Raw genomic sequence first — 901130 nt, 5'->3', positions numbered from 1 at the left:
ATCGCCTCGGAGAACTTCGCCCCGGTCGCGGTCATGGAGGCCCAGGGCTCGGTCCTCACCAACAAGTACGCCGAGGGCTACCCGGGCCGCCGCTACTACGGCGGCTGCGAGCACGTCGACGTCGTCGAGCAGATCGCGATCGACCGCGTGAAGGCGCTGTTCGGCGCCGAGCACGCCAACGTGCAGCCGCACTCCGGCGCGCAGGCCAACGCCGCCGCGATGTTCGCGCTGCTCAAGCCCGGCGACACGATCATGGGGCTCGACCTCGCACACGGCGGGCACCTGACCCACGGCATGCGGATCAACTTCTCCGGCAAGCTCTACGACGTGGTCGCCTACCACGTCGACGGCGAGACCGGTCAGGTCGACATGGCCGAGGTCGAACGGCTCGCCAAGGAGTCCCGGCCGAAGCTGATCGTGGCCGGCTGGTCGGCGTACCCCCGGCAGCTGGACTTCGCCGCGTTCCGCCGGATCGCGGACGAGGTCGGCGCGTATCTGATGGTCGACATGGCGCACTTCGCCGGTCTGGTCGCGGCGGGGCTGCACCCCAGCCCCGTCCCGCACGCGCACGTCGTCACCACGACCACCCACAAGACGCTGGGCGGCCCGCGCGGCGGTGTGATCCTCTCCACGGCCGAGCTGGCCAAGAAGATCAACTCGGCCGTCTTCCCCGGTCAGCAGGGTGGCCCGCTGGAGCACGTGATCGCCGCGAAGGCCGTCGCCTTCAAGGTGGCGGCTTCGGAGGAGTTCGCCGACCGCCAGCGTCGTACGCTGGAGGGCGCCCGCGTCCTGGCCGAACGGCTGGTGCGGGACGACGTCCGGGAGCACGGCGTGTCCGTGCTGTCCGGCGGGACCGACGTCCACCTGGTCCTGGTCGACCTGCGCGACTCCGCGCTGGACGGGCAGCAGGCGGAGGACCGGCTGCACGAGATCGGCATCACGGTCAACCGCAACGCCGTCCCCGACGACCCGCGTCCGCCGATGGTCACCTCCGGGCTGCGCATCGGCACGCCCGCGCTCGCCACGCGCGGCTTCGAGGCGCGGGACTTCGCGGAGGTCGCGGACGTCATCGCCGAGGCGCTGAAGCCGTCGTTCGACGCGGAGGCGTTGAAGGCGCGTGTCGCGGCACTCGTCGCGACGCACCCGCTGTACCCGGGCGTGCGCAAGTAGTACGTCCAAGGGCGCACGCGCCGCCGTACGCCCTGTGGGGGCGCACGCACCGTCGTACGCCCGCACCCCCGGGGCGCGCCGCAACCCGCGCGCCCCGGACCCCGGCCGCCGCGCCCGCGCCCACACCCGCGCGGGAGCGGCGGCCCCGCCTCGCACCACCCCGCCCAGAGGAGTCCGCCCGTGGCCATCTCGGTCTTCGACCTGTTCTCGATCGGCATCGGCCCGTCCAGCTCCCACACGGTCGGTCCGATGCGCGCGGCCCGCATGTTCGCGCGCCGGCTGCGCAACGAGGGCCTGCTGGACCCCGCCGCCTCGGTCCGCGCCGAGCTGTACGGCTCCCTGGGCGCCACCGGCCACGGCCACGGCACCCCCAAGGCGGTGCTGCTCGGCCTGGAGGGCGCCTCCCCGCGCACGGTGGACGTCGAACGCGCCGACGACCGGGTCGAGGCGATCAAGGAGTCGGGCCGCCTGAACCTGCTGGGCGACCACGAGATCCCCTTCTCCTACGACGACGACCTCGTCCTGCACCGCCGCAAGGCCCTCCCCTACCACGCCAACGGCATGACCCTGTGGGCGTACGACGCCTCCGGCGCCGAGCTGCTGACCAGGACGTACTACTCGGTGGGCGGCGGCTTCGTCGTCGACGAGGAGGCGGTCGGCGCCGACCGCATCAAGCTGGACGACACCGTCCTGAAGTACCCCTTCCGCACGGGCGACGAGCTGCTGCGCCTGACGAAGGAGACGGGTCTGTCCATCTCCGCGCTGATGCTGGAGAACGAGCTGTCCTGGCGCACCGAGGAGGAGATCCGCGCCGGGCTCCTTGAGATCTGGCGCGTGATGAAGGCCTGCGTGGCGCGCGGCATGTCCCGCGAGGGCATCCTGCCCGGCGGTCTGAAGGTGCGCCGCCGCGCCGCGAACACCGCGCGCAAGCTGCGCTCGGAGGGCGACCCGGCGACCCTGGCGATGGAGTGGATCACCCTCTACGCGATGGCCGTCAACGAGGAGAACGCGGCCGGCGGCCGGGTGGTGACCGCCCCGACCAACGGCGCGGCCGGGATCATCCCGGCGGTGCTCCACTACTACATGGACTTCGTGCCGGGCGCCGACGAGGAGGGTGTCGTCCGCTTCCTGCTCGCGGCCGGCGCGATCGGCATGCTCTTCAAGGAGAACGCCTCGATCTCCGGCGCCGAGGTCGGCTGCCAGGGCGAGGTCGGCTCCGCCTGCTCGATGGCGGCCGGCGCCCTCGCCGAGGTGCTCGGCGGCTCCCCGGAGCAGGTGGAGAACGCCGCCGAGATCGGCATGGAACACAACCTGGGCCTCACCTGCGACCCGGTCGGCGGCCTCGTCCAGATCCCCTGCATCGAACGCAACGGCATGGCCGCGGTGAAGGCGGTCACCGCCGCCCGCATGGCCATGCGCGGCGACGGCTCCCACAAGGTCTCCCTGGACAAGGTCATCAAGACGATGAAGGACACGGGCGCGGACATGTCGGTCAAGTACAAGGAGACGGCGCGCGGCGGGCTCGCTGTCAACATCATCGAGTGCTAAGACGCATAGGCCCTGACCAGTACGTTCGTATCTTTCGGCGCTGTCGGGGCCTTCCCTGCTCAGGGTCCTCGCAGGGATACAGGTATCCGCTGTCGCCGGGCTCCTCACGGCACAGTGCAGTAACTCGTGATCATTCCGTCGCTCGCTTTGCTGATCGGCCGCCCCGACGCACAGGCGCACATCGTGAGCCGGACCGGACTGCTCACATCTTCTCCTTCCAGCCGACGCGGACCAGCCAGGCGTTCACCGGCCACGCCGTGAAGAAACCCACCACCATCGACACCTGCATCAGCATCCAGTAGGCAGCCGTCGTCTTGGGCAGCCCCGGCGAGAAGATCACCTCTTGATAGACCCACATGCCGAGGAAGAGGCCCACCTGGAACGCGAGGATCGACAGGGTGTCGGCCTTGATCGCGAGCCAGATCCCCCGAGCCCTGCTGACGTCACGCATCGGCGCGATAGTGAAGTACTGGAAGACCACGCCGAGGAGCCAGGCGAAAGCGAAGTCGAGAACGAAGTCCGCGTACAGGGCCTTGCCCGCGATCGCGAGGCCGGAGGCGTAGACCAGCCATTCACCGAGGATGTCACCGAGCGTGCACCCCGCCCCACAGTGACTGATCGCCTTCGACTGCACGACCCAGCCCGGCACTTCTCCCGGATCGGGCTGCCCCCGCTCCTCGATCACCGGCACGGAGTCGCGCCGCCCACGAGTGAAGTAGAACCAGAGAGCGACCGGGCCCCAGTACAGCGCGGTGATCGGGAAGACCAGATTCATGATCCACATCTTCTGGCGGTATCCGCGTCCGAAGATGTCGAAGGCGATGATCAGCGCACTGGCGAAAGCAACGCCGAGACTCAGCCAGCCGATCGTCTCGATCCAGCCGGCGGGTTGCGTGCGTGGGTCCATGTGATCTCCTGCTGGACGGGCTGCTGCACGAGGCAACCCAGGTACCCCGGACAGCCGCGAGGCACACGGCCGACCGTGCCGAGGTCCCGTCGAGCGGCGGAGCGGCCGTCGCCCGGGAAAAGGACGCCGACAACACCCGACGGCCGACGACGAGCAAGCACGGCACCACCGGACGGGAACGCACGGCGGCCCGGGCCTCGGCCGTCGACCTCGTCGCGGCTCCCACCCCGCGCGGCGACGACCGCGCTTCCCACGCCCCGAGCCCTGCCCGACGTACCGCCTTCCACGGCACCACACCGAAACCCCGGCGAGATGCCCGCTTGACAGGTTTTGCATAATGCAAAAGTATGGAAGGGGAAGCAATGCGAGGCAGTGGGCCGACCATCGACAGCAAGCACGCGGAACAAGTGATCAGTGCGGCACCGGGCGGCCCGTTCCCGGCGAGAAGAGGGGCGAGACTGCGCTCCGCGCCCTGGCTCCCGATGTTCCTCGCGGTGGTCATCGGAGCCGGTGCGGGTGCGGGCTCGGTCGTCTTCCGCTGGTGCATCCAGGCGTTCACGCACCTCTTCTCCGGCCACGCCGACTACGCGGCCACCACCGGTGCGGACAACCCGCACGTGCCGTGGCTCGGCCGGTACGTCGTGCTCCTCGCGCCCGTGGTGGGCGGCCTGCTGTACGGGCCGCTGGTGGACCGGTTCGCCCGGGAGGCCCGCGGACACGGGGTACCGGAGGTCATGCTCGCCGTCGCCCAGCGCGGCGGACGGATCAGTCCCAAGGTCGCCGTCGTCAAGACGCTGGCCTCCGCCTTGACCATCGGCTCCGGCGGCTCGGTCGGACGCGAGGGACCGATCGTGCAGATCGGCTCGGCGCTCGGCTCGACGCTCGGCCGCATGACGGCGGCGACCGAGGGACGGATGAAGCTCCTGGTCGCCTGCGGCGCTGCGGGCGGCATCGCGGCCACCTTCAACGCCCCGCTGGCCGGCGTCTTCTTCGCCATGGAGCTGATCCTGGGCACCTTCAGCGCGGAGGCGTTCGGGGCGACGGTGCTGGCCAGCGTCACCGCCAGCGTGATCGGCCGGGCGGCCTTCGGCGACACCGCTTTCCTGGACCTGCCGGACTTCCACGTCGCCCACCTGCCCCAGTACGGTCTGTTCGCCCTGCTCGGAGTCGTCGCCGCCATGGTCGGCGTGGGCTTCTCGCGCTTCCTGTATCTGGTCGAGGACGCCTGCGACTGGCTCTGGCGCGGCCCGGAGTGGCCTCGCCCGGCAGTCGGCGGACTGGCGCTCGGGCTGGTACTGCTGGCCCTGCCCCAGATGTACGGCGTCGGCTACCCGGTCCTGGAGAGGGCCACCGAGGGCGGCTATGCGATCGGGTTCCTGCTGCTGCTGTTGGTGGGCAAGATGCTGGCGACCAGCCTGACCATCGGAATCGGCGGCTCGGGCGGCGTCTTCGCGCCCAGCCTGTTCATCGGCGCGATGCTCGGCGCGGCGTACGGCATCGGTGTCCACGACCTGCTGCCCGGCACAGCCGGCGCGGTGGGCGCTTACGCGCTGGTCGGGATGGGCGCCGTCTTCGCGGGTGCCTCCCGGGCCCCGATCACCGCCGTGGTGATCCTCTTCGAGCTGACCGGCGAGTACTCGATCATCCTGCCGCTGATGCTGGCCATCGTGCTGGCAACCGCCACCAGCCGCCTGCTGACCCGCGACACCATCTACACCCTCAAACTGCGCCGCCGCGGCATCGACATGGAAGGCCCCGTCCGCGGCGCGCGGATCGGCGCCCAGCGGGTCGGTGCCGTCATGGAGACCCTGCCCTCGCCCCTGCCGTCGTCCATGGCCCTCACGGACGCCGCCGACCTGCTGAGACTGTCCGGACACGGTGCGCTGCCGGTACTCGACGACGCCGGGAAGTACGTCGGTGTCGTCACCGCCCAGGCGGTGGCCGAGGCCCTGGCGGAACAGCCTGACGCGGCTCCGGCACGCATCGGAGAACTCGCCGAGCCGCCCGCGCCCGTCACCGTCGACCAACCCCTCGCCCAGGCTCTGCACGCCCTACTGGCATCGGCGGGCACCGGGGTGCCGGTGCTCGACCCGGCATACGGCGGACCGGTCGGGTGGCTCAGCCACCAGAGCGCCCTGCGCGCGGTGCACGACGCGGCGGCACATCCGACGTACGGATGACGGCCGGACAGGGCATCCGTCCCCGTCCGGCAGGTGGCGGGGGCGTCGGTGACCCGCGGGCCCACCGGCGAAGAGAAGGGTTCATCCCTCCGCTCCGTCGGCGTCTCCACCGGCCACGGGGGCGGGCGGCAGAGACAGCCGGAAGGACCGCACCACCGCGGTCACACACCCGACCACCAGAGCCGTGGCCCAGCCGCCGAGGCCCCGTAGCGCCCCGATTGCTCCCGCCCTGGTTGTGACCCCGCGGGGAGGGACCCGCCCCATCGGATCATGGACGATGGCGAGCGCGTCCCCGGGGCGCGTGGTCCGCCCGCATCCTCGCCAGATACGGACCGCGAGGGGTACGCCGTCGCGGTCCGCCACCGAACAGACATAACGGCCCCGTCCATCAAGTGACTGGGCCCTGGTCCGTACGGACGTCACGACCACGGACTGCACCTCTCCCCGTTCCGCGAGGACTACGCCCGCGGCGGCCTGAGGCGCCTGGAGAGCGAGGCACACGCCCAGTACGGCGACGATGCCCACCAGTGCCCGGCCTGCCCGTATCAGCAGCAGGTAGAGGGCGAGCGCCAGAGCGCACACCACGCCCGCCTCGCCGCTCGCGAGCGCGGGTCTGCCGGTCCAGGCACCGAGGAGGGCCGTGCCCACGACCGCTCCCGCGCCCAGCACGCCGGCGAGGACTCCCTCACCGACCAAACACCACGGCGGCAGGCCCACGAACTCCGCCGGCCCCCACACCATGGAGCGGACATGAGTCCTCACGTGCCGCTCGGCGGGGGCCGGAGCCCGGCGCCAGGTACGCATGTGATCCCCCCACTTCCCGTGCCCTTCTCGGGCGCGTCCCGGGGAGGCGTTCCACCGCCCCGGACGGAGCCGACGCACCATCTCGGTCCGCACACCCCGCAGGCACATGGCGGCGAAACCTGGCATCCGTACCCCTCTTGCACTATGCAAAAAATGGACGGGCGCAGAAGAGCCGGCCTCTTCTGACCGGAGTCCGGCGACCGTCAAGCCTCGGGTACGGCCGCGGTGTCCACCGCCCAGCCGAGGGGGAACACCCCGGCATCGGCGGCGAGAGCGGCGGACTCCCCACCCGCCTCGTTGAAGGCGGCCAGGGCTTCGATGAGCGCCAGCCGCTGCACCGGTCTGAGCTTCTCGACGATCGCGGCGATCTCCGCACGCCGCCGGGCCGTGACGTACTCGACCGTGCGCCGTCCTTCCGGCGTGAGCCGCAGCAGCGTCTCCCGGCGGTTGCCAGGATTGGCCTGCCGGTCCGCGAGGCCGGCCGCGATGAGCCGGTCCACCATGCGCATGGCCGTCGACGGCGCGACCTGGAGCAGGTCGGCGAGCGCGACCAGTTTGGTGGCGCCCCGGGTGGACAGCACGACGAGCATCCGGAACTGGGGCACGGTGACCCGCTCCTCCACCGCGGCGAGCGACCGTGCGGAGACCGCCACCAGCAGTCGGGAAGCGGTGAGTACCGCCCGGGTGACCGTGTCGACATCGTCGGTGATCCCTTCGAGGGACCTGTGTTCCGGCATCTGCATGTGTCCTTTCTACCGTGCCGAAATCGTCGCCCGTTCAGGCGCCGGGCAGGTACCCGCCCTCGCCCCGACCGTGTCCGTGATAGCGCAGCAGGAGCATGGCCGCGTCGTCGTGCAACGGTCCCGCGGTGTGCCGCAGGAGGTCCTCGCGCACTCCCTCCAGGGCACGGTGCGCGTCGGATTCCTCAAGCAGGTGCGCCCGGTCGGCGAGCGGATAGAACGAACCGGTGTCGTCGCGGGCCTCGGTGACGCCGTCGGTGTAGAGCAGCATCTGGTCGCCCGGCACGAAGCCGACCCGGTACGGTTCCGGGTCATCGGCTGCGTAGGCGCCCAGACCCAGAGGCAGTGCGTAGGACGGCGGCTGCGGGAAGTGGACGGTGCCGTCCGCGCATACGACCATCGGGGCGGGGTGTCCGAAGCTGAGGACGGCCGCCTCGCCGCCGGAGCCGATCTCGGCCAGGACGGCGGTGACGAACTTCTCCCCCTCCGGATCCCGTGAAACGCTGCGCTCCAGGCGCTTACCCAGCCCCAGGAGCGAGGGCTCGTCATGGGCGGCTTCCCGGAAGGCGCCGAGCACCACCGCGGCCGTTTCCACGGCGGCCAGTCCCTTGCCCTGCACATCTCCCACGATCACCCGGACGCCGTGCGGCGACGCGACCACCTCGTAGAGGTCGCCGCCGATACGGGCCTCGGCAACGGCGGACGTGTAGGAGACGGCCACTTGGAGCGGGCCGGCGGTCCGCTGCACCGGGCGCAGGAGGACCCGCTGGGCGGCCTCGGCGATCAACCGCATGCCGGCCAGTTCGGCCTCCCGGCGGGACCGCATCACAGCGGCCGCGACGCCCGCGGCGGTGACTCCCGCCACCGACGCCAGCGCGGTGAGCCCCCGGCGCCCCTCGAACAGGCCGTCGTAGAGACCGAGTCCCGCACAGAGTGCGAGGGCCATCGCACCGATCAGCGCCGTGCGCCGCCATCCGCCGACCAGGCCGGCGAAAGCCGGTCCCAGCGAGACCAGCGGCAGGAAACCCACGCCCGGTCCGGCGACGACGTCCGCGACCGCCACGACGGCCATGGCCGCCAGCGGCATGCAGGACAGCATCACCGAGCCGGCCGTCGGCCTGTTCACGCTCATGACGCACTCCAGCGCTCTCACGGTGACTGGCAGACGCTCCACCCTTCCCTTCCTGAGCGCCCCTCACCGCCTTAGACTATGCAAAATTTTTCTTTATGAAGTAGCTGTTGCCGACCGCTACGCCGAACCGGCGCCGGAAACGGACGCCGTCTGTCCCGAAGAAGGTGAGAACGACGCGCGAAGACACGAGCACCATCCGGCCCCCCACTCCTACCGACTGGCGAAGTCCGGCCGCCCGCGCGTCCGTGCTTCTCTTCCGGATAGGCCTCGGGCCCCTCCTCAGCAGGCGATTCGTCCTGCTGCACCATGTGGGCCACGAAACCGGGTACGACCGCCGGGCCGTCGTCGAAGTCGTGGCGTACGAACCGTCACGCCGCAGCTGGGTGGTCGCCGCCGGCTTGAGTACCGACGCCGAGTGGTACCGCGACCTGCGCGCGCAGCCGAAAACAGTCCTGCAGTTCGGCAACCGCCACCACGCCGTCACCGCACGGTTCCTCACTCCGGACGAAGGCGCCGAGATCACGGCGCGCCACGTCGGGCGGCATCCCCGGTCCACCCGGCGTCTGTGCGCGTTCCGGGGACTGTCCTGTGACAGCAGCGAGTCGTCGTTGCGTGAGGCGGGCCGCGCGATCCCCTTCGTCCGTCTCGACGGAGACATGCACCAGCCGGTGGCTACACACCGGCCGTGAGAAGACAGGGCACGAAGGAGGCAGCAGTGCTGGACCCCGTTCCCGAGTCCGTGTGGGAGAAATTCCTCACAGACAGCGAGGAAGCCATACTCAGGTCCGCTCCCCGGGAGCCCTCGGCAGGGGAGCGGGCCGCCCCGCGCGGAAACGGCCGCGGAACCAGGAGCGGTGATGCCGTGGGCGAACTGTGGCGCCTGGACGACCGGCCCGGTCCGGCATGGCGGCACCTGGGCACCCGGGACCGGTTGCGTCGTGCGGGGCGTGTCCTCGGCGCCGCGGCCATACTCGGCCTGCTCCTGGGCCTCTTCTCCTGCCTGCCCGCCGGCTCTCCACGTCCTTTGGAAGAGCCGCAGGAGGCCGGTCCTCGGCAGTCGCGGAGCGCCGCCGCCGATCCGTCGGCCGCCATGGAGCCGCACTCGCTTCAGGCCGGCAGGAAGTAGCGCAGCCATATGTAGCCCAGGGAGAGCGCCACGGTCGCCGCGGTGACGACGAGACCGTACTTGGTGAACTGCCAGAAGCCGATGGGCCGACCGCTGCGCTCGGCGATGCCGAGGACGACGACGTTGGCGGAGGCACCGATGGCCGTGGCGTTGCCACCGAGGTCGGCCCCGAGAGCAAGGGCCCACCACAGCACGTGGTCGCTGCCGCCGCCCATGTCCTGGACCAGGTCGCTGGTGAGGGGAGCCATGGTGGCGACGTACGGAATGTTGTCGACGACGCCGGACAGGACCGCCGAGCCGCCCAGCAGCGTCAGGGAACCGCCGAGTTCGTCGCCGCCGAGGAGGTCCGCGAGACCTCGCGAGACCTCGCCGACGACACCGGTGTCGATGAGGCCGCCGATCATGACGAAGAGTCCGGCGAAGAAGGCCAGGGTGGGCCACTCGACCTCGGCCAGGACCTCTGCGGTGTCCACGGTGGAGACGGCGACGAGCAGCCCCGCCCCGAGCAGGGCGACGACACTCGGCTCGTAGTGGAGTACGGGGTGGAGGACGAACCCGGCGACCACCAGGGTCAGCACGGCCAGGCCCTGGACGAGCAGCCGGGGGTCCCTGATCGCCTCCCGTTCCTGGAGCGCCATGATCTCGGCCGCGCGTTCTCCGTCGTAGACGAAGGCCTTGCGGAACATCACCCGGCACAGGAGCAGGAGCACCACGACCAGGACGGCCACCAGCGGGGCGAGGTGGAGCAAGAAGTCGTCGAAGGCGAGGCCGGCGCGGCTGCCGATGATGATGTTCGGTGGATCTCCCACCAGGGTGGCGACACCGCCGATGTTGGAGGCCAGCACCTCGGCGATCAGGAACGGGGCGGCGGGCAGCGCGAGGCGTTCGCAGACCAGCAGGGTGACCGGGGCGATCAGCAGGACTGTGGTGACGTTGTCGAGCAGGGCCGAGGCGAGGGCGGTGATCACGACCAGCATGGCCATCACCCGGAAGGGTCTGGCACGTGCCCGCTTCGTCGCCCAGATGGCCAGGTACTCGAACAGGCCGGTCTTCTTCAGCACTCCGACGATCATCATCATGCCCATCAGCAGGAAGATGACGTTCCAGTCGATGCCGGACTCCTCGGAGTAGAAGGCCGAGCCGTCGTCGGTCGCCCCGATCGCCAACATCAGACCCGCGCCGCCCAGGGCGACGGCGACCCGGTGGATCTTTTCGCTGATGATCAGGGCGTACGCGCCGACGAACACGACGACGGCGGCCCAGCTGTGCCAGTCGTTCACGATCCTCCGTCTGCCGGGAGTGCTTGTGCCGGGATGCCTCGGGAGGTGTCGCCGGTGCCCGCCAGATCCTCGACGTCGAAAGCGCGGGCGATCGGCACGTCCGTCGAGCTGTGCGCGACGATCGAGACGGCGATGCAGACCGCGACGAGCGTGAAAGCCTCTTCGGCCTGGGGAATTCCGGACCGCAGGACAAGCAGTCCGTACACCACGGACGCGAATCCCTTCGGGCCGAACCAGGCAGCGACCAGCCTTTCCCGCCGTGAGAGCGCCGTACCGAGCAGGGACAGCAGCAGCGAGGCCGGACGGACCAGGAGGATCGCCAGGACCACGGCCGCACAACCGCCTGGCGACAGGTCACCGAACAGCTGAGGGGTCAACAGAGCACCGAAGACCAGCAGTGCCGCGAACTTCGCCAGCTCCGCCAGATCCTCGCCCAACGACTCGAAGGACTTCTGCGCCTCCGGGGACACATGAGCGAGGACCGCCCCCGCCGAGAAGGCTGCCAGATAGGGGTTGGCGTGCGTCAGGTGACAGCCGGCGTACAGGAGGATCCCGGTGGCCAGTGGGAGCAGCGGCTGGAGTTTCGGCTCCGCTCCCAGCAGTCGGAACCGGGCCAGCCCGCTGACCAGCAGAGGAAGCACGACGCCGCATAGCAGTCCCAGCAGCAGCTCCAGCCCGGTCCGCCCCGGGGACGGCTCCGTACCGGCGGTCGCGGGCCCGGCCGCGGCGATCAGGACCAGGACGGCCGGGAGGGCCAGCCCGTCGTTGACGCCGCTCTCCACGTTCAGCAACTGGCGCAGTTTGGCCGGGACCTCCGCACGGCCCACGATCGCCGAGGCGAACACCGGGTCGGTCGGCGCCAGGACCGCGCCCACCAGGAAGGACGTCGTCCAGTCGAAGCCCACCAGGTAGTGGGTGGCCAGTGCCATGAAGACGAACGCGAGCGGCATGCCCAGGCCCAGGGCGCGTGCGGGGTTCCGCCAGTTCGTACGCAGCTTCGGCAGTGACACGTGCATGCCGTCGGTGAAGAGCACTGAGAACAGGGCGAGATCGGCCGTCACGGACACGATCCCGCTGTCAGGCGTGATGTGGACCAGTCCGAGAAAACCGTCGCCGACCAGCGCACCGCCCGTCAGGAAGAGGAAGGACGTCGACAGCACCGTGCGGGCGGCGAGCCCGGACAACAGCACCGCCACCAGCAACGCGGCACCGAACACCAGTACCAGGACCACGGTGAGAAGCCCCCGATCGGAAGAGAGATCTGTCCTCTGCTCGCCGACCAGGCTTCCCGGCACACCGTCGCAAACCCTACAGGATCCTGACGTGTCTCCGACAGATCACCGCAGAGCTTCGCCGGACACCCACTTTCCCTCCGTCCACCACGGCCACCGGGCGACACCATGTCGACCGTGGACGACTTCTACACGTTGCCCACCTACGGGTACACGTGGGACACCGCCTGGCATCGGTGCAACTGACAGTGCCGGCCGTCGGTGTCTTGGCAGGAGTCGCGTTCAGTCCGGGACAGCGGCAGATGACCAGCTCCTGCTCCGTACCCTCGGGTACCAGGGGCCGGCATTCCGCCCCCTGCCGATCCGCGACAGACCCGATGCCGGACAACGGCCTGTCGCCGTCGTTCGTGCCGTTTGCTCAGCGGCGGGGCGATCGAATCACCAGGCACTCCCGGCTGCGGCGGTGCTGTCACTGACGCCGTTCTGATCTGATCAGGCGCTCGGTTCGGCCGCGCTGATGTCGCCCAGCGCCGAGGTGGGATCGCGTTCGACGGTGAGGTCGCCCAACGCGACGATGCCGACAGGGCGCCCGTCCTCGACGACCGGCAGCCGGCGAACAGCCTCGGCACGCATCAGCTGCACCGCACGGTCGACGTCATCGTCGGGAGCCACGGAGGCCGGCTCGCTGCCGCACACCGCACGCACCGTCCGGCCCGAGAGCGCGCGCTGTCGTGCTCTTGGGCGGCGGCCGACGCATGGCCCCACAGTCCGAGGGCGGCGAGGCGGCCGGGGCCGGCAACGATCGCCGCGGCATGGTCCAGAACGGCACTGCGCAGTCGTGCGCCGACCGAATCGGGGTGGGCCAGCAGCAGATGGGCCGTCGGGCCCAACGTCGTGGTCAGCATCACCCAGCCGAAAGGCCGGCCGATCGCGCCGACCCCGGCGAGCAGCACGGCGGACGGACAGCACGAACAGCCGTAGACCGGAGGCCAGGCGGGTGCGCGCGGCACCCCGTCCGTTCCGTCCCTCTGCTTGCGGTGTCCTACGCGCCGTCATGCGCACCCGCCGCGGGATGCGGAGGAAACTGGCGCGGGTATGGGCACAGCGACTTCCTTCCTCGAAGGCGGCTCGACGGCGGTCGAGTCGGTGGCGACGCGCCGGGCAGTGGTGGTGACGCGCCGGGCGAGCGGCTCAGTCCGTGACGGGTTGCGCGGTGGTGCTGTTTCAGGCCGCCCCGAAGACCTGCGCCACGCCGTCGTCGGGTCCCTCCGACTCCGGGTCCGTGACCAGGACGACCTCGTCCTCGGCGTCCAAACGGGTGTCGGGATGCAGGGTGAGGAGCTCTCCCTTTCTGATGACGAGCGCGATCCAGACGTCGGCCGGCAGGTCGAGGTCGTCGACGCGCGTGTTCTGGGCCGTCGCGCCGGGCCGGACGCGGTAGCGCCGTATGCCGGTGGGTGGTGACCGGAACCGGATGCCGAGCGGCCACGGTCGCAGCGGCGTGGAGCGCAGGGACACATGGCAGCGCCGGGCGAGCCAGGGGATGAGGGTTCCCTGGACGAGGATGGAGGCGGCGACCACGACGAAGACGATGTCGTAGAGGGAGCGGCCGTGGGTGGTGTGCTCGGTGAGCAGGAAGCTGCCCAGCAGGATCGGCACGGCGCCCTTCAGCCCGGTCAGGGAGAGGAAGACCCGCTCCCCGGTCCGCAGCCGTACCGGCCGCAGCATCAGCATCATGACCACCGGGCGGACCAGGACGAGCGTGATCACGGCCATGACCGCGCCGTCGCCCCAGGCCCCGAGGTTGTCGAAATCCGCCAGCGTGACGGTCAGGCCGAGTGCGGTGAAGGCCGCGATCTCGCCGAGGCTGGACAGCGCGTCATGAAACCGCTCGATCTCCCGTTCGAACGGCACCCCTCTGTCGGCCAGCACCACCCCTGCGGTGAACACCGCCAGGAAGCCGGAGCCGTGCGCCACGGTCGCCACTCCGTAGATCACCAGTGCGCCCGCCATGACGGACAGGGAGTAGAGGCCCTGGCCGGGCAGCCGCACTCGGCGCAGGAGCCGCAGCAGCGCCAGCCCGCCTGCCACGCCGACGGCCGTCCCGACGGCGATCTGCTCGACGAAGACCCAGGCGACATGCCCGACCGCGGCCCCACCGGTCCGGCCGCCCAGTTCGAGCACCGCGGTGAGCAGGGCGATGCCGGCCGGGTCGTTCAGACCGGCCTCGCCGTTCAGCAGCGTGCCACTGCGCCCGGCGATCTCCTTGCGCCCCAGGGCGGAGAAGACCGCCGCCGGATCGGTCGGTGCCAGCGCGATGCCGAGCAGCAGTGCCGGCTCCCACGGAAGGCCGAGGAACAGATGGGCCAGCGTGCCGGTCGCCGCGGCGATCACGACGGTGCCGCCCAGCCCCATCCAGGACGCCGCCGCCAGGGACGGCCGCAGCCGGCGCCAGCCCAGCGACGCACCTCCGTCCAGCAGGACGAAGATCAACGCGACCGTGACCAGCCGCTGCACCATGTCCAGGGGAATCGTCCGGAGGCCGGGCACCAGATCGGAGACCACGGCCGCGGCGAGGAGGAAGAAGGCGGGGGCGGGCACCCGGATGCGCTCGCTCACGGGATGGAAGACGAGGGCCGCGGCCATCACCGCCCCGGCGATCAGCACCGCCCAGCCGAGCGATTCGACCTCCTGCGTCATACCACCCGCTCCTCACCAGCCCCGGTGACCGCCGTGTTGCCGCCACCGCGTGCGCAAGTACCCGCAGACCAGCCGCCGACCCGCCGGGAGAGCCGCTGATGGCGAGCGGGGCCGATGCGCATTCCAGTGCGGTGTGCCGGGGTGTGAAGGGCGAGGGGGCGGGTAGCGGAGATCTGGCCTGCCCGGGTTCACCTGGCAGGCGCGGAGGCGTGCGATTCGGCCGCGCACAGCGGTTGACCGCACTCGCCGCCCTCCGTCCCGTGTCACACACAGAAGTAGGTCTGTACAACGTGTCTCTCGCCGCCCAAGCCGTCGCCCCGATCTACGACCAGCTGATAGCCGAACGAGGCGACCTGCCCGCGATCGCCGCCCGCACCGCGGAACGGACCAGGCGCGAGGCCGCCGAGATCCTGGACTTCTCCTCACTGGGTGCGGCACTGGGCGCAGCCGACGCCGCGGCGGACACCGGTGACGACGGCGACAGTGAGGACGACGGAGACCTGGCGACCGGTCACTGACCGGTGCGACGGCGAGGTGGCCCAGTGACGTTGGCTCAGCGCCGTCCGGCCCGCGGCCGGTGACAAGGCAGTGCCCCTCCCGGGCACCTCGGCCGGCATGACTGATTTCGCGCTCGAAAGCGCCGCATTCAGCGATCACACCTTGATTCCCGACCGCTGCGCGCGGATCGCCAGCGGCACGCCGGTCGGCCCCTCTCACCGTTGACGCACTTTCTCGTGAGATCCGGTACGCCCCTCTCGCATCCGCGCACCGTGCGACAACGCGAACCCGCAGGGACCACGGGCCGGCACCGTGTTCTTCGGCGGCGCGGAGGCCGCGGGCGGGCTGGACGGGCTGGACGGGCTGCGGGCCGAGTAGGCCAGGATCCCGTACGCCCACGTCGGGCTGGTACAGCTGCCGGACAGCGTCGACGACACCCAGGCGATCCCGCTCTCGGACATCCACCCCACCGCCTGGTCCGGGGCCCGGACGCCCTGGTCGAGCAGGCCGAGCAGGCCGAGCAGGCCGACCATGAACGGGACGAGGCCGCGCCCGGACAGAACCCGGACGGGGACACCTGGGTACCCGGCACCGCGGCCACCGCCGGCTCCCCGGGACCCTCCGCGGCCGACGCGACGAACCCGGAGGTGCCGTAGCCATGACGGTGAAGAACGGTGGGTCCCGAACCGACCGGCCGGCGACGGGAGGGCCCCCTCCGGGGCCTGCACGTCCGTCAGGACGGCTCGCGGCGGGCGCGCTGTCAACATCATCGAGTGTTAGTACGACCACCTCGCCGTGTGAGGGTTCCGCGCACACGGGGCACCAGCCTCATGCCAGGGTGGACGGGCGGCAACTCCCCTCCCCCACCGCACACTTCGAGGAGTCCCCCCATGCTGCGAGGCATCGACGTCAGCGCCTACCAGTCCTCTTCCTTCGACACGGACGGCCTCTCCTTCGCCTTCATCAAGGCGACCGAGGGCCGCTCGTACATCAACCCCCGGCTGTCCGCCCAGACCGAGCACGCCCGTGACGCCGGGCTCGTCGTCGGCTTCTACCACTTCCTCTGGCCGGGCAATCTCACCGCCCAGGCCGAGTACTTCGTCAAACACGCGCCCGAGAAGGGCAGCGACCTCCTCGCCGTCGACTGGGAGACCACAGGCGACGGCACCCACGCGAGCAACGCGGAGAAGGACAGCTTCATCCGCAAGGTGAAATCGCTCCGGCCGAACCACCGGGTCCTGCTCTATTGCAACCGGAATTTCTGGCTCAACGTCGACACCACCTCCTACGCCGGCGACGGCCTCTGGATCGCCGACTACGTGACAGCGGGCGAGCCCCGCATCAAGGCCAAGTGGCGCTTCCACCAGTACACCTCCGACCCGCACGACAAGGACGTCGCCGACTTCAGCAGTAAAGCCGCGCTGAAGAAATGGGCGGACGACGCCTGACGGGGACCGGGGCCTCACGCCCGGCGCAACAGGCCCAGCGTTCCTTCCAGTTCCTCGCGCAGGACCGTCGACGCCGCCTCGGCGTCGCCCCGGGTGATCGCTTCGACCAGGGCCTCGTGGGTGTCGTCGCCCGTGTTGGGGTCCGTCGTGCGCAGGCCGACGAGGTCGAGCATCTCGATCAGGCCGCGGCGGAGGGTGGGAATGAACTCGGTGAAGAGGTCGGCGAGGACGGGGTTGTGCGCGGCGGTGACGACGGCCGCGTGCAGGGCGATGTCGGCGTCGACGAAGGCCGCGTCGTCGCCGGCGGCGGCCGTGCGGCGGCCCGCCAGGGCGGTCCGGAGCGCGGCGGTGTCCTCGGGGGTGCGGCGGGCGGCGGCGAGGGCGGCGGCGTGGACCTCGACGCCGAGGCGGACCTCGTAGACGTCGGTGACGGCGGCGCGTCGCAATCGGGCGGGCCAGTCCTCGGCGGGTTCGGTGGCGGTGACGAAGACGCCGGCACCCTGCCGTGCCCGGACCAGTCCGGCGCCGGCGAGGGCGCGCAGCGCCTCGCGGACCGTGGAGCGGCCGACGCCGAGCTCCTTGGCCAGCGTGGTCTCCCCCGGGAGCTTGGTGCCGACCGGCCACTGTCCGCCGGTGATCTGCGCGCGCAGCCGGTCCGCGGCCTGTTCGACGAGCGGGCTGGGGCGGACGGCGTCTAGGGGCATGGGGGCACCTTACGTGGACGGCGGCTGACGGTCACCACTTGTCTGAGGAGCTGAGGTGTGGGTAGCGTACCGCCATGACGTACCGCGGTCTGCTTCTTCTCGGCTGCCGCGGCGGGGTCTGACCACGACCGGCACCCCGCCGCGGGGTTCCGCCGTGCCGCCGGTCGCCGTCCGACCGAGCCGAAGGCAGTCGCAGACCAGCATGAGCATCACCCACGAAGGCCGTCCGCCCGCCCAGGAGCCCTGGAATCCGCAGCGGCCCAGTCCCATGCCGTACCACCGCTACCGCCCCTTCGAGGAGCGCGTGCGGGTCCCCGTCGAGGAGCGGAGCTGGCCCGCCGCCCGGTTCTCGCGCGCCCCGCTGTGGGTGCCGGTCGATCTGCGCGACGGCAACCAGGCGCTCGCCGAGCCGATGGACACCCCGCGCAAGCGCCGCTTCTTCGACCTGCTCACCGGGAGGGGGTTCAAGGAGATCGAGGTCGGCTATCCCTCCGCCAGCCGTACCGACTTCGACTTCGTGCGGCACCTGGTGGAGGACGGTGCCGTCCCGGACGACGTCACGCCCGTCGTGTTCACGCCCGCCCGGCCGGAGCTGATCGACACCACGTTCGACGCGATCGAGGGGCTGGACCGGGCCGTCGTCCATCTGTACATCGCGACCTCGCCGGTGTGGCGGGAGGTCGTGCTCGGGCGGGACCGGGACGAGGTGCGGCGGACCGTGCGGGAGGCCGCCGAGCGCATGGCCCGCCGCGCGGACGGGCTGCGCGGACACGTGCGCTTCCAGTTCTCGCCCGAGACGTTCAACCTGACCGAGCCCGACTACGTGCTCGAACTGTGCGACGAGCTGACCGAGTTCTGGGACGCGAGCCCCGACCGTCCGGTCACCCACAACCTCCCCGCAACGGTGGAGATCGCCACGCCCAACGTCTACGCCGACCAGATCGAGTACGTCCACCGCCAGCTGGCCCGCCGGGACTCCGTCATCCTCTCCGTCCATCCGCACAACGACCGCGGTACGGGCGTCGCCTGCGCCGAACTCGCGGTGCTGGCCGGGGCGCAGCGGGTGGAGGGCTGTCTGTTCGGCAACGGGGAGCGCACCGGCAACGTCGACCTGGTGACGCTGGCGCTCAACCTGTTCGCGCAGGGCGTCGACCCGATGGTCGACCTGAGCGACATCGACGCGGTGCGGGCGACGGTGGAGCACTGCAACCGGCTGCCGGTGCACCCGCGCCATCCGTACGCCGGTGAGCTGGTCCACACGGCGTTCTCCGGCACCCACCAGGACGCCATCGACAAGGGGTTCGCCGCGCACGCCAAGCGGGCCGCCGAACTGGGGGTGCCGGAGCGCGAGGCGCCGTGGGCGGTGCCGTACCTGCCGGTCGACCCGGCGGACCTGGGGCGCTCGTACGAGGCGGTGATCCGCGTCAACTCGCAGTCGGGCAAGGGCGGGATGGCGTATCTGCTGCGGACCGGGCACGGCGTGGACCTGCCGGCCCGGATGCGGCCGGACTTCTCGAAGGTGGTCCAGCGGGCCACCGACGACAGCGGCCGGGAGGCGACGGCGGCGGAGCTGTACGCGCTGTTCGAGGCGGCGTACCTGGCGCCGGGCCGGGAGGGCGCGGTGCGGCTGGCCGCCTGGTCGGCGACGCAGGAGCCGTCCGGGACGCACCGGTTCGTGTGCACGCTGGAGCGGGACGGCCGGAGTGGCGACCACGAGGGCACCGGCAACGGTCCGCTGTCGGCGTTCGCCGACGCGCTGGCCGGGGCCGGGATCGCGGTGGAGGTGCGGGACTTCGCCGAGCACGCGGCGGGCCCCGGCACGGACGGCGAGGCGGTCGCCTACGCCGAGTGCCGGGTGGACGGCGCCACCGCGTGGGGCGCGGGCCGGGACACCTCGGTGCTGGCGGCGTCCGTGCACGCGGTGCTGTCGGCGGTCAACCGGGCGGGGGCGTGATGAACAGGAGCGTGAGGGGCGAGGGCACGAGGAGCGGCGGCGGCACGGACACGGTGGTCCTGGACGCCCGGGACGTCCATGTCGTACGGGACGGGCGGCCGCTGCTGCGGGACGTCTCGCTCACCGTGCGCACCGGCGAGCACTGGGCGCTGCTCGGCGCCAACGGGGCCGGCAAGACGACCCTGCTGAGCCTGCTGGGCGCGCTCGTCCACCCCACGCACGGCACGGTGGAGGTACTGGGCCGCCGGCTGGGCACGGTGGACCTGCGGGAGCTGCGGTCCCTGGTCGGGCACGTCAACCCCCGGCATCCGCTGCGTTCGGCGCTGCGGGTGCGGGACGTCGTACTGACCGGGCTGACCAACTCCGTGGAACCGCAGCCGCGGTGGGCGCCGACGCCGGAGCAGGAGGAACGGGCGGACCGGCTGACCGGCACGCTGGGGCTGGCGGACCGGCGGGAGGCCCGCTGGACGACGCTGTCGCAGGGCGAGCGCGGCCGGGTGCTGATCGCCCGCGCGCTGATGCCCGAGCCGCGGCTGCTGCTGCTCGACGAACCGGCCACCGGGCTCGACCTGCCGGGCCGGGAGCAGCTGATCGAGGCGCTGGACACGCTGCGGGAGGAGCACCCCCGGCTGGCGACGGTCCTGGTCACCCACCACCTGGAGGAGCTGCCGCCGGGCACGGACCACGCGCTGCTGCTGCGCGAGGGCGGGGCGCTGGCGCGCGGCCCGGTGGCGGAGGTGCTCACCGACGACCTGGTGAGCAAGTGCTTCGACCTGCCACTGGCGCTGGAGAGGCGGGAGGGCCGCTGGAGCGTGCGGGTGACGCGGACGCGCCGGGGCTGACCCGTCGTACGCGTGCGGAGCACCCTGCCGGGATCCGACGGGTGCCCCGCACGCATGACGTCACTTGTTGAGGTACGTCCAGAACTCGTCGAACGACAGCACCTTGTCGCCGTTGAGGTCGCGGCTGGCGATGACGGACTCGGCCACCGACTCGGTGACGTTCCAGTCCCCTCCCTGCGCCAGGGCGGACTTGAACTCCGCGGCGGTGATGAACCCGTCGCCGTCCGTGTCGATCCGCTGGAACTCCTTGCGCGCTGCCTCGATGTCCGCCACCGATCGGCCCCCTTCTGTGGTGCCTTGTCCGCCGCCGGGCACCCGCGGTGCCGCCGTACGGGCGTGTCCTGTTGACGCAGGCCAGATTAACGGCCCGCGCGGGCGCGCAGTGCGGCGACCACCCAGGCGAACTCCTCGCGGCGGGCGGCGGCGGGGGTGCCGGTCCGCACCGTGACCAGCAACTCGCGGTAGCGGGCGACCCGGCCGGCCGTCATCAGCTCCAGCCGTTCGAGCACGGCGACGGGGTCGGCGTCGCCGATCAGTTCGCCGAGAACGGCGTCGGCCTCGGGCGAGGCGGGGTCGATGCCGCGCCGGCGGCCCTCGGCGCCCTGCTGCACCAGCCGCCGGGCGAACCACATGGACTGCCCGGCGGGGGCGCCCTCGCCGTGGTCGGCGGCCTGGAGCTCGGCCGCCGTGCGCATCTCGGCCCGGAAGCCGGGGTCCTGGAGCAGTTCGGCCAGCTCCACCCAGGCGTCCACCTGGGCGGGTGTGGGGTCGTCGGGCAGGTCGGCGGTCAGGGAACTCATGCGGTCCCGGATCGCCGGGTCGGCGGTGTCCAGTCCGTGGAACGTCTCGTCCACGAACTCTCGCAGGATCCTGCCGCGTTCGGCGGCGGACAGCCGGGCCAGTCTGTTCATCAGGGTCGTCTCCTCCGCGCTGGAACCGCGTTTCGCCACGGTCGACAGCACCGCACGGGTCACCCGCAGCGCCCGGATCCGCGCGTCCAGCGCGGCGACGTGGGCGGCCGCCAGCTCGGCGACGCTGCTCTCGCCGGACAGCACCCGGCGCACGTCGGCCAGGCCGAGGCCCAGTTGGCGCAGGGTGCGGATCAGCTCCAGGCGGGCGACGCTCGCGGCGTCGTACAGCCGGTAGCCGCCGGGTGAGCGGGCCACGGGCGGCAGGGCGCCCTCGTCCGACCAGTGGCGGATGGTGCGCACCGGCAGTCCGGTGGCCCGGGCCAGCTCGCCGATGGTGAGCGGTGCGGTGCTGTTCTCGGTCACGTCGGCGAGTCTGGACCTTCCGGTAGCCGGAGACTCAAGTGCGGTCCTTTCCGGAGCGCCGGGGGGTCAGCGGAAGACGCCGGTGTGGCCGAGGGAGTAGCGGCCCGGCTGGGGGTAGACGGCGAGGCCGTGCGGGCCCTTGCCGACCTTGATACGGGCGAGCTGCTTCCCCGTGCGGGTGTCGATCGCGTAGACCTCGGCGTCGTAGCGGCCCGACAGCCACAGGACTTCTCCATCGGCGGAGACACCGCCCATGTCGGGGCTGCCGCCGTCGGGCAGGTGCCACTTCTTGGTCAGCTCGTTCTTCTTGAAGTCGAAGACGGAGACGGTGCCCTCGCCCCGGTTGGAGATGTACATCTCGCGCGAGTCGCGGCCGACGTACAGGCCGTGGCAGCCCTTGCCGGTGGGCAGGAAGGTGGGCCGCGCGAAGCTGTCGCCGTCCAGGACCCACATGCCGTTCGCCTTCATGTCGGCGATGTAGAAGCGGCCGCCGTCGGGCGCGATCTTGACGTCCTGCGGCATGGCGCCGTCGAACGGCAGCTTCTGCTTGGCGACGACCTTCATCCTCTCGGTGTCGACCTTGAGGAGTTCGCCGCTGAACTCGCAGGAGACGATGAAGTAGCGGCCGTCGGGCGAGAAGTCGGCGTGGTTGACGCCGTAGCAGCTCACCGGCTCGGTGTGGACGGTCTTCATGGTGTGGGCGTCCCGGAAGACCAGTTCGCGGTCGAGGGAGGCCATGACGACGGCGTACTTGCCGTTCGGCGTGAAGTAGAGGTTGTAGGGGTCGTGGACGTCGACCGGTTCGCCCGCCTTCCCCGTCTTCGGGTCGATGGGGGTGAGGCTGTTGCCCTTGTCGTTGTTGACCCACAGCGTCTTCAGGTCCCAGGACGGCACGACGTGCTGCGGCTGCCGGCCGACGGGGATGGTGTCGGTCACCTTGTACGTCTTCGGGTCGATGACGGTGACGGTGTCCGACTCGGTGTTGGGGACGTAGACGCGGGAGGGGAAGTCCTTGACGACCGGGGAGAGCATCCCGGGGCGGTCGGCGGCGTAGACGTCCTTGGGGTCGAGGAGCGGCGGCATGCCGGGGAGGGCGTCGGGGGCGGCCTTCGCGTGGGCGGCGGCCTTCGGGGACGCGCTGGGTGCGGCGGCCTGGTGGGCCGCGCTGCCGGCGGTGTCGTCGCCGCAGCCCGCGAGGGGGGCGAGGGCGAGGAGAAGGGCGGTGGCGAGGAACACGCGGGTGCGAGGGGCGGGGGTGCGGGTGGCGGGGGTGCGGGTGGTGGGGGTGCGGGTGGTGGGGGTCATCGGCTCAGCAGCTCCGTGGTGGTCACCGCGCGCAGGCCGCGGTGGTCGAGTCCGGTCAGGAGGGCGGGGAGGGCGGCGACGGTGTCCGGGTGGCCGAGGTGCAGGCTCACCACGGAACCGGGGCGGACCTCGTCGAGGACCGTGCGGGTGACGGCGTCGGCGCCCGGGTCGGTGTGGTCGAGGGAGTCGACGTCGTACGACAGCACGTGCGGGTAGCCCGCGCGGCGGGCCAGGCGTACGACGAGCGGGGAGGCGGTGGGGGCGCGCGAGGGGCGGAACCAGGTGCCGATGGAGCCGGTGAGCCGGCGCAGGCGCCGGGCGCACTCCTCGATCTCGGCGGCGGCGTCCGCCTCGGACAGGGTGTTGACGGCGAGGTGGCGCTGGGTGTGGTTGCCCAGGTCGTGGCCGCCGTCGAGGACGCGGCGGGCGAGCGCGGGGTGGGCGTCGAGCCAGTCGCCGACGGCCAGGACGGTGACACGGGCGCCGGACCGCTCGGCGGCGCGCAGGAGGGCCTCGGCAAGGGCGGGGTCTCCCTGCCCGTGGAAGGTGAGGGCGACGCCGGGGCCGGTGCGGGGACCGTGGGTGATCTGGGCGGGGAGGCCGGGGTAGGCGCGGGGGGTCGCGGGGGTCGCCGTGGGGGTGGGGGTGCCGGTCGGGGGGCGGGTGGTGCCGGTCGGCGGAGACGCGGCGGCGGCCGTCGTGGCGGAGGGGCCGGTGGCCGAGCAGGCGGCGCCCGTGCCGGTGAGGGCGGCGGCCGCGGCGAGTCCGGCGCCGGCGCGGAGGGCCTGGCGGCGGGCGGGGGACGGGGTGTTCACCCGCACCATTTAAGGACTTCTCGTCCTAAAACCTGCCTATTCGCCCGTACGGCGGGTGGGGGTGGGTCGCGGATGCGCTTGCCCGCCGGATCGGCGGTGCGCCGTCACGGCGCGCGCATCTCGAACCACGTCGTCTTGCCGAGCGGGAGCAGGTCCACGCCCCAGCGGTCGGAGAGCTCGTTGACGAGGAAGAGCCCGCGGCCGCTGACGTCGAGTTCCTGGACCGGCATGAGACAGGGCAGGCCGCGGGAGGGGTCCCGCACCTCCACCCGGATCCGGCCGCGACGGCGCCGCATCCGCAGTCCGAAGGCGCGGGCGCCGGTGTGCCGTACGGCGTTGCCCACCAGCTCCGAGACGAGCAGGACGGCGTCCTCCGTCAGCTTGGGTCCGAGCCCCCAGTGCCGCAGCAGGACGACCTGGGCGAGACGGCGGGCGGTGGCGGCGGACTCCGGCAGCGACGGGAGCGGAACCTCCGCCTCCGTGGGGTCGCCGAACAGGTCCAGCGCCTTCAACGCCCGTTCGTCCTCGACCGCGGGCGTCCAGCGCGCGGCGGTCGCACGCCCTTGCCCCCGCGGCTGATCGATGCCCTCCAGCCCCGCCATGCCCTCATCATGACCGCCCGGCGGAAGCTACGGGCCGGTTCACACGGAATCCACCCACACGACGCCGGATGAGACACCGTGTCAACTGCAAGGGGGGCGGCATAACGAGCGGGACACGGTGGCGGTGGTGAGGGGCGCCGGGCACTGGCGGCATTGTCGTTAGCGCGCGTTAACCTGCGTGCATGACCGTACATCTCGAAGTCGCCGAAGGCATCGGTACGATCCGGCTGGACCGGCCGCCGATGAACGCGTTGGACGTGGCCACGCAGGACCGGATCAAGGAGCTCGCGGAGGAGGCGGGGGGCCGCGCCGACGTACGGGCGGTGATCCTCTACGGCGGGGAGAAGGTGTTCGCGGCCGGCGCGGACATCAAGGAGATGCGGGCCATGGACCACGCCGCGATGGTCCTGCGCGCCCGCGCCCTCCAGGAGTCCTTCACCGCCGTGGCCCGCATCCCCAAGCCGGTCGTGGCCGCCGTGACGGGGTACGCGCTGGGCGGGGGCTGCGAGTTGGCGCTCTGCGCGGACCATCGCATCGCCGCGGACAACGCGAAGCTGGGCCAGCCGGAGATCCTGCTCGGGCTGATTCCGGGTGCGGGTGGCACCCAGCGGCTGTCCCGGCTGATCGGGCCGTCCCGGGCGAAGGACCTGATCTTCACGGGGCGTCAGGTCAAGGCGGACGAGGCCTTGGCGCTGGGGCTCGTGGACCGGGTCGTTCCGGCCGGGGAGGTGTACGAGGCGGCGCGTGCGTGGGCGGCGCGGTTGGCGCGGGGGCCGGCGATCGCGCTGCGCGCGGCGAAGGAGTCCGTCGATGCGGGTCTTGAGACCGACATCGAGACGGGGCTTGCCGTTGAGCGGGGGTGGTTCGCGGGGTTGTTCGCCACGGAGGATCGTGAGCGGGGGATGCGGTCCTTTGTGGAGGAGGGGCCGGGGAAGGCGGAGTTCGTCTGAGAGTGCGGGGGGGTGGGGGCGGGAGGGCTTTTTTCGCCCCCGCCGCCCCTACCCTTCCCGTCCCCGGGGGCAAGCCCCCGGACCCCCAAAAGATGCGCAGTTCCCCGCGCCCCTTGATCAGGCGGTCCAGTCCTCCCAGGACATGTTCCAGCCGTTCAAGCCGTTGTCCGGGGACACCGTCTTGTCGTGGGAGTGCTTGACCACCACCACGTCGCCGGCCATGGAGCGGTTGAAGAACCATGCCGCCGAGACGCCGCTGTCGTAGCCGCCCTTGACGTCGCGCAGGCCGATGCAGCCGTGGCTGGAGGCGTAGTTGCCGAAGGTGCCGCCGCCCCAGTAGTTGCCGTGGATGAACGTGCCGGAGGTGGTCAGGCGCATGGCGTGCGGGACGTCCTTGATGTCGTACTCGCCGCCGTAGCCGACCGTCTCGCCGTTCATCCGGGTCACCGTGAGGCGCTCGGTGATGACCATCTGGCCGTTCCACGTGTCGTAGCCGGGCTTGCCGGTGGTGACCGGGATGGTCTTGATGACCTTGCCGTCGCGGCGGACGGTCATCTTCTGGGTCTTGACGTCGACCGTGGAGATCTGGCTGCGCCCGATCGTGAAGTCGACCGTCTTGGCCTGCTTGCCGTAGACGCCGGCCCGGCCCTCGACGCCGTCGAGGTTCAGCGTGACGCTGACCTTCGTGCCGGGCTTCCAGTACTCCTTGGGCCGGAAGTCGAGCCGGTCGTTGCCGAACCAGTGGCCGCGGACCTCGACGGCCGGCTCGGTCTTGATCGTGATCGCCTTCTCGACGTCCTCCGGGTGCGTGATGCCCCGGGTGAAGTTGACCGAGAACGGCATCCCGACGCCGACCTTGCTGCCGTCCTCCGGAGTGAAGGTGCCGGTGAAGGTGGCCTTCGGGGTCAGCGTGGTGAAGCTGGACTTCTGGGTGGTGCTGCGGCCGCCGGAGTCCTTGGCGACCGCGCTGACGGTGTAGCGGGTGTGGGTGGCCAGGTGGCCCGAGGGCGTCCAGGTGGCGCCCCCGCCGGTTATCTTCCCGTCGACCTCGCGGCCCTTGGCGTCCTCGACGCTCACCTTCGTCAGTTTGCCCTTGGCCGCGGTGACCTTCAGCGCCCCGGTGGTGGCCACGTCGTCCGCGCCGTTCTTCGGCGCGATCGTCACGACGGCCTGCGGGGAGGCGCTCTTCGCGCTGCCCGCGTCCTTGCCGCCGCTCGCCGAGTCCGCGTCGGACCCTCCGCCCCCGCCGCACGCGGTCACCGCGAGCAGCAGTGAGCCGAGCAGCGCCGCCCGGACCGTCCCCCTGCCGCCGCGTATCCGTGCGCCAACCGACGCCCCCTGGATCGGTCGTCTGTTCACTTGTCGTTCTCCCCTCGCACGGCCTGTCGAGGCCCGCACTCCAGCGCGTCATACGCGCGTACTGCGCAAATGAATCACACGGCCGGGCCCGCCGGGCCCCCGTGATTGTCACTGTTCAGTCCCAATTCGCGCCGAACGCCGGTGCGCCGGGGTGCGCGCGGGGTTCGGGCCCCGCGGGTGCCCCCACCTGTCATGTCACCGCTTCGGCCACCCCGGGAAACGTGAGTGCGTGCCACGCTCTGGGCAGAACCTTGGGGAGGACGACGCGACGAGGTGCCGCGGCCGGGACGCCGTGCGCCCTTTTCCGCGTCGCCCCACGGAGCCGCGGGAGGCCTACCGGTGTCGAGCGCAGCCGAGCAGGAGGCAGTACAGAGAGCGGCGGGGCACGCGCGCCGCCGGGACGCCGTGCTGAACGGCGCCCCGCGCGAGGCGCCCGCACCACCGGTGTGGCCGGGGGCGCCGACCCCGCTCGGCGCGCGGTTCCGCACCGGACCGGACGGCACCGTGGGCACCAACTTCGCGCTGTGGGCGGGTGGGGCGGAGGCGGTGGAGCTGTGTCTGTTCGACGAGCGAGGCCCCGAATACAGGGAGACCCGGGTGCCGCTGGCCGAGCTGACGCACGAGATCTGGCACGGCTTCGTGCCCGGCGTCCGCCCCGGGCAGCGCTACGGCTACCGGGTGCACGGCCGCTGGGACCCGTGGACCGGCGCCCGCTGGAACCCGGCCAAGCTGCTCCTCGACCCGTACGCCCGTGCGGTGGACGGTGAGTTCGCGCTGCCGGCGGAGGTGTACGGGCACGTACGGGACTGGCCCGAGCAGCACGTCGCCGACACCGTGCGCGACGAGCGGGACTCCGCGCCGTACGTCCCCAAGGGCGTCGTCGTCCACGACGGCGACGACTGGGCCGACGACCACCGGCCCAAGACCCCCTGGGCGGACACCGTCCTGTACGAGCTGCACGTGCGCGGCTTCACCAGGCTGCACCCGGGGATCCCGCCCGAGCTGCGCGGCACGTACGCCGGCCTCGCGCACCCGGCGGCCCTCGCGCACCTCACGCGGCTCGGCGTGACGGCGGTGGAGCTGCTGCCCGTGCACCAGTTCGCGCACGAGGACCATCTGCTGCGCCGGGGCCTGCGCAACCACTGGGGGTACAACTCCATCGGCTACTTCGCCCCGCACGCGGCGTACGCGGCCTCCGGGACGGCGGGGCAGCAGGTCGGCGAGTTCAAGCGGATGGTGCGCGCGCTGCACGCGGCCGGGATCGAGGTCATCCTCGACGTGGTCTACAACCACACGGCGGAGGCGGGCGAGCTGGGTCCGACGCTGTCCCTCAAGGGCATCGACAACCGCGGCTACTACCGCCTCCAGGCGGACGCGCGGCGGTACGCCGACTACACCGGCTGCGGCAACACCCTGCACGTCGTCCAGCCGCACGTGCTGCGCCTGATCACCGACTCGCTGCGCTACTGGGTGACGGAGATGGGCGTCGACGGCTTCCGCTTCGACCTGGCGGCGGCGCTGGCCCGCTCGATGCACGACGTCGACATGCTCTCGCCGTTCCTCGCGGTGATCGCCCAGGACCCGGTGCTGCGCCGGGTGAAGCTGATCGCCGAGCCGTGGGACGTCGGCTCCGGCGGCTACCAGGTGGGCGCGTTCCCGCCGCTGTGGACGGAGTGGAACGACCGCTACCGGGACGCCGTGCGCGACTTCTGGCGGCACGCGCTGCCGGACGTGCGGGAGATGGGCTACCGGCTCTCCGGCTCCAGCGACCTGTACGCGTGGGGCGGGCGCCGTCCGTACGCCTCCGTCAACTTCGTCACCGCGCACGACGGTTTCACGCTGCGGGACCTCGTCTCCTACGAGCGCAAGCACAACGAGGCCAACGGGGAGGGCAACCGGGACGGCAACGACGACAACCGGTCCTGGAACTGCGGCGTAGAGGGCGAGACGGACGACGAGGGGGTACGGGCACTGCGGCGCCGGCAGCTGCGCAACCTGCTGACGACGCTGCTGCTGTCCACGGGGGTGCCGATGCTCGTCGCGGGCGACGAGATGGGGCGGACGCAGGGCGGCAACAACAACGCGTACTGCCAGGACAACGAGACCGGGTGGGTCGACTGGAGCCTGCTGGACGAGCCCGGGTGGCGGGCGCTGTGCGACCTGACCTCGCGTCTGATCGCGCTGCGGCACGCGCATCCCGTGCTGCGGCGGCGGGCGTTCTTCTCCGGGCGGGCGCATTCGGCGGACGGACTGCGGGACGGGCTGCGGGACCTGGCGTGGTTCACGGCGCGGGGGGAGGAGATGACGGAGCGGGACTGGTACGCGCCGGCGGCGACGCTGGGGATGTATCTGTCGGGGCGGGACATTCCGGGGCGGGACGCGCGGGGGGAGCCGGTGGTGGACGACAGCTTCCTCGCGGTGCTGCACGCGGGGGGTGAGGGGGTGTCGTTCGTGTTGCCGGGGGTGCCGTGGGGGGAGCGGTACGAGGTGGTCGTCGACACGGGGCGGGAGCCGCAGGATGCGGCTCCCGGGGAGGTGTACGCGGGGGGTACGGCGGTGACGGTGCCGGGGCGGACGGTACTGCTGCTGCGGGTGGTGGCGTAGGCGATTTTCCTCGCCCCCGCCGCCCCTACCCGCCCCATCCCCCACAAGGGGCTCCGCCCCTTGGACCCCGGAAGCGGGAGAGCTCGGGGGGTGGGGTGCGTGGGCGGCTGCGGGTCCATCGTGGCTTGTCGCGCAGTTCCCCGCGCCCCTTGAAAGCCGGGGGTTCCCCCGGTCTTTCAGGGGCGCGGGGAACTGCGCGAGCAACCATCCACCCACCCGCACCCGCCCACGCACCCCACCCACCCCCTCTCCCCCGCGCGCTCTTCCGGGGTCGAAGGGGCGGAGCCCCTGGGGATGGGACGGGTAGGGGCGGCGGGGGCGAGGGAATCGAGGGGTTACCCCAGGATTCCGCGGTCGTAGGCCGCGGCCACCGCCGCCGCGCGGTCCTTCACGCCGAGCTTGGCGTACAGGTGCGTCAGATGCGTCTTCACCGTCGCCTCACTGATGAACAGCGCCCGCGCGATCTCCCGGTTCGACGTCCCCTTGGCGACGAGCGCCAGGACCTCCCGCTCGCGGGAGGACAACGGCTCACCCCCCGGCCCCGGCGCCCGCACCGCCGACACCAACCGCGTGGCCACCGCCGGCGACAGCACCGTCCGCCCCCGCGCAGCGGCCCGCACCGCGGTGAACAGTTCCTCCCGCGGCGCGTCCTTGAGCAGATAGCCCGTGGCCCCGGCCTCGATCGCCGGCAACGTGTCGGAGTCCGTGTCGTACGTCGTCAGCACGAGCACCTTCGCCCGCACCCCCCGCCGCCCCAGCTCCCGGATCGCCTCCACCCCCGACCCGCCCGGCATCCGCAGATCCATCAGCACCACGTCCGGATCGAGCGCGACGGCCCGCTCGACCGCCTCGACCCCGCCCGACGCCTCCCCCAGCACCGTGAACCCGGGCGCGGACTCGAACATGCCGCGCAGCCCGTCCCGTACGACGGGGTGGTCGTCGACGACGAGCAGGGAAATGGGCGTGTCGGAGGCGGAGTCATCGCTCATGGCGCACCAACGGTACGCGAGCCGACACCGCCGTGCCCTGCCCCGGCTCGGACTCGACGGCGACGGAGCCCGCGATCCGCTCGGCGCGGGCCCGCATGCCGTCGAGACCGAAGCCGCCGGCGCGGGTGCGGGCGGGGACGGCGGCCGGGTCGAACCCCGTGCCGTCGTCGCGGACGTCGAGGCTGACCTCGTCGCCCATGAAGGACAGGGTGACGCCGACCCGGCCGGCGCGGGCGTGCCGGGCGGCGTTGGAGAGGGCCTCCTCGGCGATGCGGAGCAGGGTCGCGGAGACCTCGTCGTGGAGGTGCTCGGCGGTGCCGGTGACGGTGAAGTCGGCGCGCGCCCCGTTGCGTTCGCCCCATTCGGCGACCGTCTTCTGGAGTGCCTCGGGCAGCCCGTCGGCGGCGAGGGCGACGGGGGCGAGGTTGTGCACGGAGCGGCGGGCCTCGCCGAGGCTGTGCCGGGCCAGCGCGGCGGCGCGCTCCACGTGGGTGCGGGCGGTGGCCGGGTCGGAGGTGCCGGCGACCACCTGGAGCTGGGCGATGATGCCGGTCAGGCCCTGGGCGAGGGTGTCGTGGATCTCGGCGGCGAGCCGTCGGCGTTCGTCGGCGATGCCCGCCTCGCGGGCCTGGAGGAGCAACTGGGCGTGCAGGGCCGCGTTCTCGTCGAGGGCCTGCTGGAGCGCGGTGTTGGTGCGTTCGAGTTCCCCGATGGTCTCGGCCTGGGTGGCGGCGCGGGCCTGCTCCTGCTCGGCGTACCGGGTGAACACGCCGACCATGCAGACGTTGACGCCCAGGACGAGGAAGAAGCCGAGCCAGAGGACCAGTCCGTGCGGCGGCCAGCCGCCGATCTCGCTGCCGGCCATGGTGACGGCGGTGAGGACGAGCCCGGGCATCACCAGCCGGTGCGGCAGCTCCCGGGGCGCGGTGTAGTAGCCGATCACGGCGTAGAACGCGAAGAACGGGTTGGCCCAGGTCAGTACGAAGGCGAGGGACCAGCGCAGGAAGTAGAGGAGGGCACCGGTCCGGCTCGGGCCCGGGTGCCTGCGCTTGGACCGTCCCCAGTAGAGCTGGAGCGCGATCCCCACGGGTACCAGGACGGCGCAGAGGAGCGTCGCGGACCGGCTCATCCCGATGGGCGCCGCGGAGAGGGCCGCCGCGACGACGCCCGCGGCCAGCAGCACCCAGGGCCCCCAGACGTCGAAGGAGGCCCGGTACTGCGGGTGCGTGGGGCTCGTCATGGACCCAGTGTCCGGCATGTCCCGGCCCGTCCCGCCGCTCATTCCCAGCGGAACCAGCGCGCGGCCCCGGCGGTGAGCAGCACCGTCCAGGCGGCGAGCACGCCCAGGTGGGACCAGCCGGGCCAGTCCCCGGCGGCGGCCTGGTTCAGGGCCTGGGCGGCGGCGCCGAAGGGCGTCCACTCGACGATCCGGGCCAGGACGTCCGGCATGTTCTGCACCGGCACCCACAGCCCCGCGCAGAACATCATCGGGAACAGCACCGCGCTGCCGACCGCTCCGGCGATCTTCGTGGTGCGGGACAGCGCGGAGACCAGCGAGCCGAGCGCGAGCGCGACCGCGACGGCGAGCAGCAGTGCGACCGCGTACCCGAAGCCCTGCGCGGGCAGCCGCACGTCGAAGGCGAGCCGGCCGACGAGGAGCGCGAGCAGCGCGGAGGCGAGGGCCGCGCCCGCGAAGACCACCATGTGGGCGAGGAGCAGCGCGGCGGGCCGGACCGGTGTGGTGGACATCCGGCGCAGGATGCCGCGCTCCCGGTAGCCGGTGAGGACCTGCGGCATGCCCTGCAACCCGCCGAGGATCATGCCGAGCAGCACGGTGACGGGCACATAGGTGTCGACGAGGCGGAGCCCGCCGAGGGCGTCGTCGTGCTGCCGGAAGGAGGGGATGGAGCCGAGGATCGCCAGCAGGAGGGCGGGGAAGCAGACGATCCAGAAGAGGGCGCCGGGTTCGCGGCGGAAGAGGCGGACCTCGGTGCGCAGGACGGCGGGGTTGAGCAGCGCGGTGTTCATGCCACGTCCTCCGTGAGGTCGAGGAACGCGTCGTCGAGCGTGGCGTCGGTGACGCGGAGCTGGTGGGCGGTGATGCGGTGGCGGGCGAGGAGGGTGAGGACGGCGTCGACGGTGGCGTCGGTGCCGGACAGGGTGAGCCGGCCGTCCTTGTGCGCGACCGAGGCCAGCTCGGGGAGCGCGGTGAGCAGTTCCTCGTCCAGGGGGGCGGACGGGGTGAAGCTGATGACGGTGGCGCCCGCCGAGCGCCGGATCAGGCCCTGCGGGGTGTCCAGGGCGGCGATCCGGCCCTTGTCGAGGACGGCGATCCGGTCGCAGAGCCGCTGCGCCTCCTCCATGAAGTGGGTGACGAGCAGGACGGTGACGCCGCCCGCGCGGACGTCCTCGATGAGCTGCCAGGTGTCGCGCCGGGCGCGCGGGTCGAGTCCGGTGGTCAGTTCGTCCAGGACGACGACACGGGGGTCGCCGATCAGGGCGAGTGCGATGAACAGCCGCTGCTTCTGGCCGCCGGACAGCTTCGCGAACCGGGTGGTGAGCTGGGCGTCCAGGCCCAGGCGTTCGGCCAGGGGGCGCCAGTCGGCGGGGTGCGGGGCGAAGGAGGCGTACAGCTCCAGGGCCTCGCGGACGGTGAGTTTGGCCTGGAGTTCGGATTGCTGGAGCTGGACGCCGAGGACCCGGGTGACCTGCTCGTGGTCGGCGACGGGGTCGAGCCCGGCGACCCGGACCCGGCCGGCGTCGGGCACCCGCAGGCCCTCGACGCACTCGACGGTGGTGGTCTTGCCGGCGCCGTTCGGGCCGAGGACGCCGAAGATCTCGCCCTCCTCGACGGTGAAGGAGACACCGTCGACGACGTTCCGGCCGCCGTAGGACTTGCGCAGGCCGCTGACCTCGACGACGGGCTTGGCGGAGGCGGAGGAGGAGACGGAGGTGGAGACCGGGATGGCGGACATGACTCCAGGGTGGCGGCGGGCGGGGCGCCGGCACATCGCCCGTCCCGCTCGGACCGGCATCGTCCGATCGGTTGATGCGGGGGTACGACCGGACGGGGCGGCGGGGGCCCCGCGAGCCGTGCGCCGGGGGCCCGGCGGAGCGCGGACCTGGGGCCCGGCGGGGCGTGGACCTGGGGCCCGGCGGAGCGCGGACCTGGGGCCCGGCGGGGCGCGGACCTGGGGGGGCGTAGGTCCTTCGGACCAGCGGGGTCCGGCCGAAACTCGGTGGGCACTGTCAGTGGCGATCCGTACAGTCGCTCCTGATGTCCGAGACCCGTGCCACCCCCACCGACCGACCCACCGACCGACCCACCGACCGACCCACCGACCGCTCCGCCGTCCGCACCCTGCTGCGCCTGTGGCCGTACGTGCGGCCGGTGCGGGTGCGGCTGTTCACGGCCGCGTTCGTCGCGATCGTCGCCTCGTGCGTGGGGCTGGTGATCCCGCTGGTCCTGAAGTGGATGGTGGACGGCCCGGTCGCGGACCGGGACCCGCGGGGGGTGTGGCTGGGCGCGCTGTATCTGCTGCTGCTCGGGGTCGCCGAGGCGCTGCTGTTCGGGCTGCGGCGGTGGCTGGTGGCACGTCCGCTGTCGCAGGTGGAGGCGGACATGCGGGCCGACCTGTACCGGCACCTCCAGCGGCTGCCGGTGGCGTTCCACGACCGGTGGGCGTCCGGGCAGTTGCTGTCCCGTGGGACGACGGATCTGATGCTGCTGCGCCAGTTCCTCGCCTTCCCGTTGACGTTCCTGCTGGTCAACGGCGTGACGATCCTGGTGGGCGTGGTCATCATGCTGGCCCAGGACTGGGCGCTCGGGCTGGTGATCCTGGGGCCCGCGGTGCCGGTGATGATCGTGTGCGCGATGTTCGAGCGACGGTACTCGCTGGTGGCGCGAAGGGCGCAGGACCAGGTGGGCGATCTGACCACCGTGGTCGAGGAAAGCGTGCTCGGCATCCGGATCGTCAAGGGCTTCGGCCGGCACCGCAGCCAGGCGCGCGCCTTCCGCGAGCTGTCGGGCGCGCTGCGCGGGACGGAGCTGGCGAAGGCGCGGCTGCTGGCGTCGATCTTCGCGGTGATGGTCACCCTGCCCGAACTGGCGATCGGCGCGGCGCTCGTCCTCGGGACGGTGCGGGTGGCGGACGGCAGCCTGTCCGCGGGCACGCTGGTCGCCTTCCTGTCGACGGCGCTGGCGCTGCGCTGGCCGGTGGACTCCATCGGCTTCCTGCTGGCGATGAGCCAGGAGGCGGCGACGGCGACGGCACGGTACTTCGAGGTGATGACGGAGGACGAGGAGGAAGAGGCGGCGGCGGACAAGGAACGGGCTGTCGATCCGGTCGGCTCCGGCGGCTCCGGCGGCTCCGGCGGCCCCATCGGCCCGCCCGACGGCGTGCTGTTCGACGGGGTGCGGTTCCGCTATCCGGACGCCCCGGCGGACTCCCCGCCCGTCCTGGACCGCATCGACCTGCACATCCGGCCCGGCGAGACGATGGCCCTGGTCGGGGCGACGGGCAGCGGCAAGACGACGCTGACGGCGCTCGTCCCCCGGCTGCACGAGGCGACGGAGGGGCGGATCACCCTCGACGGGCGGGACATCACCGCGATGCCGAGACAGGAGCTGCGCACGCTGGTGGCCGTGGCGTTCGAGGAGCCCACGCTGTTCTCGGCGTCCGCGGGCGAGAACGTCCTGATGGGCGCCCCGGACACGGCGGGCGAACCCGAACTGGAGCGGGCGCTCGCCGTGGCGCAGGCGGACTTCGTGCACGGGTTGCCGCAGGGGACCGGGACGCAGGTCGGCGAGCAGGGCCTGACCCTGTCCGGCGGCCAGCGCCAGCGGCTGGCGCTGGCCCGCGCGGTCGTCGGCCGGCCCCGCTTCCTCGTCCTGGACGACCCGCTGTCCGCGCTGGACGTCCACACGGAGGCCGCGGTCGAGGCGGCGCTGCGCCGGGTACTGGCCGGCACGACGGCACTGGTCGTCGCCCACCGCCCCTCCACGGTCCTCCTCGCCGACCGGGTCGCGCTGCTCTCCGCCGGCCGCATCACCGCCGTCGGCACGCATCACGAACTCCTGCGGGACAACCCGGAGTACGCCCACCTGATGTCGGGAACGGAGGCGGAGCCGGAACCGGCGCCGGGTCCGGAGCCGGCGCCGCCCCCTGCCGACGCCACCCCGTCCGCGACGCCTGCCGCACCCGCCGCACCCACCGCCCCGGCAACGGAACCGGAGGTCCGCCGATGACCGCACCCACGACCGCCGCCGGACCGAACGACGAGGAGGCCGCGGAGGACGGCACCGCCGCGGTCCCCGGCGGCCCGTCCGGGCCGGCGGGCTCCGGCGACCCGTTCGACCGGGACGCCCTCCCCGCCCCGCCCGGCGCGACCGGCGCCCTCCTGCGCTCCCTGCTCGCACCGATGCGCCCCCGCGTCGTGCTCACCGTCGCCCTGCTCCTGGTCCAGCAGGCGGCCGCGCAGGTCGGTCCGCTGCTCGTGGCGTACGCCATCGACCGGGCCGTGCCCGCGTTCCGGGACGGCCGGCACGGGCCGCTGATCGCGGTGGCCGTCGGCTATCTGGTCGCCGCGGCGGCCTCCGGCGCGTTGCAGTACGCGTTCATCGCCGCCTCCGCCCGGGTCAGCCAGGACGTGCTGCTCGACCTGCGCGGCCGGATCTTCCGGCACGCCCAGGCGCTGAGCATCGACTTCCACGAGCGCTACACCTCGGGACGGCTGATCTCCCGCTCCACGACCGACGTCGAGTCCCTGCGCGAGCTCCTCAACGAGGGGTTGCAGGAGCTGGTCATGGTGATCCTCTCCTTCGTCTACATCTCGGCGCTGCTGCTCTGGCTCGACCTCGGCCTGGGCGCGGTCGCGGTGGCCTCGTTCGTGCCGCTGTACGGACTGGTGCGGATGTACCGGCGCCGGGTGGGCCGGGTGTTCCGGCTGCGGTCGACGGCGATCGCGGCGGTGATCGTGAAGTTCGCGGAGACGATGAACGGCATCCGTCCGGTCCGCGCGTTCCGCCGCGAGGCCGTCAACGACGCCGACTTCCGCGTCCTGAACCAGCGTCACGCCCGCGCCAACGGCGACGGCATGCTGGAGATGGCCCGCTATGTCATCGGCTCCCGGCTGGTGGCGAACACGGCGGTGGCCGGGATGGTGCTGTGGGGCGCCTACCGGGTGGCGGACGGCACGCTGGCGCTGGGTGTGCTGGCGGCGGCCGTGCTGTATCTGCGGCGGCTGTACGACCCGATAGACCGGCTCGGCATGTTCCTCAACTCCTACCACTCGGCGGCGGCCTCGCTGGAGAAGATCGCGGGGCTGCTGGCGCAGCGGCCCTCGGTGCCGGAGCCCGCCGAACCGCTGCCGCTGCCGCCGGCCCCGTCGGAACTGCCGGGGCGCGAGGTGGTGTTCGACGGCGTGCGGTTCGCGTACCGCACGGGCGGCGAGGTGCTGCCCCGCTTCTCGCTGACGCTGCCGGCCGGGCAGACGGTGGCGGTGGTCGGCTCGACCGGCGCGGGCAAGTCGACGCTGGCGAAGCTGCTGGCCCGCTTCTACGACCCGACCGAGGGCCGGGTACTGCTCGACGGCGTCGACCTGCGCGCACTGAGCACGGCGGAGCTGCGGCGGGGCGTGGTGATGGTGACGCAGGAGGCGTTCCTGTTCTCCGGCTCGGTCGCGGAGAACATCGCGCTGGGACGCCCGGACGCGACCCGGGAGGAGATCGAGCGGGCCGCGAAGGCGATCGGCGCGCACGACTTCATCGCCGCGCTGCCCGACGGCTACGACACGGACGTCCGCAAACGGGGCGGCCGCATCTCGGCGGGCCAGCGCCAACTGGTCGCCTTCGCCCGCGCGTTGCTCGCCGACCCCGGGGTGCTGATCCTCGACGAGGCGACCAGCTCGCTGGACGTACCGGGCGAGCGTGCGGTGCAGCGGGCGATGGAGACGGTGCTGCGGGGCCGTACGGCGGTGGTCATCGCCCACCGGCTGTCGACGGTGGAGATCGCGGACCGGGTGCTGGTGATGGAACACGGCCGCGTGGTGGAGGACGGCACCCCCGCCACCCTGATCGCCGGCACGGGCCGCTTCTCGGCCCTGCACCGGGCCTGGCGGGAGAGCCTGGCGTAGGAACGGTCGTCGAAGGAACGTCGGAGGAACGTGCCCCGTAAGGGGCGCGGGGAACTGCGCGACCAGCCACACCCCGCCCGCACTCGCCAACGGACCGACCCACCCGAGCCATCAGGCGCCCCACGAGTTCAGAGGCCGGCGCTCCGCAGCGCCACCTCGTGGACGCCGTGGCCGGCCGTACCCGTCGCGCCGGTGGCCTTCTTACTGGAGAGCGGCCCGGAGCACCGGCCGTACGCGGTCATCGCGATCGCGCACCGGCTGCACACCGCGCACGACGCGGACCGGGTGGCGGTGATGGAGGACGGCCGGCTCACCGAGCTGGGCACGCACGAGGGCCTGGTGGCGGCGGACGGGGCGTATGCGGCGCTGTGGCACTCCTGGCACGGCGAGGGAAAGGTTTCGGCCACCGGGGCCGATTCGGCCGGTGTGACGGGAGCGGCGGAAGGTACGGGAGAGACACGCGGCGCACGGTCGGGGCACGCCGACTGAGCACGGGCGGGAGCAATCGGCGCCCGGGGCTGACGCACGCTCAATTCAACGCACGCAGGCCGTCCTTCACGCAACCGCCTACCACGAGCCCGCCGAAGCCGCCCCACCGCGCCCCCGTCGGCGGCCACCGCGCCCGACAAGTGATCCGTTCCGCATTGCGTACACCGATCTTCACTTGCCGGACGATTTTCGGCCAACGTCCCGACAGGGTCCTGACATGCACACGTCTTCAATGTCACTCTTCCAGCGCACGGCTCACCGCACCGCAACTTCACCCGTCCGCGAGGCCCCCCACGCCTCACGGGCACCCCCACACAAGGAGCTTGCGTGACTCCCCTCTACGCGCGTCACAAGCGCACCACTCTGGCCATCGCCACCGCCGTCGCGGCCGGAGCCCTGCTGACCACCGGTCTGACCACCGGGGCAGCCGCACAGACCCCCGCCGACCAGGGCGGTTCCACCCTCGCCGCGGCACCGCTGAAGCTGTCGGCGAGCGCACGCACGAGCCTCGTCCGGCAGGCCGAGGCCGCCGCCCCCGAGACGGCGAAGCAGATAGGTCTCGGCGCCAAGGAGAAGCTGGTCGTCAGAGACGTCGTCAAGGACGCCGACGGCACCGTCCACACCCGCTACGAGCGCACCTACGCCGGCCTGCCGGTGCTCGGCGGCGACCTGGTCGTGCACGAGTCCGCCTCCGGCGCGACGAAGAGTGTGACCAGGGCGACGAAGGCCACCATCAAGGTCGCCTCGGTGACGGCGAAGATCGCCGCCTCCACGGCCGAGAAGCAGGCCCTGACCGCCGCGAAGGACGCCGGCTCCGCGCAGACCGACGCCGACCGCGCCCCCCGCAAGGTGATCTGGGCGGCGAGCGGCACCCCCGTGCTGGCGTACGAGACGGTCGTCGGCGGCCTCCAGGACGACGGCACCCCCAACGAGCTGCACGTCATCACGGACGCCGCCACCGGCAAGAAGCTCTACGAGTACCAGGGCATCGAGACCGGCACCGGCAAGACCCTGTACTCGGGGACCGTCACCCTGAGCACCACCAAGTCCGGCTCGACCTACCAGCTGTACGACACCACGCGCGGCGGCCACAAGACGTACAACCTGGCCCACCGCACCTCCGGCACCGGCACGCTGTTCACCGACGCGGACGACGTGTGGGGCACGGGCGCGGCCTCCAGCTCCTCCACCGACCAGACGGCCGCCGCCGACGCGGCCTACGGCGCGCAGGAGACCTGGGACTTCTACAAGAGCACGTTCAACCGCAACGGCATCAAGAACAACGGCGTGGGCGCGTACTCCCGGGTCCACTACGGCAGCAACTACGTCAACGCGTTCTGGGACGACAGCTGCTTCTGCATGACGTACGGCGACGGCTCCGGGAACAACCACCCGCTGACCGCGCTGGACGTCGCCGGCCACGAGATGAGCCACGGCGTCACCTCGGCCACGGCGGGCCTCAACTACAGCGGTGAGTCCGGCGGTCTGAACGAGGCCACCTCGGACATCTTCGGCACCGGCGTGGAGTTCTACGCCAACAACTCGGCCGACAAGGGCGACTACCTCATCGGCGAGGAGATCGACATCAACGGCGACGGCTCGCCGCTGCGCTACATGGACAAGCCCAGCAAGGACGGCGGCTCCGCGGACTACTGGTCCTCCTCCGTGGGCAACAAGGACGTGCACTACTCGTCCGGCGTCGCCAACCACTTCTTCTACCTGCTGTCCGAGGGCAGCGGCGCGAAGACGATCAACGGCGTCAGCTACAACTCGCCGACGTCCAACGGCTCCACGGTCACCGGCATCGGCCGCGCCAAGGCGCTGCAGATCTGGTACAAGGCGCTCACCACGTACATGACGTCGACCACCAAGTACTCCGGCGCCCGTACGGCGACCCTGAGCGCGGCGTCGGCCCTGTACGGCTCCAGCAGCACCGAGTACAACGCGGTGAAGGCGGCCTGGAGCGCCGTCAACGTGAACTAGTCACGACACTCGTCCAGGTGAGCCGCCCCCGGCGCGAACCGCGCCGGGGGCGGCTCTACCCTTGGGCCCCATGTCGTTCACGTACGAGGATGTCGGCGCGACGCGGGAGCCCGAGCACTGCCCGCCCGGGTACCACCGTCTGCACGTGCGCTCGCGCGTCGGCGAGGGCGAGGGGGTGTTCCGCCGCGCCACCGAGGCGCTGTTCAGCTGGGAGATGCACCGGGCGGTGGGCGTCGGCATCAGCGACGGAACACCGGCGGCGGCACCCGGTGTCGACGTCACCGTCGTACTGGGCGGGCTGATCAAGGCGCCGTGCCGGGTGGTGTGGACGCTGGACGAGCCGCGCCGCCGGGGCTGGGCGTACGGCACCCTGCAGGGGCATCCGGAGCAGGGCGAGGAGTCGTTCGTGCTCGACCGCACCGGGGACGGCACGGTGTGGCTGACGGTGACGGCGTTCAGCCGGCCGGCGAAGTGGTACGCGCGGGCGGGCGGCCCGGCGGTACGGGGCCTTCAGCACGCGTACGCCCGCCGCTGCGGCGCGGTGCTGCGCCGGCTGACGGCGGCCGAGAACGAGGCGGGGCTGCTCTAGGGCCTGTCCTCACATTCCCGTCTGCTCCGCGGCGCCCGTGAAGAGGGCGACCGCGTCGGCGGCCAGGGAGTCCGCCAGGCCGACGGGTGCCCGGCCGGAGGTCACCAGTACGGCGATGCCCTGGAGCATGGCGACGAGGAGCAGGCGGAGCCGCTCGGGGTCGCCCGCCGGGAGCACCCCGGCGGCCTGCGCCTCGCGGATCACCTCGCCCACGGCGGCGAACAGCCGCAGGGCCCCCTCCCCCATCTCCACCGGCTCCCCGCCCTTCTTCTTCGCGAACATGACGTCCAGCAGGGCGCTGTCGCGCACCGCGAACCGTACGTACGCGACCGCCATCGCCCGCAGCCGGGTCTCGCGCTCCGGTCCGGCGTCCGCGACGGCGCCGAGCATCTCGTCGCCGAGCCGTACGAACCCCGCCTCCCCGAGGGCGTCGAGCAACGCCTGCCGGTCGGGGAAGTGGCGGCGCGGCGCGGCGTGGCTGACGCCCGCCCGGCGTGCGAGTTCCCGCAGCGACAGCCCATCGACGCCGTCCTCCCGCAGGGCGCGCTCGGCCTCGGCGAGCAGCGTGGTGCGCAGGTGGCCGTGGTGATAGGGGCGGGTCGTCATGGTCCGCAGTCTAACCACCGTGTTTGCACCGCCTACTTTTCCGCTCTCCGGCCCCTTGTTTCCATTGACTACATAAGTTTGCGACGCCTACATTGTTTGCCATGACTACATTCACTGTCCGGGACCTCCCCGATCTGGCCGACACCACCGCGATCGTCACGGGCGCGAGCAACGGCATCGGGCGGTCCGCCGCCCACGCGCTGGCGGCGGCCGGGGCCCATGTGGTCCTCGCGGTGCGCAGCGCCGAGCGGGGCAAGGCGGCCGCCGCGGGCATGCCGGGCACGACGGAGGTCCGGGTCCTCGACCTCGCCGACCTGTCCTCGGTGCACGCGTTCGCCGCGGGCTGGGACGGCCCCGTCGACCTGCTGCTCAACAACGCCGGGGCCTCGGCGCAGTCGCTGACCCGCACCGCCGACGGCTTCGAGCTGATGTTCGGCGTCAACCACCTCGGTCACTTCGCCCTGACCAACCTGCTGCTGCCGCACCTGACCGGCCGGGTGGTCACGGCCGCCTCGCAGGCCGAGCGGAGGGCCCGGCTGGACCTGGACGACCTCCACTGGGAGCGGCGGCCGTTCAAGACGCTCCGCGCCTACAACGACTCCAAGCTGGCCAACCTGCTGTTCACGGCGGAGCTCCAACGCCGGCTGACCGCCGCCGGCTCCCGGGTCCTGGCGCACGCGGCCCACCCCGGCCTGGTCGCGACCGGCCTCTACCCCAGCGGCGGACGCCGCCCGTCCGACCTCATGCTCGCGCTCACGCTCCGCCTGCTGGCCCAGAGCCGTGACCAGGGCGCGCTGCCGCTGCTCTACGCCGCCGTGGCCGACCTGCCCGGCGACAGCTTCGCCGGCCCCTCCCACCTCGCCCACATGCGCGGCGCGCCCCGGCTCATCCCCCGCTCGGCGACCGCGCAGGACCCGGCCCTCGCGGCCCGGCTCTGGGACGTCTCGGAGCACCTCACCGGTGTCTCGTTCCCGCTCTGAGACGCCCCCGCACGGCCGCGGGTCAGCCGGCCGGCGTCCCGTCGCTCGCCGCTCTGCAACTGGTCGGCGCCGACGGCTCACGGGTCACCGCATCAGCACCCCGGCCCCCTCCCCCGCGCCCTCCGGCGGCACCGCGAGCAGGCCGAGCTCGGTGGGCGAGGCCAGGAGCGGGTGGGAGGGGAGGATGCGGACCGTGTAGCCGAAGGGGCCCGCGCGGTCCAGGGAGAGCGGGCCCTCGTAGACCCAGCGGCCCTCCTCGCCGCCGCCCGCCGGTTTCAGCGGGACCACCGACGCGTCCGCGATACGGTCCTCCGCGTCGACGCGACCGGAGACGACCTGCACCTCGACGTCGTCCGGGGCCAGCTCGCCGAGGCCCACCCGGACCCGTACCCCGAGGGACGCGCCCAGCTCGGCCCGGTCCGCCCGGTCCGCCGCCGAGGACGTCTCGACGTGCTCGACCGTGACCCGCGACCAGGCGCCCCGCACCCGCGCCTTCCAGGCGGCCAGCTCGCGCGCCGCCTCCGGGGTGAGCGCCCGGTGGGCCCGGGCGGCGGGGGCGTACAGCCGCTCCACGTACTCCCGGACCATCCGCCCGGCCAGCACCTTCGGGCCGAGGTGGGTGAGGGTCTGGCGGACCATCTGGATCCAGCGGTCGGGCAGCCCGCCCCGGCCGCGCTCGTAGAAGCGGGGCGCGACCCGGTGCTCCAGCAGGTCGTACAGCGCCGCCGCCTCCAGCTCGTCGCGCCGGTCGTCGTCGGTGGCGGCGCCGTCCGCCGTGGGGATGGCCCAGCCGAAGTCGGGCTGGTACCACTCGTCCCACCAGCCGTCCAGGACGGACAGGTTGAGGCAGCCGTTGAGCGCGGCCTTCATCCCGCTGGTGCCGCACGCCTCCAGCGGCCGCAGCGGGTTGTTCAGCCACACGTCGCAGCCGGGGTAGAGCTTCTGCGCCATCGCCATGCCGTAGTCGGGCAGGAAGACGATGCGGTGCCGCACCCGGGGGTCGTCGGCGAACCTGACCAGCTCCTGGATCAGCCGCTTGCCGCCGTCGTCCGCCGGGTGCGCCTTGCCCGCGACGACGATCTGCACCGGCCGCTCCGGATGCAGCAGCAGCTCCATCAGCCGGTCCCGGTCGCGCAGCATCAGCGTGAGCCGCTTGTACGAGGGGACGCGGCGGGCGAAGCCGATGGTCAGCACGTCCGGGTCGAGGACGTCGTCGATCCAGCCGAGCTCGGCCGTGCCGGCGCCGCGCTGCCGCCAGGAGGCGCGCAGCCGCGTCCGCACCTCCAGCACCAGCTTCTCGCGCAGCACCCGGCGCAGCTCCCAGATGTCCTGGTCGGCGATGTCCGCGACCGAGTCCCAGCGGTCGGAGCCGCCGACGGTCATGGCGTCCTCGGCGCGCTGCGCCCCGATCTGCCGGGCGCCGAGCCGGACCACCTCGGGCGCCACCCAGGTCGGCGCGTGCACGCCGTTGGTGACGGAGGTGATCGGCACCTCCTCGGCGTCGAATCCCGGCCACAGTCCGGAGAACATCTCCCGGCTGACGTGGCCGTGCAGCAGCGAGACCCCGTTGGCCCGCTGGCCGAGACGCAGCCCCATCACGGCCATGTTGAACAGGTTGGGCTCGCCCCCGGCGTAGCTCTCCATCCCCAGGTGGAGGATGCGGTGGACGTCGATGCCGGGCAGTTCGGCGTCGGGGCCGAAGTGGCGGGCGACCAGTTCGCGGTCGAAGCGGTCGATGCCGGCCGGGACGGGGGTGTGCGTGGTGAACACCGTGCCCGCGCGGACGGCCTCCAGGGCGGCGTCGAAGTCGAGCCCGGCGTCGGACAGCTCGGCGATCCGCTCCAGGCCGAGGAACCCGGCGTGCCCCTCGTTGGTGTGGAAGACCTCCGGCGCGGGGTGGCCGGTGAGCCGGCAGTACGTGCGCACCGCGCGGACACCCCCTATGCCGAGCAGCATCTCCTGGAGCAGCCGGTGCTCGCTGCCGCCGCCGTAGAGCCGGTCGGTGACGTCGCGCTCGCCGAGGTCGTTCTCCTCGACGTCCGAGTCGAGCAGGAGCAGCGGGATCCTGCCGACCCGGGCCAGCCAGATCCGGGCGGTCAGCCGGCGCCCGCCGGGCAGCGCGAGGGTGACGTGGCACGGCGTGCCGTCCTCCTCGGTGAGCGGGGCGAGGGCCAGCTCGTGCGGGTCGAGCACCGGGTAGTGCTCCTGCTGCCAGCCGTCGCGGGAGAGGGACTGGCGGAAGTAGCCGTGCCGGTAGAGCAGGCCGACGCCGATCAGCGGGACGCCGAGGTCGCTGGCGGCCTTGAGATGGTCGCCGGCCAGGATGCCGAGGCCGCCGGAGTACTGCGGCAGCGCGGCCGTGATGCCGAACTCCGGCGAGAAGTAGGCGATCGCGGCCGGCAGCTCGGCCGACCGCTCCTGGCTCTGGTACCAGCGGTCGCCGCTCGTGTAGTCGGCGAGGTCGTCGGCGGCGGCGGACAGCCGGCGCAGGAACCGGCGGTCCCCGGCCAGTTCGGCAAGGCGCGCGGACGGGACGCTGCCCAGGAGCCGCACGGGGTCGCCGCCCGCGGCGGCCCACCGTTCGGGGTCCACGGACCGGAAGAGATCACGGGTCTCGGCCTGCCACGACCAGCGCAGATTACGGGCGAGGTCGCTCAGTGGCTTGAGGGCGTCGGGGAGTACGGGACGGACGGTGAACCTGCGGATGGCCTTCAAAAGTCCCACCTTCACCAGGGGCGTACGCGGCTTCGGGGCGCACTGTGCGTGCGTCCCTCGTCACTCACGACGGTAACGGCGCCGACGGCCGGGCAACCACGGCGCAAGGCGGCGCGTTGCGTCAGTACCGCGCACGGGGCGAAGAAAACACACCGGATACTCCGCCCCCACCTCCCCCTTCCGCCCCCCGGCCCGCGCCTGTGCGAGCCCGTCCGCGCCCGCCCGCGCCCGTCCATGCCCCGGCAAAATTCGGCCGCTTCTCGAACATGGCCGACTCGACCGGGTTTGAACGTAGACATACGCGTGAGTAGTTAACAAAGTGCCGGATTGCTCACCCGAACAGGGTGGGAAGGCTCCTCCGGTACGTCCCGCAGGCCCCGCACCACACACCACACCCGCCAGCCGCCCACCCACGTTCGCAGCGGACAGGAGCGGTCATGCCCGCCACGCACCACACGTCGGCAACCCCGACCACCGGTTCCCCCGGCCCCGCCGGCACCACCGGCCCCGGCACCACCACCGCCGGTCCACCGGGCCCGGGGGCATCCGCGCCGGGCGCCACGCCCGGGGCGGCCTCGGCGCACACCAGTTCGATATCCGGTTCGACGCCCGGGGCGAGTGCCGGTTCGGCACTCGGTTCGACTCCGACCTCGACCCCGTCGGCCGTCTCCCCGTCGGCCCCCGCCCCCGCCGCCCCCGTCGTCGGGCGCATCCCCGTCCTGGACGTGGCACCGGCCGTCCTCCGTGGCCGGCGGCCGGCCAAGGCGGTGGTGGACGAGGAGTTCGAGATCTCGGCCACCGTCTTCCGCGAGGGCCACGACGCCGTCGCCGCCAACGTCGTCCTCACGGACCCGGAGGGCCGCCCGGGCCCCTGGACCCCGATGCGCGAGCTCGCCCCCGGCACGGACCGCTGGGGCGCCCGGGTCGTGGTCCCGGCCGAGGGCCGCTGGACGTACCGGGTGGAGGCGTGGGGCGACCCCGTCTCCACCTGGCGGCACCACGCCGGGATCAAGGTGCCCGCGGGGCAGGACACCGAGCTGGTCCTGGAGGAGGGCGCCCGGCTGTACGAGCGGGCCGCCGGGGGTGTGCCGGAGGAGTACGCGCAGGCCAGGGCGGTACTGGAAGCCGCCGTGGCGGCCCTGCGCGACACCGGCCGTCCGCCCGCCTCCCGGCTCGCGGCGGCGCTCACCCCCGAGGTGGACCGGGTGCTGGCCCGCCACCCGCTGCGGGACCCGGTCAGCGCCTCGGAGGAACTCCCCCTCCAGGTGGAGCGGGAGCGGGCGCTCTACGGCTCCTGGTACGAGTTCTTCCCGCGCAGCGAGAACGGGGGCCTGGACCCGTCGGCGCACGGCACCTTCCGGACCGCTGCCGAGCGACTTCCGGCCATCGCGGACATGGGCTTCGACGTCGTCTACCTCCCGCCCATCCACCCCATCGGCACCACCTTCCGCAAGGGCCCCAACAACACCCTGTCGGCCGGCCCGGACGACGTGGGCGTGCCCTGGGCGATCGGCTCGCCCGAGGGCGGCCACGACGCCGTCAACCCGGCGCTCGGCACTCTCGACGACTTCGACGCGTTCGTCGCCCGGGCCGGGGAACTGGGCCTGGAGGTGGCCCTGGACTTCGCGTTGCAGTGCTCTCCCGACCACCCGTGGGTGGAGAAGCATCCGGAGTGGTTCCACCACCGCAGCGACGGTTCGATCGCGTACGCGGAGAACCCGCCGAAGAAGTACCAGGACATCTACCCGATCGCGTTCGACGCGGACATGGACGGCATCGTCGCGGAGACGGTACGGGTGCTGCGGCACTGGATGGCGCACGGGGTGCGGATCTTCCGGGTGGACAACCCGCACACCAAGCCGGTGGTGTTCTGGGAGCGGGTGATCGGCGAGATCAACGGCCGAGACCCGGACGTGATCTTCCTGGCGGAGGCGTTCACACGGCCCGCGATGATGCACACCCTGGGCGCCATCGGTTTCCAGCAGTCGTACACGTACTTCACCTGGCGCACCACCAAGGAGGAGCTGACGGAGTACCTCACCGAACTCTCCGGTGAGGCGGCCGCGTACATGCGGCCGAACTTCTTCGCCAACACTCCCGACATCCTGCACGCCTACCTCCAGCACGGCGGCCGCCCCGCCTTCGCCGTCCGCGCCATCCTGGCCGCGACCCTGTCCCCGACGTGGGGCATCTACAGCGGCTACGAACTGTGCGAGAACACCCCGCTGCGCCCGGGCAGCGAGGAGTACCTCGACTCCGAGAAGTACCAACTGCGGCCCCGCGACTGGGCCGCCGCCGAGCGCGAGGGCCGCAGCATCGCCGGGCTGATCACCGAGCTGAACGCGATACGCAGGCGCAGTCCGGCCCTCCGGCAACTGCGCGACCTGCACTTCCACCACGCCGACAAGGAAGAGGTCGTCGTCTATTCGAAACAGCGGGGATCGAACACGGTTCTGGTGGTCGTGAACCTGGACCCGTACCACACCCAGGAGGCGACGGTGTCGTTGGACATGCCGCACCTCGGCCTCGACTGGCACGAGGTGGTGCCGGTGCGCGACGAGCTCACCGGTGACACCTATTCCTGGGGCAGGGCCAACTATGTGCGACTGGAGCCGGGCGACAGGCCGGCACACGTGCTGACCGTCCTGCGACCGTCCTCACCGCAGATCGGAGGGTCACCCACACCATGATCGTCAACGAGCCCGTCCCGGACACCTTCGAGGACACCCCCGCCAAGGACCGGGACCCGGACTGGTTCAAACGCGCCGTCTTCTACGAAGTCCTGGTCCGCTCCTTCCAGGACAGCAACGGCGACGGCATCGGCGACCTCAAGGGGATCACCGCCAAACTCGACTACCTCCAGTGGCTCGGCATCGACTGCCTGTGGCTGCCGCCGTTCTTCAAGTCTCCACTGCGCGACGGCGGTTACGACGTCTCCGACTACACCGCCGTCCTCCCCGAGTTCGGGGACCTGGCGGACTTCGTCGAGTTCGTCGACGCGGCCCACCAGCGGGGCATGCGCGTGATCATCGACTTCGTCATGAACCACACGAGCGATCAGCATCCGTGGTTCCAGGAGTCCCGCAAGGACCCCGACGGCCCCTACGGCGACTACTACGTCTGGGCCGACGACGACAAGCAGTACCAGGACGCGCGGATCATCTTCGTCGACACCGAGGCCTCCAACTGGACCTTCGACCCGGTCCGCAAGCAGTACTACTGGCACCGGTTCTTCTCCCACCAGCCCGACCTGAACTACGAGAACCCGGCCGTGCAGGAGGAGATGATCTCCGCGCTGCGGTTCTGGCTGGACCTGGGGATCGACGGCTTCCGGCTCGACGCGGTGCCGTACCTCTACCAGGAGGAGGGCACCAACTGCGAGAACCTCCCGGCCACGCACGAGTTCCTCAAGCGGGTGCGCAAGGAGATCGACACGCACTACCCGGACACGGTGGTGCTGGCCGAGGCGAACCAGTGGCCGGAGGACGTGGTCGACTACTTCGGCGACTACAGCACCGGCGGCGACGAGTGCCACATGGCGTTCCACTTCCCCGTCATGCCCCGCATCTTCATGGCGGTGCGGCGCGAATCGCGCTACCCGGTGTCGGAGATCCTGGCGAAGACCCCGGAGATCCCCGCCAACTGCCAGTGGGGGATCTTCCTGCGCAACCACGACGAGCTGACCCTGGAGATGGTCACCGACGAGGAACGCGACTACATGTGGGCCGAGTACGCCAAGGACCCGCGGATGCGCGCCAACATCGGCATCCGCCGCCGCCTCGCGCCCCTCCTGGACAACGACCGCAACCAGATCGAACTGTTCACCGCGCTGCTGCTGTCCCTGCCCGGCTCGCCGATCCTCTACTACGGCGACGAGATCGGCATGGGCGACAACATCTGGCTCGGCGACCGCGACGCGGTGCGCACCCCCATGCAGTGGACACCCGACCGCAACGCGGGCTTCTCCTCCTGCGACCCCGGGCGGCTGTTCCTGCCCACGATCATGGACCCGGTCTACGGCTACCAGGTCACCAACGTCGAGGCGTCCATGTCCTCGCCGTCCTCCCTGCTGCACTGGACCCGGCGGATGATCGAGATCCGCAAGCAGAACCCCGCCTTCGGCCTCGGCTCCTACACCGAACTTCCCTCCTCCAACCCGGCCGTCCTGGCCTTCCTGCGCGAACACGGCGACGACCTCGTCCTGTGCGTGCACAACTTCTCCCGCTTCGCCCAGCCCACCGAACTCGACCTCCAGGCCTTCCAGGGACGCCACCCGGTGGAGCTGATCGGCGGGGTGCGTTTTCCGGCCATCGGACAGCTGCCGTATTTGTTGACGCTGGCGGGGCACGGGTTCTATTGGTTCCGGTTGCGGAGGGACGCCGGCTGAGCGTCGGACCGGGGGGTCCGTCGCGGGCCCACCGAACCGGTACACGCACGTGGCAGGCCCCGGCGGGGCGTTTCCCTCGTCCTGCCCGGGGCACGCAGTAGAGACGACCCCGACCACCCCGGGGAAAGGACGCACGCCATGTCGGAAGCCGTCACCCGTGCCGCCACCGTCACGACCAGCCCCGGCCTCCTCGCGTCCCTCGACCCGCTGCTGCGCGAGTGGCTGCCACGGCAGCGCTGGTTCGCGGGCAAGGGCCGCCCCGTCACCGGGTTCTCACTGGTCGCCGCCACCGAGTTGCTGCCCGTGGGCTCGCGTTTCGGCCTGCTCCACCTCATGGTCCGCGCCCACCAGCCCGCCGCCCAGGGTTCCCCGGCCCACCCCGGCGACTGCTACCAGCTCCTCATAGGCGTGCGCGAGGTGCTGCCGCCCCGGCTGGCACCCGCGCTGATCGGCCATGTGGAACGGGGCCCGCTCGCCGGACGGACCGTCTACGAGGCGCTGTACGACGCCCGCTGCGCGGAACTGCTCCTGGAGGCGATACGCACCCGGGCCCGCATCGGCGCGCTGCGCTTCGAGCGGGACGCGCACCAGGAGATACGCGAGGAGCTGGTGCCGCGGGTGGCGACCGCGGAGCAGTCGAACTCCTCGATCATCTATGGAGATACGTTCATCCTGAAGCTGCTCCGGCGCATCGTGCCGGGCATCAACCCCGATCTCGAACTGCCGCTCGCGCTGGCGCGTGAGCACTGTCCCCGGGTGCCGGCGCCGACGGGGTGGCTGCTGGCGGACCTGGCCGACGGGGTCCCGGCGGAGCGGTCCGGCTTCGCCGCCGGGGCGTCGGAGGGACGCGCCGACTTCGCCTCCGGGGCCGACCCCGCCGAGGGACCGTACGTCCTCGGCGTACTGCAACCCTTCGTGCAGGGCGCCTGTGACGGCTGGGAGCTGGCGCTGCGGGAGCTGGCCAAGGGCGAGGACTTCGCCGCCGAGGCGCGGGCGCTGGGCCGGGCCACCGCCGAGGTGCACACCGCGCTGGCCCGCGCGCTGCCCACCCTCACGCTGGGGCATCCGCAGATACGGCCGCTGGTCGACGGCATGACCGAGCGGCTGGAGGCGACCGCGCAGGCCGTCCCCGCGCTCCAGCCGTACGCCCCCGCGCTGCGCTCCGCCTTCGACGCGCTGGGCGACCTCGCCGCCGAGGGGCGCACCTGGACCGCGCAGCGCATCCACGGCGATCTGCACCTGGGGCAGTGCCTGCGGTCGGCGTCCGGGGCGTGGTCGCTGATCGACTTCGAGGGCGAGCCGTCCAAGCCGCTCACCGAGCGGCGGCTGCCGCAGCCGGTGGCCCGCGACATCGCCGGGATGCTGCGCTCCTTCGACTACGCCGCCCACTCCGTACCGTCCACCGAGCCGTCGGCCGCGCCGCGCGCCGCCGACTGGGCGGACGCCTGCCGGGCGGCGTACTGCACCGGGTACGGGGAGGTCGCGGGCGTCGACCCGCGCACCGAACCGGTGCTCCTGCGGGCCTACGAGACCGACAAGGCGGTCTACGAGGTCCTGTACGAGGCACGGCACCGACCGGACTGGCTGCCCGTACCGATGGCGGCGGTGCGCAGGCTGGCCGCCGACGCGTCGTCGTGACGCCGACCCGACGCCGCCGTGACGCCGCCGCTCTTCCCAACGACGCAACCGCCGCCGTACCCGCCGAGGAGGCCCCGCCCGTGACCCCCCGCTCTTCCTCCGACGACAGCACCCCCCAGAACGGCGCCACCGGAAGCCCGGCAGGCGGCGGCAAGAAGGCTGCCGCCGGGAAGAAGGCGGTGGGCAAGAAGGCGGTGAGCAAGAAGAAGGAGCCGGCCGCGAAGAAGGCGGCCGTGACGAAGAAGGCCGCCGTGGCGAAGTCGGCGGCGAAGAAGACCGTCGCGAAGAAGGCTGCGACGAAGAAGGCCGCAGCGGAAGAGGTCGCGGTGAAGAAGGCCGCGGTGAAGAAGGCCGCCGTCGCCAAGCCTCCGGCGAAGAAGCCGGTACCGGGGAAGAAGAAGCCGTCCGCACCCGCACCGGCACCGGCACAGGCACAGGAGCCGCAGCCCACCACCGCCCCCTCCCCCGTGCACGGCGAGGTGGCCGTCTCCCCCGCCGTGCACGCGGAGGACCGCGCGCGGCTGCTGGAGGGCACGCACCACGCGCCGCACTCCGTGCTCGGGGCGCACCCCGTCTCCGGCGGGGTGGTGTTCCGCGCGCTGCGCCCGTACGCGCGGGCCGTGACCGTGGTCACCGGGGAAGTGCGGGCCGAGCTCCACGACGACGGCGACGGCTTCTTCACCGGGGTCCTGCCCCTCCGTGACGTACCGGAGTACCGGCTGATCGTCGCGTACGAGGAGACGACGGTGGAGACGGAGGACGCCTACCGCTTCCTGCCCACGCTCGGCGAGTTCGACCTGCATCTGATCGGCGAGGGCCGGCACGAGGAGCTGTGGAAGGTGCTGGGCGCCGAGCCGATGACGCACCAGGGCGTGCGGGGCACCAGGTTCAGCGTGTGGGCGCCGAACGCGCGGGGCGTACGCGTGGCGGGGACCTTCAACTTCTGGGACGCCACCGCGTTCCCGATGCGTTCGCTCGGCTCCTCCGGGGTGTGGGAGCTGTTCGTGCCGGGGATCGGCGAGGGCGAGCTGTACAAGTTCGAGATCACGCGCCCGGACGGCTCGAGGACGCTGCGCGCCGACCCGCTGGCCCGTCGCACCGAGGTGCCGCCCGCCACGTCGTCGATCGTCACGGCCTCGCACCACGAGTGGGACGACGCGGAGTGGCTGGCGCGGCGCGGCGAACGCCCGGCGCACGAGGCCCCGTTCTCGGTGTACGAGGTCCATCTGCCGTCCTGGCGCCCGGGCCTCACGTACCGGCAGCTGGCCGAGCAGCTCCCCGCGTATGTCGCGGACCTCGGCTTCACGCACGTGGAGCTGCTGCCGGTGGCGGAGCACCCCTTCGGCGGCTCCTGGGGCTACCAGGTGACGGGCTTCTACGCGCCCACGGCCCGGCTCGGCACGCCCGACGACTTCAAGTACCTGATAGACGCGCTGCACCGGGCCGGGATAGGCGTCCTGATGGACTGGGTGCCGGCGCACTTCCCGCGCGACGCGTGGGCGCTGGCGGAGTTCGACGGCCGTCCGCTGTACGAACCGGCGGACCCGCTGCGGGCGGCCCACCCCGACTGGGGCACCCTCGAATTCGACTACGGCCGCAACGAAGTACGGAACTTCCTGGTCGCCAACGCCGTGTACTGGTGCGAGGAGTTCCACATCGACGGCCTGCGCGTGGACGCCGTCGCCTCCATGCTCTACCTGGACTACTCGCGCGAGCCGGGCCAGTGGACGCCGAACGAGCACGGCGGCCGGGAGAACCTGGACGCGGTGGCGTTCCTCCAGGAGATGAACGCGACGGTGTACCGCCGCTGCCCCGGCGTCGTGACGGTCGCCGAGGAGTCCACGGCGTGGGACGGCGTCACCCGGGCCACCCACCACCAGGGCCCGGGCGGCTTCGGCGGGCTCGGGTTCGGGCTGAAGTGGAACATGGGCTGGATGCACGACTCGCTGGACTACATGAGCCACGACCCGATCCACCGCAAGTACCACCACAACGAGATGACGTTCTCGATGGTGTACGCGTACAGCGAGAACTACGTGCTCCCCATCTCGCACGACGAGGTGGTGCACGGCAAGGGCTCGCTGGTGAGCAAGATGCCGGGCGACTGGTGGCAGCAGCGGGCCAACGAGCGGGCGTACCTGGCCTTCATGTGGGCCCACCCCGGAAAGCAACTGCTCTTCATGGGCCAGGAGTTCGCTCAGGGCGCCGAATGGTCGGAGGCGCACGGCCCCGACTGGTGGCTGCTCGACCCGGCGTACGGCGCGGAACCGGACCACCGCGGCGTGCGCGACCTGGTGCGCGACCTCAACACGGTCTACCGCGACACCCCGGCGCTGTGGGAACGGGACGCCTCCCCCGACGGCTTCTCCTGGGTGACGGGGGACGCGGCGGAGGACAACGTCTTCGCCTTCCTCCGCTACGACAAGGAGGGCACCCCCCTCCTCGCGGTCTCCCACTTCTCTCCCGTGACCCGCGAGAACTACCGCCTGGGCGTCCCGGAGGACGTCCCGGCCTGGCACGAGGCCCTGAACACGGACGCGCCCTCGTACGGCGGTTCCGGCGCCCAGAACCCCCACCCGGTGAAACCAACCCCCCACCCCTGGCACGGCCGCCCCGCCAGCCTGACCCTGACCCTGCCCCCACTGTCGACGGTGTGGCTGCGGCCGGCGTAAGACCTCGAACCGGCTTCCCGGGCTGCGATCGCCTTGGGCGCCATTCCCCCAGAGGGAATACGAGCGATATCCGCCGCAAATTCTCTTTAGTACCTCGTGTCGCCCAACGTACCGAATCGCAACCGTCAGCCGATCTCCGACACCACGGCGAGGGACACGGCCCGGCGGGGGCGTGTTCCCGGCCCGCCAGGACTCGCTCCACGGGCCTCTCGGACGGGTCGCCGGAGGTCACCTACCCAGTGATTACTGCGCAGTTGACCTCGGGGTTTCGTGGTAGCGTCCTCCCTCTGAGGGACACTGCAACCTGAAAGGGAAAGCGTGAACACGGAGAAGATCGCCGCTCGCCGCCTCTCGCTGGAAGAGGTGACGAAGCTCGGCGTGCAGGACAGGTTTTTCGTTTCCGCCGACACGGCAGAACTCAAGCTTCCCGACTGCTATGTCCCTGCTTTTCTGACCAAGCCCGGCGGGGATTTCGAGGGCGGCTCGATCACGGCGAGGACCGTGTTCCAGGAAGAGGTCTCCTGCCTTCCCGACGACGAGAACGAAGCCGGCGTCTACGTGGCCGACGAGAACGGCCCGGTGACCATCGAGGTCCTTCAGTCCGCCGGTGTCGTACTGGATCTGGCACTGTTCGTCCCCGGCGGGGACAAGGGTTCCCTCACCGCCCTCTACGCCGCGGCCCGGCAGGCGTTCGGCGCCGACATCGTGCAGATCTGGCGCCAGGGCCTCAAGGAGGTCCCCGACGTGAAGGTCGACATCTTCGAGGAGCAGATCCCCCGGGGCCGCAAGGCGAGCGACAGCCCCAAGCGTGACCGCCGCGCGATCGACACCTACCCCACCCGCGCGGACTTCATCGAGTTCTCCACGGGCTGGAAGCCGGTCGTCGAGATCCACCGGCCGGTCGTCGACGACACCCCGACCATCTGAGGCGGCGGCGTCACCCGTCCTCCAGGGCCGCGCGCGCGGCCGAGATGAAGTCGCCGGTCGTGGAGGAACGGGCTCGTAGAGCCCGGGCGCGGGACCCGGTGTCGGGGGACGGGCCCGTGGCGTGTACGTGGGCGCGGAACTCCTCGCCTATGCCGCGTACCACCGCCACCGCCCGCTCCGCGACGGGCTCGGGGCCCACCAGGCGGACGCGGACGCAGGCCTCGTCCAGTGCCCGGCGTGCGGCGAAGCCGGCTTCGGCGGCCGGTGGGGCGGCAGGTGACGTGGCCAGCCAGTGTTCGTCCAGCAGGCGGTAGGCGGCGTCGGCGCGGGTCAGGAAGCGTTCGTAGGCCTCGCGGCGGGTTTCCCTGTGGTCGGTCGCACGGCGCTCGGCGCGCTCCTCGCGCGCCAGGGCAGCCTGGTGCCGTAGCTGCCTGGCGGTCGTCCGGGCCGAGACCCAGCCCGCCAGCGCGGCGGCGGTGAGCGTGGACACGGAAGTGATCAGGGCTACGGCGACCGTGGAGTTCACGAGAGGCATTGTCCCGTGGGCCACGTCGAGCGCGGTCCTCGCCGTCCGCAGTCCCGCCGTCCCCCGTCCCCCGTCCGCGGTCCGGGAAATACCGTTGGAGCGGCGTGGCTTCCCCGTGCTTGCATGGGTGACATGGTGTCCGTCGACCATCTGCTCGCCTTCGCCGCCGTGTCGTTCCTGCTGATCGTGGTTCCCGGGCCGAGTGTGCTGTTCGTCGTCGGCAGGGCGTTGGCGCACGGGCGGCGCGTCGCGGTGGTCACGGTCGCCGGGAACACGTTCGGTGCCTATCTGCTCGTCGTGGCCGTGGCGTTCGGGGTCGGGGCGGTCGTGGAGCGCTCGGCCCTCGTCTTCACCGTCCTCAAGCTGGCGGGCGCCGCCTACCTCGTCCGTCTCGGCGTCAAGGCGTGGCGGGAGCGTGGTTCGCTGCGGGCCGCGGTCGCGGGCGTCGGGGCGGCCGCGCACGGCCGCCTGCGGACGTTCGGGGAAGGGTTCGCGGTCGGGGTGACCAACCCGAAGACCCTCGTGTTCTTCGCCGCCGTACTGCCGCAGTTCGTCGACCGGGAGCACGGTCATGTCATGGGGCAGATGCTGGCGCTCGGGCTGGTCTTCAACCTCATCGCCCTTGTCTCCGACACGGTGTGGGGGCTGGCCGCGGCCGGCGCCCGGGGCTGGTTCGGCCGTTCGCCGCGGCGGCTCTCCCTGGTCGGCGGTGCCGGTGGGCTGACCATGATCGGTCTCGGCGTCGCCCTCGCCGCGACCGGACGCAAGGATTGACGACGGGTTCGGCAAGGATTGCTGACGGGTTCGGCCCGGGAACGGGCCTGCCCGGCCGGCGTGGCGGCCGGCCGGGCAGGGGCCCAGTGCGTCAGGCGTTCGTCAGGCCCGCCGGCAGTTCTCCCGTGTGCACGATGCCCAGGCTCTGTGTCGCCCGGGTCAGGGCCACGTACAGGTCGCTCGTGCTGTAGGCGGACGGTTCGACGACCAGGACCGCGTCGAATTCCAGGCCCTTGGCGCCGCGCGGGTCCAGGAGGACGACCGTGTGGGTGAGGTCCGGCTCCGTGGCCGCCGTGACGTCGGGGAGGTGGGCGGCCAGCCTCCGGTGCAGGGCGCGCGGGGCGATCACCGCGAGGCGGCCCTCCTCGGGGGTCAGTTCGGCTGCCGCCTTGCCCACCGCTTCGGGCAGGTCACCGGCGCCCACCCGACGGATCCACGGCTTCGTTCCCGTGGCCCGTACCGACCTCGGCGGCTCGAAGGACGGGTCGGCCGCGCGGACGACCGCCGCCGCGAGCTCCATGATCTCGGCGGGCGTGCGGTAGTTGACGTCCAGCCGGGTGTGCTCCCAGCGGTCGCCGACGTACGGCTCGAGGATGCCGGACCAGTTGCCCACCCCCGCCTCCTCCGCCGTCTGCGCGGGGTCGCCGACCAGCGTCATCGCCCGGGTCGGGCTGCGCCGCATCAGCAACCGCCAGGCCATCGGCGACAGTTCCTGCGCCTCGTCGACGACGATGTGGCCGAACGCCCACGTCCGGTCGGCCGCGGCGCGCTCGGCGGCGCTGCGGTGGTCGTCCTCCTCCTGGCGCTCGGCGAAGCGCTCGGCGTCGATGATGTCGTGCGCGGAGAGCACCTCGGAGCTCTCGGGGTCGTCCTCCTCCTTGTCCTCGAACTCGTAGGTGCGGGAGGCGTACGACATGTCGAGCACGCCCTGCGCGTACGACACCTGCGCCGCGCGCTCGCGTTCGGCGCGGGCGCGGACCGCCCGGTCGTCCTCGCCGAGCAGTTCGGCCGCCTCGTCGAGGAGCGGCACGTCGGCGGGGGTCCAGGCGCGGGTGACGGGGCGGCGTACGGCGTCGGCGTCCTCGGCGGGGAGGTAGGCCTCGGGGGCGGCGAGGAAGTCCGCGACCAGGCGCTGCGGGGTCAGCACCGGCCACAGTTCGTCGATGGCGGACCACACCTGAGGGTTCTCGGCCAGTTCGTCGCGGATCTGGGTGATGTCGCTGGGGTCGAGGAGGTTGGTGCCGTCGTAGGGGTCGGTGCCGATGCGCTCCGCGACCATGTCGGTGAGCGTGTTGAGGATGTGGCCCTCGAAGTGTTCGCGGGCCGCGTTGTGCGGCAGCTTCGCCGCACGGGTGCGGTCGCGGGCGACCTGGACGAGTCCGGCGTCGAGCAGGAGCACGTCCCGGTCGTGCTCGATGGTGACGACGGGGTCGGGCAGCGCCTGCCGGTCGGCGACGGCCCGGGCGAGCGCGTCCGCCATCGCGAGGCCGCCCTTGACGGCGGCGGCACGAGCCGTGTCGACGGCCGTGGCCTTCACGCCGGGGAACAGCTCGCCGACCGTGGCGAGCAGGACGCCGGTCTCGCCGAGCGCGGGCAGCACCTCGCCGATGTAGCCGAGGAAGGCCGGGTTGGGGCCGACGATGAGGACGGCCCGGCGGGCGAGCAGCTCCCGGTGCTCGTAGAGCAGATAGGCGGCCCGGTGCAGGGCGACGGCCGTCTTGCCGGTGCCGGGGCCGCCCTCCACGACGAGGACGCCCTGGTGCGGGGCGCGGATGATGCGGTCCTGGTCGGCCTGGATGGTCCGCACGATGTCGCCCATCCGCCCGGTGCGGGCGGAGCCCAGCGCGGCGAGCAGTACGGCGTCACCCGTGGGGTCCTCGTGGCCGGTGCGCTCGGTGTCGGCGAGGTCGAGGATCTCGTCGTGCAGTTCGGTGACGCGGCGGCCGTCGGTGCCGATGTGCCGACGGCGGCGCAGGCCCATCGGGGTGTGGCCGGTGGCCAGGTAGAAGGGGCGGGCGACCGGGGCCCGCCAGTCGATGAGGACGGGCGTGCGCTCGGCATCGTCGGCGCGCAGCCCGAGGCGGCCGATGTGGTGGGCCTCACCGGAGGTGAGGTCGATGCGGCCGAAGCAGAGCGAGCCGTCGACGGCGTTGAGCGCGGCCAGCAGCCCGGAGCGTTCGGCGACGAGGATGTCCCGCTCCAGGCGGGCCTGCATGGGGGTGTGGCCCTGGGCGAGGGCGTCGTCGACGGCGGTCTCGGTGGCGCCCCGCAGCCGGTCCACGCGCGCGTACAGGTCGTCCATGAATTCCTGCTCACGGCGCATTTCCCGGTCGGTGAAATCCGCGTGCGCTTCCGTGCGTGATCCTGATTGCGATCCCGTGTTTGACAATTCCGCTCCCGGCCGGATATACTGAGGTCATCAATGCTTTCGCGACCCTTTTTTGGCGAAGTCGCGAACCATTGAATATACGCAGAGAAATCCCCCGGGCGCAATCGCCCGGGGGATTTTTTGTCCCGCCGCTCAGGCAGACATCATCACAACACGTCCGCGTCCGCGAGTTCCTCGCGCAACCGGCGCTCGGGGCGCGCCCCCACCATGGAGCGCACCGGCTCACCGTCGCGGAAGACCATGAAGGTCGGCATGGACAGCACCCGGTAGGCGTTGGTGGTTTCCGGGTTGGTGTCCACGTCGAGCTGCACGACCTTGAGCCGGCCGCTCTCCTCCTCGGCGAGTGCGCCCAGTACCGGGCCCATCTGGCGGCACGGGGGGCACCAGTCGGCGGTGAATTCCACGAGTACCGGCAGTTCCGCCTCGATGACCTGTTCCGTGAAGTCCGCGTCCGTCACCTCGGTGACGCCGGCTGCCTTGATCACGATGTCCGTCCTCCCAGTTCGCACACGGGTTCCGGGCCGCCCGGAACCTCTGCTTCGGCCGACAGCCGGTCGCGGGTCCGTTCGGCCCGTTCCAGTTCGCCGGCGACCTTTCGGCGTACGGCGCCGAGCTCGGCGATGAGGGTGTCGAGCTCGGCGAGTTTGCTGCGGTAGACGGCGAGTGAGGCGGGGCAGGCGTCGCCGGACGGGTGACCGGCGCGCAGGCACTCCACGAAGGGACGGGTCTCCTCCAGGTCGAACCCGAAGTCCTGGAGGGTTCTGATCTGGCGGAGGAGGGTGAGGTCGGTCTCGTCGTAGGTGCGGTAGCCGTTGTCGCCGCGGCGGGCGGGGAGCAGGCCGCGGGATTCGTAGTAGCGCAGGGTGCGGGTGGTGGTGCCGCTGCGTGCCGCGAGTTCGCCGATTCGCATGGGAGTGACGTTAATCGTTGACGTCGGCGTCAAGGCAAGGGAGTTCCCCGCGCCCCTGATCAGGGGCGCGAGGAACCGCGCGTCTTTTCGAGGTGCGCCTACGCCTTGGCCAGCTCCTTCTCGCCGTCCTCCCGCGGCTCCGCCGCGTCCGCCGCGTCCGCCGGCGCGGGGTCTCCGCTGTCGACGAGCAGGCGCTCGTCGAACGGGAGGTCGCCGGCCAGCACCCGGCCGACCCGCTCCTTGTCGACCTCCCCCGTCCACGTCCCGATCAGCAGCGTCGCCACCGCGTTCCCCGCGAAGTTCGTCAGCGCCCGCGCCTCGCTCATGAAGCGGTCGATGCCGACGATGAGGCCGACGCCGTCGACGAGCGCCGGCTTGTGGGACTGCAGGGCGCCCGCCAGCGTGGCCAGGCCCGCCCCGGTGACGCCCGCGGCGCCCTTGGACGCGACCATCATGAACAGCAGCAGGGTGATCTGCTGCCCGATGGACAGCGGCTGGTCCATCGCGTCGGCGATGAACAGCGACGCCATCGTCAGGTAGATCATCGTGCCGTCGAGGTTGAAGGAGTAGCCGGTCGGCACGGTGATGCCGACGACCGGCCGGCTCACGCCCAGGTGCTCCATCTTCGCGATGAGCCGCGGCAGCGCGGACTCCGACGAGGAGGTGGACAGGATCAGCAGGAACTCCCGGCCCAGGTACTTGAAGAGCTGGAAGATGTTCACCCCGGCGACCACCCGCACCATCGCGCCGAGCACGACGAAGACGAACAGCACACAGGTCGCGTAGAAGCCGAGCATGATCGTCGCGAGCGCCTTCAGCGCGTCCACGCCGGTCTCGCCGACGACGGCCGCCATCGCGCCGAACGCGCCGACCGGCGCCGCCCACATGATCATGGACAGGACGCGGAAGACCAGCCGCTGGATGTGCTCGATACCGCGCAGCACCGGCTGCCCGGCGTTGCCCAGGGCCTGGAGCGCGAATCCGACGAGCAGCGCGACCAGCAGCGTCTGGAGCACCTGACCCTCGGTGAACGCGGAGACCAGGCTGGTCGGGATGATGCCGAGGACGAAGTCCACGGGGCCCTCGGCCGCGGCCGCCGCCTGGTCGTGGCCGACGCCCTTGACCGCCTCGGTCAGGTGCATGCCGCTGCCGGGGTGGACGAGGTTGCCCACCACGAGGCCGATCGCCAGCGCGACGAACGACATCACGATGAAGTAGCCGAGCGCGAGCCCGCCGACCTTGCCGACCTTCGCCGCCTTGCGGACCGAGCCGACACCGAGCACGATCGTGCAGAAGATGATCGGCGAGATCATCATCTTGATCAGGTTGACGAAGCCGGTCCCGATCGGCTTCAGCTCCTTGGCGAAGTCCGGTGCGATGAACCCGACGGCGACGCCGAGCACCACCGCGGCGATCACCGCGAGGTAGAGGTAGTGGGTGCGGTCCCGCTTGCTGGCGGGTGCGGCAGGTGCCGTGTCGGGGGTGCTGGACACTGCTGCCCTCCTTTGACGACGTCGTCGGCATCACCGGCGTGCGGCTCACGTCCGGGGGATGCGGCGACTATCCCGCGGCGCTGTGAGGGCGGTCACGCTTCCGTTCATTTAGTTCACGCTTACACCGAGAGGCACACTGGCGGCATGCCCCTTCCAGCCACTCTCAACGGCGTGCTCGCCCGCCTTCCCAGGCCCCGCAGCCTGGCCGGGCAGCTCTTCGCCATGCAGGCGGTACTGGTCGCGGTGCTGGTCGGCGGCTACGCGCTCTTCACCTACCTCAGTGATCGGGATCAGGCCACGGAGGCGGCGACCCGGCAGGCGCTCGCCGTGACCCGCTCGGTCGCCGACTCCCCCTCGGTGCGGGCGGCGATCCGCACCCCGGACCCGTCGAGCACGCTCCAGCCGTACGCGCTGCGCGTCCAGCGGCACACCGGCGTGGACTTCGTGACGATCATGAATCCGCAGGCCATCCGCTGGACCCACCCCACCCCGGACCTGATCGGACGGAAGTTCGTCGGCAACACCGCCCCGGCGCTCGCGGGGCACACCTTCACCGAGACGTACAAGGGCACCCTCGGGCTGTCCGTACGGGCCGTCACCCCGATCCGGGACCACGGCGAGATCGTCGGCCTGGTCAGCGCCGGGATACGGGTGGAGGCGATCTCGCAGCGCATCCACGACCAGGTCACCGCGCTCGCCGGCGCGGCCGGCGGGGCGTTGGCACTGGGTGCCGTCGGCACCTATGTGATCAACGCGCGGCTGCGGCGCTCCACCCACGGGATGAACGCCGCCGAGCTGAGCCGGATGCACGACTACCACGAGGCGGCGCTGCACGCGGTGCGCGAGGGGCTGCTGATGCTGGACGGGCAGTACCGGGTGGCACTCATCAACGACGGCGGGCGGGAGCTGCTCGGGGTGCGCGGCGAGGTGGTGGGGCGGTCGGTGGCCGAGCTGGGGCTGCCGGCGCCGCTGACGGGGGTACTGCTGTCGTCGCAGCCACGGGTGGACGAGATCCATCTGACGGCCGACCGGGTGCTGGCGGTGAACACCTCCCCCGTCTCCGGCGGGGAGCGCCGGGGCACGGTGGTGACCCTGCGGGACGTCACCGAGCTGCAGTCGCTCATGGGCGAGCTGGACTCCGAGCGCGGCTTCACGCTGGCGCTGCGCTCGCAGGCGCACGAGGCGGCCAACCGGCTGCACACGGTGGTCTCGCTGATCGAGCTGGGCCGCGCGGAGGAGGCCGTCGACTTCGCCACCGCCGAGCTGGAGCTGGCCCAGGAACTGACCGACCAGGTCGTCGCCGCCGTCAGCGAGCCGGTGCTCGCCGCACTGCTGCTCGGCAAGGCGGCGCTGGCCAACGAGCGGGGCGTGGAGCTGGTGGTCAGCGAGGACAGCGGCATCGACGACGGGCTCCTGCCGCCGTCCCTGCCGCCCCGCGACCTGGTGACGATCCTCGGCAACCTGATCGACAACGCGGTCGACGCGGCGCAGGGCTCGGTGGGCGCGCGGGTGACCGTGACGGCACACACCGACGACACGGACGGACCCGCGCTGGTGCTGCGGGTCGCGGACACGGGGGCCGGGGTGGATCCGGAGCACGTGGAGACGGTGTTCCGGCGCGGCTGGTCGACCAAGCCGGCCGGTCCCGGCGGACGCGGCCTGGGGCTCGCCCTGGTGCGCCAGACCGTGCAGCGGCACGCGGGCCGGCTGTCGGTGGCACGGGCGGACGGGGGCGGGGCGGAGTTCGAGGCGCGGCTGCCGTTGCCTACGGTGGGGGCGGCCGCGGGGGCGGCCTCGGGGGCGCCTGGCGGTGCGGCTTCGGCGGGAGGTGAGGGCGCGTGACGGGCACGGCTGGGGTCGGCGGGGCCGAGGTGATCCGGGTGCTGGTCGTGGAGGACGATCCCGTCGCGGCGGACGCGCATGTGATGTACGTCGGACGGGTGCCGGGGTTCGTCGCGGTCGGGAAGGCGCACACCGGTGCGGAGGCGCGGCGCGCGCTGGACCGGATGCCGGTGGATCTGCTCCTGCTCGACCTCCACCTGCCGGACGTGCACGGGTTGCAGCTCGCCCGCTCGCTGCGGGCGGCGGGGCACCATGCGGACGTCATAGCGGTGACCTCCGCGCGGGATCTGGCGGTGGTGCGGGAGGGGGTGTCGCTGGGGGTGGTGCAGTACGTGCTGAAACCGTTCACCTTCGCGACGCTGCGGGACCGGTTGGTGCGGTACGCGGAGTTCCACGCGACGGTGGGCGAGGCGAGCGGGCAGGACGAGGTGGACCGCGCGCTGGCCGCGCTGCGCGCGCCGGGGCCGGCGGCGCTGCCGAAGGGGTTGAGCGGTCCGACGCTGGAGCGCGTCACGAAGACGTTGCGGGAGGCGGCGCCGGAGGGGCTCACCGCGGCGGGGCTCGCGGAGACGGTGGGGATCTCGCGGATCACGGCGCGGCGATACCTGGAACACCTGGTCGGCGCGGGCCGCGCCACCCGAAGCCCCCAGTACGGCCAAGTGGGCCGCCCGGAACTCATCTACCGCTGGACGCGGTAAGTCACCCCATGCGGAGGGCTCGGCCTACGGCCGGTTCTTCGGGTACGGGGGGGAAGGCGGCTTGTCGCGCCCACGCGGCGGAGCCGCCGATCGTTACAGTCCCGCGGACCTGGGTGGGGCTGGTGACTGCCGGTTCTTCGAGTGCGGGTGGATCGTGGTTGCTCGCGCAGTTCCCCGCGCCCCTAGGTGGGGGGTGGTGACTGCCGGTTTTTGGGCGCGGGTAAGTCGTGGCTGGACTGGTGCGCCCCGCTGGGGCGCGGGGAACTGCGCGGGCGACCGAGACGCACCCGCACCCGAAAGCCAGGCAGCACCACCCACCGCCCAGGGGCGCGGGGAACTGCGCGAGACGCCAAACGCGCCCGCACTCGCCCTACAACCCCGCCCGCCCGAGCTCTCCCGCGTCCGTCCCACCCACCCCAAGTCCCCCGGGGTCGAAGGGGCGGAGCCCCTGGGGGATGGGAAGGGTAGGGGCGGCGGGGGCGAACCCCCCGAACGCGCACCCCCACCCAGCCGCACCCCACCCGCACCGACCCCCATTGTCAGTACCCCCCGCTAGCTTCATTCCCGTACCGCGGTTCTGCCGCGAGGGGGGTCACCGAGGCATGCCCGCACACACCCCCCGGCAGCAACCCCCACGCACCGAAAAGGAGATGACGCGTTGTCGGAGTGGGAAACGGCAAGCACGGCCCGGGTGACCCCACCCGCCCGGCCACGCAAACTCGCCAAGGTCCCGTTCGTCGAACTGGCCGACGGCCGCCTCCAGGGCGTCGTCTCCAGCGGCTCGGACATCGAACGGGTCTACGTCTCGTCGGTCGCCACCGGCACCTACGCATACGCCTGCAGCACCAACAACAACCGCCCCTGCGGCGGCGCCCGCGGCGGCTTCTGCAACCACATCCTGGCCCTGATCAAGGAGGCCGTACTCCAGTACGGCCCCACCCGCGTCGCCCGCTACCTCCGCCTGGACCCCACCGACACCGGCGAGGAGCCGACGGCGGCGAGCATCGCCGCCGAGATGAGCGCGACCCGGCCCCAGCCGGCCGCCGACAAGGCCGCCGCCTCCGTCTTCAGCCGCTTCCTGCGCCACCTCGCCTACCTGGAACTCCCGCCCAGCACCACCCCGTCCCCGGAGATGCACTGGTTCCCGCCCACCAGGGGAACGGCACCCGCCACGGACACCGGCCCCGAGGACGCTGACCCGGACGCCACCCTTCTCGGCGCCCCCGTCCCCGGCCTGGACGACGCCCTGGACGCCGTCGCCGCCCTGGACCGTGCCCTCGTCGGCGGCCTGCTGCGCCCGACGCCCACCCAGGCCGCCGATCTGCAGACCTTCGCCGCCGCCCTGGCCGCCTCGCCGCTGGCCGCCCGGACCACGGAGGCGGCCGAGAAGGCCGCGGCCGGCGCCGCCGGCGAGGACCACTTCACCGCCCTCGCCGCCGCCCGCACGGCACTCCTCGGCTCCGTCCACGACGCGCTGACGGCCCGCGGCGAGGAGTTGACCGGCCGTCCGCACGACGCGGCCCCGGAACCGTCGCCCGCCGCGCCGCAGCCGGCGAACCTGCTGGTCGCCGCCCGCTCCTGGCTCTGCGACCTGGCCCGCACGGGCTGGCGCAACCTCGACCACGACGTGGTCGCGGGCGCCGCCCCCGTCGTCTCCGCGATGCTCCCGGAGCCGTCGCTGCGCCGCCTGGCGACGCTGCTGGACGGACTGGCGTTCGAGCTCGCCGCCTCCTGCCCGGGCGCCGCCCTGGAGCGGGTGCCCGAGCGCCGCTGGGGCGACCTGTGGTCGCGGGCGATGCTGCTGACCGTGCCCGGCGCCGCCGGCGCGGCCCCGTCCGGCACGGTCACCGGCCGGCTGCTGCCGCTCGGCGTCGACCTGCACGAACACGCGACGGCCGCACAGGCCCAGGTGCACGCGATCCTGGAGCCCGCCGACGGCTCGGCGCCCCGCCTGGTGCGGGCCGGGGTCTCGGTGCCGAAGCCCGACACGGTCGTCGGGGCCGGCGTCTGGCAGTTGCTGCGCCCGCACCTGTCGCTGCTGGCGGCGGTCGGCGAGGGCCGTGCGATGGACGTCACCGACATGCCGGTCACCGACGAGGGCGACCTGGTGTGGGGCGAGGAATACGCCCGCCGGGGCGAGCCCGCCGACGCCTTCGCCACCGCCCGCGTCGCCCTGCCCACCGCGGGCGCCGCGGCGACGGCGCCGCTGGACCGGCACCCCGCGCGGCTCGCGGAACCGGTGTTCCTGGAGGGCTATGAGAGCGAGCGGGACAAGGACAGCGGGGTCCTGACGTTCACCGTCGCCGGTCACCGTCTCGTCGTCGACACCGACCGCGTGCCGGATGCCGGGCCGCTCACCCCGGAGGCCGTGGCGGCGTCGCACGCGTGCATCGCGCTGCTGCGCTGGGACGCCGGACGGTTCCGGCTCCAGCCGCTGGCCGTCGAGACGACCGTACGGAAGAAGCCCGTCGCCGTGCACGCGGGGGCGTGGGCGGGCGGCACCACCGACAAGGCCGGGATCAAGGCGGAGAAGGCGGCGACGGACGCGGTGACGGTCCTGCGCGAGCGCGCCGGAAGGCTGCTGCGCAAATGACCGAGCCGAACGAGACCGCCGGGACGACCGAAACCGCCGCCGTGACCGAACCCACCGCCGTGGCCGGCACCACCGACGCCGCTGAGCCCGTCGTCGGAACGACCGCCCCCGAAGCCCCGGAGGCGAACCCGCACGAGACCCGCCGTCAGGTGCTCTACTGGCGGCTGCTCGCCCAGCTGTTCGACCCCGAGGAGCAGCCCGCGCTGGAGTCGTCGAGCCTCGCCGTCGTCAAGGACATCGGGCTGCCGCCCGCGCTGCTCGACCCGAAGGCGTCCGTCGACTCGGTCGTGCAGCGCCACCCCGAACTGGCCGACGAGTTCGACCGGTTGATGGTGCCCGAGCCCGACAACGCCGACGCCGCCGAGGGCGACGGCGGGCGGGACCGGGCGGCCGAGGTGCGGCGCGCGGCGCTGGTGTCCAAGGTGCTGCTCAACGTCTTCTCCGCCGGCTCCGGGACGGTCACCGCCGGGCAGCTGGCGCGCTGGCAGGCCGACGCGGGCTGGCTGGAGCGCGCGCTGGGCTGCGCGCCCGGCGGACTGCGGGGCGGCGGCGGACGCCCGGCCGGATCGAGTCCGGGTGGCGTCAGCCCGACCGGCACCGGCTTCGGCGCCCCGACACCCGACCTGAGCACGCTCATTCCGGCCATCGGCCCGGAACTGGGCGCCATCGAGGCCGACCTCGTCAAGCGGATGCGGCTGCGCGAGGTGCTCGCCGACCCCAGGCTGGCCTCGCAGCTGACGCCGAGCATGTCGCTGATGGAGCAGCTCCTGCGGGACAAGGACAACCTGTCCGGCGTCGCCCTGGCCAACGCCAAGGCGCTGATCCGCCGCTTCGTCGACGAGGTCGCCGAGGTGCTGCGCACCCAGGTGGAGAAGGCCACGGTCGGCGCCCTGGACCGGTCGGTCCCGCCGAAGCGGGTCTACCGCAACCTGGACCTGGACCGCACGATCTGGAAGAACCTGACCAACTGGGACCCGGAGGAGGAGCGGCTCTACGTCGACCGCCTCTACTACCGGCACACCGCCCGCAAGACGACGCCGCAGCGGCTGATCGTGGTGGTGGACCAGTCGGGTTCGATGGTCGACTCCATGGTCAACTGCACCATCCTGGCGTCGATCTTCGCCGGGCTGCCCAAGGTCGACGTCCATCTGATCGCGTACGACACCCAGGCGCTCGATCTCACCCCCTGGGTGCACGACCCCTTCGAGACCCTGCTGCGCACCAACCTGGGCGGCGGGACGGACGGCACGGTCGCGATGGCGCTGGCCCAGCCGAAGATCGCGGAGCCGCGCAACACCGTCGTCGTCTGGATATCCGACTTCTACGAGTGGCAGACCGAGCCGCTGTTCGAGTCGATGGCCGCGATCCACCGTTCCGGGGCCAAGTTCATCCCGGTCGGCTCGGTGACCAGCTCGGGGCGCGGCAGCGTCAACCCGTGGTTCCGGGAGCGGTTCAAGGACCTGGGGACGCCGGTGCTCTCCGGTCACATCCGCAAGCTCGTGCACGAGCTGAAGGCGTTCCTGACCTGAGTCGGCCCTGCGCCTTCCCCGCTCTTCGCTCTTCGCTCTTCGCTCTTCGCTCTTCACCCACTTGCTCACACACGTTCCGAAAGGCTCATCATGTCCGACCTGTTGCGCGCCCCCGCCGAGATCAAGTACGCCGAGGAGCTGGACTGGCTGGAGTCGGTCGACGACGGCCCCAAGCCGTTCTCCTGGCGGCTGTCGCCCAAGATGGTCCGCCTGTTCATCCTCGGTTCCGAGCGCGCCGACGGCCTGGACCGGGAGGTGACGCAGAAGTGGTTCGGCGACCGCAGCTTCGTCGAGCGGTCCATCGTGACGCTGGCCTCGGACCGCGGGCTGCTGCTGATCGGCGACCCCGGCACCGGCAAGAGCTGGCTGGCCGAGCTGCTGTCCGCGGCGATCTCCCGCAACTCCACGCTGGTGGTGCAGGGCACGGCCGGCACCACGGAGGACCACATCAAGTACTCGTGGAACGTCTCCATGGTGATCGCCAAGGGGCAGTCCCGGGAGTCGATGATCCCCTCCCCGATCATGACGGCGATGGAGACCGGCGCGATCGGCCGCTTCGAGGAGCTCACCCGCTCCACCAGTGACGTGCAGGACGCGCTCATCTCGATCCTGTCCGAGAAGTACATCTCGGTCCCCGAGCTGGGCAGTGACAACGACAGCGACAACATCGTCTTCGCCAGGCCCGGCTTCTCCGTCATCGCGACCGCCAACAGCCGCGACCGGGGCGTCAACGACCTGTCGTCCGCGCTCAAGCGCCGCTTCAACTTCGTCCGCATCCCGGTGGTGACCAACAAGAAGAGCGAGGCGGAGATCGTCCGCTTCCGCACCGAGGAGCTGCTGCGCCGGCACCGGATAGAGCTGGACGTGCCGCCCACGCTGCTGGACGTGCTGCTGCGCAGCTTCGCCGACCTGCGGGCCTCGGCCGCCGCGGCCGGCAGCGACGACGAGAAGCTGGAGTCGGCGCTGTCCACGGCCGAGCAGATCGGCGTGCTGGAGGACGCGATCCTGCACAGCAACTTCTTCGGCGAGAGCGCGCTGAGCGCCCGTACGCTCGCCTCCTCGCTGGTCGGGTCGCTGGCCCGGCGCGCGCCGGAGGACCTGGCCATCCTCAACAAGTACCTGCACGGCGTGGTCGAGCCGCGCAGCACGGAGGAGGGCGGCTCCTGGCCGGAGTTCCTCGAGGGCGGCCGCGACGCGATCGCGACCCTGTCGTGAGCGCGGCGGAGACCGCAGGCGCCGGGACGGCGACGGTGGCGGCGAAGGGCCCGTTCGGGGCACTGCGCGCGCAACTCCACGAGGCGGCCACGGAGTTCGCCGACGGGCCGGGCGCGCTGGAGGGCATCCTGCTCGGCATCGTCGACGACGTGGACCGGGCGGTGCGCGAGCCGCTGGAGATCTTCCCCGTCTGCCACCACTCGCCCGCCTCGGCGCTGGCGATGGCGCGACGGCTGCGGGAGAAGCAGCCGAAGGTGGTGTACCTGGAGCTGTGCGAGGACATGGCGCCGCTGCTGACCGAGTTGCGCAACTGCCGCCTGCCGGTGGCGGTGCAGGCGTTCGCCAGTGAGGTGGCGGGGCTGCCGGTCGAGTGGGCGCCGCTGTCGGTGGTCGCGCCGATCACCGAGGCGTCGGCGGAGTACCAGGCGATCGCGTACGCGCTGGACACGCCGGGTGTCGAGCTGGTCCTCGTCGACCGCTCCTCGGACCACGTCTTCCAGTGGCAGGCGCGCGAGACGCCGGACGGCGACGGCGCGGAGCCCGGGCCCGCGGACCCGGACGCGCCGTCGGCCGAGGAGGAGGCCGCGTTGCACGGTGACGCGGTCGGCGTGGAGATCGGCGATCTGCGGCCCCGGTTCGCGGAGCTGGAGGAGCATCTGCTGCGGCACGGGCGGGTGCGGCACTGGTCGGAGTGGTGGCATCAGTACGTCGAGGTGCCGCTCGGCGACGCCGCCGCCGACCACGACACCTACCGTCAGGTGATGCTGCTGATCGGCAGCCTGTTCCGGCGGCTGGCGCCCGGGGACGCCGGGCGGGTGCGGGTGGACGAGGACCGCGAGCGGTACATGTGGACCCGGATGCGGGAGCACCTGTCCGCGACCGGCACGGACCCGGCGGACTGCCTCTACGTGTGCGGGGCCTTCCACGCGGCCAGCAGGGTCGCGGAGTTCGGGGTCGACGGCACCGACACGTATCGGATCAGCCCGCCGAGCGGCAGCACCTGGCAGCACGGGCTGATCCCGTCCAGCCATGCGGCGATCGAGGCGCAGTTCGGGCTCGCGGCCGGTTCGGTGTCGATCGCGGCGACGGAGTGGGCGAAGAACGTCCGGCGGACGAAAGTGAAGCCGTACCGGCTGGCCGGGCAGGCGGGGGCGAAGAAGAAGGCGGCCGCGAAGCCGGCGCCCGCGCTCCCCCCGGCCACGGTCGGAGACCCGGCGCCGGACCGGCTCTCGGGCTTCCTGAGACGACCGCCCGTGCTCGACGGCGTGGACGAGGCGGAGCTGCTCGGCTGGTCGGTGGAGATCGTGCGGGCCGCGCGCCGGAGCGGCTACCTCGCCTCCACGGCCGACGCCATCGCCGTGTTCGAGACGTCGATCCTGCTGGCCGGGATGCGCGACCGGGCCAAGCCCACGCCGTACGACTTCCAGGACGCGGCCGTCACGTGCATCGAGAAGGACCGGGTGCCGGGGCGGCGCGACGTGCGGCGGCTCGTCGAGATCATGATGGGCGGCGACCGGATCGGACAGGTCGGCTACGACGCCCTGCCGCCGCTCGCCCGCGACGTCCACGACCGGCTCGCACCGCTCGGCATGAAGCTGCAACAGCGGGGTGTGCAGCGGGCGTTGCTGGACATCGCGGGCCGGCCCGAGCTGGCGCGCTGCTCCGACGTGCTGTGGATGCTGCGGTATCTGATGCCGCAGGGCGCCGCCCGCCCGATCATGGGCGAACGGACGCTGGGCGAACGGTCGTTGCAGGAGTCCTGGGACCTGGCGCTCGGCACCCACCAGCGGTCCCTGATCGAGCTCGGCTACGAGGGCGTCAGCATCGAACAGGTGCTGGAGCAGCGGCTGCGGCGCACGGCGTACGCACCGCGGGCGACGACGGCGACGGTGCTGGGGGCGGTCGAGGACGCGGTGCTGTACCTGGGCAGCCGCCGCCTCGCCGACGAGCTGGGCACGCGGGCGCTGGAGGTCCTGGCGACCGAGCGCAGCGTCGACGGGGCACCGGAAGTGCTGCGCCGGGTGCGGCGGCTGCTCGCGTACTACCGCACCAGCGTGCCGGAGCTGCCGGGGTGGGTGGAGTCCTTCGTCCGGACCGGTTACGCCCACTACTGCACGCTGCTGCCGACGGCGTTCACCGACGAGGAAGCGACGGTGGAGCAGGTCGCGGCGACGCTGGGCTTCCTGTTCGGCATGGAGGGGCTCGCGCTGTCGCTGGGCTGCGACCGGACGCAGCTGGAGCTGGCGGTCGCGCAGTCGCATCCGGAGGAGCCGGCGAAGGTGGCGCTGCTGTGGGCGGCACAGGTGCATCTGGGCCGGCTGTCGCGGGCGGAACTGCGGCGGCGGTGCGACGAGCTGCTGGGCAACCCGCTGGTGGTGCCGTCCTACCCGCGCTATCTGAGCGGGTTCCTGCACGCGCTGGAGCCGGTGCCGCAGCTCGCGGACTTCGTGGTGGAGTCGGTGTCCCACGCGTTCGGGCGGCTGCCGGACGCGGTGCTGCTGCCGTGGCTGCCGACGCTGATCACGTCACTGCGGGCGGGCGGGGCCGGTCCGGCCCCGCTGCTGATCCGCGAGGCCGGGCGGATCTTCCCGGGGCGGCTGGCGGAGCTCGACACATGGGTCCCCCCGTGGCGAGCGGCCCCGGCCGCGTCGCCGGCGCAGCCGACGGCACGCCCGTCCGGCAGCGCACTGCTCCGCACCCACCGGTCCACCACGGACGCGGTGGCGCGCCTGCTGGGCTGCGAGCAGAACTGGCCACCGACGGAGGCGCCGTCGCCCGCCGGCGCGGCAACACTGATGGCCAGCCATCCGGCGACGGGGGCAGCGCTGGAGGCACTGCTGAACCGGTGACAGGGCGCCCCGTAAGGGGCGCGGGGCTGTGTTGTCTGCGCGGCTCCGCCGCGGTGGGCGCGAGCAACCACCCACCCACCCGCACTCCCCACTCAACCCCACCCACCCGAGCTCGACCGGGGTTGTAGGGGCGGAGCCCCTAAGGGATGGGACGGGTAGGGGCGGCGGGGGCGAAAAAACGTCACGGCGCCCCCCGAACCGTAGCTTCCTACAATCCGTGAGTGTGGCCGAACAGAACGTAGTCACCGCAGCCCCGAACCCCTACGTTGGCCCCGTGCCGCACCGACCACACGTCCCGCAGCCCCCGCCCCCCACTCCCCCCTTCGACGCCCTCGCCGCCCGCCGCCTCCGCGCAGCCCTCGGCATGGCCCCCGAACACGTCGCCTACGGCATGCGCGCCTCGTTCGGGCTGCCGTACGTCACCCCCGACCTCGTGATCGCCTGGGAGCACGGGGACGCCACCCCCACCTCCTCCGAACTCGTCGCCCTCGCCGGCGTCCTGTGGTGCGCGCCCGGCGAACTCGTCGGCGCGCCGCGGACGTTGCGCGAGCACCGCGTGGCACGGGGGCTCGCGCCGGAGGACGTCGCACATGCAGTCGGGGTCGAACTGGTCGCGTACGTACGGATGGAGGAGGCGGGTGAGTGGCGCGGCACCGACCGGCAGTCGGCGGCGCTGGCCGACGTGCTGGAGCTGTCGCTGCCGGACTTCGTCACCGTGACGGGGCGGGAGGCGCGGCTCGCGGAGCTGTTGCGGGGGGCTGTCACTACGCGGTGGCAGGGGTATGTGCGGCAGGTGGGGAAGGTGGTGCCGCTGCATCGGCGGGTGATTGAGGAGGTGCTGGCGGAGATGCATGCGTCGTATCGGGGGGAGTTGGTGCCGACGCCGGTGGCTGGGGGGTTCGCGGGGGTGGCGGCGACGGCGTCCGGGGACGCGGGGCGGGAGTTTCTCGAGCGGGTGGTGGGGGTGTTCTGGGAGATGGTGGGGCGGGGGTAGGGGGTCTTCGCCCCCGCCGCCCCTACCCGTCCCATCCCTTAGGGGCTCCGCCCCTACAACCCCGGTCGAGCTCGGGCGGATCAGGGGCGTACGAGGGTGCGGGTGGGTGGGGACTTCTCGCGCAGTTCCCCGCGCCCCTGACGGGGGCGCCCCCAACGGCGCGCTCCCGCCCCACCCAGAACACCGTCCCCCTAGAACACCGACTCCGCCTCTTCCATCCGGTCCTTCGGGACCGTCTTCAGTTCCGTTACCGCCTGGGCCAGGGGGACCATGATGATGTCCGTGCCGCGCAGGGACGTCATGCGGCCGAACTCGCCCCGGTGAGCCGCCTCCACCGCGTGCCAGCCGAAGCGCGTCGCGAGGACGCGGTCGTACGCCGTCGGCACGCCGCCGCGCTGGACGTGACCGAGGATGACCGGCTTGGCCTCCTTGCCGAGCCGGCGCTCCAGCTCGTACGCCAGTGCCGTCCCGATGCCCTGGAACCGCTCGTGGCCGAACTTGTCGATCTCGCCGTGGCCGTAGTCCATCGAGCCGTCCACCGGGTGCGCGCCCTCGGCGACGCAGATCACCGCGAACTTCTTGCCGCGCGCGAACCGCTCCTCGACCATCTTGACCAGGTCGGCCGGGTCGAAGGCCCGCTCGGGCAGGCAGATGCCGTGGGCGCCGGCGGCCATGCCGGACTCCAGGGCGATCCAGCCCGCGTGCCGGCCCATGACCTCGACGACCATGACCCGCTGGTGGGACTCGGCGGTGGTCTTCAGCCGGTCCATCGCCTCGGTGGCGACGCCGACGGCCGTGTCGAAGCCGAACGTGCGGTCGGTCGAGGAGATGTCGTTGTCGATCGTCTTGGGCACGCCCACGACCGGCAGCCCCGCGTCCGACAGCATCCGGGCGGCCGTCAGCGTGCCTTCGCCGCCGATCGGGATGAGCGCGTCGATGCCGAACTCGTGGATCATGTCGGAGGCGTTCTCGCAGGCCTCGCGCAGCCGGTCGCGCTCCAGGCGGGAGGAGCCGAGGATCGTGCCGCCGCGGGCCAGGATGCCGCTGACGGCGTTGAGGTCGAGGGTGCGGTAGTGGCCGTCAAGGAGGCCTGCGTAGCCGTCCTCGAAGCCGATCACCTCGTCGTCGTACTGTGCGACCGCCCGGTGCACGACCGACCGGATCACTGCGTTCAGCCCCGGACAGTCGCCGCCGGCGGTGAGAACTCCGATGCGCATCGTGCTGTGTCTCCTGCTCGCTTCGGTACCTGTGAGCCACCTCGATTGTTTCACGCCCCACGACACGCTGCGGCGCGCCTCCGGTTCACCCGATGCGCGCAGCCCCGTCACCCGTACTGACGGGCGCCTTATCCAGCCCCGGGGGTACTGTCAAGAGGCTTCTGCGCACACCGGCGGAGGCACACCACACAGCCCCACCCCACAGTCCGACCGACCGACGCAACCGAGAAGGAGCGCACGCGTGACGCGCAGCGTGTACGTGACCGGGATCGACCGCGGCGACGGCCGCCAGGTCGTCGAACTGGGGGTCATGGAGCTGCTGACCCGCCGGGTCGACCGGGTGGGCGTGTTCCGGCCACTCGTCCACGACGGCCCCGACCGCATGTTCGAGCTGCTGCGCTCCCGCTACCGGCTCGCCCAGGACGCGGCGACCGTCTACGGCATGGACTACCACGAGGCGTCCGCGCTCCAGGCCGAGCGCGGCACGGACGAGCTGGTCTCCACGCTCGTCGACCGGTTCCACCGGGTCGCCCGGGACTACGACGTCGTCCTCGTCCTCGGCACCGACTTCGCCGCCACGCAGCTCCCGGACGAGCTGGCGCTCAACGCCCGGCTCGCCAACGAGTTCGGCGCGCCGGTGATACCCGTGGTCGGCGGCCGGGGGCAGTCCGCCGAGTCCGTGCTCGCCGAGACCCGCAACGCCCACCGCGCCTACCAGGGCCTGGGCTGCGACGTGCTCGCCATGGTGGCCAACCGGGTGGACCGGGCCGACCGCGACCTCATCGCGGAGCGGCTCGGCCCGCTGCTCCCGGTGCCCGGCTACGTGCTGCCCGACGAGCCCGCGCTGTCCGCGCCGACCGTCGCGCAGATCACGCAGGCGCTCGGCGCCACGGTGGTGCTGGGCGACGACTCGGGGCTGGCCCGGGACGCGCTCGACTTCGTCTTCGGCGGCGCCATGCTGCCGAACCTGCTGCCCGCGCTGACCCCGGGCTGCCTGGTCGTCACGCCGGGGGACCGCGCGGACCTGGTCGTCGGGGCGCTCGCCGCGCACAGCGCCGGCACCCCGCCGATCGCGGGCGTGCTGCTCACCCTGAACGAGGTGCCGAGTCCGGAGATCCTCACCCTGGCCGCCCGCCTCGCGCCCGGCACCCCGGTGCTCTCCGTGCCCGGCGGCAGCTTCCCCACCGCCGCCGAGCTGTTCTCCCTGGAGGGCAAGCTGAACGCGGCCACCCCGCGCAAGGCGGAGACCGCGCTCGGTCTGTTCGAACGGCATGTCGACACCGCCGACCTGCTCACCCGGGTCTCGGCGCCGAGCACCGGCCGGGTCACGCCGATGATGTTCGAACACGAGCTGCTCGAACAGGCCCGCTCCGACAAGCGCCGGGTCGTGCTCCCGGAGGGCACCGAGGAGCGGGTGCTGCACGCTGCCGAGGTGCTGCTGCGCCGGGGCGTGTGCGACCTGACGCTGCTCGGCCCGGTGGACGCGATCCGCAAGAAGGCCGCCGACCTCGGCGTCGACCTCGGCGACGCACTGCTGATCGATCCGGCCACCTCCGAGCTGCGGGAGTCCTTCGCCCAGCGGTACGCCGCCGTGCGCGCCCACAAGGGGGTCACGGTCGAGCTGGCGTACGACGTCGTCTCGGACGTCAACTACTTCGGCACCCTGATGGTGCAGGAGGGGCTGGCCGACGGGATGGTGTCGGGGTCCGTGCACTCCACGGCGGCGACGATCCGGCCCGCGTTCGAGATCATCAAGACGCGGCCGGACGCCTCGATCGTCTCGTCGGTGTTCTTCATGTGCCTGGCCGACAAGGTGCTGGTCTACGGCGACTGCGCGGTCAACCCCGATCCCGACGCCGAGCAGCTGGCCGACATCGCCACGCAGTCGGCGGCCACGGCCGCGCGGTTCGGCGTGTCGCCGCGGATCGCGATGCTGTCGTACTCCACCGGCAGCTCGGGCTCCGGCGCGGACGTCGACAAGGTGCGCGAGGCGACCGAGCTGGTCCGCGCGCGCCGGCCCGATCTGCGGATCGAGGGGCCGATCCAGTACGACGCCGCGGTGGAGCCCTCGGTCGCGGCGACCAAGCTGCCCGGATCCGAGGTGGCCGGGCAGGCGACGGTGCTGATCTTCCCGGACCTGAACACCGGCAACAACACCTACAAGGCCGTGCAGCGCTCGGCCGGCGCGATCGCCGTCGGACCGGTCCTCCAGGGGCTGCGCAAGCCGGTCAACGACCTGTCCCGCGGGGCCTTGGTCGGCGACATCGTGAACACCGTCGCCATCACCGCGATCCAGGCGCAGACCCCGGCGAACTGAGCCCGACGGCCCGGCGGATCCGGGCGGCTCCGGGTCCCGGCACACGCCGGCCGCCGTTCGCCACCTCACCGCCACTCCCCCGCCACCTTCGACAGAGAGCATCAGCCCCCGTGACCGCGACAGCCCCCAGGACCGAGACAGCTTCCTCGAACGCGACCCGCGTCCTCGTCCTCAACTCCGGCTCCTCGTCGGTGAAGTACCAGCTCCTGGACATGCGCGACCGCAGCCGGCTCGCCGTCGGCCTGGTGGAGCGCATCGGCGAGCAGACCTCCCACCTCAAGCACACCCGGCTCGCCACGGAGGGCGACGCGGACGCCACCCGTGAGCGCAGCGGGCCGATCGCCGACCACGAGGCCGCGCTCGGCGCCGTCGCCGAGGAGCTCGCCGCCGACGGCCTCGGCCTGGACTCCCCCGACCTGGCCGCGATCGGGCACCGCGTGGTGCACGGCGGGATGTTCTTCACCGAGCCCACCGTGATCGACGACGCCGTGCTCACCGAGATCGAACGGCTGATCCCGGTGGCGCCGCTGCACAACCCGGCCAACCTCACCGGCATCCGCACCGCCCTGGGGCTGCGCCCGGACCTGCCGCAGGTCGCCGTGTTCGACACCGCGTTCCACACGACGATGCCGGAGCACGCCGCCCGCTACGCGATCGACACCAAGATCGCCGACCGGTTCCGGGTGCGCCGCTACGGCTTCCACGGCACCTCGCACGCCTACGTCTCCCGGGCCGCCGCGAAGCTGCTGGACAGGGCGCCCGAGGACGTCAACGTGATCGTGCTGCACCTGGGCAACGGGGCGTCTGCCTCGGCCGTGCGGGGCGGGGTGTGCGTGGACACCTCCATGGGGCTGACGCCTTTGGAGGGGCTGGTGATGGGTACCCGCTCGGGCGACATGGACCCCGCGGTCATCTTCCATCTGCGGCGGGTGGGCGGGATGTCCATGGACGAGATCGACACGCTCCTGAACAAGCGGAGCGGACTGTTCGGTCTCTGCGGCGACAACGACATGCGGGAGATCCAGCGGCGGATCGACGCGGGCGACGCGCAGGCGCGGCTCGCCTTCGACCTCTACGTCCACCGGCTGCGGAAGTACATCGGCGCGTACTGCGCGGTGCTCGGGCGGGTGGACGCGGTGGCCTTCACCGCGGGCGTGGGCGAGAACGCGGCGGCGGTGCGGCGGGCCGCGATCGAGGGCCTGGACGTCTTCGGCCTGGCGGTCGACGAGGAGCGCAACGCGGTGCGCTCCGGGGAGGCGCGGCTGATCTCGCCGGACTCCGCGCGGGTCGCCGTCGCCGTCGTACCCACCGACGAGGAGATGGAAATCGCCACCCAGACCTACGCATTGGTCGCGGACGGGACCGCCCTGGAGGACCACACCTGAGCGGCAACCCGCGCATTTGTAGCTTCCGCCCGACGGAATATTCCGTAGCGAAACAAACCGATAGGATCGCCCCATGCGCCGTTCGAAAATCGTCTGTACTCTCGGCCCCGCGGTCGACTCCCACGAGCAGCTCGTCGCGCTGATCGAGGCCGGCATGAACGTGGCCCGCTTCAACTTCAGCCACGGTTCGCACGCCGAGCACCAGGGGCGTTACGACCGCGTCCGCGCCGCCTCCCAGGAGACGGGCAGGGCCATCGGTGTCCTCGCCGACCTCCAGGGCCCGAAGATCCGGCTGGAGACCTTCGCCGAGGGCCCGGTCGAGCTGGTGCGCGGTGACGAGTTCACCATCACCACCGAGGACGTGCCGGGCGACAAGTCGATCTGCGGCACGACGTACAAGGGCCTGCCCGGCGACGTCTCCAAGGGCGACCAGATCCTGATCAACGACGGCAACGTCGAGCTGAAGGTCCTGGACGTCGAGGGCCCCCGGGTGCGCAGCATCGTCATCGAGGGCGGTGTCATCTCCGACCACAAGGGCATCAACCTGCCCGGCGCGGCGGTGAACGTCCCGGCGCTGTCCGAGAAGGACATCGACGACCTGCGCTTCGCGCTGCGCATGGGCTGCGACCTGGTGGCGCTCTCCTTCGTGCGCGACGCCGACGACGTCAAGGACGTGCACCGGGTCATGGACGAGGAGGGCCGCCGGGTCCCCGTCGTCGCCAAGGTCGAGAAGCCGCAGGCGGTGGCGAACATGGAGGCCGTCGTGATGGCCTTCGACGGCGTGATGGTGGCCCGCGGCGACCTTGCCGTGGAGTACCCGCTGGAGAAGGTCCCGATGGTGCAGAAGCGGCTCATCGAGCTGTGCCGCCGCAACGCCAAGCCGGTGATCGTGGCGACCCAGATGATGGAGTCGATGATCACCAACTCCCGGCCCACCCGCGCCGAGGCGTCCGACGTGGCCAACGCGATCCTGGACGGCGCGGACGCGGTGATGCTGTCGGCCGAGTCGAGCGTGGGCGCGTACCCGGTCGAGACGGTCAAGACGATGTCGAAGATCGTCGCCGCGGCCGAGGAGGAACTGCTCTCCAAGGGGCTTCAGCCGCTGGTCCCGGGCAAGAAGCCGCGCACGCAGGGCGGTTCGGTGGCCCGTGCGGCCGCCGAGATCGCCGACTTCCTGGGCGGCAAGGGGCTGGTGGCCTTCACCCAGTCCGGCGACACCGCCCGCCGGCTCTCCCGCTACCGCGCGGCCCAGCCGATCCTGGCCTTCACCACCGACGAGTCGACACGCAACCAGCTCGCGCTGAGCTGGGGCGTGGAGTCGCACGTGGTGCCGTTCGTGAACACCACGGACGAGATGGTCGACCTGGTCGACCAGGAGATGATCCGGCTCAAGCGGTTCAACGCCGGTGACATCGTGATCGTCACCGCCGGCTCCCCGCCCGGCGTCTCCGGCACCACCAACATGGTGCGCGTGCTCCACCTGGGCGAGGGGGACCGCGGCTAGCCGCACCGCGCCGGGGGGCGCGCACAGGACAGCAGGGCTGTGGCCCGGTACCCGCCTCACCGGCGGATACCGGGCCACAGTCCGTTGCGGCTCCCGGGGGGGGTCGGTGGGTCAGCCGTCGGTCGTGTACTGGTGCAGACCGGGGATGTGCAGGGTGCCGCCGAACTGGCCGGCCTGGACGACCTCGACGTGGGTGAAGTAGATCAGCGGGATGTTCAGCGGCGGCGGGTGCTCCGGGTCGAACGTGATCGGGATGAGGCCGAGCAGATTGCCGGAGATGCTCTCGGTGTACATGACGGTGTCGCCGTCGGTGATGGTCGAGATCGAGCCCTTGGCGGCCTGGACGTGGTGCGTCGTGCCGGTCCGCGGGTCGAGCACCGTCTGGTGCAGGTCGCCGATGTCGGTGCCGGCGGAGATGACGTACTTGAGGACCTTCTTGGTGGTGCCGTCGGCGGTCCTGACCTCGACGATGCCCTTGTAGTCGGCGCCCTTCAGCGTCAGCGAGCTGGCCTGGAGGTGCCAGGGGTCGTCGGGGAGGAGCACCTGGTTGTCGACGCCGCCCTCGGCGTCGGTGGCCACCGGGCAGTCGTCCGGGTCGGTGCCGTCGCTCGCGGAGGCGGACGGGCTGGGGTCGGCCGAGCTGGAGGGGGACGGCGAGGACGTGGCCTCCTCCGCCGCCTCCTTGGCCTTCTCGGTGGCCTTCTGAGCCGCGTCCCCCGCCGCCTCGGTCGCCGTGTCGGTGACGTCCTTGACGGCGTCCCCGGCCGTGTCGGTGACCTTCTTGGTGGTCTCCTTCGCCTTGGCGGCGGCGTCGTCGGCCGTCTTGGACGCCGAGGGGTCCGGGGTGGCCGACGAGGTGTCGCCGGAGTCCGCGGCGTCGTCGCCCGGGGTGAGGATGTCCTTCAGGGCGTCGCCGATGCCCTGCAGCAGCCCGCCACCGCCGCTCGCGGAGGCGGAGGGAGAGGCGGACGGCTCGCTCTTGTCGTCGCCCGCGCCCTTGTCCTCGGAACCTGAATCCGAGGAAGAGGACGAGGAGGACGAGGAGGAGCCCGAGTCGGAGTTCGATGTCGACGAGGAACCGGAGGATCCGGAGCCCGACGTGTCCGCCGAATCCGAGGAGCCCTTCGAGCCGTCGGACGTGGAACCCTTCGAGTCGTCGGAGGACGACGAGCCCGTCTTCTCGTCCGCCTTCCCCGACTCGGTGTCCTTGTCCTCGGCCTCGGCCTTGTCCTTGGCCGATTCCGACGCGGACGGCGAGGCCGACGCGGAGGCCAGTGCGTCCACGCAGTCCTTGTACTCCTCGGCCGACAGGGTCTTGGAGGGCGACGGCTGGTCGTCGGCGGTGGCGAGCGTCGGCGTGAGCCCCATCCCCATGAGGACCGCCGTCGGCATCGCCGCCAGCGCTATCGCCTTGCCGGCCGGCACGTGGAAGCGGGTGAACAGCGGCTTCCTCGGGGCCGCGTGGCGCGGCCCGGTTCTCGGGGGCGCGGCGATGTCGCGCGCCTCGTCAGCGGACACGGTACCCCCCGTCCTGGTCCTCGAAGCCGTGGGCGTCCGGGGTGCCCTCGCCGGCGGAAGAGTGCGGCGGACGCGGGGTGTACGGCGCCGCCGGGCCGTCGGCGGAGGCGTGCGGCGTCCCCGGCTCGTCGGCGGCGGGTACGGCGGGCGGGACGGCGGCCTCGCCGCCCGGGTCCTGCTGCCCGGCGTCCGGCTCGGCCTTGGCCCGCTCGGGCTTGGCCTTGCTGGGCACCCAGGAGATGGCCAGGGCGCCGCCGAGCATCGCCAGCAGGAAGCCGACCACGAACCCGCCGATGTTGGACACCACCAGGGACACCAGGCCCAGGATGATCGCCGCGACTCCGGCGAAGACCCGGGTGGCCTTCTGGAACCACATCGTCAGCCCCAGCGTGACCAGCAGCACACCGATGATCAGTGAGGCGGAGCCCGCCGTCGTCGACATGGTGACCGACATGGTGCCCAGCTTGAGCGTGGCATACGGGAAGTAGGCGATCGGCACTCCGCCGAGCGCGGTGAGAAGGCCCGCCCAGAAAGGCCGGCTGCCCCGCCAGGCGCGGAAGCCCAGACGCATCCGGGTGAAGGTCCCGTCGCGTCGGACCGGGGTCTCGGCACTCATGGAAAACAGCTCCCTGGGTCCGGTGGAGGTACGTACCGGCTCGGCCATGGGGACGGTAAGCCGGAAGTCGAAGGGTGCAAGGATGCCCGGAGCGCGGCGCCGGCCGGGAACCGGGGTGGGGAAGCCGGGGCCTCCCCACCCCCTCGATGCCTCAGTTGCCCCAAGGCACCCGTGCCGCGGGAGCCGTCAGAAGCACTCCATGTCGGCGTCCGTGCCGAGCCGCATCTTCAGGCCGCTGAGCTTGAAGGTGCCGGCCGTGGTCGCCCAGGCCGTCTGCTTGACGTCCGTCAGGTCGGCCGAGGTCGCCTGCTGGGCGAAGCCGCCCGGCAGCGCGTTCTCACCGCTCTTGACGGCAGGACCCTTGGTCTGGTCCTTGACGGCCACGCCGATGTCGATGTTCTTGAACGTCGCATCGGCGTCGAGCTGGGCCACATCGATGTAGAGGTTCTTGGCCTCCACCTTGTGGTTCGCGTCGGGCCCGGCTTCCAGTCGGAGGTAGAACGTCTTCCCGATGAGCGGGATCGTCGTCTTGACCGACTGGCACATGTTCGTGATTTCGGCGTTCTTGAACGACGAGATCGCGACGGGGTGGACCGTCTTTTCCTTGCCCTCGGTCGTCGTGTAACCGCTGTCGACGCCGCCGTACTGCGCGAAGCCCTGACCCTCGAGGTGGCCGGCCCGCACCTTGAACTCCTGGCCGGACACGCTGAAGGACGCGGCCAGCGCGCCCTGGGCCAGACTCACACCGATAGCTGCGGCAGCGGCCACGCTGGGCACCATGACCACAGCGAACCGCTTCCATCTGGTCCCGCCACGCACCTGGGACTCCATCATTTCCTCCTTCTCGGACGTACATCTCCTGACCCCGGCTGCCCCCGAGTAGGCGGCCGAGCCCGGGCAGGGATGGGAGAAGTGCTACGTCCTCGGTAAGGAGAGCGCCCGTGGCGCCGGGCACGGACCGCGCCCGGATCACCGGCGATCACCCCCGAGCGACAACCACTGGTCGCGCCTGACACGCATCACGCACAACCTGCCGGACAGGCTCCACCGGACGGCGGAGACCCCCCTGTCCAGGAACCGGCGTCACTGTCGCCGGCCCCTGCCCGGTGGGGACCCAAGACGCTCCGCGACCCGGCTGGCTGCGGGGTACGGCATTGGACCGAGCGTCGCCGATCGTGGTGCATTCCGGCCGCCCCCGCAAGGGGGTTCGTTACTCGCTAGTAACGGCGGGATAACCGCGCCACGACGCGACGGCGCCGGACGGCGACGCTCGGTGGCACAAAGCGGGGCGACGAACTGGTTGAAGTACGGACAGACACCGACAGACCAACAAGGTCGATTTACTCGGAGTAACAGCGGCCGCGATTGCCAAGTTTTGGCAAAGCGCGGCCGCCTGCGCCACTCGGTCGGCGAATTTTCACCGGGGCATCACAGCACCCGATGTTTAGCGACAGGTCATCAGCAAGACGCGTAAACCGGTCAGAACAGGGCCCGGGCGAGCGCCCTGCGCGCCATCGTCACCCGGGGGTCCTCGGCCCCGACGACCTCGAACAGTTCGAGGAGCCGCACCCGCACCGCGTCCCGGTCGTCACCGGCCGTGCGGCGCACCGTGTCGGTCAGCCGGCCGAAGGCGTCCTCCACATGACCGCCCACCAGATCCAAGTCGGCGGCGGCGATCTGCGCGGCCACGTCAGAGGGCTTCTCGGCGGCCTCCTGACGCACCTTCTGCGGGTCCAGACCCTGCACCCGCTGGAGCAGCTCGGCCTGCGCGAGGCCCAGCTTCGCCTCAGGGTTGCCGGGATCGTCGCTCAGCACGTTCTTGTACGCCGCCACGGCGCCCGCCAGGTCGCCCGAGTCCAGGGCGCTGACGGCGGCCTCCAGCAGGGCGTCGTACGGGCCGGCCGGGGCCTCCGCGTCGGCCGGGCGCCCGCCGGGCACCGCGTCCGGGTCGACGGTCAGCCCCGTCAGCCCGAACCGCTGCTCGGCGACCTGGACGAGCTGGTCAAGGGTTTCCCGGATCTGCTGCTCGCCCGCCGCGCCCTGGAACAGGGGCAGCGCCTGGCCGGCGACGACGGCGAAGACCGCCGGGATGCCCTGGATGCCGAACTGCTGCATCAGCATCTGGTTGGCGTCGACATCGACCTTGGCGAGCAGGAACCGGCCGTTGTACTCGACGGCCAGCCGCTCCAGGACCGGGCTCAACTGCTTGCAGGGCTCGCACCACTCGGCCCAGAAGTCGATGACGACGGGTACCTCGGTGGAGCGCTGCAGTACGTCACGTTCGAACCCGGCCTCGTCGACGTCGAGCACCAGGTCCGCGGGGGACACCGCCCCCGTGTCGCCCCGCCGGGCGGCTTCGGCGCGCGCCTGCTCCGCCTTCGCCTTGGCCTCCTGGGCCGCCTTCACCGCGGCGAGGTCGACGACTCCGCTCATGGACATGTTCCGTGGCTGCATGAGTACATCCTCCCCCTTCCGCGCACACGCGTGGTCCCCGCGTCCGATCCGGGGGGATCGTGCGCGGGTGCGCCGGGTCCCCACCCGGCGCAGTACGCCGGGTCCCCACCCGGCGCCGTGGTCGTCGCTTTTCGCTACGGCTCGTAGCGTAACCGGGGTGCGGGGCGGCCGTGAGCCCTCTTCCGGTGATCTCCCTCACGACTTCACAACACTGACGCATACCGGCCGCCGAGCGGCCGGATATGGTCACTGACATGCCCGAACACCCCTCCGCGTCCCGTCCCGCCGGGCGCCCCCGCAGCGCCGCCGCGGACGCCGCGATCCTCGAGGCGACGCGGGCGGCACTGGTCGACCTGGGCTGGTCCCGGCTGACCCTCGGCGACGTGGCGACGCGGGCGGGCGTGGCGAAGACCACGCTGTACCGGCGGTGGGCGGGCAAGAACGAGCTCGTCGTGGACGCGGTCGCCGTCCTCTTCGACGAGCTCGAACTGCCGGACCGGGGCAGCCTGGCGGCGGACGTCGAGGGCGTGGTGCGGCAGTTCGCCGCGATCCTGGACCGGCCGGAGACCAAGACGGCGCTGATGGCGGTGGTCGCCGAGGCCACGCGGGACGCGCCGCTGCGGGAGCGGATCCGGACGTCGATCGTGGAGCGGCAGAAGCGGCTGGTGGTGGAGGGGCGGGCCCGCGCGACGGCCCGCGGCGAACTCCCCGCGGAACCGGACGCGGGGGCGGCGGCGCGGGCGGCGGATCTCATCTTCGACGTGGTGGCGGGGGCGGTGGTCCACCGCACGCTGGTGAGCGGCCAGCCGGCGGACGCGGCGTGGGCGTCGGCGTTCACGAGACTGCTGCTGGAGGGCCTGGCGGGGGTGTGAACGGGGCACCACCCGGGGGGCGCGGAGCGCCCAAGAGCTCGGGGGGCGGGCGATGTTCGGCGAGTGCAGCTACGTCGTGGTTGCTCGCGCAGTTCCCCGCGCCCCTAACGGGGCGCACAGTCGCCCGCGCCCCCGCGGCGGAGCCGCGCAGACAACACAGCCCCGCGCCCCTTGCGGGGCGCCCCCGCGGCGGAGCCGTGCAGAGACACAGCCCCTCGCCCCTTCGGGCCGTCAGAAGCCCGGGGGTTCCGTGTAGACGCCCCATTCCTCGCGGAGCGCGTCGCAGATCTCGCCCAGCGTCGCCTCCGCCCGCACCGCGTCCAGCATGGGCTCGACCATGTTCGACCCACCCCGCGCCGCCGCGAGCATCGCGTCGAGCGCGCCCCGCACCGCCGCATCGTCCCGCGCCGCCCGCCGCTCACCGAGCACCCGCACCTGCTCCCGCTCCACCTCATGGCTGACCCGCAGGATCTCCAGGTCCCCGGTGACCGACCCGGTGTGCGCGTTGACGCCCACGACCCGCTTGTCGCCCTTCTCCAGCGCCCGCTGGTACCGGAACGCCGACTCCGCGATCTCCCCCGTGAACCACCCGTCCTCGATCCCGCGCAGGATCCCCGAGGTGATCGGACCGATCGGGTGCCGGCCGTCCGGATGCGCCCGCAGCCCCCGTTCCCTGATCTGCTCGAAGATCTTCTCCGCGTCCGCCTCGATCCGGTCGGTCAGCTGCTCGACGTACCAGGACCCGCCCAGCGGGTCGGCCACATTGCCGACCCCGGTCTCCTCCATCAGCACCTGCTGCGTGCGCAGCGCGATCTCCGCCGCCTGCTCGGACGGCAGCGCCAGCGTCTCGTCGAGCGCGTTGGTGTGCAGCGAGTTCGTGCCGCCGAGCACCGCCGCCAGCGCCTCCACCGCCGTCCGCACCACGTTGTTGTACGGCTGCTGCGCGGTCAGCGAGACCCCGGCGGTCTGCGTGTGGAAGCGCAGCCACTGCGCCTTCTCCGACGTCGCCCCGTACACGTCCCGCATCCAGCGCGCCCAGATCCGCCGGGCGGCCCGGAACTTGGCTATCTCCTCGAAGAAGTCGACGTGCGCGTCGAAGAAGAAGGACAGCCCCGGGGCGAACACGTTCACGTCCAGACCGCGCGAGAGGCCCAGCTCGACGTACCCGAACCCGTCCGCGAGGGTGTACGCGAGCTCCTGCGCGGCCGTGGAACCGGCCTCGCGGATGTGGTAGCCGGAGACGGACAGCGGCTTGTACGCGGGGATGCGGGCGGCGCAGTGCTCCATCAGGTCGCCGATGAGCCGCAGATGCGGCTCGGGCTGGAAGAGCCACTCCTTCTGCGCGATGTACTCCTTGAAGATGTCCGTCTGCAAGGTGCCGTTGAGGACGCCCGGGTCCACGCCCTGCCGCTCGGCGGCGACCAGGTACATGCAGAAGACGGGCACGGCGGGCCCGCTGATCGTCATGGACGTCGTCACGTCGCCGAGCGGGATGTCCTTGAAGAGGACCTCCATGTCGGCCGCCGAGTCGATCGCCACACCGCAGTGCCCGACCTCGCCGAGCGAGCGCGGGTCGTCGGAGTCGCGGCCCATGAGCGTGGGCATGTCGAACGCGACCGACAGTCCCCCGCCGCCGTTGGCGAGGATCATCTTGTAGCGCTCGTTGGTCTGCTCGGCGTTGCCGAACCCGGCGAACTGCCGGATCGTCCACGTCCGCCCGCGGTAGCCGGTCGGGTACAGGCCGCGGGTGAAGGGGTACTCCCCCGGCCAGCCGATCCGTTCGAAGCCCTCGTAGGTGTCGCCGGGCCGGGGCCCGTAGACCGGGTCCACGGGGTCGCCGGAGAGCGTGCTGAAGTCGGCGTCGCGGGTGCGGGAGGCGTCGTAACGGGCCTGCCAGCGACGGCGGCCCTCCTCGATGGCGTCAGCGTCCATACCCCCGAATTTACTAGGACGTCCAAGTAAATGTCGATGGGGGACCGCCGTACGTGTGCCCGTACGGCGGCGGGAGGGCCCTCGCTACGCCTTGGCGGCGGCCGGCGCCGCGTCCTGCGCGAGCTTCGGCTCCAGCTCGTGGCTGATCCGGCGCTCCACGAAGAAGGCCGCGGTCGGCACGGTGCCCGCCAACAGGACCCACAGCTGCTTGGCCACCGGCCACTTCGCCTTGGCGCCCAGGTCGAAGGCGAACACGAGGTACACGACGTAGAGCCAGCCGTGTGCGATGGCGACGACCCGGGTGAAGTCCGCGGCACCGTCGACGTCGAACCCGTACTTGGCGATCATGCTGAGGCACAGCAGGACCAGGAGCACACCGGTGACGTAGGCCATCACCCTGTACCGGGTCAACACGCTTTTCTTCATGGGTACGAGCGTAACGAGCGAGTGGGCCCGATCTTCCGGCACCCCCGGTGGCGTACGACACCCCTGACGGGGCCCTGTCACTCGTCCTCGAAGTCGTGCGCCGCCACCCGCAGCGGCCGCAGCATCGCGAAGATCTCCTGGCACTCCTCCGCGTCGTACGCGCCCAGGCCGAAGTCCATCGCCATCAGCTCGCGGGTGGCGGCGTCGCACACCTCGCGGCCCTTGTCGGTGATGGAGGCGAGGGTGCCGCGGCCGTCGTTGGGGTTGGGGCGCTTGGCGACAAGGCCCGACGTCACCAGCCGGTCGACGGTGTTGGTGACGGAGGTCGGATGCACCATGAGCCGCTCGCCGATCTTGGACATCGGCAGCTCGCCGGACTTCGAGAACGTGAGCAGCACCAGCGCCTCGTACCGCGCGAACGTCAGTCCGTACGGTTTGACGACCGCGTCGACCTCGGCGAGCAGGATCTGCTGGGCCCGCATGATCGAGGTGATCGCCGCCATGGAGGGCACGCTGCCCCACCGCTGCTTCCAGTGTTCGTCGGCGCGCGCGATGGGGTCGAAGGAGAGACCGAGGGGCTTTGGCACGGCACCAGACCTTACCGGCCGGTCACATGGTGGTCAGCCCCGTCTCGCTGTTCGGTCGCCCATTCTTTCGGTATGCGTCCGCCGCGCGCTCCCCGCGCCGGGCCTGGGCCGCCAGCAGGACGCAGACGAGCGTGCCGAGCGCCCCGGCGCCGGCCACCGTGGCGGGCACCCCGGCGAACTGCGCGACGACGCCCGCGAGCGCCATCCCGACGCCCTGCACGGTCATCAGCCCGGCCGTGTTGAGCGTCATGGCGCGGCCCCGCAGTTCCTCCGGCACCGCGGCCACGAACCACTGGTCCAGGCCGAGTGTGTACGCGGATCCGGCGCCGGAGAGCGCCAGCAGGAACAGGGTCCAGCCGAGGCCGGGGGCGAGGGCGTAGCCGAGGTAGGGCAGCAGCATGAAGGAGAGCAGCGGCAGTGTCACGCGCTCGCGGGTGGCCGGGCGCAGCCGCGCCCCCGCGAACAGCTCACCGGCGATGGTGCCGACGGGCAGCGCGCACATCAGCAGCCCGAGCCCGGTGGACCCGGCGCCGATCCGGTCGGCGTACGGGGCGGCCAGCGCCTCGGGGACGACGGTGAACATCGGCGGCACCCAGAACAGCAGGAGCAGCACGCGGGTGCGGCGATCGGCGAGCACGCGCCGGGCGCCGGCCACCGGACCTGCGGCCTGGGCACCGGCGTCCGCGCCGTCGCGTCCGGCGGCACGGGCCGGGCGGCGCCGGGTGCCGAGCCGCAGCAGCAGCGCGGAGGAGAGGAAGGTGCCGACGGTGATCACCAGGGCGTGGCGCGGGGTGAGCACGGTGAGCAGCAGTCCGCCGCATCCGTAGCCGACCAGGAGCGCGCTCTGGGAGACGATCCGCAGCAGCGAGCGGCCGAGCACGAAGAGGTCGCCGTCGCCCAGGACGTCGGCGAGGGTCGCCATGCGGGTGCCCTGGAAGACGGGCGAGACGACCGCGAGCGCGCAGCGCAGGGCGAGCAGGACGGCGATGTGGGTGCCGGGGATCGTCATGACGGCCACGCAGCCCGCGCAGAGCAGGTCGCAGACGACCAGGACGCGGCGGGCGGGAAACCGGTCGGCGACCCCGGCGAGCAGGGTGCCGCCGACGACGTACGGCAGAAAGCCGAGTGCGAAGGTCAGCGCGCTGAGCAGCGGCGAGCCGGTGAGGTCGTAGACGAGGACGGAGAGGGCGATCTCGCTGACGACGACGCCGAGGAGGGAGAGGGTGTGCGCGGCGAACACCGCGCGGAACTCGGGCACGCGCAGGACGCGGGTGTAGCCGCCGGGGGCGGCCTCCTCCGCAGGCGCGGCTTCGTCGTGGGCCATGGCGGCCAGCGTGAACGTCGCCCGCCGGGCCGCCTAAAGTTTCGGCTGTCGCCGAATCCTGGAGGTGGTCGTGCCCTCGCGGCTGCACTTCGCCGAGGAGGACTTCCTGTCCTGCCGGTTCGCCGTGTCGCCCCTGTGGGAGACGCAGGACGTCGTACGGACGCTGAAGCGGCCGGAGCGGCACGGGTATCACGCGCGCTGGCTGCGCCGGGTCGCGCCGGCCGTGGCGCGTCTTGACCTGACGCCGCTGTGGCTGCTGATGCCCCGCTTCGGGCACACCCCGGACTGGCTGTCCCCGCCGCCGATCGGGCCCTCGGCCCGGTTCGAGGAGGAGATCGCGGCGGTGCGCGCGGCCGACCCGGAGGCGGCGCGCGAGGACACCGCGCGGTCGCTCGCGGACACACCGGGGGCGCTGGAGTCGGCGTACGGCCGGGCCTGGCTCGCCGACCCGGTGCGGATGATCCGGGAGCTGGCGGACGCGGTGGAGGAGGTCTGGTACACCCTCGTCGCCCCGGACTGGCCCCGGCTGCGGGCGCTGCTGGAGGCCGACGTGGCGTTCCATTCGCGGCGGCTGGCGGAGGTGGGGCTCGGGGGGCTGCTGCCGGAGATCAACCGGCGGTTCGGCTGGCACGCGGGGACGCTGACCGTCGAGTACCGGGGGGAGCACGAGCGGCGCCTGGACGGGCGGGGGCTCGTGCTGATGCCGAGCGTCTTCGTGTGGCCGGACGTCGTCAGTACGTTCGAGCCGCCGTGGCAGCCGACGCTCGTCTATCCGGCGCGCGGCATCGGCGGGCTGTGGGCGGAGCCGGCCGAGGGAACGCCTCAGGCGCTGGTACGGCTGCTGGGGCGCGGCCGGGCGGCCGTGCTCGCCGCGCTGGACGAGCCGGCCGGCACCACCGCGCTCGCCCACCGGCTGCGGCTCGCGCCCTCGTCGGTCTCGGCGCATCTGGCGACGCTGCGCGAGGCCGGGCTGCTGCTCTCACGGCGCTACGGCCACCAGGTGCTGTACGAGCGGACGCCGCTCGGGATCGCGCTGCTGGCGGGGGGCGGCGGGGCTCAGTCCCCGGAGGGCGTGGGATCCGCCGAGAGGTGACGCTCGACGGTGGCGACCTTGCTGGTGAGGCCGTCGGTGACGCCGGGGCGGAGGTCCGCCTTCAGCACGAGGGAGACGCGCGGGGCGCGCGCCTCGACGGCGGCGACCGCGCGCTTGACGACGTCCATGACCTCGTCCCACTCGCCCTCGATCGAGGTGAACATGGCGTCGGTGCGGTGCGGCAGTCCGGAGGCGCGGACGACCCGGACGGCGTCGGCGACGTACTCCCCCACGTCCTCGCCGACGCCCAGCGGCGTCACGGAGAAGGCGACGATCATGCGCCGACCACCCCTTCGCGGCGGGCGCGGGCGGCGATCACGGCGTCCTCGGCCTCCCGGCGCAGCTTGCGCTCGGCGAAGAAGCCGCCGGTGGGCAGGACGGAGAGGACGAAGTAGAGCGCGGCGGTGCCGAGGCTCCACTTGGCCCGGTTCCAGGCGTCGGCCCAGAAGATCACGTAGAGGACGAAGAGGAGTCCGTGGATCGCGCCCATCACGGGCACCGCGTTGAAGTCCGTGGTCCGCTTCAGCACGGAGCAGACGAGGAGGAGCAGGAAGGAGATGGCCTCGGGGGCGGAGACCAGTCGGAGCCGGCGCAGGGCGGTGGCGGTCTTGATGTCCACGGATCACCTCGTGGGAGACGTCGGATGACGGGGGCGGGCGCGGCGCGGGGGCGCCACGGCTCGGGACGGCTTGTGAACGGGCGCACAAGCGCTGCCCCATTCTGGCATTGCCGGGGCCGGGCCCTTCCTCAGGGGGTGCCGGGCGCCGTTCACCGGGAGGACGGGCGGGGCTCGGCGGAAGGGCCGGCGGAGCTCGGCGGCGGGGACCGGGCGCCCCTTAAGGGATGGATTCAGGGGCGGACTCCACCTACGGGTGGTGTTGTCTCCACCCGTAGGACGGCTACCTTCGCAGCGTGGCAACCTTCCGACTCCAAGGCAGCAAGGTGCTGGCCGTCGACATGACCGGCGACGCCGTGAAGGCGAAGAACGGCTCCATGGTCGCGTACGACGGGCAGATCGCCTTCAAGAAGCTCAGCGGCGGCGGTGAGGGCCTGCGGGGGATGGTGACCCGGCGGCTCACCGGCGAGCAGATGACGGTGATGGAGGCGCGCGGGCACGGCACCTGCTGGTTCGCCGACCGCGCCTCCGAGATAAATCTCGTCTCCCTCCAGGGGGACACGTTGTACGTCGAGTCCAGCAACCTGCTCGTCACGGACGCCGGCCTGCGCACGGGGACGACGTTCACGGGGCTGCGCGGCGCCTCGCAGGGCAACGGGCTGTTCACCACGACGGTGGAGGGGCACGGACAGGCGGCCCTGCTGTCGGACGGTCCGGCGGTGGTGCTGCGGGTGAGCGCGCAGTATCCGCTGACGGTGGATCCGGGGGCGTACATCGCGCACCAGGGGAACGTCCGGCAGTCCTTCCAGTCGGGGGTGACGTTCCGCACGTTCATGGGCGAGGGCGGCGGCGAGGCGTTCCAGATCCGGTTCGAGGGGGACGGCCTGGTGTATGTGCAGCCGAGCGAGCGGAACATGATCGCGGGGGATGTGTGAGATGCCGTTCCGTGAGATCAACTCGAAGATGGTCGAGGCGACGGTCGCGCCGGGGCAGCGGCTGTTCAGTCAGCGGGGCGCGATGCTCGCGTACAAGGGTGAGGTGTCCTTCACGCCCAACATGCAGGGCGGTCAGGGCGGGCTGATGTCGATGATCGGCCGCCGGGTGGCCAACGAGGCGACACCGCTGATGACGGTGGAGGGCAGCGGCACGGTGCTGTTCGGGCACGGCGGCCATCACGTCCAGGTGATCCAGCTCGCCGGGGACACCTTGTACGTGGAGGCGGACCGGTTGCTCGCCTTCGACGGCGCGCTCCAGCAGGGCACGGTGTTCCTGGGCTCGCAGGGCGGGGTGATGGGCATGGTGCGCGGGCAGGTCACCGGGCAGGGCCTGTTCACCACGAGTCTGAAGGGGCACGGCGCGGTGGCGGTGATGGCGCACGGCGGGGTGTTCGAGGTGCCGATCACCCCGCAGCGCCCGGTCCATGTGGACCCGCAGGCCTACGTCGCCCATCACGGCGACGTGCGCAACAAGCTGTCGACGGCGCTGGGCTGGCGGGACATGGTGGGCCGCGGCTCGGGCGAGGCCTTCCAGCTGGAGCTGAGCGGCAGTGGCTCGGTATACGTGCAGGCGTCGGAGGAGAAGCTGTGAGCGGCTACGGAATGCCCGGTGTGCCCGGCGGGCCGGTGGTCCACGACCCCATGACGCTGCCGGTGGACGACAACGTCAACGCGTACACCTTCTGCGTGGAACTCAAGGGCGGCCAGTGGTTCCTGCAGAAGGGGAAGATGATCGCCTACTACGGGTCGATCGACTTCAACGGCATCGGGCACGGCCGGCTGGACCGTCTGGTGCGTACGTCGTTCCATTCGCCTTTGCACGCGAGCGACTGGGTGGTGGCGGAGGGCTCGGGCAAGATGCTCCTGGCCGACCGGGCCTTCGACGTCAACTCGTACGACCTGGAGGACGGCAATCTGACCATTCGCTCGGGCAATCTTCTCGCTTTTCAGCCAACTCTCGCGCTGAAGCAGTCGATCGTTCCGGGGTTCCTGACGCTCATCGGCACGGGCAAGTTCGTGGCGGCCTCCAACGGTCCGGTGGTGTTCATGGAGCCGCCGATCCGGGTGGACCCGCAGGCACTGGTCGGGTGGGCCGACTGCCCCTCGCCCTGCCACCACTACGACCACGGCTATCTGACGGGGGTGATGGGCGGTCTACGTGCGATGACGGGGATCGGCGGGGCCTCCGGGGAGGAGCACCAGTTCGAGTTCGTGGGGGCAGGCACGGTGCTGCTGCAGTCCTCCGAGGCTCTGATGGCGGAGCAGGCGACGGGGGCGGTGCCGGCGGAGCCGGGTGTGCCCGGCGGGGGCGGGGCACCCGGGGGTCATGGGCAGGGGCAGGGAGCGGGGTCACCGCGTCTTCCCGGACAGCTGGGTGATCTCCAGCGTCGCTTCGGGCTGTGAGCGGTAGTCTGCGGAGGGTGACGTCGAACGGGTGCGCGTACTCGTTGCCGCACGTCACCACCCCTCACTAGTTCGTCATTCAACCTTTTAGGTAGACTTCATCCATGGAGACCGAGACGGCCACCCGCTGGCTGACCGATGCGGAGCAGTGCGCCTGGCGCACCCACCTGGAGGTCAACAGGCTGTTGACGTACCAGCTCGAGAAGGACCTGCAGCCGTTCGGCCTGACAATCAACGACTACGAGATCCTGGTGAACCTCTCCGAGTCGGAGGGCGTACGGATGCGGATGAGCGACCTCGCGGCCGCCACCCTGCAGTCCAAGAGCCGGCTTTCGCACCAGATCACCCGCATGGAGAACGCCGACCTGGTGCGGCGCGAGAACTGCGAGTCCGACCGCCGCGGGCTCTTCGCGGTGCTGACCGCACATGGCATGGACATGATGCAGAAGGTGGCGCCCCACCATGTCGCCTCCGTCCGGCGGCACTTCATCGATCTGCTGTCGCAGGAGGACCTGGAGCAGCTGCACAAGTCGCTGCGGCCGATCGCGGAGCAGCTGCGGACGCAGCGCGGCAAGCCGTGACGGTGCGCCGCGGCGGGGCGGGGTGCCGGCGCCGGTAGGCACCGGGTTCCCGTCGCCGGGCGTGCGGGAGCGGCGTTGCTAATCGGGCGCCACCGGCAGGCGCAGCGTGAACAGGGCTCCGCCGCCGGGGGCCTCCGCGGCCGTCAGGGTGCCGCCGTGGCGGCGGGCGATGTCCCTGGCGATGGCCAGCCCGAGGCCCGTGCCGCCGTCGTCGCGGGCGCGGGCGTCGTCCAGCCGGACGAACCGTTCGAAGACGCGTTCACGCTGGTCGGCGGGGATGCCGGGACCGTCGTCCGCGACGGTGACGACGGCGCGGTCGCCGTCCCGGCGCACGGTCACCGTGACCCGCTGCCGGGCGTGCCGCCGGCCGTTGTCCAGCAGGTTGGCCAGGACCCGGGCCAACTGCCCCCGGGACCCGGTGACCGCGACCTCCTCGGCCTGCTCAACCACGACTGCCTCCCGGCCCCGTGCCGCCTCCCGGGCCAGCGCGTCCAGGGGGACGCGTGCGTCGCCCGGCCGCTCCCCCGCGTCCAGCCGGGCGAGCAGCAGCAGGTCGGCGGCGAGGTGCTGGAGCCGCACGGTGTCCTCGACGGCCCCGTCCACGTCGAGCAGCTCCGGGTGGGCGGCGCCCACTTCGAGCTGGGTGCGCAGGGAGGCCAGCGGGCTGCGCAGCTCGTGCGAGGCGTCCGCGACGAACCGCCGCTGCCGCTCCACCGACGCCTCCAGGGCGGTGAGCGTCCGGTTGGTCGTACGGGCCAGCCGGGCGACCTCGTCGCCGGTGCCGGGCACGGGGACCCGGCGGGCCAGGTCCTCGGAGGCGGTGATCGCGGCCATCTCGGCGCGGATGCCCTCCACCGGGCGCAGGGCGCGCCGGGTCACCAGCCAGGTCACCCCGGCCACGGTCAGGAGCAGCAGCGGCAGTCCGACCGCGAGCGTCGTCAGGGCGGTGCCGACCGCGCCCTGCTCGGCGTCGAGCGGGGCGCCGGCCCGGACGGTGAGGGTGACGTCGCCGGGGGTGGTGACCTCCAGGGCGGCGAACCGGTAGTCGCGGGTGTCGTCGTCGACGGTGGCGGTGCCGGCGGTGTGCGTGACGTCGTCGGAGATCTCGCCGACGGCGGGGTCGTCGTCCTCGTCGTCACCGCCGGCGGCGTTGTCGTCGTCACCGCCGCGGCCACCGCCGTGGTGGTCGTCGGTACGGTCGCCGCCGTGGTCGTCGGATTCGTCGCCGGAACCGTCGTCGTCCGAGCCGCCGGAAGGGCCCGACGTGGCGGAGGCGCTCGGGGTGGGGGTGGGCGTGGTGCGTACGACGTGCACGGGGGTGCCGTCGACGGCCCGCAGGTCCTCACTGGCCGCCACCGGCCGGCCCCATTCGTCCGCCACCCGTACCGGGTGGTCCTCCTCGTCCGGCCAGTCGAGCCTGGCGTAGGCGATGCCCGCGGCCAGCTGGGAGGCGACCCGGCGGGCGGCGGACTCGGCCTGGGTATCCGCCTGCCCGACGAGGTTGGCGCGCAGCGACAGCACCAGCGCGGCCCCGGCGGCGAGCAGCGCGACGGCCACCACGCAGGTCGCGGCGAGCGTGGCCCGCGCCCGTACGGAGCCGAACGGCCGCCACCGGGTCACCGCGCCTCCAGCCGGTACCCGGCGCCGCGCACGGTCCGGATGCGCTCGGCGCCCAGCTTGCGGCGCAGGGCGCTGATGTAGACCTCGACGATGTTGGGGTCGCCGTCGTAGGCGAAGTCCCAGACGTGGTCGAGGATCTCGGCCTTGGAGACCACTTCGCCCGCGCGCACGACCAGGTGTTCCAGGACGGCGAACTCCTTGGCGGTCAGGGCGACCTCGGTGCCGTCGCGCAGCACACGGCGGGCGGCGGTGTCGACGGTCAGGCCGCCGCGGACGTGCACGGGCGAGGGGCCCGGGCGGGCGCGGCGGCGCAGCAGGGCCTTCACCCGGGCGACGAGGACGACGTAGGAGAACGGCTTGGTGAGGTAGTCGTCGGCGCCGGTGTCCAGGCCCTCGGCCTCGTCGTACTCGCCGTCCTTCGCGGTGAGCATGAGGATCGGCACGTCGTGGCCGGCGGCGCGCAGGGCGGCGCAGATCCGGTAGCCGTTCATGCCGGGCAGCATGATGTCGAGAACGACCAGGTCGTACGGTCCCTCGGTGGCCCGGTGCAGGCCCTCGCGGCCGTCGTGGACGACGTCCACGGCGTAGCCCTCGGCGGTCAGGCCCTTCGCGAGCGACAGGGCGAGCCGCTTCTCGTCCTCCACGATCAACAGGCGCACGCGTCCAGCGTGACAGAGCGAACCTGAAGGGTTCTTCAGGTGGCTTCAGGTTGCGCTCAGCGTGGGTGGGCGACGGTGGTGCGTGTCATCGGCCCTGCGGGGTCGCACGGTCGCTCATCGTCACGGAGGAAGAGCATGAAGCGGAACATCGTACTGGCGGTCGTCACGGCGGCGGTGCTGGTGGGGGGCGGTACGGCGACGGCGCTGGCCGTCGCGGACGACGGCGGGGCGGGGGCCGGGGCCGGCTCCTCGGACCGGTCTTCGTCGTCGGCCGGGCGGGACGACGACCGGCGTGACGGACGGGACGACGACCGGCGTGAGGACCGCGACGACGACGGGCGTCACGGGCGCGACGACGACCGGGACGACGACGGGCGCGACGACGACTCCGTCGCCATGTCCTCCGCGAAGGTGACCGCCGCCGAGGCGATCGCGGCGGCGGTGCGGCACACACCGGGCGCGGTGGTGGAGGCCGAGCTGGACCACGCGGTGTGGTCGGTGGAGGTGCTGTCCTCGGACGACTCCTGGCGTGACGTGCGGGTGGACCCGGAGAGCGGGAAGGTGACGGGGGTGCGGGTCGAGCACGAGGACGCGGAGGACGTGGCGGAGGCGCGGGGGGCGTTGAAGGGGGCGTCGACCTCGGCGGAGGAGGCGGCGCGGGCGGTCGCGTCGAAGGGGGCGGTGACGTCCGTGGAGCTGGACGAGCGGGGGTGGGAGGCGGAGGCGGTCGCCTCCGGCGGGGGTGAGCGGGACTGGACGGTCGGTCTGCGCGACACGGACGTGACCGCCGGTCACCCGTAGGCGGGGGTGCCACGGGGCCCTTTTCCTCGCCCCCGCCGCCCCTTCCCTTCCCGACCCCGGGGGGCTCCGCCCCCGGACCCCCGGTGCGTTGTCGGCTGCCGGCCGGTGGGTGCTTCTCGCGCAGTTCCCCGCGCCCCTATGAGGCCCCGCAGGGGCCTTCAGGGGCGCGGGGAACTGCGCGACCAGTCCGCGCCCCTTACGGGGCGCCCCCGACCAGCCCCTCCACCAACTCGTCCGCCGCCCCATAAGGATCCAGTTCGCCCCCTACGATGCGGTCCGCCAGGGCGCTCAGGCGGCGGTCTCCATGCAGGTCGCCGATGCGTTCCCGCAGCGCCGTGACCGCGATGGTCTCGACCTCGCGCGCCGCCCGCGCCCGGCGGCGCTCGGCCAGTACGTCCCGCTCCTCCATCCACGCCCGGTGCTTCTCCAGCGCCTCGACGACCTCCTCGACGCCCTCGCCGCGTGCGGCGACCGTCTTGACGATCGGGGGGCGCCAGTCGCCCGGGCCCCGTGCCTCGCCGAGGCCGAGCATGTGGTTCAGCTCGCGGGCCGTCGCGTCGGCACCGTCGCGGTCGGCCTTGTTGACGACGTAGACGTCGCCGATCTCGAGGATGCCCGCCTTGGCGGCCTGGATGCCGTCGCCCATCCCGGGCGCCAGCAGGACCACCGAGGTGTCGGCCTGCGAGGCGATCTCCACCTCCGACTGCCCGACACCCACCGTCTCGACGAGGATCACCTCGCAGCCCGCCGCGTCCAGTACCCGGATCGCCTGGGGCGCCGCCCAGGCGAGTCCGCCCAGGTGCCCGCGCGTCGCCATCGAACGGATGTACACGCCGGGATCGGAGGCGTGCTCCGACATCCGCACCCGGTCGCCGAGCAGCGCGCCCCCGGAGAACGGCGAGGACGGGTCGACGGCGAGCACGCCGACCCGCTTCCCGGCCCTGCGGTACGCGGTGACCAGCGCCGACGTGGACGTCGACTTGCCGACTCCCGGCGACCCCGTGAGCCCCACCACGTACGCTCCGCCGGTGAGCGGGGCGAGCGCGGCCATGACCTCCCTGAGCTGCGGGGACGCCCCCTCCACCAGGGAGATCAGCCGGGCCACGGCACGCGGCCGGCCCTCCCTCGCCTGGGCGACCAGCGTGGCGACGTCCTGCATCACGACTCCGTTTCAGACATGCGGCGGGCACCCGGGCCCGGACCGGAACAGACCTACAGGCGTCAGGCGCCCCGTACCCGCAGGATCAGCGCGTCGCCCTGGCCGCCGCCCCCGCACAGCGCCGCCGCGCCGACCCCGCCGCCGCGCCGCTTCAGCTCCAGCGCCAGGTGCAGGACGAGCCGTGCGCCGGACATGCCGATGGGGTGACCGAGCGCGATCGCGCCACCGTTCACATTCACCTTTTCGGAGGAGATCCCCAGGTCCTTCATTGACTGCACGGCGACGGCCGCGAAGGCCTCGTTGATCTCGATGAGGTCGAGGTCGCCGATCTCCAGGCCCTCCTTGCCGAGCGCGTGACGGATCGCGTTCGACGGCTGGGACTGCAGGGAGTTGTCCGGCCCGGCCACGTTGCCGTGGGCGCCGATCTCGGCGATCCACTCCAGGCCCAGCTCCTCGGCCTTGGCCCTGCTCATCACGACGACGGCCGCGGCGCCGTCGGAGATCTGCGAGGAGGAGCCCGCGGTGATCGTGCCGTCCCTGCTGAACGCGGGGCGCAGCTTGCCGAGCGACTCGGCGGTCGTCTCGGGCCGGATGCCCTCGTCCTTGCTGAAGACGACCGGCTCGCCCTTGCGCTGCGGGATCTCCACGGGGGTGATCTCGGCCTCGAACAGGCCGTTCTTCTGGGCGGCGGCGGCCCGCTGGTGGGAGAGCGCGGCGATCTCGTCCTGCGCCTCGCGGGCGATGCCGAGCCGGGTGTTGTGCTTCTCGGTGGACTCGCCCATGGCGATGTTCTCGAAGGAGTCGGTGAGGCCGTCGTACGCCATCGCGTCGAGCATCTGGACGGCGCCGTACTTGTAGCCCTCGCGGGACTTCGGCAGCAGGTGCGGGGCGTTGGTCATGGACTCCTGGCCGCCGGCGACGATCACGTCGAACTCCCCGGCGCGGATCAGCTGGTCGGCGAGCGCGATGGCGTCGAGACCGGACAGGCACACCTTGTTGATGGTGAGCGCCGGGACGCTCATCGGGATGCCGGCCTTGACCGCGGCCTGCCGCGCCGGGATCTGGCCCGCCCCGGCCTGGAGTACCTGGCCCATGATCACGTACTGCACCTGGTCGCCGCCGATGCCCGCGCGGTCGAGGGCGGCCTTGATCGCGAAGCCGCCGAGATCGGCTCCGGAGAAGGACTTCAGGGAGCCCAGCAGGCGCCCCATGGGCGTGCGCGCGCCCGCGACGATCACCGAGGTCGTGCTGTTCGTTCCGGTCATGAGCTGCGATCCCCTTACCGGCTGCACTGCCGAGGAGTGAGTGGAAGTGAACGAGGGTTTACTTCGAATGTACTGAGTGGCACTCCGTGCCGTCACCGCTCTTTCAGTGTGATCGCGCGCACGTTGCGTAACCATCCGCGGAGCGCTCCACTGTCACCATGCTGACGCGAATCGACCACATCGGGATCGCCTGTCACGACCTCGACGCGACCGTCGAGTTCTACCGGGCCACGTACGGCTTCGAGGTGTTCCACACCGAGGTCAACGAGGCACAGGGCGTGCGCGAGGCCATGCTGCGGATCAACGGCACGGACGACGGCGGCGCCTCCTACCTCCAACTGCTCGAACCCGTCCGCGAGGACTCCACCGTCGCCAAGTGGCTGGCCAAAAATGGCGAGGGAGTGCACCACATCGCCTTCGGCACGGCGGACGTCGACACCGAGGCGGCGGACATCCGGGACAAGGGCGTACGCGTCCTGTACGAGGAGCCACGGAGCGGCTCCATGGGGTCGCGGATCACCTTCCTGCACCCCAAGGACTGTCATGGCGTACTGACAGAACTGGTCACTTCGGCGGCTGTTGAGTCGGCGGAGCACTGACCGACGTACATAGGGGCCGGTAGGGTTGGGGGCGGTCGTGCCTCCCGCGAGTGTGCGGGAGCGCGTGGCCGCTTGCCGGGGTCCGGGTTTCGGGGGACGAGCGTCGGGGCAGCAGCCCGTGCTCCGCCGTTGATCTGACACCATTCCCCGGGGGCCCCGTTCGGCGGATGGACGGAGCTCGGTTGGACCAAGCTTGCGACCAGGGGACGGATGGGACCGCGCAGTGCGGGGCTACGAACGCCAGGAGCGAGAGCCGGCGGCTGACGTCGACCACCTCTCTCGGTTCGAGGCCGAGATGGAACGGCTGAAGACCGAGCGGGAAAAGGCGATTCAGCACGCCGAGGACCTCGGCTACCAGGTCGAGGTGCTGCGCGCCAAGCTGCACGAGGCGCGCCGCACGCTCATGTCCCGGCCCGCCTACGACGGGACGGACATCGGCTACCAGGCCGAGCAGATGCTCCGCAATGCCCAGGCGCAGGCCGACCAGCTGCGCAGCGAGGCGGAGCGGGAGCTGAGCCAGGCCCGCGCGCAGACCCAGCGCATCCTCCAGGAGCACGCCGAGCAGGCCGCGCGGCTCCAGGCGGAGCTGCACCAGGAGGCGGTCAACCGCCGCCAGCAGCTCGACCAGGAGTTGGCCGAGCGCCGGCAGACCGTCGAGTCGCACGTCAACGAGAACGTGGCGTGGGCCGAGCAGCTCCGCGCCCGTACCGAGTCGCAGGCCCGGCGGCTCCTTGACGAGTCGCGGGCCGAGGCCGAGCAGGCGCTGGCCGCCGCCCGCGCCGAGGCCGAGCGGATCGCCGCCGAGGCCCGCCAGCGGCTCCAGGGCGACGCGGAGGCGGCCCGCGCCGAGGCCGACCAGATCCTGCGCCGGGCCCGTGCCGAGGCCGAGCGGCTGCTGAACGCCGCCTCCACGCAGGCCCAGGAGGCCACCGACCACGCCGAGCAGCTGCGCTCCGCCACCGCGTCTGAGTCGGACGCCGCCCGCCGCCAGGCCACCGAGCTGAGCCGGGGTGCCGAGCAGCGGATGAGCGAGGCCGAGGCGGCGCTGCGCGAGGCCCGCGCGGAGGCCGACAAGGTCGTCGCGGAGGCCAAGGAGGCCGCCGCCAAGGCGCTGGCGGGCGCGGAGTCGGCCAACGAGCAGCGCACCCGTACGGCGAAGGAGCAGGTCGCCCGGCTGGTCAGCGAGGCCACCAAGGAGGCGGAGTCCACCAAGGCGGAGGCCGAGCAGGTCGTCGCGGACGCGCGCGCCGAGGCGGAGAAGATCGTCGCGGAGGCGGCCGAGAAGGCCCGCAGCATCACCGCCGAGGAGACCGCCTCCCAGCTCGCCAAGACCGCCCGTACGGCGGAGGACGTGCTGAACAAGGCGTCGGACGACGCCAAGGCGACCACCAAGGCCGCCGCCGAGGAGGCCGAGCGGATCCGCCGGGAGGCGGAGACGGAGGCGGACCGGCTGCGCGCCGAGGCGCACGACATCGCCGAGGAGCTCAAGGGCGCGGCGAAGGACGACACCAAGGAGTACCGGGCCAAGACGGTCGAGCTGCAGGAGGAGGCCCGCCGGCTGCGCGGCGAGGCCGAGCAGCTGCGGGCCGACGCGGTCGCGGAGGGCGAGAAGATCCGCTCCGAGGCCCGGCGGGAGGCCGTCCAGCAGATCGAGGAGGCGGCCAGGACCGCCGAGGAGCTGCTGGCCAAGGCCAAGGCGGACGCCGACGAGCTGCGGACGACCGCGGCCACGGACAGCGAGAAGGTGCGCACCGAGGCCATCGAGCGCGCCTCGAGTCTGCGCCGGCAGGCCGAGGAGACCCTGGAGCGCACCCGCAAGGAGGCCGAGCGACACCGTGCCGAGGCCACCGAGCAGGCGGAGGCGCTCAAGGAGGACGCCGAGCGGGCCGCGCGCGAGCTGCGCGAGGAGACCGAGCGGGGCGTCGAGGCCCGGCGCGAGGAGGCCGCCGAGGAGCTGACGCGGCTCAAGGAGGAGGCCGAGCAGCGGGTCACCGCCGCCGAGCAGGCGCTGAACGACGCCCGCCAGGAGGCCGAGCGGCTGCGCCGGGAGGCCGCGGAGGAGACCGAGCGGCTGCGCGCGGAGGCCGCCGAGCGGATCCGTACGCTCCAGGCGCAGGCCGAGGCGGAGGCCGAACGGCTGCGCGACGAGGCCGCGGCCGACGCCTCCGCCTCCCGCGCGGAGGGCGAGTCCGTCGCCGTACGGCTGCGTTCGGAGGCGTCGGCGGAGGCCGAGCGGCTCAAGGCGGAGGCGCAGGACACCGCCGACCGGGTGCGGGCCGAGGCGCAGGCCGCGGCCGAGCGGCTGAACACGGAGGCCACCGAGACGCTGGCGGCCGCGCAGGAGGAGGCCGCCCGGCGCCGCCGCGAGGCCGAGGAACTGCTCGGCGCCGCCCGCCGGGAGGCCGACCAGGAGCGGGAGCGGGCCGGCGAGCAGAGCGAGGAGCTCCTCGCGGTGGCGCGGGCCCGGGTCGAGGAGGCGCAGGCCGAGGCCGAGCGGCTGGTGGAGGAGGCGGACCGGCGGGCCACCGAGATGGTCTCGGCCGCCGAACAGACCGCCCAGCAGGTCCGCGACGCGGTGGCGGGGCTGCACGAGCAGGCGCAGGAGGAGATCGCCGGGCTGCGCAGTGCCGCCGAGCACGCGGCGGAGCGTACCCGGCGGGAGGCCGAGGAGGAGTCCGACCGGGTCCGCGCCGACGCCTACGCCGAGCGCGAGCGGGCCGCGGAGGACGCGAGCCGGCTGCGCCGGGAGGCGGCCGAGGAGCGCGAGACGGCGGCGGCGCTGGCCGAGCGTTCGCTGGCCGAGGCGGCCGCCGAGGCGGAGCGGGTGCGCGCGGACGCCGCGGACCACGCCCAGCGGGTGCGCACCGAGGCCTCGGACACCATCGCCAATGCCGACCAGGACGCCTCGCGGACGCGTGCGGAGGCACGGGAGGACGCCAACCGCATCCGGTCGGACGCGGCGACGCAGGCGGACACCCTCATCAACGAGGCGCGCGCGGAGGCCGAGCGCCTGACCACGGAGACCAACGCGGAGGCCGAGCGCGTCCTCGGCGAGACGAACGCCGAGGCGGAGCGGGTGCGGGCGGAGTCCGTGGCCCGGGCCGAGCGGCTGGTCGGGGACGCCTCCGAGGAGGCGGAGCGGCTGCGCGCCGAGGCCGCCGAGACGGTCGGCTCGGCCCAGCAGCACGCCGAGCGGATGCGGGCCGAGGCGGAGCGGCTCACCACCGAGGCGCGCGAGGAGGCCGAGCGGACGCTGGACGAGGCCCGCAAGGAGGCCAACAAGCGGCGTTCGGAGGCGGCCGAGCAGGTCGACACCCTCATCACGGAGACGGCCGCCGAGGCCGACAAGCTCCTCGCCGAGGCCCAGCAGAACGCCCAGCGCACCACGGCGGACGCCGAGAGCCAGGCCGACAGCATGGTGGGCGCCGCCCGTACGGAGGCCGACCGGCTGGTCTCGGAGGCCACCGTCGAGGGCAACGGCCTGGTGGAGCGGGCCCGCGCGGACGCCGACGAGCTGCTCGTGGGCGCGCGCCGGGACGCGACGGCCATAAGGGAGCGGGCGGAGGAGCTGCGCGACCGCATCACCACCGAGATCGAGGAACTGCACGAGCGGGCGCGGCGCGAGTCGGCCGAGGCGATGAAGTCGGCGGGCGAGCGGTGCGACGCGCTGGTGAAGGCGGCCGAGGAACAGCTCACCGAGGCCCGCGACAAGGCCAAGGAGCTGGTCTCGGAGGCCAACTCCGAGGCGAGCAAGGTGCGTATCGCCGCCGTGAAGAAGGCCGAGGGGCTGCTCAAGGAGGCCGAGCAGAAGAAGGCCAAGCTGGTCGCCGAGGCGGAGGAGATCAAGGCCGAGGCGATCCGCGAGGCACGGCAGGCGGTCGAGGAGGGCAAGCGGGAGCTGGAGATCCTGGTGCGCCGGCGCCAGGACATCAACGCCGAGATCTCCCGCGTGCAGGACGTCCTGGAGGCGCTGGAGTCGTTCGAGGCGCCGGGCGGCGGCAAGGACTCCGGGGTCAAGGCGGCGGCCGTCGTCGGACCTCGTTCGGGTGGCAAGGCGTCAGAAGGGTAGCCAGGGGCGCACATTCCGTACTCGACGGGGCGTAACGCACAGGCGCTGGCAAGGGTTCCGACAGTCAGCCACCCGAAAGGAGTGTCATTCTCCAGATCAAACACGTATCCGCTCGATGACACACCGCTTCGGCGCCTAGGATTCCCTCTATCACCTCACCGGTCTCTTTCGACAGGAACCCCATGAGCGACACTTCCCCCTACGGCTTCGAGCTTGTGCGGCGTGGGTACGACCGCGCTCAGGTGGACGAACGCATCTCCAAGCTCGTCTCCGACCGTGACAGCGCGCTGGCCCGCATCACCGCACTGGAAAAGCGCATCGAGGAGCTCCACCTCGAGACGCAGAACGCCCAGGCCCAGGTCACCGACGCCGAGCCGTCGTACGCCGGTCTCGGTGCGCGCGTCGAGAAGATCCTGCGCCTCGCCGAGGAAGAGGCGAAGGACCTGCGCGAGGAGGCCCGCCGGGCCGCTGAGCAGCACCGCGAGCTCGCCGAGTCGGCGGCCCAGCAGGTGCGCAACGACGCGGAGTCGTTCGCCGCGGAGCGCAAGTCCAAGGCCGAGGACGAGGGCGTCCGCATCGTCGAGAAGGCCAAGAGCGACGCCTCCCAGCTGCGCGCCGAGGCCCAGAAGGACGCGCAGTCCAAGCGCGAGGAGGCGGACGCCCTCTTCGAGGAGACGCGCGCCAAGGCCGCGCAGGCCGCCGCCGACTTCGAGACGAACCTGGCCAAGCGCCGCGAGCAGTCCGAGCGCGACCTGGCCTCCCGTCAGGCCAAGGCCGAGAAGCGGCTCGCGGAGATCGAGCACCGCGCGGAGCAGCTGCGCCTGGAGGCGGAGAAGCTGCGCACGGACGCCGAGCGCCGCGCCCGCCAGACGGTGGAGACGGCCCAGCGCCAGGCCGAGGACATCGTGGCCGACGCCAACGCCAAGGCCGACCGGATCCGTTCGGAATCCGAGCGCGAGCTGGCCGCCCTCACCAACCGCCGCGACTCGATCAACGCGCAGCTGACCAACGTGCGCGAGATGCTGGCGACGCTCACGGGTGCCGCGGTGGCCGCCGCCGGTTCCCCGGCCGAGGACGAGCCGATCTCCCGCGGGGTGCCGGCGCAGCAGTCCCGGTAGTCACAGGAGGCAGCAGGAGGTTTCACCTCTCACGCGGTTCTCGTACGGTGCGGGAAGCCCTTCGCCACTTCGGGTGGCGGAGGGCTTCCCGCCGTTCTAGCGTGGCACGCATGATCGAGCTCGAGGGCCTGACCAAGCGCTACGGCGAGAAACTGGCGGTGGACCACCTCACCTTCACGGTCCGCCCCGGCGTGGTCACCGGCTTCCTCGGCCCCAACGGCGCCGGCAAGTCCACCACCATGCGGATGATGCTCGGCCTGGACCGCCCCACCGAGGGCCAGGTCCGCATCGACGGCCGGCGCTACGAGGAGCTCGCGGACCCGCTGAAGTACATCGGCGCCCTCCTCGACGCCAAGGCCATGCACGGCGGCCGCAGCGCCTACAACCACCTGCTCTGCCTGGCGCAGAGCAACGGCATCCCCGCCGCCCGCGTCCACGAGGTCCTGGACACGGTCGGGCTGACCTCCGTCGCCCGCAAGAAGGCCAAGGGGTTCTCCCTCGGCATGGGCCAGCGCCTGGGCATCGCCGCCGCGCTCCTCGGCGATCCGCGGATCCTGATGTTCGACGAGCCGGTCAACGGGCTCGACCCCGAGGGCATCCACTGGATCCGTACGCTGATGAAGTCCCTTGCCGCGCAGGGCCGTACGGTCTTCGTCTCCTCCCATCTGATGAGCGAGATGGCACTGACCGCCGACCACCTCGTCGTCATCGGCCAGGGCCGGCTGCTCGCCGACACCACGATGGCCGACTTCATCGCCCGCAACTCCCGCGCCTACGTACGGATCCGCTCCCCCCAGTACGAGCAGCTCCTCGACGCGCTGCACGAGGCCGGGATCACGGTCGTCGAGGCGGGCGGCGGGGCGCTGGAGGTCGACGGCGACGAGGCCGCGCGGATCGGCGAGCTGGCCGCGCGGCACGGTCTCGTGCTGCACGAGCTCAGCCCCCGGCAGGCCTCGCTGGAGGAGGCGTTCATGCGGCTGACCGCCGAGTCCGTCGAGTACCACGCGCACTCCGGGCCCGGGCCGGCCCGGGAGTGGGGCGAGGACCGCGAGAGCTGGAAGAAGGTGGGCTGACGATGGCGACGACCCAGGTCATCCGCTCCGAGTGGACGAAGATCCGGTCGGTGGCGTCCACGGTGTGGACGCTCTCGCTCGCGGTGGTCGTCACCGTCGCGCTCGGCATGCTCATCTCGGCGCTGTCCCGGCACGAGTTCGGCAACATGAGCCGGCGCGACCGCACCACCTTCGATCCGACGTTCATCAGCTTCGCCGGGATGACGCTCGGACAGCTCGCGATGATCGTGTTCGGGGTGCTCGTCGTGTCCAACGAGTACAGCACCGGCATGATCCGTACGTCGCTGGCGGCGGTGCCGCGGCGGGCGACGTTCCTGTTCAGCAAGATCGGGGTGGCGACGATACTGGCGCTGGTGGTCGGCATGGTGACCAGCTTCGTCGCGTTCTTCCTCGGCCAGGCGATGCTGGGGCCGCACCGGACGTCGCTGGGCGAGCCGGGGGTGTTGCGGGCGGTGATCGGCGGGGGGCTGTACATGACGCTGATCGCGATGTTCTCGATGGGGGTGGCGGCGATGCTGCGCTCCCCCATGCTGTCGCTCGGCATCCTGATGCCGTTCTTCTTCCTGATCTCGAACATCCTGGGGAACGTGTCGGTGACGAAGAAGGTCGGCCAGTTCCTGCCCGACCAGGCGGGCAGCCGCATCATGCAGGTCGTCCCCCAGGCCTCCGACAACCCGCCCTACGGCCCCTGGGGCGGCCTCGGCATCATGCTCCTCTGGGTCCTGGCTGCCCTGGCGGGCGGCTATGCGGTGCTGCGGCAACGGGATGCGTGACGGGACGATTCAAGGGGCGCGGGGAACTGCGCAACGGGGCGAAGCCCCGTTTCGGGGTCCAAGGGGCGGAGCCCCTTGAAGGGATGGGACGGGTAAGGGCGGCGGGGGCGAAGGAAATGCCGTCCCCGAACCGTACTGACCCGGCGGGAACCGTCAGTGGCCCGTTATTCTCCTAACCCTTACGGGGGCGTCCGCCCCGACGTACGTACGTCCTGATCCTTTCGATGGGTGCGGAGAATGATCGAGGCAGTCGGCCTGACCAAGCGCTACGGCGACAAGACGGCCGTGCACAACCTTTCCTTCCAGGTCCGGCCGGGCATGGTGACCGGCTTCCTCGGTCCCAACGGCTCCGGCAAATCCACCACCATGCGGATGATCCTCGGCCTGGACAACCCCACCGCCGGCCACGTCACCATCGGCGGCCACCCCTACCGCAAGCTCCCCAACGCCGCCCGCCACGTCGGCGCCCTGCTGGACGCCAAGGCCGTGCACGGCGGCCGCAGCGCCCGCAACCACCTCCTCAGCCTCGCGCAGCTCTCCGGCATCCCGCAGCGCCGCGTCGACGAGGTGCTCGGCGTCGTCGGCCTCCAGGCCGTCGCCAAACGCCGCTCCAAGGGCTTCTCGCTGGGCATGGGCCAGCGCCTCGGCATCGCCGCCGCGCTCCTCGGCGACCCGCAGGTCCTCCTCTTCGACGAGCCGGTCAACGGCCTCGACCCGGAGGGCATCCTCTGGGTGCGGAACCTGATGAAGTCGCTCGCGGCGGAGGGCCGCACCGTCTTCGTCTCCTCCCACCTGATGAGCGAGATGGCGCTGACCGCCGACCACCTCGTCGTCATCGGCCGCGGCCAGCTGCTCGCCGACATGAGCGTGGGGGACTTCATCTCGGCCAACTCCGCCGACTTCGCCCGCGTCCGCACCCCCGACGGCGAACAGCAGCAGCGGGAGAAGCTGACCTCCGCGCTGACCGAGGCCGGCGGTCACGTGCTGCCGGAGCAGGACGGCGCGCTGCGGGTGACGGGGCTGCCGCTGCCGCGGATCAGCGACCTCGCGCACTCCGCCGACGTACGGCTGTGGGAGCTCTCCCCGCACCAGGCGTCGCTGGAGGAGGCGTACATGCGGATGACGCAGGCCGCCGTCGACTACCGCTCGACCACCGACCAGAAGGCCGGGCTCCAGCAGCCGCTGCCGCCCGGGACGCAGCCGGCGGTGCCGGTGCCGGGGCAGGGCCAGTCGGGCTGGTACGCCCCGCCGCCGCCCCAGCAGTTCGCACCGGGGCAGCCGGGACAGCCGGGACAACCCCCGGCGGGCCCGTACGGCGCGCCCGCGAACCCGTACGCGCAGCCCGCCCCGGCCGCCCCGCAGGGCCCCCCGGCCCAGGCCGCCCCGAACCCGTACGCCGCCCCGGCCGCACAGCCCGCCGTAGCCGCACAGCCGCCGGCCGCCACCGCCCCGCAGCCGCAGCCCGCCGCCCCGCAGTCGGCCGACCGGCCCGCCGCCGCGGCGCCCGCGCCCGCCCCGGCCACTCCCGCCCCCACCCCCGCCGACGCGGTCCCCGCCGCGTCGGCCGCCCCCGCCCCCGCCGACCTCACCAAGCGCGACAGCGAGGACAACCGATGAGTACGCCCCAGCCCCCGATGCCGCAGCAGGCCGCGCCCGGTCCCTCCTGGCACACGGCGCCCGGAGCCTCGTACACCTCGCCGATCCCCGTCGTCCGCACCCACCTCGGGCACGCCCTCGCCTCCGAGTGGACCAAGATCCGGTCGGTGCGGTCCACGGTGTGGACGATCGGGGTGTTCCTGTTCCTGATGTTCGGAATGGGACTGCTGTTCACCGTCGCCGTCACCGCCTCGGACTCCGAGCTGGGCGACGAGACGGCGCTGGCGCTCGGCTTCGCCGGTGTGCTGACCGGTTCCATCTGCGTCATCACCCTCGGCGTGCTGACCACCGCCTCCGAGTACGGCACCGGCATGATCCGCACCACCATGACCGCGTGCCCGGGCCGCGGCCGGGTGCTCGCGGCGAAGTCGATCGTGTTCTTCACCCTGGCGTTCGTGGTGACGCTGGTGGCCACCTCGCTCGTCGCCCTCTTCCAGGTGTCGATCCTGGAGTCGCACGGCGGCCGGGAGCCCACCGGCGCGGAGTGGCTGAAAGCGACCGTCGGCATCTCGCTCTACGTGGCGCTCCTGGGGCTGCTCTCGCTGCTGGTCGGCTCGGTCATCCGGCACTCGGCGGGCGCGATCACGCTGATGATCGGACTGGTGCTGGCCCCGCTGGTGATCGCCCTGTTCCTGTTCTCGGACTCCCTCCAGGGCCTCCAGCAGTCGCTGTTCGAGTACTCGATCCCGAACCAGCTCAGCATCTTCTACGACAACTCGCTGACCCGGACCGGCCCCAAGGGCTGGGACCCGCTGTGGATCATGCTCGGCGTCAACGCCCTCGCCTTCGCCGGCGCGTACGTGCTGTTGGAGAAGCGGGACGTCTGACCGGCGTACGACGGATCCGACCGGCGTACGACGGGATGGCGACGGCGTACGCCGAGAACCGGCCGGTCCTCAGAACCTGGGCGCGTTACGGGACCGCTGCACCCGCGTGGTGCGGCGGTCCCGCGCGTTCCAGCACGCCTTGTGCCAGTGCCGGCGGTCGTCGACGCCCGCGTGGTCGGGCCAGGCCACGACGTGCGGGACGCCGGAGGGGATGAGCTGGTCGCAGCCGGGGCAGCGGTAGGTCTTGCCCTGGGCCGAGGCGCCCGCGACATGGCGCACGATCCACTCCTCGCCCTGCCAGCTCTCGGTGGAGTGCCAGCCGCCGTAACGGCCGGGCGCGTCCTCGTCGGCACTCCGGCCGGACGAGCCGCCGCCCTTGGGTCGGTTGCGACGCGGGGACACAGCACACCTCACGGGTCCGGGTACGGGGTCCGATCCAGGTTACGCGGCGCCGGGCGGCCCGTTGAAAGGCCGACGGAGAGGCCGAACGGCCCATTGAGAAGACAATCCGCAAATTGCGCCGCCAAGCCGTGACTTCGGCACATGTCAGGCAGTTATGCCCTGCGGGGGAGCTCCACGTCGGGGCCAAGGAAGCAGGAAGCACCATGCATGTCGGAAGTTTTGTACTCGCGGCCCAGTTCCCGGGCCAGGGCCCCGGGGAGGCGCTGCACCGGGCCGTGCGGACGGCGGAGGTCGCCGAGGAGGCGGGGCTCGACGCGGTCTGGCTGGCCGAGCACCACTTCGTGCCGTACGGCACGTGCCCGTCGGCCATCACCCTGGCCGCGCTGCTGCTCGGCCGCACCCGCCGCATCCGGGTCGGCACGGCGGTCAGCGTCCTGCCCACCGCGCACCCCGTGGCGCTCGGCGAACAGGCCGCGCTGCTGCACCTCACCTCGGGCGGCAGATTCACCCTCGGGGTGGGGCGCGGCGGTCCCTGGGTGGACCTGGAGGTCTTCGGCGCCGGTCTGGAGGCGTACGAGAAGGGGTTCCCGGAATCACTCGATCTGCTGGTGCGCTGGCTGACGGAACCCGCCGTCGCCGCCTCGGGGGAACGATTCACCTTCCGTGAGGTCCCCGTCGTGCCCCGCCCGTCGGAGTCGCTGACGGAGGACCCGGGACCCGAGGTCGTCGTCGCGTGCACCTCGCCCGCCAGCGTCCGGCTCGCCGCCGAGCGCGGGCTGCCGATGCTGCTCGGGATGCACTGCGGGGACGAGGACAAGGCCGCGATGGTCTCCCTGTGGCAGCGCCACGCACGGGCCGCCGGTGTCTCCGGGGACGTGATCGCGGGGGCCGGCCATGTCTCGGCCGGGGTCTGCCAGCTCGCCGACCGCGACGGCGACGCGGTGGAGACGCTCACCAAGGCGATGCCGGGCTGGCTGCGGCAGGGCCTCGGGGCACATGTCACGGTGGACGGCCGGGTGCGCGCGATGCGGGACCCGCTGGCGTACACGGAACTGCTGTGCGAGCTGCACCCGGTGGGCACGCCGCGGCGGTGCGCCGACCGGCTGGCGGCGACGTCGGAACGGACCGGCATCACCCGCTTCGCGCTGCTCGTGGAGGGTTCGGGCGACCTCGCGGCCACCGAGGAGAACGTACGGCGGCTGGGCGCGGAGGTGCTTCCGCAGCTGGGGTAGCCGCCGGGGCGACCGCCTCCCGGGCCACCGGGGCGACCGCCTCCCGGGCCACCGGGGTGCCTGCCGCACCGTCGCGGGAGGAGCGGGGATCTCTCCCCCCGCATACGCTCCCTCCGCACCCGGGGCGGCAGGCCGTACCGCGTCACACCCGCTCAGCAGTCCCGGAGTTCCGGGGACTGGTTGAGCAACTGGCTGCGGACCGAGGTGAAACGGGCCAGGCGTTCGTCCACCGAGGAGTCCAGCGGGAACACCGCCACCCGGTGGCAGTTCTGGAAGGCCAGTCGCACCCCGAAGTGGCGCTGCAGTGCGCCGCGTATCGCGTCACTGGCGAGCGCGCGCAGCAGCTCGCCGCGCGCGTGCTCGTCCGGCGGCGGCGTCTGGTTGTCGGCGAACGAGCCGCCGTCCACCTTCAGCTGGGCCACCAGGGAGCTGATCATCTCCCAGGCGAAGGGCAGGGAGGTCCGGACGCAGTCGACGAATTCCGCTTCGTCGACCTCGCCTCGCTCGGCCTTTTCGAGTAGGGCCGGTGAGACGTCGAGCGACATGGGTTCTCCTCTCACACCCCCGGTGCGCGGGGGCCGACGGACAGGGCGGAGAGGCCCGGGCGTCAACACGCTGCGTACATGGCCCGCGACCTCCTGTTTCTACGGTAAGCAACCAAACGTGGCCGCACCAGGAAAACGGGGATACGGCCGCCCCCCGGTGGGCACACAATCGGCCATCCGCGAACAGGAAGCGTCAGTAGGGCGGTTGAAGACGACAAGAACCGCGCCGACGTGCGCGAATAGTCCGCAGGCATGGTCGGATCGCGCGGGAGCGGGCGCGTCGAGTAGCGTTGCGCACCATGCGTCTCGTCATCGCCCGGTGCTCCGTCGACTACGCGGGCCGGCTCACCGCCCACCTTCCCTCGGCGCCCCGTCTGATCCTCGTGAAGGCCGACGGCAGTGTGTCGATCCATGCGGACGACCGGGCCTACAAGCCTCTGAACTGGATGTCTCCGCCCTGCACCCTCAAGGAGGGCAGTGGTGAGGAGGCGGGGGTGTGGACCGTCGTGAACAAGGCGGGCGAGAAGCTCATCATCACGATGGAGGAGATCCTCCACGACTCCTCGCACGAACTCGGGGTGGACCCCGGGCTGATCAAGGACGGCGTGGAAGCACACCTTCAGGAACTGCTCGCGGACCGGATCGAGACGCTGGGGGACGGTTACACGCTCATCCGGCGCGAGTACATGACGGCGATCGGGCCGGTGGACATCCTGTGCCGGGACGGCGACGGCGGGACCGTCGCCGTGGAGATCAAGCGGCGGGGGGAGATCGACGGGGTCGAGCAGTTGACGCGGTACCTGGATCTGCTGAACCGGGATCCGCATCTGGCGCCGGTGCGGGGGGTGTTCGCGGCGCAGGAGATCAAGCCGCAGGCGCGGGTCCTGGCGGCGGACCGCGGCATCGGCTGCCACATCCTGGACTACGACGCACTCCGCGGCATCGAGGACGACAAACTCCGCCTGTTCTGACCCCCGGGGCCCTCTTGATCCCCGGCCCTCCCCGACCTTCCTTCGCCCCCGCCGCCCCTACCCATCCCATCCGCACAAGGGGCTCCGCCCCTTGGACCCCACACGGGGCTCCGCCCCGTTTCGCGCAGTTCCCCGCGCCCCTGACAGGGGCGCGGGGAACTGCGCGAGCAACCACAACGCGCCTGCACCCACCCACAGTCCCCCTCCCCCCTCGGGGTCGAAGGGGCGGAGCCCCTGGGGGATGGGACGGGTAGGGGCGGCGGGGGCGAGGAACAAGCCCCCGGGCGCACCCGGGGTCAGATCGTCGGCGTCGCCCCCGACGAACCCGGCTCCGGCGCACTGCTCGTCACCGTCGTACTGGATGACGAGGACGCCGAGTTGGTCATGGACGGATCCTCCGTGGCCGTCCCCGACGGCGACTCGGACGTGCCCGGCGACGTACTCGACGAAGTCGAGGAGGAAGGCGTGCCCTCGGGCGTCGACTTCGTCGGCGAGGCCGGCTTGGACGGCCGGTCGTCCCCGCCCCCACCCCCGCCGTGTTCCTTCCCGCCCCCACCGTGGCCCTTGCCCGTGGACGACGACCGCGTCGCCGACGGCGAGGAGGAGGCCGACGACGACGGCGACGGGTCGTCCGCCGTCCCGTACGTCCCGTCAGGACCCGGATCCGACGGCGCCGCCACCTTCCCGCCGTTCCCCGCCCCGTCGCCGTCCTTCTTCGCCGTGTCCCCGCCCAGACTGTCGTCCCCACTGTCCTGACCGATCGACGGATCGACCCCGATCCGCTCGGAGGGCGCGTTCTCGTTGTGGTCGTTGTCGGAGGTCGCCCCCAGCGTCACCACCGTGCCGAGCACGGCCACGAGCAGCGCCCCCGCCCCCGCGGCAACGAGGTTGCGCCGGGTCCCGCGCGCCACCCCACGGAGCCCGCCTTGCCGACGCCCGCCGACAGCGGCACCGGCACCACCCCCCGGCGGCAGCGCCGCCACCGCCCGGTACGACACCAACGTCGCGGTGTCCCCCACCGGAGGCCACGCCGCCGAGGAACCCCCCACCGAGGGTTCCTCGCCCGCCGGCTCCACGACGGCGTCGAAGTCGGAGGCCAGTACGAGCGCCGCCCCCGGCGCCGTCCCCGCCCGGTCGTCGACGAGCGCCAGCGCCCGCCGCCCCGCGACGGTCCCCCGCCGGTCGGCGACCGCACCCCGCAGCCCGACGGACGTCTCCAGCTCGGCCCGCGCCCGGTCCAACTGGCCCTCGCAGAGGGCGAGGACGCCCAGCTCGTGGTGGAAGTACGCCTGGTCGGCCACCTCCCCCGCCAGCCGCGAGGCCTCCGCGCCCGCCCGCAGCGCCCGCTCCCAGGCGCTCCACCGCAGCCCCGCGGCGAACGCGGGCGCGGCCTGCCGGGCGAGCCGCACGGCGACGGGGCTCTCCGCCTCCTCGCCGGCCTCCCATGCGGAGGCATCCTCGGCGTGCTCCTCCACCGGCGCGGTGAGCGGCACCAGCGCGGTGAGCGCGGCCAGCACGGCGTCGGCCTCGGCCGAGACCCGCTCGGGCGTGACCGAGGGGTGCCCGGCCCACCAGGCGTAGTGCCGGGCGGCGGTCAGCAGGTGCTCCTCGGCCGCCGTGTCGTACCCGGCGGCCACCAGCTGCTCCAGGACCCCGGCGGCGAGCCGGTAGCGCGCGCCGACCGGGGTGACCAGCGCGCAGCCGGCCAGCTCGGCGAGTGCGGCGTCCGCGTGGGTGTCGTCGACGAGCGCGGGGAGGTGGGTGAGGTGCGGGACCTCGCCGTCGAGCGCGACCGCGAACTGCAGGGTCTCGCGAGCCGAGCGGCTCAGCCGGGAGGCGAGCAGCGGGGCGGCCGCCGCGGCCTCGGCGAGCGGGGGCAGCGGCTCCTCGTCGCCGGTGCCGGGCTCGGGCGCGGTGTCCTGGACGGCGTCGGCCCCGGCCTTGGCGTCCTCGAAGACGCCGTACTCGTCGAACGCCTCGGCCTCCAGGCGCAGCCGGTCCCGCTGCCGCAGCAGCGCCCCGGCCTGCTTGAAGCGCAGCGGGAGCCCCTCGGACTCGAAGAGGAGGTCGCCGGCCCAGTTGGACTCCTCCTCGGTGAGGACGCGGCCGACGGCCCGCTCCAGGAGTTCGACGCAGCCGGCGCGGTCCAGTCCGCCCAGTTCGACGTCCTCGAAGGCGGCCTCGGCCGAGGGGGCGGGCACGTCGGGCGTGACGGCGCAGAGGTAGGCGCACTCGGGGGTGGCATCGAGGAGGTCGTCGAGGGCGGCGCCGCCGAACTCGAGGTCGTCGAGGAGGACGACGGCGCCGATCTCGGCGAGGGCCTCGCGCAGTTCGTCGCGGCCCGGACGGTACTCGGGGGCGTCGTACACGGCGTGGTAGAGGTCGTCCAGCAGCTCGTCGGCGGTGCGCCGGTGGCCGCAGAGGCGGACGACGCCGTCGGGGGCGAGGTCGGCGCAGTCCCCGGCGACGGCGTCCAGCAGGACGGTGCGGCCCGAGCCCCGGGCGCCGACGAGGCGGACGGAGCGGCCGCGGGCCAGCAGCCCGACGAGCCGCTCGTGCGCGTCCTCGCGCTGGAGCAGTCCGGAGTCCGGGAGCGTGGGGCCCGGCGGCACGGGCGGCCGGGCGGCGCGCTCGCGCTCGGCTCGGCGGGCGGTGCCGTACTTGGCGGGCCGCTCGGGGAGTCCCGGGTGTCCGGGGCGTTCCCGCGGCGGGCGGTTCTCGATCTCGCTGCCGTCCACCGGGTTGACGGTGAGCAGGAACTCGCCCGCGACGAGCTGGACGGTGCGGGCCGGAGCGGGCGCGTGCTGGCCGAAGTCGGCGGTGAGGGAGTCCCTGGGCGGGCGCCGGGCGGTGCGGCCCTGGCCGTCACCGTCCTCACGGCCGTCGCGGCCGTCACCGTCGTGGCCGTACTCCTCGGGTCCGGCGTTGTTCGGGTCCATCGGTTCTAGCCCCCAAAAGCGTCGTGTGCCGAAAACCCTCCCGGCCTTGCCGCACACCGCGCTGTCGCTTCTGGTCCGGTACCCGCCCGGGCTGACGGGCGGCGGGCAGCCGAACCCTAAACCTTCGCACAGTATCGCGGAACAGTCGGGGTACCGGGCGGTCCGCAACATCACGGCTTCATGAGGATTGGGCGCGTCGTACGGTTCGCGACGAGACGTACGCCCCTGCCCGGTGCCGTACGCCGGGCAGGAACCGGCCCGCGGGCGGCCGCTCAGACGCGGGGCAGCGACTCCACGCCGATGCCGCCCTCGATGGCCAGGATGCGGTGCAGCCGGGTGGCGACCAGCAGCCGCTGCATCTGGGGCGGGACGCCGCGCAGGACGAGCCGCCTGCCGCACCGCCCGGCCCGCCGGTGGGCTCCCATGATGACGCCGAGTCCGGTGGCGTCCCAGGAGTCCAGTTCGGACAGGTCGAGCACCAGGTCGCCGACTCCGTCGTCGACGGCCGAGTGCAGGACCGTACGGGCGTCCGCCGCGCTCCGGACGTCGAGGCGGCCCCCGACGACCAGCCCGGCGTGGTCGCCCCTGATGTGCATATGCGCTCCCCGAGAGTGCGGTGTCGAACTCCGTTGTCCGTGGTGGTGCAAGTCTGATGCGACTCCGATGCAACTCCTGACTGCCTGATGGGCGGTCCGGTTGCTGGTTGTTGGCGAACCGATACCGAATTCACTCCTGCGGGTGATCCCCCCGAGGTGCGTACGGTGCCGGTGTACGCCATTCGCGTGAGCCGCGTGCGGCCGGCGCCCGCCGGTGTGTCGGCGGGCGCGGACGGGGTGTCAGTACGCGCGTCACCAGTCCTCTCGGCGGACCCTAGCGCCCGTTCGCCCGTCTGTGACCGCTAAGTAACGCGGGTCACGTCTCACTTGACGGACATCACACCGACTCGGTCCATTCCATGCCCCGAACGGCGTAGTTGAGCACCCGGTCGCTCAACAGCTCCTCGATGTCGTCGAGCAGCCCCAACACCTCGCGCGACACTTCCCGCACGTCCCGCCCGGCCCTCATCTCCCGCCCGATCACGGCCGTGAGAGTCGTGTGCACCCAGGAGATCTGCCCGGCCATCAGGTGCGGCAGGGGGTCGTCGTCGGCGGCCCCGGTCTCCTCGCGCAGGGTCCGCTCCAGGTCGGTCTGGGCCTCCTGGGCGAGGGCCCACATCCGGGTCCGCAGGGTGGGCGCCTCCTCGATGACGCGCGTGAACGCGGCGTATCCGGGGAGCAGTCCGACCCGGGGCGAGACCGCCTCGACCTCCTCGCGCAACTCGCGCAGGACCGCGCCGACCGCGGACTCGCCCCGCCCTCGCCCCCGCACCCAGCGGGAGAGCCGGTCGACCATCCCCGCGGAGCGGTCGAGGAACAGGTCCTCCTTGGCGGGGAAGTAGTTGTAGACGGTGTTGACGGAGACGTCCGCCGCCTCGGCGACCTCCGCGACCGTCACCGCGTCGAAGCCCCGCTCGACGAAGAGCCCGGTGGCGACATCCGAGATGTACTGCCTGGTCTGCCGCTTCTTCCGCTCCCTGAGCCCTTCAGCCATGCCCGCATCCTAGTCGGGCTTGGGTGGACTGAAATTTTGGAGTCATTGCAATCTTTCAGTTCCTCTGTTTTTCTGTAGGGCATGGCACCCGTCATCAGCGCGGCCGGACTGGCCCGCACCTTCACCACCAAGCGCGGCCCCGTGGAAGCCGTGCGCGGTGTCGACCTGACCGTCCACGAGGGCGAGATTCTGGGTTTCCTCGGCCCGAACGGCGCGGGCAAGACCACGACCCTGCGCATGCTCACGACCCTGCTCACCCCCACCGGCGGTGCGGCCACCGTCGCCGGACACGACCTGGCCGGCGATCCGGCCGGGGTGCGGCGGGCGTGCGGATACGTCGCCCAGTCCGGCGGCGTCGATCCGGGCATCACCGTGCGGGAGGAGCTGGTCACGCAGGCCCGGCTGTACCGCCTGCCGAAGGCGGAGGCGGCCGGGCGCGCCGAGGAACTGGCCCGCGAGCTGGATCTCACCGGGCTGCTGGACCGCAGGTGCGGGGCCCTCTCCGGTGGCCAGCGGCGCCGCCTGGACATCGCGATGGCGCTCACCCACCACCCGAGGGTGCTCTTCCTCGACGAGCCCACCACCGGCCTGGACCCCCGCAGCCGCGCCGACCTGTGGGACCTGATCCGGCGGCTGCGCGACGCGCACGGCACGACGGTCTTCCTGACCACCCACTACCTCGACGAGGCCGACGCCCTCTCCGACCGCCTGGTGATCGTCGACCACGGCGTGGTCGTCGCCGAGGGCACCCCGACCGCGCTCAAGCTGGCGCACGGCGGCTCGATCGACGCCACGCTCCAGGACACGTTCCTCGCGATCACCGGCCGGCGTCCCGCTCCGGCCGACGCCGCCCCCGTCTCCGTATAGGACAGGCAGGACAGCCGACATGACCAACCGCCTCCTCCACGACACGGCCCTCGTCTACGGCCGCCATCTGCGCCAGTCCCTGCGGTCCCGCTTCGCGCTGCTGTTCGGGGTGTTGACGCCGCTGCTCTACCTGCTCTTCTTCGGACCGCTGCTGACCGGGCTCCCGCTGGGCGGCGGGGGCAGCTCCTGGCAGGTGCTCGTCCCCGGGCTGCTGCTCCAACTCGGTCTTTTCGGCGCCCTGTTCGCTGGGTTCACGGTCATCATGGAGAAGGGGCAGGGGGTGGTGGAGCGGATGCGGGTGACACCGGTCAGCCGGCTCGCCCTCCTCCTCGGCCGGGTGCTGCGGGACGCCACCGTCTTCGTCGTCCAGGCGGTACTGCTGGTGCTGGCCGCACTGGTGATGGGGCTGCGGGCCCCGCTGACGGGGGTGCTGATCGGCTTCGCGTTCGTCGCCCTGCTCACGGTCGCGCTGGCCTCGCTGTCGTACGCGATGGCGATGAAGGTCGCCACGCCGCAGGAGTTCGGCCCGCTGGTCAGCACCCTGTCGATGCCGTCGATGCTGCTGTCCGGTCTGATGCTCCCGATGACCCTGGCACCGGCCTGGCTGGACGTGCTCTCGCACTTCGTCCCGTTCCGCTACCTGGTGGACGCGGTCCGGGACGCCTACATGGGCCAGTACGCGACCGCGCACATGCTGTACGGCACCCTCGTCGCGGTCGCCTTCGCGGCGCTCGCCGTGGCGGCGGGCACACATGTGTTCCGGACGGCAGGGGCCTGATTACCCTGGCCGCATGGTCAATCTCACGCGTATCTACACCCGGACCGGCGACAAGGGGGCCACCCATCTCGGTGACATGAGCCGGGTGCCCAAGACCGATGCCCGGATTGCGGCGTACGCGGACGCCAATGAGGCGAACGCGGTGGTCGGGACGGCGATCGCGCTCGGGGGGCTGGAGGCGGACGTCGTCCGGGTGCTCACCCGGGTGCAGAACGACCTGTTCGACGTGGGGGCGGATCTGTCGACGCCCGTGGTGGAGAACCCGGAGTTCCCGCCGCTGAGGGTGGAGCAGTTCTACGTCGACCGGCTCGAGGCGGACTGCGACCGGTTCAACGAGCGGCTGGAGAAGCTGCGTTCCTTCATCCTGCCCGGCGGCACCCCGGGCGCGGCCCTGCTGCACCAGGCGTGCACGGTGGTGCGGCGAGCCGAGCGTTCGACGTGGACGGCCCTGGAGGCGCACGGCGACACGATGAACCCGCTCACCGCGACCTACCTCAACCGGCTCTCCGATCTCCTGTTCATCCTGGCCCGCGTCGCCAACCTGGAGACCGGAGACGTGTTGTGGGTGCCGGGCGGGGAGCGCTGAGCCACTTCTCACCGCAGTTCACGTCTTCCCGCCCGTACCGCCGTCGTCGTGGTGCGGGCGGGCTTGTGTGACCGGGCCGTGCCCATGGCACCGAGAGTGGTCCAGACCTATTGACGGATGGTCCAGACCTTTCTACTCTCGCGGCAGCGTGCACAGTCATGCCCCCGACAACCCCACACAAGGAGGCGCGGATGCGCTTCAGACACCGGGCTGCCGCAGGTTTCGCGACCCTGCTTCTCCCCCTCGCCGGGCTCGTCGGCCTCGCGAGCCCCGCCCAAGCCGCCACCTCGGCCACCGCCACCTACGCCAAGACCCAGGACTGGGGCACCGGCTTCGAGGGCAAGTGGACCGTCAAGAACACCGGCACCAGCAGCATCAGCTCCTGGACGATCGAGTGGGACTTCCCCTCCGGGACGTCCGTGACCTCCGCCTGGGACGCGGACGTCACCCACTCCGGCAACCACTGGACCGCCAAGAACAAGTCCTACAACGGCACCCTCGCCCCCGGCGCCTCCCTCTCCTTCGGCTTCAACGGCTCCGGTTCCGGCTCCCCCAGCGCCTGTACGCTCAACGGCGCGAGCTGCGACGGCGGCACCACGGTCCCCGGCGACAACCCGCCCTCCGCGCCGGGCACCCCCACCGCCTCCTCCGTCACCGACACCTCGGTCAAGCTCTCCTGGAGCGCGGCCAGTGACGACAAGGGCGTCAAGAACTACGACGTCCTGCGCGACGGCAAGACGGTCGGGACCGTCACGTCCACCTCGTACACGGACACCGGCCTCACCGCCGGCACCGACTACTCGTACACCGTCCAGGCCCGCGACACCGCCGACCAGACCGGCTCCCCCAGCGGCGCGGTGAAGGTCCACACCACCGGCGGCGGCACCACCGACCCCGGTGACGGGGACGACGGCGGCAACACCGGCGGCAAGGTGAAGCTCGGCTACTTCACCGAGTGGGGCACCTACGGGCGCAACTACAACGTCAAGAACATCGTGACCTCCGGCTCCGCGTCGAAGATCACCCACATCAACTACGCCTTCGGCAACGTCACCGGCGGCAAGTGCGCCATCGGCGACTCCTACGCCGACTACGACAAGGCGTTCACCGCCGACCAGTCCGTCAGCGGCGTCGCCGACACCTGGGACCAGCCGCTGCGCGGCAACTTCAACCAGCTGCGCGAGCTGAAGGCCAAGTACCCGAACATCAAGGTCATCTGGTCCTTCGGCGGCTGGACCTGGTCCGGCGGCTTCGGCGAGGCCGCGAAGAACCCGGCAGCGTTCGCCGAGTCCTGCTACAACCTGGTCGAGGACCCGCGCTGGGCCGACGTCTTCGACGGCATCGACATCGACTGGGAGTACCCCAACGCCTGCGGGCTGTCCTGCGACTCCAGCGGCGCCTCGGCCTACAAGAACCTGATGCAGGCCCTGCGCGCCAAGTTCGGCAGCAACAACCTGGTCACCTCGGCCGTCACGGCCGACGGCACCAGCGGCGGCAAGATCGACGCCGCCGACTACGCGGGCGCCGCCCAGTACGTCGACTGGTACAACGTGATGACGTACGACTTCTTCGGCGCCTTCGACGCGGACGGCCCGACCGCCCCGCACTCCCCGCTCACCTCGTACAACGGCATCCCGACGCCCGGCTTCACCACGGCCGACGCGATCGCCAAGTACAAGGCGAAGGGCGTCCCGGCGAGCAAGCTGCTCATCGGGATCGGCTTCTACGGCCGCGGCTGGACCGGCGTCACCCAGGACGCCCCGGGCGGCTCGGCCACGGGTCCGGCGGCGGGCACGTACGAGCAGGGCATCGAGGACTACAAGGTCCTCAAGACCTCCTGCCCCGCCACCGGCACGATCGCGGGCACGGCGTACGCGCACTGCGGCACCAACTGGTGGTCGTACGACACCCCGGCCACCATCGGCACGAAGATGTCGTGGGCCAAGAACCAGAGCCTGGGAGGCGCGTTCTTCTGGGACTTCAGCGGTGACACCAGCAATGGTGAGCTGGTGAGCGCGATCAACAACGGGCTGAACTAGCCCCACGGCTCACCCCGCACACGTCGGCCCCCTTCCCGCTCGCTCACACGGGAAGGGGGCCGATGCACGTCTGCCAGAAGTACGCGGGCTCAGGCCACATTCACTCGCTGCCCCGGCGGCGCCGCCTCCAGCCACGCCAGGAAGCCCGTCAGCGCGTCGTCGCTCATCGCCAGCTCAAGGCGCACCCCGCGGTGCAGACAGGTCAGGATGACGGCCTCGGAGAGCAGCGCCAGCTCCTCCTCGCCCTCGGGGGCGCGGCGGCCGGCCACCTCGATGGCCGAGCGCTCCAGCATGCGGCGCGGACGGGGCGCGTAGGAGAAGACGCGGAACCACTCGACGCGGTCGCCGTTGTAGCGCGCGATGCCGTATCCCCAGCCCTTGCCGCTGGTGTCGGTCTTCTCGGGAACGTCCCAGCGCAGGCTGCAGTCGAAGGTGCCGCCCGAGCGCTGGATCAGCCGGCGTCTGAGGCCGAAGACGAAGAGCGCGACGGCCAGGAGCGCGATCACCGCTCCGCACACAGTCAGGGCGAGGACCATCGGCACCGACCTCCTCGTCTCCCCGGCCATGTCCCAGGCCGTCGGATCAGGTAACGGAACGGAAAAAACATCCGGATTCGCCTCAGCCGCGGCCGGCACCGGAGCAATCCGGTACCGGCCGCGGCTGAGGGGTGTCAGGGCATGTGCGGGGCGGTCAGTGTGCCGACACCGCACGCAGTCGGACGTCCGCGCGGCGCTCGGCGGACGCGTCCGCGTCCGACTTCGCGCGCTCGAGCGCCCGCTCCGCGCGCTGGACGTCGATCTCGTCCGACAGCTCGGCGATCTCGGCCAGCAGCGACAGCTTGTCGTCCGCGAAGGAGAGGAAACCGCCGTGCACCGCGGCGACGACCGTTCCCCCTTCACTCGTACGGATGGTCACGGGGCCCGACTCCAGCACACCGAGCAGCGGCTGGTGACCGGGCATGACGCCGATGTCGCCGGAGGTGGTGCGCGCGACGACCAGGGTGGCCTCGCCGGACCAGACCTGGCGGTCGGCGGCGACCAGCTCGACGTGCAGCTCAGCAGCCAAGGGTGGCTCCTCGGGTCACCACCCGGCGGTGATGCCGGGTGTTGGTTACAAGTCTAATGGGCGTGGAGGAGGGGACGGGGACGACCCCCGCCCCCTCCGCCGCGAGCACCGGGCTCAGGAGACGCCCAGCTCCTTCGCGTTGTTCTTCAGGTCCTCGATTCCACCGCACAGGAAGAACGCCTGCTCGGGGAAGTGGTCGTACTCGCCGTCGATGATCGCGTTGAACGCGGCGATCGACTCGTCCAGCGGCACGTCCGACCCGTCGACGCCGGTGAACTGCTTGGCGACGTGGGTGTTCTGGGACAGGAAGCGCTCGACCCGACGGGCGCGGTGGACGGTGAGCTTGTCCTCCTCGCCGAGCTCGTCGATACCGAGGATCGCGATGATGTCCTGGAGGTCCTTGTACTTCTGCAGGACCGTCTTGACGCGCATCGCGGTGTTGTAGTGGTCCGCCGCGATGTAGCGGGGGTCCAGGATGCGGGACGTGGAGTCCAGCGGGTCCACGGCCGGGTAGATGCCCTTCTCCGAGATCGGACGGGAGAGCACCGTCGTCGCGTCGAGGTGGGCGAACGTGGTGGCCGGGGCCGGGTCGGTCAGGTCGTCCGCGGGGACGTAGATCGCCTGCATCGAGGTGATCGAGTGACCGCGGGTCGAGGTGATGCGCTCCTGGAGGAGGCCCATCTCGTCGGCCAGGTTCGGCTGGTAGCCCACCGCGGAGGGCATGCGGCCGAGCAGGGTCGAGACCTCGGAACCGGCCTGGGTGAAGCGGAAGATGTTGTCGATGAAGAACAGCACGTCCTGCTTCTGGACGTCACGGAAGTACTCGGCCATCGTCAGGCCGGCCAGCGCGACGCGCAGACGGGTGCCCGGGGGCTCGTCCATCTGGCCGAAGACCAGCGCGGTCTTGTCGATGACGCCCGAGTCGGCCATCTCCTCGATGAGGTCGTTGCCCTCACGGGTGCGCTCGCCGACACCGGCGAACACGGAGACACCGTCGTGGTTGTTGGCGACGCGGTAGATCATCTCCTGGATGAGCACCGTCTTGCCGACGCCGGCACCGCCGAACAGACCGATCTTGCCGCCCTTGACGTACGGGGTGAGCAGGTCGATGACCTTGACGCCGGTCTCGAACATCTCGGTCTTCGACTCGAGCTCGTCGAAGTTCGGGGCCTTGCGGTGGATCGACCAGCGCTCGCCCTCGTACTTCTCGTCGACGTTCAGCACCTCGCCGAGGGTGTTGAACACCTTGCCCTTGGTGAAGTCGCCGACCGGGACGGTGATGCCCGTGCCGGTGTCGGTGACCGGGGCCTGGCGGACCAGGCCGTCGGTGGGCTGCATCGAGATCGTGCGGACCAGGCCGTCACCCAGGTGCTGGGCGACCTCCAGGGTCAGCGTCTTCTTCGCGCCGTCCTGGGCCGGGTCGGCCACCTCGACGTGAAGGGCGTTGTAGATCTCCGGCATGGCGTCGACGGGGAACTCCACGTCGACGACCGGGCCGATGACCCGGGCGACGCGGCCCGTGGCAACGGCCGTCTCAACTGTCGTCGTCATTACCTGTCACTTCCCCGCGGTCGCGTCGGCCAGGGCTGCGGAGCCACCGACGATCTCGCTGATTTCCTGGGTGATTTCGGCCTGGCGGGCCGCGTTGGCAAGCCGGGACAGCGTCTCGATGAGCTCTCCGGCGTTGTCGGTGGCCGACTTCATCGCGCGCCGCGTGGCGGCGTGCTTGGAGGCGGCCGACTGGAGCAGCGCGTTGTAGATCCGGCTCTCGACGTAGCGCGGCAGCAGGGCGTCGAGGACGTCCTCCGCCGACGGCTCGAAGTCGTACAGCGGAAGAATCTCGTCCTTCGCTGTCGACTCCGTGGCCACCTCGTCGAGGCTGAGCGGCAGCAGCCGGGCGTCGAGCGCCGTCTGCGTCATCATCGAGACGAACTCGGTGAAGACGAGGTGGAGTTCGTCCACGCCGCCGTCCGCCGTGTCCTTCTCGATGGCCTCGATCAGCGGGGCCGCGACCTTCTTGGCGTCCGCGTACGTCGGCTCGTCGGTGAACCCGGCCCACGACTCCGCGACCTTGCGCTCACGGAAGTTGTAGTGGGCGAGGCCACGCCGGCCGACGATGTACGTGTCGACCTGCTTGCCCTCGCGCTCCAGGCGCTCGGTGAGCTGCTCCGCGGCCTTGATGGCGTTGGAGTTGAAGGCGCCGGCCAGACCGCGGTCGCTGGTCAGGAGCAACACCGCGGACCGCGTGACCGTCTCGGCCTGCGTGGTCAGCGGGTGCTTGGTGTTCGAACCGGTGCCGACCGCCGTGACCGCGCGGGTGAGCTCGGTCGCGTACGGCGTGGAGGCCGCCACCTTGCGCTGCGCCTTGACGACACGCGAGGCGGCGATCATCTCCATCGCCTTGGTGATCTTCTTGGTCGCGGTGACGGATCGGATGCGACGCTTGTAGACCCGGAGCTGGGCTCCCATGAGTCAGGTCCCTTCCTTACGTCACTTGGCCGCGGCCGGGGCATCCTCGCCGAGGAGCTTGCCGTCCGAGGTCTCGAACTGCTTCTTGAACTCGGCGATGGCGTCGCCGACGGCCTGCAGGGTGTCGTCGGACATCTTGCCGCCCTCCTTGATGGAGGTCATGAGGCCCTGCTCCTTGCGGTGCAGGTGCTCCAGGAGCTCCTTCTCGAAGCGGCGGATGTCGGCGACCGGCACGTCGTCCATCTTGCCGGTGGTGCCGGCCCAGACGGAGACGACCTGGTCCTCGGTCGGCATCGGCTGGTACTGGGGCTGCTTGAGCAGCTCCACCAGCCGCTGACCGCGCTCCAGCTGCGACTTCGACGCGGCGTCCAGGTCGGAACCGAAGGCGGCGAACGCCTCCAGCTCGCGGTACTGGGCGAGGTCGAGGCGCAGTCGGCCGGAGACCTGCTTCATCGCCTTGTGCTGCGCGCTGCCGCCGACTCGGGAGACGGAGATACCGACGTTCAGCGCGGGGCGCTGACCGGCGTTGAACAGGTCCGACTCCAGGAAGCACTGGCCGTCGGTGATGGAGATGACGTTGGTCGGGATGAACGCCGAGACGTCGTTGGCCTTGGTCTCGACGATCGGCAGACCGGTCATCGAACCGGCGCCCAGGTCGTCGGAGAGCTTGGCGCAGCGCTCCAGCAGGCGGGAGTGCAGGTAGAAGACGTCGCCCGGGTAGGCCTCGCGGCCCGGCGGACGGCGCAGCAGCAGGGAGACGGCGCGGTAGGCGTCGGCCTGCTTGGAGAGGTCGTCGAAGATGATGAGGACGTGCTTGCCCTCGTACATCCACTGCTGGCCGATGGCCGAGCCGGTGTACGGCGCCAGGTACTTGAAGCCGGCCGGGTCGGACGCCGGGGCGGCGACGATGGTCGTGTACTCCAGCGCGCCGGACTCCTCGAGGGCGCCCCGCACGGAGGCGATCGTCGAGCCCTTCTGGCCGATGGCGACGTAGACGCAGCGGACCTGCTTCTTCGGGTCGCCCGAGCGCCAGTTGTCGCGCTGGTTGATGATCGTGTCGACGGCCAGGGCGGTCTTGCCGGTCTGGCGGTCACCGATGATCAGCTGACGCTGGCCGCGGCCGACCGGGGTCATGGCGTCGACGGCCTTGTAGCCGGTCTCCATCGGCTCGTGCACCGACTTGCGCTGCATGACCGTGGGGGCCTGCAGTTCGAGGGCGCGGCGGCCGGACGTCTCGATCTCGCCGAGACCGTCGATCGGGTTGCCGAGCGGGTCGACGACGCGGCCGAGGTAGCCCTCGCCCACGGGGACCGACAGGACCTCGCCGGTGCGGGTGACCGGCTGGCCCTCCTCGATGCCGTTGAACTCGCCGAGGACGACGCAGCCGATCTCGCGCTCCTCGAGGTTGAGGGCGAGACCGAGGGTGCCGTCCTCGAACTTCAGCAGTTCGTTGGCCATGGCCGAGGGCAGCCCCTCGACCTTCGCGATGCCGTCGCCGGCAAGGGTGACCGTACCGACCTCCTCGCGCGAGGCCGCGTCCGGCTGGTACGACTGGACGAAGTTCTCCAGTGCGTCCCGGATCTCCTCCGGCCGGATCGTGAGCTCCGCCATCTGGGTTCCCTGCTCTCCTTGTTGGGCCCGAAGTTTCACTTTGGGGGGATTCTCAAGACTCCGGACTCCCCCCATGAACGAGGTGAATCCTCTGCACGGCCCAACGCGGGCCGTATTACTACGTCGTGTGCGGTGCCGGCCGGCCTGGTCAGCCGGCCATGCGGCGGGTGGCGTCCTCGAGCCGGTCCGCGATCGACCCGTTGATGACCTCGTCACCGACCTGCACCCGGATCCCGCCGACGACCTCGGGGTCGACGTCGAGGTTGAGGTGCATCGGGCGGCCGTAGAGCTTCGCGAGGGCGGCGCCCAGGCGCTGCTTCTGCGGGTCGCTCAACGGCACCGCCGAGGTGACGACCGCGACCATCCGGTCCCGCCGCTCGGCGGCGAGCCTGGACAGGGACTCGAGTCCCGACTCCAGGCTACGTCCCCGGGGCGCGGTGACGAGTCGCGTCACCAGACGCTCGGTGACGGGCTTGGCCCGGCCGCCGAGCAGACGGTGCAGCAGCTCGCTCTTGGACGACGCCGGGGCGGCGCTGTCGGTGAGCGCGGACCGCAGTCCGGCGCTGGAGACGACGATCCGGGCGAACCGGAACAGCTCGTCCTCCACCTCGTCCAGCGTGCCGTTCCGCTGCGCGGCGGTGAGGTCGGCGATGTTCGCCAGCTCCTCCAGCACGTCCACCAGGTCGCGCGAGCGCGACCAGCGGGAGCGCACCGTGCCGGACACGAGGTCGAGCGCGGAGCCGCCGACCTGGCCGGCCAGCAGCCGCTGGGCCAGCTGGGCCTTGGCCTCGGCGGGCTGCGCCGGGTCGGTGAGGACCCGGCGCAGGCCGACCTCGCGGTCGAGCAGCGCCGTGACGGCGGCCAACTCGTCGGCGAGCGCGCCGGGGTCGGCGGCCGTCGAGTCGGTCAGCGCGTCGAGGCGCTCGCGTGCGGCGGCCAGCGCCTCACGGCTCGCTCCGTGTGCGGTCATCGAGCCGCCTCGGCCTTCGACGGGGCGTCGGCCTTGTCCTCGAGCTCGTCGAGGAAGCGGTCGATCACACGGCTCTGCCGGGCGTGGTCCTCCAGGGACTCGCCCACGAGCTTGCCGGCGAGGTCGGTGGCGAGCCGGCCGACGTCCTGCCGCAGCGTGTGCGCGGCGGCCTTGCGGTCCGCCTCGATCTGCGCGTGACCGGCGGCGATGATCTCCTCACGCTGCCGCTGGCCCTCCGCGCGCATCTCGGCGATGAGCGCGGCACCCTGCTCCTGCGCCTCCTGGCGGAGCCGCGCGGCCTCGTGCCGGGCCTCGGCGAGCTGGGCCTTGTACTGCTCGAGGACGCTCTGGGCCTCGGTCTGCGCGGCCTCGGCCTTCTCGATACCGCCCTCGATGGCTTCCCGACGCTCTTCCAGAACCTTGTTGATGTTCGGGAGGAGCTTCTTGAAGAGGAAGCCGAAGACGATGACGAAGGCGATCAGGCCGATGACGAGCTCGGGGATCGGCGGGACGAGGGGGTTCTCCGCCTCCGCCGCCGCGAGCTGAACCAGGGGGCTCACATCAGTGCCTTTCGTCTAGTCGGCTGGGCTGAATCAGCAGGTCACTTGCCGAAGACGAACGGCATGACCAGACCGATCAGCGCCAGGGCCTCACAGAAGGCGAAGCCGAGGATCTGGTTGGCGCGGATCAGACCGGCGGCCTCGGGCTGACGGGCCAGGGCCTGGGTGCCGTTGCCGAAGATGATGCCGATACCGACACCGGGACCAATGGCAGCGAGGCCGTAACCGATGGAGCCGAGCGAGCCGGAAACAGCGGCAAGGGTCTGGGACATGCCAGTTCTTCCTTTTCTTTGCGGACCGGTGGGGGTTGGCCACCGGACGAGAGGGGGTGGGAGCCGGGGTGCTCAGTGGTGCTCGGCGAGCGCACCCTGGACGTAGCTGCAGGCCAGGAGGACGAAGACGTACGCCTGGACGGCCTGGATGAAGAGCTCGAACAACGTCATCACCAGGACCATGACGAACGAGACGCCGGCGTAGGCGATGCCGATGCCGTTCAGCAGGTACCAGCTGGCGATGGTGAAGAGCAGCAGCAGGGTGTGGCCCGCGAACATGTTCGCGAAGAGCCGCACGGCGTGCGTGAACGGCCGGATGAACAGGTTCGAGAAGAACTCGATGGTCATCGACAGCGGCAGCACGGGACCGATGGAGGGGTCGTAGCCCGTGACGTTCTTGAAGAAGCCGACGAAACCCTGCCGCTTGAAGGTCAGGATGACCCAGGTCAACCAGACGATCACCGCGAGGACCAGCGGGTACGAGATGATCGCCGTCACCGGGAAGGCGGCGAGCGGGACGATGGACCAGAGGTTCATCATCCAGACGAAGAAGAACAGCGAGACCATGAAGGGCACGTACTTCTCGCCCTCGCGCTTGCCGATCGTCTCGTAGACGATGCCGCGGCGGACGAAGTCGTAGCCGGCCTCGGCGATCATCTGCAGCTTGCCCGGTACGACCTTCGGCCGGGCGAAGGCGGCCCAGAAGAACCCGACGATGACCAACGAGCCGAGCAGCGCGAGCAGCATCGTCTTGTTGAAATACAAGTTGCTGTCCGCGTCGCCCCACAGGGGCTCGAACAGGAACGAGTGCAGGCCCGGAGCGGGGAAGCCACAGCCGTCGAAGATGTGGCAGTCGGTCTCGAAGGCGAGCACCTGCGTCGGGTCAGCACTCACCGCGGGCTCCTTCAGCGTGGCGCATGGGTAGGGCAACCTCGTTGTGTCGGCGCGGCGAGCGGCCGCGGGTCGGCACTGGACTGGTGTTACGGATGTGGGGGCGGCTGAGGGGCATTGAGCCTCGCGATTGAGCAGGCGTCAGCTCTTGTGCCCGCGCCCGCGATGCCGCAGTTGGCACCGGACGATAGCAGGGTCTCCTGGTCGGCTTTATCTCGGCCCTATCCCTCACGGCCTCGACCCTGTGGTCGTGGGCCGGTCGCTCCGCTCCGAGTCGGGTTCGACGTAGAAGATCTTCGCCTTCATGTGCGCCCGGGCCTGCGCCGCCATCCACACGAGCGTGGACACGACGAGTCCCGCGGCGAAGGCCCTGGGGTTGAACAGGCTCGTGTCCTTGAAGAGCCCCATGAAGATGATCAGCAGCAGGAGTTGGGCGACGTACAGCATCAACCCCATGGCCTGGAACAGGTACGGAAGCGATTTCGCCGTCCACTGCAGGACGTACAGACCGATTCCCATGAAGAGGATGGCGAGCACCACGCCGACCGCGGCGCCGATGGCGCCCTTGCCGCCGGCGACCCCGGCGCTGACCGCGACGGCGATCGCGCCGGCAGCCGCTGTGGGCACAGCGGTCTGCAACAGGTTCCGGGCGTCATTGGACGGCATGGCGGCTACTCCGCATTGCTGGTGGGGGCAGGTGTCGTCATGGACGAGCGTAGTCCCGGGACGAGGCCGAACCTCTCGATGGAGAGGCCGACGAGAGGCCGTCGATTGACGGCTCTCGGCTCTGTCCTGGGTTCTCGTGAACCGTATCACAAACTATTTGATGAGGTCTTTACCTGGTTGGTGTGCCAGGTGTCACACATGAGGGTGAACCTGCGCGTCTGCGCGATTACGGGGGCCACTTGTCTGGTATTGCCCCGCTTCGCACCCCCACGTCTTGGCAACGCGTTAGTCAGATTCTTACCTTGAGACCGTCACGGGGAGGTTGTGCGGGGGTGGCGCGAGGGCGGCGCGAACGGTCACCGCCGGCCCCGGATCCCCAGCGCGCTGGCCCCGTGCGCCCCGGCGGCGACGGGCGTGCGCGGCTCCACGTCCGGCTCGGTCCCGGCCCCGGCCGTGCCGTCCGTCTCCTCGGGGCACTCCGCGGAGGCCAGGTACTTCCGCCGCCGGTAGCGGGGCGGCACGATCCGCTGGGCCCACCTGGGGGCGCGCGGCCGGAACCGCGGCAGCAACAGCAGGACGAGCCCCACCGCGCTCAGCGCCACGATCCCCAGCACGATCCACATCGACGCCGAGTTCACCGAGTATGCCAGCGCCCCGAACGCGATCAGCGCCGACCAGAAGTACATGATCAGCACCGCCCGGCTGTGCGAGTGCCCGATCTCCAGGAGCCGGTGGTGCAGATGCCCCCGGTCCGCCGCGAACGGGGACTGGCCCCGCCAGGTGCGCCGCACGATCGCCAGCACCAGGTCGGCCGCCGGCACCGCGATGATCGTCAGCGGCAGCAGCAGCGGGATGTAGACGGGCACCGTCTGGTGCACGGTGTTGCGCTCCGAACCGGAGAAGAGGTTCATCGCGTCCGGGTCGATCTGCCCGGTGATGGAGATGGCACCCGCCGCCAGCACGAGCCCGATCAGCATCGACCCCGAGTCGCCCATGAAGATCCGCGCGGGATGCATGTTGTGCGGCAGGAAGCCCAGGCACATGCCCATCAGGATGGCCGCGAACAGGGTCGCCGGGGCCGCCGCCTCCAGGCCGTAGCCGTACCAGATGCGGTACGCGTACATGAAGAACGCGGCGGACGCGATGCACACCATGCCGGCGGCGAGACCGTCGAGGCCGTCGACGAAGTTGACCGCGTTGATGGTGATGACGACGAGCGCGACCGTGAGCAGCGTGCCCTGCCACTGGGTGAGCGCGAACAGTCCGACGCCCGGGATGGGCAGCCACAGGATGGTCAGACCCTGGACCACCATCACACCGGCGGCGATCATCTGGCCGCCGAGCTTGATCAGCGCGTCGATCTCGAACTTGTCGTCGAGGACGCCGATCAGCCAGATCAGCGCGGCTCCGGAGAGCAGGGCGCGCGGCTCGTTGGAGTTGGAGAAGACCGCGTTGAGGTTGGTCAGATGGTCCGCGACCAGCAGTCCCGCGCACAGTCCGAAGAACATCGCGATGCCGCCGAGGCGGGGGGTGGGTTCTCGGTGCACGTCCCGGGCGCGGATCTCCGGCATGGCTCCGGCCACGATCGCGAACTTCCGTACCGGTCCTGTCAGCAGATACGTCACCGCGGCCGTGATGCAGAGCGTCAGGAGGTATTCACGCACGGGCTTCCCCACAGGTCTCGCTGGCCATCCTCAGCCCCACACCCTAGCTGTGTCGTGCATATGGGTGAGGACTTACGGGTAGCGACGATGGTTGCACGTGTGGCTGTGCACGGGCCGCGCCTACCCGGTTCCCGCCGGATTACGGGGCCGGTTGCGGTGGATAGGGCGGATATCTCCCCGTGAGCTCGACGACGGCGTCGCGCACGCGCCTGCTTTCCGCGCCCTCGCCGGCCAGGCCGTTTTCCGTGAGCGCGGCGCCGAACAGCCGCCCGATCCGCCCCATCTCGGCCTCCCCCATCCCCTGCGTGGTCACCGCGGCGGTGCCGAGCCGCAGACCGCGGGCGTCGCCGTACGGCAGGGCGCAGGTGTCCAGGACGAGGCCGGCGGCGGCGAGCCGGCCGCGGGCGGTGCGGGCGTCGACCCCGAGCGGGGCGGGGTCGACGGTGAGCAGGTGGGTGTCGGTGCCGCCGGTGGTGACCGTGAGCCCCTCGGCGGCCAGGGCGGCGGCGAGCGCGCGGGCGTTGACGACGACCTGGTGGGCGTAGTCGGCGAAGGCGGGGGTCGCCGCCTCGCCGAACGCGACGGCCTTCGCGGCGATGGCGTTCATCTGGGCCCCGGCCTGGGTGAACGGGAAGACGGCGCGGTCGATGCGCTCGGCGAGGTCGGCGCCGCACAGCAGCATGCCGCCGCGGGGGCCGCGCAGCACCTTGTGGGTGGTGGCGCAGACGACGTCGGCGTAGGGCACGGGGCTGGGTGCCGCTCCCCCGGCGACGAGGCCGATGGGGTGGGCGGCGTCGGCGATGAGGTGGGCGCCCACCTCGTCGGCGACGGCGCGGAAGGCTGCGTAGTCGAGGTGGCGGGGGTAGGAGATCGAGCCGCAGACGATCGCCTTGGGGCGGTGGGCGTGCGCGAGGGCGCGGACCTGGGCGTAGTCGATCAGGCCGCTGTCGGCGTCGACGCCGTAGCCGACGAAGTCGAACCAGCGGCCGGAGAAGTTGGCGGGCGAGCCGTGGGTGAGGTGACCGCCGAAGGGGAGGCCCATGGCGAGGACGGTGTCGCCGGGGCGGAGGAGCGCCGCGTAGGCAGCGAGGACGGCGGAGGAACCGGAGTGCGGCTGCACGTTGGCGTGCTCGGCGCCGAAGAGGGTTTTGGCGCGGTCCACGGCGAGGCGTTCGGCGGCGTCGACGATCTCGCAGCCGCCGTGGTGGCGGGCGGCGGGGTAGCCCTCGGCGTACTTGTTGGCGAGGGGCGAGCCGAGGGCTTCCAGCACGGCGGGAGAGGTGAAGTTCTCGGCGGCGATGAGCTGGAGGCCGGTGGACTGCCGGGTGAGCTCGCCGAGCAGGATGTCGGCGAGCTGGGGGTCCTGGCGGCGGAGGGTGCGTGCGGGGGGTGCGACCGTCATGGGGTACTCCGGGGGGCGACGGCGACGTGCTCCCACGGTAAGCCCGGGGCCGGGCCGCCGCCTCCGGGCGCCCTGCCACGGCGCGACCACGGGGGGGGACGCGGCCCCCACGCGTACCCGGCGGCTCCTGCGCGTGCCCGGCGGCTCACGCGCGGGCGGGGACTCCGGTCAGGGCGGTGACGACCGGGTCCAGGGCCTCGTTTATCTCTTCGCCGATGGAGCGGAAGAACGGCAGGGGCGCCCCGTACGGGTCGTACACCTCGTCCGCCTCCGCCGTCGGCGCCAGCAGCCAGCCGCGGAGCGCCGCCGCCGCACGGACCAGCGCGCGGGCGCGGCCCACCACCCCGTCCTCGAGCGGCGGCAGCGTCGCCATGTCGATCGCGTTCACCAGCCGCGTGAACTCCTTCAGCGTGAACGTCCGCAATCCCGCCGAGTGCCCCATGGAGATCACCTGCGCCCGGTGGTCCCGGGTCGCGGTCAGCACCAGGTCGGCCTCGATGACGTGCTCGTCGAGCAGCTCCCGCCCCACGAACCCCGACGCGTCCGCCCCGAAGTCGGCCAGCACGGTCTCCGCGTTGGCCTCCATGGGCGCCCCCTCGTGCCCCCACGTGCCCGCGCTCTCCACGACGAGCCCGCCCCACAGCGGATCGCCGAGCCGGTCGGCCAGGGCGTGCCGGGTCAGCCGCTCGGTGATCGGCGAGCGGCACACGTTGCCGGTGCTGACGTGGAGGATGCGGAAGGTGTCGCGGGGAGCGCCGTACACCGGGCTCCACGTGCCGTCGCCGTTGCCTATGCCACGCATGGGGGTCCCCCCTGCTCGAGCGCAGCCGAGAGCTCGGGGGATTCAGGGGCCGTCAATTCGCCACCTCGAGGTCGGGTACGACCTTGCGCAGGTCCTCCGCCGAGAGCGCGCCCTGGCGCAGCAGTACCGGCACCTTGCCGGTGACGTCGACGATGGAGGACGGCACGTTGCCGGGGGTGGGCCCGCCGTCGAGGTAGACGGAGACGGAGTCGCCGAGCATCTCCTGCGCGGCGTCGCAGTCCTCCGGCGCCGGGTGCCCGGTGAGGTTGGCGGAGGAGACGGCCATGGGGCCGACCTCGGTGAGCAGCTCGATGGCGACGGGGTGCAGCGGCATGCGCACGGCGACCGTGCCCCGGGTCTCGCCGAGGTCCCACTGCAACGACGGCTGGTGCTTGGCGACGAGCGTGAGCGCGCCCGGCCAGAACGCGTCGACGAGCTCCCAGGCCATCTCGGAGAAGTCGGTGACGAGCCCGTGCAGGGTGTTCGGGGAGCCGATGAGGACGGGCGAGGGCATGTTCCGGCCGCGCCCCTTGGCCTCCAGCAGGTCGCCGACGGCCTCCGCGGAGAAGGCGTCGGCGCCGATGCCGTAGACGGTGTCGGTCGGGAGCACCACGAGCTCGCCCCTGCGCACGGCGGAGGCCGCCTCGCGCAGCCCGGTCGCGCGGTCGGTGGCGTCGTTGGTGTCGTATCGCCGTGCCATCTAGGGGGCCTCCTCGTACGCGTACTGCATCGGTGTCGTCAGGGGCGCGGGCCGGTTCACGGCAGCGCCTTGCGGGCGGTCGCGAACCGCGGCCGGTTGTTGAGGTCGGGGTGGTCGGCCGCGTCGGCCCAGCCCTTCTCCTCGGCGAAGATCCACGGCACCTGGCCGCCCTGCGTGTCGGCGTGCTCGACGACGACGACCCCGCCGGGCCGCAGCAGCCGGTGCGCGGTGCGTTCCAGGCCCCGGATGAGGTCGAGGCCATCCTCGCCGGAGAACAGGGCGAGGTCGGGGTCGTGGTCGCGGGCCTCGGGGGCGACGTACTCCCACTCGGTGAGCGGGATGTACGGCGGGTTGGAGACGACGAGGTCGACCTGTCCGTCGAGGTCGGGGAAGGCGGTCAGTGCGTTGCCCTGGCGCAGCTCGACCCTGGAGCCCTCCATGTTCTTGCGCGCCCACTCGTGGGCGTCCTCGCTCAGCTCCACGGCGTACACGCGCGAGCGCGGGACCTCCTGGGCCAGCGCGAGCGCGATGGCGCCGGAGCCGGTGCACAGGTCGACGATGCACGGCTCGACGACGTCCATGGCCCGTACGGCGTCTATGGCCCAGCCGACGACGGACTCGGTCTCCGGGCGGGGCACGAAGACGCCGGGGCCGACCTGGAGCTCCAGATAGCGGAAGAAGGCCCGTCCGGTGATGTGCTGGAGCGGTTCGCGGGCCTCGCGCCGGGCGACGACCTCCCAGTACCGGGCGTCGAAGTCGGCGTCCTTGACGGTGTGCAGCTGCCCCCGCTTGACGCCGTGCACGAACGCGGCGAGCTCCTCGGCGTCGGTGCGCGGCGAGGGCACGCCGGCGTCGGCGAGCCGCTGGGTGGCCTGGGCCACCTCGGCGAGCAGCAGGCTGCGGGGGCTGGGGGTCCGCCCCCCGGGGTTAGGCTGCACCGCTCGTCCTCCGGTCACTGTGTTCGTACGTCCCTGCGCTGCGGCCCGCCCTACGCGGCGGCGAGCTTGGCCGCCGAGTCGGCGTCGACGCAGGCCTGGATGACCGCGCCGAGCTCGCCGTCCAGGACCTGGTCCAGGTTGTACGCCTTGAAGCCGACCCGGTGGTCCGAGATGCGGTTCTCCGGGAAGTTGTACGTACGGATCTTCTCGGAGCGGTCGACGGTGCGGACCTGGCTGCGGCGGGCGTCCGCGGCCTCCTTCTCCGCCTCCTCCTGGGCCGCCGCGAGGAGCCTGGAGCGCAGGATACGCAGCGCCTGCTCCTTGTTCTGCAGCTGGCTCTTCTCGTTCTGGCAGGAGGCGACGACACCGGTCGGGAGGTGCGTGATGCGGACCGCGGAGTCGGTGGTGTTGACCGACTGCCCGCCGGGACCGGAGGACCGGTAGACGTCGATCCGGAGGTCGTTCGGGTTGATCTCGACGTCGACCTCCTCCGCCTCGGGCGTGACGAGCACACCGGCGGCGGAGGTGTGGATACGGCCCTGCGACTCGGTCGCCGGGACGCGCTGCACACGGTGCACGCCGCCCTCGTACTTCAGCCGCGCCCACACGCCCTGCCCGGGCTCGATCTGCCCGCGGGCCTTCACCGCGACCTGGACGTCCTTGTAGCCGCCGAGCTCGGACTCGGTGGCGTCGATGATCTCGGTCTTCCAGCCGACGCGCTCGGCGTAGCGCAGATACATGCGCAGCAGGTCCCCGGCGAACAGGGCGGACTCGTCGCCGCCGGCGCCGGCCTTGATCTCGAGGATGACGTCCTTGTCGTCGCTGGGGTCGCGCGGGACGAGCAGCAGCCGCAGCTTCTCGGTCAGCTCCTCGCGCTGCTGCTCCAGCTCCTTGACCTCGGCGGCGAAGTCGGGGTCGTCGGCGGCGAGCTCGCGGGCGGTGCCGATGTCGTCGCCGGCCCGCTTCCAGGAACGGTAGGTGGCGACGATCGGGGTCAGCTCGGCGTAGCGCTTGTTGAGCCTGCGCGCGTTGGCCTGGTCGGCGTGCACGGCAGGGTCGGCGAGCTTCGTCTCCAGGTCGGCGTGCTCACCGACGAGTTCCTCGACCGCCTCGAACATCTCCGGCTCCCATGTGAAATGACGAACAGTGGCTGCACCGCAAAGCGCCGGCCCCGGCGCCCCCACCATGACGGCGGGAACCCGGGGACCGGCGCTGTGGGCTCGCTACTTCTTGGCAGCGGCAGCCTTGCCGAAGCGGGCCTCGAAGCGGGCCACGCGGCCACCGGTGTCGAGGATCTTCTGCTTGCCCGTGTAGAACGGGTGGCACTCGGAGCAGACCTCGGCCCGGATGGTGCCGGACTCGATGGTGCTGCGAGTGGTGAACGACGCGCCACAGGTGCAGCTGACCTGCGTCTCGACGTACTCGGGGTGGATGTCGCGCTTCAAGGTGTCTCCTAGGTTCGGGAGGGCGCCGGGTCGCAGCCGCGGGATGCGGAGCGTGAACCGGAGCCGACGTGCCAGTCTGCCAGCAACTGGCCGCATCCCCCAAAACGGGGGGTTGCGGCCAGATATTCCGGCGACTGGGGGTGGGGTCCGGGTGCGTTGCCGGGTGCGGGTGGGTTCGTGGTTGCTCGCGCAGTTCCCCGCGCCCCTAGAAGACTGGGCGCGCCCCCTGCTTTTCAGGGGCGCGGGGAACTGCGCGAGAAGTCCCCACCCACCCGCAGCCCCCACTCATCCCCACCCACCCGAGCTCTCCGGGGTCCAAGGGGCGGAGCCCCTTGTCAAGGATGGGAAGGGTAGGGGCGGCGGGGGCGAGAAAATCCCGTCAGGACCCGGACACGACCCCCTTCGCCTCGCCGGAGGCGGTCCCTTCCGTCGCGGCGGAGGGGATCGCCTTGTCCCCCTTCAGCGCCGTCCAGACCTGCGAGGCCTTGGCCTCGTCCACAAGCACCCGGTTCCCGTTCGCCGGGTCGTAGCGGACCGGCATCGTGACCATGTTCATCCGGTCCGCGCCGATGCCCTTCAGGCCCCCGGCGAAGGACACCAGGTCCTTCACGGACCCCAGGTCGGAGTCCGTGGTCACCGCCTTCGTCGCCGTGTCCGCGAGGTCGTACAGCTTCTTCGGACTCGTCAGCACCCCGAGCTGCCTCACCTGGGTGACCAGCGCCTTCATGAACGCCTGCTGGAGCTGGATCCGCCCGAGGTCGGACCCGTCGCCCACCCCGTGCCGCGTCCGGACGAGCCCGAGCGCCTGCTCGCCGTCGAGCCGGTGCGTGCCAGCGGGGAGGTCGAGGTGGCTGTCGGGGTCGTCGATGGCCTTGGTCGTCGTCACCTCGACCCCGCCGAGTTCGTCGATGAGCTTCTGGAAGCCCGCGAAGTCGACCTCGAGGAAGTGGTCCATCCGGATGCCGGTCATCGTCTCGACGGTCTTGACGGCGCAGGCGGCGCCCCCGGTGGAGTACGCGGAGTTGAACATCACGCCGGACGCGGCGGGACGGTCGCCGCCGTCGGCGCCGGTGCACGCGGGACGGTCGACGAGGGTGTCGCGCGGGATGGAGACGACGCTCGCCTTCCTGTGGCCCTCGTACACGTGCACGATCATCGCCGTGTCGGAGCGTGCCGTGCCGTCGTCGCTGCCGCCGCCCAGCTTCTTGTTGCTGCCGGAACGGGTGTCGGAGCCCAGGACGAGGATGTCCTCGGAGCCGTTGTCGACGTCGGAGGGGCGGTGCCCGCCCAGCGCCTGGTTGAGGTCGATGCTGCGGATGTTGCCGTTGAGCTTGAGGTACAGGTAGCCGACGCCGGTGCCGCCGAGGACGAGGATGCCGAAGGCGACCCAGGACGTGACGCGCAGGGCCTTGCGCCGCGCGCTGAGCGGCTTGCGGCGGCGGCCTCTGTTCCCGCCCCGTCGGGAGCCCCCGGGGCCTTCGGGGCCCGTGGGACCGGTGTCCGGGGTCACGGCGTCCGGTGTGGTGTCGGCGGGCATGTGCTCCTCGGTTCGCGTCGGGTCGTCCCCCCATGGTCACTCCGTTCGGGGAGACGGCGAAAGCCGACATAGGGTTGCACACACCGTTGTGCCCCCTGTGTGCGGTTTGTCACCTCACGAACACCGGCCCGGGCACGCGACAAGAGGGGTGGACGGCCGCCGTACGGCCGTCCACCCCTCTTGTCTTCGGGGCGTCTGCGCTCAGTCGCCGTTGCCCGGCGCCGGCGTCGTCTTCTGGATCTGCATCAGGAACTCGGCGTTCGACTTGGTCTGCTTCATCTTGTCGAGGAGCAGTTCGATCGCCTGCTGCGAGTCGAGCGCGTGCAGCACCCGGCGCAGCTTCCAGGTGATGGCCAGCTCGTCGCTGCCGAGGAGGATCTCCTCCTTGCGGGTGCCGGACGCGTCGACGTCCACCGCGGGGAAGATGCGCTTGTCGGCGAGCTTCCGGTCGAGCTTGAGCTCCATGTTGCCGGTGCCCTTGAACTCCTCGAAGATCACCTCGTCCATGCGGGACCCGGTGTCCACCAGGGCGGTGGCGAGGATGGTCAGCGAGCCGCCGTCCTCGATGTTGCGGGCCGCACCGAAGAAGCGCTTCGGCGGGTACAGGGCGGTCGAGTCGACACCACCGGAGAGGATGCGGCCGGAGGCCGGGGCGGCGAGGTTGTACGCGCGGCCCAGACGGGTGATCGAGTCGAGCAGCACGACGACGTCGTGGCCCAGCTCCACCAGGCGCTTGGCGCGCTCGATGGCGAGCTCGGCGACCGTGGTGTGGTCCTCGGCCGGGCGGTCGAAGGTCGAGGAGATGACCTCGCCCTTGACCGACCGCTGCATGTCGGTGACCTCTTCCGGACGCTCGTCGACCAGGACGACCATCAGGTGGCACTCGGGGTTGTTGTGCGTGATCGCGTTGGCGACCGCCTGCATGATCATGGTCTTGCCGGTCTTCGGCGGGGCCACGATCAGACCGCGCTGGCCCTTGCCGATGGGCGAGACCAGGTCGATGATCCGGGTCGTCAGCACACCGGGGTCCGTCTCCAGGCGGAGGCGGTCCTGCGGGTACAGCGGGGTGAGCTTGTTGAACTCCGGGCGGCCGCGGCCGTGTTCGGGCGCCATGCCGTTGACGGAGTCCAGGCGGACCAGCGCGTTGAACTTCTCGCGGCGCTCGCCCTCCTTGGGCTGGCGGACCGCGCCGGTGACGTGGTCGCCCTTGCGCAGGCCGTTCTTGCGGACCTGGGCCAGGGAGACGTAGACGTCGTTCGGGCCGGGCAGGTAGCCGGAGGTGCGGATGAAGGCGTAGTTGTCGAGGATGTCCAGGATGCCCGCGACGGGGATCAGGACGTCGTCCTCGTTGATCTGCGGCTCCTGCACGTCGTCGCGCCCGCGCCGGCCCCTGCGGTCCCGGTACCGGCCGCGACGGCCGCGGCGGCCGCCTCCGTCGTCGTCGTAGCCGTCGTCCTGCTGGCCGCCACCACCGCGCTGCTGGTTGTTCTGCTGGCCGCGCTGCTGGTTGTTCTGGTCGTCGCCCTTGTTCCGGCGGTCACCGCGGTCGCGGTCGCCGCGGTCACCCCGGTCGCCGCGGTCACGGTCCCGGTCACCGCGGTCACGGCCGCGCTCGCGGCGGCTCTGCCGGCCCTGACGGCCGTCGCCGCCCTGGTCGCCGTCGCCGCCCCGGCCCTCGCCGCCCTGGCCCTGGTTCTGCTGGCCCTGGTTCTGCTGCGGGGCGGGGGTCTCGGCCTTGGGCTCGGTGCGGGCCTCGGCGGCGGCCGTCTCGGGGCTGCCGGCCTCGGCGGTCGCACGGCGCCGGCGGCGCTCGGCGGGGGCCTCGCCACCCGCCGGCTGGCCGGGGATGTCGATCTGCTGCTGGGAGGCGGCCTGCTCGGCGGGCTGCTCGGCCTTCTTGGCGACGGGCGCGGCCTCGTCGCCGGTACGCGTACGGGAGGTGGCCCGGCGCTTCGGCTTGGTCTCGCCCGCGGCGTCCGCGACGGCGGGCGCGGTGGCCTTGGCGGGGGCTCCCCCGGCGGCCTGCGCCTCCTTGATGACCTCGATCAGCTGGCTCTTGCGCATCCGCGCGGTGCCCCTGATGCCGAGGCCCGAGGCGACCTGCTGCAGCTCGGCCAGCACCATGCCCTCGAGGCCGGTGCCACGGCGCCGCCGGGAGCCGGCACCGGTGGCAGGCGCGGAGGCGTCCGTGGCGGGCGCGGCAGCGGTGTCCTCGACACGTGCGCCCATCAGATCGGTGGTGTCGCTCACGAAGGGTCCTTCCCTGGAGCGGACGTCGGCCTGTCTGGCTCGGCGACCGGTTGTGCTGTCCGGCTTCGGTCCGATGCTGTCGGATCGTGCCGGGGCGGTGGTCCGCCAACGCGGCGGAGGAGATTGCTGGTGATGGCGCTTGCCTGAGCGGTGGCACGTGGTGTCGGTGTCACGCGGCTGGCTCACGCCGGTTCCGGAGCGTGCCCGGCAAGCAGCTCAGCGTTGCCGTACGGCGTACTGCCCGCATACGTCGTACGGAACACGGTGCGGCTTGGGAGGCTCCCGGAAGAATGTCTGTCCCGGACGGGGACACGAAGCACCTCGCCATGGCGGGGTCGGGTGCAGACTTGAGGTTAACACTACCGGATCCAACAAACATTCCCCCTCTCGAAATCCGGCAACCGGACGCTGTGGGTGGTTATCGCCCGGCACCGGCCTCGGTACCGGCCCCGGGTCCGGCCTCCGCACCGGGGGCGGCGAGCGGCAGCACGCTCGCCCCGGTGCCGTCGAGTTCCAGCCGGTTGGCGGCCCAGCCGGGGCCCGCCAGATCGGCGACCTTGTCGGCGCTCGCCGCGTCGGCGAGGGCCAGCACGGTGGGTCCGGCGCCGGAGATGACCGCCGGGACGCCGTCCCCGCGCAGCCGCTCCACCAGCGCGGCGCTCTCCGGCATGGCCGGGGCGCGGTACTCCTGGTGGAGGCGGTCCTCGGTGGCGGGCAGCAGCAGTTCGGGGCGCCGGGTCAGCGCCTCGACGAGCAGGGCGGCGCGGCCCGCGTTGGCGGCGGCGTCGACGTGCGGGACGGTGCGCGGGAGCAGTCCGCGCGCGGTCTCGGTCAGTACCGGTTTTCCGGGCACGAAAACCACCGGAACGATGGAATCGGCCGGTTCGGTCCTGATGGCCCGGGCGGCGCCGGCGTCCATCCAGGAGAGCGTGAAACCGCCGAGCAGACAGGCGGCGACGTTGTCGGGGTGGCCCTCGATCTCGGTGGCCAGCTCGAGCAGCGCGGTGTCGTCGAGCCTGGCCTCGCCGCCTATGGTCACCGCCCGCGCGGCGACGATGCCGGCGCAGATGGCGGCGGAGGAGGAGCCGAGGCCGCGGCCGTGCGGGATGCGGTTGGCGCACACGATCTCCAGGCCGCGGGGCTGTCCGCCCAGCACGTCGAAGGCGGTGCGCAGGGCGCGGACGAGAAGATGGCTCTCGTCGCGGGGCAGGGTCTCGCTGCCCTCCCCCGCGATGTCGATGTGCAGCCCTGAGTCGGCCACCCGGACGACCACGTCGTCGTAGAGCCCCAGCGCGAGGCCGAGGGCGTCGAAGCCCGGGCCGAGGTTGGCACTGGTGGCGGGGACGCGCACCCGGACGGCGGCGGCGCGGAACGCTGGACCGGCCATCGCTCGATGACTCTCCTTGAACTGCGGGACTGTCGAATGGCGTTCGACGCGGGGGAGGCGCGCGACCGGCATTCGAATGCGGGACCTGTGCTGCGGGATGTCTGCTGCGGATGTGGAGGTTTCGGTACGTACGGGCAATACGTACGGGGACCCATCGGCCGCGTACGGCCGCGGAGCGACCCGGCAGGCGCCTGGCGGGCACCGGAACCGGCCGCGTGGGGTCGCGCGAAGGGCGCGACACCGCGGCATATGCGGCGGGCGGGTTCAGTACAGCCTATCGAAGGTGGGTTCAGTGGCGACATAGGGCGCACGGGAGGCGCACGATGCGTGTCGCCTCCTCCGCCGTGCACCCCCGCACCGTCGCGACCACGACGGCGGGGGGTGCGGGCGGTCCCGCCGTACGACTCCCCCTTACGCGAGCCCGAGCCGCTCCGCCGCCGTCGCCGCGTCGACCGGCACGGTGACCGGCTGCGGCGCTCCGGCGACCGCCCAGTCGGGGTCCTTGAGCCCGTTGCCGGTCACCGTGCAGACGATCCGCTGGCCCGGGTCGACCTTGCCCTGCTCGGCCGCCTTCAGCAGACCGGCGACCGAAGCGGCCGAGGCCGGCTCCACGAAGACGCCCTCCTGCGCCGCCAACAGCCGGTAGGCGCGCAGGATCTCGCGGTCCGTCACCTCGTCGATGGCGCCGCCCGACTCGTCCCGCGCGGCCAGCGCGTACTGCCAGGACGCCGGGTTGCCGATGCGGATGGCGGTGGCGATCGTCGACGGGTCCTTGACGACCTCGCCGCGCACGATCGGCGCCGAGCCGGAGGCCTGGAAGCCCCACATGCGGGGCGTGCGGGAGGCCACGCCGTCGGCGGCGTACTCGGTGTAGCCCTTCCAGTAGGCCGTGATGTTGCCCGCGTTGCCGACCGGCAGGACGTGGATGTCCGGGGCGTCGCCCAGCATGTCCACGATCTCGAAGGCGGCGGTCTTCTGACCCTCGATCCGTACCGGGTTGACCGAATTGACCAGCGCCACCGGGTAGTTGTCGGAGAGCGAGCGCGCGAGCGTCAGACAGTCGTCGAAGTTGCCGTCGACCTGGAGGATCTTGGCGCCGTGGACGAGGGCCTGGCCCATCTTGCCGAGTGCGATCTTGCCCTGCGGCACGAGCACCGCGGAGACCATCCCGGCGCGTACGGCGTAGGCGGCGGCGGAGGCGGAGGTGTTGCCCGTGGAGGCACAGATGACTGCCTTGGCGCCCTCCTCCTTGGCCCGCGTGATGGCCATCGTCATGCCGCGGTCCTTGAAGGAACCGGTCGGGTTGGCGCCCTCCACCTTCAGGTGGACCTCGCAGCCCGTGCGCTCGGAGAGCACCTGCGCGGGTACGAGCGGCGTGCCGCCCTCGCGGAGCGTGACGACCTCGGTGGTGTCGGAGACCGGCAGCCGGTCCCGGTACTCCTCGATGATTCCGCGCCACTGGTGGGTCATTGCTGGTTACTCTCCTTCAACCCGCATGATGCTGGCGACGCCCCGCACGGTGTCGAGGCTGCGCAGCGCCTCGACGACGCCGGTGAGGGCGGCGTCGGACGCGCGATGGGTGACGACGACGAGGGAGGCCTCGCCGTCCCCGTCCGGCCGGCTCTGCTGGCGGACGGTGTCGATCGAGACGCCGTGCTCGGCGAACACGGTGGCCACCTGGGCGAGGACGCCCGGTTTGTCGGCGACGTCCAGGCTGATGTGGTACCGCGTGACCACCTCGCCCATCGGCGAGACCGGCAGCCGGGTGTACGCGGACTCGCCGGGCCCGGTGGTGCCGTGCAGCCGGTTGCGGCAGACGGCGACCAGGTCGCCGAGGACCGCGGAGGCGGTGGGCGCGCCGCCCGCGCCGGGGCCGTAGAACATCAGCTGCCCGGCGGCCTCGGACTCGACGAAGACGGCGTTGTAGGCGCCGCGCACGGAGGCCAGCGGATGGCTGAGCGGGATCATCGCGGGGTGCACGCGCGCGGTGACCGAGCCGCCGTCGGCCGCCCGCTCGCAGATGGCGAGCAGCTTGATGGTGCAGCCCATCTCCTTGGCGGAGGCGAAGTCGGCGGCGGTGACCTCGGTCATGCCCTCGCGGTAGACGTCGTCCAGGCGCACGCGGGTGTGGAAGGCGATCCCGGCGAGGATGGCGGCCTTGGCGGCGGCGTCGAAGCCCTCGACGTCGGCGGTCGGGTCGGCCTCGGCGTACCCGAGCGCGGTGGCCTCGTCCAGGGCCTCCTGGTAGCCGGCGCCGGTGGAGTCCATCTTGTCGAGGATGAAGTTGGTGGTGCCGTTGACGATGCCGAGGACGCGGTCGACCTTGTCGCCGGCGAGGGACTCGCGCAGCGGCCGGATCAGCGGGATGGCGCCGGCGACGGCGGCCTCGTAGTAGAGGTCCCGGCCGTGCTCGGTGGCGGCGGCGTGCAGCGCGGCGCCGTCCTGGGCGAGGAGCGCCTTGTTGGCGGAGACGACGGAGGCGCCGTGCTCGAACGCGGTGGTGATGAGGGTGCGGGCGGGCTCGATCCCCCCGATGACCTCCACCACGACGTCGATGTCGCCGCGTTTGACGAGGGCGGTGGCGTCGGTGGTGACCAGGGCGGGGTCGATGCCCTCGCGGACCTTGGCGGGCCGGCGGACGGCGACTCCGGCGAGTTCGAGGGGGGCGCCGATCCGGGCGGCGAGGTCCTCCGCGTGCGTCGTCATGATGCGCGCCACCTCTGAGCCGACTACCCCACAGCCCAGCAGCGCCACTTTCAGCGGACGCGTACGCATCATCCGACCTCGTTTCCTCATACCGTCCAGGTCCCACCAGTCTCACGCACCGGACCGGAATTCCTGCCCTTGGTCCGGATTGTGAGACATGCATTTCATTGTCGCGACGGCGGAAGGCGGAAGATCTTCCGCCTTCCGCCGTGGAGCGGTTGACGAGGGGTTCAGCCGACGTCGAGCCGCAGCAGGTCCTCCTCGCTCTCGCGGCGCACGATGACCCGCGCCTCGCCGTCGCGCACGGCGACGACCGGCGGCCGCAGCGCGTGGTTGTAGTTGCTGGCCATGGAACGGCAGTAGGCGCCGGTGGCGGGGACGGCGATGAGGTCACCGGGCGCGAGGTCGGCCGGCAGGAACGCGTCCTTGACCACGATGTCGCCGCTCTCGCAGTGCTTGCCGACGACGCGGACGAGCATCGGCTCGGCGTCGCTCGTACGGGAGGCCAGGGCGACGCTGTACTCGGCGTCGTACAGCGCGGTACGGATGTTGTCGGACATGCCGCCGTCGACGGAGACGTACGTCCGCAGTCCTTCCAGCGGCTTGACGGTGCCGACCTCGTACAGCGTGAAGGTGGTGGGGCCGGCGATGGCGCGTCCCGGCTCGACGGAGATGCGCGGCGTGCGCAGCCGGGCGGACTCGCACTCCCGGGTGACGATCTCGGTGAGCGCCTTGGCGATCTCGTGCGGCTCGCGGGGGTCGTCCTCGCTGGTGTACGCGATGCCGAGCCCGCCGCCGAGGTCGATCTCGGGCAGCTCGACGCCGTGCTCGTCACGGATGTCCTTGAGCAGCCCCACCACCCGGTGGGCGGCGACCTCGAACCCGGACATGTCGAAGATCTGCGACCCGATGTGGGAGTGGATGCCGATGACGTCCAGCGAGTCGAGCTGGAGCGCCCGCCGCACGGCCTCGGCGGCCTGCCCGCCGGCCAGCGGGATGCCGAACTTCTGGTCCTCGTGGGCGGTGGCGATGAACTCGTGGGTGTGCGCCTCGACGCCGACGGTGACGCGGATCTGCACGCGCTGGCGCTTGTCCAGCTCGCGGGCGATGTGGGCGACGCGCACGATCTCCTGGAAGGAGTCGAGCACGATCCGCCCGACCCCGGCCTCGACGGCCCGGCGGATCTCGGCCGGCGTCTTGTTGTTCCCGTGGAAGGCGATGCGGTCCGGGGAGAGCCCCGCGGACAGCGCGGTGGCGAGCTCGCCTCCCGAGCACACGTCCAGGTTGAGCCCTTCCTCGTCCAGCCAGCGCACGACGGCGCGGGAGAGGAAGGCCTTGCCGGCGTAGAAGACGTCGGCGTCGTGCCCGAAGGCGGTGCGCCAGGCGCGCGCCCGGGCCCGGAAGTCGGCCTCGTCGAGGACGTAGGCCGGCGTGCCGACCTGGGCGGCGAGCGCGTTGACGTCAACGCCGCCGACGGTGACGACACCGTCCGCGTTCCGGGCGACGGTCTGGGCCCACACCTTGGGGTCGAGGGCGTTGGGGTCGGCGGGCGGGGCTGCGCTTGCTACGGAGCGCCCTTCGGGAAGGACGTCGGCGTGCCGGGGCCCGGCGGGATGTGCGGAACGACTCATGGGCTTCTCTCTAGCTCCTGAACCTCTGACCTCAGAGGTGGACGGGTGCGCTGATGCCGAGCAGGGACAGGCCACCGGCCAGCACCGTCCCGGCGGCTTCGGCGAGCGCGAGCCGGGCGCGGTGGGCGGCCGAGGGTTTCTCGTCGCCGAGGGGCAGCACGGTGTGCTGGACGGCGAGGAAGGCGTCGGCGGTGGTGACGAGGTGCCGGGCGAGCCGGTCGGGCGCGCGGTGGTGCGCGGCGCGCGAGAGGGCGCCCGGGTACTCGGCGAGCGCGTGCAGCAGGGGCTGGGCGCCGGGGACGTCCACGGCCCCGGGCTCGGGCGTGAGGTGCAGCCGGGCGGCGCCGCGCGCGAGGGCGCGCGCCCGCGCATGCGCGTAGCGCACGCGGAACAGCGGATTGCTCTCACGCTGCACGAGGTGGTCGGCGGTGATCCGGGGCCGGTCGTGCGGGGCGGGGTGCAGCAGCGCCCAGCGGGAGGCGTCCCCGCCGAGCGGCGCGGGGTCCTCCCCGGCGGGCACGGGCCGCAGCGTGACGGGCTCCCCGTGCGCGACCTCGGCCCGCCCGCCCTGGCTGGCGATGATCCGCACGAGGGAGTCGGCGACGACTTCGGCGCGGATGTCGTAGGGGATGCGAAGCGCGACGGGCTCTTCGCCGGCGAGCTCGTCGGAGTACCCGTACCGGCTTCCCTCTTGGCCGATCTGCCGCACGAGGGCGGAGGCGGCGAGGTCGTCGGCGAGGTGGATGTTGAGAAACCCGGGCCCACTGACGACGACGTCGGCGACGCCGTCTGCCCGGCGAAGCCGGGGCCGGAGGATCTCGGCGACGTGGAGGGGCGGCCGCCCGGCATCCCGGGCGAGCTGGAGCGCGATGTTGGTGGCGTAGTCCCCGGAACCCCCGGGCCCCGGGGGCGTGACAACGGCACGCACGGGAACGGCCACGCTCAGCTCCCCGTCGTCGACAGCGGACCGCACCGCGCGCAGCACGGTACGGGAGAGCTCGACGGGGGTCACGGGACAAGGGTAGGGGAGGAGGGGGGTGGGAAGGCGAGTGGATAAGGGCGGGGTATCGGGATGTGGACGGGGGCGGCGTGGTTGTGGACGGCTCCGGGCTTTAGCGGACGGCTCCGGGCTTCAGGGGGCGGACTGCGCCCCGGCCCCCCGGGAGGCCGACCCCTCGGCACCGCTCCCCCGGGGCCGCTCCAGCAGCTCCCGGACGACCCGCACGAGCTCCTCGGGATCGAACGGCTTGGCAAGAAAGACATCGACGCCGACGTCGAGCCCGCTCTCGACCTCGTACTGCGTACAGGCACTGACGACAGCGAGCGGTAGATGCCGGGTACGGGGATCGCCCCGCAGCCGGGCAGCAGTCCGCAGCCCATCGAGCCGGGGCATGACCACATCAAGGGTGACGACATCGGGCCGCACCCGATGCACGACATCCAGACACTCGACACCATCGGCCGCGGTCACGACCTCGATGCCCTCCAGCTCGAGGTTGACCCTGATCAGCTGCCGGATGACCTTGTTGTCGTCCACAACAAGCACCCGGCCGGACGCGCCTGACACAACTCGAGAGTAGGTCGGGACGGGGGGCGGCGTCCGGGTTTTGCCTACTTCCGACCCGGGTGGGGGGGGTGGGGGGCGCGTTTGTGGACACCTCCGAGGCCGTCGGGGTCGGCGGGGAAGGGACCGGGGGGCGCCCCGGCCTGCTGGGGTGCCCCCGCACCCGACACGTCCACCCCCAAAACCCGTTCATGACCACGCCGAAGGAGCTGGTAGTGTTCTACCCGTCGCCGCAAGCAACACGAACCGCGGCCGACACGCCCCCGTAGCTCAGGGGATAGAGCAACGGCCTCCGGAGCCGTGTGCGCAGGTTCGAATCCTGCCGGGGGCACCTCGGATGAGGTGCCCAAAGACCCCGCCACCAGCGCGTTAGCTGAGTGCGGGGTCTTCGCGTATGTGCAGGCGGATGCCGCCGAAAGCAGCCGTTTGCCAGTGATCACGTTGTAATAGCGTGTTGATCTTGAAGGGCTTCGCGGCAGGTCAGAGACCGTTTCGCAGGCCCTTGAGAGTAGCCCTGTGGACCATACGTGGACGAGCCGAAGCCCCGGGCTCTCGCAGCCCGGGGCTTCCATCGGTCGATCATGTTCGGTTGTCAGTGCGTTGGGTCGTCCCCCTCCCCCAGCCCCTGCATGATCCGGTCGTTCATCTCCTGTTCCTGGCCGTCGATGCACTTCGCATAGATCTTCAGGAGGACGTCAACAGAGTGGCCCGCGCGAGCGGCGACCTCCGGCGCCGGCACTCCGGAGTTGAGCCACTGGGAGACGCCCGCGTGCCGGAGGTCGTACGGACGGAAGGCCAAGACCGAGGACACCTGGTCGGGGACGAGCGCCAGTTCTCGCGCCTGCTTCCACGCCCGCGAGTACGACGAGGCAGCGATCACATTGCCCCGCTCGCTGGAGAACAGTCGACCGTCATCCGCCGTGCCGAACTCGTCCAGGTGCTCGCGGAGCAGCCGCACCAGCGGAGGCGGAATCGGCACGGTCCGCACCTCACCGTGGGCCCGCTGCTTCAGGCCGCGCCGATCGTGCGCTTCCCCGGTGTCCGTCCACGCTTTCCCCGCAGTGGGACGGGTCTCCGCCAGCTCGATACGGCCCCAGCCCGACGCCGAAAGCGTGCAGTCGGAGCGGCGAAGGCCGAGCGCCTCCCCCGGCCGCATGGCCGCGTAGTACAGGCAGCCGAAGAACGCCCGCAGCCGCCGGCCGCTCGCCCGGTCGTAGCCGCCCACATACGTGAGCGCGGTCAGCAGTTCCCGAGCCTGCCGAGGATTGACCACCACCCGGCGGTCAACCTCCTGCAGCGCCCGCTTGCCCCGCTTGCGGCGGACCCGACTCAGCGGATTGGACGGCAGGTGTTCCAACTCCACCGCATACTCCAGCGCGTTGAAGACCACGGCACGCCGCCGCCGGTACGTCTGCGTCGCCGCGGGCTTGCCGTCCAGCCTCCGGCCCAGCGCGTCGATCAGGTCATGCGCCCGGCTGATCTCTTGCAGCTCCGCCACGGGAAGCGACGCCTTCTCAATCCACTTCGCCGCCGCGGCGATCTCCTCCGGCCGCTCCCGCTCCCTACGGGGTACGGGCAGGACGTACGAGCGCAGTGCCCGCCGTAACACCTCGGGAGCGGGCCGCCCCCGCCCCGGCTTCACCAGGACAGGAACGACCGTCGCCAGCGCATCGGTCATGCTGTCCCGTTGCTTCGCCGACGCCTCCGCCCAGCGGGCATCCACGTACTTCACCGCAAGGTCGAGGGAGGACAGCGCCGCCTTGCCCCCTCGCAGCGAGTCGGGCAAACCGGTGACGGTGTCGAATGGCTCGCCTTTATCGAGCGCCCGCACCAGCTTGGCGCGAAAGCGGTCGGCCAGCGTCTTGGTCTTGTACGACTCGCTGAACGGTTGTCCGTCGACCACCCAGCGCACGAGGTAGGTCGGTTTCTTGGTCGTCTTGTTGACTGAGATCTTCCAGACGGAGACCTTGTACGACTTCACGACGCCGCCCCCTCCGCCCGCTCCTCCAGCCAGTCGTTGAGCACGTCCCGCCGAACCCGGAGCTCCCCGTTGGGCAGCCGGATACAGGGCGGAGCGAGCCGCAGTTCCCGCCAGCGGTAGAAGGTGCGCCGCGAGATGCCGCCCAGTTCGTCGAGCACCTGCCGGACGGTGAGCAGTTCGGCAGTCTTCGCGCGGCTGTCACGCGCCATCGCGACCACCGCCTTCCCTCACGGAAGCGGCAAGGAGTGCCGCCGCCGGCGAATAGCCGCGCCCCGCATAACGCCACCGACCGACCGTGACAGTCGGGCCATCGGCCAGGCCAAGCGACGCCCGCTGCTGCTCCGCACGGTGATCGGCACGGGCCTGCCGGAGGGCGGTCAGTGTGGTCGAGTAGCGGCGTGACTTGGTGGAGAAGTGCCCGCCGTACCCGAGCATGTGGGCCCAACGGCGCAGCCCGAGCGGCTCGAACTCCGGCAGGCCGCCGAGCCACCAGCACGTGCCGATCATGCGCAGCACGTGCGCACGTACGGGCAGCATGACCATGTCCCGCGCGTGGTAGATCCGGCCGTCTACTGCCCCGGCGGACTCCGCTCCTTTCGTGGCGTACTTGGCGATGTAGCCCGCCACGGCCGCCGCGGGGGCAGGCCGCTCCCTCTCATCCCTGCCGTACGAGGCGACCGGTCGTACGTCGACCTGCGTGCCGAAGCGGAGCTCCCGCGGGCCGACGACTTCCGCCCCCGGAGCGGTCAGCCGCACCCGACCGGCCACCTCCCGCACGGCGTCGATCAGGAGTGGCACGGTCGCCCAGCCCGGCGGGGGCGAGTCGGGTCCGTCCGGTCCGTCGAGGCGGATCACGCCATGGAAGTGGACCAGGCCGCGCCGCTGGTACTCGGAGACCTTCGCGTACGAGAGCCGGGCGACTTCCCCGAACTCCGTCCGCGATAGCCCGGCACGCCGTGCAACCTCCCGCCGCAGCTCCAGCCCGAAGCGATGCCAGAGCCGACCGGCGAACGCGTGCCAGAGGACAGCGCCCGCGTAGTCGTAGCAGCGCGGACAGAGCGGCTCGCCGAGACGGAGATCGTCCGTCGAGTGACGCTCACGGCATCCGGTTGGCCGACCATGGGGACACGACTCCCCCACCCGACGGGGACGACAGGCCCGTACGCGCCCGTCGCGTTCCCGCCGTGTGTGAACGGGGCCGAAGCCGGGAGCGGTGAGCGTGGCGAACACGCGCGGGTACCCGCTCACCGCCTCCGTGACGTTCTTGCCGCCGACGAGCCCGGCCCGGATGAGTTGGTACGTGTCCGCCCGGTACAGGCCTGAGCAGGCCGGGCAGACCGTCGCGCGTCGGTTGCCGCACGCGACGAGCAAGCGACCGCCGTAGACGTCAGACCCATAGGAGCGCAGAACCGCGCCTGTAGTCGTGTCGTAGACGGTCGCCGCGCCGACCAGGTGAATCGGGTTGGTGCAGCCACCGACGCGGACGATGTTCCGGCGCCAGGCCGCGAAGTCCGCCTCTAACGCCCTGGCGACCAGGGCAGCAACGTTCGTCGTGAGGTTCGTGGTCATCGGCGATCACCCCCACCACCGAACGCATGCGCCATCACGGCTGAGATGCCCTCCGGCCGAGTCTTGGCGCTGAAGCGGAACGTCGGGTCCGTGAGCCAGAGCGCCGCGGCGTGCGCGGGGCACAGGCGCTGTTCGGTGTCGTCGAGCCCGACGAGGACGACCTGTTCCTTGCCGGCGCAGGTCGAGACCTCCGAGTCGCGCTGCCTGAGTTCGCAGTCGGGCAGCGGGGATTTGCGCGAATGATGCGCGCTGGTCAAAGTGTGAGTGCTCCTTTCACTGCTCATGTGGCGGATGGAGTGGGTTCCTGACGGGGTCGGGTTTGGCGACTTCGCGCCCCGTCGGGAGCCCGTCATACGGGCGATCACTGCCGCTCCTTTGCCGGGGTCGCGACGGCGACGTACGCGATCGGTCCGAATTCGCGGCGAGCGTTGAAGTAGCCCTGGCCGAGGTCTTCCGTCGGCACGCCGAGTGGAGCGGCGACGGACTCCACTCCCTCTCGCCGCCCGTCGGAGTCGCACGCGTCGACCAGGACGACGATGGATGCGTGGCGCGGTACGACGACCGCGGAGTTGGCTGTCAGGAAGTCGATCAGCTCCCGCAGACCGGCCAGGAACGCGGCACGGTCACCGGAGCGGATGACGTATGCGGACATTGGTTGTTCCTCTCTCGCGTCAACAGGTCGTTTCAGAAGCGGAGTTGGCCGAGGAAACCGTTCACGCCGTCGAGGAAGGCCTGAGCGAACGGCGCGGCCACGGTCTTGGAGAGCAGGAAGCCGAAGGCTCCGCAGAGCAGCGCGTCGGCCCACCGCAGGTACCGGATGCGCAGAAGGAACCAGATCAGCAGGCCCAGCAGCAGGACGGCGGACATGGACACGAGCACGGCAGGCCCCTTTCACGGCGCTTCGACGTGCAGTTCGGACAGGACGGGTGTCAGGTGCGCGTACTCGGCGGCGACGGCTTCCGCTTCCGCCTCCGTGATCAGATGGGACCGCGCGCGTTCCCAGCCGTCGCCGGAGGCGAGGACGGCCGTCCCGGCCTGTTCCGGGGTGATGGCTTGCGCCGCCTTCAGGGCGTCGGGATTCAGATCCCCGAGCGCCATTTCGGCCGTACCGGGGTCGGCGACGCGATGGCAGACCCGGCCGCCGAGCTGTGCCCGCAGTGCGGTGACGCCTGGCCCCAGGTCGGAGCCGACACGTTGGCCGGCGACGACGAGGAACACACCGAGGGCCGCGCCGAGTTGGGCTAGTCGGATCAACGCCGTACCGGCCGCCTGCGCTTCGTCTTTCTCGTTCCGGTTCGCGACGAGGAACAGTTCCGCGAGCTCATCGACGATCACGACGACGGGGACCGGGCGTTCCTTGTCCGGCAGGCCCCAGATGTTGCGCACGCGAGCCGCGCGGCAGATGGTCATGCGGTCGAGGGTCAGGTCAACGAGTGCGGCCAGCAGTCGGACCGCCTGCTCCCGGTTGGTCGCGAGGGCGGACAACCGGGGTTCGTAGAGGGACAGTTCCATGCCGCCCTTGCAGTCAATCCCGACGAGGGCGACGGATTGCGGAGCCAGCCTCGCGACGAGGGCGTTGATCAGCGTGGACTTGCCGGAACGGGTGGCACCCACGATCAGCCAGTGAGGCACGCGCCGCAGGTCCAGCACCCACGCGTCCCCAGTCTCCAGCGCACCCACGGTCACCCGGAGCAGATGGCCAGGGCCCTGCTGCTTCGGTATCCGTGGAGCGGCCAACGGGTCTGCGGCGGAGGCGACGATCCGTACGACCCCCGGCTTCCAGGAGGTCACCCGCACCGCGTGAACCTGCCAGTCCTCCGCCATGGCAGGCGCAGCCTTGACGAAGTCCTCCGGCACCTGTCCGGGTAACAGCCGCACCAGCAGCACGAAGCCACCGGAGGTCGGGCGTATGAGACCGCGACGCGGCACCCGCGGCTGAGGCGGAGACGCCCCGTTTCCGACGAGCCCGGACACGATCGTCAGTGCAGGCCGCCGACTGACAGCGAGCCCGCACCCGGCCATCAGAGGCCGCCAGGTCTGCGTGACGCGGAAGGCGGCGACAGGGAAGCCGAGTAACAGCCACCAGGCAACGGGGTAGCGGCGGCGCAGCGCCGGGCCCGCGATGAGCAGGCCCGACACCAGCACTGCGGCCACCACCAGAACCCAATTCGGCCCGGTCACACCGGCCGAAGTGGTGGAGGCCAACTTCATCACTGCGCGGCCCCCTTACCCGCCGGAGCGGGAGCGTTCAGGGGTCGGATCTCCGCCGCACGGAACGCGATCCCGTGCCGCCCCTCGTTCTCCCACGGCGTGGCGACCAGGTCCCGCACGGCCACCGGCATGCCGAGCTGCACGCCGCTCGGTTCACCGGCCACGCTCACGTTCACGACGTCCGCCGACGCCCCGGCCATCAGGCAGAGGCCGACTTGGTACAGGGTCTTGCCGGTCTCGCGGTCGACGCGAAGCTGACCGGTCTCTCGGTTGGCGACCCGCGGAGCCGGGGGCACGGCGCAGATGATCCCCGTGAACTTCGCGGTGTCGATCGGAAGGCTTGCCACTTTTTCGGATCTCCTCTTCTCTGGCACCCAGAGGCGAATCCTCCGGGTTGCTAGACCACCCGTAGTACGGGCGACGCAGACAAGAGTGCAACCCGTACTACGGGTTGTCAACCGCCTAGGGATGAGAGAAGCTGTGCACGCTCGTAGACGAGCCGTCTACGCCGACGCACAGCCGCAGACGCCACGGCCACGGAGGGCCCGCATGCCGCCGAAGAACACGCAGCCGAAGTATCGGCAGATCGCCGATTACCTGCGCGATGGCATCCTGGACGGCACATTCCCGGCCGGCCAACCGCTCCCGTCGGAGGAAGCGTTGGCGAAGCAGTTCGGCGTGACGCGTCCCACAGTCCGTCAGGGCCTCTCCGAACTACGGGCATCAGGTCTCGTCGAGGCCATCATGGGCCGCGGCACCTTCGCCCGCTCCCCCCACAGCCGCCCCAGCCACACGCGCCCGCGCGGCGTACGCCGAGCCCCCGACGGCCGCTACGTCGAGGCCGACGGCATCCGCTGGACCGACGCCGAGCCGCCCCTAGCCACCCGCACTGACGCCCCGCTGGCCCTGGCGGACGTACTCCGAATCCCACCGGGCGAGCCGATGTTCACGTACGACGCCCTACAGACGGCAGACAATGGCCGCTTGCGCCAACTCCACCGGACGTACGTGCCGTTCTCGGTACTGATCGACACGAAGTACGAGGAGGAGGCACCACCGCCGGCGCCGGAGCTCTACGGCGCGCTCGCCGACCTGGGGCACGAACTCCACTTCACGGAATACGTCCGCACCCGCATGCCCCTACCGGACCAGGCCCAGGCCCTCCGACTCACTGACGGGGTACCCCTCCTACACGTCATCCGCGTGACGCTCACAGAGGCGGACAAGCCCTTGGCTCTGGAGGAGTTCCACCTGCCGGGTGACGAGTTGGAACTGCAGTTCAGGCTGTAACTGAACCCTCGGTGGCTCAGATCTTCTTCACGTAATCAAGGCCCGCGCCCGGCGCGGGCGCGCGCCGCCTCTGCGGCGCGGCCTGCCTCCTGTCTGCGCCCCGGCTGGCCGCGCCCGGCGGCGCGCTGCGTGCAATGGCGGGATGTTCCCCGCAGGTCAAGGACGATGCCTCCGGCGAGGGATCGGTCGGCACCGGGTGGGAGGGGGCGCCGTTCCCGGCCGCGGGCACATCGTGGTGAGCGTGGCGGGCTCCCATCCCGTCCACCGTCGACCCAGGCAAAGCCGAGCAGACGCGGCCCATGGCGTCCAGGTCGTTCGTACAGTGGCGCGCTCCACCTGGACGCCATGAACCACGCCCGCTCCACGGTGTGTGGGTCGACGGCGGACGGGACGGGAGCTAGGGAGAGTGGTGTGGGCGGGCCACTCCGCCTGGCAATTCCTGGATTCTCACCCCGTCACCCCTAGTCACCCCTTAGCCTGACTGAATAGCGAAATCGAGAAGACTTGCAGAAATAGCCGCTCACGTTTGACGTAACCGTCAAATACAGGCAGAGGATAGGAATAGAGAAGTGGCTGACCCGACCGAGTTGATGTTGGCCGACCTCTCACAGAGGTACGCGGACATGAATGTTTCGAATGCATTCCTGCGTCTTTACGTGAGTGACGCGCGCTTCGGTCGCGCTTTCGCTAGCCTTCACGAGCGACTGAACGGGCATTTTGAGTCCATAAACGACAGAGCTGAGACGACCAAGCATTACTGGGCCGAGAACAGCAGACAAATGCTCGCACTGGCCAGAGAAGTGAACGATTTTCTCCACTCTCTTAAGCGCCGGTTTTTTCTCGCCCAGACACCGAGATCAAACTCAAGAAGTCCGCAGAACGCAATCAGTTGCAGCTGATCGGCGAGGGGTCGTACGCAAAGGTCTTCTCATTCACCGACGCTGACTATGGAATCAAATTCGCACTTAAGCGCGCCAACAAGGACCTGGGGGAACGCGACCTTTTCCGTTTCCGGAAAGAGTTCGAGATCCTCAAAGAACTGAGCTTCCCTTACATCGTCCAGGTCTTTCAATTCGACGAAAATCGAAACGAATACAAAATGGAGTTCTGCGAATCCACGCTTCGGAACTACATCAAGAGGCGCAATAATCAGCTACCATTCTCCTCACGGAAGAGAATTGCGCTTCAATTCTTGTACGGCATAAATTATATCCACAGCAAGGACCTACTCCATCGCGACGTAAGCCTACAAAACGTCCTGGTGAAGACCTTCGATGGCAACGCCGTTCTCGTGAAGCTCTCAGACTTCGGCCTGGTAAAAGACAGGAATTCAGAATACACCCGGACGAGGACCGAGACGCGCGGAACAATCCTGGACCCCCTACTGCTCAGCTTCAAAGAATACGACGTTTGCAATGAAATCTATGCGATCGGATGGGTGCTTTCCTACATATTCACCGGCAGGGAAGCCCTGATGTCTCAAACAAATGCGCCGAGTCGGATCGTGCGGAAATGTACAGCACATGATGTTGCTGAGCGTTACCAGAGCGTACGTGAACTAATCGGCGACGTTGAGAAACTAGAAGCGACTCCTACCACTACGGACGCGCCAGCTTGACATCTGATAGCCACTTAACGCCTGTGACGGCACCTGAGTGTCTAACCCGGCCGAAGCTGCTTCCGATAGACAGCCTTCGTCGTCGCCTGACTGGTGTGGCTGACAAACTGGGCGATGCGCTCCAGTAGGATGCTGTGGGCCGCCCGTCGCCAGCCCGGCCGAGGACTCAAGCTGCAATAAGTCGCCTAGCATTAGTTATGTTTATGAAGTCGTAGTGTGATTCCTCATCGCGGGTCATAGCAATGATTTCCACAGGCGGCAATGAAAGTTCCCAATATCCCATTTTTCGGATGCTGGTCACATCCTCTCGGCAACCGTAGATGATCAAAACATCCAAATCGCGTGGTTGCTCCGACCGCAGCATCGATCCGAAGACCCAGATCTCCATGCCGGGGAAGCCGGCGGCGCACTCGCATAGCTCATCGAGGATTGGCCAACGTCGCCTCAGGTCCATCTATCGCGGACTTTACTGGCAAAGTCATCCAATCTATACAGGGGAACATTGGCTTCGCGAGCGCTAGTAACCACCCGCTTCCCGAATCCTTGTGCTGACGGGTTCGTGATAACCAGGGCATCGATGTCGAGACTTGGGTACTCGTCAAGAATTTGGGAGAATCCTTCATCGGTCAGCTCGTAGCGGTCATGGGTCACCACGGTCAACGATCGGAGCCCATTGGTTCGCTGCAGCTCCCAGGCCCGATGGCCTCGGCGAATCACGGAGATCACAGCTCTTGTGGAAAACATGCGCTTCCTGAAATATGACTCTTCAGGGTGGACGTAATCAGAGATGTCATCGAGGAATGTGATCGCACGATTGAAGCCGCCGAAAGTATCCACACAAACACCAAGTTCCAGTGCCCGTGAATGGACATCAGGGTCAACCGGCCGTCTGGTCACGATTACCATGCCCACTTCGGGGAGATTTCCAAGCGCCTCTTCAAGCATTGGCACGGTAAATGGCAAGCTGTCCGGCTCCACGCAGTACCCGGTAGCATCTGGCCGGCCTGCGCGCACCACCCTCACACCGCAGTCGCCGACAGCCTGGACGCTTCTCCCGGAGTCCTTGAGCTGTTTGACCACCCACGATCGGATGCTCATGTATCACCCTTCATAATCGAGTCTATCCCCTCCGGGAATCGCGTGGACCCTGGAGTCCAGTTCCCCTCCAGGTGACGCTCCTCAAGCTGCTGCGCATGTATGGCAAAAATATCGAGAGTTGCCTTCTCTGCGACTGTCAGCAAGTCACGATTCGATTGCAGGAGGTCCAGCAAGGCTCTGTTATTTGGGATGACCGTATCCACCACATGTCGACTCCATTGATCGGCGCGGGTGTCATCGAATACGTCATCGAGTGGGCCATATAGCTGAAAGACTGCCCGGTTGGCGCCCAGGAGGGGTTCTATGGCGGCTCGCGCTTCATCCCTCGACGTGAACTGCGGCGTCCCGAAGGCGATGGCACGCGCTCGCTGACTCCGCTCTTTCCAGCGGCGCAATATTCCCGCAGGGTACTGACTAGGGCCCTTGTCAATCATGGTGTGGCATGTAGGGCACAGTACGAGAATGTTCGTCGGGTCAGCACGCTCTGACTCGGTGAGGTCCGGACCCTCTGTTGCGCGAGGCCCCTTGGTACTTGCTGGAATGATGTGTGCAAGCTCCGCCACGTGCACCTGGTCTACAAAGGCATGTAGATCAACTCGACATCCCGGATTTTGACAGTGGCCGCCAGATTCCGACCAGAGTATGTCTTTTGCGGACTGTGAGAGCTTTACCCGATTTGTCGATCTTGCTGCCACCCTTGCAACCTCCAGGAACCGCCGTACGAACCCAGACCGTTGAAAGGCCCTGGATGCCATTGTCCCACTGGCCAAGACCCCCGGCATGGGATTTGAGCACATAGCGATGTTGGAGGCCCAGCTCAGCGAAGCCGCGGTCCGACCGTAGCGCGTGCCCACCTAGACGACTGGAACAGAAGACCCGCTTAGCGGCGCACCGAGAGCAGGGCTGTCTAACTGCGTGACAACGCCGACGGACTGCGGCGGACACCCTCGCACACCTACGGACCATCACAGCAGGTGAGGGGTACACCGGCCCAAGGTCGAGCCACCGCCCAAGTTGCTTCGGGACGAAGAGGTCGTGCAAGCTGAGCCCTTCGTCACCTGCGTCGCGGGGCGGCCAGCATGGGTTGCTCTGGTCGACGGCGCCGGCAGCATGGCAGGGTTCGCCTAAGCCGGGTACTTCATCAGGAAGGCTTGCACCCCGTCGATGAACAGCCGCACCTGGTGCTCGTCGTAGTCACCGTAGTTCCCGTGCGCAGCCTTGTTCCGGAGGTCCATCCAGGCGGTGACCTGCTTTTGCTGCAACCCGTCGTACACGCCGGCCTTCTTGAGGTCGGCGTTCATCGTATCTGCCTTCTTCGGCTTGCCTGCCACTGCGGTGGCCACTCCGCTCTTCACGCAGAGTGCGCGAACGTGGACTTCGAGGGACGTCCCCGTGATGACCGCTGCCGCGTCCTTGTACCCCTTGGCGAGAAGACCGTCCGCCATCTCCAGGTAGTCGCTGTAGGTGTCGGCGTGTACCAACTCGACGACCGACTCAACCCATCCGGCAACCAAGTCATCGCGTAGCCCCAAAGCAACGTGGCGCACTTCGATGAGCCGATTTGGTTGCGCCCTGCGACGAGCGATGTCGAGCTGCTTCATGTAAGACGAACCTGGCCATGTGGCTCTCTCAATAGCTGATTCAAGCCTGTTAGACAGCACAGTTGGGTCACTCGTACCTGTATCAACGAGAGACCAAAGTTGATCGCCTGCATAGTTCTCGGATGCCTTGATCAGAAAATTGAGCTGGTCCACCATCTTCTGAATTTCAACCATCATTGGTCCTCTCGAACTATGCCGGGTATTTGAGCATGAAGTCGCGAACGCCGTTTGCCAGGGCCCGAACTTCTGTGATGTCGTACTTTTCATAGTTTCCGTGTGCGGCCTGGTTCCGGAGGTCCATCCAAGCTGTAACTTGCTTCTCCTGCAACGTAGCGTAGACGTCTGCTTTTTTTAGGTCAGCGTTCATTGTGTTTGCCTTCTTCGGCGCTCCGTCAGCTAGCTCAATGTCAACACCATGCTTCACACACAGTGCCCGGATGTGAACTTCAAGAGCTGTCCCTACGATTACTGCGGCTGCATCCTTATATCCTGAGCCGAGCAAGGTGTCCGACATTTCAAGGTAATCGCTATGAGTATCGGCATGCACCAACTCAATAACCGACTCAGTCCACCCTGCCTTGAGGTCATCACGGAGACCAAGAGCAATGCTGTATACATCGTGAATCTTGTATCTAGTACGCTTCTCGCTCCGGTGAAGATCGAGCTGCTTCACATAGCTACTGCCAGGTAGCGCGAGCCGATCGATCGCAGATTCAAGCCTGCTCACCAACAGCCTTGCCTGATTCGAGCTGTCGGCGCCCTCAGCACGCGGCGGACGGATAAATTCTTCGTACTGTCCAATCAGCTCATCGAGCTGAGCCACCATCTTCTCGATGTCCGCCATAACCGCTTCTCCGCTCACTCGCTGCCAGGAGGTGAACCGGCGAGCATACAACCAACTCAGCTTCGCGCTCTAGTGAGTTGCCAAGATCTACCGGGCCGTGGCCTTCTCGTAGAAGGCCTCGGGTCGGCTGCAGTCCACGCCGCTGCCTGAGCTCCCATGCCACAAAGCGCTGACGGTGCGCCTGTTGGCCTCTGTGCTCTGCTCGTACGTTAACCGAGTGGAATGGTTAACCTTGATCAGCACGTTGAGCGGCGCCGTGCTCGGTGTGGGCTCGACACTCGTCGTTGAAGCTGTTCGTGCCAGGCGCGAGCGAGGAAGCCACCACGTAGAACTACAACGCACGGCTTACGTCCGCTACCTCACTGCGCTCACCGAGACCGAGGCCGCGCTACAGGCGCTCGCGCTGAGCCGTTCGACACCCATCGCGAACGCCGAAGTAGTCGCAGCCTTCCGCTCACGCCATGTGATGGCAGCGCGATACGAGTTATACCTGGTGGCGCCATCAAGCGTGTACAGCGCTGCCCACGAGGCCTACGACCGGTTGAGAGCAATGCGAGTAGCCATCGCCACGACCAACGTCGTCGTGAGTGATGACTCCGCAGACTGGCAGGCCATCCACGTCCCTTACGACGATGCGTTCCGCCAACTTCGCGTCGCCATGCGCGAATCGCTGAGTCCTGGTCTCAGCCTCTGAGGCGAGACGTCCGGGGAGCCAGTGAGACGTCTTTCTCGCACCCACAGTCGAATGTGTGTCGAAGTTCGGTGCCCGCACACGTTGACTCGGTCAAAGCTGCAGGTCAGGACATCATGGTGTCGCAGGCACCGGGCGCCTTCTAAGCGCTACGCCGACGCCGTGGCCGTGCGGCGGGCAGCCAACGCCGATCAGGTCGCCTTGGACGCGTGCTCACCTGGGCACGATGAACGCATGGCATCGGAGTGGATAGCCCCAGTGGTCACCGGAGTCTCGGGAGCCATAGGAGTCGTGTTCACGTGGCTCGCGGGAGCCCAGGGTAGAGCACACGCAGAGCGCCTGGTTGCCCAGTCGCAACAAGCCGAGCAACGCGCTTATCTGCGCAAGGAGCGGCGTGACGCGTACTTTGCGGCACTGCGCGTAGCCATCCTGGATGTGCGCCGCCTTAGGTACGGGCAGGCGCGCAAGGTCAGAAAGCTCCGTGAGGTAGAGCGGTACTGGACGAAGACCAAACGCATCGAAATGAGCATGGAGGCCCTCATCGCTCTCCATGCGTTCGGCAGCGACGACGCCCGCCGGTTCGCCACGGAATGGCGGGTGGCCACAGAAGCCGACGACCTGGACACGATGCAACGGCTCGTCGGCCAGTTTCGCGAACTCATGCGGCTTGAGCTCCGAGAGTAACCACGGCCTCACCACGTCAGGTCGGTCGGAAGCACCTCAAGGAGAGAGCCTCCAGTCCACGTCACCTAGCGCACCTTGTCCGTGCCTGCGGATCTGTGGGCACGGCATCCTGCCGTGGCGAGCTGGCTTTAGCGACGATGGGCCCCGTAGGACTGCTGTACTTGGGCTCAGACAAGGCCTGAGATTGGGGGGCGCATGGGCATCGAGGAACGGTGGCAGCGCAGGCAGAAGCAGATCGTGTCGGAAGCTGACGCCCGGGAAGCTGAGAGCGTCCGTCGGCACAACGATCGACTCGACGATGTGCACCAAATGTTGGTGGAAGCGGCGCGGCAGGCCTTTGAGCGGGGCGATGGGTGGTTCGAGGCTGAGATACCGAAGCGTACGGCAGGCAGATTGATCGACTTCCCTCTCTCCGAGGTCAGGCGCGAACACCCGGCCGTGTCACCCTCTCCACGCAGTGACCTGCTCTCGAAGATCGAGGACGAGGGTTGGGAGCTACACACTGCTCAGTACCTGTACGTCCAGCTCGCCGAGGAGTCGCGAGACAAGGTGTTCTCGTCGGGGCAGCACGTGAAGATCCAGGGCGAGATCATCGGGGTGTATCTGTTTCGGAGAGTGTGAGCGCAGCGAGCCCGGGGCCGTCTGCGGGCCGTCCGAGGCCCCCCGAGGCCACTCGACGACAACCGACAGTGACAGGCAAGTCTCACCAGCCAAACATGAAGCCGCAGGTCAGGGGGCTCCCGTCATACGGGTTACCACCCGAGGCTGGACCTCAGGCAAGATGGGGTGTTTCTTGTCGTGTTGCGGCAAGGCGTACGCCAACTAAGCGCCGCACCTGAGCACTTGTCCTGATCACATCGGCACCCGGGAGGCCTGCAATCCCGCATAATGCCCCTCTCAGATGTGAGGGGGCGTTATGACATCGCGGGGTCAGCGAGCAGGGACATCCGGGGCTCGCGCACGGCTCCGGCGCGCCCGGACACGGACAGCCATTCAGCAACGTGTGCAACCCAGCGTCACCAGGCCGGCCCGCACACCGCGTTGGAGGACGTCGATCGTTCGGAGCGTGGCGCTTCGCTCGGCGACTCGGACGGTTCCAACGCCTCCCCCCGACCCAGCAGAACGGCGGGCTGCTTGGCTCTCATCGTGGGGCACCTTTGCCTCAGCCATCGCAGCTGTGGTTGGGCTGGTCGTTTCGGCGCTTGCCACCTACTACACAGGGCTTGCGCTGCGCGACCAACAGGCAATCAATAAGGATCAAAACGAACGGGAGCATCGGTCACAGGCACTGCAGGTGGGCTTCTGGTACACCAACAGTCAACCCGCCAAGGGGGAAGTTGCCGTCGTCAGCAATCGATCACCCGATGCAATCTATCAGCTGACGGTGAGGTTCACGTTTCCCGAGTGGCCATCAGGCCCAATTTCCGCCAAAAAGTCCGGTCTGAAATTGCACGAGGTGAATGCGGAGTACACCTCAGCGAGCTTGCCCCCTTGTACGCAAATGGTGTTCACCAAGAAGACCCTGCGTGCGGCTTTTGACCTTCTGGCAAAGCACGCTGGTGCCGACGTTGAACAACCGATATCGACAGCTCTAGTATTCGAAGACACCCAGGGAGCCAAGTGGGCACGAGGAACCACGCTTCGCGAACTGAATTCCCTCGAAGGATTTGGGATGGCGGCCAAAAATCTCGGTCAGCGTATAAGCTCAGGCAAACTCGTCGCGGAAGTCCCCAATGGAGACGTAGCCACAACACGCCCTGAGCCCAATTGTGGGAATTCTTAGTTAAGCTCACTCCGTCGCAATCTGGCGCGACGGAGCACTTTATTGTGGCCTAGGTACCTGAGATCAACAACCTGAACATCTGAAAACCCTAGCAGCCGGTTTCATAAGGTCCGCCGATCGGCGCGACCGTGCGCCACAGCGTGTCAGGTATTGATCTAACTCCTAGCACGCTGGTCAGGGCGCGGTAGGTTATCCGTGGACTGACCTTGCTCGGCGAGGCGCAAACGCAGTCCTGAAACAGCGACGTTACCTGGAACCCGAGAAGCCTCCGGAGTCGTTGTGGTAGCTTGAGTGGACTCGCCGCTCATTCGCTCACGTAAGGCTGGTCCGGCAACAAAGGCTGACGGCCTTCGGGTGGCAGGTAGCCAGGCCACGGCCAGCAAGCTTCACCGTATCGCACGAGAGTGGTATCAGAAATAAGCGCTGTCATCGTGATTTTCATGTATAGCGCAGTCTCAAATTCCCAGCGAGTCCACTCGGTATTCAGGTAATTGCTCGACGCGACAGCGACAAATACGTTTGCCTCTGTTAGTGCATCGATTACAGCCTTACTTCGGTCGGTATCCGGTACGTGAGGTTCCAGGTCGTCTATGTAAACGTAATCAGCGTCGCTCAGGAGGGCGCGGATTTGGTGTAGCCGCGCAATGCTATTATCACGCCTCGCATAACTAACGAAGTAGCGCACCAGGTCACACCCTATCCATCAAGCCAGCCAACCGCGTAGGCCCACGCAGCCAGGGCGAACAGCAGGCCTAGGACTAGATAGTATGCCATAGAAGCGTTGAAGGCCGCGCGAAGGCGACCGACAGCTTCTGTTTCTGGAATCTTGACATTCTCTTCGGGACAGCGTTCCGCCCTGCGTGCCCAAATGGGAACCATGAGCGCTCTCAGCTTCCTTTGGTAGAAATAGCTAAAACTGTCGGCTATCCAGAAAGCCGCAATTACCAAGAACCCTGCCGTGAATAGAGAGGCGCCAGGTTTCTTGTCCCCGAAGGAAGTGATGATGGTTCCGACGGGGACCAGAATCAATGCACACAGTTTCTTAAGCTCAAGACATGCTTCGGAAGCTTTCAAGGTTGCTGCGTGAAGCTGATCAAGTTGATCCTTGTCGAGGTCATCTGCTGTAGGCCCAGTCACTTCTACGCCATTCATGCCGGTGTCTCACTCATGCCATTACGCCGATGGACATCCCATCACGAACCATCTGCGGCGCGCAGGATTTTGGTGATCCAGTGGTGCTCTGGTAAGGACGAGGGATCTCTCATCGATCCCCGCAGCGCTGTACCGCAGACGAGTTGGCTGAGCGTACGAAGCTGAACGGGCCGCCGACTGGGGAGGAGCGCTGCAGGTTGGTCGTCCTGGGCCGTCCGCGGCTCCCCGGGGAGCTGGAGTACAGTCCCGCCGCAGGTCATCGCAGCAACTGCCGCTAGAAGACTCGAGCTTCCCAACCTGATGTCACATGTCGGTCTGCCGCTTCGTCCGGGCTGCGGCGCTGGGGCGCCGGTCCCGGCCGAGCGGCAGACCGACATATATACCGAGGGCATCAGGGGGCTCATGACGCTTACGTAACCAGCGTCCACAGAACTCAGGCAGCAGACGCTTCGCGCCGAGTGGTCGTAGGCAGCTCTGCCGTTGTGCCGCGTAGCTCCGCTTCCAGTCCTGCCGTGATCAGTTGCGCCAGCAGTTCGGCCGCTTCAGGGCGCACGGTGCCGAGGTGCACCAGCCCCTCGCCGAAGACGTTCACGTCGGCCACTAGGCCGGGAAAGTCGGACTCCAGCCCAAGCAGCACGAGCTGATCCGCCAGCGTGCCGGCGCTTCGCCGGGCGCGGTTCCAGCCGCGGACGTAGGGCACGCCGGGCGACAAGTCTTCCGCACGCTTGGCCACCACTCCTCGCCGGTCGGTCATGGCGTCAGGTCCTTCCCTTGTGCTCGTTGGCGTTGGCCAGCGCCTGCTCAACGCCGCCGCGTTCCCCACCGAAGCCGCTTGCCAGCGCCAGGCGGAGCAGCTCCGCGAGGCGTTCGGCCGTGTCCGGGGACACCCGGCCCAGCTCGACGAGGCCGTGCCCGAAGGCGTTCAAGTCCGCACGCAGGTACGGGAAGTCCTTTTCCAGGCCCGCGCGTACGAGGGCATCCCGTAGTGCGGTGGTCGCGTTTCGGGCCGCGTACCATCCGTCGCTGTCGAGGGGCGACCACGTGGCAGAGTCGTGCCCAGTCTCCGGATCACCCTGCATCGGTGGTCGTCTCCTCAGGGAGCGCAGCGACCGCCACGTAAGGCGTCGGGTACTGCTCGTCGAAGCGGTCGATCCTCGCCAGAAGTTCAGCGGAGGCCACCAGCGCGGTAGCGAGGGCAACCGGCCGCAGCGGGTTTGCCTCTGGCCGACGCATCGGCGCGCGGAGCCACTGGTAGCGGTCGCCGGAAAGCGGGATGGGGCCGGGCACCACGACCGCGGAGCCATGGCTCAGGTACCGATATGACGGCGGGGAGGGGGTTTCGCGTGCGAGGTAGTGCGCGAAGGCGTCGCGGCTCTGCGAGCCGAGGAAGAACCCGACGCGCTGCGCCTTGCGGTCGACGACCGACGGACCGAACGGAAGGCCACTGCGCATGAGCCGATCGAACATCTCCAAGCCGAGCCGCTGTTCAACGCTCACCACGTCGAAGAAGCGGCCCGTCGCGAGCAGGCACGGCATCCGCGGGTCATCCGTCCACACCTGTCGGCACTGAACCGGGTCGTCCGCCGCGGCAGACAGCCATTCCATGCCGCGCCTGGTCATCCTTTGCACGTCGTCTCACCTTCAGTCGGACTACGGTGCGGCCCCGATGCCGCCGTACGTCCAGACTCCCGATGGAGCACTGACCAGGGCAGATGACGAGAGGTGACGGGGGATGACGCGTCCACGCACGACGCGTCATCCCCCGTCCTCCCCCCTTCCTGACAGACAAGCTCCGTTTACCGCCTGCACAAGGCGATCACCAGTACGTACATTCAGTAACGGAACCCCGAGAGTTGTCGCACCGGCATCACGCAGGGAGTGAAAGGCGCCTTGAAGCCGACCAATGTCCGCTTACGTGAGGCTCGCACGGGACGGGGCTGGAGCCAGCCACGACTAGTAAGGGAACTGCGGCAGGCCGCCGCCCAGCGCGGCCACCAACTCCCGTCGGACGCCAGCGTGAAGCGGCGTATCGCCAGTTGGGAGAATGGGCACAGCACCCCGGACGACTTCTACGGCCCGCTTCTGTGTGACGCGTTCGCCACCAGCGCGGCCGAACTCGGACTGACCCACGGGGAACTCAGAGGCAGCGCAGTGCTCGATGCCGCCTATCCCGCGAGCCCGGATGACGCCATTCGGACGGTCGGCGAACTGTGGCGTGCCGATCTGAACCGATTCGACCCGTTGCTCACCGCGGAGCCGTCCGAGCCCGCATGGAACGAGGCGTCCCTCCGGTGGCTGGTGGCACCCGAGCCGGGCATCCCCCGGCCACCTACCGAAGGCCCCCAAGTCGGTCTCGGTGACGTGGCAGCCATTAAGACCACGGCAGACATGTTCGCCCAGCTCGACGACCAGTTCGGCGGAGATCACGCGCGTCACTCGGTCATCCAGTACCTCACCAACGATGTGACCCCGCTCCTGCGAGGCCGGTACACGGAACAGGTGGGCCGGGTTCTCTTCTCCACGGTGGCGGAAGCGACCCTCCTGGCTGGCTGGATGTCCTACGACGCCTGTCACCACGGACTCGCGCAGCGGTACTTCCTCCAGGCCCTTCGGTTCGCCCAGGACGCCAACGACCGCCGCCTCGCGGGCAGCATCCTTTCAGCGATGAGCCATCAGGCGACGTTCCTGGGGCGGTACACCGAGGCGGCCACTCTCGCCCGGGCCGCGCTCATGGGCATCTCTCCGGTGGCTACACCGACGTTGCGCGCACAGTTCCATGCGATGGAGGCCCGAGCCCTGGCGCGAACAGGCGATGTCGCTGCCTGCGAAGCCGCCCTGAGTGCGGCGACCAAGGCGCTTGAGAGCCGGAACAACGAGGACGAGCCTGAGTGGATCAGCTACTTCGACGAAGCCGAGCTTGCCGCCGAAGCCGCCCACTGCTTCCGTGACGTGAACAGCGCCCGTCGAGCCGTCGCCCACGCCGAGAACGCCATGAGCGGCAGTCACGTACGGAGCGACTTCTTCGCGACCATGGTTCTGGCCGACGCCCATCTACGGGCCGGGGACGTCGAGGAGGCATGTCGCGTAGCACTCGACGCCCTGGATCTCGGAGAACAGCTCAAGTCGGCGCGGTGCATCAGCTACCTGGCCGAGTTCCGCCGAAACCTCAGCGCGGCCGGCCGAAGCAGCGCGGCGCGTGAACTTGGAGAGCAGGCCCGCGACCACAGATTGTGGGTCGCTTCGGAGCAGTACGCCGAACCATGAGTACCAGCCTCAGCGGGAGCGCGCCCTCAGAACGGTTTCCACTCCTCGCGCCCCTCGCCTGTCCTCAGGGAGCGCACCCGACGGGCGAACTCAGCGGCAGAATGCTTGCTCGTTCCGACCTGGTGACCGACCCATGCCACCATCATCAGCTCCCGAAGGTCGGCCAAGGTCTCATAGCCAGGCCAGTTCAGAATGTCGAAGCCGTACCGGTGGACGAACTCCGCGTATTCCGTCTTTGAGTGCCACCCGTAACGGTCGTGATAGATCGCTGTCAGGATGAGGTCCCATTCACGTGGAGCGAGCGCGAAGCCGTCCAGGTCGATGAGTACCGCTTGCCCTTCCCGGTGCCGAAGGACGTTCCCGATGTTGGCATCTCCGTGGATCATGCCGAGGGGAAGGACGAAATCCAGCCGGTCGTAATCCTTGGAGAGCTTGGCCGCTCGCTCCTCCAGGAAGGCCCGGTCCTCCTCGGCCACGGAGTCCAGTCCGTCGAGGGACGCCGTCAGCTTGGCCATCGGATCGAAGTACGGCAGGCGCAGGGATTCCGGCTCTTCGAGCCAGTGCAGACGGCGCAGCAGGTCGGCCAGCTCGCCGAGCGTCGCGTACTCCTCGTTCTCCTGGACGCTCTCCCAGAAGGTGACCACCAGGCCGCCGACGACCAGCGGTTGCCTCACCGAAGCCGGCACCCGGGCGGCGGGGAAGCCCTGCACCTCCAGCCACCGGGCCACATTTACAGCCCGTTCCATCTCCGCCAGAACCGCCGGGTCACGGGCGATGCGGACGATGACCGGTAACGACGACAGGCGGTAGACCGCGTTCGACCCGAGCCGCAGCAACTCGGCGCCGCGGGAGTCGAGTCCAGTCGTCGCGCATGCTTCGTGGAGTACGGTCGCCAGACCCTCCGCCGTGAACTCCGTGCCGCCGTCGACCGGTCCCCCGCCGCTGCCCGAGATCATGCTTCGACCATACGGCGCGGACGCACCGGCCGACAGGTGGCCCGCGTAATAGGGACGTAATGATCTTGCTCGACGCCCGCTTCGCCGGAGTCTGCGCCGCAGGTCAGAGCCCTGATGGCGCGTATCTCTCACCTGGGCTCCGGAGCCGTGTGCGCAGGTTCGAATCCTGCCGGGGGCACTCGCCTAGGAACAGCAGAAATCAAGCGCTGACCAGGGCGGATGGCTACAGAAGAGGGCGGGAGTCAGTCTCACTGACTCCCGCCCTCTCTCGTTGTCTCTCAGCGTTCGCGACACACCTCCGACACACTCACGGCCCAGGGTCCAGCCAGGCTCTACTCGCCCTTGCCGGCGATCGGGTGGGCAGCCAGCCGAGGCGGAGTCGCTACCGCGACGGCAGCGACGCCCGCCCGGGCTAGCTACGCGCCACCTCCCTTTGACGGGTCTCCCTCAGCGGTCAACCGTGCAGTCTGGAGGCACCCGCTATCAGGCACTTTTGCGCAAGGAATTTCACCAACTCGATATCCGGACCTAGAGACTCGGCCTCCCTAGAGAACGGGAGCAGGATCTCTGCGGCCGACTCTCCACCGTCCTCTTTAGTGTGAACGATTCGGCACCGAATGTCATAGACGCGGTTAGCTACTTGACCCAGTAGATCGTTGCGACGATCTTTAAGGTCGATTCGCGCAACCCCTTTCAGCGCTTTACCGTCGAAATGGTCACCGAAGTCTGCATCAGATCCCAGGAACTCCTTCAGATGCTCCTCCGTCACGCAACCTTTAACTGTCGCCTTAAGCTGATCCCGCTCACTTCCAAAACCCTTACCCGCTTGTGACGCAAGCATCAATACACGAGAAAGATGCGCATCATCCTCTATCTCAAAACGAGGGTCGCGCAGTTCATGACGCAATTTATCAAGAATGTCTCGACGCCCGTAGCTAGGGAAGTAGTACTCAAGAACCTGATAGTAGGCAAGAAATTCGAGCAGGGGTACGCCAGTCGAGGCCCTTCCATACCAGTAAAGACTCAGCGGCTTCTCCGAGTACGCGGTTCGGGGAGCCCTTACACCGACACCTGCGACATCACCGCGGTTCACGAACCGGCGACGCTGCCGTCGCACCCTGTCACGCGCCGCCGCCAACTTGAGAGGCACGTCGAAGCGCAGGTCAATCTCAAAGAACAGAGCATCGGACACCCTGGTCAGAAGTTGAAGAGCTTCGTCATGACGCGTTACATCCACATCCACCAGTCGCAGGGTAGGAAACTTGTCGCGGATTTGCGGCCTCCCGAAGTAGACGACACCCCGCATACCAGGACGATGGAATCGTGTGGTGAAATCTATGAAGCGCTCCCTGGCAGTCCCCAACTCAACTTTGTAAGAGGACCCTGGAGGCTGCTCGATATCGAGCACCCAATCATCACCCGGCCGTACCCGATCGCCGGAATCGTTGTCGGACGACTTCAACTCCTCCAATTCTTCATCCAGAGGAAGTTGACCGTCATCCAGCTTTCGAATGCCAGGAATGTCAAACACGCCGCGCTCAAGTCGAGGACCCGTCCCGTGTATCTGAATCGATGCCTCGATCGTTCGCGTATCCTTAAAGAGACATGCATCAAGGTCGCCGAGATACGTGACCTCGGTAATCGGGTTCACCAAGAACGACCGCGCCTGATCGCGAGACAAGCGACGCCACCGCTTCTGTCGACCATTGGGAATCGCAACCCTCAGGTCAACCTGCGACCCCCCGCCTGCTATTGTGAATTCGGCACCCGTTTCTTTGCATTTTTCAGCTACAAGACGGAAGGGATCCGACGGCTCCAGACCTTCCAATAGAGCGTCAGAGCCGTTGCCATTACCCATGGTCAATATTCCCCCTTGTAGTCAGTAGTAGGAGCGGCAGCCTATCGTCCCGAGCCGGGGTAGATCGGCAAATCACACAGGCTGGTACCGGCTCTGGTAGGGCTTGAGCGACTCTGTCGGGGATCTTGAGGTTCCCCGGACAAGGGCGTGGATGGTTCGGGATGCTTCGGCTGGTTCGATGCAGGCGTGTGTCCTCATGGGGTGATCAGTGTCCATTCGTCCTCGGTCCGGTGCGGTAGTGCCAGAGCTCACCGCTCGGACGGCTCGCGCGAGTAATCCTCGTGGGACCACCGCGATGTGGGTACGTGATCATCTCGACGGGCTGTGGAGCGACGAGGACTTCCTGTCCTGGTATCCCCGTGACGGGCGCCCCGGGCTGTCGCCGGCCCAACTGGCCATGGTCTGCGTGCTGCAGTTCCTGCTCAATCTCTCCGACCGGCAGGTGGCCGAGGCGGTACGGTGCCGGATCGACTTCAAGTACGCCCTCGCGATGAGCCTGGACGACCCCGGCTTCCACCACAGCGTGCTCACGGACTTCCGTGACCGCCTCGGCCAGGACGGCCGTGCCGACCAGCTCCTGTCCCTGGCCCTGGACCGGTTACGTGAAGCAGGAATGATCAAGGAACGCGGAAGGCAGCGGACCGAATCCACCCAGATCCTGTCCGCCGCCAGGGAACTCACCCGCCTGGAACTGGTCCTCGAAGCGGTCCGCGCCGCGCTGGAAGAAGCCTCCCGCGAATCACCCCAGGTCCTGGACGACCTGGTGGACGCCGAATGGACCACCCGTTACGGCCGACCGGTCCGCCTGCCCGCCCAGCCCAGCCACCCCGCCACCCGTCTCAAGCAGGCCGGAGCGGATGCCTGCCGGCTCCTGCAGATCCTGCCGCCCCACCGTCGCGGCCCCCAGACCGAGGCTCTGCGACAGATCATGGTGCAGAACTTCCTCGTCGATACTCGCGGCGTCCTGCGTCCCCGCACCGAGAAGGACGGCCGGCCCAAAGGAGCCGTCCGGATCATCTCGCCCTACGACCTGGACGCACGCCGGGCCATCCGCGGCAACACCCGCTGGAGCGGCTATCTGGTCCACGTCACCGAGACCTGCGACGCGGCCGCCCGCGTCAACCTGATCACGGACATCGCCACCACCAGCCCCACCCGGGACACCCAGGCCCTGCGCGCCACACCCGACTCCGCGACCGCCGACTGCTGCCCGCACAGCACCTGGTCGACGGCGGCTACATCTCCACCGCCCTGCTGAACAACTCCGCACGCGACCACAGCGTCCAGCTCGTCGGACCGGTCAAGGCGAGCGGAGCATGGCAGAAGAAGGAGCAGACCGGCTTCACCCGCGACGACTTCACCATCGACTTCGGTCGGCGCCAGGTCACCTGCCCCAACGGCCGGACCAGCACCACCTGGATCGAGGCCCCGGCCATGGCGCCCTACACCGTCGTCCGGTTCGCCTCACGGCAGTGCGACCCCTGTCCGGACCGCCCTGCCTGCACCCGGGGAAAGTCCGCCCGCACCGTGAACTTCCTCCCCCGCCACCTGCACGAACTCCAGGCCGGAAACCGCACCGACCAGCAGGACCCCCGATGGAAACGGCTCTACGCCACCCGGTCCGGCATCGAAGGCACCATCTGCGAACTCGTCAACGCCCACCGAGCCCGCCGAAGCCGCTACCACGACCACCGAAAGACCCACGTCCAACACATCCTGACCGGCATCGCCATCAACATCGAACGCCTCGCCTCACGAGCGCATCCCCATAACCCCAGAGGTCTCACAGCGTTCCAGCTCTACCTCGACTCACGCGACCTGACCTGGGAATGCTGGTGGCGACAAGGCAAATGAGCTCGGTCCTCAAGATCCCCGACAGAGTCGCTCAATGTCGTCCCGTGAGATCGCTCCCTTGTCCATGAGCGGAGTGTAGGTGTGAGGTGCGTCAGCGACTCACAGTGCCTTCCAGCGACAATCGTCACTGTTCGGTAGCAACATGGCCGTCTGCTCTGCGACCGTGTCTCGCCGGATGTGAGATGTCGGCCATGGTCGAACCGATGAGCGCGGCAGCGTCAGGTCTGGGACGCGCTGCGGGCACAGCGCTCGGGAAATCCTTCCAGGCGAACGGGCGGACGAGACTTGGTGGACGCGAAGAACGGCGAGCAGTGTATGCCCACTTCCAGAGCTGTGTGATCAACGCCTTCGTAGCGATGTACCGACAAAGCGAGTGGGCGTACTTGCGGTTCACGCCCTTCTTTTACGCGTCGCAACGTCAGTCAGCAGACCGCGTGCTTAACGCACATGCGGCCATGCAGGATGCACTAGCCGAGCTGATGTTGGTGGGCAACGACAAGCCCCGACAGGCTGGCTACGAAGCAGCTCTAGTGGTGGTTGCGTTGAACGTCAGGCGCGGACCGGGCTCTCGTGTGAACAAGGAGAGGGCCAACGAGTTTTGGGAACGCATGGAGGAGTACGTGGAGGCGTGTCAGGTGGACCTCTGGTACCTGCCGCGCTGGTGGCAGTTGTGGCGGCCTTCTTGGTGGTCGGCTCGCTGGCAGTCGATGAAGGTGCGGCGGGCCGCTCGCAAGGAAGGAAAGGTCTGAGCGCTCCCTGAGCGGGGCCAAGAGAAGCCTGTTGGTCGGCAGTGGAAGCGGTGCGGGCCCATGGCCTTACGGGTGTGCACTCGGCGCTGGAAAGCGAAGCCGCGCGACGAACCTCAGCACCGCTCAGCGGCGCACCTCTGGGAGCCGCGACACACCTCCGACACAGTCGGTGCTCCCGCAGTCGTCGCATCTGCTCCGCCGCAGGTCGGAGCAGATGCGACGCATGATCGGCACAATCACTCCGGAGCCGTGTGCGCAGGTTCGAATCCTGCCGGGGGCACCTTGGATCAGGTGCCCAAAGACCCCGTCACCAGCGGAAACGCTGAGGCCGGGGTCTTGGCGTATGTACAGACGTACTCGAAAGCATCTCAGGTGTCCTGACTGGAGAGCCTGCTGGGTTTTGTGTTAGAAATTGAAGGCCTCGCTAGTCAGGTGCTAGCGAATTGCAAGAGAGTATTCGCCGAGTCTCCCGACCTGCGCATTGCCCTAGTGTCCGCGCTGACCGACCGCGAAGTTTCGTTCGAGTAGAACCGTGATGTCTACAGCGCTGCGGGAGACAAAAACGGCCCATTGCTGAAGGCCCTGACTGCTATGGTCTACGAAACGATCAGCAGCCGATAGTCGATGATGGAGTGGAGCTGTTCCTTAGCCAAATGCGGGCCCCGACTGATCGTGGTCGGGGCCTTATGGTCGAGGCCCTTCGGCATCCGCGTCTTCCATTGGTCGGCACAGTTCGGGCCCAAGGCGGAGTGTCAACGCGCAGAATCTGCGCACTCTCGAACCAGATTGATTGCGTAGCGGATCTTCTGCACCGCGTCGTCGAGCAGCGGGTCCGGGTTGAAGTGCATAAGGTCGTTGCGTATCTCCCGGATCTCGTCTAGCCGATCGGTGAAGATCTTGCGGTCCAAAGGCCAGCCGAGTAGTTCCCACGCCTTAGGGTTTCTCAATACCCACAGGTAGTCACCGAAAGACAGATCGTCGAAGCAAGTGATACCGCGCGAATTATCGGCGTCGCACCACTCGATGACCTGTTTCACCTCAAAGCTATCCGCAATGACCTGGCGCAGACGTTGATCGAGTTCGCCTACGAGGAAGAATGGGGTGGCCATGCTGCCGTAGGCTCCCGCTACATCACTCGCCGTGACGATGCCCGCGATCTTGTTCGTCTCATCCTTGACGAGGACGAACTCGGATTCCTCCAGGAGGGGAAGAATGTCGATCAGGTCTAGGGAGTAGGAAACGACGGGCGCGTCGACGACCGCATCGGGAAGCTTCGCGTCGGGACTGACATGACGCGTCTTGGCGATCGACTTCCAAGTGACAGCGCCTCGGAGCTTGCGGGGACCTTCGAGTATCGGGATCTGCGAGTAGTCGTTGATGGCCATCAAGGTGATTGCCTGCTCGAAGGTGGCTGAAGGGGGCAACGAATCGACGCCTGCGAGGGCAGAGTGAAGGCTGCCGACAGGGAGTCCGACTTCGGGACGTTCATCCTCTGGCCCAGCGGTATCGACCACCGATGCGACGGCATCCGACTCGTCGATCGTGGGCACGTCGTCGCTCGGTGGGACGACGAGATGAACCGTGGCGTCGATGGGCACTTTGTCGAAGGCCGGCGAGGTAAGCAGGCTGTGGTTGTCCAGCTCGGCGCGGATCTGCTGAGTGATCGAGCTCCCACGCCTCTGCACGCCCCACCAGCCCAGCAAATCGCTCACAGTTAGGGATTCTGGATTGCCCGCCTCAGCCTGTTCCCTCGCGTTCTTGAGACGCTGGTGGCGGGTTCTCACGGTGGTTGTCACACCGTCGTCTTGCGGTTCCTGAGCGGAGCCTTCCGCGGCTGCGTCCAGGAAGCGCTGCCGCAGCTGATCCAGGGTTTGCCCATCAGAGAGTGCCCAGGCGTGCCATCCGTCGAAGGTGCCCGTGCTCACAGCAGCGGCTGCGGCACGTGAGGGCGAGCGGAACTCCCGGCCGTCCACGAGTTGGATCCAGCCACGATCGGTGACAAGCGCGCTATAGGTCTTGCCTACTCGCGGCCGCTCGAAGGTTAGCGGCTCTCCTTCCTGGAGCAGTCCTGCTTGCAGGAGGTCAGCGACAGTGACCCGACGGCCATCAAGCTGATAGGTGGTGCGAGTGGAAGCCGACCCGGTCACTTTGCCTCATCTCGTAGTAGCTGGCTGCGTGGGCAACGGTGGCCGCAGCGTCAAGCTGGGGACGACGTTCACCACACGTAGGAATTGTGAATACTTTGTAAATGAAAGTGTGTCAAGTCGCGGGCGGCTGCCTTAGTTCGCTCGTTACCGAGCCCCGGAGGACGAAAGCCGCGCGCCCACATCGGCATACGGTCCATGAGAACCGCATCTTCCAGGGTGCTGGTGCCAGCGGCATAGCAGTGGGGGTGCAGCAACGGCCAGCACTCGCAACGGTCCAAGCCATACATCCATGAGGGGAAGGCCGACGTAAAGCGTGCGCACGACGCCGACCGCAGTTGTGGACTATCCATGGACAAGCGAGCTGCTAGAGGCAGTTGAAGGACTGTGACCTGCGCACACGTCTGAGGTCGAAGAGCCCTCCGGAGCCGTGTACGCAAACAGGAACCTGGCGCGTCGCATGTGTGCGCTTGGATGAGCGGGTGACCGTTCATGACGTTGCTCGACGCCTTCCTGACATACGTGTCCTCCGTGAGCACTGTCGCTCCATGGCCGTCCTGGAGGCGATCCTGAGCCCCGAGTGGGAGAGTCGTCGTCACTCCTTCGACGACCGCTGGTCCGAGGCCGAGTCGATGGCTTCGATGCGGAGCGGGTCGGGCGACGAGTACGCGATCGTCTTTTCCGCCGCCGGGGCCTACGTGCGGGGATTCGATCACGAATCGCCCATGAGTCCCTATGCGACGGAGGACGGGCCTTGGCCCGGAGTGGTCGACGAGGTTCCGGAGGTCTTCCGTCCCTACGTCCTGGAACCGGCGTTCACCGATGAGGACGGGATGCCTGTCGTCACCGCCTGTATGTGGCGGGAGACGGTCGACGACCGCTGGAAGGCGGGAACGATCGATTTCCCCGAGGTGACGACGGAGGATCCGGATGGTGCCGGCTACCTCTTCCAGTTGTTGGTGGACCGCTCCCCCGAAGCGTTCCGGCGATGGGCCGAGGACTATCACGAGGTGCCGGTCGGCCTGGAGGCCGTTCGTCACGTCTTCGCCTCCCGTCCGCTGACCGAGGACGTGGTCCGCGCGTTGAACCCGGGGATCGCCGTGGCCGATCTCTCGCAGGACATCGCGGAGATCGGCTTTTCGACGAGCTGAGACGCCGGCGTCATCGGCGTCGGGTGCGTCCTTCGCAGGGCGCGGGGATCGGCCCCCGGTCGGCCTCCACGTCTGACGGGCAGTCCGCCTGGTCAGCCGCCTTCGGGCAGGCACAGGCCCGCGATCACCGACGTTCCTCGCGTCGGGCGGGGGCGGACCGTCCAGCTCGTGGCGAGGTGGTCGACGAGGAAGAGGCCTCGGCCGCCCTCGGAATCCGGGGTCGGGTGGCCCACCACGGGCTTGCCGGTGCCGGGGTCGGAGACGGCGAGCCAGTAGTGGCCGTCGGCCGGCCACAGGACGAGTTCGATCCGGTTCTCGTCCTCCGGGCAGGTGCCGTGGCGGATCGCGTTGGTGACCAACTCGGAGGTCAGCAGGCGAAGGTCGTCCCCGAGGTGGGGGCGGAGGGCGTGTGGCAGTGACTCAACCACTGCCTGGCGGGCGCGTTGTACGGAGGCGGGCCGGGCGGGGAAGCGCCAGTGGGCGGGGACGAGGGGGATCTCGGGCATGGCGAACTCCGTTGTTGACGTGCGGGATTCGAGGTCGCCGGTGGCCTGCCGCCCTGGTCGCGGGCGCACCCGTCCCAGGGCGGACGGGCATGCTCGCGCGGTGCGCTTCCGGCATTGCGGTGTGTAGCGTGCGCGATACTCACAGTAGAGCAGCGGGGGTACATGTGCTACCAAGTCCCGTAGGTCCGTTGGAACGGACCCTGTCTCGCGGCAGACTGAGCCGCACGCGACGAGAGGGAAGACATGCCGCCGAGGAGCCATCCGACCGCACGTCAGCAGCGTCTGGGAGCGGAGCTGCGCAAACTGCGGGAAGAGGCCGGACTGTCGACCGAGCAAGCCGCCGCGCTGCTGGAGACGAAGCGGACCGTCATCACCAGCACCGAGGCCGGACGCCACGGCGTCAGCCCGGAGCGTGTCCGGCGCATTGCCTTCCGGTACGAGTGCACGGACCAGAAGTTGGTGGATGCGCTGGTCTTCATGTGTGGCGACCGCACGGCCGGCTGGTGGGAGGAGTATCGCGATCTCCTGCCCTCCACCTTCCTGGACATCGCCGAGTTGGAGTGGCACGCCAAGGGGCTGCGCGTGAGCACGATGACGCACATGCCGGGGCAGTTCCAGACCGACGCCTACGCCCGCGCCCTTTTCCAGGCCGCCATCCCGCCGCTGCCGGCCGAGGAGTTCGAGGCCCGGGTGTCCCACCGTGTGCGGAGGCACCAGGTCATCGACCGGCCCGAAGCTCCGGACTACGCGCTCATCATCCACGAGGCTGCTTTGCGGATCGAGGTCGGTGGACGCTCCGTGCTGCGAGACCAGCTCAGTCATCTCATGGCGGCCGCGGAGCGCGACAACGTCACGATCCAGGCCATCCCCTTCTCCGCCGGGGCGTTCCCCGGATCCGGTCAGTCGATCCTTTACGCCCTCGGGCCGGTGCCCGCGCTCGACACCGTTCAGCTGGATCGCACCACGGCAGGAGAGTTCCTTTATTCAGGCGCCCACCTGTGCAAGTACCGTCTGCAACTCGACGAGATGCAGAGGATCGCGCTCACGCCTCAGGGGAGCCTCGATCTGATGCACTCTATTTCCCGCAGTCTTTAGGAGAGTTGACCCATGTCTGACATCACCTGGGAAGACCCCTTCTGCCAGGACGCGAGCAACTGCTTCCGCCTGGGCACCGACGCCGACGGCAACGGTTACATAGCCGTCGCCGGTCAGGAGGACCGTTACCTCACCGATTCCCTCGAAGCTCTGCGTACTCTCATTACCGAAATCAAGGCCGGTAAGGCCGACCACCTGCTGTAGGGCACGGTCGGGGTGCCGCAACCAGCCCAGCGACGAGAGACCCCAGGTCGACGCCCGCCGTCGAGGCGGGCGATGCCGCGACCGGGCTCTCGGGCGGCGCCCCTGATCGGCTCGGCTCAGACCGTGATGACCTGTTGGGCCAGCAGCAGCGCCAGTGGGCCTCCCTGGAGCAGGAAGCGTCCCTCGATGGCAGCCCGGACCGCGTCCGGCATGGGCCACCACATGAGCCTGAAGACCTCCTCGCCGGGCGTGAGCTGCTGCGGGCCGCGGGTGAGGCCCTCGGCCAGGAAGAGGTCGAGGCGAGCGGTGGAGTTCAGGGTGAGGGCGTACGAGCCGAGGGAGCGCAAGGTCTGTGCGGTGACGCCGGCTTCCTCGCGCAGCTCGCGCTGCGCGCACTGTTCCGGCGTCTCGCCGTCCTCCCGGCGTCCGCCGGGCAGGAACATGTACTCGCCGCCGTGCCGAGGGAAATCGGCGGTGAGGACGGCGACCGTGCCGTCCGCGTCTCGGGCCACGACGACGGAGGCGTCGCGTGCCGCCCCTGTTGGGGCTGTGTCGGTCATGTCCGGGGAGCGTAGCCGCTCACTCTGACAGCAATGCCGCAAACGGCACGTTCAGCATGGCCGGCGCACCGTAAGAGGGTCTGGAAGACCGTCGCCAGCCTCTTGGGCGCAGCAGGATCACCTCCGCTGGCAGCGTGGGCCGCGTTAGAGTGACTCTCGATTAGTTAAGGTCAGCCTGAACGGAAAGAGCACCCGCATGCCTGGACTATCTGCAAAGCCACCGCAGCTGCTGGACCGGGTTCACGAGTGGCGGCTCCTGGACGGCTTTCTCGCTGACCCGGCCTCCGAACTGCGGCTGGCCATCGTTTCGGGGCGTCGGCGGAACGGGAAGTCGTTCCTGCTGGAAGCCCTCACGGAGGCTGTGGGCGGGCTGTATCTGACCGCCGTACAGGAGGAGGGCCGAGTACCGGCGCTGCACCGGTTCACCGAGGCGATCGCCGCCCACGCGGGAGTGCCCTCCGGTTCGATGCGGCTGGACGACTGGCGGGAGGTGCTCACCGCCGCCCTAGAGGTGGTGAACCGGGCCTCGGGCGCGCCGCTGATCGTCATCGACGAGCTGCCCTACCTGATGCAGCACTCCCCGGAGATCCCAGGGTTTCTGCAGTTGCTGTACGACCGGTCGCAGTCCGGCAAGGCGCCCGGCGGCCGGATCGTGCTGTGCGGCTCCGCGATGAGTGTGATGTCCGAGCTGCTTTCCGGCACCAAGCCGCTGCGCGGCCGTGCGGTGCTCGATCTGCGGCTGCCCGCCTTCGACTACCGCACCGCACGGACCCACTGGGGGATCGAGGACCCGGCGGTCGCGCTGCAGGTGGACGCCGTCCTGGGCGGGGCGCCCGGCTACCGAGCCCTGGCCGCCGGTCCGGCGCCGCAGAGCGTGGCGGAGTTCGATGACTGGGTGCCGCGCACCCTGCTCGACCCTGGTCGCGCGCTCTATTCGCGGATGGAGGCGGAGTACCTGCTGCGCGAGGACCCGCGGATCACCCACCGCACGCTGTACTACGACGTACTGTCCGCGGTGGCGCGCGGGGCGTCGACCCCGGCCAAGGTCGGCTCAATGCTGGAACGGGCCCGCTCCGCCATGGTCGCGCCGCTGGAGGTACTGGAGTCCACCGGGTACCTCCGCAAGGAACAGGACCTGCTCAAGGCGCGTCATCCGGTCATCACCGTCGCGGACCCCGTGATCCGTTTCAACCAGCTGGTCACCCTCCCCATGGCCGACATGGTGGAGCGGCGGCGTGGTGACCAGGTGTGGCAGTCGTCCCGGCCGACGTACCACTCCAAGATCCTCGGCCCGCACTTCGAGGCGACCGCACGTGAATGGGCCCGTTCCTTCGCCTGCGACGAGGCCGGACTGGCGCTCGGTGCCGTGGGCTCGGCGGAAATCGCCGACCCGGCCGCCCGGACCAGGCACGAGGTCGACGTCCTGGCACTGGCGCCCGGCGAGCGCCCCCAGAGCCCGCGGGTGGGCATCACCCTGATCGGCGAGGCCAAGGCCACCGTCCAGCCGCGCGGACTCAAGGACATCGAGCGCCTCGAACACATCCGCAGCCTCCTCGCCGGCCAAGGACACCGGTCCGACGACGCGGTCCTCGCCCTCTTCTCCCTGCACGGCTTCCACTCCGACGCCCTCGAAGCGGCACGGCGCCGCCGCGACATCCTCCTGATCGACATCAGCGCCCTCTACGGAGACACTCCCGCCCGAGGCCGGGGATGAATGTGGGGTGTGTTCCGGGGCCGGTGGTCGGCAGGTTTGGCGAGCCTGTGCAGCTACGGCCCGCGCCTCGAAGCATGTCGGCATCCGGCACCTCGGTGCCGTTCGTTCCGCCAACCGGGTCGCCGCCGGGCTACTGCTCCGCGGGCTTCCAGGCGCCGTCGAAGAGCGCCAGTTCGAGGATGTCCGGGGACGCGGGCCAACCGTTCACCTCAGCGGTGAGCCGGTCGTTGACCGCGTACATCCACCGCAGATAGACGTCGTACCGGTGAGGGGTCCAGCCGCCGTCACGCCAGATCCGTCTGGCGATCGGACCGGCCCACTCGTAGCCCGCGGCATGCCCGACCCTCGTGGCGTGCCGCCGGAGAACTCGTGCCAGCTTCATGTCGAGGATCAGCGGGGACAGGCCCTTGGTGCCGGGCAGGACCAGGCCCGCGAAGTAGAGGAACTTGGTGAGGAAGGCCGGCCCGAGCCGGTGCACCCCGTTCAGCTTCTCGTACGCCGCGAGCCCGCCCTTGTCCTGTAGCAGGGACACCGCGTCCCTGAAGACTTCGCCGTGTTGCGAGTGCTTGAGCACTTTCCCGGTCCGGCCCGGGCCATAGCCCCTGCGTCCGTAGCCCCAGACCTGGCCGGCGATGAAGGCCTCGGCCCAGTTCCCCGACCGCGACGCGGCTTCCGCCACGGCCGCCACGTCATCCCGGCTCACCGCGCGCACCCCGGTCACCGACCGGTCGCCAAGGGATGCCGGCCAGGGCTCAATCGCCTTCCAGCTCGACGGGACGAAGGTGATGCTGTGTGCCCCGGTGCCCCGGGCGTACCGACCGCCCCGGTCCGGATCGGCCAGCCAGCGGGCCAGCGACTCCGCAGCGTCTGCCGGAAGCGACTGCGCGATCATCAACTCGTCCAGAGCATCTGCCAGTTGCTGGCGGAAGCTCACTCTTTTCCCCCTTCCGGCCACTCGCCCGCAGCCGAACCGTACTGGTACGTCATCGGGCGGCTCCCTGCCACCACCTCCGCACCCATCAGCTCTGTGATCAGCGGCCGGGTTCCGAGTGCATCGGTCACGGCGACCAGACGCCAGGCGGAGTCGGCAACAGCGCCGGTGCAGGCACACCGACACTACGCCTTGCGGCGACCGCGCACACACGAACTCGGGTCTGCGTCCCCGGACCGGACCCGGACAAGGCCGCGTGCCGACCTCGCTCAACGCGGCCGGGCGGGAGGATCTGGGTGCGGAGGCTGAAGTCCAGGTCAGCCGACGGCAGGCTTACCGACGTTGGCCTTGCACAGTTTGCGGTGGTAGGCGACGTGTGCCTCGTCCGTCGGGTGATGGGGGTTGCGGCGGAGGGGATGGGGGGTTCGTTCGGTTCTCGTTCCTCTGACCAGGCCGTCGGGGTCGATGTAGATCTCCAGGCCGTCGAAGAGGACGTGGCAGTTGGCGCAGAGGCATAGGAGGTTGTGCAGTTCGTCGGGGCCTCGGTGGGGTTCGCCCAGGCCTCTTATGTGCGCTGCTTCGCTGTACGGGCGGTTCAGGTAGCGGAGTGCCGTGCCGCAGATCTGGCAGCGGTCCTTTTCGAGTTCCTTGACTTTTCTGGCCAGGGCTTCGTCGCGGACGATCTCAAAGCGGGTGGTGTCGCGGCGGGGTGCGGGGCCGGTTCGTCGGTCGTGCTCGTCCAGGTCGGCCGCGGTGCTCTCGTCCTCCGGCGCCGCGCTCAGCAGACCGGTGGCCGTGGTGTATCCGTGCAGGCCGATGCGGCGGAAGAGGGTTGGGCGGTCGACGTCCTCGAGGTACGTGTCGCAGAGCGTGGCGATGACGTCGAGACGGGTCACCGGGTCTCGTAGGAGGTCTGCGACCTCGCGCTTGAAGCCAGCCTGCGGGTGGTGTGCGTCGAGGAGGCTCGCCTTCGGCATCTCGTCGGCCCGCTCGGTGGGTATTCTCTCGACTTCCCACAGTCCGCTGCCCCGTAGGTGCCAGAAGGGGTACTCCGGTGTCGCCTTCGCGTTGGGAAGGCCGAATTCGAGGAGCAGGGGGCCGACTTCGTCTCGGAAAGTCGGCCATGGGGTCATGCGGGGCTGTTCGTCGGCTGTGCGCGCCATCGCCCACAGGAGGCTCAATGGCTGGTGACGGCTGGGGGATGCGTTTCCGGGGCCGCGGGAGACCCTGAGTTTCCTGAGCCGCTCCAGGAGGGTGGCTCGGTTCCAGGACGGCTCCCCGGGTGCCACCACGAAGCCGAGTTCGTGCAGGCGGCGTGCCACCGTGGCCGCGCCGCCGCTGAAGTCCCGCGCGCGCAGGAAGTCGCCGGTGGCGTGCCCGTGGGCGACGCCGACGATGGCCTTCGAGTCGTAGCGGAGACCGTCCAGGACCAGCTCGTAGGACGTGGCCCGTCCGAATCCGTACGTCTGGAGGAAGTTGTCCCGGCCCAGCCGGCGGAACTCTTCGGTCGCCGCGAGGATGTCTTCGTGTCCGATGTCGCCAAGCCCCATACGACGCAGGTTAGTCGGACGGTATGACAATCCCGTCGCAGTCGGTGTTCCGACTCGGTTCCGACGTCAGCGCCACGAGAACTGGGAGGCGCCCAGTGGGCGCCTCCCAGTTGCAGTCGGCGGCGAGGAGAGCGAAAGAACTTGTTCATTCGAAGAGGTTGAGAAGGAAGCCCTTTCATGGCCTCGCCGTGGGTAACGCTAGCACTCAGGAGGGGATCAGGTCGCGCAGGTTTTCGAGGGTGATGATCTGCGAGTCCGGGTGCAGGCCCTCGGGGCGTTCGAGGCCGATGTAGGTCACGGGCTCGGCCGGGAGGGACGTGCCGTCCCACTCGTGCACGGTCGTCGTGTCGGCGGGCAGGAGGTCGATCAGGTAGCGCACCATGAGCTGTTCGCGTTCCACGATCGCGCGGACCGCCTTGGCCACGGAGAGCTGGTTCTCCTCGACGCGGTTGGCCGACGTGATGCCCTTCCGGTACATGTGCAGCCACTTCGCGCGCCAGCGGCCGTCGTCGCCGCGCTGGAACGCCAGCGGTAGTGCCACCCGGCCCGTTCCGCGCAGGTCCGACTTCATCCGTGCCGTGCGCGGTTCGAAGGGCCGGCCCTTCTGTTCGCCGTCGCGCAGCATGAAGCCGAAGAACGACTCCTCGACCTCCTCGAAGCCCTCGCCGGAGAAGATGTTCACCTGCGGGACGATGAAGGTGCTGCGCACTCGGCCGAGGGACAGGTTGATGAACTCCGAGGCCCCGTCGGGTGCTTCGGTGATGTCGCCCGAGTGCTCGCCGCCGACGGTCTTGAGGGAGGTGTAGGAGAGCCAGGAGTCGGTGCTGTAGTCGGCGTGGAGAAGCAGGGCCGAGAGGTCGTAGTCGGTCCGGGTCTCGGACTGTTTCCAGTACACGAAGAAGCGCAGCTGGTCGCCGTCGACCGGGGAGGTCGATCCGCGCGGCAGTACGCCGAGTCCGGCGGCGGTGGCGCGGCCGCTGAGGGGGAGGGCGACGTCGAGGACGTCCGGGTCGAGCAGCACGCGGTCCGGGGTCGGGAGCCGGCGGCGTATCTCGGCGTCCAGGGCGGTGATCAGGCGGTCGCGGTCGGCGTCCGGCAGGGGTGCCCGGAAGTCGGGGGTCACCCAGGCGCGGCCCCGGCGGTTGACGAAGATCCGGGGTTCGTCGGTCTCCCGTGCCCGGTTGTGGAGGTGCTCGCGCACCGACAGTACGACCCGGCCGGAGACCTGGGGGGCGGCCTCCACCGAAGCGGCCACCACCGCGTCCCGTTCCTTCTGGTCGGCGGCGATGCGCAGCAGGAGGTCCAGGGTGCGGAAGAGCTTGCCGGGGGCGGACTTCAGCAGCTTCACCGCGCCGAGGACGTCGAACTCGTCGAGGAGCTTCTCGAGCCGGCTGTCGAAGGACCGCGCCTGCTTCTCGCCGCGCGCGACCGCGAACACGTCGGCGGCGTGCGGCCAGCGCGGGTACTCGTGCGGGTGGAGGCGCTCGCCGAGCCGCTTGAACGGCTCCCGGTGCGCGTGTACGTCGGCGAGCTTCGCGGGGTTCGCGGCGACGACGGCGTCGAGGCCGGCGAGCAGTGCCCTGCGCAGCGGGCGGGGCAGGGTGCGGAACCGGGTCGGCTCCTGGAGCGTTACGTCGCCACCCGACAAAGCGCAGGCCAGGCGCAGTACGTCGGTGACGGTGTCGAGGAGGAGGTCCGCGCCGATGCCGAGCCGGGCCTCGTTGACGACCGCCCGGTTCTCCCGGACCGGTATCGCCTCCGGCTGAGGGCCGAGAGCGCACCGCACAGCGAGGGTCTTGAGGTCGGTCAGGTCGTCCTCGCCCAGCGGGGTCGTGCTGCCGGCCAGGGCCAGGTAGAGGTCGGTGAGTTCGTCGTCCAGGTCGCGGCCGAGGTGCAGGACGGTGATCCGGTCGCCCGCCGCGGCGATCAGCTCGTCCTGTGCGGCGAGCATCTCCTCGTAGGTGTGCTGGTAGCGGCCGTACGTGGGGAGGCCGAGCAGGTTCAGTGCGCCGCGCTTCAGCTGCTTCAGCGTGTTCTCGCGCGACGTCTCGTCGCCGAGGGCCTTCGCCACGCACTCCGCCCAGAACTCCTCGGTGTCCGGCACGTTGGCCGGGAAGTCGATGAAGTACGCGTTGTGCCGTACGTGGTCGCCCACCATCTCGCCCACGGTGCGCAGCGTCCGCCGGGCGGTGTGCACGACGGCGGCCTCGGACAGCCGCGACAGCCGGTCCAGCAGCTCCGCCGAGAGCTTGAAGCCCACGGAGGTCAGCGCCGCGTCGAGCTGCCGGGCGGCGGTGGTCCCTTCTCCGACGGCCCCTCCCTCAACGACTCCTTCTCCGGCGGAGCCGGTCGGAGTCACGAGGCGGTGGGTGTGCCGGAGGACCAGCGATTCGAGATGGTGTGCCATTCGGGGATGGTCGCAGAGGTGGGCGGGTCGGCGCACGGGTGTTTTCGTGCGCCAACCCGCTGTGATCACACGGTTCGAGGGGGGGATCACCGGGCCCGGTCCGGCGCCCCCTGGACGCCTGACTGAACGTCTGTTTAGGATGCTGTACATGCGTTCAGTTGTCGCCGCTGAGGATCGGACCGCTCGGGCTGTTATTCGGGATGAGGCCCTGCGGTTGTTCGGTGAGCGGGGGGCCGATGTGGTCACCGTGCGGCAGATTGCCGAGGCCGCGGGGGTGTCGCCGGGGCTCGTGCTGCATCACTTCGGGTCGAAGGACGGGTTGCGGCAGGAGGTCGACCGGTACGTTCTCGAGGTGTTCGAGGGGATGCTGGGGGAGCTGGCCGGGGAGGGCGGGGCCGAGCTGGTTGATCCCGGCGCCTCCTCGGGGCTTCTCAGCGAGGTGTTCGGGCGGTATCTGCCCGATGGGTCGCCGCTGCCCGGTTACCTGCGCCGGTTGCTGCTCGGTGATTCCGAGGCCGGGCGCAAGCTCTTTCAGCGGTTGTTCCAGCTCAGCCGGGAGGCGCTGGACGGGCTCGTGGCCGCCGGGGTCGCCGTGCCCGGGCGGGACGCGGACGTGCGGGCCGCCTTTCTGCTCGCCAATGACCTCGCCGTCTTTCTGCTGCGCGACCGGCTCGCCGACGTCCTCGGCAGCGATCCCCTTTCCGCCGACGGCATGGCCCGTTGGGGGGCCGAGATGCTCGGCGTGTACGCGGGCGGGCTCGGCGCTTCGCCCCCGGAGGGGTCCACCGAGCAGCCCTAGGTCCCAGGTCCCAGGTCCCAGAAGGAGGTCTCGTATGTCCGACGGAACCGCGTCCGCGCCCGTGCTGCGCGCCCGTGACGTGCACAAGTCCTACGGGAAGCGGTCCGTGCTGCGCGGTGCCGAGCTCACCGTCGCGCCGGGGCAGCTCGTCGGCGTCGTCGGGGAGAACGGGGCCGGGAAATCCACCTTGTTGAAGATTCTCGCCGGGACCCTTTCCCCCGATCGTGGGGAAGTCTCCCTGTCCGGTGCGCTCGGGTACTGCCCGCAGGAGCCCGTGCTCAATGCCGCGCTCACCGTCGAGCAACATCTGCGGTACTTCGCCGCCGCCCATCGGCTGCCCGACCTGCGCAGGGGGCAGGAACTCCTGCGACTCCTCGGGTACGAGCGGTACGCCGGGACCGTCGCCGGTGAGCTGTCCGGCGGTACCCGGCAGAAGCTCAACCTCACCCTCGCCCTGCTCCACGATCCCGGTCTGCTGCTCCTCGACGAGCCCTATCAGGGGTTCGACTGGGAGACCTATGTGCGGTTCTGGGATCTTGTCGATGAGTTGCGCAGCAATCGCACGGCCGTCGTTGTCATCACTCATCTCGTGTTCGAGCAGGATCGGTTCGATGTGCTGGCCGATCTCGCGGACGGGCGGCTCGCGCCCCGGGACGGGGTTTCCACGGGGAAGGAGCGGCACGCGCATGCCTAGTGCGAACGATGCGAACGAACTCCGGCCCGGCTACGGGCAGTTCTCCACCGCCCTGCGGTTCTCCGTCCGCGACCAGACCCGCAACCGGCTCGCCGGGCTGCTGCTCCTGCTGTTCGTGCCCGCCTGGTACCTGCTCATGGACGCCCTCGCCTCCGGCGAGACGCTGGACTTCAAGCTGTACTCCACCGGGGAGGTCCTGCACGTCGAGGGCGGTCATCTCACCCTCATCACGGCGGGGCTCAACTCCCTGACGATGATCGCCGGGTTCGTCGTCTTCGACGCCGTCCGCAAGGCGCTCGCCTTCGACCGGCGGCTGGTGTTCGCCGGGTTCCGGCAGGCCACGCTCATCGGTGCCAAGACCCTCGCCGTCGCCGTGGTCGCCCTGTCGATCGCCCTCTACACCGCCGTCGCCATCCTGTTCTTCTGGCGTCCCTCGCCGGGCGGTTGGTGCGCCGTGCTCGCCGGGTTCACCGTCATCGCCCTCACCTACGGGGCCCTCGGGTTGCTCCTCGGTGTGCTCGTCAAACGCGATCTGGAGGGGTTCTTCCTCATCATCATGGGTGCCCTGATGGACACCTTCCTGCAGAACCCGCTCGGCAACCCGCTCGCCAACAAGCCCGTCCTGCAGTGGTTCCCGTCCTTCGGTCCCATGCAGTTCGCGGCCGGCGGCGCCTTCGGGGACACGGCCCTGTGGGGCCACCTCGGACTGGGGCTTCTCTGGGCCGGTTCGTTCGCCGCGGTCGGGCTGGTGATCTTCCGGGTCCGGACGCGTCGCCGGGGCCGTCCGCACACCGGCTCCCGCGCCTCCGGTGCCGCTCCTTCCCCCTCCCCCACCACCACCGCCACGGCAGAAAGGTGACCATGTCCCACGAAGCCCCCTCCCGTCGGCCCCAGCCCCCCACCGGATGGCGACGGGTGGCGTTCCGCCTGCCCATCCGGCTGTACCGCGCCGGGCTCGGGCCGCTGCTCGGCAAGCGGTTCCTGCTGCTGCACCACACCGGACGCAAGTCCGGGCTCGCCCGTCAGGTGGTGCTCGAAGTCGTGTCGTACGACAAGGAGAAGGACACCTGGACCGTCGCCTCCGGGTTCGGGCCGAAGTCCGACTGGTACCAGAACGTGCGCCAACGGCCGGACGTCGCCCTCCAGTTCGGCCGGCGACGGGTCGCCGTCACCGCGCACTTCCTGTCCGCCGCCGAGGGCGGTGACGTCATGGTCGACTACGCCCGCCGGCATCCGCGGGCCGCCCGCCGGCTGGCCCAGCTCATGGGGTTCCCCACGGACGGCAGCGAGGCCGCCTACCGGAAGATCGGTGAGGCGACCCCGTTCGTGCGGCTCGTTTCCTGACCGGCCAGTCGGATCTCGAACAGTCGGCCGGGTGCTGAGCGGCTACCCGAAGAGTCCGGTCCGTCCGCGCACCATCTCCGTCAGCGTCTCCTGGATGGTGTCGCGGACCTCGTCCGAGAGCTTGTGGACGAACATGGGGTCCTCAAGCGTCTCGGCCGAGTAGTGGTCCGTGCGGATCGGTTCGCCGAAGCGGATCGTCCACTTCGTCGGCAGCGGCACCGCGCCCAGCGGGCCCAGCAGCGGGAACGCGGGTGTGATCGGGAAGTACGGCAGGCCCAGGCGCCGGGCCAGCGGGCGGGCGTCGGCGAGCATCGGGTAGATCTCCTCGGCCCCGACGATGGAGCAGGGCACCAGGGGGCTCCCGGTGCGCAGCGCCAGGGCCGCGAAGCCGCCCCGGCCGAAGGGGCGCAGCCGGTACCGCTCGGCGAACGGCTTGCCGAGCCCCTTGTAGCCCTCGGGCATGACGCCGACCAGCTCGCCGCGTTCCAGCAGCCGCAGCGCGCCGTCCATACGGGCGGCGGTGTGGCCGGCCTTGCGGGCCAGTGTGCGCAGTACCGGCAGCACGAAGACCAGGTCGGCGGCGAGCAGCCGGAGCGCCCGGTGGGCGGGGTGGTGGTCGCGCAGGGCGACCTGGAGCATCAGCGCGTCCAGCGGCAGGGTGCCGGAGTGGTTGGCGACGACGAGGGCGCCGCCCTCGGCGGGTACGTGCTCCAGGCCTTCGACGTCGACCCGGAAGTACTTCTCGTAGAGCCGCCTGAGCGGTGGCAGCAGGACGTCGTCGGTGAGTTCGGGGTCGTAGCCGAAGTCGTCCACGCCCCCGTCGTCGTCGAGGCAGCGGTCGAGGACGTCGCGGCCCCGGGCCAGGGTGAGCATGGCCTGGGCGACCGTTTCCATGAGCAGGTCACGGGGGCTCGTCCGGTCCGGGTTCCGGTCCTCTTCCGGGGGCCCGTCGTTTCCTTCGTGCCCGGTCGCCTCGGCCATGGGTCGCTCCCCTTCCGTTCGCGGTGCGTGGGTCGTGGGGTTCGGGACGGGGGCCTACGACCGGGCCTCGGCCAGGTCGTCCGTGCGGGGCTTCGGCTTGGGGGTGCGCCGGGCGCGGGAGGCGGGCGTGGCCTTGCCGGGCGTGGCCTCGTCCGCAGGCCTGGCCGGGGTCTCCTCCTCGCTCGCCCGCGCCTCCGCGTGCGCCGCCGCCTCCGCCTTCAGCCGGTCCCGCATCTGCAAGAACTTCGCGTTCATCTCGTCGACCGCGATGAACTTGTTCACCCCGCGCTCGCTCACCTTGGGCTCCTGGCGGAGCATGATGCCCACGTCCTGCGGGTCCTGGACGAGCCGCTCCATGAGCAGCGAGGCCCGCAGCACCCAGGGCCGCAGCGGCTTGAAGGGGACCATGGCCCGCAGCATCGGGTACTCGTACAGCCGCATGATGGCCAGGGTGTTCTCGTCGTCGATGGGCGTGAGCCAGGTGGTGATCTCCAGCAGGCCGGTCTTGACATGGGTCAGCCCGGGCGCCTGGTAGATCAGATTGAAGTGGGAGGTGTTCTCCGGGTTGGCCTCCTCGCACTGGTCGAAGGTGGAGCGGATGGTGGTGCCGTCGACCTCGACCTTGTGGTTGACGATCCTGTTGGCGGCCAGGTAGCGGTCGCGGCCGTCCGTCCAGAGCTTGCGCGCGGTGCCGTACATGAACGTGTAGTCGATGTTGTTCGTCCAGTGGTCCCGGTGCACGAAGGTCACGTGGTAGAACTCGAGCAGGCTTTCGATGTAGCGGGTGTAGTGGAGCGGCCGGGTCCACGAAATGGTCTCGTAGGGCCGGGAGTTGTCCACGAGTTCGGCCGGCAGTTCGATCGCCGGGAGTTCCTCGCGGTCGTCCCCCCACCACAGCCAGACCAGGCCGTGCTGCTCGCGCACGGGGTACGTCCGCAGCTTGAGCGAGGCGGGGATGCGGGCGCCGGAGCCCAGCGCGGGCACCACCTTGCAGGTGCCCTCGGCGTCGAAGCGGAAGCCGTGGTACGGGCACTCGACGGTGTTGCCCTTGAGGCGGCCGTCGCCGATGTTGGCGCCCTTGTGCGGGCAACGCGCCGTCTGGCAGACGAGGTTGCCGTCCAGATCGCGCCACAGGACGAGTTCCTCGCCCATGCGGCGCACCCCGGTGGGTTTGTCGCGTGCGATGTCGCCCGTCTGCAGGATCGGGTACCACTGGTTGGGGATCATCGGGCTGTTCTCCTCTCGTCGCCGCGCCCGGAGGGGCCGGGTGCGGTGTACTGGCTGGCGGATGCGTACGGGGAACTCAGCCCTCGGCCGACTCGACGACCTCGACGGTCCCCCGGTCGCCGTCGACCACGACCGTGTCGCCGGTGCGGAGGCGCTGCGTCGCGTCCTTGGTGTTGACGACCGACGGCACGTTGAACTCCCGCGACACGATGGAGCTGTGCGAGAGCATCGAGCCGATGTCGGTGACCACGCCGCCGGCGATGGCGAACAGCGGGGTCCAGGAGGCGTCGGTGTAGCGGGTGACCAGGATCTCTCCCGGCTGGAACTCGTCGGCCTGCCAGACCAGGTCCTCCACGATGCGGGCCCGGCCGACGATGCGGCCCGGGCTGGAGCCCAGCCCTTCCAGGCGGGTCCCGCCCGCGGTGCCGGACCCGCTCCCCTCCGCACGCGTCCCGCCCGCCGCGCCGGCTCCGCGCCGTGCCGGCCGGGTCGGGTCGTGCTCGCCGACGAACGTCAGGGGCGGCTCGGGCAGCCGGTTGTGGTAGTCGTGCAGGCGCCGCCGTTCGTCCAGTTCCGCGCGGGGGAACGCCTCCCGGGCCGGGCGCACCCCGGCCAGGTACGCGCGGACGTCCTCGAAGTCGAGGTACGCCACCTCGTCCGCCGAGTGCAGGACGCCCTCCTCGACGAGCCGCCGCCCGACCTCGTAGACCACGTTCCGGACCAGCCAGATCGACGTGACCATGGACATGCGGGTGGTCTCGCGCAGTTCGCTGCACAGCCGGTAGAGCGAGATGACCGTCTCCAGCGTGCGGCGCTGCCGCAGGGGCAGGGCGCGTACGGCCGCCCGGACGTCGCCCTCGGCCCTGGCCCGGCTGCGGCCCATGATGTCCTCGACGGTGAAGCCGTCGGCGGCGTAGCGGCGGATCATCTGGAAGAGGTACGAGGGGTCGTCGATCCAGCGCGGGTGGGTGAGCTCCATCTCCTGGCGGCTGCGGGTGCCGTTGGCGCGCAGGAAGGGTTCCATCTCGGCCGTCCAGAAGGCGCGGCCCTCGTCGTCGGCGCGCAGCCGGCCCGCGATCTCCTCCAGGGGCGACCCGTCGATGATCTCCATGACCCGGGGGCGGGCCTTCGCGGCCTGGGCGACCTTCCAGATCTCCTGGGCGGAGGCGACCGTCCGCAGGCTGGACATGTCCGTCTTGAGGCGGTTCTGCAGGTTGTCGCCCTCGGCCCCGAGCCACTTCCCGCACAGCTCGGTGAGGACTCCGTAGAAGCCGAACGCGTTGATGTAGTACGGCATGTAGCCGACGTGGGCGTCGTGGAAGAAGCCGAGGTAGCGGGTGAGTTCGGCGTGCAGCTCGCGGCGGCTCATGCGGGTGAGGTCCAGGCGCCGGGCGCGGTCGAACTCGTAGAGCCGGGTGGTGACCATCTCCTCGGCGCGGTGCGTCATCGTCAGCATCTCGGTGGCGGTGGCGCGCACCCAGTGCAGGGTGGAGAGCAGGTCCTCCAGGCCGCCGGGGAAGGTGCCGAAGGGGTTCTCGTACGTGGAGAGGTCGGCCTCCTCGCTGACGAAGCGGCTGGTGAAGTGGCGCTGGTCGCGGGTGGGCAGGCACTGGCCCAGCAGATGGGCGGTGTAGGAGATGTTGAGGTAGACGTGGCCCTGGAGGTAGCCCATGTGCAGGTCGACGTCGCCGGTGTCGCGGACGCCGAGGGCGGCGGCGCAGTCGCGGTGCACGTGCTCCTGGTAGTAGCGGGCGAAGCTGAGGCCGAGCGGTGACATCAGGCCGACGAAGATCTCGCCGATGTCCATGCGGGACCACAGGGTGCCCTGCTGCACCGCCTCCGGCTGGGGGGCGACGTACGGGCTGTGCCGTTCCTCGCGGGGGGTCTGACGGGGGCGGGTGGTGATCGGCCGGGTCTGCAGCAGGTACAGCGTGCCGTCCCGCAGGGCCCACTCGATGTCCTGCTCGGTGCCGTAGTGGGCGCGGACGTCGAGGGCGAGCCGGGCGAGCGCGGTGAGCTGTTCCCCGGTCAGGCAGGGGGCGTCGCGGTCGGCGGCGTCGACCTTGGTCATGCCGATGGTGCCGGGGGTCACGGAGGCGCACTTGGTGACCTTGTAGCGGACGCGCTCCTCGACCACCTCCAGGGTGCGGTCGTCGACGGCGAAGAAGTCGCTGGAGACCCGCCCGGAGACCAGCCCCTCCCCCAGGCCGCAGCAGGCCTCCACCACCATGCGGTGCGGGCGGCCGCCGACCGGGTCGACGGTGAACAGCACCCCGCTTACGTCGGCGTGCACCATCTCCTGCACGACCACGGCGATGGAGCCCGCCGCGCCGCCGTCCCGGTAGGCCGCCGCGCGGTCGGACCAGAGCGAGGCCCAGCAGGTCTTCACCGCGTCCAGCAGCGCCTGGTCGCCGGAGACGTCCAGGACGGTGTCGTGCTGTCCGGCGAACGACCGGTCGGCGGCGTCCTCCCGGCAGGCGGACGAGCGGACGGCGACGCGCGGGCGGCCGAGGTCCGCGTAGGCGGCGAGGACGGTACGGGCGAGGGGCTCGGGCAGCTCCCGGGCGGTGATCAGCTCGCGGACGGTGCGGCTGTCCGCGCCGCGGGCCTCGGCGGCGCGGATCTCGGCGGCCAGGCCGGTCTCGCGGAGGAAGAGGTCGAACAGTGCGGTGGTGAGGCAGAAGGCGGGCGGTACCGGGAGTCCGGCACCGGTCATCTCCGCCAGCCGGGTCGCCTTGCCCCCCGCCGTCTCGACGGTGGCGTGGCCGTGGCCCAGGGTGAGGACGAGGTCGGCGTGCGGGGCCTTGGAGGCGGCGCGGGCGCTGTCGGATCGGGTTTCCATGCGGGGGTCTCCTGGGTCTCCTGGGGCTCCGGGGTCTCCGGGTGCTCCTGGCCTGCTCAGACGCTCTGGACGGACGGGACGCTCCGGACGGAGGAGGGGGATCCGGCGCCGGATCCCGTACTGGTGCCGGTGAACGCGCGGAACGGCTGGCCCGGGACGATCCGCGTGGCCCGTACGTCGGTGAAGCCCGCCTCCGCCAACTGCGCGGCCAGGTCGTCCGCGTGGGGCAGCGGGCCGCCGAAGTCGGCGTAGGTGAACCAGAGGTTGAGCACGTCGAGTCCGGCGTTGCCGCCGCCCCGGCACGACGTGGTGAGCAGCAGCCGGCCGCCGGGGGCGAGCAGGGCGCGGGCCCGGCGCAGCGCCTCGACGCGCTCGTCCTCGGGGAAGTAGTAGATGTTGTTGTGCAGGGTGACCAGGTCGAACTGCGGTTGCAGGTCCAGCGTGCGCAGGTCGCCCTGCCGGGTCTCCACCCGGTCGGCGAGGCCCCAGGCGGCCATGTTGTCGGCGGCCCGCGCGGCGACGTCCTCCTGCAGGTCGACGGCGACGGCGGTGAGCCGGGGGTTGGCCTCGGCGGCGTACCGGACGTGGGCGCCGGTGCCGCAGCCGACCTCCAGGAGGCGGACGGGGCCCTCCCGGTCGAGGGTCCGGTCGAGGGCGGCCTCGACCATCGCGCGCAGCGCGAGGGAGGAGCGGGCGATGACGGTGCCGTCCTGGTCGGCCAGCGAGAAGCGGCGGCCGGCGGAGAGCATGCGGGGGGCGTCGAGGAGGACCGGCACGTGGAAGCGGAGGATCTCCTCCAGGGTGGCGGCGACGGCGTCGTTGCCCGGCAGGGCGAGCAGCCTGGCGGCGGGGCTCCTGAGCCGGTAGCAGCCCTCGCGGGTGCCCAGTTCGCCGAGCCGGACGCCGGTGTCGAGCCAGGCCCGCAGCCGGGGGCGGTCGTCCTGGGGGACCTCCAGGTACTCGGCGAGGCTGTCGAGGTCGCAGGGGCGTACGGCGAGGCAGCCGAGGACGCCGGAGCCCGCGGCGGAGGCGAGGAAGGCCGCCCGGTAGAGCGGGTTGACCAGCGCGGTCGACAGGGTCAGCAGGACGGGGTTGCGCGGGTCGGTGGCAATCCGCGCCAGGGACAGCGCGTCCGTGAGGGGTGCCTCCACCCGGTGTTTGACGGTCCTGGCCAGGCTCAGCAGATCCATGGGGAATCCCTCTTCGGGGTGTCGGGGGTCCTTGGGGGCTCCGGCTCGGCGTGCCGGGCGAGTTCGTCCCGGACCGCGCGCAGGAGCGCCGGGCGGGCGGGGCCGTTGAGGAAGAAGTGGTCGCCCTCCAGGTGGTGGTGGAGGAGGGAGCCGGTGGTGTACGCGCGCCACGCCTCCACGGCGGGGCGGGGTGCGACGGGGTCGCGGTCGGCCGAGAACGCGGTCGTGGGGCAGTCCAGCGGGGGCCGCGGCGTCCAGCGGTACTCCTCGCAGACGGTGAGGTCGGCGCGCAGCACCGGCAGCCGCCGGTCCAGGTAGGCACCGGCGACGGCGGGGTCGTCGCCGAGGCCGCCGAGGTCGTGGACCAGCCAGCGCAGGTCGGCGTCGGACAGGGTCCGGTCCGCGCGGTCGCCGTAGAGGTGGGGTGCCGCGCTGCCGGACACGAACAGGTGCCGGGGCGCCTCGTGGCCGCGGGTACGCAGCTCGCAGGCGACCTCGTAGGCCAGCAGCGCGCCCATGCTGTGGCCGAACAGGGCGTAGTCGTGGGTGAGTGCGCAGTCGGTGAGGGCGTCGGCGAGGTCGCGGGCCAGGGGGCGCATGGCCGAGTAGGGCGGTTCGCGCAGCCGGAGGCCCCGGCCGGGCAGGGCGACGGGGACGACGCGCACGCCCGTGCCGAGTGCGGCCTCCCAGCCCCGGTAGACGGAGGCGGTGCCGCCCGCGTAGGGGACGCAGATCAGGCGGAGCGGGGCGGCGTGGGACCCGCCTTCGGGGGTGAGGCCCGGGAACCAGGCGGTGGGTGACCGCGGGGTCGTGGCGGGCGGCCCCGGCGGTCGCTCGGTAATGGGCACGTGAGTCCTCGCAGTCCTCGGTCGTCTCGGTTCGAAGGTCGTCGGAGCCGTCCGGATCACCGAGGCACGTACTTGCGGCCCTCGGGCGAGTTCAGCCAGGCCAGGGTGAGGTCCATGCCCTCCTGGAAGCCGACCTCGCTCTTGAAGCCGAAGTCGTCGCGGGCGCGGTCGATGGCGTACGACTGGTCGCGGTCGAAGAGGTGGACGGCGTGCCGGGTGAGCACCGGGCGGGCCTTCACCCGCAGGGCGCCGTAGAGCTTCTCGGACGCCGTGGCCACCCCGCGCGCGAGCGGGGTCGGCAGGCTGACGGCGGGCGGCTTGACGCCGAGGCCGTGGGCCAGCGCCTCGACGTACTCCCGCCAGGTCGTCAGGTCGGCGTCGCGCAGGTTGTACGTGCGCCCGGCCGCCGTCTCCGAGCCGCAGGCGGCGATCATGCCGTCGACCAGGTTGCCCACGTAGACGAGCCCGGCGGGGACGTCGCCCCGGCGGATGTACACCATCTGCTTGGCGAGCAGCAGGGTCGCGATCTCGATGACGAAGTCCTTGCTGCGCGGACCGTAGACGGAGACCGGCCGGACGACGGTCAGCGGCAGTCCGGTCCGCTCGGCCGTCTCGCGCACGGCGCGTTCGCCGAGCAGCTTGCTGCGGTTGTACGGCAGCCCGATGTCGCGCGGCGGCGCGGACTCGTCGCAGGGGGTGGCCGGGTAGCCGTAGACGTCGGTGGTGCTGACGTGCAGGAACCGTTCGACGGTGCCCGCGTGGTGCGCGGCCTCGGCGAGGCGGCGGCTGCCGTCGACGTTGACGCCCCGGAACTCCTCCCAGGGGCCCCAGTCGGCCGACATCCCGGTGCAGTTGTAGACGTGCCGTACGCCGGCCGTGGCGCGGCGCAGACTGTCGGGGTCGGCGAGGTCGCCGGTGACGATCTCGACGTCGGCCCCGTCGAAGGCGGAGCGGTCGCTGCCGTCGCGGACCAGGACCCGGACGCGGTGGCCGTGTTCGGCCAGCCGCCGGGTCAGGTGCCCGCCGATGAAGCCGCTCGCGCCCGCGACGAGGACGTCGGGGCCGGAGTCGGGGACGGGGGCGGAGGGGTGGCGCGGGGCGGGTTCGGGGCGGGTGTCGGTCGCGGCGCGGTCGGCCGTCGTGTCCGGCGCCGCCTCGCCGGTCTTCGGTGCCGTCACGCTCGTCCGGTCTGCCATGGCACGCCCCAGGAGGTCGAGGGAATGGTCCAGGTCTTCTTCGGTGTGGTCGGCGTTGAGGAAGAAGCGCAGGCGGCACTCGTCGCGGGCGACGGCCGGGTAGCCGATGGGCATGACGTTCACGCCGTGCTCCAGCAGGGTGTGGGAGAGCGCCATGGTCCGCTCCCAGTCGCCGATGACGACCGGGACGACGGCGGAGGCGCGCGAGACGCCGATGTCGAGGCCGCGGGCGCGGGCCTCGTCGCGGAAGTGCTCGGCCAGCCGGCGCAGCCGGGCCACCCGGCGCGGATCGTCCTTGAGGACCCGGATCGCCTCCAGGGCGGCGGCGGTGTTCGCCGGGGAGATGCCGGTGGAGAAGATGTGCAGCGGGGCGGTGAACCGCAGGTATTCGACGAGCGGGCCGCGGGCGGCGATGTAGCCGCCGAGGCTGCCGAGGGCCTTGCTGAGCGTGCCCATCCACAGGTCGACGTCGCCGCGGTCGACGCCGAAGTACTCGCCGATGCCCCGGCCCGTGCGGCCCAGGACGCCGAGCGAGTGCGCCTCGTCGATCATCAGCATGGCGCCGTGGCGCTTCTTGACCTCGATGAACCGGCGCAGGTCGGGGATGTCGCCGTCCTGGCTGTAGGCGCCCTCGATGAGCACGAGGGCCCGGCGGTGGTGGGCGCGCTGGGCGTCCAGCATGGCGTCCAGGGCCCGCCAGTCGTTGTGCGGGAACGGGCGGCGCCGGGCACCGGACAGGATGCTGCCGCGTACGGCGCTGTCGTGGATCCACTCGTCGTGCAGGACGAGGTCGTCGGGGCCGAGGAGGTGGCCGATGGTGGCCACGTTGGTGGCGTGGCCGCCGGCGAACACGATCGCGTCCTCCGTGCCGAGGAACGAGGCGATCTCGGCGTCCAGTTCGTGGTGCAGCGGCGTTTCCCCGCACAGCAGGGGCGTGGCCGAACTGGACGTGCCGTAGCGGTCGATGGCCTCCTGCGCGGCCCTGCGGACGCGGGGGTGGTGGGAGAGGGCGAGGTAGTTGAAGGAGGCGAAGTTCAGCACGGTACGGCCGTCGACGGTGGCGTGCCCCGCGTTGTGGCCCTCGTGGGTGCGGCCGTAGGGGTTGGCGCCGCCGGAGCGGGCCTGGCGGAGCCGGCCCTGGAGTTCGGCGTACTCGGGCCACTCCTCGAAGGTGCGTTCCTGGTGGACGGTGGGGGCCTCGGGGTCGGGGGCGGCGTCGATGGTGGGGGCCGTCCGTAGGGCCCGGGAACCGAGTGCGTCCGCGAGCTGGCGGACGGTCGGGTCCTCCGGGAGGGAGCCGGAGCCCCGGTGGCGCTCCAGGACGCCGGGGTACGCACGGGCCAGCGCGCGTTCCAGTTCGGTGCGCATGAGGGAGTCGAAGCCGAGGTCCCGGCCGAGGTGGGCGTCGGGGGCGATCTGGTCGACGGGGAAGGAGCAGACGCGGGCGACGTGGGCGAGGAGGTCCTGAAGCGGGTCGGTGCGGTCCGCCGGGGGCGTCGACTCGGCGTCGCCGGTCGTGCGTTCGTGTGTCGTCACGGCTGGTGCCTCCTCTACAGGCTGCGCGGGCGTCGCCGTTGGCGGGGTGAACCAGTACGACTGCCGTTCCAGGACCGTGTGCGGTATGGGCACGCGCGGGCGCCGGTGCCCTTCGTCGAGCGCCGCCCAGTCGACGTCGCCGCCGGCGCAGTGGAGGCGGCCGAGCGACCGCAGCAGGGTCTCCCAGTCGGCGCCGTCCGCCGGGTCCGGTGCGCCCCTGCGCAGGGAGGGGAGCCACAGCGTCGGGTGGTCGGTGTCCGGCGGGGTAGCTGTGCGGGCCAGGCTGAGCAGGGTGGGGTGCGGGCCGATCTCGACGAACGTGTCGCAGCCCAGGCGGCGCAGGGTCGCGAGGCCGTCGGCGAAGCGGACGGTGCCGAGCAGGTGTGCGGCGAGTTCGTCGCCGCCGATGCGGCCGGTGACCGGCTCGCCGGTGGCGTCGGAGATCCACGGGATGCGGGGCTCCGCGAAGCGGACGGCACGGGCGGCCTCCCGCAGCGGGGCGGCCGCGCCGGCCATCAGCGGGGAGTGGAAGGCGTGCGAGACGGCCAGCGGCCGGACCACGACGCCCCGCTCCTGGAGCAGGGCCCGGGCCGCGTCGGTCTCCTCCCGGGCGCCGGACAGGACGAGCCGCCCCGGGCCGTTGACGGCGGCCACGGAAACGGAGGCGAACCCTTCCGCCACCGAGCGGATCACGTCGGCCGGTCCGGAGCACGCGAGCATCGCGCCGTCGCCCGGCTGCTCGTCCATGTGCCGGCCGCGCACCGCCGCCAGGGTGAGGGCGTCCTCCAGCGACAGGACCCCGGCCACGCACGCGGCGCCGTACGCCCCGATGCTGTGGCCGAGCAGCGCGGCCGGCCGGACGCCGAGCGACGTCCACAGCTCGGCCAGGGCCACCTCCAGCGCGACGAGGGCGGGCTGGCAGTACCGGGTGGAGCCCAGCAGGGCCGTGCCCTCGTCGGCGAACAGCAGCTCCGGCAGCGGGAGTTCGAGGTACGGCCGCAGTACGGCGTCGGCGCGGTCGAGGGTGCGGGCGAAGCCGCCGTGGGTGTCGTAGAGGCCCTTGCCCATGCCGGTGTACTGGGTGCCCTGGCCGCTGAAGAGGAACGCGACCTTGGGTGCCGGGCCGGTGCGGACCCGGTCGCGGACGACGGCGGTCGACGCCTCGCCGCGCACCAGGGCGTCGAGCGCGGCGTCCAGTTCCCCGGCCGAGCGGCCGGTGAGGACCGCGCGGTGGGCGAGCCGGGGGCGGCCCGTCTGCGCGGTGGCGCAGAGCGCCGCGAGGTCCGCCTCCGGGTCGGCGGCGAGGTGGGTGCGCCAGTGGGTGGCCAGGGCGGTGAGGGCGGTGGGGGTGTGGGCCGAGAGGCAGAGGGCGTGGACGGGGCGGTGCGGCGGGGCGGTGTCGTCCCGGACCGGCGCGGGAGCGGCTTCGAGGACGACGTGCGCGGTGGCGCCGCCGAATCCGAAGGAGCTGACGGCGGCGCGGGCGACGGGCGCCTGCGGGGAGCCGGGGAGGTCCGTGAGCCGGGTCGGTACGGCGAGGGCCGCGTCCGGCACCAGGTGGCGGTTGGGGGTGCGCAGGTGCAGGGTCGGCGGGACCTGGCGGTGGCGGACGACGAGGGCCGCCTTGATCAGTCCGGCGATGCCCGCGGCCGCCTCCAGGTGCCCGATGTTGGTCTTGACCGAGCCGACGAGGCAGGGCGCGTCCGCCGGGCGGTCCCGGCCGTAGACGGCGGCCAGCGCCTCCCACTCGACGGGGTCGCCGAGCGGGGTCCCGGTGCCGTGCGCCTCGACGTACTGCACCTCGCCCGGGGTGAGCCCGGCACGGTCGAGGGCCCGTGCGCAGACGTCCTGCTGCGCCGAACCCCGGGGCGCCGTCAGGCCGTTGCTCCGGCCGCCGTGTCCGGTCGCCGAGCCCCGGAGCACGGCGTGGATCCGGTCGCCGTCGGCCAGTGCGGCGGCGAGCGGCTTCAGCAGGACGAGGCCGGCGCCCTCGCCGCGCACATAGCCGTCGGCCGCGTCGTCGAAGGTGCGGCAGCGGCCGTCCGGCGACAGCATGCCGCCGGACGCGAACGCCACGGAGAGGCCGGGGGTGAGCATGAGGTTCACCCCGCCGGCGAGCGCCGCGCCGCACTCCCCGCGGCGCAGGCTCTCGCAGGCGAGGTGGACGGCGAGGAGGGACGAGGAGCACGCCGTGTCGACGGCGAGGCTCGGTCCGTGCAGGTCGAGCGTGTACGACAGCCGGTTCGCGGCGAGGGAGTGGGCGTTGCCGGTGGCACCGTGGACGTCGATGGCCTCGGGGCGGCTCATCTGGAGCGCGGAGTAGTCGTGGCTGCTGATGCCGACGAAGACGCCGGTGGCGGTGCCGGCGAGCCGCGCCGGGTCGAGCCCGGCGTCGTCAAGCGTCTGCCGCGCGACCTCCAGCAGCAGCCGCTGCTGCGGGTCGGTACGGGCGGCCTCCCGCGCCGACATCCCGAACAACCGCGCGTCGAACCCGTCGACCCCGTCGAGGAACCCCCCGTACCCCGGCGCGTCCACCCCGGCGCCGTCCCACCGCTCCCGGGGCACCTCGCCAACGGCGTCCCGCCCGTCCACGAGCAGCCGCCAGAACCCGTCCACATCGGGCGCACCGGGAAACCGGCACCCGATCCCGACGACGGCGACGGGTTCGTCGGGGCCGGGGCGCCCGGCCCCGGCGCCGTGCACGACACCGGCTTCCGGCTCGGGTGCCGCAGCCACGGGAGCCGCGGACCGGGCGGCGGGGGCCGTGGCCGTGTGGGCGGACAGGGCACGGATTGTGGGGTGGTCGAAGACCGTGGCCGTCGTGAGGGTGCGGTGGGTCAGTGCGGCGAGTTCCGAGACGAGTTCCACGGCCTGCTTGGAGTCCAGGCCGAGGGAGGTCAGGGGCTGGTGGGGGTCGATCGACGTCGGCGGGAGGTCCAGGCGGGTGGCGACGCGTTGGGTCAGCCACTCCTCGACGGCCTCGGGGGTGTGGGGCGTGGCCGCCGCGGAGTCCTCGGTGGGCGTGGGGGCGTGCTCGGTGTCCTCGGTGTCCTCGGTGTCCTTGGTGTCCTCGTTCAGCAGGAGTGACAGCAGTGTCGTCACTCGTGGGCGTACGAGCAGTTCGCCGTACGGGATCGGTACGCCGAGCCGTTGTTCCAGGTCGCGTACGGCGGTCAGGAGCGTCGGATGGTCGAGGTTCAGTTCGGCGAAGGTCCAGTCGGTGATGTCCGGGGGGTCGTCCGTCGGGGCGACCCCGGTGAGGGTCTCGGTGACCGCGTCGAGCACCCGGCGCCGGCGCCGGGCGGGCGGCAGTGCGGCCAGTGCGTCGGCGGAGGGGGGCGGGGCCCCCACGCCCCGGGTCACGCTCGCCGCCACCACCGACAGGCCCAGGTCGAGGAAGTCCCGTCGGCACGCCTGGCGTTGGATCTTGCCGCTGGTCGTCTTGTGCGCCGTCGAGCGCTTGAGCAGGACGACGGCGTGCGGGGTGACCTCGTGCGCCTCGGCGATGGCGGTGCGCAACCGGGCCAGCAGCGCGGGCGCGTCGTCCACCCGCCGCCCCTCGACCTCGTGGGCGACGACCAGTTCCTCGGCGCCGTCCACCTCGACGGCGAACACCGCGCCGCAGCCGGTGCGCAGGCGCGGGTCCGTGCGCTCGGCCGTCAGCTCGATGTCGTGCGGGTAGTGGTTGCGGCCCTGCACGATGACGACGTCCTTGGTGCGGCCGACGACGTACAGTTCGCCGTCGCGCACGAAGCCGAGGTCTCCCGTGCGGAGCCACCGGCCGCCGTCCTCACCCCCGATGCCCCCGATGCCCTCGATACGCGCCCCGAACGCCTCCTCCGTCGCCTCGGGCCGGCGCCAGTAGCCGTGGGCGACGCTGCCCCCGGCGAGCCAGATCTCCCCGACCCGGCCACCGCCTCCGCCACCGCTTCCGTCCCCCGAGGGGACCCGCCGCCGGGTGCCCGGGTCGACGATCGCGACGTCCACACCGTCGACGACCGGACCGCAGCCGACGACCTCGGTCACCCGCCCCCCACCGCCGCCCGGCACGGGCCGGACCGTGCCGTCGCCCAGCTCCCGGGCGGCGAACGACCCGACGGTGGGCGCCACGCCCGCCCGGACCCCGGTCACCATCAGCGTGGCCTCGGCGAGCCCGTAGCACGGCAGCAGCGCCTCCTCCCGGAAGCCGCAGGGCGCGAACCGGTCGGTGAAGCGCCGCAGGGTGTCGGCGCGCACCGGCTCCGCCCCGTTCAGCGCCAGCCGCCACCCGCTCAGGTCCAGCCCCGCGCGCTGCTCGTCCGTGATCCGGCGGACGCACGTCTCGAAGCCGAAGTTGGGCGCGACGCTGGTGGAGGCGCGGGTGCGGGACAGCGTCTCCAGCCACAGCAGCGGCCGCCGGACGAAGGTCATGGGTGCCATCAGATGCGCCGGGAACCCCCCGTACAGCGGGGTCAGGATGCCGCCAATAAGGCCCATGTCGTGGTACGGCGGCAGCCACGAGACCATCGCCGAGTCGGCGTCGTGCTCCAGCCGCCGGTGGATCGCGCGGAGGTTGTGCAGCAGGTTGTCGTCGCCGACCATGACGCCCTTGGGCGACGAGGTCGAGCCGGAGGTGTACTGGAGGAATGCCGGGCCCTGCCGGACCGGACCCGGATCGCGCCAGTCCTCCGCCCCGGCGGTGTCGGCGCCGCCGGTCACCAGCCAGCGCAGCCCGCCCAGGCCGAACGCGGCGAGGTCGCCGGGCCGGCCGGCCACGAAGCGGGAGATCTCCCGCGTCGTCAGCGCGTGCGTGGCCCGCGCGTCCCGGGCGATCGCGGCGAGCCGGGGCATGGTCTGGCCGAACCGCCGGGTGTCCGGCGGGTAGGCGGGGACGGCGACGGCGCCCGCGTACAGGCAGCCGAGGAACGCGGCGACGTAGTCGAGCCCCGGCGGGTGGAGCAGCAGGACCGGCTTCCCGGCCAGGTGCTCGCGCTGGAGGAGCGCGGCCACCGCCCGCACGCGCGAGTCGAGTTGGCGGTAGCTGACCGACTCGCCGTCGGAATCCCCGGCCCCGGTCAGGAAGCGGTACGCGAGGGCGTCCGGGCGACGCTCGCGGTGGTGTCGCAGGAGCCCGGCAACCGTCGTCGGTTCCGCGCCCCGCCCGTACGGGCCGGTCGGGCCATGGTTCATATGCGTCTCCGTCACCTTCCGGGCAGGGCCCGCGCCGGCCGGGCCGCGCCGGCGGTCCCGGACAGCCGGCGGTAGTCCGTCTTGCCGTTGGCGTTGCGCGGCAGCTCGTCGAGGCGGGTCGCCGTCCGCGGGAGCATGTAGCGCGGCAGGAACCGCGCGCAGTGCCGCTTGAGCGCGACGAGGCCGGGCCCCCGGCCGGGGGTCCGCAGCGTGTAGTAGAGGGCGATGCGCCGGTCGGCGCCCGCCGTGTCGAGGACGACGGCCGCGTCGGCGATGTCGGGGTGCCGGAGCACGGCGGCCTCGATCTCACCCAGTTCGATCCGGTAGCCGGACACCTTGACCATGCGGTCCTTGCGGCCCCGGTAGACCAGTTCGTCCCCCTCGTAGGAGACGAGGTCACCGGTGGCGTGGCGGTGCCGCCAGTGGTCCTCGGCGGCGGGTTCGGACTCCCGGCGCCAGTAGCCGGGCGTGACGCAGTCGCCCTCGACGATCAGCTCGCCGAAGGCGTCCGGCCCGTCGAGCACGCGTCCGTCCTCGTCGACGACGGACACCCGGGCGCCGGTGACCGGCCGGCCGATCGGCACGGGTTCGGTGCGGTGCAGGTCCGCGGGGCGGACCCGGTGGTAGGTGCAGACGTTGGTCTCGGTGGGGCCGTACAGGTTGTACAGCTCCGTGCCGGGCGGCAACAGCGCCGCCAGGGCGCGCAGTTGTCCGATCGGGAAGACCTCGCCCGCGAACAGGACGTGGCGCAGGGTGCGGACCACCCCGGGGGTGAGCGCACCGGAGGCGGTGAGCAGGTGCAGCACCGACGGCACGGAGTACCAGACGGTGACCCCGTGCGCGCGGATGCCCGCGGCGAGGGCGCCGGGGTCGCGGGCGTGGTCGTCGGGGACGATCCAGACGCGGGCCCCGGCCGACAGCGCGGTGAACAGGTCGAAGGTGGACAGGTCGAAGTTGAAGGAGGCGTGGTTGGCGAAGACGTCGTCCGGGCCGACGAGCAGTTCGGAGCGCGCCCACCGGATGAAGGCCGCCAGGTTGCGGTAGCTGATGCGGACGCCCTTGGGGGTGCCGGTCGAGCCGGAGGTGTAGAGCAGCGCGGCGAGGTCGTCGCGGTGCGGGGTGGGCAGGAGGACGAGGTGCCGGGCGGCGGTGAACTCCGCCCAGGTCCGGACGGGGGCGCCCGGACGCCCGCCCGCCGTCCCCGTTTCCCCGGCTCCGCACCCGGCCTCGTCCCCGTGCCCGTGCCCGTCCCCGTCCTCGGAGACGACGACCGTCCTGAGGGAGTCCGGCAGCAGGTGGCCGGACAGCTGCTCCCAGTGGCGGCGGTCGGTGAACAGGGCCACCGGTGCGCAGTCGGCGAGGATCGTACGGACCCGGCCCACCGGCTGGCCGCCGTCGAGGGGGACGTAGGCGCAGCCCGCCTGGAGGGCGCCGAGGATCGCCTCGGCGTAGCGCGGCCCCTTGTCCGCCCAGATGGCCACCCGGTCGCCGACCGCGGCACCGAGGCCGAGCAGCCCGGAGGCCACGGAGGCGACGGACGCCCGCAGTTCGCCGTGGGTCACGGTCCGCTCCCCCACGAGGGCGGGGCGGTCCGCCCGCTCCGGGGGGAGGGTGCGCGGCAGCCGGATCAGCGCGAGGTCGGACTCGCCCGTGGTGTGCGTCACGTCTGTTTCCGTCACCGTCACCCCCGCCTCACGCCGCCGAGGGCAGCACGCCGGTCTCGCGGGCCGCCTCGACGAAGATCCCGGCGGCGTTCTCCAGGTCCTGGCGGGTGTGCTCGCAGGTGACGCTCACCCGCAGCCGGGCGTCGCCGAGCGGCACCCCCGGGAAGACCACCGTCTGGCAGTACAGGCCCCGGGCCCGCACCGCGCGCCCCATCTCCATCGCCCTGCGTTCGTCGCCGACGACGAGGGGCAGGATGGCGCTGCGCGTGTTCTCCAGGTCGAAGCCGGCGTCGGCCAACTGACCATGCAGGAAGCGGATGTTGGACCACAGCCGGGTGATCCGCTCGGGCTCCGCCTCGATGACGTCGATCGCCGCGATCAGCCCCGCGGCCACCCCGGCGGGGATGTTGGCGGCGAAAACGTAGGAGTTCGAGTAGTAGCGGAGGTACTCGATCACCTCCTCCTCGCCGACGACGAAGCCGCCCATGCCGGCCAGCGCCTTGCTCATCGTGCCGAGTTCGAGGTCGACCTCGCCCTTGAGGCCGAAGTGCTCGGTGGTCCCGGAGCCCCGCTCGCCGAGGACGCCGGTGGCGTGGGCGTCGTCGATCAGGACGCGGGCGTCGTGCTCCTTGGCCAGGCGGACGATCTCGGGCAGGTCGCAGAGGTCGCCGTGCATGCTGAACACGCCGTCGGCCACGATGAGCCGGCCTCCGGAGCGGTCGTCGGCGCGCTTGAGGATGCGTTCCAGGTCGGCCATGTCGTTGTGCTGGTAGATCTTGCGGATGCCGCCGGAGAGCCGGGCGCCGTCGACGATGCTCATGTGGTTGAGCCGGTCGACCACGAGGGTGTCGTAGCTCTTGACCAGCGCGGAGATCGCGCCCAGGTTGGCCGCGTAGCCGCCGGGATAGACGACGCAGGCCGGGCGCTGCTTGAAGGCGGCGAGCCGGCGTTCCAGTTCCTTGTGCAGGGTGTTGGTGCCGCCGATGAAGCGGGAGCCGGTGTGGGTGGCCCCGTAGGTGCGGGTGGCGTCGCAGATCGCCTCGATCACCTGGGGGTGGTTGGCGAGGCCGAGGTAGTTGTTGGAGGCGAACATGAGGAACTCGCGCTCGCGGCCGGTGAGTTCGTCGAAGATGACGGCCCGGTTGCCGCACCGGGAGCGCAGCGGCATGCCGTACCAGTAGAGGTGTTCGGCCTTCCGCCGCCGCAGATACGTGGCGAAGCCGCGGGTCTTGGCGAACAGGTCGGGGTCGCGCTCCTCGACGAAGTCCTTCATCGAGCGGCTGTCCCACTCGGGGGTGGCGCCCGTGGGGCCGGCGTCCGTGGTGGGGGCGGGAGCGGGTGCGGGGGGCACGGGTGGTGGGGTGGCGTCGCGGGCGGTGCGCAGTGCGGTGGCGAGCCCGCGCAGTGTCGTCGCGCCGAGGGAGTCCGTCAGGCCGTCGGCGAGGCTCTCGGCGAGGCCGAGCCGGCGTGCGGCGTCGGCGACGACGGAGGCGAGGAGGACGGAGTCGATGCCGAGCTCGCTCTCCAGGTCGGCGTCGACGGGGAGTTGGTGGCGCTGGTAGGCGGTGTGCCGTCCGGCGGCGGCGAGGACGGTCTCCAGTACGGTGTCGGCGGAATCCGTCGCCTCCACGGGCGCCACGGCGGCGCCGTCCCCCAGGGCCCGCACCACCGCGTCGACGAGTTCGCGGATCGTCGCGGGGCCCTCGGCCAGCGGCGGGCTCAGCGCGAAGTGGTCGTTGACCGAGACGAGGACGGATTCGAGGATCACCGAGTCGATCCCGAGGTCCGCCTCGAAGTGGCTGTCGGGCAGGAGGTAGGACTCCTCGTACAGCGTCCGCGAGGCGACGATGTCCACGACCTGCCGGTGGACGGCCTCCCGGTCGGGGCGCTCCCCCGCGTTCCCCTGCCGCGTGTCCCGCGTCGCGCTCGTCATCGGACGCCCTCCCGCTCGTGCTGGAGCCGTTCGACGAGGGACGCGATCGCCTCGACGGTCCGGAAGTTGGCCGGGGAGACCTCCCGCAGCGGGACCGTGACGCGGAACCGGTCCTGGAGGTAGTGCACCAGGGAGAAGATCTCGGCGGAGTCGATGATGTTGAGCTCGGCGAGGGGGACCTGGGCGTCGAGCCCGTCGGCGTCGCCGTCGAGCCAGGCCTCGGCGATGTGGTCGATGATGGACTGCTGGGTGCTCATGGTCGGTCCTGCTCTCTCTCGTCTTCGGGCGGGCCCAGCCCTTCAGGACCGGTCCAGACGCGGCCAGGTCAGCACTGCCGAGCCCCAGGTCAGCCCGCCGCCGAAGGCGGTGAGCAGCACCCGCCGGCCCGGCCGCAGCACCCCTTGGGCGTGCGCCTGGTCGAGGGCGAGGGGGATGGACGCGGCCGCCGTGTTCCCCACCTCGGCGATGTTGTGGAAGCACCGCTCCCGGGGGAGCCCGAGCCCCTCCGCGACGTGCCGGCTGATGCGCAGGTTGGCCTGGTGGCCGACCAGGTGGTCGACGTCGTCGGCGGTCCAGCCCGCCCGGTCGAGGACCGCCTTCGCCGACCCGGTCATGCGGTGGACGGCGTGCCGGAACACCTCCTTGCCGCGCATGGTGAAGAACTCCTCGCCCGGGCCCGGCGCCGCCCCGGACAGCCGCTGGCGCGAGCCGCCCGCCGGCACGGTGATGAGGTCCTCGCCCTCTCCGTCGCTGCCCAGGTCGAAGGGGCCGAGCGCGCCGGGTTCGGCGGGAGTGCCGGAGCGCAGGACGACGGCGCCGGCCCCGTCCCCGAAGATCACGGAGGTGGAGCGGTCGTCGGGGTTCAGGAGGGTGGAGAAGGTCTCCGCGCCGATCACCAGGACCCGGTCGGCCACCTCCGCGTGGATGAGGCCCGCGGCGGTGGCCAGCGCGTAGACGAAGCCGGTGCAGACGGCGGAGACGTCGTAGGCGGCCGTCCCCGTCATGCCGAGCCGGGCGGCCACGACCGGGGCGGTGGCCGGGCAGGGGCGGTCCGGCGTGGTCGTGGCCACGATCACGGCGTCCACGGACGGCTCGCCCGAGGACTTGAGGGCTTTCGCGCCCGCGCCGACGGCGAGGTCGGAGGTGGCCGTGCCGGGCGCGGCGGCATGACGCCGTGCGATGCCGGTCCGGGAGCGTATCCACGCGTCCGAGGTGTCCAGACGCCCGGCCAGCTCGTCGTTGGACACGACCCGGGACGGCAGACAGCTCCCGACGCCGGCCAGGACGGCGGCGCGGTCGGTGTGCGTGCCACGGGTGTCCGTGCGACCGGTGTCCGTACGACGTGCCACCACATGCGCTCCTCGTCCGCCGGAAGCCACTTGTCCGAGCCCGAGTCTCGCCCGGGGGCCTGACCGATGACTGACCGCGCGCTGACCGCTCGCTGACGCGGCCGGCCCGTCAGCGAGCGGTCAGTCATCGGTCAGCGGGCGGTCAGCCCCGGAGCACAGACTCGTACGGCGAACTCCCGGCACGCGAACGCGCGTTCGTCCCCGCTCCCCGGTCCCGGCGGCGCGCGGGACGGGCCTTGGGGAAAGGTGGGGCGCATCCCATGAGCGCGATGTACGACAGGCTGGTCGGCCTTCTCGTCGACCGTTTCGAGGTGGAGCGCGACGAGATCGGCCCGGACACCACGTTCGAGGAACTCGACATGGATTCCCTGTTCCTGGTGGAGCTGCTGCTGGTGATCCAGTCGGAGTTCGGTGTGCACCTCGACGACGACGCGGCCTCGCCCGGCGACACGATCGGCCGGGTCGCCCAGCTCCTGGAACAGCACGCGGCCTCCACGGCCTCGTCATGACCGCACCCGCCGCCACCCCGCCCGCCGTCGCCGTCACCGGGATCGGCCTGGTCACCGCCGCCGGCATCGGCGTCGAGGACACCTGGCGCGGGGTGTGCGCGGGCGCGTCGGCCGCCGCCCGGAACCCGGCGCTGGCCGGGCTGCCCGTGGACATCTCCTGCACGGTCCCGGGCTTCTCGCCGCGCACACACGTGGGGCGGCGCAGTGCGCTGACCCAGGACCGGTTCACCCAGCTCGCGCTCACCGCGGCCCGCGAGGCCGTCGCCGACTCCGGTCTCGACCCGGGGACGTGGGACGGCGCGCGCGTCGGCGTGGTCGTCGGCTGCGGTCTGGGCGGCGTGGCGACGTGGGAGGCCCAGCACCGGCGCATGCTGGAGCAGGGGCCGCAGGCGGTGTCCGCGCTGCTGATCCCGATGCTGGTGCCCAACATGGTCGCCGGTCACCTGGCCATGGACCTGCGCGCCACGGGCCCCAACTTCGTGACGGCGACGGCCTGCGCGTCCGGGGCCACCGCGATCGGCGCCGCGCTGCACCTCCTGCGCGACGGCGCTTGCGACGTCGTCCTCGCGGGCGGCGGCGAGGCCGGCGTGAGCCCGCTGATGGTGACCGGGTTCGCCCAGATGGGCGCGCTGTCGACGGCACGGCTGGACCGGCCGGCCACCGCCTCGCGGCCGTTCGACGCCGGCCGGGACGGGTTCGTCATCGGCGAGGGCAGCGGCATGCTGGTCCTGGAGCGCGAGGCGGACGCCCGCGCCCGGGGCGCCCGGGTCCGCGCGAGGGTGGCCGGCTACGGGGCCACGGCCGACGCCCACCACATGACCGCCCCCGACCCCGAGGGCAACGGTGTGATCCGCGCCCTGCGTACGGCGCTGGCCGCGGCGGACGTCATGCCCGACGAGGTCGACCACGTCAACGCCCACGGCACGTCCACCCCGCTCAACGACGCGGCCGAGGCGCGGGCGGTGCGCAAGGTCCTGGGCGAGGGCGCGGCCGTGACCTCGGCCAAGGGCGTCCTCGGGCACACGCTGGGGGCGGCCGGCGCGATCGAGGCCGCGCTGACCGTGCTCACCCTGGAGCACGGGACCGTACCGCCGACGGCCAACCTGGAGGAGCCCGACCCCGGCGTCGAACTGGACGTGGTCGCCGGGTCCCCGCGCCGGCGGGACGTGCGGGTGGCGGTGAGCAACTCGTTCGGCTTCGGCGGCCAGAACGCCGTACTGGTCCTGACGGCCGCGTGAACGGCCGTACTCCGCCGATGACTTGTGCTGCTTCCCGCCACACCTTGTCCGGAAAGACCCCCGGCCGGCCGGCCCCGACATCGGAAGAATCCGACAGGTGACGAAACGAATCCTGATACTGCAGCGTGTCGTCGGCGTCCTCTACATCATCGCGGGCATCGGCAAGTTCTTCCCGGAGATCGAGTCGGTGGAGCAGCGCCTGGACGACGCCGCCGACGCCAACCACGGTGTCGCCGTGCTCGGCGGCTTCACCGACTGGCTCGACGGCCACCCGACGGGCGTCACCGTGTTCGTCGCGGCCGCGATGGTCGTGAGCGGACTGGTGCTGATCCGCAACCGGGAACTGGTGCTCCCCGCGCTCTACGGGCAGTTGCTGATGCTGGTCTGCTTCGTGTTCATCCTGGTGAGCAGCGTGCCGCAGATCCTCGTGCTGGACGCCGCGTTCTTCGCCGCCGCCATCCATCTGATCGTGGTGCACCGCCGTGCACCGGCCGGCCCCACATCCGTCCCCCTCGAAGCCCGGACGGACACGCAGACGTGAAGGGTCCGCGCACGGTGCGGGACCCGCAGACGTAAAGGTCGATGCCCATGTCCTTCACGGTTCCCCACGACGAACTCGGCCGCCTCGAACTGCGGGTGCGCGAGGCGCTGCGCACCGCCGACGACAGCTCCCTGGACATCCTGGGCCACGGCGAGGTCACCCTGGTGCTCCGGCTCCGCACCGAACAGGGCGCCTACGCCTGCAAGCGGCTGCCCGTCTTCTCCGACCGCACGCGCTTCGCGCGCTACCGGCAGGGGCTCGACGAGTATCTGCGCCGCCTCACCGACAGCGGTCTGCGCGTCGCCGACACCGAGGTGTGGCACACGCCCCTGCCCGGCGGCCGGATCGTGGCGTACTGCGTGCAGCGCGAACTGCCGGAGCGGCGGTTGTGCTCCCGGCTGCTGCACACCGAGGACGAGACCTGGGCCAAGGACTTCTTCTCCCGCTTCCTCGACCAGCTGGACCGGACCGTCTCCCCCACCCTGGGCCTCGACGCGCAGGCCTCCAACTGGGTCGACGTGGGCGGGGAATTGGTGTACCTGGACATCACCACGCCCCTCATGCGGGACGCCCGGGGCCGGGAGAAGCTCGACGTCCGGCTGTTCTTCACCTCGCTGCCGTGGGTGCTGCGCGACGTCGTCCGGCTGTCGATGACCAAGTCGATCTTCGACAAGTTCTACGACACCCGCGGTGTCCTCCTGGACTTCCTCGGCAACCTCCACAAGGAGCGCCTGGACGCGCTGATCCCGGCCTTCCTGGACCAGGCCAACGGCCGGCTGGCGGAGCCGATCACGGCGGCGGAGGTCGCCGCCTACTACCGGGGCGACGCCCGGATGTGGGAGCTGATCCAGCGGCTGCGCACCGCCGACCGCCTCTGGCACTTCAAGGTGCTGCGCCGCCCCTACCCGTTCCTGCTGCCGCCGCCCGTGGACCGCTGACATGGGCTCCGCCGCGCGCGTGCCCACGGCCCACCCCACCGGGACCGCGCCGCCGGTCCGTGGCGCGGTGGCCGGGCTCGACGACCGCCTGGTCCTCGATCCGGCGCGGCCGCTGTACGTGTGCCATGTGCGCGGACCGCTGACGCTCGCCGTCGTCTCCATCGCCCGGCTGCGCACGCTCGACGAACGGGCCCGTACGGCGCTGGAGTCCCGGCACCTCGGCCCGGCCGAGGCCGCGAGGCTGCGACAGCTCTCGCTCCCCAAGCGGCGCCTGGAGTGGCTGGCGGGACGGCTCGCGCTCAAGCACGGCGTGTGCGCGTACCGGGGGCGGCACTTCGGCGAGCGGACCGGCACGCGTGACGTGCGCATCGGCGCCGTCGCGGACGGGCTGCGGGCGGGCCGGCCGCGGGTCGCGCTTCCCGTGGAGAGGGGGTCCCCCGTCGAGGTGGGGCTGTCGCACTCCGTGGACTTCGCCGTCGCCGTGTGCGGGCCGCGTGCCGTCGGCATCGACGTCGAGCACACCCGGCGGATGCCCCCGCTGCTCTCGGAGCTGCTCGCCCCCTCCTCCGGTGCGGCGCGGGACGCGGAGTCCGCCGGGCTGCGCGCCATGCCGCCCGCCCTGCGCTGGACGTGCAAGGAGGCGGTCCTCAAGCACTTCGGCTTCGGCCTGCGCGTCGACCCCCGGGAGGTCGAGCTGACCGACTGGCGGGCCGACGGCCGCTTCTCGTGGCGTGCGGGGCCGGGTCTCGTACGCCATCTGTCCCGGGAAGACGGGACGGACGGCGCGCACGGCACGGGCCGGACGGACGGGACGTGTTTCGACAGCTGGGCGCGTGAAGTCGACGGCTACTCGGTCGCGTTGGTGTGGCGATAGGAGTTCGGGTCCATGACATCGGCATCGGCATCGGCGTCCTCCGCGGGCTCCGCCACCCCGCCCACCCCTGGTGGCCGGACGGACGTGGCCTTCCAGGACGCCCTCCAGGTGGCCACCGGGATCGCCGCCCGCAGCCCGTCGTCGCACAACTGCCAGCCGTGGGGCGTCGGGTGGGCGACCGACGCGGCCACCCGGTGCACGGCGGCGGCGCTGCTGGCGACGGCGGCCCCCGGCGAACGGGCCGGGGACGGTCCCGGCCTGCCGCGCCGGAGCGAGTACCTGGTCCTCGCGCTGGACCGCGCGCGGCGGCTCACCGCGCTCCCGGCGCACGAGGTCGAGATGCTGCTGAGCTGCGGCGCGTACGGGGAGATCCTGGCGCGGGCCCTGGCCGCCCAGGGCTGGCGGGCCGACGGCATCCGCTTCCTCGGCCGGGAGGACACCGGCGACGACGGGCTCTTCGGCGACCGGTGGCCGCGCGCCTGGCGACCGCTGTGCGTCGTCCGCCTGTCCCCCGCGCCCGCCGACCCGGACGGCCTCGCCGCGCTGCGCGACACCGTGCGCGCCCGGCACACCAACCGGGGCCCGTACCGCGCCGAGGCGATCGACCCCGCCGTCCTCGCACGGCTGTCGTCGCCCGACCCGGAGCCGTCGCTGTTCCGCACGCACCCCCGCGTCACCGTCCACCACCTGGTGACCGACGCCGAACGGGCCGCCGTCGCGGGCCTGGTCGCCCGGTACGGCGGGCGCGACTTCGCCCACCTCGCCGCCTGGCGGGAGACGCACGCATACATCCGCCGCGACGAGGCCGACGCCGAGCGCGGCGGCGACGGCTTCACGCTCGGCCAGCTCTTCGGGGCGATGTCGCCGCCGCGCCGATGGGGCATGCGGGCCGCGCTGGCGCCCGCGACCATGCGGCTGCTGCGGCACGTGGGCTACGACCGGTTCCTCGCCCGGCAGCTCGCCGCCGCGGTCCGGGGCACCCCCGCGATCGTCGCGCTGTGCTTCGAGCGGTGCGACGGTCCCGGTGATTCCGGCGGCCCAGACGGCCCCGGCGGCTCCGGCGGTCCCGGTGACCGGGTGCCCGACGCCGGGTCCGGGCTCCGCGCCGGTGCCGCCCTGGCCGGTTACTGGCTCGGCGCGACCCGCGCCGGTCTGGCGCTGCACCCCGTGAGCATCGTCCTCCAGCACGACGACGTCCGCGCCGCGTTCGAACGGCGGCTGGGTCTGCCGGGGCGGGCGTTCTTCGTGAGCCGGCTGGGGCACGCGGTCGCGGCGTTCCCGCCCTCGCACCGGCTCGCCCCGTCCCGCGCGCTGCGGCACGTATGACGTTTTCCGGGGACGAGAACGTCAGCGATTCAACAAACCTCGGCAAACCGGGGTGGCTCGTTTTCGCTCCCCCGCCGACGAAGGCGGCCTATGCGGAATATTGCGGGGAACAAAGACGACTGACACAATCAGTCGCCCCAGGCAGCAAGGAGTGTCGGAAGAGCGCTGCGGCGCCCTCTCGGGGGAGGCACGGACTTTGCACCACCGCAAGCGATCACAATCGAAAGCCGCGTGTCGGTTCACCTGGACGGTAAAACCTGCCATCGCCCGATGAGGGCATCTGCGACCAACGCACACCCGGGCCACGTCGGGTCATTCACCCATGCACCCGCCCCGGTCCCACCTCATGGGAGGCAGTCGGTGAACATTCGCGTACTCGTGGCTTGCGAGGATGCGATCCTGGGCGCCGGGATGCGCGCGCTGCTCGATCAGCAGGCCGACATCACCGTCGTCGGCAACACGACCGGTCCCGGCTCCGCGGCGGCCGCCGCACAGCAGGAACCCGATGTCCTGGTGATCGTGTCCCCCGCGCTGACCGTGGAGCACAAACGGGAGCTCGCCGCGCTGTCGGCCGGCACGAAGGTGGTGCTGATCGCGAAGGCCGAGTACGCGCCCCGCTCCATCGAGGCCCTGCGCGTCGGCGTCCGGGCGGTGCTGAGCCCGGACACCTCGGCCGACGAACTGGTCCACGTCCTGCGGACGGTGAGCGCCGGCGCGGCCCTGGTCATGCCGGAGGAGGCCAGGCCGAGCCTGCACCGGCTGTCGGACGCCGTCCCCCCGGCGCCCGCGGCGGGACTCCTCGGCACCCTGACCCCACGGGAATCGGAGGTCATTGTGCTGCTCGCACAGGGGAAGTCCAATGGCGAGATAGCCGAGAAGATGTCCATTTCCGCGGCGACGGTACGGTCCCACGTTCACCATCTGCTGCGAAAACTCGGGGTGGGCACGCGCGCCCAGGCGGTGGCCGTCGCCTACGAGTCGGGCCTCATTTCCATCATTGGACGAAATTCAGGCGACCGGGACGGTACGGCCTGCTGAAAGAAATTCAGTAAGCGTTTCGACCTGCCCGGTATCCGTCCCCGATCCGCTCCCCGGTCACTTCCTCGACGACCTTCGCCAGGTGGCCGAAGTCCGACTCCAGCCGCCGGAACCGCGCGCTTTCCATGTCCCGCGCGAACTCCTCCCGACTGCTCACCTCGATGATCTCGAAGTAGGACGCAGGGGTGTCCGCCACCCGCTGGACGCCGAAGGCGAGGACGCTGGGCAGCTCGGGGCAGGCCGCGTAGTCGACGTCCCGCACCCAGGCCTCGAAGCGCTCGGGTGCGACGCCGTCGAGGAGCTGGATGCGGTGGATGATGACCGTCACGGCGGATCTCCTTCCATGAGGGCGGCGGGGGTGGCGGGGTGGCTGTCAGCGGTGACGGCTTCCGGGCCGTCGTCCGCCCGGCGCGTTCCCCAGTCCCAGCGCGCGGGCGATGTTGTTCTTCTGGATCTCGTTGGTGCCGGAGAAGACGCGGGCGGGCAGGGCGTCACGCAGGAACGTCTCGGCCTCCCCGGCGACCATCCCCAGGCCGCCCCGCACCTGGACGGCGTCCAGGCCCAGTTGCACGGCGGCCTCGCTCACCGCGAGCTTGGCGAGGGCCGGGGCGATCTCGTCCTCGCAACCCCGCGCGAGCTGCCCCGCGGCCCGGTGCAGCAGGGCCCGGGCGGACTCCAGGCGCAGCGTCATGTCGACGATCCGGTGGCTGACCGCCTGGAAGTGGCCGATGGGCGCACCGAACTGCTCGCGCGCGGTGGCGTGGGCGATCGTGGAGTCCAGGATGCGGCGCATCGCGCCCAGGTAGACCGCGAACAGGCAGACGCGCTCCCACTTCATCGACGCGGAGAACACGCTCGCCCCCGCGCCCTCGGCACCGAGCACCCGGCTCGCGGGCACCACACAGCCGTCGAAGTGGACGTCGGCCGTGGGCGAGCCGCGCAGCCCGACCTTGTCGTAGACCGGGCCCACGGCGAGCCCGGGGGTGCCGGCCTCGACGAGGAACGCCGTCAGCCCGAAGAAGCCGCCGTCCGGTTCGGTCGCCGCCTGGACGACGAACACGTCGGCGACGGGCGCGTTGGTCGTGAAGCACTTGCCGCCGGTCAGCACATACGCGTCGCCCTTGCGTTCCGCGCGGGTGCGCAGGTGGAGCGCGTCGGAGCCGGCCTCCGGCTCGGTGATGCCGTGCGCGGCGATCCGCTCCCCCGAGCAGAGCGCGGGCAGCCAGGTGCGCTTCTGCTCCTCCGTGCCGAACTCGACGATCGGCATGAGCGAGGCGAAGAGGTGGGCGGCGACGGAGAAGGCGAAGCCGGTGTCCTCGGTGCCCTGCCCGAGCGCCTCCATGACGGCCGAGGAGGCGACCGCGTCCAGACCGCTGCCGCCGTACTCGACGGGCACCGCGCCGCCCACCAGGCCCTGCGCCCCGGCGAGCCGCCAGCGCCGGCGGAAGTCGTCGGCGTCGAACCCGGCGTGTGCCGCGCCGTACGGTCCGGCCAGCTCGCGCCGGGCGAACGCGAGCACCATGGCACGCATCTCCTCGCACTCCGGGTCTGACTCGAAGCCCGAACCGCCCTTGGTGTCACCGCTCATGGCGCTCCGTCCAGGTGTTCGTCCAGGTGTTCCTCGACGAGTACGTGGTAGTTGATGCCGCCGGTGCCGAAGGAGCTGACCGCCGCCCGCCTCGGCTGCCCGGGCTGCCGGGCCCAGGGCGCGGGCCGGGTCAGGACTTCGGCGGGGACGGCGTCGAGATCGAGCGCCGGGTTGAGGGCGCGCAGGTTGGCATTGGGCGGCAGCGTCCCGGCCCGCATCGCGAGCAGGGTGCGCAGCAGCCCGGCGCTCCCGGCGGCGGCGAACGTGTGCCCGAAGGACGACTTCGCCGACCCGACCCGCAGCGGCCGGGCCCGCCGCTCGCCCCCGTACATCCGGGCCGCGGCGGCGATCTCGACCCGGTCGCCGACCTTGGTGCCGGTGCCGTGGGCCTCCAGGTAGTCGACGTCGGCCGGTCCGAACCCCGCCTCCGCGAACGCCCGCCGCATGGCGAGCAGCTGGCCCTCCAGGTCCGGGGCGATCAGTGACTTGGCGTCGTTGGAGGCGCCGATGCCGCGGACGACGCCGAGGATCTCGTCGCCGTCGGCGCGCGCGTCGGCGTACCGCTTGAGGAGGAAGAGGCCGCAGCCGTCGCCCGGGGTGAAGCCGTCGGCTCCCTGGTCGAAGGGGGCGTTGCGGCTGTGCGAGAGCAGTCCGAGGGCCGAGCAGAGCACCATGTCGCGGGTGTTGCAGGCGAGTTCGACGCCGCCGGTGACGGCGTAGTCCGCCGTTCCCCGGCGCAGCGCGCCGACGCAGACGTCGAGCGCCGCGAGGGAGGAGGCGCACGCGGCCTCCACGCCGAGGGGTACGGCGTCGAGCCGGTACTCGTTGGCCAGCAGGGCGGCGACACCGCTCGCGAGGCAGCCGTCGAGGGCGGCCGGTGATGTGGCGTCGTCCCCCGGCACCTCGGGCAGCGCCGCCCGCAGGGCCTTCTTGACGGCCGGGGAGCAACCGTCGAGCGCGGTGAGGTGTTCCACCGCGTCGTCCCAGGCGCGCAGGGCCCGCCGGGCATGGGCGCGGCGCTCGCGCGTCAGGCCCAGGTTGGTGCCGATGGCGACGATGCCCCTGCCGCCCGCGAGCCGTCCCGCGCCGCGCCCCTGGAACAGTTCGGCGGCCACGGCGAGCGCGAGCCGCTGGGTGTCGTCCATGGCCGCGCGGCGCACCGGGATGATCCGCGCGTCCCCGTACGGCCCCTCGGGCACCGGGACATGACCGCCCTGGTCGGTGTAGCTGTGGGTGAGGCTGAGGGCGCCGGGCGCGTAGTACAGGTCCCGGTCGAGCACGGTCTGCGGGACGGGGCCGATACGGGTCTCGCCGGAACCGACCACCTTCCAGAAGCTCTCGGCGTCGGCGGCCCCGGCGAACCGGCCGGCGAGGGCGACGACGGCGACGGGTTCGGCGGCGGGTGCAAAGACGGGTTCGGACGTGGCTGCGGGTTCGGATGTGGGGCGCGGGGAGGCCCGTACGGGTGGTGCCGCCTCGTGGGGCCTGTCGTGTTCCTGGAGTACGAGGTGGCAGACGGTCCCGGTGAGCGAGGAGCCGCGCACCACGGCCCGGCGCGGAGTCGCCTCGTTCCGGGCCGGGATCCGCCGGTGGTGCAGGGCGAGGGCGACCTCGGTGACGGCGGCGACGCCCGCGTTGGCGAAGGTGTTGCCGAGCCGGTCCCGCACCCCGCCCACGGCCTGCTCCGCCGGGTCCGCCGGGTCCGCGGTGTCGACCGACTCCACATGCGTCACCGAGTCCGGTGCCACCCCGGCCGCGCGCAGGGACTCCCGGGCGAGCGAGCGGCGCAGCCCGGTGTCGCGCGAGGGACGGAAGGCGCCCGGGCGGGGGTCGTGGCGGAGGGCGGAGTCGAGGATCTCGGCGTAGATCCGGTCGCCGTCCCGTACGGCATCGGACGACCGTTTGAGCAGCAGGGCACCGACACCCTCGCCGAGGCGGCCGGTACCGCCGGAACTTCCCTTCCCCACGAGCCCTTTGGCCCGCAGCCCCTCGGTGACGACGGGGCTCTCCCACCGCTGCCCCACGACCACGAGGACCGCGTCGGACACCCCCCGGCGAAGGTTGTGCACGGCGTGGTCGAGGGCGACGAAGGAGGTCGCGTCCGCCGACTCGACCGCGAGGGTACGGCCGTGGAGGCGGAACGCGGTGGCGATGCGGGCGGGGATGGTACTGGCCATCTCCCCCACCCGGTCGTGCGGGGAGGCGCCCGTGTGCCGGGCCACCAGCGCGCGCAGTTCCCCGGCGGCCGCCTGTGCCGTCGCCCCGTCGACGCCCTGCGCCACGGCCGCCCGTTCGACCTCGCGGGCGTAACGGGCGGCCTCGATCCGGGTCGCGTTGGCGTGCTGGCGGTCCAGGCCGAAGCAGGTGCCGGTGACGACGTCCGTACGGTCCGCGGGCAGCGGGCGCCCGGGATGGCCGGCGTCCGCCAGGCACTGGCGTGCCGCTTCAAGCATGAGGAGCTGCATACGGGCCATCGCCCCGGCCTGGGCGGGCGGAATCCCGAAGCGGGCGACGTCGACGCGTATGTCGTCCAGGGTCGGGGCCGGTTCGGGGGATTGTGGTGCGGGAGCTTCCCGGTTCCTCCCTTCCCAGAACCGACCGGGCCCGACGGCGCCCGGATAAAGGGCGCCGATCCCCACGATCGCCACGGCTTCGTTCGCCATGGCTTCGTTCGGCACCGCTTCGATCGGCACGGCTTCGTTCGGCACGGCTTCGCTCGGCACGCCCGCATGTACGGGCGTGCTCTCCTCGCCGCCCACTACCGGACCGCCGCCGGTACGCCCTGGCCCGGCAGGACCGCGGCGGGCAGCCGCAGCGCCGGGTCCTGCGCCAGGATCTCGGCGTGCAGGCGCTGGAGCGGTGCGCCCGGCCGGATGCCCAACTCCTCGTCGAGCCGCCGCCTGGCCCACCGGAACAGGTCCAGTGCCTCGCCCTGTCGGCCCGTGCGGTAGAGCGCGAGCATCAACAGCTCGCAGAACCGTTCCCGTTGGGGGTGGAGGGCGACGAGCCGGCGCAGCTCCGCGATCGCCCGGGCCTCGTCGCCGACCGCCAGCAGGGCACTGACCAGGTCCTCGCGGACGGTGAGCCGGCGTTCGTCGAAGAGGGCCGCCGCACCGCGTACGCGCAGTCCGTCGCCCGCGTCGAGGAGGGCGGGGCCGTGCCACACGTCGAGGGCGGACTGGAGGAGTTCCAGCGCGCGTGCGGGCCGGGTCCCCAGGTGCGCGGCCCCCTGGGCGGCCAGTTCGAGGAACCGGTTGCCGTCCACGTGCTCCGGGGACATCTCCAGCAGGTAGCCGTTGTTGACCCCGCGCAGCACGGAGCCGCCGCGCCGGCGCGCGGCGGGCTCGATGGCCCTGCGCAGCCGGGTCACGGTCGCCTGGAGCGCGTTGCGGGCGTTGCCGATGGCGGTCCCGGACCACAGTTCGTCGACGAGGTCCTCGCTGGAGACGGCCCGCCCCGCCTCCAGGGCGAGGGTGGCGAGCAGGGCCCGCACCTTGTTGGCTCGAATGGCGCGTATCTGCCCCTCGTCGTCCACGAAAACAGGGCCCAGAATTTGGATGCGCAAGCCACTCCCCCGGTCTGCTGCGAAACGGAATCGGCCCAGCGTGCCAGCAGTGACGCACCCTTCGAGAGACCAGCGATCCAGCCCCGCCGGAGCGCTGCTGTTCGCCGGTGGCAGAGATGTTTGAATCAGGAACTCTGGCTTGAGTTTTTCAGCCGTTCTGGGTCCTGTCATCCATCCCTTGATGGATTTCTGCACTACACGGCAGGCTGCCCCGGCGCACCCGGCCGCCTCCACCATTCGTTGAGCGGGGACGCGTGTGTACGTACGACTCGGGGCCGGCCGCCGGTGGCCGGCCCCGGGCCCGCGGTCACTCGCCGGCCGTCACCGCCCAGGTCTCGCCCATCCGCATACGGGTCCCCTTCTCGCCGTACGGTTCCCAGCCCGGGTCGCCGGTCGACGCGAACCGGATCCAGGTCTCGTGCATGCGGCGGGCCAGGTCGGGGGGCGGGGGTGTGGTGCCGAGGAGGCCGGCCGCTCCCGTCAGGGCGGGCAGGTGCGCGGTGTCGAAGACGAAGGGAAGTTCCGTCGCGTGGGTCGCGCCCAGTTGTGAGGACCGCCAGGTGAACTCGTAGACGTGGGTGCCGGGCCGGACGAGGGCCCGGGTGCCCGCGCCGAACAGGCCCTCGGCGAGGAGGGCCGAGCGGATCTCGCCGGGCGGCGCGGCCGGGCGGGCGCGGCGGTACGCGGCGACCGTCGCCGCCGGGTCCGGGGACATCCGGGCGGCCGTGTCGTGCACGTCCTGCCAGGTGCTCGTGGCGAGGCGGCCCAGCGGCACGAGGTACAGGTTCCCCTCGTCGCTGTTGGTGCCGACCATGAGGTCGACGCCGTGCGCGCGGCCCCGGGCGAGCGCCGTCGCCGCCTGTTCGTCGGCGACGACGCTGAACGGGCTCAGCCCCAGCATGGGGTCCGGTGTGCCGCCGGCCGTCAGGTCGATGCCGCCCAGTGCCCCGCAGGCCGCCACCAGGTCGGCGTCCGGCACGCCGGCGAGGGCGGCGGCGGTGCCGGGCACGCCCAGCTCCTCGGCGAGCCGTCGGGTGACCAGGCCCGCCTGGGCGCGGCTGAACGCCCCCGTGCCGCTGCCGCTCTGGAGGATCGCCCGGCGTACGACACCGTCCGCGCGCCCCGTGGCCAGCAGCGCCGCGAGCAGGGTCGCGCCCGCGGACTGGCCGAACACCGTCACGTTGCCCGGGTCGCCGCCGAACGCGGCGATGTTGCGGCCGACCCAGTCGAGCGCGGCCAGCACGTCCAGCAGACCGCGGTTGTCGGGCGCGTCGGGCAGGTGCAGGAAACCCGCCACGTTCAGGCGGTAGTTGACGGTGACCAGGACGACTCCGTCGCGGGCGAAGGCCGTTCCGTCGTAGAGCGGGCTGCGCGTCGAGCCCGCGACGAAGCCGCCGCCGTGGACGAAGACCATCACGGGCAGTGCCGTGGCCGTCCGGTCCGCGGGGGTGCGGACGTCGAGCGACAGGTACTCCTCCCCCGGCAGCCATCCCGGGCCGAAGTACGGCGACATGTCCAGGCTGCCGAAGGCGTCGCGCTTGGGCTGGGGGGCCGTCGGGCCGGGTTCCGTCGCGTCCCGGACGCCCGGCCAGGGCTCCGCCGGCCGCGGGGGCGCGAACCGGTCGGCGCCGTGCGGTGCGGCGGCGTACGGGACGGCGTGGAACACGGCGGTGCCGTCGGTGATCCGGCCGCGCACCCGGCCCGCGTCGACCGTCACCTCGACGTGGGCGTGCCCGTCGGCGCTCATGCCTCCACCGTCCCCTCCGGGGCCGTGAACGGCGCCCACTCCGTGAGCGCGAAGCCCGCTCCGGACGGCCGCACCCGGACCCCGCCGCCGCCCGCGAAGTGCGCCGGGAAGAGCAGCGACCGCTCGTCGGCGGCCCGGGCCAGCAGCGACCTGCGGGTCGCCCGCGCCTGCTCGGGGTCCTCGCAGAAGCAGCTGTTCACGTGCGGGTGCGCGAGCTGGACCGGGGTGTGCACCAGGTCGCCCACGAACATCGCCCGCGCCCCCGCCGATTCGAGCAGGACGGCGGACGAGCCCGGCGTGTGTCCCGGCGCCGCGACCAGCCGCAGGTGTTCGTCGATCACGTGCTCGCCGTCCCACAGGTCCACGAGCCCGGCCCGGTGCACCGGCGCCACGCTGTCCTCGAACACGTTCAGGTGGTGCGGGCCCCCGGCCGCGTCGCGCCGCTCGGCCGGGTCCCAGTAGGTGAAGTCCCGCGCGGGCATCAGATAGCGGGCGCGTGGGAAGGTCGGCACCCACTCCCCGTCCTCCCACACGGTGTTCCACCCGACGTGGTCGTTGTGCAGATGCGTGTTGACGACGACGTCGACGTCCTCCGGACGCACCCCCACCGCCGCCAGGCTCGCCAGGAAGCCCGACTTCCGGCCCGACCACAGCGGCACGTGCGGCCGCTCCTTGTCGTTGCCGACGCCGGTGTCGATGAGGATCGTCCGGCCGCCGCTGCGCAGGACCCACGTCTGGATCGCCGCGCGGACGATGCCGGAGTCGTCGTCCAGGAAGTGCGGGACGACCGGGTTGCGCTCGTCCCTCCACATCGGCGGGGCGCTGTCGGGGAAGAACGTGTCCGGTGACATCCCCACCGGGCCGGCGTACTCCAGGACCCGGTCGAGGGTGACGGAGCCCAGGTCAAGCGATGACGTCGGTGACATCGGCGGCGTCCTTTCCGTCGGTGGTGGTCCCCGCGCCCGTCGTGGTGCGCGAAGTGGTGTGCGGGGTGGTGTGCAGCCACTTGGCCAGTGCCGTGAGGGTCGTCTCCGCGCTCGCCGCCATCGCGTCGCGGAGCGCCTCGACCTCGCGCCGGGTGGCGCCCAGTACCGGGTCCATCCGCAGCAGCTGCCAGTGCTGGGTGACGAGGGAGCCCGGGCCGTCCGCGCGCATGGTCCACCGCCAGCGCACGATGCCGTCGGCGGTCCCGCCCACGACGTAGGCGAACTCGGCGCCGGGGCGTGCGGTGAGCACCTGGGACCTGCTGTCCCACTCCCGGCCGCCGCCGCGGTTGTGGCCGCCGAACCAGGCGCCCGGGCGCGGGCCGGCGCCGTCGTCGTAGCGGACCCGCGAGGCGTTCGGGCTCCACAGGCCGATGTGCGACACCTCGCTGACGAGGTCGTACACCCGCTCCGGGGAGACCGGCAGCCAGGCGCTGCGGGCGAAGGCGAACCCGGCCGGATCGAGGTGCGCGGCGGGAGCGTCGAGGTGGGCGGCGGGGGCGGCGCCCTCCGCCCCGCCGGGGGGCGCGGACGCTGAGGGGGGTGGGGCCGTGTGCGTGGACATGCCTGTCCTTCTCCTGTGCGGTCGGGGAAGGCTCCGGTGGAGGTCGCGGGGGCGGACCCCTCGGAGCGGACCCGTCCACCGTCGTCCCGGACGCGGGCCCCCGGCCAGACCGGGCCTTTCCTACCACTGACGTGGTCAGGCTCCGCGCGGCCGGCCGACGCATACTGGCGGACATGAGCGGATCAGCACAGCTCGCCGAGTATCTGCAGGCCTGCCGGGCCCGGCTGCGCCCGGAGGACGTCGGCCTGCACACCTACGGCGAACGGCGCCGGGTGCCGGGGCTGCGGCGCGAGGAGGTCGCGGGCCTGGCCGGGGTCAGCGCCTCGTACTACGTCCGGCTGGAGCAGGGCCAGTCGCTGAACGCCTCGAACGAGGTGATCGACGGCATCGCCCGCGCCCTGCGGCTCGACCCGGACGAGCACGAGCACCTGCGCACCCTGACCAGGCCCCGGCGGAGCCGGCCCGCGCCGCCGCCCCCGGCCGAGCGGGTCGCGCCCGCCACCGCGCAGATCCTGGCGACGCTGGCGCACGTGCCCGCCCTGCTGCTGGGCCGGCGCAGCGACGTACTGGCCTGGAACGCGCTCGGGCACGCCCTGTTCGCCGGCCATCTCGACCCGGAGGCCCCGGACCGGCCCGGCGAGCGGCCGAACATGGCCCGGCTGGTGTTCCTGGACCCGCACACCCGTGAGCTGTACCCGCGCTGGAAGGCCAAGGCGCACGCCGTGGTCGGCCATCTGCGGCTGACGGCGGGCCGGTATCCGGAGGACCGCGAGCTGAGCACGCTCGTCGGCGAGCTGGTCACCCGCAGTCCGGAGTTCGCGTCGATGTGGGCGGACCACCGGGTGCGGGCGTGCGACAGCACCGAGCATCTGATGCGGCACCCGCACGTCGGCGACCTGGTGGTCAACCAGCAGACGCTGCTCCTCACGCACGCGCCCGACCAGCGGCTGACCGTCGTCACCACGGAAACGGGGTCGGCCTCGCAGGCCGCGCTGAGCCTTCTCGCGCGGACGGTGGCGGACCAGGGCGCATACTGGAGACGATGACAAAGCCAGTGGTACCCAGACGCCATCTGCCCACGAGCCCCTTCAAGGCTCCGGTCCCCCCGCCGCCCAAGCACTTCGCCGTGGGCGACCGGGTCACGCACGACATGTACGGCCTCGGCCGGGTCGTCGGCATGGAGGAGGGGGTCGCGGCCCTCGTCGACTTCGGTGCGACGCAGGCGCGGATCCCCAGCCCGTACGCCAAGCTGAACAAGCTGTAGCGCCGGAGCCGGGGCGCGGGCCGGAGCCCGGAGCCGGGGCCGGGGCGCGGGCCGGGGCGGTTTGCCGGCCCACCCGTCGTGACGTCCCCGCCGGTCACCGCCCGGGGAGCGGCCCCGGCGGGCCGCGGGTCACGCGGGCCGCAGGTCACGCGCCGGCCGCCGCGTCGGTGCCCGCTGCCCGGTGCCCCGGCGGCGAAGGCCGGGGCGTCGCCGAGCCGTGCCCGCTCGTCATGCCCGCCACTCCGGCCGGTACACGGCGTGCGCGGCGACGTCCGCCGCGAGCGGCCGGGTAGGTTTGCGGGCATGACCGTGCAGAGCGCCGTGAAGGGCGTCGACGAGCTTGCCCCGCAACTCGCCAACTGCCGTGCGTACTGGCTGGGTTGGGGCGCGGCGGGTCGCAGCGACGACGACCTCGCGCACTACCGCAGCGGCCTCGCGCACACCCAGCTCAACGGGGTGCTCCGGCTGCGCGACGAGGCCGGGGCGGCGCAGGCGCTCGCCCGCGCCCGGACGGCGCTCGCGGGTGTGCCCTGGCTGTGGTGGGTGGCACCGGACAGCGCGCCCGGAACCGTCGACCTGCTGGCCCGGGAGGGGTTCGAGCGGGTCGGCGCCATGCCCGTCATGGCCGTCGCGCTCGACCGGGTGGCCGAGGTGCCGACGCCGCCCGGGGTGGAGATCGAGGTGCTGGAGGGCACGGACCCCGCGACCTGCGGCGAGTGGGTACGTACGTACGGCCCCTCTTTCGGGGTGGGCCCGGAGCTGGTCGACGCCTCCGTACGCATCGAGGAGGACTGGGCGAAGGACCCGCGCGCCGTCCGCTTCGTCGCGCGCGCCGACGGGCGGGCCGTGGGCACGGCCCTCCTGTTCGACGCCCATGGGGTGGCCGGGGTCTACATCGTCGCGACGGCCGAGGCGTACCGCCGCCGGGGCATCGGCGCGGCACTCACCGCCGCCGCGCTGGCGGAGGGCCGGCGCCGCGGACTGCACGTCGGCACGCTGCAGGCCAGCAGCCTGGGCGCGTCCGTGTACGCGGGCATGGGCTTCGAGAAGGTGGCGGAGTACGAACTGTTCCGCCCCCCGACTACCTGGAACTGACCCGGGCCACCAAGCAGTGAGCGAGAGGCCCGCCCCCTCCGTGTTTCAGGAAACCAACTCCCCGTCCCACCCCTCGAAGTCCTCGAAGTCCATGTTGGCGATCGTCAGGTTGCAGTGCATCTCGTGCGGGGTCACGCGGGCCGCTATGCGGAACGGTGCCGTCTCCTCCTCGGGGTCGGTGCTCACCGCGAGCAGCGACGGCCGCGCGTGCTCCATGCCGGTGCGGTCGGCGAGGAAGACCACCGCCCAGCCGCACTCGACCGGCTCCCCGCCGTCCTCCTCGGGCGCGGTGAGGGCGGCGAGAACGGCGGAGGGCTCCGCGTCCGCCCAGGCAGGATCCTCGACGAAGAGGATCTCCTCCTTGACACTGTCGTGCTCGTCGAGCACCCAGGGCTGGTCCAGCGCGTCCCGCACCCGCTGCCAGGCCTCGTCCTCCCGGTAGTCGGTACGGATGACCAGCATGGCCGGGTAGTCGTCCTCGGTCCTCGGCAGTGCGCGCACGGGGCGTCCTCTCAACGGGCGACCAGGGCGGTCGCGTTGGCGTCGTCTCCGACACTAGAGGCAGGGTCTGACATCGCTCCCGGAACGCCTCACCGTGACGGGCGCGCAGGGGAGGGCGGGGCGGCGAGCAGGGCCGCGCCCAGGCCGGTGAGGAGGGTGCCGAGGCCGGTGACGAGGGTGGTGAGGTGCCAGGCCTGGTAGGCGGAGAGGAGGGAGGCGCGCAGGGTCTCGCCCATGAAAGCGGTCTGGCGGAGCCGGGTGAGTTTCTCGTCGTCACCGCCGGTCGACTGGAGCTCCTCGGTGATCTCGGCGTAGGTGCGGCCGTGGGTGGCGTGGGCGAGGTGGTCCTTGATGAGGGCGGCGTAGGCGTGGGCCTGGGGCCCGGTCCCGACCGGGGAGCCGGCGTGGCGGGCGAGTTCGGCGGGCAGACCGCTGTCCGGGAACGTGATCCGCTGGGCGGCCAGTTCGGCACGGATCTGGCGACGCCCGCCGAGTCCGCGCAGCAGCATGACGGGCCCGCCGGCCAGCAGCGCCACGCCGACCGACCTGGTGAGCGCACGGGCGACGGTGGGACGCGAAGCGTTCATGGTGCCTCTTTCGTGTGCGTGGACGCGGGGTGCGCCTCGGGCGACCGCCGGCGGGCCGTCCCGGCCGGCCGGGGCCCGTGGGAGCGTCGGCCCCGCCGGGGCGGGCGGGGCCCGTGCGTCCGCCGCGCCCCCGGGACGACCGGCGCGCCGGGGGCGGCCAGCGCACGAACGCACCGGCGCCGGGGGCGGGGCGAACCACCGTCCGGAGGTGGCAGGTGGGTGGCCCGGACGGCGACCGGCCAGGGAGCCCGCCCGCCCGCCACGGCCCCCGCAGACGAGAAGACTGAGCCGTGACGGCCGGTGAACCCGGGAAGCGGACCTCGGACACGAGCCCCGTGACACCTCCCCGACCCGCGGCCTCCCTGCCGGTCACCACCCATGCTCCGGCCCCCGCCACCCCCACCGCATGGGCCGGACGGCCCTCACCCCCGGCCGGACGGCCCTGCCCCGGCCCAGCGGGCGTCAGTCCGCCACGGTCCCCCGCGAGGACCGCGCCCCCCTCGTGAACCCATGACTCCGCTCCACCTTCGCCACGTGCAAGGTGTAGCTCTCGTACCACTCGGCCCGCCCACGCTCCTGCGCCGCCCGGTGCTCGGCATCGCGCCGCCACTCGGCGAGCGCGTCGGCGTCCCGGAAGTACCCGACGGTGATGCCCAGCCCACCAGGAGTCTGCGCATGATCCATCCCCAAGAACCCGGGCACCCCCCGCACCAACTCCTCCATACGCGCGTTGGTCTCCCGATAACCGTCCTGCTCCCGCGTACGCACGGTGCTGAACACAGCCACGTAGTAGGGCGGCTCATACGGCCCGACGGGCGCGACGGCCCCCGACGACTGATTACTCATGGCGGCCACGGTAGGACGGCGTAGGCCGAGTGATCCAGTGCCGTCGCGGTGCGCGCGCCCCTGTCCGGTCGACGCGCCCAACTGTCGCACACCGTTCCACAGGACAGGGGCACAGGTACGTATAAATCGACCTATAATAAGCCGAGTTATACGTGCACGGCGAGTCACCGAAGGGCGGCCATGCCTCTCGCTTCTTGCCAACCACTGCGAATCGGTCGTCACCGCCAAGGCCTGTCTGACTGTCGGTCTTGACCAGGACTCATCGAACTGTTCCGATTACACTCGGTGAGGATTCAATCGCGGGGGTTGACCGAGTGTTCGGTGAGGACGAAGAAGCAACAACATCCGGCCGTACGAGTGCGTCCACTTCCACGGGGCGCCCGTCGTGAGGCCCCGCAGGGGGTTGGTGATCGCGGCCGTCGCCACCATCGGGACGGTAACCACGCTGCTCACCGGACTCGTCACGAACGCGGTGTCCGAGCAGGGCCATTGGCCCCTGGGATTAGGCCGATTACAGCAGCACCCGTGGGCTTCGTTTCTACTCCTGGGCGTCGTCGCGGCCGGTCTGGCTACGGTCCTCACCACCCTCGACGGTCAACGGAGTCCAGGGAACTCACCGGACCCCACGGCGACCTCGGGCGACGGATTGAACGCCCCCGGCGCCGCACTGGTCCTGCGCTCCCTGCCGCGCGACACCACGGCGTTCACCGATCGCACGGCCGAACTCGACTCGCTGGTGCGCTCGGTCCACGGCGCTCAGGAGGTTGGTGACACCCTGCCGGTGCACGTGATCGACGGAATGCCCGGCGTCGGCAAGACGACCTTCGCCGTGCACGCCGGTCACCTGCTCGCCGACCGGTTTCCGGACGGGCAACTGTTCGTCAACCTCAACGGCCACACCGCCGGCCGCAACCCCGTGCGGTCCGACGAGGCCCTTTCCTCGTTGCTCACCGCCATTGGCGTACCCACACAGCAGATACCGGTCGGCGACGACATGGGCGCCGTCACCGAGGCCCGTGCCGCCATGTGGCGCAGTCGGCTCTCCGGCAGGAAGACTCTGCTCATTCTCGACAACGCGGCCAGTTACCGACAGTATGAGCCGCTCCTGCCCGGTGGAGGCGACTGCCTCGTTCTGGTGACCAGTCGCAAAAGGCTGGTGGCGGACGAGGAAGTCGTACTACCGGTGCGGGCTCTGTCCCCCGACCACGCGGTGGATCTGTTCATACGACTCAGCGCTCGCCCAGCGGAGAACCTTGACCTCCAGGTACTCAGGGAGTTGGTCCAGCTCTGCGGATGCCTGCCCCTCGGTGTGTCACTGCTGGCCGCACGGCTGCGCCACCACCCGTCCTGGCAGGCCGAGGATCTGCGTGAGCGACTGGTCGCCGCCAGGGACCGCCTGACGGAACTGCGGGCCGGGGAGCGGGCGGTCGCCGCGACGTTTGATCTCTCCATCCGTGATCTTTCACCCGAATGCCAACGCTTCTTCCAACGGCTCGGGGCCTACCCGGGCACGGACCTCGATACCTTCACCGGCGCGGCCATCGGCGGGATCCCGGCAGTGGTGGCCCGTGAGTACCTCGACGGCCTCTACGACGCCCACCTGATCGATGAACACCCCGGCGGCCGTTACCGACTGCACGACCTGCTGCGTGACTACGCGCGCGGCCTCACTGGCGGCACCGGTCTCTCCGGTCCCACTGGCCAGGCTGACGAGGGAGACAGCATGGAATCCGTCGACACCATCCGCCGCGTGAGCACGTACTACCTGGTCGCCCTCACCGCAGCCAACGCCCACTTGGTACGCGGCGGTGCGGAGACCCCATCCCCACCGGACGAAGCGCCTCGGACCGAAACACCGGCCATGGACTCACGTGCGGCGGCTCTGCGCTGGCTGGAGACCGAACGGCCCAACATCCTGGCGTGCATCCGGCGCGCGAACGACCTCGCGCTGTATCCACTCGTCGTGCGGCTGTCCGCCGCCATGGCACCGTTCCTGCGACAGGCCGGCCCCTGGGACCAGGCGGTCGCACTGCACCGGACCGCCGCCCAGGCCGCTCGGCAGACCGGTGACGAGCGGGCCCTGGCAGGAGCCCTCGCCGAACTCGGTGTCGTACGACGGTTCATGGGTTCCTACGTCGATGCCTCGGCTGCCCTGGAGGAAGCGGCCACGCGATATGAGGCGTTGAGTGATCACCTCGGGCGTGCTGACGCCCTCAATCAAGCGGGCATCGTCTGGTACCTGACCGCGGACAACGAGGCATCGGCCCAGGCACAGATCCAGGCGCTGAGCTTGTACCGGCAAGTGGGACACCGGCTGGGGCAGGCCAACGCGCTCGCCGACCTCGGTATGGTCCGCCGCCAGACCAGTGACTTCGACGCCGCCATCGATGCCCAGTCCGAGGCCCTCTCGATCTACCGCGAACTCGGCGACCGGTACGGCGAGGCCAACTCGTTGCGTGACATGGGTGTCGTCCACTGCCTGACCGGAGCGTATGAACAGGGGCGGCGCCTGCACCGTGAAGCGCTTGGTCTCTACTCGGCGCTCGACGACCGGGTGCACCAGGCCTACGCTCTCAACGAGTTGGGGGTAGCGAGTCGACTCACCGGTGATCTGACAGGGGCACGCGAGTCCCACGCTCTGGCGCTGGAGCACTTCACGGAACTGGGCGAACGCTTCGGCCGTGCCACCAGCACGCGTCATCTCGGGGTGCTGGAACGCCTCTCGGGCGACACGGCAGCGGCGATCCGCAGTCTGGAGGAGGCTCTGCGCGCATATCGCGACCTCGGCAGCCGAGGAGGCGAGGCTGCCGCACTCACCGAACTGGGAGCCGCTCACGCGGCCGTGGGTGACCGCGACCTCGCCGCGGCGGCCTTCGAGCGAAGCCTGGAGATCGAACGGGGACTGGGAGACAGATGCGGTGAGGCAGAAGTCCTGAATCACTGGGGAACACTCCTGCACACGCACGGCGACATGGCGCGTGCACGCGAGCATTTCACCCAAGCGCTGGAGCTCGCCCAGGCCATCCGCTGCCCGCTGGAGGAGGCACGGGCGCTGGAAGGCATCGGCCGCTGCCTCCGCGCGACCGACGGCGCCGATTCACCCGAGGCCATCGGAACACTGCTCCAAGCCATCGACGTCTACCGGCGGTTGTCTCTTGACGCGTCGGCCGACGGCATCGAAGCGCTATTGGCGGGACAGATGGGGTGAGCCGGGTCCCAGTCGTTTCCCGCGGACAGGCACAGGGGCAATGCTGCGCTGGCCAGTATCCGTATCCCAGCGAGTGCCGCAGGACTGCTACGTTGCACAACGGTCTGTCGTTTCAACCATCGCTGTCGCCCAGCGCCGAAGTTCCCGGCGCCGACCTCACGAGAGGTGTTGGATGACGTCACCCACGAGCGCTTCCTTACCACTGGACACCTTCACCCTCTCGACGCGTCACGCCCTCGACCCAGTGACCGACAACCCGGTCCTGGACCAGGTCGCCGAGCGCGTACGGCGGCGCCTCGCAGCCGAGCGGGACACGCCGGACCGCTTCGGCGTCGGCACTCACGCGGCTTCGCTGATCCGGCCCCGTCCCTCCTGAACCGCAGCGGCAGATGCCCCGACAGCCGGCGCCCTTCTCGTCCTACGTCCTCAAGGTCGCGAATCGCTGCAACATCGACTGCGACTACTGCTACGTCTTCCGCTCCGCCGACCAGGCATGGCGAAACCTGCCCGCCCGGATGGACGCCCTGGTGGCCCGAGCAGCCGCACGCCGCATCGCGGAACACGCCGCACGCCACAGCCTGCCCGCCGTACACGTGATCCTGCACGGCGGCGAACCCCTGCTCGCCGGCCCTCGTCACCTGGCGAGACTCCTCGATGCCATGCGCGAGGAGATTCCGCACACCCTCACCGCACGCTTCGAACTGCAGACCAATGGAACGCTTCTGTCCGAGGCATGGCTCGACCTCTTCGAGCGGTACGAAGTGACGGTCGGCGTCAGCCTCGACGGCCCGCCCAGCGCGAACGACCGGCACCGTCTCACTCACTCCGCACGGTCGAGCGCCGCCTCGGCCGTCCGCGGCATCCGACTGCTACGCACCCGACCACACCTGTTCGCCGGCCTGCTCGCCGTGGTGGACCTCGCCAACGACCCGGTCGAGGTCCACGACTACCTGGCCGCCTTCGATCCGCCCAGCATCGACTTCGGGCTCCCCCACGCCACCCACGACGCTCCGCCGCCCCGCGGCGACCCCGGCGTGCCCGAGTACGGGCTCTGGCTGAGCCGCGTCTACGACGCCTGGCTCTCCCGTCCGGACCATCGGCACAGCGTGCGAATGCTGGAGGACATCGTCGCTCTCGGTTCGGGCGTCCGCGGTTCGGTGGAGACACTCGGCCTGGCACCCTCGGCAACCGTCGTCATCGAGTCCGACGGCGCCATCGAGGGCGTGGACACCTTGCGGTCCGTTGGTGAGGGCGCCTCCTGGCTCGGCCTTGACGTCTTCCGGCACTCCTTCGACAACGCCTTGGACCACCCCAAACTGCAACACCGGCTGTACGGGAGAGAGGCTCTCGCGGAGAAGTGTCAGAGTTGCCCGCTGGTGGAGGTCTGCGGTGGTGGTTACCTCCCGCACCGTTTCAGCACGGCAAACGGCTATCGAAACCCGTCCGTGTACTGCGCGGACCTGGAATACCTCATACGCCATGTGCGGAACTCCCTGCGACACCACGGCTGGGGCGACGTACAGACGGCAACGGCCCTTCCATGAGAGCACCACATCGTGCCCCGCCGCATGATCCGGCCGTTGAAGCCGACGAACCGAACGACGAACACCGTACGGAGATGCCCAGCGATGACCTCGACAACCTCCACGCGCACGACGATTCGCCCCGCCAAGAAGGATGACACCGCGGCTCTGGCCACGCTGATCGAAGAGATCGAACGGTTCTACGGGTCCACAGCCATCCAGCCCTTCGAGCAACGCCGGGCGCAGGTGGAAGAAGCTCTCTTCGGCTCCCCACCTCTCGCCTCCGCACTGGTCGTCGAAGACGAGACGGGTGGACTCGTGGGCCTCGCCGCCTACTCCTTCCTCTGGCCGGCGGCCGGCTCCTCGCATTCCCTCTTCCTCAAGGAGCTCTACGTTCGCGACTCCCTCCGCCGCCACGGCGTTGGCGCCCGCCTGATGACCGAGTTGCACACCATCGCGGCAGCACGTCCGGGGTGCAGCCGCGTGGAGTGGATGACGGACCGGGACAATCCGGGGGCGCGGGCCTTCTACCGGTCGCTGGGGTTCGCGGAGCTGAATGGCAAGATCATTTATCGGGGGAATGGGGAAGCCACGCCGAAATGAGGCGCGCATCCGAGCTCAATGGGCTGAACAGGACTGAACACTCGTCGTTTCAAACGTCCCCGTGGATTGAGCGCAGTCGACGCCAGCACGCGTGTCGTGATTCATTCGCACACTGAACCACGTGGGGGCCCGGGTTCACGTGGTGCCATCCGTCCTAGATTGCCCTGCGACCAGTTTCGTCAATGGTCGCAGGACAACTCACGTACGACTGCGGTTCAGGAATACCGCTTAGCCGCGAAGCGGATGAAGCCCTTCCAAGCATCCTCGCCCATGGCCAGCCCGGCACGTGCGGTGTCCTTGGAGTCGCGGACATGGATAGCGCGGGAGCGGATCGCCACCTCTACACATTCGCCCCCCTGTGCGCCGCTGTAGCTGCTCTTGAACCATACGAGTGGGGTCAGCTCGTCGGCGGTCTTTTCGAAGTTCACATCTCTCCCAGCGACTTCACGATGAAGGTCAAGGACTCACTCGGGGTGAGAGCTTGTGCCCGGATGATCCCGTAACGGCACACGATGCCGCGGACCTCGGTTCGATCCGTGACGATTGTGCTCCGCCCCTGCGCCTCCAGGTAACCGATCTGGTCTCCGTTCTCACAGTGCAAGACCGTGAACGGGCCGTCAACTGCGGCGTTGTCCTCCCGGTCCAGAGGTAACACCTGGATCTCCACATTGCGGTACTGCCCCACGAGGAGGAGATGTTCCAACTGCCCGCGCAGGGTGCCTCTGCCCCCGAAGGGTCGGCACAGCACTGACTCGTCCAGAACAAAGCCCAGCAAGGGCGCCGGCCTCCGAGCGAAGAGGGACTGCCGCGCCAGCCTTGCCATGACTTGTTGTTCGATGGTCTCCTCGTCCATGAGCGGCCGCCCCATACCAAACACGGCACGCGCGTACTCCTCGGTCTGGAGCAGGCCCGGTACTGCCTGGTTGGCATAGACCTGTACCTCGACCGCGTCCGCCTCCAATTTGGCGGCGTCACGGAAGAACACGGGGTACTGAGCTTGTGCTACTGCTTCCTTCATCTCGCCCAGGACGCCGCCTGCGTCCAAGACGTTGTCGGCCAGATCGATGAACGCCGGCGGGGGCACCCGGCGGCCCTGTTCGTACGCCGCGATCGTCTTCGGGGCGTAGCCGACGAGGGCGCCGAAGGCCGGGCGGTCGAGGTCGGCGCGGAGACGGAACCGCTTCAACTGGCGGCCGAAAGCACGGAGGACGCCGGGGATCTGGTCCGCCGGTGTTTCGCCGGCGGGGGCGCAGCCGGGGATTTCTTCGTTGTCGTCGTCCATTCGCCGGCGCCTCCGTCGCGTCCTCGTGTGCGGTTGCTTGGTTACGCCGCCGTACGTTCCTGCTGAGCGCGGCAGTTGCCGCAGCGTGCCTTCAGGTCGTGGGAGCGGAAGGCGCGGTCGCAGCCGTCGCAGTTGATCAGCGGGGCGGGGCGTGGGGAGCCGGGGCTGTCGGCGCCCCGGGGTGCCGTGGGGAGTGGGGGTGGCAGCAGCGTGGTCAGGCGGTGGGCCAGGAAGCGGGACGGGTGGTGGATGGGGACCTGGGCCGGGGGGAGGCCGGCGGTGAGGGTGCGGGTGATCTGGGCGGGGGTCGCGTCCTGGGCCAGCCAGGCCGTTACGGCGGGAACCAGCTCGTGTACGTCGCGGGTGGAGAGGAGCAGCCTGGGGTCGGTCAGGCGCAGGCGGGAGAGGAGTTCCGCTGCCGGGCCCGTGGCAGGAGGCGGCGGGGGCGGGGTGGGGGTACGAGGCTCCCTGTGTGTGGAGGGGTTCCGCTCGGGGGGTTGTGTGGCGCCCGGGTGCTCCTTGAACAGCGTGCGGGTGGTGATGCGGCCCGTGGTGTCGCGGGTGCGGGTGCGGACCAGGTAGCCCGCCCTCACCAGCTCGTTCAGGGCGCGGGCGATCCTCGTCTCGCCTTCGCTGAAGCGGGCGGCCAGGGCCTTGACGGTGACCGGGGCGCCGTCCGGCAGTGACTGGATGTGGACGGCCAGACCGATCGCCGTCGCCGACAGCTCGCGGTGTTGCGCGAGGTGGTTGCCGACCACCGTGTAGCGCTCGGTGTGCCGGTGGCGGAGGTGGACGACTCCGGCGCGCGGGGCGTTCGGGAGGCGGGGAGGGCACGGGTGCGCGGGCAGCGCCCCGTTAGACTGCGGGTCAGCCATGAGGGAAAGTCCTAGTCTTCCTGAATGGTCAGGCCCTCGGTTCGGATTGCCGTCCTGCCGGGGGCCGTTCTGTGTCCGGTGTGGGGTACTTGCGGCGAACGTACCGCACGTTTCCGGCCGTACCCCCCTCGCATCACTCGAACGAGTGGCGGCCAACACCGCGCTCGCGCGCGGGGTTTGGTTTGGTCGGGTTCTTTCTCCAGGGATTTATAGGGCAGCGGGCGGCACCGGGGCGCGGTTTCCCGCGACCCGGTGGGGAACGACGCGGTCAACTCATGAGGTGGCCATGCCAGTTGCCGCGCCGGCTGCCACCCGTCGCCCACACCGGACGCCCCGATGCCCACAGGGGTGCGTGTGGGCGCGTCGGGGCTCGTCGCGGCATGCTCGCGGGGTCGACGGTGGGGGCATGAACGAACACCCCTCCCCCGTCACGGAACCGGTCGCCGCACGCCTTGAGTTCGCCATGCGGTTCACCTCCACCCCGCGCGGCGCGCGGCTCGCGCGGCGGCTCGTGGCGCACCGGCTCGATGCCTGGGGCTTCCCGTACGGCTCGGACGTCAACGAGACCGTCACGCTCGTCACCGCCGAGCTCGTCGCCAACGCCGTACGGCACGGGTGCGTGCCGGGGCGGGACTTCGCCGTGCGGCTCGTCGCCACCGGGCGGCTCGTGCGCGTCGAGGTGTCCGACGCGCGCGGCGAGCGCGTACCGCTGCTGTCGCTCCGTAAACCGCCCGGTGACCAGGAGTCCGGACGCGGCCTCCTCCTCGTCGCGGCCCTGTCCGACCGCTGGGGCGCGGAACCCCGCGTCAACGGGCCGGGCAAGACGGTGTGGGCGGAGTGCGGCGCAATGTGCTGAGCCGGCGGTGCGGGGACTCACTCCGCGTCGGTCAGCGGGCACCCGTACCGACGCTCAGACGATGGAGCGTCGCGGGCTAATCGCCCGAGATGGCGATGCGCAGGTCTCCGTCCGCGCGGCAACGGAGCCCCCAGTCCAGCAGCGTCGTCATGACCTTGTGCTCCGCACCTCTCAGCCGTGTGAGATCCGCGTCCTCCAACTCTCGCACCACCCGGTCGGCTGCCTCACCGCTGAGCCTGGTGTCACCGTAGGGATCGACGCCGGCAGGGTCGGCAGCCGGTGTCGGCCCAGCCGCTCGATGGCCGTCCAGAACTCGTCGTCGACGACTACCCGCTCCAGCGTCCCTGCTGCGGGACGCAGCCCTGGCTTCCGTGCGGTCCGGGAGGACAGGAACCCCCGCCGCAATTCGATGACAAGGGTCATCCCAGTCCACTCCCGTTGCTCCTCAGCCGTGCCCGGCCTGGCTCACCGACAGCTGTGATTGTGCATGCCCCGGACCAATCTCCGTCCGGCACATGAGGCAGACCGGTCCCGCTCCCTCACCCGTGATCCACACAACAAGGCGTCGGATTCGGGACCTCGAACGGGGCCAGGCGGCCCGCTGGGGCCGGGGTGAGGGCGAGGGTGAGGTGGCCGGTGTGCCAGGTGGGGCGTACGTGGGCGCGGGTGTCGATCTGCGCCGTGGGGGCGGGGGGTTCGGGGGTGCCCAGGATCGTTGCCCTTTCGATCGCCGTGTGGGTGAGGAGGTGTTCCAGGGTGACCGTGCCGGTGACGGTGTCCGCGCCGGGGTAGAGCACAGCGCGGCCGGACTCGCGGTGGGCGTGCTGCCGGGCGGCCTGGGCCGCCGCGTCCGCCAACTCCGGCGAACCGTGGCGGAGTTCGGCGTAGGCCGCGCCCGTCTCCGGGGCGGTCGACGCGAGGTGGGCCACCAGGCGGTGCCACACCGCCCGTGCCGTGGCCTCGTCCGGCAGGGCGAACGTCGTCGCCAGGTGGGGGCGGGGGCCGGTGCGCACGGGGTGGGTGCAGGCGATCGTCGTGGGCGGGAGGGCGAGGGCGGCCACCAGGTCGTGGATCAGGTGGTCGGCCTCGCGCAGGGGCGCGGAGCCGGCGTCCACACCGATCACGGTGCGGACGCCGGGTGACGACACGGTGGTCATGCGGGCAGGACCCACATCGGGTTGGAGTAGAACCACAGGTCCTTCCACGGGTCGGCGTCGCCGACGACGTCCAGCGCCGGGCCCACCGGGTCCACAGCCGCCCCGTGCACCCCGACCGCCGACCGGTTGCCGTCCGTCCCGCGCAGCCGCACGTACACCGGACGGTCGACGCGGCCGAGCGAGTACGTCAGGCGGACGGTGCCCGTGGCCTTGTTGACCTCGAAGGACTTGACCACCTTCGTGTCCGGTGTCGTGAACGTGTCCTTGTCGGAGACGGCACCGGTGACCGCGCCCCGGATGACGTCCACGCGGGCCAGCTTCGGCGTGAACTGGGCCCAGTTGGGGCCGTTGGCCAAGCTGATCTCGACGACCAGGTCGACCTTGCTGCCCTTGCGTACGTGCAGCGAGCCGCCGAGCGTGGTCTCCCGGCCGCCGCCGCGCAGCCGGGCGTCGAGGCCGCTGATGAGGGCGCCGTGGTCGACCCAGACGCGGCCGGCGCGGATGCCGTCCATCACCGACTGGTACGAGAAGGAGGCCGCGCCGACGTGCGTTCGGGAGTACTGGCCCGGCCAGAAGTCCGTGTCGGTGAGGTTGAGGTCACCGCCGTAGACCGGGTCGTCGTAGCGGCCGTTGGCGGCGAAGTCGCTGTTCGGACCGCGTACGGCGGTGTCGGCGTAGACGTTGTGGGAGTCGGAGTTGGCCGTGATCCACCAGGGCTTGCCCTCGGCGAGCAGGCTGTCCCACAGGCCGCCGACCGTGGCGGTCATCCAGTCGAAGCCGCCCCAGGTGCGGTAGCTCTCCAGCGGGTAGCCGGCGAAGGAGTCGGCACTGGGGCTGTTGTCGTAGATGCCGCGCGCGGAGCCGGGGCCGTGCGGGGCGGGCAGGCCGCCGGCCTGGTGGCCGGGGGCGCCCTCCATGCCGACCGCGATGTCCGGCTGGGCGTCGCGCCAGCCGCGGATCTCGTGCGGGGAGTCGATGCCCTTGCGGGCGGGGTGGTTGGCGAGGAACAGCGCGTCCTTGACCTTGCGACGGCGGACCTGCGCGGCGAGGAAGTCGATACCCGCGATGGCGAGGGCCTCGTTGGCCGGCGTGCTCGCGGTGGCCTTGTTCAGACCGCCGTCGTACGTCGCCTCGAACTGCTTGAGGACGGCGACCTCGTTGCGGCCGGGGTGCACGAAGACGGTGCCGTGCTCGGCGGCCGGGATGTTCCACTCCAGGCCCTGGAAGACGAGCGTGTCCTCGATCGCGTCGCGGGCGGCGACGATGTCGGGGTTGACCTTCTCCACACCGATCTTGGCGTGCTGCTCGCTCGCGTGGTCGGTGACGACCATCCAGTCCAGGCCGTGCGCGTTGGCCTGGCGTACCTGGTCGATGACGCGGTACTTGGCGTCGGAGCTGTACTGGGTGTGGATGTGGTGGTCGCCGGCCAGCCACAGGTAGCGGCCGGAGCGGGACTCCCGGCGGGACTGGTCGGAGGCGGGCGCGGTCTGCGCGGCGGCCTGACCGGCGCCGACGCCGCCGAGCACGCCGCCGGCGGCGAGGCCGGCGCCGAGCAGACCGGCGCGGCGCACCATCGCGCGCCGGGAGAGCTGCTGGGGCGACAGTTCCTCGTCGGGAACGGTCATGTCGAAGGCGGCCGGGACGGCGTCGGGCTCGGCGCCCCCGTGCCCGTGCCCGTGGCTGTGGCCATGGGGGTGGTGATGGTGGTGGTGTCCGTTGCCGCTGTGTGCCATGTCAGCTCCCGCTGCGCGGTGGGGTGCCCGTGACCTGCCGGGATGTCGTGCCGAGCGTGCTGAGGCGCGGTGAATGCCGGGCGTGGGCGCGGTGGCGGAGGCGGGAACGGTTGCCGACGGTGTCCCGAGCGTTGATCATCCCGCCGAACGGCGCATAGGTTGCCGTCCATGACGACGACTGTTCGTAACGGCGCTCGGATCGGCGTGCGCATCGGCGTGATGTACGACCGGGACTGGGCGCCCGAAGGGCTGCCGGGGTTCGCGCGGGAGGTCGAGGCGCTCGGCGTGGACGACCTCTGGGTCGTCGAGGACCTCGGCTGGAACGGGGGCGTGTCGGCGGCGGCCGTGGCGCTGGGGGCGACCGAGCGGCTGCGGGTCGGCATCGGGATCACGCCCGCGCCGCTGCGCAGCCCGGCGCTGCTCGCCATGGAACTGGCCACGCTGGCACGGGTGTTCCCGGGTCGGCTGGTCTCCGGGATCGGGCACGGCGTGCGGGAGTGGATGACGGCGGTCGGCGTCGCCCCGCGCTCCCCGCTCGCGCTGCTCGAGGAGACGATCACGTCCGTACGGGCGCTGCTGCGCGGCGAGCGGGTCGAGCTGGCGGGCCGGGAAGTACGGCTGGACGGCGTCCAGTTGGTGCATCCGCCGGCCGAACCGCCGCCGGTGGTCGCGGGCGTGGTGCGGCCGCGCTCGCTGGAGCTGTCCGGGCGGGTCGCCGACGGCACGGTGATCGCGGAGGGTCACGGCCCCCGCGAGGTGGAGTCGGCCCGGGCGCTGGTCACCAAGGGCGGCGCGGGCCCGGACCACACCCTGACGGTGCTCGCCTTCACCTGCGTGGACGACGACCCGGCCCGCGCCGCCGAGACCCTCCGCCCGCACACGGAGGGCCAGGCCGCCTGGCTCGGCCGCCCGGCGGAGGAGGTCTTCACCGTCTCCGGCCGCGCGGAGGACGCCGCCGACCGCGTACGCGAACTGACCGCCGCCGGCGCGGACACGATCGTCCTGCGGGTGGCGGGAGCGGAGCCGGTACGACAGGTGGAGGCCGTACTGGGGGCGCTGGGGCGGTAGGGGTACTGCGCCTGTCCGCCGGCCTCACGCGGACAGGCGCCCAGATTCCGTGTGACGGCTCGGCGGTACTGCCGGGAGTGTGGTGATCCGCTGCCGAGACGCCGGCGGTCACGCCCCTTCGAGGGTCCGGACGCCGACGAAGTCGATCGCGCACCGCGACCGGTCCAGTCCGCTGCGGGCGCCGAGTTCGTCCAGGACCGAGATGGTGCAGCCTGGCCCATGCCCGGGCCTCGGTCCATTCGTCACAGGTGCGTCGCCCGGCGTAGCAGACGGTCGATGTTCTCGCGGCTGCGTCTGTCGGTGGGGGTCTGGACGACGAGGCGGACACCGGGGTGGTCGGTCAGTTCCATGCTGGTGGCACGCAGGCTCACTTCGCCGATCCCCGTGATGTCGTAGCGCTTGTCGCACAGGTGCGGCGGAGCGACGTCGTGCGTGGCCCAGAGCCGGGAGAACAGCGGGCTGACGGTGCACAGACGGGCGACGAAGTCCTGCCATCGCCGGTCGCCCGCGTTCTGGCTGTAGCGATAGCGGAACCCTGCCACGGCCTCGGGGGCCTGCTCGTCGCGGTTGACGATGCGGGGCTGCCCCTCCGGTGCCGCGAAGAGCTGCCAGAGGGTGTTGCGCTCGCCGGGCGGAGCACTGACCAGAGCGGGGTGCAGGGCCGCGTATGCGCGGTTCCAGCGCAGCACGTCGGTGCGGGCGTCGACCAGCATGGCGGGCAACGGGTCCAGGGCTCCCAGGACGCTGTCGAGGTGGCCGGGGAGCTCGGTCGGCGGATCACTGACGGCCGGAGGCTGGGGAACCTCGGCCAGTCGGTAGAGGTGGTCGCGCTCGGCGGCATCCAGGAACAGCGTGCGGGCCACCGCGTCGAGCACCTGCGAGCTGACGTTGATCGGCCGTCCCTGCTCCAGCCACGTGTACCAGGTGATGCCGACACCGGCCAGCTGGGCGACCTCCTCGCGGCGCAGTCCGGGGGTGCGCCGACGCACTGTCGCGGGTATGCCGACGTCCTCGGGTGAGACCCGCGCGCGTCGTGAGCGCAGGAAATCCCGTAGTTCGGTCCGGTTCGTGGTTGTCGGCACAGATCCACTGTGCCAGAGCCGGGAGGCGTCGGCCTGGTGCTGCCAGTACCAGTACCAGCAGGCTTCTGGCACCGGTGTCGGCACGAGGCGCAGGCTCCTACCTCCTGTGTTCCTCAGGACTTTTCCGGGACGTCTTGCACGACGTCCCGGCCAGGACGGCTACCCAGACGAACGGACGACGAGCTCCATGAGCAACGCATTTCACGACAAGGTCGCGGTAGTGACGGGTGGAAGTGCCGGTATCGGCCACGTCACCGCGCGGAAGATCGCCGAAGGGGGCGGCACCGTCTACATCACGGGACGGGACCAGGACGCCCTGACGGCGGCGGCCGCGGACATACCGGGTGAGGTCATCGGGGTGCGGGCCGACTCGCGCTCGGCCGACGACCTCGACCGGCTCTTCGCACAGGTGGAGCGGCGCAGCGGCCGGCTGGACGCGCTGGTCGTCAACGCGGCGGCGATCGCGACCGCACCGCTGGGAACCATCACCGAGGACGTCATCAGGACGGTCTTCGACGTCAACATCACCGGCACGGTCATGACCGTCCAGAAGGCGCTGCCGCTGCTGGCGGACGGTGGTGTCATCGTCCTCACCGGCTCGATGGCCGCGCACAAGGCGTCGCGCGGGCGGAGTCTCTACGCGGCCTCCAAGGCCGGGGTCCGCGCTCTCGCCCGTACCTGGGCCCTTGAGCTGACCCCACGCGGGATCCGGGTGAACGTGGTGAGCCCGGGCCCGACGGATACGCCCGGTATCGCGCAGCTGGCCGCCACCGCGGAGGAACGCGAGGCGCTCGTCGCCACGATGGGCACCGGGACCCCGATGACCCGGGCCGGTACCGCGGAGGAGGTCGCCGCCGTGATCGCCTTCGTCGCCTCGGACGCGGCCTCCCACGTCAACGGCGCCGACTACCAGGTCGACGGCGGTTACGGCCAGGTCTGACACCCTCACGGGGCCGTCACGGGGACTACCTGGACACGGCCGAGTGTCGGCGTGAGCGCATCGCCCGGCTCGAACAGTGGCGGGGTACGGCGCAGCTTCGGTGGCGTGGGCCGGGCGAGTGCACGGACACTGGTGGACATGCAGAAGATCTCACTCGACGCCCTTGTCCGCGAGCACCTTGAGCGTGCCGCCGCCGCCTCCACCGGGCGCAGTGCCACCACCGTGCACGGTGGGCACGAGAACGTGTTGCGGCAGACGGTGCTCGCGCTGACCGCCGGGACCTCGCTCTCCGAGCACGAGAACCCGGGCGAGGCGACGCTGCTCGTACTGCGCGGGCGGGTGCGGCTCACCAGCGGGGAGACCTCGTGGGAGGGGCGGAACGGGGATCTGCTCACCGTTCCGCAGGCGCGGCACGGGCTGGAGGCCCTCGAGGACGCCGCCGTACTGCTCACCGTGGCCAAGCGCGACTGACGTGCCGGACGGAGCCCCCGAGCCGCTGCTCACCTTCGGGCACGGCACCGCCGGTGAGGAGGAGCTGGCCGGGCTGCTGGGCGGCGCCCGGGTGGCCGCCGTCGTGGACGTCCGCACCGCCCCGGGCAGCCGCCGCAACCCGGACGCCGGCCGCGACGCGCTCGCGCGCTGGCTGCCCCGCCGCGGGCTCGACTACCGGTGGGAACAGCGGCTCGGCGGCTTCCGGCGGGCGGCGCCCGACTCCCCCGACACCTTCTGGGAGAACGCGTCCTTCCGCGGCTACGCCGGTTACACCCGCGACCCGGAGTTCGTCGCGGCGATGGACGACCTGCTGCGCGAGGCCGCGACCACCCGTACCGCCGTGATGTGCGCGGAGTCGGTGTGGTGGCGCTGCCACCGGCGGCTGATCGCGGACTTCGCGGTCCTCGCCCGCGGCAGCGAGGTGTTCCACCTCATGCACGACGGCCGGCTCACCTCCCACCGGCCCACACCCGGCGCCCGGCTCCGCGACGACGGACTGCTGGTCTACGACGTCCGGGACGGCACCTGAAGACGGCGAGCGGCGGACGCCGGATCAGCCCGTCGTCGTCGCCAGTACCGTGCAGCCCAGCGCGAGCAGTGCCACGACCTTCACCAACTCAAGACCCACGTAGTACAGATGCGCACGGGAACGGCGCAGGGCCGGGTCCTCGCCGGCGAGCACCGCGTCGGAGCGCCGGTTCAGCCGGGGCCGTACGACGAGAAGCTGCCCGGCCAGCACCACCGCGGCGACGGCGAGGAGCGTGACGATCGCCGCCGAGGGGCTGCCCACGGCTGTCGCCACGAGGGCGACGACCGCCAGGACCGCCTCCGTGAGGTTGAGCGCGCGGAAGACGATACGGCCGATGCCGAGCCCGACGGGGATCGTCACCCCGGGCGCCCGGAACTTCAAGGGCGCCTCCAGGAAGGAGATCGCCAGCACCATTCCCAGCCAGAGGAAGGTGACGGCGCCTGCTACGGCGGCGGAGGTCGGGTTCATCGTTTCGCTGTCTTCCGGGGGTCGAGAGGAGTGGTCGGGGAGTGGGGTGCGTCACGCCGCTCGGGCGGGGGTCAGGTGTGCGACGCACGCGTCCGGTTCCGCGAACGGTTCCAGGCGCGCGGCCTCGACGGGGGCGCGCAGTTCGGCCAGTGCGCCCTGCATCAGGCCGAGGTGGAGCGGGCAGACGACCCTGCCGTACTCCTCGGCGAGTTCGAGGAAGGGGCAGTGCCGCAGCCGGATCCGGTCGGGGCTGTCGGCGTCGTGGCCGTCGGGCCGCGGGGCAAAGCCCAGGTCGTCGAGCATGGCGGTGACCCGCTCGACCGACTCCCGTGCCGTGGGGCGACGGGACGGGACGAACGGTTCGACCAGATGGCGGCCCCAGTCCCGGCCCGCTTCGATGGCCTCGGCGGCCGCCTCGGTCGCGGGCCCGGCGGACGCCAGCCGGCTGACCAGCACCCGGGCCAGGAGCTGGTAGTGACGTGCGCCGCCCCGGTCCATGCCGCGCCGGGCGGTGTGGACGGTGCGCGGGCGGCCGGGACCGGACGGCTGTTCCAGCGTCCGCTCCACACGGCCCTGCGCCACCAGCGCGTCGAGGTGGAACCGGACGGTGTTGGGGTGCACGCCGAGCCGCTCGGCGACCTCGGTGATGCCGACCGGGGCGGACGCCTCCCGCACGGCGTCGAACACGGCTCGGCGGCGCGGGGAGAGCGGTGCGCTCTCCTGGTGTGCGGGCACGGCGATCACCCTTCTTCCCGTCTCTTCCCGTTGGCACTCGGCTGCTCAGTTTCTCCAAATGGTACATGTAATAATCAGGCGCAGTTCAGACGCGCGTGACGAGTGGGACGAGAGGAACGCCGATGCCGCCGACGCCCGAGGCGCACGAGACGGACCCCGGCCCGGCCCCCGTGCCGAGCCTGCTGTGCGACGTCCAGGCCCTCGCCGCGCAGCCGTCCGCCCCGGCGGGCGCGCTGTGGCGGCTCGCCGAGTCCGGGCGCCAGCTCGACGCCAACCTCGTGCACCTGCCGCCGGACCAGGGAGTCGACACCCACATGGAGCCGGATCTCGACGTGCTGCTCCTCGTCGTCGCGGGCGGCGGCCGACTGGAGTCCCCCGGGGGCGGGGGCACCGTCGTACCGCTCGCGGAGGGCGCCCTGTGCTGGCTGCCGCACGGCTCGACCCGCCGCCTCGCCGCCGGCCCGGACGGGCTGTCCTACGTCACCGTCCACCGCCGCCGCCCGGGCATGCGGATCAAGTCACGTCCGCCCGAGGCGCGTTGACGGAGGGTGACGGGAGTCGACAGTCACGGGCGGTCTGTCAAGATCCGTTTTGTCATGGATTGTGAGATCTGGCACACCGTTCACGCCACCCGTGCGTGAACTTGGCTGGAAAGCGCCAGAGTTGGGCGCGTGGCGGCCTCGTACGGAAGACGGAGCGGTCCTGGCGGACGGGCACACTGCGAAGGAGGGTACCCGGCAGGGCGGTTCCCCCTGCCGGCCACCACCCACGCCACAGGAAGCAGCCTCCCCATGCACGACATGCACGACGCAGCTCGCCGTCCGGTCCGCACCGCCGCCTCCGACACCCCCGGCTCCTCCGACACCCCCGGCTCCCCGTACGTCCCCCACGTCCCCTACTTCCAGCCGCACACCGTGACCACCGGCGAGGTCGTCCCCGGTGACCTGCTCGCCCTGTCCGGGCGGGACGTGGCCGCCGACCGCTGGTTCGTGGTGACGCACACCGTGCCGGAGTCCCCGGAGACCATCCGCGTCACCCTCCGCCCGCCGCTCGGCGGCACGGACCGCGAGGAGTTGCTCGCCCGCTCCGGCGACGTCATCGTCGCCTGCCGGCGCATGGACGTCAGCCGCATCCCCCTGGTCACCTCCAGCGATCTGGACGCCGTCGGCTTCCGGGACGGCGACCGGGTCACCACGCTGCGGGTGGTGGACCCGCGCGCCGAGGAGGAGACGTACGTACGCCGCTGGGGCGGCTGGTACCGGGACCTGGAGAACCGTTCCGAACAGCCGCTCTCCGACGACGAGTTGCGCGAGCTGGCCGCCGGGGCCGCCCGCACCGACCGGCTCGTACGGCACCACCCGCGCCCCCGGCGGTCGGCGGGCGGGGTCGTGCCGCGCCGGGTCGTGGTCACCGGACTCGGGGCGATCACGCCACTCGGCGTCGGGGTGGCCGAGCTGTGGCAGGGGCTGCTCGACGGGCGGTGCGGCATACGCGAGTTGGAGGGTGAGGAGTTCGCGGGGCTGCCGGTGCGCATCGCCGGGACCGTCCCCGTGGACCCGGCGGCCCTGCTGCCGCGCACACAGGCCCGGCGGATGAACCGGGCCGCACAGTTCGCGGTGCTCGCGGCGCGGGAGGCCTGGCGGGACGCCGGGTTCGACGTCGCCGGCACGGTGGAGAGCGGGCTCGACCCGGAGCGGGTCGGGGTGTCGGTCGGGGCGATCCTCGGGGACGCGTCCGTCCTCGTCGGTGGCGACCGCAGGCTGCGGGAGAAGGGGCCGCGCGCGGTGTCGCCGCTGACCACACCGATGTGCGTGCCCTCGCAGGCCGCCTCCCAGGTGTCGCTGGCGCTGCGGATCACCGGCGAGGCGCGCACGGTGACCAGCGCGTGCGCGTCCGGCACGGAGGCGATCGGACAGGCGATCGACCGGATCCGGTACGGGCATGTCGACGCGGTGCTCGCCGGGGGTGCGGAGGCGGTGGTGACGCCGGCGATCATGGCGTCGTTCGCGTCGATGCGGGCGCTGTCCACGCACGGGCTGGAGGAGGGGACCTCGCCGTCGCGGCCGTTCGCCAAGGACCGCAACGGGTTCGTGAACGGGGAGGGAGCCGGGTTCCTGCTCCTGGAGGCGGAGGAGCACGCGCGGGCGCGGGGGGCGCGGATCTACTGCGAGGCGGCGGGCTGGGGGCTGTCGGCGGACGCCCACCACATGGCGGCGCCGGATCCCTCCGGGAGCGGGGTGGCGGTGGCGTTGCGGCGGGCGTTGCGGGATGCGGGGGCGCACGCGGTGGATGTCGTGCATGTGAACGCGCATGCGACGGGGACGGTGGAGGGGGATCTCGCGGAGGCGGAGGCGGTGCGAGGTGTTCTGGGCGGGGTGGTGCCGGTGACTGCCGTCAAGGGTGCCGTGGGGCACTTGCAGGGGGCCGCGGGTGGGGTGGAGGCGGTGGTGACGGTGTTGACGTTGGCGGAGGGGGTGATTCCGCCGACTGTGGGCTGTGAGGTGGTGGACGGGGCGGTGGAGCTGGATGTGGTGCGGGGCGCTCCGCGGGAGGTTGGGGGGCCGGGGGGTGGTGTCGCGTTGAGCAACTCGTTCGGGTTCGGGGGGCACAACGCGGTGTTGGCCTTGCGGAGGTGGGGTGCGGGGGGCTTCTGAGGTGGGGGGTTCGCCCGGGGGGTGCGGGGGTGGGTTCGCCCGGGAGTTTTTTCGCCCCCGCCGCCCCTGCCCTTCCCTTCCTTTCAAGGGGCTCCGCCCCTTGGACCCCGGGGGTGCGTGGTCGGGTGCGGGTGGGTGGGGACTTCTCGCGCCCGCGCGGCGGTAGCCGCACATGGACACAGTCCCGCGCCCCTTACAGGGGCACGGTTACTGCTCGCGCACCCCGCGGCGGAGCCGCAGATCCAGCACAGCCCCGCGCCCCTCATCACGCGGAGCGTTTGCGGGGGGTGGTTTTCTTCGTTGCGGGTTTCTTGGTGGTTGCTGACTTCTTCGCTGCCGCAGGCTTCTTCGCCGCCGTTGTCTTCTTCGCCGGGGTCTTCTTCTTCGGGAGGTTTCTGACCTCCGCGTGTTCCTCCTCGTCCCCGGCAGGTTCCGCGCGGGACTGCTGTGCCGCGCGGACGCTGCTCTCCAGCGCTGCCATCAGGTCCAGGACCTTGCCGCTGCGGGCCGGACCCGGGGTTTCCCGGGGCTCTCCGCCGGAGACCTTCGCGGCGATGAGTTCCTCGACCGCTTCCCGGTAGTCGTCGTGGAGGTCGTTCAGGTCGACCTCGCCCAGCGTGTCCATCAGAGCGTCCGCGAGGTCGAGTTCCTTGTCGCGGACGGTGACGTTCGCGTCCGGGGCGACGCCCTCCGGGGCGCGGATCTCGTCGGGCCAGAGCAGGCCGTGCATGGCGATCACGTCGTCCACCACCCGGAGCATGCCGAGCCGCTCCCGCCCCCGCAGCGCGTACTTCGCGATGGCGACCCGGTTGCTCCGCTTCAGCGCCTCGCGCAGGAGCGTGTACGGCTTCGCGGCCGGGACGCCGTTGGCGCCGAGGTAGTAGGCCGCGCCCATCTGGAGCGGGTCGATGCGGTCGGCCGGGACGAAGGCGACGATCTCGATGGTCCGGGTCGTCGGGATCGGCAGCTGGGCCAGGTCCTCGTCCGTGATCGGGACGATCGAACCGTCCGCGTCCTCGTACCCCTTGCCGATCTCGGAGGAGGTGACCTCGCGGTCCTCCAGCTCGCAGACCTTGCGGTAGCGGATGCGGCCGCCGTCCTCCGTGTGGATCTGGCGGAAGGAGACGGAGTGGCTCTCGGTGGCGTTCACCAGCTTGATCGGGATGCTGACCAGGCCGAACGAGATGGCGCCGTTCCATATGGATCTCACGTACAGCACCCTTCCGAGTCGAGTACGGCGGCGGTATGCGGACGGTGTACAGACGTTATGCCCCGGTTTCGTGGGATTGTCATCGTATGACGCCGATGACAGAGGTGGAGGGGCGGCGGCTCGCGCTCAGCAATCTGGAGAAGGTGCTGCACCCGGCGACCGGCTTCACCAAGGGCGAGCTGCTGCACTACTACGCCACCACCGCCGAGGCCCTGCTCCCCCATCTGCGCGACCGCCCGCTGTCCTTCCTGCGGTATCCGGACGGGCCGGACGGCCAGCTGTTCTTCGTCAAGAGCGTGCCGCCGGGGACGCCCGAGTGGGTCACCACGGCCGAGGTGCCGCGTTCGGAGGGGCCGGCACGGCAGGTCGTCGTACAGGACCTGCCGTCGCTGATGTGGGCGGCGAACCAGGTGACCGAGTTCCACACCCCGCAGTGGCGGGCCCAGGCGCCGGGCGAGGCGGACCGGCTGGTCCTCGATCTGGACCCGGGAGCTCCGGCGACGGTCGTGGAGTGCTGCGAGGTCGCGCTGTGGCTGCGCGAGCGGCTGGCGGCGGACGGGGTCACGGCGTACGCGAAGACCTCCGGGTCCAAGGGGCTGCATCTGCTGGCGGCGATCGCGCCGGTGCCGTCCGAACGGGCGACGGAGTACGCCAAACGGCTCGCGGTGGAGGCGGAGAAGGCCATGCCGGAGCTGGTCCTGCACCGGATGACCCGCAGCCTGCGGCCGGGGAAGGTGTTCGTGGACTGGAGCCAGAACGCGGCGAAGAAGACCACGGCCGCCCCCTACACCCTGCGGGCCCGCCGCGAGCCGCTGGTCTCGACGCCGGTGACCTGGGAGGAGGTCGCCGAGTGCGGGGCGCCGGAGCGGCTCGCCTTCCGGGCCGCGGACCTGGCGCCGCGGCTGCGGGACTACGGGGATCTGATGGCGCCCCTGTGCGAGGCGGAGGGGACGGCACCGGAACTGCCGTGAGCCTCGGGTCCCTCGGGCCCCTCGGAGCCACGGGTCCCTCGGAGCCACGGGTCTCTCGGGCCCTCAGAGGCGTGCCCAGGTGTGGCGGTCGCGGGCCAGGGCGTACAGGGACTCCGCGTCCGCCGGTTTCAGGACGCCGCCCAGGTGGGCGAGGGTGCCGGACAGGTCCGTGGCGTGCAGGACGCGCAGGCCGTCGCGGGGCGGGGCGGTGACCTCCAGCCGCGCCGGGGCGACGACGGCGAGGAGCGGGGTGACCTCGGCCGTCAGGGCGTACGCGGCACGGCGGGCGTCGGCGCGCAGACGGCGCAGCAGGGGCTCCGCCTCGCGGCGGCCCGTGGTGACCATGGGGTCGGCGACCAGGACGCGCTGCCGGTGGGCGGGGAGCGCGTGGATACAGAGGAGGCCGCCGGGGCCGATGGCCAGGTGGTGGATGCGGTCGCCGCCGGGGAGCGGGAGGGAGTGCAGGACGTGCCAGCCGGCGCCGTCCAGGGCGTCCAGGGTGTCGCCGACCGTCTGCTCGGCGGTGAGGGCGTGGCGGCGGGGGTCGGGGCGGAGGCGGGCGACGGCGGGGTGGCGGTGGCGGGCGGGGGTGCGGTCCAGGGCGACGAGGAGGGCCTCGCCGGGGCGGTTGGGGGCGAGGTCGTCGTCGGGGTGGAGGGCGAGGCGGGCGAGGTCCGCGGGGGTGGGGACGGGGGGCGGGCCGACGGTGACGGGGCCGGTGAGGAAGGGGGCGAGGGTTTCCAGGACGGCGTCCTGGAGGGCGGTGTCGAGGAGGTTGACGCGGGAGGTGTCCCGGTCGTACCAGGCGAGGGTGGTGCCGTCGGGGTGGTGGACGTAGAGGCGGTCGTGGGTGTGGTGGCGGGACGGCGTGACGCGGAGTTGGGTCATACGGGTGCTCACCCCCTCGTTCCATGGGAACAGGGGGTGCGGGGTGGGGGCAAGGTGGGGGGTTCGGCCGGGTTTTCTCGCCCCCGCCGCCCCTACCCTTCCCGTCCCTTCAAGGGGCTCCGCCCCTTCGACCCCGTTGGGTGCGTTGCCGGGTGCGGGTGGGTGGGGACTTCTCGCGCAGTTCCCCGCGCCCCTTTGGGGGCGCGCCCCTTACCCTCCATCCTATTCATGCCGGTATGTTGCGAATATGCGGCGGACCGGATGGCGTGGGGTCGAGGTCTTGCTCATTTCGCTTGCCGTGGTGCTGTCCGTGTGCGGGTACTGCGCGGTGGGGCTCGCGCGGCACGGTGCCGTGCCGCCGGGGGCGGCCGGGTACGGGGCCGGGCTGGCCGTCCTCGCGCTGCTCGCGCATCTCGCCGTGCGGTTCCGGGCGCCGCTCGCGGACCCCGTGCTGCTGCCCATCGCCGTGCTGCTGAACGGGCTCGGGCTGGTGCTGATCTACCGGCTGGACCTGGAGACGCCGGGTGACGCCGCCGCGCCGACCCAGCTCAACTGGTCCACCCTCGGCGTCGCGCTGTTCATCGTGGTGGTCGTCGTGCTGGACGACCACCGGGTGCTGCAGCGGTACGCGTACGTGAGCGTCGTCGGGGCGCTCGCCCTGCTGACCGTGCCGATCTTCTTCCCGGCGGTGAACGGCGCCCGGATCTGGGTGCGGATCGCCGGGTTCTCGTTGCAGCCGGGCGAGTTCGCGAAGGTGCTCCTTGCGGTGTTCTTCGCCGGGTATCTCGCCGCCAACGGGCACGCGCTGGCGTACGCCGGGCGCCGGCTGTGGCGGTTGCAGTTCCCCACCGGGCGGGTGCTCGGGCCGGTCGTGGCGATCTGGCTGCTCAGCGTGGGGGTCCTGGTGCTGGAGCGGGACCTCGGCACCTCGCTGCTGTTCTTCGGGCTGTTCGTCGTCCTGCTGTACGTCGCCACCGGGCGCACCGGCTGGGTGGCCGTCGGGCTGCTGCTGGCGGTGGCCGGTGCGCTGGCGGTGGGGCGGCTGGAGCCGCATGTGCACGGGCGGGTGGAGGACTGGCTGCACCCCTTCGCCTCCATCGAGGCGGGCCAGGGCCCCAACCAGCTCGCCCAGTCGCTGTTCGCGTTCGCCGCGGGCGGGCTGCTCGGCACCGGCCTCGGCGCCGGTCACTCGATCCTCATCGGCTTCGCCGCCAAGTCGGACTTCATCCTGGCCACGGCCGGGGAGGAGCTGGGCCTTGCGGGGCTGGTCGCGGTGTTCGGGCTGTACGCGCTGCTGGTGGAGCGCGGCTACCGGGCCGGGCTCGCGCTGCGCGACCCGTTCGGCCGGCTGCTGGCCGTGGGGCTCGCCTCGATCCTGGCGTTGCAGGTGTTCGTGATCGCGGGCGGGGTGACGGGGCTGATCCCGCTCACCGGGATGGCGATGCCGTTCCTGGCGCAGGGCGGGTCGTCGCTGGTCACCAACTGGATCATCGTCGCGCTGCTGATCCGGCTCAGTGACTCCGCCCGGCGCGACGAGAGCGAGGCGGGCGCCGCGCCCGGCGGCAGGACACCGGCCTCCCAGCACAGCCCCGCGGCCTCCCCCGACAAAGACGGAACGGCGGCCCCATGACCCGGTACATCCGCCGCGCCGCGCTGCTGTGCGCGCTGCTGCTGGTGGCGCTGCTCGTCAACGTGGTGCGCGTGCAGCTCGTACGGTCCGACGACTACGCCGGCAACCCCGCCAACCGCCGCACCGACATCGCCCGTTGGGGGCAGCCGCGCGGTGACGTCCTGGTCGGCGGCGACCCGGTGACCGGCTCGCGCGACACCGGCGGGATGTTCCGGTACGCGCGGACGTACACCGACGGCCCGCTGTACGCCCCGGTCACCGGCTTCGCCTCGCAGGTGTACGGCACCACGCTGCTGGAGCACGCCCAGGACGGGCTGCTCGCCGGCACGGACCCGGGGCTCGCCGCGCTCCCCCTCCTGCACGGCCTCACCCGCGCCCGCTCCACCGGCGGCACGGTGGTGACGACGATCGACCCGGACGCCCAGCGCGCGGCCTACGAAGGACTGGCCGGGCGGCACGGGGCGGTGGCGGCCCTCGACCCGGTGACGGGGCGGATCCTGGCGCTGGTGTCGGTGCCGTCGTACGACCCGGGTGAGCTGTCGGGCACGGGGGACGCCTCGGCACGGGCCTGGCGGCGGCTGGGCGGCGACCCGGACCGGCCGATGCTGAACCGGGCGATCGACCAGACCTATCCCCCGGGCTCCACGTTCAAGGTGGTCACGGCCGCGGCGGCCCTCGACACCGGTGTGGTCGACGATCTGGACGCCGAGACGGCCTCCCCGGACCCGTACACGCTGCCCGGCACCCGGACCCGGCTGACCAACGAGGTGGACGGCTGCGCGGACGCCTCCGTGCGGTACGCCTTCGAGTGGTCCTGCAACACGGTGTTCGCCAAGCTCGGCGTGCGGGTCGGGGTGGAGGCGATGGCACGTACGGCGGCCTCCTTCGGGTTCAACGACGCGGGGCTGCGGGTGCCGTTCCCGGTGGCACGGTCCACGTTCGCCGTGAAGCAGGACCGGGCGCAGCTGGCGCTGTCGTCGATCGGGCAGTACGACACCCGGGCCACCCCGCTGCAGATGGCGATGATCGCCTCGGCGGTGGCGGGCGACGGCACGGTCCCGGTGCCGTATCTCGTGGAGCGGACCACGACCGCGGCCGGCACCACCCTGTCCGCCACCCGGCCGCGCAGCCTGCACCGGGCGATGCGGCAGCGGACGGCCGAGCGGCTGCGGGAGCTGATGACGGGCGTGGTGGAGGAGGGCACCGGCACCAACGCGGCGATTCCCGGGGCGGTCGTGGGCGGCAAGACGGGCACCGCGCAGCACGGCGTGGGCAACGCGGGGACGCCGTACGCCTGGTTCATCTCCTGGGCGCGGGGCGAGGACGCGCCGGCCCCGGCGGTGGCGGTCGCGGTGGTGGTGGAGGATGCGGGGGCGCGGGGCGAGATCAGCGGGGGCGGGGACGCGGCGCCGATCGCCCGTGCGGTGATGGAGGCGGTGCTCGCCGACAAGGCGGCGGACGCGCGCCGACAGTCGCCGTAGCGCTCACCCGCCGGGGAGTGTGCGAAGTACGTGGGAAGTGGGACGCGGGGGATTGACGTCCTTGCTGACAAGCAGTCTCATAAGAGTCGGGCCGTAGGTAACCACCGGTAACCCAAGTCCGGGTGCCCGCTGGGCGGCGACACGAACTCCATACGCACGTACGCAGGTACGCACGTACGACGAGGTGGGAACGCATGACGACCGTGACGGAGGCCGAGGTGCTGCGCGACGCGCTCGGCCTGCTCAAGGACCGGGAGCAGGTGGCGAAGCGGCTGCTCGACTCCTCCGCCAAGCACTCCTTCGATCCCGACAAGGAGCTGGACTGGGAGGCCCCCTTCGAGGAGGGCAAGTGGTTCTGGCCGCCGGAGCTGGTGTCGCTGTACGGCACCCCGCTGTGGAAGCGGATGAGCGAGGAGCAGCGCATCCTGCTCTCCCAGCACGAAGCGGCGGCGCTCGCCTCGCTCGGCATCTGGTTCGAGATCATCCTGATGCAGCTGCTCTGCCGCCACATCTACGACAAGGCGGCGACGAGCGCGCACGTGCGGTACGCGCTCACCGAGATCGAGGACGAGTGCCGGCACTCCAAGATGTTCGCCCGGCTGATCTCGCGCGGCGGCACCCCCTGGTACCCGGTGAGCCGGACCCACCAGAACCTGGGCCGGCTGTTCAAGACGATCTCCACCACACCCGGCTCCTTCACCGCGACCCTGCTCGGCGAGGAGGTCCTCGACTGGATGCAGCGGCTGACCTTCCCCGACGAGCGCGTGCAGCCGCTGATCCGCGGGGTCACGCGGATCCACGTCGTGGAGGAGGCGCGGCACGTGCGGTACGCCCGCGAGGAGCTGCGCCGGCAGATGATGACCGCGCCGCGCTGGTCGCAGGAGTTCACCCGGGTCACCTCCGGCGAGTTCGCCCGGGTCTTCTCCGTCGCCTTCGTCAACCCCGAGGTGTACACCAACGTGGGCCTGGACCGGCGCGAGGCGATGGCGCAGGTGAAGGCGAGCGGCCACCGCAAGGAGGTCATGCAGACGGGCTCCAAGCGGCTGACGGACTTCCTGGACGACATCGGCGTCCTGCGCGGCGCCGGCCGCCGGCTGTGGAAGTCGTCGGGACTGCTGGCGTAGGCCTGACGGGTGTCGCGGAAGGCCGTGAAGGGCGGACGGGAGGTGCCCGGCCGCCCCGCGTTACGCTCGGGCCATGACCTCCGAGGCCGCTCCGACGACCCGTGCGCCGCGCGCGTACCGCCGGCTCAGTGTCGAGGAGCGGCGCAGCCAGCTGCTCACCGCCGCGCTCTCGCTGTTCGCGCACCGGGTGCCCGAGGACGTCTCGCTGGACGACGTGGCCGAGGCGGCCGGGGTCTCGCGGCCGCTGGTCTACCGCTACTTCCCCGGCGGCAAGCAGCAGCTGTACGAGGCCGCGCTGCGCTCGGCCGCCGAGGAGCTGGAGCACTGCTTCGCCGAGCCGCCCGTGGGCCCGCTCACCGAGCGGCTGGGCCGCGCCCTGGACCGCTACCTGGCCTTCGTGGACGGCCACGACGCCGGATTCAGCGCGCTGCTCCAGGGCGGCAGCGTCGTGGAGACCTCGCGCACGACGGCGATCGTCGACGGGGTGCGCCGGGTCGCCGCCGAGCACATCCTGAACCACCTCGAAGCCCCCGGGCCGAGTCCCCGGCTGCGGATGACGGTCCGCATGTGGATCACCTCGGTGGAGGCGGCCTCCCTCATCTGGCTCGACGAGGGCAAGCGGCCGTCGGCCGGGGAACTGCGCGACTGGCTGGTCGAGCAGTTCATGGCGTGCCTGGTCACCGCCGCCGGGCGCGACGAGGCGACCGCCGCGGTGGTGCGGCGGGCGCTGGCGATGGAGAGCGCCGAGGGCCCGGTCGGGGCGCTGGCCCGCCGGATGGCTCCGGTCCTCGCCGACGCGGCGCACCTGCTGTAGGGCTCGTCCGGGCGGAGACGGGTGAGACTGGTGGGGTGAAGAGCGCAGACACCCCCTTCGTGGGCGGCCCGCTGGACGGGCGCGTCCTGCCCGTGCTGCTGGGCCTGACCGGGCACCCCCCGAAGACCTACCGGGTCCCGGTCCCGGACGCCGCGGGCGGCCCGCCGACGGTGCTGGTCTACCGGCGGGTCCAGTACGGGCGCGGCCGGACGGGGCTGAGCCAGAGGTGGCGGTACGAGTTCGACGCCGAGGGCGACAGCGGGGGGCGCGGGCCGCGTTGGCCATGGTCGAACCCCGGGCCGACGGCGTCCCGTACGCCGCCGGGCGCCTCCGCGCCGGACGCCACGCCGGGGGACGGCGGGGACCGCTCCGAAGGGTGACCCGGCTGCTCCGATGCGACCACCCGGGAGGCGCCCGGGTCGCGGTCACATGATCCTGCCGGTGCGCGGGCGGAGGGGCCGTCCGCCTCCGGAGGTGATGACGTGTCAGGACGCCTGCTCCGTCTGGTCTGCACGGCGGCGGTGACCGCCTCGGTCGTACTGGCGCCGACCCGCGCGGCGGCCGACCCCGCACCGGAGGAACGGCCGCTGTCCGAGCTCCTGACCGACCTCTCGGAGCTGTACCGGGGCGCCGAGCAGGCCACCGAGACGTACAACGCCACCGCCGAGAAACTCGCCCGGCAGCGCACGGAGTCGGCGAAGCTGGACGGCGAGCTCGCCGCTGCCCGGCGCTCTCTCGACGACGGCCGCGGGGCGGCGGGACGGCTCGCCCGGCAGCAGTACCAGGGCGTCTCCGGCCTCTCCCCCTACGTACGGCTGCTGCTCGCCCGCGATCCGCAGCGGTTCCTCGACCAGGCGCACGTGGTCGGCCGGCTCGCGCGCGAGCGGGCCGAGACGGTGACCCGGCTGTCCGGCGGGGCCCGTCGCGCCGACGCCCTCGCGCATGCCGCGCGGCGCGCGCTGAACCGGCAGCAGACCCTCGCCGACCAGCGGCGGAAGGACCGCGACACCGTCCGCACGAAACTCGGTGCCGTCGAGAAGCTCCTCGCCTCGCTGAGCCCGGAGCGGCTCGCGGAGGTGACCCGGCTGGAGCAGGAGCGGACGGCCGCCGCGCAGAACGAGCTGCTCACCTCCGGGGCGGTGGGCGACGACGGGCGGCCGTCGTCGGCCGCGGGGGCGGAGGCGCTGCGGTACGCCGTCGACCAGATCGGCAAGCCATACCGGTGGGGGGCGGCGGGGCCGTCGTCGTACGACTGCTCGGGGCTGACGTCGGAGGCGTGGCGGGCGGCGGGCCACCCCATCCCCCGCACGAGCCAGTCCCAGTGGGCCGACCTCCCCCACGTACCGCTGACCGCGCTGCGCCCCGGGGACCTGGTCCTCTACCACCCCGACGCGACACATGTGGCGCTGTACGCGGGCCACGGCATGGTGGTACAGGCCCCCCGCCCCGGCGCGACGATCACCATGACCCCCTTGGCCACGGCCCCGGTACTGGGCGCGGTCCGCCCCGCGTGACCGCACACCGGGGTAACCGTCACGGCAGCCGGCCAGGGGCGCGGGGAACTGCGCGACCAGCCACGACGCACCCGCACCCGCCAACGAACCCCTCCCCGGGGGTCACCCCCCGGCCACAGACCCCAGGTACGCCGCCGTCTTCTCCGGCTCGTAGAAGAAGTTCTCGAAGTCCGCCGGGTCATTGAACCCGTTGGCGAACCGGTCCGCGACCGGCGCCGACTCCCCCGCCGCACCGATCAGACCCAACACATGCTCCGGCGGCGGAGCGAGCATCGCGTTCGTCCACTTCGTCACATGCCGCGCGGTCGCCCAGTACCGCTCGAACACCCCCCGCATCCACTCCTCGTCGAACGGCTCCTCCCCCCGCTCCACTATCGACTCCAGATAGGACGCCGCACACTTGGACGCCGAGTTCGACCCCTGCCCCGTGATGGGGTCGTTGGCGACGACCACGTCGGCGACCCCCAGCACCAGCCCTCCGGACGGCAGCACCCCCACCGGATTCCGCACGGTCGGCGCATACCGCCCCGCCAACGTACCCCCCGCGTCCGTCAGTTCGACCTTCGTCGCCCGCGCGTACTCCCACGGCGTGTACCGCTCCATCAACTCCAGCGTCAGCGAGAGGTGTTCGGACGGGTCCTTGACCCCTTGGAAGACGTCGAGCGGCCCACCGGGTATGCCCTCCCAGAACAGGATGTCGGCGCGCCCGGACGTCGTGTACGTCGGCATCACGAACAGCTCGCCCACCCCGGGCACGAGGTTGCAGCGCACGGCGTCGTAGTCCGGGTGCTCGGGGCGCGGCCCGAGCCCGTGCACATAGGCGACGGCGAGGGCGCGCTGCGGCTCGCGGTAGGGGGAGCGGGCGGCGTCGCGGCCGAACATCGACACCAGTTCGCCCTTGCCGGCCGCGACGAGGACGAGGTCGTACGTGCGGGAGAAGTAGTCGAGGTCGCCGACGGCCGCCCCGTGGATGACGAGCTGGCCGCCGCGCTGCGCGAAGGTCTCCATCCAGCCGGCCATCTTCACCCGCTGGTCGACGGACTGGGCGTGGCCGTCGAGCCGGCCGACCCAGTCGATGGCGCGCTGGGCGGGCCCGCTGTCGTAGGAGCCGGGGGCGGCGACGGAGACGCCGAGCCCTTCGATGCGCGGGGCCTGGGACTCCCAGAAGTTGAGCCCCAGATCGCGCTCGTGCTGGAGCGCGGTGTGGAACATGCACTGCGTCGACATGACCCGCCCGGAGCGGATCTCGTCCGCGGTCCGGTTGGACATGAGGGTGACCTCGTATCCGTGCGACTGGAGGCCGAGGGCGAGCTGGAGCCCGGACTGACCGGCTCCGACGACGAGTATCTTCCGCATGCGGCTGCTGTCTCCCTACGGCTACGGCTCTGGATGTGCTGCTTCAGGCGTGACGCTATTCGGGCGACATCTCCAGGGCATGGCGTACGAGCCCCAGCAGCGTCTCGATCGCCGAGATCCGCCGCCGCGCGTCCATGATCATTACAGGGATGTGCGGCGGGATCGTCAACGCTTCGCGCACGTCCTCCGGTTCGTACCGCTCGCTGCCGTCGAAGTGGTTGACGGCGACGATGTACGGCAGCCCGCAGCTCTCGAAGTAGTCGAGGGCCGGGAAGCAGTCCGCGAGCCGCCGGGTGTCGGCGAGGACGACCGCGCCGATCGCGCCGCGCACCAGGTCGTCCCACATGAACCAGAACCGCTGCTGGCCGGGGGTGCCGAAGACGTAGAGGACCAGGTCGTCGTCGAGCGTGAGGCGGCCGTAGTCCATGGCCACGGTGGTGGTGAGCTTCTGCGGGGTGTCCGACAGGTCGTCGGTCTCCGCGCTCGCCTCCGTCATCAGCGCCTCGGTCTGCAGCGGCGTGATCTCGGAGACGGCGGTGACGAGGGTGGTCTTGCCGACGCCGAAGCCGCCCGCGACGACGATCTTCGTGGCGATGGGCGCGCGGGTGCGGTCCTTCTGCCAGGGTTGGAGCTGCTCCTCGTCGTCGAGGAGCGGGGCGACGCCCGGGGAGGCGGCGTCGCGTGCGACGCCCGCCACGGTGGCGTCAGAGACGGCGGAGTCCACTCAGCACCCTTTCCAGCAGCGCGCGGTCCGGCTGTCCGGGGCCGTGACCGGTTCCGTACACACGGATCTTTCCCTGGTCCGCGAGGTCGCTCAGCAGCACCCGGACCACGCCGAGCGGCATCTTGAGCAGGGCCGCGATCTCGGCCACCGTCCGCATGCGGCGGCAGAGTTCGACGATGGCCCGCATCTCGGGCATCACGCGGGAGGCAAGTGAACCATTGGTCAGTTCACGGCGTTCCTCGGGGGCCTCGAGTGCGGCGACGAAGGTCTCCACGAGCAGGACGTGCCCGAAGCGGGTGCGGCCACCGGTGAGCGAGTAGGGGCGCACCCGGGCGGGTTTGCGGTCGCCGCCGCGGACGGGGAGTTTCCGGGGCGCGTCCCCGGACGTGGCGGTGGCGGTCATCGATCGCCTCCCGGCCGCGCGTCCTCGTCGGTCTCCAGCGACTTGCGCAGCTCGCTGCGGAGTTCGGGGGTGAGGACGTGGCCGGCCCGGCCGACGAAGAGGGCCATGTGGTACGCGACGACGCTCATGTCGCAGTCCGCGGAACCGTGCACGCCGAGCAGGGAGCCGTCGCTGATCGACATGACGAAGAGGCTGCCCTCGTCCATCGCGACCATGGTGTGCTTGACCTCGCCGTACCCGACCAGCTTGGCGGCGCCGATGGTGAGGCTGCCGATGCCGGAGACGATGGTGGCGAGGTCGGCGGAGGAGCCGCGGGGCCCTGCGGGGGTGTCACCGCCGGCGGTGCGGGCCACGGCGACGGCTCCGGGGTCGGAGGAGAGCAGCAGCAGACCGTCGGAGGAGACCACCGCCACCGAGAGGATGCCGGGCACCTCCTCGACGAGGTTGGTCAGCAGCCACTGAAGGTTGCGGGCTTCGCTGCTCAGTCCGTAGGTAGTGGACGCGGTCAACTGCTTGCCTCCTCGACGGTGCCCCCCGATGTGTCCACGGCCGCGGTGTCCTGTGCGGAGCCGTGGTCCGTGGTGCCGGGCGCGGGCGCGGTGCCCTGACCGGGCCGGGCGGTCTGTCCGGTCCGCTCGGCGATCTCCTCCTCGGCGGCCCGGGCGCCCTTCCGTGCGCCCTGGTGGAAGCCGCCGAGCCGGCGCCGCAGCGCCTCGGCGTCCACGCCGCCGGACCGGGCCCGGGGTGCCTCGACGGGCGTGGAGATACGGGGCGTGCGTTTGGGCAGCCCCTTGGCGGTGAGCCGGGGCGCACGGGCCGGCGCGGGTACGGGCGCCGGCGCGTCACCCTCCGCGTCGCTGCGTTCGTGGCTGTCGGGGCCTATGGAGTAGGGCCCACCGCCACGGGCCTCGGCGCCACGGGCCTCGGCGCCGGGCGCATCGGCGCCGGACGCATCGGCCGGGAACTCGCCGACGGTCGGCCCGGAGGGCGGTGGGGCGGAGTGGTCCCGGGGGTCCTGGGCGTCCTGGGCGTCCTGGGCCGGCTCCGCCGGGGGCGTCGGCGCGAGCAGCTCCATGGTCGTCTCCGGGGAGACGCCCTCGGCGTCCGCCCCGGACCGCGCCCCGGGCACGACGGCGCCATGACTGCCGCGTTGCGCGGCATCGCCGCCTTCGGGGGTCCCGTCGTGTCCGACGGCCCCGTCGTGCCGCTCGGTGACGTCGGCCTCGGCGGCCCCGCCGTCCCGTACGCCCTCCGCGGCCGCGGCATCCGTCGTCCCGGGCTCGCCCGGGTCCGTCGCCGTCTCCGCCTCCTGCGCGCGGATCGTCGCTTCCGCCGCCGCGATCAGGGGGTCCTCGTCGCCGGGCGGTTCAGGAGCCGTGGGGCGTTGGCGGGGCGGCAGGACGTTGCCGTTGGCCTCGGCGCCGGCGCCCGGCAGGCGCAGCGCCTCCGTGCCGGAGGCGGCCGAGGGCGCGGCGACCGCCGTCGCCTCCGCGCCGGCCATCAGCGCCTCCGGCAGCACCGCGACGACCGTGCTGCCGCTCTGCTGCTGCCCGCGCAGCCGCACCCGCACCCCGTGCCGGTGGGCGAGCCGGGCGACGACGTACAGACCGAGCCCGAGCCCTTCGCCGTCCTCCGTGCCGTACGGCTGCTCCGGGTCGAAGTCGGAGAGCCGGGCGTTGAGCCGGGTCAGCCGGTCGGGGGTGATGCCGATGCCCTCGTCCTGGACGGAGAGCATGACCTCGCCGTTCTCCAGCAGCCACCCGGAGATCTCCACGGGCGCGTCCGGCGGCGAGAACGACGTGGCGTTCTCCAACAGTTCGGCGAGGAGGTGCGAGAGGTCGTCCGCGGCGAACCCGGTGACGTGCGCGTGCGGCGGCAGCGCGGCGATGCGGACACGGTCGTACCGCTCGATCTCGCTGACGGCGGCCCGCACCACGTCGACCAGCGGCACCGGCCCGGCGTGCTGCTGCCCGTGTTCCGCGCCGGCGAGGACGAGGAGATTCTCGCTGTGCCGGCGCATGACGGTGGCGAGGTGGTCGAGCTTGAAGAGCGTGCCGAGCCGCTCGGGGTCCTGCTCGCGCTCCTCCAGCCCCTCGATGACGCCGAGCTGGCGCTCCACGAGGGCGAGCGTGCGCAGCGCGAGGTTGACGAACGTGCCGTGGATGCTGTTGCGGGCCTGCTCCAACTGCTGGCCCGCCGCATCGAGTTCGGCGCGCAGCCGCTGCCGTTCGTCGGCGACGGACTGCCGCTTGTCGATGAGGTGCTTGCGGTCGCTCTCCAGCGTGCCGACGCGCTCCTGGAGGGCGAGGGCGTGCGCGTGCAGCGCGTTGACGGAGCGGACGACCTGCGCGAACTCGTCGTTGCGGCCGGTGAACTTGACCGGCTCCTCCGTGGCCGGGTCGCCGGCCAGCCGCGCGGAGCCCTTGCGCAGCACGGCGAGCGGCCGGGTGAGGCTGCGGGCGAGCGCGGTGGCGATGGCGACGGCGACGAGGACGAGCGCGCCGAGGACGGCGATGCGGATCTCCAGCGCGGTGACGTCGTCGTCGCGCAGCTGTTCGAGGTCCGTGCCGCGGCGCTCGTAGAGGGAGGACTCGGCGCCGCGCATCGCGTCGATGCGGGCGGACAGGGCCGTCTCCAGCTTGGTGCCGCTGGTGCCGAGGTCGCTGTCGGAGAGGGTGGGCTGGTCGGTGAGGCGCGTCAGGTACTTCTCGGCGGTGGCGACCTCGGGCCCGGTGACCGTGGTGTCGTACGTGTTCTTCGCGGCGCCGGTCGCGGTGGCGCGGAATGCGGCGACGGCGGCGTCGGAGCGGACGTCGGCCTGCTGGGCGGCGGCGCTGAGCGCGTCGCGCTGCTTGGCGTCGGCGGCCGTGGCCGTGCTGGTCGTGGTCGGCAGCCCGGTGATCGGGTCGATGACGGTCTGCGTGCCGTGCGGGACGGCGAGCGCGGCCAGCAGCAGTCCCCGGGCGGCGCCGGCCTGCTGGACGGCGGTGTCGAGCGAGGCGAGCGCGTGGTCGCCGGAGCCGGCCCGGGGCGGCATCTTCTCGGCGAGCTCCTCGGCCAGGGCGTGGAGCTCGCCGAGGGCGTCGGTGTAGGCGCGGTGGGTGTCGAGGGCGCCGCTCTTGCCGGTGAGGGCGGCCCGGCGGACGGCGGCGACGTCGTCGAGGGCGGTGCGCAGCCCAGTGGGAAGGTCGGGGTCGGCGCGCAGCTCCTCGATCTGCCGGTCGACACGGGCGCTCTGCTGCTCGCCGGGCGCCTTGGACTTGGGGCGTCCGGCGGCGACGAAGACGGTGATCTGGTCGCGTTCGTCGGCCAGGGAGTGCGCGAGGGAGAGCGCGTCCCGGGTCTGCGCGCCCAGCGTGACGAGGCTCTGGGAGTCGTTGAGGTCGCCCGAGGCGGCGACGACGCTCGGCGCGCCGGCACCGGCGACGGCGGCGGCCACCACGGCCACCGCGACGATCAGCCGGTTGCGGACGTGCGTGGGCCGTCCCCTTCCCACGGACTCGGAGGAGGCGCCGTCCTGTGCGGGAGGCGTCTGCTTGCCTGGGCGCCGAGGCCGCGTTTTCTGCACCGGTGCTCGCATTCCTGACTCGTCTACCAAGGGCCCGGACGACGTCCCGTCACGGGGGCGGGTCGTCCCGGTACGGCTCCCGACCCTCCCAGTGGCGCTGGGCAGTGGCCCCACTTCGCCCGGCCCGCCACCCGAAGGAGTGAACCCCGGCGGGGAGTTGGCGGGCAAGTTCCTCCGGCGTGTGCCAGAGCGGTGCGCGGCGGGCCGGTTGGACGTCGGGGCCGCGCTTTGGCAATATTCGCCGCCACGCTTCACCGGATCCCATCAATCGGTGCCAAATCCGGCGGCGGGAGCGGGTGTCCGCGCCCTTCCGGCGGCGAATGACGGGCTTTTGTGAACCCTGTGAAGGGCTCGTGCAGACTGGCCGGATGCGTACGGAACTGATCTCGGAACCCGCCGGCCCCGGCCGTCCCAACGAGGACTTCGCCGCCCTCGCGCTGCCCGCCTCGGGACAGGGCGGCGCGCTGGCGGTACTGGACGGGGTGACGCCGCCGGCGGCCGAGCCGGGATGTACGCACTCGGTGCCGTGGTTCTGTGCGCGGCTGGGCGGTGCCCTGACCGAACTGTCCGTTTCCCGGCGGGATCTGTCGCTGCCACAGGTGCTGTCCGCGGCGATTTCCCGCACGGCGGACGCACACGCCACGACCTGTGACCTTTCTCACCCGCGCACGCCGCAGGCAACCGTGGCGGTGGCGCGCTGGGACGAGGCGGTGGTGGAGTACCTGGTCCTGTGCGACGCGGTGCTGTTGCTGGAGTCGACGGACGGGACGGTCACGCCGGTCCTCGACGACCGCCTGGCCCGTCTGCCGCGCACGGCGCTCACCTCGGCGGCGGTGGTGGACGGGACGCTGCGCAACAAGGAGGGCGGCTTCTTCACGGCGGCCGCGGATCCGGGGGTGGCGGGGCGGGCGGTGAGCGGGACGGTGCCGCGGGGGTCCGTCCGGGCGCTGGCCGCCCTGACGGACGGGGCGGGGCGGTGGGTGGAGACGTTCGGGGAGGGCGGGTGGGGGGAGCTGTTCGGGGTGCTGCGGGGGGAGGGTGCGGGGGTGTTGGTGGAGCGGGTGCGGGAGTTGGAGCGCGGCGATGCGGAGGCCCGCGCCCGGTTGGGCGCGGCGAAGACGCATGACGACGCGACGGTGGTGTTCGTGGAGCTGTGACCAAACTCTGGGGCGCGTTGTCGGCCGCGGGTCGGTGGGGGCTGGTCGCGCAGTTCCCCGCGCCCCCTAAAAGCAGGGGGCGCCCCCAGGTCTTCAGGGGCGCGAGGCTGTGTCGATGTGCGGCTCCGCCGCGTGGGCGCGAGCAACCACGAACCACCCGCAGCCGCCCAACAACCCGTACCCCCGAGCTATGAGGCGCCGTCCGCGCCGTCCTCCTCCCACCCCGTGATCCCCCGGTTCAACTCCCGCAACAGCCTCGCCAGCTCAGCCACCTCTCGCGCATCCCAGTGCGCGAGCTTCCGCACATACCGCGCCCGCCGCGCCACCCGTACGCTCGCGACCCGCCGGCCGCCCTCCTCCGTGAGGTGGACGAGCCAGGCGCGCCCGTCCGCCGGGTCCGGTTCGCGGGCGACGAGGCCGAGTTCCTCCAGCGCCCGCAGCTGGCGGGACATCGTCGCCTTGCCCACCCCGACGAACGCCGCGAGATCCGTCGCCCGCTGCCGCCCGCACTCCTCGAGCCGTACGAGCAGCCCGTACGCGGCGGGCTCCAGATCGGGGTGGACCTCGCGCGCCATCTCGCCCTGCTGGGCCCTGGCGCGCCGCATCAGCATGGTCAACTCCCGCTCCAGGGCGAGGAATTCCGGCGGGGCCTGCTCACCGCCGGACACCGGCGCCGTCCGGACGGTGCCGGACCCGCCCTCCCTGGTTCCGTCCTCGTGCACGTCAGCACTCCCGAGCTGGTTCCGCCGTACTGAAAGTCTCCGCCACGCGTGGCCGTTGCCGCAGTTCCGCCAGTATTTCGCAGGCGTAGACCAACGGCAGCCTCCGGCCCCCCTTCCCGGGCCCGGGTCTCCGTGCGTAGTCTCCCGTGCCGCCAGGACACGCCAGGCAGTGCACGCCGGACCACCGACCCACCGGAACTGCGCAGTCTTTCCAAGGGGGTCCGGGGGCGAAGCCCCCGGGAACGGGAAGGGTAGGGGCGGCGGGGGCGAAAAACTGCCCCGCCGCACCCCACCCCTCACGCAGCCACCGGCGCCGCATCCCGAGAGACATCCACCGGCGCCAGCGCCAACTCCAGCACCTGCCGCACATCCGTCACCGGATGCACCTCCAGCTTGGACAGCACCTCCGCCGGCACCTCATCCAGATCCGCCTCGTTCCGCTTCGGGATGATCACCGTCGTCACCCCCGCCCGATGCGCCGCCAGCAACTTCTGCTTCACGCCCCCGATCGGCAAGACCCGCCCGGTCAGCGACACCTCCCCCGTCATCGCCACATCCGTCCGCACGAGCCGCCCGCTCAGCAGCGAGGCCAACGCCGTGGTCATCGTGACCCCCGCACTCGGCCCGTCCTTCGGCACGGCCCCCGCCGGGAAGTGAATGTGCACCCCCCGGTCCTTGAGGTCACCCACCGGCAGCTCCAGCTCCGCCCCGTGCGACCGCAGGAAGCTCAGCGCGATCTGCGCCGACTCCTTCATCACGTCGCCGAGCTGCCCGGTCAGCGTCAGTCCCGCCGCCCCGGTCTCGGGATCGGCCAGCGACGCCTCCACGAAGAGGACGTCGCCCCCCGCCCCGGTGACCGCGAGCCCGGTCGCGACCCCCGGCACGGCGGTGCGCCGCTCGGCCGGGTCCTGGGCGGACTCGGGCACGTGGTGCGGCCGCCCGATCAGCGCCCGCAGATCGTCCGCACCGACCGTGAAGGGCAGCTCGCGCTCGCCCAGTTCGTGCTGGGCGGCGACCTTGCGCAGCAGCCGGGCGATCGACCGCTCCAGGGTGCGCACACCCGCCTCCCGGGTGTACTCACCGGCCAGCCGGCGCAGCGCGCCCTCGTCGATCGTGACCTCCTCGACGGCCAGGCCCGCCCGCTCCAGCTGGCGCGGAAGCAGGTGGTCGCGGGCGATGACGACCTTCTCGTCCTCGGTGTAGCCGTCGAGCCGGACCAGTTCCATCCGGTCGAGCAGCGCCTCCGGAATGGCCTCCAGCACGTTGGCGGTGGCCAGGAAGACGACGTCGCTCAGGTCGAGTTCGACCTCCAGGTAGTGGTCCCGGAAGGTGTGGTTCTGCGCGGGGTCGAGGACTTCGAGCAGGGCTGCGGCCGGGTCGCCCCGGAAGTCGGAGCCGACCTTGTCGATCTCGTCGAGGAGGACGACCGGGTTCATGGACCCCGCCTCCTTGATCGCCCGTACGATGCGGCCGGGCAGCGCGCCGACGTACGTACGCCGGTGGCCGCGGATCTCCGCCTCGTCCCGGACGCCGCCGAGCGCGACGCGGACGAACGTGCGCCCCATCGCGTGGGCGACGCTCTCGCCGAGCGAGGTCTTGCCGACCCCGGGCGGGCCGACCAGCGCGAGCACGGCACCGCCGCGCCGGCCGCCGATCACTCCGAGTCCGCGGTCGGTACGGCGCTTGCGCACCGCGAGGTACTCGGTGATCCGCTCCTTGACGTCCTCCAGACCGGAGTGCTCGGCGTCCAGGACCGCCTTGGCGCCCTGGATGTCGTACGCGTCCTCGGTGCGCTCGTTCCACGGCAGCTCCAGGACCGTGTCGAGCCAGGTGCGGATCCAGGAGCCCTCGGGGGACTGGTCGCTGGAGCGCTCCAGCTTGTCGACCTCCTTGAGCGCGGCCTCGCGGACCTTCTCGGGCAGGTCGGCGGCCTCGACGCGGGCGCGGTAGTCGTCGGACTCCTCGCCGTCCTTCTCGCCGTTGATCTCGCGCAGTTCCTTGCGGACGGCCTCGAGCTGACGGCGCAGCAGGAACTCGCGCTGCTGCTTGTCGACGCCCTCCTGGACGTCCTTGGCGATCGTCTCGGCGACGTCCTGCTCGGCGAGGTGGTCGCGCAGGTGCTGGGTGGCGAGCTTGAGCCGCGCGACCGGGTCGGCGGTCTCGAGCAGCTCGACCTTCTGCTCGGTGGTCAGGAAGGGCGAGTAACCGGAGTTGTCGCCGAGCGCGGACACGTCGTCGATGGCCTGCACCCGGTCGACGACCTGCCAGGCACCGCGCTTGCGCAGCCACGCGGTGGCGAGCGCCTTGTACTCCTTCATCAGTTCGGTGACGTGCCCCGGCAGCGGCTCGGGCACGGTCTCCTCGATCCGGGTGCCCTCGACCCAGAGCGCGGCGCCCGGGCCGGTCGTACCGGCGCCGATCCGTACGCGGCTCCGGGCCCGGACGAGGGCGCCGGGGTCGCCGTCCGCGAGCCGGCCGACCTGCTCGACGGTGCCGAGGACGCCGGTGCCGGCGTAGGTGCCGTCGACGCGCGGCACGAGCAGCACGCGCGGCTTCCCGGGACTTCCCCCGGCGGCGGCCTGCGCCGCCTCCACGGCGGCGCGTACGTCGGAATCACTCAGGTCCAGCGGCACGACCATGCCCGGCAGGACGACCTCGTCGTCGAGCGGCAGCACGGGAAGGGCGAACGGCGTGGACGACGGGGACTCAGCAGCCATGATCTTCCTCTCGACAGCGAAGTTGAGCTATGCCGACTCAATGCACCTGAGCCCCCGAATGTTCCCCCACGGCCGTTCGCCCACAGCGATCACGACTCCACCCCCGCGAGGGTCGGGGGCGCGCGCTGTCTGCGCGGGGGGCGAAAAAAATCCCCCGCCCAACTCCCGTCACCTCACAATGACCCCATGCCCCACCCGGACCACAACCCCACCGAACCCCCCGTCACCCTCGACACCCGCCCCGGTCCCGCCGGCGACATCACCCTCCGCCGCCACGGCCCCCACCTCCAGATCATCGCCAACGGCTGCTTCCTCATGGACACCTCCGACGGCCGCTCCGAACGCCGCCTCGTCGACGCGGCCCACGAAGCCCTGACCGGAGGTCGGGAAAACCCCGCCGTCCTCATCGGCGGCCTCGGCGTCGGCTTCTCCCTCGCCCACGCCGCCGCCGACCCCCGCTGGGGCCCCATCACGGTCGTGGAACGCGAACCCGCCGTCATCGACTGGCACCGCACCGGCCCCCTCTCCCCCTACACCGCCGACGCCCGCGCGGACCCCCGCACCCGCATCCTCGAAGCGGATCTGATCACTTACGTCAATGAGACATCGGACACATACGACGCCCTCTGCCTGGACATCGACAACGGCCCCGACTGGACCGTCACCGAGGACAACGAAACCCTCTACTCGCCTCCCGGACTGGCAAGCTGCGCAAGGGTGTTGAGACCCGGTGGAGTACTCGCCGTATGGTCCGCACAGCCCTCTCCGGAATTTGAAGGAACCCTACGGAATGCCGGGTTCCAACAGGTGCGTACCGAAGAGATCCCCGTTGCCCGGGGCGTTCCCGACGTGGTTCACCTGGCGGTCCGACCCGGATAGCCGGGCGAGTGTTACTGCCCGTACGCTGCTCCCCTGACGCGGATCATTCAAAGCACAACGACGCGTCACCGCAGACATGGGATCACCCCACGGATTCCGGAAAGCAACCCCAGGGGCGGGCGATGGAGCAGACACACACCTCCCACAACGGCACGGCGACGACGAACGGCGCACAGCGCCGGGTTCTGGTGGTCGAGGACGACCAGACGATCGTCGATGCCATCGCGACCCGTCTGCGCGCCGAGGGATTTCTCGTGCAAACGGCGGGCGACGGCCCGTCCGCGGTGGACACCGCCGAAGCCTGGCAGCCCGATCTGCTGATCCTCGACATCATGCTGCCCGGCTTCGACGGGCTCGAGGTCTGCCGCCGGGTGCAGGCCCAGCGCCCGGTGCCGGTGCTGATGCTCACCGCGCGGGACGACGAGACCGACATGCTGGTCGGTCTCGGCGTCGGCGCCGACGACTACATGACCAAGCCGTTCTCCATGCGGGAACTGGCCGCCCGGGTGCACGTCCTGCTGCGCCGGGTGGAGCGGGCCGCGCTCGCCGCGACGACTCCGCGCTCGGGCATCCTCCGCCTGGGCGAACTGGAGATCGACCACGCACAGCGCCGGGTCCGGGTGCGCAGCGAGGACGTGCATCTGACGCCCACCGAGTTCGACCTGCTGGTGTGCCTCGCCAACACCCCGCGTGCCGTACTCTCGCGCGAGCAGCTGCTCGCCGAGGTGTGGGACTGGGCGGACGCGTCCGGGACGCGGACCGTGGACAGCCACATCAAGGCGCTGCGGCGGAAGATCGGTGCGGAGCGGATCCGCACGGTGCACGGTGTGGGCTACGCGCTGGAGACGCCGACGCCCTGAGCGGGCTCTCCCGCCCGGCTCCCGGCGGCAGCGCCGCCGGATTCCCGCGGGAGCCGGGCAGCCGAAGGGGGCTGGAAGCGATGAGCGGTGCCGGTGGAACGCGCCGGGGCGCGGTCTTCGGACGCGTGGCGGCCGCGGCGCGCGGGTCCGGCAGGGCGCGCCCCCGAAAACCGACGTCCGCAGGGCGCAAGGCACGCCCCGGACGCGCCCCGAGGACGTCGAGAGGCGCGACCGGGTACGGCACGGCCACCGGGCCGGGCCCCGGTCCCGAACACGAGTCCGGCCGCGGTCTGTGGCCCTTCTCCGTCAAGACCAAGCTCGGCACGCTGGTCGTCGTCTCCGTCTTCATCACCACCGGTCTGCTGATGATCGCCGTGCGGACCCAGACCGAGCTGCGCTTCATCACCGTCTTCTCGGTGATCGCCACCCTGCTGATCACCCAGTTCGTGGCGCACTCACTGACCGCCCCGCTGGACGAGATGAACGCCGTGGCCCGCTCCATCTCGCACGGCGACTACACCCGCCGGGTGCGCGAGAACCGCCGCGACGAGCTGGGCGACCTGGCGCAGACGATCAACCGCATGGCCGACGAGCTGGAGGCGCAGGACAGCCGGCGCAAGGAGCTGGTGGCGAACGTCTCGCACGAGCTGCGCACGCCCATCGCGGGGCTGCGCGCGGTGCTGGAGAACATCGTGGACGGCGTCACCGAGGCCGATCCCGAGACGATGCGCACGGCGCTGCGGCAGACCGAGCGGCTCGGCCGCCTGGTGGAGACGCTGCTGGACCTCTCCCGGCTGGACAACGGCGTCGTCCCGCTGAAGAAACGTCGCTTCGAGGTGTGGCCGTACCTGGCCGAGATGCTGAAGGAGGCCAACATGGTGGCCTCCGCGCGGGCGGGCATCGCCTCCGGCTCCGGCGGTCACACCCGCAAGGACGTCCATCTGCACCTCGACGTCCATCCGCCGGAGCTGACCGCGCACGCGGATCCGGAGCGCATCCACCAGGTCATGGCGAACCTCATCGACAACGCCGTCAAGCACAGCCCCCCGCACGGCAGGGTGACGGTCAGGGCGCGGCCGGGGCAGGCGCCGGACTCGCTCGACCTGGAGGTGCTCGACGAGGGGCCGGGCATTCCGCGCTCCGAGTGGCACCGGGTGTTCGAGCGGTTCAACCGGGGCGCGGTCCGCTCCCCGCACGGGCCCGGCAGCGACGGCGGCACGGGTCTGGGGCTGGCGATCGCGCGCTGGGCGGTGGACCTGCACGGTGGCCGGATCGGCGTGGCCGAAAGCGAGCGGGGCTGCCGCATCCGGGTCACCCTTCCCGGGCTTCCCTCTTCGCCAAGTTGACGTAAAGTGCGCAGCGGAGCCGCATGATCCACCGGCTGCCCCGGCACGCCCGGGCACGGCGTGGACACGTGTGATCAAGGCCACCGGGCCACCGCGCGGAGCGGCGGACCGGGCCCCGGTCCGACCGCCGCCGCTCCCCCGGGAGGCCGCGCGTGCGCCGCTCCCTCGGGCTCCCGTACCCTTTTCGACCGTAACCGCGCTTGTTTCCCGCCAATTCCGACGGCGAAACACGGTTTTGAATGTGATGTACGTGACGATGAACCGGCCCGACCTCACCTTCCCGGTCACGGAGGCGTAGCCTTTATTCCCGCTGTCCATCACCTTGTGAAGCGGAAGAGGGCGGTTGCCGCCGTGTCGCCACAGTCCCCCAGTAACTCGAGCATCTCCACCGAGACCGACCAAGCCGGGAAGAACCCCGCGGCCTCGTTCGGTGCCAATGAGTGGCTCGTCGACGAGATCTATCAGCAGTACCTCCAGGACCCGAATTCGGTAGACCGCGCCTGGTGGGACTTCTTCGCGGACTACAAGCCGGGGGCGGCTGCCACCCCGGCTCCGGCGGGTGACGCGGCCGCGGGGGCCGCGCGGACCGACGCCGCTCCCACCACCCCGGCGCAGCCGGTCGCTCCGGCGCCGCGCGCCGCGCAGCCGGCCGCCCCCGCGCAGCCCGCCACGCCGACGGCCGCGCCCGCCGCCGCACCGGCCAAGCAGGCCGCGAAGCCCGCTGCGGCGGCCCCCGCGAAGCCGGCCGCCGCCGCCAAGGCCGCACCGGCCGCCAAGGCGGCCCCGGCCACCGAGGCCCCCCAGGGCCCCGAGTACGTGACGCTGCGCGGTCCCTCCGCGGCCGTGGCGAAGAACATGAACGCCTCCCTGGAGATGCCCACGGCCACGTCCGTGCGCGCGGTCCCGGTGAAGCTGCTGTTCGACAACCGCATCGTCATCAACAACCACCTCAAGCGGGCCCGGGGCGGGAAGATCTCCTTCACCCACCTCATCGGCTACGCGATGGTGCAGGCCATCAAGGCCATGCCGTCGATGAACTGGCACTACGCGGAGAAGGACGGCAAGCCGACCCTCGTCAAGCCGGAGCACGTCACCTTCGGCCTGGCGATCGACCTGGTGAAGCCCAACGGCGACCGCCAGCTCGTCGTCGCCGGCATCAAGAAGGCCGAGACGCTGAACTTCTTCGAGTTCTGGCAGGCCTACGAGGACATCGTCCGCCGCGCCCGCGAGGGCAAGCTGACGATGGAGGACTTCAGCGGCGTCACGGTCTCCCTGACCAACCCCGGCGGCCTGGGCACCGTCCACTCCGTGCCGCGGCTGATGCCCGGCCAGTCGGTCATCATGGGCGTCGGCTCCATGGACTACCCGGCCGAGTTCCAGGGCACCTCCCAGGACACCCTGAACAAGCTGGGCGTCTCCAAGGTGATGACCCTCACCTCGACGTACGACCACCGGGTCATCCAGGGCGCCGCCTCCGGCGAGTTCCTGCGGATCGTCGCCAACCTGCTGCTCGGCGAGAACGAGTTCTACGACGAGATCTTCAAGGCGCTGCGCATCCCCTACGAGCCGGTCCGCTGGCTCAAGGACATCGACGCCAGCCACGACGACGACGTCACCAAGGCCGCCCGCGTCTTCGAGCTGATCCACTCCTACCGGGTCCGCGGCCACGTCATGGCCGACACCGACCCGCTGGAGTACCAGCAGCGCAAGCACCCCGACCTGGACATCACCGAGCACGGGCTCACCCTGTGGGACCTGGAGCGCGAGTTCGCGGTCGGCGGCTTCGCGGGCAAGTCCCTGATGAAGCTGCGCGACATCCTCGGCGTGCTGCGCGACTCGTACTGCCGTACGACCGGCATCGAGTTCATGCACATCCAGGACCCCAAGCAGCGCAAGTGGATCCAGGACCGCATCGAGCGCCCGCACAGCAAGCCCGAGCGCGAGGAGCAGCTGCGCATCCTGCGCCGGCTGAACGCGGCGGAGGCCTTCGAGACCTTCCTGCAGACGAAGTACGTCGGCCAGAAGCGGTTCTCCCTGGAGGGCGGCGAGTCCGTCATCCCGCTGCTCGACGCCGTGCTGGACTCGGCCGCCGAGTCGCGCCTGGACGAGGTCGTCATCGGCATGGCCCACCGCGGCCGGCTGAACGTGCTGGCGAACATCGTCGGCAAGTCGTACGCGCAGATCTTCCGCGAGTTCGAGGGCAACCTCGACCCGAAGTCGATGCACGGCTCCGGCGACGTCAAGTACCACCTGGGTGCCGAGGGCACCTTCACCGGTCTGGACGGCGAGCAGATCCGCGTCTCGCTGGCCGCGAACCCCTCCCACCTGGAGACGGTCGACCCGGTCATCGAGGGCATCACCCGCGCCAAGCAGGACATCATCAACAAGGGCGGCACCGACTTCACGGTCATGCCGGTGGCGATCCACGGCGACGCGGCCTTCGCGGGCCAGGGCGTGGTGGCCGAGACCCTGAACATGTCGCAGCTGCGCGGCTACCGCACCGGCGGCACGGTGCACATCGTCATCAACAACCAGGTCGGCTTCACCGCCGCCCCGGAGTCCTCGCGCTCGTCCATGTACGCCACGGACGTGGCCCGCATGATCGAGGCCCCGATCTTCCACGTGAACGGCGACGACCCGGAGGCCGTCGTGCGCGTGGCGCGGCTCGCCTTCGAGTTCCGCCAGGCGTTCAACAAGGACGTGGTGATCGACCTCATCTGCTACCGCCGCCGCGGTCACAACGAGTCGGACAACCCGGCCTTCACCCAGCCGCTGATGTACGACCTGATCGACAAGAAGCGCTCGGTGCGCAAGCTCTACACCGAGTCCCTCATCGGTCGCGGCGACATCACCCTGGAGGAGGCCGAGCAGGCGCTCCAGGACTACCAGGGCCAGCTGGAGAAGGTCTTCACGGAGGTCCGCGAGGCCACCGCGCAGCCGGCCGCCCCGCACTCGCCCGACCCGCAGGCCGAGTTCCCGGTCTCCGTCAGCACCGCGATCTCCACGGAGGTCGTCAAGCGGATCGCCGAGTCCCAGGTCAACATCCCCGACCACTTCACCGTCCACCCGCGCCTGCTGCCGCAGCTCCAGCGCCGGGCGTCGATGGTCGAGGACGGCACGATCGACTGGGGCATGGGCGAGACCCTCGCCATCGGCTCCCTCCTCCTGGAGGGCACCCCGGTGCGCCTGTCCGGGCAGGACTCCCGCCGCGGCACGTTCGGCCAGCGCCACGCGGTCCTGATCGACCGCGAGACCGGCGAGGACTACACCCCGCTGCTGTACCTGTCGCAGGAGCAGGCCCGCTACAACGTCTACGACTCGCTGCTCTCCGAGTACGCGGTCATGGGCTTCGAGTACGGCTACTCGCTCGCCCGTCCGGACGCGCTGGTGATGTGGGAGGCGCAGTTCGGCGACTTCGTCAACGGTGCCCAGTCGGTGGTGGACGAGTACATCTCGGCCGCCGAGCAGAAGTGGGGCCAGACCTCCGGCGTCACGCTGCTGCTCCCGCACGGCTACGAGGGCCAGGGCCCGGACCACTCCTCGGCCCGCATCGAGCGGTTCCTCCAGCTGTGCGCGCAGAACAACATGACGGTCGCCCAGCCGACGCTGCCGTCGAACTACTTCCACCTCCTGCGGTGGCAGGTGCACAACCCGCACCACAAGCCGCTGGTCGTCTTCACCCCGAAGTCGATGCTGCGCCTGAAGGCGGCGGCCTCGAAGGCGGAGGAGTTCACCACCGGCCAGTTCCGTCCGGTCATCGGTGACGACACGGTCGACCCGGCCGCCGTCAAGAAGGTCGTCTTCTGCGCGGGCAAGGTCTACTACGACCTCGCCGCCGAGCGTCAGAAGCGCGGCGCGCACGACACGGCCATCATCCGCATCGAGCGCCTGTACCCGCTGCCGGGTGCCGAGCTCCAGGCGGAGATCGCCAAGTACCCGAACGCCGAGAAGTACCTGTGGACGCAGGAGGAGCCGGCGAACCAGGGTGCCTGGCCGTTCATCGCGCTCAACCTGATCGACCACCTGGACCTGGCGGTCGGCGCGGACGTCCCGCACAGCGAGCGCCTGCGCCGCATCTCCCGGCCGCACTCCTCCTCCCCCGCCGTGGGTTCCGCGAAGCGGCACCAGGCGGAGCAGGAGCAGCTGGTCCGCGAGGTGTTCGAGGCGTAACGCCGAGTCGACGACGGCCGGGCCCGCACCCCTTCCCGGGGGTGCGGGCCCGGCCGTCTTGCCGCCATATCCTTGGCCCCATGTACTTCACCGACCGTGGCATCGAGGAACTGGAGAAGCGGCGCGGCGAGGAGGAGGTCACCTTCGAGTGGCTCGCCGAACAACTCCGCACGTTCGTCGACCTCAACCCCGACTTCGAAGTCCCCGTAGAACGCCTGGCCACCTGGCTGGCCCGGCTGGACGACGAGGAGGACGAGGACTGACGAGAACCGGGGGGCCGGGGCGCCCGGCAAGGGGCGCGGCGAACTGCGCGACAAGACACGACGCACCCGCACCCGCGACCCCGCCCACCCCGAGCTATTAGGCGCCCCACCCCACCCGCAAACCCCCCACCACCCCATCCACCACCAACAAGACCCCCGCCACGACCCATCCCGCCCGCCGTCGCCACACCCCCCAAACAATTACCGGCACCCCCACCCCCACCTGCACCAACGCAACAACCCTCGCCCCACTCCCCACCGCCGCCCCCACCGCCGGCTCCACACCCCCCATCGCCGCCCCCGGCACAACCTCCCCAAGCCCCCGCCGAAGCGGCTCCCCCACCACCATCCCTTCAGGCAACCGCACCCCCACCCCCTCCAGCACGCCAACGAACCCCCGCACCCGCCCCCTCCCATCCACAGCGGAATCCGTCCGCGCAAGCGCCAACAACGCCCCCGCACCCTCTGGCTCCTCCACCCCCAACTGCTCCCCCAGCGTCCGCATCGCCTCGTCCTCCCCCACCGCCGTCCCATTGGCCAGCCACACATACCCCACAGGCCGCCGAAACCCGGACGCCAGCACACACCCACAGCGGTCCGCGTCCCACCACACCGCGAGCACCGGCCAGGACACCCCCACCGCCAGCGCGAACGCCCATCCCGTGGCGACCCGCTCGACGGTCTCCCCACCCCGCCACGGCTCCCCCTCCGGCACCAGCACCGTCCACCCGTCCCCCGCCTCCGCGAGCCCCACCCGCTCGCGCAGCACCGGCACCACGGGCGCGACGGCATCGGGCCGCGCCCGGCAGAGCAGCAACACACCACCGGCCGCACCGCGCGCGGCACCCGCATCCGTCGACATGCCCTCACGGTAGGCAGATTCCTCCCGTTTCCTCCCCGGCTGTTCACCTGAAGGGGTGTCTTGACTTCCCGACTGCACGATATATCGTGTGTATCGAGGACGCGATATGACGCGAGCCAACGCCGAGGAGGTCACCACCATGTCCGAGTGGTCCGTCGCAGAGCCGGGAAAGCTCACCTTCGACGACCCCGTGACGTCCCTGCACGTCCGCATCGTCAACGGCACGGTGAACGTCATGGGCACGGAGGACTCCACCGCCCGCCTCGAGGTCTCCGGCATAGAGGGTCCCCCGCTGACGGTGACGCACCAGCACGGCACCCTCACCGTCGCGTACGACGACCTCCCCTGGCGCGGCTTCCTGAAGTGGCTCGACCGCAAGGGCTGGCGCCGCTCCGCCGAGGTCACCCTCGCGGTACCGGCCGGCACCCGCGTGGAGGTCGGCGTGATCGGCGCCCACGCGATGGTCTCGGGCATCGAGCAGACCACGGAGGTCAAGGGCGTCACGGGCGATGCGACACTCGTGGGCATCTCCGGCCCCCTGCGGGCGACGACGGTGTCGGGGAACGTGGAGACGCAGGCCGTCACCGGCGAACAGCGGCTCAACTCGGTCTCCGGCGACCTCACCGTCGTCGAGGGTGCCTCGCCCTTCGTCAAGGCGGACTCGGTGAGCGGCGCGATCATCCTGGACCTGGACCCGGCCGGCGGCCCCACGGACGCCCGGCTGACCAACGTCTCGGGCGAGATCGCCGTCCGCCTCGCTCACCCGGCCGACGCGGAGGTGGAGGCGAACACGGCGGGCGGCGCGGTCTCCAACGCGTTCGACGACCTCCGGGTGACCGGGCAGTGGGGTACGAAGAGGATCACGGGCCGGCTCGGCGGCGGCACCGGCCGGCTCAAGGCGACCACCGTCTCCGGCTCCATCGCCCTCCTGCGCCGCCCGAGCGACGACGAGCCGTGGGACACCCCACCACCCCCTGGCCCCACCGACGACCACACTCCCGCCCCGAACGCGCCCTCCCCGACCGACTCCGCCCCGGGCGGCTCTTCGAGCGACGCGACCACGCACGGCCCGACCACGCACGGCCCGACCGCGGACGGCCCGACCGACAAGAAGGTGCTCTGACATGGCCCCCGTCTTCGCCCACGGCCGGCTGCGGCTGTATCTCCTCAAGTTGCTGGACGAGGCCCCGCGCCACGGCTACGAGGTGATCCGGCTGCTGGAGGAGCGCTTCCAGGGGCTCTACGCCCCCTCGGCCGGCACCGTCTACCCCCGCCTCGCCAAGCTGGAGGCCGAGGGGCTGGTCACCCACACCACCGAGGGCGGCCGCAAGGTGTACTCGATCACCGACGCGGGCCGTGCGGAACTGGCCGGGCGCAGCGGCGAACTGGCCGACCTCGAACTGGAGATCCGGGAGTCGGTGGCGGAGCTGGCCGCCGAGATCCGCGCGGACGTCCGGGGCGCCGCGGGCGATCTGCGCCGGGAGATGCAGGCGGCGGTCAGCCAGGCCCGGGGCGGCCGCAAGAAGCAGGAGACGCCCTGGGAGTCGCGCGACTGGGCCGAGGACGGGGAATCGTGGCGGGCCGCGAAGGAGGAGATGCGGCGCGTCAAGCAGGAGTGGAAGGAGCAGGCCAGGCGGGCGAAGGACGAGAGTCGCCGGGCCCGCGAGGAGGCCCAGCGGGCCCGCCGCCAGGCCAAGGAGGCCCAGGAGCACGCCCGCGCCCAGGCGCAGGAGGAGATGCAGCGGATCGCCAAGCGGGTCCAGGAGCACGCCCAGGAACACTTCGAGCGCGGCGACTGGCCCACCGGCGTCCGCGAGGGCCTGAGCGAACTGGCCAAGGAGTTCGGCGAGTTCGGCAAGGTCTTCGGCAAGGAGTTCGGGAAGGACCTCGGCAAGGACTTCGGTTTCGGACGCCCTGAGCAGGGGGACGCGTCCCCGTCCCGCCCCGGCCGGCCCGAGCCGGAGTACACGGTCACCCCGGAGGAGTTCCCCGCCGCCTACGAACCGGCCTGGGCCCACGAGTCCCCCACGGGAGAGCCGGCCCGCGACCTCGACCGGCTCCTGGACCGCTTCCGCGACGACATCCGCGACGCGGCCCGGGACCACGGCGTCTCCGAGGACCAGCTCCGCGACGCCCGCCGCCATCTGTCCACGGCGGCGGCCCACATCGGCGCGATACTCCGGACGCCGAAGGTGTAGCCGGCCGCGCGGGGGCCGGACCGGGCGGAGCCGGACCGGGCCGACGCGGCAGGCGTCGGCCGGCCGGGGATCAGCTCGCGCGGGCCTGGCCGGGGCCGGGGCCGTAGAGGACCCGGGTCAGGGATGCGTGGGTGACGCCGTGGTCGGCCAGCACCTCGGAGGGGATTCCGGGGCGGGCGGTCAGGGCGAGCAGCAGATGCTGGTCCCCAATGCACCGGTCGTGGCGGGCGACGGCGGCGCGCAGGGCGCCCGTCAGCACCTCCTTGGCCCCTCGGGTGAAGGGCCGGTGCCCGGCCCGGCGTCGGCCGGTGTCCTTGCCGGCCGCCGCGAGGGCGCCGGGACCGTGGGTCTCCTCGACGCGGGAGATGATCTCGGTGAGGTCGATGCCGAGGTCGTTGAGGGCATCCGCGTCGGCGCGGGTGAGACCGCCCCTGCGGCGGGCCTCGGCCAGGTCGTGCACGACCGCTTCGCGCCGGCCGGGCAGTCCGAGCGCGGCCAGCGCGAAGGAGCCGCGGCTGCCCTCGCGGTCGAGGAGGGCGAGCAGGAGGTGTGTCTCGTCCACGTGCCGTTCCCCGGACCGGGCGCAGTGCTCGACCGCGCCGGTGACCACGGCCCGGGCGTCCTCGGTGAACCGTTCGAACATCATCGCCTCCCGTGTTTCTTGTGCACGGCCTGCCTGCTGACGCCGAGTTCCGCGGCGATCTCCTGCCACGACCAGCCCTGATTGCGCGCACTGCGCACCTGGACCACCTCGAGCTGTTCGAGGAGGGTCCGCAGCGCGGCGACCGCCCGCAGTCCGACCCGCGGGTCACGGTCGCCGGCGCGCTCGGCGAGATCCGTTGCATCCGTCATGACGTCAACGTAGGTTGACGACAGGGAGGGTGTCAACCATGGTTGACGGAGACGGGTGGACGGACGGGGAGGTGTCAGCCGTTGGTCAGCACGAGCTTGCCGAACTGGTCGCCGGCCTCCATGCGGGCGAAGGCGTCCCGCGCGCGGTCCAGCGGGAGGACCTCGTCGATGACGGGCCGGACGCCGGTGGCGGCGCAGAAGGAGAGCAGGTCCTCCAGCTCGTCCTTGCTGCCCATGGTCGAGCCGACGACCTTGAGCTCGAGGAAGAAGATGCGGGTGAGTTCGGCGTGCGAGGGCCGGTCGCCGCTGGTGGCACCGGAGATGACGACGGTTCCGCCGGGGCGCAGGGACTTCACGGAGTGGGACCAGGTCGCCGCGCCCACGGTTTCGAGGACGGCGTCGACGCGCTGCGGCAGCCGCGCCCCGGTCTCCAGCGCCTCCACGGCGCCGAGTTCGACAGCCCGCTTGCGCTTGGCCTCGTCCCGGCTGGTGGCGAAGACACGCAGTCCCGCCGCCTTGCCGAGCACGATCGCGGCGGTCGCGACACCGCCGCCGGCGCCCTGCACGAGCACGGAGTCGCCGGGGCGTACGCCCGCGTTGGTGAAGAGCATGCGGTAGGCGGTCAGCCATGCGGTGGGCAGGCAGGCGGCCTCCGCGAAGGAGAGTTCCTTCGGCTTGGGGAGGAGGTTCCAGGTGGGGACGGAGACCTGTTCGGCGAAGGTGCCCTGGTAGCGCTCGGTGAGGATGGAGCGGGGCTCGTCGGGGCCGACGCCGTGACCGCTCTGGCCGATGACGGAGTGGACGACGACCTCGTTGCCGTCCTCGTCGACACCGGCGGCGTCACAGCCGAGGATCATCGGGAGCGCGCCCTCGGGGAGACCGACGCCTCGCAGGGACCAGAGGTCGTGATGATTCAGGGAGGCGGCCCTGACGTTCACGGTCGTCCACCCGGGCTTGCGCTCGGGGGCCGGCCGCTCCCCCAACTCAAGTCCCGACAACGGCTGGTCACGGTCGATTCGAGCAGCATAGGCAGCGAACATGCCCCCGACCATAGGCTCCGCCACCAGCCCACGGAACCAACCCGCGCTGTGACACGCGTCCCGTGGGACGCGCGGAACGCGCGCCCCGCGGCGCCCACCGACCAGCCCCGCGCACCGCTCGCGTCTGCGCGTGGTCGGGGGCTGGTCGCGCGGTCCCCGCGGCCCTTACGGGCGCGCCGTCGGCGTCAGCGCCGAGCAACCCCCTCCGCCCGCGCCGCCGCGGCCACCGCCGCCGTCACCGCCGGAGCGACCCGCTCGTCGAACGGCGAGGGAATCACGTAGTCCGCCGCGAGGTCGTCGCCGACGACCGCCGCCAACGCCTCCGCCGCCGCGATCTTCATCCCCTCCGTGATCCGCGAGGCCCGCACCTGCAGCGCCCCCGCGAAGATCCCGGGAAAGGCCAGCACGTTGTTGATCTGGTTGGGGAAGTCGGACCGCCCCGTGGCGACGACGGCCGCGTACTTGTGCGCGACCTCCGGGTGCACCTCGGGGTTCGGGTTGGCCATGGCGAACACGAACGCGCCGTCCGCCATCGAGGCCACCGCCGGCTCCGGCACCGTACCGCCGGAGACGCCGATGAAGACGTCGGCGCCGGCGAGGGCGGACTCCAGCGAGCCGGACAGCCCGGCCTTGTTGGTGAGCGCGGCCAGCTCCCGCTTGACCGGCGTCAGATCCTCGCGGTCGCGCGAGACGACGCCCTTGCGGTCGGCCACGGCGACGTCGCCGATGCCGGCCTCGACGAGCATCTTGGCGATGGCGACCCCGGCCGCCCCCGCCCCGGAGATCACCGCACGCAGCTGCCCCAGCGTGCGCCCGGTCAGCCGGGCGGCGTTGCGCAGCGCGGCCAGCGTCACGACCGCCGTGCCGTGCTGGTCGTCGTGGAAGACGGGAATGTCGAGGCGCTCCTGGAGCCGGCGCTCGATCTCGAAGCACCGGGGCGCGGAGATGTCCTCCAGGTTGATGCCGCCGAAGGAGGGCGCGAGCCGGGCGACGGTCTCGACGATCTCGTCCACTCCGGTGCAGTCGAGCGCGATCGGCACCGCGTCGACGCCGCCGAACTGCTTGAACAGGATCGCCTTGCCCTCCATCACCGGGAGGGAGGCCTCGGGACCGATGTCCCCGAGACCGAGGACGGCCGTGCCGTCGGTGACGACGGCGACGACGGCGGACTTCCACGTGTAGTCATGGACGAGTTCCGGCTGTTCCGCGATGGCGCTGCACACCTTCGCGACACCGGGGGTGTAGGCGAGGGACAGGTCGTCCCTGTCCCGGACCGGAACGGTGGCCTGGACGGCCATCTTGCCGCCGCGGTGCAGCGCGAACGCCGGGTCGAAGGCGTCGAAGGAATCGAGGGGCTCCGCCCCGCCGTCCTGCGCCGCACCGCTGTCGCTGCGAGGGTTGACGATCTCGGCTGCCACTTCTTGATACCCCTTAGGTCTTCTTGGATTGAGGGTGACCACTCCTGGTGAGGGGTGGGCGGGCACCGCGTGAGGCCCCGATGAGTGATACGCGCGGGCACACACGCGACGGGCGCGCCGCACACGCGCCCTGAGCCCCGGATGAGGGGTGTAAAGAACCTTCTTACCGGACGGAGGCCGTCGGCGACGAGTCCGGACGAGTCCGTACAGCCAAGATCACATGCAAGCAAAGATCACATGCTGATGACGGAACCGATCCGCACACATCGCAACAAGTCTTTTCAAAGTGTGGGTAAACGCTCAACCTGGCGTGAAAGCGATGTAACGAACAGCCACATCCTGAGATGGCCAGAAGATCTTCCGGCCGGAACGGGGGATTTCCGCAGATGGTCCGGTCGCGATGTCCGGGCTCGCACGGTTCGGGGGTCACCCGTTATCCGATTTTGACATGGCGAGTCACCTGACTGGCGAAGTCCGAATGGCAAGATGCCGTCATCACACGAGGTCGCGACACCCGAAGGTGTGTGTTCTCGTCGACCCATCGGCAGCTCCATCCACCCCGCCGGAGGAACCCACCATGACCGCAGGCACCACCCGTCGTACGACCGCCGCGCGCTCCCGGACAGCCGCGGTCGGCGCCCTCGCGGTCGCGGGCACCCTGCTGCTTGCCGGCTGCGGTGACCAGACCGACAAGGGCAGCGACAGCGGCTCGGACTCGAGCTCCTCGTCGTCCTCGGCCCCGCTCGCCGACAAGCTCCCCTCCGACATACGCAAGGCCGGGGTCATCAAGGTCGGCTCGGACATCGCCTACCCGCCGGTCGAGTTCATGAAGGACGGCAAGGCCACCGGCATCGACCCGGACATCGCCGACGCCCTCGGCAAGCAGCTGGGCGTGAAGTTCCAGTTCCAGAACGGCAAGTTCGACCAGCTCATCGTGGGTCTGCAGGCCGGCCGCACCCAGGTGATCATGTCGGCGATGAACGACACCAAGGACCGCCAGAACGGCATCGACTCGGACAACGGCAAGAAGGCCGGCGACGGCATCGACTTCGTCGACTACTTCACCGCCGGCACCTCGATCCTCGTCCAGAAGGGCAACCCCAAGGGCATCAAGACCCTGGACGACCTGTGCGGCAGGGTCGTCGCCCTGCAGCGCGGCACCACCTCCGAGGGCGTCGCCAAGGCGCAGAACAAGAAGTGCAAGGAGGACGGCAAGAAGGCCATCACGCTGCAGACCTTCGACACCGACCCCGAGGCGCTGCTCCGTCTGAAGCAGGGCGCCTCCGTCGCCGATCTCAACGACTTCCCCGTCGCGGCCTACAACGCCAAGACCTCCGGCGGCGGCAAGGACTTCGAGGTCATCGGCGACCAGATCGAGGCGGGCCCGTACGGCATCGGCGTCGACAAGAAGAACACCCAGCTGCGCGACGCGCTCCAGGCGGCCGTGGACGCCATCATCAAGAACGGCGAGTACAAGAAGATCCTCGAGAAGTGGAACGTCACGGACGGCGGCGTCACCGAGGCCAAGATCAACGGTGGCTCCTGAGCCTCGGCGCGGAAACGACGAGAGCGAAGGGCAGTCACCCGTGACCGACATTGTCGACAAGGTTCCGGCGCCGGTGCCGCCGGAACAGATCAAGGCCATCCCGGTGCGCCACTACGGCCGCTGGGTGGCCGGCGCCGCCGTCGTCGCCATCCTGGTGCTGATCGGCATCGCGTTCTCCAACGCGGAGATCCACTACGACGTCATCCCGGACTACCTGACCGACGGCACCATCCTGTCGGGCGTCTGGCACACGCTGTACATCTCGGTGCTGGCCATGCTGCTCGGCCTGGTGCTCGGCGTGATCCTCGCCGTGATGCGGATGTCGTCGAACCCGGTCACCAGCACGGTGTCGTGGTTCTACATCTGGTTCTTCCGCGGCACTCCGGTGCTGGTCCAGCTGCTCCTCTGGTACAACATCTCGCTCATCTTCCCCATCCTGAACCTGGGGTTCTACAAGGACGAGATGAACCAGGTGATGACGCCGTTCCTGGCGGCGCTGCTGGGCCTGGGCCTCAATGAGGCCGCGTACATGTCGGAGATCGTCCGGGCCGGCATCCAGTCGGTCGACACGGGCCAGACCGAGGCCTCGCACGCGCTGGGCATGACGCAGGCCAAGACGCTGCGGCGGGTGGTGCTGCCGCAGGCGATGCGGGTGATCGTGCCGCCGACCGGCAACGAGTTCATCAACATGCTGAAGACCTCGTCGCTGGCGTACGCGGTGCAGTTCAACGAGGTGATCAAGCGCTCCACGGACATCTCCAGCACCTCGCTCGCGGTGGTCGAGATGTACTTCGTCGCCTCGATCTGGTACCTGATCCTCACCAGCGTCTTCAGCGTCGGCCAGTACTACCTGGAGCGGCGTTACGCCCGCGGCTCGACGCGCAGCCTGCCGCCGACCCCGCTGCAGCGGCTGCGGCGCAACCTCCGTCAGTTCGGTTCGTTCCGCCGTCCGGAGGTGGCCCGATGACCAGTCTGAGCAAGGACATCGCCACGGGCGGCAGCGGCGGTCCGATGGTCCGGGCCGAGGGCGTGCACAAGTCCTTCGGGCTCGCGCACATCCTCAAGGGCATCGACCTGGAGGTGAACCCGCGCGAGGTGTTCTGCCTGATCGGCCCGTCCGGCTCCGGCAAGTCCACCTTCCTGCGGTGCATCAACCACCTGGAGAAGATCAGCGCCGGCCGGCTCTACGTCGACGGCGACCTGGTCGGCTACCGGCAGAAGGGCGACAAGCTCTACGAGCTGAAGGAGTCGGAGGTCGCGGCGCAGCGGCGGGACATCGGCATGGTGTTCCAGCGCTTCAACCTCTTCCCGCACATGACGGCGCTGGAGAACGTCATGGAGGCGCCGGTCCAGGTCAAGCGCGAGACCAAGGCCGTGGCCCGCGAGCGCGCCCAGCGGCTCCTGGACCGCGTCGGCCTCGGCGACCGCACCGGCCACTACCCGGCGCAGCTCTCCGGCGGCCAGCAGCAGCGTGTCGCCATCGCCCGTGCGCTGGCGATGCAGCCGAAGCTGATGCTGTTCGACGAGCCGACCTCGGCGCTCGACCCGGAGCTGGTCGGCGAGGTGCTCGACGTGATGCGGGACCTCGCGGAGGACGGGATGACGATGATCGTCGTCACCCACGAGATGGGCTTCGCCCGTGAGGTCGGCGACTCGCTGGTCTTCATGGACGACGGTGTGGTGGTCGAGTCCGGCCATCCGCGCCAGGTCCTGACCGACCCGCAGCACGAGCGCACGAAGTCGTTCCTGTCGAAGGTGCTCTGACGCGGTCGCAAGTGGCGGCGGTACGGCGAGGGGCGGTACGGGAGATCCGTACCGCCCCTCGCCGCGTCCCCCTACTTGAGGGCGAGCAGCAGCGTGTCCGACGGGGAGCACCACACCGGGCGTGCCTCGGCGAACCCCTTCTCGCGCAGCACGCGCGCGTGCCACCGCGCGGAGGGCTCGTCGCCGTCGGCGTGCTCGCCGTAGATCTCGAAGCGGCGGGCGGTGGGTCCGGCGAGCGCCGGGTCCTCGGCGGCCCGCCGCCACCAGTCGGCCCAGTCGACGGCGCCGGCCCGCCTGGCCTCGTCCATGCGGGCGTGGCGCTGGGCGCGCTCGGCCGCGTTGATCCGGGGCGTGGTCTCGTCGATCATGTGGTCCGCGTTCATGAAGACACCGCCGTCGCGGACGAGCCCCGCGAGGCGTCCGTAGAGTGCCGCGAGGGGGTCCTTGTGCAGCCAGTGCAGGGCGGTGGCGGTCAGGACGGCGTCGTAGGAGTCGTACGGGAGCCGCTTGGGCCAGTCGGGGTCCTTCAGGTCGGCCTCGACGAAGGTCACCCGCCTGTCGCCCTCGAAGGTGCCGCGGGCGATGGTGAGCAGCGCGGGGTCGAGGTCGACGCCGGTGCTGGTGGCGTCGGGGAAGCGGGCGAGGAGCCGGGCGGTGATGGTGCCGGTGCCGCAGGCGAGGTCGAGGACGCGGGGCGCGGGGCCGGTGAGGGCCTCCACCATGTCCAGCATGATCCGGAAGCGGTCTTCCCGGTCCGGCATGTACCACTCCTGCTGCCGGTCCCAGCTCTCCTGCCAGGAGTCCCAGCCGGCCGCCGCCGTGGTGTCCGCCGGAGCCGTGTCTCCCGTTGCCGTGTCGAGCGTCGTCATGATCCTCCGTGTCCTCCGTCCGCTCCCGCCGCCTCGCGCCCCGCCGGGATTCCCCACACGTAATACCCTGGACGCACGATCGGCTGTTACCCAACCGTACGCACGACGATAGAGCGCGCTCGTAAGGACTACAAGTGGAACTGGCCTATTACTCGGACTATGCCGTCCGGCTCGTCAACAGCGAGGAACCGGCCCGGGGCAAGGACTCGCTCACCTCGGTGGACGCCGTACGCGCCCTGTTCGGGGCCAACCAGTCGGCGGCCCGCCGCACCACCGACGCCGACGTCACCCGGTTCCGCTCGGTCCGCGCCCGCCTCCGCGCGGTCTTCGAGGCGGCGAACGACGGGGACGAGACGCTCGCCGTCGACCTGCTCAACTCACTGCTGCTGGAGTTCCCGGTCAGCCCGCAGATCTCCGGACACGACCACCGCGACGACGACGGCCGCCCGCTGTGGCACATGCACCTGGCCGACCACCCGTCGAACGCCACCGCCGGCTACGCGGCGATCGCCGCGATGGGGCTGGCGTTCCACCTGACCGAGCACGGCGTGGACCGCCTCGGCCTGTGCGAGGCCGGCCCGTGCCGCAACGCCTACCTGGACACCTCGACCAACCGCTCCCGCCGCTACTGCTCCGACCGCTGCGCCACCCGGGCGAACGTGGCCGCCTACCGGGCGCGCAAGCGTGTGGAGGCCGACCGGTCGGCCAGCACCGGCCGCACGGCCGAGAACGCCCAGCGCACCAGCGCCAGCGGGGAGCGCCCCGCGGGCAGCGGACGGTAGCGCAGCCGCACCCTGGCGAGCACGAGCTCCTGCGGCACGACCCCGTAGTCGGTACTGTCCCCGCCGGCGTAGGGGTTGTCGCCGAGCACCCACCAGCCACCCTCGCGCCGCTCGACGGCGCGCTTGACGACCAGCAGATCCTGCTGGAACGGATGGCGCAGGACCACGACGTCCCCGGGGCGGACCCTGGCCCCGTACTGGACGACGAGCCGGTCGCCGTGGTGCAGCGTGGGCACCATCGACGGCCCCGACACCTCGGCCGCCCCGAACGGCAGTACGGCTCTGGTGCGCTCGGTCTCCTGCGACAGTTCCGGCATCACGGCCACCTCCCCGGTCTATGGTCCACCAGTCCCAGTCTGGCCCCGGACTTTTGTCGTAAGCCCATGGGGGCACTCGCGAAAACCGGTCCCCCACGGAGTAATCTCCCACGTGAGAAGACGATCACGAGGAAGGACAGCTCAATGCTCTCCCGCCTGTTTGCCCCCAAGGTCACGGTCAGCGCCCACTGCGACCTGCCCTGCGGTGTCTACGACCCCGCCCAGGCCCGGATCGAGGCGGAGTCGGTCAAGGCCGTGCAGGAGAAGATGGCCGGCAACGACGACCCGCACTACCAGACGCGCGCCACCATCATCAAGGAGCAGCGCGCCGAGCTGGCCAAGCACCACGTCTCGGTGCTGTGGAGCGACTACTTCAAGGCTCCGCACTTCGAGAAGTACCCGGAGCTGCACCAGCTCGTCAACGACACCCTGAAGGCCCTCTCGGCCGCCAAGGCCTCCACGGACCCGGCCACCGGCCAGAAGGCCCTGGACTACATCGCCCAGATCGACAAGATCTTCTGGGAGACCAAGAAGGCCTGAACCGCAGGCGATCCGGCCGCACTCCCGGGAGGGACCGCGTGCCTGGTCGGAGCGGTGACGGAAGCGGCCCGACCGGGCATCCGGTCGGGCCGCTTCCATGTCGTCGAGAGGGGGCGTCAGCCGTTCAGCAGTCCGGCGAGGGTGGTCTCCAGATCCGTCGCCCGGGGCCGGTTGTGGGGGAGCGTGGCGAGGATCCTGGCCATGCCGCAGGTGTCGGTGAGGGCGGAGAAGACCAGGCCGCCGGCGACGCCCGCGGAGAGCCAACGGGCCCCGTTCCAGCGCCGGCCGGCGAGCAGGCCGGTCAGGACCAGTGTTCCGGCGGCGAGGCGGACCTGACGCTCCATGACCCAGGTGGTGCGGGTGCCGGCAGGCCGGTGGATGTCGTGGCCGAGCCGCGCCCACGCGGTGGTGCCGCCGGTGAGCGTGGCCGCGGTGATGCCCTGGTCGGCCAGGCGCCGGCAGGCGGTCGCGGAGCGGGCACCGGAGGCGCACACGAGGAGGAGTTCGCCGCTGTCCGCGGCCGTCCTCAGGGCGGGGAGGGCGGCATCGAGGTGGTCGAGGGGGATGTTGTGGGCGCCGGGCAGGTGGCCGGAGGCGTATTCGCCGGGGGTGCGCACGTCTATGACGGTCAGTTCGTGCAGGCGGGCGCCGGCCTGATCGGCGGTGAGAGTGGTGGGTGCCACGGGGACTTTCCTTTGCTTGGTTCGGGTTACCCCGTCGAATAGGATACCCAAGGGGGTATCTCGAGGGGAGCGTGGGTTGTGGAACTGACGATGGCGGCCGAGGAACTGAAGGCCGTGGTCAACCGGCTGCGCCGGGCGCAGGGCCAGATCGCCGGGGTGATCAGGATGATCGAGGAGGGGCGGGACTGCGAGGACGTCGTCACCCAGCTCGCCGCGGCGTCCCGGGCCCTCGACAAGGCCGGCTTCGCGATCATCGCCACCGGTCTGGAGCACTGCCTGACCGACGCGGACATGGCCGCCTCCGGCGACCGGGAGCAGATGCGTTCCCGGCTGGAGAAGCTGTTCCTCTCCCTCGCCTGACCCGCGGTCCGCGGCGCCCGGTCGCATGTCAAGCCCCGTCAGACGAGGGCGTCGACGAGCATGAAGGCCGCCACGGCCAGCAGGACGACGGCGAAGATGCGTCGCAGCAGGGTGCCGGTGACCTTGGCGGCCAGGCGCTTGCCGTCCCAGGCGCCCAGGATCGCCGCCCCGGTGAAGGGGCCGAGCACCGCCCAGTCGACACCCGCGGTGGTGGCGCCGCGGGTGGCCAGGGAAGCCAGCGAGTTCGCCGAGATGACCAGCAGGCTGGTACCCACGGCGGCCTGCATCTCGAACACCAGCACGGTGACCAGGGCCGGTACGGCGAGGAAGCCGCCGCCGACACCGAGCAGACCGGTCAGCGCGCCCAGCCCCGCACCGGCACCGGCGGCCCTGGCGGGCCCCGCCCCGCCGGCCGCTGGGCCGGTGGTAGCGGTGCGGTTGGGGCTGGGGCTGGGGCTGGGGCTGGGGCGCAGCATCCCGACGGCGGCGAGGGCGGCGACGACAGCGAACGCGGCGGTCAGCACCGGCTGGGGCAGGCGGGATGCCGCGGCTCCCGCCGCGGCCGCGGGCAGGAGTCCGGCCGCGGCGAACAGGGCACCGGCTCTCCAGCGGACGTTGCCGTCGCGGGCGTGGGCGTACAGGGCGGTGAGCGAGGTTGCCGTGACGATGATCAGACCGGCGGTGGTCGCGGCGGCCGGTGTGAAGCCGAGCAGGTAGATCAGCGCGGGCACCGCCAGGACGCTGCCGCCCCCGCCGAGCGCGCCGAGCGCGAGCCCGACCACCGCCCCCGCGATCAGGGCGAGTATCAGCACACTCACGCCATGACACCGGCCCCGGGCACCGGCTGGGGAGACAGCCGGGACGTGGGACGGCCGGGGCCGCGGCGGAGAAGGGAGAACATCGTGTGATCGCTTTCGTACGGAGGACGGGACGCGGAGGGGGCACCGGTCGGTGCCGTCGGGACGACGGAAGGGCGCACCGGTCGGTGCCGTCGGGACGACGGAAGGGCGCGCCGGCCGATGCCGTCAGGACGACGGACGGACGCGCCGGCCGATGCCGTCAGGACACCGGACGGGCGCGTCAGTCGGCGCCGTCGGGACGAGTGAGGGTCAGTCCCGCCTCCGTGGCGGCGTCGAAGCCGTCGTCGACGGCGACCACGTCGCGGCCCGCGGCGTCGAGCAGGGAGGCGGCGATCGCCGCGCGCATCCCGCCGGCGCAGTGCACCCACACCGTCCCGGGCGGTACGTCGCCGACGCGGCCGTACAGCTCGTGGATCGGGATGTGGACCGAGCCGTCGATGCGGCCGCCCGCGCGCTCCGAGCCCCGGCGCACGTCCAGGACGACCACGTCGTCGCCGCGCTCACGCACGTCGGCGAGGTCGGCGAAGCGGGCGCGGGGGAAGGAGGCGAGCCGCTCGCCCTCGCGGATCCAGCCGGCCGGGTCGCCGGTGGCGGCGGCGCCCGGGCGGTCGATGCCCACCCGGGTCAGCTCCCGCTGCGCGGCGGCGAGCTGCTCCGGATCCTCGGCGAGCAGGGTGACGGGCCTGCCCCACGGGATCAGCCAGGCCAGATAGGTGGCGAGCTTTCCCTCGCCCTCGAAGTTGAACGACCCGGCCACGTGCCCCTCGGCGAAGGCCGTGCGGCTGCGCAGGTCCACCACCCACTCGCCCGCGGCCAGCCGGGAGGCGATCTCCTCGGCGTCCGCCCGCCTCGGCGGGGTGAGGTCGACCGGGGCCGGGCCCGCGGCGTTGGCCGGGGCCATGTGCGCGTAGTAGGCGGGCACGTCCTCCAGCCCGGCGAGCATCCGGGTCACGAAGGTGTCCACGTCCAGGGTCAGCGCGTCATTGGTCTCGCGCTCCCTGCCGATCGTGGTCGCGTCCCCCTCGGCCTGCGAGGAGGAGCAGAAGCTGCCGAACCCGTGCGTGGGCAGCACCGGCACCTCGTCGTCCAGCTCGTCGGCCAGCCGGTGGGCGGAGGCGTGTTGTGCGCGGGCCAGCTGCTCGGTCAGCCGCGGCTCGACCAGGTCCGGACGGCCGACGGTGCCGATGAGCAGCGAGCCGCCGGTGAACACCGCCACACCGCGGCCGCCCTCGGTCAGGGCGTAGGAGGTGTGGTGCGGGGTGTGCCCGGGAGTGGCGAGGGCGCGCAGCGCCAAGCCCTCGTCCACCGTCACCGTGTCGCCGTCGGCGACCGGGGTGCGCTCGAACGACACGTGCGCCGCGGCCGGCACCAGGTAGCGGGCGCCGGTGAGACGCGCCAGCTCCAGGCCGCCGGTGACGTAGTCGTTGTGCACATGGGTCTCGGCCACGAAGGCGATGCGCACCCCGCGGCGGGCCGCCGCGGCCATGACCTGGTCGATGTCCCGCGGCGGGTCCACGACCACCGCCGCGTCGGACCCGCCGGCCAGATAGCTGCGGTTGCCCAGTCCCTCGAATTCCAGGGTGTCGACGAAGAACACGGCTCATGACTCCTTCCGGACGCTGTACCCCCCGGGGTATCTGTTGCTTCACCCTAACAGGCATACCCCCAGGGGTATTCCGCCCGCCCCCGGCCGGGCGGTGACGCGCTGTTCCCCCGGCCTCTCCCCGGTGGGCCGGGGGCGTGCGATGCTGGCGGCGTGGACCTCGACGAACTGGTGCGGTTGCGGCGGGCGCGGGACCGGATGGACCGGGAGTACGCCGAGCCGCTGGACATGGCGGAGCTGGCCCGGACGGCGCTGATGTCCGCCGGGCACTTCCAACGCCGGTTCCGCGCCGCCTACGGGGAGACCCCCTACGGCTACCTGATGACCCGCCGTGTCGAGCGCGCCAAGGCCCTGCTGAGGCGGGGCGATCTGACGGTGACCGAGGTGTGCCTCGCGGTCGGCTGCACCTCGCTCGGGTCGTTCAGCTCCCGGTTCACGCAGCTCGTGGGGGAGACGCCGAGCGCCTACCGGGCCCGCCCGCACGAGGAGAGCGCGCCGATCCCGCCGTGCGTGGCGAAGAACCTGACCCGTCCGCTGCGCGTCGGGGCGCCGCCTCGGTTCACCGAGCCGTCCTGACCCGCCGGTTCCGGCTGCCCCCGGGTTAGCGTGGGCGCATGGATGTCAGACTCTCGCAGTGCTTCATCGCCGTCGACGACCACGACAAGGCACTCGCCTTCTACCGCGACGTCCTCGGCCTGGAGGTCCGCAACGACGTCGGGTTCGAGGGGATGCGCTGGGTGACCGTCGGCTCGCCGGTCCAGCCCGGGGTGGAGATCGTGCTCGAACCGCCGGCCGCCAACCCGGACGCCTCCCCCGCCGACCGCCAGGCCATGGCCGAACTCCTCGCCAAGGGGCTGCTGCGCGGCGTCATCTTCTCCACCGACGACTGCGACGCCCTCTTCGCCCGCGTCGAGGCCTCCGGCGCCGAGGTGCTCCAGGAGCCCATGGACCAGCCGTACGGGGTGCGCGACTGCGCCTTCCGCGACCCGGCCGGCAACATGCTGCGCTTCAACCAGCCCCGCGGCGACGCCTGAGGGCGGATCAGCCGCGCGGCTCGCGCCACATCGGCCACATGCGCGGGCCGTCGGGCAGGTCGAGGGTGCGGCCGGTGGCGGCGAAGCCCAGCCGCTCGTACAGCCCGATGCTGCGCAGGCTGCTCGCCTCCAGATAGGCGGGCAGGCCCTCCCTGTCGCAGCGGTCCAGAGCCCGCCGGATCAGCGCCGTGCCCAGGCCCCGGCCCTGATGTCCGGGCGTCACACCGACCATCCACAGATACGCGTGGGCCCGGCCCGCCGGGTGCACCTCGGCCATCAGCCGGGCGATCAACTCGACACGCTCGTTGTCCGGATCGGCCTGCTCGCGCAGCCGCACCGCCTCGTCCCCCGCCGCGTCGGCGGCGTCGGCGGGCTCGGCCGCCGGTACGGACAACCACAGCGCGCACCCCGTGCCGTCCTCGACGAGGTCGATACGGCCCTCGGCGAGCACGATGTCGGTGAAGGCGGCCATCAGCCGGTGGTGCGTGGTACGACGGTGGTCCTCCCCGGGGAAGACCCACCCGCTGACCGGGTCGTCCTGGAACGCCTCGTCCAGCAGCCGGACGACCAGCCCGCGGTCCCCCTCCCCCGCCCTACGGATCGCCACACCCATCGCCCCGCCCCTTCGCCGCCAACAGCCCCAGTATGTACGGGTGTTGACCTTATCGGCACCGGGTGCCGAGCCGAAGTGACCGGGGCTGTCCGCGGGCGTACGGGGTCAGGGACCGTACGCCCGCGGGGCCTTCTCACTCCCCCCGTTCCTCGGGCCACCCTCCCCTCGGGCCTGCCCGTTTCCCCTGGGTCCGCCCGTTCCCCGCGGGCTGCCCCAGGTGCCTCAGGTTCTGCGCCGGGTCACGAATTCGGCCAGGGCCAGGAGGCCGCCCGCCGATTCCGGGTCCGGGACCGCGCGGGACAGTTCGTCCACCGCCCGGGCCATCCGGTCGGCGGCCTGGGCCTGCGCCCAGTCGCGGCCGCCCGCGTGCTCGACGGCCAGCACCGTGCGTTCCAGGTCCCCCTCCTGGAACGGGGCCGCGTAGAGCTCGGCCAGTTCGGCCGCCGCCGGGGTGCCGGAGGCCAGCGCCGAGACGACCGGCAGGGACTTCTTGCGGGCGATCAGATCCGCCCCGGCCGGCTTGCCGGTGCGACTCGGGTCTCCCCAGATGCCGATGACGTCGTCGATGAGCTGGAAGGCCAGACCGGCCTGCCGGCCGAAGGCGTCCAGCGCCTCGACCTCCTCGTGCGGCGCCCCCGCGTACAGCGCGCCCATCGCGCAGGCGCAGCCCAGCAGTGCCCCCGTCTTGGCCTCGGCCATGGCGAGCACCTCCTCGAGGGTGACGTCCTCGGGGCGGCGGTTCTCCAGAGCCGTGTCCGCGTGCTGTCCGGCGCACAGTTCGACGACGCAGGTGGCGAGCCGGGCGGCGGCGGCAGCGGAGGCCGGATGCGGGTCCTCGGCGAGCAGCCGATGGGCGAGCGCCTGCAACGCGTCCCCGGCGAGGATCGCGTCGGAGTCGCCGAACACCGTCCATGCGGTGGGGCGGTGCCGGCGGGTGGTGTCCCGGTCCATCACGTCGTCGTGGAGCAGGGTGAAGTTGTGCACCAGCTCCACGGCGGCCGCGGCCCGGACCGCCGCCTGCCGGTGGCCGCCGAGCGTCGCCGCCGCGGTCAGCACCAGCGCGGGCCGTATGGCCTTGCCCGCGTTGCCCGCGGCGGGACTGCCGTCCGCGTGCTGCCAGCCGAAGTGGTAGAGCCCGATCCGGCGCATGGACGGCGGCAGCGACTCCACCGCCCGCCGTAGCTCCGGGTCGACCACGGTCCGGGTGCGGTCCAGGATCGCCGCGGCCTCCTGGCCGTCGGCCGGCCCGGAGCGGACGGCCGGTCTCGCCCGGGGGGCGGGAGTGCTCCGGCCGGTGGCCTCCACCGGCGCCGCCGGGGCCTGCAGGTCCGCCGGTTGGGCGGGTCCTGCCGGGTTCCTTCTGGTGTCCGTCATGAACTCACCCATGGAGTGCCTCCCCCTCGCCGGGGCCGGGCCGTCCGGAGGGTCTCCCCTCCGGCGGCCCGGCGGACGGTGACGCCCGCAGCGGTGCCGGGCGCGTACCCCCGGGGTGTACCCGCCCCTTCGGGCGGGGACACTGCGTGCCGCGGCGCCGAGGTCACTGCCAGCGGCCGATCTCGACGTTCTCCAGGATGCCGAGCGCGTCGGGCACCATGACGGCCGCCGAGTAGTAGGCCGTCACCAGGTACTTGATGATGGCCTGTTCGTTGATGCCCATGAAGCGCACCGACAGGCTGGGCTCGATCTCGTCCGGGATGCCCGACTGCCGCAGCCCGATGACGCCCTGTTCCTCCTCTCCGGTACGCATGCAGATGATCGAGGTCGTCCGGGTGTCGCTGACCGGGATCTTGTTGCACGGGAAGATGGGCACCCCCCGCCAGGTGGGGATGCGGTTGCCCGCGACGTCGATGCTCTCGGGGACGAGTCCGCGCTTGTTGCACTCGCGGCCGAAGGCGGCGATGGCCTTGGGGTGGGCGAGGAACAGTTTGGATCCGCGCCGGCGGCTGAGGAGTTCGTCCATGTCGTCCGGGCTGGGCACGCCGTCGTGCGGCTGGAGCCGCTGGTCGTACTCGCAGTTGTGCAGCAGCCCGAACTCCCGGTTGTTGACCAGCTCGTGTTCCTGGCGCTCCTTCAGCGCCTCGACCGTCAGCCGGAGCTGCTGCTCGGTCTGGTTCATGGGCTGGTTGTAGAGGTCGGCCACGCGCGTGTGGATGCGCAGCACCGTCTGGGCGATGCTCAGTTCGTACTCGCGCGGGGCGGCCTCGTAGTCGACGAACGTGTGCGGGATGTCCGCCTCGCCGGAGTGGCCGGAGGAGAGGTCGACCTCCTTCTCGCCGTACTTGTTGGTGCGCTGCGCGGGGATCGACCGGCGGTTGCTCAGGTGTTCGCGCAGCGAGTCGGAGCGTTCCGCGAGCTGTTCGACGTCCCGGCGCGGGAGCGTGAGCACGGTGCACGCGGTGGCCGCGCGGGCCGTGTACTCCCAGATCGCCTCCGGGTCCAGGAGCGTCTGCTCGCCGAAGTACGCGCCGTCGGCGAGGACTCCGAGCACCACGTCGCCCCCGTAGGGGCCGCTGCCGATCTTCTCGACCTTGCCGTGGGCGATGAGGAACACCTCGTCGACCTGGCTGCCGAAGGAGGCGATGATCTGGCCCGCCTCGATCTCGCGCTGCCTGCAGCGCTGGGCGAGTTCGCCGAGTACCTCCTCGTCGTCGTACGACCGCAGGGCCGGCAGTTCGCCGAGCTCCGCGGGGATGACACTGACCTGGTCACCGGTCTTCACGAAGGTGACACGGCCGTCTCCGACGGCATAGCTGAGCCGGCGGTTCACCCGGTACGTGCCGCCCTGAAGATCCACCCACGGCAGCATCCGCAGCAGCCAGCGCGAGCTGATCTCCTGCATCTGGGGCACGGACTTGGTGGTCGTGGCCAGGTTCCGCGCGGCGGATGTGCCGAGACTCTGCTGGGGACGGGTCTGCTCCGCGCGGACCTCTTCGCCTACCGACATGTACTTTCGCCCTCCCGATGATGCACTGACCTGCGGGGACAAGCCTTCCATCACGGACGGTGGCGGTGCTATTACACGAAAGAGGGGGAATGGATCATTGCGGGTGTGGGCACACTGCGGATCCGCTGCCGCCCGGGGGTCCCCGTCACTGGCCGAAACCCCTCGCACCGCCGTCCGAACGGTGGTTGAGGGCGACCGTCCCCGGTACAAGGTCCGTTGCCGGGCGGCGCGGAAGGCGGCCGCCCACCGCACGTGAGGAGGCGGCATGGCCTCACCCATGTCCGCGACCGCGTTCCTGCACGCACTCAGGGACGAGGGCGTCACCGTCGTCGAGGTCGGCGACTGGAAGCACCACAACCGCAACCACAAGGGCCCCTGGGGGCCGGTGAACGGCGTGATGATCCATCACACGGTCACCTCGGGCGCCGCCGCCACGGTGGAGCTGTGCCGCAAGGGCTACTCGGGCCTGCCGGGGCCGCTGTGCCACGGGGTGATCACCAAGGACGGCGTGGTCCACCTCGTCGGGTACGGCCGCGCCAACCACGCCGGGCTCGGGGACGACGACGTGCTGCGCGCGGTCGTCGCCGAGAAGGCGCTGCCGCACGACAACGAGGCGAACACCGACGGCAACCGGCACTTCTACGGGTTCGAGTGCGAGAACCTGGGCGACGGCGAGGACCCGTGGCCCAAGGCACAGTTGGAGGCCATCGAGCGGGTCTCGGCGGCGGTGTGCCGGCATCACGGGTGGACGGAGCGGTCCGTGATCGGGCACCTGGAGTGGCAGCCGGGGAAGATAGACCCGCGGGGGTTCACCATGGCGTCGATGCGCAAGCGCATCGGGGACCGGCTGAAGTAGGCGCGCCGGCGCGTACGGGCGGGGCCCCCTTGCCGTCCGCCCCGCCCCTCGCCGACCGCCACGCGCGCGTGGCGGGTGCGTGGGCGGCCGTCGGGACGTACGCGGACAATGGCCGGATGACCGGCCCCCACGTCCCCGACGCGTCCGGCGCGCCCGGCCCGCCGGACGTCGCCGCCCTGCGCCCCCGGCTGCCCTCGCCCCTCCAGGACGTCGAGGACGAGCGGTTCGCACGGCACGGCGTGCGGCTCGTGCTGAAGCGGGACGATCTGATCCACCCGGAGATCGTCGGCAACAAGTGGCGCAAGCTCGCGCCCAATCTCGCCGCGGCGGCCGGACGGCTTGTGGTCACCTTCGGGGGCGCCTACTCCAACCACCTGCGCGCCACCGCCGCCGCGGGCCGGCTGCTGGGGCTGGAGACGGTGGGGGTGGTGCGCGGGCAGGAGCTGGCCGGGCGGCCCCTCAACGCCTCCCTGGCGCGCTGCGCGGCCGACGGCATGCGGCTGCACTTCACCGACCGGGCGGCGTACCGGCGCAAGACCGAGCCGGAGACGCTGGCCGCCCTGCTGCGCGCGGCGGGCGCCGAGGACGCGTACGTGGTGCCCGAGGGCGGCAGCAACTCCCGGGCCGTGCGCGGCTGCCGGGCGCTCGGCGAGGAGCTGCGCGGCCGTGCGGACGTCGTCGCCGTGGCGTGCGGCACCGGCGGCACGCTGGCCGGGCTGGCGGCGGGGCTCGGCCCGGAACAGCGGGCCCTGGGAGTGGCGGTGCTCAAGGGCGGTTTCCTGGCCGGTGAGACGGCCGCCCTCCAGGAGCGGGCGTTCGGCGGGCGGCGCGGCGACTGGTGGCTGGAGAACCGCTTCCACTGCGGCGGCTACGGCCGTACGACGCCCGCCCTGGAGGCCTTCGCACAGGACTTCGAGGAGCGGCACGGGCTGCCCGTCGAGCGGCTGTATGTGGCCAAAATGCTGTCCGGGCTCCTCACGCTGACGGAAGAGGGCGTCTTCCCGCGCGGGACGACACTCGCGGCGGTGGTCACCGGCCGCCCCTTCACCTGAGGCACACGGTACGGCTCAGGTGGTCTCCCGGTACGCCGCCGCCTCCTCCAGGTCGAGGCGGCGCAGCAGGGTGCGGAGCATCTCGTCGTCGATGTAGCGGCCGTCGCGCAGCCTCACGAACATCTCCCGCTCGGCGCCGATCATCTCCCGGGACAGCCGGCGGTAGGTGTCGTCGACGCTCTCCCCGGTGACCGGGTTGACCGAGCCCAGGCGCTCCCAGACGGCGTTGCGGCGGCGCTCCATGACCTCGCGCAGCCGGTCGGCCAGGGGCGGCGGCAGGGCGTTGCGCTCGTCGGTGAGGAGGTCGTGCAGGCGCTGTTCGGCGGCGCGGGAGGCCTGCGCCTGGGCGTTGGCCTCGGCGAGCGTCTCGCTCTGCGGGTCGGGCCGGGGCAGCCGGAGCCGGCGGATCAACGGGGGCAGGGTGAGGCCCTGCACCACCAGGGTGCCGATCACGGTGGTGAACGTCAGGAAGAGGATCAGGTTCCGCTCGGGGAAGGGGGCGCCGCCGTGCACGGTGAGCGGGACGGAGAAGGCGACGGCGAGCGAGACCACGCCGCGCATGCCGGCCCAGCCGATGATGAGCGGGCTCTTCCAGGTGGGGTTCTCCTCGTTGCGCCGCACGCGGGCGGAGAGCGCCCGGGGCAGGAAGGTGCTGGGGAACACCCAGGCGAATCGGACGGCGACGACCACCAGGAAGATGACGACCGCGTAGACCGCCGCCCTGGTGCCCTCGTTCTCGCCGAGCCCCTTGAGGACGACGGGAAGCTGCAGTCCGATGAGCGCGAACACCGAGGACTCGAGCAGGAACGCCACCATCTTCCACACCGCCTCCTCCTGGAGCCGGGTGGCGAAGTCGACCTCCCAGTTGTGGTGGCCCAGGTAGAGGGCGACGACGACCACGGCGAGCACTCCGGAGGCGTGCAGCTGTTCGGCGACCGCGTAGGCGACGAACGGGATGAGCAGGGAGAGGGTGTTCTGCAGCAGCGCCTCCTTGAGGCGGGTGCGCAGCCAGTGCAGAGGCACCATGAGGAGCAGTCCGACGACGACTCCGCCGACCGCGGCGAGCAGGAACTCCTCCAGGCCGTCGGCCCAGGTGGCGCCCTCGCCGACGGCGGCGGCCAGCGCCACCTTGTAGGCGGTGATCGCGGTGGCGTCGTTCACCAGGGACTCGCCCTGGAGGATCGTCGTCAGCCGGGAGGGCAGTCCGAGCCGGCGGGCCACCGCGGTCGCCGCCACCGCGTCCGGGGGTGCCACCACCGCGCCCAGCACCAGGGCGGCCGGCAGCGGCAGCCCCGGGATGAGCAGGTACGCCGCCCAGCCGACGGCCAGGGTGGCGAAGAGCACGTAGCCGACCGACAGCAGCATGATCGGCCGCCGTTGGGCCCGCAGGTCGAGGTAGGAGCTGTCGGTGGCCGCCGTGTAGAGCAGGGGCGGCAGCAGCAGCGGCAGGACGATCTCGGGGTCGAGCGCGTAGCCGGGCACCCCGGGGAGGTAGGAGACCGCGAGTCCGGCGGCGACCAGGAGGAGCGGAGCGGGGACGGCGGTGCGCCGGGCCGCCCCGGCGACCGCGGCACTGCCCGCGACCAGCAACAGCAGTGGGAATACGTGCATCGTCCTGCGCCCGCCCTCATTCTCCGCGCGGTCCCCCGCGGGCCCGTCGTAACCTGGCAATCATGAAACAGTGCACGCACACCGACGCGCTGCCGCACCCCGAACCCGCACCGTCGCACGAGACGTGCCAGGAGTGCCTCGCGGAGGGCACGCACCCGGTGCAGCTGCGGATGTGCCTGGGGTGCGGCCATGTCGCCTGCTGCGACTCCTCGCCCAACCGGCACGCCACGGCGCACTACAAGGAGAGCGGGCACCCCGTGATGCGTACGTTCGAGCCCGGGGAGGACTGGCGCTGGTGCTTCGTCGACCACGTCCTCGTCTGAACGTCCCGATCCGGTCGCCTCGTGTGCGACCCTGAGCCGGACGGTTCGGCGGTCTGACGTCTGGGTACGTCAATCCGGCGCGCGCTCTTCCCAATTGGGCCCGCCCACCCCCTAGCCACTGTGCGTGTTCGCGTGTTTACTATGAGTGACAGCAAGGGGCTGGGGTCCCGGGGACAGAAAACGCCGAGCGCGGTAGCGTCACCGCTGCACCAGTGGTGCGCCACCCGAGGGGCGACCCTCGGCCCCCAGAATGCTTGTACCACCTTGGAGGTGAGGGTGTCCCAGATCGCAGGCGATCCCGCGACCCAGGACTTCGTGGAAGTCCGGCTGCCGGCTGCCGGGGCCTACCTGTCGGTGCTGCGCACGGCCACCGCCGGTCTCGCGGCCCGTTTGGACTTCACCCTCGACGAGATCGAGGACCTGCGCATCGCAGTCGACGAGGCCTGCGCGATCCTGCTCCAGCAGGCCGTGCCCGGCTCGGTGCTCAGCTGCGTCTTCCGGCTGGTCGACGACTCTCTCGAGGTCACGGTGTCGGCCCCGACCACCGACGGCCACGCCCCGTCCCGCGACACGTTCGCCTGGACCGTGCTGTCGGCCCTGGCGGGCAAGGTCTCCTCGGCGGTCTCCGACGACAAGGTCGTGTCCATCAGCCTCTACAAACAGCGCGGCGCGGGACCCGGGCCGGCGTGACGAACGGGGACGGGCCGGTGCGGGACGAACAGCGCGGCACACGGAAACCGCCCGCCGAGGGCGACGGCGGCCCGGGCGGGCCGCCGCGCGCGGCGGAGGGCATCGACGGCATCCCCGAGCAGGCCCGGCCGCATCCGGAGGAGGAGTCCTCCGCGGTCGGTGTCCCGGCCGGCGGACAGCGGGGGCAGGAGGGCGTCTCCCGTGGCGCGCCCACACCGGCGTCGATCGGGGTTTTCCCTGTTCCAGCGGGGTCGGGAGCTCGGGGAAGGGTGACGGGCCAGACGATGAGCGAGCACGAGCGGAACGCCGAGCAGGGCGTGCGGGAGACCCCGCAGCACACGGAGCACGCCCCGCACGGGCAGCACGCACAGCCCGGGCAGCACGCACAACACGGGCAGCACACACAGCACGACCCCACGGACCGCAGCGGCGCACGGGCGATGTTCGTCGAACTGCGCGCCCTGCCGGCGGGCAGCCCGGAGTACGCGGAGCTGCGCAACCGGCTGGTCCGGATGCATCTGCCGCTCGTGGAGCACCTCGCGCGCCGGTTCCGCAACCGCGGCGAGCCGCTGGACGACCTCACACAGGTCGCCACCATCGGGCTGATCAAGTCGGTCGACCGGTTCGACCCCGACCGGGGCGTGGAGTTCTCCACGTACGCGACGCCGACGGTGGTCGGCGAGATCAAGCGGCACTTCCGCGACAAGGGCTGGGCGGTGCGCGTCCCGCGCCGGCTGCAGGAGCTGCGCCTGGCGCTCACCACGGCCACGGCGGAACTCTCCCAGCTGCACGGCCGCTCCCCCACGGTGCACGAGCTGGCCGAGAAGCTGGCCATCTCCGAGGAGGAGGTGCTGGAGGGCCTGGAGTCCGCCAACGCGTACTCCACGCTGTCGCTGGACGTCCCCGACACCGACGACGAGTCCCCGGCGGTCGCGGACACGCTCGGCGCGGAGGACGAGGCGCTGGAGGGCGTGGAGTACCGGGAGTCGCTCAAGCCGCTCCTCGAGGACCTCCCGCCGCGCGAGAAGCGGATCCTGCTGCTGCGGTTCTTCGCCAACATGACCCAGTCGCAGATCGCGCAGGAGGTCGGCATCTCGCAGATGCACGTCTCCCGCCTGCTGGCCCGCACGCTGGCCCAGCTCCGGGAGAAGCTGCTGGTGGAGGAGTAGGGGGCGGCGGGGCACGGCGTCGGGAGCGCGGGCCCCGCGTCGTCGTACTACTTCGGTTCGGCGCGGCCCGGGCCCTTGATGCCCAGTGCCTTCGTCGTCGCGGGGTTGACCAGCAGGACCAGCGCCGTGATCGCCACCACCGCGAGGACGATGCCCGCGGGGATCGCCACACTGTCGGCCTGCAACAGGCTGTAGGCCACCGGCAGCGCCATGATCTGCGTGATCACGGCCGGCCCCCGGCTCCAGCCGCGCCGCAGCAGCAGCCCGCGCGCGGCCAGCAGCGGCAGCAGCGCGAGCACGACCAGCGTGACGCCGCCGGTGATCCCCGTCTGCCGGTCGCCGGAGTCGCCGGCCGCCCCCAGGACGAGCATCCACACCCCGCCGGCGGCCAGGGCGAGCCCCTCCAGCGCGCACAGCGCCGCCGCGGCGGTCAGCCGCGCGGGACGCGGTCCGACGGGACCGTCGGGCTTCTCGGCGGCGGGGTCGGTGTCCGGGGCGGATTTCTGCTCAGCGCTCACCCTTGAAGGGTAGCCCTGACGTGCGGGCCCATTCCGGCCGCCGGGGGTCCCGCGCCGGGCCACTCCACGGCCCGTTCCCCGGGGCCGAGGACACCCTCGGGCTGGGCCGAGTACCACCCGGTAGGTAACCTGCATCGCATGCGTGCACTTCTCGTGGTCAATCCGGCGGCAACCACCACAAGCGCACGTACGCGTGACGTCCTGATCCACGCGCTGGCGAGCGAGATGAAGCTCGAGGCGGTCATGACCCAGTACCGCGGCCACGCCCGCGACCTCGGCAGGCAGGCCGCGGAGAGCGAGGACATAGACCTGGTCGTCGCCCTCGGCGGCGACGGCACGGTCAACGAGGTCGTCAACGGCCTGCTGCACCACGGGCCCGACCCGGACGAACTGCCCGGCCTCGCCGTGGTCCCGGGCGGCTCCACCAACGTCTTCGCCCGCGCCCTCGGCCTGCCCAACGACGCCGTGGAGGCCACCGGCGCCCTGCTCGACGCGCTGCGCGAGGGCAGCGAGCGCACCATCGGCCTCGGCCGGGCCTCCGGCGTGCCCGGCACGGACGACGAGTCGGTGTCGGCCCGCTGGTTCACCTTCTGCGCGGGGCTGGGCTTCGACGCGGGCGTGATCGGCCGGGTCGAACAGCAGCGCGAGCGGGGCCGGCGGTCGACCCATGCGCTGTATCTGCGCCAGGTCGTCCGTCAGTTTCTGGACGAACCCCACCGCCGGCACGGAACGATCACACTGGAGCGGCCCGGCGAGGAGCCGGTCACGGATCTGGTGCTGTCGATCATCTGCAACACCTCGCCGTGGACGTTTCTCGGCAATCGCCCGGTGTACGCGTCACCTAAGGCCTCGTTCGATACCGGACTCGACATCCTCGGGCTCAGCCGTATGTCGACGGCCGCGGTTGCCCGGTATGCGACCCAGTTGCTCACTTCGTCCCCCGAGCGCGGACCCCGCGGGAAGCATGCGGTGTCACTGCACGACCTGACGGACTTCACCTTGCATTCGAAGGTGCCACTGCCCCTCCAGATGGACGGCGACCACCTCGGACTGCGTACCAGCGTGGCGTTCACAGGCGTACGCCGTGCACTGCGTGTGATTGTGTGAGCAGAACGGGCCAAAGTCCTTTCACTCGAACGTTTAGGCCAGGGTCCACCCCTTGGAAGTACGGCTGTGACCTAGTCGACACCAAGGAATCAAAAAAAACTTTCCGGAAGGGGTTGTATCCGCCGCTGAGGTTTGCGAGTCTCTACGTGGCGCTCGGGACGGCACGCAACACCGGCCCCCCTAAGAGCCCGAATCCCTCCTCGAAACCAGGACCGCCGCAGTGTGGCTGACGGTCGGCCCTTCACTTGTCGGGGGATTCGTGAAAGCGTTCACATTCACAAGCAACCGCACGTAATACCAAGGAGAGGTAGCAGCCATGGACTGGCGTCACAACGCCGTTTGCCGCGAGGAAGACCCCGAGCTGTTCTTCCCCATCGGCAACACCGGTCCTGCGCTGCTGCAGATCGAGGAAGCCAAGGCCGTCTGCCGGCGCTGCCCCGTGATGGATCAGTGTCTGCAGTGGGCGCTCGAGTCCGGTCAGGACTCCGGCGTCTGGGGTGGTCTCAGCGAGGACGAGCGCCGCGCCATGAAGCGCCGCGCCGCCCGCAACCGGGCCCGTCAGGCCTCCGCCTGACACACCCACCCCGTACGAGCCCGAGCCCGGCGGCGCGTGCAGCGAGCACGCATCTCCCGCCCCCGAGCCGCAGCGCGCAGTACCCCCGATGCGCTTGAAGCAAGCAGTAGTTGAGCCCCGGACCTTCTGGTCCGGGGCTCGCTGCTTTCCGGTGCGACCCCGCGCCGGTACGGCCGGCTCCCGGCCGCACCGGGCTACTTCTGGGCCCGGATGGGGATGTCCAGGATGACTCGGGTGCCGCGTCCGGTCGCCGCCGGGACCATGTCGAAGGTGCCGCCCAACTCCCCCTCCACCAGGGTCCGGACGATCTGCAGACCGAGGTTGCCCGAGCGGTGCGGGTCGAAGCCCTCGGGCAGACCCACCCCGTCGTCCTGCACGGTGACCAGCAGCCGGGCCTCCTTCGACGTGCCCCCGCGGACCGCCGAGACCTCGACCACGCCGGTCTCGCCCGGGCCGAAGCCGTGCTCCAGGGCGTTCTGCAGGACTTCGGTGAGGACCATGGAGAGCGGAGTGGCGACCTCCGCGTCCAGGATGCCGAAGTGTCCGGTGCGCCGGCCGGTGACCTTGCCCGGGGAGATCTCGGCGACCATGGCGAGCACCCGGTCGGCGATCTCGTCGAACTCCACCCGCTCGTCCAGGTTCTGAGACAGCGTCTCATGGACGATGGCGATCGAGCCGACCCTGCGGACGGCCTCCTCCAGCGCCTCCCGGCCCCGCTCGGAGTCGATGCGGCGGGCCTGGAGCCGCAGCAGCGCGGCGACCGTCTGGAGGTTGTTCTTCACCCGGTGGTGGATCTCCCGGATGGTGGCGTCCTTGGTGATCAACTCGCGCTCACGGCGGCGCAGTTCCGTGACATCCCGGAGCAGGACCAGGGAACCGATGCGCACGCCCTTGGGTTTGAGCGGGATGGCGCGGAACTGGATCACTCCGTCCCTGGCCTCGATCTCGAACTCGCGCGGCGCCCAGCCGCTGGCCACCTTGGCCAGCGCCTCGTCCACCGGGCCCCGGGTGGGCGCGAGTTCGGCCGTCGTCTGCCCGAGGTGATGACCCACGAGGTCGGAGGCGAGGCCCATGCGGTGGTACGCCGACAGGGCGTTGGGCGAGGCGTACTGGACGATGCCGTCCGCGTCCAGCCGGACCAGGCCGTCGCCGACGCGCGGGGCGGCGTCCATGTCGACCTGCTGGTCCGGGAAGGGGAAGGAGCCGGCCGCGATCATCTGGGCGAGGTCGGAGGCGCTCTGGAGATAGGTCAGTTCGAGGCGGCTCGGGGTGCGCACGGTGAGCAGGTTGGTGTTGCGCGCGATGACGCCGAGGACACGCCCCTCGCGCCGTACGGGGATGGACTCGACGCGGACCGGGACCTCCTCGCGCCACTCGGGGTCGCCCTCGCGGACGATGCGCCCCTCGTCCAGGGCGGCGTCGAGCAGCGGGCGGCGGCCGCGCGGGACGAGGTGGCCGACCATGTCGTCCTGGTACGAGGTGGGGCCGGTGTTGGGGCGCATCTGGGCGACCGAGACGTACCGGGTGCCGTCGCTGGTGGGGACCCACAGGACGAGGTCGGCGAAGGAGAGGTCGGAGAGCAGCTGCCACTCCGAGACCAGCAGGTGGAGCCACTCGAGGTCGGAGTCGCCGAGGGCCGTGTGCTGGCGTACGAGTTCGTTCATGGAGGGCACGTGCCGAGCGTACCCGGGGGTGCGGACACTGCCCGCATTCGCCCGATTCGGGGCCGGCGACACCCGCGGGCCGGAAGCACTCGCGGACCGGAGACACCCGCGGGCCGCGGCGCCTGGGAGGGACCCTCAACCCTCCCGGCACCGCAGCCCGGAGCAGCATCGGCCGTGGGTGTGCGGTCCCGTTCGGCCGAAGGTGAGGAGCCGGTGCAGTCAGGGCAGAGAGCGCCGGTTCCTCGGTCCGCCCTCCTGTGCGGGGAGGACGGAAGTGCGGTCGTCGGCCGGTGAGTGGCCCGTCCGCGCGTCCGTTCGGAGGGTGGAAGCGTGGACTAGACCATGCCTGGCCAAGGCCCATTGTCGCTGGCCGCACGCGCGTGTGTCCATGCATGACGGGATGTTTCTTTCGCCTTTTCCCGCACGTCGCGTCGGGTGGGCACGGTGTTCGCGCGGGGTCCTCGCGGGCCCTGCCCCGGCGGGGGTCGCTCTGCTAGATTGGTCTAAACCACATAGCGACCCTCTCGGCAGATCGGCAGGCCAGCGTGGAAGTTGTCATCGTCCCCGACGCCGCGGCGGGCGGCGAGCTCGTCGCGGAAGCCATCGTCCGGCTGGTCGGGCGCAAGCCCGACGCCCTGCTCGGCGTGGCGACCGGATCGACCCCCCTGCCGGTGTACCAGGCCCTCGGGGCGAAGGTGCGCGCCGGTGAGGTGGACACCTCCCGGGTGCGGATCGCCCAGCTCGACGAGTACGTGGGGCTGCCGGCCGAGCACCCCGAGTCCTACCGCTCCGTACTCGCGCGCGAGGTGCTCCGGCCGCTCGGGATCGGCATGGACGCGTTCATGGGGCCCGACGGGACGGCCGAGGACGTGCAGGCGGCGTGCGAGACGTACGACGCGGCGCTGGCGGGGGCCGGCGGGGTGGACCTGCAGCTGCTGGGGATCGGGACGGACGGGCACATCGGGTTCAACGAGCCGTGCTCGTCGCTGGCGTCGCGGACGCGGATCAAGACGTTGACGGAGCAGACGCGGGTGGACAACGCGCGGTTCTTCGACGGGGAGATCGCGCAGGTCCCGCACCATGTGATCACGCAGGGGATCGGGACGATTCTGGAAGCGCGGCATCTGGTGCTGCTCGCCACGGGCGAGGGGAAGGCGGATGCGGTGGCGGCGACGGTGGAGGGGGCGGTGGCGGCGGTGTGTCCGGCGTCGGCGTTGCAGTTGCACGCACACGCGACGGTGGTGGTGGACGAGGGGGCGGCGTCGAAACTGAAGCTGGCGGACTACTTCCGCCACGCGTTCACCAACAAGCCGGCGTGGCAGGGGATTTAGGGCGGGGCGCCCGGGAGGGAAGGGGCGCGGGAGAGCTCGGGTGGGTGGGGCTCGTTGACGGGTGCGGGCGGGTTCTTGGCTGGTCGCGCAGTTCCCCGCGCCCCTGAAAGCAGGGGCGCGGCCCTGCTTTCAGGGGCGCGGGGGACCGCGCATCTTTTGTGGGGGGCCGGGGGAAATCCCCGGGGGGCCCTCAGGCCGTCGAACCCGTGATCGCCTCCGCGGCTGCCACGCCGCAGACCCTCGCCGCCCCGTGCGTCGCCACGTGGAGCGTGGCGCGGGGGGCGGCCTGCGGGACGCCCATCTCCACCACCACCGTGTCCGGGCGGGCAGCCAGCAGCGTCCGTACCGCCTCCCCCATCCAGGGATACCGGTGCTCGTCACGCACCACCGCGACCACCCGCCGCCCCCCGGCCGCCGCCAGCGCCTCCACCCCCGCGCTCTCCCCCGTGAACGCCCCCGTCACGGTCCCCGGCAGCAGCCGGGCCAGCTCCGCCGCCACACCCCACGGCGTCTCGTCGCCCACCGCGATGTTGGCGACGGGCGTGAACGCGGCGACGTACGGAGCCTCGGTCAGCGGGACGAAGTCCGGCGACCGGGTCACGGTGAGCGCACGCCGGGCGGCGATCAGGCCGACGTCCACACCCGGCCCCTCGGCACCGGCGGACGCACCGGCCACCACACCCCCCGCCGTCCACCCCGCCAGCTCCCGCACCCTCCGTGCCGCGTCCGCCAGCCGCGACTCGGCGAGCGCCCCGGTGCGCACCGCGTCCACCAGCGCGTCCCGCAGCCGCCGTACCGTCTCGTCGTCGGCGAGCCCCCCGCCCACGCAGATGGCGTCCGCACCCGCGGCGATCGCGAGGGCGCTGCCCCGCTCGATGCCGTACGTCGCGGCGATCGCCCGCATCTCCATGCCGTCGGTGACGATCAGGCCCTCGTAGCCGAGTTCCTTGCGCAGCAGGTCGGTCAGGATGCCGCCGGACAGGGTCGCCGGGCGCTGCGCGTCCAGGGCCGGGACCAGGATGTGGGCGCTCATCACGGCCTTCGTGCCGGCGCCGATCGCGGCCCGGAACGGAGCGAGTTCGCGCGCCCGCAGGACCTCCGCGTCCGCGTCGATGCGCGGCAGCGCGAGGTGGGAGTCGACCGCGGTGTCGCCGTGCCCGGGGAAGTGCTTGGTGCAGGCGGCGACCCCGGCGGACTGCAGCCCGGTGACGTACGCGGCGGTGTGCCGGGCCACCAGCTCCGGGTCGGCGCCGAAGGAGCGGACGCCGATGACGGGGTTGGCGGGGTTGGAGTTGACGTCCGCGGAGGGCGCCCAGTTGAGGTTGACGCCGCAGGCGGCCAGCCGGCGGCCGAGTTCGCGGGCCACCTCGGTCGTCAGTTCGACGTCGTCGACGGCGCCGAGGGCGTGGTTGCCGGGGAAGGAGGAACCGGCGCGGACCTCCAGGCGGGTCACGTCGCCGCCCTCCTCGTCGATCGCGACGAGGACGTCGTCGCGTTCGGCGCGCAGCTGGGCGGTGAGGGCGGCCAGCTGCGCGGGCGAGGCGATGTTGCGGCCGAAGAGGCCGACGGAGGCGAGCCCCTCGCCGAGCCGGCGCAGCAGCCAGTCGGGGGCGGTCGTCCCGGTGAATCCGGGCTGCAGGACCGTGAGGGCGTCGCGCGTGAGAGTGTCGGTGCCGCTGGCGAAAGTCGTCATCGGGTGGCGTTATCCCTTCACGGCGCCCGCGGTGAGACCCGCGGCCATCTTGCGCTGGACGAGGAGGAAGAGCACGACGATCGGTATGGCCATCATGGTGGCTCCGGCCATCATGGGGGCGTATTCGGTGCCGTGCTTGGTGGTGAAGTTGGCGAGCCAGACGGTCGCGGTCTGCTTCTGCTGGCTCATCAGCATCAGGGCGTAGAGGTACTCGTTCCACGCCTGGATGAAGCCGTAGACGGAGGTGGCGACGAGTCCGGGCGCGAGCAGCGGGAAGACCACGCGGACGAAGGCGCCGGTGCGGGAGCAGCCGTCGACCATGGCCGCCTCCTCCAGTTCGCGCGGGATGTTGACGATGAAGCCGCGCAGGGTCCAGACCGTGAACGGGAGGATGAAGGTCAGATACGTGAGGATCAGACCGGACAGCTTGTCGTACTGGTCGAGGTCGTTGAGGAGCAGGAAGACCGGGATGATCATGGCGACCAGCGGGATCATCTGCACCGCCAGGATGGCGACGATGACCACCTTGCGGCCGCGGAAGGCGAACCGGGAGATGGCGAGCGCGGCCAGCATGCCGACGGCGATGCCGATGAGCACCACGGTCAGGGAGACGATCAGGCTGCGGCCGACCGGACCCCAGAAGTCGGCGATGTCCAGCGCCCGGCGGAAGTTGGACAGGGTCAGCCCGGTCGGCAGCAGGCTGGGGTCGGGGTCGATGGCGTCCTTGGCGGGCTTCACCGCCGTGTTGAGCATCCAGTAGACCGGGAAGCCGACGATCAGGAAGACCAGCAGCCCGAGGACGTTCCAGCCGGCCCTGGTGCGCCGCACGCGCCGGGGCGCGGCGGCCCGTCCGGCGGCCTTGGGCCCGGTGGCTCCCGGACCGGCGGTGGTCTTCGGGGGCAGGGCGGTCGCGCTCATTCGACCTCTCCGATCTTCAGCATCTGGCGCATGTAGACGGCGACGACGCCGAGCAGCAGCACCACGGTGACCAGGGCGATCGCGGAGCCCTGGCCGTAGTCGTTGACCACGAACGCCTTGTCGTAGGAGTACGTGGTGAGGACCTGGAACTCGGCCTCCGGGTGGCCGTTGCGCATGACGAACACCTGGGGGAAGACGCCCATGTCCCAGATGACGGAGAGGGTCGTCAGCATCACGATGATCGGCTTGAGGATCGGCAGCGTGACGTAGCGGAAGACGCCCCACGCGCCGGCGCCGTCCAGGCGGGCCGCCTCCTCCATCTCCTTGGGCACCTGGGTGAGTCCGGCGCCGAGGGTGATGACGACGAACGGCACCGCGCCCCACACCACGAGCAGCATGATCACGGCGAGGCCCTGCGGCCCGCTGGCGAACCAGTTGTGGCCGACCAGGTCGACGCCGGGGAGCTTGCTCAGCAGTGCGTTGAAGACGCCGTAGTCGGAGTCGAACAGCCATTTGAAGACGGTGGTGGCCACGATGACGGGCATGCCCCAGCTGGCCACGAGGGCGATGTTGACCAGCGTCTTCACCCAGCCGGAGACCCGCTGGAGCAGCAGGGCGATCAGCATGCCGACGACCATCGTGAAGATGACGCTGCCGCCGGCGAAGACGATGGTGCGGACGACGACCGCCCAGAACTCGCTGTCGCCCAGCACGGTGGCGAAGTTGTCGAAGCCGACGGACTCGGCCGGCTGGAAGCCCCACAGCTGCGACTGGCCGAACTTCTGGAACGAGAGCGTGACCAGACGGACCAGCGGATAGCCGAGGACGACGACGAGGACCAGCAGACAGGGCGCGAGCAGTCCCCAGGGCACCGCGGCCCCGGCCGCCGCACGCGGCTTGCGGGGACGGCCCGGGACGTCCGGTGGTGGCGGCGGCGCCTGCCGCGGGGGCGGCACCTTGGCAGGGGTGGTGGTGTTGGCGGCACTCATCGCGCGCTCCTCAGCGGTCCCTCAGGTCGTACGGGGTCGTGCGGGGTACGGCCCCGGCGGGGCCGGGCGGGGCCGGGTTGGCCCTGCGTCGCCCTGCGGGGCCGGGCTGGCCCTGCGGGGCCGGGCGGGGTCCTGCGGGGGCGGTACGGCCGCACGGCGTCCTGCGGAGGCGGTAGGGCCGCACGGGCGTCGCTCCGCCACCGGGCCCCGCGGAGGGCGCCCCCGCGGCCGTACGGACCCCCGTGCCGTACGGCCGCCCCGGGGTGCCCGGCGTTCTGCGGCCGGCCTTCACCGCCCGGCCGGCGCGCGGGGCCCGCCGCGCACGCCGGGCGGGGCCCCGTCGCCGTCGACGGGGCCCCTGCCGGGTCACTTCGTGTTGATGACCTTGTCGATCGCGGCGTCCGCCTCCTTGGCGGCGGCCTCGACGGACTTCTTGCCGGTGCCGATGTTCTGCAGCATCGTCTGGAGCACCTGCGCCTTCTCGACCTGGCCCCACCCGGGCGCCATCGGCACGAACCAGTTGGACTCGGCCGCGGTGGCCGGGACCGCGGTGGCCGGGTCGTCCTTCAGGGTCGCGAGGTCGGTCTTGTTGTTGGGCAGGTTGCCCTTGGCGATCAGGCCCTTCTGGCCGTCCTTGCCGGTGAACGCGTTGATCCACTCGGCGGCCACGCCCTGCGCCTTGGACTTCACCGGGATCGCGAGGTCCGAACCGCCCAGGAAGACGGGCATGTTCTTGCCGGACGGACCCGGCATCACGAAGTTCTCGAGGTTGTCCTTGAGCTTGCCGGTCTTGTCGTTCTTCGGGTCGGCCGAGGTTGCGCCCTCCCACGCCGCACCGAAGATCATCGCCGACTTGCCCTGGCCGTAGACGATGTAACGGTCGGACTCGTCCTTGGTCTTGTCGCCGTGCATGTACGTGTCGACGACGTTCTTGAACTCGTTCAGGCCCTTGAGGGACTCGGGCGAGGAGAGGTTGGCCTTCCAGGTGCCGCCGTCCTCCTTGGCGATGGAGCCGCCCGCGTCGTAGACGAAGGACATGGCCGCGTACCAGTCACGGGTGGGCTGGTACCAGGCGCTGAACTTCGAGCCCTCCTTCTTCTGGATCTTGTCGAGGGCGGCGGTCAGCTCCTTGTACGTCTTCGGGGGCGTCTTGACCCCGACCGAAGCCGCCACGTCCTTGCGCCAGTTGGCGACGCGGCCGCCGGCGTAGTACGGCACGCCGTAGGTCTTGCCCTCGTAGGTGACGGAGGCCTTCAGGCCGTCCAGCCAGGCGTCGGAGTTGTCGAACTTCGCCGCGTCGACGGGGGCGAAGGCGCCCTTGACCATGTAACCGAGCATCTCGGTGTTGCCCATCTCGACCACGTCCGGCGCCTTGTCGGTGGCGAGGACGGCGTCGAGCTTGGTGTTCTTGTCGGGCCAGCCGTAGTACTCGTGCTTGATCTTGATGCCGGGGTGCTTCTTCTGCACCGCCTTGTCGGCGGCCTTGACCAGCGCCGGCCAGTTGTTCTGCGCGTCCACCGTGAGCCAGACGGTCAGCTCCTTGGCGTCCGCGCCCTTGGCCGAGTCCCCGTCGTCACTGCCCCCGCACGCCGCGATGGAGACCATCATGCCCGCGATACCGATCGCGGCTGTCAGCTTGCGCTTCACGCCACCCTCCTCAGGGATGCCACGAACCCCCCTGTCCCCCTCGGCGTGCCGCGACGAAGTGCTGCGCGGCGACGTGCCGCGTACGTGCGTTGCCCGTGGGGCCGGGACCTGGTCCAGTGGTGTAGACCAGTAGGGGGAGCTTGGCCCGGACCAATAGGAGTGTCAAGGGCGTTGGAGCCCGCGTGAGGCGTCCGTTATGGGACCTACATATGCAAGAACCTTTACGTAGGAAGGATGCGAAAAGGCCAGGTCGGCAGCGGTTCCGGTGGGTGTACCACTGGGTGGACCACTGGGCGGACGGTGGACTAGACCACCGCGGTCGGCTGGCGGTATACAAAGGAGGTCCCCGGCACGCGTGCGCGGGATCCCCTCACGGAACGTGTGGAGTCACCCACACGAAGCCGTGCCACGATGTGAGCCGTGACCGGCGGGACCCGTCGGCCCCCGCGGCACCGAGCCGGGAAGGCGGAGCATGAGCACCGACGTCAGCAGTGCGGAGAGCGAGGGCGGAGCACCCGTCCGTACGGCGCGCGTGCCGAAGTACTACCGCCTGAAGAAGCACCTGCTCGACATGACCCGCACCCTGCCGCCCGGCACCCCGGTCCCGCCCGAGCGCACGCTGGCCTCGGAGTTCGACACCTCGCGCACGACCGTGCGCCAGGCGCTGCAGGAACTCGTCGTCGAGGGACGGCTCGAGCGCATCCAGGGCAAGGGCACGTTCGTGGCCAAGCCGAAGGTGTCGCAGGCCCTGCAACTGACCTCGTACACCGAGGACATGCGCGCACAGGGCCTGGAGCCCACCTCCCAGCTCCTGGACATCGGGTACATCACCGCCGACGACCGGCTCGCGGAGCTCCTCGACATCACCGCCGGCGGCCGGGTGCTGCGCATCGAACGGCTGCGCATGGCCAACGCCGAGCCGATGGCCATAGAGACGACCCATCTGTCGGCCAAGCGCTTCCCGGCGCTGCGCCGCTCGCTGGTGAAGTACACCTCGCTCTACACCGCGCTGGCCGAGGTCTACGGCATCCACCTCGCGGAGGCCGAGGAGACGATCGAGACGTCGCTGGCCACGCCGCGCGAGGCCGGGCTGCTCGGCACGGACGTGGGGCTGCCGATGCTGATGCTCTCCCGCCACTCCCTGGACAAGGAGGGCCGGCCGGTGGAGTGGGTGCGGTCGGTGTACCGGGGCGACCGGTACAAGTTCGTGGCTCGGCTCAAGCGGCCGCTGGACTGAGCGGCTCCCGGGCTCACGCCATGTTCGGGACGGGTGCGTGACCTACCGTGACCACCTGTCCCCTTTTCGTCGCCTTCCCCAACCGTTATGCGGACAAGGGTTCCGTTCCCTGGACGCGGTGACCTAGATTTCCCTGCGCATTGCCCGGTTGACCAGCGAGGGGACGGAGCCGCACATGTCAGATGCCCCAGGAGTCGGCAGAGGGGTGGTGACGCCCTTGCGGGTCGCCATCGGCCTCTGCCTCGTCGCGCCGTTCGTGGCGATGCTGTGGGTCGGTTCGTACGCCAAGACCGACCCGACGTTCATCGGCATCCCGTTCTTCTACTGGTACCAGATGCTGTGGGTGCTCATCTCCACCGTGCTGACGGTGACCGCCTACAAGCTGTGGCAGTTCGACCAGCGCGGGCGGGCCTCCCGTGACGCCTCCGCGGCCTCGGCGGCCTCCTCGAAGGGAGGTGCGGCGGAATGAAGGACGGCGTGAACGGCGTCGCACTCGGCGTCTTCATCTTCTTCTTCGTGCTGGTCACCGCGATGGGCTTCCTCGCGGCCCGCTGGCGCAAGGCCGAGAACGAGCACAGCCTGGACGAATGGGGTCTGGGCGGACGGTCGTTCGGCACCTGGATCACCTGGTTCCTGCTGGGCGGCGACCTCTACACCGCGTACACCTTCGTGGCCGTCCCGGCCGCGATCTACGCGGCGGGCGCCTCCGGGTTCTTCGCCGTGCCGTACACCATCCTGGTGTACCCGCTGGTCTTCACCTTCCTGCCGCGCCTGTGGTCCGTCAGCCACCGGCACGGGTACGTCACCACCTCCGACTTCGTGCGCGGGCGGTTCGGCTCCAAGGGGCTCTCGCTCGCGGTGGCCGTGACCGGCATCCTGGCGACGATGCCGTACATCGCGCTCCAGCTCGTCGGCATCCAGGCGGTGCTCGACGTGATGGGCGTGGGCGGGGGCGAGAACACCAACTGGTTCGTGAAGGACCTGCCGCTGCTGATCGCCTTCGGCGTCCTGGCCGCGTACACGTACTCCTCCGGACTGCGGGCCCCCGCGCTGATCGCGTTCGTCAAGGACGCGCTCATCTACATCGTCATCGCGGTCGCGATCATCTACATCCCGATCAAGCTCGGCGGCTTCGACGACATCTTCGCCTCGGCGGGCGAGAAGTTCGCGAAGGCGGGCGCGGGCGGCGTGATCCCGGCCGCAGGCGGACAGTGGACGTACGCCACGCTCGCGCTCGGCTCGGCGCTGGCACTGTTCATGTACCCGCACTCGATCACGGCGACGCTCTCCTCGCGCAGCCGTGAGGTGATCCGGCGCAACACCACGATCCTGCCGCTGTACTCGCTGATGCTGGGTCTGCTGGCGCTGCTGGGCTTCATGGCGATCGCGGACGGGATCTCCGTGAAGAACGGCCAGCTGGCCATCCCGCAGCTGTTCGAGAACATGTTCCCCGACTGGTTCGCGGGTGTGGCCTTCGCGGCCATCGGGATCGGCGCGCTGGTGCCGGCGGCGATCATGTCGATCGCGGCGGCGAACCTCTTCACCCGCAACATCTACAAGGACTTCATCAAGCCGGACGCGACGCCGAAGCAGGAGGCCCAGGTCTCCAAGTTCGTCTCGCTGCTGGTCAAGGTGGGCGCGCTGGTCTTCGTCCTGACGATGGACAAGACGGTGGCGATCAACTTCCAGCTGCTCGGCGGCATCTGGATCCTGCAGACGTTCCCCGCGCTGGTGGGCGGCCTGTTCACCCGCTGGTTCCACCGCTGGGCGCTGCTGGCCGGCTGGGCGGTCGGCATGGTGTACGGCACGGTGGCCGCGTACGGCGTGGCCTCGCCGACGCAGAAGCACTTCGGCGGGTCCTCGGACGAGATCCCCGGCATCGGGGAGATCGGCTACATCGGTCTGACCGCGTTCGTGCTGAACGTGGTGGTGACGGTGGTGCTGACGTTCGTCCTGCGGGCGGCGAAGGCGCCGGAGGGCGTCGACGAGACGACGGCGGACGACTACACGGTGGACGTCGGCGACGCCGGCGTCGAGCCGGAGCTCCCGCCGGCGACGGCGGGGACGTCGCACTAGTCGTCGCGATACGCGCCACGTGCGCGGAAGGCCGCGGCTGCCCCTCGGGGGCGGTCGCGGCCTTGGTGCGTGCGCCGCCTCCCCGGGGTTCGCGCGTGGGCCGCCTCCCCGGGATTCGTGCCGGGCCGCCCTCCCGAGACTCCCTGCCCGCGTCCGACACAACATCTGGTCCCTCAACCGGCCGTCCGCCACAACATGTATGCTCAGCACGCTGCCGCCGCAGGGGAATCCGGTGTGAATCCGGAGCTGTCCCGCAACGGTGTATCCACGCGTACGCGCGTCGAGGTGAGTCCGAGGACCTGCCGGCAGTGCGCCCGGCCGTCCGGCCGGGTGCCCGACGTCCGGGCCTCGTGGAATGGGCCGGGGACGCGACCCGGCGCACCCGCGCGCCACCGTGTTGCTCCCTGTCCTCGTCATGGCCCGTGCCGAACGAGGGAGAGCACCCATGACCATCGCCCCGGCGGTTCCCGCCCCGGCGCCCCCGGCGGTCGGGGAACCCGACGGCCCCGGCGCCGCCCTGCTGCGCACCCTCACCGCGCTGACCGTCGACCTCCAGGGCGCCGACCCCGGCCGGGTCGCCGCCGCGGCCCTGCGCGGCCGGTCCGCCCACGCCGACGAGGCCGAGCTGCGCGAGCTGGCCACGGAGGCGGCCGCCGGGCTGATCTCCGAGGACCCGGCCCACTCCCGGCTGGCCGCCAGGCTGCTGACCCTCGGCATCCGCGCCGAGGCCGCCTCGCAGGGCGTCGTCTCCTTCACCGACTCCGTCGCCACCGGCCACCGCGAGGGCCTGATCGCCGACCGCACCGCCGCGTTCGTACGGCTGCACGCGGACCGCCTGGACGCGCTGATCGACCCGGACGCCGACGACCGCTTCGGCTACTTCGGCCTGCGCACCCTGCACAGCCGCTATCTGCTGCGCCACCCGCTCACCCGCAAGGCCGTCGAGACGCCGCAGCACTTCCTGCTGCGGGTCGCCTGCGGACTCGCCGAGGACGACAGCACGCGGTCCGTGGACGAGGTCGCCGCCCTGTACGGCCTGATGAGCCGCCTGGACTACCTCCCCTCCTCCCCCACCCTCTTCAACTCCGGCACCCGGCACGCCCAGATGTCGTCCTGCTACCTCCTGGACTCCCCCAAGGACGAGCTGGACTCCCTCTACGACCGCCTCCACCAGGTCGCCCGGCTCTCCAAGCACGCCGGCGGCATCGGCATCGCCTACTCCCGCGTCCGCGCCCGGGGTTCGCTGATCCGCGGCACCAACGGGCACTCCAACGGCATCGTCCCGTTCCTGAAGACGCTGGACGCCTCGGTGGCCGCCGTGAACCAGGGCGGCCGGCGCAAGGGCGCGGCGGCGGTCTACCTGGAGACCTGGCACGCGGACGTCGAGGAGTTCCTGGAGCTGCGGGACAACACCGGCGAGGACGCCCGCCGCACGCACAACCTGAACCTCGCGCACTGGATCCCGGACGAGTTCATGCGCCGGGTGGACGCCGACGGCACCTGGTCGCTGTTCTCCCCCGCCGACGTGCCGGAGCTGACCGACCTGTGGGGCGCCGAGTTCGACGTCGCCTACCGCAGGGCGGAGGAGGCGGGGCTCGCCCGGAGGACACTGCCCGCCCGTGAGCTGTACGGCCGCATGATGCGTACGCTCGCGAGCACCGGCAACGGCTGGATGACCTTCAAGGACACCGCCAACCGGACCGCGAACCAGACCGCCGAGCCCGGCCACGTCGTCCACTCCTCGAACCTCTGCACGGAGATCCTGGAGGTCACGGACGACGGGGAGACGGCGGTCTGCAATCTGGGCTCGGTCAACCTCGGCGCGTTCGTCCGGGACGGGGACCTCGACTGGGAGCGGCTGGACGCCACCGTCCGCACCGCCGTGACCTTCCTCGACCGGGTCGTCGACATCAACTTCTACCCGACCGAGCAGGCGGGCCGCTCCAACGCCCGCTGGCGCCCGGTGGGGCTCGGTGCCATGGGGCTCCAGGACGTGTTCTTCCGGCTGCGCCTGCCCTTCGACTCCCCCGGGGCGAAGGCCCTGTCCACCCGCATCGCCGAGCGGATCATGCTCGCCGCGTACGAGACCTCCGCCGACCTCGCCGAGCGCCACGGCCCCGCGCCGGCCTGGAAGAAGACCCGTACGGCCCGGGGCGTACTGCACCCCGACCACTACGGCGTCGAGCACACCTGGCCGGAGCGCTGGGCCGCGCTGCGGGAACGCATGGCGACGACCGGGCTGCGCAACTCGCTGCTGCTTGCCATCGCGCCGACCGCGACCATCGCCTCGCTCGCCGGTGTCTACGAGTGCGTCGAGCCGCAGGTGTCCAACCTGTTCAAACGCGAGACGCTGTCGGGCGAGTTCCTCCAGGTCAACTCGTACCTGGTGGACGACCTCAAGCGACTCGGCGTGTGGGACGCGCGCACCCGGGAGGCGCTGCGCGAGGCGAACGGCTCGGTGCAGGGCTTCTCCTGGATCCCCGAGGACGTGCGCGCGCTGTACCGCACCGCCTGGGAGATCCCGCAGCGCGGCCTGATCGACATGGCCGCCGCCCGCACCCCGTACCTCGACCAGGCCCAGTCGCTGAACCTGTTCCTGGAGACGCCGACCATCGGGAAGCTCTCCTCCATGTACGCCTACGCCTGGAGGTCCGGGCTGAAGACGACGTACTACCTGCGCTCCCGCCCGGCCACCCGTATCGCCCGCGCGGCACGGGCCACCGCGGCCACCGCCCCCGCCGCACCGGCCGCTCCGGACCCCGAAGCGGTCGCCTGCTCCCTGGAAAACCCCGAGTCCTGCGAGGCCTGCCAGTGATGTCCACCGAGACCCCCGCGAACCCCACCAAGAACCTGCTCGACCCGGGCTTCGAGCTCACCCTGCGCCCCATGCGCTATCCCGACTTCTACGAGCGCTACCGGGACGCCATCAAGAACACCTGGCACGTCGAGGAGGTCGACCTCCACTCGGACGTCGCCGACCTGGCGAGGCTCAGCCCCGAGGAGCAGCATCTGATCGGCCGCCTGGTGGCCTTCTTCGCCACCGGCGACTCGATCGTCGCGAACAACCTGGTGCTGACGCTGTACAAGCACATCAACTCCCCGGAGGCGCGGCTGTACCTGTCCCGCCAGCTCTTCGAGGAGGCCGTGCACGTCCAGTTCTATCTGACGCTCCTTGACACCTATCTGCCCGACCCGGACGACCGGGCCGCCGCCTTCGCGGCCGTGGAGAACATCCCGTCCATCCGGGAGAAGGCCGAGTTCTGCTTCCGGTGGATGGACTCGGTCGAGTCGATCGACCGCCTGGAGACCAAGGCCGACCGCCGACGCTTCCTCCTCAACCTGATCTGCTTCGCCGCGTGCATCGAGGGGCTGTTCTTCTACGGCGCGTTCGCCTACGTCTACTGGTTCCGCGGCCGGGGCCTGCTGCACGGCCTGGCCACCGGCACCAACTGGGTGTTCCGGGACGAGACGATGCACATGTCGTTCGCGTTCGACGTCGTCGACACCGTCCGCAAGGAGGAGCCGGACCTCTTCGACGAGGAATTGGGCCGGCAGGTGACCGACATGCTTACGGAGGCCGTCGAGGCCGAGCTGCAGTTCGCGCGCGACCTGTGCGGTGACGGCCTCCCGGGGATGAACACCGACTCCATGCGGCAGTACCTGGAGTGCGTCGCCGATCAGCGGCTGAGCCGGCTCGGCTTCGCTCCGGTGTACGGCGCGGAGAACCCGTTCTCCTTCATGGAGCTCCAGGGCGTTCAGGAGTTGACCAACTTCTTCGAGCGGCGGGCGTCGGCGTACCAGGTCGCGGTGGAGGGCTCGGTCGGCTTCGACGAGGACTTCTGACCGCTCTCCCGCTCGGCCTCCTGCCGTCCCCGCGCCGCCCTGAGCTGCCGGTCCACACGCCAGTCGTGGACGACGCCGATCAGGGCGGGCAGGGTGATGAGGGCCAGGAGGCCGAGGACGGCCACCATTCCGATGAGTGCTTGTGCGTGCGTCGTGTCCATGTGCTCCACCTTCGCGCCGCCGCCTCCTCCGCGTCAGTGGCAGGACTGCCGTACACCCTCGATTTCCTGCCATCGCCGAGGCACACTTGTCCGCATGCTGCGCAACGTCGCCGCCGTCATGCTGGACGGCGTCCACCCCTTCGAGCTGGCCGTCGTCTGCGAGGTCTTCGGCATCGACCGGAGCGACGAGGGGCTGCCCGTGTACGACTTCGCGGTGGTCTCCGCCGAGGGCCCGCGGCTGGGCACCCATGTGCCGGGGCTGACGTTCTCGACGCCGTACGGCCTGGAGCGGTTGGCCGAGGCCGACCTGATCGCCGTACCCGCCGGGAACGGCTTCGAGAGCCGCGCCTATCCGCCCGAGCTGCTCCGTGCGCTGCGCGACGCCGCCGGCCGGGGCGCCCGGGTGCTCAGCGTGTGCTCCGGCGTCTTCGTACTGGGCGCGGCCGGGCTGCTCGACGGGCGGCGCTGCTCGGCGCACTGGCGGCACGCGGACACGCTGGCCCGGCGTTACCCGCGGGCGCGGGTCGAGCCGGACGTGCTGTACGTGGACGAGGACCCGGTGATCACCTCCGCCGGTACGGCCGCCGGGATCGACGCCTGTCTGCACCTGGTGCGCAAGGAGCAGGGGCCGGAGGTGGCGAACCGGATCGCCCGGCGGATGGTGGTGCCGCCGCACCGGGACGGCGGGCAGGCCCAGTTCATCGAGCGCCCGCTGCCCCGCACTCCGTGCGACACCGTGGGCGAGGTGCTGGTGTGGATGGAGCGGCACCTGGACGAGGAGGTCACCGTCGAGCAGCTCGCCGCCCGCGCCCACATGTCGCCGCGTACCTTCGCCCGCCGCTTCCAGCAGGAGACGGGCACGACGCCGTACCGCTGGATCCTGCGCCAGCGGGTGCTGCTGGCGCAGCGGCTGCTGGAGGGCACGGACGAGACCACGGACGCGATCGCGGGCCGCACCGGGTTCGGCAACGCGGCCGCGCTGCGGCACCAGTTCGTGCGCGCGCTGGGGACGACCCCGCAGGCGTACCGGCGCACGTTCCGGGGGCCGGGACCGGGACCGGTGGCCGGGGCCGAGGACCCGGGGACGGCGGCCTGAGCGGGGCCCGGGGACGGCGGCCGCAGCCGGCGGGGGCGTGCGCGTCGGGTGTTCACCCGTCCCGCACGCCCCCGCCGGGCGCCTCACCGCCGTACGCGCCCCCGGCTCACCTCCGTACGGGCCGCAGCAGCAGCCGGTGCGGGCGCAGGGTGATGCCCACCCGGGTCTCGTCGTTGGAGCCGGCCACCTGCTCCAGGTGCCAGGTGCGGGCCACCGTGGCCGTGATCAGCGTGAGCTGCGCCATGGAGAAGTGGTCGCTGGGGCATTTGCGGTTGCCCGTGCTGAACGGGCTCATGGCGTGCTTGGGAACGCTTCCGACGCGTTCCGGAAGCCACCGGTCGGGGTCGAACTCCAGGTTGTGGTCGTAGGACTTCGCATCGCGCTGGATCGCGTACGGGCTGTAGACGATGTCGGCCCCGGCCGGAATGCGGTAGCCACCGAGTTCCGTGTCGGTCACCGCCCGGCGGGTGAGAATCCATACGGCGGGGCGCAGCCGCATCGCCTCGACGACGACATTGTTGGTGTGCCTGAGGCTGCGTACGTCCGCGAATGCGACGGGCCTGCCGCCGGTGACGGATTCGACTTCCGCGCGGACCTTTTCGGCCTGTTCCGGGTGGGCCGCGAGAACCTGGAGCAGCCACATGATCGTGGAGGCCACGGTTTCGCTGCCGGGGGTGAGTATCGCGACGACCTGGTCGTGGATCTCCTGTTCCCCGATGGGCTCGCCATTCCCGTCCTTCGCCGCCAGCAATGCGGTCAGCAAATCGTCCGGCTTTTGACCGGATGCCCGGCGTTCGGCGACGATCTCGTCGACCAGGAGGTGCAGATCGGCCAGTGCCCGGTCGAATGCGCGGTTGGCCGGGAGGGGCAGCCGGTAGAGCGGTCCGGCGGGTATCACCATGCGCCGGTACATGCCGCGGAAGACGGTGGCGAGGGCGACGCACAGCCGTTCGGCGCGCTCGTCCATGTACTCGCCGCGCAGCAGACAGCGGGCGGCGATGCGCACGGCGATGCGGAAGGACTCGGAGGTGCAGTCGACGGTCTCGCCGGGGCGCCAGCGCGTCGTGAGGGCGTGCGCCTCCTCCTCCATGATCGGCCCGTACTCGGGGATCACGTCGAGCCGGAAGGCGGGCTGGATGGTGCGCCGCTGGCGCCGGTGGGTCGGCCCGTTGGCGGTGGCGACGCCCTCCTTGCCGAGCAGGCCCTCCAGGGACTCCCAGAGCGGGCCGCCGATCTTGTAGTCGTGGCTGAGGGCAACGGCGCCGGTGAGCGCCGGGGTGGTGACGGCGTACACGGTCTTCGGGCCGAGCCTGAGGCGTACGACGTCGCCGTCGGCGCGCAGCCGCGAGAGGAAGCCGAGGGGGTCGCGGACCAGTTTCCAGCCGTGGCCGAGGAGCGGGACGGCGCCGCCCGCGAGCGGCGGGTCGGGCAGCGGGACGGCGGTGCGGGGCTCGGGCGTGGCCGGCTGGATGCTCGATTCGAGGGTCATTTCTCACCTTCCGCTTCGTTCGTGACGTACGGGGGTGTGGCGCGGTCCTCCCAGCTGTCGACGCGGTACCGGCCGGATTCGTGATGGAACCAGTAGACGGTGCTGAACCAGTTCCGCATATTGGTGACGCAGCATTTCACGGCGATGCTGAGTTCTTTTCCGGGGACGGTGCCGTCGTCGAGCGTGTCGGCGAAGCGCAGCGCCTCCCGTTCGGCGACCAGGAATTCGTCGATGCAGTCCGTGATCCGCCGCCTGAGTTCCCGGACGGCTTCGGGAAGTGTCATTTCCCGGTGCCGTACGAGGCTGATGCCGAGATTGTGCACCTCGTTCCCGGCGATTTCCTTGGGAAGGGAACACAGGTCGTTGTACCAGGCGGCGAATTCCTGGCTGAGCAGGGCCGCCCGCCGGTATGCGGGGTGTTTCCGTACGGGGTCCGGTAATTCCCGGCCCGCGCTCGGCTCCAGGAGGTCGGTCCAGATCCAGTGGGCGAAGGTGAGCCGGCGCAGTTCGAGGTATTCCTCGACCGTGGGGACCCGGCCCCGGAGGCGGTTGTGGAACTCCCGGTCGTAGGCCTCGATCACGGCGTGGAAGTGCCGGGCGAAGCGGGCGTTCCAGTTCCGTCCGCAGAACGCGTAGAGCCGGAGCACGCTGTCCGCGAACGCCGCGACCAGCGAGTCCTCGTGGTGCAGATGGGACGCGGGTGAGTCCAGCGCCGTGTGCAGCCGGATCCGCAGCCGGCGCCAGGCGGCGGACCTGCGGTGGACCACGTCGCGGTCGTGGCGGTCGTCCCAGACGAAGAACCAGGCGCTGTAGTCCCCTATCGCCTGGAGGACGTCGTCGGGGGCGCCGAGGTAGTAGCCGGCCATCAGATCCGTGTAGCACAGACCGTCGGCATATTCGCGCACCTTCTCCGCCGGCATGAGCCGCCTTTCCCGCAACCAGGAACGGGTGTTCTCCTGGAGCCGGGGCCAATACGGGTGCAGTTGCCGGGGAAACGCGGCCTCGATCACCGGGAGCGCGAGCGCCGGTGGAACCGTGACCGCGGTGGTGGTGAGTGAAGTGCTGTGTGGGAAAGCTGGCACGAACAAACCCCTCTCAGCAGCCGGATGGCGTCGCACCGCTCCCCCCGTGCCCGGGCGCGCGCCGTTGCGTATCCCCGCGCTTTCCATTCAGCTACACAACTGACCATTTTGGGAATGGATTTGCCGCGTTCATTTCACGAGTGGCATGTGAACCCCCAGACGAACAACGCCCGGCCGGGGAGGGATCTCCCGGCCGGGCGTCAGGGACACCGCGCGAACTCGCGTGAGCTCTACGCGGACTCCGCGTGAGCTCCGCGGTATTCAGCCAATTACGGTTTCTTTCGGCCTTCGTTCGAGCCTGTTCCGATCACAATCGGTCGTGTTCGGTCTGCTTCGGTCGTGCGTGGGTCAGTCGTTCGCCACGATCGGGTAGCGCGGCTCGTTCTCGGCCATCTGCCGCAGCGCGTCCTTGCGGTCGCGCTTGGACAGCCGGTCGATGTACAGGTAGCCGTACAGGTGGTCCGTCTCGTGCTGCAGGCAGCGCGCGAAGTAGCCCGTACCGCGCACCCGGACCGGGTTGCCCTTCTCGTCCTGCCCGGTCACCTCGGCGTAGTCGGGGCGGGCCAGCGAGACGTAGGCGGTCGGCACGGAGAGGCAGCCCTCGTTGTTGTCGTCCAGCCGGCGCCGCTCCGCGGGGAGTTCGACGAGCTTGGGGTTGCAGATGACGCCCACGTGCCGCACGCCCTCGTCGTCCGGGCAGTCGTAGACGAACACCTTCAGGTCGACGCCGACCTGGTTGGCGGCCAGGCCCACGCCCTCGGCGGTGCGCTGGCTGGCGAACATGTCGTCGACCAGCTTCGCCAGCTCGTCGTCGAACTCCGTGACGTCCCTGCACTCCTTGTGCAGCACCGGGTTGCCGACGACGGTGATCGGCCGGGAGGTGCCGCGCTCGCGGTAGGCGGCCTCACGCTCCTCGCAGTCCTCCGTGTCGATGACGTACCCCTCGTCGTCGACGGGGAGCACGCCCGCCTGCTGCTGATCGGTGTCCTGCTGGGCCATGGCCGACGTACGCCTTCCTGCACTGTGTCTTCTCGGGGACTGTGTCTTCTCGGGGACTGTGTCTTCTCGGAGGAACCGCGGGGGAACCGCCGAGTTGTCCCGCATAGCCTACGGGGAGCGGCCGCCCGGCCCGGGGCGAGTGCTCAGCCCGGCTCGGGGCGAGTGCTCAGCCCGGCTCGGGGCGAGTGCTCAGCAGACCTCTTCGAGATCCCGCCAGCCGCGCGAGTCCGGGGAGTCCGCGACCCAGCCGTCGAGCAGTCCGCGCACCAGCGCGGCGGGCGCCGCGAGTCCGCACTCGCGTTCGGGCACCCAGAGCTGGCCGTCCGTGCGGTGGCCGAGCGGCCCGGGGTGGCCGGGCTCGCTGTGGTCGTGCGGGTCGAGGTGCTCGCCGTCGCCCTCGTCGGAGGGCATCCGGGACTCCGAGCACAGCCGGCACAGCAGCCGCACCGACGACGACCAGTCCTCGGCGGCGTACCCGGCGTCGGCCGCGAGCCGCTCCAGTGCGTCGCGGTCCGCCTCGGTGTCCGCCTCCAGGAGCACCACCCACGTCGGCACCGGCGAGGGCGCCCACAGCTCGATCTCGTCGAAGACGGGGAAGGCGTGCCCGGCGGCCGTGGTCCGCTCCCCGTGCGGCACGCCGTCGTGCAGCACGACCTCGCCCCAGCGGCGCCCGGAGGACGGCAGCGGAATGGAGAGCACCTCCATCCGCGCGGGGTCGAGTCGGCGCCCCCACACCACCTCGGCCTCGCCCTCGGGCGACAGCCGTACGGCCGCGCTGCCCAGGTCCATCCCGGCCGGCTCACCGGCGACGCTCGCACCGCCGGGCACGTGCAGCCCGTAGGCCTGCCAGGCGCGGCGGGCCAGCGGCCAGTCCTGAAGGGCGGTGGCCGCGATGCCGACGTTCCACCAGTCGGGAGCGCCCGCCTCGCGGTCCAGCAGCGCCACGGCCCGCAGCCCGGCCGCCCTCGCCTGTTCCCAGTCGTGCCGGAACTTGTGCAGCAGGGCCAGGTTGAACCACGACTCCGACAGCCAGGGTTCCAGGTCCGCGGCGCGGGTCAGCAGCGCGCCCGCGTCCTCGTAGCGGCCGTCCCCGATCAGCGTGAACGCGCGGTCGGTGGCCTGCCGCCAGGAGGCGGAGGGCCGGTGCCGTCCCTTGCCGAAGATCCTCACGATTCCCGCCTGCCAGTCCTTGCGCTTCCCGCCTGTCGCTTCCCTGACGTCCGCGTGGCCACGGAGCCGCCGTCCTGCGCGGTCCCGTACGGCCCCGCACGTGGCCCTGCTCGCATCCAACCACGTACCGCCGGACGGGCGCTCATTACCCATGGGTTACCCATCGACGGGCCCGGTAAGGCCCGTGGTGGAGGGGAGTGCCGCGTGAGCGGGGGGAGCGGCGCGAAGGCGTGCGCGCCGGGCGCGCGGCGGCGCGGGAGGCGGTGCGTGCGTCGTACGGGGGGGCGGAACCGGGGTGCGAGGGGCGCGGGACCCCGTACTCCGGCACGGGGCCGCCCCGCACGCGTTCCGCCGGTCGGGACTCAGCTCTCCTGGGGTCCCGTCGCGACGTCGTGCTCCGGCACGGTCTGGCCGGAGCGGATCAGGTCGATCCGCCCCATGACCTTGGACCGCAGGTCGGTCGGCACGTCGTCATGGCCGCAGCAACGCTTGACCAGCTTCTTCACGGCCTGCTCCAGGCCGTACTTCTCCAGGCACGGCGAGCACTCCTCGAAGTGGTGCTCGAACTTGGTGCAGTCGGAGTCCGGCATCTCGTGGTCGAGGAACTCGTAGAGATGGTCCAGGATCTCGCTGCAATCCGTCTCGTGCGGCTCTCCGCAGCTCATGAGCCCGAGCCTTTCGCTTCGTTCGACTCTCCGGCGCCGGCCGGGACCAGTCCGCGCTCACGGGCGTAGTCCTCGAGCATGCCGCGCAGTTGACGGCGGCCCCGGTGCAGCCGGGACATCACCGTACCGATGGGTGTCCCCATGATGTCCGCGATCTCCTTGTAGGCAAAGCCCTCTACATCGGCGAGATAGACGGCGATGCGGAACTCCTCGGGGATCGCCTGCAGCGCCGACTTCACGTCCGAGTCGGGCAGGTGGTCGAGCGCCTGCGACTCCGCGGAGCGCAGACCCGTCGACATGTGCGACTCGGCGCGGGCGAGCTGCCAGTCCTCGATCTCCTCGGCCGCGCTGCGCTGGGGCTCGCGCTGCTTCTTGCGGTACGAGTTGATGAACGTGTTGGTGAGGATCCGGTAGAGCCAGGCCTTCAGGTTGGTGCCCTCGCGGAACTGGTGGAAGGACGCGTACGCCTTCGCGTACGTCTCCTGCACCAGGTCCTCGGCGTCGGCCGGGTTGCGCGTCATGCGCAGCGCGGCCGAGTACATCTGGTCGAGGAACTCGAGCGCGTCCCGCTCGAAGCGCGCGCTGCGCTCCGCGGTCGACTCGGCGGCCGGCGCCCCGGCCGGACCCGTGCTCGTGCCCCGGCCCTCGGGCTGCTCCGCCTGGCCGTTTTCGGTCCCTGCGTCGGTACCGGTGACCGGACCCACCTCCTCGAGTGTCGGTGCGGGACCGAGAGCGGTCCCACTCGAATCGGAGGATAGACGACGATCCGGCCCGCCCGCCGCCCGAACAGGGGCGGTCTTCGTCGCGTGCAGAACCGTCCAATCCAGGTCGGCGCTGCTGCGACGGCTCGGGCAGATGGTCGAACCCATGCGGCGGACTTCCTCTCCTCGGACGGTCGGCACGGTAGCGCCGTGCCGTGTGGTGGCTCCTGTCCGGTACCGGCGGCGAGGACGCCTTCCGCCACGCCGTCCGGTCGCCGTCGGCGCCGTCCGATCCGCACAACGCGGGGCGCACGCCCGGCATTCCCGGGCGTCATCCGAGTGACGCGGTCCACCGCACGACGGCCGCCGCGAGGATCTCCAGGGCCTCCTCCTGGCCGAGTTCCGCCCGTTTGGGCACGGCGAAGCCGTGATCGGCGTGCGGCACCTCGACGAGCTCGTGACGCCCTTCGGGGAACTCCTCGGGCCGGCCGAAGGGGTCCCTGCCGCCCTGGACGACGAGGGTGGGGACCCGGGTCCCGAGCAGTTCGGCGGCGCGGGACTTCTCGGGACGGCCCGGCGGGTGCAGCGGAAAGCTCAGCGCGAGGACGGCGTGCGCGCCGAGCTCCCCGGCGGTGCGGCAGGCGACGCGGGCGCCCGCGCTGCGGCCCGCGGCGATCACGGGGAGGCCGGGGGCGGCCAGCGCGGGCCACAGGGCACGCCAGGCGGTGTCCAGGGTCTTCGGCGCCGGCGCCACCTTCTTGCCGGCGACCCGCCAGGGCTGCTCGACGAGGGCCACGCTCACGCCGTGGCGGGGCAGTTCGGCGGCGAGCGCCCGCAGATCACGTGCCTCGATGCCACCGCCCGCGCCGTGGCCGACGGCGAGGACGAGGCGGGGGGCGCGGGCGGGGTGCCAGGTGAGACGGGCGGGTCCGGCCGGTGTGTCGACGGTTTCCGTGGTGGCTGTCGCGGGGGTGGTCACCCGGCCATGGTGCCGCCTCGGGGGCGGCGGCGGAGGGAGGGGAGGGGAGGGGAGGGGAGACGGCGGGGTCACGGGAGCGGGTCAGAGGAGCGGGTCAGAAGAGCGTGCCCTCCTCCGGGCCCGACAGTTCCTTCAGCAGTTCGGGGCCGTTGTTGCGGACGTTGCTCACCGCGGTGCCTACCGGGTACGCCCGCATGAGCCCCTCCGGCGGCGGCACGAGCAGCTCGCGCAGCTCGGCGGTGTCGGTGCGGCGCGGGTCCAGCCAGGCGTCCCACCGGTCCGGCGTCAGCATCAGCGGCATGCGGGGGTGGATGTCGGCGAGCGCCTTGGGGCCCTCCTGCGGCGGCACGGCGAGCGGTGCGGTCTCGGCCTCCGTGGTGATCACGGAGCACGTCACCCACCAGGCCCGGGGATGCCCGTCCGGGAGCGTACGGTCGCGCCAGAACTCGTACAGCCCGGCCATCGCGAACACCGACCCGTCGGCGGGCGTCACGAAGTACGGCTGCTTGCGCGCCCGCTTCCGCTTCCCCTCCACCTCCAGGTCCCGCTCCTCCCTGCCGGTGACCCACTCGTAGTAGCCGTCGGCGGGGAGGATGCAGCGCCGGGCGGCGAAGGCCTGGCGGTAGGCGGGCTTCTCGTGCACGGTCTCGGCCCGCGCGTTGATCATCCGGGCCGCGCCCTCGGGCGACTTCGCCCAGGCCGGCACGAGCCCCCAGCGAAGCCGGCGCAGCTGGCGAACCGGACGCGGCGAGGCGGCGTCCTTCAGGGGGCGGTCGAGGACGACGAGGACCTCCTTGGTGGGGGCCACGTTGTAGTCGGGCACGAGGGGCCCGGTGGACTCCTGGGGGTCCTGCACCTCCTGGGGGTTCGGGACCCCCAGCTCTATCTCAAAGATTCCTGCGAGATCCTCGGGTCCACGACTCGCCGCATACCGTCCGCACATACGTGCCACACTGCCAGGCCGGCCCGCCGCCCCTCAACGACGACGCCGGGCGCCGTCCCCGCCCGGCCCGACCTCCCGGAGCCACCACCGATCATGAACAGTCAAGCCATCCCCTCGCTGCCGGAGCTCTGGGACCGGCTCTTCGGCGTCCAGCCCGACCCGGATCTGTGGGTGGTGCTGGTCACGCTGGCCGCCGCGCTGGCGGCCGTCGTCCCGCACGGGGTCTGGCGGGTCTCGCGCAACGCCATCACCATCGCCCACGAGGGCGGCCACGGTCTGGTGGCGCTGCTCAGCGGGCGCACGCTGACGGGCATACGCCTGCACTCGGACACCAGCGGTCTCACGGTGAGCCGGGGCAAGCCGCACGGCCTCGGCATGATCCTGACGGCCGCCGCGGGCTACACCGCTCCCCCGCTGCTGGGCCTCGGGGGCGCCGCGCTGCTCGCGGCCGGGCACATCACGGCACTGCTGTGGCTGGCGACGGCACTGCTGCTGGTGATGCTCGTGATGATCCGCAACGCGTACGGCGTCCTGACGGTGGTCGTCACCGGCGGCCTGTTCCTGGCGGTGTCGTGGCTGACCGGTGCCCAGGTGCAGGCGGCGTTCGCGTACGCGGTGGTGTGGTTCCTGCTCCTCGGCGGCGTACGCCCGGCCTTCGAACTCCAGGCCAAGCGCCGCCGCGGCAACGCCGGCGACTCCGACGCCGACCAGCTCTCCCGCCTCACGAACGTCCCCCCGGCCCTCTGGCTGTTCCTCTTCCACGCGGTCTCGCTGTGCGCACTGGTGGGCGGCACACGCTGGCTCCTGGAACTCTGATCCGAGTAGCCCTTCGGGGGTGCGCGGGGCGAAGCCCCCTGGGGGCCGTCCTGCAACGGGCACGGGAGCGAATCACCCTCACGCGATCAAGATCCGCCCCCACCCCCAGCCACTAGACTGCGCCCCATGACCGCAACCCCCGCCCACACCGCCCTCTGGCCCGCTCCCCACGCGCGCGGAGCCGTCGACGCGACGGTCCACGTACCGGGGTCCAAGTCGGTCACCAATCGCGCCCTCGTCCTCGCCGCCCTCGCCTCCGAACCCGGCTGGCTCCGCCGCCCCCTCCGCTCCCGCGACACCCTCCTCATGGCCGGCGCCCTGCGCGCGATGGGCGTCGGCATCGAGGAGACGGTGTCGTCGAACTCCGCGACCACCCACGTGGACTCCGGCACGGGCACCGGCACCGCCACCGGCCCGGGCGAGGCCTGGCGCGTCATCCCCTCCACCCTCCACGGCCCCGCCACGGTGGACGTCGGCAACGCCGGCACGGTCATGCGCTTCCTCCCCCCCGTCGCCACCCTCGCCGACGGCCCCGTCCGCTTCGACGGCGACCCCCGCTCGTACGAACGCCCCCTGCACGGCGTGATCGACGCGCTGCGCGCCCTCGGCGCCCGCATCGACGACGAGGGCCGCGGCGCGCTTCCCCTCACCGTGCACGGCGGCGGCGCCCTGGACGGCGGCCCGGTCGAGATCGACGCCTCCTCCTCGTCCCAGTTCGTCTCGGCGCTGCTGCTCTCCGCACCGCGCTTCAACCAGGGCGTCGAGGTCCGCCACACCGGCTCCTCGCTGCCGTCCCTGCCGCACATCCGGATGACGGTGGACATGCTCCGCGCGGTCGGCGCCCAGGTGGACACCCCGGAGTCGGGCGGCGAGCCCAACGTGTGGCGGGTGACGCCCGGCGCGCTGCTCGGCCGGGACCTGACCATCGAGCCGGACCTGTCGAACGCGCAGCCGTTCCTCGCCGCCGCCCTGGTCACCGGCGGCACGGTCGTCATCCCCGACTGGCCCGAGCACACCACCCAGCCCGGCGACCGGCTGCGGGAGATCTTCACCGAGATGGGTGGCTCCTGCGAACTGACCGAGCGCGGTCTGGAGTTCACCGGTTCGGGTGCCGTGCACGGCATCGAGGTGGACCTCGGCGAGGTCGGCGAGCTGACCCCCGGCATCGCGGCCGTCGCCGCCCTCGCCGACTCCCCGTCGACCCTGCGCGGCGTCGCCCATCTGCGGCTGCACGAGACGGACCGGCTGGCCGCGCTCACCAAGGAGATCAACGAACTCGGCGGGGACGTCACCGAGACCGCCGACGGGCTGCACATCCGCCCGCGCCCGCTGCACGGCGGGGTCTTCCACACCTACGACGACCACCGCATGGCCACGGCCGGTGCGATCATCGGCCTGGCGGTCGAGGGCGTGGAGATCGAGAACGTGGCGACGACGGCCAAGACCCTGCCGGACTTCCCCGAACTGTGGGCCGGGATGCTCGGGAACTGACGGGCGGACCGGGACCATGCGCCGTTACGGCAAGCACACCGACGAGGACGACATCCGCAGCCGCCCCAACCGCAGGGGCAACCGGCCGCGCACCCACATCAGGCCCAAGCACGAGGACGCGGCCGAGGGCCTGGTCCTCACCGTCGACCGGGGCCGGCTGACCTGCCTGGTCGAGGACCGGACCGTGCTGGCGATGAAGGCCCGGGAACTGGGCCGCAAGGCGGCGGTCGTCGGCGACCGGGTGGCCCTGGTCGGGGACCTGTCCGGCGCCAAGGACACCCTCGCCCGCATCGTCCGCATCGAGGAGCGCACCTCGGTGCTGCGCCGCACGGCCGACGACGACGATCCCTACGAGCGCGTGGTCGTCGCCAACGCCGACCAGCTCGCCATCGTCACCGCCCTCGCCGACCCCGAGCCGCGCCCCCGGCTGATCGACCGCTGTCTGGTCGCGGCGTTCGACGGTGGCCTCACCCCGTTCCTCGTCCTCACCAAGTCCGACCTCGCCCCGCCGGACCAACTCCTCGAGCTCTACGGCGACCTGGACATCCCGTACGTCGTCACCAGCCGCGAGGAACTGGAGAACGGCGACGCCGCCGACCGCGTACGGGCCGAACTGGACGGCAAGGTCACGGCGTTCGTCGGGCACTCCGGGGTGGGCAAGACAACGCTGGTCAACGCGCTGGTGCCCGAGGAGCGACGGCGTACGACGGGCCATGTCAACGCGGTGACGGGCCGCGGCCGGCACACCACCACCTCCGCGCTGGCGCTCCCGCTGGCGGGCGGCCGCGGCTGGGTCGTCGACACCCCGGGCGTACGGTCGTTCGGGCTCGCGCACATCGACCCGTCCCGCGTCATCCACGCCTTCCCCGACCTGGAGGCGGGCACGGAGGACTGCCCGCGCGCGTGCAGCCACGACGAGCCGGACTGCGCGCTGGACGACTGGGTGGCCGAGGGCCACGCCGACCCGGCCCGGCTGTACTCGCTGCGCCGGCTGCTGGCGACCCGGGAGCGCACGGAGGGCGACTGAGCCGCCTCGCACAACTGTTTCCCCCCGGCGTGCGCGGCGCATGACCGAGATCGTGTTTGCACCCGTACGCGGCCGGTAAAGGCATAATCGCACCGGTCGGACGCGGCCGGGCGAACCGAACGAAGCAGTCACAGGGCGTGCGGAGCGGCGCGAGCGCGGGGTCGGCGGCGCGGGACGCGGAGTTACGGAGGGACAGCACATGGCGTGGCTGCTGGTCATCGTCGCCGGGATCCTGGAGACCGGCTTCGCCGTGTGCCTCAAGCTGTCCCACGGTTTCACCCGGCTCTGGCCCACCATCGCCTTCTGCTGCTTCGCCCTCGGCAGCTTCGGTCTGCTGACCCTGTCGCTGCGCAAGCTCGACGTGGGCCCGGCGTACGCGGTGTGGACGGGCATCGGCGCGGCGGGCACGGCGATCTACGGCATGGTGTTCCTGGGCGACCTGGTCTCCACGCTCAAGATCGTGTCGATCAGTTTCGTGATCATCGGCGTGATCGGGCTCCAGCTCTCGGGTTCCGCGCACTGAGGAGCACCTGCCCGGGCCTCACCTCAACTGGCGTGGCAGCGCCGTGCGGACGAGGTCGGTGACCGAGCCGTCGCCCGGCGGCGCCGCGACGCACGACAGCGAGAGCCGCACCACGAGCTCGGCGGACCGGGCGATCTCCAGGAGCTCCAGTTTCGTGACGCCGGGCCCGGAGAGCGCGGCCACGGTGCGGTCGCGGACCAGCGTCACGAAGTCGGAGGGCGAGGGCAGCGGCCCGTCGGCCCGCCGCTGCGCGGGCACCGCGGAGGACGACGGCACCGCCGACAGCGTCGGCGCGGGGAGCCGCTCGCCCCAGCAGCCGGTGAGCATGGCGCGTACGAGGGGGTTGCCGCGGGCGGCGGACAGGGTCCACTCGGCGAGCCCGGTGAGCCGTTCACGGCCCTCGGCGGGCGTGGCGAGGACGCGCTCGACACCGGCGAGATAGGCGTCGGCCTCGCGCCGCACCAAGGCGCGGGAGAGTCCCTCCTTGCTGCCGAACTCGTTGTAGAGCGTCTGCCGGGAGACGCCCGCCGCGGCGGCCACGTCCACCATGCGCACGCCGGGCCACGGCCGGTTCGCGAGCGCCGAGAAGGCGGCGTCGAGCAGGGACTCCCGCGCTGCAGGCATCGTCGCCTCCCGGATACGGCCACTCCTGTCGCCCACAGTTGACGCCCCCGCACGTACTGTCAAGGCCTCGGACGGGCGGGGCGTGGAGGCACCTTCGACGCGCGGCGGCCCGGCCCCGCCGCCCCGCGGGCCCCGCCACCCCGGCCGCCCTGCTGGCCCCGGCGCGAGCGTGGAAGATACCGTGCAGTCATGGCCGACTATCTCGATGACCTGCGTCTCGCCCACGTCCTCGCGGATGCCGCCGATGCCGCGACGATGGACCGGTTCAAGGCGCTCGACCTCAAGGTCGAGACCAAGCCGGACATGACGCCGGTGAGCGAGGCCGACAAGTCGGCCGAGGAGTTGATCCGCGGTCAGCTCCAGCGGGCCCGGCCGCGGGACGCGGTCCTCGGCGAGGAGTACGGCGTCGAGGGCACGGGTCCGCGCCGCTGGGTCGTCGACCCGATCGACGGCACCAAGAACTATGTGCGCGGGGTGCCCGTCTGGGCGACGCTGATCGCGCTGACGGAGGCGAGTGAGGGGGGCTTCGAACCCGTCGTCGGCCTGGTCTCCGCCCCCGCGCTCGGCCGCCGCTGGTGGGCTGCGAAGGGGCACGGCGCGTTCACCGGGCGCAGCCTGTCCTCGGCGTCCCGGCTGCGCGTCTCGGGCGTCTCGCGGCTGTCCGACGCCTCCTTCGCGTACTCCTCGCTCGGCGGCTGGGAGGAGCGCGGCCGGCTGAACGGCTTCCTCGACCTGACCCGCAAGGTGTGGCGCACGCGCGCGTACGGCGACTTCTGGCCGTACATGATGGTCGCCGAGGGCTCGGTCGACCTGTGCGCGGAGCCGGAGCTGTCGCTGTGGGACATGGCGGCGAACGCGATCATCGTGACCGAGGCGGGCGGCAGCTTCACGGGGCTCGACGGCCGTCCGGGCCCGCACAGCGGCAACGCCGCCGCGTCGAACGGCCTGCTCCACGACGAGCTGCTGGATCACCTGAACGAGCGGTACTGAAGCGGGGCGGTGCGCCGAGCGCCCCAGCGCGACCGAGGCGCGGCGAGCGCCCCCCGTTGGCCGCACGCGCCCGCGCTTCCTCTTCGCCCGCGCGCCCGAATTCGCCGCGCACGCCCTCTTGTTGACCCGCCCTTTGCCTGCGACTCTGAGAATCCCCCCACTTGTGAACTTGTGAATCCCTTCACGGGCGATCGCCGCCGTCCCCCGGCGCGCGGGGGTGGACCGATCCGGAACTCGTAGGAGGTGGCTCACGCCATGCTCGTCCGGGACGCCATGAGCACGGTCGTCCTCACCATCGGCCCCGCACACACCCTGCGGCAGGCAGCCGCACTGATGTCCGCCCGGCGCGTCGGGGCGGCCGTCGTCCTCGACCCGGACGCCGGCGGCCTCGGCATCCTCACCGAACGCGACATCCTCAACGCCGTCGGCCGGGGCCTGAGCCCCGACGCCGAGCCGGCCCACGCCCACACCACCACCGACGTCGTCTTCGCCGCTCCCTCCTGGACCCTGGAGGAAGCGGCCCGCGCCATGACCCACGGCGGCTTCCGCCACCTGATCGTCATGGACCGCGACGAGCCCGCCGGCATCGTCTCGGTCCGCGACATCCTGCGCTGCTGGTCCCCGGCCCGGCAGCCGGTGCCGGCGGCCTGACATGCGTCGGTGCCCGTGCGGGCGAACCCCGCACGGGCACCGCGCCTCTCCTGGTCAGCCACGCAGGGCCTGGACCGCGGCCTCCAGTCGCTTGCCGAAGTCGGGGTCGGCGTTGCGGAAGTTGCCGATCGCGCGCTCGACGATGTCCTCGCGCGAGACCTGGGAGATCGCGCCGGCCAGGTTGCCGATCAGGCGGCCCTTCTCCTCCTCCGTCATCAGCCGGTAGAGGTCGCCGGCCTGCACGAAGTCGTCGTCCTCGGCGTGCAGCGGCGCCGCGGCGTCGCCGGTCGCGCCGGTGACCGGGATCGGCTGCCACAGCGGACGGTCCGTCTGGAACGGCCCGCCGAAGCTGTTCGGCTCGTAGTTCTTCGCGCCCTTGTGGCGGCCGTCGTACAGGTGGCCGTCCCGGGAGTTGGTGCGCGCCTCGGTGGCGTGCGGGCGGTTCACCGGCAGGTGGTCGGCGTTGATGCCGACGCGGTAGCGGTGCGCGTCGCCGTAGGCGAACAGCCGGCCCTGGAGCATCTTGTCCGGGGAGGGACCGATACCGGGCACGAAGTGCGCCGGGGAGAAGATCGACTGCTCGACCTCGGCGAACACGTTCTCCGGGTTGCGGTTGAGCTCCAGCTTGCCGATCTCGATGACCGGGTAGTCCGCGTGCGGCCAGACCTTGGTCACGTCGAACGGGTTGAAGCGGTACGTGGCGGCCTCGGCGGCGGGCATGATCTGCACGCCGACGGTCCAGGACGGGAAGTCGCCGCGCTCGATCGACTGGCGCAGGTCCCGCTGGTGGGAGTCGGGGTCCTCACCGGCGAGCCGGTTGGCCTCCTCCTGGGTGAGGCACTTGATCCCCTGGTCGGTCTTGAAGTGGTACTTGACCCAGAAGACCTCGCCGGCCTCGTTGTTCCACTGGTAGGTGTGCGAGCCGAAGCCGTCCATGTGGCGGTACGACGCCGGGATGCCGCGGTCGCCGAAGACCCAGGTCACCTGGTGCGTGGACTCCGGGGACAGCCCCCAGAAGTCCCACACGTTGTCCATCTCGGTCGAACCGGTGTACGGGTCGCGCTTCTGGGTGTGGATGAAGTCGGGGAACTTGATGGCGTCCCGGATGAAGAACACCGGGGTGTTGTTGCCGACGAGGTCGTAGTTGCCCTCCTCGGTGTAGAACTTCAGCGCGAAGCCGCGCGGGTCGCGGACGGCGTCCGCGGCACCGAGGTTGCCGGCCACGGTCGAGAAGCGCAGGAACGTCTCGGTCTGCTTGCCGACCTCGGAGAGGAACGCGGCGCGCGTGTACCGCGTGACGTCGGCGGTCACCGTGAAGGTGCCGTACGCGCCGGCGCCGCGGGCGTGCACCACGCGCTCCGGGACGCGCTCCCGGTTGAAGTGGGCCAGCTTCTCCAGGAGGAGCTGGTCCTGGACGAGCACGGGACCGCCGACGCCCGCGGTCTCGCTGTTCTGGTTGTCGGCAACCGGGGCACCGGCCTCGGTGGTCAGCGGTCCCTGCGTCACGTGCGCCTCCATGCTGTGCGAAATCGGGTCTCCGGCCGGGGATGTCCGGGATGCCCGGCGGCCAGATCCGTAACCGATCCTACGTTGGACTTAGTCCAAGTCAAGTTGAGCTCCAGAATCACACCTGTTCAGGATCCGGGACCCTTGCTGTTAGGCTGGAAACCATGAGTGACCTACTGGAACGTCTGCGTGGACGCGGATGGCGCATGACCGCGCAGCGGCGCGTGGTGGCCGAGGTCCTCGACGGCGAGCACGTCCATCTGACGGCCGACGAGGTGCACGCGCGTGCCGCGGTGAAGCTGCCGGAGATCTCCCGGGCGACGGTCTACAACACCCTCGGCGAGCTGGTCTCGCTGGGCGAGGTGCTCGAGGTCGCCACGGACAAGCGCGCCAAGCGGTACGACCCGAACGCGCACCGCCCCCACCACCACCTGGTGTGCGCGGGCTGCGGCTCGATCCGCGACGTCCACCCGTCGGGCAACCCGCTGGCCGACCTCCCCGACTCGGAGCGGTTCGGCTTCACGGTGTCGGACGTCGAGGTCACCTACCGCGGTCTCTGCCCGAACTGCGCGGCGAAGGCCTGAGCCGACGACGGCCCCAGCCAGGGCCGGGACGCGTCCCCGCCGGCCCCTCCTGAACTCGCCGAAGGGGTCCTGAACACCCCACAGGCCTCCTGAACGCACCGAAGGCCGGAACCCTTACGGATTCCGGCCTTCGGCCTTCAGTAGCGGGGACAGGATTTGAACCTGCGACCTCTGGGTTATGAGCCCAGCGAGCTACCGAGCTGCTCCACCCCGCGTCGACGAACACAACGTTACGTCAAGAGGGAGAGCGGAAGCAAATCGCTTCCCTTCCGGGTTCCCGCTTACGGGGTTCCTGCTTACGGGGTTTCCCGCCGTGCGGGGTCCGGGGACGGACCCTAGGCCGAGAGCTCCTCGCGCAACGCGTCCCGCAGCCGCGCCGCCCGCTCCGCGACCTCGCCCGGCCCCAGTTCCACCGCCCGGTCCGCCCAGCGCTGCCCCTCCGCCAGCTCGCCGCGCCGCGCGTACACCAGCGCGAGCCGCAGCGCCGCGCGCCCGTGCCCCGCGTCGGCCGCCCGCGTCCACCACAGCGCCGCCTCCGGCTCGCTCCCCTCCCGCGCCAGCAGCAGCCCCAGGTTGAACGCCCCGTTCCGCGACCCCGCCTCCGCCGCGGCCCGGTACCACCGCGCCGCCTCCACGACCTCGCCCCGCCCGGCCGCGAGCATCCCCACCCGCACCTGCGCGCGCCGGTGCCCCTGGGACGCCGCCCGCTCGTACCACTCCTCGCACTCGCTCTTCTCCCGTGCGGGCTCCCCCAGCTCGTGCGCGGGCGCGGGCGGCCGGCGCGCGTCGAGCACCGTGGCGAGCCGGTACGCCGCCTCCGCGCTGCCGCCCCCCGCGGCGCAGCGCAGATGCCGCTCGGCCTCCTGCTCCTCCCCGTCCCGCAGCCGCGCCATCCCGACCTGCAACGCCGCCTCGGTGTGCCCGGCGGCGGCCGCCCGCTCGTACCAGCCGAGCGCGGCCCGCTCCTGGCCACGCCCCGCGTAGAGGATCCCCAGGTTGAACGCGGCGTCCACGCTGCCCGACTCCGCCGCCTTGGAGAACCACGGCTCGGCCCCGGCCGCGTCACCGCCCTGGAGCAGCAGCACGGCGAGCGCGTTCGCCGCCTCCCGGTGCCCGGCGTACGCGGCACGGCGGTACCACTGCTCGGCCGGCCCGGTCCGCCCCTGCTCGGCGCAGAGCAGCCCGAGGTTGTACGCGCCGTTGACGTCACCGGCGTCCATGGCGGCCCGGTACCACCGCTCGGCGGTCTGCGTCTCCCCGCGCTCGGCGTGCAGCGCGCCCAGCGCGTTGGCCGCGTTGCCGTCGCCCTCCTGGGCGGCCCGCAGCCACCACACGGCGGCGCTCTCGGTGTCCCCCGCGTCGCGCAGCAGGAAGCCGAGTGCGCAGGCGGCACGCGCCTCGCCGTCCTTGGCGGACGTCAGATACCAGCGGCCCGCCTCCTTGAGCTGACCGCGCTTCTCCAGGATCGCGCCGAGGTGCAGCGCGGCCCGCCGGTGGCCGCGCGCGGCGGCCTGCCGGTACCACTGTTCGGCCTCCTCGAGCGGCGCCCGCCCGGCGCGGTCGGCGCCCTTGGTCCGCGCCGCGCGTACGTCCGTACCCCGCGGGCCCGGTGGTGCGCCTCTCGCGCCCCCTCTGCCGCCGGCGTTCGGTGCGATGCCCAGGCCGTCCCCGGCCGCGTCCGCGCCCCGGTCCAGCGCCCGGGCCAGCCGGTACGCGGCCTCCCGGTGGCCGCGCTGGGCGGCGACGCGCATCCAGTGCTCGCTGCCCGCGTCGCCGCGGTGTTCCAGCAGGTCGGCGAGGGCGTAGGCGCCGAGCATGTGTCCCTGTTCGGCGGACTGGCGCAGCCAGTACTCGGCCGCCGGTTCGTCACCGCGCTCGCGGTGGTGCCGCCCGAGGGCGTGCGCGGCGGCGGTGGAGCCGGCGACGGCGGCGATGCGCCACCAGCCCGCGGCCTCGTCGGGGTAGCCCCGCTGGTGGAGCAGGACCCCGAGGTTGTTGGCGGCGGCCCGGTCACCCGCGGCGGTGGCGGCGCGCAGCTGGGGCTCGGCTCCGTCGAGATCACCGCGGCGCAGCAGCATGCTGCCGAGGACGCTCATCGCCTCGACGTCGCCGGCCTCCGCCGCCGCGCGCCGACGCGCCTCCTCGGCCAACTCCTCGGCGACCTCCGTGGTCTCGTCCCGTCCGGAGACGTCAGAAACCTCGGAAGCCCCGAAAGCCTCGGAAGGCCGCCCAAACCGCCCTGTCTCGAACAGAGTTGCCTTGTCCCCCATAACGTCCATCGTCGCACCACCTGCAACCTGGGTACACCTGGTATACCGCAGCCAGTGAGGTCACTACAGCGTTTTGTCGACATGCCCACAGAGAGACAAGTCAAACACAGCGCGCCCAACTCCCCGGCGCAGCACGGCTGCTGCGCAGGTCGGCACATGCGTTCGCAGGTGTCAGAGGAGAGGAACCACACTCACCGGAAGGTGGCGTTCCGCACCTGGGAGTTCACTACGGGGTCAACACAACACGAAGGCCCGGATCCTTTGAGGATCCGGGCCTTCGTCATGAGTAGCGGGGACAGGATTTGAACCTGCGACCTCTGGGTTATGAGCCCAGCGAGCTACCGAGCTGCTCCACCCCGCGCCGTTGTGTATTCACCGTATCACGGCGCGGGGAGGGACATCGGATCAGCCGCTGTCACCGCCTTTGCCGGCACTGCTCTTGCTGCCGCCGGAGCCGCTCTTGGCGGCCTCGGACTGCGCGTCCTCCGCCTTCTTCAGCGCGTCCTGAAGGTCCTGCTGCGCCTTGCCGTACGCCTCCCAGTCGCCCTTCTTGAGGGCTTCCTGGCCGGCGGTGAAGGCCTTCTGGGCGTCGCTGAGCGCATCCTTGACCGTCGGGTTGCTGGTGTCCGGCGGTGTGGTGGTGTCCTGGTCGGAGTCCGGCGGCTTGGTCGTCGAGCCGTCGGTGGCGAAGAGTTTGTCCAGGGCCTCGTCCAGCGTGTTCTCGAAGGCCGTTCTGCCGTTGTAGGTCATCAGCACCTTGCGCAGCAGTGGCAGTTTCAGTCCGCCACCGCGTACGTAGACCGGCTCCACGTAGAGCAGTCCTCCGTCGAGCGGGACCGTCAGGAGGTTGCCGTACTCGATCTCCGAGTCACCGTTTCTCACCTGTCTGATGAACTCGGTGATGTTCTCCTGGGAGTTCGAGTTGAACTGGCTCTGCACCTGTTTGGGGCCGTCGGCCGTCGCACTCGTCAGTTGCAGGATTCTGATCCTGCCGTAGTCCTTCGTGCCGGCCTCGGAATCGACCGCCATGAAGGCACTGAGGTTGTCCCGCCCGTTGGGCGTGAACGTCGTCGTCAGTGAGAACGCCTGCGACTGCTGGTCCGGCATCTTCATGCTCAGGTAGTACGGCGGCACCGCGTCGCCCGACTTGTTGGTCGGGTCGTTCGGCACCTGCCACACCTCGCTGCCGCTGAGGAACGTCTGGGCGTCCTTCACGTGATAGCGGGTGAGCAGTTCCCGCTGGACCTTGAACAGGTCCTGGGGGTAGCGGAGATGGGCCATCAGGTCGGAGGAGATCTCCTTCTTCGGCTGCACCGTGTTCGGGAAGGCCTTCATCCACGTCTTGAGGACGGGGTCCTTCGTGTCCCACTGGTAGAGCTTCACCTCGCCGCTGTACGCGTCGACCGTCGCCTTGACCGAGTTGCGGATGTAGTTGACCCGGTTCTGCTGGGCCACCACCGCCCGCTGGTTGTTGGCCGCGGTGAGCGAGTCCGCCGTCGTGTCGCCCAGGGTGGTGCGGGAGGCGTACGGATAGCCGTTGGTGGTGGTGTAGGCGTCGACGATCCACTGGATCCTGCCGTCGACCACCGCCGGGTAGGCGTCGCCGTCGATCGTCAGCCAGGGGGCCACGGCCTCGACGCGTTCCTTGGGCGTGCGGTTGTACAGGATGCGCGAGCCGTCGCCGATGGCCCCGGAGTACAGCATCTGCGGTTCGCTGAACGCCACCGCGTACGCGGCCCGGTTGATCGGGTTGGAGAGGCTGACGCCGCTGTCGCCCTTGTAGGTGTAGGCCTTCTCGCCCTTGTCGTCGGAGTAGTCGATCTCCTTCTGGGGACCGCCGACGATCGAGTACGTGGTGGTCTTCTCGCCGTAGTAGACCCGCTGTTCGTGCGTCGGCAGGTCACCGGTGGAGGGCAGACCGGACTCGGTGTACACGGGCTGGCCGTTGCTGTCGGCGGTCGTGCCCTTGGCGGCGACGACGCCGTAGCCGTGGGTGTAGCGGAAGTGGTCGTTGATCCAGTTGTTCTTCGGGATGCCGTCGAGGTTCAGCTCCCGCAGACCGACGACCGTGTCCTGTTCCTTGCCGTCCTTGCCGGTGTAGCGGTCGACGTCCAGGTTGGTCGGGAAGGCGTAGTAGTTCTTGACCTGCTGCATCTGCTGGAACGTCGGCGAGACGATGTTGGGGTCCAGCACCCGCAGGCTCGCGGCGGCGTCGGCGTCCTTGCGGAGCTGGTCTCCGTCGCTGGTCTTGCCCTTGCCCGCGTACTCGGAGACCTCGGCGTCGTCGATGCCGTACGCCTCACGGGTCGCCTTGATGTTCTTGGCGACGTAGGGCGCTTCCTTGGCCTGCTCGTTCGGCTGGACCTGGAACTTCTGCACGATCGCCGGGTAGAGGCCGCCGATGAGGATGGCGGAGAGCACCATCAGGCCGAAGCCGATGACGGGCAGCTGCCAGGTGCGCCGCCACAGGGTGGCGAAGAACAGCAGCGCGCAGATGACGGCGATGCAGAACAGGATCGTCTTGGCCGGCAGATAGGCATTGGCGTCGACGTACCTCAGGCCGGTCCAGTTGCCGGTGGCCTTGAAGTCGCTGGACTTGACCGCGAGGCCGTACCGGTCGAGCCAGTAGGCGACCGCCTTGAGTGCCACGAAGACACCGAGCAGCACCGAGAGGTGGCCGGTCGCGGCGGCCGTGGCGTGCGCGCCGGGGCTGGTGACCCGCAGGCCGCCGTAGAGGTAGTGGGTGAGCGCGGCGGCGATCAGGGAGAGCACGGCGGCGGCGAAGCCGAAGCCGAGCAGGAAGCGGTACCAGGGCAGGTCGAAGGCGTAGAAGGAGACGTCCAGATGGAACTGGGGGTCCTTCTGGTGGAACGGCACGCCGTTGACCCACATCAGCCAGGTGCGCCACTGGCCGGCCGCGGAGGCGCCGGCGATCAGGCCGACCAGGGCGGTGATGCCGAGCAGCAGCCACTTCTTGTACGGGGCGATGCCCATGCGGTAGCGGTCCAGGCTCTGCTGCTCCGCCGACATGGCGCTCAGCGGCGGGCGGAGCCGGTGGGCGAGCCAGATGTTGACGCCGACCGCGATCGCCATCAGAAGGCCGAAGACGAAGAAGAGGCCGATCTTGGTCCACAGAGTGGTGGTGAACACCGACGAGTAGTGCACCGACCGGTACCACAGCCAGTCCGTCCAGAACCCGGCGAACATGGTGAACGCCATGCCGAGGACGGCCAGGACGCCGAGCGTCATCAGCAGGGTCCGGACACGCCGGGACGGGCGGCCCACTCTGATCCGTGGCCCCGTCGGGCCTCCGCCGCGGTCCGGCATCTGGAAAGCCAAGGTGTGCACCTCGAAGTCGCTGTTGGTCGGTCGGCCCCCGCCGCTGTCGTGCGCGCGGACCCCCGTCGGCCGGCCCCGGTCGTCTCCCGAGATCGCGGGGCCTCACCTATGCAACTTACTCATGCTTTAACCGGTTCCCGGATCCGGGGATTAACGAGAGAGGATTGTGACCATGTCCAACACTCCCATGGCAGCGACCCCCCTCACCCGGGCCGTACTCGAGATCGACGAGTACGCCTCGGGCCTCGGCTGGGACCAGCCCGCTCGCCTCTTCGCCCTCGTCGACACCGCCCGGCTGCGGGCCCAGGAACCCTCCCTCGCGGCGCAGCTCGGCCTGGACGACGAACCCGGGGCCACCGCCGGTCTCACCCCCATCGAACAGGAGGAGATCTCCGCGGACCGGCCGCTGGACGAGTTCCTCGGCACCATCGCCTGGCCCGACGCGGTGGCCGGCTGCGCGCTCACGGTGGAGCGCCTGATGCTGCCGCCGTCGGCCGAGGCCGCGGTCCCCGGCGACCTGGACGAGTCCCGGCTGAACCAGTGGGTCGCCGAGCACCCGGACCGGCAGGAGGTGCGCATGACGGTCGCCGTGCTGCGGGACGGCACCCGCGAGTCCGCGCTGCGGCTGCGGGAGAAGGACGCGCCCTCGGAGGTGCTCACGGGGGCGGACCTGGTGCCGGGTCTCGCGGAGGCGCTGGCGGCGACGTTCGAGGACTGACGCCCGGTCCTCCCCGAGAGGCGTTCCTGCCCGGCACGCGTGCGCACGCGCGCGTGCCGGGCGTCACCGTCCGGTGGTGCTCATCCCTTGGTGGTGCACTTCGGCAGGTCGTCGGTGTGACCGCCACGGATGTCCTTCAGGGCGTCCAGGGCGTCGCCGATGGTGTCCACCTTGACGAGCGTGAGCCCGTCGGGGGTGTCCTTCGCGGCGGCGGCGCAGTTGTCCTTGGGCGTCAGGAAGTAGCGGGCGCCCTTGTCGCGCGCCCCGACGGTCTTCATCTCCACGCCGCCGATGGGGCCCACCTTGCCCGCGTCGTCGATGGTCCCGGTGCCCGCCACGAACGTGCCGCCGGTCAGGCTGCCGGGGGTGAGCTTGTCGTAGATGCCGAGGGCGAACATCAGACCGGCGCTCGGTCCGCCGACGTCGGCGAGCTTGATGTCGATGGAGAACGGGAACGTGTGATCGGTTCCGGCGGAGATCCCGACGATGGCGCGCTCGGCGCCCGTGTCGTCGGACGTGGCGGTGGTGATCGTCACCTGCTCCGTCTTCGTCGCCTTCCGGTGCTCCTTCTCGGCGGCGGCCTGCTCCTTGGCGGGGACGATGGTGAAGGAGACCTTCTCGCCGGGCTTGTGCTTGGTGACCAGGTCGGCGACGTCGTCGGGGGCCTTCACCGCCGTGCCGTCGACGGCCTTGATCACGTCACCGGCGTGCAGCCTGCCCTCGGCCGGGGAGTCCTTGAGGACGGTCGAGACGATCACCCAGGACTCGACGGGGATGCCGAGCTCCTTGAGGGCGGCCACCTTGGCGCTCTCCTGGGACTGGCTGAACTCCTCCGCGTTCTCCTGGGTGGACTGCTCCTCCGTCTTGCCGTCGGGGTAGAGCGTGTCGTGCGGGACGACCTTGTCGTCGTGCGCGAGCCACCCGTAGACGGCCTCCACGAGGTTCATCTTGTAGTCGGCACTGGTGACGCGGACGGTGGTCATGTTGAGGTGACCGCTCGTCCCGTAGGTCTTGTGCCCGGAGATCTGCAGCACCGGCTCGCCGTCGTGGTCGCCGAGCGTGTTCACCGTGGGCCCCGGGGACATCTCCGCGTACGGCACTTTGATGAACACCCCCGCGCACAGGAGTGCGATCAGCATCAAGGTGGAGGCGAGCATCGTCGCGGTGCGGCGTGGCATGGAACGACAGTACGGGACGCACCTGTAGGCGCACCGTCGGGGCCGTCCGTCCGGGGCGAGAGGGACGCCGGCTCCCTTTCCTGGGCGCGAGCGCCCTTTCCGGAGCGCGAGGGGCGCCGACGCCCCTGAGGACGCCGGCGGGTCCGGCCGTGCGCCGCGGGGCCTCAGACCCCGGTGCGGGGCTTCTCCATGGCCTCGCGGAAGCGGGCGTATCCGGCGAGTTCGGAACCGTCACCGATGGTCTTGCGGTTCCGGCCGGCCCAGCCGCCCCACAGTCCGGCACCGATCGCGGCAACGAACGGAATCAGCAACCAGGCGAGCGCCGCCATGCCGACCTCCCAACCCCTTGAGCGTCCGCGACTGACTGATCAACAGATTAATCATCCGCATGCTAACGCGCATGCCAGGGGGTGGGTCACGCCTCCGGAGGGGGCGGCCGGCGCGTGTCGCGGGAGCGTGGAGCGGCGGGCGCGCGGGCCGGGGGCAGCGGATCAGCAGGCGTCGGCGCCCACCCATTCCTCCGTCCCGTCGGAGAACGTCTGGTGCTTCCAGATGGGCACCTCGTGCTTGAGGTCGTCGATCAGCTTCCGGCACGCCTCGAAGGCCTCGCCGCGGTGCGGGCAGGCCACGGCGACGACGACGGCGAGGTCGCCGACGGTCAGGTCTCCCACCCGGTGGACCGCGGCCAGCGCGCGCACGGGGTAGTCGGCGACGACCTTCTCGGCCACGCGCCGCAGCTCGGCCTCGGCGCTCGGGTGGCCCGAGTACGACAGGGCGTCGACGTCGGCCCCACCGTCGTGGTCGCGCACGGTGCCGACGAACAGCGCGGTGCCTCCGGCGGCGTCGTCCCCCACGGCCCGGAAGACCTCGTCGACGGAGAGCGGCGTGTCACGGATGCCGAGCAACTTGATGGGATCCCCGGCCGCGCGCTCACCGGGGTGCTCCTGGATACCAGCCATCCCCCCATCGTGCCGCACGGCACCGACAACCAGGGAACGTACGACCGGATCATCCGGCAACCGGCCGCGCACACCCGGCGCCCGGCGTCCGATGTCCGATGCCCGGCGTCCGGCGTCCAGCGCGCCCCGAGCCGTCTACCGCCGCCGCGCCTTGCGCGCCCGCCGTACGACCGCCGCCGCGCCCAGCAGCGCCACCGTCGCCCCCGCCGCGCCCGCCGCCGTCGCGTCCTTGCGGCCCAGCCGCCGTCCGGCCACCGTGTGCCGTCCGGAGACCTCCTCCAGGAGCGCCGCGAGCACCTCCTCGTTGGTCCAGCGCGGCCGCCAGCCCGCGTCGTGCAGCCGGCTCCCGCTCACCACCCAGGGGTACATCGTGTAGGCGAGGTCGCCCGCGGGCGACGGGGTGAGCCCGATGCGGTGCAGCCGCGCCGCCGCGCCCAGCGCCACGGCCGACGGCAGCTCCATGCGCCGGATGCCGCTGAGCTCCTCGACCTCCTCCTGCTCCAGCCAGCCGTCGCAGCCGACGGCGAGTTCCCCGTCGGCCTTCTCCAGGACGGCGTACTCCAGCGCCCCGCACAGATCCTCGACGTGGCAGAACTGCCAGGCGGGCCGCGACCCGGCGACGACGAGCAGTCGGGGCGACTCGAAGTACCTGGTCAGCGCGGTGTCCGTGCCGCCGACCAGGACGGCGGGGCGGACGACGGTCACGTTGAGCCCGGGGTGCGCGCGCGGGGCCCGCCGGGCCAGCCGTTCGATCTCCAGCAGGTCGCCCACCCCGGTCGCCTCCGCGGTGGCCCGCAGCTCGGCGTCCTCGGAGAGCGGCAGCTCGTTGTCCGGCAGTGCCCCGTAGACCATCGCGGAGGTGCAGAGCACCACCCGGTGCACCCCGGCCGCCGCGGCGGCGGTCAGCACGGTCTGCGTCCCCCGGACGTTGTAGGCCGTCCGGGCGGCGGCGTCGGTCTCGAGATCCAGGTCGAGGGCCAGGTGGACGACGACGTCCGCGCCGCGCAGCTTCTCCGCGATGGCCGGGTCGCGCACGTCGAGGACGTGCCACTGGGCGGCGGCGCACTCGCCGCGCCGCTCGTCGAGCGCGATCACCTGTCCGATCTCGTCCGAGGCGGCGAGCCGCTCGGTGAGCAGGGCTCCGACCCCGGTCGCGGCACCGGTGACCGCGACGACGGGGCCGCGGCCGGCCGGGCCGGTTGTGTGGTTTCGCGCTGCGCGAACCTGCGGATCTGGGGAACTCACCGGGCGTCTCCAGCGGTTGTCTTCAGTACGAGCGCGACGGTACGCAGGCGGTGGACGCGTGCGCACCGGGTGGCATCCATCCTGCCGCAGCCCAGGAGTCGGCGACGCACCGAGGCCCGAACCGGTCCAGGTGTCTACGCTGGGTGGTGTTGTCGGGCAGCCAGCCGCCGGAGTGAGAGCCGGTGGCCCAACCAGCCGAGGAACCCCGTGAGTGACACCCCATTCGGATTCGGCCTTCCGCCGGAGGAGCCGGACGACGGCGACGAGGGCAAGAAGAAGGACCAGCAGAGCGGTGGTGGTCAGGGACCGGCCAATCCGTTCGGTTTCGGGTCGCCCGGAGCCGGCGGCGCCGGCGCCGACAACCCGTTCGCAGCGATGTTCGGTTCCCTGAACCCCAGCGATCTGGGGGCCGCGTTCCAGCAGCTCGGCCAGATGCTCTCCTACGAGGGCGGGCCGGTGAACTGGGACATGGCCCAGCAGATCGCCCGCCAGACGGTCGCCCAGGGCGCACCGAACGGCACCAAGGACGCGAGCGTGGGCCCCGCCGAGCGTGCGGCGGTCCAGGAGGCCGTCCGCCTGGCCGACCTGTGGCTCGACGACGCGACGTCCCTGCCGTCGGGTGCGGGCACCGCCGTGGCCTGGAGCCGCGCGGAGTGGGTCGAGGCGACGCTGCCGGTGTGGAAGGACCTGGTGGACCCGGTCGCCGAGCGCGTCGGCGCGGCCATGGGCGATGTCCTGCCGGAGGAGATGCAGGCGATGGCCGGTCCCCTCATCGGCATGATGCGCTCGATGGGCGGCGCCATGTTCGGCACGCAGATCGGGCAGGCCGTCGGCGTGCTCGCGGGCGAGGTCGTCGGCTCGACCGACATCGGCCTGCCGCTCGGCCCGGCCGGCAAGGCCGCGCTGCTGCCGCTGAACATCGAGGGCTTCGGCAAGGACCTGGGCGTGCCGATGGAGGAGGTACGGCTGTACCTGGCCCTGCGCGAGGCCGCCCACCAGCGGCTGTTCGCCCATGTGCCGTGGCTGCGCTCGCACCTCTTCGGTGCCGTCGAGGGGTACGCGCGCGGGATCAAGGTCGACACCGCGAAGCTGGAGGACGTGGTCGGCCAGTTCGACCCGCAGAACCCCGAGGAGCTGCAGCAGGCGCTCCAGCAGGGCATGTTCCAGCCGGAGGACACCCCGGAGCAGAAGGCCGCCCTGGCCCGTCTGGAGACGGCGCTGGCGCTGGTCGAGGGCTGGGTGGACGCGGTCGTGCACGCGGCGGCCAAGCCGCGCCTGTCGTCGGCGGACGCGCTGCGCGAGACGCTGCGCAGGCGCCGCGCCTCGGGCGGCCCGGCCGAACAGACGTTCGCCACGCTCATCGGTCTGCAGCTGCGCCCGCGCCGGCTGCGGGACGCCTCCCGGCTGTGGGCGTCGCTGGCCGACGCACGCGGTGTGGACGGCCGGGACGCGCTGTGGGCGCACCCGGACATGCTGCCGAACGCCTCCGACCTGGACGACCCGGACGGCTTCGTCCACCACGAGCAGCTGGACTTCTCCGAGCTGGACAAGATGCTCGGCGAGGCGGCGCACAAGCCCGACACGAAGCCCGACCTGAAGAAGGACGACGACGGCTCCGCGGACGGGGACGACGGCAAGGGCGGCAAGGGCGGCAAGGGCGACGACAAGGGCGAGAACGACAGCAAGGGCGACGGCGCCGAGTGAGCCTGTTCGACGACGCCGTCCTTGTCCTCAAGGGCTACGAGGACCAGGACCCGGAGCAGGACGCGCTGCGCCGGCTCTACCTGGACCACCTCGCGGCTCATCCGGACGGCATGTGGAAGGCCTGCCGGGACGGGCACCTCACGGCGAGCGCCATGGTGATCGACCCCTCGCGCGGGCGCGTGCTGCTGACCCTGCACCGGAAGCTGCGCATCTGGCTGCAGATGGGCGGCCACTGCGAGCCCGAGGACGCCTCCCTGGCGGCGTCGGCGCTGCGCGAGGCGACGGAGGAGTCCGGCATCGCGGGGCTGACGCTGCTGCCGGGCGGGCCGGTGCGGCTGGACCGGCACCACACGCCGTGCGCGTGGCACCTCGACGTCCAGTACGCGGCGCTCGCCCCAAAGGGGGCGGTCGAGGCGATCAGCGAGGAATCGCTCGACCTGCGCTGGTTCCCGTACGACGCGGTGGCGGACGTGGCGGACGACTCGGTCGTCCGGCTGCTGGAGGCGACGCGGGCCGGACTCTGACGGCCGGGCGCGAGTAACGGTACGAGTAACGTGCACGAGTAAGGGGCGCCCGCCATGGCGGGCGCCCCTTACCGCTGTCTGCCGGGGTCAGCTCCAGACGTTGCCCTGGTTCTGGCCGCGGGCGCCCTGCTGGCCCATGCCGAATTGGGCGGCGAGGCCCTGGCCGATCACCGCGTTCTGCGGCGGCAGCAGCTCGCTGGGCTGGACGAGCGCGTAGCCGCTGCCCATGAAGCTGAGCTCCCAGCCCTCACCGGTGTTGCCGCGGCGCCGCCACACCCCCGAGGAGTGCGTCTGGGCCTGCATCTGCACCCGCAGCCCGGTGGACCAGGCAACGATGGCGTCGGCGTCGCAGTTGACGTACTTGTCGGGCGTGACCTGCATCATCAGCGGGGCGCCGGAGGTCATCAGGGCGACCTTGCCGTGTCCGGTGATGTTGAGCTGGTACTTGCCGGAGCCGGAGATGCCGTACTGGCTGTCGACGGCGATGACCTCGTGGTGCAGCGAGGAGTCCATCGCGAGGACGTAGGCGCTGTCGACGGTGAGGCCGTCCTGCTCGACGTCCACCAGGTGCACGTACTGGGCCAGGTTGGCGAGGTAGACGATGCCCTGACCGTGGCAGCGCATCAGGTCCAGGCCCTCGCCGGTGTGCGCACGCGCGCGTCGCCTGCCGCCGTGCTGGTACTCGGCGTCGAACTCGACGAGCCCCTGGTAGGCGACCATCGTGCCCTTGCGGGCCAGGACGTCGTCGTGCCCCTCCAGGACGACGCGCAGCAGCTGCGCGTTCTGCAGGCTGTAGCGCTCCTGGGTCTGCTGGTCGTTGTGGGCGAAAAGAGAACTCTGCATGGTGTGGGTCGCTCCCCCTCAGCCCCGGATCCGGAGGCGGTCGGTGCTGTCCTCGCTGGGCTGCACCACGACGATGCCCTGCCCGGAGAACGCCATCTGATAAGCCTCGCCGCTGCCCCGCCCGATCAGCGAGGACGCCTTGAAGCTGCGCTTTCCCTTCACCTTGAGGTTCGGGGACCAGGCGACGAGCGCGTCGGGGTCGACGTACGTCTCGTCCTCGCCGCCGCCGCAGTCGACGACGATCGGGGTGCCCCGGGAGGTCAGCGCGACCCAGCCCTGCCCGGAGATCTTGGTGTTCCACAGGCCCTGCCCGGCGAACTTGGCGAGCCCCTTGACGCGTTCGACGCCCCACGACAGATGCGCGTCGAAGGCGAGCAGATTGGTGGCGTTGACGGAGATCGCGTCACCGTTGAGGTTGATGACGACGACGTCCGCCCCGTAGTCGGCGAGGTAGAGCAGTCCGTCACCGGAGCACTTCATCAGGGGCGCGCCCTCGCCGGTGGCCCAGTCACGGGCGATCTGCCGGACGGCCGGCGGGTTGGGCTCGTACTGGATGAATCCCTCGTAGGCGACCATCGAGCCCACGCGCGCGAGGAGGTCGCTTCCGCTCTGCATGGCGACCTTGAGCATGTGACTGCCGTGGTTCTCCATGCGGGCGGTGACGGGTGCGGGGGCGTAGCCCGCGAGTGGCTGGTTCATGACGGGCTCCCCTAGACCTCGTACGGCTGGACGACGATGAAGTTGCCGGGCGCGCCGCGGAACTGGAGGTTGACGCTCTCGCCGGTGTCCCCGGGATAGGCGTTGCGGCGCATCCGCACCTGGCTGGAGACGATCACCTGGGAGGCGGCGGACCAGGCGACGACCGCGTTGCAGTCGGCGAACGTGGTCGGGGTCACCGGGAGCACCACCGGCGTGCCGTGCGTCTTGACGACGAGGGTGCCGGTGCCCTGGAACTGCATGGTGAACAGCGCGCCGCCGGGGATGCCGTGGCCCTCGATGCGGCGGACCTCGTACTGGAGGGACTCGTCGAAGGCGAGGACGTTCTCCGCGGAGACGCAGATCGCGTCGCCCTGGAGCTCGACGGGGTGCAGATGGGCGGCGCCCTCGGCGAGGAACACCTGGCCCTGGCCGGTGCAGCGCATCAGCTGCATCTCCTGGCCGGTGGCGTTGCCCACGATGCGGCCGGCGAAGCCCGCGCCCTTGTAGCCGAAGTCGACCTTGCCCTGGTACAGCACCATGCTGCCCTGGCGGGCGAGCACGGGCTGGCCGCCGACGCCGAGGTCGACGCGGACGAGCTTCTTGTTCTGCTGCGTCCAGCGCTGACCGGTGGGGGCCTCGCGGTACGCCTGGAGCGCGGCGGTGACGCCCGCGCCGCCCTGCGGGGCACCCTGGGGCACGCCGTAGGGGGCGGGCGCGCCGGGCACGCCGGGAGCTCCGGGCTGGCCGGGGACCTGGCCGTAGCCGGGGGGCGCCTGCGGGGGCTGCTGCCCGTACCCGGGGGGTGCGGGCGGGCCCTGCTGGCCGTAGCCGGGCGGCATCGGGGCCGACGGGGCGGGCGGCTGCTGGCCGTAGCCGGGCGGCGGGCCGGGAGGACCGGGCGGGCCGGGAGGTTGCGCGTACGGGGCGGGGGCGGGAGGCGGCACGGTGCCGACGGGCGGGGTGTTCAGCGGCGCGACGATGGTCGGCGCGGCGTGCACCGGGGGTGCGGGCGCCGGGGCGGGCGGTGGCGTGCCGCCGCCCTGGGGCGGTGCGAAGCCCTGCGGTGCGGGCTGCGGCGCGGGGGCCGGGGGCGGGACGGGGGCCGGCGCGGGCGCCGGGGGCTGCGGGGCCGCCGGGGTGGCGGGGGCGCCGAAGGCCGGGGGTGCCGCGACCTGGGGCGGCGGGGCGAAGCCGGGGGCGGCGCCGGACTGCGGCTGCTGCTGCGGGGCCGGCTCCTCCTCCTCGAGCACCTCGCCGCCGAAGTTCTTCAGCAGCGCGTCGAGTCCGCCGTCGAAGCCCTGGCCGACGGCGGCGAACCGCCAGACGTCCTTGAGGTAGAAGTCGCCGAGCATGACGGCCCGCTCCGTGCTGAACTCGGAGCCGCTGAACGGGTAGCGGGCGACCTCCTCGCCGCCCGCGACGATGCGCAGATAGCCGGGGCCGATCTGCGACATCTGGCCGGCTCCGTCGAGCGTCGCGGTGAACGACAGCTTCTGGATCTGCGGCGGGATCCGGTCCAGCGTCACCCGGAAGGACTCCGTGTCGCCCGCCTGGGCGCCGAGCAGCTGAATGGACTCCTCGGGCGTCTTCGGCTGGTTGAAGAAGACGAAGTACCGGTCGTCCGAGAGCCGCTCGTCGGCGTCGAGCCCGAAGCAGCTGATGTCGAACGTCAGTCCGGGACCGGCGATCTGCACGCCCACGTACAGATCCGTTCCCGCGGTGAGGTCACTGATCCTGGCCTTGTGGCCGCGTTGGAATTCCCTGGCCATGCGTAACGACCGTCCCCCATCCCGAGTGCGAGTGCGTCGCGCCAGGCTAACGGCAAAGTCCGACATCGGAGGAGGCCGGTACAGACCCGGTACACAACCGGGGCGGGGTCCGGAACTGTCCGCCGGACGCCGTGGAACCGTCGCGCGGCTATGCGCCCGAAGGTTCGGGCTGGTGCGGCAGCCGGCCGGCGGCGGCGACCCCCTCGAGGTAGCCGCGGGCCCGCTCCGTGCGCGGATAGGCCTCCAGGAGCCGCCAGAAACGGGGCCCGTGCCCGGGGACCAGCAGATGCGCGAGTTCGTGCAGGAGGACGTAGTCGACGACGTACTCGGGCATGTCCCGCAGGCGGTGCGAGAGGCGGATGCTGCCCTCGGCGGGGGTGCAGGAGCCCCAGCGGGTGTTCTGGTTGGTGACCCAGCGGACGCTGGTGGGCCGGGCCCGCCCCTCGAAGTACTGCGACGACAGCCGCTCGGCGCGTTCGGCCAGCTCGGCGTCGCCCAGCCGGCGCCTGCTCTCCTGGGCGGCCAGTTTGTCGAGCATGACGGTGACCCAGCGCTGCTCCTCCGCCTCGGACATCCGGGCGGGGATCAGCACGACGGTGCGATCACCCTCGCGGTACGCGGAGACCGTGCGGCGCCGTCGCGCGCTTCTGCGCACCTCGATCGCGCTCGTCGCCGGGCCGCCCAGCGGCGGGCTCGTCGTGCTGCGCTGTGGTTCGGCTGCGCGGTGCGGTGGATCGGCGGGCACGCCCAGACGTTACCCGCTGCGCAGGGGGGAAGTCCTCCTTCCGGACGCGGTTGGCGAGTGGCCTTGGGCGCGTCGTGCGACCGGTACCACTTCGTCATGCGACCGGTACGACTTATAGGACCTGTACGACGAATGCTCGCGCCTGTGGACAACTCGGGGCAGGGTTCGCCGCCGGCACGGCATGCTGGCACTCGTCGGCGAACACGCGACGACACGACGACGGGGGACTGTGATGCATCCGATGGTGAAGCCCGCGCTGCGGCGCGGCTGGCGGGATCTGAACACCGTGCAGTTCGGGATGGCTCCCGCGCACGCCATGGTGGTGGGGCCGGTGGACACGGCGACGGGCAGTCTGCTCGGCCTGCTCGACGGCACCCGGGGACTGCCCCTGCTGCGGGACGAGAGCCGGCGGATGGGGCTGCCGGACGGTCATGTGGACACGCTCGTGGCACGGCTCTCCGCGTCCGGCCTGCTGGACGACGCGACGGGCGGCGGCCCGGAGGGCGCCGAGCTGCGGGAGAAGAAGGAGGTGCTGGACCGGCTCCGGCCCGACCTCGCCTCCCTGTCGCTCGTCGCCCGCGAGCCGGGCGCCGGACTGAGCCGGCTCGCCGCCCGCCGGTCGCTGCGGGTGCAGGTCAGAGGGGCCGGACGGGTCGGCGTCGTCCTGGCCTCGCTACTGGCGGGCGCGGGGGTGGGTCAGGTGGAGGTGCGGGACATCGGGCGGGTCGAGCCGTGGGACGTGGCGCCGGGCGGGCTGCCGGCGGAGTCGGTCGGCGAGCGCCGGGACGAGGCGGCCCGGCGGGCGGTGCGCCGGGCGGCTCCCGACCGGCCCCGGGGCCGTCGGCCCACCGCCGCACGGACCGGCGGTGCGGCCGACCCAGGTCTGAACCTGGTGGTGCTCGCCCCGCGCGACGGGCTCGCGGTCCACGCCCCGGACCCGGCCGCCGCCGAGCCGCTGCTCGCCTCCGGGACTCCTCATCTGTACGCGGGTGTCGTCGAGGGCACGGGCGTGGTCGGACCGCTGGTCCTGCCCGGGGAGACCGCCTGCGCGGGCTGTCTGGACCGGGACCGCTCCGACCGGGACGAGACCTGGCCGCGGCTGGTCGCCCAGTGGCGCTCGGGCCGCCCGCGTCAGGGGCAGGCCTGCGACCTGGCACTGGCGGCCGCGGTCGCCTCGCTCGCCGCCGGACACGCGCTGGCCTTCCTCGACGGACAGTCCCCGGCGAGCGCCGGGGCCCGCTGGGAGGCCTCGGTGCCCCGGCTCGACTGGCACGCGCGCCCGGTGTGGGGCCACCCAGGGTGCGCCTGCGGCGCGGCGCGAAAGGGCGACGGAGAGACGGCGGAGAAAGGTAACAGGGCACAGGCCGCGGAGGACGGCGGATCACGCGCGACAATGGCGGTGCGGCAGCCGTCGACGGAGGTGTCCCGCAAGGCACCCGCGACACGGTTGTCCAGGACTTGGAGGGCGCATGTCTGATCTTCCCCGCAAGGCGGTCACCCGGACCGCCAAGCTCGCCGCGCTCCCGCTCGGCTTCGCCGGACGGGCGACCTGGGGACTTGGCAAACGGATCGTCGGCGAGTCGGCGGAGCTCGTGGGCCGTGAGCTCCAGCAGCGCACCGCGGACCAGTTGTTCAAGGTCCTCGGCGAGCTCAAGGGCGGTGCCATGAAGTTCGGGCAGGCCCTGTCCGTCTTCGAGTCGGCGCTGCCCGAGGAGGTCGCCGGGCCCTACCGTGCCGCGCTCACGAAGCTCCAGGAGGCGGCCCCTCCGATGCCGACGCGCACCGTCCACGCCGTGCTGGCGGAACGGCTGGGCGAGGACTGGCAGGAGCTGTTCCTGGAGTTCGAGGACAAGCCGTCCGCGGCCGCGTCCATCGGCCAGGTGCACCGGGCGGTGTGGCACGACGGCCGCGAGGTGGCGGTCAAGGTGCAGTACCCGGGCGCGGGCGACGCGCTGCTCTCGGATCTGAACCAGCTCAGCCGGTTCGCCCGGCTGCTCGGTCCGCTGGTCCCGGGCATGGACATCAAGCCGCTGATCACCGAATTGCGCGACCGGGTCTCCGAGGAACTGGACTACGACCTGGAGGCGGCGGCACAGCAGGCGCACGCGGAGGAGTTCGCGGACGACCCGGACGTGGTGGTGCCGGCGGTGGTGCACCAGTGCGAGCAGGTGCTGGTGACCGAGTGGATGGACGGGACACCACTGTCGGAGATCATCTCCAACGGCACCCAGGAGCAGCGCGACCGCGCCGGCCAGTTGCTGGCCCGCTTCCTCTTCTCCGGACCGGCCCGCACCGGCCTGCTCCACGCCGACCCGCACCCGGGCAACTTCCGGCTGCTGCCCGGCGGGCCGGAGGGCGAGGACGACTGGCGGCTCGGCGTCCTGGACTTCGGCACGGTCGACCGGCTCCCCGGGGGTCTGCCGGCGCCGATAGGCCGCTCGCTGCGGAGGACGCTCGAGGGCGACGCCGACTTCGTCTACACGCATCTGCGCGAGGAAGGCTTCGTCAGGGAGTCCATCGATCTGGATCCGGACGCGGTCCTGGACTACCTCCTGCCCATCATCGAACCCGCGAGGGTCGAGGAGTTCACCTTCACCCGCGGCTGGATGCGCAGTCAGGCGGCCCGGGTGGCGGACCCCCGCTCCCCCGCCTATCAGCTGGGCAAGAAGCTCAATCTGCCCCCGTCGTACCTGCTGATCCACCGGGTCACCCTCAGCACGATCGGCGTGCTGTGCCAGCTGGGGGCGACGGTACGGCTGCGCGAGGAACTGGAACAGTGGCTGCCGGGCTTCGCCTCCGAGGAGGACGCGGACGACCTGGTGGAGGCGGCGGAGGACGTCACGGAGGAGTTCGCGGAGGTCGACGAGGCCGACGAGGCCGACGAGGCCGACGAGGCCGTGGACGACGAGGAGAGCGAGGCGGTGCAGCTCCCCGGACAGCAGAAGGCCGGGGACGGGCTCGGTGACGGCTCCGGGGAACGGTCGGCGGCACAGGCCTGACCGGGCGGGGCACGACCGCGAGACCGGGCCGGTACCGCCGGCCCTGGTGCGCCCCGGCGGGCGCGGGGTGCGCGCGGGGTACGGGAACGGGACCGGGGGCCGGTCCTGGTGGACCGGCCCCCGGGTGGAATCACCGTCGGCGACGTCGGTGTCGGCGGCGGCTGTCGTGGGTCACTGCATCACGGCCATGGCCAGCGCGCGGCGGGCGCGCAGCGACGCGCGCTCGGCCCGGCGCTGCATCCGGCGGGCCACCGCCAGGCGCACGGCCCGGCGTTCCCGCTCGGCCTCGCGCAGTCGGTCGTGCATATGCGCACGAGCCAGGGCTTCTGGGATGAGTTGCATCTCGCGGGTCCTGTTCTGGCGCGAGTCGTTCGCACCGGTGGTGGTGACGTCTTCGATCGCGGAGCCGGTCGGCTCGCTGGTGGACGGCTTCATCGGGGCCTGCTTCGTGGGGTCGAGCGTGAGGGGACGGTTGATCGTGCCGGGGGCGTTCATGCCGTGACCGGGTTCTTGCGCGGGCGGCCACGCGGCCGCTTCCGGGCGACGACGACGCCCTGGACGAACAGTTCGCCACCCCAGACACCCCAGGGCTCGCGGCGCTCCTTGGCGCCGGCGAGGCAGGCGTCGACGAGCGGGCAGGTGCGGCAGAGCGACTTGGCGTACTCGACGTCCGCCGGCGACTCGGCGAAGAAGACCTCCGGGTCGTACGAGCGGCACGGGACGGGCACACCGAGGTTCTCGATGGCGTCGTCGAGCGCGGTGAGCGCGGTGAGCGGAGTCAAGGTGGGGTCCTCCGGAAGGACGGGCTTGGGGATCGTGTCGGAAGGCGGTACGGACGGGACGTGCGCTTCGAGTTGCACGGTTCGTCTTCCTCGTCTGGTCGGTCCGGCCCTGTGGGGCCGGGTGGCGGCTGGTACCGGGTCTTTCTTGTCCCGAGGTCCTTCGGCTGCCGGTCCCGGTGCGGGACAAACAGAAGGGCCGCGGATCCCGGTTGGGTTCCGCGGCCCTGAAGGCGCCTGCCTGATCGGCGATCAGGCTGGATCACTCCAGGGTTCAGGCCCGCGGAAGGCCCACATCAGGTGGTGCTGCGTCGTCTGCTTCCGGAATCCGGCACCGGCGGCGGCAAAGGCATAGGCCTGCGCCTGTGCCACTACTGCTTCCAGTGCCTTGGTCGGTCGCTCATCGCGCTCACGGACGGGAAGGCCCGAGAGAGGCAGGGAGGAGACCGGACGGCCGACACGAATGCCGGACACACCGGTGCCCAGGTTCGAGACGCCCTGCGTGCACGCGGAGACGGCCGAGCGATCGGTCATTTTGGCGGTGCTGACGAAGCTGCTGTTGATGCTGATCACTGGACTCGCCTCCCTTCGGCGTCTCTGGGACCGGTGGTGAGCCGATCCGTTCGGATGTGCAAGTACAACACGGAATCGGGGCCTTGGAGAAGGCCGCCGTCCCCGTGGCTTAGAACCTATGGGGATTCCCCGGGCATGCGCAAACTATTTTTTCGACGAGTTGGGCTCAAACTTCCTCCTCCCCCTCCCCAACCTCCTGGCCTGCGCAGATGGCCAGCACATCGGCTCCGTACCGCTTGTACTTCCGCATGCCGACGCCGGGAATCCGCGCCAGCTCCTCCGGCTCCTCGGGCACGGTCTCGGCGATCGCCATGAGCGTCCTGTCGGTGAACACGCAGAAGGCCGGCTGTCCGCTGCGCCCCGCCTGCACGGCCCGCCACTCCCGCAGCCGCTCGTACAGCCCCTCGTCCATGTCGGAGGGGCAGTCCTCGCAGCGCATCAGCTTCATCTCGCCGGCCTCGGTCAGGGTGCGGCCGCAGACCTTGCAGCGGGCCACCGTCCGGCGGGTGCGGCGCGCGGCCGGCACGGCACCCGCCGCACCGCCGCGGACGGCGGAACCGAAGCCGCGCTCCACTCCCCCGGCACCCCCCGCGCCGCCGCTCCTGCTCCCCGCCGCGGTCGAGCCGGGGCGCAGCCCGTCGAGGAACCGGCTGGGACGGCGGTTGGGGCGCCCGCCGGGCGAGCGGGAGAGCGCCCAGGAGACGAAGAGACGTTCCCGCGCACGGGTGACGCCGACGTAGAGGAGCCGGCGCTCCTCCTCCACCTGCTCGTCGGTCTTGGCGTAGCTGATGGGCATCATCCCCTCGGCTACACCGACCAGGAAGACGACGTCCCACTCCAGTCCCTTGGCGGAGTGCAGTGAGGCGAGGGTGACGCCCTGCACCGTGGGGGCGTGCTGGGCGCCGGCCCGTTCGTCCAGTTCGGCGACGAGGTCGGCAAGAGTGACGGCCGGCCCGGCGGCAGCGACATCGCGGGCGAGGTGCACCAGCGCGGCCAGCGACTCCCAGCGTTCCCTGACCGCGCCGGAGCCGGCCGGCGGTTCTGCGGTCCAGCCCTCGCCGGAGAGCACGGCACGCACCTGGGAGGGCAGGTCGTCCACGTCGTCGAGCCGGGAGTCGTTGGCCCCGAAGCGGGCGGCGGCGCGCAGGGCGAGGATCGCTCTGCGCACCTCGGGCCGGTCGAAGAAGCGCTCGGCGCCGCGCAGCTGGTAGGGGATCCCGGCGTCGGCCAGTGCCTGTTCGTACGTCTCGGACTGGGAGTTGGTGCGGAACAGGATCGCGATCTCCGCCGCGGGGACCCCGGCGTCCAGCAGTGCGCGCACATGGCGGGCGGCGCCCTCGGCCTCGGAGGGTTCGTCGGCGTAGTCGGCGTAGGAGGGCTCGGGCCCCGCGGGGCGTTGCGAGACGAGCTCCAGTCGGTGGTCGGCGGCGCGGCCGCGGGCCTGGGAGAGCAGTCCGTTGGCGAGGTGGACCACCTGGGGTGTGGAGCGGTAGTCGCGGACGAGTTTGACGACGGTGGCCCCGGGGTGGCGGACCCGGAAGTCGAGCAGATGGTCGGGGGTGGCGCCGGTGAAGGAGTAGATGGTCTGGCTGGCGTCGCCGACGACGCACAGGTCGTCGCGGTCGCCGAGCCACAGCTCCAGCAGGCGCTGCTGGAGGGGGCTGACGTCCTGGTACTCGTCGACCACGAAGTGCTGGTACTGGGCGCGGACCTGCTCGGCGACGTCCCGCCGGTCCTGGAGGATGCCGACGGTGAGCAGCAGCACGTCCTCGAAGTCGATGACGGCGCGGTCGCGCTTGATCTCCTCGTAGGCCTCGTAGAGCTTGGCGATCTCGGCGGGGTCGCGGGGGGCTTCGCGGGAGGCCTTGGCGGCCGCCGCGGCGTAGTCGCCGGGGACGGTCTGGGTGACCTTGGACCACTCGATCTCGGCGGTGACGTCCCGCAGCTCGTTGCGGTCGAGGCGGATGCGGGAGGCGGCGGCCGCGTCCGCGACGAGCTGGATCTTGCGGTCGACGATCCGGGGCAGGGGGCCGCCGACCGCCTTCGGCCAGAAGTACTGCAACTGGCGAAGGGCCGCGGAGTGGAACGTACGGGCCTGGACGCCGGCGGCGCCGAGCTGACGCAGCCGGCCGCGCATCTCGCCCGCGGCGCGGTTGGTGAAGGTGACGGCGAGCACGCTGGAGGGCTGGAGGATGCCGGCGCGCACCCCGTAGGCGATGCGGTGGGTGATCGCCCGCGTCTTGCCCGTCCCGGCCCCGGCCAGCACGCACACCGGGCCGTGCAGCGCCGTGGCCACGGCGCGCTGCTCGGGGTCGAGCCCGTCGAGCACGGCGTCCGGGGAGTCCGGTACCCGTGGGAAGAGGGGGGAATGCGTTGCTGCTGTCACCCCGCCATGCTGCCAGGTCGGCGGGGACGGGTGCGGCGGGTTGTCCACAGGGAGGCGTCCGTAGTCGTACTAATACCGTCCGTCCTCGCGTCGGCAGGGCTAGCGGCCACGCCCGGGAATGACAGAACCTTCACATGCGTTCAACACGTCAGCGATCACGCATCCCGCTCATTGACGAGAGAAGGAGCACGGACCGACATGTCGGGCACTGTGACGATGTACAGCACCACGTGGTGCGGCTACTGCCGCCGGCTGAAAAGCCAAATGAACCGTGAGGGCATCTCGTACGACGAGATCAACATCGAGCAGGACCCGCGGTCCGCGGCGTTCGTGGAGAAGGTGAACGACGGCAATCAGACGGTTCCGACCGTCCTGGTCGTCTCCCCCTCCGGCTCCGAGACCGTGATGACCAACCCGTCCCTGGCCCAGGTCAAGCAGGCCATGGCCGCCTGACGCCCACCCCCGTCCCCCCTTTTCACGCGCGAAGGCCCCCGCAGGTGCGGGGGCCTTCGCGCGTGCTCGCGTCCGGCGGCGGTCTCCCGCCTCAGACGGCCCTGGTCGGCAGCGGCTTGCCGTACCACAGTTCGATCAGACGGGCCGCGATCGAGATGCCGTACGGCGGGAGGACCTCGCCGGACTCGAAGCCGGCCCGCAGGTCCTCGCGGGAGAACCAGCGCGCCTCGTGGATCTCGTCGCCGTCGACGTTGATGTCGGTGTCGGTGGCCTGGGCCATGAAGCCGAGCATGAGGCTGGAGGGGAAGGGCCAGGGCTGGCTGGCGACGTACTGGACCTCGCCGACGGTGATGCCGGCCTCCTCGAAGACCTCCCGGCGCACGGACTGCTCGATGGACTCCCCCGGCTCGACGAATCCGGCGAGCGTGGAGAAGCGCCCCTCGGGCCAGTGCACCTGGCGGCCGAGCAGGATGCGGTCCTGGTCGTCCGTGACCGCCATGATCACGGCGGGGTCGGTGCGCGGGTAGTGCTCGGCGCCGCACGCGGGGCAGCGGCGGATGTGGCCGGCCGCCGCGATCACCGTGCGTTCGCCGCAGCGGGAGCAGTAGCGGTGCAGCCGCTGCCAGTTCTCCAGGGCGACCGCGTGCACCATCAGGCCCGCGTCCCGCGGGGACAGCAGCAGCCCGGCCTCGCGCAGCCCGGCGGGGCGTGCGGACTGGTCGAAGCGGCCCGGCAGCGCGTCCTTCTGGAGCGCGAAGTAGCTCACTCCGTCGTCGTCCGTGCCGAGGAAATAGCGGTGCGCCTCGGTCAGCGGGGCCTCGAAGGACGGCGTCATGACCAGCTCGGTCCTGCCGTCCTCCGTCTCGTCGATGAGGACCTGGCCGCCGGAGACCACGAAGCAGCGCGTCGAGGGGTGGCTCCAGGCCGCCGCGAGCCATGCCTCGTCGAGCCGGTGGTGGGCGGCCCGGTCGACGCCGCTCGGGGCGGTGAGTGAGACGGGCCGGTCGCGGTCGGCGGTGTGGTCGGTCCAGGTGGTCACAGGTGCTTCCAACTCCCCCAGTGCAGCGGTGGATTCGGGTGGGCGGTTCAGCGGGACGTACGGCGGGAGGCGACCGGGTCCGGCGGGTTCGGGGTGTCCGGGGCGGTTCCTCCAGTGTGCCGCGCCCGTGGGCGGGGGCGGCGGCCGGTCCGCCCTGCGGGACGCTCACCCCTCATGGCGCCAGTTCTCCCCGAGGTCGCTCCACAGGTGGGCGCCGGTCTCGGCGCCCTTGAGGAGCAGGTCGAGCTCGACCTTCTCGTTCGGTGCGTGCCAGCCGTCGGAGGGCACGGAGATGCCGAGGAACAGCACCGGGGCGCCGAGCACCTCCTGGAGGTCGGCGGCGGGGCCGGAGCCGCCCTCCCGGGTGTACCGGACCGGCTGCCCGAAGGCCCGGCCCATCGCCCGTACGACCGACCGCAGCGCCGGGTGGTCCAGCGGGGTCAGGCACGGGCGGGTGGCCGGGCCGAAGGTGATTTCGCAGCGGATTCCGGCGGGCACCTGGTCGACGGCCCAGGTGCGCACCGCCTTCTCGATGTGGTCGGGGTCCTGCCCGGCGACCAGCCGGAAGGACAGCTTGACCCGCGCCGAGGACGGGACGACGGTCTTGCTCCCGGGCCCCTGGTAGCCCCCGCCGATGCCGTTGACCTCGGCGGTGGGGCGGGCCCAGACGCGCTCCAGGGTGGTGTAGCCGGCCTCTCCGTGGGTGGCCGTGGATCTCGCGGTGCGCAGCCACCGCTCCTCGTCGAAGGGCAGCTCGGCGAAGAGGGCGCGCTCGCGGTCGGTGAGTTCGGCCACACCGTCGTAGAAGCCGGGGACCGCCACGCGCGCGTGCTCGTCGTGCAGCGCGGCGACCAGGCGGGCGACGGCGGTGGCCGGATTGGGGACCGCGCCCCCGAACGAGCCGGAGTGGATGTCCTGGTCGGGGCCGTGCAGGACGATCTCGCACTCGGCGAGGCCGCGCATGCCCGTGCAGACCGTGGGGGTGTCCTCGGACCACATGCCGGTGTCGGAGATGATCACGGCGTCGGCGGCGAGCCGGTCGGCGTTCTCCTCGACGAGGGTCCGGAAGTGCGGGGAGCCGGATTCCTCCTCGCCCTCGATCAGCAGTTTGAGATGGACGGCGGGGGTGTCGCGCCCGGTGGCTGCCAGGTGCGCGCGGACGCCCAGTGTGTGGAAGAACACCTGGCCCTTGTCGTCCGCGGCCCCGCGCGCGTACAGGCGGTCGCCGCGGATCTCCGGCACGAAGGGGTCGCCGTCCCAGCCGTCCTCGCGGGCGGCGGGCTGCACGTCGTGGTGGCCGTAGACGAGCACGGTGGGCGCGTCCGGGTCCTCGGAGGGCCACTCGGCGAAGACGGCGGGGGCGCCCGGCGTGGGCCACACCTCGGCGGTCGGGAAGCCGGTCTCCGCCAGCCGGGCGGCGAGCCACTCGGCGCTGCGCCGTACGTCCGGGGCGTGCTCGGGCTGCGCGGACACCGACGGGATGCGCAGCCACTCCATGAGGTCGTCGAGGAAGGCGGCGCGGTGACGGTCGATGTACGTGCGGACGGCGCTGTCCGGGGTGGTGCTCATACCCACGAGCCTAACGGCCTGGACCGACATCCCCGCCCGGCGGTTCGCCGGTGGGCGGCGGGACACCGTCGGTGATCGTTTCGGGTTCACCGATGATCATTGCGGTGCCGCCGCCGAACGACCCGTCGTCCCCGGCCGACGGCGAGGGCTCCGCCCCGGCCCGTCCGCCGGTCCGCTCGCCGACCCGCTCGTCGGCCTCGTCGGCGCCGAGGAGCCGCTCCAGTTCGGCACGGCCGGGCAGATTCCGCGGCCGTACGACCTCGCCGCCGCGCACGTACACGAACGCGGCCGTGACCCGCTCCAGGGGCACGCCCTGCTGCTCGGCCCAGGCCACCCGGTACACGGCCAGCTGCAGCGGGTCGGCGGTGGGCGCCCGGTTGGTCTTCCAGTCGACGATCTCGTACGTCGCCGCGTCGCCCTCGCCCTCTCGGTAGACGGCGTCGATGCGACCCCGTACGACACGTCCGGCGATGCCCAGCTGGAAGGGGGCCTCCACGCGGTACGGGGTGCGGTGGGCGTAGGGCGTGCGTGCGAAGGCCTCCTTGAGGGCCTCCAGATCGCGCTCGTCGGCGATCTCCGCCTCGGTGCCGGGCAGCTCCTCGGGTTCCAGCATCGGCAGTCGCAGGGCCTCGAACCGGGTTTCGATCCAGGCGTGGAACCGGGTACCCCGGCGGGCGGCCGGCTGCGGGGGGCGGGGCATGGGGCGGGCGAGTTCCTGCGCGAGGCCGTCGGGGTCGGCGGCCAGTCTCATCAGCTGCGAGGCGGTCAGCGAGGCCGGGAGGACGACCTCGGTGACGTTCGCGCGGGCCCGCAGCAGCTCGCCGGTGAGCGCGTCGAGGTCGCGGTCCCAGGAGGCGAGCGTGCGGGCCTCCTCGGGGGTCAGCGGATCGCCACCGGCCAGGTCGCCGAGACGGGACCGGGGCACCCGCTCCGGGTCCGCCGGTGCCTCGGGGGCCGGGGCCTGGTGCGGCACGACGGGGCGGTCGGCCGTCCACGCGTCCCAGTCGGAGGTGCCGGCGCCGGTGCCCTCCTCGGGGACCGGCTCGTCGTAGGGCGGCTCGTAAGGGGGCTCGTCGTCCGGCAGGTCGTAGAGCGGCTCGTCGTCCGGCAGGTCGTAGGGCGGCTCGTCGTCCGGCGGCGGCCAGTCCGGGTCCTCGTAGGAGGACGGGGGCAGGGACGGGTCGTGTGCGGCCCCGGGGCGGGCGGCCGCCTCCCGCGGGTGCGCGAGCGTGCGGTCCAGGTGCGCCAGTACGGTCTCGGCGGCGGCCCGGCGGCGGGCCAGTGCCGCCTCGTCCAGCGGGAGCGGCCAGGCCTGGTCGGCGGCGGCCGCGCGCAGGGCGGGGTTCTCCTCGTCCTCGGCCGGCGGTTCCGCCCAGGCCTCGATCTCGCCGTGCCCGGCGGCGCAGTGTTCGTACAGGGCCGTGAGGAAGCCGGAGGGGCCGCGGGGCTTCTTCTGGGACGGGCCCCACCAGTGACCGGAGCCGAGCAGCAGCGACCGGGGCCGGGTGAAGGTGACGTAGCCGAGGCGCAGCTCCTCGGTGAGCTGGTGCTCCTTCATCGCCTCGTGGAAGGCGCGCAGCCCCCGGGAGTCCCATGACTCCACCTCGGGGAGCGTGTCGGCGTCGCCGCGCAGCGGGTGCGGCAGCACCTTGCCCTGGGCGGTCCACTTCTCACGCCCCTGGGTGCTCGGGAAGGTGCCGGTGACCAGTCCGGGGACGGCGACGACGTCCCACTCCAGGCCCTTGGACTTGTGGGCGGTGAGTACCTTGACGGTGTTCTCGCCGCCGGGCAGCGCGTTGTCCAGGCCCTTCTCGTACTGTGCGGCGGTGCGCAGGAACCCCAGGAAGGCCAGCAGGCTCGCCTCGGGTTCGTTGGCGGCGAAGGAGGCGGCGACGTCCAGGAAGTTGGCCAGGGTCTCGCGGCGGCGGGCGGCCAGCGCGTGCGGGGAGGCGGACAGTTCGACCTCCAGACCGGTGACGGCGAGCACGCGGTGCAGGACGTCCATCAGCGGGTCGGCGAGCGAGCGGCGCAGGTCGCGCAGTTCGGCGGCGAGCCGCGCGAACCGTACGCGGGCGTCGGCCGAGAACGGCAGTCCGTCGTCCTCGCGCTCCGCCTCCAGGGGCAGCTCCAGGAAGGTGTCGAGGGCGTCCGCGAGCGAGATCACCTCGGTGGGGTCGACGCCCTCGACCGCCGCGGCCAGGCGCGCATCGGGGTCGTCGTCGGCCACGCGCGCGTGGGACACGAGCAGCCGGGCGCGCCGCCCCAGCAGGGCCAGGTCGCGCGGGCCGATCCGCCAGCGCGGGCCGGTGAGCAGGCGGACCAGGGAGGCGTTGGCGCCCGGGTCCTGGAGCACCTCGCAGACGGCCACCAGATCGGCGACCTCGGGCAGATGCAGCAGCCCGGAGAGGCCGACGACCTCCACGGGCACGTCACGGGCGACGAGGGCGCCCTGGATCTCGGCGAAGTCACCGGCCGTGCGGCACAGGACCGCGATCTCGCCGGGTTCCTTCCCGGTGCGCACCAGGTGGGCGATCGCGTCGGCGATCCAGTCGATCTCCTCGGCGTGGGTGCGCAGCAGGGCACAGCGGACCTGTCCGTCGCGTTCGGCGCCCGGTGCCGGGCGCAGTGCCTCCACGCCCGCGTGCATGGCCCGCAGGGGCGCGGCGAGGCCGTTGGCGAGGTCGAGGAGGCGGCCGCCGCTGCGCCGGTTCTCGCTGAGCGCCTGGCGGGTGGCGGGGCGGCCGTCGGCACGCGGGAAGTGCTCGGGGAAGTCGTCCAGGTTGGCGACGGAGGCGCCGCGCCAGCCGTAGATCGCCTGGCAGGGGTCGCCGACGGCGGTGACGGGGTGGCCGGTACCGCCGCCGAAGAGCCCGGAGAGCAGGACGCGCTGGGCGACGGAGGTGTCCTGGTACTCGTCGAGGAGCACCACGCGGAACTCGTCCCGCAGGATCCGGCCGACCTCGGGCAGGCCCGCCAGGGCGGCGGAGAGGGCGATCTGGTCGCCGAAGTCGAGCAGGTCCCGCTCGCGTTTGGCGGCGCGGTAGCGGGCCACCAGTCCGGCCAGGGAGCGGCGGGCGGCGGCCGCCTCGGGGACCTTGCGCAGGTCGGCGTTGCCGAGCCGGACGCCCTCCAGGGTGTCCAGCAGCCCGGTGTCGTACGCCTGGACGTCCTCGGGCCGCACCAGGTGCTCGGCGAGTTCGGAGTCCAGCGCGAGGAGGTCGCCGACCAGGTCGGGGAAGGACCGGGTCAGGGCGGGGTAGGGGCCGGGCGCCTCGCGGAGCACGCGGGCGGCGAGCTGGTAGCGGGTGGCGTCGGCGAGCAGGCGGGAGGTCGGTTCCAGCCCGATGCGCAGCCCGTGGTCGGTGAGCAGCCGGCCGGCGAAGGCGTGGTACGTGGAGATCAGCGGTTCGCCGGGCGGGTTGTCCGGGTCGATCGCGTCGGGGTCGGTGACGCCGGCCCCGACCAGGGCCTTGCGGACGCGTTCGGCGAGTTCGCCCGCGGCCTTGTTGGTGAAGGTCAGCCCGAGCACCTGTTCGGGGGCGACCTGGCCGGTGCCGACCAGCCACACCACGCGCGCGGCCATCACCGTCGTCTTGCCCGAGCCGGCTCCGGCCACGATCACCTGCGGGGCGGGCGGCGCGGTGATGCAGGCCGTCTGCTCCGGGGTGAACGGGATGCCGAGGAGCTCCTTGAGCTGCTCGGGGTCGGTGATACGGGCGGGCATGGAACGAGGCTAACGGCGGCCACTGACAACGAAGACCACGATCGGCCCTCGGGGCGGAGGAAGCGCAGGTCGGCACGGGTGGTGTGGTCCGTCACGCGGGCGCCCGGGGCCTCACTCCACCACGTGCCGTCCCTCCGGACGGGCGCTGCACGAGGCCCGGAAGGCACAGTGCGCGCAGTGCTGCCCCGCCGTCGGCGAGAACCGTTCGTCGAGGACCTTGCCGGCGGCGGTGGCCAGCAGCTCGCCGACCCACTGCCCCTCCAGGGGCTCCTGGGACTGCACCTTGGGCAGAATCTCGCCGCCGTCCTTCCTGGCGGCACCCTGACGGAGGTGGACGAGCTCGGCGCCGCCCGGCTCGGGACGGGTGCCGTCGAACACGTCGTCGACCGCGCCCTCGCGGACGGCGAGCTGGTAGACGGCGAGCTGGGGGTGGCGGGCGACCTCTGCGGCGCTGGGCGCCTGTTTGCCGGTCTTGAAGTCGACGACATAGGCGCGGCCCTCGCCGTCCGTCTCGACGCGGTCCATGCTGCCGCGGATGCGCACCTCGTAGTCACCGGCCTCCAGGGTGACGTCGAAGTCCTGTTCGCTGGCGACCGCGGAACGGCCGGCCCTGACTCCGCCCGAGTCGATGTGCCACGTCAGGAAGCGTTCGAGCGCCACGCGCGCGTGGGCCTTCTCCTGGTCCGACTTCCAGGGGGCGTCGAAGGCGAGCGCGTTCCACACCGAGTCCAGCCGTTCCATCAGCACCTCCAGGTCGGCGGGGGTGCGGCCGGAGGCGACCTCGTCGGCGAGGACATGCACCACGTTGCCGAAGCCCTGGGCGGCGGTGGCGGGTGCGTCGGCCTTCACCTCACGCCCCAGGAACCACTGCAGGGCGCAGGTGCGGGCGAGCTGGTCCAGGGCGCTTCCGGAGAGCGCGACGGGCTTGTCCCGGTCGCGCAGCGGCACCTTGCTCTCGGTCGGCTCGAACATGCCCCACCAGCGGTAGGGATGCGCGGAGGGGACCAGGGGGCGGCCGTCCTCGTCGGTGAGCGCGGCGAGCCGGGCCAGGCGCCGGGCGGCGGCCTCCCGCAGCACCGGGGAGGCCTCGGGGTCGACGGTGGTGGCGCGCAGTTCGGCGACGAGCGCGGAGACCGACAGCGGGCGGCGGGGACGGCCGGTGACGTCCCGGGGCTCGACGCCGAGCTCGGTGAGGAAGCGGGAGGGCTGGTCGCCGTCGTCGGCGGGCGCCTTCACGGCGGTGACGACGAGGCGCTCCTTCGCGCGCGTGGCGGCCACGTAGAAGAGCCGTCGCTCCTCCGCGAGGAGCGCGCCCTGGCTGAGCGGTTCGGCGAGCCCGTCGCGGCCGATGCGGTCGGCCTCCAGCAGGGAGCCGCGGCGGCGCAGGTCGGGCCACAGCCCCTCCTGGACGCCGGCGACGACCACCAGGTGCCATTCCAGGCCCTTGGAGCGGTGCGCGGTCATCAGGCGGACGGCGTCGGGGCGCACCGCCCTGCGGGTGAGCGTGTCGGCGGCGATGTCCTGGGCCTCGATCTCCTCCAGGAAGTTCAGGGCGCCGCGTCCGCCGACACGCTCCTCCGCGCGCGCGGCGGTCGCGAACAGGGCGCACACGGCGTCCAGGTCGCGGTCGGCGTTGCGGCCGGCCGCGCCGCCGCGCCGCGAGGACCGCTCCAGGCGTTGCGGCCAGGGGGTGCCGTTCCACAGCTCCCAGAGGGCCTCCTCGGCGGTCCCGCCGCCCGCGAGGCGCTCGCGGGTGCGCCGCAGCAGCGCGCCCAGGCGCTGCGCCCCGCGCGCGTACGCCGGGTCGTGCGCCACCAGGCGCTCCGGCTCGGCCAGGGCCCGCGTGAGCAGCTCGTCGGACGGCGGCGGCACGGGGCTGCCGGCGGCGCGCTCCTCCTCGCGCAGCGCGCGGCCGAGGCGGCGCAGGTCGGCGGCGTCCATGCCGGCCAGGGGCGAGGCGAGCAGCGTGAGCGCGGTCTCGGTGTCGAGCCAGCAGCCGGCCGGGACGTCCTCCGCGTTCTGGGCGCCTCCTGTATCCGTTTCGTCCGCTCCGTCACCGCCCGCGGCCTCCGCGCGGGCGACCGCCCTGAGGGCCGTCAGCAGGGGGGCCACCGCGGGCTCGTGGCGCAGCGGGAGATCGTCGCCGTCGACGTCCAGCGGGACGCCCGCGGCGGTGAGGGCGCGGCGGACGCCCGGGACGCTGCGGGCGCCGGCGCGGACCAGGACGGCCATCTCGCCCCACGGGACGCCGTCCTCCAGGTGGGCGCGGCGCAGGATGTCGGCGATGTTGTCCAGCTCCGTGCCGGCCGTGGGGTAGGTGCGGACCTCGACGCGGCCGCCCTCGCGTGCCGCCGTCAGTTCCCGGTGGGCGCGCACCTTCTCGGCCGGGAGGCGGGTCAGGGGCATCCGCCGGGTGAGCAGGCGGGTGGCGGCGAGCAGCGCGGCGCCGGACCTGCGGGACGTCGTCAGGACCCGGACCGGGGCCGGGCGGCCGTCCGCGCGCGCGAAGGCGTCGGGGAACTGGAGGATGCCGCCCACGTCGGCGCCCCGGAAGGCGTAGATCGACTGGTCCGGGTCGCCGAACGCGACCAGGGTGCGGCCGCCGCCGGCGAGCGCGTGCAGCAGCCGTACCTGGGCCGGATCGGTGTCCTGGTACTCGTCCACGTAGACGGCGTCGTACTGGGCGGCGAGCTGCTCGGCCACCTCGGGGCGGCGGGCGAGGAGCACCGCGCGGTGGACGAGTTCCGCGTAGTCGACGACGCCCTGGAGGTCGAGGACGTCCAGGTACTCGGCGAGGAAGGCGGAGGCGGCCAGCCAGTCGGGGCGGCCGATGCGGCGGGCGAACGCCTCCAGGGCGGCGGGGTCGAGGCCGAGCTCGCGGCTGCGGGCCAGGACCGCGCGGACCTCGTCGGCGAAGCCTCTGGTGGTCAGGCAGGCGCGCAGGTCGTCGGGCCAGCGCACATGGGCGAGGCCGAGCCGTTCCAGGCCGGGCTGGCCGGCCAGCAGCTCGCGCACGGTGACGTCCTGTTCGGGTCCGGACAGCAGCCGCAGCGGTTCCACGAACAGGCCGCTGTCCTGGTGGGCGCGGACCAGGGCGTAGCCGAAGGAGTGGAACGTGGTGGCCCGGGGTGCCCGTTCCGCGCCGATCCGCAGCGCCATGCGGTCGCGCAGTTCGACGGCCGCCTTGCGGCTGAACGTGAGCACCAGGATGCGTTCCGGGTCCGTGCCGCGGGCGATCCGGGCGGCCACGGACTCCACCAGTGTGGTCGTCTTGCCGGTGCCGGGGCCCGCGAGGACGAGGAGCGGGCCGGTGCCGTGGTCAACCACCGCCCGCTGACCGGCGTCCAGACGAGGGGGAGCGGGCCGGGCCGGCGGGGTACGGACCAGTCGGTAAGCGCCACGGTTCCCCTGCCGCACCGGGGGGTGCGGCAGGCGCCTGGTGGAGGAAGAGGAGCTCACGTGGTTCGCCGGTCCTGGTGCTGGTACGGGTGGGCGGGGTGCCGCGCGTGGCGGGCGGGGGCCGTGGGGTGAGGGCGGCGCGTGCCGGCGACGTTACGCCGGTGGCACCGCCGGAAGAATGCCTTCCGGTTGTTCCCGGGCGCCTCCGCGGGCACAGGGACCGCATGCGTTCCTCACCGCACGAACGTACGTCATGTCCCGGAAGTGCCCTCTGTCCCCCGTACGGGTCACGGGCCGCACGCCGCCTGCGCGGACATTCGCGGGCATCAGGCCCGTCCCGAGAGATGCCCGGTGCCGTCCCAGCGCGCCCGGGCCATGTCGAGGCGGGGCACATGTCCCTCGGCGGCCCGGCCGGCCTCCCTCAGGGGCGTGCCCTCCTCCCGGTAGTGGCCGAGGGCTCTCAGTTCGCTTCCCGGCAGCAGCACGCCGTCGGCGCGCACGACACGCCACCAGGGGACCGCGCCCCCGTACAGGGCCATCACCCGGCCGACCTGGCGCGGCCCGCCGTCCTCGAGCCACTCCGCGACGTCCCCGTACGTCATCACGCGCCCCGGCGGAATCAGCTCGGCGACCTCGAGGACCCGCTCCGCGTACTCCGGCACGGCACCCGCCGGAAGGCTCTCCTCGCTCATCCGTCCCATCCTGCACGACGCCACCGACAATGGGAGGCGGGGCGGCCGGGGCCGTCCCTCGCTCCCGAGGAGGACGTCGGGCAGACTGTGCGCTCCCGCATGTGCACCCTGATGACCCCGTATGTCGGACGGGCATGCCACCATCGTGCGGGCGGTGACAGGTGATACGAGACCAAGAAGAGACGATGAGACAGCAGGGTGTGCATTCCGAGAGCGCGGAGGGCACCTCTGAGGCGTCGTCGCGCCCGGACACCGCCGCGCCGCACGACAGCGGACCGGACAACAGCGAGCACGACCACGACACGGACGCCGCCGGGGCCTCCGGCGCGGGACCGGATCCGGGCGAGGACATCTACAACGACGAGGTGGAGGGCGACGAACCGCTGCTCCCCGCGCGCGTGCACCGTCCCTCGGACCTCATGCGGCTGGGGGTGGGGCTCCTCGCGGTCGTCGTCCTGCTGATGATCGCGGCCTTCGCGCACGGCACCACCTCGGGGCTCGAACAGGACATCAACAAGGGCACCGGACAGGCACCCGACCTGCTGATCAAGCTCGCCGGCCTGGCGTCGAGCATCGCGATCCTGCTGGTCCCGGTCGCCTTCGCGATCGAACGGCTGATCAAGCGCGACGGGCTGCGCATCGCCGACGGTGTACTGGCCGCCGTCCTCGCGCACGGAGTGACGCTCGCCACCGACCTGTGGGTCGCCCAGGCGGCCCCCCACTCCATCCAGGAGGCGCTCACGCAGCCCTCCCCCGGCGACACGCACGCCCTGACCGACCCGGTGCACGGCTACCTCGCCCCCGTCATCGCCTATATGACGGCCGTCGGGATGTCCCGCAGGCCCCGCTGGCGGGCCGTGCTGTGGGTGGTGCTGCTCCTGGACGCGTTCTCCATGCTCGTCACGGGCTACACCACCCCCTTCTCGATCATCCTGACGGTGCTGATCGGCTGGAGCGTCGCCTACGGCACGCTGTACGCGGTCGGCTCCCCGAACGTGCGTCCCACCGGCCGGACGCTGATGGCGGGGCTGCGCACGGTCGGGTTCCATCCGCTGACGGCGGCCCGCGAGGAGTTCCCGGACAGCCTGGAGAACAGCGACCGCGGCCGGCGCTACTTCGTCACCCTGGAGGACGGTCCGCCGCTGGACGTCACGGTCGTCGACCGGGAGCAGCAGGCCCAAGGGTTCTTCTACCGGGCCTGGCGGCGGCTGACACTGCGCGGCATCACCACCCGCAGCAGTCTGCAGTCGCTGCGCCAGGCGCTGGAGCAGGAGGCCCTGCTGGCCTACGCGGCCATCGCGGCCGGAGCCAACGCGCCGAAGCTGATCGCCACCTCCGAGCTGGGTCCCGACGCCGTGATGCTGGTCTACGAGCACACCGGCGGTCGCACCCTGGACTCGCTGGACGACGCGCGGATCACCGACGAACTGATGCACGACACCTGGCAGCAGGTGCGCTCCCTGCAGTCGCGCCGGATCGCGCACCGCAGGCTGGCGGGCGACGCCGTCCTGGTCGACCGTTCCGGCACGGTCATCCTGACCGATCTGCGCGGCGGGGAGATCGCGGCCGGTGACCTGGTGCTGCGCATGGACATCGCGCAGCTGCTGACGACGTTCGGGCTGCGGGTCGGCGCGGAGCGCGCGGTCGCCGCGGCCGTGGAGGTCCTCGGGCCCGATGCGGTCGCCGACTGTCTGCCGATGCTCCAGCCGATCGCGCTGACCCGCGCCACGCGCGCGACACTGCGCAGACTCGGCCGGGAGCGGGCGGAACGCGAGCGCGAGGCCGTCCTGGAGGCGTACCGGCAGTCCAGGCCCGCCCGGGACGAGCAGCCCGAGCCGCCGGCCGGGGAGGCCGCCGAACGGACCGGCAGCACCGCCGTCCGGCTGGACAAGGACGAGCGGCCCGACAAGAAGGCCGTGCGGGCCGAGCAGCGGGCGCAGAAACGCGCGATCGACGACGCCCTGGAAGAGGCGCGCGAGGAGGATCTGCTCAGCCAGATCCGCCACCAGGTGCTGCGGATCCGCCCGCAGGCCCCGGTGGAGCCGGTCCGTCTGGAGCGGGTGCGGCCGCGCACGCTCATCAGCTTCATCGCGGGCGCCATCGGCGCGTACTTCCTGCTCACACAGCTCACCCACATCGAGTTCGACACGCTGTTCGAGAACGCGCAGTGGGGCTGGGTCGCCGCTGCCGTGGGCTTCTCGGCGCTGAGCTATGTCGCCGCCGCGATGAGCCTGCTGGGGTTCGTGCCGGAGCGGGTGCCGTTCCCGCGGACCGTGGCCGCGCAGGTGGCCGGCTCGTTCGTCAAGATCGTCGCGCCGGCCGCGGTCGGCGGTGTCGCGCTCAACACCCGGTTCCTGCAGCGGGCGGGCGTGCGGCCGGGGCTGGCGGTGGCCAGTGTGGGCGCCTCCCAGCTGTTCGGGCTGGGCTGCCACATCCTGATGCTGTTGTCGTTCGGGTATCTCACCGGCACCGAGAAGACGCCGTCGCTCTCCCCGTCCCGGACCGTCATCGCAGGCCTGCTGACGGTCGCGGTGCTGGTGCTCGTGGTCACATCGGTGCCGTTCCTGCGGAAGTTCGTGGTCACGCGGGTGCGGTCGCTGTTCGCGGGCGTCGTGCCGCGCATGCTCGACGTGCTGCAGCGGCCGCAGAAGCTGATCACGGGCATCGGCGGGATGCTGCTCCTGACCGCCTGCTTCGTGATGTGCCTGGACGCGTCGATCCGCGCGTTCGGCGACGGTTCGACCTCGCTGAGCATCGCCAGCGTCGCGGTCGTCTTCCTCGCCGGCAACGCGCTGGGCTCCGCCGCGCCGACCCCGGGCGGTGTGGGCGCCGTGGAGGCGACCCTGACCGTCGGCCTGATCGCCGTCGGGCTGCCGAAGGAGGTCGCGGCCCCCGCGGTCCTGCTCTACCGGCTGCTGACGCTGTGGCTGCCGGTGCTGCCGGGCTGGCTGTTCTTCAACCACCTCACCCGCCGGGAAGCGCTGTAGGAAAGGCCGGGACCGTCCCGGTTCCCGCCACCTCGAGCCCACAAAGCCGCAGGTCAGAGAGTTATCCACAGGCTCGCACGGCTTCGGCGCGGTCCGCCTACTATGGCCTGACCGCGGTCCGTGCAACCGATGCGGACGGCTTGTGAGGGGGAAGGGCACATGGCGCGTTACGCACGGTGGACGGCTCTGGCGGCCGCCGCCGCCCTGCTGGCGGGGGGCTGCAGCTCGGGCTCGTCCGACACCGGGAAGGAGGACACGGGCGACAAGCGGTCGGGCGGGGCATCCTCGGGGCTGCCGGCCTCGCTGACCGGTCAGGATCCGGACTGGGGCCGGTGCAAGGGCACCGCCGACTCCCCCGCGCCGGGCGACGGATGGCAGTGCGCGACGATCAAGGTGCCGCTGGACTACGCGAAACCGGACGGCAGGACGATAGGGCTCGCACTGATCCGTTCGAAGGCCACCGGCGGCAACGGCAAGCGGCTCGGCTCGCTGCTGTTCAACTTCGGCGGGCCCGGCGGCTCCGGGGTCTCCACGCTGCCCTCGTACGGCACCACGGTCGACCGGCTCCACGAGCGCTACGACCTGGTCAGCTGGGACCCGCGCGGTACGGGCGCCAGCGAGGGCGTCCGCTGCCGCGACGACAAGGAGATCCAGGCGGCCGAGGAGGTCGACGCCACTCCGGACGACGCCGCCGAGGAGAAGGCGTTCCTCGAGGACGCGGCCGACTTCGGCCAGGACTGCGAGAAGTCCACCGGTTCGCTGCTGTCCCACGTGTCCACGACCGACACGGCACGCGACATGGACCTGATGCGCCAGGTGCTCGGCGACGACTCGATGCACTACTTCGGCATCTCCTACGGCACCGAACTGGGCGGTGTCTACGCGCACCTCTTCCCCAAGAACGTGGGGCGCGTGATCCTCGACGCGGTCGTGGACCCGACGGCGGACACCGTCGGACACGCGCTCAACCAGACCCAGGGCTTCCAGCGGGCGCTCAACGACTACCTGAAGTCCACCGGGCAGGACCCGAAGGAGGGGACGCGGAAGATCGCCGACCTGCTCGACCGGCTCGACGCCAAGCCGCTGCCGACCTCGTCCGGCCGCGAACTGACCGAGACCCTCGCGCTGACCGGCATCGTGCTCCCGCTGTACAGCGAGGACGGCTGGCCCACGCTCACCGCCGCCCTGAAGTCCGCCGAGAACGGCGACGGCTCCGCGCTGTTGGCCCTGGCCGACGGCTACAACGAGCGGGACGCCTCGGGGCACTACGGCACGTCGAGCCACGCCCAACGGGCCATATCGTGTCTGGACGACAAGCAGCGGCCGACGCCCGCCGAGACGAGGAAGCGGCTCGCGCGGTTCGAGGAGATCTCGCCCGTGTTCGGCGACTTCCTGGGCTGGGACACGGCCGGCTGGTGCCACGACTGGCCGGTGGCCGGGCAGTACGACACTCCGGAAGTCAGTGCGCCGGGGGCCGACCCGATCCTGCTGGTGGGCAACACCGGGGACCCGGCCACGCCCTACGAGGGTGCCCGGCGGATGGCCGACGAACTGGGCAAGGGCGTCGGGGTGGAGCTCACCTGGAAGGGCGAGGGTCATGGAGCGTACGGGAGCGGCAGCGACTGCGTGGACGCGGCGGTGGACTCCTACCTGCTGAACGGGACGGTGCCGAAGGACGGCAAGGTCTGCTCATGACGACGGCGGGGGTGCCGCACACCAGCGGTGTCCGGCACCCCCGCCGCCCGGAAGGTCACGCGGCCCGTGAGGGCCACGGCGAGGGGAGCTGGCGCGGTCTAGTAGACCGGCTTGTCCGGCTCGATCTGGTTGACCCAGCCGATGACCCCGCCGCCGACGTGCACGGCGTCGGAGAAGCCGGCGGACTTCAGGATCGCGAGGACTTCCGCACTGCGGACACCCGTCTTGCAGTTCAAGACGATCTTCTTGTCCTGCGGGAGGCTCTCCAGGGCGTTGCCCATGATGAACTCGTTCTTTGGAATCAGACGGGCGCCCGGGATGGAGACGATCTCGAACTCGTTCGGCTCGCGCACGTCGATGAGCTCGAGGTTCTCGCCGTCGTCGATCCACTCCTTGAGCTGCTTGGGAGTGATCGTGGAATCGGCGGCCGCTGCCTGGGCCTCCTCGGACACGACGCCGCAGAAGGCCTCGTAGTCGATGAGTTCGGTGACGGTCGGGTTGTCGCCGCAGATCGCGCAGTCGGGGTCCTTGCGGACCTTGACCTGGCGGTACTGCATCTCCAGGGCGTCGTAGATCATCAGGCGGCCGACCAGCGGCTCGCCGATGCCCGCGAGGAGCTTGATGGCCTCGTTGGCCTGGATGGAGCCGATGGACGCGCACAGCACGCCGAGGACGCCGCCCTCGGCGCAGGAGGGGACCATGCCGGGGGGCGGGGGCTCCGGGTAGAGGCAGCGGTAGCAGGGGCCGTGCTCGGACCAGAAGACCGAGGCCTGGCCGTCGAAGCGGTAGATCGAACCCCAGACGTACGGCTTGTTCAGCAGCACACAGGCGTCGTTGACCAGGTAGCGGGTCGCGAAGTTGTCCGTGCCGTCGATGATCAGGTCGTACTGGCTGAACAGGTCCATCACGTTGTCGGCCTCGAGCCGCTCCTGGTGCAGGACCACGTTCACGAACGGGTTGATGCCCTTGATGCTGTCGCGGGCGGACTCGGCCTTGGGACGGCCGATGTCGGCCTGGCTGTGGATGACCTGACGCTGCAGGTTCGACTCGTCGACCTCGTCGAACTCCACGATGCCGAGCGTGCCCACGCCCGCGGCCGCCAGGTACATCAGACCGGGCGAGCCAAGGCCACCGGCGCCCACAAAGAGCACCTTGGCGTTCTTCAGCCGCTTCTGCCCGTCCATCCCGACGTCGGGGATGATCAGGTGGCGGGAGTACCTGCGAACCTCGTCTACGGTGAGCTCGTCGGCCGGCTCGACCAGGGGTGGCAGCGACACGGGGACTCCGTTGGTCGGTCAATCACTACGGTTGTTCTCCCTGCAACACTGCCACGCCCTTCTTCATTCCGAGACACCCGTTCCGAGGCGCGAGACGATGGTGTCCCAGTAGCCGGGCATGGTCTCCCAGGGGTCCACTCGGCCACCGCGATCCGTGCGGTCGGTGAAGTAGACGGTGTTCGCGCCGTGCCAGCGGGCGATGCGCAGGGCCTCGTCGAGGTGGCCGCGGGGCAGTCCGTGGACGAAGTGGCAGAAGCGCTCCGGCGGATGCTCGGCGGTCCACTCGGCCACCTGCGACCAGCGGTACTCGCTCCAGGGGCCCTGGAAGGTGACCAATTGGTCGGCGAGGTCGGCATAGCCGGGGTGCGGGTGGGTGCCGTGTCCGAGGACGAGGTGGCACTCGTCACGGAGGGCGCGGAGCGCGGCGGTCGTGCGCCGGATTCCGGGCAGGGCTTCGCGGTGCGCGGGGCAGCGGCGCAGCAGGAAGCCGTCGACGCGGTACCAGTCGAGGTAGCGCCGGGCGTCGGACAGCAGCTCGCCGGAGGGACGTCTGCCGTAGGCGGCGTCGAGCCGGCCGAGGACGCGGACGCCGGCGTTGCGGAGCCGGCCGGCCGCCTCCAGACAACGCGGGTCGGGACAGATGCCGGGGCCGTCGTGCACGTTGAGGACGGTCCAGTGGAGAGGGGTGCCGGGGCGGGCGAGGGCGTTCCACTGGTCGGGGGCGAGGAGGGGGTGTGCGTAGCCGGGGACGCCGACGCCGGGGCCCAGGTGGGTGCGTCTGGTGCCGGTGGTGGTGGAGGTCAGATACGGCACGCGGCCTCCATCCAGATGTCGGCGAGGGACTCCTCGAGGTTGATGCGGGGGCGCCAGCCGAGCCTGTCGCGGGCGGTGCGCACGTCGGCCTGCTGCCAGCTGCCGCAGCCGTCCGGGTACGGCAGGGAGGCCGGGGCGGCGTGGTCCGATTCGCCGCGGGGGTGGCCGATGACGGCGCGGACGGGGCCGGGCGGGGCGTCGATCTCGTGCAGTGCGCCGCCGAAGCCGGCCACGCGGGCGAGGACGGCCGCCGCGTCGCGCAGCCGGACGGCACGGCCGGATCCGATGTTGATGACGCCCTGGGCGGCGGAGAGGGAGGCCGCGTGGACGGCGCGGGCCACGTCGCGGACGTCGATGAAGTCGCGCTGGATGCCGAGGCCGCCGAGTTTCAGTTCGCCGTCGCCGGACTGCATGGCCCGGCGCATGGCCTCGGCGAGCCGCCCGAGCGGTGATCCGGCGGGGGTGCCAGGGCCGGCCGGGGAGAAGACACGCAGGACGACGGCGTCCAGACCGGAGCCGAGGACGAGTTCGGTGGCGGCGAGTTTGCTGACGCCGTACGGGCCGCCGGGCCGGGGCACCGAGTCCTCGGCGGTGGAGGAGCCGGGCTGGCTCGGGCCGTACTCGGCACCGCAGCCGATCTGCACGAGCCGGGCACCGCAGCCGCTGCGGCGCAGGGCCTCGCAGACGGTGGCGACGGCGACGGTGTTGTGGCGGGTCAGCTCGCGGGCACCGCCGCGGGTGGCGCCGGCGCAGTTGATGACGACCCCGGGGTGGACGGCGTCCAGGAAGCGGGTGAGTGCGCCGGGGCTGCCGGTGGCGAGGTCGAACCGTACGTCGGCGTCGTCGCCGCGGCCGAGCGCGGTGAGCTGCACGGCGGGGTCGGCGAGCAGACGGTCGGCGACGAAGCGGCCGAGGTATCCGTTGGCTCCGATCAGCAGGACCCTCATCGGGCGCCTCCCGTGACGGACTCACCGGGGGTTCCGGGTCGGGAGGTGATCATCTGGGTTTCTCCTTCAAGGGGGTTGTGCGGGTGCGGATGGCCCCGGCGCGGTGCACGGGCCCGGCCGCGGGTGGGGCGGGGGGTGGCGTCAGCGGGGTTCATACGGCGCGGCGTGGGCCGAGGCCCGGGTCAGCGTGCGGGTGGCATGGACCAGCAGGGCGGTGGCGGTGGTGCCGCAGGCCAGTGCGGGGACGGCGCCCGGTCCCCAGGTGTCGGTGAGGGTCTGGACCGGGACGGAGAGGAGGGTGCAGCCGGGGAGGCGCGAGGCGAAGACGCTGGCCAGGGCCAGGCCCTCGGTGGCACCGGCGGTGGCGAGTGCGGCAGCCGGGGCGTGGGGGAAGCCGTGCGCGGTGAGCAGCCGGGCGAGCAGGAGGAGCGCGCCGAGGGCACCCGCGCCGGCGTACGCGGGGTGCGCGTCGAGCAGCGCGCCGCACAGGGCGAGGAGGGCGAGGAGGGCGCCTAGGAAGAGGGTGAAGGCGCCGAGGAGGAGGGGGCGGGCGGAGGCCGCGAAGTCGTCCAGGGCACGGCTGGTGCCGAGGCGGCGCCCGGCCAGGGCCGTGAACAGCCGGGCGCACCACACGGCGGGGGCGCAGGCGAGGGTGAGGGCGAGGAGGGGGGCGGTGGCGGGGGACCAGGGGCCGTCGGGGCCGCCGGTCAGGCCCTCGCCGAGCAGGCCGTCGCCGAGGAAGGCGTACGCCAGTAGCCAGACGGTCCAGAAGTGCGCACCGGAGGAGGTGGGGTACGGGCCGGCCAGGGGGCCCCGGCGGAGGGCGGCGCGCAGGGCGAGTGCCACGAACAGGGCGCCCGCGGCGGCCACGGCGAGGCGGGGCCTGCCGTCGGTGAGCCGCGTTCCGACGACGGTCGCCGCGCACAGCAGGCCCGGCAGCAGGGCGAGCAGGGCCGGGGCGGGGTGGGGGGTGGGGCGGGGGGCGGGGGGAAGGTCCGAGGCCGTGTCATCGGGGTCCCGGGGGAAGCGGGCGTGCATCTCCTCGGCGAGCGAGAAGACGTCACGGTGCCGGAAGCGGGCGGCGGTGCGGTCGGTCACGCCGTGCGCCTCGAGACCGGCGGCGATCTCCAGGGGGTCGACGGCACGGGCGCAGAGGTCGTGGTGCCGGCGCATCAGGGCCTTGACCGGGTCGGCGGTGCCGGGCCGGGGGGTGGTCGCGGCCTCCTCCCCCGTCCCGGGGCCCGGTCCGGTCCAGGATCCGGGTGCTTCGTGGTCGGTGCGCAGGTCGCTCATCGGGCGGCGCCCTCTCGCGCCGGTACCGGCCGCTGGGCGAAGGTGGCGGGCGGGGTGATGTCCGAGGCCCACTGGGGGGCGCGCCGGGACGGGCGGCGGGGGCCGGTCCAGTTGCCGGGGAGGTGGGCCTCGGCGGGGGTGCCGAAGGGAAGCGGCGCGCCCCTGTCGTCGACGAACACCCGGCGGCGCGGGGAGTGCGAGACGACGTCGAGGTAAATGCCGTCGAATGCCGTGACGTTCTGCTCCACGGTGAACAGTTCGAGGGCGCGTGCGCGGGCGGCCGCGCCGAGGCGCGAGCGCCGTTCGGGGTCGCGCAGCAGCGCCACGCACGCCTGCGCGAGCGCCCCCGGTTCGCGCGGGGGTACGACCAGGCCCGTGCCGCCGATGACCTCCACCACGGCGCCCACGTCGGTGGAGACCGTGGCACGGGCGCAGAACATGGCTTCGACCAGGCTGACGGGGAAGCCCTCGACGACGCTGGAGAGGACGACGACCGCTCCGGCGGCGTACACCGCCGCGAGGTCGGGGGCGTCCGCTCCGCCGGCCTCCTCGAAGGAGACCGGGCGGCCGTGGGCGTCCTCGGGGCCGTGGTCCGGGAGGAGCCGGGCGGCCAGGGCCCGGCAGTGGTCGAGGTAGGCCCGGCCCTCGGCGCCCGCGGCGGCGCCGACGATGCGCAGACGGGCCTTCGGCACGTGGGTGCGGACCTCGGCGAAGGCGTGGAGGAGGGAGACCAGGTCCTTGGCGGGCTCGACGCGCCCCACCCAGACCAGCGTGTCCGCCTCGCCCCCCTCGCCGGAACCGGCCGCCTCGCCCCCTTCACCGGAACCGGCCGCCTCGCTCCCGTCGCCGGAACCGGCCGCCTCGGCGAAGCGGGACGCCTCCATGCCGGGGTAGACCGTGCGCAGCCTGGCCCGGTCGGCGCCGAGGCGTTCCTGCCAGCGGCGGACGTGGGCGTTGCCGGGGGTGATGCGGGCGGCCCGCCGGTACACCTCGGCGGCGAGCAGACCGTGGAAGGAGGCGAGCAGCGCGCGTACGGCGGGGGGCGCGTCGGCGGTGGCGAGGTAGTGCGCCCGGAGCGGGACGCCGTACTCGGTGACCACGAGGGGCACCCCCGAGAAGTGCCGGGCGAGCAGGGCGGGCAGGGCGGCGGAGCCGCCCGCCGTGGCGTGGCAGAGGTCGACCGCGCCGAGCCCGGCGTCCTCGTACCAGTCCAGGGAGAGGGGGCGCAGGGCGCGTTCGACGTGCCGTGCCACGGTGAGGAGTTCGGCCACGCGCGCTCCGTGCGCCGTGCGCGCGGCTCCGGGCGCACGGCAGGCGCGCTCCCAGATGCGCAACGCGCCCTCCGAGCGCAGTGCGCTCCCCAGTCCGCCCTCCTCGCGGGCGAGGTCGGCGAGGACGTACAGCGCGTTGCCGAAACGGTCCGCCTGACAGTCGCCCGTACAGCCGTCCGGGCCGCCCGTACAGCCGTCCGTACAGCCGTCCGAGCAATCGCGGCCGTCCGCACGGCCCCCTTCGCAGACCGCGCGTGCGAGGTCGGCGTACGCCTCGCTGAAGCGGCGCAGGGCACGGCGGCCGCGCAGATCGCGGCCGTGGGTGGCGCCGTCGTCCGCGACGGTCCACAGCGGGGCGGTGCGCACCCGGGTCACCTGGGGCGGCAGCGGGATCCAGCCCTCGTCCTCCTGCCGCCGGCTGCGACTGAGCGCGTAGACATGGAACTCGTGCCGCGCGAGCCCGCGCACGAGCCGGTCGCACCAGAGCCTGGCGTCACCGCTCACGTACGGATAACCACCCTCCGTCAGCAGTCCGATGCGCACGAGTGCATCCCCGATCTCCCGTGTGGGGAGCCGCCGTTGTCCGGCGGCTCGCAGCGGGAAGAACGTATGCGGACATGCCGGTGGCGCGATGGACGGTTGTCCATCGCGCCACCAAAAGGGGTGAACCGTCGTAACTTTCCCGGACGGGCCGCGTTGGCCGCGCTAGGCGATCACGACGTGCGGTTTTGTCATATGACCGCCGATTCCTCGTTCGCCGCTTCCTCGGCCGCCGCCTCCGGCTCGCCTTCGCTCCGCACCGCGCGCCGGCGTACCGCGACCGCCGGGTCGAGCGCCGGGACGGCGGCCAGCAGCGCCCTGGTGTACGGATCGCCGGGGGCGTCGTACACCTGGTCGGCCGGGCCGTACTCGACGAGCCGGCCGTGCCGCATCACCGCGACCCGGTCGCTGACCTGCCGTACGACGGCCAGGTCGTGCGCGACGAAGACGAGCGCCAGGCCCAGTTCGCTCTGCAACTCGCCGAGCAGGGCGACGACCTGGGCCTGTGTGGTGACGTCCAGCGCGGAGACCGGCTCGTCGCAGACGATGACCTCGGGATCGGCGGCCAGCGCGCGGGCGATGCCGATGCGCTGACGCTGACCGCCGCTGAACTCGTGCGGATAGCGGTCGTAGTGCGCCGGGTCGAGCCCCACGCGCGCCAGCAGTTCACGCACGCGCCCTTGAATGCGCGTTTCCCGCGCCTCACGGGTCTCCGGCGCCCCACCAGCCTTTCCAGCGTCACCGGCCTCGCCGGTCTTTCCAGCCCTACCGGCCTCACCGGCCTTCCCCGTATCGCCGGCCCCACGTGCTCCCCGCGCCGCCCGCGCCGCCCGCGCCCTGAGCGGGTCCGCTATCGACTCGCCCACGCTGCGACGGGGGTTGAGGGAGGAGACGGGGTCCTGGAACACCATCTGGACGGCGGGCCGGACACCCGTGTGCGGCCAGCCCTCGTACCGCACCTCGCCGGCCGTCGGCTCCAGCAGCCCGACCAGCATCCGGCCGAGCGTGGTCTTCCCGCTGCCGCTCTCCCCCACCACGCCGAGGGTCTCGCCCCGGCGCACCGTCAGCGACACGTCGTCCACGGCGGTGACCGCGCGCCTGCCGCGCCCGAACTCACGCCGCAGCCCCACCGCCTCCAGCACCACCTCGCCCTCGTCCTCACCGGCCGCGCCCCCGAGGACCCGTGCACCGGGCCGCGCCCTCGGCGCGTCCACCCGCGGCACCGCCGCCAGCAGCTCCCGCGTGTACGCCTGCGCGGGCGCCGCCAGCACCTCGCCGGCCGGACCGTGCTCGACCGCCCGCCCGTGCCGCATGACCAGCACCTCGTCGACGCTCTCGGCGGCGACGCCCACGTCATGGGTGACCAGCAGCAGCCCCATCCCCGTCTCCTGCCGCAGGGTGTGCAGCAGGTCGAGGATCTGGGCCTGGACGGTGACGTCGAGCGCCGTCGTCGGCTCGTCGGCGATCAGCAGCCGCGGTGCGCAGGCCAGCGCCATGGCGATGAGCGCCCGCTGCCGCATGCCGCCGCTGAACTCGTGCGGGCGTGCCCGGGAGCGTCGTACGGCGTCGGGGATGCCGACCCGGTCGAGCACCTCGACGGCACGCGCGCGTGCCGCACGCCGGGAGGCGCGCGTGTGCACGCGGTAGACCTCGGCGATCTGGTCGCCGATCGCGTAGTACGGGTCAAGGGAGGACAGCGGGTCCTGGAAGACCATAGCCGCCGTGCCGCCGCGCAGCCGCCGCAGTTCCTCGTCGGAGGCCCGCGCCGGATCGACGCCGGCCACCCGCACCGAACCGCCGACGACGGCGCCCGTGCCGCGGTGCAGTCCCAGCAGCGCCGAGGCGACCGTCGACTTGCCGGAGCCGGACTCCCCGACCAGCCCGAGGGCGGCGCCCTCCGCCAGCGTGAAGGAGAGCCCGTCGACGGCCGGCAGCCCGCCGAAGTCGACGGTCAGCCCGTCCACGACCACGAGGCCCGCCGGACTCGGGTTCACCGGACTCGGGTTCACCGGACTCATGACAGCACCACCCGTCGGTCGGCCACCGCGTACAGCACGTCCGCGACGGCGTTGGCCAGCACCACGAAGAAGCCGATGACCAGGACCATCCCGACCACGACCGGCAGGTCGACGACGTCCACGGCGTGCACCAGTTCCTGTCCGATGCCGGGCAGTCCGAACAGCGTCTCGGTCAGCACCGCACCGCCGACGGCCGCCCCGAAGTCGTTGGCGTTGAGCGCGATCACGGGCGCGAGCGCCCCGCGCAGCGCGTGCCGGCCGACTATCGCCCGCTCGCCGACGCCGTAGGCCCGGAAGGTGCGGATGTGGTCCTCCGCGAGGGTCTCCAGGACCGCCGCCCGGGTCATTCGGGCGAAGAACGCCGCCTCGCCGAGCGCGAGGGTCAGCCAGGGCAGCAGCAGGTTCCACGCCCACTGTTCGGGGTCCTCGGTGAAGGCCACGTACTGCGGGAACGGCAGCAGCTCCCACTGCCCGCAGACGACGATCATCAGCACGAGCCCGATGACGAAGACGGGCGTGGCCATGCCGGCGAGGGTCGCCCCGGTCAGCGCGCGCTCGGTGAACCGGCCGCGTCGCCAGGCGGAGAGCACACCCGTGCCGACGCCGAGCAGCAGCCACAGCACCATGGCGCCGACCACCAGCGACAGGCTGACGGGCAGCTTGGCCAGGATGATCTGCGTGACCTGCTGGTCGCTGCGGTACGACAGTCCGAGGCAGGGCGCCGAGCAGTGCTCGACGGAGGTGCCGGTGGAGTAGTCCTGGCCGACGGCGATGCCCTGGAGGAAGTGCCAGTAGCGCAGGTAGAGCGGGTCGTCGAGGCGGAGCTGCTCGGCGACCTGGTGCACCTGGGCGGGCGAGCAGCGCGGGCCGCAGGTGATCTGGGCGACGTTGCCGGGGGTGGCGTAGAAGATGACGTAGATGATCGCCGAGATGGCGATCAGCGTGACGACGGCCCCGACGGCACGCCGCAGCGCGAACCCACCGAACCCGCTCATGCGGCACCCTCCTCACGGGCGGCACCCTCGGCCGCGGAACCGGACCCTGCGACATCCTCGCCCGCGGAACCGGACCCTGCGGCCTCCGCCGCCGCCCGCTTCTCCCGCCGTCGCCCCGTCCCCACCCGCAGCCGGGACGCCGCGCGCGGGTCGAGGGCCGTGCGCACGCCGTCGCCGAGGACGGTGAGCGCCAGCACCGTCACGAACAGCGCGCCGGCCGGCAGCAGCAGGTACTGCGGCGCCGCCGCGTACCAGACGTTGGCCGAGGTCAGCATCTCCCCCCAGGACGGCGTCGGCGGCCGTACGCCCACGCCGAGGAAGGACAGGGCGGCCTCGATGGTGATGTTGCTCGGCACCATGAGCGCCGCGTAGGTGATGACGGGCGCGGCCAGCCCCGGCAGCAGCTCGCGTCGGGCGACGCGCCAGGTGCCCCAGCCGCTCAGCCGGGCGGCCGCGACATGGTCGAGCTGCTTCAGGGTCAGCGTCTGGGCGCGGGCGATCTTGGCGATGCCGCCCCAGGCCACGAACCCGATGACCAGCGAGACCAGCACGGGCCGCGGGAAGTCGTCGGGGACGATCGCCAGCAGCGCCAGGGCCATGATCATCAGCGGCATGGCGATGATGATGTCGGTGGCCCGGCTCAGCACCTGGTCGAGCCAGCGGTTGCCGAGCGCCGCGGCGACGCCGATCAGGACGCCGATGGCGACCTGTACGACGGTCGCGGCCAGGGCGACGCCCAGCGAGACCCGGGCCCCGTACACGAGCCGGGCGAACAGGTCGCGCCCGGTCTGCGGTTCGACGCCGAGCCAGTGGTCGCCGCCGATGCCGCCCAGCGGTCCGACGGGGACGCCGCCGCGCGCGGAGTCCACCAAGGAGGGGTGATAGGTGGTCGGGTCCTGGCCCTCGAGCGCGGTGAGCAGGGGCGCGGCGAACGCGACCAGGACGAGCAGGGCGACGACGCCGCCCGCGACGAGGGCGGCGCGCCGCGTGCGCAGCCGCCGCCAGAACTGGCGGGCCCCCGAGGCCGCCGGGACGGGGGCGGGCGCACCCGGCGCCGACCCGGTCCCGGAGGTTGCGGAGCGGCCGGAGCCGCCGGGGCCCTCGGCGGCCTCGGCGGCCTCGGTGACGAGAAATGCCTCGCTCACGGCGTCACTTCACCGCGACCTGGGAGATGTCGAGGACGCCGGTCCAGTCGCTGATCACGACGTTCTTGACGTCCTCGCCGTAGAGCCGCTTGTAGACGGGGTGGAACAGCGGCACGACGAGCGCCTGCTCGGCGATCTTCTTGTCCAGCGCGCCCCACCGCTGCGCGGCCGCGTCGAGGTCGGTGAGCTTGTTGATGGCGTCGATCTCGGAGTTGACGGCGGTGTCGTTCAGGAAGCCGGAGTTGAAGTTGGCGCCGTCCTTCACGATCTGCCGCCCGTCGAAGATGGGGGCGAGGAAGGGGCCGCCGGAGGGCCAGTCGGCGCCCCAGTGGGCGAGGAAGAGGCCGGGTTCGGTCTTGGTGTCCTGGATCCGGTCGCTGTAGTCGTTGTCCTCCAGGCCCTGCAGCCGGACGGTGAACCCGGCCTTCTTCAGGGCGTCCTGGACGGCGGTGGCGATCTCCGGGCTGGTCTCGAAGTCCTTGGCGTTGGAGTGGGTGAGCGTGATCGTCAGTCCGTCCGGGTGGCCGGCCTCCTTCAGCAGCTCCTTCGCCTTGGCCGCGTTGCCGGACTTGCCGGCCGGGAAGAGGTCGTACGGGGTGTGGCCGAAGGACTTCTGGTCGGGCAGGAAGGTGGTCGCGGGCTCGGCGAGCGCGGAGCCTCCGGCCGCGTTGACGACGGAGGACCGGTCGACGGCGTAGGCGACGGCCTGGCGCACCTTGGGGTCGTCGAACGGCTTCACCTTCGGGTTGAAGGCCAGGTAGTCGGTGTAGCCGAAGTGGCCCGTGCCGACGCGCGCGGCGAGCTTCTTGTCGCCGCTGACCTTGGCGAGCTCGGCCGGACCGAGGTTGGTGTCCGTCGTGACGGCCGCCGCGTCCGCCCCTTGGGACGCGGACAGCCGTTGGTTGATCACGGAGGAGTCGAGCCCGGAGCGTACGTCGATCCGGTCCGGGTACGCCTTGCGCTCGGCGTCGGTGGCGGCGGACCAGTGCGTGTTGCGCTCCAGGGTCAGCCGCTCGCCGTCGTTCTCGTTCTTGACGACCTTGTAGGGGCCGGACGAGACCGGGTGCTCCTCGTACTTCGTGCCGGTGTCCTTGGCCTTCGGGACGGGCGCGAACTGGGTCTGCGTGGCGAGGTAGGGGAACTCGCCCTCGGGCTTGTTGAGATGGAAGACGAGGGTCCGCTCGTCCGGCGTCCCGATCGCGTCGAGACCGCCCTTGCCCTTGTCCTTGTACGGCCCCTGGTAGTCGGCCGCGCCGACCAACCAGTCGCGCAGATAGGGGGCGCCGCCGGAGAGCTCGGGGGCGAAGGAGCGTTCGATGCCGTACTTGATGTCGGCGGCGGTGATGGCGGTGCCGTCCTCGTACTTCAGCCCCTTCTTGAGGGTGTACGTCCACACGGTCGCATCCTTGTTCGGGCGGCCGGTGTCGGTGGCGAGGTCGGGAACGACCTTCGCACCGGCGGCGCCGTTCTCGCGGTTGCGGGTGGTGAGGGTGCGGAAGACCAGGGACGGGACGTTGCCGCCGCCGGAGGTGTAGAGCCGGGCCGGGTCGAAGTCGGTCTGCGGCTGGGAGTTGAGCACGGTGAGGGTGCCGCCCTTGTGGGGCGTGGAGTCGCCGCCGGCGCCCTTGGCATCGTTGTCCTCCGGACCGCAGGCGGCGACACCCGCTGCCACGACCAGGCCGAGGGACGCCGCTGCCAGGCGGCGCGGAGTGCGGGTGCGGGACGGTTGGCGCATCGGAATGACGACCTCTCAGGGGAGTTCTCGCATGCCGTCCCGGATCGCGAGACGGCGGTACGAGGAGTGAGACGAGGAGCAGCAGGCGTCTGCCCTGGCGACGGGTCGTCGTACGTCGTCGATGGAGACCGTCGGGCCGAGTGAACCGTGCCGACGGACATGACCGGAACAGAATCAGGTCACGGCGGTGGACACGGACGGACGACGGACACGACGGAGGAGACTGCCGACGCGCGCCGGGGCGGGCGTCAGCGACAGTGAATGTCGGCCACGCAGAGTGCGGTCACGCCGATGAGCGCCAGTTCGATGGCGGCGCGGGGGGCGGGACGGCGGGACGGCATGCGCCGAAATTAGAACGGGCGCACTCCTTATGTCAATCTGACATCAGCCGTGCGCACCGGTCCGCGCGCCGCCCCTCCGCCCGGCGGTGCCTCAACCCTTCGGGTACGGCCAGGGGTTGGCCAGGCAGTGGATGCCGTCGTGGTCGAGGAACTTGGTCTGCTGCTGCATGACCGGCGCGAGTTCGCCGTCCTTCTCGCAGTTGACGTGGCCGCGGCCGAGCCGGTGGCCGACCTCGTGGTTGATCAGCATCTGCCGGTAGGCGTAGATGTGGTCGTCGCCGTACGTCTTCGAGCCCTGGGCCCAGCGGTAGGCGTTGATCATCACGCGCTCGGTGGCGGCCGAGTCGCACGAGACGTTGTCCTCGGTGGTGTCGAGGCCGGACTTGGCGCACCAGTCGGCGGTCGTGCCGGAACTGGCCAGCGTGATGACGAAGTCGGGCTTGCCGGAGGAGACGCGTGCGAAGGCGAGGTCGCCGCCGTGGGCCCAGCTGCGGTCGTCGTTGAGTGTCGTCTGCACGGCCTCGGCGAACAGGGCGGCGTCCAGACCGAGCCCCTTCTCGACGTCCACCCGGTAGGTGTACGTCCGTCCGGGCCCCGGTGCCTTGTCGGTGCCGGGGACGGCGGCGAACTTCCCGGAGCCCTTGCTGTCGGCCGAGAGCGGGTACACCTTGGCCATCTTCTGCGCGTACGTCAGCGGTGCGGCGCTCGGGGAGGCGGAGGGCGACGCGGCGGCTCCGGCGCCGCCTGCGCCCCGGATGTCGCGGGCGCGGTCGGTGGCGGACTGGGCGCGTGCGGAGCCCTCACCGCGTCCGTCCGCGACCTGGCCCGCGACGACGACGGCCAGCACGGTGGTGACGGCGGCGGCCGCGACGCCGGTGAAGGTACGGCCCTTGCCGGCGGCCCGGCGCGCGGGGACGACGTCGGGCGCGGTGGGGGTACGGGGGCGGGTGCCGGTGTCGTCCTGGCTCTCGCGGCGGCCGTCGGTGTCACGGCGCCCGTCGGCGTTCTCGCCGAACGCGTCGAGGTACTCCTGCCGGGGGCCGCGCGAGGGCCGCGCGGCGGGTGCGGGTGCGGGCGCGGCACCGGCCGGGCTCCCGGCCGCCGGGGCCGCACCCCGCGCGGACACCGCACCGACCCGACCCCAGCCACCGCCGGGCTCCCGCTGCTCGGGGTGCCCGCCGCGTACTCGCGGGACGCCGTGGGCGGGCGTCCGGGGGCCGCCCTGCGCGGGGGGCCCGCCCTGCACACGCGGCACGCCGTGCGCGGGGGTCCCGCCCCCGAACCGAGGCACCCCACCGGCCGGCGTGCCGTCGGACAACCGCGGGAAGCCCTGCGCGGGCGTACCGTCGGGCAGCCTCGGAACGCCCCCAGCCGGGGTGCCGTCCCCGAACCGGGGGACGCCGTGCGCGGGGGTGCCGTCGGGGAAGTACGGGACGCCGTGCGCGGGCGTACCGTCGGGCAGCCTCGGAACGCCCCCAGCCGGGGTGCCGTCCCCGAACCGGGGGACGCCGTGCGCGGGGGTGCCGTCGGAAAAACGCGGGACGCCGTGGGCGGGCGTACCGTCCGCGAAACGCGGGACGCCGTGCGCGGGCGTCCCGTCCGCCGGGCGAGGCGCCCCGCCCGCCTGCGCACCACCCACGAACCGTGGGCCTCCCGGCCCTCCCGGTGCGCGGACCGGGCCCGGACCGGCGACCCCGGCACCGTCCCGTGCGGGGGGCCGGCGCGGCAGGCCGGCCTGGGTGACCGGCTCGGCCGGGGCTCCCGGCCCCGACGGCCTCGCCGTCGCTGCCGGACCCGCCGCTGCCGGGCCCGCCGCCTCGCCCGCGTCCCGTTTGCCGCCCTTACGGGCTGTCTTGTCGTTCCCTCGCTTGCGGCTGTGTCGTCCCACGCCGCGCCTCAGCTCCCCGCATCGGTCGTATCAGTCACACCGGTCACCGGCCCAGCACCCGCGGACACGGAAGCGGACACGGACTCCGCCGCGGACGCCTGCGCCCCCGTGTCCCTCAACAGGTCGCGGAACGCGGCCGCGACCCGTTCCGGGTACTCCATCATCGCCACGTGTCCCGCCTCCGGCAGGGTCAACATACGGGAGTCGCGGAAGGCGCGGGCCGCACGCGCGGCCATGCGGAAGCCGACGAGCTGGTCCCGGCCGCCGTAGACGAGGAGCGTCGGGGCGAGCACACGTTCGGCCTGCCGCCACAGCCCGTGCTGTCCGCCCAGCGTGTAGGCGTTCACCAGACCGCGCGTCGAGCGGGCCATCGCGTCCCACATGTACGGCAGCCGCATCCGCCGTTCCATTTCCTCCACCGCGTGTCGGAACCCGTCCTGGGTGACGCGGGCGGGGTCGCCGTAGCAGAGCGCCATCACGCCGCGGACCCGCTGCTCGGCCGTCCACTGCCGGGTGTAGCGGGTGAACAGGGCCGCGACGCCGGGCACGGCGAGCAGCCCGGTGGGCACCGCGCTGCGCTGCACCCGCAGCTCGGGGAGCGCGGGCGAGACGAGCGTGAGCGTACGGACGAGGTCGGGACGGGCGGCGGCCACCCGGGTGACGATCGCGCCGCCCATCGAGTTGCCGAACAGGTGCACGGGCCCGCGCCCGGAGGCGTCCAGGAAGCGGATCACCGCGCGGGCGTGCGCGGTGATCGAGTAGTTGCCGTCGTCCGGCGGCGGGGAGTCGCCGAAGCCCGGCAGGTCGACGGCCTCGCTGTCGACGACGTCGTCGAGCAGCGGCATCAGCGCCGACCAGTTCTGCGAGGAACCGCCGAGTCCGTGCACGTACAGCGCGGGCGGCAGCCCCTCGCGGGCCGGCTGTCTCGACCGCACCGTCAGGGTGACCCCGGGCAGCGACACCGACCTGAGCGCCTCGCCCTCCGCGACCCTGACGGGCGCGACCTTCGGCAGAACGGTGGTCGTGGCCGGTGCGGCCGGCAGCTCGGTCGAAGACATGCGGCAATGTTACGAGACGATCACGCGGGGGCTCATGTGTTCGCCCTCACAGGTTCGGGTACCTGGCGACGGACACGGACGAGGCCGCATACCGGTCACTGGAAGGGAGCCCGCCATGACCGTCGACCCCACCGATCCCGACACCTTCGAGGACGAGGACGGCGACACCGGCACCACCGAGATCGACGTGGAGGCGCCGGAGGGCGACGCCGCCGAGCAGCTCGCGGACGTCGCCCCGCGACGGGACGACGTGCCGAGCGGGGACGACGCGGACCGCGCCAACGAGGCGGACCTGGCGGAACAGGCCCGCGTCGTGGAACTCGACGAGGACGACTACCGCTGAGCGGCGCCACCCGAAGACAGGTTCGATCGACTACCGCCGAGCGGGGGCGCAGCGAGGACGCCTCCGCCGGTGCGCGGTCGTGGGCGGGGGCGCGGACCGGCGCCACCCCGGGCGCCGGTTCGCCCCCGTACGCCCCGTAGCGGGCGGATCCGCGCCGCTCCCGGCGCTGTCCGGTCCGTGAAATTCTGCGCTCGCACCGCGCACACCACGGTTACCCAAAAGTACGATGGCGGCGCGGTGTACACCGCACGTGGACGAAAGTGGGAGGCGGCGTGACAGCCATCGAGCAGACAGAGGCGGCACGCCCGCGGGGTACGCGGCTGCCGCGCCGTGCCCGACGGAACCAGCTGCTGGGCGCCGCTCAGGAAGTCTTCGTGGCGCAGGGCTACCACTCGGCCGCGATGGACGACATCGCCGAGCGCGCCGGCGTCAGCAAGCCGGTCCTCTACCAGCACTTCCCGGGCAAGCTGGACCTCTACCTCGCCCTCCTCGACCAGCACTGCGAGTCCCTGATCCAGTCCGTGCGCCACGCGCTGGCCTCGACGACGGACAACAAGCAGCGCGTCCGGGCGACGATGGACGCCTATTTCGCCTACGTCGAGGACGACGGCGGCGCCTTCCGGCTGGTGTTCGAGTCGGACCTGACGAACGAACCGGCCGTGCGCGAGCGCGTCGACAAGGTGACGAACGAGTGCGCCGAGGCGATCTGCGACGTCATCGCCGAGGACACCGGGCTCTCCCGGGCCGAGTCGATGCTGCTCGCCTCGGGCCTCGGCGGGCTCGCCCAGGTGGTGGCCCGTTCCTGGCTGCACAGCGACCGCAGCGTGCCGCGCGACCAGGCGGTGCAGCTCCTGACCTCGCTGGCCTGGCGCGGCATCGCCGGCTTCCCGCTGCACGGGAGCGAGCAGGGACACGAACAGGGCCACGAGCAGGGGCACGAGCAGTCCCGCTGAGGGCGCGGGAGCGTCCGCGCCGAGCGGTCCGGCCGCCCGCGCGCGTTTGTTCCCGTCCGCTGTTCGCTCCTGGCGTTGCCCGGCGGAGCGTGTCCGTCCCCTCACCGGGCTAATGTGTGCGGGGTACGGCGCGGGAGATCGCGCACTTCACTGACCGTCGGAGGGTTGAAGCCGTGGAGGTCAAGATCGGCGTGCAGCACGCGCCCCGCGAGATCGTTCTGGAGAGCGGTCAGAGTGCCGAGGAGGTCGAGCGCGCCGTGGCCGAGGCACTGGCCGGGAAGTCGCAGCTGCTGAGCCTCGTGGACGAACACGGCCGCAAGGTCCTCGTCCCGGCCGACCGCCTGGCGTACGTGGAGATCGGTGAGCCGACCGCCCGTCGGGTGGGGTTCAGCGCGCTGTAGGGCGCGCCGCAGGACGCGCGGAGGGGCCCGGAACGTACGTCGTTCCGGGCCCCTTCCGCATGCGCGCGTCCACACAGGGGGCACACATCTCCGCCACAGAGGAGGGTTGCTTTCCGTGGCCCCGGGGTAGACCGGCTACGACCGATTTGCACCCGGCCGTGCGGGAGGGAACCCGACCATGATCTTGGAAGCGCTGGGCTCCGCGTTGCTCGGTTTCGCCCTCGCCTGGGCCGCCGCGTACCGTCTGCCGCACCGGCTCCCGGGGCGCCGCCTCGTGCTGCCGACGGGGGTGGCCGGGGGGTTGTTCGGGGCGTTCCTCGCGCACAGTGCGGTGGGGGCGGGGCATGCGCTGGTGAGCCTGCTGGGGGCGGCGGTGGTCGCGGCGGCGTCCGTGTCGCTGCTGCTGCGTCCCGAGAAGCGGTTCCGCCGTCGGCACTCAGCGACGACGGCGTAGGCGGTTTCCCGCCCCCGTCGCCCCGTCTCTTCAGGGGCGCGGGGCTGTGCCGATGTGCGGCTCCGCCGCGTGGGCGCGAGAAGCCCCGCCCACGCGCGGTCGCCGGACGACAAGCACCCCCGAGCCGTCAGGCGCTCGGGGTGCAAGGGGCAGCGCTCCTCGAAGCGGGCCGCGGCTGTCAGGCCGCGAGGCCCAGCGCCGCCATCCTCTTCGTGTGCGCCTCCGTGATGCGGGAGAACATCCGGCCGACCTCCGCCAGGTCGAAACCGTCCGCGACGCCGCCCACCAGCATCGTCGACAGCGCGTCGCGGTCCGCCACCACCCGCTGCGACTGCGACAGCGCCTCCCCCATCAGCCGCCGCGCCCACAGCGCGAGCCGGCCGCCGACGCGCGGCTCGGCGTCGATCGCGGCGCGCACCTTCTCCACGGCGAAGCCCGCGTGCCCCGTGTCGTCGAGGACGGCGAGCACCAGTTCACGCGTGTCCGTGTCGAGCCGCGCCGCGACCTCCCGGTAGAAGTCACTGGCGATCGAGTCGCCGACGTACGCCTTGACCAGCCCCTCCAGCCAGTCCGAGGGTGCCGTCTGCCGGTGGAAGCCGTCGAGCGCGGCGACGAACGGCTCCATCGCCTCCGTCGGCTCCACGCCGATCTCCGCGAGCCGGTCGCGCAACTGCTCGAAGTGGTGGAACTCCGCCGACGCCATCTTGGCCAGCTCCGCCTTGTCGGCGAGCGTGGGCGCCAGCTTGGCGTCCTCCGCCAGCCGCTCGAACGCGGCCAGCTCCCCGTACGCCAGCGCACCCAGCAGGTCCGCCACCGCGGCCCGGTACTGGGGGTCGGCGGAGGCGTCGGCCCAGTCGCGTGCGGCGATGCCGGTCGGCGCGGGAGTGCCTTCGGCGGTGGGCGCCGCGGTGTCGGAGGCGTTGTCAGAGGTCGTCATGGAGCGCACAATAGTCCGCTCACCGCCCGGGGGAAGCCCTGGTCAGCCCGGTCGGCCGGTGTGACGACGACTACGTCACGAAACCGGCCCTGGCATGTGCGGGAATCCGGGGTATGGTGGTATTGGCCCGCCAAGTATGCGACGGGCCGCACGAATGAGGATGCCCGGTCGGTGGCCCGATCGGCTCCGACCCGACAGCCCTCCTCGGCCGTACGGCACTGTGCGTACGCCATTCGGGAGGGTCCCTCAGCGGTACGAGCGCTGGGCCTGCCGGACAGGCCCGAGAGCGTCGGCTGTGGTCCCGTCCCGTGCCACCCGGCCCGGCCTTCGAAGGCCGGCCGTCGTCCCCGGCACGGTCGGACGTCACGACCCCCACGCTCGCCTCGCGCCGCGCACACAGAAGAGGCAGCACCCTGACTACGACTTTCCGAGAGCTCGGAATCCTCCCCGAGACGGCCGAGGCCCTTGAGGCCGTCGGCATCATCACCCCCTTCCCCATCCAGGAGATGACGCTCCCCGTCGCCCTCTCCGGCACCGACGTCATCGGCCAGGCCAAGACCGGCACCGGCAAGACGCTCGGCTTCGGGCTCCCGCTCCTGGAGCGCGTCAGCGTCCCCGCCGACGTCGAGGCGGGCCGCGCCCGCCCCGAGGACGTCACCGACACCCCGCAGGCACTCGTCGTGGTGCCCACCCGCGAGCTGTGCGTCCAGGTCACCAACGACCTGTTGACCGCCGGCAAGGTGCGCAATGTGCGCGTCACCGCGATCTACGGCGGGCGCGCCTACGAGCCGCAGGTCGAGGCCCTGAAGAAGGGCGTCGACGTGGTCGTCGGCACGCCCGGGCGGCTGCTCGACCTGGCCGGCCAGAAGAAGCTGAACCTCAAGCACGTCAAGTGTCTCGTCCTCGACGAGGCCGACGAGATGCTCGACCTCGGCTTCCTGCCCGACGTCGAGAAGATCATCGCCATGCTGCCGCAGCGCCGGCAGACCATGCTGTTCTCCGCGACCATGCCGGGCGCGGTCATCGGCCTGGCCCGCCGGTACATGTCGCAGCCCACGCACATCCGCGCCGCCGCGCCGGACGACGAGGGCGTGACGCTGGCCAACATCAAGCAGTTCGTCTACCGCGCGCACTCCATGGACAAGCCGGAGATGGTCGCACGGATACTGCAGTCCGAGGGCCGCAAGCTCGCGATGATCTTCTGCCGCACCAAGCGGACGGCCGCCGACATCGCCGAGCAGTTGCAGCGCCGCGGGTTCGCCTCCGGCGCGGTCCACGGCGACCTCGGCCAGGGCGCGCGTGAGCAGGCGCTGCGCGCGTTCCGCAACGGCAAGGTCGACGTGCTGGTCTGCACGGACGTGGCCGCGCGCGGCATCGACGTCGAGGGCGTCACGCACGTCATCAACTACCAGTCCCCCGAGGACGAGAAGACGTATCTGCACCGCACCGGCCGTACGGGCCGCGCGGGCGCGTCGGGTACGGCGATCACGTTCGTCGACTGGGACGACATCCCGCGCTGGCAGCTGATCAACAAGGCGCTGGGTCTGGACTACCACGACCCGGTGGAGACGTACTCGACGTCCCCGCACCTGTTCTCCGACCTCTCCATCCCCGAGGGCACCAAGGGTGTCCTGCCGCGCTCGGAGCGCACGCGCGCCGGGCTGGCGGCGGAGGAGATCGAGGACCTGGGCGAGACCGGCGGCCGCGGGGCGCGCGGCGGCCGGGGTGCGCGCGGGGGGCGCGACACGGTGGAGCGCGAGCGGGAGCGTGACCGCGAGCGGGAGCGCGAGCGCCCGGCGCGGACGCCGCGTCGGCGCCGGCGTACGCGCGGTGGGGCGCCGCTCGACGCGGAGGCGGCGCAGCCGACGGTTGCGCCGACGGACAGTGCGGGCAGTGCGAGCGGTGCGGAGGTCACGGAGCGAGCGGAGCCCGCCGCCGGGCGTGCGCCGCGGCGGCGTCGGCGGACGCGGTCCGGGGCGTCGGCGGAAGCGGTGGTGCCGGAGGTGGTGACCGAGGTCACCGACGGGCCTGTCGTTGCCGAGGCGCCCGAGGTGACGGCTCCGTCGGCTGAGGCGGAGGCCGTGACGGCGCCGCGTCGCCGGCGGACGCGGAAGGCGGCCGAGCCGGCCGAGGCGGCGGTCGACGCGGCCGAGGCCGTCGAGGCGAAGCCGCGCCGGCGGACGACGCGGAAGACGGCGGAGGCCGTGGAGGTCGCGCAGGGCGCTCCGGAGGCGGGCACCGAGGCTCCGACGGCGCCTCGTCGCCGTACACGGAAGACCGCGGCGTCGGCGGAGGCCGCGGAGACGGCGCTCGACACGGCGGAGGCCGTCGAGGCCAAGCCGCGCCGGCGGACGACGCGGAAGACGGCGGAGGCGGCGGTCGAGACCGCCGGGGCCGCGGTGATTCCGGCGCAGGCGGCGGAGGAGTCGGAGGCGGCGGAGAAGCCGCGCCGGCGGACCCGTAAGGCCGCGGAGGCGGCCGTCGAGACCGCCGAGTCGACGGAGTCGGCCGAGGCGCCGAAGGCGCGTCGGCCGCGCAAGGCGACAGCGGCTGTGGAGGACAGCGAGGCCAAGCCTCGCCGGGCGCGGAAGAAGGCCGTCGCGGCTTCGGACGCGGCCGAGCCCGAGGTCGCGGCCGAGGCCGCGGAGGCCAAGCCGCGTCGGCGTACGCGCAAGGCCGCGGCTGCCGAGCCGGACATCCCGGCCCAGGCGGCCGAGGAGCCGGCGAAGCCGCGCCGCACCCGGAAGAAGGCGGCGGCGTCCACGGAACCGGCGGAGGGCTGAGCCCTCGCGGGACCCAGGCCTGGGAGTCGGCCCGGTTCACGATCACGTGATCGTGAACCGGGCCGACTTCGTGTCACGGACGCGGACGGCTTGGGGGATGGCGGTGCGTGGCGGGTGCGGGTGCGGGTGCGGTCATGGTTGCTCGCGCAGTTCCCGCGCCCCTGGGATGGCCGGGATGGGCCGGGGGCCAGGGGCGATAGCCTCGGGCGTATGAGCCGTCCGTCGAGCTTCGCCCCGCCCCCTGGCACCCGCTCCCACTCCCTCCCCACTCCCCGCGGCTCCTTCGCCGTCCTCGACGCCGGCACCCCCACCCACGGCACCGCCCTCCTCCTCCCCGGCTTCACCGGCAGCAAGGAGGACTTCATCGACCTCCTCCCCCACCTCACCGCCGCCGGCTACCGCGCCGTCGCCGTGGACGGCCGCGGCCAGTACGGCACCCCCGGTCCCCAGGAGGACGAAGCCCCGTACGCACAGAGCGAGTTGGCCCGCGACGTCCTCGCCCAGGCCACCGCCCTGGGCGCCGCCGGCCCCGTCCACCTCCTCGGCCACTCCCTCGGCGGCCAGATCGCCCGCGCCGCCGTCCTGCTCGACCCCGCCCCGTTCCGCTCGCTCACCCTCATGTCCTCCGGCCCCGCGCAGATCTCCGCGTCCCAGCAGCAGCGCGTCAAGCTGCTGCGCGACGCGCTCTCGGTGATGGACATGGCCCAGGTGTGGAACGCCATCCAGCTGATGGAGACCCCCGAGGACCGCGAGCACGCCGAGCACCCGGACACCGGCGCGCTCGACTCCGGTCTCGGCGACCGCGACGACCTCCGTCGCCGCTGGCTCGCCGGCAGCCCCGCCCAGCTCCTCGCCACCGGCCGGCAACTGTGCACCGAACCCGACCGCGTCGCCGAACTCGCCGCCGTCCCGCTGCCCAAGCACGTCGTCTCCGGCGACCACGACGACGCCTGGCCCGTTCCCCTGCTGGACGAGATGGCCGTCCGGCTCGACGCCCGCCGCACGATCGTCGCCGGCGCCGACCACTCCCCCAACACCGACCGCCCCCGGGAGACCGCCCGCGCACTCGTCGACTTCTGGGACAGCACGATCAACTGAAGAAGCGGGAGAGGGGGGAGGAGGGGCGTCCGGCTCAGTGCTGCGGGCTCAGTACTGCGCCTGCAAGTGCTCCCAGAAGCCGTCCCGCAGCGCCCGGCGCAGGTCCGCCTGGCCGCGCAGTGAGTACTGGAGCAGCCCCTCCGCCTCCACCAGCAGGTCCTGGTCGACCGAGCCCGGCAGATAGGGGTGGCCGGGCAGCAGCTCCCGCAGCGAGTCGCGGCCCCGCGCCGCCAGCCACTTCGCCGCGATCTGCGCCCCCACGAACCGCACGTCCTCCCGCGTGGGCCGGACCGCGGGCGACGCCTCGTACGTCGCCGCGGTCCGCCGGGACACGTACGGCTTGAAGAAGTCCAGGTCGAGCGTGCGCTGGCTGTCGACCTCCCAGAGCAGGGGCTCGGCCTGGTTGCGGCCCTCCGGTGCCTCGATGCCCCACAGATGGACCCGGGCGCCGTAGCCCTGCGCGGCCTCGACCGCCGAGACCAGGTCCTCGTCGCCGCCGAGCAGCGCGGCGTCGCTGATGGCGCGGTGCCGGGCGAGGGACTCCAGGTCGGATCGGATGAGGGAGTCGACGCCCTTCTGCTGGTTGTTGGCGTTGAGGTTGCCCAGCCTGACCTTCACGTCGGGCAGTTCGGCGATGGACTGCTGCTCGGCGGTGTGGATGCGGCGCCGGGCGCCGTCGTACCAGTAGACCCGCAGCAGCCGGCTGTCGGCGAAGATCGTGCGGGCCTTGTCGATGAGCGCCTCGATCAGTCCCTCGGCGTCGACGTCGAACGACCGCCGGTCCTCGGTGCCGGCGACCAGTCGCCCCGCCGCCGCGTAGAGGTAGCCGGCGTCGACGAAGATCGCGTGGGTCGAGGGCGTCTTCGCCACCTCGGCGAGCATGCGCTGCAGCAGCTCGTTCGTACGGTCGATGCGGGCGCCGAGCGCCGTGAGGTCGTCGTCGTTCATCGCGTCCATTGTCCCGGTCGTCACGCAGCGAACACAACCGGTCCCGATGAGTTGTGCGAGGAAATGATCGGACGATACGCCCATGAGGGCAGTTCAACCGCCGCCGTACTCGCCGGTAATTAGACGGTCGAAAATTTTCTTTAGCGTAGGGAATGTTTGTTGGAAGCATGCCGTTGCATACGTACGTGGACGGGACGCGCCGTCGCCCCGCCCCTCACACTCACCAGTAGTTCTCCCCTGGAGGATGACCAGACGAAGGGAGAAGCCCTTGCGCTTCGAAATCATGCACCTCGACGACGTCGACGGCACGCCCGTGGACACCACCGTCGTGGACGCCGCCTCCGTCAATCAGATCGTGCAACAGGCCGCCGCGATTGGGCAGCGCCTGTGGATCCGCCCGGCCGACACGCCCGCCTCGTAACGACGTACCCGACGCAACGCAACGCATGCCCCTGTACGGCACGGTGCCGTACAGGGGCTTTGTCGTGCGCCGAGTGGAGTCGGTGTCAGGCTCCCTTGATCACCTGCGTGACGCCGTTGATGATCTGCTGGACGGCGATCGCGGAGAGCATCATCCCGGCCAGGCGGGTCACCAGGACGACGCCGCCGTCCTTGATCACCCTGATGATCAGCAGCGAGTAGCGCATCACCAGCCACAGCACGACGTGGATCGCGAGGATCGCCGCCCACACCGACACCTGCGCGCTCACGCCGTCGGCGCGCTGCACGGCGAGGATCACCGACACGATCGCGCCGGGCCCCGCCAGCAGCGGCATTCCGAGCGGGACGAGGGCGACGTTCACGTCCTTCGTCTGCTTCGGCTCGTCGGTCTTGCCGGTGAGCAGGTCCAGCGCGATGAGGAGCAGCAGCAGACCGCCGGCGATCATCAGGGCCGGGACGGAGACGTGCAGGTAGTCGAGGATCTGGTGGCCCAGTACACCGAACACGGCGATGACGCCGCCGGCCACGCACACGGCCTGCAACGCCATCCGGCGCTGCACCTTGCCGGGACGGCCCGCGGTGAGGGCGAGGAAGATCGGGGTGATGCCCGGGGGATCCATGATGACGAAGAGGGTCAGGAAGAGGGAGCCGAAGACGGCGAGGTCGAACATGGGGAGAGGCCTTGCGGTGAGTGAGTGAGGAACTGGGTGGATGGGTGGATGGATGGGTGGGTGGGTGAGTGCGGAGTGGTGGCGGCCGGCCGCCGGGGCCTGTGGGGGGGGACGTGGGGTTCGACGGGGCCGGGCCCGCGCGGTGGCCATAGGGCGGGCCCGTCGGTTGGTCCGTGGACTCGGCCCGCGTCGAGTTCAGGGCCCGGCAGTCGGCCCGCGCCGAGCCCGGTCCGCGCCGAACCGGAGGCTCACGTCGGGACTCGGGTGACCGACCCCGCTGCGGGAGCGTCGCGTACGGCGGGAGCCACGACCACGACACGTGACCGGACGCGAGCCGAAGCGCGGACCAGGTCGCGGGCCGGACCCGAACAAGGCCGCGGCGCGAGCCGACCCCGAGCCGGGGCGCGGTGCGGACCGGGCCCGAACCAGGTCGCGGCGTGAGCCAGACCCGAACCGGGGTCCTGCGCGGACCAGCCACGAACCGAGAGGCGGCGTGAGCCGGCCCCGCACCGGGACCCAGCGCAGACCGGCCCCGAACGGGGGCGCGGCGGGCCGGGGATCAGAGCTTGGACTCGACCGGATTCAGGGGCACGGCCCGGCCGGAACCCGTATGAGCCCTGCCGCAACCGGTATGCCCCTGCCGGAACCGATCCCTCCTCAGCCGGAACCGGTCCGGTCCTGGTCGGAACCCGATCCGACCGCGATCCGAACGGATCCGAGCCCGGTCGGAACGCAACCGGCCCCCGTCAGATCGGAGCCGCCACCGACCGAAAGGGCCGGGACCGGTACCGGCCGGAACGCAGACGCCCCGGGGCGGAACAGGGCCGGCCCGGCCCGGACAGAGCCGGTCCCGGTTACCGCAGCGCGCTCCCGGACCGGAGCCGTCGGGCCGGTGCCGTCACGTCGGGGCACGCCCCGATCGGCCCGGCTACCGACGCACGAACCCCCCGCGCAGATCCCGGCGTGTCACGATCCGCCCGCGCCCGGGACGGGGAACGCCCCCGTGGCGCGGCGGGTGATCTCGCCGTAGACCTCGGGATCCGTCGCGTACTCGCCGAGGGCGACGGTCTTGCGGGTGCCGTGGTAGTCGCTGGACCCCGTGGGCAGCAGGCCCAGCTCCTTGGCCAGGCCGCGCAGCCGGGCACGGGTGTCGGGGTCGTGGTCCATGTGGTCGACCTCGATGCCGTCCAGTCCCGCCGCGGCCATCTCCGCGATCGCGGACTCCGGGACGGTGCGCCCCCGCTTGCTCGCGGCCGGGTGCGCGAAGACGGTGACGCCGCCGGCCGCCTTGACGAGGCGGATCGCCTCGAAGGGGTCGGTCTCGTGCTTCTCCACGTGCGCGCGGCCGCCGTCGGCCAGCCAGTCCTGGGTGAACGCGTCGCCGACGGTCGGGACGACGCCGAGTTCGACGAGCGCGGAGGCGAGGTGGGGGCGGCCGACGGAGCCGTCGCCTGCGATACGGGCCACCTGGTCCCAGGTGACGGGGACACCGAGGTCGTTGAGCCTGGCGATCATGGCCTTGGCGCGGGGAACGCGGTCGTCGCGCACGAGCTCGCGCTCGGCGAGCAGCGCGGGCTCCTCCGGGTCGAAGAGGTAGGCCAGCATGTGCATGCTGACGCCGCCGATGCGGCAGGAGAGCTCCGCGCCGGTCACGAGGGTGAGGCCGCTCGGCAGGGCGGCGAGGGCCTCGGCGTGGCCGCGGGTGGTGTCGTGGTCGGTGAGCGCGACGACGTCCAGTCCGGCGGCGGCCGCGTTGCGGACGAGTGCGGCGGGGGTGTCCGTGCCGTCGGAGGCGGTGGAGTGGGTGTGCAGGTCGATGCGCACGAGGTGCTGCTCCGGGCGGGCGGGACGGCTGGGGACGCTCAAGGATAACGGGGCGCGACCACCCGCCCTCCACGGGGAGCCGACCCCGCCTCACGTGGCCCGGAACGGGCAGCCCCTCTCCACGCGAGATCCCGTGACTCATCCCCCCCCCGCCCCCGGCGCGCGGCCCCGCCCACGCCCCCCCTACGGCTCCAGCAGCCGCGGCGACAGCGCCCCGCACGGCAGTAGGTCGACCTCCGCGCCCGCGTCGCGCAGGTCGGTCAGGACCAGTTCGTCGTACATGAGCAGGCCCGTCTGCTCGGGCCAGACGACCGCCCAGAGCCACAGTCCGCGCGCCTCGCCCGCGAAGACCGCGCGGTCGTCGGGGGCGCCGGTGACATGCCAGAGGGGGGCGGGGCGGCCCGCCGCCAGGACCTTGGCCTGCGGCGGTTTCTCCACGTTCAGGTAGGGGCCGGGGTCGGGGCCGTCGACGCCCGCGTAGCGCGCGCCGAGGCCGACGCCCAGTTCCTCGGCGACCAGGATCATCTCGCCGACGCCGCCCAGTGGTCCGGGACCGGAGCAGGCGACGGCCGTCGCGCGGCCGCCGCTGCGGTCGTCGCCGGCGCAGGCGACGCCCGTGAACAGCCAGCCGACCGACAGCGGCCACGGCATCCACACCGGGACCCGGGCCCGGTGCACCACGACACCGAGGGCCTCGACGCTGGGCGGTATCACGGGCTGGAGCGGGTGCACCGTCCCGTGCACGTCGCACTGCCAGGAGTCGGCGAAGAGTCCGGGAGCCCTGACCCGGCCACCGCACTTCGGGCAACTGGGTTCGCCCCTCATAAGGCCCAACGGTCCTCCCCGGGCCGCGCCGCGTCAAGGACGATCACCCGTCCGGGCGGCGCGGAAGGCCCGCCCTCCACGACCGTGACTAGGTGCACATTGCATTAATTAGCGCAGCTAAGTTATTTTGTGTAATTGCCAACCATCTGTTCGGCCCTCTCCGGGGTCCCCGCCCCGGTCGTCGTTCCATGTCGGGAAGGAGCGCAGCGCATGCGCAGCAGTACCCGGACTCCCGCCGAGGAGGACCCGTTCGACGCGGGAGCCGGTGGTCTCCTGCGGCAGCCGAAGGCCGTCTGGGCGACGGCCGGCGCCTCCGTCGTCGCCTTCATGGGCATCGGGCTCGTCGACCCGATCCTGCCGTCCATCGCCAAGGGCCTGGACGCCACGGCGAGCCAGGTCTCACTCCTGTTCACCTCCTACTTCCTGATCACCGCCGTGGCGATGCTGGTGACCGGGTTCGTCTCCAGCCGGATCGGCGGGCGCCGGACGCTGCTCGTCGGACTGGCGTTCGTGGTCGTCTTCGCGGCGCTCGCCGGCACCTCGGGCTCGGTCGGGGAGCTGGTCGGGTTCCGGGCCGGGTGGGGGCTCGGCAACGCCCTGTTCGTCTCGACGGCGCTCGCCGTCATCGTCGGCGCCGCGGCCGGCGGCAGTGCGGCGGCGATCCTGCTCTACGAGTCCGCCCTGGGCCTCGGCATGGCCTGCGGCCCTCTGCTGGGTGCGCTGCTCGGCGACGCCAGTTGGCGCTACCCCTTCTTCGGCACCGCGTTCCTGATGGCCATCGGCTTCCTGTGCATCACGGTGTTCCTGAAGGACCAGCCCAAGCCGGCCCGCAAGACCTCACTGCTCGACCCGCTCAAGGCGCTCGGGCACGGCGGCCTGGCGTCGGCGGCCGTCTCGGCGTTCTTCTACAACTACACGTTCTTCACTGTGCTGGCCTTCACCCCGTTCGTGCTGAACATGACGCCGTACAAGTCCGGTGCCGTGTTCTTCGCCTGGGGCGTGCTGCTCGCCGTCTTCTCGGTGATCGTGGCGCCGCGCATGCAGAAGCGGTTCGGCTCGCTGAAGGTACTCGGCGGTTCGCTGGTGCTGCTCGCGGCCGACGTCCTCGTCCTCGGCTACGGCGACCACACCACCGCCGTCGTGTGCACGATCCTGTCCGGTGCCTTCATCGGCGTGAACAACACCGTCTACACCGAGCTGGCGCTGGGCGTGTCGGACGCGCCGCGCCCGGTGGCGAGCGCCGGGTACAACTTCGTGCGCTGGTTCGCCGCGGCGGCCGCGCCCTACTTCGCGCCGAAGATCGAGGAGTGGACCGACGTCCACGTCCCGTTCGTGGTCGCCGCCGGCACGGCCGTGGTGGGCGCGCTGGTCGTCGTCGTACGGCGCCGGGCCCTCACCCACGAGGCAGAAGAACTCGAGCCCGCGCACGCCACCGAGGACGGGGTCACCGTTTTCGTCAACTGAGCGGTACGGCCGGACCGTTGGTGAGATCGGTCACGTGAGCGGGACGGACCCGCGGGCGGGGTCCCGCAGGTCCGTCCCGTGCGTCAGCCAGCGTTCCTGGAGGGCGCCCGCGCCGTGCACGCGCTTCCACGCGGCCTCGTTCGGCGTCATGGGCAGCAGCGGCAGGAACCGTACGGGGTCCAGCGGCGCGTCCAGCTCCAGGTCCTCGACCAGACCGCCCGGCTCCGCGACCAGCACGGAGGTGAAGGGCGCGCCCGGCCACAGCGGCTCGCCCACGTCGAGCGAGCCGCCCGGAGCCACCACCACGCCCTCCACCTGCGGGGACGCGGCCAGTACGGCGAGCGGGCGGAGCACCTTGTCGGTGTCGGCGCGCCCGGCGCGGACGGAGAGGACCAGCTCCGCGCGCGGCCCCTGCACCGGGTCGGCGAGGGCCGCGGTGGGGTCGCTCATCGGCTGCGCGGACATGCCGAGCGTGGCGTAGCGGACGACGTCCCCGTCGGTGAAACGCAGCACCTCGACGCGGTCCGTGCCGAGGAAGGTGACCGCCGCGCGCGCGTCCGGTTCGCCCAGCGCGGTGTGCAGCCGGGCCTCGACCAGAGGGAGAACATCTGCCATGCCGCGAGCATAGAACTCGCCAGTACAGGGCAAACCGGCGCCTTGACGTGCCGGTCGGCTGATACGCTGAGCCGGTCGTTCGGGGCAGCACGCAGAAGCGTGGCGCTCAGGCCCCGACGCCCATGAAACTCCCCTACACGGGGCACCCTTAAACAAGGGAAATGGATCGTCCCCCACGGGGGACCGGCCGGAGGAGGTGGGGCTGGCATGGACCGAAGTCGACCGTGCAGTACCACCCGCTCTTCCCGCCGCTGACGCGGTCCTCCCGGCCACTCCACATTCTCCCGGCCGGCTGTCACCTCGACGCTGCGCGCACCACGGAAGAGCACGTGCGTTTCGCCCTGCTTGATCTGTCGGACCTGCCCGATCTGCCTGGTCTGCCTGGTCTGCCTGATCGCATCTGACCTGTATCAGCAGCGAAGCTCGCCACCGCGACGGCGCGGTGCTCCCCGCTTTGTGGACGTGCCGAAACCCCTCACGTCAGAACGTCCTCATTCCGGGCAGTTCCACCCCTCGTAGCGGCCTTTCGTTGCCCGCCCCGCGAAGGAGCCTGCCATGTCGATGATCCGTGACCTGCGTGCCGTGGTCCGCCCGTCCCGCCCGGCCGGCCGCAAGGACAACGGCACCTATGACGCCACCCGCGACCCCGCCACGCCGTCCGCCGTCGTCGACTGCGCCGTCTACCGCGACGGCGCCCGTGTCGAGACGCCGGGCCGGCTGACCCCGCAGGAGGCGATGCGCCTCGTGCGGCGGGACGGCGGCTTCGCGTGGATCGGCCTGCACGAGCCGACCGGCGCCGAATTCGCCGCGCTCGCGAGCGAGTTCGGACTGCACCCGCTGGCCGTGGAGGACGCCGTCACCGCCCACCAGCGGCCCAAGCTGGAGCGGTACGACGACACGCTGTTCACCGTCTTCAAGACCATCCACTACGTCGAGCACGACCGGCTCACCGCCACCAGCGAGGTCGTGGAGACCGGCGAGGTCATGTGCTTCACCGGCCGGGACTTCTTCATCACCGTCCGGCACGGCGGGCAGGGCTCGCTGCGGGCGCTGCGCAACCGGCTGCAGCGCGACCCGGAACTGCTGGCCAAGGGCCCCTCGGCGGTGCTGCACGCGATCGCCGACCACGTCGTCGACGGCTACATCGCGGTCGCGGACGCCATGCAGGACGACATCGACGAGGTGGAGACGGAGGTGTTCTCGCCGGGCCGCAAGGGCACTCCGCGGGGTACCGACGCCGGGCAGATCTACCAGCTCAAGCGCGAGGTGCTGGAGTTCAAGCGGGCCGTCTCGCCGCTGCTGCGGCCGATGCAGCTGCTCAGCGAGCGGCCGATGCGGCTGATCGACCCGGACATCCAGAAGTACTTCCGCGACGTCGCCGACCACCTGGCCCGGGTGCAGGAGCAGGTCGTCGGCTTCGACGAGCTGCTGAACTCCATCCTCCAGGCCAACCTCGCACAGGCGTCCGTCGCGCAGAACGAGGACATGCGCAAGATCACGTCCTGGGCGGCGATCATCGCCGTGCCGACGATGGTCTGCGGGGTGTACGGCATGAACTTCAAGCACATGCCCGAACTGCACTGGCGGTACGGCTACCCGGTCGTCATGTGCGTCACGGTCGCCCTGTGTCTGACCATCCACCGCACGCTGAAGCGCAACGGATGGCTGTGAACGGCCGCTATACCCTGAGCGCATGACGAATGAGCTGCTCGCGCGGGCCCTCGTAGAGGAGGCCACGAAGAAGTCCGGGCTGATCTGGGTGCGCGGCGGTGTGCTCGCGGCGGACGGCGGGGACGACGCGGCGCCCGGTCCGACGCGTGCGCTGTGGCACGTCTGGCACGAGGGCGCGGCGTGCGTCGTCGGCGACGGGCCCGGGGAGCAGCCGCTGCCGGGACTCGTCGACGGGGGCGACGCGGTGGTGACGGTGCGCAGCAAGGACAAGGGCGGGCGGCTCGTGAGCTGGCCGGCGCGGGTGGTGGAGCTGGCGCCGGAATCCGCGGCGTGGGAGGCCGCGGTGGCCGAGCTCAAGGGGAAGCGGCTGAACGCGGTGGACGGGGAGGCGATGCCGGGGAGGTGGGCGCGGGAGTGCCGGGTGCTGCGGCTGGAGCCGGCGGGCTCGCCCGGGGGGTTGCCGTCGGGGTCGCTGGCGGCGGTGCCGGTGGAGGCGCCGGTGACGACGCGGGGGCCGGTGCCGGCGGCACTCCCCCGGCTCCTGTGGCGCCGCCGGCGCCCTCGCTGAGCAGCCGGCTCCCCCGGCCGACCTCACCCGCCCAGCCTGCGGGCATGCGTGCCGCTAAGGGCGGCACGGGTGGGCGATGGGGGTCCCCCCTGAGCGCCGGTTCGCGAAGCTCCCGTGACGGTTACCCCGGGGTGCGGTGCGTTGTCGGCGGAGCGCCCAAGAGCCCGGGAGGTGGGGGATGTTCGGCGGGTGCGGGTGCGTCGTGGTTGCTCGCGCAGTTCCCCGCGCCCCTTACGGGGCGCCCTCCGCGGCGGAGCCGCGCGACAGACACACCCCCGCCCCTTCGGGGCGTTCACGTCGTGGGGAGGTCGGTGCCGTAGTCGACGGTCTCGTTGGTGGGGGGTGGTTTGGGGGTGAAGGGTTTGTTCCAGTCGGTGAGGGTGAGCGCGCCCGCGTTACCGGCGCGGGAGAGCCGAAGGGGGTACGGCTTCCCCTCCAGGGAGACGTCCAGTGCGCCCCCCGACCCGTCGCCCCCGGCGACCCGCACCGTCCGCACCCCGTCCACCTCGTGCCGCCCGTCCGTGGACAACCCCCCGTGCAACGCGAGCAACCCCGTCAACAGCGTGTCCTTGTCGGTGAACCCGCTGAACCGCTTGTACGCCGGATCCTCGTCCGGCACCTTCACGTACTTGCCGCCCAGCTTCTCCGCCACCGTCCCCGCCGCGCCCTTGCTCCCGCCGTCCTCCTGCTCCCAGAACGCCGCGTTGGCCTTCAGATAGAGCTGCTCCCCGACCCGCAGCAACCGGAACGTCGCGTCCTCGGCGGTCACCGCCCCCGAGGCACCGTCGTCCGACAGCTTTATGTCGAGCTTGTACGTCGTCTTCCCGCTCACCACCGCGCCCGACAGCCGCACCGTGTCCGCCGCCTCCGCCGCCGCGAGCGTCCGCTTGTGGATCTGCTCGGCCGGCAGCTTGCCCACCCCGTTGGTGCCCGCGTCCGGGTCCTCGCCACAGCCCGTGAGCCCCGTCCCCGTCACCACCAGTCCGGCACACAGCGCACCCGCGAGCGCGGTTCTGCGGTTACGGCCCAGGGGAGTTGCACTCACAGGTGGGATGCCTCTCGTGTGATCCGCCATCGGCGTACCGCAGCGTACCGGTGTGCCGCGCCGCTACCGGAGCCTGTCCGTCCGGACCCCTCACCAGGACGTTCCGTACCGGGACCGGCTAGCCTGAACCCGGTCTCAGCGGGCAGTCGGGAACAGGACAGGCACAGAGGGCGCAGAAAGGCGCAGTGCGCCCAGCGCGCACGGCCCGCAGGGCACGCAGGGCACGCAGGGCACGCAGGGCACGCACAGGACGCACGGCACGAGAAGGAGGCGCGCGGATGGCGGCAAGCGCCCCCCGGATCTTCGTCTCGCACCTGGCCGGCGTCGCCGTCTTCGACCCGACCGGTGACCAGGTGGGCCGCGTCCGCGATCTCGTCGTCATGTTCCGGGTGGGCCGGCTCCCCCCGCGGCTGCTCGGGCTGGTCGTCGAGCTGTCGACCCGGCGCCGTATCTTCCTGCCCATGACCCGTGTGACGAGCATCGAGTCCGGTCAGGTCATCTCCACCGGCGTGCTCAACGTACGCCGGTTCGAACAGCGCCCCACCGAACGGCTGGTCTTCGGCGAGCTGCTCGACCGCCGGGTGACGCTGGTCGAGGGCGGCGACGACGTCACCGTCCTCGACCTGTCGGTGCAGCAGCTCCCCGCCCGCCGGGACTGGGAGATCGACCGCGTCTTCGTCCGCAGGCGCGGCCGGAGCGGGGCCTTCCGCCGCAACCGGGGCGAGACCCTCACCGTCGAATGGTCCGCCGTCACCGGGTTCTCCCTGGAGGAGCACGGCCAGGGCGCCGAGAACCTGCTCGCCACCTTCGAACAGCTGCGCCCCGCCGACCTCGCCAACGTCCTGCACCACCTCTCCGCCAAGCGCCGCGCCGAGGTCGCCGCCGCCCTGGACGACGACCGCCTCGCCGACGTCCTGGAGGAGCTGCCCGAGGACGACCAGATCGAGATCCTCGGCAAGCTCAAGGAGGAACGCGCCGCCGACGTCCTGGAGGCGATGGATCCCGACGACGCCGCCGACCTGCTCGCCGAGCTCCCCGAGAACGACAAGGAGCGGCTGCTGAGCCTGATGGCGCCCGGCGACGCGGCCGACATGCGCCGGCTGATGTCGTACGAGGAGCACACGGCCGGCGGTCTGATGACGACGGAACCGATCATCCTCAGGCCCGACGACACCGTCGCCGACGCGCTCGCCCGGGTCCGCAACCGGGACCTCTCCCCCGCGCTCGCCGCACAGGTGTACGTATGCAGGCCGCCGGACGACACCCCGACCGGCAAGTACCTCGGCACCGTCCACTTCCAGCGGCTGCTGCGCGATCCCCCGTACACGCTCGTCAGTTCGATCATCGACGACGACCTGCAGTCGCTGGCCCCGGACGACGCCCTGCCCGTGGTCGCCGGGTTCTTCGCCACGTACGACATGGTGGCCGCGCCCGTCGTCGACGAGTCCGGCTCGCTCCTCGGCGCGGTGACGGTGGACGACGTCCTGGACCACATGCTGCCCGAGGACTGGCGCGAGACGGAGTTCCACCTCGGGGAGGGGGCGCCCGGTGACTCCTGACCGCGAGACGCGCGAGCGCACCCCCGCGGGCGCCACCGCGAGCTCCCGCACGCGCGCCCGGCTGGACCAGCCGCGCCCGCCGCGCCGCCGGCTGCTGCCGGAATGGGACCCGGAGGCGTTCGGACGCCTGTCCGAACGCATCGCACGTTTCCTCGGCACCGGGCGGTTCATCGTCTGGATGACGGTCGTCATCATCCTGTGGGTGGTGTGGAACGTCGCCGCGCCCTCCGCCCTGCGGTTCGACGAGTATCCGTTCATCTTCCTGACCCTGGCGCTGTCCCTGCAGGCCTCGTACGCCGCCCCGCTGATCCTGCTGGCGCAGAACCGGCAGGACGACCGCGACCGGGTCAACCTCGAACAGGACCGCAAGCAGAACGAGCGCTCCATCGCCGACACCGAGTACCTGACGCGGGAGATCGCCGCGCTGCGCATCGGGCTCGGCGAGGTGGCGACCCGCGACTGGATCCGCTCCGAACTCCAGGACCTCGTCAAGGAACTGGAGGACCGCCGCGACGGCCACCCGGAGGGCCGCGCCGAGGGCCGCTCAGGCCGCCACCGGGACCTCCCGCCGAGGCCGGACCGGCTCCCGCCCGGCCCCGGGCGCGGACGTGACGCAGAAGACCGCTGACGTACCGCCCGAGGGCCCCGCACGGCGCCGTACCATCGTGGACATGGCTACGGAAGACGCGGTGCGCGAGGCACTGGCGACGGTGAACGACCCCGAGATCCATCGACCCATCACCGAGCTGGGGATGGTCAAATCGGTGGAGATCGGCGCGGACGGCGCGGTCGCCGTGACCGTGTACCTGACGGTCTCCGGCTGTCCGATGCGCGACACGATCACCCAGGGCGTGACCGAGGCGGTCTCCCGCGTGGAGGGCGTCACCCGGGTCGACGTCACGCTGGACGTGATGAGCGACGAGCAGCGCAAGGAGCTGGCGTCCGCCCTGCGCGGCGGCCAGGCCGAACGCGAGGTCCCCTTCGCCAAGCCCGGCTCGCTCACCCGTGTCTACGCGGTGGCCTCCGGCAAGGGCGGCGTCGGCAAGTCCTCCGTCACGGTCAACCTGGCGGCGGCCATGGCGGCCGACGGGCTGAAGGTGGGCGTCGTCGACGCCGACATCTACGGCCACAGCGTGCCGCGCATGCTGGGTGCGGACGGCCGTCCCACCCAGGTCGAGAACATGATCATGCCGCCGTCCGCCAACGGCGTGAAGGTCATCTCCATCGGCATGTTCACCCCGGGCAACGCCCCCGTCGTCTGGCGCGGCCCGATGCTGCACCGCGCCCTGCAGCAGTTCCTGGCGGACGTCTACTGGGGCGACCTGGACGTCCTGCTGCTCGACCTCCCGCCCGGCACCGGTGACATCGCCATCTCCGTGGCCCAGCTGGTGCCGAACGCCGAGATCCTCGTCGTGACGACGCCCCAGCAGGCGGCGGCCGAGGTGGCCGAGCGGGCCGGTTCCATCGCCGTACAGACCCACCAGAAGATCGTCGGCGTGGTCGAGAACATGTCGGGCCTGCCGTGCCCGCACTGCGGCGAGATGGTCGACGTGTTCGGCACGGGCGGCGGCCAGACGGTCGCCGACGGCCTCACCCGCACCACCGGCGCCACGGTCCCCGTCCTCGGCTCCATCCCGATCGACGTCCGCCTGCGCGAGGGCGGCGACGAGGGCAAGCCGGTGGTCCTCAGCGACCCCGGCTCCCCCGCCGGCACCGCCCTCCGCGCCATCGCCGGCAAGCTCGGCGGCCGCCAGCGCGGCCTGGCCGGCATGACGCTGGGCATCACCCCGAAGAACAAGTTCTAGAGCTCAGCAGAGGCAGAGGCCCGCGCCCCGAAGGGGCGCGGGTTGTGGCACTGTGCGGCTCCACCGCGCGGGCGCGAGCAACCCAATCCGGCCCGCAGCCGCACTGCGACGCACCCCCTGCGGCGGGAAGGCGCGTCCCCCGACCCGCGCATCCGCAGCTGGTGCTGGGCAAGCCCTTCACTCGCTGGTCCATCCACACGAACTGGCGGATGAAAAGGAGGAGCGGCCAGGCTGGATCATCGACGCTGAGCAGCTCGTCGACCTCACGCATCATCAGTCAGGCCCACGGTGTCCCGGTTCATGACGGACCGGGAAGCGCTCAGCGGAAGTCGGTGGCATGATCGCGCGCCCACTCGGCGAACGTCAACGCGGGCCTACCGAGCATCTCGGGAACCGCGTCGGTAGCCAGGTCGGCCGGCAGCGAAGGCACACTGCCCCGGGACTGGAGCAGACGTTCCACCAGGGGTACGGGTAGTTCGGCGAGCAGTTCGGCACGGTAGGTGTCGACGTCCACCTCGTCCACACGCACCGGCTCGCCCAGCGCCTCAGCGATCGCGGCCACCTGCTCCCGCTGCGTCACCGGTCCCGCCCCCAGCACCGCGTGGGCGTCCTGGCGGTGGGTGTCATCCAGCAGCGCCCGCACGGCTACGTCGGCGATATCGCGTTCATGTACCGGTGAGGAGGTGGCGTCGGGGAAGGCGGTGCGCAGCACGCGTTCAGTGCGGATGGACCGCCAGCGCAGCGTGTTGGTCGCGAAGTAGCCCGGCCGCACGAAGGTGCGAGCCAACCCGATCTCGTCCAGTGCACGCTCCACCGCGATGTGCCGCTGGGCGATCGGATTGGACGCCGCGTCCGGGAGCAGTACCGAACTGGAGGACAGCAGCACCACGTGCTCCACACCCGCATCCCGCGCCACGGCTGTGAATTCCGTCGCGGTCTCCGGGTGCGCATACAGGAATACCTTGCGCATACCGGTCAGGACCTCCGGCCAGGAGGCGGGGTCGGTCAGATCGGCACGGACGACCTCGACACCTTCAGGGAAGTCTCCGGGTTGTGGCGCACGGCTGGACGCGCGCACCACCTCACCGGCGGCCAGCAGCCCGGTCAATACCGCGCCGCCCACGTGTCCCCGGGCACCTACCACCAGCGTAGCCATGATCAGCAGCCCCTCTCGGGTGACATGATTCAGATTTCAGATCTTGAAACCTGAGCGCCGCCACCCTAGGCTAGCTCCATGCAGGTAGCAAGATCCCGCGCCGCGCACCCCGCGGCCGGCCACAGGGTGTTACTCGAGGCGGGCAACCGATGACGGACGGTCGCAACAACGAAGCCGGGCCCAGCAACTGGGGCCGTTGGGGCCTGGACGACGAACTGGGCACGTTGAACTTCATCACCGATGACGTACGCGCCCATGCCGTCGCGGAGGCGAGAACAGGGCGCGTTGTCTCCCTTGCCGTTCCGATCGTCCCGGTGCCACTGGGTGGTGCGTTCGGTTCCGGCGGACACATGATGCCTCCGGCGGTCACGCAAACCCTGACCTTCGCGGGCACCGCCTCGGCCGCGTTCACCGACATGCTCACGATCAACGTGCACCATCAGCATTCGACCCACGTCGACGCGCTGGCGCACGTCAACTGCGACGGCATGGTGTATCCGGGGATACCGGCCGATCAGGTGATCACCGGCGGAACCCTGCGCCAGAGTTCGTCCACGCCGCTGACCACGGGAATCCTCACCCGTGGCGTGCTGCTCGACCTCGCGCCGGGCGGCGCGCTGGAAGCGGATCATCATGTGAGTGCCGCAGATCTCGACGAGGCAGAGCAACGCGGCGGCGTCCACGTCGAATCCGGTGACGCGCTGGTGGTCCGCGGTGGTTGGACCTTGTCCCCGGAGACGGCCGCATCGATGCCGATCCTGACCCTCGACGCCGTCAGGTGGCTCGGGGACCACGAGGTCTCGCTGTTCGTCGGCGATATCAGCGACAAACCGCCGATCGTGCCCGGAGGGTCGATCGCCGTGCACAGGATCGCACTCGGCCGGCTCGGCATGCCGCTCGTGGACGGGCCCGAACTGGACGAGCTGAGCCGGACCTGCCGCGAACTCGGTCGCTACAGCTTTCTGTTCGTCCTGGGAACCATCCCGGTCACCGGCGCGACAGGACTGCCCGTCACGCCCCTCGCGATCTTCTGAACGTTTGGCACCGACCAGAACGACACCCCGCGCACTCACCGTGATCCGAGCCGCAAGGAAGCGCACCATTGGAACCCCTCACGATTGAGAATGCCCGCGTCTTCGACGGCACCGGTCTCACCCCGCCACGCCCGGTTCACATCGACCGAGGCCGAATCGTGGCGGACCCGGTGCGGGGAGCGCGGACGATCGACGCCGGTGCGGGCGCACTACTGCCAGGGCTGATCGACACTCATCTGCACGTCCAAGCGAGGGCAGCACTGGAATCATGTGGTCACTGGGGTGTCACCACGGCGCTCGACATGGCCACGCCGCGTCCTCGGGAAACGCTGTCGCTGCGTCATCGTGACGGGCTCACCGACCTGTTCAGCGCGGGCTATCCCGCCGTTGCTCCGGGTTCCGGGCCGATCACCGCGATGGGATATCCCGATCACATCGCCGTACCCGGTCCCGAAGCCGCGGAGGCATTCGTGGCGAGCCGAGCCCGCGACGGTGTGGACTACCTGAAGATCCTGGTCGAGCCCGCCGGGCCGGCCGGCATGAGCGCCTTCACTCCCGAAACAGTGACGGCCCTCGTTCGCTCGGCGCACAGCCACGGGCTGAAGGCCATCGCGCATGCCACTTCCGCAGCCGCCTACCAGATGGCCGTCGAAGCGGGCACGGACGTCGTGACCCACGTACCACTGGAGGCGGTGATCAGCGCCGACCTCGCGCGCCGCGTCCTGGTCACCTCGCCGACGCTGGTGATGATGCGGGGTATTCAGACGGCCGTCGGCTCTCGGCTGCCCCTCGACTACGAGAACGCCCGGCTCTCCGTTCGCCGCCTGCACGAGGCGGGCGCGACCGTGCTTGCCGGTACCGACGCGAACGGTGACCCGTCCGCGCCGTTCTCCCCGCCGTACGGCGAGGCGATGCACCAGGAGCTGCGGCTCCTCGTCGATGCCGGCCTGTCACCGGTGGAAGCGCTGCGCGCGGCCACCGTCCGGCCGGCCGAGGTGTTCGGCCTGGCCGACCGCGGAGTCATCGCAGTGGGCCGCCGCGCCGACTTCCTGCTCACCGACGACGACCCCACCACGGACATCCGGGCGACGACACGGATTCGGCACGTCTGGTCAGGTGGCATCCAGCTTCGCTGACCTGATGCGTCCGACGGGGGACACGGTCACGAAGCCGACAACCCGTCGAGCAGCAAGGTGCAGATCCGGTCCAGGCCCGCGTCCATTCCCGGTGTGGACCATTCGGCGGCATGCGCCGGGTGGTGAAAGCGGGTGGTGGCCTCGAGGACAGCTTGGGCGGTCTCCTCAGGACTCGTCGTGGTGAAATCACCGGCAGCGACACCGTCGCCGACGATGGTCCGCAACTGGGCGAGCAAGTCGGCCACGTGCTCCTCAGCCGCGCCGCTCTGCTCGGCCAACAAGGTCCCGTACATCGCGAACAGTTCCGGATCCTCAGACGCCAAGGTCCGCTTCACCGTGAACAGGGTGACAAGCCAAGCCCGGAGACGGTCTGGCGATGCCAGCCGCGACTCGCCGACGACGGCCAGGAGTTCGTCGTTGACGTGCTTCAACCAACGCCGTGCGACGGCCTCCCGCAACGCGGCCTTCGAGGGAAAGTACCGGTAGACCGCCGTGTGGCTGACGCCGAGTGCCCGCGCCACGTCCACAACCGTGGCCTTCGACGGCCCATGCCGACGCAAGACCTCCTCGGCGGTCGAAAGAATCACCTCGGAACCGAGCGACGTCTGAGACTGCACGCCACCGACACTATGTCCGTCCCGGACATAGTTCAAACTCTGACTCCTGTCACCGCAACCTTGCCGTGGACGCTCCGGCCCGCTGCTGGTCGTTCAGACCCGAAGTCTGCCCTGTTCGACGAGTTCGACGAGGCCTCGCAGGGCGACCGGATCGGGGTCGCCCGCGATGCCGCTGAAGCGCATGCCGACCGTCTCGAACTTCGCGATGAGCTCCGTGTCCGACTCGGCGACCGCCGTCACGAGGCGCCCGCCTGGGCGGAGCCCGTTGAGCGAGCGCTCGACGGTGTCGCCGCCGATCGTGTCGAGTACTACGTCGATGTCGCGGACCGCCCCGGTGAAGTCGGCTGCCTCGCCGGACGGTGTGCCGGAGTCGCCACCCGGCGAACTCTCCCGGGTCACAGCACTAGGCGTAAGCGCCGATATCCGCGACGGCGAAGCCAAGACCGTACGCGCTCATCCCGCGCCCGTACGCCCCCACGTGCACCCCCTGCTCCGTGGAGCCGGCCAGCACCCAGCCGAACTCGGACTCCCGGTAGTGGAACGGCGTCGGCACGCCGTCCACCGGCAGGGACAGCGAGGACCACTCGGGGCCGTCGAGATCGTCCGCGAGGATCCACGCCGTCTCGGTCTGCTGCGCCAGCCAGTCGTCCCGCAGCGTGTGGTCCAGCTGTCCGGGCCAGGTGCAGGTCAGCAGCCCCGCGCCCGCGAGCCAGGCCGCGGAGGACACCGACGTGGCCTCCAGCTGCCCCGTGCCGTCCGGACTGCGCCGGCCTGGGTGCGCGGCGACCGTCACCACGACCGCGAACCGTTCCTTCTCGTCCTCCGTCGTCTCGTGACGGATGGACGGCTCGTCACCGTGCCCGATCGAACCGTGCTCCACCGCGCCGTCCGCGGCGGTGCCCACCTGCATCAGCCAGCGCGGGCCCGTGAACGCCTCGTCGAGGCCGTACCAAGGGAAGGGCGCGCGCAGGTAGCCGTCGACCGTACGCCGGGCGGAGGGGACCTGTTGTCCGTCCTCCGCGGCCGGCGCCTGCGCGCCCACCCGACTCGTCGTCTCCATGTACCCGGACGCCTCCTCAGTTCCTGGCGGGACCCGAGCGGCCCGCCCCCCACGGGCGTCCTCGCTCATTTCTGGTCCGCACAACAACTGGGCAGCATAGCCACAGCTTCCCGGGCGGCCGGGAAACACCCGGCGCGTACGGCCTCGTGCACGTCGTACGGGCGCCGGTCGGGGGCCCGACACGCGGGCCGGGGCGCACGCGGGGCGCACGGCGTGCGCGGGCGGGGTGCCGGTCGCGGACGACGGCAGGGCGACGGTCGCGGACGCCGGCCGGGTGTCGGTCAGGTCGCGTCCGCGTCGAAGGGCGGCCGGTCCTCCGGCGTGGCCTTCTTCGTGAGCTCCGGCTTCTTCCGCATGTCGATGCTGCCGCCGGAGCCACCCGCGCCGGCGCCCGCCGCCTCGGGCTCGCTGTGCACGGCGTCCGCGACCTCGGCCATCTCCTTCTTCAGGTCGAAGCCGTTGCGGATCTCCTTCAGCCCCAGCTCGTCGTTCTCCAGCTGCTTGCGGATGAACGTCTTGGGGTTGAGGTCCTCGAACTCGAAGTCCTTGAACTCCGGGCCGAGCTCGTTGCGGATGTCCTGCTTGGCGCTCTCCGAGAACTCGCGGATCTTGCGGATCGTCCGCATCGTGTCCTGGATGACCTTCGGGAGCTTGTCCGGACCGAAGACGAGCACAGCCAGGACGACGATCGTCACCAGCTCGAACGGTCCTATGTCATTGAACACCTGAAGCTCCTCGCGATGTCCGCGGCCCTCGGGCAGTCCGTCGGCGGCCTTCTGGTCGCGTCCTCCGTGGTCCGGGCCGGGTCCACGGTACCCGGCGACACCCGGACACCGGTACTGCCCGGGCCGCCGTACCGCGTGTACACGCCGCGTTCGCCCTGCCGTGCCCCTTGTGGGACGGGGCGTTCGCCCCGTTCCTGTGAGTTCGTATGTCCTGTGAGGTTTTGGCGGCGCTCAGCCGGCGCCCCCGGCGCGGTCCTTGGCGATCAGTTCCCCGGCGACCTGCCGGGCGTGGTTGACGGGGATGGCGAAGCCGAGCCCTATCGAGCCGCTCCGGCCCTCCTCGGCGCCCGAGTCGCCGTCGGCGGCGCGGATGGCGGAGTTGATGCCGATGACGCGGGCGCGGCCGTCCAGGAGCGGGCCGCCGGAGTTGCCGGGGTTGATCGGGGCGTCGGTCTGGAGCGCGTCGGTGTACGACACGTCGTCGTCCTCGCCCTTCTCGCCGTCCGCCGTGACGGAGCGCTTCGTGGCACTGACGATGCCGGAGGTGACGGTGCCCGGCAGGTCGAAGGGGGCGCCGATCGCCACGACCGGGTCGCCGACGCGGACGTCGTCGGAGTCGCCGAGGGGGAGCGGGGTGAGGCCCCGGGCGTTCTCGACCTCGACGACGGCCAGGTCGGAGTGGGCGTCCCGGCCGACGACGGTGGCGCGGGCGGTGCGGCCGTCGGTGAACGTCACGGATATCTCGCCGCCGTCGGAGTCGCCGGGGGCGACGACGTGGTTGTTGGTCAGGATGCGGCCGTGGGTGTCGAAGACAAAGCCGGTGCCGGTGTCCTGTTCGCCGACGCCGCGGACATGGAGGGTGACGACGCCGGGGAGGGCGTGGGCGGCGATGTCGGTGACGCTGCGGGCGGGGCGGGCCGGGGTGTCCCCGCCGGTCTCCGGGAGCGTGGCGCGGAGGTTCTCGTGCTCCAGGTAGGCGCCGGTGGCGAGGCCGGCGGTGCCGGAGAGGAGGAGGACGGCGAGGGTGGTGGCGACGAGGGTGCGGCGTTGTGGCCGCGGGCGGCGGGGTGGGGGTGCGGGGGCGTGCCGGAAGGGGGTGGGGGACCAGGGGTCGTAGCGGTGCCAGGGGGGTGGGGCGGGGGTGGTGGTGACGGCCGGCTGGGAGAGGTCCGGCTCGAGGTCGCCGTCCTGGTTCATGGTGTCCTCCATCGAAGCGCCCGACCGGATTCAACCAGGGGTGCTCCCCGAACCTTTCCCCGCCCCCGTCAGGGCAGCGGCGGTGGCGTCAGGACCGGCGTCGTGGGCCACGTACCGAGCGAGAACGGCGGCGTCGCCGACAGGGGGCGGATCAGCGGGGAGACGGCAACCGCCTCCACCGGCGCCGTCAGCACCTGCGACGCCTCCTCCGCCTGCGCACCCCCGGCCCCCGGCAACAACGGCGCACCCACGGACACCGCGGCAGACCCCTCCGGCACCCGCCTCCCCTGCGCGAGCAACGGCCCGGTACGCCGCCGGCGCCCCTCGGCCGCCGTTGCCCCCGCGCCCGCGCTCTGCGCGGGGCTGACGTTGCTGCCGGCCCCCGCCCCGCCCCGCGCATCCGACGCCGTGTCCGCGGGGCTTCCCGCGGTCACCCCGCCGAGCGCGATCGCGGCCAGCGACACCGCCCCGGCCGCGACGAACGCGAACCGCAGCCCGCGCGAGGCCGGCCGCTCCTCGGGCCGGCCCACATGGGCGATGCGGAAGCCGCGGTCACCGTCGGGGTCGCCGGACAGCGCATGGCCCTCGGAGGGGGACAGCGCGGTCGCGTGGGCGCCCGAGGGGACGTAGCGGAAGGGGTCGGCGGAGACGCCGAACAGCCCGGCCTCCGGGGAGACCCGCCCCGGACGGCCGCCGCGCGCGCCCCCGGCCCCGCCGGGGCCCGTGACGCCGAACGGCGAGCCGCCGTCGCCGGAGTCGCCCCCGGCGGGCAGGCCCTGGAGACGGGCCAGGAAGCTCTCGGAGGGCGGCGGCGGCGCGGCCTGCGCGAAGACGCTCTTCAGCTGCCGCTGGGCGTCCGCCTCGGCCTTGCACTTCGCACAGGTGGCGAGGTGCGCCAGGACGCGCTCACGCGACTCATGACCGAGTTCTCCGTCCACCAGGGCGGAGAGCCGGTCGCCCAGATGCTGCTCGGCCGGTGTGGGACGACGTGATCCACTCACGCGGTCGCGCCCCCTCCTCCCAGCGCGGGCACTCCCGGGAAGGCGAACCCGCGCCGCTTCTCGGCACGCGCCTCCGGCGACCGGTGGGCGAGCGCCTTGCGCAGCTGGGAGCGGCCGCGGTGGATCCGGGAGCGGACCGTGCCGAGCTTGACGCCGAGCGTGGCGGCGATCTCCTCGTAGGAGAGGCCCTCGATGTCGCACAGGACGACGGCCGCGCGGAACTCGGGCGCGAGGGTGTCGAGCGCCTGCTGCACGTCCGCGTCGAAGTGCGCGTCGTTGAAGACCTGCTGGGGGGTGGGCTCGCGGCTGGGCAGGCGCTCGGCCGCGTCGTCGCCCAGGGCGTCGAAGCGGATGCGCTGCTTGCGGCGGACCATGTCGAGGAACAGGTTGGTGGTGATGCGGTGCAGCCAGCCCTCGAAGGTGCCGGGCGTGTACGTCGACAGGGAGCGGAAGACGCGGACGAAGACCTCCTGGGTGAGGTCCTCGGCGTCGTGCTGGTTGCCCGTCAGGCGGTAGGCGAGCCGGTAGACACGGCCGCTGTGCGTGCTGACGATCTCCTCCCAGGTGGGCGGAGTCCACGCCTGCGAGTCCGCTTCAGTGGAGAAGGTCGCTGTCTGAGCGGAGTCGGCAGCCTGGATGCTGTCAGCGGTGTTGGTCACGGATTTCGGCCTGCCCGCCGAGCCGAGGAGTCGGCGAAACGCTCCTCCCCGTTCCTCGGGCGCGGCCGCACCTCCCCTGTCGGCTCTGGTGGTGTCCAGTGGAGCCCCTACCATAGCCACCCCGCCCGTTAGCTCCGGATAAGCGGTTTTACGAGAATTTGATACGCGCTGATCCGGCTCATACGGCTGCGTCAGCACTTGCTCGGCGCACTTCGCCATCTCCTGCCCCCGCTCACTCCCCCGTCGTCTTCCTCGCCCCTTTTAACGCCCGGTCCCATCTGCGGGTTCCCGACGCCAACGGATACAGTCACGCCGAGGCAACAACGGGGACAGGAGAGGGTCATTACCGCCAACCGGCAGACGAGCTGGGCGTTCGCCGACGCCTTTGTCGCCGAGGACGACGCGCTGCACTGGGCCCGGGAGCGGGCCCGGGAGGCAGGGCTGCGCTCGGTGTCGCCCGGCGCGGGTGCGGCCCTGCGGTTGCTCGCGGCCACCGTGGACGCCAAGGCCGTGGCGGAGATCGGCACCGGCACCGGCGTGTCGGGCATCCATCTGCTGCACGGCATGCGCCCGGACGGCGTGCTGACCACGGTGGACCCGGAGCCCGAGCGCCAGCAGTTCGCCCGGCAGGCCTTCCGCGCGGCCGGCTTCGCCAGCAACCGGGCCCGGTTCATCCCCGGCCGCGCCCTGGACGTGCTGCCCCGGCTCGCCGACGCGGGCTACGACCTGGTGTTCTGCGACGGCGACCGCATGGAGTGCCTGGACTATCTCGCCGAATCGTTGCGCCTGCTGCGGCCCGGTGGGCTCGTCGTCTTCGAGGGCGTCTTCGCCGACGGCCGCACGATCGACTCCGGTCCGCAGCCGGCCGAGGTGGTCCGGCTGCGGGAGCTGCTGCGGGCGGTGCGCGAGAGCCAGGACCTGGTGCCGTCGCTGCTGCCGGTGGGCGACGGCCTGCTGTGCGCGGTCAAGCGCTGAGCGAGCCGGTCGCGGCGGTGCGCAGCCGGCCGGGGAGGGGTCCGGGACAGGGAGCGGGATCGGGTCCGGGACAGGGAGCGGCCCAGACATCGTCGTATCGATGCCTGGGCCACTGAAGGGGGTAAGGGCCGCTCGCGCGTCAGCCGACGACCTTCTTGAGGGCGTCGCCGAGCGCGTCGGCCTCGTCCGGGGTCAGCTCGACGACGAGCCGGCCGCCGCCTTCGAGCGGAACGCGCATGACGATGCCCCGCCCCTCCTTGGTCACCTCGAGCGGGCCATCACCCGTCCGCGGCTTCATGGCCGCCATGCTCGTACCCCTTCCTGAAACCAGGTCATCGTCAGCCGACGGCCCCCGCGAAAGGGCACGCGGTCCCTCGAAGGACACACGACACCGGCATCGAACACATTGCTTCCTGGCCATTATCCCGCATCTCAGGACCCGATGACCAACATCAGTCGGCATCGCTTGGGCAACGCGCGCGAGCAAAACCACTCAATTCGGCGATGCTGCTGCGATACTTCGCCGCCCGGCGGCCCATTTCGGTGCCGGAGCCGCCTCCCGGTTCTTTGACGCAGGTCACACGCGCCCGCCGGTCGGCCGCGGGAGAACTCCGCCATGCTGTCCTTCGGAGCGGACGTACGGGCCGGACATACCGGCGGGTACGTCGCGCTGCCGCACCGGACCGCACTACGACCTGCATCGAGGGGACGCCATGGCCGACACCGTGCTGTACGAGGTGAACGACGGGCTCGCGACGATCGTGCTGAACCGCCCGGAGGCGATGAACGCGCTGAACGTCGTCACCAAGGAGGCACTGCGGGACGCGGCGCGTGCGGCGGCCGAGGACTCGGCCGTCCGGGCGATTCTGCTCACCGCGGCCGGGGACCGGGCGTTCTGCGTGGGCCAGGACCTCAAGGAGCACGAGAAGCTCCTCGCCGCGGACCGGGAGAGCGGGGCCGGGCGGACGATGTCCACCGTGCGGGAGCACTACAACCCGATCGTGCGGGCGCTGGCGGGGGCGCCGAAGCCGGTGGTCGCCGCGGTGAACGGGGTCGCGGCGGGGGCGGGCTTCGGGTTCGCGCTCGCGGCGGACTACCGGATCGTGGCGGACACGGCGTCGTTCAACACGTCGTTCGCGGCGGTCGCGCTGACCGCGGACTCCGGGATCTCTTGGACGCTGCCGCGGGTGGTGGGGCCCGGGCGGGCGATGGACCTGCTGATGTTCCCGCGGAAGATGCGGGCGCAGGAGGCGCGGGAGCTGGGGATCGCGAACCGGGTGGTGCCGGGGGCGGAGCTGCGGGGGGAGGCGGAGGCGGTGGCGCGGGGGCTGGCCGAGGGGCCGACGCTGGCGTACGCGGCGCTGAAGGAGTCGGTGGCGTTCGGGTTGTCGCACTCGCTGTCGGAGGCGCTGGAGAAGGAGGACGAGTTGCAGACCCGGGCGGGCTCGTCGGAGGACCATGCGGCGGCGGTCCAGGCGTTCACGACGAAACGCGAGCCGAGGTTTTCGGGGCGGTGAGGGGTGGGGGCTCGCCCGGGTTCTTCTCGCCCCCGGAGGTCACGTCCGGGCGGCGCACTGCGCCAGGTGGTCGTTGACCAGGCCGCACGCCTGCATCAGCGCGTACGCCGTCGTGGGGCCCACGAACCGCAGCCCCCGCTTCTTCAGCGCCTTGGACAGCGCCGTCGACTCCGGCGTCACCGCCGGCACATCGGCGAGCGTCTCCGGCACCGCCCGCCCCTCCGCCTCCGGCGCGTACGACCAGATCAGCCCGTCCAGCTCCCCCGGCGCCCACCCCGCCAGCACCCGCGCGTTCGCGAGCGTCGCGTCGATCTTCAGGCGGTTCCGGATGATCCCCGCGTCCCCCAGCAGCCGCTCCGCGTCCGCCTCCGTGAACTCCGCCACCGCCGCGATCTTGAAGTCGGCGAACGCCGCCCGGAACCCCTCGCGGCGGCGCAGGATCGTGATCCAGGACAGCCCCGACTGGAACGCCTCCAGGCTGAGCCGCTCGTACAGCGCGTCGTCGCCGTGGACGGGCCGGCCCCATTCCTCGTCGTGGTACTTCACGTAGTCCTCGGTGGACAGCGCCCACGGGCAGCGCAAGCGACCGTCCGCGCCCGCCAGGGCCTCGCCGGCGGTCACCGCCGGCCCTCCTCGTCGGGCTTGTCCAGCGGCACCGGACCAGCCGTACGCGCACCGGCCAGCGCGGACTCCAGGTCGGCGATGCGGGCGTCCCGCTCGGCGAGCTCGGCGCCGAGGCGGCCGAGGGCGTCGTCGACGTCGGCCATGCGGTAGCCGCGGGCGGCGAGCGGGAAACGCAGGCCCTCCACGTCCGCCCTGTTCACCGGCCGGTCCGGGGGCAGCGGGTCCATCAGCCGCTCCGGCGCCGCCTCGGGCAGGGCCGCGCTCTCGCCGCCGCCCACCACGGCCAGTGTCACCGCGGCGACCACGACGGCGAGCGCGACGACCAGGAACAGAAACATCAACATCGCCGGGTCCACGCTCTCGGTTCGTGAGGGTCTGGGAAGTGCTCGTCCTGAGGGTCTGGGGACCGCTCGCGTCCGATCGTGCCATGCGGGTCCGACAGTTAGGGTCGCAGGCGGTCAACAAAGCGGACGTACGGGAAGAGGTCACAGGGGATGCTCAGGCTGGGCGGGCGTGAATTCGGCGAGCACGAGCCGGTGATCATGGCGATCGTCAACCGGACCCCGGACTCCTTCTACGACCAGGGAGCGACGTTCCGCGACGAGCCGGCCCTCGCGCGCGTGGAGCAGGCGGTGTCGGAGGGTGCCGCCGTCATCGACATCGGCGGGGTCAAGGCCGGTCCCGGCGAGGAGGTGACGGCCGAGGAGGAGGCGCGGCGGACGGTCGGTTTCGTCGCGGAGGTGCGACGGCGCTTCCCGGACGTGGTCATCAGCGTCGACACCTGGCGGGCCGAGGTCGGTGAGGCGGTCTGCGAGGCGGGGGCCGATCTGCTCAACGACGCGTGGGGCGGCGTCGATCCGGGACTCGCGGAGGTCGCGGCGCGGTACGGCGTGGGGCTGGTGTGCACGCACGCGGGGGGTGCCGAGCCGCGGACGCGGCCGCACCGGGTGACGTACGACGACGTCATGGCGGACATCCTGCGGGTGACGCTCGGGCTGGCCGAGCGGGCGGTGTCGCTGGGGGTGCCGAGGGAGTCGGTGCTGATCGATCCGGGGCACGACTTCGGGAAGAACACGCGGCACAGTCTGGAGGCGACGCGGCGGCTGGGGGAGATGGTGGAGACGGGGTGGCCGGTGCTGGTGTCGTTGTCCAACAAGGACTTCGTGGGGGAGACGTTGGACCGGCCGGTGAAGGAGCGGGTGGTGGGGACGTTGGCGACGACGGCGGTGTCGGCGTGGTTGGGGGCCCGGGTGTACCGGGTGCATGAGGTGGCGGAGACGCGGCAGGTGCTGGACATGGTGTCCGCGATCGCGGGGTGGGCGGGGCCGGCGGTTGCGCGGCGGGGGCTGGCGTAGGGCCTGTCGTCCGGATCGGCCGGTGAGGTCGGTGGCCCGGCCGGGACGGACCGGAGAGGTCCCTCCCGGCGGCTCGCGGGGCGGGGTCCGACAGGCGTCTTCGCCGTGCGCTCAGTCCTCGGCGACCCGGATGACGGTGCGGCCGGCGACGCGCTGTCGTGAGGCGAACGCGTCGGCGGCCTCGGCCAGCGGCCGGACCGCGCCGACTCTCACCCGGAGCCGGCCCTCGCGCACGCGTCGGGCGAGGTCGGTGAGGCGTGCGCGGTCCGGTTCCACGACGAAGAAGACGGCCCGCCCATCCTCGGGGCGTGCGGTGGGCGGGTGGGCGATGGTGACGAGCGTGCCACCGGCCCGCACGAGCCGGGCGGAGCGGTCGAGGATGTCGCCGCCGATCACGTCGAACACGACGTCGACGGGCCCGGCATCCTCCCACCTGTCGTCTTCCAGATCGAGGAAGGCCTGCGCGCCCAGGTCGCGCACGATGTCCCGGTCGGCGAGGCGTCCCGTGCCGATCACGTGGGCCCCCGCCTCGTGGGCGAGCTGGACCGCGAGCGAGCCGACACCGCCGGCGGCGCCGTGAATCAGCACGGTCTGACCGGCGGCGAGCCGGGCGTGCTCGAACAGCCCCTGCCACGCGGTCAGTCCCGAGATCGGCAGTGCGGCCGCGACCGTGTGCGGGATGTCCGCGGGGAGGGGCGCGAGGTTGCGGGCCTCCACCGCGACGTACTCCGCGAGCGAGCCGTCGCGGGTCCAGTCGGTCGGTCCGAAGACCCGCTGGCCGACGGTGAGGCCGGTCGTTCCGTAGCCGAGTTCCGTCACCACCCCCGAGACCTCGTGGCCGGGCACGCTCGGGGTGCGGTCGCGGCCGGCGCGGTCGGTCCAGGTCGCGGGCCAGTCGAGCTCTCCCCGGGTGAAGCCCGCGGCGTGCACCCGCACGATGACGTCGTTCTCGGAGGCGTGGGGGCGGGGGACGTCCTCCTGGGTCAGCCCCGCGACCCCGGCCTCGCGCTCTCGGACGGTGATGGCTCGCATGATTCTTCCTTTCCTGGTGTGGAGTTCCTGTTGCGGCATTTCCTGTTGCGGCATTTCCTGTCGTGGCATGCCGCGGCCCGGCCAGCTCGGCCAGGGGGCGTCGAGGACGCGCTCGACCATGGACGTACGGCGGAATCCGGGAACGAAGTGCTCCAGGATGTCCGCGTTGACGGTCCCGTACGTGGTGTCCGGGCGCTCCTTCAGGCCGTCGTAGAACGCCCGCAGGAACTCCTCCTTGAATTGGCCACGCGGATGAGCGGCGACGACGTGCTCCACTTGGTCCTCTCCCAGTCTGTCCAGTCCCCAGCCGATCGCGTCGGTCAGCACGCCGTAGTTCGTGGCGGCCGTCTCGGGGCCCATCCGGGCGGGCAGTCCCGGCGTCGTGTGCAGGGCGATCGCCGTCCAGACCACCTCGGCGGCACTCCGCGAGAACCCCCTGTCCCGCAGGAACGCGCGCGCGTGGTCGGCGCCGTCCAGTTCGAAGCGCTGCGGCGTCGTGGAGAACGGGACCACCAGGCCCGCGTCGTGGAACATCGCCGCGATGTAGAGCAGCTCGGGATCGGGCCGCAGATCCCTCTCGCGTGCGTGCAGGGAACCGAAGAGGAACACCCGCCGGGAATGGTGGAGGAGCAGGGGACTCGTTGTCTTCCGGAGGAAATTCTCGGCCTCCGTGGCTGCGGAGGTGTCGGGGATCTCCACCCCCGCGATGATCTCGGTCATGGTGTCCGTGCTTTCCCGTGCGATGTGTTACGAGTGGGACATGCGCCCGTTCCCCACCATGCCGACCACACGGCCCCCGGCGCCGCCTCGGTACGGCCATGAACCACCCGGATCCGGTCATCCCAGGATGGGTCCGTGAGCGCCGGCCCGCATCGGGTGGCGATCCTCGTCTACGACGGGGTGAAATCGCTCGACGTCGTCGGCCCCGCCGAGGTGTTCGGGGAGGCGAACCTGCTCGGTGCGGACTACCGGATCGCCCTGGTGTCGGCGTCGGGTGCCGACGTCACCTCCTCGATCGGGATGCGGATCACCGTCGACGGCGATGCCGCCGGACAGCCGGACCCCGGTACGTTCCTGATGCCGGGCGGCGACATCTATCCCAGGACCGCCGTCACCCGGGAACTGGTCGAGGCCGCCGGGGGGCTCGCGGCCCGGTCCGGCCGCGTCGCCTCCGTGTGCTCCGGTGCCTTCGTCCTGGGCGCGGCCGGGCTCCTGGACGGCAGACGGGCGACCACCCACTGGAAGATCGCGGGCGAACTCGCGGCCCGGCATCCGGAGGCCCGTGTGGAACCCGACGCGATCTACGTCCGTGACGGCACCGTGTACACCTCCGCGGGTGTCTCCGCGGGCATCGATCTCGCGCTCGCCCTCGTCGAGGAGGACCACGGGCCCGAGCTCGGCCGGGAGGTGGCCCGCTCCCTCGTCGTCTACCTGCAGAGGCCGGGCGGCCAGTCGCAGTTCTCCGCGTCGCTGCGGGGGTCTCCGCCACGGTCGCCCGCGCTGCGCGGTGTCGTCGACCTGGTCACGGCGGATCCGTCCGGCGACTACTCCCTCGCCGGACTGGCCGCGCGCCTGCATCTCAGCCCGCGGCACCTCACGAGGCTGTTCCGGGAGGAGCTGGGCACCACGCCGGCCCGGTACGTCGAGTCGATCCGGTTCGACCTGGCGAAGTCACTGCTCGACCAGGGGTACGCCGCGACGCGGGCGGCTTCCCTGGCCGGCTTCCCGAACTACGAGAGTCTCCGCCGGGTCTTCGCGCGGGAGTTGTCGGTCAGTCCCGCCGCCTACGGGCGACGGTTCACCACCGCACGACGCCCGGAGTGACGGGCCGCCCGGGCGCACGCCCTCCTCCGGATGCCGTGTCTTCCCGGGCCGGCTACCTTCCCGCCTCCTTCGACACCAGTGCCACCGCCTCCTCCACGTCGTCCGTGACGTGGAACAAGGTGAGGTCGGTCTGGGAGGCCTTGCCCTGGGCGATGAGGGTGTTCTGGAGCCAGTCGACGAGGCCGCCCCAGTACGCGCTGCCGAAGAGGACGATCGGGAAGCGGGTGACCTTGCGGGTCTGGACGAGGGTGAGCGCCTCGAAGAGCTCGTCGAGGGTGCCGAGGCCGCCGGGGAGGACCACGAAGCCCTGGGCGTACTTGACGAACATCATCTTCCGCACGAAGAAGTAGCGGAAGTTGAGACCGACGTCGACGTACGGGTTCAGGCCCTGTTCGAAGGGCAGCTCGATGCCGAGGCCGACCGAGACGCCCCGCGCCTCGCAGGCGCCCTTGTTGGCCGCCTCCATCGCCCCGGGCCCGCCCCCGGTGATCACCGCGAAGCCGGCCTCCACCAGGCCCCGTCCGAGCCGTACGCCCGCCTCGTACTCCGGTGAGTCCACCGGGGTCCGGGCCGAGCCGAACACACTGATCGCGGGCGGCAGTTCGGCCAGGGTGCCGAAGCCCTCGATGAACTCCGACTGGATCCGCAGGACCCGCCAGGGGTCGGTGTGGACCCAGTCGGTCGGCGCGCGCTCGTCCAGCAGCCGCTGGTCCGTGGTGCTCTCCTGCACCTGGCCCCGCCTGCGGAGCACCGGTCCCTCACGCGTCTCGTCCGGTGGCACCTTCTTGCCCTCGGGGTTGCCGGTAGGCATACGCGCTCCCTCCGCTCGACCGGTCGTACCACTTCAGCCTAGATCCACACGGGTTACCGGCGGGGGACCCGCGCATGCCCGGTCATGCCGTCAGCCAGGCGCGCAGGCGCTCCTCGGCGGCCAGGATCTTCGCCGTGTCCACGCGTTCGTCGCGCTTGTGGGCCAAGTGCGGGTTGCCGGGGCCGTAGTTGACCGCGGGGATGCCGAGCGCGCTGAAGCGGGAGACGTCCGTCCAGCCGTACTTGGGTTGCGGGGTGCCGCCGACGGCCTCGATGAAGGCGGCCGCGGCCGGGTGCGAGAGGCCGGGCAGCGCGCCGGGGCTGTGGTCGTCCACGACGAACTCCTCGACCCCGCAGTCCGCGAAGACCTCCCGCACGTGCGTGAGTGCCTCCTCCTCGCTGCGGTCGGGCGCGTAGCGGAAGTTGACGGTGACCACGCACGCGTCCGGGATGACGTTGCCGGCGACGCCGCCGGAGATCCCGACGGCGTTGAGGCCCTCGCGGTACTCCAGGCCGTCGATCACCGGGTAGCGGGGCTCGTAGGTGGCGAGCCGGGCCAGGATCGGGGCGGCGGCATGGATGGCGTTGGAGCCCATCCAACTGCGCGCGGAGTGGGCGCGCTCGCCGGAGGTCTTCAGCAGCACCCGCAGGGTGCCCTGACAGCCGCCCTCGACCTCGCCGTCGGAGGGCTCCAGCAGTACGGCGAAGTCGCCGCGCAGCCAGTCGGGGTGCGCCTCGGCCACGTGCCGCAGACCGTTGAGGTGGGCGGCGACCTCCTCGTTGTCGTAAAAAACGAAGGTCAGATCGCGATTGGGGTCCGGGACGGTCGCGGCGATGCGCAGCTGGACCGCCACGCCCGACTTCATGTCGCAGGTGCCGCAGCCCCACAGCACGCCGTCCTCGTCCAGTCGCGAGGGGACGTTGTCGGCGAGGGGGACGGTGTCGATGTGGCCCGCGAGGACGACACGCTCGGAGCGGCCCAGTTCCGTCCGGGCCACGACGTTGTTGCCGTGGCGGTCGACGGTGAGGTGCGGCAGGGCGCGCAGCGCGGCCTCGACCGCGTCGGCGAGCGGCTTCTCGGTGCCGCTCTCGGAGGGGAGGTCGACGAGTCGCGCGGTGAGCCGCGCGGCGTCCTGCGTGAGGTCGAGCGGGGTGTCGTGCATGGCCCGACCCTAACGCGGGCGAGGGGGCGGGCCGTTGCCACGACCGGCGGAACGGACCGTTCCGGAAGTTGTCCACAGGCTCGCTCACGACTGCGTACTGTCGCGTACCTTGTACGCCGTGTCAGAACCGTCCCTCTCCCCAGACCTCACTCCAGCCCGTCCCCCGGCCCGCTCGACCGCTCCCGGCCGCCGCCCCTCCCCCGGCTTCCTCCGGCGTGGCCGGCTCCTGCGCTGGGGGGCGGCGCTCGCCGTGCTGGCCGCCCTCGCGGGCTATCTGACCGTGCAGTACCTCGCCGGGGGCGGGGGCGCGCCCCGCTGCCGGGTCGTGGCGGGGCACGGCGGCGGGAAGTCGTACGAGTTCACGCCGGAACAGACGGAGAACGCGGCGACGATCTCCGCCGTGGGCACCACCCGGGGCCTGCCGGAACGAGCGGTCACCATCGCGCTGGCGACGGCGCTTCAGGAGTCGGGCCTGCACAACCTCGGGCACGGGGACCGGGATTCGCTCGGCCTGTTCCAGCAGCGCCCCTCGCAGGGGTGGGGCACGAAGAGACAGATCATGGACCCGGCGTACGCGGCGGGCGCGTTCTACGACCGCCTGGTCGAGGTGCCGGGGTACGCGAAGCTGCCGCTGACGGTGGCCGCGCAGCGGGTGCAGCGCAGCGGCTTCCCCCGCGCGTACGCCCGGCACGAACCGGACGCCAGAGTGCTCGCCACCGCGCTGACCGGCCGCTCGGCGGCCGCGCTCACCTGCGAGGGGCGCCCGGCGCCGACCCCGGACGGCGGCCCGGACGCGGTCCGTGCGGCGCTCGTACGGGACTTCGGGCGGGACGTGCTCCGGCCGGCGGCGGCACAGGTGCGGGCCTCCGTCACGGCGACCCCGGCCACCGCCGGCCGGGGCGCCCGGGACGCGCACGCCGCCGTGACCGTGCCGGTGCCGCGCGGGGCACCGTCCGGTGGTACGCGGCGGGAGGGCTGGGAGCTGGCGCACTGGGCGGTGGCCAACTCCTCGGCCCTGCACATCGCCAAGGTGTCCTACGCGGGCCGAGAGTGGTCGCGCGACGGATACGCCGACGAGTGGCGGACGGTCGGAAGACCCCGGCAGGGCGCCGGGGTCGGGGACGACGCGAAGAACGGGGGTGCGGCAGCGGGCGGTTCGGGGGCGAAGGTCGTCCGGATCGCCACCGGGGACTGAGGACGGAGGGGGTAGGCCGGGGACCGACGGCGGACCGGGGAGGCCGACGGCGGACCGGTCGCCCGTGCACCGGCCGCCACCGGGCCGTGCGCCGTCTCGGGCAGTCGTACGGGTCTTCAGCCCTGGGAGCGACACGGCGGGGCGACGCCGGCGAGTGACGACGGGTTGCCGGACGGCCCGGGGCGCGTCTGCCGTGCCCCGCTGAAATTCCTTGCGGGGAAAGGGATGCGGGGAATCGGCACCCCTTTCCCGATGACTCTTTTGCCCGTATTTCCGCCCGCCCGATAATGCGATGCATTGCCAACTCTTTACCGGGGTCCGCCGCAACCTTCGGGGCCCTGAAGCGGTAGTCACTGCGTCCGACCCGGGGCGATCAACTGCCGAATCGCACCGGTTCCCCACCGTTTTTCTTCCGTCCGAAGGAGCAACATGTCCCTCCCCCTGACCCGTCGGATCGCCCGTGCCGCGCTGATCGTCGCAGCCGGAGCGGCGCCCGTGGTCGGTGCGGCCGGTTCCGCCAGCGCGGCGACGACGGCCCTGCCCGCCACGCCCGACCTCGGTGGTGTGACCGCGCTGGACGGTGCGCACGTCGCCAACAACGTCGACGCCACCGCCCAGCACGTCACCGGCATGGCGGGTGACACGGGCGGCAAGACGGTCAAGAAGGCGGTGCCGGCCGCGGGCAAGGCCGGTGGCAAGGTCGTCAAGACGGCGGTCCCGGTGGCGCAGAAGACCGCGGGCGAGGCCGCGGGCCAGGCCGGCGGCGCGCTGGGTGACGTGGCGTCCTCCGCCACGAAGGCGGCCCCGGCCGGCGGCCTGCCGGTGGACGGCCTGCCGCTCCACTGACACCGCTCCACACCACACGAAGCCCCCGGGTCCCGGACCCGGGGGTTTCTCCTTGCGCGCGGCGGCCCGTCGGTTCAGCCGTCCAGCGCGATCGCGCGGCGCACGTCGGCGGCGTAGGCCGCGGGTTGTTCCCAGGCCGCGAAGTGGCCGCCGGCGGGATGCTCCACGTAGGCGCGCACGTTCAGGAACGCCTCGGCGTAGCTGCGCGGTTCCGGTTTGGTGTCGTGCGGGAAGACGGAGAAGACGGTGGGCGTGCCGATGCGTGCGGGGAGTTCGACCGGTTCGGTGTAGGTGGCGAAGGACGTGCCGATGGTGCCGGTGACCCAGTAGGCGGTGACCCAGGTGAGCAGCTCGTCGGGGGTGAAGGCCGAGGCGTCGGACCAGGACTCCAGCTTCTCGACGAGCCATGCCGCGAGTCCGGCGGGCGAGTCGCCGAGGGCGACGGCGAGGGTGTTCGGCCGCGTCGACTGCTCCGCGATGTACCCGCCCTCGGCCCGGAACCACCGCGCCGCCCGGTCCAGATAGGCCACCGCGTCGGGCGCGAGCCGGGCCGGGTCCGCCGTGAAGGCGTGCTGCGGGGCGACGTTCGTCAGGTGCAGGGCGGTCACGCGGTCCGGGTGGGCGGCGGCGAGGAGTTCGGCGACGGTGCCGCCCACATCGCCGCCGGAGACCGTGTACCGCGCGTGACCGAGCTGTTCGAGCGCGTCCGCGACGATTCTGGCGATCCGGTTCGCCGACATTCCGGGAGTGGTGAGCGCAGGCGCGAAGGGGAAGCCCGGCAGCGCGGGCACCACCACATGCAGGTCCATGAGCAGCGGCAGAAGGCGTTCGAAGCGCAGCACCGAGTCCGGCCAGCCGTGCAGCAGGACGACGACCGGCGCGCCGGGGTCGGCGGACCGCTGGTGGATCAGGCGCAGCTCCGTGTCACCGGTGCGCACCGTCACCCAGGGGAGCGCGTCGATGCGGCGCTCGTGCGGGGCCCAGTCGTAGCCGTTCGCCCAGTGGTCGAGCAGGGCGTCGAGACGCGAGCCGGTGACGCCGCGCGTCCCGTCGACGCTCCACGGGGTGTGCACGCGTCGCGTCCGCCGGAGGCGCTCACGCAGTTCGTCGGTCATGTGTACGACCATACACATGATGTGTATCAGCGTACACATGGCCTGTATGGTCGATCGCATGAGTTCTCGTGACGCGGCCGCGACCAGGCAGCGGATTCTGGAGCACGCCCGGCGCCAGTTCGCCCGGCACGGATACGGGGCGGTCGCGGTCAAGGGCGTGGCCGACGCGGCGGGGGTGTCGCCCAACCTCATCACGCGCTATTTCGGCGGCAAGGAGGGCCTGTTCCTGGCGGCGACGCGGGTGGAGATCCCGGTCTCCGACTCCTTCGACGGCGACCTTTCCACGCTCGGGGCACGCCTCGCGGCGAGCATCGTACGGCGCTGGTCCGGCCCGCCCGGCGAGGATCCGCTGCTCGTACTGCAACGCGCGTCCGGCGAGCGCCCGGAGGCGGCGGAGGCGCTGGCCGCGTTCCTCGACGCCCAGTCACTTCAGCCGCTGCTCCGCCATCTGCGCGCGAGCGGCCTGGACGAGACCGAGGCCCGCGACCGGGCGGCGGCGATCGACGCGTTCGTGCTCGGCGTCTCGACCCGCCGCCGGGTCCTGCGCTCCGCACTCGGCGACCCCGCCGAGCTGGAGGCCTGGCTGGGCGCCACCATCCAGCGCCTCGCCGACGGCGGGTGAGGCCAGCGGCGGCTGCTGGTCAGCTCTGCCGCAGCCGGGCGGCTGCGGCGGCGATCCGGTCGTCCGTGGCGGTCAGGGCCACGCGGACGAAGCGGGCGCCGGCGGGGCCGTAGAAGTCGCCGGGGGCGACGAGGATGCCCAGGCCGGCGAGGTGGCCGACCGTGTCCCAGCACGACTCGTCGCGCGTCGCCCACAGGTACAGGCTCGCCTCGCTGTGCTCGATCCGGAAGCCGTGCGCGAGGAGCGCCTCGCGCAGCTCCGAGCGCCGTGCCGCGTACCGCTCCCGCTGCTCGCGCACGTGCGCGTCGTCGGAGAGCGCGGCGACCACCGCGGCCTGGGTCGGCGCCGGGGTCATCATGCCGCCGTGCTTGCGGATCTCCAGCAGCGGTCCGAGCACCGCCGGGTCGCCGACGAGGAACGCCGCGCGGTAGCCGGCCAGGTTGGACCGCTTGGACAGGGAGTGGACGGCGACGATGCCGTCGTAGGAGCCGCCGCACACGTCCGGGTGCAGGACCGAGACCGGGTCGGCCTCCCAGCCCAGCTCCAGGTAGCACTCGTCGGAGACGACGAGCACGCCGTGCTCCCGCGCCCAGGCCACGATCCGGGCCAGCTCCTCCTTGGCCAGCACCCGCCCTGTCGGGTTCGACGGCGAGTTGAGCCACAGCAGCTTCAGACCGGCCGGGTCCAGCTCGGTGGGATCGTCGTACGCCACGTGCTCGGCGCGGGCCAGCCGGGCGCCGACCTCGTACGTCGGGTACGCGAGACGCGGGTACGCGACCGTGTCGCCGGGGCCGAGGCCCAGCTGGGTCGGCAGCCAGGCCACCAGTTCCTTGGAGCCGACGATCGGCAGCACGTGCCGGTCGGTCAGGTCCCGGCCGCCGAGCCGGCGCTCCGCCCAGCCGGTGATCGCGTCCCGCAGTGCGGGGGTGCCCCAGACCGTCGGGTAGCCCGGCGAGTCGGCCGCGGCGACCAGCGCCTTCTGGATCAGCTCGGGCACCGGGTCCACCGGGGTGCCGACGGACAGGTCGACGATCCCGTCCGGGTGCGCGGCGGCCGTCGCCTTGTACGGCGCGAGCTTGTCCCAGGGGAAGTCAGGAAGCCGGTCGCGAAGCGACTCCGTGGAAGGGTGGCGGCGGGCGGCGGGAGGGGGGTCGGAGACTGCGGACACGGGATCGGCTCTCTTTCTTCTCTGCGTGCTCGGGGCGGGGCCCCGAACGCCTCGGTCCCGCACGGCGCGGCGGGCGCCGTACGGGACCGGGGCGGCACGCGCGCGGATGGTGCGAGCGTGCCGCGACGCGTTGTTCCTGCGACGGCTACTGGTTCATCGGGGGCAGCGCCGCGACGAACGGGTGGTCGCGCTCGATCAGACCCAGCTTGCTGGCCCCGCCGGGCGAGCCGAGCTCGTCGAAGAACTCGACGTTCGCCTTGTAGTAGTCCTTCCACTCCTCCGGAGTGTCGTCCTCGTAGAAGATCGCCTCGACCGGGCAGACCGGTTCACAGGCTCCACAGTCGACGCATTCGTCCGGGTGGATGTACAAGGACCGTTTGCCCTCGTAGATGCAGTCGACCGGGCACTCCTCGATGCACGCCTTGTCCTTGACGTCGACACAAGGCTCTGCGATGACGTAGGTCACGCTGTCGTTCCTCCTCGATTGGGCGCTGGCGGGCCTCCTCAGGCTCCGCCGCCTGGCGCGCGGGAGCGCGGCGTCGTCGATGCCCGCACCTAGTATCTCCGTTCCTGGGCATGATCCGAACAGGAGGGGTGGACCGACCTGTGGAAATCTCTGCGGGCGGGCGGCTCGAGGTCCGCATCACCGCCGCTGACGTGGGCAAACGCGTCTCAGTGCGACGCAGGACCGAACATGCCGCCGAGGGTGGGAAGTTCACCGACACGGTTGGCGTTCTCACATCATGGGACGACGGTGTGCTGCTGATCACACGACGGGACGGCGAGACCGTCCGGATCGCGGCTCGGACGCTGGTCGCGGGCAAGGTCGTACCGGCCGCCCGGGCGCGTCGCCGGGGCCCCGCCGCGTCGTACGGCGAGCTGGCGCGCGTCGCGGCCAGGGCCTGGCAGCCGGTGGAGCGGGAGCGGCTCGGCGAGTGGGAACTGCGGGCGGCCTCCGGGTTCACCCGCCGGGCCAACTCGGCGCTGCCGCTCGGCGACCCCGGGTTGCCGCTCGACAACGCGCTCACGGCCGTACGGCGCTGGTACGCGGCGCGCGGGCTGCCCGCGTACGTGCAGGCGGCGACGGGCGGCGAGGGCACGCAGGAGGCACTGTGCGCCAAGTTGACGGAACGTGGCTGGCGGCGCGAGGTGACGGCCGAGCTGTGGACCGGCGCGCTCGCCCCGCTCGTCGACCGCGAGCCGGGGCCGACGGCGCCCGAGGACGTCCTGCTGTCCCGCACCGCCGACGAGGCATGGCTGCGGCGCTACCAGCGCAAGGGAATCGGCGAGGTCGCGCTGCGGGTACTCGGCAGTGGGCCGTCGGTGTGGTTCGCGACCGTTCCCGGCGCCGGTGACTCGGGGGCGGAGGGCGCGACGCCCGCAGCGATCGGGCGGCTCGTCGTGGACGGGCGGTGGGCCGGGTTCGCGGCGGTCGAGGTCGACCCCGCGCTGCGCCGGCGCGGGCTCGCCACGGCGGTGATGGCCGCGCTGGCCGGGCGCGCGCTCCAGGAGGGCGCCTCGGCGGCCTGGCTCCAGGTGGAGTCGGACAACGACCGGGCCCGCGCGCTCTACCGGCGGCTCGGGTTCGCCGCGCACCACTCGTACCACCACTTCCGGGAGCCCGCCGGTGACGGCGCCCCCGGCCGGGCCGGCTGAGCCGTGGCGGGCCTGTGGCCGACGGTGCGGCCGATTCCGCCGGGGCCGGAGCGGAGCGAGGAGGTACGGCGGCGGTTCGCGGAGGAGGCCCGGGCCGAGCGGCCCGACCTGGCCGCGCTCTGCCTGCTCGTGGGCGCGGCGGCGGACGGCACGCTGGACGACGCCGGGATGGACGCCGTCGACATCCGACTCGACGAACTCGCCGGGCAGCTGCCGTTCCGCCCCGGCGGGCCGCGCTCCTGGGCGACGGCCCTGGCCGAACTCCTCGGCGGGCGCCACGGGTTCGCCGGGGCACCGGCCGACTACCAGCGGCTGGAGTCGTCCCTGCTGCACGAGGTGCTGCGACGCCGGCGCGGGCTGCCGATCCTGCTCTCGGTGCTCTGGATGGAGGTCGCCCGGCGGGCCGGTGCGCCGGTGTACGGCGTGGCGCTGCCGGGGCACTTCGTGGTCGGGTTCGGGTCGGGCGCCGAGCAGGTGCTGGTGGATCCGTTCGCCGGCGGGCACGTGCTGACCGGCGACGATGCGGAGCTGCTGGTCGCCGGGGCAACGGGGGCGGTGCTCGATCCGGCGATGCTGACGCCGGCGGATCCGCTGGACATCGTGCTCCGCGTCCTGAACAACGTGCGCGCGTGGGCGGCGGCGCGGCCCGAGCGGTCCGATGTCGCCCTGTGGGCGCTGCGGCTGTCACTGTGCCTGCCGTCGCATCCGGCCCGTCTGCGCTACGAGTACGCGCGCACGCTCGTGCTCAGGGGGGAGTTCCTCGCGGGGGCGGCGGAGTTGGAGGCGTACGCGGAGGTGGTGCGGGTGATGGACGGGCCCGCGGCCCGGGCCGTCCGCGCGGAGGCGCGGGCGGCGAGGGCCCGCTTGAACTGAGGGGCGCGCCCCCGTCGGCGCCCGAAGCGCGCGGGGGCGCCGGGGCGCCTAGTAGCTCGGGGGCTTCTGTGGTGTGGCGGCTGCGGGTCCGTTGTGGCTTGTCGCGCAGTTCCCCGCGCCCCTAAAAAGCAAGGGGGCGCCCCCTGGTTTTTTAGGGGCGCGGGGAACTGCGCGAGCAACCACACTCCGCCCGCAGCCGCCAACACACCGCACCCCCCGAGCTACTAGGCGCCCCGGCCTACAGCCAGCCCTTCTCCCGGGCTATCCGAACCGCTTCCGTTCGGTTGCGGGCGGTCAGTTTCTGGATGGCCGTGGAGAGATAGTTCCGCACCGTCCCCTGGGACAGGTGCAGTGCCGTCGCCAGTTCCGCGTTCGTCGCTCCGTCGGCCGCCGCCCGCAGCACCTCCCGCTCCCGGTCGGTCAGCGGGTTCGCGCCCTCCGCGAGGGCCGCCGCCGCGAGCGTGGGGTCGATCACCCGCTCCCCCGCCAGCACCTTGCGCACCGCCTCCGCGAGCTGCGCCGCCGGCGCGTCCTTGACCAGGAACGCGTCCGCGCCCGACTCCATCGCGCTGCGCAGATACCCGGGCCGCCCGAACGTCGTGAGGACGACGAGCTTGACCCCCGGCAGTTCCCGGTGCACCTGTGCCGCCGCCTCGATCCCGGTGGCCCCCGGCATCTCGATGTCCAGCAGTGCCACGTCCACGGCGTGCTCCCGCACCGCCGCCAGTACCTCGTCACCGCGTGCCACCTGGGCGACGACCTCGATGTCCTCCTCCAGCCCCAGCAGCGCGGCCAGCGCCTCGCGGACCATGGACTGGTCCTCCGCCAGCAGGACCTTGATCGTGCGGCTCATGCCCGGGATCCTACGGTGTCCCCGGCCCCGCCGGTCTCCCCGGCCACGTCCGCCGGGACCCCCGCCGGCACCCGGGCCACCAACCGGAACCCGCGCCCGGCCGCCTTGCCCGGCTGCCCCGCCGGGCCGGCCTGACCCGACCGGCCCACCCGGCCCGCCGCCAGCGAACCGCCCGCCTTCTGGAGCCGTTCGGTCAGCCCCGTCAGCCCGTTGCCGTGCCCGCCGCCGGAGGACGCCGCACCGGCCGCGCCGGTGACACCGCCCGCTCCGTCGTCCTCGACGGACAGCTCCAGCACCGGCCCGTCCAGCGTCTGCCGCCGCACCAGGGACACCACGCACCGACGGGCCCCGCTGTGCCGTACGACGTTGGTGACCGCCTCGCGCAGCGCCCAGGCGAGCGCCGACTCGCTCTCCTCCGGGACCCCGTCGAGACCGGGCTCGGCGGGCAGGTCCGCGGTGACGCCCGCCGCCGCCAGCGCGACCTGCGCACCCGCGAGTTCCGCCGCCAGCCGGGGCCGCCGGTAGCCGCTGACCGCCTCGCGCACGTCGACCAGCGCCTGCCGGCTGACGCTCTCGATGTCGGCGACCTGCTGGGCCGCCTTGTCGGGATGGGCCGGCAGCATCCGGCCCGCCAGCTCGCTCTTGAGGGTGATCAGGGACAGCGAGTGCCCCAGCAGGTCGTGCAGATCGCGGGCGAGCCGCAGCCGCTCCTCGTTCGCGGCGAGCTGGGCGACCGTGGCACGGGCCCGGCGCAGCTCGATCGTGGTCCGCACCAGCTGGCTGACACTGGTCATCGCGAACCCGATGAGCAGCGTCAGCAGGACCATCCCGCTGAGCTGGTCCGAGTCCACGTACCCCACGACGAGCGCCATCAGCGCCGTCGTCCCCGGGATCGCCCAGTACGCCGTGCGCAGCGGGAGCGCCATCCCGCAGGCGACGGAGACGTACACGAACAGGCCGACCCAGTGCGGGCCGAGCGTGAGCGGCAGCAGGGCCGCCAGCGCGCCGAGGGCGACGATGATGCCGACGACCAGCCACCGGGGGAACGGTCTGCCGCCCATGTTCCGGGAGACCAGCGCGAGGTAGAGGCCGACGAACACGGCGATCCCGAGCCAGCCGCCCACCCTCCCGGCGGTGCTGTGGTCGCCGGAGAGCAGGTCGGCGAACGGGGAGTTGAGGAAGACCAGCCAGATGCCGATCCAGAGGGCCTTGCGCAGCAGCTCGCGCCGGTTGCGGGGCGACTGCCCCATGCGCACCAGGCGGTCCGACTCTGCCTCGTCGTCGTACGGCGGGTTGTCCGTCATCGTGCTCACGCCTTCAGCGTGTCCTTCCGGTACAGCCAGGCCGCACCGCCGGTGAACAGGGCGAAGAAGATGGCGAGGACGACGATGTCCATGGCGTGCGGGGCCTGACTCTGCTCGATCGCCTGTCCCAGGGCAGCGTATGCGTGGGTCGGCACCCACTTGGCCATGTCCTGCAGCCACTGGGGGAACGTGGTCGTCGGCATCCACAGGCCGCCGAGTATGGACAGGCCGAAGTAGACGATCATCGTGATCGGGCGGACCGCGTCCCCGCTCGCGAGGTAACCGATGGCGACGCCGAGCGCCGCGAAGACGAGGCTGCCGGCCCAGATCGCGCCGGTGAGCGCGAGCCACTGCCAGGCGTCCAGCCGCACGTCCTTCACGACGGCGGCGACGGCGAAGACGACGACGATGGACGGCAGACTGACGACGGCCGCGCCCGCGGTCTTGGCCAGGACGTAGCCGCGCCCGGGCAGGGTGGTCAGCCGCAGTTGCCGCACCCAGCCGTTCTCCCGCTCCTTCGCTATGCGTTCGCTGTTGCCCATCAGGACGGCGGTGAGCGCGCCGAAGGACGCCATCGAGACCATCATGTACGTCGGCAGGGTCAGGCCCGTGCCGTCGACCTTCGTGCTGTCGTCGGCGCTGCCCGCGATGAGCAGGAACAGCACGGACGGGTAGACGACGGAGAAGAACAGGAACTTGCGGTTGCGCAGGGCGCGGGTCAGTTCCAGTTTGATGAGGCTGTTCACGACTGCTTGGCCTCCTCGGCGGTGGTGAGGGCGACGAAGGCCTGCTCGAGTCCGAGGCCGGCGACTTCGAGGTTGCGGGGGTAGAGGCCGAGTCCGTACACGGCGTGCATGGTGGCGTCGGCGTCGGTGGACTGCATGCGGACGGTCCCTCCCGAGCCCGCGGCGGAGCCGCCGTGGGACACCGTGAGCGTGGTGAGGAACGGCAGTGCGCGCAGCGCCGGTTCGTCGATCTCGCCGTCCAGGTCGAAGGAGATCCGGCGGGCGCCCGCCTTGGCCTTGATCTCGGCGGCGGTGCCGTCGGCCAGGAGCCGGCCGCGGTGCAGGACGAGGACGCGGTCCGCCATCGCGTCGGCCTCCTCCAGGTAGTGGGTGGCGAACAGGACCGTGCGGCCCTGGTCGGCCTGGTCGCGCATGGTGGCCCAGAAGGCCTGGCGGGCGGTGACGTCCATGCCGGTGGTCGGCTCGTCGAGGACGATCAGGTCGCTGTCGCCCGCGGTGGCGAGCGCGAAGCGGACGCGTTGCTCCTGGCCGCCGGAGAGCTTGTCGACCTTGCGGTCGGCGATCTGCGTGACGCCGGCGCGGGCGAGCACGTCCGAGACCGGGTACGGCCTCGGGTGCAGCGCGCAGGCCAGCGTGACGAGTTCGGCGACGGTGACCTCGTCCATCAGTCCGCCGCTCTGGAGCATCGCGCCGACGCGGCCGGCGACTATCGCCTCGCGGGGGCCGGTGCCGAAGACCCGGACCGTGCCGGAGTCGGGGTGCTTGAGGCCGAGGAGGAGGTCGAGGGTGGTGGACTTGCCGGCGCCGTTCGGGCCGAGGAGGGCCACGGTCTCGCCCGGGTGCAGGGTGAGGCTGAGCCCGTCGACGGCGCGTACGTCACCGTATGCCTTGCTGACGCAATCGAACCCCACCGCGACGTCCTGTTGCCGGGCCGACGCCCCCGTTGTCATCGTCATGCATGCAATGCTCCCGGGCGGAACGCGCCGGAGGCAGTGCCGCGCATCCCGACTATGCGATGACAGATGTCATGCCGGGCCGCGCGGGGGACACGCGGAGGCGGCCGCACGCGGACGAGCGTGCCACGCGCGGCACGCACGGAGGCCGCCCACGAACGAAAGGGGGCGGCGTCCCGGTGGACGCCACCCCCTCCTCACCACTTCCGCTCAGTTCGGGTTCGTGTCGATGACCGCGACCCGGTTCGTCTTGCTCAGCAGCGCCGGGCGGAGGGTGTTGATGACGTCCTCGACCGTCACCGCCGTCTTCTGCCCCGAACCGCGGGTGATCAGCACGCCGTCGAACGTGTCGCCGTACAGCTTCTTCAGCGCCGGCCGGTCGTAGTAGTCGACCAGCTTGCCGTCGACGGCCTTGACGCGGAGGAACTTCCACAGGGAGTTCTCCGGGCTGAACGACACCTGGTGCACGCCGTCCGCCGTCTTCACGGTCACGAGCCCCGACATGGCCGGCTCCGCGAACGCCTTCATCTCGCGGTCCACCTCGGCCTTGGTGACCGTCGGCTCCTTGGCCGTCGTCGGCACCTTCACCGTGGCCGCCGTACCCGTCTCCACCTGGGTCCGGTACGCCTCCTGGACGGCCTGCGTGGACTTGGCGACGTCGATGCCCTGGCCGCTCCTGCCGTACACGGGGACCGCCTTGCCCGGCTCGAACTTGATCGTGCCGTCGTTGGCGCCGGCGCTGCCCGCGGCCTGTTCCAGCGCCGCCCGCAGCTTCTCCTCGTCGACCGGCATGACCGGCTCCACGACCCGCTTCTGCCCGAACAGCGAACCGACCACCGACACCGGGTTGTAGTCGCTGTGCGCGGCGTCGGCCACGGTGGCCTTGCTGTCGAGCTGGAGGCCCGACTGGTCGGGCTTGAGGCTGACGGTGTCGCCGCCGACGCTCAGCTTCATCGCCTTGTTCGTACGGTCGCCGAGCGCCGCATCCAGCTTCTGGACGGCCTCGTCGCGGGTGCCGCCGCCGATGTCGACGCCGAGCACGGTGGTGCCCTTGGGCACGTCGGAGTGGTTCATCAGCAGACCCGCGCCGTACGCGACCCCGCCGGCGAAGACCAGCACGCCGACGAGCAGCGGGAGCTTGCCGCGGCGCTTCTTCTTGGCCGGCTTGGCGGCGGCCTTGGCGTTCCCGCCCTGCCCGGAGGGGGCCGGCTTCGGCTGGGGCGCGTCCGGCAGTTTCGGGGGCGTGTGCGGGCCCGAGGGCTCGCCGCCGCCCGGGCCGCCGAAGGGCCGGCCGCCCTGGCCCTCGGACGGGATGACCGGGATACCGCTGGTCAGGGTGTGTCCGGAGACGTTGTCGCCGGCCCCGTAGCCCTGGCCGCCGGGTACGGGGTGCTGTGGGGTGAGCACAGCGGTGTCGTCGCTGAGCCCGCCGCCGGGCAGTGCGCCCTGTGCGGCGGCCCGGTCGCCCTGAACACCCTGGCCCGCCGGGCCGCCGGGCGCGCGCCGGACGGGGAGGTCGGCGAGCGGGGTGTCACCCGTGGCCGGTCCGGTGGTCGGTCCGGCCGGGGCGCCGCCGTCGGCGCGTGGGCCGCCGGCCTGGGAGAAGTACGGGAGGTCGTCCGGGTGCGGCCGGCCGCCGTCGGGGGCGCCGCCCACCGGGAAGGAACCGGTGTCCTCCGGGGAGCCGGTCGCGTACGGGTCGCCGGGGGTCCCGGGTGCCCCGGGTGCCCCGGGTGCCCCGAAGGGTTCGCCGCCGTACGGCTCACCGCCATACGTTTCACCGCCGCCGACGGCATACGAGCCGGTGTCCTCCGGGGAGGACGGGTACGCCTCGCCGTCGGGACCGTAGGCGCCCACGGACGTGTCCACGGCGTCGGCGTCCGCGTCGCCGCGCTGGGAGGCCGCGGCGAGGGCCGCGGAGACGTCGAAGGAACCGGTGCCGCCGCCGTGGCCCGGGGCGACGGGGCCGCCGGTGGCACCGGGGAGCCCGGCGCCGTTCGTGCCACCGGGGCGGGAGCCGGAACCGCCGGGCCGCGCACCGCCGTTGCCGAGGCCGGACCCTGCCGGTCCACCGGCGGACGGACCGGCGGCCGGACCGGCGGCCGGCGCCCCGCCGCCCTGCTGCGCCCTGTTCCCGGACACGGCGGAGGTCCCGGACGCACCGGAGGCCCCTGACGTCCCGGATGCCCCAGAGGCTCCTGACGCCCCGGAGGTCCCGGACGTCCCCGGGTTACCGGAGGAGGACTTGCGCGGGGCGAACCAGTCGCTCGTCTTCTCCTTCTCCTCGGCCGGGGCCGGGGCCGGGGACGACTGCGGCGTCACGGCAGGGAACTCGGCCGTGCCCGTACCACCGGAGACACCGGGAGCACCGGGGCTCCCCGCCCCGTCGTACGCGCCGAGCGCCCGCATCGACCCGGTGGTCTCCGGATCGGCCGGACCGCCGAGGTCGTCGGAGGCGGAACCGGACACGGACGCGGAACCGGCGCCTCCGCCCTCCGCGCCACCCGTCGCCGCGGACGCGTCACCGGCCACCGGCGTACGCATCACGACCGGCGGAATGGGCCGCGATCCGGGGATGTTGATGCGGATGCGCGTGGTCAGCGTGGTCTCGGTCTTGCGCTCCTCCGGCCGGGCACCGCCGCGACCCGCGTCGGCGCCGTCCTCGGAAGCCGTGGGGGTGCCGTACGGCGGCGTGCCCGACGGGTACGCGGCACCGCCGCGCCCGTTGCGCCCGTTGCGCCCGGCGGACGAACTGTCAGTTTCACGACTCAAGGCAGGTTCTCCCGGTTGGCTTCACCGCCGGCCGCGACCTCACAGTGGGAGTCCCCCTGCTCGCACGGGAGCGAGCGCCCGGGGCAGGCGCGGCGGCGCGCACCACGATACTGGCCGCTTCAGGTCCCCCGAGCGCGTCCACCGGGGAAACTCCCACGGGACCCGCACGGAGATGAAGCGGCGAAGTGGTACGTCACTTGGCAAGTCGGGCACGGGGCCCGTCGGGTTGCCGTCCCTGGGCAAGCGTGGCGCACATCACAGCGACGACGATGCCGCCGAGCAGGAAGAGGTACGAGCCGATCCCGGCGCCGAACAGGAAGTCGCCCTCGGGCCGGCTGGCGGTGAGCAGGATGACGGCGATCATCCAGCCGGCGGCGGGCGCGACGGCTCCCGCACGGGTGTTCAGGGCGCGCGAGCCGCCGAGGAAGAGCCCGGCGGCTCCGGCCAGCGCGAGCAGCAACCCGCCGGGGAACCAGCCCGGTTGCACGAGCGTACCGGCGGCGCCGACGACCGCGCCGAGGACGAACAGTCCCAGGTAGGCGACCGCCCGCCCGGGCGACGGCATGGACAGCGGCTGCGCGAGCCCGCTGCCGGGGCCCGGTCCGCCCGGCGTACGTGGACTCATGCCTCGCTCCCTCCGTTCACGCCTTCGAACAGGTCCTGTTCCCGCCCGGCGTCTCCTTCGGTACCCCGCTCACCGCGTGCCAACTCGTAGAACTCGGTGGTGAACAGGGGCTGCGCGAGGTGGTTGGAGAGCGCGAACCAGGGCTCGACGACGTCGATCTGGGTGGCGTGGGCGCGCATCGCGGCGGCCTTCGCGACGGCGAACGCGGTGCCGTCGATCTCGGCGGTGACGCGCTCGTCCGCCACGACCCCGGGAACGTCGGCGATGCTCCCCGCCGAGTCGAACGGGAGCTCGGGCAGCGCCTGTGCGAGCCGGGCGAAGGCGTCCTCGGCGTACGGCCGGGGAACCCGGTTCCAGTAGACCTTGGCGATCTCCCAGGGCTCCCCCGCCGCCGGGAAGGCGGTGGCGTCGGCGGCGAGTTCGGCGGCGCGCATGGCGATGCGGTGGGCCTTGATGTGGTCGGGGTGGCCGTAGCCGCCATTGTCGTCGTAGGTGACGAGGACCTGGGGGCGTACCTCGCGGATCACCTCGACGAGGTGTCCGGCGGCCTCGTCGAGGTCCGCCTGCCAGAGGCAGTCGGGGTCCTCGTTGTCGGGCAGCCCCATCATCCCGGAGTCGCGGTAGCGGCCGGGGCCGCCGAGCAGACGTACGTCCGTCACGCCCAGGGTGCCCATCGCGGCGGCGAGCTCGCGCAGCCGGTGGGCGCCGAGCAGGTCGGGGTCGCCGGCGAGGTGGGCGAGCGCGTCCGGGATCACCTCGCCGCGTTCGCCGCGGGTGCAGGTGACCAGGGTGACGTGCGCCCCTTCGGCGGCGTACCGGGCCATGGTCGCGCCGTTGTTGATCGACTCGTCGTCCGGGTGCGCGTGCACGAGCAGAAGACGCCGGTCGGGGAGATCGGTCATGGCCCCACCCTACGAGGCGGGCGACGCGCCCCGCGTACCAAGGGGCGCGGCCCCTTGCCCCTGCCGGGGCGGGGCGCGGGAGAGCTCGGGGGGTGGGGCGCGTCAACGGGTGCGGGTGCGTCGTGGCTTGTCGCGCAGTTCCCCGCGCCCCTCGAAAGGGGGGGGCGCCCCCTGCTTCCAGGGGCTCGGGGAACTGCGCGACCAGGCGAACCCCCGCCCCGCTCACCCCTCCGCCGCCGCCCGCTCCCCCACTCCCCGCCTCCGCAGCCCCGCCCGCAGCAACGCCGGCGGCCGGTACCCCATCTGGATGGCCCCGACATCCACCCCCGGCGGCACCACCTCGTCGATCCGGTCGAGCACGTCGTCGCTCAGTTCGATCCCCACCCCCGCCAGCAGATCGTCGAACTGCTCCTCCGTCCGTGGCCCGAGCAGCGCCGCCGTCACCCCCGGATGCGCCAGCACGAACGCGACCGCCATGTGCGTCAGCGAAACGCCCGCCTCCTCCGCGACCGGCACCAGCCGCTCCACCGCGTCGATGCGCCGCTCGTCCCCGAGGTGCGCGAACCACGGCCCGCTCCGGCTCAGCGTCGACGCCTGCCCCTTGCGTACGCGCCCGGTCAGCAGCCCCTGCGCCAGCGGGCTCCACACGAGCGTGCCCATGCCGAGCCGCTGGGTGACGGGGAGCAGCTCACGCTCGATGCCCCGGTTGAGTATCGAGTAGTACGGCTGTTCGCTGCGGAAGCGCGCCAGCCCCTGCCGCTCGGAGATCCAGTGCGCCTCGACGAGCCCCGAGGGGGGCTGCTTGGAGGTACCGATCGCCCGCACCTTCCCGGCCCGGACCAGATCCGTGAGCGCGGAGAGCGTCTCCTCCAGATCGGTCTCGTCGTCGGGGTAGTGGTACTGGTACAGATCGATGTGGTCGGTCTCCAGCCGCCGCAGCGAGTCCTCGACGGCGGTCATGAGGTACCGGCGCGAGGCGCCCCGCCGGTTGGGACCGTCCCCCATGGGGTTGGAGAACTTGGTGGCGAGGACGACGTCGTCGCGGCGCCCCTTGAGCGCCTTGCCGACGATCCGCTCCGACTCGCCGTGGGAGTAGTTGTCGGCCGTGTCGATCAGGTTGATGCCGGCGTCGAGCGCCTTGTGGATGATGCGGACCGTTTCGTCGTGGTCGGCGTTGGCGAGGGCGCCGAAGTTCATGGTGCCGAGCGCGTAGGGGCTGACCTGGATGCCTGTGCGGCCGAGGGTGCGGTAGCGCATGGGACGATCTCCCGGAGAGGAAGCAGGAAGCGGCAAACGGAGAGTTCCTCCGCTTGCTCACGACGACGACTATACGGAGAAAGTCTCCGCTTGGGCAAAGCCAAGCGGAGAAGACGTCCGTTTCCGTGCTCAGTGGCTCAGTGGAGGAACCCGTGAAGGAGGCCCCGATGAACGAGGCACCGTCGCAGCCGCGGCCGATGCGGGCCGACGCGCGCCGCAACTACGACCACCTCGTGGCGACCGCGCGCGAGACCTTCGCCGAACTGGGCGTGGACGCACCGCTGGACGTCGTCGCGCGCCGTGCCGGGGTCGGCCCCGGCACGCTGTACCGGCACTTTCCCACCCGCGAGACCCTGGTCGCGGCGGTCTACGGCCCGGACATCGCGGCGCTCGCGGACCGCGCGGCGAAGCTCGCCGAGCAGGAGGCGCCGGGCAGGGCGCTGGAGCGCTGGGTGCGCGAACACCTCGTCGACGCACTCGAACAGCGCGGCATCGCCACGACGTTCAAGACGGCGCTCTCCCTCTCCCAGACCCCCGACCTGCTGCTGCGCTACAAGGACCGGTTCATGGACGCGGCGGAGACGCTGGTGGACGCGGCGAAGGAGGCGGGCACGGTCCGCGAGGACATCGAGACCCGCGACATCCTCCGCCTGACCTACGGCATCGCCGCGGCCTCGGCGGACTCCCCGCCGTCCCGCGCCCGCATGCTCCACGTCCTCTTCGACGGCCTGCGCCCGGCCCAGCCGGGAGAACCCACCCCCGCCTAGCCGGAGGAACCCACCCGCCTCCCGCCCGCACGAACCTCGCACCAAGATCTATACACCGCATGTATACGTGCTGTGTATAGTGCGAGCCGTGACGGACTCCTATCTGTTGCCCATACGTACGGCCGCCCTGCTCTTCCCGGGGCTCGCCCTGCTGCTGCTCGTGCCGATGGCCGTCGTGGTCTACCGGCGGCACGGGGTGATGACGCGCTGGCGCACGTTCTCGCTGTTCGGGGGCGTGTACTACGCGCTCACGGCCTTCTGTCTGACGATCGTGCCGCTGCCGTCCGCGTCCGTGGACGTGTGCGCCAAGTACCCCTCGTTCGCGCACCCGCAGTGGATGCCGGGCAGTTTCGTCGGCGACATCTGGAAGGAGGCGCACCACCGCGTCACCTTCCACGACCTGGTGCTCGGCAACCCGGCGGTCTGGCAGACGGTGTTCAACCTGGCCCTGCTGCTCCCGCTCGGGGTCTTCGTGCGCGTGCACGCCCGGCGGGGGCCGGTGGCCGCCACCCTGGCGGGCCTCGCCGGGTCGCTCTTCTTCGAGGTCACGCAGTTCACCGGCCTGTACGGGCTCTACGACTGCCCCTACCGCCTCTTCGCCGTGGACGATCTGCTCGCCAACACGGCGGGCGCGGCCCTCGGCTGGGCACTGGCCGGGCCCCTGGCCCGCGCGCTGCCGGACCTGAGCACGCTGGACGCGCGCGCCCTCGACCCGCTGAGGGTTCCCTTCGGCCGACGCCTGGTCGCACTGCTGCTCGACGTGACGGGCGTCGTCCTGCTGGCCGGGTCCCTCGCCGTGCTCGTCTTCCTCGTCCTGGGCCCGGACCCGGTGCCGTGGGTTCCGCTTCTCGTCTGGCTGGTCTGGTTCGTGGTGGTGCCGCGCTGGAGCGGCGCGACCCCCGGCAAGCACGTGCTGCTGCTGAAGCTGGTCACGGGAAGCGGCGACAGGCCGGGGACCGGCGCGCTGTCGCTACGGGCCGCCCTGCTCGGCCTCCCCTTCGCCCTGCTGTGGTTCGTCGCGGGCACCGCCCTGCCCGACGCCGCCCTCCGCGCCGCCTCCGCCGGAACGGAGGCCGTACGGGGCGTCGGCTACCGGGACGTGGCGTACGCCCTGGCCGCCGACCCGGCGACCACGCTGGCCGGCTTCCTCGTCCCCGGCGCCTGCCTGGCCGTCGTGGTCTGGTGGATACGCGCGGTCCGCCGCCACCCCGAGGGCCTGGGCCCGCACGAGGTCCTCTCCGGCGTACGCAACGAAGCCCTGCCGCATGCCAGGCGGGCGCGAGCGGTGCCCGCACTCCCCTGTGCCGAGGCGACGGAGGCCGCTGCGGACCCCGTCAGTCCCGGTAGCGCGGCAGACCGTCCGTCGGGATCGTCCACTCGCCGATGGTGACGTCCTCGCCGTACACGAAGTCCTTGCGGGTGGCGTAGCGGGGGCCGTCCGGGGTGGGATGGATGTCGGTGAAGACGGCGCCGGTGCCGGTACGAGGGTCGAAGATCGCGTAGACGGGGATGCCGAGCAGGGGGTAGTCCCGCGTCTTGCCGATCCAGTCGTTGTCGGGGTTGGAGCGGGAGACGATCTCGACGGCGGCCATGACCGTAAGCGGGTCGATCGACCCTTCGACGTCCAGGTCGGACCAGGCGATCACCATCACGTCCGGGTGGCGCATGATGTTCTCGGGCTCGTCCTCCACGTCGGGGGTGCCGTTGTGGGCCAGGAGCTCGCCAGGCATGACCCTCTCCAGACGACGGCTGACGTGGGCGGCAGTGACTTCGTGCGGACCTCCCGGCGACATCATGTCGTGGACGATCCCTTCCTTGGTGATCTCGAACTTGCCGGGCAGCGTGTCGTCCATGGACTGCAGGAAGTCGCGCATGGCCCGGTAGTGGGAGGCGCCCTGCTGCGCGTCGTCGGGTGCGATGGTCATGGCGCTCGCTCCTCGTCGTGTGTGCCCACGGGCTCGGGCAAGGATCGTCACGTTCATGCTAGGCGGCCTCCTGGGGGTCGATTCGGCAAGCGCGGCAGCGGCCCGGCTCGGGAGCCCTGAACGCGTGGTCGCAGCCGGGGCAGTTCTGGAGCGGGTGGCGCTCGGGCGGGGTCGCGGCGGTGCAGGCCCGCGAGGAGGTCCGTGGCCTTCTGAAGGAGGGTGGGGGCGGGATACGCGGGCTGCGGGACGGCGGGAAGCGGCTTACGGGCGGCTCGCCTCTCGTGCGACTTCGAGCGGGGTTTCGCCGAGGGCTCGTGGGGGCGGCGGGTGGCGCCCGGCTGGTTGCAGGAGACCGTGCGGGAAACGATGCGGCCGTCGGGGGCGCGTTCGCGGGAGCGGCGCAGATAGCCGTGGGCCTCCAGTTCGCGCAGGGCGGCCGCGATCCGGGTCGCGCCCTCGGGGAAGCGGGCGGCGAGCGTCTTGATGTCGACGCGGGTGCCCTTCGGCAGCGACTGGAGGTGCACGGCGAGCCCGATCGCCAGCAAGGACAACTGGCGGTGCTGGGCGAGGTGGTTGCCGATCACCGTGAAGCGGGTGGTGTGGCGGGTGTTGTCGTGGAGGAGCCCGCCGGGGCGGTTCGCCCAGTGGCCGTCCCGGTGCCGGTCCTGGTTCGGGTGGTTGTCGTCCGTCGTACGGGACGGGGCGTGCGGGGGCACGCTAGGGTTTTGGGTATCCATCGGGAAGTCTGGTGTTCCTTGGTGGTCAGGCCCTCGCGTTGGGAGTGCAAGTCCCGGGCGGGGGCCGACGTATGTCCGGTGTGTGTCGTGCTCGTGCTGAGCGTGGACCGTCGGCGCTCGCCAAATCCAGCGGAGCCGGGGATGTTCACCCACCCGAGTGACCAGTGCCTTCGCCGCTTACGGGCGGGAGGGGTGGGGCTTGGTACGGGTGCTTTCCCGACGTCCTTTGTCTTTCAGGCGCTGGGCCCACCGGAGCCCGCGAATCCGTGCTCCGGTGCCTGAACGGGCAGTTCCGCCCAGACCGTTTTGCAGGGGAATCGTTCCTCGGTGACCCCCCAGCGGTCGGCCAGCGCCTCGACGAGGTGCAGGCCGCGTCCCGACTCCGCCTCGGGGCGCGGAGTTTGGAGTTCGGGAAGGCGCATCTCCGGTGCGGGGCGCGCCTCAGTTCAGCGCCTGGTCAAGTTCATGACCGAGTGCGCCACGGCTTCCTCGAAGAACAGGTTGACGTCGTTGTACTCGTAAGGGACGGAAAAGCCCATGGATTCAGCGCCGGCTTCCTTGACGGTTACGAGGAGGGATCCCGCCTCGTCGGCCCTGAACGGTCCACTCGATGTCTTCAGGTAACCGAAGAACGTGCCCCGATCAAGGCCGCCGAGTCCGGAGCCGCCGTCAAGCCGCACGATCGTCTTGGTCACCGCAACCGCGTCAGCGATCCTCATAGGCTCGCCCTCCGTGCAGACCATGGTCTCGGGGGCGACGCCGCCGCCTCGCAGCCAGGCAAGCAGGTCGGCGTTTCCATGCAAACGGCCGGCGATCCGCGGGTCGCCCGCCCTCATGGGTGCCAGTCCTGCTCCACCGAAGGAACGAGACGGGTCGTAGAGGGTTCCGTCTTCCGCATAGAGCAGGCTACCCAGCGGCCACAGCCGTCCGATCACGTCGAAGCGGCCCCGTGCGAACCTCCCTGTGCGTGCGCGCAACTGCAATACCTGCCGGGGGTGTTCCCTCGGCAGGTGAGACCTGGCTTCGGCGAACACCTTCGCGATCCGTTGTTCCGACGCCGCAATCACTCGGGCAACGCACTGCTGCTCGCTCTGCTCCTCCGTAGCGGCTTGATCGGCCTGGCTCCGCGCTCTGCGCAGGGCGTCATCGAAGTCCATGATCGTGCTCCCCCCTCGACTTCCGCCGCAGTCTATGGCTGACCCGATCAGCGAGGGAGACGTATGAGCTTGCCGGCATACGCGGGCGCATCCGGGGCAGCCGGACAGCGGGAAGGTCACCGCACGGGCCCCGGACCCCGGGTTCGGGGCCCGTGTCCCGTCCTGGCGGGGCCCGGGGGCCTCCGGGGTGCGGAGGCGCCGCTCGGGGACCCGTGTCAGAACTTGATGCTGCCGATCATCCCCGCGATGTTCGTCGTCAGGTCGTTGATCGTCGGGGCGATCGTCGAGGAGGCGAGGTAGAAGCCGAGGAGCACGCAGACCACCGCGTGTCCGCCCTTCAGGCCTGACTTCCTGATCAGCAGAACGACGATGATCGCCAGCAGCACCACCGCCGAAATCGAGAGTGCCACGGCGGTTCACCTCCAAAGATCCCAGGGACGCGGGGGGTCGGACTATGGGGGCAGACATATCCGTACAGCAGCCAGCGGGTTCATACCCACTATGCGCTTGTGATCATAACTATCCGGGCGCGCGCATCGTCCCGCGCACGGCCGCACAAGGGGGCGCATGGCCAATATGGTCGGGGCATGACGACCGAGCCACTTTCCTTCCCGCGCCAGCACGCGCGTACGCAACGCTTCACCCTCGGCGCGCCCCGTGCGTTCACGGTCGCGCCGGACGGGTCGCGGGTCGCGTTCCTGCGGTCCGCGACCGGGACCGACCGGGTGCAGCAGCTGTGGGTTCTCGACATGGAGGAGGGCGCGGAGCGGCTCGCGGCCGACCCCGCGGCCCTGCTCGCGGGCGCCGACGAGCAGTTGCCGCCGGAGGAGCGCGCACGGCGCGAGCGCAGCCGTGAGGGCGGCGCCGGCATCGTCGGCTACGCCACCGACGGCGCCGTCGAGTTGGCGTCTTTCGCCTTGTCAGGGCGGCTTTTCACGGCCGAGCTGCGGGCCGGTACGGCGCGCGAACTGCCCGCCGCGGGACCGGTGGTCGATCCGCGTCCGTCCCCGGACGGGCGGCATGTCGCCTATGTCGCCGGGGGCGCGCTGCGGGTCGTGGGCGCGGAGGGCGAGGACGACCGGGCGCTGCTGGAACCGGAGTCGGAGGGCGTTTCGTACGGTCTCGCGGAGTTCGTCGCGGCCGAGGAAATGTCCCGTTCTCGCGGGTTCTGGTGGTCCCCGGATTCGGACCGGTTGCTGGTCGCGCGGGTGGACGACACCCCCGTGCAGCGGTGGTGGATCTCCGACCCGGCGCATCCGGGCCGGGCTCCGCAGCCCGTCGCGTACCCCTCTGCGGGTACGGACAACGCGGACGTACGGCTGTTCGTGCTCGGCCTGGACGGAGTGCGCACGGAGGTGGTCTGGGACCGCGCCGGCTACCCCTATGTGGCGCGAGTGCACTGGTCAGCGGCGGGTGCGCCGCTCATCCTCGTGCAGGCCCGCGACCAGCGCAGTCAACTGATTCTCGCGGTCGATCCGAACACCGGAGCGACCCGGATGGTGCACGCCGACGAAGATCCAACTTGGCTTGATCTTTTCCCCGGGGTGCCGTGCTGGAGCCCCTCCGGACAGCTCGTGCGGATCGCCGACGAGGGCGGGGCGCGGGTCCTCGCGGTCGGCGAACGCCCGTTGACCGGGCCGCAGTTGCATGTGCGGGCGGTACTTGACGTCGGCGCCGACGACGTCCTGGTCTCGGCCTCCGCCGGGGCGGGGGCGGCCGACCCGGAGCTCGGCGAGGTGCACGTCCACCGGGTGAACGAGCTCGGGGTGGAGCGCGTTTCGCAGGAGCCCGGCGTGCACTCGGCGGTGCGCGCCGGGGGCGTGACCGTGCTGGTCAGCGCGGTGTTGGACCGGCCGGGCGCCCGTGTGCAGGTACTTCGCGACGGCAAGCCGACGGCGACCGTGGCGTCGTACGCGGAAAGTCCGAATTTCTCCCCGCGCGTGAGCCTCGTAGAGGGGGGCGCACGGAAAATCCCATGCGCCGTGCTTATGCCTACGGACTACCCCCGTGAGACCGGCGGTCCCCGTTTGCCCGTCCTGATGGACCCCTACGGCGGTCCGCACGGCCAGCGGGTGCTCGCCGCGCACAACCCGCACCTCACCTCGCAGTGGTTCGCCGACCAGGGCTTCGCGGTGGTCGTCGCGGACGGGCGGGGCACGCCGGGCCGCTCCCCGGCGTGGGAGAAGGCCGTACGGGACGAGCTCGCGGACGTCGTCCTCCAGGACCAGGTCGACGCGCTGCACGCGCTCGCCGAGGAGTTCCCGCTCGATCTGGACCGGGTCGCGATCCGCGGCTGGTCCTTCGGCGGGTACCTCGCCGCGCTCGGCGCGCTGCGCCGCCCGGACGTCTTCCACGCGGCGGTGGTCGGGGCTCCGGTCACCGATCTGCGGCTGTACGACACGCACTACCAGGAGCGGTACCTGGGCCTGCCCGGCGAGCAGCCGGAGGTCTACCGGCGCAACTCGCTCCTCGACGACGCGGGGCTCGTCGACGCGGCGGAGGGCCCGCACCGGCCGATGATGATCATTCACGGCCTCGCGGACGACAACGTCGTCGTCGCGCACTCCCTGCGGCTGTCGTCGGCCCTGCTGGCCGCCGGGCGGCCGCACGAGGTGCTGCCGCTGTCGGGCGTCACGCACATGACCCCGCAGGAGACGGTCGCGGAGAATCTGCTGCGACTGCAACTGGAGTTCCTGCGAAGGTCGTTGGGGCTCGCGTAGGAATCCGGGGACGGAGGCGGGCCGCTCACGGCACGGCACCGGAGCGGCCCGCCCCGGCACGCGAGGGCGCGGCGCGCGAGGACGAGCATGCGACGACGCGCGCGAGGGCGCGTTACCCGCGCAACACCTTCGTCGCGATCTCCAGGAAGTCGCGCAGGCGTTCGTCCCGGCTGTCCTCCGGGGCCGCCAGGCATGTCTCGTACGGGTCGGCGTCCGTGATCGGGACGGGGACGAGGTCGGGGCGCGAGTAGGTGCGGGCCACGCTCAGCGGGCCGAGGCCGATGCCGTACCCGGCGGCGATGAGTTCGAACTTCTCCTCGACGGAGGCCGTGCGGCGCTGCTGCGCGTCGAGGATCTTCTCGTCCGCCAGGTCCGCCCAGGTCAGCGAGGTGCGGTCGGCCAGCGGGTGGGCCGCGGGCAGGCACGCGACCTTCGCCTCGTGGCCGATGGGGATCGTGTGCAGCCCTTCGTCGTCGAACGGCCTGCGCAGGAAGCCGACGTGGGCGCGGCCGTCGCGAAGCGGGGCGTGCTGGTCGTGCCACTGAAGCGGGACGAGGTCGATCTCCACGCCCGGGCGGGCCGCCGTGAAGGCGCGGACCGCCTCCGAGACGTGCAGCCCGGGGGCGAAGGCGACGGCGAGGCGTGCGACGCCCCGGTCGGCCTCGTGTACCCGCCGGACCGCCGCGTCGACGGTGCCGAGGACCCGGCGCGCCTCCTCGTGCAGCTGCTCCCCCGCCGGCGTCAGCTCGACGTTGCGGGTGGTGCGGGTGAGGAGCGCGCAGCCCAGCTCGCGCTCGAAGGCGCGGATCTGCCGGCTGAGGACCGGCTGCGCGATGTAGAGCTGCTCGGCCGCGCGGCCGAAGTGGCGGTGCTCGGCGACCGCGACGAAGTAGCGCAGCTTGCGCAGATCGAGGTCCATACCTGAAGGGTATCCATGGCGGCCCGCATTGATACCTGCCGGGCATCAATCGGCGGGCAAGGGTATTGGACGCGTGGGCGGAGGCGCGCGAAGACTTGACCGCATGATCCTCATCACCACGCCCACGGGCGCCATCGGCAGCCAGGTGCTGCGCAACCTCCTCGACGAAGCCCCCGCGCGGGGCGAGGACCTGCGGGTGATCGTGCGCGACCCCGCGAAGCTCCCGGACGACGTCCGCGACCGGGTCGACGTCGTCGTGGGCTCGCACGGTGACGCCGAGGTCGTCGACCGTGCGTTCGACGGGGTCGACGCGGTCTTCTGGGTCGTGCCGCCGAATCCGCTGGCGGCGAGCCTGGAGGAGGCGTACTCCGGGTTCACGCGGCCCGCGGCGAAGGCGTTCACCGCGCACGGCGTGCAGCGGGTGGTCGCCGTGTCCTCGGTCGGGCGGGGTACGCCCGTCGCCGACCGGGCCGGGCTCGTCACGGCCTCGCTGGCCATGGACGACCTGATCGCGGGCTCGGGGGTCGCCTACCGGGCGCTCGCCTGTGCGACGTTCATCGACAACCTGCTGCGGCAGGCGGGGCCGATCCGCGAGCGCGGGGTCTTCACGGACACGGTGCCGGCGGACCGGCCGGAGCCGCCGGTCGCGACGGCGGACATCGCGGCGGCGGCGGTGCGGTTGCTGCTCGACCGGTCGTGGACGGGGACGGGGGAGGTCCCGGTCCTCGGTCCCGAGGACCTGACCGCGGCCGACCGGGCGCGGATCGTGTCCGAGGTGCTTGGGCGGCCCGTGCGGTACGAGCAGGTGTCGCTGGCGGACTATGCGGCGGTGTTCACGTCCCGTGGGGTGCCGGAGGCGTTCACGTCGGGGATGGTGGACATGATGCGGGCGCGGAACGAGGGGTTGGACGGGGCGGTTTCTCGTAGCGGTGCGGGGGTTGTCGTCGGGGCGACGACGTTCGAGGCGTGGTGTGAGGGGGTGCTGCGGGGGGCGGTTCTGGGGGCCTAGTAGCTCGGGGGGCTGTGGGGGGGGCGGGTGCGGGTGGATCGTGGCTGATCGCGCAGTTCCCCGCGCCCCCGAAGGGGCGCGGCCCCTGGGTTGGTCACCAACCGCCGAACAGACTGCCCCTCACGGGGCGTACCTACCCCGCGCCCACCGCCCGCTCCGCCGCGAAGTGGCACGCCGAGGGGTGGGGCATCGGTGTTGTGCCGTGGATTCGCAGGAGGGGGGACTCCGCCTCGCAGCGCGGCTCCGCCTTGAAGCAGCGCGTGCGGAAGCGGCAGCCCGTCGGGATGCCGGCCGGGGACGGGACGTCGCCCGTGAGGATGATGCGGTCGTGGCGGGTGCGGGCCGTCGGGTCGGGGACCGGGACCGCGGAGAGCAGGGCCTGGGTGTACGGGTGGGTCGGGTGGTCGTAGATCTCCGTGTCCGTGCCCGTCTCCACGATGCGGCCGAGGTACATCACCCCGACCCGGTCCGAGATGTGCCGTACCACCGACAGGTCGTGCGCGATGAAGACGTAGGAGAGGCCGAACTCCCCCTGGAGGCGGGACAGCAGGTTCATCACCTGGGCCTGGACCGAGACGTCGAGCGCGGAGACCGGTTCGTCGGCGACGACGATCTCCGGGCGCAGCGCCAACGCCCGCGCGATGCCGATGCGCTGGCGCTGGCCGCCGGAGAACTGGTGCGGGTAGCGGTTGACGTGCTCGGGGTTGAGGCCGACCACGTCCAGCAACTCCCGTACCTTCCGGCGCCGTTCGCCCTTCGGGGCCGCCTCGGGGTGGATCTCGTACGGCTCCCCGACGATGTCGCCCACCGTCATCCGGGGGTTGAGCGAGGTGTACGGGTCCTGGAACACCATCTGGACGTTGCGCCGCACCGCCTTGAGCGCGCGGCCGGACAGGCCGGTGACGTCCTCGCCGCGGTAGCGGATGCGGCCCGCGGTGGGGCGCTCCAGGTGGACGAGGAGGCGGGCGAGCGTGGACTTGCCGCAGCCGGACTCGCCGACGACGCCCAGGGTCTCGCCCGCGCGAAGGGTGAGGTCGACGCCGTCGACGGCCCGTACCGCGCCGGCCGCCCGGCGGCGCAGTACGCCCCGGGTGAGCGGGTAGTGCCTGGCCAGCCCGGTCACTTCGAGGATCGGTTCGGACACCGGTTCAGGTGGCGTCATGCAGGCACTCCCTCCAGAAGTGGCAGGCGCTGCCCCGGTCCTCGCCCGCCTCGTACAGCGGCGGCTCGTCGGTCAGGCACACGTCCCGGGCGCGCGGGCAGCGCGGGTGGAAGGCGCAGCCGGGCGGGATGTCGGTGAGGCTCGGCGGCAGGCCCCGGATGGCGTGCAGCTCGGCGCCCTTGCGGTCCAGGCGGGGGATGGAGTCGAGCAGGCCCCTGGTGTACGGGTGGGCCGGGGCCTTGTAGAGGTCGTGGACCGGCGCCTCCTCGACGATCCGGCCCGCGTACATCACGGCGATCCGGTCGGCCACGTCGGCGACGACCCCGAGGTCGTGGGTGATGAGGACGAGCCCCATCGCGTACTCCCGCCGCAGCTCGGCGAGCAGGTCCATGACCTGCGCCTGCACGGTGACGTCGAGCGCGGTCGTCGGTTCGTCGGCGATGATCAGCGCGGGTTCCAGCGCGAGCGCCATCGCGATCATCACGCGCTGGCGCATGCCGCCCGAGAACTGGTGCGGATAGTCCCGTACGCGCTGGGCGGCGGCCGGGATACGGACCCTGTCCATCAGTTCGACGGCCTTCGCGCGGGCGTCGCGCCGGGACATGCCGCGGTGGACGGTGAACATCTCGCCGAGCTGGTCGCCGACGGTGAGGACGGGGTTGAGGGCGGAGAGCGCGTCCTGGAAGATCATCGCCATCTCGGCGCCGCGCAGCCTGCGGCGCTCCTCCTCGGGGAGGGCGAGCAGGTCACGCCCCTTGAAGCGGACCTCGCCGCCGGTGACGCGGCCCGGCGGGGTGTCGAGGATGCCCATGACGGCCTGCGCGGTGACGGACTTGCCCGAGCCGGACTCGCCGAGCACGGCCAGCGTCTCCCCCGCCGCCACCCGCAGGTTCACGCCGTTGACGGCACGGGCGACGCCGTCCCGGGTGCGGAACTCCACGTGCAGATCGCGTACGTCGAGCAGCAGGGCCACATGCCTCACCTCAGCTTCGGGTCGAGGGCGTCGCGCACCGCGTCGCCGAGCATGATGAACGCCAGCACGGTGAGCGCCAGCGCTCCGGCGGGCCACAGCAGCATGTGCGGGGCCTGGCGGATGTACGGGGAGGCGGCCGAGATGTCGATGCCCCAGCTCACCGTGGGCGGACGGAGCCCGACGCCGACGTAGGACAGGGTCGCCTCCAGCGCGATGTACGTGCCGAGCGCGATGGTCGCGACGACGATCACGGGGGCGACGGCGTTGGGCGCGATGTGCCGCAGCAGCAGCCGGGTGTGGGAGGCGCCGAGCGCACGGGCGGCCTGGATGTAGTCGTGCCGCCCCACGGTCAGGACCGAGCCGCGGGCGATCCGGGAGATCTGCGGCCAGCCGAGCAGCACCATGAAGCCGACGACGGGCCAGATCGTGTCGCTGGTGACGACGGAGAGCAGGACCAGGCCGCCGAGGACGACCGGGATCGCGAAGAACACGTCGGTCAGGCGGGACAGCACCGCGTCCCCGACCCCGCCGAAGTACCCGGCGAGCCCGCCGAGCACCGAGCCGAGCAGCGCGACCCCGGCCGTGGCGAGCACTCCGACACCGATGGAGATCCGGGTGCCGTACACGGTCCGGACGTAGACGTCGCAGCCCTGGCCGTCGAAGCCGAAGGGGTGTCCCGGGCGGGAGCCCTCCTGGGCGTTGGCCAGGTCGCAGGAGAGCGGGTCGCCGGGGGCGATGAGCGAGGGGCGCACGGAGATGACGAGGAGGAAGAGGATGACGAGCGCGGAGACGAGGAAGACGGGGTTGCGCCGCAGGTCGTGCCAGGCGTCGGACCAGAGGGAGCGGGGCTTCGCCGTCTTCCCCGCGGCGGGACCCGGGGCATTCGGCTCGGCCTCCGGCGGGCGCTGAAGCGTCGCCGCCTCTCCCACCGCGAGATCCATCGTGCCGCCGGTGCCGGTGGGGGCGACGGCACCGTCCGCCGAGGCCCCCGCCCCGAGAGCCTCCGGCTCAAAAGCCTCGTACGGCTCGATCGGCTCGTAAGGGCGCTCAGGCATAGCGGATCCTCGGGTCGAGTACGGCGTACAGCAGGTCCACGAGCAGGTTCGCGGCGAGGAAGACCAGCACCAGGACCGTCACGAAGCCGACGACGGTCTGCGTGTTCTGGCGCAGGATTCCCTGGTAGAGCTGGAAGCCGACGCCGTGGATGTTGAAGATCCGCTCGGTGACGATCGCCCCGCCCATCAGCGCCCCGATGTCGGAGCCGATGAAGGTGACCACGGGGATCAGCGAGGTCCGCAGCAGATGCCGGACGATCACCCGGCGGCGCGGCAGCCCCTTGGCGACGGCGGTGCGGACGTGGTCGGCCCGCAGGTTCTCCGCGATCGAGGTGCGGGTGAGCCGGGTGACGTAGGCGAGGGAGACGGAGGCCAGGACGAGGCCGGGCACGATCAGCTCGTCGTAGCTCGCCGCCAGGGAGACGGACGGCGTGATCCAGTGCCACTGCACCCCGAGCAGCAGTTGCAGCAGCAGGCCGGTGACGAAGGTGGGGACGGAGATGACGACGAGGCTGAGCATCAGCACCCCGGTGTCGACGGGCCGGCCGCGCCGCAGCCCCGTGACGACGCCCAGGGTGACGCCGAGGACGACCTCGAAGACGATCGCCACCAGGGTGAGCCGCGCGGTGACCGGGAAGGACGCCGCCATCAGCGCGGTGACCTCCTGCCCGTTGAACGCGGTGCCGAAGTCGCCGGTGAAGACGTTGCCCATGTATGTCAGGTACTGCTGCCACACGGGGCGGTCGAGGCCGAACTCCGCCCTGAGCCGGGCGGCGGTGGCGGCGTCGCACGCCTTGTCGCCGCAGAGTCCGGCGACGGGGTCCCCCATGACGTTGACCATGAGGAAGATCAGCAGGGTGGCGCCGACGAAGACGGGGATCATTTGCAGCAGTCGCCGCAGCACGTACTGGCCCATGGCTGGTCAGCTCACCTCGATCCGGTCGTACACCGGCACGCTGAACGGGTTGAGTGCCACACCCGAGAGCCGGCCCGAGTAGCCCGCGCTGCCGTTCTGGTACCAGAGCGGGATGGCGGCCATCTGGTCCCGGACCACCTCCTCCGCCTGCTGGAACAGCTGCACGGAGGTGGCCTGGTCGGTGGCGGCGTTGGCCCTGTCGACGAGAGCGTCGAACGTCTCGCTGGACCACTTGCCGTCGTTGGAGGAGGCGCCCGTGTAGTAGAGCGGCTGGAGGAAGTTCTGGATGAGCGGGTAGTCCATCTGCCAGCCCGCCCGGAAGGGCCCGGCGATCTTCTTCTGGGTGATCTGGTTGCGGTAGTCGGCGAAGGTGCCGACGGGATTGGCGACGCAGGCCCGGTCGTCGTCGAGCGCGTTGTTGATGGAGTGGCAGACGGCGTCGACCCACGCCTTGTGGGAGCCGGTGTCGGCGTTGTATGTGAGCCGCAAGCGCCCGCCGGGCAGTCCGCCGCCCTCCTTGACCAGCGCCTTCGCCCGTTTCGGGTCGTAGCGGCAGGCCTCGCCGCACAGGCCCTCCCGGTAGCCGCCCTCCGTGCCGAGGACGGGTGAGGTCCAGTCGGTGGCGGGGGTGCGGGTGCCGCGGAAGATGGTGCGGGAGATCTGGTCGCGGTCGATGGCCATGGACAGGCCGGTGCGGACCTTCTCCATGCCGGGCTTGTCCCATTTCCCGTCGTAGAACGGGAAGGCGAGGGTCTGCAGGATGCCGGCCGGGACGTTGATGTACCGGCCCTGAAGATCGCTCCTGACGTTCTTGAGCTGGGCGGCGGGGATGTCGTCGGCGAGGTCGAGGTTGCCGGACATCAGGTCGGTGTAGGCGGTGTTGCTGTCGGTGTACACCTTGAGGTCGACGCCGCGGTTCCTCGCCTTGTCGGGGCCGGGGTAGCCGTCCCAGGTGCGCAGCGACATCTGCGCGCCCCTGACGTACGACTTCACGCGGTAGGGCCCGTTGCCGACCGGCTTCTCCAGCCAGGCGGCGTGGTCGGTGAAGAACGCGCGGGGCAGCGGGGCGAAGGCGGCGTAGCCGAGGGTGTCGGGGAAGCCGGAGAAGCTCTGGTTGAGGCGGACGGTGAAGGTGCGCGGGCCGGTGACCCTGAGCCCGGAGAGGGTGTCGGCGGTCTGCTTGCCGGACTCGGGGTGGACCTTGTCGTAGCCGTCGATGTAGCCGAAGAAGTAGGCGCACTTCTGGTTGTTCTTCAGGCCGGCGCCGTAGTTCCAGGCGTCGACGAAGGAGCGGGCGGTGACCTTCTCGCCGTTGCTGAAGGTCCAGCCGTCCTTGACGGTGACGGTATAGGTGCGGGCGTCCTCGGTCTCGATCCGCTCCGCGAGCATGTTCTCGGCGGCGCCGGTCCTCGGGTCGTACCGCTTGAGGCCGCGGAAGATCATGTCGAGCACCTTGCCGCCCTGCACCTCGTTGGTGTTGGCCGGCTCCAGCGGGTTCTGCGGGTCGCCCCAGGAGGAGCTGAGCACGCCGGGGCCGCCGTCGGCGGCGGCGGGCGAGCCGCAGCCGGTCGCGGTGAGCAGGAGAACGGCGAGGGCGGCGGTCCAGCGGACGGGTGCGGCTCCCTGCATGGTGCCTCCTCGGGTACGCGCCGGGCGCCGACACCGGCATGCGGCGCTTCACCCGCCACCCTTTCCCCTTACCGGACATCACGCACATTCAGCCCGCCCGTACGAGTTGTGCGTCCCCCGTCCGGCCCAGGGACGCGGCAGGCGGCACCGTCCGGCCCATCGACGCGGCGGGCGCACCGTCCGCCGTACGACCTCACGCGCACCATCCGTCACGGCTCCACCAGGGGCCCTTCAGCGGTCTGAACCAATGTCCGGAACATGACCGTCAACTCGACGTTTCCGCAGGCCACATGGGCAGTTCACGCACCGTTGACGGGCCCGGAGCGGCGCTGATAGACACACTCATCGACCCAGCCGCCGCCACCCTCCCGACGGAGACCGAACACAGTCCAACCAGCCGTTCCTGTGCGAGTGATGACATGAGGTCGCAACCATGAGCGCGAGAGTCCGACACGGCAGAGGGCACCGGGAACCGCCGGGCACACGGGGTGGGCGGGCCGCACGCCCGGCGGTGCTGCGGTTCGCCGCGCTCGCCGGAGCGAGCGCCCTGGTCCTCTCGGCCGCGCTCGCCACGCCCCTGAACCCCTCGCCCCGGCGGGCCGAGGCCGAGGAGGGCAAGAAGGTCCTCACGGTCGCGGTGGCGCAGAGCGTCGACTCGCTGAGCCCGTTCCTGGCGGTCCGTCTGTCCAGTACGAGCATCATCCGGCTGATGTACGAATACCTGACCGACTACGACCCCGGGGACGCGCACCCCGTCCCCGGCCTCGCCACCAAGTGGTCGTCCTCCGCGGACAAGCTGACCTGGACGTACACCATCCGCTCCGACGCCACGTGGTCCGACGGGCAGAAGGTCACCGCCAAGGACGCGGCCTGGACGTTCAACAAGATGATGACCGACGAGGCGGCGGCCACCGCGAACGGCAGCTTCGTCGGCAACTTCCGGAAGGTGACGGCACCGAGCCCCACCCGGCTCGTCGTCGAGCTGAAGAAGCCGCAGGCCACGATGACCGCGCTGGACGTGCCGATCGTGCCGGAGCACGTCTGGTCCAAGGTCGGGGACCTCGCCAAGTTCAACAACGACAAGACGTTCCCGGTCGTGGGCGACGGCCCGTACGTCCTCACGGGATACAAGGCCGACAGCTACGTCCGCATGAAGGCCAACAAGAAATTCTGGCGCGGCGCACCGAAGTTCGACGAGCTGGTCTTCAAGTACTACAAGGACGGTGACGCGGCCGTCGCGGCGCTGCGCAAGGGCGAGGTGTCGTTCGTCAGCGGCCTCACCCCCGCGCAGTCCGCCTCGCTCGCGCACCAGCCCGACATCAAGGTCAACGACGCGCCGGGGCGCCGCTTCTACGCCCTCGCCGTCAACCCGGGCGCGCGGGCCAAGGACGGCACGGCCATGGGCGACGGCGACCCCTCGCTGCGCGACCTGAAGGTACGGCAGGCGCTCTTCCGGGCGGTCGACCGCGAGACGCTCGTCGACAAGGTGTTCCAGGGCCACGCGGTCGAGGGGGCGGGGTACATACCGCCGCGCTTCTCCACGTACTTCTGGAAGCCCTCGGCCGACCAGGAGCTCGGCTACGACCCGGCGGAGGCCGCCCGGCTCCTGGACGAGGCCGGCTACAAGAAGAACGCCGCGGGCAAACGGCTCGGCAAGGACGGCAAGCCGCTCAGCTACCGGCTCCTGTGCCACGCCACCGACCCGAACGACAAGGCGGTCGGCCAGTACCTCAAGGAGTGGTGGGGCAAGCTGGGCATCGGCGTCACGCTCGACTGCCTCGACAACGTGTCCGACCCGTGGCTGGCCGGCACGTACGATCTCGCCTTCGACGGCTGGTCCGTCAATCCCGACCCGGACTTCGTCCTGTCCATCCACACCTGCGGCGCCCTGCCGGCCACGCCGAAGGAGACCGGCGCGACCGACAACTTCATCTGCGACAAGACGTACGACTCGCTCTACGCCCGCCAGCTCGCCGAGTACGATCCCGCCCGGCGGGCCGACCTCGTCAAGCGGATGGAGTCGCGGCTGTACGACCTCGGGTACATGAACGTCATGGCGTACCCCAACGCCGTGGAGGCCTACCGGACCGACCAGATCGCCGGGATCCGAACGATGCCGGCCAAGGCGGGCAACATCTACGGCCAGGACGGCTACTGGAGCTGGTGGTCGGCGAAGCCGGCCAAGTCCGACGGTTCGTCGGACGGCTCCTCTTCGACGGGGGTGGTCATCGGGGTGGTCGCGGGGGTCGTGGTGCTGGTGGGCGTCGGCGCGGTACTGGCCCTGCGGCGCAGGGCCACGGCAGAGGACCGTGAGTAGGCGATGAGCGGGACGAACGAGGGTTGTGGGACGGGCGCGGGTGGATCGTGGCTGATCGCGCAGTTCCCCGCGCCCCTTAAAAGCAGGGACGCGGGACTGTGTCCATCTGCGGCTCCGCCCCGCGGGCGCGAGCAACCGCGCCCCTTCAGGGGCGCGGGGAACTGCGCGAGAAGGCCCCACCCACCCGAGCCCTTCCCACCCACCCCCGGCTCCTCCACCCCCCGGGGGGCCTGGGGGCGGAGCCCCCAGGTTGAGGACGGGACGGGTAGGGGCGGCGGGGGCGAACAAAACATGCCAAGCCCCGCCGGGAGGCGACCGTGACCGCCGGCGCCGGCCCCGTGCCGGTCCGCGACACCGACACCCCCACGTCGAAGCCCGCGCGCAGCGCGACAACCCCCACCGCCTACCTCCGCTACGTCACCGGAAAACTCGCCGGCGCCCTCGTCTCCCTCCTCGCCGTCCTCGTCACCGGCTTCTTCCTCTTCCGCCTCATCCCCGGCGACCCGGTCAAGACGATGACCGGCGGCCGCCCCACCTCCGCGCGGCAACTCGCGGCGTACCGCCGCGAATTCGGCCTCGACCTCCCCCTCTGGCACCAGTTCACCGACTACTGCGCCAAGGCCCTCACCGGCGACCTCGGCACCTCCTACCAGTTCCGCACCCCCGTACTCGACAAGATCACCGAAGCCCTGCCGAACACCCTCCTCCTCACCGGCACCGCCTTCGTCCTCTACACCGCCCTCGGCATCACCCTCGGCACCCGCTCCGCCTGGCGCCACGGCCGGCTCGGCGACCGTCTGAACACGGGCCTCGCCCTGACCCTGTACTCGGTGCCGTCGTTCTGGCTGGGCCTGCTGCTCATCATCGTGTTCTCGGTCGGCGCCGGCCCGATCCCGGGGCTCTTCCCGACCGGCGGCATGGAGTCGGCCGGCACCCACGGCTTCGGCCACGTCCTGGACGTCGTCCACCACCTCGTCCTCCCCGTCGTCACGCTGGTCGCCGTCGAGTACGGGCAGACCCTGCTGGTCACCCGCTCGGCGCTGCTCGACGAGATGGGCAGCGACTATCTGACGACCGCGCGCGCCAAGGGGCTCAGGGACGACCTGGTACGGCGCCGGCACGCGGTGCCGAACGCACTGCTGCCGACGGTGACCCTGGTCTTCGTCAACCTCGGCCGGACGGTCGCGGGGGTGATCCTCGTCGAGACGGTGTTCTCCTGGCCGGGGCTGGGCGGCCTGTTCTACCAGGCGCTGAGCGTGCCCGATCTGCCGCTGGTGCAGGGTCTGTTCCTCTTCTTCGCCTCGGCGGTGATCATCATGAACACGCTGGCCGACCTGGTGTATCCGCTGCTCGACCCCCGGGTGGGCCGATGACGACCGAAGCCACTCCCCCGCCCGCCGGGCCGGACCCCGAGCCGGAGACAGAACCCGACATCGCCACCGGCCCCGGCCCCGGCCCCCGCCCCGGCGCCGGCCCGCGCGCGCTCGCGTGGCAGCGCCGGCGCCGGGCCGCCGCCCGGTTCTGGCGCCAGTACCGCACCCACCGCTCAGGACTGGTCGGCCTGGCCGTGCTCGTGCTGTTCGCGCTGGTCGCACTGACCGCGCCGCTGACGGTCGGCTCCGACGTGTCGAGCGTGACCGACGCACCGGGCCGGCCGCTCCAGGGGCCGAGCGGCGCGTTCCCGCTGGGCGCCGACCGGTACGGCCGCAATCTGCTCGGCCTGGTCGTCTGGGGCTCACGGGTCTCGCTCCTTGTGGGCCTGCTCGCCGCGGTGCTGTCGGTGGCGATCGGCGCCCTTGTGGGGATCACCGCCGGGCACTTCCGGGGCGCGTGGGCGACCGTGCTGATGCGCGTCACGGACTGGTTCCTGGTGATGCCCACGCTCGTCCTCGCCATCGCGCTCGCCACCGTGATGTCCCGCTCGCTCGGCACGGTGGTCCTCGCGATCGGCGTCACGTCCTGGCCGACCACGGCCCGCCTCGTCCGCGCCCAGACGCTGGCGGTGGAGTCGCGGCCGTACATCGAGCGCGCGAAGGCGCTCGGCGGCGGGCACTGGCACGTCATGTCCCGGCACGTGCTGCCCAACGTGATGCCGCTGGTGCTCGCCCAGACCACCCTGATGGTCTCCCTCTCCATCCTCAACGAGGCGACGCTTGCCTTCCTCGGGCTCGGCGATCCGTCGGTGGTGTCCTGGGGCGGGCTGCTCCAGGACGCGCGCGAGGCGGGCGCGGTCAGTTCCGGCGACTGGTGGTACCTGGTGCCGCCGGGCATCGCCATCGCCGTGGTGGCGCTGGCGTTCACCCTGTGCGGGCGCGCGGTGGAGTCCGTCCTCAACCCCAGGCTGGGAGTGACGCGTTGACGCTGCTGGACGTGCGGGACCTCAGGGTGACGTATCCGGGCGGGGCGGCCGCGGTACGGGGCGTCGACCTGACCCTGGAGGCCGGGCGGAAGCTCGGGGTGGCGGGCGAGTCGGGCTCGGGCAAGTCCACGCTGGCGCTCGCCCTGCTGCGGCTGCTCCCGGCCGGGACCCGGGTCACCGGGGAGGTCCTGCTGGACGGCGAGGACGTGCTGACGATGCGGTGGGGGCGGGTGCGGGCGGTGCGGTGGGCCGGTGCCTCGATCGTCTTCCAGGGGGCGATGCACTCCCTCAACCCCGTGCACCGCATCGGCGACCAGATCGCCGAGCCGATCCTGCTGCACCGCAAGGAGAGCGGGGCCGCGGCCCGGCGCCGGGCCGGGGAACTGCTGGAACAGGTGGGACTGCCGGCCGCACGGGCCTCGGCGTATCCGCACGAGCTGTCCGGCGGGCAGCGCCAGCGCGTGATGATCGCCATGGCGCTGGCCTGCGATCCCCGGCTGATCGTCGCGGACGAGCCGACCACCGCCCTTGACGTGATGATCCAGGCGCAGGTGCTGCGGCTGATCGAAGGGCTGGTCGCGGAGCAGGACGTGGGGCTGATCATGATCAGCCACGATCTGGCGGTGCTCGCCGACACCTGTGACCGGCTGGCGGTGATGTACGCGGGGCGGGTGGTCGAGGAGGGGCCCGCCCGGACGGTGCACGAACACGCCCGGCATCCGTACGGCCGGGCGCTGTCGGCGGCCTTCCCGCGCATCGGCGACCCGGCCTCCCGCTTCGCCCCGCGCGGTCTGGCCGGCGACCCGCCCGACCCGGCCGCGCTGCCCGGCGGCTGCGCGTTCCACCCGCGCTGCCCGGTGGCGCTGCCGGGGTGCGCGGAGGAGGACCCGGCGCCCCGGGAGGCGGCGCCGGGACACCGGGCCGCGTGCGTGCACGTACGGCCGGCCGTGCCGGGACCGGCGGCTCCGGTCGCCGGGGAGACGAGGAGCGGTACATGACGACGACTGCCCCGCCCCTGCTCGGCGCACGGGGGCTGCACGTCACCTTCCCCGGACGGCACGGCGCCGCCCCGGCCCGTGCGGTGGACGGCGTCGAACTGGACATCGGGGCCGGGGAGATCGTGGCCCTCGTCGGCGAGTCCGGGTGCGGCAAGACGACGCTGGCGCGGGCGCTGCTCGGTCTGGTCCGGCCGACGTCCGGGCAGGTCACGTTCGCGGGGGCGCCGCTCACGTACTCCTCCCGGGCGCTGAAGGCGTACCGGCGGCGGGTGCAGCTGGTGCTCCAGGACCCCTCCGGCTCCCTCAATCCGCGGCACACGGTGTACGACGCGGTCGCCGAGGGGCTGCGCATCCACGGGTACGCCGGGGACGAGCGGGCCGCCGTCACCGGGGCGCTGTCCCGGGCGGGGCTGCGGCCGCCCGAGCGGTTCCTGCTGCGTCATCCGCACGAGCTGTCCGGGGGGCAGCGGCAGCGGGTGGTGATCGCGGGGGCGCTCGTCCTGGAGCCCGAACTCATCGTCGCCGACGAGCCGGTGGCGTCCCTTGACGCGTCCGTGCGTGGGGAGATCCTCGCGCTGCTGCTGCGGCTGCGCGACGAACTGGGTCTTTCGGCGCTGGTCGTGACGCACGATCTGGGGCTCGCGTGGAACATCGCGGACCGGGTGGCGGTGATGTACCTCGGGCGGATCGTGGAGACCGGGGAGGTCGAGCAGGTGCTGTCGGCGCCGCGGCATCCGTACACGCGGGCGTTGTTGTCGGTGCTGCCGGATTCTCCCGGCGAGCCGGTGGTTCTCGCCGGGGAGGCGCCGGATCCCTCGCAGATACCGGGGGGCTGCCGGTTCCACGCCCGCTGTCCGGTGCTGGCGAGCGGGGAGGCGGAGCGGGCGGGGGTGGCGGGCGCCTGCCGTACGCAGGACCCGGGAGTCCTGGGCGGCGGCCCGGAGGCGGCTGTCGCCTGCCACTGGGCGCGGGCGCGGACCCCGGCGTGACGTGGGGTTGGCGCCGGGCGCGGGCGCGTCAGAGCTCGGGGGGGTGTGGCTTGCGGGGCGGGTACGGGTGCGTCGTGGTTGCTCGCGCAGTTCCCCGCGCCCCTCCAGGGGCGCGACCCCCGCTCGCGCCCCCCGAACGCACCGGTTCCCGGCGACCCCCATGCAGGGGTGCCGGGAACCCAGCCGCGAACGTGCGAACCCTCAAGCCGCGCCGACGATGTCCTTTTCCTCGGCGAAGTGGCAGGCCGACTCGTGGGCTGCCGGGGTGGTCGTGCCCTTGAAGCGTTCGGGGATCGCGAGCAGCGGTTCCTGCTCGGCGCACTTGTCCTGGGCCTTCCAGCAGCGGGTGCGGAAGCGGCAGCCGGAGGGCGGGTTGGCCGGTGAGGGGACGTCGCCGGTGAGGATGATCCGCTCGCGGCCCTCGCGCTCCTCGGGGTCCGGCACGGGCACCGCGGAGAGCAGCGCCTGCGTGTAGGGGTGCGTCGGGTGCTCGTAGATCTGCTCGTCCGTGCCGATCTCGGCCATCCGGCCGAGGTACATCACGCCCACCCGGTCCGAGATGTGCCGGACGATCGACAGGTCGTGCGCGATGAAGATGTAGGACAGGTTGAACTCGTCCTGCAGTCGCTCCATCAGGTTGATGACCTGCGCCTGGACGGACACGTCCAGCGCGGAGACCGGCTCGTCGCAGATGATGATCTCCGGGTTGAGCGCGAGGCCGCGGGCGATGCCGATGCGCTGGCGCTGACCGCCGGAGAACTGGTGCGGGTAGCGGTTGATGTACTCGGGGTTGAGGCCGACGACGTCCAGGAGCTCGCGCACCCGGCGGCGGCGGTCGCCCTTGGGTGCCGCCTCCGGGTGGATGTCGAAGGGCTCCCCGATGATGTCACCCACCGTCATACGGGGGTTGAGCGAGGTGTACGGGTCCTGGAACACCATCTGGATGTTGCGGCGCACGGCGGTCAGCGCGCGGCCCGACAGCTTGGTGATGTCCTGGCCCTTGTAGAAGACCTCGCCGGCCGTGGCCCGCTCCAGGTTCATCAGGAGCTTGGCGACCGTCGACTTGCCGCAGCCGGACTCGCCCACGATGCCCAGCGTCTCGCCCTGGTACAGGTCGAAGGAGACGCCGTCGACGGCCTTGACCGCGCCGATCTGCCGCTTGAACAGGATGCCCTGGGTCAGCGGGAAGTGCTTCTTCAGGTCCCGCACCTGAAGGATCGGCTCGCCGCGGCCGACGGGTGCCTCGAGCGCGGCGACGGACTCCGCCTCGGAGTGCGTGTCCGCCGTCTCGACCTTGGAGACGTTCGGCGTGGCGTCCTGCCGCTCGTCGTTCTTGCTGAGCTCAGCCATGGATCGTCTCCTCCCAGAAGTGGCACGCCGAGGCGCGGCCCGGCAGTTCGGTGCCGTCCTGCTCGGTGACCTGGAACAGGCGCGGCACCTCGGTGGTGCAGATGTCCCGGGCCTTGGGGCAGCGCGGGTTGAAGGCGCAGCCGGACGGGATGCGCAGCAGGTTGGGCGGCAGGCCCTTGATCGCGTAGAGCTCCTGGCCCTTCTGGTCCAGGCGCGGGATCGAGTCCAGCAGACCGCGGGTGTACGGGTGCGCCGGGCGCTTGTACAGCTCGTGCACGGGCGCCTGCTCGACGATCCGGCCCGCGTACATCACGGCGATCTTGTCCGCGACGTCGGCGACGACGCCGAGGTCGTGGGTGATCAGGATGAGGCCCATGTTGAACTCGCGCTGGAGCTCCGCGAGCAGGTCCATGACCTGGGCCTGGACCGTCACGTCGAGGGCCGTGGTCGGCTCGTCGGCGATGATCAGCTCCGGCTCCAGGGCCAGCGCCATGGCGATCATGATGCGCTGGCGCATACCGCCGGAGAACTGGTGCGGGTAGTCGTTGATCCGGGCCGCGGCGGCCGGGATCTTCACCCGGTCCATCAGCTCGATCGCCTTGGCCTTGGCGTCCTTCTTGGACATGCCCTGGTGGACGCGGAACATCTCGCCGAGCTGGTAGCCGACGGTCAGCACCGGGTTGAGCGAGGACAGCGCGTCCTGGAAGATCATCGCGATCCGGCGGCCGCGGATCTTGCGGCGCTCCTCGGCGGACATGGTGAGCATGTCCTGCCCGCGGAAGCGGATCTCGCCCTGGGGGATCTTCCCGGGCGGCATGTCCAGGATGCCCATGATCGCCTGCGCGGTCACGGACTTGCCGGAGCCGGACTCGCCCAGCACGGCGAGGGTCTCGCCCGCGCCGACGCTGTAGTTCACGCCGTTGACGGCCTTGACGACGCCCTCGCGGGTGTGGAACTCCACGTGCAGGTCGCGCACGTCGAGCAGCGGCCCGCCGTCGGCCCCGGCGTCGCGGGGCGACGGCACGGGGGTGGTCTCTTCGATGGTGGTCACGTACGCCTCCCTCAGCGCGTCTTCGGGTCGAGGGCGTTGCGGACGGCCTCACCGAGCATGATGAACGCCAGCACCGTGATGCTGAGCATGATCGACGGGTACAGCATGATGTACTGCGCGACCCGGATCGAGTTGCCGCCGTCGGAGATGTCGTTGCCCCACGACACGCCGTCCAGGCCGAGGCCCAGGAACGACAGCGTCGCCTCGGCACCGATGTAGATGCCGAGCGAGATGGTGGCGACGACGATGACCGGCGCCACCGCGTTGGGCAGCACATGGCGGAAGAGGATGCGCCCCGTTCCGGCACCGAGTGCCTTGGCCGCCTGGACGTAGTCCGTCGACTTGACGGTGATGACGGAACCGCGCATCACACGGGCCGTCTGTGTCCAGCCGAGGAAGGCCAGGGCTCCGATGACGACCGGGATCGAGCGGTCGGTGAAGGAGTTCAGGGCCACCATGGCACCGAGCAGGAACGGGATGCCCATGAACATGTCCGTCACCCGGGACAGCACGGCGTCGATCCAGCCGCCGAAGTAACCGGCGATCATGCCCATCAGGCCGCCGAAGAGCACCACCACGACGGTGGTGCCGGCGCCCACGAGCAGCGAGGCACGGGTGCCGTAGATGGCGCGGGCGTACACGCTGCGGCCCTGGGCGTCGTAGCCCAGCCAGTCGGCCGAGAACACGCTGCCGTAGTGCGGGTGCTGGAGATAGTGGTTGGCCAGGTCCTTGTTGTTCGGATCGGCGTTCGTGAACAGGCCCGGCCAGGCCGCCATCACCAGCAGCAGCAGGATGAGCACCGCGGAGAGGATGAAGATCCAGTTGGTGCGCAGGTCCAGCCAGGCGTCGCCCCACAGGCTGCGGGTCTTCTCCGGCTTGGGTTCGGGCAGTGGGGCGCCGGCGGCGGCGGCCGCCGCGTCCTTCGTGGCCTCGTCGGCCGATGTGGTCAGCTCAGGCATAACGGATCCTCGGGTCCAGAACCGCGTAGAGGAGGTCGACGATCAGGCTGCAGAAGAGGTACACGAGGACGAGGATGGTGACCAGCCCGACCAGCGTGGTGCCCTCACGGCGGATGATCGCCTGGTAGATCGTGCCTCCGACGCCGTGGATGTTGAAGATGCCCTCGGTCACGATCGCGCCGCCCATCAGGGCGCCGAGGTCGGTACCGAGGAAGGTGACGACCGGGATGAGCGAGTTGCGCATCAGGTGCACCCCGACCACGCGGCGGCGCGGCAGCCCCTTGGCGATGGCCGTGCGCATGTAGTCGGCCCGCAGGTTCTCCGCCACCGAGGTACGCGTCAGCCGTGCGACGTACGCGAGCGAGACGCTGGCCAGCACGATGGCGGGCATCAGTAGCTGGCTGTAATCGGTGGCGTCGCTCACCGAGGGATCCAGCAGGTTCAGCTTGAAGGCGAACACCGTCTGGAAGATGTAGCCGAGCACGAAGATCGGGATCGAGATCAGCAGCAGCGTCACGACGAGGATGACGGTGTCGACCGCCTTGCCCGCGCGCATGCCGGAGATGACGCCGAGCACGATGCCGAGGACCGCCTCGATGGCGAAGGCCATGCCGGCCAGACGCAGGGTCACCGGGAAGGCGTCACCGAGGATCTCGGTCACCGGGCGGCCGCTGGCGATCTCCGTGCCGAAGTCGAGGTGAAGGACCATGTCCTTCATGTAGTGCCAGTACTGGACCAGGACGGGCTGGTCCAGGCCGTACTCGTGCCGCAGCGCTTTGAGGACCGCCGGGTCGGCGCCCTTGTCGCCGAAAAGCCCACGCACCGGGTCGCCGGGCAGGGCGTAGACCATCAGAAAGATGAGCAGGGTCGTCCCGATGAAGACCGGGATCATCTGGAGCAGTCGCCGCGCGACGTAGCGCCCCATGGTGCCTCCATGTCAGTTACAGCGGCAGGCCCCTTTCGCCCCATACGAGCGGCTTCCCCTACGGATTCCGTACGTACGCGGCGAAAAGGGCCCCCCGGCCTTCCGGCCGACACCGTGCCGCACCCCGCGCGGGTGCGGCACGGCTCACACTGTCGTCAGCGGTTACTTCTTGACCTGAATGCCGGTCAGGATCGGGTCGCCGTCCTGGGCGTACTTCACGCCCGAGACCTTCTCCGAGTAGCCCGCGTTGACCTTGTAGTACCAGAGCGGGATGCTCGGCATGTAGTTGACCAGCTCCTTCTCGACCTGCTGGTACAGCTTCTCCGACTCCTCCAGCGTGCCGGCGGCGTCGGCCTTGGCGATCAGGTCGTCGACCTTCTTGTTCGAGAAGCCGCCCTGGTTGCCGTCGGACTTGGTGCCGAACAGGTCGCGGATGAAGTTGGAGATGAACGGGTAGTCCAGCACCCAGCCGGAGCGGTACAGCGACTTGACCTGCTTGTTGTCACGCGCGTTGGTGTCCGACTGGAAGTCGGGCTTGGAGTCGCCGGTGCACTTCACGCCGGTGGCCTTGGTGATGGAGCCGCAGACGGCCTCCACCCACTCCTTGTGACCGCCGTCCGCGTTGTACTGGATGGAGATCTTGTTGCCCGGGACGCCGCCACCCTCCTTGATGAGGGCCTTGGCCTTGGCCGGGTCGTACTTGGTGATGTCGCCGGCGGCGTCCGGCTGGTAGCCGAGGACACCCTTGGCGACCCAGCCGGTGGCGGGCTCACGCGTGCCCTGAAGCACGGTCTTGGTGATGGTGTCGCGGTCGATCGCCATCGACAGGCCCTGGAGGACCTTGGGGTCGATGTCCTTCCACTGCTTGGTGTAGAAGGCGACGGCGATGGTCTGGATCGCGGAGTACGACTGGTCCACGGCGCGGTCGCCGAGGTCCTGCTTGTACACCGGCAGGTCACGCGGGGCGACCTGGCGCATCACGTCGAGGTTGCCGGACTTCAGGTCCTGGTAGGCCGTCTCGAGCTTGGAGTAGTTCTTGAAGACCACTCCGCCGTTCTTGGCGGCGTTCGGACCCTTGTAGCCGTCGTACTTGGCGACCTCGATCTGCTTGTTGTGCTGCCAGCTGACGAACTTGTACGGGCCGTTGCCGACCGGGTGCTCGCCCGCGGCCTTCGGGTCCTTGTAGAAGGACTCCGGCAGCGGGTCGAAGACCTCGTAGCCGAGCTTGTACACGAAGTACGGGATCGGCTTCGACAGCGTGATGGTGAAGGTGTTGTCGTCGACGACCTTCAGCCCGGACATGGTGTCCGCCTTGGCCTTGCCCTTGGCCGGGGCGACGTCGTCGTAGCCCTGGATGTCGGAGAACCAGAAGCTGTTGGTCTGCTTGTTGGCCGGGCTGGCGGCCCAGTTCCACGCCTTGACGTACGACGTGGCGGTCACCGGGGTGCCGTCGTGGAACTTCCAGCCGGACTTCAGCTTGACCGTGAAGGTCTTGTTGTCCTTCGTGTCGACCGACTGGGCGTTGACCATGACGATCTTGCCGCTGGAGTCGTAGTCGACAAGCCCGGAGAAGAGCGACTTGATAACGATGCTGCCGTTGGACTCCATCGTGTTCGCCGGCTGCAACGGGTGCTGCGGCTCACCCACCTCGACCGAGAACTTGCCGTTCGGGTCGGCCGCGGCCTTGCTGTCGCCGTCGTCGTTGCCACCGCCACAGGCGGTGGCACCCAGTGCCACTACCGCGGCTATCGCGACCCACTTGGCGCTCTTGGCACCGCGCATGGGTTCCTCCTCATGAGTCCAATGGTTCACCGCATGGTGGGGCACAGGCCATGGCTCCGTCACCGGTGCCTGCAATGGTCAGGTGCCCCCACCGCTCGCGAGTCGCCGCCGGCCTACCGACGCGTGACCCTTCGCTCCGAGCATCTACGCGCCTAACTATCTGCCATCGGCTGGAACCGAACCACACCTCAAAGGTCTCGGTTCGATCACACCTAGCGCCCACTTCTTCCGAAATACGGACAAAGGGTTTGGTGAAAGATCACTCCGAAACGGACTTGTTACACATCTATCGGCGTGGAGTGTCCGCATTCCGGACAACCAGAGGGGAATCACAGGAGAAAATGGGTTGCGGCGTCCCTACCCACTGTGCAGGGCCGTCACTCGCAGAGGTGAGGCCGACGCGGGGCGTACTGTGACGCGCTTCATCCGGGCCCGTCCGCGACTGCCGGGGGACCTGCGCCGGGCAGTCACTGAAAAGGCTACGGGTGAACGGAGGCCGCTGGTCCGGTCCGGACCCGTCGCAGAGGGTTTTCCCTATGTTCCGCTCGTCTCATTCCCTCCCGTGCGCCGTCCTGCCCGAATGAACGGAAACGCCGGGCACCCCGCGGTGCGGAGTGCCCGGCGTCGCCGGTGCGGTGGGGGCGGGGATCAGCCGTGCTTGGCCCGGCTCGCCGCCCGCGCGCGGTCGCGCTGGTCGAGGACGACCTTGCGGATGCGGACCGCCTCCGGGGTGACCTCCACGCACTCGTCGTCGCGGCAGAACTCCAGGGACTGCTCGAGGGACAGCTTGCGCGGCGGCACGATCGACTCCGTCACATCGGCCGTGGAGGAGCGCATGTTGGTGAGCTTCTTCTCCTTGGTGATGTTGACGTCCATGTCGTCGGAGCGCGAGTTCTCGCCGACGATCATGCCCTCGTACACCTCGGTGCCCGGGTCCACGAAGAGCACGCCGCGCTCCTGGAGGTTCGTCATGGCGAACGCCGTGACGGCACCGGAGCGGTCGGCGACCAGGGAGCCGTTGTTGCGCGTGGTGAGCGTGCCGAACCAGGGCTCGTGGCCCTCGTGGATGGAGTGGCCGATGCCCGTGCCGCGGGTCTGCGTCAGGAACTCCGTACGGAAGCCGATCAGACCGCGCGAGGGCACCACGAACTCCATGCGCACCCAGCCGGAACCGTGGTTGGACATGTTGTCCATGCGGCCCTTGCGGACGCCCATGAGCTGCGTGACCGCGCCCATGTGCTCCTCGGGCACGTCGACCGTCATGCGCTCGACCGGCTCGTGCACCTTGCCGTCGATCTCCTTGGTGACGACCTGGGGCTTGCCGACGGTCAGCTCGTAGCCCTCGCGGCGCATCGTCTCGACGAGGATGGCCAGCGCCAGCTCGCCGCGGCCCTGCACCTCCCAGGCGTCCGGACGGTCGGTGTCCAGCACGCGGAGCGAGACGTTGCCGATGAGCTCGCGGTCGAGGCGGTCCTTGACCTGGCGGGCGGTGACCTTGCGGTCCTTGACGGCGGCCTTCGCGTCGGCGCCCTTGCCGGTGCCGCCGCGGCCGACCAGCGGCGAGGTGTTGGTGCCGATGGTCATGGAGATCGCCGGCTCGTCGACCGTGATCAGCGGCAGCGCGATCGGGTTCTCGGGGTCGGCGAGGGTCTCGCCGATCATGATGTCCGGGATGCCGGCGACGGCGCAGATGTCGCCCGGGCCGGCCTTCTCGGCGGGCTTGCGGGTGAGCGCCTCGGTCATCATCAGCTCGCTGATGCGGACGTTGGCGACGGTGCCGTCGCGCTTGATCCACGCCACCGTCTGGCCCTTGCGCAGCTCGCCCTGCTCGACGCGGAGCAGCGCGATACGGCCGAGGAAGTTGTCGGCGTCCAGGTTGGTGACGTGCGCCTGGAGCGGCAGGCTCTCGTCGTACGTGGGGGCCGGGACGTGCGCCAGCAGGGTGCTGAAGAACGGCTCCAGGCTGTCGCTGTCCTGCGGGACGGTGCCGTCCTCGGGCTTGGTGAGGGAGGCGATGCCGTCGCGGGCGCAGGCGTAGACGATCGGGAACTCGATCTGCTCCTCGTCGGCGTCCAGGTCGAGGAAGAGGTCGTACGCCTCGTTCACGACCTCGTCGATGCGCGAGTCGGGGCGGTCGGTCTTGTTGATGCAGAGGATCACGGGCAGGCGGGCCTGGAGCGCCTTGCGCAGCACGAACCGGGTCTGCGGGAGCGGGCCCTCGGAGGCGTCGACGAGGAGGACGACCGCGTCCACCATCGACAGACCGCGCTCGACCTCGCCGCCGAAGTCGGCGTGGCCGGGGGTGTCGATGATGTTGATGGTGATGGGGTCCCCGCCGGCCTTCGGGTGATACTTCACCGCGGTGTTCTTGGCGAGGATCGTGATGCCCTTCTCACGCTCCAGGTCGTTCGAGTCCATGACCCGGTCGTCGACCTGGTCGAGCTGATGGGCGGCGAAGGCGCCGGCCTGCTTCAGCATGGCGTCGACGAGGGTGGTCTTGCCGTGGTCGACGTGGGCGACGATGGCGACGTTGCGGATGTCGTGACGCGTAGCAGTCACAGCCATGGTGAGGCGTATCTCCCGGGATTGAGGACGGCCGGCGTGTCCGTCAGTGTCGCGCCGGCCATGCCGGGCATTGCACGCCTCGGCCGTACACCATGGTACGTGCCGGCACCGGCCCGGGCCGTCCGGGCCTGAAGGGCTCCCCTTCCGACCCCCGGGTGCGCTCCGGGCGGGGGTGCGGGGTGCCCTCCGGGCGGGGGCACGGGGGACCTCCGGGCGGGGGCTGCGTGTGCCGTCCGGCGGGGGGCGCCTGAGTGCTCGGGAGTCTGGGGTGCGTTGGCGAGTGCGGGGCCGTCGTGGCTGGTCGCGCAGTTCCCCGCGCCCCCGAAAAAACGGGGGTGCGGGTGCGTCGTGGTTCGTCGCGCCCACGCGGCGGAGCCGCAGATCGATACAGCCCCGCGCCCCTTGAAAGCGGAGGGTGCCCCCTGCTTTTGAAGGGGCGCGGGGAACTGCGCGATCAAACCCCACCCGCCCGCACTCCCCCACGCACCGAACCCACCCGAGCCCCCCGGGGTCCAAGGGGCGGAGCCCCTTGAAGGGATGGGAAGGGTAGGGGCGGCGGGGGCGAGAACCCGGCCGCCGCCCCCCACCCACCCGCGTCAGGACGACGTGGCGGACGGCGCCGACGGATCAGGGGTCTTCGTCGCGTACCCCATGTCCTCGTACACCGGCGACCGGAACCCGAACGCACCCACGTTGACCAGGCTCGGCCGGGCCGCCGTGAGCTGCGGGCGCTGATAGAGGGGGATGGAGGCCGCGCCGGCCCAGATGCGGGAGTCCGCCTTGCGCATCAGCTCGCGTTCCTTCTCCGGGTCCAGCGTGACGAGCGCCTCGTCGAACAGCTGGTCGATCTGGTCCGTACCGACCCGCGTGTAGTTCTGCTCGACCTTCAGCTCCCCGTCCTCCCCCGGCACGGGCTTCGCGTAGACCGGCCGCGCGTCCGTCGCCGGGAACGCCGTCGCGGGCCAGGAGTACAGCGCGAGGTCGTACTCGCCGGACGCGATGTGGTCCTTGAAGTAGCTGTCGTCCGGCACCTCGGTGATCTTCGTGCTGATGCCGACCTTCCGCAGCATCTCCGCGATCCGCTTCCCCACCGCCCGCAGCGAGGCCGACCCCGGCCCCGACGGCAGGACGAACCGCAGCGACAGCGCCTCGCCGTCCTTGGCCAGTACGGCGTCGGCCGCGCGGGCCGGGGCCGCGGTGCCCTTCGGGGCGTACGCGCCCGGGGCCCCGCCCCGCCGTGCCGTCCCGGGCTCGCCCAGGTACTGCTTGCCGTCCGCGGACCGGGCCGCGCGCTCCTCGGAGCGCCCGGAGCCGTCGCCGTTCCCGGAGCCCTCCGCCTCGCCGGGCTTGTCGTCCTCGCCGACGATGTACGTGCCGTCGTCGTCGCCCTCGTCGGACTTCTTGTCGTCCTTCTCGGCCTTGCCCCCCGCCGTGCCCTTGTCCTTCTTCTCCTTCTTCACCGGGCCGCCCAGCACCCAGCCCGCGTCGGCGAGCAGTGCCCGGGCCTCCTTGGCGTCCTGGCCGCCGAGCGCGCCACTGTTGTCCTCGTACGCCGGCTGCCCGGCCAGCGCGAGGTGGCTGCCGACGGGCACGGCGGGCAGTCCCAGCGGCTTCAGCACGAGCGCCGCCAGCTCGGTACGGTCCAGGGCGCGGGCGACGGCCCGGCGGACCCGTTCGTCGGCGAGGGCGCCCTCGGAGCCGTTGAGGGCGAGCTGGGTGTAGGCGGGTTCGAGCGAGCTGCGGACGACGTACCGGCGCAGCGCCTTCCGCCGCGCGGCGGCCCCGGCCTCGTCCTTCTCGTCACTCTTGCCGTCGCTCTTGCCGTCGCCCTTGTCGTCGCTCTTGCCGTCGCTCTTCTCGTCACTCCGGTCGCCGCTCTCGTCCTCGCCCTTGGCCTCGTCGTCCGTCCTACCCTTCGCCTTGCCGTCCTCCTTCTTCTTGTGCGCGTCCTTCTTCGCCTTCGCGCCCGCCGCCCCCTGCGACGGCGCCCCGCTCCTCGTGCCGTGCGCGGCGGTGATCTCGCCGGCGTCGTCGGGGTCGACCTCGGCGAGGTCGACCTTGTCCTCGGCCAGCGCCTCGATCCGCTCGTCGCGCGGGACCGCCCGCAGCACGATCTTGTCGAGCTTGGCCGGGGAGCCCCACCAGCGCGGGTTGCGGACGAGGGTGACCTCGTCGTCCTCGCGGTCGACCTTCTTCAGCGCGAACGGCCCGGCCGTCACCTTCAGCCTGCTGCGGGCGCTGTCGTTGAAGCTGTCCGGCGTACCCATGACCTCCTTCGGGTACAGCGGCGTGAACAGCGACTTCCAGTCGGCGTAGGGGCGGGCGAAGGTGACCTTCACCTCGAGGTCGTCGTGGCCGCGCTCGATCTTCGCGATGCGGTCGTACCCGGCGTTGCGGGCCGTCCAGTACGCGCTGTCCTTGCCGGACAGGGCGCGCCACTGCGCGGCGAAGTCGGCGGCGCCGATCTCGCGGCCGTCGCTCCAGACGGCCTGCTGGTTGAGCCGGTACAGGACCACCTGCCTCGGCTCGGTGTCGACCACCTTCGCCGACTCCAGGTAGGCGGGGTTCGGCTGCGGCCGGCCCCGCGCGTCGAGCCGGAACAGCGACGGCAGTACGGCACCGGCGACGCGGCTCGTGGCGGCGTCGGCGTCCGCCTGGAAGGTGTTGAGGGTGGCGGGCACGTCGTCCACCGCCCAGCGCAGGGTGCCGCCGTCGGCGACGAGGGCGCGGGCGGCCGGGGCGATGTCCTGGCCGGCCAGTGGCCGGTTCTCCTTCTCGTCGGAGCTGCACGCGGAGAGCGCGGACACCGTGAGGGCGCCCGCGAGGAGGAACGCGACCGAGCGCCGCAGGGCGCGCGGCCGGACGCCGTCGTGGGACATCACTGCCACCTCCGGTGGTCCGTCGTCTTCGACTTCGGCACTTTCATCACTCTTGTCGTTCTTGTCGGCTCCTCCGATCAGATGGCCGGGGCCGGGTCCCGCCCAAGCGACACGGCGGCCGCCCCCGCCGAACCCCACCCGTTCGGCCCACCGCGCCCCGCGCCCCGCGCACCCGCCCCGGCTCGCACACCGCCCCGCGCGCCCGGCACCACCGCACGCGCCGTCAATCCGTGCACACGGGTTCCCAGGGCGCACTGTGACGCGCGACACTCGCAGGCGCGTGTACGTGCCGCCCCCAGGCCCTGCCCCGAAGGCCCGCGGAAATGAGGTCACGCCCATGTCCGTACAGGACGAACTGACGACCGTTCAGCGCTGTGTCGAGGACCTGGTCAGGTCGCTGCGCCGACTGGAACAGCAGCTCGGCTCCTCCGGCGGCCTGGAGATGCGCCGGGTCCGGGCCGACGCCGACCATCTGCGCGAGAGCGTCGCCCTGCTGCGCGAGTCCGCCCCCGAACCCGAACGCCCGCTCCGCCCACCGCTGTTGACGATCCCCGACACCCCGTACGACAGCACCCTGTGGACGGACTCGGACGACGAGGGGCTCAGGTGACGACCGGTACCGAGCCCCCCGCCACGGAACCCCGGCCGAGCAGCGGCGGCGTGCGCGGCGGTACGCGCGCCGCGATCGGCGTCCGCCATCTGCGCACCGACCGCTGGTGGCTGGCGCCCGCCACCACCGCCGCCGGACTGCTCGCCTTCATCGTCTACTCGACCTGGCGGGCCTTCGCCGACACGGACTACTACGCCGCCCCGTACGTCTCGCCGTTCTACTCGCCGTGCCTGGCCGAGCGGTGCCGCCCGATGCACGCGGGGCCCAACGGGGACCTGTTCGGCGGCTGGTGGGGCATCTCCCCGGCGATCATCATCCTGATCTTCCCGCTGGGCTTCCGGCTGACCTGCTACTACTACCGCAAGGCGTACTACCGCGGCTTCTGGGCCTCCCCGCCCGCCTGCGCCGTCGCCGAGCCGCACGCCAAGTACACCGGTGAGACCCGCTTCCCGCTGATCCTCCAGAACGTCCACCGGTACTTCTTCTACGCGGCCATCCTCGTCGCGGGCGTCCTGACCTACGACACGGTCCTCTCCTTCCGCGACGCGCACTACGCCTGGGGCCACATGGGGCTCGGCACCCTCGTCTTCCTGGCCAATATCGCGCTGATCTGGGCGTACACCCTGTCCTGCCACTCCTGCCGGCACATCGTCGGCGGCAAGCTGCGGCACTTCTCCCGGCATCCGGTGCGGTACCGGGCGTGGCAGTTCGTGGGCAAGCTCAACGCCCGGCACATGCAGCTCGCCTGGGCGTCGCTGGTGAGCGTGGCGGTCGCGGACTTCTACGTGTACCTGGTGGCGTCGGGGGTCTTCGACGATCCGCGCTTCTTCTGAGACTCCCGAGCCCACTTTTGAGACCTCCGAGCCCACTTCTGAACTCTCGGCGACTGAACAGGATTCTTTATGACGGTGGTGGAGCGGCAGCAGTGGGACGTCGTGGTCGTCGGTGCCGGGGGCGCCGGGCTGCGCGCCGCGATCGAGGCGCGCGAGCGGGGCGCGCGGACGGCGGTGATCTGCAAGTCGCTGTTCGGCAAGGCGCACACGGTGATGGCCGAGGGCGGCATCGCCGCCGCGATGGGCAACGTCAACTCCGGCGACAACTGGCAGGTGCACTTCCGCGACACCATGCGCGGCGGCAAGTTCCTCAACCAGTGGCGCATGGCCGAGCTGCACGCCCGTGAGGCCCCGGACCGGGTGTGGGAACTGGAGACCTGGGGCGCGCTGTTCGACCGTACGGGCGACGGCCGCATCTCGCAGCGCAACTTCGGCGGGCACGAGTACCCGCGCCTGGCGCACGTCGGCGACCGCACGGGCCTGGAACTGATCCGCACGCTCCAGCAGAAGGTCGTCTCGCTCCAGCAGGAGGACAAGAAGGAGACCGGCGGCTACGAGACCCGGCTGAAGGTCTTCCAGGAGTGCACGGTCACCCGCATCCTCAAGGACGCGGACGGCAACGTCGCCGGTGTCTTCGCCTATGAGCGCGAGTCCGGCCGCTTCTTCGTCCTCGAGGCCCCGGCCGTGGTGATCGCGACCGGCGGGATCGGCAAGTCCTTCAAGGTGACGTCGAACTCGTGGGAGTACACGGGCGACGGACACGCGCTGGCGCTGCTCGCGGGGGCGCCGCTGGTGAACATGGAGTTCGTGCAGTTCCACCCGACGGGCATGGTCTGGCCGCCGTCGGTCAAGGGCATCCTCGTCACCGAGTCGGTGCGCGGCGACGGCGGGGTGCTGCGCAACTCCGAGGGCAAGCGGTTCATGTTCGACTACGTCCCGGACGTCTTCAAGGAGAAGTACGCCGAGTCGGAGGAGGAGGCCGACCGCTGGTACGACGACCCGGACCACAACCGGCGGCCCCCCGAACTCCTCCCGCGCGACGAGGTGGCGCGGGCCATCAACGCCGAGGTCAAGGCGGGCCGCGGCTCCCCGCACGGCGGGGTCTTCCTCGACGTGTCGACGCGGATGCCGGCCGAGGTGATCCGGCGGCGGCTGCCGTCGATGTACCACCAGTTCAAGGAGCTGGCGGACGTCGACATCACGGCGGAGCCGATGGAGGTCGGGCCCACCTGCCACTACGTGATGGGCGGCGTCGCCGTCGACTCCGACACGGCGGCGGCGCGCGGGGTGCCGGGGCTGTTCGCGGCCGGTGAGGTGGCCGGCGGCATGCACGGCTCCAACCGGCTGGGCGGCAACTCGCTGTCCGACCTGCTGGTCTTCGGCCGGCGGGCCGGGTGGCACGCCGCCGAGCACGCGGCATCCCACGCGGACGCGCGTCCCGTGGCGGACGACGCCCAGGTCGACGCGGCCGCGGCGGAGGCGCTGCGGCCGTTCTCGGCGGAGGGCCCGGAGCCGGGCGAGGAGGACGGTGAGGGGGCCGGCCGGCCCCCGGAGAACCCGTACGGCGTCCACCAGGAGCTGCAGCAGACGATGAACGACCTGGTCGGCATCATCCGCCGCCAGGCCGAGATGGAACGTGCCCTGGAGAAGCTGGCCGAGCTGCGGGTACGGGCCCGGCGGGCCGGCGTCGAGGGGCACCGGCAGTTCAACCCCGGCTGGCACCTCGCCCTCGACCTGCGGAACATGCTGCTGGTCAGCGAGTGCGTGGCGCGGGCGGCCCTGGAGCGCACCGAGTCGCGCGGCGGCCACACCCGCGAGGACCACCCGGAGATGGACAACGCCTGGCGCCCGGTCAACCTGCTGTGCCGCCCCGCCGACCCCACCGGCGGACTCGCGGCCACCGACCCGGTGCGCGGCCAGATCGAGCTCGTACGCGAGACCACCACACCGATCCGTCCGGACCTGCTCGCCCTGTTCGAGAAGGAGGAGCTGGTCAAGTACCTGGCCGAGGAGGAGCTGTACGATTGACTGCCTCCCGCGCCCAAAGGCGGGGGATTCCAGCGGTCGCCCGCTGGGGTTCCTGCTTCACCGACGACTGCCCCGTCCGGGGGTACTCCCGTTGAGGTCTTACGCCGTCTCCACAGGCAGACACGGCCAGCCCGGCCGCCAGGATGTTGCGTGCCGCGTTCACGTCGCGGTCATGCACAGTGCCGCACTCGCACGTCCACTCGCGGACGTTCAACGGCAGTTTCTCTCGGACCGTGCCGCAGTTCCCGCACAACTTCGAGCTGGGGAACCAGCGGTCGATCACGACGAGGTCGCGCCCGTACCAGGCACACTTGTACTCCAGCATCATGCGGAGTTCCGTCCAGGCCGCATCCGAGATGGCGCGCGCGAGACGGCCGTTCTTCAGCAGGTTGCGGACGGTGAGGTCCTCGATCACGACCGTTTGGTTCTCACGGACGAGTCGAGTCGACAGCTTGTGCAGGAAGTCGCGACGCCGGTCGGCGATCCGCGCATGGACCTTGGCGACCCTACGCCGGGCCTTCTCCCGGTTCGTCGAGCCCTTCGCCTTCCGCGACAGCTCACGCTGGGCGCGGGTCAACCGGGCACGGTCCCGGCGCTCATGTCGGGGGTTGGCGATCTTTTCCCCGGTCGACAACGTTACGAGCGAGGTGATGCCCGCATCGATGCCGACAGCGTCCATGGTGGCCGGCGCCGACGTGGGGGTGTCCTCGATGAGCACCGAGACGAACCAGCGTCCCGCGCTGTCACGGGACACCGTCACCGTCGTGGGCCTGGCCCCTTCGGGGAGCGGACGCGACCAACGGATGTTCAACGGTTCCGTCATCTTCGCCAGCGTCAGTTCCCCGTCACGCCATGCGAAGGCGGAGCGAGTGTACTCGGCCGACGCGCGGGTCTTCTTCCGGCCTTTGTACCGAGGGTACTTGGCCCGCTTCGCGAAGAAATTGCCGAACGCCACCTGAAGGTGGCGCAGCGCCTGCTGGAGCGGGACGGAGGACACCTCGGTCAGGAAGGCCAGCTCCTCGGTCTTCTTCCACCGCGTCAGCGCGGCGGAAGACTGCACGTAGGAGATACGGCGTTGCTCGCCGTACCAGGCCCGTGTGCGTTCCTCCAAGGCCTTGTTGTACACGAGACGCACGCAGCCGAACGTGCGGGACAGCTCTGCTGCCTGTTCGTCCGTAGGGTAAAAGCGGTACTTAAACGCCCGCTTTACCCGCTGCACCATGTTTCGCACCTTATCAGTTTCCGAGTGAGTGACGAGTTCCGGCCAATAGTCGGCAGACACCGGCTCGCCCTGGCGGCGAGCCGGACTTCCCTGCTCCGCAGGGGCTCGATTCCTCTCCGCCTTGAAGGGCGGGGCTTCCTCGAAGGAGTCCGATGAGCGGCTACGAGGCCCGGTTCCGGGTGTGGCGGGGCGACGTGCGCGGCGGCGGCCTCGCCGACTTCTCGGTGGAGGTGAACGACGGCGAGGTGGTCCTCGACATCATCCACCGCATCCAGGCCACCCAGGCGCCCGACCTGGCGGTGCGGTGGAACTGCAAGGCGGGCAAGTGCGGTTCGTGCTCGGCGGAGATCAACGGGCGGCCCCGGCTGATGTGCATGACCCGTATGTCCGTCTTCGACCGCGCCGAGACGATCACCGTGACACCGCTGCGTGCCTTCCCCGTCGTCCGGGACCTGGTGACGGACGTCGGCTTCAACTACGCCAAGGCGCGGGAGGTCCCGGCGTTCGTACCGCCGGCCGAGCTGGCGCCGGGCGAGTACCGGATGATGCAGGAGGACGTGGACCGCTCGCAGGAGTTCCGCAAGTGCATCGAGTGCTTCCTGTGCCAGGACACGTGCCACGTCGTCCGCGACCACGAGGAGAACAAACCGGCCTTCGCCGGACCGCGCTTCCTGATGCGGGTCGCGGAGCTGGACATGCATCCGCTGGACGCCGCCGAGGACACCGGCCTGGACCGCAAGCGCACCGCGCAGGACGAGCACGGGCTCGGCTACTGCAACATCACCAAGTGCTGCACGGAGGTGTGCCCGGAGGGCATCCACATCACGGACAACGCGCTGATCCCGCTGAAGGAGCGGGCGGCGGACCGCAAGTACGACCCGCTGGTGTGGCTGGGGTCGAAGATCCGCCGCCGGTCGTCGGGAGCCTGACTCGCGGCCGTCAGGAACCCGCTTCCCGGTGGGCCCCGTCCACCCAGTCCTCCCCGTACGCCGTCCAGTCCGCCTCCGTCGCGGCGAAGTCGACGTACAGGGCGACGCCGAAGTTCGCGCGGTCGGCGTCGGTGCGGGACAGGCCGAGGCGGACGCCGCGGACGGCGCCCGGGACGGTCTCGGCGTGCGCCCAGTGACCGAACCGGTTCTCGTGGTAGAAGGGCAGGCCCATCAGCAGGTCGGTGCCGGGCGGGGTGGCCTCCAGGGCGAGCGAGGTCTGCTCGGCGACATAGCCGCCGTACGTGCTCTCCAGCGGCTGCATGGTGTCGTACGACATGACGGCGATCTGGTCGACCCGGCGCGCGACCTGCCCGAAGTAGCTTTGCGACCACCACTTGGGGTGTCCGGCGACCGTGCCCCAGAAGGAGTGGAAGCCGGGGAGCGGGTCGATCTGGTGAGCGGCGACGGAGAGCAGGGCGTCGTGGTCCGCGGTGACGCGGTGCAGTCGGTCGAGGAGGCGGAGGTAGTCCTGGTCGCCGGAGTGCAGGGGCTCCAGGTCGAAGTGGGCGCCCTGGAAGCCGGCGTCGAGGATCTGGCGGGCGGAGGCGACGACGTGGTCGCGGGTGGCGGCGTCGGTGAGCCGCATCCCGGTCGGCCCCTCGGTGGCGAGCACGTCCCCGAGCCAGGCCTGCACCCGGACGTGCGGCAGTTCGCGGTGCACGGCCTTCAGGAACCAACCGGCCTTCGGATAGAGCGACTTGGGCAGGGTGCCGTCGTGCTCCAGGGGCCCGGTGTGGACGTACAGGTCGCGGATGCCGGTCTTCTTCAGCCGGCCGGCGAGCGCGGTGACGTCGGCGTCGGTCTTCCGCCCGTCCACCCAGGCGTGCCCGAGCCAGAGTGCGTCGCGGTCACGGGTGTACGTACCGGCGGCGGTGTCGCCCGCGTAGTTGAAGCGGAGGGTGGCCTGCATGGCGAGGAGCGGGAGAACGAGGAGGAGCGCGAGGGCGATGAGCGTGCGCCGGGTCCAACGGACCCAGGGTCTTCTGCGGGCCTTGCCGCGCGCCGCACCCCCCGTCTGCTCAGCCTGCTCCTCGGCCTGCTCCGCCTGCTCGGTCTGCTCCGCCTGACCCACCCGAACCGTCCCCTCCCGATCGTCCCGACCAGGGGATTCTCGTGGCCGGCGTTGCGAGGGAGGACGACGGGAGGGGCTGTCCCGGTTGCGCTCACCGGGGGCGGGACACGTCGGCCACCGGGGCCGCGGGCCAACTCCCCTACGGGTGAGGAGATTTGTGGCGCATCGGTAACAACCCTGGGGCAGGGTCAGTACCTCTTTGTATGATGATCTGAACTTGACGCGAGTTCGTCCGACGGGAAGACCCACGGACACACGGGGGTGAAAACGCGTGATCAAGCCCGAGCAGATACCGCAGTTCACGGGTGACCTGTTCCAACTGGAACTGGCGCATCAGGGGTTGAAGACGGACGCGGGCAGTGTCCGCACGACCGGTAGTGATGTGCACTCCCAGTTCCAGGGGTTGTCGGCGTACTACACGGCTCCGGAGGCGGAGCAGCTCTTCGCGTCGACGAAGCCGGTGAAGGACCGTGCGGAGGACTTCGCGACGGACCTGGAGACGGTGTCGTCGGCGCTGTCCTCGTATGCCACCGAGATCCGTCCGCTGGTGTCGAAGCTGGTGGAGCTGAAGACCAAGGCGACAACCTTCGTCAACTCCGTGAAGGACGACGACGACTGGGAGTACGACGAGGACAAGGTCGACGAGCACAACGGGATCCGGGACGACATCACGGCGACGGTCGCGGCGTTCTGGGCGGCGGAGCGGACCTGCCACAACAAGATCACGGCGATCTTCGGCGGCACGCAGATGGTGGCGGGGGACGGCTCGGACCGCAAGGACCAGTACGGGTTCAACGCGGAGGACCTGAAGAACGCGAAGCTGCCGTGGGGCGACCCGGTGGAGGAGAAGCACCACGCGTGGGAGGTCGGCCACTGGATCAAGTCGTTCGTGTGGGACGGGCTGATCGTGGACGGGGTGTGGGGCACGATCAAGGGCCTGGGCACGCTGGTCGGCTTCGGCGGCTGGGAGGCGATGGGCCAGGCGTGGAAGGGCCTGGCGCAGCTGGCCACGGGTCTGGTGATCTCCTCCATCCCCGGCGCCTCGACCCTCTTCTGGACCCTGCCCGACGACAAGCTCCCTTCCTGGCTGCGTGATTCGCGGACGGCGATGAAGGAGACGGGCAAGGCGCTGGTGGCGTGGGACGAGTGGGGCAAGAACCCCGCGCGGGCGGCCGGCGCGGTCACGTTCAACGTCCTGACCACGGTGTTCACCGGCGGCTCGGGAGCCGCTGCCTCGGGTGCGGGCAAGGCGGGCGCGGTTGCCAAGGCGCTCTCCGTGGCCGGCAAGGCGGGCAAGGTCATCGACCCGATGACGTACGTCATGAAGGGCGCGGGCGCCGGCCTGTCGAAGATCGGGGACATCAGCAAGGCGCTCAAGGGCATCGGCAACATCGAGATCCCCAAGCTGCCCGACAACGCGTTCACGCTTCCCGAGGGCGCACTGAAGCTGCCCGACGGCACGTTCCACTTCCCCGAGGGGGCGGCGGTCCCGGAGGGCGCGGTCAAGCTGCCCGACGGCAACTTCCAGCTCCCCGAGCACACGGTGGCGTTGCCCGAGGGCACGACGAAGCTGCCGACGGAGGCGGGCGCGCCGGCGCAGTACCTGGACCCGCACGGCAACGTCCTGGACGACCAGGGCAACGTCGTCCACGCGGCGGACGACGCCCCCACGGACGTCGTCGACAAGCCCAACCTGGACGACCTGGGCGAGCACGGCCCCTCGACGTCCGGCGCGGACAATCCGCACACCCCGACCCCGGTCAAGGAACCGGCCCTGGTCGGGGCCGGCACCCACACGGCCGAACAGGCCGGCCACCAGCACATCAAGCTCGGCAGCAGCCTGGACGACAACCTGGGCGACGTCGGCCGCGTCGGCGACGACGCCACGCACACCCCGGTGATCCACGCCGGCGGCGACTTCCCCGGCGGCAAGGTCGGCGACAACCTCCCCGGCGGCACGGCCGACCACCTCCCCACCAACGAACTGGACAACCCGGTCCACACCGGCCACAACGACACCCCGGGCACCCACCACCCGGACACCCAGTCCACCCCGGGCCACACGGACAACGCCACGACCCCGCACCACGACGGCCCGGGCGACACGACGACTCCCCACCACGACACCCCGGGCGACACCACCACCCCCCACCACGGCGGCGAACCGCCGGCGGGCGGGAACGGGTTGGACGACGCGGGGAACGTCGGAGACGACGCGGCACGCAACGGCGACGAGGCTGCTCAGCACCGCGCCGAGTACGAGGCCGCCCGGGACAAGCCGGCCGCCGAACGGACGGCGGAAGAGCGAGCCGCCATCACGCGTGAGCACGTACGACTGGTCAACGAGGACCCGGTCTGGCGTGCGGAGCACTACGACAAGTGGGGCCCCGGCAAGCGCAACAACGTCGAGGACCTGGTCGACGGGCAGGAACTGCCGCAGATCGTCCAGACGCCCAGCGGGGAATGGATCGCCAAGCACGACCTCCCGAACGGGCCGACGGAGGTCAAGTTCAATCCGGATCACCTCGGTCCGGAGACGGCGCCCGACCACAGTGTTCCGCATCTCGACGAAGCGGCGAGGAACCGCAGGCTCTCGGTCGACCTGCTCAACGCGGAGCGGAGATTCGAGGAGATGCCGTCGGTCAAGCACGAGGAAGAGCTGGCGAAGGCCCGGGCCGCGTACGACGAGCACCTCGAAGGTGTCGCAAACAACAGCAAGCACTCCGAGAGGCTCGGCGAGGCCGCGGCCAGGCACCACGTCATCCCGGAGAAGTTCGCGGGGGCGGAGCGCATGGAGCTGCCCCAGACGCCCAACGGGGCCAACATGTTCGACGACGTGTACAAACTCAACGAGGACGGCCACTACCTCATCGTCGAGGAGAAGGCCCCCGCAGGTGATCTGGACTGGCGCCAGGGCAAGGCCGACCCAGATCCGGCCGACCCGACCGCCCACGACGGCGGAGCCCAGGGCATGCGGGTCAAGCAGGGAACAAGGCCCTATATACGCACGATCCTCGCGGAGATGACCAGCCGAGGCGGTAAGGACGCGGAGATCGCCGCGAAACTGCGTGCCGCTCTCAGGGATGGGAAGCTGCAGTACGTTCTGGTGAAGGCGAGCGACAACCCTGGCCACTCCTACGCCGGTGCCACCATCGAGCATTTGAAGATCTGATCCGAGGAGAGCAAGTGGTTACCCGCATTGACCGCCACGAGTTCCGTACCGACAACGCGGCCGAGCTCATGGCGCCGGTCATCAGCAATGCCGAGGACGTCCTCGACCACATGGAAACCTCCGAGGACGACCGCTACGACGCGTTGCCGAGTGCTCTCGCCGTCGCCAAGTGGCGGGCTCTGACGGATCCCAGGGCCGCGGAGTTCCCGAGTTGGGAGGCGTGGGTCACAGCGGCGCAGGTCGGCAGCGCGCTGTTCGCCGCCGGGACGGCGGCGGAGGGCCCCGTCGCGTGCCGGATCGGCAGCAAGGGCGAGGTCAAGCAGCTTCCCGCGACCGGACCGGCGGACTACCTCCACGCCGGGAACTGGCTGACGTCCTTCTATCTGGCGGTGATCTGCCGGGAGAACGACCGGGTCAACCAGCTCGCCCAGGTCCCGGTCTCCTTCCTGCGCGAGTCCGGCGCGGAGTTCGACGAGTACATCTACCCCTGGGTGGAGACCCTCCAGCACCTGTGGTTCGGCAGGCAGGCGGTCTGGGACACCCTCGTCACCGCCGTCGACGGCACGGACCCGCAGCGCGCCCCGATCGCCGGCCCCGAGCTCATGCTGAAGATCCTGTACCCGCCCCTCGACCTCTTCCAGCGCTACCTGCGCCGCGAACCGGAGCAGTTCAACGCGGCCCTGGTCGACGCGCTCACCTGGCACAAGGAGTACTGGACGGCGAACGAGGCCCGCTCCCGCAGCGCCGAGGGCCTCGTCGCCCTGGCCCCGCTCGCCCTCGCCTGCATGGCATACGACGCCGACATGCCGATCGACGTCGAGTCCGAGTACCTCCCGAGGGCCCTCCTGAAGCGGTCCTGGGTGGGCGAGTACGACACGTGAGTCGGGCCTACGCGGCGCCCAACTCGCACCAGACGACCTTCCCGCAGTTGCCCTCCGTCGACAGTGGCTGCCAGCCCCATACGTCGGCGCAGGCCATGACCAGCGCCAGCCCGCGCCCGTCCTCCGCCGGCTCCGCCATCCGTTCCAACGGCACGGGCGGCTCGGGCGGCGCCGGGTCGGCGTCCCACGCGCCGATCCGCAACACCCCCGCCGACCAGCGCAGTCGCAGCGCGGCGGGCCCCTTCGTGTGCCGTACGGCGTTGGAGATCAGCTCGGCGGCGAGCAGTTCGGCCACGTCCACGAGGCGGATCAGACCGTGCATGGTGAGGATCAGCCGGAGGGTACGACGGCTGACGGTCACGGCACGGGGGTCGTTGGGTACGTACAGGCAGTACTCCCAGGGCTCGGGACCTGTACGGAGAGCGGCTTCGGGCATGCGTCGGCTCCTGTCTGCGCGGTGCGGGTCGTCGGGCGGCGGTGGCCTGCCGCAGCCGTCGTGGCAGGACGGTGCGGTGCGCTTCCGGCACGCCGGAACACGATGAGTGTGCACCGCATCACCGACGGTAGACATTAGAATTAACCCGAGGCAAGCCCATCCCGTAATCTGACTCCGAACGAGTCGCGCTGCCGCGCACGTTGGACGAGGAGCAGTCGATGGGCACCAGGCGTGAGCCGACAGCACGGCAACTGCGTCTGGCGGTCGAGTTGCGCAGACTCCGGGACGCGGCAGGCCTCAGCTCCCGCGAGGCCGCGGCGATGCTGGGCGTCAACTCCGTGCAGATCAGCCAGATCGAGGCCGGCACCACAGGAGTGAGCGAGGAGAGACTGCGGCGGCTCGCCGCCCATTACGCGTGCACCGACGACCCGCTCGTCGATGCCCTGGCGAAGATGGCGACCGACCGCACACGCGGTTGGTGGGAGGAGTACCGGGGGCGCCTGCCCACGTCCTTCCTGGACCTGTCGGAGTTGGAGCATCACGCGGTCCAGCGGTGGGACGTGGACTTCCTGCACGTCCCGGGGCTCCTGCAAACGGAGGACTACGCGCGTGCGCTCTTCGCCTGCCGGGTGCCACAACCACCGCCGCACGAGGTCGAGTTGCGGGTGGAGCACCGGATGCGGCGACGCGCCATCATCGAGCGACCGTCACCCGTGCCGTACGAGGTGCTGGTCCACGAAGCGGCATTGCGCATCAGGGTCGGCGGCCGGGCCGCCTCACGGGTTCAGCTCGCCCGCATTCTGGAGCTCTCGGAAACGGACCACGTCACCGTGCGCGTCATCCCCTTCGCACTGGACGACTTCGCCGACGTCACGGCGGCCATGGTGTACGCGGGCGGGCCGGTTCCGCAGCTGGACACCGTGGTGCGCGACGGACCGCACGGTTCGCTCTTCATCGACTCCGAGGCACAACTCGGCGTATTCCGAACGCTTTTCCGTAGAGTGAAGTCCGTATCGCTCGAACCCGACCGTTCGCGCGACCTCATTCACCTGCTGACGAAGGACCTGTGAGGCATCCCGATGGCCACGCACGACCACTGGAAGAAGTCCTCCTACTCCGGCAGCGGCGACGGCAACGCCTGCCTGGAGGTCGCGGACTCCCCCGCCCGCATAGCCGTCCGCGACTCCAAGGCCCCCGCCCGCGCCCGCCTCACCTTCCCCGCCCAGGCCTTCAGCGCCTTCGTCGACGCCCTCAAGGACACCGGCCGGGGCTTCGCCCGGGGGTGAGGAAGGTGAGGCGCGCCGCCTGTCGCGTCAGCCCCGCACCGTCTTCAGCGCGCCCGCCCAGGACTCGAGTTGCGTGAACATAACCTCTGCCGCGCCGTCGTGGTACGCGGCGGGGGTGAAGACCGAGTAGTTCTCGAAGTCCGTGAGCAGGGAGAAGGAGAGCTGCTGGCGCACGTGCGCGAGCTGCACCTCGCTCGCGATGCCCCGCAGGTGCTCGATCGCCCGCGCACCGCCGAGCCCGCCGTAGGCGACGAAGGCCGCGGCCTTGTTGTTCCACTCGCCGTACAGGTAGTCGATCGCGTTCTTCAGCACACCCGAGATGGAGTGGTTGTACTCGGGAGTGATGAAGACGTACCCGTCGAACCGCCCGATCAGCGCGGCCCACGCCTTGGTGTGCTCGCCGGCGTAGGCGCCCCGGGAGGCCGGGACCGCCTCGTCCAGGTGCGGGAGCGGGTGGTCGGCGAGGTCGATCAGCTCGTACTCGGCCTCCGTGCGCTCCTTCGCCCTGGCCATGACCCAGTCCGCCACGGCCTTCCCGTTGCGGCCGGGACGGGTGCTGCCCAGGATGACGGCGATCTTGAGATTGCTCATGTGTGCTTCCTCCGTACTGCTCGATGCCGCCCGATGCTTCTCGATACGGCATACGGCATGACTTGAATCTTCATGCGAAACCATAGCCAGGATCACATGAACCTTCAAGCGACTTCCGGGATGCCAGACCCTAAACTGTTCGTATGCCTGTTGCAGGGAAGGACGAGGCGGTCGAACCCCGCTGGCTCACCGCCGACCAGCTCGCCGCGTGGCGTGCGTTCATGGGGCTGGCCCAGCAGCTTCCCACCGCGCTCGAATGCCAGCTCCAGCGCGACTCCCGGCTCAGCTTCCTCGAGTACTACGTCCTGGCGCTGCTGTCCGAGCAGCCCGGGCACCGCATGCGCATGAGCGGGCTCGCGGCCTCCGTCAACGCGGAGCTCTCCCGGCTGTCGCACCTGGTCAGCCGGCTCGAGAAGCGGTGCATCCTGCGCCGCGAGCCCGACCCGAGCGACGGCCGGTACACGCACGTCATCCTCACCCCCGCCGGCCACGACCACCTGGTGGCAGCGGCACCGGGGCATGTGGCGAAGGTGCGCGACCTGTTCGTCGACGCCCTCGACCCGGAGGAGCTGCGGACGCTGCGCCGGTGCGCCGAGAAGGTCACCGCCCGCATCGGCGGCACAGCGGAGCGGACCGGAGGGGCCTGCCCCGGGCAGGACTGAACCCGGCCCCCTCCCACCCGGGCTCAGCGGGACCGAACCCCGCGCCCGTCCCACAGGGATAGGCTGCCGAAAACGCGTACGTATCGGCGGGGGGATCGAGCGCTCGTGCGACGGTCGGATGGAAGACGACGGGCGGCCACGGCCGCGGCCGCCCTGTTCGGCGTTCTCGCCGCGCTCCTCCTCTCCGCGTGCGGCACCCGGGTGGCCGGGAGCACGGGACCGGCCTCACCGACCACCGCCGCACCGATCCCGTGGACCACGATGGCCCCCTCCGCCGTCACCGGAATCCGGCTCGACGACGGCGACCGCACGCTGCTCCTCGCCACCCAGGTGCCCAGCGGCGCCGACGCCTGCGTACGGGATCTGAAGGCCGTCCTCACCGAGCCGATGACGGACGACCTCGCACGGGTGCAGGTCACCTTCGTCTCCCCGTCCGGGGACCGCTCCTCCGGGTGCACGAAGGAGCGCACCGCCACAGCCCGGCTCCGGCTGCCGGAGCCCCTCGGGAACCGGGACGTCGTCCTCAGCGGCTACAACACCCGGTTCACGCGCGACGGCGCCGAGCCGCCCGCCCTGCGCCTGTGCGGCGAGCTCGGCTGCACTCCCCCGGCCACCGGCTGCACCCCGGACTCCTACGACCAGGCGCTGATGGCGGTCGACGCGCCCGCGCACACCTACCGGGACTCCGAGCACTGCGACGGCAGGTGGCTGGTGCTGGACTTCTCCTGGCGCACGGGTCCCGCCTGCGCGGGCTCGTCGGAGCCGGGCTGCTCCTCCCGGCTGGGCGACCGCTGGTTCTTCCGCGCGAAGAAGTCGGGCTGGGAGCCGTTCTTCCGCACCACCTCAGGGGGCTGCGCGGCCGTGCAGCACAGGGAGCCGGACTTCCCGACCTCCCTGTGCGCCTCCCTCGCCCCGCTGTCCTTCTAGGGCAGGTGTGGAACGGGCCTAGAAGAGGCTCAGCAACGCCTCCGCCGGGTCCGTGAGGGTCGTGTCGGCGCCGGGGAGCGGGAGTTCGAACCAGACCGTCTTGCCGCGGGGGGTGCGGCGGGAGCCCCAGGCGGCGCTGAGCAGGCCGACCAGTTGCAGGCCGCGGCCGCCCTCGTCCGTGTCGCGGGCGCGGCGGCGGCGGGGCTGGACCAGGCCGGCGTCCCAGACCTCGCAGACCATCGTGCGGTCGAGGAGGAGGCGCAGGCGGATCTCGCCCTCGCCGTAGCGCAGCGCGTTGGTGACCAGTTCGCTGACGAGGAGTTCCGCGGTGTCCACCAGCGGTTCCAGGTCCCAGGAGAGGAGCTGGGCGCGGGCGTACTCGCGGGCGCGGCCGACGCTGCGCGGTTCGCGGGGCAGCGTCCAGTCGCCGACGGAGTCCGCCGGGAGGCCCTGGACACGTGCCATCAGCAGGGCGATGTCGTCCTCGCCGTGGTGTGTGTCGAGCGTGCTCAGGACGTGGTCGCAGACGTCCTCCAGCGGCTGCGAGGGGTCCGTGAGGGCGCCGACGAACGCCTGGAGGCCCTCGTCGAGGGGGTGGTCGCGGGATTCGACGAGGCCGTCCGTGTAGAGGGCGAGGAGCGAGCCCTCGGGGAGTTCGACCTCCACCTCCTCGAACGGCTCGCCGCCCACGCCGAGCGGCATGCCCGGCGGCACGTCGAGCATCAGCGCGCTCTCGCCGGGCTCGACGAGGACGGGCGGGAGGTGGCCGGCGTTGGCGAAGGTGCAGCGCCGGGTCACCGAGTCGTAGACGGCGTACACGCATGTCGCCAGGTAGACCTCGGACAGGTCGGCGTCGCGCGGCTTGCGGGCCGCGGTGCGGGTGGCCTGCGTGACGCCGCTGGGGGTGCCGAGGCCGCGGGCGATCTCGTCCAACTGGCTGAGCACTTCGGCCGGTTCGATGTCGAGCTGGGCCAGCGTGCGGACGGCCGTACGGAGTTCGCCCATCGCGACGGCGGCGCGCAGTCCGCGCCCCATGACGTCGCCGACGACCAACGCGGTGCGGTGGCCGGGGAGTTCGATGACGTCGAACCAGTCGCCGCCCACCTCGGTGGCCGCGTTGCCCGGCAGATAGCGGCAGGCGATGTCCAGGCCGGAGGCCTCCGGGTCGCCTGGGGGCAGCAGCGAGCGCTGCAGTATCAGGGCGCGTTCGTGCTCGCGGCGGTAGAGGCGGGCGTTGTCGATGCAGACCGCGGCGCGTGCGGCGAGTTCGACGGCGAGCGCCCGGTCGCGTTCACCGAACGGCTCGCTGCCCTTCGTACGGGAGAACTGGGCGAGCCCCACGACGGTGTCGTGCGCGACCATCGGCACGGCGAGCGTGGACTGTATCGGGCTGCCCTCCTGCGGGGGCACGCTCTTGGGGCGGCCGGTGCGCAGGGCGTCGGCGCAGGGCGAGTTGAACGCGTAGTGGTGGACGCCGCCGACGGCGACCGGGGCCGGGCCGCCGGTGAACGGGGCGCCGGCGACCGCGCTGGCGGAGGCGACCCGGCGCAGTTCGGCGCTGCCGTCGGCGTGCCCGGGCGGGGTCTCGTCGCCGGCGAGCAGCCCCTGGTAGAGGTCGACGACGGCGAGGTCGCAGAAGCCGGGCACCACCACGTCGAGCAGTTCGCGCGCGGTGGTCTCCAGGTCGAGGGAGTTGCCGATGCGGGCGCCGGCCTCGTTCAGCAGGGCGAGGTTGCGCCGGGCGGCGGCGGCCTCGCGGGCGGCGGCGCGGCGGGCGGTGATGTCGATGGCCAGCCAGGCGACACCGATGGGGCGGCCGCTGCCGCTGTGCACCCGGTAGAGGTTGACGGACCAGTGCTTGCGCTGGTCGGAGCCGGGGACGAAGCCGGTGATGTGCATGTCCGTGATGGACTCGCCGGTCTCCAGCACGCGGCGCAGCGTCGCCCGCACCCGGTCGGCCTCCGGGGTGAGCAGGTAGTCGTGGACGGTACGGCCGCGGTGGTCCTCGGGGGTGCCGCCGAACGTGGAGGCGAACCGCTTGTTGGCGCGACGGACCCGCAGGTCGGAGTCGATCAGCAGGAAACCGAAGGGGGATTGGCCGAAAATCGACTGCGAGGCGGCGAGGTCGGTCTCGATGCTGCGCAGGGTGTGCACGTCCACGACGATGCAGACGGCGGCCCGGCGGCCGTCCTCCGTCGTGGTGGGCATCACATAGACCTCGGCCAGGCCGTCGGTGTCCTCGGTGCCGTCGGCCGTGCGGGCGGTGCCCTTGGCGCGGAAGGGGATCAGTCCCGTCCACTCGCGGCCGTCGAGGATTTCGGCCATCTTGCGGCGGCCGCGCTCGCGCAGATCGGGGTCGACGAAGGCCTCGATGGGGTCCATGCCGATGGCCCGCTCGGCGGGGATGCCGAAGATCTGCTCGGCGCGCAGACTCCACTGCTCGACGAGCCCGTCGGGGCCGACGGAGAACGAGGCGACCTTGATGTAGTCGTAGAGGGAACCGGGCGGGTTGCTCTGCCAGTGACCGGGGTCCGTGGGAACGCCCGGCTCTTCCTGGGTCCGGTGGGCGGGGGCGTCCTGGCTCCGGGGGGCGGGGGCGTCCTGGGAGCGCAGAGGAGTGCGGGCGTCGCGGTCGCCGTGCGGGGCGCGGGCGTTGCGCTCGCCGTGGGGGGCGTGGTCGCTGCGCTCGCTGTGCGGGGCGCGGTCGCTGCGGGAAGCGCGGGCGTCCCGGTCGTCCCGGGACGCGCGGGCGTCCCCGGCGTCTCCGTGGCCGCTCGTCGCGCCCTCGGCGGGAGCCGCGGACGCGCGCCGGGACGCGTCGGCCGCGGCCCGCGCCCACGCCCGCGCGTCGTCCGACGGGCCCTCGGGGCCCGTGGCCCTCGCTGGTATCTCGCTCACGCGAACCGTCCCCTCCAGCTCACCGCGTCCGGCACCGGTCACCGGGGGCGGCTGCCCGCAGTATCCAGCACTACGGCGCCGCACAACACGGTGTTCACGATCACAGCACGGTCCCGATGGTTTTTGGACCGGCCGCGACATACTCCCAGTCTTCTAACCAGGTGGCGCCCCGTCGAACCACGCAGTTCCTCCGTGACGACCGTCATGAATCGGCCGCGACCCGTGCGCCCCGGAGCCGCCCCCCGGCGCAACGCCCCTCGGTGGGGGTCGTCACCCGGGCGCACGCCACGGACGCGCGCCGGCGTACGAGCCGGTTGCTCCGCCGGTTTCAGTCGGTCAGGCCGTCCGCGCGCCCGGCGGACGGTCCGCCGGAATGCCCTTCGGGGATCGCCAGTTCGAACCAGACCGTCTTGCCGGAGGTGCCCGGGCGCGTGCCCCAGCGCCGGGCGGAGGAGGCGACCAGGTACAGCCCGCGGCCCCCCTCCTCGTCGAGCCGCGCGGTCCGCTCGCGCGGCAGGTCGGGCAGCGGATCGGAGACCTCGACCAGCAGACCGGGGGCCGCCCCGGAGGACCGCACGAGCCGTACGCCGATGGGTCCCGTGGCGTGCCGCAGGGAGTTGGTGACCAGTTCGCTCACGAGGAGCGCGGTGACGTCGACGAGATCGTCGAGCCCCCAGGCGCGCAACTGCCCCCGGACGACGCCCCGGGCGCTGCGCACCGCGCCGGGGTCCGCGGGGAACGTCCACTCGGCGCATTCGCCTTCGGTGTCGAGCACGCCGATCACTTCCCAGGCCAGAAGCCCACCCATGTCCGGTTTCGTGGGGTTAGTGGGCACATACCCGATATCCGGGAGGCCGTACCGCGCACGCGGGCGCACTGTGGCACGAACGGCGTACCGGGCGCCAGTCCCTGGCGCCCCCCGAACCCCACGCGCCTCCGGTGACACGTGCGCCCATACACACCCACACGCGCGCCCTTCGGTGCGCCCGGCGCGGGCCTCCGCCCCGTTCGCCCGACCTCTCACTCCCCCTGGATCGGCGCCGTGTTGACCGCGCCCCGCGCGGAGTGGGTGGGGTCCGCCTCCCGTACGGCGCATGCGGCGCGTACGGCCGGGACGTCCTGGTCGAGCCAGTCGACGTCCCAGATCTCACCGGGGGTGAGCCAGCGCAGCCGGTCGTGGTCCTCCAGCGGCTCGGGGGTGCCGGCCAGGAGGCGGGTGGTCCATACGCGCAGGACGTAGCCGGGCTTCAGCGGCCACTCTCCCGGCACCCGCGCCACCGGTTCGGCGTCGACGCCGAGTTCCTCGCGGAGTTCGCGGACGAGGGCGTGCTCGGGGTGCTCGCCCGGTTCGACCTTTCCGCCGGGGAGCTCCCAGCGGCCGGCGAGCTCGGGGGGCGCGCTGCGGCGGGCGGCGAGAAGGCGGCCGGCGTCGTCCAGGAGGGCGGCCGCGACCACGACGATCGGTGGGGTCATGCGCGGGAGCCTACGGGCGGGCGACTGCCGGGGGCCGGCCGCTACCGGGTTCGGCCGCCGCCGGGATCGACGACTACCGGCGGCCGGAGGCGTCCTCGTCGAGTTCGTCGAGGCACTCGACCCAGTAGAGCTGCTGCTCGGGGCCGCGGCTGTCGAGGCTGTCCGCGATTCGCTGGGCCTCGGCCCGGGTCGCATAGCGGCCGACGCTGTAGCGATTGCCGTTGTCGTCCCGGCGCACGACGAGCCAGGGGAGCGTCACCGTGCTCTCGTTCATCCCGCCCCTCCCGACGAAACCGCACTCCGCATATGCCCGAGCGTACGCCTTACCTTTACTCAGCGAATACGGTTTCTCACAAAGAGGCAGGCCGGGACCCGTGCCAATTGGCCATGGCGAAGCCATGGCGGAGGGGACGGGGGAGGCTGAATGCGCCGTTGAGTGCGCCCCCAGCAGCGCGAAGCGAGCGGGGGCGCTCCGCGCGAGAACGTCCGGTTTCTTGTGCCCCCCGGGCTCGCCCGGCGGACGGCGGTCGCCCTCCGGGCGGGGGGCGCCTTCCCGGCGAGTGGGTCCGCCCTGCGGGCGGAGGGTTCGCCCTGCGGGCGGGGCGCCTTCCGGGGAGGGGGTTCGCTGTGTCGGCGGGTGCGGGTGCGTTGCGGCTTGTCACGCGCACGCGGCGGAGCCGCACATTGATACAGCCCCGCGCCCTCTGAAAGCGGTGGGGCGCCCCCCGCTTCTCAGGGGCACGGGGAACTGCGCGAACGGCCCCCACCGGCCGGCGGCCGACAACGCGCCGAACAGGGGCTGGGCCCCCTTACCTCACCGCCAAGTGGTAAGACGCCCGGTACCGGTCCGCCGGAATGATCAGGTCGGCCGTCTCCACCGGCCGCCCCGACGCATAGAACGTCCGCTGAATCACCAGCACCACATGCCCCGGCACCCCACCCAACGCCAGCAACTCCTCCGCCTGCCCCGGCCGCGCCCCCACCTCCTCCGTCACGTTGTCCACGACGACGTCGATCGCGGCCATCCGCTCCACGACGCCCATCCCCCCGAGCGGCCCCTCCTCCGGCAGCATCACCGGCGTCCGCCCCGTCAGCGCGAGCGGTTCCCAGGACGTGGAGAGCATCATCGCCTCGCCCGCCTCCCGGAACACGTACGCCGTCCGCATCACCCGGTCCCCGGTCCGCAGGTCCAGCCGCTCGGCGATCGCGGCGCTCGCCTCCGCCTGCTCGCTGCGCGACTCCCACGTGCCGCGCGAGGCGCCGTCGGCCTGCTCCTGGCGGAAGGGCGTGGCCCCGCCCTCCGGGCGGTAGCCGGAGCGGGCGACACGGCGCGGGACCGGCCGCTCCCGTACGTACGTACCGGACCCGGAGCGGCCCTCGACCAGCCCCTCGGCCATGAGCACCTTGCGCGCCTCGAGCGCGACCGTGTCCGAGACGCCGTACTCCTCACGGATGCGGGCCTGGGAGGGGAGGCGGGTGTGCGGTGGCAGCGAGCCGTCGACGATCTTCTTGCGGAGATCACCCGCAACGCGCAGATACGCGGGCTGCTCACCGAATGTCACTGGCCACTCCCCTCAGGTTGTACAGACAGCAACAGCCTGGCAACCGCGAGTTGTACTGTGCAAGCAAAGGCCAGAGAATCACTCGAAGTGATGACATATGCCTTACAGGGTCTTTACCCAGGCACTTTCTCCCCGTTATAAGCAGCGTCAACACCGCTCCAACCGTTACCGCGGCCCCGCCTGCCGGCTTGTCGAAACTTTCGGCAGCCCGTGCGGCACGCCCCAGCGACCACTGCTCCGCGCGCGCCCTCACCCACGCCCCACCCGCGGAAACACCTCGACGTGGCTCGCTCCAGATCGACACGGCTCGACACGGCTCGACACAGCTCGATAAACCTCACCCCCTTTCCCGCGGATACCGTCGAGTAATAACCACTCGACAAGATCACGCGCATCGTAAAGGGCGGGGAATTGAGCATTGTTCAGGTCCCCGTTTCCGCCCGGGATCGACAGGTTCGTGCAACCTTTCGTGGCGTCAATCCACGGTCCCAACCGCCCACTTAGCCGCTCTGACCTGCACCGAAATACCGGATACATCGAATCGTCTGACTTTTATTGACCGGTGTCGACCGGGCTGACATTATGTGGAGCGCCAGGCGAACGAGTTAATGATCGCCTGGGCGATTGTTCCCTCCGCCCGTCGGAGCGCGCCCAGCGACGGGAATCCCCGACGCGTGTCGCCGAAAGCATCCGCGATCCTCATGCGCACGGCCACGGCGGGCGCGGTCGTCCCCGCCCGGCACCGGCCGCGCGGCACCAAGAGACCGGAAAGTTTCGAGGACGGCCCGAGAGGACGCAGGCCACCGGCCGCGCACCGCACACCTCGGGACGACGAGCGACCCCCGCCTGAAGTGAAGGAGCGTCCACAGATGCACTGTCTGGTCTTCCCCGGCCAGTGGGCAGCGCACCAAGGCATGGGAGAAGGGCTGTTCGCCCGGTTCCCGCAGCAGACGGTGGCCGCGAGCGAACTGCTCGGCCACTCCGTGGTGGAGCTGTGCCGCGAGGACCCCGGCGAGCGGCTCGCCGACACCCGGTACGCGCAGCCGGCCGTCTTCCTCGTCAACGCGCTGTCCTGGCTGGACCTCGCGCACGACGGCCGCGGCTGGGACTACGTCGCCGGGCACGGCCTCGGCGAGTTCAACGCGCTGGTCGCCGCGGGCGTACTGGACCTGATGGAGGGTCTGGCGCTGGTGGAGCGCCGCGCCGCGCTGATGGCCGGGGTCCGGCGGGGCGCGATGGTCGCCGTCGTCGGGCTGGCGGCGGACCGCGTCGAGGCGACGCTGCGCGACGCCGGGCTGCACATGGTGCACGTCGCCCACCACGACACCGACCGCCGGGTCACGGTGGCCGGCGAGCGGCCGCAGCTGGCCCTCGCGGCGAAGGCGCTGAGCCGCCCGGGCGTCCGGGTGCTGCCGATCGCGGCCGGCGGTCCCTTCCACACACCGCTGATGGCGGGGGCCGGCCGGGAGTTCGCGGCGGACCTGCGCACGTACCGGTTCCGCACCGGCCACACCCCGGTGATGTCCAGCGTCACCGGCGCCCCCTTCGACCCGGCGCAGGCGGTACGGCTGCTCAGCCGGCAGCTCTCCCACCCGGTGGAGTGGGTGCGCACGGTCCGGGCGCTGCGCGCGGCCGGCGTCGACCACTTCGAGGAGGTCAACGGCTCCACCCTGACGGCGTTCCTGTCCCGCATCGCGGACCGGCCGACGCTCACGGACCGACCCCCGTCCGCCGTGGAACGGACACCCCACGACACCACTCTTCGAAGGTAAGTAGCATGTTCGAACTCACAGCAAGCTCAAATGACCGGCTTCTGCACACAAACCGGTGCATCACCGGCAATAAACGTCCCAGATCCCCACCCACCGCCATCTTCGGATAAACAGGTCAACCACGTGAACTCCATACCAACACGAATAGGCCGGCGAAGAAACGACGGCGCCCTGTCGGCCGTCCTCCGTCGGCCGCGGGTGACGCTGTGGACCGTGGCGGGGGTGGGGACCCTCGGGTTCCTCGTCGCGCTGGAGTGCGCCGCACGCCACTACGGCCTTCCGGGACCGCTCACCAACCAGGCCCGCGAGCTGGTCCTCGCGCCGCACTCGGGACCGCTGCTGTACGCCGGTCTGGCGCTGACCATGGTGGTGCTCACCTGGCGGCAGCGGCTCGTCGCGGTGGGCCTCGCGGTCGGCATCGACGTCGTCTTCCTGCTGGTGCGGTGGGCGGTCGGCGCGGAGATGAACTTCGGCAACGGCGCGCTGTGGGTGATGCTCGGCGTCGCGGTCCTCGGTCTCACCCGCCGTACCGGCCGGGAGCGCGCGCTGCTGCTGAAGGGGACCGGGCTCGGTCTGCTGCTGGTGTCCGGGCACAAGACGGGCGACACCTGGCTGCTCATCACCTCCAAGTCCCGTCCGACCGTGCTCGACCCGTACGTCGCCACCGCCGATCACGCCCTGGGCAACCCCTCGTGGGTGGTGGGCCGGATCATCGAGGCGAGCGGACCGGCCGGCGAGCACCTCCTGCACCTCGTCTACGGCCAGCTCCCGCTCGCCGCGGCCCTGGTCGCGCTGTACCAGCTGCGGAACGTGGCGGTCGAACGCCGGTTCCCGCGCCATCATCTGGTGCGCACGTTCCTGGTCATCGGCCTGCTCGGACCGGCCGTGTACATGATCTTCCCGGTCGTCGGGCCGGTCTTCGCCTACGGTGCCGACGGCGGGTCGTGGGCGGCGGCCCAGCTGTGGCCGCACACCGCGCCGCCGCTCGGCTCGCCGCATCCCATCCCGTTCGACGCCATCACCCCGCGCAACTGCATGCCCAGCCTGCACACCGCGTGGGCGACCACGCTCTTCATCCACTCCCGCGAGGGCTCCCGCCTCATGCGGTACGCGGGCACGTTCTGGCTGGTCGCCACCCTCACGGCGACGCTGGGCTTCGGCTACCACTACGGCGCGGACCTCGTCGCCGGGGTCGTCTTCGCGCTCACGGTCGAGGCGGGGATGCGGGCGCTCGGCCACGGCTGGGACCGCTCGGCCACCCTGCTCCTCGTCCACGGGACGGTGGTGTTCGCGGCGCTGCTGACGGCGTACCGCTATCTCCCGACGGAACTGGCGCGGCTCCCCTGGCTGTTCGGTCCGCTGCTGCTCCTCGCGATGGCCTCGGTCGTGCACCACTACGTGCGGACCACCAGGCGGTGGAAGGAGGGGCCGCCCGCCGCGACGGCGCCCGCCGCGGATTCCCGGAGCCCGGAGCCGAAGCTCCCGGGCCCGCGCCCCGGCGAACCGCAGACCGAACTCGCGTAGCGGCGGAGCGAGGGGCGCCCGCGTCGCCGCTCATCCCGACGCGCAGGCCCGCATCGGCGCTCATCCCCGCGCGGGCGCCCGCGTCGCCGCTCATCCCGACGCCGTGGGGCTCGCGTCGGTCATGCCGAGGCGGGCCTGCTCCTCCTCGACGATCCGCCGGGCCAGCTCCGTGTCGGACACGTCGATCGCGTCCGGCGTCGCCTCGGCCACCGCGCTGCGGCGGGCGTAGGCGTCGAACAGTCGGGTCTTGCGCTCCAGCATCCGCACCAGGCGCTCGTCCACTCCCCCGGTGGCCAGCAGCCGGTGCACGCCGACCGGCCGGACCTGGCCCATACGGTGCGCCCGGGCCACCGCCTGGTGCTCCAGGGTCGGCTTGATCTGCGGTTCGCACAGGACGACGACGGAGGCGGCCTGCATGTTGAGGCCGACGCCCGCCGCCTGGATCTGCGCCAGCAGCACGGCCGGCCCGGGGGTCGCGGCGAAGTCGTCGACGATCCGCTGGCGCCGCGCGGCCGGGACGTCCCCAATCAGCGGGCCGAACACCGGGGCGGCGCCGGAGGCGAGCGTCTGCCGTACCACGTCCAGGACGTCCCTGAAGTAGGAGAAGACCACCGTCCGCTGGCCGTTCTGCCCGGCCTCCTCGACGATCTCCCGCAGCCGCTCCAGCTTGGCCGACTTCTCGGGGCGCGCGTACGCGGCCCGGCGCATCGCCATGAAGTTCCCGGCGCGCACGGCCTCGCCGTACGCCTCCTCGTCGGAGGCGCTGAGCTCCTCCCACTCGTCGGTCTGCTGCAGGCTGGGCAGTTCCGTCAGGACGTCGTCCTGGTTGCGCCGCAGATAGACGGGGGCGACGGCCTTGCGGAAGGCGACCGAACCGACCAGCACGGCCGACCCGCCCAGCGCCGCCTGCCCGCCCCGTCCGTCGTCCCCGTCCAGTGCGTCGGCGACGCCGGGGTCGAGCATCCGCACCAGGTTGCGGAACTCCGCGACCCGGTTCTCCATCGGGGTGCCGGTCATGAAGAGGGCGCGCGGGCAGCGTTCGGCCCACAGTGCGACCGCCTTGGACCTCTTGGCCTCCGGGTTCTTCACGGAGTGCGCCTCGTCGACGACGAGGGCCGCCACCTCGTCCGCCTCCGGCGCCGGGAAGCCGCGCAGCGCGTCGAACGTGGTGACGCCGACGCCGCCCCGCTCCTTCCAGTCGGCGAACGCGTCCTGCCGGTCGGGGCCGTGGAGCACGGTGACGCGCAGGGCGCTGCGGGCCTCGATCTCGCGCGTCCAGTTGACGAGGACGCCGGCCGGACAGACGACGAGGAAGCGTTCCCGCCCTCCGGCGGCCTGCCGCTCCCCGGCGGCCTCCCGCCCCTCGGCGGCCAGGTGGGCCAGTACCGCGATGGCCTGGATGGTCTTGCCGAGGCCCATCTCGTCGCCGAGTATCACCTTGCGCTGCGCGAGGGCGAACCGGGCGCCGAAGGCCTGGTAGCCGCGGAGCGAGACCCGGCGCAGCGAGTCGTCCAGGCGTACGCCGCGCACCCGTTCGGCGACCTCCTCGGGCAGGAAGCCCTCGGCGGCGGCGGTGTCGGGCGCCCGCCCGGAGATCTCGGCGAGCAGGCTGTAGTACTCGGCGGAGCGGAGCTCGAAGCCGGCCCAGGCGGCGAGTTCGTCCGGCGGCCGGAGCAGGTCCACCGAGGCCTGGGCGAACGACTCGTGCAGCCCGTTCCGGTCCGCCTCGTCGGCCAGCGACCGCAGCTCGTCGACGGCGGCCCAGGCGCGCGCCCGCTTCTCCGCACCCGCCAGCAGCCCCCGCAGGGCCCCGGTCGCGGGCCGGGCCGCGGCCAGCAGCGGACCGAGCCGCTCCGCCAGCGCGGTGGCCCGGTCGACCGCGCGCCGCCCGTCGGGTCCGGCCTCCACCAGGACGTGCAGGGCCATGACGAGCGCGGTGGTGCGGGGTTCGGGCCGGTCCACGTCGATGTGGACCGCCACGGTCTCGTGCACGGCCTCGGCGAGCCGGGCGGCGGCCGCGAGGATCTGAGTGACGGTGCGCTGTCCGACGCCGGGGACCTGGCGCAGCCGGTACGGTCCCGCCTCCAGTACCCGGCCCACCGTGCCGAGGCCGCTCTTCTCGACGGTGCCGAGACGCAGCCGGCCCTCGGTGACGTCCTGCAGCCGGGCGACGGGGAGGGCGTCGAGTTCCCGGGCGACGACCTCGTCGTGCAGCGGCCGCAGCGCCGCCCGCACCGCCTCGACGGCCCGCCCGTGGTCGCCGGCGACACCACGCGCCGCCTCGTACAGCCGCAGTCCGCGCGCGACCGCCTCCCGCTCACCCCGCCCCACGCTTCCCGCCCTCCCTCGCCGTCCCCCGCATCCTGCCACCATGCGTGTCGGGGCGGGTGCGGTCGTATGCCGAGGCGCACGGGCGAGGCCGGGCTCGTCGCGCCCGTCACGCGCCGGGCCGGGGGAACGTCCGTCAGGCGCGTGCGGCGGCCGGCGGCCCGGCGACGGCGGTGAGCCGGAGCCTGGTCTCGTCCTCGCTGCCGGGCACGGCGGTCATGATGACGATCTTGAGCTCGGAGTCGCCGTCGCTCAGGACGTCGCAGTCCACCGTGACCGGGCCCACCGACGGGTGGTCGATCGTCTTGTGGTCCTCGCGGTGCGCGGCCACCGCTCCGGTTGCCCACAGTTCGGCGAACCTCCTGTTGCCCGCGGCCAGATCGCGGATCAGCGCGGCCAGACGGCCGTCCCGGGGGAAACGTCCGGTGGCGCGGCGCAGATCGGAGACGACGGCGGCGTCGGTGGCGTCGCGATCCGCCTCGGTCACCGGCCACAGCGCGAGACGAGCGGGGCCGTCGTCCACCGGGAACCTGTCGCGGGCGAAGTTGCGCAGCCCCGGCGGCGCGGCGGAGGGGTCGCCCAGCAGCGCGGCCCACCCGCGGTTCCACCAGAGCAGTTGCCAGTCCGCCGCGAACACGGCGACCACCACGTCACCGAGCCGGGCGAGCACCCGTTGCACGCCGGGCGGAAGGTGGTCGGGGACTGCGCCGTCCGCCGGCGGCACGAGCCGGGCCAGCCGGTAGAGGTGGTCCCGCTCGGCGGTGGACAGTCGCAGGGCGCGGGCCAGGGACGCCGCCACCGACGCGGAGGGTGTCGTGGCCCGTCCCTGCTCCAGCCGCACGACGTAGTCGACCGAGACCCCGGCCAGGTCGGCCAGCTCCTCGCGGCGCAGCCCGGCCGTGCGGCGCCCGCGTGCCACGGGCAGCCCGGCGGCCGCGGGAGGCAGCCGGTCCCGCCACGTGCGGATCATCGCACCCAGTCCGGTTCCGGATGTCGTCGGCATACCGTCCATCCTCCGGCATTCCCGCTCGTGTGCGCGGGCGTGAAGGTGGTACTGGGCTTCCTACCGTCGAGCCTTCTCTGGTCCGCCTCCGGCCGCGGGGCCAGGATCGAACGCATGACGATCACCTTCATCACCGGAGCCAACAAGGGCCTCGGCCGCGAGACCGCCCGCCGCCTGATCGAACAGGGGCACACCGTGCTCGTCGGAGCCCGCGACCGCGAGCGGGGCGAGGCCGCCGCCACCGCGCTCGGCGCACGCCACGTCACCATCGACGTGACCGACGACGCGTCCGTCGCCGCCGCCGCGGCGGACGTCGCCGCGCACGAGGGCAGGATCGACGTCCTGATCAACAACGCCGGTGTGCAGGGCCCCGCCGGAGATCCCAGCGGCCTCACCGCCGCCGACGCCCTCGCCGTCCTCGACGTCAACGTCATCGGCGTCGTCCGCGCCACCACCGCGTTCCTGCCGCTGCTGCGCCGCTCGGACGACCCCGTCGTCATCAACGTCAGCAGCGGCATGGGCTCCCTCGCCTTCACCCACGACCCCGACCGGCCCGAGTCGCACGTGATCGTGCCGCTGTACACCGCCTCGAAGGCGGCACTGACGATGCTGACCACGCAGTACGCCAAGGGACTCAAGGGCATCCGTGTCAACGCGGCCGACCCCGGCTACACCGCGACCGACCTCAACGGCCACAGCGGCCCCCAGACCGTCACCGAGGGGACGGACGCGATCGTCGCCCTCGCCACCGAGGGACCCGGCGCGGGCACCGGACGCTTCGTCTCCCGGGACGGCGAGATCGCCTGGTCCTGAACCACGCCCAGGGCGGCTGACGGCAAGGGCCCCCGGACCGGATCCGTGCCTCGGCGGACCGATGGCTACACGTTGAACCTGAACTCGACCACGTCGCCGTCCTGCATGACGTAGTCCTTGCCCTCCATGCGGGCCTTGCCCTTGGCGCGGGCCTCGGTGACGGAGCCGGTCTCGACCAGGTCGTCGAAGGAGATGACCTCGGCCTTGATGAAGCCCTTCTGGAAGTCGGTGTGGATGACACCGGCGGCCTCGGGGGCGGTGGCGCCCTTCTTGATCGTCCAGGCGCGGGACTCCTTGGGGCCGGCCGTCAGGTACGTCTGGAGGCCGAGGGTGCGGAAGCCGACGTGGGCGAGGGTGGCGAGGCCGGGCTCGTCCTGGCCGACGGACTGCAGGAGTTCCAGGGCCTCGTCCTCGTCGAGCTCGGCGAGGTCCGCCTCCAGCTTGGCGTTGAGGAAGATCGCCTCGGCGGGGGCGACCAGGGCGCGCTGCTCGTTCTTGAAGTCCTCGTCGGTCAGCTCGTCCTCGTCGACGTTGAAGACGTAGAGGAAGGGCTTGGTGGTGAGCAGGTGCAGGTCGTGCAGGAGTTCGTTGCGCTCGGTGCCCTGGACGATGCCGTGCGCGAAGAGCGTGTCGCCCTTCTCCAGGATCTCCTTGGCCTCCTCGACGGCCTTCACCTTGGGCGCGGTGTCCTTCTTGATCCGCGACTCCTTCTGCAGGCGCGGCAGGACCTTCTCGACGGTCTGGAGGTCGGCGAGGATCAGCTCGGTGTTGATCGTCTCGATGTCGTCCTTGGGCGAGACCTTGCCGTCGACGTGCACGACGTTCTCGTCCTTGAAGGCGCGGATGACCTGGCAGATGGCGTCGGACTCACGGATGTTCGCGAGGAACTTGTTGCCCAGGCCCTCGCCCTCGCTGGCGCCGCGCACGATGCCGGCGATGTCGACGAAGTCGACGGTCGCCGGGAGCACGCGCTGGGAGGAGAAGATCTCGGCCAACTTCGTCAGGCGGGGGTCGGGGACGCCGACCACGCCGACGTTGGGCTCAATCGTGGCGAACGGGTAGTTGGCCGCGAGCACGTCGTTCTTGGTCAGGGCGTTGAACAGGGTCGACTTGCCGACATTGGGCAGACCGACGATTCCGATCGTGAGCGACACGTTGCGACTTCCCGTACGTGAGGATGAGGTGGTGGGGCGGTGGGGCGGTGGCCCGCTCCCGGGCGGCCCGGGGCCCGGTACTGCGGGGCCGGGCGGGGGTGCGGTGCGGGCCGATCCACCAGTCTACGGCGTGCGGCTGGGCGCGTTCGGCGGCGTCTCGAACGCGGCGGCGGGGACGTGCCGACGGCGTGTCTGTGGGGCCATTCGGCACATTGTCCGACCTAAGTTGGTCCGGTGGAGCAACACAGGACGCCGTCTGCCCGGTACGGACCGCGACGCGGGGCGCCGCTGCCCCCGCAGGGCGGGCGGCGGCCGGCGGTCGCGCCCGGCGTGCGCGACGTGCGCGGGCGCGGGGCGGGGGCGCGACGGCCCGGACCGTCGGGCTCGGGGGCCGCGGTCCGGCCTGCCGTCCGGCCTGCTGTCCGGCCTGCTGTCCGGCCGGTGGCCCGGCGGCTGCCCAACCCCCGGCTCACCGGGCTGGGCGGGGGGCTGTTCGCGGGGGCGGCGATGCTGGTGCTGGGGTTCCTGGACCGGGTGCTGTTCGGGGGCTCGTTGACGGCGTACGGGGTGCTGTTCCTGCCGGTGTGCGTACTGACGGCGCTCTGGATCCGGCCGGGCGACCTGCTGACGGCGCCGGTGGTGGCGCCGATCGCCTTCGGCACCGGTCTGCTCCCGGTGGTCCCCGGCGACGGCGGCCTCGGAGGCCGCCTCATGGCCCTGATCACCGCACTCGCGACACAGGCGGGGTGGCTGTACGGGGGGACGTTGGTAGCGGGGGTGGTGGTGGCGGTACGGGCGGTCGGCCGACGGCGGGCAGGGGCGGGTGCCCGTGCGGGCGGCGCGGCCCGGCCCGGCGGAGCCGGGGGTTCCGGCGGAGCCGGGAGGGGTGGTGCGGCGCGTCGGCCGGGGAGGCCGGCGGCGCGCTGAGCGGGAGGGGTGGCGCGGGGCGGCTCCCACGGCGCGCCCGCGTCGTGGTTACTCGCGCGGTTCCCCCCGCCCCTGGCCGGGGCGCGGTGCCTGTGTTTCGGGGGTCCAGGGGGCGGAGCCCCCGTCGGGGTTGAAGGGGCGGAGCCCCTGGGGATGGGAAGGGTAAGGGCGGCGGGGGCGAAACCCTGCTTGCGCGGGGCGCCTCAGAGTTGCTGGGCCGCCCTCATCGCCGCACCCACGATCCCCGCGTTGTTCTGCAGCTCCGCCGGAACGATCGCCGCCCTGATGCCCTCGACGTGCGGCAGGAACTTGTGCGCCTTGCGGCTCACCCCGCCACCGATCACGAACAGCTCCGGCGAGAACAGCATCTCCACGTGCGCCAGATACTTCTGCACCCGCCGCGCCCACCGCTCCCAGGACATGTCCTCGTCCTCCTTCACCTTGCTGGAGGCCCGCTTCTCCGCATCGTGACCGTTCAGCTCCAGGTGACCCAGTTCCGTGTTCGGAACCAACACGCCATCGGTGAAGACGGCACTCCCGATGCCCGTACCGAACGTCAGCAGGATCACCGTGCCCCGGCGCCCCCGCCCCGCTCCGAACCGCATCTCGGCGACCCCCGCCGCGTCGGCGTCGTTGAGCACCGTCACCGGCAGCCCACCCAGCCGCTCGCCCAGCAGCGCCCGCGCATCGGTGTCGACCCAGCTCGCGTCCACGTTCGCCGCCGTACGCACCGTGCTGCCGCCGGTGACGACACCCGGGAACGTGACCCCCACCGGCCCCGTCCACCCGAAGTGGTCGACGACCTGCTTCACGCCGTCGGCCACCGTGTCCGGCGTCGCCGGATGCGGGGTGAGCACCTTGCAGCGCTCCTCCGCGAGGTCGCCCTTGTCCAGGTCCACGGGGGCGCCCTTGATTCCGGAGCCGCCGATGTCCACACCGAAGATCTGCATGGGCTTACGTTACGTGGCGCTCCGTCAGCCCGTCGCCCCCTTGCGCTCCGCCACCAGGGCGGCCGCCTCCTCGCGGAGGTCCCGGCGCAGCTCCTTGGGCAGGGAGAAGGCGATGGACTCCTCCGCCGCCTTGACGATCTCGACGTCCTCGAAGCCGTGCCCCGTGAGCCATTCGAGCACTTGCTCGACGAGCACCTCCGGCACCGACGCCCCGGACGTCACACCCACCGTCGAGACGCCCTCCAGCCACACCTCGTCGATCTCGTCCGCGAAGTCGACCAGGTACGCGGCGCGCGCCCCGGCGAGCTTGGCGACCTCGACCAGCCGCTTGGAGTTCGAGGAGTTGCGCGAGCCGACCACGATGACGAGGTCCGCCTCGGCGCCCATCTGCTTCACGGCGAGCTGCCGGTTCTGCGTGGCGTAGCAGATGTCGTCGCTCGGCGGCGAGAGGAGCTGCGGGAACTTGCCCTTGAGGGCGTCGACGGTCTCCATGGTCTCGTCCACCGAGAGGGTGGTCTGGGAGAGCCAGACGACCTTCGACGGGTCGCGCACCTCCACGTTGGCGACGTCCTCGGGGCCGTCGACGAGCGTGATGTGCTCGGGGGCCTCGCCGGACGTGCCGATGACCTCCTCGTGGCCCTCGTGCCCGATCAGGAGGATGTCGTAGTCGTCCTTGGCGAACCGGACGGCCTCCTTGTGGACCTTGGTCACCAGGGGGCAGGTCGCGTCGATGGTGGCGAGGCGGCCCCGCTCGGCCTCCTCGTGGACGACCGGGGCGACGCCGTGCGCGGAGAACATCACGATGTTGCCCGGCGGCACCTCCTCCGTGCGCTCGACGAAGATCGCGCCCTTCTTCTCCAGGGTCTGCACGACGTACTTGTTGTGCACGATCTCGTGGCGGACGTAGACGGGGGCCCCGTACTGCTCCAGGGCCTTCTCGACGGCGATCACCGCGCGGTCGACGCCCGCGCAGTAGCCACGGGGGGCGGCGAGCAGGACACGGCGGCGGGCAGGCGAAGCGCTCATGTTCCCCATCGTAGGGCGTCACCGCGGACGGCCCGGGGGTGGACCGGGGCGGGCGGGGGCGCCCGGGGGGTCCCATGGCGCCCCGCTCCCGGGCGGCGCCGGCGGTGTTGTCGTACCCGGCCGTTACGCTCGGCGCATGGCTGTCAACACGTCCGCCGACACTCCACTGCCCGTGGGACAGGTGTCGCGGCTCATCGGGGGGTGGATCGACCGGCTCGGCGCGGTCTGGGTGGAGGGTCAGATCACCCAGCTCTCGCGCCGGCCGGGCGCCGGAGTCGTGTTCCTGACCCTGCGCGACCCGTCGCACGACATCTCGGTCGGCGTCACCTGCTACCGCCAGGTGTTCGACGCCGTGGCCGACGTGGTGAGCGAGGGCGCCCGCGTCGTCGTCCACGCGAAACCGGAGTGGTACGCACCACGCGGGCAGCTCTCGCTGCGGGCCGCCGAGATACGGCCGGTGGGCGTGGGCGAGCTGCTGGCGCGGCTCGAACAGCTGAAGAAGTCCCTCGCCGCCGAGGGTCTGTTCGCGCCCGGCCGCAAGAAGCCGCTGCCCTTCCTGCCCCAGCTCGTCGGACTGGTGTGCGGGCGGGCCTCGGCCGCCGAGCGGGACGTCCTGGAGAACGCCCGGCACCGCTGGCCCGCCGTCCGCTTCGAGGTGCGCAACGTGCCGGTGCAGGGCGTGCACGCGGTGCCCCAGGTCGTCCAGGCCGTCAAGGAGCTCGACGCGCACGAGGAGGTGGACGTGATCGTCGTGGCGCGCGGCGGCGGCAGCGTGGAGGACCTGCTGCCGTTCTCCGACGAGCAGCTCGTACGGACGGTCGCGGACTGCCGTACGCCGGTGGTCTCGGCCATCGGCCACGAACCGGACACCCCGCTCCTGGACTACGTGGCCGACCTGCGCGCCTCCACCCCGACCGACGCGGCGAAGAAGGTCGTACCGGACGTCGGCGAGGAGCTGGAGAAGGTGCGCGGGCTGCGCGACCGGGCCCGGCGGTGCGCACACGCGTTCGTCGAACGGGAGGAACGGGGGCTCGCGCACGCGCTGGCGCGCCCCTGCATGGAGGACCCGCACCGCATGGTGGACGAGCGGGCCGACCACATCGCCTCGCTGACCGACCGCTCCCGGCGCACGCTCGGGCATCTGCTCGGCCGCGCGGAGTCGGAGCTGTCGCACACCCACGCGCGCGTGGTGGCCCTGTCCCCGGCGGCGACGCTCAAGCGCGGGTACGCGGTGCTGCAACGGGCCGACGGGCACGTGGTGCGCGCCGCGCACGAGGTCACGGCGGACGAGCTGCTACGGGCGCGGGTGGCGGAGGGCGAGTTCTCCGTACGGGTGGAGAGCGACGGGAAGCAGTCGGACAGCGACGGCGGGAAGTGAGCGAGCGCATGACCAGCACGGACACCGGCACGGCCAAGGACGCCGGGAAGAAGAAGAGCGAGGCGCTCGGCTACGAGCAGGCGCGGGACGAGCTGATCGAGGTCGTCCGGCGGCTGGAGGCGGGGGGCACGACGCTGGAGGAGTCCCTGACGCTGTGGGAGCGCGGGGAGGAACTGGCGAAGGTGTGCCGCACCTGGCTGGAGGGTGCCCGCGAGCGCCTGGACGCGGCGCTCGCGGAGGAGGAGCACGACGGCGGGACGGAAGGGGGGCGCGAGGCGTAGGCCCCGCGCCCCGCACGGGACCTGTGCCCCGTGCCCCGCGCGGCTCAGGCCAGCCCCGGGCCCCGTACCGGGATGCTCGTGAACGTGGGCGGCTCGGCGGGGGCCTGGAAGAAGTCGTTGCCCTTGTCGTCGACGACGATGAACGCCGGGAAGTCCTCGACCTCGATCTTCCAGACCGCCTCCATGCCGAGCTCCTCGTACTCGACGACCTCGACCTTCTTGATGCAGTCCTGGGCGAGCCGGGCGGCCGGGCCGCCGATGGAGCCGAGGTAGAAGCCGCCGTGCGCGTCGCACGCGTCGGTGACCTGCTTGCTGCGGTTGCCCTTGGCGAGCATGACCTTGGAGCCGCCCGCCGCCTGGAACTGCTCGACGTAGGAGTCCATGCGGCCGGCCGTGGTCGGACCGAAGGAGCCGGAGGCGTAGCCCTCGGGGGTCTTGGCCGGGCCGGCGTAGTAGACCGGGTGGTCCTTGAGGTACTGCGGCATCTCCTCGCCCGCGTCCAGCCGCTCCTTGATCTTGGCGTGGGCGATGTCGCGGGCCACGACGAGCGGGCCGGAGAGCGACAGCCGGGTCTTGACCGGGTACTTGGTCAGCTCGGCGAGGATGTCGTCCATCGGCTGGTTGAGGTCGATCCTGACGACGTCACCGGACTCCTCCAGGTGCGCGTCGGTGGTCTCCGGCAGGAAGCGCGCCGGGTCGGTCTCGAGCTGCTCCAGGAAGACGCCCTCGGCGGTGATCTTGGCGACGGCCTGGCGGTCGGCGGAGCAGGAGACGGCGATGGCGACGGGGCAGGAGGCGCCGTGCCGGGGCAGCCGGACGACGCGGACGTCGTGGCAGAAGTACTTGCCGCCGAACTGGGCACCGATGCCGATCTTCTGCGTCAGCTCGAAGACCTTCTCCTCCAGCTCCTTGTCGCGGAAGCCGTGGCCCAGCGGGGAGCCCTCGGCGGGGATCTCGTCGAGGTAGTGCGCGGAGGCGTACTTGGCGGTCTTCAGGGCGTACTCGGCGCTCGTGCCGCCGACGACGATCGCCAGGTGGTACGGCGGGCAGGCGGCCGTGCCGAGCGAACGGATCTTCTCCTCCAGGAACTTCATCATGGAGCCCTCGTTGAGGACCGCCTTGGTCTCCTGGTAGAGGAACGACTTGTTGGCGCTGCCGCCGCCCTTGGCCATGAACAGGAACTTGTAGGCGCCGCCGTCGGTCGCGTACAGCTCGATCTGGGCGGGCAGGTTGGAGCCGGTGTTCTTCTCCTCCCACATGGTCAGCGGGGCCATCTGGGAGTAGCGCAGATTGAGGTTGTGGTAGGCGTCGTAGATGCCCCGGGACAGGGCCGCCTCGTCACCGCCCTCGGTGAGCACGTTCTGGCCGCGCTTGCCCATGACGATCGCGGTACCGGTGTCCTGGCACATGGGCAGCACGCCGGCGGCGGCGATGTTGGCGTTCTTCAGCAGGTCCAGGGCGACGAACTTGTCGTTGCCGGACGCCTCGGGGTCGTCGATGATGCGGCGCAGCTGGGCGAGGTGGGCCGGGCGCAGATAGTGCTGGATGTCGTGGATCGCCTCTTCGGCGAGCTTGCGCAGGGCCTCCGGCTCAACCTTGAGGAACGTTCGCCCGTCGGCCTCGAAGGTGGAGACACCCTCGGAGGTCACCAGCCGGTAGGGGGTGGTGTCCTCTCCCATGGGGAGCAGATCGGTGTACGCGAACTCAGGCATTCTCGCCCATTCCTCACTCGACGTGACGCGCCGCGGGCTTCCTCAGCGACGGCGGCCGGCCTCCATTGGCAGCGCCCACCAGCGTAGAACCTGCCGGTGAGGGGGAGGTTGTGAGGTAAGGCTCACTTCGCGCCCACCGCACACTCGCTCCATGGCCGGGCGGGAGTTTTCCACAGGCTTCGACAGGGGCTAGTCGCGATCTATCGCGTTTCGGTACGCTGCTGCCGTGGACCTGAAGAAGAGCCCCGCCCCGACCGATGCCCGGCCCGACTCCCCCGCCGGCGTCCGGCCCCTGCCGCCGACCGAGCTGCGCTGCTCGGACGCCGACCGGGACCGCATCGCCGACATGCTCCGCGACGCCCTGGCCGAGGGCCGGCTCACCGCGGACGAGCACGCCGAGCGCGTCGAGGGCGTGCTCGCGGCGAAGACGGTCGGCGAGCTCGACGCCTTCGTACGGGACCTGCCCGCCGCGCACGGCACCCGCCCGTCCGGCGCGGCCGCCCCGCCGCCGAGCCGCCCCTCCGCCGCGATACCCGCGGAGGCCGACGAGAACGTGGTGGCGGTGTTCAGCAGCGCGGTGCGCAAGGGCCGCTGGCGGGCAGGCCGGCGGATCCACGCCTACGCGGTCTTCGGCAGCGTCGAGATAGACCTGAGCGAGGCGCTGTTCGAGTACCAGCAGATCGTCGTGAAGGCGATATCCGTCTTCGGCGACGTGCAGATACGCGTCCCGGAGAACGTGTCGCTGCGCGGCACGGGCGGTGGTGTGCTGGGCAACTTCGAGGTCAGCCCGCTGGACTCGGGCGACCCGCAGGCGCCGGCGGTCTTCGTGGACGGCTGGGCGGTCCTGGGCAACGTCGAGGCGAAGCCCCGGCGGGGCCGGATGGTCGCGGACATCCTGGAGCGGGTGACGGACCGGGTCTCGCGCACGCTGGACCGGAAACTGGACCGGAAGTACGACGGCGGCTGGGAGCGCAGGGTGGAGCGGAAGCTGAGGCAGGCCGACCGCACGGTGGACCGCAAGCTGAGGCACGCCGATCGCAAGGTGCGGCGGCACCTCGGGCACTGAACCGGCAGGCGGCGGAGTCGGAACCCAACGCTTAGGCCCACGCACAACGGGTAAGGCTTGCTGCATCGTCTCTCGCTCGCGAAGCCGTCGTCAGGAGTAGACCGTGCTGCAACCGCCGCATTCGTCCCTGCAGGTCGCCGCAGTTCCGTCCCAGCGGGGGCCCGGGCGGGATCAGGACGCCCCGTGGCACACGGAGGCCGTGTGCCGGCGCGACGAGGCAGGACTGTTCTTCGCACCGTCCAAGGAGCCGACGGCCGCGCGGCTGTCGCGCGAGGAGGCGGCGAAGCGGGTGTGCGCGCGCTGTCCGGTGATGGTGGAGTGCCGGGAGCACGCGCTGATGCAGCCGGAGCCGTACGGGGTCTGGGGCGGACTGACCGCCGCGGAGCGCCGAGTTGTCCTCGCCCGCCGCCGCCGGCGGGACGTGGAACTGCAGAAGGCGGCGGGGGCGAGGATAGCGGCGGCGGGGTGAGCGGGCCGGCCCACTCACCCCCAAGGCGCCTCATGGCTCGGGAGGTTGTTGTCGGTCGGCGGGTGCGCGTCGTGCGTGGTTGCTCGCGCCCCTGACGGGGCGCGGGCACCCTGTCCCCGCCCCTCCCTACATCCCGCGATCGAAGTCGATCGCCGAGTACGCCCGGAGCTTGCTCAGGCGGTGGACGGAGTCGATCCGCCGCACCGTGCCGGACTTGGACCGCATGACGATGGAGTCCGTCGTGGCCGTCTCCGAGCGGTAGCGGACCCCGCGCAGCAGTTCGCCGTCGGTGATGCCCGTGGCGACGAAGAAGACGTTCTCGCCGGAGACGAGGTCGTCCGTGGTCAGGACCCGGTCCAGGTCGTGCCCGGCGTCGAGGGCCCGCTGCCGTTCGTCGTCGTCCTTGGGCCACAGCTTGCCCTGGATGGTGCCGCCCAGGCACTTGACCGCACAGGCCGAGATGATGCCCTCGGGCGTGCCGCCCACGCCCAGCAGCAGGTCGATGCCGGTGCCCTCGCGCAGCGCGAGGATGGAGCCGGCCACGTCGCCGTCGGAGATCAGCTTGATGCGCGCGCCGGTGGCCCGTACCTCCTCGATCAGGCCCGCGTGGCGCGGCCGGTCGAGGATGACGACGGTGACGTCCTCCGGCGTGGAGTTCTTCGCCTTGGCGACCCGGCGGATGTTGACCGGCACGGGGGCGTTGATGTCGACGTAGTCGGCGGCCTCGGGGCCGGTGACCAGCTTGTCCATGTAGAAGACGGCGGACGGGTCGAACATCGTGCCGCGGTCGGCGGCGGCGAGCACCGCGATGGCGTTGGGCATGCCCCCGGCGGTCAGCGTGGTGCCGTCGATCGGGTCGACGGCGATGTCGCACTCGGGGCCGGTCCCGTCGCCGACGTGCTCCCCGTTGAACAGCATCGGGGCCTCGTCCTTCTCGCCTTCGCCGATGACGACGACGCCGTTCATCGAGACGGTCGAGACGAGGGTGCGCATCGCGCGCACGGCCGCGCCGTCGGCCCCGTTCTTCTCGCCGCGGCCGACCCAGCGGCCCGCGGCCATGGCCGCGGCCTCGGTGACCCGGACCAGCTCCAGGGCGAGGTTGCGGTCGGGCGCCTCGGAGGGAACCTCGAGCTCGGACGGCAGGTGATGGTGGTTCTCGGTCATCGGAGCGCACCTTTCTGATACGGCGACGGCCGGATGAGGGTATGGGTCCGACTGTATCCCCAGGTGAGCAGAATGAGCAGGGGGCCCCACGGATGAGCGGGCCCGGGTACCTGCGACGATAGAGGCGTGGCAGGTACGAACGGCAAGCAGAAGACGGTCCGGGACATGATCCTCTCCCTGGCCCTCATCGGGCTGATGGCGGGAGTCATCTACCTCTTCATCCCGCACGACGACTCGAAGCCCGACGTCAAGCGGGTGAGCTACGACGTGGAGCTCCTCACCGCCCGGCGCGCGGCCTCGTATCCCGTCGCCGCGCCCGACGGCGGACTGTCCGCGAGCTGGAAGGCGACCTCGGTCCGGTTCGACGGCACCTCCTTCGACCACTGGCACCTGGGTTTCCAGGATCCGAAGGGTCAATACGTGGCGATCGAGCAGTCGACTCAGAAGGCGGCCCTGTTCATCGACGAGGCCAGCCAGGGCTCCCAGGCCACGAAGACCACCCAGGAGATCGGCGGCCGCACCTGGCAGCACTACACCGGCGGCCGCTACGACGCGCTCGTCCTCAAGGACGAGGACGACAAGGGCGCGACGACGGTGGTCACGGGCACGGCCTCGTTCACCCGCCTCGCCGAGATGGTGAAGTCGCTCAAGATGGCGTGAGCCCGGCCGTCCGCGTCATGCTCCCCGGGAATACCGCCGCGTTCCGCGCACGCTCACGTTCTTCGGAGGTACGACGACGATGACGACGACGCACACTGCTGACCACGGCAACCAGGACGACGGCAGCCGGGACGACAGCAACCAGGACGACGGCCGCGACTACCGCATCGAGCACGACTCCATGGGCGAGGTCCGCGTGCCCGCCCGGGCGAAGTGGCGGGCGCAGACCCAGCGGGCCGTGGAGAACTTCCCCGTCTCCGGGCAGCGCATCGAGCGCGCCCACATCGAGGCGCTGGCCCGCATCAAGGGCGCCGCGGCCAAGGTGAACGCGGAGCTCGGGGTCGTCGACAAGGACGTGGCGCAGGCCATCGCGGACGCCGCCGCCGAGGTCGCCGAGGGGCGCTGGGACGAGCACTTCCCGGTCGACGTGTTCCAGACCGGCTCCGGGACCTCGTCGAACATGAACACCAACGAGGTCATCGCCACTCTCGCCACCGAGCGACTGGGCCGGGACGTGCACCCCAACGACCACGTCAACGCCTCGCAGTCCTCCAACGACGTCTTCCCCTCCTCCCTGCACATCGCGGCCACCGCGGCCGTGACCCGGGACCTCATCCCCGCGCTCGAACACCTGGCCGCCTCGCTGGAGCGCAAGGCGGAGGAGTTCGCGGACGTGGTGAAGTCCGGCCGTACGCATCTGATGGACGCCACGCCCGTCACGCTCGGCCAGGAGTTCGGCGGGTACGCGGCGCAGGTGCGGTACGGGGTGGAGCGGCTGAGCGCCTCGCTCCCCCGGCTGGCCGAGCTGCCGCTGGGCGGTACGGCGGTGGGCACCGGCATCAACACCCCGCCCGGCTTCTCCGCCGCCGTCATCGCCGAGGTCGCCCGGGCCACCGGGCTGCCGCTCACCGAGGCGCGCAACCACTTCGAGGCGCAGGGCGCGCGGGACGGCGTCGTCGAGACCAGCGGGCAGCTGCGGACCATCGCCGTCGGCCTGACGAAGATCGCCAACGATCTGCGGTGGATGTCCTCCGGGCCGCGCACCGGGCTGGCCGAGATCAGCCTGCCCGATCTGCAGCCGGGGTCCTCGATCATGCCGGGGAAGGTGAATCCGGTCATTCCCGAGGCCGTGCTGATGGTCGCGGCGCAGGTGACCGGCAACGACGCGACGGTCGCGGCGGCCGGGGCCGCGGGCAACTTCGAGCTGAACGTGATGCTGCCGGTCATCGCGAAGAACGTGCTGGAGTCGGTGCGGCTGCTGGCGAACGTGGCGCGGCTCCTTGCGGACCGGACGGTGGACGGGATCGTGGCGCACCGGGAGCGGGCGCGGGAGTACGCGGAGTCCTCGCCGTCGGTGGTGACGCCGTTGAACAAGTACCTGGGGTACGAGGAGGCGGCGAAGGTGGCCAAGAGGTCCTTGGCCGAGCGGAAGACGATTCGGGAGGTCGTGGAGGAGGGGGGGTATGTGGAGCGGGGCGTGCTGACGGCGGAGCAGTTGGACGAGGCGCTCGACGTACTCCGGATGACCCGTCCCTAGCGGTTCCCCGCGCCCCTGAGGGGCGCGCCTAGTATTTCCGCATGGCAGAGGACGGAGCCGTAAGGCAGACGGAGCGGGGTGCCGGGGTGCCCCGGTGGGAGACCGGGACGCCCATTCTGTGGCGGTATCGCGAGAACGGCGGGGACCGTGTTCACATCGCCCGGCCCGTCACCGTCGTGCGGGACGACGAGGAACTGCTCGCCGTCTGGCTGGCGGCCGGCACCGAGTGCGTCCGGCCCGCCCTCGCGGACGGCAGGCCCGTGCACCTGGAGCCCCTGGCCACCCGGTACACCACGCCCCGCACCACCCACCGCGGCCGCTGGTTCGGCACCGGCGTGCTCAAGCTGGCCCGGCCCGGTGAGCCCTGGTCGGTGTGGCTGTTCTGGGAGCCGGGCTGGCGGTTCAAGAACTGGTACGTCAATCTGGAGGAGCCGCTGACCCGTTGGTCCGGCGGTGTGGACTCCGAGGACCATTTCCTGGACCTGTGCGTCTACCCGGACCGCAGCTGGGGCTGGCGCGACGAGGACGAGTTCGCGCAGGCCCTGCGGGACGGCCTGCTGGACGCGGCGGACGCCGACCGGGTGCGGGAGGCCGGCCGGGCGGCGCAGGAGAGGGTGCAGGCGTGGGGCGCACCGTTCACGGACGGCTGGGAGCACTGGCGCCCGGACCCCGCCTGGCCGGTACCGGCGCTGCCGGACGACTGGGACCGTACGCCCGCCCCGGCGGCCCGGTGAGGACGGCCCGCACGGGCCCGCACAGCGGCGCGCAGGTCGCGTCCGGAACCGCAGGTCCGCGCCCGCGCACCGGCGTACGGGCCGCATCTGGAACCGCGTGTCGGGACGCGCACACCGGCGCGCACGTCGCGTCCGGGACCGCATGTCCTTGCGCGCGGGCGCATGAGACCCTTGTTGCGCCCCCGAGGCGCAACCGTAGGATCGTCCTCCGCAGGGGCGCACCACGGCAACTCGCGCGGCGGGCGCCGGGCCTGACCATACGTCACCGAGGGGCGGCAGGACGTGAGCGAGGGGTACGAGGAAGATGCCGGCGGGAGCGTCGGCCGGTCGTACGGTGGTGTGGCGAGAACGGCCCCTGAGCACGCGGGAACCCTGTTCCGCGACCCGGTGTCGCGGGTATCCGGAATTCTGCGGCACGAACTGCACGCGCGGCGCTCAGCCCCCGACGGACGGATTCGACACGCGTGACGGAGCAGCCCACATCCCATGAGCGGCCCCAGCCGGGAGCCGTCCCCGCGCCCCAGCCGGGCGCCGGCCCCGCGGACCCCCGCGGGGCGCTCCCGCGTGTCCCCGCCGCCCCCGGCCCGTTCGGCGAGGGCGACCCCCTCGCCGAAGCACCCGGGACGCCCGTGACCCCCCTACCGGCGTCGCAGGCCTCGGCCGGCGGCCAGGGCGGCGGCCCGTCCCGGCCGTCCGGCACGCCGCTGCCGGTGGACGACGGCCCCGAGCACTCCCAGCCGGCCGCCGAGGAGCCCGGACCGCACCGCCCGCGCCCCACGCCGGACTCCATCCCCGTACAGCCCGGCGGCGGCGACCAGGAGCGCACCTCCGCCGCCCCCGCCACGCCCGGCGGCCTGGAGCGCCGCACGGGGCAGACGGCGCCGCCGCACGGCCCGATGCCGATGCGCCGGGACGGCGACCGGCTGCGCTTCGTCGGCGCCGCGACCCGCCGGATCGCCCGCGGCATCGACCTCGACGAGATCGTCATGGGGCTGTGCCGGGCCACCGTGCCGACGTTCTCCGACGCGATCCTCGTCTACCTCCGCGACCCGCTGCCCGTCGGCGACGAGCGACCCACCGGGCCCCTGCTGCTGCGGCTGCGCCGCACCGACCGCATCCCGCAGCAGCGGGACGTGGAGGACGGCATCCTGCCGGTACCCGCGCCGGAGTCCTCCGGGCTGGCCGGGCTCACCAACGACCTGTGCGAGGTGCGCCCCGGCGGCGCGCTCGCCGAGGTGCTGCGCGGGGTGCGGCCGGTCTTCGCCGACGCCCCCGGCGCCGCCGACGCGCTGCCCGAACTCCTCGGCGACGACCTCCCCGTCCCGCCCGGGCAGCACGGGATCCTCGCCCCGCTGCGCGGCCGCCGCCGGGTGATCGGCGCGGCCCTGTTCCTGCGCCGCCCCGAGCGCCCCGCGTTCGAGGCGGACGACCTGCTCGTCGCCGCGCAGCTCGCCACGCACAGCGCGCTCGGCATCGACAAGGCCGTCCTGTACGGCCGCGAGGCCTACATCGCCGACGAGCTCCAGCGCACGATGCTCCCCGAGCATCTGCCGCGCTGCACCGGCGTGCGGCTGGCCTCGCGCTATCTGCCGGCCGCGGAGACCGCGCGGGTCGGCGGCGACTGGTACGACGCGATCCCGCTGCCCGGCAGCCGGGTCGCCCTCGTCGTCGGCGACGTCATGGGCCACTCCATGACCTCCGCGGCGATCATGGGCCAGCTCCGCACCACCGCGCAGACCCTCGCCGGGCTCGACCTGCCGCCGCAGGAGGTGCTGCACCACCTCGACGAGCAGGCCCAGCGGCTCGGCACCGACCGCATGGCGACCTGCCTCTACGCGGTCTACGACCCGGTCGCGCACCGCATCACCGTCGCCAACGCCGGGCATCCGCCGCCGGTGCTGCTGCATCTGGGCGGCCGGGCGGAGGTGCTGCGGGTGCCCGCGGGCGCCCCGATCGGGGTGGGCGGCGTCGACTTCGAGGCCGTCGAGCTGGACGCGCCCGCCGGGGCGACGCTGCTGCTCTACACCGACGGGCTGGTGGAGTCCCGGCTGCGGGACGTGTGGACCGGTATCGAGCAGCTCCGCGAGAAGCTCGCGACGACGGCGCAGCTCACCGGTGTCGACCATCCGCCGCCGCTGGAGGCGCTGTGCGACGAGGTGCTCGACATGCTCGGTCCCGGCGACCGGGACGACGACATCGCGCTGCTCGCCGCCCGGTTCGACGGGATCGCGCCGAGCGATGTCGCGTACTGGTTCCTGGAGCCCGAGGACTCCGCGCCGGGCCGGGCCCGGCGGCTGGCCCGGCGGGCGCTGTCCCGGTGGGGGCTCGAGGAGCTGACCGACTCGGTGGAGCTGCTGGTGAGTGAGGTCGTCACCAACGCGGTGCGGTACGCGTCGCGGCCGATCACGTTGCGGTTGCTGCGGACGGATGTGCTGCGGTGCGAGGTGGGGGACGACGTGCCGCAGTTGCCGCGGTTGCGGCAGGCGCGGGCGACGGACGAAGGGGGGCGGGGGTTGTATCTCGTCAACCGGTTGGCGCGGAGGTGGGGGGCGACGCGGCTCAGTACGGGGAAGGTCGTCTGGTTCGAGCTGAACCGGGGGTGACCCCCTGGCGGGGGTGCGCCCTTGTTTGTCTCGCCCCCGCCGCCCCTGCCCTCCCCCAAGCTCTCAACTTCTCCCCCAAGCTCTCGGCTGCGCTCGAGCAGGGGGTACCCCCATGAGCAGGGGGGACCCCCATCGCCCCCGGACCCCCCTACGGAGCTTCGCTCCGTTTTGCGCAGTTCCCCGCGCCCCTGAGAACGGGGCTGGGGAACTGCGCTTTTCTTACTCTCTGTTCTGGCCGAACAAGTTGCCGCCGCCGCCCTCGTCGTCTCCCTCGTCGTCGCCCTCGCCGCCGTTGGACGCCGTGTTGCTGGGGCTCGAGGGGGGTGACGTGGTGGTGGGGGGCTTGGAGGTCTCCTCGTCGCCGCCCGCGGGCGGGCTCGTGGTCGTGTCGGGGGACTCGGACTCCGGGGGCTCGCTCGATGCCGTGTTGGACGGGGTGTTGGACGGCGTGTTGCTCATCGTCGGCGAGCTCGTCTTCTCGACCGCCGCGCCCTCCTTGGTGTCCAGGTCGAACTTGGTGACCTTGCCCATCGCGTCGAACGTGTACGCCGCCCAGATCTGCGCGGGATAGCCACCGCCGTTGACGCGCGGCAGGCCGCCCGCGCCGTACATCGCCACCTGGCTGTGGTTCTTGGCGCTCTCGCCGAACAGGCCGACGGACGTGACCAGTCCGGGCGTGTAGCCGGTGAACCAGGCCGACTTGTTGTTGTCCGACGTACCCGTCTTGCCGGCCACCTGCTGGTCGTCGCGCTTGGGGTTGTCGCGGACCGAGGTGCGGGCCGTGCCGTCGTCGACCACGCCGGTCAGGACCGAGGTGACCGTGTCGGCGGCCACCTTGCTGATCACCTGGTCGCCGATCGGGTCGGGCAGGTCGACCACCTGGTCCTTGTGCTCCACGGACTTCAGGATCGACGGCGTGACCTTCTTGCCGTGGTTGTCCAGGGTCGCGTAGACGCCGGCCATCTCCAGCGGGCTCGCGCCCATCGAGCCGAGGGTCTGGGCGGGGACCGCCTTCAGGCCGTCGGTGTCCATGCCCAGATCGCCCGCGGTCTTCAGCACGTTGTCCATGCCGACATCCACACCCATCTGCGCGAAGACCGAGTTGACGGACTCGTTCATCGCCGTCTGCACGGTGATGTCGCCGTAGTCGTGGTCGTCCTCGTTCTCCGGGGCGAAGCCGATGGCGCTGCCCACGACCGGACGCTTGCTGGTGCCGTCGTAGATCGTGGTGGAGTTGATGTCCTTGCCGTCCTGGGTCTTCGCGCCCTGGTCCAGGGCCGCGGCAAGGATGACCGGCTTGAAGGTGGAGGCGGGCTGGTAGTCCGTGCGGGTCGCGTTGTTGGTGAAGTGCTTGACGTAGTCGATGCCGCCGTACAGCGCGAGGACCTTGCCGGTCTTCGGATCGACGGACACGGCGCCGGCCTGTACGTCACCGTCGACCTTGCGTTTCTTCTTGTCGAGCTTGCTGGTGAGCTGGGACTTGACCGCCTTCTCCAGCTCGGCCTGCTTCTTGCTGTCGATGTTCAGGGTGATGGTCCAGCCCTGGTTCTCGACCTTCGCCGCCGCCTCGGACTGGGTGAGGTTCTGCTCCTTCATCAGCTGCCGCTCGAGCTGCGCGTTGGCGAGGTTCACCAGATAACCGGTCTGGCCCTCCATGCCGGGGGCGGCCTTGGGGTCCTTGGGCGTCGGGAACGTCAACGCGTCGCGCTTGCCCTTGTCCAGCCAGCCCTCCTCGACCATGTTGTCGAGGACGTAGTTCCAGCGGGCCTTGACCAGCTTCTTGCCGGTGTCGGTGGCGACCGCCCAGTCGTACTGGCTCGGCGCCTGGAGCAGCGCGGCGAGATAGGCGCCCTGGTCGACCGAGAGGTCCTTGGCGTCGACGCGGTAGTACGCCTGCGCGGCGGCCTGGATGCCGTAGGCGCCGCGGCCGTAGTAACTGGTGTTGATGTAGCCGGCGAGGATGTAGTCCTTGGACTTCTCCCGGTCCAGCTTCAGCGAGATGACCAGTTCCTTGAGCTTGCGGGTGACCGTCTGGTCCTGCGTCAGGTAGTAGTTCTTGACGTACTGCTGGGTGATGGTCGAACCACCCTGCGCGCCCCTGCCGCGGACGGTGTTGAGCAGACCGCGGGCGGTGCCCTTGAGGTCGACGCCGCCGTCGTTGTAGAAGCTCTTGTTCTCGGCGGCGACGAACGTCTTCTGGACCTGCTTCGGGATGTCCGACAGGTCCACTTCCTCGCGGTTGACGTCGCCCTTGCGGGTGAGCATCTTGCCGTCGCTGTACTTGTAGATGTTGCTCTGCAGCTGGGCGGCGGCGTTCCCCTCGGGGATCTGGATCATCATGTACATCACGACGAACGCGCCGATGCCGAGCAGGCAGACGCCGAGGAACGTGCCGAGGACCTTCTTCCAGGTGAAGAGGCGGCGTATGCGGCCCTTCCCGGCGTTCTTGGCGGCCCGGCCGCCCTTGCCCCGGCCCTTGGCGGCCCGGCGGGCCGCGGCGCGGCCCCCCACCGGGGAGTCGGCCGCGGAGCCCGCCTCCGAGCCCGCTGCTGAGCCCGACGCCGAACCCGCCGTGGACGGCGACGAGGCCTCGCGGGCCTGCGCCGAGCGGTTGGGGGGAGCCGCGCGGCGGCCGCCGCGCTGCCGCGCTCGTCTCTCTTCCGCTCGTCCCATGAGTAGATCCGCTCCGCTTCGCTCTCGTCGGTCACACAGGTTCGTCGCACAAGTCAGCTCCGAAAGCTAACACCGCACGATGTGACACCGGGCCGTCAAATACGGTCCTTCCGCCTCTAATCGGACGTGACAATCAGCACCCGTCCGAAGAAACCGACGGCGGGCGCGGGTGAAGGGTTGCCCGGATGGGTAAAGTGATATCACTTAGATAGTAAGTAAGTGCTCGCGCACATACGCTCAGAACGGGGGCCGATTCCATGTCCGCACACGATCCGTCCACACCTGAACCGTCCACCCCGGGCACGCCCGGTGGGCCCGGCGCCTCCGGTGCCGTCGGCGCGCCCGACGTTCCGGAGATGCCCGCGCCCCGCGTACGGGAGTTCCCGGCGCACAGCATCGGCGGCGGGCTCGCGCTGCTGCTCGGTCTGGTGGGGCTGCTCGTCGCCGTCGCCCTGTTCGCGACGGCCGCCGCGCTCAGCTCGGTCGGCGTCAAGGCCGTCCTCATCGTCCTCGGCATCGTCGTCGCCCTCTCGGCGGTCATCGCCATGCGCGGGCTCAACATGGTCGCGCCCGGTGAGGCGAGAGTCGTCCAGCTCTTCGGGCGGTACCGGGGGACGATCCGGGACGACGGTCTGCGCTGGGTGAACCCCTTCACCTCGCGCCGCAAGATCTCCACCCGGGTGCGCAACCACGAGACGGCCGTCCTGAAGGTCAACGACGCCTACGGCAACCCGATCGAACTGGCCGCGGTCGTGGTCTGGAAGGTCCGCGACACCGCCCAGGCCTCCTTCGAGGTGGACAACTACGTGGAGTTCGTCGCCACGCAGACCGAGGCCGCCGTCCGCCACATCGCCATCGAGTACCCCTACGACGCCCACGACGAGGGCGGGCTCTCGCTGCGCGGCAACGCCGAGGAGATCACCGAGAAGCTCGCCGTCGAGTTGCACGCGCGCGTGGAGGCGGCCGGCGTGCAGATCGTCGAGTCCCGCTTCACCCACCTCGCGTACGCTCCCGAGATCGCCTCCGCGATGCTCCAGCGGCAGCAGGCGGGCGCGGTCGTGGCGGCCCGGCGGCAGATCGTGGACGGGGCGGTCGGCATGGTCGAGGCGGCGCTCGCCCGGATCGCCGAGCAGGACATCGTGGAGCTGGACGAGGAGCGGAAGGCGGCGATGGTGTCGAACCTGATGGTGGTGCTGTGCGGGGACCGGGCGCCGCAGCCGGTGCTGAACGCGGGGTCGCTGTACCAGTGAGCGCGTCCTCGGAGGACGCGGAGCGTCCGCGGGGGGTGCGGGGGTCCGCGTCCGGTTCCCCGTCCGCGTCCGGCTCCGCGAAGCAGCGGAAGCAGGTTCTGCTGCGGCTGGATCCGCTGGTGTACGAGGCGCTGGCGCGGTGGGCGGGGGATGAGCTGCGCTCCGCCAACGCGCAGATCGAGTTCCTGTTGCGCCGGGCGCTGGGGGAGGCGGGGCGGTTGCCTCGGGGGGCCGCGCCGATTCGGCGCCGGGGGCGGCCTGCGGGTGGGGGCTCCTTGGAACCTGGCGGTTCCGAGGAGTAGCCCCCTCCCCCTTTCGCTGCGCGGCGCCCGAGAGCTCGGGACTTGTTGTTCGTGCGGCGGCTGCGGGTTGTGCGTGGCTTGTCGCGCCCACGCGGCGGAGCCGCATATCGACACAGCCCCGCGCCCCTGGGCGGGAAGGGCTCGCGTCCGCCTGAAGGCGCCGTCACGAGACTGTGACAATGCGGGCCCACCTGCGGCTTCGCACCCCCCACCATGATCTACACACTGTGTGTATACGCCGTAGGTATACCCCGTGTGTACAGTGCTCCGCATGTCCATCGGTCACACGTTGCTCGGGCTCCTTGAGTCCGGGCCCCGCCATGGTTACGACCTCAAGCGGGCCTTTGACGAGAAGTTCGGTCATGACCGGCCGCTGCACTACGGCCAGGTCTACTCGACGATGTCCCGGCTGCTGAAGAACGGGCTCGTCGAAGTCGACGGCATCGAGGCGGGCGGCGGTCCCGAGCGCAAGCGGTACGCCATCACCGAGGCCGGGATCACCGACGTACAGCGGTGGCTGGCGTCACCGGAGAAGCCCGAGCCGTACCTCCAGTCGGTGCTGTACACCAAGGTCGTCCTCGCGTTGCTCACGCACCGGAACGCGGCCGACATCCTGGACACCCAGCGCTCCGAGCACCTGCGGATGATGCGGATCCTCACCGACCGCAAGCGCCACGGCGACCTCGCCGACCAGCTCATCTGCGACCACGCCCTCTTCCATCTCGAGGCCGATCTGCGGTGGCTGGAACTGACCGCCGCACGCCTCGACAAACTCGCCCAGGCGGTGTCCTCATGACCCCTCCCCCCGGCTCCCTGCTCGCGGCCGAGGAGCTGCGCAAGGCGTACGGCCCGACGATGGCCCTGGACGGCGCCGAGTTCTCGATCCATCCCGGCGAGGTCGTCGCCGTCATGGGTCCCTCCGGCTCCGGCAAGTCGACGCTGCTGCACTGTCTGGCCGGCATCGTGCCGCCCGACTCCGGTTCGATCCAGTACAACGGGCGCGAGCTCGCCACGATGAGCGACGCCCAGCGCAGCGCGCTGCGCCGCTCGGAGTTCGGCTTCGTCTTCCAGTTCGGGCAGTTGGTGCCGGAGCTGACCTGCGTGGAGAACGTCGCGCTGCCGCTGCGGCTGAACGGCACCTCCCGCAAGGAGGCCGAGCGGACGGCGCTCGGCTGGATGGAACGGCTCGAGGTCGACGACCTGAGCAGGAAGCGTCCCGGCGAGGTCTCCGGCGGTCAGGGCCAGCGGGTCGCGGTGGCCCGGGCGCTGGTCACCGGACCGCGCGTGCTGTTCGCCGACGAGCCGACCGGCGCCCTGGACTCGCTCAACGGCGAGCGCGTGATGGAGTTGCTCACCGAGGCGGCCAGGTCCACCAACGCCGCCGTGGTGCTGGTGACGCACGAGGCACGGGTCGCGGCCTACTCCGACCGCGAGATCGTCGTACGGGACGGCAAGTCGCGGGACATGGAGCGGGTCGTATGAACGCGCGCACCTGGATCCGTGACCTGTCGATGGGCGCGCGGTTCGCCGTCACCGGCGGCCGCGAGGGCTGGACGCGGACCCTGCTCACGGCGGTCGGCGTCGGGCTCGGGGTGGGGCTGCTGCTGCTCACCACCGCGGTGCCCAACGTGCTCGGCGCACGGCACGACCGCGACGACGCGCGGTACGACTTCTCGTTCGAGACGACGAAGAAGATCCCCGCCGCCGACGACACCCTGGTCGTGGCGCACGTCGACACCAGCTTCCACGACGACGACGTCCGCGGGCGGCTGTTGCAGCCCGAGGGGCCCGAGGCACCGCTGCCGCCGGGGGTCGAGGCGTTCCCGAAGGCCGGCGAGATGGTCGTCTCCCCCGCGCTGAAGAAGCTGCTGGCCTCGGGCGACGGCGCGCTGCTGCGCGAGCGGCTGCCCTACCGCACGGTCGGCACGATCGGCGAGTCCGGGCTCGTCGGCCCGGCCGAACTGGCCTACTACGCCCACTCCGACGACCTCGCGCAGCGGGCCGGCCAGGACTCGACGACGCGCCGGATCGACCACTTCGGCGAGGTCGCGGCCCAGCAGGACGACGGTCTGCCCCCGATCCTGCTGCTGCTCATCCTGGTCGTCTTCGTGGTGCTGCTGATGCCGGTCGCCGTCTTCATCGCGGCGGCGGTGCGGTTCGGCGGCGAGCGGCGCGACCGGCGGCTCGCGGCGCTGCGGCTGGTGGGCTCCGACGGCGCCATGACCCGGCGGATCGCGGCCGGCGAAGCGCTGGCGGGGGCCGCGATCGGGCTGCTCTTCGGTGCCGGGTTCTTCCTGATCGGCCGGCAGCTCGCGGGCCTGATCGATCTGTTCGGCATCAGCGTGTACCCGAGCTACCTCAATCCCTCGCCGCTGCTCGCCGCGCTGGTCGCGGTCCTGGTGCCCGCTGCCGCGGTCCTGGTCACGCTGTTCGCGCTGCGCGGTGTCGTCATCGAACCGCTCGGCGTGGTGCGTACCGCGAAGCCGGCCCGGCGCCGGCTGTGGTGGCGGCTGCTGCCGCCGGTGGCCGGCCTGGCGATGCTCTACCCGATGATCGGCAAGGGCAACGACAACGGCGACTTCAACCAGTACCTCGTCATCGGTGGCGTGCTGCTGCTGCTGGTCGGCGTGACGGCGCTGCTGCCGTGGGTCGTGGAGTCGGCGGTCGGCCGGCTCAACTCGGGTGGCGTGGCCTGGCAGCTCGCCGTTCGCCGCCTCCAGTTGAGCAGCGGCACGGCGGCCCGCATGGTCAACGGGATCGCCGTCGCGGTGGCCGGGGCGATCGCCCTGCAGATGCTGTTCGCGGGCGTCCAGGACGATTTCACCAAGGACACCGGCCTGGACCCCCTGCGCGCGCAGATGGAGGTCGACCTGAACCACGCGAGCAAGGTCGACACCTTCGACGGCAAGGTCCAGGAGCGGTTCCAGCGGACCGAGGGCGTGTCGTCGGCCGTGGCGCTGTCCGTCGGCTCCCTCGGCGAGCGGCGCAAGGACGCCGAGCGCGATACCGAGATGACCGTCGGCTCGTGCGCCTCCCTGCGCGAGATCGCCGTGCTTCCCTCCTGCCACGACGGTGACGTCTTCACCCTGCCGTCCACGTCGGACCCGAGCGCCGGCGTCGCGCCCGATTGGCCGAAGCCCGGCCACACGGTGTACGTCGACCCGTCCGTCAGCGGTGTGGAGCGGGGCGCCGAGGTGGCCTGGACGGTGCCCCGCGAACTGCCGGTGGTGAAGCAGCGCCACGACGCGATCGAGAACACCATCTGGGGCCTGCTGGTCACCCCCTCGGCCGCGCCCGCCAAGGCGCTGCACACGTTCTCCGGTCATGTGTACGTCCAGCTGGACCACTCGGTGCCGGACGCCGCCGAGCACGTACGGACCACGGCCGCCCAGGTGGATCCGTTCGCCGATGCCTGGACCTGGCAGTCGACGGAGACCAGCAGGCAGTACGAGGCCATCCGCACCGGCCTGTTCGTCGGCGCGACGTGTGTGCTCGCGCTGATCGGGGCGAGCCTGCTGGTGTCGCAGCTGGAGCAGTTGCGGGAGCGCAAGCGGCTGCTGTCGGCGCTGGTCGCCTTCGGCACGCGGCGGCGGACGCTGACGCTGTCGGTGCTGTGGCAGGCGGCGATCCCCGTCGCCCTCGGTCTGGTGCTGGCCTCGGCGGTCGGACTGACGCTGGGCGCGGTGCTGCTGAAGATGTCCTCCGTACCGATACGGGTGGACTGGGGCAGCGTGGTGTCGATGACGGGCGTCGGAGCGGGGGTCGTCCTCGCCGTGACGGTACTGAGCCTGCCGGCGCTGCTCCGGCTCATGCGTCCGGAGGGCCTGCGGACGGAGTGAGTTCGCCGGCGCCCCTACGGGGCGCCCACCACCCGCACCGGCAACGGCCGCAGCGCTTCCCGGAGCGCTGCGGCCAGTTCCGTGTACTCGGCCGACCGCGCCGCCCCCGCCCGCATCGCCAAGGCCACCCTCCGGGTCGGTGCCGGCTCGGCGAAGTACCCCGTCAGGAGGCTGCCGTTGCGGCTGGTCTCCACCGTGAGCGCCGTGCGCGGCAGCAGGGTGACGCCCAGTCCCCCGGCGACGAGCTGGACGAGTGTCGCGAGCCCCGCGGCCGTCGTCGTGACCGGGGCGTCCGCGCGCCCCGCCTCCCGGCAGATGTCGAGCGCCTGGTCGCGCAGACAGTGCCCCTCGTCCAGGAGCAGCAGGTTGAGCTCGCGCAGCGCCGCGCGGGGTATGCCCTCGCGGCCGCCGAGCGAGTGGTCCAGCGGGGTGACGAGCACGAAGTCCTCGTCGTAGAGCGGGAGTTCGGTGACGCCGGGGACGCCGAGGGGCACCGCGAGCAGCAGCAGGTCGAGGCGGCCGGTGGCCAGGCCGTCGAGCAGGCCGGCGGTCTGCTCCTCGTGCACCTGGAGGTCGAGGGCGGGGTAGCGCTCGTGGACGAGGCCGAGGACCGTGGGCAGCAGATAGGGCGCGACCGTCGGGATGACGCCCAGTCGCAGCGCCCCGGTGAACGGCGCCCGCACCGCCTCGGCCTCCTCCAGGAGCGCGCCGACCTCCGCCAGTACCGCCTTGGCCCGTACGGCCAGGCGCTCACCGGCGGGCGAGAGCAGCACCTTGCGCGTCGTACGCTCGACCAGCGTCACACCGAGGATCTCCTCCAGGGCGGAGACGGCGCCGGAGAGCGCCGGCTGGCTCATGCCGATCGCGGCGGCGGCGTCCCGGAAGTGCAGGTGCTCGGCGACGGCGGTGAACGCGCGGAGTTGGGACAGGCTCGGCTGCCGGCGTCCGTGGGCCTTCGCTCCGGCTCTGCCCGCGCTCCCTGCCATGGCCACGCATCTCACCCTTGGTCACTGATAGACGACACCGATCAACACGACCGAGTGTAGCTATTTCCCGAATCAATGCACCATGTGCCACGATCATCAACGTCCAACCCATGAGAAGCGCCGGATGAACGGGGCGTTTCTTACGTGCAAGGAGAGCGTGTGCTCACTGTCGGTGACAAGTTCCCCGAGTTCGAACTGACCGCCTGTGTCTCCCTGGAGAAGGGCAAGGAGTTCGAGCAGATCAACCACAAGACCTACGAGGGCAAGTGGAAGATCGTCTTCGCGTGGCCCAAGGACTTCACCTTCGTGTGCCCGACCGAGATCGCCGCGTTCGGCAAGCTGAACGACGAGTTCGCCGACCGTGACGCGCAGATCCTCGGCTTCTCCGGCGACTCCGAGTTCGTCCACCACGCCTGGCGCAAGGACCACCCGGACCTGACCGACCTGCCGTTCCCGATGATGGCCGACTCCAAGCACGAGCTGATGCGCGCGCTCGGCATCGAGGGCGAGGACGGCTTCGCGCAGCGCGCGGTGTTCGTCGTGGACCAGAACAACGAGATCCAGTTCACGATGGTGACCGCCGGGTCCGTGGGCCGTAACCCCAAGGAGGTCCTGCGGGTCCTCGACGCGCTGCAGACCGACGAGCTGTGCCCGTGCAACTGGAAGCAGGGCGACGAGACGCTCGACCCGGTCGCGCTGCTGGCGGGTGAGTGACCTCATGTCCCTCGACGCGCTGAAGTCCGCCATACCGGACTACGCCAAGGACCTGAAGCTGAACCTCGGTTCGGTGATCGGCAACTCCGACCTGCCGGTGCAGCAGCTCTGGGGCACGGTGCTGGCGACCGCGATCGCCTCGCGGTCCCCGATCGTGCTGCGGGAGCTGGAGCCGGAGGCGAAGGCGAACCTGTCGCCGGAGGCGTACACCGCGGCGAAGTCCGCGGCGGCGGTGATGGCGATGAACAACGTGTTCTACCGGACGCGGCATCTGCTGTCGGACCACGAGTACGGCACCCTGCGGGCCGGGCTGCGGATGAACGTCATCGGCAACCCCGGGGTCGACAAGGTCGACTTCGAGCTGTGGTCGTTCGCGGTGTCGGCGATCAATGGCTGCGGGATGTGCCTGGACTCGCACGAGCAGGTGCTCCGCAAGGCGGGCGTCGAGCGCGAGGTGATCCAGGAGGCGTTCAAGATCGCGGCGGTCGTGGAAGCGGTCGGCGTGGCGCTGGACGCGGAAGCGGTACTGGCGCAGTAACCTCCGCGAGGTTTCGCGCCAAGGCGTTCCTCGCCCCCGCCGCCCCTACCCGTCCCGACCCCGGGGGCAAGCCCCCGAACCCCCAAAAGATTGCGCAGTTCCCCGCGCCCCTATCAGGGGCGCGGGGAACTGCGCACGGGGTCCAAGGGGCGGGAAGGGTAGGGGCGGCGGGGGCGGAAAACTACTGGTCGGCCGGGGGCTTCGGGGCGGGGTCGTCGGGGGCCTCGCCCTCGGCGTACGCCCGCAGGTACCCCACCACCGTGTTGGTCACCGCGACCAACGGCACCGCCACCACCGCACCGCCGATCCCGGCCACCATCCCCCCCGCGGCCACCGACAGCACCACCGCCAGCGGATGCACCCGCACCGCCCGCCCCAGAATGAACGGCTGCAGGATGTGGCCCTCGATCTGCTGCACCAGCAGCACCACCGCCAGCGTCATCACCGCCGCGAACACGCCCTGCGTCACCAGCGCCACCACCACTGCCAGCGCCCCCGACACGACCGCGCCCACCAGCGGGATGAACGCGAACAGGAAGATGAACACGGCCAGCGGCACCGCCATCGGCACGTCGAGGAAGTAGATCCCGAGCCCGATGAAGATGGCGTCGATCAGCGCCACGATCACCGTCCCGCGCACATACGCCGTCAGCGTGCGCCAGGCCTGCGGCCCCGCCCCCGCGACCCCCGGCCGCGCCGCCGCCGGGACCAGCTTGAGCGTCCACTCCCAGATCCGCCGGCCGTCGTAGAGCAGGAACAGCGTGGAGAAGATGGTCAGCAGGATGCCCGTGAGGGCCTCCACGATGACGGTCACACCCTCCAGACCCGCCGACGTGATCTGGTCGGTGTTGGCGCCGATCGCCTCCCGCAGGTTCTTCGCGATCGCGTTGATCTGCTTGTCCGTCACATGGAACGGACTGTGCAGCAGCCACAGGCGCAGATCGTCGATGCCGTCCTGGACCTGGTCGGAGAGGTTGTCGATGTTCTCCATCACCTGCCAGGTGACGAACCATCCGATGAGCCCCATGACGACGAAGCCGAGGATCGCGGTGAGCGCCGTCGCCAGCCCGCGCGGTACGCCGTGCCGTCTCAGCCGGGCCACCGTGGGCTGCAGTACGGCCGTGACGAGCAGCGCGGCCACGAAGGCCAGCACGACGAGCTGTACGGCGCTGATGACCCGCATCAGCACCCACACCGTGCCGGCCAGCACGAGCAGCCGCCAGCCGGCCTCGGCGGCGACCCGCACGCCCCACGGCACGGCCTGCGCGGGGTCGGGCCGTCGCGGGCGTACGACGACGGGGGCGAGCGCGGTGGGGCCGGCGGCCGCCCCGCCGGCGGGGCCTCCGCCCGAGGCCGTACCGGGCGCCGGATCCCCGGCCTCCGCCTCGGCGTCCCACCGCGTGTCGGACGAGCCCGGCCCGTCCGGCCCGTCCGGCGTGTTCACCGGTACGGCGTCGGAGGGCTCGGAAGGCGGGGAGGGCTCGGAGGCTGTGGCAGCGGAGGATGTCGCCGGGGTGGCGGCCCCGGCCCCGGCGGACGCGCCGCCGGACCTGCCCTCCGCGCCGTCGGACGGCGCGCCCGGCGCGCCCTGTTCGCGTTCGACCTCGGCGCGGCGCGCGTCGAGCCGTTCGCCCAGCTCGGTCAGCCGGGCCCCGGCCCGCCCGAGCCACTCAGGCACTCGTGACATGATCCGTCCTCTTCCCCCGCTCTTCCCCACCACTCCCCCCGAAGCTGTCGGATCAGACGCTACAGGGCAACAGCCCCTCCCCCTAGGACGGGGAGGGGCTGCGCGGGGTTGAGCAGGGCGCCGGCGGACGCGGCGGTACGGGTCAGTAGTTCCCGTTCGCCTGCCAGTACGACCAGGCGTCGCACGGGCTGCCGTAGCGCTGGTTCATGTAGTTCAGGCCCCACTTGATCTGGGTGGCCGGGTTGGTCCGCCAGTCGGCACCGGCGGAGGCCATCTTGCCCGCGGGCAGAGCCTGGACGAGGCCGTACGCGCCCGAGGACGGGTTGGTGGCCTGGTAGTTCCAGGTCGACTCGTGGTTCACGATGTTGCTGAAGCACTGGAACTGGCCGCTCGGCACGATCTGCCGGGCGATCGCCTGGACCTGCGCGACCGTGTACGAGCTCTGGACGGCGAAGGAGGAGGCGTCGCGGGTGGCACTGCGGCTGGCCGCGTCCTTCTTCGCCTTCGCGCGCTCCTTGGCGTCCTGCACCGCCTTCTCGGCCGCCGCCTTCTTGGCGACCGCGGACTTGGCGGCCGCCTTGCGCGCGGCCTCCTCGGCGTCCTTCCTGGCGCTGGTGTCCGCGGCGATGGCCTGGGCGTCGGCCTGCTGCGCGAGGGACGCGGTCTGCACCTGGGCCTGGGTGCCCACGGGGATGTCCGACAGGAGCGTCGCGTCGGCTGCGGTCGCCTCGGCGTCGTTGTTCTGGGCAACACTGCCCGAGGCAACGCCGACGACGCTACCGACAGCGGTGACCGCCGTGGCCGAGGCCACTGCGAATCCCCGGACCGAGATCCGGCTCACACGGTTTCCTTCCAGCATCGCCCGCTTCGGTGACCCTGGCGGACGCGATCGTGCCCCTTGACGCTGGCCTCCCAACTGCGGGGTCACGGGAGGCACGGGCCCGGTGGGAACTCCCGCGGCGGGAGCGCCGTGTGGTGCTCGGGCGGCATACGACGGCTCTATGGAGTTGGTACTGACTCTGATGCGCCGAACCGCTGGGGGTACGGCTGTGTCGTATGCGGGGCCTGACAGAACCGAGACTCTGCCGTAACCCGACGCCGGGAATCAATTCGGAGTTGAGTGTGAAAGCTCACACCCGGCCGACCCCAGGGCATTCACAGAAAACCGCACACAGCGGGGCGCCGCCCGGCTAGGCTCTTTCGCCTTACTGCCGGACGGCGCCAACTGCCGTTCCTATGCGTTGAGTTGAGCTTTCCGCGGTGACTTGGACTTTCTGCGGCGACTTGGGCTTTCCGCGGTGCGTTGTGGCGAGCCGCGACGTGTCGTGGCGAATCGCGACCGGCCGCTAAATGTGTCCGTCTTCCAGCATTTCGGTCACCAGTGCGGCGATCTGCGAGCGTTCGGACCGGTTCAGCGTCACATGGGCGAAGAGCGGGTGCCCCTTCAGCTTCTCCACGACCGCCACCACGCCGTCGTAACGGCCCACCCGCAGGTTGTCCCGCTGCGCCACGTCGTGGGTGAGGACCACCCGCGAGTTGGCGCCGATCCGGGACAGCACCGTCAGCAGGACGTTCCGCTCCAGGGACTGGGCCTCGTCGACGATCACGAACGCGTCGTGCAGGGACCGGCCGCGGATGTGCGTCAGCGGCAGCACCTCCAGCATGCCGCGGGCGGTGACCTCCTCGATGACCTCGCGGGACGTCACGGCCGACAGGGTGTCGAAGACCGCCTGCGCCCAGGGGCTCATCTTCTCGGCCTCGCTGCCCGGCAGATAGCCGAGCTCCTGCCCGCCCACCGCGTACAGCGGCCGGAAGACCATCACCTTCTGGTGCTGACGGCGCTCGAGCACCGCCTCCAGACCGGCGCACAGCGCCAGCGCCGACTTGCCGGTGCCGGCCCGGCCGCCCATCGACACGATCCCGACGTCCGGGTCGAGCAGCAGGTCGAGGGCGACGCGCTGCTCGGCGCTGCGGCCCTTGATGCCGAACGCCTCCCGGTCCCCGCGCACCAGCCGGACGTTGCCCTCGGCGGTGACCCGGCCGAGCGCCCTGCCGCGCTCCGACTGGATCGTCAGCCCCGTGTGCACGGGCAGGTCGGCCGCCTCCGGGACGTAGACATGGCCCTCCTCGAAGAGGACGTCCACCTGTTCGCCCGGCAGGGTCAGCTCGGACATCCCCGTCCAGCCGGAGGCGTCCGTGATGGCCAGCTCCGCGCGGTACTCCTCGGCGAGCAGGCCCACCGAGGACGCCTTGATCCGCAGCGGGAGGTCCTTCGACACGACGGTGACGTCGAACCCCTCGGCCTGCAGATTGCGGGCGACCGCGAGGATGCGGGAGTCGTTGTCCCCCAGGCGGTAGCCGCTGGGCAGGACGCTGGGGTCCGAGTGGTTGAGCTCGACCCGCATCGTTCCGCCCAGCTCCCCGATCGGGATGGGGGCGTCGAGGCGTCCGTACCGCACCCGGTAGTCGTCCAGCAGGCGCAGGGCCTGCCGGGCGAAGTAGCCGAGCTCGGGATGGTGCCGCTTGGCCTCCAGCTCCGTGACCACCACGATCGGGAGCACTACCTCGTGCTCCTCGAAGCGGGTCAGGGCGTTCGGGTCGGCCAGCAGGACGCTGGTGTCGAGAACGTAGGTGCGCCGGTCGGACTTGCGGCGCTGTGTGCTGGTCACCACGGAAGGACGTACCCCCTCGGATGAGGTCGGGGAGCGACGGAGAGGAACTGGACCGGTCGACGGCCGCGATGCACGCATCGCGAGGACCGGCGACCGGCCCTCCGCGTCTGCGTCCGTGCTGTGACCGCACGGTCGGGCTGGTGCAAAGGGCCTCCCGGGCGGACGGCCCCGTGCCGTCCGCTGAGATACGACACCCGTGGTTCGGGTGTCGACCTGTTTGGCTTATTCCCTCTTCGGCGCGCGGCCATGCCATGGGTTGCGGGGGCGGGCCGGTGAACGGGTGGTGACGTACGGGTACGACGTGGGAGTACGGGGACGCCGTGACGGGCGGTCAGCCTGCGCCGGCCGCCGGAACGCGGTGGTGTCAGCCGCCGTAGCGGCGGTGGTGTCAGCCGCCGTAGCGGCGGTGGCGGGCCGCGTAGTCGCGCAGGGCGCGCAGGAAGTCGACCTTGCGGAAGGCGGGCCAGAACACGTCGCAGAAGTAGTACTCCGAGTGGGCGGTCTGCCAGAGCATGAAGCCGGAAAGCCGCTGCTCGCCGCTGGTGCGGATGACCAGGTCGGGGTCGGGCTGGTCGCTGGTGTAGAGGTGCCGGCCGATCATGTCGATGTCGACGGACTCGGCGAGCTGCTCCATCGTCGTGCCCTTTTCCTGGGCGTCGTGCAGCATGGACCGGACGGCGTCGGCGATCTCCTGGCGGCCGCCGTAGCCGATGGCGACGTTGACCACTATCCCCTTGACCTGCGCGGTGGCCTCCTCGGCCTCCTTCAGCACGGTCTGCATCCCCGACGGGAGCAGATCGAGAGCGCCGACGTGGTGCACGCGCCAGCGGCCGTCAGAGGCGAGGGAGCGGGCGACGTCCTCGATGATCCCGAAGAGGGGGACGAGCTCCTCCTGCGGGCGGTCGAAGTTGTCCGTGGAGAACAGCCAGAGGGTGACGACCTCGACGTCCGTCTCGCTGCACCAGCCGAGGAACTCCTCGATCTTGTCGGCGCCCGCGCGGTGGCCCTGTGCGGTGGTGGAGCCGGCGGCCTTCGCCCAGCGCCGGTTGCCGTCCATGATCACGCCGATGTGCTTGGGCACCTGGGCGTGGTCGAGGTGGCCCTCCACCCTGCGTGCGTAGACCCTGACCAGCAGGCGGCGCAGGTTGTCGCGCAGGTTCACGAGATTGTCAGCCCCTCCGTGTGGATCGGGATCCGTGCGGCCGTGGCGGCGCTGGGCGCAGCCGTGGCTGCGTGCGGCCGTGGTGGCGCTGCGCGCAGCCGTGGCGGCACTGTCCGTCCGAATGGCGGTCCCGGGGGGCGAAGCCTACCGCTGTGGGCCGGGTGGGCCCGGCCCAGGGGAAGTTCGGGTGGGGGCGAGCGGGGTGGTGTGGTGCAGGGGGGAGCTGAGGCGGCTTCCCCGTGCGTTCACCCGCCCGGGGTACTTCGGAACACGCCGATGACTCGACACCCACCCTCCGACATGCGTACGTAAAACCTGTGAACATGTCTACGGAGAGGTCGGCGCGCCTTCGAATCCAACGCGATTCAGCCATTCGGGCCGACTGAACGAGCGTTTTCGTGGTCAGCGCGTCGCGGTTGGGCGACTGCGGAGAGTAGTTTTTTGACGCTGATGCACGCAGCACCCCTCACGAAGGGTTATGGTGGAACTCCCCCCCTCGGGCCGGTCCGTTTCCCCCCCACGGACCGGCCCGTTCTCTTTTCTCCGATGCCGGGCCGCCGGCGGCTGTCGCCGCCCGCGGCCCGCGCTACGTTGCGGGGATGGGGTCGGCGTCGTTCGTGGTGCGTGGTGGGGCGGGTTCGCCCCGGGTGCCGCTTGAGATCGCCGCGTCGCGGCGGGAGCGGCGGCGGGGGTTGCTCGGGCGGGACGGGATCGAGGGCGCGCTGCTGCTGAGTCCGGCGCGCGCGGTGCACACGGTGGGGATGCGGTTCGCCGTGGATGTGGCGTATCTGGACCGGGGGATGCGGGTGCGTGCGGTGCGGAGGATGCGGCCGGGGCGGGTGGGGTTGCCGCGGCCGTGGGTGCGGCATGTGCTGGAGGCGGAGGCCGGGGCGTTGGCGGGGTGGGGGGTACGGCCGGGGGTGACGGTCGTGGTGGCGCGGGGTGAGTGAGCGGGGCTGCGCGGCGGGCACCGCGCAGCCCCCTCCACCGCGCGGGACCCGTCCGCCCGCCCGCGCAACGGTCGCTTTGCTTGCGCGAATTACCTTGGTCCGAACTTACGGGACGGGGTGGGGCGGGGGCGAGGGTGGGGCGGTAACGATGTGGACAACGGTGGGGGTGGATGCGGCTGGTCCGGGTGACGCGCCGGGCCGTCGCCGGGTGACGCGCCGGGCCGTCGCCGGGGTCGGGGCCGGGCCGGTGCATCCGCCCGTTGCCGCCTGACATGGCCGTATCCGGGCGAGGGCGGGGTCCGCCAGGCCGGACGTACGCAACGGGCATGCGATGCACCGGCCCGGCCCCTTCCGTACGTGGGCGGCTTTCCCGCCGTGCGACGTCCGTGCGTCAGGCCGCGCGTTCTCCGAAGGCCACCTGGCCGTCGCCGCCGGCTACGACATGCAGGTCCACGGTGACGTCCAATGCGGATGCAAGGCGAACCAGGAGGTCGGCCGTAATGGGCAGCATCCCGCCGAGTTCCACCGCGTCGACCTCCTCGGCGGTCATCCCCAGCCGTTCTGCGAGCTCGGGCTGTGCCAGACCGAGAGCCGTACGCCGGTCGTACACGAGCTGCCCCAAGGCATGCGCCAGTCGGATCTGCTCACGCTCGGCGGTGATTTCCGGAGGCTCGGTGTACCCAGCGGCATGCTGCCGTTCCCGTGCCAGTTTCCAGCGGGTGTGGCTCACAGTTCCTCCCGGAAATCGCGAGTGAACTCCTCGTGTGCGGGGTCGTGCTCCGCCTCGCACAACGCCTTGGCTTGCTTGGCGCGCTTGACCTCCGCCTCCTCCCGCATCCGAGTCTTGCGGAAGACCGTCAGAAGGACGATGCGGCGCCCCGGAGCCAGCCAGTACGGCACCCGCACAGCATTCCCATCCAGGTGGAAGCGCAGCTCACGCAGCCCTTCGCCCAGACTACGCGAGTTCGGCTCGCCCAAGGTTGTAGGTAACGAGGCAAGAAGGTCTGCCTTCTCCTCCACCTGGCGGTACTGCGAAGGGGGCAAGGTGTCGAGCCAGCGCCGGACTTCCGGCTCCAGTTCGATGACGTAGCGATCATCCACGACGTGAACGTAGACGCCGGCGGAGACCGTCGGTGTTGTCTTCGCGTCCCTCTTCACACCTACGAGTGCCTCGACGGCTACGACACCGTGCCTGAGTCGTTCGACGTCGAATCGCTTCGGGGGAAGGAGACCTCTACGCGGCGGTTCTTGCGGCGGCCCTGTTCGGACGTGTTGTCGGCGATCGGGTAGTCCTCGCTGTAGCCGCGTACCTCGAAGGTGACGTCGCCGTCGAGGTGGGAGGCCAGTTCGTCGTGCACGGCCTCCGCGCGGCGCTTGGAGAGGACCAGGCCGTGGGCGTACGAGCCGAGGTTGTCGGTGAAGCCGAAGACGCGGACGGCCTGCGCGTTCTGCTTCTTGATCTCGGTGGCGATCGCGTCGATCCGCGAGCGGGCCTCGGGGTTCAGCTTCGGGCTGTCCTTGGGGAACAGCACCTCCGCCTGGAGCGCGAAGGTGACGTTCTCGTTGGTGTCCTCACGACGCTCCTCGCCGCCGAGGTCCTCCACGACGGACTTGATGTCCAGCACCTTGGCGTCGGCGAGCGTTGCCCCGTCGGCGAGCTTGAGGCCGGGGCTGTTCGGGTCGACCGTGGGGGGCGGGGAGGTGGTGACGGTGCCGGGCGGCCGGCTCGGATCACCGCCGTCCGCGAGGGCGGGCGTCGGTGCGGAGAGGGCCAGTGCGGTGAGGAGGGCGACTGTCGTGCCGCTCAGGACGGTGGCCACGGGTCACCCCTCGGAGATCTCGATGGAGGCGGGGGGCATGGAGCCCACCTGGAAGTCGACCTTCGTGGTGTCCTCGGGCGGGGCGGGGAATTGGGCGTACCAGTCCGCAGTGTCACCCGACCTCAGCCGGGAGAATTTCGTGCACAGACACCGCCCCGAGGTGTCTCGCAGGACGAGGTACTTCTTCTTGCCCTTCTCATCAACAAGGCTCGCACCCGACAATGAACCACCGTTGCCTGCGAGCTCAGTCTCGCTGCTCTTCCAATCGGCGCCCATCCATGAACTGCTTCCCCCATTAGTCACCCGACCCGACACAGTGACGAACCCGCCCTGGTCCCGCTCAGCCGATGTGATGGTGACGGTGAGGTCCCCGCCCTTGGTTGTCACCAAGGCGTCGTCAGCCGATGTCGTTGATGACTCCGGGGACTCGTCCTCGCTCTTCTTGTCGGACGAGGCGGACGAAGAAGGTGTCTTCGAGTCACCCTCGTCTCCTCCTCCGCCGCAGCCGGCCACCGTGAGGAGCAGCCCAGCCGTGATCGCCACCGCGCTCAGCGCCCTGCGGCCCTTCCTGGTGTGCCGGTACGTCATCGGTACGCGTTCCTTTCACTCGGCCAGATGCACGGAGAACAGCACGGACGCGTCCGGGAGGTCGTCCGGTTCGAAGTCGGTGGGATCGATGTTCACCGTCTGGCCGTCGCAGTCCAGTTCCACGGGTTTCTTGGGATCGGCGTCGAGAGCGAAGTCGCACCGCGGCTGGATGACCGCCACGGCGTGGGCGCGGGCGTGCTGCCCCTCGGTGCCGGGGATGATCGAGTCGCCCACGGTGTAGTTCGTCTGTACGGCCACCTCGAAGCCGGGGTAGCCGTCGCGCATGACCGGTTGGGCTCCACCCTGGACGGTCGAGTCGTTCTGGGCCGCCAGTTCCTGTGCGGCGGCGCCGGCGCCCGCGTCGTTCGGCAGATCGCCGTCCAGCCAGTCGAGCCAGCCCTCGTCCGTGCCTATGTCGGCGCCCAGCCGGTCCATCAGCTCGTCACGGGCGTCCTGCGCGGCCGCCAGCGCGGCGGCGTCCGCGGCGGACTGGGCTCCGTTACGGGCGGACGCCGCCTGGGCGAACACGAAGAAGGCGAGAGCTGCGAAGAGCAGAATCGCGGTCAACCAGATGTAGAGAGGCAGCATCTGCCCTCGGTCGCTGAGCAGATCACCGACGCTCAGCCGCCTCCGCCGACCACGCGGTCCACCGCGTCGCCGATGGCACTCGAGATGGTGCCGTCCAACCCCAACTGATCGATCATCACAAAGATCCCCGCAATGATGATCATCAGCCCCGCATACTCCACGAACCCCGCCCCCGCGTCCCGTCCTGCCCCCCGCATGCGGGAGACAACCGCCTTCCTCCACCTCGTGAAGCGGCTCATCACCCCTGCCCTCCCGTACCGTGGCACAGCCGACGTCGACACCGTACGTGAGAGGGTGTCTACTTTGAGTGGGCCCGGGGGCCCAACTTCCGCGAGGGCGTGGGGTCATGCCGGCCATCCCTGGTGGGCCGTGCCGAGCCAGTGGGCGATCGCTTCGCTGCGGGAGGCGCTGTGCAGTTTCGCGAAGATGCGGTTGATGTGGTTCTTCACCGTCTTCTCGCTGATGAAGCAGGCGGCGGCGATCTGGCGGTTGTTCATGCCGGACGCGATGAGATCCATGACCTCCACCTCCCGTGAGCTCAGCCCAAAGTCCCGGTGGTCGGGCGGGCGGCGGCCGAAAGCGGTCGCCCGGGCGAAGTGTGCCTTCAACGACTGTGCCACGGGTGGTTGCAGCTGCGAAGGGAAATCGCTCGGTTCAGGAGGGGGCAGGGGTGAAGACCGGACAGGGGGGCCGGAACCCCGGCCCGTCGCTCCCGCCGTGCGTACCGCGGCGATCAGTTGCGGGGTCGTGAATCCGCCGTGGACCAGGTAGCCGCTCGCGCCCCGGCGGGCGGCCTCCCGCATGACCTCGGGTTCCGTGCTGTACGTGACCATCAGGACCGGGGCCAGCCGGGCCAGTTCCGGCAGGGCCGTGAGGCCGTCCGTGCCCGGCATGCGGGCGTCCAGGAGGATGACGTCGGGGTGGTGGCGGGCCGCCAGGGTCAGGGCCGCGTCGCCGTCGGGGGCCGTTGCGACGACCTCGATGCCGGGGTGGGCGTCGAGCAGTGCGGTCAGGCCCGCGCGGACGACCGGGTTGTCGTCGGCCACCAGTACCCGTAGGGGGCGTGCCTGGTCAGGCATGTGCGGCCTCCTTCTGGGGAGTGAAGGGCGCGGGGGCGTGGAGTTCGATCCGCGTGCCGCCGCGGGGCGGGCGGGTGATGTCGAGTTCGCCGCCCAGCGCCCGGGCGCGTTCCGCCATGCCCAGCAGGCCGAAGTGGCCGGAATGCGTCAGGTCGGACAGAGCCGACACCGGGTGCGGGATGCCGGTGCCGTTGTCCTCGATGCGGAGGACGAGGCCGCCGGGTTCGGATGCTTCCAGGGTCAGGTGTACGTGGGTCGCGTGGGCGTGGCGGTGGGCGTTCTCCAGCGCCTCGGAGGTTACGGCCAGGAGGTGGTGGATCGCGGACGGGGAGCAGTGCGGGTGTGCGGTGAGGTGCAGTGTGGTGCGGATGGCCGTGCGGGTGGTGAAGTCTGCTGCGTATGCGCTCAGTTGCGCCGCCAGGTCCGTCGGTGCGTGGGTGTCCGTGCGGGCGCGCAGGTCCGTGAGGACATGGCGGGATTCCGTGGCGGCCCGGCGGGCGGCCGAAGCCACCAGGGCTGCCTGGTGCTTCAGGGCCTCGGGGTCGGCCCGGTCCGCCGAGGCCGCCAGGGCCTCTGCCGTGAGGGCCAGGCCGTGCAGGGTCTTCGCCACCGAGTCGTGCATCTCGCGGGCCAGGCGGGCGCGTTCGGAGGCGACCGCCTCCGTGACCGCGAGGCGGGCGTTGACCTCGGCCAGGGCCTGGCCGGCTTCGCCGAAGCGGAACACCAGATTGCGCAGGGTCACGCCGATGATGCCGGCGGCGACGCAGAACCCGGCGAGGAGCACGGTGTTGGCGCCGGCGCCGGGGTGGTGGGACCAGGCGCGGAACACCGTGACGAGGACGATCAGTTGCAGGCCCGTGAAGACGCCGGTGCCGCGCCAGCCGTAGAGGAGGCCGGAGAGGAGGGGGGTGCAGACGGTGGCGTAGGCCAGCGGGGAGGCCGGGGAGGCGGTGAGGAGGAGGGTCGCGACGAAGAGGAGGTCCAGGGCCATGAGGCTCGGGTGGGCAAGGACGCGGGGGCCGAAGCGGTGCCAGTCGCGGAGCATGGCGTACGAGGCGGTGCTGCCGAGGACTCCGGCGGCGAGGGCCGCGTAGCGGGGGGCGCCGGTGGTGGTGTGGGCGAGGGCGAAGGGCGTGCCGACGAGGAGGGCGGCCAGGCGGACGGCGAAGGTCTGGCGGCACAGGGTCTGCAGGGCGCCCAGCTGGAGGCGGAGGGTGGGCGGGGCGGGGGCGTCGTCCTCCAGGTAGCCCCGGGTGTGCGGCGTGGTCATCTCAGCGCCCCAGGATCGAGCCGAAGTTGGTGCCGGAGCCCAGGAACATGCCGGTGGCGATGAGGATCATCGTGGCCGGGAGCATGAAGACGAGGGTGACCATCGTGGCCTTGGGGATGGTCTTGGCGGCGCGGCGGCGGGCGTTCTGGGCGTCGGTGCGGCGCATGTCCGTGGCGAGCTGGATGAGCGTCTCGGCGATCGGGGAGCCGAGCTCCTCGCCCTGCTGGAGCGCCGAGACGAACTGGGCGACCTGTTCGGAGCTGTTGCGGCGGCGCAGCTCGTCGAAGGCCTGGCGGCGGCTGACGCCCATGTCCATCTGGCGCAGCGTGATGCGGAGTTCGTCGGCCCAGGGGCCCTCGTACTTGTCGGCGACGCGGTCCAGGGCCTGGCGGAAGCCGAGGCCCGCGGAGACGACGACGGCGAGGACGTCGAGGAAGTCGGGCAGGGTGCGGTCGATGACGTCCTTGCGGTCGCGGATGGCCTGCCAGATGAGGGCGTCGGCGGCCAGCAGGCCGAAGGCGAGGGTGGCGAGCGCGATCAGTGGGTGGCCGGTGGTGAGGAAGACCAGGGCCATGAACGCGCCGAAGAAGCCGTAGACGGCGCGGCGGGCGGCGTAGCGGTTGAGGGTGAGGCCGCCGGGGTTGCCGGCCATGTCGATGCGGCGGCGTTTGGCGTCGGTGCGGCGGGGGCCCATCAGGCGCAGGACGAGGGGGGCGAACCGCATGCCGAGGCGGTCGACGGCGGAGCCCGCCGCGGAGACGCGGGTGGCGCCGATCTCCAGGGCGAGGGTGAGGTCGGTGGGGAGCTTGGCCTCCGCGCGGATCATGCGGATGCCGAGCAGGACGCCTGCGACGGACGCGGCCGTGAGGAGCGCGAGGAGCAGGGGCAGCATGGCGGTTTCCCTCCCTTCCTCAGACTTCGATCCGGCCGAGGCGGCGAATGACGAAGAAGCCGATGGTGTAGAGGCCGAGGGAGATCAGCACCAGCGCCTGGCCGAGCGGGGAGCCGGTGACGCGGGCGAGGGCGCCCTCGTTGGAGGAGTTCACCAGGACGAGGGAGCCGAGGCCCAGCATCGGCACGGTGAAGGCGGTGGCGTTGACCTCGGAGAGCATGGTGCGCACCTCGCGGCGGGTCTCCTTGCGGTCCTCCAGGGTCTGGGTGAGGTTGCGCAGCGAGCTGACGACGGAGCCGCCCGCCCGGTTGGACAGGACGAGGGTGGTGACGAGGACGATCAGCTCGCGCGAGGGCAGCCGTTCGGCGAGCTCGCCGAGGGCGTCGTCCACGGTGCGGCCCAGGCTGAGCTGGTCGGCGACCCGGGCCAGTTCCTCGCCCGCGGGGGCCTCCAGTTCCTCGGCGGCCATGGCGAGCGCGGTGCGCAGGGCGAGTCCGGCGGCGGTGGCGTTGGCGAGGAGCCGGGCGACGTCGGGGAGCTGGTTGATGAACGCCTCGATGCGTTTCTGGCGCTGCCAGTTGAGGAAGACGACCGCGCTCCACACGCCGATCAGGGCGGCGATGGGGCCGAAGAACGGGGCCAGGGCGGCGGCCGCGATCAGCCAGAGGGCGACGACGACGAACGCCACGTAGGTGACGAACTCGCCGGCCGTCAGGTCCAGTCCCGTGGTGGTCAGCCGCAGGTGGACCGCGCGGCCGAGGCGGGTGCGACGGACCCGCCGGTCGACGCCGGTGAAGTGGCGGACGCGGCCGGAGGCCGTGCGCGGCGGGCCGCTGCCGGGTCCGGCGAGCCGGTCCTCCAGGGCCCGGCGCTGGGCGCGCCCGGAGGCGTACGCGTGGACGCCGGCGACGGCGAGCGTGCCGCCGAGGACGGTGGCGCCGAGGGCGAGGAGCGCCTGGTTGTTCATGGCCGGCACCTCCGGGGAGCCGAGGGGGCGGTGGTCATCCGAGTGCCTGCCTGATGTTCCGTACGTCGAGCGCGTCCGCGACCCCGTACGCCGGGGGCAGCGGCTCGTTGGCGACGTAGAGCTTCTCCGCGACCTTGCGGGGCAGCGGGAGGTGTTCGTAGCGGCCCCGGACGACCCGGTCGGCGGTGAGCGGGTCGGCGGCGAAGCGGGAGACCGTGGCGATGCGGAACTGTTCGCGGCCGTGGCTGACGACGAGGGCGATCTCGACGATCTTGCGGGAGCCGTCGGCGTGCCGGGCGAGCTGGACGACGACGTCGACGGCGGAGTTGATCTGGTCCTTGAGCGCCTCGAAGGGGATCATCACCTCGGACATGGAGCCGAGGGTCTGGAGTCGCATCAGCGCGTCCTCGGCGGAGTTGGCGTGGACGGTGGCGAGGGAGCCGTCGTGGCCGGTGGACATCGCCTGGAGCATGTCGAGGGTCTCGCCGCCGCGGACCTCGCCGACGATGATCCGGTCGGGGCGCATGCGCAGCGAGTTGCGGACCAGGTCGCGGATGGTGATGCGGCCCTTGCCCTCGACGTTGGGCGGGCGGGACTCCAGGCGGATCACGTGCTCCTGCTGGAGCTGGAGTTCGGCGGAGTCCTCGATGGTGATGATGCGCTCGCGGTCCGGGATCAGCTCGGAGAGGGCGTTGAGCAGCGTCGTCTTCCCGGTGCCGGTGCCGCCGCTGACGATGATGTTGAAGCGGGCGCGGACGAACGCGGCGAGCAGCATCAGCATCTGCTCGTCGAGCGAGCCGAGGCCGATCAGTTCGGGGAGCGTGTAGGCGCGCGGGAAGCGGCGGATGGTGAGGGTGGGGCCGGTCAGGGAGAGCGGCGGGATGATCACGTTGACGCGTTCGCCGGTGGGCAGCCGGGCGTCGACCATGGGCGTGGACTCGTCGACGCGGCGGTTGACGGTGGAGACGATGCGTTCGATCGTCTGCATCAGCTGCTCGGCGGAGGCGAAGCGGAGCGGGAGCTGTTCGACGCGGCCGGCCCGCTCGACGAAGATCGAGTCGGGGCCGTTGACCATGATCTCGGTGATGGACGCGTCGGCGAGCAGCGGTTCGAGGACGCCGAGGCCGAGCGCCTCGTCGACCACGCGGCGGATGAGCTGGGAGCGTTCGGCGGAGGAGAGGACCGGCCCCTCGCGGCTGATGATGTGCCCGAGGACGCGCTCCAGGCGGGCGCGGCGCTCGGTGGCGGCGAGGCCGGACATCTCCGCGAGGTCGATCTCCTCGAGGAGCTTGGCGCGGTAGACGGCGACGAGGTGGCCGTCCTCGCGGGCTGCCTTGCCGTCGTCGGGGGCGGCGAGGCGGGAGCGGAGGCTCATGGGTGTCAGCTCCTCTCTGGTGACGGTGGACGGGCTCAGTCGTCGGTGGGCATCGTGGCGGAGCGGGTGAGGTCGAAGTCGTCGAAGAGCGGGATGACGGCGGGGACGTGGACGGTGACCGAGGCGGTGGTCGTGTCGGCGCCGCGCTGGACGGAGGGGTCGGGGTCGAGCCAGCCGCTGACGGCGGCGATGCCGGCGCCGGTGCCGTCGCCGCCCTGCTGGGAGGCGACGCGGGCGGCGGCGCGGGCGGCCGTGCCCGCCTGGTTGACGCCGTAGCCGATGAGGCCGAGCTGGATGGCGGCCAGGCCGATGACGAGGAGGACGGGGAGGTAGCCGGCGAACTCGATCATGGAGACGCCCCGGTCGTCCCGGTTCCGGGGGAGTCTCCGGCGCCTCGCGTCCCGTAAGAGGCGCGTCCGCAGCGTGCGCGTCGTCATCCGTCGCTCCCCTCCGGCCGTTCCAGCGCGGCGCCCGCCGTGCCGTCGACGCTCCAGCCGAGGTCGACGCCGGGGAAGAACAGCGGTACGTCGGCCCGTACCGTCGCCCGCATCAGGGAGCCGGACGGGGCGCACTCGATGTCGGCGCCCTGCCAGGAGCCGGGCAGGTGCTTGGCGCCGGCCGACCGGCAGGCGCCCGGGTAGTCGCCGCGCACCGCGTACGCCGCCGTGGCCGCGCGGGCCGCCTCGTCGGCGGCGTTCCCGGCCAGGGAGTACGTGTAGCCGTAGAGCACGCACTCCCACAGGATCGCCATGACGACGAGGACGAGGGGGAACATGCCCGCGAATTCCAGGGTGACCGCGCCCCGGTCCGAGGAGGCGCGGCGGCGCAGCGAGAGGGCGCCCCGGTCGGAGGAGGTCCGGCGCCGCCGTCCGCCGCCGCCCTCGGTGGCGGCGACCAGGCCGAGTTCGCCCGCCAGGCCCCACAGCGCCTGTTTGACGGAGGAGCGGGTGTCGAGGTCCTGGAGCCGGCCGGCGTCGACGACGGACTGGAGTTCCTTGAAGGCGGCGGGCACGGTGGTGCGCGCGGTGCGGGTGCCGGTGACGCGTTCGACGATGCCGGGCTGGATCTCGGTGGAGCGCGAGTGCCGGTTGACGACGGTGAGGGTCTCCTCGGCCTTGCGGATCTGGAGCCGGTCCCACATCCGCACCATGCGCTTGGCGGCGCGGACGGCGACGACGTCCGGGGTGACGAGGAGCAGGGCCTGGTCGGCGAGTTCGACGGCGGCGGCGGTGGCGGCGGTCAGCTGGGAGCCGCAGTCGACGATGACCACGTCGTGCCGGGAGCGCAGCGCGGAGAGCACCTGGCGGGCGGCCCGGTCGGTGACCTCCTCGCCGCGCTCACCCTCGGCGGGCGCGAGGAGCAGGGAGACGCCGCTGTCGTGGGCGTAGACGGCGTCCTGGAGCACCCGGGGGTTGATGTCGGTGATGGCGGCGAGGTCGGCGACCGAGCGGCGGAACTGCACGTCGAGATAGGAGGCGACGTCCCCGGACTGCAGGTCGAGGTCGGCCAGCGCCACCGTACGGCCCGAGGCGCGGGCGGCGAGGGCGAGCTGTACGGCGGTGACGGTGGCGCCGACGCCGCCCTTGGCGCCGGTCACGGTGATGAGCGTGCCGCCGGGCCCCGCGTACAGCTCGGGGGTGTTGCTGCCGAGGTGGCGGCGCATCCCGGCGGACCAGGTGGCGGCGGCCTGGACGCGTTCGGCGAGGGCGTCGTAGGTGAGCGGCAGGCCGATGATGCCGCGGGCGCCGGAGTCCATCGCGGCGGTGAGGACGGCGGCCCCGGCGTCGGAGGTGATGAGGACGACGCCGACGGCCGGGAAGCGCAGCACCAGGTCGCGGATGAGTTCGAGCGCGGGGACGGGGCCGATCCGCTCGTGGACGAGGACCACCTCGGGCAGTTCGTCGAGCGAGTCGGCGGCGAGCCGGGCGAGGGTGTCGAGCAGCGCGGTGGAGTCGGGGACGGGCGGGGCGGGTTCGGCGTCGGCGAGCTGGCTGAGCAGGGTGGTCAGACCGCGCGCCGCGTCGGCGTCGCCGACGGCCGGGAGGATGCGGATGGTCATGCGCGGCCTCCTACTTGTCCTCGTCGAGGGTGTACGTGCGGTCGCCGGGCGGGATCGACTGCCGGGAGCCGCCCGCGACCAGGGCGAGCCGTACGTGTTCCGCGAACGACTCGGCGTAGGCGACCCGTTGGGCGTCGGCGGTGTCGAGCGCGAAGGTGATGGGGACGGCCTGGCTCGCGCTGCGCCGGCGTTCGTCGCTGCTCTGGTCGGGGTCGAGGGCGGTGATCTTCCCGACGTCCAGGACGCGGGCGTTCTCGACGATGACCTTGGACTGGTCCTCGCCCTTGTCGTTCTCGGCCGCGAAGGTGGCGTAGATGTTGACCCGGGAGCCGGGGTCGATCTTGCCGGCGACGCCGGTGGCCGCGTCGATCATGATGGCGATCTCCTGCTGCCCCGCTTCGAGGGCGGGCCGGGCGACGATCATGTCGCTCTGCAACAGCGAGCCCTTGGCCAGCTGGGTGACGGCGATCTTGCCGCGGATCCGGGCGAGGTCGGTGACGGCGGTCTTCGGCAGCCAGCGCTCCGGCATGGATATCCGCTGGAACTGGTCGGCGTCGAGTTCCTTGTAGGGGGCGATGTCGCTCTTGAGCCGGTACGCGGTCACCTCGGGGCCGACCTTGGAGTTCACGTCGCGGATCACCGACAGGACCCCGGCGAAGGCGCCGAGGGCGCACAGGGCCGAGAGGACCAGCAGGATGACGCCGCGGCGCTGGCGGGAGTTCATGACTCGGGCAACCTCGATCGGGGCGGGGACAGCGGAGCCGTGCGGGGTGGTGCCGAACGTCGTACGGGGCGGGGGCGGGGGCGGGGCGGGGGGCTAGGTCATGCCCGGTGGCAGGGCCCGTACGGCGCCGGCGTGGGCCCTGGCCGGGGCGAGCTGGGGCGGTGGTGGCTGCGGGGGCGGCGCGGTGAGCGGGGCCGCGCAGAACCCGCAGCGGTCGCCGATGAGTTCGAGGCCGCACCAGCGGCACAGCTCACGGCGTACGGAGGAGACGAGCTGGTAGAGCACGGAGACGTCGTGCAGACCCGCGGCGAACTCGACGAGCCGGGTGGTGCCCCACCAGATACCGGAGGGCTCGGGCAGCGGCACGGTGGCCACGCCCTGCACGCGCCAGGCGGGGGCGAGCGTGGTGGTGACCCAGTCGGAGGGCGGCTGACCTGCGGCGACGAGGAGGCGGGTGCCGAACTCCGGGCCGGGTAAGTCCTCCTGGCCCACCCGGACGAGCCGGGGGCGCGGGGCGGCCAGGACGGCGAACTGCGCGCCGGGCACCCAGGACTTGGCGTGCGCGGTGAGCGTCACGGGCAGCCGGTCGAGCCGGGCGACGGAGCCGAGCAGGGCGCCGGCGTAGACGTAGTGGGCGAGCAGCCGGGCGGCGCAGGCGAGCACGCCGGGGCTGAAGTCGCACACCGAGAGCTGGCGCAACTGCTGGGCGAGCAGGGCGAGTCCGAGCGGCGGCAGGTCGACGCCGAGCAGCGCGACCCGGTCGGTCTCCAGCATCGAGCGCGCGGTGCGCAGCCGCTGGACGGCCGGGTCGGGCCGGGTGGAGCCGGAGGCGGCGGGGTGCAGGGCGATGACGTAGCCGTGCTGCTCGACGAGCGTGTGCAGGGCGACGACGGACTGTTCGAGGGTGGGGCCCGGCTGGACGACCGCGGGCGGGGTCCCCCGGTCGAGCGGCGGAAGCGCCAGACCGGGACTGGTGACGGCTATCGCGGTCGGCACGCTGCACACCACCCCGTTCCCCGCGGCGGGACGGTCGCCCCCGCCTCGGATCACCCCTGTGACGTCCTTTCGCACGTCCTCTTGCATCAGCACCATATCCACGGCGTGCGCCGCTCAACACAGAATCTTGAAGATCATCTCACCGAAGGTCGGTGCATGATCAACACAGAGTGAGGCGGGGAGCGGGGGTCGCGGCGCCAACTGGGGCGCGGTGGACGGGGGTTGACAAGGCGGGGGCCCGTCACGGCGCGTCCTCGGGTTGTCAGGCCCTTGACAGCCTTATTGGTCTGGACCATGTTGAACACACAACGGTGGCCACCGTCTTCCTCCCCTCTCTCCCCCGACTCCCCACACCGGAGGCCCCAGTGCACCGCCTCTCAGCCATGCCCGGGAACAGACCCCGCGCCCGCCACGTCCGCCGCCTCGCCGGCGCCGTCGCCGCCGCGCTCGCCCTCGCCCTGGCGGGCGCGGGCCAGGCCTCGGCGGCGGACGTCAACAACACCAGGAACGCCGGTTTCGAGGCGGGTCTGGGCAACTGGACCTGTTCGGCGGGCAGCGGCACGACGGTGTCCTCCCCCGTGCACGGCGGCGCCTCCGCGCTGAAGGCGACCCCGGCCGGCCAGGACAACGCCCAGTGCACCCAGACGGTCGCCGTGAAGCCCAACTCCACCTACACGCTCAGCGCGTGGGTGCAGGGCGGGTACGCCTACCTCGGCGCGACCGGCACCGGCACGACCGACGTCTCCACCTGGACCCCGGACTCCTCGTCCTGGAAGCAGCTCAACACCCGCTTCACCACCGGCTCCGCCACCACCTCGGTGACGGTGTACCTGCACGGCTGGTACGGGCAGCAGGCGTACTACGCGGACGACGTGTCGGTGTTCGGGCCCGACGGGGGCGGGGGCACGGACACGCCGACGGTCCCCTCGGCCCCCGGCGGGCTGAAGGTGTCGGGCACGACGTCCTCCTCCGTCTCCCTCGCCTGGAACCCGGTGTCGGGCGCGACCGGCTACAACGTCTACCGCGGCGGCACGAAGGTGCAGTCGGCCTCGGGCACCTCGGCGACGGTGACCGGCCTCGCGGCCTCCACGTCGTACGGTTTCCAGGTGACGGCGACCAACGCGGCGGGCGAGTCGGCGAAGTCCGCGACGGTGACGGGGACGACGTCCGCGACGGGCGGCGGTGACGACGGGGGCGGCGGTGCCCTGCCGGGGCACGCGGTGACCGGGTACTGGCAGAACTTCAACAACGGCGCGCAGGTGCAGAAGCTCTCGGACGTGCCCGCGCAGTACGACATCATCGCGGTCGCCTTCGCGGACGCGACGACCACCCCGGGCGCGGTCTCCTTCACGCTGGACTCGGCGGGCCTCAACGGCTACACCACCGACCAGTTCAAGGCGGACATCGCGGCGAAGAAGGCGGCCGGCAAGAAGGTCGTGCTCTCGGTCGGCGGCCAGAACGGCACGGTCTCGGTGAGCGACGCGACGTCGGCGACGAACTTCGCGAACTCGGTGTACTCGCTCATGCGGACGTACGGCTTCGACGGCGTCGACATCGACCTGGAGAACGGCATCAACGCCACGTACATGACGCAGGCGCTGCGGTCGCTGTCGCAGCAGGCGGGGTCGTCGCTGGTCATCACGATGGCGCCGCAGACGATCGACATGCAGTCCACGTCGGCCGGTTACTTCCAGACCGCGCTGAACATCAAGGACATCCTGACGGTCGTCAACACGCAGTACTACAACAGCGGCACGATGCTGGGCTGCGACGGCAAGGTGTACGCGCAGGGCTCGGTGGACTTCCTCACCGCGCTGGCCTGCATCCAGCTCGAGAACGGCCTCTCCCCCAACCAGGTCGGCCTCGGCGTCCCCGCGTCCACCCGTGCGGCGGGCAGCGGCTACGTGGCCCCGTCGGTGGTGAACAACGCCCTGGACTGCCTGACGAAGGGCACGAACTGCGGCTCCTTCAAGCCGTCGAAGACGTATCCGACCCTGCGGGGCGCCATGACCTGGTCCACGAACTGGGACGCGACGGCGGGCAACGCGTGGATCAACGCGGTGGGCCCGCACGTGCACGGGCTGCCGTAGGGGGCGGTCGGCCGGGCTGACCGCCCCCGTTGTTTCGACGGGAGCGGTCAGCCGATCGGCTCGACCGTGTCGGACCGGACCTGCCGGGTGAACTCGGCGTAGGAGGCGAGGTCGACGTCGGAGGCGTCCTGCGTCATGGAGTCCTCGTCCGTGACGGCGATGGCGGCACCCGTGTTGCCGTCGCCCCACGCGCACACGGGGTAGACGATGCTCGCCCCGAGCTTCTCCTGCTTGAGCACCTCGCAGCCGATGGTGGGCTCGCCGTCCTTCGGGAAGTCCTTCGGCCCCCGGAGCAGGGTGACGCCGTCGGCCTGGGTGGCGCCGTGCAGCATGTGCACGCGCATCTGGTGGGTGTTCTTGAACCGCCCGTACATGCCGCTGAGCAGCAGCACGCCCGTGCTGTTGTCGCCACCGATGTTGTACTGGCCGACGACGGCCCGCAGATCCTTGGCGTCCCAGGCCCCGTCGGCCTCGTCCTCGATCTGCCGGCCCTGGGTGTCGGACAGATCCTGCGCGAGCGCGTACCGCCCGTCGGCCAGGGTCTTCGGCAGGGTGAGCCGGTACTCGGCCTCCGGGAACCCGCCCACGGCGGCCCGCCCGATGAGCACGAGCACGACCACGAGCGCGACGACCGCGCCGAGGACCCCGCCCACGATCCCGAGCACGAGCCCGACCCGCCGCTTCGGCGGCGGCGGCCCGGCCCAGCCGTACGGAGACGGGGGGTACGACGGGGCGTGGGGCCCCGGCCCGTAGGCCGCCTGCGGCGGCACCGGCTGCGGAGGATACGGACCGTACGGCCCGGGCGCCGGCCCCGGCTGCGGAGGGTACGGCCCCTGCGCGGGCCCGGACTGTTGTCCGCCGTGGGGCCCCTGCGATGGCGGCGGTTCGGACACGTAGGGGTTGGGCGGCGGCGGAGGCGTGGACACGTCGGAAGGTTACTTCACGTACATGACACCCCAGCCCTCCCTATGTTGCACACATGTGGGCCAAGTGGGTGGGGGCCGCTGTGGCGGCGGGGATGGTGTGCTGGTTCGGGTGGGGGCTGGCGGGATCCGTGAGCATGGGGTGTGAGGCGACACCGAAGGGCGGATGCGGTGTACCGGACGGCGGCGGGAAGTACTTCGCCGCCGTCATGATCGCGCCCGTGCCGCTTGTGCTCCTGTACAAGACGGGGATCTACCGCAGGGACTGGCGGCCGGCTCTGGGGCATCCGGCCGGGGCGGTCGCAGGGGCGGCGGTCGCGTTGAGCACGGGTACGTCCGTCGGCCACTGGATCGTGGCTCTCGTCCTCCTCCTGGTCGGCGCCCTGGTCCTGTGGGCCGCCTGGTTCCACACCGAACAGGCGCGCGAGGCGAGGCACCGGGAGCGTGAGCGCCGGCTGCGCGAGGCACGGCGGGAGCGGGCCCGGGCGCGCAGGACCGAACGACGGCGTGAGCGGCGCCGGCAGAACTCCGGTGCGTGACACGGACGGTACGGGTCCCTCGTCGAAGCCCCGCCGCGGTCCGGACCGGCGCCCCGCTCACTTCCCGGCGGCCGCGCGGCGCTGTCGTTTGCCCAGGGGGGCCTGGGAGAGGTCCTCGGCGGTGGAGCGGAGGTTCTTGTGGGCGTAGCCGCGTTCGGTGAGCCATGCCGTCGCCGCGGTCTCGGCGCGTTCCGTGGCCTCCAGGATGTCCTCCTCGGCCTCCCCCTCGTCCAGGAAGCGGAAGGTGAACGCGGGGCGGGCGGCGATGTCGTAGCTGAGGTGTCCCTCGCGGGTGAAGGACGCGCGCAGCACGTCGTGTTCGGCGGCGTGGGACAGCAGTTCGGCGCGCTGGGCGTCGCTGAGGCCGTCGAAGACGCCGCGGACGGTGACGCGGAAGGTGCGGGTGCTCATCGGGGCAGCGTAGGTGGGGGTGGGGGCGGGGCTCCAGCGGATTTCGGGGCCCGGGTCAGGGGCTGTGCGGCGCGGGATCGGCGGCGTACTCGTCCAGGCGGCGCGCCAACGACCGTACGAGCTCGCGCAGTTCCGCGGGGCGTTCGATGACGAACGGGCGGTCCAGGGCGGCGAGTACGCCCGGGATCCAGTCCAGCCGCTCTGCCCGGAGCCGTACGTCGGTCCAGTCCGGGCCGTCGTCGGACGGGAGTGGGGAGAGCGTGGCGACGGTCGCCGGGAGGTGGCGGCGGATGTGCCGCTCGTCGGCCATCACACGCAGGCGCACCTCGTGGGCCCACGGCGTCCGGGCCAGGCCGTCCAGGACCGCCGCCACCGGGTCGAAGCCCGCCGGGGTCTCGAAGGACCCGGGGAGCGCGGTCACGCCGTTGACCCGGTCCAGGCGGAACGTGCGCACCTCCGCCTCCCCGGCGGCCGGGTCGGCGGCGGTCAGGTACCAGCGGCCGCCGTGCGCGACCAGGCCGTACGGCCGCACGGTGCGGTCGCTGCGGCGGCCCGTGCGGTCGGTGTAGGCGAGCGCCACGGGGTGCCGGTCGCGCGCGGCCTCGGCGAGGGCGAGGAGCAGCCCGGCCTCCCGCGCCTCGGCGGGGCGGGGACGTGCGGTGAAGTCGGCCGTCTCCAGCAGCGCCTCCAGCCGCCGCCCCAGCGCCTTCGGCAGGACCCGGCGCAGTTTGGCCGCCGCGCTCTCGCTCGCCGCGCCCGACGCGGTGACCGGCCCGGCCCGCCGCGTGACCAGCAGTCCGAGCAGTACGGCGAGGGCCTCCTCGTCCGTGAGCATCAGCGGCGGCATCCGGTACCCGGGCGCGAGCCGGTACCCGCCGTAGCGTCCGCGCACCGACTCGACGGGCACGCCGAGCTCCAGCAGGTGCCCGGCGTACCGGCGGACGGTGCGCTCGTCGACGCCGAGCCGGCCGGCGAGGTCGGCGACGGTACGGGTGCCGCCGTTCTGGAGGATCTCCAGCAGGGCGAGGACGCGGGTGGCGGAGGTGGTCACCCGGAAATTGTCCCGCCGATACCGGGCGGAAGCTGTCCGGTATCCGTTCTAGCGTGGCACGCGTCCCCGACCGACAGACCGACCATCACGTACGACTGGACATCTCATGGACCTCGTCTCCCTCCGCGTCATCAGCAACGACGTCACCCGCCTCGTCACCTTCTACGAGGAGGTCACCGGCGTCCCGGCGACCTGGTGGACCCCCGACTTCGCCGAGCTGGCGACCCCGTCGGGCACGCTCGCCCTCGCGAGCGACCGCACCCTCGCGCTCTTCGGCGGCGGCACGGACCTCGCGGCCCCGGCCGCCAACCGCTCCGTGATCATCGAGTTCCGCGTCGCCGACGTCGACGCGGAGCACGAGCGCCTGGCCGCCCTCGGCCACGAGTTCGTCCAGCCCCCGACGACGATGCCCTGGGGCAACCGCTCCGTCCTCCTGCGCGACCCGGACGGCAGCCTGGTCAACCTCTTCACGCCGGTCACGGCCGAGGCGCTGGCGAGGCAGGAGCGCCAGGAGGCCTGAGCGGGCGGCCCGCCCCGGTGGCGGAGTGGGCGGCGTCAGGTGCGCAGGTGGGACGCGCCGTTGAGATCGACGACGGTTCCCGAGGCCCAGGCCGCGGCCGGGGAGGCGAGGAAGTGCACCGTGGCGGCGATCTCCTCCGGCGTCCCGACCCGTCCGAACGGGCTCTCCGCGCGCAGCCGTTCGCCCTCCGGCCCGGACAGCTTCGCCGCCTGCCGTTCGGTGGCGACGAAGCCGGGCGCGACGGAGGTGACGGTGATGCCGTGCGGCGCCAGTGCCACGGCCAGCGACTGGCCGAGGGCGTGCAGCGCCGCCTTGGTCGCCCCGTAGGCGGGGAAGTCCGGCTCGCCGCGGAAGGCGCCCCGGGAGCCGACGTTCACGATCGCGCCGGCCGCGCCCCGGTCGACGAGATGACGGGCCACCGCCCAGCTCAGGTCGGCCGCGCCCAGCAGGTTGACGTCGACCATCCGCCGCCAGACCTGCTGCCAGTGCGCCAGCGGGGTCTCCGCGACCGGGTGCCGGGTCTCGGCACTGGGCGCCACCGCCGCGTTGTTCACCAGCACGTCCACCGTGCCGAGCGCGGCCACCGCCTCGGCCGCCAGCCGCTCGGCCGCGCCGGCCTCGCCCAGGTCGGCCTGGAGCAGGGCGTGCCCGGTGCCGGGCAGCTCCCGCAGGGTTCGTTCGGCGTCCGCGCGGCGGCCGGCGTACTGCACCGCGACCCGGTCGCCACCGGCCGCGAAGGCCCTCGCCACCGCACGGCCGATGCCGCGCGAGCCACCGGTGACCAGCACGCCCCTCATCGGCCGGACCCGGTGTGCCGGTGGGCGGCGTGCGGCCACCCGGCGAACGGTCGGTGCGACATCACAATCCCCTCCAGCGGACTCGACGACCCGCCCAGCGTGACCGACGGGAATTGAGAGACAGGCCCTAGACGCGCAGATGGCGGCTCACGTCGCCGGTCAGGTGGATGCGGACCCGGCGCTCCACGAAGCGCCAGCGGCCCTCGCGGTGTGCGAAGCGGTCGCGGTAGCGTCCTGCGGCCACGGGTTGCAGGGGCAGCTCGGGCAGGGCCTGGAAGACCGTGACGTACGACCCCGCGGTCGCCGTGCCGGCCTCCTCGTCGACCTCGACGGCGATGTTGGTCGTGACGTGGTGCGTGCGCGGCGTGCCGTCCTCGTAGAGGAGCACGGTGTTCCGGAGCATCGTCTCGACGGCTTCGCGTCCCTCGGCGGGCGGGCCGCTCCCGATGAACACGGCATCGGCCATCAGCTCGCCGACACCGGCGAAATCCCCGGTGTCGACCAGCTCCGCGTACTTGAGGACCAGGTTCGTCACGGCGAGCACGTGTGCGGCTGTTTCCATGTCGAGCGGGCCCGCTACCGGTCCAGCGTGCGCAGGACGCAGAACTCGTTGTCCTCGGGGTCCGTCATGACGACCCAGCTCGCGCCCTCGGTCTGGTGCTCGGAGCGCTTCGCGCCGAGGGCGAGCAGGCGGGTGACCTCGTCCTCCGTCGTGCCCTCGACGGGGCTGACGTCGAGGTGGAGGCGGTTCTTCGCCGTCTTGCCCTCGGGGACCGGAATGAAGATCAGCGTCGGCGGCATCTGGCGGGCGCGGAACTCCTCGGCGGTCGGGTCCCAGGAGCCGATCTCCACCGTGTCGCCGTCCCGGTCGATCACCTCCCAGCCCAGGACCGCGCTCCAGAAGGCCGCGAGCCGCTCGGGGTCGTGGCAGTCGACGACCACTTCGATGAGCCTGCTGGTCATGGGTCCCCCAGATGGTGTGGACGGAAGCGACGGCGATCGTACGTCAGTGCGGTGGGTGGGGCACGGGATTTGAGCGTGACGGAGCGCCGTACGGATCGGCATGGCCGCCGTACGGCGCTCCGTCATGCGGGCGCGGGGGCGCGTTACGCGTCCTCGTCCTTGCTGCCCTTGTCGTCCTTGCTGCCCTTGTCGTCCGGCTTCGCGTCCTCCGGGGACTCCGAAGCCTCCTCGGCCCCGGACTCCTCCGTGCCGTCCTCGAAGTACGCGTCCAGGACCTCGTCCAGCTGCCGTTCCCACTCCGCGAAGCGGGAGCGGGACGTCGCCTCGATCTCGATGAAGTACCAGCGCGACTGCGGGGTGTGCACGGTCACCGTGAACCGCTTGCCGAAGCGCGGGGACGCCGTCTCGACCGCCGCGATCTCGTCCCAGCGGAACTCGCACTCCTGGTTGTCCAGTTGGAGCCGGACGCCCGCCGCGTTCGCCAGGATCGAGGCACGGCGGTCGGAGGCGTCGAACACCGGGCCGTCGGCGGCCACTTCGGCGTCGGCCGGGGCGGCGTCGGGGCCGGTCTCGGCCTCCGCGTCGGCCTCCGCGTCGGCCTTCACCGCCGCCTCCGCCTCGGCCGGCTCCGGGGCCGGCGCCGACGCGGCCGGTCCCGCCGCCTCCGGCGTCTCCTCCGGCTCGCGGGACCCGGGCACCGTCAGGCCGGGGACGTACGCCGGGTCCACTCCGGCGCCGTCCAGGGGCTGCTTGCTCGAACCTATGCGCTGCTCCACAGCGGGCAGTATGGTGCACCATCCTGTGTCCGGTGCAAGCCGCCCCCGCATCGTTATACGAATCCGGCCGCGGCCCGCCGACGCCCGGTCACAGGAAGAGGCTGATCACCGCCGCCACCGCGAACCCGGCCACCGACAGCACCGATTCGAGGACCGTCCACGTCTTCAGCGTGTCCCGCTCGCTGATGCCGAAGTACTTCGCGACCATCCAGAAGCCGCCGTCGTTGACGTGCGAGGCGAAGATCGAACCCGCCGAGATGGCCATGATGACCAGCGCGGTGAACGCCTGCGAGTGGTCGCCCTCGGACAGCAGCGGCGCCACGATGCCCGCCGTCGTGACGATCGCGACCGTCGCCGAGCCCTGCGCCACCCGCAGCACCAGCGAGATCAGGTACGACAGCACGATCACCGGCAGTCCGACGTCGTGGAAGGTGTCGGACAGGGCCTGGGCGACGCCGCTGCCCTTGAGGACCGCGCCGAAGATGCCGCCCGCGCCGACCACCAGCAGGATGTTGCCGATCGGCTTCAGCGACGCCGTCGAGACCGTCTCCAGGGACTTGCGGGACCAGCCGCGCCGGATGCCGAGCAGGTAGTAGGCGAGCAGCAGCGCGATCGTCAGGGCGACGAAGGGGTGGCCGAAGAACTCCACCACCGAGCGGCCGGTGGAGGGGTCGAAGGCGATCGAGGAGAAGGTGGAGAGCAGGATCAGGACCAGCGGCGTGCCGATGATCGTGAAGACCACGGACAGCGGCACCGGCTTCTCCGACGGCGTCACGCCCGCCGCCCGCTGCTCGGCCGCGAGGGCCGCCTTGGACTCCTCGGCCGCCTCGACCATGTCCTGCGGGACGGGGACGAAGATGCGCCGGCCGATCCAGGCCGCCCACGCCCACGCGGCGAGCACGGCGGGGATGCCGCAGATGATGCCCATCAGGATGACCCAGCCGAGGTCGACGTGGAGCAGTCCGGCCGCGGCCACCGGGCCGGGGTGCGGCGGCAGGAAGGCGTGGGTCATCGAGAGGCCCGCGAGCAGCGGCATGGCGTACAGGACGATGGACTTGCCACCGCGCTTGGCGGCCGCGTAGACGATCGGCGCCAGGACGAAGATGCCGACGTCGAAGAAGACCGGGATGCCGAAGACGAGGCCGGTCAGGCCCATCGCGAGCGGGGCGCGCTTCTCGCCGAACAGGTGGAGCAGCCGCGAGGCCAGCACCTCCGCGCCGCCGGAGACCTCCAGGACCGCGCCGAGCATGGTGCCCAGGCCGATGATGATGGCGACGTGGCCGAGCGTGCCGCCCATGCCGGACTCGATGAGCGAGACGGCGTCGGAGCGCTGGACCGTGCCGAAGAGTTCGGTGACCGACAGACCGGCGGCCAGGCCGACGGCGATGGAGACCGTGAGCAGCGCGAGGAAGGGCTGCAACCGGATCTTGATGATCAGGAAGAGCAGCAGCGCGATGCCGAGCGCGGCGACCGTGAGCAGTCCGGCGGTGCCGTGGATGAGGGCGATGAGTCCGCCGGTGTGGGGCGGGGTCTCGGGTGCGGAGGCCGCCGCGAGGGCGACCGGGTCTCTCGATATGAGCATGGGCATGACAGCAAACATCGCGGGGGTCCTCGTGCTTCTCTTGTGAAAGGGGGTGCCATGAGGCTTTCGGGCAGGGAACGGGGGGACGGCGCGGCGCCCCGGCAGGGCGGGGCACCCGCGTCGTGCGCGCGTCGGTACGGGAACGAGTCCCGGGGGGTCAGTCCAGTACGGCGAGCGCGTCGATCTCGATGAGCAGGCCGGGCGGCAGGCCGACGTACACCGTGGTGCGGGCGGCCGGGGGCGCGGTGAGCCCCTGCTCCTCGAAGTAGGTGTTGTAGAGGTCGTTCATCTCGGCGAAGTGGTCCACGTCCGTGAGGTAGACGCGGAGCATCATCACGTCGTCCCAGCCCGCGCCGCCCTCCTCGAGGATCGCCTTGACGTTGGCCAGGGTCTGGAGCGTCTGCTCGCGCAGGGTCGGCCCGGCGGGCGTGGGCGCCTTGCCCTCCTCGGCGGGCAGGAAGCCGACCTGGCCGGCGACCTGGAGGATGTTCCCCTTGCGCACGCCGTGCGAGAACTTCGCGGGCGGGGTGGTGTGCGTCTTGGGGGTGAGGGCGGTCTTGTCGGTCATGGGGTGTCCTTTCCGGTGGTGCGTGAAGGCGTGCGCGGGGGGCCGCCGGGCGTCCGGCCCGAAGATGCGCCGCTGCCCGGCGTCCGGCCCGAGTACTCGCCGCTGCCCGGCGTCCGGCCCGAGTACTCCCCGCTGATCGCGTCCGCCGTGCGGCGCACCCGCGGGAGGAGGGCGAGGAGTTCCTCGGCGGTGACGACGACGTTGGGCGCCGAGACCGACATCGCGGCGACGACCCGGCCGTCGGCGCCGCGCACGGGGGCGGCGACGCAGTTGATGGACTCCTCGTGGCCGCCGAGGTCGGTGGCCCAGCCCTGCTCGCGCACCTTCTCCAGCTCGCGCAGGAACGCGGCCGCGTGCGGCGTCGAGCGCGAGGTGTACGGCGGGTATTCGAGTCCTTCGGCGACGGCGCGCCGCTCGGCCTCGGGCAGGTCGGCGAGGAGCAGCTTGGCCACCGCGGCGACGGTGATGGCGACCGGCTTGCCGATCCGCGAGTACATGCGCACCGGGTAGCGGCTGTCGACCTTGTCGATGTAGAGGACCTCGTTCTCCTCGTGCACCGCGAGGTGCACGGTGTGCCCGCACTCCTCGTTGAGGGCGACGAGGTGGGGGTGCGCGATCTCACGGATGTCGAGGTTCTCCATCGCCTCCTGGGCGAGGGCGAAGAGCCGGGCGCCGAGCCGGTAGCGCTGGTCGGACTGGCGGTAGACCAGGCCGTGTTCGTGCAGCGTGCGCAGCAGCCGCAGCGCGGTGGACTTGTGCACGTCGAGCCGCTCGGCGACGCCCGCGAGGTCGGCGGGGCCCTCGGCGAGCAGCGGCAGGATGGACAGCGCCCGGTCGACGGTCTGGCTCATGGTCTGCGTACCTCCTCCTCGGCCCGGCCGTCGTCCTCCCGTGTCCGGTCGGTGCGCTCGGTCCAGCCGGGGCCGAGTCGCAGTCTCCCCCACGCTTCGTCGTCCAGGGCGACCAGCCGGTCGGCGTGGTCGCGGGCCGGGGGCGCGGCGAGGTCGCCGTGGACGGTGAGGGCGGCGGCGGCCGTGAGGTGGCCGTGGCGGAGCCGGTCGCGGACGGGCAGTCCGCGCAGGGTGGCGGACAGGAACCCGGCGGCGAAGGCGTCCCCGGCGCCGACGTGGGCGACGACGTCCACGGCCGGGGCGCCGACGGTGACCTGCGCGGTGTCGGCGCCGAACGCCGTGGCCCCGTCCGCGCCCCGCTTGATCACGACCGTCTCCGGTTCCGGCAGCGCCGCGCGGATCGCGCTGTCGCCGTCAAGGCCCCACGCGGCCCGTGCCTCGTCGTCGCCGACGAAGACGAGGTCCGCCCCGCGCGCCAGCTCCAGCAGCACCCGCGGGCCGTCGGCGTCGGCCCACAGGTCCGGGCGGTGGTTGACGTCGAAGGAGACGAGCGGGCGGCGGCCGGACCGGCGGGCCGTCAGCTCCCGTACGAGTTCCAGGCAGTCGGCGGACAGCGCCGGGGTGATCCCGGAGAGGTGCAGGATCCGGCAGTCCCGTACGGCGTCCAGCTCGAGGGTGTCGACGCTCATCGCGGAGGCCGCCGAGCCCGCCCGGTAGTAGGCCACCTCGTGGGTGTCGCCGGAGCGGTCCCCGGCGGTGCGGAAGTAGATGCCGGTGGGGCGCGCCGGGTCCCGGCGCACGGCGCTCACGTCGACGCCGTACGCGCCGATCGCCTCGACGAGGTGGTCGCCGAAGCCGTCCGCGCCGACCCGGCTCACCCAGCGCACGGTGTGCCCGGCGGCGGCCAGCGCGCACGCCACGTTGGACTCGGCGCCGCCGATCCCGCGCTCGAAGGCCGGCACGTCGGCGAGCCGTCCCGGCCGCGTGGGCAGGAACGTCACCATGGACTCCCCCAGCGCGACGACGTCGACGGCGGGCGGGTCGGTGCGGTGCGGGCCGGTGGCGGTCACGGCGGTGGGGGCTCCTCGGGGATCCGGTGGGCGCGGGTCTGACGCGGGCGGGGCCCGGGTGCTCCGTTGACCCGCGTCGGCCGAGATGTTAGACAGCAGTGAGCGACATACGCAATGAACGTTGCACAGAATGCAACGTACCTGATCAGGGAGGCTGCATGGCCGTCGACACCTCGGGCACCACACTCCAGGGGGCGACGGCGGACCCCGTCGCCCGCCTCGCCGCCGAGCCCGTCGGTCACCGCTTCAAGGGCCTCCCGCCGGACGCCGCCCACCTCTCCGTCGGCGCGCTCGCGGCCGAGCGGCGCAATCTGTTCACCGGCGGCTTCACCACCCCCGTCCTCGCCCTCTCCGCCGAGCGGCTGGAACACAACCTCGCGCTGATGGAGGAGTACACCGAGCGGCACGGCCTCGTCTTCGCTCCGCACGGCAAGACCTCCATGGCCCCGCAGCTCTTCCGGCGGCAGATCGAGCGGGGCGCCTGGGGCATCACGCTCGCCCTCCCCCACCAGGTGCGGGTGGCGCGGGAGTTCGGCATCGGGCGGATCTTCGTGGCCAACGAGATCGTCGACCCGGCCGCGCTGCGCTGGATCGCCGCCGAACTCGCCGCCGACCCGGAGTTCCGGTTCCTCTGCTACGTCGACTCCGTGCGCGGGGTCGAGCTGATGGACGCCGCGCTCTCCCCGCTGCCCGAGGGCGGCCGCCCGCTCGACGTGGTCGTCGAACTCGGCGCCGGGGAAGGGGCGCGCACGGGGGCGCGTACGGAGGCGGAGTGCGCGGCGATCGCCGACGCGGTCGCGGCCACCGGCACCCTGCGGCTGGCCGGCGTGGCGGGCTACGAGGGCGAGGTCCCGGACGCCGACCCCGACCGCGTACGGGCCTGGCTGCGCCGGCTGACCGCGCTGGCCGCCGAGTTCGACGCGGCCGGCCGGTTCGCGGGGTCGGGCCTCGACGAGATCGTCGTCAGCGCGGGCGGCAGCGCCTGGTTCGACGCGGTCGCCGACGTGTTCGCCACGCTGCCCGCCCTCTCCCTGCCCGCGCTCAAGCTGCTGCGCTCGGGCGCGTACGTCTCGCACGACGACGGGCACTACCGGCACGTCACCCCCTTCAACCGGGTCCCGGAGGAGGGCGGTCTGGAGCCCGCGTTCCGGCTGTGGACGCAGGTCGTCTCGCGCCCCTCCCCCGAGCAGGCGTTCGCCAACGCGGGCAAACGGGACGCCGCCTACGACCTGGACCTGCCGTTCCCGCAGGTGGTACGACGGGACGGCGACGAGCGCCCGGCCACCGGCGTGACGGTGACCGCGCTCTCCGACCAGCACATGTGGCTGCGCACGGCGGACGGGGCGGACCTGGAGGTGGGCGACTGGATCGGTGTCGGCCTCTCCCACCCCTGCACGTCCTTCGACAAGTGGCAGCTCATCCCGCTGGTGGAGGCGGACGGCACGGTCACCGACTACATCCGCACGTTCTTCTGACAATCCTCCCGCCGTTCTTCCAGAGAGGCCGGTACTCGCCATGGACCCCGTCGACCCCACCGACCGTGCCGACCTCGTCCTGCGGGACGCGGAGGTCGTGGACGGCACCGGTGCGCCCTCCTACCGCGCCGACGTGGCGATCGAGGACGGCAGGATCGTCTCGATCGTCAAGGAGGCGTGGGCGGCGGGCTGCCAGCGCCCGCGCGCCCGGCGGGAGCTGGACGCCGAGGGCCTCGTCCTCGCGCCCGGCTTCATCGACATGCACGCGCACAGCGATCTCGCCCTGCTGCGCGACCCCGACCACAGCGCCAAGGCCGCGCAGGGAGTGACCCTCGAGGTCATCGGGCAGGACGGGCTGTCGTACGCGCCGGTCGACGACCGCACGCTGGCCGAGGTCCGCCGGGCGATCTCCGGCTGGAACGGGATCGGCGACGACATCGACTTCTCCTGGCGCTCGGTCGGCGGGTTCCTCGACCGGCTCGACCACGGCTTCGACGGGCAGGGCATCGCCGTCAACGCCGCCTATCTCATCCCGCAGGGCACGGTCCGCGCCCTCGCCGTCGGCTGGGAGGACCGCCCGGCCACGCCCGCCGAGCTGGACCGGATGCGGCGACTGGTCGCGGAGGGCATGGAGCAGGGTGCCGTCGGCCTCTCCTCCGGGCTGACCTACACGCCCGGCATGTACGCGGACGGCGCCGAACTGGCCGAGCTGTGCCGGGTGGTGGCGTCCTACGGCGGCTACTACTGCCCGCACCACCGGTCCTACGGGGCGGGCGCGCTGGAGGCGTACGAGGAGATGGTCGCCCTCACCCGCGAGGCCGGCTGCCCGCTGCACCTCACCCACGCCACCATGAACTTCGGCGTCAACCGGGACCGGGCGCCCGAGCTGCTGGCCCTGCTCGACGAGGCGCTGGCCGGCGGCGCCGACATCACCCTGGACACCTATCCCTACACCCCCGGCTGCACCACGCTCGCCGCACAGCTGCCCAGCTGGGCGGGCGAGGGCGGCCCCGAGGCGCTGCTGAAGCGGCTCGCGGACGACGACAGCGCCGAGCGGATCCGCCACCATCTGGAGGTCGTCGGCTCGGACGGCTGCCACGGGGTGCCGATGGAGTGGGAGACCATCGAGATCTCCGGCGTGTCCAACCCCGCGCTCGGCGAGTACGTCGGCCGTACGGTCCTTCAGTCCGCCCGGGCGCGCGGCGAGACGCCCTGGACGACCGCGCGCCGGCTGCTGACCGAGGACCGGCTCGGCACGACGATCCTCCAGCACGTCGGCAACGAGGAGAACGTCCGTACGATCATGCGCCACCCGGCACACACCGGCGGCTCCGACGGCATCCTCCAGGGCAGCAAGCCGCACCCGCGCGCCTACGGCACCTTCCCGCAGTATCTCGGCCGGTACGTACGGGAGTTGGGGGTGCTGTCCCTGGAGGAGTGCGTCGCCCATCTCACCGGGCGCGCGGCGGCCCGGCTGCGGCTGCCGGACCGGGGGCTCGTGCGCGAGGGGTACCGGGCCGACCTGGTGCTCTTCGACCCGGCGACGGTCGCGCCCGGCGCCACGTTCGCCGAGCCGCGCCGGCTGCCGACGGGGATTCCGTACGTACTGATCGACGGCCGCTTCGTCATCGAGGACGGGCGGCGCACGGACGTACTGGCGGGGCGGGCGGTGCGCCGCACTCCGGCGTGAACCGCCCGCCCCTTGTGTGCTTCTTGCATACGGCTCAGGGCTTGGGCAGGGTGCACCCGCTCGCGTTGAGGTTCAGCTTGTTCCCGGCGCCGAAGCAGGCCGGGATGCCGTACGTCTCCTCGGCGTAGTTGATGCCCTCGCGGACGGTGACGGTGCCGTTCTCGTCGACCTCGCAGGGGTTGTTCTCCGTGCAGCGCTCCCCGTCCTCGTTGCCCGTGTTGTTGACGGCGACGACCTTGCCGGTGGCGGTGTCGACGACGGGCGAGCCGGAGGTGCCGCCGATGGTGTCGCAGGCGGAGGTGTAGCGGACGGAGTCCTTCCAGGTCCAGTCGCCCTCCTTCAGCCGGTAGGCGAAGCCGTCGATCGCGCAGGTGTAGATGCGCTTCCAGTACCCGGAGACGACCTTGATCGCGGTGCCGGCCACGGGGTGGGTGTCGTTGAGGGTGAGCGCGCTGATGCCGTACGAGCTCTTGATCTGCGCGTACGTCCGGGTGAGCTGGTAGAGCGTGACGTCGGTGTCGGTCATCGTCGAGTACGCGACCTTGCTCGCGCGGAGGGTGGCGACGCGGGTCCCGGCGGAGTTGAGCAGGCCGAACGAGCGGCTGGAGGACTGGTCGACGATCACCTCGCCGGGCTCGGGGAAGCCGGTCTCCAGGCAGTGCCCGTTGGTCAGCACGAGCGCCGGGTCGGTGTCGGCGGAAGCGGGGAGCCGGACGACGGAGCCGGAGCAGTTGCTGAGGGCGACGGTGCCGGCGTAGTCGACGGCCCGGAGGGTGGGGGCGGTGGCTGTCGCGGGGGCGTGGGCTGTCGTGGGGGCGTGGGCTGTCGTGGGGGCGTGGGCTGCGGTGGGCGTGGTGCGCTGGGTGGCCGCCGCCGTGGGGGCCGCGCCGGCCCCGGCGATGACCAGGGCGAGGAGCGCGGTGACGAGAGGCTTTCTCATGTGGGGTCCCCTCTTCGGACATGACACGGCGGCCGAAGATCTTCCGGCCGCCGTTCGTTGAGTTGTCATGCGCATTGTCAGAGGGGTGGCGTGCGGGGGCAAGGGGCGGTTTTCGGCCGCGTCCTCGCGGGACGGTGGACTCAGTGGCCTCCCCAGCCGCCACTTCCGCCGCCCCAGCCTCCCCCGCCCCAGCCGCCGCCGTTGCCGTGCCCGCCGCCGTAGGGGTTCGACCTGGTCGGGCTGGGGGTGGCGGAGGGCGAGGGGGAGGCGGAACGGGTGGTGGGGGCGGGTGCGGCGGAGCGGGTGGCGGAGCCGCCGGGCGCGGAGCCGTCGTCCGCGTCCGCCCCGCCCGGTGTCGGGGAGGCGGCCCGGGAGGTTGGGGCGGTGGCGGACGGGCGGGCGTCGGCGGACGAATCGGCCGTGCCGGAGGGGCTGCCGGAGGCGGGGTCGCTGGAGGCCGGGGTGACGGAGTCGGCCGCGTCCGTGGCCGCGGTCCTCGGCCGCGCCGGCTCCTCTCCGCCGCCCGGCGTCCCGGAGGACCCGGAGCCGAAGCCCCCGGCCAGCAGGACGGCGACACCGGCCGCGCCGAGCGCCCCGACGGCAAGGGCCGCGCGCCGGGCGGTACGGGGGCGGCGCGGGGAGGGCTGGTCCGGGCTCGGGTCCGGGTCCGCGCCGGGGTGCGTGGTGGCGGTGATCGCGGGCAGTTCGCGGGTCTCGTCGTAGGAGTTCTGCCAGCCGTGGGCGGCGGCCGGGTCCGCGTACCGGTCGTACTCGGGCGTCGTCGCCTCGGCATACGGGTGGTACACGTTCGGGTGAACCGCGGACGCGTCGCCGTGTTGCCGCGCGTCGCCGACGGGGCGGGCGTCCGCCGCGCCGTCTCCTGTGGCCCCGGTGTTCCCGGTGTTCTCGCCGTACGCCCCGCCCTCGGGCTGTTGCTGCCATGACACGAGGGCGCATTCTAGGGGCGCGTGGGGCGGTTGGGGCAGGGGTGGGGCAAGGGCGGGGAACATACGGAGCAAAGCGGGTCAGCGCCGTACGGGTTCCGTACGGGACCCATGTGGTGGGAAACACGACGCGCACCCGCGGGCACGGCCGTAAGCTCACGGACATGCAGGTGATCCAGTCCACGAAGCTCGCCAACGTCGGCTACGAGATCCGGGGCCCGGTTCTCGAGGAGGCGATGCGGCTGGAAGCGGCGGGTCACCGCATCCTCAAGCTGAACACCGGCAACCCGGCCGCCTTCGGCTTCGAGTGCCCGCAGGAGATCCTCGAGGACGTCCTGCGCAACGTCTCCACGGCGCACGGCTACGGCGACGCCAAGGGCCTGCTGGCCGCGCGCCGGGCGGTCGTCATGCACAACCAGACCCTCGGCATCGAGACGGACGTCGAGCACGTCTTCATCGGCAACGGCGTCTCCGAGCTGATCGTCATGGCGATGCAGGCACTGCTGGACGACGGCGACGAGGTCCTCGTCCCCTCCCCCGACTACCCGCTGTGGACGGCGGCGGTGTCGCTGTCCGGCGGGACGGCGGTGCACTACCGGTGCGACGAGCAGTCCGACTGGATGCCGGACCTCGCCGACATCGAGCGCAAGGTCAGCGACCGCACCAAGGCGATCGTCATCATCAACCCCAACAACCCGACCGGCGCGGTGTACGACCCGTCGGTGCTCAAGGGGCTCACCGACATCGCGCGCCGGCACAACCTGCTGGTCTGCTCGGACGAGATCTACGACAAGATCCTCTACGACGGGGCCACGCACACGCCGACCGCGTCGGTCGCGCCGGACCTGCTGACGCTGACGTTCAACGGGATGTCGAAGGCGTACCGGGTGGCGGGGTACCGGGTGGGCTGGATGGCGATCTCGGGCCCGCGCGCCCACGCCGACTCGTACATCGAGGGTCTGACGATCCTGGCGAACATGCGGTTGTGCGCGAACATGCCGGGGCAGCACGGGGTGGTCGCCGCGCTGAGCGGGCGGCAGACGATCCAGGACCTGGTGCTGCCGGGCGGGCGGCTGAAGGAGCAGCGGGACGTCGCGCACGAGCTGCTGACGCAGATTCCCGGCGTGACGTGCGTCAAGCCGAAGGGGGCGCTGTATCTGTTCCCGCGCCTCGACCCCAAGGTCTTCAAGATCAAGGACGACCGGCGGATGGTCCTCGAACTGCTGCGCCGCGAGAAGATCATGGTGGTCCACGGCACGGGCTTCAACTGGCCCGACCCGGACCACTTCCGCGTGGTGACCCTCCCCACGGTCGCCGACCTGACATCGGCGATCACCCGCATCGGCCACTTCCTGGACGGCTACGGGCAGGTGTGAGGCGGGGGTGGGGTACCGCGGGAAGGTTTTTCGCCCCCCTCACCCCCACCCACCAGCCACTTCCCCCATCCGCTCAACTTTAGAACCAATCTAAGCTAGGATGGCATCTCGCAGGCACAGGAGGCCATCCCCCATGTACGAACCGATCCGCACCAAGTCGGTCCACACGATGGCCGGCGTCCCCTCCGACTTCCCCCACCGTTCCCGGGAGGAGGAGTTGGACATCCAGCTCGCCGGTCACCTCGCCGCGCTGCTCGCGGTGACCGACGAACTCCGCACCCTCGCCCCCTCCCCCGCGCTGGACGAGTCCGCCGAGCGGCTCGCCACGCAGGTGGGGCGGCTGCGCGGCGGCCCGCCGGCCCGCGCCACGGTGCCCGCGCCGGCGCCCGGCGGCGCACAGGACACCCACGCCCGCACCACCGCCCTGCACCGCCGCGCCCACGCACTCGCCGGCCGCGCACTGGTCGTCGCCGCCTCCCGCGCGGACACGGCCGCCGCGATCCTCTCCGCCGAGCAGATGGACGCCCACGCGCACGCGGCCAGGACGGCACCGGCCGTCACCGAACCCCGGCAGCTCGCGTCCCACTGACGCGGGTCCGCCTTCCGGAGAAGAGCGGCCCCGGTCCGCGCGCCCCCGCAGCGGCGCGCGGACCGGGTGCCTCACGGCACCCCCCCCGGCATCCACCCCCAAAGCCCGCGGCCCCGCACGCCATTGTGCGGGGCCGTTTCGCCGTGGCGGGCGCCGGCCGACGAGGAGCGCGGCCGGCCCGCCGCGGACGTCTCTCCGGCTGCCGGGCTCAGCCCAGGCGCCGCACCAGCGCCCGGTACTGGTCCCACAGCTCCCGCGGCGTGTGCTCGCCGAACGTGTTCAGATGCTCCGGCACCAGCGCCGCCTCCTCGCGCCATGCCTCCTTGTCGACCGTGAGCAGGAACTCCAGGTCGGCCTCGGAGAGGTCGAGCCCGGCGGTGTCCAGGGACTCCTTCGTCGGCAGGATGCCGATGGGCGTCTCGACGCCGTCGGCCTTGCCCTCAAGACGCTCGACGATCCACTTGAGCACGCGCCCGTTCTCGCCGAACCCGGGCCAGACGAACCGTCCCTCGTCGTCCTTGCGGAACCAGTTGACGTAGTAGATCTTCGGGAGCTTCGCCTGGTCCTTGTCGGCGCCGACCTCGATCCAGTGGCCCATGTAGTCGCCCATGTTGTAGCCGCAGAACGGCAGCATGGCGAACGGGTCGCGGCGCAGTTCGCCGACCTTGCCCTCGGCGGCGGCGGTCTTCTCGGAGGCCACGTTGGCGCCGAGGAAGACGCCGTGGTTCCAGTCGAAGGACTCCGTCACCAGCGGTACGGCACTGGCCCGGCGGCCGCCGAAGAGGATCGCCGAGATCGGCACGCCCCGGGGGTCCTCCCACTCGGGCGCGATGATCGGGCACTGCGCGGCGGGCGTGGTGAAGCGGGCGTTGGGGTGCGCGGCGGGCGCACCGGACTCGGGGGTCCAGTCGTTGCCCTTCCAGTCCGTGAGGTGGGCCGGGGTCTCCTCCGTCATCCCCTCCCACCACACGTCGCCGTCGTCCGTGAGCGCCACGTTGGTGAAGACGGAGTTGCCCCACAGCGTCTTCATCGCGTTGGCGTTGGTGTGCTCGCCGGTGCCGGGGGCGACGCCGAAGAAGCCGGCCTCCGGGTTGATGGCGTACAGCCGGCCGTCCTCGCCGAACCGCATCCAGGCGATGTCGTCGCCGATCGTTTCCACCGTCCAGCCGGAGATCGTCGGCTCCAGCATGGCGAGGTTGGTCTTGCCGCAGGCCGAGGGGAACGCGGCGGCGACGTACTTGGGCTGCCCGGTGGGCGGGGTCAGCTTCAGCACCAGCATGTGCTCGGCGAGCCAGCCCTCGTCGCGGGCCATGACGGAGGCGATGCGCAGGGCGTAGCACTTCTTGCCGAGCAGCGCGTTGCCGCCGTAGCCGGAGCCGTAGGACCAGATCTCGCGGTCCTCGGGGAAGTGCGAGATGTACTTGGTGCTGTTGCAGGGCCAGGGAACGTCCTTCTCGCCCTCGGCCAGCGGGGCGCCGACCGTGTGCACGGCCTTGACGAAGAAGCCGTCCTCGCCGAGTTCGTCCAGGACCGGCTGTCCCATGCGGGTCATGGTGCGCATGGAGACGGCGACGTACGCCGAGTCCGTGATCTCGACGCCGAGCGCGGAGAGCGGGGAGCCCAGCGGGCCCATGCAGAACGGGACGACGTACATCGTGCGCCCGCGCATGGAGCCGCGGAACACGCCCCCCTTGCCGTCGCGCCCCCGGAAGATCTCCCGCATCTCGGCGGGGTCCTTCCAGTGGTTGGTCGGGCCCGCGTCCTCCTCCTTCGCGGAGCAGATGAACGTACGGTCCTCGACGCGCGCCACGTCCGAGGGGTCGGAGGCGGCGTAGTAGGAGTTCGGACGCTTGATCGGGTCGAGCCTGGTGAACGTGCCCTTGGCGACGAGCTCCCCGCACAGGCGCTCGTACTCGGCCTCGGAGCCGTCGCACCAGACCACGTTGTCCGGCTGCGTCAGTTCGGCGATCTCGTCGACCCACGAGATCAGTTCCTGATGGCGGGTGGGGGCGGTGGGGGGAACGGTGGTGGGAGCCGCGATGTCGCGCGCCACGATTGCTCCTAGATGAGGGGTTTTGTGTTGGAGGCCCCGTGGGGGCTGCGACCCGGATGCGTCACGGCGTCGATCCCTCGGCGCTCATCCGGTGCCGACCGCACTCATTTGATCATCCGACTCTGCTGCGCATATGTCCAGAGGGCCGCACAACTGAGCGGCGTGAGCAATGCCACTCGAGAGCGGGTTTCTTCTTGTCCGGGATGGGTTCCGCGAAAAGGGGGGCGCACACCTGTGGGAGCATGTGTGCGAGTGGTTGTCGTGCCGCCGGGCCGGCCCGCGCCCGCAGGGGTGACCGCGCGCCGCAGTGGTGGCCGTCCGGATTTCGTCCGGCCGAAAAGCGAACTGACGCGTAACTTACGGTTCCGTAGGTACGATGCCCCGCATGACTGCGCCCGTCCCCGACGCGCCCACGGATACGCCGGCCGCCGCCGGCCGTGGTCCCGTGGCGCTCTCCCTTCCCCATCCGGCCAAGCCGAGGCTCCGCGGCTGGCTGCATCTCGGCATGTTCCCGACCGTCCTCGTCGCCGGCCTGATCCTGACCGCGCTCGCCGACTCCCCACGGGGCCGGATCGCCTGCGGGATCTACGTGCTGACCGCCTGCCTGCTGTTCGGCGTGAGCGCGCTGTACCACCGGGGCAACTGGAGTCCGCGCATGGACGGCGTACTGCGCCGCCTGGACCACGCCAACATCTTCCTGATCATCGCAGGCACCTACACGCCGCTGACCATGCTGCTCCTGCCGGAGGCGCAGGGGCAGTGGCTGCTGTGGGGCATCTGGGCGGCGGCCGCGGCCGGCATCGTCTTCCGGGTGTTCTGGGTCGGCGCCCCGCGCTGGCTGTACACCCCGTGCTACCTGGCGATGGGCTGGGCGGCCGTGTTCTACCTGCCCGACTTCCTGCGCACCGGCGGCATCGCCGTCCTGGTCCTGGTCGTCGTGGGCGGCGTGCTCTACAGCGCGGGCGGCGTGGTCTACGGCATCAAGCGCCCCAACCCGTCACCGCGCTGGTTCGGCTTCCACGAGGTCTTCCACTCGTTCACGCTCGCGGCGTTCGCCGTGCACTACGTGGGGATCTCGCTGGTGGCGTACCAGCACGCGTAGACCGGCCGCACCCGGCACAACCGCGCACGACAGGGCCACGGCTGCACGCCGTGGCCCTGTCGTGCGTGCGGACGAGCAGCCCGGCCACCGGCCGCGCACTCCGCCGGTCGCGCTCCGCGCCCGCCGCCCGCCGCCCGCCGCCCGCCGTCCGCCGGAAAACCCCGGCGCCGTTCCCCCGGTGCCGTGGCATCCTGGCCGGGTGACCGGACCGGAGATCCACATCGAGTTCGCCCCCGAGCTGCACCTTTTCGTCCCCGCCGCCCGGCGCGGCGGCGCGAGTACGGCCGTCACCGACGGCGTCTCCACGCTCGGGCATGTCGTCGAGTCGCTCGGCGTGCCCCTCACCGAGGTCGGCGCACTGGTGGTGAACGGCCGCGAGGTCCCGGCCTCGCACGTCCCCGCCGCCGGCGAGTCGGTCGCCGTACGGCCCGTCACGCGCCCCCAGCGCGTTCCGGGCGCCCCCTTGCGCTTCCTGCTCGACGTCCACCTGGGCACCCTCGCGCGCCGGCTGCGGCTGCTCGGCGTCGACACGGCGTACGAGTCGCTCGACATCGGCGATCCCGCGCTCGCCGCCCGTTCCGCCGCCGAACGGCGTGTGCTGCTCAGCCGCGACCGGGGGCTGCTGCGCCGCAGGGAGCTGTGGGCGGGCGCGTTCGTCTACAGCACCCGCCCCGACGAGCAAGTGCACGAGGTCCTCGACCGCTTCGCGCCCGAGCCGCACCCGTGGACCCGGTGCACCGCCTGCAACGGGCTGCTCCGCGCGGCCACCAAGGAGGAGGTCGCCGCACAGCTCGAGGGCGGCACGCGACGCACGTACGACGTGTTCGCGCAGTGCCGGGAGTGCGGGCGGGCGTACTGGAAGGGCGCGCACCACGACCAGTTGGAGGCCATCGTGGAACGCGCCCTGGCCGACACCCGCCCGGCGGACCGGACCCATTAGGGGCCGGCCCCGCTCCTGCGGTCAGCCGCCCAGTGCCGTGCGCAGGCGGTCGACGTCGGTCGTGGGGGCGTCGCAGACGAAGCCCCGGCAGACGTAGGCGGTCGGGGCTCCTTGCTGGAGGGGGCGGTCGGCGAGGAGGGGGAACTCGTCGCCGTTCTCGGGTCCGGCGGCGACGACCGCGCCCGGGGCCGTGGCGAGGAGTGCCGTACGGTGCAGGGCCTTCGTCCCCTCGTCGTCGAGGGACGGGCCGACGACCGCCACCTCGCGCGGGCCGTCGAGCAGCGCCTCGGCGACCGCGAGGCCCCAGCCGATGAAGCGGGGGGCGCGCGGGGCGAGCGTGCGGACCACGCCGAGCGCCTGCTCCGCGGCGGTGCGGTGGGCGTCGGAGCCGGTGTGCGCGGCGTACGACAGCAGGGCGCCCGCGGCGGCGGTCCAACCGGAGGGGGTGGCGTTGTCCGTGGGGTCCTGCGGCCGGCGGATCAGCCGCTCGGCGTCGGCCGCCGTGTCGTACAGCGTGCCCTCCTCGCCGGTGAACCGGGTGCGCACATGGCCGAGGAGCAGCCCGGCGAACTCCAGCCAGACGCCCTCGCCGGTGACGTGCGCCAGCGCGAGGAAGCCCTCGGCGACGTCCGCGTAGTCCTCCAGTACGCCCGCGTGCGCCCCGGCGCGCCCGTCCTTGGACGTACGGACCAGCCGGCCGTGCTCGTCCAGGTGCAGCCGGACGAGGAGGTCGGCGGCGCGGAGCGCGGCGTCGACCAGGTCGGGGCGGTCGAAGTAGGCGCCGGTCTCGGCGAGCGCGGCGATCGCGAGCCCGTTCCAGGCGGCGACCACCTTGTCGTCGCGGCCGGGGGCGGGGCGCGCGGACCGCGCGGCGAGCAGCCGGGCGCAGACGGAGGCGATGCGGTCCGCGTCGAAGACGCCGTCGGTCTGCGGGAGTTGGAGCACGGACTGCCCGTGCTCGAAGGTGCCCTCGTCCGTGACGCCGAAGTGCCGGGCGGCGAGTTCGGCGTCCTCCTCGCCGAGGACCTCGGCGAGCCGCGCGGGCGTCCACACGTAGTACGCGCCCTCGACGTGCCTGCCCGTGCCGTCGTCGCTGTCGGCGTCGAGCGCGGAGGCGAACCCGCCCTCGGCGGTGCCCAGTTCACGGACCATGAAGTCGGCGGTCTCCAGCGCGACCCGCCGGGCGAGGCCGGAGCCGGTGGCCCGCCACAGGTGCGCGTAGACGCGGCACAGCAGGGCGTTGTCGTAGAGCATCTTCTCGAAGTGCGGCACCACCCAGTCGCGGTCGACGGAGTAGCGGGCGAAGCCGCCGCCGAGCTGGTCGTAGAGGCCGCCGCGGGCCATCCGCTCGCAGGTGTCCGCGGCCATCTGCAACGCGCCCTCGGAGCCGGTGCGGGCATGGTGGCGCAGCAGGAACTCCAGCACCATCGACGGCGGGAACTTCGGCGCCCCGCCGAAGCCGCCGCGCCGCGCGTCGTACTCGCGGGTGAGCCCGAGCAGCGCCTGCGCCAGTTCCTGCTCGCCGGGGACCTGCGCGGTGCCGTACGCCAGTTCGCGGCCGGCGAGGTCCCGGGTGATCTTCCCGGCGACGTCGGCGACCTCCTCCCGCCGCTCCGTCCACGCCTGGTGCACGCCCTGCAGGATCTGCCGGAAGGAGGGCGAGCCGTGCCGGGGGGCGGGCGGGAAGTACGTGCCGAAGTAGAACGGCTCGGCGTCCGGGGTGAGGAAGACGGTCATCGGCCAGCCGCCGTGCCCGGTGGCGGCCTGGACGGCCTCCATGTACACGGCGTCGACGTCCGGGCGCTCCTCGCGGTCGACCTTGACGGACACGAAGTGCTCGTTCATGTACGCGGCGGTGGCCTCGTCCTCGAAGGACTCGTGCGCCATGACGTGGCACCAGTGGCACGCGGAGTATCCGACCGACAGCAGGACGGGTACATCGCGCCGCTCCGCCTCCGCGAACGCCTCGGGTCCCCACGGCCACCAGTCGACCGGATTGTCGGCGTGCTGAAGCAGATAAGGCGAGGTCGTACCAGCCAACCGGTTCATACGCTCCAGCCTCTCACGACGCCCAGCGCGACCGGCGCAGCCCGGCACGGCGAAGGCCGCCGCACCTTTCCCCGTCACGGTCGGTCTCGGGGCCCCGTGAGGACCCGGGGCGTCGCCCCGCTGCCGACGTCCGGCCGTCAGCGGGCTTGCCCGGCATGCCGAGCCTTGGGCTCCTGATCGGGGCCTGCCCATCCGTCGTCCTTCCTGCTTCCTGCGCCTTCCGCGCGCGGTCTCAGCTGTGGCCTGCGTACAGGGCCTGGCCGCTGCCCCAGAGGCTGCTGCGGTTGAGGTGGTCCGGATACCGCTGGGCCATGGCCTCGTAGAAGCCCCGCGCCGTCGGCTCCGCCTTGAGCAGTTCCTCGGCGTCGTCGAGGTAGCGACGGGTCCCGAGGATCTGTCGCTCGGCGTTGTCGTCGTGGTCCCGGTTCTTGTGGCCTGCGACGAGGTCGCGCGCGCCCAGTGCCTCGACCGCGTCGATGGCGTGACGCCATGCGTCGAGGCCTCCGTCACGGGATTCGACGAGGTACTGGTGGACCCCGTCGTAGACGACGTCACCGGCGACGACGAGGCCGAGGTCGGGGACGTGCAGCACGCTGGTGTCGTCGGTGTCGCTGTGCCCGACCTCGATGACACGCAGCTCGTGCCCTTCGAGGAGGATCCGGTTGCCGAGTTCCTCGACGGCGGTGGCGGTGACGGGCGAGTCCGGGATCTGTCCGGGCAGGATGCGGTCCCAGAATCCCGCGCGCGTCCGGGCGGCGCGGTGCATCTGCTCGATGGTGGACGCCGTTGCCACCACCTGGGCGCCGGGGAACCGTTCGGCGATGCTCGCAGCGCTGAACCAGTGGTCGCCGTGCGCGTGGGTGGAGAAGATGTAGGTCAGCTTCCTGCCGCCGGCCCGCACCCGCTCCGCGACGACGTCCGCCTGGGCGGCGGTGAGCGGTGGGTCGACGAGAACCGCCTCGTCGCGGCCGAGGATGAGCGTCGTGGAGACCGGCGCCCAGGTGCGGGCGCCCCCGTCCGGCAGGAGATCCGGAAGGGCGAGCGGGACGGTCTCGGAGACCAGGACCTCGTAGGTCGGACCGATGGCGTTCACGCGGTGGCTCCGAGAGTCCCGAAGGAGACAAGGGCGGCCTCGGCCTGAGCCGAGTCGTGCAACTGCACCTGGCGGCCGGGTTGCGTCGAGGCGGAGGCGGCGACGGCGACGGCGCCGATCTGCGCGGATGTCACCTGGGCAGGGTCTGGGGTTTCGACGAAGCGGGTGGCCACGGGGCCGAGTTCGAGCAGGAACACCCGCTTGGCGCCCTGCAGTTCGGCGGCGAGCACCTGCTGCATCATCAGGAGCGTGGTCTGTTCCATGCTCACCAGCCCGCTGCCGGGGACCGGGAAGCGGGCGGACTGGCCCACGACCACCGAGTACGCGCCCTGGTCCGTCATCCGGGGCAGGGCGGCGCGCAGCACGGCCATGTGCGCGGTCGCCAGGTCCACGAAGGCGGACCGCCAGTCCGTCTCGTCGATCTCCCACAACTGCTTGCCGTGCCACCAGCCGCCGATCGGGGCGACGACGTCGTCCACGCCGCCGAGGCGTTCGGCCATGGTCGCGACGAGCGTCTCGGCGCCCGCGAAGGTCGTGTAGTCGAACTCGAACAGGTGCAGACGCCCGGTCGCCGCCTCGCCGAGCAGGGCACTGAACTCCTCCGCGCGCTCCTGGCTGCGTGTGGGCACCACGACCTGGGCGCCGGCGGCGAGGTAGGCGCGCACCGCGCCCTCCCCCACTCCGCCGGTACCGCCGGGGATCAGGACGCGCCGTTCGGAGAGGTCGGGGAGCGAAGTGTGGTCGGACATGGAACTGCCTCCTTGGCAGGGCTTCGGACTCGGTGAGGCCGGATCGGCAGGACTGGACCGACGGCGGACCGCACGCTGCGTTGGGAAAGCCAACGTTGGCCAGGCCAACGTAACACGAATCCGTGGGCCATCCCAACGGTTATAGTGAGAACATGAGCAGCGCTCAGGACATGAGCAGCACTGGAGGGACGGGCGAGGCGGAGGACGACCTCCAGGCGCCGGCACGACTGCGGGCACTCACCAGCTGGCAGGCCAACAAGGTGTCCACGGTCGGAGCGCGCATGACGGTGCGGCACATGCCGCTGACCGCACGCGCCGACTTCGCCGTCCTGGCCGCCCTGGAGGAGTACGGCCCGCTCAGCCAGGCCGATCTCGGCAGGCGGCTCGGCCTGGACCGCAACGACGTCAGCGGCATCGTGAAGCGCCTCGAGTCCGGGGGCCATGTCGACCGTCGCGCCGACCCGGAGGACCGACGCCGCAATGTCGTCACTGTGAACCGGGCGGGCCTGCACTACCTCGACGAGATCCAGTCCCACGCGGACCAGGCCCAGGCCGAACTGCTGGCAGGACTGGACGCCGACGAGCGTCGGCAGCTCCACGCCCTCCTGGAGAAAACCCTTGGGGCACACGGGCATGAGCCCGCCTGACAGCCCGAGCACAGCCGTGTCCTGGACCCCGGCCCTCAGGAAGAGGGGCGCGGGGGACTGCGCGCGCAACCAACCACCCACCCGCAGCCGCCCGACGACACGCACCCCCGAGCCATGAGGCGCCCCACCTCCCACCCCCACGCCCCCTGTCGCACCCGCCGTCCGCCAAGGACACTGGTGGCGGATGGCCGGTGCGACAGGGGGAGCGTGGCATGCGGGAGGCGCATCGCGCGGATGCGGAGCGGTTGTTGGCCCGGGCCGTGGAGGAGGAGGTGCGCCGCTCCGGCGGCCGCACGGACGGCGGTGTCCTGCTGTCCCGCGCCCGCACCGCGCTGGACGCGATGGCGGGGTCGGCCGCCGAGGAGTACGAGGCCTACACCCGCGCCCTGGACGACGCGGAGGCCGGCCGGCAGACGTTCGCCCAGCGGTACGCCAAGGCGGGCGCCGGCACCGCTCTGATGGTCGCGGGCGTCGCCGCGCTGGCCGCCGTCGTCTCCGACGTCGCCCTCGGCACGGGCACCGGCACCGCGTTCGGCGCGGGCGTCGCCGTCGGGGTCGTCGGGGCCGCCGCCACCGTCGTGAAGGTGGGCGCCGCCCACGTGCCCGCCGCCCACCACCAGGCGGGCGCCCTCGGCCAGCCCGGCGGCCCGGAACAGCTCCGGCTCCAGTGGCTCACCGCGCTGGAGGTGCGCGGCATCCGCCCCTTCCTCGACCAGCAGCGCGTGCTCGCCGCCTCCACCGGGCCGGCCACCAGGACCGCGCCCCGGCTGCGCGGCAGCGACAAGAGCGCCGCCGCCCGCAGCCGCAACGTGCTCGCCCAGTCGTTCGGACAGCTGCCCGAGCCCGTCGACCGGTTCGCGGGCCGGCGCACGGAGCTCGCGCGGATCGCGCAGTGGGTGCACGCGGCCCGCGCGAGCACCGAGACCCGGCCCACCGTGGTCGTCCTGCACGGCGACCCCGGCGCGGGCCGCACCTCGCTGGCGCTGCGCGCCGCGCACGACCTGCGCGACCAGTTCCGCGGCGCGTGCGTCGTCGACCTGCGCGGCGACAGCCCCGAGGAGCCGCCGCTGTCCACCCGGGAGGCGCTGCTGCACATGCTCAACCGGCTCGGCGCGCCCCGCGAGCAGTTGCTGTTCCGGGAGCGCTCGGCGCCGGACCAGCAGGTCAAGCGGCTGGGCGAGCTGTACGACCGCCATCTGACGGGCCTGCCGGTGACGATCGTCCTGGACGACGCGCATGACGTGGCGCAGGTCCGCGCGCTGGTCCCGGAGCACTCCGAGAGCCTCATCCTCGTCACCGCCCGGGAACCGCTGGCGCTGCCGCCGGACCTGTCCGCGTGGGTGCACGAGCTGCCCGTACGACCGCTGGACGCGGCCGGTGCGGAGGAACTGCTGAAGACGTCCGCGCAGGAGACCTCCGGCCCGTACGACGCCGAGTCGGCGGAGCGGATCCGGGAGCTGTGCGGCGGGCTGCCGCTGGCGCTGCGGCTGGCCGGCTCCTCGCTGGGGCCGCGCACCCCGCAGCGGCTCGCCGCGGACCTGGGCGCGTACGGGCCGGTCGAGCCGGTGGAGCGGGCGCTGTGGCTGCGCTACACCGACCAGCCCGACGGCGCCCGCCGGCTGCTGCGCCGGCTGGCGCTCGCGGGCCGGGCCTCGCTGGGCGCCGCGGCGGCCGCGTCCCTGCTGGCGACGGACGAGCAGGAGGCGGCCCGGCACCTCACCGCGCTGGCCCGGGCCGGTCTGCTCGACCACGTCCGCGGCGACCGCTACCGGCTGCACGACCTCGTACGGGCGTTCGCCGCGGCCCGGCTGGCCGACGAGGAGGAACCCGCCGAGCGGACGGCGGCGCAGGAGCGGCTGATCGCCAACTACGCGGAGCTGGCCGACTCGGTGCTGCGGCTGGTCGACGGCAACATGTCGACCCGCTCCGACCGCTTCGGCTCGCACGGCTTCGTCTCGCTGGACGCGGCCCTGCACTGGCTGGACGACGAGTCGAGCTTCATCACCGCCGCCCTGCGGCACGCCGAGGGCGTCGACCAGGCGGCGGTGCTGAACCTGCTCGGCGCGCTGTGCGACTACTGCCTGCTGCGCGGCGACCTCTACCGGCTGGGCGAGATCAGCGAGCTGGCGCAGTCGGTGGACCAGGGGCTGCTGGTGCGGTCCGTGCAGTGGCGCACCGGCATCGCCGCACGTCAGCTCGGCGAACTGGACCGGGCCCGGACCACCCTGACATCGGTCGTGGACCTCTATCTGGAGGCCCACCACGACGCCGGCGCGGCGCGGGCGCTGTGCTCGCTCGGCATCACGCTGCACCACCAGGGGCAGCTCGCGCAGGCGGCGGCGAAGCTGCGGGAGGCGATGGACCTCCAGGCGGCGCCGGAACTGGCGGCGGACCGGGCCTGGACGATGCACGCGCTGGCGGCGGTGGAACGCGACCGATCCCGGCTGGCCGAGGCGCTGGAACTCCTCGACGAGGCGCTCACGCTGCACCGGCGCAACGACTCCGTGCACGGCGAGGCCTGGACCCACTACCAGCTCGGCCAGCTCGCCCTGCGGATGGGCGACGCGCACCGCGCCGAGGCGGAGCTGCGGGCCGCCCTCGACCTGTACGGCCGCACGCGCGACGGCCGCGGCGAGGCCTGGGCGCTGACCCAGCTCGCGCGGACACTGCTGGTCGGCGGCGAGGCCGCGCAGGCGGTGGACGCGCTGCGCCGGGCGGCCGTACGGCACCGGGAGAACGAGGACGCGCGGGGCGAGGCGTGGACCGTGTACTACCTGGGCCAGGCGCTGGAGGAGACCGGCGACCTGGACCGGGCGGTGCGCGAGCTGGAGCGCTCGCGCACGATGTTCTCCCGGATGCGGGACGTGTACGGGCTGGCGTGCGCGCGGCACCACTCGGCGCGGGTCACCCGCGACCAGCGGGCCGCGCAGACCGGTTCGCTGCGCAACTCCGGTTTTGCCCGGCAGCTCCTCGTCGACGCCCGGGCCGACTTCCAGCGCATCGGGGTGGCGCACGGCGAGGCGTGGACGTGCCTGGAGCTTGCGGTGGTCGACGCGGGCAACGCACGGCCCCAGGCCGCGCTCGGGCTGTGCGACGAGGCGCTCGGCCTGTTCACGTCGTACGGGGACCGGCGGGGCGAGGACTGGGCCCGCTTCCTGCGCTGCACGCTGCTGCCGTACGCCGCGCCGGGCGGGCTGGAGGTCGGCACGGCGGTGGCCCAGGAGGAACTCTCCCAGCTCGCCCGCGCCGCCCACCCCCTGCGCGACCCGAAGCTGGACGACTACGTCTCCGCGTACCAACTCCTCCTGGAACGCGGAGTCAGCCTGGAGACGGCCTGGCAGGCCTGGCCCCTGGGCATGGTCCCCGACCGCCACGCACGGGAGGTCATGGGCGTACCTGTGCCCACGCCCCACTAGGGGCGCGGGGAACTGCGCAATCTTTTCCGGGGTCCGGGGGCGGAGCCCCCGGGGTTGGGACGGGAAGGGGCGGCGGGGGCGAGAAAACCACCCCCGCGGCCCTCGACATCACCCCTTCGCCGGCGACGACGCCCCGTCCCCCGAGGACTTGCCCTCCGCAGGAGAGGACTCCTCGAAGTCCACCTTCCGCATCTGCTTGCTCATGGACTTCATCAGCCCCCACACCGCCAGAGCCATCACCGCGAAGACGATGAAGCCGAGGACACCGGGGGTGACCTTGTTCTCGTCCACCTCCGCGAGGGGCACGAGATGCGTCACTGCCAGGCTCACGCTTGCGCTCATGCCCCCATTGTCCCCCAACCGCCCCCGCACCCGTCCCGGAGGGCTACCGCACGCCCGCGAACAGGTCGTCCTCCGGCAGCGACGTGTCCACGAGCGACTTCGCCAGCTCGTACTCCTCCGTCGGCCAGACCTCCTTCTGGAGATCCATCGGCACCCGGAACCACCCCCCGTCCGGATCGATCTGCGTCGCGTGCGCGATCAGCGCCTTGTCCCGGATCTCGAAGAAGTCCGCGCACGGCACATGCGTGGTCAGCGTCCGCTCCGGGCGCGCGTTCTCCGCCCACCGCTTCAGCCAGTCCCCGTACGGCGACTCCATGCCCCGGTCGAGCATCGCCTTGTGCAGCGCCTCGGTGCGCTGCCGGTTGAAGCCCTGGTTGTAGTAGAGCTTCACCGGCTGGTACGCCGGGCCGTACTCGGCCTCGGGGTACTTCTCGGTGTCCGCCGCGCCCTCGAACGCCACCATCGTGATCTTGTGCGTCATGATGTGGTCGGGGTGCGGATAGCCCCCGTTCTCGTCGTACGTCGTGATGACCTGCGGGCGGAACGACCGGATCTGCCGCACCAGCTCGCCGGCCGCCTTGTCGACGTCCTCCAAAGCGAAGCAGCCCTCGGGCAGCGGGGGCAGCGGGTCGCCCTCGGGCAGGCCGGAGTCGACGAAGCCGAGCCACTCCTGCTTGATGCCGAGGATCCCGCGGGCCTCGTCCATCTCCTTCTTGCGCACCTCGTGGATGTGCTCCTCGATGTACGCGTCCCCCTGGAGCTTGGGGTTGAGGATGGAGCCGCGCTCGCCGCCCGTGCAGGTCACGACCAGCACGTCCACCCCCTCGGACACGTACTTCGCCATGGTCGCCGCACCCTTGCTCGACTCGTCGTCGGGGTGGGCGTGCACGGCCATCAGTCGCAGCTGGTCAGTCAAGACTCAATCCTCGTAAGTCGGCGCCCGGTGTGCGCGAGCGCAGTCCGTTCTCTCGTCCCGGGAGGCCGTCCCCCCGGGGCGGCGGCAGGCTTGCGGGCGAAGGCTTCTATAGTGACCGAATCGGGGGGCGAATAATTCCGGGCCCGGCGGGAAGCGTGTTCCGTGACCTTGGCCCCCGGCACGGCCGAGAGGACGATCATGAGTACGGCGAGCACGCGACTCCCCGAGGGCCGTTACGGCCGCCCCGCGGACGAACGCGCCGACCACAAGCTCAAGATCATCGGCATTGTGCTGGGTGTGGCGCTGCTCGCCCTGGTCGGCTGGCTCGGCTACCACTACGTCGGGCAGAACGAGATCAGCGGCCAGGTGATCACCTTCCAGGCCGTCTCGGACGAGAAGGTGCAGGCGCATCTGGAGGTGCGCAAGGACGCGGACGCGAACGGCTACTGCACGCTGCGCTCCCAGTCCGCCGACGGCACGGAGGTCGGCCGCGCCGACTTCCGCTTCGACGGGAACGAGACCCGGATCGACCGCGTCGTCACGCTCCGGACGACGGCCAAGGGATCCACCGCGGAGCTCCTCGGCTGCCACGCCGGCTGACCGCTCCCGGTATGCCTCCGCGGCCCCGAAGCGGCCGCCCCACTCCCGCCTCACGGGCGCTGACCTGGCGCGACGACATTCTCGCGCCTTATGTCCTCCCCCATCGGCCGGGGAATTGTTAGGCTCGTGGTTTCGCCCACCAGAGAGGGAACATTCTTCTGGGGAGGGCGATGCTTTGTATTCCCAGTACCGACGAGGAGCACCCGTGACCGAGACCAGCGAGAACGTCACCTGGCTGACCCAGGAGGCGTACAACAAGCTCAAGGACGAGCTTGAGTACCTTACTGGTCCTGCGCGCACCGAGATCGCCGCGAAGATCGCGGCCGCGCGTGAGGAGGGGGACCTGCGGGAGAACGGCGGGTACCACGCGGCCAAGGAGGAGCAGGGCAAGCAGGAGCTCCGGGTGCGCCAGCTGACCCAGCTCCTGGAGCACGCCCAGGTCGGCGAGGCCCAGGCCTCCGCGGACGGCGCCGTCGGCCCCGGCATGGTCGTGACCATCGCCTTCGACGGCGACGAGGACGACACCCTGTCCTTCCTGCTCGCCTCCCGCGAGTACGCCAGTGCCGACATCGAGACCTACTCCCCCCAGTCCCCGCTGGGCTCCGGTGTGATCGGCCACAAGGTCGGCGAGGACGCGGAGTACGAACTGCCGAACGGCAAGAAGGCCTCCGTGAAGATCCTCAAGGCCGAGCCGTACCAGGGCTGAGGCCCCTGGGCCGGCCCCTGCCGGGGCCCGGCCCGCATCTCCCCTCCGGATCCGCCCCCGGCGCCCACGCGGCGCCGGGGGCGGTCCTGTGTGTGTCCGGGCGTCTCAGGCCGTCGCCGAGCGGTACTTGCGGACCGCCAGCGTGCGGAAGACGACGATGATGACGACGGACCAGATCAGCGACGCCCACACCGGGTGCTGCATCGGCCAGGCGTCGGACGCCTGGAAGCCCGGCGGCAGGTTGCCGAACAGTTCACGGCAGGCCTGCACATTGGCGCTGAACGGGTTCCACTCCGCGATGTGCCGCAGGAAGGTCGGCATCTGGTTGGCGTCCACGAAGGCGTTCGAGATGAACGTCAGCGGGAAGAGCCAGATGAGCCCGCCGGAGGTGGCCGCCTCGGGGGTGCGCACGGACAGGCCGATGAGCGCGCCGATCCAGGAGAACGCGTAGCCCAGCAGGAGCAGCAGGGCGAACCCGGCGAGCACCTTGCCGAGGTTCTCGTGCGTGCGCCAGCCGACGAGGACGGCGACGATCGCGAGCACTATCAGCGTGAGCGCCGACTGCACCAGATCGGCGAGGGTGCGGCCGGTCAGCACCGCACCGCGCGCCATGGGCAGCGAGCGGAAGCGGTCGATGAGGCCCTTGTGCATGTCGTCGGCGATGCCCGCACCGGCGCCCGCGGTCGCGAACGTCACCGTCTGGGCGAAGATCCCCGCCATCAGGAACTCGCGGTAGGCCTGCGTGGAGGTGGACGAGCCGACCTGGATCGAGCCGCCGAACACATAGGTGAACAGCACCACGAACATGATCGGCTGGATCAGCCCGAAGATCAGCATCTCGGGGATCCGGGCCATGCGGATCAGGTTTCTCCGGGCGACGACCAGCGAGTCCCGGACGGACTGGCCGATCGCGCTGCCGGTTCTCAGGGGTGCTCCGGTCCCCGCGGTCTCGGTGGCGGCGCTCACTTGGTGGCTTCCTTCCTGCGGGTGCTGCGGGAACGGGCGCCGTCGGTTCCGCCCTGGCCGCCGGCGTCGCCGGCCTCCTCGCCCGCCTCCTCCTCGGCCGTGTGGCCGGTCAGGGAGAGGAAGACGTCGTCCAGGGTGGGCCGGCGCAGTCCGATGTCGTCGATCTCGATGCCGCGGGCGTCCAGCTCGCGGATGACCTCGGCGAGCAGCTTGGCGCCGCCGGTGACCGGGACGGTGAGTCTGCGGATGTGCTCGTCGGTGGTGACCTCGCCCTTGCCGAAGCCGTGCAGCACCTCGGAGGCGGTGGTCAGGTGGTCGCGTTCGTGCACGACGACCTCGACGCGTTCGCCGCCGGTGCGGGCCTTGAGCTGGTCGGAGGTGCCGCGGGCGATGACCCGGCCGTGGTCGACGACCGCGATGTCGTGGGCGAGGTGGTCGGCCTCCTCCAGGTACTGGGTGGTCAGCAGCAGCGTCGTCCCGCCGGAGACGAGCTGTTTGATGACCTCCCAGAGCTGCTGGCGGTTGCGGGGGTCGAGCCCCGTGGTGGGCTCGTCCATGAACATCACGGGCGGCGAGACGACCAGCGCGGCGGCGAGGTCGAGCCGGCGGCGCATGCCGCCCGAGTACGTCTTCGCGGGGCGGTCGCCGGCCTCGGCGAGATGGAACTGCTCCAGCAGCTCCCCGGCCCGCGCCTTGGCCGCCTTGGCCTTCATCTGGTAGAGCTGGCCGACCATCTGGAGGTTCTCCCGGCCGGTCAGATACTCGTCGACCGCGGCGAACTGACCGGACAGGCCGACCGAGCGGCGGACCGCGTCGGGGTTCCTGACCACGTCGATGCCCGCGACGACCGCCTTGCCGCTGTCGGGGCGCAGCAGGGTCGTGAGGCAGCGGACCGCGGTGGTCTTGCCCGCGCCGTTCGGCCCGAGCAGCCCCAGGACGGTGCCTTCCGGGACATCGAGGTCGACGCCGTCCAGAGCTCTTACGTCACCGAAGGTCTTGACCAGCCCCTCGGCATAGATGGCGCCTGGCATATGAGTTCTCCACGTCGTTGGGGATTTCACTGGGCATTGCCGTATTGCTCGGCCATTGAGGGCGCTTTGCGCTCACTTTGCCGGACGCCGACAGTGAGCGGTAATGGTTTTCGCGCGAGGGCGAGGGTGGGGGCGGAGCGGGGCGGTGGTCACCTCCACGACACACACAGTAACGCGATGTATCGCGTCTCACAACGGGTATCTCGCATTCCGTTTCGGCACGCTTTCCACCTGCGCGGATGCCGTCCCGCGCCCGCCGACGGCGGGCGCGGCCGCGGTCAGCCCACGACCGTGTACCCCGCCTCGCGCAGCGCGGACTGCACCTCCGCGCAGTGCTCGGGTCCCTTGGTCTCAAGGTGCAGCTCCACCTCCGCCTCCGTGAGCCCGAGCCGGGGGTCGGTCCGCACATGGCTCACATCGAGAACATTGGCATCCGCCACTGACAACACCCCCAAAAGCGTGGCCAGCGCGCCCGGCCGGTCGGTCAGCCGGACCCGCACCTGCAGATACCGGCCGCCCGCGACCATGCCGTGCCGCAGCACGCGCTGCATCAGCAGCGGGTCGACGTTCCCGCCCGACAGCACGGCCACCACCGGCCCCTCGAAGGAGCCCGGGTCCGCGAGCAGCGCCGCGACCGGGCTGGCCCCGGCCGGCTCCACGACCAGCTTCGCCCGCTCCAGACAGAGCAGCAGCGCCTTGGCCAGGTCGTCCTCGGAGACCGTGCGGACCTCGTCGACCAGGTCCTCGATGATCCGGAACGGCACCTCGCCGGGCCGCCCCACCTTGATTCCGTCGGCCATCGTCACCGGATTGGCCACCGACGTCGGATGCCCCGCCGCCAGCGACACCGGGTACGCGGCCGCGCCCTCCGCCTGCACGCCCACCACCCGTACGTCCGGCCGCAGCGCCTTCACCGCGACCGCGATCCCGGCCGCGAGGCCGCCCCCGCCGACCCCGACGACGATCGTCCGCACCTCGGGGCACTGCTCCAGGATCTCCAGGCCGAGCGTGCCCTGACCGGCGCAGACGTCGGGGTGGTCGAAGGGGTGGATGAGCACCGCGCCGGTACGTTCGGCGTACTCCTGGGCGGCGGCCAGCGTCTCGTCGACCACCTGGCCCTCCAGGCGGACCTCGGCGCCGTACTCCCGGGTCGCGCTGATCTTCGGCAGTGGGGCGCCCTTCGGCATGAACACCGTCGAGTGCACGCCGAGCAGCGAGGAGGCCAGCGCCACCCCCTGCGCGTGGTTCCCGGCGCTCGCCGCGACGACCCCGGCGGCCCGCTCCTCGGGCAGCAGCCCGGCGATGCGCACATAGGCGCCGCGCAGCTTGAAGGAACCCGTGCGCTGGAGGTTCTCGCACTTCAGTCGCACCGGCGCGCCGACCAGCCGGGACAGGTGCCGGCTGCCCTCCAGCGCGGTCACGCGCGCGACGCCCAAGAGCATCTTCTGCGCGCCGCGCACGTCGTCCAGGGTCACCGTGGGCAGGGCTCGGGCCGTGCTGTACCTCATGCCCCAAGTCTCGCAGTCCGGGGCCCGCCGCACCGGGCGCGACCACGGGCCGAGACCGGATGGCGCAGCGCCGGTACGGCTCGCGCCCCGGCCGCGTACCCTTGTCGACCAACACAGCCGCCCCCTGTACGAAGTGAGCCCCCGCCATGCCCACACCAGAAATGTCGATGGACATGACGACCGTCGGTGACACCGGTCTCCTGGACACGCTGCAGCACGAGGTCGCGGTGTTCGCGCGCCGTGCCGAACAGACCCGGCTCGGCGGGGTGGGGCAGGTGCGCAACTCCATGGACCGGGCCGCGTATCTGCTGCTCAACCGGCTCGACAGCGAGGGCCCCATGGGCGTCAAGGCGCTTGCCGCGAGCATGGGGATCGATTCCTCCACCGTCACCCGTCAGGTGGCCCCGCTGGTGGACACCGGGCTGGTCAAACGGACCTCGCACCCGGAGGACGGCCGGGCGGTGGTGCTCCAGCTGTCCCCGCGCGGGCAGGCCAGGCTCGGCGAGGTCCGCGCGTCGCGGCGCCAGTTGATGGCCGAACTGACGCGCGACTGGGCCCCCGAGGAGCGGGACACGTTCACCGCCCTCCTCACCCGTTTCAACGGCGCGCTGTCGGCGCGGCAGGCCTCGCAGGGCGGGGCGGCGGAACAGCCGCCGGCGTCCTGAGGAGGCGGCCCCGCCGTTCGTGGGCCCCAGCGGGCCCGGCCGTGCGTGCCGGTGCCCGACGCACTCTTGACCGCGAGGGGCCCTCTGGCCTCATATGAGGACGGGAGCCGGTCGCACGCGCGGCCGGGCCCGTCATCCGGGAGCGCTCTGGGGCGGTCGGGCGGGAGGCGCGGTGCGCGGACGGGAGGCGTCGCACGGTGCCCGCCGGGCCCGGGAGTTCGAGGTGTTCGTCGCGGGCGCGGCCGGCCGGCTGCTGCACACCGCCACCCTGCTCACCGCCGAGACCCCCGACGCCAATCCGCGTGCCCGACGACTGCTCACGCACGCCCTGGCGTACACGTACGCCGCCTGGGACCGGCTGCGCGGCGAGGACCCCTACGACCGCGCCCGGCAGCAGCTCGCGATCCGCTTCACGCGCACGGCGTGGCACACGTACGGCGCGCTCGGCCGGCACCGCCCGGAGGCGGCCGGGACGCTGGCCCGGCTCAGCCCGCAGGAGCGGCTGGTCGTCGTCCTGCGGCTCTACGAGGGCATCGCCGAGGAACAGACCGCCGCGCTGCTCGGGCTGCCCGTCGAGCGCGTACGGACGATCTGCGCGCGGGCGATCACCACGCTGCTGCACCCGCCGCGCGGCCCGGCCCCGGCGGTGCGGGAGGTGGCGACGCCGTGAACGTGCCCGAGCGGGAGGCGGCCGTACGGCGGCTGCTGGAGCGGGCGACACCGGTGGTACCGCCCGACCTGTACGCGCAGGCGGTGCGGCGCGGCGGCCGGATGCTGCGCCGCCGCAGGGCCCTGCTGCGGCTGCTGTGGCTCCTGTTGTGCGCGGCGGCGGTCGCCTTCACGGTGTGGGCGGCGACCGTGCACCCGTGGGTGGAGCCGCCCTCGGAGACGACTCCGCCGCTCACCGGGTGGTGAGCGGCGGGATCGTCAGGCGCGCGATTCTTCACGCGCGCGTGGCTCATCAGACGCGCGTGGCTCATCAGGCGCGCGTGGCTCAGCCGAGGGCCTGCCGCAGGTCCTGAAGGAGGTCGTCGACGTTCTCGATGCCGACGGACAGGCGTACGAGGTCGGCCGGGACCTCCAGCGCCGAACCGGCCGCCGACGCGTGCGTCATCCGCCCCGGGTGCTCGATCAGGGACTCCACGCCCCCGAGGGACTCGCCGAGCGTGAACACCTTGGCGCGGTTGCAGACCTCGACCGCCGCCTCCTCGCCGCCCTCGACGCGGAAGGAGACCATGCCGCCGAACGCCCGCATCTGCTTGGCGGCGACCTCGTGACCGGGGTGGTCGGGCAGCCCCGGGTACAGCACGTGGCTCACGCGCGCGTGCCGGGTGAGCATCTCGGCGACGCGGCCGGCGTTCTCGCTGTGCCGGTCCATGCGCACGGACAGCGTCTTGGTGCCGCGCAGCACCAGCCAGGAGTCGAACGGCCCGGCGACCGCGCCCATCGCGTTCTGGTGGTAGGCGAGTTCCTCGCCGAGCGCCTCGTCGTCCGTGATCAGCGCGCCGCCGACGACGTCGGAGTGGCCGCCCATGTACTTCGTCAGGGAGTGCACGACGACGTCCGCGCCCAATGCCAGCGGCTGCTGGAGGTACGGCGTGGCGAACGTGTTGTCGACGACGAGCCGGGCGCCGGCGTCCCGCGCGACCTGGGCGACGGCGGCGACGTCGGTGATGCCGAGGAGCGGGTTGGAGGGGGTCTCCACCCAGATCACCTTGGTCTTCTCGGTGACGGCGGCGCGGACGGCCGCCGGGTCGCTGGTGTCGGCGACGGACCACTGCACGCCCCAGCGGGAGACGACCTTGGCGAACAGGCGGAACGTGCCGCCGTAGGCGTCGTTGGGGATGACGACGTGGTCGCCGGGCTGGAGCAGCGTGCGCAACAGGCAGTCCTCGGCCGCCAGTCCGGACGCGAACGCCAGTCCGCGGCGGCCGCCCTCCAGGGCGGCGAGGTTCTCCTCCAGGGCGGTACGGGTCGGGTTGGCGCTGCGGCTGTACTCGTAGCCGCCGCGCAGCCCGCCGACGCCGTCCTGCTTGTAGGTCGAGACCTGGTAGATCGGCGGGACGACCGCGCCGGTGAGGGGATCCGCGGTGTTGCCCGCGTGGATCGCGAGTGTCTCGAAGTGCTGACTGATGTGCCTGTCGCTCATGGGTTCCGAGGGTAGTGCGCCGACGGCGCGCACGCCGTCCCGCCCGTACCGCGTGGTTCGTCGAACAGGCGGGCGGACGGGTTGGCCAATTGTCAGACCCGTCTGGAACTCTTGAGGCATGGAGATTCTCTGGGTCCTGATGGCGGTGGCCATGCTCAGCATGGTCGCGCTGCCCTTCCTGCGGCGCAGGAGTGGGCGTCTCGAGCTGGTCCCGCCCGGCCATCCGGACGCCGCCGACCCGGCGAACTACGGCTTCGTGCCGGAGGAGGAGCTCGACATCCGGCTGCCGGGCCCCGACCAGGACCTGCTGGACGTCCTGGAGGTCGTCCAGCGCACGCAGGACTACCGCGCCGCCCTGCAGCTGCTCGCGGGCACGGAGAAGGAGGGCGAGCTGCGCTGGCAGCGCGTGCAGGCCTTCGCCGGTGCGGCGTCGCTCGAGCTGAGCCGGCGGCCGGGCGGGGTCGGCGAGATACCGGGCGGCCAGTGGCTGCGGGTGTGGCGCGCGGAGCAGCCGAAGGACGCGGGCGGGGCCGCGGTGCACGCCGAGTTCCTGGTGCAGCAGGCATGGCGGACGGCGACGCCGGGGACGGACGAGTTCCGGATCATCATGGAGGAGGCCAGGGCGGCGTGCGGCGAGGCGGCGCTGCTGGCCCCCGGTGACCCGGTGCCGCACATCGTCGAGCTCTCCGTGGCACGCGGACTGGGGTATCCGCAGGCGGAGTTCGAGCAGCTGTGGCTGAAGATCCTGGACCGCGCGCCCGCGCACATGGGGGCGCACATGGTGGCCCTGCGCTACTGGTGCGAGAAGTGGCACGGCTCGCGGCAGCTGGCATCCGCCTTCGCGGAGGCGGCGGCCGCGCGCGCCCCGCAGGGTTCGCTGCTGTCGGCGCTGCCGCTGTTCGCGGTGTTCGAGCACCTGCCCGAGGTCAACCTGGTGCGGGGCCTGTACGAGGGCGAGGTGGTCACCAAGGCGGTGCACGGCGCGCTGTACGCGGTGCACTCGGCCCGCCCGGACGACCCGATGCTGCCGCACGTGCGGCACATGCTGGTGTACTTCCTGGTCGCCGGGGAGCGCTGGGCGGAGGCGATGAGCCAGCTCGTCCACGTGGACGGCCACGTGGGCGCCCTCCCCTGGACCCTCTCCGACGACCCGGCCGCCGGCTACGCGGTCTGCCGCGCCCTGGCGGTCGGCGGCTTCGAGGCGAACGGCGGCAACCCGATGACGGTCCCGCGCTAGCCGCCGACGAAACCGCCGGCCGTCACGGGCGGCGGGCCCTGCGGCCCGGGTCGCCCGATGGGTGGGCGGCGACGCCCGGGTCGCCGCCCGGCCCCGTCAGCCCTTCGTGCGCGCCGGCAGGCGCCAGCCCGGGCGGGGGAAGTGGCAGGTGTAGCCGTTCGGGTAGCGCTGGAGGTAGTCCTGGTGTTCGGGTTCGGCCTCCCAGAAGGGGCCGACCGGCTCCACCTCGGTGACGACCGGGCCCGGCCACAGCCCGGACGCGTCCACGTCCGCGATCGTGTCCTCGGCGATCCGCTTCTGTTCGTCGTCCACGTAGTAGATCGCCGAGCGGTAGCTCATGCCGATGTCGTTGCCCTGGCGGTTCCTGGTGCTCGGGTCGTGGATCTGGAAGAAGAACTCCAGGATCGCGCGGTAGTCCGTCCGCTCCGGGTCGAAGAGGATCTCGATGGCCTCCGCGTGCGTGCCGTGGTTGCGGTACGTCGCGTTCGGCACGTCGCCCCCGGTGTAGCCGACCCGGGTCGAGGTCACGCCCGGCTGCCGGCGGATCAGCTCCTCCATCCCCCAGAAACATCCGCCCGCCAGCACGGCCCTCTGCGTCTGCGCAGCCATCGCGGCTCCTCCAGTCCGTGAAAGTCATCGAAGTGTCCTCGGCCGAGGATCGATGAACCTCGACCCGGCCGCCCGGGCCCGCCCGGCTCGTACACCGCCGGCGTCCGGGCCCACCCTCCTCAACCGCCGACGGCTCCGCGCCATTCCGCGCCCGGCCCGGGGAGGGCTACAGGGGCGGCAGGCGCAGGACTCCCCCGTCGTCGCGGATGTCGTCGAGGACCCGGAGCACCGAGACGGCGTGGCCCCGCGCGTCGGCCAGTACGACCGCGGCGTGGTCCCCGAGGCAGGTTCGTCCGTCCGCCGGGGGCCGCTCGCAGAACAGTACGTAGCCCCGCGACCGGTCGATCCGCCCCGGTTCCAGCCGCCACACGCCCAGGCCCACCGCCTCGACCGGCACCGCCCGCGGATACGTCCGGCGCAGTACCGGCAGGGCCGACGCGGACGCCTCCCGGCCGAAGGCCTGCCGCTCCTCGAAGGGGAGCACGCGTCGCAGACTCGGCGAGGTGAGGTCCACGTCGCCGCCGTCCGCCCCGGTCACCCGGTACGTGGCCTCGTAGTACGGCTTCTTCGACAGCGCCGCGAGGCGTGGGCCGTGCGCGAGCCGCAGGGCGGTGGGCAGATCGGCCTCGGCCGAGGGGAGGCGGGCGGCCGTCGCGGGCGCGGCGAGGCTGACGGAGACCGAGGTGAGGGGCCGGGCCGAGCCGGCGCCGACGTCGTTCCGTGCCGCGCGGGCACGCACCCAGTGGCGTGCGCAGGCCTGGACGGAGGCGAGCACGTCCTCGACGGTCTCCGCGCCCACCTCCGCCTCGACCCAGGGGGTGGCGCGCCGTTCGTCCACCGCGAGGACCGGGAAACCGCAGTCCTCGAACGCCTTCCGCATGGTGCGTATCCGGTCCGCGTCCGCCCGGGCGCGCCCGACCGCACCGCGAAGCGCGTCCGCACAGGTGGCGCCCCGGTCGCAGCGGTCCCTGTCCGCGTCGATGCGGAGCCTGGCCGCCGCGTCCGGGTCGTCGGTGAACGCGAAGGTGATCTCCGAGCCCTCGGCCTCGGGGAACAGGTTCCGGGCGTCGATGACCTTCAGTGTGCCGGGGAACAGGTCCTCGGCGAGTTCCTCGGCCCGCCGCCGGTCGTCCCCGGTGCCGAGCGAGCCGCAGCCGGCCACGAGCATCCCGCACAGCACGGCCGCGAGCCCACCGCCGGCGCGCCGCAGCCACCGCGGGTCCGGCCCCCGCGCACCACTCCGTCGTCGCCTCACGTCTCCCCCGCCCGTCACGTCCGCTGCCTTCGTCGTCGACGGTAGGAGCCGGACACGGCCGCGCGGATGAGTACGGACACTCAGCCGTGACTCATCCGCTCGTGGGTACGAACCGGGGCCGGGCGCGGAGTCCCACCCCAGGCCCCGGCCCCGGACCCGGCCCCGGTCACGCAGGCAGCGACGTCACCGCGTCCGCCCCCCAGCTGGCCAGCAGCCGCAGGGCCTCGGCCGACGGGGAACCCGGCTCCGCGTGGTACGTCACGAAGCTCTGGTCCGCGTCGTCGACCAGGCGGAACGTCTCGAAGGACAGGGTCAGCTCACCGACGAGCGGGTGCCGTATCCGCTTGGCGCCGTGGCTCTTCTCCTTGACGTCGTGCGTCGCCCACAGCCGGCGAAACTCCTCACTCTTCACGGACAGCTCGCCGACCAGCGCCGACAGCCGGGGGTCGTCCGGGTGCCGGCCCGCGTCCATGCGCAGGAAGCTGACCATGTCCGACGCCTTCCGGTCCCAGTCGACGAACAGATCGCGGTAGCCGGGGTTGAGGAAGACCAGCCGCGCCCAGTTCCGCTCGGCCGGCGGCAGCTGCCCCCAGTCGCCGAACAGGGCGGAGGCCAGGCGGTTCCAGGCGAGGATGTCCGAGCGCCGCCCGGACACGTACGCGGGCACGGTGTCGACGGATTCCAGCAGTTGCAGCAGCCCCACCCGCACCTGCTGGGGGCGCGCGACGGCCTTCTTCTTCTGCCGCTTGGGCTTCGCGAGGTCCAGCAGATGCGCGTGCTCGGCGTCCGAGAGCCGCAGCGCGCAGGCGATGGCGTCCAGAACCTCCGCGGAAACGTTTCGCCCGTTCCCCTGTTCGAGCCGGGTGTAGTACGCCACGGACATCCCCGCGAGCTGCGCCAGCTCCTCCCGCCGCAGCCCCGGTACCCGGCGGTGCCGGCCGAACGAGGGCAGCCCCACCTCCTCCGGCTTGAGCCGGGCCCGCCGGGTCCGCAGGAACTCGCTCAGTTCGGCACGCCGGTCCAGCTGTCCATCCATACCCTCCAGTATTCACGGTCGTACGCCCCTGAACCTGACCCCGCCAGTAGTAGGCACAGCGGACGTACGCAAAGCCGTGGCCTGGGCGAACATCCGCACGCGAGGCACCGTGGAGGCATCACCAGCACCACGTCACGAGACTGCGGAGAACCCGAGATCATGACCACTGTCGCCGCATACGCCGCGCCCGCCGCCAAGGCACCGCTCGAGCGCACCACGATCGAGCGACGCGCGGTCCGCGAGCACGACGTCCTCATCGACATCCATTTCGCCGGCATCTGCCACTCCGACATCCACCAGGTCAGGGAGGGCTGGGGCGAGGCGATCTTCCCGATGGTCCCCGGCCACGAGATCGCGGGCGTCGTCTCCGAGGTCGGCCCCGGCGTCACGAAGTACGCGGTCGGCGACCGCGTGGGCGTCGGCTGCATGGTCGACTCCTGCCGCGAGTGCGACAACTGCAAGGCCGGCCTGGAGCAGTACTGCACGGGCGGCAACGTGATGACGTACAACGGCGTCGGCAAGGACGGGGAGGTCACCTACGGCGGCTACTCGCAGAAGGTCGTCGTCGACGAGAACTTCGTCGTCCGCATCCCCGACGCCCTCTCCCTGGACGTCGCCGCGCCGCTGCTGTGCGCCGGCATCACCACGTACTCCCCGCTGCGGCACTGGAACGCCGGCCCCGGCAAGAAGGTCGCCGTCCTCGGCATGGGCGGGCTCGGCCACATGGCGGTCAAGCTCGCGCACGCGATGGGCGCGGAGGTGACCGTGCTGTCGCAGTCCCTGCGCAAGAAGGACGACGGCCTGAAGCTGGGCGCCGACCACTACCGCGCCACCAGCGACCCGAAGACCTTCGAGGAGCTGCGCGGCACCTTCGACCTCATCGTCTCGACGGTGTCGGCCCCGCTCGACTTCGGCGCGTACCTCTCCCTGCTCCGCACGGACGGCGCCCTGGTCAACGTCGGCGCCCCCGAGGAGCCGGTCTCCCTCAACCTCTTCTCGGTCATCGGCGGCCGCAAGACCCTGGCCGGCTCCAGCATCGGCGGCATCCGCGAGACCCAGGAGATGCTGGACTTCTGCGCGGAGCACGGCCTGGGCGCGGAGATCGAACTCATCGCCGCGTCGGAGATCAACGAGGCGTACGAGCGCGTCCTCGCGAGCGACGTCCGCTACCGGTTCGTCATCGACGCGTCGACGATCTGACGGGACCTGAACCCCCACACGCGTGCGGCCCACGGACGACAGTCCGCGGGCCGCACGCGTGCAGAGGAAGGTGGCAGACGAGCGCTACAACGCATCGAACGGGGCGAGACGTTCCACTTCGGCCACCACGTGCGCGGGGATACCGCCCGCCACATGGGCGTGGTCCGGGTCGTACTCCCAGCGCCGGCCCGCGCTCACCTGGCCGGAAGGCCGAGGGCCTCGTGGGCCTCGTGGGCCTCGTCCAGGATGCGGCCGATCTCCGAGGCGGACCGGCGTACCTGGGCGGCGTCCCCCGTCTTGGCGTCGTCCTCCCAGCGGCGGAAATCAGCCGCCACGTCCGGCTGGCGCTGGATGTGGACGTAAACGGCCCATTGCGCGATGAACCGCTGGAGTGGCGCCAGGTCGGATCCCTGACGGGACTGGTCGGCCGCCTGGTCCAGCTCACGGGTGAAAGCGGGCAGCGCCGCGGGCGCGATCTGGCTGACGGCCTGTCGCAGGGCGGCAACGGTGGAGGGCGGCTGGGGGGTGAGCGGTTGCCCGGCGGCGGAGGTGGTCATGGCTGCTCCCATGGGCGCGATTCTGATCCCGCGCACCAGCCTGACGGGACGAGTGCCGGTTCACCGCTCGAAGGAGTGAGGCAGAAGCGTTTCGGCGCCTGCTTGCCGGCCCCTGCGCGAGGCGGCGGACGACCGACCGTGCGGATCCGCGCCCGTCAACTGGAAGAGACAGCGGGCTTTGTCATCGGCCTGACCTTCGCCGGCTTCGACCCCGGCTCCGCCGTCCCGCGCACTCCTCACTGAGCAGCCCCACAACGCGCGTGCCTGCCCGACGCCGGGGTCGTTAGGGTGCGGCACCATGGGCACGGACATCCACGGCGGCATCGAGTTCCGTCACCCTCACGCCGGCACCGACTACTACGACGGCGAACCGTGGGTGACAGCCATGGATCTCTGGCCGCTCTACGACGAGACCGACTACGCGGCCTTCGGCTGTCTCTTCGGGGTACGCAACTACGCGGGCTTTCAGCCGCTCGCACCGGACCGCGGGCTTCCCGTCGATCTGTCGAGCGGGATGCACGCACAGCTGGAGCCCTGGGTCGCGGCTGGCCAGATGCACGGCGCGAGCTGGATCAGCTGGACGGAACTCGCGTCCATCAATCCCACGACCGGCCCCCTGGGCCCTGGAACTCACTGGCCGCACGTCTTCGCCGTGATGAAGGCCCTGGCCGGCCGCTTCGGTGACGGCGGTGTCCGCCTGGTCGTGGCCTTCGACTGACCGGGCGGAGCCCTCCGTGGCCCGGCGGCGCTGTCGACGTCTGCCTACGCGGCTCGTGGACGCGACGTCGTGCTCGCTACCGTCTCCCGGTGAACCTCAACCTCGTCAACGACGCGCCCGACGGGCTGACGCGCAGGGCTCGGGACTTCGTCCGTGCGCACGGCATCAAGGTCGACGTCCGGCCCATTGCCGAGAAGCGGCAGCGGTGGGTCGACCGGGGCGTTCCGGCCGCGGTGGTCGACCGGATGGCCGGCTTCCAGCAGCGGTGGGGCGGGCTGCTGCTGCCGCCCGCTCCGCAGTACGACGGAGGACCCAAGTACTTCGGCGCCGGCTCGCCCGAGGGTGCCGCGTCCGAGGGGTGGTGGTTCGGGGCGGGTAAGCAGCGGACCGCCGTTCCCTACTCGTTCCGCGTCGGGCCGCACGGCGAGTTCGGCATTCATGCGGAGCGGTGGGCTCCGCTGCACGCGACCGTTGAGGGCTGGGTGGAGTCGCTCGCCCTCGCCCACCACGCGTCCAGCTGGGCCAAGCAGATCACCAAGGTCGTCGGCGCCGACGTCGACCACCTCTCGCTCGACGCGTACGAGCCGGTCCCGGAGGTGCGCGGGCTCGCGGACACCTGGTGGCGCGGGGCCGACTCGCTGGTGGCGGTCTACAGGGGTGAGGCCGAGTGTCTCGCGTGGCCGAAGGGCCGCACGGCCTTCGTCTACTCGGGTCTGGACGAGTGGGGGCTGCGCGGGGGCGTCGAGTCGTAGCCGGGGGACGGCGCCTGCGCGCACCTGTTCACTGTGCGGCTCAGACGCCCGGTTCCGCCGTCTTCAGCGACGCGACGAACGGGGCCCACGCGTGGGCGGTGAGGAGGAGGACGGGGCCGTCGTCCTGGACCTTGGAATCGCGTACGGGAACGAGGCCGGGGATGTTGTCGGCGACCTCGACGCAATGGCCTCCGTCGCCATTGCTGTAACTGGACTTACGCCAGAGGGCGGCGCCGGGGAAGTCGCTCGCGATCTCGACGCAGTTCCCGCCACTGCCGTTGCTGTGACTGCTCCTGGTCCAACGCACTTCACTCAGGTCGATCCGGTTGCTTGCCATTTCGGTAATCCTCCGCTGTTTGCTCGATGAGCTTCAGGGACTCTTCGGGAGGTAGTGCCGCAGCCCTGAGGCGACCGTACGCCCTCGCGTACTGCTTCACGAGTCCCGGATCATCGATCAGTTGACCGCTGTACATACCCTCCGTGTACATGACTGGGGGTGCATCAGCGAAGGTCATGAACCGCGCCATGCCCATGAGGAAGGGGTGGGCACCCGCTTTCCGCGGGAGGATCTGCGGAACCGCCCGGCGCCTGTGCATCACCTCGACGATGTGAGCGAGCTGCTCCGCCATGGCGTCCGGTGGGATGATCGGCTGTCTGAGAACCGACTCGTGCAGCACGAGCCAGCTCTCGGGAGCTTCTTCGCTCTCGAAGAGCCACGCCCGCTCCCGCCTGGACTCGACTTTCGCAGTTACGTACTTCTCCGACTCCATGGGATGAGCAGCCAAGGTGACGGCTCGAATGTACGGCTCAAGTTGCAGCGGCCCGGGAATGAGCATCGGATCCCACTCCTCGATCTCCTGAGCGCGCCGTTCCATCTCCACCACGTCGATGAAATATTCGGCGTGCCCGCTCCGCCGCGCCCTCCGCACATCCTCGCACCGGCGCTCGAAGAAGCCGTCCGTCGCGAGGAGTTGGTCGACGTGGCGGGCCAGATCCAGCGGCATGCGGCGTTCGCCGCGTTCGATGTCGCTGAGGTGGGACTTGCCGTAGAAGCTGCCCGCCACCGTCTGTTCCAGTGAGAGCCCCGCGGACTCCCGCTTCCACCTCAACTCCTTGCCGTAGAACGTCGGGACGCCCATCGAGCCGTCGATGTCCTTGCTTCGGGGCATGGTTCACCACCATCTGTTCCGCACGTCGGGCCGCGTACCCGATACCCCTTTTACGGTAGAGCGTCCGGCGTCACAGTGTGAGCGGTTCATCACAGAGAGGTGTCCGCTCATGTCCGACCGTTCGCCGGTCACCCGTCCCGCCCGTCCCAGCCGTCGGTCCGCCGTCCACGACGACGTCCCCCGCTGCGCGGAGGAGCTTCGCGCCGCCCTCGCCCTGCACGGGCTCACGTTTCCCTCGCTGGGCGTGGAGCTGCTGAGCTACGCGGGCGCGTACGCGCCGCCCGCCGGGCTCGTCGCGCTCGGGAACTGCAACACCGCCACGGCCCGCGCGCTGACCGCCGTCCTGCGGAAGGCGGTGGAGCGGTGAGCCTCGAACTGCGGCTGCTCGCCACGTCGGAGGCCGTGCCCGAGGTGCGCCGGCTCCTCCGTCACCACGGCTTCGACGTCCAGCTGTGTGTCACCGAGCTGTTGACCAACGTCGTCGACCACGTCGGTGAGGGCACCCCCGTGACCGTACGGGTGGTCAGGACGCCGTACGGTCCCATCCGCGTCGAGGTCACCGACCCCAACCCGCGGGCGCTGCCCGTCCTGCTGCGGGCCTCCCTCGCGGACGAGTCCGGACGGGGGCTCGCCGTGCTCGACTCGCTCGCACTGCGGTGGGGAGTGGAGCCGGGGACGGACCACAAGACCGTGTGGTGCGAGGTGGCGGGAGAGACCGGGCAGGCCGGGCACGCCGCTCCCGCCCTGCCCGGCCTCCCCGTCGCCGTTACGCCTTCGCGTTCTCCTTCACCGTGATCTTCCCCTTCCTGATCGTCACCAGGCGCGGCGCCTTCTTCGCCAGGGACGAGTCGTGGGTGACCATCACGAACGTCAGGCCGTGTTCCTTCCAGAGGGTTTCCAGGACGTCCATGATCTCGTCGCGCGTGGACTCGTCCAGGTTGCCCGTGGGTTCGTCGGCGAGGAGCACCTTCGGCTTCTTGACCAGCGCGCGGGCGATGGCCACGCGCTGCTGCTGGCCGCCGGACATCTCGCCGGGGAGGTGGCCGAGGCGTTCGCCGAGGCCGACCGAGGCGAGCGCCTCGGCGGCCCGTTCGCGGCGCTCCCTGACCTTCACGCCGAGCGGGACGAGCGCCGTCTCGACGTTCTCCTGGGCCGTGAGCGTGGGGATCAGGTTGAAGCTCTGGAAGACGAAGCCGATGTTCTCGCTGCGCACCTTCGTGAGCTTGGCCTCCGAGAGGCGGGCGAGGTCCGTGCCGTCGAGTTCGATGCTGCCGGAGGTCGGCTTGTCGAGGCCGCCGAGCATCTGCAGCAGCGTCGACTTGCCGCCGCCGGTGGGACCCTGGATGACGAGCCGGTCGCCGTCGCCGATGGTGAGGTCGACGCCGTCGAGGGCGTTGACGACGTCCTTGCCCCGTGTGTAGCGCTTGGTGACGCCACTGAGTGTGTACATGGTGGTCAGCTCCTGGAGTTCATGCCGGTGGGGAACTACTCGACGCGGCGCAGTGCGTCCGCCGGGCGCAGGCGGGACGCCCGCCAGCCGCCGAACGCACCGGCGATCAGCCCGCCGGCCACGGCGAGGCCGACCGCGATGGCGATGGTGGTGAGGCTGACCGGCGCGGTGAGCGCGACCTCCAGGGACTTCGCGGCCTGCTGCCGCCCCGGACCGCCCATGCCTCCACCGCCCCCGCCGGGACCGCCGCCGAAGCCGCCGCCCCCGCCCGAGCCGCCGCCGAGCTGTGCCTGGAGGGTGGGGCTGATCGCGGTGACGACGTACGCGCCGACGAGGCCGAGCGCGATGCCGAGGGCGCCGCCGACCAGTCCGTTGACCATGGCCTCGCCGACCACCTGGCGGGTGACACGGCCGGACCTCCAGCCGAGCGCCTTGAGCGTGCCGAACTCGCGCACGCGCCGGGAGACGGCGGAGGAGGTGAGCAGTCCGGCGACCAGGAACGCGGCCACGAGCACCGCGATGGACAGCCACTTGCCGACGCTGGTGGCCAGGTCGGAGGCGGTGGACAGGGAGCCGGAGACGGTGTCGGCGAGGTCGGCGGAGGTGGTGACCGTGGTCCCCGAGATGTTCTTCTGGATCGCCGACTTGACCGAGTCGATCTTCTGCGAGTCGGTCGCCTTGACGTAGATCGTGGTGACCTTGTTCTTCGAGTCGCTGAGCGTCTGGGCCTGCTTCAGCGGGATGTAGAGGTTGGCGGCCGCGTCCCCGCTGTCGGGGGTGGCGATGCCGATGACCTCGAACTTGACGCTCTTGATGGTGACGGTGTCACCGACGGCGAGCTTCTTCTCCTTGGCGTAGGACTTGTCGGCGACGACGACCTTGGCGTTCGTCTCCGAGGTCTTGAACGTACGGCCCTTGGTGATCTTCGAGGAGGTGAGCGGGCCGAGCGCCGGCTCGGTGACGTCGGTGCCGTAGACCGAGTAGTTGTTGACGTCGAAGTCGGCGCCGCCGCCCTCGACGCGGCCCTGTGGCTGGCCGCTGTTCCCGCCGTTGCCGCCGCCCGGGAAGCCGCCGCCGCCCTGCTGGTTGCCGCCGCTCTGGTCCTGCTTGAACTGGCCCTGGCGGAACTGGCCGCTGACCTTGATGACCTGGAGGCTCAGTCCCCCGACCGCGTCGGAGACGCCGCTCTGCGCGTCGACCTTGCCCACCGTGGAGCTCGCCAGGGTCTGGAAGCCCTGCACCATCACGCGGTCGCTGCTCTGCTCCTCGTCGGAGTCGCTGCCCTTGGCGTCGAAGTTGAAGCGAGGCCGCTGTGCGCCGTCCGAACTCTGCGCGGCGGCGGCCTTGGTGACGGTCATGTCGGTGCCCAGGCCGTACAGCGACTGAAGGACCTTGTCCTGGGCCTTGCCCATCCCGGACGAGACGGAGCTGACGACGATGACCAGGGCTATGCCCAGGGCGAGCCCGGAGGCGACGACCAGGGCCGCCTTTCTGCGGCGGCGCAACTCGCGCCTCAGGTAGGTGAAGAACATGGCCGCAAGGTAGGGACGCCCCGTGATGAAGCCATAAGCCCGGCATAAGAGAACGATGAGAAGCCTGTGCGCGGAGGGGAGTTGAGCTGTGCGGGGGCCGTCCGGCGCCCGGTTCCGCGTCGGGAAAGGGACCGGCGGTGGAATGCGGCGTTCGCATTCCACCGCCGGTGACACCTGTCAGTACGTCGGCTGGACCCAGAGCAGGTACTGGCCGCCGCCCAGCGACTCGCAGCGCCAGCCGACCCAACGGCCCTGCGGGAAGCCCGCGTTGCCCGCGGCGGCGCAGGCGTCGAGCGACGGGTAGACACCGCCGGGGACGAAGGAGGCGGCGGAGGCCGTACCGGCGCCGAGGCCGATGCCTCCCGCGGCGACGGTGGCGGCGAGGGCCGCGGACACGAAGAACTTCTTGAGCATCGAGAACACTCCTGAACGCGCGTCACGGATGAACTGGTGGGACGGGAAGAGCGACTGCGCAGGCGATGCTAGGGAGAGATCGGCCCGCGTTGATCGCCTCGGACGATCATGGGCTGAAAATGCCCCGCGTCTGGCGCGTATCCGCAGGTGACGTGGAGCGGGGGTGAACGGAGTCCGATCGCTTCCTCGCGGCCGGATGAACCCCGCACGGCCCACGGGACCACGACGGCGCCGCCGCCGCGATCCCGACGACGACGCCGCGATCCGCACGGTACGACGACGGCGCCGCCGCTCCCCGTGCGGTACGGGAGGCGGCGGCGCCGTGGGGTTCGCCGGGGGCGGGTCAGACGGCCGAGCCGGCCTTCCAGTCGGCCCAGCTCATGTTCCAGCCGTTGAGGCCGTTGTCCGGGGCGATGGTCTTGTCGCCGGTGTTCTGGACGACGACCACGTCACCGATGAGGGAGTTGTTGTAGAACCAGGCGGCCGGCGTGCTGGAGTCGTTGGCGCCCTTGGTGTCGGACAGGCCGACGCAGCCGTGGCTGGTGTTCACGGAACCGAAGATGGACTTGGCGCCCCAGTAGTTGCCGTGGATGAACGTGCCGGAGCTGCTCAGCCGCATGGCGTGCGGCACGTCCTTGATGTCGTACTCGCCCTTGCCGTCGTCGTCCGTGAAGCCGACCGTGGCGCCGTTCATCCGGGTCTCCTTGAACTTCTCGGAGATCACCATCTGGCCCTCGTACGTCTTGTTGTCGGGCGAACCGGCGGAGATCGGGATGGTCTTGATGGTCTTGCCGTCCTGCGTGACCTTCATCTGCTTGGTCTGCGCGTCGACGTAGGAGACCTGGTTGCGGCCGATCTTGAACGTCACCGTCTTCTGCTGGACGCCGTAGACGCCGTTCGCGCCCTCCACCCCGTCGAGCGCGAGCTTGAGGGTGACCGTGGAGTTCTCCGTCCAGTACTTCTCGGGGCGGAAGTCGATGCGGTTGGCGTTGAACCAGTGGCCGACGACCTCCTGACCGGTGCTGGAGGAGACGGTGATGCCCTTCTGGACGGCCGACTTGTTGGTGATGGCCTTGTCGAAGTTGATCGACACGGGCATGCCGACGCCGACCGTGGTGCCGTTGTCCGGCGTGAAGTTGCCGATGAAGGAGTGCGCCTGCGAGACGGTGGTGAACGACGCGTTCTCGTGGGCGGCGCGGCCCTTGGAGTCCTTCGCGGTCACCGCGACCTTGTAGGTGGTGGCCCGCTCGAGCTGGCCACTGGGCGCCCAGCTCTTCTTGTCGGCCGATATCTGGCCGGAGACGGCGGTGCCGGAGGCCGTGGTCATGGTCACGTCGGTCAGCGTGCCCTTGGCGACCGTCACCTTGGCGGCGTTGTTGATGGACGCGTTGTCGGAACCGTCCTTCGGCGTGATCGCGATGTCCGCCTCGGACGCCTTCTGCGCGGCCGCCTCGTCGGCCTTCGCCTGTGAGGTGGAGTCGCCGTCGCCTCCCCCGGCGTCGGAGTCGCCACCGCTGCACCCGGTGAGCACCAGCACGCCACCCAGCAGTGCGGACGCGGCCACGAGACCCTTGCGCCGCTTACCGTCCGTCATCACACGCTTCTCCATCGTTGCCGAATCCCCAAAAAACCCCGAGATCCCCGTCAGAACCTTCAACGCTACGACCGGTCCGTCCCCATCCACAGGCCCCGGACGTGTTAGGCACACCACGCCGGGCGGCCGGCGCACGGAGGTCACCGCGTGCCGAGGGACGCCAGGGAGCAATCCCTCAGACGCGTGGATCCCGGTTCCGGTTCCCGATCCCGGGGGTCAATCATCCCCGCCCGGCCGCCGGAGCGGCGCACCGGGGTGCGCACGGGGGCGGCGTGCGGGGCACGCGCGGGGTGGCGTGAAACCGCCTTGCACCGGTCGTCGGGGGACCGTGACTTTCCCACGGCCCACGCCTGTCACTAACATCTGCCCACACGGCCAATTCGCAAGCGCCACAAGGGGATCGATATTTCGTGTCCGCCGCACGCCGATCGTCGTCCACCGCACGCCGGTCGTTGCTGACCGCCACCGCCGCGGGGACCATGCTCGCGGCCCTCTGGTTCGTCCCGTCCGCGAACGCGTCGCAGGACGTGTCCCAGGAGTCGACGTCGACGATGACGGACTCCTCGGCGGTCGCGAGAACCTCCACGGACACGGCGGCGACCACGGAACACACGGCCGCACGGGCCGCGGACACCGCCTCGGAGACGACCGCGGGGACGGGCGGGGGGACGGCCACGCAGACCCTGGAGGGTCCGGCCGGCACCCGGCTCGCCGACACCGGCAGCATCGACACCACCCCGTACGTCGTCGGCGGCACGCTCCTGCTCGGCCTGGGCGCGGGCTTCGTGGCGTACTCGGTACGACGGGAGCGCACGGCGGCGTACTGACGTCCCGCGCGCTCCCGCGCCCTCCACACGCTTCCGTACGCTCCCGCACCCCCTCGCGCACTTCCGTGCGCGTCGCTCGATCGGGGGGCTAGGCGAGCGGCCCGGTGACGGTCTCGACGGCCGCGACGACGCCGCCCTCGCGGACGAAGGCGTCCGCCGCCGCCAGGTCGGGGGCGAGGTGGCGGTCGGGGCCCGGGCCGCCGACGCCGGCCGCGCGGGCCGCGTCGATCGCCGCACGGCTCGCCGGTGCCGGGGTCAGCCCCTCGCGCAGCTCGATCGCGCGCGTGGCCGCGTACAGCTCGACCGCCAGGACGCGGGCGAGGTTGCCGACCGCCGTCCGCAGCTTGCGCGCCGCCGACCAGCCCATCGAGACGTGGTCCTCCTGCATCGCGGAGGACGGGATCGAGTCGACGGAGGCCGGCACCGCGAGCCGCTTCAACTCGCTGACCAGGGCGGCCTGCGTGTACTGGGCGATCATCAGCCCGGAGTCGACGCCGGGGTCGTCCGCGAGGAACGGCGGGAGCCCGTGGCTGCGGTTCTTGTCGAGCAGCCGGTCGGTGCGGCGCTCGGCGATGGAGGCGAGGTCGGCGGCGGCGATGGCGAGGAAGTCCAGGACGTACGCGACCGGCGCGCCGTGGAAGTTCCCGTTGGACTCCACCCGTCCGTCGGGCAGCACCACCGGGTTGTCGACGGCGGCGGCCAGCTCGCGCTCGGCGACGAGGCGGGCGTGCGCGAGGGTGTCCCGGCCGGCGCCCGCGACCTGGGGCGCGCAGCGCACGGAGTACGCGTCCTGCACCCGGGGCGCGTCGTCCTGGTGGTGCCCGGTGAGGCCGGAGCCCTTGAGCACGGCGAGCATGTTGGCGGCGCTGGCGGCCTGCCCGGGGTGCGGGCGGATGGCGTGCAGCTCGGGGGCGAGCACCTTCTCGGTGCCGAGCAGGGCCTCCAGGCTGAGGGCGGCGGTGACGTCGGCGGTCTTGTAGAGGGTGTCGAGGTCGGCGAGGGCCATGAGCAGCATGCCGAGCATGCCGTCGGTGCCGTTGAGGAGGGCGAGCCCCTCCTTCTCGCGCAGCTCGACGGGGGCGATGCCGTGCGCGGCGAGGAGTTCGGCCGCGGGGCGTACGACGCCGTCGGGGCCCTCGGCCTCGCCCTCCCCCATGAGGGTGAGCGCGCAGTGCGAGAGCGGCGCGAGGTCGCCGGAGCAGCCGAGGGAGCCGTACTCGTGGACGACCGGGGTGATGCCGGCGTTCAGGATGTCGGCCATGGTCTGCGCGACCTCGGGGCGCACGCCGGTGTGCCCGGAGCAGACGGTCTTCAGCCGCAGGAACATCAGCGCGCGGACGACCTCACGCTCGACGCGGGGGCCCATGCCGGCGGCGTGCGAGCGGACGATGTTGCGCTGGAGCTGGGTGCGCAGGTCCGCGCCGATGTGCCGGGTGGCGAGGGCGCCGAAGCCGGTGCTGACCCCGTAGACGGGGTCGGGCTTGGCGGCGAGTGCGTCGACGGTGCGGCGGGCGGCGGCGAGGGCCGTGCGGGCGTCGTCGTTGAGCTCGATGCGGGCGCCGTCGCGGGCGACGGCGAGGACGTCGGACGCGGTGACTGTGGTGGTGCCCACCACCACGGTTTGCATATCCATATTCAGGAGCGTACGCAGTGAATTCCGCGGTGTCACGGGTGGGGGTGGGTGGGGGGTTCTGTGAGGTTTTTCGCCCCCGCCGCCCCTTCCCGTCCCGACCTCGGGGGCTGCGCCCCCGGACCCCCCTACGGAGCTTCGCTCCGTAGGGCGCAGTTCCCCGCGCCCCTAATGCGTCACGGCAAGCGGCCGCGGAACGTGCGGCGCTCCGCGCCTTCCGGGCGTGCGTCCGCGAGGCGGACGACCGGGTCGTTGGCGCCTTCGCGTCCTGCCACCACCGGCTTGCCCGCCCGGAGGGCCTTCGCCCGGTACTGCGCGGCGTCGGCGAGGCGGAAGAGGCGGCGGCCCGAGCGGACCGGTCCGATGGGGTCGTCCGTGGAGGCGACGCCGCACGCCACCCCGTCCCCCAGTTCGAGCTCGGCCGCGCGCCGGCACAGTTCGTCGGCCGCGCGGACCACCTCGTCGCCGGGCGGCCCGACCGCGAGCAGGCAGAACTCGTCGCCGCCGAGCCGCGCGGCGAGCGTGCCCGGGAGCATCGCGCCGCACAGGGAGAGCACGGAACCGAAACGTTCCAGCAGACGGTCGCCGACCGCGTGGCCACGGGTGTCGTTGACTTGCTTCAGCCCGTTGAGGTCGCAGACGACGAGGCTGACGACGGCGCCCTCGGCCCGGTGCCGGTCCAGCGCCTCGTCCAGCCGCATGTCGACGGCACGGCGGTTGGCCAGCCCGGTGAGCGCGTCGGTGAAGGCCAGCCGACGGGCCTCCTCCAGCCGCTCGGTCTGCGCGATCCCGGCGGCGACGACGGAGGCGAGCACGGTCGCGAAGTCGGCGTCCGCCCGGTCGAAGACGGGGGCGCCCACCGGCCGCGCCACGTACAGCTCGCCCCAGGCGCGGCCGTGCAGCACGACCGGGGCGACGACGCAGGCGCCGCGACCGCGGCGGCGGAGCGCGGCGACGCGCTGGTGGCAGTAGCCGGCGCGGGTGGCCGACGCGCCCTCCGGGCCGCCGGCCGTCTCCACCCAGGCGCTCGGGCCGACGCCGCCGGCCCAGCGCTCGTGCAGGAACTCGGTGATCTCCGGGAACTCGTGCACGGGGTACGTCTCGTCCTCGGGGAACTCCTCCTCGTCCTCGGCGCGGGCGCCGACGTTCGCCAGGACGCGCAGGCAGCCGCGGTCGCGCTCCCAGACGGAGAGCGCGGCGAAGCTGCCGGCGAGCGCGTCGCAGGCCCGCAGGGCGGCGGCGCGCCAGGCGTCGCGGGGGGTGGGCGCGGCGGCCATGCCCTGCGCCAGCGCGACCACGGCCCGCAACCGTCTGTCCTCACCCATCACTCCAGGTTAGGGAGGAATGGGACGGGAGGGGAGGTTAGGGACGGCGAACGGGGGTGAGGGGGCGCGTGGGTTGCGGTGCGCTCAATCGTTCCAGCGTGGGGTCCGGCGTTCGTTGAACGCCGCCACTCCCTCCGCGCGGTCCGGCGAGAACGCGACCGTGCGCCAGGCCGCATCCTCCACCTCCAGGCCCGCCCGGAACTCCAGTCCCCAGCCGACCCGCAGCGCGCGCTTGGCCGCCCGCAGGCCGACCGGTGAGTTCGCGGCGAACCGGGCGGCCATCGCGAGCGCCGCCTCGCGGTCGTCGCCCGCCTCGACCAGCTCGTCCACCAGGCCGAGCTGTCTCGCCTCGGGGGCCTCCACCCGGCGGGCCGAGAAGACCAGCTCCGCCGCGCGGGCCGCTCCTACGCGGCGGGGCAGCAGTTGCGTGCCGCCGCCGCCCGGGATGACGCCGACCGAGACCTCGGGCAGACCCACCACCGCCGTGCTGTCCGCGACGATCACGTCGCAGGCGAGCGCGAGTTCGAAGCCGCCGCCGAGGGCGTAGCCGTGGACCGCGGCGATCGTCGGCATGGGGAGGTCCAGTACGCCGGTGTAGGCGGCGCGGGCGAGGGGGCGTTGGGCGAGGAGTTCGGCGTCGGTGAGGGCGTTGCGTTCCTTGAGGTCGGCGCCTACGCAGAAGGCGCGGTCGTGGGTCGAGGTGAGGACGACCGCCCGTACGGTTCGGTCCGACGCGAGGGCGTGGCAGGCGTCGGTGAGGGAGCGGGCCATGTCCGTCGAGACGGCGTTCATGGCTTTGGGGCGGTCGAGGACGAGTTCGGCGACGTGGGTGTGGCGCTTGACGACGACGTGGTCGCCGTAGCGCCGGTCGTCGTGCGTGTGTTCCGGCGTGTCCGCCATGTCGCCCTCCCGGTTAACGTGGGTTAACTGCTGGTGGGCCGATCATCGCAGGAGGGGGGTGGGCGGCGGAAGTGGGGCCGGGGGGTGTGGAGGTTTTTTCGCCCCCGCCGCCCCTACCCGTCCCATCCCTTCAAGGGGCTCCGCCCCTTGGACCCCGGGGGTGCGTTGTCGGGTGCGGGTGGGTGGGGACTTCTCGCGCAGTTCCCCGCGCCCCTATTGGGGCGCGATTGCCCTCGCGCCCTGCGGCGGAGCCGCACACCGATACAGCCCCGCGCCCCTACTCCTCGGGCGTCCGTCGCGTCAGGAGCCAGGGTTCGACCACGCCCAGGCCCCTTACCGGACGTTGCCACATGGGCTGGAGGGCGAAGCGGTAGGTGGGGGGGTTCTCGCCCTCTTTTTCCGCTGTGGCCGCCGCTTCCGCGGCCTCCGCCTCCGAGGCGGGGGCCTCGCCGGAGCGGATGAGTTCCTCGGCGAACGCCTGGTCGACGAGGACCGCGTCCTTGGGGGCTATCGACGTCAGCCGGCTCGCGAGGTTCACCGTCGTACCGAACACGTCACCCATCCGGGTGGTCACCGTGCCGAACGCTATGCCGACGCGCAGTTCCGGCATGGTCTCGTCGTTCGCCATGGTCTCGATCAGCCGCAGGGCCGTCTCGGCGGCGACACCGGCGTCGTCGGCCGCGTAGAGGACCTCGTCGCCGAGGGTCTTGATGAGCCGGCCGCCGTTGGCCGCGACCAGGTCCGCCGCGGTCGTCTCGAACGCCTCGACCAGCTCGCCGAGCTCCTCCTCCTCCATCCGCCGGGTCAGCCGGGTGAAGCCGACGAGGTCGGCGAAGCCTACGGCGAGGCGGCGGTCGACCATCTCCTCGTCGTCCGTGGCCTGGATGACCCGCCCGGTGGCCGCGGCGAGCTGGCGCCGCCAGACGTAGACCAGGAATTCCTCCAGCTCCGGCAGGAGCAGCTCCACCAGCGGGTACGTCACCTCGGTGCGGGTCATGCCGGGCTCGGGCGGCTCGGTGAGGTCCTCCAGGAAGGAGTCGATCTGCCACTCGGCCAGCCGGGCGGTGGTCTGGCCGGTGGACCGGGCGACCTGCACGGCCATCGCCTCGCTGAGCAGTCCCGCCTCGACGAGACCGGCGAGCCGTCGCAGTGCGAGGACGTCGGCCTCGGTGAGCGCCTTGGCCTGGCCGATGTCGGCGAAGCCCATGGCCCGCCAGAAGCGGGAGGCCAGTTCCATGGAGACGCCCGCGCTGCGGGCCGCCTGGAAGGGGGTGTAGCGGCGCTCGGCGCCGAGGATCAGGCCTTCGAGGCGGAGGGCGAGGGGGTCCGTCTCGTCGTCCTCGTCGCCGGCGGCGTCACCATCGGCTACGTCGTCCTCGCCGCCGGCTGCCTGTGCCGCCCCCGCCTGGCCGGAGCCCGGCTCGCCCGCACCGGCCTCGTCGTCCCGCGCCGGTTCACCGTCGGGGGCGGGATGTGCGCCCGTGCCCGAGCCCGAATCGTCGACGGTCACGCCTGCTGCCCTTCCGATCTGTCGCGGTCAGGTATCGACCGCGCTCAACTCTACGGCAGGTGTGCGGTAGCTCACTCCCGGACGGAGCTGCCCGCTTTCACCCCCGCGCGGGCCGCAGATGGATCACGTCGCCCGCGCCCACCGGCTCCTGTACCCCTTCCTCCGTGGCGATCACCAGCCGTCCGTCCCCGTCGACCGCCACCGCCTCCCCGGTGACCGACCGGTCGCCCGGCAGGTCGGCCCGCACGGTACGGCCCAGGGTGGCGCATCCGGCGGCGTACGTCTCCTGGAGTCCGCTCGCCGCGGCGTCCCCGCCGGCCTCCCGCCAGCGGCCGTACCACTGCTCCAGGGAGCGCAGTACGGCCCGCAGCAACGGGTCGCGGTCCGTACCGGACGCGCCCGCGAGGGCCAGCGACCCGGCGGTGGGGACGGGGAGCTCGTCCGCGCGCAGGGTGACGTTGATGCCGATGCCGACGACGACGCCCCGCTCCCCGGCCCGCTCGGCGAGGATGCCGCCGGTCTTGCGCTCGGCGCCGCCCACCGTGACCAGGAGGTCGTTGGGCCACTTCAGGGCGGTGTCGACGCCCGCCGCGCGGGACAGCCCGGTGGCCACCGCGACGCCGGTGAGCAGCGGCAGCCAGCCCCAGCGGGCGACGGGCACCTCGGCCGGTTCGAGCAGGACGGAGAAGAAGAGGCCGGACCGGGCGGGAGCCGTCCACCGCCGGTCCAGGCGGCCGCGCGCCGCGCTCTGCTCCTCCGCGACCAGCACCGCACCCTCGGCCGCCGTGCCCTGCGCCGCGCGGGCGACCAGGTCGCTGTTGGTGGACCCGGTGCGCTGCGCCACCTCCACCTCCGACCACAGGCTCCCCGGCCGCACCAGCGCCCGGCGCAGCGCACCGGCGTTGAGCGGCGGCCGCTCCAGGTCGGACCAGCGGCTGGGCGGCGGCTCGGAAGCGTCTCGCGGCGTCATGACGGCCAGCCTAGGCGGCGTCGGGTGTGGCCAACGCCGCACTGCCGACCCGTAGGCGCACCACTACGCTACGGATGAGTAGCCCACCCCTCGCACGAGCGTCACCGACCAGCGCCGTCCCCCGTCGTCCCCGAACGTCCACGAGCACCCGAGAACCGCACATCGCACCCTCACGTCCCCACTTGAGCAGGCAGGGAGCCGCATCCCCGATGTCCGAGCCGGAAGAGCGCCAGGCGCGCGAAGAGATCGACATCCACACCACCGCGGGCAAGCTCGCGGATCTGCAGCGCCGTATCGAGGAAGCCACGCACGCCGGTTCGGCACGCGCCGTCGACAAGCAGCACGCCAAGGGCAAGCTGACGGCCCGCGAGCGGATCGAACTCCTCCTGGACGAGGACTCGTTCGTCGAACTGGACGAGTTCGCCCGGCACCGCTCGACCAACTTCGGACTCGAGGACAACCGCCCCTACGGCGACGGCGTGGTCACCGGCTACGGCACCGTCGACGGCCGTCCGGTCGCCGTCTTCTCCCAGGACTTCACCGTCTTCGGCGGCGCCCTCGGCGAGGTCTACGGGCAGAAGATCGTCAAGGTGATGGACTTCGCGCTCAAGACCGGCTGCCCCGTCATCGGCATCAACGACTCCGGCGGCGCCCGCATCCAGGAAGGCGTCGCCTCCCTCGGCGCGTACGGCGAGATTTTCCGCCGCAACACCCACGCGAGCGGTGTCGTCCCGCAGATCAGCCTGATCGTCGGCCCGTGCGCGGGCGGCGCGGTCTACTCCCCCGCGATCACCGACTTCACGGTCATGGTCGACCAGACCAGCCATATGTTCATCACCGGCCCGGACGTCATCAAGACCGTCACCGGCGAGGACGTCGGCTTCGAGGAACTCGGTGGCGCCCGCACCCACAACACGGCCTCCGGCGTGGCCCACCACATGGCGGGCGACGAGAAGGACGCCATCGAGTACATCAAGCAGCTGCTGTCCTACCTCCCCTCGAACAACCTCTCCGAGCCCCCGGCCTTCCCCGAGGAGGCCGACCTCGCCGTCACCGACGAGGACCGCGAGCTGGACACCCTCGTCCCCGACTCCGCGAACCAGCCGTACGACATCCACACGGTGATCGAACACGTGCTGGACGACGCGGAGTTCTTCGAGACGCAGCCGCTGTACGCGCCGAACATCGTCACCGGCTACGGCCGCATCGAGGGCCGGCCCGTCGGCATCGTCGCCAACCAGCCCATGCAGTTCGCCGGCTGCCTGGACATCAAGGCGAGCGAGAAGGCCGCCCGCTTCGTGCGCACCTGCGATGCCTTCAACATCCCCGTCCTCACCTTCGTCGACGTCCCCGGCTTCCTGCCCGGCGTCGACCAGGAGCACGACGGCATCATCCGCCGCGGCGCCAAGCTGATCTTCGCCTACGCCGAGGCCACCGTCCCCCTCATCACCGTCATCACCCGCAAGGCCTTCGGCGGCGCCTACGACGTCATGGGCTCCAAACACCTGGGCGCCGACCTGAACCTGGCCTGGCCCACCGCCCAGATCGCCGTCATGGGCGCCCAGGGCGCCGTCAACATCCTGCACCGGCGCACCATCGCCGCCGCCGACGACGCCGAGGCGACCCGGGCCCGGCTGATCCAGGAGTACGAGGACACCCTCCTCAACCCCTACGTCGCCGCCGAACGCGGCTACGTCGACGCCGTGATCATGCCCTCCGACACCCGCGCCCACCTCGTCCGCGGCCTGCGCCAGCTGCGCACCAAGCGCGAGTCCCTCCCCCCGAAGAAGCACGGCAACATCCCGCTGTAGCAACTGGAAGGAGCCGCTGTGACGATCAAAGTCGTACGGGGCAACCCGACCCCCGAGGAGCTCGCCGCCGCCCTCGCGGTGGTCCGCGCCCGGGCCGCCGCGGCCGGTGCCGAGCCGCCCGCCGCGCCCGCCCCGCGCGCCGCCTGGTCCGACCCGTCCCGCCTCGCGGCGCGGCGCCTGCCGCAGCCGGGCCCGACGGCCTGGAGCCGTACGTACTGGCCGGGCTGACGCCCCGCTTCCCGGGCGGCCGACGCTGCCGCCGCGGCCGCCCGGGAAGTTGAGTACCCGTACTCAGGCGCGGACCGACCGGCCGGTCGCACCCTCGAAGACATGCTGTGGTCCGACCCCGAGAACGAGCCGCCCGAGGAACTGCGCGGCGCGCAGGCCATGCTGCGCCGCCTCGGCGTCGTCCTGGCCCTGGCCATGGTCCTGGCCATGCTCGTGCTGGGCATCCTGTAGGCACGGCCGGCCGCGCACGCGGCGGGCGGGGCGCAATACCCTGACCCGCATGACCGATCAGTCGCCGCCCCGCCGCCTCGTGCTCGCCTCCCAGTCCCCCGCCCGCCTCGGCCTGCTCCGTCAGGCGGGGCTCGCTCCGGAGGTCGTCGTCAGCGGAGTGGACGAGGACCCCTTCACCGCCCCCACCCCCGCCGAGCTGGCGCTCGCCCTCGCCGAGGCGAAGGCGTCCGTCGTGGCGGCCCGCCCGGACGTGCGCGGCGCGCTCGTGGTCGGCTGCGACTCGGTACTGGACCTGGACGGCCGGGCGCTCGGCAAGCCCGCCGACGCCGAGGAGGCCACGGCCCGCTGGAAGGCGATGCGCGGCCGGGCCGGCACGCTGCAGACGGGCCACTGCGTGTGGGACACCGCGACCGGCCGGCACGTCTCGGCGACCGCGTCCACCGTGGTCCGCTTCGGGGAGCCGACGGACGACGAGATCGCCGCCTACGTCGCCTCCGGGGAGCCGCTGCACGTCGCGGGCGCGTTCACGCTGGACGGCCGCTCGGCGCCGTTCATCGACGGCATCGAGGGCGACCACGGCAACGTCATCGGGCTCAGTCTGCCGCTGCTCCGCCGGCTGCTGGCGGAACTGGGCGTGAGCATCACGGAGTTGTGGGCGCCCCCGGTCCAGGAGCGCTGACGGGTCCGGGGTCGGCGGGCTGTCCCGCCGGCCCCGCCGAGGGGTCCGGGGGCCCCGGGGCGTCCGTCGCGGCGGGACGCGGCTGCTCCTGCGCCCGGTCGTACGTCATCAGCGTGAGCACGATCAGCGCGAAGACGACCATCAGGTAGGCGAACGCCCGCCACCCGATCAGTCCCACCGCGAACGCGCCCAGCACCGCGTGCACCACGGCCGCGCTGATCAGCAGTACGCGGCCGAGCCCGGCGGACGGGCGGTTGCGTACGCAGACCGCCAGCGCGGCGATGCCGCACAGCACGAAGTAGAGGCCGAAGACCAGGCCGCCGATCTTCGACGACGCGGACATCTTGTCCGGGTCGAGGCCGGCGAGGGACATGTGCTGGTGGTCCACGAGCGTGCCCAGGGTCCAGTTGAGCAGCGCGACGCCCACCGCCTCGCAGAAGAGCACGACCGCCGTCACCAGCGCCACCGGTCTGCGCAGCACTCCGCCCCACCCCCGCCTTCCCCCGCGTTACCACGAGTACGTACCGGACATCGGGCACGCTACTCACGGGTAAGGGTTGGGACAAGGGGTGCGGCAGGGGCAAAGAATCATTGGGCCATTAGTAGGGACTCCACAAAGAAACACGACCGGCCGCAGCACGGCCGCACAGAGACCTTGACCACACCGGAGGGCTAGGGTTTCCGGGAGGGCCCCCGCGTACTCCGGTGCGACAAGGGGTTTCGCCGGTCGAGTGAGCCCCGACTCACGCTCCGTGTGGGCAAGCTCACCAATGGGCACGGGTCGAAACGTCGTGTCGGCAGTCCCTAAACTCGGCTTGTTTCAAGGAGAGGGAGCCATCGTGCGCAAGGTGTTGATCGCCAACCGTGGCGAAATCGCTGTCCGTGTCGCCCGGGCCTGCCGCGACGCCGGCATCGCCAGCGTGGCGGTCTACGCGGAACCGGACCGGGACGCGGTGCACGTGCGCGTCGCCGACGAGGCGTTCGCCCTGGGCGGGGACACCCCGGCCACCAGCTACCTGGACATCGCCAAGGTGCTCCAGGCCGCCGCGGACTCCGGCGCGGACGCCGTTCACCCCGGATACGGCTTCCTCTCCGAGAACGCGGAGTTCGCCCAGGCGGTCCTGGACGCGGGCCTGATCTGGATCGGCCCGCCCCCGCACGCCATCCGCGACCTCGGCGACAAGGTCGCCGCCCGGCACATCGCGCAGCGCGCCGGCGCCCCGCTGGTGGCCGGCACGCCGGACCCGGTGTCCGGCGCGGAGGAGGTCGTGGCCTTCGCCGAGGAGCACGGCCTGCCCATCGCGATCAAGGCCGCGTTCGGCGGCGGCGGGCGCGGTCTGAAGGTGGCACGCACCCTGGACGAGGTGCCCGAGCTGTACGACTCTGCGGTGCGCGAGGCCGTGGCCGCGTTCGGGCGCGGCGAGTGCTTCGTCGAGCGGTACCTGGACAAGCCCCGGCACGTGGAGACGCAGTGCCTGGCCGACTCCCACGGCAACGTGGTCGTCGTCTCCACGCGTGACTGCTCGCTGCAGCGCCGGCACCAGAAGCTGGTGGAGGAGGCCCCGGCGCCGTTCCTCTCCAAGGAGCAGATGGACCAGCTGTACTCCGCCTCCAAGGCCATCCTGAAGGAGGCCGGGTACGTCGGCGCCGGCACCGTGGAGTTCCTCGTCGGGGCGGACGGCACGATCTCCTTCCTGGAGGTCAACACGCGGCTCCAGGTCGAGCACCCGGTGACCGAGGAGGTCTCCGGGATCGACCTCGTGCGCGAGATGTTCCGCATCGCCGACGGCGAGAAGCTCGGCTACGACGACCCGCCGCTGCGCGGGCACTCCTTCGAGTTCCGCATCAACGGCGAGGACCCGGGCCGGGGCTTCCTGCCCGCGCCGGGGACCGTGACGCGGTTCGACCCGCCGTCGGGGCCGGGTGTCCGGCTGGACGCGGGCGTCGAGGCCGGGTCGGTCATCGGTCCGGCGTGGGACTCGCTGCTGGCGAAGCTGATCGTGACGGGGCGTACGCGGGCGGAGGCGTTGCAGCGGGCGGCCCGTGCCCTGGACGAGTTCCAGGTGGAGGGCATGGCCACGGCCATCCCGTTCCACCGCGCGGTGGTCCGCGACCCCGCCTTCGGGCCGGAGCTGACCGGGTCCGCCGATCCGTTCACCGTGCACACGCGGTGGATCGAGACGGAGTTCGTCAACGAGATCAAGCCGTTCTCCGCGGTCGCGGATGCGGAGGGTGACGAGGAGTCGGGCCGCGAGACGGTGGTCGTCGAGGTCGGCGGCAAGCGGCTGGAGGTGTCGTTGCCGGCGTCGTTGGGGATGACGCTGGCGCGGACGGGGCTGGCGGCGGGCGCGAAGCCGAAGCGGCGGGCCGCGAAGAAGTCGGGTCCCGTGGCCTCGGGCGACACGCTGGCCTCTCCCATGCAGGGGACGATCGTCAAGATCGCGGTCGAGGAGGGCCAGGAGGTCAAGGAGGGCGATCTGATCGTCGTCCTGGAGGCGATGAAGATGGAGCAGCCGATCAATGCCCACAAGGCGGGCACGGTGAAGGGGCTCGGTGCGGAGGTGGGCGCGAGCGTGACGTCGGGCGCGCCCCTCTGCGAGATCAAGGACTGACGGTTCCCTCCGGGGGTGGCGGGGCGTTTTCCTCGCCCCCGCCGCCCCTGCCCGTCCCATCCTCAAGGGGCTCCGCCCCTTTGACCCCGGGGGGGGGTGGGGGTGGAGTGGGATGAAAGGCGGGGCTCAGCCCCACCACCCCAGCGGGGGCTCCGCCCCCTGCACCCCCGAAAGACGCAAGGGGCTCCGCCCCCTGGACCCCCGAGAGGGCTCGGGGCCGCGCCCCCCACCCTCCGGGTCACCCCAGCCAACCCAGGGGCGCGGGGAACTGCGCGAGCAACCACAGCGCACCCGCACACGACAACCCAGGGCACGCCCCCTCTTTCAGGGGCGCGGGGAACTGCGCGATCAGCAACATCGCGCCCGCGGCCGGGAACCCACCCCCACGCACCCCTACCCCTCAAACGAGCCGCACGGCGGCGTCAGCGGCGGCGGAGGTCGGCGACTCGGGCCGGGCGGTCGCCGCCCGGGGGGTCGCCGAGGACCGGTGCGCTGCGGAGCTGCGGGGCCGTCGGACCCTGCCGTCTCGGCCCCGGCAGGCCGACGTCCCGCCGCGCCTGCCGGCCCCCGGCGGGACCCGTCTCGCCACCCCCCGCCCCGGCCACCGCGATCTGCACGCCCTGGTCGGCCAGCGCCTGCAATTCCCCGCCCGCACGGTCGTCGTGTGCGGGCGGCTCGTCGGTCACGAGCCGGGTGATCAGATCCGTCGGCACGGTCTGGAACATCGTGTCCGTGCCCAGCTTCGTGTGGTCCGCCAGGACGACCACCTCCGCCGCCGCCTGCACCAACGCCCGGTCGACCGACGCGGAGAGCATGTTGGACGTGGAGAGCCCCCGCTCGGCGGTGAGCCCGGCGCCGGAGAGGAACGCCCGGGAGACCCGCAGCCCCTGCAAGGACTGTTCCGCCCCCGACCCGACCAGCGCGTAGTTGGAGCCGCGCAGGGTGCCGCCGGTCATCACGACCTCCACCCGGTTGGCGTGCGCGAGGGCCTGCGCCACCAGCAGGGAGTTGGTGACGACCGTCAGCCCCGGCACCCGGGCGAGCCGACGGGCCAGCTCCTGCGTGGTGGTGCCCGCACCGACCACGATCGCCTCGCCCTCTTCGACGAGGCTCGCGGCGAGATCGGCGATGGCCGTCTTCTCGGCGGTCGCGAGATGGGATTTCTGCGGAAAGCCGGACTCCCGCGTGAACCCGCCCGGCAGTACCGCACCGCCGTGCCGGCGGTCGAGGAGTCCTTCTGCCTCCAGCGCGCGCACGTCCCGCCGTACGGTCACTTCGGAGGTCTGGACGACGCGGGCGAGCTCACGGAGCGACACGGCCCCGTTCGCGCGCACCATTTCGAGGATCAATTGGCGACGTTCTGCAGCGAACACGAAACTGACAGTAACCCCAACGACCGCCTGCTTTCAGCAGTTTGCGCCGAATAACAGAAGTTGTTCGCACAGGGGGGTCACAAGTGGTATACGCGCTTCCCGGCGGGGTCTCACGCCCCGCCGGTCGTCTCTCCGGTCGCCTTGCGGGTGTGGAGCTGGCGGGCGACCTCGGCGATCGAACCCGACAGGGACGGGTACACGGTGAACGCGTTCGCGATCTGTTCGACCGTCAGGTTGTTGTCGACCGCGATCGAGATGGGGTGGATCAGTTCCGAGGCGCGCGGTGCGACGACCACACCGCCGACCACGATCTCGGTGCCCGGGCGGCAGAAGATCTTGACGAAGCCGTCCCGGATGCCCTGCATCTTGGCGCGCGGGTTGCGCAGCAGCGGCAGCTTGACGACGCGGGCGTCGATCTTCCCGGCGTCGACGTCGGCCTGCGAGTAGCCGACGGTGGCGATCTCGGGGTCGGTGAAGACGTTGGCCGAGACGGTCTTGAGGTTGAGCGGGGCCACGGCGTCGCCGAGGAAGTGGTACATCGCGATGCGGCCCTGCATCGCCGCCACCGAGGCGAGCGCGAAGACGCCGGTGACGTCACCGGCGGCGTACACACCCGGCGCCGTCGTGCGCGAGACGCGGTCGGTGCGGATGTGCCCGGAGTCGCGCAGCTGGACGCCGGCCTCCTCCAGGCCCATGCCCGCGCTGTTCGGGATGGCGCCGACCGCCATCAGACAGTGCGAACCGGTGATGACCCGGCCGTCGGCGAGCGTGACCTCGACCCGGTCGCCGACCCGCTTGGCGGACTGGGCACGGGAGCGGGCCATGACGTTCATGCCGCGGCGCCGGAAGACGTCCTCCAGGACGGCGGCGGCGTCCGGGTCCTCGCCGGGCAGCACCCGGTCGCGCGAGGAGACCAGGGTGACCTTGGAGCCGAGCGCCTGGTAGGCACCGGCGAACTCGGCACCGGTGACGCCGGAGCCGACCACGATGAGCTCCTCGGGCAGCTCGTCGAGGTCGTAGACCTGGGTCCAGTTCAGGATGCGCTCGCCGTCGGGCTGCGCGTCGGGCAGCTCGCGCGGGTGACCGCCGGTGGCGATGAGGACGGCGTCGGCGGTGAGCCGCTCCTCGCTGCCGTCGGCGGCCCGGACGACGACCGTGCGCGAGCCGTCGACGGCCTGCATGCCCTCCAGCCGGCCGCGCCCGCGCACCACCCGGGCGCCGGCCCGGGTCACGGAGGCGGTGATGTCGTGCGACTGGGCGAGCGCGAGCCGCTTGACCCGTCGGTTGACCTTGCCCAGGTCGACCCCGACCACGCGGGCGGCCTGCTCCAGGGGCGGGGTGTCGTCGGCGACGATGATGCCGAGCTCCTCGTAGGAGGAGTCGAAGGTGGTCATCACCTCGGCGGTGGCGATGAGGGTCTTCGAGGGCACGCAGTCGGTCAGCACCGACGCGCCGCCCAGGCCGTCGCAGTCGACGACGGTCACCTCCGCGCCGAGCTGCGCGGCCACCAGCGCCGCTTCGTATCCGCCGGGTCCGCCACCAATGATCACGATCCGAGTCACGTACTCCATTGTCCCGCACGCTTCAAGATGCTTCCCGCCGGGGCCGACGGCGGGGCGCGTCCGGACGGGACCCGCGCCGGTACGGCACCCCGGGCGCTGCCCGGGTGGGGCGCCCGGGACTGCCGTACGCTGCGCTCATGTCGCTCTACGCCGCGTACGCCGGCAACCTCGACGCGCGGCTGATGACCCGCCGCGCCCCGCACTCGCCGCTGCGCGCCACGGGCTGGCTGAACGACTGGCGGCTCACGTTCGGCGGCGAGCAGATGAGCTGGGAGGGCGCCCTCGCGACGCTCGTGGAGGCGCCGGGTTCCCAGGTCTTCGTCGCGCTGTACGACATCGCCCCGATGGACGAGGACGCGCTGGACGGGTGGGAGGGCGTCGGCATGGACATATACCGCCGCCTGAAGGTGCGGGTGCACACGCTGGACGGGGAGGAGTCCGCGTGGGCGTACGTCCTCAACGCGTACGAGGGCGGACTGCCGTCCGCCCGCTATCTCGGTGAGCTCGCCGACGCGGCGGAGTCGGCGGGCGCGCCGCACGATTACGTGATGGAGCTGCGCAAGCGCCCGTGCTGAGCGGTGCGTCATGGCTGTCGAGGGGCGCCTGACAACTCGGGGGCTTCTGTTGTTCGGCGGGTGCGGGTACGTCCTGGTTGTTCGCGCAGTTCCCCGCGCCCCTGAAAACTCGGGGGCGCCCCCCGCTTTTAAGGGGCGCGGGGAACTGCGCGACAAGCCCCCACCGGCCGCAAGCCGACAACGCACCCAAGAGGTCCAAGGGGCGAAGCCCCTTGTCAAGGACGGTAAAGGCAGGGACGGCGGGCGCGAGCCCGGCCCCTGGGGCACGACACGACAACGATCGCACTCCCGTGACCTCCGTCATCTACGCGCGTAGGCGGTAAGCGGCTAGTCTCTTGCGCGTGAACGCTTCTCTTCTTCCGGACGACCGCCAGGGCGACCCCTACGCCGCCGCCGACACCGCCGGCGCGCGGCTGCGCGAACTGACGGGTGCCGAGACCCACGACGTCGCCCTCGTGATGGGCTCCGGCTGGGCCCCCGCCGTGGACGCCCTCGGCGAGCCCGACGCCGAACTGCTGGTCACGGACCTGCCGGGCTTCGCCCCGCCGGCCGTGGAGGGCCACGGCGGCCGGCTGCGCTCGTACCGCGTCGGCGGCAAGCACGCCCTGGTCTTCCTCGGCCGCACCCACTACTACGAGGGTCACGGGGTCGCCTCGGTCGCCCACGGCGTGCGCACGGCCGTCGCCGCCGGTGCGAAGACGGTCGTCCTGACCAACGGCTGCGGAGGTCTGCGCGAGACGATGCGTCCCGGGCAGCCGGTGCTGATCAGCGACCACATCAACCTGACCGCGACCTCGCCGATCGTGGGCGCGAACTTCGTCGACCTCACCGACCTGTACTCGCCGCGGCTGCGCGCGCTGTGCAAGGAGATCGAGCCCGGCCTGGAGGAGGGCGTCTACGCCCAGTTCCCCGGCCCGCACTACGAGACGCCGGCGGAGATCCGCATGGCGCGGACGATCGGCGCGGACCTGGTCGGCATGTCGACGGTCCTGGAGGCGATCGCCGCGCGCGAGGCGGGCGCGGAGGTCCTCGGCATCTCCCTGGTCACCAACCTGGCCGCCGGCATGACCGGCGAACCCCTCAACCACGAGGAGGTCCTCCAGGCCGGCCGTGACAGCGCGACCCGCATGGGCGCACTGCTGACAAAGGTCCTGGACCGCATCTGAGACACCCCGGGGGAGGCGCCCCCTATCAAGGGGCGCGGGGAACTGCGCAATCTTTTAGGGGGTCCGGGGGCGGAGCCCCCGGGACGGGAAGGGTAGGGGCGGCGGGGGCGAGAAAACCCACAGGCGCCCCACCCCTCACCACAACGAGAGAGGCTGACCCGTGCACGACGACGATCTCCTCGCCAAGGCCAAGGCCTGGCTCGCGGAGGACCCCGACCCGGACACCCGCGAGGAACTCGCCGCCCTCCTCGAAACCCCCGACCTCCCCGAACTCACCGCCCGCTTCTCCGGCACCCTCCAGTTCGGCACCGCCGGCCTGAGGGGCGAACTCGGCGCCGGCCCCCAGCGCATGAACCGCGCCGTCGTCATCCGCGCCGCCGCCGGCCTCGCCGCGTACCTGAAGAAGAACGGCGTCCCCCACGGCACGCAGGACGACGCCGGCCTCGTCGTCATCGGCTACGACGCCCGCCACAAGTCCGCCGACTTCGCCCGCGACACCGCCGCCGTGATGACCGGCGCGGGCCTGCGCGCGGCGGTCCTCCCCCGCCCGCTGCCCACCCCCGTCCTCGCCTTCGCCATCCGGCACCTCGGCGCGGTGGCCGGCGTCGAGGTCACCGCGAGCCACAACCCGCCCCGGGACAACGGCTACAAGGTGTACCTGGGGGACGGCTCGCAGATCGTGCCGCCGGCGGACGCGGAGATCGCCGCCGAGATCGACGCGATCGCCGCCCTGGCGGACGTGCCCCGCCCGGACTCCGGCTGGGAGATCCTCGACGACTCCGTCCTCGACGCCTACCTCGCCCGTACGGACGCCGTCCTCGCCCCCGGCTCGCCGCGCACCGCCCGCACGGTCTACACGGCGATGCACGGCGTCGGCAAGGACACGCTCCTCGCCGCGTTCGCCCGGGCCGGCTTCCCCACGCCCGTGCTGGTCCCCGCGCAGGCGGAGCCGGACCCGGACTTCCCGACCGTCGCCTTCCCCAACCCGGAGGAGCCGGGCGCGATGGACCTGGCGTTCGCGACGGCACGGGAGGCCGACCCCGATCTGATCATCGCCAACGACCCGGACGCCGACCGGTGCGCCGCCGCCGTGCGGGACGGCGGCGAGTGGCGGATGCTGCGCGGCGACGAGGTCGGCGCGCTGCTCGCCGCGCACCTGGTCCGGCGCGGGACGACCGGCACGTTCGCGGAGTCCATCGTCTCCTCCTCCCTCCTCGGCCGGATCGCCGAGTCGGCGGGACTGGGCTACGAGGAGACGCTCACCGGCTTCAAGTGGATCGCCCGCGTGGAGGGTCTGCGGTACGGCTACGAGGAGGCGCTCGGCTACTGCGTCGACCCGGAGGGGGTGCGCGACAAGGACGGCATCACGGCGGCACTGCTGCTGACCGAACTGGCGTCCGGCCTGAAGTCCGAGGGGCGCACACTGCTCGACCTCCTCGACGACCTCGCCGTCGAGCACGGCCTGCACGCGACGGACCAGTTGTCGGTACGGGTGGAGGACCTGTCCGTCATCGCCGACGCGATGCGCCGCCTGCGCGAGCACCCGCCGGTGCGGCTCGCGGGCCTCACGGTGACCGCCGCGGAGGACCTGACCCGCGGCACCGACCGGCTCCCCCCGACGGACGGGTTGCGCTACGTGATGGACGGTGCGCGGGTGATCGTCCGCCCGAGTGGGACGGAGCCGAAGCTGAAGTGCTACCTGGAGGCCGTCGTACCGGTCGGCTCCCGGGACGACCTGCGGTCGGCGCGGGAGCGTGCGGCCGGCCTGCTGGCGGCGTTGAAGAGGGACGTGTCGGAGGCGGCGGGCCTCTGACACGCCTCCGGAGGGGGTGGAGACGGTCGGTTCTTCGGCTGCGCGCGCGACGTGGTCGCCCGCGCGGCCGAAGAACGGCGTCGGCCGCGCGGCTACGGCCGGCGGCGCAGTACCGCACGGGCCGGGAGGGTGACCGCGAGGAGGGCCAGGCCGCCTGCGGCGACCGCGAAGGAGCCGAACAGCAGCGGGGGCACGTACGGGGCGTCGCCGGTGACGCCGCTCATCATCGGGATGAGCGTGGCCGCGGCGATCGCGGAGCCGAGGACCAGGCCCACCACGGCCACCAGCAGGCCCTCCCAGCGGAGCATCGTCATCACCTGACGCCGGGTGGAGCCGACCAGGCGCAGGGTGCCCAGTTCGCGGCGCCGGTCCAGCACCGTCATCACCAGGGTGTTGATCGCGGCGACGGCCGCGAAGCCGCCGAGGACCGCGGCCATGGTGTTGTTCATCCAGGCCCCCGTCCTCGCGTCCAGGCTCTGCTCGGTGGCGTAGCCGGAGACGTCGGTGACCTCGCCCAGGGCGGTGAGCGACCTCTCCGAGCCGCCCCGTACCAGCAGCGTGCTGTCGAAGGCCGAGGTGACGTGCCCGTCCAGGGACGCGCGGTCCATGGTCACCGTGGCCAGGCCGAGGCCGCGGCCGTAGACGGCGACGACCTCGGGGCTGACCTCGGTGCCGTCGGGGAGGTAGAGCGGGAGCCGGTCGCCGACGCCGGCGTCCGCCGAGTCCGCGAGGGTCCGGTCGATGGCGATACGGCCCTCGCCGAGCCGGTCGAGGCTGCCGTCGCGCACGTCCAGATCCTCGACCTCCGCGAGCTCGGCGCCGGAGCCGGTGACGCCCTGGGTCGAGGCGCCGAGGAGCGACGTGAACTCGCCGGAGCCGGTCGGCACCAGCACCTGCGTGTTGAGCAGTCCGACGGCCGTGCGGACGCCCTGTGCGCCGGCGGCACGGGCGGCCGTGTCGACCGGGAGGCCGGCCGGGTCCGTGACCACGTGGTCCGCGGTGATGCCCGCGCGCACCTGCTTGTCGGCGGCGTGGTTCTCGCTCGTGTGCATGAACACGAGGGTCGAGGAGAAGGCCACGGCGAGCGCGATCGGGGTGATCGCGGAGGCGAGACGGCGGGCGTTGGCGCGGGAGTTGGCGGCCGCGAGCCCGGCGGCCGGGCCGGCGGAGCGCAGCGGGAGGCCGAACAGCCCCGCGCACAGCCGCGCCACCAGCGGGCCGAGCAGCCCGACGGCGAGCATGAAGCACATGACGACGCCGAGGGCGGCACCGGCCGCGTCGTCCCCGGCGGAGCGGGCGGACACACCGGTGAGGACCGCGCCTCCGACGAGGGCGACGACGCCGAGGACGGTACGGACCACACCGGGCCGCAGCCGTTCCACCGAGGCCTCCGACAGTGCCTGCCCCGGCTTGATCCTCGCGGGCCGCCGCCCGGCCGCCCAGCCCGCACCGAGCGCGGTGAGCAGCCCCATGACGACGGCGGCAAGCAGCGGGAACCCGGAGACGTGCAGGTCCACGCCTCGCGGGACGGCGCCGCGGTCCTGCAACTGTCCGAACCACCAGTGCGCGAGCCCGATGCCGGGCAGGCAGCCGACGATCCCGGCGAGCGGCGCGACGAGCAGCGCCTCGGAGGCGACCGCGCGGCGGACCTGCCGCGGGGTGGCCCCGATGGCGCGCAGCAGGGCGAACTCGCGGGCCCGCTGACCGACCGAGAGCGCGACGGTCCCGGCGGCGGTGAAGACCGCGACGATCGCGGCGATACCACCGAAGGAGCCGCCGATCCCGAAGAGCGTCACCTTGGCGTACCCGAGGCCGGGGTCCTCGACGCCGCCGCGGTCGTCGCCGGTGTGGACCTGGACGCCGGAGCCGGCCAGGGCCTGCCGCACGGCGTCGGCGAGGGCGCCGGTGTCCGTGCCGTCCTCGGCCAGTACGGCCACGGCGTCGACCGTGCCGGGGTGTCCGGCGAGCGTGCCGGCCCGGTCGTCGGCGAACCAGGCCGGGGGTCCGGGGTCACGGGCGGTGTCCCCGGGTCCGGCCTCGGCGAGGCCGGCGACGCGGAAGTCCTGCCGGCCCGCGGCGGTCTCCAGGACCACGGTGTCGCCGACGGCGGCGTGCGCGGCGCGGGCGGTGCCGGCGTCGAGCACGACCTCGTCCGCACGGGGCGCGGAACCGCTCGTCAGCGAGGTGCCGGTGAAGGCGTGCGAGCCCCATCCGTGCGCGGTGAGCACCCCGCCCGGAACGGACAGGTCACGCACGCCGGCGCCCGCACCGTCGTGCGCGCTGTCGTGCGCGCTGTCGTGCGCGCTGTCGTGCGCGCTGTCGTGCGCCGTGCGCACCGGGAAGGTGAAGTCGGCGACGGCTGCGGCCACGCCCGGCGCCTTGGCGACCTTCGCCGCCAGGGCGGCGTCCATCCGTGCCGTGTCCGGCAGCGGTGTCGCCTCCCTCTCCTCGTCCTCGCCGCTGCCGGTGACGACGTACTCGTTCTGGTCCGCGGCCGCGACGACCGGCGTGTTCGCGTAGCGCTCGGGCGGCACCGAGGCGCGCAGGCCGGTCTCCAGCAGGATTCCGCAGGTCGAGACGATCAGTGCGGACATCAGCAGGGCGAGGAAGGTCCCCGCGAAGGACGCGGGCTTGAAGCGGACGGCCTCACGGGCGAGTCCGTTGGGGCGCCTCATACGGTCACCCCCACCGGCGCGCCCGCGCGCGAGGCACGGGAGGTGAGCACGGCCATCCGCGCCGCGATCCGCTCCGCCGAACCGCGTTCGAGGCGGTCGGCGAAGGAGCCGTCGGCGAGGAACAGCACCCGGTCGGCCCAGGAGGCCGCGACCGGGTCGTGGGTGACCATGACGACCGTGGCTTCGAGGGAGTCCACGGCGTTGCGCAGCAGGCCGAGGACCTCGGCGGCGGTGCCGGTGTCGAGGGCGCCGGTGGGTTCGTCGGCGAAGATGACGTCGGGGTCGGTGATCAGGGCGCGGGCGACGGCCACGCGCTGCTGCTGGCCGCCGGAGAGCTCTCCGGGCCGGCGCCTGGCCTTGTCGGCGAGCCCGACCCGGGCGAGCACCTCCTCGGCCCGGCGCCGGTCCTGGCGCTGCCCGGCCAGGCGCATGGGGAGCAGCACGTTCTGCTCCACGGTCAGCGACGGCAGCAGGTTGAACGCCTGGAAGACGAAGCCGAGGCGGCTGCGGCGCAGTTCGGTGAGCTCGTTCTCGCTCATGCCGGTGATCTCCGTGCCGCCGAGGCGCACGGATCCCGCCGTCGGCCGGTCGAGCCCGGCGGCGCATTGCAGGAAGGTGGACTTCCCCGATCCGGAGGGGCCCATGACCGCGGTGAACGTGCCGCGCGGCAGCCCCAGGTCGATGCCGGCGAGGGCGTGCACGGCGCCCGCCCCGCGGCCGTACTGCCGGCGGACGTCGCGCAGTTCGACGGCGAGACCGGGCGTGGCGGCGGGGACCGCGGTCCGGCCGCCGGTCTCCGGCGAGTCGTCCGTCTCCGGCCGGTTGTCCACCTCCGGCCGGTTCTCCGCCTGCCGCCGCTTGCCCCTGCGTAGCCTCATGTCCCGTCTCCTCCATGCGTGCGCTTCCCGTGACGGAGGACAGAGTGCGGGGACGGCCACCGGCCTGGCGTCATACCCGGGAGCCAATGCGGAGGTAGTACCCCGGTAGGGGGTGGAGGAGGGGCGCGGGGACGCGGGGACGCGGGCGGTCCTACTCGCCCGGGGCGACCAGCCCCGACTCGTAGGCGAAGACCACCGCCTGGGCCCGGTCCCGCAGGTCGAGCTTGGTGAGGACGCGGCTGACGTGCGTCTTCACCGTCTGCTCGGCCAGCACCAGCGTCCGGGCGATCTCCGTGTTGGACAGGCCGCGGGCCACCAGGGTGAGGACCTCGGTCTCGCGCTCGGTCAGCCCCTTGAGCCGCTGCGCGGGCCTGCCCCGGGCGGCGGGACGCTGCTTGGCGAAGTCCGCGATGAGGCGGCGCGTCACGGAGGGGGCGAGCAGCGCGTCGCCCGAGGCCACGACGCGGACCGCCGCGATGAGGTCGGCCGGCGGCGCGTCCTTCAGCAGGAAGCCGCTCGCGCCGGCCCGCAGCGCCTCGTACACGTAGTCGTCGACGTCGAAGGTGGTGAGCATCAGGACGCGCGGCCGGTGGGTCACCCCCGGCGGCGGCGTGAGCAGCCGGCGCGCGGCCTCCAGGCCGTCCATCTCGGGCATCCGCACATCCATCAGGACGACGTCGGGATGCGTGCGCCGGCTCAGCTCGACGCCCTGCGCGCCGTCGGGGGCCTCGCCCACCACGTCGATGTCGCTCTGGGCGGCGAGCAGCGCGGCGAAACCCGCCCGCACCATGGCCTGGTCGTCGACGATGAGGACGCGGGTCGTCACGTGGGGTCCTTTTCGATGAGCGGAAGTCGTGCCGCGACGCGGAAGCCGCCGTCCGGCAGCGGCCCCACGTCGAGGGTGCCGCCGACGAGCCGCACCCGCTCGCGCATGCCGACGAGGCCGTGCCCGGTGCCGCTCGCCTCCAGCGGCGCGGCGGGCGGTGCCGGCGGCGGGCCGTTGACGACGAGGACGGTGAGCAGGGCGCCGCCTCCCTGATCCGGCTCCGCCACCGACAGCGACACCCGCGTGTGCGCGCCCGGCGCGTGCCGCACGACGTTCGCGAGGGCCTCCTGGACGATCCGGTAGGCGGACAGGCCCACGGTCTCGGGCACCTCGGCATCGATGTCGCAGGGGGTGAATTCCACCGGCCCGCGGGCCCTCGCCGTCGCCTCCACCAGCTGCCCGATCTGCGCCAGTCCGGGCTGGGGCACGAGCTCGCCGTGCGTCTCCTCGTTGCGCAGCACGCCGAGGAGCCTGCGCATCTCGCCGAGCGACTCGCGCGCGGTTCCCGCGATGGACGTGAACTCCTCCCGCACGTCCGGCGGCAGCCTCTCCAGGCGGTACTCGGCGGTGTTCGCCTGCACCGTGATGACGGACATGTGGTGGGCGACCACGTCGTGCAGCTCGCGGGCGATCCGGGCGCGTTCCTCCAGCAGCGTCCGCCGGCCGCGCTCGGCCTCGCTGATCGTCTCCTGCTCGGCCAGTCTGCGCTGCGCCTCGGACCGCTCGCGGAGCACCCCGCCCAGCAGGAGCGCGACGCCCCCGAGGATGGTGAGCAGCAGCTCCCTGGCACCGAAACCGTGGGGTGCGGCGAACCCCAGGGCGACGTTCGCGCCCGCCGTGGCCAGCCACACGAGGACCAGCGTCCGGCGCCGCTCGCGCAGGCCCAGGGCGAGGCAGAGACCGACGTACCCGACGATCCCCGTGGGCGGGAACGGCCACAGCAGCCGCTCCGGGAAGCCGACGGCGAGCAGCGCGAGCGCCCCGGCCACGTCGGCGGCGAAGACCACGTACCAGGCGAGCAGCGGCCGTACGACGGCGAGCAGCAGCGGCGCGGCCTGCGCGACGGCCAGGGCGGCGGCGACGCCCCCGTTCAGACCGTAGTCGGCGGTGAGGACCACGATGGTCGTGGGCAGCAGCGCGACGCACAGCACGAAGGCGACGCCCCACGGCAGCATCCGTACCCACCTGTGGGAGGCCCCCGCGAACAGCGCGCGCGGGCCTTCCTCCTCCGCTGAGGTCATGGGCACAGCCTATGTGCCGCGGGAGGACGCCCGGGGGTCAGCCCGTCGCCAGGAGGACGGCGAAGACGATCAGGCCCGCGGCCACCGGACCGAGCACCTCGTACGCCCAGCGCACGCTCGGCTCCCCCTGCGCCGCCTCGGCCCCGCCCCGCCGCTCGGCGAGCTCCTTGAGGTCGTCCATGATCTGGTCCGTCTGCGCCCGCACGGGCCCCTCGGTCCCGGTCACGGCCGCACCCCCCTGCCCGCCGAAGCCGCCCCCGAGCCCGCCGAGCATCCCGCCCCGCCGGGCGGGACCGCCGCCGACCCCCTCAGCCGTCTGCCGCGCCTCCTGCCGCGCCGCCCGCTTCCGCCCGCGCAGCGACACCGGCACCGCCCACAGCTGGTACTTCGTCCCGCTGGCCGCGACCACCTCGTTCGAGTAGCCGGAGCGCAGCGAGGCCACCGAGCCCCACGGCAGCACGATCACCCGGAACGGGTTGCGCACGCGCAGCCGGTCGTCGTTGACGAACACGGCCGGCCGCAGCGTGAACGCGCTCACCAGCGGCACGATCACGATCATCGCCGCCAGCGCCAGCCACGGCGTACGGCCCTTGCCGACGACCAGCGCGTCGATGCCGAGCCACGCCACCAGGGCGAGCAGCAGCACCCCGCCGGCGATGCCGGCCGAGGAGCGGTGGACCCGGTCGGGGCGGGAAGCCGGCTCGGGGGCGGGCGGCTGGGTCTCGGGGGACGTCATGCCGTCGATTCTGCCCGACGGCCCCGTCGGACCCGTACGCGGAGGGAGGACTCGAACCCGTCGCGGAGGGAGGCGGGGCCGGGGGCGTGGCCCGCGGGCCGTGGCCCGGCGGGCGCGCCGCCCGCGGCTATCCGCGGCCTTCCGCCGCGCACAGCTGCTCGTCGATCACGGCGTTCGCGGCCGGCGTCGTGGTGTCGTCGCCGTCCCCCGTCGCCGCCACGACGACCACATGGCGGCCGTCCGCGCTGAAGCCGTTGCGGGTCGTGTAGCCGAAGAGGTCACCGCCGTGGCTGTAGTAGCTGCCGCCGCAGCTCAGCGGCACCGTCATCAGGCCGAGGCCGTACCGCGCCCCGGGCCAGGCGGGGTCCAGCTCCTTGGCCCGCACCGTCGTCTCCATCTCGGCGAGCTGGGCCGGCTTCAGCAGGCGGCCCTTCATCAGCGCCGAGTAGAACGTCGTCAGGTCGGCCGTGTTGCTGATCATGCCGCCCGCCGAACCGGCGGCGCTCGGGTTCATCACGCTGACGTCGATCGGCGTCCGGCCCTCCGCGGCGAAGGCGGAGTACCCCTTGAGGTGCGGGCCCTTCATGTAGGGGTCGGTGTACGGGGCCGAGGTGCGGTGCAGCCCCAGCGGCCGGACGATGCGGTGGGTCACCTCGTGCTGCCAGCTGTGGCCGGTCACCTTCTCGATGATCATGCCGGCGAGGGTGTAGTTGGTGTTGGAGTAGCTCCAGCCCTTCCCCGGGGCGAAGTTCGGCTCGTGCTTCATCGCCATGGCGACGAGCTGGTCGTCCGTCCAGCTGCGCAGGCGCCCCTCCTGGAAGGCGTCGATGTCGGTGAGGACCGGGAAGTCCGCCGTGAAGTCGAACAGGCCGCTGGTGTGGTTGAGCAGCTGCCGGACGGTGATGCGGCTGCCGTCGTTGCCGTTGCCCGCGACGACGCCCGGCAGCAGGTCCTCGACGGTGTCGTCGAGCGAGAGGCGCCCCTCGCCGACCAGTTGCAGGACGACCGTGGAGACGAAGGTCTTGGTGGAGCTGGCGATGCGGAAGGTGTCGCCGGGCCGGGCGGGACGGCCGGTCTCCTGGTCGGCGATGCCGGCGGTGGCGGTGCGGGAGCCGTGCGGGCCGGTCGAGCGGACGACGACGCCGACGGTGCCGGTGTCGTGCACCGCGTCCGCCCCGCGCCGGAGGGACGGGGCGTGGGTGTGCGTCGCCGCCGCGGCGGGCGTGACCAGCCCGGCGCCGGCGGCCAGGGCCGCCGCGAGGGTGGTGACAACGATGCGGGAGGTGACTCCCGTACGGGGGGTGGGAGAGGTGTGGGGGGTGGTCTCGGTCGCCATGGTCTGGCAGCTCCTCGGAATCGGAGGACCCGGCTCGGTCCGAAGTGCCCACCACGCTATGAACCAGGGGGTGTTGGGCACGATGAGGGCTGCATGACAGTCCGAGGTACAGCCTGCACCACCACCTCCTGGTGGCCGTATGCGCGGCCCCTCGGGGCTGTACAACCCGCTACGCGCGTAGATATGCTCGTACGGTGACCATGCCCACCACTGCACCACACGCTCTCAGCGACGTCACCGCGTCCGACGGGACGCTGCGCCGCTTCCTGCACGGGCTGCCCGGCGTCGACACGGTCGGCCTGGAGGCGCGCGCCGCGTCGCTCGGCACCCGGTCCATCAAGACGACGGCGAAGGCGTACGCCATCGACCTCGCCATCTCGATGGTCGACCTGACGACGCTGGAAGGCGCGGACACCCCCGGCAAGGTCCGGTCGCTCGGCGCGAAGGCGGTCCGTCCCGACCCGACCGACCGCACCACGCCCGCCACGGCCGCGGTCTGCGTCTACCCCGACATGGTGGCCACCGCGAAGGCGGCCGTCGCCGGTTCCGGGGTCAAGGTCGCCTCCGTCGCCACCGCCTTCCCGGCCGGCCGCGCCCCCCTCGCCGTCAAGCTGGCGGACGTCCGCGAGGCCGTCGCCGCCGGGGCGGACGAGATCGACATGGTCATCGACCGGGGCGCGTTCCTCGCCGGGAACTACGCGAAGGTGTTCGAGGAGATCACCGCCGTACGCGAGGCCTGCGGGACGGCCGCCCGGCTGAAGGTCATCTTCGAGACGGGCGAGCTGTCGACGTACGACAACATCCGCCGCGCGAGCTGGCTCGGGATGCTGGCCGGGGCGGACTTCATCAAGACCTCGACGGGCAAGGTCGCCGTCAACGCGACCCCCGCGAACACCCTCCTGATGCTGGAGGCCGTGCGCGACTTCCGCGCGCAGACCGGCGTCCAGGTCGGCGTGAAGCCGGCCGGCGGCATCCGCACCAGCAAGGACGCGATCAAGTTCCTGGTCCTGGTCAACGAGACCGCGGGCGAGGACTGGCTGGACAACCACTGGTTCCGCTTCGGCGCCTCCTCGCTGCTGAACGACCTCCTGATGCAGCGGCAGAAGCTGGCCACCGGCCGCTACTCCGGCCCCGACTACGTGACGGTGGACTGACATCCCATGACCATGGAAAAGCAGACTCCTGTTTTCGAGTACGCCCCGGCGCCCGAGTCGCGCGCGGTCGTCGACATCGCCCCGTCCTACGGCCTGTTCATCGACGGGGAGTTCACCGAGGCGGCCGACGGCAAGGTCTTCAAGACCGTCTCCCCCGCCACCGAGGAGGTCCTCTGCGAGGTCGCGGAGGCCACCGAGGCGGACGTCGACCGCGCGGTCGGCGCCGCCCGCAAGGCGTTCGAGAAGTGGTCGGCGCTGCCGGGCTCCGAGCGCGCCAAGTACCTGTTCCGCATCGCCCGGATCATCCAGGAGCGCAGCCGCGAGCTGGCCGTCCTGGAGACCCTGGACAACGGCAAGCCGATCCGCGAGACCCGCGACGCCGACCTCCCCCTCGTCGCCGCGCACTTCTTCTACTACGCGGGCTGGGCGGACAAGCTGGACCACGCCGGGTTCGGTGCGGCCCCGAGGCCCCTCGGCGTCGCGGGCCAGGTCATCCCCTGGAACTTCCCCCTCCTGATGCTGGCGTGGAAGATCGCCCCGGCGCTGGCGACGGGCAACACGGTGGTGCTGAAGCCCGCCGAGACGACGCCCCTGTCCGCCCTGTTCTTCGCGGACATCTGCCGCCAGGCCGGGCTCCCCAAGGGCGTCGTCAACATCCTCACCGGTGACGGCCGCGCCGGAGCGGCGCTGGTCGCCCACCCGGACGTGAACAAGGTGGCGTTCACCGGGTCCACGGCCGTCGGCAAGGAGATCGCCCGCACGGTCGCGGGCACCCACAAGAAGCTCACGCTGGAGCTGGGCGGCAAGGGCGCCAACATCGTCTTCGACGACGCGCCGATCGACCAGGCGGTGGAGGGGATCGTCACCGGGATCTTCTTCAACCAGGGCCAGGTCTGCTGCGCGGGCTCACGGCTCCTCGTCCAGGAATCGATCCACGACGAGCTGCTCGACTCCCTCAAGCGCAGGCTCGCCACGCTGCGCCTCGGCGACCCGCTGGACAAGAACACGGACATCGGCGCGATCAACTCCGCCGAGCAGCTGGCCCGCATCACCGCGCTGGCCGACCAGGGCGAGGCGGAGGGCGCCGAGCGCTGGTCCCCGGCCTGCGAACTCCCCTCCTCCGGCTACTGGTTCGCCCCGACGCTCTTCACCAACGTCACCCAGGCGCACACCATCGCCCGCGACGAGATCTTCGGCCCCGTGCTGTCGGTCCTCACCTTCCGCACCCCCGACGAGGCCGTCGCCAAGGCCAACAACACCCCGTACGGCCTGTCGGCGGGCATCTGGACGGAGAAGGGCTCGCGCATCCTGTCGGTGGCGAACAAGCTCCGCGCGGGCGTGATCTGGTCCAACACGTTCAACAAGTTCGACCCGACCTCGCCGTTCGGCGGGTACAAGGAGTCGGGCTTCGGCCGCGAGGGCGGCCGCCACGGCCTGGAGGCGTACCTCGATGTCTGATGCCGCACGACTGTCCGTCTTCAAGACCTACAAGCTGTACGTCGGGGGCAAGTTCCCGCGTTCCGAGAGCGGCCGGGTGTACGAGGTGACAGACGCCAGGAACATGTGGCTGGCCAACGCGCCCCTCGCCTCCCGCAAGGACGCCCGGGACGCGGTGGTCGCCGCGCGCAAGGCGTTCGGCGGCTGGTCCGGCGCGACGGCGTACAACAGGGGCCAGATCCTGTACCGGATCGCGGAGATGCTGGAGGGCCGCCGCGACCAGTACGTGCGCGAGGTCGCCGAGGCGGAGGGCCTGTCGAAGTCGAAGGCCGCCGCGCAGGTGGACGCGGCGATCGACCGCTGGGTCTGGTACGCGGGCTGGACCGACAAGATCGCCCAGGTCGTGGGCGGCGGCAACCCGGTCGCGGGCCCGTACTTCAACCTCTCCTCCCCCGAACCGACGGGCGTGGTGGCCGTACTGGCCCCGCAGGAGTCGTCGTTCCTTGGCCTGATCTCGGTCGTCGCCCCGGTGATCGCGACGGGCAACACGGCGGTCGTGGCGGCGCCGGAGCGAGCCCCGCTCCCCGCCCTCTCCCTCGGCGAGGTCCTGGCCACGTCCGACCTGCCCGGCGGCGTCGTCAACATCCTCTCCGGCCGCACGGCGGAGATCGCGGCCCCGCTCGCCGCCCACCAGGACGTCAACGCGATCGACCTGGCCGGCGCGGACGAGCCCCTGGCCAAGGAACTGGAGATCGCCGCGGCCGACAACCTCAAGCGCGTCCTGCGTCCACAGCCTGTGGACGACTGGACGACGACCCCCGGCACGGACCGCATGACGGCGTTCCTGGAAACCAAGACGGTCTGGCACCCGACGGGAGCGCTGGGGGCGTCGGGGTCGTCGTACTGACGGACAGACCACGCGGAACGTGACCGAGCCGAGGCTCCTCCGCAGCGGAGGGGCCTCGGAACCTCTCGGCGCAATCTCCGGCAATTCACCGACGGTTCTTCGCGATCCGCACCATCCTGGACGTCCGACAGCCAGGACGGAGAGCCCCCGTGACACTCAGGTTCATCGGCACCACTTCGGAGAACGGCAACTGCCCCACCCTGTACGAGATCGTCGAGACCGGCGAGATCCTCGTACAGGGCGACCGCGAGACCGACCCCGGGCATCTGGCCCAGCTCCGGGACGTCAAGCCGTCGGAGACGTTCGTACGGATCCCCCGCGAGCTGCTGACCCGCTTCGTGCCCGGCCTGGTCTCCCCGGCCGTCGACGCGGCGACGAAGGAGTAGACCGCGTGCCGGACCTGGTCGCCTTCGACGAGATCACCCACCTCTTCACCGACTTCCAGCACACCGCTTGGCGCCTCGAAACTCAGCGCGGCTATGCCACCGACCGGGACAGCCCGAACTGGCCCCGCTTCCAGAGGGGCGAGACCTTCGGCTACGACCCGGCCAACCCCTGGCAGGCGGCCGTCCGTCGGCAGACGCGGGCCGGGAAGCGGTACGAGCGGGTACGTCTCGTCGACGACCCGCCCACCGAAGGGCAGCGATTCCTCCTCGCCACCGGGCTCGGCAACGTGGCCGCCGGTGAGGACATCCGCAACCTCTGGCGTGCCGACGCCGTACGCCTCGGACTGCCGGACCACGACTTCTGGCTGTTCGACTCCCGCATCCTGGCGAGATTCGTCATCGACGAGCACGGCGTCACCCTCGGCCTCCAGGTCATGGAGGACGCCGAGAACGTCGTGCGTGCCTGCCAAATCCGTGATGCCGCCTGGCATCACGCGGTGCCTACCGGCCAGTTCCAGGCGCAGGTACCGTCGGGCAGGTGAGCGCCACCGACTACCAGTCCGGCCGTGAGGCCCTCGGCGCGCGGTTGCGCGAGCTGCGCGCCGAGGCCGGCCTCCAGGGCAAGGAACTGGCCGATCGGCTGGGCTGGCAGCGGTCGAAGGTTTCCCGTCTCGAGAACGGGAAGCAGACCGCGACCGCCGCCGACCTCCAGGCCTGGGCGCAGGCCCTCGGCGTCCCCGCCGAGGGCGCCGACCTCCTGAGCCGGCTGCGGGGCCTGGAGTCACGGCACCGTTCATGGCGCCGACAGCTCGCCACCGGCCACCGGGCCGTACAGGACCGCTACGTAGCCGCCTACCGGCGCACCGCGACCGTCCGCGGCTACGAAGCCACCGTGATCCCCGGGCTCTTCCAGACCCCTGACTACGCCCGGCACCTGCTGCTCCTCAACGCCGACCTCATGCGGTCACCGCGCGACACCGACGAAGCCGTGCGCGCCCGCATGAGACGGCAGGAGGTGCTGTACGAGAACGGCCACAGCTTCCGCGTCCTGATCTGGGAAGGCGCGCTGCACGCCCACGTCGGGCCCGGCGAGGTGATGGCGGGCCAGCACGACCGGCTGATCGGGCTGATCGGCATGCCCCAGGTGTCGCTCGGGATCGTGCCCTTCGGGGCCCGGCTGAGGCTGTCCCCGAAGCACGGGTTCTGGATCTTCGACGAGGAGCGGGTGGTCGTCGAGACGATCAACTCGGAGTTCGTCCTGGAAGCCGCCGACGAACTCGCCCTGTACGGCCGTGTCTGGGACCGGCTCTCCGAGACAGCGGTCGGCGGGGAGCAGGCGCGCCGGCTGATCGGCCGGGCGCGCGCCTCACTCGGCCTCGGCTGAGCAACCGGCCGGAATCCAGTACCGCCCTCGGCAATCCGGGACAACCGACACGCTTGCCCACAACCCTTCTCCCTACGGTCCTGGTCACGGCATCACTTCACCGCCCGGAGGACAATGTGACCGTCGTCTTGGAACAGCCGGCTGCGACACGCACCCGCGACCCACGGGAACTTCTCAACGCGGTCGCCCCGCACATCACCGAACTCACCGTCAACATCTTCGACTCCGGCATGAGCCTGTGGGACCGCGAGGTCGCCCTGCTCCTGCGCGACCACACCATGGTCCGTGACATGGCCGAGCGGATCCTCGGCAACGCCGTCATGTACGTCATGGGCTCCATCGAGAATCCCGGCGTCCACCTCGGCGTCGGCAAGCTCGTCGACATCGGCGTCCACCAGCTCATCCTCGACACACCCGTCTGGTGGGGGCTGTGCCGTCTGTACAACGACGGCCGGTTCAAGCACCACGCCCCGTTCGTCCAGCGCCGCAGCGACGGCCTGTGCCTGCGCACCGGCGCCTTCCTGAAGGACCAGGGCTGGGCGATCGACGAGGAGCTGTGGGCCATCGACGGCGCGGACTGCTCACCGTGCGACGACAAGGTCCCCGACAGCCACTGAACCGGCACTACAGTCGCCCCCGCCCTCACGGCTCCCCGAGGACGGGGGCTCCCGCATACCGACGACTGGAGGAACCCCTGTGCCCGTACCCCACGACATCGCCGCCGAGACCGAACTGTGGGACGCCTACGCTGAGTCCGCGTTCAAGGAGGACGCCGAACCGTCGTTCTGCTGGACCCAGTACGCCGGTCACGGCCCCGGCACCGAACTCCTCGGCGACCCCGGAACGGTCCTGGAACTCGGCTGTGGCACGGGGCGGGCCCTCGCGCACCTCGCACGACAGGGCGTGAAGGCCACCGGCGTGGACCTGTCCCCGCGAATGGTGCGGCGCACGGGCGAGAAGTGGGCACCGCTCGGCGTGCGGATCGAGCAGGGCGAGGTCCTCGACTGGCTCGCCACCGATCAGGACCGGTACGACGCCGCGTACTCCGTCTTCGGCGCCGCCTGGTTCACCGACCCGTCCCGGCTGTTCCCGCTCGTCCGCCGGCACCTGGCTCCGGGAGGCGTGTTCGTGTTCTCCCAGCCGCCCGCGATCCCCGGCGCGTACGGGCCGCAGGGCATGTACAAGGGCGGCTTCGCGGGGAAGGCGATGTTCACCTACCGCTACAGCTACAAGCCGGCGGTGTGGGAGAGGCACCTGCTCCGGGCCGGGTTCGCCTCGGCCGAGGCGTCGGTCGTGGACGCACCGACACCCGGCCACATCGGCACGCTGATCGTGCGCGCCCGGGCCTGATCGGCCCTGTCCCGCCGCTATCCCGCAACCTCCCGACCGTCCCGGAGCACGGCCGCGAGCGCGCGGGCCGTGGCCACGTTGCAGCGCCCCAGGTCGAGCAACGCGAACGGGGCGGATCCGGCGCAGGAGACCGCGTCCACTCCCAGGGACGGCAGCGTCACCCCCACCGCCCTGAGCGCGTCGCGCAGTTCCTCGCATGCCTCTTCGGCGTCCCCCACCTAGAGAACCTCCCCTCGGCTACGGGCGTTGGCGTGTGCCACCCGCGCCCACATCAGGGTCTCCGCACGGTCGCGGACGTTCAGCAGCGGCTGTACGTCGCGGGGCAGCGCCGTCCATTCCGTGCCGCCGCCTTCGGGGCGCAGCCAGACGAAGCCGTCCTGATGGTCCATGACGACCCCGCGCTTCTCCCGCCGTGTGTCGTGCGCGAGCCGGCCCACGGGGAGCCGGGCCATCTCCGAGGAGGCAAGGGGTGCCTCCTGCCGCTTCTCACTGTTCACACCCTCAGCGTCATGGCGGGCGACGGCGACCGACCAGGGTGACGGTGTTCCGAACCGGGTTGCGGAACAGCCGCCACCTGCCGGATTTCACCTTTCGCAGTCACAATGTCACTCATCGCAACCACCGTTGATGGGGCGCCCGTTCCCTCGTGAACACGGAACGGCACGCCGACACGGCACACGGCAAGGGAGCACCCACCATGACCCAGCCCTCCCGGGACCTCGAACCCGCCCACTCCGCCCGCGACCTGTACGGCGTCGAGCTGCGTCGCCAACGGCGCCTGCTCGGCCTGTCGTTGGACCGGATGTCGGACATCGTCAACTACAGCAAGACCCACCTGCACGGAGTGGAGACGGGGGAACGGCTCCCCCTGCCGCCCCTCTCGGAAAAGCTGGACGTAGCCTTCGGCACGGACGGGCTGTTCCAGGGGCTGTGGGGGGCGGTCAAGCGGGAGTACACGCCGAGGCGGTTCGATCACTGCCTGGAGCTGGAGGCGAGGGCGGTGCGGATTCAAGCCTTCGGTGCGAGCATCATTCCAGGTCTACTGCAAACGGCGGCATACATGCGGGAACTGTTCGTCAGGGCCGAGCCGGGAAGGAGCCCGCAGGAAATCGACAGTCTGGTGGCGGCCCGCCTGGGCCGCCAAGAGGTCCTGCGGCGCACCTGCCCACCGGACTTCTGGTGGATCCTGGGTGAGGCAACCTTGCGGCAGGCCGTAGGCGGACCGGCGGTGATGCGCGAACAACTCGGGGCGCTGCTGCCACTCGCGTACACACGCCACACAACGATCCAAGTAGCCCCGTTCGCAGCGGGTGCGAGCGCGTTGATGAACGGCACGCTCATCCTGCTCACGCTCCCGGACAACTCCACCACCGTGTACCACGAAGGGCCTTGGAACGGGGAGATCTACGACGACCAGGAGACCATCCGGCGAGGTATGCGAGAGTACGATCGCATGAAAGCCTGCGCCCTCCCGCCGCAGGAGTCGGCAGCGTTGATCGAAGCAGTGATGGAGACGTTCGAGCCATGCGAGCCACCCCGAACTTGAATACCGCCCGCTGGCGCAAATCCTCCTACAGCGGAGGCCAGCAGGGGGCCGAGTGCGTCGAGGTCTGCGGCGACTTCCCCGGTGCCGTTCCCGTCCGTGACAGCAAGAACGTGACCGGCCCCGTTCTCGTGCTCACCGAAACGGCCTGGCAGCCGTTCGTCGACGGCCTCAAGGGTGGTTTTCCCTTGCCCGCGTGACCCCAGGGCACTCACCGTCCTCAGCACAGGTAGGCGCTAGGCTCCCGGGAGTGAAGAGTGCTGAGCGCCCCCTCCCGTCTTCCTTCCGCCTGCTTGTCACGGGAGGTGGGACCGGAGGTCACACCTATCCCGCGCTGACCGCGATCCGCGCGTTGCAGACCCGTCTCGCGGCGGACGGCGGGAAGCTCGATGTGCTGTGGGTCGGCACGGCGGAGGGCCTTGAGGCCCGGATCGCTCCGGCCGAGGGCATCCCGTTCGACACGGTCGCGACGGGCAAGATCCGCAGGTCCGCGAACCCGCTGAAGATGGTGTCGCCGGCGAACATGAAGGACATGGCGCGGGTGCCGCTCGGCGTCGCGCAGGCACGGAAGATTGTCGCCGGGTTCCGGCCGGACGTGGTCCTGGCGACCGGTGGGTACGTGGCGGTTCCGGCGGGGCTCGCCGCGAGGATGTGCCGGCGCCCGCTGGTGCTGCACGAGCAGACCGTCCGGCTCGGGCTGGCGAACCGCAAGCTGGCCGGGTCCGCCACGCGGATCGCGGTGTCCTCGGAGTCGACCGTGCCCCTGCTGCCGCATTCTGTGCGCTCCGTGGCGGTCGTCACCGGCAATCCCGTCCGGCCGGAGGTGCTGATCGGCCATGCGGACAAGGCGGTTCAGGCGCTGGGGCTGACCGGCTTCGACCGTCGGCTGCCGACGGTGTACGTCACCGGTGGCGCTCAGGGCGCCCAGCAGATCAACGACCTCATTGCGCATGCGCTGCCCTGGCTGTTGCAGCGGGCGAACGTGATCCACCAGTGCGGGCCGGGCAACGTGGTGGGGCTGATCGAGCACGCGGCCGGGCTGCCGGACGTGCTGCGGGGCCGGTATTACCTGAGCGGGTTCGTCGGCCCGGAGCTTCCCGACGTCCTGGCGCTCGCCGACGTCGTGGTCTCCCGCAGCGGCGCGGGCACCCTCGCGGAGCTCACCGCGCTGGGGAAACCGGCCGTGTTCGTGCCGCTGGCCTCCTCGGCCGGCAACGAGCAGGCGCACAACGCCCGCCATCTGGAGGAGGCGGGCGCTGCCGTCGCGCTGGTGGGGGACGTCGGCATGGACCGGCTGCGGCACGCTCTCGAGCCGCTCCTGACCGATCCGGCGCGGCGGGCGGAGATGGCTCGGGCGGCCCGGGCACATGGGCGGCCCGACGCGGCCGAGAGGCTCGTGGACGTCCTCCTGTCCGCCGCGTCCGGCTGAACCGCGGCGCACGCTCGTCGGGCGAGGTGCGGTGAGGCGCCCGTCAGCAGCGGTGCGTTTCATGGGCCTGTAGCGGACTTGAGGGCCCGGGCGAGGGCGGAGACGACGACCTCGATGTCCGTGGCGGTGAGGTGGGGGTGGAAGGGCAGGCTCAGGATCTCCCTCCCGGCCTGCTCGGTTCCCGGAAGCGGACGCCTCCAGGGTACGAAGGCATCCTGGAGGTGGTTGGGCGGATAGTGGACGCCGACGCCGATGTCGTTGGCCCGCAGTTCGGCGAAGACGCGGTCGCGGTGGGAGACGCGGACCTGGCACAGGTGCGGCACCGCGTGCTCGACGTCGACGTCGACGAGCGTCACTCCCTCCAGGCCGCTGAGGGCGTTTGCGTAGGTGCGCCACAGCAGGCGGCGGGTGTTCTCGGTGGTGGTGAAGTGGGCGAGTTGGGCCAGGCCGATGGCGGCGTTGAGTCCGGAGAGCTGGTAGCGCAGGCCGAAGCCCTCCACGCGGTAGCTGGTCGAGTTCGCCCGATGGTGTGCGGAATCGGTGACGCCCAGGAGCCGGAGGCGGCGGAGCAGGTCGGCCTCCTTCGGTGTGCGGGGGGTGACCATGCCGCCTTGCCCGCAGGTCAGGTTCTTGATCGGTCCGAACGAGAAGCACGTCAGTGCCCCACTCGTGCCCACGCGGCGTGCACCGGCGCGGGAGCCGAAGGCGTGTGCGGCGTCCTCGACAACGGCGACGCCTCGCTCGGCCAACTGGGGCTGGATCGCGGTGAGATCGATGGGGCGCCCGCCGAACAGGACCGGGACAACGGCTACCGTGCTCTCGCGGACTGCCTCCATGACGAGGTCCTGGTCGACGCAGAGCGTGGCGGGGTCGATGTCGGCGAACCGCGGGGCGGCCCCGGTGGCGAGGATCGCCTGAACGGTGGCGCAGAACGTCATGGATGGCACCACGACCTCGGTGCCGGGGCCGGCCCCCGCCGCGAGCAGGGCCGCGTGCAGCGCCGCGGTACCGGAGGCGACGGCCACCGCGTCCGGAACGCCGAGGAAGTGGGCGACCTGCCGCTCGAACTCTTCGGTGACGTCGGTGTGCCCGTACTGCCCGGACTCCAGCACCCGGACGACTGCCGCGCCTTCGTCTCCGTACAGGTAGGGGCTGGCGTTGCGCCGGACATCCGGCCGTGACACGCCGTTCATGACCTTCCTCCCCGCACCCCGGCGGGGTGGTCGAGATCGGCCAGGTCGCCGATGGACACCGGCCGGATGACCGGCCGGATCAGTGCGCGGGCCGTGGTGAGGACCGAGGTCGCGTCCGCTGCGGACGCTCCGGCCGCGACGATCAGACCGATCTTGTGGCCGGACTGGTCGTGCGGGCGTACGAGGTCGCCCGGCTTGGCGTACAGCTCGATGTCGGTGACTCCGGGGATGCTGCGGGCCCCGGCCACGCCTTCCCAGGTGAGGAGTTCGCCATCTTCCGTCAGGGTTGAGCCGATCAGCTCAAGTGCCGCGTGCCCAGTGCGCGTGGGCGTCAGGTGATCGCCGAACGGTTCACCGAGGGCGAGGGCGACGAGCCCGCGTACGACATTCACGCCGTAGGCGGCGGCGAGCAGTCGCGGGACGCCGTCACCGCCGAGACGGGCGTTGGCCTCGATGACGCGCGCCTGGCCGTCCGTACCGAGGACGACGTCGAAGTTCGCCGGGCCGTCGACGATACCGAGGGCACGGCACAACCGTTCCACGGTGACCTTGAGGTGGTCGTGTACCGCGGAGGGCAGCCGCGCGGTGCTCAGGCCTCGGACAACGAAGCTGGAGTCGACGAAGGTCTTTTCCGTGATGCAGGTCAACAGTGCCTGGCTGTCCTGCATGAAGACCTCGACGGCCAGCGGGCGGCCCCGCACGAACTCTTCCACGATCACCGACCCGGAGGCGGAGCAGGAGCGGGCACAGGCAACGGCACCGGACAGGTCGTCGCAGCGGGTGACGTGGGTGACACCCTTGCTGCCCGACCCGTCCACCGGCTTGACCATGAGCGGGAAGTACAGCCGGGCCGCCTTCGCGACAACCTCCTCCGGGTTGTCCGACGCGGTCCAGGCGTATCCGGTGGCTCCGCAGGACGCGGCGAGGGTGTGGAAGGCGGCCTTGTCACCGGCCGCGAGTGCCTTCTCGGGGTACACGTACGCGGTGCCGTATCGCAGGCCCAGGGTGTGCCAGGTGGCCGGCGCGGCGTCGCTCGCGCCGCCGACGATCCCGGCGGGGCGCACGTCGCCCAGTGCGTCGGCGATGGCGTCGGCGTCCCGGGTGGAGATGGCCAGGACGGCGTCGGCGAACGCGAACGCGGGAGCGTCCGCCCGCATGTCCACGGCGATGGACGGGATGTTGCGGCGCCGCGCCTCCCGGTACAGCGGGATGTGCTCCTCCGAGGCGCCCAGCACGATCAGTGCGCCCGTGGGCCAGTGCTCAGACATGCGGCGCCTCCTGAGCCGTGTCGAGGGTGACGTGGGGATGGGCGGCGGTCAGGCCGCGTGCCCACCGGGTGTGGTTGCGGCGGTACCACTCGACGGTGTCGGACAGGGCCTCGCGGAAGTCGCGTCGGGGCGCGTAGCCGAGCTGGTGGGCGATCTTGCCCCAAGCCATCGAGTACCGGATGTCATTGGCCGGCCGGTCGGGGATGTAGGTGACCGCGTCCCAGCCGGCGCCGCACAGGCGCAGCAGCTGCCCGGTCAGTTCCTTGCTCGTCAGGTCCGTTCCGCCGCCGATGTTGTACACCTCTCCGGGGATGCCGCCGCGCAGGACGAGTTCGATCCCGGCGCAGTTGTCGTCGACGTGGAGCCAGTTGCGTACATGCTGTCCACGGTCGTGGAGCGTGACCGGTTCTCCCCTGAGGAGCCGGGTGACGAACAGCGGGATGATCTTCTCCGGGTGCTGGAACGGTCCGAAATTGTTGGAGGAGCGCGTCACGCACACCGGCACGCCGTAGGTCTGGAAGTAGGAGAGCGCCACCAGGTCGCCGGCCGCCTTCGACGCGGCGTAGGGAACGGACGGACGCAGCGGGTTCTCCTCGGTCGCTGCCCCGCGGGCCAGCGGCCCGTACACCTCGTCGGTGGAGACGTGCACGAAGCGCTGGATGCCGTGGCGCATCGAGGCATCCAGAAGGGTCTGCGTACCCTGCACGTTCGTCGCGAGGAACGCGCGTGCGTCGAAGAGGGAGCGGTCCACGTGCGACTCGGCGGCGAAGTGCACGATGGCGGTGTGCCGGGAGACGAGGTCGTCGACCAGCGCCACGTCGAGGATGTTGCCGTGGATGAACGTCAGCTTCTCGCTGCCGAACGCCTCTCCCAGATTCTCGACGTGTCCGGCATAGGTCAGAGCATCGAGCACGGTCACGCTCGCGACGTCGTCGTGCTCAAGGAGACGCTTCGTGAAGTGGGAACCGATGAAACCGGCTCCTCCTGTGACGAGTACGCGGTCCATAGGATGCCTCCCTCGGGCGGCCGCGCTGTACCTGGACGGGGCGATGGTCACGACGTCCAGGTGAGCGGTAGTTACCGTGTTGACGCTTTTGAGTCAACGCGCCATCACGCTCGGTGAGAAGCTGCCAGACTGTCGTCCAGGTGTCTGCCAGTTGTGAACCAGGACGGCGAGGACCGGCGGGACATGACGATCGCAGAGCGCATCCGCGCCGTACGACAAGCACGCAAGCCCCACTGCAGTCAGGCAAGGCTCGCCGACGAACTGTCCCTCGCACGCTGGGGCAGGGCGGGCTTCCTCGACCGTCAGCAGGTCTACCGCTGGGAGGCGGGCAAACGCGTTCCCATCGAGTGGCTGCCCTTCATCGAACAGGTCCTCCGTCTCGATCTCTCCGGAGAGAATGAAGGGCAGGGCCTCGGCGATACGGTGACCTCGGTGATGCTCCTCGGAGGGGACGACGTGGATCGACGCAAGTTTGTTCTCGCAGCCTCCGCCGCCGTGGGCCTGGCCGCCCTGGACGCGACCGACGTCGAGGCCATCACCCGCCGCGTGACCAAGCCCGGCCCCGTAGCCGTCGGGATGGGTGAAGTCGCCGCCGTGCGCACGATGACCACCACCCTGGGCGATGCCGCCTCCGAACTCGGCGGAGGGCACGCGCGCCACCTCGCCGTGCGCTACTTGACCGTGGACGTCAAACGCTGGCTCAACGGACGTTTCACCGACCCGGTCGGCCGTGACCTGTTCGCCGCCACCTCCGAACTGGTGCAGCTCATCGGCTGGATGGCCCGGGACGAAGGCCTCCAGGGCCTGTGCCAGAAATACCACCTGCACGCCTTCCGCCTCGCCGACGAGGCCGGCCAGAGCGAACTCGCCGCCACCGCTCTGCGCGGCCTCGCCGACCAGGCGATCGACCTCGGGCACCTGCCGGTCGCCGTCCGCCTCGCCGAGGCGTGCGAGAGCCGGGGCCGAAAGCTCGACAACCCCAAAGCCCTCGCGTACTACCGCAACACCTACGCCCGCGCCGCCGCCGTGGACGGAGACCGCACCACCGCGACGACGATGCTTTCCGGCTCGCAGCAGGCGATCGAGCGGGCCCCGGCAAAGCCGGGCCAGTCCTGGGCCTCGCACTACAGCCATGGCCGCTGGGCCCACGAGTCCGGCATGATCCACACCCGCCTGGGCGACTACGCCGCGGCCGAAGAACACCTTCACCTCGCGCTCGACATCCACGGCCTCGACCGCAGGCGCACCCGGGCGATCGTGCTGGCCGATCTCGGGCACGTTCAGCTCAAGCGCGGCAACACCGCCCAGGCGCTAGCGACGTGGAACGAGTTCCTCGACTGCGCCGAGGGCGTGCAGTCCGTGCGCATCGACGACGGCGCCGGCAACATCGCCGCCCGCCTCCCTCTCCTCGGTGACAGCGCCGATGCGGCGGCGCTCGCCGAACGCCTGGCCACCCGCACCTGAGACGCGGGCCCTGCGTGGCGTGCAGAGGCCCGGCTCGGCGAAACCCCCGACGACCGGAAAGCCGTCACGCGCCACGCGAAGACGGTCGCTCACTCATCCGAGCACGGTCTCAGCTCCGGTCTGCTCGGTGCCGTCTTCCGTCCCGTCAGCGGGGACAGGTCCTTCATGTACGTCTTCGGCCACTCGTCGCCGGTCAGGACCTTCTTGAGCGCCGAGCAGACCTTGGTCCGCAGCACGGGGTCGTCCTTGCGCATCGCCACCCCGTAGGGCTCCGTGCCCACACCGCTGGGCAGCAGTTTCAGCTGCGCGGGATCGTTCTTGGCGTACCCGGCGAGGAGGACGTCGTCCGAGGCGACCGCGTACACGCTCGAACTCTTGTCCAACAGCCTTTCCACGCACTCCTTGTAGGTGTCGGGCTGCCACTTCCCCGTGGCGTAGCCCTCCTTCTCCAGCCGGTCCGCGTACGTGGAATCCCGTGCCGTGCACACGTCGACGTGGTTCCTCTTCACGTCGACGGCCTCGTTGAGGTCGTACTTCGCGGACTTCCGGCGCACGAGGAGGCTGGTGCCCGCCTTGTAGTAGGGGCCGACGAATCGGATGCCGTCCCGCTTCTCGCGCTCGGGCGTCATGCTGTACGAGGCGATGACCAGGTCCACCTCCCCGTTCTTCAGCTTGCTCGCCCGGTTGGCCGTGGTGACCCCGTAGAAGTCCACCTGGTCCTTGTCGTAGCCCAGTTCACGGGCGAGGGAGTAGGCGATGTCGATGTCGAACCCGCTCCAGGCGTCCGTCTTCCTGTCGTGCAGGCTCAGCCCTGGCTGATCCTCCTTAGCGCCGATCGTCAGCCTCTTCGTGGCGTTCTTCCACTGCTGCCACGCCTTCTCCGTGTCACCCCCCGCGGTGCCCGCTCCCTGTTGCCCGGAGGCGTCGTCCCGTTGGCCCCCGGAGTTGCCCTGGGAGATCAGCCAGCCTCCCCCGGCCAGCAGGACGACACAGGCCGCGGCCGCCGCCACCTTCCAGGCCCGGAACCGGCCGCGGCCCCCGCGCGACACCGCGGGCGACGGCTCGGGAGGGAGGGCTCCGGAGGAGGACACGGCGGGTTCCGGTACAACGGGTTCCGGTACGACAGGTCCCGACACGGCAGGTCCCGGCACGGCGGGTTCCGGCACGGCCGCCGCCGGTGTGGACAGTGCGGCGGACGGCGTGGGTGGGGCCGTCGGCGGGGGTGCCTGGGTGACGGCCGGGGTGGCGGCCGGGGCGGGCGTGGCGGCCCGCGCGGGGGTCGGCGCGCCCGGGTCCGCGAGCACCTCCCGGAGCATCTGCTCCGCCGTGGCCGCGTCCGGGCGCCGGTGCGGGTCCGTGACCAGCAGCCCCTGGATGACGGGGCCGAGGGGGCCCGCGTACCGGAGCACGGGGTCGGGATGCTGCTGGATGTTGGCCTGGACCTCCCAGACCTCGCTCCCGGCGAAGGGCAGGCGTCCCTCGACCATCTCGTACAGGGTGACGCCCAGCGCCCACAGGTCGGAGGCGGGCGTGGGGCCGGGGGTGCCGGGAGCGAAGAGTTCGGGCGCCAGGTAGGGAGGTGTGCCGATGATGCCGCCGTACCGGGTGACCCGGTCCGCGCCCTCGAAGGTGGCGATGCCGAAGTCCACCAGGACCACCTGGCCGCCGTCCCGCACCAGGACGTTGCCCGGCTTGACGTCGCGGTGCAGGACCGACGCCTCGTGGACCGCCCGCAGTCCCTGTGCCATCTGGAGCCCGATCGCCGCGGCCCTGGGCACGCCGAGGACCCCGTCACGGCTCAACAGGTCGGCGAGTGAACGCCCTTCGAGGAGCTTCATGACGATCCAGACCTGGTCGGCGGTCTCGATCTGGTCGTGGACCGTCACCACGTTCTGGTGTTCGATCTTGGCCAGGGCCTCCGCTTCCCGACGGGCCCGGTGTATCGCGGCCGCCTGCGCGTCCGGTGGCATGGCTCTGCGGTCGAGGAGCCCCTTGACGGCGACGAACCGGCGCAGCCGCCTGTCGTAGGCCTTCCAGACCTCGCCCATGCCCCCGCTGCCGATGGGCTCCACCAGCTCGTAGCGGCCTTCGATCACGGTGCGGGGGGCGGAGTGACGATCCTCGGGATGTCCGTCGGCGCCGCCGCCGACCCCGCTGACTCCGTCGTCGTTGTGCACGTAGCCCCCCCTTGCACCTCTTGTGCGGAACGTGGATCACCCCACATTAAACGGCCCTTGGGCGGGCCTGCGGAGTCCACGAGACGAACAAGTACGACGCATAGGGGCACGCACAGGGGCCCGCGTAGGGGCCGTAGGGGCCCCGCTCCCGCGGTGGCCGGCGGCCGGTGGGCCGCCGCCTTCCGCACGGAGAGCGCGGCCCGACGGGCGCTCCCCGCGTCAGCGCAGTGCGCCCACCGCCTGGCCGACGACCGGGATCGAGCCGACCGACGGCGCCTGGGCGACCGGACCCGTGAGCATCTGCGAGGTCAGCGGCCGGAAGTCCGCGAGCTGGGTGCCGACGCCGTTGTCCAGGGGGTCGACGCCCGTGCCCGCGAGGGGGTTCGGCTTGAGCCCGGCGACCGGACCGGTGACGTAGCCGACCGTGCCGGTGAGCGCCTGGAGCCCGGCCTGCGGGTCCACCTTGCCGAGGGAGCCGGTGTGGTACGTCCCGTCCACGACGGGGAGCGTCTCCGCCGCCGCGGCCGTCGCGCCCGCGCCCACGGCGACGCCCGCGGTCGCCAGGGTGACGAGGAGGCGCCGGGTGGTGGCCGCGGTGCGGGAGGGGCGGGGAGTGTGTCGTGCCGGTCGTGCCATAGGTGCTGCCGCCTTCGGTCGCTGGTGCGCTTGCCGCTCGTAATGCGTTCGACACGCAGGGTAGTTGCTGTGTGATGTGCGCTCCAACGCCGACCCGCGGGGTCGGCACGGGGCGGGTGATGCGTCAAACTGGTGTCCCGTGAGCCCGCATCCCCCGTCACCCGCCCGCGTCGTGCTGCTCTGCGGCCCCTCCGGCTCGGGCAAGTCCCTCGTCGCCGCCCGCTCCGGGCTTCCCGTCCTCCGTCTGGACGACTTCTACAAGGACGGTGACGACCCCACGCTGCCGCTGGTACCGGGGAGTTCGGACATCGACTGGGACGCCCCCGGGTCCTGGGACCAGGACGCCGCCGTCGCCGCCGTCGCCGAGCTGTGCGCGAGCGGCCGTACGACGGTGCCGGTGTACGACCTCTCGCTCAGCGCCCGTACCGGCACGGACGAGCTGGACATCGGGCGGACCCCGCTGTTCGTCGCGGAGGGCGTCTTCGCCGCCGAGATCGTGGCCCGCTGCCGGGAGCTGGGGCTGCTCGGGGAGGCGCTGTGCCTGACCCGGGGGCCGGTGAAGACGTTCCGCCGGCGGTTCCTGCGCGATCTGCGCGAGGGCCGCAAGTCGGTGCCGTTCCTGCTGCGCCGCGGCTGGCGGCTGATGCGCGCCGAGCGCTCGATCGTCGCCCGGCAGACGGGGCTCGGCGCCCACCCCTGCGACCGCGACGAGGCGCTGAGCCGGATGGCCGCCGCGGCGGTGGGGCGGGCGGCGGGCTCCACGGTGGCGTAAGGGGCCACCGAAGCGGGGGCCGCACGCGGGAGCCGGGCCGTATACGCGGGAGCCGGGCCGTACATGCAGGAGCGGGGCCGGGAGACCCCCCGGCCCCGGCCCCGCTCCTGTGTTTCCCCCGTGGTCCCCCGTTTCCCCGTTCCCCCCGTTCCCCGTTGTCCCCTCCCTCGGGATCTCCGGTACCGCTCCCACGTGTCCCCCGTGGAGCCCCCCGGTACCGTCCCGTCCCCCGTGATCCCCCGTACTTTCCCCCGTGGCCCCCGTGGCCCCCGTGATCCCCCGTGGGCCTCCGGCCGGTGCTCGCTGTCAGGCGACGAGCTCGCCGAAGGACTCCTCCTCGTCACGGCCGAAGCTGAGGACCTCGTCCTCGCGCAGCCGGCGGAGCGACCGCCAGATGCTGGACTTCACCGTGCCGACGCTGATGCCGAGGATGTCCGCGATCTCCGGGTCCGTGCGCCCCTCGTAGTAGCGCAGGACCAGCATGGTGCGCTGGAGTTCCGGCAGCCGGGCGAGCGCCTGCCACAGGACGGCGCGCAGCTCGGTGCCGCGCATCGCGTCCGTGTCGCCGGCGGTCTCCGGCAGTTCCTCGGTCGGGTACTCGTTCAGCTTGCGGCGGCGCCACGCGCTGATGTGCAGATTGGTCATGGTGCGGCGGAGGTAACCCCCGACCGCCGCCTTGTCGGTGATCCGGTCCCAGGCCCGGTACGTCGAGAACAGCGCGCTCTGCAGCAGGTCCTCGGCCTCGAAGCGGTCACCGGTGAGGTGGTAGGCGGTCGCGTACAGGGAGGCGCGGCGCTCCTCGACGTAGGCGGTGAACTCCGCCTCCGCCGCGGACCGTCGCTCCCCCTGGGCCTCCCCGTACGCGGTTCCCTCCGCCCCCGTGGTGGCGCTGTCCCCCGTGCGGCCGTCGACCACCGTCATCCAGGCGGCGGCGTGCTGACGTCCACGGCCGCGGACCGTGGCCCGGTTGACGTCGTGGAGCCGCGTGACAACCGCGCTTGTCATGGTGCCGTGCAGCGTGTTCATCTCGCGCCCCCCGTCGTGGAGTAACCGGACCTGCGTCGTGCTCGTTCGATGTCGAAAAGCTTGCCGGGGCCACTTCATCGCCGTGTCCGCCGACTGTCACAGAGCTGTCACAGGGGTGGGCGGCGTGGCGGAACATCCGTCACGGAGCAGAGTCGGGCGGCCACGCGGCCGGCCCCGCGGACGGTTCCCGTAGGGGGGAGATGTGTGGGAGCACCCCAACAGTCGCGACCTGTCGGCGCCATGGGCCAGAATGGCCATCGTGCCTTCCCTGTTGCTGATCGAGGACGACGACGCCATCCGTACGGCCCTGGAGCTCTCTTTGACGCGCCAGGGCCACCGGGTGGCCACTGCTGCCACCGGTGAGGACGGTCTGAAACTGCTGCGCGAGCAGCGGCCGGACCTGATCGTGCTGGATGTGATGCTGCCCGGCATCGACGGCTTCGAGGTGTGCCGCCGCGTGCGGCGCACCGACCAGTTGCCGATCATCCTGCTCACCGCGCGCAACGACGACATCGACGTGGTGGTCGGACTGGAGTCCGGCGCCGACGACTACGTCGTCAAACCCGTGCAGGGCCGGGTGCTCGACGCCCGGATCCGCGCGGTGCTGCGCCGCGGCGAACGCGAGTCCAGCGACTCGGCGACGTTCGGTTCCCTGGTGATCGACCGCTCGGCGATGACGGTCACCAAGAACGGCGAGGATCTGCAACTGACGCCGACGGAACTGCGGTTGCTGCTCGAACTGAGCCGGCGGCCCGGACAGGCGCTGTCCCGGCAGCAGTTGCTGCGGCTCGTGTGGGAGCACGACTACCTGGGCGACTCCCGGCTCGTGGACGCGTGTGTGCAGCGGCTGCGCGCCAAGGTCGAGGACGTGCCGTCGTCCCCGACGCTCATCCGTACGGTGCGTGGCGTGGGTTACCGGCTGGACGCGCCTCAGTGACAGAAGTGGCTCAGGTGACAGGGAAGTCCGCAGCGCAGCAAGGGGACGAGGACATCGAGGGGGCGGAGGGCGCCGAGGGGACGTCGGGGACCACGGGTGCTTCGGTCGTCGACGAGGCCCAGGGGGGTCTCCGGGGATGGTCCGCGGGGCGCCGGCGGAGCGTGTGGTCGCGGATCCGGCTGACCAGCCTCCGGCTGCGTCTGGTCGTCGTGTTCGGCCTGGTCGCGCTGACCGCCGCCGTCTCGGCGTCCGGGATCGCGTACTGGCTCAACCGCGAGGCCGTGCTCACCCGCGCCCAGGACGCCGTACTGCGCGACTTCCAGCAGGAGATGCAGAACAGGGCGAGCGCCCTGCCCACGCATCCCACCCAGGAGCAACTCCAGCACACCGCGGGGCAGATGGCCGACAGCAGCCAGCGCTTCAGCGTGCTGCTCGTCGCCGAGGACTCCGACGGTCGCACCGTCACCGGCAACTCGGACCTCGGCTCCTTCACCCTGGAGGACGTGCCGGCCTCGCTGCGCAAGGCGGTGGGCCGTCAGCAGCCCGACTCCTCGGGCAAGAAGGCCTCGTACCACCTGTACTGGCAGCGGATCGACGAGGACGGCCGGCCGTATCTCGTCGGCGGCGCCCGGGTGGCCGACGGCGGGCCGACCGGCTACATGCTCAAGTCCCTGGAGCCGGAGGCCAAGGACCTCAACTCGCTGGCCTGGTCGCTCGGCATCGCCACCGCGCTGGCCCTGGTCGGCGCCGCGCTGCTGGCGCAGGCGGCCGCGACGACGGTGCTCAAGCCGGTGCACCGGCTCGGCATCGCCGCGCGCCGGCTCGGCGAGGGCAAGCTCGACACCCGGCTGCGGGTCTCCGGCACCGACGAACTGGCCGAGCTGTCACGGACGTTCAACCAGACGGCGGAGGCGCTGGAGAAGAAGGTCGCGGACATGAGCTCCCGCGAGGAGGCCTCCCGCCGGTTCGTCGCCGACATGTCGCACGAACTGCGCACCCCGCTGACCGCGATCACGGCGGTGACGGAGGTGCTGGAGGAGGAGCTCGACGCCGAGACCGGCAGCGTCGACCCGATGATCGAGCCGGCCGTACGGCTCGTCGTCAGCGAGACCCGGCGACTGAACGACCTGGTCGAGAACCTGATGGAGGTCACCCGCTTCGACGCGGGCACCGCCCGGCTCGTCCTGGACGACGTGGACATCGCCGACCAGATCACCGCGTGCATCGACGCCCGCGCCTGGCTCGACGCCGTCGAACTGGACGCCGAGCGCGGCATCATGGCCAACCTCGACCCGCGCCGCCTGGACGTCATCCTCGCCAACCTGATCGGCAACGCGCTCAAGCACGGCGGTTCGCCGGTACGGGTCGCGGTCCGCGTGGACGGCGCCGACCTGCTGATCCGGGTGCGGGACCACGGGCCCGGCATCCCCGAGGAAGTCCTGCCGCACGTCTTCGACCGCTTCTACAAGGCGAGCGCCTCCCGCCCGCGCTCCGACGGCAGCGGGCTCGGGCTGTCCATCGCCATGGAGAACGCGCACATCCACCGCGGCGAGATCACCGCGGCCAACTCGCCGGAGGGCGGCGCGGTGTTCACGCTGCGCCTGCCCCGGGACGCCTCCTCGCTCCTCGACGACGGCGGGCGCGAGGACGACGCCGAGGGAGCCGCGGGCACCGAGGGAGAGGGCCGATGAGGCGGCACGAACCGGGCGCGTCCCGGCAGCGGCACCAGCGGCGGCGGCAGCGGAGGGCCGCGGGGGCGGTCCTCCTCCCCCTGCTGGCGGCGGTGCTGGCCGGCTGCGGCATCCGCTCCACCCAGGTGCCGACCGACTTCGGCCCGGCGCCCTCGCGGCTGCCGTGCTCGCTGCCGGCGGCGGAGAGCACGGCCACGGCCGGCCCCGGCATACCCGTACAGGCGTTCCTCCTGTGCTCGGGCCAGCTGGTGGCGGTGGACCGCTCGGTGCGGATACCCGACGGCACGGCCGAGGCGGAGCGGCGGGTCCTGGTGGCACAGGGCCTCCTCGACGAACTCGCGGCGAAGCCGTCAGCGGCGGAGTCGGAGGCGGGCTACTCGACGGACGTGCGGCAGGCGCTGCGGGTCAGCGGCCCGGACCGCCGCGACCCGGAGAACACGTTCCGTCTGAGCGTCCGCCCGCAACGCCTGTCCCCCGCCGAGCTGGCCCAGGTCATCTGCACGTTCGCCGACTCGGAGGCCACGGCGGCGGACGACGGCACGGTCATCCTGGGCGGCCCCGCCCCGACCCCCCTGAACCGCTACACCTGCACGACAGCCCTACGCACCCACCCGTCGACGGAACCCCCGAACCCCAAGCCGGTCGGGACTCCGTAACCGGAGCGACGGCCCCGCGCTCTCGCAGCAGCGGCGGGGCCACGCAGGCCCCGCCGAAGGCGCGGGGCCGTGACACATGCGGCTCCGCCGCGCGAGCGCGCCCAGCCACAACCCACCCACACCTGCACCCACCCCACTCCCCCTCCCCCTCCGGGGGCCTGGGGGCGGAGCCCCCAGGTTGAGGATGGGACGGGTAGGGGCGGCGGGGGCGAACAAAACCCCCCGGAACCGATCCCCCCACCCCCCGCGTCTACGCAGTCGTGCAGCGACAAGGCCCCACCCGCGACAACACGACGCCCCGCGTCAACCCCACCCCGCGCCTCCGCGCGACAGGCGTCGCCCTCCTCGTCGCCCACCTCACCCTCGTCGCCTGGCTCACCCTCCGCCCCCTGGACGTCCCCTGGGTCAGCCCCGCCAACCTCCGCCCCTTCGCCGGCATCAGGGCCGACCTCGCCCTCCCCCCCGCGGAAGCGGCTCGCAGGATCACGGCAGGGCTCGCCCTGCTCGCCCCCCTCGGCGTCCTCCTCCCCGCCGTGCACGCCCGCCTGCACGCCTCCCCCCTCGCCTCACTCATCCGCACCACCGCCGCCGGCGCCCTCCTCTCCCTCGCCATCACGCTCGCTCAGACCGGCGTCCCCGGCCAGGTCGTGGACGTCGACTGCCTGCTGCTCAACACGACCGGCGTGGCCCTGGCCCACCTCGCCGTCGTCCCCGCGGCCCGCGCCCGGCTCCGCCGCCGGGCCGAGGGCGGGTACGGCGCCGCCCTCCCCGGGGAGGAGCCGGCACCCGAACCCTCTCAGGGTCGGACCCCGACGATTCCCAGGGTCGAAGTGGCTCCTTAGAGTGACGACAGCGCCCGCTTCGTCCGCGTAGCGTGGATTTCACGACGGCGAACCGCTCACCAGCAGTGACAGCGGTCCGCCCCACCCACGCTGTGTGACGCGATGCGAAGGAGCCCTCCATGACCACCCTGGCCCGCCCCACCAACGGACGGATGATCGGCGGAGTGTGCGCGGCCCTGGCCCGCCGCTTCGGTACCTCCGCGACGACGATGCGCGTGATCTTCCTGGTCTCGTGCCTGCTACCGGGCCCGCAGTTCCTGCTCTACATAGCCCTGTGGATCCTGCTGCCCTCGGAGCACAAGACGGCCTCGGCCTGGTGACCGCCCCGGTCCACCCGAGCCGGTGACCCACCCGGCCCACCCGGTCCGCCCGGTCCGCCCGCCCGCCGAGCCGTCGCCCCGAACACACGGAGACGTCGGTGGGCGCCCTCCGGACAGAGGGCGCCCACCGACGTCGTACGGTGTGCGGCGCGGCGCCGAGGACGTCAGCCCAGCGGGATCCCGTTCACCGGCAGGCCGTGGGTCGGCAGACCCTGCACCGGCAGGCCGCCCAGCAGCCCGCCGAGCGGCCCGCTGCCGTCCTGACCACCGGGGAGCGCGTGCTGCGCGGCCGGCTCCGCGGCCTCCAGGGTGCGGCCGAGCGCGCCCTGCCCCTGACCGAGCGCCTCACCCGCGCCGGGCAGCGTCTTGGCGACGCCGTCCGCCGGCAGCGCGTGGGTGACGGTGTCCAGGCCCGAGGTGACGTCCGGTACGGCCGGGGCCGCGTTCGCGGCACCCGCGCCCGCGGCGGCGAAGGCGGCACCGAGGGCGGCGACACCGAGGGTCTTGGCAGCAGACTGCTTCATAGTGAATGCGTCCTTGAATGCGTTGACGGGGATGAGCGGTCCCCGACCGTAAACACGGGGAACCACCCGCCGCAAACATCCCTTCACACCAGGAGGGTGAAGAATTCATGGAGGCAGACACTGCCGAAAATCACTTTCCGTCTCCCGACCTCAGAGAAATCGCAGGTCAAGACATCCCTACTGGAACAGCCATTCGGACTTCAACTCGGCGTAACGCGGCTTGATCACGTCATTGATCATCGCCAACCGTTCATCGAAAGGAATGAATGCTGACTTCATAGCATTGACCGAGAACCATTGCAGATCGTCGAGCGTATAACCGAACGCGTCGACAAGGTGCTCGAATTCGCGGCTCATGCTGGTCCCCGACATCAGCCGGTTGTCGGTGTTGACCGTCGCGCGGAAGTGCAGCCGGCGCAGCAGCCCGATGGGGTGCTCGGCGTACGAGGCGGCGGCCCCGGTCTGGAGGTTGGAGCTCGGGCACAGCTCCAGCGGTACGCGCTTGTCGCGGACGTAGGCGGCGAGCCGGCCGAGCGTCACCGAGCCGTCGTCGTGCACCTCGATGTCGTCGATGATGCGCACGCCGTGTCCGAGGCGGTCGGCGCCGCACCACTGCAACGCCTGCCAGATCGAGGGAAGCCCGAAGGCCTCGCCGGCGTGGATCGTGAAGTGGTTGTTCTCCCGCTTCAGGTACTCGAAGGCGTCCAGGTGCCGGGTGGGCGGGTGGCCGGCCTCCGCGCCCGCGATGTCGAAGCCGACGACGCCCTGGTCGCGGTAGCGGTTGGCGAGCTCGGCGATCTCCAGGGAGCGGGCCGCGTGCCGCATCGCGGTCAGCAGGGCGCCGACGCGGATGCGGTGGCCGTTCTCCCGGGCGCGCCGCTCGCCCTCGCGGAACCCCTCGTTGACGGCCTCGACGACCTCCTCCAGGGTGAGCCCGGCCTCGAGGTGCTGTTCGGGGGCGTAGCGCACCTCGGCGTAGACGACGCCGTCCTCGGCGAGGTCCTCCGCGCACTCGGCGGCGACCCGTACCAGCGCCTGGCGGGTCTGCATCACGCCGACGGTGTGCGAGAAGGTCTCCAGGTACCGCTCCAGGGACCCGGAGTCGGCGGCCTCGCGGAACCAGAGGCCGAGCTTGTCGGCGTCGGTCTCCGGGAGACCGGAGTAGCCGGTGGCGCGGGCGAGTTCGGCGACGGTGCCGGGGCGCAGTCCGCCGTCGAGGTGGTCGTGCAGCAGGACCTTGGGCGCGCGGCGGATCTGATCGGAGCTGGGGGTGTGCTCGTGCTGGCTCGTCATTGCCGCACCATAGCCCCTACGCGCGTAGACACCAGAGGGAGGCAACTCGTCGATACGTAACAGTGATCGCGCGGACGGATGGCGTACACCACGACTTCTGAGAATGTTCTGTCATGGCACAGCAAGCGACGGCGGTTCGCCGGGCCCGGCTGGGGAGGGCGCTCGGTCCGGAGGCGAGAGCGGTGAGCGGTGTGGTGCTGCTGCTCCCGGACGGCCAGGAGGACTCCGAGCGCAGGCCGTCCGCGCTGAGGTCGGCCGCCGGGGTGCGCGCGCTCGCGCGCCGGCTGACCCGTGCGGGCCGGGAGGACGGTCTGGCGGTGCACGCGGTGCACTACCGCTACCGCGGCTGGAACGGCAGCGAGGCGCACCTCTCCCGGGACGCCTCCTGGGCCGTGGAGGAGGTGTTACGGCGGTACGGGGACGTCTCCGTCTGTCTCCTCGGCCTCGGCATGGGCGGCCGGGCGGCGCTGCACGCGGGCGGGCACGCGGCCGTCAACTCCGTGGTCGCCGTGGCCCCCTGGCTGCCGGAGGAGGACGTGGCGGTGCCACCCGAACCGGTGAAGCAGCTCGTCGGGCGCCGGGTGCTGATCGTGCACGGCACCAGTGACCGGCGTACCGATCCGGAGCTGTCCTTCCGGCTGGCGGCGCGGGCGAAGAAGGCCAACCGGGACGTGTGCCGGTTCGAGGTGCACTCCGACGGTCACGGGCTGCACCAGTACCGGTCCGAAGTGCACGCGCTGGCCGAGGACTTCGTACGGGGGGCGCTGTTCGGGCGGCCGTTCTCCCGTCCGGTGCAGGACGCGCTGGCGGCGCCCCCGCCGCTGGGGCTGCGGATGCCGCTGGCGGCGGGGTTCGGGCAGACGCGCCGGGGGTGACGGTCGCCCCCGGCTTCGCGGCTCAGAGGCCGTCCGGGGCGGTGGAGAGCAGCTTTCCGCGGCGGGAGAGCAGGAACCGTTTGAACGCGGCCACCGGCGGGGTGTCCGGGTGGCCCTCCATCCAGGCCACGCCGATCTCGCGCACCGCGCGCGGCGCGGTGACGGTCAGCTCGACGACCCCGGGGCGCGGCACGGCCGGCGGCGGCAGCAGCGCGACGCCGAGCCCGGCCGCGACCAGCCCGCGCAGGGTCTCCGCCTCCTCGCCCTCGAAGGCGACGCGCGGGACGAACCCGGCCGCGCGGCAGACGTCGTCGGTGATGCGGCGCAGTCCGTAGCCGGGCTCCAGGGTCACGAACGCCTCGTCGGCGGCCTCGGCGAGCCGCACCCGACGGCGTCCGGCGAGGCGGTGGTCGGCCGGGACGACGAGGCGCAGCTTCTGCTCGTCGAGCCGCCGTCCGACGAGGTCGGGGGCGTCCGGCACGGGCGAGGTCAGACAGAGGTCCAGCTCGCCCGCGCGCAGCCGCTCCAGCATGGCCTCGCCGTAGTTCTGCACCAGGCTGAAGCGGACCCGGGGATGGTCGGCGCGGAAGGCGCGGATCAGCCCCGGGACGGTCTCGGAGCCCATGGTGTGCAGGAAGCCGAAGGCGACCTTGCCGGCGGCCGGGTCGGCGTCCGCGCGCACCTCCTCGGCGGCCCGGCCGATCTCGGCGAGCGCGCGTTCGACGGAGCGCAGGAAGGTGCGGCCGGCCGGGGTGAGGGCGACGGTGCGGCCGCGGCGGGCGAACAGGTCGACGCCGAGGTCCTGTTCGAGCCGGACCATGGCCCGGGACAGCGTCGACTGCGGCACCCGCATCTCGCGCGCGGCCCGCGTGACGTGCTCGGTACGGGCGACACCGGCGAAGTACGCGAGGCGCGGGGCGAGTGCCGCGACGATGTCTTCCATGTCACTTGTGTCACCGGACGGTGACAGGTACGGCTGCGACCTCTGCTCATGCATCACAGGAACGATTATGGCGGTTTCATGCATTGGACGGATGAGCGGAGTGATCCGTACGTTCGAGGCATGTCTCCCGCCGATACCGGGGCGCTCACCAGGGTGAGCGCCGACGCCCCCGCCGACGCCGCAGCCGATGCCCCCGCCCTGCCCTCCGACACCATGCCCGACTCCGCGTCCGACTCCGCGTCCGCCGCCGACTCCCGGCTGACCCCGGGCGGTCCCGGCTACCGGCGAATGAGTCTCGCGCTCTTCCTCGCGGGCGTCGCGACCTTCGCCCTGCTCTACTCCACGCAGGCCCTGCTCCCGCTGATCTCCGACGACCTGGCGGTGACGGCGGGTGCGGCGAGCTGGACGGTGGCGGCCGCGACCGGCGGTCTGGCGCTGTTCGTGCTGCCGATGAGCGCGCTGTCGGAGCGGTACGGGCGGCGCACGGTCATGACCGGCTCACTCGCGGTCGCGGTCACCGTGGGACTGCTGGTGCCGTTCGCGCCGTCGATCGGCGCGTTGGTGGCGCTGCGCGCCGTGCAGGGCGCGGCCCTGGCCGGACTGCCCGCGTCGGCGACGGCGTACCTGGCCGAGGAGGTGCGGCCCAAGGCGCTGGTGACGGCGATCGGGCTGTTCGTGGCGGGCAACAGCGTCGGCGGGATGAGCGGCCGGCTGATCACCGGTTGGGTCGCGCAGCTGTTCGGCTGGCGGGTGGCCGTCGGCACGATCGGCGTCGTGGCGGTGGTGTGCGCGGTGGCGTTCCGGCTGCTGCTGCCGGCGCCGGCCCACTTCACGGCGGGCTCGCTGCGGCCGCGCGTGCTGCTCGGCGCGCTCCGCGACCACCTGTCCAACCCGCTGCTGCGCCGGCTGTACGCGATCGGCGCGCTGTTCATGACGGTCTTCGGCGGGGTCTACACGGTGATCGGCTACCGGCTGACCGACGCGCCGTTCTCGCTGCCGCAGGGCGTCATCGGCTCGATCTTCCTGGTGTACCTGGTGGGTACGGTCTCGGCGTCCACGGCGGGGCGGCTGGTGGGGCGGCTCGGCCGGCGCGGGGCGCTGTACCTGGCCGGTGGCACGACGGCGGCGGGGCTGCTGCTGTCGCTGGCGGATTCGCTGGTGCCGGTGCTGCTGGGGCTGGTGCTGATCACCGCGGGGTTCTTCGCGGGGCATGCGGTGGCGTCCTCGGCGGTGAGCCGGACGGCGACGCACGGGCGGGCGCAGGCGCAGGCGCTGTATCAGTCGGGGTATTACATCGGCTCCAGCGTGGGGGCCACGCTGGGGGCGACGGCCTACCACGCGACGGGGTGGGCGGGGACGGTGTCCCTCGGCCTCCTCGCGCTGGCGGGCGTCGCGGCGATCACCCTCGCCGGGACGCGTGCGGCCCGCCGTACGGCCGCGGCCCGGATGGCGTAAGCGCGACGGGGTGGCGGCGAGGGCTTCTTCCGCCCCCGCCGCCCCTACCCTTCCCGTCCCCGGGGGTAAGCCCCCGGACCCCCAAAAGATTGCGCAGTTCCCCGCGCCCCTGAAGATCTCGCGCACCCCGAGCTATCAGGCGCCCCAGAGCCCCTCCCACGGCACAGCTCGGTAACGGACCGGACAGAAGGGTTTTTCCGGCTCGTCTACGCGCGTTACGCTGCGGCGGAACCAGCGCCTGGTAGGGGCGCGTGCACAAAGGAGTCTCGTTCCATGCGCCGGGTGTCCCGAATCGCGATCGCGACCGCCGCGACCGCAGCCCTCGCCGTCACGGCGTCCGCCTGCGGCAGTTCGTCCAGTGAGTCCGCCGGCAGCGGCGGCAAGAGCAAGGGCGTCGCCCTCGCGTACGACGTCGGCGGCAAGGGCGACCAGTCGTTCAACGACGCCGCCACCGCCGGCATGGAGAAGGCCGCCAAGGACTTCGGCACCGGCTCCAAGGCCATCGAGCCCCAGGACGGCGAGTCCGACGCGGACAAGGTCCAGCGGCTGGAGCAGCTGGCCAAGGAGGGCTACAACCCGGTGATCGGCGTCGGCTTCGCCTACGCGCCCGCCGTCAAGGAAGCCGCCAAGAAGTACCCCAAGGTGTCCTTCGGCATCGTCGACGACAACACCATCAAGGCGGACAACGTCGCGGACCTGGTCTTCCACGAGGAGCAGTCCTCCTACCTCGCCGGTGTCACCGCCGCGAAGACCACCAAGTCGAACACCGTCGGCTTCATCGGCGGCGTGGACGTTCCGCTGATCCACAAGTTCGAGGCCGGCTTCGAGCAGGGCGTCAAGGACACCAACCCCAAGGTCAAGGTCAAGTCGCAGTACCTGACGGAGACCGCGGCCGAGGGCGGCTTCTCCAGCCCCGACAAGGGCCAGAGCGCGGCCGAAGGCCAGATCGACGCCGGTGCGGACGTCGTCTACCACGCGGCCGGTCTGTCCGGTCAGGGCGTCATCAAGGCCGCCGCCTCGCACAAGGTGTGGGCGATCGGTGTCGACTCCGACCAGTACAACCAGTCGGCGCTGGCGAAGTACAAGAAGTACATCCTGACCTCCGCGCTCAAGAACGTGCAGGGCGCGGTGTACGACCTCGCCAAGTCGGTCATCAAGGACAAGAAGCCGCAGAGCGGCGAGATCCGCGGCTCGCTGGAGAACGGCGGCGTGGGCCTGGCCGACTCCAACCCGGTCTTCAAGAACGACAAGGACCTGCAGGCCGCCCTCGACAAGGCCGAGCAGGGCATCAAGGACGGCTCGATCAAGGTCAAGACGTCCTGACCCACTGACGGGCCGACGGCCTGGCACACAGCGGGGTCCGGCAGCGCACTGCCGGGCCCCGGCCGGGGGTCACGACGCGACGACGTCCCGGCCACGACGTCATCACACGGTCCGCCGGGACCATGGTCAGCGCGACGCCGCAATGGCAGCGTTACCGCCGCACAACGGAGTGCGGGGAGGATGGGCCGACCCGCACCGCCGTTCACGCGGCACAATGCTCGGGAACGGTCGGGATCGCTACGGAAACAGACTGCGACAGCAGGATTCCGCAGCGAAACCGACATGTACCCGAGCACTATTTAAGGCAGGGGCGCTACGCGCGTAGATCGGCCCCTTTTCCAAGGAGAGTGCGCCATCGACGCGTCCAGCAGCCCTCCGCTCACCGCGCGGTCGACCGCGGTCGAGCTGGCCGGCATCACCAAGCGGTTCCCGGGGGTGGTGGCCAACCACGACATCCACCTCACCGTCCGCAAGGGCACCGTGCACGCCCTCGTCGGCGAGAACGGCGCCGGCAAGTCGACGCTGATGAAGATCCTCTACGGCATGCAGAAGCCGGACGAGGGCACCATCGCGGTCGACGGCGAGCAGGTGGCCTTCACCAGCCCCGCCGACGCCATCGCCCGCGGCATCGGCATGGTCCACCAGCACTTCATGCTCGCGGACAACCTCACCGTCCTGGAGAACACCGTCCTGGGCAGCGAGAAGCTCCACGGCATCGGCGGCGGCGCCCGCCGGAAGATCAAGGAGATCTCCGACCGGTACGGGCTGGGCGTGCGCCCCGATGTCCTGGTGGAGAGCCTCGGCGTCGCCGACCGCCAGCGCGTGGAGATCCTCAAGGTCCTCTACCGCGGCGCCCGCACCCTGATCCTGGACGAGCCGACCGCCGTGCTCGTGCCGCAGGAGGTCGACGCGCTCTTCGCCAACCTGCGCGAACTGAAGTCCGAGGGCCTGTCCGTCATCTTCATCTCGCACAAGCTGGGCGAGGTCCTCTCCGTCGCCGACGAGATCACCGTCATCCGGCGCGGCACCACCGTCGGCACCGCCGTCCCCGCGAAGACCACCCCCCGCCAGCTCGCCGAGCTGATGGTCGGCAGCGAGCTGCCCACCCCCGAGACCGCCGAGTCGACGGTCACCGACCGCCCGGTGATCGAGGTCGCGGGTCTGACCGTCTACGCCGCCGGCGCCTCGCTCGGCGACGTCAACGAGGTGAGCGACACCGCCCCGGCCGCCAGCGGCGGCACCGGCGCCCTGCTCACCGACACGCCCACCGGCGGCGACGTACGCCGGGTGCTGGACGACGTCACGTTCACCATCCACGCCGGCGAGGTCATGGGCATCGCGGGCGTCGAGGGCAACGGGCAGACCGAGCTGATCGACGCGCTGATCGGCACCAAGCACGCCGACTCCGGCACCCTCCGCTTCCTGGGCGAGGACATCACCCCCTGGCCCACCCGCAAGCGCCGTGAGCGGGGCGTCGGCTACATCCCCGAGGACCGCCACCGCCAGGGCCTGCTCCTGGAGGCCCCGCTCTGGGAGAACCGCATCCTCGGCCACGTCACCGAGAAGCCCAACGCCAAGGGCTTCTGGCTGGACCCCAAGGGCGCCCAGGCCGACACCCGCCGGATCGTCGAGGAGTACGACGTCCGCACCCCCGGCATCGACGTCACCGCCGCCTCCCTCTCCGGCGGCAACCAGCAGAAGCTGATCGTCGGCCGCGAGATGAGCCACGCCCCCAAGTTCCTGATCGCCGCGCACCCCACCCGCGGCGTGGACGTCGGCGCGCAGGCGCAGATCTGGGACCGCATCCGCGAGGCCCGCCGCGAGGGCCTGGCCGTGCTGCTGATCTCCGCCGACCTGGACGAGCTGATCGGCCTGTCGGACACCCTGCGGGTGATCTACAACGGCCGTCTGGTCGCCGACGCCGACCCGGCCACCATCACCCCCGAGGAACTCGGCTCCGCCATGACCGGCGCCGCCGCCGGGCACCTGGAGCACGACGAACCGGGTGACCGGCACGACGAATCAGGCGCCCCGAGCGGCGCCACCGAGGCCGCCCCGGAGGACGAGGCCCGATGAAGAAGTTCGACAAGGAGCGGGTGCTCCTGGCAGTGGCCGGACCGGTCATCGCGCTCGTCCTGGCGATCGCGCTGACCTCCGTCGTCCTGCTCGCCTCGGACCGCAACCCGTTCGAGCCGTACCGGCTGATGCTCCAGCAGGCGTCGTACTCCGACGTGCAGGTGCTGATCGTCAACCAGGCGTCGATGTACTACATCGCCGCGATCGCGGTCGCCCTCGGCTTCCGCATGAACCTGTTCAACATCGGCGTCGACGGCCAGTACCGCCTCGCCGTCGTGATGACCGCCGTGGTCGGCGCCCACGTGGCGCTGCCCAACTTCCTCCAGGTCCCGCTGCTGCTGCTGGTCGCGATGGGCACCGGCGCGCTGTGGGCCGGCATCGCGGGGGCGCTGAAGGTGACCCGGGGCGTCAGCGAGGTCGTCGCGACGATCATGCTGAACTCCATCGCCACCGCCGTCATCGGCTACGTCACCCTCGCGCACGTCTGGGGCGTCCAGCTCGGCAACAACATGACGACCGGCGTGATGCGCAAGTCCGGCTGGATCCCGGGCATCGACCTCGGCGCGGACGTCGGCGAGATCTACGGCCTGGTCTTCCTCGCCATCCTGCTGGGCGTCGCCTACTGGCTCGTCCTCAACCGCACCCGGTTCGGCTTCGACCTGCGCGCCACCGGCGAGTCCGAGACCGCCGCCGCGGCCTCCGGCGTCAACGCCAAGCGCATGGTGTTCGTCTCCATGGTGATCTCCGGCGCGGTGGCGGGCCTGGCCGGGCTGCCGCTGCTGCTCGGCGACACCCACACCTACAGCCTCAGCTTCCCCGCCGGTCTCGGCTTCACCGCCATCGGCATCGCCCTGCTGGGCCGCAACAACCCCGGCGGCATCGCGCTCGCCGCACTGCTGTGGGCCCTGCTGGACAAGGCCTCGCCCGCCCTCGACTACGCGACCCCGGTGGCGTACGAGAAGGAGATCGCGACGATCATGCAGGGCCTGATCGTCTTCGCGGTCGTCATCTCCTACGAGGCCGTACGGCAGTGGGGGCTGCGCCGCCAGCAGAAGCGGGTCGGCGCGGAACTCGCCGCGGCCGCACTGAAGAACTCCGAGAAGAAGGAGGTGGCGGCCCGATGAGCACCGCGACCCTCACCAAGCCGCAGGCCAAGCGGCCCGGCCGGAGCGGCCGCCGGATGTCGCTCCCGGTGCTCCTGCTGGTCATCGCGGGCGTGCTGGTCCTCACCTCCGTCGTCCGGCTGATCACCGGCGCGAACGGCATCACCTCCACCGGACAGATGTCCACCGCGCTGCGGCTCGCCGTCCCGATCGGCCTCGCCGGTCTCGGCGGTCTGTGGGCCGAGCGCGCGGGCGTGGTCAACATCGGCCTCGAGGGCATGATGATCCTCGGCACCTGGTTCGGCGCCTGGGCCGGCTACCAGTGGGGTCCGTGGACCGGCGTCGTCTTCGGCATCATCGGCGGCGTCCTCGGCGGCATCCTGCACGCGATCGCCACCGTCACCTTCAACGTGAACCACATCGTCTCCGGTGTGGCGATCAACATTCTGGCGCTCGGCACCACCCGCTATCTGTCGAAGTTCACCTTCGAGGGCGTCCCGCAGGGCTCCTCCAAGCAGTCCCCGCCGATCGACTCGCTGGGCACCTTCGACATCCCCGGTCTCTCCAGCGGCCTGGACACCCTCAACGGCAAGCACTGGTTCCTGGTCTCGGACCTCGCCGGCCTGATCGGCGGTCTGATCACCGACCTGTCACCGCTGACCGTGATCGCCGTGGCGCTGGTGCCGCTGTCCTGGTGGGTGCTGTGGCGGACCTCCTTCGGGCTGCGGCTGCGCTCCTGCGGCGAGAACCCGGTGGCCGCCGAGTCCCTCGGCGTCAACGTCTACAAGTACAAGTACCTCGCCGTGCTGATCTCCGGCGGGTTCGCCGGGCTCGGCGGCGCGTTCCTGTCGATCGTCGCGTCCAACGTGTACCTGGACGGCCAGACCGCGGGGCGCGGCTACATCGGTCTCGCCGCGATGATCTTCGGCAACTGGATGCCGGGCGGTCTCGCCCTCGGCGCGGGTCTGTTCGGCTACACCGACAGCCTCAACCTGCGCGGCGGCACGACCAACGTGCACGCGCTGATCCTGCTGCTCGCGATCCTGCTGGTGTTCGGGGCGGCGTACCTGGTGTGGAAGAAGCGGCACGTGCCGGCCGTGGTCACCGCGATCGTCGCCGTCCTGATGTTCCTCTGGTACGTCTCCACGGACGACGTCCCGCGCCAGGTCGTCACCGCGACCCCGTACGTCGTCACCCTGCTCGTCCTCTCGCTCTCCGCGCAGCACCTGCGGATGCCGAAGGCGGACGGTCTGCCCTACCGCAAGGGGCAGGGCAAGTGACGGCCGGCGCTCCCCGGGTGTCCGACGTCGACTGGGAGTCCCTGCGGGAGGCGGCGCGCGCGGCGATGTCGCGCGCCTACGCCCCCTACTCGGGCTACCCGGTCGGCGTCGCCGCCCTCGTCGACGACGGGCGCACCGTCACCGGCTGCAATGTGGAGAACGCCTCCTACGGGCTCGGGCTGTGCGCCGAGTGCGGGCTCGTCTCCGAGCTGCGCAACAGCGGGGGCGGGCGGCTGACGCACTTCGTGTGCGTGGACGGGCGGGGCGAGAGCCTGGTCCCGTGCGGCCGCTGCCGGCAACTCCTGTACGAGTTCGGCGGGCCGGACATGCTCCTGGAGACCCCGGCGGGCATCGTCCCGCTGTCCGAGATGCTGCCGCAGGCGTTCGGCCCGGACCATCTGGTCGGCTGAGCGACTCCTCCCGTTCCGATTCCCCCACGCACCACCGGAAGGAAATCCATGGCCATGGACGCCGTCTCCGTCATCCGCGCCAAGCGGGACGGCGGTGAGCTCAGCGCCGCGCAGATCGACTGGGTGATCGACGCGTACACCCGCGGCGAGGTCGCCGACTACCAGATGGCCGCCCTCAACATGGCGATCCTGCTCAACGGCATGGAGCGCCACGAGATCGCCCGCTGGACCGCCGCGATGATCGCCTCCGGCGAGCGCATGAACTTCTCCACGCTCTCCCGGCCCACCGCCGACAAGCACTCCACGGGCGGCGTCGGCGACAAGATCACGCTGCCGCTGGCCCCGCTGGTCGCCGCGTGCGGCGCGGCCGTGCCGCAGCTGTCCGGCCGGGGCCTCGGCCACACCGGCGGCACGCTCGACAAGCTGGAGTCGATCCCCGGCTGGCGCGCGCGGCTCTCCAACGAGGAGGTGCTGTCGGTGCTCGACGGCGTCGGCGCGGTGATCTGCGCGGCCGGTGACGGGCTCGCGCCCGCCGACAAGAAGCTGTACGCGCTGCGGGACGTGACCGGCACGGTTGAGTCGATCCCGCTGATCGCCTCCTCGATCATGTCGAAGAAGATCGCCGAGGGCACGGGTTCGCTGGTGCTCGACGTGAAGGTCGGCAGCGGTGCCTTCATGAAGACGGTGGAGGACGCGCGCGAGTTGGCCCGCACGATGGTGGGCCTGGGCACGGACCACGGCGTGAAGACGGTGGCCCTGCTCACGGACATGTCCACGCCGCTCGGCCTGACCGCGGGCAACGCGCTGGAGGTGCGCGAGTCGGTGGAGGTCCTCGCGGGCGGTGGCCCGGCGGACGTCGTCGAGCTGACGCTGGCGCTGGCCCGCGAGATGCTCGACGCGGCCGGGCTGCCCGACGCCGACCCGGCCAAGGCGCTGGCCGACGGCTCGGCGATGGACGTCTGGCGCCGCATGATCAGCGCGCAGGGCGGCGACCCGGACGCGGCGCTGCCGACGTCGCGGGAGCAGCACGTGGTCACGGCCGCGGCCTCGGGCGTCGTCGCCCGCCTCGACGCGTACGACATCGGCGTCGCCGCGTGGCGGCTGGGCGCCGGCCGCGCCCGCAAGGAGGACCCGGTCCAGGCGGCGGCCGGCGTGGAACTCCACGCCAAGCCCGGCGACCGGGTGGAGCAGGGCCAGCCCCTCCTCACCCTCCACACGGACACCCCCGACCGCTTCGAGTACGCCCTGGAGGCCCTGGCCAACGCCTGCGACATCGCCGCCCAGGGCGCCGAGTTCAACCCGACGCCGGTGGTCCTGGAACGCATCGCCTGACGCGACGCCCAAGGGGCGCGGGACTGTGTCGGATCTGCGGCTCCGCCGCGGGGCGCGAGCAGTCACCGCGCCCCGATAGGGGCGCGGGGAACTGCGCGGCCGACCACAACGAACCCGCACCCGCCCACGAACCCACCCACCCGAGCTCTCCCGCGCCCCGGGGCGGAGCCCCATCGGGGGGCCCGGGGGCGGAGCCCCCGGGTGAAGGACGGGACGGGCAGGGGCGGCGGGGGCGGAAACAACCCACCGCTCCCCCACCCCCACCGATGAGTTGCGTCGTCGTTCGGCGTCTACCGACCGTGGACGCCGAGACACCCCCCGTACTGGTGCTGCCCCCGTTCGTCGGCCGGGACGACGTGGGACGGCTGAGCCGCGACGTCCGGGCGCGGCTGGAGTCCGCCGGGGTCGGCACCGTCGTCGTCTGTGACGTCAGCCGCGTCGTCACCGGCGGCCTCGGCCTCGTCGACGTCCTCGCCCGCCTCCAGCTCGCCGCCCGCCGGGCCGGCGGCCGCATCCGCGTCCGCGGCCCGTCGCCCGAGCTGCGCGCGCTACTCGGTCTCCTCGGGCTTCCCCTCGAGGTGGAGCGGGAGCCCGAACAGCGGGAACCACCGCTGGGTGTCGAGGAAGCAGTGGAACCCGGTGATCCGGCCGCCTGACGCCGCCGAGGACCCTTCCGACGACGAGATCTCCAGCGCCTGCACCGCCCACGCGGTGAACCCGCCCGCCTCCGGATCCGGCTTGTACTGGGCGAACCCGGGCAGCCCGTTCACCTCGACCGGCACCAGGTGCGACCCCGCGCACGCCGCGCCGAGCGTCGTCATGAACCCGGTGATGTCCTCCGGGCCGCGCAGCCACAGGTCGAACGGCGGCATCGTCATGATGGCGTCCTCGGCCAGCAGGGCGGTGAGCGCGGTCATGTCGTAGCCCTCGAACGCGGCGACGTACCGTTCGAGGAGCTTGCGCTGCTCCTCGTCCAGCGGGTCGGAGACGGCGGCGTCGGCGCCCTCCCCCGGCGGGCGCTCGGCGAGCGTGGCGCGGGCCCGCTGGAGGGCGCTGTTCACCGACGCGACCGACGTGCCGAGGAGTTCGGCGACCTCGCTCGCCCGCCAGGCGAGCACCTCGCGCAGGATCAGCACCGCCCGCTGCTTGGGCGGCAGTTGCTGGAGCGCGGCCATGAAGGCGAGCCGGACGGACTCCTTGGCCACGGCCGCCTCCGCCGGGTCGCCGGTGACCGGCAGGACGCGGGCGTCCGGGACCGGCTCCAGCCAGGTGTGGTCCGGGCGGGGGGCGAGCGCCGCCCGGGCGAGCGGGGTGGACTCCGTGAGGTCCATCGGGCGGGCCCGTTTGTTGCCGGCGTTCAGCATGTCCAGGCAGACGTTGGTCGCGATGCGGTAGAGCCAGGAGCGGAGGCTGGAGCGGCCCTCGAAGCGGTCGTGGCTGCGCCAGGCGCGGACCATGGTGTCCTGGACCGCGTCCTCGGCCTCGAAGGAGGAGCCGAGCATGCGGTAGCAGTAGCCGGTGAGCTCGACGCGGTGGCGTTCGAGCCGGGCGTCCAGGGGTTCCGGCGGTGGCTGTGCCGGGTCCTGTGCGATTGTCGTGCCGTCGTCCATGTCCACCCACCCCTGTGGCCGTGTGCGTGTGCGGGCGCTGTGTCCCCCCGCACTTCGGAAGCTACCGGAGGGCACTGACAATCGCGCCCTGGATGGAAGAAGGGGCTGGTCGGGGGGTTGATCGCCCCCGCCACCCCTACCCTTCCCGTCCTTCACCCGGGGCTCCGACGCGGGAGAGCTCGGGTGGGTGGGGTGCGTGGGCGGGTGCGGGGGCATCGTGGCTTGTCGCGCAGTTCCCCGCGCCCCTTATGGGGCGCTGACGGAGCCCCAGGCCGATACGTTCCCTACTTCGTCGCCACCGTGACCTTGCCGTCGATCACGTCCTGCTTCGCCTGCTCCACCGCCGCGACCACGTCCTTCATCGCGCGGTACTTCGGGTTGGAGTCCGCGAAGCCGACGCCGCCGGACTTGAGGTCGCCGACGACCACGCCGCTCAGGGGCTTGCCCTCGTGGACGGACTTGACCAGGTCGTAGACCGCGCCGCCGACGTTCTTCAGCGCGGAGCCGAGGATGTGGTCCTTGTACTTGGCCAGGGCCGACTGCTTGTACTGGTCGGAGTCGACGCCGATCGCCCACGCCTTGTGGGTGGCGGCGGACTTGATCACGCCCTGCCCGGAGAGGCCGGCCGCGTGGTAGATGACGTCCGCGCCCGCGTCGAGCTGGCCGTCCGCCGCGCTCTGGCCCTTGTCGGGGCTGGAGAAGCCCCCCTCGGCCGCGGTCTCCGTGAGGTACTGCGACTCGATCTTGATCTTCGGGTTGACGGACTTCGCGCCCTGGTCGAAGCCGGCCTCGAACGTGTGGATGAGCGGGATGTCGACGCCGCCGATGAAGCCGATGTGGTCCTTCTTGCTGGCCTTGGCCGCCGCGACACCGGCGAGGTAGGAGGACTGCTCGGCGCTGAAGACCAGGTCGACGACGTTCTTCGCCTTGATCGTCTCGTCGTCGATCATGCCGAAGGTGACCTTCGGGTAGTGCGCGGCGACCTCCTTGACCGCGGGGGCGTAGGAGTAGCCGACGCCGATGATCGGGTTGTAGCCGGCCTTGGCGAGCGTGGTCAGGCGCTGGATCTTGTCGGCGTCGGACTCGCCGTCCTGCGGCTCGATGTCCCGCCCGCCGATCTTGAACTCCTTCTCCGCCTTGGCGAAACCGGCGTACGCGGCGTCGTTGAAGGACTGGTCGCCCTTGCCGCCGATGTCGTACGCCAGGCCGATGCCCTTGCCGGAGTAGCCGCCGGAGGAACTCTTGTCCGAGCCGTTGTCGGAGCTGTTGGCCTCGCTGCTGGACTTGCCGCACCCGGCGGCGGCGAGGGCGACGACGGCGACGGCCACCGCCGCGCGGGAGAACCTGGTTCTGGGGGAGATCGAACGCACGACAAGCACCCTTCGTTCCCGGCACCCGTGGCCGGTCAGCTCCGTCGAACGCGCCGCTGCGGCAGCGATTCGGGCGCACAGTAACGCGCGTAGAAGTAGGGGGGAACGGGGTTCTGCGCGGCCGTTACCGATTCGTGCCGCCGTTCGACGGCCCCGCACGTGGACCGGAGGGGCGGGTCCGGCCGGGCGGCGTGCGCACCGGCCGGACGGGACCGTCAGTGGTCCGGGTGCAGCAGCGCCGCCGCGGTGAACATCTCGACGCCGACGGTGATGGCCTGCTCGTCCGCGTCGAAGTCGCCCTGGTGCAGGTCGCGGACGGTCAGGTCGCCGGGCCGGCGCACGCCGAGGCGGGCCATCGCGCCCGGCACGTGCTCCAGGTACCAGGAGAAGTCCTCGCCGCCGAGGCTCTGCGGGGTGTCCTCGACGGAGTCGCCGCCGCGCCGCGCGGTCATCGCGTCGCGCAGCAGTTCGGCGACGACGGGGTCGTTGACGACCGGCGGGACGCCCCGGATGTAGTTGATCTCGGACTTGGCGCGGTACATGCCCGCGATCTCGTCGACCGCCGCGTGCACGACGTCGGGCGCGATCCGCCAGGCGTCGAGGTCCAGGCACCGTACGGTCCCGGAGAGCTCGGCGTGCTGGGGGATGACGTTGGGGGCGTGGCCGGACTCGATGCGGCCCCAGGTGACGGAGAGCCCGCTGCGGGCGTCGACCCGGTTGCGCACCAGCGCGGGCACGTCGAGGGCGACGCGGGCGGCGGCGGTGACGAGGTCCGTGGTCTGGTGGGGGCGCGCGGTGTGGCCGCCGGGGCCGTCGAGGGCGATCTCGACGCGGTCGCAGGCGGAGGTGATGGCGCCGTAGCGCAGGCCGATGCGGCCGGCGTCGACCTTGGGGTCGCAGTGCACGGCGATGATGCGGCCGACGCCGTCGAGGGCGCCGGAGGCGATGACGTCGGAGGCCCCGCCGGGCAGCACCTCCTCTGCGGGCTGGAAGATCATCCGCACACCGCGCGGCAGCCGGCCCTCGCGGTGCAGCTCGGCGAGGACGAGCGCGGTGCCGAGGACGACGGTGGTGTGCACGTCGTGGCCGCAGGCGTGGGCGCGGTCGGGGACGGTGGAGCGGTAGGCGCAGTCGGCCTTGGTGTCCGGGATGGGCAGCGCGTCGATGTCGGCGCGCAGGGCGAGGATCGGGCCGCCGGCCCGTTCCCCGGTCTCACCGATGTCGCAGACGAGGCCGGTTCCGCCGTCGAGGACGCGCGGCGTGAGCCCCGCCTTCTCCAGCCGGGCCTTGATCGCGGCGGTCGTACGGAACTCCTGGTGGCCGAGCTCCGGGTGCATGTGCAGATCGCGGCGGAAGGCCACGAGCTCGGCGTGCAGGGCGGCGGGCAGTGCGCCGGGGAGCACAGCGTTCCCCGGGATGTCGGCCTCGGACTCTGGGGACATCACATGGTTCACCCTTTGAAGGGTAGGCCGATCGGGGGCACAACTAACCCGTGATCAACAAAAGTTCAGGCCGTCGGGCGAAAAATTCCCGGCCGGACGCCGCATGACGACCTTCACGCCTGGGTAAACTGCCCGGACTTGTCGGCCGAGTCGGCCCCTACGTCCGGGTAACGTGACCTCCACCACCCCCCCCCGGGCGAGTGCCACGCCCCGGCGTCACCTCACGCCCCGGCTCGCACCTCGAACCACAGCAGCTTGCCCGCGCCGCGCCCCGGCAGGCCGTCCCCGAGCGGCCACCCGCCCCACGAGTCGGCGTACGCCTGTACGAGGAACAACCCGCGCCCGCCCTCCCCGCCGACCTCCGGCAAGGCACACCGCTCTCCGGGAGGCCGGTCGAACGGCGCGGGCACGTGCGGGTCGGCGTCCCACACCCCCACCCGCAGCCGGCCGTCGTCGAGCGCGCTCAGCCGCAGGGATGCGGGCCCGGCGGTGTGCCGGTAGGCGTTGGTGACCAGCTCCGAGGTCAGCAGCTCGACGACCTCCAGCGCGTCACGCCTGCCGTGCCCGTTCAGGGCAGCCCGCACGGTCATACGTGCGACACCCGCCGCCCGCGGGTCGTGCGGCAGCCGAAGGGCGTACATCCAGGTGCGGGGCGGGGCTACGGTGACCATGAACACCTCCACGAGAGAAAGGGAACCGATCGCGCACAACTACCGCGCCGAGCGGTGGCATTGCCAGGACTTGGTGCGCTTCCGGCTTATGGGCGCGGGGAGTTGGGCGACGCGACACGCATAACGTAGCGTTCACAATGGAAGAACTTCCATTGGATCAACGAAGAGCTGCCAGCATCCATCCGTGTGGGTGATGCCGGTAGCACGTATGACCGAAGAAGGCGATCCGCCATGCCACCGGCCCCCGGCGCGACCCTGCGCCAGCAGCGTCTTGGCGCCGAGCTACGCAAGCTCCGTGAGCGCGCGGGACTCACCTCGACTGCGGCGGCCTCTCTTCTGGGCGGCCCGCAGGCACGGATCAGCAACATCGAAGCCGGTCGCTACGCAGTCAGCGCCGACCGCGTGCGCGCGTTGGCACGCAATTACGACTGCGGTGACGACGCCTATGTCGACGCCCTCGCCGGAATGACGGGAGGCCGCAGGCGCGGCTGGTGGGACGAATACCGCGACACTCTGCCGTCCGGCCTGCTGGACCTGGCCGAACTCGAACACCATGCGACGGCGTTGCGTGTGGCCGTCACCGTACACATGCCGGGTCTGCTGCAGACGCTGGAGCACGCACGGGCCACCATGCGCGAGGCGGTTCCACCCTTGCGTCCGCACGAGGTGGAGCACCGCGTCTCCTACCGCCTCAAGCGCCAGGCCGTACTGTTCGACTCTCCGGCGACCCCGTACACAGCCGTCGTCCATGAGGCCGCACTGCGCATGGGATTCGGCGGGCCCGACGTGGCTCGCGCACAGCTCGCCCATCTCCTGGCAATGAGCGAAGAGCCCACGATCAACCTCCTGGTGATCCCCTTCGGGCAGACGGGCTTCCCTGCCTCGGGTCAGCCCATCACCTACGCGACAGGTCCGGTTCCGCAACTCGACACCGTGGTTCTGGACTCGGACCACGGCTGCGAATTCCTGGACGCGGAGGCCCAGTTGGCCCGGTACCGGTCCGTAGTGGACCGCATGGAGTCCCGCGCGCTGACCGAAACCCAGTCCCGAACCCTCATCAGTCGCATCATCGGAACGCTCTGAGGAGCCCCATGCCCCCTCTCACCTGGCAGAAGTCCACGTACAGCGCCGAGGCCGCCAACTGCGTCTACGTCGCCACCGACCCCACCGGCACCGTCCACCTACGCGAGAGCGACACCCCGGACACCACCCTCACCACCAGCCCCGCCGCCCTGCACACCCTGATACGCGCGCTCACTTCGACCCGCGGGCCGAAGTGAGTAAGCGGCCACGGTGCCGTCACCGAGGAAGAGATCCAGGCCCGGCGGGACCAGCTCCACCAAGCCCGCGTCACCGTCATCAAGGTGTGACCGGCCCCCGCATCCTCCCCGTCCCCCTACCCCGCCACCACCGCCGACGTCCCCGGCAACCGGTGGACGTCTCTTGCCGTGCTGGTGACGCCGGAGAGGAAGCCCTGGGCGCGGGGAGAAGCCTTGGTGGTGAGCCAGGCGGGGTCTATGTCGCAGACGGCCACGCGGACCTCCGTGCCGGCCAGGGCGAGGGGGAGGGTGTGGACGACCGTGGAGGGGAAGCTGAGGATCGTGCGGCCGACGGGGCCGCGGCGGGCGATGAGTTCCAGGGGGAGGTCGGGGCGGACGACCTCCAGGCCCGTCTCCACCGCCAGGCGGTGGAGTTTCTCCGTGCTCTCGCGGCGGTGGGCGAAGTAGCGGGTCGCGCCGTGGGTCTTGGCCAGGGTGCGGACCGCGTCCAGGTAGCGGTCGGCGTCGACCACGCCCGTCTCCACCAGCGAGGTGCCCACCATGTCCGCGCCCTTGGCGACGCGCGGGGGGCCGAAGCGGGCGCGGGTCCAGGCAAAGTCGTTCGCCGTGACCGTGACGCCGTCGGGGATCTTCTCGATCGGCATGGAGGAGAAGATCTCCACCGTGCGCTCGGGCGTCGGGGTCAGCCGGCGGCGGGCCGAGGACGACACCGGGGCGAAGAGGAGGTCACGCGGGGCCGGCCGACCGCCCTTGCGGTGCCAGCGCACCAGGCGTTCGCCCTGGGCCAGTTGGGTGACGAACTCCATCGTCGCCGTGCCGTCGTCCACCACGACCAGCTCGCTGGCCTTCGTCAGGGTCAGCAGCAGCTGGACGTAGCGGGAGAACGGGTCGCCCATGACCACCCGCCGCGCCCGGCGCAGCAGGGAGGTCAGGCCGCCCACCGTCTGGAAGGGGGCGAGGGTGCCGCCGCGCGCCTCCTCCCAGCGCACGTCGTGACCCTCCTCCCGCGCCAGTTCGGCCATGCGGCGCAGCTGGCCGCGGGTCATGGGGTCGACGGGGGACAGGACGACGAGGGTGAGGCCCGCGCCGGGCGGCCACTGCCCGTCCGGGGCGTGCGCGTGCGCCCACTCCAGGACGTTCAGCAGTTGCACCGGGCTCTCGACGAAGGCGAGAGTGCCGGGGCCGGGGCCGGGTGATCCGGCGCGGGGGCTCATCGGCGTACGACCGTCCCGTCCCGTGTCAGACCGCGACCGGCTCGCCCGCGGCCGCGGCGATCTCCGCCTCCGCGACGACACCGGAGACGCGGCGCAGCTTCTTCATCGGGCCGAGCTCGGAGTCGTAGACCTTCTTCACGCCGTCGCCGAGGGAGGCCTCGATGGTGCGGATGTCGCGGACCAGGCGCGTGAGGCCCTGCGGCTCGACGGAGGCGGCCTGGTCGGAGCCCCACATCGCGCGGTCGAGGGTGATGTGCCGCTCGACGAACGCGGCGCCGAGCGCGACCGCGGCCAGCGTGGTCTGCAGGCCCGTCTCGTGGCCGGAGTAGCCGATCGGGACGTTCGGGTACTCCTGCTGGAGGGTGTTGATGACGCGGAGGTTCAGCTCCTCGGCCTGCGCCGGGTAGGTCGACGTGGCGTGGCACATCAGGATGTTGTCGCTGCCCAGCACCTCCACCGCGTGCCGGATCTGCTTCGGCGTGGACATGCCGGTGGAGAGGATGACCGTACGGCCGGTCGCGCGCAGCTCGCGCAGCAGCTCGTCGTCGGTCAGGGAGGCGGAGGCCACCTTGTGGGCGGGGACGTCGAACTTCTCCAGGAAGGCGACGGCCTCGGTGTCCCACGGGGAGGCGAACCAGGCGATCCCCTTCTCCTTGCAGTACGCGTCGATCTGGCGGTACTCGTCCTCGCCGAACTCGACGCGGTGGCGGTAGTCGATGTAGGTCATCCGGCCCCAGGGGGTGTCGCGCTCGATGTCCCACTGGTCGCGCGGGGTGCAGATCTCGGGCGTGCGCTTCTGGAACTTGACCGCGTCGCAGCCGGCCTCGGCGGCCACGTCGATCAGCTTGAAGGCGTTGTCGAGCTCGCCGTTGTGGTTGATGCCGATCTCGCCGGTGATGTAGACGGGGCGGCCGGGGCCGGCCTCGCGGTCACCGAACGTGCGGATGCGGGAGTACGTGCTCATCAGGGGTTTCCTTACTTGGTGAGGGGGGCGGGGGAATCGAGGGAGGGGCCGAGGATCCAGCCGGCGATCTCCCGGATCGCGCCGTCGCCGCCGGGGACGGTGGTGACCGCGCGTGCGGCGCCGCGCACGACGTCGTGGGCGCTCGCGACCGCCACGGGCCAGCCCACGAGGGCGAAGCACGGGAGGTCGTTGACGTCGTTGCCGACGTAGAGCACGCGCTCGGGCGCGATGCCCTGCTCCTCGCACCACTGCTTCAGCGCGAGGTCCTTCCGGTCGACGCCGTGCAGCACCGGGAGCTTGAGCTTCCGGGCCCGGGCGGCGACGACCGGGTTCTGTTCCGTGGACAGGATCAGCAGCTTGAGGCCGCCGCGGCGCAGGGCCGCGATGCCGAGGCCGTCCCCGCGGTGCACGGAGACGAACTCCCGTCCGTCGGAGTCGATCAGCACCCTGTCGTCGGTCTGGGTGCCGTCGAAGTCGAGTACGACCGCGTCGATGTCGGCGGCGGTCGGGAGGGCTCCGGGCCGGTTCGCGTCGAAGAGCGGTGCGAGGGCGCGGGCGCGGGCCAGGTCATGCGGGTCGTCGATCTCCAGGACCCGGGCCGGGTCGGTGCGCACCAGGTCGGTGCGGCCGAAGAAGCGGTGGCCGTGGGTGCGGAAGCCGGCCGCGTCCATCGCGTAGGCGGCGCCGGTCTCCAGCAGGTCCTGGGGGCGGTCCTGGCGGCGCGGGCGGTAGGACTTGTCGTGGTTGACGCCGTGGCCGCCGTCCGCCTCGGAGTCGTCGGGCTCGCCGTCCCGCCAGACGAAGCCGTGGAAGGGTGCGACGGTGACCGCCGTGTCGGCGCCCTTCTCGACGACCGCGCCGGCCACCCCGTCGATGTCCTCGCGGACCAGGAAGGGGCTGGTGCACTGCACGAGCAGGACGACGTCGACGGGCGCCCCGTGCAGGGCCTCGTGCGCGTCCATCGCGTGCCGTACGGCGGCCTCGGAGGTGGCCGTGTCGCCGGCGATCGCGGCGGGGCGCAGGACGACCTCGGCGCCGGCCTCGCGGGCGACGGCGGCGATCGCGTGGTCGTCGGTGGAGACGACGACGTCGGTCACCAGGCGGGTGGCGCGGCACTCGCGCACCGCGCGGGCCACCAGCGGGACGCCGCCGACCGGGGCGAGGTTCTTCGCGGGGACGCCCTTGGAGCCGCCGCGCGCGGGGATCACGGCGAGCACCCGGCGCATCGCGCCGGTGTCCGGGTGGGTCATGGGTTCTGCTCCTTGGCGTGCGTCGATCGGGGCGGCGTCGCTCACAGCTCCCCCATCCGGCGGATCACCGGGGCGACCCGCTGCACCCCGTGCCGGTAGGCGCCGCGCGCCGCGCGGCGCACGATCTCCCGGACCGCGCCCGGCTCGCGGTCGGTGGCGGGCGCGCCCGGCAGCGGGCTGCCGTCCGGGCCGAGGTGGTGGCGGGCGAGGATGCCGGGCAGATAGCCGGGCGCCGTCGCGGGCGTGTAGTACGGGGTCAGCGGCGGCAGCCCGCCGGGCTGGGCCAGCAGCTTCGCGATCCGCTCGCGGGCGGCGTCGAAGGCGGTGTCGTACGAGCCGTCGGCGGCCACACCCTGCCGGGCGACCCAGTCCGCGTCGGGCTCCGGACGGTGCCCGGCGTCCAGCTGGTCCCAGGAGGCGAGGCAGCCGGAGCCGGTGAAGTGGTGGTTGCCGAGCACCTCGCGCACCCCGAGGTCGGTGAGGACCACGGTCGGGATGCGGCGGTGCAGCGACTCCAGCGCGGCCGTCGAGCTGACCGTGACCAGCAGGTCGGTGCGGTCCAGGACCTCCCCCATGTGCCCGTAGACCAGGCGGAGGTTGGGCGGCAGGTCGGCCCGCTGGGCGAGCTTCTGGTAGGGCAGCTCCTCGATGTGCGTGGTGTGCTCGCCCGGCTTGGAGCGCAGCTTGAGCAGCACCTCGCGCTCGGGGTGCTGCCGGGCGTGCCGCACCAGGCGGTCGAGCAGGTACGTGCGCTCCTTGCGTCCGGCGGGCACGGAGGGCTGGGCGGCGAACACGACCGTGTAGGGCTCGTGTGCGCCGGTGTAGGCCGCGCCGCCGAGGAACGGCAGCGCCACCTCCGTGACCGACGAGGCGTCCGCGCCGACCCCCTCGTACACGGCGGCGAAACGCTCCGCGTCCTGGCGGGAGTTGGCGAGGACGAGGTCCGCGCCGTGCCGCAGCAGCAGGCCGTCGGCGAGCTTCTCGTAGACGACGCCGACGTAGCCGGTGACGACCACGGGGCGGCGGGTGCGGCCCTCCCAGACCCGCTTGAGGCCGTGCAGCATGGCCTGCACGCCGCCGCCGACGAGGGCGAGCACGACGACGTCGTACTCCTTGTCCGCCATGGTGCGCAGGAACTCCACGGCGGTGACCTCGCGCAGCGAGTCGGCGGGGACGCCGACCTCGGCCAGCTGGCGCGGCGTGGGCGTGGCCCGGCCGCGCAGCAGGAAGCCGTCGAGCGCGGGGCCGGCCGCCGCGGCCTCGCGCGGCCCGGCTTGCGCCGGCCGCCCCGGCCCGGCTTCCATGGACGCGCCCGGCGCGATCCGCCCGGCGGTCAGCGCACCCCATTTCCAGCGGGTGTCGGAGTCCGCCAGAACGGCGATGCGCGGGGGCTTCGGTGTACTTGCTGGCACGTCGACGACGCTAGGAAGCGATTCCGATGCACGGCCCAACCCGGAATCAACGAGAAGTTAACAACATGCCACCGGAAACCGAACCGGGCCGCGGAATTCCCCGACGTACACGCGGTGCACCGTTCCGACACATGGAGTTCACGCCCCGTACGCCCACCGGAAAGTTCCGCAGCCGGGGCGCCTCCTAGCGTTTCGCAGGTGCCCAAGCTCTCCGTGATCGTGCCGTTCTACAACGTCCAGCAATACGCGCCGGACATGCTCAGAAGTCTGCGGCTCAATTCCCGCAAGGACTTCGAGTTCGTGCTGGTGGACGACCATTCCAGGGACCAGACGCCCGCCCTGCTCGAACGCGCCGCCGAGGAACTCTCCGGCGTCGCCCGGGTGCGGTACGTCCGCCACGAGGAGAACGGAGGACTCGCCACCGCGCGCAACACCGGTCTGGACGCCGCGGGCGGCGAGTACCTGACGTTCCTCGACGGCGACGACTGGCTCGCCCCCGGCTACCTCGCCCAACTGCTCGCCGCGATCGAGGAGCTGGGCTGCGACTTCGTCCGCACCGACCATGTGCAGGCCACCGCCCGTGCCCGTACCGTGCACCGGGTGCCGGTCGGCCGGCGGGGCGAGGTGCTGAACCCGCGCGAGTCGATCCTGCCCGCCGAGCGCAGCACCTCCGTCGACTACGCCTACGCCTGGGCCGGGATCTATCACCGGCGGCTGGTGGACCGGGGCCTGCTGCACTTCACGGACGGGCTGCGCACGGCCGAGGACCGGCCGTGGATCTGGAAGCTGCACCGCGAGGCGGAGTCGTTCGCCGTGGTCGGGCTGCTCGGCGTGTTCTACCGGCGCGGGGTCGCCTCCTCCCTCACCCAGATCGGTGACGTCCGTCAACTCGACTTCATCCGCGCCTTCGATCAGGTGATCGAGGAGACGGCGCGGGACACGGACGCCGCGCGACTGCTGCCGAAGGCGGTCCGCACGTACTGCGCGATCATCGCCCACCACCTCGCCGACGAGGGCAAGTTTGAACCGGCCGTGGCCAGGCGGCTGCGGGCGATGAGCGCGGCCGCGATCCGGCGCATGCCGCAGGACGCGCTCGACGACGTACTCGACACCATGGATCTGCACCGCGCGGCGAAGCTGCGGCGGCTGCGGCGCCGGATCACCACAGCGAAGGCGGCCGCGTGATGCCCCGTAACGACAGCAATCGCCCCGGAACCACGCAGATCTTCTGCGCCTCCACCCTCTACGGTGCCGCCACCCTGGCCGCCGCCCTCGAATCCGGCCTGTTCGCCGAGGCGGACCGGCGGCTGCTGCTGGTCTGCAACAACTCCACCACCCCGGAGATCACCCCCGCCCTGGACGAGATGCCGGGCTTCGCCCCGCTGCGCGCGCACTTCGACGGCGTGCTGTCCTGGAACGAGGCGATCCGCCCCTTCCACCCCGGCGCCTGGGCGCCGCGCCCCGACGACGTCCCCCTGTTCGAGCGGTATCTGCGCCTGCTGTGGGGGCTCGGCGAGGACCGGGTGGAACTGGCCCTGGAGTCGCTCCAGGTCGCCCCCGCGCTCTCGATCGCCACGCTGTTCACCGACGCGCCCATCGACGTCTACGCCGACGGGCTGATGAGCTACGGCCCCACGCGCAACAAGCTGGACCCGCTGGTCGGCACCCGGGTCCGCCGGCTGCTCCACCTGGACCTGGTGCCGGGGCTAGCGCCACTGCTGCTCACCGAGTTCGACGTCCCCGCGCACCTGGTGCCGACGGCCGCCTTCCTGAAGGTCCTCGGCGAGCTCGGCTCGGCCGTGCCGGAGCCGCCGGGGCTGCCCGAGGGGGCGGCGCTGCTGCTCGGCCAGTACCTGTCGGCGCTCGGCATCCTCTCCCCCGAGGAGGAGGAGCGGCTGCATGTGTCGATGGCGCGCGGGGCGTTCGCACGCGGCCACCGCGCCCTCGTCTTCAAGCCGCACCCGACCGCACCGGCCCGTTACAGCCGGGCCCTGGAGGCGGAGGCGGAGAAGCTGGGCGTGGAGCTGACCGTCCTGGACACGCCGGTCCTCGCCGAGGTGCTGTTCGAACGGGCCCGGCCCGCGCTGGTCGTCGGCTGCTTCTCGACCGCGCTGTTCACCGCCTCCGCGCTCTACGACCTGCCGGTCGCCCGGGTCGGCACCGAGCTGCTGCTGGAGCGGCTGACGCCGTACCAGAACAGCAACCGCATCCCGGTGGTGCTGGCCGACGCGCTCCTGCCGGACCTGGAGGAACGGCCCGGCGAGGAACCGGTGCCGGCGGACCGGCTGACCGAGCTGGTCACCGCGGTCGGCTTCGTCATGCAGCCGCAACTGCACCGCTCCCTGCGCCCGGTCGCGACCCGCTACCTCGCCGCGCACCTCTCCCCCCGCACCCGCCGTTACTTCCGCAGGAAGCGCCTCACCTCCCTCGGCCTCCCCGGCGGCATCCCCGAACGCCTGGCCTTCCTCCCGAACAACGCGACGGCACGACGGGTGGTGCGCCGGGCCCGGGCGGTGCGGAAGGCGGTGCGGCGTTGAGAGCGCGCCGATACGGCATACGCCAGGAATGACGGAGAGAAGGAGAGAAAAAGAGAAACAGGGACGACGGCATTCCGACGCGGTGTGTTGGGGTGAAGTTAACGAAGGCTCCATAGCTTCCCCCAATGTCACAAACAGCTTTTCCCTTCGCGCCATTGATGTCCGGGGGCGGTCCGCTATGACCCAGCAGGACATACGCCCGCCCGTCCACATCCCGTCCCGGCCCCTGGAGCGGGCCGGGACGGAGCGGGACGAGCCCGCGCGAACGGAGCCGGGGCGGGTGCGCCGCCCGCTGATCTCGTACGTGCTGCCGGTCTACAACGAGCAGGACGGCATCGCCGCCTTCCACGCCGAGCTGACCGCCGCGCTCGACGGCCGCCCGGACCTCGACGCCGAGCTGGTCTACGTCAACGACGGCTCGTCCGACGGCTCGCTCGCCCTGCTGACGGCGCTGGCGGACAAGGACGACCGGGTCAAGGTGGTGGACTTCGCCCGCAACTTCGGCCACCAGATCGCCATCACCGCCGGTCTCGACCTGGCCACGGGCGACGCGGTCATCGTCATGGACACCGATCTGCAGGACCCGCCGCGGGTCAGCCTCGAACTGGTCGACGCCTGGCGCCAGGGCGCCGAGATCGTCCACGCGCGCCGCCGCAGCCGCCAGGACACCCTCTTCAAGCGCGGCACCGCACACCTGTACTACAGGGTGCTGCGCTCCTCCACCGACGTCGACATCCCGCTGGACACCGGGGACTTCCGGCTGCTGGACCGCCGGGTCGCCGACGAGCTGCGCAAGTACCGCGAGCGCAGCCGCTTCGTGCGCGGCATCGTCGCTTCCATGGGCTACCGCCAGAGCGAGGTGGCCTTCGACCGCGACGAGCGGTTCGCGGGCGAGACCAAGTACCCTCTGCGCAAGATGGCCCGGCTGGCGGTCGACGGGGTGACCAGCTTCTCCACCGCACCGCTGAAGATGATCACGCGGCTGGGTTTCGTGGTGCTGGCGCTGTCCCTGGCCGGCATCCTCTACGCGCTGGCGATGAAGGCGTTCCGGCCCGACATCACCGTCTCCGGCTGGACGATGCTGATGGTCGTCACGCTGTTCCTCGGCGGCACGCAGATGCTGTCGCTCGGTGTGCTGGGCAGCTATGTGGGGCGCATCTACAGCGAGGCGCAGGGGCGGCCGCTGTATCTGGTGCGCGAGGTGATCGGCGGGCCGAAGGCCGATGACTGACACCTCGGCGGGCCCGGCCCCCGCCGCCGCACCGGCGGCCGGTCCACCGGAGGACCGCTCCCGGACCGTGCGCCAGTTGGTGCGCTACACCCTCATCGGCGGCAGCGGCGTCGCGCTGGACATGATCGTCTTCCTGCTGCTGCACAACACCGCCGGCCTGGACGAGCAGTGGGCCAACGTGCTCAGCACCACCCTCGGCATCGCCAACAACTTCGTCCTCAACGCGCTGTTCACCTTCGAGCGGCGCGACCGGCTCGTGGTGCGCTTCCTGCGCTTCTACGCCGTCGGGCTGACCGGTATCGCCCTGACCTACCTGCTCTTCCTCGTCTTCACCAACGCGCTGGGGATCGACGCCAACCTGGTCAAGGCGGGTTCCCTGCCGCTGGTCCTGGCGCTCCAGTTCGTGCTCAACAGAAAGTGGAGCTTCGCATGAACCTCGGCATCATCGGCGCGGGTGCCACCGGCCTGACCGCCGCCTGGGACGCCGTACGCGCCGGGCACCAGGTCACCCTCCTGGAGGCGGCGGGCGAACTCGGCGGGCTGGCGGCCTCGTTGGAGGTGGGCGGCGTTCCGCTGGAGCGCTACTACCACCACATCTTCCGCAGCGACAAGGCGATGATCTCCCTGATCGGGGAGCTGGGGCTGAGCGACGCGCTCCGCTTCCACAGGCCGACCACGGGCATCTACCGCGACGGCCGGCTCATCGACTTCACCACCCCGCTCGACATGCTGCGCTTCCCGGGGTTCTCCCCGCTGGACGCGGTGCGGTTCGCCGGGTCCTCGGCGGTGCTCAAGGCGGTGCGCGGCGGGGAGCGGTACAACGACCTCACGGCCCTGGCCTGGCTGCGCCGGCGGGCCGGCCGCAGGGCGACAGAGGCGATCTGGGAGCCGCTGCTGCGCGGCAAGTTCGGCGACCGCGCCGAGCAGGTGTCGATGGCCTGGCTGTGGGCCCGCATCCACTGCCGCACCTTCGAACTGGGCTATGTGGACGGCGGGTTCGAGCGGGTCTACGCGGCCCTGCGGGACGGCATCGAGGAGCGCGGCGGCAAGGTCGAGTTCGGCAAGGCGGTGAAGAGCATCCGGCAGGCCGATGACGCCGCGCCCGCCGTGGTGACCTGCGCGGACGACTCCCGCTACAGCTTCGACCGGCTGATCGTGACCACCCCGCAGCCCGCCTTCGCCAGGGCCGCCGGGCTGCCCGCGGACGACGCGGTGTGGAAGAACCAGTACCTGGGCGCCACCTGCTTCGTACTGGAGCTGGACCGCAGCGTGATCCCGTACTACTGGCTGAACATCAACGAGCCGGACTTCCCGTTCCTCGCGGTGGTCGAGCACACCCGGATGATCGACCCGTCGGTCTACGGCGGCCGGCACATCCTCTACGTGGGCAACTACGTGGAGCGTGAGGACTGGCGTTTCACCACGGAGCCGGAGGAACTGCTGACCGCGTTCCTCCCCTACCTGCGACGGGTCAACCCGGACTTCGACGCCTCCTGGATCAAGAACTGGCACTTCTCGAAGGCCGGCTTCGCCCAGCCGGTGGTGACCCCGGAGTACCGCTCCCTGATCCCCGGCCACGAGACCCCGATGAGCAGGGTCACCCTGGCGACGATGGCCCAGATCTACCCCCAGGACCGCGGCCAGAGCTATTCGGTGGAGATGTCCCGCCGGGTGACGGCGTCGCTCGGGCTGCGGTGAGGCGGCCGTACACGGTGGGGCCCCCGGTCGACCCGGGCCCGGGGGCCCGGCACTTCTACCGGCGCACGCACAGCACCGTCTTCGTGTCGCCGTGTGCCGGTGGGCAGTCGTAGGTGGCCTTGATGCGCTGCCACAGGGACGGGTCGACGTTGCCGGGCTGGAACCAGGCGCGGTCCAGGACGGCGTACGGGGCGGGGTCGTGGTCGACGCAGTCGGCGTTCTCCCGGTACGACGCGAGGTCGGCGACGTCCGTGAGGTAGCGGGTGCGCTGGAGGAACGTGGCGATCGGGTAGCGGCAGCGGGCGGGGTGGCCGACGAAGTAGGCCGTGTCGCCGAAGGCCAGGTAGAGGACCGGGGCGCCGACGGGCATCCGGGAGCGGAGCCGGTCGGCGTCCTGTTCGGTGCGGCGCATGCCGTCCAGGTAGCCGGCGTTGGTCATGGTGACCCTGCCGTGCTGCACCAAGTGCGGGGAGCCGGGCCACAGGCTCGCGGCCAGGCACACCACGCCGGCCGCCGCGGCCAGGGGGACCAGGGCCGACCGGCCCGGCATCCGCCCCACCGGGGACGTCCGGTCACGGTCGCGGCCGGAGTCACGGTCGCCGCCGAAGCCACCGTCGACGCCGAAATCACCGCCGCGGTCACGTGCGTGGACCTCCCGCAGCGCGTCCGCCCCGGCCGCCAGCAGGGGCGGCAGGACCGACGCCCAGACCACGGAAGCGCGCTGGAGGCCCTCGCCCGCCGACGCGTACAGCACGGGCAGCGCCCCGTACAGCAGGGACACCGCCACCAGGCACCACGGGGGCGAGCGGCGGGCGCCGCCCACGGCCAGGCCCCACAGAGCGGCGGCCAGGACGGGCATCTGGGCGCCGTGGTACAGGAACCAGTTGCCCTGCACGGCCACCACCGCCTGGGCGCCCGCGCCGATGACGACGGCGACCAGGGCGAGTTCGACGCGCCTGGCCCGTCCGCGCACCCGGGTCAGGAGCAGCAGAAGCGCTCCGGGCAGGAGGAGCAGGACCGGGGACTCCACCGCGCGGTCGGCCAGGAAGTCGACCGAGCGGTGGAGGAGGTCGGCCGGGTGGATGCCGGTGCGGCTCAGCGCGGACTGGTTGATCCGCGGCATGTCCTCGGTCCACTGCCACTCGTGCGTTCCCGCGAGCAGGCTCAGCCCGAACAGGGCGAGGGCGCCGGGCACCGCGACGAGGGCGGCGCGCACCGCCCGGCCCCGGTCGACGGCGTACACCAGGAGCAGACCGATCGCGGCGGTGGCGGCGGTGGAGTACTTCATCATCACCGCGAGTCCGAGCGGCAGCGCGGCGTACAGCGCCGCCGGCCACGGCCGGGCGGGGCCGAGCGCCGCCGCGACGGCGACGACGGTGAGCACGACGGCCGCCCATTCGGGCTGAAGGAAGTCGTTGCGGGGAGCGAGCGCGAGGGCGAGTCCGGTGGCGCCCGCGGTCAGCAACGCCTCGCGGCCGTCCGTCCGGCGCCGCAGCGCGGCGTACAGGGCGAGCGCGGCCGCGGCGGCGAGCAGCACGCCCGCCGCCTCCATCACGGTCTCCCGCGCCACCGTCCCGGCGGAGCCGGGGGTGAGCGCGTCGAGACCGGCGACGAACCACCGGTAGAAGAACGGCCGGTGGGTGAAGACCTCCGACGGCGAGTAACCGGCCTCGCCGCCGGTGCGCAGGGCGGCGAGGACGTAGTGCAGATCACCGGTGAGGCGACGGGCGGCCACGGCGTACGCCACGGCGAGGGCGGCCGGCAGGGCGGCCACCGCCCACCACGGCGACGGCCGGCGGCCGCCCTCACGCGTTCCCTCCTCGGCGGACGTGCCGTCGGCCAGGGCGGTCGCCATCCGTCAGCCGCCCAGGATGACGCGCAGGTCGGCGGCGTTCGCCTCGGTGACCTTCCACAGTTCCCGCTGCCGGCCGTGCACGTCGGCGACGGTGCGGTCGTGGTCGGCGAGCAGGTCCTTCGCCCGCTCCACCAGCAGGTCGGCGAGGTGCCGCTCGTGCACCGAGACGCCCCACTCGGGGCGCTCGATGTCGCGCAGGAAGTACGCCATCTTCGGGTGCGAGATCAGGCTGATGATGGGCGTGCCGCAGCCGAACGGGATCATCCCGGCGTGGCCGCGCATGCCGATCACCAGCTTGGTGCGGGCGTACAGGTCCCGGATCGCGTCGTTGTCGAAGTCGTACATCGGGACGACGGGCAGCGAGATGCCGTGCGCGCGGCGCAGGTCGAAGGCCATCTTCTCGTCGTCGAGGGAGTGCGCGACGCACCGCACCTCGGCCAGTTCGCCGAGGTCGCGGACGGCCTTGGCCATCTGGGCGAGGAAGTGGTCGTAGTCGTGGCCGAAGCGCAGCCCGGCCCGGTCGTAGGCGGCGTTGATCAGGATGGTGTCGTCGCGGCGGACCGGGTCCTGCCAGCCGGCGACGAGCTGCCGGGTGACGGTGGTCGGGCAGGGCTGGAAGCGCACCCTGTCGTGCAGACGGGCCGGGAGCATGCCGCGCACCTTCTCGATCGAGCCGTGGTTGCGCAGCCCGAAGAAGGAGGAGCGCTCAACGAGCAGCCGCAGCGACTCGCGGAACCGCCCCGCGCGGTAGGACTGGCCGTCGAAGGCGTTGAAGCCGACGGCGTACACCGCGATCGGCACGTCGATGCGGTCGAGCAGGTCGTCGGGGACGTTCCACTGCCAGGCGCTGTTGCCGTTGGGCATGGTGTCCGGGATGAACAGTCCGCCGCCGCCGATGACCAGGCCGCGGCGGGCGTTGACCCGGCGCAGCGCCGACTCGTCGAACAGCCGGTGGGCGTGGACCGGGTGCCAGCGGCGCGAGGTGGTGTCGGGGTCGAAGGCCAGCCGGACGCTCTCCGGAAGCAGTTTGTCGCCCGCGTTGCCCTGGCGGTCCATGTAGAACGCGACGTGCGCCAGCTGGTCCTCGGGGCTGCCCTGTTCCTGCGCGGGGACGGCGCCGGCGCGCTGCGCCCACAGCCGGCCGGCGCGATGGGTGGGGTCGACGGAGATTCCGGCGGTGGCGTACCGGAGCGCCTCGGTGTCCTCGCCGTGCACCCAGGCGATCTGGGCGAGCCGCGCGTACGCGGTGGCGGCCCGGTTGGGTGCGGCGGCGGCGAGCAGCAGCCGGGCCTTCGCCTCCTCGTACCGGGAGACGCTCATCAGGGCGTGCCCGAGGACCTCGTGCGGCCAGGCGTCGTCGACCGGGATGCGCACGCCGCTCAGGATGTCCACGGCGTCCTGGTAGTCGCCGGAGGCGATGTGCGCGGCGGCGACCTTGCGGGCGGTCTCGACGTCGCCGGTGCGCCGGACGTGCGCGGTGCCGTAGTGGACGACGAGGTCCTGGTGGAGGCCGCCGGGCAGGGCGAGGTAGGCGGCCTGGAACTCGGCGTCGGACAGCTCGAACTCCCGCCAGCGGTCCTCCGCCTGGCCGTAGCCGGCCTCGCCGCCCTGCCAGGGCTTGTGCCGGCCGGTGAAGTGCAGGATCGCGGTGTCCTCGGGGACGGGCAGGTCGCCGGAGAGCCGCCGCTTGACGAAGTTGTAGCGGGGGTCGAGGCGGACGAAGTCGCCGTCGAGGACGGAGTTGAGGATGCCCTGGTCGTGCTTGTCGAGCTCGTAGTCGCCCTCGCGGCCGCAGCGGTCCAGCCGCGCGCAGAACTCGTCGCTCAGGTACTCGCGCTGGATGACCAGCAGCCCGGAGTTCAGCTTGTGCTGTCCGTAGAAGAACTGCGGGACGGCGGCCAGTCCCTCGCGCAGCCGCAGCAGTTCGCCCAGGTCGCCGAGGACGACCATGTCGGTGTCCAGGGTGATGACGGTGTCGTACTCGCGCAGCCGGAAGACGTCGAGGATGAAGTACGCCTTGCGGACCAGGTAGTTGTCCTGGTCGCCCTTCTTGTACGTGTCGTAGCGGTCGGCGTCGACGCGGCGCAGCACGATGCGCGGGTGCAGGGCGCGGATCTTCGCGATCGAGCCGGGCTTGAGGTCGTCGTGCAGGACGACGAAGTCCTCGCACACGCCCGGGTTGGACAGCGCGAGGCTGCGCAGCAGGGCGAGGAAGCCGGGCAGGTAGTTCTCGTCGACGAAGGCGGCGAAGGCGATGCGCCGCTTGCCGGTGAGCGCGTGCGCGTCGGTGGCCGGGGCCGCGGTGGCCGACCGGTCGGGGAGGGTCGTGGTCATCGCAGGGATATCCTCATGTCGGTCACGCGCTGGGCCCGCTGCATGACCCATTCCTTCTCGCTGGTGTACTCGTGCACGGACGTGATGGGCTGCTTCATCGCGGCCTGCACGCGGTAGGCGCCGCTCTCGTAGAAGTCGAAGCCGATCAGGTCCAGGGTCGGGCTGACGTCCAGGAAGTCCAGCAGCCACAGCATGTTGAAGCCGGTGGTCGGGATGCCGGACCACTCCTCGGCGCTCAGCCTGCCGATGTTGCGCACGGGCCAGCGCAGCGACTCGTCGCCGAGGTTGTCCTGGGCGCCGGGGACGAGTCGGTTGCGCAGCGAGTGCTTCCAGTCCCCGGAGACACCGCCGAAGACGAGGCGGGTGGTGACCCGCTGGTCCCAGTTGAAGCCGTGCTTGTGGATGGTGGCGTGGATGTCGGTACGGCTGCCGGTGTGCCGGGCGTCGATCCGGTAGGAGTTGAAGCGCACCACGAGGTCGTAGTCGTCGATCTCGGAGCCCATGGAACTCGCGCCCACGCGGCCGGAGTTGGCGATCAGGCAGACGGACTTGCCGGCGATGAGGTTGCGGAACTCGCCGAGGGTGAGCCACCGCACGCCGCCCACGGTGGGGTCGGCGACGGGGCCGCGCATCCGGTTGCGGCGCTGTTCGGCGTAGAGCCCGACGACCTCGGTGAGGGCGGACAGGTCCCCTCCGTCGGCCAGGCGCAGGTCCAGGTACTGGGCGAGGAGCTCCTGCCGGTCGGCGACCGGGGCTCCCTCGGCGGCCTGCGCGAGCAGCGCGCCCACCAGCAGGGGTTCGGCGGCCTCGCGGTCACCGGCGGCGTGCGCGGCCAGTCCCGCGGCCCACACGTCGGTCGCGGGGCCCCGGGCGTGGGCGGCGGCGCCGGGCACCTGACGGCCCAGCACGTCGAGGAGTTCCCGTTCCCGCTCCCCCGCGAGCCGCAGCCCGGCGACCCGGGCGCGGACGCCGAAGCCGTCGTCGTCGGTGAGGCCGAGGTACTTCTCGTAGGCCTCGACCGCCTCGTCCTCCTCGCCGAGGGCCTCCATCAGCCGGGCGCGCAGCCGCCAGCCGGCCCGGGAGTTCTTCCGCTGGGCGAGGACGGTGTCGCTGACGACGAGGGCGAGGTTCAGCTCGTCGTCGTAGCCGCACTCCAGTGCCTTGTTGGCGACGGCGAGCAGCGCGTCCAGCACCTCGGCGCCGAGGGTCGCGGACGGCGCGGCGGCGCCCTTGACGGCGCGCTTGAGCAGGGCGGTGGCGCCGGTGGGGGCGGGCGCGGGGGCATTCGTGGCGGTGGTGCCCCAGGCCACGAGCAACTTCCTGAGCTGCTCCGCGAGTTCCACCCGACGGCGGTCGACGCTGCCGACGAGTTTGCCGCTGTGGACCGCGCAGGCGCGCAGGCAGTCGTCCAGCTCCCCGCCACGCGCACGTGCACGTCTCTTCTGGGCCGTGGTCATGGCACTCCTGGTCTTCGCCCGGTGTCCGGGCGGTGTTCTCGTTGTCGCTCCCGCGTGGGGGGCCTCCGCATGGCGGGGTTCCGGGCGAACCTAGGAAGCCAAAACGACGTACGGGTGAACACACCGGAACCAGGCGGACAAGGATTTCGCCGGCGGCCCTCCGGCGGGGGGACGGACGTGACGCCGCGTCACGCCACGCCGTACCGCGCCCCCACCCCCGCCACCAGCAGCGCGAGGCCCTCCTCGAAGTGGCGGTCGTAGTCCTCGAAGATCTCGCGCCCGGCCGCCGCCGTCAGGGGGTACGCGGCGAGTTGACGGGCGCGTTCCTCGACGTCGTAGCCCTCGCGGCGTTCGCCGGGGACGGGCTGGACGCCCTGTTCCTCGGTGACGTAGCCGATGGTGAACAGGTACGCCGTCTGGGTCGCCCGTACCGCCTGGGCGAGGGTGAAGCCGGCCTCCGTGAAGAGGCGCAGGGTGTCCTCCATCTGCTCGCCGTGCACGCCGCCGGTGAAGCGCGAACCGCTGAAGACGCGGGCGCCGTCGCGGTAGCCGAGCAGGGTGGCGCGCAGGCCGCGGCTGGTCCTCAGCAGCCGTTCCCGCCAGGTGTCGGCGGGGTCCAGGGGCGTGCCCGCGATCATGCGGCGGAACATCTCCGTCGCCATCTCGTCCAGCAGGGCCTGCTTGTCCTTGAAGTGCCAGTACAGCGCGGGCGCCTTGACGTCCAGCTCCCGGGCGATGGCGCGCACGGTCATGCCGTCGAGGCCCACCTCGTTCAGCAGTCGCAGCGCGGTCTCGGCGACCCGCGCGCGGTCCAGGGGCGCGCGCCGTTCGCCGCGTGCGGTGCTTTCCGTCCGTTCCGTGCTCACGGCGGACGACTTTACCGCGTTCACTTGACACTTAACATCGTTAAGGGCATGCTCGAACCGACCGCACTTAACGTCGTTAAGGAGAGTGGACGTCATGAAACCTGCCGCCGTGACAACGGACGTGCTCGTCGTCGGCGCCGGTCCCACCGGCCTCGCGCTCGGGATCGACCTGGCCCGGCGCGGAGTGGACGCGCTGGTCGTGGAGCGAGAGGGCACCCTTTTCCCCGGCTCGCGCGGCAAGGGGATCCAGCCGCGCACGATGGAGGTCTTCCACGACCTCGGCGTCGTGGACGCGATCGCCGCGGTCGCCGGTGACTACCCCGCCGTGATGATGTGGCGCGACGGACAGCGACTGGGCAAGGATCACCTTCTCGACCCGGTCGAGCCGAGCGAGAGCATGCCGTACAACCGGCCGTGGATGGTGCCGCAGTGGCGCACGCAGGAGATCCTGCACGCGCGGCTGCTGGAGCTCGGCGGCACGGTCGTCTTCGGCCGGGAGGTCACCGCGCTCACGCAGGACGACGACGGGGTCACGGCCGCCTTCGCCGACGGCGGCACGGTGCGCGCCCAGTACGCCGTCGCCGCGGACGGCGGCCGCTCGACGGTACGGCGGACGCTGGGCATCGGCATGACGGGCGAGCAGGTGGACCCGTACCCGAGCATGGTCGCCGACGTCCGGCTCACCGGACTCGACCGCGACAACTGGCACATGTTCCCGCCCGCGGAGAAGGACGACCCGGAGCTGATCGCCATCTGCCCGCTCGCGGGCACCGAGGACTTCCAGATCATGGCCCGTTTCGCGGAGGGCGTCGCCCCCGACCTCTCCCTGGAGGGTGTGCGCAAGGTCGTCGCCGCCCGCACCCACCTCGCCCCCGAGGACGTCACCGAGCTGCGCTGGGCCTCGGAGTTCCGGCCCCGCACGGGGCTGGCGGAACGCTTCCGGGACGGGCGGGTCTTCCTGGCCGGGGACGCGGCCCACGTGCACTCCCCGGCCGGCGGCCAGGGCCTGAACACCAGCGTCCAGGACGCCTACAACCTGGGCTGGAAGCTGGGCGCAGTCCTGCGCGAGGGCGCGCCGGAGGCCCTCCTCGACACCTACGAGGAGGAGCGCCGGCCCAACGCGGAGCACATGCTCGGCCTGTCCACGAGCGTCCACCGCGGCGAGACCCGCCGGGGCAAGGACACCGTCCAGCTCGACCTGCACTACCGGGAGTCGTCGCTGTCGGTGGAGACCCGGGAGAACCTCCCGGAGGACGCCCTGCGGGCGGGCGACCGCGCCCCCGACGCCGAGGTCGACGGCAAGCGCCTCTTCGACGTGTTCCGGGGGCCGCAGTGGACCCCGCTGGCGGTGGGGGTCGACACGGACGTCCCCGGCGCCGTCCGCATCTCCCCGCACGGCGCCTACACCACCGGCCTCTACCTCGTCCGGCCCGACGGCCACGTGGGCTGGGCGGGCGACGCGACGTCGAAGGACGCGGTGCGGGAGTACGCGCGCAGGGTCCGGCGCCTGCCGGTGTGAGGGAGCCGGGAGGGGGACGCCGCCCGGCCGGCGTCAGAACGCGTCGCTCGGCACGTACGTCCCCCACACCTCGCGGAGCGCGTTGCACACCTCGCCGACCGTGGCGCGGGCGCGCAGCGCCTCCTTCATGGGGTACAGGACGTTGTCGTCGCCCTCGGCCGCCTTCTTCAGGGCGGCCAGGGCGGCGTCCACCGCCGGCTGGTCGCGCTCGGCGCGCAGAGTCGCCAGGCGTGCGGCCTGCCGGGCCTCGATGGCGGGGTCGACGCGGAGGGGTTCGTAGGGCTCCTCCTCGTCGAGCTGGAAGCGGTTGACGCCGACGACGACGCGTGTCCCCGCGTCGGTCTCCTGGGCGATGCGGTAGGCGCTGCGTTCGATCTCGCTCTTCTGGAAGCCGTGTTCGATCGCCTCCACCGCTCCGCCCAGGTCCTCGACCTTGCGCATCAGTTCCCGTGCGGCCGCCTCGACGTCGTCGGTCATCTTCTCCACGACGTAGGAGCCGGCGAACGGGTCCACGGTGGCGGTGACGTCGGTCTCGTAGGCCAGGACCTGCTGGGTGCGCAGGGCCAGGCGGGCGCTCTTGTCGGTGGGCAGGGCGATGGCCTCGTCGAAGCTGTTGGTGTGCAGCGACTGCGTGCCGCCCAGCACCGCGCCGAGCCCCTGCACGGCGACGCGGACCAGGTTGACCTCCGGCTGCTGCGCGGTCAGCTGCACCCCGGCCGTCTGGGTGTGGAAGCGCAGCATCAGCGACTTGGGGTTCTTCGCCCCGAACTCCTCGCGCATCACATGCGCCCAGATCCGGCGGGCCGCACGGAACTTGGCGACCTCCTCCAGGATCGTCGTCCGCGCCACGAAGAAGAACGACAGACGGGGCGCGAAGTCGTCCACGTCCATGCCGGCGGCGACCGCCGTGCGCACGTACTCGATGCCGTCGGCGAGGGTGAACGCGATCTCCTGCGCGGGCGAGGCCCCCGCCTCCGCCATGTGGTACCCGGAGATGGAGATGGTGTTCCACTTCGGGATCTCGGTGCGGCAGTACTGGAAGATGTCCGCGATCAGCCGCAGCGACGGCTTGGGCGGGAAGATGTACGTGCCCCGTGCGATGTACTCCTTGAGCACGTCGTTCTGGATCGTGCCGGTGAGTTGGTCGGCCGCGACGCCCTGTTCCTCGGCGACGAGTTGGTACAGCAGGAGCAGCAGGGCGGCGGGGGCGTTGATCGTCATGGAGGTGGAGACCTTGTCCAGCGGGATCCCGCCGAACAGCACCCGCATGTCGTCGATCGAGTCGATCGCCACGCCGACCTTGCCGACCTCGCCGTGGGCGAGGGGGGCGTCGGAGTCGTGGCCCATCTGGGTGGGCAGGTCGAAGGCGACCGACAGGCCCATCGTGCCGTTGGCGATCAGCTGCTTGTAGCGGGCGTTGGACTCCGCCGCCGTGCCGAACCCGGCGTACTGCCGCATCGTCCACGGCCGCCCGGTGTACATCGTCGGGTACACACCCCGCGTGAACGGATACGTCCCCGGCTCCCCCAGCCGCTCCGCCGGATCCCAGCCCTCCAGGTCACCCGGCCCGTAGACCGGCTCGATCGGCAGACCGCTCTCCGTGGACCGAGCACTGCCCGACTCCCGCGCCATGGTGTGTGCCTCCGCGTTGCTTGGTGAACCCGCCGGGCCCCGCCTGCCCGGTTACCCGCCGGTACGTACGGCCCTCGCGACGGACTGTAGCGGCGGGCGTGCGCGTGGTGGAGTGCGCCGAGCTGGGACCTTGCTCACAACTGTGCCCCTTCCCGCACGACGGAGCACGCGTGAGCGCCCGCGCGGCGGGCAGAACTCCGGGTGCACGCGGGGCATCGACGGCACCGGCGGTATCGGCGGTGAGCGACTGCAAGCGACGGCGAGCGGTGAGACGGCTGGGGGCGACGTGCGTAAGAGGGGTATGCGGGAGAAGGCCGGAGTGCGGGTGGGGCGCGGACGGTGGAGGGCCCGTGCGATACGGGCGGACGCCGGACGGCCGGGGCGCGGACGGCCGGGGCGCGGACGGCCGGGGCGCGGCGGCGTGGTGTTCGCCGCGGGCGCCGGGGCGCTGGCGCTGGTCGCGGCCGTCGGCGGCTGTACGGTCCAGCCCACCGGCGACGGGCGGGGCGGGGGCACCTCCCCGGTCCACATCGACGTTCCGGCCACCCGCGACAGCCCTCGCGGCCACGGTTCGAACCCCGGGGACGCCTCCCCGAGCCGCACCCCGCGCACGAAGTCCGCGCCCCGTACGGCCGCTCCTGCGCGCGTGCTGTGGTCCGACGGCGACCACGGCAGGGACGTACGGGAGTTGCAGGCGCGGCTGAAACAGGTCGCCTGGCTGTTCGACGGGCCGACCGGCACGTACGACGACCTCACGGCGAAGGCCGTCACCGGCTTCCAGGGCAAGCGCGGGCTGCCCGGAACCGGCCGCACGGACACCGTCACCTGGCAGCGGCTGCTGGCGATGACCCACGAGCCGACGAAGTGGGAGCTGTACGCGTTCGGCGGGCAGCCGGCGGCGCCCCCGGACCCACGCTGTCTGACCGGCCGGGTGCTGTGCATCAGCAAGACCAGCCGGACCCTGCGCTGGATGATCGACGGCCGCACGGTCTCCGAGATGCCCGTACGGTTCGGCACCGAGCTCACGCCCACCCGGGAGGGCGTCTTCCACGTCTACTGGAAGTCCCGGCACCACGTCTCCACGCTGTACGACTCCCCGATGCCGTACGCGATGTTCTTCAGCGGGGGCCAGGCGGTGCACTACTCGTACGACTTCGCGGCGCGCGGGTATGCCGGGGGGTCGCACGGGTGCGTGAACGTACGGGACGAGGAGAAGATCGCGGCGCTGTTCGCGCAGGTCCGCGACGGGGACAAGGTCGTCGTCTACTGGTGAGACGGCGGTCGGCGCACGCATGTGACACGGTCCGCGCCACCGGTGTGACACTTTTCGGCCGCCCGGCGCAGTACTGAGTGGGCCGACTGGTCATCGGCCGGCGCACACGAGCCGGGGTTCCCCCCGTACCCGTGGCTCGGCGCCATCGGCGCGGGCGGGACACGTTCCCCCGGTCCCGCCCGCGCCCCCTACGTTCGTTCCCCGCGGCGGCCGGTCACGGCCGCTCGCGGTTCCTTACGGCCGCTTCGGGCCGTGTCCGCCGCCGTGGTGACCGTGGCCCTCGTCGCCGCCGTTGCTGTGGCCTCTGCCGTGGCCGCCGCCACCGCCACCCTCGTCGTCGTTGCCCTCGTCGCCGCCGTTGCGGTTGCCCTGGCCCTGGTTCCCGTTGCCCTGGTTCCCGTTGGCCTGACCCTGGTTGCCATTGCCCTGGCCCTGGTTGCCGTTGCCCTTGCCGCCGCTGTTCGGGTTGCCGTTGCCGTTGTTCTTGGCGTTCCCGTTGCCCTTGCCGCCGCTCTGTCCGCCGCCGCCCCCGCTCGCCGCGGCGGAGCCGTTCCCGCCGTGCGACGCCAGCGCGGTCCTGCAGTACGACGTCACCCTGCCGGAGCCGTGGCCGCCCGCCGCGTCCTCCAGCGCACGCCACCGCGCGGCCCCGACGGACTTGCCGTCGCGAACGTCGCGGCAGGAGTCGAGCACCTCGTTCCACCACTCCCGCGACCCGCGGACGGCGGCCCCGTCGTCCCCCGTGCCGGGCCGTGCGCTCCCGTCGCCGGCGGTGTCGTGCGAGGAGCCGTCCTCCGTCTCCTCGGCGGAGCCGTCGGGCGAGGCCGAGCCGGTGCCGTCCGCCGGTGCCGTGCCGGAGGGACGGGGCGTGGCCGCGGCCGTCACCGAGGTGCCGGGTTCCGGTTCGTCCCCGCCGAACGGGGTCGGCAGCACCCCGGCCCCGGCGGCCGCCGCCACCCCGCCGATCGTCACCGCGGCGAGCCCGGCGGCCAGACCGAGCCGCAGTGGACGCACCGGCCACCTCCGCCGGGCCTCCGGCACGGGGCGGCCGAGCCGTACGAGACCGGCGTCGGCACCCTTGAACGGGCCGGCCGGACCGGATTCCGCTTCGGTGCCGCCGGCCGCCCGTGCCGCGCGGAACGCGGCCAGGGCGGCCGTCTCACCGGGGAGTTCGCCGTCGGTCCCGGCGGACGGCCGGGCGAGGGCGTCGAGCGCCTCGGACAGCCGGCCGGCCTGGGCACGGGCCTCGTCGTCGACGGTTCGGAGCGGCTCCCCGCGCAACAGACGCTCCGCCGCGTCGCGGTCCAGCCACCCGTACTGCTCGTCGGCCATCACACATCCTTCTGCGTCCGCGAACGCGACCGCGTCACACTTGCGGACGTCACCGCGCGCACGCGCGGTTGCCTCTGTGGGGGGAGCGCCTCCAGGGCGCCGGAGGTCTCCGGATCGGCGCCCAGCAGCTCCGCGAGCCGTTTCAGGCCGCGGTGCGCGGCGGTGCGGACGGCGCCGGGGCGTTTGCCGAGCGTCTCGGCGGCGGTGCGGGCGTCGAGGCCGACGACCACGCGCAGCACCACCGCTTCGGCCTGGTCCTGCGGCAACCGGGCGATCAGCGCCAGGGCGCGGTCGGTGGCCAGCGCCTCGATGGCCTCGCCCGCCGTGTCCGACTCGGCGGCCCGGCCGGACAGCTCGCTCTCGTCGCCGCCGATCACCGGGCGGCGCCCGCGCATCCGTATGTGGTCCAGGGCCCGGTTGCGGGCGATCCGGGCGGCCCAGCCGCGGAACCGGTCGGCGTCCCCGCTGAACCGTCCCAGGTCACGGGCGATCTGCAGCCAGGCCTCGGAGGCGATGTCCTCGGCGTCCGCGTCGCCGACGAGCGTGCGGACGTACCCGAGCAGCCGGGGGTGCACCGCGCGGTACACGGTCCGGAACGCGGTCTCGTCGCCGTCCTGAGCCGCGCACACCGCGGCGGTCAGCTCCGCGTCGTCCCCCACCGCTACTCCCTTTGCGCCCGCACCGGCGCCGCCCCCACCGTCCGTTCGTCGGTCGTCGTCCGTACGGTGGGCTTCGCAGTCCGGCGCGAATGGCACGTTACGGCCTGAAACCGGTCCCCGTCCACGTCTCCACGGGCCGCAACCGACTCGTGACGAGCCGGGGTGTGACAGAAAACGCAGGCCCGGCGCTGAAGGGAGTGCGGGCCGCCGCGCGACCCGTGCCACGCGACGGCCGGGGCCTCTCCTGTGGGGGGTGGCGGCCCCGGCCGTCGCTTCGGGACCCGCCGCGCGCTTCCCCCCGGTCCACCGGCGGCCGCCGGATCCGGGCCGCCGCCCTGTTCATCTCCGGCCGCGTGCCCGCCGGGAGACCACCGCGCGCAGCACCCGCCGGCCCTCCGTGCACACCTCCAGCGCGGGCCGCAGCCCCGCCGTCCCGTGTTCGGCGACCAGTTCCAGCACGGCCGCCTGGCGCCGCAGTTCCGCCGCGACGAGCGGGGCGGCCCCCTCCGTACGTCCCTCGCGGTATGCCGCCACCGGGTCGGGTCCGTCGCCCGGGGCGGACGGGTCGAGCAGCCGGTGCACCCGCAGCGCGGCGACCGAGCACTCCTCGGCCCACACCCGCAGGGCGTCCCCGCTCAGCGCGTCGGGCACCCCGTCGAGCATCCCCCGCGCCGCCGCGACGGCCGGGTCGGCCGCCTGGGCCCCCGCGCCCGGCAGTTCACCCCGCACCTTGGCGACCCGCTCCGCCCACTCGCCCCACTCCCCCGCCGCGCCCTCGTCCCCGGCCAGGCAGCCCCACAGGGGCCGCAGCACCTCGTCGCCGCCCCCGAGCAACGGCACGCACCGGTCCAAACAAGCCAAGCCGCTCGCGGCCAGTCCCCGTGCGTCGGCCTCGCCGATCAGGTCCACAAGACTCATCGCCCCTCCCCGGAACGCCTCGCGAGGCGCCACTTTCTCACGGGAAACGCGCTTTGCCACTACGAAGCGCAACACAACCCAGGCGACCCACGGACCCCTTCCGCCCCTCGCGCACCACCCCCGAAAGTCAACTTCCGGCCAGTTACCGCCCGTTCACCCCCGGCCGCTCACCCCACCCGGTCCGCCAGGCCCTGGAACTCCTTCCAGGACAGCTCCGGCTTCCCCGGGTCCCACAGCTTCTGCACCAGCGCCCGCAGCGGCATCCGGATGCCGGCCGCGACCTGGTCCTGGGTCTGCGCACCCGACAGGTCGCACCACACCGCGAACACCCCGCCGCGTATGCGGTCGTCGTACGAGGCCGGGACCGCCGTCGTGCCGCGCAGCACCCGGGGTGTCCACTGCTCGTAGATGCGCTGCCCGGTCGGGTAGACGAAGGTCTGCGGCTCGCCGAGCACGTAGTAGAGGAACTCGTCGTTGTAGTTGACGACCTCGCGGCCGGCCGCGAGGTACTCCGTGGGCTGCCGGGCCCCGATCTCCTTGCCCGTCCAGTAGGCGACCCGTATGTCCTTGGAGACGCTCGCCTTCTTCACCGAGCGGTAGAAGCCGTCGTTCCAGGCGCGGGGCGTCCGCCCGTTCCGGTTGACCACCGCCGCCCGGTCGTTGAGCCAGCCCGTCGCCAGATCGGCGATGGTCGCCCCCGCCCCGTACCGCTTCACCGCCGCCGAGGCGAGCTGCGGGTAGGAGGCGGCCGGGTTGGACGCGGTCAGCGCCTGGTACTCGTCGCCGCCCAGATGCCAGTCGGAGCCGGGGAAGAGGTCCGCGTACTCCCCCAGCAGCTCGTCGACGATCTTCGCGGCCGCCGGCTTGGAGATGTCGAGCGTGCCCCGGCTCGCCGACGCGCCCGCCGCGTTGCGCAGCTGCAGGTCGGGGTGGGCGTCGATGACCGCGCCCAGGTGACCCGGGGAGTCGATCTCGGGGACGACGGCGATGTGCCGGCTCGCCGCCAGGTCCACGATCCGCCGCACCTCCGCCTTGGTCAGATGCTCCTTGGAGACCACCTCGGGATGGGTGTCCGAGGCGATGCGGAACCCCTGGTCGTCCGAGAAGTGCAGCCCGATCTCGTTGTACTTCAGGTCGCCCAGCTCGCGGACGCGGTCCTCTATCCAGTCCGCGGTGAAGTGCTTGCGGGCGATGTCGAGCATGAACCCGCGCACCGGCTTGGCCGGTCCGTCGCGCACGACGCCCTCGGGTGCCGTGCCGCCGTCGCGCACCTCCTGTTTCAGCGTGCGGGTGCCGTAGAAGACGCCGGACTGGCCCGGCCCGGCGATCCGCACCCGGCCGTCACCGACGGTCAGGGTGTACGACTCGGCGCCGCCGCTCCCGCCGAGCGCCAGCTCCACGTCCCCGGCCCGGGCCCCGTTCCGTCCGCCGTACGTCATCCTCAGCTCGCCCGCGAGCAGCTTCCCCTCGTCGGCGAGAGCGTCGTCGTCCACCACGACCCGGGCGCCGGACGCCGGACGCCAGCCCGGTCCGTGCGCGGCGGTGTGCGCCCGCACGGCGGGGATGGTGCGCGGCGGCTTCGACAGCGGATAGCTGCGGCTCGGCGACGGCGAGACGCTGGGCGACCCCGCCCCCGCCGAGGCGCTGCCGGAGGCGCGTGTCCCGCCGCCCCCGCCGCCGTCACCGGCGGGCCACAGCGTCACGGCGGCCGCCGCCGCGCCGCCCGCCACGACGATCCCGGCGCCCAGGAGCAACCCGCGGCGCCCCACGGACGTCCTGGGGTCCGGGACCCTTCTCCTCCGGCCGCTCACCGCACGAGCCTCCTCTCCACGCCGGCCGTCACGTCAGCGCTCAACCGCACTCACGCCTCCCTGTTCACTCTCCCGAACCTACGGCCCACCACCGACACCCACGACCTCCTCCGACCCCCCACGTCCACCACCGGTTCCGAAACTTCCCCGTCCGGGTGAAATCCCGGACTTCCGCGGACAGCCTTCGACCGACCTCGATAACGTGATGTCACTTCTGTCACCTCATCCCCTGCCGACCCACACGCCGCGTGCACACACCACCGCGGCCTTGCCTCGCCGAGGACCCACGCTGCCCGCGCATCGCCCGCACCTCACGCCCGACCCGCACCGTTTCAACACGGTCCCCGCAGACGAGGCCGAGCGCGCCCTGCTGACCTGCTGCCGCAGCCTGCGCTGGGCCCGCCGGATCGCCGCCCACCGCCCCTACCCCGATCTGCCCGCCCTGCTCGCCGCGGCCGACGAGGCGGCGTACGACCTGGCCCCGGCCGATCTCGCGGAGGCCCTGGCGGGCGAGTCGCTCACCCTGCTCCCCGACGGCGCGTACTCCGCCGCACAGACCGCGCTCAGCGCCGCGCACGCCGCGTACGAGAGCCGCTTCGGGCACGTGTTCGTGATCTGTCTGGACGACGTGGCACCGGACGAGGCGGCCGATCAGGTACTGGCCGGAATCCGGTCACGATGGAACAACGATCCCGAGGACGAGCGGGTCGCGGCCGCGGAGGAGCTGCGCCGGCTGGCCCGCGGCCGCCTCACCCGGCTCGTCCGGGGCTACGCCGACAGCACGGCCGCTACGGACGGGATCGCCCCGGAATCCCCCGGTTCGGAACGTCCCAGTAGGCCGTACGTGCCTCATTGATTGCCAGTTTGATCACATCGGCAGGGGCCGGGTAAGCGTTCCGACAACACGTCGCTACGATGGCCGGGGCCGGTGGACCGTACCCGGCCGGGCCCGACCGACACACCGAAGCCGGCAGGCCCCAGTCCCCGCTTCTGGAGAGGGTTCTTCCGTGCCGGCTGGAACGCTGTACCGCGGCCGGGAAGGAATGTGGTCCTGGGTGGCTCACCGAGTCACCGGCGTCCTCATCTTCTTCTTCCTGTTCGTTCACGTGCTGGACACCGCACTCGTCCGTGTCTCGCCCGAGGCCTACGACAACGTCGTATCGACGTACAAGACGCCCGTGGTCGCGGTGCTCGAGTACGGCCTCGTGGCGGCCATCCTCTTCCACGCGCTGAACGGCCTGCGGGTCATCGCCGTCGACTTCTGGTCGAAGGGCCCGCGCTACCAGAAGCAGATGCTGTGGACCGTCGTCGGCGTGTGGATCGTGCTGATGCTCGGCGCGATCTACCCCGTCCTCGGTCACGCCGCTCGAGTCGTGTTCGGGAGCTGACGCGCATGTCCACTGAGACCACCGCAACCGGAATCGGCCCCGTCGAGGGCTCCGGAGCGTACGAGGCCTCGTACGGCGTCGACAACCCGGCGCCCGTCATCGAGCCCCCGCGCAAGCGCACCAAGAAGACCCCGCGCTCCACCCGCGGCAACTTCGAGATGTACGGCTGGCTGTTCATGCGGCTGTCCGGCGTCGTCCTCGTCTTCCTGGTCATCGGCCACCTGCTGATCCAGCTCGTGCTGGACGGCGGCGTCTCCAAGGTCGGCTTCGCCTTCGTGGCCGGCCGCTGGGCCTCCCCGTGGTGGCAGGTCTGGGACCTGGCCATGCTGTGGCTGGCGATGCTGCACGGCGCCAACGGCCTGCGCACCATCATCAACGACTACGCGGAGAGCGTGAAGAGCCGGCTGTGGCTCAAGGGTCTGCTCTACACCGCGACGGTGTGGACGATCGTCCTGGGCACGCTGGTGATCTTCACCTTCGACCCGAACATCCGCTAGGCACGGGGCTGCGAGAATCATGAAGATCCACAAGTACGACACTGTCATCGTCGGCGCCGGCGGCGCGGGCATGCGCGCGGCCATCGAGTCGACCAAGCGCAGCCGCACGGCCGTGCTGACCAAGCTCTACCCCACCCGCTCCCACACGGGCGCCGCGCAGGGCGGCATGGCCGCCGCGCTGGCCAACGTGGAGGAGGACAACTGGGAGTGGCACACCTTCGACACGGTCAAGGGCGGTGACTACCTGGTCGACCAGGACGCCGCCGAGATCCTGGCGAAGGAGGCCATCGACTCCGTCCTCGACCTGGAGAAGATGGGCCTGCCGTTCAACCGCACGCCGAACGGCACCATCGACCAGCGCCGCTTCGGCGGCCACTCCCGCAACCACGGCGAGGCCCCGGTCCGCCGGTCCTGCTACGCCGCGGACCGCACCGGCCACATGATCCTCCAGACGCTGTACCAGAACTGCGTCAAGGAGGGCGTGGAGTTCTTCAACGAGTTCTACGTCCTGGACCAGCTGCTCACCGAGGTCGACGGCGTCAAGAAGTCGGCGGGCGTGGTCGCCTACGAGCTGGCCACCGGCGAGATCCACGTCTTCCAGGCCAAGTCCGTGATCTACGCGTCCGGCGGCACCGGCAAGTTCTTCAAGGTGACGTCGAACGCGCACACGCTCACCGGCGACGGCCAGGCGGCCGTCTACCGGCGCGGGCTGCCGCTGGAGGACATGGAGTTCTTCCAGTTCCACCCGACCGGCATCTGGCGCATGGGCATCCTGCTGACGGAGGGCGCCCGCGGTGAGGGCGGCATCCTGCGCAACAAGGACGGCGAGCGCTTCATGGAGAAGTACGCGCCGGTCATGAAGGACCTCGCGTCCCGTGACGTCGTCTCGCGCTCCATCTACACGGAGATCCGCGAGGGCCGCGGCTGCGGTCCCGAGGGCGACCACGTGTACCTCGACCTCACCCACCTCCCGCCGGAGCAGCTCGACGCCAAGCTGCCCGACATCACCGAGTTCGCGCGGACCTACCTCGGCATCGAGCCCTACACGGACCCGATCCCGATCCAGCCCACCGCGCACTACGCGATGGGCGGCATCCCGACCAACGTCGAGGGTGAGGTCCTGACCGACAACACGACGGTCGTCCCGGGCCTGTACGCGGCCGGCGAGGTCGCCTGCGTCTCCGTGCACGGCGCCAACCGGCTCGGCACCAACTCGCTGCTCGACATCAACGTCTTCGGCCGCCGCGCGGGCATCGCCGCCGCGGAGTACGCGCAGAAGGCGGACTTCGTGGAGCTGCCCGAGGAGCCGGAGAGCCTCGTCGTCGCCCAGATCGAGCGGCTGCGCTCCTCCACCGGCAGCGAGCGGGTGGCCGACCTGCGGCGCGAGCTGCAGGAGTGCATGGACGCCAACGTCATGGTGTTCCGCACCGAGCAGACGATCAAGACCGCGGTCGAGAAGATCGGCGAACTGCGCGCCCGCTACAAGAACGTGGCGATCCAGGACAAGGGCAAGCGGTTCAACACGGACCTGCTGGAGGCGATCGAGCTGGGCAACCTGCTCGACCTGGCCGAGGTCATGGCCGTCTCCGCCCTCGCCCGCAAGGAGTCCCGCGGCGGTCACTACCGCGAGGACTACCCCAACCGCGACGACGTCAACTTCATGCGCCACACCATGGCGTACCGCGAGGTGGGCGACGACGGCAGCGAGTCCATCCGTCTCGACTACAAGCCGGTCGTCCAGACCCGCTACCAGCCGATGGAGCGTAAGTACTGATGGCAACCCCGACCCTGGACAAGGCGGACGCGGCCGGCACGCCCGAGCCCGGCTTCGCCGACTCCCCCTACATCACGGTCACCCTGCGCGTGCGCCGCTTCAACCCCGAGGTGGCGGCCGAGGCGACCTGGCAGGACTTCCAGCTGGAGATGGACCCCAAGGAGCGGGTCCTGGACGCCCTCCACAAGATCAAGTGGGACGTGGACGGAACCCTGACGTTCCGCCGCTCCTGCGCGCACGGCATCTGCGGTTCCGACGCCATGCGGATCAACGGCAAGAACCGGCTGGCCTGCAAGACGCTGATCAAGGACATCAACCCCGAGAAGCCGATCACGGTCGAGCCCATCAAGGGCATGGCGGTCCTCAAGGACCTCGTCGTGGACATGGAGCCGTTCTTCCAGGCGTACCGGGACGTGATGCCCTTCCTGATCACGAAGGACACGAACGAGCCCACCCGCGAGCGGCTGCAGACGGCGGAGGACCGGGAGCGGTTCGACGACACGACGAAGTGCATCCTGTGCGCGGCGTGCACGTCGTCGTGCCCGGTGTTCTGGAACGACGGCCAGTACTTCGGGCCGGCCGCGATCGTCAACGCCCACCGGTTCATCTTCGACTCGCGTGACGAGGCCGGGGAGCAGCGGCTGGAGATCCTGAACGACAAGGACGGCGTCTGGCGCTGCCGGACGACGTTCAACTGCACGGACGCCTGTCCCCGTGGCATCGAGGTCACGAAGGCGATCCAGGAGGTCAAGCGGGCGCTGATCACCCGGCGCCTCTGATCTCCCGCTCCGGCCGGAGGCCGTCGTACACGCGCGTGGGGCCCGCTTCCCTCGGGGGAGGCGGGCCCTTCGGCGTGCCGGGGGGTGGGAGGGCACCCCCTTGTGGGGTCAGCCGCGGAGGACTCGGCCCTGGCCGTCGGTGCGGTCGTTGCTGGTGAGGAAGATGATGCCGTCGATCAGGGCCCAGAAGCCCAGGCCGCCGCAGGTGAGGAGCTGGGCGACGCCGACGCCCACGGAGCCGACGTAGAAGCGTCCGATGCCGAGCGTGCCCAGGAAGAGCTGGAGGATGCCGGCGACGATCTTCGACTTGTCGGAGTAGGGACGGCCCTGGGGGTCGAAACCGTAGGGGGCGTCGGGGGCGGGGACGGTCATGGTGTGGCTCCTGAATGACTGAAATGTGTCCGGAGCACATCGCTCCGGGCGCTTCAGGAGGGACCCGCGGCAGAGTTCGCCGAAGGTCGTGCAGCACACGTCATCCCCCCTGTGAGCAGGGAGCTTAGAGAGTCCGATCACACCCAGGGAGAGCAAACGGCCATTTGTAGTCATCCCGTGATCAAACAATGACCAAGTAACGGTCAAGTCCCAAACTTGACGGTTGGACAACCATGCGGCGCTCAGCGGATGTTGCGGGCCACGGTCCAGGTCACGGCGAGGGCGAGGATCAACACCTGGGTGCGCGGGCGCAGTCGGGGACGCCAGCGGCGGCCCCGCAGCCCCTCCAGCGCCCAGCGGCCGAGCAGTGCGAGGGCGAACGGCGCGGCGAGCAGCAGCATCCGGTTGTCGAGCCAGGCCTGCGCGAACTGCCCGTGCATCAGGTCGTACACCATGCGGGTGCCGCCGCAGGCCGGGCAGAGCAGTCCGGTGACGAACCGGAAGGGGCAGCCCGGCAGGGCGTGCCCGGGCTCGTGCGGGTTCGTCCCGTAGAGGTACGCGGCGCCCGCGAGCCCCGCGGCGCCCACCGCGAGCGGCGCCGCCTCGGGGCGGCGCAGCACGGGCGGCAGCCACCGGAGGGCCGGCCGGGGACCGGCCGGCACCCGTCCGGTGCGCGGGCCCGCGTCAGCCACGCAGGATCCGTCCATTGGAGTCCGTGGTGTTGTTGCTGGTCAGCAGCACGATCCCGTCGATCAGCGACCAGATGCCGAGACCGCCGCAGGTGAGCAGCTGGGCGATGCCCAGACCCACGTGCCCGATGTAGAACCGCCCGATGCCGAGGTAGCCGAGGAAGATGCTGAGCACGCCCGCGACGATCTTCGACTTGTCGGAGTACGGCCGTCCGTAGGGGTCGTAGCCGTAGGGGGCGTTGGGGTCGCCGCCGAACGCACCGGGCGGCGGCACGGCGCCGCCCGCCGGGTAGCCGCCCGCCTGCGGGTAGCCGTACTGCGGCTGCTGGTAGGGACCGGCGCCGGGCGCGGCCCCGTAGGGGTTCTGTTCGCCCGAGTTCGGGTAGCCGTACCCCGGCGGCTGGTTCGGGGGCTGCGGCGGCTGGTTGGGCGGCTGGGTCACGGCGACCACTCCTGGCATCAGATGTGCATAAGTATGAGTGCAGGTCATCTTGCAGGAGAAACCCTCCCGAAGAGAAGTCGGGTCCACGTCTCGCCCGGGCGGGTGACCCCGCCGCCGGTGTGCACGGGCTTCCGGGAACCGGCCACCTAATCTGATGGCATGTCAGACGACGAGTCGTACGAGCTGCTCGGCTTCGACAACGTGCTGCTGTCCGTCGGGGATCTCGACGAGGCCGTGGCCTTCTACGAGGCGGCCGGCTTTCCGCTGCGGTTCCGGCTCGACGAGGCCGGGATCGCCCTGCTGGGCGTGGGCGGCGAGACCCCGGGGCTGCTGCTGCGGCACGAGGAGGGCCTCGGCCACCGGCCGCCGCCGTGGGCCGCGCCCCGCGTGTGGCTGGAGGTGCGCGACGCGCGCGTGACGGCGCGCACGCTGGCCGCCGCGGGGGTGCGCCCGCTGGACGAGCCGTTCGCCGTCGCCACGGGGTGGACCGTCGAGGCGGCCGACCCCTGGGGGAACGTCCTCGGCTTCACCGACTACGCCAAGCGGCCCGAGCTGGGGCGCGCGGCGCAGCGGCGCGGGGCCGCCGCGCACTGAGGGCACGCCCGCCTGCGCACTTCGCTCGGCCACCCCTCGGCTTGAACGTGTTCAAAAACAGGTCTACAGTCATCCCTGACAGCCTTTTGAACGCGTTCAAGAAGGGGTGGGGACATGGACCTCACAGTCGTCGCGTACGTCATCTACCTGGTGATCAGCATCGCCCTGACCATCTGGGTCGCCCGGACGCTGAGCCGCAACGGGCGGATCTTCCTCGCCGACGTCCTGCACGGGAACGAGAAGCTCGCCGACGCCGTCAACCACCTCCTGGTGGTCGGCTTCTACCTCGTCAACCTCGGCTTCGTCGCGCTGTACCTCAACGGCGACGGCACCGTCACCGACGCCCGCGGGGTCTTCGAGGCCCTGTCGACCAAGCTCGGCGTGGTGCTGCTGGTCCTCGGCGTGATGCACCTGGGCAACGTGTACGTGCTCAGCCGGATCCGCCGGCGCGGGGCGATGGAGCGCGAGCAGTTCCCGCCGGTCCCGCCGCAGGGCTACGTCGCCCCGCCCGCCGGAGCGTGACCCGATGCGCACGCCGCACACGACGGCCGCCCCGGCCGTCTCCCCCTCGGCCGTCCCCGCCGCGGCCCCGCGGCCCCCGGTCCGCCGGCTCACGGTCCTCTACGACGAACGGTGCGCCCTGTGCACCTTCGTCCGCGGCTGGCTCGGCCGGCAACGGCAGCTCGTGCCCCTGGACTTCGTCCCGGCGGGGTCCGGGGAGGCCCGGCGGCTGCTGCCGGGTCTTGACCACGGGGCGACGATGGAGGAGATCACCGTCGTCGGCGACGGCGGCCAGGTCTACCGCGGGGCCGCCGCCTGGATCGTCTGCCTGTGGGCGCTGCGCGAGCACCGCCGGCTCGCCCACCGGCTGTCCACCCCGGCGGGCCTGCGGGTGGCCCGCAGCGCGGTGCTCGCCGCCGCGAAGTGGCGGGAGGCCGGCCGGGCCCGCACGGCGGCCGGGCGGAGCCCGCACTGGGGCGGCACCGCCTACGTCCGCCGGGACGGCTGGGTCTACGACCCCCGCGCCGGCTGGGTGTACCGCGGCCCCGGCCCCACCCCGGGTGCCTGCCCGGACGGCACCTGTCCGACTGGCTAGGCTCGACCCGTGCCTGCGAAGAACGACCCCCCGGTGACCAAGAGCGAGCAGACCCGTGCCCTGATCCTGGAGACCGCGATGCGGCTCTTCCAGGAGCGGGGGTACGACAAGACCACCATGCGGGCCATCGCCCAGGAGGCGGGGGTCTCCGTCGGGAACGCGTACTACTACTTCGCCGGCAAGGAACACCTGATCCAGGGCTTCTACGACCGGATCGCCGCCGAGCACCGGGAGGCGGTCCGGGAGGTCCTGGCCCGGGAGACGGAGCTGCACGCCCGGTTCGCCGGGGTGCTCAAGGCCTGGCTGGACGTGGCGGCCCCGTACCACGAGTTCGCGGTGCAGTTCTTCAAGAACGCGGCCGACCCGGACAGCCCGCTCAGCCCCTTCTCCGCCGAGTCGGAGCCCGCGCGCACGGAGGTCGTCGCCCTCCAGCGCGAGGTGCTGGCCGGTTCCCGCACCAAGGTGCCCGCCGACCTCAAGGACGTGCTCCCGGAGCTGATGTGGCTGGCCCAGATGGGGCTGGTGCTGTACTGGATCTTCGACCGCACGGAGGGCAGCGAGCGCAGCTACCGGCTCGCCGAGCGCGGCGCCCGGCTCACCGCGCGCGGTGTGGTCCTCTCCCGCTTCCGCGTGCTGCGCCCCCTCGTCCACGAGGTGCACGAGCTGTTCACGGACTTCCTGCCGGGGATGACCAGGGCGATGCCGGACCCCGCCGCCAAGGGGCGACGGGGTCGCGGGCGCCAGGACTCCGAAGCGGACGCCGCACCGGACACGGCACCGGGCTCCGGAGCGGACCCGGAGAAGGGCTAGCCGGCCACGTCCACCTCGCCGGGCCGCAGTTCGACGTCGTGGACCAGCGGTTCGTCGCCCACGTCCACGCGCTGCGCCCGTGCGCCGTACGGCGACGCCGTCACCGTCAGCAGATACGTGCCCGGGGCCGGGGCGGAGACGATGAAGGAGCCGTCGGCCAGGGAGGTGACGCCGTCCAGCCGGCGTCCGCCGCCCGGCGAGAGCAGGGTGACCGCGGCGTCCTCGACGGGCCGGCCGTCCACGTCCCGGACGAAGCCGTGCACGGCCGTGTTCGCACCCGTACCGGCCGGGCCCGCACCCGTGTCCGCGCCACGCGCACCCGTCGGGGCCGCCTCCGTGCGCACCGGCTCCTCCGGCGGTTCCACCGCCATGTGCGGCAGCCGCTTGTCCAGCCAGGCCGGCAGCCACCAGTTGGAGCGGCCCAGCAGATGCATCGCCGCCGGCACCAGCGCCGTCCGCAGGATGAACGCGTCGAGCGCGACCGCCGCCGCCAGCCCGACGCCCGCCATCGCCGCGTTGGAGTCGCCGCTGAGCACGAAGGCGACGAAGACGGCGACCATGATCAGGGCGGCGCTGTTGATGACCCGGCTGGTCTCGGCGAGGCCGACCCGGACCGCGCGGGCGTTGTCACGGGTGTGCACCCACTCCTCGTGCATCCGGCTGACCAGGAACACCTGGTAGTCCATGGAGAGCCCGAAGAGCAGCGAGAGCATGATCAGCGGCAGGAAGGAGGTGATCGGTCCCTCCTTGCCCAGGCCGAGCAGGTCGAGCCCCCAGCCCCACTGGAAGATCGCGACCAGGACGCCGAAGGAGGCGGCGGCGGCGATCAGGTTCATCAGCGCGGCCGTCAGCGGGACGACGAGCGAGCGGAAGGCCAGCAGGAGCAGCAGGAAGCCGAGGACGATGATGGTGGCGATGAACAGGGGCAGCCGGTCGCCGGTGACGGTGGCGAAGTCCTTGGAGACCGCCGTGACCCCGCCGACGTGGGCGGTGACGCCGGCCTCGGGGATGACGTCGTCGCGCAGCCGGTCGATGAGCTCGGACGTCTCCTCCGACTGCGGTGACGTGGTCGGCACGACCTGGACGATGCTCACGCCGTGCGCGGGCGGCAGCGCGGCGGCCCGGGCCACGCCGTCGGTGGCCTCGATGTCCTTGACGAGCGCGGTACTGTCCCCGCCGCCGTCCACGACGACCTGGAGCGGGCCGTTGAAGCCGGGCCCGAAGCCCTCGGCGAGCAGGTCGTAGGCCTGGCGGGTGGTGGTCGTGGTGTCGTTGTTGCCCTGGTCGACCGTGCCGAGCCGCAGCGAGAGCACCGGCAGCGCGAGGACGGCCATGACCACGACGGCGAGCGCGGCGGTGCGCCGCGGACGCTTCTGCACCTGCGCCGACCAGCGGGCGGCGAGGCCGCTGGTGCGCTCCGGGCTGGTCTCGGGGCCCTGGGCGGCGAGCCTGCGGCGCTGCCGGCGGCTGAGCACCCGGGTGCCGAACACACCGAGGAGCGCCGGAAGCAGCGTGATCGCGGCGAGGACGCTCAGCACGACGGTGAGGGTGGTGCCGATGACGACGCCGTCCAGGAACCGCAGATTGGTCACCAGCATGCCGGCGAGCGCGATGCACACCGTGCCGCCCGCGAAGAGCACCGCGCGGCCCGAGGTGTTGAGCGCGGTGACGGCCGCCTCCTCCGGGTCGAGCCCGCGCAGGATGCCGCGCCGGTGCCGGGTGACGATGAACAGCGCGTAGTCGATGCCGACGCCGAGCCCGATCAGCGAGCCGAGCAGCGGGGCGAGGTCGGGGACGTTGGTGACGTGGCTGATCAACTGGATGCCGAAGTCGCCGAGGCCGACGCCGAAGACGGCCACGCAGAGCGGCAGCACCATCGCGAGCAGCGAGCCGAAGGCGAGCCACAGCACGACGGCGGCGGCCGCGAGGCCGACGATCTCCGCCAGTCCGGTGCCCGCCTCCTCCGTGCTCGCGATCGCCTGGCCGCCCAGCTCCACCTGGAGGCCGTCGCGTTCGGCCCCCTGTGCGGTGTCGACGACGTCCTGCACGAGGTCCTTCGAGACGGCGGAGGCCTGCTCGGTGAAGGTGACCTGGGCGTAGGCGATCCGCCCGTCCTCGCTGATCTGCGTGGCGCCGCGCGCGCCGGAGTACGGTCCGGAGACCTCGCCGACGCCGTCCATGACCGCGATCCTCTTCAGCGCGGGCTCGATGCGGGACTTCACGGCGGCGTCGGTGACCTTGCCGTCGTCGACCTTCCACACCACCGTGTCGGTGTCCCCCGAACTCTGCGGGAAGGCCTTCTCCATCAGGTCCAGCGCCCGTGTGGAGTCGGTGTCCGGCAGGGAGAACTCGTTCGCGTAGTCGCTGCCGGCGTGAGTCGCCGCCGTCCCCACCCCTATGAGTGCCGCCACCCACAGCAGCACCACCACCAGCCGGTGCCGGTAGCACCAGCGTGCCAGTGTCGTCATGTTTCCTCGCTCCTCGGTCAGGGTCCCCCGGGCCTGCGCCCTCAGCATTGGGGAGGGCGGCGGTGCCGGAACATGGAGCCGGGCGCACTCTCAAGGAACTCCAAAGCGGCGAGCGCCCCGGTGGCGGGGTACGGTGCGGATACTGGGGCCATGACGAGCGACGCGGACGGGCGCGGTCCCCAGGAGGGCGACGCGGGCGGGAAGTTGGGCGACGGGGCGACGGTGCTCCTGGTCGAGGACGAGGAGTCCATAGCCGACGTCCTCGCGATCGCCCTGCGCTACCACCGCTTCCAGGTGATGCGGGCGGGCACGGTCCGCGAGGCCCTCGCGCTCACCGAGCGGGTACGGCCCGACGCGGCACTCCTGGACGTCATGCTGCCGGACGGCGACGGCCGCGCGCTGGGCAAGGAGTTGCGCGCCCGGCAGCCCGACCTGGCGGTGGTGTTCGTGACCGCGCGGGACGCGCCCGCGGAGATCGTCGGCGCGCTCGGCTTCGGCGACGACTACATCACCAAGCCGTTCCACATCGACGAGGTCGTCGCCCGGGTCACGGCGGTACTGCGCCGCACCCGGTCCACCGACGTCCTCCCGCAGCGCCCGCCGCTGCGCTACGGGGACCTGGAGCTGGACGAGACGACGTACAGCGTGCACCGCGCGGGCCGCACGGTCGAGCTCACCCCGACCGAGTACGCGCTGCTGCGGTTCCTGGTGCGCAACGGCGGGCGCGTCGTGTCCAAGGAGCAACTGCTGCGCCACGTCTGGGAGTACGAGCACGCGCCGGCGGAGTCGACGGTGGTGGAGACGTACATCAGCTATCTGCGGCGCAAGCTGGCCCCGCTGGGGCCGCCGCTGATCACGACGCGGCGCGGCGTCGGATACGGGCTGGCGTGAAGCGCCCCGCGCGCCTGCGGGGGTTTCGCCTCGCCGTCCCGCGGTGGTTCGGCCGGCCGCGTGGGCTGCACTCCCTGCGGGCCCAGCTGACGCTGGTGAACGTGGCGTTGCTGGCAGTCGGCGTGGTCGCGGCGACGACGGTCACCCTGATGGGGGCCGGGCACTATCTGCTCGGCCAGATCGACGCGCATCTGCTCCGCAACCGCGACTCGCTGTCCGAGTCGCACCTCACGCTGCGCCAACTGGACTCCCTGGGCGCCATGGCCGTCGTCCGGGAGGGGCTGCTGCCGCAGGACGACGGGTCGGGAACGCCGAACGACACGTTCGCGGCGGTCGACCGGGACGGCACCGTCCTGAAGGTGGCCCAGCTGACTCCGACCAGGGCGCAGCGGGCGCTCGCGGCGGCGGTCGGGGACCCCGCGGCCTTCGCCACCGCCGACGAACCGCGGAATGTGACCCTCAACGGTGACCCCTACCGGGCGACCGCCGCACGCCTGGACGACGGCTCCTACGTCCTGTTCGCCACCTCGACCGAGGGGCTGAAGCAGGGCATCGCCAAGGCGCTCCGGCTCGATCTGACCGTGGGCGGGCTGCTGCTGGCGCTTCTCTTCTGCCTGACGATGGTCCATGTACGGCGGCGGATGCGGCCCCTCGAGGACATGGTGGAGACGTCGTCGGCGATCGCCGAGGGCGATCTGACCCGGCGGGTGCCGTCGCGGCGGGAGACCAGCCTGGAGGTGGAGCAGCTGCGGCTGGCGCTCAACTCGATGCTGCACCAGGTCGAGTCGGCGTACCGCACGCGCGAGCGCAGCGCGGCCCAACTGCGCCACTTCGTCGCCGACGCCTCGCACGAGCTGCGCACCCCGCTGTCCGCGATCCGCGGCTACCTCCAGCTGTACGAGCGGGGCATGCTGACCGACCCGGACGAGCGCAAGCGGGCCTGGGACCGGATGAACGGCGAGGTGGACCGGATGGGGCGGCTGGTCGACGAGCTGCTGACCCTGGCCCGTCTGGACCAGCGGCCCGAGCTGCGGCTGCGCAACGTGGACGTGAGCCGGCTGGTGCGGGACGCGGCGGAGGATCTGCGTGCGCAGCAGCCGGGCCGCCCCGTGTCCGTCGCGGCGTCCGGGGCCCTGCTGGTCCGCGCCGACGAGTCGGGCCTGCGCCAGGTGCTGGGCAACCTGGTGACCAACGTCCGCACGCACACCGCGCCGGACGTGCCCGTGCGCCTCTCGGCCGTGCGGTCCGACGGCACGGTCCGCCTGACCGTCGCCGACGAGGGCCCGGGTCTGCCGGAGGAGGACGCGGCCCGGATGTTCGACCGCTTCTTCCGCACCGGCTCGACCGCGGGCAGCGGCCTGGGCCTGGCCATAGTCCAGGGAGTGGTCGAGGCCCACCACGGCGACGTGGCGGCCACGACGGCCCCGGGCAAGGGGTTGACGGTGACGGTGGTGCTGCCGGCGGAAGTGCAGGGGCAGTGAGCGGCTCCGCCGCGACGGGCCGGTTGTCAGTGGCGCCTGCCATCATCGCCGCATGACCACAGCAGCGGGCGAAGGCGAGTACGAGAAGCAGGCGCTGACGGAGTTCCTGGCCGCACAGCGGTCGAGTGTCCTGGCGATCCTCGACGGCCTCGACGAACAAGCCCTGACCACACCGGTCGTACCGTCCGGGTGGACACCGCTCGGGCTCGTGGAGCACCTGGGCTACGCGGAACGGCACTGGTTCCAGGAGGTCGCCACCGGGACGGCCGAGCCGCTGGCCTGGCCCGACGACCACGCCCCGCTGACGACGCCACGGCCGCCGGAGGTGGTGTTCGCCTTCTACCGCGAACAGTGCCGGCGCTCCGACGCGGTCCTGTCCGCCACACCGCTGTCGGCACCACCGGTGGGCCGCCACCCCGGCCCGGACGGCGACGACGTCACCGACCTGCGCTGGATAGTCCTCCACCTGATAGAAGAAACCGCCCGCCACGCCGGCCACCTGGACCTGGCCCGCGAACTGCTCGACGGGCGGACGGGGTTGGGGCCGCGTTAGCGGAACCGGGACCGGGTTGAGCGGAATGGCACGGGTGCGTTCAGCCGAACCAGCTGACCTGCACCACCACGATCCGCTCGCCGCGCACATCCGTGAGGTATGTGAGCATGAGCATGCCCAGGCTTTCGTTCCGCACGCCCGGGCCGGGCCCCGTGTAGGCGGCTCCTTCCAGGAAGACCATGGACTCGCGTACGGCGATCTCGTTCGCCAGGCGTTCCGCCTCGATGCGGGCGGTGTCCGGGAGGCCGTCCAGCATGTCGTCCTGGAACAACTCCCAGCGCCAGTCAGCCACCCGCCACCTCGCGGTGCGCCGCGCGCACGATCTCGGCGGCATCGCGAATGGCGCGCTCGCGTACGGCGGGGTCCGGGTCGTCCACGGCCTGCTCGGCGGCGTGCAGCCGCCGGGCGATCTCCGGCTGCCGCTCGATCTCGACCACGACTCCCCACTGCCGGTAGAACATGCGGATCGGTACGACGCTGTCCTCGTCCCCGGCCCGCACGAACGCCTTCTGGAGATCCTCGAAGAACTCGGGCAGACGGGAGGGAGCCACCGCGGCCACGGCCTGGCGCAGCGCCGGCAGCGTCAGCTCGGGGCGGGGGACGAGCGGAGCGTCCCCGTTCTCGTGCGGCATCGACATCAGCCGCTCCTTCCGTTCGTCGAGCATCACTGCGGCACATGCCCACGCTAGCGCCATCCCCGTCATCCCTCCGCACCGATGTGCGCATCCGTACCGCAGAGGGTGACGCCGAGGTGCCACCGCGCCCACACCGTCTTGCCGACCCCGGCCGGGCGCGGGCGTACGCCCCAGTCATCCGTCAGCGCCCCGACCAGCAGCAGCCCGCGCCCGAACCGGTCCTCGCCGGTGACCTCGCGAGGACGCGGCAGCCGCTCGCCGCGCGGATCGTCGACCTCGACGCTCAGCGCGGCGGGAGTGACGGCGAGCCGGACCCGGATCAGCCGGTCCCGCAGGCTGCCGTGCAGCAGGGCGTTGGTCGTGAGCTCGGAAACGACGAGCGCGACGTCCCCGGCGAGCCCGGGATACCCCCACTCCCCGACAAGCCGAGCGGCCCGCCGCCTGGCCAGCCCGACGGTGCATAGCACGGGCGTGTAGTGAAGCGAGTCCTCGTGGAGCACGACGGCCGACGGCACTCACCACCCCCTCGGCGACGGCACCGATCCGAGCACCTGGGGCCGCGTGCGGCGGCTCGGTGCCGGGGCGCGCGGCTGAAGTGCAGCCGGTGAAAACCGGTCGAGGGTCTTCGCATGCCTGGTTGACGACTGGCTGGGCGGCGGGGCCCCGATGTGGTGGTGCCAGCCCGACGCCGCCACCAGCCGCGAGTGGATCGCCCGGGCCGGGCTGGTGGTGGAGCGCGAGCGGTTCGTCCCGGAGGGCGACGGAGGGCATGTGCTCTTCTGGGCACGACGGGTCGCACCCGCTTCGGTCCGGGACCAGCCGCAGAGGGACTGAGCGCACACCTTCGGGTGACGCGGTTCGCGGGGGACACCGGGGCTCACGGCTGCCTACGATGATGCTCTCGACACCAGCCCACGGGAGGCATGTGATGTCCGGTGCGACCGTCGAGCAGCGCTTTCACGGCGACGAGCCTGTCGCCCTGACCGCGATCGCCGACGAGATCTCGGAGCGTCATCCGGGGTACCGCGTCGAGATCATTGGCGGGCATCTCCTCGTAAGCCCCACTCGGGACGGTGCCCATGCTCGCGTCCTGACCCGGCTCATGCGTTCCTTCATCGCGGCCGGTCTGCACGACGGCGAGACCGAGGTGCTGCAAGGCGTCGGTCTCTGGTTGCCGTTGGAGGACGAGGACTACGCCATTCCGGACCTTGTCGTGGTGGACGCCGACATTGATGAGCACCATGTCGAGAACAGCGCGTACGACCCGGTCTGCTTTCGCCTGGTGCTGGAGGTCACCTCCAAGAACTGGAAGAACGACCTGAAGACCAAGGTCGCCGCCTACGCACGGGCCAACATCCCCGTCTACGTCATCGTCGACCGCAAGCACCAGCGCCTGCATGTCCTCACCGATCCCGTCGGGGACAGGTACGAGAACCACCGGCCCCATGCCCCCGGTGAGCTGGTCACCCTGCCCGACTCGCTCGGGGCCAAGGTCACCCTCGACGTCGACGAGATCCTCGGGGCCGGGCAGCGGGCGGCCGGCTGAGCGCGGCGGGTCGGGTCACGCCTGCTTCGACGCCAGTTCCACCACCGTGATGTCCGACGGGGCACCCACCCGGGTCGGTGGGCCCCAGGCGCCGGCGCCTCGGGTGACGTAGAGCTGCGTGTCGCCGTAGGTGTCCAGGCCGGCGACCGTGGGGTTGGCGGCGGCGGCGAGGAAGTTGCCGGGGAAGAGCTGGCCGCCGTGGGTGTGGCCGGAGAGTTGCAGGTCGACGCCGTACGTGACCGCGTCGTGGATCTGGGCGGGCTGGTGGGCCATCAGCACCACCGCGCGGGAGGTGTCGCGGTCGCCCAGCGCGCGGGCGAAGTCCGGGCCCTGGCCCTCGCTCTCGCCCTGGAGGTCGTTCACGCCGGCCAGGTCGAAGGCGGGGAGTTCCGTGCGGGCGTTCTCCAGGGGGTGCAGGCCCAGGTCGCGGACCTCCTCCACCCACTGTTCGGCGCCCGAGAAGTACTCGTGGTTGCCCGTGACGAAATAGCTGCCGTGGCGGGCGCGTAGTTGTGCCAGCGGTGCCGCTGCCGGGCCCAGGTCCTTCACGCTGCCGTCCACCAGGTCGCCGACCACCGCGATCAGGTCCGGCTGCGTCGCGTTCACCGTGTCCACCACGCGCTGCGCGAAGCCGCGGCCGAGCACCGGGCCCAGGTGGATGTCGCTCACCACCGCGATCCGGAAGCCGTGCGCCCCGCGCGGCAGCTTCGCCAGAGGGATCGTGATCCGCTTCACCCGGGGGCCGTTCAGGACGCCGTACGTGCCGAGGCCCACCGTCCCGACGGCCGCCGTCGCGACCGCGCCGCCCACCACCCGGGAGACGAACAGGCGGCGGGAGGGGGCCGGGGGGTTCTCCGCGTCCGCCTCGGGTTTCGGGGCCGTCGGCGGGACCGTTTCCGGGACCGCCTCCCGTGTCTCCACGCGCGCCCGGCGCGCCACCAGCCGCCGTACCAGCGGCCGCACCGCCTCCCCGACGATCAGCGCCAGCAGCAGGTACAGGCACAGCGCCATCCACAGGAAGCCCGGCCAGCCCAGTGTGCGCTGGAGCCAGAACGGGGCGTGCGCCTGTTCCGCGATCAGCGCGCCGAACATCAGCACCGGGCCGGCCACGAGCACCACCGTGCCGGTGCGCCGCGCGGCGCCCGGTCCCGACGTGGTGTCGCGCACCAGGCGGCGCCACGCCCACCAGTGCAGCGCCACGAACGCGGCCAGCACCAACAGCGCGGCCAGCACGAAGACGACGATCACTGTTCCCCGTTCCTCCAGCCCTCCCGCCGTGACCGCCCTATGCGGTACGACGCAGTGCGCGCAGACCGCGCAACCCAATGCCCCCGACGACCGTCCCCAATACGAAGGAAACGACGGCGAGCGTCAGATGCACCCAGAAGTACGCCGTCGGGTCCCCCGCGTCGTCGAACGCGAGCCCACTGCCGTCCTTCCACAGGTTCTTGACGAAAGTGATCCAGATGACCCAGCTCCACACCCCGAAGGCGAGCAGGAACCAGGAGACGGGTCGGCTGAGCTTCATACGGTCAGTATCACCGGTGGGCGGAGGTGCCCGGCGGGCGGGTGGGACGGCAACCGGAGCGGCTGGTTCCGGCCGCGTGGACGCAGAACGGCCGAAGGGGGGTGCGACGCCGACACCTTCGCCCGGTACGTTGCCCTCCGTGCCCGCTTCCCACACCAAGACCGGCAGGCGCCGCACGCCGGTCGCCGCCGTCGCGCTGCTGTCCCTGCCCGCCCTGCCGTTCGCCGTGCCCGGCACCGCCTTCGCCGCACCCATGCCGCCCAGTCCGGGTGCGAGCGCCAGTACGAACGCGGCGCACACCCCCGGTTCGAGCGCGAGTGCGACTGCGAGCCCGAACACGAGCAGCAGCGCCGGCGCCGGTGCGACGGCCGCCGGCAGCCCCTCCGCCACTCCCCCGGCGACGATGTCGACCGTCGGCGGCGCCCGGCTCGGGCTGCCCGGGACGCAGGCCGAGCTCGGCAGCGACGCGCCCGTACTGCCGAAGGACATCACCGCCCGCTCCTGGATCGTCGCCGACGCCGAGTCCGGCGACGTCCTCGCCGCGCACAACGCGCACTGGAAGCTCCCCCCGGCCAGCACCCAGAAGATGCTGTTCGCCGACACCCTGCTGCCCAAGCTGCTCCCCCGGACCACCGAGCACAAGGTGACCGCCTCCGACCTGGCCGGCATGGGCACCGGCTCCAGCGTGGTCCCGCTGCACAAGGGCCAGACGTACTCCGTGCGCGACCTGTGGCTCGGCGTCTTCCTGAAGTCCGGCAACGACGCCGTGCACGTCCTCTCCGCGATGAACGGCGGCATCGACGCCACCGTCGACGACATGCAGGCGCACGCCAAGAAGCTGCGCGCCCTGGACACGACCGTCGTCAGCCCGGACGGGTACGACTCCCCGAAGCAGGTCTCCTCCGCGTACGACCTGACGCTGATCGCCCGCTCGGGGCTGCAGAAGAAGGACTTCCGGGAGTACTGCTCCACCGTGACGGCCACCCTCCCCGGCGCGCCGGCCAAGAGCGGCGGGAAGGGCGGGAAGAAGACGAGCAGCAGCACGATCGAGATACGCAACACCAACCGGCTGCTGGCCGGGGACACCGACGTCACCCCCTACCCGGGCCTCGCCGGCGTGAAGAACGGCAACACCACCAAGGCGGGCGCGACCTTCACCGGGGTCGCCGAGCGCGGCGGCCGGGTGCTGCTCGTCACGGTGATGAACCCGGAGAACGGCGCGCACAACGAGGTCTACAAGGAGGCCGCCAAGCTGCTCGACTGGGGGTTCTCGGCGGCGGGCAAGGCGACGCCCGTCGGTGAGCTGGTCGCCCCCGTCGGCGCGGAGAGCGACGACTCCGGCAGCGGTACGCCGACGGCCGCGCCCGTGCCGTCGGCCGAGCCGGTGGCCGCCTCGGCGGTGCGGGGCGGGTCCGGCGGGATGGGCGTCGCGCTGGGGATGGCCGGCGGCCTGCTGGTGCTGGTCGCCGCCGGTGTCTGGCTGGTCAACCGCCGCTGGCCGCTGCCGGGTTCGGCGCGGCGCGGGAAGGGCGAGTGATCCCCTCCTCGGCCTTGCTGCCCGTCGCCGTCCAGGAGGCGCAGTACAGCACGAGTTTGGCCGTGAAGTTGATCCACAGCAGCAGCGCGACCGGCACGCCGAAGGCGCCGTACATGCTCTTCGCGGCGACGCCCTGGAGGTAGCCGCTGAGCAGCAGCTTCAGCACCTCGAAGCCGACGGCGCCGAGCAGCGCGGCGACGAACAGCCGGTGCCGGGAGGGCTCGACGCCGGGCAGCAGGGTCAGGACGTACAGCAGGAGCAGGAAGTCGGCGAGGACGGCGACCGCGAACGCGGCGAGCTGCAGCAGCGCGCGGCCCCAGCCGGCCTCCTCCAGGCCGAGCCGGTCGGCGCTCCAGCCGACCAGCGCGGTGGCGATCGCGGACGCGGCCAGGGTGAGGAGGACGGCGCCGCCGAAGCCGACGAGGACGCCGGCGTCCTTGACCCGGCGCAGGACGGGGTTCTCCTCGTCGTCGGGCAGTTCCCAGACCGTGCGCAGACAGTCCCGCATGGCGTCCACCCAGCCGATGCCGGTGAACAGCAGGACGACGGCCGCGATGACGCCGACGGTGCCGGCGTTGTCGACCAGGCCGTGGATGTCGAGTTCGTCGGCGATGCCGGGGACCTGGTCGGCGATGCGGTTCTGGAGGGTGCGCTGCTGGGCGTCACTGAGGGCGGCGGTGCCGAGGGTGGCGGCGAGGGTGAGGACGGGGAAGAGGGCGACGAAGCTGGTGAAGGTCATCGCGGCGGCGAGGCGGGTCCACTTGACGCGGTCCAGGCGTTCGTAGGAGCGCCAGGCGTGGGTGGTCACGAGGTGGGCCAGGGCGGGGCCGATGCCGGGGAGTCTTTTCAGCCAGTCCATGATCCTGACGCTCCCCTCTTGCCGACGGCTTGATGTTCTCGTCGGCTGCCTGATGTGCGGTTACCCGCCGACGGCGCCGGTAGCGGCGCCGTGAACGGCGTGTTTTGGACGGGTACGTACCCTTCCGACCGATACCGTCGGGCGCATGATGGACGGTTATCGAGCTCCCACCTCTCTGCTCGTTCTCGGGGGTACGTCCGAGATCGCGCTGGCGACCGCGCGGCGGTTGATCGCGCGGCGGACGCGGCTCGTGTGGCTGGCGGGGCGGCCCTCCCCGGCGTTGGAGAAGGCCGCCGAGCAGATCCGCCGGGCCGGCGCGGACGTCCGTACCGTCGCCTTCGACGCGCTCGACCCCGAGGCGCACGAGGCGGTGCTCGGCAAGGTGTTCGCCGAGGGCGACGTCGACATGGTGCTGCTGGCCTTCGGCGTGCCCGGCAACCAGGCCACCGACGAGCGCGACCCGGTGGCCGCGGCCCGGGTCGCGCAGACCAACTACACCGGCGCGGTCTCGGCCGGACTGGTGTGCGGGAAGGCGTTGCAGACGCAGGGGCACGGCTCGCTGGTCGTGCTGTCGTCCGTCGCCGGGGAGCGGGCCCGCCGCTCGGACTTCATCTACGGCTCCAGCAAGGCGGGCCTGGACACCTTCGCGCAGGGCCTGGGCGACGCCCTGTACGGCACCGGCGTCCACGTGATGGTCGTACGCCCGGGGTACGTCCGGACGGCGGCGAGCACCGAGCGGCCGGACGTGCCGTTCACGACCACGCCGGAGGCGGTGGCACGGGCCGTGGAGCTGGGGCTGCGGCGGCGCTCGGAGACGGTGTGGGTGCCGGGACGGCTGCGGGTGGTGATGTCGGCGCTGCGGCACGTGCCGCGGCCGCTGTTCCGCCTGCTGCCGATGTGAGCGGCCGCGGGCGGAGGGCTGCCGCCGATGTGAGCGGCCGCGGACCGGGGCGGGCTCAGCGGGCGGGCAGGGAGCTGCCCTCGGGGGCGGTCGCCTGCGGCGGGACCACCGTGGAGCCGAAGGGGAAGTCGCGCAGCTTGCGCCACACCCCGTCGGCTCCCTGCTCGTGCAGGCCGAAGCCGGTGCAGGGCCACTCGGCCCGGTAGTCGGCGAGCTCCTCGTAGGCGCGGTCCATCGCCGCCTCGTCGATGCCGTGGGCCACGGTGACGTGCGGGTGGTACGGGAACTGCAGTTCACGGGCGACGGGCCCGGACGCCTCCCGCACCTGCCGCTGCAACCAGGCGCACGCCTCGGCGCCCTCGACCACCTGGACGAACACCACCGGTGACAGCGGCCGGAAGGTGCCCGTGCCGGACAGCCGCATCGGGAAGGGCCGGCCGGCCGCCGCGACCCGCGCCAGATGCGCCTCGACGGACGGCAGGTCCGCCTCGTCGATCTCGGTCGGCGGCAGCAGGGTGACGTGCGTGGGGATGCCGTGGGCCGCGGCGTCGCCGAAGCCGACGCGCCGCTGCTGGAGCAGGGTGCCGTGCGGCTCCGGGACCGCGATCGACACACCGATCGTTACGGTCCCCACGTCGTCTCCTTCGTCGTCGGGTCGGGCGTCGCCCCGGTCATCGGGTCGGTTCGGGTCGGTCCGGTTCGGGCCTTGTCGGCCGGCTGTGCGCCGCCCGGCTATCGACTGTACGGCCACGGCTGTGCCCCGGGCAGGCGCAGCGGTAGTGATGTGCAGCGCTCTGCCCGGTGGTACACGGGGCCGGACGGTGGCCGTGCGGTCTTCTGTGCGAGGGGGCGGCCGGTGGGGCCGGTGGGGTCAGCGGCGGGCGGGCAGGAAGCCGACCCGGTCGTACGTCCGGGCCAGGGTTTCCGCGGCGACGCCGCGCGCCTTCTCGGCGCCCTTGGCGAGGATCTTGTCCAGCGTCTCGGGGTCGTCCAGGTACTGCTGGGTGCGCTCCCGGAACGGCGTCACGAAGTCGACCATGACCTCGGCGAGGTCGGTCTTGAGCGCGCCGTAGCCCTTGCCCTCGTAACGCTGTTCGAGCTCCAGGATGCCCGCGCCGGTGAGCGTGGAGTAGATGGTGAGCAGGTTGCTGACGCCCGGCTTGTGCTCGGTGTCGTAGCGGACGACCGTGTCGGTGTCGGTCACCGCGCTCTTGACCTTCTTGGCGGTGGTCTTCGGCTCGTCCAGGAGGTTGATGAGGCCCTTCGGCGTGGACGCCGACTTGCTCATCTTGATCGCCGGGTCCTGGAGGTCGAAGATCTTCGCCGTCTCCTTGAGGATGTACGCCTTGGGGACGGTGAAGGTCTCGCCGAAGCGGCCGTTGAAGCGCTCGGCGAGGTCGCGGGTGAGCTCGATGTGCTGGCGCTGGTCCTCGCCGACCGGCACCTCGTGCGCCTGGTAGAGCAGGATGTCGGCGACCTGGAGGATCGGGTACGTGAACAGGCCGACGGTGGTGCGCTCGGCGCCCTGCTTGGCGGACTTGTCCTTGAACTGGGTCATGCGCTGGGCCTCGCCGTAGCCGGTGAGGCAGTTCATGACCCAGGCGAGCTGGGCGTGCTCGGGGACGTGGCTCTGCACGAACAGCGTGCAGCGTTCCGGGTCCAGGCCGGCGGCGAGCAGCTGGGCGGCGGCGAGCCGGGTGTTGGCGCGCAGCTCGGCCGGATCCTGCTGGACGGTGATCGCGTGCAGGTCGACGACCATGTAGAACGCGTCGTGGGTCTCCTGGAGAGCCACCCACTGGCGGACGGCACCAAGGTAGTTTCCAAGGTGGAACGAGCCTGCGGTGGGCTGGATTCCGGAGAGCACGCGGGGTCGGTCAGTCGCCATGCCCGTCATTCTCTCAGGTCCCGGGGACCGCTCCGGTACGCGACGGGAACGGGTGGGCCTCGAACGGTTCTTCAGGTGTAACAAGGGGCAAGGGCCCGGCGGTGGGCGCCGGTGTGAGGGCTTGCGTGGTGACGTGGGAAGGGGCTGCGGCGTGAGGCGTCGTACGGCCGTGGTGGTGGCGGGTGTCGTGGTGGCCGGGGCGGTCCTCGGGGTGGAGGCGCCGGGGGCGTGGGCGGCCGGGAAGGACGTGCCGGATCTGGCGATCGTCGTCCCGAATGACGCGGGTGGTGGTGCGGACGGCGGTCCGGGCGGCGGGGCGGACGACGGGGCGCGGACGAGGACGCTCCGCTCGGGGGACGCGGAGTTCGCCCGGCTGTGGGATCTGTTCCGGCCGGACGAGCAGGGCACCGAGGCGGTGCCGGACGCGTGGCGGGAGGGGCGGTTTCCGCGGGTGCGGGCGACGGTGGTGTGGGGGCTGACCGGGATCGGGGGGTGGCCGTACACGGACCGGGCGCCGGGGGGTGACATCGCCATCGAGCGGCAGGATCAGGTGTTCCTGGCGGAGGACGGGACGCCGTGGATACGGAGTGATGCGGCGCCGGACGTCGCCGATGACGATGTGCGGTGGCATCGGGGGGTGCGGGCGGTCTACGACCGGTTGGAGGGGGCGGGAGTGTTCGGCTCCGCCGAGGGGGTGGGGGAGTCCTCTGGTACGGGAGTGCGGGTGCGGTGGGGGGTTTGGGGGGCGTTGGTGGGGGCGCTGGTGGGGGGTGGGGGTGCCTGGGGGGTTCGGTGGTGGGGTGCGCGGCGGGATGCGGAGGGGGTTGCTCCGCGGGAGCCGCGGCAGGAGTTGATTGATCTTTAGGGGGTTGGGGCGCGGGTGGATTTTTCTCGCCCCCGCCGCCCCTACCCGTCCCATCCTCACAAGGGGCTCCGCCCCTTGGACCCCGGAGAGCTCGGGTGGGCGGGGTCGAGTGGGGAGTGCGGGTGGGTGGGGACTTCTCGCGCAGTTCCCCGCGCCCCTTACAGGGGCCGGGGAGTGCTCGCGCCCCCGCGGCGGAGCCGCGCAGAAGACACAGCCCCGCGCCCCTTACAGGGGCCGGGGAGTGCTCGCGCCCCCGCGGCGGAGCCGCGCAGAAGACACAGCCCCGCGCCCCTTACAGGGGCACGGGGAGTGCTCGCGCCCCCGCGGCGGAGCCGCGCAGAAGACACAGCCCCGCGCCCCTTACAGGGGCACGGTGACGCAGGGGGTGCCCCCGGGCTTTTAGGGGCGCGGGGAACTGCGCGGGCGGCCACGTACTGGCCGCACCCGGCAACGAAGTTGTCAGCCCAGGTTGACCTCGGGGTAGAGGGGGAAGCCCGCTACCAGGTCCTTCGCTCGGTGGGCGACTTCGTCGGCCAGCTTGGCGTCCAGCACGTGCTGGGCCTTGGAGCGCGTGCCCTTGGCCGTCGTGCCCGGTTCCGTGGCGGTCAGGACCTGGTCGATCAGCGCCGCGATCTCGTCCATTTCGGCGGTGCCCAGGCCACGCGTCGTCAGCGCGGGCGTGCCGATGCGGATGCCGGAGGTGTACCACGCACCGTTCGGGTCCGCCGGGATCGCGTTGCGGTTGGTGACGATGCCGGAGTCGAGCAGCGCCTGCTCGGCCTGGCGGCCGGTGAGGCCGTAGGAGGAGGCGACGTCGATCAGGTTGAGGTGGTTGTCCGTGCCGCCGGTGACCAGCGTGGCGCCGCGCTTCGTCAGCCCCTCGGCGAGCGCGCGGGCGTTGTCGACGATGCGCCGGGCGTAGTCCTGGAAGGACGGCTGCCGCGCCTCGGCGAGGGCGACCGCCTTCGCGGCCATGACGTGCGGGAGCGGGCCGCCGAGCACCATCGGGCAGCCGCGGTCGACCTGGTCCTTGAGGGAGTCGTCGCACAGGACCATGCCGCCGCGCGGGCCGCGCAGGGACTTGTGGGTGGTCGTCGTGACGATCTGGGCGTGCGGGACCGGGTCGAAGTCGCCGGTGAGGACCTTGCCGGCGACGAGACCGGCGAAGTGCGCCATGTCGACCATGAGGGTCGCGCCGACCTCGTCGGCGATCTCGCGCATGATCCGGAAGTTGACCAGCCGCGGGTAGGCCGAGTAGCCCGCGACGATGATCAGCGGCTTGAACTCGCGGGCCTGGGCGCGCAGGGCCTCGTAGTCGATGAGCCCGGTGGCCGGGTCCGTGCCGTAGGAGCGCTGGTCGAACATCTTGCCGGAGATGTTCGGGCGGAAGCCGTGGGTGAGGTGGCCGCCGGCGTCCAGGGACATGCCGAGCATGCGCTGGTTGCCGAAGGCCTGGCGCAGCTCGGCCCAGTCGGCCTCGGAGAGGTCGTTGATCTGGCGGACGCCGGTCCTCTGGAGGAACGGCGCCTCGACGCGGTCGGCGAGGACGGCCCAGAAGGCGACGAGGTTGGCGTCGATGCCGGAGTGCGGCTGGACGTAGGCGTGCCGGGCACCGAACAGCTCGCGGGCGTGCTCGGCGGCGAGCGACTCGACGGTGTCGACGTTGCGGCAGCCGGCGTAGAAGCGGCGGCCGACCGTGCCCTCGGCGTACTTGTCGCTGAACCAGTTGCCCATCGCGAGGAGCGTGGCCGGGGAGGCGTAGTTCTCGGACGCGATCAGCTTGAGCATCTCGCGCTGGTCGGCGACCTCCTGGCCGATGGCGTCGGCGATGCGGGGTTCGACGGCGCGGATCACGTCGAGGGCACTGCGGAAGGCGGTGGACTCGCTGGACAGGGGCGGCTGCTCTGACATCTCGGCCTCCGGGCGGCGTGGCGTACAAGTGGCGTACAAGCGGTCACGTGTCACGGTCGGCCCAGGCGCACGGCACACACGCACGGATCCCCGCACCGTCACGGCAGGTCCGGGGCCGCTTCCCGATGGTCGGTCCCATCCCAGCGCGCCAGTCACGGCCCGCGGCCAGCCTACCGGGCGCGACGCGGCGGCCGGGTCCCGCGTCCACCATACGAGCGGGGACGGTATGAAGGGGAGATCTCCGTCATACAGTCCGAAAGGGGACTCCGTGAGCATCTCCGACGACCTGATCGCCGAGGCCGACGCGCACTGCGCGCACACCTACCACCCGCTGCCGGTCGTCGTCGCCACGGCGGAGGGCGCCTGGATGACGGACGTGGAGGGGCGCCGTTTCCTGGACTTCCTGGCCGGTTACTCGGCGCTCAATTTCGGCCACGGCAACCGGCGGCTGCTCGACGCGGCCCGGGCCCAGCTGGAGCGGGTGACGCTGACCTCGCGGGCGTTCCACCACGACCGGTTCGCCGCGTTCTGCTCCGAGCTGGCCGCGCTGTGCGGCAAGGAGATGGTGCTGCCGATGAACACGGGCGCGGAGGCGGTCGAGACGGCGGTGAAGACGGCCCGGAAGTGGGGCTACCGGGTGAAGGGCGTGCCGGCGGAGATGGCGAAGATCGTCGTCGCGGGCAACAACTTCCACGGCCGTACGACGACGGTCATCAGCTTCTCCACCGACCCCGAGGCCCGCGCGGACTACGGTCCCTACACGCCCGGCTTCGAGATCGTCCCGTACGGCGACCTCACCGCGCTGCGCGGTGCCGTCACCGAGAACACCGTGGCCGTCCTGCTCGAACCGATCCAGGGCGAGGCGGGGGTGCGGGTGCCGCCGGCAGGCTATCTGGCCGGGGTGCGGGAGCTGACCCGGGAGCGGGGGGTGCTGTTCGTGGCGGACGAGATCCAGTCCGGGCTCGGCCGCACCGGACGCACGTTCGCCTGCGCGCACGAGGGCGTGGTGCCGGACGTCTACGTGCTGGGCAAGGCGCTCGGTGGCGGGATCGTGCCGGTGTCGGCGGTGGTGGCCGACGAGGAGGTGCTCGGGGTGTTCCGGCCCGGCGAGCACGGCTCGACGTTCGGCGGCAACCCGCTGGCCTGCGCGGTGGCCCTGGAGGTGCTGGCGCTGCTGCGCACGGGCGAGTACCAGGAGCGGGCGGCCCGGCTGGGCGGAGTGCTGCACCGGCGGCTGTCGGCGCTCACCGGTGGTACGGGGCCGGTGACGGCGGTGCGCGGGCGCGGGCTGTGGGCGGGCGTGGACGTGGACCCGGCGTTCGGCAGCGGCCGGGAGATCTCGGAGCGGCTGCTCGAGCGGGGCGTCCTGGTCAAGGACACCCACGGCTCGACGCTGCGCATCGCCCCGCCCCTGGTGATCTCCGAGGAGGACCTGGAGTGGGGGCTGGAGCAGTTCGCGGCGGTGCTCGGCGCCCGGTGAGCACCGGTCAGAGGATCACGTGCGGCAGGAAGCGGGCGTACTCGTCGGTGATCAGCCCGGCGGACTCGCGGATGCCGAGCCCCGCCGACTCGTCGCCGACGACCCACGCGCCGAGCACGGTCCGGTTGCCGTCGAAGTCGGGCAGCGGGGCCAACTCCTGGTAGCAGCAGGGCTCGTCGCGCGGGACCGCCCCGGCGCCCGGCTCGTGCACGGTGACGCCGGCGCCCTCGCGGCCGAGCAGCGGCTTGGCGACGTAGCCGGTCGTGGCGGCCAGTTCGCGCGGGCCGTCGAGGTACGCCGGGAGCAGGTTGGGGTGGCCGGGGTACAGCTCCCAGAGGATCGCCAGCAGCGCCTTGTTGCTGAGCAGCATCTTCCAGGCGGGCTCGATCCACAGCGTGCTGCCGGTGCCGCCCCCGTTGTCGAGGGTGGCGAGGACGTGGTCGGCGAACTCGTCGGTGGTGAGCCACTCCCACGGGTACAGCTTGAAGCAGGCGCGGATGAAGCGGAGCCGGTTGTCGACGAAGCGCGCGGACAGCGGGTCCCAGCCGATCTCCTCCATGGAGATCCAGTCGGTCTCCAGCCCGGCCTGTTTTGCCGTCTCCTTCAGATACGCGACGGTCATCAGGTCCTCGCCGAGTTCGTCGACGGAGGAGTGCGCGAAGTACAGCGGGCTGCCGGGCGGGAGCAGCGCGGACTGCTTCCGCCAGGAGTCGACCAGGCGTTCGTGCAGGGAGTTCCACTGGTCGGCGCCGGGGAACCGGTCCTCCATCCAGAACCACTGCGGGGAGGCCGCCTCGACCAGCGAGGTCGGGGTGTCGGCGTTGTACTCCAGGAGCTTGGCCGGGCCGCTGCCGTCGTAGCGCAGGTCGAAGCGGCCGTAGAGGGAGGGGAGTTCGGCGCGCCGCCGCCAGGCCTCGGTGACGGCCGCGGCGACGCGCGGGTCGGTGATGCCGAGGTCGGCGAAGCGGTCGTGGGCGACGATGTGGCCGGCGGCGGCGAGGCACATGCGGTGCAGTTCCTCGACGGTCTCCTCCAGCGCCTCGACCTCGGGCAGCGAGAAGACGTAACAGGCGCTCTCGTCCCAGTACGGCACCCAGGCGTCGTCGGGGACGGGGTCGCCCGCCGCCCGGACGGACTCCCAGGCGCGGGGCAGGGTGAGCGGGTAGATCAGCCCCTGGGCCTCGACGGTCCGCTGCCAGCCGGGGCGGGGGGTGAGGGTGCGGCGTTCCATGCGGCTCGGCCCTCAGCTTCCGGAGCCGCCGCCCTTGCCGCCGAATCCGCCCCGTTTGACGCCGCCGCTGGTGCTGCCGGAGGAGCCGGAGCCCGAGTGGGGCTTGGTGAAGGAACCGCCGCTGACGCGCTGCCCCTTCTTCGTGCCGCCGTAGTACCAGACGCCGTTGACGCCGGACTTGGTGGAGGAGGAGTCGCAGTACTTGCCGTCGACGGTGCGGTAGCCCTTGCCCGCGGTGTAACTGTCCTTGTCCACGCACCGCTTGTCCGGGTCGGACGAGCAGGCCGTGAGCGCGGCGGCGAGCAGCCCCACGCTTCCGAGGACGACCGTCGTGGACCGCATTTGCCGGCGTATGTCCGCCATGTTCCGTACTCCCCCGTGGCCGCTGTTGTTCCGCTGTGCGGCGGTACCTTACGGCACCGCCCGGCACAGCGCGTCCAGAGCCCCCGACCACGCGTGGTCGGGGGGCGTGCCGTAGCCGACGACGAGGGCGTCGGCGGCGTGCGCCGGGCCGGCCTCCGGGTGGCGGTGGGGGGAGAGCCCGTGCAGGGCGAGGCCCTGCCAGGCGGCCGCCCTGACCACCGTCTCCTCGGTGCCCGGCGGCAGCCGCAGCACCGCGTGCAGTCCGGCCGCGATACCGGTGGGCCGCACCTCGGGGGCGCGGGCGGCGAGGGCCGCGACGAGCTGGTCGCGGCGGCGCCGGTGGCGCAGCCGGGAGGCGCGCACGTGACGGTCGTACGCCCCCGAGGAGAGGAACTCGGCGAGGGTGAGCTGGTCGAGGACGCCGCAGCGGTGGTGGCCGCCGGTGGCCGCCACCACCTCCCCGGCCAGCGCGGACGGCAGCACCATCCAGGCCAGCCGCAGCCCGGGGGCGAGGGCCTTGCTGGCGGTGCCGAGGTGGACGACGCGGTCGGGGTCCAGGCCCTGGAGGGCGCCGACCGGCTGGCGGTCGTAGCGGAACTCGCCGTCGTAGTCGTCCTCCAGGACGACTCCGCCGGTGCGCCGGGCCCAGTCGACGACCGCCGCGCGCCGGTCGGGGTGCAGCGGCACGCCGAGCGGGAACTGGTGGGCGGGGGTGAGGAGGACGGCCCCGGGTCCGCCGCGCGCGGGCGTCAGCTCGGTGGTACGGGTGCCGTGTGCGTCGACGGGGAGGGGTGTGGTGCGCAGACCGGCGCGGGTCAGGACGTTCCAGTGGACGTCGAGGCCGTACTCGTCCACCGCGACCGTGCGCACGCCGCGCTCGCGCAGGACGGCGGCGAGCAGCGCGAGCCCGTGGGTGAAGCCGGCGCAGACGAGGATGCGTTCGGGGTCGGCGCGGACGCCGCGGGCGCGGGCGAGGTAGCCGGCGAGCGCGGTGCGCAGTTCGGGACGGCCGCGCGGGTCGCCGTAGCCGAGGGCCTCGTGCGGGGCGCGGGCCAGGGCGCGGCGGGCGGCGCGGAGCCATTCGGCGCGGGGGAACGAGGCGAGGTCGGGGGTGCCGGGGGTGAGGTCGTAGGTGGGGCGGGGGCGGGTGCGGGGCGGTGCCACGGGGCGGCTGGGCGTGGTGACGGGGCGGTCGGCGACGCGGGTGCCGGAGCCCTGGCGGGCGGTGAGCCAGCCCTCGGCGACGAGGTCGGCGTAGGCGTCGGCGACCGTGTTGCGGGCGACGCCGAGGTCGGCGGCGAGGGTGCGGGAGGAGGGCAGCCGGGTGCCGGGGGCGAGGCGGCCGGTGCGGACGGCGTCGCGCAGGGCGGTGGTGAGACCGCGGCGGAGGCCGGTGCCGTCGCCGCGGTCCAGGTGCAGATGGAGGTCGAGCGCGGAAGTGGCCCGATGATTCGGCATGGAAGTGGACCATACCGTTGGGCTGCCCGGCTCCTAGGGTCGGTGCCATGACGACGAACGAGACGGTGAGCGGGACGAGCGGAACGAGCGGTTCGACGGCGGACGGGGCCCCGGCCCCTGTGTACGCGCACGAGCACGCGCCCCGCCTGCAGTGGACCAAGTACGCGCCCGAGGTCTACAAGGCGATGGTGCGGCTCGACGCGGCCGCGTCCGACGGGCTCGACCCGAAGCTGCGGGAGCTGGTGAAGATCCGGGCCTCGCAGCTGAACCACTGCGCGTTCTGCCTGGACATGCACACGAAGGACGCGCTCGCGGCGGGGGAGAGCGTGGAGCGGATCGTGCAGCTCTCGGCGTGGGAGGAGTCGCGGCACTTCTACACGGAGCGGGAGATCGCGGCGATCGAGCTGACGGAGGCGGTGACCGTCCTGACGGACGGGTTCGTGCCGGACGAGGTGTACGCGCGGGCGGCGGAGCAGTTCGAGGAGGGGGAGCTGGCGAAGTTGATCGCGGCGATCACTGTGATCAATGCGTGGAATCGGTTCGGGGTGACGACTCGGATGGTGCCGGGTCACTACCAGGCGGGGCAGCGGGGCTGAGGGGGTCTGCGCCCCCTGTGACCCGGACGCGGGAGAGCTCGGGTGGTGGGGTGGTGTGGCGGGTGCGGGTGCGCTGTGGCTGATCGCGCAGTTCCCCGCGCCCGTTTCAGGGCGCGCCGTCCGTCGACAGGTGGGCCAGTGCCACCCGGGCCGACTCCTCCGTGGTGGGCCAGTCGTCCTGCGGGCCCGCCGCCACCACCGCGTACTTCTTGCCGTTGTCCGCCGTGAAGACGTACTCCACGCCCTGCTTGCGGGTGCCGAGCTTCTCGCTGTCGTAGGCGTAGACGAGGCGGGCCGCGTCGTCGCCGACGGCGGGTGAGGCGTCGTCGGGGGCGGCGGCGCGGTCGAGGGAGATCTCCTCGTAGCCCGGCTGCTGGGTGCCCAGGTTCTTGGAGGACTGGGCCACCGCCTCGTACGGCGTGAGCTCCGGTTCCGTGACGACGAAGATCTGCAGCAGGTTGCGGTCGCCGTCCGTGGCGTAGAAGACCCCGGCGTCGCGCTCGCTGCGCTTCCACCCGTCGGGCACGGCGAGCGAGAAGCCGGCGGGGTCGGTGACCTCGCGGAAGCCCGTCGGCAGCGCGCTCTCCGTCGCGGACGGGGACGCGGAGGCGGACTCGGAGGCCGGGGCGCCGGCGCCCGTGTCGGCGTCCATGGGGGCACCGTCCCCGCCCGCCGGCGCCGTCGCGGCCGTACGGGTGCGGTCGGAGCCGTCGTCGCCGTCGCCGGTCAGCTTCAGCACGCCGTAACCGGCGCCGACCCCGAGCACGACGGCTCCGGCCACGACCTTCCACCACAGCGCACGCCCGCCCCCGGCCGACGGCACGGGCGGCGTCGGCTCCGAGGGCACGTACGGCAGGTGCTCCGGCCGCGCGGGCAGCGGCGGCAGTGGCGGCAGCGACTCACCCGCGGGCGAACTCGCGGGCGGAACCGTAGGCGGAGCCACGGGCGGAACCGCGGGCGGAACCGCGGGCGCGTCCGCGTCCTCCCAGCGCTGCGTCTCCTCGTTCCAGTGCCGCGCTCCTCCGCCCGTCACAGCCCGATCCCGAGCATCCCGGCCACCGCCCCCGCCGAGGCGAGCACGCTCAGCAGGGACTCGGAGTCGGCGAGCAGTGCCCGCAGCCGCTCGCGCCGGGTCGGCCCGGCCTGTCCCGTGCTGGTGATCTCGTCCTCCGTGTCGGCGAGCGCGGCGTCCAGCTCGGCCGTCCGGTCGGTGGCGCGCACCCGGGTCAGATCGGCGCGCAGCTCGCGCACCGCCGTCAGCAGCTCCTCCGTCGCGGCGTCGCGCCCCGGCGCCGTGCCGTGGTGGCTCACCGCGCTGGCGTGGCTGCCGATGGCGAACGTGCTGCCCGAGACGTTCCCCAGGGAGACGCCGGGCTCGTTCGTGTCAGCCATCGCTAATCCGTTCCCTTCTGCGGCGCGGCGGCCGGGCCGCCGCTCCGCGCGGTGGCGTGGTCGCCGACGGCGAAGGTGGAGTCCGCCACCGATTCGATGTTCACGCCGCCGTTGCTGATGTTGACGATCTTCTGGACGAATTCGCCGGTCTGGTAGCCGGCGTCGGCCAGCGCGGTGCGCACGCCGTGCGCGATCCGGTCCTGCACGGCCCGCAGATAGCGGTCGACGTCCATGGTCTGGAACAGCGAACCGTCCGGCGCCGCCCCCAGTTCGCGCACCGACACGGCGGGCCCCTCGGGCAGCGCGCCCGCGTTGCCCGAGGTCACCAGGCGCCAGCCGAACACGACCTGCCGGGCCAGCTGGTACACCGCCACGGCTGCCGCGGCCGGCACCCTCGGCACGGCCCAGGCGGCCTTGCCGAGCAGGCTGTTGTGGTTGTAGCGGTGGGCGGTGCGGTCGGCCTCCTTGAAGTCCTCGCGCACCGGAGTGAGGACGTGCGGGGCGATCTCCAGCATCAGCATCCGGCCCTGGGTGTGGACGCGGACGAAGACGCTGACGACCAGCTCCTCCTCCCAGCCGCCGACCCGCACCCGCAGGAAGTGCCGCCGCTTCTCGGCGCCCTCCTCGACGGCGCGGGCCAGGTGGTTCTCGAAGTCCCCGGGGGCGTACGGGGCGTCCTCGCGCCGCAGCAGCCCCTCGACCGGCAGGAACACGCACTCGTCGATCTCCAGCCGGCGCAGCCGGTCGCGCACCGGGTGCTCGGCCGTCACGGCGGACTCCCGCAGCTGTTCGAGCAGCGGGCGGACGGTCTCCAGGACGGCCCGGTTGCTGAGCGGCCGCTGCTTCTTCGCCCCGTCGGGGCGCAGTTCGACGGCGAGCACCCAGGTGTCGTGCGCGGTGCCGGCCCCGCAGAACGGACGGGCCTCGTGGTACATGACCAGCGGCTGCCACTGCTCGGCCCGCACGCGCTGCGCCAGCCGCCGCAGCCGCCGCCCCTCCGCCTGCTCGGCGGGGTCGGCGGCCACGTCGGGGAAGCGCCGCGTGGACAGCTCGGCGGCCAGTGAGCGCGTGACCTGGCTGCGCTGGGCGGCGAGGAACACGACGGTGAGCGCGAGGACGGCGAGGGTCAGCCAGGCGCCCAGGACGCCGAGCCACTCGTGCAGGGCGTCGGGGAGCGAGAAGTCGGGGCCGCTCGACGTGCCGTACATGCTGTCGTACGCGGACGGATAGGACGGGGGGACGTCGTCCCCGCCCCCGCAGGCGACGTACAGGGTGGCGGCGAGCAGGGCGGCGATGCCGAGGCGGCTGTACCAGCGCAGCAGGAAGGCGAACACGCGCCGGTACATGGGCGGGTGCTCGCTCCGGCCGCGCACCCAGGGGGCGAGGGCGGAGTAGAAGCCGAAGCCGAGGAAGAGGGCGAGGAAGTACCGGGTGAGCGGCATGCCCACCACCCACAGCCCCAGGATCGCCCCGGACCAGGCCAGTTCCAGCCGGCGGGCGCGCAGGGCGTGCGCCAGGACCCGGGCCGCGTCGAGCCCGAGCGAGGGCGCGGCCAGGCGCTGTTCGTTGAGGTACAGCTCGTCGATGACCCGGTCGCGGTAGGCCGAGTCCAGATAGGTCCCCGCGCACAGCAGCCGGGTGGCCTCACTGGCGTACGGCGGTGTCGCCGGCAGTTCCGGGAGCGACGCCGTGGCCGAGGCCCGCGGATCCGGCTGCGGCTGAGGCTGTGGCTGTTGCGGCACGTAGGCGGTACTCACGCCCATCCCCCGATGGTCGAAACGCGCGTACATGACACGCGGTGTGATGGAGCATCAGCATAGTGCGGCACAGACGCCCCAGGAAGCGAATTGTCACCGCCGGTCAGCCCTGGGTGACCCCGCGCGTGCCGGGGGCGCTCACGCCGCCGGGCAACTCGCCCCGGTCGGGCAGAAGGAGGCGAACGCCATGTCGAACGGCTCCTGGATGTCCGCGCCCTCCGGGCCGCTGGAGCGCAGCGCGTAGAGCGTGCCGTCGGCGGCGGTGAAGCGGCGGTCGATGACCTGGGTGGCGCCGGTGGACCTGTCGTCGTACCGGTAGTCGAGCTGCGCCCAGTCCGCCCCCGAGGAGCGGTCCAGGACGCGGTAGCCGGCCAGTTTCTCGGTGAAGCCGGCGGGACCGTTCTCGGCGAGGTCCAGGGAGGCGGCGGGCGTCTGTTCGACCACCTCGAAGAGCATCAGGCTGCGCCCGTCGGCGGGCGAACGGTAGGTGACGACCTCGGCGCTGACCCCGCGCTCCGCCCGGCGCACCCACCCCTCGGGCACGTCCACGCGGTAGCCGACGGGGTCCTCGGCCCGGCGGTACCCGGGCGAGGGCCGCGCGGAGGCGGCGAGCGCCGACTCCGTGTCCGACGGCGAGGACGGGGCGTCCCCGGTGTCCGCCGGCGGCACGGCCGGCCGGCTCGCCGTGGCCGTGACGGTCACGGACGGGCGGGCCTCGGGGTGCTGCGCCGAGCCGTCCCGGGTCAGCCACCAGGCCCCCGCCCCGGCCCCGCCCCCGGCGAGCACGGCCAGCACGGCGACCAGCACCAGAACGGTGCGGGGGCGGCGGGGATCCGGCCCCGGGCCGGTCAGGGGACCGTTCACTGGACCGGTCATGGGGCCGGTCACTGGGAGCGGGCCGGTGACGGCCGTCGGCGGCTCCGGGTACGGCGGCACGGGGCCCGGCGCAGGCGTGCCGTACGCCGACGGCCCGGCCGGGGCCGGCGGCAGCGGGGCGAGCGGCGTGGTCGGGACCGGCGGCAGAGAGGCCGACGGCGTGATCGGGGCCTCCGGTGCGGTCGACGGCGGCCAGACCCCGCCGACCTGCGTCTCGGCCCCGGCCCACCAGGGCCGTTCCGGCGGCTGCTCCCCCGCCGGGGGCTGCGCGCCGACCGCGCCCCCGTCGTCGTCCACCCAGCGCTGCTGTTCCGCGTCCCACCGTTGGCGCATGTCGTACCGTCCCCCGAATCCCGCCCGGAACTCGACGATAGCGGCGTACACGCCGACAGGCCCCGTCCGGTACGAAAACGGGACGGAGCCTGTGCGGAACGGTGTAAGGAACTTCGGGCGCGGAGGGCGCCGGGGGGTCAGATCAGGCCGAGGCCGCGGACCGCCTCGCGCTCGTCCGTGAGCTCCTTGACGGAGGCGTCGATGCGGGTGCGCGAGAAGTCGTTGATCTCCAGGCCCTGGACGATCTCGTACTGGCCGTCCTTGGTGGTGACCGGGAAGGAGGAGATGATTCCCTCGGGCACGCCGTAGGAGCCGTCGGACGGGACGGCCATGGAGGTCCAGTCGCCGTCGGCGGTGCCGTTGACCCAGGTGTGGACGTGGTCGATGGCGGCGTTGGCGGCCGACGCGGCGGAGGAGGCGCCACGGGCCTCGATGATGGCGGCACCGCGCTTGGCGACGGTCGGGATGAACTCCTCGGCCAGCCACTTCTCGTCGTTCACGACCTCGGCCGCGGACTTGCCGCCGATGCGGGCGTTGAAGATGTCCGGGTACTGGGTGGCGGAGTGGTTGCCCCAGATGGTCAGGCGCTCGATGTCGGAGACGGTGACGCCGGCCTTCTTCGCGAGCTGGGTCAGCGCGCGGTTGTGGTCCAGACGGGTCATCGCGGTGAAGCGCTCGGCCGGTACGTCCGGGGCGGCGGCCTGCGCGATCAGCGCGTTGGTGTTCGCCGGGTTGCCGACGACCAGGATCTTGACGTCGTCCGCCGCGTGGTCGTTGATCGCCTTGCCCTGCGGCTTGAAGATGCCGCCGTTGGCCTCCAGGAGGTCACCGCGCTCCATGCCCTTGGTACGGGGGCGGGCGCCGACGAGGAGGGCGACGTTGGTGCCGTCGAACGCGACGTTCGGGTCGTCGCTGATGTCGATGCCCTGGAGCAGCGGGAACGCGCAGTCGTCCAGCTCCATGGCCGTGCCCTCGGCGGCCTTGAGCGCCGGGGTGATCTCCAGCAGACGCAGCTTGACCGGCACGTCCGCGCCGAGCAGCTGGCCGGAGGCGATGCGGAAGAGCAGGGCGTAACCGATCTGGCCGGCCGCGCCGGTGACGGTGACGTTCACGGGAGTGCGGGTCATGGCGTTCTCCGTAGGACAGCTGGCGGTGGGGCGGGATGATCGATCTCTTGGCGTCAAGAGACCGACGTCAGGCTATCGCGCATCCGGCACACCGCACGGACGGGGTTCCTGTGGCCCACCCCACAAGGGCGGCGGCCGCTCGGCCCGGGAGAGAGGGACCCACAACGACCGCCGACCGGGGACCGGAACACCCGAATCCCGTGGGGGTACATTCCGCGTGCCCAGCCACCACGGGGCCAACCCCGCGGAGGGGTGATTGTTTTGTGTACGGGGGGCGCGCCCCGAAAGGGGCGCGGGGCTGTGTCAATATGCGGCTCCGCCGCGTGAGCGCAAAACGGAGCGAAGCTCCGTGGGAGGGTCCGGGGGCGCAGCCCCCGGGACGGGAAGGGTAAGGGCGGCGGGGGCGAAAAAATCACGCGCCCCTACTCCACACACCCGTCCCGCCCGGACACCAGCACCGCACACACTTCGGCGCCCCCGGCGCCTCCCACCCGCACCATCGGCGTATACGCGTCCACGTCCCCCCGCTCCGCCACGACCCCCCGCTGCACCCTCCCCTTCGCCCCCGCCCCGTCAGGGGCGACCACCCGCACCGTCACCGCGTCCCCCCGCACCGCCCGCGTGATCCTCCCCCACGCCACCCCGCACACCTCGCTGTACCGCACCTCCACCAACGTCGTCCCCACCGTGACGCTGTTCGTCGTACGGGCCCGGGCCCCGCCGCATCCCATCTCCTCCGGGTCCTTGCCGACACAGCCGGCCCCGGCGCACCGGACCCCGTCCGGCAGTGCGGGCGCGGCACTGGCCGTGGTGGCCGCCGGGGACTTCGCGGGCGAGCGCCCCTCCGCCGCCCGGTCACCGCCCGAGGTGAACCACACCACCCCCGCCACCACGGCGAGCGCCCCGGCGACGGCCGACAGGAAAACCGTCAGCCGACGTCGCCGCCGCGCCCCCGGCCGGGGCCGGCCACCCGCACCCGACGGCCGCGCGTCCTCCGGCACACCGTCGCCCCGGGGCCCGTACGGCGGCACGGCCGCACGGTCCCGGAGCCGCGCGAGGCCCCGGGCGTCGACGTCCGCCTCCCCCGCCCCCGGCGGCCACGTCGGCGACACTCCGGCAGGCCCGGCCACCCCGGCCCTGACCGTCGTACCCCGCCCCCCACCACCGGCCTCGACGCGCGCCTCCGCGTCCCCGCCCCGCACCGGCCCCGGAGCGGATCCCGGCGGCACCGAACCCGGAGCGGGCCCCGGCGCCGCAGGTACCGGCGCGGACCCGCCCCCCGCGCCCCGCTCCCCGAGCGTCCCCCGCTCCCCCAGCGTCCCCCGCTCGCCCAGCGCCTCCCGCGCCTGTGCGATCCGCAGCGCCTCCATCGTCATGTCCTGCCGCATCTCCGAGCGGCTCCACGCCCGTTCGGCCAGCTCCCACATCGTGGTGAGGTGCTCCGGATCGGCCCCCGTGACCTCGGCCAGCGCGAGCACCGCGCCCTTGGGCGCGAGCAGCCGCCCGCCCAGGTACCGGTCCCACGACGTCCTGCTGTAGCCCGTGCGGTCGGCCACCGCCGCGACACTCAGCCCGCTGCGGTCCACGAGCCGCCGCAGCTGCCCCGCGAACTCCTTGAGCTGTGGATCGAGTTCCTCCGGCAGGCCCTTCCAACGAGGCATGACGTCCCTTCCCCCCTTGCTCCCCGCACCCTGTGCCCCGGCGCCCGGCACCCCCGCCGGCCGCGTACCGGACCAGGATTCCAGGTCCGGGGACCCGACCGCAGCAGGGCGTCACGGCGGCGGCCGCCCACCACCCCCGCCCGCCGCCGACTTGGGTCAGCCGCCGGGCGTGACCAGTCCCGTCTCGTACGCCACGACCACGGCCTGCGCGCGGCTGTCCAGGTCGAGCTTGGTCATCGTGCGGTTGAGGTGGGTCTTGACCGTGGCCTCGCTGATGTACAGCCGGTCGGCGATCTCCAGGTTGGACAGACCGCGGCCGATGAGGCCGAGGACCTCGACCTCGCGGGTGGTCAACGCGCCCAGTTCCGGCGGCGGTCCGGACGCGCGCGGCCGGCTTCCGACCCGTCCCGCGAACGCCTCCACCAGCCGCCGGGTGACGCTGGGCGCGAACAGCGCGTCCCCGCCCCGTACGGCGGTCACGGCGGCGAGCAGGCGCTCGGGACCCGAGTCCTTCAGCAGGAACCCGGAGGCGCCCGCGCGCAGCGCCCCGTAGACGTACTCGTCGAGGTCGAAGGTGGTGAGCACCAGGACGCGCGGCACGGGGTCGGTGGCCTGGGCGAGGATGCGTTCGGTGGCCCGCACGCCGTCGGTGCCGGGCATCCGGATATCCATGAGGATGACGTCGGGCAGGGTCGCGGCGGCGACCCGCACCGCCTCGTCGCCGTCCTCGGCCTCGCCGACGACCTCGATGCCGGGGGCCGCGTTCAGCAGTCCGACGAGGCCGGCCCGGATCAGGAACTGGTCGTCGACGACGAGCACCCTGATCATGCGCCCCGCCCGTCACACCGGGCTCGCGCGCCCCGCCCGAACGACCGCCCCGGGAACCCGTGTCCGCCGCGTCGTCCGGTCGTCCCGTGTCCGGTCATTCCGTGCGGCCGTCCCCCTGCCGAGTGGCCGCGGCCGAGGTCGGCAGGGTCAGCCGTACGGCGAACCCGCCCTCGCTCCGCGGGCCGATGCTGATCGTCCCGCCGTAGAGCTTGGCCCGTTCGCGCATGCCAATCAAGCCGTGCCCGCCGCCACCGGCGACTCTGTCCGGAATCACCCCCTCCCCGTCATCGGTGACACACACCGTCACGTGGTGCGGCAGATAGTCGACCCGGACGACGGCACGTGCGCCGCGGGCATGTTTGAGGACGTTGGTCAGCGCCTCCTGCACGACCCGGTACGCGCACAGGTCGACGCCGGGCGCGAGGGGGCGCGGGGTGCCCTCGACGCGGAGTTCGACCGGGACGCCGCCCGCGCGCACCCGCCGTACCAGTTCTTCGAGGCGGTCGAGTCCGGGCATGGGCGCGGCCGGTGCGCCGCCCGGGCCGCCGTCGGGGCCGCGCAGGTCCTCCTCGCGGAGCACCTGGAGCATGCGGCGCAGTTCGTCGAGCGCCTCGGCGCCGGTGCCGGCGATCGTGTCGAGGGCGGTGCGGGCGGTGGTGCGGTCGGAGTCGAAGACGAACCGGGCGAGGCCTGCCTGCACGGAGATCACCGACATGTGGTGGGCGACCACGTCGTGCAGTTCGCGGGCGATGCGGCCGCGCTCCTCGGCGACCTCGCGGCGGGCCCGCTCGGCCTGTTCGGCGCGGAGCCGGCGGGCGAGTTCGGCGGAGCGCCGGGCGAGGGTGCCGAAGCGGACCAGCACGGCGGTGAACAGCAGGCCCTGGCCGACGACGGACGGCATGGAGGAACCGTCGGTGACGAGTCCCGCGTAGATCCACAGGCCGTTCAGGACGGCGGCGCAGCACAGGGCGGTGCGCAGCCGGCGCAGGGCGGCGACGGTGTAGAGGGCGAGCATCGGGCCGAAGGTGCACACCACCGGCCAGTAGCCGAGCCCGATGTAAACGGCGTCGGCGGCGCCGACCACCGCGAAGACGGTGACCGGGGCGCGGCCGCGCAGCGCCACCGGGAGCTGCGACAGGGCGATCCAGGGCAGGGCGCGGGCGTCGAGTTCCGGCCACCCCTGCGCGGCGGACTCCCGGCCGAGCAGCAGGGCGACGGCGGCCATGGCGAGCGCGGTCAGCGCGTCGACGACGTACGGGGCGTGGGGGATGCGCGGGCGGGCACCGCGCAGCCGGGCCGCCAGGGTGCCGTCCGTGCGGGCGGCACCCGGGGGGACGGTACGGGGACGGGTCGGCCGCGGGCGCATCGTCGCAGCGTAACGCCGGTGCACCGGGCGGCGAGTCAACCTTCCGCGGTACCGCGGAAGTTGCAGGAACCGCGCGGCTACCGCGTGCGGTGCGCCCGGACTTCCACCCGGCGCGGGACGCGGGGGCGGCGGGGCGCGCCCTAGGTTCTCGTTCGCAAGGCGACGCAGGCACCGGAGATCGGCGCACGTCGCGACGGGGCCGGCCGACCACCGGCCTTCGCACCGGAAGAGGGGAACCAGCTCATGAGCGTACAGAGGCGACTTGCCACCGTTGTGTCCACCGCCCTGCTGCTCGGCGCGGGTGTGACCGCCGTCGCGCCGACGGCGGGTGCCGCACCGGGCGTGCCCAACATCAGCCAGGGCAGCGCCAACCGGGCCGGGGTGCTGTGTGTGCAGCGCGGGGTGAACGACTGGGCCCAGCGGACCGGGCACGGCCGCCCGCTGGCGGAGGACAAGCTCTTCGGCAAGGACACGAGGAAGTGGGTGCGCACGTTCCAGTCGGCCTCGCACCTGCAGGTCGACGGCATCGTCGGCAAGAACACCGGCAACAGCCTGCTGGACAACCTGACGGGCGACGGCAACTTCCGAGCCGCCTGCTACACCTACATCCCCAGCAGCCGGCACTGACCCGCCGGACGGCTGCGGCTCGTCCCTTCCGGGGGGAAGGGCGAGCCGACGTCGTCCGGTCGCACGGGATGTCCCGTACGGGGGGGGACGCGCCGCCTCCTCGTACGGGACTTCCTCACGTACGGATCGTGAAGTGCAGCGTGTCGTCCAGGAACGGGATGACCAGCCAGGGGTTCGGCTGCACCATCAGCGCCAGCAGGACGATGACGGCGCCGAGCGTGCCGTACGTGATCAGGTCCGTGAAGCGGGAGCGGACGGCGAGCATGCCGACGTCCGGCAGCGCCCAGCGCAGGGCCGCCCCGCCGAGCAGGGCGACGCCGATGAGGATCGTGCCGACGCGGAACACGTCGAGCGCGGTGAGCAGCAGCCCGAGCCCGACGGTCAGCAGTACGGCGAGGATCGGCCACTGCCGGGCGGGCGCGGGCGCGTCGCCGGGCGCGGCACGGCCGCCGCCCTCGGGCGGGGCGGTGTCCCGCGTGAACAGCGGGAACCGCCGCACACCACGGCGGGCCCGCTCGAAGCGGCCGCCCACGGCGATGGGGTCGCGCACGGTGAGCTCGCCCTCGTCGTCGCCGTCGGCGGTGGCGTCGGCGGTGGCGTCGGCGGTGGCGTCCGCCGGAGCACCGGCTCCGTCGGACGGTTCGTCCTCCGCAGCCGCCGGTTCGCGGCGCGCGGTGTCCGAGCCGGCGCCGGACGCGCCCTCCGGCGTCCGGTCGTTCCCGGCGGTGGTGGCCGGCCGGGCGCCCGCCCCCGCAGACCGGGCGCCGCGGGCCGCGGGCGCCGCGTCCGGCGCCGTCGGCCGCACGCCGTCGTCCTGGACGGCTCCGCCGTCCTCCGCCCGCTCAGCCGACACTGCGCTCCGCCGCCTCGACCACGTTGACGAGCAGCTGGGCGCGGGTCATGGGGCCGACGCCGCCCGGGTTCGGGGAGATCCAGCCGGCGACCTCGGTGACGTCGGGGTGGACGTCGCCGACGATCTTGCCCTCGGCGTTGCGGGAGACGCCCACGTCGAGGACGGCGGCGCCCGGCTTGACGTCCTCCGCGCGCACCAGGTGCGGCGCCCCCGCCGCGGCAACGATGATGTCCGCGCGCTTCAGGTGGGCGGACAGGTCACGCGTGCCGGTGTGGCACTGCGTGACCGTCGCGTTCTCGCTGCGCCGGGTCAGCAGCAGCGGCATCGGGCGCCCGATGGTCACCCCGCGGCCGACGACCACGACCTCCGCACCCTTGATCTCCACGCCGTGCGCGCGCAGCAGCGTGAGGATGCCATTGGGGGTGCAGGGCAGCGGCGCGGGCTCGTTGAGCACCAGCCGGCCGAGGTTCATCGGGTGCAGACCGTCCGCGTCCTTGGCGGGGTCCATCAGCTCCAGGATGCGGTTCTCGTCGATGCCCTTGGGCAGCGGGAGCTGCACGATGTACCCCGTGCAGGCCGGGTCCTCGTTCAGTTCGCGGACGACGGCCTCGATCTCCTCCTGCGTCGCCGTCGCGGGCAGTTCGCGCTGGATGGAGGCGATGCCGACCTGCGCGCAGTCGCGGTGCTTGCCGGCGACATACTTGTGGCTCCCGGGGTCGTCGCCGACCAGGACGGTGCCGAGGCCGGGCGTGACGCCCTTCTCCTTGAGGGCCGCCACGCGGGCGGTCAGATCGGACTTGATCGCGGCTGCGGTGGCCTTGCCATCGAGAATCTGGGCGGTCATGACCCCATCCTCCCGGATGACCGCCCGGCGGTTCCAATCCGGGTCGCGATGCGAGACCGGGAGCCGGTCCGCGTGGTCCGCCGCGGCACACGGCAATCCGCCCTGATCAACGCATGATCGGAAGGTTGCACTTGCACAACACATATGGCATGGCTCTGGACAAACGAGCGCGCCCCTGAGAACCATGACCGGGCAGTGCCGCGGGCAGTACCGGGGGGACGGACCGCTCATTCCCACCACTTCCTCCGCAGCGCGCCGCGTGTCCCCGCACTCGAACGGCAGATGGAGGGAAGAAGAGCGCCATGAGTTACGGCGACCCGAACAACCCCTACGGCGCCCCGCAAGAGGGCCAACAGCAGCCCGGTTACGGCGCCCCCCAGCAGCCCCACTACGGCTACCCGCAGGGCCAGCAGCCCGGTTACGGCTATCCGCAGGCTCCCCCGGTCCCGCAGCAGTACGGCGGCGGGCCGGCCATGACATCGATGCCGGGCACGGTGAGCGCCGCGCGCGCCCTGATGTGGGTCATCGTCGGCCTCCAGGTCATCGGCGTGGCAGTCTTCGCCATCGCGGCGGTCGGCATCAACGCGGCGAAGGACGACAACGGGCTGAAGGACGACTCCGACTTCCAGCGCCTGGCCGACCAGTCGACGGGCGTGATGTGGGCGTTCGTCGTCTTCGGCGTCGCCTGGCTGATCTTCGCCATCGTGCTCGCGACCAAGTTCAGGACCGGCGGCAACGGCGTCCGCATCACCACCCTGGTGTTCGCCATCGTCACCGCGATAGCGGGCATCTACCCGTTCATCATCGTGGGCCTGGTGCACACGGTGCTGGGCATCCTGATCGCCATCTTCGTCGGCAACTCGACGGGGTCGGCCTGGTTCAACCGCCCCCGGTACTGACCGGGCGCTGCGCCCGCGCGGCACGAAAGGCCCCGGGCCGACGGCTTTCCGCCGTCGGCCCGGGGCCTTTCATCGTGCGGCCACGGCCACGGCCACGGCCGTGTCAGTGGAAGAAGTGCCGCGTCCCCGTGAAGTACATCGTCACGCCGGCCTTCTTCGCCGCCTCGACGACCAGCTCGTCACGGACCGAACCGCCGGGCTGGACCACGGCCTTCACGCCGGCCTCGGTGAGGATCTCCAGACCGTCCGGGAACGGGAAGAACGCGTCGGAGGCCGCGTACGCCCCCCGCGCGCGCTCGGCGCCCGCCCGCTCCACCGCGAGCTTCGCGGAGTCGACGCGGTTGACCTGGCCCATGCCGACGCCGACGGAGGCGCCGTCCTTGGCGAGCAGGATCGCGTTGGACTTGACGGCCCGGCAGGCCTTCCAGGCGAACGCCAGCTCGGCCAGCTCCGCCTCGGAGAGGGCCTCGCCGGTGGCCAGGGTCCAGGTGGCGGGGTCGTCGCCCTCGGCCTGGAGGCGGTCGGTGACCTGGAGGAGGGCGCCGCCGTCGATCGGCTTGACCTCGACCGGGGCGGCGGGCGCCTCGGGGGCGCGCAGCACGCGGAGGTTCTTCTTCTTGGTGAGCGCTTCGAGGGCGCCCTCCTCGTAGTCCGGCGCGACGATGACCTCGGTGAAGATCCCGGCGACCCGCTCGGCCAGCTCCTTGCTCACCGGCCGGTTGACGGCGATGACGCCGCCGAACGCGGACAGCGGGTCGCAGTCGTGCGCCTTGCGGTGGGCCTCGGCGACGTCCGCACCGACGGCGATGCCGCAGGGGTTGGCGTGCTTGATGATCGCGACGCAGGGCTCGGTGTGGTCGTACGCGGCACGGCGGGCGGCGTCCGTGTCCGTGTAGTTGTTGTACGACATCTCCTTGCCGTGCAGCTGCTCGGCCTGGGCGAGGCCGCCGCCCTCGGGGGAGGTGTAGAGCGCGGCGGGCTGGTGCGGATTCTCGCCGTAGCGCAGGGTGTGGGCGCGCTCGTAGGTGGCACCGAGGAAGTCCGGGAAGCCGGACTCGTCGACGGGGGCGTACTCGGCGGCGAACCAGGAGGCCACGGCGACGTCGTACGCGGCGGTGTGCTGGAAGGCCTCGGCGGCCAGCCGCTTGCGGGCGGCGAGGTCGAAGCCGCCGTCCCGGACCGCGGAGAGCACGTCGGCGTAGCGGGCGGGGCTGGTGACGACGGCGACGGAGGGGTGGTTCTTGGCCGCGGCGCGCACCATCGACGGGCCGCCGATGTCGATCTGCTCGACGCACTCGTCCGGCGCGGCACCCGAGGCGACGGTCTCGCGGAACGGGTACAGGTTGACGACGACGAGGTCGAACGGCGCCACGCCCAGCTCGTCGAGCTGCTGCCGGTGGCTGTCCAGGCGCAGGTCGGCGAGGATGCCGGCGTGCACCTTGGGGTGCAGGGTCTTGACCCGGCCGTCGAGACACTCGGGGAACCCGGTGAGCTCCTCGACCTTGGTCACGGGGACCCCGGCGGCCGCGATCCGCCCGGCGGTGGAGCCGGTGGAGACGAGTTCGACCCCGGCCTCGTGCAGCCCGCGGGCGAGCTCCTCGAGTCCGGTCTTGTCGTAGACGCTGACGAGCGCCCTACGGATGGCCCGCTTGTCGGTTCCGGCGGTGGCGGTCACTGGATAACTACCTTTCGTCCCTCGATGCGATAGCCGTTGCGGGCGAGCCGCCCCACGACATCGACGAGCAGCCTTCGCTCGACTTCCTTGATGCGCTCGTGCAGCGCGCTCTCGTCGTCCTCGTCCCGGACCTCCACCACGCCCTGCGCGATGATCGGCCCGGTGTCGACGCCGTCGTCGACGAAGTGGACGGTGCAGCCGGTGACCCGGGCGCCGTACGCGAGCGCGTCCCGCACACCGTGGGCCCCGGGGAAGCTGGGGAGGAGGGCGGGGTGGGTGTTGACGAACCGTCCACCGAACCGCGCGAGGAACTCCTTCCCCACGATCTTCATGAACCCGGCCGAGACGACCAGGTCGGGCTCGTACGCGGCGACCGCCTCGGCGAGCGCCGCGTCCCACTCCTCACGGGTGGCGTGGTCCCCGACCCGGCAGACGAAGGTGGGCAGTCCGGCGCGCTCGGCGCGGGCCAGCCCCTCGATGCCGGAACGGTCGGCCCCGACGGCGACGACCTCCGCGCCGTAGGCGGCGGCTCCCGCCTCGGCGATGGTGTCGAGCAGCGCCTGCAGATTGGTGCCGGATCCGGAGACCAGGACGACGAGACGTCCCGTACGGGGACGGCGTCCGGCCACGGGAGCCACGGGCTTGGCGGCCACGGCGGGCCCTTTCGTCGGGAGGAGCATGCGGTGTGCGGGCGGCGCGTACGACGTTCTTCTTTGTACGTTCGTACGAATGCTTCGGGCCCCCGCATACGGGGAAGCCTACGAAGCGGCCGACCGTCAGCAACGATACCGGCACACCGGACAACCCCCGGGGGACGGGGGCGGAGCCGGGCGGTAGCGTGCGGGGAACGACCCGTGCGCGCGGGACGTTCACAGGTGGGTACGCGACATCCGGGCGACGGACGCCACGGGTGCCGGGGTACGGGTCCTCGTGACCGGTACGCACGCCCGGGGTGCGCATCCGCACACCCGTACGCGCAACGCTGACGAGCCGCACGGACCGCACCGCACGCCGCCCGCCGGAACCACCAAGGGGAAGACGCACACCTGATGCCGGACAGCCGTTTCCGACACCCGCACCTCCTGCCGCGCGAGCGGCATCAGCCCCCGTACCCGTCGCACGGGGGCACGTCCGCGCCGGGCGGGGAGGGTCCGGGGGCGACGGACGGATCCGGGTCCGGCTCCGGGTCCGGCTCCGGGTCCGGTCGCGAGGGCGGCGGGCCTCCTTCCGGTGACGACAACCCGTTCGCCCCGCCGCCGGAGGGCACCCCGGACCGCCCCTGGCAGCCGCGCCGCCCGGAGGGCGGCCGGGGCAGCTCGGCCTGGGGCGGCCAGGGCGAGGGTCAGGGCCAGGGGCACGACCAGGGGCAGGGTCAGGGCCGGGGCGGCTCCGCGTGGGGCAGTCAGTGGAGCGACCGGCAGCCCGGCCCGTCGACGGACGGCAGCTTCGGCACGCGCCCGCGCCGGCCCGGCGGCCCGGAGGGCCAGGGCGGTGGCCCCGGCGGTCCCGGTGGCCAGGGCGGACCCAACGGTCCCGGTGGCCCGGGCAACGCGGGGATGCGCTGGGACCCGACCGACCCCGCCCAGCGCAGGGCGCGCTACGCGCTCCTGTCCGGCATGTGGGCCTTCTTCTTCGTGCTGTTCGGCTGGCCGTCGGTGTCACTGCTGCTGGGCGCGCTCGCGCTGTACTGGGGCGTGAGCGCGTTGCGCGCCAAGCCCCACCGCCCGGAGAACGGCACGCCCGCCCCGCCGGCCCCCCAGCCCCCGGGCCGCCGCCCCCAGACGACGGCAGCGGTGAGCGGCCTGGTCACGGCGTCCCTGGCCCTGCTCATGGTGGCGACGACCTTCACCGCCCACCTGGTCTACAACGACTACTACACCTGCACGAACGACGCCCTCACCACCACAGCCAAACAGAACTGCGACTCCCTGCTCCCCCACCAACTCCGCGACCTCCTGAGCACGCCGTAGCAGGCGCGAAGCACCGGCAACTACTCGTCGCGCGGCTCCGCCGCGGGGGGGGCGCGGGCAACCGCGCCCCTGCAAGGGGCGCGGGGAACTGTGCGCTCAACCCCCACCCATCCGCACTCCCCACTCGACCCCACCCACCCGAGTTCTCCGGGGTCCAAGGGGCAGAGCCCCTGGTAAGGACGGGAAGGGTAGGGGCGGCGGGGGCGAAAACCCCCACAGCACCCTCACTCGGCCGACACCCCCGGCTCCTCCCCGTCCACCGGCAGGAAGTCATACGCATCCTCCGGCTCCAACCCCCGCTCCGGCTCCGGCTTCTGCTTCTGCTCCACCACTCCCTCCTTCACTTCACCCACCCTCACATCCGACCCCCCAGGCGCCGGAGGCGCCACCTTCCGCACCACACAGCCCAACCACCGCACAACCCCCACCGGCACCCCCACCCCCACAACCCACCCCACTCCCACCCCACCAACCTCCCACCACACCGGCCCGAACCGGGCCAACCCCCGCACCCCCATCGCCCCACCGGCAACCCCCGCCAACCCCGCGATCAGCACCCCACACCCAACCCCCGCCACCACCACAACCCCCGCCACCCGCACCCAGGACCACCGCCCGCGCGCAGGCTCCCCCACTGCCGCCCCGGCCACACTCCACCCCAGAACCACCCCCGCGACCACCGGCACCACAGCCACTCCCCACCCGAGCCATGCCCCCGCCTCCCCCGGCACCGCCGCCAACAACGGAAACCGAGGCAACACCCCAGCCCCGGCCCCCGCCCCCGCGTCGATCCCGGCCCCCCAGGGCCCCACCACCTGCCCCGCCCCCACCACGAACCCCGGCCCCACCCCGTACGCGGCCCCCCACACCGCCGCATTCGGCAGCAGCAACACCCCCAGCAGCACCACCGTGAGCCGCCCCCACCACCCCGGCGTGAGCTGCACCAGGGAGTCCCGCACGGCCCCGCCGTGCCAGGCCAACGAGCCGACGACGAGCAGCGCCCCGCCCCCCACCAGCACCGCGACCCCCCGCAGCGCCGCCCGCAGGGCAACCCGTACCCACCACGGCACCGCCCCCCGCGGCGCCCCGTACGCCGCCCACACACCCCACCCCGCAGCGAGCCCGGTGAGCAGCGGCAGGCAACAGACGGTCCAGACCACGGAGGGCCGCAGTTCACCCCCGGAGGCGTACACCGCCGCCGCGGCGCCGACCGCGAGATAGCCGACGACAACCCCGACCCACGCCGTACGCGCCGAGACCGACGACGCGTGCGGCGACGCGAAGGACCCCGCCCCCCGGCGCCCGCCTCGCCCCTCCCGAGACGCGTCCACCGCATCCCGCCCCGCCCGATACAGCAACCACACCGGCAGCGCGGGCAGCAGCAGCGGAGTGACCCCGACCGGCGCGGCCACCCCGCTCAACGTGTCGGTGCGCAGCAGTTCGACCCCGTGCCCCAGGAGCCAGAGCGAGGCGGCCAGATGCAGCGCACCGTCCGGTCCCCCGTCCGGGTACGGGGAGGTGACCCACAGCGCCAACACCAGCACGGCGAACGCACCGAGCCCGAGCCCCGCCGCGATCGCACCGCCGAGCAGCCCGGCCCCGAGCCCGGGCGACCGCTCCCGCACCCTGCTGCGCAGCCGCCCGCGCAGCCGGAGCAGCAACCGGGTGAGCAGCCACGCGAGCAGCCGGGTGAGCGACCGCGTGGTCAACGAGGGCGCCGAGGCGGAGGAGGCGGATGAGGACGACGAGGCGGACGAAGACGACGAGGCGGACGAGAACGAAGCAGCGCGACGAGCAATCCGTGGGAGCACGACGGCCATGCTCCCAACGACACCCACTTTTCCGTCGCAACGGGCGAGACTCGGCAGTGTCGCTCAAAATACGTTTATGTCATTTTTCGTACGAAAGGGTGTCCGGTGACGCACAGTCAGCTCACGCCCGCTCAAGCCTTCGACGCGCTGCACGGCTTCTGCGCCCCCGTCCTCGTACGGCAGGCCTATCTGCTCACCGGGCGCCGGGCGCTGGCCCGGGAATCGGTGGAGCGGGCGTTCGAGCTGGCCTGGCAGCGCTGGCCCGAGGTGGCACGCGACCGCGACCCCGGCGGATGGGTGCGGGCGGCCACGCACGAGTACGCGCTCTCCCCCTGGCACCGATTCCGCCGGCGCCACCGGCAACCGGAGGCGCTGCCCGGCGACCCGGCCGGCCGCGCGCTCCTCGACGCCCTGCTCCGCCTGCCGCCGCCGTACCGGCGCACGCTCCTGCTGCACGACGGCGTCGGGCTGGGCGTACGGCAGATCGCGGCCGAGACGGAGGCGACCACGTCCGCCACGGCGAACCGTCTGCGCCACGCGCGCGAGGCGGTGACCGCGCGGCTGCCGGACCTGGCGGCACCGTCGGACCTCCATCGGCGCCTGACCGAACTGGCGGCCGCGGAGACCCTGACCCCCGCGCTCCCGCCGACGATCCGCTCGACGGGCGAGCGACGCGACCGCCAGTGGGTACGGACGGCGGCGGTGCTGGTCACCACCCTGACCGGCACGACGGCGCTCACCCTCCAGCACGCCCCCGACCACTACGAACGCCCGGTCCCCCAGGGCCAGGCCATCCACGGCCTGCCCCCACACACGGTCCAGGGGCCCCTGTCGGAGAAATCCCGCAAGCTGCACAAGAAACTACAATCCCACCTTCCCCACGGTCCCCAACGCCTCACTCCATCGACGGACTGAGGCGAGGCCCAAAGGGGCGCGGGGAACTGCGCAAAACGGAGCGAAGCTCCGTAAGGGGGTCCGGGGGCAAAGCCCCCGGGGACGGGAAGGGTAGGGGCGGCGGGGGCGAAGAAACCCACGCGCACCCCCACCCGCCTCCGCCTCCGCACCCCCCAGACACAAAAGGGTCCGCCACCCTCACAAAGGGATGGCGGACCCAGGACGCCAAGGGCGCGTCAGCCCGCGAGGATCTCCCGCGCCAGCTTCGCCGTCTCGGTCGGCGTCTTGCCGACCTTGACCCCGGCGGCCTCAAGGGCCTCCTTCTTCGCCTGCGCGGTCCCGGACGAACCGGACACGATCGCGCCCGCGTGCCCCATCGTCTTGCCCTCGGGCGCGGTGAAGCCCGCGACGTAGCCGACGACCGGCTTGGTCACGTTGGCCTTGATGAAGTCGGCCGCACGCTCCTCGGCGTCGCCGCCGATCTCGCCGATCATCACGATGAGGTCGGTCTCGGGGTCGGCCTCGAACGCGGCGAGGGCGTCGATGTGCGTGGTGCCGATGATCGGGTCGCCACCGATGCCGACGGCGGTCGAGAAGCCGATGTCCCGCAGCTCGTACATCATCTGGTACGTCAGCGTGCCGGACTTCGAGACCAGGCCGATGCGGCCCGGCTTGGTGATGTCGCCCGGGATGATGCCGACGTTGGACTGGCCCGGCGTGATGATGCCGGGGCAGTTCGGACCGATGATCCGGGTCTTGTTGCCCTTCTTGCCGGCGTACGCCCAGAACGACGCCGAGTCGTGCACGGCGATGCCCTCGGTGATCACGACGGCCAGCGGGATCTCGGCGTCGATGGCCTCGACGACGGCGTCCTTGGTGAACTTCTCCGGCACGAAGATGACGGAGACGTTGGCGCCGGTCTTCTCGATGGCCTCCTTGACGGTGCCGAAGACCGGTACCTCGGTGCCGTCGAAGTCCACGGTCTGCCCCGCCTTGCGCGGGTTGACGCCGCCCACGACCTCGGTGCCGTCACCGAGCATGAGCTTGGTGTGCTTCATGCCCGTGGCGCCGGTCATGCCCTGGACGATGACCTTGCTGTCCTTGTTGAGCCAGATAGCCATGGTGTGTTGATGTCCTCGTCCTGAGTGATTACTTGGCGGCGTGGGCCAGCTCGGCGGCCTTGTCGGCCGCGCCGTCCATGGTGTCGACGCGCTGCACCAGCGGGTGGTTGGCGTCGGTGAGGATCTTCCGGCCCAGCTCGGCGTTGTTGCCGTCGAGGCGGACGACCAGCGGCTTGCTGACGTTCTCGCCGCGGTCCTCCAGGAGCTTCAGCGCCTGGACGATGCCGTTGGCGACCTCGTCGCAGGCGGTGATGCCACCGAAGACGTTGACGAACACGGAGCGGACGTCCGGGTCGCCGAGGATGATCTCCAGGCCGTTCGCCATGACCTGGGCGGAGGCGCCGCCACCGATGTCCAGGAAGTTGGCGGGCTTGACGTTGCCGTGCTTCTCACCGGCGTACGCGACGACGTCCAGGGTGCTCATGACGAGACCCGCGCCGTTGCCGATGATGCCGACCTCGCCGTCGAGCTTGACGTAGTTGAGGTTCTTCTCCTTGGCGGCGGCCTCGAGCGGGTTGGCCGCGGCCTTGTCGTGGAGCTCCTCGAAGTCCGGGTGACGGAACTCGGCGTTGTCGTCCAGGGAGACCTTGCCGTCGAGGGCGAGGACGTCACCGGAGGCGACCTTGGCCAGCGGGTTGACCTCGACCAGGAGGGCGTCCTCCTTGATGAAGGTGTCCCACAGCTTGACCAGCACGTTCGCGACCTGGTCGGCGACCTCGGCCGGGAACTTCGCGGCCTCGACGATCTCGCGCGCCTTCTCCGGCGTCACGCCGTCGATCGCGTCGATCGGGGTCTTGGCGACGGCCTCCGGACGGGTGGCGGCCACCTCCTCGATCTCCATGCCGCCCTCGACCGAGGCGATGGAGAGGAAGGTGCGGTTGGCACGGTCGAGGAGGAAGGAGACGTAGTACTCCTCGACGATCTCCGGGGCCGTCTCGGCGATCATCACCTTGTGGACCGTGTGGCCCTTGATGTCCATGCCGAGGATGTCCGTCGCACGGGCGACGGCCTCGTCCGCGGAGGCGGCCAGCTTGACGCCACCGGCCTTGCCACGACCACCGACCTTCACCTGCGCCTTGACGACGGACTTGCCGCCCAGACGCTCGGTGATCTCGCGCGCCGCCTCAGGCGTGTCGATGACTTCACCGGCCAGCACCGGTACATCGTGCTTGGCGAAGAGGTCCCTCGCCTGGTACTCGAACAGGTCCACGCGCTTCCGTCCCTATCAGTGATCTCGCGGTTCGTTGGATGCGTGGGCGTGCCGCGAAGGGCAACGTGACGTCCGCTGTGAGTCACAAGGAAGGCGCACACGGTGTCCGAGCGCGCGGCATGTCCGTCTCGCAGGTTATCGCCGCCGGGGGTGGGGCTCTAAATCGCAGATCACACCTGAGCGGTGATACCTGTCACATGATGCCTAGCTTACTGGCACGGCGTGCCGCGCGGGAGGGGTTGCGGGGAGGGGGCGCGGGCAGGGCCGGTGGCGTCCGGAGGGGGAGGCCTCACCGGGCTGGGGTTGGCCCGGTGAGGCCCTGTTCAGCACCGCGCGGGACATTCGCTGCTCCCGCGAGGTGCGCGGGGCGGGCCCCCCTTCCCCAAGGGGAGCCCGCCCCGTCCGCAGGGCCCGGCCGGACGGTTCCGACGGCTTTCGGCCGTCCGGCGACGGCTCCCTGTGGAGCGGTGGGGCGGCGCTTGGACGCCGCGGTTCTCTGTTGTCCGGCGTGACGACGGTCAGACCTGTCGCGTCTGTCGGACGTGTGAGGCGTGTGTGACGGTCGGCGGTACATGAGGTGCCGGGAGTCGATGCCGTGTTCGGACGGGACGTCGTGTCCCGTCCCGCCGGTTGCGGGTCGTGAGGAGAGCGGCCGCCGGGCGCCGGACGCGTCGGACGCCGACCCCCAGAAGAGAACGGGGAGGGGGGCGGGCGCGCACGCGGGCACAGGGGAACGCGGGCACACGGCCGGGGCGGCCGGACGGTCCCTGTGCGGTCCTAGTCCGGGGGCTCCGGAACGGTCCCGTTCAGGTCCCGCGTTCCGGCGGCGACGCACTCCGCGACGGCACCGGGCGCGAGCCTCGGCAGCGCGCGGTGGTGGAAGGGCACGGCGTGCGCGTCGCCGTGCCGGGGGCCGCCGTTGTCGACGGCGGACCGCTCGCCCAGCAGCCCGGACGGGTCACCGCCGGGCGACTGGTGCGGGGGCGCGGGAAGCTGCCCGGCCCGGGCGGCGGACTCCGCCGCACGGCCCGCGCTCCCCGCCTCGGCCAGGGCGGCCACCTCGGCACCCCCGGGCCACGGCCCGTGCGCGACGGACACCACGGGTTCCGCCCGCTCCCGCGGCTCCGCCGCCGCCCGCTTCGACGCCGACGACGCGGGCGGCTCCCGTACGACCCCGGCCGCCGGCTCCGTCGGGGAGGGCGGCTCCGACGGGGTGACCGGTACGGGCAGGAGCGGCACCGAAGTCACGGGCAGCGGCAGCGGCAACGCCGGCACCTGCGGCAACGGCACCGTCACGGCCCCCGGCCCACCGGTGACCGCTTCGACGATCCCGCCGACCGGCGCCACGGCCTCCTCCACCACCGGCCGCACCAGCCCGTCGACAACCGGCACGACCACCTGCCGCACGGCACCGCCCACCCGGGCCACGGCCCCTCCGACGCCGGGGACGGCCGGTGCGGTGGGTGCGGCCGGTGCGGTGGGTGTGGCTGGTGCGCTGGGCACGGTCGGCGCGCTGGGCGTGGCGCGACGGCCCGGCTTGTGAGGCGTGCTGTCGGCACCGCCGCCCCGCACCGGCCGCGCCGCACCCGTCGCACTCGTTGCTCTCGTTGCTCTCGTTGCTCTCGTCGCACGGTGAGCAGGCGCCGCACCGGACACCGCCTCGTCCACGGCCGGCGTCACCTCGGCCACGACCGCCGGCACATCGGTCACCGGCACGTCGGTCAGCGTCACCGACCCGTCGGCCACCGGCACCGGCGTCCCCTCCGCCGCCTGCGCCCTCCCTCCGTACAGGAACCCGAGCACCACCAACCCGCCCACCAGCAGCGCCAGTCGCAGCGCGCGCCGGCCGGCCGCCGTGCGCGTGACGCGCAGGACGGCGCCTGCGGGGTGCGGCGCGGCGGGCGGGGCCAAGGCGGAACAGCCTCCGTGGGACGGGCGGAACGAGAGGGGTACGAGCGAAGGAGCACCGATACTCGCACGCCGCCTCCGAGCCCGCGCAAGCCCCTGTCCTCGTCCCCTCCCTCAGCCCACGTCCGGTATCGGCAGCGGCCGTTTCTCGAGCGCCGCCGCCATCACCTCGGGAAACAGCTCGGGCGTGCACGCAAACGCCGGTGCCCCGAGCGCCGCGAGCGCCGCCGCGTGCTCGCGGTCGTAGGCGGGCGCCCCCTCGTCGGACAGCGCGAGCAACGCCACGAACCGCACCCCCGACGCCCGCATCGCCGCCACCCGCTTCAGCATCTCGTCCCGTATCCCCCCTTCGTAGAGGTCACTGATGAGGACCACGACCGTGTCGGCGGGGCGGGTGATCCGCGACTGGCAGTAGGACAGCGCCCTGTTGATGTCCGTGCCGCCGCCGAGCCGGGTGCCGAAGAGGACGTCGACCGGGTCGTCGAGCCGGTCCGTCAGATCGGCCACTGCCGTGTCGAAGACGACGAGCCGCGTGGCGATCGACCGCATCGACGCCAGCACCGCCCCGAACACGGACGCGTACACGACCGACGACGCCATCGACCCCGACTGGTCGATGCAGAGGATCACCTCCTTCCTCACCGACGGCGACACACGCCCGTGCCCGACGAGCCGCTCCGGCACGACCGTGCCGTGCTCGGGCAGGTAGTGCTTGAGGTTGGCCGCGATCGTCCGGTTCCAGTCGACGTCGCCGTGGCGGGGCCGGGTGACCCGGGCGCCGCGGTCGAGGGCGCCGGTGAGCGCGGCCCGCGTGCGGGTGGCGAGCCGCTTCTCCAGCTCCTGGACCACCTTGCGCACCACCGCCCGTGCCGTCTCCCTCGTCGTCTCGGGCATCGCCCTGTTGAGGGAGAGCAGGGTGCCGACGAGGTGGACGTCCGCCTCCACCGCCTCGAGCAGCTCCGGCTCCAGCAGCAGCGTGGCAAGGCCGAGCCGGTCGATGGCGTCCCGCTGCATCACCCGCACCACGGAGGCCGGGAAGTACGTCCGTATGTCCCCGAGCCAGCGGGCGACCGCCGGCGCGGACGCCCCGAGCCCCGCCGACCGGTCCCGGCCCGACGCCGGTTTCTCCTCCTTCCCGTAGAGCGCGCCCAGTGCGCCGTCCATCGCCGCGTCCCGCCCGACGAGTTCGTGTCCGGTGCCGTCGGCGCCGCCCCCGCCGAGCACGAGCCGCCACCGCCGCAACCGCTCTCCCGCCGCGTCCGGAGCCCCCGGCCCGTCCGGCTTCCCCGCCGCCCGCGGCACCTGCCGTTCCACCGTCATACCGCCGCCTCCCCACACCCGTTGCACACGTCCCGCCCGCCGTCACGCGGGAGACCGGCGGGTGGAAAGCCGTCGCCCGGAAGGCCGGTGTGCGGCGGCTCCTCCTTCTCCTCCGTGCCGGGGAGGCCGAGGAGCAGTCCCAGCACCGGCAGTACGGCGTCCGCGCGCCCCGCGTCCAGGCCGTCTCCGAACCCCGGGACGCCCGCTCCCCCGTGCCCGGCGCTCCCCCGCTCCCCGGGACCGCGCCGCACCAGTTCGCCGAGCGTTCTGCGCACCCCCGCCTCGTACGCCGCGAACGTGCGCCGCAGCAGCGGCAGTACGTCGTCGAACGCCTGCGCGGGGACCCCCGTGAGCCAGGCGTCCACCAGCCCCCGCAGCCGTTCGTCGTGCACGAGCAGCATTCCGCCGCCGGAGCCGCCTCCGAGGAACCCCTCGATCCATGCGGCCGCGTCCGCCGGCGGCGTGCCCGGCGACAGGACGAGCCCCATCAGCCGGGCCGCCTCCTCCTCGTCCAGCTCTCCGTCGTCGAGCAGCAGCCGTACGGCTCGGCCGCGTACGAGCCCCGCGACCGTGTCCCGCGCCGACAGCACGCGCAGCACCGCGTGCCAGCGCCGGCGCAGCCCACCGCGGCCGGGCGGCGGCCCGGTCCCCTCGGCCAGCAGCGCCACCGCCCCATGCACGGCGTCGACATGGCCCCGCAGCGCGGCCGCGGCCTCGGCGTCGAGCGCGGCGCAGGCGGGCGGGAGGCCGACGAACACCCGCTCGGCCAGGCCTCCGGCGACCTCGGCCAGGGCCCCGGTGTCCGTGCCGCGCACGTCGCCGTAGCGCAGGGAGCGGACGAGCGCGGGCAGGGCCTGGGCGAGGCGCCCTACATCGGTGTCGAGTGCCGCGCGGTCGGTGAGGACCCGCATCACCACCGGCAGCGCGTCCGGGAGCCCGGCGAGCAGACACCGTTCGGCGAGCGCGGTGACCTCGGCGAGCCCTCGCGCGGACAGCGCCTCCGCCTCGGCCTTCGCGGTCGCCGCGGCGAGCACCGTGGTGCCCCACACCCCCGCCTCGGCGACCCGCACCGCCAGTTCGGGTTCCCAGCGCAGCCGCCAGGTCTCCCGGAAGGTGCCCGTACCGGCACGGCCCCCGGTCGGCTCGCCCCAGCCGACGCCCAGCAGCCGCAGCCGGTGCAGCAGCCGGCTGCGTCCGGCGTCCGTCTCCTTGCGCAGGTCCAGTTCCGCCTCACGCGCCGACGGCTCGGGTTTCAGCCGCAGCCGCCGCTGGTGCCGGGCGAGGTCCCGTTGCAGGGGCACCGCGGGCGCCGAGTCGGGGACCTCTCCCCTTACCTCCCCGAGCACGAGCCGGTCCCGCACCAGCGCCAGCGGCACGTCCGAGCCCTCGCACATGACCGCCCGCACGGCGTCGAGCGTCTCGGTCAGCCCGGGCAGCGGCCGGCCGCGCAGCACCGCGAGCGTCTCCGCCAGCCGTACCGCCTCGATGACGTCGGCGGACGACACGATCCGGTCCTCGGCCCGGAGCAGCCCGGCCACCTTGGTCAGCCACCGTTCGACGGGCCGGTCCGGGGCGGCGAACAGATGGCCGTACCAGCCGGGCGACTCGATGCCGGCGCCGTAGCCCCCCGCCCGGGACAGTCTGCGGTGGGTCCACGGCACCCACGTCATGTCGGCCCTCACCCGGGGCAGGCCCTTCACCAGCGCCCGGTCGGCGGCCAGGGTGGTGCGCTCCCGCAGCGCGGGCACGTGCCAGGCCCCGCACACCACGGCCACCCGGTCCCCGAACTCCTTGACCGCCGCCCGCACCTGGATCCGCATGTACGCCTCGCGCACCAGGTCCCGCGCGTGCCCGCCGTCGCCGTAGGTCTCCCGGAGCGCGCCCATCGCCTCGCCGAGCGCCGCGAACGGCGCGAGGGCGTCCCCCGCCGCGCCCCGGTGCTCGACGGCGTCCTCCCACCAGCGCTCGGGATCGTCGTACCCGGCGGCGTCGGCGAGCACGGCGAGCGGATCGACCCGCACGCGCCCGGCCTCGTCGGTCTCCCCGGCCTCGTCGGCCTCGTCGCTCTCCCATGCCAGGGTGTGCGCGACCGGCAGGTCGATGAAGCGGGCGGGCACGTCGTGCTCCAGCGCCCAGCGGAGGGCCACCCACTCCGGGGAGAACTCGGCCAGCGGCCAGAACGCCGAGCGCCCCGGCTCGTCCACCGCGTGGGCGAGCAGCGCGACCGGCGGCCGCATCGCCTCGTCCGCCGCGAGCGGGATCAGCGGATCCGCCTCCGGCGGCCCCTCGATCAGTACGGTCCCCGGGCCCGCCGCCTCGAGCGCGGCCCGCACCGCCCGCGCCGAGCCCGGCCCGTGATGGCGGACGCCGAGCAGCAGTGGCCCCGTGCCGGTCATGGGCTCACCTCCCGGCAGGCCCGGTAGAAGTCCGCCCACCCCTCCCGCTCCCGGACGACCGCCTCCAGATACTCGCGCCAGGCGACCCGGTCGGCCGCCGGGTCCCGGACGACGGCACCGAGGATGCCCACGGCGACGTCGCCCGGCCGCAGTACGCCGTCACCGAAGTGGGCGGCGAGGGCGAGCCCGCCGGTGACCACGGAGATCGCCTCGGCCGTGGAGAGGGTGCCGCTGGGCGACTTCAGCTTCGTCCGGCCGTCCGCGGTGACGCCCTCGCGCAGTTCGCGGAAGACGGTGACGACGCGGCGGATCTCGTCGATGCCGTCGGGCGCCGTGGGCAGGTCGAGGGCGCGGCCGATCTGGTCGACCCGACGGGTGACGATCTCGACCTCGGCCTCGGCGGTCTCCGGCAGGGGCAGCACCACCGTGTTGAAGCGGCGGCGCAGGGCGCTGGAGAGCTCGTTGACCCCGCGGTCGCGGTCGTTGGCGGTGGCGATGAGGTTGAAGCCGCGGACGGCCTGCACCTCCTCTCCCAGCTCCGGTATCGGCAGGGTCTTCTCGGACAGGATCGTGATGAGCGAGTCCTGGACGTCCGCCGGAACGCGGGTCAGTTCCTCGACGCGGGCGGTCGTTCCCGCTGCCATCGCGCGGAGCACGGGGCTCGGCACCAGCGCCTCCCGGCTGGGGCCGCGGGCCAGCAGTTGCGCGTAGTTCCAGCCGTAGCGGATCGCCTCCTCCGGGGTGCCGGCGGTGCCCTGGACCAGCAGCGTCGAGTCGCCGCTGACGGCCGCGGCGAGGTGTTCCGACACCCAGGTCTTGGCGGTGCCGGGCACGCCGAGCAGGAGCAGGGCGCGGTCGGTGGCGAGGGTGGTGACGGCGACCTCGACGATGCGGCGCGGGCCCACGTACTTCGGGGTGATCACCGTGCCGTCCGGCAGCGTGCCGCCGAGCAGGTACGTCGCCACGGCCCACGGCGACAGTTTCCAGCGGGGCGGACGCGGGCGGTCGTCCTGCGCGGCCAGGGCGGCGAGTTCGCCGGCGAACGCGTCCTCGGCGTGCGGCCGCAGGGCCCCGGCGGCCCTCGTCGCGTGCACGTTGTCGTCGTCGGTTCCGCCGTGTGCGGTCGTCGTCTCTTCCACGGGCGCAGGCATGGGCAGGTCCCCCTCCAGCTCGGCCGGTCCGGATCTGGTTCCACCCTGCACCACGCCACTGACAATCGCCCTGACCTGCACAAACGCGCTCGCAGGGCGGATTGTCAGTGGCGGGATCTACCGTCGTTGGCATGAGTGATGCGGGGGTGCGCCGGGCCACGGACCAGGTCCCGGCACCGACGTCCGGCACCGGGCCGGGCACGGCGGCCGGCGTTGTGCCGGGCGCGGCGTCCGGCGGGTCCGGTGCGGCCGGTCCGCGGCCGGGCGTGGGGAGTTCAGGAGAGGGGGCGGTCACGGTTCGCGGAACGCGGCGCGCGGGAGAGGAGCGGACGGCGGACGACGGCGGAAGCTCCGGTCCCACGAGTTCCGGGCCCAACGATCCCGCTCCCACCGGTTCCGGGCCGGCCGATCCCCGGGCGGCCCGGCGCCGGGCGGAGCTGCGGGCGGCCCGGATCACGGCGGGCGCCACGGAGTTGGAGCAACGGCTGGCCGATCTGCTGCGCGGGGGCCTGGCCGCCGCCGAGGAGGAGGGGTACGGGCTCTGGGAGGAGACGGCGGCCCGCATGGTCGACGCGCAGGCACCCGGACTGGCCGCGCGCGTGCGGGAGTTGGGGGCGATACCGGGGTCGGGTCCCGGCTGGCCCGCCCGGCTGCTGGAGGAGTGCGCGCTGCTCCATCTCCTCGACCGGGGCTGGCTGCGCCACGGCGACCTGCCCGACGGCCTCGCGGCGACGGTCCGCTCGCGGATCGGCCTGCCCGCCTCGCCCGCGGGACCGCCGGTGCGGGACCGCTGGCTGGTGCTGGCCCAGTACGACACGCAGGACAGCCGGCTCACCACGCGCCGGATCTGGCTGCACGGCACGGAATCCGGCCGTACGGCACTGGTCCTGTCGTACGGGGGCGGGGGCCGGGCCCCGGAGCTGTCCCTGCCGGTGGGGCTGGCGCTGGACGCGGAGACGGTGGCGTACCCCGGTGCGGGCCAATTGCGGGTGGCTCTGGGCGAGCGGTTCTCGGCCCCCGGTCCGGCACCGATACGCCCGCCGGGCGGCGGCCCGGCCGAGGCCGCAGCCCGGTACGGCGAGGCACTGCGGGACGACCCGTGGCTGGACGCCCATCCGGTGACGCTGCGCCGCGTGGTGCCGGTCCCGGCCGGGGAGGGCTCCTGGCAACTGGCCGACGCGGACGGCGATCTGGCGCTTCCTGTCACTCCGGCGGCGGGAACCCGCCCGGGCCTGTGGCGGCTGGTCGCCCTGTCGGGCGGCGCCCCGGTCACGGTCTTCGGCGAGTGCGGCCACCGCGGCCTCGCCCCGCTGACGGCCTGGCCGGAGGGGACCGGAGAGGCGGTGGCACTGTGCTGACCCGAGCCCCGCGCCCAGCGCCGCGCCTCCCCCTCACTCACCCCTTCTCCTCCCGAAAGGAACGCGTATGAGCGGCACCCGCTCCGCTCCCGGCCCGCTCCCCTGGGAGGAACTGGTGACGGCGGCCCTGCTGGGCACCGACCGTCGGACGCCGCCGGGGCTGCCGCCCGGCCGCGAGGCACCGGCGGCGCTGCTGGACGCGGCGGCCGTGGCGACCGTACGGCGGCGGGCGGGGCTGCGCGCCGCGCCCGCCGCCGCGCGGCCGGAGCCCGCCGAGCCCGACCCTCGTCCCCCGCTGCCGCCCGCGGCGGCGCGCCGGCTGGCGGCACTGCTGACGGACCGGCCCGGGACGGCGGGCGGCCGCCGGGGAGCGGCGCCGGACCTGAGGGAGCTGCTCCCGCAGTGGCTGTCGCTGGCGAACGAGCGGGGTTTCGCGGCGCCGCCCGAGGCGCTGCCTGCGCTGCTGGACGCGGCGCGGGGGCGTACGGACCTGCGCCCGGCGGCGCTCGCCTTCGCGGGGCCGCGGGCACTGTGGCTGGCCCGGCTCAACCCGGACTGGCGGTTCGCCCTGCGGGCCGCGCCGGGCGGCGGGGCGGAACTGCCGTCGGCCGAGGAGTCCGACCGGGTGCGGGAGCTGTGGCAGGAGGGCCTGTTCGCCGAGCGCGTGGCGCTGCTCACGGCGCTCAGGGCACGCACCCCCGCCGCCGGCCGTGCGCTGCTGTCGACGACGTGGCCGGCGGAGCGGGCCGAGGACCGGCTGATGTTCCTCGACTCGCTGCGGACGGGGCTCGGCCCCGAGGACGAGCCGTTCCTGGAACAGGCCCTCGCCGACCGCAGCCGCAACGTACGGGCCACGGCGGCGGAGTTGCTGTCGGCGCTGCCGGGGTCGGCGCTGGCCGCGCGGATGGGCCGGCGCGCGGCCACCTGCGTGGCGGTCGACGTGACCGGCCGGGTGCCGACGCTGGTGGTGGAGGCCCCGCACGAGTGCGACGCGGGCATGGAGCGCGACGGAGTGGTGGCCCAGCCGCCGGCCGGGCGCGGCGAACGCTCCTGGTGGCTGGGCCAGTTGCTGGACGCCGCACCGCTCGCGACCTGGCCGGCCCGGTTCGGGGGCCGTACACCGGAGGAGATCGTCGCCCTGCCCGTGGCCGACGACTGGCAGGGCGAACTGCACGCGGCGTGGTGCCGGGCGGCGGTACGGCAGCGGGACCCCGGGTGGGCGCGGGCGCTCCTCGGCATACCGTCCGCGCCGGAGGCGGGTGGCCCCGGCGCGGTGTCCCTGGCGGAACGGGCGAAGCTCCTCGGCACGCTCGGGGCGGTGGAGCGGGCGGCGTGGGTGGCGGGGTTCATCGGAACGCACGGGCTGTCGGAGGCGTTCCAGCTCCTCGGCGTGTGCGCGGTCCCGTGGGCGGAGGAACTGGGAGGGGCGGTGGTGGACGCGCTCAACATCGCACGGGATGCCGGGAGTTACCCGTGGAGCTTCAGCGGGGTGATGGGCCTGGCGGAACGCTGCCTGGCTCCTGCGGAGGCGAACCGGCTGGAGGCGCTCACGGCGACCCCCAACGAAACGGAGGGCTCGGCGCCGGGGGCGGGGGGTTACTGGGCGGAGGCGTTCCAACGCCTGACGGCGACGTTGCGGCTACGCGCGACGATGACGAGCGAACTGACCCCTCTGCCGGGAGGCGCCGGCCCCTGACCCCCGGTTGCGCGGGAGGGGGCGGGGGCGAGGTCGTACGGCGAGTGCGGCCCCGTGACGGCCGGTCGCGCAGTTCCCCGCGCCCCTGGGTTGGCCGGAGTGGTCCGGGGTCGCAGGGGCGCAACCCCTGGGGTTCGCGGGGGTCAGGGGCGCAGCCCCGCGTGTTTTCGAGGGTCCAAGGGTCCAGGGGTGGAACCCCCTCGGGGGCGGGGGCGGAGCCCCGTGACTGCCACCCCCCGGGGCGGAGCCCCTCACGTCTTCGGGGTGCAGGGGGCGGAGCCCCCGCGTGCCGCCCACCCCGGGGGCGAAGGGGGCGGAGCCCCCTGGAGGACGGGAAGGGCAGGGGCGGCGGGGGCGAGAAAAAGCCACCGCCGTCACACAAACCGCAGCCCCGCCCTACGCCCCCGCCGGCTGCCGCACATTGCCCCGCACCCACTCGACGATCGACGCCGTCGTCGCCCCCGGCGTGAAAATCTCCGCGACCCCCTTCTCCTTCAACGGCGCGATGTCCGCCTCCGGAATGATCCCGCCCCCGAACACCTTGATGTCCTCCGCGTCCCGCTCCTTCAACAGCTCGATCACCGCCGCGAAGAGCGTGTTGTGCGCCCCGGACAGAATCGACAGCCCGATCGCGTCGGCGTCCTCCTGGATCGCCGTGTCGACGATCTGCTCCGGCGTCTGGTGGAGCCCGGTGTAGATGACCTCCATCCCCGCGTCCCGAAGCGCCCGCGCGATCACCTTGGCCCCGCGATCGTGACCGTCGAGCCCCGGCTTGGCCACCACCACACGGATCGGTCCCGCTGCCACACCCACCACTCCCTCCATGACGACAAGCGACTACCAACGACAACCGCCCGACGTCGAACAACCTCCCGAACGAGGTCGGACGACGCCCGAACGACGTCGAAACGAAGTGAACGAACGTTATCCACAGCATCCCGCAACCAGCCGTTCCCCGCCGCACACAGAGGGGGAAATCACACGGCGGGACACGTCTTCACCCTCCGCCACCCCGCCGTCCCCGCCTCCCCTCGCGAACCACGCAGGCCACGCGCACCCGCACCGGCGGAGCACGGCCCGCCCGTCCGCGTAAGCCCCGCCCGCGCGAGCCCCACCCATGTAAGCCCCACCCGGCCGGTCGACCCCTGACCGACGCACCACGCACCACGGCCGCCACACTCGAACGCGCCTCGAACACAGAGCCAAGGCCGTGTCCAACGCCCCCCGAAAGACGGCCGAATGCCCGTTTCCCCCGGGGACGAAACCTGTAGAAGATTGTCGCGCCCGCATACCGCCGGGTACAGTCGCCGCACTGCTCTGCCAGCCCCTGTTGTCGAGGCGAAAGAGAAGTTGGTGAACGACCGTCACCCGTCGGGGACCACGACCTCCCCGGCCCCGGCTTCCGAAGCGGCCTCGGCGTCCTACGCGCCGTACGGCGGAGAGGAAGCCCGGTACGGCGAGTTCACCCCCTACGGTGATCCCTCCGCCACCGCTTACCCCACCGCGACGACGACGGGACCGAACGGCGGACAGCAGTCCGTCCCCTTCGGCAGCGACCCGCTCTTCGGCAACTTCCCCGGCACCGGCGCGTACGGCACCACCCAGTGGGCCGACGCCGGCCAGACGTACGGCACCGACCTCCACCAGCTGCCGCCCTACGACCCGTACGCGACCCCGCAGCAGTCCCTCTACGACTCCGGCGCCCATGACACGACCGCCTGGACCGACGGCTACCAGCACCTGAGCGGCATCCCCGCCCAGGGCTCGGCCCCCGAGGCGACCGGGCAGTGGAACGCACAGGCGTGGCAGCAGGCGGAGCAGTCCGGCGCCGCGGACGCCACCCAGCAGTGGGCGTGGGGCACCCAGACATTCGACAGCGGCGTGTACGACGCCACGCAGTGGAACGGGGGCGCCGGAACCGGCGCGCAGGAGCAGCACGAGGGCCTCGCACAGGAGAACGCTCCGGCCGAGGAACCGTTCGACCAGCAGGCGAGTGCCGCCTTCGAGTCGGCGGACTCCTTCGACCACCCGGCCACCGCGGTCTTCGAGGCGGCCGAGCCGTTCGACCACGCCGCCACCGCCGTCGTCGAGCAGGCCGTCCCCTTCGACCAGCAGGCCACCGCGACGTTCGAGTCCTTCGAGGAGTTCGGGCCGGCCGGGCCGGCCGGGCCGGACGACGGCGAGGACGTAACCCCGCTCCTCGACGACCAGGAGGAGGCCGCCCCCGCCCCGCTCACGCGGACCGCGGCCCGTGCCGCCGCCCGCTCCCGCCGTCGCGCTCCGGCAAAACGTTCCGCGCTGCTCACCGTCGCGGTGCCCTCGGTCTGCGTCATCGGGGTCGCCTCCATCGCCGCCGCCACCGTCGACTTCGGCGGGGACGACGGCAAGGAGACGACGGCCGCCGGTTCCTCCGACGCCACCGCGGTGCAGCCGGTCGCCGCCAACAACAAGCTGGACACCCAGCTCAAGAGCCTGTCCGCGGGCGCGGACGACTTCGCGGACCGGGCCAGCCGCACCCAGGAGCGCATCGACCTCAAGGCCCAGCAGGCGGCCCAGAAGAAGCAGGCGGCGCAGGAGGCGGCCCGCAAGGAGCGGCTGCGCCCCAAGTTCGCCCTCCCGGTCACGCAGAAGGGGCTCAGCGCCTACTTCGGCCAGGCCGGCGTCAACTGGATGTCCGTGCACACGGGCATCGACTTCCCGGTGTCGTTCGGCACCACGGTCATGGCGGCGACGGACGGCACCGTGCGCACGCAGTGGAACAGCGCGTACGGCAACATGGCGATCGTCACCGCGAAGGACGGCACGGAGACGTGGTACTGCCACCTCTCCAGCTACCGCGTCGCCTCCGGTACGACAGTGAAGGCCGGCCAGCCGATCGCGTACTCCGGCAGCTCCGGCAATTCCACCGGCCCGCACCTGCACTTCGAGGTCCGCCCCGGCGGCGGCTCGGCCATCGACCCGCTGCCGTGGCTGCGCAGCCACGGCCTGAACCCGACGTAGCCCCCGCCGCCGCGCGACGCAGCCCCCGCCGCCGCGCGAGGCGGCCCGTTCCCGCCCACCCGGGCGGGCCGGACCGCTCCTGCTACAGCTTCTCCACCGGCGCGTACCGCAGCAGCAGCCGCTTCGGCTTGGTGTCGCCGAAGTCGATCGTCGCCTCCGCCTTGGCGCCCGCGCCCGAGACCGAGACCACCGTGCCGAGGCCGAACTGGTCGTGCGTGACCCGGTCGCCGACGGACAGGTCGACGGCCGGCTTCTCCCCCGCGCCGCCCCGGCCGGTCGCGAACCCCGCACCGCCCGCCGCCGAGGAACGCGAACGGGACGGGAACGAGGAGGACAGCGACGACGACAGCGAGGCCGCCACGCCCGAGCCGCGCCCCGGCCTGCCGTCCCCGGCCGGCGCACCGACCGACCCCGTCCGCTTCCATTCCACGTGCTGGTCCGGGATCTCCTCCAGGAAGCGGGAGGGCGGGTTGTACGACGGCTGCCCCCACGCGCTGCGCAGCGTCGAGCGGGTCAGGTAGAGCCGCTCCCGCGCGCGCGTGATGCCGACGTACGCCAGTCGCCGCTCCTCCTCCAGCTCCTTGGTCTGCCCGAGCGCACGCATGTGCGGGAAGACGCCGTCCTCCATGCCGGTGAGGAAGACGACGGGGAACTCCAGGCCCTTGGCGGTGTGCAGGGTCATCAGGGTGATGACGCCCGAGCCGTCCTCCTCCTCGTCCGGGATCTGGTCGGAGTCGGCGACCAGGGCGACCTGTTCGAGGAAGTCGGCGAGGGTGCCGCCGGGGCCCGCACCGGCACCGGCGCCCTCGGCGCCCGCACCCGCGTCCCCGGCATCCGCTGCCGCACCTGCGGCATCCGCTCCCGCGCCCTCGGTCGCGGTGGCGTCCGGTGCCGCCGTCGCTCCTCCCGCGCTGTTCCCGGCGCCGCGCTCCTGTTCGAACTCCAGGGCGACGGCGGCGAGTTCCTGGAGGTTCTCGATCCGGGTCTCGTCCTGCGGGTCCGTCGACGCCTGCAACTCGGCGAGGTAGCCGGTGCGTTCGAGGATCGCCTCCAGGACCGTCGCCGGGCCGGCCCCGGACTCGACGACCGTACGCAGCTCCTCCATCAGCACGTTGAACCGCTTGACGGCGTTGGTGGAGCGGGCCGCCATGCCGTACGCCTCGTCGACGCGCCGCAGCGCCTGCGAGAAGCTGATCCGCTCGCGCTGCGCGAGGGCGTCGATCATCGCCTCGGCGCGCTCTCCGATGCCCCGCTTGGGCACGTTGAGGATGCGGCGCAGCGGAACGGAGTCCTCCGGGTTGGCGAGGACCCGCAGGTAGGCCAGGACGTCCCGGACCTCCTTGCGCTCGTAGAAGCGGACTCCGCCGACGACCTTGTAGGGCAGGCCGACGCGGATGAACACCTCTTCGAAGACACGGGACTGGGCGTTGGTGCGGTAGAAGACGGCGACGTCGCCCGCCTTGGCCTCGCCCGCGTCCGTGAGGCGGTCTATCTCGTCGGCGACGAACTGGGCCTCGTCGTGCTCGGTGTCGGCGACGTAGCCGGTGATCCGCGCGCCCGTGCCCGCGTTGGTCCAGAGGTTCTTGGGGCGGCGGGACTCGTTGCGTTCGATGACCGCGTTGGCGGCGGAGAGGATCGTCTGCGTGGAGCGGTAGTTCTGCTCCAGCAGGATCGTCGTCGCGTCCGGGTAGTCCTCCTCGAACTGGAGGATGTTGCGGATGGTCGCGCCGCGGAAGGCGTAGATCGACTGGTCGGCGTCGCCGACGACGCACAGCTCGGCGGGCGGCACCTGGGCCTCCGGCGGCACGTCGACCGGGTGTTCGGAGGTGCCGACCAGTTCGCGGACGAGGGCGTACTGGGCGTGGTTGGTGTCCTGGTACTCGTCGACCAGGACGTGGCGGAAGCGGCGGCGGTAGTGCTCGGCGACGTCCGGGAAGGCGCGCAGCAGGTTGACCGTCGTCATGATCAGGTCGTCGAAGTCGAGCGCGTTGGCCTCGCGCAGCCGCGACTGGTAGAGCGCGTAGGCCTGGGCGACCGTCTTCTCGAAGCCGTCGGCAGCCTGGGCGGCGAAGTCCTCCTCGTCGATCAGCTCGTTCTTCAGGTTGCTGATCTTGGCGCTGAAGGACTTCGGGGGGAAGCGCTTGGGGTCGAGGTCCAGGTCGCGGCAGACGAGGGCCATCAGGCGCTTGGAGTCGGCGGCGTCGTAGATGGAGAAGGACGAGGTGAAGCCGAGCCGCTTGCTCTCCCGGCGCAGGATGCGGACGCAGGCGCTGTGGAACGTCATCACCCACATCGCGTGCGCGCGCGGGCCGACGAGCTGCTCGACGCGCTCCTTCATCTCGCCCGCGGCCTTGTTGGTGAACGTGATCGCGAGGATCTGGCCGGGGTGGACGCTCCGCTCGGCCAGCAGGTGCGCGATGCGGTGGGTGAGCACGCGGGTCTTGCCGGAGCCGGCGCCGGCGACGATGAGCAGGGGGGAGCCGGCGTGCACGACGGCCGCGCGCTGGTTCTCGTTCAGCCCGTCGAGCAGCGCCGCCGCGTCCAGGGCGGGGCGGGGGGCGCCGTTGCGGTAGTACGAGTCCCGGTCCGGGGGCGTGTCGAACTTCCCGCCGAACAGATCGTCCGGAACCTGCTCCGGAGCGTGCTCGTCCTCGGGCGGGGGCGGGGGTTCCTCCTCGCGGGCCCGCGGGGCCTGGAGGTCCGCCAGGAAGCTGTCGTCAAAGAGGCTGCTCATCGCTCTCCGAGTCTAGGGCGCCCCACCGACAACCGGCCGCCCCCTCGGAAACTCCGGGCGGTACGCGGGCGGTCCGGGCGGTACGCGGGGCGGTCCACGGCAGTGCGCGGGGCGGTCCGCCGCAGTACGTGGGAGGCGGCGGGGCGTCCCGCGTGACGAAGCTCTCAGCGGTGGCGGCGGAACAGCCGTGCCGGCCGGGACCCGGCGGCACGGCCGGGCGCCGGGGCGGCGTTCCCGGCGCGATCATCGCTGGTGGCCGCGCGGCGAGGCGGGAACGGGCCGGTGGACGGGTCAACCGGCGGAACGATTCCGCCGGTTGGTCCGGACCGCTCCGGCAACCGAATCCTCACGCGAAGGTCACAAAAATGTATCGGACATAACGCACTTCGACCTTCACACGAGGGACACAAGTTGGCTACGGTGCCGACAGGCCGCTCGACGCAACCGGCGAACGTCGCCGGGCCGCGCGGCCTCCGCCGAGTCCGGCCCGCCCCCGCGGCCGACCGGAGCCGGGGACCCAACCGAGACCTGGGGTGAATCGGCCCAACCGCCCCGCGCGCACGGGCCGTAGGGCAGTCCTTCCGGAACCATCCGCCCGAATCCGACAGCTAACCCGGTAGGCGGAGTACGGAAGGAGTCGCCTCTCTTGGCGTCGGACCAGAAACCGCTTCCTGCCGGGGCGCGCCCCGTCGTCCCCGCAAGGCCGGGGACGCCCGCCGCAGGACCGGGAACGCCCGCGCTCGCCGCGGGGGCCCTGGACCCCATGGCCCTGATCTCTCCGGCGGCGGAGTCCGCGCCCGGGGCCGAGCCGCCGGCGCCGAGCCGCGCGGAGGTCCAGCAGCGGATCGACAACCTGTACCAACGGGTCGAGACGGCCACCGAGAACTACAACGCGACGCGTGTCATGGCCGCGAAGGAGCGGCAGCAGCCGGGGGCCGCGGCGGAGGCGGCGAAGCGGACGCAGTGGCTCGACACGGCGCGCGCGAAGCTGGGGCCCTCCGTGGCCGCGGTGCTGCCGGCCGACCGGCGCCCGGACCGCCCCGGCCGTCCCTCGTCGGGCCGGTCCGCCGGACGTCCGGCGGACGGGCACCCGTCGCGCCTGCGGCAGTCGTCGATCGACAGGACGGTCGCCGAACTGATCGCCGCGACGGAGAAGCGGCGTCCTGGACGGGGCGCACCCGCGCTGGGCCCCGGCCGCGCGACACCGGCGCTCGGGCCGGGGCGCACGGGTGGGACGGACGCGCCGGGCAGCGGTGCGGGTGGTGTTGGTGGTGTTGGCGCTGCCGGTGGTGTGGGTGGTGCGGCGGATGGTCCGAGCGGTCGTGGTGACCGGGGTGGTCCGGGTGGCCGGGGCAGGTCGGGACCGGAGCTGCCGGCGTTGCCGGCGCCCCGGAGGCCGGCCTCGCCGAGCGCGCCGCAGCGGACGCCGCGCACGTTCAAGGACGCGACACAGCGGAAGCTGGCCATGGCGCGCGTACTGCTGTCGCAGCGGACGGGCACACCGCGCGCGGCGCTGGAGAGCGCGCCCGCCGCACAACCGTGGACGCCCCCCGCGCCCGCCCCGGGACAGGGAATGCCCACGGGTGCGTACGCGGCGGCCGGGGACGGTTCGGGATCGTTCGGGGCAGGGGCGCTCGGGAGCGGCGCGGAGTCGTACGCGGGGGGACCGATCACCGGGGCCGCGGCGGGCAACACCGTGCGCGCGGGCGGCACGGGTTCCTTCACCGCGGTCGGCGCGGTCGGCGCGTACGCGGGTGCGGGCAGCGGGGCTGTCTCCGCGGCCATGGACGGCACGGCCTCCTTCCCGGCGACCGCCGCGGGGACCTACCCGGGCGCGGGCAGTGCTGGGTCCTTCCCGGCCGTGGGTGGCACCGGATCCCTTCCGGCCGTGGGTGGCACCGGTTCCCACCCGGCGGCCGGCGCCACCGGCGCGTACCCGGGGGCGGGCGGTACGGGTCCGTCTCCTGCCCTGGACAGCAACGGTCCCTTTCCTGCCCTGGACAGCAACGGTCCTTTTCCTGCCATGGACAGGACCGGTTCCTTCCCCGCCGTGGACGGGACCGGTTCCTTCCCCGCCGTGGGTGGCACCGGTTCCTACCCGGCGGCCGGTACCACCGGCGCGTACCCGGGGGCGGGCAGTGCGGGAGCGTATCCCGCCGTGGACGGCACCGGATCCTTCCCGTCCGTCGGTGCCACCGGGTCGTTCCCGGCCGTCGGCAACACGGGGGCGTACCCGGGTGTGGAGAACACGGGATCGTTCCCGGCGATGACCGGCGGCGCGGGCGCCTTCCCTGGCGTCGGCGGCACCGGTACGTATCCGGGCGTGGACAACACCGGGTCGTTCCCCGCGATGGGCGGCGCGGGGAGCTTCCCCGCGGTGAGCGTCACCGGGTCGTTCCCGTCGGCGGACGGCACCGGTTCCTTCCCGGCCCTCGGCAGCGCGTACCCGTACCCCGGCATGGACGGCACGGGCTCGTTCCCAGCCGTGGACGGCACGGGGCCGCTCCCGACAGTGGACGGCACCGGGCCCTTCCCCGCGGTGGACGGCACAGGCGGCTTCCCGGCCGCCGTCGGCTCCGGCGCGTACCCGGCGGCGCACAGTGCCGGAGCGCACCCGGCCACGGGCGGCACGGGTGCCTACCCGGCCGCCGGCCCCGGCGCGAGCAGCGGCTTCCCGGCCAACGCCGGCTCCGGCTTCGGTTCCGGGACGTACCCGGCCGCGCCCATCACCGCCGCCTACCCGGCGACGGGCGCCGCCCCCGCGTACCCCGCCGCGAGCGTCACCGGCGGTTTCCCCGCCGTGAGCACCACCGGCAGCTTCCCGGCCGTGGACGGCATCGGTTCCTTCCCCGCCGCGGGCACGACCGGCGGCGCCGGATCCTTCCCGGTCGCCGGCCACGTCGACGCGTACCCCACGGCCGGCGGCAACGGACCCGGTGGCGTCACCGTCGCCTTCCCGGCCGCCGCGGGCGCCGGCACGTACGCCCCCGCCGGCCGCGGCGACTCGCTCCCGACCATCGAGAGCACGGGCAGCATCCCCGCCATCGGCACCCCGGGCGGCCTGCCCGACCTGGCGGGTCCCGCCTCCCCCGGCACCGTCACGGCCGGTCCTCCGGCGGTGGGCGTACCCGCCGCCGACAAGGCCGGGGTCGCGGCCGCGTTCGCCCGGGCGCAGACCGGGCGGCCGTACGTCATGGGCGCGACCGGCCCCGGCTCGTACGACGCCGCCGGCCTCGTCCAGGCCGCCTGGAAGGCCGCCGGGTTCCTGCTCCCGCGCACCCCCGCCGAGCAGGCCCGCTGCGGCACGACCGTCCCGCTCGCTGCCGCCCACCCCGGTGACCTGGTCTTCTTTCACGACGACCTGAGCCACGTCGGCATCTACACGGGCAACGGCATGATGATCCACGCCCCCCGCCCGGGCGCGTACGTGCGCGAGGAGTCGGTGTACTTCGCCGGCGAGGCGGCGGTCCGCGGCGTGATACGCCTGGCCTAGGGGGCGGAGTCGGACCGGCCGGCGTACTCCGCGAGTCCGTCGGCCATCCGCTGCATGAAACCGGTCAGGTACCGCCGCAGGAGGCGTCCCGTGAGCGGAACCTTCGGCGCGAAGGTCGCCGACCAGGTGATGTCCGTGCCGCCCTGCGGCGCCTCGGCGAGTTCGACGACGCCCCGATAGAAACGGAAGGGCCCGTTCAGGTTCTCGTAGACGAATCTCCGGTCGGCGACCAGCTCCACGATCGGCTCCAGGGAGACCGAGCGGCCGGTCCGGAACACCCGGGTGTCCCCCACCTTCTGCGGTTCGTCTGGGTCCCCGCCGCCCTCGAGCCCGGCCGCGTCGAGCGGCGACCACGATGGCCACGTACCTCCCCGGACGAGCAGCGAGAAGACGGCGCCGGGGGTCGCCCGCGAGTGGGACGCCACCTTGTAGCTGTGAGACATCACCCCAGGCTAGGAAGGCGTGGCCGCACACGACATGCGCGGAATTGCCCACCCGGTTACGCGTTCTTGCGGTACACGGACGGCCGGACGCCGACATGGGACAGGAACGCCGAGGACAGCGCCCCGGGGCTGGAGAACCCGCAGCGCTCCGCGATCTGACCGACGGTCAGTGCGGTGGTGGCGAGCAGGTGCCGCGCCCGCTCGATCCGCAGCCGGGTGAGGAACCGGTGCGGCGTCTCGCCGGTGGCGTCGCGGAACACGCGGATGAAGTGGTAGACGCTCAGGTGGACCTCGGCGGCGATGTCGGCGAGGGTGAGCGGATCGGCCAGGCGCTCCCGCATGACGGCGATGCCCGCGCGGACGGCCGTGCGTTCGGGACCTGGCACGAGCTGACCGCGGTCGCGGCGCCGGGTCAGCAGGTGCGTCGTGAGGAAGGAGGCGGCGGACTCCGCGTAGAGGTCGCTCTCGTCCCGGGCGGCCGCCAGCGCCCGCAGGACCTGCTCGACCACCGCGTCGCCCTCACCGAGCCGGGCGGCCAACGCCTCGTAGTCCGGTTCCCCGGCGCCCAGTTGCGCCGCCGTCCGGTCGACGGTCGCCCGCGGGACGTGCACCTGCGTGGTCCGCAGCGTCGACGCCGTGCGGTAGCTGCGTGTCGTCGGACGGCCGGGGACCATGAGCTCCAGCCGCCCGGGGACCCAGCGCCGCCGTACCGTCCTGCCGCCCGTGCCGGTCCGCATGACGGTGTCCCCGTTCGTGCAGAGCACGAGGTGGAGGTCGGCCGTCCCGGGCAGCTCCAGCTGCTCCGCCTCCCGGCTGTGCGCGAGGCACTGCACCAGCAGCGACCGCCAGCCGGACGACTCCCAGCTGCAGTACGTGTGCCGCACGAGCCGTTCCGCGTCGACGCCCGCGTACGGCGCCAGGTCGAAGTCGGCCGATTCGAACACGCAGCAAGCGTATCGCCGCACCGAGTCCACACGGCGGCGTGTGCCGGGCCCCGTACCTCGGCGCTCGCGCCTGCCCCGCACCGCGGCACTTTCCGCGCTCCACGCGCGCGTGGCTTCCTTTCGCCCTCCACGCGCGCGTGCCCTCGTTTCGTCCGCCACGCGCGCGTGGCTCTTTTTCTTCCCGTTCGTCCTCCGCGCGCGTGCCCCGGGCCCGACCCGGCCGGTCCTTCCTAGCATCGAACCCATGGAACCCATGTCAGGCAGCTCCCCGCACCCCCGGCCCACGACCGTCGGTTCCGCGCTCCTGGCCTGGTGGGCGCAGCGTCCGCCCACCGCGGGGGCCGCCGTGATGGCGACGGGCATCCTCTCGATCGGGCTGGACCTCACCGGGTACGACGTGCTGTCCCGCATCGCCCTGGCCGTCACCGTCGCGGCCTGGCTGGGGCTGGCCGCCGACTTCGTCCTACGGCTGCTGCGGGACCCGCGGCGGTGGCTGTCGGAGTCGGGCAGCCCGGCCGCCCTGAGCGCCGTGGCCGCGACGACCGTGCTGGGGTCACGGCTCTCCGCCCTGGGCCGGCAGACCCTGGCGGAGGCACTGCTCGCTCTCGCGGTGGCCCTCTGGCCGGTCCTGCTGTTCCTTGTGCTCCGCGGCTGGCGGCGCGGTATGCCCGGCGCGGTGTTCCTGGGCTGCGTGGCTACGCAGGGGCCCGCCGTGCTCGGCGCGACCCTGGCCCACGCGGTGCACACCCCGTGGCTCGCCCATGTGGCACTGGTGTTCTTCTGGCTGGGGCTCGCCCTGTACGCCGCGGCCCTGTACTTCTTCGACTGGCGGCAGCTCGCCCGGGGCTCCGGCGACGAGTGGGTCGCGGGCGGGGCGCTCGCGATCTCCGCGCTGGCCGGGACCAAGCTGCTCAAGGCCGGCAAGGGGCCCGCGCACCTGTGGAGCGGCGACGACCAGGACGTACTGCACTCCATGACCATCGCCCTGCTGGTGCTGGCCCTCGCCTGGTACGTGGTGCTGTGGACCGCCGAGCTGCGGTGGCCGCGCCCGCGCTACGACGTACGGCGCTGGTCGACCGTGTTCCCGCTGGGCATGACGGCCGTGGCCCTGCTGTCCGCCGCGTCGGCCCTGGAGACGGGATGGCTGCGGACGCCGGGGCAGGTGCTGCTGTGGATCGCGGTGGCGGCGTGTCTGGCCGTCGCCGTGGGCGCCGCCGAGGGACCCCTGCGAGCGGTCCGGACCGTCAGGTCCACAGGACCGCGATGAAGATGTTCACCGTGGTCAGCAGTCCGACCAGCCCGAACAGCCGCTTGTCGACCGTCTCCTCGTCGCGCTTGACGTAGACCAGCCCCAGGATGACGATCAGCAGCGCGAGCTTGGTGCCGATCTTGACGGTGTCGACCGAGTAGTCGTTCGCCTGGCTGAGCCCCACCAGGACCGCACCCGTGACCAGCATCGTCAGCGCACCGTGCAGCATCCCGGGCACGAACCGGGCGGTGCCGCGGCCCATCGCCTTCACCTGGGTGAGGAACCCGCCCAGCAGCGCGGCGATTCCGATGATGTGCAGGCCGACGAAGAGGTGGATGAGTACGTCCATGGGCCCGGAGCCTAATCGGGCCCCTCCCCACTCCGACCCGCCGGGGTCGGCCCCGCGCCCCCGGACACCCTGCCCCACCGGCCCGGCGGGGTACCCCGGCCGACCTCGCGTCCCCACCGGAGCGGTACCCCGGCCGGAGTGGCGCCCCGCCCGGAGCGACGCCGCCACCCCCGCGGCGCGTCACACCAGCCGGCGGGCCGTCGCCCAGCGGGTCAGCTCGTGGCGGTTGGAGAGCTGGAGCTTTCTGAGTACCGCCGAGACGTGGGACTCGACCGTCTTGACCGAGATGTACAGCTGCTTGGCGATCTCCTTGTAGGCGTAGCCGCGGGCGATGAGGCGCAGGACCTCGCGTTCGCGCTGGGTGAGACGGTCGAGGTCCTCGTCGACCGGCGGGGCGTCCGTGGAGGCGAAGGCGTCGAGGACGAACCCGGCCAGACGCGGGGAGAAGACCGCGTCGCCCTCCTGGACCCGGAACACGGAGGCGATGAGGTCGGAGCCGGTGATCGTCTTGGTGACGTAGCCGCGGGCGCCGCCACGGATCACCCCGATCACGTCCTCCGCCGCGTCCGAGACGGACAGGGCCAGGAACCGCACCGGCTGTTCGATGTCGGCCATCAGGGGTGCGCAGCGGCGCAGCACCTCGACGCCGCCGCCACCCGGCAGGTGGACGTCGAGGAGGACGACCTCCGGGCGGGTGGCGGTGATGACGCTCACCGCCTGGTCGACGTCCGCGGCCTCGCCGACGACCTCCACCCCGGTGGTCTCCGTCTGCCCGATCTCGGCCTGCACCCCCGTACGGAACATGCGGTGATCGTCGACGAGTACGACCCGCACCCGGCGTCCGGCCGCGCCCCCGCCCTCCGGTTCCGGCCCGGCCGCTCCGGTCGCCCCGTTCGCGTCGCTCATGACGTCTTCTCCGCCCTCTCCATCTCCAGCTCGACCTCCGTGCCGCCGTCGGGCACCGCCCGCAGCCGTGCCGTGCCGCCGTTGCGCTCCATGCGGCCGATGATCGATTGTCTGACTCCCATGCGGTCGGCGGGTATCGCGTCGAGGTCGAAGCCGGGACCGCGGTCACGGACGGACACGAAGACCGTCCTGCCCTCGACTTCGGCGTAGACCTGGACCGGACCGCCGTCGCCACCGTACTTGGCGGCGTTCACCATGGCTTCCCTCGCGGCCTGCATCTGCGGGCCGATGCGCTCGTCGAGCGGGCAGTCGCCGACCACGACCACCTCTATGGGGACGCCGTGCTTGTCCTCGACCTCGGCCGCGTGGCGCCGGACGGCCTCGGCCAGGGTGTCGGGCTCCTCGTCCTCCTCCTTGCCGTTGCCCTCGGGTTTGTAGAGCCAGGCGCGCAGGTCGCGCTCCTGGGCACGGGCCAGGCGCCGCACCTCGCCCGCGTTCTCCGCGTTGCGCTGGATCAGGGTCAGGGTGTGCAGCACCGAGTCGTGGACGTGGGCGGCGACCTCCGCGCGCTCCTGGGCGCGGATGCGCATCAGGCGCTCCTCGGAGAGGTCCTGTGTCATGCGGATGAGGTAGGGACCGGCGAGCAGCGTGATGCCGACCAGGACGGCGAGGGCGGCCTGGAGGACCGAGCCGAGATGTGCGGCGGAGCCCTGGAGCACGAAGATCGCGGAGACTCCGGCGGTGACCAGCAGGACACCGGCGGCGGAGCGGAGGAGGGTCAGGGTGCGCCGGCGGCGGCCGACCTCGGCCCAGCGGGCCCGCCGCGCGTTGTCCGCCTGCCGCCAGACGAGGGCGACGCCGGCACCGACCAGGACCGCAGGCCACAGATAGGCCTTGGCACCGTCGCCGAGATTGACGTTGCCGACGAAGACCATCGCCACGACGACCATGAGGAGCAGCGCGACGATCTGCCCTCTGTCCGGTTTGCGGGCCACGAGTCTGCGCCGGCCGTCGGGCGAGGTCTCGGTGCCGACCAGGGAGGGCGGCCGGCGGTCGTCCACCCCGCCGACGCCGAGCGGTACGAAGAACCAGAAGGCGGCGTAGAGCAGGGCGCCCAGGCCGTCCGCCATGAACAGGCCCGCGAACACCAGCCGGACCCAGATCACGGGCAGGCCGAGGTGTCCGGCGAGCCCTCGCGCCACCCCGCCCAGCCAGCGTCCGTCGCTGCTGCGGTAGAGCTTGCGCGGGGGCCGCGGAGGAGCGAGTGGCGCTGTGGCGGCTTCCGGCATGCCATCGATGGTCACACGTCCGGCGGACGGCGGGTATCAGGGATCGTCCCCGAGACTCCCCTGATCTTCGGCCCGGTGGTGATCGAACATCTCCCCGGCGGGGGTCCGGGCGGATATCAGGGTTCTGCCAGGGTCATCCCTGCTGCCGTGCGGGCGGTGGGGCGGGGACGATGGACGCATGACAGATCAGCGACACGCGGCAGCGGGGCCGGGTTCCGGCCCGGGCCCGGGCGCTCCGCAGCCGGAGGCCGGGCCGGGGCGGTCCGTGCCCGGACCGGGGCCCGGGCAGAAGCCGGGTTCCGGAGCATCCGGGCCGGGCCCCGGAGAGGAACCGCGCGCGCACGAGGACCCGGCAACCGCCGGGGACGCGCCGGGCGTCGAGGTGCCGCAGCGGTTCCGCCGTGACCGCCGGTACAAGATGCTGGGCGGGGTGTGCGCGGGGCTGGGCCGGCAGTGCGACATGGACCCGGTGATCTTCCGGGTGGGTCTCGCGGTGCTGTCCGCGGTCGGCGGTCTCGGTCTCCTCTTCTACGGCTTCGTCTGGCTCTTCGTCCCGTTCGAGGACGAGGAGGAGAACGAGGTGCGCAAGCTGCTGACGGGGCGCGTCGACGGCCCGGCGCTCGCCGCCGTGCTGTTCGCGCTGGTCGGCTGCGGGGTCTTCCTCTCCCTGCTGAAAAACGGCACGATGCTGGCGTTCGCCACGGTCCTCTCGCTGCTCCTGGCCGGCGCGGGGTACTGGTCCCGGCGGCGCGGTGCCCCCGCTCCCGACCCGCTGGCCGCCCAGGCCGCCGCCGACGCACCACCGGAGGCCACGGCCCCGCCGGTGGCGGCGGCCTATCCCTCCTGGTGGCGGGACCCGATAGTCAAGGACGGCACGCACGAGGGAGGCACCGGCTATCTGTGGGGCCCGCCGGACGTTCCCGACCGGGACGTGAAGGCCGCGGTCAACATCGCCCACGGCATCCCGTACCGCCTGGGCATACCGCCGGTGCCGAGGCTGCGGTCGCGCGGTCCGCGCCGCACGGGCGGCCGGGTGTTCTCGCTCGCCCTGCTGGCCGGGGGCCTGGGGACGTGGCTGACCTGGGACGACCACCCCCTGGGCACCAGTCTGCAGACCGGTCTCTCCTGCGCCCTGGTGGTGTTCGGCCTGGGCATAGCGATCAGCGCGTTCGCAGGAAGGACGGGCGCCGGCTCGATCATCCTGGCGGTGCTCACGGCGGGGCTCCTCGCCGCCTCGGCGGCGCTGCCGAAGGACATCGGCACCCACTGGGCGCGGACGACCTGGTCGCCGGCCTCGGCAGCCGCGGTCCGGGAGAGCTACGACCTGGGCACGGGCGAGGGGACGCTCGACCTGAGCCGAATACGCCCGGCCGGGGGCAGGACGGTCAGTACCGACGCGGAGGTGGGGATCGGCCGGCTCCGGGTCGTGCTCCCACCGGGTGCCACGGTCAGGCTGGACATCGACGCGGGCATCGGCGACATACAGCTGCCGGGTGACACCTCGAAGGACGTGGACGTGGCTCCGGACAAGCACAAGCGGGTGACGCTGTCTCCCGCGGCGGGCGAGAAGAAAGCCGGGGGCTCGTTCGACCTGCGGCTCCAGGTCGGCGTCGGACAGGTGGAGGTGACCCGTGCCGCGTCATGAGTTCCGGCCCGGCCGGCTGATAGCGGGACTGGCCCTGACGGCCGCGGGGATCGCCTACGCGGGCGACGCGGGCGGCTGGTGGACCACACCGTGGTTCGCGATCATCCCGATCGTCACGGCGGGCCTGTGCCTGGCGGGCGCGGCGGGGGTGACGAGCCGGGCGGTGCGCCGCCGGCGGCGGGGCCGTGCGGCGCCCTCCGCCCCGGCCTCGTCGGAGACGCCGGTCTGAGGGAAGCGTCCGGTCCTGCCGGGCCGGAGGTCGGGCGGACGGGAACGGGTGTCGCCTCGGACCGCGCGCGTGGCGTCAGTACGCCGGAGTTCGCTGCCTGCGGCGGGTGTGGAGGACCGAGTCGAGGGAGAGGACGGAGGCACCGGCGAGGACGAGGGGGAGCCAGGCCATGAGGTAGGCGAGATCGTTGCCGTAGTAGTACGGGTCGGAGGCCCAGCTCACGGTCAGCCAGAGGCTGAGCGAGATCAGCGCACCGCCCAGGGCGGCGAGACGGGTCAGCAGGCCGACCAGCGTGCCGAGGCCGACGGCGAGTTCGCCGAGGGCGATGGCGTAGCCGAAGCCGACGGGGCTCTTCAGGGCCAGGTCGACGAGGGCCGGGATCGCCGAGGAGTCGCGGACCGAACGCATGGTGTCGCCGAGCGAGCCGGCGCCGGAGGCGGACATGAAGGCGCTGTCGGTCAGCTTGTCGATGCCGGCGTAGATGAAGGTGATGCCGAGGAAGATCCGCAGGGGGACGAGGGCGTACCGCGTGGCGGTGTCCCGCCAGCCGCGCTGCTCACCCACATGAAGGGTGTGCGTCTCGGAACGGATGCCATGAGTCACTGCCGGTCGCCGCCTCTCGCCCGCTGGACTGTTGAGATCTCAACCAACCATACGTACGGAAGGCGGGGACGGCTCAACGATCAGGGGCGTTTTCACGGTCCGGCCACGTACTGACATGTTTTAGACAGCTTCGGGGGTGCGGCATGCGTGGTTTGGGGGTGTTGTTCACCCCGGTGGCTCAGTCGAGGACCTCGATGGTCACGCGGTTGGTCTCCACTCCGGCGGCCGTGACCACCTGGACGTCGACGCGGCCCGGCTCGACGTCGGCCGGGACGGGGACGGTGAGGAGGGTGTCCGTGGGGTTGTCGAAGCCGCCGGTCACCGGGACCAGGGGGACATGGACGTGGACGGCGCCGATGCGGACCACCATGCGGGACAACCGGTCCGCCGACTGGGCGCCCGCGGGCACGAAACCGGCGCCGCGGATCTCGATGTCGTCGCCGGTGCGGATCGGGGCGTCCAGGTCGCCGGCCTCCCGGGCACGGACCACGGAGAGGACCACGGGGCGGCCGCCCTCGGCGTATTTGGCGGCGAGGTACGTCGCCGCGGAGACGAGGACGAGGACGGCGAGGCCCCAGGGCAGGTCGGGGAGCTGGTCGGGGCGGCGGGCCAGGCGCACCGCGGCGAAGGCGAGGGCCACGGCGCTGATCATCACGTACTGGATGTCGGCGAAGCTGCCCCGGCCGGAGTCGTCGGTGAGCAGGTCGGCGGCGCGCGGGCGGTGCGCGCGCACCTTCTGCAGGCGCTGGCCGAGGACACGCAGGCCGACCACCCGGCGGACGAGCACGGCGATCCCGCAGACCACGGCGACGACGGTGACCACGCCCACCCCGCGGGCGAGGTCGAGCCCGGCGATCAGCCGGTCGCGTCGGCCGTGCGCGGAGGCTGCGGCCAGCTGGCCGACCAGCACGAGCACCGCGTACACCGTGAAGAGCACCCAGCCCGCGGCCACGGCGCGGGAGGTGGACAGGCGGTTGTCCTCGCCGATGACGGGGGCCAAGGCGCCGCCGCGGGCCCGGTGCCAGTACCCGGCGCCGGTGAGCGCCGCGCCGATCACCGCGGCGGCGAGCAGTCCGGCGGTGCGCGCCGTGGACCATCCGGCGCCGACGGCGGTGAGCGCCTGGACCAGCAGCAGGAGCGCGATGCCGCCCCAGACGAAGCAGGCCGTGCGGTGCCAGAGCCGGGCCAGCCAGGCCTCGCCCTCGGCCCGGCCGCGTTCGGCGACGGCGTCGGCGGACTGGGTCAGCTCGTCCGAGACCCACTGCCGGGACGCGGACGCGGAGTGCGCGACCGCCGCCGGCAGCCCCTGCCCGGAGGCGTACCCGTCCCGTTTCGCGAGGAACGCCGCCACCGCGCGCCGGTGCCCCTCGCGGGCGCCGTGCGGGCAGTCCCCGCACGTACAACCGCCCCGGTGGGCCGTGGGCTCCGCGCCCTGTCTCGCCTCCTGCACCGCCACGCCCGATGCCCGCCTTCCCCACGTCCCGTGCCTTGGTACGGCCGGTTCCGCGATGCGTCCGGCCCGTCTGCCACTCCCCAGCGACGACGAATTGTGCCGTACCCAGAGGGGTGCTCGCCGGTCAGGTCCGGTCAGTGGGGGTGAATGCGCCATACGCGTGTTGACGGAGGGCCTGAAGGGGTGGTGCACGCGTGCCGGAGACCCGGTCGGGAGCCCGGCCGGGGGCTCAGCTCAGCAGGTCCGGTTCGCTGCGGCTGATGTGCTGCCACAGGGGCTGGTAGTTGATCCAGGCGACGAGGTCGCCGCCCAGTTGTTCCCGGGTCGCGGTGGCCTGCCGGTGGCCGATCAGCACGGGGCGGCCGGCGGCGCGGGCGGCGAGCTGCACCTGGCAGGAGCGTTCCATCGACAGGAACCACCAGGCCGCGGCGTCCACGGAGTCGCCGACGGTGAGCAGTCCGTGGTTGCGCAGCACCAGCGCCTTGCGGCTGCCGAGAGCGGCGGCGATCCGGCGGCCCTCCTCGGCGTCCACGGCGACGCCGGTGTAGGCCTCGTACACCGCGTGGTCCTCGTAGAACGCGCAGCTCTCCTGGGTGAGCGGGTCGAGGAGTTCGCCGAGGGCGGCCTGGGCGCGTCCGTGCACGGAGTGGCAGTGGGCGACGGCGACGACGTCGGGCCGGGCGGCGTGCACCTGCGCGTGCACGGTGAACGCGGCCTGGTTGACGTGGTAGTTCCCCTCGACGACCTGGCCCTCGGAGTTGGCCATCACCAGGTCGCTCACGGTGACGTGCCCGAACGGCATGCCGAACGGGTTGACCCAGAAGCAGTCGCTGAACTCGGGGTCGCGTGCGGTGATGTGGCCGGAGACCCCGTCCTCGAATCCGTGGCGGCCGAACAGCCTCAGGGCTCCGGCCAGCCGTTCCTTGCGGTGGCGGCGTTCGGCGTCCGTCGACTCGTGCTTGGGCGGCAGCGCGAACCGGAGCTTGTCGGTGGGCAGGGGCGGTGGCGGGGTGGGTCCGTGCATGTGTGCTCCCGCACTTGCTTCGTTCACGGGGCGGAAGTTACCGCCGGTCCGTCCCGGGAGGACAGAGGTTTCGGAGAAGAGTTGGCGGGCGGTGACCAGGCGCCGACCGGCCTTGTGCAATACCCGACAGAAGGTGTCGTCTTTGCGGGCGATGCTCGGTCGTATGGACACCACGCACACCACGCAGGCGCGCGCACGATGGGCGGAGTTCGCGGCGGCCGAGCCGGAACTGGCACGGACGGCCCAGGAGCGCTTCGAGGCCTTCACCCACCACACACTGGCGACCCTCCGCAAGGACGGTGCGCCACGCACCAGCGGTATGGAGGTGCGGTTCCTCCACGGCGAGCTGTGGTTCGGGATGATGCCGGACTCGCTCAAGGCGCTCGACCTGCGCCGCGATCCGCGCTTCGCGCTCCAGGCCAACCAGGGCCCGGGCACGGCGATGGGCGGCGGGGACGTACGGATCTGCGGGCGGGCGGTGGAGGTGACGGACGCGGCGGTGCGGGCCAGGTACGTGGAAGAGGTGGAACCGCCGCAGCCGTTCCACCTCTTCCGCACCGAGCTGACGGAGGTCACGCGGACCGCCGTCGAGGACGACACGTACCTGGTCGTCCAGGTCTGGAAACCCGGAGAGCCGGTGCGGACCCTCCGGCGGACCTGAGCAGCGCCCGCGGAGGGCGGTGCTCACTCCCACTCGATGGTGCCCGGCGGCTTGCTCGTCACGTCGAGGACGACGCGGTTGACGTCGCGCACCTCGTTGGTGATCCGGGTGGAGATCTTGCCGAGGACGTCGTACGGCAGCCGGGACCAGTCGGCGGTCATGGCGTCCTCGGAGGAGACCGGGCGCAGCACGATCGGGTGACCGTAGGTGCGGCCGTCGCCCTGGACGCCGACGCTGCGGACGTCGGCGAGGAGCACGACCGGGCACTGCCAGATGTCGCGGTCCAGGCCGGCGGCGGTCAGCTCCTCGCGGGCGATCGCGTCGGCGTCGCGCAGCAGGTCGAGCCGCTCCTTGGTGACCTCGCCGACGATGCGGATACCGAGCCCCGGGCCGGGGAACGGCTGGCGCTGGACGATCTCCTCGGGCAGGCCGAGCTCCTGGCCGACCATGCGGACCTCGTCCTTGAACAGCTTGCGCAGCGGTTCGATCAGCTGGAACTCGAGGTCCTCGGGGAGGCCGCCCACGTTGTGGTGGGACTTGATGTTGGCGGTGCCGGTGCCGCCGCCGGACTCGACGACGTCGGGGTAGAGGGTGCCCTGGACGAGGAACTCGACCGCCGGGCCCTCGTCCGCGATGATCTCCGCCTGGGCCTGCTCGAAGACCCGGATGAACTCGCGGCCGATGATCTTCCGCTTCTGCTCGGGGTCGCTGACGCCCTTGAGCGCGGCGAGGAAGCGCTCGCTGGCGTCCACCACCTTCAGCTGGACGCCGGTCGCGGCCACGAAGTCCTTCTCGACCTGCTCGGTCTCGCCCTTGCGCATCAGCCCGTGGTCGACGTACACACAGGTCAGCTGCGAGCCGATCGCCTTCTGCACGAGGGCGGCGGCGACCGCGGAGTCCACACCGCCGGACAGGCCGCAGATCGCGCGCTTGTCGCCGACCTGCTCGCGGATGGCGGCGACCTGCTCCTCGATCACGTTGCCGGTGGTCCAGGAGGGGCTCAGGCCCGCCCCGCGGTAGAGGAAGTGCTCCAGAACCTGCTGGCCGTGCGTGGAGTGCATGACCTCGGGGTGGTACTGGACGCCGTAGAGCTTCTTCTCGTCGTTCTCGAAGGCGGCGACCGGGACGACGTCCGTGGAGGCGGTGACGCTGAAGCCGTCGGGTGCGGCGGAGCAGGCGTCGCCGTGCGACATCCAGACGGACTGGTCGGCGGGGGTGCCCTCGAAGAGCGTGGAGGACGGCTTGCTGACGGCCATCTCCGTGCGGCCGTACTCGCGGGCGCCGGTGTTGTCGACGGTGCCGCCGAGGGTCTGTGCCATCAGCTGGAAGCCGTAGCACATGCCGAAGACGGGGACGCCGGACTCGAACAGCGCGCGGTCGAGGGTGGGCGCGCCCTCCTCGTAGACGGAGGAGGGACCGCCGGAGAGGATGATCGCCGCCGGATTCTTGGCGAGCATGTCCTCGACCGGGGTGGTGCTCGGCACGATCTCGCTGTACACCCGGGCCTCGCGGACGCGGCGGGCGATGAGCTGGGCGTACTGCGCGCCGAAGTCGACGACCAGGACGGTGTCGGGGGTGGCGGGGGACGCTTCTGACACGGGTTGCCTTCCGGCGGATGAGCAAGGGGTGTGTGGGGTCGAGTCTACCGGGGGCGGGCGGGGGGCCGCGGCCGACGGTTCGCCGGGGCGGGGGTCGCTTCCCCGCGCCCGTCTCATCATGCGGGCCCGACTGGACGCGCCGTTTCCGCACGGCATACTGGCCCCATGCTCAGCACGCACCCGACCTTCCTCTTTACCTATGGCAACCGGCCCGCCGGCTGCCATGGTCGTGCTGCTTGAGCAACTGACAAGCGACTTCCCAGGCGCCCCGGGCCACACAGGCCCGGGGCGCTCTGCGTGTACGGGACCTGTCACCCCGGGGCCGTCGAGAGCCACACCCGGCAAGGAGCCCCCGATGACCGCGATCCACCCCGAGACCACCGGAACCACCGGAACCACCGAGAAGACCGGCGCCCGCACCGCCGAGGCCGCCGGCCTCATCACCGGCGCCCGCGACCGCATCGACGCCCTCGACGACCGCATCCTCGGCCTCGTCCAGGAACGCATGGCCGTCTCCGCCGTCATCCAGGACGCCCGCATCGCCTCCGGCGGCCGCCGCGTGAACCTCTCCCGCGAGATGGAGATCCTCGGCCGCTACAGCGACGCCCTCGGCAAGCCCGGTACCACCCTCGCCATGACCCTGCTCGAGCTGTGCCGCGGCCGCGTCTGAACATCTCTTCCTCCAGCGCGTGACCCACGCCACAACTCGTCGTTGGTAGAGGTGTCCGTGCCAGCCAGGGGCGGGCCCGAAGAAACCACGCGTGGCTCCGCTGGGGCGATGAGACGTACGGGATGCACGCCGTGCGTCGTGGGACCTCGCCCCAGGGTTGTGACCGGACGGCAGGGGACAGCAGCCCGGTCACCCAAGAGACGGCCGGTCCCGGGGACGCCCGGGGCCGACCGGCGACGAACAACCACATGTCGACGGCGCTCCCCTCCCCCGCGCCGTTCCCCCGGCACCGGTGCCGCCCTGACCGCCGGTGCCGGCGCAGAGAAGGGCCCCGTGGAACATCACGCCCGCCGCACCGGCGGGTTCCACGGGGCCCTTCGCGCACCCCGCCCTCCGTGTGACCCACTCCACATAAGAATCTCGTGAAGACGGGGACAACCATTGCCGGTTGCGGTCGGTCACACCATCGGAACCAAGGGCCACACCCGCGCCCCACACGCGGAGGCCTCCGCCGTTCGTACCGCCAGGGGGGCGGTACGCCCGACTCCTCGAGGTCTTCATGAAGCTTCGCCGCGCTCTGGTCACCGCTGCCGCGACGGCTGCCATAGCCCCGCTGTCGCTGATGGCGGCGGGTGCCGCCTTCGCCGACACCGACCCGTCCACCGGCACCGGGACGGCCCAGTCCACCGAGACGACGGGCACCACGCCGTCCGACGACACCACCACCGGCACGGCCCCCACCTCCGGCGACGACGCCGACGGCTCGGGTGACACGAGCACGTCCGGCGACGACACCACGTCCACGGACGGCTCCGACTCCGCGGACGACAAGACCGGCGACGCCGACGGGACCGACAAGACCGGCGAGCAGCCGGACGGCACGTCCTCGTCCTCCGCCCCGGCCACCCCGAGCAACGGCTCGACGGCCAAGGAGACCCCGTCCGACGAGCCGACCGACTGCCCTGTCGACGACAACGGCGACGACGGCTCCGCGCTGACCATCGGCGTCTCCGGGCTGCCCGGAAAGATCGTCGCGGGCAGCGGCTGGCACAAGTTCACGCTGACCGCCGCCAACCACAGCGACCAGTCCCTCGGCACGGTGGACTGGTTCGTGCTCGTCGACAACGACTCGGTGAGCGAGAACGAGAAGGACTGGCTGAGCAACTACGCCCGTGTCCAGTACCTCGACCCGGAGACCAAGACCTGGAAGTCGATCTCTGAGGACCTCGGCAACGGCATCTTCTTCGGCGAGACCGACCTCGGCGCCAAGGAGACCGTCGACATCCAGCTGCGCCTGGACATCACCGCCAAGGCCCCGGCCGGCGACGGCTTCACCGTGGGCCTGGGCGGCTACGTGGACGAGAAGCTGAACTGCGTCCACAACACCTTCGGCTACTACGAGTTCACCGTGCTCAAGCCCGGCAGCGACAACGAGAACCCGGGTCAGGCCACTCCGGTCGACAAGGGTGACAAGGGCGAGAAGCCGGCCGGCGGCAAGAAGCCGCAGGGCGGCGCCGCGGAGCTCCCGGTCACCGGCAGCCTCGCCGAGACCGGCTCCAGCTCGATGCTCCCGACCATCGGACTCGTCGGCGGCATCGCCGTCGTCGCCGGTGCGGGCGCGGTGTTCGCGGTGCGCCGCCGCAAGAGCGGGAACGCGGCCGCCTGACCGCCCGGCGGGCCTCCCCGGAGGCCCGCCGCTCGCCTCGCAGAGCAGCTCGCGGGGCAGAGAAGAAGGACCTGAGCCAGGAGGGGGGCACAGGTCCTTCTTCTCTGTCCGCGCAGGGCCGAAAGCGCAGAGCCGCAACCGCAAGGCCGAAAGCGCAGGGCCTACTTCTTCGGCGGCACCGCCGGCACCCCCAGGAACGGCAGCCGCAGCGCGCCGAACGCTTCCGCCGGGACCGCCGGGTGGCGCGGCTGAACCGGGTCGAGGCGCACGTACGCAGTCCCCGGCGCCGGACGCGGGTCCGCCTCGCCCTTGTTGGGCCAGTACGACATCGCCCGCTCGGCCTGCGCCGTGATGGTGAGCGACGGGTTGACGCCGAGGTTGGCGGAGACGGCCGAACCGTCCACCACGGAGATGCCGGGATGGCCGTGGAGCCGGTGGTACGGGTCGATCACGCCGGTGTCGGGCGAGTCGCCGATGGGGCAGCCGCCGAGGAAGTGCGCGGTGAGCGGGGTGCCCATGAGTTCGCCGACGTTGCTGCCGGCGAAGCCGTTGATCTCCTCGGCGAGGGCGGTCGCGGCCTCGGAGGCCGCCCTGATCTGCTTCGGGTTGGGGGCGCCGTGCCCCTGCCGTGCCGTCAGCAGCCCCTTGCCCGTGCCGCTGGGCTTCAGATACGTCGTCAGGGAATTGTCCAGCGACTGCATGACCAGCCCGATGATGGTCCGCTCCGACCACCGCCGGTTGGACAGCGACCGCACCATCAGCAGCGGATGCCGGGCCACGTTCGCCAGCCAGGCCAGCGCCCGCGAGCCGCCCTCCGCGTACGGCACCTGAAGGATGGACAGGCCGCCCATCGAGTTGGAGCCCTTGCCGTAGCGCACCGGTTCGATGTGGGTGCTGGCGTCCGGGTGGACGGACGACGTGATGGCGACGCCGCGCGTGAAGTCGGCCCGGGGCGCGCCGTGCGCCTTGCGGTAGCGGCGGTCGTCGGTCTGCGCGCCGACCAGCGCCTCGGAGTTGGTACGGGTCAGCTCGCCCAGCCGCGGCGAGAGGTGCGGCAGCTGGCGGCCGGCCTTCATGCGGTGCAGCAGTGTCTGGGTGCCGTACGTGCCGGCCGCGAGGACGACCCGGCGGGCGGTGAAGAGGCGTCCGGCGCCCTTGCGGCGGTCGTCGGTGGGGAGGGTGGCGACGGCGTAACCGCCGCGCGAGTCGTCGGTCACCGAGACGACGGTGGTCATGGGGTGCACGACCGCGCCCGCCTTCTCGGCGAGGTGGAGGTAGTTCTCGTTGAGGGTGTTCTTGGCGCCGTGCCGGCAGCCGGTCATGCACTCGCCGCACTCGGTGCAGGCCCGCCGGGCGGGCCCGGCCCCGCCGAAGTAGGGGTCGGGCACCTCCGCGCCCGGCGCGGCCTCGGCCTCACCGGTGGCGTCCTTGCCGTCGCCGAAGAACACGCCGACGGGCGCCAGGTGGAAGGTGTCGCCGACGCCCATCCGCTCGGCCGCCGCCTTGAGGTGGACGTCGGAGGGGGTCATCGTCGGGTTGAGCCGTACGCCGAGCATGCGCCGGGCCTGGTCGTAGTACGGCCGGAGCTCCTTCTCCCAGTCCGTGATGTCGCGCCACTGGGGGTCGTCGAAGAAGGCTTTCGGCGGGACGTAGAGGGTGTTGGCGTAGTTGAGGGAGCCGCCGCCGACGCCCGCGCCGGCCAGCACCATGACGTTGCCGAGCAGATGGATGCGCTGGATGCCGTACATGCCGAGGCGCGGTGCCCAGAGGTAGTTCTTCAGGTCCCAGGAGTTCTTCGGCAGCGTCTCCCGGGCGAAGCGGCGGCCGGCCTCCAGGACGCCGACGCGGTAGCCCTTCTCGGTCAGCCGGAGGGCGGTGACGGAGCCGCCGAAGCCGGAGCCGACGACGAGGACGTCGTAGTCGTACCCGTTCTCGTCCCGGGTCTGGACAGAGTTCTCCTGCGACACGTGCTCTCCTCGTTGAGAACGGGCGGTGGTGGGGTGGGTCCGTTGAGAACGGGCGGTGGTGGGGTGGGTCAGCGGAGGCGCAGCGCCTTCATCAGCCGCAGGCTCCGGCTCATGAACGCCACGTACTTCTCGTCGTCCATGCCCAGCGACGGGGCCATCGGCAGCAGCCGCTGCTGGGCGACGGTCTGGGCCTCGGTGTACTTGAGGATGCCCTCGGAGCCGTGGCGGCGGCCGAGGCCGGAGTCCTTCATGCCGCCCATCGGCGACTGGACGCTGCCGTAGGCGGAGGCGTACCCCTCGTTGATGTTGACGGTGCCGGTGCGCAGCCGGGCGGCGACCGCGCGGCCGCGCCGGGCGTCCTTCGTCCAGACCGACGCGTTGAGCCCGTACGACGTGGCGTTGGCGCGTTCGACCGCCTCGTCGTCGCGTTCGAAGCGGTAGACGGAGACGACCGGGCCGAAGGTCTCCTCGCCGCAGACGGACATGGGGGTCTCGACGCCTTCGAGGATGGTCGGCTCGTAGAAGTACGGGCCGATGTCCGGGCGGGGCACGCCCCCGGCGACGACCCGGGCGCCCTTGGCGACGGCCTCCTCCACGTGCCGGGTGACGGTCTCCAGCTGGCGCTCGCCGACGAGCGAGCCCATGTCGGCGCCGTAGGCGAGGGAGGTGCCGAGCCGCATGGCCTTCGTACGGGCGGCGAAGCGCTCCAGGAAGGCGTCGGCGACCGACTCGTGGACGTACAGCCGTTCGATGGAGATGCAGAGCTGTCCGGCGGAGGAGAAGCAGGCGCGGACGGCGCCGGCGGCGGCCTTCTCGACGTCCGCGTCGTCCAGCACCAGCATGGCGTTCTTGCCGCCGAGTTCGAGCGAGACGCCGACGAGGCGGGCGGCGGCGCCCTGCGCGACCTCGCGGCCGGTGCGGGTGGAGCCGGTGAAGGAGACGTAGTCGGCGTACCGGACGACCTCGGGCCCCACGACCGGGCCCTCGCCGAGCACGACCTGGAAGACCCCGTCCGGCAGCCCTGCCTCGATCAGCAGGTCACGGGCCCACAGCGCGGTCAGGCAGGTCTCGGTGTCGGGTTTCATGACGACCGCGTTGCCCGCCACGAAGGCGGGGAGCGCGTCGCCGACGGACAGCTCCAGCGGGTAGTTCCAGGGGGCGATCTGGCCGACGACGCCGCGCGGGTGGCGCAGTTCGGTGACCCTGGTCAGGGTGGGTACGGCGCCGGTGTGCCGCTTGGGCCGCAGGTAGGCGCGCGCCCTGCGGCCGTAGTGGCGGGCGGTGACGGCGACGGACTGCACCTCCTCGTGGGCGTGCAGCCGGGCCTTGCCGGTCTCCAGCTGGACGAGGTCGAGGACTTCGCCCTGGCGTTCGAGGAGCAGGTCGTGGAAGCGGAGCAGCACGGCGGCCCGCTCGCGGACCGGCACCTGCGCCCAGACGGCCTGTGCGGCGCGGGCCTCCTCGAACGCCTTCCGTACGTCCTCGGGCGTCGACTCGGGCAGGTCGGCGAGCTTCTCCCCGGTGAACGGGGTGTGGCTCGCGGTGCGGCCGGAGCCGACGACGCCCTTGGCCAGCCGGGCGACCAGCTCCGGCGTCACCACGTCGGCGGCCGTGCGCACGCCGTCGGGGGCGGGGGCGACGGGGTTGGTGCCGGCCGCCGCGTCCGGGTCGGACGGGGTGGACCGGGTGGCCGTGCGGGGGGTCGGCGCGGGGGCCTGGGCGTCGGTCATGAGCCGCAGGGTATGCCGGGTCGCGGCGTTTTGGTACCCGTCGGTAACGACGATTCGCCACGCTTTCCGGGCCTTCACCGGGTGCACACATCGCGCCAGTGATCACTGGCAGCGAAGGGGCTGATCAGGGCGTCGCGGTGGGCCGTGGCTTCCTGTCCCCGCCCGCCACGGCCAGGGCGAGCGCCGCCAGCGCCTCCGGGGCGCCGGACTGACCCCGGATGCCGGGGAAGGCGTTGATGTCGACGATGAGCGGGGTGCCGTCGCCCGTGTCGAGGATGTCGACGCCGTAGACGTCCAGCGCGAAGACCTCGCCGACGCGGCGGACCAGGCCGGCCCAGTCGGCGGGCAGCCCGCCCTCGGGGAGCGGCCGGGCCGGGCCCCGTCCCTCGGGCGAGAGTTCCGACCGGCGCAGGGCGGCGAAGGTCCGCTCGCCGACGGCCCACAGCTTGTGGTCGTCGCCGCTGTTCGGCGCGTACTCCTGTACGACGACCGGTTCCCGCGGCAGGGCGGTGGCCAGCTCCCGCAGCCGTGCGTCGCTGTCGGCCCGCGCCACCAGGTCCCCTCTGCGGCTGTGGCGGCTCTTGACCACCACCGGGCCGGTGAGCGGCGGGCCGGCGGCCAGCTCGGCGAGGGTGGCGTGGGTGCGGGTGGCCGCGAACGGCAGTCCGGCCCGCAGGGCCAGGTCCGCCATCACGGTGCGGTCCTGGCAGAGCGCGGTCGCCGCCGCCGAGTTGACGACGGGGACGCCGCGCCGCTCCAGCGCGGCGGCGAGGTCAAGGGCGCGGGGGGTGCGGGCCTTGAGCAGATGGACGTCGGCGAGGGGCGCGGTGGCCGCGTCGGTCGTCTCCGGGTCCAGGTGCACCACCTGGTGCCCGGGGGTGAGCAGGGCGGTGGCGGCGGCGAGCAGCGGATGCCCGGGGGCGGAGGTGATCAGGCCGATCCTCACGGGGTCCCCGGGTCCTCAGATGCGTTCGCGCGCGGCGGCGGTGACCTGCGCGGAGCGGGGGCGGGGCAGCTGCGGCGGCTCGACGGCGGTGTCGTGCCGCTCGGACGGCTGTGCGAAGGGCTGCCCGGACGGGTGCGCGAAGGACTGCTCGGCCGGGTGTACGAAGGACTGCTCGGCGGCAGCGGAGGCCCGGCCCCCGCCGCGCGCCAGTTCGAGCACCGCGCGGGCCACCCGGGCCGTCGCGTCCGGGACCCGGCGGAAGCTGGGGAAGTCGTTGACGTCGACGATGACGGGGCCGTCGGGCCCGAGCAGGACGTCGACGCCGTACAGGTCCAGACCGTAGACCCGCCCGGCCCGGGCGACCACCGCGGCGACCTCCGCGGGAAGCGGCACGCCGCGCTCGCGCACCGCGTGGTCCGGGTGGAGCGGGGAGCGGCGCTCTGTGGCGTAGAGCTCACCGCCGACGCTGTAGACCTTGAGGTCCATCCCGGAGTTGGGGACATAGGGCTGGGCGATGAGCATGGACTCCCCCGCCAGTACGGGGACGAGCTCGGCGAGCCGGGCGGGCGACGTGACCAGGTGCACGGCCCGCCCCGAGCTGCCGTCGGCGGGCTTGACGACGAGGGGGTACTCCGACTCCGGTATCTCGGCCAGCAGTTCGGGCCGGGCGGCCGCGTAGGTCGGCGGGAGCGGCAGCCCGCGGCTGCGGCCGATGGCGGCGGCGAGCGCCTTGTCCCGCACGCCCCGTATCGACCGGGCGTCGTTGACGGTCGTCATGCCGACGGAGGCGGCGGCCTCCAGCAGGGTGAGCCCGGGCCCGCCGGAAACGGTCTTGAGGACCCACGCGTCATGAGTGCCGGCCCATACGTCCTCGGAGACGCGCAGCAGGGAACTGCCCGGCCGCACGACGTCCACCTGGTGCCCCCAGGAGGTCAGTTGCCGGATCACCTCGACCGGCATCCCGTCGCGGCGGTATTGCTCCTCCACCAGGAAGCAGAGCCTCATCGACCTTCCCCAAACCCCCCGGACGTCCGCCGTTCCCATACGGCCTCCCGTGACGTCGCGCGACGCCACAGGATGTCATGAACGGCGCGTGCGGATACCACCGGTACCGGTGGCGCTTCCCGAACGCCCCGACCGGGCACCGACGCAGTACCCGCCGCCCGGCCGACACCGTCCGGCCCGGCCCCGCACCGCGGCAACTCCCGGCCCTGTCACCCAGGTTCCGCACGAGACGCCCGGCACCGACCTCGCATGGTCGGTTCGCCCGCATTCACGCGTCCGTGCCACCGAGGCGCAGGGCGGCGAGGCGTGTCTCGTTCAGCACACCGGCGTACGTGTGCAGCTCGTCGATCTCGCCCTCGAGGTAGTCCATGCCGCCCTCCGGCGTCGAGGTCCGGCCCACTTGGAGGGTGCCGATGGGCGCGAAGGGGGTCACGCCCGGCACGTCGGCGGTGTCGGCGGCGTACGTGTTGTCCACGTACAGGCGCAGTTGGTCCGCCGCCTCGTCGTAGACGACCGCGACGAACTGGTCGTCCGACGCGCCCGCCACGCCGATGGTCGCGCTGACCTCAGTGGTCGGTGCGCCGGCACGGTCTTCGTGGGCGACCTCCGCCTGCCAGGTCTGCGACGAGGCCACGTAGCGCAGGGTGAACAGGTCCGTGTGCGCGCCCGGCTGGGACAGCACCGTCATGTCGTGCGTAGCCGTGTCCGGGTCCAGACGGACGTGCACCGACGCGGAGAAGCCACCGTCGGACGGGGTGAGCGCGGTGGGCGTGGTGGCGTAGTCGCCATCGCCGTCCAGCCACAGGTCGCCGTTGCCCACCATGGGGTACAACGACACCGGCGTGCATTCGGGGTTCCAGGCGCAGTCGTCGGTGGCCGCGTAGATCGACGCGTCACCGCCGAGAGTCAGCGGCTCGCCGCCAGCGTAGGCGGGGCTTTTGCCGTCGGCGGCGGTTTCCAGGTCCCAGTAGCCCTGACGTATCGGCTTGCGGAGGGCGGCGGACGCTATTTCGCCGGGCACGAACACCCGGTCCCAGACGTTCACGTCGGTGAGCAGCCCGCTCCAGTGTCCCCCCTCACCCCCAGCACCGAGCCGCAGGTCGCCCGTGCCGCTTGCGGCGTCCGTGCTCTCGGCGGCCCCGGCCGCCTTCCCGTCGACGTACAGCCTGGCGGTGTGCTGCTCGGTGTCGTACACGCCGACCAGGTGCGCCCATTCGCCTTCCTCCGGAGCACCGCCGGTGACCCGTGTGGTCCCGCCGCTCGCGGTCGGAAGCGCGAACGACCAGCGCGAGGCGCCCGACGAGTCGTGCACCGTGCCGAGGGAGAAGCCACTCTGACCGACGGCGGTCATGGCGTCGCCGCCGAGCGAGTCGGGCCGCACCCAGGCATCGACCGAGAAGCTCTTGGCGGTGTCCACCGCGGAGCCGAGAGTCACCTGTGCGTCGTCGGTACCGTCGAACGCGGCGGCGGAAGGGCTCTCAGTGCCGGACGGCCCGATGGCGTCCAGGCGCACGCCGTCCCCCACGACCGCGCCGGCATCGTCGCCCGGGTTCCACCGTGTGACGGCCGCACGGCCGTCCCGGACCCGGATGTAGTACGTCGTTCTGGCACTGACGTTGTCCGCGGCGTCGATCGCCTGCACCTGGAGGTACGTCGTCCCGCTCTTCTCCGGCATCCAGCGCAGCGACACCGCGGCTCCGGGCTCGGACGCCCGCAGAGTCTTCGGGGCGCCGCCCAACCACTGGTAGCGGTACGTGACCACGTCGTTCGAGGCGGAATCGATCAGGACCGTCCCATAACTACCGACGCCATCATGCTCATTGTCGTCGTCCGGGTACTCCTGCGAGGAGACGACCGGTGCCTCCGGCGCCTGCTCGTCCTCGGCCGCCGCCACCACGCCGGTCAGTGACGCGAAACCCAGTGCGACGACCGCGCACGTCACCGTGGACCGCATCGCCGCGCGCCGTCCGTGCTGTCTCAAGGACCCTCCCCGGATCGAATGGCGAACCGGACCCACCGGGTGCCGACCCGGAAGATCGAGTTCAGACCGGACGACCCTAGCGAGGGCCACTGACAACGCCACCGGTACCGATGCGGAACGGCTCGTTCGAGGTGTCCCGGTGGCCTGATCAGAGCGTGTCGATGCCCAGGTTGGCCAGGGTCGTCCTCGCGACCTCGCGGCCCCTGGCGGTGAAGTCGCCCTTGCCGGGGTAGCTGATCGCTATCTCGTACATGTTCCCCGCCGAGTTCTTGTAGTAGAAGATCTGCTCCTCGACGGGGCGGGGGTCGGTGCTGTCGGTGGTGGTGTAGGAGAGCGTGTTCTCCGCGGACGGCCTGCCGTGGAAGGTGGCCTTGCCGTCGGGGGCCGTGCGCGGGTCGGCGGGCATGTCGCGGCTGTAGTCGCCGTTGGCCTTGAAGTCGTCGTTGTCGGCGTACATCTGCGCGGCGGCCGAGGACTTGATGGCGTGGTTCTTGTCCTGCGACTTCCGCGCCACGTACAGGCCGATCGAAACGGTGCCGCTCGGGTCGGTGTACGTCACCCAGTTCTGGTCGGTGTCGTCGGCGTCCGGTTTCGTCAACCGGTACGACGCCGGGGCCGGCAGGGTCGCGTCCAGGCTCGTCAGGTGGTGCTTGGTCCAGCCGTCGGGGAGGGGGCCCGCGAACGGGTCCGCGACGACCAGGTACGCCGCCACCGCCGCCGCGACGACCGCCGCGCCCAGGCCGCCCAGGCCCCGCAGCAGGGTCTTGCGGCCGATGCGGATCCCGTCGACGGGCGAGGCCGACGTCACCCTCTGGGTCGGTGCCGGGGGCGGGGGCGGGGCCGCCGCCCGCTCCAGCAGGGCGCGGGCCCGGGGCTCGTCCGGGCGGTGCGCGGGGTCCTTCTGCAGCAGGGCGTTGATCAGTTCCGCCAGCGGCCCCCGCGCGGCGGCCGGCGGGGCGGGCGCGGCGTTGAGGACCGCCTGGAGCGTCGCCGGGGTGTTGCTGCGGCGGAACGGGGAGACGCCCTCCGTCGCCGCGTACAGCAGGACGCCCAGCGACCACAGGTCGGCGGCGGGGCCCGGGCGCCGGCCCAGCACCCGCTCCGGCGCGATGTACTCGGGGGAGCCGACGAAGCCGCCGGTGTCCGTCAGCCGCGTGTCGCCCTCGATCTGCGCGATGCCGAAGTCGGTGAGCACGACCCGGTCGTGACGGCCGAGCAGCACGTTGTCCGGTTTCACGTCACGGTGCAGCACGCCCGCCGCGTGCGCGGCCCGCAGCGCGCCCAGCACCTCCAGGCCGACGCGCGCCGCCTCGCGCGCGTCGAGGGTGCCCTCCTGGAGCGCGTCGCCCAGGCTGCGGCCGTGGACCAGCTCCATCACGATCCACGGCCGGCCGTCCACCACGGCCACGTCGTGCACGGTCACCACCGCAGGATGGTCCAGGCGGGCGGCGGCGCGGGCCTCGCGGCGCATGCGTTCGAAGACGGTGGCACGGTCATTTTCGGACAGGTGGTCGGGGACCCGCGGCTCCTTGACCGCGACCTCCCGGTCCACCGTCTCGTCCTTGGCCCGCCAGACCGTGCCCATGCCGCCGTGGCCGAGCCGGGAGAGGAGGCGGTAACGGCCTGCGACCAGGCGCCCGGCACCGGAGGCGGCGGCATCGGGGGCGGCGGGTACGTCCGGCCGGGCCTGTGCGCCGGGGGCGGCGGTCGTGCCCGGTCCGGCCGGCGTGCCCGGCCCGGCCTGCGCGTTCGCCGTCCGCGGCTGTGGGTGCGGCCCCGGCCGCTGTTCCGGATACGGCTGCGGCTGCGGCCGCGCACTCGGTTCCGCGTACGGGTTGCCCGGGTACGGCGCATGCGCGCGCGGTGGTTGCAGCGCGTAGCTCGTCGGCTCGTCCGGTCCCGGTGGGGCTCCCCCGTTGTCGCTCATGCCCTCATGCTTAGCGCGGGAGCGGGGGGCGGCACCACACCCGTCCGGAACCGGTCACCCACCTGTGACACTGGCCGCCGTGAACGTGTCCACCGCCACGTCGAAGTACTCCCTCGCCTCCCGCACCTTCCCGACCGGCGCCGACACCCACACGTCGTACATCCGGCCGCCCTCGTCCCAGCACAGGTCGTAGGTGTGGCGCGGGCCCTCGCCGGCCGTGTCGAAGCCCTCCCAGGTGAACTCCCACAGCGCCGCCGGATGCCCGCCGTGCCCGGTGCGGGTGACGCTGCCGTCGTGGTAGCCCGGGTTCGAGGACGGGCCCCCGGCGTGCGCCCGGCGCATCACCTCGAGCGGGCCGCCCGGGTCGGGGTCGGTGACCTTGATGCCGATGCGGACGTGCCCGCCCGCGGACAGGTAGAACACACGCTCGCCCTCGGGCCGGCGCGTGAAGCCGTCCGGTACGGCGAGCGAGAAGCCGTCCGGGTCACGTACGGTCCGGTAGCCGGACGGGGCCGTGTGTCCGGCGGCCGTGGAGGCGGCAGTTGAGGAGGTCGGGCCGGAGGCCGGGGTGGACGTTCCCGTGGAGGCGCCCGTGGACGCCGCCGTGGTCGTCGGCTCCGTCGCGGTCACCGACGCCCCCGGCCCCGTACGCCCGGGCTCCCCGCCCCCGCCGCCGTCCCCGTGCACCAGCAGCAGCGCCGCCGTGACGCCCGCGCCCGTCAGCGCGGCGAGCAGCGCCGCCGCCAGCAGCATGGCGCGCGTCGAGTACCGCCCCGGCGGCCGCGGGGTGACGGGGGGCGTGCCGGTGAGCGCGTGCGGCACGTCCCGTTGTGTCGGGGTGTACGAGGGCGTGCGGGCCAGATACGAGCCGAGCGGCGTGCGCCCCGCCGTACCGCGCGCCAAGCGCCCCGGCGTACGCCCCGTCGCCGTCCCGCGGGGCGCACGCCCCGTCTCGTGCACCTCCCGCAGCAGTCGTTCCGCCTCCGTCGCGCCCATGCGCCGCTCCGGGTCGCGGTCGAGCAGTCCCCGTACGACGGGCAGCAACGGCCCCGCCCGCTCCGGTGGCCGGATGTCGTCGAGCACGACGGCGTGCAGCACCTCGCCCAGCGAGTCCCGGCGGAACGGCGACTCGCCGCTCAGCGCCGCGCACAGCAGCGCGCCCAGCGACCACAGGTCGGACTCCGGCCCCGTCCCGGCCCCGGTCATCCGTTCGGGCGCGGTGTACTCGGGCGAGCCGACGAAGGAACCGGTCTCGGTCAGCGTCGTCGCGCCCGCGACCTGGGCGATGCCGAAGTCCGTGAGGACGACCCGGCCGGTGCCGCGCTCCAGCAGCACATTGGCGGGTTTCAGATCACGGTGCAGCACCCCGGCCTCGTGCGCCCGGCGCAGCGCACCCAGCAGATCGACCCCGATGCGCGCGACCTCCCGCACGTCCAGCGGACCGTCCGCCGCGAGACGGTCGGCGAGCGAACCGCCGTCGATCAGCTCCATGACGATGTACGGGCGTTCGTCGTCCTCCACGACGTCATGGACGACGACGATGTGCGGATGCCGCAGCTGCGCGACCGCCCGCGCCTCCCGCAGCGTACGGTCGCGCCGGGCGCGGGCCTCCGCCGCGGAGAGCGAGTCGTCGAAGGGGAGCTCCTTGACCGCCACGTCCCGGGCGAGCAGATGGTCGGTGGCACGCCAGACGACGCCCATTCCGCCGCGCCCCAGCCTGTCCCGAAGCCGGTAACGGCCCGCGATCACACGGACGTTCTCCCCCTCGGTCCCCATGCGCCCCATCATGCCGCACCCCACCGGCGCCACCCCGTGCGACGGAACGCGGTCGGCCGACAAGCGACGTTCCGGGCCGGGGCGCACGGCAGCGCGGACGGTGGACTTCAGGGGCGCGCGGCCTCCGGTCGCTCCCGGCCGCCGTTCAGCCCCGGGCCGGCGGGCGCCACCCGCGCAGCACCTTGTCGAACTGCTGGCGTGCCGTGTCCCAGTCGCCCGCCGGCGAGGAGAAATAGAGCACGTACTCGACGCCGTCCCGGCTGATGTACGCCTGTTCGATGGCCCGGCGCGGGCCCGGGAAGGGTCCGTCCTTGGCGAGCGCCGTCCAGGTGAAGTCCCACAGCGCGCCCTGGCAGTCGCGGTAGGTGTTGGCCACCAGGCTGACCCGCTTGTAGTCCACCAGCCGCTTCAACTGCTGTTCCAGGTCGACCTGGTGTGCGTACGCGGTGTCGAAGTCGGGGGAGTCGTCGATGGCGACGCGCAGGAAGTGCTCGCCCCCGTCGGGCGTGTAGTCGATCTGGGTGCCCTCGACCTGCCGCTTCCAGCCGTCGGGGACGACGATGCTGAAGCCCAGCGGGTCGTCGACGCGCTGCCAGCCGTCGGGGACCGCCCCGGAGGCCGCGCCGTCGGCGCCGGACGAGGCCGACGCGGAGGGGGAGCCGGAGCCCGAGGGAGAGGCCGTGGCCGCGTCGGTCGCGGAGGTGTCGGTCCTGTGGCCGTCCGTGCCGCCGTTGCCGACGTAGTTCCAGGCCAGGGCGCCGCCGGCGCCGACGACCACGGCGAACGCCAGTACGAGCGCGATCGTGCGGCCGCGGCGGCCCGGCCGGCCCCCGGCACCCGGGGGCGCCGACTGCGGCTGGTGGGCGGTGGCGCCGAAGGGGGGCGTCGCGGGGTGGGCGGTGGCGCCGAAGGGCGGGGTCGCGGGGTGTGCGGTGCCGCCGGGCGCCCCGGGTATGTGCGTGCCGACGGTGGCGCGCCCGGGCACCGGCGTGGCCGTGTGCCCGGCGGCAGCCGAGGCGTGGCCCGCGGCCGGGTTCGCGAACTGGCCCGCGGCGACGCCGCCGGAGGAGTCGGTGACGGCCGTGGCGACATCGTTGGCGGCGGACACGTGCGTGGCCCCGGAGGCGTCCGGGAAGCCGCCGGGCGTCACCGCCGTGCGCTGCCCGTCGGCCGCGCCCCCGCCGCCCGGCCCGTCCGGCACGTCGCCTTCCGCCGCGCCCGCCCCGCCCATGTCGACGTGCCGGGTCGGGACGTACGCCTGTGCCGCGCGGGGGCGGCGGCCCTCCGCCGCCTCGGCGAGCATCTGTTCGGCCTCGGCCGCGCTCGGCCGCGTCGCCGGGTCCTTGCGCAGGAACGCCTCGATCACCGGGCCGAGCGCGGGTCCGGCGTAGTGCGGCGCGGGGGGCTCCTCGTCCACCACCGCCTGCATGGTGGTCAGCGGCGAGGTGCGCCGGAACGGCGAGCGGCCCTCCACCGCCGTGTACAGCGTGGCCCCGAGCGCCCACAGGTCGGAGGCGGGCCCGGGGTCCTGACCGCGCACGCGTTCGGGGGCCAGGTAGTCGACCGAGCCGACGATCTCCCCGGTGCGGGTGATCGTCGTGTCGCCCTCCACCTGGGCGATGCCGAAGTCGGTGAGCAGCACCCGTCCGTCGGTGGCGAGCAGGACGTTGCCGGGCTTGACGTCCCGGTGCACGACGCCCGCGGCGTGCGCGGCGCCGAGGGCGCGCAGCACCCACAGCCCGATCCGGGCGGCCTCCGCCGGTTCCAGCCGCTCCCGGTCCCGGACGGCGTCGGCGAGCGAGCCGCCCTCGACCAGCTCCATGACGATCCACGGCCGGTTGTCGTGCTCCAGCACGTCGTGCACGGTGACGACGGCCGAGTGGTTGATCCGCGCGGCCGCCCGTGCCTCGGTCTGGGTGCGCGCCAGCAGCACCGCCCGGTCACTGTCGGTGACGTAGAGCGCGGCCGTCAGCTCCTTGATGGCGACCGACCGGTGGAGCACCTCGTCCCGGGCGCGCCATACGCGGCCCATGCCGCCGCTGCCGATCGGGTCGACGAGCCGGTAGCGTCCCGCGAGAAGCAGGCCCTGCATCTGATTCACGTTTCCCCGCAATGGTCTTGACAGAGCCAGCGTAAAGATCTGTACCCACGCTGGGAACCGGCGGGGTACTACGGAAACGACACTGTGACGCTGGGGACTTGTGGGATCTGGTGTGGCGTCAGGGGTGCGAGTGACGACATAACACCCGATGCCCGGCGGGTGGTCGACGGGTGGCGGGCGGGCCTGTACGGCCGACGCCCAGCGGCCGGTCGGCGGCGTCGCGCGGCCGGCCTTCCGGCCGTCAGCCGGTGGCCTTGTACGTCTGCCCTCCGTGCGTCAGCCGGTGGCCTTGTACGCCTGCCCTCCGTGCGTCAGCCAGTGGCCTTGTACGTCTGTTCGGCCTGCTCGTAGAGGCGGGTGACCTCGTCCCGCTCGGCCTCCGGGCCGCGTACCTGCACCACGTGGTACCGGTTGCCGAGCAGCAGCACGAGGTTGCGCACGTACAGCTCCTTGCCGCCGTCCGTCCAGGTGAACTGGCCCTCCGCCATGGTCCGTCCGCCCACGTCGACGCGGCGCATCCCGGTGGACGTCGCCCAGGTCGAGTCCCGGAACGGCTGCGTCTCCGGCTCCTTCTCGCGCTGGTACGTCAGCAGGTCGGTGCCGTACTTGCCCGTGCTGTCCCGGCCCGGTACGACGATCAGCTCGAACTCCCCGTGGGAGTAGACGACCTGACCGCTGCCGTTCTTGGGCGCGCGATCCCAGCCGTTGGCGACGGCGACCCGGAAACCCTCGCTGTCCTTGCGCAGGGTGAAGCCCTGGGCGACGCCGGAACCGCCGTCACTCTCGGCCTGCGAGTCGTCGTCGGCGGACTTGGAGGGGCTCTCGCCGGCGTCGGGGGACGTGGCGCCGGACCCCGTGCCACCGCCCTTCTCCGACGGCCCGGGAGCGGCGCTCGCCTCGCCCGCGGCTCCGGTGCGGTCGGCGCCCGCGCCGTCGTCGCGCGCCCCGTTCTTCGGCAGGAACACCACGGCGTACGCCACCGCCGCGGCCATCGCCAGCAGTATCAGCACGAGCAGGGTGCGGCCGAGCCGGCGCGGGCGGCCGGCGCGGGCGCCCCGGTGGCGGGCGCGGGTGGCGACGGGCAGCCCGGCCCTGCGGCGCCGGACGAGTTCGCCCCGGCGCCGGACGATGGGCAGCCGACGGGTGTCGACGGGGGGCGCGGACACGACGTGCGCGCCGGCCTCCGGCTCGGGCGCGGAGCGCACGAGCGAGCGCAGCCAGCCGCGCAGCTCCTCGAAGTCCGGGCGTTCGGTGGGGTCCTGGCGCAGCAGCGACTCCACGACCGGCCGCAGCGGTCCGCACTCCTCGGCGAACGCGGGCGGCTCCGCGCACACCAGCTGGACCAGCTCGGCGGTGTTCTCCTCGGGGTACGGGGCGTGCCCCTGGACCGAGCGGAACAGCAGCGCGCCGAGCGCCCACAGGTCGGTGGCGGGGCCGATGGGCGCGGCCAGCTGCCAGTTCTCGTGCACGGGACCGGCCTGCTCGGGCGCCCAGCGCTCGGTCACGGGCCCGACCAACGCCATCCGCGCCTGCCGCGCCCGCTCCGCCTCCAGCGCGGTACCGGGCCCCCGCTGGGGCGCACGCCCGGGCGCGCTGCGGCCCCAGTGCGCGGTGGGCGTGTCCCCGGCCGTGTAGGAACGGCCGGAGACGGCGGGGCCACCAGGGGGGCCGTACGCCGCACGACCGGCGGAGGTGTCGTACTCGGCGTACTCGGCGCCGTCGGCCGGGACACCGGGGCCGGCGGGACCGGCGGGACCGCGCTGTGGTCCGTACGCCGTCCGGCGCGCCGAGGTGTCGTACTCGACGGCGTCACCCGCCGGTCCGGAGGCGGAGGGACGCCCCTGGGAGCCGTACCCGTCTCGGCCGGCCGGGGAGCCGTAGCCGCCGGGACCGCCCGCGGAACCGGGGGCGGGGGAACGGCCCTGCGGGCCATGCCCCTCCCGCCCCGCCGAGGCGCCGTAGCCGCCGGCCGGGGCGCCGGGGGCGCCCGAGCCGTCCCGGGGGCCGTACCCCGCCCGGCCCGTCGAACCGCCGTACCCCATGGGGTTCCGCGCGGGGTCGGCTGCGGAGGGGCGGCCCTGAGGGCCGGGACCGTGCCCCTCCCGCCCCGCCGACGTGCCGTGACCGGCCGGGCTGCCCGGAGCGCCGGGGGCGGCGGGGCGCCCCTGGGTGTCGTACCCGGCTCGGCCGGCCGGGGTGTCGGACGCGGCTCCGCCGCCGGGCATGGCCCGGCCGCCCGGTGTGCGGTACGGGTTCGGGTCCTCAGCGGTGCCGGGGGCTCCCGGCTGGTCCGGGGTGGTGCCGTACGCCGCCGGGCCCTCGGCGCCGGTTCCGTAGGGGTTCTGTCCGCCCGGCGCGCGGTACGCGTTCACGCCCCCGGGTACGCCCGGGCGCACGGGGCCACTCCCGGCACTCCCGGCACCGGGGCCGTACGCGCCCGGCCTGCCCAGGACGCCGTACGGGTCGGCGATCTGGCCGGGTACGGGCGCCGGCGCCTGCTCCACGCCGTGCGCGGGGTCCTGGCCCGGCAGCGCCTGCGGAGGCACCGCCTCCGGACCGCCGTCACGGTCCGCCGCGCCCGCCCCGGACTCCGGGCGGCCGGGCGGAAGGCTGTTCGCCGGGCGCGGCGCGGGGAGCGCCGCACGGCTGTTGCGCTCCTCCTCCTGCACGCGCGCGGCGGCGCGCGCCCCGGCGCGGTAGGCGGCGATCGCGCCCGCGCGCGCCGCCCGTACGTCGTCCCCGGCCTCCAGCGCCCGGGGCCCGGGCGCCGGTACGCCCCCGGAGCCGCCCTGCGGGGTCATCGCCCCGTTCGCGCGGGCCTCGAGCGCGGCACGGCGCGCCTCTTCCGCGTCCGCCGCACTCATGCCGCCGGCCACCGCACCGAGGGCGCCCTCGGCCGGTGCGCTCACCATCCCGCCGGCGGCACCCACGGCCCCCCGCATCCCGGGGCCCACGCCCGGGCCGCCGGGTCCGCCGCTCCGGGCCCCCGGAACCAACGGCCCAGCGCCCGCTGCGCCCGGGCCGGGAACGGCCGGGCCCCCGGCCCTCCCGGGGCCTTGGAGCACCCCGGGCCGGGTGCCGGGCCCCCGGAAGGTGTCGGGCACGACACCGGGCGCCCCGGCGCCCCCGTCGCCGCCGAGCCCCGGCCCGGGCTCGACGTCCGGCGGCGGCACCGGGTCGTAGCCGCACAGCGCCTCCTCCGCCGCGCCGACCGCGAGCCCGGTGAGCATCACCCGGCCGTCGTCGCAGACGAGCACCGTGCGGGCGGTGATGTTGCGGTGCACCCAGCCGTGCGCGTGCAGCACCCGCAGGGCGGTCAGCACGTCGGAGGCGACCTCGGCCGCACGGTAGGGCGTCAGCGGCTGGTCGGCGAGCAGCGCCGCCAGCGACCGCGCGGGCACCAGCTCGCTCACGACCCACAACGAACCGCCCTCGGCGAACACGTCGAACACCTGGTCGAGCCGCGGATGGTCGGGGATCCGCGCGGCGGCCTGCGCCGCCTCGATCGCGCGCCGCACCGCCGGATCGGCGGGCCGGCGCGTGGCGCCCCGCCCGCCGGGGCCGCGCGCCCCGGCACCCCGCCCACCGGCGTCCCGGGCCACGAACCCGTCCGGCAGCCCGTCCGCGTCGAGCACCTCCGCCTCGACCACCTCGGGCAACGGCACTTGCCGGATGAGGACTTCCTGCCCGCTGTAGGTGTCGAAGGCGCGTCCGTCGGCGAGTTCGTCCTCGTCGGCGGCCGGCAGCGGCAGGCGGTAGCGGTCGGCGAGGACCCGTCCCGCGTAGTCGTCCACGATGCCTCCCCCGGCCGGCCGGCTGGTCAATTCCGTTCGCCTAGCGCCCCGTTGTGGCTGCGTACGGTTCGCAACCACTCACGATACGTGCCGTAGGCAACCCGCACGGAGGGATATGACATCTCGCCGCCCCAGAATCGCACGGAACGTAACGTCAGCCCGGCCGCCCTGTCACCGCACGTGACGACAGATGATGCTTCACTCCGCTACGTGACGTCATGTCACGACTTGGGCTCAAAGGTGGTGTTCAGCGTCTTCCAGGTGCTCTTGCGCAGGCTGCCGCCCCACCCGGCCGACTTCGCCGAGTACATCAGCGCGTAGCCCTGGTGGTCGTTGACGACGAAACCCCGGTCGATCACCCGGTACTTCGTCCCGTCGTCGGAGTAGGTGAACTCCCAGTCGGCCGTGTTCCAGCCGCGGTAGTCCACCTTCTCTATTCGGATCCGGTGGTACTGAGCCCGGGTCATGTAGCGCTCCTGGTTCTTCCAGTCCGCCACCGGGTCGTCCTTGGGCGTGGAGGTCCAGGCGATCAGCAGCCGCTGCCCGTCGGGTCCGGTGAACCGGGCCCCGGCCGAGTCCGTCGTCTTGTACTTCCAGCCCTTGGGCAGCCCGATGGAGAACCCCTGAGCGCCCTTGTACGTGGTCACCTTGCCGTCGCCGGAGGAGTCGGACGAACCCGAGGAGCCGTCCGACGACGAGTCCGAGGACCCGGACGACCCGGCCCCCTCGTCGCTGTCGTCCGTGCTCGTGCCGGAGCCCGCCGTCGAGCCGTCCGCCGACCGCTCGTCCGCCTCCGCCCCCTCGTCGTCCCCCTTGCCTGTACCGGTGCCGCTGCCGCTGCCCTTCCCGCTGCCGCTCTTGCCGGAGTCTCCGCTGCTCGCCCCGTTGGAGACGGCCGACTTGGTGCCGGCGCCCTTGTCGTCCTTGGAGCCGTCGTCGCCCAGCGTCAGCGCGAGCACCGTGCCGAGCACGGCGAGCACCACGACCACGGCGACGACCACCAGCGCCCGCTTCGGGATCACGTCGGTGATCGGCGCCCGGGGCGGCGACGCGGGCCGCCGCGGACGGTCCGGCTCCGGCACCACGGGCCAGCCCGAACTGGTCTTCGCCGAACCGGAGTTCGATGCGACGACCGCGGTGTCCCCCACGGCCCCCGCCCGCCCGCCGGAAGCCCCGGAGGCGCCCGAAGAGGAGGTCGACGAAGAGGACGGGGAAGCGGAGGGGGCCTGGGAAGCGGCCGGCGCCGCGGAAGCACCCGCGGCACCCGACGACACCGCCGCACCGCTCCTCGCCCCACCCGCGCTGGCGCCCTTCGTCGCGCTCGTACCCGCCGGCTTCGTCCCGGCCGTCGCCGTCCGCGCGGAAGCCGGGGAACCCACGGATCCCGCGGCACCGGCCGCGCCGGCGGCGCCCACGGCGCCGGACGCCTCCGCCGCCCGACCGCCCCCCGCGGCACCGGACTTCTCCTCCGCGACGGACCCGGCCGCGCTCCCGGCCGCCGGCTCCGCCCCGCCCCGCTTGGAGCGCGCGGTCACCGAGGCGGTCGCGGCACCCGCGGCCTTGCGCACCGAGCGCAGCGCCCCGCGCAGCTTCTCCGCCGCCTCCTCGCCCCGCCTGCCGGCGGCGCCGTCGGCGCCCGCGCCCTCCTCGGGCACCGGCGGCAGCGCGACCACCCGGGTGGCGTCCACCGGCTCCGGGCCCGCCTCCTTGGCATCGGCGGCGTTGATCACCTCGTTGAGCATCGCCCGGGCGCCCGCGTCGTCCAGCCGCTGCTCGGGGTCCTTGGCGAGCAGCCCGAAGATGACGCTCCGCAGCGGGCCCGCGTTCTTGGGCTCCTCGACGGGCTCCGTCATGACCGCCGTCAGGGTGGCGATCGCCGAGCCCTTGTCGTACGGCGGAGTGCCCTCCACCGACGCGTACATCAGCCCGCCGAGCGACCACAGGTCCGCCGCCGGTCCCGGCTTGTGCCCGCGCGCCCGCTCCGGGGAGATGTAGGAGGGGGCGCCGACGAGCATGCCGGTCGAGGTGATGGACGGGTCGCCCTCGACCTGCGCGATGCCGAAGTCGGTCAGCACCACCCGGCCGTCCTCGGAGATCAGCACGTTGGACGGCTTCACGTCCCGGTGCAGGATCCCCTCGCGGTGCGCGGCCCGCAGCACGTCCAGGACCGCGAGTCCCACCTCGGCGGCGCGCCTCGGCTCCAGCACGCCGTCCTCACGGATGACCTCGGCGAGGGACTTGCCCTCGATCAACTCCATGACGATCCAGGGCCGGTCGTCCTCCTGCACGACGTCGAAGACCGTCACCGCACCCGTGTTGCGGATCCGCGCGATCGCCTTCGCCTCGCGCAGCGTCCGCGTGATCAGCCGGCGCTTCTCCTCCTCGTCGATGCTCGACGGGAACCGCAGCTCCTTCACGGCGACCGTACGGCCGAGGGTCTCGTCCTCGGCCCGCCACACCGTGCCCATGCCGCCGCGGCCGAGGACCCCTCCCAGCCGGTACCGCCCGGCGAGGAGACGTCCGCTCTTGTCCTGACGGGATGACCCCGCCCGCTCCGCCTCCGACATGCGTCCCCTCATGCAACCCGCCCTGACAGAGCCTTCATTGTTACTCACGCACGGACCACCCGGCGCCCAGGGTGCCCCGTACGGCGGCCCGCCGGGGGCGCACGGCACCGGCGGGCGGACGACCGTCCGGAGCGGGCGCGCTCCCACCACCTGGTGCGCGGGGGCGGCCGGCGGTCCTCCATGATGTGCGGTGACGAAACGAGGACGCCGATGCCGCTGCGCCGGGCCTGCCGCTCCCTGGCGGCCGTGGCCCTGACCCTGCCTCTGCTCGCGCTCGCCCCCCGCGGCCCGGCGACCCCGGCCGGCCCCGCGGCGCGGGCCCGCCCGGCGACGGACACCGTCCTCTCCCTCCTGGTCGCCCGCAGCGGAGTCCGCGCCGGCGCACTCCTCGCCCAGGACCCGACGGGCGCTCACTTCGCGCACGCCGAGGCCGACGCGTCCCTCACCACCATCGAACCCGGAGCCGAACCCGGGTCCGGGGAAGGCCTCCGCCCCGCCGACCACTTCCGCGCCGGCAGCGTCACCAAGACCTTCCTCGCCACCGTCGTCCTCCAACTCGCCGCCGAACACCGGCTGTCGCTGTCGGACTCCGTCGAGGACCACCTGCCCGGACTGGTGCACGGTCACGGCAACGACGGCCGCAGCCTCACCCTGCGCTCCCTGCTCACGCACACCAGCGGACTGGCCGACTTCACCGCGGACACCAAAGGCATGGTTCCCCTGACCCCGCGTCAGGCCGTACGCATCGCTCTCACCCACTCCCCCGCGGCACCCGGCCGCTTCTCGTACTCCAACACCAACTACGTGCTGCTCGGCATGGTCGTCCGGCAGGTCACCGGGCACTCGTACGCCGACGAGGCCGAGCGCCGCATCCTCACCCCCCTGCATCTGACGGGCACGTCCTTCCCGGGCACCCGCACCACGCTCCCCTCCCCGCACGGGCGGGCCTACACCGCCGACGGGTCCGACGTCACCGAACTCGACCCGCGCGTGGCCGGCGCGGCGGGTGAGCTCGTGACCACGCTCGCCGACCTCGACCGCTTCTACGCGGCCCTGCTCGGCGGCGGACTGCTGCCCCCGTACTGGCTGCACGAGATGCTCGACACCCGCACCGCACATGGCGTGTACGGCTCCGGGATCTATCCGGTGACTCTTCCGTGCGGCACCACGGTGTGGGGACACGACGGCCGGATACCGGGCAGCTACGTGCGCACCGCGGCCACCGTCGACGGTCGTCGTGTGCTCACGTACCGCGTGAACACGGACGCCTTCGCAGACTCCGGTCTCGAGCGGGCCCTGCTGTCGGCCGAGTTCTGCGTCCGCACCCCGTAGAACGACCGGGTTCCGAACGGAGATCCCGTTCCGGGCCACCCGTTCGAGTGAACCCGGCCCGGCCGGCCCCACTCGACCGAACCGTCGGCCGACCGGCCACAGCGGCGGCCGGCCGGCTACAGCGGCACGATGTCCGGCGCGCCCAGCCGTGCCGCGTCCGCCGTCAGGTCGTCCGGCTGGCGCTGCGACTCGCGTTCGGCCTCGACGCGCTTCTCGTAGTGCTGTACCTCGCGCTCGACCTGGTCCTCGTCCCAGCCCAGCACCGGCGCCATCAGTCGCGCGACCTCCCTGGCGCTGCGCGTACCGCGGTCGAAGGTCTCGATGGAGATGCGGGTGCGCCGGGTCAGGACGTCGTCCAGGTGCCGGGCGCCCTCGTGCGAGGCGGCGTAGACGACCTCGGCGCGCAGGTAGTCGTCGGCGCCCGGGAGCGGCGCGCCGAGCGAGGGGTCCTCCGTGATCAGGTCGAGGATCTCCTGGGTGAGCGAGCCGTAACGGTTCAGCAGGTGCTCGAGCCTTACCACGTGCAGGCCGGTCCGCGCGGCGGTGCGCGCCCGCGCGTTCCACAGCGCTCGGTAGCCCTCCGCGCCGAGCAGCGGAACGTCCTCGGTGACGCAGTCCGCGACCCGCTGGTCCAACCCGTGCACCGCCTCGTCGACCGCGTCCTTGGCCATGACCCGGTACGTCGTGTACTTGCCGCCCGCGACGACGACGAGACCCGGCACCGGGTGGGCGACCGTGTGCTCGCGGGAGAGCTTGCTGGTGGCGTCCGACTCGCCGGCGAGCAGCGGGCGCAGCCCGGCGTACACACCCTGCACATCGTCCCGGGTGAGCGGCACCGCGAGGACGGAGTTCACGTGTTCGAGCAGATAGTCGATGTCGGCGCTGGAGGCGGCCGGGTGGGCCTTGTCCAGGTCCCAGTCGGTGTCCGTGGTGCCGACGATCCAGTGCCGCCCCCAGGGGATGACGAACAGAACGGACTTCTCGGTGCGCAGGATGAGCCCGGTGGTGGAGTGGATCCGGTCCTTGGGCACCACCAGGTGGATGCCCTTGGAGGCGCGCACGTGGAACTGGCCGCGCTCGCCGACCATTCCCTGGGTGTCGTCGGTCCACACACCGGTCGCGTTGACGACCTGCTTGGCGCGTACCTCGTACTCGCCGCCCGCCTCGACGTCCTGCACCCGGGCGCCGACCACGCGCTCGCCCTCGCGCAGGAAGCCGGTGACGCGGGCCCGGTTGGCGACCCGGGCACCGTAGGAGGCGGCGGTGCGCACCAGGGTGGCGACGTAACGGGCGTCGTCCATCTGCGCGTCGTAGTACTGCAACGCCCCGACCAGGGCGTCCTTCTTGAGGCAGGGCGCGACCCGCAGGGCGTGGCGGCGGGTCAGATGGCGGTGGGAGGGCAGACCGCGGCCGTGCCCCCGGGCCATCGACATGACGTCGTAGAGGGCGACGCCCGAGCCCGCGTACAGCCGCTCCCAGCCCTTGTGCTGGAGGGGGTAGAGGAACGGGACGGGCTTGACCAGGTGGGGGGCGAGGCGTTCGAGCAGCAGTCCGCGCTCTTTGAGCGCCTCGCGCACCAGGGCGAAGTCGAGCATCTCCAGGTAGCGCAGTCCGCCGTGGATGAGCTTGCTGGACCGGCTGGAGGTGCCCGACGCCCAGTCACGGGCCTCGACCAGCCCCGTGGACAGGCCGCGGGTGGCCGCGTCCAGTGCCGTGCCCGCGCCGACCACGCCCGCTCCCACGACCAGCACGTCCAGCTCGCGCTCGGCCATTCCCGCCAGTGCCTCGGCGCGCTGCGCCGGACCCAGTGCCGCTGTCCTCACCGCTGCCTCCCGCTGTTCGTCGCGTCGGCCTCACCCGTCCGGCGAGTCCCGGCCCACATCCCCCATGCCCGCAATTCTGACCGCCTTGCCCGACTTCGGCCACCAGCCGCCCTCAGCCTGTGGACAACCGCACGCGCCGGAACATCCGCGCAGGCCGGAGACCTCGCCTCGGCCCGCCGCACACGAGCCGTCCACCGTGCCGCGACGCCCGCACCTGCCGGAACACTCACGAAGACGCGCCGAACCAATCCAGCAATTCGGTCATATTTACTCCTAGTCTGACATTGCGCTCGCTCATTCTGTCCACAGGGCTTGCGCGACTGCCTCGCTCCGGTTATTGGGAAGGACGGCCCACTCCATGCCCGCAGATCTCGCCGTCATCGGACTCGGTCACCTGGGCATGCCCCTGGCCCAGGCCGCGGTGACAGCCGGCATCCCCACGGTCGGGTACCGCACCGGGCCCGATGCCGGTTCCCTCACCGCTGCGGAACTGCGCCGGATGCACGCGAGCGGCTTCCGCGTCACCACGGGCCCCGCCGAACTCGGCCGCGTCCGCACCGCCGTCATCTGCCCTCCCACTCCGCGGGGCGCCGACGGCACGCTCGACCTGGGACAGGTGGAGGCCGCCGCCCGCGCCCTCGCGGCCCGGCTGCGCCCGCACACCACGGTGATCCTCGAGTCGGCCGTGTACCCGGGGACCACGGAGGAATTCCTGCGCCCGCTGCTGGAGGAGGGATCCGGGCTGCGGGCCGGCCGCGACTTCCACCTCGCGTACTCGCCGAGCCGGGTCGACCCCGGCAGCCGCGGCTTCACCCCCGCCAACACCCCCAAGGTGATCGGCGGACTCACCCCCGCCTGCACCGAGTCGGCCGCCGCGTTCTACGGCCGGCTCACCGACAAGGTGGTACGCGCGCGTGGACCGCGCGAGGCGGAGACGGTGCAGCTCCTGGAGACCAACTACCGGCACGTCAACATCGCGCTCGTCAACGAGATGGCCGTGCTCTGCCACGAGCTGGGCGTCGACCTGTGGGACGTCGTGCGCTGCGCGGAGACCAAACCGTTCGGCTTCCAGGCGTTCCGCCCCGGCCCCGGCGTCGGCGGCCACACCGTCCCGCTCGACGACCTGACCGGCCCCCACGGGCCCGCCGGCGGCCGCACGCTGCGCATGGTGGAACTCGCCCAGCAGGTCAACAACGACATGCCGCAGTACGTCGTCCAGCGTGCCGCCGCGCTCCTCAACGAGCACGGCAAGTCCGCGCGGGCCGCACGCGTGCTGCTGCTCGGCGTCACCTACAAGCCGGACGTCGCCGATCTGAAGGGCTCGCCGGCCCACGAGATCGCGGTCCGGCTGACGGAGCTCGGCGCCTCCGTCAGCTACCACGACCCGCTGGTGCACTCCTGGAGCGTGCTCGACCGCCCCGTGCCGCGCGCGGACTCGCTCTACGAGGCGGTCGCCGACGCCGACCTGACGATCCTGCTTCAGCAGCACCGCACGTACGACCTCCAGGGCCTGTCGGTCAAGGCCCAGCTCCTCCTCGACACACGCGGGGCGGCACCGACGGGGGCGGCGCATCGGTTGTGAAGGGGGCGCGCGTGGAGACGACGAGCTTCCGGGGCTGGTGGCACACGGGCGATACCGCCGCTAGCGTGGGGAAGGCGGAGCCCGTCCCAGCGGGTTACTGAGGCAGGCTCCAGGATGATTCACGGAGTGTCCACCCCTAATTGTCCTAGGGGTGGCCGCTCACCATCCAAAAATCCGCAAGATCCACCTCCTCCGGCACCCGGACCGCCCCACGGCGAATCCGGTACCGTACAAAAAGGCGGAGCCCGCCGCAGGGGTTCACTGCGGCAGGCTCCAAGATGGTTCACGGAGTGTCCACCCCTATTTGACCTAGGGGTGGCCGCTCACCATCCAAAAATCCGCAAGATCCACCTCCTCCGGCACTGCACCATCCGAAGACGGATTCGGTCCCAGTGGGTGGGCCTGCGGTGACGTCCCATGGGCGCCCCCTTCCACGACGCTGCCCAGAGACCCGGTGGACAGCACGTGCGAACTCGGGCCGGGCCCCGACGGCCGGGGTCCGGAACGATGTCCTTGGAAGGGGGCGTCCCAGACAACTGGGACGCCGGAAACGGACACTACCGTCCCGGCGGCGTCGTACCGCCCGTTTTCACCGCGAACACCACCGCACGCCCCCTTTCGCGAAAACGCGCCCCCACCACCGCAGTTGGGCATGCGAAAGGGGCCCGACCACCCTTCTTGGGTGGCCGGGCCCCTCTCCGCGCTCAAGCGCGGTGCGGTCTCAGCGCTTGTGCTGCGAGTCCGCCACCGTCACCTCGACGCGCTGGAACTCCTTGAGCTCGCTGTAGCCGGTCGTGGCCATGGCACGGCGCAGGGCGCCGAAGATGTTCATGGAGCCGTCCGGGATGTGCGAGGGGCCGGTGAGGACCTCCTCGATGGTGCCGACCGTGCCGAGGTCGACCTTCTGGCCGCGCGGCAGCTCCTCGTTGACCGCCTCCATGCCCCAGTGGTGGCCGCGGCCCGGCGCGTCCGTGGCGCGCGCGAGCGGGGAGCCCATCATCACGGAGTCGGCGCCGCAGGCGATCGCCTTGGGGAGGTCGCCGGACCAGCCGACGCCGCCGTCGGCAATCACGTGGACGTACCGGCCGCCGGACTCGTCCATGTAGTCGCGGCGGGCCGCCGCGACATCCGCGACGGCCGTGGCCATCGGGACCTGGATGCCGAGCACGTTGCGCGTGGTGTGCGCGGCGCCGCCGCCGAAGCCCACCAGGACGCCCGCCGCGCCCGTCCGCATCAGGTGCAGGGCCGCGGTGTAGGTGGCGCAGCCGCCGACGATCACCGGGACGTCGAGCTCGTAGATGAACTGCTTCAGGTTGAGCGGCTCGTGCGAACCGGAGACGTGCTCGGCCGAGACCGTCGTGCCGCGGATGACGAAGATGTCCACGCCCGCGTCGACGACCGCCTTGGAGAACTGGGCCGTCCGCTGCGGGGACAGCGCCGCCGCCGTGACGACGCCGGAGTCGCGCACCTCCTTGATGCGCTGCCCGATCAGCTCCTCCTTGATGGGCGCCCGGTAGATCTCCTGAAGCCGGCGGCTCGCGCTCTCCGCGGGCAGCTCGGTGATCTCGTCGAGCAGCGGCTGCGGGTCCTCGTACCGCGTCCACAGGCCCTCGAGGTTCAGCACGCCGAGGCCGCCGAGCTCGCCGATGCGGATCGCGGTGGCCGGGGAGACGACCGAGTCCATGGGGGCGGCCAGGAACGGCAGCTCGAACCGGTAGGCGTCGATCTGCCAGGCGATCGAGACCTCCTTCGGGTCCCGCGTACGGCGGCTGGGGACGACGGCGATGTCGTCGAAGGCGTACGCCCGGCGGCCGCGCTTGCCGCGCCCGATCTCGATCTCAGTCACGTCTGTGGCCTTTCCCTGATGCGTTGCAGCGCCTTCCAGTATCCCCGACGGGTACGACAGCGGCCCCGCGCAGGTACGCGGAAGGGCGGTCCCGGAGTTCCGGGACCGCCCTTTTCGTGCCTCACGCGCGCGTGGAGCGCGTCCGCACGCGCGCGTGGAACGCGCTCACGGCCTCACTTGCGGCTGTAGTTGGGCGCCTCGACCGTCATCTGGATGTCGTGCGGGTGGGACTCCTTCAGGCCCGCCGAGGTGATCCGGACGAACTTGCCGTTGGTCTGGAGCTCGGGGACCGTGCGGCCGCCGACGTAGAACATCGACTGGCGCAGGCCGCCGACCAGCTGGTGGACGACCGAGGAGAGCGGACCGCGGTAGGGCACCTGGCCCTCGATGCCCTCGGGGACGAGCTGCTCGTCGGAGGCGACGCCCTCCTGGAAGTAGCGGTCCTTGGAGAACGACTTGCGGTCGCCGCGGGTCTGCATGGCGCCGAGCGATCCCATGCCGCGGTACGACTTGAACTGCTTGCCGTTGATGAACAGCAGCTCGCCCGGCGACTCCTCGCAACCCGCGAGGAGCGAGCCCAGCATCACCGTGTCGGCGCCCGCGACCAGGGCCTTGGCGATGTCGCCGGAGTACTGCAGACCGCCGTCGCCGATGACCGGGACACCGGCCTCCTTGGCGGCGAGCGAGGCCTCGTAGATGGCCGTCACCTGGGGGACGCCGATACCGGCGACGACCCGCGTCGTACAGATGGAGCCGGGGCCGACGCCGACCTTGATGCCGTCCACGCCGGAGTCGATGAGCGCCTGGGCGGCCTCACGGGTGGCGATGTTGCCGCCGATGACGTCGACGTGGGAGTTCGACTTGATCTTGGCGACCATGTCGCCGACGAGCCGGGAGTGGCCGTGCGCGGTGTCGACGACGATGAAGTCGACGCCCGCCTCGATCAGCGCCTGGGCGCGCTCGAAGGCGTCACCGGCGACGCCGACCGCGGCGCCGACCAGCAGGCGCCCCTTGGCGTCCTTGGCGGCGTTCGGGTACTTCTCGGCCTTGACGAAGTCCTTGACGGTGATGAGGCCCTTGAGGATGCCGTTGTCGTCGACGAGCGGCAGCTTCTCGATCTTGTGGCGGCGCAGCAGCTCCATGGCGTCCACGCCGGAGATGCCGACCTTGCCCGTGACGAGCGGCATCGGCGTCATGACCTCGCTCACCCGGCGGGAGCGGTCGGTCTCGAAGGCCATGTCCCGGTTGGTGACGATGCCGAGCAGCTTGCCGGCGCCGTCGGTGACCGGCACGCCGCTGATGCGGAACTTGGCGCACAGCGCGTCGGCCTCGGCGAGGGTGGCGTCCGGGTGGATGGTGATCGGATCGGCCACCATGCCGGACTCGGAGCGCTTGACGAGGTCGACCTGGTTGGCCTGGTCCTCGATGGACAGGTTGCGGTGCAGCACGCCCACGCCGCCCTGGCGGGCCATCGCGATCGCCATGCGGGACTCGGTCACCTTGTCCATGGCGGCGGACAGCAGCGGGATGTTGACCCGCACGTTCTTGGAGACGTACGAGGCGGTGTCGATCTCGTCGGGAGCCATGTCCGACGGGCCCGGCAGCAGCAGCACGTCGTCGTAGGTCAGCCCGAGTGTCGCGAATTTGTCGGGCACTCCGTCGACGTTGGCAGTCATGACACCTTCCCCATATGGCCTTGCTCGGTGCGGATGTCCATGCTAACGGGAAGCACGGACGCGTCATTCCACGAACGAGACGTCCCTTCCGCTTCGTACGTTCGTACGGGGCCGGTGACCTGGGTGTTCACCGAAGGCCCTCCGGTGTGGGGGGCATCACGGCGGTAGTCGTGGGCCTGCTGCCGGGCTGCCGCTCGGCGGCGGCTACTGCTCCGCGAGCGCCCGCAGACGGCTCAGCGCACGGTGCTGGGCGACCCTGACGGCACCCGGGGACATGCCCAGCATCTGTCCCGTCTCCTCGGCCGTCAGCCCCACCGCGATGCGCAACAGGAGCAGCTCCCGCTGGTTCTCGGGGAGGTTGGCGAGGAGTTTCTTGGCCCAGGCGGCGTCGCTGCTCAGCAGGGCGCGTTCCTCCGGGCCGAGCGAGTCGTCCGCGCGTTCGGGCATCTCGTCGGACGGGACGGCGGTGGAGCCGGGGTGGCGCATGGCCGCGCGCTGCAGGTCCGCGACCTTGTGAGCGGCGATGGCGAAGACGAACGCCTCGAACGGGCGGCCGGTGTCCTTGTAACGCGGCAGTGCGAGCAGGACGGCGACGCAGACCTCCTGGGCGAGGTCCTCCACGAAGTGGCGGGCGTCCCCGGGAAGGCGGGAGAGCCGGGTGCGGCAGTAGCGCAGCGCCAGCGGATGGACGCGGGCGAGCAGGTCGTGCGTGGCCTGCTCGTCGCCGTCCACGGCGCGGTGGACGAGAGCACCGATCACCGTCGTCTCGTCGTCGCGCATCGGACCATGGTGCCTTGGCGTCGCAGGCTCCGTGGCACCGTGCCCGTACTTGTGCACCGAAGCGTTATGAGCAGGTGCGCCGGAAGCCATGTCCTGCGCCCTCCCCTCCCGCTCGACCGACTCGTCCCCGAGGAACTCCACACCTCAAGGATGCGGCATCCGCGGCGAAACCGGCGGCGGGTGCCCGGTGCGCTCCCGTGCCGCCCCCGCCCACCTGCTGGTAGGCGGGGATTCCCGTGCCCCCGCGGTCGTCCACCTAGCGGACCAGGCCCCAGCGGAAGCCCAGGGCCACCGCGTGGGCGCGGTCCGAGGCGCCGAGCTTCTTGAACAGCCGCCGGGCGTGGGTCTTGACCGTGTCCTCGGAGAGGAACAGTTCGCGGCCGATCTCGGCGTTGGAGCGGCCGTGGCTCATGCCCTCCAGAACCTGGATCTCACGCGCGGTGAGCGTGGGCGCGGCACCCATCTCGGCGGAGCGCAGCCGGCGGGGGGCGAGCCGCCAGGTGGGGTCGGCCAGGGCCTGGGTGACGGTGGCCCGCAGTTCGGCGCGGGAGGCGTCCTTGTGGAGATAGCCGCGGGCGCCGGCGGCGACGGCGAGGGCCACGCCGTCCAGGTCCTCGGCGACGGTGAGCATGATGATGCGCGCACCGGGGTCGGCCGACAGCAGTCGGCGCACGGTCTCGACGCCGCCCAGACCGGGCATGCGTACGTCCATCAGAATCAGGTCCGAACGGTCCGCTCCCCAGCGGCGGAGGACTTCCTCGCCGTTGGCCGCGGTCGTCACGCGCTCGACGCCGGGCACGGTCGCGACCGCGCGGCGCAGCGCCTCTCGGGCAAGCGGGGAGTCGTCGCAGACGAGGACGGATGTCATGGCCGCCCTCCGCAGCTGATGCGCGTCACCTTGAGCCTCCAGGCTGGTACGAATCGTCACCGGTGCGGTCGACGCCCGTGGGCGGCGGATGCCACCTGCCCGGGCGCGTGTTCCTTCAACCGCCATCCGCACTCTCAACGATGGTCACTCGAAAGAGTTACGGTGCAGCGAGCCGCCTTCGGCACTGTACGTGAGGGCGCGGACACGGTGCAGACATGCGGGGCGGGCCTTCGGACTTTCCTCACGAGCCGTGCCCCATTCGGCCGGTTTTCTTCCCGTTTCCTGGTGTCTGGGGCTAGATTCGCAATGAGTCATATTTTCATCTCCTTAGATCGTGGTACGTCGTCATCGCAGACATCGATGCGGTGCGGACGGTGCGGACGGTCACGAGCACGCATCCGCTCAGAACGGCAACAAGGGGACTCGCAATGGCAGATTTCTCCCGTCTTCCCGGTCCGAACGCGGATCTGTGGGACTGGCAGCTCCTCGCGGCCTGCCGCGGGGTCGACAGCTCGCTCTTCTTCCACCCCGAGGGGGAGCGCGGTGCGGCGCGGAGCGCTCGTGAGAACTCGGCCAAGGAGGTGTGCATGAGGTGCCCCGTACGCGCCGAGTGCGCGGCTCACGCGCTGGCCGTGCGCGAGCCGTACGGCGTGTGGGGCGGGCTGACCGAGGACGAGCGCGAGGAGCTCATGGGGCGGGCGCGGAACCGCCTGGTGTCGGCGGCGGCGCCGGCCGCGGGGCACAGCGGGGGCCACGTTTCGCACAACGGCGTCCCGCACAACGGCGCTTCGAACGCCGGCGCTTCGAATGCCGGCCTTTCGAACAACTGAAGGAACGTTTTTTCCGATACGTCGGCGTTTCGATCCGGCCCGTTCCGGAATTACCAGGGCTGCGGCTGCTTCCGCTTCCGCTTCCGCTTCCGCTTCCGACACTTTCCACCGGGCACGCGCGTGCGTGCCCCTTACTTTTCCGCGGGAACGTCCCGCCGGTGACCGGCCGCACGGGACAGTTCCCGCAGCGTCGCCGTCACCGCCGGGACCTGTGCCAGGTCGGGCAGGGTGAGGGCGACGACCTCGCGCCGGACCTCGGGCTCCAGTGTGACCGTGCGCGCACCCCGGGGGCGTACGGACTCCACCGCGAGCTGCGGCAGGACGGCCACGCCGAGGCCGGCGCCGACCAGGCCGACCACGGCCGGGTAGTCGTCGGTCGCGAAGTCGATCCGGGGGGTGAAGCCGGCGGCGTGGCACACCTCGACGAGCTGCCCGCGGCAGCGCGGACAGCCGGCGATCCACGGTTCGGCGGCGAGGTCGCCTATGGCGAGGGAACCCGCGCCGGCCAGCCGATGGCGCTCGGGCACCAGTGCGACGAGACGGTCGGTGAGCAGGGGCCGCGCGACCAGGTCGTCCCATTCCTCGGCTCCGGTCGCGCCCGCGTAGCGGAACGCCAGGGCCACGTCGCAGTCGCCCGCGCGCAGCAGTTCGACCGACCGCGGCGGCTCGGCCTCCTCCAGGGAGACCCGGGTGCCGGGGTGCGCGGCACGCAGGGCGGCGAGGGCGGTGGGGACGAGCGTGGAGCTGCCGCTGGGGAAGGAGACCAGGCGCACCCGGCCGGCGCGCAGCCCGGCGATGGCCGCGATCTCCTCCTCCGCCGCGGTGAGCCCGGCGAGGATGCCGGAGGCGTGCCGGACGAGGGCCTCTCCGGCCTGGGTCAGCCGCATCTCCCGGCCGCTGCGGACGAGGAGCGGCGTGCCGACGGACGCCTCCAGCGCCTTCATCTGCTGGCTGACGGCGGGCTGGGTGCAGCCCAGTTGGCGCCCCGCGGCCGAGAAGGAGCCGGTGGTGGCGACGGCGCGCAGTACGCGGAGATGGCGGGCCTCTATCACCTGGCGAGCATAAGACTTTCTTGGACGAGAGGGGAAATAACCCATGGACACTTTGAGGTCCGGGCGGTTACTCTGCGTGCATGAAAGTTCTCAGCCTGAACGTCGGACGTCCCCTCGCCGTGCCGTACACCCACCAGCCCGAGGGGCTGACGGGTATCGACAAATGGCCGGTGGAGGGCCCCGTACGGGTGGCGGCGCCGGGGCCGAAGGGCATCGGTGGGAGCGGGCTCGCCGGTGACGCGGTGTGCGACAGACGGCACCACGGCGGAAACGACCAGGCGGTGTACGCCTACGCGCGGGAGGACCTGGACGAGTGGGAGCGCGAGCTGGGACGCCGCCTGCGCAACGGCGCCTTCGGGGAGAACCTGACGACGGAGGGGCTGGACGTCTCGGGCGCGGAGATAGGTGAGCGGTGGCGGATCGGGGGCGAGGACGGTCCGGTACTGGAGGTGTCGTCGGGACGCATACCGTGCCGGACGTTCCAGGGGCATCTCGGGGAGCCGGGCTGGGTGAAGCGGTTCTCGCAGAAAGGGGTCACGGGGGCGTATCTGCGGGTGATCGAAGAGGGAGTGATCCGGGCCGGCGACGCGGTGGAAATCGTGCGGAGGCCGGGACACGGAGTGACGGCGACGCTGGAGTTCCGGGCGACGACGACGGAGCGGGAGCTGCTGCCGCGGCTCGCGGTGGCGGGAGCGGCGCTGCACACGGAGGTGCGTGAAGAGCTGGAGCGGTTGCGGGCGGCTCGGGGGGTCTCGCCGGCGTGAGGAGAGGTCCCACCCCACGCCCTCATGTGCTGCTTTCATGCTGCTCACCGATGCGGTGACGGAACGGGGGAAAAAAGTGTCCGACACAATCGTCTACGACGTCTTCGCGGCGCTGCTCGCGGTGGTGGTGGTGTGGCAGATGCGGCGGCGGCTGATACTGCGCTCCCGGGGCCTCGAGATCACCGCACGGTGCTTCGACCGTCAATGGCGCGGCAGGGGAGGTCCGCAGTACCTGCTGAGCTACACGACGCCGGACGGCGTCACGCGGACACACAGCGCGGGCGAGAGTGACGTCCCACCGGGCACCCGGGAAGGCGACAGCGTCACGATCCTCTTCGACCCGGCGTCCCCCCAGCGCGCGGAGACCGCGCTCATCTCCCGAAGACCGCTCTGGAGGCACTACGACATGATGGGCGTGACGGGACTGGCCCTCGGCATCCTGCTGGTGACGCACGTCCTGTAGGCGGCCGTCATCCGGTGCCTCCGGCGCACCCTGCGTGGGCCGCCCCCTCTCGGAGGAACGTTGGGGACGGCCCGGGCACCTAGCCTTGGCGCATGACTACCGCTCTGATCACGGGATCGACCTCCGGAATCGGTTCCGCCTTCGCGCGGCGGCTCGGGGCCGACGGCCACAGCCTCGTTCTCGTCGCCCGGGACACCACACGTCTGCGGGAGCAGGCGACCGAGTTGCACGACCGCCACGGCGTCGAGGTCGAGGTGCTCACCGCGGACCTCGCGACGGACGCCGGCATCGACACCGTGGCCGCCCGCCTCGGTGACCGTACGCACCCGGTCGACCTGCTGGTCAACAACGCCGGCTTCGGCAACAAGGGCCGCTACCTGGACGTGGCCATGGCCGACGAGCTCCGCATGATCAAGGTGCACTGCGAGGCGGTCCTGCGGCTGACATCGGCCGCGGCGGAGGCGATGCGGGAGCGCGGGCGCGGTGGAGTGGTCAACGTGGCCTCCGTCGCCGCGTTCGTCCCGCGCGGCACGTACGGGGCGTCCAAGGCGTGGATCGTGCAGTTCACCCAGGGCGCGGCGAAGGACCTCGCGGGCAGCGGCGTACGGCTGATGGCGCTGTGCCCCGGCTTCACCCGCACCGAGTTCCACCAGCGGGCCGGGATGGGAACGGACAGCATCCCCGGCTGGATGTGGCTCGACGCGGACAAGGTCGTCGCGGCGGCCCTGGCGGACCTGGCCCGCGGCAAGTCACTGTCCATCCCCGACCCCCGCTACAAGACGCTCATGGGCCTGGCCAGACTGACACCGCGCACGCTCCTCGGCACGATCACCTCCCGCACGGGCCGCCGGTACGGGCCGCGGTAGCCGCGGCGGAACAGTGGGGCGCCGGCTCATGCTGCTCGACGGGATCCGCCGCCGCGGCCCCGCCCGGTGGCCTGCGGAGGGGAGCGATGCCGGCGGCACGCACCGCGAGGAGAGCGTCGCCGTCGTCGACAGAAGCTCTCCGCTGTGGCGGCAGGCACGTCCTTATGCGGACGGTGGACGGTGGACGGTACGAGCTGACGTCATGATGCGGTGCGCGGCGGCCTTTTCCCTTCAAGCAGAAGCAGTCGACCGGGCAGTGCGCGTGACGGGGCGTCATTGAGGTGGCGTCGGACGGCCGCTGAGGGTGAGGGGTGTCACCCGAACGTGTGATCTGTCGTGGTGCGGGCCTTACGGGGTGTGCCGCTGCGGCGTACGGTCCAGTCGCGGCGGTCCGCGCGGAGCGGGGGAGGCCGCGGGGCGGACGCGGGCGCGGGCGGAGACGGGTCGCGGACGGCGGGTCCCTACACAGCAGGCTTACACACAGCAGGCTTACACACAGCAGGTCGTATACGGCTGGTCGTGCGCGGCTGGTCGTGCACAGGGGAGAGGGCGGCATCGCGTGAGCGCGGACACCGGTGGTCGGGGCGAGTTGTTCGTCGGTGGCGCCAATGCGGGGGGTGTGGCGGCGGAGGCCGGCGTGCGGCGGGTGCCGGGGCGGGTGTGGACGGTGCGGCTCGATCCGTTCGGCGGTCCCTCCTCGGGTGCGGTGCGGCTCAGTTGCTCCTCCCCCGACTGCGGCGATCAGCGGCTGCCCGGCGCCCCCGAAGGGCGCAAGGCCGCGGTCGCGCACGTCAACACGCATCTCGCCGGCGTCCGTGCGGGGGGCGGGCCGCGTAGTGAGGCGTGGTGTGGGTGCCGGGCCGCCGACTGCGGCTGGCACTCCCCCGAGATCCTCACGGGACGGCGTGCGGGGACGCGGTCCGCGGCGGGCGCGGGGCGGTGCGGCGGGCCGGTGGTCCTGACGGTGTTCGCGGACCGTGCGGGGCGGCTGTGGCGGATCGCGGAGGTGTGCGCGCGGTGTGCGGCCGCCACGCAGGGGTGTCGGGTGCTGGACACGGCCGCATCGCCGACGGCTTCGGCTCCGGTTCCGGCTCCGGCCCCGGTGGCGGCTCATACGGCGAGTTCGGGCGGGGAGCGGGAGCCGGTGGGGGGTGGCGGTGGTGGCGGTGGCGGTGGCGGTGCGACGGTGGCCGTCTTTTCCGACTGCGGGGCGACGGCCGGGGTGACGTCCGGAGTATCGTCCGCCGGGCCCTCGGCTCCGGCTCGGTCTTCGACTCCGGCTGCGACTCCGGCTGCGGCTCCGTCTTCGGCCTCGGCTTCGGGCGCTGCCGCGGATTCCGGTTCCGGTGGGGGCTCGGGGTCGGAGGCCCGGCCCGTGCCGAAGCCCGGTGCGGAGGGGCGGGGCGGCGTGCCGGGGGCTCGGGCCGGTGGGGCGCGTGGGGCGGGCCGGCGGGCGCGGCGGTGGGGGAAGATCGCGCAGCGGATCGTGCCGTACGACCTCCAGCCCGACGTCCTGCGGCTGGAACTCATCGAGCTCGGCGACGCGTTCCGTGAGTACCAGCGCCGTCCCGACCCCGACCTCGCCCTCCTCGCCGGGCTTCACGACCGCAAGGCCCGCGCGTTCGCCCTGTGGGCCGACGTCACCGGTGACTCGACGCTGCGCGAGGAGGCGGAGCGGGCGGAGAAGGCCGCGCTGGCCGCCCGGCAGATGAACGAGAACCGCGTCGGGGTGCCCGTGGGCGAGGGCGGGCCGGCGGTCGAGCGGCTGCTGAGCCGCGCCCAGGCCGTACACGCCCGTACGGTCCTCGCGCACGTCCGGGACCACTCGCCGCGCCCCGAGCCCGAGGTGCGGCTCGCGGTGTTCATGCTCACCCTGCGGGCCGCGCGCGCCGGCCTCGGGAACGTCACCGGACAGGACTTCACCGGCTGGCTGCAGGGCGACGCCGAACGGGTGCTCGAACAGCTCCTCGACTCGGGCTGGCTGCGGCTGCCCGAGTCGGTCACGGTCGCCGACGCGCTGGTCGCCCGCTCCGAGGACCCCGCCCAGATCACCGTCCCGACGCTGCTGCCCGGCGACTCCCGTCCGTTCTCCTTCGGCAAGGTCAGCCGCGCGCGGCTCTCCGGCTGGGCGCAGAAGGTGGTGGGCGACCGGAAGCTGCGCAAGAAGAAGGCGGGTGCCGCGACGCGGCTCCTCGCGCTCTGGACCGCCGGTCATGTCCGCCCCGACGGGCGGCTCGGCGGCGTCGAGGAAGACGGTCTCGACCTGGCCGGGGCCGCCGCGTTCTGTGGTCTGCCGCCGGGTGAACTCGGCCCGCACGTCGAACGGCTGCTCGCCGCGGACTGGCTCGGCGAGGGCGAGGCCGACACGGACGCGGGCCGGCTGCGGGGGCGGCTCTCGGAGCGGGTGCTGTCGCTGGGGGCGCTGCTCTGAGAGGGCGTCGGACGCCCTCTCGGACGGATCAGGCGCGGGTCTCCAGGACGATCTTGCCGCGGATGTGTCCCCGGGCGGCGCGTGCGTGCGCGGTGCGGACGTCTGCGAGGGGGAACGTGCTGTCGATCGCGACGCGGAGCGTGCCCGCGTCGAGCAGCTGTCCCAGCTCGGCCAGTTGCGCGCCGTTCGCGCGGACCTGGGTGGCGGTGACCGTGACGCCCAGCGCCGCGTTCTCCTCGTCGTCGAACTCGCCGAAGTAGACCGGGTAGAGGGCTCCGCCACGCCTGAGCGTGCGCAGGAAGCGCCTGCTGTGGGGACCGCCGACGGTGTCCAGGACGAGGTCGAGGTCGCGGACGGCCTCCTCGGGCCGTTCCTTGGTGTAGTCGATGAACTCGTCCGCGCCGAGCTCGCGCAGGAACGCCTCGTGGGCGCCGGAGGCCACGGCGACGACCCGGGCGCCCTTCCACTTGGCCAGTTGCAGGGCGAGGTGGCCGACGCCGCCGGCGGCGCCGTTGACCAGCACCGTGGTGCCCTCGCCGAGCGCCATCGGGCGGTGCCGGGCCTCCTGGAACGGCGAGGGGTGGTCGTGCCCCAGTTCGATCAGGTACTGCCACGCCGTCAACCCCGACATGGGCAGGGCGGCGGCCTGCACGTGGTCGACGGACGCCGGCTTGAGGGCGAGGTCGGAGGCCGGGGCGGTGACGTACTCGGCGTAGGCGCCGGCCTGGAGGGCGGCGGGGAAGCGCAGGAGGCCGAACACCTCGTCCCCGGCCGCGAAGCCGTCGACGCCCGGGGCGACGGCCTCGACCACGCCCGAGATGTCGGTGCCGGGGATCAGCGGGAGTGCGAACGGGGGCCTCAGCTCGGGGGGCACGTCGGGCATGCCCTCCCGCGCGTACCAGTCGGGGGGGTTGAGGCCGGCCGCGTGCACGCGGACGAGCACCTCGCCCGGGCCCGGTTCGGGCACCGGCACCTCCTCGTGGCGCAACACCTCGGGGCCGCCGAACCCGTGCAGCCGGATCGCCTTCATCGTCCGTGCCAGGTCTTGCGTCGGGGTCTGTGCGGACATGGTTCTCTCCCGTTCCTGCCGGGGCTACGCTGAATGGATCAGCGATCCGGATATCCGGACCACTGATCCAGAAAGATACGGTTCACTGATCCGGATAGTCAAGGGAAGAGTCAAGGGACGCCATGCGGGCCGACGCCAGGAAGAACCACGACCATCTGCTCGCGGTCGCGGGCACCGCCCTCACCGAGGAGGGCGTCGACGTCTCCCTGCGCGACATCGCCCGCCGGGCGGGGGTGGGGCTCGCGACGCTGCTCCGGCACTTCCCGAGCCGCGAGGCGCTGCTCGAAGCCCTGCTCCGCACGGGCTTCGACGAGCTGACGGCACGGGCGGACGTCCTCGAGACGTCCCATCGGCCCGAGGACGCGCTCGTCGCATGGGTGCGTGACTGTGTGGCGCTGACGCACGAGTACCGGGGGGTCGTGGCGTTGATGGCGGCCGCGATGGAGGACGAGGAGTCGGCCCTCCACGCCTCCTGCGTCGCCCTGCGCGCGGCCGGTACGCGGCTGCTCACGCGTGCGCAGGACGCGGGCGCGGCGCGGACCGACGTCGACGGCGTCGATCTGTTCGCGCTGATCTCGGCGCTCGCGTGGCTCGGCGATCAGCCGTCGCTCGCGCCGCGCGCCGGTCATCTTTTCGACGTGGTCGCCAGTGCGGTGCTGAGGCGGGCGGCGGGGGGCGAGGGGCGCGAGCGGTGAGCGGCGCGGGCCGCTCGCGCCCCCGTGGCGCCTCTCACTTTCAGCGCTGTGCGATCGGGTCCTCTTCCGTCGCGCAGGCCGCGCGTATCTCCGTCAGGAGGGCCGGGTAGTGCTCGCCGTACGTGCTCACCGCCGCGCGCTCCGCGTCCAGTGCGGCGCGCAGCGGGTCGGGGTCGGCGGCGGCGATCACGGCGGGGAGGGCGACGTGCGGTGGGGAGATGAGGTGGGGGCCGGACGAGGCGAGGGACGGGTCGGTGAGTGTGACCAGCGCCGCCAGGCCGTGCCCCGTGCCTCTCGGCAGCGGCCTCAGCTCCGTCAGTTCGAGTGCGCCGGGGACTGCGGCTCCGCAGAGGCCGTTCTGCCGGCCTGCGTATGCCTCGGCGAGGTCCGGGGTTGGTTCGTCGGGGTTGCTCTCGACGTAGAGCTGCCAGTAGTGGACGTGGACCTCGCCCGTGACGGGTGTGCGCATGGAGCCCTCCCCTGTCGTCCTCTGCCCTCGCATCATGGCGTGTGGCACTGACAACGGGCCTTTCTCGCCCCCGCCGCCCCTACCCTTCCCGTCCCTTCAAGGGGCTCCGCCCCTTGGACCCCGGGGTGCGTTGTCGGCCGACCGCCGGTGGGGCTTCTCGCGCAGTTCCCCGCGCCCCTATCGGGGCACGGTGACTCCTCGCGCCCAGCGCGGCGGAGCCGCGCAGACAACACAGCCCCGCGCCCCTTGCGGGGGCGCGGGGAACCGTGTGGTGTGGGTGCTCAGTGGGCGTGGCCGTGGCTGTGGCCCGCTGCGGCGGCCGGCTCTTCTTCTTCCTTCTTCTCGACGACCAGGGTCTCGGTCGTCAGGAGGAGGGAGGCGATGGAGGCGGCGTTCTCCAGGGCGGAGCGGGTGACCTTGACCGGGTCGATGACGCCGACCTTGACCAGGTCGCCGTACTCGCCCGTCGCGGCGTTGTAACCGTTGCCCTTGTCGAGCTCGGCGACCTTGGAGGCGATGACGTAGCCCTCCAGGCCGGCGTTCTCGGCGATCCAGCGCAGCGGCTCGACGACCGCGCGACGCACGATGGCGACGCCGGTGGCCTCGTCGCCCGTCTTGCCCAGGCTGTCGTTCAGGACCTTCGCGGCGTGCACCAGGGCGGAGCCACCACCGGAGACGATGCCCTCCTCGACCGCGGCGCGGGTCGCGGAGATGGCGTCCTCCAGACGGTGCTTCTTCTCCTTCAGCTCCACCTCGGTGGCGGCGCCGACCTTGATCACGCACACGCCGCCGGCCAGCTTCGCGAGGCGCTCCTGGAGCTTCTCGCGGTCCCAGTCGGAGTCCGTGGTCTCGATCTCGGCCTTGATCTGGGCGACGCGGCCCTGGACGTCGGCGCTCTCGCCGCCGCCGTCCACGATCGTGGTGTCGTCCTTGGTGACCGTCACGCGGCGGGCGGTGCCCAGCACGTCCAGGCCGACCTGGTCGAGCTTGAGGCCGACCTCCTCGGCGATGACGGTGGCACCGGTGAGCGTGGCCATGTCGCCGAGCATCGCCTTGCGGCGGTCGCCGAAGCCGGGGGCCTTCACCGCGACGGCGTTGAACGTGCCGCGGATCTTGTTGACGACCAGCGTCGACAGGGCCTCGCCCTCGACGTCCTCGGCGATGATCAGCAGCGGCTTCGAGGAGTTGGTCTGGATGATCTTCTCGAGCAGCGGCAGCATGTCCGCGATGGAGGAGATCTTGCCCTGGTTGATGAGGATGTACGGGTCCTCGAGGACGGCCTCCATGCGCTCCTGGTCCGTCACGAAGTACGGCGACAGGTAGCCCTTGTCGAAGGCCATGCCCTCGGTGAAGTCCAGCTCCAGACCGAAGGTGTTGGACTCCTCGACGGTGATGACACCGTCCTTGCCGACCTTGTCCATCGCCTCGGCGATGAGCTCGCCGACCTGCTGGTCCTGGGCGGACAGCGCGGCGACGGCGGCGATGTCGGACTTCTCCTCGATCGGCCGCGCGGTGGCGAGCAGCTCGTCGGAGACGGCCTTGACCGCGGCGTCGATGCCCTTCTTGAGGAGGGCCGGGGAGGCGCCGGCGGCGACGTTGCGCAGGCCCTCGCGGACCAGCGCCTGGGCCAGCACGGTGGCGGTGGTCGTACCGTCACCCGCGATGTCGTTGGTCTTGGTCGCCACCTCCTTCACCAGCTGGGCGCCGAGGTTCTCGTACGGGTCCTCGACCTCGACCTCACGGGCGATGGTGACACCGTCGTTGGTGATGGTGGGGGCGCCGAACTTCTTGTCGATGACGACGTTGCGGCCCTTGGGGCCGATCGTCACCTTCACCGTGTCGGCAAGCTTGTTGACGCCGCGCTCGAGGGCGCGACGGGCGTCCTCGTCGAACTTCAGGATCTTCGCCATGGGAGCGTGAGCCCTCTTTCGAAATCTGGGTGAAAAAGGCACTGCGCCCCGGACGCCCGGCTACTTATAGGTCGCGGGGGGCCAGGGGCGCAGCTCACAGCACGAATGCTGAGGTGAATTACTTACTTCTCGATGATCGCGAGCACGTCGCGCGCCGAGAGGACGAGGTACTCCTCGTTGTTGTACTTCACCTCGGTGCCGCCGTACTTGCTGTAGAGCACGACGTCGCCGACCTTGACGTCGAGCGGAAGGCGGTTGCCGTCCTCGAAGCGGCCCGGGCCCACGGCCAGGACGACGCCCTCCTGGGGCTTCTCCTTGGCGGTGTCCGGGATGACCAGGCCAGAGGCCGTGGTCTGCTCGGCGTCCAGCGGCTGGACCACGATGCGGTCCTCGAGCGGCTTGATGGCAACCTTGGAGCTGGCGGTCGTCACGATCCGACCTCCCCCTTCGGAGATCTCACGGGGTTAACTGTCTGAGGTGGCGACCAGGTCGATCCGTCGTCGCGGGTGCCGGACCTGCCCGTCGCGTTGTTGGCACTCTCCGGTGGGGAGTGCCAGAGCCGAGACTATGACTGCGATTAGCACTCGGTCAAGCGGAGTGCCAGTTCGCTGCGCGGCTGTGTCGGACGCGGGGCCACCGCAGGAGTTCCGGAGGCACCCTCCCGGGCTCCTCAGAGATAGTCCTCCAGGCGGGCCACCGCGTACCCCTCCGCCGTGACCTTGTTCAGGAAGCGGCGCATGTCGTCGACCATCGTGCCGTCCCAGTCGTCCGTGCCCCGGAAGTGGGTGAGGACGATGTCCCCGGGGTGCAGGCTCCGGTCGTCCTCGCGGTACTCCCAGTGGTCGACGTAGACCTCCTCGTCCCAGATCGGCGCGTACTTGACGCCGCAGGACTTCGCCGCGACCAGGGTGTCCCGGTTGTAGTTGCCGTACGGCGGCCGCATCATCTCCGGGCGCCTGCCGAACTCCCTGCGCATGATGTCCTGCATGGCGCAGATCTCGTGCCGCTGTTCCTCGTACGACAGCCCCGGCAGGTAGGGGTGATGGAGGGTGTGGTTGTTGACGCCCGCACCCAGGTCCCGCATCGTGCGGAAGTAGCCGTAGTCGTCCTTGACCAGGTAGTTGCTGAGGAACGCCGTGTAGGGGATCTTCAGCTCGCTCATCATCTTCAGGAACTCGGGGTCCTTCTCGGCCCCGTCGTCGATGGTGAGGAAGACGACCTTGTCCTTGGTGGGGACGGTGGTGAAGACGGGCGGCAGATCGTCGCCGTCCTCGACCTCGAAGCCCTTGCGGGTGGTGATGACCGGCTTCTTCGCCGGGGGCGGCGCCGTCAGCGGCGTGCCCTTCAGGCCCCAGCGCTTCGCCGCCGCGACCCGTGCGGTGTGCGCGGCGCGCAGTTTCTCGGCGTAGGAATCCAGGGCGCGCGCCGGGGGCGCCTGCAGTTGCCGCTTGCCGCCCTGCGCGCCGTGCGCAACGGGCGACTTGGGGGGAGTGGAGCATCCGGAGGTGAGCGCGGCCACCGCGAGCAGGGCGAGGCTTCCACGCGCCACCGCCGGCACCACCACGCGCCCCCGCCGTGCGGGTTTGACACTCTTCGCGCGCTTTGCACGCTGTGCGCCGCATTCATCGTTTTGTCGTACGAGTCGCATGGCGCCGGATCCTCGCAGTCACCCGCCCCCGCACCCGCCCGACACCGCGACCGGCGGCACACGGTCCACCGACTGGCCCACAATGACCAGGTGAACGACGCCTCCTTCGCCGCCCTGCTCACCTCCGAGGGCCGCGCCCTCCTCGACGAGGTGCGCGGCACCGACCCGGCGCGCGAACTCGCCGTCGCCACCCGGCTGCGCCGCACGCATCCCGCCGAACTGGTGTCGGCCGCTCTCGCCCAGGCCCGGCTGCGGCAGCGGGCGGCGGCGAAGTTCCCGGCCGCCGACGCCGAACGGATGTTCTTCACGCCCCACGGTGTCGAGCAGTCGACCCGCACCACGGTGGCGGAGTACCGCGCCCGGCGGCTGCGCACGCTCGGCGTCACCTCCGTCGCCGACCTGTGCTGCGGCATCGGCGGCGACGCCCTCGCGCTCGCCCGCGCCGGCATCCGGGTCCTGGCGGTGGACCGGGACCCGCTGACCGCCGCCGTGGCGCGGGCGAACGCCGAGGCGCTCGGGCTCGCGGATCTCATCGAGGTACGCGAGGCGGACGTCACGGAGGTCGACACCTCCGGGTACGACGCCGTCTTCGTGGACCCGGCCAGGCGCGGCGGACGCGGCCGGGTGTTCGACCCCGAGGCGTACTCGCCCCCGCTCTCCTGGGCCGTGAACGCCGCCCGCAGCGCGCCCCACGCCGCGCTCAAGGTCGCGCCCGGCATCCCGCACGAGGCGGTGCCGGGCGAGGCCGAGGCGGAGTGGATCTCCGACGGCGGGGACGTGAAGGAGGCGGTGCTGTGGTTCGGCACCGAGCCCGGCCTCGTACGCTCCACGCTGCTGCCGGACGGGCACACCCTGCGCGGGCGCGGCCTCCCCGACCCGCCGGTCCGCCCCCTGGGCCGCTATCTGTACGAGCCCGACGGCGCCGTCATCCGGGCGCATCTGGTCGCCGAGGTGGCCGAGGAGGTCGGCGGCGGGCTGATCGACGCGACGATCGCGTACGTCACCGCCGACGCGCCCCGGCCCACGCCGTACGCGACCCTGTACGAGCTCACCGACCAACTCCCCTTCAACGTCAAGCGGTTGAAGGCGCTGCTGCGGGAGCGCGAGGTCGGCGTCCTGACCGTGAAGAAGCGCGGGTCGGCCGTCGAACCGGAGGAACTGCGACGCAAGGTGCTGCCGAAGCCGCACGGCCGCGCGGCGGTGACCGTCTTCCTGACGCGCCGGGAGGGCGCACCGGTGATGCTCCTCGGGCACCCCGTGCCGTAAGGGACACGGGGCACCCGGATCAGCCGGAAGGAAGGACACAGGGCGCAGGCCACCCGGACCTACACCTGTTCGAACCGCCAGCGGTGCACCGGACGGGTCACCAGCTCCCCGCCCGGCTCCGGGAGTTCGGGCAGCCCCGGAGCGTCGTAGGGCGCGTCCCACCAGGTGATGACCAGGACCCTGTCCTGCGGGGCGCGAAAGGTCTGGCGGCGCAGCGGCGCGGGCGCGAGCTCCTGCTCCCCCGCCCACGCCAACAGTTCCTCGCCCCGGCCGGCCACCGCCCGGGCCTCCCACATCAGCGCGACGGTCACGACGACCGGCCCTCCCTCACGAGTACAGGTTCTCCTTGCTCACCTCGTGCACGTGGTCATGACCTTCGTAATAACCGGCACCGGGCACGTGCGACTCCGTCACCGGCAGCGACGAGTCCGCCGACAGGTCCCACGCGGAGGCGGCGCGGTTGCGGGCCACCATCTCGGCGCCCAGCGCGGCGACCATCGCCCCGTTGTCCGTGCACAGCTTGGGCCGGGGCACGCGCAGCCGGATGCCGGCCGCCTCGCACCGCTCCTGCGCCAGCGCGCGCAGCCGGGAGTTGGCGGCGACACCGCCGCCGATCATCAGATGATCGACGCCCTCGTCCTTGCAGAGCCGGACGGCCTTGCGGGTGAGCACGTCCACCACCGCCTCCTGGAAGGAGGCCGCCACGTCCCGCACCGGCACCTCCTCGCCCGCCGCCCGCCTGGCCTCGATCCAGCGGGCCACGGCGGTCTTGAGGCCGGAGAAGGAGAAGTCGTACGCGGCGTCGCGGGGCCCGGTCAGTCCGCGCGGGAACGCGATGGCCTCCGGGTCGCCCTCGCGCGCGTACCGGTCGATGACGGGGCCGCCGGGGAAGCCGAGGTTGAGCACCCGGGCGACCTTGTCGAACGCCTCGCCGGCCGCGTCGTCGATGGTGGCGCCCATCGGCCGGACGTCGGAGGTGATGTCGGAAGAGAGCAGGAGCGAGGAGTGGCCGCCGGAGACCAGCAGCGCCATCGTCGGCTCGGGCAGCGGGCCGTGCTCCAGCTGGTCCACACAGATGTGCGAGGCGAGGTGGTTGACGCCGTACAGCGGCTTGCCGAGCGCGTAGGCGTACGCCTTGGCCGCCGAGACGCCGACCAGCAGGGCCCCCGCGAGCCCCGGGCCCGCGGTGACGGCGATGCCGTCGAGGTCGCGGGCGGTGATCCCGGCGTCCTTCAGGGCTCGCTCGATGGTCGGGACCATGGCCTCCAGATGGGCGCGGGAGGCCACCTCCGGTACGACGCCGCCGAAGCGCGCGTGCTCGTCGACGCTGGAGGCGACGGCGTCCGCGAGCAGCGTCGTGCCGCGCACGATGCCGACGCCGGTCTCGTCGCAGGAGGTCTCGATGCCGAGGACGAGCGGCTCGTCGCGTCGGGCGGCAGCTGAGTCAGCCATGGGGGTCGGTTCCTTGTACTGGTCCTGGTACGGGTCCTGGTGCGGGCCCCGAGACGGGTCCGGGCAGCGGCTCCTGTCCGGCGGTGACAGCGGTGACGGCGGTGACCGGGTCGGTCAGACGCATGACGACGGCGTCCACGTTGCCCGGCTGGTAGTAGCCGCGCCGGAAGCCGATGGCCTCGAAGCCGAAGCGCTCGTACAGCTTCTGCGCGCGGACGTTGTCGACGCGGCACTCGAGCATGACCTCGGCGCACTCGAACGCGGTGGCGGCCCGCAGCAGTCCGGTCAGCAACCGGCCGCCGAGCCCGGTGCCCCACTGGTCGCGGGCGACGGCGATGGTCTGGACGTCGCCCTGGTCGCCCTGGGCGGCGAGGCCCGCGTAGCCGACGAGGCGCTCCCCGGCGACGGCGACGTAGTAGCGGCGGGTCGCCTCCGGGCCGCGCGAGTGGGCGAGCTCCGACCAGAACATGCCGCGCGACCAGGCGTCCTCGGGGAACAGTTCGCGTTCCAGTTCGAGGACGGGGTCGATGTCCCACCAGCGCATCTCGCGCAGGACGGGGGGCGTGGGGCCCTCGGGGATGCCGGGCGTCTCGGGTGGGGTCACTTGGGGGTGACCACCTTGTAGTTCTTGGGCACCTGCGCGTCGGGGCGGCGCAGGTACAGGGGACGGGGCGGCAGCAGCGCGGCGCCGGCCACGAGCCGTTCCGCGGCGAGGGAGGCGAGCGCGGCGGCCGAGACGTGCGCGGGGCCCCGGACGTCCGTGAAGGTGTCGGGATAGAGGGCGGCGCCCGCGCCGACGGCGGGGAGCCCGGCGACCGCCTCCGCGAGGTCGGCGGGACGGTCGACGGCCGGCTCGCCGGCCCGCGTGCGGGGGTCGTCGTAACGCGCCCAGTAGACCTCTTTGCGCCGGGCGTCGGTGGCCACGACGAAGGGGCCGGTGAGGCCCGCGTCGGCGGCCGCGTAGGCGAGGGCGTCCAGCGTGCACAGGCCGTGCACCGGGACGCCGAGCGCGAGCCCGAAGGTGTCGGCGGTCATCAGGCCGACGCGCAGCCCGGTGTACGGGCCGGGGCCGACGCCCACGACGACACCGGTGACGGCGTCCAGCCGGGTGCCTGCCTCGGCGAGGACCCGGTCGACGGCGGGCAGCAGCAGCTCCCCGTGCCGGCGGGCGTCCACCTGGCTCGAGGAGGCGACGACGGACGTGCCGTCGTGCAGCGCGACGGTCACGGCGGGGGTGGCGGTATCGAGAGCGAGCAAGAGCACGCGAACAGCCTACGGCGCCGGAGCCCGGCGCACGGGCGAGCCGGTGCGGCGTACGGCTGCTGCTACCGTCACAGCGAGCAGGTACGACCGGTGAAAGTCGTACCAGTCGTACTTCCGGAGAGGTGGGCACAGGTGGCCAGGAGCAGCTCGGGATTCGTGGCCGGGCTCACCGTGGCGGCGGTCGCCGCGGTCGGATTCCTCGCCTACCAGGCGTCGGCGAACGCGCCGGACACGCTGGGCACGCCGGAGAAGGCGACGAAGTCGCCGGCGGCCGGGGCGGAGAAGACGCCCGGCGCGACGAAGAAGCGGACGGTTGCCGTGCCGGAGGGCTCGGGGACGGGCGAGCGGGTCGTGTACGCGCTGGGGGACGACCGGGTGTGGCTGGTCGGCGCGGGTGACAAGGTGCGGCGGACGTTCGAGGTGATGCCGGGGACGGTGGATCCGGCGCCGGGGAAGTACACGGTGACGTCGCGGACGGCGGCGGTGACGGGGTCGGACGGGGTGCCGATCGAGCACGTGGTGCTGTTCACGGCGGCGGGTGGGGTGCCGGTGGGATTCAGTGCGGCGGTGGACGGGTCCACGGCGGAGCCGGACGCGACGAAGAAGTTGGGTGGGATTCGGGAGGGGCGCGCGGACGGCAGCGCGATGTGGGAGTTCGCGGGGGTGGGGCGGCCGGTGGTGGTCGTTCAGTAGGTGGGGTGGGGGGTTCACCCGGGTTTTTTCGCCCCCGCCGCCCCTACCCTTCCCATCCGTTCAAGGGGCTCCGCCCCTTGGACCCCGGACGTGCGGGTGGGTGGGGCTTCTCGCGCCCACGCGGCGGAGCCGCGAATCGACACAGCCCCGCGCCCTGACAGGGGCACGGGGAACTGCGCGATCTTTCAACGGGGGTCCGGGGGCGTCGCCCCCGGGGACGGGACGGGTAGGGGCGGCGGGGGCGAAGAAATGGTTCGGGCTGCCGCACAGGCGGTCAGTAGGTCCTGCATGGAGATGCCCGCCGCCCCTCGCGGCACCGGCATGGACAAGGGCGACTCGTCGCGGGAACGTCGCATGGACGCCTCCTGAAAACACCTCGGCGCCGGACTTGGTTAGGTATACCTAACCAGCCCACGACCGCCGGCGCAATATCAGGCCGACAGCGGCCCGAGGTCCGCCTCGGCCCACCGCTCCCCCACCCCCGCGACCGACACGCGCCGCACCTCGTCGGCCGTGTCGCCCACCGCCCGGTGGATCGTCACGTGCAGCCGCTCGTCCGTCAGCTCCTCGACCTTGCCCTCGCCCCACTCGACAACCACCACGGACTCGGGCAGGGACACGTCCAGGTCGAGGTCCTCCATCTCGTCCAGGCCGCCGCCCAGCCGGTAGGCGTCGACGTGGACCAGCGGCGGCCCGGCCACCAGGGAGGGGTGCACGCGCGCGATGACGAACGTCGGCGAGGTGACCGCCCCGCGCACCTGGAGCCCCTCGCCCAGCCCGCGGGTCAGCGTGGTCTTGCCGGCCCCCAGTTCGCCGCTGAGCATGACCAGGTCACCGGCGCGTACGAGCTTCGCGAGCCGGCGGCCCAGTTCCCGCATCTGTTCGGGGGAGGCGATGGTGAGCTCCGCGGTGACGCCACCGGAGTCCGGCGTGGCGCCGGAATCCCGGACGGCGCCGGAGTCCGGCGTGGGCTCACCCGCGTCGTGCGCTGCTGCTGGTGCTTCCATAAGGCCCCACGGTAGCCCCTGCCGGCACGGCCCCCGCGCGCACGAGGAGGTCGGCGAGACGGTCGGTGACGACCTCGGGGTGCTCCAGCATCACCAGGTGCCCGGCGTCCGGTACGAGCACCAGTTCGGCGTCGGGGAGCAGCCGGGCGATCTCCTCGCTGTGCTCGCTCGGCGTGACCAGGTCGTCGACGCCGGCCAGGACCAGCACCGGCACCTCCGTGAAGTGCGCGAGGGCCTCCGTCTTGTCGTGCTCGGTGAAGGCCGGGTAGAACTCGGCGACGACGTCGATCGGGGTGTTCTCGATCATGCGTTCGGCGAAGCGGGCGACCGCGGGGTCGACGTCCCGGGAGGCGAACGAGTACCGCTTGATGATCCCGGCGAAGAGGTCGGCCGTGGCCCGCCGCCCTCGTTCCACCAGCTCGGCGCGCTGCCCCAGTGCCTTCAGCACCCCGGGGAGTATCCGGCGCACGGCGTTGACGCCCGCGACCGGCAGCCCGAAGTTGACCTCGCCGAGCCGCCCGGACGACGTGCCGACGAGCGCGACCCCGGCGACCCGCTCCCGGATCAGCTCCGGGTACTGCTCGGCCAGCGCCATCACCGTCATGCCGCCCATGGAGTGCCCGACGAGCACCAGCGGGCCCTCGGGCGCCGCCGCGTCGATCACGGCCTTCAGGTCCCGGCCGAGCTGCTCGATGGTGAGCGGCACCTGCTCGTCCCGCTGTCCGACCCCGCGCCCGGACCGGCCGTGGCTGCGCTGGTCCCAGTGGACGGTGCGGACGACGCCGCGCAGCGCGGCCCGCTGGAAGTGCCAGGAGTCCTGGTTGAGGCAGTAGCCGTGGCTGAAGACGATGGTGACCGGGGCGGGCGTGCGGCGGCCGAACAGCCGGCGGCGGCGCGAGGCCGGGCCGCCCTCCGGTTCGGCCTCGTCCACCTCGTAGTACAGCTCGGTGCCGTCGCCGGCGTACGCCGTGCCGGGGGTGCCGCGCAGGGTGCCGTACGGACCGGTGGAGTCGAGGGCGAGGCGGGCCTTGCGGCGCATGCCGCGACCGACGGTGAGCCGTTCGACGGCGACGCCGGCGGCGGCGCCCGCGGCGATGACGCCGACCGCCGCGCCCGCGAGGCCGGCCAGCCGCCAGCTGCCGGCGCCGGGGGCCACGGCGGTGGTGGCGGTGGCGGTGGCGAGGCCGGTGGCCGCTTCCGCCGCGGCCGTCACGGCGTCCGCGCTGCTCTCGCTCACGTCCCGTCCCTCCTCCTCCGGGTCCGTCCGTCGCCCCGCGTGCGGGCCGGCGCGTTCACTCGAACGGGGTCATGATTCCCGTTCGGCATTCACATTCACATGGACGCGGGGCACACGGGTTCCGATCCGGGTCACGATTTCGTACGCGATGGTCCCGGCCGCCTGCGCCCAGTCCTCGGCGGTGGGCTCGCCCCGGTCGCCCGGTCCGAACAGCACCGCCTCGCTGCCGACCGGGGGCTCGTCGCCGCCGAGGTCCACCACGAACTGGTCCATGGCCACGCGGCCCGCGATCGTGCGCCACTTGCCGGCGACGAGGACGGGGCCCGCACCGGAGGCGTGGCGGGGGATGCCGTCCGCGTAGCCGACGGGGACCAGGCCGAGGGTGGTGTCGCCGGGGGTGACGTAGTGGTGGCCGTAGCTGACGCCGTGGCCGCCGGGGACGTGCTTGACCAGGGCGAGGGAGGCGGACAGCGTCATCACGGGGCGCAGTCCGAAGTCGGCGGGGGCGCCCAGCTCGGGGCTGGGCGAGATGCCGTACATCGCGATGCCGGTGCGGACCAGGTCGAAGTGGCTCTCGGGGAGGGTCAGCGCGGCGGGCGAGTTGGCGATGTGCCGCACCTCGGGGCGTACGCCGCGGTCCTCGGCGTACGCGACCATCTCGCGGAAGCGGGCGAGCTGGGGGGCGATGGACGGGTGCCCGGGCTCGTCCGCGCACGCGAAGTGGGACCACAGTCCGGTGACCCGGACCAGGCCCGCCGCCTCCGCGCGCAGGGCCTCGGCGATCAGTTCCGGCCAGTCGGCGGGGGCGCAGCCGTTGCGGCCGAGGCCGGTGTCGGCCTTGAGCTGGACGCGGGCGGGGCGGCCGGCGGCGCGGGCCGCGGCGGTGGCCTCGCGCAGGGCCCACAGGGCGCTGATGCCCAGGTCGAGGTCGGCCTCGACGGCCTCCCGCCAGGGCCCTCCGGGGGTCCACAGCCAGCACATGATGCGGCCCGGGAGACCGGCCTCCCGGAGGGTGAGTGCTTCCTCGGGGGTGGCGGTGCCGAGCCAGCGGGCGCCGGCGGTGAGGGCGGCGCGGGCACAGGGGAGGGCTCCGTGGCCGTAGGCGTCGGACTTCACGACCGCCATGAGCTGGGCGCCGGGGGTGTGGGCGCGCAGGGTGCGGACGTTGGCGCGGAGCGCCGCGAGGTCGATCCGCGCGTGGGCCCGGAGGGGGGTGGTGTCACTGGTCATCATGTTGGGGTCAGTGTCTCAAAGGGGGTGGGTGGGGGGATTCCGGCGGGGCGGGTGGTGGTTCGGTGGGATTTTTTCGCCCCCGCCGCCCCTACCCGTCCCATCCTCACAAGGGGCTTCGCCCCTTGGACCCCGGAGAGCTCGGGTGGGTGGGGTCGAGTGGGGAGTGCGGGTGGGTGGGGACTTCTCGCGCAGTTCCCCGCGCCCCTTACAGGGGCACGGTGAGTGCTCGCGCACACCGCGGCGGAGCCGCGCAGAAGACACCGCCCCGCACCCCTTACAGGGGCACGGTGAGTGCTCGCGCACACCGCGGCGGAGCCGCGCAGAAGACACCGCCCCGCGCCCCTTACAGGGGCACGGTGAGTGCTCGCGCACACCGCGGCGGAGCCGCGCAGAAGATACCGCCCCACGCGCCTATCGGGGCGCAGCCCCCGCTAGGCGCATCACCCCCTCACCGATCGCCACGCACGGGGGATCGCCCCCGCCACGTCGTGCGCGCCCACCGGCGCGCCCTCGGCGGCGAGGCGGCCGGCGTGGCCGTGGACGTACGCGGCGACGCTGCCGGCGTCACGCGGCGGCAGCCCCGCCGCGAGGAGGCTGCCGGCGAGGCCCGACAGGACGTCGCCGCTCCCCGCCGTGGCGAGCCACGGCGTCCCCGTCGCGTTGACCCGCACCGGCGCCCCCGCCTCCCCCGCGACCAGCGTCGTCGACCCCTTGAGCAGCACCGTCGCCCGGTACCGCGCCGCCAGTTCGCGCACCGCCGTCAGCCGGGCGCCCTCGACCTCCTCCCGCGAGGCGCCCAGCAGGGCGGCGGCCTCACCGGCGTGCGGGGTCAGCAGGGTCGGCGCGCTGCGGGCGCGGACCGTGTCCCGGTCGGCCAGGCGCAGCCCGTCCGCGTCCAGCAGCACGGGTACGTCGGCCGTCAGCACCTCCGCCACCGGCCCCGCGTCGTCGCCCGCGCCCGGCCCGACGACCCACGCCTGTACGCGGCCCGCCTTCGCCGGACCCTGGTCGGAGATCAGCGTCTCCGGGAAGCGGGCGAGGACCGCCTCCCCGGCCGCCCCCACGTACCGCACCGCCCCCGCCCCGCCGCGCAGCGCCCCGGCCACCGCCAGCACGGCCGCCCCGGGGTAGCGCGCGGACCCGGCGGCGATGCCGACGACCCCCCGCCGGTACTTGTCGCTCTCCGCCGCGGGCTCCGGCAGCAGCGCCGCGACCTCCGCGTGCTGCAACGCCTCCAGCCCGGGCACGTCCGGCAGGTGCGGGCCGAGTCCGATGTCGACGAGGCGCACGGAACCGGCGTACTCCCGCGCGGGGTCGATCAGCAGCCCCGGCTTGTGCGTGCCGAAGGTGACCGTGAGGTCGGCCCGGAGCGCCGGGCCGCGCACCTCGCCGGTGTCGGCCTCGACGCCGCTCGGCAGGTCGACGGCGACGACGGCCGCGCCGGTCTCCGCCACGATCCCGGCCAGCCGGGCCGCCTCCGGCCGCAGGCCGCCCCGGCCGCCGATGCCGACGACGCCGTCGACGACGAGGCCGGCGCGGCGCAGCGGCGGCTCGGCGTCCTCGGGGCGCACCGTCGTGCCGCCGGCCCGGCGCAGGGCCGCGAGGCCGCCGGGGTGGGTGCGGTCGGGGGCGAGCAGGACGGCGGTGACCCCCGCCCCCCGGGCGGCGAGCCGGGCACCGGCGTACAGGGCGTCGCCGCCGTTGTCGCCGCTGCCGACGAGGAGGACGACGCGGGCGCCGTACACCCTGCCGAGGAGTTGCGCGCAGGCCGTCGCCAGTCCGGCGGCGGCGCGCTGCATGAGGGTGCCGTCGGGAAGCCGCTCCATGAGCGCGCGTTCGGCGGTCCTGACCGTTTCGACGCTGTACGCGGTACGCATGGGACCGAGTCTGCCCCGTATCCGCCCGGCGTACGTCCGGCGGCCCGCGCCGCCGCCGAGTGGCCCGCCGCCCGCCGGTCACCGAGCATGCGGAGAGGGACCGGCACGGAACGCGCAGGGAGGAAGGCGGACGGATGGCCGACGAGGGCGGCGACCGGTGGCTCCGGGCGCTCGAGCTGCTGCTGGCCGAGCAGCGGTTCCGGATCGGGCGGTACGTCGACGCGCATGCCGTGTCCCCCGTGACGTCGCCCCTGACGTCCCCGGAGGCGCCGTCCGGCGCGCCCCTCGGCGGGCCCCGGCAGCCGTCCCGTACGTCTTCCCCGGCGCCGCCCGTCGCCGAGCCGCCGGCCCGGCAGCTGCTGGACGCCGTGCCGCTCGCCGCGATGGTGGTGCGGGCGGTGCCGTACGGGCCGGGCGCGGGGACCGAGTACCGCTATCTGGGGCACAACGCGGCCGCACGGGAGTACGCCGAGCGCCGCTTCCCGGCCGCCGCCCGGCAGCCGGCGGCGTCCTGGCCGGCGTGGGGCGGGGACGTGCCGCTGTTCGCGCGCTTCCCGAGCCTGGCGGACACGCCCGTGCCCCGTCTGCTCGACGAGGCGCGCCGGACGGGACGGCCGCAGGGACCCGAGTCCGCCGAGTGGTCGCTGTCCGGCCCGGGCGGGCGGGCGGTGCGGATCAGCAGCGAGGTGCGCGTGGCCCCGGTCGGGGAACTGCTGCTGCTCACCTGGGAGCGCGGGGAGCAGGCGCGCGCCCGGATGGCCCGGGCGGCGCAGCAGCTCGCCCGCGTGTGCTGGGCGGAGTGGAGTCTCGCCGACGGGACCGTCGAGGAGACGGGACTGCGCGACGTACTCGGTCTGCCCGCCCCGGCCCCGCTGCCGGACCTGGCGGAACTCGGCCGCATGGTGCTGCCCGAGGGCCGGGAGCCGCTGTACCGGGGGCTCCACGACGTACTGCTGGGCGAACGGGACGTCGTCGACCTCGAACTGCGCCTGGGGCCGGGCGAACCGGAGGCGCGGGTGCTGCGCTTCATCGCCGAGCCGGTGCGTCCGGAGACCGGGCCGGTGTGGACCGTGCGCGCGGTCTGCCGCGACGTGACCTCCGACGTGCGCGGCCGGGAGGTCGCCGAGCGGGCGGTGCGGGAGGCGCGGGCGCAGCGGGAGCGGGCGGACGCGGTCGCCGAGGTGGCCGAACGGCTGCGCGAGGCGGTGCTGCCCGGCTTCCCGCCGGAACTGGCCCGGCACGGCGTCGAGGCGGCCGCCGTGTACCGGCCCGAGGGGCGGACGGCACGGGTGGGCGGCGACTGGTACAAGACCCGTGTCCTGCCCACCGGCCAGGTCCTCATCGCCCTCGGCGACGCGCGCGGGCACGGTCTGGAGGCCGTCACCCTGATGGCCAAACTGCGGTACGGGCTGGCGGGGCTCGCGTTCACCGGCCGGCGGGTGGAGGAACTGACCGGCTGGCTCAACCTGCTCGCCTGCGACGACGGCGAGGAGTCGACGGCGACGGCGGTCATCGCCCGCTACCACCCCGACCGGGGGCTGCTGCGCTGGACCTGCGCGGGCCATCCGCCGCCGGTCCTGGTGCGCGCGGGGCGGGCCCGGCTCCTCGACCCGCCGCCGGGCGGGCCCGGCATGCCGCTGGGTGTCCTGCCCGGCGTGCCGTACGCGGCGGCCGAGACCCTGCTGCACCCCGGTGACGTGGTGCTGCTCTACTCGGACGGGCTGATCGAGCGCCGCGGCTCGGACCTGGACCGGGACGCGTCCCGCCTGTTGCGGGCGGTGCGGAACGGGGCGGGGGCCGGCATCCCGCCGGGCGGTGCGGCCCTCGACGCGTACGTACGGGGACTCGTCGACGAGCTCGTGGGGCCGGACGCGGAGGACGACGCGACGGTACTGGCGTTCCGCCTGGTGGAGCGGAACGTGTGAAGAGGGGGTGCCGTCACCCCTCGGCGATCACGACCGCCGACGCGATGCCGGCGTCGTGGCTCAGCGAGATGTGCCACTGCCGTACGCCGAGTTCGGCGGCCCGGGCCGCAACCGAGCCCCGCACCCGCAGGCGGGGGCGGCCGCTGTCCTCGACGTACACCTCGGCGTCCGTCCAGAGCAGGCCCGCGGGGGCGCCGAGCGCCTTCGCGAGGGCCTCCTTCGCGGCGAACCGCGCGGCCAGCGAGGCGGGGCCGCGGCGCTCGCCGCCGGGGAGCAGCAGTTCGTCCTCCACGAACAGTCGCCGAAGCAGGCCGGGCGTACGTTCCAGCGACGCCGCGAACCGTTCGATCTCGGCGACGTCGATCCCGACCCCGATGATTCCCATACGGGAACCATACGGCTGCCGCCGAGGCTCGGGGTTCGGGCGCCCAGTAGCTCGGGGTTCGGGGTCCGTCGGCGGGTGCGGGTGCGTCGTGGCTGGTCGCGCAGTTCCCCGCGCCCCTTGAGGGGCGCGGGGAACTGCGCGAGAAGCCCCACCGGCGGTCAGCCGACACCGCTCCCTACTCCACCGTCACCGACTTCGCCAGGTTCCGCGGCTGATCCACCTCGTTCCCCCGCGCCGTCGCCAGCTCGCACGCGAACACCTGCAACGGCACCGTCGCCACCAACGGCTGCAACAACGTAGGCGTCGCAGGAATCCGGATCAGATGGTCGGCGTACGGGACGACCGCCTCGTCCCCCTCCTCCGCGATCACGATCGTCCGCGCCCCCCGCGCCCGGATCTCCTGGATGTTCGACACGATCTTGTCGTGCAGCACGGACCGCCCCCGCGGCGACGGCACGACCACCACCACCGGCAGATCCTCCTCGATCAACGCGATCGGCCCGTGCTTCAGCTCCCCCGCCGCGAACCCCTCCGCATGCATGTACGCGAGCTCCTTCAACTTCAGGGCCCCCTCCAGCGCGACCGGATAGCCCACGTGCCGCCCCAGGAACAGCACCGTGTCCTTCTCCGCGAGGGACCGCGCGAGCGCCCGCACCGGCTCCATGGTCTCCAGCACCCGGTCGACCGCCGCCGAGATCCCGGACAGATCGCGGATCACCGCCCGGATCTCGTCGCCCCACTTGGTCCCCCGCATCTGCCCGAGATACAGCGCCACCAGATAACAGGCGACGAGCTGCGTCAGGAACGCCTTCGTCGAGGCGACCGCGACCTCGGGACCGGCGTGCGTGTACAGCACGGCGTCGGACTCGCGCGGGATCGTCGAACCGTTGGTGTTGCAGATGGCCAGCACCCGCGAGCCCTGCTCACGGGCGTGCCGCAGCGCCATCAGCGTGTCCATCGTCTCGCCGGACTGCGAGATCGCGATGACGAGGGACTGTCCGTCGAGGATCGGGTCCCGGTAGCGGAACTCGCTGGCGAGTTCGACCTCGCAGGGCAGCCGGGTCCAGTGCTCGATGGCGTACTTGGCGATCATCCCGGCGTGGAAGGCCGTCCCGCACGCCACGATCACGACCTTGTCGATCTCGCGCAGCTCGGAGTCGGCGATGCGGACCTCGTCCAGGGTGAGCGATCCGGCCGCGTCGATCCGGCCGAGCAGGGTGTCGGCGACCGCCTTCGGCTGCTCGGCGATCTCCTTGAGCATGAAGTAGTCGTAGCCGCCCTTCTCGGCCGCCGAGGCGTCCCAGTCGACGTGGTAGGCGCGCACGTCGGCGGGGCTGCCGTCGAAGCCGGTGACGGTGACGCCGTCCCGGCGCAGCTCCACGACCTGGTCCTGGCCCAGCTCGACGGCGGAGCGGGTGTGCGCGATGAACGCGGCGACGTCGGAGGCGAGGAACGCCTCGCCCTCACCGACGCCCACGACGAGCGGGGAGTTGCGGCGGGCGCCCACGACCACGTCCGGCTGGTCGGCGTGCGTGGCGACCAGCGTGAACGCGCCCTCCAGCCGCCGGCACACCAGTCGCATGGCCTCCGCGAGGTCGGCGCAGGAGGAGAACTCCTCGGCGAGCAGATGCGCGACGACCTCGGTGTCCGTCTCGGAGGACAGCTCGTGCCCGCGCTCCTCCAGCTCGGCGCGCAGGGAGGCGAAATTCTCGATGATGCCGTTGTGTACGACGGCGACCCGGCCGGCGTTGTCCAGGTGCGGGTGCGCGTTGGTGTCGGTGGGGCCGCCGTGGGTGGCCCAGCGGGTGTGTCCGATGCCGGTGGTGCCGGTCGGCAGCGGGCGGTCCTTCAGTTCCTTCTCCAGGTTGATCAGCTTCCCGGCCTTCTTCGCCGCGGCGAGAGTGCCGTCGGCGAGGACGGCGACACCGGCGGAGTCGTACCCCCGGTACTCCAGCCGCTTGAGACCGGCCACGACCACATCGAGCGCCGACTGCGCCCCCACGTATCCCACGATTCCGCACATGCAGGGCAGCCTATGCGGCCAGGGGGCGCCGAATCTCGTCGATCTTGCCCGATTTCGGAAAGAAATCGCCGCTGGAGGGGCCCGGCGTGCCCGCCACGAAGCGCGAGGCGTCGGTGTCGCTTTACACGACACCCGTATCTGTGTGCTTTCTGTGTGCGCGGTATGGACCTTCCCGGGCAAGAGGGATACGGTCCCCCATTCGGGAGTGAGCCGTCTCCCGGGGCAGGGGGAAACGGCCGTGCGCCTTCGACTTCACCGGTTCGTGCGCCGCCGCCCGGCGCATCCGTCCGATCTGGCCGGACGGGTCTGCAGCGAGCTGGCCGCGGAGCTGCCCGACGAGGACGTCGGGGAGGACCTCGACGACTGCCTCGCGAACTACCGGCTCGGCAGCAAGCCGCGCTGCGAGGAGGCCGAGTACCTGGCCCTGGTCCAGGACGCCATCGACCGCCTGGCCGAGGGCGAGTGACGCGTCCCGGGACCAGGGACCGGGGCCGGGCCCGAGACCGAGGCCGTGGGGCGAGTGACGCATCCCACCCGTCCTTTCCGTTCGTCTTCCCGTAACAATGGACTGTGATCTCTCCGGTCTCCTCGATGCCCCGGAGCGCCCACCGGTCCCGGCCGGAGGCGACTCCCTACGTCGACCTCACCCGCACGGAGTGGAGCGCGCTGCGCGACAAGACGCCGCTGCCGCTCACCGCCGAGGAGGTCGAAAAGCTGCGCGGCCTCGGCGACGTCATCGACCTCGACGAGGTGCGGGACATCTACCTCCCGCTCTCCCGGCTGCTCAACCTCTACGTCGGCGCCACCGACACCCTGCGCGGCGCCCTCAACACCTTCCTCGGCGAGCAGGGCTCCCAGTCCGGCACCCCGTTCGTCATAGGCGTCGCCGGCTCCGTCGCGGTCGGCAAGTCGACGGTGGCCCGGCTGCTGCGCGCACTGCTCTCCCGCTGGCCCGAGCACCCGCGCGTCGAACTGGTCACCACCGACGGCTTCCTGCTCCCCACCAAGGAGCTCCAGGCCCGCGGCCTGATGTCGCGGAAAGGTTTCCCCGAGTCGTACGACCGCCGCGCGCTCACCCGGTTCGTCGCCGACATCAAGGCCGGCAAGAACGAGGTGACGGCGCCCGTCTACTCGCACCTCATCTACGACATCGTCCCCGACGAGCGGCTCGTCGTACGGCGGCCGGACATCCTGATCGTCGAGGGCCTCAACGTCCTCCAGCCCGCGCTCCCCGGCGACGACGGCCGCACCCGCGTCGGGCTCGCCGACTACTTCGACTTCAGCGTGTACGTCGACGCCCGCACCGAGGACATCGAACGCTGGTACCTCAGCCGGTTCCGCAAACTGCGCGAGACCGCGTTCCAGAACCCCTCCTCGTACTTCCGCAAGTACACCCAGGTCTCGGAGGAGGAGGCCCTGGACTACGCCCGCACGATGTGGCGCACCATCAACAAGCCCAACCTCACGGAGAACATCGCCCCCACCCGCGGCCGCGCCACCCTCATCCTCCGCAAGGGCTCCGACCACACGGTGCAGCGCCTGAGCCTGCGCAAACTCTGACGGCGGCGACCGGGCGTCCCGCTACGCTGCGGGGATGCTGCATCTGCGCCTGATCACCCCGGAGGGGCGGACCGAGGACGTGGTCCGGGTGATCGAGAAGACCGTCGGGACCACGCATGTCGTGGTGCTCCCGGGAGCCGCCCGCAATCCGGCCGGGGACGTCGTGATGTGCGACGTGGCCCGTGAGGCCGGCGACGAACTCATCGGCCGGCTGCGGGAACTGGGGCTCGACGACGCCGGTTCGATCGCCGTGGAGAACATCGACCTGTCGCTGTCCCGGCGGGCCGACAAGGCCGAGGAGGACGCGCCGGGCGAGGGCGCGGACGCGGTGCTGTGGGAGCAGCTGACCGAGGCCACGCACGAGGAGTCGACGCTCTCCGTCACCTACGTCGCCTTCCTCACCCTGGCGACGATGATCGCGGCGTGCGGTGTCGTCCTGGACAACGCCGTCCTGATCGTCGGCGCGATGGCGGTCGGTCCGGAGTTCGGCCCGCTGGCGGGGCTGTCCACGGCGATCGTGCGCCGCGCCCCGCGCCTGGCGCTGCGTTCCCTCGTCGCCCTGATCGCCGGCTTCGCCGCCGCCATGGTGCTCACCGTCGGCTTCAGCCTGCTGATGGACGCCCTCAACCTGTTCAGCGAGGCCGAGTTGGAGGGCGACCGGCCCAACACCGGGTTCGTGTACGCCCCGGACGCCTTCTCCTTCGTCGTCGCCGTCCTGGCCGGCATCGCGGGCACCCTGTCCCTGACCTCGGCCAAGTCCGGCGCCCTGGTGGGCGTCGCCATCTCCGTCACCACGGTCCCCGCCGCCGCGAACGCCGCCGTCGCCCTGAGCTACGGCGACACCCACCAGACGGCGGGTTCGACCTACCAACTGCTCCTGAACCTGGCGGGCATCGTGCTGGCGGGGACTCTGACCCTGCTCATGCAGAAGTGGCTGTGGGCGCGCACGCGCCCCTGAGGGGCGCGGGGTCCCGCGCGCTCACCCGAGCGCGGACTTGACCGCGTCGGCGAGCCGCCCCGCCACCGACCGCGCCTGCTCGATGTCCGCCGCCTCCACCATCACCCGCACGAGCGGCTCCGTCCCGGAGGGACGCAGAAGGACCCGCCCCGTCGTACCGAGCTCCCGCTCCGCGTCCGTCACCGCCGCCGCCAGCTCCGCGGACGTCGTCACCCGGGACTTGTCGACGTCCGGCACGTTCACCAGGACCTGCGGCAGCCGCTCCATGACGGAGGCGAGGTCCTTGAGCGTACGGCCCGTGCCGGCGACCCGGGCGGCGAGCAGCAGCCCGGTGAGCGTGCCGTCGCCGGTCGTCGCGTGGTCGAGGACGATGACGTGACCGGACTGCTCGCCGCCGAGCGCGTACCCCTTGTCCTTCATCTCCTCCAACACGTACCGGTCGCCGACGGCGGTCTGTACCAGCCGCAGCCCCTCGCGCTCCATGGCGAGCGTGAAGCCGAGGTTGGACATCACGGTGGCGACGACCGCGTCCGCGCGCAGTGTGCCCTGCTCGCGCATGGCGAGCGCCAGCACGGCGAGGATCTGGTCGCCGTCGACCTCGGTGCCCTCGTGGTCCACGGCCAGGCAGCGGTCGGCGTCGCCGTCGTGCGCGATGCCGAGGTGGGCGCCGTGCTCGACGACGGCGGCGCGAAGCTTGTCCAGGTGGGTCGAGCCGTAGCCGTCGTTGATGTTGAGGCCGTCGGGCTCGGCGCCGATGGTGACGACGGTGGCCCCGGCCCGGGTGAACGCCTCCGGGGAGACGCGGGAGGCGGCGCCGTGGGCCTCGTCGAGGACGACGGTCAGACCGTCGAGACGGTTGGGGAGGACACCGGTGAGGTGGTCGACGTAGCGGTCGAAGCCCTCGTCGTAGTCGGTGACCCGGCCGACGCCGGCGCCGGTGGGCCGCTGCCAGGGGGCGCCGGTGCGGTGCTCGGCGTACACGGACTCGATGCGGTCCTCCAGCTCGTCGGCGAGCTTGTGCCCGCCGCGGGCGAAGAACTTGATGCCGTTGTCGGGCATGGCGTTGTGGCTGGCGGAGAGCATCACGCCGAGGTCGGCGCCGAGCGCGCCGGTCAGGTACGCCACGGCCGGCGTCGGCAGCACGCCCACGCGGAGCACGTCCACGCCCGCGCTGGCGAGGCCCGCGACGACGGCGGCCTCCAGGAACTCCCCCGAGGCGCGCGGATCGCGCCCGACGACGGCCTTCGGCCGGTGGCCCTCGAACGTGCCCACCTCGGCCAGTACGTGTGCCGCCGCGACGGAGAGGCCGAGCGCCAGCTCCGCCGTCAGATCCGCGTTGGCGACACCGCGCACGCCGTCCGTGCCGAAGAGTCGTCCCACTGTGGTGCCTCCGAATGTGCTCAGAAAGTGCGGCTCGTGCGAGTGCGAGTGAAGTGCGGCTCGTGCGAGTGTCGGGCACGGCCGGGGCCCGCACATCCCCCGGACATGACTTCTGACCGCCGGGCCCGCCCTCAGGTTGTACCGCGCGAACCTGTGCCGGAGGGTTCATACCGGAAACTACCGGAAGTTACTGGAAGCCCATACCCCAAGCCGCATAAACCTGTGGTAAGCCCGCCCCGGGAAACGCACCGCCCCGGCGGCACGGGACGTGCCACCGGGGCGGGTACGGCGGTACTGCGCGGACGCCGCTGCGGCGGTCCGGTGCGCGGTTTAGCGCTTGCTGTACTGCGGGGCCTTGCGGGCCTTCTTCAGACCGGCCTTCTTGCGCTCGACCGCACGGTCGTCGCGGCGCAGGAAGCCGGCCTTCTTCAGCGGGCCGCGGTTGTTGTCCACGTCCGCCTCGTTCAGCGCGCGGGCGACACCGAGACGGAGCGCACCGGCCTGGCCGGAGACACCGCCGCCGGCGATGCGGGCGACGACGTCGTAGCGGCCCTCGAGCTCGAGCACCTTGAAGGGCTCGTTGACTTCCTGCTGGTGCACCTTGTTCGGGAAGTAGTCCTCGAGGGTGCGACCGTTGATCTTCCACTTGCCGGTGCCCGGGATGATCCGGACGCGGGCGATGGCGTTCTTGCGACGGCCCAGGCCGGCGGCCGGCTGGGGCTCGCCGAAGCGGGACGACAGCGACTCGGAGGTGTACTCGCCCTCGACGGGCACCTCGGACTCGCTGGTGTAGCTCTCGATGTCAAGCTCTTCGAGCGGCTGCTCGGCAGTGGTCTCGGCCACGATTCTCCTCAGATTCTCTTCGGTCTTAGGGGGTGGCCGGACTTACTGCGCGACCTGGGTGATCTCGAACGGCTGCGGCTGCTGCGCGCCGTGCGGGTGCTGGTCACCCTTGTAGACCTTCAGCTTCGAGAGCATCTGACGGCCCAGAGTGTTCTTGGGGAGCATGCCCTTGACGGCCTTCTCGATGGCCTTCTCGGGGTTCTTGTCCAGCAGGTCGTCGTAGCGGACGGAGCGCAGACCACCCGGGTAGCCGGAGTGGCGGTACGCCATCTTCTGGGTCCGCTTGTTACCGGACAGGTGCACCTTGTCGGCGTTGATGATGATGACGAAGTCACCGGTGTCGACGTGGGGCGCGTAGATCGGCTTGTGCTTGCCGCGCAGGAGGGAGGCGGCGGTGGAGGCCAGACGGCCCAGGACGACGTCCTGGGCGTCGATGACGTGCCACTGACGCGTCACATCGCCGGGCTTGGGGCTGTACGTACGCACGGTTCGTAGCCTTCGCTTCTTCAGTGAGTGGTCCTGACATGGTCACCGAAGACGATCACGACAGCCCTGACCGCATGGCGGCGACGCAAACCGCGTACATGGGGTCGCTGGTCATCGGTCCGGAGACCGGTGTAAGGGCCCCTCACGTGAGAATGAGCAAGCCAATACACACAACGAACAAGAAGAATAACGGCGGCACCCCGGACGGGTCAAAACGGCCACCCCACCCGGGCCCGGGGAGCCCGCCCCCCGGGGGCTGGCCCGGACCCCGCCCGGCCCGTCTAAGATGCGGCGCATGAGTTATGGGCAGGGGGAGCCCCCGTGGGATCCCTGGAAACCGGGCTCCCAGCAACAACAATGGGGCAATCAGAGCACCAGTGACACACCGGACTGGGCCGCGCTGGCCGACGCCTCCGCGTCGCGCAACAAGCGGCGCCGGCTGCTGCTGATCGTGGGCGGCGCCGTCGCCACGGTCGCCGTCGGCACCGCCGTGGCCATGGCCGTCGTGTCCGCCAACAGCGGGTCCGACAACAAGCCCGCCAACAGCCTGCCCGGCAGCGCCGACATCCCCGGCGGTTCCACCTCCGCCGTGGACCCGTCGTTCGACCCGACCTCCGCCCCGCCGCCGCTGGACCCGATGGACTTCATATCCAGCGCCAAAAAGGACAAGGCCGCGCTCAGCCCGGACACCCTGTTCCCGGGCTCGCAGGTCACCCTGGACTCGCACGTCTACACCAAGCACGCCCGGTCCTCCACGACCGACTGCGCCTCCGCCGTCCGCGGCACGCTCCCCAAGGCGCTGACGGCCAACGGCTGCACCCGCGTCATGCGCGTCACCTACACCGCCAAGGGCGGCGTGGCCGTCACCGTGGGCGTCGCCGTCTTCGACACCGCGGACGACGCGACCAAGGCCCGCGAGGCCACGGACGACAAGAGCATCCTCACCTCGCTGCCCGGCTCCGGCGTCGACGACTTCTGCCGCACCTCGGTCTGCCGCAGCACCCGCAACTCGGTCGGCCGCTACGCCTACTTCACGCTCGGCGGCTTCACCGGCAAGAAGGACGTGACGACCAAGGACACCACGGTCTTCACCGCCGGCGACGACCTCGCCGAGTACACCTTCCGCCAGATCCACCGGCGCGGCGAGACCCAGGCGTCGGCCGCCGCCAACAAGTAGGCCGCACACGCAGGACGCACGCACGCAGGACGCACGGGGACGGGCCGCACGGGGCGGGGCGGAGGCCCGCCGCTCAGCAGCAGCCGGCGCCGGACGCCGTCCCCGGCAGCGTCCGCCGGTTGCGCGCCTCCCTGTTCCGCGCGGCGAGCAACTCGTCGGCCGGGTAGCCGACTTCCTCCAGCGTCAGCCCGTGCGGCCGTACGACGTGCACGGCGGAGTCCCGTACGCCCGCCGCGAGCACCTTGGCCGGCCACTCGGGCCCCCGGTGTCCGTCCCCCACGAACAGCAGCGCGCCGATCAGCGAGCGCACCATGTTGTGGCAGAAGGCGTCGGCGCGCACGGTCGCGGTGACGATCCCGCCGTCACCGCGCGCCAGACTCAGCTCCTGGAGGGTACGGATGGTGGTCGCCCCCTCCCGCTTCTTGCAGTACGCGGCGAAGTCGTGCTCCCCCAGCAGCCCCCGCGCCGCCTCGTTCATGGCGTCGACGTCCAGCGGCCAGTCGTGCCAGAGGACGTGGTGGCGCAGCAGCGGGTCGACGCCGCCGGGGTTGTCGGTGACGCGGTAGGCGTACCGGCGCCAGACCGCCGAGAACCGCGCGTTGAAGCCCGCGGGCGCCTCCCTGAGCGCCCACACGCGCACGTCCCTGGGCAGCCGCCCGGCGAGCCGCTTGAGCAGCTTCTCATGGTGCTCGGCCCACACCTCGCGCGGCAGATCGACATGCGCGACCTGCCCGCGCGCGTGCACGCCGGCGTCGGTCCGCCCGGCGACCGTCAGCTCGTACGTCACCCCGCCGGACCGGGTGACCGTCCGCAGCGCGTCCTCGATCTCCCCCTGCACGGTCCGCCGCCCCCCGGCCTGCTTGGCCCACCCGGAGAACGCGGTCCCGTCGTAGGACAGATCAAGGCGGACGCGCACGAACCCGGCAGCAACTTCGTCACTCACCCAGAGATCCTCTCAGCACACAAAAGTGGGCCCGCTCCTCGAAGGAGCGGGCCCACCCTGAAGGGGCGCGGGGAACTGCGCGACAAGCCACGACGGAGCCGCAGCCGCAATCGCACAGCTCCCCGCAGACGCTTACGCGTCCTTGGCCTCCTCGGCCGGGGCCTCGGTCGCCTCGTCCTTCGTGAGGTCGGCCTTGGCCTCGGAAGCGTCCGCATCCTTCGCGGCACGCTTCGTCGCGGCCTCCGCCTCGCCCGTCGCCTGCTGCGCGACCGTCAGCGCCTCGACCAGCTCGATGACGGCCATGGGCGCGTTGTCGCCACGGCGGTTACCGATCTTGGTGATGCGGGTGTAGCCACCGGGACGGTTCTCGTAGCGCGGGCCGATCTCGGTGAAGAGCGTGTGGACGATGCTCTTGTCCGTGATGACCTGCAGCACCTGGCGGCGGTTGTGAAGGTCGCCCTTCTTCGCCTTGGTCACCAGACGCTCGGCGTACGGCCGCAGCCGGCGCGCCTTGGCCTCGGTGGTGGTGATGCGGCCGTGCTCGAAGAGCGCCTTCGCGAGGTTCGCGAGGAGCAGCTTCTCGTGCGCGGCACTGCCGCCCAGACGGGCACCCTTGGTGGGCTTCGGCATGTTCTTTCTCCTGTGTGTCTGCCCCGGCCGTATCAGGTACCGGGGTCAGGAACCCGATGAGCGGATGCTCACCGGCATCGACCGATCAGTACTGCTCGGTCTCCACGAAACCCGCGTCCGCGTCGTCGTCGGCGCCGAAGGCGTCGGCCGCGGCCGTGGGGTCGAATCCGGGCGGGCTGTCCTTGAGGGCCAGGCCCATGCCGGCCAGCTTCGCCTTGACCTCGTCGATGGACTTCGCACCGAAGTTGCGGATGTCCAGCAGGTCCGCCTCGGACCGCGCCACGAGCTCACCCACGGAGTGGATGCCCTCGCGCTTGAGGCAGTTGTACGAGCGGACGGTGAGCTCGAGCTCCTCGATCGGGAGCGCGAGGTCGGCCGCCAGCGCCGCGTCCGTCGGGGACGGACCCATGTCGATGCCCTCGGCGTCGATGTTCAGCTCGCGGGCGAGACCGAACAGCTCGACCAGGGTCTTGCCCGCCGACGCCATGGCGTCACGCGGCCGCATGGCCTGCTTGGTCTCGACGTCGACGATCAGCTTGTCGAAGTCGGTGCGCTGCTCGACACGCGTGGCCTCGACCTTGTACGTGACCTTGAGGACCGGCGAGTAGATCGAGTCGACCGGGATCCGGCCGATCTCCTGGCCGACCTGCTTGTTCTGCACGGCGGAGACGTAACCGCGGCCGCGCTCGACCGTCAGCTCCATCTCCAGCTTGCCCTTGCCGTTGAGCGTGGCGAGGACGAGGTCGGGGTTGTGCACCTCGACACCGGCCGGGGGCGCGATGTCGGCGGCGGTGACCAGACCCGGGCCCTGCTTGCGCAGGTACATCACGACCGGCTCGTCGTGCTCCGAGGAGACGACCAGCTGCTTGATGTTGAGGATCAGGTCGGTGACGTCCTCCTTGACGCCCGGCACGGTGGTGAACTCGTGCAGGACGCCGTCGATCCGGATGCTGGTGACGGCGGCACCGGGGATCGACGAGAGGAGCGTGCGGCGGAGGGAGTTGCCGAGGGTGTAGCCGAAGCCCGGCTCCAGCGGCTCGATCACGAACCGGGAGCGGAACTCGTCGACGACCTCTTCGGTCAACGAGGGACGCTGAGCGATCAGCATGTGGTGATCCTTCAGTCAGGGGCGCCCGCTATTTGACGCCCGACTAGTACTGCAAGGGTACGGGCGATACGACCCGAAAGAGCCGTACCGCCCGGAAACCCTGGTGAAGCGAGATCAGACGCGACGACGCTTCGGCGGCCGGCAGCCGTTGTGCGGGGTCGGGGTGACGTCCTGGATGGAGCCGACCTCGAGGCCCGTGGCCTGCAGGGAACGGATCGCGGTCTCACGACCGGAGCCCGGGCCCTTGACGAACACGTCGACCTTGCGCATGCCGTGCTCCTGCGCGCGGCGGGCGGCCGACTCGGCGGCCATCTGCGCGGCGAACGGCGTGGACTTCCGGGAGCCCTTGAAGCCGACGTGGCCGGCGGAGGCCCAGGAGATCACGTTGCCGGTCGGGTCGGTGATCGAAACGATGGTGTTGTTGAACGTGCTCTTGATGTGCGCGTGGCCGTGAGCGACGTTCTTCTTTTCCTTGCGGCGCACCTTCTTGGCAGCGCCCTGACGTCCCTTGGGGGGCATGTCTTCTCCTACGGGAGGTGGTCGGTCCTACAGCGAAGACCGCTGGACGGCGAAGTCGCTGAGGACTACTTCTTGCCCGGCTTCTTCTTGCCGGCGATGGCGCGACGCGGGCCCTTGCGGGTACGGGCGTTGGTGCTGGTGCGCTGACCGCGGACCGGCAGACCGCGGCGGTGCCGCAGACCCTGGTACGTGCCGATCTCGACCTTGCGGCGGATGTCGGCCTGGATCTCGCGACGGAGGTCACCCTCGGTCTTGATGTTGTTGTCGACGTACTCGCGGATCGCGACGAGCTGCTCCTCGGAGAGGTCGCGAACGCGGGTGTTCGGGTCGACGCCGGTGGCTGCCAGCGTCTGCTGCGAAAGGGTCCGGCCGATGCCGAACACGTAGGTGAGGGCGATCTCCACGCGCTTTTCGCGCGGGATGTCAACACCGGAAACGCGTGCCATTCAATGGCTCCAGTTGATTGTCGGAGGTCTTCCACAGGACCGGCTCCCAGCCGCCGTACGAGGTACGAACTGGGTCCCCGGCCTCCGAACCGGGGGTGTCGGACCTGAGTGCCAGGTCCGGGCCCTGCGTATGAACAAATTCAGCTCGCGTCGCGCGAAATTCTGCGAATCGCAGAGGGTGCGGTCGTGCGTCAGCCCTGGCGCTGCTTGTGGCGCGGGTTCTCGCAGATGACCATGACCCGGCCGTGACGGCGGATCACCCTGCACTTGTCGCAGATCTTCTTGACGCTCGGCTTGACCTTCATGGGTGTGAGGTTCTCCGGGTCAGTTGCCGGCGGACCCGCGCGGAACGCACGCGGGACGTGGGCAAGATCTACTTGTACCGGTAGACGATCCGGCCACGCGTCAGGTCGTACGGAGACAGCTCCACCACGACCCGGTCGTCAGGGAGGATGCGGATGTAGTGCATACGCATCTTGCCGCTGATGTGTGCCAGGACCTGGTGGCCGTTCTGGAGCTCGACCTTGAACATGGCGTTCGGAAGAGACTCGACGACAGTGCCCTCGATCTCGATGGCACCTTGCTTCTTGGCCACGCTTCGCCCTTCGAATCGACTACCTTGATCGACTCCGGTACGTCCGCATGCGGACATGCGGGTGCACGAGAGCCGACGAGTCAGTCTACGTCAGCGCACCCGGAAAGGCGAAACGAGGAATTCTGCCCTGGCAGGGAGATCATCATGCCGACGGGGGCCATCTCTGAACGTCCCGCTCGCGCCCGGCTGCGGAGCGGCCCGTCGGACGCAGCGGCGCCGGGGGCGCCTCACGGGCTTCGCGGGGCTGCGCCGGCCTCCGACCGGCGGCTCGTGCCGCGGCCGGCGTCAGCCCAGCGGATCCGGGGCCGCCGTGATTCCCAGCTCTGCGAGCTTCGCCCGGCCCCCGTCCGGAGCCGTCAGCACCAGCGGGCCCTCCTCCGTCAGGGCCACCGAGTGCTCCCAGTGCGAGGACCAGGTGCCGTCCGTCGTGATGACCGTCCAGTCGTCCTGGAGAACCTCGGTCTTCGGGGTGCCGAGGGAGACCATCGGCTCGATGGCCAGGCACAGGCCGGGGACCAGCTTGGGGCCCTTGCCGCGCTTGCGGTCGACGTAGTTCAGCAGGTGCGGGTCCATGTGCATCTCGGTGCCGATGCCGTGGCCGCCGTAGTCCTCGATGATCCCGTAGCGGCCGCCGCCGGGCTTCGGCTGGCGGCGGATGTACGTCTCGACGGCGCGCGAGATGTCGACGAGCCGGTTGCCCGGCTTCATGGCCGCGATGCCGGCCCACATCGACTCCTCCGTCACCCGGGACAGCTCGACCAGCTCGGGAGCGTGGCCGGAGCCGACGAACGCGGTGTACGCGGCGTCGCCGTGCCAGCCGTCGACGATGGCGCCGCAGTCGATGGAGATGAGGTCGCCGTCCTTGAGGACGACCTCGTCGGACGGGATGCCGTGCACGACCACGTCGTTCACGGAGGTGCAGATCGTGGCCGGGAAGCCGCCGTAGCCGAGGAAGTTCGGCTTGGCGTCGTGCTCGGCGAGCACCTTGCGGGCGACCTGGTCCAGATCCCTGGTCGTCGCGCCGGGCACGGCCGCCTCACGCGTGGCCGCGTGAATGGCCGCGACGACCAGCCCCGCCTCGCGCATCTTCGCGATCTGCTCGGGGCTCTTGATCTGCACCATGACGACAAGCGCCTTTCTGACCCGGAAAAGAGATACGGACCCTGTCAACAATACGGCGCCAGGCGCCCGGCAGGAGCGCGGGACCGTGCCCCCGTGCCCCTGCAAGGGGCGCGGGGCCGTGTCGATTTGCGGCTCCGCCGCGCGGGCGCGAGAAGCCCCGCCCGCACCCCACACACAACGACCGCGGCCCCCCGCCAGGGGGAGCCGCGGTCGGAAAAGCGAACCGGCACCGCCTACTGCGGCGCCCCCTCGCGCTGGAGCGCCCGCATCGCCCGCCCCGTCACGTCCTCGACCTTGCCCAGCGCCGAGATCGTCACCACGAGCCCCTGCGCCTTGTAGTAGTCGATGATCGGCTCGGTCTGCGTGTGGTAGACCTCCAGCCGCGTCCGCACCGTCTCCTCGGAGTCGTCGTCGCGCTGGTACAGCTCGCCCCCGCACGCGTCGCACACCCCCTCCGCCTTCGGCGGGTTGTACGTCACGTGGAAGACGTGGCTGGAGTCCTTGCGGCAGATCCGCCGCCCGGCGATGCGCTTGACGACCTCGTCCTCCGGGACCTCCAGGTCCAGCACCGCGTCCAGCTTCATGCCCTCGCTGGCAAGCATGTCGTCCAGCGCCTCGGCCTGCGAGACGTTGCGCGGGAAGCCGTCGAGCAGGAAGCCACCGGCCGCGTCGGACTGCTCCATGCGGTCCTTGGCCATGCCGATGGTGACCTCGTCCGGCACCAGGTTGCCCGCGTCCATGTAGGATTTCGCGAGTTTGCCCAGTTCGGTCTGGGAGCTGATGTTGGCGCGGAACAGGTCGCCCGTGGAGATGTGCGGGATCGACAGGTTCTTGGCCAGGAACGCGGCCTGCGTTCCCTTCCCGGCCCCGGGTGGCCCGACGAGGACAATTCGCATCAGCGGAGGAACCCTTCGTAATTGCGCTGCTGGAGCTGACTCTCGATCTGCTTCACGGTCTCGAGACCGACACCCACGATGATCAGGATGCTCGTCCCGCCGAACGGGAAGTTCTGATTCGCGTTGAAGCCCACCAACGCCATTGTTGGCACGAGAGCGATCAGACCCAGATACAGCGAACCCGGCCAGGTGATCCGGTTGAGTACGTAGCTCAGGTACTCGGCGGTCGGCCGGCCAGCCCGGATGCCCGGGATGAAGCCACCATACTTCTTCATGTTGTCGGCGACTTCTTCGGGGTTGAAGGAGATCGCCACGTAGAAGAAGGCGAAGAACACGATCAGCAGGAAGTACAGGGTGATGTAGACCGGGTGGTCGCCCTTCACCATGTTCGCCTGGATCCAGGTCTTCCAGCCGGAGTTGCTGTCGGAGAACTGCGCGATCAGGGCGGGGATGTAGAGCAGCGACGACGCGAAGATGACGGGGATCACACCCGCCTGGTTGACCTTCAGCGGAATGTACGTCGAGGTGCCGCCGTAGGACCGGCGGCCGATCATGCGCTTCGCGTACTGGACGGGAATGCGGCGCTGGGCCTGCTCGACGAAGACCACCAGGCCGACCATGACCAGGCCGATCAGGATGACCGTGCCGAACTCGATCCAGCCGTCGGCCAGCGTGCCCGAGGTCTTGATGGCCCACAGCGCGGACGGGAAGGTGGCGGCGATCGAGATGAACATCAGGATCGACATGCCGTTGCCGATGCCGCGGTCGGTGATCAGCTCGCCGAGCCACATCACCATGCCCGTACCGGCGGTCATGGTGACGACCATCGTGATGGTGGTGAAGATCGACTGGTCGGGCACGATGTCCGTGGCGACCGGGCAGCCGGTGAAGAGCGCGCCGCTGCGGGCGGTGGCCACCAGGCCGGTGCCCTGGAGGATGGCGAGCGCGACCGTCAGATAACGCGTGTACTGCGTGATCTTCGCCGTACCGGCCTGGCCCTCCTTCTTCAGGGCCTCCAGACGCGGGATCACCACGGTCAGCAGCTGGAGAATGATGCTCGCCGTGATGTACGGCATGATGCCCAGCGCGAAGACCGTGATCTGCAGCAGCGCACCGCCACTGAACATGTTCACCAGGCCGAACAGGCCCTGGTTGCCCTTGGCGACGTCGATACAGGTCTGGACGCTCTTGTAGTCGACGCCGGGGATCGGAATGTGCGTACCGGCGCGGTACACCACGATGATCCCGAGCGTGAAGAGCAGCTTCTTGCGCAGGTCGGGCGTCCTGAACGCCCGGGCGAAGCCGGTGAGCACGGTGCCTCCTGCGACCCCCGCGCACGTGCGTCAGAGGTGACGATTGGTGAGGTTCGACGAATACGTAACGGCTGCCGGCCTCTCCTGGTGCCCCGAGTGGAGCATCTGGTGAAACTTGACAGCGCAGGCCACCTTACCGGCGACACTGCCCCCCTTGGAACGACCAACCGGGGATACCCCAAATGTGGGGTATCCCCGGTCGGATTCGTTCACGTCATCGGCGTGCCTGACGGAGTCAGACGAGCTCGGTGACCGTACCGCCGGCGGCGGTGATCTTCTCCTTGGCGGAGCCGGAGACGGCGTCGACCGTCACCTGCAGCGCCACGGAGACCTCGCCCTGGCCGAGGACCTTGACGAGGCTGTTCTTGCGAACGGCACCCTTGGCCACCAGGCCCTCGACGGTGACCTCGCCACCCTCGGGGTAGAGCGCGGCCAGCTTGTCGAGGTTCACGACCTGGTACTCGGTCTTGAACGGGTTCTTGAAGCCCTTCAGCTTCGGGAGGCGCATGTGGAGGGGCATCTGCCCGCCCTCGAAGCGCTCCGGAACCTGGTAACGGGCCTTCGTGCCCTTGGTACCACGACCGGCCGTCTTGCCCTTCGACGCCTCACCACGACCGACACGGGTCTTGGCGGTCTTGGCGCCCGGGGCCGGACGGAGGTTGTGGATCTTGAGCGGGTTGTTCTCCGCCATGATCAGTCGACCTCCTCGACCGACACGAGGTGGCGGACGGTGTGCACCATGCCGCGGAACTCGGGGCGGTCCTCCTTGACGACCTGCGTGTTGATCCCCTTGAGACCAAGGGAACGCAGGGTGTCACGGTGGTTCTGCTTGCTGCCGATGTAGGACTTGACCTGCGTGATCCTGAGCTGCGCCATGATTACGCACCTGCCCCGGCACGCGCACGCAGCAGGGCCGCGGGGGCGACGTCCTCGAGCGGCAGACCGCGGCGGGCCGCGACCTCCTCGGGACGCTGCAGGCCCTTGAGGGCCTCCACGGTCGCGTGCACGATGTTGATCTGGTTGTCGGAGCCGAGCGACTTCGACAGGATGTCGTGGATGCCGGCGCACTCGAGCACGGCGCGCACCGGGCCACCGGCGATAACACCGGTACCGGGGGACGCGGGCTTGAGCAGCACGACGCCGGCCGCCTTCTCACCCTGGATCGGGTGCGGGATGGTGCCCTGGATGCGGGGGACCTTGAAGAAGTGCTTCTTGGCCTCCTCAACGCCCTTGGCGATGGCGGCCGGCACCTCCTTGGCCTTGCCGTATCCGACACCCACGGTGCCGTCACCGTCGCCCACCACGACCAGCGCGGTGAAGCTGAAGCGACGACCACCCTTCACAACCTTGGCGACACGGTTGATCGCGACGACGCGCTCGACGTACGCGGTCTTCTCGGCGGCGGATGCTCCGCCGTCACGGCCCTTCCGGTCCCGCCGCTCGCCGCCACCGGCACCGCCACCGCGGCGCTGGGGTCCAGCCATTGGATTACCTCTCTCTTTCCGCTAGCTACAAGCGGCTCAGAACTTGAGCCCGGCTTCGCGGGCGGCGTCCGCCAGGGCGGCGATGCGCCCGGCGTACTGGTTGCCACCACGGTCGAACACGACGGCCTCGACACCGGCGGCCTTGGCACGCTCGGCGACCAGGGCGCCGACCTGCTTGGCCTGCGCGGACTTGTCGCCCTCGCCGCCGCGGATCGACGTGTCCAGGGTGGACGCCGACGCCAGGGTGTGCCCCTTGAGGTCGTCGATCACCTGCGCCACGATGTGACGGTTGGAGCGGGTCACGACCAGGCGGGGGCGCTCGGCCGTACCGGAGACCTTCTTGCGGATCCGGATGTGCCGCCGCTTGATGGCGGTGCGCTTGTAGGCGTCGCCCTTGGCGATCTTCTGCCCGTATGCCATGGCTTACTTACCCGCCTTTCCGACCTTGCGGCGGATGACTTCACCCTCGTACCTGACACCCTTGGCCTTGTACGGGTCGGGCTTGCGCAGCTTGCGGATGTTCGCCGCGACTTCGCCCACCTTCTGCTTGTCGATGCCCTCGACCGAGAAGTGCGTCGGGTTCTCGACCTTGAAGGTGATGCCCTCGGGCGCCTCGACGGTGATCGAGTGGCTGTAGCCGAGCGCGAACTCGAGGTTCGAGCCCTTGGCCGTCACGCGGTAACCGACACCGCTGATCTCGAGCTTCTTCACGTAACCCTGGGTCACGCCGGTGATCATGTTCGCCACCAGCGTGCGGGACAGGCCGTGCAGGGCCTTGTTCTGACGCTCGTCGTTCGGGCGGGTGACGCTGAGCACGCCGTCCTCGCCCTTAGCGATCTCGATCGGCGCCGCGATGGTGTGGGACAGGGTGCCCTTGGGACCCTTCACCTGCACCTGACGGCCGTCGATGGTGACGTCCACGCCGGCGGGAACCGCGATGGGGAGCTTGCCGATGCGCGACATAGCTGTTTCCTCCGTTCCCTTCCGCTACCAGACGTAGGCGAGGACTTCCCCACCCACGCCCTTCTTGCCGGCCTGCTTGTCGGTGAGGAGCCCGTGCGACGTGGAGATGATCGCCACGCCGAGGCCGCCCAGCACCTTCGGCAGGTTGGTGGACTTCGCGTACACCCGGAGCCCGGGCTTGGAGATCCGCTTGATGCCCGCGATGGAGCGCTCACGGTTGGGGCCGAACTTCAGCTCCAGGACGAGGTTCTTGCCGACCTCGGCGTCCTCGACCTTCCAGCCCGTGATGAAGCCCTCCTGCTGGAGGATCTCCGCGATGTGAGACTTGATCTTCGATGCCGGCATCGCCACGGAGTCGTGGTACGCCGAGTTCGCGTTGCGCAGACGCGTGAGCATGTCTGCGATCGGATCAGTCATGGTCATGAATTGGCCTTCGGCCTCTCTCGCCGGGGTTTCCTGGTGCGCCATCCCTCTCCCCGATCCGAGACGGGACGGGTGCGGCGCGGTGGACCTACGGCGTAGTAAGCATTCATTGGCGGGCGAGCCCGCGTATGTACAGGGCACGGCAGGCGCCCAACCCCGCAAGCCTACGGCATGCGGAGCGGGCCTCCTGCCGGACCCGGTTGCCTACCGAGAGCCCTGGTGCACCCCAAGTGGGGGTTTACCAGGAGCTCTTGGTCACGCCCGGCAGCTCGCCGCGGTGAGCCATCTCACGGAGGCACACACGGCACAGGCCGAACTTGCGGTAGACGGAGTGCGGACGCCCACAGCGCTGGCAGCGGGTGTAGGCGCGCACGCCGAACTTGGGCTTGCGGGCAGCCTTCGCGATCAGAGCCTTCTTCGCCATCTCGCTCACGCCTCCTTGAAGGGGAAGCCGAGGTGACGGAGGAGCGCGCGGCCCTCTGCGTCGTTGGTCGCCGTGGTCACCACGGTGATGTCCATACCCCGGACGCGGTCGATCTTGTCCTGGTCGATCTCGTGGAACATGACCTGCTCCGTGAGACCGAAGGTGTAGTTGCCACGGCCGTCGAACTGCTTGGGGGACAGACCGCGGAAGTCGCGGATGCGCGGGAGCGCGAGCGACAGGGTGCGGTCCAGGAACTCCCACATGCGGTCGCCACGGAGCGTGACGTGGGCACCGATCGGCTGGCCCTCGCGCAGCTTGAACTGCGCGATGGACTTGCGGGCCTTGGTGACGGCCGGCTTCTGCCCGGTGATGATGGTCAGGTCACGGACGGCACCGTCCATGAGCTTGGAGTCACGGGCGGCGTCGCCGACACCCATGTTGACCACGATCTTGACGAGGCCGGGAACCTGCATGACGTTCTCGTACTTGAACTCGTCACGCAGCTTGCCCGCGATCTCCTCGCGGTACTTCGTCTTGAGACGCGGAGTGGTGGTGGTAGCCATCAGATGTCCTCACCCGTCCGCTTGGCAACGCGGATCTTGTTGCCGTCCTCGTCGAAGCGGTAACCGACGCGCGTGACGACCTTGTTGCCGTCCTTCTCCACGACCAGCTGGACGTTGGAGACGTGGACGGGGGCCTCGGTGGTCACGATGCCGCCGGCCTGCGAGCCGCTGGCGGTCGGGCCGGCCTTGGTGTGCTTCTTGACCCGGTTGACACCCTCGACCAGGACGCGGTCCTCGCGGGGGTAGGCCGCGATGACCTTGCCCTGCTTGCCCTTGTCCTTACCGGTGATGACCTGGACCAGGTCGCCCTTCTTGATCTTCATGCTCACAGCACCTCCGGCGCGAGGGAGATGATCTTCATGAACTTCTTCTCGCGCAGCTCACGGCCGACGGGGCCGAAGATACGGGTGCCGCGGGGGTCGCCGTCGTTCTTGAGAATGACGGCGGCGTTCTCGTCGAAGCGGATGTACGAGCCGTCGGGACGGCGGCGCTCCTTGACGGTGCGAACGATGACCGCCTTGACGACGTCACCCTTCTTCACGTTGCCACCGGGGATCGCGTCCTTGACGGTGGCGACGATGACGTCACCGATACCCGCGTAGCGGCGACCGGAGCCACCGAGCACACGGATGGTGAGAATTTCCTTCGCACCCGTGTTGTCGGCGACACGCAGTCGCGACTCCTGCTGGATCACGTCTATCTCCTGTTTGTCTGCCGGTTCCCCGGGAGCCGATCACCTCGGTGAGCGGCTCCCGGAGCCTGGCGGAACTGTCCTGTGGGGAATGCCCCGCAGGAGATCTTTACTTGGCCTTCTCGAGGATCTCGACGACGCGCCACCGCTTCGTGGCGGACAGCGGCCGGGTCTCCATGAGGAGGACGCGGTCGCCGACACCCGCGGCGTTCTGCTCGTCGTGCGCCTTGAGCTTGTTGGTACGGCGGATGACCTTGCCGTACAGCGCGTGCTTGACGCGGTCCTCGACGGCGACGACGACGGTCTTGTCCATCTTGTCGCTGACGACGAGACCCTCACGGGTCTTGCGGAAGCCGCGGGCCTCTGCAGTCTGCTCAGTCACGTTGCTCTCACTCATCAGGCGCTCTCCACCGTCTCGATGCCCAGCTCGCGCTCACGCATCAGGGTGTAGATCCGCGCGATGTCCTTGCGGACGGCCTTCAGCCGACCGTGGTTCTCGAGCTGACCGGTCGCCGCCTGGAAGCGGAGGTTGAACAGCTCTTCCTTGGCCTCGCGGAGCTTCGCCAGAAGCTCCTCGTTGCCCAGCTCGCGCAGCTCGGACGCCTTGGTACCGGCCGACATCACGCTTCACCTGCCTCGCGCTTGACGATCCGGCACTTCATCGGCAGCTTGTGGGCCGCACGAGTCAGCGCCTCACGGGCGATCTTCTCGTTGGGGTAGGACAGCTCGAACATGACCCGGCCCGGGTGCACGTTCGCGATCCACCACTCCGGAGAACCCTTACCGGAACCCATGCGGGTCTCGGCGGGCTTCTTCGTGAGCGGGCGGTCCGGGTAGATGTTGATCCAGACCTTGCCACCACGCTTGATGTGGCGGGTCATCGCGATACGGGCCGCCTCGATCTGGCGGTTGGTCACGTACGCCGGCGTGAGGGCCTGGATGCCGTACTCGCCGAACGAGACCGTCGTACCGCCCTTGGCCTGACCACGGCGCTTCGGGTGGTGCTGCTTGCGGTGCTTGACCCTACGGGGGATCAGCATGTCGGTCAGGCCTCCGTTCCGCCAGTAGAAGAGGACGGCGCCTCAGCCGGAGCGGCAGCGGCGGGCGCGTCGGCCTTGGGGGCCTCGGCGGCCGGAGCCGACTGCTGCTGCGGCTTGCGACCGCGACCGCCACGCTCGCCACCGCGGCCACCACGGGCCGGACGGTCGGCGCCACCACGGGCCGGGCGGTTGCCGGCACGGGCGGCCGCGTTCTCGGCGCGGACCTCGGCGATGTTCTTGACGTCGCCCTTGTAGATCCAGACCTTCACACCGATGCGGCCGAAGGTCGTCTTGGCCTCGAAGAAGCCGTAGTCCACGTTCGCGCGGAGCGTGTGCAGGGGCACGCGGCCCTCGCGGTAGAACTCCGAGCGGGACATCTCGGCGCCGCCGAGGCGGCCACCGCACTGGATCTTGATGCCCTTGGCGCCCGCCTTCATCGCCGACTGCATGCTCTTGCGCATGGCACGGCGGAAGGAGACACGGCTGGAGAGCTGCTCGGCGACGGCCTGGGCCACGAGCTGAGCGTCCGTCTCGGGGTTCTTGACCTCGAGGATGTTCAGCTGGACCTGCTTGCCCGTCAGCTTCTCGAGATCACCGCGGATGCGGTCGGCCTCGGCGCCGCGGCGGCCGATCACGATGCCCGGACGAGCGGTGTGGATGTCCACACGCACACGGTCACGGGTGCGCTCGATCTCGACCTTGGAGATGCCGGCGCGCTCCATGCCGGACGTCATCATCCGGCGGATGGCGACGTCTTCCTTGACGTAGTCCTTGTACAGCTTGTCGGCGTACCACCGGGACTTGAAGTCCGTGGTGACACCGAGCCGGAACCCATGCGGGTTAACCTTCTGGCCCATTACCGGGTTCCTTCCTTGCTGCTGACGACCACGGTGATGTGGCTGGTCCGCTTGCGGATCCGGTAGGCGCGGCCCTGGGCGCGCGGACGGAACCGCTTCAGGGTCGGGCCCTCGTCGACGTAGGCCTCGGAGATGAAGAGGCTGTCGGCGTCGGTGTGGTCGTAGTTGTGCGCGGCGTTGGCGATGGCGCTGTCCAGCACCTTGCCGACCGGCACGCTCGCGGCCTGCGGGGCGAAACGCAGGACCGCCTGAGCCTCCGTGGCGTCCATGCCACGGATGAGGTCCACCACGCGGCGGGCCTTCATGGGCGTGACGCGGATGTACCGCGCCTGGGCCCTGGCTTCCATGGTTGTCCCTTCAGTGTTTGTCATGGTCTGTCACCCCGCTGACTAGCGGCGCTTCGACTTCCGGTCGTCCTTGACGTGACCCCGGAAGGTGCGCGTCGGCGAGAACTCGCCGAGCTTGTGGCCGACCATGGACTCGGTGACAAACACCGGGATGTGGGTCTTGCCGTTGTGCACCGCGATCGTGTGGCCGAGCATGGCCGGGACGATCATCGAGCGACGGGACCAGGTCTTGATGACGTTCTTGGAACCCGCTTCGTTCTGCACGTCCACCTTCTTCATGAGGTGGTCGTCGACGAAGGGCCCCTTCTTGAGACTGCGCGGCATCTGAACCCGCTCCTAGCGCTTCTTGTTCGTCTTGCGGCGGCGGACGATGTACTTGTTCGACGCCTTCTTGGGCGAACGAGTACGGCCTTCCTTCTTGCCCCACGGGGACACCGGGTGGCGACCACCGGAGGTACGGCCCTCACCACCACCGTGCGGGTGGTCGACGGGGTTCATGACCACACCACGGACGGTCGGGCGGACGCCCAGCCAGCGCTTGCGGCCGGCCTTGCCCCAGTTGATGTTCGACTGCTCGGCGTTGCCGACCTCGCCGACCGTGGCGCGGCAGCGCTGGTCGACCAGGCGGATCTCGCCGGACGGCATGCGGAGGTGGGCCATCGAGCCCTCCTTCGCGAGCAGCTGCACCGAGGCACCGGCGGAGCGGGCGAACTTGGCGCCGCCGCCCGGCCGCAGCTCGATGGCGTGCAGCGTGGTACCGACCGGGATGTTGCGCAGCGCGAGGTTGTTGCCCGGCTTGATGTCGGCGCCGGGGCCGTTCTCGACGCGGTCACCCTGCGACAGACCACGCGGGGCGAGGATGTAGCGCTTCTCGCCGTCGGCGTAGTGCAGCAGCGCGATGCGCGCGGTGCGGTTGGGGTCGTACTCGATGTGCGCGACCTTCGCCGGCACGCCGTCCTTGTCGTGACGACGGAAGTCGATCACGCGGTAGGCGCGCTTGTGTCCGCCACCCTGGTGGCGAACGGTCACACGACCGGAATTGTTACGGCCGCCCTTGCTGTGCAGGGGACGGACCAGCGACTTCTCCGGCGTGGACCGCGTGACCTCGACGAAGTCGGCGACGCTGGCGCCACGACGGCCAGGAGTCGTCGGCTTGTACTTGCGGATACCCATTGTCTCTCAGTCCTCGGAAAGTTCCGATTATCTGGACGTTCCGGACCTCCGTCAGGAGGTCGGTCCGCCGAAGATGTCGATACGGTCGCCCTCGGCAAGGGTCACGATCGCGCGCTTGGTGGCGGCACGCTGACCGAAACCGGTGCGGGTGCGCTTGCGCTTGCCCTGCCGGTTGATCGTGTTGACCCCGGTGACCTTGACCTCGAAGACCGCCTCGACGGCCTGCTTGATCTGGGTCTTGTTGCTGCCCGGCGCGACGATGAACGTGTACTTGTTGTCGTCGAGCAGGGCGTAGCTCTTCTCGGAGACGACCGGCTTCAGCAGCACGTCACGGGGGTCCGTGAAGGACTTGCTGGCCGGGGTCTCGACCGTGTTCCGGCCCTCCGCGGCGTGGCGGCGCGCCTTGGCGACGCGCGCGGCCTTGGCAGCCTTGGCAGCCTTGGAGGCGATGCTCGGGTGACGCGTAGCCATCAGGCCTCGCTCCCTTCGGTGTCGTTGGCCTTCGGGCCGGACACGAAGGACTCGAAGGCGGCCTGGGTGAAGACCACGTCGTCCGAGACGAGAACGTCGTACGTGTTCAGCTGGCCCGGCTCCAGGATGTGGACCTGGGGCAGGTTGCGGGCGGACAGCCACGCGGCCTCGTCGGCGCGGTCGACGACCAGGAGCAGGTTCTTGCGCTCCGAGATCTTGCCGAACAGCGTCCGGGCGGCCTTCGTGGAGGCGGTCTCGCCCTCGACCACGCCGGTGACGACGTGGATGCGGTTGTGGCGGGCCCGGTCGGTGAGGGCGTGGCGCAGGGCCGCGGCCTTCATCTTCTTCGGGGTCCGCTGCGAGTAGTCGCGCGGCACGGGACCGTGCACGACGCCACCACCGGCGAACTGCGGCGCGCGGGTCGAGCCCTGACGGGCGCGGCCGGTGCCCTTCTGGCGGTACGGCTTCTTGCCGCCACCACGGACTTCGCCGCGGGTCTTGGTCTTGTGCGTGCCCTGGCGGGCGGCGGCCAGCTGTGCGACGACGACCTGGTGGATCAGCGGGATGCTGACCTTCTCCACGCCGAAGATGCCCTCGGGCAGCTCGACGGTCCCGGCCTTCTCGCCCGCCGGCGAAAGGATGTCAACAGTGCTCATCGTTACCTCAGGCCCCCTTGGCCGCGGTGCGGACCAGGACGAGGCCGCCGTTCGGACCGGGAACCGCGCCCTTGATGAGCAGCAGACCCTTCTCCGCGTCAACGGCGTGGACGGTCAGGTTCTGGGTGGTGACCCGCTCGTTGCCCATGCGGCCCGCCATGCGGAGGCCCTTGAACACACGGCCCGGGGTGGCGCAGCCGCCGATGGAACCGGGCGAGCGGTGCTTGCGCTGGGTGCCGTGTCCGGCGCCGAGGCCCTTGAAGTTGTGACGCTTCATGACACCGGCGAAGCCCTTGCCCTTGCTCTTGCCGGTGACGTCGACCTTCACGCCGGCCTCGAAGACCTCGGCGGTGACTTCCTGACCGAGGGTGTACTCGGCGGCGTCGGCCGTGCGGATCTCGACGAGGTGGCGGCGGGGGGTGACGTCGGCCTTGGCGAAGTGGCCCTTGAGGGGCTTGTTCACCTTGCGGGGGTCGATGTCGCCGAACGCGATCTGGACGGACTCGTAGCCGTCGGCGTCGTTCGTGCGGACCTGGGTGACGACGTTGGGGCCGGCCTTGACGACGGTGACCGGGACGACACGGTTGTTCTCGTCCCACACCTGCGTCATGCCGAGCTTCTCGCCCAGGATGCCCTTGATCTGCTTGGTCATCTTCAGATCACCGGCCTCAGAGCTTGATCTCGATGTCGACACCGGCCGGGAGGTCGAGTCGCATCAGAGAGTCAACGGTCTTGGGGGTCGGGTCGAGGATGTCGATCAGGCGCTTGTGCGTGCGCATCTCGAAGTGCTCGCGCGAGTCCTTGTACTTGTGCGGCGACTTGATGACGCAGTACACGTTCTTCTCAGTGGGCAGCGGCACCGGGCCCGCGACCGACGCACCAGTGCGGGTCACCGTCTCGACGATCTTCTTCGCCGAGGAGTCGATGACCTCGTGGTCGTAGGCCTTGAGCCGGATGCGGATCTTCTGTCCCGCCATGGCTACTCAGTAGTCCTGTCTCTCGTAACGCTCCGGAACCCGGCGGGGTGTGTTGCCGTCTCCCTGCCCCTCCGACCCACGCGGTCGGGCGTGTCGCGCTTCCGCTGACACAGATGTCCCTTGTTCGAACATCCCTGCGGTGGGAAGTGCGGGCCCTCACGGTTCCGCGGGCCGGGGGCGAAAGGCCCACCGGGTGCCTGGCCGGTACCCCGCTGACGCTTCCCGGAAGATTCCCGTACGTCCGCCCCAGAGCCGCCCGAGGGCAGTTGGGACGACGAGTACTGTGGGACTCGCTTCCGGTCCTCCCGGCGGGAGGCGCGCAGCATCGGCACTCGACCGAGCAACCCCGCTAGTCTGCCATACGGGGCGCTTCGCGCGCCAATTGGGCGGAGGAGAATACCCCGAAGGTGATCGGGATCAAACCAACGGGGGTTCGCGGCGTGCGCGTAGCTGCGGGCAGTCGTGCCGCTGGGGCGGCACGGGTGGGCGCAGCGGCACCCGGCTGGCGCCGGGTCGCGAAGCTTCCGTGACGGTGGCCGCGAGGTGCGGTGCGATTCCTCTCACGGGGCCCCCTCGGCGGAGCCGGAGGGCGGAGGGCAGTGCGGGGGGCGGGTCACCGCGCCGTGGGCGGCGTACAGCGTGCGCAGGGCGGCGGTCAGGGTCGCCGCCGTCGCCTCGTCCAGCGGAGCGAGGAAGTCGCGTTCGACCCGCTCCCGCGCCTCGTCCGCCTCGCGCCGGCACCGCTTCCCCTCCGTCGTCAGCATGACGACGTTCCGCCGCCGGTCACGCTCACTGCGGCGCCGTTCGACGAAACCCTTCCCCTCCAGCCCGTCGATGAGCGCGACCATCGTCGTGCGGTCCACCCCGAGCCGCCCCGCGAGCTCCGACTGCGACCACTCCTGACCGCCCCCCTCGATCGTCGAGAGCACCCCCAGCTCGCGCGGATTCATCCCGTACGGCGCCAGCGCCGCCGTCATCCGCTCGCTGAGCCGGAAATAGGCGTGCTTGAACAGGTAGCCCAGCCTCGTGGCCAGGACACCGGAGGGGTCACCGGGGAGATACGCGCCCGTCATGCCCATAGCGTATCCTGGGGTCTGACGATCAGCGGTACTGACGATCCGCACCAGTGACGGTCAGGTCGGCGACCCGAGTCACCGGCCCTCACCCACCCTCGCGAAACCCAAGGAAGCGACACCCCGCGACATGAGCGACTCCTCATCCGTCGACGCCATACGCACGGCGCCGGCACCCACCTCCGGCCGTGCCGTCGAGGAACCGGACCCCCGCCGCTGGTGGGGTCTGGTCGTCATCGCGCTGGCCCAGCTGATGGTCGTCCTCGACGCGACCATCGTGAACATCGCCCTGCCGTCCGCGCAGAAGGCGCTGGACATGACCGACGGCAACCGTCAGTGGGTCATCACCGCCTACACCCTCGCCTTCGGCGGCCTGCTGCTGCTCGGCGGCCGCATCGCCGACCTCGTCGGCCGCAAGCGCACCTTCATCATCGGCCTGGTCGGCTTCGCCGTCGCCTCCGCGATCGGCGGCGCGGCCGGCAGCTCCGGCATGCTCTTCGCCGCCCGCGCGCTGCAGGGCGTCTTCGGCGCCGTCCTCGCGCCCTCCGCGCTCTCCCTGATGACCACGACGTTCACCGACCCGCGCGAACGCGGCAAGGCGTTCGGCATCTACGGCGCCATCGCCGGCGCGGGCGCCGCGCTCGGCCTGCTCCTTGGCGGCGTGCTGACCTCCTACGCGAACTGGCGCTGGTGCCTGTACGTCAACATCCCGATCGCGGCCGTCGCGGTGATCGGCGCGCTCATGCTGCTGCACGACCGCCCCGGCCACAGCGAGGCCAGGCTGGACGTGCCCGGCGTCATCCTCGGCTGCGGCGGCCTGGTCGCCGTCGTCTACGGCTTCTCCGAGGCCGAGCCGCGCGGCTGGGGCGACAGCCTGGTGCTGACCCTGCTCTTCGGCGGTCTGGCGCTGCTCGTGGCGTTCGTCTTCTGGCAGACGAAGGCGAAGTCCCCGCTGCTGCCCCTGCGGATCCTGAGCGACCGCAACCGCGCGGGCTCCTTCCTGACGATGGCCCTCGCCACGATCGGCATGTTCGGTCTGTTCCTGTTCATGACCTACTACCTCCAGGGCATCCTCGGATACTCCCCGGTCAGGAGTGGTCTGGCGTTCCTGCCGATGTCCGCGTCGATCATCATCGGTTCCACGCAGATCTCCGCCCGGCTGCTGCCGCGCGTGCCGGCGCGGGCGCTGATGGTGCCGGGCATGCTGCTCGCCGCCTCGGGCCTGCTGGTGCTGACCCAGCTCGGCGTCGACTCCGCGTACGCCACGCACATCCTCCCGGCCGAACTCCTGCTCGGGCTCGGCATGGGTCTGACCTTCATGCCGGTCTTCTCCACCGCGACCCACGGCGTCCGGCCGCAGGACGCGGGCGTGACCTCCGCGATGGTCAACACCTCGCAGCAGGTGGGCGGTTCACTCGGCACGGCGCTGCTGAACACGATCGCCACGTCGGCGACCGCCACGTACATCAGCGAGCACCGCACCAGTGGCGCCGCGATGCAGCAGGTGGCGCGCGAGGGCATCGTGCACGGCTACACCCACGCCATCTGGTGGGGCGTGGCCGCCATGCTGATCGCCGCCGTCGCCTCCGGCGTCCTCGTCGTCGCCCGGCCGCAGGGGCATGGCGCCCCGGCGGGCGCGGGCGCGCACTGAGCGCACGCCCGGCGGCACCGAACGGCCGCCGTACGCGGGGCGAACGCCCTGCGTACGGCGGCCGTCGCGTTCCCGGTCGGCGTCCGTCGGCCGAAGTCCACCGACCCCCTGCCACCACCCCTCGGCCACCACCTCCCGGTGATCGACATCACGCCCCCAGGTGAACGGAACCCGTCCTCGGGGGGAACCCCGTCCCCCTCACCGCCCTCTCCTCAGTCGGAAGCCGTACGGACCGGCGCCGAGGAGCGCGGCGGTGCATGTACGGCCCAAGAACCACTGGGCACCGCAGCGCACCCGACCGCTGCAAGGCGGCGATCGGAGTGTGGAGCATGCGGTTCAGGCATGCCCGGGCTGCGTGGGCAGACAGGGCGAAACGGCACACGGAGGACAGTGCGCGCACCGGCGGCGCCGGGACCGGCAGAGCCGGTACCGCCCGGCGGGCCGTGCTCGTCGGGGGTGGTGTCGGGCTGGGCGGGGCCGTCGTCGGGTACGGCCTGTCCCGGGCCGGCGGCGCCTCCGCGAAGGCGCCCACCGCCGGTCCTGCCCCCGTCACGGGGCGCCCCGCCGTGCAGGGCAGGCGCGCGCTGGTGATGCAGGTCCTCGCGCACCCCGACGACGACCTGTACTTCATGAACCCGGACACCCAGTACGCGGTGGCCGCCGGCGCCCCGCTCGTCTGCGTGTACGTCACCGCGGGCGAGGCCAACGGCGTCAACAAGATCCCCGGGCGCCCGCCCCAGCCCGCCGACAAGTCCGCGTACTCCTCCGCCCGCCACCAGGGCCTGCGGCAGAGCTACGCGACCCAGCTCGGGCTGCCCGTCTTCACTCGATGGAATGAATCCGTGCTCAGCCTGCCCGGCGGGCACCGTGCCGAGCTGAACACCCTCGAACACCAGGGCCGCCGGGTCGAGCTCGTCCATCTCGACCTGGCCATGCACACGCCGTTCCGGCGCATGGGCGTGCCCGCGCTGTGGCAGCAGACCGGGCTGCGGCTGGCCACCGTCGTCGCCGACGGCTCGCCGCTGCGGACCGTGCGCTCGTACGACCACGAGGAGCTGCTCGACGTCCTCGTCGGACTGTTCGCGCACTACCGGCCCACCCTCGTGCACACCCTGGACCCCGATCCGGACATCCAGCTCAGCGACCGGCTCACCCGGATCCGCGACAGCGAGCAGCCCGGCTACTCCGACCACGCCGACCACACCGCCGTCGCCTCGTTCACCTGGGCCGCGCTGGCCCGCTGGGCGCGGGCGGAGTCGCCGGACGGGCCGCCGCCCTTCACGACGGTCGCCTACCGCGGCTACTACAACCACCACTGGCCGGACAACCTCCCGCCCGCCGTCCTGGGTCCCAAGGCCGCGCACCTGGTGCCGTACGGCGGCTCCCCGGAGTGGAAGTGCGGCAACGCGGCCGGCTGCGGCGACTACAACGTGGGCGGCGACCGGCCGCTGACCAACCGCAAGCACTGGGTCCGCTCCACGCACTACCGCCACCCCGGCCCCCGGCTCGCGCTGACCGAGGCGGCGGACGGGCGGCTGACGGCGTACGGGGTGCTCGGGATGCGGGTGGTGCGCTGGCGCGAGTCCGCGGACGGGACGTTCGGCGAGCCGGCCGACCTGGGCGGCGGCCCGCTGGCGCCGGCGCTGGGCTCGGCGGTGCTGGACGACGGCCGGCTGCTGCTCTTCGCGCTGCGGTTCGCGGCCGTGCGGGGGCTGGGCGGGGCGAACACGCGGGAGATCGTGGCGCTGGAGCAACGCGCGCCCGGCGGCCGCTTCAAGGCCTGGACGGGGCTCGGCAACCCCGAGGGCACCGACGCGGACCGGGGCCGGCGGATCGGCGTCCCGGTCGCGGTCACGGCGCCCGACGGCCGCGTCCACCTGTTCGTGCGCAACGCCGATCAGGGGATCAGCACGCGCGTCCGGGAGACCGGCGGCGCCTGGTCGCCGTGGCGGGACCTGGGCGGCGGGCAGGTGCAGGACGGGCTGACCGCGGTGGTGGGGGCGGACGGCGAGGTGCACGTGTACGCGCCGGGCCGCGACACCGTGCACCACTGGACCCCGCGGGGCCCCTCCCCCGCCCCCGGCGTCGGGACGGGCGCGGCGGCTCCCGCGGACGCGATAGCCGTGGCGGACGGACGGCTGTACTACCGTCCGCCCGCCTCCGCCACGCTTCTCGCCCCCGCGGGCGGGGCCGTGGCCTTCCCCGGCTACGGGCCGGTCGTCGCGGCCGGGTCGCATCTGCTGGGCCGGGCGCTGGACGGCCGGCTCCGCCTCGTGCACCGCGGGACCGGCAAGCACGTCACGTCCCAGGCGGACGCGCTGGACGGCTCCGTGCTGCACGCCTCGCGCCGCCGGGGCCCGGTCGCCGCGGGCCTGACCCCGGAGGGCCGCCCCTGGCTGTGGCAGCCGGACCCGTCGCCGCGGCCGTCGAAGTCGCCCGGGTCACCGGCGCGCAAGGTGTGACACCACTGGCCGTACGTCAGATGACGCCCTGGGCCAGCATCGCGTCGGCCACGCGTTCGAAGCCGGCGATGTTGGCCCCGGTGACGTAGTCGCCGGGCGCGCCGTAGCGCTCGGCGGTCTCGTGGCAGGTGGTGTGGATGTGGTTCATGATCCCGGCCAGCTCCTCCTCCACCCGCGCCGCCGTCCAGGACGTACGGGCGTGGTTCTGCGCCATCTCCAGGGCGCTCACCGCGACCCCGCCCGCGTTGGCCGCCTTGCCGGGGCCGAAGGCGACGCCCGCCTGCTGGAGGGCGTGCACGGCCTCGGGGGTGGCCGGCATGTTGGCGCCCTCGGAGACCGCCTTGACGCCGTTGCGGACGAGGGTGGCGGCGTCGTCGGCGTTCAGCTCGTTCTGCGTGGCCGACGGCAGCGCGAGGTCGGCCGGGACCTCCCAGACCCGGCCGCCGGGCACGAACCGCGCGGAGGCGCCCCGGCGCTCGGCGTAGACGTCGACGCGGCCGCGCTCGACCTCCTTGACCTGCTTGAGCAGCTCGACGTCGATGCCCTTGTCGTCGACGACGTAGCCGGAGGAGTCCGAGCAGGTGACGGCGTTGGCGCCGAGGGCGGCGAGCTTCTCGATCGTGTAGATCGCGACGTTCCCGGAGCCGGAGACGACCGCCGTCTGCCCCTCCAGGTCCTCGCCGCGCTGCTGGCGCAGCATCGCCGCGGCGAACAGCACGTTGCCGTAGCCGGTGGCCTCCGGGCGGATCAGGGAGCCGCCCCACAGCGGGCCCTTGCCGGTGAGCACGCCGGCCTCCCAGCGGTTGGTGATCCGCCGGTACTGGCCGAACAGATAGCCGATCTCGCGGCCGCCGACACCGATGTCACCGGCGGGCACGTCGGTGTGCTCACCGATGTGCCGCTGGAGTTCCGTCATGAACGACTGGCAGAACCGCATGACCTCCGCGTCGGAGCGGCCGTGCGGGTCGAAGTCGCTGCCGCCCTTGCCGCCGCCGATGCCGAGCCCGGTCAGGGCGTTCTTGAACACCTGCTCGAAGCCGAGGAACTTGATGACGCCGAGGTTGACGGTCGGGTGGAAGCGCAGACCGCCCTTGTACGGGCCCAGCGCGCTGTTGAACTCGACGCGGTAGCCGCGGTTGACCTGCACGCGGCCGTGGTCGTCGGTCCACGGCACCCGGAAGATGACCTGCCGCTCCGGCTCGCACAGCCGCTCGACGAGCCCCGGCTCGGCGTACTCGGGCCGGGCGGCGAGCACGGGCGCGAGCGTCTCCAGCACCTCGTGGACGGCCTGGTGGAACTCCGGCTGCGCCGGATTGCGCTGCTCGATCTCCTCGCGCAGGTGTTCGAGCGAGGACAGGGCGGACTGCTTCGTCACGGGTCGTGTCGCCACGGATTCCCTTTCTGGCACGGCTGCGACCGGTCGTACGACATCGTCGTACGGAACCGGGTACGGGCGCTCGGCGCCGTTGCCGCGCGCGGAAACACGGCCGCCGCCGGACGCACCCCCACCGAGGGGCCGCCCGCGAAACGACCGACCCTTCAGTGTTACGCACACGTAAACCGTCTGGCCAGAGCCCTAGGCCAACGGCCTGGCCGCGACTGGCACCGACACCGGCCCCGCATCGAGTCACCGCTCAGGGCGGCGGCCGCACTGCCGCTGCCACAGAGGTCGCCTGATATATGCTCGCGGACGATATATAAATCAAGCAGCTTCAGGAGGCCTCATGTCCAGGACCCTGGTCGACATCGACGACGACAAGCTGGCCTTCGCTCAGCGGCAGCTCAGGACCAGGACGAAGAGAGAGACCATCGATCGTGCACTGACCATAGCGTCGGCGATCAGCGCCGACGACCGGGCGCGCGCGCTGCGCTGGCTCCAGGAGAACGCCGACGCCTTCCTGGACTTCGACGTCCTTGAGGAACGCGAACGGACGGGCCTGTGACCTACCTGGCCGACACCTCCGCCGTATGGCGGCTGCTCCGCGGGCAGCTCGGCTCCCCCTGGCCGGACCGCGTGGCGCGAGGGCTGGTCGCCATCTGCCCTCCCGTTGAGGCCGAACTGATGCCCGGTCTCCGCTCCGACCGGGACTACGACCCCTTCTTCACCATGCTCGGCCAGACCTTCGGCTGGGTCCCCGCACTCGACGATCCGTGGCCCCGCATCGTGGAGGTACAGCGGGACCTGGCCGGAATCGGCCATCACCGCGGCCCCTCTCCCCTCGACATCCTGATCGCACTCACCGCCGAGCAGCACCACCTGACCGTGCTCCATGTCGACGACGACTTCGCGTCCATCGCCAAGGTGCGGCCGGACATCGCCATGGTGCGGGGCGAAGCACGAAGCAACTGATCCGGCCGTTGAGAGATCAGCCCTCCGAGGCGTACGTCACGAAGTCCGCCCACGCGGCAGGCGCGAGCGCCAGACGCGGGCCCGCGACGTGCTTGGAGTCACGGACGTGCACGGTGCCGGGGGTGAGGGCGAGCTCGACGCAGGAGTTGCCGTCGTTGCCACTGCTGTAGCTGCTCTTGAACCACGCCAGCTCGGAGGCGTCCCCGACAGTGGGCTTGCGGATCATGTCTCTCCCAGCAGTTGTTCGGTAAAGGCAAGCGACTCCCGTGGCGAGAGCGCCTGAGCCCGGATGGTGCCATACCGCAGCTCAAGGATGCGCAGGTGTTTGGGTTCGGAGGTCGGTCGGCCGTTGAACGCTCCATCGGAGCGGCCCACAGCTGATCCGTCCGCGAACTTCAGCAGCTCGATCTTGCCGTCCATGCCGGAGTGCGTCTCGCAGTTCAACGGCATCACCTGAAGTACGACGTTGTGCAACCGCCCCACCTCCAGCAGGCGTTCGAGCTGCTGGTGCCACACCATTGTGCCCCCGATGGGCCGCCGTAGGGCCGCCTCTTCCAGGACGAAGCTGAGCGCAGGCGCGGGTGAACGGTCAAAGACCGAAGCGCGAGCCACTCGCGCGGCCACCATCCGCTCCACCTCGTCCGGGGAGTACGGAGGCTGCATGGCCTTGAACAAGGCCCTCGCATGGTCGGCGACCTGCAGAAGGCCGTTGATGCCGTTGCTCTCGTAGATGCCGATCTCTACCGCCTGGGCCTCCAATTTGGCCAGTTCCCGAACTCGCTTCGGATACCGGACCTTCCTCACGTCCGCCCACGTCGCCGCGACGAGCCCACCCGCGCCCAAGACCTCATCAGCCCTGACCAGGTAGTCCTGCCGGGGAATCCGCTTCGCGCCCTCCACCTTGTAGACCAGGTCCTCGCCGTAGCCGATCGCCGTTCCGAACTCGGCGGCGCGGAAGCCCGCCGCCTCTCTCCGCAGCTTCAACTGCCGCCCCACCGTGGTGAGTACGGCGACGCCCCACTCGTCGTCGGGGTCCACCTCCCACCCCGGTTCATCCGCCGCGTCACTGGGCCGTACCGCCTCGCCGTCCACCGACATGCCGCGCTCCTCCGTAGTCCCGCGTCGTACCGCGACGCCCTACCCATAGCAACGGTGCCGACGGTCCGGACAGCACCGGACAACCCGCCGACAGTCACGGTACGCAACCGCACAGTCACTCCCCACGGTAAGCAGAGACGGCCACGCTGAGTGATGTGAATCAGGAAATCACCGTGACCGAGACCACGGCCCAACCGGCCGACCAGTTCCCCCACTTCACCGTGCTGCTGTCCTCCACGCGGCGCGGAGCCCGGCTGGCCCGCCTGCTCACGGAGGCACAACTGCGCCACTGGGGGCTGCCCACGGAGACCGCGAGCCAGCTCGTGGCCGAGCTGGCGGCCAACGCCGCGACCCACGGACGTGTCCCTGGGCGGGACTTCCGGCTGATGCTGTACGTGACCGGCGGCACGCTCCGCATCGAGGTCACCGACACGCGCGGTGACCGGCTCCCGGAACTCCAACACCCGGAGGGAATCGCCGAGTCGGGGCGAGGGCTGCTCCTCGTCGACGCGCTCGCGGACCGGTGGGGCGTCACCGAGGACCGGTTCCCGCGCAAGACCGTGTGGGCCGAACTGCGCTTCTCGCGACCGGAACCCGCGCCTGCGGGACCCGGTACGGGGGGCGGTCTTCCCGTAAAGGACTCGGGGGAGAAAGAACCCGACCAAGCCCCACCCTTCCCGCCCGTCGGTCAGCACCGGGGAGCCGCTCACTCGGGTGGGTGAACATCACCGGTTCGGCTGGATTTCGGCACCCCCGACGGCCCTACTCTCAGCGCACAGAACCCGCGCATATGCGTCGGCCCCCGGCCGGGACATGGAATCCCGATCGAGGGCCTGACCATCGAGGAAGACGCCCTAGAAAGGCTTCCCCATGGGTATCCAAAACCCTAGCGCTCCCCCGCGCTCCCAGTCAGCCGATCCCGCCGACAAACCCCCCTCCCGGGCGCATTCGCACCCCGGCCGGCGCCCCGGCCCGCGCGCCTTCGGCGTCACGCACGAGAACACCCGGCACACCTCCCGCTTCACGGTGATCGGCAATCACCTGGCCCAGCACCCGGAGCTGTCGCTCGTCGCGATCGCGCTGGCCGTGCACATCCAGTCGCTGCCGAGCAACACCCTCGTGGACATCAAGACGCTCGCCACGCGCTTCCCCGAGGGCCGCACCCGCATCGCGGCGGGTCTGCGCGAGCTGGAGGCGCACGGCTATCTGCGCCGCGAGCGCGAACGCACCCCGTCAGGCCGCGTGATCACCCGCACGGTCTCCTGCAACCAGCCGGGGGCATCCCGCGAGCACGCTCCCACCCGGACCACACCTTGGGAACCGAAGCCAAGGGACGCCCCCGACGCCACGACCGGGACCGAACCCCGCAGGAAGCGCACGCCGCACCCCCTCCCGCCCGTGCCCCGGCCGCCCTGCCACTCCCCGGCCATGCTGGAGACGGCCACGGAGTTCCTCTGCGGCCTGCGCCGCCACGACCCCCGTCTGGTGTTCTCGGCCTGCGACACGGCCCACCTGGCGCCCGGCGTCGTCGCGTGGATGCAGTACGACGTGCCGCTGTCCGCCGTACGCACCGCCCTGACCGCCGACCTGCCGCCCGAGCACGACCTGCGCCGCCCGGCCGCCCTGCTGGCCCACCGCCTCACCGCCCTGCTGCCACCCCCGCCCCCGGTCCGCGCCCCATCCGGTCCGAAGCCCCCTCCGGACCACATGCAGAACTGCGACGGCTGCGACCGCGCCTTCCGCGCCCCCGAACCGGGCCTGTGCGGCGACTGCCGTACGTCGTCCGCCCCTGACCAGAAAGACCGGCACACCATGTTCGCGCCCCAGTACCCCGGCCGCTCCGCACGACTACTCTGGCCAGTGCATCCCCGGGAGGACTCCATGAGCACGCAGGCCGACCACGGACACGAACTGGTTCCCCGTCCCGAGCAGACTCCGGAAGCCCTGCGGGCCGCCCTCGCCGTCGTCGCTCCCGGCCGCCTGCCGGAGATGCAGCGGACGAAGGACGAGGCGTTCGCCAAGGCTGTGGAGTGGCAGTCGCTCAGCCCGGTACAGAGCTGGGTCCTGGCCTGGGCCAGGGACATCGAGATCGTCCGCCGCCCCGACCTCTCCGCCCGGCAGGCACGCGCCAAAGCCAATCTGGAACACGAGGACCCGGCCGTTGCCGATATGGCTTTGCGTGAGCTGAGCGCAGTTCTGGACGAAGCGATGAAGGCAGTACGCGCTTGAGCTGGACCTGGGAATGCGCGCGCGTATTCATCGTGCAGATCACCTACCTGGGCCGGTGAGCTGGAGGAACCTGGTGGCCGTGGACCTCTCCTTCTACAAGTCCTACATCTCCGAAGAAATCCGAGACGAAGGCCGTGCTCAGAGGGGCGCCGAGGACCTTCTGCTCGTCCTGGAACAGCGCGGCCTCGACGTCTCCGACGACGTGCGCAGGCGCATCACCGACTGTCACGACCCGGAAATCCTGCGCCAGTGGCTCAGCCGCGCCGTCACCGCGCCGAAGGCCGAGGAGATCTTCGAGGACGAGTGACCGCACGGCGTCCGCGGAAGCGTCACGTCCGCGTGACCGTCCCGCACTCGTCGGGGTCGTTGTCGTCCGGCAGCGTCCCGCTGCGGTCGTACGGGTCCGCCTCCGCGCCCGTGGCGGGGGCGCCCGTGGGGGCGTCGCCGGGGAAGACGGTGTGGATGTAGCCGTCGTGGACGCCGCACTCGAAGTTGTAGAACTCGGCGTCGTTCTCGGCGAGCGAGAGCTTGCCCTTGGTGGCGATCCACTTGGCCGGGTCGGCGAGCGTCATGGTCAGTTCGCGGCGCACGATGGTGCGCGCGACCCGGCTGTCGCCGTCCGCCTCGGTGTGCACCAGCGGGTAGACGAAGCTGTAGTCCGCGTGCACCCGCACCTGACCCGGCTTCCCCGCCTCGAACGTCAGATGGCCGCGCACCTTGACCGTGTCGCCGGCGAGCCGTACCTGCTTCGGGTCGAAGCGGGTGACGTAGTTCAGCGGGTCGTTCTCGCGCCCCGGAGTGCGCAGCGCGCCGCGGATCTGCGACAGCAGCTTCGGCTGCTCGGGGTCGAGGAGCGCCAGCGCCGCCTTCGGCTCGCCGCCGCGCAGGACCTTCGGGTCCAGGTTGGCCGCGACCAGGAACTCCTTCGTGCGGCGCAGCGCCAGCGCCACGTCGTCCTTGCTCATCCCGCCCACGGCCTTGGCGGCCGGCAGCACGATGGCGTCCGGGCCCTCGGCCCAGGAGCGGGCCGGGGAGCCGAGGAACGGGTGGTCACGGGTGGGCGTCCTGGCCTGGTCCACCTCACCGGGCGCCCCGGTCGGCAGCGCGGTCTCGGCCGGGAGCGCGGTGGGGGCCGCGTCGGCCGACCCGCCCCCGGAGAACCGGTCGAGCAGCAGTGACGGGCGGATGGCCACCACCGCCAGCGCCACCGCGGCCACCACGCCGACCACCGACCACAGCCCCCGCCGACGCCTGCGGCCGCCGTTCATCTCCTGCCAGGCGGGACCCGTGCGCCAGCCGGGCGGGGTCGCGGGAGCGGTCCTGGCCGCCTTCCGGCCGCCCCGGCGCCACCGCCGGCCGCCCCCGCCGCTCCGCTCCGCCGCCTCGTCCTGCTCCCGCAGCCGCCGGGCCACCATCCGGGCCCGCGCCGACGGCTCCTTCGGCGGGGCCGCACCACCGCCCTCCGCCGCGTCGCGCTGGAACGCCGCCCACTCCTCGTCGGGTATGGAGGACGCCGGGGACGACGAGTCCTCGTCGGGCTGCTCGGGGGGCGGGACGGTGCTCACGGGCTCACTCTCAGGGTGCTGTGCGTCATGCTGTGCGGATGGGCCGTGCGGGGGGCCCGATCATTCCTAGGCCCCATATCCGCAGTTCACAAGGGGTGCACAGGACCGTCACGAGAGCTGTGATCCAACCGGTACGGGTTCGAGGCCCGTCCGTACGGCCGTACGACCGCACGGGCGGGCCCCCGCCCCGTCAGCGGCGCCGGGCCAGCTCCGCCCGCAGCGCCTCGTACGCCGGCTTGCGGCCGAAGTCCGCGTCCAGGATGTTCGCCTCGCCCTCGCCCTCGAAGGTGCCGGGCACCCAGGAGTACTTGTCGGTGAAGCCCCACACCGTGAAGGACGTGCAGCCCCTCGTCGCCAGGCAGGCGGCGAGCAGCGCCCGGTAGTCGGAGGCCTGCCGGGTCAGCTTCGCCTCGTCGGACGGCGTGTACATCCGCACGTCGGCCTCGGTGATCGCGGTGCGCAGCCCGAGCCGGTCGAAGCGGGCCAGGTTGTCGGCGAGGTCGGCCGGGAAGCCGTACTGGATGTCGAGGTGGGCCTGGACGCCCATGCCCTGCACCGGAACGCCCTCGGCGCGCAGCTTCTTCGCCAGTTCGTAGTACGCGGTCGACTTCGCGTTGACGCCCTCGACGTTGTAGTCGTTCATGAACAGCTTGGCCTTGGGGTCGGCCCGGTGCGCCCAGCGGAAGGCGTCGGCGATGTACGACGGGCCGAGCTGCTGGAGCCAGAGCGAGTCGCGCAGGGTGCCGTCCTCGTTGAACACCTCGTTGACGACGTCCCACTGGTAGATCTTGCCCTTGAAGTGCGTGACCTCGGCGGTGATGTGGTCGCGCAGAATGCCCCGGAGTTCCTTGGCGTCGAGGGAGCCGTCGGCGACGCCGTCGGTCAGCCAGGCCGGGAGCTGGTTGTGCCAGAGCAGGGTGTGGCCGCGGACCTGCTGGCCGTGGGCGCGGGCGAAGCGGACCAGCTCGTCCGCCTGCGACCAGTCGTACCGGCCCCGCTCCGGCTCGACGACCTCCCACTTCATGACGTTCTCGGCGGTGACCGAGCTGAACTCCCGGGCGGTGGTGGCCCGGTAGACGCTGTCCTCGGCGAGTGCGGTGGTGTCGACGGCGGTGCCGATCAGGACGTGCCGACGGTCTGCGAGCTTGCGCAGCGAGGAGTCGGAGGGCTTGTGGTGGCCGTGGCCGCCCTTACCGTCGTGTGCCTGTGCCGTGCCCGCGGCCGTCGCCACCAGGGTCGCGCTCAGCACGGCGACGGCGGCTCTTCGCAGGGTGGTGCGGTTGGGGTGCATGGGTTTCCTCTCTGCGGAACGGGGGGGGTGGGTCGGTGTGCCGCGCGCCTCAGCGCAGCCGCCTGCTCTCCGGCGGTCCCAGATACGTCGGGGTCAGCCCGCCCGTGTCCACCACGAGCCGTTGCAGCACGACCGTCGGGTCGACCATCCAGAACGTCAGGCGGTGGACGCCCGCCGACCCGATCGTGTGCCGGGTGGCCGTGCGGTTGACGTTGTCCGAGGTGTGGCGGGCCCACTGCCTGTTCATGGTTCCGTCGTCCGCGCCGGTGGAGCCGATGACGTCGACGGTGTGCGGGGTGTCGTCGTCGAAGGAGACCGCGTACCGCAGCCCCGCGTGGGCGAGCGCCGGATTGCGCGGCGACAGGTACGCCCAGACGGTGACCTCGCCCGGGGTCAGCACGCTCACCTCGTACTCCAGGCGGGGCGAGTGGCCGCCGGGTACCTGCGCGGCGGCGGTGACCGGCACCGGTGTCATGCCCGCGCCGGTGCGGCCGATGCCGTCGACGCGCTGCCAGCTCACCCCGTGCGCGCCGACCGCCCGCGTGTGGTGCGCGGCGTCGATCGCGAGGTACCCGCCGGCCTCGACGAAGCCGCGCAGCCGGCGCGCGGTGCGCCGGTCGGGCCGGCGGGTCACGGCGGTGACGGTGACGGTCCGGCCGCCGGGGCCGTGCACCACCAGCTCCGCCTCGCCGCGGCCCTCCGGCGCCTTCGCCCAGTCGACCGTCACGGTGACGCGCACCTGCTGGTCGACCCGGCCGTGCGGGCGGTCGACGCGCAGCCAGCGGGCGGAGCTGGTGATCCGGTAGTCGAAGGGGCGGCTGCCCCGGTTGAAGACCTCGAGGTACTGGTCGGGCCGGGTCTGGTAGGGGCTGAACTCGGGCAGTACGGCCCGCTGTTCGGAGTGCGGCCACCAGTCGGCGGAGCCGTCGACCGCCACGCCGAGCTCGGCCGTCTCCGGCAGTTCGACGCGCTTGACGGCGGGGAAGAGCACGTCGGGGAGGGCCACGTTGTTCCGCTCCGGCTGCTGCCAGGGCGCGTTGGGCCCGTACCGTTCGACGTCGCCGTAGTCGATGTGCGGCTGGGTCTGGAACCCCTTCCACTTGCCGTCCGCGACCTCGTCGTTGAAGCGGTCCTGGAGGGCGAAGTCGTCCTTGAGGCGGGCCTCGGCGCTCGTCGCGCGGTCGTTGGCGGCGGCCCGGCCCTGCGCGGCGTAGAGCAGGTTGGTGAACTCGGCCTCGCGCAGCGCGTAGAGGTTGGCGGTGGCGGCGACCTCGTAGCCGACCAGCTCGAACCAGGCGTCCTGGTCCTCCTCGGGCAGCCGCCGGGCGATCTTCTCGGCCCGCTCGGCGAGCCGGCGCCACTGTTCGGTGACGCGTTCGAGTTCGCGGTGGTCGGTGAGGGAGAACGGGGTCGCCTCGTCGTCGTAGACGATCGCGGACTCGTCCTTGGCGGGGTCCTTGTCCGGGTCGAGGGTGATCTTCCGGTTGAGCAGCTCGGGCTTGCGGACCGACTGGAGTTGCGCGTACTCGGCGAGGACCGAGGCGATCGCGGTGGACTGGGCCTCGCCGAAGTTCTGCCGGGCGTAGCGGCGCTCCCACTCGGGGAGGGCGTCGAGGTCCCAGCGGGCGGGGTTCCAGGCGTAGTCGAGGAAGAACTGGGTGGGCACCTCGTTGCCCTTGAGATCACCCACATTGGTGACCCACAGTCCGTGGTTGCCGTAGGCGACGGCCTGGCGGAGCTGGTCCCACATGTTCGGCAGGGAGGTGGTGTCGACCCACTTGTAGTTGCGGCCGGCCCCCACGTAGTCGAAGTGGTAGTACAGCCCGTAGCCGCCGGGGCGGGCGGGTTCGGCGGGGTCGGGGTGCTTGCGGATGTTGCCCCAGTTGTCGTCGGTGAGGACGACGGTGACGTCGTCGGGGGCGCGCAGCCCGCGGTCCCAGTAGCGCTGGACCTCCTTGTAGAGCGTCCACACCTGGGGGATGGTCGTGACGTCCTTGCCGGTGACGTCGGCGAGGATCTGCCGCTGGGTGGCGATGATCTCCCGCATCAGCTCGATGCCGTCGCCGTCGGGGAGGCTGGTGTCGCCGTTGCCGCGCATGCCGAGGGTGACCACGCCCTCGAAGTCCTGTTCGACCATTCGCCTGATGCCGTCGGCCCAGTACCACTTCAGGGCGTCGGCGTTGTTGCGGAAGGACCACTCGCCGGTGCCGCCGTACGGGTCGTGGCCGGGGGTGGTGATCGTGCCGTCCTTGTCGCGGACGGCGGCCACGGCGTGCCGGTTCCACTCCTCGATGCCGCGCATCATGGGCGCCTCGTGGGAGGTGCCCATGACGATGCCGTACCGCGTGGCGCGGGCGTGGTTCTCCGGGTCGTCCTCGGCGAAGGCGCGGCCCCACACGGCGGGCCACAGGTAGTTCGCCTTGAGGCGGAGCAGCAGTTCGAAGACCTTGGCGTAGAAGTCGGCGTTGAAGCCGCCCTCGTGCCCCTCGGCCTTGCCGGGGCCGAAGTAGGCGGGGGCCCAGGTGCCCAGGGCGGGGTTCTCGTCGTTGAGGAAGACGCCGCGGTACTTCACGGCGGGGGTGCCCTGGGTGTGCCGGCCGGGCAGGACGTAGAGGGCGGTGCGGCGGACCGGTGCGACGTCGTCCCACCAGTACCAGGGCGAGACGCCGATGCCGAGGCTGACGTCGTAGGCGCCGAAGACGGTGCCGCGCTGGTCGCTGCCCACGACGACGAAGGCGCGGTCCACGCCGGGGAACGGGTGCTCGACGATCGTCTGCAGCGAGGTCTCCCACCTGCCCTCGACGCCGCTGACGTCCAGCCTGCCACTCGCGACCAGGCGGTCGACGAGCGCGCTGCGGCCGAGGGTGCCGAGGACGACGACCTCGCGGGCGGCGGGCAACCCGTCCTTCCGCGTCTTCACCAGGGCGGGACGGACGCCGGTGACCCGCTCGACGTCGTCCCGCAGGTCCCCGGCGACGCGCACGACACCGGCGTGGTCGTCGCCGTCGACGGCGATCGGGAGCGCGTGCCCGGCGCGCACGAGGGCGAGTGCGCCGTGCCGGGGCGTGAAGGAGACGTAGGCGCCGGGGTCCGTCTCCGTCAGCCCGCCGGCCGCCTCCGCGGCGGCCTGGGCGTGCGCCGAGCCGGACAGGCCCGGGACGCTCCCGAGCAGGCCGAGCCCCAGCGCGCTGCCCGCCCCCGCTCCGATCACGGCTCTCCGGCTCGGCCGCTCGCCGACATGCCTGTCCATGCGCTCCTCCGTCCGTCACGGGCCGCGAGCACGCGATCACGGCCGCGCCACATCATGGTTCGGAGAATTCCCCGAAACAATAGGCCGTCAGCTACGAAAGTCTTTCGAATCCCCAGGGATGCGGACGGTGGCAGTACAGGCGCGGACAACGCGAAGGGCCCGTACGACCGAAGTCGTACGGGCCCTCCATGGTGCTCGCAGCGGAGCTACCAGGCCGAAGCCGTCAAGAGTTACTTGACGATCTTGGTGACCTGGCCGGCGCCGACGGTCCGGCCACCCTCACGGATGGCGAACTTGAGGCCCTCCTCCATGGCGACGGGCTGGATGAGCTCCACCTTCATCTCGGTGTTGTCACCCGGCATGACCATCTCGGTGCCCTCGGGGAGGGACACCACACCGGTCACGTCCGTCGTACGGAAGTAGAACTGCGGGCGGTAGTTGTTGAAGAACGGCGTGTGGCGGCCACCCTCGTCCTTGGACAGGATGTAGGCCTGCGCCTCGAACTCGGTGTGCGGGGTGACCGAGCCCGGCTTGATGATGACCTGGCCGCGCTCGACGTCCTCGCGCTTGATGCCGCGGAGCAGCAGACCGACGTTCTCACCGGCCTGACCCTCGTCCAGCAGCTTCCGGAACATCTCGATGCCGGTGACCGTGGTGGAGGTCTTGTCCTGCTTGATGCCGATGATGTCGACGGTCTCGTTGACCTTGAGGACACCACGCTCGATGCGGCCGGTGACGACCGTACCGCGACCGGTGATGGTGAAGACGTCCTCGATCGGCATCAGGAACGGCTTGTCGACGTCGCGCTCCGGCTCCGGGATCGACTCGTCGACGGCCTTCATCAGGTTGAGGACCGACTCGCCCCACTCCTTGTCGCCCTCGAGCGCCTTGAGCGCCGAGACGCGCACGACCGGCAGGTCGTCGCCCGGGAACTCGTACTCGGAGAGGAGCTCACGGACCTCGAGCTCGACGAGCTCCATGATCTCCTCGTCGTCCACCATGTCGGCCTTGTTCAGGGCGACGACGATGTACGGAACGCCGACCTGGCGGGCCAGGAGCACGTGCTCCTTGGTCTGCGGCATCGGGCCGTCGGTGGCGGCGACCACCAGGATGGCGCCGTCCATCTGCGCCGCACCGGTGATCATGTTCTTGATGTAGTCCGCGTGACCGGGGCAGTCGACGTGGGCGTAGTGACGCGACTCGGTCTGGTACTCGACGTGCGCGATGGAGATGGTGATACCGCGCTGGCGCTCCTCAGGAGCCTTGTCGATCTGGTCGAAGGCCGAGGCCTCGTTCAGGTCCGGGTACGCGTCGTGCAGCACCTTGGTAATGGCGGCCGTGAGGGTCGTCTTACCGTGGTCGATGTGACCGATGGTGCCGATGTTGACGTGCGGCTTAGTCCGCTCGAACTTCGCCTTCGCCACTGGGGTCCTCCTGTGGAGTGGTTCTGTACGCCTTACTCATCGGCGCCAGGATGATCTTTGCTGGGGTGCCGCCCGCCGGGAATCTCCCTCACCGGTCGAATTCCCGGCGGTCGGTGTCAAGCCTAAAGCGTGTGAACGGGGTGCGTTACTCGCCCTTGGCCTTCGCGATGATCTCCTCGGCGACGTTCCGGGGAACCTCGGCGTAGGAGTCGAACTGCATCGAGTAGCTGGCGCGACCCGACGTCTTGCTGCGGAGGTCGCCGACGTAGCCGAACATCTCCGACAGCGGAACCAGGCCCTTGACGACGCGGGCGCCGGCACGCTCCTCCATGGCCTGGATCTGGCCACGGCGGGAGTTGATGTCGCCGATCACGTCACCCATGTAGTCCTCGGGCGTGGTGACCTCGACGGCCATCATCGGCTCGAGCAGCACGGGGCTGGCCTTGCGCGCGGCCTCCTTGAAGGCCTGCGAACCGGCGATCTTGAAGGCGAGCTCCGAGGAGTCCACCTCGTGGTAACCACCGTCGATGAGCGTGACGCGGACGCCCGTCATCTCGTAGCCGGCGAGGATGCCGAACTGCATGGCCTCCTGCGCACCGGCGTCGACCGAAGGGATGTACTCCTTCGGGATGCGGCCACCGGTCACCTTGTTCACGAACTCGTAGCTGGCGTCGCCGCCCTCGATGGGCTCGATCGCGATCTGCACCTTGGCGAACTGACCGGTACCACCGGTCTGCTTCTTGTGGGTGTAGTCCACGCGCTCGACGGCCTTGCGGATCGTCTCACGGTAGGCGACCTGCGGCTTGCCGACGTTGGCCTCGACCTTGAACTCGCGCCGCATCCGGTCGACCAGCACCTCGAGGTGGAGCTCGCCCATGCCGCCGATGACGGTCTGGCCGGTCTCCTCGTTGGTGTGCACCTGGAAGGAGGGGTCCTCCTCCGCGAGCCGCTGGATGGCGACACCCAGCTTCTCCTGGTCGCCCTTGGACTTGGGCTCGATCGCGACCTCGATGACCGGCGCCGGGAAGTCCATGGACTCCAGGATCACCGGGTTCTTGTCGTCGGCCAGCGTCTCACCGGTGGTGGTCTGCTTCAGGCCCATGACGGCCACGATGTCGCCGGCGCCCACCGACTCGATCTCCTCACGCTTGTTGGCGTGCATGCGGTAGATCTTGCCGATGCGCTCCTTGCGGCCCTTGACGGAGTTCAGCACGGCGGTGCCGGACTCCAGACGGCCGGAGTACACGCGGACGAAGGTGAGCTTGCCCAGGTGCGGGTCGCTCATGATCTTGAACGCGAGGGCGGACAGCGGCTCGTCCTCGGACGGCTTGCGCGTGACGACGACCTCGGGGTCCTTGACGTCGTGGCCCTCGATGGCCTCGACGTCGAGCGGGGTCGGCAGGTAGCGCACGACCGCGTCGAGCAGGGGCTGGACGCCCTTGTTCTTGAACGCGGTGCCGCAGAACACCGGGGTGACCGTGGTGTCGCTGGACTTGCCGGAGGCGATGGTGATGCGGCGGATCGCCGCGTACAGCTGCTCCTCGGTGGGCTCCTGGCCCTCCAGGAACAGCTCCATCATCTCTTCGTCGTTCTCGGCGACGGCCTCGACCAGCTTGCCGCGCCACTCCTCGGCGGCCTCGGTGTGCGTGGCCGGAATGTCGACGACGTCGTACATCTCGCCCTTGGCCGCCTCGGCGGACCACACGAGCGCCTTCATGCGGACCAGGTCCACGACGCCCTTGAAGTCGGCCTCGGCACCGATCGGGAGCTGCATGACCAGCGGCTGGGCACCCAGGCGGTCCGAGATCATGTCCACGCAGCGGTGGAACTCGGCACCCGTACGGTCCAGCTTGTTCACGAAGCAGATGCGCGGCACGCCGTAGCGGTCGGCCTGACGCCACACCGTCTCGGACTGCGGCTCGACACCCGCGACACCGTCGAACACCGTCACGGCACCGTCGAGCACACGCAGGGAGCGCTCCACCTCGACGGTGAAGTCGACGTGCCCCGGGGTGTCGATGATGTTGATGGTGTAGTCGTTGTCCTCGAGCGGCCAGTGACAGGTGGTGGCAGCGGACGTGATCGTGATGCCACGCTCCTGCTCCTGCTCCATCCAGTCCATGGTGGCGGCGCCGTCGTGGACCTCACCGATCTTGTACGAAACGCCGGTGTAGAAGAGGATCCGCTCGGTGGTGGTCGTCTTGCCCGCGTCGATGTGGGCCATGATCCCGATGTTGCGGACCTTGGCCAGGTCAAGTGAAGTGGTAGCCATAAGGCTTCAGTCTTCTCTCGGTCTCGATGTGGGGAGCGACTACCAGCGGTAGTGCGCGAAGGCCTTGTTGGACTCGGCCATCTTGTGGGTGTCCTCGCGCTTCTTCACCGCGGCACCGAGGCCGTTGGAGGCGTCGAGGAGCTCGTTGAGCAGGCGCTCGGTCATGGTCTTCTCGCGACGGGCGCGGGAGTAGCCGACCAGCCAGCGGAGCGCGAGCGTGTTGGCGCGACCGGGCTTGACCTCGATCGGCACCTGGTAGGTGGCGCCACCGACACGGCGGGACTTGACCTCGAGGGTCGGCTTGATGTTCTCCAGCGCGCGCTTCAGCGTGATGATCGGGTCGTTGCCCGTCTTCTCACGCAGACCCTCCATGGCGCCGTAGACGATGCGCTCGGCGGTGGAGCGCTTGCCGTTCAGCAGCACCTTGTTGATCAGCGACGTGACCAGAGGAGAACCGTAGACCGGGTCGATGATGACCGGGCGCTTCGGGGCGGGGCCCTTACGAGGCATTCTTACTTCTCCTTCTTGGCGCCGTAACGGCTGCGGGCCTGCTTGCGGTTCTTGACACCCTGGGTGTCCAGCGAACCGCGGATGATCTTGTAGCGAACACCCGGCAGGTCCTTCACACGGCCGCCGCGCACGAGCACGATGGAGTGCTCCTGCAGGTTGTGTCCCTCACCCGGAATGTAAGCGGTGACCTCGATGCCGCTGGTCAGACGCACACGCGCGACCTTGCGGAGGGCCGAGTTCGGCTTCTTCGGGGTGGTCGTGAACACACGCGTGCAGACGCCGCGACGCTGGGGCGAACCCTCGAGTGCGGGCGTCTTGTTCTTCTCGACCTTGTCCTGCCGGCCCTTGCGGACCAGCTGCTGGATCGTAGGCACTACTTCTCCGGTTTCTGTGTGCCGATGGGTACAGCTAACCTGGAACATCTCCGACCCACGCGGTCGGGTGTGTCGAATACTGCAGATCCCCGCCGCAAGGCAGAAAAGGCGCAGATTACGGTGGCCGGTGACGGCTCCCCGTACGGTTGCAGGCACGCACGAGGGCCAGGGCACACCCCAGGCACAAGGTCTGAGCGTACCTACCTCATTGCCTGCGGTCAAAACAACTCCGCCACGGCCGGCCGCCACCTGCTCGGGGTACCCGGATTCGCCCGGTCAACGCGGGTGCGTACGGGAAGCGCACGGCTCACGTCGACATCGACGCCGCCGCGATCACGAAGATCAGGAACAGCGTCCAGCCCGCGATCGACAGCCAGCCCAGGATCAGGCCGGCCAGCGCGAAGCCGTCGCCCCCCTCGCCCGTCCGGCGTATCTCGCTGCGGGCCGTGTGGCCCAGCACCACGGCGGGGATACCGGTCAGCCCCGCCGTCATCGTCGTCAGGATGCCGCACACCAGGGCGCCCACGGCCTTGCCGTTGTTGGGCGGCGGCAGCGTCGGCGCCGGCAGGAACGTACGCGGCACGGGGGCCGCGGCCACCGCCGACTGCATCGGGACCGGACCCTGCGGCAGGTCGGCGACGAGCAGACCCAGCTCCCCCACCGTCCGCGCCTCGTACGCCCGCGCGATGCGCTTCTCCAGTTCGGCCTGTTGCAGCCGGCCCTCGCTGAACCCCGCTCTGAGGACGTCGACGGCACGTTCGCGGTCCGCGTGGGACGCGAGCATCGACGAGCCGTGCTGCGGGCCCTGCCCGCTCCACGGCTGCCACGGTGTCGGATATGTCACGGAACACCTCCCCCGGCGGCGGTATGGCCTCCATCATCTCCAAACGCGCCCCGAAGCGCGATGGTTCCCTCCCCGCGGGAAGACACCTCCGAGAGCGTGAGGAGGCCGTACACGCCGACGGGCGGCCACCCCTGGGGGTGACCGCCCGTCGTGTGCTCATGAGCCGCGGGCGCGGCCGTGACCGCGCCCGCCGACCGCCTACTGGTTGTACGGACCGTAGTCGTAGTCCTCCAGCGGCACCGCCTGGCCGGAGCCCGTGCCGAACGGCGAGTAGTCGATGTCGTCGTAGCCGACGGCCGAGTACATCGCGGCCTTGGCCTCCTCGGTCGGCTCGACCCGGATGTTGCGGTAGCGGGACAGGCCCGTACCGGCCGGGATGAGCTTACCGATGATGACGTTCTCCTTGAGGCCGATGAGGCTGTCGGACTTGGCGTTGATCGCCGCGTCCGTCAGGACCCTGGTCGTCTCCTGGAAGGAGGCGGCCGACAGCCAGGACTCCGTCGCCAGCGAGGCCTTGGTGATACCCATCAGCTGCGGACGCCCGGAGGCCGGGTGACCGCCCTCCTGGACCACACGACGGTTCTCGGTCTCGAACTTGCCGCGCTCGACGAGCTCGCCCGGCAGCAGCTCCGCGTCGCCGGACTCGATGATCGTCACCCGGCGGAGCATCTGCCGGATGATGATCTCGATGTGCTTGTCGTGGATCGACACGCCCTGCGAGTTGTAGACCTTCTGGACCTCGCCGACCAGGTGCACCTGGACCGCGCGCTGACCGAGGATGCGCAGCACGTCGTGCGGGTTGGTGGCACCCACCGTGAGCTTCTGGCCCACGTCGACGTGGTCGCCCTCGCCCACCAGCAGACGGGCACGCTTGGAGATCGGGAACGCCGTCTCGTCGCTGCCGTCGTCGGGGGTGACGACGATCTTCTTCGTCTTCTCGGTCTCCTCGATCCGCACCCGGCCGGAGGCCTCGGAGATCGGGGCGACACCCTTCGGAGTACGGGCCTCGAAGAGCTCGACGACACGCGGCAGACCCTGCGTGATGTCGTCACCGGCCACACCACCGGTGTGGAAGGTACGCATCGTCAGCTGGGTGCCGGGCTCACCGATGGACTGGGCGGCGATGATGCCGACCGCCTCACCGATGTCGACCAGCTTGCCGGTGGCCAGCGAACGGCCGTAGCACATGGCGCAGGTGCCGACGGCGGACTCGCAGGTCAGGACCGAGCGGGTCTTGACCTCCTCGACGCCGTGCCGGACGAGCTCCTCGATGAGGACGTCGCCCAGGTCGGTGCCGGCCGGGGCCAGCACCTTGCCCTCGACGACGATGTCCTCGGCGAGGCAGCGCGCGTACACGGACGTCTCGACGTCCTCGGTCTTGCTCAGCACGCCGTCCGCACCGCGCTCGGCGATCTTGAGCCGCAGACCGCGGTCGGTGCCGCAGTCCTCCTCGCGGATGATGACGTCCTGCGAGACGTCGACCAGACGACGGGTGAGGTAACCCGAGTCGGCCGTACGCAGGGCGGTGTCCGCCAGACCCTTACGGGCACCGTGCGTGGAGATGAAGTACTCCAGCACGGACAGGCCCTCACGGAAGGACGCCTTGATGGGACGCGGGATCGTCTCGTTCTTGGCGTTGGACACCAGACCGCGCATACCGGCGATCTGACGCATCTGCATCATGTTTCCGCGCGCACCCGAGTCGACCATCATGAAGATGGGGTTCGTCTTCGGGAAGTTCGCGTTCATCGCCTCGGCGACCTCGTTGGTCGCCTTGGTCCAGATCGCGATGAGCTCCTGGGTGCGCTCTTCCTTGGTGATCAGACCGCGCTCGTACTGCTTCTGGACCTTCTCGTCCTGCGCCTCGTAGCCCTTGACGATCTCCTTCTTCGCCTCGGGAACGACGACGTCGGAGATGGCCACGGTGACACCGGAACGGGTGCCCCAGTAGAAGCCGGCCGCCTTCAGGTTGTCGAGCGTCGCCGCCACGACGACCTTCGGGTAGCGCTCGGCCAGGTCGTTGACGATCTCGCCGAGCTGCTTCTTGCCCACCGAGTAGTCGACGAACGGGTAGTCCTCGGGCAGCAGCTCGTTGAAGAGCGCACGGCCCAGCGTGGTCTTGAGGCGGAACGGGTCGCCCTGCTGCCAGGCGGCGGCGTCGGCGTCGTCCTCCTCGGAGACCGGCGGGGTCCAGCCGCGCGGCGGGATGGTGCCCACCGGGAAGCGGATGTCGACCGGCGACTGGAGCGCGAGCTCGCCGGCGTCGAACGCCATGGTCGCCTCGGCGGTGGAGCCGAACGCCCGGCCCTCGCCCTTGGTGTCCCGCATCTCGCCGTCGGTGGTGAGGAAGAACAGACCGAGGACCATGTCCTGGGTCGGCATCGTCACCGGACGGCCGTCGGCGGGCTTGAGGATGTTGTTCGAGGACAGCATCAGGATGCGGGCCTCGGCCTGCGCCTCCGCGGACAGTGGCAGGTGCACGGCCATCTGGTCACCGTCGAAGTCCGCGTTGAACGCGGTGCAGACGAGCGGGTGGATCTGGATGGCCTTGCCCTCGACCAGCTGCGGCTCGAAGGCCTGGATGCCGAGGCGGTGCAGGGTGGGCGCACGGTTCAGCAGCACCGGGTGCTCGGCGATGACCTCTTCGAGGACGTCGTACACCACGGTGCGACCGCGCTCGACCATGCGCTTGGCCGACTTGATGTTCTGCGCGTGGTTCAGGTCGACCAGGCGCTTCATCACGAACGGCTTGAACAGCTCCAGCGCCATCGCCTTCGGCAGACCGCACTGGTGCAGCTTCAGCTGCGGACCGACGACGATCACGGAACGCGCGGAGTAGTCCACGCGCTTGCCGAGCAGGTTCTGACGGAAGCGGCCCTGCTTGCCCTTGAGCATGTCGGACAGCGACTTCAGCGGACGGTTGCCGGGGCCCGTGACCGGGCGGCCGCGGCGGCCGTTGTCGAAGAGCGCGTCGACGGCCTCCTGGAGCATGCGCTTCTCGTTGTTCACGATGATCTCGGGCGCGCCGAGGTCGAGAAGCCGCTTCAGGCGGTTGTTGCGGTTGATGACACGGCGGTACAGGTCGTTCAGGTCGGAGGTCGCGAAGCGGCCACCGTCCAGCTGCACCATCGGACGCAGGTCCGGCGGGATGACCGGGACGCAGTCCAGGACCATGCCCTTGGGGCTGTTGGAGGTCTGCAGGAACGCGGAGACGACCTTCAGCCGCTTCAGGGCGCGGGTCTTCTTCTGGCCCTTGCCGGTGCGGATGATCTCGCGGAGCTTCTCGGCCTCCTCGTCGAGGTCGAAGGACTCCAGGCGCTTCTGCAGCGCCGCGGCACCCATCGAGCCGTCGAAGTAGGTGCCGAAGCGGTCGCGCAGCTCGCGGTAGAGCAGCTCGTCGCCCTCGAGGTCCTGGACCTTGAGGTTCTTGAACCGGGTCCACACCTCGTCGAGGCGGTCGATCTCGCGCTGCGCGCGGTCGCGCAGCTGCTTCATCTCGCGCTCGGCGCCCTCGCGCACCTTGCGGCGCACATCGGCCTTGGCGCCCTCGGCCTCCAGCTCGGCCAGGTCGGTCTCGAGCTTCTTGGCGCGGGCCTCCAGGTCGGCGTCGCGGCGGTTCTCGACCTGCTGCCGCTCGACGGAGACGTGCGCCTCCAGGGAGGGCAGGTCGCGGGTGCGGCGCTCCTCGTCGACGTACGTGATCATGTACGCCGCGAAGTAGATGACCTTCTCCAGGTCCTTCGGGGCGAGGTCGAGCAGGTAACCGAGGCGCGACGGAACGCCCTTGAAGTACCAGATGTGGGTGACGGGGGCGGCCAGCTCGATGTGGCCCATCCGCTCACGGCGCACCTTGGCGCGGGTCACCTCGACGCCACAGCGCTCACAGATGATGCCCTTGAAGCGGACGCGCTTGTACTTGCCGCAGTAGCACTCCCAGTCCCGGGTGGGGCCGAAGATCTTCTCGCAGAAGAGCCCGTCCTTTTCCGGCTTGAGGGTGCGGTAGTTGATCGTCTCGGGCTTCTTGACCTCGCCGTGGCTCCACTGACGGATGTCGTCAGCGGTGGCCAGGCCGATCCGGAGCTCGTCGAAGAAGTTGACGTCGAGCACTATGCGTCAATCCCTCTCAGGGTTGTAAGTCTGTGGTCTGAAACGGGGGTCCTGGGGCCGGCGGGGGCCTCGCACGGTGGCGAGGGCCCCTGCCGGACTCCCGTCAGACCTCTTCGACGCTGCTCGGCTCGCGCCGGGACAGGTCGATGCCGAGCTCCTCCGCCGCGCGGAAGACGTCCTCGTCGGTGTCACGCATCTCGATGGACATACCGTCGCTGGACAGCACCTCCACGTTCAGGCACAGGGACTGCATCTCCTTGATGAGCACCTTGAAGGACTCGGGGATGCCGGGCTCGGGGATGTTCTCGCCCTTGACGATGGCCTCGTAGACCTTCACGCGGCCGGTGACGTCGTCGGACTTGATGGTCAGCAGCTCCTGGAGGGCGTACGCGGCGCCGTACGCCTCCAGCGCCCACACCTCCATCTCGCCGAAGCGCTGGCCACCGAACTGGGCCTTACCACCCAGCGGCTGCTGGGTGATCATCGAGTACGGACCGGTCGAACGGGCGTGCAGCTTGTCGTCGACCAGGTGGTGCAGCTTGAGGATGTACATGTAGCCGACCGAGATCGGTGCCGGGAACGGCTCGCCGGAGCGGCCGTCGAACAGCCTCGCCTTGCCGGTGGGCTGCACCATGCGCTCGCCGTCCCGGTTGGGGATGGTGTGCTGGAGCAGACCGGCCAGCTCGTCCTCGCGGGCGCCGTCGAACACCGGGGTGGCGACGTTGGTGCCGGGCTGGACGTTGTCGGCGCCGATGACCTGGAGCCGCTGCGCCCACTCCTCCGCGAGGCCGGAGACGTCCCAGCCGCGGCTGGCGAGCCAGCCGAGGTGGATCTCCAGGACCTGTCCCGGGTTCATGCGGGACGGGACACCGAGGGGGTTGAGGATGATGTCGACCGGGGTGCCGTCCTCCAGGAACGGCATGTCCTCGATCGGCAGGATCTTGGAGATGACGCCCTTGTTGCCGTGACGGCCGGCGAGCTTGTCACCGTCGGTGATCTTGCGCTTCTGCGCCACGTAGACGCGGACCAGCTGGTTCACGCCCGGGGGCAGCTCGTCGCCCTCCTCGCGGTCGAAGACGCGCACGCCGATGACCTTGCCGGTCTCGCCGTGCGGCACCTTCAGCGAGGTGTCACGGACCTCACGGGCCTTCTCGCCGAAGATCGCGCGCAGCAGGCGCTCCTCCGGGGTCAGCTCGGTCTCGCCCTTGGGCGTGACCTTGCCGACCAGGATGTCGCCGGCGATGACCTCGGCACCGATGCGGATGATGCCGCGCTCGTCGAGGTCGGCGAGGACCTCCTCGGAGACGTTCGGGATGTCCCGGGTGATCTCCTCGGGGCCGAGCTTGGTGTCACGGGCGTCGACCTCGTGCTCCTCGATGTGGATCGAGGAGAGGACGTCGTCCTGGACGAGGCGCTGCGACAGGATGATCGCGTCCTCGTAGTTGTGACCCTCCCACGGCATGAACGCGACGAGCAGGTTCTTGCCGAGCGCCATCTCGCCGTTCTGGGTGGCCGGGCCGTCGGCGAGCACCTGGCCCGTGATGACGCGGTCGCCCTCGTTGACGATGACCTTCTGGTTGACCGAGGTGCCCTGGTTGGACCGGGAGAACTTGGCCAGGCGGTACGTGATGTACGTGCCGTCGTCGTTGGCGGTGGTGATGTAGTCCGCGGAGACCTCCTGGACCACACCGTCCTTCTCGGCCTTGACCACGTCACCGGCGTCGACGGCGGAGCGGTACTCCATGCCGGTGCCGACGAGCGGGGCCTCGCTCTTGATGAGGGGCACGGCCTGACGCATCATGTTCGCGCCCATGAGGGCACGGTTGGCGTCGTCGTGCTCCAGGAACGGGATCATGGCGGTCGCGACCGACACCATCTGGCGCGGCGAGACGTCCATGTAGTCCACGTCCTCGGGGCCGACGTAGTCGACCTCGCCGCCGCGGCGGCGGACCAGGACGCGGGCCTCGGCGAACCGCAGGTCGTCGTTGAGCGTGGCGTTGGCCTGCGCGATGACGAAGCGGTCCTCCTCGTCGGCGGTCAGGTAGTCCACCTCGTCGGTGACCTGGCCGTCGACGACCTTGCGGTACGGCGTCTCGACGAAGCCGAACGCGTTGACCCGGCCGTAGGAGGCGAGCGAGCCGATCAGACCGATGTTCGGGCCTTCGGGCGTCTCGATCGGGCACATGCGACCGTAGTGCGAGGGGTGCACGTCACGGACCTCGAAGCCGGCCCGCTCACGGGAGAGACCACCCGGGCCAAGGGCCGACAGACGGCGCTTGTGGGTGAGACCCGACAGCGGGTTGTTCTGGTCCATGAACTGCGACAGCTGGCTGGTGCCGAAGAACTCCTTGATGGAGGCGACGACCGGCCGGATGTTGATCAGGGTCTGCGGCGTGATCGCCTCGACGTCCTGGGTCGTCATGCGCTCGCGCACGACGCGCTCCATCCGCGCCAGACCCGTGCGGACCTGGTTCTGGATGAGCTCGCCGACGCTGCGCAGACGGCGGTTGCCGAAGTGGTCGATGTCGTCGGTCTCGACGACGACCGGCTGGCCGTTGTCCCCGACGGTCTCGGTCTCACCGGCGTGCAGCTGCACCAGGTACTTGATCGTCGAGATGATGTCCTCGACGGTCAGGATGCCGGCGTCCAGCGGCGCGTCGGCGCCCAGCTTCTTGTTGACCTTGTAGCGGCCGACCTTGGCGAGGTCGTAGCGCTTGGGGTTGAAGTAGAGGTTCTCGAGCAGCGTCTGCGCGGCCTCACGCGTGGGGGGCTCGCCCGGGCGCAGCTTGCGGTAGATGTCGAGCAGTGCGTCGTCCTGGCCCTGGGTGTGGTCCTTCTCCAGGGTGGCGCGCATGGACTCGTACTCGCCGAACTCCTCGAGGATCTGCTCGGTGGTCCAGCCGAGGGCCTTGAGGAGGACGGTCACGGACTGCTTGCGCTTGCGGTCGATGCGCACACCGACCATGTCGCGCTTGTCGATCTCCATCTCCAGCCAGGCACCCCGGGACGGGATGATCTTCGCGGAGAAGATGTCCTTGTCGGAGGTCTTGTCGATGGAGGAGTCGAAGTAGACGCCCGGCGAACGGACCAGCTGCGACACCACGACACGCTCGGTGCCGTTGATGACGAAGGTGCCCTTGTTCGTCATGAGCGGGAAGTCGCCCATGAAGACGGTCTGGGACTTGATCTCGCCGGTCTCGTTGTTGGTGAACTCGGCGGTGACGAAGAGCGGGGCGGCGTACGTGAAGTCGCGCTCCTTGCACTCGTCGATGCTGTTCTTCGGCGGCTCGAAGCGGTGGTCGCGGAAGGTCAGCGACATCGACCCGGAGAAGTCCTCGATCGGGGAGATCTCCTCGAAGATCTCCTCCAGACCGGACTTGGTGGGGACGTCCTGACCGGACTCCAGAGCCGACTCGACGCGAGCCTTCCAGGCGTCGTTGCCGAGCAGCCAGTCGAAGCTCTCGGTTTGCAGCGCGAGAAGGTTCGGAACCTCGAGGGGCTCCTTGATCTTTGCAAAGGAGATGCGCAGCGGGGCGGTGCTGGCAGCGTTGTTCGTATTCGCGGTCGAGGCGTTGCGCGAGGCGGCCAAGAGGGGGTCCTTCCGAGGGCTCGGACTCACTACGCGCGTCCCGGTACCTCACCGGACACCGGGACAGGGGTTCCTGAGGTCGGCCAAAAGGCCAGGTCAGGGACGATCCAGTCGCCGGGCTCGAATGAGGGCATGCTCCTGGTGACGGGCAGGAAGCAGCTAACAGGCAGCGCAAAGGGACAGTGTAGCCACTTGGCACACTGATGTCCAGTGCGGGTCTACGGGCACTCGGAGGCCCTCGTTGTTCCTCAACACCTGCGGCAAGCCACGCCCTCGATGCACATCGATACTGCCCTCTTCGTCGCCGATCCATGCCTCGGATTCGGATCGTTGTGACGACGCGTCCTGAGAATTGCGCGCTGCGTGCGGTTCGTCAAGGCCCCCCTTGCCCAAACCGGTTGCTGCCGTCGTCATGTGCAGCGGGCACCGGAGGGCGCCCGGAGGCACGACGAAGATCACCCTACCCCCCGGGGCGGGGGGTGCAAGGCGGCTGCCGCCGGCGCCTCGGAATGCCGGTGAGCGACCACCCGATTGGATGATCGCTCGTGGGGGCGCGGGCGTTACAGCCCCGCGCCGGGAACGCTCGCAGCGGCACCGGAGCCCTCCCGGGGGCGCCGGAAACGCGGGAAGCCCGCGCGGAGCTTGCGCTCCACGCGGGCTTCCCTGCGAACGAGGGGTGAGGTCTTACTTGACCTCGACCGACGCGCCGGCGCCCTCGAGGGACTCCTTCGCCTTGTCCGCGGCCTCCTTGTTGACCTTCTCCAGAACCGGCTTCGGCGCACCGTCGACCAGGTCCTTGGCCTCCTTCAGGCCGAGGGAGGTCAGCTCGCGCACGACCTTGATGACCTGGATCTTCTTGTCGCCGGCGCCGGTGAGGACGACGTCGAACTCGTCCTTCTCCTCCTCGGCGGGGGCGGCCGGGCCACCCTGGGCCGGGCCCGCGACGGCGACCGCGGCGGCGGCGGTGACGTCGAACTTCTCCTCGAAGGCCTTCACGAACTCGGAGAGCTCGATGAGGGTCATCTCCTCGAACTGGGCGAGCAGGTCGTCCTGGCTGAGCTTCGCCATGATGGCGGTCCTTCCACTAATTCGGCTGGTGCCGGATGTACGGGGTGTGGCGGGCGTACGTCGGGCCCGCTGCGACCCGTGCCGCCTTCAGGCAGCCCGGGTCAGAAAGCGAGCCGAATTACTCGGCACCGCCCTGCTCGTCCTGCTTGGCACGGAGCGCGTCCACGGTGCGGACGAGCTTCGAGGGGAGCGCCTGGAAGAGCTGCGCAGTCTGGGACTGCTTGCCCTTGAAGGCACCTGCCAGCTTGGAGAGCAGAACCTCGCGGGACTCGAGGTCCGCGAGCTTCTTGATCTCGTCGGCGGACATCATCTTGCCGTCAAGGACACCGCCCTTGATGACAAGATTCGGGTTGTCCTTGGCGAAGTCGCGCAGACCCTTCGCCGACTCCACCGGGTCACCGGTGACGAAGGCGACGGCCGTCGGACCAGCGAAGAGCTGGTCGTCGAGCGTGATCCCGGCCTCGTTGGCCGCAATCTTGGTCAGCGTGTTCTTCACCACGGCGTACTGGGCGTTCTCACCGAGCGAACGGCGCAGCGTCTTGAGCTGTGCCACGGTGAGACCGCGGTACTCGGTCAGCACGGCGGCGTTGGAGCTGCGGAACTTGTCCGTCAGCTCGGCAACCGCGGCAGCCTTTTCGGGCGTCGCCATAGAGCCTCGGCCTCCTTCCGGGTGATTCGGACCGCGCGGACCCGAAGGAGGACTGGGGAAAACGAAACGCCCCGGCGCAGGCGCACGGGGCGTGGCTCGACCTTTTGTCACACGCCGGGGGCGCGGACCGAAGGGAGCTCATCCACTGTCACCTGCGCGGGTCGTCCGCTGTTCAGCGGATCCTTCGGCCACCGCACCCTCTTGCGAGCGCACGGCAACGACCAGCGGTCTTTGGCTTCTGTGGAAGCGTACGGGAACGGGGCGGGGGCAGGCAAATCCGCCCCGTTCCGCGACTCGGAGCAGGCGGCTCAGGCGTCCTGGAGCCCCTTGAGCATCTCGGCCAGGTCGGCGGTCTTCCCGGCCGGCGGCGCGGTGACCTTCACGGGCTTGTTGTAGTCGAGGACCGTGAAGGTCATGTCCATCGGCCCCTTGTCGGCGTCGGCCCGCATGCGGAACTGCTTCATACGGTCGTCGTTGCCGACCCACATGTCCATGGTGAGCTTGTCGACGCCCATCGTCCGGTACTGCTCGACGGCCTTACGGCGCTGCTCCTCGGTCACCCCGTTCTTCGTGAAGGCCGGCTTGTCCATGTCGTCCACGGAGATCGTGCCCCGGTAGTGCGTGGTCCTGACGCCGTCGACGGTCGCGGTGTCGACCTTCTTCACGTCGTCGGCGCCGGCGAGGATGTTCGACTGGGCCGTCGGGCTCTGCTCGGCCTGGGAGGCCGCGCCCAGTCCGCCCATCTGGTCCAGTTGCTTCCCGGCCTCCGTCCCGGACAGGTCGAACTTGATCCAGTTCTTGCCGTCCATCTCCTTGGCGGCGTCTTCGCCCCCGTCGACGTAGATGGCCTTGTCGATGAGCCGGACCTCCATGGGCAGGTCGGTCTTGCCGGGCAGGAACATCTTCATGCTCATCGCGGTCTCGGGCTTCATCCGCATGTCGGCCTCCGCCTCGATGCGGCCCTGCCCCGGGATGCTGCCCTTCATGCGGTAGTGCAGGGAGGTGATCTGTTCCGACTTCTTCGCGACCTTCGCCACGGCCGCCGCCGGCGTCATGGCGGGGGACTTGTCCGCCGCCTCCTCGCCCTTGCCGCAGCTCACCGCTCCCCCGGCCAGCAGCAGCGCGGCCAGCCCCGCGCCGACGGGCAGACGTACGGATCTCTTGTTCATGTTTCCCCCATGGAACACAGGCGACCGATGCCTCGCATACAGGCAGGACGTGGGATCGCCACAGGAAGTTCGAATGATCTTACGATTTTCCATGAGGCCGGCCGTCACCGCCCGGCATTTACGCCGATTCGTTGAACAAAAAACGAACGGACCCCGCACCCAGAAAGGTGCGAGGCCCGTCGGTGTGACCGCTGGGGCGAGCCGTCGGCTCAGACCGCGGCCGGGTCCTCCTCGACGAGGAGGTTGCGGGTGCGGTTCGGGTCGAGCTGGATGCCCGGGCCCATCGTGGTGCTGAGGGCGGCCTTCTTGATGTACCGGCCCTTGGCGGCGGACGGCTTCAGCCGGAGGATCTCCTCCAGCGCCGCACCGTAGTTCTCCACCAGCTTGGTGTCGTCGAAGGACGCCTTGCCGATGATGAAGTGCAGGTTCGAGTGCTTGTCGACGCGGAACTCGATCTTGCCGCCCTTGATGTCGTTGACGGCCTTCACGACGTCCGGGGTGACGGTGCCGGTCTTCGGGTTCGGCATCAGACCACGGGGACCGAGCACGCGGCCGAGGCGGCCGACCTTGCCCATGAGGTCCGGGGTGGCGACGACGGCGTCGAAGTCCAGGCGGCCCTTGGACACCTCGTCGATGAGCTCGTCGGCGCCGACGATGTCGGCGCCCGCGGCACGCGCGGCCTCGGCACGGTCACCGGTCGCGAAGACCAGGACCCGGGCGGTCTTGCCGGTGCCGTGCGGGAGGTTCACGGTGCCACGGACCATCTGGTCCGCCTTGCGCGGGTCGACACCCAGGCGGAAGGCGACCTCGACGGTGCCGTCGAACTTCGAGGTGGAGGTCTCCTTGGCGAGACGGACGGCCTCGAGCGGGGCGTACAGCTTCTCCCGGTCGATCTTGGCGTCCGCAGCGCGGAGAGCCTTGCTGCGCTTGCTCACAACTGCTCCTGTGTTCGTTTGAGGAGTCGTGGTACGGGCCGAGCAGGCCCTGCCACGGTGCTACGGGTACTACGGGGCTGGGGTCGCCCGAGGGTGGTTCAGCCCTCGACCGTGACGCCCATGGAACGCGCGGTGCCCGCGATGATCTTCGAGGCGGCGTCCAGGTCGTTGGCGTTGAGGTCGGGCAGCTTGGTCTGGGCGATCTCGCGGACCTGCGCCTGGGTGATCTTGGCGACCTTGGTCTTGTGCGGCTCGCCGGAGCCCTTCTCCACGCCCGCGGCCTTGAGGATCATCTTGGCGGCCGGCGGCGTCTTGGTGATGAAGGTGAAGGAACGGTCCTCGTAGACCGTGATCTCCACCGGGATGACCCAGCCGCGCTGCGACTCGGTCGCGGCGTTGTAGGCCTTGCAGAACTCCATGATGTTGACGCCGTGCTGACCCAGCGCGGGGCCGACCGGCGGAGCCGGGTTGGCGGCACCGGCCTGGATCTGGAGCTTGATGAGCCCCGTGACCTTCTTCTTCTTGGGAGGCATGGCTCTCCGGGTCCTTTCGATTCGGGTCCTGCCCGCCTCCGGGGACCACCCGGACGCAGGCATACCGCACAACGATAACGGGTATACATGTGCGGCTGAAAACCGAGCAGGTCAGACGGTCACCGAGGCGACCGTCTGACCTGCTCGGACGTGGGGGAACCAGAAGGTCAGTTCTTCTGGATCTGGTCGAAGCTCAGCTCGACCGGGGTCTCGCGGCCGAAGATCTCGACGAGGCCCTTGACCTTCTTCGAGTCGGCGTTGATCTCGTTGATGGTCGCCTGGAGGGTGGCGAAGGGGCCGTCGGTGACGGTGACCGAGTCGCCGACCTCGAAGTCCAGCACCTGGACCTCGACCTTGCGCTGCGGGGCCGGCTTGCCCTCGGCCTCGGCGGCCTCGCGGGCGGCCTTCTCCTCGGCCTCCGGGGCGAGCATCTTCACGATCTCGTCCAGGGAGAGCGGGTAGGGGTCGTAGGCGTTGCCGACGAAGCCCGTGACGCCGGGGGTGTTGCGGACGACGCCCCAGGACTCGTTCGTCAGATCCATCCGGACGAGGACGTAACCGGGCAGCTTGTTCTGCCGGACGGTCTTGCGCTCGCCGTTCTTGATCTGGACGATCTCCTCCTCGGGCACCTCGGCCTGGTAGATGAACTCCTCGACGTTCAGCGAGACGGCGCGCTGCTCCAGGTTGGCCTTCACACGCTTCTCGTAGCCCGCGTAGGTGTGGATCACGTACCAGTCGCCGGGCAGCGTGCGCAGTTCCTCGCGGAGCGCGGCGACCGGGTCGAGCACGGGCTCCGGCTCGGCCTCGACGGCGGCTTCGTCGTCGGTGTCCGTCTCGTCGGTGTCCGTCTCGTCGGCGGCCTGCGTCTCGTCGTCAACGGCCGCCGCGGTGTCGTCGTCCTCGGCGGTGTCCGCGTCGCCGGCGGCGTACTCGGCGGCGGCCTCGTGTGCGGCGGCCTCGGCAGCCTGGGCCTCGGTGGACTCCTCGGCGTCCCCGGTGTCCGCGCCCTCGACGGTGTCGAGCTCGTCCTCCGCGGACTCGACCGGCTCGATGGCGTCGTTCAGGTTCGGGTCAGACACTGTGGCTGCTTCTTCCTGGATACAGAGGGGTGGAACATGCGAAAGGGGCGCCGGACACGGCGCCCTTCGCTCCGGGCTCAGCCGAAGACGTACTTCGCTGCGTGGTTGAAGCCATAGTCAATCACGGTCACCAGACCGATCATGATGGCAACGAAGAAGATCACCACGGTGGTGTACGACGTCAGCTGGTTGCGCGACGGCCAGACGACCTTGCGGAGTTCCGCGACGATCTGGCGGTAGAAGAGGGCGAGGCGCTTGAGGGGGCCCTTCTTGCCCCGCTTGCCGCCCTTGCGCGCCTTCTTCTTGCTCTCCGTCACCTCGTCCTGGGCGTCAGGCGTGTCGAGGGAGCCCACGGCGTCCGTCATTCATCCTCACCTGATCCCGGGTCGTGGCCGTGCCGCGCCCGGTTGAGCCGCACGGCGGGTGCATGAAGTACGTACTCTGCAGCACACATCCTCGGTGAAGGAGTGTGTAGCAGGGCCGGAGGGACTTGAACCCCCAACCGCTGGTTTTGGAGACCAGTGCTCTACCAATTGAGCTACGACCCTTTGTCCGTCCCCCAACGTACCGCATCCGTCCGAGTGCCAGGCGTGCACCGGCTCGGCGCGGCCCGCAGGAGGCCAACGACGTAGGAGTGTACGTGGTCCGCGGCCGGGCGTCGAACGGAAAGCGCCCGTACGGTGATCGGGCTCCTGTCGGAGCTCCCGCGGGGCGCGGTCGGCGCGCCGGGGCGCGCGCGGCGGATACGTACGGTTGTCCGCCCCCTGTCCACTCCGTGTTCAGTCCGTGAAACCCGCGTGCCGGGGCGGTTTCCGGTCTGGAACGATGGGTGCCATGAGCGCTGCAACCCCTCCCACCGAGCGCCGGGTCTCCGCCCGCATCGGCGCGATCTCCGAGTCCGCCACCCTCGCCGTGGACGCCAAGGCGAAGGCCCTCAAGGCCGCCGGGCGCCCGGTGATCGGCTTCGGCGCCGGTGAGCCCGACTTCCCGACGCCGGACTACATCGTCGAGGCCGCCGTCGAGGCGTGCAAGAACCCGAAGTACCACCGGTACACCCCGGCCGGCGGGCTGCCCGAGCTGAAGGCCGCGATCGCCGCGAAGACGCTGCGCGACTCGAACTACGAGGTCGACCCGTCGCAGATCCTCGTCACCAACGGCGGCAAGCAGGCCATCTACAACGCCTTCGCCGCGATCCTCGACCCGGGCGACGAGGTCATCGTCCCGGCCCCGTACTGGACGACGTA

General features: G+C 71.9%; 816 protein-coding genes, 4 tRNA genes, 9 pseudogenes and 2 riboswitches (2 of these 831 running past the window's edge). Of the genes and pseudogenes, 332 read left to right on the top strand and 497 right to left on the bottom strand.

Annotation, left to right across the window (positions count from 1 at the left end):
• Both glyA (OIE12_RS23350) and OIE12_RS23345 read left to right on the top strand, forming a co-directional pair.
• Positions 1-1170, top strand: the 3' portion of a protein-coding gene (gene glyA / locus OIE12_RS23350) for a serine hydroxymethyltransferase (protein ID WP_329142154.1). Its footprint begins 96 nt before the window's first position; 1170 of the gene's 1266 nt are visible here — the last part of the coding sequence; its start codon lies beyond the left edge, outside the window; the stop codon is at positions 1168-1170.
• Positions 1171-1350: 180 nt separating this feature from the next.
• A complete protein-coding gene (locus OIE12_RS23345; RefSeq protein WP_329138396.1) occupies positions 1351-2718 on the top strand; it encodes an L-serine ammonia-lyase in 1368 nt (455 codons plus the stop codon).
• Between the two features lie 202 nt (positions 2719-2920).
• Here the strand turns inward: OIE12_RS23345 and OIE12_RS23340 are convergent, their stop codons facing one another.
• The gene (locus OIE12_RS23340; RefSeq protein WP_329138394.1) at positions 2921-3625 is read right to left on the bottom strand and encodes a DUF4396 domain-containing protein; all 705 of its coding nucleotides are present in this window, start codon (positions 3623-3625) and stop codon (positions 2921-2923) included.
• 482 nt (positions 3626-4107) lie between these two features.
• On the opposite strand from OIE12_RS23340, the gene OIE12_RS23335 reads away from it, so the two are divergent.
• Entirely contained in the window at positions 4108-5805 is a 1698-nt protein-coding gene (locus tag OIE12_RS23335) for a chloride channel protein (RefSeq protein WP_329142153.1), read from the top strand.
• An 81-nt stretch (positions 5806-5886) separates the two neighbouring features.
• Here the strand turns inward: OIE12_RS23335 and OIE12_RS23330 are convergent, their stop codons facing one another.
• The 3 genes from OIE12_RS23330 to OIE12_RS23320 all read right to left on the bottom strand — a co-directional run bounded on the left by OIE12_RS23330 (position 5887) and on the right by OIE12_RS23320 (position 8481).
• Positions 5887-6609 (bottom strand): hypothetical protein, encoded by a 723-nt coding sequence (locus OIE12_RS23330; RefSeq protein WP_329138392.1) that lies wholly within the window; start codon positions 6607-6609, stop codon positions 5887-5889.
• Positions 6610-6812: 203 nt separating this feature from the next.
• Complete coding sequence (locus tag OIE12_RS23325) at positions 6813-7346, bottom strand: MarR family winged helix-turn-helix transcriptional regulator (protein ID WP_329138390.1); 534 nt, start codon at positions 7344-7346, stop codon at positions 6813-6815.
• A 40-nt stretch (positions 7347-7386) separates the two neighbouring features.
• Positions 7387-8481, bottom strand: coding sequence for a PP2C family protein-serine/threonine phosphatase (locus OIE12_RS23320; protein ID WP_329138388.1), 1095 nt, complete (start codon positions 8479-8481; stop codon positions 7387-7389).
• Between the two features lie 245 nt (positions 8482-8726).
• Here OIE12_RS23320 and OIE12_RS23315 point away from each other — a divergent pair, with 245 nt between their 5' ends.
• Both OIE12_RS23315 and OIE12_RS23310 read left to right on the top strand, forming a co-directional pair.
• Positions 8727-9170: a nitroreductase family deazaflavin-dependent oxidoreductase gene (locus tag OIE12_RS23315; protein ID WP_329138386.1), complete on the top strand. Its 444-nt coding sequence runs from the start codon at positions 8727-8729 to the stop codon at positions 9168-9170.
• 173 nt (positions 9171-9343) lie between these two features.
• A complete protein-coding gene (locus tag OIE12_RS23310) occupies positions 9344-9607 on the top strand; it encodes a hypothetical protein (RefSeq protein ID WP_329138384.1) in 264 nt (87 codons plus the stop codon).
• Here OIE12_RS23310 and OIE12_RS23305 read toward each other — a convergent pair.
• From OIE12_RS23305 to OIE12_RS23290, 4 genes are all read right to left on the bottom strand, one after another.
• The gene (locus tag OIE12_RS23305; protein ID WP_329138382.1) at positions 9589-10887 is read right to left on the bottom strand and encodes an ArsB/NhaD family transporter; all 1299 of its coding nucleotides are present in this window, start codon (positions 10885-10887) and stop codon (positions 9589-9591) included. The genes OIE12_RS23310 and OIE12_RS23305 overlap by 19 nt on opposite strands.
• The gene (locus tag OIE12_RS23300; protein WP_329138380.1) at positions 10884-12119 is read right to left on the bottom strand and encodes a cation:proton antiporter; all 1236 of its coding nucleotides are present in this window, start codon (positions 12117-12119) and stop codon (positions 10884-10886) included. Before OIE12_RS23300 ends, OIE12_RS23305 begins: the two co-directional genes overlap by 4 nt.
• A gap of 492 nt (positions 12120-12611) precedes the next feature.
• Positions 12612-13175 (bottom strand): CBS domain-containing protein, encoded by a 564-nt coding sequence (locus OIE12_RS33510; protein ID WP_443054068.1) that lies wholly within the window; start codon positions 13173-13175, stop codon positions 12612-12614.
• Positions 13176-13343: 168 nt separating this feature from the next.
• Positions 13344-14819: a cation:proton antiporter domain-containing protein gene (locus tag OIE12_RS23290; RefSeq protein ID WP_329138378.1), complete on the bottom strand. Its 1476-nt coding sequence runs from the start codon at positions 14817-14819 to the stop codon at positions 13344-13346.
• 290 nt (positions 14820-15109) lie between these two features.
• On the opposite strand from OIE12_RS23290, the gene OIE12_RS23285 reads away from it, so the two are divergent.
• A complete protein-coding gene (locus OIE12_RS23285; RefSeq protein ID WP_329138376.1) occupies positions 15110-15337 on the top strand; it encodes a hypothetical protein in 228 nt (75 codons plus the stop codon).
• Between the two features lie 195 nt (positions 15338-15532).
• On the opposite strand, the gene OIE12_RS23280 is transcribed toward OIE12_RS23285, so the two are convergent.
• Complete coding sequence (locus tag OIE12_RS23280; RefSeq protein WP_329138374.1) at positions 15533-15850, bottom strand: hypothetical protein; 318 nt, start codon at positions 15848-15850, stop codon at positions 15533-15535.
• A 357-nt stretch (positions 15851-16207) separates the two neighbouring features.
• Between OIE12_RS23280 and OIE12_RS23275 the strand changes: the two genes are divergently transcribed.
• Entirely contained in the window at positions 16208-16765 is a 558-nt protein-coding gene (locus tag OIE12_RS23275; RefSeq protein WP_329138372.1) for a glycoside hydrolase family 25 protein, read from the top strand.
• A 14-nt stretch (positions 16766-16779) separates the two neighbouring features.
• On the opposite strand, the gene OIE12_RS23270 is transcribed toward OIE12_RS23275, so the two are convergent.
• The gene (locus OIE12_RS23270; RefSeq protein ID WP_329138370.1) at positions 16780-17469 is read right to left on the bottom strand and encodes a FadR/GntR family transcriptional regulator; all 690 of its coding nucleotides are present in this window, start codon (positions 17467-17469) and stop codon (positions 16780-16782) included.
• Positions 17470-17671: 202 nt separating this feature from the next.
• Here OIE12_RS23270 and leuA point away from each other — a divergent pair, with 202 nt between their 5' ends.
• Both leuA and OIE12_RS23260 read left to right on the top strand, forming a co-directional pair.
• Entirely contained in the window at positions 17672-19423 is a 1752-nt protein-coding gene (gene leuA, locus OIE12_RS23265) for a 2-isopropylmalate synthase (protein WP_329138368.1), read from the top strand.
• Positions 19423-20265, top strand: a complete 843-nt coding sequence (locus tag OIE12_RS23260; protein WP_329138366.1) for an ABC transporter ATP-binding protein — start codon at positions 19423-19425, stop codon at positions 20263-20265. The genes leuA and OIE12_RS23260 overlap by 1 nt, the downstream gene beginning before the upstream one ends.
• A gap of 60 nt (positions 20266-20325) precedes the next feature.
• Here the strand turns inward: OIE12_RS23260 and OIE12_RS23255 are convergent, their stop codons facing one another.
• The 5 genes from OIE12_RS23255 to OIE12_RS23235 form a co-directional block, all read right to left on the bottom strand.
• On the bottom strand, positions 20326-20538 hold the full coding sequence (locus OIE12_RS23255; RefSeq protein ID WP_329138364.1) for an EF-hand domain-containing protein: 213 nt from the start codon (positions 20536-20538) through the stop codon (positions 20326-20328).
• Positions 20539-20624: 86 nt separating this feature from the next.
• The gene (locus OIE12_RS23250; protein ID WP_329138362.1) at positions 20625-21539 is read right to left on the bottom strand and encodes a MerR family transcriptional regulator; all 915 of its coding nucleotides are present in this window, start codon (positions 21537-21539) and stop codon (positions 20625-20627) included.
• 66 nt (positions 21540-21605) lie between these two features.
• Positions 21606-22844 (bottom strand): YVTN family beta-propeller repeat protein, encoded by a 1239-nt coding sequence (locus OIE12_RS23245; RefSeq protein ID WP_329138360.1) that lies wholly within the window; start codon positions 22842-22844, stop codon positions 21606-21608.
• Entirely contained in the window at positions 22841-23668 is an 828-nt protein-coding gene (locus OIE12_RS23240; RefSeq protein WP_329138358.1) for a polysaccharide deacetylase family protein, read from the bottom strand. Before OIE12_RS23240 ends, OIE12_RS23245 begins: the two co-directional genes overlap by 4 nt.
• A 95-nt stretch (positions 23669-23763) precedes the next feature.
• Complete coding sequence (locus tag OIE12_RS23235; RefSeq protein WP_329138356.1) at positions 23764-24261, bottom strand: ATP-binding protein; 498 nt, start codon at positions 24259-24261, stop codon at positions 23764-23766.
• A gap of 182 nt (positions 24262-24443) precedes the next feature.
• On the opposite strand from OIE12_RS23235, the gene OIE12_RS23230 reads away from it, so the two are divergent.
• Positions 24444-25211 carry an enoyl-CoA hydratase/isomerase family protein gene (locus tag OIE12_RS23230; RefSeq protein ID WP_329138354.1) on the top strand — a complete coding sequence of 256 codons (768 nt, stop codon included), beginning with the start codon at positions 24444-24446 and terminating at the stop codon, positions 25209-25211.
• Between the two features lie 117 nt (positions 25212-25328).
• Here the strand turns inward: OIE12_RS23230 and OIE12_RS23225 are convergent, their stop codons facing one another.
• The gene (locus tag OIE12_RS23225) at positions 25329-26570 is read right to left on the bottom strand and encodes a L,D-transpeptidase (protein WP_329138352.1); all 1242 of its coding nucleotides are present in this window, start codon (positions 26568-26570) and stop codon (positions 25329-25331) included.
• A gap of 339 nt (positions 26571-26909) precedes the next feature.
• Here OIE12_RS23225 and glgX point away from each other — a divergent pair, with 339 nt between their 5' ends.
• Positions 26910-29174 carry a glycogen debranching protein GlgX gene (gene glgX, locus OIE12_RS23220; RefSeq protein WP_329138349.1) on the top strand — a complete coding sequence of 755 codons (2265 nt, stop codon included), beginning with the start codon at positions 26910-26912 and terminating at the stop codon, positions 29172-29174.
• Between the two features lie 335 nt (positions 29175-29509).
• Here glgX and OIE12_RS23215 read toward each other — a convergent pair whose 3' ends face one another.
• The 4 genes from OIE12_RS23215 to OIE12_RS23200 are packed head-to-tail and all read right to left on the bottom strand — an operon-like array spanning position 29510 to position 33138.
• The gene (locus tag OIE12_RS23215) at positions 29510-30163 is read right to left on the bottom strand and encodes a response regulator transcription factor (RefSeq protein ID WP_329138347.1); all 654 of its coding nucleotides are present in this window, start codon (positions 30161-30163) and stop codon (positions 29510-29512) included.
• The gene (locus tag OIE12_RS23210; RefSeq protein ID WP_329138345.1) at positions 30153-31403 is read right to left on the bottom strand and encodes a sensor histidine kinase; all 1251 of its coding nucleotides are present in this window, start codon (positions 31401-31403) and stop codon (positions 30153-30155) included. The genes OIE12_RS23215 and OIE12_RS23210 overlap by 11 nt, the downstream gene beginning before the upstream one ends.
• A gap of 38 nt (positions 31404-31441) precedes the next feature.
• Positions 31442-32191: an ABC transporter permease gene (locus OIE12_RS23205; RefSeq protein ID WP_329138343.1), complete on the bottom strand. Its 750-nt coding sequence runs from the start codon at positions 32189-32191 to the stop codon at positions 31442-31444.
• Positions 32188-33138, bottom strand: a complete 951-nt coding sequence (locus tag OIE12_RS23200; RefSeq protein WP_329138341.1) for an ABC transporter ATP-binding protein — start codon at positions 33136-33138, stop codon at positions 32188-32190. Before OIE12_RS23200 ends, OIE12_RS23205 begins: the two co-directional genes overlap by 4 nt.
• Before the next feature lie 302 nt (positions 33139-33440).
• Here OIE12_RS23200 and OIE12_RS23195 point away from each other — a divergent pair, with 302 nt between their 5' ends.
• From OIE12_RS23195 to OIE12_RS23175, 5 genes and pseudogenes are all read left to right on the top strand, one after another.
• Positions 33441-35411 carry an ABC transporter ATP-binding protein gene (locus OIE12_RS23195; RefSeq protein ID WP_329138339.1) on the top strand — a complete coding sequence of 657 codons (1971 nt, stop codon included), beginning with the start codon at positions 33441-33443 and terminating at the stop codon, positions 35409-35411.
• The gene (locus OIE12_RS23190; RefSeq protein WP_329138337.1) at positions 35408-37297 is read left to right on the top strand and encodes an ABC transporter ATP-binding protein; all 1890 of its coding nucleotides are present in this window, start codon (positions 35408-35410) and stop codon (positions 37295-37297) included. Before OIE12_RS23195 ends, OIE12_RS23190 begins: the two co-directional genes overlap by 4 nt.
• A 237-nt stretch (positions 37298-37534) precedes the next feature.
• A pseudogene (locus tag OIE12_RS23185) lies at positions 37535-37786 on the top strand (ABC transporter ATP-binding protein); the annotation flags it as partial.
• Between the two features lie 327 nt (positions 37787-38113).
• A complete protein-coding gene (locus OIE12_RS23180) occupies positions 38114-39769 on the top strand; it encodes a M4 family metallopeptidase (RefSeq protein ID WP_329138335.1) in 1656 nt (551 codons plus the stop codon).
• A gap of 70 nt (positions 39770-39839) precedes the next feature.
• Positions 39840-40358, top strand: a complete 519-nt coding sequence (locus tag OIE12_RS23175) for a DUF1990 domain-containing protein (protein ID WP_329138333.1) — start codon at positions 39840-39842, stop codon at positions 40356-40358.
• 9 nt (positions 40359-40367) lie between these two features.
• Here the strand turns inward: OIE12_RS23175 and OIE12_RS23170 are convergent, their stop codons facing one another.
• Positions 40368-40964 carry a TetR/AcrR family transcriptional regulator gene (locus tag OIE12_RS23170; RefSeq protein ID WP_329138331.1) on the bottom strand — a complete coding sequence of 199 codons (597 nt, stop codon included), beginning with the start codon at positions 40962-40964 and terminating at the stop codon, positions 40368-40370.
• Between the two features lie 101 nt (positions 40965-41065).
• On the opposite strand from OIE12_RS23170, the gene OIE12_RS23165 reads away from it, so the two are divergent.
• Positions 41066-41944 carry an oxidoreductase gene (locus OIE12_RS23165; protein ID WP_329138330.1) on the top strand — a complete coding sequence of 293 codons (879 nt, stop codon included), beginning with the start codon at positions 41066-41068 and terminating at the stop codon, positions 41942-41944.
• 84 nt (positions 41945-42028) lie between these two features.
• Here OIE12_RS23165 and OIE12_RS23160 read toward each other — a convergent pair whose 3' ends face one another.
• The gene (locus tag OIE12_RS23160; RefSeq protein ID WP_329138328.1) at positions 42029-44659 is read right to left on the bottom strand and encodes a glycosyltransferase family 1 protein; all 2631 of its coding nucleotides are present in this window, start codon (positions 44657-44659) and stop codon (positions 42029-42031) included.
• Positions 44660-45096: 437 nt separating this feature from the next.
• Between OIE12_RS23160 and OIE12_RS23155 the strand changes: the two genes are divergently transcribed.
• The 5 genes from OIE12_RS23155 (at position 45097) to OIE12_RS23135 (ending at position 54283) form a co-directional block, all read left to right on the top strand.
• Positions 45097-47349 carry an alpha-1,4-glucan--maltose-1-phosphate maltosyltransferase gene (locus OIE12_RS23155; RefSeq protein WP_329138325.1) on the top strand — a complete coding sequence of 751 codons (2253 nt, stop codon included), beginning with the start codon at positions 45097-45099 and terminating at the stop codon, positions 47347-47349.
• Complete coding sequence (gene treS, locus OIE12_RS23150; protein WP_329138323.1) at positions 47346-49046, top strand: maltose alpha-D-glucosyltransferase; 1701 nt, start codon at positions 47346-47348, stop codon at positions 49044-49046. Before OIE12_RS23155 ends, treS begins: the two co-directional genes overlap by 4 nt.
• Positions 49047-49184: 138 nt before the next feature.
• Positions 49185-50684: a maltokinase N-terminal cap-like domain-containing protein gene (locus OIE12_RS23145; protein ID WP_329138320.1), complete on the top strand. Its 1500-nt coding sequence runs from the start codon at positions 49185-49187 to the stop codon at positions 50682-50684.
• Between the two features lie 80 nt (positions 50685-50764).
• Positions 50765-53356: a 1,4-alpha-glucan branching enzyme gene (glgB, locus tag OIE12_RS23140; RefSeq protein ID WP_329138318.1), complete on the top strand. Its 2592-nt coding sequence runs from the start codon at positions 50765-50767 to the stop codon at positions 53354-53356.
• 318 nt (positions 53357-53674) lie between these two features.
• On the top strand, positions 53675-54283 hold the full coding sequence (locus OIE12_RS23135) for a hypothetical protein (protein WP_329138316.1): 609 nt from the start codon (positions 53675-53677) through the stop codon (positions 54281-54283).
• 10 nt (positions 54284-54293) lie between these two features.
• Here the strand turns inward: OIE12_RS23135 and OIE12_RS23130 are convergent, their stop codons facing one another.
• Complete coding sequence (locus OIE12_RS23130) at positions 54294-54809, bottom strand: hypothetical protein (RefSeq protein WP_329138314.1); 516 nt, start codon at positions 54807-54809, stop codon at positions 54294-54296.
• A gap of 132 nt (positions 54810-54941) precedes the next feature.
• Here OIE12_RS23130 and OIE12_RS23125 point away from each other — a divergent pair, with 132 nt between their 5' ends.
• The gene (locus OIE12_RS23125; protein WP_329142151.1) at positions 54942-55583 is read left to right on the top strand and encodes a LysE family translocator; all 642 of its coding nucleotides are present in this window, start codon (positions 54942-54944) and stop codon (positions 55581-55583) included.
• Between the two features lie 91 nt (positions 55584-55674).
• Here OIE12_RS23125 and OIE12_RS23120 read toward each other — a convergent pair whose 3' ends face one another.
• From OIE12_RS23120 to OIE12_RS23105, 4 genes are all read right to left on the bottom strand, one after another.
• Complete coding sequence (locus OIE12_RS23120; RefSeq protein WP_329138312.1) at positions 55675-57906, bottom strand: HelD family protein; 2232 nt, start codon at positions 57904-57906, stop codon at positions 55675-55677.
• Positions 57907-58118: 212 nt separating this feature from the next.
• Positions 58119-58457 carry a thioredoxin family protein gene (locus OIE12_RS23115; RefSeq protein ID WP_329138309.1) on the bottom strand — a complete coding sequence of 113 codons (339 nt, stop codon included), beginning with the start codon at positions 58455-58457 and terminating at the stop codon, positions 58119-58121.
• The gene (locus tag OIE12_RS23110) at positions 58454-58882 is read right to left on the bottom strand and encodes a MerR family transcriptional regulator (RefSeq protein ID WP_329138308.1); all 429 of its coding nucleotides are present in this window, start codon (positions 58880-58882) and stop codon (positions 58454-58456) included. Before OIE12_RS23110 ends, OIE12_RS23115 begins: the two co-directional genes overlap by 4 nt.
• A gap of 98 nt (positions 58883-58980) precedes the next feature.
• Positions 58981-60375 (bottom strand): cation:dicarboxylate symporter family transporter, encoded by a 1395-nt coding sequence (locus tag OIE12_RS23105; RefSeq protein ID WP_329138306.1) that lies wholly within the window; start codon positions 60373-60375, stop codon positions 58981-58983.
• 144 nt (positions 60376-60519) lie between these two features.
• Between OIE12_RS23105 and OIE12_RS23100 the strand changes: the two genes are divergently transcribed.
• The 8 genes and pseudogenes from OIE12_RS23100 to OIE12_RS23065 all read left to right on the top strand — a co-directional run bounded on the left by OIE12_RS23100 (position 60520) and on the right by OIE12_RS23065 (position 72095).
• Positions 60520-62217, top strand: a complete 1698-nt coding sequence (locus OIE12_RS23100) for a sensor histidine kinase (RefSeq protein ID WP_329138304.1) — start codon at positions 60520-60522, stop codon at positions 62215-62217.
• The gene (locus OIE12_RS23095; RefSeq protein ID WP_329138302.1) at positions 62214-62915 is read left to right on the top strand and encodes a response regulator; all 702 of its coding nucleotides are present in this window, start codon (positions 62214-62216) and stop codon (positions 62913-62915) included. Before OIE12_RS23100 ends, OIE12_RS23095 begins: the two co-directional genes overlap by 4 nt.
• A 658-nt stretch (positions 62916-63573) precedes the next feature.
• A pseudogene (locus OIE12_RS23090) lies at positions 63574-64080 on the top strand (hypothetical protein); the annotation flags it as partial.
• 69 nt (positions 64081-64149) lie between these two features.
• The gene (locus OIE12_RS23085) at positions 64150-65508 is read left to right on the top strand and encodes a hypothetical protein (RefSeq protein ID WP_329142149.1); all 1359 of its coding nucleotides are present in this window, start codon (positions 64150-64152) and stop codon (positions 65506-65508) included.
• Positions 65505-67037, top strand: coding sequence for a VWA domain-containing protein (locus OIE12_RS23080; RefSeq protein WP_329138300.1), 1533 nt, complete (start codon positions 65505-65507; stop codon positions 67035-67037). The genes OIE12_RS23085 and OIE12_RS23080 overlap by 4 nt, the downstream gene beginning before the upstream one ends.
• A gap of 90 nt (positions 67038-67127) precedes the next feature.
• A complete protein-coding gene (locus OIE12_RS23075) occupies positions 67128-68252 on the top strand; it encodes an ATP-binding protein (protein ID WP_329138298.1) in 1125 nt (374 codons plus the stop codon).
• A complete protein-coding gene (locus OIE12_RS23070) occupies positions 68249-71101 on the top strand; it encodes a hypothetical protein (RefSeq protein ID WP_443053889.1) in 2853 nt (950 codons plus the stop codon). Before OIE12_RS23075 ends, OIE12_RS23070 begins: the two co-directional genes overlap by 4 nt.
• Positions 71102-71375: 274 nt before the next feature.
• A complete protein-coding gene (locus OIE12_RS23065; RefSeq protein ID WP_329138296.1) occupies positions 71376-72095 on the top strand; it encodes a helix-turn-helix domain-containing protein in 720 nt (239 codons plus the stop codon).
• Between the two features lie 191 nt (positions 72096-72286).
• Here the strand turns inward: OIE12_RS23065 and OIE12_RS23060 are convergent, their stop codons facing one another.
• Positions 72287-73312, bottom strand: coding sequence for an ATP-dependent 6-phosphofructokinase (locus OIE12_RS23060; RefSeq protein WP_329138294.1), 1026 nt, complete (start codon positions 73310-73312; stop codon positions 72287-72289).
• A gap of 241 nt (positions 73313-73553) precedes the next feature.
• Here OIE12_RS23060 and pta point away from each other — a divergent pair, with 241 nt between their 5' ends.
• The 3 genes from pta to pyk all read left to right on the top strand — a co-directional run bounded on the left by pta (position 73554) and on the right by pyk (position 78518).
• Entirely contained in the window at positions 73554-75629 is a 2076-nt protein-coding gene (gene pta / locus OIE12_RS23055; protein ID WP_329138292.1) for a phosphate acetyltransferase, read from the top strand.
• 110 nt (positions 75630-75739) lie between these two features.
• A complete protein-coding gene (locus tag OIE12_RS23050; protein WP_329138290.1) occupies positions 75740-77014 on the top strand; it encodes an acetate kinase in 1275 nt (424 codons plus the stop codon).
• A 73-nt stretch (positions 77015-77087) separates the two neighbouring features.
• A complete protein-coding gene (gene pyk / locus OIE12_RS23045; protein ID WP_329138288.1) occupies positions 77088-78518 on the top strand; it encodes a pyruvate kinase in 1431 nt (476 codons plus the stop codon).
• A gap of 111 nt (positions 78519-78629) precedes the next feature.
• Here pyk and OIE12_RS23040 read toward each other — a convergent pair whose 3' ends face one another.
• The 4 genes from OIE12_RS23040 to OIE12_RS23025 all read right to left on the bottom strand — a co-directional run bounded on the left by OIE12_RS23040 (position 78630) and on the right by OIE12_RS23025 (position 83106).
• Positions 78630-80036, bottom strand: coding sequence for a hypothetical protein (locus OIE12_RS23040; RefSeq protein WP_329138286.1), 1407 nt, complete (start codon positions 80034-80036; stop codon positions 78630-78632).
• Positions 80026-80652 (bottom strand): DUF6114 domain-containing protein, encoded by a 627-nt coding sequence (locus tag OIE12_RS23035; RefSeq protein ID WP_329138284.1) that lies wholly within the window; start codon positions 80650-80652, stop codon positions 80026-80028. The genes OIE12_RS23040 and OIE12_RS23035 overlap by 11 nt, the downstream gene beginning before the upstream one ends.
• Before the next feature lie 186 nt (positions 80653-80838).
• Complete coding sequence (locus OIE12_RS23030) at positions 80839-81432, bottom strand: DUF6230 family protein (RefSeq protein ID WP_329138282.1); 594 nt, start codon at positions 81430-81432, stop codon at positions 80839-80841.
• A gap of 699 nt (positions 81433-82131) precedes the next feature.
• The gene (locus OIE12_RS23025) at positions 82132-83106 is read right to left on the bottom strand and encodes a tetratricopeptide repeat protein (RefSeq protein WP_329138281.1); all 975 of its coding nucleotides are present in this window, start codon (positions 83104-83106) and stop codon (positions 82132-82134) included.
• 254 nt (positions 83107-83360) lie between these two features.
• Between OIE12_RS23025 and OIE12_RS23020 the strand changes: the two genes are divergently transcribed.
• Complete coding sequence (locus OIE12_RS23020) at positions 83361-83978, top strand: TetR/AcrR family transcriptional regulator (RefSeq protein WP_329138279.1); 618 nt, start codon at positions 83361-83363, stop codon at positions 83976-83978.
• A gap of 231 nt (positions 83979-84209) precedes the next feature.
• On the opposite strand, the gene OIE12_RS23015 is transcribed toward OIE12_RS23020, so the two are convergent.
• The 4 genes from OIE12_RS23015 to OIE12_RS23000 form a co-directional block, all read right to left on the bottom strand.
• The gene (locus OIE12_RS23015; protein WP_329138277.1) at positions 84210-85910 is read right to left on the bottom strand and encodes an acyl-CoA mutase large subunit family protein; all 1701 of its coding nucleotides are present in this window, start codon (positions 85908-85910) and stop codon (positions 84210-84212) included.
• 84 nt (positions 85911-85994) lie between these two features.
• On the bottom strand, positions 85995-86336 hold the full coding sequence (locus OIE12_RS23010) for a DUF3817 domain-containing protein (RefSeq protein WP_030379990.1): 342 nt from the start codon (positions 86334-86336) through the stop codon (positions 85995-85997).
• A 77-nt stretch (positions 86337-86413) separates the two neighbouring features.
• On the bottom strand, positions 86414-86923 hold the full coding sequence (locus tag OIE12_RS23005) for a MarR family winged helix-turn-helix transcriptional regulator (RefSeq protein ID WP_030379991.1): 510 nt from the start codon (positions 86921-86923) through the stop codon (positions 86414-86416).
• A 22-nt stretch (positions 86924-86945) separates the two neighbouring features.
• On the bottom strand, positions 86946-88247 hold the full coding sequence (locus OIE12_RS23000; protein ID WP_329138272.1) for an MFS transporter: 1302 nt from the start codon (positions 88245-88247) through the stop codon (positions 86946-86948).
• 70 nt (positions 88248-88317) lie between these two features.
• On the opposite strand from OIE12_RS23000, the gene OIE12_RS22995 reads away from it, so the two are divergent.
• Positions 88318-89340 carry an ArsR/SmtB family transcription factor gene (locus OIE12_RS22995; RefSeq protein WP_329138270.1) on the top strand — a complete coding sequence of 341 codons (1023 nt, stop codon included), beginning with the start codon at positions 88318-88320 and terminating at the stop codon, positions 89338-89340.
• Here the strand turns inward: OIE12_RS22995 and OIE12_RS22990 are convergent.
• Entirely contained in the window at positions 89304-89618 is a 315-nt protein-coding gene (locus OIE12_RS22990; RefSeq protein ID WP_329138268.1) for an MTH1187 family thiamine-binding protein, read from the bottom strand. The two genes, OIE12_RS22995 and OIE12_RS22990, sit on opposite strands and share 37 nt — an antisense overlap.
• Positions 89615-89959, bottom strand: coding sequence for a DUF3817 domain-containing protein (locus OIE12_RS22985; protein ID WP_329138266.1), 345 nt, complete (start codon positions 89957-89959; stop codon positions 89615-89617). The genes OIE12_RS22990 and OIE12_RS22985 overlap by 4 nt, the downstream gene beginning before the upstream one ends.
• A gap of 338 nt (positions 89960-90297) precedes the next feature.
• On the opposite strand from OIE12_RS22985, the gene OIE12_RS22980 reads away from it, so the two are divergent.
• The 4 genes from OIE12_RS22980 to OIE12_RS22965 all read left to right on the top strand — a co-directional run bounded on the left by OIE12_RS22980 (position 90298) and on the right by OIE12_RS22965 (position 92936).
• On the top strand, positions 90298-90891 hold the full coding sequence (locus tag OIE12_RS22980) for an AIM24 family protein (protein ID WP_329142145.1): 594 nt from the start codon (positions 90298-90300) through the stop codon (positions 90889-90891).
• A 1-nt stretch (position 90892) separates the two neighbouring features.
• On the top strand, positions 90893-91543 hold the full coding sequence (locus OIE12_RS22975; RefSeq protein ID WP_329138263.1) for an AIM24 family protein: 651 nt from the start codon (positions 90893-90895) through the stop codon (positions 91541-91543).
• 11 nt (positions 91544-91554) lie between these two features.
• Entirely contained in the window at positions 91555-92355 is an 801-nt protein-coding gene (locus OIE12_RS22970) for an AIM24 family protein (protein ID WP_329142143.1), read from the top strand.
• A 104-nt stretch (positions 92356-92459) separates the two neighbouring features.
• Positions 92460-92936: a MarR family winged helix-turn-helix transcriptional regulator gene (locus OIE12_RS22965; protein ID WP_329138261.1), complete on the top strand. Its 477-nt coding sequence runs from the start codon at positions 92460-92462 to the stop codon at positions 92934-92936.
• A gap of 78 nt (positions 92937-93014) precedes the next feature.
• On the opposite strand, the gene OIE12_RS22960 is transcribed toward OIE12_RS22965, so the two are convergent.
• Both OIE12_RS22960 and OIE12_RS22955 read right to left on the bottom strand, forming a co-directional pair.
• Complete coding sequence (locus tag OIE12_RS22960) at positions 93015-94556, bottom strand: sensor histidine kinase (RefSeq protein ID WP_329138259.1); 1542 nt, start codon at positions 94554-94556, stop codon at positions 93015-93017.
• Positions 94553-95215, bottom strand: coding sequence for a response regulator transcription factor (locus OIE12_RS22955; RefSeq protein ID WP_329138257.1), 663 nt, complete (start codon positions 95213-95215; stop codon positions 94553-94555). The genes OIE12_RS22960 and OIE12_RS22955 overlap by 4 nt, the downstream gene beginning before the upstream one ends.
• Before the next feature lie 135 nt (positions 95216-95350).
• Here OIE12_RS22955 and OIE12_RS22950 point away from each other — a divergent pair, with 135 nt between their 5' ends.
• A complete protein-coding gene (locus OIE12_RS22950; RefSeq protein WP_329138255.1) occupies positions 95351-96016 on the top strand; it encodes a PepSY domain-containing protein in 666 nt (221 codons plus the stop codon).
• 196 nt (positions 96017-96212) lie between these two features.
• Here the strand turns inward: OIE12_RS22950 and meaB are convergent, their stop codons facing one another.
• Both meaB and OIE12_RS22940 read right to left on the bottom strand, forming a co-directional pair.
• Positions 96213-97175, bottom strand: coding sequence for a methylmalonyl Co-A mutase-associated GTPase MeaB (meaB, locus tag OIE12_RS22945; protein ID WP_329138253.1), 963 nt, complete (start codon positions 97173-97175; stop codon positions 96213-96215).
• Between the two features lie 62 nt (positions 97176-97237).
• Positions 97238-98440, bottom strand: coding sequence for an acetyl-CoA C-acetyltransferase (locus tag OIE12_RS22940; RefSeq protein ID WP_329138251.1), 1203 nt, complete (start codon positions 98438-98440; stop codon positions 97238-97240).
• A gap of 158 nt (positions 98441-98598) precedes the next feature.
• Here OIE12_RS22940 and mce point away from each other — a divergent pair, with 158 nt between their 5' ends.
• The 7 genes from mce to OIE12_RS22905 all read left to right on the top strand — a co-directional run bounded on the left by mce (position 98599) and on the right by OIE12_RS22905 (position 108555).
• Positions 98599-99039, top strand: a complete 441-nt coding sequence (gene mce / locus OIE12_RS22935) for a methylmalonyl-CoA epimerase (RefSeq protein WP_329138249.1) — start codon at positions 98599-98601, stop codon at positions 99037-99039.
• Positions 99040-99262: 223 nt separating this feature from the next.
• Positions 99263-103108: a polarized growth protein Scy gene (gene scy, locus OIE12_RS22930; protein ID WP_329138247.1), complete on the top strand. Its 3846-nt coding sequence runs from the start codon at positions 99263-99265 to the stop codon at positions 103106-103108.
• A gap of 182 nt (positions 103109-103290) precedes the next feature.
• Positions 103291-104226 carry a cellulose-binding protein gene (locus OIE12_RS22925; protein ID WP_329138245.1) on the top strand — a complete coding sequence of 312 codons (936 nt, stop codon included), beginning with the start codon at positions 103291-103293 and terminating at the stop codon, positions 104224-104226.
• A 110-nt stretch (positions 104227-104336) separates the two neighbouring features.
• Complete coding sequence (locus tag OIE12_RS22920; RefSeq protein ID WP_329138243.1) at positions 104337-105299, top strand: ABC transporter ATP-binding protein; 963 nt, start codon at positions 104337-104339, stop codon at positions 105297-105299.
• A 2-nt stretch (positions 105300-105301) separates the two neighbouring features.
• The gene (locus OIE12_RS22915; protein WP_329138241.1) at positions 105302-106072 is read left to right on the top strand and encodes an ABC transporter permease; all 771 of its coding nucleotides are present in this window, start codon (positions 105302-105304) and stop codon (positions 106070-106072) included.
• A 237-nt stretch (positions 106073-106309) separates the two neighbouring features.
• Complete coding sequence (locus tag OIE12_RS22910; RefSeq protein WP_329138239.1) at positions 106310-107689, top strand: ABC transporter ATP-binding protein; 1380 nt, start codon at positions 106310-106312, stop codon at positions 107687-107689.
• Positions 107686-108555 carry an ABC transporter permease subunit gene (locus OIE12_RS22905; protein WP_329138238.1) on the top strand — a complete coding sequence of 290 codons (870 nt, stop codon included), beginning with the start codon at positions 107686-107688 and terminating at the stop codon, positions 108553-108555. Before OIE12_RS22910 ends, OIE12_RS22905 begins: the two co-directional genes overlap by 4 nt.
• Before the next feature lie 69 nt (positions 108556-108624).
• Here OIE12_RS22905 and OIE12_RS22900 read toward each other — a convergent pair whose 3' ends face one another.
• Positions 108625-108957, bottom strand: coding sequence for an ATP/GTP-binding protein (locus OIE12_RS22900; RefSeq protein WP_329138236.1), 333 nt, complete (start codon positions 108955-108957; stop codon positions 108625-108627).
• A gap of 203 nt (positions 108958-109160) precedes the next feature.
• Between OIE12_RS22900 and OIE12_RS22895 the strand changes: the two genes are divergently transcribed.
• Positions 109161-110189, top strand: a complete 1029-nt coding sequence (locus OIE12_RS22895) for an LLM class flavin-dependent oxidoreductase (protein ID WP_329138234.1) — start codon at positions 109161-109163, stop codon at positions 110187-110189.
• Between the two features lie 152 nt (positions 110190-110341).
• Here the strand turns inward: OIE12_RS22895 and OIE12_RS22890 are convergent, their stop codons facing one another.
• Entirely contained in the window at positions 110342-110734 is a 393-nt protein-coding gene (locus tag OIE12_RS22890) for an SCO5389 family protein (RefSeq protein WP_329138231.1), read from the bottom strand.
• 299 nt (positions 110735-111033) lie between these two features.
• Between OIE12_RS22890 and nucS the strand changes: the two genes are divergently transcribed.
• Positions 111034-111705, top strand: a complete 672-nt coding sequence (gene nucS, locus OIE12_RS22885; protein WP_030380014.1) for an endonuclease NucS — start codon at positions 111034-111036, stop codon at positions 111703-111705.
• Positions 111706-112001: 296 nt separating this feature from the next.
• Here nucS and OIE12_RS22880 read toward each other — a convergent pair whose 3' ends face one another.
• The 3 genes from OIE12_RS22880 to OIE12_RS22870 all read right to left on the bottom strand — a co-directional run bounded on the left by OIE12_RS22880 (position 112002) and on the right by OIE12_RS22870 (position 116234).
• A complete protein-coding gene (locus OIE12_RS22880) occupies positions 112002-114644 on the bottom strand; it encodes an ATP-binding protein (RefSeq protein WP_329138229.1) in 2643 nt (880 codons plus the stop codon).
• 272 nt (positions 114645-114916) lie between these two features.
• Positions 114917-115240 carry an STAS domain-containing protein gene (locus OIE12_RS22875; protein ID WP_030380016.1) on the bottom strand — a complete coding sequence of 108 codons (324 nt, stop codon included), beginning with the start codon at positions 115238-115240 and terminating at the stop codon, positions 114917-114919.
• 337 nt (positions 115241-115577) lie between these two features.
• Positions 115578-116234, bottom strand: coding sequence for a TetR/AcrR family transcriptional regulator (locus OIE12_RS22870; RefSeq protein WP_329138226.1), 657 nt, complete (start codon positions 116232-116234; stop codon positions 115578-115580).
• An 81-nt stretch (positions 116235-116315) separates the two neighbouring features.
• On the opposite strand from OIE12_RS22870, the gene OIE12_RS22865 reads away from it, so the two are divergent.
• From OIE12_RS22865 to OIE12_RS22850, 4 genes are all read left to right on the top strand, one after another.
• On the top strand, positions 116316-117101 hold the full coding sequence (locus OIE12_RS22865) for an ABC transporter ATP-binding protein (RefSeq protein WP_329138224.1): 786 nt from the start codon (positions 116316-116318) through the stop codon (positions 117099-117101).
• A gap of 19 nt (positions 117102-117120) precedes the next feature.
• The gene (locus tag OIE12_RS22860; RefSeq protein ID WP_329138221.1) at positions 117121-117879 is read left to right on the top strand and encodes an ABC transporter permease; all 759 of its coding nucleotides are present in this window, start codon (positions 117121-117123) and stop codon (positions 117877-117879) included.
• A gap of 13 nt (positions 117880-117892) precedes the next feature.
• Positions 117893-118465 carry a cob(I)yrinic acid a,c-diamide adenosyltransferase gene (locus OIE12_RS22855; protein ID WP_329138219.1) on the top strand — a complete coding sequence of 191 codons (573 nt, stop codon included), beginning with the start codon at positions 117893-117895 and terminating at the stop codon, positions 118463-118465.
• Positions 118466-118656: 191 nt separating this feature from the next.
• Positions 118657-120504 (top strand): glycoside hydrolase family 18 chitinase, encoded by a 1848-nt coding sequence (locus tag OIE12_RS22850; RefSeq protein ID WP_329138217.1) that lies wholly within the window; start codon positions 118657-118659, stop codon positions 120502-120504.
• Between the two features lie 89 nt (positions 120505-120593).
• On the opposite strand, the gene OIE12_RS22845 is transcribed toward OIE12_RS22850, so the two are convergent.
• From OIE12_RS22845 to OIE12_RS22725, 25 genes are all read right to left on the bottom strand, one after another.
• Positions 120594-121040, bottom strand: a complete 447-nt coding sequence (locus OIE12_RS22845) for a DUF2550 domain-containing protein (protein WP_329138215.1) — start codon at positions 121038-121040, stop codon at positions 120594-120596.
• A 154-nt stretch (positions 121041-121194) separates the two neighbouring features.
• Positions 121195-121569: a F0F1 ATP synthase subunit epsilon gene (locus OIE12_RS22840; protein WP_030380024.1), complete on the bottom strand. Its 375-nt coding sequence runs from the start codon at positions 121567-121569 to the stop codon at positions 121195-121197.
• A gap of 114 nt (positions 121570-121683) precedes the next feature.
• Positions 121684-123120, bottom strand: a complete 1437-nt coding sequence (gene atpD / locus OIE12_RS22835) for a F0F1 ATP synthase subunit beta (protein ID WP_329138213.1) — start codon at positions 123118-123120, stop codon at positions 121684-121686.
• A gap of 6 nt (positions 123121-123126) precedes the next feature.
• Complete coding sequence (locus tag OIE12_RS22830) at positions 123127-124038, bottom strand: F0F1 ATP synthase subunit gamma (protein WP_329138210.1); 912 nt, start codon at positions 124036-124038, stop codon at positions 123127-123129.
• Between the two features lie 21 nt (positions 124039-124059).
• A complete protein-coding gene (gene atpA, locus OIE12_RS22825; protein ID WP_030380027.1) occupies positions 124060-125649 on the bottom strand; it encodes a F0F1 ATP synthase subunit alpha in 1590 nt (529 codons plus the stop codon).
• Positions 125650-125797: 148 nt separating this feature from the next.
• Complete coding sequence (locus OIE12_RS22820; RefSeq protein ID WP_329138207.1) at positions 125798-126619, bottom strand: F0F1 ATP synthase subunit delta; 822 nt, start codon at positions 126617-126619, stop codon at positions 125798-125800.
• Positions 126616-127179 (bottom strand): F0F1 ATP synthase subunit B, encoded by a 564-nt coding sequence (locus OIE12_RS22815; RefSeq protein WP_329138205.1) that lies wholly within the window; start codon positions 127177-127179, stop codon positions 126616-126618. The genes OIE12_RS22820 and OIE12_RS22815 overlap by 4 nt, the downstream gene beginning before the upstream one ends.
• Positions 127180-127220: 41 nt before the next feature.
• The gene (gene atpE, locus OIE12_RS22810) at positions 127221-127451 is read right to left on the bottom strand and encodes an ATP synthase F0 subunit C (protein ID WP_006142454.1); all 231 of its coding nucleotides are present in this window, start codon (positions 127449-127451) and stop codon (positions 127221-127223) included.
• Positions 127452-127523: 72 nt separating this feature from the next.
• Complete coding sequence (gene atpB / locus OIE12_RS22805) at positions 127524-128345, bottom strand: F0F1 ATP synthase subunit A (protein ID WP_329138204.1); 822 nt, start codon at positions 128343-128345, stop codon at positions 127524-127526.
• A gap of 225 nt (positions 128346-128570) precedes the next feature.
• Entirely contained in the window at positions 128571-129008 is a 438-nt protein-coding gene (locus tag OIE12_RS22800; RefSeq protein WP_329138202.1) for a hypothetical protein, read from the bottom strand.
• A 356-nt stretch (positions 129009-129364) separates the two neighbouring features.
• Positions 129365-130672, bottom strand: a complete 1308-nt coding sequence (locus OIE12_RS22795) for an MraY family glycosyltransferase (RefSeq protein WP_329138200.1) — start codon at positions 130670-130672, stop codon at positions 129365-129367.
• 139 nt (positions 130673-130811) lie between these two features.
• A complete protein-coding gene (gene glyA / locus OIE12_RS22790) occupies positions 130812-132074 on the bottom strand; it encodes a serine hydroxymethyltransferase (protein ID WP_329138198.1) in 1263 nt (420 codons plus the stop codon).
• A 145-nt stretch (positions 132075-132219) separates the two neighbouring features.
• Positions 132220-132876 (bottom strand): arsenate reductase/protein-tyrosine-phosphatase family protein, encoded by a 657-nt coding sequence (locus OIE12_RS22785; protein ID WP_329138195.1) that lies wholly within the window; start codon positions 132874-132876, stop codon positions 132220-132222.
• A gap of 52 nt (positions 132877-132928) precedes the next feature.
• The gene (locus tag OIE12_RS22780; protein WP_329138193.1) at positions 132929-133576 is read right to left on the bottom strand and encodes an L-threonylcarbamoyladenylate synthase; all 648 of its coding nucleotides are present in this window, start codon (positions 133574-133576) and stop codon (positions 132929-132931) included.
• A gap of 56 nt (positions 133577-133632) precedes the next feature.
• A complete protein-coding gene (gene prmC, locus OIE12_RS22775) occupies positions 133633-134472 on the bottom strand; it encodes a peptide chain release factor N(5)-glutamine methyltransferase (RefSeq protein ID WP_030380036.1) in 840 nt (279 codons plus the stop codon).
• Positions 134473-134564: 92 nt separating this feature from the next.
• Positions 134565-135632, bottom strand: coding sequence for a peptide chain release factor 1 (gene prfA, locus OIE12_RS22770; RefSeq protein WP_329138191.1), 1068 nt, complete (start codon positions 135630-135632; stop codon positions 134565-134567).
• Between the two features lie 105 nt (positions 135633-135737).
• Positions 135738-135959, bottom strand: coding sequence for a 50S ribosomal protein L31 (rpmE, locus tag OIE12_RS22765; RefSeq protein ID WP_028804216.1), 222 nt, complete (start codon positions 135957-135959; stop codon positions 135738-135740).
• A gap of 379 nt (positions 135960-136338) precedes the next feature.
• Positions 136339-137496, bottom strand: a complete 1158-nt coding sequence (locus OIE12_RS22760; protein WP_329138189.1) for an LCP family protein — start codon at positions 137494-137496, stop codon at positions 136339-136341.
• A 201-nt stretch (positions 137497-137697) separates the two neighbouring features.
• A complete protein-coding gene (gene rho, locus OIE12_RS22755; RefSeq protein ID WP_329138187.1) occupies positions 137698-139746 on the bottom strand; it encodes a transcription termination factor Rho in 2049 nt (682 codons plus the stop codon).
• Between the two features lie 418 nt (positions 139747-140164).
• The gene (gene thrB, locus OIE12_RS22750; protein WP_329138185.1) at positions 140165-141133 is read right to left on the bottom strand and encodes a homoserine kinase; all 969 of its coding nucleotides are present in this window, start codon (positions 141131-141133) and stop codon (positions 140165-140167) included.
• Positions 141134-141544: 411 nt separating this feature from the next.
• Positions 141545-142603 carry a threonine synthase gene (gene thrC / locus OIE12_RS22745; protein WP_329138183.1) on the bottom strand — a complete coding sequence of 353 codons (1059 nt, stop codon included), beginning with the start codon at positions 142601-142603 and terminating at the stop codon, positions 141545-141547.
• Positions 142604-142609: 6 nt separating this feature from the next.
• Positions 142610-143911: a homoserine dehydrogenase gene (locus tag OIE12_RS22740; protein WP_030380043.1), complete on the bottom strand. Its 1302-nt coding sequence runs from the start codon at positions 143909-143911 to the stop codon at positions 142610-142612.
• Between the two features lie 158 nt (positions 143912-144069).
• The gene (gene lysA / locus OIE12_RS22735; RefSeq protein WP_329138180.1) at positions 144070-145470 is read right to left on the bottom strand and encodes a diaminopimelate decarboxylase; all 1401 of its coding nucleotides are present in this window, start codon (positions 145468-145470) and stop codon (positions 144070-144072) included.
• Positions 145471-145501: 31 nt separating this feature from the next.
• A complete protein-coding gene (gene nrtL, locus OIE12_RS22730; protein ID WP_329138178.1) occupies positions 145502-146482 on the bottom strand; it encodes an ArgS-related anticodon-binding protein NrtL in 981 nt (326 codons plus the stop codon).
• A 120-nt stretch (positions 146483-146602) separates the two neighbouring features.
• Positions 146603-147037, bottom strand: coding sequence for a response regulator (locus OIE12_RS22725; protein WP_329138176.1), 435 nt, complete (start codon positions 147035-147037; stop codon positions 146603-146605).
• 256 nt (positions 147038-147293) lie between these two features.
• Here OIE12_RS22725 and OIE12_RS22720 point away from each other — a divergent pair.
• A tRNA-Arg gene (locus tag OIE12_RS22720) sits at positions 147294-147365 on the top strand.
• A 261-nt stretch (positions 147366-147626) separates the two neighbouring features.
• Here OIE12_RS22720 and OIE12_RS22715 read toward each other — a convergent pair.
• The 8 genes from OIE12_RS22715 to OIE12_RS22680 form a co-directional block, all read right to left on the bottom strand.
• A complete protein-coding gene (locus OIE12_RS22715) occupies positions 147627-149015 on the bottom strand; it encodes a tyrosine-type recombinase/integrase (RefSeq protein WP_329138174.1) in 1389 nt (462 codons plus the stop codon).
• Positions 149012-149224: a helix-turn-helix transcriptional regulator gene (locus tag OIE12_RS22710; RefSeq protein WP_280849307.1), complete on the bottom strand. Its 213-nt coding sequence runs from the start codon at positions 149222-149224 to the stop codon at positions 149012-149014. The genes OIE12_RS22715 and OIE12_RS22710 overlap by 4 nt, the downstream gene beginning before the upstream one ends.
• Positions 149214-150584 (bottom strand): replication initiator, encoded by a 1371-nt coding sequence (locus OIE12_RS22705; protein ID WP_329138171.1) that lies wholly within the window; start codon positions 150582-150584, stop codon positions 149214-149216. Before OIE12_RS22705 ends, OIE12_RS22710 begins: the two co-directional genes overlap by 11 nt.
• Complete coding sequence (locus tag OIE12_RS22700) at positions 150581-150841, bottom strand: hypothetical protein (RefSeq protein WP_329138169.1); 261 nt, start codon at positions 150839-150841, stop codon at positions 150581-150583. Before OIE12_RS22700 ends, OIE12_RS22705 begins: the two co-directional genes overlap by 4 nt.
• Positions 150842-150945: 104 nt before the next feature.
• Complete coding sequence (locus OIE12_RS22695) at positions 150946-151236, bottom strand: hypothetical protein (RefSeq protein ID WP_329138167.1); 291 nt, start codon at positions 151234-151236, stop codon at positions 150946-150948.
• 32 nt (positions 151237-151268) lie between these two features.
• Entirely contained in the window at positions 151269-151463 is a 195-nt protein-coding gene (locus OIE12_RS22690) for a hypothetical protein (protein ID WP_108014878.1), read from the bottom strand.
• A gap of 12 nt (positions 151464-151475) precedes the next feature.
• The gene (locus OIE12_RS22685; protein WP_329138161.1) at positions 151476-152795 is read right to left on the bottom strand and encodes an FtsK/SpoIIIE domain-containing protein; all 1320 of its coding nucleotides are present in this window, start codon (positions 152793-152795) and stop codon (positions 151476-151478) included.
• A complete protein-coding gene (locus OIE12_RS22680) occupies positions 152795-153142 on the bottom strand; it encodes an SCO3933 family regulatory protein (RefSeq protein ID WP_329138160.1) in 348 nt (115 codons plus the stop codon). Before OIE12_RS22680 ends, OIE12_RS22685 begins: the two co-directional genes overlap by 1 nt.
• A gap of 202 nt (positions 153143-153344) precedes the next feature.
• On the opposite strand from OIE12_RS22680, the gene OIE12_RS22675 reads away from it, so the two are divergent.
• Together OIE12_RS22675 and OIE12_RS22670 are read left to right on the top strand one after the other, a co-directional pair.
• Positions 153345-154085, top strand: a complete 741-nt coding sequence (locus tag OIE12_RS22675; protein ID WP_329138158.1) for a GntR family transcriptional regulator — start codon at positions 153345-153347, stop codon at positions 154083-154085.
• An 889-nt stretch (positions 154086-154974) separates the two neighbouring features.
• Positions 154975-155703 (top strand): protein kinase family protein, encoded by a 729-nt coding sequence (locus tag OIE12_RS22670; RefSeq protein ID WP_329138156.1) that lies wholly within the window; start codon positions 154975-154977, stop codon positions 155701-155703.
• A gap of 166 nt (positions 155704-155869) precedes the next feature.
• On the opposite strand, the gene OIE12_RS33505 is transcribed toward OIE12_RS22670, so the two are convergent.
• The 5 genes from OIE12_RS33505 to OIE12_RS22650 form a co-directional block, all read right to left on the bottom strand.
• Positions 155870-156091, bottom strand: coding sequence for a nucleotidyltransferase domain-containing protein (locus OIE12_RS33505; protein ID WP_358582765.1), 222 nt, complete (start codon positions 156089-156091; stop codon positions 155870-155872).
• 56 nt (positions 156092-156147) lie between these two features.
• Entirely contained in the window at positions 156148-156681 is a 534-nt protein-coding gene (locus OIE12_RS22665) for a hypothetical protein (RefSeq protein ID WP_329138154.1), read from the bottom strand.
• Between the two features lie 116 nt (positions 156682-156797).
• Positions 156798-157556, bottom strand: coding sequence for an HNH endonuclease signature motif containing protein (locus tag OIE12_RS22660; RefSeq protein ID WP_329138152.1), 759 nt, complete (start codon positions 157554-157556; stop codon positions 156798-156800).
• 369 nt (positions 157557-157925) lie between these two features.
• A complete protein-coding gene (locus OIE12_RS22655; RefSeq protein ID WP_329138151.1) occupies positions 157926-158402 on the bottom strand; it encodes a hypothetical protein in 477 nt (158 codons plus the stop codon).
• A 190-nt stretch (positions 158403-158592) separates the two neighbouring features.
• The gene (locus OIE12_RS22650) at positions 158593-159246 is read right to left on the bottom strand and encodes a hypothetical protein (protein ID WP_329138149.1); all 654 of its coding nucleotides are present in this window, start codon (positions 159244-159246) and stop codon (positions 158593-158595) included.
• Positions 159247-159463: 217 nt separating this feature from the next.
• Here OIE12_RS22650 and OIE12_RS22645 point away from each other — a divergent pair, with 217 nt between their 5' ends.
• The 4 genes from OIE12_RS22645 (at position 159464) to OIE12_RS22630 (ending at position 162404) form a co-directional block, all read left to right on the top strand.
• Entirely contained in the window at positions 159464-159940 is a 477-nt protein-coding gene (locus OIE12_RS22645) for a hypothetical protein (RefSeq protein WP_329138147.1), read from the top strand.
• 231 nt (positions 159941-160171) lie between these two features.
• Entirely contained in the window at positions 160172-160621 is a 450-nt protein-coding gene (locus tag OIE12_RS22640) for a hypothetical protein (protein ID WP_329138145.1), read from the top strand.
• 195 nt (positions 160622-160816) lie between these two features.
• Positions 160817-161242 carry a hypothetical protein gene (locus OIE12_RS22635; RefSeq protein ID WP_329138143.1) on the top strand — a complete coding sequence of 142 codons (426 nt, stop codon included), beginning with the start codon at positions 160817-160819 and terminating at the stop codon, positions 161240-161242.
• A 556-nt stretch (positions 161243-161798) separates the two neighbouring features.
• A complete protein-coding gene (locus OIE12_RS22630) occupies positions 161799-162404 on the top strand; it encodes a hypothetical protein (protein ID WP_329138141.1) in 606 nt (201 codons plus the stop codon).
• A gap of 304 nt (positions 162405-162708) precedes the next feature.
• On the opposite strand, the gene OIE12_RS33500 is transcribed toward OIE12_RS22630, so the two are convergent.
• The 5 genes from OIE12_RS33500 to OIE12_RS22610 all read right to left on the bottom strand — a co-directional run bounded on the left by OIE12_RS33500 (position 162709) and on the right by OIE12_RS22610 (position 165185).
• Positions 162709-163089 carry a toll/interleukin-1 receptor domain-containing protein gene (locus OIE12_RS33500; protein ID WP_443053887.1) on the bottom strand — a complete coding sequence of 127 codons (381 nt, stop codon included), beginning with the start codon at positions 163087-163089 and terminating at the stop codon, positions 162709-162711.
• Between the two features lie 11 nt (positions 163090-163100).
• Positions 163101-163556: a hypothetical protein gene (locus tag OIE12_RS22625; protein ID WP_329138139.1), complete on the bottom strand. Its 456-nt coding sequence runs from the start codon at positions 163554-163556 to the stop codon at positions 163101-163103.
• Positions 163557-163989: 433 nt separating this feature from the next.
• Entirely contained in the window at positions 163990-164310 is a 321-nt protein-coding gene (locus OIE12_RS22620; RefSeq protein WP_329138137.1) for a hypothetical protein, read from the bottom strand.
• A gap of 4 nt (positions 164311-164314) precedes the next feature.
• A complete protein-coding gene (locus tag OIE12_RS22615; RefSeq protein ID WP_329138135.1) occupies positions 164315-164635 on the bottom strand; it encodes a hypothetical protein in 321 nt (106 codons plus the stop codon).
• Entirely contained in the window at positions 164625-165185 is a 561-nt protein-coding gene (locus OIE12_RS22610) for a bifunctional DNA primase/polymerase (RefSeq protein ID WP_329138133.1), read from the bottom strand. Before OIE12_RS22610 ends, OIE12_RS22615 begins: the two co-directional genes overlap by 11 nt.
• Before the next feature lie 387 nt (positions 165186-165572).
• On the opposite strand from OIE12_RS22610, the gene OIE12_RS22605 reads away from it, so the two are divergent.
• Entirely contained in the window at positions 165573-166820 is a 1248-nt protein-coding gene (locus OIE12_RS22605) for a hypothetical protein (RefSeq protein WP_329142140.1), read from the top strand.
• Positions 166821-166846: 26 nt separating this feature from the next.
• Here OIE12_RS22605 and OIE12_RS22600 read toward each other — a convergent pair whose 3' ends face one another.
• Together OIE12_RS22600 and OIE12_RS22595 are read right to left on the bottom strand one after the other, a co-directional pair.
• Positions 166847-167776 carry a phosphotransferase family protein gene (locus OIE12_RS22600; protein WP_329138131.1) on the bottom strand — a complete coding sequence of 310 codons (930 nt, stop codon included), beginning with the start codon at positions 167774-167776 and terminating at the stop codon, positions 166847-166849.
• 454 nt (positions 167777-168230) lie between these two features.
• Positions 168231-169634 (bottom strand): hypothetical protein, encoded by a 1404-nt coding sequence (locus OIE12_RS22595; protein WP_329138129.1) that lies wholly within the window; start codon positions 169632-169634, stop codon positions 168231-168233.
• A 295-nt stretch (positions 169635-169929) separates the two neighbouring features.
• Here OIE12_RS22595 and OIE12_RS22590 point away from each other — a divergent pair, with 295 nt between their 5' ends.
• Entirely contained in the window at positions 169930-170892 is a 963-nt protein-coding gene (locus OIE12_RS22590; RefSeq protein ID WP_329138127.1) for a transposase, read from the top strand.
• Here OIE12_RS22590 and OIE12_RS22585 read toward each other — a convergent pair.
• On the bottom strand, positions 170870-171070 hold the full coding sequence (locus tag OIE12_RS22585; RefSeq protein WP_329138125.1) for a hypothetical protein: 201 nt from the start codon (positions 171068-171070) through the stop codon (positions 170870-170872). The genes OIE12_RS22590 and OIE12_RS22585 overlap by 23 nt on opposite strands.
• Between OIE12_RS22585 and OIE12_RS22580 the strand changes: the two genes are divergently transcribed.
• Both OIE12_RS22580 and OIE12_RS22575 read left to right on the top strand, forming a co-directional pair.
• Positions 171069-171488, top strand: a complete 420-nt coding sequence (locus tag OIE12_RS22580) for a transposase (RefSeq protein ID WP_329138123.1) — start codon at positions 171069-171071, stop codon at positions 171486-171488. The genes OIE12_RS22585 and OIE12_RS22580 overlap by 2 nt on opposite strands.
• A 191-nt stretch (positions 171489-171679) precedes the next feature.
• Positions 171680-172237 carry a hypothetical protein gene (locus OIE12_RS22575; protein ID WP_329138121.1) on the top strand — a complete coding sequence of 186 codons (558 nt, stop codon included), beginning with the start codon at positions 171680-171682 and terminating at the stop codon, positions 172235-172237.
• A gap of 752 nt (positions 172238-172989) precedes the next feature.
• Here OIE12_RS22575 and OIE12_RS22570 read toward each other — a convergent pair.
• Positions 172990-174384, bottom strand: coding sequence for a CBS domain-containing protein (locus OIE12_RS22570; protein ID WP_329138119.1), 1395 nt, complete (start codon positions 174382-174384; stop codon positions 172990-172992).
• A 479-nt stretch (positions 174385-174863) separates the two neighbouring features.
• On the opposite strand from OIE12_RS22570, the gene OIE12_RS22565 reads away from it, so the two are divergent.
• Complete coding sequence (locus tag OIE12_RS22565) at positions 174864-175532, top strand: hypothetical protein (RefSeq protein ID WP_329138117.1); 669 nt, start codon at positions 174864-174866, stop codon at positions 175530-175532.
• A 92-nt stretch (positions 175533-175624) separates the two neighbouring features.
• Here OIE12_RS22565 and OIE12_RS22560 read toward each other — a convergent pair whose 3' ends face one another.
• Positions 175625-176038 carry an ATP-binding protein gene (locus OIE12_RS22560; protein ID WP_329138115.1) on the bottom strand — a complete coding sequence of 138 codons (414 nt, stop codon included), beginning with the start codon at positions 176036-176038 and terminating at the stop codon, positions 175625-175627.
• Positions 176039-176281: 243 nt separating this feature from the next.
• On the opposite strand from OIE12_RS22560, the gene OIE12_RS22555 reads away from it, so the two are divergent.
• Positions 176282-177133 (top strand): helix-turn-helix domain-containing protein, encoded by an 852-nt coding sequence (locus OIE12_RS22555; protein ID WP_329138113.1) that lies wholly within the window; start codon positions 176282-176284, stop codon positions 177131-177133.
• A gap of 12 nt (positions 177134-177145) precedes the next feature.
• The gene (locus tag OIE12_RS22550) at positions 177146-177337 is read left to right on the top strand and encodes a hypothetical protein (RefSeq protein ID WP_329138111.1); all 192 of its coding nucleotides are present in this window, start codon (positions 177146-177148) and stop codon (positions 177335-177337) included.
• A 116-nt stretch (positions 177338-177453) separates the two neighbouring features.
• Here the strand turns inward: OIE12_RS22550 and OIE12_RS22545 are convergent, their stop codons facing one another.
• Positions 177454-177897 carry an NUDIX hydrolase gene (locus OIE12_RS22545; RefSeq protein ID WP_329138109.1) on the bottom strand — a complete coding sequence of 148 codons (444 nt, stop codon included), beginning with the start codon at positions 177895-177897 and terminating at the stop codon, positions 177454-177456.
• A gap of 196 nt (positions 177898-178093) precedes the next feature.
• Here OIE12_RS22545 and OIE12_RS22540 point away from each other — a divergent pair, with 196 nt between their 5' ends.
• Positions 178094-179611 (top strand): AAA family ATPase, encoded by a 1518-nt coding sequence (locus OIE12_RS22540; RefSeq protein ID WP_329138107.1) that lies wholly within the window; start codon positions 178094-178096, stop codon positions 179609-179611.
• Positions 179612-179741: 130 nt separating this feature from the next.
• Here the strand turns inward: OIE12_RS22540 and OIE12_RS22535 are convergent, their stop codons facing one another.
• The 3 genes from OIE12_RS22535 to OIE12_RS22525 form a co-directional block, all read right to left on the bottom strand.
• Complete coding sequence (locus OIE12_RS22535; protein WP_329138105.1) at positions 179742-180545, bottom strand: 8-oxoguanine DNA glycosylase OGG fold protein; 804 nt, start codon at positions 180543-180545, stop codon at positions 179742-179744.
• A gap of 314 nt (positions 180546-180859) precedes the next feature.
• Positions 180860-182092 (bottom strand): HNH endonuclease, encoded by a 1233-nt coding sequence (locus OIE12_RS22530; RefSeq protein WP_329138103.1) that lies wholly within the window; start codon positions 182090-182092, stop codon positions 180860-180862.
• A 205-nt stretch (positions 182093-182297) separates the two neighbouring features.
• Positions 182298-184499 (bottom strand): TerD family protein, encoded by a 2202-nt coding sequence (locus OIE12_RS22525; protein WP_329138101.1) that lies wholly within the window; start codon positions 184497-184499, stop codon positions 182298-182300.
• Positions 184500-184638: 139 nt separating this feature from the next.
• On the opposite strand from OIE12_RS22525, the gene OIE12_RS22520 reads away from it, so the two are divergent.
• The 4 genes from OIE12_RS22520 to OIE12_RS22505 are packed head-to-tail and all read left to right on the top strand — an operon-like array spanning position 184639 to position 187336.
• Positions 184639-185298, top strand: coding sequence for a TetR/AcrR family transcriptional regulator (locus OIE12_RS22520; RefSeq protein ID WP_329138098.1), 660 nt, complete (start codon positions 184639-184641; stop codon positions 185296-185298).
• 34 nt (positions 185299-185332) lie between these two features.
• Positions 185333-185992: an ABC transporter ATP-binding protein gene (locus OIE12_RS22515; protein WP_329138096.1), complete on the top strand. Its 660-nt coding sequence runs from the start codon at positions 185333-185335 to the stop codon at positions 185990-185992.
• Complete coding sequence (locus OIE12_RS22510) at positions 185985-186851, top strand: hypothetical protein (protein ID WP_329138094.1); 867 nt, start codon at positions 185985-185987, stop codon at positions 186849-186851. The genes OIE12_RS22515 and OIE12_RS22510 overlap by 8 nt, the downstream gene beginning before the upstream one ends.
• Before the next feature lie 2 nt (positions 186852-186853).
• Positions 186854-187336 carry a nitroreductase family deazaflavin-dependent oxidoreductase gene (locus OIE12_RS22505; protein ID WP_329138093.1) on the top strand — a complete coding sequence of 161 codons (483 nt, stop codon included), beginning with the start codon at positions 186854-186856 and terminating at the stop codon, positions 187334-187336.
• Between the two features lie 42 nt (positions 187337-187378).
• On the opposite strand, the gene OIE12_RS22500 is transcribed toward OIE12_RS22505, so the two are convergent.
• The 10 genes from OIE12_RS22500 to OIE12_RS22455 all read right to left on the bottom strand — a co-directional run bounded on the left by OIE12_RS22500 (position 187379) and on the right by OIE12_RS22455 (position 207274).
• Complete coding sequence (locus tag OIE12_RS22500) at positions 187379-188317, bottom strand: lysophospholipid acyltransferase family protein (RefSeq protein ID WP_443053886.1); 939 nt, start codon at positions 188315-188317, stop codon at positions 187379-187381.
• A 54-nt stretch (positions 188318-188371) separates the two neighbouring features.
• On the bottom strand, positions 188372-189544 hold the full coding sequence (locus tag OIE12_RS22495; protein ID WP_329138091.1) for an aromatic ring-hydroxylating dioxygenase subunit alpha: 1173 nt from the start codon (positions 189542-189544) through the stop codon (positions 188372-188374).
• Between the two features lie 76 nt (positions 189545-189620).
• On the bottom strand, positions 189621-192386 hold the full coding sequence (locus OIE12_RS22490; RefSeq protein ID WP_329138089.1) for a PEP/pyruvate-binding domain-containing protein: 2766 nt from the start codon (positions 192384-192386) through the stop codon (positions 189621-189623).
• A 56-nt stretch (positions 192387-192442) separates the two neighbouring features.
• Entirely contained in the window at positions 192443-193576 is a 1134-nt protein-coding gene (locus OIE12_RS22485) for an SAM-dependent methyltransferase (RefSeq protein WP_329138087.1), read from the bottom strand.
• Positions 193564-194424, bottom strand: a complete 861-nt coding sequence (locus OIE12_RS22480) for a thioesterase II family protein (protein WP_329138085.1) — start codon at positions 194422-194424, stop codon at positions 193564-193566. Before OIE12_RS22480 ends, OIE12_RS22485 begins: the two co-directional genes overlap by 13 nt.
• A 56-nt stretch (positions 194425-194480) precedes the next feature.
• Positions 194481-202325: an aminotransferase class I/II-fold pyridoxal phosphate-dependent enzyme gene (locus OIE12_RS22475; RefSeq protein ID WP_329138083.1), complete on the bottom strand. Its 7845-nt coding sequence runs from the start codon at positions 202323-202325 to the stop codon at positions 194481-194483.
• Between the two features lie 11 nt (positions 202326-202336).
• Positions 202337-203989, bottom strand: coding sequence for a D-alanine--poly(phosphoribitol) ligase (locus OIE12_RS22470; RefSeq protein WP_329138081.1), 1653 nt, complete (start codon positions 203987-203989; stop codon positions 202337-202339).
• 28 nt (positions 203990-204017) lie between these two features.
• The gene (locus tag OIE12_RS22465) at positions 204018-205922 is read right to left on the bottom strand and encodes an aminotransferase class I/II-fold pyridoxal phosphate-dependent enzyme (protein ID WP_329138079.1); all 1905 of its coding nucleotides are present in this window, start codon (positions 205920-205922) and stop codon (positions 204018-204020) included.
• The gene (locus OIE12_RS22460; protein WP_030380558.1) at positions 205919-206179 is read right to left on the bottom strand and encodes an acyl carrier protein; all 261 of its coding nucleotides are present in this window, start codon (positions 206177-206179) and stop codon (positions 205919-205921) included. The genes OIE12_RS22465 and OIE12_RS22460 overlap by 4 nt, the downstream gene beginning before the upstream one ends.
• A 42-nt stretch (positions 206180-206221) precedes the next feature.
• Positions 206222-207274 (bottom strand): beta-ketoacyl-ACP synthase III, encoded by a 1053-nt coding sequence (locus OIE12_RS22455; RefSeq protein ID WP_329138077.1) that lies wholly within the window; start codon positions 207272-207274, stop codon positions 206222-206224.
• 257 nt (positions 207275-207531) lie between these two features.
• Between OIE12_RS22455 and OIE12_RS22450 the strand changes: the two genes are divergently transcribed.
• The 7 genes from OIE12_RS22450 (at position 207532) to OIE12_RS22420 (ending at position 213735) form a co-directional block, all read left to right on the top strand.
• A complete protein-coding gene (locus OIE12_RS22450; protein WP_329138075.1) occupies positions 207532-207780 on the top strand; it encodes an acyl carrier protein in 249 nt (82 codons plus the stop codon).
• A complete protein-coding gene (locus OIE12_RS22445; protein ID WP_329138073.1) occupies positions 207777-209018 on the top strand; it encodes a beta-ketoacyl-[acyl-carrier-protein] synthase family protein in 1242 nt (413 codons plus the stop codon). Before OIE12_RS22450 ends, OIE12_RS22445 begins: the two co-directional genes overlap by 4 nt.
• Positions 209019-209115: 97 nt before the next feature.
• A complete protein-coding gene (locus tag OIE12_RS22440) occupies positions 209116-209559 on the top strand; it encodes a DUF6041 domain-containing protein (RefSeq protein ID WP_329138071.1) in 444 nt (147 codons plus the stop codon).
• A gap of 47 nt (positions 209560-209606) precedes the next feature.
• Positions 209607-210497, top strand: a complete 891-nt coding sequence (locus tag OIE12_RS22435; protein WP_329138068.1) for a DUF6206 family protein — start codon at positions 209607-209609, stop codon at positions 210495-210497.
• A 1-nt stretch (position 210498) separates the two neighbouring features.
• Positions 210499-211371 (top strand): 4'-phosphopantetheinyl transferase family protein, encoded by an 873-nt coding sequence (locus OIE12_RS22430; RefSeq protein WP_329138066.1) that lies wholly within the window; start codon positions 210499-210501, stop codon positions 211369-211371.
• Positions 211372-211383: 12 nt separating this feature from the next.
• Positions 211384-212697, top strand: coding sequence for a RedV protein (locus tag OIE12_RS22425; RefSeq protein WP_329138064.1), 1314 nt, complete (start codon positions 211384-211386; stop codon positions 212695-212697).
• Between the two features lie 360 nt (positions 212698-213057).
• Positions 213058-213735, top strand: a complete 678-nt coding sequence (locus tag OIE12_RS22420; RefSeq protein WP_329138062.1) for a response regulator transcription factor — start codon at positions 213058-213060, stop codon at positions 213733-213735.
• 7 nt (positions 213736-213742) lie between these two features.
• Here OIE12_RS22420 and OIE12_RS22415 read toward each other — a convergent pair whose 3' ends face one another.
• The 7 genes from OIE12_RS22415 to OIE12_RS22385 all read right to left on the bottom strand — a co-directional run bounded on the left by OIE12_RS22415 (position 213743) and on the right by OIE12_RS22385 (position 222183).
• Positions 213743-214063, bottom strand: coding sequence for a RedY protein (locus tag OIE12_RS22415; protein ID WP_329138060.1), 321 nt, complete (start codon positions 214061-214063; stop codon positions 213743-213745).
• Positions 214064-214108: 45 nt separating this feature from the next.
• Positions 214109-215323 (bottom strand): L-prolyl-[peptidyl-carrier protein] dehydrogenase, encoded by a 1215-nt coding sequence (gene redW, locus OIE12_RS22410; protein WP_329138058.1) that lies wholly within the window; start codon positions 215321-215323, stop codon positions 214109-214111.
• Entirely contained in the window at positions 215320-217986 is a 2667-nt protein-coding gene (locus OIE12_RS22405) for a beta-ketoacyl [acyl carrier protein] synthase domain-containing protein (RefSeq protein ID WP_329138055.1), read from the bottom strand. Before OIE12_RS22405 ends, redW begins: the two co-directional genes overlap by 4 nt.
• 95 nt (positions 217987-218081) lie before the next feature.
• Positions 218082-218888 (bottom strand): AfsR/SARP family transcriptional regulator, encoded by an 807-nt coding sequence (locus OIE12_RS22400; protein ID WP_329138053.1) that lies wholly within the window; start codon positions 218886-218888, stop codon positions 218082-218084.
• A 307-nt stretch (positions 218889-219195) separates the two neighbouring features.
• A complete protein-coding gene (locus tag OIE12_RS22395) occupies positions 219196-220635 on the bottom strand; it encodes a carboxylesterase/lipase family protein (RefSeq protein WP_329138051.1) in 1440 nt (479 codons plus the stop codon).
• Positions 220632-221561, bottom strand: a complete 930-nt coding sequence (locus OIE12_RS22390) for an MBL fold metallo-hydrolase (protein ID WP_329138049.1) — start codon at positions 221559-221561, stop codon at positions 220632-220634. Before OIE12_RS22390 ends, OIE12_RS22395 begins: the two co-directional genes overlap by 4 nt.
• Complete coding sequence (locus tag OIE12_RS22385; protein WP_329138047.1) at positions 221539-222183, bottom strand: SRPBCC family protein; 645 nt, start codon at positions 222181-222183, stop codon at positions 221539-221541. Before OIE12_RS22385 ends, OIE12_RS22390 begins: the two co-directional genes overlap by 23 nt.
• A gap of 173 nt (positions 222184-222356) precedes the next feature.
• Here OIE12_RS22385 and OIE12_RS22380 point away from each other — a divergent pair, with 173 nt between their 5' ends.
• The 3 genes from OIE12_RS22380 to OIE12_RS22370 all read left to right on the top strand — a co-directional run bounded on the left by OIE12_RS22380 (position 222357) and on the right by OIE12_RS22370 (position 224542).
• On the top strand, positions 222357-223229 hold the full coding sequence (locus tag OIE12_RS22380) for a helix-turn-helix domain-containing protein (protein ID WP_329138045.1): 873 nt from the start codon (positions 222357-222359) through the stop codon (positions 223227-223229).
• Positions 223226-223447 carry a hypothetical protein gene (locus OIE12_RS22375; protein ID WP_329138043.1) on the top strand — a complete coding sequence of 74 codons (222 nt, stop codon included), beginning with the start codon at positions 223226-223228 and terminating at the stop codon, positions 223445-223447. Before OIE12_RS22380 ends, OIE12_RS22375 begins: the two co-directional genes overlap by 4 nt.
• Positions 223448-223750: 303 nt before the next feature.
• Positions 223751-224542, top strand: a complete 792-nt coding sequence (locus tag OIE12_RS22370; protein WP_329138041.1) for a GNAT family N-acetyltransferase — start codon at positions 223751-223753, stop codon at positions 224540-224542.
• Positions 224543-224587: 45 nt separating this feature from the next.
• Here the strand turns inward: OIE12_RS22370 and OIE12_RS22365 are convergent, their stop codons facing one another.
• The 3 genes from OIE12_RS22365 to OIE12_RS22355 all read right to left on the bottom strand — a co-directional run bounded on the left by OIE12_RS22365 (position 224588) and on the right by OIE12_RS22355 (position 226476).
• Positions 224588-225043 (bottom strand): DUF6924 domain-containing protein, encoded by a 456-nt coding sequence (locus OIE12_RS22365; protein WP_329138039.1) that lies wholly within the window; start codon positions 225041-225043, stop codon positions 224588-224590.
• An 89-nt stretch (positions 225044-225132) separates the two neighbouring features.
• A complete protein-coding gene (locus OIE12_RS22360; RefSeq protein ID WP_329138037.1) occupies positions 225133-225630 on the bottom strand; it encodes a hypothetical protein in 498 nt (165 codons plus the stop codon).
• Positions 225631-226092: 462 nt separating this feature from the next.
• Entirely contained in the window at positions 226093-226476 is a 384-nt protein-coding gene (locus tag OIE12_RS22355) for an antibiotic biosynthesis monooxygenase family protein (RefSeq protein ID WP_329138036.1), read from the bottom strand.
• A 406-nt stretch (positions 226477-226882) separates the two neighbouring features.
• On the opposite strand from OIE12_RS22355, the gene haaT reads away from it, so the two are divergent.
• From haaT to haaN, 4 genes are all read left to right on the top strand, one after another.
• A complete protein-coding gene (gene haaT, locus OIE12_RS22350; RefSeq protein WP_329138034.1) occupies positions 226883-229684 on the top strand; it encodes a cyclophane-containing RiPP biosynthesis TPR protein HaaT in 2802 nt (933 codons plus the stop codon).
• A gap of 172 nt (positions 229685-229856) precedes the next feature.
• Positions 229857-230060, top strand: a complete 204-nt coding sequence (gene haaA / locus OIE12_RS22345) for a HaaA family cyclophane-containing RiPP peptide (protein ID WP_329138031.1) — start codon at positions 229857-229859, stop codon at positions 230058-230060.
• Positions 230061-230073: 13 nt separating this feature from the next.
• Positions 230074-231228 (top strand): FxsB family cyclophane-forming radical SAM/SPASM peptide maturase, encoded by a 1155-nt coding sequence (locus tag OIE12_RS22340; protein ID WP_329138029.1) that lies wholly within the window; start codon positions 230074-230076, stop codon positions 231226-231228.
• An 84-nt stretch (positions 231229-231312) separates the two neighbouring features.
• Positions 231313-231810 carry a cyclophane-containing RiPP N-acetyltransferase HaaN gene (gene haaN / locus OIE12_RS22335; protein ID WP_329138027.1) on the top strand — a complete coding sequence of 166 codons (498 nt, stop codon included), beginning with the start codon at positions 231313-231315 and terminating at the stop codon, positions 231808-231810.
• Positions 231811-232025: 215 nt separating this feature from the next.
• Here haaN and OIE12_RS22330 read toward each other — a convergent pair whose 3' ends face one another.
• From OIE12_RS22330 to OIE12_RS22320, 3 genes are read right to left on the bottom strand one after another with little or no spacing between them, the layout of a single operon-like run.
• Positions 232026-232238 (bottom strand): DUF397 domain-containing protein, encoded by a 213-nt coding sequence (locus OIE12_RS22330; RefSeq protein WP_329138026.1) that lies wholly within the window; start codon positions 232236-232238, stop codon positions 232026-232028.
• Entirely contained in the window at positions 232235-233092 is an 858-nt protein-coding gene (locus OIE12_RS22325) for a helix-turn-helix domain-containing protein (RefSeq protein WP_329138023.1), read from the bottom strand. Before OIE12_RS22325 ends, OIE12_RS22330 begins: the two co-directional genes overlap by 4 nt.
• A gap of 41 nt (positions 233093-233133) precedes the next feature.
• Positions 233134-233967 (bottom strand): helix-turn-helix domain-containing protein, encoded by an 834-nt coding sequence (locus OIE12_RS22320; protein WP_329138021.1) that lies wholly within the window; start codon positions 233965-233967, stop codon positions 233134-233136.
• A 406-nt stretch (positions 233968-234373) separates the two neighbouring features.
• Here OIE12_RS22320 and OIE12_RS22315 point away from each other — a divergent pair, with 406 nt between their 5' ends.
• Complete coding sequence (locus tag OIE12_RS22315; protein WP_329138019.1) at positions 234374-234823, top strand: ATP-binding protein; 450 nt, start codon at positions 234374-234376, stop codon at positions 234821-234823.
• A 539-nt stretch (positions 234824-235362) separates the two neighbouring features.
• Here the strand turns inward: OIE12_RS22315 and OIE12_RS22310 are convergent.
• Positions 235363-235980 carry a hypothetical protein gene (locus OIE12_RS22310; protein WP_329138017.1) on the bottom strand — a complete coding sequence of 206 codons (618 nt, stop codon included), beginning with the start codon at positions 235978-235980 and terminating at the stop codon, positions 235363-235365.
• Complete coding sequence (locus OIE12_RS22305) at positions 235977-237713, bottom strand: PHP domain-containing protein (RefSeq protein WP_329138015.1); 1737 nt, start codon at positions 237711-237713, stop codon at positions 235977-235979. Before OIE12_RS22305 ends, OIE12_RS22310 begins: the two co-directional genes overlap by 4 nt.
• 168 nt (positions 237714-237881) lie before the next feature.
• Here OIE12_RS22305 and OIE12_RS22300 point away from each other — a divergent pair, with 168 nt between their 5' ends.
• Positions 237882-238781: an LLM class flavin-dependent oxidoreductase gene (locus tag OIE12_RS22300; protein ID WP_329138013.1), complete on the top strand. Its 900-nt coding sequence runs from the start codon at positions 237882-237884 to the stop codon at positions 238779-238781.
• Positions 238782-238897: 116 nt separating this feature from the next.
• Here OIE12_RS22300 and OIE12_RS22295 read toward each other — a convergent pair.
• Together OIE12_RS22295 and OIE12_RS22290 are read right to left on the bottom strand one after the other, a co-directional pair.
• A pseudogene (locus tag OIE12_RS22295) lies at positions 238898-239034 on the bottom strand (IS5/IS1182 family transposase); the annotation flags it as partial.
• On the bottom strand, positions 239024-239863 hold the full coding sequence (locus tag OIE12_RS22290) for a helix-turn-helix transcriptional regulator (protein WP_329138011.1): 840 nt from the start codon (positions 239861-239863) through the stop codon (positions 239024-239026). The pseudogene OIE12_RS22295 and the gene OIE12_RS22290, both read right to left, overlap by 11 nt.
• Positions 239864-240050: 187 nt before the next feature.
• On the opposite strand from OIE12_RS22290, the gene OIE12_RS22285 reads away from it, so the two are divergent.
• The 3 genes from OIE12_RS22285 to OIE12_RS22275 all read left to right on the top strand — a co-directional run bounded on the left by OIE12_RS22285 (position 240051) and on the right by OIE12_RS22275 (position 241824).
• Positions 240051-240803, top strand: a complete 753-nt coding sequence (locus tag OIE12_RS22285) for an SDR family NAD(P)-dependent oxidoreductase (RefSeq protein WP_329138009.1) — start codon at positions 240051-240053, stop codon at positions 240801-240803.
• A 138-nt stretch (positions 240804-240941) separates the two neighbouring features.
• A complete protein-coding gene (locus tag OIE12_RS22280; protein WP_329138007.1) occupies positions 240942-241274 on the top strand; it encodes a cupin domain-containing protein in 333 nt (110 codons plus the stop codon).
• Between the two features lies 1 nt (position 241275).
• The gene (locus OIE12_RS22275; protein WP_329138005.1) at positions 241276-241824 is read left to right on the top strand and encodes a DUF488 domain-containing protein; all 549 of its coding nucleotides are present in this window, start codon (positions 241276-241278) and stop codon (positions 241822-241824) included.
• Between the two features lie 24 nt (positions 241825-241848).
• On the opposite strand, the gene OIE12_RS22270 is transcribed toward OIE12_RS22275, so the two are convergent.
• Positions 241849-242292, bottom strand: coding sequence for a hypothetical protein (locus OIE12_RS22270; protein ID WP_329138003.1), 444 nt, complete (start codon positions 242290-242292; stop codon positions 241849-241851).
• 51 nt (positions 242293-242343) lie between these two features.
• Positions 242344-243027: a helix-turn-helix transcriptional regulator gene (locus tag OIE12_RS22265; protein ID WP_329138001.1), complete on the bottom strand. Its 684-nt coding sequence runs from the start codon at positions 243025-243027 to the stop codon at positions 242344-242346.
• Between the two features lie 122 nt (positions 243028-243149).
• On the opposite strand from OIE12_RS22265, the gene OIE12_RS22260 reads away from it, so the two are divergent.
• Positions 243150-243569, top strand: coding sequence for a cupin domain-containing protein (locus OIE12_RS22260; protein WP_329137999.1), 420 nt, complete (start codon positions 243150-243152; stop codon positions 243567-243569).
• Positions 243570-243827: 258 nt separating this feature from the next.
• A complete protein-coding gene (locus OIE12_RS22255) occupies positions 243828-245681 on the top strand; it encodes a beta-ketoacyl-[acyl-carrier-protein] synthase family protein (RefSeq protein WP_329137997.1) in 1854 nt (617 codons plus the stop codon).
• Positions 245682-245946: 265 nt separating this feature from the next.
• Here the strand turns inward: OIE12_RS22255 and ku are convergent, their stop codons facing one another.
• On the bottom strand, positions 245947-246891 hold the full coding sequence (gene ku / locus OIE12_RS22250; protein WP_443053885.1) for a non-homologous end joining protein Ku: 945 nt from the start codon (positions 246889-246891) through the stop codon (positions 245947-245949).
• Between the two features lie 86 nt (positions 246892-246977).
• On the opposite strand from ku, the gene ligD reads away from it, so the two are divergent.
• Complete coding sequence (gene ligD / locus OIE12_RS22245) at positions 246978-247862, top strand: non-homologous end-joining DNA ligase (RefSeq protein WP_329137993.1); 885 nt, start codon at positions 246978-246980, stop codon at positions 247860-247862.
• Positions 247863-247925: 63 nt separating this feature from the next.
• Here the strand turns inward: ligD and OIE12_RS22240 are convergent, their stop codons facing one another.
• On the bottom strand, positions 247926-248750 hold the full coding sequence (locus OIE12_RS22240) for a nuclease-related domain-containing protein (protein WP_329142136.1): 825 nt from the start codon (positions 248748-248750) through the stop codon (positions 247926-247928).
• Positions 248751-248997: 247 nt separating this feature from the next.
• On the opposite strand from OIE12_RS22240, the gene OIE12_RS22235 reads away from it, so the two are divergent.
• The 6 genes from OIE12_RS22235 to OIE12_RS22210 all read left to right on the top strand — a co-directional run bounded on the left by OIE12_RS22235 (position 248998) and on the right by OIE12_RS22210 (position 255313).
• Entirely contained in the window at positions 248998-250380 is a 1383-nt protein-coding gene (locus OIE12_RS22235; protein ID WP_329137991.1) for an FtsW/RodA/SpoVE family cell cycle protein, read from the top strand.
• On the top strand, positions 250377-251861 hold the full coding sequence (locus OIE12_RS22230; RefSeq protein WP_329137989.1) for a penicillin-binding transpeptidase domain-containing protein: 1485 nt from the start codon (positions 250377-250379) through the stop codon (positions 251859-251861). The genes OIE12_RS22235 and OIE12_RS22230 overlap by 4 nt, the downstream gene beginning before the upstream one ends.
• 194 nt (positions 251862-252055) lie before the next feature.
• Complete coding sequence (locus OIE12_RS22225) at positions 252056-252985, top strand: AurF N-oxygenase family protein (RefSeq protein ID WP_329137987.1); 930 nt, start codon at positions 252056-252058, stop codon at positions 252983-252985.
• A gap of 73 nt (positions 252986-253058) precedes the next feature.
• Positions 253059-253799, top strand: coding sequence for a TetR/AcrR family transcriptional regulator (locus OIE12_RS22220; RefSeq protein ID WP_329137985.1), 741 nt, complete (start codon positions 253059-253061; stop codon positions 253797-253799).
• Positions 253800-253834: 35 nt separating this feature from the next.
• Complete coding sequence (locus OIE12_RS22215; RefSeq protein ID WP_329137983.1) at positions 253835-254179, top strand: hypothetical protein; 345 nt, start codon at positions 253835-253837, stop codon at positions 254177-254179.
• A gap of 102 nt (positions 254180-254281) precedes the next feature.
• Positions 254282-255313 carry a C40 family peptidase gene (locus tag OIE12_RS22210; protein ID WP_329137981.1) on the top strand — a complete coding sequence of 344 codons (1032 nt, stop codon included), beginning with the start codon at positions 254282-254284 and terminating at the stop codon, positions 255311-255313.
• Positions 255314-255415: 102 nt separating this feature from the next.
• On the opposite strand, the gene OIE12_RS22205 is transcribed toward OIE12_RS22210, so the two are convergent.
• From OIE12_RS22205 to OIE12_RS22185, 5 genes are read right to left on the bottom strand one after another with little or no spacing between them, the layout of a single operon-like run.
• On the bottom strand, positions 255416-256669 hold the full coding sequence (locus tag OIE12_RS22205) for a styrene monooxygenase/indole monooxygenase family protein (RefSeq protein WP_329137979.1): 1254 nt from the start codon (positions 256667-256669) through the stop codon (positions 255416-255418).
• Between the two features lie 55 nt (positions 256670-256724).
• Entirely contained in the window at positions 256725-257393 is a 669-nt protein-coding gene (locus OIE12_RS22200) for a GTP-binding protein (protein WP_329137977.1), read from the bottom strand.
• Positions 257374-257796, bottom strand: coding sequence for a DUF742 domain-containing protein (locus tag OIE12_RS22195; RefSeq protein ID WP_329137975.1), 423 nt, complete (start codon positions 257794-257796; stop codon positions 257374-257376). The genes OIE12_RS22200 and OIE12_RS22195 overlap by 20 nt, the downstream gene beginning before the upstream one ends.
• Positions 257793-258305 (bottom strand): roadblock/LC7 domain-containing protein, encoded by a 513-nt coding sequence (locus OIE12_RS22190; protein WP_329137972.1) that lies wholly within the window; start codon positions 258303-258305, stop codon positions 257793-257795. The genes OIE12_RS22195 and OIE12_RS22190 overlap by 4 nt, the downstream gene beginning before the upstream one ends.
• Positions 258302-261376 (bottom strand): sensor histidine kinase, encoded by a 3075-nt coding sequence (locus OIE12_RS22185; RefSeq protein WP_329137970.1) that lies wholly within the window; start codon positions 261374-261376, stop codon positions 258302-258304. Before OIE12_RS22185 ends, OIE12_RS22190 begins: the two co-directional genes overlap by 4 nt.
• Before the next feature lie 356 nt (positions 261377-261732).
• Here OIE12_RS22185 and OIE12_RS22180 point away from each other — a divergent pair, with 356 nt between their 5' ends.
• Positions 261733-262521, top strand: a complete 789-nt coding sequence (locus tag OIE12_RS22180) for a hypothetical protein (RefSeq protein WP_329137968.1) — start codon at positions 261733-261735, stop codon at positions 262519-262521.
• A 188-nt stretch (positions 262522-262709) separates the two neighbouring features.
• On the opposite strand, the gene OIE12_RS22175 is transcribed toward OIE12_RS22180, so the two are convergent.
• The gene (locus OIE12_RS22175) at positions 262710-263243 is read right to left on the bottom strand and encodes a MarR family winged helix-turn-helix transcriptional regulator (protein ID WP_443053883.1); all 534 of its coding nucleotides are present in this window, start codon (positions 263241-263243) and stop codon (positions 262710-262712) included.
• A 296-nt stretch (positions 263244-263539) separates the two neighbouring features.
• Positions 263540-265960, bottom strand: coding sequence for an endopeptidase La (gene lon, locus OIE12_RS22170; RefSeq protein WP_329137966.1), 2421 nt, complete (start codon positions 265958-265960; stop codon positions 263540-263542).
• A gap of 186 nt (positions 265961-266146) precedes the next feature.
• On the opposite strand from lon, the gene OIE12_RS22165 reads away from it, so the two are divergent.
• The 5 genes from OIE12_RS22165 (at position 266147) to OIE12_RS22145 (ending at position 273478) form a co-directional block, all read left to right on the top strand.
• The gene (locus OIE12_RS22165; RefSeq protein WP_329137964.1) at positions 266147-266839 is read left to right on the top strand and encodes a spermidine synthase; all 693 of its coding nucleotides are present in this window, start codon (positions 266147-266149) and stop codon (positions 266837-266839) included.
• 122 nt (positions 266840-266961) lie between these two features.
• Positions 266962-267699 carry a response regulator transcription factor gene (locus OIE12_RS22160; protein ID WP_006142353.1) on the top strand — a complete coding sequence of 246 codons (738 nt, stop codon included), beginning with the start codon at positions 266962-266964 and terminating at the stop codon, positions 267697-267699.
• Positions 267700-267989: 290 nt separating this feature from the next.
• Entirely contained in the window at positions 267990-269045 is a 1056-nt protein-coding gene (locus OIE12_RS22155; RefSeq protein ID WP_329142131.1) for a HAMP domain-containing sensor histidine kinase, read from the top strand.
• 351 nt (positions 269046-269396) lie between these two features.
• Positions 269397-273215 carry a multifunctional oxoglutarate decarboxylase/oxoglutarate dehydrogenase thiamine pyrophosphate-binding subunit/dihydrolipoyllysine-residue succinyltransferase subunit gene (locus OIE12_RS22150; RefSeq protein ID WP_329137962.1) on the top strand — a complete coding sequence of 1273 codons (3819 nt, stop codon included), beginning with the start codon at positions 269397-269399 and terminating at the stop codon, positions 273213-273215.
• Positions 273216-273295: 80 nt separating this feature from the next.
• Complete coding sequence (locus OIE12_RS22145; protein ID WP_329137959.1) at positions 273296-273478, top strand: DUF6104 family protein; 183 nt, start codon at positions 273296-273298, stop codon at positions 273476-273478.
• Between the two features lie 97 nt (positions 273479-273575).
• On the opposite strand, the gene OIE12_RS22140 is transcribed toward OIE12_RS22145, so the two are convergent.
• Entirely contained in the window at positions 273576-274340 is a 765-nt protein-coding gene (locus OIE12_RS22140) for a hypothetical protein (protein ID WP_329137957.1), read from the bottom strand.
• A 139-nt stretch (positions 274341-274479) separates the two neighbouring features.
• On the opposite strand from OIE12_RS22140, the gene OIE12_RS22135 reads away from it, so the two are divergent.
• A complete protein-coding gene (locus OIE12_RS22135) occupies positions 274480-275463 on the top strand; it encodes a DUF4097 family beta strand repeat-containing protein (RefSeq protein ID WP_329142129.1) in 984 nt (327 codons plus the stop codon).
• 1 nt (position 275464) lies between these two features.
• Positions 275465-276538 carry a helix-turn-helix transcriptional regulator gene (locus OIE12_RS22130; RefSeq protein ID WP_329137955.1) on the top strand — a complete coding sequence of 358 codons (1074 nt, stop codon included), beginning with the start codon at positions 275465-275467 and terminating at the stop codon, positions 276536-276538.
• Positions 276539-276608: 70 nt separating this feature from the next.
• Here OIE12_RS22130 and OIE12_RS22125 read toward each other — a convergent pair whose 3' ends face one another.
• The 4 genes from OIE12_RS22125 to OIE12_RS22110 form a co-directional block, all read right to left on the bottom strand.
• Entirely contained in the window at positions 276609-277181 is a 573-nt protein-coding gene (locus OIE12_RS22125; protein WP_329142127.1) for a Clp protease N-terminal domain-containing protein, read from the bottom strand.
• Positions 277181-277390, bottom strand: a complete 210-nt coding sequence (locus OIE12_RS22120; RefSeq protein WP_329137953.1) for a helix-turn-helix domain-containing protein — start codon at positions 277388-277390, stop codon at positions 277181-277183. Before OIE12_RS22120 ends, OIE12_RS22125 begins: the two co-directional genes overlap by 1 nt.
• 74 nt (positions 277391-277464) lie before the next feature.
• Entirely contained in the window at positions 277465-278430 is a 966-nt protein-coding gene (locus OIE12_RS22115) for a zinc-binding dehydrogenase (protein WP_329137951.1), read from the bottom strand.
• Between the two features lie 185 nt (positions 278431-278615).
• Positions 278616-279848 carry an NAD(P)-dependent malic enzyme gene (locus tag OIE12_RS22110; protein ID WP_329137949.1) on the bottom strand — a complete coding sequence of 411 codons (1233 nt, stop codon included), beginning with the start codon at positions 279846-279848 and terminating at the stop codon, positions 278616-278618.
• Between the two features lie 577 nt (positions 279849-280425).
• On the opposite strand from OIE12_RS22110, the gene OIE12_RS22105 reads away from it, so the two are divergent.
• Genes OIE12_RS22105 through OIE12_RS22095 form a run of 3 tightly spaced genes read left to right on the top strand, consistent with a single transcriptional unit; the run spans position 280426 to position 283158 of the window.
• Positions 280426-281394: an ABC transporter substrate-binding protein gene (locus tag OIE12_RS22105; RefSeq protein WP_329137947.1), complete on the top strand. Its 969-nt coding sequence runs from the start codon at positions 280426-280428 to the stop codon at positions 281392-281394.
• A gap of 40 nt (positions 281395-281434) precedes the next feature.
• On the top strand, positions 281435-282361 hold the full coding sequence (locus OIE12_RS22100; RefSeq protein ID WP_329137945.1) for an amino acid ABC transporter permease: 927 nt from the start codon (positions 281435-281437) through the stop codon (positions 282359-282361).
• Positions 282358-283158: an amino acid ABC transporter ATP-binding protein gene (locus OIE12_RS22095; protein WP_329137942.1), complete on the top strand. Its 801-nt coding sequence runs from the start codon at positions 282358-282360 to the stop codon at positions 283156-283158. The genes OIE12_RS22100 and OIE12_RS22095 overlap by 4 nt, the downstream gene beginning before the upstream one ends.
• A gap of 71 nt (positions 283159-283229) precedes the next feature.
• Here OIE12_RS22095 and OIE12_RS22090 read toward each other — a convergent pair whose 3' ends face one another.
• Entirely contained in the window at positions 283230-284027 is a 798-nt protein-coding gene (locus OIE12_RS22090) for a class I SAM-dependent methyltransferase (RefSeq protein ID WP_329137940.1), read from the bottom strand.
• Positions 284028-284161: 134 nt separating this feature from the next.
• On the opposite strand from OIE12_RS22090, the gene OIE12_RS22085 reads away from it, so the two are divergent.
• Positions 284162-284809, top strand: a complete 648-nt coding sequence (locus tag OIE12_RS22085) for a CGNR zinc finger domain-containing protein (protein WP_329137938.1) — start codon at positions 284162-284164, stop codon at positions 284807-284809.
• Here the strand turns inward: OIE12_RS22085 and sodX are convergent.
• Complete coding sequence (gene sodX / locus OIE12_RS22080; RefSeq protein WP_329137935.1) at positions 284695-285126, bottom strand: nickel-type superoxide dismutase maturation protease; 432 nt, start codon at positions 285124-285126, stop codon at positions 284695-284697. The two genes, OIE12_RS22085 and sodX, sit on opposite strands and share 115 nt — an antisense overlap.
• A gap of 144 nt (positions 285127-285270) precedes the next feature.
• Here sodX and sodN point away from each other — a divergent pair, with 144 nt between their 5' ends.
• Positions 285271-285666, top strand: a complete 396-nt coding sequence (gene sodN / locus OIE12_RS22075; protein WP_030379399.1) for a superoxide dismutase, Ni — start codon at positions 285271-285273, stop codon at positions 285664-285666.
• A 116-nt stretch (positions 285667-285782) separates the two neighbouring features.
• Here the strand turns inward: sodN and OIE12_RS22070 are convergent, their stop codons facing one another.
• Positions 285783-286349 carry a rhodanese-like domain-containing protein gene (locus OIE12_RS22070; RefSeq protein WP_329137930.1) on the bottom strand — a complete coding sequence of 189 codons (567 nt, stop codon included), beginning with the start codon at positions 286347-286349 and terminating at the stop codon, positions 285783-285785.
• Between the two features lie 78 nt (positions 286350-286427).
• Between OIE12_RS22070 and OIE12_RS22065 the strand changes: the two genes are divergently transcribed.
• On the top strand, positions 286428-286709 hold the full coding sequence (locus OIE12_RS22065) for a metal-sensitive transcriptional regulator (RefSeq protein ID WP_329137928.1): 282 nt from the start codon (positions 286428-286430) through the stop codon (positions 286707-286709).
• 38 nt (positions 286710-286747) lie between these two features.
• Here the strand turns inward: OIE12_RS22065 and OIE12_RS22060 are convergent, their stop codons facing one another.
• Positions 286748-287527 (bottom strand): sulfite exporter TauE/SafE family protein, encoded by a 780-nt coding sequence (locus tag OIE12_RS22060; RefSeq protein ID WP_329137926.1) that lies wholly within the window; start codon positions 287525-287527, stop codon positions 286748-286750.
• A 262-nt stretch (positions 287528-287789) separates the two neighbouring features.
• On the bottom strand, positions 287790-289166 hold the full coding sequence (locus tag OIE12_RS22055; protein ID WP_329137925.1) for an MBL fold metallo-hydrolase: 1377 nt from the start codon (positions 289164-289166) through the stop codon (positions 287790-287792).
• Between the two features lie 204 nt (positions 289167-289370).
• On the opposite strand from OIE12_RS22055, the gene OIE12_RS22050 reads away from it, so the two are divergent.
• Together OIE12_RS22050 and OIE12_RS22045 are read left to right on the top strand one after the other, a co-directional pair.
• The gene (locus OIE12_RS22050; protein ID WP_443054065.1) at positions 289371-289748 is read left to right on the top strand and encodes a helix-turn-helix transcriptional regulator; all 378 of its coding nucleotides are present in this window, start codon (positions 289371-289373) and stop codon (positions 289746-289748) included.
• A 38-nt stretch (positions 289749-289786) separates the two neighbouring features.
• Complete coding sequence (locus OIE12_RS22045; protein ID WP_329137920.1) at positions 289787-290206, top strand: VOC family protein; 420 nt, start codon at positions 289787-289789, stop codon at positions 290204-290206.
• A 7-nt stretch (positions 290207-290213) separates the two neighbouring features.
• Here OIE12_RS22045 and OIE12_RS22040 read toward each other — a convergent pair whose 3' ends face one another.
• The 3 genes from OIE12_RS22040 to OIE12_RS22030 form a co-directional block, all read right to left on the bottom strand.
• Positions 290214-290819: a GNAT family N-acetyltransferase gene (locus OIE12_RS22040; RefSeq protein WP_329137918.1), complete on the bottom strand. Its 606-nt coding sequence runs from the start codon at positions 290817-290819 to the stop codon at positions 290214-290216.
• Positions 290820-291041: 222 nt separating this feature from the next.
• Positions 291042-292205: a family 2 encapsulin nanocompartment cargo protein polyprenyl transferase gene (locus OIE12_RS22035; protein WP_329137916.1), complete on the bottom strand. Its 1164-nt coding sequence runs from the start codon at positions 292203-292205 to the stop codon at positions 291042-291044.
• 151 nt (positions 292206-292356) lie between these two features.
• Complete coding sequence (locus tag OIE12_RS22030; protein WP_329137914.1) at positions 292357-293763, bottom strand: family 2B encapsulin nanocompartment shell protein; 1407 nt, start codon at positions 293761-293763, stop codon at positions 292357-292359.
• A gap of 265 nt (positions 293764-294028) precedes the next feature.
• On the opposite strand from OIE12_RS22030, the gene OIE12_RS22025 reads away from it, so the two are divergent.
• Complete coding sequence (locus OIE12_RS22025; RefSeq protein WP_329137912.1) at positions 294029-294619, top strand: N-acetylmuramoyl-L-alanine amidase; 591 nt, start codon at positions 294029-294031, stop codon at positions 294617-294619.
• Between the two features lie 116 nt (positions 294620-294735).
• A complete protein-coding gene (locus OIE12_RS22020; protein WP_329137910.1) occupies positions 294736-295671 on the top strand; it encodes a 1-aminocyclopropane-1-carboxylate deaminase/D-cysteine desulfhydrase in 936 nt (311 codons plus the stop codon).
• Positions 295672-295686: 15 nt separating this feature from the next.
• On the opposite strand, the gene OIE12_RS22015 is transcribed toward OIE12_RS22020, so the two are convergent.
• The gene (locus OIE12_RS22015; RefSeq protein WP_329137908.1) at positions 295687-297282 is read right to left on the bottom strand and encodes a Na+/H+ antiporter; all 1596 of its coding nucleotides are present in this window, start codon (positions 297280-297282) and stop codon (positions 295687-295689) included.
• Positions 297283-297344: 62 nt separating this feature from the next.
• On the opposite strand from OIE12_RS22015, the gene OIE12_RS22010 reads away from it, so the two are divergent.
• The 3 genes from OIE12_RS22010 to OIE12_RS22000 all read left to right on the top strand — a co-directional run bounded on the left by OIE12_RS22010 (position 297345) and on the right by OIE12_RS22000 (position 299464).
• Positions 297345-297605 carry a UBP-type zinc finger domain-containing protein gene (locus OIE12_RS22010; protein ID WP_006142327.1) on the top strand — a complete coding sequence of 87 codons (261 nt, stop codon included), beginning with the start codon at positions 297345-297347 and terminating at the stop codon, positions 297603-297605.
• A gap of 276 nt (positions 297606-297881) precedes the next feature.
• Positions 297882-298295, top strand: a complete 414-nt coding sequence (locus OIE12_RS22005) for a hypothetical protein (RefSeq protein WP_006142326.1) — start codon at positions 297882-297884, stop codon at positions 298293-298295.
• Complete coding sequence (locus OIE12_RS22000; protein WP_329137906.1) at positions 298292-299464, top strand: RNA polymerase sigma factor SigF; 1173 nt, start codon at positions 298292-298294, stop codon at positions 299462-299464. Before OIE12_RS22005 ends, OIE12_RS22000 begins: the two co-directional genes overlap by 4 nt.
• Before the next feature lie 47 nt (positions 299465-299511).
• Here OIE12_RS22000 and OIE12_RS21995 read toward each other — a convergent pair whose 3' ends face one another.
• Positions 299512-299982, bottom strand: coding sequence for a hypothetical protein (locus OIE12_RS21995; protein WP_329137905.1), 471 nt, complete (start codon positions 299980-299982; stop codon positions 299512-299514).
• Positions 299983-300120: 138 nt separating this feature from the next.
• On the opposite strand from OIE12_RS21995, the gene OIE12_RS21990 reads away from it, so the two are divergent.
• Both OIE12_RS21990 and OIE12_RS21985 read left to right on the top strand, forming a co-directional pair.
• A complete protein-coding gene (locus OIE12_RS21990; protein WP_329137903.1) occupies positions 300121-301089 on the top strand; it encodes a diacylglycerol/lipid kinase family protein in 969 nt (322 codons plus the stop codon).
• A 316-nt stretch (positions 301090-301405) separates the two neighbouring features.
• A complete protein-coding gene (locus OIE12_RS21985) occupies positions 301406-301663 on the top strand; it encodes a WhiB family transcriptional regulator (protein ID WP_006142322.1) in 258 nt (85 codons plus the stop codon).
• A 194-nt stretch (positions 301664-301857) separates the two neighbouring features.
• Here the strand turns inward: OIE12_RS21985 and OIE12_RS21980 are convergent, their stop codons facing one another.
• Complete coding sequence (locus OIE12_RS21980) at positions 301858-303336, bottom strand: sensor histidine kinase (protein ID WP_329137900.1); 1479 nt, start codon at positions 303334-303336, stop codon at positions 301858-301860.
• A 536-nt stretch (positions 303337-303872) separates the two neighbouring features.
• Here OIE12_RS21980 and nagB point away from each other — a divergent pair.
• A complete protein-coding gene (nagB, locus tag OIE12_RS21975; RefSeq protein ID WP_329137898.1) occupies positions 303873-304658 on the top strand; it encodes a glucosamine-6-phosphate deaminase in 786 nt (261 codons plus the stop codon).
• 190 nt (positions 304659-304848) lie between these two features.
• Here the strand turns inward: nagB and OIE12_RS21970 are convergent, their stop codons facing one another.
• The 4 genes from OIE12_RS21970 to OIE12_RS21955 all read right to left on the bottom strand — a co-directional run bounded on the left by OIE12_RS21970 (position 304849) and on the right by OIE12_RS21955 (position 309905).
• Positions 304849-306351, bottom strand: coding sequence for a glycoside hydrolase family 3 protein (locus OIE12_RS21970; protein ID WP_329137896.1), 1503 nt, complete (start codon positions 306349-306351; stop codon positions 304849-304851).
• Between the two features lie 9 nt (positions 306352-306360).
• Complete coding sequence (locus OIE12_RS21965) at positions 306361-307269, bottom strand: carbohydrate ABC transporter permease (RefSeq protein ID WP_443053881.1); 909 nt, start codon at positions 307267-307269, stop codon at positions 306361-306363.
• On the bottom strand, positions 307266-308258 hold the full coding sequence (locus OIE12_RS21960) for a carbohydrate ABC transporter permease (RefSeq protein WP_329137893.1): 993 nt from the start codon (positions 308256-308258) through the stop codon (positions 307266-307268). Before OIE12_RS21960 ends, OIE12_RS21965 begins: the two co-directional genes overlap by 4 nt.
• A 366-nt stretch (positions 308259-308624) precedes the next feature.
• Positions 308625-309905, bottom strand: a complete 1281-nt coding sequence (locus OIE12_RS21955) for an extracellular solute-binding protein (RefSeq protein ID WP_329137891.1) — start codon at positions 309903-309905, stop codon at positions 308625-308627.
• A 472-nt stretch (positions 309906-310377) separates the two neighbouring features.
• Here OIE12_RS21955 and OIE12_RS21950 point away from each other — a divergent pair, with 472 nt between their 5' ends.
• The 5 genes from OIE12_RS21950 (at position 310378) to OIE12_RS21930 (ending at position 317061) form a co-directional block, all read left to right on the top strand.
• Positions 310378-311142, top strand: coding sequence for a GntR family transcriptional regulator (locus OIE12_RS21950; protein ID WP_030379374.1), 765 nt, complete (start codon positions 310378-310380; stop codon positions 311140-311142).
• Between the two features lie 175 nt (positions 311143-311317).
• Positions 311318-311611: a DUF3311 domain-containing protein gene (locus tag OIE12_RS21945; RefSeq protein ID WP_329137888.1), complete on the top strand. Its 294-nt coding sequence runs from the start codon at positions 311318-311320 to the stop codon at positions 311609-311611.
• Positions 311608-313218 (top strand): monocarboxylate uptake permease MctP, encoded by a 1611-nt coding sequence (mctP, locus tag OIE12_RS21940; protein ID WP_329137886.1) that lies wholly within the window; start codon positions 311608-311610, stop codon positions 313216-313218. The genes OIE12_RS21945 and mctP overlap by 4 nt, the downstream gene beginning before the upstream one ends.
• Positions 313219-313416: 198 nt before the next feature.
• Positions 313417-313539, top strand: a riboswitch (cobalamin riboswitch).
• Positions 313540-313663: 124 nt separating this feature from the next.
• Positions 313664-316033, top strand: a complete 2370-nt coding sequence (locus tag OIE12_RS21935) for a ribonucleoside-diphosphate reductase subunit alpha (RefSeq protein WP_329137885.1) — start codon at positions 313664-313666, stop codon at positions 316031-316033.
• Positions 316033-317061 (top strand): ribonucleotide-diphosphate reductase subunit beta, encoded by a 1029-nt coding sequence (locus OIE12_RS21930; protein WP_329137883.1) that lies wholly within the window; start codon positions 316033-316035, stop codon positions 317059-317061. The genes OIE12_RS21935 and OIE12_RS21930 overlap by 1 nt, the downstream gene beginning before the upstream one ends.
• On the opposite strand, the gene OIE12_RS21925 is transcribed toward OIE12_RS21930, so the two are convergent.
• Positions 316974-317222: a hypothetical protein gene (locus OIE12_RS21925; protein ID WP_329137880.1), complete on the bottom strand. Its 249-nt coding sequence runs from the start codon at positions 317220-317222 to the stop codon at positions 316974-316976. The genes OIE12_RS21930 and OIE12_RS21925 overlap by 88 nt on opposite strands.
• Positions 317223-317316: 94 nt before the next feature.
• On the opposite strand from OIE12_RS21925, the gene OIE12_RS21920 reads away from it, so the two are divergent.
• A complete protein-coding gene (locus OIE12_RS21920; protein ID WP_329137879.1) occupies positions 317317-318318 on the top strand; it encodes a helix-turn-helix domain-containing protein in 1002 nt (333 codons plus the stop codon).
• Between the two features lie 106 nt (positions 318319-318424).
• Here OIE12_RS21920 and OIE12_RS21915 read toward each other — a convergent pair whose 3' ends face one another.
• From OIE12_RS21915 to OIE12_RS21880, 8 genes are all read right to left on the bottom strand, one after another.
• Positions 318425-319807, bottom strand: a complete 1383-nt coding sequence (locus tag OIE12_RS21915; RefSeq protein WP_329137877.1) for a bifunctional albaflavenone monooxygenase/terpene synthase — start codon at positions 319805-319807, stop codon at positions 318425-318427.
• The gene (gene cyc1 / locus OIE12_RS21910) at positions 319804-320889 is read right to left on the bottom strand and encodes an epi-isozizaene synthase (protein ID WP_329137874.1); all 1086 of its coding nucleotides are present in this window, start codon (positions 320887-320889) and stop codon (positions 319804-319806) included. The genes OIE12_RS21915 and cyc1 overlap by 4 nt, the downstream gene beginning before the upstream one ends.
• Before the next feature lie 348 nt (positions 320890-321237).
• On the bottom strand, positions 321238-321888 hold the full coding sequence (def, locus tag OIE12_RS21905) for a peptide deformylase (protein WP_329137872.1): 651 nt from the start codon (positions 321886-321888) through the stop codon (positions 321238-321240).
• A gap of 189 nt (positions 321889-322077) precedes the next feature.
• Positions 322078-323058, bottom strand: coding sequence for a tetratricopeptide repeat protein (locus OIE12_RS21900; protein ID WP_030379366.1), 981 nt, complete (start codon positions 323056-323058; stop codon positions 322078-322080).
• A gap of 362 nt (positions 323059-323420) precedes the next feature.
• Entirely contained in the window at positions 323421-323723 is a 303-nt protein-coding gene (rsrA, locus tag OIE12_RS21895) for a mycothiol system anti-sigma-R factor (protein WP_329137870.1), read from the bottom strand.
• Positions 323720-324427 (bottom strand): RNA polymerase sigma factor SigR, encoded by a 708-nt coding sequence (gene sigR / locus OIE12_RS21890; protein ID WP_030379364.1) that lies wholly within the window; start codon positions 324425-324427, stop codon positions 323720-323722. The genes rsrA and sigR overlap by 4 nt, the downstream gene beginning before the upstream one ends.
• A gap of 328 nt (positions 324428-324755) precedes the next feature.
• Positions 324756-325403, bottom strand: coding sequence for an alpha/beta hydrolase family protein (locus tag OIE12_RS21885; protein WP_329137867.1), 648 nt, complete (start codon positions 325401-325403; stop codon positions 324756-324758).
• A gap of 94 nt (positions 325404-325497) precedes the next feature.
• Entirely contained in the window at positions 325498-326346 is an 849-nt protein-coding gene (locus tag OIE12_RS21880; RefSeq protein WP_329137865.1) for an SOS response-associated peptidase, read from the bottom strand.
• Positions 326347-326439: 93 nt separating this feature from the next.
• Between OIE12_RS21880 and OIE12_RS21875 the strand changes: the two genes are divergently transcribed.
• The 4 genes from OIE12_RS21875 to OIE12_RS21860 all read left to right on the top strand — a co-directional run bounded on the left by OIE12_RS21875 (position 326440) and on the right by OIE12_RS21860 (position 330203).
• Positions 326440-327162 carry a M50 family metallopeptidase gene (locus OIE12_RS21875; protein WP_329137863.1) on the top strand — a complete coding sequence of 241 codons (723 nt, stop codon included), beginning with the start codon at positions 326440-326442 and terminating at the stop codon, positions 327160-327162.
• A gap of 126 nt (positions 327163-327288) precedes the next feature.
• Complete coding sequence (aroA, locus tag OIE12_RS21870; RefSeq protein ID WP_329137861.1) at positions 327289-328653, top strand: 3-phosphoshikimate 1-carboxyvinyltransferase; 1365 nt, start codon at positions 327289-327291, stop codon at positions 328651-328653.
• A 16-nt stretch (positions 328654-328669) separates the two neighbouring features.
• Positions 328670-329680, top strand: coding sequence for a ribosome small subunit-dependent GTPase A (rsgA, locus tag OIE12_RS21865; RefSeq protein ID WP_329137859.1), 1011 nt, complete (start codon positions 328670-328672; stop codon positions 329678-329680).
• Between the two features lie 199 nt (positions 329681-329879).
• Positions 329880-330203 (top strand): DMT family transporter, encoded by a 324-nt coding sequence (locus OIE12_RS21860; protein WP_030379358.1) that lies wholly within the window; start codon positions 329880-329882, stop codon positions 330201-330203.
• A gap of 18 nt (positions 330204-330221) precedes the next feature.
• Here OIE12_RS21860 and OIE12_RS21855 read toward each other — a convergent pair whose 3' ends face one another.
• Positions 330222-330827, bottom strand: coding sequence for a TetR/AcrR family transcriptional regulator (locus tag OIE12_RS21855; protein WP_329137857.1), 606 nt, complete (start codon positions 330825-330827; stop codon positions 330222-330224).
• Positions 330828-331016: 189 nt separating this feature from the next.
• Here OIE12_RS21855 and hisN point away from each other — a divergent pair, with 189 nt between their 5' ends.
• Positions 331017-331817 (top strand): histidinol-phosphatase, encoded by an 801-nt coding sequence (hisN, locus tag OIE12_RS21850; protein WP_329137855.1) that lies wholly within the window; start codon positions 331017-331019, stop codon positions 331815-331817.
• A gap of 255 nt (positions 331818-332072) precedes the next feature.
• On the top strand, positions 332073-332468 hold the full coding sequence (locus OIE12_RS21845) for a CBS domain-containing protein (protein ID WP_329137854.1): 396 nt from the start codon (positions 332073-332075) through the stop codon (positions 332466-332468).
• A 54-nt stretch (positions 332469-332522) separates the two neighbouring features.
• Here the strand turns inward: OIE12_RS21845 and OIE12_RS21840 are convergent, their stop codons facing one another.
• Positions 332523-333974 carry a catalase gene (locus tag OIE12_RS21840; protein ID WP_329137852.1) on the bottom strand — a complete coding sequence of 484 codons (1452 nt, stop codon included), beginning with the start codon at positions 333972-333974 and terminating at the stop codon, positions 332523-332525.
• A 164-nt stretch (positions 333975-334138) separates the two neighbouring features.
• On the opposite strand from OIE12_RS21840, the gene OIE12_RS21835 reads away from it, so the two are divergent.
• Positions 334139-334558, top strand: coding sequence for a Fur family transcriptional regulator (locus tag OIE12_RS21835; RefSeq protein WP_329137850.1), 420 nt, complete (start codon positions 334139-334141; stop codon positions 334556-334558).
• 141 nt (positions 334559-334699) lie between these two features.
• Here OIE12_RS21835 and OIE12_RS21830 read toward each other — a convergent pair.
• From OIE12_RS21830 to OIE12_RS21815, 4 genes are all read right to left on the bottom strand, one after another.
• Positions 334700-334773, bottom strand: a tRNA-Met gene (locus OIE12_RS21830).
• A 120-nt stretch (positions 334774-334893) separates the two neighbouring features.
• The gene (locus OIE12_RS21825) at positions 334894-336837 is read right to left on the bottom strand and encodes a tetratricopeptide repeat protein (protein WP_329137848.1); all 1944 of its coding nucleotides are present in this window, start codon (positions 336835-336837) and stop codon (positions 334894-334896) included.
• Positions 336838-337115: 278 nt separating this feature from the next.
• Positions 337116-337189: transfer RNA gene (locus OIE12_RS21820), tRNA-Met, on the bottom strand.
• A gap of 44 nt (positions 337190-337233) precedes the next feature.
• On the bottom strand, positions 337234-340176 hold the full coding sequence (locus tag OIE12_RS21815; protein ID WP_329137846.1) for a UPF0182 family membrane protein: 2943 nt from the start codon (positions 340174-340176) through the stop codon (positions 337234-337236).
• 163 nt (positions 340177-340339) lie between these two features.
• Here OIE12_RS21815 and OIE12_RS21810 point away from each other — a divergent pair, with 163 nt between their 5' ends.
• On the top strand, positions 340340-340885 hold the full coding sequence (locus OIE12_RS21810) for a PPA1309 family protein (RefSeq protein WP_329137844.1): 546 nt from the start codon (positions 340340-340342) through the stop codon (positions 340883-340885).
• A gap of 80 nt (positions 340886-340965) precedes the next feature.
• On the opposite strand, the gene OIE12_RS21805 is transcribed toward OIE12_RS21810, so the two are convergent.
• The 4 genes from OIE12_RS21805 to OIE12_RS21790 form a co-directional block, all read right to left on the bottom strand.
• Positions 340966-342063, bottom strand: coding sequence for a YlbL family protein (locus tag OIE12_RS21805; protein WP_329137843.1), 1098 nt, complete (start codon positions 342061-342063; stop codon positions 340966-340968).
• Positions 342064-342227: 164 nt separating this feature from the next.
• On the bottom strand, positions 342228-342392 hold the full coding sequence (locus OIE12_RS21800; RefSeq protein WP_199806872.1) for a hypothetical protein: 165 nt from the start codon (positions 342390-342392) through the stop codon (positions 342228-342230).
• A gap of 162 nt (positions 342393-342554) precedes the next feature.
• Positions 342555-343022 carry a molybdenum cofactor biosynthesis protein MoaE gene (locus OIE12_RS21795; protein WP_329137840.1) on the bottom strand — a complete coding sequence of 156 codons (468 nt, stop codon included), beginning with the start codon at positions 343020-343022 and terminating at the stop codon, positions 342555-342557.
• Positions 343023-343157: 135 nt separating this feature from the next.
• On the bottom strand, positions 343158-344267 hold the full coding sequence (locus tag OIE12_RS21790) for an SDR family oxidoreductase (RefSeq protein WP_329137838.1): 1110 nt from the start codon (positions 344265-344267) through the stop codon (positions 343158-343160).
• Positions 344268-344474: 207 nt separating this feature from the next.
• Between OIE12_RS21790 and OIE12_RS21785 the strand changes: the two genes are divergently transcribed.
• A complete protein-coding gene (locus OIE12_RS21785) occupies positions 344475-345971 on the top strand; it encodes a zinc-dependent metalloprotease (RefSeq protein WP_329137836.1) in 1497 nt (498 codons plus the stop codon).
• Positions 345968-346495 carry an NUDIX hydrolase gene (locus tag OIE12_RS21780; protein ID WP_329137834.1) on the top strand — a complete coding sequence of 176 codons (528 nt, stop codon included), beginning with the start codon at positions 345968-345970 and terminating at the stop codon, positions 346493-346495. Before OIE12_RS21785 ends, OIE12_RS21780 begins: the two co-directional genes overlap by 4 nt.
• 87 nt (positions 346496-346582) lie before the next feature.
• On the opposite strand, the gene OIE12_RS21775 is transcribed toward OIE12_RS21780, so the two are convergent.
• From OIE12_RS21775 to OIE12_RS21760, 4 genes are all read right to left on the bottom strand, one after another.
• Complete coding sequence (locus tag OIE12_RS21775; protein WP_329137832.1) at positions 346583-347338, bottom strand: AIM24 family protein; 756 nt, start codon at positions 347336-347338, stop codon at positions 346583-346585.
• A gap of 18 nt (positions 347339-347356) precedes the next feature.
• Complete coding sequence (locus OIE12_RS21770; RefSeq protein ID WP_030379343.1) at positions 347357-348037, bottom strand: AIM24 family protein; 681 nt, start codon at positions 348035-348037, stop codon at positions 347357-347359.
• Between the two features lie 11 nt (positions 348038-348048).
• Complete coding sequence (locus tag OIE12_RS21765; protein WP_329137828.1) at positions 348049-349806, bottom strand: TerD family protein; 1758 nt, start codon at positions 349804-349806, stop codon at positions 348049-348051.
• Between the two features lie 148 nt (positions 349807-349954).
• Positions 349955-350551 (bottom strand): M48 metallopeptidase family protein, encoded by a 597-nt coding sequence (locus tag OIE12_RS21760; protein ID WP_329137826.1) that lies wholly within the window; start codon positions 350549-350551, stop codon positions 349955-349957.
• Between the two features lie 232 nt (positions 350552-350783).
• Between OIE12_RS21760 and OIE12_RS21755 the strand changes: the two genes are divergently transcribed.
• Both OIE12_RS21755 and OIE12_RS21750 read left to right on the top strand, forming a co-directional pair.
• Entirely contained in the window at positions 350784-352028 is a 1245-nt protein-coding gene (locus OIE12_RS21755; RefSeq protein ID WP_329137823.1) for a TOMM precursor leader peptide-binding protein, read from the top strand.
• Positions 352021-353550 carry an ABC1 kinase family protein gene (locus OIE12_RS21750; RefSeq protein WP_329137821.1) on the top strand — a complete coding sequence of 510 codons (1530 nt, stop codon included), beginning with the start codon at positions 352021-352023 and terminating at the stop codon, positions 353548-353550. Before OIE12_RS21755 ends, OIE12_RS21750 begins: the two co-directional genes overlap by 8 nt.
• Before the next feature lie 171 nt (positions 353551-353721).
• Here OIE12_RS21750 and OIE12_RS21745 read toward each other — a convergent pair whose 3' ends face one another.
• The 4 genes from OIE12_RS21745 to OIE12_RS21730 all read right to left on the bottom strand — a co-directional run bounded on the left by OIE12_RS21745 (position 353722) and on the right by OIE12_RS21730 (position 357288).
• Complete coding sequence (locus tag OIE12_RS21745) at positions 353722-354045, bottom strand: hypothetical protein (RefSeq protein WP_329137819.1); 324 nt, start codon at positions 354043-354045, stop codon at positions 353722-353724.
• A complete protein-coding gene (locus OIE12_RS21740) occupies positions 354042-354410 on the bottom strand; it encodes a WhiB family transcriptional regulator (protein WP_329137817.1) in 369 nt (122 codons plus the stop codon). The genes OIE12_RS21745 and OIE12_RS21740 overlap by 4 nt, the downstream gene beginning before the upstream one ends.
• Positions 354411-354581: 171 nt before the next feature.
• Positions 354582-354902: a hypothetical protein gene (locus OIE12_RS21735; protein ID WP_329137815.1), complete on the bottom strand. Its 321-nt coding sequence runs from the start codon at positions 354900-354902 to the stop codon at positions 354582-354584.
• Between the two features lie 166 nt (positions 354903-355068).
• The gene (locus OIE12_RS21730) at positions 355069-357288 is read right to left on the bottom strand and encodes an ATP-dependent DNA helicase UvrD2 (protein ID WP_329137813.1); all 2220 of its coding nucleotides are present in this window, start codon (positions 357286-357288) and stop codon (positions 355069-355071) included.
• A 198-nt stretch (positions 357289-357486) separates the two neighbouring features.
• Here OIE12_RS21730 and OIE12_RS21725 point away from each other — a divergent pair, with 198 nt between their 5' ends.
• Positions 357487-357741 carry a mycoredoxin gene (locus OIE12_RS21725; RefSeq protein WP_329137811.1) on the top strand — a complete coding sequence of 85 codons (255 nt, stop codon included), beginning with the start codon at positions 357487-357489 and terminating at the stop codon, positions 357739-357741.
• A 91-nt stretch (positions 357742-357832) separates the two neighbouring features.
• On the opposite strand, the gene nudC is transcribed toward OIE12_RS21725, so the two are convergent.
• The 5 genes from nudC to OIE12_RS21700 all read right to left on the bottom strand — a co-directional run bounded on the left by nudC (position 357833) and on the right by OIE12_RS21700 (position 368164).
• Positions 357833-358780, bottom strand: a complete 948-nt coding sequence (gene nudC, locus OIE12_RS21720; protein ID WP_030379334.1) for an NAD(+) diphosphatase — start codon at positions 358778-358780, stop codon at positions 357833-357835.
• 165 nt (positions 358781-358945) lie between these two features.
• The gene (locus OIE12_RS21715; RefSeq protein WP_329137808.1) at positions 358946-360349 is read right to left on the bottom strand and encodes a dipeptidase; all 1404 of its coding nucleotides are present in this window, start codon (positions 360347-360349) and stop codon (positions 358946-358948) included.
• A 10-nt stretch (positions 360350-360359) separates the two neighbouring features.
• Entirely contained in the window at positions 360360-364073 is a 3714-nt protein-coding gene (locus OIE12_RS21710; protein ID WP_329137806.1) for a UvrD-helicase domain-containing protein, read from the bottom strand.
• Between the two features lie 111 nt (positions 364074-364184).
• Complete coding sequence (locus OIE12_RS21705; protein ID WP_329137804.1) at positions 364185-367532, bottom strand: ATP-dependent helicase; 3348 nt, start codon at positions 367530-367532, stop codon at positions 364185-364187.
• Positions 367533-367798: 266 nt separating this feature from the next.
• Positions 367799-368164 carry an MGMT family protein gene (locus tag OIE12_RS21700; protein ID WP_329137802.1) on the bottom strand — a complete coding sequence of 122 codons (366 nt, stop codon included), beginning with the start codon at positions 368162-368164 and terminating at the stop codon, positions 367799-367801.
• Positions 368165-368349: 185 nt separating this feature from the next.
• On the opposite strand from OIE12_RS21700, the gene OIE12_RS21695 reads away from it, so the two are divergent.
• Together OIE12_RS21695 and OIE12_RS21690 are read left to right on the top strand one after the other, a co-directional pair.
• Positions 368350-371151 (top strand): lysylphosphatidylglycerol synthase transmembrane domain-containing protein, encoded by a 2802-nt coding sequence (locus tag OIE12_RS21695; protein ID WP_329137801.1) that lies wholly within the window; start codon positions 368350-368352, stop codon positions 371149-371151.
• A 159-nt stretch (positions 371152-371310) separates the two neighbouring features.
• The gene (locus OIE12_RS21690) at positions 371311-372846 is read left to right on the top strand and encodes an alpha/beta hydrolase (RefSeq protein ID WP_329137799.1); all 1536 of its coding nucleotides are present in this window, start codon (positions 371311-371313) and stop codon (positions 372844-372846) included.
• A 98-nt stretch (positions 372847-372944) separates the two neighbouring features.
• On the opposite strand, the gene moeZ is transcribed toward OIE12_RS21690, so the two are convergent.
• The 12 genes from moeZ to OIE12_RS21630 all read right to left on the bottom strand — a co-directional run bounded on the left by moeZ (position 372945) and on the right by OIE12_RS21630 (position 388167).
• Positions 372945-374123: an adenylyltransferase/sulfurtransferase MoeZ gene (gene moeZ, locus OIE12_RS21685; protein ID WP_329137797.1), complete on the bottom strand. Its 1179-nt coding sequence runs from the start codon at positions 374121-374123 to the stop codon at positions 372945-372947.
• A gap of 63 nt (positions 374124-374186) precedes the next feature.
• Positions 374187-374936 carry a spherulation-specific family 4 protein gene (locus OIE12_RS21680; protein WP_329137795.1) on the bottom strand — a complete coding sequence of 250 codons (750 nt, stop codon included), beginning with the start codon at positions 374934-374936 and terminating at the stop codon, positions 374187-374189.
• Entirely contained in the window at positions 374924-375883 is a 960-nt protein-coding gene (locus OIE12_RS21675; protein WP_329137793.1) for an NAD-dependent epimerase/dehydratase family protein, read from the bottom strand. The genes OIE12_RS21680 and OIE12_RS21675 overlap by 13 nt, the downstream gene beginning before the upstream one ends.
• 141 nt (positions 375884-376024) lie before the next feature.
• Positions 376025-377176 carry a hypothetical protein gene (locus tag OIE12_RS21670; RefSeq protein ID WP_329137791.1) on the bottom strand — a complete coding sequence of 384 codons (1152 nt, stop codon included), beginning with the start codon at positions 377174-377176 and terminating at the stop codon, positions 376025-376027.
• Positions 377173-378990: a DUF3492 domain-containing protein gene (locus OIE12_RS21665; protein ID WP_329137788.1), complete on the bottom strand. Its 1818-nt coding sequence runs from the start codon at positions 378988-378990 to the stop codon at positions 377173-377175. The genes OIE12_RS21670 and OIE12_RS21665 overlap by 4 nt, the downstream gene beginning before the upstream one ends.
• A 188-nt stretch (positions 378991-379178) precedes the next feature.
• Complete coding sequence (locus OIE12_RS21660) at positions 379179-381005, bottom strand: ABC transporter ATP-binding protein (protein ID WP_329137786.1); 1827 nt, start codon at positions 381003-381005, stop codon at positions 379179-379181.
• Entirely contained in the window at positions 381002-382000 is a 999-nt protein-coding gene (locus OIE12_RS21655; RefSeq protein ID WP_329137783.1) for an ABC transporter permease, read from the bottom strand. Before OIE12_RS21655 ends, OIE12_RS21660 begins: the two co-directional genes overlap by 4 nt.
• Positions 381997-383145 (bottom strand): ABC transporter permease, encoded by a 1149-nt coding sequence (locus OIE12_RS21650; protein ID WP_329137781.1) that lies wholly within the window; start codon positions 383143-383145, stop codon positions 381997-381999. The genes OIE12_RS21655 and OIE12_RS21650 overlap by 4 nt, the downstream gene beginning before the upstream one ends.
• A gap of 4 nt (positions 383146-383149) precedes the next feature.
• Complete coding sequence (locus tag OIE12_RS21645; RefSeq protein WP_329137779.1) at positions 383150-384880, bottom strand: ABC transporter substrate-binding protein; 1731 nt, start codon at positions 384878-384880, stop codon at positions 383150-383152.
• 248 nt (positions 384881-385128) lie between these two features.
• Complete coding sequence (locus OIE12_RS21640) at positions 385129-385221, bottom strand: Ms4533A family Cys-rich leader peptide (RefSeq protein ID WP_329137777.1); 93 nt, start codon at positions 385219-385221, stop codon at positions 385129-385131.
• A gap of 91 nt (positions 385222-385312) precedes the next feature.
• A complete protein-coding gene (locus tag OIE12_RS21635) occupies positions 385313-386575 on the bottom strand; it encodes a DUF3152 domain-containing protein (protein WP_329142123.1) in 1263 nt (420 codons plus the stop codon).
• A gap of 542 nt (positions 386576-387117) precedes the next feature.
• The gene (locus tag OIE12_RS21630) at positions 387118-388167 is read right to left on the bottom strand and encodes an alpha/beta fold hydrolase (protein WP_329137775.1); all 1050 of its coding nucleotides are present in this window, start codon (positions 388165-388167) and stop codon (positions 387118-387120) included.
• A gap of 115 nt (positions 388168-388282) precedes the next feature.
• Here OIE12_RS21630 and OIE12_RS21625 point away from each other — a divergent pair, with 115 nt between their 5' ends.
• From OIE12_RS21625 to OIE12_RS21610, 4 genes are all read left to right on the top strand, one after another.
• Entirely contained in the window at positions 388283-388510 is a 228-nt protein-coding gene (locus OIE12_RS21625; RefSeq protein WP_329137772.1) for a hypothetical protein, read from the top strand.
• Positions 388511-388782: 272 nt separating this feature from the next.
• Entirely contained in the window at positions 388783-389463 is a 681-nt protein-coding gene (locus OIE12_RS21620) for a TetR/AcrR family transcriptional regulator (protein WP_329137770.1), read from the top strand.
• 173 nt (positions 389464-389636) lie between these two features.
• A complete protein-coding gene (locus OIE12_RS21615) occupies positions 389637-389864 on the top strand; it encodes a DUF3107 domain-containing protein (RefSeq protein WP_030382427.1) in 228 nt (75 codons plus the stop codon).
• 178 nt (positions 389865-390042) lie between these two features.
• Complete coding sequence (locus OIE12_RS21610; RefSeq protein ID WP_329137767.1) at positions 390043-390318, top strand: hypothetical protein; 276 nt, start codon at positions 390043-390045, stop codon at positions 390316-390318.
• Positions 390319-390496: 178 nt separating this feature from the next.
• On the opposite strand, the gene OIE12_RS21605 is transcribed toward OIE12_RS21610, so the two are convergent.
• Positions 390497-391255 (bottom strand): ferritin-like fold-containing protein, encoded by a 759-nt coding sequence (locus OIE12_RS21605; RefSeq protein WP_329137764.1) that lies wholly within the window; start codon positions 391253-391255, stop codon positions 390497-390499.
• A 506-nt stretch (positions 391256-391761) separates the two neighbouring features.
• On the opposite strand from OIE12_RS21605, the gene OIE12_RS21600 reads away from it, so the two are divergent.
• Together OIE12_RS21600 and OIE12_RS21595 are read left to right on the top strand one after the other, a co-directional pair.
• Complete coding sequence (locus OIE12_RS21600; RefSeq protein WP_329137762.1) at positions 391762-394038, top strand: DEAD/DEAH box helicase; 2277 nt, start codon at positions 391762-391764, stop codon at positions 394036-394038.
• 210 nt (positions 394039-394248) lie between these two features.
• The gene (locus OIE12_RS21595) at positions 394249-395136 is read left to right on the top strand and encodes an alpha/beta fold hydrolase (RefSeq protein ID WP_329137760.1); all 888 of its coding nucleotides are present in this window, start codon (positions 394249-394251) and stop codon (positions 395134-395136) included.
• Positions 395137-395184: 48 nt separating this feature from the next.
• Here OIE12_RS21595 and OIE12_RS21590 read toward each other — a convergent pair whose 3' ends face one another.
• On the bottom strand, positions 395185-396084 hold the full coding sequence (locus OIE12_RS21590) for an NYN domain-containing protein (protein WP_329137758.1): 900 nt from the start codon (positions 396082-396084) through the stop codon (positions 395185-395187).
• Positions 396085-396352: 268 nt separating this feature from the next.
• Here OIE12_RS21590 and OIE12_RS21585 point away from each other — a divergent pair, with 268 nt between their 5' ends.
• Positions 396353-396505, top strand: a complete 153-nt coding sequence (locus OIE12_RS21585; protein ID WP_329137756.1) for a hypothetical protein — start codon at positions 396353-396355, stop codon at positions 396503-396505.
• An 85-nt stretch (positions 396506-396590) separates the two neighbouring features.
• Here the strand turns inward: OIE12_RS21585 and OIE12_RS21580 are convergent, their stop codons facing one another.
• The 3 genes from OIE12_RS21580 to OIE12_RS21570 form a co-directional block, all read right to left on the bottom strand.
• Complete coding sequence (locus OIE12_RS21580) at positions 396591-397196, bottom strand: MarC family protein (protein ID WP_329137754.1); 606 nt, start codon at positions 397194-397196, stop codon at positions 396591-396593.
• A 966-nt stretch (positions 397197-398162) separates the two neighbouring features.
• Positions 398163-399020: a PHP domain-containing protein gene (locus tag OIE12_RS21575; protein ID WP_329142121.1), complete on the bottom strand. Its 858-nt coding sequence runs from the start codon at positions 399018-399020 to the stop codon at positions 398163-398165.
• Positions 399021-399203: 183 nt separating this feature from the next.
• On the bottom strand, positions 399204-399845 hold the full coding sequence (locus tag OIE12_RS21570) for a DUF6758 family protein (RefSeq protein WP_329137752.1): 642 nt from the start codon (positions 399843-399845) through the stop codon (positions 399204-399206).
• 210 nt (positions 399846-400055) lie between these two features.
• Between OIE12_RS21570 and OIE12_RS21565 the strand changes: the two genes are divergently transcribed.
• On the top strand, positions 400056-401309 hold the full coding sequence (locus tag OIE12_RS21565) for an MFS transporter (RefSeq protein ID WP_329137750.1): 1254 nt from the start codon (positions 400056-400058) through the stop codon (positions 401307-401309).
• Between the two features lie 30 nt (positions 401310-401339).
• Here the strand turns inward: OIE12_RS21565 and OIE12_RS21560 are convergent, their stop codons facing one another.
• Positions 401340-401924, bottom strand: coding sequence for a suppressor of fused domain protein (locus OIE12_RS21560; protein ID WP_329137748.1), 585 nt, complete (start codon positions 401922-401924; stop codon positions 401340-401342).
• Positions 401925-402479: 555 nt separating this feature from the next.
• On the opposite strand from OIE12_RS21560, the gene OIE12_RS21555 reads away from it, so the two are divergent.
• Positions 402480-403595, top strand: coding sequence for a magnesium and cobalt transport protein CorA (locus tag OIE12_RS21555; RefSeq protein WP_329137746.1), 1116 nt, complete (start codon positions 402480-402482; stop codon positions 403593-403595).
• A 22-nt stretch (positions 403596-403617) separates the two neighbouring features.
• A complete protein-coding gene (locus OIE12_RS21550) occupies positions 403618-404163 on the top strand; it encodes a hypothetical protein (protein WP_329137744.1) in 546 nt (181 codons plus the stop codon).
• 292 nt (positions 404164-404455) lie between these two features.
• Here OIE12_RS21550 and OIE12_RS21545 read toward each other — a convergent pair whose 3' ends face one another.
• Entirely contained in the window at positions 404456-405208 is a 753-nt protein-coding gene (locus tag OIE12_RS21545; protein ID WP_329137742.1) for a hypothetical protein, read from the bottom strand.
• Positions 405209-405486: 278 nt separating this feature from the next.
• On the opposite strand from OIE12_RS21545, the gene OIE12_RS21540 reads away from it, so the two are divergent.
• Genes OIE12_RS21540 through OIE12_RS21530 form a run of 3 tightly spaced genes read left to right on the top strand, consistent with a single transcriptional unit; the run spans position 405487 to position 408572 of the window.
• Complete coding sequence (locus tag OIE12_RS21540) at positions 405487-406767, top strand: magnesium transporter MgtE N-terminal domain-containing protein (protein ID WP_329137740.1); 1281 nt, start codon at positions 405487-405489, stop codon at positions 406765-406767.
• Positions 406757-407395 (top strand): DUF1003 domain-containing protein, encoded by a 639-nt coding sequence (locus tag OIE12_RS21535; RefSeq protein ID WP_329137738.1) that lies wholly within the window; start codon positions 406757-406759, stop codon positions 407393-407395. The genes OIE12_RS21540 and OIE12_RS21535 overlap by 11 nt, the downstream gene beginning before the upstream one ends.
• Positions 407396-407438: 43 nt before the next feature.
• Positions 407439-408572 carry an Mrp/NBP35 family ATP-binding protein gene (locus OIE12_RS21530; RefSeq protein ID WP_329137736.1) on the top strand — a complete coding sequence of 378 codons (1134 nt, stop codon included), beginning with the start codon at positions 407439-407441 and terminating at the stop codon, positions 408570-408572.
• A 319-nt stretch (positions 408573-408891) separates the two neighbouring features.
• Here the strand turns inward: OIE12_RS21530 and OIE12_RS21525 are convergent, their stop codons facing one another.
• Positions 408892-409728 carry an NAD(P)H-binding protein gene (locus tag OIE12_RS21525; protein WP_329137734.1) on the bottom strand — a complete coding sequence of 279 codons (837 nt, stop codon included), beginning with the start codon at positions 409726-409728 and terminating at the stop codon, positions 408892-408894.
• Positions 409729-409877: 149 nt separating this feature from the next.
• Here OIE12_RS21525 and OIE12_RS21520 point away from each other — a divergent pair, with 149 nt between their 5' ends.
• Positions 409878-410762, top strand: coding sequence for a cyclase family protein (locus OIE12_RS21520; RefSeq protein WP_329137732.1), 885 nt, complete (start codon positions 409878-409880; stop codon positions 410760-410762).
• A gap of 68 nt (positions 410763-410830) precedes the next feature.
• Positions 410831-411898, top strand: coding sequence for an amidohydrolase family protein (locus OIE12_RS21515; RefSeq protein WP_329137730.1), 1068 nt, complete (start codon positions 410831-410833; stop codon positions 411896-411898).
• Between the two features lie 26 nt (positions 411899-411924).
• Here OIE12_RS21515 and OIE12_RS21510 read toward each other — a convergent pair whose 3' ends face one another.
• From OIE12_RS21510 to sigE, 7 genes and pseudogenes are all read right to left on the bottom strand, one after another.
• Complete coding sequence (locus OIE12_RS21510) at positions 411925-412515, bottom strand: TetR family transcriptional regulator (RefSeq protein WP_329137727.1); 591 nt, start codon at positions 412513-412515, stop codon at positions 411925-411927.
• A gap of 96 nt (positions 412516-412611) precedes the next feature.
• Positions 412612-412863, bottom strand: a pseudogene (locus OIE12_RS21505) (zinc-binding dehydrogenase); the annotation flags it as partial.
• Between the two features lie 55 nt (positions 412864-412918).
• On the bottom strand, positions 412919-413575 hold the full coding sequence (locus OIE12_RS21500; protein WP_329137725.1) for a hypothetical protein: 657 nt from the start codon (positions 413573-413575) through the stop codon (positions 412919-412921).
• Between the two features lie 281 nt (positions 413576-413856).
• Positions 413857-414300: a sec-independent translocase gene (locus OIE12_RS21495; RefSeq protein ID WP_329137723.1), complete on the bottom strand. Its 444-nt coding sequence runs from the start codon at positions 414298-414300 to the stop codon at positions 413857-413859.
• 231 nt (positions 414301-414531) lie between these two features.
• Positions 414532-415497 carry a S1C family serine protease gene (locus OIE12_RS21490; RefSeq protein ID WP_329137721.1) on the bottom strand — a complete coding sequence of 322 codons (966 nt, stop codon included), beginning with the start codon at positions 415495-415497 and terminating at the stop codon, positions 414532-414534.
• A 68-nt stretch (positions 415498-415565) separates the two neighbouring features.
• On the bottom strand, positions 415566-416498 hold the full coding sequence (locus tag OIE12_RS21485) for an anti-sigma factor family protein (RefSeq protein ID WP_329137720.1): 933 nt from the start codon (positions 416496-416498) through the stop codon (positions 415566-415568).
• A complete protein-coding gene (gene sigE / locus OIE12_RS21480; RefSeq protein ID WP_329137718.1) occupies positions 416495-417271 on the bottom strand; it encodes an RNA polymerase sigma factor SigE in 777 nt (258 codons plus the stop codon). Before sigE ends, OIE12_RS21485 begins: the two co-directional genes overlap by 4 nt.
• Before the next feature lie 162 nt (positions 417272-417433).
• Between sigE and OIE12_RS21475 the strand changes: the two genes are divergently transcribed.
• Positions 417434-418132: an O-methyltransferase gene (locus OIE12_RS21475; protein ID WP_078618380.1), complete on the top strand. Its 699-nt coding sequence runs from the start codon at positions 417434-417436 to the stop codon at positions 418130-418132.
• A 139-nt stretch (positions 418133-418271) separates the two neighbouring features.
• On the opposite strand, the gene OIE12_RS21470 is transcribed toward OIE12_RS21475, so the two are convergent.
• Entirely contained in the window at positions 418272-418439 is a 168-nt protein-coding gene (locus tag OIE12_RS21470; RefSeq protein WP_003966491.1) for a DUF3117 domain-containing protein, read from the bottom strand.
• A gap of 406 nt (positions 418440-418845) precedes the next feature.
• Between OIE12_RS21470 and OIE12_RS21465 the strand changes: the two genes are divergently transcribed.
• Positions 418846-419649: an enoyl-CoA hydratase/isomerase family protein gene (locus tag OIE12_RS21465; RefSeq protein ID WP_329137715.1), complete on the top strand. Its 804-nt coding sequence runs from the start codon at positions 418846-418848 to the stop codon at positions 419647-419649.
• 39 nt (positions 419650-419688) lie between these two features.
• Here OIE12_RS21465 and OIE12_RS21460 read toward each other — a convergent pair whose 3' ends face one another.
• Both OIE12_RS21460 and OIE12_RS21455 read right to left on the bottom strand, forming a co-directional pair.
• Positions 419689-420270 (bottom strand): DNA-3-methyladenine glycosylase I, encoded by a 582-nt coding sequence (locus OIE12_RS21460; RefSeq protein WP_329137712.1) that lies wholly within the window; start codon positions 420268-420270, stop codon positions 419689-419691.
• Positions 420267-420617, bottom strand: coding sequence for a DivIVA domain-containing protein (locus OIE12_RS21455; RefSeq protein ID WP_030381026.1), 351 nt, complete (start codon positions 420615-420617; stop codon positions 420267-420269). Before OIE12_RS21455 ends, OIE12_RS21460 begins: the two co-directional genes overlap by 4 nt.
• A 150-nt stretch (positions 420618-420767) precedes the next feature.
• Between OIE12_RS21455 and folP the strand changes: the two genes are divergently transcribed.
• Entirely contained in the window at positions 420768-421628 is an 861-nt protein-coding gene (gene folP / locus OIE12_RS21450; protein ID WP_329137710.1) for a dihydropteroate synthase, read from the top strand.
• A 111-nt stretch (positions 421629-421739) separates the two neighbouring features.
• On the opposite strand, the gene OIE12_RS21445 is transcribed toward folP, so the two are convergent.
• Positions 421740-422660, bottom strand: coding sequence for an NADP-dependent oxidoreductase (locus tag OIE12_RS21445; RefSeq protein WP_329142119.1), 921 nt, complete (start codon positions 422658-422660; stop codon positions 421740-421742).
• Positions 422661-422747: 87 nt separating this feature from the next.
• A pseudogene (locus OIE12_RS21440) lies at positions 422748-423380 on the bottom strand (HD domain-containing protein); the annotation flags it as partial.
• 135 nt (positions 423381-423515) lie between these two features.
• Here OIE12_RS21440 and OIE12_RS21435 point away from each other — a divergent pair.
• Complete coding sequence (locus OIE12_RS21435) at positions 423516-424484, top strand: GlxA family transcriptional regulator (RefSeq protein WP_329137708.1); 969 nt, start codon at positions 423516-423518, stop codon at positions 424482-424484.
• Between the two features lie 52 nt (positions 424485-424536).
• On the opposite strand, the gene OIE12_RS21430 is transcribed toward OIE12_RS21435, so the two are convergent.
• Positions 424537-425295 (bottom strand): TIGR00730 family Rossman fold protein, encoded by a 759-nt coding sequence (locus OIE12_RS21430; protein WP_329137706.1) that lies wholly within the window; start codon positions 425293-425295, stop codon positions 424537-424539.
• Positions 425296-425377: 82 nt separating this feature from the next.
• Positions 425378-426457, bottom strand: a complete 1080-nt coding sequence (gene dapE, locus OIE12_RS21425; RefSeq protein ID WP_329137704.1) for a succinyl-diaminopimelate desuccinylase — start codon at positions 426455-426457, stop codon at positions 425378-425380.
• 226 nt (positions 426458-426683) lie between these two features.
• Here dapE and OIE12_RS21420 point away from each other — a divergent pair, with 226 nt between their 5' ends.
• Together OIE12_RS21420 and OIE12_RS21415 are read left to right on the top strand one after the other, a co-directional pair.
• Complete coding sequence (locus tag OIE12_RS21420; RefSeq protein ID WP_329142117.1) at positions 426684-427652, top strand: heavy metal transporter; 969 nt, start codon at positions 426684-426686, stop codon at positions 427650-427652.
• A 429-nt stretch (positions 427653-428081) separates the two neighbouring features.
• Complete coding sequence (locus OIE12_RS21415) at positions 428082-428498, top strand: hypothetical protein (protein ID WP_030381031.1); 417 nt, start codon at positions 428082-428084, stop codon at positions 428496-428498.
• 74 nt (positions 428499-428572) lie between these two features.
• On the opposite strand, the gene OIE12_RS21410 is transcribed toward OIE12_RS21415, so the two are convergent.
• Positions 428573-429613 (bottom strand): epoxide hydrolase family protein, encoded by a 1041-nt coding sequence (locus OIE12_RS21410; RefSeq protein ID WP_329137701.1) that lies wholly within the window; start codon positions 429611-429613, stop codon positions 428573-428575.
• A gap of 58 nt (positions 429614-429671) precedes the next feature.
• On the opposite strand from OIE12_RS21410, the gene OIE12_RS21405 reads away from it, so the two are divergent.
• Positions 429672-430235: a TetR/AcrR family transcriptional regulator gene (locus OIE12_RS21405; RefSeq protein WP_329137699.1), complete on the top strand. Its 564-nt coding sequence runs from the start codon at positions 429672-429674 to the stop codon at positions 430233-430235.
• A gap of 19 nt (positions 430236-430254) precedes the next feature.
• Here OIE12_RS21405 and OIE12_RS21400 read toward each other — a convergent pair whose 3' ends face one another.
• Both OIE12_RS21400 and fdxA read right to left on the bottom strand, forming a co-directional pair.
• Positions 430255-431403 (bottom strand): bifunctional succinyldiaminopimelate transaminase/glutamate-prephenate aminotransferase, encoded by a 1149-nt coding sequence (locus tag OIE12_RS21400; RefSeq protein WP_329137697.1) that lies wholly within the window; start codon positions 431401-431403, stop codon positions 430255-430257.
• A 145-nt stretch (positions 431404-431548) separates the two neighbouring features.
• Positions 431549-431869, bottom strand: coding sequence for a ferredoxin (fdxA, locus tag OIE12_RS21395; protein ID WP_030381035.1), 321 nt, complete (start codon positions 431867-431869; stop codon positions 431549-431551).
• A 140-nt stretch (positions 431870-432009) separates the two neighbouring features.
• On the opposite strand from fdxA, the gene OIE12_RS21390 reads away from it, so the two are divergent.
• Both OIE12_RS21390 and OIE12_RS21385 read left to right on the top strand, forming a co-directional pair.
• A complete protein-coding gene (locus OIE12_RS21390) occupies positions 432010-433059 on the top strand; it encodes a GNAT family N-acetyltransferase (RefSeq protein ID WP_329137695.1) in 1050 nt (349 codons plus the stop codon).
• Between the two features lie 3 nt (positions 433060-433062).
• Entirely contained in the window at positions 433063-433932 is an 870-nt protein-coding gene (locus OIE12_RS21385) for a transglutaminase-like domain-containing protein (protein WP_329137693.1), read from the top strand.
• A 238-nt stretch (positions 433933-434170) separates the two neighbouring features.
• Here OIE12_RS21385 and OIE12_RS21380 read toward each other — a convergent pair whose 3' ends face one another.
• From OIE12_RS21380 to OIE12_RS21345, 8 genes are all read right to left on the bottom strand, one after another.
• Positions 434171-434785 carry a response regulator transcription factor gene (locus OIE12_RS21380; RefSeq protein WP_329137691.1) on the bottom strand — a complete coding sequence of 205 codons (615 nt, stop codon included), beginning with the start codon at positions 434783-434785 and terminating at the stop codon, positions 434171-434173.
• Positions 434782-436098, bottom strand: coding sequence for a sensor histidine kinase (locus OIE12_RS21375; RefSeq protein ID WP_443053880.1), 1317 nt, complete (start codon positions 436096-436098; stop codon positions 434782-434784). The genes OIE12_RS21380 and OIE12_RS21375 overlap by 4 nt, the downstream gene beginning before the upstream one ends.
• A complete protein-coding gene (locus OIE12_RS21370) occupies positions 436095-436835 on the bottom strand; it encodes an ABC transporter permease (RefSeq protein WP_329137689.1) in 741 nt (246 codons plus the stop codon). The genes OIE12_RS21375 and OIE12_RS21370 overlap by 4 nt, the downstream gene beginning before the upstream one ends.
• On the bottom strand, positions 436832-437791 hold the full coding sequence (locus OIE12_RS21365) for an ABC transporter ATP-binding protein (RefSeq protein WP_329137687.1): 960 nt from the start codon (positions 437789-437791) through the stop codon (positions 436832-436834). The genes OIE12_RS21370 and OIE12_RS21365 overlap by 4 nt, the downstream gene beginning before the upstream one ends.
• Positions 437792-437998: 207 nt before the next feature.
• Positions 437999-440560, bottom strand: coding sequence for a hypothetical protein (locus OIE12_RS21360; protein ID WP_329137685.1), 2562 nt, complete (start codon positions 440558-440560; stop codon positions 437999-438001).
• A gap of 193 nt (positions 440561-440753) precedes the next feature.
• A complete protein-coding gene (locus OIE12_RS21355; RefSeq protein ID WP_329137683.1) occupies positions 440754-441185 on the bottom strand; it encodes a DUF6113 family protein in 432 nt (143 codons plus the stop codon).
• The gene (gene mshB / locus OIE12_RS21350) at positions 441182-442087 is read right to left on the bottom strand and encodes an N-acetyl-1-D-myo-inositol-2-amino-2-deoxy-alpha-D-glucopyranoside deacetylase (protein WP_329137681.1); all 906 of its coding nucleotides are present in this window, start codon (positions 442085-442087) and stop codon (positions 441182-441184) included. The genes OIE12_RS21355 and mshB overlap by 4 nt, the downstream gene beginning before the upstream one ends.
• A gap of 222 nt (positions 442088-442309) precedes the next feature.
• Entirely contained in the window at positions 442310-443344 is a 1035-nt protein-coding gene (locus OIE12_RS21345) for an aldo/keto reductase (protein ID WP_329137679.1), read from the bottom strand.
• Positions 443345-443511: 167 nt separating this feature from the next.
• Between OIE12_RS21345 and OIE12_RS21340 the strand changes: the two genes are divergently transcribed.
• Together OIE12_RS21340 and OIE12_RS21335 are read left to right on the top strand one after the other, a co-directional pair.
• Complete coding sequence (locus OIE12_RS21340; RefSeq protein ID WP_329137677.1) at positions 443512-444111, top strand: TetR/AcrR family transcriptional regulator; 600 nt, start codon at positions 443512-443514, stop codon at positions 444109-444111.
• An 88-nt stretch (positions 444112-444199) separates the two neighbouring features.
• A complete protein-coding gene (locus OIE12_RS21335) occupies positions 444200-445501 on the top strand; it encodes a VanZ family protein (protein WP_329137675.1) in 1302 nt (433 codons plus the stop codon).
• Here the strand turns inward: OIE12_RS21335 and OIE12_RS21330 are convergent.
• The 5 genes and pseudogenes from OIE12_RS21330 to OIE12_RS21310 form a co-directional block, all read right to left on the bottom strand.
• Entirely contained in the window at positions 445446-446036 is a 591-nt protein-coding gene (locus OIE12_RS21330) for a Uma2 family endonuclease (RefSeq protein ID WP_329137672.1), read from the bottom strand. The two genes, OIE12_RS21335 and OIE12_RS21330, sit on opposite strands and share 56 nt — an antisense overlap.
• Positions 446037-446094: 58 nt before the next feature.
• Positions 446095-446773, bottom strand: a pseudogene (locus OIE12_RS21325) (hypothetical protein).
• A gap of 233 nt (positions 446774-447006) precedes the next feature.
• A pseudogene (locus tag OIE12_RS21320) lies at positions 447007-447192 on the bottom strand (ATP-binding protein); the annotation flags it as partial.
• 27 nt (positions 447193-447219) lie between these two features.
• Positions 447220-447930 (bottom strand): hypothetical protein, encoded by a 711-nt coding sequence (locus tag OIE12_RS21315; RefSeq protein ID WP_329137670.1) that lies wholly within the window; start codon positions 447928-447930, stop codon positions 447220-447222.
• Between the two features lie 215 nt (positions 447931-448145).
• Positions 448146-448340, bottom strand: a complete 195-nt coding sequence (locus OIE12_RS21310) for a hypothetical protein (RefSeq protein WP_006142165.1) — start codon at positions 448338-448340, stop codon at positions 448146-448148.
• Positions 448341-448517: 177 nt separating this feature from the next.
• On the opposite strand from OIE12_RS21310, the gene OIE12_RS21305 reads away from it, so the two are divergent.
• Entirely contained in the window at positions 448518-450650 is a 2133-nt protein-coding gene (locus tag OIE12_RS21305; RefSeq protein ID WP_329137668.1) for a S9 family peptidase, read from the top strand.
• A gap of 112 nt (positions 450651-450762) precedes the next feature.
• Here OIE12_RS21305 and OIE12_RS21300 read toward each other — a convergent pair whose 3' ends face one another.
• Positions 450763-451569, bottom strand: coding sequence for a LysR family transcriptional regulator (locus tag OIE12_RS21300; RefSeq protein ID WP_329137666.1), 807 nt, complete (start codon positions 451567-451569; stop codon positions 450763-450765).
• Between the two features lie 103 nt (positions 451570-451672).
• Here OIE12_RS21300 and OIE12_RS21295 point away from each other — a divergent pair, with 103 nt between their 5' ends.
• Positions 451673-452578, top strand: a complete 906-nt coding sequence (locus tag OIE12_RS21295) for an NAD(P)H-binding protein (RefSeq protein ID WP_329137664.1) — start codon at positions 451673-451675, stop codon at positions 452576-452578.
• 133 nt (positions 452579-452711) lie between these two features.
• On the opposite strand, the gene OIE12_RS21290 is transcribed toward OIE12_RS21295, so the two are convergent.
• The 5 genes from OIE12_RS21290 to OIE12_RS21270 are packed head-to-tail and all read right to left on the bottom strand — an operon-like array spanning position 452712 to position 458313.
• The gene (locus tag OIE12_RS21290) at positions 452712-453740 is read right to left on the bottom strand and encodes an ABC transporter ATP-binding protein (RefSeq protein WP_329137662.1); all 1029 of its coding nucleotides are present in this window, start codon (positions 453738-453740) and stop codon (positions 452712-452714) included.
• On the bottom strand, positions 453727-454707 hold the full coding sequence (locus OIE12_RS21285) for an ABC transporter ATP-binding protein (protein ID WP_329142114.1): 981 nt from the start codon (positions 454705-454707) through the stop codon (positions 453727-453729). The genes OIE12_RS21290 and OIE12_RS21285 overlap by 14 nt, the downstream gene beginning before the upstream one ends.
• Positions 454708-454718: 11 nt before the next feature.
• The gene (locus OIE12_RS21280) at positions 454719-455768 is read right to left on the bottom strand and encodes an ABC transporter permease (protein ID WP_443053879.1); all 1050 of its coding nucleotides are present in this window, start codon (positions 455766-455768) and stop codon (positions 454719-454721) included.
• The gene (locus tag OIE12_RS21275; protein WP_329137660.1) at positions 455761-456684 is read right to left on the bottom strand and encodes an ABC transporter permease; all 924 of its coding nucleotides are present in this window, start codon (positions 456682-456684) and stop codon (positions 455761-455763) included. The genes OIE12_RS21280 and OIE12_RS21275 overlap by 8 nt, the downstream gene beginning before the upstream one ends.
• Positions 456685-456690: 6 nt before the next feature.
• Positions 456691-458313 (bottom strand): peptide ABC transporter substrate-binding protein, encoded by a 1623-nt coding sequence (locus OIE12_RS21270; RefSeq protein WP_329137658.1) that lies wholly within the window; start codon positions 458311-458313, stop codon positions 456691-456693.
• A gap of 433 nt (positions 458314-458746) precedes the next feature.
• On the opposite strand from OIE12_RS21270, the gene OIE12_RS21265 reads away from it, so the two are divergent.
• The 5 genes from OIE12_RS21265 to OIE12_RS21245 all read left to right on the top strand — a co-directional run bounded on the left by OIE12_RS21265 (position 458747) and on the right by OIE12_RS21245 (position 464976).
• Complete coding sequence (locus OIE12_RS21265; protein ID WP_329137656.1) at positions 458747-460630, top strand: ABC transporter substrate-binding protein; 1884 nt, start codon at positions 458747-458749, stop codon at positions 460628-460630.
• Between the two features lie 338 nt (positions 460631-460968).
• Positions 460969-462003, top strand: a complete 1035-nt coding sequence (locus OIE12_RS21260; protein ID WP_329142112.1) for an ABC transporter permease — start codon at positions 460969-460971, stop codon at positions 462001-462003.
• Complete coding sequence (locus OIE12_RS21255; protein ID WP_329137654.1) at positions 462000-462989, top strand: ABC transporter permease; 990 nt, start codon at positions 462000-462002, stop codon at positions 462987-462989. Before OIE12_RS21260 ends, OIE12_RS21255 begins: the two co-directional genes overlap by 4 nt.
• Positions 462986-463987, top strand: coding sequence for an ABC transporter ATP-binding protein (locus tag OIE12_RS21250; RefSeq protein ID WP_329137652.1), 1002 nt, complete (start codon positions 462986-462988; stop codon positions 463985-463987). The genes OIE12_RS21255 and OIE12_RS21250 overlap by 4 nt, the downstream gene beginning before the upstream one ends.
• A complete protein-coding gene (locus OIE12_RS21245) occupies positions 463984-464976 on the top strand; it encodes an ABC transporter ATP-binding protein (RefSeq protein WP_329137650.1) in 993 nt (330 codons plus the stop codon). Before OIE12_RS21250 ends, OIE12_RS21245 begins: the two co-directional genes overlap by 4 nt.
• A gap of 201 nt (positions 464977-465177) precedes the next feature.
• Here OIE12_RS21245 and OIE12_RS21240 read toward each other — a convergent pair whose 3' ends face one another.
• From OIE12_RS21240 to OIE12_RS21210, 7 genes are all read right to left on the bottom strand, one after another.
• Positions 465178-466326 (bottom strand): ABC transporter ATP-binding protein, encoded by a 1149-nt coding sequence (locus tag OIE12_RS21240; RefSeq protein WP_329137648.1) that lies wholly within the window; start codon positions 466324-466326, stop codon positions 465178-465180.
• Positions 466319-467377 carry an ABC transporter ATP-binding protein gene (locus tag OIE12_RS21235; RefSeq protein ID WP_329137646.1) on the bottom strand — a complete coding sequence of 353 codons (1059 nt, stop codon included), beginning with the start codon at positions 467375-467377 and terminating at the stop codon, positions 466319-466321. Before OIE12_RS21235 ends, OIE12_RS21240 begins: the two co-directional genes overlap by 8 nt.
• Before the next feature lie 11 nt (positions 467378-467388).
• Entirely contained in the window at positions 467389-468336 is a 948-nt protein-coding gene (locus tag OIE12_RS21230) for an ABC transporter permease (RefSeq protein WP_329137644.1), read from the bottom strand.
• On the bottom strand, positions 468329-469261 hold the full coding sequence (locus OIE12_RS21225) for an ABC transporter permease (RefSeq protein ID WP_329137642.1): 933 nt from the start codon (positions 469259-469261) through the stop codon (positions 468329-468331). The genes OIE12_RS21230 and OIE12_RS21225 overlap by 8 nt, the downstream gene beginning before the upstream one ends.
• Before the next feature lie 162 nt (positions 469262-469423).
• Complete coding sequence (locus OIE12_RS21220) at positions 469424-471043, bottom strand: peptide ABC transporter substrate-binding protein (protein WP_329137639.1); 1620 nt, start codon at positions 471041-471043, stop codon at positions 469424-469426.
• A 648-nt stretch (positions 471044-471691) separates the two neighbouring features.
• Positions 471692-473608: a translational GTPase TypA gene (typA, locus tag OIE12_RS21215; RefSeq protein ID WP_329137637.1), complete on the bottom strand. Its 1917-nt coding sequence runs from the start codon at positions 473606-473608 to the stop codon at positions 471692-471694.
• Between the two features lie 596 nt (positions 473609-474204).
• Positions 474205-476487, bottom strand: a complete 2283-nt coding sequence (locus OIE12_RS21210; protein ID WP_329137635.1) for an ABC transporter family substrate-binding protein — start codon at positions 476485-476487, stop codon at positions 474205-474207.
• 337 nt (positions 476488-476824) lie between these two features.
• Here OIE12_RS21210 and OIE12_RS21205 point away from each other — a divergent pair, with 337 nt between their 5' ends.
• From OIE12_RS21205 to OIE12_RS21195, 3 genes are all read left to right on the top strand, one after another.
• The gene (locus tag OIE12_RS21205) at positions 476825-477097 is read left to right on the top strand and encodes a hypothetical protein (protein WP_329137633.1); all 273 of its coding nucleotides are present in this window, start codon (positions 476825-476827) and stop codon (positions 477095-477097) included.
• Entirely contained in the window at positions 477094-477930 is an 837-nt protein-coding gene (locus OIE12_RS21200) for a hypothetical protein (protein ID WP_329137631.1), read from the top strand. The genes OIE12_RS21205 and OIE12_RS21200 overlap by 4 nt, the downstream gene beginning before the upstream one ends.
• 69 nt (positions 477931-477999) lie before the next feature.
• Positions 478000-479958, top strand: coding sequence for a fumarate reductase/succinate dehydrogenase flavoprotein subunit (locus OIE12_RS21195; RefSeq protein ID WP_329137628.1), 1959 nt, complete (start codon positions 478000-478002; stop codon positions 479956-479958).
• Here the strand turns inward: OIE12_RS21195 and OIE12_RS21190 are convergent.
• On the bottom strand, positions 479924-481180 hold the full coding sequence (locus tag OIE12_RS21190) for an RNA-guided endonuclease InsQ/TnpB family protein (RefSeq protein WP_329142111.1): 1257 nt from the start codon (positions 481178-481180) through the stop codon (positions 479924-479926). The two genes, OIE12_RS21195 and OIE12_RS21190, sit on opposite strands and share 35 nt — an antisense overlap.
• A 152-nt stretch (positions 481181-481332) precedes the next feature.
• Between OIE12_RS21190 and OIE12_RS21185 the strand changes: the two genes are divergently transcribed.
• Positions 481333-482109 (top strand): succinate dehydrogenase/fumarate reductase iron-sulfur subunit, encoded by a 777-nt coding sequence (locus tag OIE12_RS21185; RefSeq protein WP_329137626.1) that lies wholly within the window; start codon positions 481333-481335, stop codon positions 482107-482109.
• 10 nt (positions 482110-482119) lie between these two features.
• Here the strand turns inward: OIE12_RS21185 and OIE12_RS21180 are convergent, their stop codons facing one another.
• Positions 482120-483241, bottom strand: a complete 1122-nt coding sequence (locus OIE12_RS21180) for a hypothetical protein (protein ID WP_329137625.1) — start codon at positions 483239-483241, stop codon at positions 482120-482122.
• 271 nt (positions 483242-483512) lie between these two features.
• On the opposite strand from OIE12_RS21180, the gene OIE12_RS21175 reads away from it, so the two are divergent.
• Together OIE12_RS21175 and OIE12_RS21170 are read left to right on the top strand one after the other, a co-directional pair.
• Positions 483513-486413: a hypothetical protein gene (locus OIE12_RS21175; protein WP_329137622.1), complete on the top strand. Its 2901-nt coding sequence runs from the start codon at positions 483513-483515 to the stop codon at positions 486411-486413.
• Between the two features lie 14 nt (positions 486414-486427).
• Positions 486428-487294: an immunity 49 family protein gene (locus OIE12_RS21170; protein WP_329137621.1), complete on the top strand. Its 867-nt coding sequence runs from the start codon at positions 486428-486430 to the stop codon at positions 487292-487294.
• A gap of 7 nt (positions 487295-487301) precedes the next feature.
• On the opposite strand, the gene OIE12_RS21165 is transcribed toward OIE12_RS21170, so the two are convergent.
• Positions 487302-487730, bottom strand: coding sequence for an ATP-binding protein (locus tag OIE12_RS21165; protein ID WP_329137619.1), 429 nt, complete (start codon positions 487728-487730; stop codon positions 487302-487304).
• 218 nt (positions 487731-487948) lie between these two features.
• On the opposite strand from OIE12_RS21165, the gene OIE12_RS21160 reads away from it, so the two are divergent.
• Both OIE12_RS21160 and OIE12_RS21155 read left to right on the top strand, forming a co-directional pair.
• Positions 487949-488800 (top strand): helix-turn-helix domain-containing protein, encoded by an 852-nt coding sequence (locus OIE12_RS21160; RefSeq protein WP_329137615.1) that lies wholly within the window; start codon positions 487949-487951, stop codon positions 488798-488800.
• A 9-nt stretch (positions 488801-488809) separates the two neighbouring features.
• Positions 488810-489016: a DUF397 domain-containing protein gene (locus tag OIE12_RS21155; protein WP_329137613.1), complete on the top strand. Its 207-nt coding sequence runs from the start codon at positions 488810-488812 to the stop codon at positions 489014-489016.
• 27 nt (positions 489017-489043) lie between these two features.
• Here OIE12_RS21155 and OIE12_RS21150 read toward each other — a convergent pair whose 3' ends face one another.
• The gene (locus tag OIE12_RS21150; protein ID WP_329137611.1) at positions 489044-489607 is read right to left on the bottom strand and encodes an NADPH-dependent FMN reductase; all 564 of its coding nucleotides are present in this window, start codon (positions 489605-489607) and stop codon (positions 489044-489046) included.
• Positions 489608-489750: 143 nt separating this feature from the next.
• On the opposite strand from OIE12_RS21150, the gene OIE12_RS21145 reads away from it, so the two are divergent.
• Together OIE12_RS21145 and OIE12_RS21140 are read left to right on the top strand one after the other, a co-directional pair.
• The gene (locus OIE12_RS21145; protein WP_329137609.1) at positions 489751-490269 is read left to right on the top strand and encodes a MarR family winged helix-turn-helix transcriptional regulator; all 519 of its coding nucleotides are present in this window, start codon (positions 489751-489753) and stop codon (positions 490267-490269) included.
• A 105-nt stretch (positions 490270-490374) separates the two neighbouring features.
• Complete coding sequence (locus OIE12_RS21140; RefSeq protein WP_329137607.1) at positions 490375-491196, top strand: hypothetical protein; 822 nt, start codon at positions 490375-490377, stop codon at positions 491194-491196.
• An 18-nt stretch (positions 491197-491214) separates the two neighbouring features.
• Here OIE12_RS21140 and OIE12_RS21135 read toward each other — a convergent pair whose 3' ends face one another.
• The 5 genes from OIE12_RS21135 to OIE12_RS21115 all read right to left on the bottom strand — a co-directional run bounded on the left by OIE12_RS21135 (position 491215) and on the right by OIE12_RS21115 (position 497129).
• A complete protein-coding gene (locus OIE12_RS21135; RefSeq protein WP_443053878.1) occupies positions 491215-494136 on the bottom strand; it encodes a SpoIIE family protein phosphatase in 2922 nt (973 codons plus the stop codon).
• Positions 494137-494422: 286 nt separating this feature from the next.
• Positions 494423-494902 carry an ATP-binding protein gene (locus tag OIE12_RS21130; protein ID WP_329137603.1) on the bottom strand — a complete coding sequence of 160 codons (480 nt, stop codon included), beginning with the start codon at positions 494900-494902 and terminating at the stop codon, positions 494423-494425.
• Positions 494903-495114: 212 nt separating this feature from the next.
• The gene (locus tag OIE12_RS21125; protein ID WP_329137600.1) at positions 495115-495567 is read right to left on the bottom strand and encodes a (deoxy)nucleoside triphosphate pyrophosphohydrolase; all 453 of its coding nucleotides are present in this window, start codon (positions 495565-495567) and stop codon (positions 495115-495117) included.
• A 73-nt stretch (positions 495568-495640) separates the two neighbouring features.
• Complete coding sequence (locus OIE12_RS21120) at positions 495641-495841, bottom strand: SPOR domain-containing protein (protein WP_329137598.1); 201 nt, start codon at positions 495839-495841, stop codon at positions 495641-495643.
• A 535-nt stretch (positions 495842-496376) separates the two neighbouring features.
• Positions 496377-497129: a GntR family transcriptional regulator gene (locus OIE12_RS21115; protein ID WP_329137596.1), complete on the bottom strand. Its 753-nt coding sequence runs from the start codon at positions 497127-497129 to the stop codon at positions 496377-496379.
• Between the two features lie 869 nt (positions 497130-497998).
• On the opposite strand from OIE12_RS21115, the gene OIE12_RS21110 reads away from it, so the two are divergent.
• The gene (locus OIE12_RS21110; RefSeq protein ID WP_329137594.1) at positions 497999-498901 is read left to right on the top strand and encodes an ACP S-malonyltransferase; all 903 of its coding nucleotides are present in this window, start codon (positions 497999-498001) and stop codon (positions 498899-498901) included.
• A gap of 171 nt (positions 498902-499072) precedes the next feature.
• Positions 499073-500425, top strand: coding sequence for a phosphatase PAP2 family protein (locus OIE12_RS21105; RefSeq protein ID WP_329142110.1), 1353 nt, complete (start codon positions 499073-499075; stop codon positions 500423-500425).
• Between the two features lie 90 nt (positions 500426-500515).
• Here OIE12_RS21105 and OIE12_RS21100 read toward each other — a convergent pair whose 3' ends face one another.
• Both OIE12_RS21100 and OIE12_RS21095 read right to left on the bottom strand, forming a co-directional pair.
• Entirely contained in the window at positions 500516-502756 is a 2241-nt protein-coding gene (locus OIE12_RS21100; RefSeq protein ID WP_329137592.1) for a DEAD/DEAH box helicase, read from the bottom strand.
• A gap of 133 nt (positions 502757-502889) precedes the next feature.
• Positions 502890-503756 (bottom strand): helix-turn-helix domain-containing protein, encoded by an 867-nt coding sequence (locus OIE12_RS21095; protein ID WP_443053877.1) that lies wholly within the window; start codon positions 503754-503756, stop codon positions 502890-502892.
• Between the two features lie 114 nt (positions 503757-503870).
• On the opposite strand from OIE12_RS21095, the gene OIE12_RS21090 reads away from it, so the two are divergent.
• Positions 503871-504569: an SDR family NAD(P)-dependent oxidoreductase gene (locus OIE12_RS21090; RefSeq protein ID WP_329137589.1), complete on the top strand. Its 699-nt coding sequence runs from the start codon at positions 503871-503873 to the stop codon at positions 504567-504569.
• A 65-nt stretch (positions 504570-504634) separates the two neighbouring features.
• Here OIE12_RS21090 and ychF read toward each other — a convergent pair whose 3' ends face one another.
• Positions 504635-505723 carry a redox-regulated ATPase YchF gene (gene ychF, locus OIE12_RS21085; protein WP_329137587.1) on the bottom strand — a complete coding sequence of 363 codons (1089 nt, stop codon included), beginning with the start codon at positions 505721-505723 and terminating at the stop codon, positions 504635-504637.
• Positions 505724-506164: 441 nt separating this feature from the next.
• On the opposite strand from ychF, the gene OIE12_RS21080 reads away from it, so the two are divergent.
• Positions 506165-506650 carry a DUF6542 domain-containing protein gene (locus OIE12_RS21080; RefSeq protein ID WP_443053876.1) on the top strand — a complete coding sequence of 162 codons (486 nt, stop codon included), beginning with the start codon at positions 506165-506167 and terminating at the stop codon, positions 506648-506650.
• 203 nt (positions 506651-506853) lie between these two features.
• Here the strand turns inward: OIE12_RS21080 and ppgK are convergent, their stop codons facing one another.
• Positions 506854-507600, bottom strand: a complete 747-nt coding sequence (gene ppgK / locus OIE12_RS21075; protein WP_329137584.1) for a polyphosphate--glucose phosphotransferase — start codon at positions 507598-507600, stop codon at positions 506854-506856.
• Between the two features lie 24 nt (positions 507601-507624).
• Positions 507625-508635: a 4-hydroxy-3-methylbut-2-enyl diphosphate reductase gene (locus OIE12_RS21070; protein WP_329137582.1), complete on the bottom strand. Its 1011-nt coding sequence runs from the start codon at positions 508633-508635 to the stop codon at positions 507625-507627.
• A gap of 127 nt (positions 508636-508762) precedes the next feature.
• Here OIE12_RS21070 and xseA point away from each other — a divergent pair, with 127 nt between their 5' ends.
• Together xseA and OIE12_RS21060 are read left to right on the top strand one after the other, a co-directional pair.
• Positions 508763-510004 carry an exodeoxyribonuclease VII large subunit gene (gene xseA / locus OIE12_RS21065; protein ID WP_329137580.1) on the top strand — a complete coding sequence of 414 codons (1242 nt, stop codon included), beginning with the start codon at positions 508763-508765 and terminating at the stop codon, positions 510002-510004.
• A gap of 8 nt (positions 510005-510012) precedes the next feature.
• Positions 510013-510285, top strand: a complete 273-nt coding sequence (locus OIE12_RS21060) for an exodeoxyribonuclease VII small subunit (protein ID WP_329137578.1) — start codon at positions 510013-510015, stop codon at positions 510283-510285.
• 44 nt (positions 510286-510329) lie between these two features.
• Here OIE12_RS21060 and OIE12_RS21055 read toward each other — a convergent pair whose 3' ends face one another.
• Positions 510330-511997: a fumarate hydratase gene (locus tag OIE12_RS21055; protein WP_329137576.1), complete on the bottom strand. Its 1668-nt coding sequence runs from the start codon at positions 511995-511997 to the stop codon at positions 510330-510332.
• Positions 511998-512223: 226 nt separating this feature from the next.
• On the opposite strand from OIE12_RS21055, the gene OIE12_RS21050 reads away from it, so the two are divergent.
• Together OIE12_RS21050 and OIE12_RS21045 are read left to right on the top strand one after the other, a co-directional pair.
• Entirely contained in the window at positions 512224-513063 is an 840-nt protein-coding gene (locus OIE12_RS21050) for a DUF1707 SHOCT-like domain-containing protein (protein WP_443053875.1), read from the top strand.
• Positions 513064-513166: 103 nt separating this feature from the next.
• Complete coding sequence (locus tag OIE12_RS21045) at positions 513167-513532, top strand: WhiB family transcriptional regulator (RefSeq protein WP_329137574.1); 366 nt, start codon at positions 513167-513169, stop codon at positions 513530-513532.
• A gap of 126 nt (positions 513533-513658) precedes the next feature.
• Here OIE12_RS21045 and glpX read toward each other — a convergent pair whose 3' ends face one another.
• Positions 513659-514696: a class II fructose-bisphosphatase gene (glpX, locus tag OIE12_RS21040; RefSeq protein ID WP_329137572.1), complete on the bottom strand. Its 1038-nt coding sequence runs from the start codon at positions 514694-514696 to the stop codon at positions 513659-513661.
• Positions 514697-514822: 126 nt separating this feature from the next.
• Here glpX and OIE12_RS21035 point away from each other — a divergent pair, with 126 nt between their 5' ends.
• The 4 genes from OIE12_RS21035 to OIE12_RS21020 all read left to right on the top strand — a co-directional run bounded on the left by OIE12_RS21035 (position 514823) and on the right by OIE12_RS21020 (position 520230).
• Complete coding sequence (locus tag OIE12_RS21035) at positions 514823-515356, top strand: DUF4245 domain-containing protein (RefSeq protein WP_329137570.1); 534 nt, start codon at positions 514823-514825, stop codon at positions 515354-515356.
• 79 nt (positions 515357-515435) lie between these two features.
• A complete protein-coding gene (locus OIE12_RS21030) occupies positions 515436-516893 on the top strand; it encodes a class II fumarate hydratase (RefSeq protein WP_329137568.1) in 1458 nt (485 codons plus the stop codon).
• 41 nt (positions 516894-516934) lie between these two features.
• Positions 516935-517627 carry a cytidylyl-2-hydroxypropylphosphonate hydrolase gene (gene fomD / locus OIE12_RS21025; RefSeq protein ID WP_329137566.1) on the top strand — a complete coding sequence of 231 codons (693 nt, stop codon included), beginning with the start codon at positions 516935-516937 and terminating at the stop codon, positions 517625-517627.
• 464 nt (positions 517628-518091) lie between these two features.
• Positions 518092-520230, top strand: coding sequence for a SpoIIE family protein phosphatase (locus OIE12_RS21020; protein ID WP_329137564.1), 2139 nt, complete (start codon positions 518092-518094; stop codon positions 520228-520230).
• Between the two features lie 219 nt (positions 520231-520449).
• On the opposite strand, the gene OIE12_RS21015 is transcribed toward OIE12_RS21020, so the two are convergent.
• Complete coding sequence (locus tag OIE12_RS21015; protein ID WP_329137562.1) at positions 520450-522903, bottom strand: transglycosylase domain-containing protein; 2454 nt, start codon at positions 522901-522903, stop codon at positions 520450-520452.
• 257 nt (positions 522904-523160) lie between these two features.
• On the opposite strand from OIE12_RS21015, the gene OIE12_RS21010 reads away from it, so the two are divergent.
• The 5 genes from OIE12_RS21010 to OIE12_RS20990 all read left to right on the top strand — a co-directional run bounded on the left by OIE12_RS21010 (position 523161) and on the right by OIE12_RS20990 (position 528294).
• Positions 523161-524153, top strand: coding sequence for an SPFH domain-containing protein (locus OIE12_RS21010; protein ID WP_443053874.1), 993 nt, complete (start codon positions 523161-523163; stop codon positions 524151-524153).
• The gene (locus OIE12_RS21005; RefSeq protein WP_443053873.1) at positions 524150-524455 is read left to right on the top strand and encodes a hypothetical protein; all 306 of its coding nucleotides are present in this window, start codon (positions 524150-524152) and stop codon (positions 524453-524455) included. Before OIE12_RS21010 ends, OIE12_RS21005 begins: the two co-directional genes overlap by 4 nt.
• Before the next feature lie 271 nt (positions 524456-524726).
• Entirely contained in the window at positions 524727-525251 is a 525-nt protein-coding gene (locus tag OIE12_RS21000; RefSeq protein ID WP_329137558.1) for a PadR family transcriptional regulator, read from the top strand.
• Entirely contained in the window at positions 525248-525937 is a 690-nt protein-coding gene (locus OIE12_RS20995; RefSeq protein WP_329137556.1) for an ABC transporter ATP-binding protein, read from the top strand. Before OIE12_RS21000 ends, OIE12_RS20995 begins: the two co-directional genes overlap by 4 nt.
• Complete coding sequence (locus OIE12_RS20990) at positions 525934-528294, top strand: ABC transporter permease (protein ID WP_329137553.1); 2361 nt, start codon at positions 525934-525936, stop codon at positions 528292-528294. Before OIE12_RS20995 ends, OIE12_RS20990 begins: the two co-directional genes overlap by 4 nt.
• A gap of 14 nt (positions 528295-528308) precedes the next feature.
• On the opposite strand, the gene OIE12_RS20985 is transcribed toward OIE12_RS20990, so the two are convergent.
• The gene (locus tag OIE12_RS20985; protein ID WP_329142107.1) at positions 528309-529280 is read right to left on the bottom strand and encodes a LysR substrate-binding domain-containing protein; all 972 of its coding nucleotides are present in this window, start codon (positions 529278-529280) and stop codon (positions 528309-528311) included.
• Positions 529281-529439: 159 nt separating this feature from the next.
• Between OIE12_RS20985 and OIE12_RS20980 the strand changes: the two genes are divergently transcribed.
• On the top strand, positions 529440-529994 hold the full coding sequence (locus OIE12_RS20980; protein WP_030378836.1) for a peroxiredoxin: 555 nt from the start codon (positions 529440-529442) through the stop codon (positions 529992-529994).
• 4 nt (positions 529995-529998) lie between these two features.
• Positions 529999-530532 carry an alkyl hydroperoxide reductase gene (locus OIE12_RS20975; protein ID WP_329142105.1) on the top strand — a complete coding sequence of 178 codons (534 nt, stop codon included), beginning with the start codon at positions 529999-530001 and terminating at the stop codon, positions 530530-530532.
• Positions 530533-530713: 181 nt separating this feature from the next.
• On the opposite strand, the gene OIE12_RS20970 is transcribed toward OIE12_RS20975, so the two are convergent.
• From OIE12_RS20970 to OIE12_RS20955, 4 genes are all read right to left on the bottom strand, one after another.
• A complete protein-coding gene (locus OIE12_RS20970) occupies positions 530714-532219 on the bottom strand; it encodes an AI-2E family transporter (RefSeq protein WP_329137551.1) in 1506 nt (501 codons plus the stop codon).
• 142 nt (positions 532220-532361) lie between these two features.
• Positions 532362-533060, bottom strand: coding sequence for a transglycosylase SLT domain-containing protein (locus OIE12_RS20965; RefSeq protein ID WP_329137549.1), 699 nt, complete (start codon positions 533058-533060; stop codon positions 532362-532364).
• 505 nt (positions 533061-533565) lie between these two features.
• On the bottom strand, positions 533566-534891 hold the full coding sequence (locus OIE12_RS20960) for a PhoH family protein (protein WP_329137547.1): 1326 nt from the start codon (positions 534889-534891) through the stop codon (positions 533566-533568).
• A 388-nt stretch (positions 534892-535279) separates the two neighbouring features.
• Complete coding sequence (locus OIE12_RS20955) at positions 535280-536053, bottom strand: isoprenyl transferase (RefSeq protein ID WP_329137545.1); 774 nt, start codon at positions 536051-536053, stop codon at positions 535280-535282.
• Positions 536054-536652: 599 nt separating this feature from the next.
• On the opposite strand from OIE12_RS20955, the gene OIE12_RS20950 reads away from it, so the two are divergent.
• Positions 536653-537003 (top strand): DUF192 domain-containing protein, encoded by a 351-nt coding sequence (locus OIE12_RS20950; protein ID WP_329137544.1) that lies wholly within the window; start codon positions 536653-536655, stop codon positions 537001-537003.
• A 391-nt stretch (positions 537004-537394) separates the two neighbouring features.
• On the opposite strand, the gene OIE12_RS20945 is transcribed toward OIE12_RS20950, so the two are convergent.
• The 15 genes from OIE12_RS20945 to OIE12_RS20875 form a co-directional block, all read right to left on the bottom strand.
• On the bottom strand, positions 537395-537733 hold the full coding sequence (locus OIE12_RS20945) for a helix-turn-helix domain-containing protein (RefSeq protein ID WP_329137542.1): 339 nt from the start codon (positions 537731-537733) through the stop codon (positions 537395-537397).
• The gene (locus OIE12_RS20940; protein WP_329137540.1) at positions 537730-538104 is read right to left on the bottom strand and encodes a type II toxin-antitoxin system RelE/ParE family toxin; all 375 of its coding nucleotides are present in this window, start codon (positions 538102-538104) and stop codon (positions 537730-537732) included. Before OIE12_RS20940 ends, OIE12_RS20945 begins: the two co-directional genes overlap by 4 nt.
• A 77-nt stretch (positions 538105-538181) precedes the next feature.
• Positions 538182-538778 carry an OmpA family protein gene (locus OIE12_RS20935; RefSeq protein ID WP_443054062.1) on the bottom strand — a complete coding sequence of 199 codons (597 nt, stop codon included), beginning with the start codon at positions 538776-538778 and terminating at the stop codon, positions 538182-538184.
• Between the two features lie 48 nt (positions 538779-538826).
• Positions 538827-539411 (bottom strand): hypothetical protein, encoded by a 585-nt coding sequence (locus OIE12_RS20930; protein ID WP_329137535.1) that lies wholly within the window; start codon positions 539409-539411, stop codon positions 538827-538829.
• Between the two features lie 15 nt (positions 539412-539426).
• Positions 539427-539999: a pilus assembly protein TadG-related protein gene (locus OIE12_RS20925; RefSeq protein ID WP_329137533.1), complete on the bottom strand. Its 573-nt coding sequence runs from the start codon at positions 539997-539999 to the stop codon at positions 539427-539429.
• A gap of 32 nt (positions 540000-540031) precedes the next feature.
• Entirely contained in the window at positions 540032-540238 is a 207-nt protein-coding gene (locus OIE12_RS20920; RefSeq protein WP_329137531.1) for a hypothetical protein, read from the bottom strand.
• Positions 540239-540343: 105 nt separating this feature from the next.
• On the bottom strand, positions 540344-541078 hold the full coding sequence (locus OIE12_RS20915; RefSeq protein WP_329137529.1) for a response regulator transcription factor: 735 nt from the start codon (positions 541076-541078) through the stop codon (positions 540344-540346).
• Positions 541071-542348: a sensor histidine kinase gene (locus tag OIE12_RS20910; protein ID WP_329137527.1), complete on the bottom strand. Its 1278-nt coding sequence runs from the start codon at positions 542346-542348 to the stop codon at positions 541071-541073. The genes OIE12_RS20915 and OIE12_RS20910 overlap by 8 nt, the downstream gene beginning before the upstream one ends.
• Position 542349: 1 nt before the next feature.
• Positions 542350-543240 carry a DUF5936 domain-containing protein gene (locus tag OIE12_RS20905; protein WP_329137526.1) on the bottom strand — a complete coding sequence of 297 codons (891 nt, stop codon included), beginning with the start codon at positions 543238-543240 and terminating at the stop codon, positions 542350-542352.
• A gap of 19 nt (positions 543241-543259) precedes the next feature.
• Entirely contained in the window at positions 543260-544207 is a 948-nt protein-coding gene (locus tag OIE12_RS20900; protein ID WP_329137523.1) for a type II secretion system F family protein, read from the bottom strand.
• A 34-nt stretch (positions 544208-544241) separates the two neighbouring features.
• Positions 544242-545582: a CpaF family protein gene (locus tag OIE12_RS20895; protein WP_329137521.1), complete on the bottom strand. Its 1341-nt coding sequence runs from the start codon at positions 545580-545582 to the stop codon at positions 544242-544244.
• Between the two features lie 35 nt (positions 545583-545617).
• Entirely contained in the window at positions 545618-546019 is a 402-nt protein-coding gene (locus tag OIE12_RS20890; protein ID WP_329137519.1) for a TadE family protein, read from the bottom strand.
• Complete coding sequence (locus OIE12_RS20885; RefSeq protein ID WP_329137517.1) at positions 546016-547641, bottom strand: AAA family ATPase; 1626 nt, start codon at positions 547639-547641, stop codon at positions 546016-546018. The genes OIE12_RS20890 and OIE12_RS20885 overlap by 4 nt, the downstream gene beginning before the upstream one ends.
• A 10-nt stretch (positions 547642-547651) precedes the next feature.
• Positions 547652-548365: a Flp pilus assembly protein CpaB gene (gene cpaB, locus OIE12_RS20880; protein WP_329137515.1), complete on the bottom strand. Its 714-nt coding sequence runs from the start codon at positions 548363-548365 to the stop codon at positions 547652-547654.
• A gap of 93 nt (positions 548366-548458) precedes the next feature.
• Positions 548459-549373: a hypothetical protein gene (locus OIE12_RS20875; protein WP_329142104.1), complete on the bottom strand. Its 915-nt coding sequence runs from the start codon at positions 549371-549373 to the stop codon at positions 548459-548461.
• Positions 549374-549744: 371 nt separating this feature from the next.
• Here OIE12_RS20875 and OIE12_RS20870 point away from each other — a divergent pair, with 371 nt between their 5' ends.
• Positions 549745-551451: a chitinase gene (locus tag OIE12_RS20870; RefSeq protein WP_329137513.1), complete on the top strand. Its 1707-nt coding sequence runs from the start codon at positions 549745-549747 to the stop codon at positions 551449-551451.
• A 47-nt stretch (positions 551452-551498) separates the two neighbouring features.
• Here the strand turns inward: OIE12_RS20870 and OIE12_RS20865 are convergent, their stop codons facing one another.
• Entirely contained in the window at positions 551499-552116 is a 618-nt protein-coding gene (locus OIE12_RS20865) for a hypothetical protein (protein ID WP_329137511.1), read from the bottom strand.
• A 479-nt stretch (positions 552117-552595) separates the two neighbouring features.
• Between OIE12_RS20865 and OIE12_RS20860 the strand changes: the two genes are divergently transcribed.
• Positions 552596-552913, top strand: coding sequence for a hypothetical protein (locus OIE12_RS20860; RefSeq protein ID WP_329137509.1), 318 nt, complete (start codon positions 552596-552598; stop codon positions 552911-552913).
• Between the two features lie 57 nt (positions 552914-552970).
• On the opposite strand, the gene OIE12_RS20855 is transcribed toward OIE12_RS20860, so the two are convergent.
• On the bottom strand, positions 552971-553324 hold the full coding sequence (locus OIE12_RS20855) for a DUF6204 family protein (protein WP_329137507.1): 354 nt from the start codon (positions 553322-553324) through the stop codon (positions 552971-552973).
• Between the two features lie 55 nt (positions 553325-553379).
• Entirely contained in the window at positions 553380-554375 is a 996-nt protein-coding gene (locus OIE12_RS20850) for a helix-turn-helix transcriptional regulator (protein WP_329137506.1), read from the bottom strand.
• A 106-nt stretch (positions 554376-554481) separates the two neighbouring features.
• On the opposite strand from OIE12_RS20850, the gene OIE12_RS20845 reads away from it, so the two are divergent.
• The gene (locus OIE12_RS20845) at positions 554482-554895 is read left to right on the top strand and encodes a VOC family protein (RefSeq protein ID WP_329137504.1); all 414 of its coding nucleotides are present in this window, start codon (positions 554482-554484) and stop codon (positions 554893-554895) included.
• Between the two features lie 35 nt (positions 554896-554930).
• Here the strand turns inward: OIE12_RS20845 and OIE12_RS20840 are convergent, their stop codons facing one another.
• The 8 genes from OIE12_RS20840 to OIE12_RS20805 all read right to left on the bottom strand — a co-directional run bounded on the left by OIE12_RS20840 (position 554931) and on the right by OIE12_RS20805 (position 561502).
• Positions 554931-555692 carry an SDR family NAD(P)-dependent oxidoreductase gene (locus tag OIE12_RS20840; RefSeq protein WP_329137502.1) on the bottom strand — a complete coding sequence of 254 codons (762 nt, stop codon included), beginning with the start codon at positions 555690-555692 and terminating at the stop codon, positions 554931-554933.
• A gap of 127 nt (positions 555693-555819) precedes the next feature.
• Positions 555820-556254, bottom strand: coding sequence for a nuclear transport factor 2 family protein (locus tag OIE12_RS20835; protein ID WP_329137500.1), 435 nt, complete (start codon positions 556252-556254; stop codon positions 555820-555822).
• Positions 556255-556268: 14 nt separating this feature from the next.
• Positions 556269-556655, bottom strand: a complete 387-nt coding sequence (locus OIE12_RS20830; protein ID WP_329137498.1) for a VOC family protein — start codon at positions 556653-556655, stop codon at positions 556269-556271.
• 143 nt (positions 556656-556798) lie between these two features.
• Positions 556799-557431 carry a hypothetical protein gene (locus OIE12_RS20825; RefSeq protein WP_329137495.1) on the bottom strand — a complete coding sequence of 211 codons (633 nt, stop codon included), beginning with the start codon at positions 557429-557431 and terminating at the stop codon, positions 556799-556801.
• A gap of 88 nt (positions 557432-557519) precedes the next feature.
• On the bottom strand, positions 557520-559013 hold the full coding sequence (locus tag OIE12_RS20820; RefSeq protein WP_329137493.1) for a GntP family permease: 1494 nt from the start codon (positions 559011-559013) through the stop codon (positions 557520-557522).
• A gap of 157 nt (positions 559014-559170) precedes the next feature.
• Positions 559171-559581, bottom strand: coding sequence for a RidA family protein (locus OIE12_RS20815; RefSeq protein WP_329137491.1), 411 nt, complete (start codon positions 559579-559581; stop codon positions 559171-559173).
• Entirely contained in the window at positions 559578-560432 is an 855-nt protein-coding gene (locus tag OIE12_RS20810; protein WP_329137489.1) for an IclR family transcriptional regulator domain-containing protein, read from the bottom strand. The genes OIE12_RS20815 and OIE12_RS20810 overlap by 4 nt, the downstream gene beginning before the upstream one ends.
• Positions 560429-561502 carry a sugar kinase gene (locus OIE12_RS20805; protein WP_329137487.1) on the bottom strand — a complete coding sequence of 358 codons (1074 nt, stop codon included), beginning with the start codon at positions 561500-561502 and terminating at the stop codon, positions 560429-560431. Before OIE12_RS20805 ends, OIE12_RS20810 begins: the two co-directional genes overlap by 4 nt.
• 158 nt (positions 561503-561660) lie before the next feature.
• On the opposite strand from OIE12_RS20805, the gene OIE12_RS20800 reads away from it, so the two are divergent.
• Both OIE12_RS20800 and OIE12_RS20795 read left to right on the top strand, forming a co-directional pair.
• Positions 561661-562977: an amino acid deaminase gene (locus OIE12_RS20800; RefSeq protein WP_329137486.1), complete on the top strand. Its 1317-nt coding sequence runs from the start codon at positions 561661-561663 to the stop codon at positions 562975-562977.
• Between the two features lie 40 nt (positions 562978-563017).
• Positions 563018-564667, top strand: coding sequence for an N-acyl-D-amino-acid deacylase family protein (locus tag OIE12_RS20795; protein ID WP_329137484.1), 1650 nt, complete (start codon positions 563018-563020; stop codon positions 564665-564667).
• 34 nt (positions 564668-564701) lie between these two features.
• Here OIE12_RS20795 and OIE12_RS20790 read toward each other — a convergent pair whose 3' ends face one another.
• Entirely contained in the window at positions 564702-565607 is a 906-nt protein-coding gene (locus OIE12_RS20790) for a S1 family peptidase (protein WP_329137482.1), read from the bottom strand.
• 140 nt (positions 565608-565747) lie between these two features.
• Positions 565748-566554, bottom strand: a complete 807-nt coding sequence (locus tag OIE12_RS20785) for a hypothetical protein (RefSeq protein ID WP_329137480.1) — start codon at positions 566552-566554, stop codon at positions 565748-565750.
• Positions 566555-566715: 161 nt separating this feature from the next.
• On the opposite strand from OIE12_RS20785, the gene OIE12_RS20780 reads away from it, so the two are divergent.
• Together OIE12_RS20780 and OIE12_RS20775 are read left to right on the top strand one after the other, a co-directional pair.
• Entirely contained in the window at positions 566716-567927 is a 1212-nt protein-coding gene (locus OIE12_RS20780; RefSeq protein WP_329137478.1) for a pyridoxal phosphate-dependent aminotransferase, read from the top strand.
• Positions 567928-568060: 133 nt separating this feature from the next.
• Complete coding sequence (locus OIE12_RS20775) at positions 568061-568516, top strand: SCO4983 family protein (protein WP_329137476.1); 456 nt, start codon at positions 568061-568063, stop codon at positions 568514-568516.
• 208 nt (positions 568517-568724) lie between these two features.
• On the opposite strand, the gene OIE12_RS20770 is transcribed toward OIE12_RS20775, so the two are convergent.
• On the bottom strand, positions 568725-570569 hold the full coding sequence (locus OIE12_RS20770) for a phosphoenolpyruvate carboxykinase (GTP) (RefSeq protein WP_329137474.1): 1845 nt from the start codon (positions 570567-570569) through the stop codon (positions 568725-568727).
• 385 nt (positions 570570-570954) lie between these two features.
• On the opposite strand from OIE12_RS20770, the gene trhA reads away from it, so the two are divergent.
• Both trhA and OIE12_RS20760 read left to right on the top strand, forming a co-directional pair.
• A complete protein-coding gene (gene trhA, locus OIE12_RS20765; protein ID WP_329137473.1) occupies positions 570955-571671 on the top strand; it encodes a PAQR family membrane homeostasis protein TrhA in 717 nt (238 codons plus the stop codon).
• Positions 571672-571870: 199 nt separating this feature from the next.
• Entirely contained in the window at positions 571871-572611 is a 741-nt protein-coding gene (locus tag OIE12_RS20760; protein ID WP_329137471.1) for a Mut7-C RNAse domain-containing protein, read from the top strand.
• Between the two features lie 21 nt (positions 572612-572632).
• On the opposite strand, the gene OIE12_RS20755 is transcribed toward OIE12_RS20760, so the two are convergent.
• The 3 genes from OIE12_RS20755 to OIE12_RS20745 form a co-directional block, all read right to left on the bottom strand.
• On the bottom strand, positions 572633-574660 hold the full coding sequence (locus OIE12_RS20755; protein ID WP_329137470.1) for a thioredoxin domain-containing protein: 2028 nt from the start codon (positions 574658-574660) through the stop codon (positions 572633-572635).
• A gap of 232 nt (positions 574661-574892) precedes the next feature.
• Positions 574893-575753 carry an MBL fold metallo-hydrolase gene (locus OIE12_RS20750; protein WP_329137468.1) on the bottom strand — a complete coding sequence of 287 codons (861 nt, stop codon included), beginning with the start codon at positions 575751-575753 and terminating at the stop codon, positions 574893-574895.
• Positions 575750-576502: an SDR family oxidoreductase gene (locus tag OIE12_RS20745; protein ID WP_329137466.1), complete on the bottom strand. Its 753-nt coding sequence runs from the start codon at positions 576500-576502 to the stop codon at positions 575750-575752. The genes OIE12_RS20750 and OIE12_RS20745 overlap by 4 nt, the downstream gene beginning before the upstream one ends.
• Positions 576503-576654: 152 nt before the next feature.
• On the opposite strand from OIE12_RS20745, the gene OIE12_RS20740 reads away from it, so the two are divergent.
• Positions 576655-577149, top strand: a complete 495-nt coding sequence (locus OIE12_RS20740; protein ID WP_329137464.1) for a MarR family winged helix-turn-helix transcriptional regulator — start codon at positions 576655-576657, stop codon at positions 577147-577149.
• A 212-nt stretch (positions 577150-577361) separates the two neighbouring features.
• Positions 577362-580565 (top strand): tetratricopeptide repeat protein, encoded by a 3204-nt coding sequence (locus OIE12_RS20735; protein ID WP_329137462.1) that lies wholly within the window; start codon positions 577362-577364, stop codon positions 580563-580565.
• 108 nt (positions 580566-580673) lie between these two features.
• On the opposite strand, the gene OIE12_RS20730 is transcribed toward OIE12_RS20735, so the two are convergent.
• Both OIE12_RS20730 and mca read right to left on the bottom strand, forming a co-directional pair.
• Complete coding sequence (locus OIE12_RS20730) at positions 580674-580907, bottom strand: hypothetical protein (RefSeq protein ID WP_329137460.1); 234 nt, start codon at positions 580905-580907, stop codon at positions 580674-580676.
• A 43-nt stretch (positions 580908-580950) separates the two neighbouring features.
• Positions 580951-581823, bottom strand: a complete 873-nt coding sequence (mca, locus tag OIE12_RS20725; RefSeq protein ID WP_329137458.1) for a mycothiol conjugate amidase Mca — start codon at positions 581821-581823, stop codon at positions 580951-580953.
• A gap of 198 nt (positions 581824-582021) precedes the next feature.
• On the opposite strand from mca, the gene OIE12_RS20720 reads away from it, so the two are divergent.
• Together OIE12_RS20720 and greA are read left to right on the top strand one after the other, a co-directional pair.
• Positions 582022-582423 carry a DUF4307 domain-containing protein gene (locus tag OIE12_RS20720; RefSeq protein ID WP_329137456.1) on the top strand — a complete coding sequence of 134 codons (402 nt, stop codon included), beginning with the start codon at positions 582022-582024 and terminating at the stop codon, positions 582421-582423.
• Between the two features lie 205 nt (positions 582424-582628).
• Positions 582629-583129, top strand: a complete 501-nt coding sequence (greA, locus tag OIE12_RS20715) for a transcription elongation factor GreA (protein ID WP_030378885.1) — start codon at positions 582629-582631, stop codon at positions 583127-583129.
• A 105-nt stretch (positions 583130-583234) separates the two neighbouring features.
• Here the strand turns inward: greA and OIE12_RS20710 are convergent, their stop codons facing one another.
• The 3 genes from OIE12_RS20710 to ilvA form a co-directional block, all read right to left on the bottom strand.
• A complete protein-coding gene (locus OIE12_RS20710) occupies positions 583235-584095 on the bottom strand; it encodes an ABC transporter permease (RefSeq protein ID WP_329137453.1) in 861 nt (286 codons plus the stop codon).
• Positions 584092-585126, bottom strand: a complete 1035-nt coding sequence (locus tag OIE12_RS20705) for an ATP-binding cassette domain-containing protein (RefSeq protein WP_329137451.1) — start codon at positions 585124-585126, stop codon at positions 584092-584094. The genes OIE12_RS20710 and OIE12_RS20705 overlap by 4 nt, the downstream gene beginning before the upstream one ends.
• A 278-nt stretch (positions 585127-585404) precedes the next feature.
• Positions 585405-586634: a threonine ammonia-lyase gene (gene ilvA / locus OIE12_RS20700; RefSeq protein WP_329137449.1), complete on the bottom strand. Its 1230-nt coding sequence runs from the start codon at positions 586632-586634 to the stop codon at positions 585405-585407.
• Between the two features lie 161 nt (positions 586635-586795).
• Here ilvA and OIE12_RS20695 point away from each other — a divergent pair, with 161 nt between their 5' ends.
• The 3 genes from OIE12_RS20695 to OIE12_RS20685 all read left to right on the top strand — a co-directional run bounded on the left by OIE12_RS20695 (position 586796) and on the right by OIE12_RS20685 (position 588214).
• Positions 586796-587299 carry a MarR family winged helix-turn-helix transcriptional regulator gene (locus OIE12_RS20695; protein WP_329142102.1) on the top strand — a complete coding sequence of 168 codons (504 nt, stop codon included), beginning with the start codon at positions 586796-586798 and terminating at the stop codon, positions 587297-587299.
• Positions 587300-587471: 172 nt separating this feature from the next.
• Entirely contained in the window at positions 587472-587969 is a 498-nt protein-coding gene (locus OIE12_RS20690; RefSeq protein WP_329137447.1) for a sigma factor-like helix-turn-helix DNA-binding protein, read from the top strand.
• On the top strand, positions 587966-588214 hold the full coding sequence (locus tag OIE12_RS20685) for a hypothetical protein (RefSeq protein ID WP_329137446.1): 249 nt from the start codon (positions 587966-587968) through the stop codon (positions 588212-588214). The genes OIE12_RS20690 and OIE12_RS20685 overlap by 4 nt, the downstream gene beginning before the upstream one ends.
• Before the next feature lie 79 nt (positions 588215-588293).
• Here OIE12_RS20685 and OIE12_RS20680 read toward each other — a convergent pair whose 3' ends face one another.
• A complete protein-coding gene (locus OIE12_RS20680; RefSeq protein WP_329137444.1) occupies positions 588294-589448 on the bottom strand; it encodes a cystathionine gamma-synthase in 1155 nt (384 codons plus the stop codon).
• Between the two features lie 118 nt (positions 589449-589566).
• On the opposite strand from OIE12_RS20680, the gene OIE12_RS20675 reads away from it, so the two are divergent.
• The gene (locus tag OIE12_RS20675) at positions 589567-590685 is read left to right on the top strand and encodes a hypothetical protein (protein WP_329137442.1); all 1119 of its coding nucleotides are present in this window, start codon (positions 589567-589569) and stop codon (positions 590683-590685) included.
• Positions 590686-590781: 96 nt separating this feature from the next.
• Here OIE12_RS20675 and msrA read toward each other — a convergent pair whose 3' ends face one another.
• The 3 genes from msrA to OIE12_RS20660 all read right to left on the bottom strand — a co-directional run bounded on the left by msrA (position 590782) and on the right by OIE12_RS20660 (position 593585).
• A complete protein-coding gene (msrA, locus tag OIE12_RS20670; protein ID WP_329137440.1) occupies positions 590782-591294 on the bottom strand; it encodes a peptide-methionine (S)-S-oxide reductase MsrA in 513 nt (170 codons plus the stop codon).
• A 166-nt stretch (positions 591295-591460) separates the two neighbouring features.
• On the bottom strand, positions 591461-592549 hold the full coding sequence (locus tag OIE12_RS20665; protein ID WP_329137437.1) for an SCO7460 family lipoprotein: 1089 nt from the start codon (positions 592547-592549) through the stop codon (positions 591461-591463).
• A 166-nt stretch (positions 592550-592715) separates the two neighbouring features.
• Entirely contained in the window at positions 592716-593585 is an 870-nt protein-coding gene (locus OIE12_RS20660) for a helix-turn-helix domain-containing protein (RefSeq protein ID WP_329137436.1), read from the bottom strand.
• Between the two features lie 159 nt (positions 593586-593744).
• Here OIE12_RS20660 and OIE12_RS20655 point away from each other — a divergent pair, with 159 nt between their 5' ends.
• Positions 593745-594785, top strand: coding sequence for an NAD(P)-dependent alcohol dehydrogenase (locus OIE12_RS20655; protein WP_329137434.1), 1041 nt, complete (start codon positions 593745-593747; stop codon positions 594783-594785).
• A gap of 194 nt (positions 594786-594979) precedes the next feature.
• Here the strand turns inward: OIE12_RS20655 and OIE12_RS20650 are convergent, their stop codons facing one another.
• Positions 594980-595342, bottom strand: a complete 363-nt coding sequence (locus tag OIE12_RS20650) for a DUF6247 family protein (protein WP_329142100.1) — start codon at positions 595340-595342, stop codon at positions 594980-594982.
• A gap of 298 nt (positions 595343-595640) precedes the next feature.
• Between OIE12_RS20650 and OIE12_RS20645 the strand changes: the two genes are divergently transcribed.
• Entirely contained in the window at positions 595641-596060 is a 420-nt protein-coding gene (locus tag OIE12_RS20645; RefSeq protein WP_329137432.1) for a hypothetical protein, read from the top strand.
• Positions 596061-596149: 89 nt separating this feature from the next.
• Positions 596150-596812, top strand: a complete 663-nt coding sequence (locus tag OIE12_RS20640) for a hypothetical protein (protein ID WP_329137430.1) — start codon at positions 596150-596152, stop codon at positions 596810-596812.
• Between the two features lie 40 nt (positions 596813-596852).
• Here OIE12_RS20640 and OIE12_RS20635 read toward each other — a convergent pair whose 3' ends face one another.
• Both OIE12_RS20635 and OIE12_RS20630 read right to left on the bottom strand, forming a co-directional pair.
• Positions 596853-597149 (bottom strand): DUF397 domain-containing protein, encoded by a 297-nt coding sequence (locus OIE12_RS20635; protein ID WP_329137428.1) that lies wholly within the window; start codon positions 597147-597149, stop codon positions 596853-596855.
• On the bottom strand, positions 597121-597981 hold the full coding sequence (locus tag OIE12_RS20630; RefSeq protein WP_329137426.1) for a helix-turn-helix domain-containing protein: 861 nt from the start codon (positions 597979-597981) through the stop codon (positions 597121-597123). The genes OIE12_RS20635 and OIE12_RS20630 overlap by 29 nt, the downstream gene beginning before the upstream one ends.
• Positions 597982-598090: 109 nt before the next feature.
• Here OIE12_RS20630 and OIE12_RS20625 point away from each other — a divergent pair, with 109 nt between their 5' ends.
• Together OIE12_RS20625 and OIE12_RS20620 are read left to right on the top strand one after the other, a co-directional pair.
• Entirely contained in the window at positions 598091-598348 is a 258-nt protein-coding gene (locus OIE12_RS20625; protein ID WP_329137425.1) for a hypothetical protein, read from the top strand.
• Positions 598345-598776, top strand: coding sequence for an ATP-binding protein (locus tag OIE12_RS20620; RefSeq protein ID WP_329137423.1), 432 nt, complete (start codon positions 598345-598347; stop codon positions 598774-598776). The genes OIE12_RS20625 and OIE12_RS20620 overlap by 4 nt, the downstream gene beginning before the upstream one ends.
• On the opposite strand, the gene OIE12_RS20615 is transcribed toward OIE12_RS20620, so the two are convergent.
• The 4 genes from OIE12_RS20615 to OIE12_RS20600 form a co-directional block, all read right to left on the bottom strand.
• A complete protein-coding gene (locus tag OIE12_RS20615) occupies positions 598748-599431 on the bottom strand; it encodes an ABC transporter ATP-binding protein (protein ID WP_329137421.1) in 684 nt (227 codons plus the stop codon). The genes OIE12_RS20620 and OIE12_RS20615 overlap by 29 nt on opposite strands.
• A gap of 35 nt (positions 599432-599466) precedes the next feature.
• Positions 599467-600963: an ABC transporter permease gene (locus OIE12_RS20610; RefSeq protein ID WP_329137419.1), complete on the bottom strand. Its 1497-nt coding sequence runs from the start codon at positions 600961-600963 to the stop codon at positions 599467-599469.
• A 177-nt stretch (positions 600964-601140) separates the two neighbouring features.
• Positions 601141-601377 carry a hypothetical protein gene (locus tag OIE12_RS20605; RefSeq protein ID WP_329137418.1) on the bottom strand — a complete coding sequence of 79 codons (237 nt, stop codon included), beginning with the start codon at positions 601375-601377 and terminating at the stop codon, positions 601141-601143.
• Positions 601378-601720: 343 nt separating this feature from the next.
• On the bottom strand, positions 601721-602971 hold the full coding sequence (locus OIE12_RS20600; RefSeq protein WP_329137415.1) for a L,D-transpeptidase: 1251 nt from the start codon (positions 602969-602971) through the stop codon (positions 601721-601723).
• A gap of 410 nt (positions 602972-603381) precedes the next feature.
• On the opposite strand from OIE12_RS20600, the gene OIE12_RS20595 reads away from it, so the two are divergent.
• Positions 603382-603798 carry an LPXTG cell wall anchor domain-containing protein gene (locus OIE12_RS20595; protein WP_329137413.1) on the top strand — a complete coding sequence of 139 codons (417 nt, stop codon included), beginning with the start codon at positions 603382-603384 and terminating at the stop codon, positions 603796-603798.
• 88 nt (positions 603799-603886) lie between these two features.
• Here the strand turns inward: OIE12_RS20595 and hutH are convergent, their stop codons facing one another.
• From hutH to OIE12_RS20570, 5 genes are all read right to left on the bottom strand, one after another.
• Complete coding sequence (gene hutH, locus OIE12_RS20590) at positions 603887-605425, bottom strand: histidine ammonia-lyase (protein WP_329142098.1); 1539 nt, start codon at positions 605423-605425, stop codon at positions 603887-603889.
• Positions 605426-605604: 179 nt separating this feature from the next.
• Positions 605605-606753 carry a GGDEF domain-containing protein gene (locus OIE12_RS20585; RefSeq protein ID WP_329137411.1) on the bottom strand — a complete coding sequence of 383 codons (1149 nt, stop codon included), beginning with the start codon at positions 606751-606753 and terminating at the stop codon, positions 605605-605607.
• Positions 606754-606837: 84 nt separating this feature from the next.
• Positions 606838-607653, bottom strand: a complete 816-nt coding sequence (locus tag OIE12_RS20580) for an enoyl-CoA hydratase/isomerase family protein (RefSeq protein WP_329137409.1) — start codon at positions 607651-607653, stop codon at positions 606838-606840.
• A gap of 277 nt (positions 607654-607930) precedes the next feature.
• A complete protein-coding gene (locus OIE12_RS20575) occupies positions 607931-609163 on the bottom strand; it encodes an adenylate/guanylate cyclase domain-containing protein (protein WP_329137407.1) in 1233 nt (410 codons plus the stop codon).
• Positions 609164-609260: 97 nt separating this feature from the next.
• On the bottom strand, positions 609261-610133 hold the full coding sequence (locus OIE12_RS20570; protein WP_329137404.1) for a biotin--[acetyl-CoA-carboxylase] ligase: 873 nt from the start codon (positions 610131-610133) through the stop codon (positions 609261-609263).
• A 209-nt stretch (positions 610134-610342) separates the two neighbouring features.
• Between OIE12_RS20570 and OIE12_RS20565 the strand changes: the two genes are divergently transcribed.
• From OIE12_RS20565 to OIE12_RS20550, 4 genes are all read left to right on the top strand, one after another.
• Complete coding sequence (locus OIE12_RS20565) at positions 610343-611944, top strand: acyl-CoA carboxylase subunit beta (RefSeq protein ID WP_329137402.1); 1602 nt, start codon at positions 610343-610345, stop codon at positions 611942-611944.
• A gap of 18 nt (positions 611945-611962) precedes the next feature.
• The gene (locus tag OIE12_RS20560) at positions 611963-612172 is read left to right on the top strand and encodes an acyl-CoA carboxylase epsilon subunit (protein WP_329137400.1); all 210 of its coding nucleotides are present in this window, start codon (positions 611963-611965) and stop codon (positions 612170-612172) included.
• 102 nt (positions 612173-612274) lie between these two features.
• A complete protein-coding gene (gene mmpB, locus OIE12_RS20555; protein WP_267881984.1) occupies positions 612275-612403 on the top strand; it encodes a morphogenic membrane protein MmpB in 129 nt (42 codons plus the stop codon).
• A 49-nt stretch (positions 612404-612452) separates the two neighbouring features.
• Complete coding sequence (locus OIE12_RS20550; RefSeq protein ID WP_329137397.1) at positions 612453-613082, top strand: nucleoside triphosphate pyrophosphatase; 630 nt, start codon at positions 612453-612455, stop codon at positions 613080-613082.
• Here OIE12_RS20550 and OIE12_RS20545 read toward each other — a convergent pair.
• On the bottom strand, positions 613045-613563 hold the full coding sequence (locus OIE12_RS20545; protein WP_329137395.1) for a hypothetical protein: 519 nt from the start codon (positions 613561-613563) through the stop codon (positions 613045-613047). The two genes, OIE12_RS20550 and OIE12_RS20545, sit on opposite strands and share 38 nt — an antisense overlap.
• Positions 613564-613921: 358 nt before the next feature.
• On the opposite strand from OIE12_RS20545, the gene OIE12_RS20540 reads away from it, so the two are divergent.
• Positions 613922-615694, top strand: a complete 1773-nt coding sequence (locus OIE12_RS20540; protein ID WP_329137393.1) for an acetyl/propionyl/methylcrotonyl-CoA carboxylase subunit alpha — start codon at positions 613922-613924, stop codon at positions 615692-615694.
• Between the two features lie 422 nt (positions 615695-616116).
• Here OIE12_RS20540 and OIE12_RS20535 read toward each other — a convergent pair whose 3' ends face one another.
• Both OIE12_RS20535 and OIE12_RS20530 read right to left on the bottom strand, forming a co-directional pair.
• Positions 616117-617067, bottom strand: coding sequence for a DeoR/GlpR family DNA-binding transcription regulator (locus tag OIE12_RS20535; protein ID WP_329137391.1), 951 nt, complete (start codon positions 617065-617067; stop codon positions 616117-616119).
• Between the two features lie 110 nt (positions 617068-617177).
• Positions 617178-618638, bottom strand: coding sequence for an NAD(P)H-quinone dehydrogenase (locus tag OIE12_RS20530; RefSeq protein ID WP_329137389.1), 1461 nt, complete (start codon positions 618636-618638; stop codon positions 617178-617180).
• Positions 618639-618766: 128 nt separating this feature from the next.
• Here OIE12_RS20530 and OIE12_RS20525 point away from each other — a divergent pair, with 128 nt between their 5' ends.
• From OIE12_RS20525 to OIE12_RS20515, 3 genes are all read left to right on the top strand, one after another.
• Positions 618767-619204: a gamma-glutamylcyclotransferase gene (locus OIE12_RS20525; protein WP_329137387.1), complete on the top strand. Its 438-nt coding sequence runs from the start codon at positions 618767-618769 to the stop codon at positions 619202-619204.
• A gap of 341 nt (positions 619205-619545) precedes the next feature.
• Positions 619546-620370 (top strand): purine-nucleoside phosphorylase, encoded by an 825-nt coding sequence (locus tag OIE12_RS20520; RefSeq protein WP_329137385.1) that lies wholly within the window; start codon positions 619546-619548, stop codon positions 620368-620370.
• Positions 620371-620530: 160 nt separating this feature from the next.
• Positions 620531-622183, top strand: a complete 1653-nt coding sequence (locus OIE12_RS20515; RefSeq protein WP_329137383.1) for a phospho-sugar mutase — start codon at positions 620531-620533, stop codon at positions 622181-622183.
• 92 nt (positions 622184-622275) lie between these two features.
• Here the strand turns inward: OIE12_RS20515 and OIE12_RS20510 are convergent, their stop codons facing one another.
• The 6 genes from OIE12_RS20510 to OIE12_RS20485 all read right to left on the bottom strand — a co-directional run bounded on the left by OIE12_RS20510 (position 622276) and on the right by OIE12_RS20485 (position 629875).
• Entirely contained in the window at positions 622276-624858 is a 2583-nt protein-coding gene (locus OIE12_RS20510) for an ABC transporter permease (RefSeq protein WP_329137381.1), read from the bottom strand.
• Entirely contained in the window at positions 624855-625736 is an 882-nt protein-coding gene (locus tag OIE12_RS20505) for an ABC transporter ATP-binding protein (protein ID WP_329137379.1), read from the bottom strand. The genes OIE12_RS20510 and OIE12_RS20505 overlap by 4 nt, the downstream gene beginning before the upstream one ends.
• Positions 625737-625887: 151 nt before the next feature.
• A complete protein-coding gene (locus OIE12_RS20500; RefSeq protein ID WP_329137378.1) occupies positions 625888-626562 on the bottom strand; it encodes a response regulator transcription factor in 675 nt (224 codons plus the stop codon).
• Positions 626559-627803 carry a sensor histidine kinase gene (locus OIE12_RS20495; RefSeq protein ID WP_329137376.1) on the bottom strand — a complete coding sequence of 415 codons (1245 nt, stop codon included), beginning with the start codon at positions 627801-627803 and terminating at the stop codon, positions 626559-626561. Before OIE12_RS20495 ends, OIE12_RS20500 begins: the two co-directional genes overlap by 4 nt.
• Before the next feature lie 37 nt (positions 627804-627840).
• A complete protein-coding gene (locus OIE12_RS20490; RefSeq protein ID WP_329137374.1) occupies positions 627841-628539 on the bottom strand; it encodes a PH domain-containing protein in 699 nt (232 codons plus the stop codon).
• Between the two features lie 127 nt (positions 628540-628666).
• Positions 628667-629875, bottom strand: coding sequence for a serine hydrolase domain-containing protein (locus tag OIE12_RS20485; protein ID WP_329137371.1), 1209 nt, complete (start codon positions 629873-629875; stop codon positions 628667-628669).
• Positions 629876-630075: 200 nt separating this feature from the next.
• Here OIE12_RS20485 and deoC point away from each other — a divergent pair, with 200 nt between their 5' ends.
• The 8 genes from deoC (at position 630076) to OIE12_RS20445 (ending at position 636493) form a co-directional block, all read left to right on the top strand.
• Positions 630076-631029, top strand: coding sequence for a deoxyribose-phosphate aldolase (deoC, locus tag OIE12_RS20480; protein WP_329142097.1), 954 nt, complete (start codon positions 630076-630078; stop codon positions 631027-631029).
• Between the two features lie 12 nt (positions 631030-631041).
• Positions 631042-632487 carry an aldehyde dehydrogenase family protein gene (locus tag OIE12_RS20475; RefSeq protein ID WP_329142095.1) on the top strand — a complete coding sequence of 482 codons (1446 nt, stop codon included), beginning with the start codon at positions 631042-631044 and terminating at the stop codon, positions 632485-632487.
• Positions 632480-633373: an aldehyde dehydrogenase family protein gene (locus OIE12_RS20470; RefSeq protein WP_329137369.1), complete on the top strand. Its 894-nt coding sequence runs from the start codon at positions 632480-632482 to the stop codon at positions 633371-633373. Before OIE12_RS20475 ends, OIE12_RS20470 begins: the two co-directional genes overlap by 8 nt.
• A 149-nt stretch (positions 633374-633522) precedes the next feature.
• On the top strand, positions 633523-633759 hold the full coding sequence (locus tag OIE12_RS20465; RefSeq protein ID WP_329137367.1) for a hypothetical protein: 237 nt from the start codon (positions 633523-633525) through the stop codon (positions 633757-633759).
• A 5-nt stretch (positions 633760-633764) separates the two neighbouring features.
• Positions 633765-634301, top strand: a complete 537-nt coding sequence (locus tag OIE12_RS20460; RefSeq protein WP_329137365.1) for a DUF6879 family protein — start codon at positions 633765-633767, stop codon at positions 634299-634301.
• Positions 634298-635143, top strand: a complete 846-nt coding sequence (locus OIE12_RS20455; protein ID WP_329137362.1) for a helix-turn-helix domain-containing protein — start codon at positions 634298-634300, stop codon at positions 635141-635143. Before OIE12_RS20460 ends, OIE12_RS20455 begins: the two co-directional genes overlap by 4 nt.
• Positions 635144-635259: 116 nt before the next feature.
• Positions 635260-635760: a hypothetical protein gene (locus OIE12_RS20450; protein ID WP_329137360.1), complete on the top strand. Its 501-nt coding sequence runs from the start codon at positions 635260-635262 to the stop codon at positions 635758-635760.
• Positions 635761-635839: 79 nt separating this feature from the next.
• Complete coding sequence (locus OIE12_RS20445) at positions 635840-636493, top strand: class I SAM-dependent methyltransferase (protein ID WP_329137357.1); 654 nt, start codon at positions 635840-635842, stop codon at positions 636491-636493.
• 17 nt (positions 636494-636510) lie between these two features.
• On the opposite strand, the gene OIE12_RS20440 is transcribed toward OIE12_RS20445, so the two are convergent.
• Entirely contained in the window at positions 636511-636711 is a 201-nt protein-coding gene (locus tag OIE12_RS20440) for a hypothetical protein (RefSeq protein WP_329137355.1), read from the bottom strand.
• On the bottom strand, positions 636712-636990 hold the full coding sequence (locus OIE12_RS20435) for a hypothetical protein (RefSeq protein WP_329137353.1): 279 nt from the start codon (positions 636988-636990) through the stop codon (positions 636712-636714).
• 200 nt (positions 636991-637190) lie between these two features.
• Between OIE12_RS20435 and OIE12_RS20430 the strand changes: the two genes are divergently transcribed.
• The 3 genes from OIE12_RS20430 (at position 637191) to OIE12_RS20420 (ending at position 639465) form a co-directional block, all read left to right on the top strand.
• Positions 637191-638039, top strand: a complete 849-nt coding sequence (locus OIE12_RS20430) for a DUF5753 domain-containing protein (RefSeq protein WP_329137350.1) — start codon at positions 637191-637193, stop codon at positions 638037-638039.
• Positions 638018-638236 carry a DUF397 domain-containing protein gene (locus OIE12_RS20425; RefSeq protein WP_329137348.1) on the top strand — a complete coding sequence of 73 codons (219 nt, stop codon included), beginning with the start codon at positions 638018-638020 and terminating at the stop codon, positions 638234-638236. The genes OIE12_RS20430 and OIE12_RS20425 overlap by 22 nt, the downstream gene beginning before the upstream one ends.
• Positions 638237-638325: 89 nt before the next feature.
• On the top strand, positions 638326-639465 hold the full coding sequence (locus OIE12_RS20420; protein WP_443054061.1) for a UDP-N-acetylglucosamine--N-acetylmuramyl-(pentapeptide) pyrophosphoryl-undecaprenol N-acetylglucosamine transferase: 1140 nt from the start codon (positions 638326-638328) through the stop codon (positions 639463-639465).
• Positions 639466-639524: 59 nt separating this feature from the next.
• Here the strand turns inward: OIE12_RS20420 and OIE12_RS20415 are convergent, their stop codons facing one another.
• The 3 genes from OIE12_RS20415 to rfbB are packed head-to-tail and all read right to left on the bottom strand — an operon-like array spanning position 639525 to position 642932.
• Positions 639525-640658, bottom strand: coding sequence for a DegT/DnrJ/EryC1/StrS family aminotransferase (locus tag OIE12_RS20415; RefSeq protein ID WP_329137344.1), 1134 nt, complete (start codon positions 640656-640658; stop codon positions 639525-639527).
• Complete coding sequence (locus tag OIE12_RS20410; RefSeq protein WP_329137342.1) at positions 640655-641926, bottom strand: ATP-grasp domain-containing protein; 1272 nt, start codon at positions 641924-641926, stop codon at positions 640655-640657. The genes OIE12_RS20415 and OIE12_RS20410 overlap by 4 nt, the downstream gene beginning before the upstream one ends.
• Positions 641919-642932 carry a dTDP-glucose 4,6-dehydratase gene (gene rfbB, locus OIE12_RS20405; protein WP_329137339.1) on the bottom strand — a complete coding sequence of 338 codons (1014 nt, stop codon included), beginning with the start codon at positions 642930-642932 and terminating at the stop codon, positions 641919-641921. Before rfbB ends, OIE12_RS20410 begins: the two co-directional genes overlap by 8 nt.
• 456 nt (positions 642933-643388) lie before the next feature.
• Here rfbB and OIE12_RS20400 point away from each other — a divergent pair, with 456 nt between their 5' ends.
• Positions 643389-644396 carry a tetratricopeptide repeat protein gene (locus OIE12_RS20400; RefSeq protein ID WP_329142093.1) on the top strand — a complete coding sequence of 336 codons (1008 nt, stop codon included), beginning with the start codon at positions 643389-643391 and terminating at the stop codon, positions 644394-644396.
• A gap of 89 nt (positions 644397-644485) precedes the next feature.
• Here the strand turns inward: OIE12_RS20400 and OIE12_RS20395 are convergent, their stop codons facing one another.
• Both OIE12_RS20395 and OIE12_RS20390 read right to left on the bottom strand, forming a co-directional pair.
• Positions 644486-646573: a bifunctional serine/threonine-protein kinase/glutamate ABC transporter substrate-binding protein gene (locus tag OIE12_RS20395; RefSeq protein WP_329137337.1), complete on the bottom strand. Its 2088-nt coding sequence runs from the start codon at positions 646571-646573 to the stop codon at positions 644486-644488.
• 219 nt (positions 646574-646792) lie between these two features.
• Entirely contained in the window at positions 646793-647209 is a 417-nt protein-coding gene (locus OIE12_RS20390; protein WP_329137335.1) for a hypothetical protein, read from the bottom strand.
• Positions 647210-647348: 139 nt separating this feature from the next.
• Between OIE12_RS20390 and OIE12_RS20385 the strand changes: the two genes are divergently transcribed.
• Positions 647349-647981: a uridine kinase gene (locus OIE12_RS20385; RefSeq protein WP_329137333.1), complete on the top strand. Its 633-nt coding sequence runs from the start codon at positions 647349-647351 to the stop codon at positions 647979-647981.
• A gap of 306 nt (positions 647982-648287) precedes the next feature.
• Here the strand turns inward: OIE12_RS20385 and OIE12_RS20380 are convergent, their stop codons facing one another.
• Positions 648288-649007, bottom strand: coding sequence for a SigE family RNA polymerase sigma factor (locus OIE12_RS20380; protein WP_329137331.1), 720 nt, complete (start codon positions 649005-649007; stop codon positions 648288-648290).
• A 259-nt stretch (positions 649008-649266) separates the two neighbouring features.
• Here OIE12_RS20380 and afsQ1 point away from each other — a divergent pair, with 259 nt between their 5' ends.
• From afsQ1 to OIE12_RS20355, 5 genes are all read left to right on the top strand, one after another.
• Entirely contained in the window at positions 649267-649944 is a 678-nt protein-coding gene (gene afsQ1, locus OIE12_RS20375) for a two-component system response regulator AfsQ1 (RefSeq protein WP_033225464.1), read from the top strand.
• Positions 649945-649997: 53 nt separating this feature from the next.
• A complete protein-coding gene (locus OIE12_RS20370; protein ID WP_329142092.1) occupies positions 649998-651635 on the top strand; it encodes a HAMP domain-containing sensor histidine kinase in 1638 nt (545 codons plus the stop codon).
• The gene (locus OIE12_RS20365; protein ID WP_329137327.1) at positions 651632-652291 is read left to right on the top strand and encodes a hypothetical protein; all 660 of its coding nucleotides are present in this window, start codon (positions 651632-651634) and stop codon (positions 652289-652291) included. The genes OIE12_RS20370 and OIE12_RS20365 overlap by 4 nt, the downstream gene beginning before the upstream one ends.
• 260 nt (positions 652292-652551) lie before the next feature.
• Positions 652552-653133 carry a VanZ family protein gene (locus tag OIE12_RS20360; protein WP_329137325.1) on the top strand — a complete coding sequence of 194 codons (582 nt, stop codon included), beginning with the start codon at positions 652552-652554 and terminating at the stop codon, positions 653131-653133.
• A 119-nt stretch (positions 653134-653252) separates the two neighbouring features.
• Positions 653253-653453 carry a PspC domain-containing protein gene (locus tag OIE12_RS20355; protein ID WP_030382643.1) on the top strand — a complete coding sequence of 67 codons (201 nt, stop codon included), beginning with the start codon at positions 653253-653255 and terminating at the stop codon, positions 653451-653453.
• Between the two features lie 164 nt (positions 653454-653617).
• On the opposite strand, the gene OIE12_RS20350 is transcribed toward OIE12_RS20355, so the two are convergent.
• Both OIE12_RS20350 and OIE12_RS20345 read right to left on the bottom strand, forming a co-directional pair.
• Entirely contained in the window at positions 653618-653977 is a 360-nt protein-coding gene (locus tag OIE12_RS20350; RefSeq protein WP_030382642.1) for a hypothetical protein, read from the bottom strand.
• A gap of 177 nt (positions 653978-654154) precedes the next feature.
• Complete coding sequence (locus OIE12_RS20345; RefSeq protein ID WP_329137321.1) at positions 654155-655270, bottom strand: adenosine deaminase; 1116 nt, start codon at positions 655268-655270, stop codon at positions 654155-654157.
• 113 nt (positions 655271-655383) lie between these two features.
• Here OIE12_RS20345 and OIE12_RS20340 point away from each other — a divergent pair, with 113 nt between their 5' ends.
• Entirely contained in the window at positions 655384-656145 is a 762-nt protein-coding gene (locus OIE12_RS20340; protein WP_329137319.1) for an alpha/beta hydrolase, read from the top strand.
• A gap of 22 nt (positions 656146-656167) precedes the next feature.
• Here the strand turns inward: OIE12_RS20340 and OIE12_RS20335 are convergent, their stop codons facing one another.
• Entirely contained in the window at positions 656168-657142 is a 975-nt protein-coding gene (locus OIE12_RS20335) for a LysR family transcriptional regulator (RefSeq protein ID WP_329137317.1), read from the bottom strand.
• A gap of 66 nt (positions 657143-657208) precedes the next feature.
• Between OIE12_RS20335 and OIE12_RS20330 the strand changes: the two genes are divergently transcribed.
• The 8 genes from OIE12_RS20330 (at position 657209) to OIE12_RS20295 (ending at position 666723) form a co-directional block, all read left to right on the top strand.
• Complete coding sequence (locus OIE12_RS20330; protein ID WP_329137315.1) at positions 657209-658543, top strand: MFS transporter; 1335 nt, start codon at positions 657209-657211, stop codon at positions 658541-658543.
• 273 nt (positions 658544-658816) lie between these two features.
• Positions 658817-659866 (top strand): BMP family lipoprotein, encoded by a 1050-nt coding sequence (locus OIE12_RS20325; protein ID WP_329137313.1) that lies wholly within the window; start codon positions 658817-658819, stop codon positions 659864-659866.
• A 354-nt stretch (positions 659867-660220) separates the two neighbouring features.
• The gene (locus tag OIE12_RS20320) at positions 660221-661942 is read left to right on the top strand and encodes an ABC transporter ATP-binding protein (protein ID WP_329142090.1); all 1722 of its coding nucleotides are present in this window, start codon (positions 660221-660223) and stop codon (positions 661940-661942) included.
• Positions 661939-663066: an ABC transporter permease gene (locus OIE12_RS20315; RefSeq protein ID WP_030382635.1), complete on the top strand. Its 1128-nt coding sequence runs from the start codon at positions 661939-661941 to the stop codon at positions 663064-663066. Before OIE12_RS20320 ends, OIE12_RS20315 begins: the two co-directional genes overlap by 4 nt.
• Entirely contained in the window at positions 663063-664325 is a 1263-nt protein-coding gene (locus OIE12_RS20310; protein WP_329137309.1) for an ABC transporter permease, read from the top strand. The genes OIE12_RS20315 and OIE12_RS20310 overlap by 4 nt, the downstream gene beginning before the upstream one ends.
• Positions 664326-664342: 17 nt before the next feature.
• Positions 664343-664735, top strand: coding sequence for a cytidine deaminase (locus OIE12_RS20305; RefSeq protein ID WP_329142088.1), 393 nt, complete (start codon positions 664343-664345; stop codon positions 664733-664735).
• Between the two features lie 48 nt (positions 664736-664783).
• On the top strand, positions 664784-666067 hold the full coding sequence (locus tag OIE12_RS20300; protein ID WP_329137307.1) for a thymidine phosphorylase: 1284 nt from the start codon (positions 664784-664786) through the stop codon (positions 666065-666067).
• A 266-nt stretch (positions 666068-666333) separates the two neighbouring features.
• Positions 666334-666723 carry an STAS domain-containing protein gene (locus OIE12_RS20295; RefSeq protein WP_329137305.1) on the top strand — a complete coding sequence of 130 codons (390 nt, stop codon included), beginning with the start codon at positions 666334-666336 and terminating at the stop codon, positions 666721-666723.
• Here OIE12_RS20295 and OIE12_RS20290 read toward each other — a convergent pair.
• The 4 genes from OIE12_RS20290 to OIE12_RS20275 form a co-directional block, all read right to left on the bottom strand.
• A complete protein-coding gene (locus OIE12_RS20290; protein ID WP_329137303.1) occupies positions 666616-667677 on the bottom strand; it encodes a sigma-70 family RNA polymerase sigma factor in 1062 nt (353 codons plus the stop codon). The two genes, OIE12_RS20295 and OIE12_RS20290, sit on opposite strands and share 108 nt — an antisense overlap.
• Positions 667678-667961: 284 nt before the next feature.
• The gene (locus OIE12_RS20285; protein WP_443054059.1) at positions 667962-669038 is read right to left on the bottom strand and encodes a BMP family lipoprotein; all 1077 of its coding nucleotides are present in this window, start codon (positions 669036-669038) and stop codon (positions 667962-667964) included.
• A gap of 224 nt (positions 669039-669262) precedes the next feature.
• The gene (locus tag OIE12_RS20280) at positions 669263-670489 is read right to left on the bottom strand and encodes an amidohydrolase (protein WP_329137299.1); all 1227 of its coding nucleotides are present in this window, start codon (positions 670487-670489) and stop codon (positions 669263-669265) included.
• Between the two features lie 221 nt (positions 670490-670710).
• Positions 670711-671160, bottom strand: coding sequence for an ATP-binding protein (locus OIE12_RS20275; protein WP_329137297.1), 450 nt, complete (start codon positions 671158-671160; stop codon positions 670711-670713).
• Positions 671161-671391: 231 nt separating this feature from the next.
• On the opposite strand from OIE12_RS20275, the gene OIE12_RS20270 reads away from it, so the two are divergent.
• Together OIE12_RS20270 and OIE12_RS20265 are read left to right on the top strand one after the other, a co-directional pair.
• Positions 671392-672243, top strand: a complete 852-nt coding sequence (locus OIE12_RS20270; RefSeq protein ID WP_329137295.1) for a helix-turn-helix domain-containing protein — start codon at positions 671392-671394, stop codon at positions 672241-672243.
• Between the two features lie 8 nt (positions 672244-672251).
• Entirely contained in the window at positions 672252-672440 is a 189-nt protein-coding gene (locus tag OIE12_RS20265) for a DUF397 domain-containing protein (RefSeq protein WP_329137293.1), read from the top strand.
• Between the two features lie 116 nt (positions 672441-672556).
• On the opposite strand, the gene OIE12_RS20260 is transcribed toward OIE12_RS20265, so the two are convergent.
• From OIE12_RS20260 to OIE12_RS20245, 4 genes are read right to left on the bottom strand one after another with little or no spacing between them, the layout of a single operon-like run.
• Positions 672557-673654, bottom strand: a complete 1098-nt coding sequence (locus OIE12_RS20260; protein ID WP_329137291.1) for a hypothetical protein — start codon at positions 673652-673654, stop codon at positions 672557-672559.
• Positions 673655-673679: 25 nt separating this feature from the next.
• A complete protein-coding gene (locus OIE12_RS20255; protein ID WP_329137289.1) occupies positions 673680-674618 on the bottom strand; it encodes an N-acetylneuraminate synthase family protein in 939 nt (312 codons plus the stop codon).
• 11 nt (positions 674619-674629) lie between these two features.
• A complete protein-coding gene (locus OIE12_RS20250) occupies positions 674630-675868 on the bottom strand; it encodes an N-acylneuraminate cytidylyltransferase (protein WP_329137288.1) in 1239 nt (412 codons plus the stop codon).
• A gap of 41 nt (positions 675869-675909) precedes the next feature.
• On the bottom strand, positions 675910-677280 hold the full coding sequence (locus OIE12_RS20245) for a DUF6716 putative glycosyltransferase (RefSeq protein WP_329137286.1): 1371 nt from the start codon (positions 677278-677280) through the stop codon (positions 675910-675912).
• 198 nt (positions 677281-677478) lie between these two features.
• Between OIE12_RS20245 and OIE12_RS20240 the strand changes: the two genes are divergently transcribed.
• From OIE12_RS20240 to OIE12_RS20220, 5 genes are all read left to right on the top strand, one after another.
• Positions 677479-678465, top strand: coding sequence for a glycosyltransferase family 2 protein (locus OIE12_RS20240; RefSeq protein ID WP_329137284.1), 987 nt, complete (start codon positions 677479-677481; stop codon positions 678463-678465).
• On the top strand, positions 678465-679817 hold the full coding sequence (locus tag OIE12_RS20235) for an alpha-2,8-polysialyltransferase family protein (RefSeq protein ID WP_329137282.1): 1353 nt from the start codon (positions 678465-678467) through the stop codon (positions 679815-679817). The genes OIE12_RS20240 and OIE12_RS20235 overlap by 1 nt, the downstream gene beginning before the upstream one ends.
• 178 nt (positions 679818-679995) lie before the next feature.
• Positions 679996-681048 carry a glycosyltransferase family 2 protein gene (locus OIE12_RS20230; RefSeq protein ID WP_329137280.1) on the top strand — a complete coding sequence of 351 codons (1053 nt, stop codon included), beginning with the start codon at positions 679996-679998 and terminating at the stop codon, positions 681046-681048.
• Complete coding sequence (locus tag OIE12_RS20225; protein WP_329137278.1) at positions 681041-681481, top strand: GtrA family protein; 441 nt, start codon at positions 681041-681043, stop codon at positions 681479-681481. The genes OIE12_RS20230 and OIE12_RS20225 overlap by 8 nt, the downstream gene beginning before the upstream one ends.
• Positions 681478-682746: an NAD(P)/FAD-dependent oxidoreductase gene (locus OIE12_RS20220; RefSeq protein ID WP_329137276.1), complete on the top strand. Its 1269-nt coding sequence runs from the start codon at positions 681478-681480 to the stop codon at positions 682744-682746. The genes OIE12_RS20225 and OIE12_RS20220 overlap by 4 nt, the downstream gene beginning before the upstream one ends.
• 55 nt (positions 682747-682801) lie before the next feature.
• On the opposite strand, the gene OIE12_RS20215 is transcribed toward OIE12_RS20220, so the two are convergent.
• The 4 genes from OIE12_RS20215 to OIE12_RS20200 form a co-directional block, all read right to left on the bottom strand.
• Positions 682802-684601: a hypothetical protein gene (locus OIE12_RS20215; protein ID WP_329137274.1), complete on the bottom strand. Its 1800-nt coding sequence runs from the start codon at positions 684599-684601 to the stop codon at positions 682802-682804.
• A 3-nt stretch (positions 684602-684604) separates the two neighbouring features.
• The gene (locus OIE12_RS20210; protein WP_329137272.1) at positions 684605-686935 is read right to left on the bottom strand and encodes a glycosyltransferase; all 2331 of its coding nucleotides are present in this window, start codon (positions 686933-686935) and stop codon (positions 684605-684607) included.
• Entirely contained in the window at positions 686932-688392 is a 1461-nt protein-coding gene (locus OIE12_RS20205; RefSeq protein WP_329137270.1) for a glycosyltransferase family 29 protein, read from the bottom strand. The genes OIE12_RS20210 and OIE12_RS20205 overlap by 4 nt, the downstream gene beginning before the upstream one ends.
• A gap of 188 nt (positions 688393-688580) precedes the next feature.
• Positions 688581-689258, bottom strand: coding sequence for a TetR/AcrR family transcriptional regulator (locus tag OIE12_RS20200; RefSeq protein ID WP_329137268.1), 678 nt, complete (start codon positions 689256-689258; stop codon positions 688581-688583).
• Between the two features lie 94 nt (positions 689259-689352).
• On the opposite strand from OIE12_RS20200, the gene OIE12_RS20195 reads away from it, so the two are divergent.
• Positions 689353-690777 carry an FAD-dependent oxidoreductase gene (locus OIE12_RS20195; protein WP_329137266.1) on the top strand — a complete coding sequence of 475 codons (1425 nt, stop codon included), beginning with the start codon at positions 689353-689355 and terminating at the stop codon, positions 690775-690777.
• 33 nt (positions 690778-690810) lie between these two features.
• Here OIE12_RS20195 and OIE12_RS20190 read toward each other — a convergent pair whose 3' ends face one another.
• Positions 690811-692409: an acyl-CoA mutase large subunit family protein gene (locus tag OIE12_RS20190; protein ID WP_329137264.1), complete on the bottom strand. Its 1599-nt coding sequence runs from the start codon at positions 692407-692409 to the stop codon at positions 690811-690813.
• A gap of 421 nt (positions 692410-692830) precedes the next feature.
• On the opposite strand from OIE12_RS20190, the gene OIE12_RS20185 reads away from it, so the two are divergent.
• Complete coding sequence (locus OIE12_RS20185) at positions 692831-693682, top strand: L,D-transpeptidase family protein (protein ID WP_443053870.1); 852 nt, start codon at positions 692831-692833, stop codon at positions 693680-693682.
• A 234-nt stretch (positions 693683-693916) separates the two neighbouring features.
• Here OIE12_RS20185 and OIE12_RS20180 read toward each other — a convergent pair whose 3' ends face one another.
• The 4 genes from OIE12_RS20180 to OIE12_RS20165 form a co-directional block, all read right to left on the bottom strand.
• Positions 693917-695014: a hypothetical protein gene (locus tag OIE12_RS20180; protein ID WP_329137262.1), complete on the bottom strand. Its 1098-nt coding sequence runs from the start codon at positions 695012-695014 to the stop codon at positions 693917-693919.
• Positions 695014-695673 (bottom strand): RNA polymerase sigma factor, encoded by a 660-nt coding sequence (locus OIE12_RS20175; protein ID WP_329137260.1) that lies wholly within the window; start codon positions 695671-695673, stop codon positions 695014-695016. Before OIE12_RS20175 ends, OIE12_RS20180 begins: the two co-directional genes overlap by 1 nt.
• Positions 695674-696012: 339 nt before the next feature.
• Positions 696013-696591 (bottom strand): hypothetical protein, encoded by a 579-nt coding sequence (locus OIE12_RS20170; protein WP_329137258.1) that lies wholly within the window; start codon positions 696589-696591, stop codon positions 696013-696015.
• Positions 696592-696758: 167 nt separating this feature from the next.
• The gene (locus OIE12_RS20165; RefSeq protein WP_329137257.1) at positions 696759-698360 is read right to left on the bottom strand and encodes a beta-N-acetylhexosaminidase; all 1602 of its coding nucleotides are present in this window, start codon (positions 698358-698360) and stop codon (positions 696759-696761) included.
• 247 nt (positions 698361-698607) lie between these two features.
• On the opposite strand from OIE12_RS20165, the gene OIE12_RS20160 reads away from it, so the two are divergent.
• The 5 genes from OIE12_RS20160 to OIE12_RS20140 all read left to right on the top strand — a co-directional run bounded on the left by OIE12_RS20160 (position 698608) and on the right by OIE12_RS20140 (position 702840).
• A complete protein-coding gene (locus OIE12_RS20160; protein WP_443053869.1) occupies positions 698608-699258 on the top strand; it encodes a 2-oxo-4-hydroxy-4-carboxy-5-ureidoimidazoline decarboxylase in 651 nt (216 codons plus the stop codon).
• A 151-nt stretch (positions 699259-699409) separates the two neighbouring features.
• A complete protein-coding gene (sdhC, locus tag OIE12_RS20155) occupies positions 699410-699790 on the top strand; it encodes a succinate dehydrogenase, cytochrome b556 subunit (protein ID WP_078618539.1) in 381 nt (126 codons plus the stop codon).
• Positions 699791-699795: 5 nt separating this feature from the next.
• The gene (locus OIE12_RS20150) at positions 699796-700287 is read left to right on the top strand and encodes a succinate dehydrogenase hydrophobic membrane anchor subunit (protein ID WP_030382844.1); all 492 of its coding nucleotides are present in this window, start codon (positions 699796-699798) and stop codon (positions 700285-700287) included.
• A 19-nt stretch (positions 700288-700306) separates the two neighbouring features.
• On the top strand, positions 700307-702061 hold the full coding sequence (gene sdhA, locus OIE12_RS20145; protein WP_329137252.1) for a succinate dehydrogenase flavoprotein subunit: 1755 nt from the start codon (positions 700307-700309) through the stop codon (positions 702059-702061).
• On the top strand, positions 702061-702840 hold the full coding sequence (locus OIE12_RS20140) for a succinate dehydrogenase iron-sulfur subunit (protein ID WP_329137250.1): 780 nt from the start codon (positions 702061-702063) through the stop codon (positions 702838-702840). The genes sdhA and OIE12_RS20140 overlap by 1 nt, the downstream gene beginning before the upstream one ends.
• 108 nt (positions 702841-702948) lie before the next feature.
• Here OIE12_RS20140 and OIE12_RS20135 read toward each other — a convergent pair whose 3' ends face one another.
• From OIE12_RS20135 to OIE12_RS20125, 3 genes are all read right to left on the bottom strand, one after another.
• Complete coding sequence (locus tag OIE12_RS20135; RefSeq protein WP_329137247.1) at positions 702949-703212, bottom strand: TM2 domain-containing protein; 264 nt, start codon at positions 703210-703212, stop codon at positions 702949-702951.
• A 242-nt stretch (positions 703213-703454) separates the two neighbouring features.
• Positions 703455-703919: a DUF2752 domain-containing protein gene (locus tag OIE12_RS20130; RefSeq protein WP_443053868.1), complete on the bottom strand. Its 465-nt coding sequence runs from the start codon at positions 703917-703919 to the stop codon at positions 703455-703457.
• Positions 703897-704343: a TM2 domain-containing protein gene (locus tag OIE12_RS20125; protein WP_030382839.1), complete on the bottom strand. Its 447-nt coding sequence runs from the start codon at positions 704341-704343 to the stop codon at positions 703897-703899. The genes OIE12_RS20130 and OIE12_RS20125 overlap by 23 nt, the downstream gene beginning before the upstream one ends.
• Before the next feature lie 159 nt (positions 704344-704502).
• On the opposite strand from OIE12_RS20125, the gene OIE12_RS20120 reads away from it, so the two are divergent.
• The 4 genes from OIE12_RS20120 to OIE12_RS20105 all read left to right on the top strand — a co-directional run bounded on the left by OIE12_RS20120 (position 704503) and on the right by OIE12_RS20105 (position 706843).
• Positions 704503-704937 (top strand): VOC family protein, encoded by a 435-nt coding sequence (locus tag OIE12_RS20120; RefSeq protein WP_329137243.1) that lies wholly within the window; start codon positions 704503-704505, stop codon positions 704935-704937.
• Between the two features lie 114 nt (positions 704938-705051).
• Positions 705052-705459, top strand: a complete 408-nt coding sequence (locus OIE12_RS20115) for a hypothetical protein (RefSeq protein WP_030382837.1) — start codon at positions 705052-705054, stop codon at positions 705457-705459.
• A 4-nt stretch (positions 705460-705463) separates the two neighbouring features.
• Complete coding sequence (locus OIE12_RS20110) at positions 705464-706033, top strand: thiol-disulfide oxidoreductase DCC family protein (protein WP_329137241.1); 570 nt, start codon at positions 705464-705466, stop codon at positions 706031-706033.
• Positions 706034-706042: 9 nt separating this feature from the next.
• On the top strand, positions 706043-706843 hold the full coding sequence (locus OIE12_RS20105; protein ID WP_329137239.1) for a TetR/AcrR family transcriptional regulator: 801 nt from the start codon (positions 706043-706045) through the stop codon (positions 706841-706843).
• Here the strand turns inward: OIE12_RS20105 and OIE12_RS20100 are convergent.
• A complete protein-coding gene (locus tag OIE12_RS20100) occupies positions 706840-709311 on the bottom strand; it encodes an MMPL family transporter (RefSeq protein WP_329137236.1) in 2472 nt (823 codons plus the stop codon). The genes OIE12_RS20105 and OIE12_RS20100 overlap by 4 nt on opposite strands.
• Positions 709312-709533: 222 nt before the next feature.
• On the opposite strand from OIE12_RS20100, the gene OIE12_RS20095 reads away from it, so the two are divergent.
• The 3 genes from OIE12_RS20095 to OIE12_RS20085 are packed head-to-tail and all read left to right on the top strand — an operon-like array spanning position 709534 to position 712236.
• The gene (locus OIE12_RS20095; protein ID WP_329142081.1) at positions 709534-710202 is read left to right on the top strand and encodes a response regulator transcription factor; all 669 of its coding nucleotides are present in this window, start codon (positions 709534-709536) and stop codon (positions 710200-710202) included.
• Complete coding sequence (locus OIE12_RS20090) at positions 710199-711683, top strand: sensor histidine kinase (protein WP_443053867.1); 1485 nt, start codon at positions 710199-710201, stop codon at positions 711681-711683. Before OIE12_RS20095 ends, OIE12_RS20090 begins: the two co-directional genes overlap by 4 nt.
• A gap of 52 nt (positions 711684-711735) precedes the next feature.
• Positions 711736-712236 carry a DinB family protein gene (locus tag OIE12_RS20085; RefSeq protein WP_329137234.1) on the top strand — a complete coding sequence of 167 codons (501 nt, stop codon included), beginning with the start codon at positions 711736-711738 and terminating at the stop codon, positions 712234-712236.
• Between the two features lie 40 nt (positions 712237-712276).
• Here OIE12_RS20085 and OIE12_RS20080 read toward each other — a convergent pair whose 3' ends face one another.
• The 3 genes from OIE12_RS20080 to OIE12_RS20070 are packed head-to-tail and all read right to left on the bottom strand — an operon-like array spanning position 712277 to position 713386.
• On the bottom strand, positions 712277-712528 hold the full coding sequence (locus OIE12_RS20080; protein WP_329137233.1) for a hypothetical protein: 252 nt from the start codon (positions 712526-712528) through the stop codon (positions 712277-712279).
• A complete protein-coding gene (locus OIE12_RS20075) occupies positions 712521-712901 on the bottom strand; it encodes a hypothetical protein (RefSeq protein ID WP_329137231.1) in 381 nt (126 codons plus the stop codon). Before OIE12_RS20075 ends, OIE12_RS20080 begins: the two co-directional genes overlap by 8 nt.
• A 35-nt stretch (positions 712902-712936) precedes the next feature.
• Positions 712937-713386 (bottom strand): ATP-binding protein, encoded by a 450-nt coding sequence (locus OIE12_RS20070; protein WP_329137229.1) that lies wholly within the window; start codon positions 713384-713386, stop codon positions 712937-712939.
• Between the two features lie 151 nt (positions 713387-713537).
• Between OIE12_RS20070 and OIE12_RS20065 the strand changes: the two genes are divergently transcribed.
• Both OIE12_RS20065 and OIE12_RS20060 read left to right on the top strand, forming a co-directional pair.
• On the top strand, positions 713538-713705 hold the full coding sequence (locus OIE12_RS20065; protein WP_329137227.1) for a hypothetical protein: 168 nt from the start codon (positions 713538-713540) through the stop codon (positions 713703-713705).
• 94 nt (positions 713706-713799) lie between these two features.
• Positions 713800-714417 (top strand): Uma2 family endonuclease, encoded by a 618-nt coding sequence (locus OIE12_RS20060; RefSeq protein WP_329137225.1) that lies wholly within the window; start codon positions 713800-713802, stop codon positions 714415-714417.
• A gap of 15 nt (positions 714418-714432) precedes the next feature.
• Here the strand turns inward: OIE12_RS20060 and OIE12_RS20055 are convergent, their stop codons facing one another.
• Positions 714433-715665 carry a metallophosphoesterase gene (locus tag OIE12_RS20055; RefSeq protein ID WP_329137223.1) on the bottom strand — a complete coding sequence of 411 codons (1233 nt, stop codon included), beginning with the start codon at positions 715663-715665 and terminating at the stop codon, positions 714433-714435.
• Positions 715666-715702: 37 nt separating this feature from the next.
• Positions 715703-715945, bottom strand: a complete 243-nt coding sequence (locus OIE12_RS20050) for an SCO4848 family membrane protein (RefSeq protein ID WP_329137221.1) — start codon at positions 715943-715945, stop codon at positions 715703-715705.
• A gap of 139 nt (positions 715946-716084) precedes the next feature.
• Between OIE12_RS20050 and OIE12_RS20045 the strand changes: the two genes are divergently transcribed.
• Complete coding sequence (locus tag OIE12_RS20045; RefSeq protein ID WP_329137219.1) at positions 716085-717482, top strand: D-alanyl-D-alanine carboxypeptidase family protein; 1398 nt, start codon at positions 716085-716087, stop codon at positions 717480-717482.
• On the opposite strand, the gene OIE12_RS20040 is transcribed toward OIE12_RS20045, so the two are convergent.
• Positions 717430-718341 (bottom strand): YihY/virulence factor BrkB family protein, encoded by a 912-nt coding sequence (locus OIE12_RS20040; RefSeq protein ID WP_329137217.1) that lies wholly within the window; start codon positions 718339-718341, stop codon positions 717430-717432. The two genes, OIE12_RS20045 and OIE12_RS20040, sit on opposite strands and share 53 nt — an antisense overlap.
• 145 nt (positions 718342-718486) lie before the next feature.
• Between OIE12_RS20040 and OIE12_RS20035 the strand changes: the two genes are divergently transcribed.
• Positions 718487-719242, top strand: coding sequence for a decaprenylphospho-beta-D-erythro-pentofuranosid-2-ulose 2-reductase (locus tag OIE12_RS20035; protein WP_329137215.1), 756 nt, complete (start codon positions 718487-718489; stop codon positions 719240-719242).
• 55 nt (positions 719243-719297) lie between these two features.
• Here the strand turns inward: OIE12_RS20035 and OIE12_RS20030 are convergent, their stop codons facing one another.
• Together OIE12_RS20030 and trpS are read right to left on the bottom strand one after the other, a co-directional pair.
• Positions 719298-719876: a 2'-5' RNA ligase family protein gene (locus OIE12_RS20030; protein WP_329137213.1), complete on the bottom strand. Its 579-nt coding sequence runs from the start codon at positions 719874-719876 to the stop codon at positions 719298-719300.
• Positions 719877-720113: 237 nt separating this feature from the next.
• Positions 720114-721127, bottom strand: a complete 1014-nt coding sequence (gene trpS / locus OIE12_RS20025) for a tryptophan--tRNA ligase (RefSeq protein ID WP_329137211.1) — start codon at positions 721125-721127, stop codon at positions 720114-720116.
• A 151-nt stretch (positions 721128-721278) separates the two neighbouring features.
• Between trpS and OIE12_RS20020 the strand changes: the two genes are divergently transcribed.
• Positions 721279-721992 carry a hypothetical protein gene (locus OIE12_RS20020; protein WP_329137209.1) on the top strand — a complete coding sequence of 238 codons (714 nt, stop codon included), beginning with the start codon at positions 721279-721281 and terminating at the stop codon, positions 721990-721992.
• Between the two features lie 459 nt (positions 721993-722451).
• Here OIE12_RS20020 and OIE12_RS20015 read toward each other — a convergent pair whose 3' ends face one another.
• Positions 722452-723903, bottom strand: a complete 1452-nt coding sequence (locus OIE12_RS20015; RefSeq protein ID WP_329137207.1) for a glycine hydroxymethyltransferase — start codon at positions 723901-723903, stop codon at positions 722452-722454.
• A gap of 226 nt (positions 723904-724129) precedes the next feature.
• Between OIE12_RS20015 and rocD the strand changes: the two genes are divergently transcribed.
• A complete protein-coding gene (gene rocD / locus OIE12_RS20010; RefSeq protein ID WP_443053865.1) occupies positions 724130-725383 on the top strand; it encodes an ornithine--oxo-acid transaminase in 1254 nt (417 codons plus the stop codon).
• 7 nt (positions 725384-725390) lie between these two features.
• Here the strand turns inward: rocD and OIE12_RS20005 are convergent, their stop codons facing one another.
• Genes OIE12_RS20005 through pdxR form a run of 3 tightly spaced genes read right to left on the bottom strand, consistent with a single transcriptional unit; the run spans position 725391 to position 728435 of the window.
• Positions 725391-726614 (bottom strand): glutathionylspermidine synthase family protein, encoded by a 1224-nt coding sequence (locus OIE12_RS20005; protein ID WP_329137203.1) that lies wholly within the window; start codon positions 726612-726614, stop codon positions 725391-725393.
• Positions 726615-726626: 12 nt separating this feature from the next.
• Complete coding sequence (locus OIE12_RS20000) at positions 726627-726977, bottom strand: hypothetical protein (RefSeq protein WP_329137202.1); 351 nt, start codon at positions 726975-726977, stop codon at positions 726627-726629.
• 48 nt (positions 726978-727025) lie between these two features.
• Complete coding sequence (gene pdxR / locus OIE12_RS19995; RefSeq protein WP_329137200.1) at positions 727026-728435, bottom strand: MocR-like pyridoxine biosynthesis transcription factor PdxR; 1410 nt, start codon at positions 728433-728435, stop codon at positions 727026-727028.
• A gap of 47 nt (positions 728436-728482) precedes the next feature.
• Between pdxR and OIE12_RS19990 the strand changes: the two genes are divergently transcribed.
• Entirely contained in the window at positions 728483-729031 is a 549-nt protein-coding gene (locus OIE12_RS19990) for a carboxymuconolactone decarboxylase family protein (RefSeq protein WP_329137198.1), read from the top strand.
• 106 nt (positions 729032-729137) lie between these two features.
• Here the strand turns inward: OIE12_RS19990 and OIE12_RS19985 are convergent, their stop codons facing one another.
• From OIE12_RS19985 to OIE12_RS19950, 8 genes are all read right to left on the bottom strand, one after another.
• A complete protein-coding gene (locus OIE12_RS19985; protein ID WP_329137196.1) occupies positions 729138-730064 on the bottom strand; it encodes a hypothetical protein in 927 nt (308 codons plus the stop codon).
• Positions 730061-730423: a hypothetical protein gene (locus tag OIE12_RS19980; RefSeq protein WP_329137194.1), complete on the bottom strand. Its 363-nt coding sequence runs from the start codon at positions 730421-730423 to the stop codon at positions 730061-730063. The genes OIE12_RS19985 and OIE12_RS19980 overlap by 4 nt, the downstream gene beginning before the upstream one ends.
• Positions 730424-730425: 2 nt before the next feature.
• Complete coding sequence (locus tag OIE12_RS19975) at positions 730426-732180, bottom strand: hypothetical protein (protein WP_329142077.1); 1755 nt, start codon at positions 732178-732180, stop codon at positions 730426-730428.
• A 138-nt stretch (positions 732181-732318) separates the two neighbouring features.
• Positions 732319-733389 (bottom strand): hypothetical protein, encoded by a 1071-nt coding sequence (locus OIE12_RS19970; protein WP_329137192.1) that lies wholly within the window; start codon positions 733387-733389, stop codon positions 732319-732321.
• 137 nt (positions 733390-733526) lie between these two features.
• Positions 733527-734516: a malate dehydrogenase gene (locus OIE12_RS19965; RefSeq protein WP_030382883.1), complete on the bottom strand. Its 990-nt coding sequence runs from the start codon at positions 734514-734516 to the stop codon at positions 733527-733529.
• A 422-nt stretch (positions 734517-734938) separates the two neighbouring features.
• Positions 734939-736177 carry a helix-turn-helix domain-containing protein gene (locus OIE12_RS19960; protein WP_329137190.1) on the bottom strand — a complete coding sequence of 413 codons (1239 nt, stop codon included), beginning with the start codon at positions 736175-736177 and terminating at the stop codon, positions 734939-734941.
• A 156-nt stretch (positions 736178-736333) separates the two neighbouring features.
• Positions 736334-737005 (bottom strand): response regulator transcription factor, encoded by a 672-nt coding sequence (locus tag OIE12_RS19955; RefSeq protein WP_329137188.1) that lies wholly within the window; start codon positions 737003-737005, stop codon positions 736334-736336.
• 94 nt (positions 737006-737099) lie between these two features.
• Positions 737100-738230: a sensor histidine kinase gene (locus tag OIE12_RS19950; RefSeq protein ID WP_329142075.1), complete on the bottom strand. Its 1131-nt coding sequence runs from the start codon at positions 738228-738230 to the stop codon at positions 737100-737102.
• 384 nt (positions 738231-738614) lie between these two features.
• On the opposite strand from OIE12_RS19950, the gene OIE12_RS19945 reads away from it, so the two are divergent.
• Positions 738615-738998 (top strand): peptidoglycan-binding domain-containing protein, encoded by a 384-nt coding sequence (locus OIE12_RS19945; protein ID WP_329137186.1) that lies wholly within the window; start codon positions 738615-738617, stop codon positions 738996-738998.
• 115 nt (positions 738999-739113) lie between these two features.
• On the opposite strand, the gene OIE12_RS19940 is transcribed toward OIE12_RS19945, so the two are convergent.
• Entirely contained in the window at positions 739114-739803 is a 690-nt protein-coding gene (locus OIE12_RS19940) for a DUF3017 domain-containing protein (RefSeq protein ID WP_443054058.1), read from the bottom strand.
• A gap of 37 nt (positions 739804-739840) precedes the next feature.
• Positions 739841-740695: a bifunctional methylenetetrahydrofolate dehydrogenase/methenyltetrahydrofolate cyclohydrolase gene (locus OIE12_RS19935; protein WP_329137182.1), complete on the bottom strand. Its 855-nt coding sequence runs from the start codon at positions 740693-740695 to the stop codon at positions 739841-739843.
• Between the two features lie 302 nt (positions 740696-740997).
• Between OIE12_RS19935 and OIE12_RS19930 the strand changes: the two genes are divergently transcribed.
• Positions 740998-741594 (top strand): hypothetical protein, encoded by a 597-nt coding sequence (locus tag OIE12_RS19930; RefSeq protein WP_329137180.1) that lies wholly within the window; start codon positions 740998-741000, stop codon positions 741592-741594.
• A gap of 103 nt (positions 741595-741697) precedes the next feature.
• On the opposite strand, the gene purH is transcribed toward OIE12_RS19930, so the two are convergent.
• Together purH and purN are read right to left on the bottom strand one after the other, a co-directional pair.
• On the bottom strand, positions 741698-743269 hold the full coding sequence (purH, locus tag OIE12_RS19925) for a bifunctional phosphoribosylaminoimidazolecarboxamide formyltransferase/IMP cyclohydrolase (protein ID WP_329137178.1): 1572 nt from the start codon (positions 743267-743269) through the stop codon (positions 741698-741700).
• A complete protein-coding gene (purN, locus tag OIE12_RS19920) occupies positions 743266-743922 on the bottom strand; it encodes a phosphoribosylglycinamide formyltransferase (RefSeq protein WP_329137175.1) in 657 nt (218 codons plus the stop codon). The genes purH and purN overlap by 4 nt, the downstream gene beginning before the upstream one ends.
• 396 nt (positions 743923-744318) lie before the next feature.
• Between purN and OIE12_RS19915 the strand changes: the two genes are divergently transcribed.
• Entirely contained in the window at positions 744319-745239 is a 921-nt protein-coding gene (locus OIE12_RS19915) for a hypothetical protein (RefSeq protein ID WP_329137172.1), read from the top strand.
• A gap of 224 nt (positions 745240-745463) precedes the next feature.
• Here OIE12_RS19915 and OIE12_RS19910 read toward each other — a convergent pair whose 3' ends face one another.
• Complete coding sequence (locus OIE12_RS19910) at positions 745464-746948, bottom strand: cell division protein PerM (protein WP_329137170.1); 1485 nt, start codon at positions 746946-746948, stop codon at positions 745464-745466.
• Between the two features lie 207 nt (positions 746949-747155).
• Between OIE12_RS19910 and OIE12_RS19905 the strand changes: the two genes are divergently transcribed.
• Entirely contained in the window at positions 747156-747965 is an 810-nt protein-coding gene (locus tag OIE12_RS19905; protein WP_329137168.1) for an RNA polymerase sigma factor, read from the top strand.
• Positions 747966-748180: 215 nt separating this feature from the next.
• Here the strand turns inward: OIE12_RS19905 and sucD are convergent, their stop codons facing one another.
• The 6 genes from sucD to OIE12_RS19875 all read right to left on the bottom strand — a co-directional run bounded on the left by sucD (position 748181) and on the right by OIE12_RS19875 (position 757050).
• Complete coding sequence (gene sucD / locus OIE12_RS19900) at positions 748181-749065, bottom strand: succinate--CoA ligase subunit alpha (protein ID WP_329137166.1); 885 nt, start codon at positions 749063-749065, stop codon at positions 748181-748183.
• Between the two features lie 28 nt (positions 749066-749093).
• Positions 749094-750275, bottom strand: a complete 1182-nt coding sequence (gene sucC, locus OIE12_RS19895; protein WP_329137164.1) for an ADP-forming succinate--CoA ligase subunit beta — start codon at positions 750273-750275, stop codon at positions 749094-749096.
• A gap of 777 nt (positions 750276-751052) precedes the next feature.
• Positions 751053-752186 carry a hypothetical protein gene (locus OIE12_RS19890; protein WP_329137162.1) on the bottom strand — a complete coding sequence of 378 codons (1134 nt, stop codon included), beginning with the start codon at positions 752184-752186 and terminating at the stop codon, positions 751053-751055.
• Between the two features lie 111 nt (positions 752187-752297).
• Positions 752298-753503 carry a vWA domain-containing protein gene (locus OIE12_RS19885; protein ID WP_329137160.1) on the bottom strand — a complete coding sequence of 402 codons (1206 nt, stop codon included), beginning with the start codon at positions 753501-753503 and terminating at the stop codon, positions 752298-752300.
• A complete protein-coding gene (locus tag OIE12_RS19880) occupies positions 753500-755899 on the bottom strand; it encodes a DUF5682 family protein (RefSeq protein WP_329137158.1) in 2400 nt (799 codons plus the stop codon). The genes OIE12_RS19885 and OIE12_RS19880 overlap by 4 nt, the downstream gene beginning before the upstream one ends.
• Positions 755896-757050, bottom strand: a complete 1155-nt coding sequence (locus tag OIE12_RS19875) for an ATP-binding protein (RefSeq protein WP_329137156.1) — start codon at positions 757048-757050, stop codon at positions 755896-755898. Before OIE12_RS19875 ends, OIE12_RS19880 begins: the two co-directional genes overlap by 4 nt.
• A gap of 131 nt (positions 757051-757181) precedes the next feature.
• Here OIE12_RS19875 and OIE12_RS19870 point away from each other — a divergent pair, with 131 nt between their 5' ends.
• Together OIE12_RS19870 and OIE12_RS19865 are read left to right on the top strand one after the other, a co-directional pair.
• A complete protein-coding gene (locus OIE12_RS19870; protein ID WP_329137154.1) occupies positions 757182-758408 on the top strand; it encodes a hypothetical protein in 1227 nt (408 codons plus the stop codon).
• A 67-nt stretch (positions 758409-758475) separates the two neighbouring features.
• Positions 758476-760104, top strand: a complete 1629-nt coding sequence (locus OIE12_RS19865; RefSeq protein ID WP_329137151.1) for a DUF5691 domain-containing protein — start codon at positions 758476-758478, stop codon at positions 760102-760104.
• Between the two features lie 396 nt (positions 760105-760500).
• Here the strand turns inward: OIE12_RS19865 and OIE12_RS19860 are convergent, their stop codons facing one another.
• Positions 760501-760917, bottom strand: coding sequence for a cobalamin B12-binding domain-containing protein (locus OIE12_RS19860; RefSeq protein WP_329137149.1), 417 nt, complete (start codon positions 760915-760917; stop codon positions 760501-760503).
• A 540-nt stretch (positions 760918-761457) separates the two neighbouring features.
• On the opposite strand from OIE12_RS19860, the gene OIE12_RS19855 reads away from it, so the two are divergent.
• Positions 761458-763104 (top strand): M23 family metallopeptidase, encoded by a 1647-nt coding sequence (locus tag OIE12_RS19855; RefSeq protein ID WP_329137147.1) that lies wholly within the window; start codon positions 761458-761460, stop codon positions 763102-763104.
• 82 nt (positions 763105-763186) lie between these two features.
• On the opposite strand, the gene OIE12_RS19850 is transcribed toward OIE12_RS19855, so the two are convergent.
• Positions 763187-765838: an ATP-dependent DNA helicase gene (locus OIE12_RS19850; RefSeq protein WP_329137146.1), complete on the bottom strand. Its 2652-nt coding sequence runs from the start codon at positions 765836-765838 to the stop codon at positions 763187-763189.
• A 464-nt stretch (positions 765839-766302) separates the two neighbouring features.
• Positions 766303-766476, top strand: a riboswitch (cyclic di-AMP (ydaO/yuaA leader).
• Between the two features lie 125 nt (positions 766477-766601).
• Between OIE12_RS19850 and OIE12_RS33495 the strand changes: the two genes are divergently transcribed.
• Positions 766602-769331 carry an NlpC/P60 family protein gene (locus OIE12_RS33495; protein ID WP_443053864.1) on the top strand — a complete coding sequence of 910 codons (2730 nt, stop codon included), beginning with the start codon at positions 766602-766604 and terminating at the stop codon, positions 769329-769331.
• On the opposite strand, the gene OIE12_RS19840 is transcribed toward OIE12_RS33495, so the two are convergent.
• Together OIE12_RS19840 and OIE12_RS19835 are read right to left on the bottom strand one after the other, a co-directional pair.
• Positions 769328-769774, bottom strand: coding sequence for an SRPBCC family protein (locus tag OIE12_RS19840; protein ID WP_329137144.1), 447 nt, complete (start codon positions 769772-769774; stop codon positions 769328-769330). The two genes, OIE12_RS33495 and OIE12_RS19840, sit on opposite strands and share 4 nt — an antisense overlap.
• Positions 769775-769830: 56 nt before the next feature.
• Positions 769831-770718, bottom strand: a complete 888-nt coding sequence (locus tag OIE12_RS19835) for an AraC family transcriptional regulator (RefSeq protein WP_329137142.1) — start codon at positions 770716-770718, stop codon at positions 769831-769833.
• Between the two features lie 253 nt (positions 770719-770971).
• Between OIE12_RS19835 and OIE12_RS19830 the strand changes: the two genes are divergently transcribed.
• Entirely contained in the window at positions 770972-771985 is a 1014-nt protein-coding gene (locus tag OIE12_RS19830) for a tellurite resistance/C4-dicarboxylate transporter family protein (RefSeq protein WP_329142073.1), read from the top strand.
• Here OIE12_RS19830 and OIE12_RS19825 read toward each other — a convergent pair.
• The 3 genes from OIE12_RS19825 to OIE12_RS19815 form a co-directional block, all read right to left on the bottom strand.
• Positions 771963-772316, bottom strand: a complete 354-nt coding sequence (locus tag OIE12_RS19825; RefSeq protein ID WP_329137140.1) for a hypothetical protein — start codon at positions 772314-772316, stop codon at positions 771963-771965. The genes OIE12_RS19830 and OIE12_RS19825 overlap by 23 nt on opposite strands.
• Before the next feature lie 180 nt (positions 772317-772496).
• Complete coding sequence (locus OIE12_RS19820) at positions 772497-773222, bottom strand: response regulator transcription factor (RefSeq protein WP_329137138.1); 726 nt, start codon at positions 773220-773222, stop codon at positions 772497-772499.
• The gene (locus OIE12_RS19815; RefSeq protein ID WP_030380422.1) at positions 773219-774511 is read right to left on the bottom strand and encodes an ATP-binding protein; all 1293 of its coding nucleotides are present in this window, start codon (positions 774509-774511) and stop codon (positions 773219-773221) included. Before OIE12_RS19815 ends, OIE12_RS19820 begins: the two co-directional genes overlap by 4 nt.
• 178 nt (positions 774512-774689) lie before the next feature.
• On the opposite strand from OIE12_RS19815, the gene OIE12_RS19810 reads away from it, so the two are divergent.
• Both OIE12_RS19810 and OIE12_RS19805 read left to right on the top strand, forming a co-directional pair.
• Positions 774690-776156, top strand: coding sequence for a PspC domain-containing protein (locus OIE12_RS19810; RefSeq protein ID WP_329137136.1), 1467 nt, complete (start codon positions 774690-774692; stop codon positions 776154-776156).
• Complete coding sequence (locus OIE12_RS19805) at positions 776143-776385, top strand: hypothetical protein (protein WP_329137134.1); 243 nt, start codon at positions 776143-776145, stop codon at positions 776383-776385. The genes OIE12_RS19810 and OIE12_RS19805 overlap by 14 nt, the downstream gene beginning before the upstream one ends.
• Positions 776386-776460: 75 nt before the next feature.
• Here OIE12_RS19805 and OIE12_RS19800 read toward each other — a convergent pair whose 3' ends face one another.
• From OIE12_RS19800 to OIE12_RS19790, 3 genes are all read right to left on the bottom strand, one after another.
• Positions 776461-776988 (bottom strand): DoxX family protein, encoded by a 528-nt coding sequence (locus OIE12_RS19800; RefSeq protein ID WP_329137132.1) that lies wholly within the window; start codon positions 776986-776988, stop codon positions 776461-776463.
• A 178-nt stretch (positions 776989-777166) separates the two neighbouring features.
• Entirely contained in the window at positions 777167-778444 is a 1278-nt protein-coding gene (locus OIE12_RS19795) for a hypothetical protein (protein WP_329137130.1), read from the bottom strand.
• A 226-nt stretch (positions 778445-778670) separates the two neighbouring features.
• The gene (locus tag OIE12_RS19790; protein ID WP_329137129.1) at positions 778671-779465 is read right to left on the bottom strand and encodes a class II aldolase/adducin family protein; all 795 of its coding nucleotides are present in this window, start codon (positions 779463-779465) and stop codon (positions 778671-778673) included.
• 163 nt (positions 779466-779628) lie between these two features.
• On the opposite strand from OIE12_RS19790, the gene OIE12_RS19785 reads away from it, so the two are divergent.
• Entirely contained in the window at positions 779629-780126 is a 498-nt protein-coding gene (locus OIE12_RS19785) for a pyridoxamine 5'-phosphate oxidase family protein (RefSeq protein WP_329137126.1), read from the top strand.
• 23 nt (positions 780127-780149) lie between these two features.
• On the opposite strand, the gene guaA is transcribed toward OIE12_RS19785, so the two are convergent.
• Positions 780150-781724: a glutamine-hydrolyzing GMP synthase gene (gene guaA, locus OIE12_RS19780; protein WP_329137124.1), complete on the bottom strand. Its 1575-nt coding sequence runs from the start codon at positions 781722-781724 to the stop codon at positions 780150-780152.
• Positions 781725-782079: 355 nt separating this feature from the next.
• Between guaA and OIE12_RS19775 the strand changes: the two genes are divergently transcribed.
• A complete protein-coding gene (locus OIE12_RS19775; RefSeq protein ID WP_329137123.1) occupies positions 782080-782394 on the top strand; it encodes a chorismate mutase in 315 nt (104 codons plus the stop codon).
• A gap of 559 nt (positions 782395-782953) precedes the next feature.
• The gene (locus OIE12_RS19770) at positions 782954-784060 is read left to right on the top strand and encodes an LAETG motif-containing sortase-dependent surface protein (protein ID WP_329137120.1); all 1107 of its coding nucleotides are present in this window, start codon (positions 782954-782956) and stop codon (positions 784058-784060) included.
• Positions 784061-784221: 161 nt separating this feature from the next.
• On the opposite strand, the gene OIE12_RS19765 is transcribed toward OIE12_RS19770, so the two are convergent.
• From OIE12_RS19765 to OIE12_RS19720, 10 genes are all read right to left on the bottom strand, one after another.
• Entirely contained in the window at positions 784222-786027 is a 1806-nt protein-coding gene (locus tag OIE12_RS19765) for a GMC family oxidoreductase (RefSeq protein WP_329137118.1), read from the bottom strand.
• Positions 786028-786095: 68 nt separating this feature from the next.
• Positions 786096-787757, bottom strand: coding sequence for a succinic semialdehyde dehydrogenase (locus tag OIE12_RS19760; RefSeq protein WP_329137116.1), 1662 nt, complete (start codon positions 787755-787757; stop codon positions 786096-786098).
• Positions 787758-787881: 124 nt separating this feature from the next.
• Positions 787882-788703 carry an ATP-grasp domain-containing protein gene (locus tag OIE12_RS19755; protein WP_329137115.1) on the bottom strand — a complete coding sequence of 274 codons (822 nt, stop codon included), beginning with the start codon at positions 788701-788703 and terminating at the stop codon, positions 787882-787884.
• A 15-nt stretch (positions 788704-788718) separates the two neighbouring features.
• Positions 788719-789708, bottom strand: a complete 990-nt coding sequence (locus tag OIE12_RS19750; protein ID WP_329137113.1) for an ATP-grasp domain-containing protein — start codon at positions 789706-789708, stop codon at positions 788719-788721.
• A 268-nt stretch (positions 789709-789976) separates the two neighbouring features.
• Positions 789977-791689, bottom strand: a complete 1713-nt coding sequence (locus tag OIE12_RS19745) for a LamG domain-containing protein (protein WP_329137111.1) — start codon at positions 791687-791689, stop codon at positions 789977-789979.
• A gap of 148 nt (positions 791690-791837) precedes the next feature.
• Positions 791838-793616 (bottom strand): serine/threonine-protein kinase, encoded by a 1779-nt coding sequence (locus OIE12_RS19740; RefSeq protein ID WP_329137109.1) that lies wholly within the window; start codon positions 793614-793616, stop codon positions 791838-791840.
• A gap of 54 nt (positions 793617-793670) precedes the next feature.
• Positions 793671-795392 (bottom strand): serine/threonine-protein kinase, encoded by a 1722-nt coding sequence (locus OIE12_RS19735; protein ID WP_329137107.1) that lies wholly within the window; start codon positions 795390-795392, stop codon positions 793671-793673.
• 145 nt (positions 795393-795537) lie between these two features.
• A complete protein-coding gene (locus OIE12_RS19730; protein WP_329137105.1) occupies positions 795538-797484 on the bottom strand; it encodes a serine/threonine-protein kinase in 1947 nt (648 codons plus the stop codon).
• A 320-nt stretch (positions 797485-797804) separates the two neighbouring features.
• Positions 797805-801287, bottom strand: coding sequence for a protein kinase (locus OIE12_RS19725; protein ID WP_329137103.1), 3483 nt, complete (start codon positions 801285-801287; stop codon positions 797805-797807).
• Positions 801288-801508: 221 nt separating this feature from the next.
• A complete protein-coding gene (locus OIE12_RS19720) occupies positions 801509-803854 on the bottom strand; it encodes a serine/threonine-protein kinase (RefSeq protein ID WP_329142071.1) in 2346 nt (781 codons plus the stop codon).
• A gap of 210 nt (positions 803855-804064) precedes the next feature.
• Here OIE12_RS19720 and OIE12_RS19715 point away from each other — a divergent pair, with 210 nt between their 5' ends.
• Positions 804065-805186: a serine hydrolase domain-containing protein gene (locus OIE12_RS19715; RefSeq protein WP_329137102.1), complete on the top strand. Its 1122-nt coding sequence runs from the start codon at positions 804065-804067 to the stop codon at positions 805184-805186.
• Positions 805187-805302: 116 nt separating this feature from the next.
• On the opposite strand, the gene OIE12_RS19710 is transcribed toward OIE12_RS19715, so the two are convergent.
• A complete protein-coding gene (locus OIE12_RS19710; protein WP_329137100.1) occupies positions 805303-807009 on the bottom strand; it encodes a glycerol-3-phosphate dehydrogenase/oxidase in 1707 nt (568 codons plus the stop codon).
• A 358-nt stretch (positions 807010-807367) separates the two neighbouring features.
• On the opposite strand from OIE12_RS19710, the gene OIE12_RS19705 reads away from it, so the two are divergent.
• Positions 807368-808591 (top strand): nucleotide sugar dehydrogenase, encoded by a 1224-nt coding sequence (locus OIE12_RS19705; RefSeq protein WP_329137098.1) that lies wholly within the window; start codon positions 807368-807370, stop codon positions 808589-808591.
• Positions 808592-809312: 721 nt separating this feature from the next.
• Here OIE12_RS19705 and OIE12_RS19700 read toward each other — a convergent pair.
• The 4 genes from OIE12_RS19700 to OIE12_RS19685 form a co-directional block, all read right to left on the bottom strand.
• On the bottom strand, positions 809313-810437 hold the full coding sequence (locus OIE12_RS19700; RefSeq protein ID WP_329137097.1) for a GuaB3 family IMP dehydrogenase-related protein: 1125 nt from the start codon (positions 810435-810437) through the stop codon (positions 809313-809315).
• Between the two features lie 173 nt (positions 810438-810610).
• Entirely contained in the window at positions 810611-812113 is a 1503-nt protein-coding gene (gene guaB / locus OIE12_RS19695) for an IMP dehydrogenase (RefSeq protein ID WP_329137096.1), read from the bottom strand.
• Between the two features lie 204 nt (positions 812114-812317).
• On the bottom strand, positions 812318-812893 hold the full coding sequence (locus OIE12_RS19690; protein WP_030380446.1) for a sigma-70 family RNA polymerase sigma factor: 576 nt from the start codon (positions 812891-812893) through the stop codon (positions 812318-812320).
• Positions 812894-813149: 256 nt separating this feature from the next.
• Positions 813150-813761, bottom strand: coding sequence for a response regulator transcription factor (locus OIE12_RS19685; RefSeq protein ID WP_003948568.1), 612 nt, complete (start codon positions 813759-813761; stop codon positions 813150-813152).
• Positions 813762-814189: 428 nt separating this feature from the next.
• Between OIE12_RS19685 and OIE12_RS19680 the strand changes: the two genes are divergently transcribed.
• Positions 814190-814591: a WhiB family transcriptional regulator gene (locus tag OIE12_RS19680; RefSeq protein WP_329137093.1), complete on the top strand. Its 402-nt coding sequence runs from the start codon at positions 814190-814192 to the stop codon at positions 814589-814591.
• Positions 814592-814722: 131 nt separating this feature from the next.
• Here OIE12_RS19680 and OIE12_RS19675 read toward each other — a convergent pair whose 3' ends face one another.
• A complete protein-coding gene (locus OIE12_RS19675; RefSeq protein WP_329137092.1) occupies positions 814723-815643 on the bottom strand; it encodes a LysR family transcriptional regulator in 921 nt (306 codons plus the stop codon).
• A gap of 80 nt (positions 815644-815723) precedes the next feature.
• Between OIE12_RS19675 and OIE12_RS19670 the strand changes: the two genes are divergently transcribed.
• From OIE12_RS19670 to OIE12_RS19655, 4 genes are all read left to right on the top strand, one after another.
• Positions 815724-816407, top strand: coding sequence for an MOSC domain-containing protein (locus OIE12_RS19670; RefSeq protein WP_329137090.1), 684 nt, complete (start codon positions 815724-815726; stop codon positions 816405-816407).
• Between the two features lie 76 nt (positions 816408-816483).
• Positions 816484-816870, top strand: a complete 387-nt coding sequence (locus OIE12_RS19665) for a DUF3592 domain-containing protein (RefSeq protein ID WP_329137088.1) — start codon at positions 816484-816486, stop codon at positions 816868-816870.
• A 92-nt stretch (positions 816871-816962) separates the two neighbouring features.
• Positions 816963-817736 carry an SDR family NAD(P)-dependent oxidoreductase gene (locus tag OIE12_RS19660; protein ID WP_329137086.1) on the top strand — a complete coding sequence of 258 codons (774 nt, stop codon included), beginning with the start codon at positions 816963-816965 and terminating at the stop codon, positions 817734-817736.
• Between the two features lie 1375 nt (positions 817737-819111).
• Positions 819112-820167, top strand: coding sequence for a hypothetical protein (locus OIE12_RS19655; protein WP_329137084.1), 1056 nt, complete (start codon positions 819112-819114; stop codon positions 820165-820167).
• Between the two features lie 28 nt (positions 820168-820195).
• On the opposite strand, the gene OIE12_RS19650 is transcribed toward OIE12_RS19655, so the two are convergent.
• On the bottom strand, positions 820196-821197 hold the full coding sequence (locus tag OIE12_RS19650) for an NADP-dependent oxidoreductase (RefSeq protein ID WP_329142069.1): 1002 nt from the start codon (positions 821195-821197) through the stop codon (positions 820196-820198).
• 161 nt (positions 821198-821358) lie between these two features.
• On the opposite strand from OIE12_RS19650, the gene OIE12_RS19645 reads away from it, so the two are divergent.
• Positions 821359-821931, top strand: a complete 573-nt coding sequence (locus OIE12_RS19645; protein ID WP_329137082.1) for a TetR/AcrR family transcriptional regulator — start codon at positions 821359-821361, stop codon at positions 821929-821931.
• Positions 821932-821971: 40 nt separating this feature from the next.
• Here OIE12_RS19645 and OIE12_RS19640 read toward each other — a convergent pair whose 3' ends face one another.
• The 4 genes from OIE12_RS19640 to OIE12_RS19625 all read right to left on the bottom strand — a co-directional run bounded on the left by OIE12_RS19640 (position 821972) and on the right by OIE12_RS19625 (position 825958).
• The gene (locus OIE12_RS19640) at positions 821972-822400 is read right to left on the bottom strand and encodes a hypothetical protein (RefSeq protein ID WP_329137080.1); all 429 of its coding nucleotides are present in this window, start codon (positions 822398-822400) and stop codon (positions 821972-821974) included.
• Positions 822401-822681: 281 nt separating this feature from the next.
• Positions 822682-824310 carry a chaperonin GroEL gene (gene groL / locus OIE12_RS19635; protein ID WP_329137079.1) on the bottom strand — a complete coding sequence of 543 codons (1629 nt, stop codon included), beginning with the start codon at positions 824308-824310 and terminating at the stop codon, positions 822682-822684.
• 122 nt (positions 824311-824432) lie between these two features.
• Positions 824433-824741: a co-chaperone GroES gene (gene groES, locus OIE12_RS19630; protein ID WP_009190181.1), complete on the bottom strand. Its 309-nt coding sequence runs from the start codon at positions 824739-824741 to the stop codon at positions 824433-824435.
• Between the two features lie 239 nt (positions 824742-824980).
• Positions 824981-825958 (bottom strand): polysaccharide deacetylase family protein, encoded by a 978-nt coding sequence (locus OIE12_RS19625; protein ID WP_329137077.1) that lies wholly within the window; start codon positions 825956-825958, stop codon positions 824981-824983.
• A 90-nt stretch (positions 825959-826048) separates the two neighbouring features.
• On the opposite strand from OIE12_RS19625, the gene OIE12_RS19620 reads away from it, so the two are divergent.
• The gene (locus OIE12_RS19620) at positions 826049-827224 is read left to right on the top strand and encodes a class I SAM-dependent methyltransferase (protein WP_329137075.1); all 1176 of its coding nucleotides are present in this window, start codon (positions 826049-826051) and stop codon (positions 827222-827224) included.
• A gap of 59 nt (positions 827225-827283) precedes the next feature.
• On the opposite strand, the gene OIE12_RS19615 is transcribed toward OIE12_RS19620, so the two are convergent.
• The 4 genes from OIE12_RS19615 to tsaB are packed head-to-tail and all read right to left on the bottom strand — an operon-like array spanning position 827284 to position 829939.
• Positions 827284-827535: a hypothetical protein gene (locus OIE12_RS19615; protein ID WP_329137073.1), complete on the bottom strand. Its 252-nt coding sequence runs from the start codon at positions 827533-827535 to the stop codon at positions 827284-827286.
• Positions 827536-827551: 16 nt separating this feature from the next.
• Positions 827552-828676 (bottom strand): tRNA (adenosine(37)-N6)-threonylcarbamoyltransferase complex transferase subunit TsaD, encoded by a 1125-nt coding sequence (gene tsaD, locus OIE12_RS19610; RefSeq protein WP_329137071.1) that lies wholly within the window; start codon positions 828674-828676, stop codon positions 827552-827554.
• The gene (gene rimI / locus OIE12_RS19605; protein ID WP_329142067.1) at positions 828669-829220 is read right to left on the bottom strand and encodes a ribosomal protein S18-alanine N-acetyltransferase; all 552 of its coding nucleotides are present in this window, start codon (positions 829218-829220) and stop codon (positions 828669-828671) included. The genes tsaD and rimI overlap by 8 nt, the downstream gene beginning before the upstream one ends.
• A gap of 56 nt (positions 829221-829276) precedes the next feature.
• On the bottom strand, positions 829277-829939 hold the full coding sequence (tsaB, locus tag OIE12_RS19600; protein WP_329137069.1) for a tRNA (adenosine(37)-N6)-threonylcarbamoyltransferase complex dimerization subunit type 1 TsaB: 663 nt from the start codon (positions 829937-829939) through the stop codon (positions 829277-829279).
• Between the two features lie 132 nt (positions 829940-830071).
• Here tsaB and OIE12_RS19595 point away from each other — a divergent pair, with 132 nt between their 5' ends.
• Complete coding sequence (locus tag OIE12_RS19595; protein WP_329137067.1) at positions 830072-830632, top strand: hypothetical protein; 561 nt, start codon at positions 830072-830074, stop codon at positions 830630-830632.
• Between the two features lie 431 nt (positions 830633-831063).
• On the opposite strand, the gene tsaE is transcribed toward OIE12_RS19595, so the two are convergent.
• The 4 genes from tsaE to OIE12_RS19575 form a co-directional block, all read right to left on the bottom strand.
• Complete coding sequence (gene tsaE / locus OIE12_RS19590; RefSeq protein WP_329137065.1) at positions 831064-831639, bottom strand: tRNA (adenosine(37)-N6)-threonylcarbamoyltransferase complex ATPase subunit type 1 TsaE; 576 nt, start codon at positions 831637-831639, stop codon at positions 831064-831066.
• Positions 831605-832876 carry an alpha/beta fold hydrolase gene (locus OIE12_RS19585; RefSeq protein WP_329137063.1) on the bottom strand — a complete coding sequence of 424 codons (1272 nt, stop codon included), beginning with the start codon at positions 832874-832876 and terminating at the stop codon, positions 831605-831607. Before OIE12_RS19585 ends, tsaE begins: the two co-directional genes overlap by 35 nt.
• A gap of 69 nt (positions 832877-832945) precedes the next feature.
• A complete protein-coding gene (gene alr / locus OIE12_RS19580; RefSeq protein ID WP_329137062.1) occupies positions 832946-834109 on the bottom strand; it encodes an alanine racemase in 1164 nt (387 codons plus the stop codon).
• 440 nt (positions 834110-834549) lie between these two features.
• A complete protein-coding gene (locus OIE12_RS19575; RefSeq protein WP_329137060.1) occupies positions 834550-835986 on the bottom strand; it encodes an NAD(P)H-hydrate dehydratase in 1437 nt (478 codons plus the stop codon).
• 134 nt (positions 835987-836120) lie between these two features.
• Here OIE12_RS19575 and OIE12_RS19570 point away from each other — a divergent pair, with 134 nt between their 5' ends.
• The gene (locus OIE12_RS19570; protein ID WP_329137058.1) at positions 836121-837911 is read left to right on the top strand and encodes a PP2C family protein-serine/threonine phosphatase; all 1791 of its coding nucleotides are present in this window, start codon (positions 836121-836123) and stop codon (positions 837909-837911) included.
• A 13-nt stretch (positions 837912-837924) separates the two neighbouring features.
• On the opposite strand, the gene OIE12_RS19565 is transcribed toward OIE12_RS19570, so the two are convergent.
• Together OIE12_RS19565 and glmS are read right to left on the bottom strand one after the other, a co-directional pair.
• Positions 837925-838296 carry a holo-ACP synthase gene (locus OIE12_RS19565; protein WP_329137056.1) on the bottom strand — a complete coding sequence of 124 codons (372 nt, stop codon included), beginning with the start codon at positions 838294-838296 and terminating at the stop codon, positions 837925-837927.
• Between the two features lie 175 nt (positions 838297-838471).
• Positions 838472-840319 carry a glutamine--fructose-6-phosphate transaminase (isomerizing) gene (gene glmS, locus OIE12_RS19560; protein WP_329137054.1) on the bottom strand — a complete coding sequence of 616 codons (1848 nt, stop codon included), beginning with the start codon at positions 840317-840319 and terminating at the stop codon, positions 838472-838474.
• A gap of 238 nt (positions 840320-840557) precedes the next feature.
• On the opposite strand from glmS, the gene OIE12_RS19555 reads away from it, so the two are divergent.
• From OIE12_RS19555 to OIE12_RS19545, 3 genes are all read left to right on the top strand, one after another.
• A complete protein-coding gene (locus OIE12_RS19555; protein ID WP_329137051.1) occupies positions 840558-840785 on the top strand; it encodes a hypothetical protein in 228 nt (75 codons plus the stop codon).
• 125 nt (positions 840786-840910) lie between these two features.
• A complete protein-coding gene (coaA, locus tag OIE12_RS19550) occupies positions 840911-841879 on the top strand; it encodes a type I pantothenate kinase (protein ID WP_329137049.1) in 969 nt (322 codons plus the stop codon).
• Between the two features lie 34 nt (positions 841880-841913).
• On the top strand, positions 841914-842837 hold the full coding sequence (locus OIE12_RS19545) for a DUF389 domain-containing protein (RefSeq protein ID WP_329137047.1): 924 nt from the start codon (positions 841914-841916) through the stop codon (positions 842835-842837).
• A 21-nt stretch (positions 842838-842858) separates the two neighbouring features.
• On the opposite strand, the gene glmM is transcribed toward OIE12_RS19545, so the two are convergent.
• The 3 genes from glmM to rplM all read right to left on the bottom strand — a co-directional run bounded on the left by glmM (position 842859) and on the right by rplM (position 845546).
• A complete protein-coding gene (glmM, locus tag OIE12_RS19540; RefSeq protein WP_329137045.1) occupies positions 842859-844217 on the bottom strand; it encodes a phosphoglucosamine mutase in 1359 nt (452 codons plus the stop codon).
• 330 nt (positions 844218-844547) lie between these two features.
• The gene (rpsI, locus tag OIE12_RS19535; RefSeq protein ID WP_030380843.1) at positions 844548-845060 is read right to left on the bottom strand and encodes a 30S ribosomal protein S9; all 513 of its coding nucleotides are present in this window, start codon (positions 845058-845060) and stop codon (positions 844548-844550) included.
• Positions 845061-845102: 42 nt separating this feature from the next.
• Positions 845103-845546, bottom strand: coding sequence for a 50S ribosomal protein L13 (rplM, locus tag OIE12_RS19530; protein WP_329137042.1), 444 nt, complete (start codon positions 845544-845546; stop codon positions 845103-845105).
• A 295-nt stretch (positions 845547-845841) separates the two neighbouring features.
• Between rplM and OIE12_RS19525 the strand changes: the two genes are divergently transcribed.
• Positions 845842-846723, top strand: coding sequence for a hypothetical protein (locus tag OIE12_RS19525; RefSeq protein ID WP_329137040.1), 882 nt, complete (start codon positions 845842-845844; stop codon positions 846721-846723).
• A gap of 73 nt (positions 846724-846796) precedes the next feature.
• On the opposite strand, the gene truA is transcribed toward OIE12_RS19525, so the two are convergent.
• The 32 genes from truA to OIE12_RS19365 form a co-directional block, all read right to left on the bottom strand.
• On the bottom strand, positions 846797-847666 hold the full coding sequence (gene truA / locus OIE12_RS19520; RefSeq protein WP_329137037.1) for a tRNA pseudouridine(38-40) synthase TruA: 870 nt from the start codon (positions 847664-847666) through the stop codon (positions 846797-846799).
• 132 nt (positions 847667-847798) lie between these two features.
• Complete coding sequence (gene rplQ / locus OIE12_RS19515) at positions 847799-848296, bottom strand: 50S ribosomal protein L17 (RefSeq protein WP_329137036.1); 498 nt, start codon at positions 848294-848296, stop codon at positions 847799-847801.
• Between the two features lie 85 nt (positions 848297-848381).
• Entirely contained in the window at positions 848382-849404 is a 1023-nt protein-coding gene (locus OIE12_RS19510; protein WP_003966937.1) for a DNA-directed RNA polymerase subunit alpha, read from the bottom strand.
• Between the two features lie 114 nt (positions 849405-849518).
• Positions 849519-849923 carry a 30S ribosomal protein S11 gene (gene rpsK / locus OIE12_RS19505; RefSeq protein WP_003948617.1) on the bottom strand — a complete coding sequence of 135 codons (405 nt, stop codon included), beginning with the start codon at positions 849921-849923 and terminating at the stop codon, positions 849519-849521.
• 65 nt (positions 849924-849988) lie between these two features.
• Positions 849989-850369 (bottom strand): 30S ribosomal protein S13, encoded by a 381-nt coding sequence (gene rpsM, locus OIE12_RS19500; protein WP_004984507.1) that lies wholly within the window; start codon positions 850367-850369, stop codon positions 849989-849991.
• 191 nt (positions 850370-850560) lie between these two features.
• On the bottom strand, positions 850561-850674 hold the full coding sequence (gene rpmJ, locus OIE12_RS19495) for a 50S ribosomal protein L36 (protein WP_003998809.1): 114 nt from the start codon (positions 850672-850674) through the stop codon (positions 850561-850563).
• A 68-nt stretch (positions 850675-850742) separates the two neighbouring features.
• Positions 850743-850964: a translation initiation factor IF-1 gene (gene infA / locus OIE12_RS19490; RefSeq protein ID WP_003948620.1), complete on the bottom strand. Its 222-nt coding sequence runs from the start codon at positions 850962-850964 to the stop codon at positions 850743-850745.
• Positions 850965-851249: 285 nt separating this feature from the next.
• Positions 851250-852086 (bottom strand): type I methionyl aminopeptidase, encoded by an 837-nt coding sequence (gene map / locus OIE12_RS19485; protein ID WP_329137032.1) that lies wholly within the window; start codon positions 852084-852086, stop codon positions 851250-851252.
• Between the two features lie 233 nt (positions 852087-852319).
• On the bottom strand, positions 852320-852982 hold the full coding sequence (locus OIE12_RS19480; protein ID WP_329137029.1) for an adenylate kinase: 663 nt from the start codon (positions 852980-852982) through the stop codon (positions 852320-852322).
• Positions 852982-854295, bottom strand: coding sequence for a preprotein translocase subunit SecY (gene secY, locus OIE12_RS19475; RefSeq protein WP_329137028.1), 1314 nt, complete (start codon positions 854293-854295; stop codon positions 852982-852984). Before secY ends, OIE12_RS19480 begins: the two co-directional genes overlap by 1 nt.
• 235 nt (positions 854296-854530) lie before the next feature.
• Complete coding sequence (gene rplO, locus OIE12_RS19470) at positions 854531-854986, bottom strand: 50S ribosomal protein L15 (protein WP_006140897.1); 456 nt, start codon at positions 854984-854986, stop codon at positions 854531-854533.
• 2 nt (positions 854987-854988) lie between these two features.
• A complete protein-coding gene (gene rpmD, locus OIE12_RS19465) occupies positions 854989-855171 on the bottom strand; it encodes a 50S ribosomal protein L30 (RefSeq protein ID WP_329137026.1) in 183 nt (60 codons plus the stop codon).
• 2 nt (positions 855172-855173) lie between these two features.
• A complete protein-coding gene (gene rpsE / locus OIE12_RS19460; protein WP_006140899.1) occupies positions 855174-855779 on the bottom strand; it encodes a 30S ribosomal protein S5 in 606 nt (201 codons plus the stop codon).
• Positions 855780-855815: 36 nt separating this feature from the next.
• Complete coding sequence (gene rplR, locus OIE12_RS19455; protein WP_030380851.1) at positions 855816-856199, bottom strand: 50S ribosomal protein L18; 384 nt, start codon at positions 856197-856199, stop codon at positions 855816-855818.
• Positions 856200-856202: 3 nt separating this feature from the next.
• Entirely contained in the window at positions 856203-856742 is a 540-nt protein-coding gene (rplF, locus tag OIE12_RS19450; RefSeq protein ID WP_329137023.1) for a 50S ribosomal protein L6, read from the bottom strand.
• Between the two features lie 24 nt (positions 856743-856766).
• The gene (gene rpsH, locus OIE12_RS19445; protein ID WP_030380853.1) at positions 856767-857165 is read right to left on the bottom strand and encodes a 30S ribosomal protein S8; all 399 of its coding nucleotides are present in this window, start codon (positions 857163-857165) and stop codon (positions 856767-856769) included.
• A 238-nt stretch (positions 857166-857403) separates the two neighbouring features.
• Entirely contained in the window at positions 857404-857589 is a 186-nt protein-coding gene (locus OIE12_RS19440) for a type Z 30S ribosomal protein S14 (RefSeq protein ID WP_003956452.1), read from the bottom strand.
• 5 nt (positions 857590-857594) lie between these two features.
• Complete coding sequence (gene rplE, locus OIE12_RS19435; RefSeq protein ID WP_329137021.1) at positions 857595-858152, bottom strand: 50S ribosomal protein L5; 558 nt, start codon at positions 858150-858152, stop codon at positions 857595-857597.
• Positions 858152-858475: a 50S ribosomal protein L24 gene (gene rplX, locus OIE12_RS19430; protein ID WP_030380855.1), complete on the bottom strand. Its 324-nt coding sequence runs from the start codon at positions 858473-858475 to the stop codon at positions 858152-858154. Before rplX ends, rplE begins: the two co-directional genes overlap by 1 nt.
• Before the next feature lie 2 nt (positions 858476-858477).
• Complete coding sequence (rplN, locus tag OIE12_RS19425) at positions 858478-858846, bottom strand: 50S ribosomal protein L14 (RefSeq protein WP_003974257.1); 369 nt, start codon at positions 858844-858846, stop codon at positions 858478-858480.
• 106 nt (positions 858847-858952) lie between these two features.
• Complete coding sequence (rpsQ, locus tag OIE12_RS19420) at positions 858953-859240, bottom strand: 30S ribosomal protein S17 (RefSeq protein WP_003992363.1); 288 nt, start codon at positions 859238-859240, stop codon at positions 858953-858955.
• On the bottom strand, positions 859240-859464 hold the full coding sequence (gene rpmC, locus OIE12_RS19415) for a 50S ribosomal protein L29 (protein WP_003974259.1): 225 nt from the start codon (positions 859462-859464) through the stop codon (positions 859240-859242). The genes rpsQ and rpmC overlap by 1 nt, the downstream gene beginning before the upstream one ends.
• Complete coding sequence (gene rplP, locus OIE12_RS19410; RefSeq protein WP_006140905.1) at positions 859464-859883, bottom strand: 50S ribosomal protein L16; 420 nt, start codon at positions 859881-859883, stop codon at positions 859464-859466. Before rplP ends, rpmC begins: the two co-directional genes overlap by 1 nt.
• A gap of 5 nt (positions 859884-859888) precedes the next feature.
• A complete protein-coding gene (gene rpsC, locus OIE12_RS19405) occupies positions 859889-860740 on the bottom strand; it encodes a 30S ribosomal protein S3 (protein ID WP_329137018.1) in 852 nt (283 codons plus the stop codon).
• Positions 860740-861087, bottom strand: coding sequence for a 50S ribosomal protein L22 (gene rplV / locus OIE12_RS19400; protein ID WP_003974262.1), 348 nt, complete (start codon positions 861085-861087; stop codon positions 860740-860742). The genes rpsC and rplV overlap by 1 nt, the downstream gene beginning before the upstream one ends.
• A 42-nt stretch (positions 861088-861129) precedes the next feature.
• Positions 861130-861411, bottom strand: a complete 282-nt coding sequence (gene rpsS / locus OIE12_RS19395; RefSeq protein WP_006140908.1) for a 30S ribosomal protein S19 — start codon at positions 861409-861411, stop codon at positions 861130-861132.
• Between the two features lie 12 nt (positions 861412-861423).
• Entirely contained in the window at positions 861424-862260 is an 837-nt protein-coding gene (gene rplB, locus OIE12_RS19390) for a 50S ribosomal protein L2 (RefSeq protein WP_086560683.1), read from the bottom strand.
• A 51-nt stretch (positions 862261-862311) separates the two neighbouring features.
• Positions 862312-862731, bottom strand: coding sequence for a 50S ribosomal protein L23 (gene rplW, locus OIE12_RS19385; RefSeq protein WP_030380858.1), 420 nt, complete (start codon positions 862729-862731; stop codon positions 862312-862314).
• Positions 862731-863387 carry a 50S ribosomal protein L4 gene (gene rplD / locus OIE12_RS19380; RefSeq protein ID WP_329137014.1) on the bottom strand — a complete coding sequence of 219 codons (657 nt, stop codon included), beginning with the start codon at positions 863385-863387 and terminating at the stop codon, positions 862731-862733. The genes rplW and rplD overlap by 1 nt, the downstream gene beginning before the upstream one ends.
• Positions 863388-863394: 7 nt before the next feature.
• A complete protein-coding gene (gene rplC, locus OIE12_RS19375; RefSeq protein WP_030380860.1) occupies positions 863395-864039 on the bottom strand; it encodes a 50S ribosomal protein L3 in 645 nt (214 codons plus the stop codon).
• Between the two features lie 16 nt (positions 864040-864055).
• Entirely contained in the window at positions 864056-864364 is a 309-nt protein-coding gene (gene rpsJ, locus OIE12_RS19370; RefSeq protein WP_003948644.1) for a 30S ribosomal protein S10, read from the bottom strand.
• Positions 864365-864924: 560 nt separating this feature from the next.
• Entirely contained in the window at positions 864925-865437 is a 513-nt protein-coding gene (locus OIE12_RS19365; RefSeq protein WP_329137011.1) for a MarR family winged helix-turn-helix transcriptional regulator, read from the bottom strand.
• Between the two features lie 130 nt (positions 865438-865567).
• Between OIE12_RS19365 and OIE12_RS19360 the strand changes: the two genes are divergently transcribed.
• A complete protein-coding gene (locus OIE12_RS19360; RefSeq protein ID WP_329137010.1) occupies positions 865568-867088 on the top strand; it encodes an MFS transporter in 1521 nt (506 codons plus the stop codon).
• 329 nt (positions 867089-867417) lie between these two features.
• On the top strand, positions 867418-869550 hold the full coding sequence (locus OIE12_RS19355) for a PIG-L family deacetylase (protein WP_329137009.1): 2133 nt from the start codon (positions 867418-867420) through the stop codon (positions 869548-869550).
• Positions 869551-869566: 16 nt separating this feature from the next.
• Here OIE12_RS19355 and gdhA read toward each other — a convergent pair whose 3' ends face one another.
• Positions 869567-870940 carry an NADP-specific glutamate dehydrogenase gene (gene gdhA / locus OIE12_RS19350; RefSeq protein WP_443053861.1) on the bottom strand — a complete coding sequence of 458 codons (1374 nt, stop codon included), beginning with the start codon at positions 870938-870940 and terminating at the stop codon, positions 869567-869569.
• Between the two features lie 334 nt (positions 870941-871274).
• On the opposite strand from gdhA, the gene OIE12_RS19345 reads away from it, so the two are divergent.
• Together OIE12_RS19345 and OIE12_RS19340 are read left to right on the top strand one after the other, a co-directional pair.
• Positions 871275-871493, top strand: coding sequence for a type II toxin-antitoxin system VapB family antitoxin (locus tag OIE12_RS19345; protein WP_329137008.1), 219 nt, complete (start codon positions 871275-871277; stop codon positions 871491-871493).
• The gene (locus OIE12_RS19340; protein ID WP_329137006.1) at positions 871490-871900 is read left to right on the top strand and encodes a PIN domain nuclease; all 411 of its coding nucleotides are present in this window, start codon (positions 871490-871492) and stop codon (positions 871898-871900) included. Before OIE12_RS19345 ends, OIE12_RS19340 begins: the two co-directional genes overlap by 4 nt.
• A 16-nt stretch (positions 871901-871916) precedes the next feature.
• Here OIE12_RS19340 and OIE12_RS19335 read toward each other — a convergent pair whose 3' ends face one another.
• Positions 871917-872126, bottom strand: a complete 210-nt coding sequence (locus OIE12_RS19335) for a DUF397 domain-containing protein (RefSeq protein ID WP_329137003.1) — start codon at positions 872124-872126, stop codon at positions 871917-871919.
• Positions 872123-872998, bottom strand: a complete 876-nt coding sequence (locus OIE12_RS19330; RefSeq protein ID WP_329137001.1) for a helix-turn-helix domain-containing protein — start codon at positions 872996-872998, stop codon at positions 872123-872125. The genes OIE12_RS19335 and OIE12_RS19330 overlap by 4 nt, the downstream gene beginning before the upstream one ends.
• A 155-nt stretch (positions 872999-873153) precedes the next feature.
• Between OIE12_RS19330 and OIE12_RS19325 the strand changes: the two are divergent.
• From OIE12_RS19325 to OIE12_RS19315, 3 genes and pseudogenes are all read left to right on the top strand, one after another.
• Positions 873154-873612: pseudogene (locus tag OIE12_RS19325) on the top strand (ATP-binding protein); the annotation flags it as partial.
• A 256-nt stretch (positions 873613-873868) separates the two neighbouring features.
• Positions 873869-874786, top strand: a pseudogene (locus OIE12_RS19320) (helix-turn-helix domain-containing protein); the annotation flags it as partial.
• A gap of 496 nt (positions 874787-875282) precedes the next feature.
• Positions 875283-875534 carry a hypothetical protein gene (locus tag OIE12_RS19315; RefSeq protein WP_443053860.1) on the top strand — a complete coding sequence of 84 codons (252 nt, stop codon included), beginning with the start codon at positions 875283-875285 and terminating at the stop codon, positions 875532-875534.
• Between the two features lie 22 nt (positions 875535-875556).
• Here OIE12_RS19315 and OIE12_RS19310 read toward each other — a convergent pair whose 3' ends face one another.
• The 18 genes from OIE12_RS19310 to OIE12_RS19225 all read right to left on the bottom strand — a co-directional run bounded on the left by OIE12_RS19310 (position 875557) and on the right by OIE12_RS19225 (position 900434).
• Complete coding sequence (locus tag OIE12_RS19310; RefSeq protein ID WP_329136998.1) at positions 875557-876792, bottom strand: hypothetical protein; 1236 nt, start codon at positions 876790-876792, stop codon at positions 875557-875559.
• 190 nt (positions 876793-876982) lie between these two features.
• Complete coding sequence (locus OIE12_RS19305; protein WP_329136996.1) at positions 876983-878083, bottom strand: endo-1,4-beta-xylanase; 1101 nt, start codon at positions 878081-878083, stop codon at positions 876983-876985.
• Between the two features lie 49 nt (positions 878084-878132).
• Positions 878133-881333 carry a glycosyl hydrolase 115 family protein gene (locus OIE12_RS19300; protein WP_329136994.1) on the bottom strand — a complete coding sequence of 1067 codons (3201 nt, stop codon included), beginning with the start codon at positions 881331-881333 and terminating at the stop codon, positions 878133-878135.
• Positions 881334-881563: 230 nt separating this feature from the next.
• Positions 881564-882757, bottom strand: coding sequence for an elongation factor Tu (gene tuf / locus OIE12_RS19295; protein WP_030380868.1), 1194 nt, complete (start codon positions 882755-882757; stop codon positions 881564-881566).
• Between the two features lie 145 nt (positions 882758-882902).
• The gene (gene fusA / locus OIE12_RS19290) at positions 882903-885029 is read right to left on the bottom strand and encodes an elongation factor G (protein ID WP_329136992.1); all 2127 of its coding nucleotides are present in this window, start codon (positions 885027-885029) and stop codon (positions 882903-882905) included.
• 39 nt (positions 885030-885068) lie between these two features.
• Positions 885069-885539 (bottom strand): 30S ribosomal protein S7, encoded by a 471-nt coding sequence (gene rpsG, locus OIE12_RS19285; RefSeq protein ID WP_003992340.1) that lies wholly within the window; start codon positions 885537-885539, stop codon positions 885069-885071.
• Between the two features lie 2 nt (positions 885540-885541).
• Positions 885542-885913: a 30S ribosomal protein S12 gene (gene rpsL / locus OIE12_RS19280; RefSeq protein ID WP_003948652.1), complete on the bottom strand. Its 372-nt coding sequence runs from the start codon at positions 885911-885913 to the stop codon at positions 885542-885544.
• Positions 885914-886220: 307 nt separating this feature from the next.
• The gene (locus OIE12_RS19275; RefSeq protein ID WP_329142063.1) at positions 886221-886697 is read right to left on the bottom strand and encodes a DUF1707 and DUF4190 domain-containing protein; all 477 of its coding nucleotides are present in this window, start codon (positions 886695-886697) and stop codon (positions 886221-886223) included.
• A 258-nt stretch (positions 886698-886955) separates the two neighbouring features.
• The gene (locus tag OIE12_RS19270) at positions 886956-890864 is read right to left on the bottom strand and encodes a DNA-directed RNA polymerase subunit beta' (RefSeq protein ID WP_329136990.1); all 3909 of its coding nucleotides are present in this window, start codon (positions 890862-890864) and stop codon (positions 886956-886958) included.
• Between the two features lie 103 nt (positions 890865-890967).
• Entirely contained in the window at positions 890968-894453 is a 3486-nt protein-coding gene (rpoB, locus tag OIE12_RS19265; RefSeq protein WP_329136988.1) for a DNA-directed RNA polymerase subunit beta, read from the bottom strand.
• 684 nt (positions 894454-895137) lie between these two features.
• The gene (gene rplL, locus OIE12_RS19260) at positions 895138-895521 is read right to left on the bottom strand and encodes a 50S ribosomal protein L7/L12 (RefSeq protein WP_329136986.1); all 384 of its coding nucleotides are present in this window, start codon (positions 895519-895521) and stop codon (positions 895138-895140) included.
• A 118-nt stretch (positions 895522-895639) separates the two neighbouring features.
• Positions 895640-896170 carry a 50S ribosomal protein L10 gene (gene rplJ / locus OIE12_RS19255; RefSeq protein ID WP_329136984.1) on the bottom strand — a complete coding sequence of 177 codons (531 nt, stop codon included), beginning with the start codon at positions 896168-896170 and terminating at the stop codon, positions 895640-895642.
• Positions 896171-896478: 308 nt separating this feature from the next.
• Positions 896479-897339: an LppX_LprAFG lipoprotein gene (locus OIE12_RS19250; RefSeq protein ID WP_329136982.1), complete on the bottom strand. Its 861-nt coding sequence runs from the start codon at positions 897337-897339 to the stop codon at positions 896479-896481.
• Positions 897340-897548: 209 nt separating this feature from the next.
• Positions 897549-898274, bottom strand: coding sequence for a 50S ribosomal protein L1 (rplA, locus tag OIE12_RS19245; RefSeq protein WP_030380876.1), 726 nt, complete (start codon positions 898272-898274; stop codon positions 897549-897551).
• A gap of 98 nt (positions 898275-898372) precedes the next feature.
• On the bottom strand, positions 898373-898807 hold the full coding sequence (gene rplK / locus OIE12_RS19240) for a 50S ribosomal protein L11 (protein WP_030380877.1): 435 nt from the start codon (positions 898805-898807) through the stop codon (positions 898373-898375).
• A 167-nt stretch (positions 898808-898974) separates the two neighbouring features.
• Positions 898975-899886, bottom strand: a complete 912-nt coding sequence (gene nusG, locus OIE12_RS19235; RefSeq protein WP_329136979.1) for a transcription termination/antitermination protein NusG — start codon at positions 899884-899886, stop codon at positions 898975-898977.
• A 77-nt stretch (positions 899887-899963) separates the two neighbouring features.
• The gene (gene secE, locus OIE12_RS19230; RefSeq protein ID WP_329136977.1) at positions 899964-900251 is read right to left on the bottom strand and encodes a preprotein translocase subunit SecE; all 288 of its coding nucleotides are present in this window, start codon (positions 900249-900251) and stop codon (positions 899964-899966) included.
• A gap of 110 nt (positions 900252-900361) precedes the next feature.
• Positions 900362-900434: transfer RNA gene (locus tag OIE12_RS19225), tRNA-Trp, on the bottom strand.
• Positions 900435-900720: 286 nt separating this feature from the next.
• Between OIE12_RS19225 and OIE12_RS19220 the strand changes: the two genes are divergently transcribed.
• A protein-coding gene (locus OIE12_RS19220; protein WP_329136975.1) for a pyridoxal phosphate-dependent aminotransferase crosses the window boundary here: on the top strand, positions 900721-901130 show its start. It continues 817 nt past the right edge of the window; 410 of the gene's 1227 nt are visible here — the first part of the coding sequence; it begins with the start codon at positions 900721-900723; the stop codon falls past the right edge of the window.

The sequence above is a fragment of the Streptomyces sp. NBC_00670 genome (assembly GCF_036226765.1).
GTDB lineage: Bacteria > Actinomycetota > Actinomycetes > Streptomycetales > Streptomycetaceae > Streptomyces.
Note: the sequence above shows the minus strand (reverse complement) of the source record. Positions and strands in the feature narration are given on the sequence as shown.

What these genes read in the sequence shown, in the direction of transcription:
- OIE12_RS19570 (WP_329137058.1), top strand. Translation starts at nt 836,121, where the DNA reads ATGGCCGACGAGGGCGGCGACCGGTGGCTCCGGGCGCTCGAGCTGCTG.
- OIE12_RS22625 (WP_329138139.1), bottom strand. Translation starts at nt 163,556, where the DNA reads ATGAATGGCGTAGAAGTGACTGGGCCTACAGCAGATGACCTCGACAAG.
- xseA (WP_329137580.1), top strand. Translation starts at nt 508,763, where the DNA reads ATGGCTGTCAACACGTCCGCCGACACTCCACTGCCCGTGGGACAGGTG.
- OIE12_RS19360 (WP_329137010.1), top strand. Translation starts at nt 865,568, where the DNA reads ATGAGCGACTCCTCATCCGTCGACGCCATACGCACGGCGCCGGCACCC.
- sodN (WP_030379399.1), top strand. Translation starts at nt 285,271, where the DNA reads ATGCTCTCCCGCCTGTTTGCCCCCAAGGTCACGGTCAGCGCCCACTGC.
- OIE12_RS22485 (WP_329138087.1), bottom strand. Translation starts at nt 193,576, where the DNA reads ATGGATCTGCTGAGCCTGGCCAGGACCGTCAAACACCGGGTGGAGGCA.
- OIE12_RS22105 (WP_329137947.1), top strand. Translation starts at nt 280,426, where the DNA reads ATGACCGCAGGCACCACCCGTCGTACGACCGCCGCGCGCTCCCGGACA.
- OIE12_RS21700 (WP_329137802.1), bottom strand. Translation starts at nt 368,164, where the DNA reads ATGAGCGAGGAGAGCCTTCCGGCGGGTGCCGTGCCGGAGTACGCGGAG.
- OIE12_RS19690 (WP_030380446.1), bottom strand. Translation starts at nt 812,893, where the DNA reads ATGCGCGACGACGAGACGACGGTGATCGGTGCTCTCGTCCACCGCGCC.
- OIE12_RS20570 (WP_329137404.1), bottom strand. Translation starts at nt 610,133, where the DNA reads ATGACGCCGCGAGACGCTTCCGAGCCGCCGCCCAGCCGCTGGTCCGAC.
- OIE12_RS21945 (WP_329137888.1), top strand. Translation starts at nt 311,318, where the DNA reads ATGTCAGATGCCCCAGGAGTCGGCAGAGGGGTGGTGACGCCCTTGCGG.
- OIE12_RS20130 (WP_443053868.1), bottom strand. Translation starts at nt 703,919, where the DNA reads ATGGACGGATCCTGCGTGGCTGACGCGGGCCCGCGCACCGGACGGGTG.
- OIE12_RS20255 (WP_329137289.1), bottom strand. Translation starts at nt 674,618, where the DNA reads ATGAGCACGTACTCCCGCATCCGCACGTTCGGTGACCGCGAGGCCGGC.
- OIE12_RS22560 (WP_329138115.1), bottom strand. Translation starts at nt 176,038, where the DNA reads ATGCCCGAGATCCCCCTCGTCCCCGCCCACTGGCGCTTCCCCGCCCGG.
- OIE12_RS20660 (WP_329137436.1), bottom strand. Translation starts at nt 593,585, where the DNA reads ATGGATGGACAGCTGGACCGGCGTGCCGAACTGAGCGAGTTCCTGCGG.
- OIE12_RS22390 (WP_329138049.1), bottom strand. Translation starts at nt 221,561, where the DNA reads ATGTCACCGACGTCATCGCTTGACCTGGGCTCCGTCACCCTCGACCGG.
- OIE12_RS20315 (WP_030382635.1), top strand. Translation starts at nt 661,939, where the DNA reads ATGAAGAAGTTCGACAAGGAGCGGGTGCTCCTGGCAGTGGCCGGACCG.
- OIE12_RS22925 (WP_329138245.1), top strand. Translation starts at nt 103,291, where the DNA reads ATGAGCGACACTTCCCCCTACGGCTTCGAGCTTGTGCGGCGTGGGTAC.
- ligD (WP_329137993.1), top strand. Translation starts at nt 246,978, where the DNA reads ATGACGCCGATGACAGAGGTGGAGGGGCGGCGGCTCGCGCTCAGCAAT.
- OIE12_RS19250 (WP_329136982.1), bottom strand. Translation starts at nt 897,339, where the DNA reads ATGAACAAGAGATCCGTACGTCTGCCCGTCGGCGCGGGGCTGGCCGCG.
- OIE12_RS19945 (WP_329137186.1), top strand. Translation starts at nt 738,615, where the DNA reads ATGAGCGTACAGAGGCGACTTGCCACCGTTGTGTCCACCGCCCTGCTG.
- rpsC (WP_329137018.1), bottom strand. Translation starts at nt 860,740, where the DNA reads ATGGGCCAGAAGGTTAACCCGCATGGGTTCCGGCTCGGTGTCACCACG.
- OIE12_RS22575 (WP_329138121.1), top strand. Translation starts at nt 171,680, where the DNA reads ATGGTCGAACCGATGAGCGCGGCAGCGTCAGGTCTGGGACGCGCTGCG.
- OIE12_RS21555 (WP_329137746.1), top strand. Translation starts at nt 402,480, where the DNA reads ATGTCGATGATCCGTGACCTGCGTGCCGTGGTCCGCCCGTCCCGCCCG.
- OIE12_RS20230 (WP_329137280.1), top strand. Translation starts at nt 679,996, where the DNA reads ATGACCCAGCAGGACATACGCCCGCCCGTCCACATCCCGTCCCGGCCC.
- OIE12_RS22130 (WP_329137955.1), top strand. Translation starts at nt 275,465, where the DNA reads ATGGCCCCCGTCTTCGCCCACGGCCGGCTGCGGCTGTATCTCCTCAAG.
- OIE12_RS20310 (WP_329137309.1), top strand. Translation starts at nt 663,063, where the DNA reads ATGAGCACCGCGACCCTCACCAAGCCGCAGGCCAAGCGGCCCGGCCGG.
- OIE12_RS19915 (WP_329137172.1), top strand. Translation starts at nt 744,319, where the DNA reads ATGCCGGACAGCCGTTTCCGACACCCGCACCTCCTGCCGCGCGAGCGG.
- OIE12_RS22740 (WP_030380043.1), bottom strand. Translation starts at nt 143,911, where the DNA reads ATGATGCGTACGCGTCCGCTGAAAGTGGCGCTGCTGGGCTGTGGGGTA.
- OIE12_RS22860 (WP_329138221.1), top strand. Translation starts at nt 117,121, where the DNA reads ATGACCAACCGCCTCCTCCACGACACGGCCCTCGTCTACGGCCGCCAT.
- secE (WP_329136977.1), bottom strand. Translation starts at nt 900,251, where the DNA reads ATGACGGACGCCGTGGGCTCCCTCGACACGCCTGACGCCCAGGACGAG.
- OIE12_RS22445 (WP_329138073.1), top strand. Translation starts at nt 207,777, where the DNA reads ATGACCGCACCCGCCGCCACCCCGCCCGCCGTCGCCGTCACCGGGATC.
- rplW (WP_030380858.1), bottom strand. Translation starts at nt 862,731, where the DNA reads ATGGCTACGCGTCACCCGAGCATCGCCTCCAAGGCTGCCAAGGCTGCC.
- OIE12_RS20260 (WP_329137291.1), bottom strand. Translation starts at nt 673,654, where the DNA reads ATGAGCCCCCGCGCCGGATCACCCGGCCCCGGCCCCGGCACTCTCGCC.
- OIE12_RS21120 (WP_329137598.1), bottom strand. Translation starts at nt 495,841, where the DNA reads ATGAACGAGAGCACGGTGACGCTCCCCTGGCTCGTCGTGCGCCGGGAC.
- OIE12_RS20705 (WP_329137451.1), bottom strand. Translation starts at nt 585,126, where the DNA reads ATGCCAGGCGCCATCTATGCCGAGGGGCTGGTCAAGACCTTCGGTGAC.
- OIE12_RS20740 (WP_329137464.1), top strand. Translation starts at nt 576,655, where the DNA reads ATGAGCAGCGCTCAGGACATGAGCAGCACTGGAGGGACGGGCGAGGCG.
- OIE12_RS21275 (WP_329137660.1), bottom strand. Translation starts at nt 456,684, where the DNA reads ATGGGCCAGTACGTGCTGCGGCGACTGCTGCAAATGATCCCCGTCTTC.
- OIE12_RS23340 (WP_329138394.1), bottom strand. Translation starts at nt 3,625, where the DNA reads ATGGACCCACGCACGCAACCCGCCGGCTGGATCGAGACGATCGGCTGG.
- OIE12_RS22490 (WP_329138089.1), bottom strand. Translation starts at nt 192,386, where the DNA reads ATGGAAACCCGATCCGACAGCGCCCGCGCCGCCTCCAAGGCCCCGCAC.
- OIE12_RS21805 (WP_329137843.1), bottom strand. Translation starts at nt 342,063, where the DNA reads ATGCCACGCCGCACCGCGACGATGCTCGCCTCCACCTTGATGCTGATC.
- OIE12_RS23000 (WP_329138272.1), bottom strand. Translation starts at nt 88,247, where the DNA reads ATGGCCCACGACGAAGCCGCGCCTGCGGAGGAGGCCGCCCCCGGCGGC.
- OIE12_RS20975 (WP_329142105.1), top strand. Translation starts at nt 529,999, where the DNA reads ATGTCCCTCGACGCGCTGAAGTCCGCCATACCGGACTACGCCAAGGAC.
- OIE12_RS19965 (WP_030382883.1), bottom strand. Translation starts at nt 734,516, where the DNA reads ATGACCCGCACTCCCGTGAACGTCACCGTCACCGGCGCGGCCGGCCAG.
- OIE12_RS23175 (WP_329138333.1), top strand. Translation starts at nt 39,840, where the DNA reads ATGTCGTTCACGTACGAGGATGTCGGCGCGACGCGGGAGCCCGAGCAC.
- aroA (WP_329137861.1), top strand. Translation starts at nt 327,289, where the DNA reads ATGACCGCAACCCCCGCCCACACCGCCCTCTGGCCCGCTCCCCACGCG.
- OIE12_RS19930 (WP_329137180.1), top strand. Translation starts at nt 740,998, where the DNA reads ATGAGTTACGGCGACCCGAACAACCCCTACGGCGCCCCGCAAGAGGGC.
- OIE12_RS22315 (WP_329138019.1), top strand. Translation starts at nt 234,374, where the DNA reads ATGAACGAACACCCCTCCCCCGTCACGGAACCGGTCGCCGCACGCCTT.
- OIE12_RS21000 (WP_329137558.1), top strand. Translation starts at nt 524,727, where the DNA reads ATGTCCATCGGTCACACGTTGCTCGGGCTCCTTGAGTCCGGGCCCCGC.
- OIE12_RS21625 (WP_329137772.1), top strand. Translation starts at nt 388,283, where the DNA reads ATGACCGTCGACCCCACCGATCCCGACACCTTCGAGGACGAGGACGGC.
- atpE (WP_006142454.1), bottom strand. Translation starts at nt 127,451, where the DNA reads ATGTCCCAGACCCTTGCCGCTGTTTCCGGCTCGCTCGGCTCCATCGGT.
- OIE12_RS21600 (WP_329137762.1), top strand. Translation starts at nt 391,762, where the DNA reads ATGACGCTCCCCGTCGCCCTCTCCGGCACCGACGTCATCGGCCAGGCC.
- rplE (WP_329137021.1), bottom strand. Translation starts at nt 858,152, where the DNA reads ATGGCTACCACCACCACTCCGCGTCTCAAGACGAAGTACCGCGAGGAG.
- sdhA (WP_329137252.1), top strand. Translation starts at nt 700,307, where the DNA reads ATGAAGATCCACAAGTACGACACTGTCATCGTCGGCGCCGGCGGCGCG.
- OIE12_RS21205 (WP_329137633.1), top strand. Translation starts at nt 476,825, where the DNA reads ATGTCCGTACAGGACGAACTGACGACCGTTCAGCGCTGTGTCGAGGAC.
- OIE12_RS22030 (WP_329137914.1), bottom strand. Translation starts at nt 293,763, where the DNA reads ATGTCGGTAGGCGAAGAGGTCCGCGCGGAGCAGACCCGTCCCCAGCAG.
- OIE12_RS20625 (WP_329137425.1), top strand. Translation starts at nt 598,091, where the DNA reads ATGTCCGACCGTTCGCCGGTCACCCGTCCCGCCCGTCCCAGCCGTCGG.
- OIE12_RS23060 (WP_329138294.1), bottom strand. Translation starts at nt 73,312, where the DNA reads ATGCGCATCGGAGTTCTCACCGCCGGCGGCGACTGTCCGGGGCTGAAC.
- OIE12_RS19330 (WP_329137001.1), bottom strand. Translation starts at nt 872,998, where the DNA reads ATGTCGGTGGACGGCGAGGCGGTACGGCCCAGTGACGCGGCGGATGAA.
- OIE12_RS23205 (WP_329138343.1), bottom strand. Translation starts at nt 32,191, where the DNA reads ATGAACACCGCGCTGCTCAACCCCGCCGTCCTGCGCACCGAGGTCCGC.
- OIE12_RS20820 (WP_329137493.1), bottom strand. Translation starts at nt 559,013, where the DNA reads ATGCTCATATCGAGAGACCCGGTCGCCCTCGCGGCGGCCTCCGCACCC.
- OIE12_RS22940 (WP_329138251.1), bottom strand. Translation starts at nt 98,440, where the DNA reads ATGACCGGAACGAACAGCACGACCTCGGTGATCGTCGCGGGCGCGCGC.
- OIE12_RS21295 (WP_329137664.1), top strand. Translation starts at nt 451,673, where the DNA reads ATGATCCTCATCACCACGCCCACGGGCGCCATCGGCAGCCAGGTGCTG.
- rplL (WP_329136986.1), bottom strand. Translation starts at nt 895,521, where the DNA reads ATGGCGAAGCTCAGCCAGGACGACCTGCTCGCCCAGTTCGAGGAGATG.
- OIE12_RS20390 (WP_329137335.1), bottom strand. Translation starts at nt 647,209, where the DNA reads ATGGCACGACCGGCACGACACACTCCCCGCCCCTCCCGCACCGCGGCC.
- OIE12_RS20475 (WP_329142095.1), top strand. Translation starts at nt 631,042, where the DNA reads ATGGAAAAGCAGACTCCTGTTTTCGAGTACGCCCCGGCGCCCGAGTCG.
- OIE12_RS20925 (WP_329137533.1), bottom strand. Translation starts at nt 539,999, where the DNA reads ATGCTGCCTCTCTACATCTGGTTGACCGCGATTCTGCTCTTCGCAGCT.
- OIE12_RS21195 (WP_329137628.1), top strand. Translation starts at nt 478,000, where the DNA reads ATGACGGTGGTGGAGCGGCAGCAGTGGGACGTCGTGGTCGTCGGTGCC.
- OIE12_RS22650 (WP_329138149.1), bottom strand. Translation starts at nt 159,246, where the DNA reads ATGGCGGACATCGAGAAGATGGTGGCTCAGCTCGATGAGCTGATTGGA.
- OIE12_RS22240 (WP_329142136.1), bottom strand. Translation starts at nt 248,750, where the DNA reads ATGACCCAACTCCGCGTCACGCCGTCCCGCCACCACACCCACGACCGC.
- rocD (WP_443053865.1), top strand. Translation starts at nt 724,130, where the DNA reads ATGAAGGGGAGATCTCCGTCATACAGTCCGAAAGGGGACTCCGTGAGC.
- OIE12_RS20235 (WP_329137282.1), top strand. Translation starts at nt 678,465, where the DNA reads ATGCCCCGTAACGACAGCAATCGCCCCGGAACCACGCAGATCTTCTGC.
- OIE12_RS21210 (WP_329137635.1), bottom strand. Translation starts at nt 476,487, where the DNA reads ATGTCCCACGACGGCGTCCGGCCGCGCGCCCTGCGGCGCTCGGTCGCG.
- OIE12_RS22260 (WP_329137999.1), top strand. Translation starts at nt 243,150, where the DNA reads ATGCCGCCGACGCCCGAGGCGCACGAGACGGACCCCGGCCCGGCCCCC.
- OIE12_RS22160 (WP_006142353.1), top strand. Translation starts at nt 266,962, where the DNA reads ATGGAGCAGACACACACCTCCCACAACGGCACGGCGACGACGAACGGC.
- OIE12_RS20275 (WP_329137297.1), bottom strand. Translation starts at nt 671,160, where the DNA reads ATGGTCACCGTAGCCCCGCCCCGCACCTGGATGTACGCCCTTCGGCTG.
- OIE12_RS21255 (WP_329137654.1), top strand. Translation starts at nt 462,000, where the DNA reads ATGACGACCGAAGCCACTCCCCCGCCCGCCGGGCCGGACCCCGAGCCG.
- OIE12_RS21365 (WP_329137687.1), bottom strand. Translation starts at nt 437,791, where the DNA reads ATGACGATGACAACGGGGGCGTCGGCCCGGCAACAGGACGTCGCGGTG.
- OIE12_RS20040 (WP_329137217.1), bottom strand. Translation starts at nt 718,341, where the DNA reads ATGGACTGGCTGAAAAGACTCCCCGGCATCGGCCCCGCCCTGGCCCAC.
- hisN (WP_329137855.1), top strand. Translation starts at nt 331,017, where the DNA reads ATGGCCGACTATCTCGATGACCTGCGTCTCGCCCACGTCCTCGCGGAT.
- OIE12_RS20035 (WP_329137215.1), top strand. Translation starts at nt 718,487, where the DNA reads ATGATGGACGGTTATCGAGCTCCCACCTCTCTGCTCGTTCTCGGGGGT.
- OIE12_RS20650 (WP_329142100.1), bottom strand. Translation starts at nt 595,342, where the DNA reads ATGACCACCTCCGCCGCCGGGCAACCGCTCACCCCCCAGCCGCCCTCC.
- OIE12_RS20180 (WP_329137262.1), bottom strand. Translation starts at nt 695,014, where the DNA reads ATGGCCGACGAGCAGTACGGGTGGCTGGACCGCGACGCGGCGGAGCGT.
- rplX (WP_030380855.1), bottom strand. Translation starts at nt 858,475, where the DNA reads ATGAAGATCAAGAAGGGCGACCTGGTCCAGGTCATCACCGGTAAGGAC.
- lysA (WP_329138180.1), bottom strand. Translation starts at nt 145,470, where the DNA reads ATGAGTCGTTCCGCACATCCCGCCGGGCCCCGGCACGCCGACGTCCTT.
- OIE12_RS20695 (WP_329142102.1), top strand. Translation starts at nt 586,796, where the DNA reads ATGTCGATGGACATGACGACCGTCGGTGACACCGGTCTCCTGGACACG.
- OIE12_RS19525 (WP_329137040.1), top strand. Translation starts at nt 845,842, where the DNA reads ATGAGTTATGGGCAGGGGGAGCCCCCGTGGGATCCCTGGAAACCGGGC.
- OIE12_RS20425 (WP_329137348.1), top strand. Translation starts at nt 638,018, where the DNA reads ATGCGAGCCACCCCGAACTTGAATACCGCCCGCTGGCGCAAATCCTCC.
- OIE12_RS20855 (WP_329137507.1), bottom strand. Translation starts at nt 553,324, where the DNA reads ATGAGCACCCGCACCTTCCGCGTCACCGTCCGCGGCGTCTTCGACGGC.
- OIE12_RS19815 (WP_030380422.1), bottom strand. Translation starts at nt 774,511, where the DNA reads ATGCCGGAAGCCGCCACAGCGCCACTCGCTCCTCCGCGGCCCCCGCGC.
- OIE12_RS20170 (WP_329137258.1), bottom strand. Translation starts at nt 696,591, where the DNA reads ATGAGTCTTGTGGACCTGATCGGCGAGGCCGACGCACGGGGACTGGCC.
- dapE (WP_329137704.1), bottom strand. Translation starts at nt 426,457, where the DNA reads ATGCACGACACCCCGCTCGACCTCACGCAGGACGCCGCGCGGCTCACC.
- OIE12_RS19870 (WP_329137154.1), top strand. Translation starts at nt 757,182, where the DNA reads ATGAGTGATGCGGGGGTGCGCCGGGCCACGGACCAGGTCCCGGCACCG.
- OIE12_RS20655 (WP_329137434.1), top strand. Translation starts at nt 593,745, where the DNA reads ATGACCACTGTCGCCGCATACGCCGCGCCCGCCGCCAAGGCACCGCTC.
- OIE12_RS20885 (WP_329137517.1), bottom strand. Translation starts at nt 547,641, where the DNA reads ATGACCATCCGCATCCTCCCGGCCGTCGGCGACGCCGACGCGGCGCGC.
- OIE12_RS22540 (WP_329138107.1), top strand. Translation starts at nt 178,094, where the DNA reads ATGCCTGGACTATCTGCAAAGCCACCGCAGCTGCTGGACCGGGTTCAC.
- OIE12_RS23335 (WP_329142153.1), top strand. Translation starts at nt 4,108, where the DNA reads ATGTTCCTCGCGGTGGTCATCGGAGCCGGTGCGGGTGCGGGCTCGGTC.
- OIE12_RS21265 (WP_329137656.1), top strand. Translation starts at nt 458,747, where the DNA reads ATGAGCGCGAGAGTCCGACACGGCAGAGGGCACCGGGAACCGCCGGGC.
- OIE12_RS19300 (WP_329136994.1), bottom strand. Translation starts at nt 881,333, where the DNA reads ATGGACAGGCATGTCGGCGAGCGGCCGAGCCGGAGAGCCGTGATCGGA.
- OIE12_RS19730 (WP_329137105.1), bottom strand. Translation starts at nt 797,484, where the DNA reads ATGCAGGGCCTGCTTCTCGCGGGACGCTACCGGCTCGTCGACCCGATC.
- OIE12_RS21590 (WP_329137758.1), bottom strand. Translation starts at nt 396,084, where the DNA reads ATGAACGACGACGACCTCACGGCGCTCGGCGCCCGCATCGACCGTACG.
- OIE12_RS23190 (WP_329138337.1), top strand. Translation starts at nt 35,408, where the DNA reads ATGACCGCACCCACGACCGCCGCCGGACCGAACGACGAGGAGGCCGCG.
- OIE12_RS21965 (WP_443053881.1), bottom strand. Translation starts at nt 307,269, where the DNA reads ATGAGCGCGACCGCCCTGCCCCCGAAGACCACCGCCGGTCCGGGAGCC.
- folP (WP_329137710.1), top strand. Translation starts at nt 420,768, where the DNA reads ATGCTCAGGCTGGGCGGGCGTGAATTCGGCGAGCACGAGCCGGTGATC.
- OIE12_RS21055 (WP_329137576.1), bottom strand. Translation starts at nt 511,997, where the DNA reads ATGCCTGAGTTCGCGTACACCGATCTGCTCCCCATGGGAGAGGACACC.
- treS (WP_329138323.1), top strand. Translation starts at nt 47,346, where the DNA reads ATGATCGTCAACGAGCCCGTCCCGGACACCTTCGAGGACACCCCCGCC.
- OIE12_RS20000 (WP_329137202.1), bottom strand. Translation starts at nt 726,977, where the DNA reads ATGGCGGACATACGCCGGCAAATGCGGTCCACGACGGTCGTCCTCGGA.
- glmS (WP_329137054.1), bottom strand. Translation starts at nt 840,319, where the DNA reads ATGTGCGGAATCGTGGGATACGTGGGGGCGCAGTCGGCGCTCGATGTG.
- OIE12_RS21855 (WP_329137857.1), bottom strand. Translation starts at nt 330,827, where the DNA reads ATGCCTGCAGCGCGGGAGTCCCTGCTCGACGCCGCCTTCTCGGCGCTC.
- OIE12_RS20225 (WP_329137278.1), top strand. Translation starts at nt 681,041, where the DNA reads ATGACTGACACCTCGGCGGGCCCGGCCCCCGCCGCCGCACCGGCGGCC.
- OIE12_RS22660 (WP_329138152.1), bottom strand. Translation starts at nt 157,556, where the DNA reads ATGGCATCCAGGGCCTTTCAACGGTCTGGGTTCGTACGGCGGTTCCTG.
- OIE12_RS19950 (WP_329142075.1), bottom strand. Translation starts at nt 738,230, where the DNA reads ATGGCCGCCGTCGCCCTGCTGCTCGGCCGGGAGTCCGCCGCGCAGGGG.
- tsaE (WP_329137065.1), bottom strand. Translation starts at nt 831,639, where the DNA reads ATGGAAGCACCAGCAGCAGCGCACGACGCGGGTGAGCCCACGCCGGAC.
- alr (WP_329137062.1), bottom strand. Translation starts at nt 834,109, where the DNA reads ATGATGACCAGTGACACCACCCCCCTCCGGGCCCACGCGCGGATCGAC.
- OIE12_RS20075 (WP_329137231.1), bottom strand. Translation starts at nt 712,901, where the DNA reads ATGCTCGACGAACGGAAGGAGCGGCTGATGTCGATGCCGCACGAGAAC.
- OIE12_RS20510 (WP_329137381.1), bottom strand. Translation starts at nt 624,858, where the DNA reads ATGAGGCGCCCCAACGGACTCGCCCGTGAGGCCGTCCGCTTCAAGCCC.
- OIE12_RS20160 (WP_443053869.1), top strand. Translation starts at nt 698,608, where the DNA reads ATGTCACTTCTGTCACCTCATCCCCTGCCGACCCACACGCCGCGTGCA.
- ilvA (WP_329137449.1), bottom strand. Translation starts at nt 586,634, where the DNA reads ATGAGGTACAGCACGGCCCGAGCCCTGCCCACGGTGACCCTGGACGAC.
- OIE12_RS20470 (WP_329137369.1), top strand. Translation starts at nt 632,480, where the DNA reads ATGTCTGATGCCGCACGACTGTCCGTCTTCAAGACCTACAAGCTGTAC.
- OIE12_RS21225 (WP_329137642.1), bottom strand. Translation starts at nt 469,261, where the DNA reads ATGGGGCGCTACGTCGCGCGGCGACTGCTCCAGATGATCCCGGTCTTC.
- OIE12_RS22880 (WP_329138229.1), bottom strand. Translation starts at nt 114,644, where the DNA reads ATGGACCCGAACAACGCCGGACCCGAGGAGTACGGCCACGACGGTGAC.
- OIE12_RS22135 (WP_329142129.1), top strand. Translation starts at nt 274,480, where the DNA reads ATGTCCGAGTGGTCCGTCGCAGAGCCGGGAAAGCTCACCTTCGACGAC.
- OIE12_RS22095 (WP_329137942.1), top strand. Translation starts at nt 282,358, where the DNA reads ATGACCAGTCTGAGCAAGGACATCGCCACGGGCGGCAGCGGCGGTCCG.
- OIE12_RS22890 (WP_329138231.1), bottom strand. Translation starts at nt 110,734, where the DNA reads ATGTCGCTCGACGTCTCACCGGCCCTACTCGAAAAGGCCGAGCGAGGC.
- OIE12_RS23025 (WP_329138281.1), bottom strand. Translation starts at nt 83,106, where the DNA reads ATGCAGCCACGGAACATGTCCATGAGCGGAGTCGTCGACCTCGCCGCG.
- OIE12_RS23100 (WP_329138304.1), top strand. Translation starts at nt 60,520, where the DNA reads ATGCCCCTTCCAGCCACTCTCAACGGCGTGCTCGCCCGCCTTCCCAGG.
- OIE12_RS21640 (WP_329137777.1), bottom strand. Translation starts at nt 385,221, where the DNA reads ATGCCGTCCCGCCGTCCCGCCCCCCGCGCCGCCATCGAACTGGCGCTC.
- OIE12_RS19840 (WP_329137144.1), bottom strand. Translation starts at nt 769,774, where the DNA reads ATGTCTCACAGCTACAAGGTGGCGTCCCACTCGCGGGCGACCCCCGGC.
- OIE12_RS21530 (WP_329137736.1), top strand. Translation starts at nt 407,439, where the DNA reads ATGGCTACGGAAGACGCGGTGCGCGAGGCACTGGCGACGGTGAACGAC.
- OIE12_RS23270 (WP_329138370.1), bottom strand. Translation starts at nt 17,469, where the DNA reads ATGCCCCTAGACGCCGTCCGCCCCAGCCCGCTCGTCGAACAGGCCGCG.
- haaA (WP_329138031.1), top strand. Translation starts at nt 229,857, where the DNA reads ATGACGTCACCCACGAGCGCTTCCTTACCACTGGACACCTTCACCCTC.
- OIE12_RS22990 (WP_329138268.1), bottom strand. Translation starts at nt 89,618, where the DNA reads ATGATCGTCGCCTTCTCCGTGACGCCGCTGGGCGTCGGCGAGGACGTG.
- OIE12_RS21445 (WP_329142119.1), bottom strand. Translation starts at nt 422,660, where the DNA reads ATGCGAGCCATCACCGTCCGAGAGCGCGAGGCCGGGGTCGCGGGGCTG.
- OIE12_RS22360 (WP_329138037.1), bottom strand. Translation starts at nt 225,630, where the DNA reads ATGAACGCTTCGCGTCCCACCGTCGCCCGTGCGCTCACCAGGTCGGTC.
- OIE12_RS22500 (WP_443053886.1), bottom strand. Translation starts at nt 188,317, where the DNA reads ATGGCCGAGGCGACCGGGCACGAAGGAAACGACGGGCCCCCGGAAGAG.
- OIE12_RS20330 (WP_329137315.1), top strand. Translation starts at nt 657,209, where the DNA reads ATGTCTCCCGCCGATACCGGGGCGCTCACCAGGGTGAGCGCCGACGCC.
- OIE12_RS20345 (WP_329137321.1), bottom strand. Translation starts at nt 655,270, where the DNA reads ATGACGAGCCAGCACGAGCACACCCCCAGCTCCGATCAGATCCGCCGC.
- hutH (WP_329142098.1), bottom strand. Translation starts at nt 605,425, where the DNA reads ATGCAAACCGTGGTGGTGGGCACCACCACAGTCACCGCGTCCGACGTC.
- OIE12_RS21875 (WP_329137863.1), top strand. Translation starts at nt 326,440, where the DNA reads ATGAACAGTCAAGCCATCCCCTCGCTGCCGGAGCTCTGGGACCGGCTC.
- OIE12_RS21550 (WP_329137744.1), top strand. Translation starts at nt 403,618, where the DNA reads ATGACGAATGAGCTGCTCGCGCGGGCCCTCGTAGAGGAGGCCACGAAG.
- OIE12_RS19880 (WP_329137158.1), bottom strand. Translation starts at nt 755,899, where the DNA reads ATGACCGGCACGGGGCCACTGCTGCTCGGCGTCCGCCATCACGGGCCG.
- OIE12_RS19785 (WP_329137126.1), top strand. Translation starts at nt 779,629, where the DNA reads ATGGACACCACGCACACCACGCAGGCGCGCGCACGATGGGCGGAGTTC.
- OIE12_RS22285 (WP_329138009.1), top strand. Translation starts at nt 240,051, where the DNA reads ATGAGCAACGCATTTCACGACAAGGTCGCGGTAGTGACGGGTGGAAGT.
- OIE12_RS20870 (WP_329137513.1), top strand. Translation starts at nt 549,745, where the DNA reads ATGCCCGGGAACAGACCCCGCGCCCGCCACGTCCGCCGCCTCGCCGGC.
- OIE12_RS22855 (WP_329138219.1), top strand. Translation starts at nt 117,893, where the DNA reads ATGGTCAATCTCACGCGTATCTACACCCGGACCGGCGACAAGGGGGCC.
- OIE12_RS21145 (WP_329137609.1), top strand. Translation starts at nt 489,751, where the DNA reads ATGCCTGTTGCAGGGAAGGACGAGGCGGTCGAACCCCGCTGGCTCACC.
- OIE12_RS21565 (WP_329137750.1), top strand. Translation starts at nt 400,056, where the DNA reads ATGCGCAGCAGTACCCGGACTCCCGCCGAGGAGGACCCGTTCGACGCG.
- map (WP_329137032.1), bottom strand. Translation starts at nt 852,086, where the DNA reads ATGGTGCAGATCAAGAGCCCCGAGCAGATCGCGAAGATGCGCGAGGCG.
- OIE12_RS20120 (WP_329137243.1), top strand. Translation starts at nt 704,503, where the DNA reads ATGTCAGACGACGAGTCGTACGAGCTGCTCGGCTTCGACAACGTGCTG.
- OIE12_RS22965 (WP_329138261.1), top strand. Translation starts at nt 92,460, where the DNA reads ATGGAGACCGAGACGGCCACCCGCTGGCTGACCGATGCGGAGCAGTGC.
- OIE12_RS21470 (WP_003966491.1), bottom strand. Translation starts at nt 418,439, where the DNA reads ATGGCGGCCATGAAGCCGCGGACGGGTGATGGCCCGCTCGAGGTGACC.
- OIE12_RS21405 (WP_329137699.1), top strand. Translation starts at nt 429,672, where the DNA reads ATGAGTTCTCGTGACGCGGCCGCGACCAGGCAGCGGATTCTGGAGCAC.
- OIE12_RS20905 (WP_329137526.1), bottom strand. Translation starts at nt 543,240, where the DNA reads ATGCTGCCCCTGCTCCTCGCGCTCCTCACGGCCGCGTCCGTCGCAGGC.
- OIE12_RS23010 (WP_030379990.1), bottom strand. Translation starts at nt 86,336, where the DNA reads ATGAAGAAAAGCGTGTTGACCCGGTACAGGGTGATGGCCTACGTCACC.
- rplC (WP_030380860.1), bottom strand. Translation starts at nt 864,039, where the DNA reads ATGACCAAGCAGATCAAGGGCATCCTGGGCGAGAAGCTCGGCATGACG.
- OIE12_RS21455 (WP_030381026.1), bottom strand. Translation starts at nt 420,617, where the DNA reads ATGTTGATGTTTCTGTTCCTGGTCGTCGCGCTCGCCGTCGTGGTCGCC.
- ppgK (WP_329137584.1), bottom strand. Translation starts at nt 507,600, where the DNA reads ATGCAGATCTTCGGTGTGGACATCGGCGGCTCCGGAATCAAGGGCGCC.
- OIE12_RS20810 (WP_329137489.1), bottom strand. Translation starts at nt 560,432, where the DNA reads ATGAGCCAGACCGTCGACCGGGCGCTGTCCATCCTGCCGCTGCTCGCC.
- OIE12_RS22780 (WP_329138193.1), bottom strand. Translation starts at nt 133,576, where the DNA reads ATGGCACGGCGATACGACACCAACGACGCCACCGACCGCGCGACCGGG.
- OIE12_RS22640 (WP_329138145.1), top strand. Translation starts at nt 160,172, where the DNA reads ATGGCATCGGAGTGGATAGCCCCAGTGGTCACCGGAGTCTCGGGAGCC.
- OIE12_RS22760 (WP_329138189.1), bottom strand. Translation starts at nt 137,496, where the DNA reads ATGCCCGCCGACACCACACCGGACGCCGTGACCCCGGACACCGGTCCC.
- OIE12_RS23240 (WP_329138358.1), bottom strand. Translation starts at nt 23,668, where the DNA reads ATGGTGCGGGTGAACACCCCGTCCCCCGCCCGCCGCCAGGCCCTCCGC.
- OIE12_RS23035 (WP_329138284.1), bottom strand. Translation starts at nt 80,652, where the DNA reads ATGAGTGCCGAGACCCCGGTCCGACGCGACGGGACCTTCACCCGGATG.
- OIE12_RS21465 (WP_329137715.1), top strand. Translation starts at nt 418,846, where the DNA reads ATGGCCGACACCGTGCTGTACGAGGTGAACGACGGGCTCGCGACGATC.
- OIE12_RS22270 (WP_329138003.1), bottom strand. Translation starts at nt 242,292, where the DNA reads ATGAACCCGACCTCCGCCGCCGTAGCAGGCGCCGTCACCTTCCTCTGG.
- OIE12_RS22010 (WP_006142327.1), top strand. Translation starts at nt 297,345, where the DNA reads ATGAAACAGTGCACGCACACCGACGCGCTGCCGCACCCCGAACCCGCA.
- OIE12_RS20995 (WP_329137556.1), top strand. Translation starts at nt 525,248, where the DNA reads ATGACCCCTCCCCCCGGCTCCCTGCTCGCGGCCGAGGAGCTGCGCAAG.
- OIE12_RS23215 (WP_329138347.1), bottom strand. Translation starts at nt 30,163, where the DNA reads ATGAGCGATGACTCCGCCTCCGACACGCCCATTTCCCTGCTCGTCGTC.
- OIE12_RS21490 (WP_329137721.1), bottom strand. Translation starts at nt 415,497, where the DNA reads ATGAACCAGGACGGCGACCTCGAGCCGGACCTCTCCCAGCCGGCCGTC.
- OIE12_RS21860 (WP_030379358.1), top strand. Translation starts at nt 329,880, where the DNA reads ATGGCGTGGCTGCTGGTCATCGTCGCCGGGATCCTGGAGACCGGCTTC.
- OIE12_RS21765 (WP_329137828.1), bottom strand. Translation starts at nt 349,806, where the DNA reads ATGGCCAGGGAATTCCAACGCGGCCACAAGGCCAGGATCAGTGACCTC.
- OIE12_RS22495 (WP_329138091.1), bottom strand. Translation starts at nt 189,544, where the DNA reads ATGATCCCCAACCAGTGGTACCCGATCCTGCAGACGGGCGACATCGCA.
- rplR (WP_030380851.1), bottom strand. Translation starts at nt 856,199, where the DNA reads ATGGCATACGGGCAGAAGATCGCCAAGGGCGACGCCTACAAGCGCACC.
- OIE12_RS22050 (WP_443054065.1), top strand. Translation starts at nt 289,371, where the DNA reads ATGGACCGGGAGTACGCCGAGCCGCTGGACATGGCGGAGCTGGCCCGG.
- OIE12_RS19935 (WP_329137182.1), bottom strand. Translation starts at nt 740,695, where the DNA reads ATGACCGCCCAGATTCTCGATGGCAAGGCCACCGCAGCCGCGATCAAG.
- OIE12_RS20050 (WP_329137221.1), bottom strand. Translation starts at nt 715,945, where the DNA reads ATGAAGCTCAGCCGACCCGTCTCCTGGTTCCTGCTCGCCTTCGGGGTG.
- OIE12_RS21070 (WP_329137582.1), bottom strand. Translation starts at nt 508,635, where the DNA reads ATGGGGAACATGAGCGCTTCGCCTGCCCGCCGCCGTGTCCTGCTCGCC.
- OIE12_RS22450 (WP_329138075.1), top strand. Translation starts at nt 207,532, where the DNA reads ATGAGCGCGATGTACGACAGGCTGGTCGGCCTTCTCGTCGACCGTTTC.
- rpsM (WP_004984507.1), bottom strand. Translation starts at nt 850,369, where the DNA reads ATGGCACGCGTTTCCGGTGTTGACATCCCGCGCGAAAAGCGCGTGGAG.
- OIE12_RS21015 (WP_329137562.1), bottom strand. Translation starts at nt 522,903, where the DNA reads ATGGGACGAGCGGAAGAGAGACGAGCGCGGCAGCGCGGCGGCCGCCGC.
- glpX (WP_329137572.1), bottom strand. Translation starts at nt 514,696, where the DNA reads ATGACCGAGAACCACCATCACCTGCCGTCCGAGCTCGAGGTTCCCTCC.
- rimI (WP_329142067.1), bottom strand. Translation starts at nt 829,220, where the DNA reads ATGCGCTGGTGGGACATCGACCCCGTCCTCGAACTGGAACGCGAACTG.
- OIE12_RS20565 (WP_329137402.1), top strand. Translation starts at nt 610,343, where the DNA reads ATGTCCGAGCCGGAAGAGCGCCAGGCGCGCGAAGAGATCGACATCCAC.
- OIE12_RS20265 (WP_329137293.1), top strand. Translation starts at nt 672,252, where the DNA reads ATGCCCCCTCTCACCTGGCAGAAGTCCACGTACAGCGCCGAGGCCGCC.
- OIE12_RS21920 (WP_329137879.1), top strand. Translation starts at nt 317,317, where the DNA reads ATGCTGCGCAACGTCGCCGCCGTCATGCTGGACGGCGTCCACCCCTTC.
- OIE12_RS23230 (WP_329138354.1), top strand. Translation starts at nt 24,444, where the DNA reads ATGACCGTACATCTCGAAGTCGCCGAAGGCATCGGTACGATCCGGCTG.
- OIE12_RS22970 (WP_329142143.1), top strand. Translation starts at nt 91,555, where the DNA reads ATGCCCGGTGTGCCCGGCGGGCCGGTGGTCCACGACCCCATGACGCTG.
- OIE12_RS21670 (WP_329137791.1), bottom strand. Translation starts at nt 377,176, where the DNA reads ATGAGCGACCTGCGCACCGACCACGAAGCACCCGGATCCTGGACCGGA.
- rplF (WP_329137023.1), bottom strand. Translation starts at nt 856,742, where the DNA reads ATGTCGCGCATCGGCAAGCTCCCCATCGCGGTTCCCGCCGGCGTGGAC.
- OIE12_RS22020 (WP_329137910.1), top strand. Translation starts at nt 294,736, where the DNA reads ATGACCGGCCCCCACGTCCCCGACGCGTCCGGCGCGCCCGGCCCGCCG.
- OIE12_RS23195 (WP_329138339.1), top strand. Translation starts at nt 33,441, where the DNA reads ATGTCCGAGACCCGTGCCACCCCCACCGACCGACCCACCGACCGACCC.
- OIE12_RS20930 (WP_329137535.1), bottom strand. Translation starts at nt 539,411, where the DNA reads ATGACGTACCGGCACACCAGGAAGGGCCGCAGGGCGCTGAGCGCGGTG.
- meaB (WP_329138253.1), bottom strand. Translation starts at nt 97,175, where the DNA reads ATGCAGGACGTCGCCACGCTGGTCGCCCAGGCGAGGGAGGGCCGGCCG.
- OIE12_RS21010 (WP_443053874.1), top strand. Translation starts at nt 523,161, where the DNA reads ATGTCCGCACACGATCCGTCCACACCTGAACCGTCCACCCCGGGCACG.
- OIE12_RS23075 (WP_329138298.1), top strand. Translation starts at nt 67,128, where the DNA reads ATGTCCGACCTGTTGCGCGCCCCCGCCGAGATCAAGTACGCCGAGGAG.
- OIE12_RS19875 (WP_329137156.1), bottom strand. Translation starts at nt 757,050, where the DNA reads ATGCCTGCGCCCGTGGAAGAGACGACGACCGCACACGGCGGAACCGAC.
- OIE12_RS21580 (WP_329137754.1), bottom strand. Translation starts at nt 397,196, where the DNA reads ATGTTCGACCTCGCCGTCTTCGGCTCCCTCTTCCTGACCCTCTTCGTC.
- OIE12_RS20795 (WP_329137484.1), top strand. Translation starts at nt 563,018, where the DNA reads ATGGACCCCGTCGACCCCACCGACCGTGCCGACCTCGTCCTGCGGGAC.
- OIE12_RS21340 (WP_329137677.1), top strand. Translation starts at nt 443,512, where the DNA reads ATGAACGAGGCACCGTCGCAGCCGCGGCCGATGCGGGCCGACGCGCGC.
- rpsH (WP_030380853.1), bottom strand. Translation starts at nt 857,165, where the DNA reads ATGACCATGACTGATCCGATCGCAGACATGCTCACGCGTCTGCGCAAC.
- OIE12_RS22550 (WP_329138111.1), top strand. Translation starts at nt 177,146, where the DNA reads ATGTCTGACATCACCTGGGAAGACCCCTTCTGCCAGGACGCGAGCAAC.
- OIE12_RS21605 (WP_329137764.1), bottom strand. Translation starts at nt 391,255, where the DNA reads ATGACGACCTCTGACAACGCCTCCGACACCGCGGCGCCCACCGCCGAA.
- OIE12_RS21500 (WP_329137725.1), bottom strand. Translation starts at nt 413,575, where the DNA reads ATGGAGACGACGAGTCGGGTGGGCGCGCAGGCGCCGGCCGCGGAGGAC.
- groL (WP_329137079.1), bottom strand. Translation starts at nt 824,310, where the DNA reads ATGGCGAAGATCCTGAAGTTCGACGAGGACGCCCGTCGCGCCCTCGAG.
- OIE12_RS22015 (WP_329137908.1), bottom strand. Translation starts at nt 297,282, where the DNA reads ATGCACGTATTCCCACTGCTGTTGCTGGTCGCGGGCAGTGCCGCGGTC.
- OIE12_RS20735 (WP_329137462.1), top strand. Translation starts at nt 577,362, where the DNA reads ATGCGGGAGGCGCATCGCGCGGATGCGGAGCGGTTGTTGGCCCGGGCC.
- rpsE (WP_006140899.1), bottom strand. Translation starts at nt 855,779, where the DNA reads ATGGCTGGACCCCAGCGCCGCGGTGGCGGTGCCGGTGGCGGCGAGCGG.
- OIE12_RS20205 (WP_329137270.1), bottom strand. Translation starts at nt 688,392, where the DNA reads ATGACCACGGCCCAGAAGAGACGTGCACGTGCGCGTGGCGGGGAGCTG.
- OIE12_RS22025 (WP_329137912.1), top strand. Translation starts at nt 294,029, where the DNA reads ATGGCCTCACCCATGTCCGCGACCGCGTTCCTGCACGCACTCAGGGAC.
- OIE12_RS22090 (WP_329137940.1), bottom strand. Translation starts at nt 284,027, where the DNA reads ATGACGACGCTCGACACGGCAACGGGAGACACGGCTCCGGCGGACACC.
- OIE12_RS20140 (WP_329137250.1), top strand. Translation starts at nt 702,061, where the DNA reads ATGGCAACCCCGACCCTGGACAAGGCGGACGCGGCCGGCACGCCCGAG.
- OIE12_RS22525 (WP_329138101.1), bottom strand. Translation starts at nt 184,499, where the DNA reads ATGGCACACCATCTCGAATCGCTGGTCCTCCGGCACACCCACCGCCTC.
- rplV (WP_003974262.1), bottom strand. Translation starts at nt 861,087, where the DNA reads ATGGAAGCCAGGGCCCAGGCGCGGTACATCCGCGTCACGCCCATGAAG.
- OIE12_RS22395 (WP_329138051.1), bottom strand. Translation starts at nt 220,635, where the DNA reads ATGAGCGCCGACGGGCACGCCCACGTCGAGGTGACGGTCGACGCGGGC.
- OIE12_RS22370 (WP_329138041.1), top strand. Translation starts at nt 223,751, where the DNA reads ATGACCGTGCAGAGCGCCGTGAAGGGCGTCGACGAGCTTGCCCCGCAA.
- OIE12_RS19760 (WP_329137116.1), bottom strand. Translation starts at nt 787,757, where the DNA reads ATGACCGACGCCCAGGCCCCCGCGCCGACCCCCCGCACGGCCACCCGG.
- OIE12_RS19440 (WP_003956452.1), bottom strand. Translation starts at nt 857,589, where the DNA reads ATGGCGAAGAAGGCTCTGATCGCGAAGGCTGCCCGCAAGCCCAAGTTC.
- OIE12_RS22045 (WP_329137920.1), top strand. Translation starts at nt 289,787, where the DNA reads ATGGATGTCAGACTCTCGCAGTGCTTCATCGCCGTCGACGACCACGAC.
- OIE12_RS21795 (WP_329137840.1), bottom strand. Translation starts at nt 343,022, where the DNA reads ATGGCTGGTATCCAGGAGCACCCCGGTGAGCGCGCGGCCGGGGATCCC.
- pdxR (WP_329137200.1), bottom strand. Translation starts at nt 728,435, where the DNA reads ATGCCGAATCATCGGGCCACTTCCGCGCTCGACCTCCATCTGCACCTG.
- OIE12_RS22435 (WP_329138068.1), top strand. Translation starts at nt 209,607, where the DNA reads ATGTCCTTCACGGTTCCCCACGACGAACTCGGCCGCCTCGAACTGCGG.
- OIE12_RS22600 (WP_329138131.1), bottom strand. Translation starts at nt 167,776, where the DNA reads ATGATCTCGGGCAGCGGCGGGGGACCGGTCGACGGCGGCACGGAGTTC.
- rpsJ (WP_003948644.1), bottom strand. Translation starts at nt 864,364, where the DNA reads ATGGCGGGACAGAAGATCCGCATCCGGCTCAAGGCCTACGACCACGAG.
- OIE12_RS21915 (WP_329137877.1), bottom strand. Translation starts at nt 319,807, where the DNA reads ATGACCCTCGAATCGAGCATCCAGCCGGCCACGCCCGAGCCCCGCACC.
- OIE12_RS20110 (WP_329137241.1), top strand. Translation starts at nt 705,464, where the DNA reads ATGCGCACGCCGCACACGACGGCCGCCCCGGCCGTCTCCCCCTCGGCC.
- OIE12_RS22220 (WP_329137985.1), top strand. Translation starts at nt 253,059, where the DNA reads ATGACCTCCGAGGCCGCTCCGACGACCCGTGCGCCGCGCGCGTACCGC.
- OIE12_RS22905 (WP_329138238.1), top strand. Translation starts at nt 107,686, where the DNA reads ATGAGTACGCCCCAGCCCCCGATGCCGCAGCAGGCCGCGCCCGGTCCC.
- OIE12_RS22595 (WP_329138129.1), bottom strand. Translation starts at nt 169,634, where the DNA reads ATGGGTAATGGCAACGGCTCTGACGCTCTATTGGAAGGTCTGGAGCCG.
- OIE12_RS19685 (WP_003948568.1), bottom strand. Translation starts at nt 813,761, where the DNA reads ATGACATCCGTCCTCGTCTGCGACGACTCCCCGCTTGCCCGAGAGGCG.
- OIE12_RS21925 (WP_329137880.1), bottom strand. Translation starts at nt 317,222, where the DNA reads ATGGACACGACGCACGCACAAGCACTCATCGGAATGGTGGCCGTCCTC.
- OIE12_RS20530 (WP_329137389.1), bottom strand. Translation starts at nt 618,638, where the DNA reads ATGGAGTACGTGACTCGGATCGTGATCATTGGTGGCGGACCCGGCGGA.
- OIE12_RS23325 (WP_329138390.1), bottom strand. Translation starts at nt 7,346, where the DNA reads ATGCCGGAACACAGGTCCCTCGAAGGGATCACCGACGATGTCGACACG.
- fomD (WP_329137566.1), top strand. Translation starts at nt 516,935, where the DNA reads ATGGCAGAGGACGGAGCCGTAAGGCAGACGGAGCGGGGTGCCGGGGTG.
- OIE12_RS20295 (WP_329137305.1), top strand. Translation starts at nt 666,334, where the DNA reads ATGAGTTGCGTCGTCGTTCGGCGTCTACCGACCGTGGACGCCGAGACA.
- OIE12_RS20790 (WP_329137482.1), bottom strand. Translation starts at nt 565,607, where the DNA reads ATGAGAAAGCCTCTCGTCACCGCGCTCCTCGCCCTGGTCATCGCCGGG.
- OIE12_RS21185 (WP_329137626.1), top strand. Translation starts at nt 481,333, where the DNA reads ATGAGCGGCTACGAGGCCCGGTTCCGGGTGTGGCGGGGCGACGTGCGC.
- OIE12_RS22505 (WP_329138093.1), top strand. Translation starts at nt 186,854, where the DNA reads ATGTCCCACGAAGCCCCCTCCCGTCGGCCCCAGCCCCCCACCGGATGG.
- OIE12_RS20340 (WP_329137319.1), top strand. Translation starts at nt 655,384, where the DNA reads ATGGCACAGCAAGCGACGGCGGTTCGCCGGGCCCGGCTGGGGAGGGCG.
- OIE12_RS19705 (WP_329137098.1), top strand. Translation starts at nt 807,368, where the DNA reads ATGCCCGCAGATCTCGCCGTCATCGGACTCGGTCACCTGGGCATGCCC.
- OIE12_RS19345 (WP_329137008.1), top strand. Translation starts at nt 871,275, where the DNA reads ATGTCCAGGACCCTGGTCGACATCGACGACGACAAGCTGGCCTTCGCT.
- OIE12_RS19990 (WP_329137198.1), top strand. Translation starts at nt 728,483, where the DNA reads ATGACGACGAACGAGACGGTGAGCGGGACGAGCGGAACGAGCGGTTCG.
- OIE12_RS22225 (WP_329137987.1), top strand. Translation starts at nt 252,056, where the DNA reads ATGACGACCGTGACGGAGGCCGAGGTGCTGCGCGACGCGCTCGGCCTG.
- OIE12_RS22695 (WP_329138167.1), bottom strand. Translation starts at nt 151,236, where the DNA reads ATGTCCGCATACGTCATCCGCTCCGGTGACCGTGCCGCGTTCCTGGCC.
- OIE12_RS21755 (WP_329137823.1), top strand. Translation starts at nt 350,784, where the DNA reads ATGCATCCGATGGTGAAGCCCGCGCTGCGGCGCGGCTGGCGGGATCTG.
- OIE12_RS22230 (WP_329137989.1), top strand. Translation starts at nt 250,377, where the DNA reads ATGACCCGGTACATCCGCCGCGCCGCGCTGCTGTGCGCGCTGCTGCTG.
- rsrA (WP_329137870.1), bottom strand. Translation starts at nt 323,723, where the DNA reads ATGAGCTGCGGAGAGCCGCACGAGACGGATTGCAGCGAGATCCTGGAC.
- OIE12_RS20910 (WP_329137527.1), bottom strand. Translation starts at nt 542,348, where the DNA reads ATGACCACGCCGCACACCCGGGGCTACCTGGAGGACGACGCCCCCGCC.
- OIE12_RS19775 (WP_329137123.1), top strand. Translation starts at nt 782,080, where the DNA reads ATGACCGCGATCCACCCCGAGACCACCGGAACCACCGGAACCACCGAG.
- OIE12_RS22620 (WP_329138137.1), bottom strand. Translation starts at nt 164,310, where the DNA reads ATGACCGACCGGCGAGGAGTGGTGGCCAAGCGTGCGGAAGACTTGTCG.
- OIE12_RS19650 (WP_329142069.1), bottom strand. Translation starts at nt 821,197, where the DNA reads ATGAAGGCGATCCGGCTGCACGGGTTCGGCGGCCCCGAGGTGTTGCGC.
- OIE12_RS22180 (WP_329137968.1), top strand. Translation starts at nt 261,733, where the DNA reads ATGCGTACGGAACTGATCTCGGAACCCGCCGGCCCCGGCCGTCCCAAC.
- OIE12_RS21150 (WP_329137611.1), bottom strand. Translation starts at nt 489,607, where the DNA reads ATGAGCAATCTCAAGATCGCCGTCATCCTGGGCAGCACCCGTCCCGGC.
- OIE12_RS22830 (WP_329138210.1), bottom strand. Translation starts at nt 124,038, where the DNA reads ATGGGAGCCCAGCTCCGGGTCTACAAGCGTCGCATCCGATCCGTCACC.
- OIE12_RS22895 (WP_329138234.1), top strand. Translation starts at nt 109,161, where the DNA reads ATGCATGTCGGAAGTTTTGTACTCGCGGCCCAGTTCCCGGGCCAGGGC.
- OIE12_RS21330 (WP_329137672.1), bottom strand. Translation starts at nt 446,036, where the DNA reads ATGACCATCGCACCCGACGACGCGCAGCAGGGCGCCTCCCACTACCGG.
- OIE12_RS20600 (WP_329137415.1), bottom strand. Translation starts at nt 602,971, where the DNA reads ATGACGGACGGTAAGCGGCGCAAGGGTCTCGTGGCCGCGTCCGCACTG.
- OIE12_RS21125 (WP_329137600.1), bottom strand. Translation starts at nt 495,567, where the DNA reads ATGACCCCACCGATCGTCGTGGTCGCGGCCGCCCTCCTGGACGACGCC.
- OIE12_RS21315 (WP_329137670.1), bottom strand. Translation starts at nt 447,930, where the DNA reads ATGGACTTCGATGACGCCCTGCGCAGAGCGCGGAGCCAGGCCGATCAA.
- rpsS (WP_006140908.1), bottom strand. Translation starts at nt 861,411, where the DNA reads ATGCCGCGCAGTCTCAAGAAGGGGCCCTTCGTCGACGACCACCTCATG.
- pyk (WP_329138288.1), top strand. Translation starts at nt 77,088, where the DNA reads ATGCGCCGTTCGAAAATCGTCTGTACTCTCGGCCCCGCGGTCGACTCC.
- OIE12_RS21030 (WP_329137568.1), top strand. Translation starts at nt 515,436, where the DNA reads ATGACGACGACGCACACTGCTGACCACGGCAACCAGGACGACGGCAGC.
- OIE12_RS20290 (WP_329137303.1), bottom strand. Translation starts at nt 667,677, where the DNA reads ATGGACGACGGCACGACAATCGCACAGGACCCGGCACAGCCACCGCCG.
- OIE12_RS21570 (WP_329137752.1), bottom strand. Translation starts at nt 399,845, where the DNA reads ATGAGGGGCGAACCCAGTTGCCCGAAGTGCGGTGGCCGGGTCAGGGCT.
- OIE12_RS22530 (WP_329138103.1), bottom strand. Translation starts at nt 182,092, where the DNA reads ATGGGGCTTGGCGACATCGGACACGAAGACATCCTCGCGGCGACCGAA.
- OIE12_RS22875 (WP_030380016.1), bottom strand. Translation starts at nt 115,240, where the DNA reads ATGCACATCAGGGGCGACCACGCCGGGCTGGTCGTCGGGGGCCGCCTC.
- OIE12_RS33505 (WP_358582765.1), bottom strand. Translation starts at nt 156,091, where the DNA reads ATGGAGATCTGGGTCTTCGGATCGATGCTGCGGTCGGAGCAACCACGC.
- OIE12_RS22305 (WP_329138015.1), bottom strand. Translation starts at nt 237,713, where the DNA reads ATGGCACACAGCGGCAACGGACACCACCACCATCACCACCCCCATGGC.
- OIE12_RS19715 (WP_329137102.1), top strand. Translation starts at nt 804,065, where the DNA reads ATGCCGCTGCGCCGGGCCTGCCGCTCCCTGGCGGCCGTGGCCCTGACC.
- glyA (WP_329138198.1), bottom strand. Translation starts at nt 132,074, where the DNA reads ATGACGGTCGCACCCCCCGCACGCACCCTCCGCCGCCAGGACCCCCAG.
- rplB (WP_086560683.1), bottom strand. Translation starts at nt 862,260, where the DNA reads ATGGGTATCCGCAAGTACAAGCCGACGACTCCTGGCCGTCGTGGCGCC.
- OIE12_RS22910 (WP_329138239.1), top strand. Translation starts at nt 106,310, where the DNA reads ATGATCGAGGCAGTCGGCCTGACCAAGCGCTACGGCGACAAGACGGCC.
- OIE12_RS19790 (WP_329137129.1), bottom strand. Translation starts at nt 779,465, where the DNA reads ATGCACGGACCCACCCCGCCACCGCCCCTGCCCACCGACAAGCTCCGG.
- OIE12_RS22710 (WP_280849307.1), bottom strand. Translation starts at nt 149,224, where the DNA reads ATGGCGCGTGACAGCCGCGCGAAGACTGCCGAACTGCTCACCGTCCGG.
- trhA (WP_329137473.1), top strand. Translation starts at nt 570,955, where the DNA reads ATGACTGCGCCCGTCCCCGACGCGCCCACGGATACGCCGGCCGCCGCC.
- OIE12_RS22520 (WP_329138098.1), top strand. Translation starts at nt 184,639, where the DNA reads ATGCTGTACATGCGTTCAGTTGTCGCCGCTGAGGATCGGACCGCTCGG.
- OIE12_RS20135 (WP_329137247.1), bottom strand. Translation starts at nt 703,212, where the DNA reads ATGACCGTCCCCGCCCCCGACGCCCCCTACGGTTTCGACCCCCAGGGC.
- OIE12_RS21060 (WP_329137578.1), top strand. Translation starts at nt 510,013, where the DNA reads ATGACCAGCACGGACACCGGCACGGCCAAGGACGCCGGGAAGAAGAAG.
- rpmC (WP_003974259.1), bottom strand. Translation starts at nt 859,464, where the DNA reads ATGTCGGCCGGTACCAAGGCGTCCGAGCTGCGCGAGCTGGGCAACGAG.
- OIE12_RS21415 (WP_030381031.1), top strand. Translation starts at nt 428,082, where the DNA reads ATGTCCCTCCCCCTGACCCGTCGGATCGCCCGTGCCGCGCTGATCGTC.
- rplP (WP_006140905.1), bottom strand. Translation starts at nt 859,883, where the DNA reads ATGCTGATCCCCCGTAGGGTCAAGCACCGCAAGCAGCACCACCCGAAG.
- OIE12_RS21950 (WP_030379374.1), top strand. Translation starts at nt 310,378, where the DNA reads ATGAGCACCGACGTCAGCAGTGCGGAGAGCGAGGGCGGAGCACCCGTC.
- OIE12_RS22475 (WP_329138083.1), bottom strand. Translation starts at nt 202,325, where the DNA reads ATGAACCATGGCCCGACCGGCCCGTACGGGCGGGGCGCGGAACCGACG.
- OIE12_RS22385 (WP_329138047.1), bottom strand. Translation starts at nt 222,183, where the DNA reads ATGTCCACGCACACGGCCCCACCCCCCTCAGCGTCCGCGCCCCCCGGC.
- OIE12_RS20355 (WP_030382643.1), top strand. Translation starts at nt 653,253, where the DNA reads ATGACCACCCTGGCCCGCCCCACCAACGGACGGATGATCGGCGGAGTG.
- OIE12_RS23260 (WP_329138366.1), top strand. Translation starts at nt 19,423, where the DNA reads ATGAACAGGAGCGTGAGGGGCGAGGGCACGAGGAGCGGCGGCGGCACG.
- OIE12_RS23165 (WP_329138330.1), top strand. Translation starts at nt 41,066, where the DNA reads ATGACTACATTCACTGTCCGGGACCTCCCCGATCTGGCCGACACCACC.
- OIE12_RS19885 (WP_329137160.1), bottom strand. Translation starts at nt 753,503, where the DNA reads ATGACGGTGGAACGGCAGGTGCCGCGGGCGGCGGGGAAGCCGGACGGG.
- OIE12_RS20325 (WP_329137313.1), top strand. Translation starts at nt 658,817, where the DNA reads ATGCGCCGGGTGTCCCGAATCGCGATCGCGACCGCCGCGACCGCAGCC.
- OIE12_RS19670 (WP_329137090.1), top strand. Translation starts at nt 815,724, where the DNA reads ATGAAAGTTCTCAGCCTGAACGTCGGACGTCCCCTCGCCGTGCCGTAC.
- mctP (WP_329137886.1), top strand. Translation starts at nt 311,608, where the DNA reads ATGAAGGACGGCGTGAACGGCGTCGCACTCGGCGTCTTCATCTTCTTC.
- OIE12_RS19980 (WP_329137194.1), bottom strand. Translation starts at nt 730,423, where the DNA reads ATGGCTGACACGAACGAGCCCGGCGTCTCCCTGGGGAACGTCTCGGGC.
- OIE12_RS21290 (WP_329137662.1), bottom strand. Translation starts at nt 453,740, where the DNA reads ATGACGCCACCTGAACCGGTGTCCGAACCGATCCTCGAAGTGACCGGG.
- rpsG (WP_003992340.1), bottom strand. Translation starts at nt 885,539, where the DNA reads ATGCCTCGTAAGGGCCCCGCCCCGAAGCGCCCGGTCATCATCGACCCG.
- OIE12_RS22820 (WP_329138207.1), bottom strand. Translation starts at nt 126,619, where the DNA reads ATGACCGCACACGGAGCGAGCCGTGAGGCGCTGGCCGCCGCACGCGAG.
- OIE12_RS21245 (WP_329137650.1), top strand. Translation starts at nt 463,984, where the DNA reads ATGACGACGACTGCCCCGCCCCTGCTCGGCGCACGGGGGCTGCACGTC.
- OIE12_RS20280 (WP_329137299.1), bottom strand. Translation starts at nt 670,489, where the DNA reads ATGTCCCCAGAGTCCGAGGCCGACATCCCGGGGAACGCTGTGCTCCCC.
- OIE12_RS20745 (WP_329137466.1), bottom strand. Translation starts at nt 576,502, where the DNA reads ATGTCCGACCACACTTCGCTCCCCGACCTCTCCGAACGGCGCGTCCTG.
- OIE12_RS22975 (WP_329138263.1), top strand. Translation starts at nt 90,893, where the DNA reads ATGCCGTTCCGTGAGATCAACTCGAAGATGGTCGAGGCGACGGTCGCG.
- OIE12_RS21745 (WP_329137819.1), bottom strand. Translation starts at nt 354,045, where the DNA reads ATGAACGCCCCCGGCACGATCAACCGTCCCCTCACGCTCGACCCCACG.
- OIE12_RS33495 (WP_443053864.1), top strand. Translation starts at nt 766,602, where the DNA reads ATGGCCCTGATCTCTCCGGCGGCGGAGTCCGCGCCCGGGGCCGAGCCG.
- OIE12_RS22120 (WP_329137953.1), bottom strand. Translation starts at nt 277,390, where the DNA reads ATGACGGATGCAACGGATCTCGCCGAGCGCGCCGGCGACCGTGACCCG.
- OIE12_RS21690 (WP_329137799.1), top strand. Translation starts at nt 371,311, where the DNA reads ATGGCGCGTTACGCACGGTGGACGGCTCTGGCGGCCGCCGCCGCCCTG.
- OIE12_RS23280 (WP_329138374.1), bottom strand. Translation starts at nt 15,850, where the DNA reads ATGGTCGGCCTGCTCGGCCTGCTCGGCCTGCTCGACCAGGGCGTCCGG.
- OIE12_RS23110 (WP_329138308.1), bottom strand. Translation starts at nt 58,882, where the DNA reads ATGCGAATCGGCGAACTCGCGGCACGCAGCGGCACCACCACCCGCACC.
- OIE12_RS23275 (WP_329138372.1), top strand. Translation starts at nt 16,208, where the DNA reads ATGCTGCGAGGCATCGACGTCAGCGCCTACCAGTCCTCTTCCTTCGAC.
- OIE12_RS21960 (WP_329137893.1), bottom strand. Translation starts at nt 308,258, where the DNA reads ATGAGTGCCGCCAACACCACCACCCCTGCCAAGGTGCCGCCCCCGCGG.
- OIE12_RS21930 (WP_329137883.1), top strand. Translation starts at nt 316,033, where the DNA reads ATGTCCACCGAGACCCCCGCGAACCCCACCAAGAACCTGCTCGACCCG.
- rplO (WP_006140897.1), bottom strand. Translation starts at nt 854,986, where the DNA reads ATGGCGGAGAACAACCCGCTCAAGATCCACAACCTCCGTCCGGCCCCG.
- OIE12_RS20845 (WP_329137504.1), top strand. Translation starts at nt 554,482, where the DNA reads ATGGACCTCGTCTCCCTCCGCGTCATCAGCAACGACGTCACCCGCCTC.
- OIE12_RS21345 (WP_329137679.1), bottom strand. Translation starts at nt 443,344, where the DNA reads ATGCGCTACCGCACCCTCGGCCGCACAGGCATCCAGGTCAGCCCCTAC.
- OIE12_RS22430 (WP_329138066.1), top strand. Translation starts at nt 210,499, where the DNA reads ATGGGCTCCGCCGCGCGCGTGCCCACGGCCCACCCCACCGGGACCGCG.
- OIE12_RS23015 (WP_329138277.1), bottom strand. Translation starts at nt 85,910, where the DNA reads ATGGACGCTGACGCCATCGAGGAGGGCCGCCGTCGCTGGCAGGCCCGT.
- OIE12_RS21775 (WP_329137832.1), bottom strand. Translation starts at nt 347,338, where the DNA reads ATGCAGAGTTCTCTTTTCGCCCACAACGACCAGCAGACCCAGGAGCGC.
- OIE12_RS19830 (WP_329142073.1), top strand. Translation starts at nt 770,972, where the DNA reads ATGTCAGGCAGCTCCCCGCACCCCCGGCCCACGACCGTCGGTTCCGCG.
- OIE12_RS21380 (WP_329137691.1), bottom strand. Translation starts at nt 434,785, where the DNA reads ATGAGCCGCACGATCAAGGTCCTGCTGGCGGAGGACCAGTCCATGGTC.
- OIE12_RS21645 (WP_329137779.1), bottom strand. Translation starts at nt 384,880, where the DNA reads ATGCGCCAACCGTCCCGCACCCGCACTCCGCGCCGCCTGGCAGCGGCG.
- OIE12_RS20065 (WP_329137227.1), top strand. Translation starts at nt 713,538, where the DNA reads ATGTGGTGGTGCCAGCCCGACGCCGCCACCAGCCGCGAGTGGATCGCC.
- thrC (WP_329138183.1), bottom strand. Translation starts at nt 142,603, where the DNA reads ATGACCCACCAGTGGCGCGGAATCATCGAGGAGTACCGGGACCGGCTG.
- OIE12_RS21630 (WP_329137775.1), bottom strand. Translation starts at nt 388,167, where the DNA reads ATGTCTTCGACCGAGCTGCCGGCCGCACCGGCCACGACCACCGTTCTG.
- OIE12_RS21610 (WP_329137767.1), top strand. Translation starts at nt 390,043, where the DNA reads ATGATCTTGGAAGCGCTGGGCTCCGCGTTGCTCGGTTTCGCCCTCGCC.
- OIE12_RS22235 (WP_329137991.1), top strand. Translation starts at nt 248,998, where the DNA reads ATGCGGCGGACCGGATGGCGTGGGGTCGAGGTCTTGCTCATTTCGCTT.
- fusA (WP_329136992.1), bottom strand. Translation starts at nt 885,029, where the DNA reads ATGGCTACCACTTCACTTGACCTGGCCAAGGTCCGCAACATCGGGATC.
- OIE12_RS21165 (WP_329137619.1), bottom strand. Translation starts at nt 487,730, where the DNA reads ATGCCCGAAGCCGCTCTCCGTACAGGTCCCGAGCCCTGGGAGTACTGC.
- OIE12_RS19970 (WP_329137192.1), bottom strand. Translation starts at nt 733,389, where the DNA reads ATGCGCCAACGGTGGGACGCGGAACAGCAGCGCTGGGTGGACGACGAC.
- OIE12_RS20585 (WP_329137411.1), bottom strand. Translation starts at nt 606,753, where the DNA reads ATGGGTGAGGACAGACGGTTGCGGGCCGTGGTCGCGCTGGCGCAGGGC.
- OIE12_RS22585 (WP_329138125.1), bottom strand. Translation starts at nt 171,070, where the DNA reads ATGGCCGGGGCCTCGATCCAGGTGGTGCTGGTCCGGCCGTTGGGGCAG.
- OIE12_RS23170 (WP_329138331.1), bottom strand. Translation starts at nt 40,964, where the DNA reads ATGACGACCCGCCCCTATCACCACGGCCACCTGCGCACCACGCTGCTC.
- prfA (WP_329138191.1), bottom strand. Translation starts at nt 135,632, where the DNA reads ATGTTCGAGGCGGTCGAGGAACTCGTCGGTGAGCACGCCGACCTGGAG.
- OIE12_RS21800 (WP_199806872.1), bottom strand. Translation starts at nt 342,392, where the DNA reads ATGGCGGCGCTCGCCTGGTTGCTGATTCCGTTCGTTGCCGCGATCGGT.
- redW (WP_329138058.1), bottom strand. Translation starts at nt 215,323, where the DNA reads ATGAGCGGTGACACCAAGGGCGGTTCGGGCTTCGAGTCAGACCCGGAG.
- OIE12_RS20635 (WP_329137428.1), bottom strand. Translation starts at nt 597,149, where the DNA reads ATGGCAAGCAACCGGATCGACCTGAGTGAAGTGCGTTGGACCAGGAGC.
- OIE12_RS22040 (WP_329137918.1), bottom strand. Translation starts at nt 290,819, where the DNA reads ATGGGTGTGGCGATCCGTAGGGCGGGGGAGGGGGACCGCGGGCTGGTC.
- OIE12_RS20195 (WP_329137266.1), top strand. Translation starts at nt 689,353, where the DNA reads ATGAAACCTGCCGCCGTGACAACGGACGTGCTCGTCGTCGGCGCCGGT.
- OIE12_RS20950 (WP_329137544.1), top strand. Translation starts at nt 536,653, where the DNA reads ATGGGGTCGGCGTCGTTCGTGGTGCGTGGTGGGGCGGGTTCGCCCCGG.
- OIE12_RS22800 (WP_329138202.1), bottom strand. Translation starts at nt 129,008, where the DNA reads ATGCCGTCCAATGACGCCCGGAACCTGTTGCAGACCGCTGTGCCCACA.
- coaA (WP_329137049.1), top strand. Translation starts at nt 840,911, where the DNA reads ATGCCCCGGAGCGCCCACCGGTCCCGGCCGGAGGCGACTCCCTACGTC.
- OIE12_RS20350 (WP_030382642.1), bottom strand. Translation starts at nt 653,977, where the DNA reads ATGAAGCAGTCTGCTGCCAAGACCCTCGGTGTCGCCGCCCTCGGTGCC.
- OIE12_RS22615 (WP_329138135.1), bottom strand. Translation starts at nt 164,635, where the DNA reads ATGCAGGGTGATCCGGAGACTGGGCACGACTCTGCCACGTGGTCGCCC.
- OIE12_RS20630 (WP_329137426.1), bottom strand. Translation starts at nt 597,981, where the DNA reads ATGCCCCGAAGCAAGGACATCGACGGCTCGATGGGCGTCCCGACGTTC.
- OIE12_RS20430 (WP_329137350.1), top strand. Translation starts at nt 637,191, where the DNA reads ATGACCCAGCCCTCCCGGGACCTCGAACCCGCCCACTCCGCCCGCGAC.
- OIE12_RS22920 (WP_329138243.1), top strand. Translation starts at nt 104,337, where the DNA reads ATGATCGAGCTCGAGGGCCTGACCAAGCGCTACGGCGAGAAACTGGCG.
- OIE12_RS22185 (WP_329137970.1), bottom strand. Translation starts at nt 261,376, where the DNA reads ATGCGAGCACCGGTGCAGAAAACGCGGCCTCGGCGCCCAGGCAAGCAG.
- OIE12_RS22705 (WP_329138171.1), bottom strand. Translation starts at nt 150,584, where the DNA reads ATGACCACGAACCTCACGACGAACGTTGCTGCCCTGGTCGCCAGGGCG.
- OIE12_RS20915 (WP_329137529.1), bottom strand. Translation starts at nt 541,078, where the DNA reads ATGCCTGACCAGGCACGCCCCCTACGGGTACTGGTGGCCGACGACAAC.
- OIE12_RS21160 (WP_329137615.1), top strand. Translation starts at nt 487,949, where the DNA reads ATGGGCACCAGGCGTGAGCCGACAGCACGGCAACTGCGTCTGGCGGTC.
- OIE12_RS23320 (WP_329138388.1), bottom strand. Translation starts at nt 8,481, where the DNA reads ATGAGCGTGAACAGGCCGACGGCCGGCTCGGTGATGCTGTCCTGCATG.
- rpsQ (WP_003992363.1), bottom strand. Translation starts at nt 859,240, where the DNA reads ATGAGTGAGAGCAACGTGACTGAGCAGACTGCAGAGGCCCGCGGCTTC.
- OIE12_RS20755 (WP_329137470.1), bottom strand. Translation starts at nt 574,660, where the DNA reads ATGAACCGGTTGGCTGGTACGACCTCGCCTTATCTGCTTCAGCACGCC.
- sucD (WP_329137166.1), bottom strand. Translation starts at nt 749,065, where the DNA reads ATGGCTATCTGGCTCAACAAGGACAGCAAGGTCATCGTCCAGGGCATG.
- OIE12_RS22035 (WP_329137916.1), bottom strand. Translation starts at nt 292,205, where the DNA reads ATGGGTGAGTTCATGACGGACACCAGAAGGAACCCGGCAGGACCCGCC.
- tsaD (WP_329137071.1), bottom strand. Translation starts at nt 828,676, where the DNA reads ATGGCTGACTCAGCTGCCGCCCGACGCGACGAGCCGCTCGTCCTCGGC.
- OIE12_RS19645 (WP_329137082.1), top strand. Translation starts at nt 821,359, where the DNA reads ATGCGGGCCGACGCCAGGAAGAACCACGACCATCTGCTCGCGGTCGCG.
- OIE12_RS21090 (WP_329137589.1), top strand. Translation starts at nt 503,871, where the DNA reads ATGACGATCACCTTCATCACCGGAGCCAACAAGGGCCTCGGCCGCGAG.
- OIE12_RS19305 (WP_329136996.1), bottom strand. Translation starts at nt 878,083, where the DNA reads ATGCACCCCAACCGCACCACCCTGCGAAGAGCCGCCGTCGCCGTGCTG.
- OIE12_RS20005 (WP_329137203.1), bottom strand. Translation starts at nt 726,614, where the DNA reads ATGGAACGCCGCACCCTCACCCCCCGCCCCGGCTGGCAGCGGACCGTC.
- OIE12_RS20380 (WP_329137331.1), bottom strand. Translation starts at nt 649,007, where the DNA reads ATGAACACGCTGCACGGCACCATGACAAGCGCGGTTGTCACGCGGCTC.
- OIE12_RS20220 (WP_329137276.1), top strand. Translation starts at nt 681,478, where the DNA reads ATGAACCTCGGCATCATCGGCGCGGGTGCCACCGGCCTGACCGCCGCC.
- OIE12_RS22320 (WP_329138021.1), bottom strand. Translation starts at nt 233,967, where the DNA reads ATGGCTGACCCGCAGTCTAACGGGGCGCTGCCCGCGCACCCGTGCCCT.
- OIE12_RS20840 (WP_329137502.1), bottom strand. Translation starts at nt 555,692, where the DNA reads ATGAGGGGCGTGCTGGTCACCGGTGGCTCGCGCGGCATCGGCCGTGCG.
- OIE12_RS21695 (WP_329137801.1), top strand. Translation starts at nt 368,350, where the DNA reads ATGAGACAGCAGGGTGTGCATTCCGAGAGCGCGGAGGGCACCTCTGAG.
- OIE12_RS20890 (WP_329137519.1), bottom strand. Translation starts at nt 546,019, where the DNA reads ATGACGACGCGCACGCTGCGGACGCGCCTCTTACGGGACGCGAGGCGC.
- OIE12_RS22865 (WP_329138224.1), top strand. Translation starts at nt 116,316, where the DNA reads ATGGCACCCGTCATCAGCGCGGCCGGACTGGCCCGCACCTTCACCACC.
- OIE12_RS21880 (WP_329137865.1), bottom strand. Translation starts at nt 326,346, where the DNA reads ATGTGCGGACGGTATGCGGCGAGTCGTGGACCCGAGGATCTCGCAGGA.
- OIE12_RS20410 (WP_329137342.1), bottom strand. Translation starts at nt 641,926, where the DNA reads ATGTCTGAGCACTGGCCCACGGGCGCACTGATCGTGCTGGGCGCCTCG.
- OIE12_RS20895 (WP_329137521.1), bottom strand. Translation starts at nt 545,582, where the DNA reads ATGAGCCTCCGCTCCCGCCTCGCCGCCCCCGACGACGGCAAGGCAGCC.
- deoC (WP_329142097.1), top strand. Translation starts at nt 630,076, where the DNA reads ATGCCCACCACTGCACCACACGCTCTCAGCGACGTCACCGCGTCCGAC.
- OIE12_RS21220 (WP_329137639.1), bottom strand. Translation starts at nt 471,043, where the DNA reads ATGCGCGGTGCCAAGAGCGCCAAGTGGGTCGCGATAGCCGCGGTAGTG.
- OIE12_RS21240 (WP_329137648.1), bottom strand. Translation starts at nt 466,326, where the DNA reads ATGGCTGAGCTCAGCAAGAACGACGAGCGGCAGGACGCCACGCCGAAC.
- OIE12_RS23245 (WP_329138360.1), bottom strand. Translation starts at nt 22,844, where the DNA reads ATGACCCCCACCACCCGCACCCCCACCACCCGCACCCCCGCCACCCGC.
- OIE12_RS21095 (WP_443053877.1), bottom strand. Translation starts at nt 503,756, where the DNA reads ATGCCGACGACATCCGGAACCGGACTGGGTGCGATGATCCGCACGTGG.
- OIE12_RS22510 (WP_329138094.1), top strand. Translation starts at nt 185,985, where the DNA reads ATGCCTAGTGCGAACGATGCGAACGAACTCCGGCCCGGCTACGGGCAG.
- OIE12_RS20505 (WP_329137379.1), bottom strand. Translation starts at nt 625,736, where the DNA reads ATGAGGCTACGCAGGGGCAAGCGGCGGCAGGCGGAGAACCGGCCGGAG.
- OIE12_RS21155 (WP_329137613.1), top strand. Translation starts at nt 488,810, where the DNA reads ATGGCCACGCACGACCACTGGAAGAAGTCCTCCTACTCCGGCAGCGGC.
- OIE12_RS23200 (WP_329138341.1), bottom strand. Translation starts at nt 33,138, where the DNA reads ATGTCCGCCATCCCGGTCTCCACCTCCGTCTCCTCCTCCGCCTCCGCC.
- OIE12_RS22325 (WP_329138023.1), bottom strand. Translation starts at nt 233,092, where the DNA reads ATGGACGACGACAACGAAGAAATCCCCGGCTGCGCCCCCGCCGGCGAA.
- OIE12_RS21825 (WP_329137848.1), bottom strand. Translation starts at nt 336,837, where the DNA reads ATGGACGTTATGGGGGACAAGGCAACTCTGTTCGAGACAGGGCGGTTT.
- OIE12_RS23210 (WP_329138345.1), bottom strand. Translation starts at nt 31,403, where the DNA reads ATGACGAGCCCCACGCACCCGCAGTACCGGGCCTCCTTCGACGTCTGG.
- OIE12_RS21300 (WP_329137666.1), bottom strand. Translation starts at nt 451,569, where the DNA reads ATGGACCTCGATCTGCGCAAGCTGCGCTACTTCGTCGCGGTCGCCGAG.
- sigE (WP_329137718.1), bottom strand. Translation starts at nt 417,271, where the DNA reads ATGGTAGGGGCTCCACTGGACACCACCAGAGCCGACAGGGGAGGTGCG.
- OIE12_RS22460 (WP_030380558.1), bottom strand. Translation starts at nt 206,179, where the DNA reads ATGAGCACCCAGCAGTCCATCATCGACCACATCGCCGAGGCCTGGCTC.
- OIE12_RS21280 (WP_443053879.1), bottom strand. Translation starts at nt 455,768, where the DNA reads ATGCCTGAGCGCCCTTACGAGCCGATCGAGCCGTACGAGGCTTTTGAG.
- OIE12_RS20815 (WP_329137491.1), bottom strand. Translation starts at nt 559,581, where the DNA reads ATGACCGACAAGACCGCCCTCACCCCCAAGACGCACACCACCCCGCCC.
- OIE12_RS20985 (WP_329142107.1), bottom strand. Translation starts at nt 529,280, where the DNA reads ATGGCAGGGAGCGCGGGCAGAGCCGGAGCGAAGGCCCACGGACGCCGG.
- haaN (WP_329138027.1), top strand. Translation starts at nt 231,313, where the DNA reads ATGACCTCGACAACCTCCACGCGCACGACGATTCGCCCCGCCAAGAAG.
- OIE12_RS20720 (WP_329137456.1), top strand. Translation starts at nt 582,022, where the DNA reads ATGAGTACGGCGAGCACGCGACTCCCCGAGGGCCGTTACGGCCGCCCC.
- OIE12_RS20210 (WP_329137272.1), bottom strand. Translation starts at nt 686,935, where the DNA reads ATGACCACGACCCTCCCCGACCGGTCGGCCACCGCGGCCCCGGCCACC.
- thrB (WP_329138185.1), bottom strand. Translation starts at nt 141,133, where the DNA reads ATGGCCGGTCCAGCGTTCCGCGCCGCCGCCGTCCGGGTGCGCGTCCCC.
- OIE12_RS19825 (WP_329137140.1), bottom strand. Translation starts at nt 772,316, where the DNA reads ATGGACGTACTCATCCACCTCTTCGTCGGCCTGCACATCATCGGAATC.
- OIE12_RS20675 (WP_329137442.1), top strand. Translation starts at nt 589,567, where the DNA reads ATGGAGATTCTCTGGGTCCTGATGGCGGTGGCCATGCTCAGCATGGTC.
- OIE12_RS20900 (WP_329137523.1), bottom strand. Translation starts at nt 544,207, where the DNA reads ATGAACAACCAGGCGCTCCTCGCCCTCGGCGCCACCGTCCTCGGCGGC.
- OIE12_RS19680 (WP_329137093.1), top strand. Translation starts at nt 814,190, where the DNA reads ATGGCAGATTTCTCCCGTCTTCCCGGTCCGAACGCGGATCTGTGGGAC.
- OIE12_RS19575 (WP_329137060.1), bottom strand. Translation starts at nt 835,986, where the DNA reads ATGCGTACCGCGTACAGCGTCGAAACGGTCAGGACCGCCGAACGCGCG.
- OIE12_RS20605 (WP_329137418.1), bottom strand. Translation starts at nt 601,377, where the DNA reads ATGCTCAAGAAGTTCTTCGTGTCCGCGGCCCTCGCCGCCACCGTCGCC.
- OIE12_RS22685 (WP_329138161.1), bottom strand. Translation starts at nt 152,795, where the DNA reads ATGAAGTTGGCCTCCACCACTTCGGCCGGTGTGACCGGGCCGAATTGG.
- OIE12_RS21715 (WP_329137808.1), bottom strand. Translation starts at nt 360,349, where the DNA reads ATGAGCACCACCCCGGACAGCGCCGTCCGCACGTACATCGACCGTCAC.
- OIE12_RS20085 (WP_329137234.1), top strand. Translation starts at nt 711,736, where the DNA reads ATGACCACAGCAGCGGGCGAAGGCGAGTACGAGAAGCAGGCGCTGACG.
- OIE12_RS22280 (WP_329138007.1), top strand. Translation starts at nt 240,942, where the DNA reads ATGCAGAAGATCTCACTCGACGCCCTTGTCCGCGAGCACCTTGAGCGT.
- OIE12_RS19480 (WP_329137029.1), bottom strand. Translation starts at nt 852,982, where the DNA reads ATGCGAATTGTCCTCGTCGGGCCACCCGGGGCCGGGAAGGGAACGCAG.
- OIE12_RS23290 (WP_329138378.1), bottom strand. Translation starts at nt 14,819, where the DNA reads ATGACGCAGGAGGTCGAATCGCTCGGCTGGGCGGTGCTGATCGCCGGG.
- OIE12_RS19355 (WP_329137009.1), top strand. Translation starts at nt 867,418, where the DNA reads ATGCGGTTCAGGCATGCCCGGGCTGCGTGGGCAGACAGGGCGAAACGG.
- mce (WP_329138249.1), top strand. Translation starts at nt 98,599, where the DNA reads ATGCTGACGCGAATCGACCACATCGGGATCGCCTGTCACGACCTCGAC.
- OIE12_RS20335 (WP_329137317.1), bottom strand. Translation starts at nt 657,142, where the DNA reads ATGCATGAGCAGAGGTCGCAGCCGTACCTGTCACCGTCCGGTGACACA.
- OIE12_RS22655 (WP_329138151.1), bottom strand. Translation starts at nt 158,402, where the DNA reads ATGAAGCAGCTCGACATCGCTCGTCGCAGGGCGCAACCAAATCGGCTC.
- OIE12_RS21595 (WP_329137760.1), top strand. Translation starts at nt 394,249, where the DNA reads ATGAGCCGTCCGTCGAGCTTCGCCCCGCCCCCTGGCACCCGCTCCCAC.
- OIE12_RS22785 (WP_329138195.1), bottom strand. Translation starts at nt 132,876, where the DNA reads ATGCGTGGCATAGGCAACGGCGACGGCACGTGGAGCCCGGTGTACGGC.
- OIE12_RS19640 (WP_329137080.1), bottom strand. Translation starts at nt 822,400, where the DNA reads ATGCGCACACCCGTCACGGGCGAGGTCCACGTCCACTACTGGCAGCTC.
- OIE12_RS21655 (WP_329137783.1), bottom strand. Translation starts at nt 382,000, where the DNA reads ATGAGCGGGTTCGGTGGGTTCGCGCTGCGGCGTGCCGTCGGGGCCGTC.
- OIE12_RS21110 (WP_329137594.1), top strand. Translation starts at nt 497,999, where the DNA reads ATGCACTGTCTGGTCTTCCCCGGCCAGTGGGCAGCGCACCAAGGCATG.
- OIE12_RS23235 (WP_329138356.1), bottom strand. Translation starts at nt 24,261, where the DNA reads ATGGCGGGGCTGGAGGGCATCGATCAGCCGCGGGGGCAAGGGCGTGCG.
- OIE12_RS22300 (WP_329138013.1), top strand. Translation starts at nt 237,882, where the DNA reads ATGACGACGACTGTTCGTAACGGCGCTCGGATCGGCGTGCGCATCGGC.
- OIE12_RS23145 (WP_329138320.1), top strand. Translation starts at nt 49,185, where the DNA reads ATGTCGGAAGCCGTCACCCGTGCCGCCACCGTCACGACCAGCCCCGGC.
- OIE12_RS21970 (WP_329137896.1), bottom strand. Translation starts at nt 306,351, where the DNA reads ATGACGACTTTCGCCAGCGGCACCGACACTCTCACGCGCGACGCCCTC.
- OIE12_RS20730 (WP_329137460.1), bottom strand. Translation starts at nt 580,907, where the DNA reads ATGAGCGCAAGCGTGAGCCTGGCAGTGACGCATCTCGTGCCCCTCGCG.
- mshB (WP_329137681.1), bottom strand. Translation starts at nt 442,087, where the DNA reads ATGACCGATCTCCCCGACCGGCGTCTTCTGCTCGTGCACGCGCACCCG.
- def (WP_329137872.1), bottom strand. Translation starts at nt 321,888, where the DNA reads ATGGCCCAGCAGGACACCGATCAGCAGCAGGCGGGCGTGCTCCCCGTC.
- nucS (WP_030380014.1), top strand. Translation starts at nt 111,034, where the DNA reads ATGCGTCTCGTCATCGCCCGGTGCTCCGTCGACTACGCGGGCCGGCTC.
- mmpB (WP_267881984.1), top strand. Translation starts at nt 612,275, where the DNA reads ATGCTGTGGTCCGACCCCGAGAACGAGCCGCCCGAGGAACTGCGCGGC.
- OIE12_RS21230 (WP_329137644.1), bottom strand. Translation starts at nt 468,336, where the DNA reads ATGCCTGAGCTGACCACATCGGCCGACGAGGCCACGAAGGACGCGGCG.
- rplD (WP_329137014.1), bottom strand. Translation starts at nt 863,387, where the DNA reads ATGAGCACTGTTGACATCCTTTCGCCGGCGGGCGAGAAGGCCGGGACC.
- OIE12_RS20775 (WP_329137476.1), top strand. Translation starts at nt 568,061, where the DNA reads ATGTACGAACCGATCCGCACCAAGTCGGTCCACACGATGGCCGGCGTC.
- OIE12_RS22145 (WP_329137959.1), top strand. Translation starts at nt 273,296, where the DNA reads ATGTACTTCACCGACCGTGGCATCGAGGAACTGGAGAAGCGGCGCGGC.
- rplQ (WP_329137036.1), bottom strand. Translation starts at nt 848,296, where the DNA reads ATGCCGAAGCCCACCAAGGGTGCCCGTCTGGGCGGCAGTGCCGCGCAC.
- OIE12_RS20215 (WP_329137274.1), bottom strand. Translation starts at nt 684,601, where the DNA reads ATGGCGACCGCCCTGGCCGACGGCACGTCCGCCGAGGAGGGAACGCGT.
- OIE12_RS21845 (WP_329137854.1), top strand. Translation starts at nt 332,073, where the DNA reads ATGCTCGTCCGGGACGCCATGAGCACGGTCGTCCTCACCATCGGCCCC.
- OIE12_RS22635 (WP_329138143.1), top strand. Translation starts at nt 160,817, where the DNA reads ATGGGCATCGAGGAACGGTGGCAGCGCAGGCAGAAGCAGATCGTGTCG.
- OIE12_RS23020 (WP_329138279.1), top strand. Translation starts at nt 83,361, where the DNA reads ATGCCCGAACACCCCTCCGCGTCCCGTCCCGCCGGGCGCCCCCGCAGC.
- OIE12_RS19365 (WP_329137011.1), bottom strand. Translation starts at nt 865,437, where the DNA reads ATGACGGGCGCGTATCTCCCCGGTGACCCCTCCGGTGTCCTGGCCACG.
- OIE12_RS19720 (WP_329142071.1), bottom strand. Translation starts at nt 803,854, where the DNA reads ATGTCGGAGGCGGAGCGGGCGGGGTCATCCCGTCAGGACAAGAGCGGA.
- OIE12_RS21560 (WP_329137748.1), bottom strand. Translation starts at nt 401,924, where the DNA reads ATGGCAGATGTTCTCCCTCTGGTCGAGGCCCGGCTGCACACCGCGCTG.
- rsgA (WP_329137859.1), top strand. Translation starts at nt 328,670, where the DNA reads ATGCGCCGTTACGGCAAGCACACCGACGAGGACGACATCCGCAGCCGC.
- leuA (WP_329138368.1), top strand. Translation starts at nt 17,672, where the DNA reads ATGAGCATCACCCACGAAGGCCGTCCGCCCGCCCAGGAGCCCTGGAAT.
- OIE12_RS22580 (WP_329138123.1), top strand. Translation starts at nt 171,069, where the DNA reads ATGGCGCCCTACACCGTCGTCCGGTTCGCCTCACGGCAGTGCGACCCC.
- msrA (WP_329137440.1), bottom strand. Translation starts at nt 591,294, where the DNA reads ATGGCTGCGCAGACGCAGAGGGCCGTGCTGGCGGGCGGATGTTTCTGG.
- OIE12_RS23125 (WP_329142151.1), top strand. Translation starts at nt 54,942, where the DNA reads ATGGTGTCCGTCGACCATCTGCTCGCCTTCGCCGCCGTGTCGTTCCTG.
- OIE12_RS20415 (WP_329137344.1), bottom strand. Translation starts at nt 640,658, where the DNA reads ATGAACGGCGTGTCACGGCCGGATGTCCGGCGCAACGCCAGCCCCTAC.
- OIE12_RS21935 (WP_329137885.1), top strand. Translation starts at nt 313,664, where the DNA reads ATGACCATCGCCCCGGCGGTTCCCGCCCCGGCGCCCCCGGCGGTCGGG.
- OIE12_RS23030 (WP_329138282.1), bottom strand. Translation starts at nt 81,432, where the DNA reads ATGGTGCCCAGCGTGGCCGCTGCCGCAGCTATCGGTGTGAGTCTGGCC.
- OIE12_RS20365 (WP_329137327.1), top strand. Translation starts at nt 651,632, where the DNA reads ATGAGGCGGCACGAACCGGGCGCGTCCCGGCAGCGGCACCAGCGGCGG.
- trpS (WP_329137211.1), bottom strand. Translation starts at nt 721,127, where the DNA reads ATGGCGACTGACCGACCCCGCGTGCTCTCCGGAATCCAGCCCACCGCA.
- OIE12_RS21750 (WP_329137821.1), top strand. Translation starts at nt 352,021, where the DNA reads ATGTCTGATCTTCCCCGCAAGGCGGTCACCCGGACCGCCAAGCTCGCC.
- OIE12_RS19735 (WP_329137107.1), bottom strand. Translation starts at nt 795,392, where the DNA reads ATGGGGACCGAGGGGGAGAACGTCCGTGTGATCGCGGGCCGTTACCGG.
- OIE12_RS19545 (WP_329137047.1), top strand. Translation starts at nt 841,914, where the DNA reads ATGCTGCATCTGCGCCTGATCACCCCGGAGGGGCGGACCGAGGACGTG.
- OIE12_RS19810 (WP_329137136.1), top strand. Translation starts at nt 774,690, where the DNA reads ATGACAGATCAGCGACACGCGGCAGCGGGGCCGGGTTCCGGCCCGGGC.
- OIE12_RS20300 (WP_329137307.1), top strand. Translation starts at nt 664,784, where the DNA reads ATGGCCATGGACGCCGTCTCCGTCATCCGCGCCAAGCGGGACGGCGGT.
- lon (WP_329137966.1), bottom strand. Translation starts at nt 265,960, where the DNA reads ATGGCTGCTGAGTCCCCGTCGTCCACGCCGTTCGCCCTTCCCGTGCTG.
- OIE12_RS21835 (WP_329137850.1), top strand. Translation starts at nt 334,139, where the DNA reads ATGAGTGACCTACTGGAACGTCTGCGTGGACGCGGATGGCGCATGACC.
- OIE12_RS22255 (WP_329137997.1), top strand. Translation starts at nt 243,828, where the DNA reads ATGCACGACGCAGCTCGCCGTCCGGTCCGCACCGCCGCCTCCGACACC.
- OIE12_RS20610 (WP_329137419.1), bottom strand. Translation starts at nt 600,963, where the DNA reads ATGTTCTTCACCTACCTGAGGCGCGAGTTGCGCCGCCGCAGAAAGGCG.
- atpA (WP_030380027.1), bottom strand. Translation starts at nt 125,649, where the DNA reads ATGGCGGAGCTCACGATCCGGCCGGAGGAGATCCGGGACGCACTGGAG.
- OIE12_RS21770 (WP_030379343.1), bottom strand. Translation starts at nt 348,037, where the DNA reads ATGAACCAGCCACTCGCGGGCTACGCCCCCGCACCCGTCACCGCCCGC.
- rpsK (WP_003948617.1), bottom strand. Translation starts at nt 849,923, where the DNA reads ATGCCCCCCAAGGGACGTCAGGGCGCTGCCAAGAAGGTGCGCCGCAAG.
- OIE12_RS20835 (WP_329137500.1), bottom strand. Translation starts at nt 556,254, where the DNA reads ATGGAAACAGCCGCACACGTGCTCGCCGTGACGAACCTGGTCCTCAAG.
- OIE12_RS19510 (WP_003966937.1), bottom strand. Translation starts at nt 849,404, where the DNA reads ATGCTGATCGCTCAGCGTCCCTCGTTGACCGAAGAGGTCGTCGACGAG.
- OIE12_RS20490 (WP_329137374.1), bottom strand. Translation starts at nt 628,539, where the DNA reads ATGACGTCCCCCGAGACCCAGCCGCCCGCCCCCGAGCCGGCTTCCCGC.
- OIE12_RS22125 (WP_329142127.1), bottom strand. Translation starts at nt 277,181, where the DNA reads ATGTTCGAACGGTTCACCGAGGACGCCCGGGCCGTGGTCACCGGCGCG.
- OIE12_RS22675 (WP_329138158.1), top strand. Translation starts at nt 153,345, where the DNA reads ATGCCGCCGAAGAACACGCAGCCGAAGTATCGGCAGATCGCCGATTAC.
- OIE12_RS22115 (WP_329137951.1), bottom strand. Translation starts at nt 278,430, where the DNA reads ATGTTCGCTGCCTATGCTGCTCGAATCGACCGTGACCAGCCGTTGTCG.
- OIE12_RS19740 (WP_329137109.1), bottom strand. Translation starts at nt 793,616, where the DNA reads ATGAGCGACAACGGGGGAGCCCCACCGGGACCGGACGAGCCGACGAGC.
- sodX (WP_329137935.1), bottom strand. Translation starts at nt 285,126, where the DNA reads ATGCCGGAACTGTCGCAGGAGACCGAGCGCACCAGAGCCGTACTGCCG.
- rfbB (WP_329137339.1), bottom strand. Translation starts at nt 642,932, where the DNA reads ATGGACCGCGTACTCGTCACAGGAGGAGCCGGTTTCATCGGTTCCCAC.
- OIE12_RS22425 (WP_329138064.1), top strand. Translation starts at nt 211,384, where the DNA reads ATGACATCGGCATCGGCATCGGCGTCCTCCGCGGGCTCCGCCACCCCG.
- OIE12_RS22205 (WP_329137979.1), bottom strand. Translation starts at nt 256,669, where the DNA reads ATGCGGAAGATACTCGTCGTCGGAGCCGGTCAGTCCGGGCTCCAGCTC.
- OIE12_RS21270 (WP_329137658.1), bottom strand. Translation starts at nt 458,313, where the DNA reads ATGCAGGGAGCCGCACCCGTCCGCTGGACCGCCGCCCTCGCCGTTCTC.
- OIE12_RS21990 (WP_329137903.1), top strand. Translation starts at nt 300,121, where the DNA reads ATGCGTGCACTTCTCGTGGTCAATCCGGCGGCAACCACCACAAGCGCA.
- OIE12_RS22465 (WP_329138079.1), bottom strand. Translation starts at nt 205,922, where the DNA reads ATGACGAGCGCGACGCGGGACACGCGGCAGGGGAACGCGGGGGAGCGC.
- OIE12_RS21525 (WP_329137734.1), bottom strand. Translation starts at nt 409,728, where the DNA reads ATGGCTACGCTGGTGGTAGGTGCCCGGGGACACGTGGGCGGCGCGGTA.
- OIE12_RS21190 (WP_329142111.1), bottom strand. Translation starts at nt 481,180, where the DNA reads ATGGTGCAGCGGGTAAAGCGGGCGTTTAAGTACCGCTTTTACCCTACG.
- OIE12_RS21520 (WP_329137732.1), top strand. Translation starts at nt 409,878, where the DNA reads ATGACGGACGGTCGCAACAACGAAGCCGGGCCCAGCAACTGGGGCCGT.
- OIE12_RS20250 (WP_329137288.1), bottom strand. Translation starts at nt 675,868, where the DNA reads ATGACCCACCCGGACACCGGCGCGATGCGCCGGGTGCTCGCCGTGATC.
- OIE12_RS22850 (WP_329138217.1), top strand. Translation starts at nt 118,657, where the DNA reads ATGCGCTTCAGACACCGGGCTGCCGCAGGTTTCGCGACCCTGCTTCTC.
- OIE12_RS21810 (WP_329137844.1), top strand. Translation starts at nt 340,340, where the DNA reads ATGTCCAACACTCCCATGGCAGCGACCCCCCTCACCCGGGCCGTACTC.
- OIE12_RS19565 (WP_329137056.1), bottom strand. Translation starts at nt 838,296, where the DNA reads ATGGGAATCATCGGGGTCGGGATCGACGTCGCCGAGATCGAACGGTTC.
- OIE12_RS21355 (WP_329137683.1), bottom strand. Translation starts at nt 441,185, where the DNA reads ATGAGTCCACGTACGCCGGGCGGACCGGGCCCCGGCAGCGGGCTCGCG.
- OIE12_RS19770 (WP_329137120.1), top strand. Translation starts at nt 782,954, where the DNA reads ATGAAGCTTCGCCGCGCTCTGGTCACCGCTGCCGCGACGGCTGCCATA.
- OIE12_RS22980 (WP_329142145.1), top strand. Translation starts at nt 90,298, where the DNA reads ATGACCGGCGACGCCGTGAAGGCGAAGAACGGCTCCATGGTCGCGTAC.
- rplK (WP_030380877.1), bottom strand. Translation starts at nt 898,807, where the DNA reads ATGCCTCCCAAGAAGAAGAAGGTCACGGGGCTCATCAAGCTCCAGATC.
- OIE12_RS22405 (WP_329138055.1), bottom strand. Translation starts at nt 217,986, where the DNA reads ATGGCGAACGAAGCCGTGGCGATCGTGGGGATCGGCGCCCTTTATCCG.
- OIE12_RS19275 (WP_329142063.1), bottom strand. Translation starts at nt 886,697, where the DNA reads ATGCTCGCGTCCCACGCGGACCGCGAACGTGCCGTCGACGTCCTCAGA.
- OIE12_RS22845 (WP_329138215.1), bottom strand. Translation starts at nt 121,040, where the DNA reads ATGGTCCTCGCCCTGACTGTGTGCGGAGCGGTGATCGCGCTCCTGGCC.
- OIE12_RS19955 (WP_329137188.1), bottom strand. Translation starts at nt 737,005, where the DNA reads ATGATCAGGGTGCTCGTCGTCGACGACCAGTTCCTGATCCGGGCCGGC.
- OIE12_RS20990 (WP_329137553.1), top strand. Translation starts at nt 525,934, where the DNA reads ATGAACGCGCGCACCTGGATCCGTGACCTGTCGATGGGCGCGCGGTTC.
- rpmJ (WP_003998809.1), bottom strand. Translation starts at nt 850,674, where the DNA reads ATGAAGGTCAAGCCGAGCGTCAAGAAGATCTGCGACAAGTGCAGGGTG.
- OIE12_RS20525 (WP_329137387.1), top strand. Translation starts at nt 618,767, where the DNA reads ATGTCGCTCTACGCCGCGTACGCCGGCAACCTCGACGCGCGGCTGATG.
- OIE12_RS19850 (WP_329137146.1), bottom strand. Translation starts at nt 765,838, where the DNA reads ATGAGCAGCCTCTTTGACGACAGCTTCCTGGCGGACCTCCAGGCCCCG.
- OIE12_RS22950 (WP_329138255.1), top strand. Translation starts at nt 95,351, where the DNA reads ATGAAGCGGAACATCGTACTGGCGGTCGTCACGGCGGCGGTGCTGGTG.
- OIE12_RS23330 (WP_329138392.1), bottom strand. Translation starts at nt 6,609, where the DNA reads ATGCGTACCTGGCGCCGGGCTCCGGCCCCCGCCGAGCGGCACGTGAGG.
- OIE12_RS20920 (WP_329137531.1), bottom strand. Translation starts at nt 540,238, where the DNA reads ATGAGCCGCTTCACGAGGTGGAGGAAGGCGGTTGTCTCCCGCATGCGG.
- OIE12_RS20100 (WP_329137236.1), bottom strand. Translation starts at nt 709,311, where the DNA reads ATGACGACACTGGCACGCTGGTGCTACCGGCACCGGCTGGTGGTGGTG.
- OIE12_RS23155 (WP_329138325.1), top strand. Translation starts at nt 45,097, where the DNA reads ATGCCCGCCACGCACCACACGTCGGCAACCCCGACCACCGGTTCCCCC.
- OIE12_RS20270 (WP_329137295.1), top strand. Translation starts at nt 671,392, where the DNA reads ATGCCACCGGCCCCCGGCGCGACCCTGCGCCAGCAGCGTCTTGGCGCC.
- OIE12_RS19960 (WP_329137190.1), bottom strand. Translation starts at nt 736,177, where the DNA reads ATGCCTCGTTGGAAGGGCCTGCCGGAGGAACTCGATCCACAGCTCAAG.
- OIE12_RS19660 (WP_329137086.1), top strand. Translation starts at nt 816,963, where the DNA reads ATGACTACCGCTCTGATCACGGGATCGACCTCCGGAATCGGTTCCGCC.
- OIE12_RS22140 (WP_329137957.1), bottom strand. Translation starts at nt 274,340, where the DNA reads ATGTCGACGGATGCGGGTGCCGCGCGCGGTGCGGCCGGTGGTGTGTTG.
- typA (WP_329137637.1), bottom strand. Translation starts at nt 473,608, where the DNA reads ATGGCTGTGACTGCTACGCGTCACGACATCCGCAACGTCGCCATCGTC.
- OIE12_RS22515 (WP_329138096.1), top strand. Translation starts at nt 185,333, where the DNA reads ATGTCCGACGGAACCGCGTCCGCGCCCGTGCTGCGCGCCCGTGACGTG.
- OIE12_RS20830 (WP_329137498.1), bottom strand. Translation starts at nt 556,655, where the DNA reads ATGACCAGCAGGCTCATCGAAGTGGTCGTCGACTGCCACGACCCCGAG.
- rplJ (WP_329136984.1), bottom strand. Translation starts at nt 896,170, where the DNA reads ATGGCGACGCCCGAAAAGGCTGCCGCGGTTGCCGAGCTGACGGACAAG.
- OIE12_RS21985 (WP_006142322.1), top strand. Translation starts at nt 301,406, where the DNA reads ATGGACTGGCGTCACAACGCCGTTTGCCGCGAGGAAGACCCCGAGCTG.
- OIE12_RS21305 (WP_329137668.1), top strand. Translation starts at nt 448,518, where the DNA reads ATGACGACCGAGCCACTTTCCTTCCCGCGCCAGCACGCGCGTACGCAA.
- OIE12_RS19750 (WP_329137113.1), bottom strand. Translation starts at nt 789,708, where the DNA reads ATGAGGCTCTGCTTCCTGGTGGAGGAGCAATACCGCCGCGACGGGATG.
- OIE12_RS21540 (WP_329137740.1), top strand. Translation starts at nt 405,487, where the DNA reads ATGGCGGCAAGCGCCCCCCGGATCTTCGTCTCGCACCTGGCCGGCGTC.
- OIE12_RS19865 (WP_329137151.1), top strand. Translation starts at nt 758,476, where the DNA reads ATGAGCGGCACCCGCTCCGCTCCCGGCCCGCTCCCCTGGGAGGAACTG.
- OIE12_RS21430 (WP_329137706.1), bottom strand. Translation starts at nt 425,295, where the DNA reads ATGCCTACCGGCAACCCCGAGGGCAAGAAGGTGCCACCGGACGAGACG.
- OIE12_RS19625 (WP_329137077.1), bottom strand. Translation starts at nt 825,958, where the DNA reads ATGCGACTCGTACGACAAAACGATGAATGCGGCGCACAGCGTGCAAAG.
- OIE12_RS23120 (WP_329138312.1), bottom strand. Translation starts at nt 57,906, where the DNA reads ATGCGCCGTGAGCAGGAATTCATGGACGACCTGTACGCGCGCGTGGAC.
- guaB (WP_329137096.1), bottom strand. Translation starts at nt 812,113, where the DNA reads ATGACTGCCAACGTCGACGGAGTGCCCGACAAATTCGCGACACTCGGG.
- OIE12_RS21725 (WP_329137811.1), top strand. Translation starts at nt 357,487, where the DNA reads ATGTCGGGCACTGTGACGATGTACAGCACCACGTGGTGCGGCTACTGC.
- OIE12_RS21410 (WP_329137701.1), bottom strand. Translation starts at nt 429,613, where the DNA reads ATGACCGACGAACTGCGTGAGCGCCTCCGGCGGACGCGACGCGTGCAC.
- OIE12_RS21710 (WP_329137806.1), bottom strand. Translation starts at nt 364,073, where the DNA reads ATGCCCGCCCGTATCACCGACCCCGAGCAGCTCAAGGAGCTCCTCGGC.
- OIE12_RS22195 (WP_329137975.1), bottom strand. Translation starts at nt 257,796, where the DNA reads ATGACCGCCACCGCCACGTCCGGGGACGCGCCCCGGAAACTCCCCGTC.
- rpmD (WP_329137026.1), bottom strand. Translation starts at nt 855,171, where the DNA reads ATGGCGCAGCTCAGGATCACGCAGGTCAAGTCCTACATCGGCAGCAAG.
- OIE12_RS20115 (WP_030382837.1), top strand. Translation starts at nt 705,052, where the DNA reads ATGGACCTCACAGTCGTCGCGTACGTCATCTACCTGGTGATCAGCATC.
- OIE12_RS20615 (WP_329137421.1), bottom strand. Translation starts at nt 599,431, where the DNA reads ATGTACACACTCAGTGGCGTCACCAAGCGCTACACACGGGGCAAGGAC.
- OIE12_RS22375 (WP_329138043.1), top strand. Translation starts at nt 223,226, where the DNA reads ATGACAAAGCCAGTGGTACCCAGACGCCATCTGCCCACGAGCCCCTTC.
- OIE12_RS22380 (WP_329138045.1), top strand. Translation starts at nt 222,357, where the DNA reads ATGAGCGGATCAGCACAGCTCGCCGAGTATCTGCAGGCCTGCCGGGCC.
- cpaB (WP_329137515.1), bottom strand. Translation starts at nt 548,365, where the DNA reads ATGAACTCCCGCCAGCGCCGCGGCGTCATCCTGCTGGTCCTCTCGGCC.
- OIE12_RS20485 (WP_329137371.1), bottom strand. Translation starts at nt 629,875, where the DNA reads ATGGCGACCGAGACCACCCCCCACACCTCTCCCACCCCCCGTACGGGA.
- OIE12_RS22165 (WP_329137964.1), top strand. Translation starts at nt 266,147, where the DNA reads ATGCCCCACCCGGACCACAACCCCACCGAACCCCCCGTCACCCTCGAC.
- OIE12_RS20495 (WP_329137376.1), bottom strand. Translation starts at nt 627,803, where the DNA reads ATGACCTCAGCGGAGGAGGAAGGCCCGCGCGCGCTGTTCGCGGGGGCC.
- OIE12_RS20015 (WP_329137207.1), bottom strand. Translation starts at nt 723,903, where the DNA reads ATGTCAGAGCAGCCGCCCCTGTCCAGCGAGTCCACCGCCTTCCGCAGT.
- atpD (WP_329138213.1), bottom strand. Translation starts at nt 123,120, where the DNA reads ATGACGACGACAGTTGAGACGGCCGTTGCCACGGGCCGCGTCGCCCGG.
- OIE12_RS23080 (WP_329138300.1), top strand. Translation starts at nt 65,505, where the DNA reads ATGACCGAGCCGAACGAGACCGCCGGGACGACCGAAACCGCCGCCGTG.
- OIE12_RS33510 (WP_443054068.1), bottom strand. Translation starts at nt 13,175, where the DNA reads ATGACGGCGCGTAGGACACCGCAAGCAGAGGGACGGAACGGACGGGGT.
- OIE12_RS21660 (WP_329137786.1), bottom strand. Translation starts at nt 381,005, where the DNA reads ATGAGTCCGGTGAACCCGAGTCCGGTGAACCCGAGTCCGGCGGGCCTC.
- OIE12_RS19820 (WP_329137138.1), bottom strand. Translation starts at nt 773,222, where the DNA reads ATGAGCGACGCGAACGGGGCGACCGGAGCGGCCGGGCCGGAACCGGAG.
- OIE12_RS22310 (WP_329138017.1), bottom strand. Translation starts at nt 235,980, where the DNA reads ATGACCACCGTGTCGTCACCCGGCGTCCGCACCGTGATCGGTGTGGAC.
- OIE12_RS20150 (WP_030382844.1), top strand. Translation starts at nt 699,796, where the DNA reads ATGTCCACTGAGACCACCGCAACCGGAATCGGCCCCGTCGAGGGCTCC.
- OIE12_RS22915 (WP_329138241.1), top strand. Translation starts at nt 105,302, where the DNA reads ATGGCGACGACCCAGGTCATCCGCTCCGAGTGGACGAAGATCCGGTCG.
- OIE12_RS22340 (WP_329138029.1), top strand. Translation starts at nt 230,074, where the DNA reads ATGCCCCGACAGCCGGCGCCCTTCTCGTCCTACGTCCTCAAGGTCGCG.
- OIE12_RS20060 (WP_329137225.1), top strand. Translation starts at nt 713,800, where the DNA reads ATGTCCGGTGCGACCGTCGAGCAGCGCTTTCACGGCGACGAGCCTGTC.
- OIE12_RS20970 (WP_329137551.1), bottom strand. Translation starts at nt 532,219, where the DNA reads ATGTCACGAGTGCCTGAGTGGCTCGGGCGGGCCGGGGCCCGGCTGACC.
- OIE12_RS22555 (WP_329138113.1), top strand. Translation starts at nt 176,282, where the DNA reads ATGCCGCCGAGGAGCCATCCGACCGCACGTCAGCAGCGTCTGGGAGCG.
- OIE12_RS19335 (WP_329137003.1), bottom strand. Translation starts at nt 872,126, where the DNA reads ATGATCCGCAAGCCCACTGTCGGGGACGCCTCCGAGCTGGCGTGGTTC.
- OIE12_RS20780 (WP_329137478.1), top strand. Translation starts at nt 566,716, where the DNA reads ATGCAGGTGATCCAGTCCACGAAGCTCGCCAACGTCGGCTACGAGATC.
- OIE12_RS21675 (WP_329137793.1), bottom strand. Translation starts at nt 375,883, where the DNA reads ATGAGGGTCCTGCTGATCGGAGCCAACGGATACCTCGGCCGCTTCGTC.
- OIE12_RS22545 (WP_329138109.1), bottom strand. Translation starts at nt 177,897, where the DNA reads ATGACCGACACAGCCCCAACAGGGGCGGCACGCGACGCCTCCGTCGTC.
- OIE12_RS20190 (WP_329137264.1), bottom strand. Translation starts at nt 692,409, where the DNA reads ATGGCGCGGGAGTCGGGCAGTGCTCGGTCCACGGAGAGCGGTCTGCCG.
- OIE12_RS20645 (WP_329137432.1), top strand. Translation starts at nt 595,641, where the DNA reads ATGGGCACGGACATCCACGGCGGCATCGAGTTCCGTCACCCTCACGCC.
- OIE12_RS21130 (WP_329137603.1), bottom strand. Translation starts at nt 494,902, where the DNA reads ATGGGTGGGCTTCTGGCCTGGGAAGTGATCGGCGTGCTCGACACCGAA.
- OIE12_RS20550 (WP_329137397.1), top strand. Translation starts at nt 612,453, where the DNA reads ATGACCGATCAGTCGCCGCCCCGCCGCCTCGTGCTCGCCTCCCAGTCC.
- OIE12_RS20680 (WP_329137444.1), bottom strand. Translation starts at nt 589,448, where the DNA reads ATGAGCGACAGGCACATCAGTCAGCACTTCGAGACACTCGCGATCCAC.
- OIE12_RS20580 (WP_329137409.1), bottom strand. Translation starts at nt 607,653, where the DNA reads ATGGCGGACACGCCGGAACACACGCACGACGACCGGCGCTACGGCGAC.
- OIE12_RS20800 (WP_329137486.1), top strand. Translation starts at nt 561,661, where the DNA reads ATGGCCGTCGACACCTCGGGCACCACACTCCAGGGGGCGACGGCGGAC.
- OIE12_RS22355 (WP_329138036.1), bottom strand. Translation starts at nt 226,476, where the DNA reads ATGAGTAATCAGTCGTCGGGGGCCGTCGCGCCCGTCGGGCCGTATGAG.
- OIE12_RS22590 (WP_329138127.1), top strand. Translation starts at nt 169,930, where the DNA reads ATGTGGGTACGTGATCATCTCGACGGGCTGTGGAGCGACGAGGACTTC.
- OIE12_RS22870 (WP_329138226.1), bottom strand. Translation starts at nt 116,234, where the DNA reads ATGGCTGAAGGGCTCAGGGAGCGGAAGAAGCGGCAGACCAGGCAGTAC.